The organism is Geodermatophilus sp. URMC 62 (assembly GCF_052931475.1).
This window is the reverse complement of record NZ_JBRFHY010000001.1, coordinates 2,909,222-3,831,967: the sequence shown is the minus strand read 5'-3', so window position 1 is coordinate 3,831,967 and position 922,746 is coordinate 2,909,222. Positions and strand designations below refer to the sequence as shown.

General features: G+C 74.1%; 861 protein-coding genes, 9 tRNA genes, 26 pseudogenes and 2 riboswitches (2 of these 898 only partly in view). Of the genes and pseudogenes, 399 read left to right on the top strand and 497 right to left on the bottom strand.

The annotated features are described in order from the left end of the window. The 4 genes in view from ACU616_RS18635 to glyA are tightly spaced (at most 43 nt apart) and all read right to left on the bottom strand, a layout consistent with a single transcriptional unit that may run on beyond the window. On the bottom strand, positions 1-1,448 hold the 5' portion of the coding sequence (locus ACU616_RS18635; RefSeq protein WP_446759906.1) for a glycine cleavage T C-terminal barrel domain-containing protein. The gene continues 1,414 nt to the left of window position 1, outside the view; only the first 1,448 of its 2,862 coding nucleotides appear in the window; it begins with the start codon at positions 1,446-1,448; the stop codon falls past the left edge of the window. After that, complete coding sequence (locus ACU616_RS18630) at positions 1,445-1,723, bottom strand: sarcosine oxidase subunit delta (protein ID WP_446759905.1); 279 nt, start codon at positions 1,721-1,723, stop codon at positions 1,445-1,447. The genes ACU616_RS18635 and ACU616_RS18630 overlap by 4 nt, the downstream gene beginning before the upstream one ends. 43 nt (positions 1,724-1,766) lie before the next feature. After that, the gene (locus ACU616_RS18625) at positions 1,767-2,999 is read right to left on the bottom strand and encodes a sarcosine oxidase subunit beta family protein (RefSeq protein ID WP_446759904.1); all 1,233 of its coding nucleotides are present in this window, start codon (positions 2,997-2,999) and stop codon (positions 1,767-1,769) included. Beyond that, complete coding sequence (glyA, locus tag ACU616_RS18620; protein ID WP_446759903.1) at positions 2,996-4,336, bottom strand: serine hydroxymethyltransferase; 1,341 nt, start codon at positions 4,334-4,336, stop codon at positions 2,996-2,998. Before glyA ends, ACU616_RS18625 begins: the two co-directional genes overlap by 4 nt. Positions 4,337-4,380: 44 nt before the next feature. Between glyA and ACU616_RS18615 the strand changes: the two genes are divergently transcribed. After that, a complete protein-coding gene (locus ACU616_RS18615) occupies positions 4,381-4,929 on the top strand; it encodes an excalibur calcium-binding domain-containing protein (RefSeq protein WP_446759902.1) in 549 nt (182 codons plus the stop codon). Between the two features lie 288 nt (positions 4,930-5,217). Continuing rightward, a complete protein-coding gene (locus ACU616_RS18610; protein WP_073420333.1) occupies positions 5,218-5,421 on the top strand; it encodes a cold-shock protein in 204 nt (67 codons plus the stop codon). Positions 5,422-5,554: 133 nt separating this feature from the next. Here ACU616_RS18610 and ACU616_RS18605 read toward each other — a convergent pair whose 3' ends face one another. Beyond that, on the bottom strand, positions 5,555-6,010 hold the full coding sequence (locus ACU616_RS18605) for a hypothetical protein (RefSeq protein WP_446759901.1): 456 nt from the start codon (positions 6,008-6,010) through the stop codon (positions 5,555-5,557). A gap of 99 nt (positions 6,011-6,109) precedes the next feature. Here ACU616_RS18605 and msrB point away from each other — a divergent pair, with 99 nt between their 5' ends. Beyond that, positions 6,110-6,529 (top strand): peptide-methionine (R)-S-oxide reductase MsrB, encoded by a 420-nt coding sequence (gene msrB, locus ACU616_RS18600; RefSeq protein WP_446759900.1) that lies wholly within the window; start codon positions 6,110-6,112, stop codon positions 6,527-6,529. 190 nt (positions 6,530-6,719) lie between these two features. Here the strand turns inward: msrB and hemQ are convergent, their stop codons facing one another. From hemQ to hemE, 3 genes are all read right to left on the bottom strand, one after another. Continuing rightward, entirely contained in the window at positions 6,720-7,448 is a 729-nt protein-coding gene (gene hemQ, locus ACU616_RS18595; RefSeq protein ID WP_446759899.1) for a hydrogen peroxide-dependent heme synthase, read from the bottom strand. 88 nt (positions 7,449-7,536) lie between these two features. Beyond that, positions 7,537-8,928, bottom strand: coding sequence for a protoporphyrinogen oxidase (gene hemG, locus ACU616_RS18590; protein ID WP_446759898.1), 1,392 nt, complete (start codon positions 8,926-8,928; stop codon positions 7,537-7,539). Beyond that, positions 8,928-9,983 carry a uroporphyrinogen decarboxylase gene (hemE, locus tag ACU616_RS18585; RefSeq protein ID WP_446759897.1) on the bottom strand — a complete coding sequence of 352 codons (1,056 nt, stop codon included), beginning with the start codon at positions 9,981-9,983 and terminating at the stop codon, positions 8,928-8,930. Before hemE ends, hemG begins: the two co-directional genes overlap by 1 nt. Before the next feature lie 103 nt (positions 9,984-10,086). Between hemE and ACU616_RS18580 the strand changes: the two genes are divergently transcribed. Continuing rightward, complete coding sequence (locus tag ACU616_RS18580) at positions 10,087-10,716, top strand: DUF3000 domain-containing protein (RefSeq protein WP_446759896.1); 630 nt, start codon at positions 10,087-10,089, stop codon at positions 10,714-10,716. Between the two features lie 114 nt (positions 10,717-10,830). Next, positions 10,831-12,084, top strand: coding sequence for an HRDC domain-containing protein (locus ACU616_RS18575; RefSeq protein WP_446761501.1), 1,254 nt, complete (start codon positions 10,831-10,833; stop codon positions 12,082-12,084). 118 nt (positions 12,085-12,202) lie between these two features. Here the strand turns inward: ACU616_RS18575 and ACU616_RS18570 are convergent, their stop codons facing one another. From ACU616_RS18570 to ACU616_RS18560, 3 genes are all read right to left on the bottom strand, one after another. Further along, on the bottom strand, positions 12,203-13,489 hold the full coding sequence (locus ACU616_RS18570) for a sugar ABC transporter permease (RefSeq protein ID WP_446759895.1): 1,287 nt from the start codon (positions 13,487-13,489) through the stop codon (positions 12,203-12,205). A 2-nt stretch (positions 13,490-13,491) separates the two neighbouring features. After that, a complete protein-coding gene (locus ACU616_RS18565) occupies positions 13,492-14,298 on the bottom strand; it encodes an ATP-binding cassette domain-containing protein (RefSeq protein ID WP_446759894.1) in 807 nt (268 codons plus the stop codon). A 101-nt stretch (positions 14,299-14,399) separates the two neighbouring features. After that, positions 14,400-15,509, bottom strand: a complete 1,110-nt coding sequence (locus ACU616_RS18560) for a sugar ABC transporter substrate-binding protein (protein ID WP_446759893.1) — start codon at positions 15,507-15,509, stop codon at positions 14,400-14,402. Positions 15,510-15,772: 263 nt separating this feature from the next. Here ACU616_RS18560 and ACU616_RS18555 point away from each other — a divergent pair, with 263 nt between their 5' ends. Then, positions 15,773-16,978 (top strand): thiolase family protein, encoded by a 1,206-nt coding sequence (locus ACU616_RS18555; protein WP_446759892.1) that lies wholly within the window; start codon positions 15,773-15,775, stop codon positions 16,976-16,978. After that, on the top strand, positions 16,975-19,059 hold the full coding sequence (locus tag ACU616_RS18550; RefSeq protein ID WP_446759891.1) for a 3-hydroxyacyl-CoA dehydrogenase NAD-binding domain-containing protein: 2,085 nt from the start codon (positions 16,975-16,977) through the stop codon (positions 19,057-19,059). Before ACU616_RS18555 ends, ACU616_RS18550 begins: the two co-directional genes overlap by 4 nt. 271 nt (positions 19,060-19,330) lie before the next feature. On the opposite strand, the gene dxs is transcribed toward ACU616_RS18550, so the two are convergent. After that, complete coding sequence (dxs, locus tag ACU616_RS18545; RefSeq protein WP_446759890.1) at positions 19,331-21,241, bottom strand: 1-deoxy-D-xylulose-5-phosphate synthase; 1,911 nt, start codon at positions 21,239-21,241, stop codon at positions 19,331-19,333. Positions 21,242-21,465: 224 nt separating this feature from the next. Here dxs and ACU616_RS18540 point away from each other — a divergent pair, with 224 nt between their 5' ends. Next, entirely contained in the window at positions 21,466-22,647 is a 1,182-nt protein-coding gene (locus ACU616_RS18540; protein WP_446759889.1) for an ROK family protein, read from the top strand. Between the two features lie 13 nt (positions 22,648-22,660). On the opposite strand, the gene ACU616_RS18535 is transcribed toward ACU616_RS18540, so the two are convergent. The 5 genes from ACU616_RS18535 to ACU616_RS18515 form a co-directional block, all read right to left on the bottom strand. Then, complete coding sequence (locus ACU616_RS18535; protein ID WP_446759888.1) at positions 22,661-23,029, bottom strand: hypothetical protein; 369 nt, start codon at positions 23,027-23,029, stop codon at positions 22,661-22,663. 69 nt (positions 23,030-23,098) lie between these two features. Next, complete coding sequence (locus ACU616_RS18530; protein WP_446759887.1) at positions 23,099-23,326, bottom strand: DUF4177 domain-containing protein; 228 nt, start codon at positions 23,324-23,326, stop codon at positions 23,099-23,101. A 36-nt stretch (positions 23,327-23,362) separates the two neighbouring features. Then, entirely contained in the window at positions 23,363-23,854 is a 492-nt protein-coding gene (locus tag ACU616_RS18525; RefSeq protein WP_446759886.1) for a histidine phosphatase family protein, read from the bottom strand. 52 nt (positions 23,855-23,906) lie between these two features. Then, positions 23,907-25,133, bottom strand: coding sequence for a class I SAM-dependent RNA methyltransferase (locus ACU616_RS18520; protein ID WP_446759885.1), 1,227 nt, complete (start codon positions 25,131-25,133; stop codon positions 23,907-23,909). Between the two features lie 118 nt (positions 25,134-25,251). After that, positions 25,252-27,294 (bottom strand): APC family permease, encoded by a 2,043-nt coding sequence (locus tag ACU616_RS18515; protein WP_446759884.1) that lies wholly within the window; start codon positions 27,292-27,294, stop codon positions 25,252-25,254. A gap of 167 nt (positions 27,295-27,461) precedes the next feature. Between ACU616_RS18515 and ACU616_RS18510 the strand changes: the two genes are divergently transcribed. Both ACU616_RS18510 and ACU616_RS18505 read left to right on the top strand, forming a co-directional pair. Then, the gene (locus ACU616_RS18510) at positions 27,462-28,127 is read left to right on the top strand and encodes a potassium channel family protein (RefSeq protein WP_446759883.1); all 666 of its coding nucleotides are present in this window, start codon (positions 27,462-27,464) and stop codon (positions 28,125-28,127) included. Then, on the top strand, positions 28,127-28,792 hold the full coding sequence (locus ACU616_RS18505; RefSeq protein ID WP_446759882.1) for a potassium channel family protein: 666 nt from the start codon (positions 28,127-28,129) through the stop codon (positions 28,790-28,792). Before ACU616_RS18510 ends, ACU616_RS18505 begins: the two co-directional genes overlap by 1 nt. Before the next feature lie 28 nt (positions 28,793-28,820). On the opposite strand, the gene ACU616_RS18500 is transcribed toward ACU616_RS18505, so the two are convergent. The 7 genes from ACU616_RS18500 to ACU616_RS18470 all read right to left on the bottom strand — a co-directional run bounded on the left by ACU616_RS18500 (position 28,821) and on the right by ACU616_RS18470 (position 33,510). Continuing rightward, on the bottom strand, positions 28,821-29,639 hold the full coding sequence (locus ACU616_RS18500; protein ID WP_446759881.1) for a DUF3159 domain-containing protein: 819 nt from the start codon (positions 29,637-29,639) through the stop codon (positions 28,821-28,823). Then, complete coding sequence (locus ACU616_RS18495) at positions 29,636-30,013, bottom strand: OB-fold nucleic acid binding domain-containing protein (RefSeq protein ID WP_446759880.1); 378 nt, start codon at positions 30,011-30,013, stop codon at positions 29,636-29,638. Before ACU616_RS18495 ends, ACU616_RS18500 begins: the two co-directional genes overlap by 4 nt. Then, on the bottom strand, positions 30,010-30,819 hold the full coding sequence (locus tag ACU616_RS18490; protein WP_446759879.1) for an alpha/beta hydrolase family protein: 810 nt from the start codon (positions 30,817-30,819) through the stop codon (positions 30,010-30,012). Before ACU616_RS18490 ends, ACU616_RS18495 begins: the two co-directional genes overlap by 4 nt. A gap of 19 nt (positions 30,820-30,838) precedes the next feature. Next, positions 30,839-31,573 (bottom strand): DUF3710 domain-containing protein, encoded by a 735-nt coding sequence (locus tag ACU616_RS18485; RefSeq protein ID WP_446759878.1) that lies wholly within the window; start codon positions 31,571-31,573, stop codon positions 30,839-30,841. A gap of 1 nt (position 31,574) precedes the next feature. After that, positions 31,575-32,078 carry a dUTP diphosphatase gene (dut, locus tag ACU616_RS18480; protein WP_446759877.1) on the bottom strand — a complete coding sequence of 168 codons (504 nt, stop codon included), beginning with the start codon at positions 32,076-32,078 and terminating at the stop codon, positions 31,575-31,577. A gap of 116 nt (positions 32,079-32,194) precedes the next feature. After that, positions 32,195-33,118 (bottom strand): hypothetical protein, encoded by a 924-nt coding sequence (locus tag ACU616_RS18475; protein WP_446759876.1) that lies wholly within the window; start codon positions 33,116-33,118, stop codon positions 32,195-32,197. 89 nt (positions 33,119-33,207) lie between these two features. Further along, positions 33,208-33,510 carry a DUF4193 domain-containing protein gene (locus ACU616_RS18470; RefSeq protein ID WP_204693870.1) on the bottom strand — a complete coding sequence of 101 codons (303 nt, stop codon included), beginning with the start codon at positions 33,508-33,510 and terminating at the stop codon, positions 33,208-33,210. 299 nt (positions 33,511-33,809) lie between these two features. Here ACU616_RS18470 and ACU616_RS18465 point away from each other — a divergent pair, with 299 nt between their 5' ends. Together ACU616_RS18465 and ACU616_RS18460 are read left to right on the top strand one after the other, a co-directional pair. After that, positions 33,810-34,856 (top strand): phosphotransferase family protein, encoded by a 1,047-nt coding sequence (locus ACU616_RS18465; protein ID WP_446759875.1) that lies wholly within the window; start codon positions 33,810-33,812, stop codon positions 34,854-34,856. Positions 34,857-34,926: 70 nt separating this feature from the next. Continuing rightward, a complete protein-coding gene (locus ACU616_RS18460; RefSeq protein WP_446759874.1) occupies positions 34,927-35,463 on the top strand; it encodes a LytR C-terminal domain-containing protein in 537 nt (178 codons plus the stop codon). Positions 35,464-35,520: 57 nt separating this feature from the next. On the opposite strand, the gene ACU616_RS18455 is transcribed toward ACU616_RS18460, so the two are convergent. After that, positions 35,521-36,327: an inositol monophosphatase family protein gene (locus ACU616_RS18455; RefSeq protein WP_446759873.1), complete on the bottom strand. Its 807-nt coding sequence runs from the start codon at positions 36,325-36,327 to the stop codon at positions 35,521-35,523. 51 nt (positions 36,328-36,378) lie between these two features. Here ACU616_RS18455 and ppgK point away from each other — a divergent pair, with 51 nt between their 5' ends. From ppgK to ACU616_RS18425, 6 genes are all read left to right on the top strand, one after another. Continuing rightward, the gene (ppgK, locus tag ACU616_RS18450) at positions 36,379-37,131 is read left to right on the top strand and encodes a polyphosphate--glucose phosphotransferase (RefSeq protein WP_446759872.1); all 753 of its coding nucleotides are present in this window, start codon (positions 36,379-36,381) and stop codon (positions 37,129-37,131) included. 478 nt (positions 37,132-37,609) lie between these two features. Beyond that, entirely contained in the window at positions 37,610-38,845 is a 1,236-nt protein-coding gene (locus ACU616_RS18445; protein WP_446759871.1) for an RNA polymerase sigma factor, read from the top strand. Positions 38,846-39,228: 383 nt separating this feature from the next. Further along, on the top strand, positions 39,229-40,065 hold the full coding sequence (locus tag ACU616_RS18440) for an AAA family ATPase (RefSeq protein WP_446759870.1): 837 nt from the start codon (positions 39,229-39,231) through the stop codon (positions 40,063-40,065). Positions 40,066-40,482: 417 nt separating this feature from the next. Further along, entirely contained in the window at positions 40,483-40,707 is a 225-nt protein-coding gene (locus tag ACU616_RS18435; protein ID WP_446759869.1) for a DUF7455 domain-containing protein, read from the top strand. 143 nt (positions 40,708-40,850) lie between these two features. Continuing rightward, positions 40,851-43,091 carry a VanW family protein gene (locus tag ACU616_RS18430; RefSeq protein ID WP_446759868.1) on the top strand — a complete coding sequence of 747 codons (2,241 nt, stop codon included), beginning with the start codon at positions 40,851-40,853 and terminating at the stop codon, positions 43,089-43,091. 83 nt (positions 43,092-43,174) lie between these two features. Continuing rightward, positions 43,175-44,290 carry a YihY/virulence factor BrkB family protein gene (locus ACU616_RS18425; protein WP_446759867.1) on the top strand — a complete coding sequence of 372 codons (1,116 nt, stop codon included), beginning with the start codon at positions 43,175-43,177 and terminating at the stop codon, positions 44,288-44,290. A gap of 91 nt (positions 44,291-44,381) precedes the next feature. Here ACU616_RS18425 and ACU616_RS18420 read toward each other — a convergent pair whose 3' ends face one another. Beyond that, complete coding sequence (locus tag ACU616_RS18420; RefSeq protein ID WP_446759866.1) at positions 44,382-44,609, bottom strand: DUF3039 domain-containing protein; 228 nt, start codon at positions 44,607-44,609, stop codon at positions 44,382-44,384. A gap of 93 nt (positions 44,610-44,702) precedes the next feature. Between ACU616_RS18420 and ACU616_RS18415 the strand changes: the two genes are divergently transcribed. Further along, positions 44,703-45,656 (top strand): pseudouridine-5'-phosphate glycosidase, encoded by a 954-nt coding sequence (locus ACU616_RS18415; protein ID WP_446759865.1) that lies wholly within the window; start codon positions 44,703-44,705, stop codon positions 45,654-45,656. Between the two features lie 23 nt (positions 45,657-45,679). Beyond that, positions 45,680-46,531, top strand: a complete 852-nt coding sequence (locus ACU616_RS18410; RefSeq protein ID WP_446759864.1) for a carbohydrate kinase family protein — start codon at positions 45,680-45,682, stop codon at positions 46,529-46,531. Positions 46,532-46,537: 6 nt separating this feature from the next. Here ACU616_RS18410 and ACU616_RS18405 read toward each other — a convergent pair whose 3' ends face one another. Beyond that, complete coding sequence (locus tag ACU616_RS18405) at positions 46,538-46,903, bottom strand: DUF3099 domain-containing protein (protein WP_446759863.1); 366 nt, start codon at positions 46,901-46,903, stop codon at positions 46,538-46,540. A 173-nt stretch (positions 46,904-47,076) separates the two neighbouring features. Next, positions 47,077-47,676 carry an HhH-GPD-type base excision DNA repair protein gene (locus ACU616_RS18400; protein WP_446759862.1) on the bottom strand — a complete coding sequence of 200 codons (600 nt, stop codon included), beginning with the start codon at positions 47,674-47,676 and terminating at the stop codon, positions 47,077-47,079. A gap of 116 nt (positions 47,677-47,792) precedes the next feature. Here ACU616_RS18400 and ACU616_RS18395 point away from each other — a divergent pair, with 116 nt between their 5' ends. From ACU616_RS18395 to ACU616_RS18370, 6 genes are all read left to right on the top strand, one after another. Continuing rightward, positions 47,793-48,734: an NAD(P)H-binding protein gene (locus ACU616_RS18395; protein ID WP_446759861.1), complete on the top strand. Its 942-nt coding sequence runs from the start codon at positions 47,793-47,795 to the stop codon at positions 48,732-48,734. Beyond that, positions 48,731-49,543: a CPBP family intramembrane glutamic endopeptidase gene (locus ACU616_RS18390; protein ID WP_446759860.1), complete on the top strand. Its 813-nt coding sequence runs from the start codon at positions 48,731-48,733 to the stop codon at positions 49,541-49,543. Before ACU616_RS18395 ends, ACU616_RS18390 begins: the two co-directional genes overlap by 4 nt. 171 nt (positions 49,544-49,714) lie before the next feature. Beyond that, positions 49,715-50,146: a D-aminoacyl-tRNA deacylase gene (dtd, locus tag ACU616_RS18385; protein ID WP_446759859.1), complete on the top strand. Its 432-nt coding sequence runs from the start codon at positions 49,715-49,717 to the stop codon at positions 50,144-50,146. 236 nt (positions 50,147-50,382) lie between these two features. Further along, complete coding sequence (gene sigB, locus ACU616_RS18380; protein ID WP_446759858.1) at positions 50,383-51,366, top strand: RNA polymerase sigma factor SigB; 984 nt, start codon at positions 50,383-50,385, stop codon at positions 51,364-51,366. 108 nt (positions 51,367-51,474) lie between these two features. Then, positions 51,475-52,026: a TIGR03086 family metal-binding protein gene (locus tag ACU616_RS18375; protein ID WP_446759857.1), complete on the top strand. Its 552-nt coding sequence runs from the start codon at positions 51,475-51,477 to the stop codon at positions 52,024-52,026. A 66-nt stretch (positions 52,027-52,092) separates the two neighbouring features. After that, positions 52,093-52,737, top strand: a complete 645-nt coding sequence (locus ACU616_RS18370) for a dihydrofolate reductase family protein (RefSeq protein WP_446759856.1) — start codon at positions 52,093-52,095, stop codon at positions 52,735-52,737. Between the two features lie 15 nt (positions 52,738-52,752). Here the strand turns inward: ACU616_RS18370 and ACU616_RS18365 are convergent, their stop codons facing one another. Continuing rightward, positions 52,753-55,440 carry a bifunctional acetate--CoA ligase family protein/GNAT family N-acetyltransferase gene (locus ACU616_RS18365; RefSeq protein WP_446759855.1) on the bottom strand — a complete coding sequence of 896 codons (2,688 nt, stop codon included), beginning with the start codon at positions 55,438-55,440 and terminating at the stop codon, positions 52,753-52,755. An 88-nt stretch (positions 55,441-55,528) separates the two neighbouring features. Beyond that, a complete protein-coding gene (locus ACU616_RS18360) occupies positions 55,529-56,710 on the bottom strand; it encodes an acetoin utilization protein AcuC (protein WP_446759854.1) in 1,182 nt (393 codons plus the stop codon). Between the two features lie 218 nt (positions 56,711-56,928). On the opposite strand from ACU616_RS18360, the gene ACU616_RS18355 reads away from it, so the two are divergent. The 7 genes and pseudogenes from ACU616_RS18355 to ACU616_RS18325 all read left to right on the top strand — a co-directional run bounded on the left by ACU616_RS18355 (position 56,929) and on the right by ACU616_RS18325 (position 63,050). After that, a complete protein-coding gene (locus ACU616_RS18355) occupies positions 56,929-57,636 on the top strand; it encodes an iron dependent repressor, metal binding and dimerization domain protein (RefSeq protein ID WP_446759853.1) in 708 nt (235 codons plus the stop codon). 213 nt (positions 57,637-57,849) lie between these two features. After that, positions 57,850-59,961: a S9 family peptidase gene (locus ACU616_RS18350; RefSeq protein WP_446759852.1), complete on the top strand. Its 2,112-nt coding sequence runs from the start codon at positions 57,850-57,852 to the stop codon at positions 59,959-59,961. An 11-nt stretch (positions 59,962-59,972) separates the two neighbouring features. Then, positions 59,973-60,443, top strand: a pseudogene (locus ACU616_RS18345) (recombinase family protein); the annotation flags it as partial. A 27-nt stretch (positions 60,444-60,470) separates the two neighbouring features. Beyond that, a complete protein-coding gene (locus ACU616_RS18340) occupies positions 60,471-61,448 on the top strand; it encodes a recombinase family protein (protein ID WP_446761500.1) in 978 nt (325 codons plus the stop codon). A gap of 536 nt (positions 61,449-61,984) precedes the next feature. Then, complete coding sequence (locus tag ACU616_RS18335) at positions 61,985-62,113, top strand: hypothetical protein (protein ID WP_446759851.1); 129 nt, start codon at positions 61,985-61,987, stop codon at positions 62,111-62,113. 5 nt (positions 62,114-62,118) lie between these two features. Continuing rightward, positions 62,119-62,526: a winged helix-turn-helix domain-containing protein gene (locus ACU616_RS18330; protein ID WP_446759850.1), complete on the top strand. Its 408-nt coding sequence runs from the start codon at positions 62,119-62,121 to the stop codon at positions 62,524-62,526. Continuing rightward, complete coding sequence (locus ACU616_RS18325; RefSeq protein WP_446759849.1) at positions 62,493-63,050, top strand: transposase; 558 nt, start codon at positions 62,493-62,495, stop codon at positions 63,048-63,050. Before ACU616_RS18330 ends, ACU616_RS18325 begins: the two co-directional genes overlap by 34 nt. A gap of 199 nt (positions 63,051-63,249) precedes the next feature. On the opposite strand, the pseudogene ACU616_RS18320 reads toward ACU616_RS18325, so the two are convergent. The 8 genes and pseudogenes from ACU616_RS18320 to ACU616_RS18285 all read right to left on the bottom strand — a co-directional run bounded on the left by ACU616_RS18320 (position 63,250) and on the right by ACU616_RS18285 (position 71,010). Continuing rightward, positions 63,250-64,423: pseudogene (locus tag ACU616_RS18320) on the bottom strand (IS701 family transposase). A 486-nt stretch (positions 64,424-64,909) separates the two neighbouring features. After that, positions 64,910-65,539 carry a nitroreductase family protein gene (locus tag ACU616_RS18315; protein ID WP_446761499.1) on the bottom strand — a complete coding sequence of 210 codons (630 nt, stop codon included), beginning with the start codon at positions 65,537-65,539 and terminating at the stop codon, positions 64,910-64,912. 32 nt (positions 65,540-65,571) lie between these two features. Continuing rightward, positions 65,572-65,907 carry a DUF6092 family protein gene (locus tag ACU616_RS18310; protein WP_446759848.1) on the bottom strand — a complete coding sequence of 112 codons (336 nt, stop codon included), beginning with the start codon at positions 65,905-65,907 and terminating at the stop codon, positions 65,572-65,574. 45 nt (positions 65,908-65,952) lie between these two features. Further along, positions 65,953-67,164 carry a serine hydrolase domain-containing protein gene (locus ACU616_RS18305; protein WP_446759847.1) on the bottom strand — a complete coding sequence of 404 codons (1,212 nt, stop codon included), beginning with the start codon at positions 67,162-67,164 and terminating at the stop codon, positions 65,953-65,955. Between the two features lie 312 nt (positions 67,165-67,476). Beyond that, positions 67,477-68,286, bottom strand: coding sequence for an IS5 family transposase (locus ACU616_RS18300; RefSeq protein ID WP_446758835.1), 810 nt, complete (start codon positions 68,284-68,286; stop codon positions 67,477-67,479). Positions 68,287-68,448: 162 nt separating this feature from the next. Next, positions 68,449-69,252, bottom strand: a complete 804-nt coding sequence (locus ACU616_RS18295; RefSeq protein WP_446756502.1) for a transposase family protein — start codon at positions 69,250-69,252, stop codon at positions 68,449-68,451. A 389-nt stretch (positions 69,253-69,641) separates the two neighbouring features. Next, a pseudogene (locus ACU616_RS18290) lies at positions 69,642-69,830 on the bottom strand (transposase); the annotation flags it as partial. A 67-nt stretch (positions 69,831-69,897) separates the two neighbouring features. Beyond that, on the bottom strand, positions 69,898-71,010 hold the full coding sequence (locus tag ACU616_RS18285) for an IS630 family transposase (protein ID WP_446759846.1): 1,113 nt from the start codon (positions 71,008-71,010) through the stop codon (positions 69,898-69,900). A gap of 171 nt (positions 71,011-71,181) precedes the next feature. Between ACU616_RS18285 and ACU616_RS18280 the strand changes: the two genes are divergently transcribed. Then, positions 71,182-72,105 (top strand): IS5 family transposase, encoded by a 924-nt coding sequence (locus tag ACU616_RS18280; protein ID WP_446759551.1) that lies wholly within the window; start codon positions 71,182-71,184, stop codon positions 72,103-72,105. 69 nt (positions 72,106-72,174) lie between these two features. Here ACU616_RS18280 and ACU616_RS18275 read toward each other — a convergent pair whose 3' ends face one another. Further along, on the bottom strand, positions 72,175-73,008 hold the full coding sequence (locus ACU616_RS18275; protein WP_446759845.1) for a hypothetical protein: 834 nt from the start codon (positions 73,006-73,008) through the stop codon (positions 72,175-72,177). 479 nt (positions 73,009-73,487) lie between these two features. On the opposite strand from ACU616_RS18275, the gene ACU616_RS18270 reads away from it, so the two are divergent. The 4 genes and pseudogenes from ACU616_RS18270 (at position 73,488) to ACU616_RS18255 (ending at position 75,596) form a co-directional block, all read left to right on the top strand. Further along, complete coding sequence (locus ACU616_RS18270) at positions 73,488-73,832, top strand: transposase (protein ID WP_446759844.1); 345 nt, start codon at positions 73,488-73,490, stop codon at positions 73,830-73,832. After that, positions 73,810-74,139 (top strand): transposase, encoded by a 330-nt coding sequence (locus ACU616_RS18265; RefSeq protein WP_446759843.1) that lies wholly within the window; start codon positions 73,810-73,812, stop codon positions 74,137-74,139. The genes ACU616_RS18270 and ACU616_RS18265 overlap by 23 nt, the downstream gene beginning before the upstream one ends. A gap of 30 nt (positions 74,140-74,169) precedes the next feature. Continuing rightward, positions 74,170-74,373: pseudogene (locus ACU616_RS18260) on the top strand (integrase core domain-containing protein); the annotation flags it as partial. Positions 74,374-74,717: 344 nt separating this feature from the next. Next, positions 74,718-75,596, top strand: coding sequence for a chitosanase (locus ACU616_RS18255; RefSeq protein ID WP_446759842.1), 879 nt, complete (start codon positions 74,718-74,720; stop codon positions 75,594-75,596). A gap of 85 nt (positions 75,597-75,681) precedes the next feature. Here ACU616_RS18255 and ACU616_RS18250 read toward each other — a convergent pair whose 3' ends face one another. Beyond that, a complete protein-coding gene (locus ACU616_RS18250; protein WP_446759841.1) occupies positions 75,682-77,907 on the bottom strand; it encodes an acyltransferase family protein in 2,226 nt (741 codons plus the stop codon). Next, the gene (locus ACU616_RS18245) at positions 77,904-80,273 is read right to left on the bottom strand and encodes a glycosyltransferase (RefSeq protein ID WP_446759840.1); all 2,370 of its coding nucleotides are present in this window, start codon (positions 80,271-80,273) and stop codon (positions 77,904-77,906) included. Before ACU616_RS18245 ends, ACU616_RS18250 begins: the two co-directional genes overlap by 4 nt. Positions 80,274-80,900: 627 nt before the next feature. Between ACU616_RS18245 and ACU616_RS18240 the strand changes: the two genes are divergently transcribed. Together ACU616_RS18240 and ACU616_RS18235 are read left to right on the top strand one after the other, a co-directional pair. After that, positions 80,901-81,308, top strand: coding sequence for an IS630 transposase-related protein (locus tag ACU616_RS18240; protein WP_446759839.1), 408 nt, complete (start codon positions 80,901-80,903; stop codon positions 81,306-81,308). Further along, entirely contained in the window at positions 81,305-81,898 is a 594-nt protein-coding gene (locus tag ACU616_RS18235; RefSeq protein WP_446761498.1) for an IS630 family transposase, read from the top strand. Before ACU616_RS18240 ends, ACU616_RS18235 begins: the two co-directional genes overlap by 4 nt. Before the next feature lie 217 nt (positions 81,899-82,115). On the opposite strand, the gene ACU616_RS18230 is transcribed toward ACU616_RS18235, so the two are convergent. Together ACU616_RS18230 and ACU616_RS18225 are read right to left on the bottom strand one after the other, a co-directional pair. Further along, a complete protein-coding gene (locus ACU616_RS18230) occupies positions 82,116-82,976 on the bottom strand; it encodes a polysaccharide deacetylase family protein (RefSeq protein WP_446759838.1) in 861 nt (286 codons plus the stop codon). A 122-nt stretch (positions 82,977-83,098) separates the two neighbouring features. Next, positions 83,099-84,688, bottom strand: a complete 1,590-nt coding sequence (locus tag ACU616_RS18225; protein ID WP_446759837.1) for a hypothetical protein — start codon at positions 84,686-84,688, stop codon at positions 83,099-83,101. 872 nt (positions 84,689-85,560) lie between these two features. Further along, a riboswitch (cyclic di-AMP (ydaO/yuaA leader) is annotated at positions 85,561-85,721 on the top strand. 268 nt (positions 85,722-85,989) lie between these two features. Here ACU616_RS18225 and ACU616_RS18220 point away from each other — a divergent pair. Beyond that, positions 85,990-86,631 (top strand): M23 family metallopeptidase, encoded by a 642-nt coding sequence (locus ACU616_RS18220; RefSeq protein ID WP_446759836.1) that lies wholly within the window; start codon positions 85,990-85,992, stop codon positions 86,629-86,631. A gap of 150 nt (positions 86,632-86,781) precedes the next feature. Here ACU616_RS18220 and ACU616_RS18215 read toward each other — a convergent pair whose 3' ends face one another. Together ACU616_RS18215 and ACU616_RS18210 are read right to left on the bottom strand one after the other, a co-directional pair. Next, the gene (locus tag ACU616_RS18215; RefSeq protein WP_446759835.1) at positions 86,782-87,945 is read right to left on the bottom strand and encodes a CapA family protein; all 1,164 of its coding nucleotides are present in this window, start codon (positions 87,943-87,945) and stop codon (positions 86,782-86,784) included. 71 nt (positions 87,946-88,016) lie between these two features. Continuing rightward, on the bottom strand, positions 88,017-90,041 hold the full coding sequence (locus tag ACU616_RS18210; RefSeq protein WP_446759834.1) for a transglycosylase domain-containing protein: 2,025 nt from the start codon (positions 90,039-90,041) through the stop codon (positions 88,017-88,019). Between the two features lie 1,250 nt (positions 90,042-91,291). Here ACU616_RS18210 and ACU616_RS18205 point away from each other — a divergent pair. Next, a complete protein-coding gene (locus tag ACU616_RS18205; RefSeq protein ID WP_446759833.1) occupies positions 91,292-91,618 on the top strand; it encodes a histone-like nucleoid-structuring protein Lsr2 in 327 nt (108 codons plus the stop codon). Between the two features lie 1,481 nt (positions 91,619-93,099). Here ACU616_RS18205 and ACU616_RS18200 read toward each other — a convergent pair. Further along, positions 93,100-93,282: a hypothetical protein gene (locus ACU616_RS18200; RefSeq protein ID WP_446759832.1), complete on the bottom strand. Its 183-nt coding sequence runs from the start codon at positions 93,280-93,282 to the stop codon at positions 93,100-93,102. A gap of 919 nt (positions 93,283-94,201) precedes the next feature. Between ACU616_RS18200 and ACU616_RS18195 the strand changes: the two genes are divergently transcribed. The 4 genes from ACU616_RS18195 to ACU616_RS18180 all read left to right on the top strand — a co-directional run bounded on the left by ACU616_RS18195 (position 94,202) and on the right by ACU616_RS18180 (position 96,382). Continuing rightward, positions 94,202-94,606: a hypothetical protein gene (locus tag ACU616_RS18195; protein ID WP_446759831.1), complete on the top strand. Its 405-nt coding sequence runs from the start codon at positions 94,202-94,204 to the stop codon at positions 94,604-94,606. 88 nt (positions 94,607-94,694) lie between these two features. After that, positions 94,695-94,868 carry a hypothetical protein gene (locus tag ACU616_RS18190; RefSeq protein ID WP_446759830.1) on the top strand — a complete coding sequence of 58 codons (174 nt, stop codon included), beginning with the start codon at positions 94,695-94,697 and terminating at the stop codon, positions 94,866-94,868. Between the two features lie 515 nt (positions 94,869-95,383). Continuing rightward, complete coding sequence (locus tag ACU616_RS18185) at positions 95,384-95,791, top strand: helix-turn-helix domain-containing protein (RefSeq protein ID WP_446759829.1); 408 nt, start codon at positions 95,384-95,386, stop codon at positions 95,789-95,791. A 108-nt stretch (positions 95,792-95,899) separates the two neighbouring features. Beyond that, the gene (locus ACU616_RS18180) at positions 95,900-96,382 is read left to right on the top strand and encodes an IS630 family transposase (RefSeq protein WP_446759828.1); all 483 of its coding nucleotides are present in this window, start codon (positions 95,900-95,902) and stop codon (positions 96,380-96,382) included. 603 nt (positions 96,383-96,985) lie between these two features. Here ACU616_RS18180 and ACU616_RS18175 read toward each other — a convergent pair. The 5 genes and pseudogenes from ACU616_RS18175 to ACU616_RS18155 form a co-directional block, all read right to left on the bottom strand. Further along, positions 96,986-97,909 (bottom strand): IS5 family transposase, encoded by a 924-nt coding sequence (locus ACU616_RS18175; RefSeq protein WP_446759551.1) that lies wholly within the window; start codon positions 97,907-97,909, stop codon positions 96,986-96,988. Between the two features lie 134 nt (positions 97,910-98,043). Continuing rightward, positions 98,044-99,144, bottom strand: a complete 1,101-nt coding sequence (locus ACU616_RS18170; RefSeq protein WP_446759827.1) for a methyltransferase — start codon at positions 99,142-99,144, stop codon at positions 98,044-98,046. Positions 99,145-99,367: 223 nt separating this feature from the next. Continuing rightward, positions 99,368-100,693 (bottom strand): FAD-binding protein, encoded by a 1,326-nt coding sequence (locus tag ACU616_RS18165; protein ID WP_446759826.1) that lies wholly within the window; start codon positions 100,691-100,693, stop codon positions 99,368-99,370. 491 nt (positions 100,694-101,184) lie between these two features. After that, positions 101,185-101,625, bottom strand: coding sequence for a hypothetical protein (locus tag ACU616_RS18160; RefSeq protein ID WP_446759825.1), 441 nt, complete (start codon positions 101,623-101,625; stop codon positions 101,185-101,187). 584 nt (positions 101,626-102,209) lie between these two features. Continuing rightward, a pseudogene (locus ACU616_RS18155) lies at positions 102,210-102,800 on the bottom strand (transposase); the annotation flags it as partial. Positions 102,801-102,957: 157 nt separating this feature from the next. On the opposite strand from ACU616_RS18155, the gene ACU616_RS18150 reads away from it, so the two are divergent. Beyond that, a complete protein-coding gene (locus ACU616_RS18150) occupies positions 102,958-104,070 on the top strand; it encodes an IS630 family transposase (RefSeq protein ID WP_446759824.1) in 1,113 nt (370 codons plus the stop codon). 138 nt (positions 104,071-104,208) lie between these two features. Beyond that, complete coding sequence (locus ACU616_RS18145) at positions 104,209-104,871, top strand: hypothetical protein (protein WP_446759823.1); 663 nt, start codon at positions 104,209-104,211, stop codon at positions 104,869-104,871. A gap of 455 nt (positions 104,872-105,326) precedes the next feature. On the opposite strand, the gene ACU616_RS18140 is transcribed toward ACU616_RS18145, so the two are convergent. After that, entirely contained in the window at positions 105,327-106,427 is a 1,101-nt protein-coding gene (locus tag ACU616_RS18140; RefSeq protein WP_446761497.1) for an IS630 family transposase, read from the bottom strand. Between the two features lie 66 nt (positions 106,428-106,493). On the opposite strand from ACU616_RS18140, the gene ACU616_RS18135 reads away from it, so the two are divergent. Next, entirely contained in the window at positions 106,494-106,655 is a 162-nt protein-coding gene (locus ACU616_RS18135) for an excisionase family DNA-binding protein (RefSeq protein WP_446759822.1), read from the top strand. A gap of 224 nt (positions 106,656-106,879) precedes the next feature. Here the strand turns inward: ACU616_RS18135 and ACU616_RS18130 are convergent, their stop codons facing one another. Together ACU616_RS18130 and ACU616_RS18125 are read right to left on the bottom strand one after the other, a co-directional pair. Further along, a complete protein-coding gene (locus ACU616_RS18130; protein WP_446759821.1) occupies positions 106,880-107,977 on the bottom strand; it encodes a DUF4192 domain-containing protein in 1,098 nt (365 codons plus the stop codon). Positions 107,978-108,697: 720 nt separating this feature from the next. Beyond that, positions 108,698-108,991 (bottom strand): Dabb family protein, encoded by a 294-nt coding sequence (locus tag ACU616_RS18125; RefSeq protein WP_446759820.1) that lies wholly within the window; start codon positions 108,989-108,991, stop codon positions 108,698-108,700. Between the two features lie 61 nt (positions 108,992-109,052). On the opposite strand from ACU616_RS18125, the gene ACU616_RS18120 reads away from it, so the two are divergent. The 5 genes from ACU616_RS18120 to ACU616_RS18100 are packed head-to-tail and all read left to right on the top strand — an operon-like array spanning position 109,053 to position 113,913. Next, positions 109,053-110,306, top strand: coding sequence for a glycosyltransferase family 4 protein (locus ACU616_RS18120; RefSeq protein WP_446759819.1), 1,254 nt, complete (start codon positions 109,053-109,055; stop codon positions 110,304-110,306). Further along, positions 110,300-111,064 (top strand): class I SAM-dependent methyltransferase, encoded by a 765-nt coding sequence (locus tag ACU616_RS18115; RefSeq protein WP_446759818.1) that lies wholly within the window; start codon positions 110,300-110,302, stop codon positions 111,062-111,064. The genes ACU616_RS18120 and ACU616_RS18115 overlap by 7 nt, the downstream gene beginning before the upstream one ends. Before the next feature lie 37 nt (positions 111,065-111,101). Then, positions 111,102-112,139, top strand: coding sequence for a prenyltransferase (locus ACU616_RS18110; RefSeq protein ID WP_446759817.1), 1,038 nt, complete (start codon positions 111,102-111,104; stop codon positions 112,137-112,139). Next, positions 112,136-113,014, top strand: coding sequence for a glycosyltransferase family 2 protein (locus ACU616_RS18105; protein WP_446759816.1), 879 nt, complete (start codon positions 112,136-112,138; stop codon positions 113,012-113,014). Before ACU616_RS18110 ends, ACU616_RS18105 begins: the two co-directional genes overlap by 4 nt. After that, a complete protein-coding gene (locus ACU616_RS18100; RefSeq protein ID WP_446759815.1) occupies positions 113,011-113,913 on the top strand; it encodes a glycosyltransferase family 2 protein in 903 nt (300 codons plus the stop codon). The genes ACU616_RS18105 and ACU616_RS18100 overlap by 4 nt, the downstream gene beginning before the upstream one ends. Before the next feature lie 69 nt (positions 113,914-113,982). Here the strand turns inward: ACU616_RS18100 and ACU616_RS18095 are convergent, their stop codons facing one another. The 4 genes from ACU616_RS18095 to ACU616_RS18080 form a co-directional block, all read right to left on the bottom strand. Continuing rightward, entirely contained in the window at positions 113,983-114,312 is a 330-nt protein-coding gene (locus ACU616_RS18095) for a TraR/DksA family transcriptional regulator (RefSeq protein WP_446759814.1), read from the bottom strand. Then, positions 114,302-114,967 carry a class I SAM-dependent methyltransferase gene (locus ACU616_RS18090; protein ID WP_446759813.1) on the bottom strand — a complete coding sequence of 222 codons (666 nt, stop codon included), beginning with the start codon at positions 114,965-114,967 and terminating at the stop codon, positions 114,302-114,304. Before ACU616_RS18090 ends, ACU616_RS18095 begins: the two co-directional genes overlap by 11 nt. A gap of 119 nt (positions 114,968-115,086) precedes the next feature. Beyond that, on the bottom strand, positions 115,087-116,376 hold the full coding sequence (locus ACU616_RS18085) for a YibE/F family protein (protein ID WP_446759812.1): 1,290 nt from the start codon (positions 116,374-116,376) through the stop codon (positions 115,087-115,089). A gap of 48 nt (positions 116,377-116,424) precedes the next feature. Further along, positions 116,425-116,997: an STAS domain-containing protein gene (locus ACU616_RS18080; protein ID WP_446759811.1), complete on the bottom strand. Its 573-nt coding sequence runs from the start codon at positions 116,995-116,997 to the stop codon at positions 116,425-116,427. A 130-nt stretch (positions 116,998-117,127) separates the two neighbouring features. On the opposite strand from ACU616_RS18080, the gene ACU616_RS18075 reads away from it, so the two are divergent. The 8 genes from ACU616_RS18075 (at position 117,128) to ACU616_RS18040 (ending at position 124,457) form a co-directional block, all read left to right on the top strand. After that, on the top strand, positions 117,128-117,616 hold the full coding sequence (locus tag ACU616_RS18075) for an Hsp20/alpha crystallin family protein (RefSeq protein ID WP_446759810.1): 489 nt from the start codon (positions 117,128-117,130) through the stop codon (positions 117,614-117,616). A gap of 140 nt (positions 117,617-117,756) precedes the next feature. After that, a complete protein-coding gene (locus tag ACU616_RS18070; protein WP_446759809.1) occupies positions 117,757-118,191 on the top strand; it encodes a helix-turn-helix domain-containing protein in 435 nt (144 codons plus the stop codon). Between the two features lie 25 nt (positions 118,192-118,216). Continuing rightward, entirely contained in the window at positions 118,217-118,528 is a 312-nt protein-coding gene (locus ACU616_RS18065; protein ID WP_446759808.1) for a metal-sensitive transcriptional regulator, read from the top strand. Positions 118,529-118,557: 29 nt separating this feature from the next. Continuing rightward, positions 118,558-118,767 (top strand): heavy-metal-associated domain-containing protein, encoded by a 210-nt coding sequence (locus ACU616_RS18060; protein ID WP_446759807.1) that lies wholly within the window; start codon positions 118,558-118,560, stop codon positions 118,765-118,767. 25 nt (positions 118,768-118,792) lie between these two features. Beyond that, positions 118,793-119,671 (top strand): hypothetical protein, encoded by an 879-nt coding sequence (locus tag ACU616_RS18055; protein WP_446759806.1) that lies wholly within the window; start codon positions 118,793-118,795, stop codon positions 119,669-119,671. A 29-nt stretch (positions 119,672-119,700) separates the two neighbouring features. Further along, complete coding sequence (locus tag ACU616_RS18050) at positions 119,701-121,932, top strand: heavy metal translocating P-type ATPase (RefSeq protein ID WP_446761496.1); 2,232 nt, start codon at positions 119,701-119,703, stop codon at positions 121,930-121,932. Positions 121,933-122,183: 251 nt separating this feature from the next. Beyond that, complete coding sequence (gene thrS, locus ACU616_RS18045) at positions 122,184-123,470, top strand: threonine--tRNA ligase (RefSeq protein ID WP_446759805.1); 1,287 nt, start codon at positions 122,184-122,186, stop codon at positions 123,468-123,470. Between the two features lie 87 nt (positions 123,471-123,557). Continuing rightward, positions 123,558-124,457 (top strand): oxidoreductase, encoded by a 900-nt coding sequence (locus ACU616_RS18040; RefSeq protein WP_446759804.1) that lies wholly within the window; start codon positions 123,558-123,560, stop codon positions 124,455-124,457. A gap of 6 nt (positions 124,458-124,463) precedes the next feature. Here ACU616_RS18040 and ACU616_RS18035 read toward each other — a convergent pair whose 3' ends face one another. Continuing rightward, positions 124,464-125,396, bottom strand: coding sequence for a M56 family metallopeptidase (locus ACU616_RS18035; protein WP_446759803.1), 933 nt, complete (start codon positions 125,394-125,396; stop codon positions 124,464-124,466). 1 nt (position 125,397) lies between these two features. Then, on the bottom strand, positions 125,398-125,757 hold the full coding sequence (locus ACU616_RS18030; RefSeq protein WP_446759802.1) for a BlaI/MecI/CopY family transcriptional regulator: 360 nt from the start codon (positions 125,755-125,757) through the stop codon (positions 125,398-125,400). Positions 125,758-125,929: 172 nt separating this feature from the next. Here ACU616_RS18030 and ACU616_RS18025 point away from each other — a divergent pair, with 172 nt between their 5' ends. Genes ACU616_RS18025 through cydC form a run of 3 tightly spaced genes read left to right on the top strand, consistent with a single transcriptional unit; the run spans position 125,930 to position 131,900 of the window. Next, positions 125,930-127,489 (top strand): cytochrome ubiquinol oxidase subunit I, encoded by a 1,560-nt coding sequence (locus tag ACU616_RS18025; RefSeq protein WP_446759801.1) that lies wholly within the window; start codon positions 125,930-125,932, stop codon positions 127,487-127,489. 14 nt (positions 127,490-127,503) lie between these two features. Continuing rightward, positions 127,504-128,523: a cytochrome d ubiquinol oxidase subunit II gene (cydB, locus tag ACU616_RS18020; protein ID WP_446759800.1), complete on the top strand. Its 1,020-nt coding sequence runs from the start codon at positions 127,504-127,506 to the stop codon at positions 128,521-128,523. Further along, positions 128,520-131,900 carry a thiol reductant ABC exporter subunit CydC gene (cydC, locus tag ACU616_RS18015; protein WP_446759799.1) on the top strand — a complete coding sequence of 1,127 codons (3,381 nt, stop codon included), beginning with the start codon at positions 128,520-128,522 and terminating at the stop codon, positions 131,898-131,900. The genes cydB and cydC overlap by 4 nt, the downstream gene beginning before the upstream one ends. A gap of 2 nt (positions 131,901-131,902) precedes the next feature. On the opposite strand, the gene ACU616_RS18010 is transcribed toward cydC, so the two are convergent. The 3 genes from ACU616_RS18010 to ACU616_RS18000 all read right to left on the bottom strand — a co-directional run bounded on the left by ACU616_RS18010 (position 131,903) and on the right by ACU616_RS18000 (position 133,239). Then, complete coding sequence (locus tag ACU616_RS18010; protein ID WP_446759798.1) at positions 131,903-132,220, bottom strand: hypothetical protein; 318 nt, start codon at positions 132,218-132,220, stop codon at positions 131,903-131,905. Positions 132,221-132,377: 157 nt separating this feature from the next. Beyond that, positions 132,378-132,875, bottom strand: a complete 498-nt coding sequence (gene rraA / locus ACU616_RS18005) for a ribonuclease E activity regulator RraA (protein ID WP_446759797.1) — start codon at positions 132,873-132,875, stop codon at positions 132,378-132,380. A 46-nt stretch (positions 132,876-132,921) separates the two neighbouring features. Beyond that, positions 132,922-133,239, bottom strand: coding sequence for a putative quinol monooxygenase (locus tag ACU616_RS18000; RefSeq protein ID WP_446759796.1), 318 nt, complete (start codon positions 133,237-133,239; stop codon positions 132,922-132,924). Between the two features lie 110 nt (positions 133,240-133,349). Between ACU616_RS18000 and ACU616_RS17995 the strand changes: the two genes are divergently transcribed. The 3 genes from ACU616_RS17995 to ACU616_RS17985 all read left to right on the top strand — a co-directional run bounded on the left by ACU616_RS17995 (position 133,350) and on the right by ACU616_RS17985 (position 135,985). Beyond that, a complete protein-coding gene (locus ACU616_RS17995) occupies positions 133,350-134,081 on the top strand; it encodes a GntR family transcriptional regulator (protein ID WP_446759795.1) in 732 nt (243 codons plus the stop codon). Further along, positions 134,078-135,253 carry an MFS transporter gene (locus ACU616_RS17990; RefSeq protein WP_446759794.1) on the top strand — a complete coding sequence of 392 codons (1,176 nt, stop codon included), beginning with the start codon at positions 134,078-134,080 and terminating at the stop codon, positions 135,251-135,253. Before ACU616_RS17995 ends, ACU616_RS17990 begins: the two co-directional genes overlap by 4 nt. Positions 135,254-135,337: 84 nt before the next feature. Further along, positions 135,338-135,985 (top strand): dihydrofolate reductase family protein, encoded by a 648-nt coding sequence (locus tag ACU616_RS17985; RefSeq protein ID WP_446759793.1) that lies wholly within the window; start codon positions 135,338-135,340, stop codon positions 135,983-135,985. Between the two features lie 58 nt (positions 135,986-136,043). Here the strand turns inward: ACU616_RS17985 and ACU616_RS17980 are convergent, their stop codons facing one another. From ACU616_RS17980 to ACU616_RS17970, 3 genes are read right to left on the bottom strand one after another with little or no spacing between them, the layout of a single operon-like run. Next, positions 136,044-137,144 carry an isocitrate/isopropylmalate dehydrogenase family protein gene (locus ACU616_RS17980; RefSeq protein ID WP_446759792.1) on the bottom strand — a complete coding sequence of 367 codons (1,101 nt, stop codon included), beginning with the start codon at positions 137,142-137,144 and terminating at the stop codon, positions 136,044-136,046. Beyond that, complete coding sequence (locus tag ACU616_RS17975) at positions 137,141-137,581, bottom strand: cupin domain-containing protein (protein WP_446759791.1); 441 nt, start codon at positions 137,579-137,581, stop codon at positions 137,141-137,143. Before ACU616_RS17975 ends, ACU616_RS17980 begins: the two co-directional genes overlap by 4 nt. After that, positions 137,578-137,889, bottom strand: a complete 312-nt coding sequence (locus tag ACU616_RS17970; RefSeq protein WP_446759790.1) for a putative quinol monooxygenase — start codon at positions 137,887-137,889, stop codon at positions 137,578-137,580. The genes ACU616_RS17975 and ACU616_RS17970 overlap by 4 nt, the downstream gene beginning before the upstream one ends. 46 nt (positions 137,890-137,935) lie before the next feature. On the opposite strand from ACU616_RS17970, the gene ACU616_RS17965 reads away from it, so the two are divergent. Both ACU616_RS17965 and ACU616_RS17960 read left to right on the top strand, forming a co-directional pair. Beyond that, positions 137,936-139,015, top strand: a complete 1,080-nt coding sequence (locus ACU616_RS17965) for an Ldh family oxidoreductase (RefSeq protein ID WP_446759789.1) — start codon at positions 137,936-137,938, stop codon at positions 139,013-139,015. Continuing rightward, positions 139,012-139,749: a GntR family transcriptional regulator gene (locus ACU616_RS17960; RefSeq protein WP_446759788.1), complete on the top strand. Its 738-nt coding sequence runs from the start codon at positions 139,012-139,014 to the stop codon at positions 139,747-139,749. Before ACU616_RS17965 ends, ACU616_RS17960 begins: the two co-directional genes overlap by 4 nt. Before the next feature lie 41 nt (positions 139,750-139,790). Here ACU616_RS17960 and ACU616_RS17955 read toward each other — a convergent pair whose 3' ends face one another. From ACU616_RS17955 to ACU616_RS17935, 5 genes are all read right to left on the bottom strand, one after another. Then, a complete protein-coding gene (locus ACU616_RS17955; protein WP_446759787.1) occupies positions 139,791-140,186 on the bottom strand; it encodes a universal stress protein in 396 nt (131 codons plus the stop codon). A gap of 100 nt (positions 140,187-140,286) precedes the next feature. Next, positions 140,287-141,006, bottom strand: coding sequence for a response regulator (locus ACU616_RS17950; protein ID WP_446759786.1), 720 nt, complete (start codon positions 141,004-141,006; stop codon positions 140,287-140,289). Further along, positions 141,003-142,586: an ATP-binding protein gene (locus ACU616_RS17945; RefSeq protein ID WP_446759785.1), complete on the bottom strand. Its 1,584-nt coding sequence runs from the start codon at positions 142,584-142,586 to the stop codon at positions 141,003-141,005. The genes ACU616_RS17950 and ACU616_RS17945 overlap by 4 nt, the downstream gene beginning before the upstream one ends. Positions 142,587-142,628: 42 nt before the next feature. Next, positions 142,629-143,222 (bottom strand): IS630 family transposase, encoded by a 594-nt coding sequence (locus ACU616_RS17940; RefSeq protein ID WP_446761457.1) that lies wholly within the window; start codon positions 143,220-143,222, stop codon positions 142,629-142,631. Continuing rightward, a complete protein-coding gene (locus ACU616_RS17935; RefSeq protein WP_446761466.1) occupies positions 143,219-143,611 on the bottom strand; it encodes a hypothetical protein in 393 nt (130 codons plus the stop codon). The genes ACU616_RS17940 and ACU616_RS17935 overlap by 4 nt, the downstream gene beginning before the upstream one ends. Before the next feature lie 200 nt (positions 143,612-143,811). On the opposite strand from ACU616_RS17935, the gene ACU616_RS17930 reads away from it, so the two are divergent. From ACU616_RS17930 to ACU616_RS17915, 4 genes are all read left to right on the top strand, one after another. After that, a complete protein-coding gene (locus ACU616_RS17930) occupies positions 143,812-144,837 on the top strand; it encodes a Bug family tripartite tricarboxylate transporter substrate binding protein (protein WP_446759784.1) in 1,026 nt (341 codons plus the stop codon). After that, complete coding sequence (locus ACU616_RS17925; RefSeq protein ID WP_446759783.1) at positions 144,834-145,352, top strand: tripartite tricarboxylate transporter TctB family protein; 519 nt, start codon at positions 144,834-144,836, stop codon at positions 145,350-145,352. The genes ACU616_RS17930 and ACU616_RS17925 overlap by 4 nt, the downstream gene beginning before the upstream one ends. Continuing rightward, positions 145,353-146,966 carry a tripartite tricarboxylate transporter permease gene (locus ACU616_RS17920; RefSeq protein ID WP_446759782.1) on the top strand — a complete coding sequence of 538 codons (1,614 nt, stop codon included), beginning with the start codon at positions 145,353-145,355 and terminating at the stop codon, positions 146,964-146,966. A gap of 293 nt (positions 146,967-147,259) precedes the next feature. After that, a complete protein-coding gene (locus tag ACU616_RS17915; RefSeq protein WP_446759781.1) occupies positions 147,260-147,658 on the top strand; it encodes a nuclear transport factor 2 family protein in 399 nt (132 codons plus the stop codon). A gap of 3 nt (positions 147,659-147,661) precedes the next feature. Here ACU616_RS17915 and eutC read toward each other — a convergent pair whose 3' ends face one another. The 5 genes from eutC to ACU616_RS17890 form a co-directional block, all read right to left on the bottom strand. Further along, a complete protein-coding gene (eutC, locus tag ACU616_RS17910) occupies positions 147,662-148,405 on the bottom strand; it encodes an ethanolamine ammonia-lyase subunit EutC (RefSeq protein WP_446759780.1) in 744 nt (247 codons plus the stop codon). 73 nt (positions 148,406-148,478) lie between these two features. Then, positions 148,479-149,894: an ethanolamine ammonia-lyase subunit EutB gene (locus ACU616_RS17905; protein WP_446759779.1), complete on the bottom strand. Its 1,416-nt coding sequence runs from the start codon at positions 149,892-149,894 to the stop codon at positions 148,479-148,481. Continuing rightward, on the bottom strand, positions 149,891-151,360 hold the full coding sequence (gene eat, locus ACU616_RS17900) for an ethanolamine permease (RefSeq protein WP_446759778.1): 1,470 nt from the start codon (positions 151,358-151,360) through the stop codon (positions 149,891-149,893). The genes ACU616_RS17905 and eat overlap by 4 nt, the downstream gene beginning before the upstream one ends. Before the next feature lie 146 nt (positions 151,361-151,506). Beyond that, entirely contained in the window at positions 151,507-152,388 is an 882-nt protein-coding gene (locus ACU616_RS17895) for an SDR family NAD(P)-dependent oxidoreductase (RefSeq protein WP_446759777.1), read from the bottom strand. A 74-nt stretch (positions 152,389-152,462) separates the two neighbouring features. Then, a complete protein-coding gene (locus ACU616_RS17890; RefSeq protein WP_446759776.1) occupies positions 152,463-152,876 on the bottom strand; it encodes a hypothetical protein in 414 nt (137 codons plus the stop codon). A gap of 138 nt (positions 152,877-153,014) precedes the next feature. Here ACU616_RS17890 and ACU616_RS17885 point away from each other — a divergent pair, with 138 nt between their 5' ends. Then, positions 153,015-153,635 carry a hypothetical protein gene (locus ACU616_RS17885; protein ID WP_446759775.1) on the top strand — a complete coding sequence of 207 codons (621 nt, stop codon included), beginning with the start codon at positions 153,015-153,017 and terminating at the stop codon, positions 153,633-153,635. 9 nt (positions 153,636-153,644) lie between these two features. On the opposite strand, the pseudogene ACU616_RS17880 reads toward ACU616_RS17885, so the two are convergent. The 3 genes and pseudogenes from ACU616_RS17880 to ACU616_RS17870 form a co-directional block, all read right to left on the bottom strand. Further along, positions 153,645-154,220 (bottom strand): annotated as a pseudogene (locus ACU616_RS17880) (IS630 family transposase); the annotation flags it as partial. Between the two features lie 14 nt (positions 154,221-154,234). Further along, complete coding sequence (locus ACU616_RS17875) at positions 154,235-154,399, bottom strand: hypothetical protein (RefSeq protein WP_446761541.1); 165 nt, start codon at positions 154,397-154,399, stop codon at positions 154,235-154,237. A 121-nt stretch (positions 154,400-154,520) separates the two neighbouring features. Then, positions 154,521-154,652 (bottom strand): annotated as a pseudogene (locus tag ACU616_RS17870) (IS630 transposase-related protein); the annotation flags it as partial. 98 nt (positions 154,653-154,750) lie between these two features. On the opposite strand from ACU616_RS17870, the gene ACU616_RS17865 reads away from it, so the two are divergent. The 3 genes from ACU616_RS17865 to ACU616_RS17855 all read left to right on the top strand — a co-directional run bounded on the left by ACU616_RS17865 (position 154,751) and on the right by ACU616_RS17855 (position 156,231). Next, positions 154,751-155,020: a DUF2277 domain-containing protein gene (locus tag ACU616_RS17865; protein ID WP_446759774.1), complete on the top strand. Its 270-nt coding sequence runs from the start codon at positions 154,751-154,753 to the stop codon at positions 155,018-155,020. Positions 155,021-155,126: 106 nt separating this feature from the next. Next, entirely contained in the window at positions 155,127-155,672 is a 546-nt protein-coding gene (locus ACU616_RS17860) for a hypothetical protein (protein ID WP_446759773.1), read from the top strand. A gap of 46 nt (positions 155,673-155,718) precedes the next feature. After that, positions 155,719-156,231, top strand: a complete 513-nt coding sequence (locus tag ACU616_RS17855) for a PGPGW domain-containing protein (protein WP_446759772.1) — start codon at positions 155,719-155,721, stop codon at positions 156,229-156,231. A 54-nt stretch (positions 156,232-156,285) separates the two neighbouring features. Here the strand turns inward: ACU616_RS17855 and map are convergent, their stop codons facing one another. Beyond that, on the bottom strand, positions 156,286-157,068 hold the full coding sequence (gene map / locus ACU616_RS17850) for a type I methionyl aminopeptidase (RefSeq protein WP_446759771.1): 783 nt from the start codon (positions 157,066-157,068) through the stop codon (positions 156,286-156,288). A 162-nt stretch (positions 157,069-157,230) separates the two neighbouring features. Between map and ACU616_RS17845 the strand changes: the two genes are divergently transcribed. The 4 genes from ACU616_RS17845 to ACU616_RS17830 all read left to right on the top strand — a co-directional run bounded on the left by ACU616_RS17845 (position 157,231) and on the right by ACU616_RS17830 (position 161,863). Continuing rightward, positions 157,231-157,815 (top strand): DUF6328 family protein, encoded by a 585-nt coding sequence (locus ACU616_RS17845; protein WP_446759770.1) that lies wholly within the window; start codon positions 157,231-157,233, stop codon positions 157,813-157,815. A gap of 639 nt (positions 157,816-158,454) precedes the next feature. After that, positions 158,455-159,888 (top strand): hypothetical protein, encoded by a 1,434-nt coding sequence (locus tag ACU616_RS17840; protein ID WP_446759769.1) that lies wholly within the window; start codon positions 158,455-158,457, stop codon positions 159,886-159,888. A 98-nt stretch (positions 159,889-159,986) separates the two neighbouring features. Further along, positions 159,987-161,018 carry an ATP-binding cassette domain-containing protein gene (locus tag ACU616_RS17835; RefSeq protein ID WP_446759768.1) on the top strand — a complete coding sequence of 344 codons (1,032 nt, stop codon included), beginning with the start codon at positions 159,987-159,989 and terminating at the stop codon, positions 161,016-161,018. Further along, positions 161,015-161,863 (top strand): ABC transporter permease, encoded by an 849-nt coding sequence (locus tag ACU616_RS17830; RefSeq protein WP_446759767.1) that lies wholly within the window; start codon positions 161,015-161,017, stop codon positions 161,861-161,863. Before ACU616_RS17835 ends, ACU616_RS17830 begins: the two co-directional genes overlap by 4 nt. Before the next feature lies 1 nt (position 161,864). On the opposite strand, the gene ACU616_RS17825 is transcribed toward ACU616_RS17830, so the two are convergent. The 6 genes from ACU616_RS17825 to ACU616_RS17800 form a co-directional block, all read right to left on the bottom strand. Then, positions 161,865-162,542 carry a glycosyltransferase gene (locus ACU616_RS17825; RefSeq protein ID WP_446759766.1) on the bottom strand — a complete coding sequence of 226 codons (678 nt, stop codon included), beginning with the start codon at positions 162,540-162,542 and terminating at the stop codon, positions 161,865-161,867. Further along, positions 162,539-163,396, bottom strand: a complete 858-nt coding sequence (locus ACU616_RS17820) for an NAD-dependent epimerase/dehydratase family protein (RefSeq protein ID WP_446759765.1) — start codon at positions 163,394-163,396, stop codon at positions 162,539-162,541. Before ACU616_RS17820 ends, ACU616_RS17825 begins: the two co-directional genes overlap by 4 nt. Further along, on the bottom strand, positions 163,393-164,184 hold the full coding sequence (locus tag ACU616_RS17815) for an aldolase/citrate lyase family protein (RefSeq protein WP_446759764.1): 792 nt from the start codon (positions 164,182-164,184) through the stop codon (positions 163,393-163,395). The genes ACU616_RS17820 and ACU616_RS17815 overlap by 4 nt, the downstream gene beginning before the upstream one ends. Before the next feature lie 199 nt (positions 164,185-164,383). Next, a complete protein-coding gene (locus ACU616_RS17810) occupies positions 164,384-165,442 on the bottom strand; it encodes an ABC transporter ATP-binding protein (protein ID WP_446759763.1) in 1,059 nt (352 codons plus the stop codon). After that, entirely contained in the window at positions 165,439-166,947 is a 1,509-nt protein-coding gene (locus tag ACU616_RS17805) for an ABC transporter permease (protein ID WP_446759762.1), read from the bottom strand. Before ACU616_RS17805 ends, ACU616_RS17810 begins: the two co-directional genes overlap by 4 nt. A 68-nt stretch (positions 166,948-167,015) precedes the next feature. Further along, the gene (locus tag ACU616_RS17800) at positions 167,016-168,038 is read right to left on the bottom strand and encodes an iron ABC transporter substrate-binding protein (protein WP_446759761.1); all 1,023 of its coding nucleotides are present in this window, start codon (positions 168,036-168,038) and stop codon (positions 167,016-167,018) included. Between the two features lie 109 nt (positions 168,039-168,147). Here ACU616_RS17800 and ACU616_RS17795 point away from each other — a divergent pair, with 109 nt between their 5' ends. Then, positions 168,148-168,588: a GNAT family N-acetyltransferase gene (locus ACU616_RS17795; protein WP_446759760.1), complete on the top strand. Its 441-nt coding sequence runs from the start codon at positions 168,148-168,150 to the stop codon at positions 168,586-168,588. A gap of 84 nt (positions 168,589-168,672) precedes the next feature. Next, complete coding sequence (locus ACU616_RS17790) at positions 168,673-169,056, top strand: PaaI family thioesterase (RefSeq protein ID WP_446759759.1); 384 nt, start codon at positions 168,673-168,675, stop codon at positions 169,054-169,056. Between the two features lie 76 nt (positions 169,057-169,132). Here ACU616_RS17790 and ACU616_RS17785 read toward each other — a convergent pair whose 3' ends face one another. The 11 genes from ACU616_RS17785 to ACU616_RS17735 form a co-directional block, all read right to left on the bottom strand. Continuing rightward, a complete protein-coding gene (locus tag ACU616_RS17785) occupies positions 169,133-169,717 on the bottom strand; it encodes an LppU/SCO3897 family protein (RefSeq protein WP_446759758.1) in 585 nt (194 codons plus the stop codon). A gap of 120 nt (positions 169,718-169,837) precedes the next feature. Further along, positions 169,838-170,074 (bottom strand): hypothetical protein, encoded by a 237-nt coding sequence (locus ACU616_RS17780; RefSeq protein ID WP_446759757.1) that lies wholly within the window; start codon positions 170,072-170,074, stop codon positions 169,838-169,840. Positions 170,075-170,198: 124 nt separating this feature from the next. Next, entirely contained in the window at positions 170,199-170,624 is a 426-nt protein-coding gene (locus ACU616_RS17775) for a hypothetical protein (protein ID WP_446759756.1), read from the bottom strand. A gap of 116 nt (positions 170,625-170,740) precedes the next feature. Continuing rightward, positions 170,741-171,712 (bottom strand): ferritin-like domain-containing protein, encoded by a 972-nt coding sequence (locus tag ACU616_RS17770; protein ID WP_446759755.1) that lies wholly within the window; start codon positions 171,710-171,712, stop codon positions 170,741-170,743. 168 nt (positions 171,713-171,880) lie between these two features. Continuing rightward, the gene (locus ACU616_RS17765) at positions 171,881-172,021 is read right to left on the bottom strand and encodes a hypothetical protein (RefSeq protein ID WP_446759754.1); all 141 of its coding nucleotides are present in this window, start codon (positions 172,019-172,021) and stop codon (positions 171,881-171,883) included. 146 nt (positions 172,022-172,167) lie between these two features. Beyond that, positions 172,168-172,305 carry a hypothetical protein gene (locus tag ACU616_RS17760; protein ID WP_446759753.1) on the bottom strand — a complete coding sequence of 46 codons (138 nt, stop codon included), beginning with the start codon at positions 172,303-172,305 and terminating at the stop codon, positions 172,168-172,170. Positions 172,306-172,434: 129 nt separating this feature from the next. Further along, the gene (locus tag ACU616_RS17755) at positions 172,435-172,899 is read right to left on the bottom strand and encodes an NUDIX domain-containing protein (protein WP_446759752.1); all 465 of its coding nucleotides are present in this window, start codon (positions 172,897-172,899) and stop codon (positions 172,435-172,437) included. A gap of 277 nt (positions 172,900-173,176) precedes the next feature. After that, positions 173,177-173,815, bottom strand: a complete 639-nt coding sequence (locus tag ACU616_RS17750) for an isochorismatase family protein (RefSeq protein WP_446759751.1) — start codon at positions 173,813-173,815, stop codon at positions 173,177-173,179. A gap of 91 nt (positions 173,816-173,906) precedes the next feature. After that, positions 173,907-175,784, bottom strand: coding sequence for a hydantoinase B/oxoprolinase family protein (locus tag ACU616_RS17745; protein WP_446759750.1), 1,878 nt, complete (start codon positions 175,782-175,784; stop codon positions 173,907-173,909). Positions 175,785-175,787: 3 nt separating this feature from the next. Beyond that, positions 175,788-177,851: a hydantoinase/oxoprolinase family protein gene (locus tag ACU616_RS17740; RefSeq protein WP_446759749.1), complete on the bottom strand. Its 2,064-nt coding sequence runs from the start codon at positions 177,849-177,851 to the stop codon at positions 175,788-175,790. Beyond that, a complete protein-coding gene (locus tag ACU616_RS17735) occupies positions 177,848-178,540 on the bottom strand; it encodes a GntR family transcriptional regulator (protein WP_446759748.1) in 693 nt (230 codons plus the stop codon). The genes ACU616_RS17740 and ACU616_RS17735 overlap by 4 nt, the downstream gene beginning before the upstream one ends. A gap of 178 nt (positions 178,541-178,718) precedes the next feature. Between ACU616_RS17735 and ACU616_RS17730 the strand changes: the two genes are divergently transcribed. Continuing rightward, complete coding sequence (locus ACU616_RS17730) at positions 178,719-179,603, top strand: isocitrate lyase/PEP mutase family protein (RefSeq protein ID WP_446759747.1); 885 nt, start codon at positions 178,719-178,721, stop codon at positions 179,601-179,603. A 126-nt stretch (positions 179,604-179,729) separates the two neighbouring features. Here the strand turns inward: ACU616_RS17730 and ACU616_RS17725 are convergent, their stop codons facing one another. Next, a complete protein-coding gene (locus tag ACU616_RS17725) occupies positions 179,730-180,290 on the bottom strand; it encodes an excalibur calcium-binding domain-containing protein (protein WP_446759746.1) in 561 nt (186 codons plus the stop codon). A gap of 277 nt (positions 180,291-180,567) precedes the next feature. On the opposite strand from ACU616_RS17725, the gene ACU616_RS17720 reads away from it, so the two are divergent. Continuing rightward, a complete protein-coding gene (locus ACU616_RS17720; protein ID WP_446759745.1) occupies positions 180,568-186,783 on the top strand; it encodes a DUF3320 domain-containing protein in 6,216 nt (2,071 codons plus the stop codon). A gap of 248 nt (positions 186,784-187,031) precedes the next feature. Further along, the gene (ilvA, locus tag ACU616_RS17715) at positions 187,032-188,333 is read left to right on the top strand and encodes a threonine ammonia-lyase IlvA (protein WP_446759744.1); all 1,302 of its coding nucleotides are present in this window, start codon (positions 187,032-187,034) and stop codon (positions 188,331-188,333) included. Positions 188,334-188,336: 3 nt separating this feature from the next. Here ilvA and ACU616_RS17710 read toward each other — a convergent pair whose 3' ends face one another. Both ACU616_RS17710 and ACU616_RS17705 read right to left on the bottom strand, forming a co-directional pair. Further along, positions 188,337-190,607, bottom strand: a complete 2,271-nt coding sequence (locus ACU616_RS17710) for a SpoIIE family protein phosphatase (protein WP_446759743.1) — start codon at positions 190,605-190,607, stop codon at positions 188,337-188,339. A 10-nt stretch (positions 190,608-190,617) separates the two neighbouring features. Further along, complete coding sequence (locus ACU616_RS17705) at positions 190,618-190,968, bottom strand: STAS domain-containing protein (RefSeq protein WP_446759742.1); 351 nt, start codon at positions 190,966-190,968, stop codon at positions 190,618-190,620. Between the two features lie 97 nt (positions 190,969-191,065). Between ACU616_RS17705 and ACU616_RS17700 the strand changes: the two genes are divergently transcribed. Continuing rightward, on the top strand, positions 191,066-191,458 hold the full coding sequence (locus tag ACU616_RS17700; RefSeq protein WP_446759741.1) for an ATP-binding protein: 393 nt from the start codon (positions 191,066-191,068) through the stop codon (positions 191,456-191,458). 21 nt (positions 191,459-191,479) lie between these two features. Here the strand turns inward: ACU616_RS17700 and ACU616_RS17695 are convergent, their stop codons facing one another. Further along, the gene (locus ACU616_RS17695; protein ID WP_446759740.1) at positions 191,480-191,836 is read right to left on the bottom strand and encodes a cupin domain-containing protein; all 357 of its coding nucleotides are present in this window, start codon (positions 191,834-191,836) and stop codon (positions 191,480-191,482) included. Between the two features lie 70 nt (positions 191,837-191,906). Continuing rightward, a complete protein-coding gene (locus tag ACU616_RS17690) occupies positions 191,907-192,875 on the bottom strand; it encodes a TIGR03557 family F420-dependent LLM class oxidoreductase (RefSeq protein ID WP_446759739.1) in 969 nt (322 codons plus the stop codon). Between the two features lie 178 nt (positions 192,876-193,053). On the opposite strand from ACU616_RS17690, the gene ACU616_RS17685 reads away from it, so the two are divergent. Together ACU616_RS17685 and ACU616_RS17680 are read left to right on the top strand one after the other, a co-directional pair. After that, entirely contained in the window at positions 193,054-194,211 is a 1,158-nt protein-coding gene (locus tag ACU616_RS17685; RefSeq protein WP_446759738.1) for an RtcB family protein, read from the top strand. 43 nt (positions 194,212-194,254) lie between these two features. Then, positions 194,255-195,184 carry an MBL fold metallo-hydrolase gene (locus ACU616_RS17680; RefSeq protein ID WP_446759737.1) on the top strand — a complete coding sequence of 310 codons (930 nt, stop codon included), beginning with the start codon at positions 194,255-194,257 and terminating at the stop codon, positions 195,182-195,184. Positions 195,185-195,225: 41 nt separating this feature from the next. Here ACU616_RS17680 and ACU616_RS17675 read toward each other — a convergent pair whose 3' ends face one another. Together ACU616_RS17675 and ACU616_RS17670 are read right to left on the bottom strand one after the other, a co-directional pair. Continuing rightward, positions 195,226-196,401: a serine hydrolase domain-containing protein gene (locus tag ACU616_RS17675; protein WP_446759736.1), complete on the bottom strand. Its 1,176-nt coding sequence runs from the start codon at positions 196,399-196,401 to the stop codon at positions 195,226-195,228. Positions 196,402-196,606: 205 nt separating this feature from the next. Beyond that, a complete protein-coding gene (locus ACU616_RS17670) occupies positions 196,607-196,741 on the bottom strand; it encodes a hypothetical protein (protein ID WP_446759735.1) in 135 nt (44 codons plus the stop codon). Positions 196,742-197,135: 394 nt separating this feature from the next. Continuing rightward, a riboswitch (cyclic di-AMP (ydaO/yuaA leader) is annotated at positions 197,136-197,269 on the top strand. 12 nt (positions 197,270-197,281) lie between these two features. Between ACU616_RS17670 and ACU616_RS17665 the strand changes: the two genes are divergently transcribed. Continuing rightward, positions 197,282-197,794, top strand: coding sequence for a C40 family peptidase (locus tag ACU616_RS17665; RefSeq protein WP_446759734.1), 513 nt, complete (start codon positions 197,282-197,284; stop codon positions 197,792-197,794). Positions 197,795-197,992: 198 nt separating this feature from the next. After that, complete coding sequence (locus ACU616_RS17660) at positions 197,993-199,183, top strand: DUF222 domain-containing protein (RefSeq protein WP_446759733.1); 1,191 nt, start codon at positions 197,993-197,995, stop codon at positions 199,181-199,183. Between the two features lie 56 nt (positions 199,184-199,239). Here ACU616_RS17660 and ACU616_RS17655 read toward each other — a convergent pair whose 3' ends face one another. Continuing rightward, complete coding sequence (locus ACU616_RS17655) at positions 199,240-199,749, bottom strand: hypothetical protein (RefSeq protein WP_446759732.1); 510 nt, start codon at positions 199,747-199,749, stop codon at positions 199,240-199,242. A gap of 271 nt (positions 199,750-200,020) precedes the next feature. Here ACU616_RS17655 and ACU616_RS17650 point away from each other — a divergent pair, with 271 nt between their 5' ends. Continuing rightward, positions 200,021-200,923: a carbohydrate kinase family protein gene (locus tag ACU616_RS17650; protein WP_446759731.1), complete on the top strand. Its 903-nt coding sequence runs from the start codon at positions 200,021-200,023 to the stop codon at positions 200,921-200,923. 21 nt (positions 200,924-200,944) lie between these two features. On the opposite strand, the gene ACU616_RS17645 is transcribed toward ACU616_RS17650, so the two are convergent. Then, the gene (locus tag ACU616_RS17645; RefSeq protein WP_446759730.1) at positions 200,945-204,226 is read right to left on the bottom strand and encodes a TM0106 family RecB-like putative nuclease; all 3,282 of its coding nucleotides are present in this window, start codon (positions 204,224-204,226) and stop codon (positions 200,945-200,947) included. A gap of 84 nt (positions 204,227-204,310) precedes the next feature. Here ACU616_RS17645 and ACU616_RS17640 point away from each other — a divergent pair, with 84 nt between their 5' ends. Continuing rightward, positions 204,311-205,741, top strand: coding sequence for an ADP-ribosylglycohydrolase family protein (locus ACU616_RS17640; RefSeq protein ID WP_446759729.1), 1,431 nt, complete (start codon positions 204,311-204,313; stop codon positions 205,739-205,741). 276 nt (positions 205,742-206,017) lie between these two features. Here ACU616_RS17640 and ACU616_RS17635 read toward each other — a convergent pair whose 3' ends face one another. Both ACU616_RS17635 and ACU616_RS17630 read right to left on the bottom strand, forming a co-directional pair. Continuing rightward, on the bottom strand, positions 206,018-206,260 hold the full coding sequence (locus ACU616_RS17635) for a type II toxin-antitoxin system Phd/YefM family antitoxin (RefSeq protein WP_446759728.1): 243 nt from the start codon (positions 206,258-206,260) through the stop codon (positions 206,018-206,020). A gap of 84 nt (positions 206,261-206,344) precedes the next feature. Beyond that, positions 206,345-206,770 (bottom strand): ester cyclase, encoded by a 426-nt coding sequence (locus tag ACU616_RS17630; protein WP_446759727.1) that lies wholly within the window; start codon positions 206,768-206,770, stop codon positions 206,345-206,347. 168 nt (positions 206,771-206,938) lie between these two features. Here ACU616_RS17630 and ACU616_RS17625 point away from each other — a divergent pair, with 168 nt between their 5' ends. Beyond that, on the top strand, positions 206,939-207,541 hold the full coding sequence (locus ACU616_RS17625) for a tetratricopeptide repeat protein (protein ID WP_446759726.1): 603 nt from the start codon (positions 206,939-206,941) through the stop codon (positions 207,539-207,541). Between the two features lie 43 nt (positions 207,542-207,584). Here the strand turns inward: ACU616_RS17625 and ACU616_RS17620 are convergent, their stop codons facing one another. Genes ACU616_RS17620 through ACU616_RS17605 form a run of 4 tightly spaced genes read right to left on the bottom strand, consistent with a single transcriptional unit; the run spans position 207,585 to position 210,229 of the window. Further along, positions 207,585-207,956, bottom strand: coding sequence for a type II toxin-antitoxin system death-on-curing family toxin (locus ACU616_RS17620; RefSeq protein WP_446759725.1), 372 nt, complete (start codon positions 207,954-207,956; stop codon positions 207,585-207,587). Next, the gene (locus tag ACU616_RS17615) at positions 207,953-208,159 is read right to left on the bottom strand and encodes a type II toxin-antitoxin system VapB family antitoxin (protein ID WP_446759724.1); all 207 of its coding nucleotides are present in this window, start codon (positions 208,157-208,159) and stop codon (positions 207,953-207,955) included. Before ACU616_RS17615 ends, ACU616_RS17620 begins: the two co-directional genes overlap by 4 nt. Positions 208,160-208,199: 40 nt before the next feature. Next, the gene (locus ACU616_RS17610) at positions 208,200-208,835 is read right to left on the bottom strand and encodes a hypothetical protein (protein WP_446759723.1); all 636 of its coding nucleotides are present in this window, start codon (positions 208,833-208,835) and stop codon (positions 208,200-208,202) included. Continuing rightward, positions 208,835-210,229 (bottom strand): DUF4407 domain-containing protein, encoded by a 1,395-nt coding sequence (locus tag ACU616_RS17605; RefSeq protein WP_446759722.1) that lies wholly within the window; start codon positions 210,227-210,229, stop codon positions 208,835-208,837. Before ACU616_RS17605 ends, ACU616_RS17610 begins: the two co-directional genes overlap by 1 nt. 185 nt (positions 210,230-210,414) lie before the next feature. On the opposite strand from ACU616_RS17605, the gene ACU616_RS17600 reads away from it, so the two are divergent. The 5 genes from ACU616_RS17600 (at position 210,415) to ACU616_RS17580 (ending at position 214,963) form a co-directional block, all read left to right on the top strand. Next, the gene (locus tag ACU616_RS17600) at positions 210,415-210,831 is read left to right on the top strand and encodes a cupin domain-containing protein (protein ID WP_446759721.1); all 417 of its coding nucleotides are present in this window, start codon (positions 210,415-210,417) and stop codon (positions 210,829-210,831) included. An 11-nt stretch (positions 210,832-210,842) separates the two neighbouring features. Beyond that, positions 210,843-210,977: a hypothetical protein gene (locus ACU616_RS17595; protein WP_446759720.1), complete on the top strand. Its 135-nt coding sequence runs from the start codon at positions 210,843-210,845 to the stop codon at positions 210,975-210,977. Between the two features lie 49 nt (positions 210,978-211,026). Further along, positions 211,027-211,485: an SRPBCC family protein gene (locus ACU616_RS17590; protein WP_446759719.1), complete on the top strand. Its 459-nt coding sequence runs from the start codon at positions 211,027-211,029 to the stop codon at positions 211,483-211,485. A gap of 96 nt (positions 211,486-211,581) precedes the next feature. Continuing rightward, positions 211,582-214,551, top strand: a complete 2,970-nt coding sequence (locus ACU616_RS17585) for a BTAD domain-containing putative transcriptional regulator (RefSeq protein ID WP_446759718.1) — start codon at positions 211,582-211,584, stop codon at positions 214,549-214,551. Between the two features lie 52 nt (positions 214,552-214,603). Beyond that, the gene (locus ACU616_RS17580; protein ID WP_446759717.1) at positions 214,604-214,963 is read left to right on the top strand and encodes a GrpB family protein; all 360 of its coding nucleotides are present in this window, start codon (positions 214,604-214,606) and stop codon (positions 214,961-214,963) included. 93 nt (positions 214,964-215,056) lie between these two features. On the opposite strand, the gene ACU616_RS17575 is transcribed toward ACU616_RS17580, so the two are convergent. Both ACU616_RS17575 and ACU616_RS17570 read right to left on the bottom strand, forming a co-directional pair. Then, the gene (locus ACU616_RS17575) at positions 215,057-215,599 is read right to left on the bottom strand and encodes a hypothetical protein (protein WP_446759716.1); all 543 of its coding nucleotides are present in this window, start codon (positions 215,597-215,599) and stop codon (positions 215,057-215,059) included. Positions 215,600-215,936: 337 nt separating this feature from the next. Next, positions 215,937-216,620 (bottom strand): hemerythrin domain-containing protein, encoded by a 684-nt coding sequence (locus ACU616_RS17570; RefSeq protein ID WP_446759715.1) that lies wholly within the window; start codon positions 216,618-216,620, stop codon positions 215,937-215,939. Positions 216,621-216,775: 155 nt separating this feature from the next. Between ACU616_RS17570 and ACU616_RS17565 the strand changes: the two genes are divergently transcribed. Further along, entirely contained in the window at positions 216,776-217,399 is a 624-nt protein-coding gene (locus ACU616_RS17565) for a hypothetical protein (RefSeq protein WP_446759714.1), read from the top strand. A 105-nt stretch (positions 217,400-217,504) separates the two neighbouring features. Here ACU616_RS17565 and ACU616_RS17560 read toward each other — a convergent pair whose 3' ends face one another. Continuing rightward, positions 217,505-217,741 carry a FitA-like ribbon-helix-helix domain-containing protein gene (locus tag ACU616_RS17560; protein WP_446759713.1) on the bottom strand — a complete coding sequence of 79 codons (237 nt, stop codon included), beginning with the start codon at positions 217,739-217,741 and terminating at the stop codon, positions 217,505-217,507. 163 nt (positions 217,742-217,904) lie between these two features. On the opposite strand from ACU616_RS17560, the gene ACU616_RS17555 reads away from it, so the two are divergent. Beyond that, positions 217,905-218,141, top strand: coding sequence for a ribbon-helix-helix domain-containing protein (locus ACU616_RS17555; protein ID WP_446759712.1), 237 nt, complete (start codon positions 217,905-217,907; stop codon positions 218,139-218,141). 210 nt (positions 218,142-218,351) lie between these two features. Here the strand turns inward: ACU616_RS17555 and ACU616_RS17550 are convergent, their stop codons facing one another. After that, positions 218,352-218,969, bottom strand: coding sequence for a hypothetical protein (locus tag ACU616_RS17550; RefSeq protein WP_446759711.1), 618 nt, complete (start codon positions 218,967-218,969; stop codon positions 218,352-218,354). Between the two features lie 287 nt (positions 218,970-219,256). Here ACU616_RS17550 and ACU616_RS17545 point away from each other — a divergent pair, with 287 nt between their 5' ends. Then, the gene (locus ACU616_RS17545) at positions 219,257-219,775 is read left to right on the top strand and encodes an HAD domain-containing protein (RefSeq protein WP_446759710.1); all 519 of its coding nucleotides are present in this window, start codon (positions 219,257-219,259) and stop codon (positions 219,773-219,775) included. 122 nt (positions 219,776-219,897) lie between these two features. Here ACU616_RS17545 and ACU616_RS17540 read toward each other — a convergent pair whose 3' ends face one another. The 4 genes from ACU616_RS17540 to ACU616_RS17525 form a co-directional block, all read right to left on the bottom strand. Then, positions 219,898-220,260, bottom strand: coding sequence for a cupin domain-containing protein (locus tag ACU616_RS17540; protein WP_446759709.1), 363 nt, complete (start codon positions 220,258-220,260; stop codon positions 219,898-219,900). 258 nt (positions 220,261-220,518) lie between these two features. Beyond that, positions 220,519-221,490 (bottom strand): hypothetical protein, encoded by a 972-nt coding sequence (locus tag ACU616_RS17535; protein WP_446759708.1) that lies wholly within the window; start codon positions 221,488-221,490, stop codon positions 220,519-220,521. Positions 221,491-221,585: 95 nt separating this feature from the next. Continuing rightward, the gene (locus ACU616_RS17530; RefSeq protein WP_446759707.1) at positions 221,586-221,969 is read right to left on the bottom strand and encodes a nitroreductase/quinone reductase family protein; all 384 of its coding nucleotides are present in this window, start codon (positions 221,967-221,969) and stop codon (positions 221,586-221,588) included. Continuing rightward, complete coding sequence (locus ACU616_RS17525; RefSeq protein ID WP_446759706.1) at positions 221,966-223,069, bottom strand: endonuclease/exonuclease/phosphatase family protein; 1,104 nt, start codon at positions 223,067-223,069, stop codon at positions 221,966-221,968. Before ACU616_RS17525 ends, ACU616_RS17530 begins: the two co-directional genes overlap by 4 nt. A 241-nt stretch (positions 223,070-223,310) precedes the next feature. Here ACU616_RS17525 and ACU616_RS17520 point away from each other — a divergent pair, with 241 nt between their 5' ends. Further along, positions 223,311-223,568, top strand: coding sequence for a zinc-binding dehydrogenase (locus ACU616_RS17520; RefSeq protein WP_446759705.1), 258 nt, complete (start codon positions 223,311-223,313; stop codon positions 223,566-223,568). Positions 223,569-223,859: 291 nt separating this feature from the next. Here the strand turns inward: ACU616_RS17520 and ACU616_RS17515 are convergent, their stop codons facing one another. The 14 genes from ACU616_RS17515 to ACU616_RS17450 all read right to left on the bottom strand — a co-directional run bounded on the left by ACU616_RS17515 (position 223,860) and on the right by ACU616_RS17450 (position 236,288). Further along, the gene (locus tag ACU616_RS17515; RefSeq protein ID WP_446759704.1) at positions 223,860-225,179 is read right to left on the bottom strand and encodes a plasmid pRiA4b ORF-3 family protein; all 1,320 of its coding nucleotides are present in this window, start codon (positions 225,177-225,179) and stop codon (positions 223,860-223,862) included. A 143-nt stretch (positions 225,180-225,322) separates the two neighbouring features. Further along, a complete protein-coding gene (locus ACU616_RS17510; RefSeq protein ID WP_446759703.1) occupies positions 225,323-225,685 on the bottom strand; it encodes a DUF5615 family PIN-like protein in 363 nt (120 codons plus the stop codon). Continuing rightward, positions 225,682-226,098 carry a ribbon-helix-helix protein, CopG family gene (locus ACU616_RS17505; protein ID WP_446759702.1) on the bottom strand — a complete coding sequence of 139 codons (417 nt, stop codon included), beginning with the start codon at positions 226,096-226,098 and terminating at the stop codon, positions 225,682-225,684. The genes ACU616_RS17510 and ACU616_RS17505 overlap by 4 nt, the downstream gene beginning before the upstream one ends. A 357-nt stretch (positions 226,099-226,455) precedes the next feature. Further along, the gene (locus ACU616_RS17500; protein ID WP_446759701.1) at positions 226,456-226,719 is read right to left on the bottom strand and encodes a type II toxin-antitoxin system RelE family toxin; all 264 of its coding nucleotides are present in this window, start codon (positions 226,717-226,719) and stop codon (positions 226,456-226,458) included. Further along, positions 226,716-226,991: a type II toxin-antitoxin system Phd/YefM family antitoxin gene (locus ACU616_RS17495; RefSeq protein WP_446759700.1), complete on the bottom strand. Its 276-nt coding sequence runs from the start codon at positions 226,989-226,991 to the stop codon at positions 226,716-226,718. Before ACU616_RS17495 ends, ACU616_RS17500 begins: the two co-directional genes overlap by 4 nt. 234 nt (positions 226,992-227,225) lie before the next feature. Continuing rightward, positions 227,226-228,731 (bottom strand): endonuclease/exonuclease/phosphatase family protein, encoded by a 1,506-nt coding sequence (locus tag ACU616_RS17490; protein WP_446759699.1) that lies wholly within the window; start codon positions 228,729-228,731, stop codon positions 227,226-227,228. A gap of 81 nt (positions 228,732-228,812) precedes the next feature. After that, positions 228,813-229,160 (bottom strand): hypothetical protein, encoded by a 348-nt coding sequence (locus ACU616_RS17485; protein WP_446759698.1) that lies wholly within the window; start codon positions 229,158-229,160, stop codon positions 228,813-228,815. Then, positions 229,157-230,176 carry a DUF4407 domain-containing protein gene (locus tag ACU616_RS17480; RefSeq protein WP_446759697.1) on the bottom strand — a complete coding sequence of 340 codons (1,020 nt, stop codon included), beginning with the start codon at positions 230,174-230,176 and terminating at the stop codon, positions 229,157-229,159. Before ACU616_RS17480 ends, ACU616_RS17485 begins: the two co-directional genes overlap by 4 nt. Beyond that, on the bottom strand, positions 230,173-231,060 hold the full coding sequence (locus ACU616_RS17475) for a hypothetical protein (RefSeq protein ID WP_446759696.1): 888 nt from the start codon (positions 231,058-231,060) through the stop codon (positions 230,173-230,175). The genes ACU616_RS17480 and ACU616_RS17475 overlap by 4 nt, the downstream gene beginning before the upstream one ends. Positions 231,061-231,526: 466 nt before the next feature. Continuing rightward, positions 231,527-232,009, bottom strand: a complete 483-nt coding sequence (locus tag ACU616_RS17470) for an HNH endonuclease (RefSeq protein ID WP_446759695.1) — start codon at positions 232,007-232,009, stop codon at positions 231,527-231,529. 103 nt (positions 232,010-232,112) lie between these two features. Next, positions 232,113-233,102: a hypothetical protein gene (locus ACU616_RS17465; protein ID WP_446759694.1), complete on the bottom strand. Its 990-nt coding sequence runs from the start codon at positions 233,100-233,102 to the stop codon at positions 232,113-232,115. Further along, positions 233,080-233,415, bottom strand: coding sequence for a hypothetical protein (locus tag ACU616_RS17460; protein ID WP_446759693.1), 336 nt, complete (start codon positions 233,413-233,415; stop codon positions 233,080-233,082). The genes ACU616_RS17465 and ACU616_RS17460 overlap by 23 nt, the downstream gene beginning before the upstream one ends. A gap of 222 nt (positions 233,416-233,637) precedes the next feature. Then, positions 233,638-235,776: a hypothetical protein gene (locus ACU616_RS17455; RefSeq protein WP_446759692.1), complete on the bottom strand. Its 2,139-nt coding sequence runs from the start codon at positions 235,774-235,776 to the stop codon at positions 233,638-233,640. 164 nt (positions 235,777-235,940) lie between these two features. Continuing rightward, the gene (locus ACU616_RS17450; protein WP_446759691.1) at positions 235,941-236,288 is read right to left on the bottom strand and encodes a nucleotide pyrophosphohydrolase; all 348 of its coding nucleotides are present in this window, start codon (positions 236,286-236,288) and stop codon (positions 235,941-235,943) included. A 185-nt stretch (positions 236,289-236,473) separates the two neighbouring features. Here ACU616_RS17450 and ACU616_RS17445 point away from each other — a divergent pair, with 185 nt between their 5' ends. Beyond that, on the top strand, positions 236,474-236,977 hold the full coding sequence (locus tag ACU616_RS17445) for a hypothetical protein (RefSeq protein WP_446759690.1): 504 nt from the start codon (positions 236,474-236,476) through the stop codon (positions 236,975-236,977). Positions 236,978-237,104: 127 nt separating this feature from the next. Continuing rightward, positions 237,105-238,502 carry a DUF2075 domain-containing protein gene (locus ACU616_RS17440; RefSeq protein ID WP_446759689.1) on the top strand — a complete coding sequence of 466 codons (1,398 nt, stop codon included), beginning with the start codon at positions 237,105-237,107 and terminating at the stop codon, positions 238,500-238,502. A 64-nt stretch (positions 238,503-238,566) separates the two neighbouring features. Here the strand turns inward: ACU616_RS17440 and ACU616_RS17435 are convergent, their stop codons facing one another. The 7 genes from ACU616_RS17435 to ACU616_RS17405 all read right to left on the bottom strand — a co-directional run bounded on the left by ACU616_RS17435 (position 238,567) and on the right by ACU616_RS17405 (position 251,537). Beyond that, positions 238,567-243,747 carry an AAA domain-containing protein gene (locus tag ACU616_RS17435; RefSeq protein WP_446761495.1) on the bottom strand — a complete coding sequence of 1,727 codons (5,181 nt, stop codon included), beginning with the start codon at positions 243,745-243,747 and terminating at the stop codon, positions 238,567-238,569. Further along, complete coding sequence (locus ACU616_RS17430; protein WP_446758835.1) at positions 243,675-244,484, bottom strand: IS5 family transposase; 810 nt, start codon at positions 244,482-244,484, stop codon at positions 243,675-243,677. Before ACU616_RS17430 ends, ACU616_RS17435 begins: the two co-directional genes overlap by 73 nt. Positions 244,485-244,632: 148 nt before the next feature. Next, positions 244,633-245,055, bottom strand: a complete 423-nt coding sequence (locus ACU616_RS17425; RefSeq protein WP_446759688.1) for a DUF4011 domain-containing protein — start codon at positions 245,053-245,055, stop codon at positions 244,633-244,635. Beyond that, complete coding sequence (locus ACU616_RS17420; protein ID WP_446759687.1) at positions 245,048-247,231, bottom strand: HelD family protein; 2,184 nt, start codon at positions 247,229-247,231, stop codon at positions 245,048-245,050. Before ACU616_RS17420 ends, ACU616_RS17425 begins: the two co-directional genes overlap by 8 nt. A gap of 318 nt (positions 247,232-247,549) precedes the next feature. Next, on the bottom strand, positions 247,550-247,984 hold the full coding sequence (locus ACU616_RS17415) for a hypothetical protein (RefSeq protein ID WP_446759686.1): 435 nt from the start codon (positions 247,982-247,984) through the stop codon (positions 247,550-247,552). Continuing rightward, positions 247,981-248,865, bottom strand: coding sequence for a hypothetical protein (locus tag ACU616_RS17410; RefSeq protein ID WP_446759685.1), 885 nt, complete (start codon positions 248,863-248,865; stop codon positions 247,981-247,983). Before ACU616_RS17410 ends, ACU616_RS17415 begins: the two co-directional genes overlap by 4 nt. A 509-nt stretch (positions 248,866-249,374) precedes the next feature. Further along, positions 249,375-251,537 (bottom strand): DUF262 domain-containing protein, encoded by a 2,163-nt coding sequence (locus ACU616_RS17405; RefSeq protein ID WP_446759684.1) that lies wholly within the window; start codon positions 251,535-251,537, stop codon positions 249,375-249,377. A gap of 282 nt (positions 251,538-251,819) precedes the next feature. Between ACU616_RS17405 and ACU616_RS17400 the strand changes: the two genes are divergently transcribed. Next, a complete protein-coding gene (locus ACU616_RS17400) occupies positions 251,820-254,540 on the top strand; it encodes an ATP-dependent helicase (RefSeq protein ID WP_446759683.1) in 2,721 nt (906 codons plus the stop codon). A gap of 47 nt (positions 254,541-254,587) precedes the next feature. On the opposite strand, the gene ACU616_RS17395 is transcribed toward ACU616_RS17400, so the two are convergent. The 15 genes and pseudogenes from ACU616_RS17395 to ACU616_RS17325 form a co-directional block, all read right to left on the bottom strand. Beyond that, entirely contained in the window at positions 254,588-254,839 is a 252-nt protein-coding gene (locus ACU616_RS17395) for a hypothetical protein (protein WP_446759682.1), read from the bottom strand. Next, positions 254,836-255,456, bottom strand: a complete 621-nt coding sequence (locus ACU616_RS17390; RefSeq protein WP_446759681.1) for a hypothetical protein — start codon at positions 255,454-255,456, stop codon at positions 254,836-254,838. Before ACU616_RS17390 ends, ACU616_RS17395 begins: the two co-directional genes overlap by 4 nt. A 49-nt stretch (positions 255,457-255,505) precedes the next feature. Then, entirely contained in the window at positions 255,506-256,069 is a 564-nt protein-coding gene (locus ACU616_RS17385; protein WP_446759680.1) for a hypothetical protein, read from the bottom strand. A gap of 6 nt (positions 256,070-256,075) precedes the next feature. Then, positions 256,076-256,300, bottom strand: a pseudogene (locus ACU616_RS17380) (DNA methyltransferase); the annotation flags it as partial. A gap of 15 nt (positions 256,301-256,315) precedes the next feature. Continuing rightward, the gene (locus tag ACU616_RS17375) at positions 256,316-257,545 is read right to left on the bottom strand and encodes a DNA methyltransferase (protein WP_446759679.1); all 1,230 of its coding nucleotides are present in this window, start codon (positions 257,543-257,545) and stop codon (positions 256,316-256,318) included. Next, positions 257,535-258,167 carry a hypothetical protein gene (locus tag ACU616_RS17370; protein ID WP_446759678.1) on the bottom strand — a complete coding sequence of 211 codons (633 nt, stop codon included), beginning with the start codon at positions 258,165-258,167 and terminating at the stop codon, positions 257,535-257,537. The genes ACU616_RS17375 and ACU616_RS17370 overlap by 11 nt, the downstream gene beginning before the upstream one ends. Continuing rightward, positions 258,110-258,790, bottom strand: coding sequence for a hypothetical protein (locus tag ACU616_RS17365; protein WP_446759677.1), 681 nt, complete (start codon positions 258,788-258,790; stop codon positions 258,110-258,112). The genes ACU616_RS17370 and ACU616_RS17365 overlap by 58 nt, the downstream gene beginning before the upstream one ends. A 67-nt stretch (positions 258,791-258,857) precedes the next feature. Then, on the bottom strand, positions 258,858-260,798 hold the full coding sequence (locus ACU616_RS17360) for a DEAD/DEAH box helicase family protein (RefSeq protein ID WP_446759676.1): 1,941 nt from the start codon (positions 260,796-260,798) through the stop codon (positions 258,858-258,860). A 100-nt stretch (positions 260,799-260,898) separates the two neighbouring features. Further along, the gene (locus tag ACU616_RS17355) at positions 260,899-262,260 is read right to left on the bottom strand and encodes an AAA family ATPase (protein ID WP_446759675.1); all 1,362 of its coding nucleotides are present in this window, start codon (positions 262,258-262,260) and stop codon (positions 260,899-260,901) included. A 9-nt stretch (positions 262,261-262,269) separates the two neighbouring features. Then, a complete protein-coding gene (locus ACU616_RS17350; protein WP_446759674.1) occupies positions 262,270-263,757 on the bottom strand; it encodes a hypothetical protein in 1,488 nt (495 codons plus the stop codon). After that, positions 263,754-264,905: a hypothetical protein gene (locus ACU616_RS17345; protein WP_446759673.1), complete on the bottom strand. Its 1,152-nt coding sequence runs from the start codon at positions 264,903-264,905 to the stop codon at positions 263,754-263,756. Before ACU616_RS17345 ends, ACU616_RS17350 begins: the two co-directional genes overlap by 4 nt. An 85-nt stretch (positions 264,906-264,990) precedes the next feature. After that, positions 264,991-265,821, bottom strand: coding sequence for a hypothetical protein (locus ACU616_RS17340; protein WP_446759672.1), 831 nt, complete (start codon positions 265,819-265,821; stop codon positions 264,991-264,993). Positions 265,822-266,024: 203 nt separating this feature from the next. Beyond that, positions 266,025-266,345 carry a hypothetical protein gene (locus ACU616_RS17335; RefSeq protein WP_446759671.1) on the bottom strand — a complete coding sequence of 107 codons (321 nt, stop codon included), beginning with the start codon at positions 266,343-266,345 and terminating at the stop codon, positions 266,025-266,027. A 111-nt stretch (positions 266,346-266,456) separates the two neighbouring features. Continuing rightward, on the bottom strand, positions 266,457-266,636 hold the full coding sequence (locus ACU616_RS17330) for a diguanylate cyclase domain-containing protein (RefSeq protein WP_446759670.1): 180 nt from the start codon (positions 266,634-266,636) through the stop codon (positions 266,457-266,459). Continuing rightward, entirely contained in the window at positions 266,563-267,336 is a 774-nt protein-coding gene (locus ACU616_RS17325) for a diguanylate cyclase domain-containing protein (protein WP_446759669.1), read from the bottom strand. The genes ACU616_RS17330 and ACU616_RS17325 overlap by 74 nt, the downstream gene beginning before the upstream one ends. Before the next feature lie 137 nt (positions 267,337-267,473). Between ACU616_RS17325 and ACU616_RS17320 the strand changes: the two are divergent. Next, positions 267,474-268,345 (top strand): annotated as a pseudogene (locus ACU616_RS17320) (IS5 family transposase). Here the strand turns inward: ACU616_RS17320 and ACU616_RS17315 are convergent. Beyond that, positions 268,317-268,571 (bottom strand): hypothetical protein, encoded by a 255-nt coding sequence (locus ACU616_RS17315; RefSeq protein ID WP_446759668.1) that lies wholly within the window; start codon positions 268,569-268,571, stop codon positions 268,317-268,319. The pseudogene ACU616_RS17320 and the gene ACU616_RS17315 sit on opposite strands and share 29 nt — an antisense overlap. 220 nt (positions 268,572-268,791) lie before the next feature. Here ACU616_RS17315 and ACU616_RS17310 point away from each other — a divergent pair. After that, a pseudogene (locus ACU616_RS17310) lies at positions 268,792-269,889 on the top strand (AMP-binding protein); the annotation flags it as partial. Beyond that, on the top strand, positions 269,887-270,336 hold the full coding sequence (locus ACU616_RS17305) for an AMP-binding enzyme (RefSeq protein WP_446761494.1): 450 nt from the start codon (positions 269,887-269,889) through the stop codon (positions 270,334-270,336). The pseudogene ACU616_RS17310 and the gene ACU616_RS17305, both read left to right, overlap by 3 nt. Positions 270,337-270,356: 20 nt before the next feature. On the opposite strand, the gene ACU616_RS17300 is transcribed toward ACU616_RS17305, so the two are convergent. From ACU616_RS17300 to ACU616_RS17290, 3 genes are all read right to left on the bottom strand, one after another. Beyond that, on the bottom strand, positions 270,357-271,232 hold the full coding sequence (locus ACU616_RS17300; protein WP_446757353.1) for a transposase: 876 nt from the start codon (positions 271,230-271,232) through the stop codon (positions 270,357-270,359). Positions 271,233-271,434: 202 nt separating this feature from the next. Next, on the bottom strand, positions 271,435-272,688 hold the full coding sequence (gene fmdA / locus ACU616_RS17295; RefSeq protein WP_446759667.1) for a formamidase: 1,254 nt from the start codon (positions 272,686-272,688) through the stop codon (positions 271,435-271,437). Between the two features lie 19 nt (positions 272,689-272,707). Then, a complete protein-coding gene (locus ACU616_RS17290; protein ID WP_446759666.1) occupies positions 272,708-272,986 on the bottom strand; it encodes a zinc ribbon domain-containing protein in 279 nt (92 codons plus the stop codon). A 208-nt stretch (positions 272,987-273,194) separates the two neighbouring features. Here ACU616_RS17290 and ACU616_RS17285 point away from each other — a divergent pair, with 208 nt between their 5' ends. Then, entirely contained in the window at positions 273,195-273,635 is a 441-nt protein-coding gene (locus ACU616_RS17285) for a VOC family protein (protein ID WP_446759665.1), read from the top strand. Positions 273,636-273,648: 13 nt separating this feature from the next. On the opposite strand, the gene ACU616_RS17280 is transcribed toward ACU616_RS17285, so the two are convergent. Both ACU616_RS17280 and ACU616_RS17275 read right to left on the bottom strand, forming a co-directional pair. Then, positions 273,649-275,820, bottom strand: coding sequence for a putative bifunctional diguanylate cyclase/phosphodiesterase (locus ACU616_RS17280; RefSeq protein WP_446759664.1), 2,172 nt, complete (start codon positions 275,818-275,820; stop codon positions 273,649-273,651). Continuing rightward, on the bottom strand, positions 275,817-276,623 hold the full coding sequence (locus tag ACU616_RS17275) for an SAM-dependent methyltransferase (protein ID WP_446759663.1): 807 nt from the start codon (positions 276,621-276,623) through the stop codon (positions 275,817-275,819). Before ACU616_RS17275 ends, ACU616_RS17280 begins: the two co-directional genes overlap by 4 nt. Before the next feature lie 185 nt (positions 276,624-276,808). On the opposite strand from ACU616_RS17275, the gene ACU616_RS17270 reads away from it, so the two are divergent. After that, a complete protein-coding gene (locus tag ACU616_RS17270) occupies positions 276,809-277,642 on the top strand; it encodes a hypothetical protein (protein WP_446759662.1) in 834 nt (277 codons plus the stop codon). A 14-nt stretch (positions 277,643-277,656) separates the two neighbouring features. Beyond that, positions 277,657-277,947, top strand: coding sequence for a hypothetical protein (locus ACU616_RS17265; RefSeq protein ID WP_446759661.1), 291 nt, complete (start codon positions 277,657-277,659; stop codon positions 277,945-277,947). 6 nt (positions 277,948-277,953) lie between these two features. Here ACU616_RS17265 and ACU616_RS17260 read toward each other — a convergent pair whose 3' ends face one another. Then, positions 277,954-278,400, bottom strand: coding sequence for a hypothetical protein (locus ACU616_RS17260; protein WP_446759660.1), 447 nt, complete (start codon positions 278,398-278,400; stop codon positions 277,954-277,956). Between the two features lie 153 nt (positions 278,401-278,553). Here ACU616_RS17260 and ACU616_RS17255 point away from each other — a divergent pair, with 153 nt between their 5' ends. Both ACU616_RS17255 and ACU616_RS17250 read left to right on the top strand, forming a co-directional pair. Further along, on the top strand, positions 278,554-279,552 hold the full coding sequence (locus ACU616_RS17255; RefSeq protein WP_446759659.1) for a hypothetical protein: 999 nt from the start codon (positions 278,554-278,556) through the stop codon (positions 279,550-279,552). A 94-nt stretch (positions 279,553-279,646) separates the two neighbouring features. After that, entirely contained in the window at positions 279,647-280,270 is a 624-nt protein-coding gene (locus tag ACU616_RS17250) for a hypothetical protein (protein ID WP_446759658.1), read from the top strand. Between the two features lie 49 nt (positions 280,271-280,319). On the opposite strand, the gene ACU616_RS17245 is transcribed toward ACU616_RS17250, so the two are convergent. Beyond that, on the bottom strand, positions 280,320-281,069 hold the full coding sequence (locus ACU616_RS17245; RefSeq protein WP_446759657.1) for an enoyl-CoA hydratase-related protein: 750 nt from the start codon (positions 281,067-281,069) through the stop codon (positions 280,320-280,322). Positions 281,070-281,191: 122 nt separating this feature from the next. On the opposite strand from ACU616_RS17245, the gene ACU616_RS17240 reads away from it, so the two are divergent. The 3 genes from ACU616_RS17240 (at position 281,192) to ACU616_RS17230 (ending at position 282,979) form a co-directional block, all read left to right on the top strand. After that, a complete protein-coding gene (locus ACU616_RS17240; RefSeq protein ID WP_446759656.1) occupies positions 281,192-282,274 on the top strand; it encodes a hypothetical protein in 1,083 nt (360 codons plus the stop codon). A gap of 103 nt (positions 282,275-282,377) precedes the next feature. Further along, entirely contained in the window at positions 282,378-282,599 is a 222-nt protein-coding gene (locus tag ACU616_RS17235) for a hypothetical protein (protein ID WP_446759655.1), read from the top strand. Next, entirely contained in the window at positions 282,596-282,979 is a 384-nt protein-coding gene (locus ACU616_RS17230; RefSeq protein WP_446759654.1) for a type II toxin-antitoxin system VapC family toxin, read from the top strand. Before ACU616_RS17235 ends, ACU616_RS17230 begins: the two co-directional genes overlap by 4 nt. A gap of 53 nt (positions 282,980-283,032) precedes the next feature. On the opposite strand, the gene ACU616_RS17225 is transcribed toward ACU616_RS17230, so the two are convergent. Next, on the bottom strand, positions 283,033-283,605 hold the full coding sequence (locus tag ACU616_RS17225) for a TIGR03086 family metal-binding protein (RefSeq protein ID WP_446759653.1): 573 nt from the start codon (positions 283,603-283,605) through the stop codon (positions 283,033-283,035). A 65-nt stretch (positions 283,606-283,670) separates the two neighbouring features. Here ACU616_RS17225 and ACU616_RS17220 point away from each other — a divergent pair, with 65 nt between their 5' ends. The 5 genes from ACU616_RS17220 to ACU616_RS17200 all read left to right on the top strand — a co-directional run bounded on the left by ACU616_RS17220 (position 283,671) and on the right by ACU616_RS17200 (position 287,076). Continuing rightward, complete coding sequence (locus ACU616_RS17220) at positions 283,671-284,450, top strand: DUF6308 family protein (protein WP_446759652.1); 780 nt, start codon at positions 283,671-283,673, stop codon at positions 284,448-284,450. Between the two features lie 185 nt (positions 284,451-284,635). Further along, complete coding sequence (locus ACU616_RS17215) at positions 284,636-285,217, top strand: hypothetical protein (RefSeq protein WP_446759651.1); 582 nt, start codon at positions 284,636-284,638, stop codon at positions 285,215-285,217. A 32-nt stretch (positions 285,218-285,249) separates the two neighbouring features. Next, the gene (locus tag ACU616_RS17210) at positions 285,250-286,119 is read left to right on the top strand and encodes a hypothetical protein (RefSeq protein WP_446759650.1); all 870 of its coding nucleotides are present in this window, start codon (positions 285,250-285,252) and stop codon (positions 286,117-286,119) included. Between the two features lie 274 nt (positions 286,120-286,393). Beyond that, positions 286,394-286,651 carry a type II toxin-antitoxin system Phd/YefM family antitoxin gene (locus ACU616_RS17205; protein ID WP_446759649.1) on the top strand — a complete coding sequence of 86 codons (258 nt, stop codon included), beginning with the start codon at positions 286,394-286,396 and terminating at the stop codon, positions 286,649-286,651. After that, positions 286,648-287,076, top strand: coding sequence for a type II toxin-antitoxin system VapC family toxin (locus ACU616_RS17200; protein ID WP_446759648.1), 429 nt, complete (start codon positions 286,648-286,650; stop codon positions 287,074-287,076). Before ACU616_RS17205 ends, ACU616_RS17200 begins: the two co-directional genes overlap by 4 nt. 123 nt (positions 287,077-287,199) lie before the next feature. On the opposite strand, the gene ACU616_RS17195 is transcribed toward ACU616_RS17200, so the two are convergent. The 6 genes from ACU616_RS17195 to ACU616_RS17170 all read right to left on the bottom strand — a co-directional run bounded on the left by ACU616_RS17195 (position 287,200) and on the right by ACU616_RS17170 (position 294,201). Beyond that, positions 287,200-288,684, bottom strand: coding sequence for a mannitol dehydrogenase family protein (locus ACU616_RS17195; RefSeq protein WP_446759647.1), 1,485 nt, complete (start codon positions 288,682-288,684; stop codon positions 287,200-287,202). Positions 288,685-288,702: 18 nt separating this feature from the next. After that, the gene (locus ACU616_RS17190) at positions 288,703-289,815 is read right to left on the bottom strand and encodes an ABC transporter ATP-binding protein (protein WP_446759646.1); all 1,113 of its coding nucleotides are present in this window, start codon (positions 289,813-289,815) and stop codon (positions 288,703-288,705) included. Between the two features lie 31 nt (positions 289,816-289,846). Beyond that, positions 289,847-290,908 carry an NAD(P)-dependent alcohol dehydrogenase gene (locus ACU616_RS17185; protein WP_446759645.1) on the bottom strand — a complete coding sequence of 354 codons (1,062 nt, stop codon included), beginning with the start codon at positions 290,906-290,908 and terminating at the stop codon, positions 289,847-289,849. Then, positions 290,905-291,798 (bottom strand): carbohydrate ABC transporter permease, encoded by an 894-nt coding sequence (locus tag ACU616_RS17180; protein WP_446759644.1) that lies wholly within the window; start codon positions 291,796-291,798, stop codon positions 290,905-290,907. The genes ACU616_RS17185 and ACU616_RS17180 overlap by 4 nt, the downstream gene beginning before the upstream one ends. After that, entirely contained in the window at positions 291,795-292,766 is a 972-nt protein-coding gene (locus tag ACU616_RS17175; protein WP_446759643.1) for a carbohydrate ABC transporter permease, read from the bottom strand. The genes ACU616_RS17180 and ACU616_RS17175 overlap by 4 nt, the downstream gene beginning before the upstream one ends. A 70-nt stretch (positions 292,767-292,836) precedes the next feature. After that, positions 292,837-294,201 (bottom strand): ABC transporter substrate-binding protein, encoded by a 1,365-nt coding sequence (locus tag ACU616_RS17170; RefSeq protein WP_446759642.1) that lies wholly within the window; start codon positions 294,199-294,201, stop codon positions 292,837-292,839. 160 nt (positions 294,202-294,361) lie between these two features. Here ACU616_RS17170 and ACU616_RS17165 point away from each other — a divergent pair, with 160 nt between their 5' ends. After that, a complete protein-coding gene (locus tag ACU616_RS17165; protein WP_446759641.1) occupies positions 294,362-295,330 on the top strand; it encodes a sugar-binding transcriptional regulator in 969 nt (322 codons plus the stop codon). A gap of 22 nt (positions 295,331-295,352) precedes the next feature. Further along, entirely contained in the window at positions 295,353-296,252 is a 900-nt protein-coding gene (locus ACU616_RS17160; protein ID WP_446759640.1) for a phosphotransferase, read from the top strand. A 13-nt stretch (positions 296,253-296,265) separates the two neighbouring features. Here the strand turns inward: ACU616_RS17160 and ACU616_RS17155 are convergent, their stop codons facing one another. Together ACU616_RS17155 and ACU616_RS17150 are read right to left on the bottom strand one after the other, a co-directional pair. Beyond that, on the bottom strand, positions 296,266-297,069 hold the full coding sequence (locus ACU616_RS17155; protein WP_446759639.1) for a hydroxypyruvate isomerase family protein: 804 nt from the start codon (positions 297,067-297,069) through the stop codon (positions 296,266-296,268). 5 nt (positions 297,070-297,074) lie between these two features. Then, entirely contained in the window at positions 297,075-297,833 is a 759-nt protein-coding gene (locus ACU616_RS17150) for an SDR family oxidoreductase (RefSeq protein WP_446759638.1), read from the bottom strand. Positions 297,834-297,994: 161 nt separating this feature from the next. Between ACU616_RS17150 and ACU616_RS17145 the strand changes: the two genes are divergently transcribed. The 5 genes from ACU616_RS17145 (at position 297,995) to fahA (ending at position 304,522) form a co-directional block, all read left to right on the top strand. Beyond that, positions 297,995-299,395 (top strand): esterase/lipase family protein, encoded by a 1,401-nt coding sequence (locus ACU616_RS17145; RefSeq protein ID WP_446759637.1) that lies wholly within the window; start codon positions 297,995-297,997, stop codon positions 299,393-299,395. A 139-nt stretch (positions 299,396-299,534) separates the two neighbouring features. Next, a complete protein-coding gene (locus tag ACU616_RS17140) occupies positions 299,535-300,497 on the top strand; it encodes an MBL fold metallo-hydrolase (protein WP_446759636.1) in 963 nt (320 codons plus the stop codon). Next, a complete protein-coding gene (locus ACU616_RS17135; RefSeq protein ID WP_446759635.1) occupies positions 300,494-302,110 on the top strand; it encodes an FAD-dependent monooxygenase in 1,617 nt (538 codons plus the stop codon). The genes ACU616_RS17140 and ACU616_RS17135 overlap by 4 nt, the downstream gene beginning before the upstream one ends. 16 nt (positions 302,111-302,126) lie before the next feature. After that, entirely contained in the window at positions 302,127-303,332 is a 1,206-nt protein-coding gene (locus ACU616_RS17130; RefSeq protein ID WP_446759634.1) for a cupin domain-containing protein, read from the top strand. Next, positions 303,329-304,522, top strand: coding sequence for a fumarylacetoacetase (gene fahA, locus ACU616_RS17125; protein WP_446759633.1), 1,194 nt, complete (start codon positions 303,329-303,331; stop codon positions 304,520-304,522). The genes ACU616_RS17130 and fahA overlap by 4 nt, the downstream gene beginning before the upstream one ends. 6 nt (positions 304,523-304,528) lie before the next feature. Here fahA and hppD read toward each other — a convergent pair whose 3' ends face one another. Then, on the bottom strand, positions 304,529-305,734 hold the full coding sequence (gene hppD, locus ACU616_RS17120; RefSeq protein ID WP_446759632.1) for a 4-hydroxyphenylpyruvate dioxygenase: 1,206 nt from the start codon (positions 305,732-305,734) through the stop codon (positions 304,529-304,531). A 164-nt stretch (positions 305,735-305,898) separates the two neighbouring features. Between hppD and ACU616_RS17115 the strand changes: the two genes are divergently transcribed. Then, positions 305,899-306,420, top strand: coding sequence for an Lrp/AsnC family transcriptional regulator (locus ACU616_RS17115; RefSeq protein ID WP_446759631.1), 522 nt, complete (start codon positions 305,899-305,901; stop codon positions 306,418-306,420). A 118-nt stretch (positions 306,421-306,538) separates the two neighbouring features. After that, entirely contained in the window at positions 306,539-308,065 is a 1,527-nt protein-coding gene (locus ACU616_RS17110; RefSeq protein ID WP_446759630.1) for an amino acid permease, read from the top strand. A 39-nt stretch (positions 308,066-308,104) separates the two neighbouring features. Here the strand turns inward: ACU616_RS17110 and ACU616_RS17105 are convergent, their stop codons facing one another. The 6 genes from ACU616_RS17105 to ACU616_RS17080 all read right to left on the bottom strand — a co-directional run bounded on the left by ACU616_RS17105 (position 308,105) and on the right by ACU616_RS17080 (position 319,767). Further along, positions 308,105-310,870 carry a tetratricopeptide repeat protein gene (locus tag ACU616_RS17105; RefSeq protein WP_446759629.1) on the bottom strand — a complete coding sequence of 922 codons (2,766 nt, stop codon included), beginning with the start codon at positions 310,868-310,870 and terminating at the stop codon, positions 308,105-308,107. A gap of 303 nt (positions 310,871-311,173) precedes the next feature. Next, the gene (locus tag ACU616_RS17100) at positions 311,174-312,370 is read right to left on the bottom strand and encodes a hypothetical protein (RefSeq protein ID WP_446759628.1); all 1,197 of its coding nucleotides are present in this window, start codon (positions 312,368-312,370) and stop codon (positions 311,174-311,176) included. Between the two features lie 166 nt (positions 312,371-312,536). After that, entirely contained in the window at positions 312,537-313,940 is a 1,404-nt protein-coding gene (locus ACU616_RS17095) for a threonine/serine ThrE exporter family protein (RefSeq protein WP_446759627.1), read from the bottom strand. Between the two features lie 128 nt (positions 313,941-314,068). Beyond that, positions 314,069-316,807: a Na+/H+ antiporter NhaA gene (gene nhaA / locus ACU616_RS17090; protein WP_446759626.1), complete on the bottom strand. Its 2,739-nt coding sequence runs from the start codon at positions 316,805-316,807 to the stop codon at positions 314,069-314,071. Next, on the bottom strand, positions 316,804-318,381 hold the full coding sequence (locus ACU616_RS17085; RefSeq protein WP_446759625.1) for an MFS transporter: 1,578 nt from the start codon (positions 318,379-318,381) through the stop codon (positions 316,804-316,806). Before ACU616_RS17085 ends, nhaA begins: the two co-directional genes overlap by 4 nt. Before the next feature lie 222 nt (positions 318,382-318,603). Beyond that, positions 318,604-319,767 (bottom strand): glycosyltransferase, encoded by a 1,164-nt coding sequence (locus tag ACU616_RS17080; protein WP_446759624.1) that lies wholly within the window; start codon positions 319,765-319,767, stop codon positions 318,604-318,606. A 500-nt stretch (positions 319,768-320,267) separates the two neighbouring features. On the opposite strand from ACU616_RS17080, the gene ACU616_RS17075 reads away from it, so the two are divergent. Together ACU616_RS17075 and ACU616_RS17070 are read left to right on the top strand one after the other, a co-directional pair. Next, the gene (locus ACU616_RS17075; RefSeq protein ID WP_446759623.1) at positions 320,268-322,010 is read left to right on the top strand and encodes a hypothetical protein; all 1,743 of its coding nucleotides are present in this window, start codon (positions 320,268-320,270) and stop codon (positions 322,008-322,010) included. Continuing rightward, positions 322,007-322,696 carry a LysM peptidoglycan-binding domain-containing protein gene (locus ACU616_RS17070; RefSeq protein ID WP_446759622.1) on the top strand — a complete coding sequence of 230 codons (690 nt, stop codon included), beginning with the start codon at positions 322,007-322,009 and terminating at the stop codon, positions 322,694-322,696. The genes ACU616_RS17075 and ACU616_RS17070 overlap by 4 nt, the downstream gene beginning before the upstream one ends. A 53-nt stretch (positions 322,697-322,749) precedes the next feature. Here ACU616_RS17070 and ACU616_RS17065 read toward each other — a convergent pair whose 3' ends face one another. Then, positions 322,750-324,237, bottom strand: coding sequence for a hypothetical protein (locus ACU616_RS17065; protein ID WP_446759621.1), 1,488 nt, complete (start codon positions 324,235-324,237; stop codon positions 322,750-322,752). 286 nt (positions 324,238-324,523) lie between these two features. Between ACU616_RS17065 and ACU616_RS17060 the strand changes: the two genes are divergently transcribed. The 4 genes from ACU616_RS17060 to ACU616_RS17045 all read left to right on the top strand — a co-directional run bounded on the left by ACU616_RS17060 (position 324,524) and on the right by ACU616_RS17045 (position 329,130). Beyond that, a complete protein-coding gene (locus tag ACU616_RS17060; protein ID WP_446759620.1) occupies positions 324,524-326,230 on the top strand; it encodes a sigma-70 family RNA polymerase sigma factor in 1,707 nt (568 codons plus the stop codon). Between the two features lie 145 nt (positions 326,231-326,375). Further along, positions 326,376-326,717, top strand: a complete 342-nt coding sequence (locus ACU616_RS17055) for a WhiB family transcriptional regulator (protein ID WP_446759619.1) — start codon at positions 326,376-326,378, stop codon at positions 326,715-326,717. Beyond that, positions 326,714-328,030 carry a hypothetical protein gene (locus tag ACU616_RS17050; protein WP_446759618.1) on the top strand — a complete coding sequence of 439 codons (1,317 nt, stop codon included), beginning with the start codon at positions 326,714-326,716 and terminating at the stop codon, positions 328,028-328,030. The genes ACU616_RS17055 and ACU616_RS17050 overlap by 4 nt, the downstream gene beginning before the upstream one ends. Then, a complete protein-coding gene (locus tag ACU616_RS17045; protein WP_446759617.1) occupies positions 328,027-329,130 on the top strand; it encodes an aminoglycoside phosphotransferase family protein in 1,104 nt (367 codons plus the stop codon). Before ACU616_RS17050 ends, ACU616_RS17045 begins: the two co-directional genes overlap by 4 nt. 13 nt (positions 329,131-329,143) lie before the next feature. On the opposite strand, the gene ACU616_RS17040 is transcribed toward ACU616_RS17045, so the two are convergent. Beyond that, positions 329,144-330,403, bottom strand: coding sequence for a hypothetical protein (locus ACU616_RS17040; RefSeq protein ID WP_446759616.1), 1,260 nt, complete (start codon positions 330,401-330,403; stop codon positions 329,144-329,146). Between the two features lie 44 nt (positions 330,404-330,447). Between ACU616_RS17040 and ACU616_RS17035 the strand changes: the two genes are divergently transcribed. Beyond that, a complete protein-coding gene (locus ACU616_RS17035) occupies positions 330,448-331,626 on the top strand; it encodes a hypothetical protein (RefSeq protein WP_446759615.1) in 1,179 nt (392 codons plus the stop codon). A gap of 274 nt (positions 331,627-331,900) precedes the next feature. On the opposite strand, the gene ACU616_RS17030 is transcribed toward ACU616_RS17035, so the two are convergent. Further along, the gene (locus tag ACU616_RS17030) at positions 331,901-332,812 is read right to left on the bottom strand and encodes a glycosyltransferase family 2 protein (protein WP_446759614.1); all 912 of its coding nucleotides are present in this window, start codon (positions 332,810-332,812) and stop codon (positions 331,901-331,903) included. Between the two features lie 293 nt (positions 332,813-333,105). Between ACU616_RS17030 and ACU616_RS17025 the strand changes: the two genes are divergently transcribed. Beyond that, the gene (locus ACU616_RS17025) at positions 333,106-334,683 is read left to right on the top strand and encodes a hypothetical protein (RefSeq protein WP_446759613.1); all 1,578 of its coding nucleotides are present in this window, start codon (positions 333,106-333,108) and stop codon (positions 334,681-334,683) included. Beyond that, positions 334,680-335,162, top strand: a complete 483-nt coding sequence (locus tag ACU616_RS17020) for an adenylyltransferase/cytidyltransferase family protein (RefSeq protein WP_446759612.1) — start codon at positions 334,680-334,682, stop codon at positions 335,160-335,162. The genes ACU616_RS17025 and ACU616_RS17020 overlap by 4 nt, the downstream gene beginning before the upstream one ends. A gap of 21 nt (positions 335,163-335,183) precedes the next feature. Here the strand turns inward: ACU616_RS17020 and ACU616_RS17015 are convergent, their stop codons facing one another. The 9 genes from ACU616_RS17015 to ACU616_RS16975 all read right to left on the bottom strand — a co-directional run bounded on the left by ACU616_RS17015 (position 335,184) and on the right by ACU616_RS16975 (position 345,675). Then, positions 335,184-336,359, bottom strand: a complete 1,176-nt coding sequence (locus tag ACU616_RS17015) for a CDP-glycerol glycerophosphotransferase family protein (protein ID WP_446759611.1) — start codon at positions 336,357-336,359, stop codon at positions 335,184-335,186. A 96-nt stretch (positions 336,360-336,455) separates the two neighbouring features. Next, complete coding sequence (locus ACU616_RS17010; RefSeq protein WP_446759610.1) at positions 336,456-337,553, bottom strand: glycosyltransferase family 4 protein; 1,098 nt, start codon at positions 337,551-337,553, stop codon at positions 336,456-336,458. Continuing rightward, positions 337,546-338,787 (bottom strand): glycosyltransferase family 4 protein, encoded by a 1,242-nt coding sequence (locus tag ACU616_RS17005; protein ID WP_446759609.1) that lies wholly within the window; start codon positions 338,785-338,787, stop codon positions 337,546-337,548. The genes ACU616_RS17010 and ACU616_RS17005 overlap by 8 nt, the downstream gene beginning before the upstream one ends. A gap of 41 nt (positions 338,788-338,828) precedes the next feature. Continuing rightward, positions 338,829-339,671, bottom strand: a complete 843-nt coding sequence (locus ACU616_RS17000) for a hypothetical protein (protein ID WP_446759608.1) — start codon at positions 339,669-339,671, stop codon at positions 338,829-338,831. After that, the gene (locus tag ACU616_RS16995) at positions 339,668-341,626 is read right to left on the bottom strand and encodes a hypothetical protein (RefSeq protein ID WP_446759607.1); all 1,959 of its coding nucleotides are present in this window, start codon (positions 341,624-341,626) and stop codon (positions 339,668-339,670) included. Before ACU616_RS16995 ends, ACU616_RS17000 begins: the two co-directional genes overlap by 4 nt. Next, entirely contained in the window at positions 341,623-342,765 is a 1,143-nt protein-coding gene (locus tag ACU616_RS16990) for a glycosyltransferase (protein WP_446759606.1), read from the bottom strand. The genes ACU616_RS16995 and ACU616_RS16990 overlap by 4 nt, the downstream gene beginning before the upstream one ends. A 17-nt stretch (positions 342,766-342,782) precedes the next feature. Next, positions 342,783-344,024 (bottom strand): GNAT family N-acetyltransferase, encoded by a 1,242-nt coding sequence (locus ACU616_RS16985; RefSeq protein WP_446759605.1) that lies wholly within the window; start codon positions 344,022-344,024, stop codon positions 342,783-342,785. Then, positions 344,024-344,656, bottom strand: a complete 633-nt coding sequence (locus ACU616_RS16980; RefSeq protein ID WP_446759604.1) for a hypothetical protein — start codon at positions 344,654-344,656, stop codon at positions 344,024-344,026. The genes ACU616_RS16985 and ACU616_RS16980 overlap by 1 nt, the downstream gene beginning before the upstream one ends. Beyond that, complete coding sequence (locus ACU616_RS16975; protein WP_446759603.1) at positions 344,653-345,675, bottom strand: GNAT family N-acetyltransferase; 1,023 nt, start codon at positions 345,673-345,675, stop codon at positions 344,653-344,655. The genes ACU616_RS16980 and ACU616_RS16975 overlap by 4 nt, the downstream gene beginning before the upstream one ends. A 175-nt stretch (positions 345,676-345,850) precedes the next feature. Between ACU616_RS16975 and ACU616_RS16970 the strand changes: the two genes are divergently transcribed. Further along, the gene (locus ACU616_RS16970) at positions 345,851-346,459 is read left to right on the top strand and encodes a metal-dependent hydrolase (RefSeq protein ID WP_446759602.1); all 609 of its coding nucleotides are present in this window, start codon (positions 345,851-345,853) and stop codon (positions 346,457-346,459) included. Here ACU616_RS16970 and ACU616_RS16965 read toward each other — a convergent pair. Beyond that, a complete protein-coding gene (locus tag ACU616_RS16965; RefSeq protein WP_446759601.1) occupies positions 346,422-347,318 on the bottom strand; it encodes a universal stress protein in 897 nt (298 codons plus the stop codon). The two genes, ACU616_RS16970 and ACU616_RS16965, sit on opposite strands and share 38 nt — an antisense overlap. Before the next feature lie 426 nt (positions 347,319-347,744). Between ACU616_RS16965 and ACU616_RS16960 the strand changes: the two are divergent. Continuing rightward, positions 347,745-347,885, top strand: a pseudogene (locus ACU616_RS16960) (amidohydrolase); the annotation flags it as partial. A gap of 407 nt (positions 347,886-348,292) precedes the next feature. Here ACU616_RS16960 and ACU616_RS16955 read toward each other — a convergent pair. Together ACU616_RS16955 and ACU616_RS16950 are read right to left on the bottom strand one after the other, a co-directional pair. Continuing rightward, on the bottom strand, positions 348,293-349,687 hold the full coding sequence (locus tag ACU616_RS16955; protein WP_446759600.1) for an aspartate aminotransferase family protein: 1,395 nt from the start codon (positions 349,685-349,687) through the stop codon (positions 348,293-348,295). A gap of 95 nt (positions 349,688-349,782) precedes the next feature. Then, positions 349,783-350,631 carry a hypothetical protein gene (locus tag ACU616_RS16950; protein WP_446759599.1) on the bottom strand — a complete coding sequence of 283 codons (849 nt, stop codon included), beginning with the start codon at positions 350,629-350,631 and terminating at the stop codon, positions 349,783-349,785. A 207-nt stretch (positions 350,632-350,838) separates the two neighbouring features. Between ACU616_RS16950 and ACU616_RS16945 the strand changes: the two genes are divergently transcribed. Further along, on the top strand, positions 350,839-351,141 hold the full coding sequence (locus ACU616_RS16945; RefSeq protein WP_446759598.1) for a hypothetical protein: 303 nt from the start codon (positions 350,839-350,841) through the stop codon (positions 351,139-351,141). 35 nt (positions 351,142-351,176) lie between these two features. Here ACU616_RS16945 and ACU616_RS16940 read toward each other — a convergent pair whose 3' ends face one another. Together ACU616_RS16940 and ACU616_RS16935 are read right to left on the bottom strand one after the other, a co-directional pair. Continuing rightward, complete coding sequence (locus ACU616_RS16940) at positions 351,177-351,464, bottom strand: hypothetical protein (RefSeq protein ID WP_446759597.1); 288 nt, start codon at positions 351,462-351,464, stop codon at positions 351,177-351,179. Continuing rightward, a complete protein-coding gene (locus ACU616_RS16935) occupies positions 351,464-351,889 on the bottom strand; it encodes a hypothetical protein (RefSeq protein WP_446759596.1) in 426 nt (141 codons plus the stop codon). Before ACU616_RS16935 ends, ACU616_RS16940 begins: the two co-directional genes overlap by 1 nt. A gap of 384 nt (positions 351,890-352,273) precedes the next feature. On the opposite strand from ACU616_RS16935, the gene ACU616_RS16930 reads away from it, so the two are divergent. From ACU616_RS16930 to ACU616_RS16920, 3 genes are all read left to right on the top strand, one after another. After that, positions 352,274-352,402, top strand: coding sequence for a hypothetical protein (locus tag ACU616_RS16930; RefSeq protein ID WP_446759595.1), 129 nt, complete (start codon positions 352,274-352,276; stop codon positions 352,400-352,402). Between the two features lie 85 nt (positions 352,403-352,487). Further along, a complete protein-coding gene (locus ACU616_RS16925) occupies positions 352,488-354,485 on the top strand; it encodes a hypothetical protein (protein WP_446759594.1) in 1,998 nt (665 codons plus the stop codon). A 323-nt stretch (positions 354,486-354,808) separates the two neighbouring features. After that, positions 354,809-355,030: a hypothetical protein gene (locus ACU616_RS16920; RefSeq protein ID WP_446759593.1), complete on the top strand. Its 222-nt coding sequence runs from the start codon at positions 354,809-354,811 to the stop codon at positions 355,028-355,030. A gap of 15 nt (positions 355,031-355,045) precedes the next feature. Here the strand turns inward: ACU616_RS16920 and ACU616_RS16915 are convergent, their stop codons facing one another. Together ACU616_RS16915 and ACU616_RS16910 are read right to left on the bottom strand one after the other, a co-directional pair. Further along, positions 355,046-356,002, bottom strand: coding sequence for a DMT family transporter (locus tag ACU616_RS16915; RefSeq protein WP_446759592.1), 957 nt, complete (start codon positions 356,000-356,002; stop codon positions 355,046-355,048). Further along, positions 355,999-356,607 carry a TetR/AcrR family transcriptional regulator gene (locus tag ACU616_RS16910; RefSeq protein WP_446759591.1) on the bottom strand — a complete coding sequence of 203 codons (609 nt, stop codon included), beginning with the start codon at positions 356,605-356,607 and terminating at the stop codon, positions 355,999-356,001. The genes ACU616_RS16915 and ACU616_RS16910 overlap by 4 nt, the downstream gene beginning before the upstream one ends. Before the next feature lie 149 nt (positions 356,608-356,756). On the opposite strand from ACU616_RS16910, the gene ACU616_RS16905 reads away from it, so the two are divergent. The 11 genes from ACU616_RS16905 to ACU616_RS16855 all read left to right on the top strand — a co-directional run bounded on the left by ACU616_RS16905 (position 356,757) and on the right by ACU616_RS16855 (position 368,251). Then, positions 356,757-357,254 carry a nucleoside deaminase gene (locus tag ACU616_RS16905; RefSeq protein ID WP_446759590.1) on the top strand — a complete coding sequence of 166 codons (498 nt, stop codon included), beginning with the start codon at positions 356,757-356,759 and terminating at the stop codon, positions 357,252-357,254. Positions 357,255-357,656: 402 nt separating this feature from the next. Further along, positions 357,657-358,154, top strand: a complete 498-nt coding sequence (locus ACU616_RS16900; RefSeq protein ID WP_446759589.1) for a hypothetical protein — start codon at positions 357,657-357,659, stop codon at positions 358,152-358,154. Then, positions 358,130-358,519, top strand: a complete 390-nt coding sequence (locus ACU616_RS16895; protein WP_446759588.1) for a hypothetical protein — start codon at positions 358,130-358,132, stop codon at positions 358,517-358,519. The genes ACU616_RS16900 and ACU616_RS16895 overlap by 25 nt, the downstream gene beginning before the upstream one ends. A 153-nt stretch (positions 358,520-358,672) precedes the next feature. After that, a complete protein-coding gene (locus ACU616_RS16890) occupies positions 358,673-360,193 on the top strand; it encodes a M6 family metalloprotease domain-containing protein (protein ID WP_446759587.1) in 1,521 nt (506 codons plus the stop codon). 285 nt (positions 360,194-360,478) lie between these two features. Further along, the gene (locus tag ACU616_RS16885) at positions 360,479-363,646 is read left to right on the top strand and encodes an ATP-binding protein (RefSeq protein WP_446759586.1); all 3,168 of its coding nucleotides are present in this window, start codon (positions 360,479-360,481) and stop codon (positions 363,644-363,646) included. 49 nt (positions 363,647-363,695) lie between these two features. Continuing rightward, on the top strand, positions 363,696-364,172 hold the full coding sequence (locus ACU616_RS16880) for a hypothetical protein (protein ID WP_446759585.1): 477 nt from the start codon (positions 363,696-363,698) through the stop codon (positions 364,170-364,172). 58 nt (positions 364,173-364,230) lie between these two features. After that, a complete protein-coding gene (locus ACU616_RS16875; protein ID WP_446759584.1) occupies positions 364,231-366,027 on the top strand; it encodes a Dyp-type peroxidase in 1,797 nt (598 codons plus the stop codon). Between the two features lie 98 nt (positions 366,028-366,125). Continuing rightward, positions 366,126-366,827, top strand: coding sequence for a Crp/Fnr family transcriptional regulator (locus tag ACU616_RS16870; protein WP_446759583.1), 702 nt, complete (start codon positions 366,126-366,128; stop codon positions 366,825-366,827). Between the two features lie 298 nt (positions 366,828-367,125). Then, positions 367,126-367,719: an RNA polymerase sigma factor gene (locus ACU616_RS16865; protein ID WP_446759582.1), complete on the top strand. Its 594-nt coding sequence runs from the start codon at positions 367,126-367,128 to the stop codon at positions 367,717-367,719. Between the two features lie 78 nt (positions 367,720-367,797). Further along, on the top strand, positions 367,798-367,986 hold the full coding sequence (locus ACU616_RS16860; protein ID WP_446759581.1) for a hypothetical protein: 189 nt from the start codon (positions 367,798-367,800) through the stop codon (positions 367,984-367,986). 52 nt (positions 367,987-368,038) lie between these two features. Beyond that, a complete protein-coding gene (locus tag ACU616_RS16855; RefSeq protein ID WP_446759580.1) occupies positions 368,039-368,251 on the top strand; it encodes a hypothetical protein in 213 nt (70 codons plus the stop codon). Positions 368,252-368,403: 152 nt separating this feature from the next. On the opposite strand, the pseudogene ACU616_RS16850 reads toward ACU616_RS16855, so the two are convergent. Then, a pseudogene (locus tag ACU616_RS16850) lies at positions 368,404-368,517 on the bottom strand (helix-turn-helix domain-containing protein); the annotation flags it as partial. A gap of 272 nt (positions 368,518-368,789) precedes the next feature. On the opposite strand from ACU616_RS16850, the gene ACU616_RS16845 reads away from it, so the two are divergent. Beyond that, positions 368,790-369,122: a CBS domain-containing protein gene (locus ACU616_RS16845; protein ID WP_446759579.1), complete on the top strand. Its 333-nt coding sequence runs from the start codon at positions 368,790-368,792 to the stop codon at positions 369,120-369,122. A 162-nt stretch (positions 369,123-369,284) separates the two neighbouring features. On the opposite strand, the gene ACU616_RS16840 is transcribed toward ACU616_RS16845, so the two are convergent. The 9 genes from ACU616_RS16840 to allB all read right to left on the bottom strand — a co-directional run bounded on the left by ACU616_RS16840 (position 369,285) and on the right by allB (position 379,005). Further along, positions 369,285-370,463 (bottom strand): AI-2E family transporter, encoded by a 1,179-nt coding sequence (locus tag ACU616_RS16840; RefSeq protein ID WP_446759578.1) that lies wholly within the window; start codon positions 370,461-370,463, stop codon positions 369,285-369,287. Between the two features lie 538 nt (positions 370,464-371,001). Continuing rightward, positions 371,002-372,258: a DUF6986 family protein gene (locus ACU616_RS16835; RefSeq protein WP_446759577.1), complete on the bottom strand. Its 1,257-nt coding sequence runs from the start codon at positions 372,256-372,258 to the stop codon at positions 371,002-371,004. Next, positions 372,255-373,139: a hypothetical protein gene (locus tag ACU616_RS16830; protein WP_446759576.1), complete on the bottom strand. Its 885-nt coding sequence runs from the start codon at positions 373,137-373,139 to the stop codon at positions 372,255-372,257. Before ACU616_RS16830 ends, ACU616_RS16835 begins: the two co-directional genes overlap by 4 nt. A 16-nt stretch (positions 373,140-373,155) precedes the next feature. Further along, the gene (locus ACU616_RS16825; RefSeq protein ID WP_446759575.1) at positions 373,156-374,643 is read right to left on the bottom strand and encodes a nucleobase:cation symporter-2 family protein; all 1,488 of its coding nucleotides are present in this window, start codon (positions 374,641-374,643) and stop codon (positions 373,156-373,158) included. A gap of 35 nt (positions 374,644-374,678) precedes the next feature. Continuing rightward, entirely contained in the window at positions 374,679-375,557 is an 879-nt protein-coding gene (gene pucL / locus ACU616_RS16820; protein ID WP_446759574.1) for a factor-independent urate hydroxylase, read from the bottom strand. A gap of 16 nt (positions 375,558-375,573) precedes the next feature. Further along, a complete protein-coding gene (gene uraH, locus ACU616_RS16815) occupies positions 375,574-375,906 on the bottom strand; it encodes a hydroxyisourate hydrolase (protein ID WP_446759573.1) in 333 nt (110 codons plus the stop codon). After that, positions 375,903-376,427: a 2-oxo-4-hydroxy-4-carboxy-5-ureidoimidazoline decarboxylase gene (gene uraD, locus ACU616_RS16810; protein WP_446759572.1), complete on the bottom strand. Its 525-nt coding sequence runs from the start codon at positions 376,425-376,427 to the stop codon at positions 375,903-375,905. Before uraD ends, uraH begins: the two co-directional genes overlap by 4 nt. Further along, a complete protein-coding gene (gene alc, locus ACU616_RS16805; RefSeq protein WP_446759571.1) occupies positions 376,424-377,656 on the bottom strand; it encodes an allantoicase in 1,233 nt (410 codons plus the stop codon). The genes uraD and alc overlap by 4 nt, the downstream gene beginning before the upstream one ends. Next, positions 377,653-379,005: an allantoinase AllB gene (gene allB / locus ACU616_RS16800; RefSeq protein ID WP_446759570.1), complete on the bottom strand. Its 1,353-nt coding sequence runs from the start codon at positions 379,003-379,005 to the stop codon at positions 377,653-377,655. Before allB ends, alc begins: the two co-directional genes overlap by 4 nt. Before the next feature lie 423 nt (positions 379,006-379,428). Between allB and ACU616_RS16795 the strand changes: the two genes are divergently transcribed. The 6 genes from ACU616_RS16795 to ACU616_RS16770 all read left to right on the top strand — a co-directional run bounded on the left by ACU616_RS16795 (position 379,429) and on the right by ACU616_RS16770 (position 385,428). After that, positions 379,429-380,244 carry a hydroxypyruvate isomerase family protein gene (locus ACU616_RS16795; RefSeq protein WP_446759569.1) on the top strand — a complete coding sequence of 272 codons (816 nt, stop codon included), beginning with the start codon at positions 379,429-379,431 and terminating at the stop codon, positions 380,242-380,244. Positions 380,245-380,275: 31 nt separating this feature from the next. Then, positions 380,276-381,154, top strand: a complete 879-nt coding sequence (locus tag ACU616_RS16790; protein WP_446759568.1) for a 2-hydroxy-3-oxopropionate reductase — start codon at positions 380,276-380,278, stop codon at positions 381,152-381,154. Between the two features lie 56 nt (positions 381,155-381,210). Next, positions 381,211-383,010 (top strand): glyoxylate carboligase, encoded by a 1,800-nt coding sequence (gene gcl, locus ACU616_RS16785; RefSeq protein WP_446759567.1) that lies wholly within the window; start codon positions 381,211-381,213, stop codon positions 383,008-383,010. A 114-nt stretch (positions 383,011-383,124) separates the two neighbouring features. Next, entirely contained in the window at positions 383,125-384,330 is a 1,206-nt protein-coding gene (locus ACU616_RS16780; RefSeq protein ID WP_446759566.1) for a glycerate kinase, read from the top strand. 4 nt (positions 384,331-384,334) lie between these two features. Then, entirely contained in the window at positions 384,335-384,694 is a 360-nt protein-coding gene (locus ACU616_RS16775) for an allophanate hydrolase-related protein (RefSeq protein ID WP_446759565.1), read from the top strand. Positions 384,695-384,750: 56 nt separating this feature from the next. Beyond that, a complete protein-coding gene (locus tag ACU616_RS16770) occupies positions 384,751-385,428 on the top strand; it encodes a GntR family transcriptional regulator (protein ID WP_446759564.1) in 678 nt (225 codons plus the stop codon). A 627-nt stretch (positions 385,429-386,055) separates the two neighbouring features. On the opposite strand, the gene ppsA is transcribed toward ACU616_RS16770, so the two are convergent. The 3 genes from ppsA to ACU616_RS16755 all read right to left on the bottom strand — a co-directional run bounded on the left by ppsA (position 386,056) and on the right by ACU616_RS16755 (position 390,808). Further along, entirely contained in the window at positions 386,056-388,488 is a 2,433-nt protein-coding gene (gene ppsA, locus ACU616_RS16765) for a phosphoenolpyruvate synthase (RefSeq protein WP_446759563.1), read from the bottom strand. A gap of 2 nt (positions 388,489-388,490) precedes the next feature. Further along, positions 388,491-389,348: a pyruvate, water dikinase regulatory protein gene (locus tag ACU616_RS16760; RefSeq protein WP_446759562.1), complete on the bottom strand. Its 858-nt coding sequence runs from the start codon at positions 389,346-389,348 to the stop codon at positions 388,491-388,493. A gap of 374 nt (positions 389,349-389,722) precedes the next feature. Further along, complete coding sequence (locus ACU616_RS16755; protein ID WP_446759561.1) at positions 389,723-390,808, bottom strand: phage integrase central domain-containing protein; 1,086 nt, start codon at positions 390,806-390,808, stop codon at positions 389,723-389,725. Positions 390,809-391,222: 414 nt separating this feature from the next. Between ACU616_RS16755 and ACU616_RS16750 the strand changes: the two genes are divergently transcribed. From ACU616_RS16750 to ACU616_RS16710, 9 genes and pseudogenes are all read left to right on the top strand, one after another. Next, positions 391,223-392,374: a site-specific integrase gene (locus tag ACU616_RS16750; protein ID WP_446759560.1), complete on the top strand. Its 1,152-nt coding sequence runs from the start codon at positions 391,223-391,225 to the stop codon at positions 392,372-392,374. A gap of 153 nt (positions 392,375-392,527) precedes the next feature. Further along, positions 392,528-395,116, top strand: a complete 2,589-nt coding sequence (gene fxsT / locus ACU616_RS16745) for an FxSxx-COOH system tetratricopeptide repeat protein (protein ID WP_446759559.1) — start codon at positions 392,528-392,530, stop codon at positions 395,114-395,116. Positions 395,117-395,237: 121 nt separating this feature from the next. Beyond that, a complete protein-coding gene (locus tag ACU616_RS16740) occupies positions 395,238-395,555 on the top strand; it encodes a transposase (RefSeq protein ID WP_446759558.1) in 318 nt (105 codons plus the stop codon). Further along, positions 395,552-396,154 carry an IS3 family transposase gene (locus tag ACU616_RS16735; RefSeq protein WP_446759557.1) on the top strand — a complete coding sequence of 201 codons (603 nt, stop codon included), beginning with the start codon at positions 395,552-395,554 and terminating at the stop codon, positions 396,152-396,154. The genes ACU616_RS16740 and ACU616_RS16735 overlap by 4 nt, the downstream gene beginning before the upstream one ends. Beyond that, positions 396,115-396,477, top strand: a complete 363-nt coding sequence (locus tag ACU616_RS16730; protein ID WP_446759556.1) for an integrase core domain-containing protein — start codon at positions 396,115-396,117, stop codon at positions 396,475-396,477. The genes ACU616_RS16735 and ACU616_RS16730 overlap by 40 nt, the downstream gene beginning before the upstream one ends. A 13-nt stretch (positions 396,478-396,490) precedes the next feature. Further along, on the top strand, positions 396,491-396,793 hold the full coding sequence (locus ACU616_RS16725; RefSeq protein ID WP_446759555.1) for a transposase: 303 nt from the start codon (positions 396,491-396,493) through the stop codon (positions 396,791-396,793). Next, positions 396,790-397,503, top strand: coding sequence for an IS3 family transposase (locus ACU616_RS16720; protein WP_446759554.1), 714 nt, complete (start codon positions 396,790-396,792; stop codon positions 397,501-397,503). Before ACU616_RS16725 ends, ACU616_RS16720 begins: the two co-directional genes overlap by 4 nt. Before the next feature lie 196 nt (positions 397,504-397,699). Beyond that, positions 397,700-398,776, top strand: a complete 1,077-nt coding sequence (locus ACU616_RS16715; RefSeq protein ID WP_446759553.1) for an IS110 family transposase — start codon at positions 397,700-397,702, stop codon at positions 398,774-398,776. A 16-nt stretch (positions 398,777-398,792) separates the two neighbouring features. Further along, positions 398,793-399,002: pseudogene (locus ACU616_RS16710) on the top strand (IS3 family transposase); the annotation flags it as partial. 63 nt (positions 399,003-399,065) lie between these two features. Here the strand turns inward: ACU616_RS16710 and ACU616_RS16705 are convergent. Beyond that, entirely contained in the window at positions 399,066-399,776 is a 711-nt protein-coding gene (locus ACU616_RS16705; protein WP_446759552.1) for a transposase, read from the bottom strand. A 164-nt stretch (positions 399,777-399,940) separates the two neighbouring features. Between ACU616_RS16705 and ACU616_RS16700 the strand changes: the two genes are divergently transcribed. After that, positions 399,941-400,864, top strand: a complete 924-nt coding sequence (locus tag ACU616_RS16700) for an IS5 family transposase (RefSeq protein ID WP_446759551.1) — start codon at positions 399,941-399,943, stop codon at positions 400,862-400,864. A 125-nt stretch (positions 400,865-400,989) separates the two neighbouring features. On the opposite strand, the gene ACU616_RS16695 is transcribed toward ACU616_RS16700, so the two are convergent. The 9 genes from ACU616_RS16695 to ACU616_RS16655 form a co-directional block, all read right to left on the bottom strand. Beyond that, positions 400,990-402,552: an IS1182 family transposase gene (locus ACU616_RS16695; RefSeq protein WP_446761439.1), complete on the bottom strand. Its 1,563-nt coding sequence runs from the start codon at positions 402,550-402,552 to the stop codon at positions 400,990-400,992. Between the two features lie 56 nt (positions 402,553-402,608). Continuing rightward, on the bottom strand, positions 402,609-403,484 hold the full coding sequence (locus tag ACU616_RS16690; protein WP_446759550.1) for a DUF4062 domain-containing protein: 876 nt from the start codon (positions 403,482-403,484) through the stop codon (positions 402,609-402,611). A gap of 167 nt (positions 403,485-403,651) precedes the next feature. After that, positions 403,652-404,479, bottom strand: coding sequence for a hypothetical protein (locus ACU616_RS16685; protein ID WP_446759549.1), 828 nt, complete (start codon positions 404,477-404,479; stop codon positions 403,652-403,654). After that, positions 404,476-405,231: a TSUP family transporter gene (locus ACU616_RS16680; RefSeq protein WP_446759548.1), complete on the bottom strand. Its 756-nt coding sequence runs from the start codon at positions 405,229-405,231 to the stop codon at positions 404,476-404,478. The genes ACU616_RS16685 and ACU616_RS16680 overlap by 4 nt, the downstream gene beginning before the upstream one ends. A 60-nt stretch (positions 405,232-405,291) precedes the next feature. Continuing rightward, complete coding sequence (locus ACU616_RS16675) at positions 405,292-407,097, bottom strand: CHAT domain-containing protein (RefSeq protein ID WP_446759547.1); 1,806 nt, start codon at positions 407,095-407,097, stop codon at positions 405,292-405,294. Then, positions 407,097-407,813 carry a hypothetical protein gene (locus ACU616_RS16670; protein ID WP_446759546.1) on the bottom strand — a complete coding sequence of 239 codons (717 nt, stop codon included), beginning with the start codon at positions 407,811-407,813 and terminating at the stop codon, positions 407,097-407,099. Before ACU616_RS16670 ends, ACU616_RS16675 begins: the two co-directional genes overlap by 1 nt. Positions 407,814-408,460: 647 nt before the next feature. Beyond that, a complete protein-coding gene (locus ACU616_RS16665; RefSeq protein ID WP_446759545.1) occupies positions 408,461-409,504 on the bottom strand; it encodes a hypothetical protein in 1,044 nt (347 codons plus the stop codon). 526 nt (positions 409,505-410,030) lie between these two features. After that, complete coding sequence (locus ACU616_RS16660) at positions 410,031-410,954, bottom strand: IS5 family transposase (RefSeq protein ID WP_446759544.1); 924 nt, start codon at positions 410,952-410,954, stop codon at positions 410,031-410,033. 261 nt (positions 410,955-411,215) lie between these two features. Then, positions 411,216-411,470, bottom strand: a complete 255-nt coding sequence (locus tag ACU616_RS16655) for a transposase family protein (RefSeq protein WP_446761493.1) — start codon at positions 411,468-411,470, stop codon at positions 411,216-411,218. Positions 411,471-411,769: 299 nt separating this feature from the next. Here ACU616_RS16655 and ACU616_RS16650 point away from each other — a divergent pair. From ACU616_RS16650 to ACU616_RS16640, 3 genes and pseudogenes are all read left to right on the top strand, one after another. Next, positions 411,770-413,229 (top strand): annotated as a pseudogene (locus ACU616_RS16650) (IS1380 family transposase). A gap of 159 nt (positions 413,230-413,388) precedes the next feature. Continuing rightward, complete coding sequence (locus tag ACU616_RS16645) at positions 413,389-414,342, top strand: lipase/acyltransferase domain-containing protein (protein ID WP_446761492.1); 954 nt, start codon at positions 413,389-413,391, stop codon at positions 414,340-414,342. Between the two features lie 345 nt (positions 414,343-414,687). Next, positions 414,688-415,014, top strand: a complete 327-nt coding sequence (locus ACU616_RS16640; RefSeq protein WP_446759543.1) for a hypothetical protein — start codon at positions 414,688-414,690, stop codon at positions 415,012-415,014. A 490-nt stretch (positions 415,015-415,504) separates the two neighbouring features. Here ACU616_RS16640 and ACU616_RS16635 read toward each other — a convergent pair whose 3' ends face one another. Together ACU616_RS16635 and ACU616_RS16630 are read right to left on the bottom strand one after the other, a co-directional pair. After that, positions 415,505-416,959: a TRAFs-binding domain-containing protein gene (locus tag ACU616_RS16635; protein WP_446759542.1), complete on the bottom strand. Its 1,455-nt coding sequence runs from the start codon at positions 416,957-416,959 to the stop codon at positions 415,505-415,507. Between the two features lie 141 nt (positions 416,960-417,100). After that, the gene (locus tag ACU616_RS16630; RefSeq protein WP_446759541.1) at positions 417,101-421,594 is read right to left on the bottom strand and encodes an AAA family ATPase; all 4,494 of its coding nucleotides are present in this window, start codon (positions 421,592-421,594) and stop codon (positions 417,101-417,103) included. A 174-nt stretch (positions 421,595-421,768) separates the two neighbouring features. Between ACU616_RS16630 and ACU616_RS16625 the strand changes: the two genes are divergently transcribed. Then, complete coding sequence (locus tag ACU616_RS16625; protein WP_446759540.1) at positions 421,769-423,448, top strand: patatin-like phospholipase family protein; 1,680 nt, start codon at positions 421,769-421,771, stop codon at positions 423,446-423,448. 631 nt (positions 423,449-424,079) lie between these two features. Continuing rightward, entirely contained in the window at positions 424,080-424,883 is an 804-nt protein-coding gene (locus tag ACU616_RS16620) for a transposase family protein (RefSeq protein ID WP_446756502.1), read from the top strand. Positions 424,884-425,104: 221 nt separating this feature from the next. Here ACU616_RS16620 and ACU616_RS16615 read toward each other — a convergent pair whose 3' ends face one another. Further along, positions 425,105-426,049, bottom strand: a complete 945-nt coding sequence (locus ACU616_RS16615; RefSeq protein WP_446759539.1) for a toll/interleukin-1 receptor domain-containing protein — start codon at positions 426,047-426,049, stop codon at positions 425,105-425,107. 968 nt (positions 426,050-427,017) lie between these two features. Between ACU616_RS16615 and ACU616_RS16610 the strand changes: the two genes are divergently transcribed. The 6 genes from ACU616_RS16610 (at position 427,018) to ACU616_RS16585 (ending at position 433,291) form a co-directional block, all read left to right on the top strand. Beyond that, positions 427,018-427,911 (top strand): IS982 family transposase, encoded by an 894-nt coding sequence (locus ACU616_RS16610; protein WP_446759538.1) that lies wholly within the window; start codon positions 427,018-427,020, stop codon positions 427,909-427,911. A 560-nt stretch (positions 427,912-428,471) separates the two neighbouring features. Then, positions 428,472-429,962 carry a hypothetical protein gene (locus ACU616_RS16605; protein ID WP_446759537.1) on the top strand — a complete coding sequence of 497 codons (1,491 nt, stop codon included), beginning with the start codon at positions 428,472-428,474 and terminating at the stop codon, positions 429,960-429,962. Positions 429,963-430,215: 253 nt separating this feature from the next. Beyond that, complete coding sequence (locus ACU616_RS16600; protein ID WP_446758840.1) at positions 430,216-430,695, top strand: helix-turn-helix domain-containing protein; 480 nt, start codon at positions 430,216-430,218, stop codon at positions 430,693-430,695. Between the two features lie 28 nt (positions 430,696-430,723). Next, the gene (locus tag ACU616_RS16595) at positions 430,724-431,281 is read left to right on the top strand and encodes a transposase (protein ID WP_446759536.1); all 558 of its coding nucleotides are present in this window, start codon (positions 430,724-430,726) and stop codon (positions 431,279-431,281) included. Positions 431,282-431,740: 459 nt separating this feature from the next. After that, a complete protein-coding gene (locus ACU616_RS16590) occupies positions 431,741-432,901 on the top strand; it encodes a site-specific integrase (protein ID WP_446759535.1) in 1,161 nt (386 codons plus the stop codon). A 129-nt stretch (positions 432,902-433,030) separates the two neighbouring features. Beyond that, the gene (locus ACU616_RS16585) at positions 433,031-433,291 is read left to right on the top strand and encodes an excisionase family DNA-binding protein (RefSeq protein ID WP_446759534.1); all 261 of its coding nucleotides are present in this window, start codon (positions 433,031-433,033) and stop codon (positions 433,289-433,291) included. An 80-nt stretch (positions 433,292-433,371) separates the two neighbouring features. Here the strand turns inward: ACU616_RS16585 and ACU616_RS16580 are convergent, their stop codons facing one another. The 3 genes from ACU616_RS16580 to fxsT (ACU616_RS16570) form a co-directional block, all read right to left on the bottom strand. Beyond that, positions 433,372-433,914 carry an IS630 family transposase gene (locus ACU616_RS16580; protein ID WP_446761491.1) on the bottom strand — a complete coding sequence of 181 codons (543 nt, stop codon included), beginning with the start codon at positions 433,912-433,914 and terminating at the stop codon, positions 433,372-433,374. Between the two features lie 47 nt (positions 433,915-433,961). Further along, positions 433,962-434,369 carry an IS630 transposase-related protein gene (locus ACU616_RS16575; RefSeq protein WP_446759286.1) on the bottom strand — a complete coding sequence of 136 codons (408 nt, stop codon included), beginning with the start codon at positions 434,367-434,369 and terminating at the stop codon, positions 433,962-433,964. A 528-nt stretch (positions 434,370-434,897) separates the two neighbouring features. Next, on the bottom strand, positions 434,898-437,519 hold the full coding sequence (gene fxsT, locus ACU616_RS16570) for an FxSxx-COOH system tetratricopeptide repeat protein (RefSeq protein ID WP_446759533.1): 2,622 nt from the start codon (positions 437,517-437,519) through the stop codon (positions 434,898-434,900). A gap of 145 nt (positions 437,520-437,664) precedes the next feature. Between fxsT (ACU616_RS16570) and ACU616_RS16565 the strand changes: the two genes are divergently transcribed. After that, complete coding sequence (locus tag ACU616_RS16565; protein ID WP_446759532.1) at positions 437,665-437,973, top strand: hypothetical protein; 309 nt, start codon at positions 437,665-437,667, stop codon at positions 437,971-437,973. Between the two features lie 92 nt (positions 437,974-438,065). Here the strand turns inward: ACU616_RS16565 and ACU616_RS16560 are convergent, their stop codons facing one another. Next, positions 438,066-438,875 (bottom strand): IS5 family transposase, encoded by an 810-nt coding sequence (locus ACU616_RS16560; protein WP_446758835.1) that lies wholly within the window; start codon positions 438,873-438,875, stop codon positions 438,066-438,068. Positions 438,876-439,359: 484 nt separating this feature from the next. Between ACU616_RS16560 and ACU616_RS16555 the strand changes: the two genes are divergently transcribed. The 5 genes from ACU616_RS16555 (at position 439,360) to ACU616_RS16535 (ending at position 443,249) form a co-directional block, all read left to right on the top strand. Then, a complete protein-coding gene (locus ACU616_RS16555) occupies positions 439,360-439,686 on the top strand; it encodes a hypothetical protein (RefSeq protein ID WP_446759531.1) in 327 nt (108 codons plus the stop codon). Next, entirely contained in the window at positions 439,683-440,918 is a 1,236-nt protein-coding gene (locus ACU616_RS16550; RefSeq protein ID WP_446759530.1) for a M14 family metallopeptidase, read from the top strand. The genes ACU616_RS16555 and ACU616_RS16550 overlap by 4 nt, the downstream gene beginning before the upstream one ends. A gap of 365 nt (positions 440,919-441,283) precedes the next feature. Then, entirely contained in the window at positions 441,284-442,183 is a 900-nt protein-coding gene (locus ACU616_RS16545; RefSeq protein WP_446759529.1) for an alpha/beta fold hydrolase, read from the top strand. A gap of 151 nt (positions 442,184-442,334) precedes the next feature. After that, complete coding sequence (locus ACU616_RS16540) at positions 442,335-442,703, top strand: tyrosine-type recombinase/integrase (RefSeq protein ID WP_446761490.1); 369 nt, start codon at positions 442,335-442,337, stop codon at positions 442,701-442,703. A gap of 306 nt (positions 442,704-443,009) precedes the next feature. Next, on the top strand, positions 443,010-443,249 hold the full coding sequence (locus ACU616_RS16535) for an excisionase family DNA-binding protein (RefSeq protein WP_446759528.1): 240 nt from the start codon (positions 443,010-443,012) through the stop codon (positions 443,247-443,249). 287 nt (positions 443,250-443,536) lie between these two features. Here ACU616_RS16535 and ACU616_RS16530 read toward each other — a convergent pair whose 3' ends face one another. After that, on the bottom strand, positions 443,537-445,366 hold the full coding sequence (locus ACU616_RS16530) for a SpoIIE family protein phosphatase (protein ID WP_446759527.1): 1,830 nt from the start codon (positions 445,364-445,366) through the stop codon (positions 443,537-443,539). A 100-nt stretch (positions 445,367-445,466) separates the two neighbouring features. Next, a complete protein-coding gene (locus ACU616_RS16525; RefSeq protein ID WP_446759526.1) occupies positions 445,467-446,120 on the bottom strand; it encodes a M48 family metalloprotease in 654 nt (217 codons plus the stop codon). Between the two features lie 406 nt (positions 446,121-446,526). Here ACU616_RS16525 and ACU616_RS16520 point away from each other — a divergent pair. The 5 genes and pseudogenes from ACU616_RS16520 to ACU616_RS16500 all read left to right on the top strand — a co-directional run. Beyond that, positions 446,527-447,282, top strand: a pseudogene (locus ACU616_RS16520) (IS256 family transposase); the annotation flags it as partial. A 217-nt stretch (positions 447,283-447,499) separates the two neighbouring features. Beyond that, positions 447,500-448,765 carry an IS110 family transposase gene (locus ACU616_RS16515; protein WP_446759525.1) on the top strand — a complete coding sequence of 422 codons (1,266 nt, stop codon included), beginning with the start codon at positions 447,500-447,502 and terminating at the stop codon, positions 448,763-448,765. A 107-nt stretch (positions 448,766-448,872) separates the two neighbouring features. Then, positions 448,873-449,337 (top strand): annotated as a pseudogene (locus ACU616_RS16510) (transposase); the annotation flags it as partial. A 443-nt stretch (positions 449,338-449,780) separates the two neighbouring features. Next, positions 449,781-450,218 (top strand): ATP-binding protein, encoded by a 438-nt coding sequence (locus ACU616_RS16505; protein ID WP_446759524.1) that lies wholly within the window; start codon positions 449,781-449,783, stop codon positions 450,216-450,218. Positions 450,219-450,591: 373 nt separating this feature from the next. Further along, complete coding sequence (locus ACU616_RS16500) at positions 450,592-450,993, top strand: ester cyclase (RefSeq protein ID WP_446759523.1); 402 nt, start codon at positions 450,592-450,594, stop codon at positions 450,991-450,993. Positions 450,994-451,029: 36 nt separating this feature from the next. Here the strand turns inward: ACU616_RS16500 and ACU616_RS16495 are convergent, their stop codons facing one another. From ACU616_RS16495 to ACU616_RS16470, 6 genes are all read right to left on the bottom strand, one after another. Beyond that, the gene (locus tag ACU616_RS16495) at positions 451,030-451,365 is read right to left on the bottom strand and encodes a YnfA family protein (protein WP_446759522.1); all 336 of its coding nucleotides are present in this window, start codon (positions 451,363-451,365) and stop codon (positions 451,030-451,032) included. Positions 451,366-451,452: 87 nt separating this feature from the next. Further along, positions 451,453-452,289 carry a sulfite exporter TauE/SafE family protein gene (locus ACU616_RS16490; RefSeq protein WP_446759521.1) on the bottom strand — a complete coding sequence of 279 codons (837 nt, stop codon included), beginning with the start codon at positions 452,287-452,289 and terminating at the stop codon, positions 451,453-451,455. A 74-nt stretch (positions 452,290-452,363) separates the two neighbouring features. Next, on the bottom strand, positions 452,364-453,293 hold the full coding sequence (gene merB, locus ACU616_RS16485) for an organomercurial lyase (RefSeq protein WP_446759520.1): 930 nt from the start codon (positions 453,291-453,293) through the stop codon (positions 452,364-452,366). A 252-nt stretch (positions 453,294-453,545) separates the two neighbouring features. Further along, on the bottom strand, positions 453,546-454,460 hold the full coding sequence (locus ACU616_RS16480; protein WP_446759519.1) for an IS982 family transposase: 915 nt from the start codon (positions 454,458-454,460) through the stop codon (positions 453,546-453,548). Positions 454,461-454,848: 388 nt separating this feature from the next. Further along, a complete protein-coding gene (locus ACU616_RS16475; RefSeq protein ID WP_446759518.1) occupies positions 454,849-455,730 on the bottom strand; it encodes an SAM-dependent methyltransferase in 882 nt (293 codons plus the stop codon). Positions 455,731-455,793: 63 nt separating this feature from the next. Continuing rightward, positions 455,794-456,540, bottom strand: a complete 747-nt coding sequence (locus tag ACU616_RS16470; RefSeq protein ID WP_446759517.1) for a CPBP family intramembrane glutamic endopeptidase — start codon at positions 456,538-456,540, stop codon at positions 455,794-455,796. Positions 456,541-456,930: 390 nt separating this feature from the next. Between ACU616_RS16470 and ACU616_RS16465 the strand changes: the two genes are divergently transcribed. Continuing rightward, positions 456,931-457,851 (top strand): SAM-dependent methyltransferase, encoded by a 921-nt coding sequence (locus ACU616_RS16465; protein ID WP_446759516.1) that lies wholly within the window; start codon positions 456,931-456,933, stop codon positions 457,849-457,851. A 570-nt stretch (positions 457,852-458,421) separates the two neighbouring features. Beyond that, positions 458,422-458,547: a hypothetical protein gene (locus ACU616_RS16460; RefSeq protein ID WP_446759515.1), complete on the top strand. Its 126-nt coding sequence runs from the start codon at positions 458,422-458,424 to the stop codon at positions 458,545-458,547. A gap of 53 nt (positions 458,548-458,600) precedes the next feature. Here ACU616_RS16460 and ACU616_RS16455 read toward each other — a convergent pair whose 3' ends face one another. From ACU616_RS16455 to ACU616_RS16445, 3 genes are all read right to left on the bottom strand, one after another. Next, positions 458,601-458,879 (bottom strand): hypothetical protein, encoded by a 279-nt coding sequence (locus tag ACU616_RS16455; RefSeq protein ID WP_446759514.1) that lies wholly within the window; start codon positions 458,877-458,879, stop codon positions 458,601-458,603. A gap of 598 nt (positions 458,880-459,477) precedes the next feature. Beyond that, the gene (locus ACU616_RS16450; protein ID WP_446759513.1) at positions 459,478-459,768 is read right to left on the bottom strand and encodes an SDR family NAD(P)-dependent oxidoreductase; all 291 of its coding nucleotides are present in this window, start codon (positions 459,766-459,768) and stop codon (positions 459,478-459,480) included. A 382-nt stretch (positions 459,769-460,150) separates the two neighbouring features. Further along, positions 460,151-460,306, bottom strand: coding sequence for a hypothetical protein (locus ACU616_RS16445; RefSeq protein ID WP_446759512.1), 156 nt, complete (start codon positions 460,304-460,306; stop codon positions 460,151-460,153). A gap of 786 nt (positions 460,307-461,092) precedes the next feature. Here ACU616_RS16445 and ACU616_RS16440 point away from each other — a divergent pair. The 17 genes from ACU616_RS16440 to ACU616_RS16360 all read left to right on the top strand — a co-directional run bounded on the left by ACU616_RS16440 (position 461,093) and on the right by ACU616_RS16360 (position 489,492). After that, positions 461,093-463,390: a phage tail sheath family protein gene (locus ACU616_RS16440; RefSeq protein WP_446759511.1), complete on the top strand. Its 2,298-nt coding sequence runs from the start codon at positions 461,093-461,095 to the stop codon at positions 463,388-463,390. 13 nt (positions 463,391-463,403) lie between these two features. Continuing rightward, entirely contained in the window at positions 463,404-463,949 is a 546-nt protein-coding gene (locus ACU616_RS16435) for a phage tail protein (RefSeq protein WP_446759510.1), read from the top strand. Positions 463,950-463,998: 49 nt separating this feature from the next. Next, positions 463,999-464,850: a T4 family baseplate hub assembly chaperone gene (locus ACU616_RS16430; RefSeq protein ID WP_446759509.1), complete on the top strand. Its 852-nt coding sequence runs from the start codon at positions 463,999-464,001 to the stop codon at positions 464,848-464,850. Positions 464,851-465,855: 1,005 nt separating this feature from the next. Next, the gene (locus ACU616_RS16425; protein ID WP_446759508.1) at positions 465,856-467,781 is read left to right on the top strand and encodes a Pvc16 family protein; all 1,926 of its coding nucleotides are present in this window, start codon (positions 465,856-465,858) and stop codon (positions 467,779-467,781) included. Continuing rightward, positions 467,778-469,883 carry an ATP-binding protein gene (locus ACU616_RS16420; RefSeq protein ID WP_446759507.1) on the top strand — a complete coding sequence of 702 codons (2,106 nt, stop codon included), beginning with the start codon at positions 467,778-467,780 and terminating at the stop codon, positions 469,881-469,883. The genes ACU616_RS16425 and ACU616_RS16420 overlap by 4 nt, the downstream gene beginning before the upstream one ends. Beyond that, entirely contained in the window at positions 469,880-470,143 is a 264-nt protein-coding gene (locus tag ACU616_RS16415) for a hypothetical protein (protein ID WP_446759506.1), read from the top strand. Before ACU616_RS16420 ends, ACU616_RS16415 begins: the two co-directional genes overlap by 4 nt. Further along, positions 470,136-473,717 carry an eCIS core domain-containing protein gene (locus ACU616_RS16410; protein WP_446759505.1) on the top strand — a complete coding sequence of 1,194 codons (3,582 nt, stop codon included), beginning with the start codon at positions 470,136-470,138 and terminating at the stop codon, positions 473,715-473,717. The genes ACU616_RS16415 and ACU616_RS16410 overlap by 8 nt, the downstream gene beginning before the upstream one ends. 436 nt (positions 473,718-474,153) lie before the next feature. Then, the gene (locus tag ACU616_RS16405; protein WP_446759504.1) at positions 474,154-474,840 is read left to right on the top strand and encodes a hypothetical protein; all 687 of its coding nucleotides are present in this window, start codon (positions 474,154-474,156) and stop codon (positions 474,838-474,840) included. A gap of 15 nt (positions 474,841-474,855) precedes the next feature. After that, entirely contained in the window at positions 474,856-475,134 is a 279-nt protein-coding gene (locus tag ACU616_RS16400) for a hypothetical protein (RefSeq protein WP_446759503.1), read from the top strand. Between the two features lies 1 nt (position 475,135). Continuing rightward, entirely contained in the window at positions 475,136-476,269 is a 1,134-nt protein-coding gene (locus ACU616_RS16395; protein ID WP_446759502.1) for a phage late control D family protein, read from the top strand. A gap of 30 nt (positions 476,270-476,299) precedes the next feature. After that, entirely contained in the window at positions 476,300-477,016 is a 717-nt protein-coding gene (locus ACU616_RS16390; protein WP_446759501.1) for a phage baseplate assembly protein V, read from the top strand. Positions 477,017-477,095: 79 nt separating this feature from the next. Next, on the top strand, positions 477,096-477,479 hold the full coding sequence (locus ACU616_RS16385; RefSeq protein WP_446759500.1) for a GPW/gp25 family protein: 384 nt from the start codon (positions 477,096-477,098) through the stop codon (positions 477,477-477,479). After that, positions 477,479-480,151, top strand: a complete 2,673-nt coding sequence (locus tag ACU616_RS16380; protein ID WP_446759499.1) for a putative baseplate assembly protein — start codon at positions 477,479-477,481, stop codon at positions 480,149-480,151. Before ACU616_RS16385 ends, ACU616_RS16380 begins: the two co-directional genes overlap by 1 nt. Next, entirely contained in the window at positions 480,148-483,456 is a 3,309-nt protein-coding gene (locus tag ACU616_RS16375; RefSeq protein ID WP_446759498.1) for a putative baseplate assembly protein, read from the top strand. Before ACU616_RS16380 ends, ACU616_RS16375 begins: the two co-directional genes overlap by 4 nt. Next, on the top strand, positions 483,453-485,696 hold the full coding sequence (locus ACU616_RS16370; protein ID WP_446759497.1) for a hypothetical protein: 2,244 nt from the start codon (positions 483,453-483,455) through the stop codon (positions 485,694-485,696). The genes ACU616_RS16375 and ACU616_RS16370 overlap by 4 nt, the downstream gene beginning before the upstream one ends. Positions 485,697-485,726: 30 nt before the next feature. After that, the gene (locus ACU616_RS16365; RefSeq protein WP_446759496.1) at positions 485,727-488,930 is read left to right on the top strand and encodes a DUF6519 domain-containing protein; all 3,204 of its coding nucleotides are present in this window, start codon (positions 485,727-485,729) and stop codon (positions 488,928-488,930) included. Positions 488,931-488,946: 16 nt separating this feature from the next. Then, a complete protein-coding gene (locus tag ACU616_RS16360) occupies positions 488,947-489,492 on the top strand; it encodes a hypothetical protein (protein ID WP_446761540.1) in 546 nt (181 codons plus the stop codon). A gap of 393 nt (positions 489,493-489,885) precedes the next feature. On the opposite strand, the pseudogene ACU616_RS16355 reads toward ACU616_RS16360, so the two are convergent. Next, positions 489,886-490,131 (bottom strand): annotated as a pseudogene (locus ACU616_RS16355) (nitroreductase/quinone reductase family protein); the annotation flags it as partial. A gap of 69 nt (positions 490,132-490,200) precedes the next feature. On the opposite strand from ACU616_RS16355, the gene ACU616_RS16350 reads away from it, so the two are divergent. Together ACU616_RS16350 and ACU616_RS16345 are read left to right on the top strand one after the other, a co-directional pair. Beyond that, a complete protein-coding gene (locus tag ACU616_RS16350; RefSeq protein ID WP_446759495.1) occupies positions 490,201-490,668 on the top strand; it encodes a tyrosine-type recombinase/integrase in 468 nt (155 codons plus the stop codon). A gap of 44 nt (positions 490,669-490,712) precedes the next feature. After that, a complete protein-coding gene (locus ACU616_RS16345) occupies positions 490,713-492,155 on the top strand; it encodes a class I adenylate-forming enzyme family protein (protein WP_446759494.1) in 1,443 nt (480 codons plus the stop codon). Positions 492,156-492,753: 598 nt separating this feature from the next. On the opposite strand, the pseudogene ACU616_RS16340 reads toward ACU616_RS16345, so the two are convergent. The 5 genes and pseudogenes from ACU616_RS16340 to ACU616_RS16320 all read right to left on the bottom strand — a co-directional run. Continuing rightward, positions 492,754-492,993, bottom strand: a pseudogene (locus ACU616_RS16340) (transposase); the annotation flags it as partial. 8 nt (positions 492,994-493,001) lie between these two features. Beyond that, on the bottom strand, positions 493,002-493,805 hold the full coding sequence (locus ACU616_RS16335) for a transposase family protein (RefSeq protein ID WP_446756502.1): 804 nt from the start codon (positions 493,803-493,805) through the stop codon (positions 493,002-493,004). Positions 493,806-493,941: 136 nt separating this feature from the next. Beyond that, positions 493,942-494,925, bottom strand: a pseudogene (locus ACU616_RS16330) (IS256 family transposase); the annotation flags it as partial. Between the two features lie 180 nt (positions 494,926-495,105). Continuing rightward, on the bottom strand, positions 495,106-495,342 hold the full coding sequence (locus ACU616_RS16325; RefSeq protein ID WP_446759493.1) for a hypothetical protein: 237 nt from the start codon (positions 495,340-495,342) through the stop codon (positions 495,106-495,108). Further along, positions 495,339-495,530 carry an SRPBCC family protein gene (locus ACU616_RS16320; protein WP_446759492.1) on the bottom strand — a complete coding sequence of 64 codons (192 nt, stop codon included), beginning with the start codon at positions 495,528-495,530 and terminating at the stop codon, positions 495,339-495,341. The genes ACU616_RS16325 and ACU616_RS16320 overlap by 4 nt, the downstream gene beginning before the upstream one ends. Before the next feature lie 297 nt (positions 495,531-495,827). Here ACU616_RS16320 and ACU616_RS16315 point away from each other — a divergent pair, with 297 nt between their 5' ends. Beyond that, positions 495,828-496,871 carry an IS110 family transposase gene (locus ACU616_RS16315; protein WP_446759491.1) on the top strand — a complete coding sequence of 348 codons (1,044 nt, stop codon included), beginning with the start codon at positions 495,828-495,830 and terminating at the stop codon, positions 496,869-496,871. A gap of 627 nt (positions 496,872-497,498) precedes the next feature. Continuing rightward, positions 497,499-498,404 carry a site-specific integrase gene (locus ACU616_RS16310; protein ID WP_446759490.1) on the top strand — a complete coding sequence of 302 codons (906 nt, stop codon included), beginning with the start codon at positions 497,499-497,501 and terminating at the stop codon, positions 498,402-498,404. A gap of 130 nt (positions 498,405-498,534) precedes the next feature. On the opposite strand, the gene ACU616_RS16305 is transcribed toward ACU616_RS16310, so the two are convergent. Beyond that, a tRNA-Asn gene (locus ACU616_RS16305) sits at positions 498,535-498,607 on the bottom strand. A gap of 137 nt (positions 498,608-498,744) precedes the next feature. Between ACU616_RS16305 and ACU616_RS16300 the strand changes: the two genes are divergently transcribed. Further along, complete coding sequence (locus ACU616_RS16300) at positions 498,745-499,062, top strand: hypothetical protein (RefSeq protein ID WP_446759489.1); 318 nt, start codon at positions 498,745-498,747, stop codon at positions 499,060-499,062. Positions 499,063-499,090: 28 nt separating this feature from the next. Here the strand turns inward: ACU616_RS16300 and ACU616_RS16295 are convergent, their stop codons facing one another. The 3 genes from ACU616_RS16295 to ACU616_RS16285 all read right to left on the bottom strand — a co-directional run bounded on the left by ACU616_RS16295 (position 499,091) and on the right by ACU616_RS16285 (position 502,894). Then, on the bottom strand, positions 499,091-499,684 hold the full coding sequence (locus ACU616_RS16295) for a hypothetical protein (protein WP_446759488.1): 594 nt from the start codon (positions 499,682-499,684) through the stop codon (positions 499,091-499,093). Next, complete coding sequence (dnaG, locus tag ACU616_RS16290; protein WP_446759487.1) at positions 499,681-502,188, bottom strand: DNA primase; 2,508 nt, start codon at positions 502,186-502,188, stop codon at positions 499,681-499,683. The genes ACU616_RS16295 and dnaG overlap by 4 nt, the downstream gene beginning before the upstream one ends. A gap of 115 nt (positions 502,189-502,303) precedes the next feature. Next, complete coding sequence (locus ACU616_RS16285) at positions 502,304-502,894, bottom strand: TetR/AcrR family transcriptional regulator (protein WP_446759486.1); 591 nt, start codon at positions 502,892-502,894, stop codon at positions 502,304-502,306. Between the two features lie 121 nt (positions 502,895-503,015). Here ACU616_RS16285 and ACU616_RS16280 point away from each other — a divergent pair, with 121 nt between their 5' ends. Both ACU616_RS16280 and ACU616_RS16275 read left to right on the top strand, forming a co-directional pair. Continuing rightward, a complete protein-coding gene (locus tag ACU616_RS16280) occupies positions 503,016-503,894 on the top strand; it encodes a carbon-nitrogen hydrolase family protein (protein WP_446759485.1) in 879 nt (292 codons plus the stop codon). A 68-nt stretch (positions 503,895-503,962) separates the two neighbouring features. Next, entirely contained in the window at positions 503,963-505,303 is a 1,341-nt protein-coding gene (locus tag ACU616_RS16275; RefSeq protein WP_446759484.1) for an APC family permease, read from the top strand. A 56-nt stretch (positions 505,304-505,359) separates the two neighbouring features. Here the strand turns inward: ACU616_RS16275 and ACU616_RS16270 are convergent, their stop codons facing one another. The 7 genes from ACU616_RS16270 to ACU616_RS16240 form a co-directional block, all read right to left on the bottom strand. Further along, positions 505,360-505,848, bottom strand: a complete 489-nt coding sequence (locus ACU616_RS16270; protein WP_446759483.1) for a hypothetical protein — start codon at positions 505,846-505,848, stop codon at positions 505,360-505,362. 12 nt (positions 505,849-505,860) lie between these two features. After that, on the bottom strand, positions 505,861-506,484 hold the full coding sequence (locus tag ACU616_RS16265) for a YdcF family protein (protein WP_446759482.1): 624 nt from the start codon (positions 506,482-506,484) through the stop codon (positions 505,861-505,863). A gap of 159 nt (positions 506,485-506,643) precedes the next feature. Continuing rightward, complete coding sequence (ppdK, locus tag ACU616_RS16260) at positions 506,644-509,352, bottom strand: pyruvate, phosphate dikinase (protein ID WP_446759481.1); 2,709 nt, start codon at positions 509,350-509,352, stop codon at positions 506,644-506,646. A gap of 209 nt (positions 509,353-509,561) precedes the next feature. Continuing rightward, positions 509,562-510,020, bottom strand: coding sequence for an Rv0361 family membrane protein (locus tag ACU616_RS16255; RefSeq protein WP_446759480.1), 459 nt, complete (start codon positions 510,018-510,020; stop codon positions 509,562-509,564). Further along, entirely contained in the window at positions 510,017-511,180 is a 1,164-nt protein-coding gene (gene dusB, locus ACU616_RS16250; RefSeq protein WP_446759479.1) for a tRNA dihydrouridine synthase DusB, read from the bottom strand. The genes ACU616_RS16255 and dusB overlap by 4 nt, the downstream gene beginning before the upstream one ends. 40 nt (positions 511,181-511,220) lie before the next feature. Next, entirely contained in the window at positions 511,221-511,643 is a 423-nt protein-coding gene (gene vapC, locus ACU616_RS16245) for a type II toxin-antitoxin system VapC family toxin (RefSeq protein WP_446759478.1), read from the bottom strand. Then, positions 511,622-511,858: a type II toxin-antitoxin system VapB family antitoxin gene (locus tag ACU616_RS16240; protein ID WP_446759477.1), complete on the bottom strand. Its 237-nt coding sequence runs from the start codon at positions 511,856-511,858 to the stop codon at positions 511,622-511,624. Before ACU616_RS16240 ends, vapC begins: the two co-directional genes overlap by 22 nt. A gap of 106 nt (positions 511,859-511,964) precedes the next feature. On the opposite strand from ACU616_RS16240, the gene ACU616_RS16235 reads away from it, so the two are divergent. Beyond that, complete coding sequence (locus tag ACU616_RS16235) at positions 511,965-513,140, top strand: glycosyltransferase family 9 protein (protein ID WP_446759476.1); 1,176 nt, start codon at positions 511,965-511,967, stop codon at positions 513,138-513,140. On the opposite strand, the gene ACU616_RS16230 is transcribed toward ACU616_RS16235, so the two are convergent. From ACU616_RS16230 to ACU616_RS16220, 3 genes are all read right to left on the bottom strand, one after another. Then, the gene (locus ACU616_RS16230; protein ID WP_446759475.1) at positions 513,110-514,525 is read right to left on the bottom strand and encodes a glycine--tRNA ligase; all 1,416 of its coding nucleotides are present in this window, start codon (positions 514,523-514,525) and stop codon (positions 513,110-513,112) included. The genes ACU616_RS16235 and ACU616_RS16230 overlap by 31 nt on opposite strands. A gap of 84 nt (positions 514,526-514,609) precedes the next feature. Next, positions 514,610-515,584: a hypothetical protein gene (locus tag ACU616_RS16225; protein WP_446759474.1), complete on the bottom strand. Its 975-nt coding sequence runs from the start codon at positions 515,582-515,584 to the stop codon at positions 514,610-514,612. Between the two features lie 91 nt (positions 515,585-515,675). Then, positions 515,676-515,954: an antibiotic biosynthesis monooxygenase family protein gene (locus tag ACU616_RS16220; RefSeq protein WP_446759473.1), complete on the bottom strand. Its 279-nt coding sequence runs from the start codon at positions 515,952-515,954 to the stop codon at positions 515,676-515,678. Between the two features lie 213 nt (positions 515,955-516,167). Here ACU616_RS16220 and ACU616_RS16215 point away from each other — a divergent pair, with 213 nt between their 5' ends. Then, positions 516,168-518,174 (top strand): protein kinase domain-containing protein, encoded by a 2,007-nt coding sequence (locus ACU616_RS16215; RefSeq protein WP_446759472.1) that lies wholly within the window; start codon positions 516,168-516,170, stop codon positions 518,172-518,174. 79 nt (positions 518,175-518,253) lie between these two features. Here the strand turns inward: ACU616_RS16215 and ACU616_RS16210 are convergent, their stop codons facing one another. The 11 genes from ACU616_RS16210 to ACU616_RS16160 all read right to left on the bottom strand — a co-directional run bounded on the left by ACU616_RS16210 (position 518,254) and on the right by ACU616_RS16160 (position 528,141). After that, complete coding sequence (locus ACU616_RS16210) at positions 518,254-519,099, bottom strand: protein kinase domain-containing protein (RefSeq protein WP_446759471.1); 846 nt, start codon at positions 519,097-519,099, stop codon at positions 518,254-518,256. 160 nt (positions 519,100-519,259) lie between these two features. Continuing rightward, positions 519,260-520,744 (bottom strand): FHA domain-containing protein, encoded by a 1,485-nt coding sequence (locus ACU616_RS16205; protein ID WP_446759470.1) that lies wholly within the window; start codon positions 520,742-520,744, stop codon positions 519,260-519,262. Positions 520,745-520,888: 144 nt separating this feature from the next. Then, the gene (locus ACU616_RS16200) at positions 520,889-521,641 is read right to left on the bottom strand and encodes an isoprenyl transferase (RefSeq protein WP_446759469.1); all 753 of its coding nucleotides are present in this window, start codon (positions 521,639-521,641) and stop codon (positions 520,889-520,891) included. Position 521,642: 1 nt separating this feature from the next. Further along, on the bottom strand, positions 521,643-522,434 hold the full coding sequence (gene recO / locus ACU616_RS16195; RefSeq protein WP_446759468.1) for a DNA repair protein RecO: 792 nt from the start codon (positions 522,432-522,434) through the stop codon (positions 521,643-521,645). Next, positions 522,431-523,345: a GTPase Era gene (gene era, locus ACU616_RS16190; RefSeq protein WP_446759467.1), complete on the bottom strand. Its 915-nt coding sequence runs from the start codon at positions 523,343-523,345 to the stop codon at positions 522,431-522,433. Before era ends, recO begins: the two co-directional genes overlap by 4 nt. Positions 523,346-523,484: 139 nt before the next feature. Further along, positions 523,485-523,817, bottom strand: coding sequence for a cytidine deaminase (locus ACU616_RS16185; RefSeq protein WP_446759466.1), 333 nt, complete (start codon positions 523,815-523,817; stop codon positions 523,485-523,487). Positions 523,818-523,849: 32 nt separating this feature from the next. Continuing rightward, complete coding sequence (locus ACU616_RS16180) at positions 523,850-525,187, bottom strand: hemolysin family protein (protein ID WP_446759465.1); 1,338 nt, start codon at positions 525,185-525,187, stop codon at positions 523,850-523,852. A 10-nt stretch (positions 525,188-525,197) separates the two neighbouring features. Continuing rightward, positions 525,198-525,701 carry an rRNA maturation RNase YbeY gene (gene ybeY, locus ACU616_RS16175; RefSeq protein ID WP_446759464.1) on the bottom strand — a complete coding sequence of 168 codons (504 nt, stop codon included), beginning with the start codon at positions 525,699-525,701 and terminating at the stop codon, positions 525,198-525,200. A gap of 5 nt (positions 525,702-525,706) precedes the next feature. Continuing rightward, positions 525,707-526,804 (bottom strand): PhoH family protein, encoded by a 1,098-nt coding sequence (locus ACU616_RS16170; protein ID WP_446759463.1) that lies wholly within the window; start codon positions 526,802-526,804, stop codon positions 525,707-525,709. A gap of 119 nt (positions 526,805-526,923) precedes the next feature. Beyond that, the gene (locus ACU616_RS16165; RefSeq protein ID WP_446759462.1) at positions 526,924-527,751 is read right to left on the bottom strand and encodes an enoyl-CoA hydratase/isomerase family protein; all 828 of its coding nucleotides are present in this window, start codon (positions 527,749-527,751) and stop codon (positions 526,924-526,926) included. A gap of 30 nt (positions 527,752-527,781) precedes the next feature. Then, positions 527,782-528,141 (bottom strand): histidine triad nucleotide-binding protein, encoded by a 360-nt coding sequence (locus ACU616_RS16160; protein WP_446759461.1) that lies wholly within the window; start codon positions 528,139-528,141, stop codon positions 527,782-527,784. A 302-nt stretch (positions 528,142-528,443) separates the two neighbouring features. On the opposite strand from ACU616_RS16160, the gene ACU616_RS16155 reads away from it, so the two are divergent. From ACU616_RS16155 to ACU616_RS16145, 3 genes are all read left to right on the top strand, one after another. Next, positions 528,444-529,370, top strand: a complete 927-nt coding sequence (locus ACU616_RS16155; RefSeq protein WP_446759460.1) for a putative selenate ABC transporter substrate-binding protein — start codon at positions 528,444-528,446, stop codon at positions 529,368-529,370. 62 nt (positions 529,371-529,432) lie between these two features. Further along, on the top strand, positions 529,433-530,110 hold the full coding sequence (locus ACU616_RS16150; RefSeq protein WP_446759459.1) for a phosphonate ABC transporter ATP-binding protein: 678 nt from the start codon (positions 529,433-529,435) through the stop codon (positions 530,108-530,110). Next, entirely contained in the window at positions 530,107-531,720 is a 1,614-nt protein-coding gene (locus ACU616_RS16145) for a PhnE/PtxC family ABC transporter permease (protein WP_446759458.1), read from the top strand. The genes ACU616_RS16150 and ACU616_RS16145 overlap by 4 nt, the downstream gene beginning before the upstream one ends. A 138-nt stretch (positions 531,721-531,858) precedes the next feature. Here ACU616_RS16145 and ACU616_RS16140 read toward each other — a convergent pair whose 3' ends face one another. The 3 genes from ACU616_RS16140 to hrcA are packed head-to-tail and all read right to left on the bottom strand — an operon-like array spanning position 531,859 to position 534,801. After that, the gene (locus tag ACU616_RS16140) at positions 531,859-532,626 is read right to left on the bottom strand and encodes a 16S rRNA (uracil(1498)-N(3))-methyltransferase (protein ID WP_446759457.1); all 768 of its coding nucleotides are present in this window, start codon (positions 532,624-532,626) and stop codon (positions 531,859-531,861) included. Then, positions 532,623-533,765: a molecular chaperone DnaJ gene (gene dnaJ, locus ACU616_RS16135; RefSeq protein ID WP_446759456.1), complete on the bottom strand. Its 1,143-nt coding sequence runs from the start codon at positions 533,763-533,765 to the stop codon at positions 532,623-532,625. Before dnaJ ends, ACU616_RS16140 begins: the two co-directional genes overlap by 4 nt. 13 nt (positions 533,766-533,778) lie before the next feature. Then, positions 533,779-534,801 carry a heat-inducible transcriptional repressor HrcA gene (gene hrcA, locus ACU616_RS16130; protein ID WP_446759455.1) on the bottom strand — a complete coding sequence of 341 codons (1,023 nt, stop codon included), beginning with the start codon at positions 534,799-534,801 and terminating at the stop codon, positions 533,779-533,781. Positions 534,802-535,017: 216 nt separating this feature from the next. Between hrcA and ACU616_RS16125 the strand changes: the two genes are divergently transcribed. Together ACU616_RS16125 and ACU616_RS16120 are read left to right on the top strand one after the other, a co-directional pair. Beyond that, positions 535,018-535,380, top strand: coding sequence for a type II toxin-antitoxin system VapB family antitoxin (locus tag ACU616_RS16125; protein WP_446759454.1), 363 nt, complete (start codon positions 535,018-535,020; stop codon positions 535,378-535,380). Continuing rightward, the gene (locus ACU616_RS16120; RefSeq protein WP_446759453.1) at positions 535,377-535,859 is read left to right on the top strand and encodes a GNAT family N-acetyltransferase; all 483 of its coding nucleotides are present in this window, start codon (positions 535,377-535,379) and stop codon (positions 535,857-535,859) included. Before ACU616_RS16125 ends, ACU616_RS16120 begins: the two co-directional genes overlap by 4 nt. On the opposite strand, the gene ACU616_RS16115 is transcribed toward ACU616_RS16120, so the two are convergent. From ACU616_RS16115 to hemW, 5 genes are all read right to left on the bottom strand, one after another. After that, positions 535,854-536,459 (bottom strand): response regulator transcription factor, encoded by a 606-nt coding sequence (locus ACU616_RS16115; protein WP_446759452.1) that lies wholly within the window; start codon positions 536,457-536,459, stop codon positions 535,854-535,856. The two genes, ACU616_RS16120 and ACU616_RS16115, sit on opposite strands and share 6 nt — an antisense overlap. After that, positions 536,456-537,568, bottom strand: a complete 1,113-nt coding sequence (locus tag ACU616_RS16110) for a sensor histidine kinase (protein WP_446759451.1) — start codon at positions 537,566-537,568, stop codon at positions 536,456-536,458. The genes ACU616_RS16115 and ACU616_RS16110 overlap by 4 nt, the downstream gene beginning before the upstream one ends. Before the next feature lie 20 nt (positions 537,569-537,588). Continuing rightward, on the bottom strand, positions 537,589-538,329 hold the full coding sequence (locus ACU616_RS16105) for an ABC transporter permease (protein ID WP_446759450.1): 741 nt from the start codon (positions 538,327-538,329) through the stop codon (positions 537,589-537,591). Beyond that, positions 538,326-539,216: an ABC transporter ATP-binding protein gene (locus ACU616_RS16100; protein ID WP_446759449.1), complete on the bottom strand. Its 891-nt coding sequence runs from the start codon at positions 539,214-539,216 to the stop codon at positions 538,326-538,328. The genes ACU616_RS16105 and ACU616_RS16100 overlap by 4 nt, the downstream gene beginning before the upstream one ends. 139 nt (positions 539,217-539,355) lie before the next feature. Further along, the gene (hemW, locus tag ACU616_RS16095) at positions 539,356-540,576 is read right to left on the bottom strand and encodes a radical SAM family heme chaperone HemW (protein ID WP_446759448.1); all 1,221 of its coding nucleotides are present in this window, start codon (positions 540,574-540,576) and stop codon (positions 539,356-539,358) included. 38 nt (positions 540,577-540,614) lie between these two features. Between hemW and ACU616_RS16090 the strand changes: the two genes are divergently transcribed. Beyond that, positions 540,615-541,385: an enoyl-CoA hydratase-related protein gene (locus ACU616_RS16090; protein WP_446759447.1), complete on the top strand. Its 771-nt coding sequence runs from the start codon at positions 540,615-540,617 to the stop codon at positions 541,383-541,385. A gap of 43 nt (positions 541,386-541,428) precedes the next feature. After that, positions 541,429-541,587, top strand: a complete 159-nt coding sequence (locus ACU616_RS16085; RefSeq protein WP_446759446.1) for a hypothetical protein — start codon at positions 541,429-541,431, stop codon at positions 541,585-541,587. Positions 541,588-541,751: 164 nt separating this feature from the next. On the opposite strand, the gene selB is transcribed toward ACU616_RS16085, so the two are convergent. From selB to ACU616_RS16070, 3 genes are all read right to left on the bottom strand, one after another. Next, positions 541,752-543,497, bottom strand: a complete 1,746-nt coding sequence (selB, locus tag ACU616_RS16080) for a selenocysteine-specific translation elongation factor (RefSeq protein WP_446759445.1) — start codon at positions 543,495-543,497, stop codon at positions 541,752-541,754. Then, positions 543,488-544,798, bottom strand: a complete 1,311-nt coding sequence (gene selA / locus ACU616_RS16075; protein WP_446759444.1) for an L-seryl-tRNA(Sec) selenium transferase — start codon at positions 544,796-544,798, stop codon at positions 543,488-543,490. The genes selB and selA overlap by 10 nt, the downstream gene beginning before the upstream one ends. Positions 544,799-544,852: 54 nt before the next feature. After that, positions 544,853-544,948, bottom strand: a tRNA-OTHER gene (locus tag ACU616_RS16070). Between the two features lie 23 nt (positions 544,949-544,971). Between ACU616_RS16070 and selD the strand changes: the two genes are divergently transcribed. The 5 genes from selD (at position 544,972) to ACU616_RS16045 (ending at position 548,222) form a co-directional block, all read left to right on the top strand. Beyond that, complete coding sequence (selD, locus tag ACU616_RS16065) at positions 544,972-545,979, top strand: selenide, water dikinase SelD (RefSeq protein ID WP_446759443.1); 1,008 nt, start codon at positions 544,972-544,974, stop codon at positions 545,977-545,979. Between the two features lie 49 nt (positions 545,980-546,028). Further along, complete coding sequence (locus ACU616_RS16060) at positions 546,029-546,997, top strand: zinc-binding dehydrogenase (protein ID WP_446759442.1); 969 nt, start codon at positions 546,029-546,031, stop codon at positions 546,995-546,997. Beyond that, positions 546,994-547,278 (top strand): YbaK/EbsC family protein, encoded by a 285-nt coding sequence (locus ACU616_RS16055; RefSeq protein ID WP_446759441.1) that lies wholly within the window; start codon positions 546,994-546,996, stop codon positions 547,276-547,278. Before ACU616_RS16060 ends, ACU616_RS16055 begins: the two co-directional genes overlap by 4 nt. Positions 547,279-547,443: 165 nt before the next feature. Beyond that, entirely contained in the window at positions 547,444-547,677 is a 234-nt protein-coding gene (locus ACU616_RS16050) for a helix-turn-helix domain-containing protein (RefSeq protein ID WP_446759440.1), read from the top strand. Between the two features lie 2 nt (positions 547,678-547,679). Next, positions 547,680-548,222, top strand: coding sequence for a Clp protease N-terminal domain-containing protein (locus ACU616_RS16045; protein WP_446759439.1), 543 nt, complete (start codon positions 547,680-547,682; stop codon positions 548,220-548,222). Here ACU616_RS16045 and ACU616_RS16040 read toward each other — a convergent pair. The 4 genes from ACU616_RS16040 to lepA form a co-directional block, all read right to left on the bottom strand. Beyond that, positions 548,200-549,966, bottom strand: a complete 1,767-nt coding sequence (locus ACU616_RS16040) for an MFS transporter (protein ID WP_446759438.1) — start codon at positions 549,964-549,966, stop codon at positions 548,200-548,202. The genes ACU616_RS16045 and ACU616_RS16040 overlap by 23 nt on opposite strands. Continuing rightward, positions 549,935-550,636 (bottom strand): LppX_LprAFG lipoprotein, encoded by a 702-nt coding sequence (locus tag ACU616_RS16035; protein ID WP_446759437.1) that lies wholly within the window; start codon positions 550,634-550,636, stop codon positions 549,935-549,937. Before ACU616_RS16035 ends, ACU616_RS16040 begins: the two co-directional genes overlap by 32 nt. 62 nt (positions 550,637-550,698) lie before the next feature. Next, the gene (locus ACU616_RS16030; protein WP_446759436.1) at positions 550,699-551,364 is read right to left on the bottom strand and encodes an MOSC domain-containing protein; all 666 of its coding nucleotides are present in this window, start codon (positions 551,362-551,364) and stop codon (positions 550,699-550,701) included. Then, positions 551,361-553,190, bottom strand: a complete 1,830-nt coding sequence (lepA, locus tag ACU616_RS16025; protein WP_446759435.1) for a translation elongation factor 4 — start codon at positions 553,188-553,190, stop codon at positions 551,361-551,363. The genes ACU616_RS16030 and lepA overlap by 4 nt, the downstream gene beginning before the upstream one ends. Before the next feature lie 175 nt (positions 553,191-553,365). Between lepA and rpsT the strand changes: the two genes are divergently transcribed. Continuing rightward, positions 553,366-553,626: a 30S ribosomal protein S20 gene (rpsT, locus tag ACU616_RS16020; protein WP_204693604.1), complete on the top strand. Its 261-nt coding sequence runs from the start codon at positions 553,366-553,368 to the stop codon at positions 553,624-553,626. Between the two features lie 114 nt (positions 553,627-553,740). Here the strand turns inward: rpsT and holA are convergent, their stop codons facing one another. The 10 genes and pseudogenes from holA to ACU616_RS15970 form a co-directional block, all read right to left on the bottom strand. Next, positions 553,741-554,745 carry a DNA polymerase III subunit delta gene (gene holA, locus ACU616_RS16015; protein WP_446759434.1) on the bottom strand — a complete coding sequence of 335 codons (1,005 nt, stop codon included), beginning with the start codon at positions 554,743-554,745 and terminating at the stop codon, positions 553,741-553,743. 403 nt (positions 554,746-555,148) lie between these two features. Then, positions 555,149-556,513 (bottom strand): annotated as a pseudogene (locus ACU616_RS16010) (ComEC/Rec2 family competence protein); the annotation flags it as partial. Positions 556,514-557,202: 689 nt separating this feature from the next. Continuing rightward, complete coding sequence (locus tag ACU616_RS16005; RefSeq protein WP_446759433.1) at positions 557,203-558,174, bottom strand: ComEA family DNA-binding protein; 972 nt, start codon at positions 558,172-558,174, stop codon at positions 557,203-557,205. Between the two features lie 137 nt (positions 558,175-558,311). After that, positions 558,312-559,199, bottom strand: coding sequence for a DegV family protein (locus tag ACU616_RS16000; protein ID WP_446759432.1), 888 nt, complete (start codon positions 559,197-559,199; stop codon positions 558,312-558,314). A 68-nt stretch (positions 559,200-559,267) separates the two neighbouring features. After that, positions 559,268-560,011: a histidine phosphatase family protein gene (locus ACU616_RS15995; RefSeq protein ID WP_446759431.1), complete on the bottom strand. Its 744-nt coding sequence runs from the start codon at positions 560,009-560,011 to the stop codon at positions 559,268-559,270. Next, entirely contained in the window at positions 560,008-560,622 is a 615-nt protein-coding gene (gene rsfS / locus ACU616_RS15990; protein ID WP_446759430.1) for a ribosome silencing factor, read from the bottom strand. Before rsfS ends, ACU616_RS15995 begins: the two co-directional genes overlap by 4 nt. After that, complete coding sequence (gene nadD / locus ACU616_RS15985) at positions 560,619-561,335, bottom strand: nicotinate-nucleotide adenylyltransferase (RefSeq protein ID WP_446759429.1); 717 nt, start codon at positions 561,333-561,335, stop codon at positions 560,619-560,621. The genes rsfS and nadD overlap by 4 nt, the downstream gene beginning before the upstream one ends. A gap of 416 nt (positions 561,336-561,751) precedes the next feature. After that, the gene (locus ACU616_RS15980) at positions 561,752-563,185 is read right to left on the bottom strand and encodes a vWA domain-containing protein (RefSeq protein WP_446759428.1); all 1,434 of its coding nucleotides are present in this window, start codon (positions 563,183-563,185) and stop codon (positions 561,752-561,754) included. After that, complete coding sequence (locus tag ACU616_RS15975) at positions 563,185-564,063, bottom strand: AAA family ATPase (protein WP_446759427.1); 879 nt, start codon at positions 564,061-564,063, stop codon at positions 563,185-563,187. Before ACU616_RS15975 ends, ACU616_RS15980 begins: the two co-directional genes overlap by 1 nt. A 24-nt stretch (positions 564,064-564,087) precedes the next feature. Continuing rightward, positions 564,088-565,341, bottom strand: a complete 1,254-nt coding sequence (locus tag ACU616_RS15970) for a glutamate-5-semialdehyde dehydrogenase (protein ID WP_446759426.1) — start codon at positions 565,339-565,341, stop codon at positions 564,088-564,090. 65 nt (positions 565,342-565,406) lie between these two features. On the opposite strand from ACU616_RS15970, the gene ACU616_RS15965 reads away from it, so the two are divergent. From ACU616_RS15965 to ACU616_RS15950, 4 genes are read left to right on the top strand one after another with little or no spacing between them, the layout of a single operon-like run. Then, entirely contained in the window at positions 565,407-566,360 is a 954-nt protein-coding gene (locus ACU616_RS15965; protein ID WP_446759425.1) for a metal ABC transporter substrate-binding protein, read from the top strand. Next, positions 566,357-567,181 (top strand): metal ABC transporter ATP-binding protein, encoded by an 825-nt coding sequence (locus tag ACU616_RS15960; protein WP_446759424.1) that lies wholly within the window; start codon positions 566,357-566,359, stop codon positions 567,179-567,181. The genes ACU616_RS15965 and ACU616_RS15960 overlap by 4 nt, the downstream gene beginning before the upstream one ends. A gap of 1 nt (position 567,182) precedes the next feature. After that, on the top strand, positions 567,183-568,193 hold the full coding sequence (locus tag ACU616_RS15955) for a metal ABC transporter permease (protein ID WP_446759423.1): 1,011 nt from the start codon (positions 567,183-567,185) through the stop codon (positions 568,191-568,193). Then, positions 568,190-568,603 carry a Fur family transcriptional regulator gene (locus ACU616_RS15950; protein ID WP_446759422.1) on the top strand — a complete coding sequence of 138 codons (414 nt, stop codon included), beginning with the start codon at positions 568,190-568,192 and terminating at the stop codon, positions 568,601-568,603. The genes ACU616_RS15955 and ACU616_RS15950 overlap by 4 nt, the downstream gene beginning before the upstream one ends. On the opposite strand, the gene ACU616_RS15945 is transcribed toward ACU616_RS15950, so the two are convergent. Continuing rightward, positions 568,594-569,040 (bottom strand): MarR family winged helix-turn-helix transcriptional regulator, encoded by a 447-nt coding sequence (locus ACU616_RS15945; RefSeq protein WP_446759421.1) that lies wholly within the window; start codon positions 569,038-569,040, stop codon positions 568,594-568,596. The two genes, ACU616_RS15950 and ACU616_RS15945, sit on opposite strands and share 10 nt — an antisense overlap. A gap of 74 nt (positions 569,041-569,114) precedes the next feature. On the opposite strand from ACU616_RS15945, the gene ACU616_RS15940 reads away from it, so the two are divergent. Together ACU616_RS15940 and ACU616_RS15935 are read left to right on the top strand one after the other, a co-directional pair. Next, on the top strand, positions 569,115-569,771 hold the full coding sequence (locus ACU616_RS15940) for a maleylpyruvate isomerase family mycothiol-dependent enzyme (RefSeq protein WP_446759420.1): 657 nt from the start codon (positions 569,115-569,117) through the stop codon (positions 569,769-569,771). Then, positions 569,768-570,070 (top strand): hypothetical protein, encoded by a 303-nt coding sequence (locus ACU616_RS15935; RefSeq protein ID WP_446759419.1) that lies wholly within the window; start codon positions 569,768-569,770, stop codon positions 570,068-570,070. The genes ACU616_RS15940 and ACU616_RS15935 overlap by 4 nt, the downstream gene beginning before the upstream one ends. A 74-nt stretch (positions 570,071-570,144) precedes the next feature. Here the strand turns inward: ACU616_RS15935 and ACU616_RS15930 are convergent, their stop codons facing one another. The 9 genes from ACU616_RS15930 to ACU616_RS15890 all read right to left on the bottom strand — a co-directional run bounded on the left by ACU616_RS15930 (position 570,145) and on the right by ACU616_RS15890 (position 581,560). Next, positions 570,145-570,924 carry an isocitrate lyase/PEP mutase family protein gene (locus tag ACU616_RS15930; RefSeq protein WP_446759418.1) on the bottom strand — a complete coding sequence of 260 codons (780 nt, stop codon included), beginning with the start codon at positions 570,922-570,924 and terminating at the stop codon, positions 570,145-570,147. A 68-nt stretch (positions 570,925-570,992) separates the two neighbouring features. Further along, a complete protein-coding gene (gene def, locus ACU616_RS15925) occupies positions 570,993-571,478 on the bottom strand; it encodes a peptide deformylase (protein WP_446759417.1) in 486 nt (161 codons plus the stop codon). Between the two features lie 13 nt (positions 571,479-571,491). Continuing rightward, on the bottom strand, positions 571,492-572,613 hold the full coding sequence (gene proB / locus ACU616_RS15920; protein ID WP_446759416.1) for a glutamate 5-kinase: 1,122 nt from the start codon (positions 572,611-572,613) through the stop codon (positions 571,492-571,494). Then, complete coding sequence (gene obgE / locus ACU616_RS15915; RefSeq protein WP_446759415.1) at positions 572,610-574,127, bottom strand: GTPase ObgE; 1,518 nt, start codon at positions 574,125-574,127, stop codon at positions 572,610-572,612. The genes proB and obgE overlap by 4 nt, the downstream gene beginning before the upstream one ends. A 149-nt stretch (positions 574,128-574,276) precedes the next feature. Then, positions 574,277-574,534 carry a 50S ribosomal protein L27 gene (rpmA, locus tag ACU616_RS15910; protein WP_446759414.1) on the bottom strand — a complete coding sequence of 86 codons (258 nt, stop codon included), beginning with the start codon at positions 574,532-574,534 and terminating at the stop codon, positions 574,277-574,279. 7 nt (positions 574,535-574,541) lie between these two features. Beyond that, positions 574,542-574,853, bottom strand: a complete 312-nt coding sequence (gene rplU, locus ACU616_RS15905; protein ID WP_446759413.1) for a 50S ribosomal protein L21 — start codon at positions 574,851-574,853, stop codon at positions 574,542-574,544. A 247-nt stretch (positions 574,854-575,100) separates the two neighbouring features. Then, positions 575,101-578,553 (bottom strand): Rne/Rng family ribonuclease, encoded by a 3,453-nt coding sequence (locus ACU616_RS15900; protein ID WP_446759412.1) that lies wholly within the window; start codon positions 578,551-578,553, stop codon positions 575,101-575,103. 311 nt (positions 578,554-578,864) lie between these two features. Then, on the bottom strand, positions 578,865-579,632 hold the full coding sequence (locus ACU616_RS15895; RefSeq protein WP_446759411.1) for a TIGR03936 family radical SAM-associated protein: 768 nt from the start codon (positions 579,630-579,632) through the stop codon (positions 578,865-578,867). Beyond that, a complete protein-coding gene (locus ACU616_RS15890; protein ID WP_446759410.1) occupies positions 579,632-581,560 on the bottom strand; it encodes a TIGR03960 family B12-binding radical SAM protein in 1,929 nt (642 codons plus the stop codon). The genes ACU616_RS15895 and ACU616_RS15890 overlap by 1 nt, the downstream gene beginning before the upstream one ends. Positions 581,561-581,941: 381 nt before the next feature. On the opposite strand from ACU616_RS15890, the gene ACU616_RS15885 reads away from it, so the two are divergent. Next, a complete protein-coding gene (locus tag ACU616_RS15885; protein WP_446759409.1) occupies positions 581,942-584,197 on the top strand; it encodes a putative bifunctional diguanylate cyclase/phosphodiesterase in 2,256 nt (751 codons plus the stop codon). Between the two features lie 22 nt (positions 584,198-584,219). On the opposite strand, the gene ACU616_RS15880 is transcribed toward ACU616_RS15885, so the two are convergent. From ACU616_RS15880 to folC, 7 genes are all read right to left on the bottom strand, one after another. Beyond that, on the bottom strand, positions 584,220-585,068 hold the full coding sequence (locus ACU616_RS15880; protein WP_446759408.1) for an ABC transporter permease: 849 nt from the start codon (positions 585,066-585,068) through the stop codon (positions 584,220-584,222). Then, positions 585,065-585,838 (bottom strand): ABC transporter permease, encoded by a 774-nt coding sequence (locus ACU616_RS15875; RefSeq protein WP_446759407.1) that lies wholly within the window; start codon positions 585,836-585,838, stop codon positions 585,065-585,067. The genes ACU616_RS15880 and ACU616_RS15875 overlap by 4 nt, the downstream gene beginning before the upstream one ends. Before the next feature lies 1 nt (position 585,839). Continuing rightward, a complete protein-coding gene (locus tag ACU616_RS15870; RefSeq protein ID WP_446759406.1) occupies positions 585,840-586,790 on the bottom strand; it encodes an ABC transporter ATP-binding protein in 951 nt (316 codons plus the stop codon). 60 nt (positions 586,791-586,850) lie between these two features. After that, the gene (ndk, locus tag ACU616_RS15865) at positions 586,851-587,261 is read right to left on the bottom strand and encodes a nucleoside-diphosphate kinase (protein WP_446759405.1); all 411 of its coding nucleotides are present in this window, start codon (positions 587,259-587,261) and stop codon (positions 586,851-586,853) included. A 109-nt stretch (positions 587,262-587,370) separates the two neighbouring features. Beyond that, the gene (locus ACU616_RS15860; RefSeq protein WP_446759404.1) at positions 587,371-588,249 is read right to left on the bottom strand and encodes a proline dehydrogenase family protein; all 879 of its coding nucleotides are present in this window, start codon (positions 588,247-588,249) and stop codon (positions 587,371-587,373) included. A gap of 4 nt (positions 588,250-588,253) precedes the next feature. Beyond that, on the bottom strand, positions 588,254-588,634 hold the full coding sequence (locus ACU616_RS15855; RefSeq protein WP_446759403.1) for a DUF4233 domain-containing protein: 381 nt from the start codon (positions 588,632-588,634) through the stop codon (positions 588,254-588,256). Then, the gene (gene folC, locus ACU616_RS15850; protein ID WP_446759402.1) at positions 588,631-589,974 is read right to left on the bottom strand and encodes a bifunctional tetrahydrofolate synthase/dihydrofolate synthase; all 1,344 of its coding nucleotides are present in this window, start codon (positions 589,972-589,974) and stop codon (positions 588,631-588,633) included. Before folC ends, ACU616_RS15855 begins: the two co-directional genes overlap by 4 nt. Positions 589,975-590,016: 42 nt before the next feature. On the opposite strand from folC, the gene valS reads away from it, so the two are divergent. Next, a complete protein-coding gene (gene valS / locus ACU616_RS15845) occupies positions 590,017-592,602 on the top strand; it encodes a valine--tRNA ligase (RefSeq protein WP_446759401.1) in 2,586 nt (861 codons plus the stop codon). Positions 592,603-592,707: 105 nt separating this feature from the next. Here valS and ACU616_RS15840 read toward each other — a convergent pair whose 3' ends face one another. From ACU616_RS15840 to ACU616_RS15810, 7 genes are all read right to left on the bottom strand, one after another. Next, the gene (locus tag ACU616_RS15840; RefSeq protein ID WP_446759400.1) at positions 592,708-593,637 is read right to left on the bottom strand and encodes an oxygenase MpaB family protein; all 930 of its coding nucleotides are present in this window, start codon (positions 593,635-593,637) and stop codon (positions 592,708-592,710) included. A 172-nt stretch (positions 593,638-593,809) separates the two neighbouring features. After that, complete coding sequence (gene clpX, locus ACU616_RS15835) at positions 593,810-595,084, bottom strand: ATP-dependent Clp protease ATP-binding subunit ClpX (RefSeq protein ID WP_446759399.1); 1,275 nt, start codon at positions 595,082-595,084, stop codon at positions 593,810-593,812. 305 nt (positions 595,085-595,389) lie between these two features. Then, positions 595,390-596,016 (bottom strand): ATP-dependent Clp protease proteolytic subunit, encoded by a 627-nt coding sequence (locus ACU616_RS15830; protein WP_446759398.1) that lies wholly within the window; start codon positions 596,014-596,016, stop codon positions 595,390-595,392. Positions 596,017-596,034: 18 nt separating this feature from the next. After that, positions 596,035-596,670 carry an ATP-dependent Clp protease proteolytic subunit gene (locus tag ACU616_RS15825; RefSeq protein WP_446759397.1) on the bottom strand — a complete coding sequence of 212 codons (636 nt, stop codon included), beginning with the start codon at positions 596,668-596,670 and terminating at the stop codon, positions 596,035-596,037. A gap of 271 nt (positions 596,671-596,941) precedes the next feature. Further along, the gene (tig, locus tag ACU616_RS15820; protein WP_446759396.1) at positions 596,942-598,438 is read right to left on the bottom strand and encodes a trigger factor; all 1,497 of its coding nucleotides are present in this window, start codon (positions 598,436-598,438) and stop codon (positions 596,942-596,944) included. Positions 598,439-598,526: 88 nt separating this feature from the next. Beyond that, positions 598,527-598,600: transfer RNA gene (locus ACU616_RS15815), tRNA-Pro, on the bottom strand. A 14-nt stretch (positions 598,601-598,614) separates the two neighbouring features. After that, on the bottom strand, positions 598,615-600,078 hold the full coding sequence (locus ACU616_RS15810; RefSeq protein ID WP_446759395.1) for an amidase: 1,464 nt from the start codon (positions 600,076-600,078) through the stop codon (positions 598,615-598,617). 45 nt (positions 600,079-600,123) lie between these two features. Between ACU616_RS15810 and ACU616_RS15805 the strand changes: the two genes are divergently transcribed. After that, positions 600,124-600,197, top strand: a tRNA-Gly gene (locus ACU616_RS15805). A gap of 376 nt (positions 600,198-600,573) precedes the next feature. On the opposite strand, the gene ACU616_RS15800 is transcribed toward ACU616_RS15805, so the two are convergent. Then, the gene (locus ACU616_RS15800) at positions 600,574-600,915 is read right to left on the bottom strand and encodes a darcynin family protein (protein WP_446759394.1); all 342 of its coding nucleotides are present in this window, start codon (positions 600,913-600,915) and stop codon (positions 600,574-600,576) included. Between the two features lie 39 nt (positions 600,916-600,954). On the opposite strand from ACU616_RS15800, the gene ACU616_RS15795 reads away from it, so the two are divergent. Beyond that, positions 600,955-601,539 (top strand): TetR/AcrR family transcriptional regulator, encoded by a 585-nt coding sequence (locus ACU616_RS15795; protein ID WP_446759393.1) that lies wholly within the window; start codon positions 600,955-600,957, stop codon positions 601,537-601,539. 140 nt (positions 601,540-601,679) lie between these two features. Here the strand turns inward: ACU616_RS15795 and ACU616_RS15790 are convergent, their stop codons facing one another. The 4 genes from ACU616_RS15790 to ACU616_RS15775 form a co-directional block, all read right to left on the bottom strand. Further along, positions 601,680-602,297 carry a hypothetical protein gene (locus tag ACU616_RS15790; RefSeq protein WP_446759392.1) on the bottom strand — a complete coding sequence of 206 codons (618 nt, stop codon included), beginning with the start codon at positions 602,295-602,297 and terminating at the stop codon, positions 601,680-601,682. A 484-nt stretch (positions 602,298-602,781) separates the two neighbouring features. Next, entirely contained in the window at positions 602,782-603,414 is a 633-nt protein-coding gene (locus ACU616_RS15785) for a hypothetical protein (protein WP_446759391.1), read from the bottom strand. A 197-nt stretch (positions 603,415-603,611) separates the two neighbouring features. After that, positions 603,612-604,427 carry a hypothetical protein gene (locus tag ACU616_RS15780; RefSeq protein ID WP_446759390.1) on the bottom strand — a complete coding sequence of 272 codons (816 nt, stop codon included), beginning with the start codon at positions 604,425-604,427 and terminating at the stop codon, positions 603,612-603,614. Then, positions 604,424-605,359 carry an ATP-binding cassette domain-containing protein gene (locus tag ACU616_RS15775; protein ID WP_446759389.1) on the bottom strand — a complete coding sequence of 312 codons (936 nt, stop codon included), beginning with the start codon at positions 605,357-605,359 and terminating at the stop codon, positions 604,424-604,426. Before ACU616_RS15775 ends, ACU616_RS15780 begins: the two co-directional genes overlap by 4 nt. A 175-nt stretch (positions 605,360-605,534) precedes the next feature. On the opposite strand from ACU616_RS15775, the gene ACU616_RS15770 reads away from it, so the two are divergent. Further along, the gene (locus tag ACU616_RS15770; protein WP_446759388.1) at positions 605,535-606,215 is read left to right on the top strand and encodes a response regulator; all 681 of its coding nucleotides are present in this window, start codon (positions 605,535-605,537) and stop codon (positions 606,213-606,215) included. Positions 606,216-606,334: 119 nt separating this feature from the next. On the opposite strand, the gene ACU616_RS15765 is transcribed toward ACU616_RS15770, so the two are convergent. Further along, entirely contained in the window at positions 606,335-606,760 is a 426-nt protein-coding gene (locus ACU616_RS15765) for a response regulator (protein WP_446759387.1), read from the bottom strand. Positions 606,761-607,180: 420 nt separating this feature from the next. Continuing rightward, on the bottom strand, positions 607,181-608,176 hold the full coding sequence (locus tag ACU616_RS15760; protein WP_446759386.1) for a CPBP family intramembrane glutamic endopeptidase: 996 nt from the start codon (positions 608,174-608,176) through the stop codon (positions 607,181-607,183). A 367-nt stretch (positions 608,177-608,543) separates the two neighbouring features. Between ACU616_RS15760 and ACU616_RS15755 the strand changes: the two genes are divergently transcribed. The 4 genes and pseudogenes from ACU616_RS15755 (at position 608,544) to ACU616_RS15740 (ending at position 614,842) form a co-directional block, all read left to right on the top strand. Then, positions 608,544-609,758, top strand: coding sequence for a sensor histidine kinase (locus ACU616_RS15755; protein WP_446759385.1), 1,215 nt, complete (start codon positions 608,544-608,546; stop codon positions 609,756-609,758). Further along, positions 609,755-611,878, top strand: coding sequence for a hypothetical protein (locus ACU616_RS15750; RefSeq protein WP_446759384.1), 2,124 nt, complete (start codon positions 609,755-609,757; stop codon positions 611,876-611,878). Before ACU616_RS15755 ends, ACU616_RS15750 begins: the two co-directional genes overlap by 4 nt. Positions 611,879-612,210: 332 nt before the next feature. Further along, positions 612,211-612,351, top strand: a pseudogene (locus ACU616_RS15745) (IS3 family transposase); the annotation flags it as partial. A gap of 478 nt (positions 612,352-612,829) precedes the next feature. Further along, positions 612,830-614,842 (top strand): transglycosylase domain-containing protein, encoded by a 2,013-nt coding sequence (locus ACU616_RS15740; RefSeq protein WP_446759383.1) that lies wholly within the window; start codon positions 612,830-612,832, stop codon positions 614,840-614,842. Positions 614,843-614,893: 51 nt separating this feature from the next. On the opposite strand, the gene ACU616_RS15735 is transcribed toward ACU616_RS15740, so the two are convergent. The 3 genes from ACU616_RS15735 to ACU616_RS15725 form a co-directional block, all read right to left on the bottom strand. Next, entirely contained in the window at positions 614,894-615,502 is a 609-nt protein-coding gene (locus ACU616_RS15735) for an EXLDI protein (RefSeq protein ID WP_446759382.1), read from the bottom strand. A 130-nt stretch (positions 615,503-615,632) separates the two neighbouring features. After that, entirely contained in the window at positions 615,633-617,027 is a 1,395-nt protein-coding gene (locus tag ACU616_RS15730) for an FAD-binding oxidoreductase (RefSeq protein ID WP_446759381.1), read from the bottom strand. 106 nt (positions 617,028-617,133) lie between these two features. Then, the gene (locus tag ACU616_RS15725; protein ID WP_446759380.1) at positions 617,134-618,381 is read right to left on the bottom strand and encodes an MFS transporter; all 1,248 of its coding nucleotides are present in this window, start codon (positions 618,379-618,381) and stop codon (positions 617,134-617,136) included. A gap of 376 nt (positions 618,382-618,757) precedes the next feature. Between ACU616_RS15725 and ACU616_RS15720 the strand changes: the two genes are divergently transcribed. The 3 genes from ACU616_RS15720 (at position 618,758) to ACU616_RS15710 (ending at position 622,734) form a co-directional block, all read left to right on the top strand. Beyond that, complete coding sequence (locus ACU616_RS15720) at positions 618,758-620,494, top strand: pyruvate dehydrogenase (RefSeq protein WP_446759379.1); 1,737 nt, start codon at positions 618,758-618,760, stop codon at positions 620,492-620,494. A gap of 100 nt (positions 620,495-620,594) precedes the next feature. Next, on the top strand, positions 620,595-620,891 hold the full coding sequence (locus tag ACU616_RS15715) for a hypothetical protein (RefSeq protein ID WP_446759378.1): 297 nt from the start codon (positions 620,595-620,597) through the stop codon (positions 620,889-620,891). Between the two features lie 184 nt (positions 620,892-621,075). Further along, positions 621,076-622,734 carry a glycoside hydrolase family 13 protein gene (locus ACU616_RS15710; protein ID WP_446759377.1) on the top strand — a complete coding sequence of 553 codons (1,659 nt, stop codon included), beginning with the start codon at positions 621,076-621,078 and terminating at the stop codon, positions 622,732-622,734. A gap of 69 nt (positions 622,735-622,803) precedes the next feature. Here the strand turns inward: ACU616_RS15710 and ACU616_RS15705 are convergent, their stop codons facing one another. The 4 genes and pseudogenes from ACU616_RS15705 to ACU616_RS15690 form a co-directional block, all read right to left on the bottom strand. Then, the gene (locus tag ACU616_RS15705; RefSeq protein ID WP_446759376.1) at positions 622,804-623,340 is read right to left on the bottom strand and encodes a DUF4396 domain-containing protein; all 537 of its coding nucleotides are present in this window, start codon (positions 623,338-623,340) and stop codon (positions 622,804-622,806) included. A 69-nt stretch (positions 623,341-623,409) separates the two neighbouring features. Next, positions 623,410-623,939 (bottom strand): annotated as a pseudogene (locus ACU616_RS15700) (methyl-accepting chemotaxis protein). Between the two features lie 889 nt (positions 623,940-624,828). Next, positions 624,829-625,836, bottom strand: coding sequence for a sigma-70 family RNA polymerase sigma factor (locus ACU616_RS15695; protein ID WP_446759375.1), 1,008 nt, complete (start codon positions 625,834-625,836; stop codon positions 624,829-624,831). 80 nt (positions 625,837-625,916) lie between these two features. After that, positions 625,917-627,560 carry a hypothetical protein gene (locus ACU616_RS15690; RefSeq protein ID WP_446759374.1) on the bottom strand — a complete coding sequence of 548 codons (1,644 nt, stop codon included), beginning with the start codon at positions 627,558-627,560 and terminating at the stop codon, positions 625,917-625,919. A 156-nt stretch (positions 627,561-627,716) separates the two neighbouring features. Between ACU616_RS15690 and ACU616_RS15685 the strand changes: the two genes are divergently transcribed. Next, positions 627,717-628,955 carry a GNAT family N-acetyltransferase gene (locus tag ACU616_RS15685; protein ID WP_446759373.1) on the top strand — a complete coding sequence of 413 codons (1,239 nt, stop codon included), beginning with the start codon at positions 627,717-627,719 and terminating at the stop codon, positions 628,953-628,955. A gap of 7 nt (positions 628,956-628,962) precedes the next feature. Here the strand turns inward: ACU616_RS15685 and ACU616_RS15680 are convergent, their stop codons facing one another. Next, complete coding sequence (locus ACU616_RS15680; protein ID WP_446759372.1) at positions 628,963-629,454, bottom strand: ribose-5-phosphate isomerase; 492 nt, start codon at positions 629,452-629,454, stop codon at positions 628,963-628,965. A gap of 26 nt (positions 629,455-629,480) precedes the next feature. Here ACU616_RS15680 and ACU616_RS15675 point away from each other — a divergent pair, with 26 nt between their 5' ends. Beyond that, entirely contained in the window at positions 629,481-630,149 is a 669-nt protein-coding gene (locus ACU616_RS15675) for a DUF429 domain-containing protein (protein ID WP_446759371.1), read from the top strand. 104 nt (positions 630,150-630,253) lie between these two features. On the opposite strand, the gene ACU616_RS15670 is transcribed toward ACU616_RS15675, so the two are convergent. Continuing rightward, the gene (locus ACU616_RS15670; protein WP_446759370.1) at positions 630,254-631,009 is read right to left on the bottom strand and encodes an SDR family oxidoreductase; all 756 of its coding nucleotides are present in this window, start codon (positions 631,007-631,009) and stop codon (positions 630,254-630,256) included. Positions 631,010-631,092: 83 nt separating this feature from the next. Further along, positions 631,093-631,755 (bottom strand): mycothiol-dependent nitroreductase Rv2466c family protein, encoded by a 663-nt coding sequence (locus tag ACU616_RS15665; RefSeq protein WP_446759369.1) that lies wholly within the window; start codon positions 631,753-631,755, stop codon positions 631,093-631,095. 133 nt (positions 631,756-631,888) lie between these two features. On the opposite strand from ACU616_RS15665, the gene pepN reads away from it, so the two are divergent. Then, complete coding sequence (gene pepN, locus ACU616_RS15660) at positions 631,889-634,441, top strand: aminopeptidase N (protein WP_446759368.1); 2,553 nt, start codon at positions 631,889-631,891, stop codon at positions 634,439-634,441. Between the two features lie 79 nt (positions 634,442-634,520). Here pepN and ACU616_RS15655 read toward each other — a convergent pair whose 3' ends face one another. Continuing rightward, entirely contained in the window at positions 634,521-634,973 is a 453-nt protein-coding gene (locus tag ACU616_RS15655) for a DUF5130 family protein (protein ID WP_446759367.1), read from the bottom strand. Between the two features lie 60 nt (positions 634,974-635,033). Then, on the bottom strand, positions 635,034-635,426 hold the full coding sequence (ctaJ, locus tag ACU616_RS15650) for an aa3-type cytochrome oxidase subunit CtaJ (protein WP_446759366.1): 393 nt from the start codon (positions 635,424-635,426) through the stop codon (positions 635,034-635,036). A 175-nt stretch (positions 635,427-635,601) separates the two neighbouring features. Between ctaJ and kynU the strand changes: the two genes are divergently transcribed. Further along, positions 635,602-636,867 (top strand): kynureninase, encoded by a 1,266-nt coding sequence (kynU, locus tag ACU616_RS15645; protein WP_446759365.1) that lies wholly within the window; start codon positions 635,602-635,604, stop codon positions 636,865-636,867. Positions 636,868-636,929: 62 nt separating this feature from the next. On the opposite strand, the gene ACU616_RS15640 is transcribed toward kynU, so the two are convergent. The 5 genes from ACU616_RS15640 to ACU616_RS15620 all read right to left on the bottom strand — a co-directional run bounded on the left by ACU616_RS15640 (position 636,930) and on the right by ACU616_RS15620 (position 641,919). Next, positions 636,930-638,099 (bottom strand): hypothetical protein, encoded by a 1,170-nt coding sequence (locus ACU616_RS15640; protein WP_446759364.1) that lies wholly within the window; start codon positions 638,097-638,099, stop codon positions 636,930-636,932. Positions 638,100-638,183: 84 nt separating this feature from the next. Continuing rightward, positions 638,184-638,843: a class F sortase gene (locus ACU616_RS15635; RefSeq protein WP_446759363.1), complete on the bottom strand. Its 660-nt coding sequence runs from the start codon at positions 638,841-638,843 to the stop codon at positions 638,184-638,186. Continuing rightward, a complete protein-coding gene (locus ACU616_RS15630) occupies positions 638,843-640,000 on the bottom strand; it encodes a hypothetical protein (RefSeq protein ID WP_446759362.1) in 1,158 nt (385 codons plus the stop codon). Before ACU616_RS15630 ends, ACU616_RS15635 begins: the two co-directional genes overlap by 1 nt. A 376-nt stretch (positions 640,001-640,376) precedes the next feature. Next, positions 640,377-641,237 carry an SCO6745 family protein gene (locus ACU616_RS15625; protein WP_446759361.1) on the bottom strand — a complete coding sequence of 287 codons (861 nt, stop codon included), beginning with the start codon at positions 641,235-641,237 and terminating at the stop codon, positions 640,377-640,379. A gap of 76 nt (positions 641,238-641,313) precedes the next feature. Further along, entirely contained in the window at positions 641,314-641,919 is a 606-nt protein-coding gene (locus ACU616_RS15620) for an HNH endonuclease (protein WP_446759360.1), read from the bottom strand. Positions 641,920-642,061: 142 nt separating this feature from the next. Here ACU616_RS15620 and ACU616_RS15615 point away from each other — a divergent pair, with 142 nt between their 5' ends. The 5 genes from ACU616_RS15615 (at position 642,062) to ACU616_RS15595 (ending at position 648,648) form a co-directional block, all read left to right on the top strand. Further along, positions 642,062-644,149 (top strand): prolyl oligopeptidase family serine peptidase, encoded by a 2,088-nt coding sequence (locus tag ACU616_RS15615; RefSeq protein ID WP_446759359.1) that lies wholly within the window; start codon positions 642,062-642,064, stop codon positions 644,147-644,149. 32 nt (positions 644,150-644,181) lie between these two features. Beyond that, positions 644,182-645,204: a mechanosensitive ion channel family protein gene (locus ACU616_RS15610; protein WP_446759358.1), complete on the top strand. Its 1,023-nt coding sequence runs from the start codon at positions 644,182-644,184 to the stop codon at positions 645,202-645,204. After that, positions 645,201-646,493: an MFS transporter gene (locus ACU616_RS15605; RefSeq protein WP_446759357.1), complete on the top strand. Its 1,293-nt coding sequence runs from the start codon at positions 645,201-645,203 to the stop codon at positions 646,491-646,493. Before ACU616_RS15610 ends, ACU616_RS15605 begins: the two co-directional genes overlap by 4 nt. Then, positions 646,490-646,888, top strand: coding sequence for a globin (locus tag ACU616_RS15600; protein ID WP_446759356.1), 399 nt, complete (start codon positions 646,490-646,492; stop codon positions 646,886-646,888). The genes ACU616_RS15605 and ACU616_RS15600 overlap by 4 nt, the downstream gene beginning before the upstream one ends. Before the next feature lie 188 nt (positions 646,889-647,076). Continuing rightward, positions 647,077-648,648, top strand: coding sequence for an ATP-binding cassette domain-containing protein (locus ACU616_RS15595; RefSeq protein WP_446759355.1), 1,572 nt, complete (start codon positions 647,077-647,079; stop codon positions 648,646-648,648). Positions 648,649-648,751: 103 nt separating this feature from the next. On the opposite strand, the gene ACU616_RS15590 is transcribed toward ACU616_RS15595, so the two are convergent. Next, positions 648,752-649,120, bottom strand: a complete 369-nt coding sequence (locus ACU616_RS15590; protein ID WP_446759354.1) for a hypothetical protein — start codon at positions 649,118-649,120, stop codon at positions 648,752-648,754. A 500-nt stretch (positions 649,121-649,620) separates the two neighbouring features. Here ACU616_RS15590 and ACU616_RS15585 point away from each other — a divergent pair, with 500 nt between their 5' ends. Genes ACU616_RS15585 through ACU616_RS15570 form a run of 4 tightly spaced genes read left to right on the top strand, consistent with a single transcriptional unit; the run spans position 649,621 to position 652,119 of the window. Then, positions 649,621-650,184, top strand: a complete 564-nt coding sequence (locus tag ACU616_RS15585; protein ID WP_446759353.1) for a biotin transporter BioY — start codon at positions 649,621-649,623, stop codon at positions 650,182-650,184. Further along, on the top strand, positions 650,181-650,921 hold the full coding sequence (locus ACU616_RS15580; protein ID WP_446759352.1) for an energy-coupling factor ABC transporter ATP-binding protein: 741 nt from the start codon (positions 650,181-650,183) through the stop codon (positions 650,919-650,921). The genes ACU616_RS15585 and ACU616_RS15580 overlap by 4 nt, the downstream gene beginning before the upstream one ends. Continuing rightward, on the top strand, positions 650,918-651,571 hold the full coding sequence (locus tag ACU616_RS15575) for an energy-coupling factor transporter transmembrane component T family protein (RefSeq protein ID WP_446759351.1): 654 nt from the start codon (positions 650,918-650,920) through the stop codon (positions 651,569-651,571). Before ACU616_RS15580 ends, ACU616_RS15575 begins: the two co-directional genes overlap by 4 nt. Then, the gene (locus tag ACU616_RS15570) at positions 651,568-652,119 is read left to right on the top strand and encodes an MOSC domain-containing protein (RefSeq protein ID WP_446759350.1); all 552 of its coding nucleotides are present in this window, start codon (positions 651,568-651,570) and stop codon (positions 652,117-652,119) included. The genes ACU616_RS15575 and ACU616_RS15570 overlap by 4 nt, the downstream gene beginning before the upstream one ends. Before the next feature lie 8 nt (positions 652,120-652,127). On the opposite strand, the gene ACU616_RS15565 is transcribed toward ACU616_RS15570, so the two are convergent. Next, a complete protein-coding gene (locus ACU616_RS15565) occupies positions 652,128-653,243 on the bottom strand; it encodes a class I SAM-dependent methyltransferase (RefSeq protein WP_446759349.1) in 1,116 nt (371 codons plus the stop codon). A 180-nt stretch (positions 653,244-653,423) separates the two neighbouring features. On the opposite strand from ACU616_RS15565, the gene ACU616_RS15560 reads away from it, so the two are divergent. Beyond that, entirely contained in the window at positions 653,424-653,864 is a 441-nt protein-coding gene (locus tag ACU616_RS15560) for a YccF domain-containing protein (protein WP_446759348.1), read from the top strand. Positions 653,865-653,894: 30 nt separating this feature from the next. Here ACU616_RS15560 and ACU616_RS15555 read toward each other — a convergent pair whose 3' ends face one another. Genes ACU616_RS15555 through ACU616_RS15545 form a run of 3 tightly spaced genes read right to left on the bottom strand, consistent with a single transcriptional unit; the run spans position 653,895 to position 656,484 of the window. Then, positions 653,895-655,052: a thiolase family protein gene (locus ACU616_RS15555; RefSeq protein ID WP_446759347.1), complete on the bottom strand. Its 1,158-nt coding sequence runs from the start codon at positions 655,050-655,052 to the stop codon at positions 653,895-653,897. Next, the gene (locus ACU616_RS15550) at positions 655,049-656,065 is read right to left on the bottom strand and encodes an AMP-binding protein (protein WP_446761489.1); all 1,017 of its coding nucleotides are present in this window, start codon (positions 656,063-656,065) and stop codon (positions 655,049-655,051) included. The genes ACU616_RS15555 and ACU616_RS15550 overlap by 4 nt, the downstream gene beginning before the upstream one ends. A gap of 2 nt (positions 656,066-656,067) precedes the next feature. Then, positions 656,068-656,484 carry an acyl-CoA thioesterase gene (locus ACU616_RS15545; RefSeq protein WP_446759346.1) on the bottom strand — a complete coding sequence of 139 codons (417 nt, stop codon included), beginning with the start codon at positions 656,482-656,484 and terminating at the stop codon, positions 656,068-656,070. A gap of 75 nt (positions 656,485-656,559) precedes the next feature. Between ACU616_RS15545 and ACU616_RS15540 the strand changes: the two genes are divergently transcribed. Continuing rightward, positions 656,560-656,988 carry a protein-tyrosine phosphatase family protein gene (locus ACU616_RS15540; protein WP_446759345.1) on the top strand — a complete coding sequence of 143 codons (429 nt, stop codon included), beginning with the start codon at positions 656,560-656,562 and terminating at the stop codon, positions 656,986-656,988. A gap of 113 nt (positions 656,989-657,101) precedes the next feature. Here the strand turns inward: ACU616_RS15540 and ettA are convergent, their stop codons facing one another. Together ettA and ACU616_RS15530 are read right to left on the bottom strand one after the other, a co-directional pair. Beyond that, complete coding sequence (gene ettA, locus ACU616_RS15535; RefSeq protein ID WP_446759344.1) at positions 657,102-658,772, bottom strand: energy-dependent translational throttle protein EttA; 1,671 nt, start codon at positions 658,770-658,772, stop codon at positions 657,102-657,104. Between the two features lie 101 nt (positions 658,773-658,873). Continuing rightward, positions 658,874-659,398 (bottom strand): single-stranded DNA-binding protein, encoded by a 525-nt coding sequence (locus ACU616_RS15530; protein WP_446759343.1) that lies wholly within the window; start codon positions 659,396-659,398, stop codon positions 658,874-658,876. A gap of 187 nt (positions 659,399-659,585) precedes the next feature. Between ACU616_RS15530 and ACU616_RS15525 the strand changes: the two genes are divergently transcribed. Next, positions 659,586-659,658: transfer RNA gene (locus ACU616_RS15525), tRNA-Arg, on the top strand. 65 nt (positions 659,659-659,723) lie between these two features. Here the strand turns inward: ACU616_RS15525 and ACU616_RS15520 are convergent. Continuing rightward, positions 659,724-660,293: a hypothetical protein gene (locus ACU616_RS15520; RefSeq protein ID WP_446759342.1), complete on the bottom strand. Its 570-nt coding sequence runs from the start codon at positions 660,291-660,293 to the stop codon at positions 659,724-659,726. A 136-nt stretch (positions 660,294-660,429) separates the two neighbouring features. On the opposite strand from ACU616_RS15520, the gene ACU616_RS15515 reads away from it, so the two are divergent. Further along, positions 660,430-660,882, top strand: a complete 453-nt coding sequence (locus ACU616_RS15515; protein WP_446759341.1) for a MarR family winged helix-turn-helix transcriptional regulator — start codon at positions 660,430-660,432, stop codon at positions 660,880-660,882. 127 nt (positions 660,883-661,009) lie between these two features. Continuing rightward, entirely contained in the window at positions 661,010-661,717 is a 708-nt protein-coding gene (locus ACU616_RS15510) for a DUF4333 domain-containing protein (protein ID WP_446759340.1), read from the top strand. Positions 661,718-661,813: 96 nt separating this feature from the next. Here the strand turns inward: ACU616_RS15510 and ACU616_RS15505 are convergent, their stop codons facing one another. Continuing rightward, positions 661,814-662,860 carry an LLM class flavin-dependent oxidoreductase gene (locus tag ACU616_RS15505; RefSeq protein ID WP_446759339.1) on the bottom strand — a complete coding sequence of 349 codons (1,047 nt, stop codon included), beginning with the start codon at positions 662,858-662,860 and terminating at the stop codon, positions 661,814-661,816. Between the two features lie 131 nt (positions 662,861-662,991). On the opposite strand from ACU616_RS15505, the gene ACU616_RS15500 reads away from it, so the two are divergent. Beyond that, positions 662,992-664,956, top strand: coding sequence for a putative bifunctional diguanylate cyclase/phosphodiesterase (locus tag ACU616_RS15500; protein ID WP_446759338.1), 1,965 nt, complete (start codon positions 662,992-662,994; stop codon positions 664,954-664,956). 56 nt (positions 664,957-665,012) lie between these two features. On the opposite strand, the gene ACU616_RS15495 is transcribed toward ACU616_RS15500, so the two are convergent. The 3 genes from ACU616_RS15495 to ACU616_RS15485 are packed head-to-tail and all read right to left on the bottom strand — an operon-like array spanning position 665,013 to position 668,261. Continuing rightward, a complete protein-coding gene (locus tag ACU616_RS15495; protein WP_446759337.1) occupies positions 665,013-665,822 on the bottom strand; it encodes an SGNH/GDSL hydrolase family protein in 810 nt (269 codons plus the stop codon). Between the two features lie 54 nt (positions 665,823-665,876). Further along, positions 665,877-666,806, bottom strand: coding sequence for an NAD(+)/NADH kinase (locus tag ACU616_RS15490; protein WP_446759336.1), 930 nt, complete (start codon positions 666,804-666,806; stop codon positions 665,877-665,879). Positions 666,807-666,809: 3 nt separating this feature from the next. Further along, positions 666,810-668,261 (bottom strand): dihydrolipoyl dehydrogenase family protein, encoded by a 1,452-nt coding sequence (locus ACU616_RS15485; RefSeq protein WP_446759335.1) that lies wholly within the window; start codon positions 668,259-668,261, stop codon positions 666,810-666,812. A 34-nt stretch (positions 668,262-668,295) separates the two neighbouring features. On the opposite strand from ACU616_RS15485, the gene ACU616_RS15480 reads away from it, so the two are divergent. The 3 genes from ACU616_RS15480 to ACU616_RS15470 all read left to right on the top strand — a co-directional run bounded on the left by ACU616_RS15480 (position 668,296) and on the right by ACU616_RS15470 (position 672,558). Then, entirely contained in the window at positions 668,296-668,802 is a 507-nt protein-coding gene (locus ACU616_RS15480; RefSeq protein WP_446759334.1) for a flavin reductase family protein, read from the top strand. Between the two features lie 87 nt (positions 668,803-668,889). Continuing rightward, on the top strand, positions 668,890-671,493 hold the full coding sequence (locus ACU616_RS15475) for a bifunctional FO biosynthesis protein CofGH (protein ID WP_446759333.1): 2,604 nt from the start codon (positions 668,890-668,892) through the stop codon (positions 671,491-671,493). Positions 671,494-671,682: 189 nt separating this feature from the next. Next, the gene (locus ACU616_RS15470; protein WP_446757353.1) at positions 671,683-672,558 is read left to right on the top strand and encodes a transposase; all 876 of its coding nucleotides are present in this window, start codon (positions 671,683-671,685) and stop codon (positions 672,556-672,558) included. Between the two features lie 20 nt (positions 672,559-672,578). On the opposite strand, the gene ACU616_RS15465 is transcribed toward ACU616_RS15470, so the two are convergent. Next, positions 672,579-674,438, bottom strand: coding sequence for a putative bifunctional diguanylate cyclase/phosphodiesterase (locus ACU616_RS15465; protein ID WP_446759332.1), 1,860 nt, complete (start codon positions 674,436-674,438; stop codon positions 672,579-672,581). A gap of 53 nt (positions 674,439-674,491) precedes the next feature. Then, positions 674,492-675,400, bottom strand: a complete 909-nt coding sequence (locus ACU616_RS15460) for an ATP-grasp fold amidoligase family protein (protein ID WP_446759331.1) — start codon at positions 675,398-675,400, stop codon at positions 674,492-674,494. A 23-nt stretch (positions 675,401-675,423) separates the two neighbouring features. On the opposite strand from ACU616_RS15460, the gene ACU616_RS15455 reads away from it, so the two are divergent. Continuing rightward, the gene (locus ACU616_RS15455; RefSeq protein ID WP_446759330.1) at positions 675,424-675,579 is read left to right on the top strand and encodes a hypothetical protein; all 156 of its coding nucleotides are present in this window, start codon (positions 675,424-675,426) and stop codon (positions 675,577-675,579) included. A 57-nt stretch (positions 675,580-675,636) separates the two neighbouring features. Then, on the top strand, positions 675,637-676,659 hold the full coding sequence (locus ACU616_RS15450; RefSeq protein ID WP_446759329.1) for an NADPH:quinone reductase: 1,023 nt from the start codon (positions 675,637-675,639) through the stop codon (positions 676,657-676,659). 30 nt (positions 676,660-676,689) lie between these two features. On the opposite strand, the gene ACU616_RS15445 is transcribed toward ACU616_RS15450, so the two are convergent. After that, a complete protein-coding gene (locus ACU616_RS15445) occupies positions 676,690-677,520 on the bottom strand; it encodes a cyclase family protein (RefSeq protein ID WP_446759328.1) in 831 nt (276 codons plus the stop codon). Between the two features lie 234 nt (positions 677,521-677,754). Continuing rightward, entirely contained in the window at positions 677,755-678,909 is a 1,155-nt protein-coding gene (locus ACU616_RS15440) for an acyl-CoA dehydrogenase family protein (protein WP_446759327.1), read from the bottom strand. Between the two features lie 161 nt (positions 678,910-679,070). Here ACU616_RS15440 and ACU616_RS15435 point away from each other — a divergent pair, with 161 nt between their 5' ends. Continuing rightward, positions 679,071-679,682 (top strand): SACE_7040 family transcriptional regulator, encoded by a 612-nt coding sequence (locus ACU616_RS15435; protein ID WP_446759326.1) that lies wholly within the window; start codon positions 679,071-679,073, stop codon positions 679,680-679,682. Positions 679,683-679,719: 37 nt separating this feature from the next. On the opposite strand, the gene ACU616_RS15430 is transcribed toward ACU616_RS15435, so the two are convergent. Both ACU616_RS15430 and ACU616_RS15425 read right to left on the bottom strand, forming a co-directional pair. Beyond that, positions 679,720-681,627: a hypothetical protein gene (locus tag ACU616_RS15430; RefSeq protein ID WP_446759325.1), complete on the bottom strand. Its 1,908-nt coding sequence runs from the start codon at positions 681,625-681,627 to the stop codon at positions 679,720-679,722. Positions 681,628-681,754: 127 nt separating this feature from the next. Then, positions 681,755-682,981 carry a hypothetical protein gene (locus ACU616_RS15425; protein WP_446759324.1) on the bottom strand — a complete coding sequence of 409 codons (1,227 nt, stop codon included), beginning with the start codon at positions 682,979-682,981 and terminating at the stop codon, positions 681,755-681,757. 164 nt (positions 682,982-683,145) lie between these two features. Between ACU616_RS15425 and orn the strand changes: the two genes are divergently transcribed. The 8 genes from orn (at position 683,146) to ACU616_RS15385 (ending at position 689,756) form a co-directional block, all read left to right on the top strand. Further along, on the top strand, positions 683,146-683,847 hold the full coding sequence (gene orn, locus ACU616_RS15420) for an oligoribonuclease (protein ID WP_446759323.1): 702 nt from the start codon (positions 683,146-683,148) through the stop codon (positions 683,845-683,847). A 58-nt stretch (positions 683,848-683,905) separates the two neighbouring features. Further along, a tRNA-His gene (locus tag ACU616_RS15415) sits at positions 683,906-683,981 on the top strand. Positions 683,982-684,496: 515 nt separating this feature from the next. Next, on the top strand, positions 684,497-686,002 hold the full coding sequence (locus ACU616_RS15410) for a mannitol dehydrogenase family protein (protein ID WP_446759322.1): 1,506 nt from the start codon (positions 684,497-684,499) through the stop codon (positions 686,000-686,002). Then, a complete protein-coding gene (locus ACU616_RS15405) occupies positions 685,999-686,739 on the top strand; it encodes an HAD family hydrolase (RefSeq protein WP_446759321.1) in 741 nt (246 codons plus the stop codon). The genes ACU616_RS15410 and ACU616_RS15405 overlap by 4 nt, the downstream gene beginning before the upstream one ends. Before the next feature lie 44 nt (positions 686,740-686,783). Further along, the gene (locus ACU616_RS15400) at positions 686,784-686,972 is read left to right on the top strand and encodes a hypothetical protein (RefSeq protein WP_446759320.1); all 189 of its coding nucleotides are present in this window, start codon (positions 686,784-686,786) and stop codon (positions 686,970-686,972) included. A 163-nt stretch (positions 686,973-687,135) separates the two neighbouring features. Beyond that, the gene (locus tag ACU616_RS15395) at positions 687,136-688,761 is read left to right on the top strand and encodes a peptide chain release factor 3 (protein ID WP_446759319.1); all 1,626 of its coding nucleotides are present in this window, start codon (positions 687,136-687,138) and stop codon (positions 688,759-688,761) included. Between the two features lie 185 nt (positions 688,762-688,946). After that, positions 688,947-689,471, top strand: coding sequence for a CoA transferase (locus tag ACU616_RS15390; protein WP_446759318.1), 525 nt, complete (start codon positions 688,947-688,949; stop codon positions 689,469-689,471). Positions 689,472-689,567: 96 nt separating this feature from the next. Beyond that, the gene (locus ACU616_RS15385; RefSeq protein ID WP_446759317.1) at positions 689,568-689,756 is read left to right on the top strand and encodes a hypothetical protein; all 189 of its coding nucleotides are present in this window, start codon (positions 689,568-689,570) and stop codon (positions 689,754-689,756) included. A 39-nt stretch (positions 689,757-689,795) separates the two neighbouring features. Here ACU616_RS15385 and ACU616_RS15380 read toward each other — a convergent pair whose 3' ends face one another. From ACU616_RS15380 to ACU616_RS15365, 4 genes are all read right to left on the bottom strand, one after another. Next, positions 689,796-690,536, bottom strand: a complete 741-nt coding sequence (locus tag ACU616_RS15380; protein ID WP_446759316.1) for a GAF and ANTAR domain-containing protein — start codon at positions 690,534-690,536, stop codon at positions 689,796-689,798. 100 nt (positions 690,537-690,636) lie between these two features. Next, complete coding sequence (locus ACU616_RS15375) at positions 690,637-690,837, bottom strand: DUF1918 domain-containing protein (RefSeq protein ID WP_446759315.1); 201 nt, start codon at positions 690,835-690,837, stop codon at positions 690,637-690,639. A gap of 103 nt (positions 690,838-690,940) precedes the next feature. Further along, entirely contained in the window at positions 690,941-691,693 is a 753-nt protein-coding gene (locus tag ACU616_RS15370) for a hypothetical protein (protein ID WP_446759314.1), read from the bottom strand. Beyond that, positions 691,690-692,580, bottom strand: a complete 891-nt coding sequence (locus ACU616_RS15365; RefSeq protein WP_446759313.1) for an ABC transporter ATP-binding protein — start codon at positions 692,578-692,580, stop codon at positions 691,690-691,692. The genes ACU616_RS15370 and ACU616_RS15365 overlap by 4 nt, the downstream gene beginning before the upstream one ends. 131 nt (positions 692,581-692,711) lie before the next feature. Between ACU616_RS15365 and ACU616_RS15360 the strand changes: the two genes are divergently transcribed. From ACU616_RS15360 to ACU616_RS15350, 3 genes are all read left to right on the top strand, one after another. Continuing rightward, positions 692,712-693,872 carry a sensor histidine kinase gene (locus ACU616_RS15360; protein WP_446759312.1) on the top strand — a complete coding sequence of 387 codons (1,161 nt, stop codon included), beginning with the start codon at positions 692,712-692,714 and terminating at the stop codon, positions 693,870-693,872. Continuing rightward, positions 693,869-694,519: a response regulator gene (locus ACU616_RS15355; RefSeq protein WP_446759311.1), complete on the top strand. Its 651-nt coding sequence runs from the start codon at positions 693,869-693,871 to the stop codon at positions 694,517-694,519. Before ACU616_RS15360 ends, ACU616_RS15355 begins: the two co-directional genes overlap by 4 nt. A gap of 245 nt (positions 694,520-694,764) precedes the next feature. Beyond that, a complete protein-coding gene (locus ACU616_RS15350; RefSeq protein ID WP_446759310.1) occupies positions 694,765-695,010 on the top strand; it encodes a hypothetical protein in 246 nt (81 codons plus the stop codon). 10 nt (positions 695,011-695,020) lie between these two features. Here the strand turns inward: ACU616_RS15350 and ACU616_RS15345 are convergent, their stop codons facing one another. The 4 genes from ACU616_RS15345 to ACU616_RS15330 all read right to left on the bottom strand — a co-directional run bounded on the left by ACU616_RS15345 (position 695,021) and on the right by ACU616_RS15330 (position 698,175). Further along, positions 695,021-695,308 (bottom strand): ubiquitin-like small modifier protein 1, encoded by a 288-nt coding sequence (locus ACU616_RS15345; RefSeq protein ID WP_446759309.1) that lies wholly within the window; start codon positions 695,306-695,308, stop codon positions 695,021-695,023. Beyond that, on the bottom strand, positions 695,305-696,387 hold the full coding sequence (locus tag ACU616_RS15340; protein WP_446759308.1) for an exo-alpha-sialidase: 1,083 nt from the start codon (positions 696,385-696,387) through the stop codon (positions 695,305-695,307). Before ACU616_RS15340 ends, ACU616_RS15345 begins: the two co-directional genes overlap by 4 nt. A 103-nt stretch (positions 696,388-696,490) precedes the next feature. Beyond that, complete coding sequence (locus tag ACU616_RS15335; RefSeq protein WP_446759307.1) at positions 696,491-696,943, bottom strand: hypothetical protein; 453 nt, start codon at positions 696,941-696,943, stop codon at positions 696,491-696,493. A gap of 50 nt (positions 696,944-696,993) precedes the next feature. Further along, positions 696,994-698,175 (bottom strand): Ig-like domain-containing protein, encoded by a 1,182-nt coding sequence (locus ACU616_RS15330; RefSeq protein ID WP_446759306.1) that lies wholly within the window; start codon positions 698,173-698,175, stop codon positions 696,994-696,996. 181 nt (positions 698,176-698,356) lie between these two features. On the opposite strand from ACU616_RS15330, the gene ACU616_RS15325 reads away from it, so the two are divergent. After that, positions 698,357-698,429 (top strand) — tRNA-Lys (locus tag ACU616_RS15325). Between the two features lie 383 nt (positions 698,430-698,812). Here the strand turns inward: ACU616_RS15325 and ACU616_RS15320 are convergent. The 4 genes from ACU616_RS15320 to ACU616_RS15305 are packed head-to-tail and all read right to left on the bottom strand — an operon-like array spanning position 698,813 to position 703,437. Next, entirely contained in the window at positions 698,813-699,586 is a 774-nt protein-coding gene (locus tag ACU616_RS15320) for an IclR family transcriptional regulator (protein ID WP_446759305.1), read from the bottom strand. Continuing rightward, on the bottom strand, positions 699,583-700,593 hold the full coding sequence (locus ACU616_RS15315; protein WP_446759304.1) for a PDR/VanB family oxidoreductase: 1,011 nt from the start codon (positions 700,591-700,593) through the stop codon (positions 699,583-699,585). Before ACU616_RS15315 ends, ACU616_RS15320 begins: the two co-directional genes overlap by 4 nt. Positions 700,594-700,607: 14 nt before the next feature. Then, the gene (locus ACU616_RS15310; protein ID WP_446759303.1) at positions 700,608-701,888 is read right to left on the bottom strand and encodes an aromatic ring-hydroxylating dioxygenase subunit alpha; all 1,281 of its coding nucleotides are present in this window, start codon (positions 701,886-701,888) and stop codon (positions 700,608-700,610) included. Positions 701,889-701,934: 46 nt separating this feature from the next. Further along, the gene (locus ACU616_RS15305) at positions 701,935-703,437 is read right to left on the bottom strand and encodes an MFS transporter (protein WP_446759302.1); all 1,503 of its coding nucleotides are present in this window, start codon (positions 703,435-703,437) and stop codon (positions 701,935-701,937) included. Positions 703,438-704,121: 684 nt separating this feature from the next. Here ACU616_RS15305 and mobF point away from each other — a divergent pair. Beyond that, positions 704,122-707,711 (top strand): annotated as a pseudogene (mobF, locus tag ACU616_RS15300) (MobF family relaxase). An 84-nt stretch (positions 707,712-707,795) separates the two neighbouring features. Here the strand turns inward: mobF and ACU616_RS15295 are convergent. The 5 genes and pseudogenes from ACU616_RS15295 to ACU616_RS15275 form a co-directional block, all read right to left on the bottom strand. Next, on the bottom strand, positions 707,796-708,206 hold the full coding sequence (locus ACU616_RS15295) for a type II toxin-antitoxin system VapC family toxin (protein ID WP_446759301.1): 411 nt from the start codon (positions 708,204-708,206) through the stop codon (positions 707,796-707,798). Further along, on the bottom strand, positions 708,203-708,436 hold the full coding sequence (locus ACU616_RS15290) for a hypothetical protein (RefSeq protein WP_446759300.1): 234 nt from the start codon (positions 708,434-708,436) through the stop codon (positions 708,203-708,205). Before ACU616_RS15290 ends, ACU616_RS15295 begins: the two co-directional genes overlap by 4 nt. Positions 708,437-708,580: 144 nt before the next feature. Continuing rightward, positions 708,581-709,803, bottom strand: a pseudogene (locus ACU616_RS15285) (IS256 family transposase). A 477-nt stretch (positions 709,804-710,280) separates the two neighbouring features. After that, positions 710,281-711,183 carry an ornithine cyclodeaminase family protein gene (locus tag ACU616_RS15280; RefSeq protein WP_446759299.1) on the bottom strand — a complete coding sequence of 301 codons (903 nt, stop codon included), beginning with the start codon at positions 711,181-711,183 and terminating at the stop codon, positions 710,281-710,283. Beyond that, positions 711,180-712,196, bottom strand: coding sequence for a proline racemase family protein (locus ACU616_RS15275; protein WP_446759298.1), 1,017 nt, complete (start codon positions 712,194-712,196; stop codon positions 711,180-711,182). Before ACU616_RS15275 ends, ACU616_RS15280 begins: the two co-directional genes overlap by 4 nt. Positions 712,197-712,514: 318 nt before the next feature. Between ACU616_RS15275 and ACU616_RS15270 the strand changes: the two genes are divergently transcribed. Further along, the gene (locus ACU616_RS15270; protein ID WP_446759297.1) at positions 712,515-714,863 is read left to right on the top strand and encodes a lysylphosphatidylglycerol synthase domain-containing protein; all 2,349 of its coding nucleotides are present in this window, start codon (positions 712,515-712,517) and stop codon (positions 714,861-714,863) included. A gap of 9 nt (positions 714,864-714,872) precedes the next feature. On the opposite strand, the gene ACU616_RS15265 is transcribed toward ACU616_RS15270, so the two are convergent. Beyond that, a complete protein-coding gene (locus tag ACU616_RS15265) occupies positions 714,873-715,454 on the bottom strand; it encodes a hypothetical protein (protein WP_446759296.1) in 582 nt (193 codons plus the stop codon). Between the two features lie 9 nt (positions 715,455-715,463). Next, a complete protein-coding gene (locus tag ACU616_RS15260) occupies positions 715,464-716,612 on the bottom strand; it encodes a zinc-dependent alcohol dehydrogenase (protein WP_446759295.1) in 1,149 nt (382 codons plus the stop codon). Between the two features lie 205 nt (positions 716,613-716,817). On the opposite strand from ACU616_RS15260, the gene ACU616_RS15255 reads away from it, so the two are divergent. The 6 genes from ACU616_RS15255 (at position 716,818) to ACU616_RS15230 (ending at position 720,983) form a co-directional block, all read left to right on the top strand. Further along, positions 716,818-717,003, top strand: coding sequence for a hypothetical protein (locus tag ACU616_RS15255; RefSeq protein ID WP_446759294.1), 186 nt, complete (start codon positions 716,818-716,820; stop codon positions 717,001-717,003). Between the two features lie 40 nt (positions 717,004-717,043). After that, positions 717,044-717,421, top strand: a complete 378-nt coding sequence (locus ACU616_RS15250; RefSeq protein WP_446759293.1) for a hypothetical protein — start codon at positions 717,044-717,046, stop codon at positions 717,419-717,421. A 40-nt stretch (positions 717,422-717,461) separates the two neighbouring features. Beyond that, the gene (locus ACU616_RS15245) at positions 717,462-718,544 is read left to right on the top strand and encodes an NAD(P)-binding domain-containing protein (RefSeq protein ID WP_446759292.1); all 1,083 of its coding nucleotides are present in this window, start codon (positions 717,462-717,464) and stop codon (positions 718,542-718,544) included. A gap of 135 nt (positions 718,545-718,679) precedes the next feature. Continuing rightward, positions 718,680-719,600 (top strand): ABC transporter ATP-binding protein, encoded by a 921-nt coding sequence (locus ACU616_RS15240; protein WP_446759291.1) that lies wholly within the window; start codon positions 718,680-718,682, stop codon positions 719,598-719,600. Next, positions 719,597-720,415: an ABC transporter permease gene (locus tag ACU616_RS15235; protein ID WP_446759290.1), complete on the top strand. Its 819-nt coding sequence runs from the start codon at positions 719,597-719,599 to the stop codon at positions 720,413-720,415. The genes ACU616_RS15240 and ACU616_RS15235 overlap by 4 nt, the downstream gene beginning before the upstream one ends. A gap of 220 nt (positions 720,416-720,635) precedes the next feature. Beyond that, positions 720,636-720,983 (top strand): hypothetical protein, encoded by a 348-nt coding sequence (locus ACU616_RS15230; RefSeq protein WP_446759289.1) that lies wholly within the window; start codon positions 720,636-720,638, stop codon positions 720,981-720,983. 72 nt (positions 720,984-721,055) lie between these two features. On the opposite strand, the gene ACU616_RS15225 is transcribed toward ACU616_RS15230, so the two are convergent. Continuing rightward, positions 721,056-722,093: an ornithine cyclodeaminase gene (locus tag ACU616_RS15225; RefSeq protein WP_446759288.1), complete on the bottom strand. Its 1,038-nt coding sequence runs from the start codon at positions 722,091-722,093 to the stop codon at positions 721,056-721,058. Positions 722,094-722,217: 124 nt separating this feature from the next. On the opposite strand from ACU616_RS15225, the gene ACU616_RS15220 reads away from it, so the two are divergent. From ACU616_RS15220 to ACU616_RS15210, 3 genes are all read left to right on the top strand, one after another. Next, positions 722,218-722,649, top strand: coding sequence for an Lrp/AsnC family transcriptional regulator (locus tag ACU616_RS15220; protein WP_446759287.1), 432 nt, complete (start codon positions 722,218-722,220; stop codon positions 722,647-722,649). Positions 722,650-722,719: 70 nt separating this feature from the next. Further along, positions 722,720-723,127, top strand: a complete 408-nt coding sequence (locus ACU616_RS15215; protein WP_446759286.1) for an IS630 transposase-related protein — start codon at positions 722,720-722,722, stop codon at positions 723,125-723,127. Further along, positions 723,103-723,717, top strand: a complete 615-nt coding sequence (locus ACU616_RS15210; protein WP_446761488.1) for an IS630 family transposase — start codon at positions 723,103-723,105, stop codon at positions 723,715-723,717. The genes ACU616_RS15215 and ACU616_RS15210 overlap by 25 nt, the downstream gene beginning before the upstream one ends. A gap of 9 nt (positions 723,718-723,726) precedes the next feature. Here ACU616_RS15210 and ACU616_RS15205 read toward each other — a convergent pair whose 3' ends face one another. The 4 genes from ACU616_RS15205 to ACU616_RS15190 all read right to left on the bottom strand — a co-directional run bounded on the left by ACU616_RS15205 (position 723,727) and on the right by ACU616_RS15190 (position 727,576). Beyond that, positions 723,727-724,893 carry an MFS transporter gene (locus tag ACU616_RS15205; protein ID WP_446759285.1) on the bottom strand — a complete coding sequence of 389 codons (1,167 nt, stop codon included), beginning with the start codon at positions 724,891-724,893 and terminating at the stop codon, positions 723,727-723,729. Positions 724,894-724,964: 71 nt separating this feature from the next. Further along, complete coding sequence (locus tag ACU616_RS15200; protein WP_446759284.1) at positions 724,965-725,618, bottom strand: response regulator; 654 nt, start codon at positions 725,616-725,618, stop codon at positions 724,965-724,967. Beyond that, positions 725,615-727,234, bottom strand: coding sequence for a GAF domain-containing sensor histidine kinase (locus ACU616_RS15195; protein ID WP_446759283.1), 1,620 nt, complete (start codon positions 727,232-727,234; stop codon positions 725,615-725,617). Before ACU616_RS15195 ends, ACU616_RS15200 begins: the two co-directional genes overlap by 4 nt. Positions 727,235-727,246: 12 nt before the next feature. Further along, a complete protein-coding gene (locus ACU616_RS15190; RefSeq protein ID WP_446759282.1) occupies positions 727,247-727,576 on the bottom strand; it encodes a hypothetical protein in 330 nt (109 codons plus the stop codon). Positions 727,577-727,746: 170 nt separating this feature from the next. Here ACU616_RS15190 and ACU616_RS15185 point away from each other — a divergent pair, with 170 nt between their 5' ends. The 3 genes from ACU616_RS15185 to ACU616_RS15175 all read left to right on the top strand — a co-directional run bounded on the left by ACU616_RS15185 (position 727,747) and on the right by ACU616_RS15175 (position 729,363). After that, complete coding sequence (locus tag ACU616_RS15185) at positions 727,747-728,223, top strand: hypothetical protein (protein ID WP_446759281.1); 477 nt, start codon at positions 727,747-727,749, stop codon at positions 728,221-728,223. Positions 728,224-728,256: 33 nt separating this feature from the next. Continuing rightward, positions 728,257-728,736, top strand: coding sequence for an allene oxide cyclase barrel-like domain-containing protein (locus ACU616_RS15180; RefSeq protein ID WP_446759280.1), 480 nt, complete (start codon positions 728,257-728,259; stop codon positions 728,734-728,736). Positions 728,737-728,811: 75 nt separating this feature from the next. Further along, positions 728,812-729,363, top strand: coding sequence for a DUF488 domain-containing protein (locus ACU616_RS15175; protein WP_446759279.1), 552 nt, complete (start codon positions 728,812-728,814; stop codon positions 729,361-729,363). Between the two features lie 45 nt (positions 729,364-729,408). Here ACU616_RS15175 and pruA read toward each other — a convergent pair whose 3' ends face one another. Together pruA and ACU616_RS15165 are read right to left on the bottom strand one after the other, a co-directional pair. Then, complete coding sequence (gene pruA / locus ACU616_RS15170; RefSeq protein ID WP_446759278.1) at positions 729,409-731,034, bottom strand: L-glutamate gamma-semialdehyde dehydrogenase; 1,626 nt, start codon at positions 731,032-731,034, stop codon at positions 729,409-729,411. Positions 731,035-731,060: 26 nt separating this feature from the next. Continuing rightward, positions 731,061-731,993 carry a proline dehydrogenase family protein gene (locus tag ACU616_RS15165; RefSeq protein ID WP_446759277.1) on the bottom strand — a complete coding sequence of 311 codons (933 nt, stop codon included), beginning with the start codon at positions 731,991-731,993 and terminating at the stop codon, positions 731,061-731,063. Positions 731,994-732,123: 130 nt separating this feature from the next. On the opposite strand from ACU616_RS15165, the gene ACU616_RS15160 reads away from it, so the two are divergent. The 3 genes from ACU616_RS15160 (at position 732,124) to ACU616_RS15150 (ending at position 736,354) form a co-directional block, all read left to right on the top strand. Then, the gene (locus tag ACU616_RS15160) at positions 732,124-733,281 is read left to right on the top strand and encodes a helix-turn-helix domain-containing protein (protein ID WP_446759276.1); all 1,158 of its coding nucleotides are present in this window, start codon (positions 732,124-732,126) and stop codon (positions 733,279-733,281) included. 95 nt (positions 733,282-733,376) lie between these two features. Continuing rightward, complete coding sequence (locus ACU616_RS15155) at positions 733,377-733,997, top strand: biliverdin-producing heme oxygenase (RefSeq protein ID WP_446759275.1); 621 nt, start codon at positions 733,377-733,379, stop codon at positions 733,995-733,997. Beyond that, complete coding sequence (locus tag ACU616_RS15150; RefSeq protein WP_446759274.1) at positions 733,994-736,354, top strand: SpoIIE family protein phosphatase; 2,361 nt, start codon at positions 733,994-733,996, stop codon at positions 736,352-736,354. Before ACU616_RS15155 ends, ACU616_RS15150 begins: the two co-directional genes overlap by 4 nt. A gap of 66 nt (positions 736,355-736,420) precedes the next feature. On the opposite strand, the gene ACU616_RS15145 is transcribed toward ACU616_RS15150, so the two are convergent. The 4 genes from ACU616_RS15145 to idi form a co-directional block, all read right to left on the bottom strand. Then, a complete protein-coding gene (locus ACU616_RS15145) occupies positions 736,421-736,681 on the bottom strand; it encodes a hypothetical protein (protein WP_446759273.1) in 261 nt (86 codons plus the stop codon). Positions 736,682-736,692: 11 nt separating this feature from the next. After that, complete coding sequence (locus ACU616_RS15140) at positions 736,693-737,466, bottom strand: SDR family NAD(P)-dependent oxidoreductase (RefSeq protein WP_446759272.1); 774 nt, start codon at positions 737,464-737,466, stop codon at positions 736,693-736,695. A 121-nt stretch (positions 737,467-737,587) separates the two neighbouring features. Next, positions 737,588-738,382 carry a polysaccharide deacetylase family protein gene (locus tag ACU616_RS15135; protein WP_446759271.1) on the bottom strand — a complete coding sequence of 265 codons (795 nt, stop codon included), beginning with the start codon at positions 738,380-738,382 and terminating at the stop codon, positions 737,588-737,590. 109 nt (positions 738,383-738,491) lie between these two features. After that, the gene (gene idi / locus ACU616_RS15130; protein WP_446759270.1) at positions 738,492-739,037 is read right to left on the bottom strand and encodes an isopentenyl-diphosphate Delta-isomerase; all 546 of its coding nucleotides are present in this window, start codon (positions 739,035-739,037) and stop codon (positions 738,492-738,494) included. 59 nt (positions 739,038-739,096) lie between these two features. Here idi and ACU616_RS15125 point away from each other — a divergent pair, with 59 nt between their 5' ends. From ACU616_RS15125 to ACU616_RS15110, 4 genes are all read left to right on the top strand, one after another. After that, positions 739,097-739,930, top strand: a complete 834-nt coding sequence (locus ACU616_RS15125; RefSeq protein ID WP_446759269.1) for an alpha/beta fold hydrolase — start codon at positions 739,097-739,099, stop codon at positions 739,928-739,930. Between the two features lie 84 nt (positions 739,931-740,014). Then, complete coding sequence (locus tag ACU616_RS15120) at positions 740,015-740,470, top strand: Hsp20/alpha crystallin family protein (RefSeq protein ID WP_446759268.1); 456 nt, start codon at positions 740,015-740,017, stop codon at positions 740,468-740,470. A 195-nt stretch (positions 740,471-740,665) separates the two neighbouring features. Then, positions 740,666-740,809, top strand: coding sequence for a hypothetical protein (locus ACU616_RS15115; RefSeq protein ID WP_446759267.1), 144 nt, complete (start codon positions 740,666-740,668; stop codon positions 740,807-740,809). Then, positions 740,806-742,140: a cytochrome P450 gene (locus tag ACU616_RS15110; protein ID WP_446759266.1), complete on the top strand. Its 1,335-nt coding sequence runs from the start codon at positions 740,806-740,808 to the stop codon at positions 742,138-742,140. The genes ACU616_RS15115 and ACU616_RS15110 overlap by 4 nt, the downstream gene beginning before the upstream one ends. A gap of 7 nt (positions 742,141-742,147) precedes the next feature. Here the strand turns inward: ACU616_RS15110 and ACU616_RS15105 are convergent, their stop codons facing one another. Both ACU616_RS15105 and paaK read right to left on the bottom strand, forming a co-directional pair. Next, the gene (locus ACU616_RS15105; protein WP_446759265.1) at positions 742,148-742,747 is read right to left on the bottom strand and encodes a TetR/AcrR family transcriptional regulator; all 600 of its coding nucleotides are present in this window, start codon (positions 742,745-742,747) and stop codon (positions 742,148-742,150) included. Then, positions 742,744-744,084: a phenylacetate--CoA ligase PaaK gene (gene paaK, locus ACU616_RS15100; protein ID WP_446759264.1), complete on the bottom strand. Its 1,341-nt coding sequence runs from the start codon at positions 744,082-744,084 to the stop codon at positions 742,744-742,746. Before paaK ends, ACU616_RS15105 begins: the two co-directional genes overlap by 4 nt. 112 nt (positions 744,085-744,196) lie before the next feature. Between paaK and paaA the strand changes: the two genes are divergently transcribed. The 6 genes from paaA (at position 744,197) to ACU616_RS15070 (ending at position 748,497) form a co-directional block, all read left to right on the top strand. Next, on the top strand, positions 744,197-745,153 hold the full coding sequence (paaA, locus tag ACU616_RS15095) for a 1,2-phenylacetyl-CoA epoxidase subunit PaaA (RefSeq protein ID WP_446759263.1): 957 nt from the start codon (positions 744,197-744,199) through the stop codon (positions 745,151-745,153). Then, positions 745,143-745,511, top strand: coding sequence for a 1,2-phenylacetyl-CoA epoxidase subunit PaaB (gene paaB, locus ACU616_RS15090; RefSeq protein WP_446759262.1), 369 nt, complete (start codon positions 745,143-745,145; stop codon positions 745,509-745,511). The genes paaA and paaB overlap by 11 nt, the downstream gene beginning before the upstream one ends. A 96-nt stretch (positions 745,512-745,607) precedes the next feature. Continuing rightward, positions 745,608-746,519: a 1,2-phenylacetyl-CoA epoxidase subunit PaaC gene (gene paaC / locus ACU616_RS15085; RefSeq protein WP_446759261.1), complete on the top strand. Its 912-nt coding sequence runs from the start codon at positions 745,608-745,610 to the stop codon at positions 746,517-746,519. After that, the gene (gene paaD / locus ACU616_RS15080; RefSeq protein ID WP_446759260.1) at positions 746,516-747,028 is read left to right on the top strand and encodes a 1,2-phenylacetyl-CoA epoxidase subunit PaaD; all 513 of its coding nucleotides are present in this window, start codon (positions 746,516-746,518) and stop codon (positions 747,026-747,028) included. The genes paaC and paaD overlap by 4 nt, the downstream gene beginning before the upstream one ends. 3 nt (positions 747,029-747,031) lie before the next feature. Next, positions 747,032-748,108 (top strand): 1,2-phenylacetyl-CoA epoxidase subunit PaaE, encoded by a 1,077-nt coding sequence (gene paaE / locus ACU616_RS15075; protein WP_446759259.1) that lies wholly within the window; start codon positions 747,032-747,034, stop codon positions 748,106-748,108. Next, positions 748,105-748,497 (top strand): thioesterase family protein, encoded by a 393-nt coding sequence (locus tag ACU616_RS15070; protein ID WP_446759258.1) that lies wholly within the window; start codon positions 748,105-748,107, stop codon positions 748,495-748,497. Before paaE ends, ACU616_RS15070 begins: the two co-directional genes overlap by 4 nt. Before the next feature lie 2 nt (positions 748,498-748,499). Here ACU616_RS15070 and ACU616_RS15065 read toward each other — a convergent pair whose 3' ends face one another. Continuing rightward, positions 748,500-748,760 carry a hypothetical protein gene (locus tag ACU616_RS15065; RefSeq protein WP_446759257.1) on the bottom strand — a complete coding sequence of 87 codons (261 nt, stop codon included), beginning with the start codon at positions 748,758-748,760 and terminating at the stop codon, positions 748,500-748,502. Positions 748,761-748,831: 71 nt separating this feature from the next. On the opposite strand from ACU616_RS15065, the gene ACU616_RS15060 reads away from it, so the two are divergent. The 8 genes from ACU616_RS15060 to ACU616_RS15025 all read left to right on the top strand — a co-directional run bounded on the left by ACU616_RS15060 (position 748,832) and on the right by ACU616_RS15025 (position 755,843). Beyond that, positions 748,832-750,169, top strand: coding sequence for an MFS transporter (locus tag ACU616_RS15060; RefSeq protein WP_446759256.1), 1,338 nt, complete (start codon positions 748,832-748,834; stop codon positions 750,167-750,169). A 183-nt stretch (positions 750,170-750,352) separates the two neighbouring features. Continuing rightward, positions 750,353-750,937 (top strand): helix-turn-helix domain-containing protein, encoded by a 585-nt coding sequence (locus tag ACU616_RS15055; RefSeq protein ID WP_446759255.1) that lies wholly within the window; start codon positions 750,353-750,355, stop codon positions 750,935-750,937. Continuing rightward, on the top strand, positions 750,934-752,214 hold the full coding sequence (locus ACU616_RS15050; RefSeq protein WP_446759254.1) for an MFS transporter: 1,281 nt from the start codon (positions 750,934-750,936) through the stop codon (positions 752,212-752,214). Before ACU616_RS15055 ends, ACU616_RS15050 begins: the two co-directional genes overlap by 4 nt. Positions 752,215-752,259: 45 nt before the next feature. Further along, positions 752,260-753,378 carry an NAD-dependent epimerase/dehydratase family protein gene (locus tag ACU616_RS15045; protein ID WP_446759253.1) on the top strand — a complete coding sequence of 373 codons (1,119 nt, stop codon included), beginning with the start codon at positions 752,260-752,262 and terminating at the stop codon, positions 753,376-753,378. Between the two features lie 11 nt (positions 753,379-753,389). Then, the gene (locus ACU616_RS15040; RefSeq protein WP_446759252.1) at positions 753,390-754,166 is read left to right on the top strand and encodes a class I SAM-dependent methyltransferase; all 777 of its coding nucleotides are present in this window, start codon (positions 753,390-753,392) and stop codon (positions 754,164-754,166) included. Further along, positions 754,163-754,411, top strand: a complete 249-nt coding sequence (locus ACU616_RS15035) for a hypothetical protein (protein ID WP_446759251.1) — start codon at positions 754,163-754,165, stop codon at positions 754,409-754,411. Before ACU616_RS15040 ends, ACU616_RS15035 begins: the two co-directional genes overlap by 4 nt. A gap of 13 nt (positions 754,412-754,424) precedes the next feature. Next, on the top strand, positions 754,425-754,568 hold the full coding sequence (locus ACU616_RS15030) for a hypothetical protein (RefSeq protein WP_446759250.1): 144 nt from the start codon (positions 754,425-754,427) through the stop codon (positions 754,566-754,568). 102 nt (positions 754,569-754,670) lie between these two features. Beyond that, complete coding sequence (locus ACU616_RS15025; RefSeq protein ID WP_446759249.1) at positions 754,671-755,843, top strand: DUF222 domain-containing protein; 1,173 nt, start codon at positions 754,671-754,673, stop codon at positions 755,841-755,843. Positions 755,844-755,918: 75 nt separating this feature from the next. On the opposite strand, the gene ACU616_RS15020 is transcribed toward ACU616_RS15025, so the two are convergent. Further along, a complete protein-coding gene (locus ACU616_RS15020; RefSeq protein ID WP_446759248.1) occupies positions 755,919-756,602 on the bottom strand; it encodes a PaaI family thioesterase in 684 nt (227 codons plus the stop codon). Continuing rightward, positions 756,595-757,749, bottom strand: a complete 1,155-nt coding sequence (locus ACU616_RS15015) for an acyl-CoA dehydrogenase family protein (protein ID WP_446759247.1) — start codon at positions 757,747-757,749, stop codon at positions 756,595-756,597. Before ACU616_RS15015 ends, ACU616_RS15020 begins: the two co-directional genes overlap by 8 nt. A gap of 179 nt (positions 757,750-757,928) precedes the next feature. Here ACU616_RS15015 and ACU616_RS15010 point away from each other — a divergent pair, with 179 nt between their 5' ends. Beyond that, positions 757,929-758,438 (top strand): STAS domain-containing protein, encoded by a 510-nt coding sequence (locus ACU616_RS15010; protein WP_446759246.1) that lies wholly within the window; start codon positions 757,929-757,931, stop codon positions 758,436-758,438. Positions 758,439-758,463: 25 nt separating this feature from the next. Here the strand turns inward: ACU616_RS15010 and ACU616_RS15005 are convergent, their stop codons facing one another. Next, positions 758,464-759,318, bottom strand: coding sequence for an aldo/keto reductase (locus ACU616_RS15005; protein WP_446759245.1), 855 nt, complete (start codon positions 759,316-759,318; stop codon positions 758,464-758,466). A gap of 125 nt (positions 759,319-759,443) precedes the next feature. On the opposite strand from ACU616_RS15005, the gene ACU616_RS15000 reads away from it, so the two are divergent. Next, entirely contained in the window at positions 759,444-760,025 is a 582-nt protein-coding gene (locus ACU616_RS15000) for a histidine phosphatase family protein (RefSeq protein WP_446759244.1), read from the top strand. On the opposite strand, the gene ACU616_RS14995 is transcribed toward ACU616_RS15000, so the two are convergent. Then, entirely contained in the window at positions 760,003-761,160 is a 1,158-nt protein-coding gene (locus tag ACU616_RS14995; RefSeq protein ID WP_446759243.1) for an EAL domain-containing protein, read from the bottom strand. The genes ACU616_RS15000 and ACU616_RS14995 overlap by 23 nt on opposite strands. 88 nt (positions 761,161-761,248) lie before the next feature. On the opposite strand from ACU616_RS14995, the gene ACU616_RS14990 reads away from it, so the two are divergent. Continuing rightward, complete coding sequence (locus ACU616_RS14990; RefSeq protein ID WP_446759242.1) at positions 761,249-761,866, top strand: TetR/AcrR family transcriptional regulator; 618 nt, start codon at positions 761,249-761,251, stop codon at positions 761,864-761,866. A 25-nt stretch (positions 761,867-761,891) separates the two neighbouring features. On the opposite strand, the gene ACU616_RS14985 is transcribed toward ACU616_RS14990, so the two are convergent. Together ACU616_RS14985 and ACU616_RS14980 are read right to left on the bottom strand one after the other, a co-directional pair. Further along, on the bottom strand, positions 761,892-762,386 hold the full coding sequence (locus tag ACU616_RS14985) for a DUF427 domain-containing protein (protein ID WP_446759241.1): 495 nt from the start codon (positions 762,384-762,386) through the stop codon (positions 761,892-761,894). Between the two features lie 8 nt (positions 762,387-762,394). Then, positions 762,395-762,670 carry a DUF3618 domain-containing protein gene (locus tag ACU616_RS14980; RefSeq protein WP_446759240.1) on the bottom strand — a complete coding sequence of 92 codons (276 nt, stop codon included), beginning with the start codon at positions 762,668-762,670 and terminating at the stop codon, positions 762,395-762,397. Positions 762,671-762,759: 89 nt separating this feature from the next. Between ACU616_RS14980 and ACU616_RS14975 the strand changes: the two genes are divergently transcribed. Continuing rightward, positions 762,760-762,840: transfer RNA gene (locus tag ACU616_RS14975), tRNA-Leu, on the top strand. Positions 762,841-762,858: 18 nt separating this feature from the next. Here the strand turns inward: ACU616_RS14975 and ACU616_RS14970 are convergent. Next, on the bottom strand, positions 762,859-763,779 hold the full coding sequence (locus ACU616_RS14970) for a DUF6910 family protein (protein ID WP_446759239.1): 921 nt from the start codon (positions 763,777-763,779) through the stop codon (positions 762,859-762,861). Positions 763,780-764,010: 231 nt separating this feature from the next. Between ACU616_RS14970 and ACU616_RS14965 the strand changes: the two genes are divergently transcribed. Further along, positions 764,011-764,925 (top strand): hypothetical protein, encoded by a 915-nt coding sequence (locus ACU616_RS14965; protein ID WP_446759238.1) that lies wholly within the window; start codon positions 764,011-764,013, stop codon positions 764,923-764,925. A 9-nt stretch (positions 764,926-764,934) separates the two neighbouring features. Here the strand turns inward: ACU616_RS14965 and rdgB are convergent, their stop codons facing one another. Both rdgB and rph read right to left on the bottom strand, forming a co-directional pair. Next, positions 764,935-765,543 (bottom strand): RdgB/HAM1 family non-canonical purine NTP pyrophosphatase, encoded by a 609-nt coding sequence (rdgB, locus tag ACU616_RS14960; RefSeq protein WP_446759237.1) that lies wholly within the window; start codon positions 765,541-765,543, stop codon positions 764,935-764,937. Further along, positions 765,540-766,262, bottom strand: a complete 723-nt coding sequence (gene rph / locus ACU616_RS14955; protein ID WP_446759236.1) for a ribonuclease PH — start codon at positions 766,260-766,262, stop codon at positions 765,540-765,542. Before rph ends, rdgB begins: the two co-directional genes overlap by 4 nt. 159 nt (positions 766,263-766,421) lie before the next feature. Between rph and ACU616_RS14950 the strand changes: the two genes are divergently transcribed. Both ACU616_RS14950 and bcp read left to right on the top strand, forming a co-directional pair. Next, a complete protein-coding gene (locus tag ACU616_RS14950) occupies positions 766,422-766,826 on the top strand; it encodes a YjbQ family protein (protein ID WP_446759235.1) in 405 nt (134 codons plus the stop codon). Positions 766,827-766,881: 55 nt separating this feature from the next. Beyond that, on the top strand, positions 766,882-767,370 hold the full coding sequence (bcp, locus tag ACU616_RS14945; RefSeq protein ID WP_446759234.1) for a thioredoxin-dependent thiol peroxidase: 489 nt from the start codon (positions 766,882-766,884) through the stop codon (positions 767,368-767,370). A 55-nt stretch (positions 767,371-767,425) separates the two neighbouring features. On the opposite strand, the gene ACU616_RS14940 is transcribed toward bcp, so the two are convergent. Next, complete coding sequence (locus ACU616_RS14940) at positions 767,426-768,016, bottom strand: QsdR family transcriptional regulator (protein ID WP_446759233.1); 591 nt, start codon at positions 768,014-768,016, stop codon at positions 767,426-767,428. A 152-nt stretch (positions 768,017-768,168) separates the two neighbouring features. Here ACU616_RS14940 and gndA point away from each other — a divergent pair, with 152 nt between their 5' ends. Then, positions 768,169-769,605: an NADP-dependent phosphogluconate dehydrogenase gene (gene gndA, locus ACU616_RS14935; protein WP_446759232.1), complete on the top strand. Its 1,437-nt coding sequence runs from the start codon at positions 768,169-768,171 to the stop codon at positions 769,603-769,605. 12 nt (positions 769,606-769,617) lie between these two features. On the opposite strand, the gene ACU616_RS14930 is transcribed toward gndA, so the two are convergent. The 3 genes from ACU616_RS14930 to ligD all read right to left on the bottom strand — a co-directional run bounded on the left by ACU616_RS14930 (position 769,618) and on the right by ligD (position 772,496). Beyond that, a complete protein-coding gene (locus ACU616_RS14930) occupies positions 769,618-770,829 on the bottom strand; it encodes a low temperature requirement protein A (protein ID WP_446759231.1) in 1,212 nt (403 codons plus the stop codon). Positions 770,830-770,961: 132 nt separating this feature from the next. Beyond that, on the bottom strand, positions 770,962-771,441 hold the full coding sequence (locus tag ACU616_RS14925) for a DUF4262 domain-containing protein (RefSeq protein WP_446759230.1): 480 nt from the start codon (positions 771,439-771,441) through the stop codon (positions 770,962-770,964). Between the two features lie 101 nt (positions 771,442-771,542). Continuing rightward, positions 771,543-772,496 carry a non-homologous end-joining DNA ligase LigD gene (gene ligD, locus ACU616_RS14920; RefSeq protein ID WP_446759229.1) on the bottom strand — a complete coding sequence of 318 codons (954 nt, stop codon included), beginning with the start codon at positions 772,494-772,496 and terminating at the stop codon, positions 771,543-771,545. A gap of 67 nt (positions 772,497-772,563) precedes the next feature. On the opposite strand from ligD, the gene ACU616_RS14915 reads away from it, so the two are divergent. Next, positions 772,564-773,136: a GNAT family N-acetyltransferase gene (locus ACU616_RS14915; protein WP_446761487.1), complete on the top strand. Its 573-nt coding sequence runs from the start codon at positions 772,564-772,566 to the stop codon at positions 773,134-773,136. Positions 773,137-773,291: 155 nt separating this feature from the next. Here ACU616_RS14915 and ACU616_RS14910 read toward each other — a convergent pair whose 3' ends face one another. From ACU616_RS14910 to ACU616_RS14885, 6 genes are all read right to left on the bottom strand, one after another. After that, positions 773,292-774,029 carry an MBL fold metallo-hydrolase gene (locus tag ACU616_RS14910; protein WP_446759228.1) on the bottom strand — a complete coding sequence of 246 codons (738 nt, stop codon included), beginning with the start codon at positions 774,027-774,029 and terminating at the stop codon, positions 773,292-773,294. A 67-nt stretch (positions 774,030-774,096) separates the two neighbouring features. Further along, positions 774,097-774,450, bottom strand: coding sequence for an HAD-IA family hydrolase (locus ACU616_RS14905; RefSeq protein ID WP_446759227.1), 354 nt, complete (start codon positions 774,448-774,450; stop codon positions 774,097-774,099). Then, positions 774,399-774,809, bottom strand: a complete 411-nt coding sequence (locus ACU616_RS14900; protein ID WP_446759226.1) for a hypothetical protein — start codon at positions 774,807-774,809, stop codon at positions 774,399-774,401. Before ACU616_RS14900 ends, ACU616_RS14905 begins: the two co-directional genes overlap by 52 nt. Next, positions 774,809-775,759 (bottom strand): PLP-dependent cysteine synthase family protein, encoded by a 951-nt coding sequence (locus ACU616_RS14895; protein ID WP_446759225.1) that lies wholly within the window; start codon positions 775,757-775,759, stop codon positions 774,809-774,811. The genes ACU616_RS14900 and ACU616_RS14895 overlap by 1 nt, the downstream gene beginning before the upstream one ends. Before the next feature lie 46 nt (positions 775,760-775,805). Further along, entirely contained in the window at positions 775,806-776,084 is a 279-nt protein-coding gene (locus tag ACU616_RS14890; protein WP_446759224.1) for a MoaD/ThiS family protein, read from the bottom strand. A 167-nt stretch (positions 776,085-776,251) separates the two neighbouring features. Next, positions 776,252-776,725: a Mov34/MPN/PAD-1 family protein gene (locus tag ACU616_RS14885; protein WP_446759223.1), complete on the bottom strand. Its 474-nt coding sequence runs from the start codon at positions 776,723-776,725 to the stop codon at positions 776,252-776,254. Positions 776,726-776,820: 95 nt separating this feature from the next. Here ACU616_RS14885 and ACU616_RS14880 point away from each other — a divergent pair, with 95 nt between their 5' ends. Further along, entirely contained in the window at positions 776,821-777,177 is a 357-nt protein-coding gene (locus ACU616_RS14880) for a hypothetical protein (RefSeq protein WP_446759222.1), read from the top strand. Here ACU616_RS14880 and ACU616_RS14875 read toward each other — a convergent pair. Beyond that, positions 777,116-777,613 (bottom strand): DUF2017 family protein, encoded by a 498-nt coding sequence (locus ACU616_RS14875; protein ID WP_446759221.1) that lies wholly within the window; start codon positions 777,611-777,613, stop codon positions 777,116-777,118. The genes ACU616_RS14880 and ACU616_RS14875 overlap by 62 nt on opposite strands. Next, on the bottom strand, positions 777,610-777,906 hold the full coding sequence (gene clpS / locus ACU616_RS14870; RefSeq protein WP_446759220.1) for an ATP-dependent Clp protease adapter ClpS: 297 nt from the start codon (positions 777,904-777,906) through the stop codon (positions 777,610-777,612). The genes ACU616_RS14875 and clpS overlap by 4 nt, the downstream gene beginning before the upstream one ends. Positions 777,907-777,942: 36 nt before the next feature. Here clpS and ACU616_RS14865 point away from each other — a divergent pair, with 36 nt between their 5' ends. The 3 genes from ACU616_RS14865 to ACU616_RS14855 all read left to right on the top strand — a co-directional run bounded on the left by ACU616_RS14865 (position 777,943) and on the right by ACU616_RS14855 (position 780,858). After that, positions 777,943-779,226 carry a nicotinate phosphoribosyltransferase gene (locus tag ACU616_RS14865; protein WP_446759219.1) on the top strand — a complete coding sequence of 428 codons (1,284 nt, stop codon included), beginning with the start codon at positions 777,943-777,945 and terminating at the stop codon, positions 779,224-779,226. Between the two features lie 19 nt (positions 779,227-779,245). Beyond that, on the top strand, positions 779,246-779,821 hold the full coding sequence (locus ACU616_RS14860) for an isochorismatase family protein (protein ID WP_446759218.1): 576 nt from the start codon (positions 779,246-779,248) through the stop codon (positions 779,819-779,821). Positions 779,822-779,934: 113 nt separating this feature from the next. Further along, positions 779,935-780,858, top strand: coding sequence for an IS5 family transposase (locus ACU616_RS14855; RefSeq protein WP_446759217.1), 924 nt, complete (start codon positions 779,935-779,937; stop codon positions 780,856-780,858). A 170-nt stretch (positions 780,859-781,028) separates the two neighbouring features. On the opposite strand, the gene serB is transcribed toward ACU616_RS14855, so the two are convergent. Next, positions 781,029-782,297: a phosphoserine phosphatase SerB gene (gene serB, locus ACU616_RS14850; RefSeq protein ID WP_446759216.1), complete on the bottom strand. Its 1,269-nt coding sequence runs from the start codon at positions 782,295-782,297 to the stop codon at positions 781,029-781,031. Positions 782,298-782,476: 179 nt separating this feature from the next. Next, complete coding sequence (gene ctaD / locus ACU616_RS14845; protein ID WP_446759215.1) at positions 782,477-784,234, bottom strand: aa3-type cytochrome oxidase subunit I; 1,758 nt, start codon at positions 784,232-784,234, stop codon at positions 782,477-782,479. A 216-nt stretch (positions 784,235-784,450) separates the two neighbouring features. Between ctaD and ACU616_RS14840 the strand changes: the two genes are divergently transcribed. Next, complete coding sequence (locus ACU616_RS14840; protein ID WP_446759214.1) at positions 784,451-784,732, top strand: GlsB/YeaQ/YmgE family stress response membrane protein; 282 nt, start codon at positions 784,451-784,453, stop codon at positions 784,730-784,732. 110 nt (positions 784,733-784,842) lie between these two features. On the opposite strand, the gene ACU616_RS14835 is transcribed toward ACU616_RS14840, so the two are convergent. From ACU616_RS14835 to ACU616_RS14810, 6 genes are all read right to left on the bottom strand, one after another. Beyond that, positions 784,843-785,667 (bottom strand): putative RNA methyltransferase, encoded by an 825-nt coding sequence (locus tag ACU616_RS14835; protein WP_446761486.1) that lies wholly within the window; start codon positions 785,665-785,667, stop codon positions 784,843-784,845. Between the two features lie 29 nt (positions 785,668-785,696). Next, positions 785,697-786,737: an MFS transporter gene (locus tag ACU616_RS14830; RefSeq protein WP_446759213.1), complete on the bottom strand. Its 1,041-nt coding sequence runs from the start codon at positions 786,735-786,737 to the stop codon at positions 785,697-785,699. Positions 786,738-786,944: 207 nt separating this feature from the next. Beyond that, the gene (locus ACU616_RS14825; protein ID WP_446759212.1) at positions 786,945-787,460 is read right to left on the bottom strand and encodes a metallophosphoesterase family protein; all 516 of its coding nucleotides are present in this window, start codon (positions 787,458-787,460) and stop codon (positions 786,945-786,947) included. A 77-nt stretch (positions 787,461-787,537) separates the two neighbouring features. Beyond that, on the bottom strand, positions 787,538-788,524 hold the full coding sequence (locus ACU616_RS14820; protein WP_446759211.1) for a cytochrome c oxidase assembly protein: 987 nt from the start codon (positions 788,522-788,524) through the stop codon (positions 787,538-787,540). A 154-nt stretch (positions 788,525-788,678) separates the two neighbouring features. Next, positions 788,679-789,596, bottom strand: coding sequence for a cation diffusion facilitator family transporter (locus ACU616_RS14815; protein ID WP_446759210.1), 918 nt, complete (start codon positions 789,594-789,596; stop codon positions 788,679-788,681). Positions 789,597-789,734: 138 nt separating this feature from the next. Next, positions 789,735-790,511: a M23 family metallopeptidase gene (locus tag ACU616_RS14810; protein ID WP_446759209.1), complete on the bottom strand. Its 777-nt coding sequence runs from the start codon at positions 790,509-790,511 to the stop codon at positions 789,735-789,737. Positions 790,512-791,017: 506 nt separating this feature from the next. Here ACU616_RS14810 and ACU616_RS14805 point away from each other — a divergent pair. The 3 genes from ACU616_RS14805 (at position 791,018) to ACU616_RS14795 (ending at position 794,518) form a co-directional block, all read left to right on the top strand. Continuing rightward, positions 791,018-792,199, top strand: coding sequence for an alcohol dehydrogenase catalytic domain-containing protein (locus ACU616_RS14805; RefSeq protein ID WP_446759208.1), 1,182 nt, complete (start codon positions 791,018-791,020; stop codon positions 792,197-792,199). A gap of 168 nt (positions 792,200-792,367) precedes the next feature. Then, complete coding sequence (locus ACU616_RS14800) at positions 792,368-793,585, top strand: MFS transporter (RefSeq protein ID WP_446759207.1); 1,218 nt, start codon at positions 792,368-792,370, stop codon at positions 793,583-793,585. Between the two features lie 39 nt (positions 793,586-793,624). Next, complete coding sequence (locus ACU616_RS14795; protein ID WP_446759206.1) at positions 793,625-794,518, top strand: aldo/keto reductase family oxidoreductase; 894 nt, start codon at positions 793,625-793,627, stop codon at positions 794,516-794,518. A 72-nt stretch (positions 794,519-794,590) separates the two neighbouring features. On the opposite strand, the gene ACU616_RS14790 is transcribed toward ACU616_RS14795, so the two are convergent. The 5 genes from ACU616_RS14790 to ACU616_RS14770 form a co-directional block, all read right to left on the bottom strand. Beyond that, entirely contained in the window at positions 794,591-794,980 is a 390-nt protein-coding gene (locus ACU616_RS14790) for a hypothetical protein (protein WP_446759205.1), read from the bottom strand. Between the two features lie 38 nt (positions 794,981-795,018). Then, on the bottom strand, positions 795,019-796,647 hold the full coding sequence (locus ACU616_RS14785) for an ABC-F family ATP-binding cassette domain-containing protein (protein ID WP_446759204.1): 1,629 nt from the start codon (positions 796,645-796,647) through the stop codon (positions 795,019-795,021). 61 nt (positions 796,648-796,708) lie between these two features. Next, positions 796,709-796,915 carry a hypothetical protein gene (locus tag ACU616_RS14780; RefSeq protein ID WP_446759203.1) on the bottom strand — a complete coding sequence of 69 codons (207 nt, stop codon included), beginning with the start codon at positions 796,913-796,915 and terminating at the stop codon, positions 796,709-796,711. Positions 796,916-797,051: 136 nt separating this feature from the next. Then, positions 797,052-797,177 carry a hypothetical protein gene (locus tag ACU616_RS14775; protein ID WP_446759202.1) on the bottom strand — a complete coding sequence of 42 codons (126 nt, stop codon included), beginning with the start codon at positions 797,175-797,177 and terminating at the stop codon, positions 797,052-797,054. Positions 797,178-797,187: 10 nt separating this feature from the next. Beyond that, positions 797,188-797,787, bottom strand: a complete 600-nt coding sequence (locus tag ACU616_RS14770; protein ID WP_446759201.1) for a class I SAM-dependent methyltransferase — start codon at positions 797,785-797,787, stop codon at positions 797,188-797,190. Positions 797,788-797,825: 38 nt separating this feature from the next. Here ACU616_RS14770 and ACU616_RS14765 point away from each other — a divergent pair, with 38 nt between their 5' ends. After that, complete coding sequence (locus tag ACU616_RS14765) at positions 797,826-798,899, top strand: winged helix DNA-binding domain-containing protein (RefSeq protein ID WP_446759200.1); 1,074 nt, start codon at positions 797,826-797,828, stop codon at positions 798,897-798,899. 579 nt (positions 798,900-799,478) lie between these two features. On the opposite strand, the gene ACU616_RS14760 is transcribed toward ACU616_RS14765, so the two are convergent. The 3 genes from ACU616_RS14760 to ACU616_RS14750 are packed head-to-tail and all read right to left on the bottom strand — an operon-like array spanning position 799,479 to position 801,578. After that, a complete protein-coding gene (locus ACU616_RS14760; RefSeq protein ID WP_446759199.1) occupies positions 799,479-799,925 on the bottom strand; it encodes a nitroreductase family deazaflavin-dependent oxidoreductase in 447 nt (148 codons plus the stop codon). Between the two features lie 38 nt (positions 799,926-799,963). Further along, complete coding sequence (locus ACU616_RS14755) at positions 799,964-801,190, bottom strand: glutathionylspermidine synthase family protein (RefSeq protein ID WP_446759198.1); 1,227 nt, start codon at positions 801,188-801,190, stop codon at positions 799,964-799,966. 4 nt (positions 801,191-801,194) lie between these two features. Continuing rightward, a complete protein-coding gene (locus tag ACU616_RS14750; protein ID WP_446759197.1) occupies positions 801,195-801,578 on the bottom strand; it encodes a hypothetical protein in 384 nt (127 codons plus the stop codon). 128 nt (positions 801,579-801,706) lie between these two features. Between ACU616_RS14750 and ACU616_RS14745 the strand changes: the two genes are divergently transcribed. From ACU616_RS14745 to ACU616_RS14735, 3 genes are all read left to right on the top strand, one after another. Beyond that, positions 801,707-802,552, top strand: a complete 846-nt coding sequence (locus ACU616_RS14745; protein WP_446759196.1) for a formate/nitrite transporter family protein — start codon at positions 801,707-801,709, stop codon at positions 802,550-802,552. A 125-nt stretch (positions 802,553-802,677) separates the two neighbouring features. Next, complete coding sequence (gene ypfJ, locus ACU616_RS14740; protein ID WP_446759195.1) at positions 802,678-803,604, top strand: KPN_02809 family neutral zinc metallopeptidase; 927 nt, start codon at positions 802,678-802,680, stop codon at positions 803,602-803,604. 4 nt (positions 803,605-803,608) lie between these two features. After that, positions 803,609-804,430: an enoyl-CoA hydratase/isomerase family protein gene (locus ACU616_RS14735; RefSeq protein ID WP_446759194.1), complete on the top strand. Its 822-nt coding sequence runs from the start codon at positions 803,609-803,611 to the stop codon at positions 804,428-804,430. A gap of 18 nt (positions 804,431-804,448) precedes the next feature. On the opposite strand, the gene ACU616_RS14730 is transcribed toward ACU616_RS14735, so the two are convergent. After that, entirely contained in the window at positions 804,449-805,291 is an 843-nt protein-coding gene (locus ACU616_RS14730) for a siderophore-interacting protein (RefSeq protein ID WP_446759193.1), read from the bottom strand. A gap of 301 nt (positions 805,292-805,592) precedes the next feature. Here ACU616_RS14730 and ACU616_RS14725 point away from each other — a divergent pair, with 301 nt between their 5' ends. Genes ACU616_RS14725 through ACU616_RS14715 form a run of 3 tightly spaced genes read left to right on the top strand, consistent with a single transcriptional unit; the run spans position 805,593 to position 807,888 of the window. Next, positions 805,593-806,489 carry a hypothetical protein gene (locus ACU616_RS14725; RefSeq protein WP_446759192.1) on the top strand — a complete coding sequence of 299 codons (897 nt, stop codon included), beginning with the start codon at positions 805,593-805,595 and terminating at the stop codon, positions 806,487-806,489. A gap of 3 nt (positions 806,490-806,492) precedes the next feature. Then, positions 806,493-807,107: a phage holin family protein gene (locus ACU616_RS14720; RefSeq protein WP_446759191.1), complete on the top strand. Its 615-nt coding sequence runs from the start codon at positions 806,493-806,495 to the stop codon at positions 807,105-807,107. Positions 807,108-807,150: 43 nt separating this feature from the next. Next, positions 807,151-807,888 carry a DUF3618 domain-containing protein gene (locus tag ACU616_RS14715; protein WP_446759190.1) on the top strand — a complete coding sequence of 246 codons (738 nt, stop codon included), beginning with the start codon at positions 807,151-807,153 and terminating at the stop codon, positions 807,886-807,888. Positions 807,889-807,990: 102 nt separating this feature from the next. Here the strand turns inward: ACU616_RS14715 and ACU616_RS14710 are convergent, their stop codons facing one another. From ACU616_RS14710 to ACU616_RS14700, 3 genes are all read right to left on the bottom strand, one after another. Continuing rightward, a complete protein-coding gene (locus tag ACU616_RS14710; RefSeq protein WP_446759189.1) occupies positions 807,991-809,166 on the bottom strand; it encodes an acyl-CoA dehydrogenase family protein in 1,176 nt (391 codons plus the stop codon). A 70-nt stretch (positions 809,167-809,236) separates the two neighbouring features. Then, the gene (locus ACU616_RS14705; RefSeq protein WP_446759188.1) at positions 809,237-810,010 is read right to left on the bottom strand and encodes an SDR family NAD(P)-dependent oxidoreductase; all 774 of its coding nucleotides are present in this window, start codon (positions 810,008-810,010) and stop codon (positions 809,237-809,239) included. 98 nt (positions 810,011-810,108) lie between these two features. Continuing rightward, positions 810,109-811,647, bottom strand: a complete 1,539-nt coding sequence (locus ACU616_RS14700) for a phospholipase D-like domain-containing protein (protein WP_446759187.1) — start codon at positions 811,645-811,647, stop codon at positions 810,109-810,111. Positions 811,648-811,830: 183 nt separating this feature from the next. On the opposite strand from ACU616_RS14700, the gene ACU616_RS14695 reads away from it, so the two are divergent. Both ACU616_RS14695 and ACU616_RS14690 read left to right on the top strand, forming a co-directional pair. Continuing rightward, entirely contained in the window at positions 811,831-812,361 is a 531-nt protein-coding gene (locus tag ACU616_RS14695; protein WP_446759186.1) for a DUF6653 family protein, read from the top strand. Positions 812,362-812,467: 106 nt separating this feature from the next. Next, positions 812,468-813,730, top strand: a complete 1,263-nt coding sequence (locus ACU616_RS14690; RefSeq protein ID WP_446759185.1) for an FAD-dependent oxidoreductase — start codon at positions 812,468-812,470, stop codon at positions 813,728-813,730. A 15-nt stretch (positions 813,731-813,745) separates the two neighbouring features. Here the strand turns inward: ACU616_RS14690 and ACU616_RS14685 are convergent, their stop codons facing one another. Further along, positions 813,746-814,516, bottom strand: coding sequence for an alpha/beta fold hydrolase (locus ACU616_RS14685; protein WP_446759184.1), 771 nt, complete (start codon positions 814,514-814,516; stop codon positions 813,746-813,748). A 142-nt stretch (positions 814,517-814,658) separates the two neighbouring features. Here ACU616_RS14685 and ACU616_RS14680 point away from each other — a divergent pair, with 142 nt between their 5' ends. The 3 genes from ACU616_RS14680 (at position 814,659) to ACU616_RS14670 (ending at position 817,119) form a co-directional block, all read left to right on the top strand. Next, entirely contained in the window at positions 814,659-815,642 is a 984-nt protein-coding gene (locus ACU616_RS14680) for an ATP-binding cassette domain-containing protein (RefSeq protein ID WP_446759183.1), read from the top strand. Further along, on the top strand, positions 815,639-816,481 hold the full coding sequence (locus ACU616_RS14675) for an ABC transporter permease (protein ID WP_446759182.1): 843 nt from the start codon (positions 815,639-815,641) through the stop codon (positions 816,479-816,481). Before ACU616_RS14680 ends, ACU616_RS14675 begins: the two co-directional genes overlap by 4 nt. A gap of 206 nt (positions 816,482-816,687) precedes the next feature. Beyond that, on the top strand, positions 816,688-817,119 hold the full coding sequence (locus ACU616_RS14670; protein WP_446759181.1) for an ATP-binding protein: 432 nt from the start codon (positions 816,688-816,690) through the stop codon (positions 817,117-817,119). A gap of 22 nt (positions 817,120-817,141) precedes the next feature. On the opposite strand, the gene ACU616_RS14665 is transcribed toward ACU616_RS14670, so the two are convergent. Further along, the gene (locus tag ACU616_RS14665) at positions 817,142-818,416 is read right to left on the bottom strand and encodes a PP2C family protein-serine/threonine phosphatase (protein ID WP_446759180.1); all 1,275 of its coding nucleotides are present in this window, start codon (positions 818,414-818,416) and stop codon (positions 817,142-817,144) included. 116 nt (positions 818,417-818,532) lie between these two features. On the opposite strand from ACU616_RS14665, the gene ACU616_RS14660 reads away from it, so the two are divergent. Beyond that, positions 818,533-819,153 carry a dihydrofolate reductase family protein gene (locus ACU616_RS14660; protein WP_446759179.1) on the top strand — a complete coding sequence of 207 codons (621 nt, stop codon included), beginning with the start codon at positions 818,533-818,535 and terminating at the stop codon, positions 819,151-819,153. A 30-nt stretch (positions 819,154-819,183) separates the two neighbouring features. Here the strand turns inward: ACU616_RS14660 and ACU616_RS14655 are convergent, their stop codons facing one another. Next, positions 819,184-819,675 carry a MarR family winged helix-turn-helix transcriptional regulator gene (locus ACU616_RS14655; RefSeq protein ID WP_446759178.1) on the bottom strand — a complete coding sequence of 164 codons (492 nt, stop codon included), beginning with the start codon at positions 819,673-819,675 and terminating at the stop codon, positions 819,184-819,186. Positions 819,676-820,773: 1,098 nt separating this feature from the next. On the opposite strand from ACU616_RS14655, the gene ACU616_RS14650 reads away from it, so the two are divergent. The 6 genes and pseudogenes from ACU616_RS14650 to ACU616_RS14625 all read left to right on the top strand — a co-directional run bounded on the left by ACU616_RS14650 (position 820,774) and on the right by ACU616_RS14625 (position 824,916). Continuing rightward, the gene (locus ACU616_RS14650) at positions 820,774-821,148 is read left to right on the top strand and encodes a hypothetical protein (RefSeq protein ID WP_446759177.1); all 375 of its coding nucleotides are present in this window, start codon (positions 820,774-820,776) and stop codon (positions 821,146-821,148) included. Positions 821,149-821,368: 220 nt separating this feature from the next. Next, on the top strand, positions 821,369-823,213 hold the full coding sequence (locus ACU616_RS14645; RefSeq protein ID WP_446759176.1) for a glycoside hydrolase family 15 protein: 1,845 nt from the start codon (positions 821,369-821,371) through the stop codon (positions 823,211-823,213). Further along, positions 823,201-823,764 (top strand): annotated as a pseudogene (locus ACU616_RS14640) (SDR family oxidoreductase); the annotation flags it as partial. The gene ACU616_RS14645 and the pseudogene ACU616_RS14640, both read left to right, overlap by 13 nt. A 95-nt stretch (positions 823,765-823,859) precedes the next feature. Then, a complete protein-coding gene (locus ACU616_RS14635; protein WP_446761539.1) occupies positions 823,860-824,213 on the top strand; it encodes a hypothetical protein in 354 nt (117 codons plus the stop codon). Further along, positions 824,210-824,596 carry a hypothetical protein gene (locus ACU616_RS14630; protein WP_446761538.1) on the top strand — a complete coding sequence of 129 codons (387 nt, stop codon included), beginning with the start codon at positions 824,210-824,212 and terminating at the stop codon, positions 824,594-824,596. Before ACU616_RS14635 ends, ACU616_RS14630 begins: the two co-directional genes overlap by 4 nt. A 53-nt stretch (positions 824,597-824,649) precedes the next feature. Continuing rightward, complete coding sequence (locus ACU616_RS14625) at positions 824,650-824,916, top strand: hypothetical protein (RefSeq protein WP_446761537.1); 267 nt, start codon at positions 824,650-824,652, stop codon at positions 824,914-824,916. Positions 824,917-825,000: 84 nt separating this feature from the next. On the opposite strand, the gene ACU616_RS14620 is transcribed toward ACU616_RS14625, so the two are convergent. The 9 genes from ACU616_RS14620 to ACU616_RS14580 all read right to left on the bottom strand — a co-directional run bounded on the left by ACU616_RS14620 (position 825,001) and on the right by ACU616_RS14580 (position 832,832). Next, entirely contained in the window at positions 825,001-825,147 is a 147-nt protein-coding gene (locus ACU616_RS14620; RefSeq protein ID WP_446759175.1) for a hypothetical protein, read from the bottom strand. A 381-nt stretch (positions 825,148-825,528) separates the two neighbouring features. Further along, positions 825,529-825,738, bottom strand: a complete 210-nt coding sequence (locus ACU616_RS14615) for a dodecin (RefSeq protein WP_446759174.1) — start codon at positions 825,736-825,738, stop codon at positions 825,529-825,531. Positions 825,739-825,984: 246 nt separating this feature from the next. Further along, positions 825,985-826,551 carry a DoxX family protein gene (locus tag ACU616_RS14610; RefSeq protein WP_446759173.1) on the bottom strand — a complete coding sequence of 189 codons (567 nt, stop codon included), beginning with the start codon at positions 826,549-826,551 and terminating at the stop codon, positions 825,985-825,987. Positions 826,552-826,595: 44 nt separating this feature from the next. Next, positions 826,596-827,672 carry a maleylacetate reductase gene (locus ACU616_RS14605; RefSeq protein WP_446759172.1) on the bottom strand — a complete coding sequence of 359 codons (1,077 nt, stop codon included), beginning with the start codon at positions 827,670-827,672 and terminating at the stop codon, positions 826,596-826,598. Beyond that, complete coding sequence (locus ACU616_RS14600; protein ID WP_446759171.1) at positions 827,669-828,607, bottom strand: intradiol ring-cleavage dioxygenase; 939 nt, start codon at positions 828,605-828,607, stop codon at positions 827,669-827,671. Before ACU616_RS14600 ends, ACU616_RS14605 begins: the two co-directional genes overlap by 4 nt. Then, entirely contained in the window at positions 828,604-830,376 is a 1,773-nt protein-coding gene (locus ACU616_RS14595) for an FAD-dependent oxidoreductase (protein ID WP_446759170.1), read from the bottom strand. Before ACU616_RS14595 ends, ACU616_RS14600 begins: the two co-directional genes overlap by 4 nt. Positions 830,377-830,511: 135 nt before the next feature. Next, a complete protein-coding gene (locus ACU616_RS14590) occupies positions 830,512-831,399 on the bottom strand; it encodes a helix-turn-helix domain-containing protein (protein WP_446759169.1) in 888 nt (295 codons plus the stop codon). Between the two features lie 53 nt (positions 831,400-831,452). Next, positions 831,453-832,034: an ABC transporter substrate-binding protein gene (locus ACU616_RS14585; protein ID WP_446759168.1), complete on the bottom strand. Its 582-nt coding sequence runs from the start codon at positions 832,032-832,034 to the stop codon at positions 831,453-831,455. Between the two features lie 180 nt (positions 832,035-832,214). Continuing rightward, the gene (locus ACU616_RS14580) at positions 832,215-832,832 is read right to left on the bottom strand and encodes a carboxymuconolactone decarboxylase family protein (protein WP_446759167.1); all 618 of its coding nucleotides are present in this window, start codon (positions 832,830-832,832) and stop codon (positions 832,215-832,217) included. Between the two features lie 219 nt (positions 832,833-833,051). Here ACU616_RS14580 and ACU616_RS14575 point away from each other — a divergent pair, with 219 nt between their 5' ends. Then, positions 833,052-833,333: a hypothetical protein gene (locus tag ACU616_RS14575; protein WP_446759166.1), complete on the top strand. Its 282-nt coding sequence runs from the start codon at positions 833,052-833,054 to the stop codon at positions 833,331-833,333. 50 nt (positions 833,334-833,383) lie between these two features. Here the strand turns inward: ACU616_RS14575 and ACU616_RS14570 are convergent, their stop codons facing one another. The 5 genes from ACU616_RS14570 to ACU616_RS14550 form a co-directional block, all read right to left on the bottom strand. Then, positions 833,384-834,232 carry an SDR family NAD(P)-dependent oxidoreductase gene (locus tag ACU616_RS14570; protein WP_446759165.1) on the bottom strand — a complete coding sequence of 283 codons (849 nt, stop codon included), beginning with the start codon at positions 834,230-834,232 and terminating at the stop codon, positions 833,384-833,386. A 2-nt stretch (positions 834,233-834,234) separates the two neighbouring features. Then, positions 834,235-835,068 carry an HpcH/HpaI aldolase/citrate lyase family protein gene (locus ACU616_RS14565; RefSeq protein ID WP_446759164.1) on the bottom strand — a complete coding sequence of 278 codons (834 nt, stop codon included), beginning with the start codon at positions 835,066-835,068 and terminating at the stop codon, positions 834,235-834,237. Positions 835,069-835,087: 19 nt separating this feature from the next. After that, positions 835,088-836,248 carry an acyl-CoA dehydrogenase family protein gene (locus ACU616_RS14560; RefSeq protein ID WP_446759163.1) on the bottom strand — a complete coding sequence of 387 codons (1,161 nt, stop codon included), beginning with the start codon at positions 836,246-836,248 and terminating at the stop codon, positions 835,088-835,090. Positions 836,249-836,252: 4 nt separating this feature from the next. Continuing rightward, a complete protein-coding gene (locus ACU616_RS14555) occupies positions 836,253-837,563 on the bottom strand; it encodes a CaiB/BaiF CoA transferase family protein (RefSeq protein ID WP_446759162.1) in 1,311 nt (436 codons plus the stop codon). A 188-nt stretch (positions 837,564-837,751) separates the two neighbouring features. Further along, positions 837,752-838,288 (bottom strand): MaoC family dehydratase, encoded by a 537-nt coding sequence (locus tag ACU616_RS14550; RefSeq protein WP_446759161.1) that lies wholly within the window; start codon positions 838,286-838,288, stop codon positions 837,752-837,754. Between the two features lie 338 nt (positions 838,289-838,626). Between ACU616_RS14550 and ACU616_RS14545 the strand changes: the two genes are divergently transcribed. Further along, positions 838,627-839,439 carry an IclR family transcriptional regulator domain-containing protein gene (locus ACU616_RS14545; RefSeq protein ID WP_446759160.1) on the top strand — a complete coding sequence of 271 codons (813 nt, stop codon included), beginning with the start codon at positions 838,627-838,629 and terminating at the stop codon, positions 839,437-839,439. Between the two features lie 54 nt (positions 839,440-839,493). Here ACU616_RS14545 and ACU616_RS14540 read toward each other — a convergent pair whose 3' ends face one another. From ACU616_RS14540 to ACU616_RS14525, 4 genes are all read right to left on the bottom strand, one after another. Beyond that, complete coding sequence (locus ACU616_RS14540) at positions 839,494-841,599, bottom strand: hydantoinase/oxoprolinase family protein (RefSeq protein ID WP_446759159.1); 2,106 nt, start codon at positions 841,597-841,599, stop codon at positions 839,494-839,496. Further along, positions 841,596-844,004, bottom strand: a complete 2,409-nt coding sequence (locus ACU616_RS14535) for a hydantoinase B/oxoprolinase family protein (RefSeq protein WP_446759158.1) — start codon at positions 844,002-844,004, stop codon at positions 841,596-841,598. Before ACU616_RS14535 ends, ACU616_RS14540 begins: the two co-directional genes overlap by 4 nt. 29 nt (positions 844,005-844,033) lie before the next feature. Continuing rightward, a complete protein-coding gene (locus tag ACU616_RS14530) occupies positions 844,034-844,801 on the bottom strand; it encodes an SDR family NAD(P)-dependent oxidoreductase (RefSeq protein WP_446759157.1) in 768 nt (255 codons plus the stop codon). A gap of 375 nt (positions 844,802-845,176) precedes the next feature. Next, positions 845,177-845,668 (bottom strand): hypothetical protein, encoded by a 492-nt coding sequence (locus tag ACU616_RS14525; protein ID WP_446759156.1) that lies wholly within the window; start codon positions 845,666-845,668, stop codon positions 845,177-845,179. Between the two features lie 636 nt (positions 845,669-846,304). On the opposite strand from ACU616_RS14525, the gene ACU616_RS14520 reads away from it, so the two are divergent. Beyond that, positions 846,305-847,687 carry an MmgE/PrpD family protein gene (locus ACU616_RS14520; protein ID WP_446759155.1) on the top strand — a complete coding sequence of 461 codons (1,383 nt, stop codon included), beginning with the start codon at positions 846,305-846,307 and terminating at the stop codon, positions 847,685-847,687. After that, positions 847,684-848,895: an FAD-dependent oxidoreductase gene (locus ACU616_RS14515; RefSeq protein WP_446759154.1), complete on the top strand. Its 1,212-nt coding sequence runs from the start codon at positions 847,684-847,686 to the stop codon at positions 848,893-848,895. Before ACU616_RS14520 ends, ACU616_RS14515 begins: the two co-directional genes overlap by 4 nt. Positions 848,896-849,221: 326 nt before the next feature. Here the strand turns inward: ACU616_RS14515 and ACU616_RS14510 are convergent, their stop codons facing one another. From ACU616_RS14510 to ACU616_RS14500, 3 genes are read right to left on the bottom strand one after another with little or no spacing between them, the layout of a single operon-like run. Continuing rightward, positions 849,222-849,647, bottom strand: coding sequence for a nuclear transport factor 2 family protein (locus tag ACU616_RS14510; RefSeq protein ID WP_446759153.1), 426 nt, complete (start codon positions 849,645-849,647; stop codon positions 849,222-849,224). Beyond that, a complete protein-coding gene (locus ACU616_RS14505; RefSeq protein WP_446759152.1) occupies positions 849,647-850,660 on the bottom strand; it encodes an alpha/beta fold hydrolase in 1,014 nt (337 codons plus the stop codon). Before ACU616_RS14505 ends, ACU616_RS14510 begins: the two co-directional genes overlap by 1 nt. A 40-nt stretch (positions 850,661-850,700) precedes the next feature. Then, a complete protein-coding gene (locus tag ACU616_RS14500; protein WP_446759151.1) occupies positions 850,701-851,912 on the bottom strand; it encodes an FAD-dependent oxidoreductase in 1,212 nt (403 codons plus the stop codon). A 265-nt stretch (positions 851,913-852,177) separates the two neighbouring features. Here ACU616_RS14500 and ACU616_RS14495 point away from each other — a divergent pair, with 265 nt between their 5' ends. Both ACU616_RS14495 and ACU616_RS14490 read left to right on the top strand, forming a co-directional pair. Further along, positions 852,178-852,933, top strand: coding sequence for an SDR family NAD(P)-dependent oxidoreductase (locus ACU616_RS14495; protein ID WP_446761485.1), 756 nt, complete (start codon positions 852,178-852,180; stop codon positions 852,931-852,933). A 27-nt stretch (positions 852,934-852,960) separates the two neighbouring features. Next, on the top strand, positions 852,961-854,181 hold the full coding sequence (locus ACU616_RS14490; protein WP_446759150.1) for an MFS transporter: 1,221 nt from the start codon (positions 852,961-852,963) through the stop codon (positions 854,179-854,181). Between the two features lie 4 nt (positions 854,182-854,185). Here ACU616_RS14490 and ACU616_RS14485 read toward each other — a convergent pair whose 3' ends face one another. Beyond that, complete coding sequence (locus tag ACU616_RS14485) at positions 854,186-854,896, bottom strand: hypothetical protein (protein ID WP_446759149.1); 711 nt, start codon at positions 854,894-854,896, stop codon at positions 854,186-854,188. After that, positions 854,893-855,399, bottom strand: a complete 507-nt coding sequence (locus tag ACU616_RS14480) for an iron-containing alcohol dehydrogenase (RefSeq protein WP_446761484.1) — start codon at positions 855,397-855,399, stop codon at positions 854,893-854,895. The genes ACU616_RS14485 and ACU616_RS14480 overlap by 4 nt, the downstream gene beginning before the upstream one ends. Positions 855,400-855,435: 36 nt before the next feature. Here ACU616_RS14480 and ACU616_RS14475 point away from each other — a divergent pair, with 36 nt between their 5' ends. The 3 genes from ACU616_RS14475 to ACU616_RS14465 all read left to right on the top strand — a co-directional run bounded on the left by ACU616_RS14475 (position 855,436) and on the right by ACU616_RS14465 (position 858,982). Next, complete coding sequence (locus ACU616_RS14475) at positions 855,436-856,398, top strand: helix-turn-helix domain-containing protein (RefSeq protein ID WP_446759148.1); 963 nt, start codon at positions 855,436-855,438, stop codon at positions 856,396-856,398. A 210-nt stretch (positions 856,399-856,608) separates the two neighbouring features. Next, a complete protein-coding gene (locus tag ACU616_RS14470; RefSeq protein ID WP_446759147.1) occupies positions 856,609-857,871 on the top strand; it encodes a hypothetical protein in 1,263 nt (420 codons plus the stop codon). 31 nt (positions 857,872-857,902) lie between these two features. Further along, complete coding sequence (locus tag ACU616_RS14465; RefSeq protein WP_446759146.1) at positions 857,903-858,982, top strand: alpha/beta hydrolase; 1,080 nt, start codon at positions 857,903-857,905, stop codon at positions 858,980-858,982. 28 nt (positions 858,983-859,010) lie between these two features. Here the strand turns inward: ACU616_RS14465 and ACU616_RS14460 are convergent, their stop codons facing one another. Then, positions 859,011-859,208, bottom strand: a complete 198-nt coding sequence (locus ACU616_RS14460; RefSeq protein WP_446759145.1) for an oxidoreductase C-terminal domain-containing protein — start codon at positions 859,206-859,208, stop codon at positions 859,011-859,013. 180 nt (positions 859,209-859,388) lie between these two features. On the opposite strand from ACU616_RS14460, the pseudogene ACU616_RS14455 reads away from it, so the two are divergent. Beyond that, a pseudogene (locus ACU616_RS14455) lies at positions 859,389-859,610 on the top strand (IS982 family transposase); the annotation flags it as partial. 282 nt (positions 859,611-859,892) lie between these two features. Here the strand turns inward: ACU616_RS14455 and ACU616_RS14450 are convergent. The 4 genes from ACU616_RS14450 to ACU616_RS14435 all read right to left on the bottom strand — a co-directional run bounded on the left by ACU616_RS14450 (position 859,893) and on the right by ACU616_RS14435 (position 865,464). Then, complete coding sequence (locus tag ACU616_RS14450) at positions 859,893-861,044, bottom strand: sugar ABC transporter substrate-binding protein (protein ID WP_446759144.1); 1,152 nt, start codon at positions 861,042-861,044, stop codon at positions 859,893-859,895. Between the two features lie 178 nt (positions 861,045-861,222). Further along, positions 861,223-862,347 carry an ABC transporter permease gene (locus tag ACU616_RS14445; protein WP_446759141.1) on the bottom strand — a complete coding sequence of 375 codons (1,125 nt, stop codon included), beginning with the start codon at positions 862,345-862,347 and terminating at the stop codon, positions 861,223-861,225. Positions 862,348-862,361: 14 nt separating this feature from the next. Beyond that, positions 862,362-863,810: a sugar ABC transporter ATP-binding protein gene (locus tag ACU616_RS14440; RefSeq protein ID WP_446759140.1), complete on the bottom strand. Its 1,449-nt coding sequence runs from the start codon at positions 863,808-863,810 to the stop codon at positions 862,362-862,364. Positions 863,811-864,348: 538 nt separating this feature from the next. Further along, positions 864,349-865,464, bottom strand: a complete 1,116-nt coding sequence (locus ACU616_RS14435) for a sugar ABC transporter substrate-binding protein (RefSeq protein ID WP_446759143.1) — start codon at positions 865,462-865,464, stop codon at positions 864,349-864,351. Positions 865,465-865,754: 290 nt separating this feature from the next. On the opposite strand from ACU616_RS14435, the gene ACU616_RS14430 reads away from it, so the two are divergent. Beyond that, positions 865,755-867,020, top strand: coding sequence for a flavin reductase (locus ACU616_RS14430; protein WP_446759142.1), 1,266 nt, complete (start codon positions 865,755-865,757; stop codon positions 867,018-867,020). A 66-nt stretch (positions 867,021-867,086) separates the two neighbouring features. Here the strand turns inward: ACU616_RS14430 and ACU616_RS14425 are convergent, their stop codons facing one another. The 5 genes from ACU616_RS14425 to ACU616_RS14405 form a co-directional block, all read right to left on the bottom strand. Continuing rightward, positions 867,087-868,211, bottom strand: a complete 1,125-nt coding sequence (locus ACU616_RS14425) for an ABC transporter permease (protein ID WP_446759141.1) — start codon at positions 868,209-868,211, stop codon at positions 867,087-867,089. A 14-nt stretch (positions 868,212-868,225) separates the two neighbouring features. Continuing rightward, positions 868,226-869,674 carry a sugar ABC transporter ATP-binding protein gene (locus ACU616_RS14420; protein ID WP_446759140.1) on the bottom strand — a complete coding sequence of 483 codons (1,449 nt, stop codon included), beginning with the start codon at positions 869,672-869,674 and terminating at the stop codon, positions 868,226-868,228. A gap of 74 nt (positions 869,675-869,748) precedes the next feature. Continuing rightward, positions 869,749-870,900 (bottom strand): sugar ABC transporter substrate-binding protein, encoded by a 1,152-nt coding sequence (locus ACU616_RS14415; protein ID WP_446759139.1) that lies wholly within the window; start codon positions 870,898-870,900, stop codon positions 869,749-869,751. Between the two features lie 312 nt (positions 870,901-871,212). Continuing rightward, complete coding sequence (locus ACU616_RS14410) at positions 871,213-872,367, bottom strand: sugar ABC transporter substrate-binding protein (RefSeq protein ID WP_446759138.1); 1,155 nt, start codon at positions 872,365-872,367, stop codon at positions 871,213-871,215. A 246-nt stretch (positions 872,368-872,613) separates the two neighbouring features. After that, complete coding sequence (locus tag ACU616_RS14405) at positions 872,614-873,633, bottom strand: sugar ABC transporter substrate-binding protein (protein ID WP_446759137.1); 1,020 nt, start codon at positions 873,631-873,633, stop codon at positions 872,614-872,616. Between the two features lie 330 nt (positions 873,634-873,963). On the opposite strand from ACU616_RS14405, the gene ACU616_RS14400 reads away from it, so the two are divergent. After that, entirely contained in the window at positions 873,964-874,824 is an 861-nt protein-coding gene (locus ACU616_RS14400; protein WP_446759136.1) for a hypothetical protein, read from the top strand. 18 nt (positions 874,825-874,842) lie between these two features. Here the strand turns inward: ACU616_RS14400 and ACU616_RS14395 are convergent, their stop codons facing one another. Beyond that, positions 874,843-875,169: a hypothetical protein gene (locus tag ACU616_RS14395; protein ID WP_446759135.1), complete on the bottom strand. Its 327-nt coding sequence runs from the start codon at positions 875,167-875,169 to the stop codon at positions 874,843-874,845. 110 nt (positions 875,170-875,279) lie between these two features. Between ACU616_RS14395 and ACU616_RS14390 the strand changes: the two genes are divergently transcribed. Both ACU616_RS14390 and ACU616_RS14385 read left to right on the top strand, forming a co-directional pair. Beyond that, entirely contained in the window at positions 875,280-876,677 is a 1,398-nt protein-coding gene (locus ACU616_RS14390; RefSeq protein ID WP_446759134.1) for an FAD-dependent oxidoreductase, read from the top strand. 88 nt (positions 876,678-876,765) lie between these two features. Beyond that, positions 876,766-877,812, top strand: a complete 1,047-nt coding sequence (locus tag ACU616_RS14385) for a hypothetical protein (protein ID WP_446759133.1) — start codon at positions 876,766-876,768, stop codon at positions 877,810-877,812. Positions 877,813-877,888: 76 nt separating this feature from the next. Here ACU616_RS14385 and ACU616_RS14380 read toward each other — a convergent pair whose 3' ends face one another. The 5 genes from ACU616_RS14380 to ACU616_RS14360 form a co-directional block, all read right to left on the bottom strand. Further along, complete coding sequence (locus ACU616_RS14380; protein WP_446759132.1) at positions 877,889-879,115, bottom strand: cytochrome P450; 1,227 nt, start codon at positions 879,113-879,115, stop codon at positions 877,889-877,891. 155 nt (positions 879,116-879,270) lie between these two features. After that, on the bottom strand, positions 879,271-879,675 hold the full coding sequence (locus tag ACU616_RS14375; protein ID WP_446759129.1) for a nuclear transport factor 2 family protein: 405 nt from the start codon (positions 879,673-879,675) through the stop codon (positions 879,271-879,273). Between the two features lie 95 nt (positions 879,676-879,770). Continuing rightward, entirely contained in the window at positions 879,771-880,034 is a 264-nt protein-coding gene (locus tag ACU616_RS14370; RefSeq protein WP_446759131.1) for a 4Fe-4S dicluster domain-containing protein, read from the bottom strand. A 17-nt stretch (positions 880,035-880,051) separates the two neighbouring features. Next, positions 880,052-881,347, bottom strand: a complete 1,296-nt coding sequence (locus tag ACU616_RS14365) for an acyl-CoA dehydrogenase family protein (protein WP_446759130.1) — start codon at positions 881,345-881,347, stop codon at positions 880,052-880,054. Between the two features lie 159 nt (positions 881,348-881,506). Then, positions 881,507-881,911 (bottom strand): nuclear transport factor 2 family protein, encoded by a 405-nt coding sequence (locus ACU616_RS14360; protein ID WP_446759129.1) that lies wholly within the window; start codon positions 881,909-881,911, stop codon positions 881,507-881,509. Positions 881,912-882,094: 183 nt separating this feature from the next. Between ACU616_RS14360 and ACU616_RS14355 the strand changes: the two genes are divergently transcribed. Both ACU616_RS14355 and ACU616_RS14350 read left to right on the top strand, forming a co-directional pair. Next, on the top strand, positions 882,095-883,321 hold the full coding sequence (locus tag ACU616_RS14355; RefSeq protein WP_446759128.1) for a cytochrome P450: 1,227 nt from the start codon (positions 882,095-882,097) through the stop codon (positions 883,319-883,321). A gap of 116 nt (positions 883,322-883,437) precedes the next feature. After that, positions 883,438-886,425: a BTAD domain-containing putative transcriptional regulator gene (locus ACU616_RS14350; RefSeq protein ID WP_446759127.1), complete on the top strand. Its 2,988-nt coding sequence runs from the start codon at positions 883,438-883,440 to the stop codon at positions 886,423-886,425. A gap of 27 nt (positions 886,426-886,452) precedes the next feature. On the opposite strand, the gene ACU616_RS14345 is transcribed toward ACU616_RS14350, so the two are convergent. Next, on the bottom strand, positions 886,453-887,250 hold the full coding sequence (locus ACU616_RS14345; RefSeq protein WP_446759126.1) for a Crp/Fnr family transcriptional regulator: 798 nt from the start codon (positions 887,248-887,250) through the stop codon (positions 886,453-886,455). A gap of 97 nt (positions 887,251-887,347) precedes the next feature. Further along, the gene (locus tag ACU616_RS14340) at positions 887,348-888,085 is read right to left on the bottom strand and encodes an alpha/beta fold hydrolase (protein WP_446759125.1); all 738 of its coding nucleotides are present in this window, start codon (positions 888,083-888,085) and stop codon (positions 887,348-887,350) included. 98 nt (positions 888,086-888,183) lie between these two features. Here ACU616_RS14340 and ACU616_RS14335 point away from each other — a divergent pair, with 98 nt between their 5' ends. From ACU616_RS14335 to ACU616_RS14310, 6 genes are all read left to right on the top strand, one after another. Next, positions 888,184-889,446, top strand: coding sequence for a cytochrome P450 (locus ACU616_RS14335; protein WP_446759124.1), 1,263 nt, complete (start codon positions 888,184-888,186; stop codon positions 889,444-889,446). 11 nt (positions 889,447-889,457) lie between these two features. Continuing rightward, a complete protein-coding gene (locus ACU616_RS14330; protein ID WP_446759123.1) occupies positions 889,458-890,282 on the top strand; it encodes a hypothetical protein in 825 nt (274 codons plus the stop codon). A gap of 9 nt (positions 890,283-890,291) precedes the next feature. Beyond that, a complete protein-coding gene (locus ACU616_RS14325) occupies positions 890,292-891,809 on the top strand; it encodes a class I adenylate-forming enzyme family protein (RefSeq protein WP_446759122.1) in 1,518 nt (505 codons plus the stop codon). A 58-nt stretch (positions 891,810-891,867) separates the two neighbouring features. Then, positions 891,868-892,563, top strand: a complete 696-nt coding sequence (locus ACU616_RS14320) for a dioxygenase family protein (RefSeq protein WP_446759121.1) — start codon at positions 891,868-891,870, stop codon at positions 892,561-892,563. 5 nt (positions 892,564-892,568) lie between these two features. Then, positions 892,569-893,078 (top strand): protocatechuate 3,4-dioxygenase subunit alpha, encoded by a 510-nt coding sequence (locus ACU616_RS14315; RefSeq protein ID WP_446759120.1) that lies wholly within the window; start codon positions 892,569-892,571, stop codon positions 893,076-893,078. Positions 893,079-893,187: 109 nt separating this feature from the next. After that, positions 893,188-893,967 carry an SDR family NAD(P)-dependent oxidoreductase gene (locus tag ACU616_RS14310; protein WP_446759119.1) on the top strand — a complete coding sequence of 260 codons (780 nt, stop codon included), beginning with the start codon at positions 893,188-893,190 and terminating at the stop codon, positions 893,965-893,967. A 220-nt stretch (positions 893,968-894,187) separates the two neighbouring features. Here ACU616_RS14310 and ACU616_RS14305 read toward each other — a convergent pair whose 3' ends face one another. Together ACU616_RS14305 and ACU616_RS14300 are read right to left on the bottom strand one after the other, a co-directional pair. Next, positions 894,188-894,955 (bottom strand): SDR family NAD(P)-dependent oxidoreductase, encoded by a 768-nt coding sequence (locus tag ACU616_RS14305; RefSeq protein ID WP_446759118.1) that lies wholly within the window; start codon positions 894,953-894,955, stop codon positions 894,188-894,190. Positions 894,956-895,014: 59 nt separating this feature from the next. Then, positions 895,015-896,181, bottom strand: coding sequence for a CapA family protein (locus ACU616_RS14300; RefSeq protein ID WP_446759117.1), 1,167 nt, complete (start codon positions 896,179-896,181; stop codon positions 895,015-895,017). A gap of 83 nt (positions 896,182-896,264) precedes the next feature. Here ACU616_RS14300 and ACU616_RS14295 point away from each other — a divergent pair, with 83 nt between their 5' ends. After that, on the top strand, positions 896,265-896,828 hold the full coding sequence (locus ACU616_RS14295; protein WP_446759116.1) for a carboxymuconolactone decarboxylase family protein: 564 nt from the start codon (positions 896,265-896,267) through the stop codon (positions 896,826-896,828). Here the strand turns inward: ACU616_RS14295 and ACU616_RS14290 are convergent. The 5 genes from ACU616_RS14290 to ACU616_RS14270 form a co-directional block, all read right to left on the bottom strand. After that, the gene (locus ACU616_RS14290) at positions 896,818-897,669 is read right to left on the bottom strand and encodes an LLM class flavin-dependent oxidoreductase (RefSeq protein ID WP_446759115.1); all 852 of its coding nucleotides are present in this window, start codon (positions 897,667-897,669) and stop codon (positions 896,818-896,820) included. The two genes, ACU616_RS14295 and ACU616_RS14290, sit on opposite strands and share 11 nt — an antisense overlap. A 6-nt stretch (positions 897,670-897,675) precedes the next feature. After that, on the bottom strand, positions 897,676-898,083 hold the full coding sequence (locus ACU616_RS14285; RefSeq protein WP_446759114.1) for a nuclear transport factor 2 family protein: 408 nt from the start codon (positions 898,081-898,083) through the stop codon (positions 897,676-897,678). A 93-nt stretch (positions 898,084-898,176) separates the two neighbouring features. Continuing rightward, a complete protein-coding gene (locus ACU616_RS14280) occupies positions 898,177-899,427 on the bottom strand; it encodes a bifunctional 3,4-dihydroxy-2-butanone-4-phosphate synthase/GTP cyclohydrolase II (RefSeq protein WP_446759113.1) in 1,251 nt (416 codons plus the stop codon). Beyond that, the gene (locus ACU616_RS14275) at positions 899,424-899,960 is read right to left on the bottom strand and encodes a flavin reductase family protein (RefSeq protein ID WP_446759112.1); all 537 of its coding nucleotides are present in this window, start codon (positions 899,958-899,960) and stop codon (positions 899,424-899,426) included. The genes ACU616_RS14280 and ACU616_RS14275 overlap by 4 nt, the downstream gene beginning before the upstream one ends. Before the next feature lie 618 nt (positions 899,961-900,578). After that, positions 900,579-900,842 (bottom strand): DUF6069 family protein, encoded by a 264-nt coding sequence (locus tag ACU616_RS14270; RefSeq protein ID WP_446761483.1) that lies wholly within the window; start codon positions 900,840-900,842, stop codon positions 900,579-900,581. 428 nt (positions 900,843-901,270) lie between these two features. Between ACU616_RS14270 and ACU616_RS14265 the strand changes: the two genes are divergently transcribed. The 3 genes from ACU616_RS14265 to ACU616_RS14255 all read left to right on the top strand — a co-directional run bounded on the left by ACU616_RS14265 (position 901,271) and on the right by ACU616_RS14255 (position 904,350). Next, on the top strand, positions 901,271-901,846 hold the full coding sequence (locus tag ACU616_RS14265) for a VTT domain-containing protein (RefSeq protein ID WP_446759111.1): 576 nt from the start codon (positions 901,271-901,273) through the stop codon (positions 901,844-901,846). Positions 901,847-902,056: 210 nt separating this feature from the next. Then, on the top strand, positions 902,057-903,532 hold the full coding sequence (locus ACU616_RS14260; RefSeq protein WP_446759110.1) for a phospholipase D-like domain-containing protein: 1,476 nt from the start codon (positions 902,057-902,059) through the stop codon (positions 903,530-903,532). Continuing rightward, complete coding sequence (locus tag ACU616_RS14255; RefSeq protein ID WP_446759109.1) at positions 903,529-904,350, top strand: HAD family hydrolase; 822 nt, start codon at positions 903,529-903,531, stop codon at positions 904,348-904,350. The genes ACU616_RS14260 and ACU616_RS14255 overlap by 4 nt, the downstream gene beginning before the upstream one ends. Before the next feature lie 219 nt (positions 904,351-904,569). On the opposite strand, the gene ACU616_RS14250 is transcribed toward ACU616_RS14255, so the two are convergent. From ACU616_RS14250 to ACU616_RS14240, 3 genes are all read right to left on the bottom strand, one after another. Continuing rightward, positions 904,570-904,746, bottom strand: a complete 177-nt coding sequence (locus tag ACU616_RS14250) for a hypothetical protein (RefSeq protein ID WP_446759108.1) — start codon at positions 904,744-904,746, stop codon at positions 904,570-904,572. Positions 904,747-904,830: 84 nt separating this feature from the next. After that, positions 904,831-904,903, bottom strand: a tRNA-Ala gene (locus tag ACU616_RS14245). 107 nt (positions 904,904-905,010) lie between these two features. Beyond that, complete coding sequence (locus ACU616_RS14240) at positions 905,011-906,066, bottom strand: M23 family metallopeptidase (RefSeq protein WP_446759107.1); 1,056 nt, start codon at positions 906,064-906,066, stop codon at positions 905,011-905,013. A gap of 491 nt (positions 906,067-906,557) precedes the next feature. On the opposite strand from ACU616_RS14240, the gene ACU616_RS14235 reads away from it, so the two are divergent. From ACU616_RS14235 to ACU616_RS14220, 4 genes are read left to right on the top strand one after another with little or no spacing between them, the layout of a single operon-like run. Next, positions 906,558-908,153: a mannitol dehydrogenase family protein gene (locus tag ACU616_RS14235; protein ID WP_446759106.1), complete on the top strand. Its 1,596-nt coding sequence runs from the start codon at positions 906,558-906,560 to the stop codon at positions 908,151-908,153. After that, a complete protein-coding gene (locus ACU616_RS14230; RefSeq protein ID WP_446759105.1) occupies positions 908,150-908,926 on the top strand; it encodes an HAD family hydrolase in 777 nt (258 codons plus the stop codon). The genes ACU616_RS14235 and ACU616_RS14230 overlap by 4 nt, the downstream gene beginning before the upstream one ends. After that, the gene (locus ACU616_RS14225; RefSeq protein ID WP_446759104.1) at positions 908,923-910,053 is read left to right on the top strand and encodes a CDP-glycerol glycerophosphotransferase family protein; all 1,131 of its coding nucleotides are present in this window, start codon (positions 908,923-908,925) and stop codon (positions 910,051-910,053) included. The genes ACU616_RS14230 and ACU616_RS14225 overlap by 4 nt, the downstream gene beginning before the upstream one ends. Then, on the top strand, positions 910,040-910,855 hold the full coding sequence (locus tag ACU616_RS14220; RefSeq protein WP_446759103.1) for a phosphocholine cytidylyltransferase family protein: 816 nt from the start codon (positions 910,040-910,042) through the stop codon (positions 910,853-910,855). Before ACU616_RS14225 ends, ACU616_RS14220 begins: the two co-directional genes overlap by 14 nt. A gap of 86 nt (positions 910,856-910,941) precedes the next feature. Here the strand turns inward: ACU616_RS14220 and ACU616_RS14215 are convergent, their stop codons facing one another. From ACU616_RS14215 to ACU616_RS14195, 5 genes are all read right to left on the bottom strand, one after another. Continuing rightward, positions 910,942-912,027, bottom strand: coding sequence for a hypothetical protein (locus ACU616_RS14215; RefSeq protein WP_446759102.1), 1,086 nt, complete (start codon positions 912,025-912,027; stop codon positions 910,942-910,944). A 2-nt stretch (positions 912,028-912,029) separates the two neighbouring features. Next, positions 912,030-912,710, bottom strand: a complete 681-nt coding sequence (locus ACU616_RS14210; RefSeq protein ID WP_446759101.1) for an SCO family protein — start codon at positions 912,708-912,710, stop codon at positions 912,030-912,032. After that, positions 912,707-913,441, bottom strand: a complete 735-nt coding sequence (locus ACU616_RS14205; protein ID WP_446759100.1) for a YcnI family copper-binding membrane protein — start codon at positions 913,439-913,441, stop codon at positions 912,707-912,709. The genes ACU616_RS14210 and ACU616_RS14205 overlap by 4 nt, the downstream gene beginning before the upstream one ends. 68 nt (positions 913,442-913,509) lie before the next feature. After that, on the bottom strand, positions 913,510-915,309 hold the full coding sequence (locus tag ACU616_RS14200) for a copper resistance CopC/CopD family protein (protein WP_446759099.1): 1,800 nt from the start codon (positions 915,307-915,309) through the stop codon (positions 913,510-913,512). Next, positions 915,306-915,953 (bottom strand): zf-HC2 domain-containing protein, encoded by a 648-nt coding sequence (locus tag ACU616_RS14195; RefSeq protein ID WP_446759098.1) that lies wholly within the window; start codon positions 915,951-915,953, stop codon positions 915,306-915,308. The genes ACU616_RS14200 and ACU616_RS14195 overlap by 4 nt, the downstream gene beginning before the upstream one ends. 68 nt (positions 915,954-916,021) lie before the next feature. Between ACU616_RS14195 and ACU616_RS14190 the strand changes: the two genes are divergently transcribed. The 5 genes from ACU616_RS14190 (at position 916,022) to ACU616_RS14170 (ending at position 921,039) form a co-directional block, all read left to right on the top strand. Then, on the top strand, positions 916,022-916,573 hold the full coding sequence (locus tag ACU616_RS14190; RefSeq protein WP_446759097.1) for a sigma-70 family RNA polymerase sigma factor: 552 nt from the start codon (positions 916,022-916,024) through the stop codon (positions 916,571-916,573). Positions 916,574-916,715: 142 nt separating this feature from the next. Further along, positions 916,716-917,333 (top strand): DUF47 domain-containing protein, encoded by a 618-nt coding sequence (locus ACU616_RS14185; protein ID WP_446759096.1) that lies wholly within the window; start codon positions 916,716-916,718, stop codon positions 917,331-917,333. Between the two features lie 6 nt (positions 917,334-917,339). Next, positions 917,340-918,341 (top strand): anion permease, encoded by a 1,002-nt coding sequence (locus ACU616_RS14180; RefSeq protein ID WP_446759095.1) that lies wholly within the window; start codon positions 917,340-917,342, stop codon positions 918,339-918,341. Between the two features lie 7 nt (positions 918,342-918,348). Beyond that, entirely contained in the window at positions 918,349-919,758 is a 1,410-nt protein-coding gene (locus ACU616_RS14175) for an MFS transporter (RefSeq protein ID WP_446759094.1), read from the top strand. 264 nt (positions 919,759-920,022) lie between these two features. Next, positions 920,023-921,039 carry a sulfite exporter TauE/SafE family protein gene (locus ACU616_RS14170; RefSeq protein ID WP_446759093.1) on the top strand — a complete coding sequence of 339 codons (1,017 nt, stop codon included), beginning with the start codon at positions 920,023-920,025 and terminating at the stop codon, positions 921,037-921,039. 203 nt (positions 921,040-921,242) lie between these two features. Here the strand turns inward: ACU616_RS14170 and ACU616_RS14165 are convergent, their stop codons facing one another. Further along, positions 921,243-921,740: a DUF5994 family protein gene (locus ACU616_RS14165; protein WP_446759092.1), complete on the bottom strand. Its 498-nt coding sequence runs from the start codon at positions 921,738-921,740 to the stop codon at positions 921,243-921,245. A gap of 229 nt (positions 921,741-921,969) precedes the next feature. Then, positions 921,970-922,746, bottom strand: partial view of a translational GTPase TypA gene (gene typA, locus ACU616_RS14160; protein WP_446759091.1) — the final stretch only. The gene runs 1,113 nt beyond the window's last position; the window shows 777 of its 1,890 coding nt (coding positions 1,114-1,890); its start codon lies beyond the right edge, outside the window; its stop codon occupies positions 921,970-921,972.

Below are 922,746 nucleotides of genomic sequence, written 5' to 3'. Positions count from 1 at the left end.
GCGAGGTCGGCGATGGTGGCGTCGCGCTGGAGGTCGACGAACGAGGTGCTGCCGTCGGCGCCGTCCGGCACCCGCCACAGCGTCATCGGCGCCGCCCCGGCCGGCGCGGCGCCGGCGGCGGGCAGGGCCGGCTCGGCCGGCGCGGCGAGGCCCAGCGCGCCCAGCGCCGTGGTCGCCGCGCGCCGTCCGTCGGCCAGGCAGCCGGGCAGGTCGAGCACCCCGGCGGCCGAACCGGTGACCGCCACGCCGTCGAGCTCCTCAGCGGGCAGGAAGGCGCCGAGGGCCTCGTCGAAGCGCAGCCGCCCGCGGGCCTGGCTGAACAGGTGGACGGCGGGGTTCCAGCCGCCGCTGACCAGCAGCAGGTCGCAGGCGATCGCGCTGCTGGCGCCGACCGCGCCGTCGGCGAACGGGGCGACGAGGGCGTGGGTGACCCGCTCGACGCCCTGCGTGCCGGTCACGACCGCGCCGGACAGGACGCGCAGGCCGGCGCGCTCGCACTCCGCGCGGCGCGGCGAGCCCTCCGGGCGGGCGTCGACCACCGCCTGCACGTGCACACCGGCGCGGTGCAGGTCGAGGGCGGCGTCGTAGGCGCTGTCGTTCGTGGTGAAGACGACGGCCTCGCGGCCGGCCCGCACGCCGTAGCGGTGCAGGAGGGTGCGCGCGCCGCCGGCCAGCAGGATCCCGGGCCGGTCGTTGTCGGCGAAGACCACGGGGCGCTCGTGCGCGCCGGCGGCGACGACGACCCGGCGGGCGCGCAGGCGCCAGACCCGCTGGCGGGAGACGTGCCGCGGCGCCGCGGCGCCGAGGTGGTCGGTGCGCCGCTCCAGCGCCAGGACGAACCCGTCGTCGTAGAGCCCGAACGCCGTCGTCCGCTGCAGGTGCAGGACGTCGGGGTGCGCCGCCAGCTCCGCGACGGCGCCGGCGACCCAGTCCAGCGCCGGGCCGCCGTCGAGGACGTCGTCGCTGCCGAGCAGCGCGCCGCCGGCCTCGGACTGCTCGTCGACCAGCGCGACGCGGGCCCCGGCCCGGGCGGCGGTCAGCGCGGCGGTCAGGCCGGCCGGCCCGGCCCCCACGACCAGCACGTCGACGTGGTGGTGGACGGCGTCGTAGCGGGCGGAGTCCGGCACCTCGGCGAGCCGGCCCTGGCCGGGCAGCCCGTGGGCGACCAGCCCGTCGTACAGCTCGACGGTGCTGGCCAGCTGCATCGGCTCGGGGAAGGGCTCCTCGATCTGCACCAGCCCGCTGGGGTCCTCGGCCCAGGCCGCGGCCACGCCGCGCGGGCGGCCCAGCTTCACGCTGGTGGCGATCGCGTGCCGGCCGGAGGCGAGCAGCGCCGAGGCCAGGGTGTCGCCGGGGTGGCCGGTGAGGACCTCCCCGCCGAAGGTGAACTGCAGGGTGGTGCCGCGGTCGACGCGGCCGCCCTCGGGGGTGCGGAACGGGGCGCTCACGAGATCACCGGCCTGGGCTCGTCGAGGCGGTAGACGCGCTCGAAGCGGTGGGTGGCCGTGTCGCGCACGGCGTTGAACCAGCGGCGGCAACCGGCCGCGTGCGACCAGCGCTCGGCGAAGCGGCCCTTGGGGTTGTCGCGGAAGAAGACGTAGTGGGCCCACTGGACGTCGTCGAGCGCGGCGGGGTCCTCGGGGTAGGCGACGTGCGCCTGCCCGCCGTAGTGGAACTCGACCTCCTCACGGGGGCCGCACCACGGGCACTCGATGAGCTGCATCGCAAGGACTCCTGGGTTCGGTGCGCGGTGTCGGTGGGCGGTGTCAGTGGGCGACGGCGGCGGCGCCGTGCTCGTCGACGAGCGCACCGCTGACGAAGCGGTCGAGGGCGAACGGGGCCACGTAGGGGTGCGGCTCGCCGGTCGCGATGGTGTGCGCCATGCACCAGCCGATGCCGGGCGTGGCCTTGAAGCCACCGGTCCCCCAGCCGCAGTTGAGGACGACGTTGTTGTACGGCGTGCGGCCGATCACCGGGGAGGCGTCGGGGCTGACGTCGACGATGCCGCCCCAGGAGCGCAGCAGGTGCGCACGGGCGAAGACCGGGAACAGCTCCACGGCCGCGGCCATCTGCCGCTCGATGACGTGGAAGGCGCCCCGCTGGCCGTAGCCGTTGTAGGAGTCGACGCCCGCGCCCATGACCAGCTCGCCCTTGTGCGCCTGGGAGACGTACACGTGCACGGCGTTGGACATGACGATCGTCGGGTGCACCGGCTCGAGCAGCTCGGAGACCAGCGCCTGCAGCGGGTGGCTCTGCAGCGGCACCCGGAAGCCCAGCATGTCGGTGAGCACCGAGGTGTGCCCCGCGGCGCACAGCGCGACCGTGCCGGCGGCGATGGTGCCGCGGGTGGTGTGCACCCCGGTGACCCGGTCGCCGTCGGTGGTGAACCCGGTGACCTCGCAGTCCTGGATGAGGTCGATGCCGGCCTCGTCGGCGCGGCGGGCGAAGCCCCACGCGACGTAGTCGTGCTTGGCGATGCCCGCACGCGGCTGGTAGGTCGCGCCGAGCACCGGGTAGCGGATGTCGGCCGAGGTGTTGACGATCGGGCAGATCTTGGCGACCTCGTCGGGCTCGACCCACTCCGCGTCGATGCCGTTGAGCTTGTTGGCCTCCACCCGGCGCACGCTGTCGCGGACGTCCTGCAGCGTGTGCGCGAGGTTGAGCACGCCGCGCTGGCTGAACAGGATCGGGTAGCCGAGGTCCTCCTCCAGCCCCTCCCACAGCTTCAGGGCGTGCTCGTAGATGGCCGCGCTCTCGTCCCACAGGTAGTTGGACCGGATCAGCGTGGTGTTGCGGGCCATGTTCCCGCCGGCCAGCCAGCCCTTCTCCAGCACCGCGACGTTCGTGATGCCGTGGTTCTTGGCCAGGTAGTGCGCGGTGGCCAGGCCGTGCCCGCCGCCCCCGACGATGACGACGTCGTAGGAGCGCTTCGGCTCCGGGTTGCGCCAGAGGAAGGCGGGGTGCTCGGGCAGGTCGGCGCCCGGGGTGCGGGGGGTCACCGGGACACCCCGGCCGTCTCGGCGTAGAGCGGGTGGCGCTCGGCCAGCCGCGTGACCCGCTCGCGCAGCCGGGCCAGCCGCCCCTCCCCCACCGTGGGCCGCAGGGCGCCGGCGATGACGTCGGCGACCTCGGCGAAGTCCTCGGCGTCGAAGCCGCGGGCGGCCAGCGCCGGGGTGCCGATGCGGACACCGGAACTGACCATGGGCGGCCGCGGGTCGAACGGGACGGCGTTGCGGTTGACCGTGATGCCGATCGAGTGCAGCCGGTCCTCGGCCTGCCGGCCGTCGAGCGGCGACTCGCGCAGGTCGACCAGCACCAGGTGGACGTCGGTGCCGCCGCTGACCACGCTGACGCCGGCCTCCCGGCAGTCGGCGGCGAGCAGCCGCTCGGCCAGGGCGCGGGCGCCGGCGAGGGTGCGCTCCTGCCGCTCGCGGAAGGCCGGCTCGGCGGCCAGCTTGAAGGCCACCGCCTTGGCGGCGATGACGTGCTCGAGCGGGCCCCCCTGCTGGCCGGGGAACACCGAGGAGTTGAACCGCTTGGCCAGGTCGGCGGTGGCCAGGATCACCCCGCCGCGCGGTCCGCCGAGGGTCTTGTGGGTGGTGGAGGTGACCATGTGCGCGTGCGGCACCGGGGAGGGGTGCAGGCCCGCGGCGACCAGACCGGCGAAGTGCGCCATGTCCACCATCAGGTGGGCCCCGACCTCGTCGGCGATGCGCCGGAACCCCGCGAAGTCGAGGTGGCGCGGGTAGGCCGACCAGCCGGCGACGATGAGCTTGGGCCGCCGCTCACGGGCCAGCCGCTCGACCTCTGCCATGTCGACCCGGTGGCTGTGCCGGTCGACGTGGTAGGCGGCGACGTCGTAGAGCTTGCCGGAGAAGTTCAGCCGCATCCCGTGGGTCAGGTGACCGCCGTGGGCGAGGTCCAGGCCGAGGATCGTGTCGCCGGGCTCGAGCAGCGCGGCCATCACCGCGGCGTTGGCCTGGGCGCCGGAGTGCGGCTGCACGTTGGCGTACTCGGCGCCGAACAGCGCCGTCAGCCGGTCGATGGCGAGCTGCTCGACGACGTCGACGTGCTCGCAGCCGCCGTAGTAGCGCCGGCCCGGGTAGCCCTCGGCGTACTTGTTGGTCAGCACCGAGCCCTGCGCCTGCATGACGGCGACGGGCGCGCAGTTCTCGCTGGCGATCATCTCCAGCGTCGTCTGCTGGCGGCGCAGCTCGGCGTCGATCGCGGCAGCCACCTCGGGATCGGCCTCGCCGAGCGGCCGGGTGAGCACCGGGTCGGCGACAGGCGGGGCCGCGGTGACCTCGACGAGGTCCCGATCGGCTAGCACGGACATGCGGATCCCCTCTGGCTGACCAGGTCCTTGCGACTGGTATATCAGTGGTCGACACAGTAGGTCGCGGTCCGGCGTCGGTCAAGGGACCCGTTCTCGCAGCACGGCGCCTCCCGTCGTCGGCGACGCCTCGTTCCCTCCTCCGGTCACACCGTCGCCCCCTAGGTCGCCGTCAAGCTCACCTACGGCCTGTCGATGACCGCCGCCGCGCGCGCCGCGACCGCCACGGTGCTCACCACCTGCCCGGACGAGCCGCTCCCCGGCGGTGTGGTGGCCGACCTGCCCGACGAGCCGGTGGCCCGGTCGGCGGCCACGTCCAGCGCGCGCCACGGGCGACCACCACACCCACGGCGTCACGGCCCGTCCCGGTCCCCGCCCCCGCGCCGGCTCCTGCCCCGGCACCTCGCCCGGCTCCGGCTCCGGCTCCGGCATCAGTACCTGCCCCCGCACCGGCACCCGCACCCGCACCCGCACCGGCGGCCACCTACGCGAACTGCACCGAGGCCCGTGCTGCGGGCGTGACTCCGCTGTACGCCGGCCAGCCCGGCTGCAGCTCACGGCTGGACCGTGACGGAGACGGCGTCGCGTGCGAGTGAGCACCGCGGCGGGGGTGCGGGCACCGAGGTGGCGCCGCCGGATCGTGGTCCACCTGTCACCCGCCGGAGTGGGTGCTGCTCGGCGCCGGGGAGGAGCGCTCCGCAGGAGGGCGGGCGACCGGGCCGCACCTCCCGCCGTCGCACCTGCGAGCACACCGCCACGCCGCCGTCACGACGTCATGGCGCCCCCACCTGCCACGGAGCCGTCCGGGCCGCTAGGGTCGTCGCGTCGGGAAGGCCCTGCGCTCTGGCAGGACCCCGATGCACCATCGCAGCTAGGAGCGAGCAATGCCCGAAGGAACTGTCAAGTGGTTCAACGCGGAGAAGGGGTTCGGCTTCGCCACCCCTGACGGTGGCGGACCTGACGTGTTCGTCCACTACTCGGCCATCCAGACCAGCGGGTACCGCTCGCTCGACGAAGGCCAGCGGATCTCGTTCGACGTCGAGCAGGGCCAGAAGGGCCCGCAGGCGGCGAACGTCACCCCGCTCTGATCCGCTAGATCAGCACAGCGCCCTCGTCCGGTCCGCCGGGCGGGGGCGCTGTCGTGTCCGGGGCCGGCCGAGGGGGCGAGCACGGGCGTGCACGCCCCCTTCCCGGCCGGGGAAGGGGCGCCGGCGCACCCGCTCAGCGCGCCCGAGGGACGTAGCCGCCGACGAGCGCCTGCATGAGCAGCGCTCCCGCGTCGGGTCCCACCGCCTGCGCGGCGTCGGCGAAGGCCCGCCAGCGCTGCCGCTCGACGTCGGTCGGCGCCTTCTCCGCCCGGGTGGCCGCCTGCTCGAGGAGCCGCTCCCACTCCCCCTGCGGCGTCGGCCAGAGCCCGGCCAGCCGACGGGCCTCGGCGGAGATCCCGGTGATGCGGACGATGTCGCCGGCGTGGTTGGTCAGCGGCTCGACGTAGCCGGCGGCCGCGAGCGCCTTGGCCGCGGCGACGACGTCGGCCTTCGGCAGCCCGCTGCCGGGCACCACGGAGCCCAGCAGGTACGGCGCCCCGCCGTGCCGCGGCTCGTCGACCAGCCGGGCGATCGCGCGCAGCACGGGCAGGTCTCGGGTGAACCAGGTGTCGGGCAGGGGCGAGGTCACGCCGTCCAGTCTCCCCGGGGTGCACGGGGACGCCGCACCACCCGGGGTCACGCGCGGCGGGACGGGAATCCGCCTGCGACACGGCTCGTTCGTCCGGTCATGACCACGTCCGCACAGCAGCCGAAGGTGACCAGGACCGACGAGGAGTGGCGGGCCCGGCTCGCGCCGGAGGAGTACGCCGTCCTGCGGCAGGCCGGCACCGAGCGCCCGTGGACCGGTGAGTACGTCGACACCAAGACCGTCGGCGTCTACACCTGCCGGGCCTGCGGCGCCGAGCTGTTCCGCTCGGAGACGAAGTTCGACTCGCACTGCGGCTGGCCGTCGTTCTACGAGCCGTCGGCCGCCGACCACGTGGTGCTCCGCGAGGACCGCAGCCACGGCATGATCCGCACCGAGGTCCTCTGCGCCACCTGCCACAGCCACCTCGGCCACCTCTTCGACGACGCGCCGCAGACGCCGACCGGCGACCGCTACTGCATCAACAGCGTCTCCATCCGCCTGGAGCCCGCCGAGGGCTGAGCTCCTCCGGTGCGGCCGCGGGCGGTCCCCGGCGCGGGTGACCGCCCTAGCTGCACCGCCCCGGTTGCACCGGGACGCCGCAGCGGCCCGCCCACGACGTCCTCCCTCACCGCAGCGCGTCCTCCCTCACCGTGGGCGGTCAGGGAGGACGCGCGACGATCAGGTCACCTGATCATCGCGCCGCCCCACCTCAGGGCAGGTCGCGCACCAGCTCGGCGACCGGCTTGCGGGTGCCGGTGTAGAAGGGCACCTCCTCGCGCACGTGCCGGCGGGCGCGGCTGGCCCGCAGGTCGCGCATCAGGTCGACGATGCGGTGCAGCTCGTCGGCCTCGAAGGCGAGCATCCACTCGTAGTCGCCCAGCCCGAACGAGGCGACGGTGTTGGCCCGGACGTCCGGGTAGGGCCGCGCCTGCATGCCGTGCTCCTTGAGCATGTCCCGCCGCTCCTCGTCGGGCAGCAGGTACCACTCGTAGGAGCGCACGAACGGGTAGACGCACAGGTAGCGGCGCGGCTCCTCGTCGGCCAGGAACGCCGGGATGTGGCTGCGGTTGAACTCGGCGGGCCGGTGCAGGGCCATCTGCGACCACACCGGCTCCAGGTGCCGGCCCAGGGCCGTGCGGCGCAGCCGGGTGTAGGCCTCCTGCAGCGCGTCGGGCGACTCGGCGTGCCACCAGACCATGAGGTCGGCGTCGGCCCGCAGGCCCGAGACGTCGTAGGTCCCGCGGACGACGACGCCCTTGCCGGCCAGCTCCTCGAACAGCCCGGCGACCTCGTCGGCGGCCGCGGTGCGCTGGTCGTCCCCCAGCGGTGAGGCCAGCTTGAACACCGACCACATCGTGTAGCGGACGAGGGCGTTGAGCTCGTTCGCCCGCTTGCCGATGCTCTTCGTCCCGGTCGGCGTCTCGGTCTGCTCGCTCATGGGTCCATCATCCCGCGCCCGGGTGCGCACCGTCGGCCAGGGAACCGTGCGGTCGTGCACACCGGGGTCGGGGCCGCGGGCGGCGGGGTCAGGCCAGCGCGTCGACCGCCCGGCGGGCGCTGCGGATGCAGGCGGGCACGCCGACGCCGTCGTAGGCGGCTCCGGCCACGGCCAGGCCGGGCACCGCGGCGACGGCGTCCCGGACGGCCACCACCCGCTGCGGGTGGCCGACGAGGTACTGCGGCAGCCCGCCGCCCCAGCGCACGAGGTGGGCCTCCACCGGCTCGCGGCGCTCGAGGTCGAGCAGGTCGGCGACGTCGGCCACCACCGCGGCGGTGAGGTCGTCGTCCTCGCGCTGCAGCTGCACCTCGTCGCCGTAGCGGCCCACCGAGGCGCGCACCCGCAGCAGGCCGCCGCCGGACAGGTGTGGCCACTTCGACGAGGAGACGGTGACGCCCTTGACCAGCCGCCCGGTCACCGGCGGCACGAGCAGGCCGGAGCCGGCGGCCACCGGCTGCGCGGGGAAGGCCATCGCCACGACCGCCATCGACGCGTACGGGATCCCGCGCAGCGGCTCGACGGCGCCCGGCGCCACCCCGGCGAGCAGCCGCGCCGACTTCCCGGCGGGTGCGGCGACGACGACGGCGTCGGCCTCGAGCACCTCCGGCGCGGCGAGCGGGCCGACGGCGACCTCCAGCCGCCCGTGCGCCCGGCGGATCGCGTGCGCCGGCGTCCGCAGCCGGACCTGCGCGCCGGACGCCTCCACCAGCGCCTCCGGCAGCGCGCCGAGCCCGCCGTCGACGGTGACGAACACCGGCCCGTCGGCGTCCCCGCGGCTGCGGGCACCGGCGTCCCGGGCGGCGACGGCGGCGGCCAGCACCGAGTCGGCGCGGGCCAGCTGGGCGGCCAGCGCCGGCATGGTCGCGGCCAGCGAGAGGTCGTCGGGACGGCCGGCGTAGACCCCGCCGAGCAGCGGCTCGACGAGTCGGTCGACCACCTCGTCGCCGAGCCGCTCGCGCAGCAGCGCACCGACCGACACGTCGCCGTCCAGCCGCAGCGGCGGCAGGCCGGCCTCGGCCCGCACCCGCTCGACGCCGTCGGGGGTGAGCACCCCGGCCAGCCCGTCGGCCGACGTCGGGACGCCCTGCACGGTGCCCGGCGGGAGCGGGTGGCGCCCGTCGGGCAGCACGATCGAGGCCTGCGTCGTCGCCGGCGCGACCAGCCGGTCGCCGAGCCCGAGCGCCTCGACCAGCTCGACCGCCTCGGGCACCCGGGCGAGCACGGCCTCCGGCCCGGTGTCGTACCACTGCCCGGCCAGCTCGAGCCGGTCGATCTTGCCGCCCACCCGGCCGCCGGCCTCCAGGACGACGACCTCGTCCCCGGGACGGCGACGGCGCCACTCGAACGCGGCGGTCAGCCCGGCGATGCCGGCGCCGACCACGACGAGCCGGGCCGCTGGGGCGGTGCGGGCGGGGGACATCACCGCACCGACAGCTCGTGCACCAGGTCGACGACGTGGGTCAGGGCACCGGGGTCGGTCTCGGGCAGCACCCCGTGGCCGAGGTTGAACACGTGCCCGCGGGCCGCCCGGCCCTCCTCGACGACCCGGCGGACCTCGCGGTCGACGGTCGCCCGGTCGGCCAGCAGGACGGCGGGGTCGAGGTTGCCCTGCAGCGAGCGGCCCGGGCCCACCCGGCGGGCGGCCTCGTCCAGCGGCACCCGCCAGTCGACGCCGACCACGTCGGCGCCGGCGTCACCGATCAGCGCGAGCAGCTCGCCGGTGCCCACGCCGAAGTGGATGCGCGGCACCTCGCGGTCGCCCAGCCCGTCGAACACCGCGCGCGAGTGCGGCAGCACCCGGGTGCCGTAGTCGGCGGCCGACAACACGCCGGCCCAGGAGTCGAACAGCTGCACCGCCGAGGCGCCGTTGTCGACCTGCACCCGCAGGAAGGTGGCGGCCGAGACCGCCAGCCGGTCCAGCAGCCGGACCCACGCCTCCGGCTCGGCGTACATGAAGGCCTTGGTGCGGGCGTGCTCCTTCGACGGGCCGCCCTCGATGAGGTAGGTGGCCAGGGTGAACGGCGCCCCGGCGAAGCCGATCAGCGGTGTGGGACCGAGCTCGGCGACCAGCCGGCGGACCGCCGTCGCGAGGAAGTCCAGCCGGTCGGGCTCCAGGCCGGGCAGCGCGTCGACGTCGGCGACCGTGCGCACGGGGTCGGCCACGACCGGCCCGACGCCGGGCTTGATCTCGATGTCCACCCCCGCCACGACCAGCGGCAGCACGATGTCGGAGAACAGGATCGCCGCGTCGACGCCGTGCCGCCGGACCGGCTGGAGGGTGATCTCGGTGACCAGGTCGGGGTCCTGGCAGGCCTGCAGCATCGCCGTCCCGGCGCGCAGGGCCCGGTACTCCGGCAGCGACCGGCCGGCCTGGCGCATGAACCACACCGGCGTCCGGCCGACCGGCAGGCCGCGCGCGGCACGGACCAGGTCCGAGTCGGCGGCGGACGGAGCGGGGGTGGCAGCGGCGGTCACGACGGTCCATCCTCCCAGACCAGGCAGGACCCGGCCGCCGAGCGGGCACGACGGCTGCGGCGCGTCGGCGACAGACAGGCCCCGGGGCCCCTACCCTGCGAGCGTGGAGCCACGCAGCCTGGGCGGTCCTCAGGACGCCACCGGCGCCCGGGCGGTCGACGACCGTCCGGAGGAGTTCGTGGCCGCCCTCGACTCGCTGGCCTCGCTGCGCGTGCGACCCGAGATCGTCGTCGAGCAGATCCCCGCCCCGCAGCGGCTCGCGCCCTTCGCCCACGCCCTCGGCGCCCGCATCACCGAGCTCGACGGCGAGGAGGAGGTCGAGGTCGCCAGCGGCCGCTTCATCGTCCTGTTCGACCCCGCCGGCCACGAGGCGTGGGCGGGCACCACCCGCTGCGTCGGCTACCTCTCGGCCGCGACCGACGAGCACATGGTCGACGACGCGATGTTCTCCGAGGTCGCCTGGAGCTGGCTGACCGAGGCCCTCGCCTCGTGCGGCGCGACCTGCCACGCCCTCGGCGGCACCGTCACCCGCACCGCCTCCACTCGCTTCGGCGACCTGGCCGGCCCCGAGCACTCGGTCGACGTCGAGATCCGCGCCTCCTGGACGGCGGAGGACACCGCGCTCGGCCGGCACCTCGACGCCTGGCTCGAGGTCCTCGGCAACGCCGCGGGGCTCCCACCGCCGGGGGTGGCCATGCTGGGCCCCTCCGGCCCGGTGGACGACGGCAACTAGGATCGGGGCAGCGGGGGCACTCCCCCGGCTCCGCGCCGGACGGCTGGTTCCGCCGGGAGGCCGAGGACCGGCCGCGGACGCACGGACGACACGGGGCGAGAAGGTGGACGGCAACTGAGCACCGAGCCCCAGCCCGACCTCCCGCCGGGGGACACCGTCCCGGACGACGTCGCGACCCCGGTCCCCCTGCTCGCCCCCCGCGACGGGCTCCCCCCGGTCATCGACACCCCCGCCGCGCTGGCGGAGTACGCCGAGGCCCTGCGCGCCGGCAGCGGCCCGGTCGCCGTCGACGCCGAGCGCGCCTCGGGCTACCGCTACGGCCAGCGCGCCTACCTGGTGCAGCTGCGCCGCGCCGGCGCCGGCACCGGGCTGGTCGACCCGATCCCGCTGCCGGACCTCTCCGTCGTGCAGGCCGCGATCGCCGACGAGGAGTGGGTGCTGCACGCGGCCAACCAGGACCTCCCCTGCCTCGCCGAGATCGGCCTGGTGCCGACGCGGGTCTTCGACACCGAGCTGGCCGCGCGGCTGGCCGGGCTGCCGCGGGTGGGCCTCGGCGCCGTCGTCGAGTCGCTGCTGGGGTTCTCCCTGCAGAAGGGCCACTCGGCCGCCGACTGGAGCACCCGGCCCCTGCCGGAGGAGTGGCTGGTCTACGCCGCGCTCGACGTCGAGGTGCTCGTCGACCTCCGCGACGCACTGGCCGGGCTCCTGGCCGAGCAGGGCAAGACCGAGTGGGCGCAGCAGGAGTTCGCCGCCGTCCTGGCCGCCGGGCCGCCCGCGCCGCGGGTCGACCCCTGGCGACGGACCTCCGGGGTGCACGGACTGCGCACCCGGCGCCAGCTGGGCATCCTGCGCTCGCTCTGGCAGGCCCGCGACGACCTGGCCCGCAGGCGCGACGTCGCCCCGGGCCGGGTGCTGCCCGACTCGGCGATGGTCTCCGCCGTCCAGGCCGACCCGCCGACCGAGGCCGCGCTGCTGGAGCTGCCGGTGTTCCGCGGCCGGGCCAACCGCAAGCTGGTGGGCACCTGGTTCGGCGCGCTGGCCCGCGGCCGGGCGCTGGCGGAGGCGGAGCTCCCCCTGCACAGCCGCCCGGGTGAGGGGCCACCGCCGGTGAGCCGCTGGGCCGACCGCGACCCGGCCGCCGCCACCCGGCTGCAGGCCGCGCGCGCGGGGCTGGCCGAGCTGTCGGAGAAGCACTCGGTGCCGGTGGAGAACGTGCTCTCCCCCGACCTGGTGCGCCGGCTCACGTGGAGCCCGCCGGAGCCGCGTGACCCCGGGACGGTCGCGGCGGTGCTGCGCGCCGGCGGCGCCCGCGAGTGGCAGGTCGAGCTGACCTGCGACCTGCTCACCGACGCGGTCAACCGCGCCTGAACCCGCGCGGGGCGGCCCCGGCCGCAGCCGGGACCGCCCCTGGCGAGGTGCTGGAACGGCCCTCCTGCAGGGCCCCGCCCTGAGCCTGCGAAGGGTGGGGGGCAGGAGGGCCGTTCCCTCAGTGACCGGTGGCCGCGGCCCGCCGCCGGGCCAGCGCGTCGACGCTGGCGGCCAGCAGCAGCACGCCGCCGGTGATGATGAAGTTGAGGTACGCCTCGGTGCCCAGCAGGCCGAGACCGTTGGCGATGATGGCCACGACCAGGCCACCCAGGACGGCGTCGCGCACCCGCCCGCGGCCACCGAAGAGGCTGGTGCCACCGATGACCGCGGCGCCCACGGCGTAGAGCAGCGTGTTGCCGCCGCCGGACCCCGGTGCCACCGAGCCGAGCCGGGCGGCCGCGACGATGCCGCTGATCGCCGCCAGGGTCGAGCCGATGACGAACACCGCGACCCTGATCCTGGTGACGTTGATGCCGGCCCGCCGGGCCGCCTCGGCGTTGCCGCCGACCGCGTAGACGTGCCGGCCGAAGCTCGTGCGGCCGAGCACGAAGGTCAGCAGCAGCAGGAGGACCACCACGAGCGGGATGGCGTAGGGGATCCCCGCGAGCACCACACCGGCGGCCGGGGCCCGGTCGACGCTCAGCACCGCCGTGATCAGGACGACGACGGCGGCGATGACGCCGATCCGCACGAGCACCACGGCGAGCGGGGCGTGCGCGAGCCGCCTGGCCCGCTGCACGCGGAACCGGTTGAGCTGCAGCGCGGCGTAGGCGGCGATGACCAGCAGGGCCAGGACCCAGCCGAGGGCGACCGGCACGTTCCGGTCGCTGATCGCCGAGATCACCGGGTCGCGCACCGGCACCGTGCCGCCCTCGCCGATGAGCCGCAGCGTGAAGCCCTGCCAGCCCAGGAAGAGCGCGAGCGTGACGACGAACGACGGGATGCCCACCATCCCGACGAGGCTGCCGGTGAACAGGCCGATGACCACGCCGGTGACGATGGCGGCGGCCACCGAGACGTACCAGGGGGCGCCGGCGTCGGCGAGCAGCTTGGCCATCACCGCGGCGCAGACGCCGCTGACCACACCCGCGGACAGGTCGATCTCGCCCAGCAGCAGGATGAAGACCAGCCCCATCGCCAGGATGACGATCGGCGCCGCCTGGTCGGCCAGGTTGGCCATGTTGCGCGGGGTCAGGAACGTCTCGGGCCGCAGCGCGAAGAACAGCAGGCCGAGGGCGACGATGCCCAGGATGGCCGGCAGCGCCCCCAGGTCACCGCCCCGCACGCGGTCGACGTAGGCCCGGGCCGCCGCGCCGAGGGAGTCCGCGCTGCGGTCGGCCTCGAAGCCCGACGGCGCGCCGCCGGGTTCCTGCGCGCTGGTGGGGGCGGACAACGTGCTGGACATGCTCAGACCTCCACCGCTGCGGCTTCGGCGGGTGCGATGCCCAGGTTGCCCGAGCGGCCCGCCGTGATGAGCTCGATGACCTGGGGACGGTCGACCTGGGAGATGGGGACGTCGGCCGCCATCCGCCCCAGGTACAGGGCCGCGATCCGGTCGGAGACCTCGAAGACGTCGACCATGTTGTGGCTGATAAAGACCACCGCGTGCCCGGTGTCGGCCAGCCGCCGGACCAGGTCGAGGACCTGGCGGGTCTGCGCGACGCCGAGGGCCGCGGTCGGCTCGTCGAGGACGACCAGCTTGGACTCCCAGAGCACGGCCTTGGCGATGGCGACCGTCTGCCGCTGGCCACCGGAGAGGCTGGAGACCAGCTGGCGCACGGACTTGAGGGTCCGGACGGAGAGCTTGCTCAGCGTGTCGCGGGCCGCCTCCTCCATCGACGTCTCGTCGAGGAGGATGCCGTTCTTGCGCTCGCGGCCGAGGAACATGTTCTGGACGACGTCGAGGTTGTCGGCCAGGGCGAGGTCCTGGTAGACGATCTCGATGCCGAGCGCCGCGGCCTCGCGGGGGCTGCTGACGGTGACCGGCCGGCCCTCGAAGAGGAACTCGCCGGAGTCGATGGCGTGGATGCCGGCGATCGACTTGATGAGCGTGCTCTTGCCCGCCCCGTTGTCACCGACCAGCGCGGTGACCTGCCCGGGGTAGACCTTCATGTGCACGTCGTGCAGGACCTGGATGGCGCCGAAGCTCTTGTTGACGCCGCGGAGCTCCAGGGTGGGGGTGACGTCCTGGGGACGGTCGGTGGGTGCGGACACGCCGGGCCTCTCGGTCGCACTGGGCGGGGCTGGGTGGGGCTGGGGAACGCGGCAGGAGCCGCCGGGGCGCCCATCATCGACGCCCCGGCGGCTGCTGACCACTAGGAGATGCCGAGCTCCTGGCACGCGCCGGCGAAGTCGCCGGTGCAGAGCTCGTCGGCGGTCACGAACTCGTCGTCGACGACGTCCTTGACGTTGTCGCGGAAGATCGAGACCGGCGTGAGCAGGACCGACGGGACCTCGCGGCCACCCTCGGTGTCCTCGACGGTGCCGGTGGTCTCGCCCTCGTCGCCGTTGATCAGCGCGGTGGCGAGCTCGGCGAGCGCGTTGGCCTCGTCGCGGACCGACTTGTAGACCGTCATGCACTGGTCACCGGCGAGGATGTTCTGCAGACCCTCGACGCTGGCGTCCTGACCGGTGACGTTGGCCTTGCCTGCGGCGTTGTTGCGCCCGAGGATCTGGATCACCGAGTTCGCCAGGCCGTCGTTGGCGGCCACGACGCCGTCGATCTGCCCGCCGTTCTGGGTGTACATCTGCTCGAAGATCGTCGCCGCCTGCTGGTTGTCCCACTCGGGCACGGCCTGCTCGGCCACCTGCGTGTACTGCGTCAGCGGGTCGAGCACCTCGTGGGCACCCGACGAGAACAGCGTGGCGTTGTTGTCGTCGGGCGAGCCGTTGAGGAAGGCGATGTTGCCCTGGGTGACCCCGTTGGACTCCAGGCACTGCTGCAGGCCCTGGCCCTGCAGCCGGCCGACCTCGGTGTTGTCGAAGGAGACGTAGTACTCGGCGGAGCCGCCCAGGGTCAGCCGGTCGTAGTCGATCGTCTGGACGCCCTCCTGGGCCGCCTGCTCCTGGATCTGCGCACCCGAGGCCGAGTCGAGGTTGACGATGGCGAGGACCGTGGCGCCCTCGGTGATCATCTGCTCGGCGATCGTCGCCTGCCGCTGGGCGTCGCCCTCGGCGTTCTGGATGTCGTACTCGACACCGGCGTCCTCGAAGGCCGCCTCGAGGTAGGGGCGGTCGAAGTTCTCCCAGCGCACCGAGGACTCGGTGTCGGGGAGGATCACGCCGACCTTGCCGGCGGCCTCGCCACCGCCGCCCCCGCCGCCGCCACTGCCGCTGTCGCCGCCGCCGCTGTCGCTGCCGCACGCAGCGAGGCTGAAGACGAGGGAGGCCGCGAGGGCCGTGAGGATGGTGCGCCGTCGCGCCATGGGTCGTCCACCGTTCTGTCGGGAATGCGCAGAAGTGCGGCGGCCAATATGCGCGCCGGGTCACAGCCGGCGCAAGACGCCGTCCAGGACGTTGCTGGACCGTGACCTCGCCCGGGCGTCATCCCTCGTCGCCGTCCGGCCGCCTCCGGTCCTGACCCGACCTGCCCCGTGAGGGGCGGGTCGACCTTGGACCAGCGGTTACCGGCGGGTAACTTCGGGGCACCGAGCCGTACCGGCCGGTACCGAACTGCTGCGGAGGTCCCATGTCCCGCTCCCTGCGCGAGGTCGTCTTCGTCGACGGGGTGCGCACCCCCTTCGGCAAGGCCGGCCCGAAGGGCGTCTACGCCGAGACCCGCGCCGACGACCTCGTCGTCCGCGTCATCCGCGAGCTGCTGCGCCGCAACCCGTCGCTGCCGCCCGAGCGGGTCGACGAGGTCGCGATCGCGGCCACCACCCAGGTCGGTGACCAGGGCCTGACGATCGGCCGCACCGCCGCGCTGCTGGCCGGGCTGCCGCAGTCGGTGCCCGGCTACGCGATCGACCGCATGTGCGCCGGCGCGATGACCGCCGTCACCACCACCGCCTCGGGCATCGCCTTCGGCGCCTACGACGTCGCGATCGCCGGCGGCGTCGAGCACATGGGCCGCCACCCGATGGGCGAGGGCGCCGATCCGAACCCGCGGTTCTTCAGCGAGAAGATCGTCGACGGCTCCGCGCTGGTCATGGGCTCCACCGCCGAGAACCTGCACGACCGCTTCCCGCACCTGACCCGGGAGCGCGCCGACGCGTTCGCGCTGGCCAGCCAGCAGAGGTACGCCAAGGCCGTCGCCAACGGGCAGATCGGCCCGGAGCTGGTGACCGTCGCCACCCGCAGCGCCGAGCAGGGCTGGGGCCTGGCCACCGTCGACGAGCCGCCGCGGCCGAACACCACCCTCGAGGGCCTGGCGACGCTCAAGACCCCGTTCCGCCCGCACGGCAACGTGACCGCGGGCAATGCCGCCGGCCTCAACGACGGCGCCACCGGCTGCATCCTCGCCGCCGAGGAGGTCGCGCAGGAGCTGGGCCTGACCGCCGGGATGCGGCTGGTCGGCTACGGGTTCGTCGGCGTCGAGCCCGAGGTGATGGGCGTGGGCCCGGTGCCCTCGACCGAGCGCGCGCTGGCCCGCACCGGCCTGACCATCGACGACATCGGCCTGTTCGAGCTCAACGAGGCCTTCGCCGTCCAGGTGCTCGCGTTCCTCGACCACTTCGGCATCGCCGACGACGACCCGCGGGTCAACCCGTGGGGCGGCGCGATCGCCGTCGGCCACCCGCTGGCCTCCTCCGGTGTGCGGCTGATGACCCAGCTGTCCCGCCAGTTCGCCGAGCGGCCCGACGTCCGCTACGGCCTGACCGCCATGTGCGTGGGCCTGGGCATGGGCGCCACCGTGATCTGGGAGAACCCGACCTGGGAGGGTGTCGCGAGGTGACCGCCGTCTTCGAGAACGAGGTCGTGACCACCGCGCGGGTCCGGTACCTGCGCGTGCCCGGCCTGGCCGGCGAGATCGCCCTGGTCACCCTCGACAACGGGCACGACCACACCCGGCCGTCGACCTTCGGCCCGGGCGGGCTGGCGTCGTTGGACGCCGCGCTCGACGAGATCGCCGCCCACACCCCCGCCCCGACGGCGATCGCCGTCACCGGCAAGCCGTTCGTCTTCGCCGTCGGCGCCGACCTCTCCGGCGTCCCGGCGATCACCTCGGCGGCCGACGCCCGGGAGATCGCCGAGACCGGCCACCGGGTGTTCCGCCGGCTCAAGGACTCGACGATCCCGACCTTCGCCTTCGTCAACGGCGCGGCGCTCGGCGGCGGCCTGGAGCTGGCGCTGCACTGCCACCACCGCACGATCGCCACGACCGCCGTCGTCGCCTTCCCCGAGGTCTTCCTCGGGCTGGTGCCCGGCTGGGGCGGCACCCAGCTGCTGCCGGACCTGATCGGCATCGACCCGGCGGTCACGGTGGTCGTCGAGAACGCGCTGGCGCAGAACACGGTGACGCCCGGCCCGAAGGCCGCACGACTCGGCATCGCCGACGCGGTGTTCGAGCCGGCCGACTTCCTCGAGCGCTCACTCGAGTGGGCGGTCGGCGTGCTCGGCGGTTCCGTCGCCGTGTCGCGTCCCGAGGTGGACCGCTGGGCCTGGGACGCCGCGATCGAGCGGGCCCGCGGCATCGTGGCGGCCCGCACGCGCAACGCCTCCCCCGGTGCCCTGCGCGCCGTCGAGCTGCTCGACCTCGCCCGCCACGGGGTCGACGGCGAGGCGTTCACCTCCGGCACCGCCGCCGAGGACCAGGCCCTGGCCGACCTGCTGACGAGCGACGAGCTGCGGGCCTCGCTCTACGCGTTCGACCTGGTGAACAAGCGGGCGAAGCGGCCGGCCGGCGCCCCGGACAGGTCGCTGGCCCGGGAGGTCACCAAGGTCGGCGTCGTGGGCGCCGGGCTCATGGCCTCCCAGCTGGCGCTGCTGGCCGTGCGGCGGCTCGAGGTGCCGGTCGTGCTCACCGACGTCGACCAGGCGCGCGTGGACAAGGGCGTGGCCTACGTGCACGGCGAGCTGGCGAAGCTCGCCCAGCGCGGCCGGCTGTCGGCCGACCGGCTCAACCGGCTGACCGGCCTGGTCAGCGGGGCGCTGGACAAGGCGGCCTTCGCCGACGCCGACCTCGTGATCGAGGCGGTGTTCGAGGAGATGTCGGTCAAGCAGCAGGTGTTCGCCGAGGTCGAGGCCGTGGTCTCGCCGGAGTGCGTGCTCGCCACCAACACCTCCGCGCTGTCGGTCACCGAGATGGCCTCGAAGCTCGAGGACCCCGAGCGCGTCGTGGGGCTGCACTTCTTCAACCCCGTCGCCGTCCTGCCGCTGCTGGAGGTGGTCCGGGCCGAGCACACCGACGACGCCACCCTGGCCACCGCGCTCGCCGTCGGCAAGGCGCTGGGGAAGTCGTGCGTGCTGGTCGCCGACGCCCCGGCGTTCGTGGTCAACCGACTGCTCACCCGCTTCCTCGGCGAGATCACCTCGGCCGTGGAGCAGGGGACGCCGGTCGCCGTCGCCGACCGGGCGCTGGACCCGCTCGGCCTGCCGATGACGCCGTTCGAGCTGCTCACGCTCGTCGGCCCGCCGGTGGCGCTGCACGTGGCCGAGCGGATGCACGAGGCCTTCCCCGACCGGTTCGCCGTCGGGGAGGGGCTGCGGCGGATGGTCGAGCTGGGCAAGACGTCGGTGTACTCCGAGCCCGGCGTCGTCGACCCCGACCTCGCCGGCATCGACGCGGGCGACTCCCCGCTGACCGAGGAGCAGGTGCGCGAGCGGGCCGTGACCGCGGTGGCGCAGGAGATCCGGCTGATGCTCGACGAGGGCGTCGTCCAGGCGGTGCAGGACGTCGACCTGTGCATGCTGCTGGGCGCCGGCTGGCCGTTCTGGCTGGGCGGGATCTCGGCGTACCTCGACCGCGCCGGGGTGTCGGAGCGGGTGACCGGCTCGCGGTTCCTGCCCCGCGGGGTGGCCGGCCTGCCCGCCTGAGGGTGCGGACGACGGCCCGGGTCCCCGCGCGGGGCCCGGGCCGTCGGTCGTCCTCCCGCACCGCAGCGTGTCCTCCCCGACTGCCCACGGTGAGGGAGGACGCGCGACGATCAGGTCACCTGATCATCACCCGATCCCAGCGGAACTCGCGGGTGAGGCGGTCCATCGTGCGGTCGAGCGAGGCCTGGACCGGGCCCCGTCCGGAGGCTCGCCCCGAGCTCGCGAGGGACGAGGGGGACGGGGTCCTCCTACTGGATCTCCGCGTCCACCCTCACGGCCGGGGGTCGTCGACGGGCAGCGGCTGCTCCTCGCGCTCGGCGAGCACCGCCGTCCACTCGGCGATGCGCCGGGCGACGTCCTGCTCGGTCAGCCCGGCGTCGGCCAGCACCTGACCCCGGCTGCCGTGCTCCAGGAACGCCTGCGGCAGGCCCAGGGAGCGCACCGGGACGTCGATCCCGCGGTCCTGCATCGCCTGGGTCAGCGTCGTGCCCAGGCCACCGGCGCGGCCGCCGTCCTCGACCGTGACGACCAGCCGGGAACCGGACGCCAGCGCCACGAGCTCACCGGGCACCGGCAGCACCCAGCGCGGGTCGACGACGGTCACCCCGATGCCGTGGTCGGCGGCCCGCTCGGCGGCGGCCAGGCACGTCGGCACCATCGACCCGACGGCCACGAGGAGCACGTCGGCCTCCTGCCCGCGGCGCAGCACGTCGACGGGCCCGCGCCGCTCCAGCGCCGGGATGTCGACCGGCGGCGGCCCCTTGGGGAAGCGCACGACGGTCGGGCCGTCGGTCACCGCGACCGCCTCGCGCAGCGCCTCGCGCAGCGTGGGCTCGTCGCGCGGGGCGGCCAGCCGCAGGCCCGGGACCACCGGGAGGAGCGACATGTCCCACATGCCGTTGTGCGAGGCGCCGTCGGTGCCGGTGACGCCGGCCCGGTCGAGGACGACGGTGACCGGCTGGCGGTGCAGCGCGACGTCCATGAGCAGCTGGTCGAAGGCCCGGTTGAGGAACGTGGAGTAGACGGCGACGACCGGGTGCAGCCCACCCATCGCCATGCCCGCCGCGCTGGTGAGGGCGTGCTGCTCGGCGATGCCGACGTCGAAGGTGCGCTCGGGGAAGCGCTCGGCGAAGGCGGCCAGGCCGGTCGGGTGCAGCATCGCCGCAGTGACCGCGACGACGTCGGCCCGCTCGGCGCCGATGCGCACCAGCTCGTCGGAGAAGGCCGCCGTCCAGTCGCGGGCGGCCGTGGCGCTGGCGCCGCTGTCGGGGTCGAAGACCCCGGTCGCGTGCCAGGCGTCGATCTGGTCGGTCTCGGCCGGCGGGTAGCCGAAGCCCTTCGTGGTGACGGCGTGCACGATCACCGGGCCGCCGAAGGAGCGGGCGCGGCGCAGCGCCGACTCCACGGTCTCGACGTCGTGCCCGTCGACCGGGCCGATGTACTTCAGGCCGAGGTCCTCGAACATGCCCTGCGGCGTCAGGACGTCCTTGAGGCCCTTCTTGATGGCGTGCAGCGCGTCGTAGAGCGCCGAGCCGACGACGGGGGCGCGGTGCAGGGCGGAGCGCACCTGCAGCAGCGCCTGCTCGTAGCCGGGACGCAGCCGCAGCGTGCCGAGCGCGTCGGCGACGCCGCCGATGGTCGGCGAGTAGGAGCGGCCGTTGTCGTTGACGACGATGACCACCGGCCGGTCCTGGGCGGCGGCGATGTTGTTCAGCGCCTCCCAGGCCATGCCCCCGGTGAGGGCGCCGTCGCCGACCACGGCCACGACCGGTCGCGAGTCACCGCGGACGGCGAAGGCCTTCGCCAGCCCGTCGGCGTAGGACAGCGCCGTGGAGGCGTGGCTGTTCTCGACCCAGTCGTGCTCGCTCTCGGCCCGGCTGGGGTAGCCCGAGAGCCCACCGCGCTGCCGCAGCCGGTCGAAGCCCTCCACCCGGCCGGTGAGCATCTTGTGCACGTAGGCCTGGTGGCCGGTGTCGAAGACGATCGGCTCGCGGGGGGAGCTGAAGACCCGGTGCAGCGCGATGGTCAGCTCGACGGTGCCGAGGTTGGGGCCGAGGTGGCCGCCGGTGCGGGCGACACTGGTGACGAGGGTGTCGCGGATCTCGGCGGCGAGCGCGGGCAGCTGCTCGGGGGGCAGGGCCCGGAGGTCGGCGGGGTCGCGGAGCGAGCGCAGGAGCGACACGGCGCAGCGGTGTCCTCTCTGTCGGCAGCGGTGGCACGGCTCGCGAGGGCCGCCGACCCACTGTAGTCGCGCCCGCCGGGCCCCTCCCGGTGAGCGGAGCAGCCGACCGGCCCGCCCGGGAGGGCGGCACCCGTTCCGATCACGCCCGGTCCCTCCGCCACCCGGTCGGACGGTGCCTTCCGTCAGTGGTTGACAGAAGCGGTCGGGCCGCTGACCATCCCGCCATGGACCCCCGGACGTGGCTGCCCGACGTCACGGGCCACCCGCGCCGGCTGGTCGAGGCCCTGCGTCTGGACGGCCCGGCCACCCGGGCCCAGCTGGTCGAGCAGACCGGGCTGTCCCGCGCGACGGTGTCCGGGTACGTCGCCGACCTGGTCGACCGCGGCCTGGTCACGCCGGCCGACCCGGCCGACGCCCGCCCCACCGGAGGACGTCCCGCCGGCCTGGTGCGGCTGACCCGCCGGGCAGGCGTCGTCGTCGGGGTCGACATCGGCCGCACGCACGTGCGGGTCGCCGTCGCCGACCTCTCGCACGAGGTGGTCGACGAGCACGTGACCGAGCTGCCGGTCGCCGACCTGGGCGCCGACGCCGTCCTGGACACCGTCGCCGCCCGGGTCCGCGAGGAGCTGCAGCGGGTCGGGGCCTGCACCCGGGACGTCGTGGGGGCGGTGGTCGGCCTGCCGACGCCGGTCGTCAGCAGCGCGGGCACCCCGCAGGGCACCGTGGCGCAGGCGAACATCCTGCCGAGCTGGTCGGGCAGCACGCCGGCGGTGGAGCTGCGCGAGCGGCTCGGCATCCCGGTTGTCGTGGACAACGACGCCAACCTCGGCGCCCTCGCCGAGGTCCGCTGGGGCGCCGGCCGCGGCTCCCGCTTCACCGTCTACCTCAAGATGGCCACCGGTGTCGGCGGCGCCCTGGTCCTCGACGGCAACCTGCTGCGCGGCGTCTCCGGCACCGCCGGGGAGATCGGCCACGTGAGCCTCGACCCCGGCGGCGACCTCTGCCGGTGCGGCAACCGGGGCTGCCTGGAGCTGACCGCGGGCGGCAGCGCGCTGCTGCAGGCCCTGCGGACCGCCGCACCGCAGTACGGCGACCTGCGGTCGCTGGTGGCCGGCGCGGTGGACGGCGACCAGGCCTGCCGCCGGCTCGTCGCCGACGCCGGCACCTCCGTCGGCGTCGTCCTGGGCGGGCTGGTCAACACCCTCAACCCCGACCGCATCGTCGTCGGCGGAGAGCTGGGCACCGCCGGGGACCTGCTGGTCGACCCGCTGCGCCGGGCGCTCGCCCGCTCGGCCATCCCCGCCGCGGCCGAGCACCTCACCGTGGTGCCCGGCTCCCTCGGCGCGCGCGCCGAGGTGCTCGGCGCGCTGGCGGTCGCGCTCCGGGAGGCCGACCGGCTCGGCTGAGGGGCAGCCGGGACTACAGGCGCGGGACCCACACCTCCCCGCGGAGGGCACCGGCGACGACCACGACCCCGCGCGCCGCCGCGGCCAGACGGGCACCCTCGCGCTCGTAGGCGGCGACGGCGGCCTCGATCGCGTCGGGCGGCAGGTGGTCGGCCATGTCGACCCGCACCGTCCGCCACCCCTCGCGGGCGGCCTGCAACCCGGCGCCCACGTGGTCGCCGGCGAACCGGGCGAGCAGGACCGGGTAGCGGCGCAGCACCGCGTGCGCGCGGTAGTCGGGCGGGACGAGGTCGAATAGCCAGGCCACCGCGGTGGCCTCCCAGTCGGGGGCACCCGGTGGCCGCACCTGCTCCGGCCAGCCCGGAGGCACGCTCGCACCCACGCCCGGCAGTCTGCCGCAGGTCGAACACGCGTTCGACCCGGCACACCCGATCGGGCGACGGGCGGGAACTCAGTCGTGGCGGCGCTTGAGCCAGAACTGCTCGAAGCCCCAGGTGCCGGCACCGCTGGAGTGGTAGCTGACCAGCTCCCAGCCCTCGCTGCCGAGCCGGTTGAGCACCGAGCTGGTGTCGCCCTGCTGCCGTTCCAGCGTGCCGCCGGGGAGCTTGACGCTCACCCCCGCGCGCTGGGACTCGGCGTCGTTGGCGGTGATGACCGAGGCGTACTCCCAGGTGGTCACGGGGCCCACCGTAGCCGGGACGGCCGCCGCCCTCGCTCAGTCGGGGGGACCGAGGCGCACCCACGGGGAGGCGACCCGCCGGCTGACCGGGTCGTAGGCGAAGACGCTGCCCTCGCCCGGCTGGCCCAGGCGCCGGTCGGCCGGGACGCCGAGCAGCGCGCACAGCAGCAGGGTGCCCACGCCGCCGTGGCAGACCAGCGCGACGTCGCCGTCCGCGCCGGCCACCGCACGCCCGGCCGCGGCGACCACCCGGGCCTGCGCGCGCTCCTCGCTGCGCCCGCTCTCCTCCGGGTGCTCGCGGAGCCCCGCGTCGACGGCCACGCGCAGCCCGACGGACGCGGCCAGCGGCGCCGCCGTCTCCACCGCCGTGCGCTCGGGACTGGCCACCACCCGGGCCAGCCGCGGGACCCACGGCTGGGCCAGCAGGTGGCGCAGCCGGTCGCGGCCGGCGTCGGACAGGGCCCACTGCGGAGCCGGCACCTCGGGCTCGACGCGGACCTCGGGGTGGGTGACGACGTGGACCAGCACCCCGCACTCCTACCGTGCCGGGCTCCGGCGTGGGGACCCGTGCGGAACGGGTTCAGCCGGACGGGGTCAGCAGCGCCACGCACTCGACGTGCGCGGTCATCGGGAAGGCGGCGAAGCCGCGCAGCGCCGTCAGCCGGTACCCGGCCGCGCGGAGGGCCGCGACGTCACGCCCCAGGGACGCGGGGTCGCAGGCCACGTAGACGAGGGCGCGGGCCCCGGTGCCGGCCAGCACCCGGCTCACCGCCGGGCCGGCGCCGGCGCGCGGCGGGTCGAGCACGACGACGTCCGGCGCGCTCCCGAGCTCCTCGAGCAGCCCGGCCAGCCCCTCGGCGTCCACCTCGCCCTGCCACACCTCGGCCTGCGGCAGGCCGGCGAGGTTGGCCTCGGCGGCGGCGCACGCCGCGGCGTCGGCCTCCACGCACACCACCCGGCCGGACTCCCCCACCGCCGGTGCCAGTGCGCCGCCGAAGAGCCCGGCGCCGGCGTACAGGTCGAGCACCCTCTCCCCGGGGCGCGCGCCGGCGGCGTCGGTCACGGCCGCTCCCAGCACGTCGGCGGCGGCCTCGTGCACCTGCCAGAAGCCGGTGCCCTCGACCTCCCAGTCGCGCCCGGCGGCCCGCCGGGCGGCCCGGCCGGTGGGGGCGGCCGCGGCGTCCTCCCCGGGCTGCCGCACCCGGGTCGACGTCGGCACGCCGCGGCGGTCCAGCCGCGTGGTGGTGACCGCGCCGGTGGAGTCCACGGCGACGTCGACCGCGCCGGCGCCCGGCCAGCGGCGGGAGAGCACGGCGCGGGCGGCGGCCTCCACCGTGATCGGGCAGTCGTCGAGGACGACGACGTCGTGCGAGCGGTGCCGCCGCAGCCCGGGCGCCCCGGTCCCGTCGACCGCGAACCGGGTCCGCGAGCGCCAGCGCAGCGGCCCGCCGGGCAGCTCCTCGACGACGAGGTCGCGGACGACGGGGTCCTGGGCGTCCAGCCCGCCGAGCCGGGTCAGCTGCTCACGGACGACGTCCGCGGCGAGCCGGCGCTGCCCCTGCGGGGAGACGTGCTGCCAGTCGCAGCCCCCGCAGCGCCCCGGGCCGCTGTACGGGCAGGGCCGCTCGACCCGGTCGGGCGCGGCCTCGAGCACCTCGATCGCGTCGGCCCGGCACCAGCCGGGCTGGCGGTCCTCGGTGACCCGCGCGACCACCCGCTCCCCCGGCAGCGCGTGCCGCACGAAGACCACCCGGCCCTCGGCACGGGCCACGCAGTGCCCGCCGTGCGCCACCGGACCCACGGTCACCTCGAACTCCCGACCGACCCAGCCCAGCCCCCGGTCCGGCCTCCCCGCAGGCTCTCCGGCCCCGTCCCGAGGCTCGCCCCGAGCTCGCGAGGGGTGAGGAGGACGGGGCCCTTCGACGTCAGCCATAGGGCGTGACCTCGACCTGGTCGTCGGTCAGCCCGCGGCGCAGGTCACCGGGCATGGGGCCCGCGCGCCGGTCGTCGTCACCGCGGCCGACCGAGCTCTCCAGCTGCCACGGCACCGTGGTGATCATGACGCCGGGCTGGAACTGCAGCCGGGCGCGCAGCCGCAGCGCGCTCTGGTTGTGCAGGACGTTCTCCCACCAGTGCCCGACGACGTACTGCGGCACGAAGACGATGACGAGCTCGCGCGGGCTCGTGCGGCGGATGGTCTTGACGAAGTCGACCACCGGCCGGGTGATCTCCCGGTACGGGGACTCGAGCACGGTCAGCGGCACCGGGATGTCGTAGCGCTCCCAGTCGGCCTGCAGGGCCCGGGTCTCCTCGTCGTCGACGTTGACCGTCAGGGCCGTGAGCGCATCGGGCCGGGTCGCCCGCGCGAAGGCCAGCGCCCGCAGCGTCGGCTTGTGCACCTTCGACGCCAGCACGATCGCGTGCACCTTGCTCGGCAGCATCCGGGCGTCGCTGTCGGGCCGCAGCTGCTCGGACACGTGCGAGTAGTGCTTGTTGATCGCCCGCATGAGCACGAAGAGGATCGGCATCACCAGCAGGACGAGGTACGCGCCGCGGGTGAACTTGGTGATGACGATGACCACCAGGACCGCGGAGGTCATCGTGCCGCCGATGGCGTTGATGACCTGGGAGCGGCGCATCCGCCGCTTGTCGACCGGGTCGTTGGACAGCCGGATCTCGCGGTTCCAGTGCCGGACCATGCCCCACTGGCCGATCGAGAAGCTGGTGAAGACCCCGACGATGTACATCTGGATCAGCCGGTTGGGATCGGCGTCGAAGGCCAGGATGAGCAGCACCGCGAAGCCGGCCAGCAGCAGGATGCCGTTGCTGTAGACGAGCTTGTCACCGCGGGTGTGCAGCTGCCGCGGGAGGAAGCGGTCCTGCGCGAGCACCGAGCCCAGCAGCGGGAACCCGTTGAAGGCGGTGTTGGCGGCCAGGATGAGGACCAGCGCGGTGGCCGCCTGGATGTAGAAGAACCCGATCGAGGTGTCCCCGCCGAAGGTGGCGGCGGCCAGCTGCGCGATGACCGTGCGCTGCGGCTCGGTCTCGCAGTTGCCCGGGAACCCGACCAGGTCGCAGGTGTTCTCCGTGTACCGGACGTCGGCGAGCAGGGCCAGCGCGGTGACCCCGGCGAACATCGTGGCGGCGATCCCGCCCATGAGCACCAGCGTCGTCGCGGCGTTGCGCGACTTCGGCGGCCGGAACGCCGGCACGCCGTTGGCGATGGCCTCCACGCCGGTCAGCGCGGTGCAGCCGGAGGCGAAGGCGCGCAGCGCGAAGAAGACGAGGGCCAGACCACCCAGGTCGCCGTAGCCGTCCTCCGGCAGGATCGTCCAGGCCGCGCTCTCGGCGCGGACCGGGGCGTCGGTGAGGAAGTCCCGGACGAGCCCGGTGCCGATCATGACGATGATCCCGGCGACGAACAGGTACGTCGGGACGGCGAAGGTCTTGCCGGACTCCCGCAGCCCGCGCAGGTTGGCCGCCGCCAGCAGGGCGATCAGGCCGACGGCGATGAGCACGCGGTGCTGGTTGAGCGTCGGGAACGCCGAGATGATGTTGTCGGTGCCCGAGGAGACCGACACCGCCACGGTGAGCACGTAGTCGACGAGCAGCGCGCTCGCGACGGTGAGCCCGGCGAACTGGCCGTGGTTCTTCATCGCGACCTCGTAGTCGCCGCCGCCCGAGGGGTAGGCGTGCACCACCTGGCGGTAGGACAGCACCACGGTCGCCAGCAGCAGGACGACGACGACGGCCAGCCACGGCGCCAGGAAGAGGAACGCCGTCCCCGCGAGGGTGAGGACGATGAGGATCTCCTGGGTGGCGTAGGCCACCGAGGAGAGCGGGTCGCTGGCGAAGATCGGCAGCGCGAGGGACTTCGGGAGCAGGGACTCCCCGGACCGGTCGCTGCGGACCGGCCGGCCCAGCACGAGCCGCTTGGGGAGTTGTCCGAGGTCGGACAGGCTTGGCACGGCGGCGATGGTACGGACGCCGGAGCCCCGGTGCGGCGCCGCGCCGACACGTCCTCCCGGCGGGTGTGTGGTCTCCCGCACGCCGCCCGGACCGGCGGCCGGCGGGTGTAGCTTCGCGCCCGGTACGCGGGCGGGAGGCGCCCGCACCGACGACCCGGGGAGCGCACGTGCACGTGGTCGTGATGGGCTGCGGCCGTGTCGGCTCGGCCATCGCCCGACGGCTGGAGCAGATCGGCCACAGCGTGGCGGTGATCGACCAGGACCCGGAGGCCTTCCGCCGGCTGGGCCCGGAGTTCAGCGGCCGCCAGGTGACCGGCCTGGGCTTCGACCGCCAGACGCTGCTCGACGCCGGCGTCGACGCCGCCGGGGCGTTCGCCGCGGTGAGCAGCGGCGACAACTCCAACATCATCGCTGCCCGGGTGGCCCGGGAGACCTTCGGCGTCCAGCACGTCGTCGCCCGCATCTACGACTCCAAGCGCGCCGAGGTCTACGAGCGCATGGGCATCCCCAGCGTCGCGACCGTCCCCTGGACGGTGAACCGCCTGCTGCGCGAGCTGCTGTCGGTGAAGGTCAGCGAGATCTGGCGCGAGCCCACCGGCACGGTGCTGCTCATGCGCGTGACCGTCACCGACGGCTGGGTGGGCCGGCGGCTGGCCGAGCTGGAGGCCGCCTCCGGCGCCCGCGCCGCCTGGCTGGTCCGCTTCGGCGACGCGCTGCTCCCCACGTCCAACACGGTGCTGCAGGACGGCGACCAGCTCGTCGTCGCCGCCACCGACGAGATCTCCGACCGCGTGCGCCGGGCGGTCGAGCACCCCGAGGGGGGCAGGGTCTGATGCGGGTGGCCATCGTGGGCGCCGGCGCCGTCGGCCGCTCCATCGCCGGGGAGCTGCTCTCCAACGGGCACACCGTGATGCTCATCGAGAAGGACGGCCGCAAGGTGCGCACCCGCGCGGTGCCCGGCGCCGAGTGGGTGCAGGCCGACGCCTGCGAGGTCTCCTCCCTCGAGGAGGCCCAGCTGGCCACCTGCGACGTCGTGGTGGCGGCCACCGGCGACGACAAGGCCAACCTGGTCGTCTCGCTGCTGGCCAAGACCGAGTTCGCGGTCAACCGCGTCGTGGCCCGGGTCAAGGACCCGCGCAACGAGTGGCTCTACACCGAGGCGTGGGGCGTCGACGTCGCCGTCTCCACCCCGCGGGTGCTCGCCGCGCTGGTCGAGGAGGCGGTGACCGTCGGCGACGTCGTCCGGCTGATGAGCTTCCGCAAGGGCGCGGCCAACCTGGTGGAGATCACCCTCGCCGAGAACACCCCCTGGGCCGGCCGCCCCCTGCGCGACGTCCCCCTGCCGCGCGAGACGGTGCTCACCGCGCTGCTGCGCGGCGACCGGGTCATCACGCCCAGCCCCGACGAGCCGCTCGAGGTCGGCGACGAGCTGCTGTTCGTCGCTCACGCCGACGTCGAGGAGCAGCTGCAGCAGGTCCTCTCCCCCACCGCGCGCTAGGAGGACCTCCTGCCGCCCCCGGGGAGGCTCAGGCGGCGCCGGCGTCGGTCGCCACCCGGTGGCGGTGCAGGCGGGCGACCACCCACAGCGTGACGGCCAGCGCGACGCCGGTGACCGGCAGCCCGAGGACTAGTGAGGCGACGCCGAGCAGCCCCTCCTCGTCGGCCAGGTACAGCGGTGTCTGCACCGCGACCCGCAGCAGGAACGTCAGCGCCCACAGCACCGTCAGCCAGCCGTAGGCGCGCACCACCCGCGGGTCGTCGCGCCAGTGCCGCTCGGGCTGGGGGTCGGCCGGCCGGGGCCCCGGCGGCGCGGGCGGGGGCTGGTGGTGCAGCCGGGCGCGCGCGGTGCCGACCCGCCGGCGCAGGCCCGGCAGCGTGTGCGAGGCCATGGAGCCCAGGTGGCTCGGCGCGAGGAACTCCGCGGCCACGCCCACCAGCGGCCAGCGGACCGGCACCGACCCCAGCAGGACGACGCCGATGACGGCGTTGCGGATGATCCCCGGCACGAAGTAGTTGCGGGCCTGGCCGGAGGCCGCGGCGATGGCCACCGCGACCGCCACGCCGAACAGGCCGCTGAAGGCCTGCTGCACGCTCTCCCGGCGGGCCAGCCGGAACAGCAGCACGAGGACAGCGGCGCCCAGGGCGCACCAGACGCCGGTGCGCAGGCCGCCGACCGCGTTGGCGACGATGAAGGCCACGGTCGGCAGCGAGGCGTCGACCATCCCGCGCCAGCCGCCGAGCTGCTCGAGCACCAGGTGCCGGTCGAAGGTCAGGCCGCGGCCGTCGGGCTCCCCCGGTGGCTGTCCTGCGGCCCGCCGGCCGTCGTCGTCGGCCGGCGACGTCACCCCGCGCTCAGCTCGTACCAGGGGTTGTAGACGACCTTGCGGCCGTCGAACTGGGCGAAGCGTCCCCGCGCGGTCAGCGTGCGGCCCGGCTCGATGCCGGGGATGCGGCGGCGGCCCAGCCACACGAGGGTGACCGACCCTGAGCCGTCGAACAGCTCGGCCTCGAGGGTGGGGACGGTCTCGCGGGGGGTGTAGACGACCGACCTGAGCCTGCCGGTGACCGTGACCACCTCGCCCTTGCGGCAGTGGCTCACCGGCTCGCAGCCGGCGCGGTCGGCCTCGGCGCGCAGCTCCTGCGCGTCGATCGTGGAGTCGTCGGCGGTCAGCCGCTGCAGCGTGCGCGCGAGCCAGCCGCCGGGACGCGTCTGTGTCACGACCCCAGCGTAGTGCGGTCCCGGCGCCGGTCGCGGCGCCGCTCCAGCCAGTCGCGGACCGCCGTCCAGGCCTCCCCCGCCGGGTCGATGGGCACGCGGTGGCCGCCCGGGACGGTGTGCACCGCCACCCGGTCGCCGGCGGCGGTCGCGGCCGCGGCGTAGCGCCCGCTCTGCTCGGGCGGGACGACGTCGTCGTCCGTCCCGTGCACGCACAGGACGTCGGCGCCGGTGGGCAGCAGCCGCACCGGGTCGGCGAGGGCGTAGCGGTCGGGCACGCCGGCGGGCTCGCCGCCGAGGAACTCCTGCACCGCCCGCCGGCCGAGCCGCTGCTCCGCGGCGCGCCGCAGGTCCAGCACGCCGGCCTGCAGCACCGCGGCGGTCACCCGCACCCGGGGTGCGGCGCCCGGGGCGCCGGCGGGCAGCCGGTCCCGGGCGGCGGCCCAGGCGGCGAGGTGACCGCCGGCGGAGTGGCCGACGACCGTGACGTCGGCGAGGTCGAGGCGGCCAGCGGCGTCCCCCGCCGACCCGGCGCCGGGCAACGCGTCGAGGGCCGCGGCGACGTCCTCCACCGTGGCCGGCCACCCGCCCCCGGCACCGACCCGGCGGTACTCGACGGCGACGGCGGCGAAGCCCGCCGCGGCGAGGTCGGCGGCCAGCGGCCGGGCGAGCTCGACGCCGTGGGCGGCCCGCCAGAAGCCACCGTGCAGCACGACGACGACCGGTGCCGGCGCGGACCCCGCGGGCAGGGTGAGCTCGAGGAACTGGTCGGGGTGCGGGCCGTAGGCGGTGACCAGCGGGGCGCTCACGCGGTCGGGTCCGGTGCCGTCACGCGGTCGGCCCGGCCGCGTGCCGGCCGCCCTGCTGCCCGCCGGCCGCGTGCCGGCCGCCGCCCTGCTGCTGGCGGGCCAGCTGCGCGGCGGCCTGGGGCGGCAGGGCGAGCGGCAGCTGCTCGCGCACCGGCATCGGCTCGCTGCCCCGGACGACGACGACCTGACGGAAGACGTCCTCCAGGACGGCGGCGGCCTCGGGGCTCTCGGCGGCCGGGCCGCTGATCATGCCGCGGAGGAACCAGCGCGGGCCGTCGACGCCGAGGAAGCGCGCGGCGCGCCGCACCGGCTGGGGCGCCGGGCCGCCCGGCGGGGCCGGCGGGGTGACGACGACGGAGCCGGCGAGCTCGGTGCCGAAGGGGCCCTCGACCTCCCGCAGCCGGCCGCCCTGACCGGAGGCGCCGCGGGCCAGCTCGGCGCGGACGTCGTCCCAGATGCCGGCGGCGCGGGGGGCGGCGAAAGCGGACAGCTGCAGCAGCGAGTCCCCGTACCGCAGCGTCGCGCCGATGACCTTCTGCTGCTGGTTCACGTCGACCCGCAGCTCCGTGCCGGGGACGGCGGGCAGCCGCAGGGCCCCGAGGTCCACGCGGGTGGTGCCGTCGTCGGGCGCGTCGGCCTCGTCGTAGGGACCGGTGGTCTCGTCGACCTCCCGCTCCCGGTGCTGCGGCTCCGGCGGGACGCCGCGCTCGCGCAGGCTGCGGTCGATCCGGTTGCGCCGTCGTCCCAAGGGCATCTCAGGCCTCCTGTCCGGCCGCGCCGCCTGCGGGCCCGGCGCCCGTGGAGCCGTGACCGGCCTCCCCGCGGACGCTGGCGGGCAGCTCGTCGACGGGGACGAAGCGGGCCCGCACCACCGGCTGGACGACGAGCTGGGCCACGCGGTCGCCGCGGCGCAGGGTCAGCGGTGTGGTCGGGTCGAGGTTGACCAGGTTGACCTTGATCTCCCCGCGGTAGCCGGCGTCGATGGTGCCGGGGGCGTTGACCAGGCTCAGCCCGTGCCGGGCGGCCAGGCCCGAGCGGGGGTGCACGAACCCGGCGTAGCCCTCCGGGATGGCCACCGCCACGCCCGTGCCGACCAGGGCCCGCTGCAGTGGCGCGAGCTCCACGTCCTCGGTGACGGTGAGGTCGGCGCCGGCGTCGCCGGGGAGGGCGTAGCGCGGGAGCGGAGCCCCCTCGGTGACCAGCCGCACGGGGACGTCGAGCCCGCCCGGCTCGGGCGCGGGGGGCAGGGGGTCGACCACGACGGCGACCCTATAAGGGCCCCCGTGCCCCCCACCGCTCGCACGCTCGCGGCGGGGCCCTGCACGGGGGCCGTTCCAGCACGTCACCAGGCCCGGGACGGGGCCGGGTCCCCGCCTCAGCGGGAGGAGCGGCGCAGGTCGGCCCGCACCCGCCGGGCGAGGTTCTCGGTGGCCTTGAGGTTGCCCCGCCCGCCGAGCGCGGCACCGACCAGCAGCGGTGCCGCCGAGCCCACGTTGCGCGCCAGCCGGCGGGTGAGCCGGCGGCGCAGGGCCCGCAGCCCGGCGGTGCTCACGAGCGCGCCGAGCCCCTGCTCCGTGCTGCCGTCGACGGCGCGCTGCTGGGTCCAGCTGGCCAGGTAGGCGGTGGCGCGCTCGGCGGCGTCGCCGCGGGCCGGCCGGCCGGCGAGCTCGTGCAGCTCGCCGAGCATCACCACCTCGACGGCGGCGACCAGCAGCGTCTCGGCGCCGAGCTCGAGCGGGAGGGCCACCAGCGACGGCGGGGCGAGCCACTGCGCGGCCGACAGGCCCCCCGTGGCCGCTCCGACGGCCGCCGTCAACCGGGACGCCCGGGTCACCAGCGCGTCGGCGATCTCCTCGTCGGACCGGCCGGGGTGGGCGGCCCGCAGCCGTGCTGCGTCGCGGATGGGCAGCCGCGGTGCCGCGGCCGCGAGCAGGTCGCCGAGGACCGTGCCCGGCGTCCGGCCGGACCCCTCGCCGTCCGCCCGGGGAGCGGCCGGCTGCTCGCCGCGCCGGCCCACCGCCGCGGCGACGGCCCCGATGACGTCAGCGAGGGTCCCGGCCGCCGAGCGGCGGGTCCCGTCGGCCGCCGCGGGCCCGGTGTCCTCGGCGCCGCCGAGCAGGCCGGCCACGGCGTCGGCGACGGCACGGGCCGCCCGGCCCAGGCCGCTGTCCTCGGTCGTCCAGGCCGAGGCGCCCGCGGTCGCGCCGGCCGGCCCCCCGCCGGCGGACGTGACCCGCTGGACGGGCCGCGGCGGCGGCACGTCCCGCGGCGCGGCCGTCCGCTCCCCGTGCTCGCTCATCGCCCGACCTCCCGGTGACGTGCTGGAACGGCCCCCGTGCAGGGTCCCGCCGCGAGGGTGCGAGCGGTGGGGGGCACGGGGGTCCTTGTTCAGGCCGCGCAGTCGCGGCAGTACATCTGGTCGCCACGGGTGGCGGCCAGCCGGCTGCGGTGCTGCACGAGGAAGCAGCGCGAGCAGGTGAACTCGTCCTCCTGCTTGGGCAGCACGCGGACGGTGAGCTCCTCGTTGGACAGGTCCGCGCCGGGCAGCTCGAGGCTCTCGTTGAAGTCGGTCTCGTCGACGTCGACCGAGGCGGACTGCGCCTCGGCCCGCCGGGCCTTGAGCTCCTCGAGCGAGTCCTCGCCGAGCTCGTCGGCCTCGTTGCGGCGCGGGGCGTCGTAGTCGGTGGCCATGGGGTGTGCCCCTCCTCCGGGGTTGTCGCAGGCGGACGTCGTCCGCCTCGTCCGGCGGCGTCGGGGGACGCCGCCGACCTGGCCGGCCGCCGGGGCGGCCGCTGGTCCTGGGACCGGCGCCCGCCGCCGTCCGGCTCGCGGTCAGCCGGCCCGGTGCGGGACCGGCAGCCCCCCAACGCCGTGCGACCCCGGTTTGTGCCCGCCCGCGCGCGGGGGACACATCGACCCGCGGAAGGGGTCTGGGACGGGGCCGGACGGGCCGGTCGGGAGGCGGAGTGCCGGAGGTTACCCTGCGGCCCGTGTCCAGTCCCGTGGGTGCTGACCCCGCCGTCGTCGGTCCGTATCTCGCCTCCGTCCTCGGGGACGGGCGCTGGCGGGAGGTGGGCGTCGAGCTCATTGCCGCGGGCATGTCGAACCTCACGTACGTGGTCACGCCGGCCGGGGGCAGCGCCGACGACGCGGTGATCCTGCGCCGGCCGCCGACGGGCGCGGTCCTGGCCACGGCGCACGACATGGCGCGCGAGCACAAGGTCATCAGCGCTCTCGGGCCGACCGCCGTCCCGGTGCCCCGGACCCTGCACCTGTGCACCGACACCTCCGTGCTCGGGGCGCCCTTCTACGTCATGGAGCGGGTGGTCGGCCTGCACGTGGTCGACCGGATCCCGGCCGGCTACGCCGACGAGCCGGCCCAGCGCCGGGCGATCGGCGAGGGTCTGGTCGACGTCCTGGCCGACCTGCACGCCGTCGACCCCGACGCGGTGGGGCTGGGCGACTTCGGCCGGCCGGAGGGCTTCATGGCCCGGCAGGTGAGCCGCTGGACGAAGCAGTGGGACGCCACCCGCGACCGCGACCGCCCCGGCCTCGACGCCCTGGCGGCGCGGCTGGCCGAGACCGTGCCGGCGACCCAGCGCACCGGGATCGTCCACGGCGACTACCGGCTGGACAACTGCCTGCTCGACCCGGACCGCCCCGGCGGCATCCGCGCGGTCCTGGACTGGGAGATGTCGACCCTCGGCGACCCGCTGGCCGACCTGGGGATGCTGTACGTCTACTGGCCGCAGGCCGGTGAGGGCAGCGTCGCCGGGCAGAGCACGGTGACCGCGCTCGAGGGCTTCCCGACCCGCGCCGAGGTCGCCGCGCGCTACGCCGAGCGCAGTGGCCTCGACCTCGCCCACCTCAACTGGTACGTGGGTTTCGCCTTCTTCAAGTTCGCCGCGATCGTCGCCGGGATCGTCGCCCGGTCGGCCGCCGGCGCCATGGCCGGGAAGGACACCGCCGGTTACGCCGACCGCATCGACCCGTGCGTCGAGCGCGGACGCGCCGCGCTCGACGACGGTCTGCTCTGAGGTGCGCGGCCGACCGTAGGATCCGCGCGACCCGCCCAGGCGTGCCGGGTCCCCGCCGAGGAGGACGACCGTGAGCGCGAGCACCGACAGCCCCCCGGCGCGTCCCCGGCGGGACCGGCGCCCGGTGCCGCCGCTGGTCTTCCTGCTCGTGCTCGCCCTCGTCGCGCTGGGGGTGTGGTGGAAGGTGCTGGCCGACGCCGGTGCCCGCGAGGACGCCACCGAGGCCGCCTGCGCGACCGCCGCCGGGGCGCCGCCGTCCCTGGACCCCTCGACGCTGTCGGTGCGCGTCTACAACGCCACCGACACCGCCGGGCTGGCGCAGACGGTGGCCTCGGAGCTGCAGGCCCGCGGCTTCGTGGTGGACGAGGTCGCCAACGACCCCACCGACCGTGAGGTCACCGGGCCCGGCGAGATCCGCCACGGCCCCCGCGGCGCCGACGCGGCGGCCTACCTGGCGCTGTTCCTCCCCGGCGCCGGCGACCAGCTCGACACCCGCGCCACCGCGCAGGTCGACCTGGTGATCGGGCCGGAGTTCGACCGGCTGGCCTCCTCCGAGGAGGTCGCGGCGACCCTCACCCCCATCGCCAGCGCCGAGGCCGCCTGTTGACGGACCCCGCTGCCCCCCACCGCTCGCAGGCTCGCGGCGGGCCGCTACGGCGAGGGCTCAGTGGAGGCGGGCGAGGAGGGCGAGGAACGGCTCGGCCACCGTCTCGGGGACGGCGACGGCCATCGGCTCGGCGAACGGCCGGCCGGGCAGTCCGGTGACCACCAGGCCCGCCTCGGCGGCGACCAGGGCGCCGGCGGCGTGGTCCCAGGGCTTGAGGTCGAGCTCGTAGTAGGCGTCCACCCGCCCGGCCGCGGCCGCGCACAGGTCGAGCGAGGCGCAGCCGTGGCGGCGGATGTCGCGCACCTCGGGCAGCAGCTCGGCGACCACGGCGCCCTGGGCGCGGCGCTGCTCCACCCGGTAGCCGAAGCCGGTGGCCACCAGGGTCTGCCCGAGGGAGTCCGGCCGGTTGCCCGTCAGGCGCACCGGCCCCGGCTCGGCCGGCGTGGAGAGGTGCGCACCGCCGCCGGCCGTGGCGGTGAACAGCTCCCCGGTGGGCACGTCGAGCACCGCACCGGCGACGGTGGTGCCGTCGACCTGGGCGGCGATCGAGACGGCGTAGCCGCGCAGCCCGTAGAGGAAGTTGACCGTGCCGTCGATCGGGTCGACGACCCAGCGCACCCCGCTGCCGCCCGTGCGGTCGGCGCCCTCCTCGCCGAGCAGGCCGTCGTCGGGACGCGCCTGCAGCAGCCGGGCGGTGATGAGCCGTTCGCTGGCGGTGTCGACCGCGGTGACGACGTCGGTGGGGCTGGACTTGACGTCGACCCGGGCGGCCGCCGACCCGCGCTCCCGGGTGACCAGCTCCGCCGCCTCCCGGGCGGTGGCGACGGCGAGGTCGAGCAGCTCGGCGGGCGAGGGCGCACTCACGCGGGCGATCCTGCCCCAGCGCCCGACCGCCGTGCGGCGTGGGTCACTAGGGTGACCGCCGTGCAGGGCTTCGGCGTGGACATCGGTGGCAGCGGCATCAAGGGGTGCCTGGTCGACCTCGCGCAGGGCGAGCTGGTGGGCGAGCGGCTGCGGGTGGAGACGCCGCAGCCGTCGACCCCGGAGGCCGTCTACGCGGTGGTCGCCGGGATCGTCGACTCCTTCGGCTGGACCGGCCGGATCGGCGTCACCTACCCCGGTGTCATGAAGAAGGGGGTCGCGCACACCGCGGCCAACATGGACAAGGCCTGGATCGGCACCGACGTCGACGCCGGGATGACCGCGCTGGTCCCCGGCACCGTGGAGACGATCAACGACGCCGACGCCGCCGGGCTGGCCGAGATGCGCTACGGCGCCGGCCGCGACACGCGGGGCGTCGTCCTCATGCTGACCTTCGGCACCGGCATCGGCAGCGCGCTGTTCGTCGACGGGCACCTGGTGCCCAACACCGAGTTCGGCCACATCCAGGTCGACGGCCACGACGGTGAGAAGAAGGCCTCGGCCGCCGCCAAGGACCGCGAGGAACTCAGCTACCCGCACTGGGCCAAGCGCGTCGACCGCTACCTCGACGTCCTCGAGAACGGGCTGTGGCCGGACCTGATCATCGTCGGCGGCGGCGTGAGCAAGAAGGCGCACAAGTGGGTGCCGCTGCTGACGACGCGCACCCCGGTGGTCCCGGCACAGCTGCAGAACGACGCGGGCATCGTCGGGGCCGCCCTGACCGCCGCCGAGCGCATCGACCACTAGAAGGACCCCTCTGCCCCCCAGGCCTCGCACGCTCGGCCCGGGCCCCTGCAGAGGGGCCGGCGCGGCTGGTCCTGTCACCCGGAGCGTGGTGACCCCTCGGAGTGACCGGTTGACCTGGGGTGGTGTAGGGCCCCCTCCGGGCGAGCAGGACCGTCGGGGACGGTGGTCACACCGCGCTCCGTCGCTACAATGGAGGAGCCCCAGCCCGTCGCCAGCCAGCCGGGAGTAATCCCCCGCCCGCGCCGCGGTCAAACACCGCGCCGCTCCGGCGGCCCTCCTCGCTCCACGGTCACGGCCGGGACCGCTACCCGGGAGCTCCACCCGCTCCCGGGGAACGCACCGAGCACGGGAAGGAACCTGAGTGCCCGCCGACAAGTCAGCACCGGACACCGCCGGAGCGAGCACCCCCCGCTCCAGGACGGTCGCCGCCGGTCCCCGGGCCTCCCGGACCAGCGCCCCCGTCGGGGTCGCCTCCGATGTGTCCGCCGCGAAGCCGGTGCGCAAGAAGGCCCCGGCCAAGGGCGCCCGCACCAAGCCGAGCATCGCCCCCTCCCCCGGCACCGGCGAGGGCACCGTGCTGACCGCCGTCGCCTCCGAGGACTCCGCCGTCGCCGTGGTCGACGCCGGTGCCGAGGGCCTGACGCTCGACGAGACCGTCGTCGCCGGTCCCGACGGCGCCGAGGCCCCCGAGGCCGCCGCCGCCGAGGAGGGCACCGAGGGCGGCGACTTCGAGTGGGACGACGAGGAGGAGTCCGAGGCGCTGCGACAGGCCCGCAAGGACGCCGAGCTCACCGCCTCGGCCGACTCCGTCCGCGCCTACCTCAAGCAGATCGGCAAGGTCGCGCTGCTCAACGCCGAGGAGGAGGTCGACCTCGCCAAGCGCATCGAGGCCGGGCTCTACGGCGCCGAGCGGCTGCGCCAGGCCGAGGAGGAGGGCATCAAGCTCTCCCCGCAGATGCGCCGCGACCTCAACTGGATCGTCCGCGACGGCGAGCGCGCCAAGAACCACCTGCTGGAGGCCAACCTGCGCCTGGTGGTCTCCCTCGCCAAGCGCTACACCGGCCGCGGCATGGCGTTCCTGGATCTCATCCAGGAGGGCAACCTCGGCCTGATCCGCGCGGTGGAGAAGTTCGACTACACCAAGGGCTACAAGTTCTCCACCTACGCCACCTGGTGGATCCGGCAGGCGATCACCCGCGCCATGGCCGACCAGGCCCGCACCATCCGCATCCCGGTGCACATGGTCGAGGTCATCAACAAGCTCGGCCGCATCCAGCGCGAGCTGCTCCAGGACCTCGGGCGCGAGCCCACCCCGGAGGAGCTCGCCAAGGAGATGGACATCACCCCGGACAAGGTGCTGGAGATCCAGCAGTACGCCCGGGAGCCCATCAGCCTCGACCAGACCATCGGCGACGAGGGCGACAGCCAGCTCGGTGACTTCATCGAGGACTCCGAGGCGGTCGTGGCCGTCGACGCGGTCAGCTTCACCCTCATGCAGGACCAGCTGACCAGCGTGCTGCAGACCCTGTCGGAGCGGGAGGCCGGCGTCGTCCGGCTGCGGTTCGGTCTCACCGACGGCCAGCCGCGCACGCTCGACGAGATCGGCCAGGTCTACGGGGTCACCCGGGAGCGGATCCGGCAGATCGAGTCCAAGACGATGTCGAAGCTGCGCCACCCCAGCCGGTCGCAGGTCCTGCGCGACTACCTCGACTGAGGGACCTCCTCGCCCCCGGCGCGGAGGCCGCCCCAGCGCGTCACGACCGCCCCCGACCCACCTGCGCGGGTCGGGGGCGGTCGCGCGTTCCCCCGGGGTGGCGGGTCAGACCCACGGGCGGGCAGCCCCCACCGTCCGCAGCGGGGTGGGACACGTGACGCCGACCCGTTCGAGGGCCTGCGGCACCGGTCGGTCGGGTCCCGCCCGGGTCCCCGCCGCAGCTGGTGGCTGCTGCTGGCCGTCGTCCTGCCGGTCGTCACCGTGCTCGTCTCGCAGCAGGCGCTGGCCCCTGCGCCGCTGACACCGGTCTCCTCCTCGTTCTCCACCAGTCCCCCGCGGGGTGCTCCTGTCGGGTCCCCCGGGATCGGCAAGACCCTGCTGGCGTGCGCGACCTGTTCGACCAGGCCGAGCAGGTGGCGCCGGCGATCGTCGTCATCGACGAGCTCGACGCCATCGGCCGTGCCCGCGGCGGCGGGCAGTCCCTCGGTGGCCACGACGAGCGCGAGCAGACGCTCAACCAGGTCCTCACCGAGATGGACGGGTTCACCGGCAGCGAGGGTGTCGTCGTGCCGGCCGCCACGAACCGCCCGGAGGTCCCCGACCCCGCGCTCCTGCGGCGGGCCGGTTCGACCGCCGGGTCACCGTCAGCCCACCCGGCCTCGCCGGCCGGCGGGCGATTCTCGAGGTGCACGCCCGCGACCTCCCCTCGCCCCGGACGTCGACCCCGAGACGGTCGCGGCCAGCACCCCGGCATGGTCGGTGCCGACCTGGCCGACCTGCTCGACGAGGCCGCCCTGCTCGCCGCGCGACGCGAGCGGGAGCAGGTGCGGCCGCCCGACCTGCAGGACGCTCTGGACGCCACCGTCGGCCCGGTGACGGTGCTGCCCGCGCCCCGGCAGGAGACGCCGTTCGATGAGGAGACCGCCTCGCCGGGCACCCGGCCGCTCGTCGACGAGGAGGTCCGGCGCCTGGTCGAGCGGTGCTCCGCCGAGGCCGTCGAGGTCCTGCGCGGACACCGGGTGCAGCTCGACGCGCTCGCCGCCCGGCTGCTCGAGGCCGAGACCGAGGACGAGGACGAGGACGAGGACGAGGACGAGGCGTACGCGGCCGCCGGCGTCCCCCGCGGACCGGCCGTCGGCACCCGGGCCGGCGAGGAGGTCCAGCACGAGGATCCACCGCAGATCGCGGTGCCTCCGGTGCCGGCCGCGGGCCGGGCCTGACCAGCTCGCCGCCGTCCGGCCGATCGCCGGTCGGGTCCCGACCGGGTCGGTGCGGGGCGCCGTCGTGGCGATCGAGTGTCGCTCCGGTCGCGGGGAGGTCACGATCTCACCCTCCGGAGCGGCCCGGGCGGTGTACGACGGCAGTGGCCGGGTAGACGGCGTAGCGTGGAGGACGTCGAGAACAGCAGCGGACCCACGGCCGGAAGCCACCCGGCGAACGGAACGACCAGCACCACCGAGACAGACCGGCACCACCAGTGACGTCCCTGCTGATCCCGCCAGTCCCAGCGGTCACCGGCTCACCAACCCCGGGCGAGTCCGCCGCAGTGACCGGAGCAACGGGAACACAGGGGTCCATCCTGGCGCTGTGCAGGAGGCCGATCCGCAGCCGCGGGTCCGTGCGGTAGAGAGCGAGTGATGACCCAGATGACCCAGACGCTGACGACGACCCCCGCCGCCGACGACCTGGTCGTGCCCTTCCACTGCGACCGGTGCGGCGCACTGGCCAAGGTGCGTGTCGTGCTCGCCAGCGGCAGCGACCTCGTCTTCTGCGGGCACCACGCCCGTGAGTACGAGGGCAAGCTCCGCGACATCGCCGTCGACATCATCGAGACCGACGGCGAGGAGCGCCTCGCTCACTGAGAGAGGCGCTATCGTCGCGGTCAGCGATGAAGCCCTCACCCGACGCCGCCGCCGGCACTCCCGTCCCACCTGAGGTGGACGGGGGGCCGGCGGCTCCGTCGTTCCCGGGGTCTCCCGGTCGACGGCGACCGGAGGACCCCCCGATGCCGCAGTCCCCAGCACCCCACGACACCGCCGAGGCCCCCTCCCCCGAGGCCACCCGCGGCGCCGTCCCCACCGCCGACACGCCGGCGCCCGCCGAGGACGGCGGGCTCTCCGACGACACGCGCCCGGTCCCCCGCGACCGCGGCCCGCTCGGCCCCGACGCGCCGCCTCCGCGCGCGGCACCGCGGACCGCCGCACCCGCGCCGACCCCCTCGGCGGACGCCGTCCCCGCGCCCGCCGACCCGGTCCACGACACCGTCGTCCTCGGCGACCCCGTCCCGGCCGCGCCGCCGGCCGCAGCGGTCCCCGCGGGCGCCGATCCCGCGACCGACACCGGCCCCGTCGACGGCCCCGTCGACGGCTCCGACGACGGCTCGGAGTACGGCTCCGGCGACGGCCCGGCCGGTCCGCCCGCCGCCGGGAGTGCGTCCCGCCGACCCTGGTGGCGCCGTCCCGCCGTGCTGGCCCCGGTGGGGCTGGTCGCCCTGCTCGGTGCCGCCTACGGCGTCGACCTGCTCGTCGCCGGGGATGGCGTGCCCCGCAACACCGTGGTGGCCGGCGTCGACATCGGCGGGCTGTCCCCCGCGGCCGCCGCGCAGCGCCTCGAGGAGCAGCTGGCGCCGCGGGTGACCGCCGACCACGTCGTCGTCGCCGACGACGTCGAGGCGACGCTCTCCCCGGCGACCGCCGGCATCACCCTCGACGTCGAGCGCACGGTCGACGCCGCCGACGACCAGCCGCTCGCCCCCTGGACGCGCCTCGCCTCGCTGTTCGGCGAGCGCGCCGTGGCCCCGGTCATCACCGGCGAGGACACCGCGCTGACCGCCCAGGTCGACACGATCGCCACGCAGGTCGACCGGGTCCCGGTCGACGCCACGGTCGCCCTCGCGGGCACCACGCCCAGCCTGGTGGAGCCGGTGGACGGGCGGACCCTGGACCGCGAGGGCGCCGCCGAGGCGATCACCGACGCGCTGGCCGCGGGCGGGGACCCGGAGACGCCGATCGAGCTGCCGGTCGACGTCGTCCCGGTCCGCGTCGCCACCGAGGAGGCGCAGCGGGTCCTCGACGAGACGGTCACCCCGGCGCTGGCCGCCCCGGTCACGGTGACCAGCCAGGACGGCGCCACCTCGGTGGAGATCCCGGCCGAGGCGATCGCCGCCTCGCTCACCTTCACCCCCGAGGACAGCGGCGAGCTGACCGTCGCCGTCGACCCGGCCGCGCTGCAGACGGCGATGGGCGAGGGCTTCACCGCCTTCGGCACCCCCGCCGAGGACGCGCGCTTCGAGATCAGCGGCGGCGCCGTCACGGTCGTCCCGTCGGTCGACGGCACCGGCGTCGACCCCCAGGCCCTGTCCACCCAGCTGCTCGACGTGCTCCCCGACCCCGCGCCGCGCACGGTGGTCGCGCAGCTCGGTGCGGTCCCGGCGGAGCTGACCACCGAGGAGGCCCAGGCGCTGGGCATCCGCGAGGAGGTCAGCTCGTTCACGACCAGCACCGGCAACAGCGCCAGCGGGACCAACATCCGCGTCGTGGCCGAGGAGGTCGACGGCGCCCTGGTGCTGCCGGGCGAGACCTTCAGCCTCAACACCCACACCGGCCCGCGGGGCACGGCCCAGGGCTACGTGCCGGCCAACGTCATCAGCGGCGGAGAGCTCTCGACCGCCGTCGGCGGCGGGATCAGCCAGTTCGCCACGACGATGTTCAACGCGGTCTTCTTCGCCGGCCTCGAGGACGTCTACCACAAGCCGCACAGCTTCTACATCAGCCGCTACCCGGCCGGCCGGGAGGCGACGGTCTACGAGGGCCAGATCGACCTGCAGTGGCGCAACGACACCGACACCGGCATCTACGTGGACACCTCGTGGACGCCGGCGGCCTCCGGCGGGTCCATCACGGTCACCTTCTACGGGACCCGGTACTACGAGGTCGAGGCGATCGAGGGGGCGCGGCGCAACGTCCGCCAGCCCGCGGTCCAGGAGAAGGCCGACGACGGCAACTGCATCCCGCAGGGCGGCGCGCAGGGCTTCGACGTCACCGTGACCCGGGTGTTCCGCGACCTGCAGTCCGGTGCGGAGGTCCGGCGGGAGGCGTTCGACACCTCCTACGCCGCCGAGGCGGTCATCCGCTGCGTCGCGCCGCAGCCCGACCCGGCCGCACCGGCTCCCGCGCCGGAGAGCACGGCCCCGCCGGCGGCGCCGTCCGCCCCGGGACGCCGGCCGCACCCCCGCCGCACCCGCTGAGGCCCGCCCGCGGGGGTGACGCGCCCGCGCCGGATCGCCGCCGGCCCGGCGGGCACCCGGTCCGGGCGTGCACACTGGCGCAGGTGAGCAGCGTGCGGGCCGGCGGACCGCCCCGCACCGGCGGGACGGCCGACGACGGCCGGGTCGACGACGGCCGGGTCGACGACGGCCGGGTCGACGACGCCGACGCGTCCGTGACGGCGCTGCCCGCCTCGGGTGCCTCGCGCGCCGACCTCCCGCAGGCGGGCCGGCTCGACCACTGGCCGGCCGTCGTCCGGGTGCCGCTGCAGGTGCTGGGCCGCACCGTGGCCAAGGCGTGGCAGGACCGCATCCTCGGACTGTCGGGCGAGGCGGCGTTCTGGCAGATCCTCTCGGTGCCGCCGCTGCTCATCGCCCTGCTGGGGTCGCTGGGCTTCCTGGGTGACTGGATCGGCGCCGGCTCGGTGCGGACGGTCGAGGACACCCTGGTGAACGCCTCGAGCCAGGTGCTCACCGCCGACGTCGTCGACTCGCTGGTGCGGCCCACCCTCAGCGACATCCTGACCTCCGGACGCCTCGACGTCGTCAGCCTGGGCTTCCTGCTGACCCTGTGGGCCGGGTCGTCGGCGACGGCGACGTTCATGAACACGATCGTCATCGCCTACGACCAGCGCGACGTCCGCGGCCCGATCCGCACCCGCCTGATGGCGCTGGGGCTGTTCGTCGTGGGCCTGGTGCTCGCGGTGCTCATGCTGCCGCTGCTCGTGCTCGGGCCCGGCCTGCTCGTCGCGGTGCTGCCGCAGGACTGGCAGGGCACCGCCACGGTGCTGATCAACGCGGTGTACGTGCCGCTGGTCGTCGTGGGCCTGGTGCTGGCGCTCACGAGCTTCTACCACGTGATCCTGCCCCGGCGGCTGCCCTGGCACCGGCACCTGCCCGGCACGCTGCTCGCCGTCGCCTTCTTCGTGGTCGCCGCCACGGTGCTGCGGCTCTACGTCTCCGACATCCTGGTCGCCGCGCTGCCCTACGGGGCGCTCGCCACCCCGATCGCGGCGCTGCTGTTCCTGTTCTTCTTCGGGATGTCGGTGCTGCTCGGCGCCGAGCTCAACGCCACCGTCCAAGAGCGCTGGCCGGCGCCGCTGCGCCGGCACACCCGCCGCGCGCAGCGCCGCCGCGCCGCCGAACTCGACGCCGAGGCCAAGCGCCTGGGCCTCCGGTGAGGGCGCCCTTCGTCGGCCCGGGGTCCCCGGGACCGGCCCCCGTGCAGGGCCCCGCCCTGAGCCTGCGAAGGGTGGGGGCACGGGGGTCCTGCTACTTCTTCAGGGACTCGTAGACCTCCTTGCAGGCCGGGCAGACCGGGCTGCCGGGCTTGGGGCTCTTGGTCACCGGGAAGACCTCGCCGCACAGTGCCTCGACCAGCGTCCCCATGACGGCGCTCTCGGCGATCTTGTTCTTCCTGACGTAGTGGAAGACCTCGTCGGAGTTGCCGGTGTCGCCCTCGCGGACGTCGGGCTTCTCGAGCAGGTCGGTGTCGCTCACGGGCTCTCCCAGGGTCGGACGGCGGCTCCCGGCGAGCCGCCCGGCACCGGGGGAGGAACCGGGCGCGGCCCGCCCACCGACCATGATGGCAGGGTGTCCGCCGATCCCTCCCCCGCCACCGGCCGCCGTGCCGCGACGCCGCCGCTGACCCTCTCCCCCGAGGTCGCCGGCGCGCTGGCCGCGGGGCGACCCGTCGTCGCGCTCGAGAGCACGCTGCTCGCCCACGGCCTCCCCCGCCCGGACAACCGCGCGGCCGCCGACGACGTCGAGGCCGCCGTCCGGTCCGGTGGCGCCGTGCCGGCCACCATCGCGGTGCTCGACGGCGTGCCGCACGTGGGGCTGACGCCCGCGCAGGTCGACCGGGTCTGCGCCGACCCCGACCTGGCCAAGCTCGGCGTCCGCGACCTGCCGGTGGCCGCGGCGCTGGGCCTGTCCGGCGCCACCACCGTCTCGAGCACCGCGCGGCTGGCCGCCGCGGCCGGGATCGGCGTCTTCGCCACCGGCGGGCTGGGCGGCGTCCACCGGCAGTCGGCCGACACCTTCGACGAGTCGGCCGACCTGACCGCCCTGTCGCGCACCTCGCTGGCCGTCGTCTGCGCCGGCGTGAAGTCCATCCTCGACGTCCCGGCCACGCTCGAGCGGCTGGAGAGCCTGTCGGTCACCGTCGTCGGCTACCGCACCCGGACCTTCCCCGGCTTCTACGTGGCCGACTCCGGCTCCCCGGTCGACTGGTCGGTCGACTCCCCCGAGCAGGCCGCCGCGGTGCTGGCCGCCCGCCGGGAGCTCGCGCCCGGCGCGGTCGTCGTCGCCAACCCGCTGCCCGCCGGCGAGCAGCTCGACCCGCAGCTGCACGACCGGGTGATCACCGACGCGCTGGCCGCGGCCGAGGAGGCCGGGGTGCGCGGCAAGGCGGTCACCCCGTTCGTGCTCGACCACCTGCACCGGGCCAGTGAGGGCGCGACACTGGCGGTCAACGTGCGGCTGGTGCTGCGCAACGCCGAGCTGGCCGGTCGCATCGCCGCCGCGCTGGCCGGGCAGGGGCGCTGAACGCCGCGCGGCCGGTGGTCGTCGTGGGCGACCTGGCCACCGACGTCGTCGTCGTGCCCTCCGGGGAGCCGGCGCCCGGCTCGGACCGGCCGGCGACCATCCGCACCCGCGGCGGCGGGGCAGGCGCCAACGTGGCCGCCCACCTGGCCGCCCTCGGGGTGCCGGTCGTGCTGGCCGGCTGCGTCGGGGACGACGCGGCCGGCACCGCGCTGGTGGCCGAGCTGGACGCCGCCGGGGTGCGGACGGCGGTGCGCACCGTCCCCGGAGCCGCCAGCGGCACGATCGTGAGCCTGGTCGAGCCCGGCGGGCAGCGGAGCATGCTGGCCGACCGCGGCGCCAACCTCGACCTCCGCGCGGGCGACGTCCCCGCGCCCGGACCGGGCGAGCACCTGCACGTGTCGGGCTACACGCTGCTGCACGAGCGGCCCCGGACCGCCGGGCTGGCGGCACTGGCCGCGGCCCGCGCCGCCGGGTGCACCGTGTCGGTCGACCCGGCCTCGACCGGGCCGCTGCGCGCGCACGGCGTCGACCGGTGGCTGGCCGACACCGCCGGCGTCGACCTGGTGCTGCCCAACGCCGACGAGGCCCGGCTGCTGTCGGGGTGCGCCGACGTGGGAGCGGCCGCGCGGGCGCTGGCCGGCCGGCACCGGGCGGTGGCGGTCACGCTCGGCGCGGACGGCGCCCTGTGGGCGGCCGGGACGACGGTGGTGCACCGGCCGGCGCGCCCGGCCGACGTCGTCGACACCACCGGCGCCGGGGACGCGTTCACCGCGGGGCTGCTGTCGGTGTGGCTGGCCGGGGGTCCTCTGGGGGACGCGCTGGAGGCGGGATTGGCCCGGGCGGCCACCGTGGTGGGCCGGCCCGGGGCCCGGTGAGCGCGGTCAGCCGTCGATGACGGTGCCGCCGTCGATGACCCGCCGGCGGGCGGCCGGGTCCTCCAGGATGCGGTCGGGCCGCGGCGCGACGTAGCGGTGGGCGTCGAGCTTCTTCTTGGGGGGCCGGTCGTTGGCCATCACGACGGCGATCCAGGGCAGCACCGTGCCGAGGACGGCGAAGATGATCATCAGCCACACGGTCTGGTAGAACACCGCGGCCAGCACCAGGCTGATGCCACGGACGGCCATGGTCAGCACGTACCGCTTCTTCCGGGCCGCGTGCTGCTCGGCCAGGCTCGGTTCGGCCTGGGTGATGAGCACCGGCTCGGCCTTGCGGGGTCGCGCGGACTGCTGGCTCGAGGCCACGAGCACCCTTCCCTCCGCGGGCCGGGGCAGAGACGGCACGGTGTCGCCTGCGGTCGGCCGGTTGCGCGCCATCCGGTGACGCGCAACCCGGCATCTCCCGGTCCGACTTCCATCGTGCCACTCGTACGGGGTCGCCGCAGGGGCCTCCGCGGACGATCCGGTACCGGGGGAGGGAGAGGTCAGCGTCCCGCCCCGGCGGCCCTCGCCACCCGCTTGGCCTCCTGCTTCGCGGCCCGCACCTCGGCCAGCGACTCCGGCCCGGTGATGTCGGCGACCGACCGGCGCGACCCCTCCTCGCCGTAGGAGCCGGCCGCCTCCCGCCAGCCCGGCGGGGTCACGCCGTACTGCTTGCCGAGCAGGGCGACGAGGATCTTCGCCTTCTGCGCCCCGAAGCCGGGCAGCTCGCCGATGCGGCGCAGCAGCGTGGCGCCGTCGGGGACGCCGTCCCACAACCGGTCGGCGCGGCCGTCGTAGCGCTCGACCAGCAGCCGGCACAGCGCCTGCGTGCGGGCGGCCATCGACCCCGGGTAGCGGTGCACCGCCGGCGGCCCCTGGAACCAGGCGAGCAGCGCGTCGGGGTCGGCGTCGGCGAGGGCGGCCGCGGACAGGGCGTCGGTCGCCGGGTCCAGGCCCATGCGCCCGGCCAGCAGGCACGGCCCGGCGAAGGCCCGCTCCATCGGGAACTGCTGGTCGAACAGCATGCCGAGCACCAGCGCGAGGGGGTCGCGGCCCAGCAGGTCGTCGGCGGCGTCGTCCTGGGTGATGCGCAGCGTCGGCACGTCGGCAGTGTGCCGCAGCGCCACCCGGGGCGGACCCCGTCCCGGGGTGGGGCGCTGCCCGTGGGTGCGCCGGCGGCGAGGTGGCGCCTCGTGCACGATCGGGTCACGCTCGGCCGGTGAGGATCCTGGTGACGGGGGCGTCGGGCTTCGTCGGCAGCCGGCTGGCCACCGCGCTGGTCGCGGAGGGCCACGACGTGCGGGCGATGACCCGGCACCCGGGGAGCTACCGCGGGGCGGGCACCCCGGTCGCCGGCGACGTCGGCGACGAGGGCTCGCTGCACGCGGCCCTGGACGGCTGCGAGGCGGCGTACTACCTGGTGCACTCGCTCGCCGACCGCGACTTCGAGAGGAAGGACGCCGCGGCGGCCCGGGCCTTCGCACGGGCGGCGGCCGGGACGGGGACCGGGCGGATCGTCTACCTGGGCGGCCTGGGCCACGACAGCGACACCCTCTCCCCGCACCTGCGCAGCCGCCGTCAGGTCGAGCGGCTGCTGGGCGAGACCGGTGTGCCGGTGACCGTGCTGCGCGCCGGCATCGTCGTCGGCCACGGCGGGGTCTCCTGGGAGCTGACCCGCCAGCTGGTGGCCCACCTGCCGGCGATGGTCACCCCGCGCTGGGTGCGCACCCGCACCCAGCCGATCGCGGTCACCGACGTCGTCCGGTACCTCGTGGGCGTGCAGCGGGCCCCGGAGGCCGCGGGCCGGGTCTACGAGGTCGGCGGCCCCGAGGTCCTGTCCTACCTCGACATGCTCACCCGCGTCGCCCTCATCCAGAACCGGCACCTCTTCGTCGTCCCGGTGCCCCTCCTCACCCCGCGGCTGTCCTCCCGCTGGCTGGCGCTGGTGACCGACGTCGACGTCGCGACCGGCCGCTCGCTCATCGACTCGATGGCCAACGAGGTGGTCGTCACCGACGACTCGATCCGGTCGGTGGTGCCCTTCGAGCCGATGGACTACGACCGGATGGTGCTCGAGGCGCTCGTCGAGCGGGCCCGCGAGCACCGGCGACGGGGCCGCGGACGGCGGGCCGGGTGGCTCAGCCGCGGAGCCCGCCGGTGACCGCGGCGCGGCAGGGGCTGCACGGCACCGCGGGCCGCCGGCTGCAGCGGGCGCTGGTCGAGCGGGTGCCCCGCGACCACCGCGAGTCCGACGCCGCCTTCCGCCGCCGTCGCCGGATCACCGCCGGCACCGCGGTGACCGGCGCGACCCTGCTGGGCGTCTCGCTGTCCCAGCCCCCGGGCTCGCCGCGGTTCTACGGCCTGACGCTGGCCGTCGCCGGCACCTGGGTGGCCGGCGGGCTGGCCTCCGGGCCGCTGCACCTGGGGTGGACCTTCGCCAGGGACAGCGCGCTGCGCCGTCCGGTGACCACCCCGGTCCTCACGGGCGCGGGCGCCTTCGGCGCGTTCTACGGCGCCGCGCTGGTCGCCCGGCGGATCCCGGTCTTCGACCGGGCGATCACGTCGGTGCTCCGCTACGCCCACCAGGGGTCGGTCCCGCTGGTGCTGACGACGACGCTGGCCAACGGCGTGGCCGAGGAGGTCTTCTTCCGCGGCGCGCTGTACGCCGCGATCGGCGTCGACCGGCCGGTGCTGAAGTCGACCGCCGTCTACGGCCTGGCCACGACCGCCACGCGCAACCCGGCGCTGGTGCTGGCCAGCATCGCGATGGGCCTGCTCTTCGGGCTGCAGCGGCAGGCCACCGGCGGCATCCAGGCACCGGTCCTGACCCACCTGGTCTGGTCGGTGCTCATGCTGCGCCACCTGCCCCCGCTGTTCACCGACCGGCCCGGACCCAGCGGTCCCCGGGTCCCGCGGCCGGGCCCGGGTACCGGAGCCGGGCTCACTCCTGGCGCCGCCCCGCCCGGCTGAGCCGCACGACCGGCCGCACGCTCCGGAGCGGTGCGGCTCGCGCCGGCCGGTGGCGTCCGGGCCGTCGTCCCGGCCCACGGGACCGGCCCACGGGACCGGCCCGGTGGCCCCCGGTCCGGAACCGTCCGCCCGTGCCGGGTGGAGGCGTGGGGGACGGCGCAGGATGACCCCGTGCGGGCGGTGGTGAGCAGGGTGGCCTCGGCCTCGGTCACCGTCGAGGGTGCCGTCGTCGGGGAGGTCGGCCGCGGGCTGCTGGCGCTGGTGGGCGCCGGCCGGGACGACGACGCCGCCCGCGCGCGGGCGCTGGCCCGGAAGGTGCACGAGCTCCGGGTGTTCCCCACCGAGGACGGCGCCCGCTCGGCCGGCGACCTCGGGCTGCCGGTGCTGGTGGTGAGCCAGTTCACGCTCTACGCCGACACGCGCAAGGGCCGCCGTCCCTCCTGGTCCGACGCCGCGCCCGGGGAGGTCGCCGAACCCCTGGTCGAGGAGGTCGTCGCCGAGCTGCGCCGCCGGGGCAGCAGCGTGGCCACCGGGGTGTTCGGGGCCCGCATGCAGGTGGCCTCGGTCAACGACGGACCGATGACCTTGCTCCTGGAGGTATGACCGCGACGGAACGGGTACCGAAGGTGACCGAACACACCGTCTGTGCATTGCCTGGCAATCGGTGGTACGCGGAACAGCACCCACGTCCGGACCGTTGGACAGGGCGTAACAGAACGGACCACAACGGACCACAGCGCGGGGCCCCGCCGGACACCGGGGCCCCATCCCCGACGCGGATGGACCCCGTCGCCGACCGGCGGGTGCATCCGAACCACAGGCAAGGACGAAGACAGATCGTGACGCTCCTCCAGTCTTCCCCCAGTGACGCCCTCGAGGTCCGCTCGCCGCGCCGCGAGCCGGACACCAGTGGTCTGGTGTCGACCGACCTGGTGCGCGTGTACCTCAACACCATCGGCAAGACCGCGCTGCTGACCGCCGAGCAGGAGGTCGAGCTGGCCAAGCGGATCGAGGCCGGCCTCTACGCCGAGCGGCTGCTCGCCGAGCGGCAGCTCACCCCGGCCGTGGCGCGCGACTACAAGGCCCTGGCCGCCGACGGCAAGGCCGCCAAGCGGCACCTGCTCGAGGCCAACCTGCGCCTGGTCGTCTCGGTGGCCAAGCGCTACACCGGGCACGGCATGACGTTCCTGGACCTGATCCAGGAGGGCAACGTCGGCCTCATCCGCGCCGTCGAGAAGTTCGACTACACCAAGGGCTTCAAGTTCTCGACCTACGCGACGTGGTGGATCCGCCAGGCGATCACCCGCGCGATGGCCGACTCCGGCCGCACCATCCGGCTGCCCGTGCACCTGGCCGAGCAGGTCAACAAGGTCGTGCGGACGCGCCGGCGGGTGCACCAGGAGCTCGAGCGCGAGCCCACCGCCGAGGAGCTCGGCCTCGAGCTGGACATGACGCCGGAGCGGGTGACCGAGCTGCTCGAGTACTCCCGCGACCTGGTCTCCCTCGACCAGACCGTCGGTGCCGACGAGGAGTCCCGCCTCGGTGACTTCATCGAGGACGCCGACGCCGCGGTGGCCGAGGACGCCGTCGCCTTCCAGATGATGAAGGGCGACGTCCGCAACGTCCTCTCCACGCTGGAGGACCGCGAGCGCGACGTGGTCGTGCTGCGCTTCGGCCTCGACGGCGGCCAGCCCCGGACGCTGGAGCAGATCGGCAAGCAGTTCGGTCTCTCCCGCGAGCGGGTCCGCCAGATCGAGCGCGAGACGATGGCCAAGCTGCGCGACCCGCAGCGCGCCGACGCCCTGCGCGACTACCTGGCCTAGCAGCTCCCCCCGAGAGCCGGCTCCCCTGTGGGGAGCCGGCTCTCGGCGTTGACAGGGCTCCTCCACCGGATCATGCTCGTTATCAACCGATCGGTTGAGGAGGATGCGGTGGCGACGACGGCGCAGCGGTGGCGACACCTCGCCGACGGGTTCGGACGGCGCGTCGACGGCGTCCCGGACGGCCGCTGGGACGACCCGGCGCCGTGCGAGGGCTGGGCGGCGCGCGACGTCGTCCGGCACCCGGCGGAGTGGATGCCGTCGCTCTACTTCCCGGCCGTGGGCCTCCCGGTGCCCACGGCCCCCTCGGCCGACACCGACCCGGCCGGTGCGTGGCACGCCGTCGACGAGGCGATCCGCGCGCTGCTCGCCGACCCCGACGTCGCCGGCCGCCCCACCAGCACCCGCGCCGGGGACATGACGCTCGAGGCCCTCGTGGCGATGACCGGCCTGATGGACCTGCTGGTGCACACCTGCGACCTCGCCCGCGCCACCGGCCAGGACGAGACGCTGGACCGCGAGGAGGCGTCGGCCTTCCTCGCCGGCATCGAGCCGTGGGACGCCGCCCTGCGCAGCAGCGGGTACTACGGCCCCCGCGTCCCCGTCCCCGACGACGCCGACGAGCAGACCCGGCTGCTGGCCTTCACCGGCCGGAGGCCCTGACCCGGTCGCGCCGATGAGTTCGGCTGCCGGCGGCGGTCAGCCCGTCGTCGACACCGAGGAGGAACCGTGGGCCAGCTGTTGCGGGTGCAGAACTTCACCGTCTCGAGCGACGGGTACGGCGCGGGCGAGGGCCAGAGCCTGGAGCGGCCGTTCGGGCACGCCGATCCCGGCACGCTCATGGCCTGGGCCCTCGCCACGGCCAGCTTCCCGAACCGCACCCGTCCGGGCGGCAGCCGCGGCCTGGACGACTACTTCACCCGTGACTTCGCGCACGGCATCGGCGCCGAGATCATGGGCCGGAACAAGTTCTCACCCCACCGTGGCCCCTGGCAGGACCACGAGTGGCAGGGCTGGTGGGGCGACGAGCCGCCGTTCCACACGCCGGTCTTCGTGATGACCCACCACGTGCGCCCCTCGTTCACGCTCTCGGACACGACGTTCCACTTCGTCGACGCCGACCCCGCGACGGTGCTGGAGCAGGCCCGCGCGGCGGCCGGCGGTGCCGACGTCCGGCTCGGGGGCGGCGCCTCCGTGATCCGGGAGTTCCTCGACGCCGACCTCGTCGACACGCTGCACGTCGCCGTCGCACCGCTCGAGCTGGGCGCCGGCACGCAGCTGTGGACGTCGCCCGACGAGCTGCTCGACCGCTTCCACTGCGAGGTCGTCCCGAGCCCGAGCGGCGTCACCCACCACCTGTTCTGGCGGCGCTGAGCCGGGCCGCGGGGCTCAGTAGAGGTCGCGCATCCGCCGGGGGCCGGGCTCGACGCGGGCGGTGGGCGGGCCGATGCGCACGGTGCCCCCGGCCACGACCAGGGAGCGGCCGCCGTGCCACGGTGTGGCCGGGCCGACGATCACCGGTGACAGCGTCAGGCCCAGCACCTCGGGCAGGTCGTCGGCCAGGCGGGCCACCCGCAGCAGCAGGTCCTCCAGCGCGGCGACGTCGACCGGCTCGGACCCCCGCCAGCCGTCGAGCAGCGGCCAGGCGCGCGGCGCGCGCACCAGCTCGGCGGCGTCGAGGTCGGTGAGCGGCAGGGTGCGGTAGGCGCGGTCGCCCAGCAGCTCGGTGGCCACCCCGCCGACGCCGAAGCTGACCAGCGCGCCGAAGGACGGGTCGTCGACGACCTCGACGACGGTGGGCACGCCCGGTGCCGCCATCTCCTGCACGATCACCGGGTCGCCGGCCGGGATGGCGGCGAAGGCGGCGCGGACGGCGGCGGCGTCGCCGAGGTCGAGCCGCACGCCGCCGAGGTCGGTGCGGTGCCGCAGCCACGGCGCCGTCGACTTGAGCACCACCGGGTAGCCGATCGCGTCGGCGGCGGCGACGGCCTCCTCGGCGGTGGTGGCCAGGCGGGTGCCCAGCAGGGGGACGCCGTAGGCGCCGAGCAGCGCCAGCACCTCGCCGTCGGTGAGCTGCCGCCCGGCCGGCGTCTCGGCCAGGGCGCCGCGGACCACCGACCGCGCGCGCTCCCCGTCGACGTCGGGCAGCTCCGGCACGGTGCCCACCGGCCGGCGCCGCCAGCGGGCGTACTCGGCCACCCGGGCCAGCGCGATGACCGCCCGTTCCGGGGTGGTGTAGGACGGCACGGAGCCGCGGTCGGGCATGCCGGCCGCGTCGGGCACCGTCAGCTCCGGCAGGAAGCCGTCGGCGGAGAGGAAGGTCGCCACGACCGGCTTCTCCGAGCCCACCGACACGTCGCGCAGCGCCCGGCCGTACTCCTCGGGGGTGCGCACCAGCGGCGGCAGGAAGACCGCGACGACGGCGTCGACCGCGTCGTCGGCCACGGCCGCCTGGAGCGCGGCGCGGAAGGCCTCGGGGCTGCCGGTGCTGCCGATGTCGACCGGCGCCTCGTGGGCGAGGGTCAGCCCCTCGTCGAGGACGGCGTCGGCGACGAGCACGCCGAGAGCCGTGGAGTTGCCGACGACGGCGACCCGGTCGCCGGTCGGCAGCGGCTGGTGGGCCAGCAGCATGCCGACCTCGAACAGCTGCGCCACGGTGTCGACGCGGATGACGCCGGCCGAGGTGAACAGCGCGGCCACCGACTGCTCCGGCACGGCCACCGACGTGCCGGCCAGGCCGGGGGTCAGCCCGCCGTGCCGGCCGCTCTTGACCGCCACCACCGGCTTGGTGCGGGCCACCGTGCGGGCCAGCCGGGCGAACTTGCGCGGGTTGCCGAAGCTCTCCAGGTGCAGCAGCACCACCTCGGTGCCCGGGTCGGTGGCCCAGAACTGCAGCAGGTCGTTGCCGCTGACGTCGGCGCGGTTGCCCGCCGAGACGAAGCTCGACAGGCCGATGTTGCGGGTGTGCGCCCGTTCGAGCAGCGCCACGCCCAGGGCGCCGGACTGCGCGAAGAACCCGACCCGGCCGCGCCCGGGCACCATCGGCGCGAGGCTGGCGTCGAGCCGGATGGCCGGGTCGGTGTTGACGATGCCGAGGCAGTTGGGCCCCACCACCCGCATCCCCGAGGCCCGGGCGGAGGCCACCAGCCGCCGCTCGGCCTCGCGGCCGGCCGGGCCGGTCTCGCCGAACCCGCCGGAGATGACGACCAGCCCCCGCACCCGCTTGCGCCGGCAGGACTCCACGACCCCGGCGACCTCGTCGGCGGGCACGGCGAGCACCGCGAGGTCGACGTCGTCGGGGATGGCCTCGATGGAGGCGTAGGCGGGCACCCCGCGGACGTGCCGGACGCCGGGGTTGACCGGGTAGACCGGCCCGTCGAAGCCGTAGCCGAGCAGGTTGCGGAGGACGACGCTGCCGATCTTCGACTCGTCGTTGCTCGCGCCGACCACCGCGACCGAGGAGGGGGTGAGCAGCCGGGCGATCGAGCGGGACTCGCTGCGCTGCTCGCGCTCGTAGGCCACGGCGAGGGAGGTCTCGGTGGGCGCGATGGGGAAGGTCAGGTGGACCACGCCCTCCTCGTAGGAGCGGCTGGCCTGGTACCCGGCGTCGAGGAACACCCGGACCATCCGGGCGTTCTGGGTCAGGACCTCGGCGACGAACCGGGTGAGGCCGCGCTCGCGGGCGGCCGCGGCCAGGTGCTCGAGCAGCACCGAGCCCAGGCCGCGGCCCTGGTGGGCGTCCTCGACGAGGAAGGCGATCTCGGCGTCGGTGGTGTCGGGGTAGCGGTCGTAGCGGCCCACGCCGATCAGCTGGTCGCCCAGCAGCAGCACGAAGGCCACCCGGTCGGCGTGGTCGACATGGGTGAAGCGGTGCAGGTCCTTCTCCGAGAGCCGCTTCATCGGCCCGAAGAACCGGTAGTAGCGGGTCTGGTCGGAGCTGCGCTCCATGAGCCCGACCAGGCCGTCGGCGTCCTCCGGGCAGATCGGGCGCAGGTGCACCGTGCCGCCGTCGGCGGCGATGATGTCGGCCTCCCAGTGGGCCGGTGGCCGCGGCGGCAGGTCCTGCTCCTCGACCACCGGCGGCGGGACCGCCAGGGGCGCGGGCGGCCCCCCTGCAGGGTCCCGCCGCGAGCCTGCGAGTGGTGGGGGGCCGTGGGGTCCTCGTTCAGTCACGGGGGTCGTCCGGGTCGAGGCCGAAGTAGGGGAACGACGCGCGGCGGGTGCGCATGACGGCGCGGTCGACCCGCGTCTCGGTGAACGGGTCCCACGCCGAGAAGCCGGTGTAGCCGCCCTCGGTCATGTGCGTCGGCGGCCGGGCGCGCAGCCCGCGTGCGACGACGTCGTCGCGCCACGACTGCGGGATCGCCGTCACCGGGTCCAGCCGCTCGCCGGACGCCTCGGCCAGCAGGTGCGTCCAGGCGCGCGGCACGCAGCGCACCAGCCCGTAGCCGCCGCCGCCGAGGGCGATCCAGCGGCCGTCGCAGATCTCGTGCGCGAGGTCGTGCACGGCCCGGTAGCTGGCCCGCTGCCCGTCGATGGTGAGCCCGAGATCGGCGAGGGGGTCCTCGTGGTGGGCGTCGCAGCCGCACTGGGTGACCAGGATCTGCGGGGAGAAGGCGCGCAGGACGCTCGGGACGACGGCGTGGAAGGCGCGCAGCCAGCCGGAGTCGTCGGTGCCGTTGGGCAGCGCGAGGTTCACCGCGCTGCCGAGCGCCGTGTCGGGGTCGCCGGTCTCCTCGGGGAAGCCGGTGCCCGGGAACAGGGTCAGCGGCGTCTGGTGGATGCTGACGGTCAGCACGCGGGGGTCGTCGTAGAAAGCGGTCTGCACGCCGTCGCCGTGGTGCACGTCGAGGTCGACGTAGGCGATCCGCTCGTACCCCTGCGCCAGCAGCCAGCAGATGGCGATGGCGGCGTCGTTGAAGACGCAGAAGCCCGACGCGCGGTCGCGCATGGCGTGGTGCAGGCCGCCGGAGATGTTGACCGCGTGCTGCGCCCGGCCGCTGTGCACGAGCTCGGCGGCCTGCACGCTGCCGCCGGCGATGAGCGCCGCCGCGTCGTACATGCCCTCGAAGACGGGGTTGTCCGCCGTGTGCAGGCCGTGGCCGACGTCGGGGTCGGTGGGCGCCCGCCGCACCGCCTCGAGGTAGTCGGGGTCGTGGCAGAGGGTCAGCAGGTCCGGTCCGGCGGGTGTCGGCTTCACCACCTCCACCCGGTTCGGCGCCAGCACGCCGAGGCTCTCGGCCAGTCGCATGGTCAGGTCCAGCCGCACGGGGTGCAGCGGGTGGTCGCCGCCCATCGTGTAGCCGAGGAGCGCGTCGTCCCAGACGACGGTCACCGCGTCGCTCACGAGCTCCTCCTGTCGCCGTCGCCGTCCCGGTCGTCCCCGCCGGCCGGAGCCGCGGGACTGGGAGCGGGAGGCCCGCCGAGCACGGCCGGGCCCCTCCGCCGGGACGCTACCGCCGGTGCCCCGCCGCTGCGCCGTCCACGGGCGTCCGCGGGCGTCGGCGCGCGACCGGGCGGGCGACCGGCGGGCCGTAGGATCGGGCCCGACACGGAGGAGTGCCAGTGAACGACCTCATCGACACCACCGAGATGTACCTCCGCACGATCTTCGAGCTGGAGGAGGAGGGGATCGTGCCCCTGCGGGCACGGATCGCCGAGCGGCTGCACCAGAGCGGCCCGACGGTCAGCCAGACCGTGGCCCGCATGGAGCGCGACGGCCTGCTGACCGTCGAGGGCGACCGCCACCTGCAGCTGTCGGAGCAGGGGCGCCAGCTGGCCACCGCGGTCATGCGCAAGCACCGGCTGGCCGAGTGCCTGCTCGTCGACGTCATCGGCCTGGACTACGCCGACGTGCACGAGGAGGCCTGCCGCTGGGAGCACGTGATGAGCGAGGCGGTCGAGCGCAAGCTGCTGACCCTGCTCGGCCACCCCAGCGTCTCCCCGTTCGGCAACCCGATCCCCGGCCTGAGCGCGCTCGGGGGCGAGACCTCCGCGGTGCTCGACTCGCTGACGCTGCTGTCCACCTCGGCGACCGCCGAGGGCCGCCGGGTCACCATCCGGCGGATCAGCGAGCAGCTCCAGGAGGACGCCGGCCTGCTGCGATCCCTGGCCGACCGCGGGCTGCGGCCCGGCGCGACGGTGGTGGCCACCTCCAGCAACGGCACGATCAGCCTCGACGGCCAGCCGCTGCCGGCGGGCGTGGCCGAGCACGTGTTCGTCACCGTCGTCGACGCAGACCTCACGCCCGCGGAGGCCGCGGCCCAGGCGTAGCGGCCCAGGGGTAGCGGCCCGGGAGTCGCGGCCCGGGCGGAACAGCCCGGGCGGAACAGCCCGGGGGTGGCGGCCCGGGGGTGGCGGACCGGCCGTGGTCCGGTCCCGGCGGCGCCCGGCATCCCGCTCGCGCGGGACGCCGGGCGCCGCTTCGTATCGTGGTCGCCACTCGTGGTCGCCACCCCGAGTGCCGTTCCCCCGCGAGGAGCCCCGGTGAGCCAGCCCGACGCCGACAGCACCGCCGACAGCACCGCCGAGAGCACCGCCGACGGCACCACCGGCGCCGCTGCCGGGCACCCCTTCGCGCGGCTGGCCGACTTCGCTGCCGTCCCGCGGGTGGCCGGGCTGGCGCTCTCGCCCGACGGCCGGCGCCTGGCGGTCTCGGTGCAGACCCTCGACCCCGAGGGGAAGAAGTGGATCTCGGCGCTGTGGGAGGTCGACCCCGAGGGGCAGCGCCCGGCCCGGCGGCTGACCCGCAGCGCCCGGGGCGAGTCGGCCCCGGCCTTCGCGCCCGACGGCACGCTGCTGTTCCTCTCCGCCCGGCCCGACCCGGCGGCGACCGACGGCGCGGAGCCCAGGCCCGCGCTGTGGGCGCTGCCGCCCGGCGGCGGGGAGGCCCGCTCGGTGGTCAGCCGGACCGGCGGGGTCGGCGGCTTCGCGGTGGCCGCCGACAGCGGCGAGGTGGTCGTGGTGGCCTCGACCATGCCCGGCGCGGCCGACGCCGCCGAGGACGAGCAGCGCCGCAAGGCCCGCACCGACGCCGGGGTGTCGGCGATCCTGCACGAGGCCTATCCGGTGCGGTACTGGGACGCCGACCTCGGCCCGGCCGTCCCGCACCTGTTCTGGGCCGGAGTGCTGCCCGCGGAGGGTCCGGCGGGCGAGCCGGCGCAGCCCGTGCAGCTGCGCGACCTGACGCCGGACGCCGGTCCGCCCACCGGCGCCGGCGAGTCGGTGACCCTCTCCCCCGACGGCCGGCTGGCCCTGCGCGTCGAGCCGGTGGCCGACGGGCCGGCCGGGCGGCGGGACCGGCTGGTGCTGGTCGAGACGGCGACCGGTGCGGGCCGGGTGCTGGTCGACGACCCGCTGGCCGACGTGCACTCCGGCCGCTTCTCCCCCGACGGCGCCACGGTGGTCTGCGTCCGCGAGAGGACGACGACCTACGCCGAGCCCCCGGACTACACGCTGCTGCTGGTGGACGTCGCCACCGGCGAGGCCCGCGACCTCACCGCCGGCTTCGACCGCTGGCCCAGCGCGCCGCAGTTCAGCGCCGAGGGTGACGCCGTCTACTTCCTGGCCGACGACGACGGCCGACACGCGCTGTTCCGCGTGGCGCTGGCCGATGGGCAGCCGGTGCGGCTGACCTCCGACGGCGCCTACGGCGACCTGCAGGTGGCCCGCGACGGCAGCGCCCTGTTCGCCCTGCGCTCGGCCTACGACGAGCCGCCGGCCCCGGTGCGCCTGGACCCGCGGGCGACCGGCCAGCACCCCGACCCGCTGCCGAACCCGGGCACGATCGCGCGGCTGCCCGGCACGCTCACCGAGGTGCAGGCCACCGCCGCCGACGGCACGCGGGTGCAGTCGTGGCTGGTGCTGCCCGAGGGCGCCGGCGCGGAGGACCCGGCGCCGCTGGTGCTGTGGATCCACGGCGGGCCGCTGATGAGCTGGAACGCGTGGTCGTGGCGCTGGTGCCCGTGGGTGCTCGCCGCCCGCGGCTACGCCGTGCTGCTGCCCAACCCGGCGCTGTCGCAGGGGTTCGGGCAGGAGTTCGTCCGGCGCGGCTGGGGCGAGTGGGGCGGTGCTCCCTACACCGACCTCATGGCCGCCGTGGACGCCGCCCTGGAGCGGCCCGACCTCGACGCCGACCGCACCGCCGCGATGGGCGGGTCCTTCGGCGGCTACATGGCCAACTGGGTGGCCACCCAGACCGACCGCTTCCGCGCCATCGTGACCCACGCCAGCCTCTGGGACCTCGACTCCTTCGTCGGCACCACGGACGCGGCCTACTACTGGGAGAAGGAGTGGGGCGACCCGCTCGCGGAGCCCGAGCGCTACGAGCAGAACTCGCCGCACCGCTTCGCCGACGCGATCCGCACGCCGGTGCTGGTCATCCACGGCGACCGCGACTACCGGGTGCCCGTCGGCGAGGGCCTGCGGCTCTGGTACGACCTGCAGAAGCGTGGCGTGCCCTCCCGGTTCCTCTACTTCCCCGACGAGAACCACTGGGTGCTCACGCCCGGCAACGCCGCTGTATTCTATGAGACAGTTATCGCCTTCCTGGCGGAGCATGTCCTCGGGCAGGAGTGGCGACGCCCAGACCTGCTGTGAGTGGGAGACACATGGCCGACAAGCCCCAGCGAGCCGCGATCTACGCGCGGATCTCCGACGACCGCGAAGGTCGGGCCGCGGGTGTCGAACGCCAGGTCCCCGACGGCAGGGCGCAGGCCGATCGGCTCGGCTGGACCCTGCACCCGACCCACCCTGTCTACGTCGACAACGACATCTCAGCGTCTACGCGGAGCAGGAAGCGGCGACCGGCCTACGACGCCCTGATGACTGCGGTCCGGGCGGGCGAGGTCGACGGCATCGTCTACTAATCCACGAGCCGACTGACCCGCCGGCCCCGAGAGTTCGAGGACGTCATCCAGCTCGTCGAGGACACCGGCGTGCGCCTGGCCTCCTGCACTGCCGGACAGGTGGATCTCACCACCGCCGACGGTCGGATGATGGCTCGGTGGATGGCCGCCGGGGACGCTGCGGAGTCCGAGCGCATCGGTGAGCGTGTATCCCGCGCCTTCGTCCAGCGCCGGGAAGCCGGCAAGCCGCACGCCACCGGGATGCGCCCCTTCGGCTTCGAACCTCGAGGGGTAGTAGTGAGGCCGGACGAGGCTGACGCCATCCGTCTCGGCTGTCGGATCATGCTTGACGGAGGCTCCCTGGGTGACGTCATGCGCACCTGGAACGAACGCGGCATCGTCACCACCACAGGCAAACAGTGGAACCGGGTGCTGGCCCGCAAAGCACTTATACGTCCCCGCATCGCCGGCCTCGTGGAGCATGACCCGCGCTGGGACAAGGGCGGTGCCAAGGGTGAACCCGTCCTCACCCCCGGAGACTTCGAGGAGATCGTGGACCGGGCTACCTGGGATGCAGTGCGCGCCGCCATCTCCGATCGCAGTCGCCTGGTCGAGGCCCGATACGCCGGCCGCCAGCATCTCCTATCCGGCTTCGTCTGGTGCGCGATGTGTGGGAACCGCATGAAGGTTTCTGCGCGCCGGGACGAACGCGGAGAGGTGCGCCCCGACAGTTTCGTCGCCTGCCAGAAGGAGGCCGGTGGCTGCGGGAGCGTGAAGCGCAACCTCCGACTCCTGGAGGAGTTCGTCTCCGCGGTGGTGGAGCGCCGACTCCAGGACGTCCGTCCGGTCGATCCCGAGGTGGATGACACTGAGGATGGCCGGGAGTTCGCCAGGCTCACCACTCAGCGGGAGAAGCTAGAGGCGCGAGTCGAGGCACTGCGCGTCGAGTACGGCGACCCCGACAGCGACCTGGACCCCAGGGACTACGTCGCCTCTCTCCGCGGGCTCCGAGACCGCATCGCTGAGATCGATGCAGCGATGCGCGAGTTCGAGCAGCCCGCGACGATGAGTGACATCGGCCCCGAGGCCATCGAGGCTTGGCGGACGGGAACGCTGGAAGAGCGTCGGGAAATCCTAGAGGCGCTGGTCGCGCAGATCATCGTGGGACCGATCGGCAAGGTCGGGCCGGTGCGCGCGAGGGCATTGGTTCCTGCCACCACTGAGATCCTGCTGAACTAGGAAGATTCTGCGGAAGCCTGAGACACTGGCGAAATGCCGTTGGAGTGGATCGCACCCGTCGCCACGGCCGTGGTGGGCACTGTCGGGGCTACTACAACCTGGCTTATCGCTCGGCGATCAGTCGGCGCACAATTCGAGCTTGCTCAGCAGCAGGCGGAGCTGAGACTTCGCCATGAACGGGGAATGTCCGACTAGGAGCAACGTCGGCGTGCGTACTAGGATTGCGTAGCCGCCCTACTGGCCTGCCGCGATCGCTCGCCGAACGGGGAGATTCTCTTCACGCCGGAGGCGCGCTCGGCACTCGCTACCGTTGATCTTGTCGGAAGTCCGGAAGCCGCTGCAGTGGCCCGAGATGCTGGGGCATAAGCACCTCTCCCCGACGCACATGGATCAACTGCGTTCCCAAGCTCGGGATGATCTGCGAGACACGCCGCCGATGCTGTAGTCATGGGGTTGGCGTGGAGGACTAACGATCATTAATGGCGGGAGTTCCGTAGCCTGCTGACAACCCGCGCGGCGCGCGCTATGCCAGACCCATGAGGTATCCCCAGGGTGGCGGGCTCACCGCCGAGGACTGCGCCCGGCGGGAGCAGGTGCGGCTGGCCGCAGCGGAGTGGATCGAGGAGGGCGCCACCGACCGGGAGGTGGCGGACCGGTTCGGGTGAGCCGGATGTCGGCCAACCGGTGGCGGCGGGCACTGGCTGCCGGCGGCCGTCCGGCGCTGGCCTCGAGGGGCCCGGGCGGGGCCCGCTGCCGGCTCACCCGGGCCCAGCTGGAGGAGCTGCAGGCGCTGCTCGACGCCGGCCCGACCGCCTGGGGCTGGACGGATCAGTGCTGGACGCTGGCGCGCATCGCCGAGGTCGTGCACACCAGGTTCGGTGTGCACTACACCCTGCCCGGGCTGGACCTGCTGCTGCACCGCCTCGGCTGGAGCGTGCAGGTCCCCGCCCGGCGCGCCGCCGAGCGGGATGAGGAGCAGATCGCCGCCTGGCGGGAGGAGACCTGGCCGCAGATAAAAGGACCGCGGCGGACCTGGGCGCCTGGGTGGTCTTCGAAGACGAGTCCGGTCAGGGGCTGAGGCCGCCCACGGGCCGCACCTGGGGCCGCCGCGGTCGGACTCCGGTGGTGCGGGTGACCGCGGCGATCAGCCCCCGGGTGTCGGTGGCCGCCCTGGTCGCGGTCAAGCCCGGGCAGCGGCCCCGGCTGATCTACCGCACCCACCGCGGCCGGCGCGGCGGCGGGCGCACGGGGTTCACCGAGGCCGACTACGCCCGCCTGCTCGACGCCGCTCATCAGCAGCTCGGCGGCCCGATCGTGCTGGTCTGGGACAACCTGAGCACCCACACGAGCAAGACGATGGCCAAGCTGATCGCCGCGCGGCCGTGGCTGACCGTCTACCGGCTGCCGCCGTACGCCCACGAGCTGAACCCGGTCGAGTTGGTCTGGTCGCACCTGAAGCGGTCGCTGGCCAACCTCACTAAGCACACCATCGCCGAGCTGACCGTCCTGGTGAAGACGCGGCTGAGACGGATGCAGTACCGTCCCGGGCTCCTCCGCGGCTTCCTCGCCAGCACCGGCCTTGAGTACGGACCGTTCCTGTAACAACCACTCTTAACGATCGTTAATGATCATTAGTACTGCAACGGCAGTTATGGAGGTGCTTGTCCGCGGGCCCGGTAGTGAGCGGCGCGGGCCTGGGCCTGGCGTCGTCGGCGCCACCCCGACCAGTCCGCGGCATGGTCCAGATCGGGTTGCGGTCTACGGATGAGCGTGTTGAGCAGGCGTCGCAGTTCGGGCACGGTCAGCGCGATGAGCTGCTCGGTTCCGGCTGCGGACCCCCTTTTTCCGCGGTGGCGCGAGTGGCGGACAGATAGGCGTGCGCGAGCATCGCCAAGGTGATGTGCCGATACCAGGCGGTGGAGTCACGCACCTGGTAGGAGGCCAGTCCGGCCTCATTCTTCGCCGCCTGAAAGCACTCCTCGATGCGCCATCGGCCACCGGCCACGGCGATGAGCTGCTCAAGACTGGTGTCGGTGGGTCCGGCGCAGACGTAGAAGGCTAACTCCGGCTCCTCGCCCGGATCGGCGGGAATGGTTCGGCGGGCCAGCACCCAGCGCGCCCAGCTGGGATCGAACCCGGCCAGCAGCTCCACCCGGGGCCAGTCATCAAGCCGCAGGCCGTGCGCGCCGGCGCCGGCCGAGCACCGCTGCCAGGCCGACTCGGGCAGCTCGGCGATCAAGGCGCGAACCCGCCGCTGCCGCCAGTCCACGGTGGCCACCGTGTCGTTGCTGCGGGTGGCCAGGACATAGGGCAATCCGTGTTGCTCGCACCAGACCCGCAGCCGCTTGTCCTGCCCGTAGACCTCATCGGCGGTCAGCCAAGCGACCGGCACCCCGGCGTCCAGGGCGCGCTGCAGCATGCGGCGGGCCAGCTCGGGCTTGGTGGCGAAGCCGACGTCGTCACCGATACCGGCGGCGCGGGCCCGGTCGCGGTCGTCGGTCCAGGCCTTCGGCAGGTAGAGCTCCCGGTCGATCAGCGCCCGTCCGGCGGGAGTGGCATAGCCCAGGAAGACCCCGATCTGGCAGTTGTCGATCTTGTCGGTGGTGCCGGTGTTACTGCCGGGCCACCCCGGCCGAGCGGGTGCCCTTCTTGATGAACCCGGTCTCATCGACGATCAGCACCCCACCGGGCCCGAGCCGCTCGACCACATAGCCGCGCAGCTGGTCGCGCACGGCCTCGGCGTTCCAGTCCGCGGTGCGCAGCAGCCGCTGCATGCCATCCGGGGAGACCTCGCCGGCGGCGTCGGCGAGCGTCCAGCCGTTCTTGCGCTCCAGCTGCCCGAGCAGGCCGCGCAGATAGGCCAGCACCCGGGCCCGCGGCTCGGCCCGGGCGAATCCACCGGCGATCCGCCGATGGACCTCCTCCAGGCCCGCCGCCCAGTCCTGCACCTCGGCCACCAGGCCATCGCAGCGCATCGGCCCACGCTGCTACCAGCCCTCAGCCGGTCCCGACAGCGACACGCACAACTGCCGTTGCAGTACTAAGAACGCCCTTACGGTGTCTGCATCCGGACGGCCGTCACCTCTCCCACTCGTGAACCGCGCCGGATGCCGCCAAGTCGCAACCACCCGCGTGGGTGAGAGCCGGGGACCCAACTGCACCAGTGGGTGAGTCCTGCCTCCCGAGCTGGCCTCGGGGCGGGTAGGGCATTCATCGCCGACTGAACCGTCACGGGTTCCCTGCCGGCCTCATACGGGCCGCGGCTCCGGTTGCGAGGCGGTGACCGCAGCGCAGTGGGCTGCTTGGAACTCGGCCGGTGGGACGTGGCCAAGCGTGGAGTGCAGTCGGGTGGTGTTTCACCATTCACCAGGTCGCGGTGGCGAACTCCACGTCGGAGATCGTCGTCAGCGGTCCGTCATGGAAGGGGCCACGGCGGATGCGCTCCGCCTTGAACAGCCCGATCACCGAGCGGATCCGGGCACTCCTGCACGGCTCGTTCCACTGGTCTGCGTCAGCGGCGTCCCGGGTCCTCGGTCCTGTACGGAGGGCTCGGGTGAGTCCGCAGTCGGGCACTCGGATGGAACCCAGGTGGTGAGGTCTCGCCAGGTCAGGCCGGCCCGACCGCGCATCGGTCGCCTCGTGCCCGGCGCCGGGTGACCGAGGCAGACGATCAGCTCCGGCCTCCAGCCCTCGGGCAACTGCAGGACGATGGCGACCGCGGCGCGGCTGAAGGAGGTCACCGGCCCGGCTCCAACGCCGATGGCATGTGCGGCTAGTAGCAGGGTCGCCATCGCCGTCCCGACGTCGACGACCGGGCCCGGCGCCCCCGGCGGGAAGCCGTAGCCGGCGGCGAGCGCACGGTCGGTGCAGATCGTGATCGCCGCCGTGGGACGCTGCAGCATGCCGGGCGACACCGCGCGCAGCACCCGCAGCGTGGCGAGGTCGTCGGTGGCCACGAACCGCTGCAGGTGCCGGTTGCCGGCGGTCGGCGCCCAGCGGGCGGCGTCGAGGAGAGTCTCCAGCGCCTCGCGTCCGACCGGCTCAGCGGTCATGGCGCGCACCACCCGCCGGCTGCGGATCGCCTCCAGCACAGCCGCGCCCCGCTGGCTGTCCGGGCCGCTGGTCACGACGAGCCCGCCCGGTCCGGCGCCCACCGGGCAGTCAGGTGAGCGGCGAGCGCCCCGCACAGCTCGTCCAGGCACGCGACGTACTCCTCCCGCTCGTCGCGGGGGACGGCAAGCTCCGGCATGCGCTGCAGCGGTCCGGCAACGAATGCGGCCGTGGCGTCTGAGGACCGTGGCGCGATCCGCTCTGCGAGCCGGCGAGCCGCGGTCAGCAGCCGCAGCGGCCCGTACTCGGCCGCCTCGTCGACCTGGGTGCGGGCGGCGGTGATCAGATAGGCCAACAGTTCCAGGGCCTCGTCCTCGTCCAATACCGAGGCAGAGGCGGTGGTTGGCATGACGGTTTCTCCTTCCTGCGGATTCTGCCAGCGCAATGGGGCGGATCAGCCGTTCGGCGTCGGAGGCGCGTCGTTCGGTGCCATCAAAGCTCCGATCGACTGGTAGATCGGAAGAGCGGAGCTTGCGTTGTTCCCCTGTGCGTCGTACGCGGCGGGCAGGAAGGTGACGACCACCGCGATGGCGATCTCCTGGGAGGGTAGGTAGGCCATCGTCGCGCTGTAGCCGGCCAGACTAGGGGTCTGCACGAGCCAGGAACCGTTGCGCACGACGCCGAGACCGAAGTTGAGTGCGTCGGTCAGCACCCGGCAGGCAGGGACACAGCTGGGATCTGCGCTTCCGAAGCCCACCAGGTTGGGCCCGGTCATCGCCTCATAGCTGGATTCCGACAACAGTGAGCCGGTGCCGACCTGTACTGCGGTCGTGGCCATGTCGTCGATGGTCGTCGTCTGGTTCGCTCCGATCGGGGTGCCCCATTGCTTGTTCCAGAACGTCGACTCCTCGGAGAAGGCGGTCTCCGCCGGGATGCCGAGTGCCTCGCGACGCTCGGAGCTGAAGGCGTGCAGGGCCGGGCCGGGCACGTCCGAGGTCTGGCTCTCCGCGGTGCCGGTCAGCCCCATCGGGCCGAGCACCTTCTCGCTCAGCAGCGTGGCCAGGGGCTCACCGCCGATCCGGGCGAGGATCTCTCCGAGGATCATGAAGTTGGTGTGCGCGTAGGCCCAGTTCGTGCCGGGCGTGAACAGCACCGGGCGAGAGAACGCGATGGCCAGCCGCTCCTGAAACGTCCAGATGTGGAACGGATCGGCGTAATAGGCGGCGATGAACGCCGGGTCGGTCTCGTAGTCGGGATAGCCCGAGGTGTGGTTCGCCAGCATCCTCAGCGTGACCTTGTCGGCCTCGGGCAGGTCGGGCATCCAGCGGTCGATGGTGTGGTCGAGCCCGACCTCGTGCGCGTCGACGAACTGCATGAGCAGGGTGCCCAGGTAGGCGAAGGCGACGTTGCCGTTGGGAAAGTGCATGTCGGTGGTCGCCGGCACGCCCTCCATCGACGTGCCGAACGCCTGACGGAGCACGACCTGGTCGCCCTGGGTGACCTTGAGGATGACCGAGCGGAGGTGCTCAGTCGCCATCGCATTCTCGACGATGTCCGTGATCGCGGACGCCGCCTGCTCCGGAGGAGTGGCGGCGGAGGTCGCGGTCGCCCCGGACGCCACCGCGGGCACCCCGAGCGTGAGCACGGCCAGGACGACCCCCGCCACGAGGGCTCGTCGAGCGGGTCGGAGCCCACCCCGATTCGCATGCGTGATCATGAGCGCCTCATCCCGGGCTCTATACCACGTCGCGTGGTAGCCGACCTCGCAGCGGAGTGGCACGGGCAGAGTTCCACCGGGCGCCGCGCTGTTGAAGGGTCCCGACAGTCACGGTGACCGACCATGCGCCGAGGCGTCACTGCCTGTCCACGAACCATCCGCGGAGAAGAACCGGATCCGGTCGAGGCGGCCCGACGCCGGAGCAACGACTCGCCGCACCTGCCAAGCGTCGTCTACCACAAGACCTTCACTGAGGTGTTCTCAACGGTTTGGTCGCTCGGCGTTGGTCAGGATGAGTGCGGCGGCGACGACCGCACCGATCCGCTGCGGGCACAGCCGAATCCGGCGCAGTGCTTTCCACCGGTTCTTGAGCAGTGCGATGCCGCGCTCACCCTCGGCGCGCAGCCGGGTCAGCAGTCGGTTGCGGGTCGCGGTGCTGGGTGCCAGGTGGGCACCCTTGGCCGGCGTATGGATGCCGACGCCCGCGCCGTCATAGCCCTTGTCGGCCAGGGCGGGCAGGCCCAGCAGCGCGGCCGCGGCGTGCAGCGCACCGAGGAACCCGGTGGCCCGGGCGGCGGCGAGGTCGTGCATCGAGCCCGGCTCGACGGGGGAGACGGCCACCGGGAAACCGTCCGGGTCGCAGACGACCTGCACGTTGCCGCCGTGAGCGCGGTGCTTGCCGGAGTACCACAGGTCGTGACCGGACTCGGGGTTGGTGGTCCGGCAGCGGTCGGTGCGGATGAGCGTGCCGTCGAGGACGACGTGGCTCCAGCCGGCGGCACTTCCGGCCTCGAGCACTCGGTGCAGGTCGGGGGCTTGGTCGGCGAGCACGTCGATGCCCTCGTGCAGGTAGCGGTAGCCGGTGGCGACCGAGACGCCGGTGTCGCGGGCCAGGGTGGGCATGTCGGCGTCCTGGCGGAACCAGCGCAGCACCAAGATGGCCTGGTCGCGGGCGGAGGCGGCGCGGGCGCCTATGCCGGTGCCGCGGCGGCGGCGTTCGGCGATCAGCAGGTCGGTGAGCAGGACGGCGGTGGCCTCGGGCACGTCGAGCGTGGCAGAGTAAGTGATCACGTGGGGTCCGTGCGGATGAGGGTCGTTCTTGGTCGACGCCATCCTCTGCCGGACCCCACGCCCCTGTGCAGCGACGTCGTCGTCCAGCCACTGACCTGCTCATTCAGCGTTCAGCAAAGCTCTTCCGCGCAAATCGGTTGAGAAGACCTCACTGAGGTTTTCTCACCTGGTTCCGCGGTCGAGTGAGGTGAGCACCAATGCGGCAGCTGCGATTGCGCCGATGCGGTGCGGGCTGACGGTGACCCGGTCGAGGGCGCGCCAGCGGCCGAGCAGGGCGTGACCGCGTTCGGTGGGCGCGCGCAGCGCGATGATCAGGGAGTTGTAGCAGCGGTTGTCGGTGTGCAGCGGCCCGTCAGGCTGGTGCTTGACCGGCACGTGCACGCCGATGCCGGCGCCGGTGTAGCCCTTGTCGGCCAGCACGGGCAGCCCCCGGGCGGCGTGCGGATACAGCGCCGGCAGCACCAGCTCGCGGGCCGCGGTCAGATCGTGGGTCGAGCCGGGGCGGACGTCAGAGACCCACAGCGGAAAGCCGCTGGGGTCGCACAGGACCTGCACGCTGCCGCCGAAGGCATGGTGCTTGCCGGAGTACCACAGGTGATGGCCGCGCTCGGCGCGGACGGCAACCCGGTCGGTGGGGACCAGGGTGCCGTCCAGACACACGAAGGACAGCCCGGCGGCGTGGGCGCGGTTCAGGACGTCGTCGAGCTCAGGAGCGCGCGTGGCGATCACATCCAGCGCCTCGTGCAGATAGCGGTAGGCGGTGGCGATGCTCAGCCCGGCCTGGCGAGCGAGCGTGCGTAGGTCCAGTCGGTGGCGCAGCCAACGCAGCGCGAGGACGACCTGGACGTGCACCGTGCCCGCCCGCTGCGCCGGGCGGGATCCGGGCCGCCGACGGTGCTGGGCGATCCAGCCGGTCACCGCCTTCAACACCGCGGTGGACACATCCAGGCTGGCACGATGAGACACAGCGGGCTCCCGGGGAAGTGGAGATCGGCCTTTGGCGAGACGATCTTCATCCCGGGAGCCCGCGCCCTCCTCCACAACCTCGACTGCGACCAGCGACGACGCCAATCAGGCCGTCAAGCCTGGTGAGAAAACCTCACTGAGCCATTCCCAGTAACGGCTCGGTCGGCTTGGTGATCATGTGGTCCGGTCGTGTTCGTGGTGAAGTAGGACGAGGGCTGTGAACCGTCCCCGGTCTCGTAGCGGGTCTGAATCCACGGGAGAGTGGAGTCGTGCCCGCACCGAGGAAGTACCCCGACGAGCTGCGCGAGCGAGCGATCCGCTTCGCCTGCGACCTCATCGACGGTCCGGAGAAGCTGAGCGTCAACGCCGCCTGCCGCCGGGTCGGTGAGCAGCTTGGCCCAGCCGATCCCCGTGGAGAGCACGAAGGCGATGCCCTCGAGCACCTCACGGTCCGAGGTGCGGGGTCGGCCGGTCCGGCCGTGGATGGCCGGCTTGCGGGGTGGGATCAGCGGCTCGACCAGCGCCCACAGCTCGTCACTGATCAGCCGCGGCGGCGGGGAAGACGCCGACGACGACATGCCCCGCACCCTGGGACAACCGGCTATGACTGGCCAGGGACCGAAGGCTTACTTCCGCAACGTCTTCCTAGTGCTCCGTAACGAACGCGCTTGATGTTTTGCGGCGTCGCGGGTCGGTGGCCTTGGCGATGACGGTGTCGGGGTCCTTGGTCCAGGTGAACGGACGGCAGCGGTCGTTCCAGGCCGTGATGAAGCGCTCGATGGCGGCGATGAGGTCGGCGACGGTGGGGAAGTTGCCGCGGCGCAGGGCCTGCCGGGTGATGATCGAGAAGAACGCCTCCACCAAGTTCAGCCACGACCCGGAGGTCGGGGTGAAGTGCAGCTGCACCCGGGGATGCCGGTCCAGCCAGGCGCGCACCGCCGGGTGCTTGTGGGTGGCCAGATTGTCGACCACCACGTGCAGCTCGCGGCGGGGATAGGCGGCGGCGACCTGCTTGAGAAATGCCAGGAACTCCTGGTGCCGGTGCCGGTCGGTGCAGGCCTCGGTGACCTTGCCGGTGGCCACCTCGAGTGCGGCGAACAGCGTGGTGGTGCCGTGCCGGACGTAATCGAAGGTCTGCCGTTCGGGATGCCCGGGCCGCACCGGCAGCACCGGCGCGGTGCGTTCCAGCGCCTGGGTCTGGGGCTTCTCGTCCACGCAGAGCACTACCGCCTTCTCCGGCGGATGCAGGTACAAGCCGACGACGTCGCGGATCTTGACCTCAAGTTCGGGATCGGTGGAGAACTTGAACGTCTCGGACCGCCAGGGCTGAATGCCGAAGCGGTGCCAGATCCGGGCGATGGTGGTGTGCGCGATCGGGGTGCCCTCGCCGGCCAGTGCGGTGGCCAGTAGCCGGGAGGACCAGTGGGTCGCCCCGAACTGATCCGGGGGGTCGGTCAGCGTCAGCTCCAGCACCCGATCACGCAGTGCCTCAGGTAGCTGGGCCGGCTTGCCCGGCCGCGGCAGGTCGGCCAGGCCGGCCAGCCCGGACTCGGCATAGCGCCGCCGCCAGGTCACCACCGTCGGCTCGACGCAGCCGACCCACGTGGCGATCTGCTTGCCCGGCACCTCGTCGGCGGCCAGCAGCACGATCCGGGCCCGCTCGACCACCCGTGCCGGTGCGCCCTTGTCCCGAACCCGCCGCGTGAGCTCCCGCCGATCGCCCTCCGGTACCTGCACCAGCCGCACGTGCGCGGCCATGCGAAATGGTCACCCTGGCCGTGAGATCACATCAAGGAGCACCGCGACGGAGCACTAGGCCCTGTTTGAGAAGTCGCTCGGGGGCCGGGGGCGGCGTGTCGGTGCCGGAGAAAAGGCGAGGTCTCCGGTAGAGGGATCAACGACCAAGAAGACCCTCACCACGGAGACCTCGTGGACGGCACCCTACCCGCCGGTGCCCGCCATGACCTGACCGACGAGCAGTGGGCGATCCTCGCCGCGCTGCTGGAGTCGCTGCTCCCGGTCGGCAGGAAGCCCGGCAGACCCCGGAAATGGACCCTGCGCCAGCTCGTCGACGGCATCCGCTTCCGCACCCGGACCGGCTGTCCCTGGCGGGACGTGCCCGAGCGCTACGGCACCTGGCAGAGCATCTACGGCCTGTTCCGCGCCTGGCAGCTGGCCGGCCGATGGCCCGCGATCCTCACCGGACTACGGGCGCTGGGCGAGGAGGCCGGAGGAATCGAGTGGGTGGTGTCGGTGGACTCCACGGTCAACCGGGCGCATCAGCACGCCGCCGGCGCCCGCCGCCATCCCGAAGCCCAACGCACTCCGCCGGCCGGGGAGCCGCCCGATCACACGCTGGGCCGCTCCCGCGGTGGCTTGTCGACGAAGGTGCACCTGGCCGTCGAGGCCGGCCGCAAGACGCTGGCCACCGCGCTCACCCCCGGGCAGGCGGCCGACAGCCCGCAGTTCACCACCGTGCTCGAGCGGATCCGGGTGCCACACCGCACCGGTCCGGGTCGCCCGCGCACCCGACCGGATCGGGTGCTGGCCGACAAGGCCTACTCCAGCCGGGCCAACCGCGCCTATCTGCGCCGCCGCGGCATCCCGGCGACCATCCCGGTCAAGGCCGACCAGCAGGCCAACCGGCGCAAGAAGGGCTCCGTCGGCGGTCGACCGCCGACGTTCGACCCGGCCCGCTACCGGCAGCGGCATGCCGTCGAATGCGGCATCAACCTGCACAAACAGCACCGCGGCTTCGCCACCCGCTACGACAAGCTCGCCGTCCGCTACGAGGCCACCGTCCAGATCAGCGACATCGACATCTGGCTGCGCGACCTTTCAAACAGGGCCTAGCAGGTGCAGCAGCACGCGCGGCTGACCGACCGCCCGCGGCAGCGGGTAGTCGGGGCCTGCGCACGGCCGCTAATCGCTGGGGCGCTCGTCCCCGTCCTGGTCGTCGTCCCCGTCCTGGTCGTCTGCACCGCGGTTGTAGCCGGTTGGGTCGGTGATCTCGGCCGGCTCGGTGGCCAGGGGTGCGCTGGTCAGCTGCGGCCTCGGGTCGGGCACCGCGGGGTCGTCTTCGGCGGTTGGGTAGTCGACGCCGGCCCGCTCGAACGGATCCGGATCGGCCGCCGTCGTCGGTGGGGACGGGTTCGGCGCAGGCTGCTCGGGGTCGGGCACCGCAACGGTGGTCGGCATCGGGCTCGGTGTCGGGACGGATGTCGGCGCGGGAGGCGCCGTGATCGGGGCAGGAACCGGCTGCGGCACCGGCGCAGCAGTCAGCGACGGCGGGGCGAGAACCACCGAGCCGGGACTTGCTGGGCCAGGCTCGGGCGACGGCGACGGGGCGGCCGGCGCAGGACCCGGATCCTGCACGCCGGTCGGAGACGATGACTCGGACACCGGCGCACCGACCGATGACGTACCGACCGGCGGCTGCTCCGCCGAGGGCGCCGCGGGTCGCTGCGCTGCCGTGGGCGACTCAGGATCGGTGGCCCTCGTCGCCTGCTCACCACCCGTCGGCTCACCGGTTCCGATCGGCACGTTCTCTGATTCCGGCGCTCCCGCAGCCGGAGTGCTCACGCTCTCCCGGCCGGCGCTCGGCTGCGGGGCATCTGTCCGGTCGCCCGGCGGATGCTCCGCCTCGTTCAGGGGTCTTGTCGCCGACGCATCGTCAACGCCACCACGGTTCGCGAACAGCGCCGTCGCCGCGGCCAGCCCCACCAACATCACCACCACGACCAGCGTGCGCAGCACTCGGTCTCGACGCGTCCCGACCAGCGGCGGGCGAAACGTCGGGCACGGGCAACGCCCGCAGCGGTCAGCGCCGCGCAGGTGTTCATGAGCCCTCAGCGAGTGACCGCACCGGCACGCCCGCGGAGTCATACCGCCGCCCTGGCCTGCTCGAGCAGCTCCTGCTCCTGCTCGGCTATCTCCAGCCGGGAGCAAGCAGTCTGCACCGTCGAACCACGGGCCCTGTGCCGGTTCGTCCTCATGCGGCTGGTCCTCTCCGGGGCTCCTGTTACGCAGGCTCACCGCGCACAGGCAAGCAGGGGGTGCGCCGCGACCTCACTCGCCAGTGAAGCAACTCCAGGCTTCATCCGCTCCCCAGTCTGTCGTCCAGCCACCGCCCCCGCTGAACCGCCCCGGCGCGTCCGGAGACTCTGGTGTGCCCCCCTGTTTCCCGAAGCCGGGTTACTGGATTCTGAGGCCTCCCGAGTTCCGGGGAGGGCCGCATGGGGCGGCGTGGATATCCGACGGAGTTCCGCCGCAAGGTGCTGGATCTGGTCGAGTCCGGTCGTCCGGTCGTCGACGTGGCCAAGGCGCTGGGCATCAGCGACCAGACGATCTATACCTGGCGTCGCCAGGACCGTATCGACCGGGGCCTCGAGCCGGGGCTGACATCCGGGGAGCGGTCCGAGCTGGCGGCCGCCAAGCAGCGGATTACGGCCTTGGAGGCCAAGTTGGCCGTGCACCGGAGGGCCCCGGGGGACGTGACCCCTGATCTTGGACACGCTGAACCCAGGCTTGGCCTGGAGGAAGAGAGAAGCTCAGACGGTGGCGAGGAAGACGTACTCTGAGGAGTTCCGCCGCGATGCGGTGAAGCTGTATCGGATGACTCTGGGGGCGACGGTCGTGGGGATCGCCGCGGACCTGGGGATCATGGGCGGGACGCTGTCGGCGTGGCTGAAGGCAGCCGGGGTGCAGGTGCACCGCGTGCTGGTGGACGGTCTGGAACACCAGCGCCGGGCGGTGAGACAGCCGAGCAGGAGCTTGCGCGGCTGCGGTCGCGGATCGCGGAACTGGAGGCTGACGCGGAAGCTGAACAGCGAGCGGGACATCCTCCGGGCGGCGGCCAGGTATTTCGCCGGGGAGACGCGCTGGTGACCCGCTTCCAGTTCGTCGCCGACCACCGGAAACGCTCTGGCCGAGTCGTTCAACGCCACGCTCAAGCGCGAGACGCTGGCCGGCGCCGCCGGCTGGGACAGCCCGGCCGAGGCCCGATGGACGGTGTTCGGCGTCGCTCGCTACAACACCCGCCGCCGGCACTCCGCCTGCGGCCAGATCAGCCCCAACGACTACGAGGCCGGCCGGGCTCCGGCTACGCTGCCAACCGCGGCATGGGACACCCCACGCGTGTCCAAGATCAGGGGTCAAGGCCCACCGGATCGCCCCGCTGTAGTGAGCCGGCCACGCCTGCGTGCAACGTCACTGTCTGCGGGATGCGGCGGGGCCGGATGGTCGGCTGAGCCACGCGCGGCGGCCGAACCGATGGAAGGTCCCACCGTCTTGGCGGCCGGAGTCAAAGGTGCAACCGGTTGAAGGACGTGCAACATTTGCCTCATCCGAAAAGGAAGTGACGTGTGCAATAGCGCTAGTCACTCGGGCAGGTTGCGCTTGCATTGCAAGTGCAGCTTGTGCTTGCGCACAGCTCGCTCGTTGGATCGAGTCACCTGGAGGGAGTCATGAAGCGCGCTACGCGACTGTCGCGCCGGTGGTCGATTGTCCTGGCTACCGTCGCTTTGGTCGTGCTGAGCGCTGGTGTCCTCGCGGTGGCGAATCGTCCTTCCCCCGAGAGTCTTAACGCGGCAGAATTGCCTGATCCGAGTGATCCGCGCCTGTCGCTGACGGTGGACGCGGAACGCAAGCAGCGCGCCGCCCAGATCACCTCGACCTTCGAGAACTCGACGCTTGAGCTGCAGTACGACTATGTCGAAAACATCGGGGACGGACGTGGCCTCACAGCCGGCAGAGCTGGCTTCACTTCCGCAACTGGTGATCTCCTCCTCCTGATCCGGCGATACACCGAGCTCAGGCCCGGCAATGCTCTGGCGCCATACCTCCCGGCTCTAGAGGCCGTCAACGGCACGGACTCGATGATGGGCCTTGGTGGCTTCGCCGATGCTTGGGCCGAGGTCGCCGCGAACCCCGACTTTCGAAGTCTGCAGGATCAGGTGGTGGACGAGCTGTACTTCTTCCCAGCCATGACGATGGCCGCAGACCTGGGACTCAAGACACCGCTGGGTCAGATGATCATGTGGGACACGATGATCCAGCACGGAGCCGGTGGCAACAATGGCACTCGGGCAATCATCGAGGAGACCCAGGAAAACGCGGGACCGATCGGTCAGGACGAATCTGCCTGGCTTGACGCCTTTCTCGACGCTCGACTGCGCCACCTCCTCAACATGTACCGGGGCACGACCGAGGACGCCGACGTGTCCTCTGAATCCCGTATCGAAGCGCTGCGGTCGCTGTTGTGGGCACCGAACCTGGCTCTTGAGCCGCCGCTGACCTGGGAGGTGTACGGCGACAGGTTCGAATTGACTGCCCGTGACGATTAGCAGGCTTGCGACGGTGTTGAGCGGTATGACCGATAATCGCGGACGTTCAAATCCCCTGGGCAGTCGAGAGTGTGGGTCAAGGGGTTCATTCGGCGGGTTCCTCAGTCACTGATGGGTTCGTCGTCGTCGCCTCCGGTGCCGAGGTGGTCGTGGACGACGGCGCAGGCGCGGGTGCAGGAGCGGGCGTGGATGACGGCGTTGCCTGTGGCGTGGACGACGGCGCAGGCGCGGGTGCAGGAGCGGGCGTGGATGACGGCGTTGCCTGTGGCGTGGACGACGGCGCAGGCGCGGGTGCAGGAGCGGGCGTGGATGACGGCGTTGCCTGTGGCGTGGACGACGGCGCAGGCGCGGGTGCAGGAGCGGGCGTGGATGACGGCGTTGCCTGTGGCGTGGACGACGGCGCAGGCGCAGACGAGGGCGTTGCCTGTGGCGTTGCCTGTGGCGTTGCCTGTGGCGTTGCCTGTGGCGTTGCCTGTGGCGTTGCCTGTGGCGTTGCCTGTGGCGTTGCCTGTGGCGTTGCCTGTGGCGTTGCCTGTGGCGTTGCCTGTGGCGTTGCCTGTGGCGTTGCCTGTGGCGTTGCCTGTGGCGTGGGCGTGGGCGCGGGCGCAAGGGCGGGCGTGGATGACGGCGCGGGCGCAGCCGCAGACGTCGCCTGTGGCGTGGACGACGGCGCAGGCGCGTCGTCGAGTCCTGCTTGGGTGGGCTCGTCGCTGACGTCTTCGGGTGTGGCAGAAGCGTCGGGGACAGCAGCGTCTGCTTCCACTGCAAACGAGTCTTGCTCCACTGCAGATGAGTCATCGTCACCCGGCCGGCTGGTCTGATCGGTGTCTGAGACGGCGGTGGGCGCCGGCTCCGAGACGGTCTCCTCGGTATCGCTTCGGAGCACCGTGCCCACCCGGGGAGCGGGCGGTTGTTCACCGAGCGCTGTGATGGGGGTCTGTCCTCGCTCGGTGGTCTGCGGTGCGACCCCGCTGCGGTCGCTGGTGGTCCAGAGCAGTGTGAGGACCGCGGCGAGGCCGGCCATGAGCAGGGCGCCGGTCAGGCCCCACCGGGGCAGCGTGGGGTGCCTCTGCGGGGATCCGCCGTTGCGCCGGGCAAGCGTGCCCGAGGTCATGGCTCCGTTCTCAGGCAGCGTGCGGGGCCAGGGGTTGAGGCGTGGAGTCCGGCGTGCGGCGACGTCTTCGACCCAGCCGACCGCCACGACCGCCAGGGCGATCACCACGAGAGTGAGGAGGAAGTGGCTCAGGCCTGCCGTGAGGGCGCTGGAAGTGACGAAGCTCGGCATCCATTCGCTGCTGACCAGTACGCCGGCGGCGAAGATGGCGACGTTGCCCCACAGGTAGATGGTCATCGCCCGCGAGTTGATGACGGCGATCAGCTTGTCCAGGAACGGACGGCGCTGCAGCCACTGGAAGGAGGGATAGAAGCGCAGCAGCAGGAGGACGAAGCCCAGGCAGTACAGCGCCTGACCAAGGGTGTCGTCGTCCAGCGCCCAACTCGCTCGGGTAGCGGTCCACCAGGTGCCGATGGCGATCAGCGCCAGGGAGGTGGGGATGACCCATCGCAGTGATAGGTGACGCAGTGTTCCGTCGTGGTGCGCGAATCCCAGCATCCAGCACGCACCGAACGTCGCCATGGTCGCGACGATCGCGCTGGACGGCGAACCCTGCAGACTGAGATCCGCCAGGCCCAGCCCGCTGAGCACCGCCACGATCAGCGGCACCGACATCGTCCGCTTCGGCCAGCGCCGGAACATGAACAGCGCCGCCGGCGAGAGCAGCAGGAACCAGAAGTAGGCCCGGATGTACCACAGCGGGGTGGTGAACCGATAACCCCAGTCACTTGCTCCGGGATCGCCCAGCGGCACCACCCAGTGCAGCAGCGCCCACGCGTCGAGCGGGACGCCCCCCTCATCGGCTACCGCGACCCAGCCATGGACGATCATGATTGGGACCAGGACGATGCCGAGCATCCACAGTGGCGGGAGCAGGCGCCGCGCCCGCTTTCCCAGGACCTTCCACGGATCATGGTTCGCCCGGTCCAGGGACGCCGCGACGAGTCCTCCGGCGAGGGCGAACATGATCCCCATGGACGGGAAGAGGAACGGCAGCCAGGCGAACCCGAAGGTGTGGTAGACGATGACCCGGAGCAGGGCGCCGGCCCGCAGCGTGTCGATGTAGCGGTCACGACGTGCGCCGGCACCGGGGTTCTTCCGCGACCGAGACGATGATCGCTCGTCAGCGACAGTACCCATGGGTGCGTGGTCTGGACGATCCAGCGGAGGGACCGTCGAGTGCGTGCTGGTGGTCACCTGTTCTGTGCTTCCTGGAGGGCGCGGACGGCGCTCGACTGCCGCTCGATCGGGATGTGGTCGGCGTGGTGCGTGCCGTGCACGTCGGCGACCGCGTCCATCACGCCGGTGCGCTGGAGCTTGTTCCACCCGAGCTTGACGCCACGAATGGCCAGGTAGGCGGACGTGTACAGCAGATAGGCGCGTAGTGGCTCGTGCACCACCCGGTAGACGGGGACCATCAATAGGTTCGCCCACCGCTCCCGCATCAGAACGACCGCGACCGCCGCGACGAGCAGGTGCAACGCCAAGAACAGCGAGAAGTAGAGACCCACGGTGCCCCAGCCGGAGTTCTGCACCGCCAAGACGCCCATCACCGCGATGAACGGCAGGAACACGATCGGGATCAGAACCGAGACCACCATGTAGGGCAGCACGGCCATCCCGAGCCATCCGTACTGCCGGCGCAGCAGCATGTCGCGGTGCTTGAAGATCGCCTGCAGCGTGCCGAAAGTCCACCGGATGCGCTGCGCCAGCAGGGCGTCGACGTGGTCGGGAGCCTCGGTGTAGGCCAGCGCCCGGTCGTCCTGGCTGACCCGCCAGCGCGCGTGGTGCAACGACAGGGTCAGGTCACAGTCCTCGGCCAACGTGGCGTGGGAGTAGCCGCCAACCTCCACCACCGCCGCCTTGCGCCAGGCCGCGCAGGCGCCGGGAACGATGGACACCGCCCCCAGCTGGGCATAGGCCGAGCGCTCGATGCCGATCTGCGTCAAGTACTCGAGAGCTTGCCAGCGGGTGAGCAGGTTGCGCTTGCGGTTGCCGACCCGAACGACCCCGGCGACCGCACCCAGGCGGCCATCGGGGTCCGCCGCGAACTGACGGACCAGATGGGTCACGGTGTCCGGGGTGAAGATCGTGTCGGCGTCCAGGGTGACCAGGATGTCTCCCCGCGCCTCGGCGGTGCCGTTGTTCAGAGCGGCCCACTTACCACGGTTGGGCTGGCTGATCAGACGAATGCGCGGATCGCGCAGCATCATCGCTTCCACCTCGGCCGCCGTGCCGTCCGTGGACCCGTCGTTGATCACCAGCAGCTCGATGAACGGGTAGTGCGAGTCGAGCAGCGTCTCCAGCGTTCGCCGGATCACCTTCTCCTCGTTGTAAGCCGCGATGACGATGCTGACCGGCAGCACGGTGACGTTGGCGTCAAAGCGGGCCTGAGCGCGACGACGCGTGATCGCCATCGCCGCGTTGAAGACGCTGATTGCACCCACGAGGGCCAACGCGAAGACGAACAGGAAATGCATCACCCGGTTTGGCCAGACGTAGATCAACTGCGCGAGGGTCACCGTGGCTCGATCCCAGATCGACGGCGTGATCGTCTGCGTCGAGTCCTGCAGGACGGGCTGAATCTGCGGCATCGTCTGGAAGGTGTAGCCGGCCGTTCGAGCCGCGGGGATCAGCCGGGTCTCCACGTACTCGATGGTTGCCGCACGGTTCTCGGCGCCGCCGTCATGCATCAGAACGGTGATGTTGCGGCCGTCGAACTCCGGCAGCGGGATGTCGGCGGCCGCAGTTCGCGCCTCGCTCGAGCCATAGCTCCAGTCCAGCGTCTCGAAGTCATAGCCGGACAGGTGGTAGCCCAGCTGCTGGGCACGCAGGATGCCCAGGGTGTTCTTGCTGACCTCTTCGCTAGTGGTGCCTCCGTACGGCAGCCGAAACGACGTCGTCGCCTGCCCGGTCAGCGACCGGATGATCCGATCAGTCTGAACGAGCTCTTCCCGCGCTCGAAAGGCACTGACGTCATTGAGATCGGCGTGCGTCAGCGTGTGATTGCCGACCGCATGACCTTCGCGAACCATTCGCTGAAGGATCTCGGCATGCTGCACGGCCATGCTGCCCGTGATGAAGAAAGTGGCCGGCACCTTCTGGGCCGACAAGACGTTCAGCAGCTGCGGGGTGCTGATCGGATGCGGACCATCATCGAAGGTCAGCGAGATTGTCTTGGTGGCACCGGCCGCGTAGCCATACCGCTGGATCACGTACTCGGCGGCGCCAGCGGCGTCGGCCTGCTCGACTGTGAGCGGCACCACCTCGCCGCTGAAGGGGTCCCTGCCGACGACTTCCTCCCCGCGGTCAATCTGCAACACTCGCAGCATCGGCCCCTCGCCGATCACATCCAGCGGCCGCTCACCCGGCCCGGGCGCGATGTCGTCAACCACCACCGCTGCCGCCGCGGGCGGTGCCGCCGGGGCCTCGTGGAGCCGGAACCCGCCGTAGATCGCTACCGCGACGAACAGGAGGATGATCGGCAAGCCCAGCGCCAGCAACGTCCGCCACCGGCGCCCCGACGGATCGAGGAACACCGAAGCCCCGGCCGTCGTGCTCACCGCATCCGTAGCCGCACGCCTGACAGCCGAACGGCCACGCAAAGCCAACGACCTACCCCCCATGATCTTGGTGACTCCTCGTGCCGGGCATCCACCATGTTCACATGTTCGCCACGGTATTTGAACCGGCCCGAGATGAAATCTCCCTTACAGAAGTTCACTTATTGTTAGAGGTCAAGCGCGCTGAGTGATTGACTCGGACTGCCAGCAATGACTCCGCGATTCGGCCCTCAAGATTGAGGCGTCGATCCGCTATCCACGAGATTGGGCCGGCGTAGGTGTCCGGTTAGCCCTTGCGGCGGGGGATGACGCCCTGTTCGCGCACCTTTCCGCTGACAGATTGTTACTGCGCCTTAGCCGACTTCGTGACAGATGTCACCGCTCTCGGGCGAGTTGACCTGGCCACACTTGCAGGACCGAAATGGGGTGACGGAAGCGGGCATTGAGCGCCTCGTCTGACAGCTCATGTCAGGACAACTGGGAGCTGGCGATAGCAGATCAGGGCGCGGGCCAGCTGGCGCAGACCGAGGTGGAGGTCGACGCGGTGTTCATAGCACGTCCGTGGTCGTCTGACAGCGGTGTGCTGGTTGTTTGACGGTGCGCGGGTAACGGAGTAGTCCACCCGGCATGCGGGCGTACTCGACGGATCTGCGTGAGCGCGTGGTGGCCGCCGTCGATGGCGGCATGACGTCGGAACAGGCTGCGACGGTGTTCAGGATGTCGGTGCGGACCGTGGAGCGGTATCTGCAACGCCGACGGGCCACCGGCAGCCTGGCGCCGACCCAGCAGCGGCACGGACCGGCGCCGGCGAAGAAGACCCGGCTGCAGGCCTGGCTGCCGGCCCGGCTGCAACAGGCTGCGGACGCCACCTTGGCCGAGCACGCCGCCGCGTTCACCCAGAGCACCGGGGTGACGGTGTCGCTGGCGACGATGTCCCGCACGATCGGCGCGCTGCCCGCCGACGACCCCGGCCAGGCAGTGACTGCGCGGGGGCGGGCGCGGCGGCCGGGCCGGCCGGTGAAGTCAAAAGCCTGAGCGCCACCGAGCGCGAGGAGACCGCGCGCGCCCGGTGGCGCACCGACATGGCCGCCACCGACCCGGCCAAGCTGGTGTTCGTCGATGAGTGCGGCACCCACACTTCGATGACCCGCCGCCGGGCCCGCGCGCCCCGCGGCACCCGGGCGGTCGGGGCGGTGCCCCGCAATCGGGGGCCGGTGACCACCCTGCTGGCCGGGTTGTCGCTAACCGGAATGACGCCGGCGATGACGGTGGAGGGCGGCACCGACACCGCGGTGTTCGCCACCTTCCTCGAGCGGGTGCTGGCCCCGGCCCTGCGCCCGGGACAGGTGGTGGTGGTCGACAACGTCGGCGCGCACAAGCCCGACCGGATGCGCGCGCTGGTCGAGGCCGCCGGCTGCCGGCTGGTGTTCCTACCCACCTACTCGCCGGACTTCTCGCCGGTCGAGGAGGCGACCAGCAAACTTAAGACACTCATCCGGGCCGCTGGCGCCCGCAGCCGACAAGCCCTGGACGCCGCGATTGCTGCCGCGCTGAGGGCGGTCACGACCGCTGATGCCGCCGGTTGGTTCGCCCATGCCGGCTACCCGGCCCGACAAGCTGCCTGAACACCGCTGTGACAGCGTGCGGCCTGGCCAAGCCGCAGGCGGAGAGGGGCTCGCGGGGCCGCCGGTGAGGCCAGCCGCGTCTCCGGCGGATCGGCGGTACGGCCTCGACCAGCCCAATCAGCTGGGCGGCTCATGGGGGTTGCCACCGGTCAGCGTCACTGCCGGTGGGATCCTGCGGGCGTTGAGGATCAGGCGGTGCGTGGCCCCGGGCGGCTGGTCAGAAGTCTGAGTCCATGTGACTCAACAGGGTCGGCGCGTCCCAGGTGGGGGGCGGCATGATGCGGCGGATGGTCAGCAGTGGCTGTGCGGTGTCCTGGGGGTCGGAAAGCTGGAAGGCCGCCCGGTACCCGGCGGCGGTGACGTGGGCAAGGGCTTCCTGCGACCAGACCCCGAAGGGATAGGCCAGCAGGTCCACCGGGTGGCCCAGGATCTCGGCCAGTTGGGTCCGCGGCTGGTCCAGCTGGATCGCCCACTGGTCGCCGGTGAGCCGGTCGACCCGCTGGTGGTCCCAGGTGTGTGCGCCGATGGTCATGCCGGCCCGGTCCAGGTCATGGAGCTGGTCGCTGCTGAGCCAGTCCGGCTTGTCCAGGACGACGGTCATCGGGAAGAAGGTGGCCGGGAAACCGAAGTCGGTGAGCGCGGGCAGGGCCACCGAGTGGTGGGTCGCCGACCCGTCGTCGAAGGTCAACAGCACCGGGCGCTCGGGCAGGGGGGTTCCGTACTGCAGGTGGTCGACGAGCGCGGCGGCGGTGACCGGGGTGTACCCGCCGTCGCGCAACGCCTGCAACTGGGCGGTGAACACCGGTGGCGGCGTGATCATCGTGCGGGCGTAGGCGCTGTCGTCGGCGCGGAACTCCCTCAGCTGGTGGAAGCACAGCACCGGCACCGTGGAGCGGGCGATGACCTCACCCGGCGTCCCGGGGGTCGGCGGAGCGCTGGTGGACGGCGGGGCGCCGGACGTCGCAACCAAGGCCGACGGGGCGCTGGAGGTCGCCGCGGTCGTGGTAGCAGGGGCGGAGTGGGTGCAGCCGGTCAGCACCACTGCACCGGCCATGGTGAGGAACTGCCGTCGGCGCATGGCCTCAGCGTCGTGGTGAACCGTTCCGGCTCGCAAGCAGCCGCACTGCCGGGGTGGGACGATCCGGGTGGTTCGACGGTGAGGTGATCTGCCTGGATGTCGGATCGACGATGCGTGCGCGCCTACTGGTAGGTGACCAGTTGCGGATTGGGCTGGACCCCGGCGATGGTCTGCTCAGGGGTCAGTGTCGGGGAGTCCTCGTCATAGAAGTTCTTCCATCCCCAGGACAGCGGTGCGGGGGCGTCCTGGTGCAGTACCTGCCAGGTGTCCTGCTTCATCGGTTGGGTGCCCTGCCCGTCGGCGTGGACCATGATCGCCAACTCCTCGCGGGAGGTGTCCAGCCGCTCGCGGTCGACGATCATGCGTACCTGGAACTGGTGCAGCACAAGCAGCTTCTGGGGCAGCGCCCGGTCGCGGGTGAGGTCGGCCAGCCAGGTGACCACCTGGTTGACCTCCTCGATGCCGACCTGCCCGATCTGGGTGAGGTGCACCTGGTCCGGCCGCAGTCGCCACTCCGGATCCAGGGCGAGACCGACGTGCGGCAGCTCCAGCAGCGGCTCATACAGCCGGGCCTGGGTGAGGAAGTCGGTGCGGCCCGGTTGGAGGTCCAGCACGACGTAGACCCCGGCCTGCCCTGCCGCCTCCACCCACGGCCGCAGCGTCTCGACGTCGGACTCGGCCGAGTAGTCGCCGTCGGAGCCGGCGGCCGACGAGGCGACCGTGGCGATGATCTCGAAGGCCGGCACGACGGTGGCATCCACCAGCTCCTGGTAGGGCGCCGCGGTATCCCGGGCCCGCTGGATGCTCTCCGGCAGCCCCTGCTCCCCGAGCACGCCGAGGGCACCGGTGCCCGGGGTGCCGTAGAGCGCGACCATCATGTGCTGGGGAAAGAGCAACTGGCCGCCGCCGGGCAGCTGAGCTCCCCCGACCGCCGTCCGCAGCTTCCAGTTCAGCCCCTGCACACCGGCGAAGTCGGCGCCCAGCGCGACGACTGTGTCGGGGCGGTCCTGTGACAGCGCGGTCACCACGTCGGCCGAGCCGCGCGGGTCGGTCTGTCCGCCGGTCAGCCGGACGTCCGCGCCGGCGGCCCGGGCGGTGGCGATACCGGCCAGCGACTCCGGGCTGCCCGAGGCCAGCACCATCGTGCCGGTCAGTGGATCGCCGCGGTCCACCTGCGGCACGGTCGCATCCCCGTCCTCCGCGCCGTTCTGCGCGCCGTTCTGCGCGGTGGACGACGAGCCCGACCCGCCGACGTCGACGGGCCGCAGCGCGGCCGGGTGCTGGGGGTCCAGCGCCGCGACCGCCGCCGGGCCGCCGTCGGCGGGCACCGGGTCGGCGTCGGCCAGGTCCAGCCCGGTGGCCGCCTCGACCGCCGCGCTGTCGGCGGCAACGGCAACGACCTCCCGGCCGCCCTCCGGAAACGACGTCGCCGCGGCTCCGGTCTCGCCCACGACGAGGACCACGGTGGTGCCCAGACGGTCCAGTTCGGCGCCGACCACCTCACCGGCGCCGCCGCCGGCCGGCTGCACCAGTAGCGGCACGCCCAGGCCCACGGCCGCCGCGGAGCCGAGCAGCGCCGCGGCGTCGTCGCCGTCGCGGGCCACGACCGCGACCGTCGACCGGTCGAACAGCGCCCGGCTGACCGAGACCGCCGAGGCCACCGGATCGGCGTCGGCCACCAGCGTCAAGGCGGAGTCCGGCGCCGAGGTCACCGACTCAGCCCGCTGCTCGGCGGAATCGGCGACACCGCCGGTACAGCCTGTGGCCAACAGCAACAGCCCAACGGGGATCGGGACGACCAGCTTGCGCATACGACTCCCACGTCCAAGGCACCAACCCGCCGACGAGGACGGACCGCTCGAGGAAGAGCACCCCGGCGGCCTTAGCCGCTCCAGGCATCTCCATTCCGCTGCATGCGCTCCTCCGCCCGGCAGACGACCAAGCCCGACGACGACGTCCACAACAGCTAGGGAAACCCTATCGGCGCACGCGCCAGGGCTGGTGCCGCCGCGCCGAACTCCCAACCGGTCGATGAACACCAGCCGGTGCCGGGCACTGGCCCCGATCACCCGCCGGCGTGGCCGATCGGCCAGGCGCGCGTCCTGGCGCGCCTGCCAGCGCGGCCCAGCTCGGGGCCACCAGCTCCGCGAGGACCTGCGGGACAGTCCGGTCACTCGACGATTAGCGACCGCGGCGGCACGAGCCAGCGTCCTGCACACACCACGACCCTGCCCCGTTCGTCACGGGCAACGCGTCCGGCTAACCATGCACGAGATCGGCAGTCGCTGGGGCGCTCGTCCCCGTCCTGGTCGTTGCCTCCACCGCGGCCGTGGGCAGTGGGCAGCTGCCGACTTGCGCCGATCAGGTCGGTGACCTCGCCTAATGCATGAAAAGGCTCCGATGCCTGAAGAGCCACAGTGCCGGGGAGCGGGCGGCTCCCGGAAACCCGCCGGGGCTCACCCGCCACCCGAGGCGAAGCCACAGATTCCTGCTGAACTGGCCCCCGGATGATTGTCACGAATCCGTAACGCCCTTACGGTGTCTGCGTCCGGCCGGCCGTCACCTCCTCCACCCGGGGGAACCGCGCCGGATGCCGCCGAGTCGCACCCGCACACGCGGGTGCGAGCCGGGGACCCACCGCACCTCTGGGGTGAGTCCCGCTCCCCGAGCCCCACTCGGGGGCGGGTAGGGCGCATCCCCGCCCGAACCCGTCAGCTGACCCGGTAGGCGGCCCAGGGAGAACGGAGAGCCGCCGCCGGGTGCGCCCCTCGGGCCCGCCCCGCGCCACTTCACACCTCGGACGTGCCGCGCCTTCCACCCGCGTGCTCGGGTCGGCGCAGTCGCCGCGCGTCCGCATCCGGATTCGACTGGCCGTTGGCGCGCCCCTACGGCGGGCCCCGTGCCCGAATCGGCTCCGGCTGCCCGTACCAGGCCTCGCGCCACAGCCCACGGATGACCGCTGAGCAGACGGCGGCGCCCAGCGAACCCATCATCGTCAGGAGTTCCCTTCGTCATGCTCTGGATTCCTCAGCACTCCACCGGCTCCGACCAGCACGACGGAACCGCGACGGTCCCGGGCCTCCGTCCGCAGGGATCAGCATTCCGCCGCACGGCGGCGGTCGGCGCCTTCGCCGTCGCGTTCGCCCTCGCGGGACAGTCGGTCGCCCAGGCCGATGAGCCTTGGGGCCGCGGCGGCTGGTCGGGCACCGAGGCCCCGGCACCCGCTCCGGCACCGGCTCCGGCCCCGGCACCGGCACCGGCCAGCGTTCCCGCCGGGCACTACGCCCATCCCTGCCCGGCGTGTGGCCTGACCCAGGGCTTCAGCTCCGGTGCCCACAACGGCATCGACCTCGCCGCCCCGATCGGCACCCCGGTGTACTCCGCCGCGGCGGGTACGGTCACCGCTGCCGGTCCCCGCGACCCCAAGGGCTTCGGCCAGGTGGTCTACGTCAACAACGATGACGGCTCGGTCGCCTGGTACGGGCACATCGACACCTGGCTGGTCAACGTCGGTGAGCACGTCGCCGCCGGCCAGCAGATCGCCACGGTCGGCAACCGCGGTGACTCCAGTGGCCCGCACCTGCACTTTGAGATCCACGACCCCGGCGCCATCGACCCGGCCGCCTGGCTGCGTGCGCGCGGCGTAAGCATGTGAGCCGCCGCTGAACTAAGGATGGAAGGGTGGGCACGGGTCATCTCGCCGGCGGCGGAGCCGACCTGCGACACGGCCCGTGCCTGCCACCTGCTCATCGCCTGATGTTCCGCGCGCGGGGACCGCCGCGCGGGTGTCTGACCGGCCCCCTGCTCACCGGTTGGTGATAATCAGGCCGGCGTCGGCGCCGCCGCGGCGGGTGAGGACCTCACTGCCCCGCTCGTAGGAGGGGTCGCCCGGTCCGGTGGGTACCACGGTCAGGCCGTCGCCCTGAGGTTGGATGTGGGTAGGGATCGCCTCAGCGGTCCCGACGGCGTAGTGGCCGTCCGGGCCACGGGTGAAGGTGAAGCGGGCGATCACCGAGTCATAGGTGACCAGGAGGTCTTGTTCGGCGATGTGGTTGCCCAGCCCGTAGGCCACCCACTTGCCGTTGACCTGCTCAAAGGGCTGCACTACGTGGGCGTGGTGGCCTAGCACCAGATCGACATCGGGTGAGGCCAGCAGCGCCTGGGCGATCGCGACCTGGGCTGTGGTGGGGTCGGTGGTGTATTCGGTGCAGCAATGCACGCTGGCGATGACCACGTCGGCGCCAGCGGCGCGGGCGCGAGCGGCATCGGCGAGGATCCCGTCGACCCGTGGCACTGCCGGGTCGAAGTCGTTGACCGCCCACGGCTGCCCGGCGGGCTCCGGGATGCCATTGAGCCCGTAGGTCCAGGCGATGTGGGCGACCTTCACCCCGCCGATGTCGATGAGATGCGGCGTCTGGCTGTCCTGTTCGGTGCGGAACGTGCCGGTGTGGCCGATGCCGGTGGCGTCGAGGACGTCGAGGGTGCGCACCAGCCCAGGAAAGCCGGCGTCCATCGAATGGTTCGACGCCGTGGAGCAGGTGTCATAGCCAGCACCGGCCAGGGCGTCGGTGATCTGCGGTTGCACATCGAAGGTGGGATAGCCCTCGAACGGGCCCTCCGGTGGGGCCAGCGGGGTCTCCAGGTGGCAGATCGCCAGGTCCGCGGCACCGATCACCGGGGCCACGTCGGTGAACACACCGCTGAAGTCATAGCCAATGCCCTGCGCCCGCCCGGCTGCAGCCGCTCCGTTCACGAGCGCGCCGCCCTGGTGGATGAGCACGTCGCCGGTGGCCACCACCGTGACCGACGCCGGCTGGGTCGGGGTGGGGGTGGTCGAGCCGGGCAAGGTGGCACTCGTGCTCGCCGACTCGCTGCTGGTCGGTTCGGCGGTGGTGCAGCCGGTGACCATCACTGCGCACACCGCAGCCACCGGCACCAGCCGAGTCAGTGACGTACGCCTGATCACCACGGAGCTCAGCCTAGGGTTGGCCGCCCCCGGTTCAGTGGAGGCGAGCGTCACCACATCCGCGCGCGGTTGGGTCAGTCGATGCCGTCTGGGTCGCGGTTCCCGGTCTCGTTGCCGTTGTCAGGCGGGTTGCCGTTGTCGTCATCAGGCTCATCGCCGTCGGTGTCTTGGCCGGGGGTGGCTGCTGCGGGGGGTGGGCCGGCCGGGACGGTGCTGCCGGCGAGGACCGGGTCGGCGGGAGGGAAGGGGACCATGGGGGCGCCGGTCAGGACGGGGGCCATGGCGTTGTGCCAGATGGTGGCGCCCATGCCGCCCCCCTGCCCGCCGATGTCCTGGTTGGCCTTGGGGTTGAGCACCATCACGCTGGCGGAGTACCGCGGCGTGTAGCCGGCGAAGGCGATCGAGAAGTTGTTCTGCGTCGTCCCGGTCTTCCCCGCGATCTGGTGGCCGGGGACGAAGGCGGCCGGGGCGGTCTGTCCGGGGTGGCCCGGTTCGACGTCCTTGCGCATCATCTGGGCGAGGGTGTGGGCCACCGCCGGCGAGACGGCCCCGACGGTGCAGGTGTCCCCGGTGTCGATCGGCGTCCCATCGGGCCCGGTCAGCGGCTCACCGTTCCGGTCGAGGACGGCGGTGACCGGCGTCGGGTCGCACTGGGTGCCGCCGGCGGCCAGCGTCGAGTAGGCGCTGGCCAGGTCCAGCGGGCTGGTCGCCTCGGCGCCGAGGGTGAACGACCCGCGGTTCCCGCCGATGATCTGGTCGGCCGACGAGGCGGTGAAGTGCATGCCCATCCGCTCGGCGACGCGCACCGGTCCCTCCACGCTGCCCAACTCGTCCTGCAGCGCCATGAAGTAGGGGTTGGAGGACCTGTAGAGCGCCTCCTCCATGGTCAACCTCCGCTTCTCCGAGCTCGCGAAGGCGTACACGACGTAGGGCCGGCCGTTGTTCGTGTAGACCCGGGAGACGTACGGGTTGGTCGTGGTCAGGGTGTGGTCGGCGGGGATGCCCCGTTCCAGTGCGGCGGCGGCGGTGAAGACCTTGTAGGTCGACCCGGCGCCCTGGCTGTAGGCGGTGTTGAGGACGACGGACTCGCACTGCGGGTCCGAGCAGCCGTACTCCCGGTTGACGCTCATCGCCAGCACGTGCCCGGTGCCCGGTTCCACGGCGGTGTACATGCCGGCCAGCGGGTCGCCCATCGGCAGCACGCTGAGCACCGCTGCGTCGCCGGCGGCCTGCACGTCCGGGCGCAGCGTGGTCCGGATGGTCAGGCCGCCGGCGTCGAGCGTCTCCTCGGGGATGCCGAGGGTCTGGGTCAGGTACTGCTGCAGGTAGGCGCAGAAGAAGCCGCCGATCACGGCGTCGATGCAGCCGTTGGGCGACGCGGCGCCCGGCCGGGCGGAGACCGGCGAGGCCGAGACCTCCGTCAACTCCTGCTCGGTGATGTGGCCGAGGTCGTACATCCGCTGCAGCACCTGGTTGCGCCGGGTCTGCGCGTTGTCCGGGTGGGTGATCGGGTCGTCGTTGACCGGGCTCTGCACCAGCCCGGCGAGCATCGCCGCCTGCGCCAGGTCGAGGTCGGCGGCGTCGACGCTGAAGTACCGCTGCGCGGCGGCCTGGATGCCGTAGGCGCCCTGGCCGAAGTACACGAGGTTGAGGTAGCGGGTGAGGATCTCGTCCTTGGAGTAGGTCTCCTCCAGGGCCAGTGCCAGCCGCGCCTCGCGCAACTTGCGCGCCAGACCGGCCTGCCCGTCCTGCTCGGTGGCCGCCTGCCGCTCCTCGGCGGTGTCGGCTGTCTCCAGCAGGGTCTGCTTGACCAGCTGCTGGGTCAGCGAGGAGCCGCCCTCCTGCACCGAGCCGGCGGCGGCGTTGGTCACCGCGGCGCGCAGCGTGCCCTCCACGTCGAGGCCGTTGTGCTGGTAGAAGCGCGAGTCCTCGATGTCGACCAGCGCCTGCTTCACGATGTCGGCGATCCGGTCGCTGGGCACGGGGGTGCGGTCGTCGGTGTAGAAGCTGGTGATCAGCGACCCGTCGGCGGCCAGCACCCGGGTGTTCCCGGGCACGTCCTGCGTCAGCGCGACCGGCAGCTCGCCGGGCGAACTCACGGAGCTCTGCACCAGGACACCGGCACCGCCCGCCCACGGGAGCGCGAGCGCAGCTACCAGCGCTCCGGCCACGACCACCGCTGACGCCAGCCTCACCAGAACGGCGGACCGCGACCGCCGATAGGACCACATTGACGGCAACATACGCGAGCCGAGGACCCAGCAGATTGCCGGCAGGTTGCGGTACCGCGAAGACTCGCGTCGGCGGAGCGACTCTACAGATCATCTTCCGGACACGGTCGCTGCACCAAGCGGCGTGCATACATCAAGGTGTCGGCATCGGTGCCTCAGAGCCACTGCAGGGACATACCTGCGTGAGACGCGCGTCAACATCAGGCTACCGGGGGCCGCCTTTGACCAGCCTTGTGCCCTGCGGCTTTTCGTCGGAGGCTAGCGGTTGATACTGTAACCGCACCTTCGTGTTCTGGCGCTGGTGACTTTGCGCCTTCCCTGTGTGCTACGACGTTCCTAGCAGCATGCCGTCCCGCGGATTGTGCGATCAAGACGAATCTTCAGCGACGTGCCGTTGCACCACTAAGTGTTCATCAGCTCAGATGTCGAGGCTCCATCATGTGGGCACCGGAGACCGGCCACCAGGACAAGAGCCTTCCGCGCCGCTTCTCTTCATCGCCCAACCACGTCCTCCCGGCATTGACGACCGGGGATGCCTCATTGAGGTTTTCTCACCAGGAACTCACACCCAGTTGAAGGCGCGGTTGGCGTCGCTGGTCAGGGCTTTAGCGATTCGTCAGCGACTTCGGGCGCGGGCCCTCGGCGCAGGCTCCCGGCAGGCGGCACTCAATACTCCGCTGACACAGGGGCCTGACCTGCAGCGATGCCCCTCCCAGACGTCCACGGACGGCGAATCCTGGTGAGAAAACCTCACTGAGGCTTTCTCACCAGGAACTGGCGCCCAGTTGGAGGGTGTGGTTGTCGCCGCTGGTCAGGACTGTGGGGAGTCGTTGGCGGAGTCGATCACGGCTCCTTGGCGTATGCTCCTGCCAGGCGGTACTCGGTACTCCGCTGGCACTTGCGCCTGACCTGCGGCGATGGCTCTCTGACCTGTCCCCGATCGGCGAATACTGGTGAGAAAACCTCATTCGGGTTCAAGATCGGCTGAAATTCGTGCAGGACGGCGAGCAGGGGTGGTCTTACGGCGCAGACATCCCCAGGTGGTTCCACCTCATCCAAAGATGACGGCCTCATGACCGCGCTTGACACATCAACACCGTGCGCGGACCCTCGGAGTCATGGGTACGAAGACCATCGTTTTGTTTCATGACGACCTGACGGATGCACCTGCGGACACGACTGTGAGTTTCGGCCTCGATGGCCGGGACTATGAGATCGACCTGACGGACACCAACGCCGAGGAACTGCGGCAAGCGCTCGGGAAGTACGTTGAGGCTGGTCGCAAGGTGGGCGGCGTGCGCAGGCGTCGCCGTGCTTCCAGTCCTGTTGCAGACGTGGACCCTAAAGCCGTACGCGCATGGGCGGCTGCAAAGGGATACGAGATCAGCAACCGCGGACGTGTCCCTGCCGCGGTGATCGAGGCATACCGAGCAGCTGGCAACTAACCTCGTACCGAGTGGGCACCTAGGTACGGTGCTGAGCGCCGTCCGCGCCGCTTATCACCGTCACGGTCTTCCTGCACTGGAAGCACCCGAACTCGGCTCCACCAGCTTGGATCTCAGCGTGGTGCTTCGTGCAGACACGCATGCTGTCCGCACCACATGCACAGCTAGCGATCGCGGTGTAGCGGCCGAGGTTATGACAGGTGTGAATCTGGCAGCGTGGTCGGGTGTCGGCCTGTTGAACTCGTGCCTTCATCCAATCCGGAACAGAGACGATCTCGGTAACCACACTGCGGATGCCCCCGCAGTGTGAACACTTTTTCATGTGCTGGGACCGAAGGCCAGCTCCGCGGCGGCCGCCGCGGTGTTCGGCACAACGTGGATGTTGTTCATCGCCGCAGCTGCAGGACACCTGGACGTTCCAGATGGCCGGCTTCTCGCACCGGCTGCACCTGAGGGTGTCGGTGGCCATGGGGCAGTATGCGGGGGGAGTCGTCCGGCGGTCCAGCAGTGTTGCCCGGTGCAACCCACAGGTTTGCCATTACCGCTGTTCGTGACTGCTCGCGGTGGCGGACCGACTGTCGAGTAGCGGAGGACTGCCCCGACACTGCGGCCTCGAAGGCCTGGCCCTAGCTACGCTGGCCCTAACTTCGGGCGTCCGCCAGAACGGTGTTTGGGGCGTCGTTGCGGTGCACCTCGATGAGCTGCTCGAAAACCTCGATGACATCAGGGCCAGTCCGTCCTCGGCACGGAAATGCGTGGTGCCCTCCGGACACGGGTCTCGTGTCCGGAGTCGGAGTAGCGGACGGCGTTGGACTGAAGCCACTCGTGGATGTGAGCTCTACACGGCTCGGGATTCCCGTTGCGCGCACTCCCGTCGCGGCCGCTGGCGTCGTTGGTCAATCTCACCCGTTCATCACGGAGTGAAAATGCACCAACTGTGACGTCCTCGTCGCACCAACTGTGACGTCCTCGTCGCGGGACCGTTTACGTGCGCCAGCCGTTCACGGATGTTCAACCCCAGTGCCATGACCTCGACGGCCTTACCTGAAGGAACGGGTGACGGAGGCGGGCACCGCGCGCCGCGTCGGCGCGCTCGGACGACTGGGCAGAGTTGTCAGCGGTGATTACTCGAGTGTCTTCAAGGGCAGGAGAATGCGCACGGTGTCGTCGTGGTCGGTCGTGAGTGCGGGGATTGCGGGAGTAGCGTCGATGGCCTCGGTGTCTCCTCCGTGGCCAACAGGTGCATCAGCTCAAGCGCCAGCTCGTCAGGGTCACGGTCGTGTGCTGCGGCCGTGGCGCGGATGGCGTCAGCCTGAATCGCCGTCAGCTCGTTCAGCACGGGTACGGAAGCCTCTTCCGATGGAGGAGTGTGCGTCGGCATAGTCCAAGCGCTCATTGGTGGCGCTGGGCGGTCACTCCGGAACCAACGCCGCCGGTGCCAGTGTCGTCGGGAATCAACGCCGCCGAGTGGTCCTCGCTGGCTATCCGCGGAGGAGGGCATCGCGCGCCTGCTGCCACTCGTCGATGATGCCCGCGAGGCGGGCGGTGGCTTGCTGGTAGATCTGCTCGGGGGACGCGGGTGGGGAGGTGTTGCTGTTGCCATTGTTGTCGGTGGCCGCTGAGGGTGGGAGCGCTTGGTCCTGGGTGCCCGGATCGCTGCTCATGCTCTGCATGCTGGCTCCCGCGTTCGTGCGAGGGCAATGCGATCGCGGAGCGGCCGACTGTCCAATCTCACCGGCCCGGCTGGACGCGCGGGCCGTCGTGCCATGCCCCACGGTCGCGCACATCGGCCCGGCCGCGTTTGGCGTGGCGCGTGACGTTAGTCGTGCTCGACCAGGAAGTGGATGAGCTCATCGAGACCGATCTGCACCCGCCACATCTCGACGGCGTTGCCGCGCTCATCGACCGCGCGGCGAACCCCGCGGGCGCTGTCGCACTCCTGCCAGTCCGACCGTTGCCACGTGCAGCGGTCCTCCTCGACCTACCGCTCGGCCAGCTCCTGGGCTCGGGTGGCCGACGATGCCACCCCTTTGACCTGCGGCGGGGCTCCTGAGCCGACGGACGCGGGGACCGCCAAGATGCTCTCCGTCACGGCCGCGCATGCTCGGGCCGACGAGCGCGGCGCTGTCACTTCTACGGCGTCGTCCGCCCAGCCGCTCCTGCTTTGGACCGTGACCGCAAGCGTGCTGGCTGGGCCGGGGTGGGCCGGGGTGGGCCGGGGTGGGCTGGGCCGGGGTGGGCTGGGCCGGGGTGGGCTGGGCCGGGGTGGGCTGGGCTGGGCCGGGGTGGGCTGGCAAGCCAGCCCACCCCGGTTGACATGTGGGCGAGCAGATCACCGCTGGCTCCGCCGACCTGGTCGGGAGAAGGCGGTAGCCAGGAGTACGAGCCCGAGGAACGAGCCAGCGAGGGCGCCTGGGCTGGCTACTGGTGCGGCCCGATGAGGACCGGGTCATACTGGTGACTGCTGTCACACGCTGCGTGGTCGACGACCGTCCCGCCTCAACCTTCACGGCCTCGCGGCCTCCCAGTCCCGAGAAACCTGACCAGCCACCCCGACGGCTGCTGCGGTCGTTCCCGCCGCCCATGCCGACCGACCAAGCGCCTGCTGCCGATGCCGCGCCGGCATCGGCTGGTGACTTGTCCACTCCTAAAGCTGAGGAGTTCGTCGTGGATGATCCGTCCGCGGTCGTCGTCGAGGCGGAGTTGTCCGGCGCGCCACCGGGGTGCACGGCGCGTCTCATCTTCGATTTGGGCCACGCCAGCGTCGAGGCCGCCGCGCTCGCCCGCGACCTGGCCCGGGGCATGCTGGGCCAGATCGAGGCGAAGCTGGTTGATCCCGCCGCCGACCTGTCCGCCGAGCTGCGCGGTGCGCTGGTCGCACTCGCCGGTGCACTCAGCGAGCACACCGACGATCGCACCACCGCCACCCTGCTCAACACGCCGCTGACGCGCGCCTGGCACGCCCATCCCGCCCGGTGGGAGCCGTGAGAACGTGCCCATGAGCTGCCACGGGGATGCATGGACCGTCGGCGCCGACCACCTAGCGCCGCGGCGCTGGTCCGGCGAGGTCGTTGCGATGCCCTCCGGTCGGCTGCATGCGGTCAGCGACGCCGGCTTGATCCTCGGCCGGGCGCTCTGCCTGGCCCCGGTGACCCTGCTCGACCCGCGCGACTGGCGCTGGCCCGAAGACGGCGATCGGGACTGGCCGCTGTGCTGGATCTGCCTCACCCTGACCCATCCGCCGTCCTGATTCGGATGGCCGGCTGCCCGAGGGACGCAGACGTTGCACAGCGCCCGGGGACGGCGACGCCTGCCAGGCCCCGATCCATCTCATAGCGCAGGAGCGAGGATGCTGGTGGCGGTGGACCGGCACGACGCCCAGGACCCCTCCCGCCGATCGGCCGGCGGCGAGCTGATCGGCTTCTACTGTCCCGTGTGCGGCTACCTCGTTCCTGTCCAGGACCGCCAACTGGCGTCCGCGCCGACGTGTGCCGGCTCAAAGGCCAGGACCGGCAGACAGCATAAGCCGACCCAAATGACGACCCTTCCTTTCGACTGAGCTCTTCGCTCATCTTGTAGCGCTCAGGCAGCTTGGACGGTCGCGTATGCCAAAGCGCCGGATGGAGACAAGCGGGAGCGATGGAGTCGAGGTTGGCGGTTTGCGTGATAAATGGCAGGCCTGACCCCCACCGGGTTCAGCGGGCTGACGCTGAAGGATCAATCTGACAGCGGTGTGCGGCTTGTTTGTCGGAGTAGGCCTGATGCATGCGGGCGTACTCGATGGATCTGCGTGAGCGAGTGGTGGCCGCGGTCGATGCGGGGATGAGACCCGGGGAGGCGGCGGCCCGATTCGATGTGTCGGTGCGGACGGTGGAGCGGTACGTGGCCCGGCGGCGAGTCACCGGCAGCGTGGCGCCGACCGTGCAGCGGCACGGGTCGGTGCCGGAGAAGAGGGACCGTGTGCAGGCCTGGCTGCCGGCCCGCCTGCAGCAGGCCGCAGATGCCACCCTGGCTGAGCACGCCGCCGCCTTCACCGCCGAGGTCGGCGGTGCGGTGTCCCTGGCGACGATGTCGCGGGCGATTGCCACCCTGCCGGCCGATGACCCGGCGCAGGCGCTGACCGCGCGCGGCCGTCGGCGGCGGCCGGGCCGGCCATTGAAGGGAAAAGTCTGAGCGCCACCGAGCGCGATGAGACCGCGCGCGCCCGGTGGCGCACCGAGCTGGCCGCCACCGACCCGGCCCAGCTGGTGTTCGTCGACGAGTGCGGCACGCACACCCCGGGTGACCCGCCGCAGGGCCCGGGCGCCCCGCGGGCAGCGGGCGGTCGGGACGGTGCCGCGCAACCGCGGGCCGGTGACCACGCTGATCGCCGGGCTGAGCCTGACCGGCATGGCCCCGGCGATGACCGTGGAAGGCGGCACCGACACCGCGGTGTTCGCCACCTACCTGCAGCACTTCCTGCTGCCCGCGCTGCACCCGGGGCAGGTCGTGGTGGTGGACAACGTCGGCGCGCACAAGCCCGACCGGATCCGCGCGCTGGTCGAGGCCGCCGGCTGCCGGCTGGTGTTCCTACCCGCCTACTCACCGGACCTGTCCCCGGTCGAGGAAGCGTTCAGCAAACTCAAGACCCTCATCCGGGCGGCCGCCGCCCGCACCCGGGCGGCGCTGGACGCCGCCATCGCCGTCGCGCTGGCCGCGGTCACCGCCGCCGACGCCGCCGGCTGGTTCGCCCACGCCGGCTACCCCCTCCGACAAGCCGCATGAGAACCGCTGTGAAACAGCAGCTGGCCAGTCGCTCCAATCGTAGTTGCGCCTCGAGATCACGCCCCACGCGCGCGAGAACCCGAAGGCTCGCGTAACTTGCGCGAGCCCAGTAGGGGTACTTCGGAGGTGCCCCAATGGACGCTCGGCGGTCCGTTATGTGAAGCGCGACAAGTCGCTACGAAATTGATGAGTATTATCAGAATCGCGGGTACAGGCGAGCCAGTTTGCCGTCGCCGTCGCCGTCGCCGCATCGTTTTCCCGGGGCACCCCTCGACTGTTGCACGCGGCCCTGAGGTGACCTCGGCGGCCGAACACCTCCGGGCTTTGGTAGGAATAAAGGAGGGAGGGTCCGGATGGGCGGACAGAACAAGTATCCGGAGGAGTTCCGGCAGCGTGTGGCCAGCAGTCCGTCGATCAACAGCGGCCAGTGCCGGGTACCGGCGCCAACCGCCTGCCAGCGCGGCCGCACCTCGGCGACCAGGTCAGCCAGGACCTGCCGGGACAGCCCGGTCACCCGGCGGTCGGCAACAGCGCGGCACGGGCCAAAATCCTCGACACCCCACGACCCTGCCCTGTCGTTCACCCCAGCACCGCCGAGCCGTCCTAGGCCCTGTTTGAAAGGTCGCGCAGCCAGATGTCGATGTCGCTGATCTGGACGGTGGCCTCGTAGCGGACGGCGAGCTTGTCGTAGCGGGTGGCGAAGCCGCGGTGCTGTTTGTGCAGGTTGATGCCGCATTCGACGGCATGCCGCTGCCGGTAGCGGGCCGGGTCGAACGTCGGCGGTCGACCGCCGACGGAGCCCTTCTTGCGCCGGTTGGCCTGCTGGTCGGCCTTGACCGGGATGGTCGCCGGGATGCCGCGGCGGCGCAGATAGGCGCGGTTGGCCCGGCTGGAGTAGGCCTTGTCGGCCAGCACCCGATCCGGTCGGGTGCGCGGGCGACCCGGACCGGTGCGGTGTGGCACCCGGATCCGCTCGAGCACGGTGGTGAACTGCGGGCTGTCGGCCGCCTGCCCGGGGGTGAGCGCGGTGGCCAGCGTCTTGCGGCCGGCCTCGACGGCCAGGTGCACCTTCGTCGACAAGCCACCGCGGGAGCGGCCCAGCGTGTGATCGGGCGGCTCCCCGGCCGGCGGAGTGCGTTGGGCTTCGGGATGGCGGCGGGCGCCGGCGGCGTGCTGATGCGCCCGGTTGACCGTGGAGTCCACCGACACCACCCACTCGATTCCTCCGGCCTCCTCGCCCAGCGCCCGTAGTCCGGTGAGGATCGCGGGCCATCGGCCGGCCAGCTGCCAGGCGCGGAACAGGCCGTAGATGCTCTGCCAGGTGCCGTAGCGCTCGGGCACGTCCCGCCAGGGACAGCCGGTCCGGGTGCGGAAGCGGATGCCGTCGACGAGCTGGCGCAGGGTCCATTTCCGGGGTCTGCCGGGCTTCCTGCCGACCGGGAGCAGCGACTCCAGCAGCGCGGCGAGGATCGCCCACTGCTCGTCGGTCAGGTCATGGCGGGCACCGGCGGGTAGGGTGCCGTCCACGAGGTCTCCGTGGTGAGGGTCTTCTTGGTCGTTGATCCCTCTACCGGAGACCTCGCCTTTTCTCCGGCACCGACACGCCGCCCCCGGCCCCCGAGCGACTTCCCAAACAGGGCCTAATAGCCATGCACTCGGCGTTAGGCGGTCTGCGCTTCCAGGATGCAGAGGGGTCCGGCCGGTACGACGTGGGTCAGCTGGAACCCAGCGCTGGAGAGGAGTGTCCGGAACTCGTCCTCGGTGCGCTCCTGACCTGCGTGGTTCTTGAGCATCACGAGATCCACCAGGGTCGTGCCCGGGAAGTCCACAGCCCGGGACAGGACGCGCTCCACGAGGAGCAGTCGTCCGTGGGTGGGAATCGCCTCGCGCAGGCGACGCAGGATCTGCCCGGCCGCCTCGTCGTCCCAGTTGTGCAGCACGAACTTGACGAGGTAGGCATCAGCACCGGGAGGAACGAAGTCGAAGAAGGAACCGGCGACCACCTCGACGCGCTCGGCCACCCTCGGCGCGCGCAGGTCCTCGTGCAGCGCGGCCACCGTGGAGGACTGGTCCAACAGCACGCCGCGCAGCCGCGGGTTCGCTTGCAGGACAGCGGCGAGCAGGTGTCCGCGGCCACCGCCCACGTCTACCAGCGTGGAGAAGGCGGAGAAGTCATAGGCCGCCACGATGGCCGGCGTGAGGCGGCTGGACCCGCCGGTCATGGCCGCGTTGAACACGGCCGCGGCCGCGGGGTCGACGTCCTCGAAGTACTGCCACAGCGACATCCCGTAGACGGCGTCGACCGTGGGCCGACCCGTGCGGATGCTGTGCGGAAAGGCCGCCCAGGAACGCCACTCCCACTCGGAGCCGAACATGCGGGCGACGTCGCGCAGCGACCTGGGATGGGTCGACGTGAGCACAGCCGGCCGCGGAGTCTGCGCGAAACGCTGCCCCTTGAGCTCCGCGAACACGCCGTGGGCGGCGAGCGCTCGCAGCAGCCGGTAGAGGGATGGCGCGTGGCTGCCCGTGGCCTCGGCGAGTTCATCAGTTGACCGGGGACCCTCCGCCACCAGATCGGCGATGCCGAGCTCCGCAGCCGTCTCCACTGCACGTGCAAGGCCTTGCCCGCGCAGCATCCCCACCACCGCGAGGAGCCCATCATCGTCCTGCACGACCCGGCGGTCACTGTCCGCGGATTCCGAGAGGTCAATCAGGCTCGCCTTGCCGCTCGGTGTGGACGGACCAAATTCCGGCTGGGTCATGATTTGGCATCCTTACCGCTGTGTGCAGATCGTAGGCCTGAGCCGGGGTGGCCCGAGCGGGATCTCCGAGCGATGGCTGATTGTGGACATGCAAGGCGCTGATGTGATCGGTCTTTCCCGCCGCACGGCAGGGAGCCTCAGCCGCGCTGCGGTGTAATTACCAGCCGAGGGGCCTTGGCCCGATTATGTAATTTGGCTCGATTGAGCGTGCTGCTCGACGCCATCAAGAGATCTCGGCTCCGGGCGTCAGGATGTTCGCCGGGTCATAGTGCTCCTTCGCCGTGCGCAGGGCCTGGTAGCTCGACCCGTAGTGGGTCCGCCAGTCCTCGGTGGTCAGTGGCGTGCTGCCGATGGGATAGAGCGTTCCGCCCAGCGCTCGGGCCCGCTCGTACATCGCTCGCGCCTTGTCTAGCTGGGTCGGCACGTAGTCCGGATCCTCCGGCGAACCGGAGGTGCAGATGTCGAAGAGGGCGACCCGTTCCTCCTCGGGCAGGCGAAGAGCGTGGGACCGCGCGGCGTTGCGGATCGGGAAGACGAGCACGAAGCCGGCCGGCCCGAGCTCTTCCGCGGTCAGCTCGGCCAGCGCGTCTGCGACGAAGGTCTCAATGCAGGAGCCGGGGAGGAAGACGTCTCTCCACACCCGCGGCAGATGGGTCAGCCCGAGGGCCTCGAGTTGTTCGTCGACGACGGTGGCAAAGGCGAGCGTGTCCAGGTCCATGACGGTGCGGGCGGCAGGGGCGCTGCGCAGCCCGGCCAGCAGTGCCGAGTCGCTGGACGTCGATGAGAAGAACTCGACCGCGTGCAGGAGGTACGACCAGCTCCCCTCCGGGCCGGGCAGGATCTGCCCGTAGAGCCCATCGACCCGGTCCCGCGTGGTGAGCGTCCACAGATCGGCGAAGAAGGCGTCCGCGTCGTCGTACCCGAGCAGGTGGTAGCGGGCCCGGGGGGCGACCGGCGTCAGCGCCAGCGTGGCCTCCACGATCACCCCGTACTGCCCGACGCCGCCCAGGACGGCGGAGAACAGCTCCGGGTGCTCGCTGGGTGAGCAGGTCCTCAGCTCACCCTCGCCGGTGACGACCTGCAGCGCGACGACGTGGTCCACCTGAGGACCGTGCCGGAAACTGGCCGCGCCGATGCCACCCATCGACAGCGTCCCGCCGACCGACAGCCCGGCGTAGCCGGTCACGACCGGCGGCCACCAGCCGAGCGGAACCGTTCTGCTCAGCACCTGCCTCCACGTCGCGCCGCCCTGCACCCGCACTGAGCCGTCCTGGACGGGGCCGATGCCCTGCAGCGTCGACATGTCGATGACCAGCCCCCCGGCCACCTGCGCCTGCCCGGCCGTGCTGTGCCCCTGTCCGCGGGCGGCGACCGGAAGACCATGGTCGCAGCAGAACCGCAGGGCCTGCACCACATCGCGCACCGCGGCCGGCCGGAGCACCGCCGAGGGCATGCGGTGCACCACGCGGCCGTAGTCGCGGGCGCAACCGGTGAGCGTTGCCTCGTCGGTGACGAGGACTCCCTCAAGCTCAGAAAGTGAGATCGTCATGAGCGTACGGCGTCCTTTCGACGCATCGCACGGGGCCGCGCCGACACGCCTCAGGCCAGATGATCAGGCTGCTTCAGCTGCCGAGATGGCCCCAAGGCTAGGAGGTGAAGAGCGGAGCGTCCATGGCTGGTACGGATGGGTTTCCCCGCGAGCCACGGACCTGCGGGCGGCGCCACAGACGCCTAGTACTGCAACGGCACTTGCTCCTGGTCCTCGCGAAGCCGTAGCTCTGACCCAAGAAACCCGCCGCGGAACTCGCTCGTCGCACGCGGTTCTCGCAGGTCACGCTGTAGGCGCTTAGCAAGTGCCGTTGCAGTACTAAGTGGCTGTCCCTGAACAGCCACTCCGGCCCAGTTTTCAAGACGATCCTGAGCTGGCTGATTGCCAATGGCAGCAGTGATGTACGCCAATCCTGTGTCGGCGAACAAGGCTGTGAGACTCCGCCTATTACATGGACGGAGTCCCACTCGGCCGCGGCTCCGAGGTGCTACTCAGTTGGGTTCGCACGTCCAGGTGAAGGACCCCTGCTTTGCCTGCGTCCAGGAGTGGTTGCCGAGGGTGACGTACAGCCCCTGGTAGTAAGCGCGGCCGTTGCTGTCGGTGCCGTTCTGGCTATTCAGGTCCACGTAGGAGCCGTAGATGTAGATGTCTGAGTCACCGTTGGCGTGAACGGCAGGACTATAGATCCACACGAAGCCTGTTTGGTTGAAGTTCCAGTCGCCAGCGACGTGGTAGCCGTCCCCGCACAGACCGTGAGACTTCGGATAGTCCAAGAGGTTGACGGGGACGGTCATGGTCGAGCTGGTCAACTGATACGACGTTGGTGCCTGCGCCGTAGTGGCGTCGGGCTGAGCTCCGGCGGTGGCCAGACCGAGGCCAGTCGCGGCGGAAGCTCCCACAACGATCGCGGCGGTGCGGACGGTGCGGCGCATCGGTGTCCTCCTCAAGGCAGGACCGCTTGAGTTGGCGACCTCCATGACCTCTTCCGGTCTCTGAGCGGTGCTCCGGCAGGGCTCCGTCATGGTCCCGCGCGGGAGCCAGACAGGGAAGCCTCGAAGGTGCCCTCAGCTGCATGGCATCCAGCTCATGCTCACAAGTCGACCGGTGGATCCGTGGACAGCAGCCGTGAAGGTCGTCCGGGCCACATACGCCCGCCGCCTCTGGTAGACGCGGCACGTTGCACCTACCGACAGGGCCAGCGCGGTGGCGGCGCCGATGGTCGGCCGGAAGGAACCACGGGCGCCGCCGCTGGGGCGCCCTCAGGGTTCACCGCCGGGGCCTTGTCGCCGAGGAGCGCGGCAAGGGTGCGCTCCTCGCGGGCGGGCATGGGCGGCCAGCGGCGCGACGACGTCCCGGACGCGCGGGTCCTGGATCAGCGCGACGATCAGCGCCGCGCACCCCCAGGGGAGGAGATCAAGGGAGAGTCAGAGTGGGGCTCCGGCATCGGGCCGTCTCCCTGAGATAGGGGCTCGCGGGATCGCTGTTCGGCTCCGCATCACCCGGCTGAATGAGGCACGCCGGGATGACTGCAGACCAGGGCGGGGTCGGCACCGAGCAGGTCCAGCAGCACCTGGCGCTCATCGGCCTTGGCGCCGGAGAGGGCGAAGGCGACCGGCAGCCCCTGAAGGGTGGCGATCAGATGCAGCCGCAGCCCCCAGAAGTAGCGGCTGTGACTGGCGCAGTAGCCGTACTCGGCCCAGCCGGCCAGGTCCGAGCGGCGCACCGCTTCCCGGGAGCGGGCGCATTCGATCGGCGTGGAGTCGATCACCCACACGTCATCGGCCCACAGGCTGGTGTCGGTCGCCAGGGCCCGGATCAGCCAGATCATGGTGCCCGAGAGCCGGCGCGGGCGCTTGTTGTAGCCGGGCTGGCGGGGCAGGTAGGGAAACAGCGGATGCAGTTGCTCACCGGCGAACCGCAGCCAGCGCGCCTCGCTGGTGAACCCCAGCAGCGCCTGCAGCACCGCCAGGGTCACCAGCTCGGCATCGCCGAGCCGGGGAGCGATGCCCGCCGCCGGTCGCCAGGGCAGCCACTCCGGCGCGGCCTTCAGCAGATCGTCGGTGCGGGCATACAGTGCCGTCGCGAGGGTGTCCAGGTCGGCGTCCACGAGGACCTCCGAGGTTCGACGTTGGGTCAGCAACGCCAAGCCTGAGCACCCTCGCCCGTGATCACAGCGGCCCCAGCCCGGACCCCTTGGAATCAGTCATCTAGTGCTCCGTCGCAGTGATCGTTGCTGTTTTTGAATGTCAGCGTGACGATGACTCATGCCCAATCGGGTGCGCACCGTGGAGGTGCCGGAGGCTGATCGCCGGGAGCTCACGCGGCGGGTTCGGGACAAGGGCGCGCCGGCGCGGGAGGTCGAGCGGGCCCGGATCGTGCTGTTGGCCGCCGACGAGGTGCCGGGCAAGCAGATCGCCACGTGGGTCGGCTGCGTCGAGCCGACGGTGGTGACCTGGCGGCGCCGCTACGCCGAGCGGGGCCTGGCCGGCCTGGCCGACGAGCCGCGGCCGGGCAAGCCCTCCCCGCTGCCGGAGGCGCTGCGGGACCGGGTGCTGGAGCTGACCCTCACCGCACCGCCGATCCAGTACGTCGCCACCCACTGGTCCTCGCGGCTGCTGGCCGCGGCGCTGGCCGGCGAGGGCACCCCGATCGCGCACACCACCATCGCCCGGATCTGGCACCGCTTCGGCGTGCAGCCCTGGCGGTCCGAGACGTTCAAGTTCTCCACCGACCCTCAGCTGGAGGGCAAGATCCGTGACGTCGTCGGGCTCCACCTGCATCCGCCGGAGAAGGCGGTGGTGCTCTGCGTGGATGAGAAGCCGCAGCTGCAGGCTCTGGAGCGGACCGCGCCGGTGCTGCCGGTTCGGCCCGGGCACCCGGAGGCGGTCAGCTTCGACTACGTCCGGCACGGCACCACGACGCTGTTCGCCGCACTGGAGGTGGCCACCGGGCGGGTCACCGAGGCCTGCACCGAGCGGCACCGGCACCAGGAGTTCCTGGCATTTCTCAAGCAGGTCGCCGCCGCCTATCCGCGCCGCCAGTTGCACGTGGTGGTCGACAACTACGCCACCCACAAGCACCCCGCCGTTCGGGCCTGGCTCGCCCGGCACCCGCGGGTGCAGCTGCACTTCACCCCGACCTCGGGCTCCTGGCTGAACCTGGTCGAGGCGTTCTTCTCGATCATCAGCCGCCAGGCCCTGCGCCGCGGCAACTTCCCGACCGTGGCCGACCTCATCGCTGCCATCGAGCGATTCATCGACGCCTGGAACGACCGCTGCGCACCCTTCACCTGGACCAAGGACCCCGACACCGTCGTCGCCAAGGCCACCGACCCGCGCCACCGCAAGACACAAGCGACGTCAGTTACGGAGCACTAGGTGATGCCTGGAGATCCGACCGGCATCGCGAGACGTAAGTATCTATCCCATGCTGCTGATTCTATGGTAGACACGCAGTCCCCGGGGATCGCCAGCCCGCCCGTCTGGACAGCAGATTGCGCGCCGCGGCGTGAGTTCGTGGTGATCCGGATCCACCTGCGAAGCGGAGGTTTCACGGATATGATGAATGTCCGCAGGGTGATCCTCTCGGCAGCAGTTGCCCTTCTTGCGGCGGTCACCTTCGCCGGGACAACGCAGACAGCGAATGCGGCACCCACGGAGAAGCTCGCCGATGTCTTGGCGGAGCTGTGGACGACGGTGCTTCAGACGCCGAGCGATGAGAATCCCTTCAGCAATCCGGACGCGGACGCCTGCTGGGATCTCGGCGCCAACATCGTCGCCCCGTTAGGCCCGACGGGAGTCGAAGCGTGCACGGTGAAGCCCGGCACCCGGCTCTTCGTGGCAGGCTCGACCTTGGAGTGCAGTACCCCCTGGGAGGCTCCGCCCGAAACTGACCTGCAGCAATGCGCCCGGACAAACGACGCTCCCGAAGCACCAACGGTGACCCTCGACGGCCAGCCGGTGTCACTGACGGAGGTCACGACGGACGTCACGCCGGTCATGCTGCCTGAGGACAACGTGTTCGGTTCGCCGGACAGGGAGGGGCAATTTGCCGCCCACGGGTGGGTCGCACTGCTGAAGCCGCTGACGCCTGGCACGCACACGATCGAGATCGCCACTGACGACCCGAACAACCCCATCATAACGGTGATCGAAGTAGTTCCGCCAGGTCGAGCCTGACCTGACATCCGAGGCTTCGGCCCGAGAAGGTGGTCCGCCTGCTCGGGCCATCCTTCGATCGCTGATCTCTGCGGTTCCAAGGCGCCCATTCCGTCGGCGCTTCGGCTGACCCCGGCGGGGTTGACTCAAATACGCGGTAGTTCTTGCCGCGGCTATATCCGTTCTTCATGCGCTCGCTGCGCGGGCAAGCCGAAACGCGCCAAGAGCATTTCTCGCTGATCAACGGATGTACTTCAAGCCTCTAGTGAGGTTTTCTCACCAGGATTCGCCGTCCGCGGACGGCTGGGAGAGGCATCGCTGCAGGTCAGGCCCTCGTGCCAGCGAAGTGTCGAGTGCCGCCTGCCGGGAGCCTGCGTCGAGGGCCCGCGCCCGAAGTCGCTGACGACTCGCTGAAGCCCTGACCAGCGACGCCCACTACGCCCTTCAACTGGGTGGGGATTTCTAGTGAGAAAACCTCAATGCTCTGTAACTGACGTGGTTGATGCCTTGCGGCGTCGCGGGTCGGTGGCCTTGGCGATGACGGTGTCGGGGTCCTTGGTCCAGGTGAACGGACGGCAGCGGTCGTTCCAGGCCGTGATGAAGCGCTCGATGGCGGCGATGAGGTCGGCGACGGTGGGGAAGTTGCCGCGGCGCAGGGCCTGCCGGGTGATGATCGAGAAGAACGCCTCCACCAAGTTCAGCCACGACCCGGAGGTCGGGGTGAAGTGCAGCTGCACCCGGGGATGCCGGTCCAGCCAGGCGCGCACCGCCGGGTGCTTGTGGGTGGCCAGATTGTCGACCACGACGTGCAGCTCGCGGCGGGGATAGGCGGCGGCGACCTGCTTGAGAAATGCCAGGAACTCCTGGTGCCGGTGCCGGTCGGTGCAGGCCTCGGTGACCTTGCCGGTGGCCACCTCGAGTGCGGCGAACAGCGTGGTGGTGCCGTGCCGGACGTAATCGAAGGTCTGCCGTTCGGGATGCCCGGGCCGCACCGGCAGCACCGGCGCGGTGCGTTCCAGCGCCTGGGTCTGGGGCTTCTCGTCCACGCAGAGCACTACCGCCTTCTCCGGCGGATGCAGGTACAAGCCGACGACGTCGCGGATCTTGACCTCAAGTTCGGGATCGGTGGAGAACTTGAACGTCTCGGACCGCCAGGGCTGAATGCCGAAGCGGTGCCAGATCCGGGCGATGGTGGTGTGCGCGATCGGGGTGCCCTCGCCGGCCAGTGCGGTGGCCAGTAGCCGGGAGGACCAGTGGGTCGCCCCGAACTGATCCGGGGGGTCGGTCAGCGTCAGCTCCAGCACCCGATCACGCAGTGCCTCAGGTAGCTGGGCCGGCTTGCCCGGCCGCGGCAGGTCGGCCAGGCCGGCCAGCCCGGACTCGGCATAGCGCCGCCGCCAGGTCACCACCGTCGGCTCGACGCAGCCGACCCACGTGGCGATCTGCTTGCCCGGCACCTCGTCGGCGGCCAGCAGCACGATCCGGGCCCGCTCGACCACCCGTGCCGGTGCGCCCTTGTCCCGAACCCGCCGCGTGAGCTCCCGCCGATCGCCCTCCGGTACCTGCACCACCCGCAGGCGCGGCCATGCGAAATAGTCCACCCGGACCGGGATGGCACCAAGAACCGCTGCGACGGAGCACCAGTGACCAAGGAGGCCGCCGAGAGGATCGGAGTGCACGTCGCCACCATCGACCGGGCGATCCGGAACAAGCGGCTCACGCCAATCAGGGCGGACAACGGCTACCACATCAGGCTGCTGCCTCACGAGGTGGACGAGCTGGTGGTGTGGCGCCCGCAGGCCTGACCCGGGCCTCCCCTACCAACGGACACCTCCTTCCATCTGCACAAACGATTGGTGCGATCGAAGCAGTGGGGAACGCCACCGTCTGGTACGAGACGGTGCTCGCGTTCCTCGCCGAGCACGTCCTCGGGCAGGAGTGGCAACGGCCCGAGCTGGTGTGAGGACCCTCTTGCCCCCTGCGTCGCGGGCTCGACGCGGGACCCCGGAGGGGAGCCCCGAGCGGCGGCTCACCCGGTGGCCAGCGTGTCGGTGATCAGCGCGCGGAGCTCGGCCGGGGGCAGGCAGGCCGCCAGGCCCTCCGCGAGCAGCCGGGGCAGCGAGGCGCCCGGGTCGGCGGCCAGGGCCCGGTCGAGGGCGATGTTGGCCATGGCGCCGTCGCCGCGCAGCCACGCGCTGACGGCCAGCAGCGTGGCCGGCGGGCCGTCGTGCGGCACCGGCGCGCGGCGGGTGCACTCGGTCCAGAGCACCTCGGCGGCCGCGGCGTCCTCCCCCAGCGCGAGCCCCAGCGCCCGGTCGCGGACCTCGCTCAGGGTCAGCGCCCAGAGCACCCGGGCCACCCGGGCGTCGGGGAGCCGGGTGCGCGCGGTGGCCGGGCCAGGACGGCAGGCCGCGACGGCCTCGGCGACCGCGGCGTCGCACTCCTCCGCCACGGCCGGACGGCCCGCGGTGCGCAGCCGGGCGGCGTGCTCGCGTCCGGCGCGCAGGCACGTCTCGGCCATCGCCGCGACCCCGGTGACCTCCGTCGGCGGGGCGATGCGGGCGGCGAGCGCCGCCCGGTCCGCGGCGAGGACCGCGCCGCCGGCGACGGCCGCCGCGGCCAGCGGGCTGGCGCCGCCGGGCAGCGGGGTGCCGCTCCCGGGCTCGCAGCACGGGTAGGGGCAGTCGTAGTCCCACCAGTGGCCGGCGCGCACGAGCAGCGCCTCCCGGACCGGCACGTCGAGCGCGTCGAGCGCGAGCACCACCTCGTGCACCAGGTCGCGGTGGGGCAGCTCGGCGATCCCGTCGCCCACCCCGGCGAACACCGGGAGCGCCGGCCCCGCGGCGTTCCCGGGCACGTCGTCGGGTGCCTCCGACACCACCGCGAGGAGCACCGCGGCGGGGTCGTCGGTGGCGACCCTGGCGGCCAGCGCGCGGGCCAGCGCCGGGGCGTCGGGGGGGTGCGGCAGGTCGGCGCGCGCGGTCAGGCCGACCCGGCTGCCGCCCGGCCCGCGCAGGCTGACCAGCACGAGGGACTCGGCGGGGTGGAAGCCGAGCAGGTGGGGCAGCGCCGCGGCGACCTCACCGCTGTCGCCGAGCCGGATGGAGGAGGGCTGGGGTTCGTCCACGCCACCGACCCTGGGCTCCGGCGCCTCCTGCCGCCGCGCGTCGGGCCGGCCTGTGGACCGGCCGGCCGCTGTGGACGGCGCGGGCCCGGACTGTCGGTCGCGAGCTCGCCGTCCTGCGCGACACCGACCAGCGCCGGGACGGTCAGCGGCCGGCCGTCGGGGCCGGTGACCGTGGTGGTGGTGGTGGTGGCGCCCGCCGATCCGCCGCCGAGGTCGGGCACGTCGAGTTCCGCGTGGTCGACGGTGGCCGTGCCGATCTGCGGAGAGGTCACCTGCACCGAGGTGCACCCGTCCCGGGGCGGCTCGAAGCCGGCCACGGCGGCGGCGGCCGGACCACCGGCGACCAGCGCCTGCAGGGTCGTCGTCCCGAGGACGGCGACCTGGGCGGCGACGTCCTCGTACTCGTCGAACGAGGGCTGGTCCCCGTCACCACGTCGGCGCACCCCGGCGGGGACACCTCCGGGCCCTCGGTCGAGCCGCCGACCAGTGCGGCCCCCTGCGCGAGCTGCGACTCGGTCACCGGGGTGACCTGCGCCCCGGCGCCGACGGCCGCGGCCGGCAGCGGACCCGGGGCGAGACCGGTGCCGTCCGCGGACGCCGGTCCCGCGCTCGGCGGCGAGGGGGCCCGCGACAGCGGCGAGGACGGGACGACGGCAATCGGTCACCGGGCGGACGCCGGTCACGGGACCGGAGGAACCGCAGGTCGGTCGCCCGGACGGGTCACACCTCGTACTGCACGGCGCTGCGGGTGGCCAGGTACGGGCGCACGTGCTCGGCGATGACCGCCAGGTGCGTGGGGTCGCTCGCGTAGCCCCGGAAGGTCTCGGCGTCGGGGAAGTCGGCGACGAGGATGGTGTGGGCGTTGCCCTCGACGAGGCCGGCGTCGGGCGCGACGGTGAAGGCCAGTGAGCCCGGCACCTGCTCGGGCAGCCGGCGCAGCGCCGCCAGGGTCTCGGCCCGGCGGGCCTCGTCGGCGCTGTCGGACCAGGTGAAGTGGACGACGTGTCGGATCACGCGGTCACCCTGTCAGGCGGGCCCGGGATGCGGACCGGATGGGGTCGGTAGGGTCCGGCCCATGGGACGACGGCTGCGCATCGCCCTGCTGTCGTACCGGAGCAAGCCGCACAGCGGTGGCCAGGGCGTCTACGTCCGGGCGCTCTCCCGCGAGCTGGCCGCGCTCGGCCACGCCGTCGAGGTGTTCAGCGGTCAGCCCTACCCCGAGCTCGACGACGGCGTCCCGCTGACCCGGCTGCCAAGCCTCGACCTCTACCGCGAGCCCGATCCGTTCCGCACGCCGCGGCCCTCGGAGTTCCGCGACGCCGTCGACGTCCTGGAGTGGGCGGCCATGTGCACCGCCGGCTTCCCCGAGCCGCTCACCTTCACCCTGCGCGCGGCCCGCGAGCTCCTGCCCCGCGCGTCGGAGTTCGACGTCGTCCACGACAACCAGAGCCTCGGCTACGGGCTGCTGCGGCTGGTCCGCGCCGGCGTCCCCACCGTCGCCACCGTGCACCACCCGGTCGCGATCGACCGGCGGCTGGAGCTGGCCGCCGCCCCCACGCTGCGCCGCCGCCTCACGCTCGCCCGCTGGTACGGCTTCACCGCCATGCAGGCCCGGGTCGCGCCGCGCCTGGACGCCGTCACCACCGTGTCGGAGAGCTCCCGGCGCGACATCGAGACCCACCTGCACGTGCCCGCGGCCGGCGTCGAGGTCGTCCCGGTCGGCATCGACCCCGCGGTCTTCGCCCCGCCGCCTGCCGGGCAGCGGCGCGACGGCGACTCGGTCGTGGTCACCACCAGCGCCGACGTCCCGCTCAAGGGCCTGGTGCACCTGCTCGAGGCGCTGGCCAAGCTGCGCACCGAGCGGCCGGTGCGGCTGACCGTCGTCGGCACGGCGCGCCCGGGCGGGCCGGCGGAGTCCGCGCTGGACCGGCTGGGGCTGCGCGACGCCGTCCGGTTCACCGGCCCGCTGCCCGAGGCCGACCTGGTCGCGCTCCTGCAGCGGGCCACGGTGGCCGCCATCCCCTCGCTGTACGAGGGCTTCTCGCTGCCGGCGGTGGAGGCGATGGCCTGCGGGACGCCGCTGGTCACCACCGACGCCGGCGCGCTGCCGGAGGTCGTGGGCACCCAGGCCGGGCTGCGGGTGCGCGCCGGCGACGTCGACGAGCTGACCGCGGCGCTGCGGCTGGTGCTGGAGAACCCGTCCCTGCAGGAGCAGCTGGGCCGCGCCGGGCGCCGCCGCGTCCTGGCCTCCTACACCTGGCGCTCGACCGCCGAGCGGACGGCCGACTGGTACGCGCAGGTCCTCCAACGGAAGGGACGCCCGTGCTGACGGTCGACTACGACCTGCTCGACGTGCGGCCCGGGATGACCGTGCTCGACCTCGGCTGCGGCGAGGGGCGGCACGCCTTCGAGGCCCACCGTCGCGGCGCGCACGTGGTCGCCGTCGACTGGGGCGTGTCCGAGGTGACGACGACGCGGCAGTGGCTCGGCGCGATCGCGGAGGCCGGGGAGGCCCCGGCGGGCGCCCGCTACGAGGTGGTGCGCGGTGACCTGCGGCACCTGCCCGTGCCCGACGCCAGCGTCGACCGGGTGATCGCCTCCGAGGTGCTCGAGCACATCCCCGACGACGCCCGCGCCATGGCCGAGATCGCCCGGGTGCTCAAGCCGGGCGGGCGCGTGGCGGTGACCGTGCCGCGCTTCGGCCCGGAGCGGGTCTGCTGGGCGCTGTCGGACGCCTACCACGCCAACGAGGGCGGCCACGTCCGCATCTACCGCGGCGACGTGCTGCGCGCGCGGCTGTCGGTGGCCGGGCTGGTGCCCGGCGCCCAGCACCACGCGCACGCCCTGCACGCGCCCTTCTGGTGGCTCCGGTGCGCCCTCGGGGTCGACCGCGACGCCGCCGTCGTCCGGGCCTACCACCGGCTGCTGGTCTGGGACCTGACCCGCCGGCCGTGGCTGACGCGGACCGCCGAGCGGCTGCTCGACCCGCTGATCGGCAAGAGCCTGGTCGTCTACGCGACCAGGCCCGCCCTCCCGCCGGCCCAGGGCGTCCTCCCGGAGCGGGAGAAGACCGCTGCCGCGCGCTGAGCTGCCGGAGCTGCCCGGCGTCCTGGACGGCGCCGCGGTGCGCCGCACCGTGGCCGCGATCGCCGCGGAGCAGGGCCGCGACGGGGCGCTGCCGTGGTTCCGCGGCGGGCAGCTGGACCCGTGGGACTCGGTCGAGGCGGCGATGGCCCTCGACGTCGGCGGCGAGCACGAGCGCGCGGGCGCCGCCTACCGCTGGCTGGCCGCCCGCCAGCGGCCCGACGGCTCCTGGGCCGCGGAGTACCGCGACGGCGCCGAGACGCAGCCGGCGGTCGAGAGCAACCACGCCGGCTACCTCGCCGTCGGCACCTGGCACTCCTGGCTGGCCAGCGGCGACGAGCGGCTGGTCACCGAGCTGTGGCCGGCCGTGCGCCGCGGCCTGGACCTGGTCGTGCGCATGCAGCTGGCCGGTGGGGCGGTCAGCTGGGCGATGCGGCCCGACGGCACCCCGGACGACACCGCGCTGCTGACCGGCAACGCCAGCCTGTTCCAGGCGCTGCGCTGCGGGATCGCCCTGGCCGGGCTGACCGGGGAGGCGCAGCCGGACTGGGAGCTGGCCGTCACCGACCTCGGGACGGCGCTGCGGGGCGACCCCGGGGCCTTCGCCGACCGGTCCCGGTACTCGATGGACTGGTACTACCCGGTGCTGGCCGGCGCGGTGACGGGTGCGGCCGCGCGGGTCCGGCTGACCGCCGACTGGGACCGGTTCGTCGTCCCGGGCCTGGGCGCCCGCTGCGTCGCCGACCGCCCGTGGGTGACCGGCGCGGAGACCTGCGAGCTGGCGCTGGCGCTCGTCGTCGCCGGGCAGCACGACGCCGCCCGCGAGCAGGTGGCGGCGATGCAGCACCTGCGCCACGACGACGGCTCCTACTGGACCGGCCTGGTCTACGCCGACGACGCCCGCTGGCCGGTGGAGCGCCCGACGTGGACGGCGGCCGCGGTGGTGCTGGCCGTCGACGCGCTCGCGCAGGCGACACCGGCCGCGGCGCTGTTCGCCGACCCCTCCGCGCTGCCGGCGCCGGGCCCGGTGGACACCCCGGGTTCGGCGGCGCCCCTTCCGGGAAGGGTCCAGCCGTGACCAGCACGTCCACCGGACCGGCCGCCACCCGGTCGCCCGTCCCGGACGGCGTGACCGTCGTCGTCATGAGCCGCGACCGGCGCGAGGACCTGCTGGCGACGCTCCCCCGGCACGAGGCCCCGGTGGTGCTGGTGGACAACGGCTCCACCGACGGCACCGTCGCCGCCGTCCGCGCGGCGCTGCCCGCGGTCACCGTGCTGGCGCTGGAGGCCAACGCCGGCGCCCGGGCCCGCACCATCGGCGCCGGGCACGCGGGCACCGAGTTCGTGGCCTTCGCCGACGACGACTCGTGGTGGGCGCCCGGCGACCTCGCCCGCGCCGCGGAGGTCATGCGCGCGCACCCGCGGCTGGCGGTGCTGCAGGCCCGCGTCCTGGTCGGGCCCGAGGAACGGCTCGACCCGCTGTGCGCGGAGCTGGCCACCAGCCCGCTCGGCACCCCGCCGGACCTGCCGGGGCCCGCCCTGCTCGGCTTCATCGGCTGCGGGGCGATGGTGCGCACCGACGCGTTCCTCGCCGCCGGCGGCTTCGACCCGGTGGTGCGCTTCCCCGGCGAGGAGGAGCGGCTCTCCCTCGACCTGGCCGCCGCGGGCTGGGGCCTGGCCTACGTCGACGCGGTGACCGTGCACCACCACCCCTCGACCCGCCGGCACGACCCGGCCGCGCGGCGCACCGCCATCTGGCGGTCGAAGGTGCTCACCGCCGTGATGCGCCTCCCGCTGGGCGACGTCGTCCGCACCGTCGTCGCCGGGCTGCGGGCCGGCGCGCCCGAGCGCCGCGGCCTGGGGCAGGCGCTGCCCGACCTGCCGGCCGCGCTGCGCCGCCGCCGCCGGCTGCCGGCGCACGTGCTGGCCGACCGACGGCTGCTCGCCGGATGACGGACCCCGACGCGCGGGTCGCCGTCGTCGTCATCACTCACCAGCGCCGGGACGAGGCGCTGCTCGCGCTGTCCCGGCTGGTCGAGCTGCCCGAGCGTCCGCACGTCGTGGTGGTGGACAACGGCTCCACCGACGGGACGGCGGCGGCGGTCGCCGAGCGGTTCCCGGACGTGGAGCTCGTCGCCAGCCCGGAGAACCTGGGCGCGGTCGGCCGCAACGTCGGCGTCGCCCGGCTCACCACGCCCTACGTCGCCTTCTGCGACGACGACACGTGGTGGGACCCGGGATCCCTGCGGCACGCCGCCGACGTCCTCGACGCGCACCCGCGGCTGGCCGTGGTCACCGCGCGCATCGTCGTCGAGCCCGGCGCGCGCGAGGACCCGATCGTGCCGGAGCTGCGCGACTCCCCCGTGCCCGGCGCCGACTGGCTGCCCGGCCCGGCGCTGGGGTCCTTCCTCGCCGGCGCCAGCGTCGTCCGGCGGGCGGCGTTCCTCGAGGTGGGCGGGTTCTGCGAGCGGCTGTGGCTGGGCGGCGAGGAGGAGCTCATGGCCGGCGACCTCGCCGCCGCCGGGTGGGAGCTGTGCTACCTGCCGTCGCTCACGGTGCACCACCAGGCGTCGACGGCCCGCGACTCCCACCGGCGCCGCCGCGACGGCATCCGCAACACCCTCTGGACGACGTGGCTGCGCCGTCCCCTGCGCCCGGCGCTGCGCCGCACGCTGCACCTGCTGCAGACGCTGCCGCGCGACCGGGTGACCGCGCAGGGGATCTGGGCGGCCGTCCGCGGGATCCCGTGGGTCGCGCGCGAGCGGCGGGTGCTCCCCGCCCACGCGGAGGCCCGCTTCGCCGCCCTCGACGCCGTCCAGCGCCGCTCGACGGCCCGCCGCTACGTCAGTTGAGGGACCTCACCCGGCCCCGCCCAGAGGCTCGCCCCGAGCTGCGAGGGGTGAGGAGGGCGGGGTCCACTCTCAGGTCGCGCAGGTGATGCAGGTGCCGGCGGTGGGCCGGGCGGCGAGCCGCTCGGGGGCGATCGGCCGGCCGCAGGACCCGCAGCGCCCGTAGGTGCCGGCCTCGACGGCGGTGACCGCGGCGTCGACGTCGGCCAGCCGGCGGCGCGCCCGCTCCAGCAGCGCCGCCACCTGCTGGCGCTCGAAGGCGATCGTCGCGCCCTCCGGGTCGTGCTCGTCGTCGCCGTTCGACGCCTGTGACGCGGCGACGATGGCGTCGAACTCCCGCGTCAGCGCCTCGACCTGGGCCTGGGCGGCCGCCCGCTCGGCCCCCAGCGCGTCAGCGCTCACGGCGGAGCAGCCGCAGGGAGCCGGTGCCGGGCAGCTCGGTGAAGTCCCCCGACGCCAGCACCCGGGTGTAGACGCCGAAGGGGGCCTGGCCGCCGTCGGCGGGGTCGGGGAAGACGTCGTGGATGGCCAGCGTGCCGCCGACGGCCAGCTTGGCCACCCAGGCGTCCTGGTCGCGGCGCGCGGACTCCTCGGTGTGGCTGCCGTCGAGGAACAGCAGCGCCAGCGGCGTCGACCACAGCGGCGCGAGCACCTCCGACCGCGCCACCACCGCGACGACGACGTCCTCGGCACCGGCGTCGGCGACGGTGCGGCGGAACCGCGGCAGCGTGTCGATGCGGCCGACGGCGGGATCGACCAGCGAGGGGTCGTGGTACTCCCAGCCGGGCTGGTGCTCCTCGGAGCCGCGGTGGTGGTCGACGGTGACCACCTGCCGGCCGGTCTCCCGCGCCGCGGCGGCCAGGTACAGCGCCGACTTCCCCATCCAGGACCCGATCTCCAGCAGCGGGCCGGGCACCGCCACGGTGCGCGCGGCCTCGTAGAGCGCGCGGCCCTCCGCGGCCGGCATGAAGCCGGGCGCGGCCTCGGCTGCCGTGAGCAGCTCCGCCACACCGGCCGGGCCGGTCCCGCGCAGCCCGACTGGCCCGGGTTCCTCCACCGCAGCGGCCTCCGTCCCTCGTCCGGGGTCGCGGCCGCCGCCCGCCGGCGCCGCGGGCACCCGAGCCTCGCGCCGGCCAGCCTACGGAGGTGCGGGGAGACCGCCGCGACGACGGCCGGTCAGCGGGCGAACCTGGCCCGCAGCGCCGAGATGCGCCGCTCCGGAGCCGCGCCGGCCGCCGTCCCGGCCGCGGTGGCGAAGAACGCACCGGCCGCCGTCGTCACCGGGACCGCCAGCACGAGGGCGATCGCGCCGGCCAGCGTCCGGACCACCTCCTCGGCCACCACCGTGCTGGTCAGGGTGACCCCGGCCGGCCGGGAGTAGAGCTCGAAGAGCAGCAGCAGCGGCAGCGCGGCCCCGGCATAGGCGAACACGATCGTGTAGACCGTCGAGGCGATGTGGTCGCGGCCCACCGCCATGCCGCGGCGGTAGAGCTCCCCCCAGCCCATCGCCGGGTCCACCTCGTGCAGCTGCCACATCGCCGAGGCCTGGGTGATCGTGACGTCGTTGAGCACGCCCAGCCCGGCGACGACGCAGCCGGCGATGACCAGGCCGGAGAAGTCCAGCGTGGGGTCGTAGGTCGCCAGCTGGGTGGTCTCCTCGCCGGTCAGCCCGGTCAGCCGGGCCACCCCGACCGAGACCGAGCCGAGCACGGTGACCAGCGCCAGCCCGAACAGGGTGCCGATGAGCGCGGTCGTCGTCCGGGCCGAGAAGCCGTGCGCCAGGTACAGGACGACGAACATGATCGCCGCCGAGCCGACCAGGCTGACCAGCGTCGGCGAGGCACCGGTCAGCAGCGCGGGCATGACGAACTGCAGGAGGACGACGAAGGAGAAGGCCAGCCCGACCAGCGCGGCCAGCCCCCGCAGCCGGGCGACGGCCACGGTGACCAGGGCGAAGGCGACGGCGAGCACCACCATCGGCGTCGTCCGCGCGAAGTCGAAGAACTGGTAGCTCACCCCGCCGTCGGCGCCGGCGTCGCGGGTGAGCACGAGGGTGTCGCCCTCGGCCACCCCGTTGGCGACGACGTCGGCCTGCAGGTCGACCTGCTGGTAGTCACCGGCACCCTCCCCCTCGAGCACCTCGACGACGGCGGTGGCGCAGGTGGCCTGCCCGGCGCCGGTGTCCCCGCAGGGCAGGGTCTGCAGCGAGACGACCCGGGCGTCGGGGTAGGTCTGGCCCGGGGGCAGGTAGGTCTCGGCGACCTGCTGCGCCTGCGTGCGCTCGTCGCCGGGCCAGAGCACGACCAGCCCGACCACCGTGGCCAGCCCGGCCGGGACGAGGAGCAGGAGCATCAGCCAGACGGCGCGACGGCGGCGGGTCAGGACCTCCGGGTCCGCCGGTGGGGCGTCGGTCCCGGAGCCGTGCGAGTGGGTGTGCGAGTGGGTGTGCGAGGGGGTGGCGGGCACCCGGTCAGGCTAGGAGCAGCACCCCGCCCGCTCCCGACGACACCACGGTCAGGCGCTGCGCCCGTCGGGACCGTCGGGCCGGCGCGACGGCGCCCCGGACGGCGGCGCACCACCGGCGTCGGCCGGGCCGGCGGCGGGGTCGACCACCTCGAAGCGCCGCCACAGGCCGGTCAGCTGCAGCGGCCGGGCGACGGTGGCCGGCGGCTCGACGAGCGCGACGGTGACCGCCCGCGGCTGGGTCATCCGCTGCAGCTGGATGAGCACGGCCATCCCGGCCGAGTTCATGAACGACACCCCGCTCAGCTGCAGCTCCAGCCGGCGCAGCGTGGGCACCGACAGCAGCTGGTCGGTGACGACCCGGACCAGCGGCCGGCGGGCGGCCTCGGTCAGCTCTCCGGTGACGGTGACGCAGCTGACGTCACCGTCGAGCGTCGCGGTCACCTGCGGGCCGTCCCCGGGGTGGCCGGCCCGGTCCTGGTCCTGGTCCCGGTCGTGGTCCCGGTCGTGGTCGTGGTCCTGCTCGTGGTCCCGGTCGTGCGCGGGGGCCTGGTCCTGAGCCGGTCCGCCGGGAGGTGCCTCCTCGTCCATGCCGGGGGACTTCCCGCCCGCGCGGCCGTCCATACCTGTGTGGGAACAAAGTTCCTGGGTGGATGTTTACACCGGTGCGCGACCGAGGTAATCTCCAGTTGCCACTAGAGGTCTTACCTCGGGCAGCGAACACCCACCGGATCCACCAGGAGGTGCACCAGTCATGATGCTGACCGCCTACGACCCGTTCGCCGCCACGTCCGCCGCGTTCCGCGCGCTGGACCAGCTCGCCGGCCGTCCCGGCACCGCCCGCGCCCTGTCGGGCATGCCGATGGACGCCTACCGGGTCGGCGACAAGTTCGTCGCCCACTTCGACCTGCCGGGTGTCGACCCGGGCTCGATCGACCTGTCGGTGGAGGGCACGACCCTCACCGTCAGCGCCGAGCGCTCGGTGCCGCAGCTGGAGAACGCCGAGTGGGCCGTCGCCGAGCGCCCGTACGGCGCCTACACCCGACAGCTGGTGCTGGGCCGCAGCCTCGACACCGACCGGCTCGAGGCCAGCTACCACGACGGCGTGCTCACCGTGAGCATCCCGGTGGCGGAGAAGGCCCGCGCCCGCAAGATCACCGTGACCCGCGCCGACGTACCGACCGCGGTGGAGGGCCGGACCATCGAGCACGAGTCCGGTGAGCAGCGGGCCGTCGAGAAGTGACGGCAGCACGCTGATCGCACGATCGGCGACCCCACGCGGGGCCGGGCCAGCCGTGGCCCGGCCCCGCGGTGTCTCCCGCACCCGGACCCGGCCGGGCACCCGACACCGGCACCGGGAGACCGGCCGACCGAGGAGGACCCGTGGCTCCCGATCCGAACAGCCGCACCGGGGACGCCGTCGACCCCGCGGGCGACCCGGCCTCCGACGTCGTCCGCCGGCTCGACGACCCGGACTTCCCGGCGCTCACCATGAGCCAGGCGGCCACGCTGCTCGGCGTCCAGGCCGCCTTCCTGCGCAGCCTCGACGGCTCGGGCGTGCTGCAGCCGCACCGCTCCCCCGGCGGCCACCGCCGCTACTCCCGCCACCAGCTGCAGCTCGCCGCGCGCCTGCGCGGCCTGCTCGACGAAGGGCACACGCTCGCCTCGGCCGAGGTGATCCTCGGGCTGCAGGACGAGCTCGCCGACGCCCGCGCCACGAGTGACCGGCTGCGCGACACGGTCGACCGGCTGCGGGCCGGCGGCGACGACGCCCCGTCCCGGAGCGACGAGGGCGACGGCTGGCGCGTGGCGCCATAAACCCTAGGGGGGTATGGTTCCTCCTGTGACCGACCAGGAGACCGCCCCCGGCCACGTCCACGGGTACATCAGCCGCAAGGACGACTACCTCAAGCGGCTGCGGCGCATCGAGGGCCAGGCCCGCGGGCTGCAGCGCATGGTCGAGGACGAGAAGTACTGCATCGACATCCTCACCCAGGTCTCGGCGATGACCTCCGCCCTGCAGTCGGTCGCCCTCGGCCTGCTCGAGGAGCACCTGAGCCACTGCGTCGCGCAGGCCGCGGCCGTTGGTGGCCCCGAGGCCGACGAGAAGGTCCGCGAGGCCTCCGCCGCCATCGCCCGGCTCGTCCGTTCCTGACCCACCCGCTCCCCTCTGGAGGGACCTCCGTGAGCACCGCCAGCTACACCGTCGTCGGCATGACCTGCGGCCACTGCGTCTCCGCGGTGACCGAGGAGGTCAGCGGCCTGCCCGGCGTCACCGACGTCGCGGTGGACCTGGCCAGCGGCGGCCTGACCGTCACCAGCGAGGCCCCGGTCGACGACGACGCCGTGCGCGCCGCCGTCGAGGAGGCCGGCTACGAGGTGGCCGCCCGCTGAGGCGGGCGGTCGCGAGGGAGTCGCCGTGCGCACCGCGACCCGGGTCGCCGCCACCGTCGCGGCCGCGGCCGCCGTCCTCGGTGCCGGCTGGGGCGTGGGCGCGCTGGCCGGCCCCGTGGGCGAGCCGCCGTCCGCCCACGTGGAGGAGGTGACGGGGCACGCCGAGGACGCCGGGCACGCCGCCGCGACGGCTCCCGACACCGATCTCCCCGGCGGCCTCGCCGTCTCCCACGACGGCCACACGCTCGACCTGAGCAGCACGGCCCTGCCCGCGGGCGACGCCGTTCCGCTGTCGTTCCGGCTGCTCGGCCCCGACGGCGAGCCGGTGACCGCCTACGAGACGGTGCACGAGCAGGACCTGCACCTGGTCGCCGTCCGCCGCGACCTCACCGGCTACCAGCACGTGCACCCCGTCCTGGCGCCCGACGGCACCTGGACGACGACGCTGGCGCTCACCCCCGGCTCCTGGCGGGTGGTCGCCGACGCCGCCCCGTCCGCGCTCGGCCGTGGCGTCGTGCTCGGCGCCGACCTGGCCGTCGGCGGGGCGTCCGAGCCGGTGCCGCTCCCGCCGCCGGCACCGACCGCGGAGGTGGACGGCTACACCGTGACGCTCGAGGGCGGGCTGGTGGCCGGCCGGGAGTCGGAGGTCGTGCTCACCGTGACCCGCGACGGCGTCCCGGTGACCGACCTGCAGCCGTACCTCGGCGCCCGCGGCCACCTGGTGGCGCTGCGCGCCGGCGACCTGGGCTACCTGCACGTCCACCCCACCGGCGGCTCCGGCGGGGAGATCCGCTTCGCCGTCGAGGTGCCCGCGGCCGGCGACCACCGGCTGTTCCTCGACTTCCGCCACGGCGACGTCGTGCACACCGCCGCCTTCACCCTGACCGCCCGGAGGACCTCGTGAGCACGCAGCTCGAGCTGTCGATCGGCGGCATGACCTGCGCCTCCTGCGCGGCCCGCATCGAGAAGAAGCTCAACCGGCTCGACGGCGTCACCGCCACGGTCAACTACGCGACCGAGAAGGCCCGCGTCAGCTTCGGCGACGGCGTCGCGCTCGAGGACCTCGTCGCCACGGTGCAGAAGGCCGGCTACACCGCGTCGCTGCCCGTTCGGCCCCGTCCAGAGGCCCGCCCCGAGCCTGAGAGGGGTGAGGGGGACGGGGTCCTCCGACTCCTCGTCTCGGCGGTGCTCAGCGTGCCGGTCGTCGTCCTCGGCATGGTCCCTGCGCTGCAGTTCACGTACTGGCAGTGGCTCTCGCTCACCCTCGCCGCGCCGGTCGTGGTGTGGGGCGGCTGGCCGTTCCACCGGGCCGCGTGGACCAACCTCCGGCACGGCGCGGCGACCATGGACACCCTGGTGTCGCTGGGCACCGGGGCGGCGTTCCTGTGGTCGCTGTACGCGCTGTTCCTCGGCACCGCCGGCGAGCCGGGGATGACGCACGCGTTCAGCCTCGCCGTCACCCGCACCGACGGGTCCGGCGACGTCTACCTGGAGGCCGCCGCCGGCGTGACCACCTTCCTGCTCGCCGGGCGCTACGCCGAGGCGCGCGCCAAGCGGCGGGCCGGGTCGGCGCTGCGGGCCCTGCTGGAGCTGGGCGCCCGCGAGGTGTCGGTGCTGCGCGGCGGCGCCGAGACCCGGGTGCCGGTGGAGCAGCTGGCGGTGGGCGACCTGTTCGTCGCCCACCCCGGCGAGCGGGTGGCCACCGACGGCGAGGTGGTCGAGGGCTCCTCGGCGGTGGACGCCTCGATGCTCACCGGCGAGTCGGTGCCGGTGGAGGTGGGCCCGGGCGACGTCGTCGTCGGGGCCACGGTCAACGCCGGCGGGCGGCTGGTGGTGCGCGCGACCCGGGTCGGCGCGGACACCCAGCTCGCGCAGATGGCCCGGCTGGTCGAGGAGGCGCAGAACGGTAAGGCGCAGGTGCAGCGGCTGGCCGACCGCGTCTCCGGCGTCTTCGTGCCGGTCGTGCTCGCGCTCGCCCTGGCCACCCTCGGCTTCTGGCTGGGCACCGGCGCCGGGCCGGCCGGGGCGTTCCCGGCGGCGGTGGCCGTGCTGATCATCGCCTGCCCCTGCGCGCTCGGGCTGGCCACGCCGACCGCGCTCATGGTCGGCACCGGGCGGGGCGCGCAGCTGGGCATCCTGGTCCGCGGGCCCGAGGTGCTGGAGGCGACGCGGCGGGTGGACACCGTGGTGCTGGACAAGACCGGCACCGTCACCACCGGCGCGATGAGCCTGGTCGACGTCGCCGCCGCCCCCGGCGAGGACCCGGCCGAGGTGCTGCGGCGCGCCGGCGCGCTGGAGGACGCCTCGGAGCACCCGATCGCCGCCGCGGTCGCCCGGGCGGCCCGCGAGCGCGGACCGCTGCCCGCCGTCACGGGGTTCCGCGCGGAGGCCGGGCTCGGCGTGCGCGGCACCGTGGCCGGGACCGAGGTCGTCGTCGGGCGGCCCGCCCTGCACGGGGAGCTGCCCGCGGAGCTGGCCGCCGCCGTCGCCGACGCCGCCGCGGAGGGGCGGACGGCGGTGGCCGTCGGCTGGGACGGCGCGGCGCGCGGTGTGCTGGTCGTGGCCGACACGGTCAAGCCGACGTCGGCCGAGGCGGTGCGCCGGTTCCGCGACCTGGGCCTGCGGCCGGTGCTGCTGACCGGCGACTCGGCGGCCGCCGCCCGCGCGGTCGCCGCCGAGGTCGGCATCGACGAGGTGGTGGCCGAGGTGCTGCCGGCCGGCAAGGTCGACGTCGTCCGCCGGCTGCAGGCGGAGGGGCGCACCGTGGCGATGGTCGGCGACGGCGTCAACGACGCGGCCGCCCTCGCCCAGGCCGACCTGGGGCTGGCCATGGGCACCGGCACCGACGTCGCCATCCAGGCCAGCGACCTGACGCTCGTGCGCGGCGACCTGCGCGTCGCCGCCGACGCCGTCCGGCTGGCCCGGCGCACGCTGGCGGTGATCAAGGGCAACCTGTTCTGGGCGTTCGCCTACAACGTCGCGGCGATCCCGGTGGCGATGGCCGGACTGCTCAACCCGATGATCGCCGGCGCGGCGATGGCGCTGAGCTCGGTCCTCGTCGTCACCAACAGCCTGCGGCTGCGCCGGTTCGCACCCCTGCCGGACGGCGCCGCGGCCGAGGCCGCCCTGCCCGCGGGCCGCGCCCGGGAGCCCGCCGGCCGCTGACGACCGGGCCGGAGCCGCCCCGGTCGGGGGTGGCGGCCGGACGGAAACCCCGTTGCCCCGGCGACGTCCCCGCGCACACTGGGGGGCATGGCAGCGCGCAGGGTCCGCACCACCGCGCCGGGACCTCTCGGCGCCGTGAGCCCGCGAGCGCGCTGACCAGCGCCGCACCGCTCGACCACCCATCCGGCCCCGGGAGTTCCCGGGGCCGGACGACGTCCCGGGAGCTCCCCGCCCATCCCAGGGAGCACCCGATGAACGCCCACCCCTCCCCCGCGGACGCACGCGACCACCGCCCGGTCGAGTCGCTGCCGCCCGACGACCACCGCCGGCTCGGACGGGAACTCGACCTGTTCGCCTCCGACCCGCTGCTGCCCGCCGGCATGCCGATCTGGCTGCCGGCCGGGGCGGTCGTCCGCGGGGAGCTCGAGCGCTACGTCCGCGAGGCTGAGCGCGCCGCCGGCTACGCCCACGTCTACTCACCACCGCTGGGCAGGAAGGCCATGTACGAGGTCTCCGGGCACTGGGAGCACTACGCGGAGGCGATGTTCCCGCCGATGGAGGACGGCGGCAGCGGCCCGATCGTGCTGCGCCCGATGAACTGCCCGCACCACGTCGTCGCCTACCGGTCGCGGCCGAGGTCCTGGCGCGAGCTGCCGCTGCGGATCGCCGAGCTCGGCGCGATGTTCCGCGACGAGCCGTCCGGGTCGCTGTCGGGGCTCTCGCGGGTGCGGGCGATGGTCCTCAACGACGCCCACCACTTCTGCGACCCGGCCGACGTCGCCGGCGAGGTCGCGCTCGTCGTGGGCATGGTCGAGGACGCCTACGCCGCCCTGGGCCTGTCCGGGCACTCCTACCGGCTCTCGCTGCGCGGGGACGGGGCCAAGTACGCGGCCGGCGACGCCCAGTGGGACCGGGCCGAGGCGGTGCTCGCGGGGGTGCTCGGCGACCTGCGCGTGCCCTACGAGCCGGTCCGCGGCGAGGGGGCGTTCTACGGCCCGAAGATCGACGTGCAGGTGCCCGGGCGCGGCGGCCGCGTGGAGTCGTTCTCCTCGGTGCAGCTGGACTTCCTGCTCCCGCAGCGGTTCGCCCTGTCCTACGCCGGCCCGGACGGTCCCCGCCGTCCGGTGCTGCTGCACCGGACGGTGCTCTCCAGCATGGAGCGCTGCCTGGCGTTCCTGCTCGAGCAGCACGCCGGCGACCTGCCCGTGTGGCTGGCGCCGGTGCAGGCCGTGGTGCTGCCGGTCGACCCGTCCTCGGCCGCGCAGGCGCGGGCCGTGGCCGAGGTGGCGGACGTGGCCCGGGCCGCCGGCCTGCGCGTCGACGTCGACGACGCGGCCGAGCCGCTCGGTGCGCGGGTCCGCCGGGCCCGGCTCTCCCGGGCCCCCTACCGGCTGGTGGTGGGTGAGCGGGAGTCCGCCGCCGGGCAGGTGGCCGTGGACCTGCGCGACGGCCGCCGGCTCGGCCCGGTGCCCGCGCAGCGGTTCGTCGGGCTGGCCGCCGGGGTCGCCGCGGGCCGCCTGCAGCGGCTGTGGCCGTGACTCCCGGTCCGGGGCCGGCAGGGACACCGGCCGGCCCCGGACGTCCCCCGGCGGCACACTCGCGGCCCGGCCGGCGTTGGTCCGGGCATGACGAGTCGCTGGACCACCGCCGACATCCCCGACCAGACCGGCCGCACCGTCGTGGTCACCGGCGCCACGAGCGGGCTGGGCCTGGCCACCGCCCGCGCGCTGGCGCAGGCCGGCGCCCGCGTCGTGCTCGCCGTCCGCGACCCCGCCCGCGGGGAGGCGGCGGCTGCCGGGCTGCCCGGCGAGGTCGAGGCGCGCCATCTGGACCTGGCCGACCTCGCCTCGGTGCGCACCTTCGCCGACGCCTGGTCCGGCCCGCTCGACGTCCTGGTCAACAACGCCGGGATCATGATGGTGCCGGAGGGCCGCACCGCCGACGGCTTCGAGCTGCAGCTGGGCACCAACCACCTCGGGCACTTCGCGCTGACCAACCTCCTGCTGCCGCACGTCACCGACCGGGTGGTCACCGTCTCCTCGACGGCGCACCGGATGGGCACGATCGACCTCACCGACCTCAACTGGGAGACCCGGCGCTACTCGGCCGAGCGCGCCTACGGCCAGTCCAAGCTGGCCAACCTGCTGTTCACGCTGGAGCTGCAGCGCCGGCTCACCGCCGCCGGCTCGCCGGTGCGCGCGATGGCCGCCCACCCCGGCTGGTCGGCGACGAACCTGCAGGGCCGGACCGAGAACCGGCTCAAGGACGCGGTCATGGCGCTGGGCAACCGGGTGGTCGCCCAGTCCGCCGAGCAGGGGGCGCTGCCCACGCTGTTCGTGGCCACGGCCGACCTGCCCGGCGGGAGCTACGCCGGCCCGGACGGTCCGATGGAGGCCCGCGGGTACCCGACGCTGGTGGGCCGCACCGCCACCGCCAGCGACCTGGACCTGGCCGCCCGGCTCTGGGCGGCGTCGGCCGAGCTCACCGGCGTCGACCTCCCGGCCTCCCTGCCCACCCGGGCCTGAGCACGCTCAGAGGGCCGGCGCCAGCAGCAGGACGGTCGGGACGAGCAGGAGCAGGCCGGCGGCCAGCAGGGCGGCGGCACGGGCGGCGGCCGGCAGCGGGGACGGCGGGGCGAGCAGCCGGACGACGCGCTCGCGCACCGCGGCACCGGCGACGGCGAGCGCCCCGCTGGGCACCTGCCCTCCCCCGGCCGCGCCGGCCGCCGCGACGATCGCCCGCGCCAGCGTGCGCCGCGGCTCGTCCCCGCCCAGGGTGGCCAGCGCGCGGTCGTCGGCGCGCATCTCCACCAGCGCCCGGACGGCGGCGTGCGCGCGGGCGGCCGCGGGCAGCACCGGCAGCGCCGCCTCCCAGGCCACGAACGGCAGCAGGTAGAGGTGGTGGTGCTCGGCCAGGTGCGCCCGCTCGTGCGCGACGACGGCGGCCAGCTGGTCGTCGTCGAGCTCGGCGACCATGCCCGAGGAGAGCACCAGCAGCGGGCGGGCTCCGGGGATGCAGAACGCCACCGGCGCCGGGTGCTCGAGCAGCCGGGCGTCGGGGGCCGCGGCCGAGGGCCGCACCACCAGCTCCAGCAGTGCCCGGTGCCGGCCGCGGGTGCGGGCGGTGCGCACCCACGACAGCGCCAGGACGCCGAGCAGCTCCGCGGCCAGCACCCCGGCCAGCGTCAGCGCGACCCAGTGGTCGCCCCGGACGGTGCCCTCGGAGGGGTCGCCGGTCAGCACCGCCCAGCCGGCCTCGGGCAGCGAGTGCCCCCACGGCGCCAGGCCGTGCACGAGCAGGGCGCCGATGATCGACAGCCCGCCGGCCAGGCCGATCGCCTGCCAGCACACCAGCGCCACGAGGGGGTCGCGCCGCGGCCACCGCGCGCGACCCAGCAGCGCCGGCACCGGCCAGGCCAGCAGCGCGGCGAGGACCCCGAGCGCGGCGGCGGTCGCGGGCAGCACGTCAGCGGGCGTCCGGCGCCGTCCCGTCCAGCAGCTGCCGCAGCAGCCGGGCCTCCTCCGGGTCGACCCCGCCGACGAAGCGGGCCAGCACCGCCTGCCGGTCGCCGGACCGGCCGAGCACCTCGTGCATCAGCTCGGCGGCGTGCTGCTCGCGGCTGGCGGTGGGGCGGAAGCGGCGCGGGCGGGCGTCGTCGTGCTCGACGAAGCCCTTGCCCTCCAGCCGGGACAGCACCGTGTGCACGGTGGTCAGTGCCAGGCCGCGGTCGGCGAGCGCGTCGCGCAGTTCGGCGGCGGCCACGGGCCCGTCGGTCGCCCACAGGTGGTTCATGACCGCCCGCTCCAGGTCGCCCAGCGACGCCATGGCTCCTCCTGCCGATCGGTTTCTACTCAGCGTAGAACGGGCGGGCGCACCAGCGCACGGACCGTGTCGTGCACCTCACCCCAACGTCTTCTACGAGATGTAGAGAAGCCGTTCTACGGAGCGTAGAAAGGAGGCGTCGGGGGCCGCTCCCGACAGGTGAGGAGCAGGTGCCGTGGACGTCCTGGACACGCTGGACATCGCCCGCTGGCAGTTCGGCATCACGACCGTCTACCACTTCCTGATGGTCCCGCTGACCATCGGCCTGGGGATCCTGGTCGCGGTCATGCAGACCCTGTGGCTGCGGACCCGCAAGCCCGAGTGGCTGCGGATGACCCGCTTCTGGGGCAGGGTCTACCTGGTCAACTTCGTCCTCGGCGTGGCCACCGGCCTGGTCCAGGAGTTCCAGTTCGGCCTGGCCTGGAGCGAGTACTCGCGCTTCGTCGGCGACGTCTTCGGCTCGCTGCTGGCCCTCGAGGCGCTGCTGGCCTTCTTCCTCGAGTCGACCTTCCTCGGCCTGTGGATCTTCGGCTGGGGTCGGATCCCGGCGAAGCTGCACCTCGCCGCGCTCTGGGCCGCCGTCGTCGGCTCGATCATCAGCGCCCACTTCATCATCGCGGCCAACTCGTGGATGCAGCACCCGGTCGGCGTCGTCGCCGGGGAGGACGGCCGCCCGCGGCAGGTCGACTTCCTCGCCGTCCTGACCAACAACACCGCCCTGGCCGCCTTCAGCCACGCCGTCGTCGCCGCGCTCATGGTCGCCGGCGCCCTGCTGGTCGGCATCGGCCTGTGGCACCTGCGCCGGCGCACGCTCGCCGGGCGGCCCGCCACCGACGTCGACCACGCCGTGTGGCGCCGCTCGGTCCGCCTCGGCGGGTTCGTCTCGCTGGCGGCGTTCCTCCTCGTCTCCCTCACCGGTGACTGGCAGGGCAAGCTCATGTACGAGCAGCAGCCGCTGAAGATGAGCTCGGCCGAGGCGCTGTGCGAGACCGAGGCGCCGGCCCCGTTCTCGCTGTTCGCCTGGGCCAAGCTCGGCAGCAACGAGTGCGACGACGTGCACAGCTACACCGTCCCGGGCCTGCTCTCCTTCCTCGCGCACAGCGACTTCTCCACCGCCGTCCCGGGCGTCGACGAGCTGCAGGAGCAGTACAGCGAGGTCTACGGCGCCACCTACCCCGACGACCCGTCCTTCGGCGACCGCGCCGGCCGGCCGGTCGACTACACGCCGGTGCTCGCGGCGACCTACTGGAGCTTCCGGTTCATGATCGGCATGGGCGCGGTGTCGGCCGGGGTGGCGGCCTACGCGCTGTGGTCGACCCGCCGCGGCCGGGTGCCGACGTCGCGGATCGGCGTGTACGGCTCGCTGCTGGCCGTGGGTGCGCCGTTCGTGGCCAACGCGGCCGGGTGGGTGTTCACCGAGATGGGCCGCCAGCCCTTCGTCGTCCACCCCAACCCGGACGTGCCGGTCGGCGAGCAGGTGTGGTTCTTCACCGCCCAGGCCGTCTCCCCCGGCATCAGCGCCGCCGAGGTGTGGACCTCGCTGGTCGGCCTCGGCCTGCTCTACGGCGCGCTCGCGGTGGTCGAGCTCCTCCTCGTCACCCGGCTGGTCCGCCGCGGCGTCACCACGGGCGACACCACCCCGACGCCGCCCGCGGTGGGCAGCTCCCGCCGGGACGACGACGACCGTGCCGACGACGACCGTGCCGACGACGACGTCCTCTCCTTCGCGTACTGACCGGAGTGCCTGACATGGACCTGCAGATCCTGTGGTTCGCCGCCGTCGCGGTGCTGTGGACCGGCTTCCTGCTGCTGGAGGGCTTCGACTTCGGTGTCGCGGCGCTGCTGCCGGTGCTCGGCCGCCGAGGGGCGGACGGCACCGCCGACCGGCACCTGATGCTCCGCACCATCGGCCCGGTCTGGGACGGCAACGAGGTCTGGCTGATCACCGCCACCGGCGCGGTCTTCGCCGCCTTCCCCGGCTGGTACGCCACCTGGCTGCCGGCGCTGTACCTGCCCTTCGTCGTCGTGCTGCTCGGCCTGATCGTGCGGGCGGTGGCCTTCGAGTGGCGGCACCAGTCGCACGACCCGCGGTGGGACGCCGCCTGGACCCGCGTCATCACCGGCGGCTCGCTGGTCGCGGCGGCCGGCATCGGCGCGGCGCTGGGCGCCACCACGCTCGGCCTGCCGATCGACGGCTCCGGCACCCGGGTCGGCGGCGCCCTCGCCGGGCTGGGCTGGTCGTCGCTGCTGGGCGCGGTCGCCGTCGTCGCCTACTCGCTGGTGCACGGCGCGCTGTTCCTGGCGCTGAAGACCGACGGGCCGCTGCGGCTGCGGGCGCGGGCGTTCGCGCTGCGCTGGTCGCCGGTCGGCGCGCTGCCGCTGCTGGCCTGGGCGGGGCTGGTCCAGCTGCGTTCGGGCACCGTGCTCACCGCGGTGCTGTGGCTCATCGCCGCGCTGGCCGTCGTCGTCACCTGGACCCGGGTGCGGCTCGACCGCGAGGGGCAGGCCTTCGCCGGCTGGGCCACCGTGCTGCTCGCCTCGGCGGCGACGCTGTTCGGCGCGGCCTACCCGGTGGTGGTGCCCTCCACCGTCGACGCGGCCTTCGACGTCACCATCGCCGACGCCTCGGTCAGCGACTACACGCTCACCGTGATGACGTGGGTGGCCGGCATCGGCCTGCCGGTGGTGCTCGCCTACCAGGCCTGGACCTACTGGGTCTTCCGCCGGCGGCTGACCGCCGAGCCGCAGCACCGGACGGTGGCCGCGTGACCTCCCGGGGTCCGCTCGCCCCGCTGGCCGGGGTGCCGGGGCTGCCCGGCGCGCTGGCCCGGGCAGCGCTGGCCGCCCTCGGCTCGACCGCGGGACTGGTGCTGCTCGCCGCCGGGCTGGCGCACGCGGTCGCCCGCGCCGCCGGCGCCGACGGCGCGCCGCTGCCGCCGCTCGCCGTGGCCGCCGGCGGCGCCGCGCTGCGGGCGCTGGCCGGCACCCTCGGCGACCTGGCCGCCGACCGCGACGCCCGCCGCGCCGAGGACGGGCTGCGCCGCGCCCTGCTCGGCCGGCTGGCCGCCTCCCCGGCCGCGGTCGCCGCCGCCGGTGGACCGGCCCCCGCGGCGGTGCTGGCCACCACCCGGCTGGCCGACCTCGCGCCGGGCCTGGCCGCCTACCTGCCGGCGCTGGCGCAGACGCTCGTCGTCCCGCCGGTGCTGCTGGTCGTCCTCGCCGCCACCGACCTGCTCTCGGCCGGCCTCGTCGCGCTCACGCTGCCGCTGGTGCCGCTGTTCCTGGCGTTGGTCGGGCTGGCCACCCGCGACGGCACCGCCGGCGCCGCCCGGGCGCTGGACCGGCTGGCCGCGCACGTCGCCGAGCTCGTCCGCGGGCTGCCGGTGCTGACCGGCCTCGGCCGGGCCGCCGACCAGGTGGCCGCGCTCGCCGAGCTGGGCGAGGTCTCGCGCCGGCGCACCCTGGCCACCCTGCGGCTGGCGTTCGTCTCGGCGCTGGTGCTCGAGCTGGTGGCCACGCTGTCGGTCGCGCTGGTCGCGGTCACCGTCGGCCTGCGGCTGGTGCACGGCGACCTCGACCTCGCCGTCGGGCTGACCGCCCTGCTGCTCGCGCCGGAGGCGTTCGCCCCGCTGCGCGCCCTGGGCGCGGCGCACCACGCCGACGAGGCCGCCACGCTGGCCGCCGCCGAGGCGCGGGCCGTGCTGGCCGCGCCGGTCACCCCGCCCGCCCCGGCCGGCGACGGCGACGACCCGCGTGGCGCCGACGTCGCCGTCACCGGGCTGAGCGTGCGGCACCCTGGCCGGGCGCTGCCCGCGCTGCCGCCGGTGGACCTGGCGCTGCGGCCCGGCGAGTTCGTCGTGCTGCGCGGCGCCAGCGGCTCGGGCAAGTCGACCTTGCTGGCCGCGCTCACCGGCGCCCTGGACCCGGCCGCGGCGGTCACCGGGACCTTGACCGGCGTGCCCGCCGGCGGGGTGGCGCTGGTGCCGCAGCACCCCCGGACGACGGCGCCCACCGTGGCCGACGAGCTGCGCCGGCACGCCGCACCGGCACCCGTCGTCGACGCCGTGGCGGCCGGGGCCTACGTGGCCGAGGCGCTGGCCCGGGTCGGCGGGAGCGGGCTCGCCGGCCGCGACTGCACCACCCTCTCCCCCGGCGAGCTGCAGCGGGTCGCGGTCGCGCGGGCGCTGGTGCGGGTCCGCCGGGGCGCCTCGCTGCTGCTGCTCGACGAGCCCACCGCGCACCTCGACGCCGCCTCGGCCGCCCGCGTGGCCGCCGTCCTCGCCGACCTGCGCGGCTCGGTCACGGTCCTGCTGGTCACCCACGACCCGGCCCCGGCCGCGCTGGCCGACCGCACCGTCGACCTCCCCGGCCCCGCCGTCCCCACCTCCTCCCCCGCGAGATCTGCACAGTGGTCGCCATCAGCGGCTGATGACCGCCACTGTGCAGATCTCGCGGTCACCGGCGGGGCGACGGCGGGCGCGACGACACCTGCGGTGGCCCCCGCGTCGACGGCGGGGCTCGGGTGGCCGCGGCGGGCGCTGGCGCGCGCGGTCGCGGCGGGGACGGCGTCGGCCGGCGCGGGGGTCGCGCTCACCGCCGTGAGCGGCTGGCTGATCGTGCGCGCCGCGGAGATGCCGCCGATCCTCACGCTGATGGTCGCCATCGTCGGCGTCCGGGCGTTCGGCCTGGGCCGCGCCGGGCTGCGCTGGGTCGAGCGGCTGGCCGCGCACGACGCCGCCCTGCGCACCGCCGCCGACCTGCGGCTGCGCGTCTGGCGGGCGCTGGCCGCGCAGGGCGTCGCGGCCGACCGGACGCCGGGCAGCGCGCTGGCCCGCGTGGTCGGCGACGTCGGCCTGGTGCAGGACCTCTCCGTGCGCGTCGTCCCACCGGCGCTGGTGGCGGCCGCCGTGCCCGCGCTCACCGTCGCCGCGCTCGCCCTGCTCTCCCCGGCCGCGGCGGCGGCCGTCGCCGCGGTGCTGGCGGTCACCGCCGCACTGGTGCTGCTGGTGCACCGCCGGGTCGACGCCGGGGCCGCCCGCGCCGAGGGCGCGCTGCGGGTGGGCGCGTTGCGGGACGTCACCACCGCGCTCGAGGGAGCGGCCGACCTGCGGGCGCACGGCCTGGCCGCGGCCACCGCCGCCGACCTCGCGGCGGCGGCCGGCCGCCGCGCCTCCGTCGCGACCACCGGCGCCCGCGCCGGCGCGCTGGGCACCGGGCTGGTCGTGCTCGGCACCGGGCTGGCCGCCGTCCTCGCCACGGCGATCGGGACGGCGAGCGGCCTCGGCGGCCCGGGGGTCGCGGTGCTCGGGCTGGCGCCGCTGGCCCTGGCCGAGCCGCTGACCGGGCTGGTGTCCGCACTGCAGCGGCGCGGGGCCCTCGCCGACGCCCGCGCCCGCCTCCACGCCGTCCTCACCGCCCCGGTGCCGGCCGACCCGGCCGACCCGCTACCCCTCCCGGGGCCGGTTCGGGAGGTCGCCGTCGCCGACCTCACCGCCGGCTGGCCGGGTGGACCCGACGTGCTGCGCGGCCTGACCGCGCGGGCGAGGGCGGACGGCGGCTGGCTCGTGGTCCGCGGACCGTCGGGCGTGGGCAAGTCGACGTTCCTCGCCGTGCTGCTGGCCGCCCTGCGCCCCCGCGGCGGGCGCTACGTGCTCGGCGGAGTCGACACCGCCCGGCTGAGCGGCGACGCCGTCCGCGCCCGCACCGCCTGGCTGCCGCAGGACGCGCACGTGTTCGCCTCCACCGTGCGCGCCAACCTGGCGCTGGCCGCGCCGCGCGGGACGCTGGCCGGTCCGGACGGCGAGGCACGGATGACCGCCGCGCTCACCGCCGCGGGCCTGGGCCCGCTGCTGGCCGGCCTGCCCGACGGGCTCGACACCCCGGTCGGTGCCGGGGGCACGGCGCTGTCGGGCGGTGAGCGGCGGCGGCTGGCCGCGGCCCGGGCGCTGCTGGCCGACCGGGACGTCGTCCTGCTCGACGAGCCGACCGCGCACCTCGACCCGCCCACCGCCGCGGCGCTCGTGCGGGACCTGCGCGCGGCGCTGGCCGGCCGGGTGGTCGTCTGCGTGACCCACGACGACGGGCTCGAGCAGCCCGGCGACACCGTCGTCCGGCTGGGAGCCGGGGAGCCCGCGCTGGCCGCCTGAGCTCACGCGGCCGCGGCCCGCGGGCGCACTGGACCGCCGGGGGCCACCCGCAGCACCTCGTAGCCAGGGCAGGCGGGCAGCCGCGGGTCGACGACCAGGGGCACCCCCGCCGGGTCCCCCAGCAGGCCCTGCTCGACCACGTCAGGCCCGAGCTGCGCACGCAGCCGGTCGTGCAGCTCCGGCCGCAGGCGGATCTCCCGGGGCGGCGCCGTGCCGGGGGCCCAGGCGACGGCGAGCAGGTCACCGGCGAGATCGGGCCGGGCCCGGTGCCCGCGCGGGACGGTGCGGTCGGTCGGGACGAGAGCGGCGGCGGTGGCCATGGCGAGCCTCCTGGGCGGATCCCCGTGCTCTGAGAACGCCGGGGACTACGAGGTCGTGCCTACACCGGAGGACCGACGGTCCCGGCCTGATACCGGGGGGCGCGAACCCGCCACCGGCGCCGGCCGGGGACCCGCGCCGGCGGCCGGTGCGGCCGGCCTAGCCGTCGTCCCCCGGGGCGGCCGGCAGCACGACCACGCCGTCCCGGTCGGCGCACAGCCACTCGCCCTCGCGGAAGGCCACGCCGGCGAACAGGACCGGCAGCCCGGCCTGACCGGAGTGCAGCCCCCGCACGCTGCGCCGCGGGTGGGTGGCCAGCGCGCGGACGCCGATGGGCTGGGCGTCGATCTCGTCGGCGTCGCGCACCGCGCCGTTGACCACCACGCCGGCCCAGCCGTTCTCCGCGGCAGCCACGGCGAGGTTGCCGCCCAGGAGCGCGCAGCGCAGCGAGCCCCCGCCGTCGACGACGAGCACCCGCCCCTCCCCCGGTCGCTGCACCGCCTCGCGGACCAGGGCGTTGTCCTCGAAGACCTTGAGCGTGGCGATCGTGCCGCTGAACCCCGGGCGGCCGCCGAAGGACCGGAACACCGGGTCGCAGACCTGCGCCTCCGGGTGGGCGTCGCACACGTCGGTGGTGGCGAGGTGGGTGGGGGTCATCGGCTCTCCTCGGGGGTCGGCAGCGGACCGGGGAGCGGGCCGGGGCTCACGCCCACCCCTCCACGCAGTGCCCGACCAGCACCCGGCCGACCGTGTCGACCTCGCTGCCGGGGACGACGGTGCGCTCGGCCACCCGCCGCCAGGCGGCCGCGTGCGGGGTCCGGTGGTAGGCGTCGAGCGCCGCGTCGTCGGCGTAGAGCTCGGAGAGGACGAAGGAGTCGGGCCGGCCGGCCACCTGGCAGACCTCGAAGCGCAGGCACCCGGGCTCGTCCCGCACCGACGCCTCCGCGGTGGCCGAGGCGCCGGTCAGGAACTCCTCACGGCACCCGGTCAGGACCTGCACCTGCACGACCAGGCTGAACACGGCCTCCCCTCTCCGTCGCCGCCGAGGTTATAAGCTGTCGCCGGACGTGGCCAGCGGTTGAGGGAAACCGCAGGCCAGTCGGGTGCCGTCGTTGCAGGAAGGATGCCGCCGTGGCCGGTGAGGAGGGTCTGGCGACCAAGAGCCAGCGCGCCTACGAGCGGGTCCGGGAGATGGTGCTGTCCGGGGAGCTGGCGCCCGGCTCGGTCCTCAACCAGGCCGCCCTCGCCCACCGGCTGGGGGTGAGCACCACGCCGCTGCGTGAGGCGCTGCGGCTGCTCAAGCAGCAGGGCCTGGTCGAGCTCGACGCCCACCGCGACGCCCGGGTGACACCGCTGGACGCCGCGGAGGCCCGCGACCTGCTGGAGCTGCGCCAGAGCCTGGACCCGCTGGCCGCCGGCCTGGCCGCCCAGCGCCGCACCGTCGAGGACCTCGAGCGGATGCGCGCGGCGCTGGCCTCGCTCTCCGCCCTGCGCGCGGACGCCTCGGCCGCCCAGCTGGCCGGTCACCGCACCTTCCACGCCGCCGTCTACCGGGCGTCGCACAACGCCGTCCTGGTCGAGGCGCTCGACGGGCTGTGGGACAAGACCGACCGCTACCGCCGGCACGCGCTCGCCGCCGGGCGCAGCGAGGAGGAGGTCGAGCAGCGCGCCGAGGAGCACCGCGCGCTGCTGGCGGCGGTCTCCGACCGGGACGCCGAGGCGGCCGCGGCGATCATGCGCGCCCACGTCGAGACCAGTCTGGGCGCCCGCTCGGCCGACCGGCTCGCGCACGAGCAGGGCCGAGGGCACCGGCCGCCCGAACCGCACCGGGACCGGCAGGTCGCCGGAGGGGGTCGACGGTGAGCGGCGGGGGCCGCCGGGCCCTGGCGGTGCTGCTCGCCCACTCGGTGCTCACCCAGGTGGTCACCTTCGTGCTCCGGCCGGCCTCGGCCTACCGGGCGCTCGAGCTCGACGTGCCGGCGGCCTGGCTGGGTGCGCTGACCGCGTCCTTCGCCGTCGTCCCGCTGCTGCTGGCCGTGCCCTCGGGCCAGGCCACCGACCGCTTCGGCGAGCGCCGGGTGCTGCTGGCCGGGGCGGTCCTCGTGCTGGCGTCCGCGCTGCTGTTCGCCACCGGGCGCGGCGGCGCCGCCGGGCTGGTGGCGGCCAGCGTGGTGCTGGGCACCGGGCACCTGCTGTCCGTGGTCGGCCAGCAGGCGGCGGTGGCCAACGCCGCGGGGCCGGGCCGGTTCGACACCGCGTTCGGCCACTACACCTTCGCCGCGTCCCTGGGCCAGGCGCTCGGCCCGGCGCTGATCACCGCGGTCGGCGGGGCGGGCACGATCCCCGACACGCGGCCGGTCTTCGTCGTCGCGGTGGCCCTCGGCGGCGCGCTGCTGGTCTGCACCGTCCTGCTCCGGCTGCCGCACCGCGAGCGGGCTGCGGGAGCCGCGGAGAGCGGCGGCATGGGCACGCTGCTGCGGCTGCCCGGGCTGGTCCGGGCGCTGACGATCAGCTGCATCGTGCTCGCGGCGGTCGACATCACGCTGGTCTACCTGCCGGCGCTGGGCGCCGACCGCGGCCTGGCCGCCGGGCTGGTGGGCCTGCTGCTGACCCTGCGCGCGGTCGCGTCGATGACCTCGCGCTTCTTCCTCGGCCGGCTGGTGCGGCTGCTCGGCCGCAGGAGGCTGATGCTCACCAGCGTCCTGCTGTCGGCGGCCGCGATGGCGGCCGTCGCCGTCCCGGCGCCGCCCGCGGTGCTCGCGGTCCTGGTCGTCCTGCTGGGACTGGGGCTGGGCGTGGGGCAGCCACTGACCATGTCGTGGCTCGCCGAGGTGGCTCCCGCGGGGCTGCGCGGCCGGGCGATGTCGCTGCGGCTGACCGGCAACCGGCTGGGGCAGGTGCTCATCCCGACCACCGTGGGCCTGCTGGCCGCCGGCGTCGGCTCGGCCGGGGTGCTGTGGGCGACCGCCGGGGCGCTCGCCGTCGCCGGCGCCGCGGCCCGCCGGCTGGCGGTCGACGGCGGCTCCGGGGTCTGACACCGGCGCGTGCGCAGCGATGAGTTCGCCGGCGCCTCCGGGTCCACACCCCGACCGCGACGACCGACGCACCGGGAGCAGGACATGGGCCTCATCCACATCGAGCTGTTCGCGACCCTCGACCTCGTCGGGCAGGCGCCCGGCGGGCCCGAGGAGGACCCGGCGGGCGGGTTCCCGTTCGGCGGCTGGCAGGCGCCCCTCCTGGACGAGGTCTCCGGGGCGCAGGTCGGTGCCGCCTACGAGGACACCGACGCCCTCCTGCTCGGCCGGCGGACCTACGACGTCTTCGCCGCCTTCTGGCCGCACCAGGAGGGCGGCCAGGACGACGACATCGCGACGCTGTTCAACCGCGTGCCGAAGTACGTGGCCTCCCGTGGCCGGCCCGACCTCTCCTGGGCCGGGTCCACGCAGCTCGGCCCGGACCTGGCCGGCGCGGTGCGCGAGATCCGGGACCGGCACGAGCACGTGAAGGTCGTCGGGAGCCTGGACCTGGTGCAGACCCTCCTGCGCGAGCAGCTCTTCGACCGCCTCGACCTCTGGGTGCACCCGATCGTGCTCGGCGTCGGCAAGAAGGTGTTCGACGGTGGCGCGGTGCCCACCAACCTCACGCTCCTCGAGCCGCCGGTGGCCAGCGGGAAGGGCACCGTGTACCTGCGCTACGGGCTCGCCGAGGGCACGCCCGGCACGGGCGACATGGCCGCACCCGACCGCGGCGCCGGCCGCGACGGCTGACCCCTCCCCGGACCCGGGCCGCGGCCGCGCACCCGCGGTCCGGGTGGCGACCGGAGGATCAGCGCCCGGCGACCCGCTCCACCACGGCGGCGGTGAGGTCCTCGGTCGAGGCGGTGCCCCCGAGGTCGCGGGTGGCCACCCCGTCGCGGACGGCGGCGCGCACGCCCTCCTCGACGCGCACCGCGGCCTCGACCGCCCGGTCGTCGCCGTGCCGCCGGCCCAGCCAGTCCAGCAGCATGCCCGCCGAGAGGATCATCGCGACCGGGTTCGCCAGCCCCCTCCCGGCGATGTCGGGCGCGGACCCGTGCGCGGCCTGGGCCATGCAGCGGTCGTCGGAGGCGTTGACCGACGGGGCGGTCCCGAGGGAACCGGCCAGCTCACCGGCCAGGTCGGAGAGGATGTCGCCGAACATGTTCTCCGCCACGACCACGTCGAAGGCAGACGCCCGGCGCAGCAGGTGCACCGTCATCACGTCGATGTGGACGTCGTCGACCGCGACGTCGGGGTAGCGCTGCGCCACCTCCAGGCACACCCGCGTGAACAGCCCGGAGCTCAGCTGCAGCACGTTCGCCTTGTGGACGATCGTCACCCTCCGGCGGCGGCGGCGGGCGAGCTCGAAGGCCGCGCGGGCGATCCGCTCGACCGCTCGCCGGGTGAAGACCCCCATCGCGATGGCGACGTCGGGTGAGGGCATGAACTCGCCGGTGCCGGCGTGGGTGTTGCGGTCGGCGTAGAAGCCCTCGGTGTTCTCCCGGACGATCACCAGGTCGGTGTCCGGCGCGATCGCCGTCCCGCCGCCGAGACCCCGGGCCGGGCGGACGTTGGCGTACAGGTCGAAGTGCTTGCGGATGGCCCCGCTCGGGTTGAGCTGCGACCGGAAGGGCTCCGGGTAGGCGGCGCTGTCGTGCGGCCCCAGCAGCCAGCCGTCCAGTTCGGCCAGCGCCTCCAGGGTGCTGCCGGGGATGGCGCTGCCGTGCGTGTCGATGGCCGAGGCGCCCAGCGGCAGCTCCTGCCACTCGACCGGCGCGGCGCCGACGACGGCCAGTGCGGCGTCGACGACGCGGACCGCGGCGGGGACGATCTCCGGCCCGATGCCGTCGCCCAGCATCAGGCCGAGGCGGTAGGAGGCCGGCGGGGTGGGTGCCGCTGGGGTGCTCATGCCGGCGTCGCTCCCCGGTCGGCGTCGGACAGGTGCTCGACCGTCTCGCCGGTGGCGGTGATCGTGCGGGTGACGTCGCGGCCGCCGTAGACCCAGTAGATGGTCATCGACCCCTCGCCGCGGTTGCGGAAGCAGTGGGGGACCCCGGCCGGCACCCAGGTGGCCTGGCCGGCGACGAGGTCGAACTCCTCGTCGCCGACGACCGCGGTGGCCTCGCCCGCGAACACCAGCACCGTCTCCTCGACGTCGTGCGAGTGCAGGGGGATGCCGGTGCCCGGCGAGAAGACGGTCATGCCGGTGGTGACCCGGTTGTCCGCGCAGTTCCACCTCCCCACGAAGGGGACGGTGACGACGCCGTTGCCGCGGTCGAAGCGCTCGATGTCCTCCGGGCGCAGCACCATCGACGGCGCGGCCGGCTGCCCCCGCCCGGCGCTCACGACGCCTCTCCGGCGGCGTGGCTGACCAGCAGTGTCCCCGGCGTGTTGTGCTGGGCGGCGACCACCCGCTCGGCGACGACCCGCCACTCCTGGAAGTGCGGCGCGGCCTTGTGCGCGGCGAACGCCTCGGCGTCGGCGTAGAGCTCGTAGAGGACGAAGCGGTTCTCGTCCCCCTCGACCGAGCACACGTCGAACCGCAGGCAGCCGGGTTCGTCGCGCACCGCCGCCTCCGCGTTGGCCGTCATGCCGGCGAGGAACTCCTCCCGCCGGCCGGGCCGCACCTCCATCTGCACCACCAGGCTGAACACCGTCGTCCTCTCTGCACCCTCCGTTGTATGCGCTATTGTATACAGCATGGAGAACAGCAGCGGGCACGGTTCCCCGGTGCGGCTGGCGGTCGAGCCGCTGCGGGAGTTCGGCACCCGCGTCCTCGCCGGCCTCGGGGTGCCGGTGGAGGACGCCGCCCTGGTGGCCGACAGCCTCGTGCAGGCCGACCTGTGGGGGCACTCGTCGCACGGTCTCCTGCGGCTGCCCTGGTACGCCGCCCGGCTGCGCTCGGGGGCCGTGCGCGCGGGGACGGAGCCGGTGGTGCTGTCCGACACCGGTCCGCTGGTGCTGCTCGACGGCCGGGACGGGATCGGGCAGGTGCTCGCCGAGCACGCGCGCCGGCTGGCCGTCGAGCGGGCCCGGACGCACGGGGTCGGCGTCGTGGGCGTGCGCGACTCCAACCACTTCGGCACGGCCATGTACTTCACCCGCCGGGCGGCGCAGGAGGGGTTCGTCGCGGTCCTCACCACCAACGCCAGCCCGGCCATGGCCCCGTGGGGCGGCCGGGAGAAGCGGCTGGGCACCAATCCGTGGTCGATCGCGGCCCCCGGGCCCGACGGCCGGGTCGTCGCCGTCGACATCGCGAACACCGCGGTGGCGCGGGGCAAGATCCACCTGGCGCACAGCCGCGGCGAGCCGATCCCGGAGGCCTGGGCGCTCACCGCGGACGGCGCCCCGACGACGGACCCGGCGGAGGGGGTGCTCGGCGTGGTCCTGCCGATGGCCGGCCACAAGGGCTACGCCATCTCGTTCCTGGTGGACGTGCTCTCCGGCGCGCTGACCGGCAGCGCCGTCGGCACCGGCGTCCACGGCCCCTACGAGCCCGACGAGCGGAGCCGGTGCGGGCACCTGGTGCTCGTGCTCGACCCCGAGGCCTTCGGCGACCGCGCCGGCTACGAGGCGCGGGTGCGACAGCTGGCCGAGGAGGTCAGGTCGGTGCCGCTCGCGGAGGGTTTCGAGCAGGTCTTCCTCCCCGGCGAGGTCGAGGACCGCGCCGAGGCGGCGAACCTGGCGGCCGGCGGCGTCGTCCTGGCCGGGCAGGCGCTGGCCGAGCTCCGGGCGCTCGGCACGTCGGCCGGGGTCCCCTTCCCCGGGGAGGCCCGGTGACCGCCGCCGGCGCGGAGGGCGCCACGGCCCCTCCCGAGGCCGGACGGGGCGAGGTCAGCAAGGTCGACCTCGTCCACCGCCGGCTCAAGGAGGAGATCGAGCTCGGGGAGCTGGCGCCGGGCGCGCCGCTGTCGGAGCTGTCGCTGGTCGAGCGCACCGGCGCCTCGCGCACGCCGGTCCGCGAGGCGCTGCGCCGGCTGGCCGCCGAGGGCCTCGTCGACCTCGTCCCGCGGCAGGGCGCCCGGGTGTCGCGGGTCTCGCTGCAGAGCGTCCGCGACCTGTTCGACTTCCGCTCGCTGCTCGAGCCGGCCGCGATGCGCCAGGCGACGGAGGCCGCGACGGCCGATCCGCAGGTGCGCCGGGCGTTCGCCGCGATGCGCTCGGAGTTCACCCGCGTCGCCCGCCGCGCTCCCTCGCAGGCCCGGTCCCGGGCGTTCTACGAGCTGGCCGACCGCTTCGACTGGGCGGTCATCGGCGCCACGCGCAACGAGCACCTGCGGCGCACCATCGCCGAGCTGCGGCCGCACACCGCCCGGCTGCGCAACCTGTCCCACGTCGACCCCCGGCGCGTGGAGGTCTCCGCCGCCGAGCACCTGCGCATGTGCGACGCGCTGCTCGCCGGCGACGCCGACGGCGCGGCTGCCGCCATCGCCGAACACCTGGCGCAGAGCCTGCGGACGATCTTCCGCAACCTCGCCGCCGGTCCCGGCGACCGCGTCGACCTCCTCGGCTGAGGCCCCTGCAGGGTCCCGCCGCGCGCCTGAGAGGAAGGGCCTCAGTGCGGCGCCTTCACTGCCAGCACCGGGCACTCGGCGTCGAGCAGGATGCGCTGGGCGGAGCTGCCGGTGATCAGCTTCCCGGTGGGCGTCCGGCGGCGCAGCCCGATGACCAGCACGCTGGCCGAGAGCCGCTCGGCGGTGTCCACGAGCTCCTCGGCCGCCTCCCGGCCGCGCACCTGCTGCTCGACCTCGTAGCGCACGCCCGTGGCGTCGAGCCGCTCGCGGACCGCGCGCAGGGCCTCCTCGCCGGCGAAGCGGCGGTCGACGAGCGAGTCGCCGCGCGAGGTGTTCACCACGTGCAGCGGCTCGTCGCGGCGCCGGGCCTCGGCGACGGCGGCGGTGAGGGCGGCCTCGCCCTCCGGGGTGGGCACGTAGCCGACGAGGACGGTCATGCCCGCAGCCTGCGACAGCCGGTGGCCCGGGTCACGCTTGCGGTCCTAGCGGCCACAGCGTTCCTTTCGTCCACGACCGGCAGGTACGGCCCGGCGGGGTTCACGGCGCCGGGGAGGGGCCCGCCGGGGTGGCTCCCCGCGCCGACCGGGCGGTGAAGCGCCGCTCCGGCCGCCCCGCCGTCCCGTAGCGCTGCCGGACGTCGGCCTCCTGCTGGGCCACCAGCTGCTCGAGGTAGCGGCGGGCGCTGACCCGCGCCAGGCCGGTCCGCTCGCTCGCCTCGCTGGCCGACAACCCGTCGCGGCCGGCCTCGGCCAGCGCCCCGCGGACCAGCTCGAGCGTCTCCGGGCTGATGCCCTTGGGGGTCGTCACCGGCCGGGCAGCGGCGGCCACGCGCCGGCCGAACAGCCGGTCGACGTCGTCCTGGGCCAGCTGCGGCTCCCGGGCGAGGTCGGCGCGCAGGGCGGCGTAGTCGGCCAGCCAGCGCTCCAGCGTGCGCCGGTCGAAGGGCTTGACCAGGTAGTGCAGGACGCCGCCGTGCAGCGCGCTGCGGATGCTCTCGACGTCGCGGGCCGCGCTGATGACCACGACGTCGACCGGTGAGCCGCCGGCCCGCAGCCGCTGCAGGGCCTCCAGGCCGGTCATGTCGGGCAGGTAGACGTCGAGCAGGACGAGGTCGGGCCGCAGCCGCTCCACGTCGGCCAGCGCCGCCGCGCCGGTGGACGCGGTGCCCACCACCTCGTAGCCGTCGGCCGCCGCGACGAAGCCGGCGTGCACCCGGGCGACCATGAAGTCGTCGTCGACGATGAGGACCCGGATCACGCGCCCACCAGCTCGGGGTCGGCGGGCAGCCGGGCGGTGAAGACCGAGCCGCCGTCTGAGGAGGCCACCACCTCGCCCCCGCGACGGGTGCAGACCAGGTGCACCAGCGACAGCCCGATGCCGCGCTCGCCGGCGCCGGCGGGGTCCTTGGTGGTCACGCCCTTGCGGAAGACCTCGCGCTCCTGCCCCGGCGGCACCCCGGCGCCCGAGTCGCGGACGACGACGTCGACCTCGCCGTCGACCAGCCCCAGCGACACCTCGACCCACCGCTCGGAGGAGGCCGCGGCGGCGTCGAGCGCGTTGTCGACCAGGTTGCCCACCACCGTGGCCACGTCGGTGGAGAGCTCGTCGCCGAGCGGCGGCAGGGCCGAGTCGGGCGCGAAGCGCAGGTCCACCCCGAGCTCGGCGGCCTGGCTGGCCTTGGCGATGAGCAGCGCGGCGATGGCGGGGTCCTGCACCGCGGCGGTCACCTCGGCGCCCAGCCGGGAGCGGCCGGCGCTCACCCGGTGCACGAACCGGACGGCCTCCTCGCTCTGGCCCAGCTCGATCAGCCCGGCGATGGTGTGCAGCCGGTTGCTGAACTCGTGCGCCTGGGCGCGCAGGGTGTCGGTGACGTGCCGGGTCAGCTGGAGCTCGCGGCGCAGCTCCAGCAGCTCGGTGCGGTCGCGCAGCGTCGTGACCGACCCGAGCGTGCGGCCCCGGCTGCTGATCGGCAGCCGGTTCACGACGACGACCCGGCCCGCGGTGGCCACTGCCCGGTCGCGCTCCTCGTTCCCGCGCAGCAGCGCGTCGCGCAGCTCCTCGCCCACCCCCAGCGCGGCGAGGTCGCGGCCCACCGCGTCGCCGGGGATGCCGAGCAGCCGGATGGCCTCGTCGTTGACCAGCGTGACCCGGCCGGACAGGTCCAGGCCGACGATCCCCTCGCGGATGCCGTGCAGCATCGCCCGCTGGTGCTCCACCAGCCCGGTGATCTCGGCGGGCTCCAGGCCGAGGGTCTGGCGCTTGACCCGCCGGGCCACCAGCAGCGAGCCGACGATGCCCAGCACGCTGGCCACGCCGAGGTAGGTGAGCAGGTTCGGCGCGGCCGCGGCCAGGCCGTCGAGGACGCCGGGGTAGGAGCGCTCGACGGCGACGAACCCGAGCTGCTCCCGGCCGGTGAGGACCGGGACCATCGCCACGGCGTAGCGCCCGTCGCCGCGGTCGCGCTCCCCCACCCACGCCCGGCCCTCGAGCACGGTGCTGTCCCCCAGCGGGAACGCCGTCCCCAGCTCGGCGGGGCGGGCGGTGGCCAGGACCGTGCCGTCGGCGTCGGCCACCACGACCGACGCCGACCCGGAGACGGTGCGGGCGCTCTCGGCGGCGATGCGGACGTAGCGGAGCAGGTCCTCGTCCAGCGCCGAGCGCAGCGACACGGCGTTGGCCAGCGTCTCGGCCACCGACAGCGCCCGGCGCCCCTCGACCTCCTCGGCCCGCTGGGTGGTCTGGGCGACCGAGACGGCGGCGACGCCCACCAGCACCAGCAGGATGATCACGACCTGCAGCGCCAGCAGCTGGCCGGCCAGCGACAGTCGCCGGAGCACGAGCGCCTCCCAGGGCCCGGGGATGGGCCCTCACAGCGGTCTTCAGGTGGCTTGGTGGGTGGAGTAGCCGGCATGGGCGAACCAGCCAGCGGCGTCGGTGGCGGTGACCGCGGCCAGCGCCACGGCGATGGCCGCGTCCAGGGCCGCGCGGGTGCGCGCGCCGGCGGCTTTCACCAGGGCCTTGATCTTGCTGAAAGCCTCCTCCACCGGAGAGAAGTCCGGCGAGTAGGCCGGCAGGAACACCAGCCGGCATCCCGCGGCCTCGACCAGCGCGCGCATCCGCTCAGGCTTGTGCGCGCCGACGTTGTCGACCACCACCACCTGCCCGGGCCGCAGCGCCGGCAGCAGCACCTGCTGCAGATAGGCGGCGAACACCGCCGCGGTCGTGCCGCCCTCCACCGTCATCGCCGGGCTCATGCCCGACAGCGCCAGCCCGGTGATCAACGTGGTCACCGGCCCGCGGTTGCGCGGCACCGCCCCGACCGCCCGGGTGCCCCGCGGAGCGCGGGCCCGGCGGCGGGTCATCGAAATGTGCGTGCCGCACTCATCGACGAACACCAGCCGGGCCGCGTCGGTGGTAGCCACCTCGCGATGCCACCGGGCGCGCGCGGTCTCGTCGCGCTCGGTGGCGCTCAGGCTTTTGACTTCAGCGGCCGGCCCGGCCGCCGCCGCCGTCCGCGCGGCGTCAGCGCCTGATCGGGATCGTCGGCCGGCAGGGCGGCGATCGCCCGCGACATCGTCGCCGCCGACACCACCACGCCCCGCTGGCTGGCGAAGGCGCTGACATGCTCGGCCAGGGTGGCATCGGCCGCCGCGCCCAGCCTATCCGGCAGCCAGGCCTGCAGCTGCTGCCTCTTCTCCGGCACCGGCCCGTGCCGCTGCGCGGTCGGGGCCAGACTGCCGATGTTCCGCCGCCGGGCCAGGTATCGGCCCACGGTGTTCACCGACACCCGGAAGGTCACTGCCGCCTGCTCCTGGGTCATCCCGCCATCGACTGCGGCAACGACCCGCTCACGCAGATCCATCGAGTACGCCCGCATGCCTCAGGCCTACTCCACCAAGCAACCAGCACACCGCTGTCAGTGCACCACGCCACCGCACCCGTGTGACCGTGAACACAACGACCGCAAGGCGCATTGCGTCCGCAACGGTGACACCCCCCGCAGCGGTTGCCAGCCTTCCTCCCGACGCGGCAGACCAGCCGCCCCACACCTGGAGGAGATCCATGCGCACTGCCCACACGCGCACTGCCCACCTGCGGCGACTCGCCGTCGGCACCGTGGCCGCCGGCCTCGTGCTCACCGGCTGCGGCACGACGGCGGAGGGCGGCTCGGCCTCCGGCGGCGGCGACAGCGGCGACGAGGCGATCACCGGCCTGCGGGTCATGGTCCCCAACTCGCCCGGCAGCGGCTACGACACCACCGCCCGCGCGTGGGCGCAGATCCTCGACGACGAGGGGCTGGCCTCGGGCACCGAGGTGTTCAACGTGGAGGGCGCCGGAGGCACCGTCGGCCTGCAGCGCCTGGTCAACGAGGAGGGCAACGCCGACATGCTCATGCAGATGGGCCTCGGCGTCGTCGGCGCCCAGTTCAGCAACCAGTCCGAGGCGACCCTCGACCAGACCACCCCGATCGCCCGCCTCATCGAGGAGGCCGAGGCGATCGTCGTCCCGGCCGACTCGCCCTACCAGGACCTGGACTCGCTGGTCGAGGCGTGGAAGGCCGACCCGGGCAACACCCCGGTCGGCGGCGCGTCCAACCCCGGCGGGCCCGACCACCTGACGCCGATGCTGCTGGCGCAGGAGGTCGAGGTCGACCCGGCCGCGGTCAACTACGTGCCCTACGACGGCGGTGGCGAGCTGCTGGCCGGCATCCTCGGCGGGGACGTCGCGTTCGCCGCGACCGGCGTGGGCGAGGTGGCCGAGTCCGCCGCGGGCGGCGACGTCCGCATCCTCGCGGTCACCAGCGACGAGCCCGTCGAGGGCGTCGACGCGCCGACCCTCTCCGAGGCCGGCGTCGACCTGACCTTCACCAACTGGCGGGGCATCGTGGCCGCCCCCGGCATCTCCGACGAGGACACCCAGCGCTTCGTCGACGCCATCACCGAGATGCACGGCAGCGACGCCTGGCAGCAGGCCCTCGAGGACAACGGCTGGACCGACGCCTTCATCACCGGCGACGACTTCTCCTCCTTCCTCGACGAGGAGAGCCAGCGGGTCGAGTCCGTCCTGGGTCAGCTGGGGCTGGCGTGACCTCCGCCCAGCGGAGCCCGGAGCAGGCACGGGAGCAGGGCCGCTCCGAGTACGGGGTGGCCCTGTTCCTGGGGGCGCTCGGCGTCCTGGTCGTCGTCCAGGCGCTGCTGCTGCCCGAGAGCCGGATCTCCCGGGGGCCGGTCGGCCCGGGGGTCGTGCCGCTGGTCGTCGGCGGGCTGCTGGTCGTCGTCGCCGCGTTCCTCGCCGTCGACGTCGCCCGCGGCGGCCGCGGCGAGCCCGAGGGCGGCGAGGACGTCGAGCTCGGCGGGGGCAGCGACTGGCGGACGATCATCCTGCTCGCCGCGGCCTTCGCCGCCAACGCCCTGCTCATCGAGTCGCTCGGCTGGGTCTTCTCCGGCGCCATCCTCTTCTGGGGCTCGGCGTTCGCCCTCGGCAGCCGGCACTACGTGCGCGACGCGCTCATCGCCTTCGCGCTGTCGATCGGCTCCTTCTACCTGTTCGCCCTGGGGCTGGGCACCGTGCTGCCCCCCGGGGTCCTGAGGGGGATCCTCTAGATGGACGCGTTCAGCTCCCTGGTCGACGGCTTCGGCACCGCGCTGACGCCGACGAACCTGGCCTTCGCGCTGCTCGGCGTGCTGCTGGGCACCGCCATCGGCGTCCTGCCCGGCATCGGCCCGGCCATGGCGGTGGCCCTCCTGCTGCCGCTGACCCGCGGCCTCGACGTCACCAGCGCCCTGATCATGTTCGCCGGCATCTACTACGGCGGCATGTACGGCGGGTCGACCACGTCGATCCTGCTCAACACCCCGGGCGAGAGCGCCTCGGTGGTCACCGCCGTCGAGGGCAACAAGATGGCGCGGGCCGGGCGCGCCGCGCAGGCGCTGGCCACCGCGGCGATCGGGTCGTTCGTCGCCGGCACCATCGCCACGCTGCTGCTGGCGCTGCTGGCCCCCACGGTCGCCGACCTCGCGATCGAGGTCTCCCCCGCCGACATGTTCGCCGTGATGGTGCTGGCCTTCATCGCCGTCACCTCGGTGCTGGGCAGCTCGCGGGTCCGCGGCCTGGCCTCCCTGGGCCTGGGCCTCGCGATCGGCCTGATCGGCATCGACTTCACCTCCGGGCAGCAGCGGCTCACCTTCGGCATCCCGGAGCTCGCCGACGGCATCAGCGTCGTCGTCGTCGCGATCGGCCTGTTCGCCGTCGGCGAGGCGCTGTGGACCGCGGCCCACCTGCGGCGGCGGCCGGTCGAGGTCATCCCCGTGGGCAACCCGCGGATGAGCCGGTCGGACTGGTCCCGGTCGTGGAAGCCGTGGCTGCGGGGGACGGCGATCGGGTTCCCCTTCGGCGCGATCCCGGCCGGCGGCGCGGAGATCCCGACGTTCCTCTCCTACGTCGCCGAGAAGCGGCTGTCCAAGCACCCCGAGGAGTTCGGCCGGGGCGCGATCGAGGGCGTCGCCGGGCCGGAGGCGACCAACAACGCCTCGGCCGCCGGCGGCCTGGTGCCGCTGCTCACCCTCGGCATCCCCACGACGGCCACCGCGGCGGTGATGCTCGCGGCGATCCAGAGCTACGGCATCGAGCCCGGGCCGCAGCTGTTCGACAACGAGCCCCAGCTGGTGTGGGGCCTGATCGCCAGCCTGTTCATCGGCAACGCGGCGCTGCTGGTGCTCAACCTGCCGTTGGCCCCGATCTGGGCCCGGCTGCTGCGGATCCCGCGCTCCTACCTCTACGCGGGCATCCTGTTCTTCGCCAGCCTCGGCGCCTACGCATCGGACGCCTCCACGTTCGACCTGTTCCTGCTGCTGGCCATCGGGGCGCTGGGCTTCGTGATGCGGCGCTACGGCCTGCCGCTGCTGCCGGCGATCATCGGCGTCATCCTCGGCCCCTACGCCGAGCAGGAGCTGCGCCAGGCGCTGCAGATCAGCAACGGCGACCTCGGCGGGCTGGTCGACCCGATGTCCGTCGTCGTCTTCGCGATCGTCGCGCTGGTCCTGCTGTTCCCGCTGGTCCGGCGGCTGCTGCCGCGCAGGGCACACCTGCCGGTGCTCGACGAGGCGGTGCACGAGATCGAGGAGGCGCACGCCCACCACGGCGCGACGACGGCGGTCGCCGTCGAGCGGCACGCGCCGAAGGCCCCCGACCGGCCGCACGGCGGCGAGGGAACCTGACACCACGGGCCCACGGAGGGGAGGGACGCGCGAGCTCCCTCCCCTCCGTGCTGTCCGGGGTCGGGCCGCCTGCACTGCCGGCGCGCGCGCCGTCGGGCACCGGCGGCTCACCCCCGGCGACCGCCACACCGGACCGCGCACCGGCTCCTCCCCCGGCGGCTGCGGCGGGCCGACACTGCTCGCGCCGTCCACGGGGGAGCCGTCCCCGGCGGGGAGCGCGGTCCCGCCGCGCCCCCGCCGACGGGCCGACGGTCGGCGCCCTCTCCACCTGACCGGTCGACGAGGAGGCAGAGATGACCGGCAGCACCCACCCCCACGTCCAGCTGCTCCGTGACGCCTACGACGCCTTCGCCAAGGGGGACTTCGCCGCGCTGGACGCGGCGTTCGCCGAGGACGTCCGCTGGCACGAGCCCGGGCACAACCAGCTCTCGGGCACCCACGAGGGCCGGCCGGCCGTCTACGACCTGTTCCGGCGGGTCTTCGAGATCACCGGGGGCAGCTTCCGGGCCGATCCGCAGGCGGTCTTCGCCGACGACACCCACGGCATGGTGCTGGTGCACCTCTCCGGAGCGCGCGACGGCCGGACCCACGAGGTGCTCAGCGCCCAGATCGTGCGCTTCGCCGGCGGCCGGGTCGCCGAGGCGTGGAACGCCCACACAGATCCCGACACGATGGACCGGCTGCTCGCCTGACGCTCACCCGGCGGGCAGCACCGGTCCCTCGTCCTTGAGCGCGACGCCGGAGGCGCCCAGCTCGCGGGCCGCGCCGAGCAGCGCGGCGACGGTGTCGGCGGCCTGCGCGTAGGACAGGCCGTGCGGCGGGCGGACGTTGGAGACGCAGTTGCGCTCGGAGTCCACCCGCCCCGGCCGCGGGTCCCAGGTGAGGTAGACGCCGAGCGAGTCGGCCGACGACAGCCCCGGCCGCTCACCGATGAGCACCACCACCGCGCGGGCGCCGAGCGCCGCGCCGACCGCGTCGCCCAGCGCCACCCGCGCCTGGTGCGCCACCACCACGGGCGCGACCGACCAGCCGGGCAGCCGCTCCAGCAGCGCCGTCACCAGTCCGGCGGCGTGCTCGTGCACCGCGCGCGGCGACAGCCCGTCGGCGACCACCACCGCCAGGTCGGCGTCGGCCCGCGGCAGCGACGTGCCCTCCGCCAGCCGCCGGCCGAGGTCGGGGCGCTGCAGGTAGGTCGCCCGGTCCGGCGCCGCCGAGTGCACCTCGAGGAACTCCCCGAGCGCGGGCCGCAGCCGGTCGGCCTCCAGCGGCTGGTGCACCGCGTCGCGCGCGGCGGCGTGCGCGGCGCGGAACTCCAACTCCCGGGCGGTGGGCAGCGCGTCGCCGGCGCGGCCCAGCGCCACCCGCGCCCGGGTGGCCGACCGCAGCACCGACCACGGGTCGTCGCCGGGCGGCAGCGGCCGGTCCAGCGCCTCGGTCACGAGTCCTCCCCGCTGGCGCTCGTCAGCCTCGTGCCCGGCGGTGCTGTGTCCCTGCACGACCTCACGAGCTCGGTCATGCCGACGCCGCCGCGAGCAGGGCCCGCGCCGCGGGCGCGTCGGCGGTCAGCTCCCGCACCCGGCCGGCGTCGTCGAGCAGGTCCATGCGCGCCAGCCACGCCTCGAACTCCGGCGCCGGCCGCAGCCCGAGCACCGAGCGGGTGGTGAGCACGTCGGAGAAGGCCAGCGACTGGTAGTGCAGCATCACGTCGTCCATCCCGGGCACGGCGATGAGGAAGGTGACCCCCGCCGCGCCGAGCAGCAGCATGAGGGCGTCCATGTCGTCCTCGTCGACCTCGGCGTGGTTGGTGTAGCAGACGTCCACGCCCATCGGCAGGCCGAGCAGCTTGCCGCAGAAGTGGTCCTCCAGCCCGGAGCGCAGCACCTGCTTGCCGTCGTAGAGGTACTCCGGGCCGATGAACCCGACGACGGTGTTCACCAGCAGCGGCGCGAAGTGCCGGGCGACGCCGTAGGCCCGCGCCTCCAGCGTCTGCTGGTCGACCGGCCGCCCGCCGATCCCGTGGTGCGCGTCGGCCGACAGCGCCGAGCCCTGCCCGGTCTCGAAGTAGGTGACGTTGTCCCCGACCGTGCCGCGGCCCAGCGCCAGCGCCCCCGCGCGGGCCTCGGCCAGCAGGTCGAGGGTGACGCCGAAGCCGCGGTTGGCCTCCTGGGTGCCGGCGACCGACTGGAACACCAGGTCGACCGGCGCGCCCTGCTCGAGCGCCCGCAGCGTGGTGGTCACGTGCGCGAGCACGCACGACTGGGTGGGGATCCCGTAGCGGCCGATGACCTCGTCGACCAGCTGCAGCAGCGCCACCGTGCGGGCCGGGGAGTCGGTGGCCGGGTTGATGCCGATGACGGCGTCCCCGGAGCCCTGCAGCAGCCCGTCGACGATGGACGCCGTCACCCCCAGCGGGTCGTCGGTCGGGTGGTTGGGCTGCAGCCGCGAGGCCAGCCGGCCGGGCAGGCCCAGGGTGCTGCGCAGCCCGGTCACCACCCGGGTGCGCCGGCCGACGGCGACCAGGTCGGCGTTGCGCATGAGCTTCGACGTCGCCGCGACCATCTCCGGGGTCAGCCCCGGCGCCAGCGCGCTGATCGACGCCTCGTCCCCCGCCGCGGCCCAGGCCAGCAGCCGGTCGCGGAACTCCCCCACCGTCAGCGACGCGACCGGCGCGAACGCCGCGGCGTCGTGGGTGTCGAGGACCAGCCGGGTCACGTCGTCCTCGTCGTAGCCGACCACCTGCTCGTCGAGGAAGGTGGCCAGCGGCAGGTCGGCGAGCACCGTCTGGGCGGCGACCCGCTCGGCGGCCGACTCCGCCGCGCACCCGGCCAGCACGTCACCGGAGCGGGCCGGGGTCGCCTTGGCCATCAGCTCCACCAGCGTCGGGAACTCGTGGGTGTGCCCGCCCACGGTGGCCCGCCGCGCGGTCATCGGACGTCGTCCTCGGCGTCGGCCAGCAGCTCGAACTCCTCCTCGGGCGCCGAGGCCACGAGGTGGTGGCGGCTGTAGAGGGCGAAGTAGGCGAGGAACGCGGCGTAGGCGACGAGGGTCCACAGCGCCGCGGTGACGTCGACGAGGAAGGTGGCCAGGACGGCCGCGGCGGCGAGCACCAGCGCCACCCCGGTGGTCGCCGTCCCGCCCGGCGTCCGGTACGGGCGGGGCAGGTCCGGCTCGCGTCGGCGCAGCGCGATGTGGCTGACCATCATCAGCACGTAGGACACCGTCGCGCCGAACACGGCCATGTTCAGCAGCATCGCGCCCTGGCCGGTCAGCGAGAGCACGAAGCCGATGGCCCCGGGCACCAGCAGGGCCAGCATCGGCGCCTTGCGCGCGTTGGTCACCGACAGCGCCCGCGGCAGGTAGCCGGCGCGGGAGAGCGCGAAGGTCTGCCGGGAGTAGGCGTAGATGATCGAGAAGAAGCTGGCCACCAGCCCGAACAGGCCGGCGTAGTTGACCACCCGGGTCAGGGCGTCGGGCGCGCCGCCGGCGGCCAGCGCGTCGACCGGCGGGTTGCCCGAGTCGGCGATGGTCGACGCGCCACCGGCACCCGGGGTGAACACCAGCATGAGGACGGCGAGGACGACCAGCACGCCCATCGCCGCGACGATCCCCCGCGGCATCGACCGGGCCGGGTCGCGGGCCTCCTCGGCGGCCAGCGGCACGCTCTCCACCGCCAGGAAGAACCAGATGGCGAACGGGAACGCCGCCCAGATGCCGAGCACGCCGTAGGGCAGGAACGACGACGCGCCGGCCGCGCCGGTGGGCGCGATGTCGAGCAGGTTGCCGGCGTCGAACCGCGGGACGGCGCCGACGAGGAAGACCACGAGCCCGGCGAGCGCGACGACGGTGACGGCGAACATCGCCTTGAGCGCCTCGCCGACGCCCATCAGGTGGATGCCGATGAACAGCGCGTAGACCACGAGGTAGACCCACCAGCCGTCGGTGATGCCGAACAGCCCGAGGGACTCGACGTAGGCGCCGATGAACGTGGCGATCGCGGCCGGCGCGATCGCGTACTCGATGAGCACGGCGACCCCGGTGGCGTACCCGCCCCACGGGCCCAGGGCGCGGCGGGCGAAGGTGTAGCCACCGCCGGCGGTCGGCAGCGCCGAGCCGAGCTCGGCCAGCCCGAACACCATCGCGGTGTACATGACCGCCATGAGGACGACGGCGATCAGCAGCCCTCCGAACCCGCCCTGGGCCAGGCCGAAGTTCCACCCGGCGTAGTCACCGGAGATGACCGCCGAGACGCCGAGGCCGGCCAGCAGCAGCCAGCCCGCCGTCCCGGTGCGCAGCCGGCGCCGCTCGAGGTAGCCGGCGTCGACCCGCTCGGCATCCACCCCGGCGTGCGCGCCGGGCCGCGTCGAGCGGGGACGGGCGGTGGGATCGACGGTCACGGGCGCCTCCGCTGGTGGGCCCGCCGGAGGCGGGAGGGCCAGCCTCGACCCGCGCCGCACACCGGGTCAACGGCCGGCACCGGCCGCAACGCGCCGTTCACCGCCCCGTCTCCGGGGATGCCGTGGTCCCCGGGGATGCCGTGGTCTCAGGGGATGCCGCGCCAGCGCCCCGTCGTCGCGTTGCCCTCCGGCCGCGACTCGAACACGTTGCCCGGCGTCGGCTCGGTCCGGTCGTCGTCGGCGAGGGCGAACACCCGCAGCAGCGGCCCGACGAGGGCGTCGTAGACCGCGGGGAACAGCCGGAAGCCGAGGATGACGACCGGGTTGGCGAAGCCGGACTGGATCAGCCGCCGCGGCCGGTCCAGCCGGGCGACCACCGAGCGGGCCACGCGCTCGGGCGAGTAGATCGGGATGGGCGGGCGGCCCTTGAGCCCGATGTAGCTGCCCGCCTGCGAGTAGATCGGTGTGTTGACCCCGCCCGGGGCGACGGCCGAGACGGAGATGCCGGGGACGTCGCGGATCTCCTGCTGCAGCGTCCGGATGAGGCCGAGCTGGCCCCACTTGGCGGCGTTGTAGCTGCCCATGAACGGCGTGGTCACCGACGCCAGCAGTGAGCTGACCACGACGAGGTGGCCGGCCTCCTGGCGGCGGAACACCGGCAGCACGGTGCGCACGAGGTTGGCCGTGCCGTGCAGGGCGGTGTCGACCACCCGCTCGAAGACCTGCTTGGGCACGTCCTCGATCCGCCCGTAGGCGATGACCTGCGCGGAGTGCACGACGACGTCGAGGGAGCCGAACCGGCGGACGGCGCCGTCGACGGCGGTGCGCAGCGCGTCCTCGTCGAGGACGTCGGCCGGGCAGACGACGACGTCGGCGGCACCCTTGGCGCGCGCCTCGGCCGCGGCCTCCTCCAGCGCTGGCCGGCCGCGGGCCAGCAGCACCAGGTGGGCGCCCCGCTGGGCGAACAGGGCGGCGGTGGCGCGGCCGATGCCGCTGGAGGCCCCGGTGATCAGCACGGTCTGCGGCATGCGGCGTTCGTCTCCTCGACTCGGGTGCCGAGGACGCGGAGCGGCCGCCGCCCCGGCTCGGCGGACTCCCCCGGCTACCCCGACTCGTTGCCCGCCATGCGATCGAGCACGTCGAGCAGCCGGCCCGGGCCGATCACCCCGGTCCCCTCCGGCAGGCGCGCGCGCAGGCCGCGGTCGGCGGTGACCACGAGCACCCGCCGGCCGGCTCCGGTGAGCGCGGCGGCGGTGGCGGCCAGGGCGTCGTCCCCGCTGCCGGGCGCGCGCACCAGCCGGACGCCGTCCGGGGCCGGGACGTCGCGCGCGGCTCCCTCGACCACGGCGACCACCTCCTCGACGGCCCCCTCCCCGACGGCCCCCTCGGGCAGCTCCCGGCCGGGCAGCGCGGCCAGCCGCCGCAGCAGCCGCGCGGTGGCGCCGGCGCGGTCGCGCCACCACCCGTCGGGGCGCGAGCCGACGACGTTGGCGGCGTCGACGAGCAGGACCGTCATCCCACCTCCCGCGTGTCACCCGGTCGGGCGCGGCTGTTCACGATCGTCGCAACCGGGTACCCGACCTGCGAGAACGCACCGGGACGACCGGTGCCAGGCCCGGCGGGGAGCCGCTCCCGCCGCCGACGAGGAGGTCCGATGGCGACCGACGACCGCATCCACCCCGACCGCACCGCGACGGTCACGCCCGAGGGCGCGCACGTCACCCGGGGCGCGGCCCGCGACGCCGTCGCGGCGCAGCGGGCACGGTTCGGCGGCATTAAGTGGGGCGCCGCGTTCTTCGGCTGGCTGTCGGCCAACGGGCTGGCGGTCATCCTCATCGCGCTGCTGGCCGCCACCGGCGTGGGGCTCAGCCTGGCCGAGGTCGACGGCGTCGAGGACGTCCCGGCCGACCCGGCGAGCACCCTCGGCATCGCCGGCGGCATCGCGCTGCTGGTCATCCTGTTCCTCGCCTACCTGGCCGGCGGGTACGTCGCCGGCCGGATGTCCCGCTTCGACGGCGTCCGGCAGGGCCTGGCCGTGTGGCTGATCGGCCTGCTGGTCCTGGTGGTGCTCGCCATCGTGAGCGCCGTGCTCGGCACGCGGTACGACGTGCTGCAGCAGCTGAACCTGCCGCGCATCCCGATCGACGAGGGCACGGCGACGACGGCCGGCATCGTCACGCTGGCAGCGGTCCTGGTCGTGACGCTGCTGGGCGCCGTCCTCGGCGGCACGCTGGGCACCCGCTTCCACCGCAAGGTCGACCGCGCCGGCTTCTGACAGCGGTTCTCATGTGGCTTGTCGGAGGGGGTAGCCGGCGTGGGCGAACCAGCCGGCGGCGTCGGTGGCGGTGACCGCGGCCAGCGCGACGGCGATGGCGGCGTCCAGCGCCGCCCGGGTGCGGGCGGCGGCCGCCCGGATGAGGGTCTTGAGTTCGCTGAACGCTTCCTCGACCGGGGACAGGTCCGGTGAGTAGGCGGGTAGGAACACCAGCCGGCAGCCGGCGGCCTCGACCAGCGCGCGGATCCGGTCGGGCTTGTGCGCGCCGACGTTGTCCACCACCACGACCTGCCCTGGGTGCAGCGCGGGCAGCAGGAAGTGCTGCAGGTAGGTGGCGAACACCGCGGTGTCGGTGCCGCCTTCCACGGTCATCGCCGGGGCCATGCCGGTCAGGCTCAGCCCGGCGACCAGGGTGGTCACCGGACCGCGGTTGCGCGGCACCGCGCCCCGGGCCCGCTGGCCGCGGGGTGCGCGGGCCCTGCGGCGGGTCATCGAAGTGTGGGTGCCGCACTCATCGACGAACACCAGCTTGGCCGGGTCGGTGGCGGCCAGCTCGGTGCGCCACTGGGCGCGCGCGGTCTCGTCGCGCTCGGTGGCGCTCAGGCTTTTGACTTCAACGGCCGGCCCGGCCGCCGCGCCCGCCCCCGCGCAGTCACTGCCTGGCCGGGGTCGTCGGCGGGCAGCGCGCCGATCGTGCGGGACATCGTCGCCAGCGACACCGTCACCCCGGTGCTCTGGGTGAACGCGGCGGCGTGCTCGGCCAAGGTGGCGTCCGCAGCCTGTTGCAGCCTGTTGCAGCCGGGCCGGCAGCCAGGCCTGCAGCCGGGTCCTTTTCGCCGGCGCCGGTCCGTGCCGCTGCTGGGTCGGCGCCAGGCTGCCGGTGGCCCGTCGGCGTTGCAGATACCGCTCCACGGTCCGCACCGACATCCTGAACACCGTCGCAGCCTGTTCCGACGTCATGCCGCCATCGACGGCGGCCACCACGCGCTCACGCAGATCCGTCGAGTACGCCCGCATGCCGGGTGGACTACTCCGTTACCCGCGCACCGTCAAACAACCAGCACACCGCTGTGAGGAGGGGCCCACTGTCAGTTCCCGGTCCTACGCTGCGCGGCATGTGCCGCAACATCCGCCCGCTGTCGAACTTCGAGCCGCCGGCGACCGACGAGGAGGTCACGGCCGCGGCGCTGCAGTACGTGCGCAAGATCAGCGGCTCGACCGCGCCGTCGCGGGTCAACAGCGAGGCCTTCGACCGCGCCGTCGCCGAGGTGGCGGCGGCCTCGGCCCGGCTGCTCGACGCGCTGGTCACGACGGCGCCGCCCAAGGACCGCGAGGTGGAGGCGGCCAAGGCCCGCGCGCGGGCCGCTGTCCGCTACGGGAGCTGAGCCCCCGTCCGGTGGTGCACGATCCGACCACCGACGGCGGGCATGGCCGGGGGTTGAGCGGGTAGGTGCCGGGCTCACCTGACCCGATCACTCTGGGAGAACACCCATGGCCCGCAACACCGTGTCCCGCGCGCTGCACGACCTCGGCCTGTCGGCCTGGTTCGGGGGGACCCTCGCCAACGCCGTCGCCCTCAACGCCGCCGCGGGCGAGGCCGGCAAGGACACCGGCAAGGTGGCCAACGTCGGCTGGAACCGCTGGACCCCGGTCAACGCCGTCGCGATCGGCGCGCACCTGGTCGGCAGCGTCGGCCAGCTGATCGGCAACCGCGGCCGCGTCGCGCAGCAGGAGGGCGTGGCCGGCATGTCCGCCCTCAAGACCCTCGTCACCGCCGCCGCCCTGGGCGCCACCGCCTACAGCCGCTCGCTGGGCATCATCGTCAACGGCCCGGGCAGCGGCGCGGGCAACCCGTCGTCGCGGTCGGGCACCAAGCCGACCAAGCGCACCAAGGCCGAGATCGCCGCCGCGCAGGAGCAGCTGGACACGCTGCAGTGGGTCATCCCGGCCCTCACCGGCACGCTCGTGGCGATCAGCTCCTACGCCGGCGAGCAGCAGCGCGCCAGCGAGGTCGTCAAGGGCGTCGCCCGCCGCTGACGGCCGGCCCGGCCGCGCACCCGCACCACCAGTCCGAGGGGGACCCGTGACCCGGAGCCCGGCGACGCGCAGCGTCTCCGTCACCGGCAACACCGTGGCCGACGAGCGGTCGCACGACCGCCACGACGGCGGGAGGGGCGCCACCCGGTGCCCCGACTGCACCGACGGCCTCGGCGGGCCACGGCCGGTGGCGCCCGGGTCCTGGCGGGACCGGGTCCGGCAAAACCCGCCGCTGGCGCTGGCCTACCGGATCGCCGTGTTCGTCGTCGGGCTGCTGTTCGTGCTGCTCGGGGTGGCGCTGACCGTGCTGCCCGGACCGCTCACCATCCCGCCGATCCTGGTCGGCCTGTGGGTGTGGTCGACCGAGTTCGAGTGGGCCCGGCGGTTCTTCGCCACCTTCAAGCGCAAGGCCGTCGACACCTGGCGGCACGCGAAGCAGCACCCGGTGAGCTCCGCGGCCGTCACGATCGGAGGCCTCGCGGCCGCCGCCCTCGTGTTCTGGGCAGTCGGCCACTGGCACCTCGTCGACCAGAGCAAACGCCTGGTCGGCCTCGGCTGACCGCTGCCCTCCCACCGGCCGCCGCCCGCACCGCGGGCGGCGGCCGGTCCACGTTCAGGCTCCGGTGAGGACGACGGGGCCCTCGTCGGTGACCGCGACCGTGTGCTCCACGTGCGCGGCGCGGCGGCCGTCGGCGGTGACCACCGCCCACCCGTCCTTCTTGTGCCGGTAGCGCTCGCCGCCGGCCAGCAGCATCGGCTCGATCGCCAGCGTGCTGCCGGCGTGCAGCCGCACCCGGTCCAGGCCCGCGGCCGGGCGGTTGGGGACGAACGGCGGCTCGTGCATGGACCGGCCGATGCCGTGCCCGCCGTGGTCGGGCAGGTGGGCGTAGCCGTGGGCGCGGGCGACGGCGTCGATCGCCCGGGCGACGTCGAGCAGGGTCGCTCCGGGCACCGCCGCGGCGATCCCGGCGGCCAGCGCCTCTTCGGTGGCGGCGACCAGCCGGGCGTCCTCGGCCGCCCCGCTGGCGCCCACCTGCACGGTCACCGCCGCGTCGCCGTGCCAGCCGTCGACGATGGCGCCGCAGTCGACGCTGAGCAGGTCGCCGTCCTTGAGCCGCTGCCCGCTGGGCCGGCCGTGCACGACCACCTCGTTGGGTGACAGGCACAGCGCGCCGTTGTAGGCCGTCGGCGCCCAGGCCGGCTTGTAGCCGAGGAACGACGACGTCGCGCCGGCCTCGCGGATGGTCGTCTGCGCCAGGTCGTCGAGGTCGCGCAACCGGACGCCGGGCACCGCGGCGGCGCGGACCGCGGCCAGCGTCCGGGCCACCACGCGGCCGGCGGCGCGCATGGCGTCCAGTTCGTCGGCGGTGCGGCGCGGCAGCACGGTCAGGTCCACGCCCTCGACGGTACGGCGGGCCGCACGTCCGCACGCGTGCCCACGGGCGGAGGACAGCGGCCACCGCCAGGTGGCACAGGGGTTGCGGCGGGGCGCACTGCGGGTGGACGGTCGGGCCCGCGAGGCCCCGGGAGCGACGGCGGACACGAGGGGAGCCGAGACATGGCCACCACGGGATCGGGACAACGGGCACGCCGCGGCGCGCGGCCGGGCCCGGGACCGGCGACGCGGACCGGCGCGGCCGGGGACGGGACCCGCGCCGGCGGGGACGGCTCCGACGGCCGCGACGAGAGCCGTGCCGAGCGGATCGACCGGGAGCTCATGGAGCTGCTCAACGAGCTGCGGATCGCGCTGCCGGGCGTGCAGTTCCTCTTCGCCTTCCTGCTCGTCGTGCCGTTCCAGCAGGCCACGTCCCGCGCGACGGACTTCCAGCGCGACGTCTACTTCGTGACGCTGATCGCGGCCGTGGTGGCCACCGGCCTGCTCATCGCGCCGGCCGCGCAGCACCGGGCGCTGTTCCGCCAGCACGACAAGGAGGACCTGCTGCGGCGGAGCAACCGCAACGCCTTCCTCGGGCTGGTCGTGCTCGCCCTCGCCATCGTCTCGGCGGTGGTGCTGGTCGTCGACTTCCTGTTCGCCCTGCCGCAGGCCCTGGTCACCGGTGGGCTGGTCGCGGTGCTGCTGGGCTGGTTGTGGGTCGGCAGCCCCGCGGTGCAGCGCGCCCGCGACCGCCGCGGCGGCGCCTGAGCGGCTCGCCCGGGTCGCTCGGCCTCCCTGCACGATGATCGCCGCGCGACGATCATGGCGCTGTGACGCCGGCACGCCGGCGGTCCGCGGCGTGGCACGACCGCGGCGCCATGATCGCGGCGGAGGCCGGACGCGGGAGGCAGCGCGGGGTCAGCGGCCGAGGGCGGCGCAGATGGCGTCGGCGACCTCGTCGGGGTCTTCGTGCTCCCAGAAGCGCAGCACCCGCCAGCCCAGCCCGGTGAGCACGGCGTCGGCGCGCCGGTCGCGGGCGACGTTGGCCGCCAGCTTCGCCGCCCACCACGCGCGGTTGGCCTTCGGCAGGTGCCCGCACGTGACGCAGCCGTGCCAGAAGCACCCGGTAAGGACCCCGTCCTCCTCACCCCTCGCAGGCTCGGGGCGAGCCTCTGGACGGGGCCACGACGCACGTCGACCCTGTAGCGAACCCCACGGGCGTGCAGCCGCCGCCGCACCGCCAGCTCGTGGGCGGTGTCGCGCCGGCCCTGCCGCCGGAACCGTGCGCGCACCACCTCCGACGACGGCGCTGGCGCCGGTCCCGGGCCGGCACACGGATCCACAGCCCGCAGTCTGTGTGACTGCACCGACGATAGGCGCAGGTGAGGGTCGCCTACCCTCCGTTCCGTGACGACGACGGCGACCCGGGCGACCGCGGCACCCGAGGCCCCGCCGGTCCCCCGCTGGACGCCGGTCGAGCTGCTGCCCCCACTGGTGCTCGTCGTCCTCGGCGCGGTCCTGCTCGCCCCGGGTCACGGCCTGTGGTTCGACGAGCTGTTCACCGCCGAGGTGGGCCGCCACCCGCTGGCTGAGATCCTGCGCGCGATCGTCACCGGCGAGGGGGTGACGAGCTACCTGGCCGACGTCCCGCCGTCCTACAACGCGCCGTACTACCTGGTCGTGCACGCGTGGGTGTCGCTGCCGGGCCTCGGCGGTGACACCTCGCTGCGGGTGCTCTCCGTGCTGGCCACCGCCGGCGGGCTGGCGCTGACCACCCGGGCGCTCACCCGGCTGGCGGGCCCGGCGACCGGCGTGTTGGCCGGCCTGGTGCTCGCGACGGCACCGCTGGTGCTCGAGCAGGCGGTGGAGGCGCGCAGCTACGGCCTCGTCGTCCTGGCCACCGGCGGGGCGCTGCTCGGGCTGGTCCGGTGGCTGCAGGAGCCGCCGCGCGGCCTGGCGCTGTTCGGTCTCGCCGGCGCCGGGATGGGGCTGGCGCACTGGTACGCGGTCACGGTGCTGGCCGCGTTCGTCGTCGCGGCGCTGCTGCTGCGCGGCCGGGCCGCCGTCCGCGTCGCGGTCGCCGGCGTCCTGGCCGTGCTGCCGGTGGTCGCGCTGATCGGCGTCAACCTGCTCAACGGCACCGGCTCGCGCAACGCCGAGCACCTGCGCGACACCGGCGGCACGCTCGCCGACCTCGCGGTCGAGGCCTGGGCCGGCGGCCGCACCCCGCTGCTGTACCTGACCGTCGGGCTGGCGGTGGTCGGGGCGCTGCGCGGTGCCGGCGTGCGGGTGGTCGGGGTCTGCTGGCTGCTGGTCCCGCTGCTGCTCCTGCTCGCCGGCGAGCTGGTCCGGCCGCTGTACCACCCCCGCTACCTGCTGGCCGGGCTGCTCGGGCTGGGCGTGCTGGCCGCGGCCGGCGCCACGGCCCTCCCCCGCGGCGCCCGCGCGCCGGTCGCCGCGGCGCTGGTCGCCTTCTCGCTGCTGGCCGGCTCGCCGCTGGCCGTGCGGGAGCCGCGGGAGCGCTCCGACGACCTCGTGGCCCTGCTGGCCCGGGTGCAGCAGCCCGGGGAGCCGGTCGTCGCCGCCGACCAGCGCGCGGCCCTGGGCCTGGACCACTACGTCCGCACGCTCGCCCCGCGGCTGCGGCCCGACGTCGTCCTGCCGCCCGACGACGCCCCGCCCGGCGCCGGCCGCGTCTGGGTGGTGCGGCGGCTGGTCGACGGCGCGCCGGTGCCCACCGACGACGACGCGATCCTCGCCGACGCCGGCCTCTCCCTCACCGACACCCGGGAGTTCCCCGGGACGAAGACCGACCTGGTGCTGCAGCTCTGGACCCGCTGAGCCGCGACCCGCGCCGATGACTTCACTGGCGCCGGGCGGTCGGGACTGTCGGACCCGCGTGGCACGGTGCCACCGGACCGACCCCGGAGGTGAGGCACGTGACGGCCGACATCGGCGACGTGATCGCGGCGGGCACGGACCAGCGGGGGCCGGGCGACCGCTCCCCCCTGGCGATCGAGACCGAGGGTCTGGTCAAGCTCTTCGGCAGCACCCGCGCCGTCGACGGGGTCGACCTGCGCATCCCGGTCGGGGGCGTGCACGGCTTCCTCGGCCCCAACGGCGCGGGCAAGACCACGACCATCCGGGTGCTGGCCACGCTGCTGCGCCCCGACGGCGGGACGGCGCGGGTCTTCGGCCACGACGTCGTCACCGAGGCCGACGCCGTCCGCGCCCGGGTGAGCCTGACCGGGCAGTTCGCCTCGCTCGACGAGGACCTCAGCGGCGCGGAGAACCTCCTGCTGCTGGCCCGGCTGCTCGGCTACTCCCGGGCCGCCGCCCGGCAGCGCACCGACCAGCTGCTGTCCGCGTTCGGCCTCACCGGGGCGGCCGGCAAGCAGGTCAAGCAGTACTCCGGGGGCATGCGGCGGCGGATCGACATCGCCGCGAGCATCGTCGTCCGGCCCGACCTGGTCTTCCTCGACGAGCCGACGACCGGGCTGGACCCGCGCAGCCGCAACCAGGTCTGGGACGTCGTCCGGGCACTGGTCCGCGGGGGGACGACGGTCCTGCTGACCACCCAGTACCTCGACGAGGCCGACCAGCTCGCCGACCGCATCTCCGTCATCGACACCGGCCGGGTCATCGCCGAGGGCACGCCCGGGCAGCTCAAGGCGTCGGTGGGGTCGGGCAGCCTGCACGTGCGGGTCCTCGATCCCGCCCGGCGCGGCGAGGCCCGCCGCCTGCTGGAGCAGGTGCTGGGGGTGCCGGTGGCCGAGGGCAGCGACCCCGCGGCGCTCACCGCCCGCACTCCTGACGGGGCCCCCACGGCCCGCGCACTGACCGCGCTCGAGGACGCCGGCCTGCCCCTGGCGCAGTTCGCGCTCGGCCAGCCCAGCCTCGACGAGGTGTTCCTCGCCCTGACCGGCCGACCCGCCGAGCCCACTCCCCCCGAACCGGAGGACCCGCGATGACCGCCGTCGAGCACGCCCCGCCCACCCTCGCGGCTCCCGACACCGCGGCCGTGCTCGCGGCCCTCGGGTCCGGGGAGCGTCCCCGCCCGCAGGGTCCGGTGGCGGCCTCGGCGACGTTCGGGTGGCGCACGCTGCTGCGGATCAAGCACGTCCCCGAGCAGCTCTTCGACGTCACCGTCTTCCCGGTGATGCTCACGCTGATCTTCTCGTACCTCTTCGGCGGCGCACTGGCCGGCTCGGTCGAGGCCTACGTGCAGTTCTTCCTCCCCGGGATCCTCGTGCAGAGCATCCTGATGATCACCATGTACACCGGCGTCGCCTTGAACACCGACATCGAGAAGGGCACCTTCGACCGCATCCGGTCGCTGCCGGTGTGGCGGCCGAGCGCGCTGGTCGGGGCGCTGCTCGGCGACGTCGTCCGGTTCGTGCTGGCCTCGACGGTGGTGCTGTGCCTCGGTCTGGCGCTGGGCTTCCGCCCCGGCGGCGGGCTGCCCGGGGTGCTGGCCGCGGTCGCCCTGCTGCTGATCTTCGCCTTCGCCCTCGGCTGGATCTGGACCTACCTGGCGTTGCGGCTGCGCACGCCGCAGGCGGTGATGGGCTGGAGCATGATGGTCCTGATGCCGCTGACGTTCGGCAGCAACATCTTCGTCGACCCCGCCACGATGCCCGGCTGGCTGCAGGCCGTCGTCGAGGTCAACCCGGTCAGTTCGCTGGTCACCTCGGTGCGCGGGCTGGTGCACGGCGAGGCGGTCGGCGGCGACGTCGTGCTCGTGCTGGTCTGGGCGGTCGCGCTCGTCGCCGTCCTCGGGCCGCTGACCATGCGGCGCTACGGCAACCGCGCCTGAGTCAGCGCGTGCGGGCCGCCCACGCCAGCGACCGCAGCGACTGCCGCACCCGGGCACGTGCCGTCCACGCCGAGGAGCCCACCGGCCGGCGGTCCCGGGTCACCGGCACGCTCACCAGCGACGTCCCCGCCCGGCCGGCGGCGAGCACCACGCTCGGGGCGCTCCCGCCGAGCACCCGGTCGACGACGGCCGACCGCACGGCCGGGCCCAGCGCGAGGAAGGCCCCGGCGTCGGGCGGCAGGCCGGTGAGCCGGGCGGCCAGCCGGCGGTGCACCTCCCCGGTCAGCCGCCGTCCCGGCGACTCGTAGCGGCCCCGCCGCCCGGCGAACACCGCGCCGGCGTCGCCCCCGGCCAGCCGGTCGAGCAGCAGCGGTACCGCCTCGGGCGGGTCCTGCAGGTCGGCGTCGAGGCACACCCAGGCATCGGCGTCCTCCGCCGCCAGCCCCGTGGCCAGCGCCCGGTGCTGGCCGACGTTGACCGCCAGCCCGGTGACGGCGATCCGCGGATCGGCCGCCAGCTCGGTCGCCACCCGGAGGCTGTCGTCGGGCGAGGCGTCCACGACCAGCCGCAGCCGCCAGTCGCGGCCGGCGAGCGCGCCGGACAGCCGCGCGGCCAGCGGCCGCAGCGTCGCGGCGTTGCCGTACACGGGCACGACGACGGAGACCCGGGGCGCGCTCACCCGGCCGCCCACGTCCGCGCCAGCCCCTCGGCGAGGTCGACGCCGGGCACCCAGCCCAGCGCGTCGCGGGCGGCGCGCGGGTCGCACACCCAGTCGGCGGCGTCCCAGGCCCGGCCCGGGTGCGCGCCGGCCGCGGTGGTGATCGACCGTCCGGTCACTCGCTCGGCGGTGGCGACCAGCTCCGGCACGTCCGTCTGCACGCCGGTGCCGATGTTGAGCACCGCACCCGGCGGGAGCTCCTCGGCGAGCGCGGCCCGGACGCAGGCGTCGACGACGTCGCCCACCCACACCCAGTCGCGCCGGCTGACCGTGGCCGGGAGGGGCACCGCCGTCCCGGTGCGCGCGGCGGCGAGCACGACGGGGACCAGCCGGGTCGGGTGGTCGCCGGGGCCGTAGACCTGGAAGGCGCGGAGCACCGCGGCCCGCACGCCGCGCTCCGCGGCGGCCGCCTGCAGCAGCAGCGAGCCGGCCGCCTTCGTCGCGCCGAAGAAGCCGCGGGGGCGCAGCGGCGCGTCCTCGGCCAGTGGCGCCGGCCCGGCCGCGTACTCGGTCGAGGAGCCCAGCCGGACGACGGCGCGGCAGCGCTCGGGCAGCGCGTCGACCAGCCAGGGGCTGGTGTTGACCGCCACGGTGGCCGCCCGCTCGGCAACCGTCGCCTTGACCCGGCTCGCCGCGAGGGAGAAGACGACGTCGGGGGCGGCGGCGCGCACCGCTGCGGCGGCCGCGACCGGGTCGGCGAGGTCGACGTCGGCGCGGGTCAGTCCGGTCACCGACCAGCCCTCGCCGCGCAGCCGCGCCACCAGGTGCCGCCCGACGAAGCCGCCGGCGCCGGTGACCAGCGCGCGACCGCTCACGCCGGGACGGGGACGGGAGCCGCGGCGCGCTCGACCGCGGCCACGAAGTCGGCCCGCCGGTCGGCGACGGTCAGCGGGTCGGCCTCGGCCAGGCCGGCCAGCGCCGCGAGCAGGCGGGGCACCTCGACGAACGGGTCGCGGCCGGCCATGTCGGCGGTGAAGGAGCGGCGCAGGAAGGTGAAGCCGGTGCGCAGCCGCACCAGCTCGGCGGCCAGCAGCATCCCCGGCACCGGGAACCCGCCGCCGGGCAGCGTGAGCCCGCCGACGCCGAAGGGCTGGGGCACCGCGGCGCGGACGGCGTCGACCGTGCCGTCGACCAGCGGCCGGAACAGCTCGGTCGACCGGCGGTCGATGCGCAGGTCGTTGAGGCCCACGTAGATGCGCGACAGCGGCCGGCGCGCGAGCTCGGCGACCCGGTCGACGGCGTCCTGGGTCTCGACGAGGATCCCCAGCCCGCAGCGGCCGGCGACCAGGTCCAGCGTCCGGTCGACCTCCGCGGCCGTGCGCACCATCGGCAGCAGGATCTCGTCGGCGCCGGCGGCGAGGGCGTCCTCGACCTCCCCGGCGGTCCACGGGCCGGCGCCGTTGACGCGGCACAGCAGCCGGCCGTCGGTGGCCGCCCGCATGCGGACGAGGTCCTCGAGGGTGTCGGTGTTGATCTGGGTGCCCTCCCCCGCCTGGCGGCGCGCCTTCCCGCGGCGTTCCCAGTCCACGACGATGCCGGCCGCACCGGCGGCGACGACGTCGCGGCCGAAGCCGGGGTCCACGGTGAAGAGCAGCAGGTCCACGGGAGTGAGCTTAGGCACACCTAACTCACAGCCGACACCCAGTCCCTCACCGGATGCCTCGACCGCCGCTCCCGGTGCCGGCCGGCGGATGATCATCTGAGGTCAGGAACGGCGTCCTCCCTCATCGCAGCGCGTCCTCCCTCACCGTCTGCGGTGCGGGAGGACACGCCATGATCAGGTCCCCTGATCGTGGCCCACCTCAGGCCGGGGCCGCGGTCACCTCGGACGACGACGATGCCGGGTAGGGCACCGCCGTCCCCACGACGCCGATCGACACCTCGGTGCCGGTCACCGGCAGGTCGCCGCCCTCGGTGCGGGCGCTGACCCGCCACCCCGAGGGCAGCTCGAGCTCCACCCGGGCGTCGTGGCCGTAGAAGTCGACGGCGCACACCCGCGCCCGCGGGCCCGGACCGGTCGACAGCCGCAGCTGCTCGGGGCGCAGCAGCACGCGCACCGGCCCGTCGGGGCACGCGCGCCCGAGCACCAGCTCGCCGAGCTCGGAGGCGACCCGCCCGCCGACGGCGTCCCCGTCGAGGACCACCGCCTCCCCCACGAACGCGGCCACGTCGAGGTCGCGCGGGTCGCGGTAGAGGGTGCGCGGATCGGCCAGCTGGGCCAGCGTGCCGCCGCGCAGCACCGCCACCTGGTCGGCGGTCGACAGCGCCTCGGCCTGGTCGTGGGTGACCAGGACGGCGGTGGCGCCGGTGGCCCGCAGCGCCTCCACGACCGCGCGCCGGGTGTCCTCGCGCAGCGACGCGTCCAGCGAGGAGAACGGCTCGTCGAGCAGCACCAGCGAGGGCTCGGGCGCCAGCGCGCGGGCCAGCGCCACCCGCTGCTGCTGGCCGCCGGAGAGCTGGTGCGGCGGGCGGTCGGCCAGCGCGGCGTCCAGGCCGACCAGCGCCAGCAGCGCCGCCACCCGCCCGCGGTCGCGGCGCAGCCGGCGCGGCAGGCCGAAGGCGACGTTGCCGGCCACGGACAGGTGCGGGAACAGGCCGCCCTCCTGGGGCACGAACCCGATGCCGCGCCGGCGGGCGGGCACGGTGCGGCCCGCCCCGACCACTCCCCGGCCGCCGAGCTCGACCGTGCCGGCGTCGGGGTCGTCGAAGCCGGCGACGATCCGCAGCAGCGTCGTCTTCCCGCAGCCGGAGGGCCCGAGCAGCGCGGTGGTCGTGCCCGCGGGCACGTGCAGGTCGACGCCGGTGAGCACCGGGGTGCGGCCGTAGGACTTCGTCACGCCGGTGACGGTGAGCGCGCTCATGTGGGGAGACCTCGTCGGGCAGCGGGGAGGGCGTCGCGGGAGAGCAGCACCGTGGCCGGCGCCGAGAGCAGGACCATGACGACGGCGTAGGGCGCGGCGGCGCCGTACTCCAGGGCGCTGCTGGCCGACCAGAACGCCGTCGCCAGCGTGGTCGTGCCGGTGGGCGCGAGCAGCAGCGTGGCGGTCAGCTCGGTGACCACCGCGAGGAACACCAGCGCCGCGCCGGCGCCTATGCCCGGGGCCAGCAGCGGCAGGGTCACCCGCCACAGCCGGGCCGGCGCCGAGGCGCCGAGGGAGGCGGCGACGTCGTCGTGCAGCGGCGGCGACTGCTCCACCGCGGCGCGCACGGTCACCAGCGCGCGCGGCAGGAAGAGGATCGCGTAGGCGGCCAGCAGCACCGGCACGGTCTGGTAGAGGTCGGGGACCACGCGGATGGCGACGCTCACCAGCGCCAGCGCGATGACAATGGCCGGCACCGCGCTGCCCAGGTAGGTGGAGCGCTCGAGCAGCGTGGTCAGCGGCCCGCGCCGGCGCACGGCGAGCCACCCGGTGGGCAGCGCCAGTGCGGTGGTGACGACGGCGGCCGCGCCGGCCAGCGCCAGCGTCGTCCCCGTGGTGCCCGCCAGCGCGGCGAGGTCGACCCGCGAGGAGGTGCCGGTGACCAGCCACGACACCAGGCTGCCCAGCGGCACGGCCACCGCGAGCGCCACCAGCGCCGCCAGCGCCAGCAGCGCCGGACCGGTGAGCGCGCCGAGCCGCACCGGCACCACCGTGCGCGCCGCGCCGGCGCCGGTGCGCGCGTAGCCGCGGGCGCCGCGCAGCCGGATCTCGGCGAGCAGCAGCACCAGGCACAGCAGCACGAGGACGCCGGCCAGCATCGTGGCGCCGGGACCGTTGAAGGTGGCGCGGTACTGGTCGTAGACGGCGGTGGTGAAGGTCGGGTAGCGCAGCATCGCCAGCGCGCCGAACTCGGCCAGCACGTGCAGCGCGACCAGCAGCGCGCCGCCGAGCACGGCCACCCGCAGCTGCGGCAGCTGCACCCGCCGGAACACCGCCCACGAGGAGAGCCCCAGCCCGCGGGCGGTGTCCTCCAGCGCCGGGTCCAGGCCGCGGAAGGCGGCGACGGCGGGCAGGTAGACGAACGGGAAGTAGGACAGCGACACCACCAGCAGGGCTCCGCCGTAGGTGTCGAAGCCGGGCAGCAGCGAGATCCAGGCGACGCTGTTGACGAACGCCGGCACCGCCAGCGGGGCGACCAGCAGCACGTGCCAGACCCGCCGCCCCGGGACGGCGGAGCGCTCGACCAGCCAGGCCGCCCCCACCCCGAGGACGACGCAGACGACGACGGTGCCCGCCACCAGCCGGGCGGTGTTGCCCAGCAGGTCGGCCACCCGCGGCCGGAACACCAGCTCGGCGATCCCGCTCCACCCCACGCCGACGGCGGACACGACGATGTGGCCCAGCGGCACCAGCGCCAGCGCCGCGACCGCGGCGGCCAGCAGCACGGGGACCGGCGAGCGGCGCCGCGCCGCGGACGCGCGCCGCTGCCGGGACGCCGGGAGGACGGGAGCGCTCAGAGCAGACCCACCTCCTGCATCAGCCCGGTGACGCGGTCCTGGTCGAGCGAGCCGGGGTCGACGGCGGGGGCGCCGAGGGTGTCCAGCGGGGGCAGCGCCTCGGCGGAGGCGACGCCGGTGCCGACCGCGTACTCCAGCGCCGAGCTCTCGGCCAGCCGCTGCTGGGCGTCGGGGCCGGTCAGCCAGGCGACCAGCTGCTGGGCGGCGTCCTGCTGGTCGGAGGAGGCGAGCACCCCGGCGCCGGAGACGCTGAGGAAGGCGCCCGGGTCGCCGTTGCCGAAGAAGTGCAGCGCCGCGTCGTCGCCCTTGAGGCCGTTCTCGGCCTGGTCGCGGTACCAGTAGTAGTGGTACATGATCCCGGCGTCGATCTCGCCCTCGTCGGCGGCGACCATCACCGCGGTGTTGCTCTGGTAGACGTTCGCGTTGCGCTCCAGTCCCTGCAGCCAGGCGCGGGTGGCGTCCTCGCCGCGGAGGGCCAGGACGGCGGCGACGATCGCCTGGAAGTCCGCGCCGCCGGCCGCGATGCCGATGCGGCCCTGCCAGGCGGGGTCGGCCAGGTCCAGGATCGAGGCCGGCAGCTCCGCCTCGGGCAGCTGCGCGGGGTTGTAGACCAGCACCGTCGAGCGCGCGGCGAAGCCGGTCCAGGTGCCCGAGGCGGGCCGGAACTGCGGGCCGACCTGGTCGAGGGTCGCCTGGTCCAGCGGCGCGAGCAGGCCCTCGCGGTCGAGCACGTCGATCGAGGGGCTGTTCTCGGTGAGGAAGACGTCGGCCGGGGAGGCGTCGCCCTCCTGCACGACCTGGTTGGCCAGCTCGGCGTCGCTGCCGTCGCGGAACTCCAGCTCGATGCCGGTCTCGTCGGTGAAGCCCTCGACCATCGTGCGCACCAGGCTCTCGTGCTGGGCGCTGTAGACGGTGAGCGTCTCGGCGTCGGAGGCCCCGGCGTCGCCGCAGGCGGTCAGCGCACCGGCGAGGGCGAGCGCGGTGAGGGCGGCGGCGGTCGCGCGGCCGGGCCTGGTCACGGGGGTCCTCCAGCGGTCGTCGGGAATGTGCACGCGGGCACGGCCCAGGGTAGGCACACCTAAACAGACGGCGCGGCCGGCGTCGCGCTCCGTCGGGTACGAATCCCCCGTGACCGCCCCCGCGCTGCGCCGCGCCCGCTTCGCCAAACTGACCCCGTTCGAGGTCTACGCGCTGTGCCGGCTGCGGGTCGACGTCTTCGTCGTGGAGCAGCAGTGCCCCTACCCGGAGCTCGACGGACGCGACACCGAGCCGGCGACGGTGCACCTGTGGGTCGAGGAGGACGGGCGGGTGCTGGCCACCCTGCGGCTCCTCGACGACGGCGACACCCGCGCCATCGGCCGGGTCGCCACCGCCGCGAGCGCCCGCGGCCGCGGCCTGGCCGCCGGGCTGGTCGAGGCGGCCATCGGGCTGTGCGACGGCGTCCCGGTCACGCTGGGCGCGCAGGCGCACCTGGAGCACTGGTACGGACGGTTCGGGTTCCGGCGCAGCGGCCCGGGCTACGTCGAGGACGGCATCCCGCACGTGCCGATGCGCCGCGAGCCGGCCTGACCCGCGCCCGCGGTCGCGGACCCAGGGCCGACCCGGCGTCCCCGGCCGGGTGTCCCGGACGTGCCGCCGGGTACCGGCCGCGCCATGGCAGACGACACGCCCGTGGGCGGTTTCGCGGAACGGCTCGGAGCGGCGCTGCGGGAGTCCGACGACGGCTCCGCCACGCTGACCTTCGAGGCCGCCGACGAGCACCTCAACTCCGCGGGGACGCTGCACGGCGGCGTCGTCGCGACGCTGGTCGACACGGTGATGGGCCAGGCCGTGCGCACCACCACCGGCGAGGGCGAGGTGCCGGCGACCAGCCAGCTCACCGTCACCTACCTGCGGCCGGGCCGGCCCGGCCGGCTGGAGGTGCGTGGCCGGGTGCGCACCCGCGGCGAGCACCTCACGATCTGCGAGGCCGACGTCGAGCAGGACGGCCGGGCCGTCGCGCACGCCGTCGCCACGTTCGCGCTGCTCGACCGCTGACCCCCGACGCGCGCGAGCGCCCCGCCGGTCGGACCGGCGGGGCGCTCGTGAGGGAGCGGAGGGGTCGGCGGAGGGGTCAGACGCCCTCGGCGCAGTAGACGGTGCCCTCGGTCCCCACCGCGTCCTGCTGCCACAGGGCGGCGGTGGCGTCGGGGAAGTCGGTGCACGGGTCGACGGCGAGGTCGTCGAACTCGTCCTCGCTCATCGCGTCGTCGACGACCCCGACGATGCGGACGTCGGCGTCCGCGTTCCCGCAGTCGACCGTCTCGAAGGAGACCCCCACCCGCTGCACGCAGTCGCCGACCCCCGGGGCGCCGACGCCGCCGAGGTCGACGGCCGCGACCCCGCCCGCGATCACGACCGCACCGATCAGCACACCGTGGCGCGCCCTCCGGCTCCTGCGGGCCGGGGCGGCCGGCGGCACGTCCGCGCCGTGCTGCGCGGCGGGGTGACCGCCGGGCTGCCCGTCGGGAGCGGGCGGCATGCCGGGGTTGAGCCGGCCCCAGGTGCCGGCCGGCGCGCCGGGCTGGGGGCCACCGAAGAGCTGGGCGCCGGGCCGCTGGGGGCCCCACGCGGCAGACCACCCCGGCGGCGTCTGCGGCCCGGGCTGCGGGCCTCCGGTCGGCGACGGCGGGGTGCCGGGCTGCCCCGGGTGGGTCATGTCGTGCTCCTGGTCTCCGGCCGGCGCCGGGCGGGCGCCGGTCAACGGCCGGGAGCATGGCAGCCGCGGTGGGCCGTCCCGCGCGACGCGCGCGGGCCGTTGCCGACCCGTTGTCGCCGGTCAGACCCCGGTGGGCGAGGGAGCCGGGTCGTCGACCACCAGCGCGATGCCCTGCGGGTCGTCGTAGACCTCGTCGTCGTCACTGGTGCCGCACTGGGCGACCAGGGTGATGAACAGGAACACCAGGACGATCAGGCCGAGGAAGGTGCCGAGGAACAGCGCCCGGCCGCGCTTGGGCTTCGGCGTCATGCCGCGGCGCGGGTCGCTCGGGTCGGGTGTGCGGTCGGCCTCGGACACGGCTGGCTCCTGCTCGTCGATGGGTGCGTCGTCGGCACCCGTCGGCGGTGCCGGCTCCGGTGCGCTCCCTGCACAGGTGCCCAGCCGGACCGGTCTCACGCCTGCCCGGGCCGCTGCGGGCCCCTCAGGTGCGGGGGCGCGCCCCGGCCAGCTCGCGGGCGGAGGCGGCCTCGTCCGGTCCGAGCGCGGCCGAGCGCTCCTGGCGCTCGATCGCCGCGTGGAAGGCCGTCCAGGCCTCGGCCGGGGCAACGCCGAGCGCGGCGGCGATCTGCTCCCAGGTCGCTCCGCCGCGCAGCGCGGCGCGGAAGCCGACCAGCTGGCTGTCGTGGGCCTTGCGGGCGATGACCTCACCGAGCGCCAGCAGCTCCAGCGACTCGGGCACGTCGAGGGAGGTGCCGGCGTCGAGCAGGGTGCTCCAGTCGTCGGCCGCGGGCTCGCTAACGGTGTTCAGGGTCGTGGCCCCGCTGTCGCGCCGGCTGAGGAAGTCCAGTCGGGTGGCGGCCGTCTGCAGCGAGAACTCCTGCTCCAGGACCTCGGGCGTGATGCTCATGCACCCCACTGTGCCGCAGGGACCCGGGGCGGCGGGCCCGTTGCGACGGACGTCTCCCCGGACGGCGGAGGGCCCGCACCCGAGACGGGTGCGGGCCCTCCGGAGAGTGGCGGACGTCAGCTGTCGACGCCCACGGCCTCCTTGGCGACCTCGGCGAGGGCGACCTGGGCGGCGCTGATGACGCTCGACCGGTTCTTGTGGGTCTCCTCGTACCGGATGATCACGCGGATGTCGTGCGGCTTGCGCAGCGCCTTGACCGCCTTGGCGGCGTCCGAGGTCGACAGCGAGTCGAAGCCCTTGACCGGCAGCTCGTCGGCGGAGACGTCGCCGAGCTCCTCGCGGGCGGCCTTGGCCGTGTTGGCGGCCTCGCGGTTGCCCTCGCGGCGGGCGATCCGCTCCGCCCGGCGCAGCGCGGCGCTGCGGCCGACCGTGAGGGTCTCGCGGACGGCGTCGGTGAAGCTGCTGGCCCGCTCGGCCGCCTGGCCGAGCCGGTCCTCCGCCGCCTCACGACGCTGCTGGGCGGTGTCGAGCGCCTCGTTCACGCGGTTGGCGACGAAGCGGTAGGGGAGGTTGGCGGCGCGGACCGCGGTGCCGGCGACCTGCTGGAACGGGGTCGGCTGCAGGGCGGCGGGGCCACCGAGCGCCTCCTCGGCCAGCACGACGGTCAGCCACTCGATCGTCGCCTTGTGGGCGGTGACGAGTCGCTCGGCCAGGGCGCGGACGCGGGGCAGCTCGTTCTTCTCGGCGAGCACCTTGACGTAGGTGGCGCGGTCGTGCAGCTGGTGCTCGAGCTGCAGGTCCTGCAGCAGGGCCTCCTCGAGCGGCTCGGCCTGCTCGAAGGTGGCCTTGAGCACCGCCGACAGCCGGCCGATGGCCGGGGTGACGACGTCCGGCACGCCACCGAGGGCGCGCAGCTGCTCGGTGATGGCGCGGGTGCGCTCCGCGGCGTGGTCGGCGTTCTGGTTGAGCTCGCGGCGGACGGCGTCCGTGCGGGCCTGCGACACGCGGGTGCGGGCGACCTGCTCCTCGGTCTGGCTGAGGAGGACGAGCGCGCGGAGCTGGTTGACGATCTTGGTGTTGTCGGTCATGACGGGGGGGACTCCAACGATCGGGGATGACCTGACGTCATCGGTCATGCCCCGCTCCCCTGCGCCGCTAACTCCAGCAAGCGCATTGCTAGCGGTGAGCTCGGTCACGTGGTGCCGCCGGGTCGGTCCGGCCGCGCCGTGCCGCGGGGACGGCGCGGCCGGAGCGGGTCAGCGGGCCGGCGTCGTCGGCACCGGCGGGCGGCGGCGGGTCTGCAGCCGCAGCACCGGCTGGGTCAGCTGCGCCAGGGCGGCACAGCGGGCGCAGACCGGGCCGGGGGTGGTCTCGGCGGCGCAGGTGGCACACGGCACGGGGATCTCCTCGCTCGGGAGTCCGACGGGACTCGGGAGGGAGAACCTGCCACCCGCAGCCGACAGGAGCACGTCCCGTGTGACGGGAGGGACGAGTCGTCAGCGATCCGTCACCTGCGCGACTCCTCCCCGTGCCGGCGGCCGGGTCAGGAGGACGGCGGGACGTCCGCGGCGGGGGTCCAGCGCGGGCGGCGGCGCACCACCGCGGTCACCACCGGGCGGGCTGTGCGGGTGCAGGCGCAGGGCCGGTCGGGCTCGCCGGGACGGCTGGGGTCGGGGTTCACGGGGACCTCCGGTGGGTCGGGAGGCGCCGAGGGTGGCAGCACACGGCGCCGTCCGGCAGGTCCGGCACACCCGCGCGGCGCAGACGTCACGCGATCGACCGACGCCGTTCCCCCGGAGGTGGCCCGTCGTCAGCCGGCGGTCAGGTCGAGCAGCCGCTGCAGGTAGGGCAGCTGGCCCGTGACCAGCTTGGCGCGCGCCTCCTCGACGACGAACCAGGCGGCGCGGTCGACCTCGGGGAACTCCTGCACGCGGCCCGACCGCGGCGGCCACTCGAGCGGGAAGGTGTTGCTGCGGATCGCCGTGGCGTCGAGGTCACCCTCGGCGGCCCACACCGTGAGCACCTTGCCGCCGGCCCGCAGGTCACCGAGCGGGACGAGCCCGGCCGCCGGCACGGGGCTGCCGAGCTCCTCGGCGAACTCGCGGCGGGCGGCGGCGAGCGGGTCCTCGCCGTCGGCGTACTCCCCCTTGGGGATCGACCAGGCGCCGTCGTCCTTCCTCGCCCAGAACGGGCCGCCCATGTGCCCGAGCAGGACCGCGACGGAGCCGTCGGGCTCCCGCCGGTACAGCAGGACCCCCGCGCTCCGCCTCGGCACCGGCCCAGCCTGGCACGCCGCCGGCCCGGGACCCCACGCACCACGGCGGGCGCGGTCACCGGGTCACCGGGTCACCGGCAGCGGGGCGCCCGGTTCGCGTGCGGCCCGTCGTCGCCGCGGCGCACGGGACGACCGCCGGGGACGGCACCGCGGGCGGCCCGGACCCGCCGTCGGGACACGGCTCGCCGACCCTCCCGTCGCACTGTGCCGCGGGGTGCTCGAGGTGGAGCGCGGCGCCGCCCGGCGGAGGGGGAGGCCGGCCGGGCGGCGCCGCTGTCTAGGGGTGTGCCGTCCCGAGGTGCCCGAGGGCCTCGGGCAGGTCGACCACGTCGGCGTACTTGGCGTCGAGGTCGGCGAGGTTGCTCTCGTGCAGGGCCGCGCTCCGGTCGGCGCACGCCTGGCGCACCACCTGCGGCCGGAAGCCGGAGTTGAGCGCGTCCATCGCGGTGGCCCGCACGCAGCCCGACGTCGACACCCCGGCCACGACCACCGTGTCCACGCCCAGGCCCAGCAGCATCGGCCCCAGCGCCGTCCCGAAGAAGGCCGAGGCGTACTGCTTGACCACCACCGGTTCGCCCGGGTCGGGCTCGAGCGTGAGCTCGCCCCACTCGCCCGGCGCGTCCTCGGCGAAGGCGGCCAGCGCGGGGACCTTGCGGACGAACAGCCCGCCGTCGGCCAGGCCCCGCGTGTAGCGGACCGCCGTCCAGACCACGGGGTGCCCGCCGTCCCGGGCAGCGGCCACCAGGGCGGACGCCGCGTCCACCGCCGGCCCCGGGGCGGGCAGCGCGAGGGGGCCGCCGGGGTCGGTGTAGGCCCGGCACAGGTCGACGACCAGCACCGCGGGGCGGTCCCCCCACCCGACGCGGCCGGAGAACGCCGAGCCGTGCGGCCCGGGTGCGGGCTCCGGGACGCTCACCGGCCCGCCCCTCGCCGCGAGATCTGCACACTCGCGCCCATCGGGCCCGTGATGGCGACCACTGTGCAGATCTCGCGCGGACCGACGGGTGTCACGCCGACGTCCACACCGGGCGCTTCGGGGCCGGCAGCCCGGTCTCCTCCTCGCAGCGGGCGAGCAGCTCCTCGACCGGTGGCCCCATGTCGAAGACCGGCAGCTCGGCCGGGCGGCCGGCACGCATCCGGTCGCGCAGGGTCGCGGTGGCCTCGCGGTCGACGCCGCCGTCCCCGGTGACCACGACCCCGTACCGCTCGGCGCCCCGGGCCGTCACCAGCCCGCGGCGCACCTCCCGCGCCACGAGCTCCGGGTCGCGCTGCAGCGGGTCGCCCCACCCTCCGCCGCCCCAGGTGACGAAGTGCAGGACGTCGCCGGGGTGCACCGGCACGCCGTGGCACTTGCTCGGCAGCACCTCCCGGGTGCCGTCGGCCCGGTCGATCCACTTGCGGCCGCGGGCGCCGGGGTGCCCGCCGTTCACGCCCCACGGGTAGGTGAGCCAGCGGTCGTCGTGGATGGCGATCTCGCCGGGTTCCTCGAACACGTAGGCGACGTCGACGCCGTTGCCGCCGCGGTGCAGGCCCGGGCCGCCGGTGTCGGCGACGGTCTCCCACTGCTCGATGCGCAGCGGGTAGTAGGACTCGAGGTACTCGCACGGGATGTTGACGAAGCTCGGCCACAGCGAGTGGCCGTCGGGGCCGTCGCCGAGCGGCCGGCCGGGGATGCCGCCGAAGCCGATCGAGTACAGCTGGAACCACTCCCCCTCCCGCTCCCCGGAGGAGTGGTGACCGGAGTACATGAAGTGCGGCGAGGAGGAGAACCCGGCGGCGTTGAGCAGCGCCGGGTTGGTCTGCCCGAGCAGCCCGCCGAAGAGGTCGAACACCCGCCCGATGCCGTGGTTGCGGCCGTTGAGCGCCGCCGGGTGCCTCGGCTTCCAGTACGAGCCGTCCGGGATCGTGACGTCGACCAGCGGGTAGAAGCCGTCGTTCCACAGGATCTGCGGGTCGGCGACGGTGATCATGTAGATCCCGAAGAACATCCGGGTGAGGTTCTCGTTGATGTAGTAGTTGATCGGCCCGGCCGCCTGGGGTGAGGAGCCGGTGAAGTCCAGGTGCACCTTCTCGCCGGTGCGGGTCAGCGAGAGCTTCAGCTCGTAGGGGCCGTTGCCGACGCCGTCGTCGCAGATGTAGTCGGTGAAGGAGAGCGTGCGGCCCTCCTCGAACACCGTCTGCAGCAGCACCTTCATGGCGTCGTGGTTGCGCTGCAGCAGCGCGTCGAGGGCCGAGAGATAGGTCGCCGTCCCGAACCTCTCGCACATCTCGACCACCCGCCGGGCGGCGGTGCGGCAGGCGGCGACCAGGCCGTTGAGGTCGGCGCGGTTCCAGTCGGGCATGCGGACCTGGTTGAGGATGATCCGCAGCGCGTCGTCGTTGAGCACGCCCTTCCGGTAGAGCTTGAAAGGGGGTATCACGACGCCCTCCTCGTAGATGGTCCGCGCGTCGGTGGGCATCGACGACGGCGTCTTGCCGCCCACGTCGGACATGTGCCCGAACATCGACGCCCAGCCCACGACCCGGCCCTCGTGGAAGACCGGCAGGACGAGCAGCCAGTCGTTGGCGTGGCTGATCGCCGCCCCGCACGCGTAGGGGTCGCTGGTCAGCAGGACGTCGCCCTCCTCGACGGTGTCGTGGAAGCCGGCGAGGAAGTCGGGGATGGACAGGCCGAACTGGCCGACGACCATCTTCCCGCTGGGGTCGCCGATGAGCGGGAACTCGTCGTGCTGCTCGCGGATGCCCGGCGACAGCGCCGTGCGGAACAGCACCTCGTCCATCTCGTACCGGGCGTTGCGCAGCCCGTTCTCGACGAGGTCGAGGGTCACCGGGTCGACGTGGACCCGCGGAGGCGTCCCCGTCGCGGTCTCGATGATCCGTGCCACGGGTCAGCCCTCCGCCGGCGTGATGAGCAGGGAACCCGAGGGGTGGACGGTCGCGACGTGCCCGGGCAGCACCAGCGTCGTGGAGTCCATCTCGGTGACGATCGCGGCGCCGCGGACGACGTCGCCGGCGCGCAGCCGTTCCCGGTCGTAGACCGACGCCGTCACCTGCTCGCCGCCCACGTGGACCGGCGCCTCGGTGACCAGGGCGCCCGCCGGGTCGCCGTCGCCCGGCTCCAGGTGCACCGGGGCGACGTCGGGCCGCGGGCCGGTGACGGTGGCGCGGGCGTTGACCAGCTCGTGGTCGACGTCGAGGAGGAGGAAGGAGAACAGCCGGTCGTGCTCGGCGTCGAACGCGCCGCCGAGACGGGCCAGGGGGTCGGCCTCCTCCAGCCACGACGGGTCGACCGCGACCGGGATCTCGAAGCCCTGCCCGTGGTAGCGGACGTCGACCTGGAAGCCGACCGTCTGCTCCTCCCGCGGCAGCCCCTGGGCGGCCAGCCGCCCGCCGGCCTCGTCGGCCAGCTCCTGCAGGATCTGCGCCAGCTCCCCCCCGGTCAGCTGGCCGAAGCGGCGCAGCACCGTCCGGGCGGACTCGTCGCGCCGGCTGGTGGTCGCGTCACCGAGCGCGCACAGCAGCCCGGGGCCGGGCGGGACGATCACCGGCCACGCCCCGGTCAGCTTCCCGAGGGCGTTGGCGTGCAGCGGGCCGGCGCCGCCGAAGGCGACCAGGGCGAAGTCGCGGGGGTCGAAGCCCTGCTGCACCGAGACCAGCCGCAGCCCGCCGAGCATGTTCTCGTTGACGATGTCGACGATCCCGGCCGCCGCGGCCTCCGGGGAGTCCAGCCCCATCGCCTCGGCGACCTTGCTCACCGAGGCCCGCGCCGCCTCGACGTCGAGGGTGATCTCGCCGCCGGCCAGCGCCGAGGGCAGGTAGCCGAGGACGACGTCGGCGTCGGTGACCGTGGGCTCCGTGCCCCCTCTCCCGTAGGCGGCCGGCCCGGGGTCGGCGCCGGCGGACTGCGGGCCGACCCGCAGCGCGCGGGTCAGCTCGGGTACGTGGGCGATCGAGCCGCCGCCGGCGCCCACGGTGCGGACGTCGACGCTGGAGGCCCGCACCGAGAGGTCGCCGACCTTGGTCTCGCGGCCGATGCGCGGGTCGAGGTCGCGGACCAGCGCGACGTCGGTGGAGGTGCCACCCATGTCGAAGGTGATCAGGTCGCGGTGGCCACACTGCTCGGCCACCCACACCGCGCCGGTGACCCCGCCGGCCGGGCCGGACAGCAGCATGCTGACCGGGGCGGCGACGGCGGCGGCGGCCGACTGCAGGCCGCCGTCGCTGCGCAGGATCGACAGCTCGCCGGACACCCCGCCCTCGCCCAGGCCGTCGGAGAGGTGCTGCACGTACCGCGCCACCTGCGGCTGGACGTAGCCGTTCGCGACGGTGGTGAGCGTCCGCTCGTACTCTCGCAGCTCGGGCAGGACGTCGGAGGACAGCGACACCGGGACGCCGGGCAGCACCTCGGCGGCGAGCTCGGCGATCCGCCGCTCGTGCGCGGGGTCGGCGAAGGAGTTCACCAGGCTGACCGCGAGCGCCTGGATGCCCCGCCCGGCCAGCTGCCCCAGTCGCGCGCGGACGTCGTCCTCGTCGAGGGGCCGGACCACCGAGCCGTCGCTGGCGATCCGCCCCTCGACCTCGACGGTGTCCTCGAGGTCGGCCAGCGGCTCGGGCTTGGGCCAGATGATCCAGCCGGCCAGCCCGCCGGGGACGAAGGAGCGGGCGATCTGCAGCACCTGCCGGAAGCCGCGGGTGGTGACCAGCCCGACGCGGGCGCCCCTGCCCTCGAGGATCGCGTTGGTGGCCACCGTGGTGCCGTGCAGCACCTGCGCGACCTCGCTCATCGCGATGCCGGCGTCGGCGCAGACCCGGCCGATCCCGGTGAGCACGCCGACGGCCTGGTCGGCCGGGGTCGAGGCGGTCTTGGCCCGCCAGGTGGTGCCGCTGTCCTCGTCGACGAGCAGGACGTCGGTGAAGGTGCCCCCGACGTCGACTCCGAGCCGGTAGCTCATGCGGTCTCCTCTCCGCGGTCCCCTGCCCCGGCCGTCCGCAGTCGGGCCGCCCGGACCATGACGGCGCGGGCGTTGGCGATGTGCGAGGTCATGACGGCGCGGGCCCACTCGGGGTCACCGGCGCGCAGCGCGGCGACGATCTCGCCGTGGTGGGCCAGGCTGCGGCGCAGCGAGGCCTCGTCGTAGGTGAGGAAGTTGCGCCGCACGATCGGCGGGTGGATCGCGGCGGCGAGCGCGCTGGCCAGCGTCGGGTGCCCGGCGAGGGCCACCAGCCGGTCGTGGAAGGCGCGGTTGAGGGGCACCAGCGCGTCGAGGTCCTGGTGCTCCCCCGGGCTGCCCACCTCCTGCATGCGCCGGGCGAGGCGGTCGAGCTCCTCGACGTCGGCCGGCGTGGCGTTCGGGACGGCGTACGCGGTCAGCCGCGGCTCGAGGACCGACCGCAGGTCGAAGACGCCCTCCAGCTCGGCGACGGTCCAGGTGGCCACCCGGGCGCCGCGGTTGGGGGTGATCTGGACCAGGCCCTCGGCGGCCAGCCGCGACAGCGCCTCGCGCACCGGGGTGCGGCTCACGCCCAGCCGGTCGGCGAGCTCCACCTCGCCGAGCCGCGCCCCGGGGGCCAGGTCGCCGCTCATGATCATCTCGCGCAGGGCGGACAGCGCCCGTTCCGCAGACGTCAGGGGACGTGTCACCGGTCACACCTCCGGAGGAGTTGCATGCAAGGTAGGGCCGCACCCCCTCCCGCACAAGACAGGGGCGGGGACTCCGGAGTTCCGTTCCGACCGTTGCCGTGCACGTCGGGGCCGGTGCACACTGCCCCTGACCCGCGACCGCCCCGCACCGGGGCCTGTATGCAACCGAGGGGGCACCGTGGGGGATCTGCTGGGGGGCGCCCGGGCGCCGCGGGCGCGGCTGCGCGAGCTGCTGGCCGGCCCGGCACCGCTGGTCGCGCCCGGCGCCTACGACGCGCTCTCGGCCCGGCTGGTGGAGCAGGCCGGCTTCGACGCCGTCTACATGACCGGCTTCGGGACGACGGCGTCGCTGATCGGCCGACCCGACGTCGGGCTGCTGTCGGGCGCGGAGATGGTCGACAACGCCCGCCGGATCGCCGCCGCCGTCGACGTCCCGGTCATCGCCGACGCCGACACCGGCTACGGCAACGCGCTCAACGTCGTCCGCACGGTGCAGCTCTACGAGCAGGCCGGGGTGGCCGGCATCCAGCTCGAGGACCAGGTGATGCCCAAGAAGTGCGGGCACATGAGCGGCAAGGCGCTGATCGGCACCGACGAGATGGCCGGCAAGGTCCGGGCGGCCGTGGCCGCCCGGCGCGACCCCGACCTGGTGCTGATCGCGCGCACCGACGCGGTCGCCGTCAGCGGGGTGGACGACGCGCTGGCGCGGGCCCGGGCCTACGCCGACGCCGGCGCCGACCTGCTCTTCGTCGAGGCGCCGACCACCGAGGCGGACATCGAGCGGGTGGCCCGCGAGCTGGCCGGGGTGGCGCCGCTGGTCTTCAACTGGGCCGAGGGCGGCCGCACTCCCCCGCTGTCGCTGCAGCGGATGACCGAGCTGGGCTTCGCGCTGGTCATCTACCCGATCGGCACGCTGCTGGCGGCGACCGCCGGCATCCGGGCGCTGCTCGACGGGCTGCGCACCGAGGGCGTGCCGCCGCTGGACGGGCTGCCGACCTTCGGCCAGTTCACCGACCTCGTCGGTCTGCCCGAGGTGACCGACCTGGAGCAGCGCTTCCGCTGACCGCCGGACGCTCCCGCCGCTCCCCTCCTCCCCGCCGGTGGCACACCCGGCACCGCCGCGACGGGTCGGTTCACCGGCCGCTGCGTCACGGCGGGCGCTCCCCCGGTCGGGGTGGTGTCCTGCTCGCTACTCGCAGCCGATGCCGTCGTCGTCCCGGTCGAAGGCGTCGCGGAAGCCGGGGTCGCCGGGGTGGATGGGCGCGGCCCCGTGCGCGCGCACGTCGTCACAGTTGGCGTAGTAGACGCCGGATGCCGCAGGAGCGGGGGCGGGTGCCGGGGCAGGAACGGGTGCCGGTGCCGGTGCCGGCGCGGGAGCCGGTGCCGGCGCGGGAGCCGGTGCCGGCGCGGGAGCCGGCCGTGGCGCGGGAGTGCTCGACCGAGGCGGAGTCGACGGCACGACGACGGCCGGCGCGGAGCTGACCGGCGCCGGGGTGGTCGGGACCGCGGCGCTGCTCCGCGGCACGACCAGGGCGGCCGAGGAGGGCGCGGCCGTCGAACGGGGTGCGGACGTCGACGACGGAGCGGTGGCGCTGCTGGCTGCCGGTTCGGTGGCCGTGGGGGCGTTCGTCGCGCCGCCGATCCCGATGCCGATGAGCAGGCTGGCCACGGCGACGACAGGCGTCCGCCGCCAGAACGGCTGCTTCGGCGGCGTGCTGTCGGGCTGCGGCATGAGCGCGGTGCGGGCCATCGGATGTCTCCCCGTGGTGCCGGCGTGGACCGTCGCACCGTTGGAGCGCAGGCACGCCGCTCCGCGTCCTCGCGCTGTCGAAACGCCGTGGTCCTCCCTCCTGCCACACCCGTTCCAGGTCGGCGACCTCGTGGAGGCAGCGAGCGTGGGAGGTCCGTGACCCGCGGGAGCGCCTCGGTGGTGCCCGAGTGGTCAGTCCGGCAGCACCCGTCACACCCGCCCCAGACTCGTCCGGGGATGACCGGACCGGTCCGTCCGGGCCGGTAGACAGGACGCCATGGGCACTCCGGACGGCCGGCCGCATCCGCACGACGGAGCCGCCCGGGCGAGCGTGGCGATCACGGCCACCACCACGCCGGTGCTGTCGGCGGCCCTCGCCGCCAGCGCGGTGCCCGTGGTGTCGCGGCTGGCCCTCACCGCCCACGGCGGCCCGCTGCCCGGCGCCACCGTCCGGCTGGGCGTCCGCGACACCGAGGGCCCCCTCGGCGGCCCCGTCGAGCTGACCGTCGACCTCGACGCCGGCCGCACGACGGTCCTCAGCGACCTCGGCCTGCTGGTCGACCCGGCGGCGGTGCGGCGCATCGGCGAGCAGCGGCCCGGCTCGGTCGAGATCGACGTGACCGCCGGCGGCGTCGACGTCGGCGGCACCGCCGTCCCCGTGCAGGTGCTCGCGGCCGGCCAGTGGTCGGCCGCTCCCCTGCCGCTGGCGCTGGAGCTGCTCGCCGCGCACGTCCTCCCCCACGACCCGGCGGTGACCGCGCTGCTGACCGAGGCGGCCGCGCTGCTCGACGAGCGCACCGACGACGCCTCGGTGCAGGGGTCCTCCGCCGGTCCGGAGCGGATCGACCGGATCGTCGCCGCGGTCGCCGCCGCCGTGCGCGCCCGCGGGATCCGGCACCTCGGGCTCCCGGCCGGCTGGACCGCGCGGGCCCAGGAGGTGCGCACGCCCGGCGACGTCCTGCAGGGCCGGGCCGGCACGAGCCTGGACACCACCGTGGTCGTGGCCGCCGCGCTGGAGGCGGCCGGTGTCCGCCCGCTGCTGTTCCTGGCCGACGGTTCGGCGTTCCTCGGCTACTGGCGCGAGGAGCGCAGCACGCCGAGCGCCGCCACCACCGAGGTCGCGCCGCTGGTGGACCTGGTCGACCGCGGCCTGGTGCGCCTGGTGGAGACGACGCTGCTGACCGGCCACGCCGACGCCGGGCCCGGTGCCGAGCCTACCGCGGAGCCCACGGCCGAGCTGTTGCACCGGGCCGCGTACGACGCCTGGCTCGCCGGCCCGCCGGAGCGGGTGCTGGGCGTCACCGACGTCGCCCGGGCCCGCCGCGACGGCATCCTGCCGCTGCCGGCCCGCACCCGCGGCGCCACCGGTGCGGTGCAGGTGGTCGAGTACCGCCGGGCCGACTCCGACCCGGCCGCGCGCTCCACCGGCCGGCACGCCGCCCCGGGCCCCGACAGCCGCCCCGGCGTGCCGCCGCGCGTGCAGGAGTGGCGGACCGCCCTGCTCGGCACCGGCGCGCGCGACCGGCTCCTCGACTGCCCCGAGGGCGCCGGCCTGCCGCTGACCGTCCCCGGCGCCTACCTGGCCACGCTGGCCGACCTGCTCACCGGCGGAACCCCGGTGTCCCTGCTGCCGGCCGACCGGCTGGCCGCCGAGCACTCCGAGCAGGGCCTGCGCTCGGCGCGCGAGCTGCCAGTCGGGCGCCTCGGGGACCTGCTGCACGAGCAGCGGGCGGTGCACGCCGACGTCACCGAGGGCGGCTACCTGCCGCGCCTGCGCGCGCTGGCGCACCGCGCGCGGACCGTGCTCGAGGAGACTGGCACCAACGACCTGTACGTCGCCCTCGGCAGCCTGGCCTGGGAGCTCGACGGCCGGCCGGTGCGCTCTCCGCTGGTGCTGCTGCCGGTGGTGCTCTCCCCCGCCGGCGGCGCCGGCTACCGGCTCGCCGTCGACGGGACCGGCAGCGCCGGCCCCAACCGGTGCCTGCTGGAGGAGCTGCGCCGGGTGCACGGCCTGGAGGTGCCCGACCTGACCGGTCAGGACGGACCGGAGGGAGTCGACGTGGACGGCGCGCTGACCGCCGTCCGTCAGGCGCTGGCCGACGCCGGGCTGCCCTTCCGCGTCGAGGCGACCGCCGACCTCGCCGTCCTGCCCTCCGCCCGGTACCGGCTGGAGCGCGACCTCGACGAGCACTGGGCGGAGTTCGCCGCCAACCCGCTGGTGTCGCACCTCCTGCACGCCCCGGGCGAGGCCTTCGTCGACCCGGTGCCCCCCAGTGCCGGGACGCCGGACCTCGACGAGCTGGCCGCCGCCTGCCCGCTGCCGGCCGACGCGGGGCAGCTGCGCGCCGTCGCCGAGGGCCTCGCCGGGCGCACCGTCGTGCTCGAGGGCGCGCCGGGCACCGGCAAGTCGCAGACCGTCGCCAACCTGCTCGCCCGTGCGGCCGCCGACGGCCGGCGGGTGCTCTTCGTCTCCGGGAAGCGGGCCGCTCTGGACGCCGTCGCCCGGCGGCTGGAGGCGGTGGGCATGGGCCCGTTCACCCTCGACCTGCACGACCGGGGAGCGCGCGCCGCGGACCTGCGCGCCCGCGTCCGCGCGGCGCTGGACTGCGCGGTCGCCGTCGACGATCAGGGCCTGGCCGCCGACCGCGACGACCTGCGCGCGGCCCGCCGCACGCTCGCCCGCTACGCCGACCGGCTGCACGCGCCCAACGCCGCCGGCCTGTCGTTCCACTCCGCGCGGACGGCGCAGCTGGCGGTCGGCGACGACGTCCGGCCGCTGCCGCTGCCGCCGGCGTTCGCGGCCACGGCCCCGGCCGCGACGCTGACCGCGGTGCGCCGGGCACTGGCGCTGCTGCCCGACGTCGCCGACCTGGCCCGTCCCTCGGCGCGGCACCCGTGGGCCTTCGTCGACACCGCGCGGGTCGACCTCGCGGCCGCGCACCGGGCCGCCGCCGAGGTCGACGACGCCATCCGCGCCCTGCCGGCCGAGGAGCACCTGGGCCGGGCGCTGCGCGAGGTGCGCTCCCCCGAGGACCTCGGGGTGCTCGCCCACCTGCTGGCCGGTCCCGACGTCGGCCTCGACGTGCTCGACGAGGTGCCCACGGAGCGCTGGCGGACGGCGACGGAGACGGTGCTCGGCGACGTGGCCGCCTTCGCCGCCACCGTCCACCCCGGCCTGGAGCTGGCCACCCCGGAGGCGCTCGAGCTGCCGCTGGCCGACCTCTACGTGGCCGCCCAGACCGCGCAGGCCGCCCGCTGGTGGACCCGCCGGCAGGGTCTGCGCGCGGTGCGCGACCGGCTGGCGCCGGTGCTGCGGCCCGGTGCGACGGTGCGGCTGCGCGACGTCGCGGAGCTGACCGCCGCGCTGTGGCGGGTGCAGACGGCGGCCGGCGCCCTCCTCGCCCGGGCCTCGGTGATCCCGGGGCTGTCGGTGCCGGCCGGGTGGAACCCGCTGGCCGAGCCCACGCTGCTCGACCCCCAGGTCGCCTGGCTGCAGCGGGCCGGCGCCGTCGTCGACAGCGCGCGGACCTTCGCCGTCGCGCTGCGCCGCTACGTCGTCTCCGGGCCCGGTCCCGACGTGGCCGCCGCCGCGGCGGTCACCCGGCTGCGCACGGCCCTCGTGGCCCTGCTGCGCGTGTGCGGCAGCAGCTCCGCGGAGCTGGCCGCCTGGTGCGGGGACGACGGCGTGGTGCTGCGCTGGGCGATGACCCGCCCCGAGCGCGGCCTGGACCACCCCGGCCTGATCTCGCTGCGCCGGTGGGCGGAGCTCCTCGACACCCTCGAGCCGCTGCGCGCCGCCGGGCTGACCGAGGCCCGCCAGGCGCTGGTCAGCGGCCGGCTGCCGGCCGAGGACGCGGGCCGCGCGTTCGAGGCGGGCCTCGCCACCGCCGCGGCCGCCGAGCGGCGCACCGCCACCGGCCTGGACGGCTTCGACGCGGCGGCGCACGACCGGGCGGTCGCCCGCTTCACGGCCGCCTCGCGCGCGGTCCGCCGGCACCTCACCACGGCGCTGCCCGCGGCGGTGGCGGCCGCCCGGCGCCGGGACGGCCGGCCCGACGCGGTGGACGACCGGCTCGGCGCGCTGCAGCGGGAGCTGGGCCGCTCGCCCGGCTCGGGCGTGCGTGCCCTGCTGGCCGAGCACGGCGACGCGGTGACCGCGGTGCTGCCGTGCGTGCTGGCCGGTCCGGACGCGGTGGCGCGGTTCCTCCCCGCGCGGGCCGGCCTGTTCGACCTGGTCGTGTTCGACGAGGCCTCGCAGCTCCGGGTCGCCGAGGCCGTGGGCGCGCTGGGCCGCGCCCGCGCCGCGGTCGTCGTCGGCGACAGCCGGCAGCTGCCGCCGTCGTCCGCGGAGCCGGCCGGGGCCTGCGACGACGACCTGGCCGACCTGCTCGGCACCGCGGTGGAGGACGAGGAGTCGATCCTCTCGGCCTGCGTGCGGGCGCAGGTGCCGCGGCACCGGCTGTGGTGGCACTACCGCAGCCAGGACGAGTCGCTGATCGCCTTCAGCAACGCCCACTACTACGACGAGCGGCTCGCGTCGTTCCCCGCGCCGGCGCACGGGCGGCCCTCGGCCGACGTCGACGGCCGCGGCCTGAGCCTGGTGCGGGTCGACGGCACGTTCCACCGCACCGGGGCCGGGCGGCTGCTGCGGACCAACCCGATGGAGGCCAAGGCCGTCGTCGCGGAGGTCCGCCGCCGGTTCGCCGCCTCCCCGGACACGGCTCCGTCGATCGGCGTCGTGACCGTCACCGCCCAGCAGCGGGCCTACGTCGAGTCGCTGCTGCGCGACGCCGGCGACGAGCGGCTGGTCGAGGCGCTGGACCGCACCGACGGTGAGCACCTGTTCGTCAAGACGCTGGAGCACGTGCAGGGCGACGAGCGCGACGTCGTGCTGTTCTCCACCGCGTTCAGCCCCGACGACCGCGGGGTGCTGCCCCTGGACCTCGGCCCGCTCAGCCGGCTCGGCGGCGAGCGCCGGCTGAACGTGGCCATCACCCGCGCGCGGCGGCAGGTCGTCGTCTTCTCCTCGTTCGACCCCGCGGCGCTGCGGGCCGAGCAGACCTCGTCGGTGGGCGTCAAGCACCTGCGCGCCTGGCTCGACCTGGCCGCGCTCGGCACCGACGCGCTGCCCCGCGGAGGCCGCCGGGCCGGTGTGCCCGACCGGCACCGCGAGGACGTCGCGGCGGCGCTGCGCTCGCGCGGGCTCGTCGTGCGCACCGACGTCGGGCTCTCCGGCTTCCGGGTCGACCTGTCGGTGGCCCGGCCCTCGGCTCCGGACACCCCGCTGATGGCCGTGCTGCTCGACGGCCCCGCGTGGGCGCGGCGGGCCACCGTCGGCGACCGCGACGGCCTGCCGGTCGAGGTGCTCGGCGGGCTGCTCGGCTGGCCGGCGGTGGAGCGGGTGTGGCTGCCGGCGTGGCTGCGCGACCGCGAGGCGGTGCTCGACCGGCTGGTCGCCGCCCTCCCCGCCGCCCCGGCGGTGGCGGTCCCGGTGGCGGTTCCGGTGGCGACGGTGCCGGCGCCGGTGCCGGTGCCGGTGCCGGTGCCGGTGCTGGCGAGCGTGCCGGCGGTCGAGGACGCCGACGACCTCCCCGCTGTCGCGCCCGTCGCGCCGCGGGTGCTGCGCTCGGTGGGGCCGGCCGCGCTCGCCGCGCTGCCCGCCGGCTCCCCCGCCGAGCCGGCTCCCGGGCCGGTGACGCTGACCGTGGTGCCGGCACCGGTGGAGACGGAGCCCGTGCACACCGAGCCCGTGCACACCGAGCCCGTGCAAGCGGAGCCCGTGCACACCGAGCCCGTGCGGACGGAGCCGGTGGCGACGGAGCCGGCCGCCCAGCCCGCCGGGGACGAGCCGGCCACGGCACTTCCCATGGTGGTCGCCGAGGTCGCTGCGCCGCCGCGGCCGGCGGCGGAGCGCCGCTCCGCCGCGCCCGGGCTCGACGGCGAGCTGCCGTTCCGCCCGTGGTCACCTCGGCCCGCCGGCGACCGCAAGGCCCTCGACCAGCTCGCCGACGTGCGCACCGCCCGTCTCGTGCGGCGGGTCCTGCTCGCCGGGGTGAAGGCCGAAGGCCCGGTGCACCGCGACCGGCTCGCCCGCCTCGCGGCCGGCGCCTTCGGCCTGTCGCGGGTCGGCGAGGCCCGCCGCGACGCCCTGCTCGCGCTGCTGCCGGAGGCCACCGTCGACGGGGAGTTCGTGTGGCCCGAGTCGCTGGACCGCGCCTCGTGGACCGGCTTCCGCCGCCAGGCCGCCAGCAGCACCCGCCCGCTGGAGCACGTCGCGCCGGAGGAGGTCGGCAACGCGATGGTGGCGGTGTGCCGGGCCGCGACCGACGCCGGCGCCGTCCCGACCCGCGACGAGCTGTTCCTGCGCACTACCGAGGTGTTCGGCTACCGCCGCCGCACCCCGTCCCTCGCCCCGCTGCTCACCGCGGCCCTCGACCGGCTGACCGCCGCCGGCCGGCTCACCGTGCACGACGACGGCCGCGTCACCGCCTGACCCAGGGAGGTCTCCTCCCGGCGACCTCGTGCTCTGCCCACACCCGTGGGCAGAGCACGACGTCCGGGCCGGACACCCCTGCCCCGCCCCTTCGAGCTCTGCCCACACCCGTGGGCAGAGCACGAGGTCCGGGCCGGACACCCCTGCCCCGCCCCTTCGAGCTCTGCCCACACATGTGGGCAGAGCTCGACGACCGGCCGGGCGCACCCTGCCGGGGCCGGGACGGCACCGGCGGGAGGATGGACGCCGTGACCAGCACCGCCGCCAGCCCCTCCGCGCTGCGCGACCTCGAGAGCTTCCCCGCCGACGTGCGCGACGCCGTCGGCCGGCTGGCGGGCATCGCCGAGCGGACACCCCTGCAGCGCAACGAGCGCCTGAGCACCCTCACCGGCGCCGACGTGTGGCTCAAGCGCGAGGACCTGCAGGTCGGCCGGTCGTACAAGGTGCGCGGCGCCTACAACACGATCAGCCGGCTCGACGCCGGAGCGCGCGAGGCCGGCGTCGTCTGCGCCAGCGCCGGCAACCACGGCCAGGGCGTCGCCTACGCCTGCCGGGCACTCGGCGTCCGCGGCGCGGTGTTCGTGCCCGGGACGACGCCGCGGCAGAAGCGCGCCCGCATCCAGGCGCTCGGCGGCGAGATGGTCGAGCTGGTGGTCACGGGCGACACCTACGACGACGCCGCCGCGGCCGCCGCCGCGCGGGCCCGCACCACCGGCGCCACGCTGGTCCCCGCCTTCGACGCGTGGCCGGTGGTGGTCGGGCAGGCGACCGTCGCCGTCGAGGTCCTCGAGCAGCTGGGCCGCGCGCCCGACGTCGTCGTCCTCCCGCTGGGCGGTGGCGGGCTGCTCGCCGGGTGCGGCACCTGGCTGCGGCAGGCCAGCCCGGGCACCCGGCTGGTCGGCGTGGAGCCGGCCGGGGCGGCGAGCATGGCCGCGGCGCTGGCGGCGGGCCGGCCGGTCGAGCTGCCGGCCATCGACACGTTCGTCGACGGGGCCGCGGTTCGCCGGGCCGGCGCGGTCACCTATCCGCTGGTGCGCGACTCCGGCGCCGAGCTGGTCGCCGTCCCCGAGGGCCAGGTCTGCACCGAGATGCTCGAGCTCTACCAGGTCGACGGCGTCATCGCCGAGCCCGCCGGGGCGCTGGCCGCCGCGGCACTGACCGGCGGCGCGGTGCGCGTGGCGCCGGGCCAGACCGTCGTCTGCCTGCTCTCCGGCGGCAACAACGACGTCAGCCGCTACGCCGAGGTCATCGAGCGGTCCCTGGTCCACCAGGGCCTCAAGCACTACTTCCTCGTGGAGTTCCCGCAGGAGCCCGGGGCGCTGCGCCGCTTCCTCGACGACGTCCTCGGCCCCGACGACGACATCGTGCTGTTCGAGTACGTCAAGCGGGACAACCGCGAGACCGGCGCCGCGCTCACCGGCATCGAGCTCGGCAGCGCCGGGAGCCTCCCGGGCCTGCTGGAGCGCACGCAGGCCAGCCCGCTGCGCATCCAGCACCTGGACCCCGACTCACCGGCCTACCGCTACCTGGTCCGCGGCGGCGGCGGCTGAGCGTCACAGCCGCGCGAGGCCGACCACGGTGACGTCGTCGGTGCCGGGCGGGTCGAGCGCGGCGACCACGCCGTCCACGACCTCCTGCGGCGCACCGGGGACGGCGGCCACCGCGGCGCGCAGCGCCTCCAGCCCCTCGGCGAGATCGCGGTCGCGGCGCTCGACCAGGCCGTCGCTGTAGAGCAGCAGCCGGTCGCCGGCGTCCAGGCGCAGCCCGGCCTGCGGGTAGTCCGCGGCGTCGAGCAGGCCCAGCGCCGGGCCGCGGCCGTCGGTGACCAGCCGGCTGCCGCCGGCGCCGGCGTGCACGGCCGGCAGGTGCCCGGCGCTGGCCAGGGCCACCTCGCCGGTGCCCGGGTCGAGCTGGACGATCACAGCGGTCGCCATCTCGCCCGGCAGCAGCGCGCCGACGAGCCGGTTGAGCTCGGTGAGCGCCGCGGCCGGACCCTCGTCGCGCAGCAGCGCGGCGCGCAGCGCGTGCCGCAGCTGGGCGGTCACCGACGCCGCGGACAGCCCGTGCCCGGCGACGTCGCCGAGCACCACCGCCAGCCGGCCCGACGGCAGCGGCACCAGGTCGTACCAGTCACCGCCGACGACGTCCTCCTGGCTGGGCCGGTACCGGGCGCCGAGCGCGACGCCGGGCACCTTCGGCAGCTCCTCGAGCAGCAGGGTGCGCTGCAGCGCCGCGGCGAGCCGGTCGTCCTCGCCGGCGCGCGCCAGCACCGCCTCGCCGAGGTGGCCGGCCAGCGCGCGGGCGGCGGCCCGTTCGTGCGCGCGCCACGGGCGGGCGGTGCCGCGGACGGTCTCGGTCCAGCGGGCGAAGGAGCGGCGGGGGCTCAGCCGCGGGCCGCCGTCGTCCCGGGTGAGCTTCGAGGCGTACGGGTCGCCGCCCCAGGTGACCTCGCGCGGCGTCTCCGGCCGGAACCAGGCGAGGAAGTCCCCGCGTCCGCCGCCGACCTCGACGGCGAGCACGCCGCTGGCGGCGTCGGCCAGATCCGCGAAGCCGGGCAGGTCGCGGGTCAGCCGGTCGGTGGCCCCGCCGGCGCGCAGCACGGCGGGGACGACGGTGGCGACCCGCTCGGGCGGGGGCGTGGACCCGAGCAGGTGCAGCCGGCCACCGAGGCGGACCGCGGCGCCGGCGGCGGGCAGCAGGTCGAGCACGGTCACCGCGCCGCCGACCAGCGCGGTGGCCGGCGTCCGCGGGGTGCGGCCGACCGCGGCGGCCAGCTCGGCCTCGCGCTGGGCCACCGCAACCGCCTCGTCGCGCGCGCCGGCCTCGACGGTGGTGTGCAGCAGCAGCGAGGCGGTGCGGCCGAGGAACTCCGCGGCGGTGCGGTCGGCGGGCGAGGGCCGGTGCGGGCCGCTGTAGGAGTGGCAGGCGACCAGGCCCCACAGCCGGCCGCGGTCGATGAGCGACACCGACATCGAGGCGGTGACGCCCATGTTGGCCAGGTACTCCAGGTGCACCGGCGAGACGCTGCGCAGCGCCGCGCCCGACAGGTCCAGCGGCGCACCCGTCCCGGGCACCAGCCGCGGCTGCAGCGGCACCGGGGTGTAGGTGGCGTCGGGGATCAGGCGCAGCCAGTTGGTGGCGTAGAGCGCGCGGGCCTGGGCCGGGATGTCGCTGGCCGGGTAGTGCAGGCCGAGGAAGGGCTCGAGGTCCTCCCGGCGGTCCTCGGCGACCACCTCGCCGTTCCACTCCGCGTCGAAGCGGTAGACCATCACCCGGTCGAAGCCGGTGAGCGCCCGCACCTCGCGGGCCAGGACCCCGGTCAGCCCCTCGAGCGTCGTCGGCGCCGAGAGCCGCTGCAGGACGGTGGGCAGCCGGCGGTGCCAGGCCGCGCCGGCCTGCCCGGCGCCGGCGACCGGCTCCCACTCGGTGACCAGCAGGTCGCCGCTGCGCGAGAGCACCAGGTCGACGTCCCGGCCGCCGGGTGCCATGCGCAGCGGCTCGGCCTCGGCGACGTCCCCGGCCAGCGCCTCGCGCAGCCGGTCGAGCTCGACGGGCGTCAGCAGGTCGGCCAGCGTCGCACCGGTCACCTCGGCACCGAGGACGTCGGCGGCGTTGGCCGACGCGACGACGACGGCGAGGCCGGGCTCGGTGACCGCCAGCAGCGCGCCGTGCGGTTGGATCGCGCCGGGGACGGCGATCGGCTCGTCGGCGCAGCGGGCGAGGGCCCGCGGGTCGAGGAACGGGGCGTCGGCGCGGGACGGCGCCGCCGGTGCCGGTGCGGCCGTGTCCGCGGTGGTGGGCGGCAGCGGCTCGGGCGTCGTCACCGGCGCGACCCTACGACCCGACCTCCCCGTCGGCGACGCCCGCCTGCTCCACCACCGGCACGATCCGGTCGAGCTCGAGCAGGTCGATGACCAGGCGCACCGGGGTGTTCTCCCGCGGGCAGACCACCTGCAGCGCCGTGCCGGTCTCGCCGGCCCGGCGCGCGGTGCGGGCCAGCTGCCGGGCGCCGGAGGAGTCCATGAACGTCGTCTCGGTCAGGTCGACCACCAGGCGACCCGGCGAGGCGGACAGCTCGGCCTCGACGCACTCGGCCAGCCGCGCCACCGTCGCGACGTCGAGCTCACCGCGTACCCTCACCGCCGGCCGTCCGTGCACCGCTGTGCGGTCGACGGCGAACTGCACGATCGGCTCCCTCGGTGCGGTGACGGACCCAGGGAGCGTAACCGGACGGTGCGGAGAGGGGCCCGGGTTGGAGATCGGCTTTACCGTACGTCTTCCGGTGGACGTCGACAGCGTGCCCTTCGTCCGCGGTCTGTGCCGGCAGGCGCTGGAACACCTGCGGATCGAGCGGGCCGTCGTCGCGGAGACCACGCTGGCGCTCACCGAGGCGTGCGCGAACGTGGTCGAGCACGCCGGCGCGCACGCCGGGTACGAGGTGTCGGTCGACATCCGCGACGACGTCTGCCGCATCACCGTCGTCGACGACGGCAGCGGCTTCGACCCCGGGGACGTCGCCGACCGGGATCCGGTCGAGGGCGGCGCGGGCCTGACGCTCATGCAGGCGCTGGTCGACCGGCTGGACTTCCGCCAGGACGCCGACGGCCGCCACCGCGTGGTGCTGGAGAAGCGGCTGTCCACCCGCCCGCCGCTGCGGCTGCTCGACCGCCGCTGACGCCCCGGCCCCGCCGCGGGCTCAGGACGGCGGGGCGTCCCGGTCGGCCTCCTGCGCGGGCGGTGAGGTGGCCTCGACCGCGGTGAACGGCTCGAGGATCTCGTAGGTGTGGCTCACCCCGGCCGGCACGACCCAGGAGTCGCCCGGCCCCAGCTCGATCGTCTGGTCCTCCGCGCGCAGCCGGGCCCGCCCGGAGACGGCGTAGCCCACCGTCTCGTACTCCCGGGCCACCTCGGGCTCACCCTCGCTGGGCTGCTGCGCGGCCCACAGGCGCATCGCGACCCGGGAGCCCGCCGCCAGCTTCCGCTGCCCCATCCGTCCGGCCGCCACGGCCGCGGCCTCGACCTTGCCGACCCGGCTCCCACTCGTCCCGCTCACGGACGGCGGGCTACCCGGGGGACGCGTCGGACAAGCGCACCGCCCCCGGGTGGCCCGCCGGACCGGGCGGTCAGGACGACGGCGTGAGCGCGCGCACCCGGTCGATCAGCCCGCCGGCGCAGGCGTCGATGAAGCCGTCGGGGTCGGGGCCGGCGTTCTGCAGCACGAGGTGGTCGAAGCCGGCGTCGACGTAGGGCTGCACCTGCTGCAGGTGCTTCTCGAGGTCCGGGCCGCAGGAGAACTGCTGCTTGATGTCGTCGAGGGTGACCGTCGCGCTGGCGGCGTCGAAGTTCACCGGGTTGGGCAGCTCGCTCATGACCTTCCACCCGGTGACCGCCCAGCGGCTGGTCTCCAGCGCGGTCTGCGCGGCGGTGTCCTCGTCGGCCGCCCACGCCATCGGCACCTCGGCGTAGCGCGGGCCGCTGCCGCCGGCGTCGCGGTAGGCCTGGACCAGGTCGGCGCGCGGCTCGGTGGCGAACAGCCCGTCGCCGTGCTCGGCGGCCAGCACGGAGGCGTTGTGCCCGCCGCTGGCGACGGCGATGACCGGGAGCCGGTCCGGGAGGTCGAAGACGCGGGCGTCCTCGAGCTGCAGGTACTGCCCGTCGTAGGACTGGTAGCCGCCCTGCCAGAGCAGCTTGATGATCTCCAGCGCCTCGGTGAGCATCCTGTGCCGCGTCCGCACGGCCGGCCAGCCCTCCCCGACGACGTGCTCGTTGAGCCGCTCGCCGGCGCCGATGCCGAGGGTGAACCGGTCGTCCGACAGGATCTGCACGGTGGCCGCGGCCTGGGCGATGACCGCCGGGTGGTACCGGATCATCGGGCAGGTCACGCCCGTGGCCAGGCCGATGCGCTCGGTGCTGGTCGCCATCGAGCCGAGCATCGACCAGGTGAAGCCGCTGTGCCCCTGGACGTCGAGCCACGGGTGGAAGTGGTCGCTCAGCTCGACGAAGTCGAAGCCGGCCTGCTCGGCGCGGACCGTCTGCCGGACGATCTCCTTCGGCGGGAAGGCCTCGGTGGCGAGCTTCAGTCCGACCTGCATCGTCGTCGTCCTCACTGTGGGTGCGCTCGGTCGCCGTCCGGCCTGCCCGGCGTCCGCGGAACGGAAACGGCACGCCGGGGTGCCGACGTCCCGGCCGGGTACCCGGGTGCGCGGGGCCCGTCGACCGCCCCCGGCCCTGCCCATCCGCCGGCCCCACCCGCGACACGAGAAGCGAGCCATGGAGAGAATCAACGACCGGCTGCTCACCTGGGCGTCGATCCTCGAGCCGACCACCCGGGCCCAGGCCGAGCGCACCGCCTCGATGCCGTTCATCCACCCGTACGTGGCCCTCATGCCCGACGCCCACCTCGGCCTGGGTGCGACCGTCGGCTCGGTGATCCCGACCGACCGCGCGATCATCCCGGCCGCGGTCGGCGTTGACATCGGCTGCGGGATGATGGCCGTGCGCACCCAGTTCACCGGCGACGCCGTCCGCGGCCGCAACCTGGCGACGCTGCACGAGCAGATCTCGCGGGCGATCCCGCTGTCTGCGGGGCGCAACAACAAGAAGCTGCGGGAGACGGCGGCGCCACGGGTCCAGGAGCTGCGGGACCTGCCCGGGGCGGCCCAGGCCGACGGCGTCGTGCGCGACTGGCCGCTGCAGCTTGGGTCGCTCGGGTCAGGCAACCACTTCATCGAGGTCTCCCTCGACGAGGCCGACCGGGTGTGGCTGTTCCTGCACTCCGGCTCGCGCGGCGTCGGCAACAAGCTGGCGTCCAAGCACATCCGGGTGGCCCAGGAGCGCTGCCGCGGGACGGACCTGCCCGACCGCGACCTCGCCTGGCTGGCGGAGGGGACGGCGGAGTTCTACGCCTACGTCGAGGCGCTGCACTGGGCGCAGCGGTTCGCAGCAGCCAACCGCGAGGAGATGATGGACCGCGTCGCCGACCAGGTGTCGCGCTTCACGGGCGAGGAGGTCCGGCGGGTGCAGGTGGTGCAGTGCCACCACAACTACACCGAGCGGGAGACCCACCACGGCGCCGAGGTGTGGCTGTCGCGCAAGGGGGCGATCTCCGCGCGGGAGGGCCAGTGGGGGCTGATCCCCGGGTCGATGGGGACGGCGTCCTACGTCGTCGTCGGCAAGGGCAACGCCGAGGCGCTGATGTCGGCCCCGCACGGCGCCGGCCGCAACCACTCGCGCGGCGCCGCCCGGCGGATGTTCACCCGCGCCGACCTCGACCGGCGCATGAAGGGCATCGCGTGGGGCCGCTCCGACGCCTTCCTCGACGAGCACCCCGACGCGTACAAGCCGATCGACCGGGTCATGGCCGACGCCGCCGACCTGGTGGAGGTCCGGCACACGCTGCGCCAGGTCGTGAACGTCAAGGGCGACTGACGGACCGCTCGCCGCCGCGCGCCCGGTGCAGGACAGTGGCCCGGTGACGACGTCGATCGAGGCAGCGGCGCTCCAGCAGGTGGCACCGGGCGTCTTCGCCTACGTGCAGCCCGACGGCAGCTGGATGATCAACAACACCGGTGTGGTCGTCGGCGACGACGGTGCGGGCCTCATGGTCGACACCACCTCGACCGAGGCCCGCAACCGGGCGCTGTTCGCGGCGGTGGGCGGGGTCGCGCCGGGCCGGCTGCGCGCGCTGGTGAACACCCACCACCACGGCGACCACACCTTCGGCAACTGGCTGGCGCCGGCCGACACCCCGGTCGTCGGGCACGCACTCGCGCGGGAGGACCAGCTCGCTGCCGGGTTGATCGCCGCCCAGGTGCTCACCGGTCCCGACTACGGGCACCTGGAGGTGCGGCCGCCCGACGTCACCTTCACCGGCGCGATGACGCTGCACCTGGGCGAGCGCGCGGTCGAGCTGCACGCCGTCGGGCCGGCGCACACCCGCGGCGACGTCGTCGTCCGGCTGCCGGCCGAGGGGGTCGTGTTCGCCGGCGACATCGCCTTCGCCGGCGGTCAGCCGTTCCTGGCCGAGGGCAGCGTCGCCGGGTACCCCCGGGCGCTGGCCGCGATCCGGGCGCTGGAGCCGGAGGTGCTGGTGCCCGGCCACGGCCCGGTGTGCCGCGGCGCGGAGGTGACCCGGCTGCTCGACGACCTCGCGGGCTACGCGGCCTTCGTCGACGCGGCGGCGCGGGAGGGGCACGCCGCCGGCTGGTCGCCGCTGGAGACCGCGCGCCGGCACGCGGACAACCCCTACGCGGCCTGGCAGGAGTCCGAGCGGCTGGTGGGCAACCTGCACCGGGCCCACGCCGAGCTCGACGGCCGGCCGCTGGGCGAGCGGCTGCCGCTGACGGCCATCTGGCCGGACATGGTCGCCTTCCACGGCGGCCCCATCGGCTGCCGGGCCTGAGCCGGGGCGCGGGGGACGGCGGCGCCGTCCCCCGCCCTGGCTCAGAGCGCGGCGTAGAGGGCCTCCTCGAACTCGCCGTAGACCCGCCACGCGCCGTCCTGCTCGATGAAGGGCAGGGAGTTGGTGTAGATCGAGGCGCAGACGCCGGTGGTGCGGTCGATGAAGAAGTGGGTGTTGAACAGGCCGGCCCAGGCGCCGGTGCCGGCCCGGCGGCGGCCCGGCTGGTCCTCGGTGTTGAGCAGCAGCCCGTGGCCCCACGTCCAGCCCGGCCCGACCCGCAGGCTGTCGGTGATCGGCGGGTCGGCGGTGGGGATCTCGGCGGGGAACCCCAGGTCGCCGATCTGGTTGGTGAACGCCCGGTCGACCGTCTCCTCGGACAGGATGCGCTCGCCGTCGAGCTCGCCGCCGCGCAGCAGCGCCCGCGTGAACCGGGTGTAGTCGCGCGGCGTCGAGTACAGGCCGTGCCCGCCGGCCCACCAGTCGGGTTCCTGGTTGAGGATCTCGGGGACGGCGGTCCAGCGGCCGTCCTCGCCGCGGGTGTGGATGGCGACGCAGGTGGCCTTCCGGCCCTCGTCGAGCCGGAACATGGTGTCGGCCATCCCGAGCGGCTCGGTGATCCCCGTCCGCACGACCTCGTCGAGCGTGGTGCCGGCGACGGTCTCGACGACCCTGCCGAGCCAGTCGGTGTTGATGCCGTAGACGAACCGGGTGCCGGGGTGGGCCACCATCGGTGCCTTGAACGCCTCGGCCGAGCCCGGGACGACGTTGGGGACGCCGGTCACCGTCTCGTAGCGGAGCAGGTCGGCGCTCCAGAACCAGTAGCCCAGGCCCGTGGTGTGGGTGACCAGCTGGGAGACGGTCGCCTGGCTGGCCGGCGGGACCAGCCGCGGGGTGTCGCCGTCGAAGCCCTCGAGCACCTGGACGGCGGCGAACTCGGGTTGGTACTCCTCGACCGGCGCGGCGAGGTCGAGGTCGCCGCGCTCGACCAGCTGCAGGGCGGCGGCGGTGGTGACCATCTTCGTCATCGACATGATCCGGAACTGGGTGCCGGTGCCCACGGGGTCGTCGGACTCCCCGGCCACCCGCACCCCCGCGCCGCCCTCGTAGAGGACGCCGTCCCGGTCGGCGGCGATGGCGGCGACGTGCGGCACCGCTCCGCTCTGCACCGCGTCGGCCAGCACCGCGTCGATCCGGCTGCCGTCGATGTCTCTGCTCATGGCCCCTCCTCGGCTGGTCCGCCGCGACTCTGCGGCGGCCCCGGCGTCAGGCTGGCGCGTGACCAGGGGCAGCGCAACGGCGCGTCCGGACGCCGGCGGGACCCGGTCTCCGGACGCGGATCCCCGGACGCGGCTGTCCTGACGCGGCGCGACCCCCGTCCCGGGTACCGGGACAGGGGTCGCGAGGAGTGCTGCGCGGTGGGCGTCAGTAGCGACCGGCCGCGCCGCCTCCGCCCCTCTTGTTCTTGGCCTGGTAGTCGCGGATGAACTGCTTGATCTTGGCCTGGTTCTGCGGCTTCTGGAGCTCCTGCACCACCTTGGCGGCGACGCCTGAAGCCACCAGCTTCCTCAACATCCCCACGGGGTCCTCCTCCTGTCGACTGTTGTCCCGATGCCCGGTGAACGGGCGCGGCAACCGTGCGGATCCCGGCGTCCCGACCACTTCCCTCGTGGCCGGTCATTGACTCAGCGTTCGGACGCACCGTTATGTCCTTTTTACCGTCGGCCCGCGTGTCCGCCCACGCGGGGGGTCCGCCACAGGGCAGTGCCCCGGGAGATCTTCGCAGCTCAGTACGGCGTTTCGGATTTCTGGCACTTGTCAAGTCCCGCAAGGTGGTCCGGGCGTGGCGTTCCCCCAGGGCGGTTGAGGGCTCCACATCCCCTACCTACCGTCGTCGCGGTTCGGCCAGGGCCCTTCGTCACCTCCCGCGTGACACCCGCCGGACACGCCGAACCGGATGCCGGCACCCAGCCGGTACCCGGACCGGGGACCCACCTGAGCACTGGGGTGAAGCGCGACTCGTCGCGCCGGGCGACTCCCCCGTCCGAACCCGTCAGCTAACCCGGCAGGCGATCGTGGAGAACAGGAGAACCGTCGTCGATGACGACTGCACGCACGTCCATCGCTCGTCGCTCGTTCCGCGGCATCGCCGTCGCGGCCATCGCCGGAGCCGGCATCGCCCTCTCCCCCCTGCCGGCCTCGGCTGCTGCGGGTGACAGCGCTGGCACGGCCGTGGCCGCCGCGCCGGCTGCGGCTTCCTCCAGCGCGGCCCAGGTCGCCGTCGACACCGCGCTGGCCCAGGTCGGTGACCCGTACGTGTACGGCGCGACCGGCCCGAACTCCTTCGACTGCTCGGGGCTGACCAGCTTCTCCTACAAGGCGGCCGGGATCTCGATCCCGCGCACCTCGAAGGCCCAGTCGACGTTCGGCACCCCGGTGGCGAAGGCCAACCTGCAGCCTGGTGACCTGGTGTTCTTCTACACCCCGGTCTCGCACGTCGGCATGTACATCGGCAACGGCCAGATGGTCCACGCCTCGACCGCCGGCAAGCCGGTGGCGGTGGTGAACCTCGACTCGATGCCGAGCTACGTGGGCGCCCGCCGGGTCGCCTGACGCACGGCCCTGACGGTGCCCCGGCCGGACTCCCCGGCCGGGGCACCGTCGCGTCAGGACTCAGCCGTCGAGCCGTCGCCGGTCGCCCGCATCGGCGACCGGGTCCGGCCGAGCCATGCACACTCAGCCGACCGCGATTACGGCTCTGAGCTGGGCTTTCGGGTTGATCCGCCCACTTCCCTCGACTAGACTCCGTACATGTGTTCGAGCGGCGCGATCGGTGACACCGCCGCGCTGACGGACGCGGAGATCCTGGACGAGGTCGCGGCTGCGGTCGCCGAGCGCAACCGGATCGACGCCCGGCTGACCCGGCTGGTACGGGCGGCGGAGAACCGGCAGGCACCCGAACGCGACGGGCTGCGGTCGCGGTCCTGCCTGCGCGGCCACTGCCGGCTCTCGGCCGCCGCGGCCGCCCGGCTGGTGGGCAACGGGCGGGTGCTGGAGCACCTGCCGGCGCTGGCCGAGGCGCACGACGCCGGGCTTGTGTCGGCCGAGCAGGTGGGCGTCGCCGCGGTCGTGCTCACGCCCGAGCGGCTGGCCGCGGCCGCCGAGCGTGGTGTGGACCTGGTGGAGATCGACGCGGTGCTCACCGGGCTGGCCGTCGAGCACGAGCACACCGACGTCGTCCGCGCGGTGCGCCACTACCTGACGTGGCTCGATCCCGACGGACCCGAGCCCGACCCCACCGACGGGCGGCGGCTGACGCTGTCGAAGCACGCCGACGGGTCGCTGTCGATCCGCGGGGAGCTCGACGCCGTGGGTGGGGAGAGGTTCCAGGCGGCGGTCGAGTCCTTCGTGCAGGCCGACCGGCCCGCCGGCGACCAGCGCAGCCGCGCCCAGCGGCTCGGCGACGCACTCGTCCAGCTGGCCGACAACGCGCTCGCCGCCGGTGGCCTGCCGACCCTGCGCACGGTCAAGCCGCACGTGGCCGTCGTCATCGACCACGAGGACCTCGCCGCCGGCAGCGGCGGTCCTGCTGCCGGGCGGATGGGGTTCGGCGCGGTCATCTCCGCCGCCCGCGCCCGCTGGCTGGCCTGCGACGCCACCGTCTCCCGGGTCGTCATGGGCCCCGACGGGGCACCACTGGACCTCGGCCGCGAGCACCGCCTGGCCGATCGTCACCTGCGCAGAGCGGTCGAGTTGCGCGATGGCGGGTGTGTGTTCGCCGGATGCGACGCCCCCACGTGGTGGGCGGAGGTGCACCACCTCGTGCACTGGCTCGACGGCGGCGAGACCAACCTGGACAACTCCGCGCTGCTGTGCGAGCGGCACCACACCAAGGTCCACCACGGCTTCCGCGTCGAGCGACGACCCGACGGCCGATGGCGCACCTGGCGACCCGACGGCACCGAGATCAGTACCCCGGCACCGCTGCTGCACGCCGCCTGACGGCCCGCCGCCGGCGGCCTGCCCGGCACACCCACCGGTGGGCCGGGCAGGTGGTGTCAGGCAGGGCAGACCGACTCGGCGACCATGGCCACGAAGTCGTGGGCCTGCTCGTCCTCCACGGAGGGGAAGAGCCGCTCGACGCCCTCGGACATCCTGAACTGGTCGTACTCCGGCTGTCCCAGCCGGACGCAGATCCCCTGCGCGACGACCCAGCCGGTGTGGGCGTCGAGCGGGATCCCCATCTGCTGCAGCGACGCGGCGAACTCCTCGGGGACGTCCGGCGCGCTCGCCGGCTCCTCGGCGCTCAGAGCCGGTGCCGTGGGGGGCGGGCTGCTCTCGCTGCTCGCCACCGGGGTCGTGCTCGCCGCTGGGCTGGCAACGGCCCGATCGGCGGCGTCCGCCTCGTCCGACCCGTCCCCCGAGGCGAGGACCAGCACGGCCGCGATGGCGGCCACCAGGACGACGATGCCGGCGATCAGGAGCGCGGACCGGCGGCGTCTCGGCACCGGCCGGTGCGCGTGCCGGTGGCGGTCGGAGGGAGGGGGGATGGTGCGGCTGTCGGCCATGTGGGGTTTCTTCCGGACGACTCGGCAGTGACCACGGGCGGCTCCGCTGACGTACGGGCCGCCCGTATGAGGCGGGGAGCTTACGGGGCGAACCCCGCCCGTGGGGCGTCGATCGCCGGGTCCCTGACCTCCGTCCGCACCCACCGCACCGGCATGCCCGCCTCTCCGTGGTCGCACGGCAACGCGGAGGTGGCCTTCGGCGCCCACGGCTCCCCGGGTCGGTGGCGTCGTGCACGTGCTCGCGGTGTCGACCCCACGGCACGCTGACCCCGTGGACGGTCCGAGGTGGCCGCGCCCCGCAGGCCGGGGCCCGGTGGTGGCGGTGGGCAAGCTGGTGGCCGACCAGCTGCTCGAGCTGTCGGCGCCCCTGGTGGTCGGCGGCCAGCAGCGGGTGGTGCGGACGGCGGCGGCCGGCGGGGCCCCGGCCAACGTGACGGCCGGCGTCGTCCGCCGCGGCGCGCCGGCACGGCTGGCCGGCTGGGCCGGCGCGGACCCGCTCGCCGACGGGCTGCTGGCCGGGCTGTCCGCGCGCGGGGTCGAGGTGGCGGTGGCGCGCCGTGGCCGGGTGCCGCTGTCGACGGTGCTGGTGCACCCCGGCGGCGAGCGCACCCTGCTGACCGATCGCGGCGAGGGCGGCCTGGAGCCGGCCGACGTGCGTCCGGAGTGGTTCGCCGGCGCCGCCGTCGTCCATGTGGACGGCTACGACCTGCTGCGCTTCCCCGCCGCGGTGCGGGCCGCGGCGTCGGCGGCGCACGACCTCGGCGTGCCGGTCGGTGCGGACGTCGCCGCCGCGACGCGGATCGAGCGCCACGGCGCCGCGGCGTACGTCGACCTGCTCACCGGGCTGCGGCCGGACCTGCTCTCCTGCAACGCCGCCGAGGCCGCGGTCCTCGGCCTGGACGGCGACGAGCTGCCGGCGTGGGCGCCCGGGCTGGTACTGGTGCACGCCGGCGCGCGCCCCACCCGGGTCGCCACGGCGGCGGGCTCGTGGCAGGTGCCCGTCGACCCGCTGCCGGAGGGCCGGCTGCGCGACACGACCGGGTGCGGGGACGCGTTCGTCGCCGGGGTGCTGGCCGGCTGGCGCGCCGGGGTGCCCGTGCTCGACGCCGTCCGCTCCGGTCACGCGGCGGCGGCCCTGGTCGCCGGGGTGGTCGGCGGCCAGCCGCCGCCGTGACCCCCACGTGCACTCGGCGGGTCAGCCGGCGTCGGCCGCCATCTCCGCCAGCCGGCACAGCGCGTTGACCTGCCGGAGCTGCTCCGGCGTCCGGACCACGGCGTCGAGCAGCAGCGGGCTCATCACCACCACCGCCAGCGCCTTGGCGCGGGAGACGGCGACGTTGAGCCGGTTGAGGTCGTAGAGGAACGACACCCCGCGCGGGGCGTCGTCGGCCGACGTCGAGGTCGTCGAGTACACGACCACCGGCGCCTCCTGCCCCTGGAACCGGTCGACCGTGCCCACCCGCGCGCCGTCGGGCAGCAGCGAGCGGATCAGCCCGACCTGGCTGTTGTACGGCGCCACCACCAGGACGTCGTCCGGCCCGACCGGCCGTTCCACGCCCTCGGCGTCCACCCACCCGACGCCCTGCAGCGACCGCCACAGCGCCGCCACCTCCGCGGCCTCGGCCTCCGAGGACGCCGAGCACGGCGAGGCGTGCTCCACGTACCGCACCGCCAGCCCGCTGCCGGACACCAGCCCGCCCGGCCGCACGGTGATCCGGTCGCGGCCGGCCGCCGACTCCAGCCGGCCCTCGTAGGCCAGGTCCGAGACGAACGCCGTCAGCGCCGGGTGCATCCGGTAGGTGGTGTCGAGGAAGACGCCGCGGTCCTCCGGCACCGTCGGGTGCCCCTCCAGGAGGTGCTCCAGCGCCGAGAGCCCCGAGTCGCCGGGGTGCACGGCCTGCGTCGGCTGGGCCAGCTGCTGCGGGTCGCCGAGGAGCACCAGCGAGCGCGCCGACCGCGCCACCGCGACGGCGTTGGCCAGCGAGAACTGCCCCGCCTCGTCGACGACGAGCACGTCGACCGCGGCGGCCAGGTCGGGGTTGGTCCAGAGCCACGCCGTCCCGCCGACCAGGGACACGTCGCCGTCCAGCAGCCGCGCGGCGACGTCCTTGCCGTCGCGGGACCACTCGACGCCCGGCGCCCCGCAGGCCTGCTTCTCCTCGCACTTCTGCAGCGCCGGCCGCCCGACCGCCGAGAGCACGTTGCCGATCACCGCGTGGGACGTCGCCGTCACGCCGACCTTCCTGCCGGCGTCCAGCAGCGCCCGGATCAGCCGCGACGCCGCCCGCGTCTTGCCGCTGCCGGGCGGCCCCTGCACCGCGAGCACCTCGCCGTCGAGCGCCAGGCCGAGCCGGACGACGGCGTCCCCGGCCTCCTCCCCCGGCAGCCGGCGACAGTCCGCGGGCACCCGCCGCGCCAGCAGCGCCTCCCCGAGGCAGGGCCTCCCGGCGAGGACGTCGTCCGCGGTGGCCGCGATGGCCTCGCGCATGCCCGTGTCGTCCAGCGGCCCGCCCGGCCCCAGCCCGCGCACCGACGCCGGCGGCTTGGTGCTCTTCACGACCACCCGCCCGCCGACGGCGTCCAGCGCGAACACCGAGCCGACGGCGATCCGGGTGTCGACGTCGAACGCCCGCTCCCCGACCGACAGCTTGGTGTCCTGCGCGGGGAAGGTGAACTCGTAGAGCTTCGACCGCTTCTCGGCGCCGACCTCGACGCCGCCGGCCAGCCCGCCGAGCGCCGTGCGGTCCTCGACGAGCTGCTCGGTCTCCAGGTCGCCGCGGCTGAAGAACTCCCACCAGCCGGGCCGGGCCTCGCGGCGGTGCCACTGCACGAGGTCGCCGAGCAGCGGGTACCCGGCGTCGGAGAGCCGCCCGACCAGCGCCCGCTCCGCGGCCTCGGCCTCCGACCGCGGCGCCGGGCCGGTGGCCTCGGGCACCATCGGCCGCGGCTGCGGCCCGTACTGCGCCTCCAGGGCGTCGCGCTGCTCCTCGAGCCAGTCGTGCAGCTCGCGGGTGGAGTCGACGTCGTCCTTGTTGTAGAGCTCGATCGACTCGAGCCGCTCCGGGTCACGGTCGGCCAGCCACTGCTCGTAGGCGATGACGCTGCCCATCGCGTCGGCGACGTCACCGGTGTGCTGCCGGCCGTAGAACGCCTCGACCTTCTTGATCGAGTACGAGCCCTTGCTGATCCGCATCGACTGCCGGACGACCGGATAGAGGTCGACGAACCGCTCGGCGCGCAGCAGCTGGTCGAGCTCGGCCTCGCGGACGCCGTAGCGGCCGGTGAGCCGCTTGAGCGCGCTGACCTCGTAGGCGGCGTAGTGGTAGACGTGCATGCCGGGGTCGACCGACCAGGCGTCGATGATGAGGTCGACCAGGTCGCACACCATCTGCCTCTCGGCGGCGGGGTCGTGCGCCCACAGCGCGGTGAACCGGCCCGAGCGGTCGCCGATGCCGGCGAGGTACTCCAGCCCGGCGCCGTCGGCGGAGTGCGGGTCCCCCTCGAAGTCGAGGTAGAGGTCGCCGTCGCTGGGCTCGGGCAGGCGGAGCAGGCCGGTGGGTCCGGACGGCGGCAGCAGCGTGCGGCTGGGGACGCCGGTGCGGCGCTCGTCGAGCTGCTGCTGCGCCTGCTCCTGCAGCCGGGCGCGGGTGGCCGCGCCGACGCGGGCGGCCTTGAGCGTCTCGGGGTCGGCCGACGCGAGCTGCTCGAGGGTGGTGATGCCGGCGGCGCGCAGGGCGTCGCGGGTGTCGCGGCGCATCCCGGCGACGAGGCTCAGGTCGTCGGCGGCGGCGAGCTCGGCGTCGCAGCGCGGCTTCCAGGTGCACTGGCTGCAGTAGGGCCCCGGGACCGGCTCGGTGGCCGGCGGGTCGGCGACGAAGGCGGCGAGCGTCGCGCGGGCGCGGCGGGCGTAGGCGGCGACGTCGACCAGCCGCCACGGGTGGGCCACGCCGTCGCCGGTGACCACGCAGACGCGGTCGGGCTGCCGGCCCTGCAGGACGGCGAGCCGCTCGGCGTAGGTGGCCATCTGCAGCAGCGCGGGCACCTTGACCCGGCGGGCGAGCTTGGCGTCGGCGACCTCGTAGGACCACCTCCCCAGCGCCGACGGGGTGGGCACCTTCAGGAGGAAGTCGGCCGCGCCGGCCCACAGGCCGTCGGTGAACTGCGCCTGGTGGACGACGTCGACGCCCTGCCGCAACGCCTGCAGGGTGAGTGCCTCGGCCTCGCGGCGGCCCGCGGCGTCGAGCCGGACGGGGATGCGGACGACGCTGCGGCCCTCGGCCTCCAGCGTCTCCAGGTAGCGCAGCTCGTGCTCGGTGCCGAGGTCGGCGATGAGCGCGGCGTGGTCGGTCGGGCCCTCGGCCAGCGGCTCGAGCCGGCCGTCGGCGACGGCGAGGTCGAGCGTGGTGAGGTGGGCGCAGGCCTGGTGGCGGGTCAGGTCGGTGGGGCTGAGGACCAGAGAGCCGTCGGAGCGGTACATCGGGACGGGACGGTCTCACGCGGCCGCTCCGGCCGGGGGAACCCGCGCCGGAGGCGCTGATCCGGTGGGGCGGAGGATGCGGACGTGACCGCTGGACTACACCGCTCCCACCGGGTGGCCGGCGCGCTGGTCGGGTCGGCCGTGGGCGACGCGCTGGGCGCGCCGTTCGAGTTCGGCCCGCCCGGGGCGTTCTCCGCCCGCTTCCCCGCGCCCGCCCGGGGCGCGGCCACGGAGATGTGCGGCGGCGGGCCGGCGGGGCGGGAGCCGGGCGAGTTCACCGACGACACGCAGCTGGCCCTGCTCGTGGCGCAGTCTCTGCTGGAGCGGGACGGCCTGGACGAGGCCGACCTGTTCGCCCGCTTCGTCGCGTGGGCGCAGGCCGGGCCGCCGGACATCGGCGCGCAGACGCGCGCCGTCCTGACCTCCGGGCTGCCGTGGGACCGCGCCGCCGCCGAACACTTCGCCACGTCGGGGCACGCGGCGGGCAACGGGTCGCTGATGCGGACGACGCCGGCGGCGATCCGGTTCAGCCGGTTCGGCACCGAGGCGACGGTGGACGCTGCCCGGCGGATCTCGATGCTGACCCACGGCGACCCGGCGGCCGGTGAGGGCTGCGCGGTGTTCCACGAGCTGCTGCGGGTGGCACTGGACGGCGGCGACCCGCTGGCCGCCGTCCCGTCCGCCCTCTCCCTCGTGGGCGATCCGCATCGCGAGCGGTGGGCGGCGGTGCTGGCTCCCGACTGGGAGCCGTCGATGGCCACCGAGTCGAACGGCGCGGTGTGGCCGACGCTCGGGCAGGCGCTGTGGGCGCTGCGGAGGGGTGCGGACTTCGCCGAGGTGCTGCGGCTCGTGGTCGACCTGGGCGGGGACACCGACACGGTGGCGTGCGTCGCCGGCGGGCTGGCCGGGGCGGTGTACGGGATGGGCGGCATCCCGATGCGGTGGTCGTCGGCGGTGCACGGCCGGGTGCCGGGGCACGGCGAGCGGGTGTGGCGGCTGGCCGACCTGCAGCAGCTGGCCGCGGCGCTGGACGGCAAGCCGGCGCAGTCCTACGACCCCGGCGTCATCCCGCGGATCGGTCCGGTGGAGGTGCTGCCGGGGATCTGGGCGGGCAACCTCGACGGCGCGCGGTTCTCGGACGGGGACTTCGCCGTCATCTCGCTGTGCCGGCTGGGCGAGCCGTTCCCGCATCCCAACCACCGGATGGCCTACATCGCCGACAACGACCACAACGTCGACCTCGACGTGATGCTCGCCGACGTCCTCGACGCCCTCGCCGCGCTGCACGCCGAGGGCCACTGGGTGCTCGTGCACTGCCACGGCGGCGCGTCGCGGACCGGGCTGCTGCTGCGCGCCTGGCTGGTGCGCGAGCAGGGGATGACGCCGGCCGAGGCGACGGCGCACGTCGCCGAGCGCTGGCCCTATCTCGGGCTGTGGAACGCCAGCTTCACCGCCGCGCTGGAGCGGCTGGCGGCTCAGCGTTCCTCCGTGCCGGATGGCGGCGGTGGACGGTAGACGTCGGACCGGTGCGCGATCCGCACCACGAGGATCCGGCGATCGCCCTCGTCGACCTGGATGGGGACGCGGCAGTCCCCTCGGCGGGCGCTGCAGTCCGGACAGCTCACCGGCCAGGGGCTTGCTCAGCCGCAGCGGGTTCTCGGGCAGGACGACGGTGAGGAACTCGACGCCGGCCGTCGCCACCTCGGCGGAAGACAGCCGAGCTGGCGCCGCGCCGCCGAGGAGATCCGGACGTCGAACGGTCCGGTCACTCGCCGAGGCCGAACTCGGCTCTCAACTCGTCACCGGACGTCGTCTCGTCCCGTTCCGCCTCGGCCCGGGCCGCCTCGACGTCCGCGCGGACGCCGGCTGCGAGAGCCAGAGGAGGGTCTCGTGCAGCGCGTCGAGGTCCTCCTTGGCCATGAGGACGGCGGCCTCACGGCCGTGCCGGGTGAGGGTCCCGGTCTCGTGCGTCTGCTCCACCATCTCGACCAGCTGCGACAACCCGGCCGCTGCCTCGCCGAGCGGGATCCTCACCACCTCGGCGGGTCTCCCCCCGAGCCACGTGCGGTCTCCCGCTCACCCGTGTCGCCCTGGCCGGTACGAGGCCGGAGCCGCTCCTCAGGCCGGGGCCGGGATGGCACCCAGCTGGACCATCAGGCCCAGCAGGTCGGAGGTCGTCCAGCGCTCGACCACCTGGTCGCCGCGGAACCGCATGATCGTGATGCCCTCGAGCACATAGGGCCGGCCGGTGGCGGGCACACCCATGAACTCGCCGCGGTGCTCGCCGGTCACGACGAACCGGCAGCTGAACAGGTCGCCGTCCGCGAGCCGCTCGTGGAGGTCGAACCGCGGGTTCGGGCGGCCCGGCGCCCCCAGGGCCGACCAGAACTGCTCGTAGAACGCGGCCACGGACACCTTGTCCATCGGGTCCGGCCCTGGCCCGTGGTACCGGACGTCCTCGGCGTACACCTCGAGGTAGCCGGGCAGGTCCCCGGCGTTCCACCGCTGCCGCGCCCGTTCGACCAGGTCGGCGGGAGTGGCCACGACTCCTCCTGAAGGTCCCGACTCCGCAGCCTCACCGAGGACCCTGGCAGCCGTAACCGACCGTCCCCAGAGCCCTTCGTCCCACCGGGCCTCGGTCGACGTGCCGTGACAGTGACATCGCCTCGCCGGACCGGTGCCTCTCGTACGGCACCGGCATACGGTCGGCAGGTGCGCAGACCACTCACGTCGGATGACCTCGACGCGACGTTCTTCCCCGGCCAGACGCCGGATCAGAGCCGTGCGATGGCGCGTCAGCTCGAGGTCTGGGCAGAGGAGCCTCGTCCGGCCGGGGCGGAGGTCAACGCCGCCGAGCTGCTGGTCAGCGCCGGCGAGCAGCTCCTCCGGGTCGGCGACGCCCACGCCGCCGTGCAGGTGCTCCGCCGGGCGGTGGCGACCGGTGAGCCGGTGGAACCCGACGCCCGCTGCTACCTGCACCACGCCCTCCTGGAGGCCGGCGACGTCGACGCCGCCCGCGACCTCGCCGAGCGGGTGCGCCAGGAGCGCCCCGCCGACGTCGACGTCTACCTCCTCATCGGCGAGGACTACGAACTCCACGGGGACCTGCGTGCGGCCCACCGCTGGCTGACGCTGGGCGCCCGCCGGGCGTTGGACGACGCCCAGGAAGCCGACGACCGCACGGAGGACGCCAAGGTGCGGGAGGCGGCCCACCTGCTGAGGTCACGGCGGCGGGTGCGCCAGCAGCTGGACATGCCGCCCGACGACTGGGACCTGCTGGTGCCTCCGGTCGACCTCGACGCCCTGCCGGACTGACCGTCAGGGATGTCCATCGCCCCGACGCGTCCAGCCGGGCGGCTCACTGCGCCGTGACACTCAACCGCTCGGCGATGTCCTCGACGGGAACGGAGCCTGCGGAGACGTCCATGACGAGCGCGAAGGCGGCGTCGTCGTCGAGGTCGGGTGCGTGCCCGTTCAGGTCGAGGAACACCACCGCGGCCAGCCAGGCGAGCCGCTTGTTCCCGTCGACCAGCGGGTGGTTCTTGGCCAGCGAGTGCAGGAGCGCCGCCGCCTTGAGCGGCAACGTCGGGTAGGCGTCCTCGCCGAACGCCTGCGCGCGCGGCCTGCCGGCAGCGGAGTCGAGCAGCCCGACGTCGGCAACCGGTCCGGCGCCGAGCACGCGCACGAGCAGGAGGAGGTCCTCCAGGTCGAGGTACTCGACCTCCGTCACACGGTGCCGAGGCGGTGGAGGACGTCACTCCACCGGGCCGCCAGCCGCTCCGCGCTCTCGCTCACCCGCGCGGCGTGGCCGCTGCGCGCGTAGCGCTCGAGCACGGCGCGCCGGATGACCTCCTGCCGGGAGGTGCCCTCGGCCTCGGCGAGCGCGGTGAGCGCCCTGTCGAGCTCCTCGTCGGTGCGGACGGTCATGGCCATGAGGCGATGGTATCGCGGTGATACCAGGAGCGTCCTCTCCTCAGCCGACCTCGCGTGACCTCTCGAAGGCCCACAGCGCGTGCTCCAGCCGGGTCGGGCTCTGCCTCATCTCGCCGGCCGTCGCAAGCACGACGTCCTTGGTCTCGGTGGCGGTGACCTGCCGGCCGACCGCGTTGGCGACCGCGGCGATCACCCACCGGTCGGCCTTGACGCCGGGGCGGCCGAGCAGCATCCCGAAGTACTCCCAGGTCACCCAGCCCAGCCCGCGCACCGAGGTGTAGGCGCGCTTCTGGCGCTCGTCCCCTGGGTCGACGTGATCTGCGGACCGGACGCCGACGGCGGTGAGCGCCTCGGCCGCGCGGACGATCGCCTCGGCCTTCAGCACGCCACCGGTCCGCTGGGTGCCGACCGCCCGCGCGAGGTCGGCCGGGTCGAGGTGGGCCAGCGCACGGAGGTCGTCGAGCGCCGTCTCGCCGCGCAGTGCCCGGTAGGCCGCCACGGCGCGGTGCACGCCGGTCGGTGCGACGCCCGGCCTGCCGTAGCGGGCACGGATGGACATGACGGCGTCGACCAGGGCGACCTCGGCCTCGCCCGGCCGGCCGCCCGGCCACTCGACGAGCTCGTCGCCCAGGTGCTCGGCGACGTAGGCGCGCAGGGCGCGGACGTCGTCCTGCATCAGACGGCGGTCGGGATGCGGTCGGACGGGCGGCGGGAAGTGCGGAGCGTCCGCGCGGCCGAGCGGGCCAGGCGGATCGGGCCGGTGTCCCACAGCTGCCGGCCGGGCTCCTCGACGGACGGCGCGGGCTGCGGCGCCGGGCGCGCGGCCTCCTCGGCCTCCATCTGCGCCGCGGCCAGGGCGGCGAGGTGGCGGGCACGGATGGCGGCCTTCTGCCGGTCGAGGCGCTCCTGCTCGGCCATCACCAGCAGCTCCTCCTTGGCCTCGGCCACGGTGCGCCGCGACTGCTGCTGCAGCTGCTCGATCTCGACGTCGCCGGAGTCGCGCAGCGCGGCGAGCTCGTCGTAGGCGGTGGGGGGGCCGAAGTTGAGCAGCACCTTCATGAGGACCGGCAGGATCTCCACGCACATGAACAGCAGCGAGAGCATGAACTTGGCCGCGGCCAGGGTGGCGTTGCGGTCGCTGAGCCGGTCGAGCGCCTCCAGCCGCAGGAGGATGCCGCCGGAGCCCTCGTTGGTCGCGTTGAACGCCGTCTGCAGCCGGTCGAGCTCGGCGGTCAACCGGGCCAGCTCGGCGGAGTCGGTGGCCAGCGCGGCGGCGGCGAGGTCGGCGCTGCGCGACTCGGCGTCGGCGGAGGTCGCCTCCGCGGCGTCGAGCTCCGCCTGGGCCGACGCGACGACGGCGCCCTGCACGTCGGCGGCGGCGCGGGCCTGGACGTAGGCGTCGCCGGTGCCGGGGTCGCCGGTGCCGCAGGTGCCGTCGAGCTCGCATTGGGCGCGGGCCTCGAGGTCGCGCTGGGTGGCCAGCGCCGAGTCGTAGGCGCCCTGCTTGGCGGTGAGGTCGGCCTGCACGGCGGTGAGCGCGGCGTCGGTGGCCCCACCGCTGGCGACCACGTCCTGCTCGGCGGTCACCTTCGCCTGCAGCTCGTCGAGGCCGGTGAAGCGGGCGTCGGACTCCAGCGACTGCCGGTAGGCGTCGGCGGCCTCGGCCTGCATGACGGTGATCTCGGCGTCGATCTCCTTGTGGAACACCTGCAGCGTCAGCGGGGTGGCGACGACGACGCCGAGCACCAGCGCCAGCCCGACCCGCGGGACGGCGAGCGCGAGGTTCCGCTTGAGCGAGGCGTCGTGCGCCATGCCGACCAGCAGCATCCGGTCGAGGTTGACCACGACGGCGCCCCAGCCCAGGCCGAGCACGAGCGCGAAGGGCCACCAGACGCCGAGGGCCATGTGCAGCGCGAAGGACGCCGAGGCGACGGCGAGGCCGCCGGTGCTGAGCAGGACGCCACCGAGCGCGGCGAACTTCGGCCGCGCGCCGGGCGCCGCCTCGAGCAGGTCGGGCCGCGCGCCACCGAGGACCGCGAGGCGTTCCTGCAGCCGTCGTCGTCCAGCCATGCGAGAGCCACTCCCCCGCGACGGGGGTCGGACCGCCGCTCCCCTGGCTCATCGGCAGTCCCGACGGTGGTCGGGACCCTCCGGCCGTCGCGCTCGTCACACCCGTCCCACCGCGGGTCCGAGCCGCCCCGACCGGCGCCGCCGGCCGCTTGACGCAGAGCACGGGCGCGCGGTCGGCTGGGGTCATGACCGAGGAGCACGCCGACGGCTGGCACCAGCCCCTGCGGCACGTCCGGGCCGACGACCTCACCGGGGACACCGGCCAGACCAGCGGGATGACGCGGCGGGAGGCGATCTCGGCCAAGACCGTCGGCTCCCAGCGGGTGTGGATGGGACAGACCCACGTAGCCCCGCGGACGTCGTCCGGCGACCACCACCACGGCGACTCCGAGACCGCCATCCACGTGCTGCGCGGCCACCCGGTGTTCGTCTTCGCACAGGACGGCGAGGAGGTGCGGCTGGCCACGGGGCCGGGTGACTACGTGTTCGTGCCGCCGCACACCCCGCACCGCGAGGAGAACCCGACCGACGAGGAGGCCGTGGTCGTCATCGCCCGCAGCAGCCAGGAGGCGATCGTGGTCAACCTGCCCGGGCTGACCTGACCGACCGCGCCGTGGGGGCTCGACAGGCGGTTCGCGACCACATCGAGCCGAACGGCAAACACGAGCTGCTCGACCGGGTCCTCGACCGGGCACTCCTCGCGTCGATCGCCGGACTCCTGCGCGACGGCACGGCCCCGTGGAGCTGACGGAGCGCACGACGTCGCCGACAGCGAGGGCGACTGCTTCCATGTCGCCATGACCAGCCGCGAGGAGGTCCCGCGCGTCGTGAGCGCCAGCCGTGAGATCGCAGCCGGCGCCGGACGCGTCTTCGAGCTCATCGCCGATCCGACCCGACAACCCGACTGGGACGGCAACGACAACCTGGCCGCGGCCGCCGACGGCCAGCGGGTCCGGGCCGTCGGCGCGGTGTTCCGCACGACGCTCACCATGGGGAGCGTCCGGGAGAACCACGTCGTCGAGTTCGACGAGGGCCGGCTCATCGCCTGGCAGCCCGCGGAACCGGGTCACGAGCCGCCGGGACACCTCTGGCGGTGGGAGCTCGAGCCGCTCGACCCGGCGCGGACCCGTGTCACCCACACCTACGACTGGTCCCGGCTGACCGACGAGGGACGACTCCCTCGCGCCCGGGCGACGACGGCCGACCGGCTGCAGGCCTCGCTCGACCGGCTCGCCGCCCTCGCCGAGCAGGAGTGACCGGCCCACCCGTCGTTCGCCCCTGCCACGAGCCGCTCCCCCGACACGGCGGCATCCACCTCCGCGGAGGGCCGGCCCGGCTACCTTTCCCGCGCCATGGCTGAACGCGCGTCCGACGTCCCGTCCCCGCAGGTCCCGTCCGTCGAGGTGTCCGTCCTCGGGCCCGTGCAGGCCACGGTCGCGGAGCAGCCGGCGCCGCTGGGCGGTCCGCGGCAGCGGTCGGTCCTCGCCCGCCTGGTGCTCGCCGGTGGGCACGTCGTCTCCACCGACCGGCTGGTCGAGGACCTGTGGGACGGCGAGCCCCCGCCCAAGGCCCTCGCGGCCCTGCAGGTGCACGTCTCCCGGTTGCGCCGAGCCCTGGAGCCGGCCGGTGGACGGCGGTCGGGGGCGACCGTCGTGGTCAGCGTGCCGCCGGGCTACCGCCTCCAGCTACCGCGGGAGGCCGTCGACGCCTGGCGGTTCGAGGACCTCGTCGCCCGGGCCTCCGGCACCGACGACGTCGCCACCCGGCGGGAGCTGCTGGAGCGGGCGCTCGGCTGCTGGTCCGGTGAGGCGTTCGCCGGGTCGGCCGACGCCTCCTGGGCCGCGCCCGAGGTCGCGCGGCTGGAGGAGCTGCGGCTGGTCGCCGTGGAGCTGCGCGCCGACGCCGACCTGGCGCTCGGGCGGGCGGCGTCCGTCGTCCCCGAGCTGGAGCGCCACCTGCACGACCACCCCCAGCGGGAGGAGGCGGTGCGCCTGCTCGCCCTGGCGCTCTACCGCAGCGGCCGGCAGGGCGACGCGCTGTCCGTGCTGCGCCGGGCCCGGGAGCGGCTGGCCGAGGAGCTCGGCGTCGACCCGGGCTCCGGCCTGCGTGACCTGGAGACGGCGATCCTCGGGCAGGTGCCGGCGCTGGACCTGCCCGGGCCGCGCAGCGCGCCGCTGCCCGCGGTGCTGCCGCCTGCGCCGCCGCCGTCGCTGGGCCGCGCCGCCGAGCTGCGCCGGCTGGTCGACCTGGCCGCCGAGGGAGCCCGCGTCGTCTGGATCGCCGGCGAGGCGGGCGCGGGCAAGACCACGCTCGTCGAGGCCGCCGCGGCGCGGCTGCGCGCGGACGGCTGGCGGGTGGTGGAGGGGCGCTGCCCCGAGGTGGACGGCGCTCCCCCGGCCTGGCCGTGGACCGAGATCACCCGCGTACTGGGCGCCGCCCCGCTCGAGGAGGGCACCGCCTTCTGGCTGGCGCGGGCGGTCGCCGACCGGCTGCGCGAGGCCGCCCGGGAGCAGCCGCTGCTGGTCGTCCTCGACGACGTCCATCGCGCCGACGAGCTCACCCTGCAGCTGCTCCGCCAGGTCGTGGACTCCCTGGCCGGCTCCCCGCTGCTGGTGCTCGCGACCTACCGGGACGCCGAGGCCGGCGAGGCGCTGGCCGCCACCCGCGCGGCGCTCGCCTCGGCCGGGGCGCGGCACCTGGGGCTGCGGGGGCTGGACGACGACGGCATCGCCGTCCTGGCCCGGCAGTCCGGGCTGGCGGACGCCGGGCCCGCGGAGCTCGCGCTGCTGCGCGAGCGCACCGACGGCAATCCGCTGTTCGTCCGCGAGCTCACCCGCCTGCTGGTGGCCGAGGGCCGGGGCGCGGCGCGCACCGGCGTGCCGGCCGGGCTGCGGGACGTGCTGCGCCGCCGCGTCGAGCGGCTGCCCGGGACGGCGGTGACGGCGCTGCGCCAGGCCGCGGTGCTGGGCCGGGAGGCCGACGTCGACGTGCTCGCGGCCGTGGCCGGGCGGGACGCCGACGAGCTGCTGGACGCGCTGGAGACCGCGGTGCTCGCGGGCCTGCTCGACGAGCCGGCGCCCGGGCGGGTGCGCTTCACCCACGCCCTGGTGCGCGACGTGCTCTACGAGGACACCCCGCTGCTGCGCCGCGGCCGGGTGCACGCCGCGGCGCTGGCGGTGCTGCTGGAGGCCGGTGCCGACGCCGCGACGCTGGCCCACCACGCGGTCGCCTCGGCCGGTCCGCGCACCGCCGCTGACGCCGTCCCCTTCGTCGTCGCCGCGGCGCGGGAGGCCGGCCGGCTGGGCGCCGCGGCGGAGGAGGCGCGGCAGTGGGCCTCGGCGCTGCGGCTGCTGGAGCTGGCCGGCCGGACCGGCGGTGCGGAGGAGCTGGCGGTGCTGCTGCCGTCGATCCCCGCGCACGCCCGCGCCGGCGACGCGGTCACCGCCCGCACCCAGCAGCGGGACGCCGTCCGCACCGCCCGGCGGCTGGGCCGGCGCGACCTGCTGGTCGACGCGCTCACCGCCTGGGACGCGCCGCTGGTGTGGACGGTCCGCGACGACGGCGCGCAGGACCCCGAGCTGCTCGACCCGCTGCTGGAGCTGCTGGAGACCCCGGCCGGTGCGGACCTGCCCGACGAGGTGCGCTGCCGGCTGCTGGTGGCGCTGGTGCGCGAGACCGAGGGCGTCGACGACGACCGCACCGACGCGGCGAGCGCGCAGGCGCTGGAACTGGCCCGGCGGGTGCACGCCGTCGACGGCGCGCCGCTCGTGCTGGCCGGCCGGTACGACGAGGGACGGGCCCGCTACGAGCAGGTCGCCGCGCACCTGGTCGAGACCGGCGCGACCAACGGCGGGTTGATGGCGCTGGTCGGCCGGTTCGCCGCCGGCTTCGCGCGCGGTGACCTCGCGCCCATGGCCGACGAGCTGGCGTGGCTGCACGGCGCGATGCCCGGCGCGCTCACCGACGCCGTCGTCCTCGGCCTGCTCGACGCCGGGCGCGTCGACGAGGCCCGCGCGGCCTGGCAGGCGCGCCGTCCGGTCAGCCGGGACTACTACTGGCTGGCCACCACGACGCTGCGCGCGCACGCCGCCGCCCGGCTCGGCGACCTCGCGGTGGCGCGGCAGGCGCGCGAGGAGCTGCTGCCGTGGGCCGGGCGGATCGCCGGGCTGGACTCCGGCACGCTGGTGGTCGGGCCGGTCGACGAGGCGCTCGCCGCGGTCGCCGACGTCCTCGGGGAGCCCGACGCCGCGGCCGCCGCCCGGCGCGACGCCGACCGGATGCGTGCGGAGCTGGCCGCGCAGCTGGCCGGCGTCGACCTCTGACGGGCGAGTCGTCCCGGCCCGGGGACGACTCCGGTCGGAGGAGCATGGCGCCATGGCACCGCCGGCCGACGAGCCGGGGTACGTACCGCAGCTGGAGGCGGCCGGCTATGCACTGCGGATCCGGGAGCCCGACTGGTTCGAGCACCGCCTCCTCAAGGGACCCGACACCGACGTCAACGTGCACGTCTTCGGCGCGGGCGCGGCCGAGGTGCAGCGGATGGTGCGCTTCCGGGACCGGCTGCGTGCCGACGACGCGGCGCGCGACCGCTGCGCGCGCACCAAGCGCGAGCTGGCCCGGCGGGCCTGGCGGCACGTGCAGGACCACGCCGACGCCAAGACCGCCGTGGTCGAGGAGGTCCTCGGCGCCGCGGAGGGCCCACCGGCCCCGAGCGGTGGCCGTCCAGGTGGGTGAGCGGCCGGCCGCGCGTGCCGGCCGGCGCCCGATCCACCGGCCGCCTGCTGGCCGGCGGGTGCCAGCAGGGCCCGGACCGGCGCGGCTGCGGTGCTACGCCGGGAACCGGACGCTGTCGATGATCGGCTGTGCGGCGCTCGACAGGCGGGTGAGCCGCTCGTGGTCCGGGGAGTCCAGCGCGACGACCACGGTGTGCGGCCCGTCGCCCAGGGCCACCGTGCCGAGGGAGAACATCGCCTCCTCGTCGCCGCCGATGCCGTAGGAGTTGGTCCCCCACGTGCGGGGGTTGGTGAAGAGGTCGACGCACCGGGGGTTCGCCGGGCAGTCCGGGTCCCCGTAGTCGGCCGTGGCGGAGGCCGTGGCGGTCAGCGTCGTCACCGGGGTGTCCCCGACGGTCCCCGGCTCCGGTGGGGTGACGATCTCGACGTCGGGGTTGCCGGTGAGCCAGGTGACCAAGGCGTCGGGGCTGGTCCCGACATCGGTCAGGGCGGTCCCGTGGCCCGGGCCGGTGCTCGTGACCGGGACCATGTCGATCCAGAAGAACACCTGGTCGTCGTCGCTGTCCGGCGGGAGCAGGTTGAGTTCTCCCCGGTTGTTCTCCCTGCTCGACCACCCCGCGGGCAACGTCAGCTGCATCCCCGGGATGACCTCGCCGCCGCTGAGCCGGTAGGTGCCGGCCGCGAATTCGCAGTGCCTGTCCTCCGAGCACCCACCGGGCAGCTCGGACGGTGAGGACGACGAGGCCTCCGCGCCGGCAGAGCCGCCGACCGAACCGCCCTGGCACCCACCGAGCAAGCCGGCGACCAGCACTGCGACCAGAGGCCGGCTCCGCCCGGCGCACGCGGACCTCGGGCGGGGCGATCTGGGCAGGGCGGACATCTCCCACCTCCGCATCGACGCAGCCGGCGCGCGACGCAGTGTAGGGGGCTGGTCGGACGACGGGTGTCCTCCCAGCGCCCCGTCCGGTGCAGCCTCAGCCGGAGAAGACCACCCTCTCCCGGCGCCGGAACGGCGGGACCAGGACGGCGAGCAGCACCCTGAGCGCCAGGCCGCCCTCCCGCTCGATGGCCGCGCGCTCCTCCGGCGTGGTGACGGCGAGGACCCGCGGCGCCTCGAACGACAGCCGCGCCCGCCTGCGGATGCGCACCTCCACCGCGGCCCAGTCGGCGACGGAGACGTGGCGCTCGATCACCGGGAAGACCGAGGCCTCCTCGTCACCGATGTGCTCGGTGAGGGTGTCGCGCAGCTCGGCCAGCTCCACGGCGAGGGCGGTGGCGGTGTCCTCACCGGGACGGGCGCGGAAGGCGTCGGCGGCGGCGCGCAGGCGGTCCAGCGCCGGGTCGAGGGCGGCGTGGTCGTCGGAGAGCTCGGTGAGGTCGACGTGCGGCCCGGCCGAGGCGGCGAGCACCGGCCACAGGACGTCGTCCTCGACGCTGTGGTGGTGGTGCACCGAGTCGGCGAAGTCGCGGACGTAGCGCGCGACGGCGTCGGCCCGCCGCTGCCCGGTCGCCGGCGCGGCGGCGAGCCGCTCGGCGAGGTCGGTCAACCGGGTGGCGTCCCGCAGCATCGCGCGGTGCGCCAGGCGCATGCCCAGGACGTCGGGCACGGGGTCGCCCTCGGCGCGGGGGCGGACGCGGATCGGGTCGGTGCTGGTCATGGTGGTCCTCCGGGCGGTGGGTCGGTCGCCGCGGACGCTCCCCCGGGCCACTTACCGGCCGCTTACGACGCCGCTGCAAGGAGGCGGGAAGCGCGACCGACCACGGTCCTCAGCGACCGGGTTCCCCGGACTCCGACTCACCACGAGGACACGCCTTGACCGCCACCGCCCTTCCTCCGTCCACCGCGACCCCGGCTGCCGCCGTCCGCGACCACCGGCCGTCCCCGTCCCTGCGGGGGCTGGCCGTCACCGCCGGGGGCGTGCTGTTCGCCGCCGGCAACGCCCTGCACCCGATGGAGCACAGCGAGGCGGCCCACCAGGCGGCGACCTGGGTGGCCGCGCACGTCACCTTCGGCGCCGGTGCGGTGCTCGTCGCCGCCGGGGCCGGCGCGCTCGCCGCGCGCCTCGCCCCCTCGCGGGTCGCCACGATCGGCCTGGCCGTGCTGTGGGTGGGGCTGGTGCTCATCCCGGTCGGGAGCTACACGGAGGCCTACGTCGCGCCGGCCATGCACTCCGGCTTCGCCGCGGTCGAGCAGGCGACCCTGTGGTTCTCCGCGCTGGCCGGCACCGCCACGCTGCTCGGCCCGCTGCTCGTCGCCGTCGGGGCGCTGCGCTCCCGGCTGCTGCCCGCGCCGGTGGCGGTGTCGCTGCTCGCGCTGCCGGTGGGCGGGGTGCTGGCGGGGGCGCTGCCGGTCGAGGGCTGGGGGATCATCCCCGGCACCGTCGTCTTCGGCCTGGGCATCGCCGCCGCCGGCTGGCTGAGCCGGACGGCCGCCTGACCTGCCGGAACCCGAGCGCCCCGCCCCGTGACCCCGGGCGCGGGGCGCTCGCCGTCGACCGCCGACCGGTCGGGGCGACCCCTGTGGGGAGGTCGACGGCGATCGTCACCGGTGATCGGTGTCGCGGAGCTCGAGGATCTCCTCGGCCGTCACCCTGCTCCCGGTCACCCTCGTCCGGTGCTCGACCCGGTCCCACAGGTCGACGGGGTCCGGACGTCGGGCCAGCTCGATCAGCCGCCTGCGCACGTACTCCTGCAGCGACAGACCCGCCCGGGTGGCCCGGGCGGCGAGTTCGTCATACGTGTCATCCGGCACGTCGGGGATGGTGATCGACACGGGCACGCGTGGATGGTGCAGCGAGACCCGCACGCTGCTGCCTGCAACGGCATCGGGATCCGCGCACGGCGGTCCCCTGCGGAGCGACGGACGTGGATGCCAACTCCGGGACGATGACGGCAACGCGACGTGATCCCGCGCTGCACCCCACGCCACTACCGTCGGCCAGGTGAGTACGCGGATCGCCGTCCGCCTTCCCGAGGAACTGGTCGCGTTCATCGACCAGCTGGTGTCCGACGGCCGCGCGTCGTCCCGGGCCGCCGTGGTCGGCCAGGCGCTCCGACGGGAACGGCGTCGCCAGATCGCAGCCCGGGACGCGGCCATCCTGGCTGCGGATCCCGGCCCCGACGACCTGGACGCGCTTGCCGAGCACGCCGCCCGGACGCCACTCGACGATCTCGACTGATGCGCCCGATCCACCTGGCTCAGCTCGACGAGACCCGTCCCGTGCTCGTGCTGACTCGTGAGGTGGTGCGCCCACACCTGTCCCGGGTCACAGTCACCCCGATCACCAGCAGGATCCGCGGGCTCTCGACCGAGGTACCGGTCGGTGTTGCTGAGCGATCTCAGCCGCACCAGTGACGCGTGCGTGCAGTCCGCCGGTGCCCGGTTGGTGTCACTGCCCCGGGCACGGACCCAGGTCGAGGGTCGCCTGGCCCGCCACCACCGGTGCGATCAGTTCCCGCAGGCGTGCGCTCTCGTCGGCCGGGAACCCGTCGGCCTGCCAGGCCGGCAACGCGTCGACGATCTGACTCGCGTAGCCCTGCACCACGGCGGGCGGCGTCCCCTGCCGGACCTCGAGGCACGACGGGAGTCCGGCAGGCGCCGGTGCTAGGCCGGTCATCGCGCGGAACAGGGCCAGCCGGGTGGCGGTGGCGTACCGGGGATCGAGCGCCTCACCGCTGATCACGACCGACAGCACCTGCAGCGCCGACACCTGGCGCACGCCCTCGTCCTCGGATGCGAGACCCTGCAGCCCGTCCCGCAGCAGTGGGCCGGCCGGTCCGGCCGCGTCCGGTCGCGCCGTCAGGTCCTCGACCAGGCCCGCGATGGTCTCCGGCGGGGCGGCGGCCGACTCCTCGGCGGGAGGCTGGACCGGCGGCGACGTCGAGGGCGCACTGCTGGTCGTCGCGGCAGCGGTCGGGGCCGCGCTCGTCGGAGGTTCGCCGTCCGCCGTCGCCAGGGCCACCACGCTGCTCACTCCCAGGGCCGCGGCGGTGGTGGCTATGGCCACCTCCCACCGGCGACGTCGGCGCCGTGGGGAGGTGACCGCGCGATCGGGTTGCCGCACCTCCGCGAGGATAGGGGGACCGGGGTGCTTCCAGGCGTGCTCGGGAGCGGTCCGGTTCCGGACCCCAGCTCGGCCGTTCACCGCGTGTGCGGATGCGCCGGGACGGCCTCTCGTGCGTGACCGGGCGACCCAGCGACGACCGACACGGCGTGCGGCCGGCGGGTTCACCGTTGCGGGTGCCGGGGGTACGGAACGCTCGATCGCACGTCCGTTCAGGCGGAGGACCGACGATGAGCTCGACCAGAGACCGTCCGATCCTGCTGCTCGACGTCGACGGCGTGCTCAACGCGCCCCGCCGGGATCTCCCCGAGGGCTGGGCGCGGGGCACGTTCAACGGCTTCCTGCTGTCCTGGGACCCGACCGTCACCGCCCGGCTGCGGGAGCTGCACGAGTCGGGCCGGGTGGAGATCCAGTGGCTGACCACCTGGGCAGGCGACGCCGACCGGCTGCTGGCCGGACCGATGGGCCTGCCGCGCGGACTGCGGACGCACGCCCGCGCCGGTGCCGCACCGACCGGGTTCCTCGGGGCGCTCGACGGCGCGTCGGGGTGGTGGAAGCTCGCCATGGCGCGCGAGGTGGCCGAGGCGGAGCCCGACCGGCGGATCGTGTGGATCGACGACGACCTGGCCGAGCAGGCCGACGACACCGGCGACTGGCTGGCCGCTCACCCGCACGTGCTGGTGGTCGCCCCGGACCGGGCCGTCGGGCTGACCCACGCCCAACTCGACGCGATCGAGGCGTGGCTGTAGCCGCACCCGTGACATGGCGTCCCGGGAGCGCCCGGTGAACCGGAGCGGCCCACCCCCCCGAGGTCGTGGCGGTGGAGCCGCTCCGGTGCGGATCGGAGCGCACCGACGGCCGCAGCCGTCGGTCAGCCTTTGGCGTACGTGTCGGCCGTCTTGCTCTCGAACTCCAACACCACGACCGGTTCATCGCCCAGGACCCAGGCGTCGTGGCCCGGTTCGAGGCGGTAGGCGTCACCCGCACCGACGTCGGCTTCAGCGCCGTCGGTCGCCGCGATGTGCATCCTGCCGGAGACGACGTATCCGAGGTGCGCCGCCTCACAGGTGTCCGTGCCGGCCACCGGCTTGATGCAGTCCGACCACCGCCAACCGGGCTGGAGGGTGAAGCGACCCACGGTGGCGCCGCCCAGGTGGACGACGCCCACGCTCGTCTTGTCCGGGGTCCGCGACTCGTCAGGGTGGTCCATGCTCTTCGTCTCGATGCTGGCCATCGCTGGTCGCCTCCTGCTGACTTCGAGGAGTTGGGACGACCGGGCCGCGTCCCCGCAGCGCAACCGAACGGGATGTTCCTGCTGCGTCGGGCGCGGGTGTCCGGTGCGGTCGACTGTGCGCGCCTCACCCGCGACGGTCAACGGCCTCAGCCGCGTCAGCGGATCATCGCGCTATGAGTGGTGACGAGCCGCGATCCGGGCCCGAGCGCCCTCCACCGCCGGGGCAGCCTCGGGAACGGCCGTCGGGCGCGTGGCCGGTCAGGTGCTCGTCGAGGACCAGCCGGAGGCTCGTGCCCGTAGCCAGCGGGTGGCTCCGTCGGCGGCAAGCCGCTGTTCGGTGCGCAGCAGCGGGGCGTAGGAGGGAGCGGGCAGCAGGGAGCCGGCCCGCCAGTAGCCGGCGAGGGCGACGAGGAAGGCGTCGACCGCGGCCGGTGGCGCTGCCCGGCCTGCGGCGCGGGAGGAGAAGACGGCGTCGAGGTCGTGGCGGCTGGTCATGCCGGCCACGCCGGGCAGGAAGCACACCAGGTCCAGCCAGGGTGCCCCGACGGCCGGCCACGCCCAGTCGACGAACACCACCTCGGTCGGCGTGAGCAGGATGTTGTCGCGGCGCAGGTCCAGGTGCAGCAGCGTCTGCCCGTCGACGCCGTCGGCCCAGCGCGGCTCCCGGGCGATCAGGGCCGGGAGGTGGCCGGCGGCCCAGGGATCGGCGTCCGGCAGCGCGGGGTCCTCGGCGAGTCGTTCCCAGGCGCCGCCGAGGACCGTGGCGAAGGCGTCCTGGACTCCAGCGGCGTCCGGCACCGGACTGGGCTTCAGGGCCTGCGCGCTGCGGTCGACCGCGTCCAGGACACGGACCAGGTCGTCGCCGTCCCAGGACGGCGACGGGAAGCGGCCGGCCACGTCGTCGAAGACCAGGCAGATCCAGTCCCCGTCGTCGAGGTGCGTCCACATCCGCGGAGCGGGGACCGAGGGCGGCAGGTGGACGTTGACCGCGGCCTCGTGCCGGTAGGCCGCCGCCACCCAGTCCCCGTACGCGGCGGAGGCGGCCTTCACGAAACACCGCCGGCCGTCGGCCAGCAGCAGCCGGGCGGCGACGCCAGGGGTGAAGCCACCCGGTGGCGACGAGGCGGACACGACGGGCGCTCCGACGGCGTCGGCGATGGCCCGGCGCACCTCCACCGGTACGTCCGGCCAGCCCAGCGCGCGCGGGCGCGGGGAGTCCGCAGGCGGCATGCGGGGACCCTCCTCCGGTCCGAGGACGGGGACATCTCGTACCACGCGGGAGCCCGGCGTCGTCCCGGTGCCCGATCGGTTCCCGCCGGCCGCGGTCACGACCGCAGGTCGATCACCACCAGCGGTCCGGGTCCGCTCCGCGCGGACCGCCGCCACCGCGCCACGTAGACCTGCCGGGCCGGTTCCCACTGCGGATCGTCGGGCTCCACCACCCGCGCCGTGCCCTCGCGCAGCCGGCCGGCGAGGCGCACGGTCACCGGCTGCGGCGTCCGGAAGTTGCGCCACCACGTGGCGTGCTGCCATCGCTGAGGCCGCACCACGAGGGAGTCCCCGGCGTCGGCGTACTGCACCGGGAGCATGTACTCCCGCCCGCTGCGCCGCCCGGTGTAGCGCAGCTCGACCGCGGAGCCGCTCAGCAGCCGGTGGGCGCGCGAGCGCAGCACGGCCAGGACGATGCCGTTGCCCTGCGGCAACCTCACGCGCTTCCTCGTGCGGGACAGCCATCCCGTGGTGCCTGTCTGCTCGGCCATTCCGTCCTCCTCTCCCCGGCGGAGACGCTGCAGGGGTCAGACGTCGAACTGGGCGACGACGGGGCGGTGGTCCGAGCCCGCCGCGTCCTGCCGCAGGCTCGGGTCGTCGTCGATCGAGGGGTGGGGCCGGCTCCGTCGGTCCGCACGTCGCCGTCGCCCACGGAGTGCACCAGGGCGTGGCTGACCAGGATGTGGTCGATCAGCTCGCCGCGGCCGCGGTGGCGGCGGCTGAACCGCTGGTCCGCGGGGATGAGGGCGGCCAGGTTCCACAGCCGCTGGCCGTCGCCCCGGTCGGGCTGGGCGAAGCCGTCGGTGCCGATCTCCGAGCCGGGCGGGCCCTGCAGGATCTGTGTGGTCGCCGCCTCGGGGACGTCGTTGAGGTCGCCGAGGACCACCAGGGGACGGTCCTGGCCCCGGCCGTCGAGCAGCTCGGTGGCGGCCGCGCGCACGGTGGCGGCCTCGGCGGCGCGCCGGCTCAGTGCGTAGACCGCGGCGCGGGCCCGCTCGCCCTCGTCCCGGGTGTCGAACCGGGGCCGCCCGTCGGGGCCGGGCGGGAAGGTCAGCAGCTTGGACTTCAGGTGACAGGTGATCAGGTCGATCGGCGACCCGCCGACGGTGACCCGGGCACGCAGCGCCGCCCGCCCCAACACCGCCAGGCGGGTGCCGGCGTCGTCGACCTGGATCGGGTCCAGCTTCTCCGGGAAGGCGGTGATCTCCGTGACCTCGGTCAGTGGCAGCCGCGACAGGTAGCCGACCCGGATGGGGCGCTGGCCCTCCTCCACCCCGGCGGTGGCGCAGTGCCACTCGCCATCGACCCGTGCGGCCAGGTCGGCGAGGGCAGCGGGGTTGCCGACCTCCTGCACCGCCAGCACGTCGGGCTCGATCTGCGTGATCACCGTGGCCAGGGCCGCCAGCTTGGCCTCGTACACCGCCGGGTCCGCGGGACCGCCCTCGTCCCCGGGCCGGAACAGGTTCTCCAGGTTCCACGTGCCGATCCGCACCACGTCGCGCCTCCCCAGGTCACCGGTCCACCCGTGGCCGCGGCGCACGCCACGCCTCCCGGCGCGACCGGCGTGCACTGCTGTACCCACTGCGGAACGGAGGACGCCGGAGGCCGCGCAGATACACCGGCGTCCGGTACAGGCCGCGGGGGCTCCTCCGGAAGTCGGTGGCGCTGGACGGCGTGATGCAGATCGTCGGTAGCGGCGGCGGGCCGCTCCCGACCGGCTTCTTCTCCACGCCCATCGGGGCGTCGGTGCGTGCGCCGTACTGGGGTACGCGGCGGAGCTGATGGAGGTGCTGGACCTCGCCCGGGCCGGCGCGGTGCACGTCGAGGTCGAGAAGTACTCGCTGGACGAGGCACCCGAGGCCTACCGCCGGCTGCACGAGGGAGCGGTCCGCGGTCGCGCCGTCGTCGTGCCCGGGGACCGACCCGCTCGGTGGCCGCCTCCCACGTCCTGGTGTCCTGCTGCTCAGCGTCCTGGGCCTGCTCGGCGTCGTCACCGCCCAGCGGGCGCCGACCGGCAGTGCGCGGTGTCCGACGGATAGGTCCTCGGCTCGGTGCGGCGCAGCCCAGCACGCTGCCGGGGAGCACGAACGGCTCGTCGGCGGCCGCGACCGTGCCGGCCGGGGCGGCTCAGGTGGAGCGGCTGATGCGTCGAGCGGGCCTGGCCGACGACGGCGGCCAGTTCCCTGGGCGCTTCGAAGGCACTGCGCTCGCCCGGGTCTGGTATGGACGAGCGGTACGACCACAGAAGGGCGGGGCCGTTCGGAGGGCGGGGCCGGGAGTCGGTCAGGTGAGTCCGATCGTCGACAGCGAAGGCGCCCTTCCCTCGCCGATCAGCGCCGGGTGCGCTGCCGGGTGTGCCGGTCGTACAGCTCGAGGAGGTCGTCCGTCGCGGCCACGTCGAAGGCGTCGGGATCGAACTCCCCGCCCAGCCACTCCAGCAGCTCCGGACGCTCGGGGTCCGCCGGATCGGCCAGCACCGCGAGCAGCCGCTCGTACCCGGGCGGGCCACCGCAGTCCTCCGGCGGGCAAGCGCGACCACCGTCGAGACACCGCGGCGTCCCCGGACCGACGGACGCGAGCCGCTCACCGATCCGGACGTCGTGCTCCCAGCCGTCGCCGAAGTCGTAGTCGTAGCGAAAGACACGCGTGACGGCCGCGGCGTCGCCGACGGTGGTGGTCTCCTCGTCGCCGAGCGGGTCCGCGAGGTCCTCGACGTCGCCATAACGGACACCGGCGACCTCGAACAGGTGCAGGTGCGCGTCCTGCCAGCCCATCGCGGTCTGCAGCACGGCGTGCAGCTGCCGCAGGCTCAGCGAGGCCGGGACGAGCAGCCGGCGCCAGACCGGCGGCTCGGTGTCTCGCAGGACGACGGTCAGCTCGACGGCCTCGTCCCGCCGTCCGGACGCCGGAGGTCCGGCGGAGGCGAGCGCGGGCTCCGGAGCACGGTTCCGCAGCAGCGCGGCACGGGCCAGCTGCACCGCCCCCGGACCGGGTCGCCGCTCGGCCCGTGGCCGGCCCTCCAGCAGGCCCAGCCGGTCGAGGACCGTGGCGGTGTCCCGGGTGAGCGCGACCACGTCCATCTCGTCCGGCGGCCGGCCGGTGCTCCGGTCGGCCCAACCGAGCACGCCGAGGGCCTCGGCGACCAGCGCCTGCGGCCGCGGTCGCCGCGCGGCGACCGCGATCAGGTACAGCAGGCCGGCGACGCGCTCGGCCTCGCCGCGCGTGAGTGGCAGGCGATCGGCCAGGTGCCACCAGAGTCCGATCGGGTCGTCGGTGAGCCGCCGTCCGGCAACGGTGGGCAGCAGGACGCCGCGGGAGGTGCGCAGCAGGCCGAAGCGGCGGGCGGAGTCCCGCAGCAGCAGGACGGGAAGGGTCTGGTCCTCCCGGTTCTGCTTGCCGATCCAGTCGGCGTCCCAGCCGAGGCTGCGCATCGTCTCGGTGACCATCGCGGTCGGCAGGTAGCCGGCCTGGGTGAGCCGGACGCCGTCGCCGACCCGCGCCAGCAGCCACCGGTAGGGCTCGACTGCCGCCGGGTCGGGTTCCGGCGCCGGACCGGCGTCCAGGGCGGCGTCGTCGATGAGCCGGAGCATCGGCGCCGACCGGGACCGGCGCAGCCGGTCGATCAGCTCGGCGACGTCGCGGGTCTCCATCAGGGCATCGTCGCAAGTACCGGCGAGTAGGAGGGACGGCCGCCGAAGCCGTTGCCACCCTCGGGTTCCCGCGACTCAGGGCCGTGGCGCACGACCGAGGTGGGGACTCGAAGTCCCAGCTGGCCGCTGCGGGCCGGTCGGCGTCATCGCTGGGCGCACAACCACTCGACGAGGACGACGCCGCGACGCACCTCCTCTTCCGCGGTCCGCGCGTCGAGCCAGGCACGAAGGGCCGGCAGCAGCCGCGGCAGCCCGCTCGGGGTGCGCGGCCAGTGACGGCCGTTGACGAGCAGCAGGCCGGCGTGAGCGTCGACGTCCAACGGCGCGAAGTCCACGACGTTCTCCGTGACGACGACCCTCCCGTCGTCGCGGGCCCAGCGCGCCACCTCAGCGTCCTCTCGACCGATGAGGTCCGACAGCTCGACGACGGCGAGGACGTCGTGCCCCTCGATCCGCAACTGCTCAGCGAGCCTCCGCGGGTACATCTCGTCGAGCAGCAACCTCACCGGCGCGGACCGGCCAGGACCTCCTGCCGGCGGCGCCAGGCCGCTTCCGCCTCGTCCACGGCGCGCTCGTGCGCGGCGATGCGCGCGTCGATCTCGTCCCGGTGGTCGGCGTAGTAGGCGACGGCGGTCCCCACCTGGCCCTCGGTCAGCGACGTCATCTCGGCAACAGTGGCCACGACGTCGGCCGGACGCTCCTCCTGGACGACCCGGAGGGTGCGGACCACCTCGTCGACGTCCGGCCCACCCACCAGACCGGCCCGTCGGCCGCCGGCCCCGTCGCGGAACGTGATCCCCGGATGAGCGTCGCGGCGGAGCGCCTCATCCAGCAGCCGCTCGATGGTCGACGACACCGAGACCCCCCGCCGCTCGGCGAGGTCGGTGAGGCGGCGCAGGACGTCGTCAGACAGTCGCACGGACCTCGGATCACAGTGGGCCTCGCCGGTGCGCGCAGGCTGGGCACGGAACACTGCAGGGCGTCATCGCGACCCGGGTACGGAGCGCTCGACCGCCTACCGCCACAGGAAGGGGGCTGATGATGGGCTCGACGCGGGACCGTCCGATCCTGCAGCTGGACGTCGACGGCGTGCTCGACGCGTCTCGCCGGGATCTCCCCGAGGGCTGGGCGCGGGCACGTACAACGGCTTCCTGCTGTTCCGGAACCCGACCGTGACCGCTCGCCTGCGGCAGCTGCACGAGTCGGGCCAGGTGGAGATCCAGTGGCTGACCACCTGGGCAGGCGACGCCGACCGGCTGCTGGCTGCCGGACCGAGTCACCGCCGCTCGTAGACGTCCCTCCGGTGACCGACCTTGACGACCAGGATCAGCAGTTCCCGGTCGCGGATGTCGTACACGATGCGGAAGTCGCCGGTCCGCACCCGCCACTCCCCGGCTCCGCCGACCAGCTGCCGCGCTCCCGGGGGACGTGGGTCGTCCGCCAGCAGGTCGATGGCCGCCTGGACGCGCCGGCGACCCTGCGGGTCGAGCTTGCGCAGCTGACGGACGGCGGCCGGCGCGAGCCGGACCTGGTAGGTCACGTCAGGCCCAGGTCGGCCTTCACCTCCTGCCAGGGCACGGGCTCGGCTGCCGTGTCCCGTAGCTCGGCGCGGGCGGCCTCGGCATCGAGGATGTCGGACATGTCCTCGGCGAGCACCTGCAGACGGTCGAGGTCATCCGCGGCGATGACCGCCGCCACCCGCCGGCCGCGACGGCTCAGGTAGACCGGCTGATGCGTCGAGCGGGCCTGGTCGACGACGGCAGCAAGGTCCTTCCGCGCATCAGACACACTGCGCTCGCTCTGCCCTGACATGTACACAAGGTACATCTGTGCAGGCCCAGCTACAGGCTCGCCGGTGAGGCGGCCCGCGGCTGGAAGGTGCACGATTCGGACCGGATGGGCGCTCGGGGGCGACCGCCCGAACGACGGACGCCGACCGTCCGCCGGCCGAGCCGATCGAATGGCGGCTCTCGCCGCCGCGACCATCGCCTCCCACGGCCTCGACGCAGGCGACCGATCCGCCGGACGACGAGGCCATGACCTCGTCTACGACGCAGGCACGTCGTCCGGCACCCCCGGCCGGAAGGTCCGGTCGGCATAGGCGCCCGCCGCTCGGGTGGCGACCACGTCGAACCCTCCCCCGATCACGCCGCCGACCACGGGGACACCCTTCGCGAGGGTCAGCGCCGCCCGCTTCGTCCCGAACTTCGCGACGAGCATGAACCCGGCACGCTTGTTGATCTCCCGGAGGAACGTGATCGGGATCCGCTGGATCAGCGTCGTGCTCAGCTTCGTGCCGACCGTCACGCCGGCCCGCTTGACGACCTCGGTCCCCGCGTTGCCGAGCAGGCACAGGAGAACGGCCGACCGCATTCGCTCGCTGCCCAGGTCGTGCCCGTGGACGGCGGCGATCGCCGCCGCCAGGTGGGTCTGGACGAGGTAGGAGGCGCCCACGTTCGCCGGCAGGGTGACGGGCAACGTGACGAGGCCACCGATGTTGGTCACGAACCCCTGGGCGCCGGCCATCGCGCAGTGATTGCGGACGAGCGCCTTCACGGCCTGGTCCGCCGTACGACCCTCGAGCGCCTCACGGGCGGACTCGGCCGCGGGCTTGAACGGCCCGAAACCGTTGATGCCGGTACGCAGCAGCCGCTCGACGAGCTCCTGTCCCGCCTTGGCCATGTTCGACTGCTCGTCGAGCTCGACGACGTCCACCGGGGGTCGCTGCTCGCCCTTCCGGAGGAAACCGGGGACGCCGGTCCACGACGCCGAACGGGACAACTCGTCCCGTGTGGCGACCGCGGTCGGGCCCGACCCGGTGTCCAGGCCGGTCAGCTCGATGTCGGCCGTGTAGGCGGCGTGGTCGCTGAGATCCCTGCCATCGGACCAGGAGAGGCGGTGCGTCTCGGCGGGGCCGGCCGTGAAGTGCCGGCTGACGGCGAGGTGGTCGATCGAGCGCATGTGTCCCTTGCGGTGTTCGGCGTCCACGGTGAGCGCGACCAGCCCGAGCGACTCGAACGCCGACTGCAGCGTGAGCATCCCCTCCACCGTGCCCCCGGAGACCGGGCGCTGGAGCTCCTGGTTGAAGTCCCCGCCCCAGATGAGCGGTTCGCTCTCACGGCGCTCATTCCGGATGCGCTCGACGTGGTGCTGCAGCACGGAGTTGAACTGCGCGAACTGGCCGTCCGGGAGGTCCGACCAGTACCTCGCCGCACCCCTCCACGGCAGAACCGAGCAGGCGACCAGGACGCTCCTGCCGTCGACTTCCACGCGACCGAGTACGAGACCCTCGTTGCCCGGGTGCTCGCCCTGGGACGGGATCGCGGTCAGCGGCAGCGACGTCTCGATGCCGGCCCAGCGCTTGGGTGCGTCGGGGTCGAAGCTCCGCGGACGCGACACCACGAAGGACCCGCCACGCGGGTCCCAGTCCCGGTTCACCTCCGTGAGCAGCCACAGGTCGGCCTTCAGCTCGTCGAGCCGGGCAGCGACCTCGTGCCCCTTCTCCGACGTCGAACTAGGGCAGCGATCGAGGTTCCAGGTGCCGATGCGCACGGTGCTCCTCCAGGAGTCGGTCGGTGTCCCGACACCTTCGCCCGCCGGGTCCGGCATCCGGCGGACCGGCACGCGGTCGCCTCAGCCGCGCTTGACGAGGTCCGTCCCGTGCCCGTTGACCCGGCGCGTGTCTTCCAGTTGCTCGTCGCGCCAGCGCTCGACGCCGTGCCGGGTCACGTCGAGCTGCGCGTCGAGCACCATCCCCGTCGCTCGTGATTCCGCCTCCAACGTGCGCGCCGCCCGGGCCTCGGCCGCGGCCAACGCCGACTTGGCCAGCACCTCGGCCTCCTCGTACTCGGTCTGCATCCGCAGCCGGACCCGCTCCTCGACCTTCTCCTCATCCAGCGCGAGCAGCCTCTCGTACAGGGACGGCGGGGCCAGCGCGAGCATCGTCTTGAAGAGGATCGGCAGGCACTCGAGCGCGGTCATAAGAGGAACAGCAGCCAGTGCGCCGTCGCCAGCGTCGGGTTGTCCTCCCCCAGCCGTCCGAGTGCCGTCAGCCGGGCGAGGATGCCGTCGCTGTTGCCGACCGCCTCGTCGTGCGCGGTGATCTCGGCGTCGCGCTGCTCCTGCGTGTCGGCGACCAGCGTCCGCAGCCGGTCCAGCTCCGTCCGCTGGTCGGCGGTCTTCTGGACCTCCTCCGCCTCCAGCTGCTCGCGCACCTCCACCTTGAGGTCCTCGAGCTGCCGCGTGAGCTCGTTGACCTCTCGTTCGAGGCGGTCGCGCACCTGCTTCTTGGATTCGGTCTCGGGCCCGTCTCCCCGCACACCACTGCCACCCGTGCCGTCTCGTTCCGCCTGGTATGCCTGCTCGGCTTCCTCGAACCGGGCGCGGGTGTCCGCCAGCTGCTTCTGCAGGGCCACCACGGCGGGGTCCGCGTCCACGTCCGCCGGCGTGACGCCGTCGGCGATGTCGGCCTGCAGCGCGGCGATCTGCTCCCGCAGCTCCGGCAGCTGGGCGTAGCGGCTGTCCTCGGCGAGCTGCCGGGTGAAGGCGTCCTCCTCCTCGGCCGCCATGACCTTCACCTCGGTGCCGATCTCGGCGCTGAAGACGGCGAGCGTCAGCGGCGTCGAGACGACGGCGCCGATGAGGACGGCGAGCAGCACGCGTGGCGTCGCCATCGCCAGGGTGCCGGCCTTGCTCTTGAGCCGCGGCGAAGAGACGACGAGCCAGCGGTCGAGGTTGAGGATGACCAGGCCCCACACCACGCCGCCGACGATGGCGACCGGCCACCACAGGTGCAGCGCCAGGTGGAGGGCGTAGCTCGCCGACACCACCGCCAGCCCCGCGGTGGAGACCAGGACGGCGCCCATCGCGACCTGCTTGCCGCGTTCCTTCGGCGCCTCGCGCAGCACTTCGCGGTTGGCGCCGGCGACCGTGAGCAGCTGCTCGGCGATCGCGGCGCGGCTGAACCGACGGCGGACCGCCCACGTCCTGCTGCTCACTTCGGGTCCTTCCGGCCGGCGCTGCGGCGCAGGCTGTCGACGAGGGAGGCGGGCACGCCGACGAAGCGGGGCGGCGCCTGGATCTGCGGGCGGAGGGTCTCCTGGGTGGCCCAGAAGGCGTCGAGTCGCTGGGTGACCGGCGACGGGGCGCCGACCGTGGCCGCGACGTCGGCGTGCAGGGACACCGGTGGCGGCGCGCTCAGGCTCGGGAGGTCGAGCTGCGGCACGGCGACGGCGGCGACCGTCGGCGTGGCCGCGGGCGTCGTCGTGAACCTGTTGCGGCCGACGACGTCGATGCGCCGGCTGGAGTCGACGCGGACCATCGCCTCGCCGCACGGCGGGTGGCCGCCGCGGCCGTCGACGAGGACGTCGAGCGCGTGCTCGAAGCACCAGGTGACCAGGACGCTCGAACCAGGCCGGACGATCGTGTGGCTCACCGAGAGGGCTCGCAGGACGGGCACCTGAGGGCCGGACGCGCCGCCGTCCGCGGGGACGCCGTGCCGGCAGGCGACGAACCGCGGCTCGCTCGTCGGACCGTGGGCTCGCCGCTGCTCGTCGTCCTCGCGCCAGTCGCGGATCCAGCGGTCGGTCCACGGCAGGGAGGAGTCCGGACGCCGCGCTCCCCCTCCACCGACGGGGCCGCGCACCGGACCGCTGCTGCCGGTCCACCGCCACGCCTTGGCGCGCAGCCAGGCGAGGAGCAGAAGGAGGAAGAAGGACCAGAGGAAGGCCTCGGCGAGGTCCTTGAGGAAGCCGGCGACGCGGTCGGCCTCGAGGTGGCCGCTCCACTCGGTGTTGCCGTTCAGCGCGACGAAGCCGGCGAGCAGCATGACCACCGCCCAGCCGACGACGAGCGGATCGCGGTACAGCGGTTCCCGGAACACGTCTCCCCCAGCCGCGGGTGGTCCCCGCTCGTCCGACTTAACGGACTCCGTCGTTCCGGAGCCCTGGAGGTTCGTACCGGGAGCGGCCGACGGAAGGCAGGGGCTCCTCACCCCTTCGGGTCAGGAACGCGGCCAGGGGCTCAAGGTCTTGGGAGCAACGTCACGGCTTCAGGTGGGTATGAACCGTCCGCCGCGCCCGAAGGACCAAGCATGGGTTCGACCGGGGACCGTCCGATCCTGCTGCTCGACGTCGACGGCGTGCTCAACGCAGCCGAGTACGAGCTGTCCGACGGGTGGCAGCGAGGCACGTTCAACGGCTTCGTGCGGTCGTGGGACCCGACGATCACCCCGCGGCTGCGTGGATTGGACGAGTGGGGCCGGCCTGTACGTGCTGGTGGTTGCGCCGGACCTCTACGTCGGCCTCATCCGTAACCAACTCGACGACACCGAGACCTGGCTCTGAACCTCAGTGCCGGACGACGACCGTGGAGCTGCCGGGCGGGAAGTAGGCCTCGCGGTGCTGCGCGAGCCGCCGCAGCTCCCAGCTCCACGGGACCCGCGCGGCTTTCCGCGTGTTGTGCCGCGGGCACAGTGCCTGGCCGTTGTCCACGCTGGTGGCGCCGCCCCGGCTGTGCGGGTGCACGTGGTCGGCCTGGAGGTCATCGGTCGCCGTGCATCGCCGGCCGAACACCGAGTGGTGCTCGCAGCGGTGCCCGGCGCGCTGCAGGACGAAGCGCTTGTCCGCCCGGAGGAAGCACCGCTGTGGGTCGCGACGGCGCCGTCCGTGGAGAAGGCCTGGGATCCTCCGGACGACGGCGTGCGCGAGGAGCAGAACGAGCAGCGCGCGGAGCCACGGCTCGGCCACGATCTGGTGCAGGACGCCGTCCAGCACGCCACCGAAGAGTTCGGCCGGCGCCGCTCCAGACGCTCGGGTGCTCGACAACGTCACCAGACCGAGGTCGGGAGCGCGAGCGGCCTTCTTGAGCGACGCGCCACTGGTTCACCGGGTCGGCGGACGCCTATGTGCACTTGGCCTCGGCCATCCGCAAAGGTCAGGACGCGGCACCGCAAGCTCGTGCTCGCTCCGCAAGAACTGCAGTGAGCGACCGCTGGCGTTGCAGCTCTTCTCGGGCCTTCTGCTGCACGAGGTAGCGACGCCGTCCCAGACGGACGCCGAGGCTGGTGACCAATCGGAGCCCGACCAGCCCAGTCGTGGTCTCGATGACCAAGCCCGCGGCGTGGGCAGCGACGAGGGTGATGCCCTCCTCCGCGAGGATGTCTTTCAGTTGGTCGAACGAGGCGCCGTCACCGTGGGCCCTCACAGCGCGCAGCACAACGAGGCTCAGGCCGGTGACGGGGATCCACTCATGGACGAGGCTCCCCGCGTCCAACGACTCCCCCGCCTCTGTGAGCATCGCCGTCAAGTCGTCATTCCTGACGCCTCCATCGATGACGTCCATGCCCTTGGCTTGTGCAGCTGCAGCGACCTCACTGGTTGCGATCACGTGCTCGACGTCCGGATAGCGCTCGACGTGCTCCATCAAGTAGTCGAGGGACCCCGTGGCCTTCATCTGCACAACGCCGACGACCTCGTCGTCTCGGAGGAGCTCAGCGTCCCAGCCAGGCTGGTTGAGGCTCTTGGCGAGTTCGAGACCGTCAGCGCCCTCTGGCAGGTCGAGTAGACCCTCCTCCGCTCGGTCCTCCACCATCTGTTCGAACACGGTGCCCTTGACGCTGTTCCGGAAGCCTGCGGCCGCAGCCCCGTCGATGGGCGTCACGAGGAAGCGAAGCGCACGAGGGTCCCATCGGTCGGCCCACCCCAGTCGCTGCAACGCGTCGGTGATCTCAACCGGCCACGCATCCTCTGCAGCGGCGATGTAACCGTCGACCGCCAGTCCCGCCGTTGCCCAAGCCTCCGGGGGCATGTGGCGAAGCTGCTGTACCCGGTGGCTTACGTCTTCCCACGGAACGGCAGTCGCACCGAGCTCGTGGAGTCGCTCACGCAGGACGTGCAGTCGATCAGCTGGCGCGTTCATCGTCACCCTCGAGGACTGCGAGCCGCGAACGGAGGTCCTCGATGAGCGCTTGCTGCAGCGTGAGCACCTCGAGCACCTGGTCGACGAGGGCGCGTTGCTCGTCCCAGAGCCGCTTCTGTGTCGCGATCTCAAGCGTTTGCTCGCCCATATGACCAGCTGCCTTCAGGCCAGTCGACGTGGCCTTGCGGCCCTGCTCCACGACCGGGGCGAGCTTCTTGCCGAGATCCGTGTCCGCCGCCCGCTCGCTAGCCGCTGCCGCGACGCTCCGTAGGCGCTCGAGAAATCCCGAGCCATCGCTCAGCTGTGTTCCAGTGGCCACACGCTTCTCCTCTCCGAGTGTCTCGCTTTCTCGAGGCATCGGCGGAACGCCCACTATCTGAAGCCGCTGCGCACGGCCCGTCACTCGATCGAGCCGCTCATGGCCGGGGGGATTGCCGACACGCCGTTGGCGGAGGAGCTCAACTCGAACGCTGGTTGCGGGTCGCGGGAGCTCAACCCGCCGGGGTTGTTAGCGGTTGGGCCTCGCGGATCCGCTCACGACTCACTGTCGGTCGTCCCCGGTCCCGCTGCCGTCCTTGCACCTTGTCGAGGAGCGCTGTGACGACCTCATGGCGGTCCGTCGAATGGTGCATCCGGTCGTGACACGTGCCGCAGAGCGCTGCGATGCAGTCGACCAGGTCGATGTCCGGGTCGAGGTGGTGTGCTTGGAAATGCGGCCGACCGTCGTCCCCAAGCCAGCCGGGCTTGTGGTCACACAGCTCGCACGTGCCACCGAAGTCGATGGCTCACTGAACGACGTACTCCGTCTTGAGCGGGTCGGACAGTCGCTTGTTGAGGTGCGTCTTGGTGCCTCGCCGCCGCTCTCCGGTCGCCGAGGTGCCGCGCTGGATGGCGTCCCAGAGTTCCTTTCTCGCGGAGGCGCCGGCGGTGCAATCGATGGCGGTGTGGGGATGCGAGGCGGCCTGTGTGAGACCTGAGCCGATGGCAGCTCGAACCGAAAGCGGAGGTCACGACGCCACTTGCCGTCAACGCCCTGGCTCGATCCCCACGAGTGCTCCGCCACGAGATAGGCGCCCATGTACATCCACGCCGATCCCTGTGACCGCGTCTTGACGAAGAGTCGGACCGGCTGTCCTGAACCCTCGCGCTCGAGGAGCCAGAGGTTGCCGCCCTCCTCTCGCTGGTCACCGACGCTGCCCTCGCCGGAGTAGGTGAACTCGCGCGGCTCGGCGAGCCAGCGGTTCGCGTAGAGCCCCTTGTGCGGGTTCCAGAAGATGCAGAGGTCCCTGCCCACCATGCTGATGCCGGTCTGACGGTTTCCGCTTGGCAGCCCTGCCGACTTGGCCGCGTCATGGATGCTGCCGCGGTCGTAGATCCGACCGACCTCATACCCCTGCGCACCGATGGCCGCTGGGCCTTCGACCAGGTGGTCGTCCTGCTCCTCCGCAGGAGGCCGACCCTGGTCAAGGTGTACGGCCGCCACCGGAGGCGATCCGCTGATCCTCACGTCCTCACAGGTCGCGAGCACCGCACCGATGAACGAGCTGCGATGTCCGAGGGTAGGGACGTCGATGGTCACCGCACCGTCTCGACGCAGGAGGTCCAGCGCCCGCTGCACGTCCCAGACCGGCACTGGCTGGCCTCGTAGTGACCGCTCCGTCGCGACGGTAACGACCGGCGGTTCCACACGGAGGACCTGGTTCACGTGACCGGTGACGGTCGTCAAACGACGACCGACAAGCCCCCGCAAGACCGCGACAGCCTCGTCGTCCTCAACCCGCTCATCGGCAGCCGGCGCGGTGAAGAGGGACGTGAGGGCGCTGTGCAGCGAAGGGTGCCCCGTGAGTGGCGTACTGAGCTTGTCGATGGCTGCCTGGCGGAAGGCTGCGTCCTCGCGCACGAGGCGGTGGAGCTCACGGACCAGCCCCGCCACGGGATCCTCACAGCGGACGAAGTCCCTTCCACCGCGGCTGACCGGTCCGTCCGGCTCAGGGGACAGCTGCCACCAGGGCGACTTCCGCAGCGCGAACCAGGGGAGCTCGGGATCCGGGGCGGACTCCCCGACCGCGAACGGCGCCAGCAGGGCGCGCAGCTCGTCCCGGACGACGGAGAAGGGCCGAAGCCGCTCTTCCCCCTGCACCGCCTGAGCGATGGCCCAGAGCAGGACGAGTTGCTGATAGGGCGCCGGCCGACCGAGCTGACGATCGACCTTTAGCTCGTCGAGTGCCTGCAACAGCGGATGGACGAGAGCCGAGGTCGGCGTATCGGCTGGCGCACCGCTCCGATGAGCGCGGTAGTCCTGGGAGAGGAGAACCGTCAGGTTTCCCGCCCGCTGAGCGTCGACCCGCGGAAAGCGCGGCAGCTGGATCGTGCCCGCACCGATGGCTTGTTCGATCTCCGGCCCCGACATGGCGACCGGTCGCGCGGGCTCGTCGAGGACCTCGATCGGCATGAGGGCGACGTAGCGCTCGGGATCTGGCCACGGGACGTCCTCGACGCCGCGTGGCCGGTATGCGTCAGCAGTGACCCGACATCGAGCGAGCCAGCCCTGCTGAGAGCCATAGATGAAGAGCTCGTCGCCGGTTCGGACGCCGAGCGCCGTCCGCGTGTTTGACCCGAACAGCGACCTGCGCTTGCAGATCTGCCAGTTGTCCCGCTGCTCGAAGGAGATCGAGCCCACCCAATGCGTCACTCATCCGCGCCGTCCGGTGTTCGCAACGGGTGAGGGCATGTCCTGACGGAAGCCCGTTGGGCCGTGCTCGCTACGCCGACGCCGCATGCGTCAGCCGCTCCACTATGCGAACCGGTCGAGTACTGAACGTAGTGACACTCCGAGCCGGATGCTCAGACTTTGGCCGGCGCCACTCCTGCATGGTCGTCCGGCGGGAAGCGATCTTTATTGGCCTGAAGCTTGTCCGCCGCTGCGTGGGCGAGGTCGACGCCGACGACATCCGCCAAGCGCAGCAGGTACAGCAGGACGTCGGACATCTCCTCCGCCAGCCGGTCGTGCAGCGGTTGCTCCCGGACCACCGTGGCCTGGTCCTCGTGCCGGACCCACTGCAAGAGCTCGGCCAGCTCGCCCACCTCGCCGACCAACGCGAGCGTCAGCGACTTGGGGTCGTGGAACTGAGCCCAGGCACGAGCCTCGGTGAAGTGGCGCATGCGACGAGTGAGGTCCGCGATGTCCGACACGGGTCGAGTATCGGTACAAGCTCGGCCGGCACCGCCATCTACTGTCGGGAGGCGCGGCCCGACAGGCTTCCGAACCCCGGACACGCCTCCACCCGCACGAGTCGATTCGTGCTGCCCGGAGACTGTCCTTGCCCCTGTTGCGCACCTCCGCCCGAGGCCTCGCCGACCTGGCCCGTGAGGGTCGGGTGGGAGCCGTCCTCGCCAAGCAGATGTCCTTCCAGATGAAGCGCCGGGCCTCGGCCGCAGAAATCCGGTCCTGGGACGCCAGCCTGCGCGTTCTCGGCGACGACCTCCTGCAGGCCGGCCTCCATCAGGTCGAGGTCCTGCTCGAGTACCAGCTGCCACTGAGCAGCAAGCGCATCGACGTCGTCCTGGCCGGCCGGCATGCGCGCCGGGATGGTCCGTCCTACGTCATCGTCGAGCTCAAGCAGTGGACTGAGGCCCAAGAATTCGAGGATGACGCCGAACTCGTCGTCCAGCCGTCGTACGGACCGCGGCCGATCCTGCACCCGGTCGCGCAGGTGCGGTCGTACGGTGAGGTTTTCTCACCAGGAATCCGCACCAGCTTGAAGGGGACGGTCGGCGCCGCTGGTCAGGGCTGCGGCGAGTCGTTGGCGACGTCGATCACGGCTGCTCGGCGCGGGTCCCGCCACGTGGCACTTGGCACCTCCGCTGGCACATGCGCCTGACCTGCAGTGATGCCTTCCCTGGCCGTCCGCGGACGGCGAATCCTGGTGAGAAAACCTCGGTGAGTACCTGCTCGACTTCATCACCGTCCTGCACGGAACGACCGACGTCCTGGCCGGCGCTGCCTATTTGCACAACGCGACGTTCACCACGGTCGGCGGGCTTCTCAATTACCCACAGGACGAGCTGGGACGGCTGTTCACTGGGCAGAACCGGGGCGAGTGGCTCGAGTTCCTGCGCAGCCGGCTCGCTCCGACCGACGGCAGCGTCTACGCCGACCGGCTGCTGCACTCCGCCGTCGCCCCGAGCAAGCAACTGATGGCGGTTGCCGCGGAGGAAGTCCGCCGGCGGGAACAGTTCGTGCTGCTCGACGAGCAGCGGGTGGCCTTCGACATGGTGATGCACGAGGTCGAGAAGGTCCGCGCCGGCGACCACAAGAGCGTCGTCATCGTCTCCGGTGGACCGGGGAGCGGGAAGAGCGTCATCGCGCTAACGCTGCTCGGAGAGCTCAACCGGCGCGGCCGGTCGGCGATCCACGCGACGGGGTCCCGCTCCTTCACCCAGACGCTGCGCAAGGTGGCGGGTAGCGGCTCGCGGCAGGTCCAGTCGCTGTTCAAGTACTTCAACAGCTTCATGGACGCCGACAAGAACGGCTTTGACGTCCTCATCGCCGACGAGGCACACCGGCTCCGCGAGACCTCGGCGAACCGGTGGACGAAGGCTGAGCACCGCACCGGCAAGGCGCAGGTCGACGAACTCATCGACGCGGCCCGCGTGCCGGTGTTCCTCCTCGACCAGAACCAGGTCGTGCGGCCTGGCGAGCTGGGCACGGTCGAGGACATCGAAAAGGCGGCGCGTGAGCGCGGACTGGAGGTCCACCACGTCGACCTGAGCGCCCAGTACCGCTGCGGCGGCTCCGAGGCGTACATCGACTGGGTCGAGCGGCTGCTCGGACTCAAGCCGGGCGGCCCGGTGCCGTGGGACGGCGACCCCAACTTCGAGGTGCGGGTCGTCGAGTCGCCGTCAGCGATGGAGGCCACACTGGCCGCCAAGCTGGATGAGCACTACGGCGCACGCATGGCGGCCGGCTACTGCTGGCCGTGGAGCGACCCACGCAAGGACGGGACCCTGGTGCCGGATGTGCGGATTGGCGACTGGGCGCGGCCGTGGAACCTCAAGGGCGACCGGTCGGTCGGTGAGGCTCCCCCCTCCGCGCTGTGGGCCAGCGAGCCCGCGGGCTTCGGCCAGGTCGGCTGCGTCTACACGGCCCAGGGCTTTGAATACGACTGGAACGGCGTGCTCATCGGCCCGGACCTCGTGTGGCGCACCGACCGGTGGGTCACAGTCCGGTCTGCCAACCGCGACCCCGACTTCCGAAACGCAAAGCGGGTCAGCGACCAGGACTTTGACGCCCTGGTCCGCAACGTCTACAAGGTCCTGCTCAGCCGAGGCATGCGGGGCACCCTGCTGTACTCGACCGATGCCGAGACCCACGCGCTTCTGCAGTCACTGGTTGACGCCGCCTAACAATCGCAGCTCGTCTTGACCATTTGGGCCGGCGGCAAGTGCCGCCGGCCCAAATAGGTGTCAGTCAGGCGAGTCGCAGCAAGCCGTCGTCCGTCCGCGCCAGACGGCCTTGGCTGAGCAACCGCGAGATCGATCCGTAGACGGCGGCTTGGATGTCCAGCCCCTGACGACGCCAGCCGAAGAGTCGGGCAACGGTCTGAGCCACGATCTCGTCCTCGATGAAACGGGCATCGCCAATGATGCCGAGCACCGCGAGGTCGATCTCCTCGGGAGGCACTTGGCTGACCGAACGGAGGGTGTCCGCGTCCACCGGGACACGGACCTTGGCGAACTGGGACTCCTCGACGCGGTAGAACCCCGCCTCGTCCCGACTGACGGCCAGGCCGCCGACCGTGGCGCGGGCCAGAGAAGCGCGGATGTTGTCCTTGATGACGTGGCCGACCCGGCCCACGCCCCAGTCCTCACGGAACGCGGCGAGCAGTCGCTCCTCGTGCACCGGCGCCTCCGCACGCAGCAGGCGTTCGAAGTACCGCCGCAGGTAGGGACGAGCTTCGGTCGACTGTGGCGCGTAGGGGCACCGATCCGGAGTGGCGACGCCTCGCTCGTACGGAACCGCCCACTCCGGTGGCGCGTCGAGGTCGACGTCCTCGACCACGATGTTGGCCTTCCGAGGCGCGACAACCGCCGGTGACTCAATCTTCACGCCCTTGACGGCCGCTTCGATCGCGAGCCTTAGCCGCTCGATCTGCCCACGGCGGTCGCGGACCCAGCTCAGCCCCCAGATCCGGTGCACCGTCCAGCCAAGCCCTTCGAGGACCTGCTGGCGTAGGCGGTCACGATCCCGGGCTGCCTTCGCCGAGTGGTACGCCGCGCCATCACACTCGACAGCCAGGACGTACTCCCCTGGCCGATCCGGATGACGGATGCCTATGTCGATGCGATAACCGGCCACACCGACCTGCGGGACCGGCGTGTAGCCGAGCTCTCGGATGACCTGGATGACGTCTTCTTCGAACGGACTCTCCGCATCCCGGTTCTCCGTGCCGACCTCCAGTGCCAGCGCTGGCGTGCCACGCTCAGCAAAGTCCAGGTATCCCTGCAGGTGAAGAACGCCCTTGGACGTCGTTCCCGAGATCTGGCTCGCGCGGAACGAGGAAACCACCTCAACCCGACGCCGGGCACGGGTGATGGCGACATTGAGCCGGCGCCACCCGCCCTCCCGGTTGAGCGGGCCGAAGTTCATCGTGAACTTGCCTGTCTCGTCCGGGCCGTAGCCGATGCTGAACAGGATGACGTCCCGCTCGTCCCCTTGGACGTTCTCCAGGCTCTTGACGAAGAAGCCGTCCAGTCGGTCGTGCTCGTTCAGCAGTCCGTTCAAGAGGGGCTCGTTCACCGCCCGCTGTTCGATGGCGGCCTGGATGGCGTCCTCCTGCGCGGCGCTGAAGGTCACGACGCCGATCGACAAGTCTGGGTGCACGGTCCGGTGGTGCAGCAGTCGGTCGACGACCTTCTCCGCCTCGATGATGTTGTCGCGTCCGCCTCCGCGTCGGTAGACACCGTTCACGAAGAAAGCCTCGACACCCAGATCCGGCGCCTCGAACGTCGCCCCTGGGAACGTGTGCAGCTCGCCCTCGTAGAACTTGTAATTGGAGTACGTGATCAGCGCCTCGTGCCTGCTGCGGTAGTGCCACAGCAAGGGCAAGGACGGCAGAGCGCCGGCTGCCTTGCAGACGTCCAGCACGGACTCGAAGTTGTCTGGCGCTTCCTCTTCCTCGTCGGCAACCAGGTCGTCGTCCATGGAGGAGGCGAAGAAGTTCGTCGGCGGCAGCTGCTTCTGGTCACCGGCGACGATGAGTTGGGTGCCGCGGTAGATGCAATTGACCGCATCAGAGGGCAGCACCTGCGAAGCCTCGTCGAAGATGACGACGTCGAAGCGCATGCCCCCAGGGAGGAGCTGGGAGACCGACAGCGGGCTCATCATGAAGCAGGGCTTGAGCTCCTGGACAACGGCCGCAGCCTCGCCCAGTACCCACCGCACCGGCTTGTGCCGCGACTTCTTCTGCGCCTCCCGGCGGATGATCTGCGCCGCTTTGCTGTTCGCGTTCCGTGGTCGACGCGCCGAGCAGGCGTTGACGACAGCACCGTGGGCGTCGGCGACCAGCCGGCGGTCGAGGTCCTGGAAGGTGGCGACCAAGGCGTCCCGGTCACTGGCGCGGTATCGCCTGAGCGCCGGATCGCTCTTCACCGTGGCGTCGGTCCAGGCCAGCAGTGCCGCTCGCTCGATCGCTCGCGGGACGTCCTCCGCCGGTGTCAGCCGTGCCTCGAGCTGCTCGAGCATGTCGCTGAAGCCCTGATCCGCGAGCCAGGCACGGACGCGGACGTACTCACCCCACTCCTCGATGTCCCGGGCCGCGGTCTCCGCGAGCTCATCGGTCAGGTCGAGGGCAATTCCGAGGTCATCGGCGAACTCATCTCCCAGCTCCTCGGCCCGGGCCGGGAGGAAGTAGGACAGCAACACGGATCGGGCCGACGACCACTCGTCAAGGCGTTGCGACAGATCCGCCGCCGTGAGCGTTGGTGCCAGCACGCGCTCGGCGACCACCGGCGGCACCGCACCGCCCAGCAGGCCACGGGCTGCATCGGTCCAGTCGAGAGCCTGCGAGACGATCTTCCAGTCGGTCTCCACGGCCTCGTACGCAGGCCCGAGAAGGGCGACGTCCTCTTCGAATGCCTCGAAGATCCGGGCGTTGCACTCGGCGACGCGACCGGCCTTGCGGAGGAGTGCCTTCGCCTCGTGGACCGTGACATCCCGTCCTACGACCTCGGCCACGTGCTCCACCGCGGCCAGCCCCGGACGCAGCCGCTCGGCCAGCGCCAGGCACCACTCGGCCGCCTCGAGGAAAGTCCGTCCCTGCAGCTGAATCGCGAACTCACCGAGGTGGACGGCCGACTGCTCGAGCCAACGGCGCAGGTCGCCGTCGAGCCGATGTCCGATCGTGTTGAGGGCCGGGTCCTGCTGGCCACCGAGCGCCAGCTGCTGAGCCAGCGCCTGGGCGTTGAGATCCTCCCCCGCGAGACGAACAGCCTGATGCGCCGTCTCGATGGCCTGGGCCACCCGACCGAAGTCGGTCTGCGTACGGCGGTAGTAGCTGCCGAGCCGGGGAGCGTGGTCCTGCTCCCCCGCGCTCAAGGCCGACTCGGCCCGCTGCCAGGCGACGGCCTCGCCGAGACGTGCCAGCACGGTGTCGTCGACCTTGCCGGCCGTGGTGACGGCCCTCAGCCCCTTGCGGTCGGCCCGGGCCTGACTCGACCACTTGCGCCATCCCTTGTGCGTCTCGCGGAACCGGACATCCAGCGCCGCCAGGTCGAGTTGGAGGGCATCCCGGGTGAAGGTCTCCGCGAGCGCCTGCTCGCGCTCCTGCACGGCGACGACCAGTTGCGCCAGGACGTTGGCCGACTCATCGAGAGCCGCCTGGATCGATGGATGCAGCCAGAACGCTTCGGGAGGAGTGGTTCCTTCCCCCAGAAGCGCCAAGCCCACCAATCGCTGCGCCTCCGTGACACGGGGCACCGACCAGCTCATGCCCAACATCGCGGCGAGGCGCTTGCTCGCCTCCTGCATGTCGGCCAGGCGCGTCGGTGAGCCGTCGAGCCAGTCCACCAATACACGGAGCTGCGTTGCGGTCGTTTGTCGAGCCGGAGCCCACCCCTGCTTGTCGGCCTTGCACAGGTCGGTGACGACATCGGCCAGATCAGCGTCCAGCGACTGCCAATTTTGGCCGGCGTCCCGGGACAGCCGTGAGGCCAGTGTCTTGTAGTCGGTGGTCAGCTGCTCGAGCTCCCCCGCCCGATTGCGCAGACCGCGAAACGCGTTGTCGTCGATGGTCAGCCACCCGACCAGCGCGGCGTCGGGCCGCCCCTCGACGCGGGCCAGCAGGTCTCGGCGACGGACGACGTCGCCGAGCGATGCCCCGAACGACTTCCCGAGGTCGTCGTCCACCGCGGTCGCCCGATCCCGCAGCGCGGCCGCGGCATCACGAGCCGCCACCGCAGCGCGTCCCATCCGCTCGATGGCCGCTCCCTCGACGTCGGGATCGGCCAGGTCCCGCCACAGGAAGTCGGCTCCCTCCGACACCGGACGCCAGGCTCGAGCCAGCCGCTCACCGTGGGAACGGATGTCGCTGAAGCAGGCAGCATCGAGCGCGGCCCAGCTGTCGCCGACCGGCCCGACGTAGTCGCTAACATCGTCCAGCGCGGCCACCCGACCGAGGACGTCGAAGAGGCTCCGGCCCAAGCCGGGTCGCCGTTCGTTAACCGCTCCGGCGTAGGCGGACAGGTCGGTGCGGCTCGTCGACAGGGTCTTCTCGTCGGTGGGGCCGAACTGCCGACTCGCCGTGACGCTCTGAGTGAGCGCTTTGTCGAGCTCCATGACGACCTGCTTGCGGGTCGCCGCGTGACTGTGCAGCTCGAGGAGGAAGGGGCTCAGTTCCGCTGCGCTCAACCGATTGCGGACGACGTCCAGCGCGGCTGCCTTCTCGCTGACGAAGAGCACTGTCCGGCCGGCGGCGATGAGCTCCACGATGATGTTGGCAATCGTTTGGCTCTTGCCGGTGCCGGGCGGACCGTCCATGACAAAGCTGCGACCGTCCCGCGCGGCGAGGACGCACTTCCGCTGGCTCCCGTCGGCGTCGAGGATGCTGAACAGCTGCTCCGGCGGGTGGACCTGGTCGAGGTCCTCGTCGCTGACCGGGTCGAAGGCGAAGCCGCCGGCGGTCGGCGAATCCGGACCGAGGGCCACGAGTTGGACCATCGGGTGAGCCAGCACCTGCTCCTCGTGCTCGAGCAGGTCCCGGTAAATCGCCTCCTTGTGGAAGCTGAAGGTCGTCAGGACGACCCGACGCTGGATCTCCCATCCCGCGCGCCCGCGGATGGTCCTCTCGACCTGCGCCAGGTGGGCCTCGACGTCGAACGCCTCCGGGTCGAGCTCAGGGAGCTCCAGGTCGAAGTCCTGCTGCAGCTTGAGCTCGAGAGCGGGGTTGGCGACGGCCTCGTCCTCGGTCCGCACCAGGACGTAGGGCTCGTGCGCCGCCTCTCGCTTGAGTCTTACAGGGACGAGCAGCAACGGGCTCTGGGCCGGCTTGTCGTCCTTCGGGTCAACCCAGTGAGGTGTTCTCAACGGTTTGGTCGCTCGGCGTTGGTCAGGATGAGTGCGGCGGCGACGACCGCACCGATCCGCTGCGGGCACAGCCGAATCCGGCGCAGTGCTTTCCACCGGTTCTTGAGCAGTGCGATGCCGCGCTCACCCTCGGCGCGCAGCCGGGTCAGCAGTCGGTTGCGGGTCGCGGTGCTGGGTGCCAGGTGGGCACCCTTGGCCGGCGTATGGATGCCGACGCCCGCGCCGTCATAGCCCTTGTCGGCCAGGGCGGGCAGGCCCAGCAGCGCGGCCGCGGCGTGCAGCGCACCGAGGAACCCGGTGGCCCGGGCGGCGGCGAGGTCGTGCATCGAGCCCGGCTCGACGGGGGAGACGGCCACCGGGAAACCGTCCGGGTCGCAGACGACCTGCACGTTGCCGCCGTGAGCGCGGTGCTTGCCGGAGTACCACAGGTCGTGACCGGACTCGGGGTTGGTGGTCCGGCAGCGGTCGGTGCGGATGAGCGTGCCGTCGAGGACGACGTGGCTCCAGCCGGCGGCACTTCCGGCCTCGAGCACTCGGTGCAGGTCGGGGGCTTGGTCGGCGAGCACGTCGATGCCCTCGTGCAGGTAGCGGTAGCCGGTGGCGACCGAGACGCCGGTGTCGCGGGCCAGGGTGGGCATGTCGGCGTCCTGGCGGAACCAGCGCAGCACCAAGATGGCCTGGTCGCGGGCGGAGGCGGCGCGGGCGCCTATGCCGGTGCCGCGGCGGCGGCGTTCGGCGATCAGCAGGTCGGTGAGCAGGACGGCGGTGGCCTCGGGCACGTCGAGCGTGGCAGAGTAAGTGATCACGTGGGGTCCGTGCGGATGAGGGTCGTTCTTGGTCGACGCCATCCTCTGCCGGACCCCACGCCCCTGTGCAGCGACGTCGTCGTCCAGCCACTGACCTGCTCATTCAGCGTTCAGCAAAGCTCTTCCGCGCAAATCGGTTGAGAAGACCTCAGTGCAGCATGCCCAGACCGAGGTATAGGGTCCAGAACCCCTTGTCCGCGTAGGTGTTCTGGCTGTGCTGGTCGAGCCGCCGCAGCGACGCCGGAAGGTCCTTCGCCGACTTGTTGGCGACGACGATCGGCTCGGACGACGACCGGCGCGACGCAGGCTCCCCAACGCCCTCCTGCTCGGGTCGCGGCTCGACGGGGGAACGTCCTGCGTCGACCAGCGCGAGAACTTGGTCGACCGCGGGCGAGGCGATCTCCAGCGAGGCGGAGCGCGTGTGCTTGAAGTACAGGAGCCGCTGCCGGCGGTCGAGCGCTACGAGGTCCCGTCGCCACAGGTCAAGCTGGCGCTTGAGCTTCGCCGCCTGCTGCTCGGACAATTCGGGCTCGGTGGGCTTGTCTGCGGCGGCGTAGTGCTTGTCAGTCACGCTGAGGGTTTCCGTCCTTCGACGACAGACGTCGGACCAGGGAGCCGACTAACTCCAGGTCCTCTGGGGAGAGCTCGGCCAGCAGTCGGGTGATGCGGTCCAGTTCGGGATTGAGGGCCTCGTCCCAACCGACGAGGTCGAACTCGTCCTCGGGCTCGCTGATTGGCAGGAGGTGGCGGAGCCCCTCGGGAAGCTGGTCGACCTCCACGAGACGCAGCTGTTGGGTGCACCGGGTCATCGCCACGTACAGGACTCGTCGTCCATCGACCGATGCGCCCACCACCTGGGTGGGTCGCAGGAGGACGACCGAGTCGAACTCGAGACCCTTGGCCGCGGCAGCCGGGACGACGGTGAGGTCGGACGCGAAGTCTCCGTCGCGCCCGTCCCCCACGCTGAGGCCGGCCGATCCGCATCGCCGGACGCACTCGTCGTAGCGGTCGTCCGGGACGATGAGCGCGGTGGTCAGCCCCGCCCGGACGTCCTCGGCCGCGAGCTCGATCGCCCGCTCCACGTCGGGGACGACATCGTCGAGGTGCACCGTCGGCTCGCCGGCTCCCTGGCGCACCGAGCGCGGAGCGGTCAGCCCCGGGGAGATCAGCGGCAGGAGCCGGGCGGCGAGGTCGAGGACCGGCCCGGGCACCCGGTAGCCGATACTCAGCGTCTCGACCCGCACCTCGGTGGAGGCGAGGTGATCCGTCAGCTCGTCCCAACTGTCCCGGACCCACGGACCGGTGGCCTGCGCCAGGTCGCCGAGCACGGTGAACGAGCCGGAGGGGCACCGCCGAGCGAGGGCGCGCGCCTGCATCGGCGAGAGGTCCTGCGCCTCGTCGACGACGATGTGGCCGTAGGTCCGCAGCTCGCCGTTGAGCCGATGGGCCAGCTCGTCGAGGCAGAACAGGTCGCTGACGGTCCAGGGCTCGTCGGAGATGCTTTCGCGCGGCTCCCGAAAGAGGCGAGCACGCTCATCGGGCGTGAGTACCCCTTCCGTGGCCTCGATGAGCCACGACTGGGTGCCGTACAGGCTCCGCAGCAGATCCTCGGGTGTGAAGGACGGCCACATACGATCGAGTGCGTTGGTGAAGGTGGACAGCCGTCGAATGGCCGACTCCGTGGCGATGACTGCTCGCCCGGCGGCGTTCTGGGCAGAGCGGTATGCCTCATAGGCGGCAGCCGACAAAGACTGGCGGAGGACCTCTCGGGCACGGTTGTGCGGCAGGCTGCGGCGCTCGACGTCGGCGATCAGCTCCTGGATGCGACTCCCGCGCAGCGTGGTCCGGGCTCCGCCGAGTGAGAACTCGAGGTCTCCCCCGCTCCACCCGGTACGGCCCTGAAGTGCTCGGCGAAGGACGGTGACCATCGCGGCGCTGCCCTTGATCCTCGCTACGTCGTCGTCCTCCGCGGCCACGACGCCGGCCTCACCGGTGTAGAGACTGGCGAGGTCGACCTGCAGGATGTCCGACGCGTCGAGCGAGGGCAGGACGCCGCTGATGTAACTCAGGAACGCCTGGTTTGGAGCGACGACGAGCATCCCCTCGCGGCGGAGCTTCTCGTCGTTGAACGCCAGGTAGGCGGCCCGATGCAGCCCGACGACGGTCTTGCCGGTGCCCGGCCCGCCCTGGACGACCAGGACGACATCGCGCTCGGCTCGGATGATGCGGAACTGCTCGGCCTGGATGGTCGCGACGACCTCACGCATGGCCCCGTCACGGGACCGGTCGAGCTCGTTGAGGAGTGCGTCGCTCACGGGTGACGGCGCCGTGGCGTCCGGATCGGTGACGTCCGCTGCCGCGCGGCTGGTGATTTCGTCGACCATCGACTTGAGGACGCGGTCCTCCTCGACGAACACTCGCTTCAGCTTGAGGCCCTTGGGGTCCTGCGGCGTCGCCTCGTAGTAGGGGACGACGGCGGGCGCGTGCCAGCTCGCCACGACGAGGTTCTTGTGTTCGTCGTGAACGCGACGGACGCCGATGTAGAGCGTCTCGCCGTCGCGGTCCATGCGTCCGACGACGAGCTGGCCGGAGCCCCGGGCGTTCTTCAGGATCTCGAGTGCCCGCTTGAGGGCTGACGCGGTCGAACGGTTCAGCTCGTCGTACGTGTTGTACGTGTGCTCCGCCGTTGCCAGCCCACGGTCAAGCAGCTGGTAGGCCCGCGAGATGTAGGCCTGCTCGATCGGCATGTCGCGGTGTTCACTCGGGTCCCCGACAACCCGCGGGAGAACCTGGGTCATCGAGCAACCGCCGGCCCGCAGACAACGGCCCCGATCGAACGCGCACCCGAAGCGCGGGCACGTCCGCGGACGACGGCAGTGGACATGTGGAGCTCCAGTTGTGCAACACCCGACCACGCCTGTCGCGGTGGGCTACGAAAGCTTGCCAGTGAGTGAGGACAAGTCCTCGCCTACGACGGCTAAACGTCACCGGATCGGGTCGTAAGTGGCCCAGCAGTACCAGGAGCCCCGCGCGCTGCACCGAGCCCACGACGCCGTCGTGGGCAGCTACAGCTCCCAGACGTGATCTGGGTCGTCGAGCGCCTTGCGGACCAGGGTCAGATCACCCATGTCGGCCAGCGGCGAGGACTTGGCCAGGTCGACGATGCCCTGCAGCGCCGCCGTGGCCGCCGTCCCGTCGCCTCGCGTCATCGCGTCGTCGAGGTGCTCGAACAGCCCCTCGATGGTCCGCGAACGCTCCGCGAAGACATGCTCCAAGTACTGCTTGAGCAGCGAGCCGGCTTCCTTGATACGGGTGACCTCGACCGTCGCGTACGCGTAGATGTTGGCGCGCTTGGTGCGCTCCTCCTCGCGCACCCGCAGGAGCTCGAGCGTTCCGTCGACGACGTTGTTGAGGGCACTCAGCGCGTCCACACCCGGCAGCGCGGACTTCGGTGCAGGCGGCAGCACAGTGCCCTCCACCGGCTTCTTGGCTGCCGTCACTGGATCTCCTTGTACTTCAGGATCAACTGGACCATGTCGGAGTTCATCTGCCCGTCGTCCCCGATCAGGGCCACCCGGCAGACGTCTCGCACCGCGAACGTCAGAGAAAGGGCGCGCTGGAACTCGGCAGCGTGCTCTTTCGGGTCGAAGTTGAGCTGCTCGAGGGTGGAGAGGGCCTCTTGCGCTCGCGACACCAGCCCGGCGAGCACCCCGCTCACCTCGGAGATCCTTGAGTCCAGAGCGTCGAGAAACGACCGGAAGGTCGCTTGCTCCTCCACCGCGACGGCGACCTTCGCCTCGTACTCCTTGGCCTGGGTCACTGCCTTCTCACCCTGCACATTCAAGGTGAGGCCACCGATGAGCATCGTCGGACCGATGGTGACCACGCCGAGTGCGGCCGTACCGAGGGCAACGCCTCCTCCGCCTGCAGCCAGCGATCCACCGCCCAGCCAGGCCATGGTGGCGCTCTGCGCCGCGGCGCCGGAGAGTGAGCTGATGGCCGTCCCGGTGCTCGCAGCGCCCAACGCGGTTACGGCACCGGGGATGCCGGCGTAGGCACCCGCTCCGGTCAGGGCGGCCATGCCGGCGCCCTTGACCCAGTTGACATCTGCGGTCAACGCTCCGGTGAAAGCCTCGATGTCTCGCTGCTCCGCGTCGATGCCGTCGAGCAGCTGCGCAGCGCTCTGCTTGACCTGCTGGCGGTGACGCTCGATGAACGCGCCCATCCGATTGATCACCAACTGCCGGGCCTGCTCCTGCTGACGGCCGTACTCGTGGATGCGCTCGTTGCTCTCGCCGACGCGGTCCTCCGTGAGGGACGTCGACTTGTCATAGCGCTTGCGAGAGGCGTCCGCGATCGATTGGGCGTCCTTCATCTTCAATGAGGTTTTCTCACCAGGATTCGCCGTCCGCGGACGGCCAGGGAAGGCATCACTGCAGGTCAGGCGCATGTGCCAGCGGAGGTGCCAAGTGCCACGTGGCGGGACCCGCGCCGAGCAGCCGTGATCGACGTCGCCAACGACTCGCCGCAGCCCTGACCAGCGGCGCCGACCGTCCCCTTCAAGCTGGTGCGGATTCCTGGTGAGAAAACCTCAATCCGCCCATGACGCCGGTGACAATTCCACCGACTCCTGTGCTTGCGCCGAGGCCGATGAGGGCGAGAGGAATGAGGGGCAGGACCACCGCTAGAACCTCCAGGGTGAACTAGGTCGCCGGAGCGACCGTGATTGAGCATCGGTGAATCTCCGGCCCACCGACGCGGTTTGTGACCAGCTCGAGGCCAGCCCGTCGGATTCGTCGACCCGATCGGAGAGCCGCTGCTGAAGCGGGTCCCCGGTGGCCCCCGGCTCCCGGGGCTCGCTCACGGACGGCTCCTCCGCTGCCTGAGCGCTCACGCTTCCTCCGTCTCCGCGTCGGCGCGGACGAAGGTCAGCCGCTGCTCCACCAGGTCCACGCCCGATGCCCGCCATCCGGCGTCGCGGATCGCACGGCCGAGGGCGGTCCCCTCGTAGCCGTACCAGTGGGTCAGGTGCACGCGAGCGGACCTCGGCAACGGCACGTCGAGGATCTGCTCCACTTGCTCGAAGGCGAGCTCGATGCGGTCACCCTCCTGAGCCCGGAGCCACCGCCACAGCCGCTGGTACTTGCCGGTGTGCGAGGGAGCGGCGACGTCGTCCTCATCGTCCGGCTCAGCACCGCCGACCTGCGGGTCGAACGCCGACGCAGAGACCGGGATCGGCTCCGGCGTCGAGGGACGCGGCCAGAGCGCCAGGAGCCGCTCGGTGAGCGCCGCCGTGCGGGCGCGGATGTCGTCGTCCGACCACGCCGTCGGGTGCTCCTTGATGACCTTGGCGTTCAGCTTGAGAGAGCTGTGCTCCAGCAGGTAGTCCCGCTTGCCTGCCCCGTCGTCCTTGGTCCAGGGGCGGTTCGACAGGGCCGGGTTGAGCCGGCCGCTGACGAGGGTGAGGTTGCCCAGTACGTGCACGAGGCGGTCGCGGTCGAGCGAAGCGCTCACGTCGTCCGAGGCGATCGGCCAGTTCTGCCGCCACGCCTGCGGCAGGATGTGCTCGACGGTCAGGCGGCGCGGGGCCGGTTGCCCCTCCCCGTAGTCGGTACGGAGGTCGTCTTCCAGCGCCTCGAGGACCATCCGCAGCCGGGCCCGGAGCAGCGCCGTGTAGACGGGCCCGCTCTCCAGCGAGCGACGGACGAGGTCGTCGTCCGGCCACAGGCGGGCGTCGGAGCGCTGCTCGGCCAGGAATTGCTCGGTGCGGTCGCCGGCGCTGGCCGGGCCGGGCCGTTCCAGGGCCTTGAGCAGTTCGAGGATCGTCTGGTTGATGTTCTTGCCGGTGAGCCGGGCCAGCGTGCGGCGGACCAGCCAGGACTCGATGGCGTTCAACGCCTTGTCCCGCTGCTCGACCGGGAGCTGGTCGCCCGGCCAGCGGAGCAGCCACAGCAGGACTGGCATGACCGCGCGGGTGTCCAGGGCCTGGATGACGCGGTAGTAGAAGCGGCCTGGCACCGAGCTGGCGGGCAGTGCGTCCAGGGTGGAGAAGACCGCGGCGTCGCTGGCCAGCTCGGCCATCAGCCCGGGCAACGCGACCGGCGCGGTGGCGACGTGATCCCGGAAGTCGATGAAGATGCGGTCGCTGGGGACCTCCCGGAGCAGCTTCATCGTCAGCCAGTAGTTGAGGAATACGTCGATCCGCGGCCGGTACAGGCGCCCCTGGGCGGTGAGTTCGCGCCAGTAGTCGGTGTCCAGGGGCGCCCAGTGCTGGCTGTAGATGGCGCCGACGTCCAGCTGCTCCGCCTGCGCCCGCTGAAAGAGGAGGTTCTTGACGAGGTCCGCAGCCAGGAGAGGCGCCCCTCGGTGGTTCAGCGTCTCGAAGATGACCTGGGCGTTGTCGCCCGGCTCCAGGTCAATGACGACGAGCTTGAGGTGGGCGTGCAGCGCCTGTGCCAGTGCCGAGAGCCGGGCAGCAGCCTTGTCGGGGTCGCCGGTCGGCTCGCACCACTCGGTAATTCGGTCGACGAAGAACGCACGTGCCTGGGAGATCCGGGAGTCGACCAGCTCGGCCGGCATCGCCGTGCTGTTGTCCATGGCGGCGCGGAAGGCGGCCTGGTCCCGGTCCGTCGGCCAGACCTTGAAGACCTCGTCGGGGTGCTGGGTCACCTGCGGCTGGTTCAGGACGAGCATCTTGAGCCGCTCGGCGTCCAGCATGTTCCCGTACCTCTCGGTGACGTCCTGAGCGGCGTCGAGGAGGAGCTGCAGCGTCGTCAAGCGCTGCTGGCCGTCGACCACGTGCCGCACGGTCAGGAAGCCAGCCGGGACGAGCTGCTGGTCCAGGACGATCGCCCCGAGGAAGTGCGGCGGCACGGGTGCCGCGCCGTACCCAGGCGGCGCCTCGAGGACACGCTCGGCCAACGTGCGGACGTCGTCCCAGAGCGGAGCCCACTGATCGTCCCGTGTCCACACGTAGGGCCGCTGGAACAGCGGGATCACGTATCGGCACTGATTGCCGAAGATCGCCGCTGGGGTGTGGGTGTGCGACTGCACCAGAGCTCCGCTCGTCGAAGGCGTGAGAATCGAGACGGACGTGCGCCCACCGCCGTCAGATGATGATCAGACAGGCCGGGCGAGGCGTGGGAGCCCCGACCTCGAGGACGCACCCCCGCTTGACGACTGTGGACCCTGCCATGCGAGACCGCGTCGGCCAGCTGTTCCCGGCCGGGGACGCCTCGCCAGGCACACCAGTCCCGTGCACCTCGAGGTGTCCGAGTCGATGCACCAGAAGGCAGCGCCGGAGCCGACACTGATGCGTCCGGAAAAGGGGGGTTCATGTCTGCGCCGGTACTCGAAGGTGACTCGCTGGCCGCTGTTCAGCATCGCGGCAGCCACATCCAGATCATTGCGAGCGCCGGCTCCGGCAAGACCGAGGTGGTCTCACAGCGAGTAGCTGCGCTGCTGGCCGAAGGAGAGCCGGCCAGCAGCATCGTCGCGTTCACCTTCACCGAGCGAGCAGCGGCCTCGCTGAAGGAGCGCATCAGCGCGCGCGTCGCCGAACGTCTCGGCGTGCACGCACTCGACCAGCTCGGCGGGCTCTACGTCGGCACCATCCACGCCTACTGCTTCCGACTGCTGCAGACGTACGTCCCCCGCTACGAGACCTACGACGTCCTCGACGAGAACCAGCTCACCGCCTTCCTCGTCCGCGAGGCGACCCGGCTGCAGATCAAGGACATCGACGGCGCGCTCTTCATGTCGATCCGGACCTTCCTCGGAAACCTCGACGTCGTCGAGAACGAGCTGCTGGTCCCGGCCCAGCTCGAGGACCCGTTCCGCAGCGTGCTCGAGCGGTACTACGCCTCACTCGAGAAGTACCGGCTGCTGACCTACGGCCAGCAGATCGCCCGGGCGGTCGCCGAACTGGACCGGCCGGAGGTCCGTGACAGCGTCCTCAAGGACCTGCGCCACCTCATCGTCGACGAGTACCAGGACGTCAACCCGGCTCAGGAGGCGCTCATCCAGCGGCTGACCGGGCCTGGCGTCAGCCTCGTCGTGGTGGGTGACGACGACCAGGCCATCTACGGATGGCGTGGCTCGGACGTCAAGAACATCACCTCGTTCGCCGAGCGGTACCCCGACGTGGCCACGTTCTCCATCACCACGAATCGCCGGAGTCGGCCGGCGATTGTCAAGACCGCCGACCAGTTCGCTCACTCCATCCCCGGCCGCCTGCCGAAGGTCATGACCGCCACCCGCCCGCCGATGGGCGCGGAGGTCGTGAAGTGGGTCGAGGAGTACGAGGAGGACGAGGCAGCCGAGATCGCCGAGGTTATCGTCCGGCTCAACCGGCAAGGGCTCGCCTACCGCGACATCGCCATCCTCGTCCGCAGCCGAGCGAGCTATCCCATGCTGCTCCAGGCGCTCGAGGACGCCCGAGTGCCGGTCCAGCCGGGAGGTCGGAGCGGTCTCTTCGACCGACCGGAGGCAGAGGTCCTCGGCAAGACGTACTGCTGGCTCGTCGACCACGACTACCGCAAGGCGGGCTTCGGGAACCAGTCCGAGCCCGTCACCGAAGACGACCTGATCCGTGGATACACGAGGACCTTCGGCCTCACGGCATCAACGGCGGGCGCAATCCGCCGACTGCTCGGCCAGTGGAAGGAGGCCGTGGAGCAGCAGACGAGGCGTGTCGACCTCGTCCGTGACTTCTACGAGCTGGTCGACGTCCTGCGCTGCAAGGACTGGGACCTCGCTGACACCCAGGCGATCGCGCGACTCGGCACGCTGGCTCGGTTCACGACCCTCCTGGCCGACTACGAGTCGGTCCGGCGCCGGGCGAGGCCGGACGACGCGGCACCGGGCGAGCAGGTGGGCGGCCAGGACCGCGGGCTCTGGTACTACAAGAACCTGGCCATCCACATCGCGAACTTCGCGTCCGGCGCCTACGAGGACTTCGACGGCGAGCCGGACGTCGACACCGACGCGGTCGACCTGACCACGGTGCACAGCGCCAAGGGCCTCGAGTGGCCGGTGGTCTTCGTCCCGTCGCTGACCAAGCGACGCTTCCCGTCGGCCTACACCGGCAAGCCACGGCCGTGGCTGATCGACCGTAGTCTCTTCGACGCCGACCGCTACGAGGGGTCGGACGACGACGAGCGTCGCCTGTTCTACGTCGCCATGACGCGCGCTCGGGATTGGGTCTCCCTGTCACGCCACGAGCGGGTAACGAAGAACCGCACGGCCTCCTCCCCGTACTGGGACGAGCTGCCGGACAGGTTCCTCGTCGACTGCCCTCTGACCGTCCCGCCGCTCACGTCGTCGACCGCCGATGGGCCACCGCTGCTCCAGGTGACGTTCAGCGAACTGGCGGCCTACGACGAGTGCGGTCTGGCATACCGCCTACGGACGGTGCTCGGCTTCCAGCCGACCCTCGCTCCCGAGCTGGGCTACGGCAAGGCGGTGCACCACGTCATGCGGACGATCGCGGAGCACACGAAGGCGACGGGGACGGCCCCGGACCCCGCGGTGGTGGACAAGATCCTCGACGAGGAGCTGTTCCTCCCGGCCGCCAACAAGGCCGCGCACAAGGAGATGAAGGACGCCGCCCGCCGGCTGGTCAACCGGTACATCACCGATCACGCGTCGGACCTGCAGCGCGTCTGGATGACCGAGCGCCCCTTCGAACTCCACCTGGGGGACGCGGTGGTGTCGGGCCGCGCGGACGTCATCCTCGACCAGGAGGACGGCGTGACCACGGGCCTGGCGATCGTCGACTACAAGACGTCGGTCGGTGAGGCCGGTAGCCACGACCTTCAGCTGCAGGTGTACGCGGACGCGGGACGACGGGAGGGCCTGGACGTCCGAGGCGCTTACGTGCACGACCTCAAGAAGGGCACGCGGGACGCCGTCGAGGTCCACACCGCCGCCATTGCGACGGCTGAGAGCACAGTCGGGACGGTGCTCGACGGGATGCGCCGGCGCGAGTTCGTCCCGAAGCCCGGGGCGGCCTGCCGGCGCTGCGACGTGAAGTCGCTCTGCCGCGTGGCGAAGTAGGCCGCCGGCGGGGCGAGCAGCCTCTTTGCCCGCCCCGCCGGAGCCGTTCAGCTGACTCCGGAGCCGACCTCGAACACCTTCATGACCTCGTCGCCGTAGTCGTTGATGACCTTGACCGCGATCTTGCCGGTGTCCGGCTTGTCGAACGGCCGGGACGTGGTCCGGTAGAGGGACTCCCAAGCATCCGGCTCGATCTCCCCCTTTAGGGCTGCCTTGAGCCGCTTGTACGGGTCGTTCTCGCCGGTGAAGTAGCAGTGCCGGACGAAGAACGACTCCTCGTTGTAGTTGGTGTCGATCATCCACAGCGCGATCTGGCTGGTGTCGTTGCTGCGGATCTCGCCCTGGTCGGGTCGAAGACGTCAACCCCCTTGAGGTCGACGACCACCTGACCCTCGTCGGTGGAGCGCAGCTCGATGTCAGGCTCGCCGAAGACGGTGAAGAGGTTGCCGCTGCCGGTCTTGGCGAGGCCCTCCCCCATCAGCAGATCGACGTTCATGCGGACGAGCAGCACTCGGACGCGGCCGAGGTCCCGCTCTCCCTCGACCGACGCGAACCCCTCGTCGGAGGTCTGGACAGTCACCCCATCGGACTCTGTGACCTCCGTGGCGCGCGCATCGAACGCGAACCCGAGCACGCAGAGCAAGTCAATGTCGCCAGCCCGGTTGGCCTCCTTGGCGGCGGACTTGATGAAGGTCGGCGCCACCGTCCCGTACTGAGGGCCGATGGCCACACCGATCCGGCTCGGCGCCGCATCCGGATCCCCAGCATCGCTTGCCCGCTCACCGACCGCCTGGATGTAGACCCCGGCGTACGGCTCGAGACCGGCGAAGTGGATGCGCTCGTTCCTTCGGCCGTTCTGAATGCCTGCCTTGGCCAGGTTGTCGAGTATTGAGGTTTTCTCACTAGAAATCCCCACCCAGTTGAAGGGCGTAGTGGGCGTCGCTGGTCAGGGCTTCAGCGAGTCGTCAGCGACTTCGGGCGCGGGCCCTCGACGCAGGCTCCCGGCAGGCGGCACTCGACACTTCGCTGGCACGAGGGCCTGACCTGCAGCGATGCCTCTCCCAGCCGTCCGCGGACGGCGAATCCTGGTGAGAAAACCTCATTGACTGCTCGAACGTCGGCGCCGAGGCGTCCTCAGCGGCAGCCTGCTCGCTGATGGTCTCCCGATGCTCGACGTCCTCCGGCCCGCCCGCGAACGCCAGCGAGCGGTGCGGCGACAGACTCTCGACCGTGAAGGGGCCCGAGACGCGCACCTTCGACTTGTCCTCGTAGGGCTTGTCGTACAGCACCTCAAAGTCAGCGTGACGCTTGATCGCTGCCTCAATTTCCGCACGGGACATGCCGTCATGGATATCGGGGTTGTTCGCGATCGACTTAAGGGTGATGTGCTGCACGCGCTCATAGACAAGTCCATGGCGAATGTCGTTCGTGACCTCGGCCGGCGGCAGCCTCCTGCCACCCAGCTGCTCCTCTTTTGACCGCCCGTCTGCGGAGTCAGCGATGAGGTAGTAGGGAAATCGTGCGGCCATGAGACGTTAACGGGCTAGTGCGAGGGCGACACGCGACGTATCAATCGTGATCCACCGACGACCCCACTGTTCAGCAACGTAGGAGGTTGTACCCGAGCCACAGGTCGGATCCAACACGAGGTCGCCTGGATCCGTGCACATCAGCATGCAGCGCTCGATCACCTTGGGCGAGGTCTGTACGACATAAGTTTTAGCGTCCGAGTAGCCGCTAATCACCGTATCGTCCCAAACATTTGTGTACGGAGCTCACGGAAAGTCGTGGGCCAAACGCACATAGCGCAGGCGATTACCAACCGGAATCATCCTTCCGGCTATCGCCAATCGATCACGGCCCGCCCTGTTAGTCTTCCAGTGTGTATTCGGAGCGAGGGAGAATGGTCTTCCTTGAAACTCGAAGGGACCACTATCTTCCGTGACGCCGCTCGATGACATGTCCCCTGGCATGAAGAACTGAGCGCCAGGGGGGAGTGCCACTCGCCCGGACTTCTCGTCCGCAGTAGCGCTTCGAAAGCCACCATCAGCCAAAAGAACCCGCGTGTACTGCTCCCGCAGTGTCTTCTCTGCGCGTGGCCTTAGAAGGTTGCGGTACTTGGCGACGCCGCGGTCTTTAGCATACCAGAGCAAGGTGTCGCTGACCACGTCGATAAAGTCCGCCGCGCGACCACTTGTTGTGAGATAGTTGATCGAGGCGATGAAGTTTTCTCGCCCAAACACCTCGTCCAAGAGACTGCGGACCAGATGAACGTTCTCGTCGCCAATCTGAACAAAGACGCTCCCGGACTCGGTGAGCAGTTCCCGTGAAACTACGACACGGTCGCGCAGGTAGGAAAGGTACGAGTTGATCCCCAGTTCCCAGGTGTCTCGAAAGGCTCGAATCTGTTCGGCCTCACGAGAGGCGTGCTCGATTTTGCCATCCTTGACGTTTCGATCTCGGGCAGACGACTGGAAGTTTGACCCGAACCTGATCCCGTAGGGGGGATCGATGTAGATCATTTGCACCTGACCGCGTAGCGCCTCGCGGTCGGCGAGTGAGGCCATGACCTGTAGCGAGTCGCCCAAGATCATGCGATTCGACCAGTTGGCCTGGTGCTTGTAGAAGTCGACCATGTCGAGCTCGTCAAGGCCGTCGAAGCTCTCGAAGAGCGACAGTTCGGGTTCCTGCTCCCCCAACGCGGCCGTCTTTCGGAGGTTCTCGACCAGCACACGCGGGTCGATCTTCTCCTGGATGTAGATGGGCGGGGCGTCGACCATCAGGTCCTTGTCCGCGGCCGGGTCGCCGTCCGGGTACTTGCCCTTCCAGATGAGCTGCGGGTCAAGGCTCGGATCCCGAGCGAGCGCGACCTGCCGGATCTCCTCGAGCGCCGGCGTCGGAAAATCCTCAGCTGCATCCGCGGTCGGCAGGTTGACCCGGGTGTCGTGGTGCTCGATCGCCTCGACCGGCGTCGGCATCTTGGGACCGTTCGGCTTACGCGCCACGTGAGACCTCGTCATAGTCGAGCAGATCGGGATTGCCGACGATGGGGGCGTCGGCGTAGAGCAAGTCGATGGCCTCCGAGAGTCGGTCTCGGACGCCGAGCATGGTGGTTATCTCGACATAGCCCCAGCGGCCGAAGCCGCCGTGGTTATTCACCGCGACGCACCACTGGTCGCGAGCGGTATCCGCCTTGGCCTTGGTGGGGCCGGGGCTCTTCTGGCCGCCGGAGACTTCGATGATGAGCGTGCGCTTGACGTCGTCTTCACGCGCCTTGAGGCGGACGAGGAAGTCGGGGACGTACGAGTGCGACCGTCCCTTGTGCACGTACGGGATCACGAAGCCGAGGTGGTCGTTCTTCACGTAGGAATGGACGTCCCGGTGCAGTTCACACTCGGCAGCAAGCAGCTGCTCCCAGGTGTTGCCGTCCTTGCCGTCGAGGGTGACGTGACTGACCTCAGACTTGATCGTCGCCTCGACTGCCTTGCGGGTCGGGAAGGCGACGTCCGCGGTGGAACCGACGGGGTCGAACCGCCGCATCATCGGCCGCAGACGCTTCCGACGGTTGTCTACCTGCACCGAGATGGCGTGGCAGATCGCTTCCGCGGCGACCGCCTGGCCTTCCATCGAGGTGAGAAGGTGGCCGATGGCGTAGCCGGGGGCGATGTCGACGCACTCGTCGAGCCACTGCCGAGCGATGCGGACCAGCTGCGGAAGAGCCAGGGACGTGGATCGTCGCCGAGGACGGTGAATTGGGTGCGCAGCAGCCGCGCGGCGAGTTGATAGGCCACCTCCTGACGGCGGCGGTCCCTTGCCTTCTCGTCGGTGAGCAGCTCCTCGCCCCCGACGACGTCGCCGACTGTCGTGCGCGTGGGCACGGTGCTGGGTCCGATCGGGAAGCGGTCGGTGGTCGCCGGGTCGAACACGAGCTGCTCGTCCGGAATCTCGACCCGGTAGCCGTCCAGCTTCGGGAACTCGATCCGCAGGTGCTCGCGACCGGGCAGTGACTCCACCAGGATTGCCGGCGGCCGTGGCAGGGGGTCGGGGCCGGGCTTGTCGCTCGGGATGAAGGCGAACGGGATGCCGTAGACGTTCGCGTACTCGGGTTCGAACCTGCCGTCCTCGCCGAGGGCATACGAGCGGCGGCGCAGTCCACGCCCGACGACCTGCTCGCACAACAGCTGGCTGCCGAAGGCCCGGATCCCGAGGATGTGGGTCACAGTGTTGGCGTCCCAGCCCTCGGTGAGCATGGCGACACTGAGGTTTTCTCACCAGGATTCGCCGTCCGCGGACGGCCAGGGAAGGCATCACTGCAGGTCAGGCGCATGTGCCAGCGGAGGTGCCAAGTGCCACGTGGCGGGACCCGCGCCGAGCAGCCGTGATCGACGTCGCCAACGACTCGCCGCAGCCCTGACCAGCGGCGCCGACCGTCCCCTTCAAGCTGGTGCGGATTCCTGGTGAGAAAACCTCACCGACCACGCAGCGGACGCCCTCGCCGAGCTTGCCCTTCTTGCCGACGGTGTTCATGACCTCGCGGAGGAGGTCCTCGTCGGTGAGCGAGTCCGCGTCCGCGCCCGGGTTGCGCCGGCGGAAATCGGCCTTGAACGCCTCGATCTCGGCAGCGGCTGCCTGCTTGAAGTCCGCCTTCATCGCCTCGCCGGACTCGAGCTGCGCGGAGTCGACGAGGATCGTCCGCGGACGGCTCAACTGCCGCCCGTCCTCCACGTTGCTGAACCTGGGCAACACCCCGGCGGTCAGGACGCCGTCCTTCTCAGCTCCGGCGATGAAGTCGTAGACGAGCTTCGAGACCACGGTGTTGGGGCAGACGATGATGAACACCGGCGGCGGCTCGCCGTGCCGGGCAAGCTCCTTCTCCCAGTGCTCGAAGGACTTCTCGTAGTTGCCGTACAGGCTCTTGAGCGCGCCCTCGAGCTCGGCGGGCGGCATCCAGCCGTGCAGCGCCTCGGTGGAGGACAGCTTCTTCTTCGGGAGCTTCCCAGGCTGGCCGATGTAGTCCCACAGCCGCAGATAGGTGACCAGGTCGCCGGTCGCATCGTCGTCCACCGGAATGCGCGGAATCTTGACGATGCCGCACTCGATGGCGTCCATGAGGGAGAAGTCGCTGACCACCCACGGGAAGATGTACCCCTCGGAATAGCCCGATCCGCCGAGGTAGAAGGGCGTCGCCGAGAGGTCGTAGATCGTCTTGATGCCGACCTTGCGCTGGACCGCCTGCAGGCCGCGGAACCACACGCGCGCCGTCTCGAGGTCCTCCTTCGTCTGCGAAGCGGGAGCACCTTTGGCGACGGAGATGGGCTTGTCCTGGTAGCAGTGGTGCGCCTCGTCGTTGAACACGACGATCTGCTCATTGCGCCCGGCGAAGTCGCGGAGCACCCGAGCGACCATGGCGTCCGGTGTCTCGGTGAAGGGGTCCTCTGTCTTGCCGGCGAGCAGTATCTTCTTGGTGTTCGCGGCGACGCCCTTGATCTCCTTGGCGTCGCGCAGCAGGAACGAGTGGTAATTCGTTATGACGAGCTGCGCTTGCTGGACCGCGGCGCGCAAGTCGGAGGGAACGAGGTCGCGCTCCTCGTAGTAGTTGCCGGGGTGGCCGGGCAGGAGCACCTGGAGCCGGTCGCGGATGGTGATGCCGGGCGCGACGATGAGAAAGCGCTTGGCAAACCGTGCGTCGCGCGGGCTCATCACCTTGTTGGCGGTCTGCCACGCGATGAGCATGGCCATGACGACGGTCTTGCCGGTACCGGTGGCCATCTTGAGCGCCACGCGGGGCAGCCCGGAGTTGTGGTCGGCGTTGGCCCCATCGATCTGCCGGCGCCAGTCGGCGTAGCCGTGCCGGCCGGCGACCTCCGCGAGGAAGATCGCTGTCTCGGCGGCTTCCCGCTGCGCGAAGAGCACGCGGTTCTCACGGGCCGGGTCGGCCCAGTGCTGCAGCAGCTTCCGGCTGGTCGGAGTAGCCCGCTCGTAGTCACGGTGCCGCCAGCGCTCGACCTCGCGACGGAGATCGTTGACGAAGCTGTTGCGCTCGCGCCGCTCGCCGGTGAGGTCGAAGTCGATCGCGTCCTGGACGAAGCCGGCCTCGGTCTGCTGGCCCTTGCGCGCAGCCGGGATCGGGATGAAGGACTCGCTGGGACGGCGGCCCTCCTTGACGACGTTCGTCCGGCCCTGAGGCCCCATCTCGTAGTGCCGGGCCGGCGGGTCGTACGGCCCGTTGAGGATCGGGCTCTCCAGCGCTTGGGTCATGCGCGACCACGCTCTCTTCTCATTCCGCTCCCCCGTCGTTCCGTTGAGACCCTAAGTGGCTGACTCGTCGACTGACTGTCACGACCCCGTTCGGGCCCCATCACGCCTGGATGCGGTGACGCATGAGGTGCGTGAGGACCGCGTGGTTGGCCTCCCAGCCGTCAGGACAGTCGGCCGGCAAGTTGAGGAAGACGTTCGACTCGGTGGGGTGAGCGTCGAGCAGGTCCGCCATCCCCTCACGGCCGACGACGATGCAGCCGTGCCGGTGACGGCTGAGCAGCACACAGAGCCGGCCGGCCTCCAGGTGGAACGCTGTCGCATCCCGTCGTCCGGCCAGCGGATGCCACACCACGGTCACGTCGAACTCCCGACCCTGTAGCCGGTTGGCGGTGTCGACGATGACGTGCTCGAGCTGCGCCGGACCGCCGTGAGCCAGTCGCTGACGGAACTCGCGCTTCAGCGCGGCGACCTGATCCGTGTGTGCTGCCCCCACGGCGACCCGGGCTCCCTCGAGTGGGACGCCGGTCTGGTTCCGCTCGCATCGGGTCTCCGCATTGCGCCTGAACAAGGCGGCGGTCGCGTCCGCCACGGCCGCAACCATGCCGGTGTCGGTCCGCGTCGTGAAGGCAGCGGGCAGCTCGAGGTACGCCCATCCGGTCCGCGCCATTGTGGTCACCGCAGCATCCGCCGGCGAGCCCAGGTCGAGGCGATCAAGATGCAGCTCGCGCTCGTCGTCGTCCGTGGCGCTGGTGAAGTCGAGCTCGTAGAACGCCTGGCGGACGAGGTCCACTGCCGACGCCGGCAGGCGCCAGGACACCGGGAGCTCGATCACCGGCGCGTCCGGATATGACATCTCGAGGGTGCCGGCTGCTGTCTCCAACGGGCCCAGGAGGACGCCCTCGAACCGGCGGGTGTCGGCGATGGTGAAGGGGTCGAGCTGCCCAGGGTCCCCGACGGCGAGGGAGCGGTCGAAGAGATTCGCCACGCGGAACAGGTTGTCGCCGCGCATCTGGTACGCCTCGTCGATCAGGGCCAACTCGTAGTGCGGCGGTCCTGCAGTCGCTCGAGGGTTGTTGCAGTACACCCACTTGTCGGCCGGGGCGACGATGGCCTCGCACCCCTGCAGACCGGCGAGCTGACGGTCGACCACCAGGCCCGCGACCCCGGAGGCCCGTCCACGAGCCTCGCTCTCCCCGCCCTGGGAGACGAACCGCCCGGTGCGGATGCCGTCGGCGGCCAGCGCGGTAGCCAGGTCGTCAGCCTGGGCGTTGGTCTGGACGACGATGGGGACCACGGGCAGCCCGTCGTCGAGGAGGCTCCGGGTGACCCGTCGCATCGTGGTGGTCTTGCCGGCGCCGGGCGGGGCCTTGGCGATGACGACGCGGTTGTCGGCGCGCCTCAGTGCGTTGGTGATCGCCTGTGTCGCGGCCGCCGACGCCGCGATCGCGCTGGACTTGGGCATGAATACCTCTCAGCTCGCGGACGTCGTCGGGGTGCTCACGTTGTCGGTGCTGACGTCGTTGACGACGTCCATGTCGTCGGCGAGGCGGCGGTGCGTCCAGGTCTCCCGGAGGTCGTGCACCGGCTTGACCGGGCCTCTCGCCAGGTCGAGCGACGTCAAGCGAACGACGCGGCCGACCTCAGTGGGGAGGTCCGGCGTGACACCGCCGACCCGCTGGACGCCCGACGTCATCTCGAGCGTCATCGTGGCGTCGTCCCGGCCGAGGACCGTCATGGAGACAGCGCCGTCCCGCTCCGTCCAGCACAGGGCGTCGTCCGCCTCGAAGCGGTGGTTCTCGTGCGCCAGGCGCAGACGGATGAGGGGACGGAGGACACGTCTCGTCTTGCCGGGCGGGATGATCCGACGGTCCGCGTCGGCGTACTCGACGACGCCGCGGACACCGGTGCCGTCGACTTCCTGGGCGGCAAAGCGGAGCGGGTCGTCGGCGCACTCCTGAGCCACCACGAGAGCGGTGTCGGCCTCACGCTCCGCGAGCAGCCGGATCGCCTCACGGTCGGACAAGGTGTTGCGCAGACGGACGTCGTCCCCCGACACCCGCCGTGACCACCACTCCCACTCCCTCGCATCGCGGGAGCGCCGCGTCACGGCGTGCGGCGCGGTCGGCAATCCGCGCAGCAGGTCGAGCGCCGTCCACGTGTCCTCCCACGCGGGCTGCAACGCTGCCCGCACGACCTCGCGCACCTCGCGGCCGACCGTGTCGACGACGGACGGGTCCGTGCTTCGGTCCCGCGCTGCGTTGAAGTCGGCGATCGCCGGATCAAGGTGCTTCTTGTCCCACTGCGGGCTCGAGGTGGGGCCTGCAGTGGGGCCGTCCTCGGCGTCGAGCGCACCGGCTGCAGCGCCGTCGGGACCGGGTGTGATCCACGCCAGGACGGCGGCGAGGAGCTCGTCCTCCAGGGCGGACTGCCCCGTCGTCCAGTGCTCGCACAGCAGGTCGGTCATGGGGAGGACGAGGGCTTGGCCGGGGTGCTCCGCCTGACCTCCGAACCACGCGAGGTGACGACCTGCCTGCACGGTGGCCGGCGGGATGAGGCCGGCGGGTCCGGGGTGACGCACGCTGCGGCCCAGGACCTCGAGGAACTGCGCGGTGGCGGTGTTCGGCACCACGAGCTGAGGACAGGGCCGACGGGAGGCGTCCCGGTCGTCGCCCTCGACCGGCACGTAGCCCTGGAGGTAGTCGAGGACCACCTCCGCGAACGGGTTGATCAGTCCGAAGCGCAGGTCACGGTTGCGGGGCTCGGGTGCACAGAAGAACGCCGGCCGGTCGCGGTGGGTGCCGACGAGGACGCCCAGCGGGCTGGCGGGGTCACCGGCCAGCTTGTACGTGACGATGACGAGCGGCTCGTCGCCCAGGTGGCGGTGGCACATGCTCGCGCGCGGTAGTGCTCGGTCCTCCGCGGCGGCACGGACCTTCAGGTAGGAGTCGAAGAGGGTCACGCGATGCCTCCCGCGTCGACATAGGCGTTGTGCGCGGCGTGCAGAGCGGCCGCCACGTCTGCGGCGAAGGGCACCGTGTCCCCGGTGATGCCGAGCGGATCACGGCCGGTCCGAGCCGCGAAGACGACGTCCGCGACGGTGTCGAACACCCCGAGGTCCGAGCGGACGTTCTGGCCGAGGCGGTCGAGACGGTCACCCGAGACGCACCGCTGCCGGCAGGCGCGCGCCATGGAGCACGAGCTCAGGCAGCCCGGGGTGTAGTGGTGGTCGACCTTGGCGACCTGCTCGGCGAGCTCGTCGGGGTCGTCGACGTCGAAGGTCAGGTCCTCGGGGAGCTCGTCCAGGATCGCGGACAGCTGGGTACGCCGTGCCAGGCGGCGGGACAGCGCCTTGAGCTCGTTGCGGACGTCGAGGGTGTGGCTGGTCGGCGTGAGGCCGTAACCCTTCGCCGTGATGAGGAGCGTCGTCGTCGACACGACGTCCAGGTCGAAGCCGAGACTAGCCAGCGCCTGCTGCAGGCTCAGCACGTAGACCGCGCTCTGCCGGGCGGCCTGCGAGACGTGGGAACGTTCGTTCGGGACGCCGGCGATCACCGCGAACGACTTGATCTCGACGACGTACAACCGTCCGCCGACGACGAAGGCGAGCGCGTCCTGCTCGAGGTAGCACGTGCGGCCGCTCCGCTGCAGCGTCGTCACGGGGTGCCGCAGCAGGTTGTAGGCGCCGGCGGGGTCGGTGAGCATGTTGGCCAGCGCGTCGATCGTCCGCTGGGCACGCCACTTGAGCGCCGCTCGTCCGCGGAGCCCTTCCGGCACATCCGACAGGTCCTTGTACCGGGCCTCCGGGATGTCGAGGTCCAGCTGCTTCCGCGCCTCAGCGAGGAGGTGCCCCTCGTCGACCACGATCCGCTCGAAGAGGTTGCCTCGGCGCAGAGCCGCCGGGGACTGCTCCTCGGGCATCGGGTGCTTCATCCGGGCGGCCAGAGCGGCTTTGTCGATCGCCGCGGCGTCCAGGACCGCACGGAGATGGCAGCCCGGGTGGTCGAGATCGGCGGCGACGTCCCGGGCATGGCCGGCCCTGGGCGGCTGGGAACCGCGGATGCGGTCCAGGACCGCTTCGATGTGGTCGTGCTGTGAGATCACCGTCATCGCTGCTCTCCCCCTTCGAGCACCATCAGTTCTCGTATCGGCATGCGACTGCCGCGAGTAGCGGCGAACAGGTCGGGGGTTCGGCTCACTGGGCCCCGCCCACCGTGGCCTCGTCCTCTGCCAACGCCTTCAGCGATGCACCGAACAGCTGCTGCGGCTCGGGCAGACCGGCCGCCCTCTCTGCCGCGCCGGCTCGGTCTGCGGCATCCCGGTCCGCGAGGACCTCGAGCTCTCTGACGGCCGCCTCACGGATCCGGTCGGCGGCGAGCTCGCCGCGCCGGAGGCCGGGGATGGTGGCGCCGAAGCGCCACAGGAGCCGTTCGATCGCAACCGTGTTCGCCGACGGCTCATCCTCGGTGTCGCGAGCTCGAGTCAACGCATCGGCGAGATGGATCGTCAGCCGCAGGTGGGCCGTGCGAGGGGTCAACGGCCCGATGAGGCGGTCGGCGAGCTGCCAGCTCGAGAGGGTGAGCAGGCCACGGACCGGAGCGAAGGTGTCGTGCTGCAGCGCCGGGCAGATGTAGTAGCTCCGCGCTCCGGGAGCCTTGTTGTACGCACGGCGCTCGTCGTGGCGCAGTGACGTCACGGCCTTATACGGGAGCTCCTCGCCGTAGAGGGCGCCAGCGAGGCCGATGATGAGCTGCGGAGACAGCGGCACGGCGACCGCATCAAGCAGGGTGTGGGTCTGCTCTCGACTGGTGGGCACAGGCAGGGCTGACCGGGAGGTTCCCTGCTCCTTATGCACCTGCGCGACAGCCCGCTCGACGGCCCGGTCGCGATCTCGCTCAGCGAGGCGCAGCTCGCGGGCGATCTCCTCCCACGCGGCGAGGTCACCGGCATCCAACGCCGTAGCCAGCCGAGACTGCAGCTCGGCGACGCGCGCCATCGCCTCGCGGTGGTCCATCGCTGGGGACATGCCGGAGACTGTGCAGCATCTTCCAGACTTTGTCCAGAGTCTTCCCGCATCCGAGGGAGGAGGATGCTGCCCGTCGATGTGCGTGTGGGTCACTCCCGGACCCGAGCCGACGGCAACCGGCCGACTGGTCGCGGAGGCAGACAGACGAAGCTGCCGTCCTGTGGACGTTGTCCCACGCCCGCTGCGATCAGCAGCGGGCTGTCTCAGAGGCGGTCGATCCAGGTGTCCTCGTCGCGGTCGTCCCACGCGGAACCGCCGCTCGTCTGCGGCGCCGTCGCCGAGGCGAGCGACGACAGGACACGCAGCGCCTCCGCACGCGTCAGCGACCGCAACGACTCGACGGGCCGCTCGACGACGGCCTCGATCGCCTCCTGCCGCTCGGCCATCGTCGTCAGGCCACGGCTGGTGAGTGCCGTCCGGATGTCGTTGACCAGCCAGTCGGCGATGGTCGCCTCGGTGGCGACCGGCTGGGTCGGTTCGTGCGGGGATGCGTCGTCGCCGAAGAGTGAGAGCTCACCTGACACGCAGTGATGTTAAGCGGTGACGTCAGCGACCCAGCTCAACGACAGGCCCCTCCTGGGCAGGGTATAGGCGGACCAGAGACCGGGAAGGCTGGAGACGACCGAGTCACGGACTCAGCGCGCCGAGCAGTGCGGCTGGTCCTCGGCCTCGACCATGTGCAGGACGCCTCGGCCGCGCGCCTTGGCGCCGTACATCGCCCGGTCCGCCAGCGAGAGCACCTCATCGAGCGTCGTCCCGGCGAAGGCCATCGCCAGCCCGATGGATGCCGACACCCGCACGGTCCGCCGTCCCACCTCGACCTCGTCCACCAGCACGGCAGCCAGACCGTGCCCGATCGCCTCCGCAGCAGCGGCGGACACCTCCCGGCAGGACCGCCACGAACTCGTCCCCGCCCAGCCGGCCGACCACCGCCCCCGGCAGTTCCCTGTCGACGTACCGGCGCATCCGCTCGGCCAGGCGGACCAGCAACTGGTCCCCCACCGCGTGCCCGCCGCGGTCGTTGACCTCCTTGAACCGGTCGACGTCCACGAACAGCACCGCTCCCCCGGCCGCCAGCGCCGGCCGGCCGCGGTCGAGCAGGTGGCTGCGGTTGGCCAGCCCGGTCAGCGGGTCCTGCCGGGCCGAGCGCAGCAGCGCCTGCCGCCAGCCGTCGGCCTTGGTCGCCACCGCGGTCAGCCGATCGACCGCCTCCCGCAGCCGCCGCGCCTGCGCGGCGTCCGCCTCGGAATCCAGCGCGGCCGTGGAGGAGGCCAGCTCGTCGAGCACCGTCTCCAGCGGCCGCCCCGCCGCCACCGCCTCCAGCGCCTGCCCCTGTGCCGCCAGCAGCCCGGCGTCCCACCGGTGCGCGGCCACCTGCCGCCGCAGCGACAGCACGCTGCGCACCAGCCGGACCTGCTCCAGCAGCGCCTCCTCCGCCTGCGAGAAGGCCCGCAGCTCGTCGTCGAAGGCGCCGAGCGAGACGAGCATGAAGCCGTCCTCGTCGATCAGCGGCACCCGAGGTGGGAGCGGATCGCGCCGGCCGCCACCGCCGGATTGTCCCGGAACACCGGGTGGTCCAGCGCGTCGGACACCTGCAGCGGCTCTAGGGACTGTCCTGGCGATCTTGCATCGGTGTGATTCAGGCTTGGTTGATGGTCGGCCGACATGAACTCACCGACGCCGCCTGGGCTCGGATCGAGCCGCTGCTGCCTGCCACCGGCGGTCGGGGCGGGCGGTGGCGCGATCACCGGCAGGTGATCAACGCGATCCTGTGGCAGGCCAACACCGGCGTGCCATGGCGTGACCTGCCCGATCGGTACGGGCCGTGGAAGACCGCGCACGAGCGGCTGCGCCGGTGGACCGCCGACGGCACCTGGGATCGCATCTTCGAGCACGTGGTGGTCAAGGATGACGCGGTCGGCGCGGTGGAGTGGACGATCAGCGTGGACTCCTCCTCGGTCCGGGCCCACCAGCACGCCGCCGGCGCCCGGAAAAAGGGGGCTGCAGTGCACCGGTCGAAGCCCTCGCGGTCGACGGGGAGGCCCTTGGCCGCTCCCGGGGCGGACTGACCAGCAAGATCCATCTGGCCGTCGACGGGCGCGGCCTGCCGATGGCCGTGCTGCTCACGCCCGGGCAGGCCGGGGACAACCCGCAGCTGCTGCCGCTGCTCGACGGCATCCGGGTACCGCGAGTGGGCCCAGGGCGGCCGCGCAAGCGTCCCGATCACCTGATCGCTGACAAGGCCTACTCCCATCCCTCCACCCGCCGGGCGCTGCGCCGCCGCGGGATCACCCACTCGATTCCGGAGAAGCGCGACCAGCGGGCGCACCGGCGCACCCGGGGGTCGGCCGGTGGGCGACCGCCAAAGTTCGACCGTGACCGGTACAAGCAGCGCAACGTCGTCGAACGGTGCTTCAACCGGCTCAAGCAGTTCCGCGCCCTGGCCACCCGCTACGCCAAGCGCGCCGCCTACTACCGAGCCACCCTGCTGCTGGTCAGCGCGATGCTCTGGCTCCGCGCATGATCCGCGGGACAGTCCCTAGTAGCGCCACCACGTACGCGCAGAACGACAGCTCGTCGGGCACGTGCGAGTACGGCGCCCCGGCCCCGTGCTCGGCCGGGTAGCACTGCTCGTCCGGGCCGACCAGGTTGATCATCGCGATCGGCGCCTCCACCGTCCGCGCCATGCACGCCACCACGGCGTCGAGGTCCGAGACCCCGGCGTGCCCGGGCAACCGGTAGCCGGCCACGGCGGCCAGCCGCGCGGGCTCGGCGACGGCGGTACGCGGGCTGGGTAGGAGGGGCGTCCCGACGGCGGCACTTCCGCGCGCGGACGCCAGCTGCCGAGCATCACCGGGGACGACATCCCGGCACGGCGGAGTCCCCCGAGAGCCCAGGGCCGTCCGCCTCTGGCACCGCCGCCCCCGCCGGCGCCACCATGCGGAGCCTCTTCCGAACGAGGAGGCACCCGTGTACCTCACCCAGGGGCTGCACCGGCACGTCCAGCAGCGCCCGCACGACATCGCCACCGTCTGCGCCGGCCGCGCCCGCACCCACGCCGAGGCGGTCAACCGCACCTCCCGCCTCGCGGCCGCGCTCCAGCAGCTCGGCGTCACCGACGGCGAACGCGCGGCCATCCTGTCGCTCAACTCCGACCGCTACTCCGAGTTCCTCGGCGCGACGCTGTAGGCCGGCGGCGTCGTCGTCCCGGTCAACATCCGCTGGAGCGTCCCGGAGATCGCCGACTCCCTCGCCGAGGTCGACGCCCGCGTCCTCGTCGTCGACGACGCCTTTGCGGGCTGCGCCGACGGCATCCGCGCGGCGCACCCGCGCCTGCAGCACGTCGTCCACGCCGGCGACGGCCCCACCCCCGACGGCATGCTCGCCTTCGAGGAGCTCGTCGGGACGCACGAGCCGGTCGAGGACGCCCGCCGCGGCGGCGCCGACCTGGCCGGCGTCTTCTACACCGGCGGCACCACCGGCCGGTCCAAGGGCGTCATGCTCAGCCACGACAACCTGCTGACCTCGGCCATGGGAGGGTTGATCGCGAACCCCGCTCCTCGCCACGCCATCGGCCTGCAGGCCGCCCCGATGTTCCACCTCGCGGCCTTCGGCACGTGGGTGGCCGGCGGCGTCCTCGGTGCCACGCGGGTCATGATCCCGGTGTTCGACCCCGTGGCCGCCATGACCGCCGTCCAGGAACACCGGGTGACCGACACCCTCCTGGTGCCCACCATGATCCAGCTCGTCGTCGACCATCCCCGGGTCGACGAGTTCGACCTGTCCAGCCTCCAGCGCGTCCTGAACGGCGCCTCACCCATGTCGGGCGCGCTGCTCGACCGCGCGGTCAAGGCACTGCCCAACGCCCGGTTCGCGCAGGGATACGGCATGACCGAACTGAGCCCCGGGGCGACCGTGCTGCTGCCCGAGGAACACGAGGACCCGTCACACCGGCGCTCCATCGGCCGCGCCCTCCCCCACACGGAGGTGCGCGTCGTCGGCCCGGACGACGCCGAGCTCCCCCGCCGCGAGATCGGGGAGATCGTCGTCCGCGGCGGCAACGTGATGCTCGGCTACTGGAACCGGCCGGAGGAGACCGCCGAGGCGCTGCGCGGCGGCTGGATGCACACCGGCGACGCCGGCTGGATGGACGACGAGGGTTTCGTGTACCTCACCGACCGCATCAAGGACATGATCATCTCCGGCGGGGAGAACGTGTACTCGGTCGAGGTGGAGAACGTCCTCGCCCAGCACCCGGCGGTGGCCACGTGCGCGGTCATCGGCGTCCCCGACGACACCTGGGGCGAGCGAGTGCACGCCGTCGTCGTCCCGGCGGCCGGCGCCACCGTCACCCTCGAGGAGCTGCACGACTTCTGCGCCGACCGGCTCGCGGGCTACAAGATCCCGCGGTCGATGGACGTCGTCGACGCACTGCCGCTCTCCCCCGTGGGGAAGGTGCTCAAGCGAACCCTGCGGGAGCCCTACTGGGCCGGTCAGGAGCGCGGCGTCCACTGAGGCGCGTTATGTGGGTTGGGTTACGCCAGCCTGAGGTCGGTGGAATGAACGCGTAGCAGGGTGTGCGCGGCGATGGTGGCGGCGGTGCGGGTCAGCAGGCCCCAGAAGGTGTGGGCGCCGTGGCGGGCCAGCTCCATCCGGTCGGTGAGCTCGCCGAAGGTGACCTCGATGTGGTTGCGCCAGCGGGCGATCACCTGGCGCAGGGCGCTGGGCATGTTCGGGCGCTGGGCCTTGGTGGGCGGGGTGAGCACGGCGGTGCCGCGGGCGGCGCAGGCGGCGGTGAAGGCCCGACCGGTGAAGCCCTTGTCGACCAGCAGGTCACGCGGTGCTGGCCCGGCGGCGAGCAGATCGGTCGCGACGTCGCGTTCGTTGACCGCGGCGGGCACGATGCTCCAGGCGCGCACCAGCCGCGATCCCAGATCGGTGCGGACGGCCAGCCGGAAGCCGTAGAACCACTCTCCGTGCGCGCCGTCGCGGCCGAAGCCGGCGACCAGCTCGTGCGGGCCGACCCAGCCATCGGGGCCGCGGACCCGGGAAGGGTGCTTGACCGGCAGCGCGCTGGTGTCGATCTGGGCGCAGTCATCGAGCGGGCACCGGGCCACCAGCGCGGCGCGCAGCTGCTCGAAGGCCGCCCACAGCCAGCGGATGCGCCGGTTGGCCTCCGACTGGTGGGGCAGCCGGGGAAACAGGTGCGCGAAGTCGCGGGCGACCTCGGCGAGGAACCCGGCTTCGCTGCGCCGGCCCAGCAGATGGCGCACCAGCGCGATGGTGAGCAGTTCGGCGTCGCTGCAGGCCGGCGCCGGACCCGGCCGCACCGGAATGGTCACTTCTGCGGCGGCGATGGCGTCGTCGACGAGCACGTAGACGTGGACGAGGAGGTTCTCGGTGGGCAGCATGAGAGGCGCCTCTGCGGACGAGGGGTCTTCGACAACCGCCACGTTCCGCAGAGGCGCCCTCATGTCAAGCCATCAGTTGCCGCGGGCAACCCACATAACGCGCCTGAGGCGCGATGCGGCCGCGGGTGCGGCTGGCGTCCTCCGCTCGCTGAGCGCCGCGGTGCCCGTCGACGGCCAGGTCCGACGGCGTCGTCCGAACCACTCAGGCGGACGACCGCGGCGCCCCCATCCCCGGGTCGATGCGCACCGGCCCCGACGCCGACGGCTCGACGTCGAAGTCGAAGATCCCGGTCGGGATGTACACGGTCGCGCACGAGTTCGGGATGTCGACGACGCCCGACAGCCGGCCCTCGATCGGCGCCGACCCCAGCAGCAGATAGGCCTGCTCGGGGCTGTAGCCGAACTTCGTCAGGTAGTCGATCGCGTGCAGGCAGGCCCGCTGGTAGGCGAGGTCGGAGTCCAGGTAGCGCTGCTCGTCGTCCAGCGTCACCGACGTGCCCGAGAAGGCCAGCCACCGGTCGTAGCGGGGCTCGACGTTGCCGGGCAGGAAGATCGCATTCTCCGACACCCCGTAGGTCTGCATGCCGCCCTTGATCAGGTCGACGTGCAGGTCGATGAAGCCGCCCATCTCGATGGCGCCGCAGAAGGTGATCTCGCCGTCGCCCTGCGAGAAGTGCAGGTCGCCCACCGACAGGTTCGCCCCCGGCACGAACACCGGGTAGAACACCCGGCTGCCCCGGGTGAAGTTCTTGATGTCCTGGTTGCCGCCGTTCTCCCGCGGCGGCGCGGTCCGGGCGGCCTCCGCGGCGACCCGGTCGAAGTCCGCGCCGGAGAGCGACCCCAGGATCGCGTCGTCCGGCAGCGGCGGCAGGGCCAGCGGCGGGTTGCGGTCGGGGTCGGTGGCGATCAGCGCGCCCTCCCGCCGGTTCCAGCGCGCCAGCAGGTCCGCCGACGGCGCGGTGCCCATCAGCCCGGGGTGGGTGATCCCGGTGTAGGACACCCCCGGCACGTGCCGCGACGTCGCCGTCTGCCCGCGGAAGTCCCAGATCGCCTTGTACGCGTCGGGGAACTGGTCGGTGAGGAACCCGCCGCCGTTGGTCTTCGCGAAGATGCCGGTGTAGCCCCAGCCCTGGCCGGCCAGCGGGCCGGAGTCCTCCTGCGGGATCGGGCCCAGGTCGAGGATGTCGACCAGCAGCAGGTCGCCGGGCTCGGCGCCCTCCACCGCGATCGGCCCGGACAGCGCGTGCACCCGCGACAGCGGCGCGTCCCGGACGTCGTCGGCCGAGTCGTCGTTGTGGATCGCGCCGTCGAACCACTCGCGGCAGTGCACCCGGAAGACGTCGCCCGGGCGCACGGTGACCGCCGGCGGGATGTCGGGGTGCCAGCGGTTGTGGCCGACCAGCTCCTGGTCGGGAAACGACCTGCTGGAGTCGAGCGGGAAGACGACCTCGGGCACGGCGGACCTCCGGACTGGGTCAGGGACGGGGCAGGCGGGCCAGCGCCGGGTTGTGCGTCTGTGGCGTGGCCCCCCGGGACGGCGGCGCGGAGACCACCGCGGGCTGGTCGGCGGTGCGCTCGGTGCGGTCGATCAGCGCCCGGTTGCGGGCCGACCCGAGCGACAGGCGTGGCGCGGTGAACACCCGGGGCGCCGGGGCCGCGCAGTCGGGGCAGGGCTCGGAGCCGGCCGCGGTGCCGATCGGCCGGGCGACCTCCAGCAGGCCGTGCTCGGCGCACCGGTACTGGTAGACGGCCATGCGGTCCCCTTCCGCTCCGATCCACCCGGAGCCTCGGGGTCGCGGGACGGCGGGCCAACCCCGGCGGCCCGCGACCGGTCCCCCGACCTGCGCGTGCTCACGCGGTGGCACGGGGAGCTAACACGACGGCGTCAGGGCCGTCGGCCTCTGTCGCCGCGGACGTCGCCGGCACCACGCTCCGGGCCCCACCGGCTCTCAGGAGGACGACGTGACCGCTCCAGCGGACGGCCGACCGGCCATCGCGGGCTTCCACCACTTCTCGATCACCGCCACCGACCTCGACGCGAGCGTCGCCTGGTACCAGCGGGTGCTGGGCCTCGAGCCGCTGCCGATGACGTTCCCCCACTACGGCTCGGAGGAGACCGGGCACGCGATCGTGCTCCTCGAGCCGGCCCAGGGGTGGGCGATCGGGATCCACCGCCACGTGTCCAATCCGGGCACGCCGGCCAGCGAGACGGCGACCGGCCTGGACCACTTCGCGCTGGCGGTCTCCTCCCGCGAGGACCTCGACGCCTGGGCCTCCTGGCTCGACGAGCAGGGCGTGCAGCACGCCGGCGTCACCGACACGACCGACCCCATGCCCTACTCGGTGCTCGCGTTCCGCGACCCGGACAACATCCAGCTGGAGCTGGTGCACCTGCCGGGCTGACCCGCAGGACCGCTCACCTGGGGTCGAGGAGCCGGCCGAGGTCGGCCGGGCCGGCGGGGCGGCCGAGGTGGGTGCCCTGCCCGGCGTCGCAGCCGAGCTCCCGCAGGACGGCGACCTGCGCCGGCGTCTCCACCCCCTCGGCGGTCACCGTGAGCCCGAGCAGGTGGGCCAGCGAGACGATCGACCCGACGAGCTGCACGTCGACGGGGTCGACGGCGTCCTCGGAGCGCAGCCCGCGGAGGAAGGAGCCGTCGAGCTTGAGCTCGTCGAGCGGCAGCCGCCGCAGGTAGGCGAGGTTGGAGTACCCGGTGCCGAAGTCGTCGATGGCCAGGCGCACGCCCATCCCCGCGAGCGCGTCGAGGGTGTGCCCGGTGAGCGGGTCGGTGCCGATGACCGTGCTCTCGGTGATCTCGAGCTGGAGCTGCTGCGGGTGCAGCCCGCTGTCGGCGAGCGCGGCACGGACGTCGTCGACCAGGTGCTCGTCGCGCAGCTGCCGGCTGGCGAGGTTGACGCTGACGAACGGGCCGCTTCGGCCGGCCCCGAACCAGGCGTACGCCTGCCGACAGGCCGCGCGCAGCACGTGCCGGCCGAGCGGGACGATCATCCCCGACTCCTCCGCCAGGCCGACGAAGCTCTCCGGGCCGAGCAGGCCCATGCGCGGGTGCTCCCACCGGACCAGCGCCTCCACGCCGTGCAGCCGGCCGTCGTCCAGGCGCCGCAGGGGCTGGTAGTGGACCAGCAGGGCCTCCCCCGCCAGCGCCGCGGGCAGCGCGGAGGAGAGCCGGTAGCGGGTGATCTCCCGGGCGTCGCGTTCCGGCTCGAACAGCGCCCACTGGCTCCGGCCGTCGGCCTTGGCCCAGTACAGCGTCATGTCGGCGGCACGCAGCAGCTCCGCCGGGTCGACGTCGGCGATCGACCGCTCCACCACCCCGACGCTGGCGGTGATCTCCACCCGGCGGCCGCCCAGCTGCACCGGCTGGGCCACCGCGGCGAGGAGCTCCTCGGCGAGCGCGACCAGCTGCGCGCTGCCCGACGTCCGAGGGACCAGGACGACGAACTCGTCCCCGCCGAGCCGGGCGACCGACAGCCCGCGGTCGCGCACCACGGACACCAGGCGCTGGGCGACGGCCACGAGCAGTTGGTCACCGACCTCGTGGCCCAGCGTGTCGTTGACCCCCTTGAACCCGTCGAGGTCGAGGTAGCACAGGCCCGCCCGCGCGCCCGGCGACGCCCCGGCGAAGACGGCGTCGAGGTGGGCGAGGAACGTCCTGCGGTTGGGCAGCCCGGTCAGCGCGTCGTGCTGGGCCTCGAACTCGAGCTGGCGCCGCAGGTGGCGCAGCGCCGTGACGTCGTGGATGAGCGCCAGCTGGTAGCGGGGCCGGCCGTCCCCGTCGCGGAGCAGCGACACGGTGAGGTCGGTCCACACCGACTCGCCGTCGGACTTGAGGAACTGCTTCTCCAGCCGGAAGTGGTCCCGCTCCCCGCGGATCAGCTCCCCGTAGAGCCGCCACACCTGCTCGACGTCGGCGGGGTGCATGAACTCGTGCACCGACCGGCGGCGGAACTCCTCGACCGGATACTCCAGCAGCCGCACCAGGGCCGGGTTGACCTCCAGGATCCGGCCCTCCAGGTCACCGATCCCGATCCCGATCGTGGCGCCCTCGAAGACCGCGCGGAACCGCTCCTGGCTGACGTGCAGGGCCTCCCGGGCCTGCTCCCGGGCCGCCGCGGCGGCGGCCAGGATCTCCTCCTGCTCGCACAGCGCCCGCTCCTGCAGCGCCGCGCTGAACCCCTCGGCGACCGCCGCCACGAGCGCGTCCCACCGCCGGTCGCGCGGTGCCGGGTCGTCCCGTCGCCGTGCCACGCCGGTCGCGGGCCGGCCCTCGAGGAGCACGCACAGCGTCTGCGCGAGGGACGCCGGGTTGGTGAAGTGGGCGTCGACCAGGGCGGCCCCGACGTCCCTGCCCACGGACCCCGGGTCGGCCATCGGCTCGTCGAACGCGGCGAGCAGCCGGTGCAGCAGGCCCCGCAGCAGCTCGTGCAGCTCGTCGGGCTGCAGGGGCACGTAGCTGCTCCCGGCGACGGCGTCGGCCCACCGCGCGGCGAGGGCACCGACGGGGTCCGGGGATCCGGGGGCGCCCGCCGGCTGCCCGTCGTCCCGGGAGGCCGCCACCGCCGCGCTCACCTGCGGCGGCCTACCCCGGCGAAGCCGGTGGTCCGCTCGGGCCGGCGGGCAGCCGCGTCGGGGTCGTCCGGCCGCCACAGCGGCAGCCACACCAGGCCGGGGTCGAGGAGGTCGAAGCCGTCGAAGAACCGCGTGATCTCCCCGCGGCTGCGCATGGTCATCGGCGTGGGAGTGCGGCTGTAGAGCTCGCGGTGCGAGGCGACCGCCTCGGGACGCCCGTCGGCGCTGGCGTGGGACAGGACGAGGTGGCTGCCCGGGGCCAGCTGGTCACGGATCCGGGCCACCGCCCCGAAGGGGTCGTCCTCGTCGCCCACAAAGTGCAGGACGGCCACCACGAGCACCGCGACCGGCTGGTCCAGGTCGAGCGTGGCCCGGACCACCGGGTCCTCCAGGATGGTCTCCGGCGCGCGCAGGTCGCCGTGGACGACCGCGGTCTGCTCGTCGCCGGCGAGGATCGCGCGGCTGTGGGCCACCGCCACCGGGTCGCTGTCGACGTACACGACGCGGGCCCCCGGGTGCACCTGCTGCGCGGCCTCGTGCACGTTGCCCACGGTGGGGATGCCCGAGCCGATGTCCAGAAACTGGGTGGTGCCGCGCTCGGCCAGGAAGCGGACCGCCCGGCGCAGGAACGCACGGTTGGCCTGCATGATCACCGGCAGGTCGGGCCACAGGCCGATGGCCTCCCGCGCCATGCGCCGGTCGACCTCGAGGTTGTGCGATCCCCCGAGGTAGTAGTCGTACACCCGGGCCGCGCTCGGGCGACTCAGGTCGACCTCGGCCGGGACCCAGCTCGGACGGTGCATGCTCTGCGTACTCCTCAACCAGTGCTCTGCTCGCCCGCAGCTGCCCGACGGACGACGGTCTCGGTCCACCCGCATCTGTACCGGAGATCCCGCCGCAGGGGTACCCGCTGCGCCGGAGTCCGTCACGCACGAGCACCGAGTCGTCACTCGCTGACCGCCACCGGCTCGCCGATGATGTATCGGAGATGACCAGGGCCGGTTGCGTCGACATCGCGGTCACCACGAACGGCGAGTTGACGTACGACGACATCGGCGGACACCTGCGCCCCGCGGGCACCGGACCGGTCGAGATCGACCTGACCGGGCTCAGGTTCATCGACCCGGCCGGTCTGGTGAGCCTCGCCGTCGTCGCCGAGCGGGCGACGCTCCTGCGCCGTCCCGTCCGCTTCCGCCGGCCCGAGGGCGGCGACGTCGCCAACTACCTCACCCGGATGCGGCTCGGCGAGCAGCTCGCCGCCCTCGACGTCGGGCACGACCTGCCACGGGTGCAGGAGCGCCGGCTCGGCCACCGCCTGGTCGAGCTGCGCCGGTTCGACGGGGAGGCCGGGCTGGACACCGTCGCCGCCGCCCTGGTGCAGACCTACGTCGACGACCACCCGGAGCTCGTCCAGCCGCTGTACGCGGCGCTCGACGAGATGGCCCGCAACGTCCTGGAGCACAGCACCCGGTCGCACGGGTACGTGGCGCTGCAGCGGTACGACGCCAGGGGGGACATCTCCTTCGCCGTCGGTGACAGCGGCATCGGCCTGCGGGAGCGGCTGGTCCGGGCGGTACCCGTACCCGACGACCGGACGGCGATCGTCCGCGCCGCGCAGGTGCACGTGACCTCCATCGGCCGCCCCGGGCGCGGGCGCGGCATCAGCCGGGTCATCGGCATCACCGGCGAGCACCACGGCAGCGTGACGCTGGTCAGCGGAGCGGCCAGCGGCACCTTCCGGCGGGGTTCCCCGGAACCCGAACTGTCGGATCTGCCCGCGTCCTACCCCGGTACGCTCGCGCACGTGCGCCTGAGCCTGTGAGGAGGTCGACGACCGTGCCTGCAGTCCTCCCACCGATCGAGGTCCCCCAGCTGAGCGGCGGCCGCGAGCGCGCCCGTGCCCTCGTCGACGGCCTCGCCGACCGCATGAGCGGCGCCACCATCGTGGCCGACTTCCGCCGCATGGTCGCCGGCACGCCGTCCTTCGCCGACGAGCTCGTCACCCGCGTGCTGGTCGACGGCGGCGCCGCGGCGCTCCGCGCCGAGCACGTCAGCCGCGAGTTCGGCGCGTGGCTGCTCGAGGCGGCCCGGGACCACGGCGTCGCGGAGCGCCTGCAGGTCGTCTGACCGCCCTCAGTCCGGAGCGCGGACGGCCTCACCGGTGACCTGCATGGCCGTCTCCCACGCCTCGGCCTCCGCCGCGGCGGTGCCGGAGTCGTCGCCCTGGAACCAGGGCAGCGCGGCCGCCTCCCACGCCAGGGCCGCCTCCCGCGCCGCGGGCGACGACACGCGGTGCACGAGCATCTGGTACCGCGTCCGGGCCGCCGAGAGCTGGGCGTCGGTGCTGCGCGAGGGCAGGATCTGGCTCCTGTCGCGGCACAGCGCCGACCGGTAGTCGGCCATCGCGGTCTGCAGCTCGATCAGGGTGTCGCGCTGGAACTCGCGCGTCGCCCGCTCCCGCTGGTCCTGCCGCGCCCGGGCCGCGGCGCGGGCCTTGAGCGACTCGGCGGTGGCCTGCGCGGCGACGGTGAGCAGCCCGCCGGCCACCACGCCGATGAAGGCCCAGACCGCGGTGCTCACTGCGCTCCCCCTTGCTCACCCACCGTGAAGGCTAGGACGGGAGTACGACGGATCGGGGCGGTGCACGCGCCGGCCGAGGACGACCGTCCGCGACTCCGCCGTCGTCCGGGCGGCCGTTCCCGCGGGACCCTCGACCCGACCCCGGGAGGCGACGTGTCCCGCACCGCCGCGACAGCAGCGACCGTCCTGCTCGCGGCCGCCTGCACCGGCGGGGACAACGCCGGCGGGTTCGGCACGGTGCTCTCCACCCTGGACGTCGACGCCGCCGTCGGCACGGACGTCGTCGTCCTGGACGTCGCGCCGCGCCCCGCCGGCCCGCCCGTGGCGCTGGTCGCGGCACCCCGCGCCGGGCAGGGCTGGCTGGTCGACCTGAGGAGCGGCGCTCCGACCGCCGTCCCCGGCGTCGACCCGGGCAGCGAGCTGGTGGTCGCCGACGACGGCACCCCGCTCGTCGTCGGCACCGCGCTGACGCGGGTCGGCGGCGCCGTCCTCCCGCTCCCCCTCGGCGGACCGCCGGACGCTGTCGCCCTCGACGGCGACACCCTCCACCTCGCCCGCGGCACGCACCTGGCCGCGGTGGACGCCGGCATCGGCGCCGTCCGCGCCGCCGCCACCGCGCCGGCTCCGGTGACCCACCTGGCGAGGACACCGGACGGCGGCCTGGCCGCGCTGGCGGACTCCGACGGCGTCGTCCTCCTCCGCCTCACCGCCGACCTGCACCCGGCCGGCGACCCGGTCGAGCTCGTCCCCGAGCCCGAGAGCACGCCCACCGCCCTGCAGGTGACCGCCGACGGCACCGTCGTCGCCGCCGCCTACGTCAACGAGGCGCAGGACGCCGGGCGCGTGGTGCGCGTCGTCGACGGGGAGGTGTCGACCGTGGCCGACCTGGAGGGCACCGACGACACCGCCCTCGACCTCGCCGTCGACCCGGCCGGCCGGGTCGCGTACCTGGTGCTGTCCGCCTCGTACCACCCGGCCGAGCTGACGGCGGTCGACCTGGTCACCGGGGAGGTCAGCGGGGCCGTCGGGCTGTGCGGCGGCGCCGGCGCCTTCGGCGCGCTCGCGCTCGACGCCGACGGCGAGACGCTCACGGCCATCGGCTCGTGCACCGACGCCGACGGCCCGCAGACCACCGCCTTCGCGCTCGGGTGACCGGCCCGGCCATTGCCTCGGCCACCGGCGGCCGAGAAGCTGAGCCGCGACCAGACGCCGCCGGGGCGTCCCCGCCAGACCAGGAGAGCGGCGCATGCACGCACGGTCCACGAGCACCCGCGGCACCACGGCCCACCTCGATGCCGCCATCGCCTACGTGCGCGACGAGGTGCTGCCGAAGGTCCGGGACACCGACGGCTGCGTCGGCCTGTCCATGCTGACCGACCGCGACAGCGGCCGCTGCATCGTCGCGACGGCCTGGACGGACCAGGAGGCCATGCGCGCCGACGCCGCCGAGGCCCGCACCCTCCAGCACCGCCTCGTGCACACCGTGGGTGGGGAGCACGCCGACGTCCAGGAGTGGGACATCGCAGTCCTCCACCGCGACCGCCCGGCCGGGGACGGCGCCGGCGCCCAGGTCACCTGGGCCCGCATCGCTCCGACTCACCTCGACGACCTGCTCGACGCCTACCGCAGCAACCTCCTGCCGCGCCTGCAGGAGCTACCCGGCTTCTGCAGCGTGAGCATGCTGGTCGACCGGCGCCTCGGCCGCACGGTCAGCGTCACCAGCTTCGAGAACCGCGACGCCGCGGGCCTGGTGCGCCGGCACGCCCGGTCACTGCGCGAGCAGTTCGCGCAGGCCCTGGGCGCCCGGATCGTGGACGTCGCCGAGATGGACCTCGTCCTGGCCCACCTGCACGTCCCCGAGGCCGTCTGAGCCGGCCGGTGCTGCCGGCCCGGTCCGGGGCGTCCGCGGGCGGCCGGGGTCAGCCCTGCGTCGCCTGCCGGCGCATCGACCACATCTGCGCAGGGCGCTCGAACTGGGTGGCGACCTCCCAGCTCACCGCGCCGTTGACGACCTCCCGGCGGAAGTTGCCCACGGCCACCCGGGCGAGCTCCGGGTCGGCGGCCACGCGGTGGGCCAGCTCCAGCGCGCGGTCCTCGACGGCGGCGTCGTCCACCGACTCCCACGCCAGGCCCAGCTCCACGGCCTTGGTGCCGTTGACCTCCTCGCCGAACAGCGCCATCGCCGCGGCGGCCTCGCGGCCGATCAGCCGCGACAGGATGACGAAGTGCCCGCCGCCGGGGTGCATGCCGCGCTTGAGGAAGCCGGCGATCAGCCGGGCGTCGGTCGCCACGATCCGCAGGTCGGCGGCCAGGAGCATGTTCATCCCGGCGCCCACGGCCGACCCGCGGACGGCGGCGATCGTGGGCACCTTCACCTGGCCCAGCCGGTAGAAGGAGTCGTAGATGCGGCTCATGCCCTCGTAGGCATCGGGGGCGGCGGGGTCCTTGCCGGCGTTGGTCAGCGTCGCGATGTCCCCGCCGGCGCAGAACGACTTCCCCACCGCCCGCACGACGAGCGCGCCGACCTCCGGCTGGGCGTCCACCTCGTCGAACACGCCGATCAGCTCGTTCGCCATGGCGGGCGTCAGGGCGTTGCGGCGGTCGGGCGCGTTGAGCGTCACCACCGCCACGCCACCGTCGACCTCGAGCAGGACCTCGGCGTCAGCCACGAGCGCACCTCCGGATCAGCGGCCGGCCCCGGCGCCGGCCCGTCGGGGCATGAGACCACGCCACCCGGTTGCCGCCCTGTTCAGGTCCACTCCACACTCGGGCACCGACTCCCGGAGCCCGCATGCCCCCCGCCCGCCGCGCCGCGGCTACCCTCGCCGCCGTCGCGCTGGCGCTCACCGGCTGCACCGGCGACGAGGGCACGCCCACCCCACCGCCGCGGACGTTCACCGAGAACTTCGGCAGCGCCGACCTCGACGGCGTCGCGCCCGCCGGCGTCGACGTCCTCGACCTCGCGGCCGTCCCCGACGGGGGCACGCTCGCCCTGCTCGCCGACACCGCCGACCCGCGCACCGGCTACCTGGTGCCGATCAGCCAGGAGGGGCTCGGCGACGTCCGCCGGGTCGACGACGTCGGCACGCAGCTGTTCGTCACCGCCGACGGGACGGCTCTGGTCACCGGCCCGGGCCGGATCACCCGGGTCCCGCCCGGCGGGGCGGCGCCCACGGTCACCGCGGTCGACATCGCCGGGGACACCGCCGCCCTCTCCCCCGACGGCCGCCGCCTCTACGTGGCCACCGATGACGGCCGGCTCGCCGCCGTCGACGCCGCGACCGGCCGGGTAGAGGCCACGACCGACCTCGCCGAGGGTCTGACGGTGCAGGCCCTCGCCGTCCGCCCCGACGGCGGACCGACGGCGCTGCTCAGCGACGCCCGCGCCCCCGACCTGGCCGACGTCGCCGCGCTGGCCACGTGGGACGAGCAGCTCGAGCCGGTCGACGGCCCCGTGGAACTCGCGCCCGACGAGCCGGCCAGCATCCCGTCGGCCCTGCAGGTCACCGACGACGGCACCGCCGTCGCCACCCTCACCGCGGGCTCGGGCGACGACCCGTTCCGCGTGGTCACGGTGGACGCCGGGGAGGTCACCGCGTCGCACGTCGTCCCCGGCACCGACCGCACCCCCGCCGACTTCGCCGTCTCCCCCGACGGGCGGGTCGCCTACCTGCCCGTGGTCGGCTTCGAGGTCGAGTCCGGCGTGATCAGCCTCGACCTGTCCGACGGCGAGCAGGTCGCCGCCGCGAGGCTGTGCCCCGGGCAGGGCGCCTTCGGCCGGGTGGCACTGGCCGCCGACGGCGCGACGCTCACCGTCGTCGGCTCGTGCGCCACCGCCGAGGCGCCGTCGTCGCTCGCGTTCGTCGTCGGCTGACCTCGCCAGGCGGGTGCGACCCTGACGGCCTCGACGCCCTCCTCGAGGGGCGACATCGAGAGCCACCTCGCATCCTGCTTGCACAATGCTAGCATCGTGCGACATGAGGACGCTCTACCTGCGCAACGTCCCGGACGACGTCGTCGAGCGCCTGGAGCGCCTCGCCGCACAGGAGGCGACGTCGGTCAGCGCGCTCGCCGTCCGCGAACTGGCCGAGGCCTCGCGGCGGGCGGACAACCCGGCCCTCCTGGCAGCACTGCCGGACCTGGGCGTCCCCGCGGACGAGTTCGTCGCAGGGCTGGACGCGGAGCGCGCCGGGCGGTGATCGTCGCCGATGCCTCGGCGGTCGTCTCCGGCCTGCTCAACGCCGGTCCCACCCGGACCCTGTTGGCACGGGAACGGGTACAGGTACCGCACCTGGTCGACACCGAGGTCACCAGCGCCCTGCGTCGCGCCGCCGCGGCCGGCACGATCACCGCAGCCGACGGGTGGTCGGCCCTCGACACCTGGCGCCGGCTCGCGGTCACCCGCCACCCCGCCACCGGCCTGCTGGACCGCGTGTGGCAGCTCCGCGGCAACGTGACGGCGTACGACGCCACGTACGTCGCGCTCGCCGAGGCCCTGGGATGCGCCCTGGTGACCGCCGACGGACGCCTTGCCCGTGCCTCCGGCCTGCGGTGCCCCATCACGGTGGTGCCGCGGTAGGGCTGCCCCGGACACAGTTCCGGACGACGGTCACGTCGTCCGGGCGCCGTCGGTCAGGCGGGCGGCGTCCACCCGGGGTCGCGGCCGGTGGCGCCGACGAGCCGGTCCAGCGCCGGCGCGTCGTCGGGCACCGGCACGGGCGGGCCGAACAGGCCCGGCGGCCGGTCGTCGCCGAACGACGCCACGAACCGCATGGCGCCCTCGGCCGACGCGTCGTCGACGGCGTAGGGCTGCCCGGTGGCGACGGCGAGGTCCCACCCGTGCACCACCACCTCGTCGAGCGCCACGAGCGCGGCGACCTCGCCGGGCATCTCCACTCCCCCGGCCGCCGTCACGCCCTCGTACGCGGCCGGGTCGCGCCAGGCGGCCGCCAGCGCGTCGAGCTGCGCGGGGATGCGGGTGCGCCAGTCGGCGGGCAGCGAGTCGGCCGAGGCCCGCGGCGCGCCGTCCAGCGGCGCCTTCTCCGCGGCGAGCCGGAAGGCCAGCGTCAGCCCGGCGAGGTGGTCGAGGATGCCGGCCACCGGGGTCTCACGGCACGGCGTCGGCGCGCCGAGCTGCTCGTAGCGCACCCCGGCCACCACCGCGCTCACCGCGGCCGCGGCAGGTCCCAGGTCGATCGTCGTCATGGAGCAGGGACCGCCGGGAGTACCGGGACTCATCGGACACCCCGGAGGCGGTAGACATACCCTCCGTGACAGGGGGACGACGGGACGACGCTGCCCTCGTCCTCCCCAGCGCCGGGCCCGACCCGATCCCGCTGCCCACCGCGCTGGCCGCCGTCCTCGGGTACGCGCGCGGACGCCGTCCGCTGTTCTTCCGCTCCCCCAGCGTCCCGCAGGGCCGGTGGTTCCAGGTGCTCGCCTACGCGTTCGACCGCTTCGACGGCCAGCGCCGCGAGACCGCCGACCACCCCACCGACCGCGACGTCCTGCTCGCCGAGGGCCTGCACGGCCGGCTGGACCCGGCCGGGTGGCGGGAGGTCCGCAGCGCGCTGGACGACGTCCGGCCCCTGGCCCGGGAGCTCGTGGACCGGGCGGCCGGGCGCGCGCTGTGGGAGCTCCCGGACGAGGAGTTCTCCGTGCTCGCCGAGCCCGGCACCGTGGGCGCGCTGCTGCGCCGGCTCGCCGACCGCCCGGGCGCCCGCCACGTCGTCGCCGCCCTGCACCACCGGGAGCCGTCCCTCGTGCCGCTGCTCGACGGCGTCACCCGCCGCCAGCTCTACGGACACGTCGTCGAGGGCGACAGCGGACCCGAGGCCGTCGTGCACCGGGAACTGCGCGCCAACGCCGTGGCGTTCGGCCGCCTGGAGACGGCGGCGGCGACACTCCTCGGCCGGCCGCTGACCCGGCTGCGGCTGCACGACGTCCTGCTCTGGCTGGCCGGCAGCCTGCGGATGACCCACGCCGTCGCCCTCGGCCGCACCGTGGCCGCGGCAAGCGAGGAGGGACTGGAGACCGCCTTCGGCTCGTGATCCGCGGACGGCGGCGCGAAGGCGCACTCGTCGCGGCCGACACGGGCGGACACGCCGGACCACGCGGCAACAACTGCCCTCTCGACGGGCGCACGGCTCCCGCTGTCCGGGCGGGACCAGCGTCGTTCGGGTGGCTTTCCCCAGGGTGGCCACGCGGACGACCTTCCCCTGGCTATCGTCCGGCCGTGCGTGATCACGGGGGACGGATCCGGCTCACGGCAGCGGCCGTCGCACTGGGGACGACGCTGCTCACCGGCTGCGGCGGCGGCGACGAGACGCCGAGCCAGACCCTGCCGTCGGCCACCGCGGCGCCGACCACCGAGGCGCTTCCGGTCGTCGGCCCGGCCGACTTCCCCGTGCCGCCCGAGGCGCGCACCCAGGACGCCGCCGGCGCCGAGGCCTTCCTCCGCTACTGGATCGACCTCATCGACCACCAGCGCGCCATCCCCGCCGGCCAGCCGCTGCGTGACCTCGGGCCGGACTGTGGCGAGTGTCAGCGCATCGCCCGCAACTACGACGAAGCGGCAGCCTCCGGCAACAGGTACGTCGGCGGTGAGCTGACCCTGAACGACGTGCCCCCGCCAGTCATGGCTGCTGATACGGTCTATATCAGCTACGGAATTCGGCAGGAATCTGTGCAAGCGGTCGACAGCGCGGGCGCCCTCATCGACAGCCAACCGTCGGCTCCCAATGTATTTGGTGGCATTAACCTCACCTGGTCAACTGCCCACCAGACGTGGGTCGTGACTAGTTTTGGATTCGGATGATCGGCGCGTTCGCTCGAGGACCGATTGCAGCTTTGCTGATCGGCGCGCTGGTCCTAATCAACGCCGCCACCGCCGCCGCCGCGGGATGTGTCTTCGACAAATGTCCCGAGACGGAGCTCAGCGGCGGCGCAGTGACGACCGAGTACTCCGGTGGCGCTGTGGCCGAGGTGATCGGCGCCGGCGCCGCCGAGGTTGTCGATTACGTCTGGCGGCTGCTCGACCCCTGCGTGCTGTCCGACGAGCGCCTGGGCTCCTGCTCGGGGATCGACTATCAGGCTTGCCCAGCGGATCCCGGACGCGCAGTCCGGTACCTGACCGTCCAGCAGCGTCCGGTCGTCCGCCCCGACGGCACCGCTGTCATCCCTGTTCCAGGCGGCGCTCAGCCCGGTGACCTGCTCGGTGACTGGGTTGACGTCCGGACGGGGTGCATCGACATCACGGCGCTCAACCCGCCGCCGTCGCCGGCCGAGGTGTTCAGCTACTTCGAGCGGCTCCCGCTCCCCCAGCTGACCGCCGAGCACGCGCCGCCCGGAGACGGCCTGTCCGGGCTGCCGGTCGTCTTCTGGACCGACTCCCCCACCACGCAGACGTTCACGATCGACATCCGCGGCTTCACCGTCATCATCGCGGCCGAGGCGCAGCAGTACACGTGGCACACCGGCGACCCCGCGGCGCCCACGCTGACCAGCACCGAGCCCGGCGGCCCCTACCCCGACCAGGCCGCCGAGCACCTGTACCGCTCGGGCACCTACACCGCGAGCCTCACCGTCACCTGGGGCGCGACGTTCACCGTGGACGGCAGCGCCCCGGCCGACGTCCCGGGCACCACCACGACCGAGGGCCCGCCGGTCACCTTCGGCGTCGTCGAGGCATCAGCCGTCCTCACCAACCCCTACGACTGACCCTCCTCGCGAGTCCGGTGCGGCATCGCCCCGGATCTGTGGTGAACGGTCCTGACGGCCACCCTCGGGCTCGAACGCGACGGCAGCATGGAGGTCCCGCGGGCGCCCACCCCTCCGTGCTCGCCACGCACGTCGACCGGGCCGACGGTTCGTCCGCAGTCCCCACCGTCGACCGCATGAAGCTGTGACGGACGACTTCCAGACGGCCGAGGTCCCGGATGACCGATGTGGCTACTCTGCAGGTGGAGGAAGTAGCCACCGCGGGAGGCCGACCATGAGCTGGATCGGGATCCGCGAACTGTGGGACGGCCTGAGCCGTCACCTGTCCTCCGTGCGCGGAGGAGAGACGATCACCGTGACCGACCACGGTCGGCCGGTCGCCCGGATCGTGCCGGTCGACCGGCCCACGACGCTGGAGCGCCTCATCGCCGACGGCGTGGTCCAGCCGCCCCGGACGGCGAAGCGACCGGCTCCCGAGCCGCTTGACGTGAGCGGCACGGTGTCCGACCTGGTCGCCGAACAGCGTCGGTGATCGCCTACCTCGACACGTCGGCGCTCGTCCCGCTCCTGGTCGCCGAACCCACCAGCGCACGCTGCCGGGACGTCTGGGACGAGTCGGACACGGTCCTGACCGTGGAGCTCACCCTCGTGGAGGCGGCTGCGGCCCTCGCCCGCGCCCGGCGGATGAACCGCGTGTCCAGCGTGCAGCACCGCGAGAGCCTGGGACGGCTGCACGAGTTGTGGGACCAGCTCTTCGCGCTCCCCGTCGACACGACGCTCATCCACACCGCGGCAGACCTGGCCGCCGTCCACCGCCTGCGGGGTTACGACGCGGTGCACTGTGCGGCCGCCCTCCAGCACGCCGACTCCGACGTGGTGGCCACCGCGAGAGACCGGGAGCTGCTGGACGCCTGGCACGAGGCCGGTCTGGCGGTCGTCGATGTCGCGGCCTCCTGATCGCCTGAGCAGCTGACCGAGCGGTTGATCACCGGGTGCGTGCACGACGACTCGCGCGTCGACGGAGTGTCACCGTGCACGCGGACGATGATCAACAGGAGCCCGCGGGCAGCCGAGCCCGGCTCAGTGGGCGGCGGTGCCCACCAGGTCCTCCAGCGTCGCCCGCGCCCCCCGCTCGTGGAGGGACGCCAGCGTCGCCAGGTACGGGGCGGTGAACCGCTCGTCGTCGACCAGGTCGCCGAAGAGCTCGCGGTCGGCGAGGAACGCCAGCGGGTCCTCCCGCTGCCGCCGCGCGCTGGCCGCGAGGCGGTCCTTGCGGCGGTCGTTGATGTCCAGCGGCCGGCCCTCGTCGTCCACGCCCTCCGAGTAGCGCGCCCAGCCGGCGACCACCGCCGCCGAGCGGCGGACCTCACCGCCGGCGGCCAGGTTGTCCCGCACGACCGGCAGCAGCCACTTGGGCAGCCGCTCGGAGCCGTCGAACGCCAGCCGCGCCAGGGTGTCGCGGACGGCCGGGTTGGCGAAGCGCTCGAGCAGCTCGTGGCGGTAGGCGTCGAGGTCGATGCCGGGCACCGGCAGCAGGGTCGGCGTCGCCTCCTCGACCATGTAGTCGAGCAGCAGCCGCTGGAACAGCGGGTCCTGCGCCGCCTCGTGCACCAGCCGGTACCCCATCAGCGAGCCGAGGTAGGCCAGCGCCTGGTGGCCGGAGTTGAGCAGCCGCAGCTTCATCCGCTCGTAGGGCTCGACGTCCTCGACGATCTGCACCCCGGCGTCCTCCAGCGGCGGCCGGCCGAGGGCGAACCGGTCCTCCAGCACCCACTGGACGAACGGCTCGCACACCACCGGCCAGCGGTCCTCGATCCCGAACCGCCGGGCGACCTCGGCGCGGTCGTCGTCGGTGGTCGCGGGGGTGATCCGGTCGACCATCGAGTTCGGGAAGGGCACCTCGGCGGCGACCCACTCACCGAGCGCGGGGTCCCGCAGCCGGGCGAAGGCGGCGAAGCTGCGCCGGGCGACGTCGCCGTTGTGCTGGATGTTGTCGCAGGACACGACGGTGAACGGCCCCACCCCGCGCTCGCGCCGGCGCACCAGCGCCTCGGTGACCAGGCCGAACGTCGTCCGCAGGGCCGCCCCGGGCTGCAGGTCGCTGATGACGTCGGGGTCGTCGGCGTCGAACTCCCCGGTGACGGCGGAGAAGTTGTAGCCGCCCTCGGTGACCGTCAGCGACACGATCCGCGTCTCGGGGGCCGCCAGCTTCTCCACGACGGCCTCGGGGTCGTCGGGCGCGAGCAGGTACTCCACGATCGAGCCCACCACCCGCGGCTCGAACGTGCCGTCGGCGTGCTTGACCACCAGCGTGTAGAGGCAGTCCTGCGCGGCCATCGCCTCGGCCATCGCGCGGTCGGACGGCAGCACGCCGACCCCGCAGATGCCCCACTCCTGCGCCGCCCCCTGCTCCAGCAGCCGGTCGACGTAGAGGGCCTGGTGCGAGCGGTGGAACGCGCCCACCCCGAGGTGCACGATCCCGGCCCGCACCCGCGACCGGTCGTACGTCGGCACCGGCACCGAGCCGGCGAGGGCGGGCAGGGCGGCGGCGTCGAGCTTCGTCACGGCGGTCTCCGGGAGGACTCAGGCGGGCAGACGCCGGCCGGTGGACGGCGAGAAGAGGTGCTCCCGGCCCTGCTGGATCCGCAGGTGCACCCGCTCGCCCTTGGCCGGCGGCCGGTTGGGGTCGACCCGCGCGATGATGCTGTCGCTCAGCGGGCCCGAGCCCGCGGGCAGGTCGGACAGCCGCCCGTGCAGGAAGGCGTCGGAGCCCAGCTCCTCGACCACGTCCACGTCGACCGGGAAGGCGCCGGGCTCGCCCGGCGCGACCAGGTCGACCGACTCCGGGCGGAAGCCGGCGACCACCGAGCTCGCCCCCTCCGCCGACAGCGCGGTCAGCGCCGCGGTCGGCACCGGGATGCGGGCCTGCCCGAGCACCGCGTGCCCCTCGGCGAGCCGGAACTCCGCGAGGTTCATGCCCGGCGAGCCGATGAACCCGGCGACGAAGACGTTGGTCGGCTGCTGGTAGAGCCGCAGCGGGGTGTCGCACTGCTCCAGGACGCCGGCCCGCAGCACGGCCACCCGGTCGCCCATGGTCATGGCCTCGACCTGGTCGTGGGTGACGTAGACGGTCGTCGTCCCGAGGCGGCGCTGCAGGGCGGCGATCTGGGTGCGGGTCTGCACCCGCAGCTTGGCGTCGAGGTTGGACAGCGGCTCGTCCATGAGGAACACCTGCGGGTCGCGCACGATGGCCCGGCCCATGGCCACCCGCTGGCGCTGGCCGCCGGAGAGGGCCTTGGGCTTGCGGTCGAGGAACTCCTCCAGGTCGAGGATCTTCGCCGCCTCCCGCACCCGGGTGGCGATCTCCTCCCTGCTGCGCCCGGCGATCTTCAGCGCGAAGCCCATGTTGTCCGCGACGGTCATGTGCGGGTAGAGCGCGTAGCTCTGGAAGACCATCGCGATGTCGCGGTCCTTGGACTTCAGGTGCGTGACGTCGCGGTCGCCGATGCGGATGGCGCCGCGGTCGATGTCCTCCAGCCCGGCGAGCATCCGCAGGCTGGTCGACTTCCCGCAGCCCGACGGGCCGACCAGGACGAGGAACTCGCCGTCGGCGATCTGCAGGTCCAGGGAGTCGACGGCGGGGCGGTCGGCGCCGGGGTAGATGCGGCTGGCGGCGTCGTAGGTGACGGAGGCCATGGGTCTCTCCTCGCTGTGGTCGGGAGGGGGGTCAGGACCGGGGGTGGACGACGACCTTCACCGAGTCGGGGTCGCGGCGGCCGGCGGTGAGGGCGTCCTCGGCCCGGTCGAGGCCGTAGGTGCCGGTGACGAGGCGGTCGAGGTCGACGCGGCCGGCCGCGACGAGCGCGATCGCCGTCGGCCAGGTGCCGGCGTAGCGGAAGGTGCCGGTGACCTCCAGCTCGCGCTCCTGCACGACCGACAGCGGCAGCGGCACCTCGTCGCCGCCCATGCCGACGAGCACGGCGCGGCCGGCCCGGTCGAGCGCGCGGATCCCCTGGCCGATCGCCGCCGGGTGTCCCGAGCACTCCAGCAGCACGCCGGGCGGACGGTCGAGGTCGGCGACGTCCGCGGTGCGCGCGTCGACCACCTCGGTGGCGCCGAGGTCGCGGGCCAGCGCCAGCCGGGCGGGGTTGACGTCGGAGACGACCACCTCGGTGGCCCCGAACGCCAGCGCGGCCTGCACGCTCACCAGCCCGATCGGGCCGGCGCCGACGACGAGCACGCGGGAGCCGGCGCTCACCCCGCCCCGCCGGCACGCCCAGATGCCGACCGAGAGCGGCTCGAGCAGCGCGGCGGCGTCGTCGCTCATGCCGTCGGGCACCGGGTGGGCGAAGGCGGCGTGCACGACGACGTACTCGGCGAACGCGCCGTCGATCGGCGGGGTCGCGAAGAACCGCATGCCCGGGCAGAGGTTGTACCGGCCGGCCAGGCACTGCGGGCAGGTCAGGTCGGGCACCCCGGGCTCGACCGACACCCGCTGGCCGACGCGCGCGGCGGGCACGCCCGGGCCGACGGCGGCCACCTCGCCGGCGGCCTCGTGCCCGAGCACGAGCGGTTCCTCGACGACGAAGCGGCCGATGCGCCCGTGCTCGTAGTAGTGGGTGTCCGACCCGCAGACCCCGACCGAGGACACCCGGACGACGACCTCGCCCGGCCCCGGCTCGGGCACGGGGCGCTCCTCGACGGCGACGTCGCCGGCCCCGCGCAGCACCGCGACCCGCATCGACGGGGCGACCGGGGGAACCGGGGCGTCGGCCGTCGCGGCGGTCACTTCACCGCGCCCAGCGACAGGCCCTGCACCAGCTTGTCCTGGGCGGCGAAGCCGGCGATGAGCACCGGCAGCGACACCACGAAGGCCGCGGCGCACACCTGGGCGAGGAAGAGGCCCTGGCTGGTGACGAACCCGGTCAGGTACACCGGCGCGGTCTGGGCGACGGTGCCGGTGAGGGTCCGGGCCAGCAGCAGCTCGTTCCAGCTGAAGATGAAGCAGATCAGCGAGGTCGCGGCGATGCCCGGCAGCACGATGGGCGCCACCACCGAGCGCAGGGTCAGCAGCAGCCCCGCGCCGTCCATCGACGCCGCCTCGAGGATCTCCACCGGCACCTCGGCGAGGAAGGAGCGCATCATCCACACCGCGATCGGCAGGTTCATCGCCGTGTAGAGGACGATGAGCAGCCAGATGTTGTCCAGCAGCCCGCTCCACTGCGCGAACAGGTAGATGGGCAGCAGCCCGGCCACGATCGGCAGCATCCGGGTGGACAGGAAGAAGAACATGACGTCGGTCCACTTGCGCACCGGCCTGATCGACAGCGCGTAGGCCGCCGGGATGGCGAGCAGCAGCACGATGACCGTCGAGACGACGCTGGCGGTCAGCGAGTTGGCCAGCGAGGGCCACGGGTTGGCCCCGGTCCCGATCCCGAAGAACTCCTTGTAGCCGCTGAGGGTCAGCGGGGCGAACAGCGACGGCGGGTTGGTGGCCGCGGCCTCCTCGCTGTGGAACGACGTCAGGATCATCCAGAGGACCGGGATGACGAACAGGATCCCGATGAGCCAGGCGAGCAGCCCCAGCAGGGCTCCGCTGCGCGGCTTGCGCGGCGCGCGGGGCTCGCCCTCGGGCGTGCGGGTGGCGGCGACCGGTCCCACGTCGGTGACGGAGCTCATCGCGCGTTCTCCTCCTGGAACAGGGTCGACACCGTCCGCAGCGCCAGGGTGGCGATGACGATCGTGCCGATGACGACGACGACGCCGGCGGCGGACGCCCGGCCGTAGTCGTGCGCCTGGTAGAAGGTCTGGTAGATGACGTACGGGAGGTTGGCCGTGCCCAGGCCGCCCGAGGTGATCGTGAAGACGGCGTCGAAGTTCTGCACGATGTAGATCGACCCCAGCAGCGCGCCCAGCTCCAGGTAGCGGCGCAGGTGCGGGAACGTCATGTACCGGAAGATCTGCCAGGTGCTGGCGCCGTCGATGCGCGCGGCCTCGATGACGTCCAGCGGCCGGCTCTGCAGCCCGGCCAGCAGGATCAGCATCATGAACGGCGTCCACTGCCAGATGAGCGCGATCTCCACCGAGACCAGTGGTGCCGTGGTGATCCAGTCCGGCTGCGGCGCGTCGTCCGAGCCGAACAGCCGCCAGATGGCGTTCAGCGTGCCGTTGAGCAGCCCGTACTCGGGGTTGAAGAGGGCGTGCTTCCACAGCAGCGCCGCGGCCACGGGGACGACGAGGAACGGCGTGATCATCAGGGTGCGCACCACGCCCCGGCCGCGGAACTGACGGTCCAGCAGCAGGGCGATGACCATGCCCAGGACCAGGCTGACCAGGACGACGACCACCGTGAGGATCACCGTGGTGAGGATCGCCTGGCGCATGTTCACGTCGGTCAGCACGCTGGCGTAGTTGCTGAAGCCGGTGAACCCGCGCTCGTCGGGGTAGTAGGCGTTCCAGTCCATGAACGACACGATCAGCGTGACGACGAACGGCAGCTGCGTCACGACGATCGTGAAGAGCAGCGCCGGCAGCAGCGGTGCCCGCCGGGCCCAGTCCGAGGTGCGCCGCAGGGCCCCGCCGGACGGCGGCGGTGGCGGCGGCCGTGTGCCGACGTCGTCGCGCCCGCGCTCGATGGTCGTGCTCATGGCCGCTCCTCCGCTTCCGGGGCCGGTCCGGGGCGCTCGGGCGTGTAGGTCCGGGTGGTCTCGTCCGCGCTCATCCCGACTCCCTCTCCTGGTAGCGCTCGGCGACGTCCTCGGCGAGCTGCTGGCCTCGTTCCAGCGCCTCGTCGACGGTCATCTGGCCGGCGATCGCGGAGCTGACGTCCTGGGAGACCTGCGTGCCGAGGTCGGGGAACTCCGGGATGTCGATGAACTGGATCCCGGGCGCCGGGCGGGGCTGCACCCCCGGGTCGTTCGGGTCGGCGGCCTGAATGGCGGCCAGCGTGGGCTGGGCGAACGCCGAGGCCTCGGCGAGGTAGTCCGGGTTGTCGTACGTCGACGCCCGCTTGCCGGCGGGGACGCGCGACCAGCCGAGCTCGTCACCGACCAGCTGCTCGTACTCCGCGCTGGAGGCCCAGGAGATGAACTGCCACGCGGCGTCCTTCTTGGCGCTGGCCTGCTGGATGGCCCACGACCAGGCGTAGAGCCAGCCGGAGCTGTCGGTCTCGACCACCGGGGCCGGCGCGTAGCCCATGAGGCCGCGCACCGGGGAGTCCTCGGCCTCCAGCGACCCGGCCGCCGAGGTGGCGTCGTACCACATCGCGGCGTTGCCCTGGATGACGTTGTTGAGGCACTCGGTGAAGCCGGCCTGGGGGGCGCCGACCTCGCCGTGCTCGCGGACGAGGTCCACGTAGAACTGCGTGGCCGCGCGGAACTCCGGGCTGTCGACCTGGGCCTGCCAGTCCTGCGTGAACCAGGTGCCGCCGAAGGTGTTCACCACGGTGGTCAGGGGGGCGAACAGCTGACCCCACCCGGGCTGGCCGCGCAGGCAGATGCCGGCCATGCCGGGCTCCGCGCCGTCGACGGCCGCCGCGATGTCGGCGACCTCCTGCCACGTGGGGTTCGCCGGCATCTGGATGCCGGCGGCCTCCAGGACGTCCCGGCGGTACATCAGGAACGACGACTCGCCGTAGAACGGCTCGCCGTAGAGCCGGCCGTCATCGGACAGCGACGCCGTCAGCGGGCCGAGGACGTCGTCCTGGTCGAACTCGGCATCGGCGTCGACGTACTCGTCGAGCGGGGCGATCCACTCGCTGCGGGCGTAGATGGGGATCTCGAAGTTGCTCAGCGTGGCGACGTCGTACTGCCCCGCCTGGCTGGAGAACTCCTGGCTGATCTTGTCCCGGACGTCGTTCTCCGGCAGCACCGTGTAGTTGACCCTGATGCCGGTCTCCGCGGTGAAGTGCTCGGCGGTGAGCTTCTGCAGGTCGACCATCTGCGGGTTGTTGACCATGAGCACGTTGATGGTGTCCGGTCCGCCACCACCAGGGCCGCCGCCCCAGCCGGCGCACCCGGTCAGTCCGCCCACCAGCACCGCCGCCGTCATGGCGGCCAGGGCGGCTCGTCCGTGTCTGCGCAAGGTCCGGTCCTCTCGCGTCGGCCCGGGACATGAGCAATGCGCTCAGATGAGCGATTGATCACTCATTTGGGTGTGGCGTGAGTCTCACGCGAGGTGGACGATCCGTCAAGCCGCTGTGCGACAGTGAGCGCGGGGGTGCTCGCACGAGCAGGAGAGAGTGATGGCCGTCGACCGCACCGGACCCGCGGGGATCGTGCTCAGCGCCTCGGTCGCCCGCCGCTACTACCTCGACGGGCGGTCCAAGGTCGAGATCGCCGACGAGTTCGGGCTGAGCCGGTTCAAGGTCGCCCGCCTCCTCGACGCCGCACGGGCGAGCGGGCTGGTCCGCATCGAGATCCGGCACCAGGGCGAGATCGACGTCGACCTGTCGGTGCGGCTGCGCGACCGCTACGCCCTGCAGCACGCCGTCGTCGTCGACACCCCCGACGACGACGCCGCCTCCCTGCGCGGCCACCTCGGCCGGGCCGCGGCCGGGCTGCTCGCCGAGGTCGTCACCGCCGACGACGTGCTCGGCCTCGCGTGGGCGCGCGCGGTCAGCGCGATGGCGCAGGCGCTCCCCCCGCTGCCCGGGACGCCGGTCGTGCAGCTCACCGGCGTGCTGTCGCTGCCCGGCGGACCCGACACCTCCGTGGAGGTCGTGCGGGGGGTCGCCCGGGCCTCCGGCGGCGCGGCGCACGTCTTCTACGCGCCGTTCACCGTCCCCGACGCCGCGACCGCCACCGCGCTGCGGCAGCAGCCGGAGGTCGCCAGCGCACTCGCCCAGGTCCCCCTGGTGACCAGGGCGGTCGCCGGGGTGGGCCTGTGGGCGCCGGGCCAGTCGACCCTCTACGACGCCGTGTCCGACGACGACCGCGAGGCGCTGCGCGGGCTCGGGGTCTGCGCGGACGTGTCGGGCGTCTTCCTGTCCACCGAGGGCGAGCCGGTCCGGGCGGAGCTGTCCGAGCGCATGATCGGCATCGGCGCCGACGAGCTGCGGGCGATCCCCGAGGTCATCGTCATCCCGTACGGCACGGCCAAAGCGCGCGCCGTCCGCGCCGCCCTCCGCAGCGGCCTGGTCGGTGGCATCGTGACCCACACCGCGCTCGCGCAGCGGGTCCTCGAGGACGACGAGGGCCCCGGCGCCGGCTGACCGCACCGGTGGAGGGGAGTCCGTGCCCGAGGACGGCGTGCCCGAGGACGGCGTGCCCGAGGACGGCGTGCCCGAGGACGGCGCGCCCGAGGACGGCGCGCCCGAGGTCCTGGTCGGCGGGACGGCCAACCGCGGGCAGGTCGTGCGGATCGGCGACACGGTCCGGCGGCCGTGGCGGGCGACCAGCGCCGCCACCCGGGCCCTGCTCGGCCACCTGGCCGAGGTGGGCTTCCCGGGGGCGCCGCGGTTCCTCGGCGTCGACGACGACGGACGCGAGGTCCTCTCCTACGTCCCCGGCACCGCCGTCACACCCCCCTATCCGCCCTGGGCGCTCACCGACGAGGCGCTGGTCAGCGTGGCGCACCTGCTCCGGGAGTACCACGCGGCCGCGGAGGGCTTCGACCCCGCACCGCACCGCTGGCCGGCGTCCCCTCCCCCGCCGTTCGCCGGTGACCTGATCAGCCACAACGACGTCAACCTGGACAACGTGGTGTTCCGCGACGGCCGGGCGGTCGCCCTCATCGACTTCGACCTGGCCAGTCCCGGCTGCCGGGTCTGGGACGTCGCCGGCGCCGCGCGGCTGTGGGCGCCGCTGCGGCCCGACCGCTTCACCTCCGACGCCCGGCGCGGCCGCGCGCTGGCCCGCCTGCGGCTGTTCGTCGACAGCTACGGGCTGCCCGCCGCCGAGCGGCACCGCCTGCTGTCCGCGGTCCGACGCAACCACGACTGGTCCTACGACATCGTCGGCACCGCGGCCGCGAACGGGCACGCGGCCTTCTCCGACTACTGGTCCGGCGGGGCGCGCCAGCGCGCGGCCGAGACCCGCCGGTGGTACCGCGACAGCGCCGCAGCGCTGGCCGGGGCGCTGCACGGCCTCCCGGACGGGCCGGGTGCCGCGGTGCGGTGCACGGAGTGCCGGTGACCCGGGGACCCGGTCAGGCCGCCGCTCGCTGCTCGCGGGGCAGCCAGGCGAACGGGTCGCCGTCCCCCGGCACGTGCTCCAGCGCCACCCAGCCGGCGTAGCCGACCTCCTCCAGCCGGCGCAGGTGCCGCGCCAGGTCGAGCTCCCCGGTGCCCGGCGCGCCCCGGCCGGGCGCGTCGGCGACCTGCACGTGCGCGGCCCGCGGCCCGGCGACCCCGACCACCCGGTCGAGGTCCTCGCCGTTGACCGCGACGTGGTAGAGGTCGAGCAGCAGGCCGAGCGCGGTGACCCCGGCCTGCGCCGCCACCCGGTCGACGACGGCGAGGGCGTCCTCCGCCGTCCGCAGCGGGTAGCGGGGGGCCGCGCTGAGCGGCTCGAGCAGCACGGTGCCGCCGATCCGCGCCGCCGCCCGTCCCGCCAGCGCCAGGTGCTCGTCGGCCAGCGCGTCCTGCGCGGCCGGGTCGGCGCCGGCCACCCGGTTGCCGTACAGCGCGTTGAACAGCCGCGTGCCCAGCCGCTCCCCGACGCCGACGGTCGCCGCGACGGCGTCGCGCCACTCGGCTTCCCGCCCGGGCACCGACACCAGCCCGCGCTCGCCGTCGGCCATCGCACCGGCCGGGAAGTTGAGCGCGACCAGCCGCACCCCGGCGTCCTCGACCGACCGGACGAACGCCTCGACCTCCCGGTCACCGGGGACGACGGCGTCGAAGGGCCACCACGACTCGACCGCGGTGAACCCGGCCGCGCGGGCCGCGGCCGCCCGGCGCTCCAGCGGCAGGTCGCCGAAGAGGATCGAGGTGTTGACGGCGACGCGCACCGCGCTCAGCCCCGCCCGAGGTAGGGCATGCCGGTGGCCAGCATCGTGGTGAACGGGACGCTGACGTCGAGCGGCAGCCGGGCCATCTGCACCACCGCGTCGGCCACGTGCGCGGGGTCGAAGGTGGGCTCGGGGCGGACCGACCCGTCGGCCTGGCGGGCACCGGTCGCGATCCCGCCGGTCATCTCGGTGGCGGCGTTGCCGATGTCGATCTGCCCGCAGGCGATGCGGTGCGCGCGGCCGTCCAGCGCGACGGCCTTCGTCAACCCGGTCACCGCGTGCTTGGTGGCGGTGTAGGCGACGCTGGCCGGCCGCGGCACGTGCGCCGAGATCGACCCGTTGTTGACGATCCGCCCGCCCGGCGGGTCCTGCGCCTTCATCAGCCGGACCGCGGCGCGGGCGCACAGGAAGACGCCGGTGACGTTGACGTCCACGGTCGCCCGCCAGTCGGCGACCGCGACCTCGTCGACCTCGCCGGAGGGGCCGAAGGTGCCGGCGTTGTTGACCAGCAGGTCCAGCCGGCCCCAGGTGTCGCGGACGGCGTCGAACGCCGCGTCCACCTGCTCCTCGTCGGCGACGTCGGCGGGCAGCACGAGCGCGGCAGCCGCGCCGTCGGCGGTCTCCCCGAGCGACTCCCGCCGGCGTCCCAGCAGCGCCACCGACCAGCCGTCGGCCAGCAGCGCCCGGGCGATGGCGCGGCCGAGGCCGGAGCCGGCGCCGGTCACCACCGCGGTCCGGAGGGCGGCAGGGGCGACGTCGTCCACGGGGCCATCGTGGTCCGCGGCGGGCGCCGGGACCACCGCGGGCGCGGGCGGTGACGCGGCGGTGACGCGGGCCGTCGAGGATCGGCGGGGGCAGCAGCGTGCGGAGCACACCGGCCGACGGCCGGCGCCCGTGGACCCGGGAGCGGACCGGAGGCGCACCCATGACCGGAGCACTCCCCGTCGTGCTCGTCTGCGACGCCGCCTCGGCCGGGTCCGCGGGGCTCCTCCGGCGCCTCCGCGACGAGCTGGGCCACCAGCCGTGCGCCCCGGACGGGCCGGGGACCACCGCGGCACCCCGGTCCGAGGGCACCGCGCCGCCGGCGTCAATGTGGGTCCACCGGCTGTGCGACCGGCCGCACCGGCCCCTCGAGACCGCCGCCGAGGACCTGCTCCGCCTCGTCGAGGAGGTCCGGGCCAGGACCGGGGCTCCCCGGGTGCACCTGGTGGCCGACTGCCTGGGCGGGCTGGTGTGCCGGTCGATGCTCCAGCGGGTCGTCCCGGACCGGCGCGGACCGGGATCCGGTGTCCGCGCCCGTGACCTGGTCGACCGCCTCGTCACCGTCGGCACACCGCACGGCGGCGCCGGTCCCGGCAGCGGCCCCGGCCTGCGCGCCGCGGTCCGCGACGTGTTCGGCTCCGCGGGCGCCGACGTCCTCTCCCGCCGGGAGATGTACGAGTACCTGACGCCCTCGGCGCGACGGCAGCCGCGGGTGCCCGACGAGTGGGACCCGCGGGCCCCCGCGGACGAGGAGGAGTTCCCCGGCGACCGGGTCCTCTGCCTCGTCGGGACCGACGCCGGCTCCTGCGCGGGCTCCCCCGCCGTCACCGGCCGGTCCGCGACCGCCACGGGTGGACCGGGCGACGGCCTCGTCCCGGTGGCCGACGCCGTGGTCGACGGCGCCGACTGCGCCTTCGTCCACCGCGGCCACCACGAGCTGGCGGACTCCGAGGAGGGCTGGCAGAACCTGCTGCGCTTCCTGCTCGGCGACGTCCGGCTGACCGCCGACCTGGTGTCCGCGCGCTTCCCCTCCGCCGGTGGGCTCACCTGGCAGGCCGAGACCCGGGTGTCCGTGCGCGGCCTCCCCGTCCTGCTGCACGAGCGGACCGCCGCGCACTCCTGCCCCGTCCCGGTCGAGCGGCCCGCGGGGGGCGCGCCCGACGACCGGCCGGTCCACCTCGCCACCACGCACCTGTGGAGCCGTGCGGCAGGGCGCCGCACGCGCATGCGGTGCGTCGTGCACGTGCGGCTCCTCGCGCTGTGCGAGGGGGACGGGACCTGGGAGGACCACCTGCCGGGCATCGCCGACGTCGACGACCACCTGGTCGTCGATGTCGAGGAGCTCCCCGGCGACCAGCTCGTCGCCTGGGCGACCTGGGGCTCGGACATCGCCGTCCCGCTGCACGCCCACCAGTCGACGGGCGAACCGCTGCCCGACCTGGGCAAGGGGTCGGGGACCTTCCGCGCCGAGGTGCGCCTCCCCCGCAGCGCCGCCTTCCTCGGGCACCGTGCCGGGGTCGCGCTGTCGGTCCGGTCGACGGCACGCCCCGACGACCCGCGCTGAGCAGACCCCGCCGGCGCCCTGGACGTCGGAGTCCCTCGTGCCGGGCACCCTTGTGCCGTGGGCCACGGCAGCGCACCGTTGAGCCGGTCACGGGACAGCGCGTCCGGCTGTCGGACGGCGACGATCGGGAGCCCTCCGCATGGCGACCAGGCCCTTCGCCTCCTCCGCCGACCTCGGCGTCAAGGAGCAGACCCTCGAGGTGCTCGCCGACGGCGTGTACGCGCTGACCGCGGAGGGCGACCCGAACGTCGGCGCCATCGAGGGCGAGGACTTCCTCGTCTGCGTCGAGGCGCTGGCCACCCCGGTCGCCGCCCGCCGCTGGCTGGCCAGGCTGCGCGAGCACACCGACAAGCCGGTCCGCTACCTGGTGCTGTCCCACTACCACGCCGTCCGCGTGCTGGGCGCCAGCGCCTTCGACGCCGAGGTAATCGTCAGCTCCGAGCAGACCAGGCACCTGATCGCCGAGCGCGGCCAGCAGGACTGGGAGAGCGAGTACGGCCGGATGCCGCGGCTGTTCGAGGAGCCCGAGTCCATCCCCGGCCTGACCTGGCCCACCATGACGTTCCGCGACCGGCTGACCATCGAGCTCGGCGGCGACCGCGGCGAGCTCGTGCTGGAGTTCCTCGGCCGCGGGCACACCGAGGGCGACGTCGTCGCCTGGCTGCCCCAGCAGGAGATCCTCTTCGCCGGCGACCTGGTGGAGTCCCAGGCCGCCCTCTACACCGGCGACGCGTTCCACGTCGACTGGGCCGCCGGCACCCTCGACCGGGTCGAGGCCCTCGGGGCGCGGCAGCTGGTCGGCGGCCGCGGGCGGATCGCGCGCGGCCGCGGCGAGGTCGATGCCGCCGTCGCGCAGACCCGCGACTTCCTGCTCACCATGCAGCGCACCGTCGGCGACGTGCACCGCGCCGGCGGCACCCTCAAGCAGGCCTTCGACGCCACCCACGCCGCCCTGGCCCCGCAGTACGGCGCCTGGCCGATCTTCGAGCACTGCCTGCCCTTCGACGTGTCCCGGCTGTGGGACGAGCTCTCCGGCGTCGAGCGCCCCGTGATCTGGACCGCCGAGCGCGACCGCCAGGTCTGGCACGAGCTGCAGGGATGAGCACCGCGACGACCGCACCCGTGCTGGTCGTGGGTGCCGGCCCGGTCGGTCAGACCACCGCGCTGCTCCTGGCCCGCTGGGGCCTGCCCGTCGTCGTGCTCGAGGCCCGCGCGGAGCGGGACGCGGTCGGCAGCCGGTCCATCTGCCAGCAGCGCGACGTCCTCGACGTCTGGGACGCCGTCGGGGTGGGCGCGGAGGTCGCCCGACGGGGGGTCACCTGGACCACCGCCCGCACGTTCCACCGCGACGTGGAGCTGTTCAGCTCCCGCTTCGCCGACCGCGGGAGGTCACCGTTCCCGCCGTTCGTCAACATCTCGCAGTGTGACACCGAGCGGCTGCTCGACCGGCGCATCGCCGCCGAGCCGCTGATCGAGGTCCGCTGGGGACACCGGGTGACCGGTGTGGGAACCGGCCTCGCCCGCGACGACGACGGCGTGACGGTCAGCTGCACGACCGCGGACGGCGAGGTCGTGGTCCGCGGCTCCTCCGCCATCGCCTGCGCCGGGGCGCGCTGCGACACCCTGCGGTCGGCCCTCGGGCTCTCCTTCGAGGGCGAGACCTTCGACGACCGGTTCCTCATCTGCGACGTCCGCACCGAGCTGCCCGGCTGGGCGACCGAGCGCCGGTTCCACTTCGACCCGGCGTGGAACCCGGGCCGCCAGGTGCTCGTCCACCCGTGCCCGGACTCGACCTTCCGCATCGACTGGCAGGTGCCCCCCGGGTTCGACCTCGCCGCCGAGGAGGCCTCCGGCGGCCTGGACCGGCGGATCCGCCAGGTGATCGGCGACCGGCCCCACGAGGTCGTGTGGAGATCGGTCTACCGCTTCTCCTCCCGGGTGGTCGACCGCATGCGGGTCGGGAAGGTGCTGGTCGCCGGCGACGCCGCGCACCTGGTCAGCCCGTTCGGCGCCCGCGGCCTGAACTCCGGGGTGCTGGACGCCGAGAACGCCGCGTGGAAGACCGCCTTCGTCCGGCGCGGCTGGGCGCCCGAGGAGCTGCTGGAGAGCTACCACGCCGAGCGGCACGCCGCGGCGCTGGAGAACGTCGAGGTCACCACGGCGACCATGCGCTTCCTCGTCCCGCGCACCGAGGCGGAGGCCCGCCACCGCCTCGACGTCCTCGAGCGGGCGGCCGGCGACCCCGCGGCCCGGGCGCAGGTCGACTCCGGCCGGCTGGCCGAGCCGTTCTGGTACGTCGACTCCCCGCTCACCACCCCGGACCCGACGCGCCCGTTCCCCGGCCGCCCGGCGCGGGGCGACGTGCCGGTGCCGGCTCCCGGCGTGCTGGTGCCCGACTGCCCGGTCACCGTGCCCGGCCGGTCGGACGTCGTCCGGCTGCGGCAGCTCGCACGCGAGGGCGTGACCGTCCTGCTCGGCGACGACGCGCCCGAGCCCGAGCCCCCCGCCGCCGGCGGACCACCGAGGGCGGTGCACCGCGTGCGCGACCTCGACCCGAGCGGCCTGCTCCACGAGGCCCTGGGTGCCCGCCCCCACGAGCTGTGGGTGCTGCGCCCCGACGCCCACGTCGCCGCCGTCCTGACCCGCTCCGCCGACGTCGACCCCGCGGTGGCCCGGCTGCTCGGCCTCGCCCTCCCCATCCCCGTCCCGGCATGACCGAGGAGGCACCCCCGTGGCGTTCTACCGGCAGGTGGGCGAGGTCCCGCCCAAGCGGCACACCCAGTTCCGCCGTCCCGACGGCGGCCTGTACTCCGAGGAGCTGGTCGGCGAGGAGGGCTTCAGCTCGGACTCCGCGCTGCTCTACCACCGCGGCGTGCCGTCGGCGCTCGTCGACGCCCGCCCGTGGGAGCTGCCCGACCAGACCCTGACGCCGAACGCGCCGCTGGTGCCCCGGCACCTGAAGCTGCACGACCTGTTCCCCGGCGAGGAGCACAAGGCGGTCGACCCGGTGACCGGCCGGCGGCTGGTGCTCGGCAACGCCGACGTCCGCATCTCCTACGCCGTCAGCAGCCTGACCAGCCCCTACTACCGCAACGCGGTCGGCGACGAGTGCGTCTACGTCGAGCGCGGCAGCGCCACGGTGGAGACCGTCTTCGGCGCGCTGGAGGTGGGCCGGGGTGACTACGTCGTCATCCCGCGGACCACCACCCACCGGTGGGTCCCCACCGGCGGCGAGCCGCTGCGCACCTACGCCATCGAGGCCACCTCCCACATCGCCCCGCCCACGCGCTACCTGTCGAGATACGGGCAGTTCCTCGAGCACGCCCCCTACTGCGAGCGCGACCTGCGCGGCCCGGCCGAGCCGCTGCTGGCCGAGGGCACCGACGTCGAGGTCCACGTCAAGCACCGCGGGGCCGGTCCCGGCGGGCTGGCCGGCACCGTCCACGTGGTCCCCGAGCACCCGTTCGACGTCGTCGGCTGGGACGGGCACCTCTACCCCTACGTGTTCAACGTCGCCGACTTCGAGCCGATCACCGGCCGGGTGCACCAGCCGCCGCCGGTGCACCAGGTGTTCGAGGGCGGCAACTTCGTGATCTGCAACTTCGTGCCGCGGAAGGTCGACTACCACCCGCTGGCGGTGCCGGTGCCCTACTACCACTCCAACGTCGACAGCGACGAGATCATGTTCTACGTCGACGGCGACTACGAGGCCCGCAAGGGCTCGGGCATCGGCAAGGGCTCGGTCTCGGTGCACCCCGGCGGCCACAGCCACGGCCCGCAGCCGGGCGCGGTGGAGCGGTCCCTGGGTGCGGAGTACTTCGACGAGCTCGCCGTCATGGTCGACACCTTCCGCCCGCTCGACCTCGGCGAGGCCGGGATCGCCGCTGACGACGGGCGCTACGCCTGGACCTGGTCGGGCCGGGGCCCCTCGGCGTGACCTGGCTCGACCTGCCCGAGGACGCCGGCTTCGGCCCGGACAACCTGCCCTACGGCGTCTTCTCCACCCCGGGCACGCCGCCGCGCACGGGTGTCGCGATCGGCGGGCACGTCCTCGACCTGGCTGCGGCCACCGGCGACGGCGTCCACGCCACCGGCTCGCTCAACGCCTTCCTGGCGCGCGGGCCGCGGGCGTGGGCGGACCTCCGTGAGCAGCTGACCGCCTGGCTCACCGACGAGCAGCACCGCGGCCGTGTGGACCCGCACCTGGTGCCGCGGGCGGAGGTGAGGCTGCACCTGCCGGTCGAGGTCGCCGACTACGTCGACTTCTACAGCTCGCGGCACCACGCGGAGAACCTCGGGAGGCTGTTCCGCCCGGACTCCGAGCCGCTTCCTCCCAACTGGGAGCACCTGCCCATCGGCTACCACGGCCGCGCCGGCACGGTGGCCGTGTCGGGGACGCCGGTGGTGCGACCGAACGGCCAGCGCAGGGCGCCGACGGACGACGCGCCGACCTTCGGCCCCTCCCAGCGGCTGGACGTCGAGGCCGAGGTCGGGTTCGTCGTCGGGGTGGGGTCGCAGCTGGGCACCCCGGTGCCGCTGGGCGGCTTCGCCGAGCACGTCTTCGGCGTCTGCCTGGTCGACGACTGGTCGGCCCGGGACATCCAGTCCTGGGAGTACGTGCCGCTCGGTCCCTTCCTCGGCAAGTCGTTCCTCACCTCGGTCTCGCCGTGGGTGGTGCCACTGGCCGCGCTGGAGGCCGCCCGGGTGCGCCCGCCCGCCCGGCGCGTGCCGCTGCTGCCCTACCTCGACGACACCGACGCCGAGCCCTGGGGGCTCGACGTCCGCATCGAGGTCCGGCTCAACGGCGAGCTCGTCTCCTGCCCGCCGTTCGACCTGGTGTACTGGACCCCCGCCCAGCAGCTCGCCCACACGACCGTCAACGGCGCGAGGCTGCGCACCGGCGACCTGTTCGCCTCGGGCACCGTCTCCGGCCCGGCGGCCGACCAGCGTGGCTCGCTCATCGAGCTCACCTGGAACGGCCAGGAGCCCCTGACCCTCGCCGACGGCACCGTGCGCACCTTCCTCGAGGACGGCGACGTCGTCACCATCAGCGCCACCGCACCCGGCACCGGCGGTGGGCGCATCTCCCTCGGCGAGGTCACCGGCCGCGTCGAGCCGGCGCCCTGAGCCGGGTCAGGAGTTGCCGCGGCGGGCCTGCTCGCGCTCGATCGCCTCGAACAGCGCCTTGAAGTTGCCCTTGCCGAAGCCCAGCGAGCCGTGCCGCTCGATGAGCTCGAAGAAGACGGTCGGCCGGTCGCCGACGGGCCTGGTGAAGATCTGCAGCAGGTAGCCGTCCTCGTCGCGGTCGACCAGGATGCCGCGGCTCTGCAGCTGCTCGATCGGCACCCGCACCGTGCCGATGCGTGCACGCAGCGCGGGGTCCTCGTAGTAGGAGTCCGGCGTGCCGAGGAACTCCACCCCCTCGGCACGCATGGCGTCGACGGTGCCCACGATGTCGCCGGTGGCCAGCGCGACGTGCTGCACGCCCGGGCCGCCGTAGAAGTCGAGGAACTCGTCGATCTGCGAGCGCTTCTTCCCCACGGCCGGCTCGTTGAGCGGGAACTTGACCCGGTGGTTGCCGTTGGCGACGACCTTGCTCATCAGCGCCGAGTACTCGGTGGCGATGTCCTCGCCGACGAACTCGGCCATGTTGGTGAAGCCCATGACGCGGTTGTAGAAGTCCACCCAGGTGTCCATGGCGCCGAGCTGCACGTTCCCGACGACGTGGTCGACGGCCTGGAACAGCCGCCGCGGCCGGCCCGGCCGGGGCCGGTAGGACGACGTCCGCGCGACGTGGCCGGGCAGGTACGGGCCGGTGTAGCGGGAGCGGTCGACCAGCGTGTGCCGGGTGTCGCCGTAGGCGGCGATCGCGGCGAGGCGGACGGTGCCGTGCTCGTCGGTGAGGTCGTGCGGCTCGGCGAGCACGGTGGCGCCCACGGTCCGCGCGTGCGCGACGCAGCGGTCGACGTCGGGTACCGACAGCGCGATGTCGACGACGCCGTCGCCGTGCCGGCGGTGGTGGTCGGCCAGCGGGCTGGCCGGGTCGCAGGCGCCGGTGACGACGAACCGGGCGGCCCCGGACCGCAGCACGAAGGAGACGGAGTCGCGGTTGCCGGTCTCCGGCCCGGAGTAGGCGACCAGCTCCATGCCGAGCGCCGACTGCAGGAAGTGCGTGGTCTGGGTGGCGTTGCCGGCCACCCACACCAGCGCGTCCCAGCCGGTGACCGGGAACGGGTCGGTCGAGGCGTCGTACTCGACCAGTCCGACCAGCTGCCGCAGCTGGCCGGCGTCCAGCTGCGCGAGGCGCTCCTCGTCGTCGAGAACCTGCTCGAGGCCCACGGCCGTCTCCCTCCTCGGAACGGTGCGGCGCCCACCGCACACCCGCTCCGGGCACCTGGGCAAGCGGTACCGCGATCCCTGGGCGAGCTGCGCAGTCCACCCGTGCGGCAGCACCCCGGGGTGGACAGAATGCACACCCGGAGACCGACGGAGGGAGGACGGCGATGGCCGACCGGACCGGGCTCGACGCGCTCGACGTGGCGCTGCTCGCCGCGCTCGAGGACCACCCGCGCGCCGGGGACCTGGAGCTGTCGCGGGTCACCGGCGTCGCCCGCGGCACCGTGTCGGCGCGGCTGCGGCGCCTGGAGGACGGCGGCGTCGTCACCGGGTACGGGCCGCGGGTCGACGTCGCGGCGGCCGGCTTCGGCGTCCAGGCGTTCGTGACGCTGGAGATCGCCCAGGGGGCCATCGACGACGTGCGGCACGACCTCGCCGCCATCCCCGCCGTCCTGGAGGCCCACGCCACCACCGGCCGGGGGGACGTGCTGTGCCGGGTGGCCGCCGGCTCCCACGAGGCGCTGCAGCAGGTCCTCGTCGACCTCAACCGCTCCCCGGCGGTGGTGCGCTCGACGAGCGTCGTCGCGCTGTCGGAGCTCGTGCCGTGGCGGACGCGCCCACTGCTGGCGGCCGGGGCCGCGCCCGGGGCCGGCCGGTCGGGCGTGCCGCGGCCGCCCGCCCGGTCCTGACCGCTCTCCGGTTGGCGGTCCGGCGGCTGCGGCAGAAAGATGCTGCCCGCAGCCGAGAAGAGCGCTGCCCCCACCGAACCCTCTACCGGACACCCGGTCCCAGACGAGAGGAACGGACATGGCGCACGGTCCAGCCGCCGAGGGCGGCGACCTCCAGAAGGGCCTCAAGCAGCGGCACCTGACGATGATCGCGATCGGGGGCGTCATCGGCGCGGGCCTGTTCGTCGGCTCGGGCGCCATCATCGGGGAGGTCGGCCCGGCGGCCTTCCTCACCTACGCCATCACCGGCGTCCTGATCGTCATGGTCATGCGGATGCTCGGCGAGATGGCGGTCGCCAACCCCTCGACGGGGTCCTTCGCCGACTACGCCCGCCAGTCGCTCGGCGGCTGGGCCGGCTTCAGCGTGGGCTGGCTGTACTGGTACTTCTGGGTCATCGTCGTCGGCTTCGAGGCCGTGGCCGGCGCGGGCATCCTGCAGCGCTGGCTGCCCGACGTCCCGCTGTGGCTCATGGCGCTGGTCCTGATGGTGCTCATGACGGCGACCAACCTGTTCTCGGTGGCCTCCTACGGGGAGTTCGAGTACTGGTTCGCCGGCGTGAAGGTCGCCACGATCATGGTCTTCATCGGCCTGGGCGCGCTCTACGTCCTGGGGCTGTGGCCGAACCGCGACCTGGACTTCTCCAACCTCACCGAGCACGGCGGGTTCTTCCCCAACGGGGTCGGCGCGCTGTTCGGCGGCATCGTCATCGTCATCTTCTCGATGGTGGGCGCCGAGATCGCCACCATCGCCGCCGCGGAGTCCGACGAGCCCGAGCGCGGCATCGTCAAGGCGACGAACTCCGTCGTCTTCCGCATCTCGATCTTCTTCGTGGGCTCGATCTTCCTGCTGGCGACGATCCTGCCCTGGGACTCCACGGAGCTCGGCGGTTCCCCCTACGTGGCCGCGATGGAGCAGATGGGCATCCCGGCGGCGGCCGACATCATGAACGCGGTGGTGCTGACCGCGGTCCTGTCCTGCCTGAACTCCGGCCTCTACACGGCCTCGCGCATGCTGTTCGTGCTGGCTGCCCGGCACGAGGCCCCCGGACGGATGCTGTCGATCAGCAAGCGCGGCGTCCCGGCGTGGGCGATCCTCTCGTCCTCGGTCATCGGGTTCCTCTGCGTGATCGCCGCCTACGTCTCGCCGGACACGGTCTTCCTGTTCCTGCTCAACTCCTCCGGCGCGATCATCCTGTTCGTCTACCTGCTGATCACCCTCTCGCAGCTGCGGATGCGGCCGACGATCCCGCCGGAGCGGCTGCGGGTGAAGATGTGGCTCTACCCCGTCCTGACCCTGCTGACGGCGGCCGCCATCATCGCGATCCTCGTGCAGATGTTCGTCCGCGAGGACACGCGGTCGCAGCTGCTGCTCAGCCTGCTCGCCTGGGCGCTGGTCCTCGTCGCCTACGCCGTCCGGCGCAAGGTGATCGGCGACGCCCACCTCACGCAGGACGGCGTGGCCGCCGAGCAGCGCGCCGACCGGTGGATGCACGAGCACGGCGCGGTCGTGGACACCGAGGTCGACGCCGCCGTGGGCGAGGGGCGGCTCGACCCCCGCGTCATCCGGCGCATGGCCGAGGAGGGCTACCCCACCGAGGGCCCCTGACCGGCCACCGTCTCCTGTGATCAGGCGCCCCGCCCGCCGTCACGAGCTGGGGACCAGCGTCGGCCGTGACGGCGCGGCGATACCTGTCCGCGCGTCGTCGAGCCGCTTCTCCCTGGTGGTCGTGTCCGGGTGGGACGCGCCGAGCCCGGCCAGGGTCTCCGCGTGAGCTCGCTTGCAGATCACGACGGCGTCCGCGTGCCGGCCCAGGGCGGTGTAGGTGTCGGCCAGGCGGTCCAGCCGTGCCCAGACGTCCCGGTGCCTGCCGAGGACCGCCGTGCTCACCTCCACCACCTCGACCCGGTACGACAGGGCCTCCTCGTGCCGGCCGAGGGCGCTGTAGGTGTCCGCCAGCGAATCCAGCCGCGCCCAGGTGAGCCGGTGTCGGCGGCCGAGGACCGCCGTACTCTCCTCCACCGCCTTCTCTCGGTGCGTGAGGGCGTCCTCGTGCCGGCCGAGGCTGGTGCAGGTGTCCGCGAGCCGGTCCAGCCGCGCCCAGGTGTCCTCGTGCCTGCCGAGGACCGTCGTGCTCTCCTTCACCGCGTCGAGCCGGTGCGGGAGGGCCTCCTCGTGCCGCCGCAGGTCCGCCAACAGGTCACCGACCGCGTCGAGGAGCCGGAGGGTCCGGAGGGGCCGCGAACTCGTCTGGCTGCTGAGCTCCAGCGCCTTGAGGAGCAGACCGACCCGCAGAGGCTGCGAGCTCGGCTCCTCGCTGAGCTCCAGCGCCTCGACGAGCCGACCGATCCTCTCCTCGTCGTGGTCGCTGACGGCTGCTGCGCACGAAGCGCGCTCGAGAGACCTGATCAGGTCGTCCCGGCGGGCCGCCGTGTCCGGGTGCTCAGCGCCCCTTGCAGCCGAGGTCATGTCCAGTGCCCTGCGCCGAGGGGGTAGGGCCTCGAGGTGTTCGTTCAGGGCCTCCTGCACGTCGGCGAGCTTCGACAACCACAGAGCCGTGTCGAGCCACCGAGCCGTGTCGGAAGTGTCGGCTGGCACCCGTCCCGCGAGTTCCAGGACCGCGTGACGCTTGCTCAGCGCTTCCTGAGGACGGTTCAGCGCAATAAATGTGTCGGCGAGATGGGTTAGTACCCAGGCTTCCTGGTCCGGGCGTGGATCTCCCGCAGCAGCCTGGCCAAGTACATCCGTCAGCCGGACGCGGGCGTCCTCGTGCCGGTCGAGGGCACTCAGCACGTGCGCGGAAGAACAGGGGGCACCGCAGGCCGGGCACGTCTCGGGTGCCAAGGCGGGCGGCTCCCCGGAGGGCTCCGCCTCGTCGATCGTGCGGGTCATCGCTGTACCGATCTGCCGACCGAGAGCCGCGTAGGCGGTGAACATCTCGTCGCTGAAGAACTGGTCACCCGTCGAGTCGTGCGGGAAGACCTCGTGCCGCGCGGCGTAGGACAGCACGTCATACGTCATCTGCCGAGTGAGGAGCGCCTTGCCGATGACCAGGACCCCGTGCCGCAGCTCGTCGGGCAGGTCGCTCTCCGCCGGGTAGCAGACGTGGGCCACCACGACGTTGCTGTTGGACAGGCGGGCGTTGAGCGCCGCCAGCGGCTCCCCCGGCTCGAGCGGTTCGGCGCTGCCGGGCACCAGCTTCCACACCTGGTCTTCGTCGAGGGTGATGCGGACGCCGAGCTCGGCCTCGGCCAAGGTGATCGCCGACTCGAGGGTGCCGGCGGTCGGTGGCAGGTCGCCGCTGGCGTCGATGCAGTGGATGACCGTGCACCGGCGCCGCAGCGCCTCGACCAGCCCGAGGTTCTCGTAGTGCCCCCCGTCGGTTACCTGCAGGAGCCGGTCCTGGAACCGATGGCTGCCGAGCACCTCGCGCAGCAGGTAGGTCAGCCGCCGGATCCTGGGCAGCCCGGGCCGGGTCCACAGCTCCGGTCGCGTCCTGGCCTCGTCCCACTCCGCTAGGAACGCCGGGTTGGGCAGCCACGTGCCCAGTCGCAGTCCCGAGACGGCCAGCACCGTGCTGTACCAGCGGCTGGCACGGCCCATGGCCGAGGCGAACGCCGCCCCCGAGACGGCCATCGCGGCCTGGACGGTCAGGTCGCGCTGGAACGCCGGGGAGACGGCTGCGCACACCTGGTCGGTCCGCGCGTACCCGACGTCGGGACCACCGATCCAGCGACTGCCGAAGGTGAACGACGTCGCGCCCAGGGGCGCGCGCTGCTCACCGGTGAGGTTAGCCGCCGCAGCGAAGACGACCTCCGGGAACCCGTCGACCCGCGCGCCATACGCGGGCAGGGAGGTCCGCTCGTCGTACGGGTAGGGCTCCGCGACGACCCGCTCGTCCGCCCACCGGGTGGTGCGCCGGGTCGCGAACGTCCCCGCGAGCCTGCGCCGGTAAAAAGGGTGCAGGCTGAGGAACGTCTGGTCGAGGACGCCGCTGAGGACCGTCAGGACGATCGCGACGATGGCGACGCCCCGCCAGAACCAGGGGCCTGGTTCGCCGCTGGCGAGCGCGGCCGTTCCGGCGGCGAGGTACAGCCAGGCCGCCACGAGCAGCACCAGGGTGAGGACGATGAGGACCAGCTGGAGGAGACCACCGGGCACCGCGCCGATGACCGAGGCGCTCCGCCCGTCCTTCCTCCCGAGGATCCCCCGTGCCCGGTCGAGCACCTTCTTCCGGCGGAGGAACGTCAGCAGCGTGGCCATGTACGTGATCAGCACGCCGAGCACCGGTGCGCTGAGGACCGGTGCCGACGACGTCCCACCCTCGTCGGGCTGCAGCACCGTGCCCGCCCAGGAGACGAGCCACGGCAGTCCGACCCCGACCACGGCGACCAGGAGACCGAGCAGCGTCACGGCGGTCCCGACCTTGAGGACCGTGGTTGGCCGGAGCAGGGTCCGGACTCTCTGCCAGAGGCGACGGAGCAGGCCGACTCTCCGGAGCAGGCTCGGCAGCAGGGTGCTGACCCTTTGCCAGAGGCGACGAAGCAGGCCGACTTTCCGGAGCGTGCTGCGGATCCTCCCCCCAAGCCGGCGGAGTGGGCCGACATGCCGGGGTGACGCAGTGGGACGACGCATGAATAGGTAGGCCGCGAGCGCGTAGGCCACGAGAGCCACGCAGGCGAGTCCTAGGAGTGCCCACCACGTGCCCGAGGGGACCTATGGGGCACGGAGGACGTCCGGTGCCTGCTCTTCTGACGCCGGCGGGACGGGAGCGAGGGGGACCAGCCGGTAGTAGAGACCCACCACGGCGCCCAGTACCACCGCGGGCAGGAACAGCACGGCGAGGGAGAGCACCAGGGAGCGCGCCGCCACGCCGAGGGCCACCAGCACCTCCGTGGGAGAGCCGACGAGGTAGCGCACGTGGCGCCGCAGCCGGTCCTCCTCCGCCGATCCTGGCGCGTAGACGTCCGCGGGGTTCTGGTGCACGTCGCCGGGCACGGGGTGCTCCGGGTCCACGGCTTCCGTGAGCGCGAGCTGCCAGGCGCCCGCCGTGTACCCGCCGCCGGACACGGAGACCAGATAGCGGGCGCGGCGCAGGGCCGGTCGCAGGCTCTGCAACGCCCCGAGCGCTACCGACGCCGACCGGATCCCGCCGCCGGACAGGCAGAACCCGCTCACCGGACCCCGGCGCTGCAGGGCGCGCCGGGTGGCCTCCGGCGACTCGCCTGTCAGGTCCGGCACCACGAACCCCCGCCGCCACCGCGCGGCCTGCGCGGCCGCATCGGTGTCGTAGTGCACCGGGACACCGTTCCAGCGGACCGGCGGGTCCCCGTCCAGCGGATCGGGCGGGACGACCGTCACGGGAGGACGCCTCTGAGGGGACTTCTTGCCGCGCGCGCTCAGACGGGCGAGGGTGACCACCAGGGCGGCGCACACCGCGACGACTACCACCGGCAGGCACGACCAGCGGACTACGGACGCGGCGGTGACGACGGCCATCCACACCGGGCTCTCCGTGCGCGCCGCGATGAACTGACAGAGGTCGGCCAGCACCGCGGCCCCGATCGTGACCAGCCCGAGGGGGAGCACCGCGTCGGCCACCGCTCGGCCTTTCGTGCTGCGGAACAGTGCGCGTGCGAGGGATGCGGCGAGGACGACCGCGACCGTGAACGCGACCAGGAGGCCGAGGTCCCAGCGGACCTGGGGGACCGCGTGCTGCACCGCCGGCCAGTCGGGGGCGGCACCGGACAGCTTGTTAGGGAGCTGTCCCATGCGCGGCGCGAGGAACACGTGGTCGACCACGGTCACGGCAAGGGCAAGGACGGCGATCGAGAGCCAGGTCGCTGCTTTCTCGCGCGACATCTCGGCGTCCGGACCCTTGGCGGGCGGTCGCCGGCGCACCCTCGGCGTCATGTCTCCCCCTCGCTGCAGCGGCCGGCCCGGAACCTAGGGACGGCGCGTCACCGCAGCGTCACCGGCGCCGCATCCGAGGTCGGCGCCGCGAGGAGAGGCGGCGGGCTGCGCAGTCCGGATCCACCGGTGCCGTCGAGCTCGCCGGCGCACCGGGTCCTCGCGGGCCTCAGTCGCCAGTGGTCGCCCGGCGGCGGACGCGGCGGTCGAACCGGTCGCGCCCGCCGCCGAGCGGCCGGCCGAGGTGCTCCCCCAGCCCGATCCCGGCGGCGAGCCCGAGCCCGACCGCCGCGGCACCGACGAGCGCGCCGAGCCCGCCGAGGACGTCGGCGTCCACGACGACCGCGTACAGGCCCCGGTAGATCGCCAGCCCGGGCAGCAGCGGCACGATGCCGCAGACCCCGACCAGCAGGGGCGGGATCTGCAACCGCTCGGTCAGGGACTCCCCGCAGAACCCGACGACGACGGCCGCGGCCGCGGCCGCCACCGCCGGACCCGCACCGAGCGCGCCGGCCGCCGAGGACGTCGCCCAGGCCAGCGCGCCGGCCACGGTGGCGATGCCGACGGCGCGCGGGCGGGCGTGCGACGCGAGCGCCCAGCAGCCGGCGATCCCGGCGGCCGCGGCCAGGGCGACGACGGAGGGCACCGGGGACGGCGAGGGGTCGGCGACGGCCAGCGGGAGCCCCGCGCGCCGGGCCAGGTCCAGCACGCCGCCGATGCCGACGACGATGCCGGCCGTCAGTGTGAGCACCTCGAAGGAGCGTGCTCCGGCGGTGACCGGGAAGCCGGTGATCGCGTCCTGGGCCGCGCCGACGAGGGACAGGCCGGCGAGGAGCACCACGATCCCCGCGGCGACGACCAGCGAGCTCGGGACGTCGACGTGCCAGACGGCGAGCAGGACGGCCACGCCGGTCACCACCGCGGCGCCGGCGGCCTGCTGGAAGAACATCGGCAGCCCGCGCCGGTCGAGGGCGCGCATCATCTGCTCGATCGAGGCCGTGGTGAGCGCGGCGACCAGGGCCACCAGCCAGCCGCCGCCGAACAGGAAGGCGATGGACCCGGCCACGCCCGACCAGCCCAGCGCGTGGATGCCGCGGCGGTAGGGGTGCGGGGCCGAGACGACGCGGTCGAGGCGGCGGTGGGCCTCCTCGATGTCCAGGCGGTCCGCCGCGACCGCCCGCGCCAGGTCGGTGATCCCCTGCAGGCGGGTGTAGTCCATGCCCCCGGTGCGCACGGTGCGCATCGCGGTGAGCGGCAGCGCGCCCTCCCGGTCGTGGCTGACGACCAGGGTGCTGAACGTGACGTCGACCTGGCAGCTGGCCAGCCCGTAGGCGGCCGCCACGCGCAGGACCGTGGCGGTCACGTCGGCCGCCGGGGCCCCGACGGCGAGCATCGACTCCCCGATGCGCAGGGCCAGCCCGAGCGCCGCGTGCGCGGTGGCGTCGTCCAGACCGCCGCGCTGGGCGCGCAGGCCGATGGGGGCGGTGGGGGGCTGGAAGCCCGAGATCACCCGCCGGGCCCGGTCCGGCAGACGGGTGTACCGGGACTGGGGGGACCGGTTGACGGGCAGCACACCACCAGGCTAGGGGCGCGCGGCGGGCCTCCCCGGCGTCCGGCGGGGAGCGTCGCTGTGGCATCGGTGACAGGCACGGTCGCGGCGCGTGCCGGCCGGCGGCGCGCCGCCGGAGGTGTCTGTCCGGATCATGCGTCCTCCTGGGGAACGGGGGCGGGGTGCCCGTCGGGCACCCCGACGAGGGCGGCGAGCTCGGCGTCGGTGGGGTCGCGCAGGACGCGCTCGGCCCGCCACACGACCACCGGGAGGTCGTCCTCGGTGACGCCGAGGTCGGCCAGCAGCCCGGTGTCGTCGTCCTCGGCGTCGACGTCGACGACGGCGACGGTCAGGCCGTGGGCCTCGGCGAAGCGCCGCAGCCGGGCGGTGCCGGGGGACGTCGCCCGGCCGATCACCCGCAGGTCGGCCGCCAGCTCCAGCAGTCTCGAGCGGCGGATGAGGAACGCGCGCAGGACGGTCTCCTTGAGCGCGGGGTCGGCGGCGAAGGCGGTCCGCACCTGCGCGTCGGGGACGGTGAGGACCTCGGCGGTCCGCACCACCACGGCGGTCAGGAACACCGGGCGGTCGCTGAAGAGGTCCAGCTCGCCGAGGAAGCGGCGCTCCCCGTGCACGGAGACCACCCGCTGGTCGGCAGCGCCGGCGTGCTCGACCACGGCCACCGCGCCGGAGAGGACGACCTGGAAGTCGTAGCCGGGGTCGCCCTCCCGGAACAGCGTCTCGCCGGGCTGCCACGTCCGGCGGGTCCCGGACCGGGCGAGCAGGGCCAGCTGGGCGTCGGTCAGGCGGGGGTAGGCGCCGTGGCGGTCCGGCGTCTCGGGCAGGTCGGGCGGCAGCGGGGCCGGGACGCCGCCCGGGACCGCTCGCCGCTCACCGGCGCGGGGACCGAGCGCGGGCAGCACCGGCCCACCGGCCGTGTTCCCGGGCGTGCTCCCGGACGGGCCCGCGACCGGCTGCGCGTCCTCCCCGGCCGCGGCGAGCAGCGCCGCGGCCAGCGTGTCCGCGTCGAAGGGGCCGGTGTGGCGGCGGCCGTCGACGAAGAAGGTGGGTGTGCCCTCGACGCCGCTGGCCTCCGCGGACTCGACGTCCTCCTGCACCCGGCGGGCGTAGCGGCCGGCGCCGAGGTCGCGGGCGAAGCGCGGCACGTCCAGGCCGATCGCCGCGGCGTGCTCGAGCAGGTCCGGTGCGGCGAGCCGGTCCTGCTCGGCGAACAGCCGGTCGTGCATCTCCCAGAAGCGGCCCTGGGCGGCGGCGACCTCGGCCGCCTCGGCGGCCAGCCGGGCGTGCGGGTGGACGTCGACCAGGGGCACGTGCCGGAAGACGTAGCGCAGCCGGTCGCCGAACCGCTCGCGCAGCTCCTCGACCGCGCCGGTCGCCCGGCCGCAGAAGGGGCACTCGAAGTCGCCGTACTCGACGAGCGTGAGCGGCGCGTCGACCGGCCCGCGGACGTGGTCGCGGTCGGGGTCGACGGGCGGGTCGAGCAGCACGGGGCGGGCGGTCCCGGCGGGCCGGCGGCGGTCGGCGAGGCGGAACAGCGCCCAGCCGAGCAGCCCGGCCAGCACCGAGGCCGCGAGGACGCCCACCCGCGCCTGGTCGGCGGTCCGCTGGTCGGCCGAGCCGAAGGCCAGGTCGACGATGAACAGCGAGATGGTGAAGCCGATGCCCGACAGCGCGGCGCCCCCGGCCAACTGGCCGCCGGTGAGCCCCGGCGCGAGCCGGCCCAGCCGCAGCCGCACGGCCACGGTGGTGCCGAGCAGGATGCCCACGGGCTTGCCCAGGACCAGCCCGGCGACCACGCCGAGCGTCACCGGCGAGGACGCCGCTGCCCGCAGCGTCTCCCCGGTCAGCGGGACGCCGGCGTTGGCCAGCGCGAAGACCGGCACGATGACGAAGCTCGTCCACGGCTGCCACAGCTCCTGCAGGCGCTCGCCGGCCGACACCGACCGGTCGATCGACAGCCGCGCCGCCCGCGCGAACCGCGGGTTGGGCGACTGCTGGTAGGCCCGCACGAGCCGGCCGGCGTCGGCGACCTCCTCGCGCCGGGCCGTGTAGGCGGGGGTGGACAGCGCGATGACCACCCCGGCCAGGGTCGGGTGGACGCCGGACTCGTGCATCGCGACCCACACGCCGAGGCCGAGCACGAGGTAGGCCGGGCCGCGCCACACGCGGAGGTGGCGCAGCGCTGCCATCAGGGCCAGCCCGAGCACGGCCAGGGCGAGCGGCAGCAGCCGCAGGGAGTCGGTGTAGAAGACGGCGATCACGCTGAGCGCCCCGACGTCGTCGGCGATGGCGAGGGTGAGCAGGAACAGCCGCAGCTGGGCCGGGCAGGCCGGCCCGACCAGCGCCAGCACGCCGAGCAGGAACGCGGTGTCGGTGGAGATGACCACGCCCCAGGCCGACGCCGCCTCGTCGCCCAGGTTGAAGGCGACGTAGACCAGCGCCGGCACCACCAGGCCGGTGAGGGCGGCCAGCGCCGGCACCGCGGCCCGGCGCCGGTCGGTGAGGTCGCCGATGACGAGCTCGCGCTTGATCTCCAGCCCGACGACGAAGAAGAAGAACACCATCAGCCCGTCGTTGACCCAGTGCTGCAGGTCCAGGGCGAGCTCGGTGCCTCCCCAGCGGAGGGCGAGCTCGGTGTGCCAGAAGGCCGCGTAGCTCTCCCCCACCGGTGAGTTGGCCCAGGCCAGTGCGGCGACGGTGGCCAGCAGCAGCAGCCCGGCGCTGCCGGCTTCGGTGCGCAGCGAGCGCCGCAGCGGCGCGACCCGCGCGGGCAGGCCGCTGCCGCCCGGGGCCGACTGCCCGTCGGTGCCGGGCCCGCCCGTGCCGGGACCGCCGCCGGGCGGGCGCACGGCCGGGACGCTGCCGGCGCTCACGCCGCGCCGTCCCGGGCCACCCGGTGCGGCCCGCCGGCCGGCTGCGGCGGGTGCAGCTGGGGTCCGGCGACGCCGCAGTGCAGGCACTCCTCCACCCGCAGCCGGCCGCCCTCCGGCGCCGGCCCGGCCTGCGTCGCCCCCAGCGGACGGCGGATGGTCGCCGCGGCCACCAGCGCGCCGGCGGCCAGCAGCCCGGTGCAGATCAGCAGCGCCGTCCGGAAACCGGCTCCGAACGCGGCCGGGTCGGTGTAGTCGTTGCCGCCGATCCCGGCCGCCACGGGGACGACGGCCAGGGCCAGCAGGCCGGCGGCACGCGCGACGGCGTTGTTGACGCCCGACGCGACGCCGGCGAAGCGGTCGTCGGCGGAGTCGAGCACGGTCGCGGTGAGCGGGGCGACCAGCAGCACCAGCCCGGCGCCGAACACCACGGCGCCGGGCAGGACGTCGGTGACGTAGGACGCCCCGGGACCGATCCGCCGCAGGAGCAGCAGGCCGGCGGCGGCCAGCAGCGGACCGGCCGTCATGGGCACCCGCGGCCCGATCCGCTGCGCCAGGGCGCCGGCGCGGGCGGAGAACAGCAGCATGAGCACGGTCACCGGGAGCAGCGCGGTGCCGGCGAGCAGCGGGCTGAACCCGGCCACGACCTGCAGCTGCAGGACCAGCAGCACGAAGACCACCCCGAGGGCGGCGTAGACCAGCAGCGTCACCACGTTGGCCGCGGTGAACTGCCGGCTGCCGAACAGCGCGGGCGGCACCAGCGGGTGCGCGGAACGCCGCTGGACGGCGGCGAACGCCGCCAGGGCGACCAGCCCGACGCCGCCCCAGAGCAGTGCCTCCCCGCCGCGGCCGGCGCCCCCGGCGGCGGTGAGGGCGTAGGTCAGCCCGCCGAGACCGGCCACGACCAGCACCGTCCCGGTCCAGTCCAGACCGGGCGCGGCGTCCGGGTCGCGCGTCTCGGGCACGTGCCGCGCCGCCACCGCCACGACGACGGCGGCCAGCGGCAGGTTGACCAGGAAGACCGCCCGCCAGCTCCACTCGACCAGCCAGCCACCGACGAAGGGGCCGACCGCGCCGGCGACCCCGCCGAGCCCGGACCACGCGCCGACCGCGGCGGCACGGTCGGCGCCGGTGAACGACGCGGAGATGATCGCCAGGCTGCCCGGGGTCAGCAGCGCTCCCCCGACCCCCTGCAGCGCCCGCGCCACGACCAGCGTCCCCACGTCCGGCGCCAGCCCGCACAGCAGGGACGCCGCGGCGAACCACGTGACCCCCAGGACGAAGACCCGCCGCCGGCCCACCCGGTCGCTCAACGAGCCCCCGAGCAGGATCAGCGAGGCGAGGGTCAGCGTGTAGGCGTTGACCGTCCACTGCAGGCCGGTGAAGTCGGCGCCCAGGTCGGCGCCGATCCGCTCCAGCGCCACGTTGACCACCGTCGCGTCGAGCATCGCGAGGCCCGAGCCCAGGACCGTGGTGAGCAGGACCCAGCGCGCCTGCGGAGTGCCCATCCGCAGGCCGCCGGGCGCCGTCCCGCCGGGCACCCCGGCGTCCCGCGGCGGCCCGGTCTCAGCCGGCACGACCGGCCGGCCCGCGACGGTCCCCGCACACCCAGCTCCGCACCCGACCTCCTCAGCGGCCCCCTGCGCGCGGCCGGGAGGCCCATCCGACGGCCGCCCCTCGCGACGCCCGGACGAGGCGGGTCGTCGAGGAGACTGCCACGGCGGGCGGCGCTGTCCAATGACGAACCCGATGACCGGGCCGCACGACCGCGGGTCGACGGCCGCCGTCCCCGAGGCGGGTCAGCAGGTGGCGGCCTGCCGCAGACCGGAGCCGCGTCCGGTCACCTGCCGTTGCGGGTTCCCGCCCCGGGCGAGCAGCTCCCGGACGACGAGCTGCACGCTCCGGCGGAACCGCCTGGGGGCGAAGCCCTCGGCGTGCCGGCGCAGCCGCGCGGGGTCGTAGGCGCCGGGGTCGAACCTGCGGAGCTCGTGGGCGAGCGAACCGACCGCCGTGCCGTCGTACAGCGGCCGCCACAGCCGCCCGCTGATCCCGTCGACGACGGTCTCCAGGGCGCCGCCCGCGGCGAGCGCCAGCACCGGGGTCCCGCAGGCCTGGGCCTCCACCGCCGCCCTGCCGACGTCCTCCTCGCCGGGCACGACCACCGCCGCGCACCTGCGGTAGAGCTCGCGCAGCTCCTCGCGCCCGACCTCGCCCACGACGTCGACGCGCCGGCCGGCCATCCGCTCCAGCACCGGACGGGCGGGGCCGTCACCGGCCACGACGAGCCGCACCCCCGCCACCCGTGCGGCGGCGACCGCGACGTCCGGGCTCTCGGAGGGACACAGCCCCCCGGCGTACAGGAAGAAGTCCTCCCGGGCCCGGGGGGCCGGCCGGAACCAGTCCACGTCGACCGGGGGCGGCACGACCTCCGCCGTCCTGTCCCACCAGCGGGAGATCCGCTCGGCCACCGCCCGCGAGGGCGCGAGGAGCACGTCGGGACGCTGCGCGGCCGCGCGGTCGGGCCCCTGCTGCCGCAGCGCCCGGTGGTCGAGGGCGAGCCGGCCCACCCGGCCGGCGGGCAGGGCCCGCCGGAACCGGGGGTCCCAGATCCAGCGCGCCGGGCTGTGCACGTAGGACACCACCGGGGCGTCGTCCTGGGGGAGGACCCGGTGGGCGACGGCACGGTGCACGGTCAGCACGAGGTCGAGGTCGCTGAGGTCGACCGGGGACACGGCCGGCGGCACCGCGCCGAGGACCCCCGGGAGCCGGCCGTCGCCGTGGTCGCGCGAGCGCAGGACCACCGCGCCCAGCCGGGCCGGTCCCGGCCTGGCCGGCGCCCGTTCCCCGGCGACGCCGGTCGTCAGGAGCTGCGCGCCCGGCCACGCGGCGCACAGCTGCTCGACGACCCCGTCCGGACCTCCGGGGCCGTGCCAGGCCTCGTGGACGACGGCGACGCGCGTCATGCGGCCGCCTCCGCCGGGTCGTTCCCGGCGACGGTCGACCGGCCGAGAGCCGGTGCACTGATCCGCTCGGACACGGAGCTCCTCTGGTCGTGGTGCGCCCACGGACCCCGGGTCGGTGGACTCGGGATGAAGACGGGCCAGACACCGGGTTACGACGCGACTACGGCCGGCGGGTCGCACCCGTCTGCGTGACCGTGGTCACCGGGACCGGTCACGACCACGCCGGGTCGGCGGTGCCCGTGCCGCCGGGACGGGGGCCGTGGCGGAAAAGACGGTGGGAACCGCGTGGTAACCCGCTGCTCACGTCGTGTTCCCTACGACAGAACGCGAGGTCGGCCGGAGGAGCGGCCGATTGACACAGGTCGGCCTGGTGTCCAGGCTCCCCTGCGGTCGCGCGCCCGCTCCCCGAGGGGTGCCGGCGCCGGGCCGGGGGAACGTGAGCGGTCCGAGGGGGAGAGAGTTTGGGTCTGCGCGCGCCTCGGCGACGAGGTCTCGGTGTCGTGTCGGTCGTCCTGTTCGCCGCGCTCTGCGCCGCCCTGGCCCTGCTGGTCTGCGCGTTCGTCCCGCCGCAGTACTCCTCCACCGCGCGCCTCGTGGCGTCGGCCGGTACGCAGGACGAGCCGGCCGACGACCGCGCCGCGGCCGACCAGGTGTACGCCCGCACGTTCGCGCGGGTGCTCGGCAGCCCGGCGGTCGCCGATCGCGTCGCGGCCCGCCTCGACGCCTCGGTCACCCCGGCAGCGGCGCTGGACCGGACCTCGTTCAGGGCCGTCGAGGGCACCGCGGTGGTCGAGGTCACGGCCGAGGCGCCCACCGCCCGGGGGGCCGCGGACCTGGCCACCGCCTGGGCGCAGGTCGCCGCCGAGGAGGGCGCCGATCTCGTCGGGGTGCGTGACGCCGCGCTGGACCTCGCCTCGGCCGCCGCGATACCCCGAGCCCCGGAGCGCCCCCGCCCCCTGCTCTACAGCGGCCTCGCCGCCGCCGGCGGGGCCCTGCTCGCCGCCCTCGTCCTGCTGCCGGCCCGCCGGCGCGGGGCGGCCGCCGACGACCTCGACGACCTCGCGGCCGGGCCCGGCGGCGGCCCGCCGCCGCGCGAGAGCCGGCTGCGGGTCCTCGTGCACAGCCGCCTGCCCTGGCTGGCCGCCGGCGCGGCGGTGCTCGGCGCGGCGACGGCCGCCGTCCTCGCGCGCTCCCCGGTCCTCCCCGCTGCGCTCCCGGCCCGCGTCGCGCTCGGCCTCGCGGCCGGGGCCGTCGTCGGCGCCGGACTCGCGCTGGCCGCGCTGGTCGTGCACGACCGCAGCCGCGGCCTGATCCTGCTCACCGCGGACGCCGTCCAGGCCACCGGTGCCGACGTCGTCGTCCACACCGCCGAGCCGCGCGGGACCCGCGCCGCCGCCGGGGCGGACATGCGCTTCCGCGACCTGGAGCCCTACCGGGAGCTGCACCGGGCGCTGGCCGCACGACCGGACCTGCACGTCGTCCTCGTGGTCGGCGACTCGCCCCGGGCCGGGGCCGGCGTGCGCAGCATCGACGTCGCCGTGGCCGGGGCGAACGCCGGGGTGCGCACCGTGCTGGTCGGCTCCCGGCTCTCCGGCCACACCCGCTCCGCCGGCGAGGTGCTCCGCGACACCCTCGACGACGAGGGCGCCGTGGCGGCCGCACTGCTGCCCACCGACCGTCCGCGCCTGCGGGTGCTGCCCTTCGACTGGCCGGCTGCCTCCGACCGGCGGGGCCGCGCGGCCCTGGAGTCGCGGCGGCTCCCGCTGCTCGTCGACCGGCTGCGCGGTGCCGCCGACCTCGTGGTCCTGGCCGGCCCGCCGCTCACCGAGCCCGAGGTCCCGCTGCGGCTCGCGGCGGTCTCGGACGCGGCGGTGCTGGTCGTGGTGGCCGGGAGCTCCACCGTCGTGGGCTGCCGCCGGGCCGCCGACCGCCTCGCCCGGACCGGCAGCCGGGTCGTGGCCGTCGTCGTGGTCCACCGGGGTCGCGCGCCGAGGACGGCGGGCGCCTGGGCGCGACCGCGCCGGGAGGCGCCGGGCGCGACCGGTGCGGACGCCCCCGGGCCGACCGACGACGAGTCCCACGCGGCCAGCGACCTGGCCGGCGCCCTCCGCGGCGCCGGCGCCGGGAGCGGTCGCGCCCGGGACGCACCGGAGGCCGGCCCGGCGGCGCGGCCGGCCACCGTCAGCTGCGGCGCTCCCGGACGAGGAGAGCGGCCGCGAGGACCTGCCGAGGGGGAGAGATGACCGAACAGGACGGACGCGGGTCCGGACGACGCGAGGTCGAGGTGGACGCGCTGTTCGCCGCACAGCAGAGCGAGCGGCGCCGGCAGCGGCTCCGGGTCGCGGCGGTGACCACCGCGGCGCTGGCCGCCGGCGGGCTGGTCGGCGGCCTCGCCGCGGGGGTGATCGACGGGGACGACGGCGGCCGGCCGAGCGCCGACGGCGTCGGCACGTCGGCCGGGGTCTCCCCCGAGGCAGCGGCCTCGGCGAGCTCGGGTGCCGAGGGCTCGGAGGACGCGGGGTCGGAGGACGCGGGGTCGAGCGACGCCGCGGACACCTCCCTGCCCGGGTCGGAGGCCACCGGCCAGCCAGGGGACGACGAGGTGTCCTCGCTCTCGCCGGCACCGGGGTCCGGTGGAGGACTCAACGGTGAGAGCGGGGACTCCAGCCAGGGCGGTCCGTCGACGGCGCAGCCGGGCGGCACGGCCGAGCAGTCCCCGACGGCTCCCGCGGCGCAGCCGGCCCGCCACGTCGTGCAGGTGGGCGAGAGCCTGTGGACCATCACCGCGCAGCTGCTCGGGGACCAGGTGTCGGCGCAGCAGGTCCTCGACCGCTGGCCGGAGGTCTACGCGGCCAACCGCGACCTGATCGGCCCGGACCCCGACCTCCTGCGCCCCGGCCAGGAACTCGTCCTGCCGCAGCTGTCCTGACCGCCGCCCGTGTCCTGAGCGCCGCCCGTGTCCTGACCGCGGGCCGCCCCGGGTCAGCCGGCCGGGCAGGGCTCGAGGCCCAGGGTCGCCGTCCCGGCCGCGACCGGGGTGACGAGCTGCCGCACGGTCTCGGCGTCCCCGGCCGGCAGGCCGTCGGCCTGCCACGCCGGCAACCGGTCGAGCACCTGCTCGGCGTACCCCTGCACCAGCGGGACCGGCGTGCCCGCGGTGACCCGCAGGCACGTCCGCGGACCACCCGGCACGGGGAGCGCGCGCGGCGCCCCGGTCAGCGCCTCGACCAGGGCCTGCCGGCTCGCGGTGGCGTACCGCGGGTCGAGCCCGGACCCGTCGACCAGCAGGCCCAGCACCTGCAGCCCGGCCTGCTGCCGCACGGCCCCGTCGGCCGACAGCAGCCCCGCCAGTGCGTCGCGCAGCGCCGGTCCGGCCGGGCCGGCGACGTCCGGGCGCGCGGTGAGGTCCTCGACGAGCCCGGGCACCGTCCGGGGGACGGGGACGGGGGCGGGCGCGGGGGACGACGTGGCCGGAACGCCGGTCGTGGTCGTCCCACCGGCGGGTGCGGCCGTGCTCGACGGCGCGGTGCCCCCGCCGGCCGCCAGGAACGCGGCGGTGGCGCCCACGGCGGCGGCGCCGAGGGCCAGCGCCGCGGTCCGCGCGCGTCGCCCGCCGAGCCCCGTCGGCTCGGGTCGGTGGCGGGCGCGCATCCCCCGCCGTCCGGGCGCCGACCGGCGGTACGGGCTCCCCGCGCCGCCGCGCTCCGGCGGACGGCGTCCGTCCACCGGCTCCGAGCCGGCCGGGCGCCCGGCCTGCGCGACCGCCCGCGCGCCGGCCTCGGCGTCGGCTCCGTCCCCGCTCCCGTGCGAGGGGGTGACCCCGCCGGCCCGCTGCAGCGCACGGGCGAGGCCGGCGGCCAGGACCGCGGCGTCGAGCCCGCCCCTCGGCGTCCGGTCCAGGAGCGCGAGGAACGTGGTGGCCGCGGCGCGCACGTCGTCCTCCGGGGTGGCACCGGCGGTGGCACCGGCGGTGGCATCGGCGGCGGCGCCGGGCCCCGGGCGGTCCGTTCCCGCGGGGACGGGCAGGAGGGTCACGTCGAGCTCGGTCGTCGGGCCGGTCCGGTGCGACAGCAGCAGGCTGCTGCCGCCCACCGCCCCGTGGACGACGCCGGACCGGTGGAGCGCCGCCAACGCGTCCAGGGCGTCCCCCGCCAGCCGCTGCACCGTCTGCACCGTCATCGCGCGCTCGCCCGGCGCCGACAGGAGGTCACCGCTCAGCGGCTCGCAGACGACGCGGAGCACCCCGGCACGGACCTCGACGTCGCGGACCTCGGCCAGGTGCGGGTGGCGCACCCGGGCGGAGCGGCGCAGCCGGTCCACCGCGGCCGCCGTCGCGGCGGCGCCGTCGGGGGCCGGCAGTTGCAGGATGCTCACGGTGGCACCGGTCACCGTGTCCCGTCCGGGGTGCAGGACAGGGGACGAGGAGTGGCCAGGCACCTCCAGCTCGTAGCGGTAGGCTGTCGACTCCATCTGGACTCCCCCGAACCCCGGGTGACGCGTGACCGGCGGGCACACCCACCGTCCGGGGCGTCCGGACGGGGCGCAAGCGCAGCACAGGGGTCCTGCACCCCTGCGCGGGCACGGACCGTTCGTCACGGGGACCTCAGTGCCGTGCCCGTCCCGGCGTCGGGGCCACCCGACGCCCGGGGGCACGACCCGACCAGGCTCGAGGGGGATCCGCAGTACCCGGGGGAGACGGAGCCTGCCGTCCCCCACGCCACGGACGGCCGGACGTCGAAGACACCGAGGTCACCACATGGACGTGAACGACGACGCGCAACTGCTCTCCCGCTCCCGCGAGGGGGACGCAGGCGCCTACGCACAGCTCTACGAACGGCACGTCGGGACGGCTCTGCACGTCGCCCGGCAGTTGACCGACGAGGCCGAGGACGTCGTGTCGGACGCCTTCACGCGCACCTACACGGTGCTGCGCGAGGGCCGCGGCCCCGACGTCGCCTTCCGGCCCTACCTGCTGCGCGCGGTCCGCAACGCCGCGATGGACCGCCACCGCCGCGTCCGTCGCGTCACGCCCCGGGAGAGCCTCGAGGAGGCCGAGACCCCGCTGGGCCAGGAGCAGCCGCGGACCGACCCCGTGATCGACCAGCTGGAGCAGCAGCTGGTGGCCCGCGCCTTCCAGTCGCTGCCCGAGCGCTGGCAGATGGTGTTGTGGCACACGGAGGTGCAGGGGGAGACACCCGCGCAGGTGGCGCCGCTGCTCGGCATCAGCCCGCGGGCGGTGGCCCAGCTGGCGGTCCGGGCCCGGGAGGGCCTGCGCACGGCCTGGCTGCGGGAGCACGTGGTCTCCGCGCCCCCCGGGCACGAGGAGATGGTCTCGATGCTCGGCGCGCACATCCGCCGGTCGCTGGGCCTGCGTGACCGCCGGGCCCTGGAGGCCCACCTCGCGGAGTGCGCCGACTGCCGCCGGCTCCGCGACGAGCTCAAGGACGTCAACTCCCGGCTGGGCGTCATCCTGGTGCCCGCGCTGCTGGGCCTGAGCACGGCCAAGCTGGCCTGGGACGCCCAGCCGGCGGCCGCAGCGGTGATCCCGGCAGCGGAGGCCGCCGCGGCCGCGACGCCGGGACCCGGAAGCGGGGGCCCCGCGGGCGGGGCCGCGACCAAGGCGTCCGGCACCGCGGGCACGGCAGCCGGCGGGTCCGGCACCGCGGGCGTGGCGGCCGGCGGGTCAGCCACGGCCGGGGCCGCGGCGGGAGCCGCGGCGGCCGGCGTCAGCGGTCCGCCGGCCGCGGGCTCCCTGCTCGGCGCCGGCGGGCTGCTCGGGGCGACGATGACGGCACTGTCGCAGCCGGTCACCGCGGGCCTGGTGGCGGCGGCCGTGGCGACGACGGGCTTCGGCGCCTACGTCGCGGTCAGCAGCCGCCCGGCCCAGCCGGCGGCCCCGAGCGACTCGCGTCCGGCGCAGATCACCCCCGGCTCGCCGTCGGGATCGGGCACGGCGCCCGCGCTCCCCGGCGGCTCGTCCGGGTCGAGCGGCTCCCCCGGGATCTCGCCCCCGGTCAGCGGCTCGCCCGACACGGGCGAGGCACCTCCGGGAGGCGCCTCGGACCCCGGCGGGTCCTCCTCCGGCACACCGGCCGACGGCTCCGGGGCGTCCGGGTCGGGGTCCTCCGGCTCCTCCGGGTCCGGGTCCTCCGGGTCAGGGTCCTCCGGGTCCGGGTCGTCCGGGTCCTCCGGCGTCTCGACCAGCAGCAGGTCGTCGTCGGGGTCCGACGACTCCGGATCCCCGTCGAGCGGGTCCCCGTCGAGCGGGTCCCCGTCGAGCGGGTCCCCGTCGAGCGGGTCGTCGTCGAGCGGGTCGTCGTCGAGCGCGTCCCCGTCGAGTGCGTCGTCGTCCGGCGCGTCGTCATCGAGCGCGTCGTCGTCCGGCGCGTCGTCGACCCGGTCGACGACGCCGTCGGGGACCTCGTCCACGGCGACCTCGACCGCGAGCACGTCCTCGCCCTGACGCCCGGCGGCGTCCCCGGTCGTGAGGCACGTCACGTGACCGGGAGGTGACGACGAAGTGACGTGGTAGGGGGCCGCCCGGCTCGTCACCCTTCCGTGACGCACCACGACGCACCCCACCCCCGGGCCCGGACCCGGTGACCCTGGTGTCCGCGACCGGCCCCGACCTCTCGGCGCCGCTCGGCGCCTGCGGGTCCGAACGCACCTGCTCGCCGGTGGACTGGCGGCAGTCGGCCGCCTGCCGGGGCAGCGACCCGGAGCTGTGGTTCTCCCCCCTGCCGGCCCACCGGGAGCAGGCTGCGGGGATCTGCGCGTCCTGCCCCGTCCGGTCGTGCTGCCTGTCGGAGGCGCTGCGGTTCGAGGCGACGTCCGGCGGGGGCAGCTTCGGCCTCTGGGGTGGCCGCACGGAGCAGGACCGCCGCCGGACGGTGGAGGGCTTCCGCGCCTCGGCACGGCGGGGCCGCAGCCGCTGGGGCGCGGCCCGGTGAGCCCCGCCGACCCCGTCCGGGAGCAGGACCCCGCCCTCCTCGCCGCGTCGGTGGCCTCCGCGGTCGACGCCGCGCTGAGCGGCCCGGCGCTGGTCACCGGCTCCCTCCCGCCCACGGGCCGGGACCTGGACCTGCTGGTCGCGCCCGCCCAGTGCCGGGAGGTCGACGCCTGGTGCGCCGTCTCCGGGTACGCCCGCTCGCGGGGACGGTGGGCCGCCTTCGGCGCCGCGGTCCCCTACGTCGTCGACGTGCACCGGGCCGACCGGCGGCGCTGGGGCGGGTGGGACCCCGCTGTCCTGTTCGACGGCGCCGAGCCGCTGGGCGGCTTCGACCACCTGGCGCGGCCGGCGCCGGCCACCGTCCTGGTCCTGGCCGCCCGCAGCGTCGTCACCCGCCGGGGCCGGCTGACGGAGGGCACCCGGGCCCGTGTGGACGGCGCCCTGCAGCGGGACGCCGACGCCTGGGCGGCCGCCGACCGGGTGGCCCGCCGGCTCGGGCTGCGGGGAGCGCTGCGGGCCCTGCGGGCGGCCCACGGGTCCCTCGCGGACCCCGCGCCGGCCCGCGCGCGCCGGCTGCTGCGCTACCTGCTGTCCCCGGACCCGGTGCGGGTCAAGGCCGCCCTGGTGCGCGAGGCCCTCCCGCGGCGCCTGCACCCCACGGTGGTCTCCCTGTCCGGTCTGGACGGGTCGGGCAAGAGCACCCAGGCGCGGCACCTGCGGGAGGCCCTCGACCGGCTGGGCACCTCCAGCACGCAGCAGTGGGCGGGGTTCGCCACGAGCGCGAAGCTGTACCGGCTGTGCTCCCGGTGGGACCGGTGCGCCTGGACGTCGGCGGGCCGCCGGCAGCTGCGCACCGGGCCGCCGGACCCGTTCGTGCCGCCCGGCTGCCGCACCGGCACCGTGGCGCCCCACCTGTGGGTGGTCCTCGCGGCGGTCTTCAACGCCGCGCAGCTGTGGTGGCTGGTGCTGCGGCCCCGCCCCCGGCCGGAGGTGGTGCTCTTCGACCGGTTCAGCCCCGACACCGCGGTGAAGATCGACTACTTCTTCGGCCAGGAGCGCCGGATGGACGTGCGGCTCGCGCGGGCGCTGTTCCGCCTCCTGGCCCCGCGGCCGGCCGTCGGATTCCTGCTGGCCGTCTCCGGCGAGGTCTCCCACGCGCGGCGGCAGGAGCACTGGGGGCCGGCCGAGCTGCAGCGCATGGCCGACCTCTACGAGCGCCACGTGCCGCGCTTCGGCCTCCGGCGCCTCGACGGCCTCCGGGCCGCCGGGGACCTGCACCAGGAGATCCTGCAGACCGTGTGGCGCGCGCTGTGAGGACCGCCCGCAGCCTGGCGCCGCACCTGCTGACCCCGCGGCCGGTCGAGCACTGGCCGCCGCTGACGCCGTCGGCCGACGTGGCGGCCGCGCTCGGGGAACGGCTCGGCCTGCCGGCGGGTGCGTGCCGGCCCGTGCGACCGGCCCGCGCGCAGGCCCGCTCGACGGTGCACTTCCTGGGCACCGCCGACCGGCCCGACCGGTGCCGGTGGGTGGTCAAGCAGCCGCGCACGGGCTGGACCCAGGACGACGTCGCCAGTCCACTGGCCGCTGAGCAGGAGTACGCCGCGCTGGTGCGGCTGGCCGCCCACTTCGACGCCCGCGGCGCAGCGGTCGGCGTCCCCGCACCCGTCGCCCTGCTGCCCGGGCTCGGCGGTCTCGCCACCGCCTACGTCCCCGGCCCGGCGCTGTCGGACCTGCTGCACGCCGGCCGGGTGCTCTCGCCTGCCATGCCCCTGGACGGCGTCGGCCGGGCGGCCGACTTCCTCCGCGTCCTGCACGAGGTCGACCCTGCGCCCTCCGCGCCCCTCGACCTGGCCTCCGAGGCCGAGCGGGTGCGGTGCCTGCTGAGCGACCGGCTGGTCGCGGCCGGGCTGCCGGTGCCACCCGGCGTGCTCCGCGCCCTCGCCGCCGTGCCGGACGTCCGCGTGCCGGTGCGCCGGGTGCGGCTGCACGGCGACTGGACACCGGCCAACGTCCTCCTCCCCGCCCCCGGGTCGGTCGTCGGCATCGACGTCGACCTGCGCGAGGTCGGGCCCCCCGAGGAGGACCTGGCCCGCTTCGTCGCGTTCACCGCGGGGTCCGCGCCGTTCCTGCTCGACGCGACCCTGCCCGAGCACCTGCGCCGGCACCGCCCGCTGGTGGCCTGCTTCCTCGGGCGCTACGAGGCCGGGGGCTCCCGGGTGTCGGCACCGGTGTTCGAGCTGCGGCTGCTGCACCAGCTGGCCGGCCGGTGGCTGCGGCTGCGCGAGCTGGCCCGGCTGCACGGGCGACCGGCGCTGCTGCCGCTCCGCCTGCACGCGGTCGACGCCCAGCTGCGGTCCCTGCTGGCGGCCGGCGCCCACCGCCTGACCCGGGCCACCCGTGACCCGGGCGGCTGACCCCCGGCGCCGCTCACCCCCGCTCCCGCGAGCGGAGCAGGACCGGGACGGCGAGGGCACCGGCGGTCTGCGCCAGCAGCCAGGCCACCCCGCCGCCGGCGATGCCCAGCGCCGCCAGCAGCGGGAACGCCGAGGCCAGCGCCAGCACGGACATGCCCGTGTTGAGGGCCGCCGCCGTGCCCAGCCGCCGCCGGATGCGCAGCGCCGCCACGGCGACGTTGGTGACCGCGTCCGGCAGCGCGGAGGCGGCCAGCACCCACAGCAGCACCCGCCCCCGCTCGGCGTAGCCGGGGCCGAGGGCGCCCAGCAGGAGGTCCGGGGCGAGGGCGACCACGAGCAGCGGCAGGACCAGCAGGACGCCGATCAGCACGACCGCCTGCCGCACCTGGGCACCCAGCGGCTCCCCCGGCGGCGTCGTCCGGGCCAGGTAGGCGTTCGCCACCGCCGGGCTGATCGTGAAGAACAGGCTGCCCAGCAGCCAGGTCGGGTAGAAGTAGCCCGCCTCGACCGGCCCCAGCCGGGTCAGCACGACGACCGGCAGCAGGTACACCGCGCCGGCGCCGCCGAGAGCGGTGAGGTGGTGCCCGAGGAAGTACCGGCGCCTGCCCCACACGTCGGGCAGCGCCCGCGGCACGTGCCGCAGGGCCTCCCGGGGGCGCAGCAGGGCCAGGGCGAGCAGGTCGGCCACCACCGTCGCCAGGGCGTAGGACCACATCAGGTCGTGCAGCGAGGTCGCGCCGGGCAGCAGGAAGACCAGCAGCCGCGCCAGGCCGGCCACGGCGCCGCGCACGAGCATGATGCGCGTCCGGCCGACGGCCAGCGACACCGCGTCCAGCGCCAGTCCGGTGCTGGTGGCCACCACCGAGACGACGAGGGCGGCGGCCAGCCACGGCTCGGCCGCCGGCGCCAGGGAGCCCACCAGCCGGGGGACGGCGGTGACCAGCAGCAGCCCCCCGACCAGCGACAGCACGGCGGTGGCGACGCCGGCCCGCACCGCCTCCGCCCGCCGCGCCCGGGCGTCGGAGGCCTCGGCGAGCAGCCGGATGGTGCCCACCACGACCCCCGTGGCGGTCACCAGGTGGGTCGCGCTCACCGCGCTGAGCAGGCTGCCGCCGAGGCCGGTCGCCGCGGGACCGGCGTCCCGCGCCGACAGCGCCCAGAACAGGTAGCCGACCGCGGACGTGACGGCCTGCGTGGCCAGGATCAGGAAGCTGTTCCGGTAGAGGCCCACCGACCACAGCCGCGCCACCGAGGACCGGAGCCGGGTGATCACGCCCGGCCCTCCCCCCGTGCCCGACGACGAACGGACCGGAGCCGATGACCGACCACCCCGCCACCGACCACCCCGCCACCGACACCGACACCGCCCACACCGACGTCACCGACGTCACCGACGTCACCGACCACGACGTGCACGGCCTCGTCCGGGTCCGGCTGCACGGCGCCCCGCGGCGGGTGCGGGAGGCGCTGGTCGCCGAGCTCGGCGCACCGGCCGGCCCGCCGGAGGGGACGCCGGACGTCACCGTCCGGTTCACCGACGAGCTGCCCGTCGCCGGGTCGCTGCGCCTGCTGGGCCTGCAGCGGACCGGCTTCGACGACGAGCACTTCTACCTGCTCGACCCCGACGGACGCCGGACGCGGATCGACGTCGACCGGCTGGGCCGGCGCGACGAGATCGTGTGCGAGCGGGGCGTCGACCGGGTCCCGCTGCTGATCCCGGTCCTCGGCCTGCACCTGCTGCGCCGCGACCACGTGCTGCTGCACGCGGCGTCGTTCGTGCACGGCACCCGGGGCGTCCTGGTCACCGGGTGGCAGAAGGGCGGCAAGACCGAGACCCTGCTGCCCTTCGCCGCGGCCGGCGCCGACTACGTGTCCGACGAGTGGACGATCGTCGGCGGGGACCCGGCGGGCCTCTACGGCTGCTCGGGCATCGCGCGCGTCTGGGACTGGCACCTGCGCCAGCTGCCGGCGTACTGGGCGCGGATCCGGCCCCGGCAGCGGGCCCGGCTGCGGGCCTGGCGGGGGTACCGGCGGCTCTACCGCGCCGTCCCGGGGCTGGACCGCTCGCGTGCCCGGCCGGTGCGCGCGCTGCGCCGGCTGGCCACGGACGGCGCGTGGCGCCCGCAGGGTGTCGGGCCGATCGACCCGGCGGTGCTGTTCGGCAGCCGTGTGTGGCAGGGCCGCGCCCCGCTCGACCGGGTCCTGCTGCCCGTCGTCGGCCGGGACGGCGGCACCACCGTGACGCCGCTGGACCCGGCCGAGGTGGCGCGGCGCATGGTGAGCTCGCAGGCCTTCGAGCGGGCGGCGCTGACCACCGCCTACCAGGAGTTCCGCTACGCCTTCCCCGACCGCGTCAACCCACTCCTGGAGACGGCGCGGGAGCGGGAGCTGCGGGTGCTCACCCGCGCCTTCGCCGGCGTTCCCGCCTACGAGCTGCGGCACCCCTACCCGATGCGGCTGCGCGACCTGTACGAGGCCGCCGCGCCGTACTGCTGAGGCGGCACCGGCCGGCTCCTCCGAGGGAACCCGGCAGTGCCGTGGTAACCGGCCCTCCCGCACGTCTCCTGGGTGTGCTGAGCGAGATCTCAGACCCCCTCCGGGCGTCTCGATGGTGACTCCTCCGTCCCTCGACGTCTCTCGGTCCGCGTGCGCCGGTGTCCCCTCCCCCAGGACCCCGGCGGCGCAGGTCCCGGCGGCCCTGCCCCCGCCGCCGGGACCGCTGGAGGCGGCCCCGGGTGCACACGGGCGTGCACCCGGGGCCGTCGCCCGGTCAGGCGGAGGCGCGGGCCCCGGGAGCGATCCGGGGGTCGGCCGCGGCCAGCCGCACGAGCAGGCGGGCGGCGATGCGCGCCTCCTCCGTGGCGATCAGCCGCTCGACGTCCTGGCCCCGCTGGAAGCGGGCGACGTCGCGGCTGATCCGGACCCAGGCCGGCCCGCGGCGCGCGGCGGCCCGCTCCCGCCGCAGGATGGCGATCGACTCGACGCCGTGCCGCCAGCCGATCTTCTTGCCCTCCTCGCGGGTGCGGCTGTTGTAGCTGATCGGCACCTCGTAGGGCCGGACGCCGCTGAGCAGCATGCGGGCGGTGATCTGGGTGTCCAGGCCGAAGCCCTGCTCGTCGAGGTCCAGGCTGCGCAGCAGCGGCAGGGGCAGCAGCTTCAGGCAGGTGTGCAGATCGCTGATCGCCGCGTCGTAGAGCACGTTGGCGGCCAGCGTCGTCGCCCGGTTGCCCAGGGCGAACCAGAAGGACTGGTAGACGGTGTCGCGGCCGAAGAGCCGGGTGCCGTAGACCGTGGAGGCCCGGCCCTCGATCACCGGCTGCAGCATCCGGCGGATGTCCTCGGGGTCGTACTCGAGGTCGGCGTCGAAGACCAGCCCGTGCGTGCCGGTGGCGACGTCGAGACCGGTGAGCACCGCGGCTCCCTTGCCGCGGTTGTGCTCGTGCCGGCGGAGGACGACCTCGCCGTGCTCGGGCTGGAACTGGGTGAGCACGTCCCAGGTGCCGTCGGTGCTGCCGTCGTCGACGACGATCACCTCCAGCGGGCACGGGAGCTCGGTGTGCAGGAGCCGGTTGAGGGCCAGGCGCAGCGTGCGCTGCTCGTTGAGCACGGGCATGACGACGGAGAGACGGATCGCCTCCCCGGGGGTCGGGGCGGGCGGCGGGGTGGAGGTCGGCTGGGTCATGGCGAGACTCCGGGGGGTGCGGTACTGCGGTGGGCGCCGTGGTCACCCCTCCCTCGCCGGCCCCGGCGATCGGGGTGCCCGGCGGGGCGGTGCACGGCCTGGTGGACCGTCCCCGCGCACGGGGACCTGCAGGACCGTAGGAGCGCCCCTCCCCTTTGGGAAGCGGCCGCCCGCGACCGGATCGTGGGCCACCCGGTGGCCCGCGGCACGACCTCTCCGGCCGCCGCCGGGGCGCTGCGGTGAGCGCCGGAGCCGCCGTCCTCCCGGTCGCGCCAGGGCCCGTGCGGGTCCCCGTGCGACCGCGCCCGGCGCCGGCGCTGGCCCTGGTGGCCGCGGTGACCGTGCTGCTCGCGCTGCTCCCGGGAGCCCTCGGCGAGCGGGCGGACACCTCGCGGGTCGAGCGGCACGCCGCCGAGCAGCGGCACGCGCCGAGCCTGCCCCTGGGCCCGGCCGGGCTGTCGCTGGAGGCCGGCGTGCGGCAGGAGAACGCCACCCGCCTGGCCGCGTCGCTGCGGCTGGTGAACTACTACCCCTCCGGCTCCCCGTGGGAGCGCATGTGGACCGAGTGGTCGGCGTCGACCCTCGACCGCGACCTGCGCCGGGTCGCCGGCACCGGCGCGACGACGGTGCGGCTGATCGTCTTCCCGTCCGCGTTCGGCTTCCCGGTGGTGCGGCCGCAGATGCGCGAGCGGCTGGAGGACGCCCTGCGGATCGCCGCGCGGCACGGCCTGCGGGTGCAGCTGACCCTGTTCGACTCCTGGAGCGACTGGGCCGACCTGGCCGGCAGCCGCACCTGGACGACGTCGCTGCTGTCCGGGTCGGCCGAGGACGAGCGGATCGCGCTGGTGGAGGTCCGCAACGAGATCGACCCGTCCGACCCGCAGGTCACGGCCTGGGCGCGCGACCAGGTCTCGCTGCTGCACGACCTGCTGCCGGCGACCCCGGTCACCGTCTCCACCAGCGGCCGGCTCGGCGTCGACGGGCTCACCACCCTGCGGCGGGCGCTGGCCGACGCGCCGCCGGACCTGTTCAGCCTGCACTACTACGGCGACCCCGGGCTGGCCCACGGCGCGTTCCGCCGGGCCGCAGTGGCCGTCGCCCCGACGCCGCTGGTGGTCGGTGAGGCCGGCCTGTCCAGCCGCCCGGAGGGGCCGGGTTCCCCCGGGCGCGCGCAGGACGAGGCCGACCAGGCCGCCTGGTACCGGGTCGTGCAGAACGCAGCCCGCGCGGCCGGCCTGGCGCCCGTGGCGCCGTGGACCCTCTACGACTTCCGGCGCGGCGGGGTGCCCGAGCAGCTGCCCGACGCCGAGGTCGGCTTCGGGCTGCTGCGCACCGACGGCACCCCGAAGCCGGCGCTGGACGTAGTGTCCGCGGCCTTCGCCGGCACGCTGGACGCCCAGCCGTTCAACGGCCGCTTCACCCTGCTGGTGGGCGACGGCGACGCCGCGGCCGGCTGGACGCCGTGGAAGCCGACCGGCTCGGCGCGGATCGCGCGCGGGCAGGGCGTCTCCGGGGACAACGCGCTGGTCTTCTCCGGTACCCGGGCGCAGGCCGACGGCGTCACGTCGTGGTTCACCGTGCCCGCGCAGCCGGTCGAGCCCGGACAGCGGTGGACCGTGAGCGTGCAGGCGCGGGGCACCGACGCGACGGGCGACAACGACGTGACCCTGAGCTGGTTCGACGGCGACGGGCACTGGCTGGCCAACACCAGCAGCCCCCCGCTGGCGACGGGGCGGCCGAGCTGGCAGTGGCTGATCGGAACCGGGTCCCCGCCGGCCGGCGCCGAGGCCGTCCAGCTGCACCTGCGCAGCAGCGCGAACACCGGCTCGGTGACCTTCTCGCGGGTGTCGTGGAAGGTGACGGGCGGATGACCCCCGGAGGACAGGAGGAACGGCACATGACGGTGACGGCGACGCAGCGGGCGATCGAGCGGGTGACCGCGCCGCTGGCGCACCCCCGGGTGGTGACGTTCGGGACGTTCGACGTCTTCCACGTCGGGCACCTGTCGATCCTGGAACGGGCCCGGGCCCACGGCGCGAGCCTGGTGGTCGGGGTCTCGACCGACCGGCTCAACCAGGCCAAGAAGGGCCGCGCCCCCGTCTACCCGGAGCACGAGCGGCGCCGGATCGTCGACGGCCTGCGGTGCGTGGACGGGAGCTTCCTCGAGGAGTCGCTGGAGGACAAGCGCCGCTACCTGGAGGTGGCCCAGGCCGACGTGCTGGTCATGGGCGACGACTGGCGCGGCCGGTTCGACCACCTGGGCGACGTCTGCGAGGTGCGCTACCTGCCCCGGACGCCGTCGGTCTCGACGACGGCGACGATCGAGCGGATCCGCTCGATCCCCCGCTGACCGCGGCGGGCCGGGCGCCCCTCAGCACCCGGGCGGCAGGCGGCGGTGGACCCCGGCCAGGGCGAGGACCCGCGCGGACACGCCCTCCCACGCCTCGCCCATGAGCAGCTGCCGCACCTCCCGCCGCCGCACCCGGTGCGGGTCCTCGCCGGCGGCGACGGCGTCGAGGGCGGCCAGCAGGTCGGCCTCCTCGACCAGCACCGGCCCGGGCGTCCAGGACCCGTAGGGCTCGAGCAGCAGCGGCCGGTCGGCGGTGTACTCCCCGACGTCGGGGAACCAGATGACGACCGGGCGGTCGAGCAGCAGGTGGTCCAGCCAGACCGAGGAGACGTCGGTGACCAGGCCGTCGGCCTCGGCGAGGACCTCGTACACGCCGACCCCCGCCGCCTCGAGGACGGCGTCGGTGAGCTCGAGGACCCCCGGGACCGGCACGGGGGCGGCCCGGGCCTCGTAGGGGTGCCGCCGCAGCACCAGCAGGCACCGGCGCCGCTCGAGGAGCGCGGCCAGCCGGGCGGCGCCGTCCGCGGACAGCAGGCGGGCGCTCTGCACGCCGCTGCCGCCGCGCTCGGGCTCCCGGCCCCGGAACGTGGGCATCCACACCAGCACCCGGTCGTGGGCGCGGCGGTCGATGCCCAGCCGGTCCCACACGTCCTCGTGCCGGTGGCACAGGTGCTCGATGCGCGGTGAGTTGAGGGCCACCACGCTCTCCGGCGGGACGCCGAGGGCCTCGGCCATGATCGGGCGGTAGAAGTCCGAGGAGGCCAGCGTCCAGTCGGCCGGGACCGTGTCCGCGGACCCGTCGAGGCGGCCGATCGCCTTGATCGGCATCCCGTGCCAGACGTCGACCAGCGTCTGCCGGGGCGAGAGCCGGGCGGTGTCGTGGACCGGGTGGGTGAAGACCACCGACGCGGACCGCAGGTACTGCCAGGCCGCCGGCAGCGACCCGCGGCGGTGGACCCGGACCCGCGCGCCGAGCGCCTCGCGCACCCGGGCGGCCACGGCGTTGGTGGGGTCGGTGAGCAGGACGACGACCGGCCCCTGCGTGTCCCGGCAGGCCGCGAGCAGCGGCGGGAGGGAGGCGTCGGTGTCGGGGTAGAGGTTGAGCAGGAGCTGCTGCCGCTTGGGCACGGCGGCGTTGGCCAGGTCGAGGGCGGCTCGGGTCAGGTGCCGGGTGGCACGGCGCAGCCAGGGGTGCACGGTCTCGCTCCCTGCCAGGGTCCCCCGGCGTCGTCGCTCGTCCCGGCGCGGTCCGCCGGGCGTCGGTCCCTCCCGGCCGTGGGGCCGGCCGGTGGCTCAGCCGGACACGGCGAGGAGCTGCTCGTAGCAGGCCTCGGTCGCGTCGGTGACGTCGTCCCAGTCGGGCAGCCGGACCGGTGCCGGCGGGCGCCGGGCGGCGGCCACCGCCGCGGCGACCCGGTCCGGCGGCGCGTCGACCGGGACCAGCCCGGCGTCGGGGACCCCGGCCAGCGCGACGACGTCCCGGTGCGGGCCGATGTCGCTGGCGACGACGGCGGCACCGGCGGCCAGCCCCTCGGCGACGGTGAGCCCGAAGCACTCCCGCCGGCTCAGCGACACCACGACGTCGGCGGCCCGGTACCAGCGGTAGAGCTCGGCCGGGGACAGCCGGCCGCAGAACCGCACCCGGTCGGCCACGCCCAGCTCCCCGGCACGCCGGCGCAGCACCGGCTCGAGCGGGCCGGCGCCCGCGACGGCCAGCCGGTGCCCGGCCAGCAGCGGCAGGGCCTCGAGCACCCGGTGCGGCTGCTTGTACTCCTCGAGGCGCCCGGCGACGACGACCAGCCGGCCGCCGCCGGCCGGCACCGGGGAGGCGGCGCGGATCGCCGCGGCGTCGACCCCGTTGGGGACGACGACGCAGCGCTCCCCGGCGCCGAGGTGCCGGGCGAAGGACGCCGCCTCCGACGGGGTGGTGCACACGATCCGGCCCACCTTCGGCAGCACCCGCCGCGCGGCGGCGGCGTGGCCGCGGTGCAGCAGCTCCTCGGCCCACCCCTCGCCGGGGCCGAGGTGGTGCGGGGTGAGCACCACCGGGGGGCGGGCCGCCGCGAGGGCGGGCAGCGTGGTCAGGGCGTGCAGGTTGTGCAGGTGCACGACCTGCGCGCGGTCGGCCCCGCGGCGCACCCACGCCCACAGCGCCGGGGAGAGCCCCTGCCCCCGCAGCCGCCCGGCCGAGGGGAAGCGGCGCACGACCACCCCGTGCGCGTCCACCTCCCGCGCGGGCAGGGCGGCGTCGGCCTCGCGCTGGGTGGCCACGGTGACCGCGTGCCCGCGGTCGGCCAGCCGCACCGCGAGCGCCGCGACGTGGTTCTCGATGCCGCCCAGGTGCGGCAGGTAGCGCGGGACCACCAGGCCGATCCGCAGCCGTTCACCCACGTCCGTCTCCCGTCCGGGCGGCCAGCGCCCGCTCGTAGCTGCGCCGGATCGCCGGCAGCACGCGGCCCAGCTCGTACTCCCGCGCGCGGGCCGGCGCGGCGGCGGCCAGCCGGGCCCGCAGCACGTCGTCGCCGAGCAGCCGGTCGAGGGCGGCGGCGAGCGCGCGCGGGTCGGCCGGCGGGACGAGCAGCCCCTCGACGCCGTCACGGACGATCTCCCCCAGGCCGCCGGTGGCCGACACGACGGCCGGGGTGCCGGCGGCCAGGCACTCGACGGCGACCTGCCCGAACGGCTCGGGCCACACCGAGGGCACGACGCCGACGGCCGCGGCGGCCCAGGCCGCCATGACCTGCTCGTGCGGCACGTCGGTGTGCACGACGACCCCCGGCCGGTCGAGGTCGGGGGTGTCGGCCCGTGGCGTGCCGAGGACGACCAGCGGCGCGGGCCGGCGCATGAGCTCCCGCGCCTCGAGCAGCACGTCGATCCCCTTGTGCGGGCCGAGGGCGCCGACGAAGAGCAGGAACGGCTCGTCCGGGACGCGGAGGGCCAGCGGGGTGCGCGCCCGGTCGGCGACGCCGTCGTCGACGAAGGTGGGGACGACGTCGACGCGGCCGGCGCCGCCGCCCAGGCCCGGCGCGTTGGCGCGCGCCACCGGCCCGCTGATGGCGATCCACCGGTCGACCCGGCGGTGCAGCGGCCGCACGGCCCGCAGCCCGGCGCTGAGCAGGGCGGCCTTCGGCAGGCCGTACACCTCCCGGGAGCAGGCGACGCAGCGTCCCAGCCGCGGCCCGGTGGGGCACCCGGTCCGGGTCTGCGTGTAGGTCTTGCGGGCGCAGGCCGCGCCGTACTCGTGCAGCGTGGCCACCAGGGCGGTGGTCGGCGGCCGGCGCAGCACCACGGCCGACTCCAGCATCCAGCCGTGCGCGTGCACGACGTCGGGGCGCAGCTCGTCGACGACCCGCTGCAGCCGCCGGGCCAGCGCGGGGTCGGGCACGGTGGGGTGGAAGGCGTGGCCGGGGTCCCCGGCGAAGCGGCGCAGGTGCCGGGTCAGCCCGCGCAGCCGCAGCACCCGGTAGCCGTCGACCACCTCCTCGGCCGGCGCTCCCGGCGTCTCGAGGGTGGCGACGACGACCTCGTCGCCGTCGGCGGCCTGCCGCCGGCTGAGCGAGGCGACGTAGCGCTCCAGCCCGCCCAGCGCCGGCGGGAAGGCGTCGCTGACCTGCAGGACGCGCACGGCTCAGCCCCCCGCCGGGACGGGGAGACGGGAGCGCGGGCTCACGGCTCCCTCACCTGCAGGCGCAGCGTCAGGCTGAGCTCCTCACCGGTCCGGTCGTCGACGGCGTTGACGGTCGCGTCGTGCAGCCCGGGGTCGCCGGGCGCGCCGGCCTGCAGCGTCACGACGTCGCCGGCGGGGAGGCGCACGGTCCGCGCGTCCTGGGGGCGGCCGTCGACGGAGACGGTCACCAGGCCCGTCCACGGCTGCCCGTCGCTGCGCGCGAGCCGCACCGGCAGGGGGACCTGCTCGCCCGGCCGGACGTCGACCGGGCCGGTGAGGTGGGCCAGCTCCCCCACGTAGGCCAGCTCGGTGTACGGGCCGCTGTCGGGCCGCTCCTGCCAGGAGGCGGCCCAGGCCACCGCGCCGGCGAACACGGCCAGGGCCAGCGCCGTCGGCAGCAGTCGCCGGGCGGCCGGCCGCCACGACGCCCGCGGCGGGACCGCGACCCGCGCGGCGGGGTGCGTGGGCGCGGCGAGCAGCACCCACCCGGTCGGCGGCAGGGTCAGGAGGAGCAGCCCGGCTCCCACGGTGACGGGGGACACCGGCAGGCCCGGCGCCCCGACGGCGACGCCCACCGGCGGCAGCAGACCCAGGCTCAGCACCAGGGCGAGCGCCAGCGCCGTCGCCGTGCGGGCCGGCTGCCCGGTGCGCCAGCGCGCCAGCGCCAGCCAGGCGTACCCGGGCGCCAGCAGCACACCGGGCAGCGCCAGGGGTGTCCGGACGACGGCCGGGAGGCCCAGCGCGGTGGCGCCGACGGCGAGCAGCAGGCACAGCGTGAGGACCAGCGAGAGGACGCCGGGCGCGGAGCCGGCCCGGGGCGGGGTCTGCAGGTCGGCGGTCACGGCCCGGCCACCTCGCAGCCGGGCCGGTCGCACTGCGGGGTGCTGACGGAGGCGAAGTCCAGCCGGTACACCGAGTAGTTGGTCGTCGCGAGCACCTTGGTGGCCCACGGCGCGGTCTCGAACCGGTCGAGCGCCTCCTGCGGCACCTGCGACTGCCGGGCGGCGGGGTCGTAGGGCTCGTCGCCCGGGACGGTCGGCTCACCCTCCCGGGAGAAGTAGGTGCCCTCGGCCGGGACGTACCGGGACAGCCGCTCGTCGACGACCACGTAGGCGAAGTCGCTGGTGTCCAGCTCGTGCACCAGGTAGGGGTCGGGGGTGCCGGCCTCGAAGAACAGGTCCCACACGCGGAAGCCGGGGCCGGCCTGGGCGCTGACCGCGCCGCCGAAGCCCACCAGCGCCTGGTTGGTGTAGCGGTCGGACACCGTGCGGGCACCGGGGTAGCGGCGGCCGAACTCCTCGGACAGGTCGAGGAGCTCCGGGGTGATCGAGCGGGGGGCCGAGCCCAGCTCGTAGGGGCCGGGGAACCGGTAGGCGTCGTTGGGCCCCGCGCCGGTGTTGCCGACCAGGACGGCGGCCAGGAGGACCGCGACCGCCGCCGTCGCCCACCGCCGGCGGGCGCTGCGCCACAGCAGCAGCGCCAGCGCCGCGGCGACGACGACGGCGACCCCGACGTAGGTGAAGGCCCAGCTGCGCCGGGTGCCCTCGTAGCCCTCGGGGGTGAACAGCAGCGGCAGCGAGGCGAAGTACAGGCCGCCCACCGCGGTCAGGCCGAGCGCCGTCCGGCGGTGCGCCCAGCCGGCGAGCAGCCGGGTGCGCCACAGGACGGCGAGGAACACGGCCACCAGCAGCAGGGGCGCGGCCATGCCGAGGAGTCGTTCGTAGAGCGGCTGGACGCTGCCGGCGAAGAGGGTGCGCCGGCTCTCCTGGCCGGTGGCGTGCTGCGACAGGCTGCCGAACGCCTTCTCCGCGTAGGGCGCGAGGTAGGACCAGGTGGTGTCGGCGACGGTGAGCACCCAGAGCGTGAAGCCGGCCGTCGCGGTGACCAGGACCAGCGCCCAGGGCCGCCACCGGCCGCGCGCGGCCGGGTCCAGCCGCCGGAACAGGGTGTGCGTGGCCAGCACGACCGCGGTCACGACGACGAGCACCAGCGTGGTCAGGTGGTGGGTGGGGACGCAGGCGAGGGTGAGGACGACGGCGCCGGCGAGCCGCAGCGCCCGCGCCGACCCCGTCGTCGCGGCGGCGCCGACGGTGAGGGTGAGCACCCAGAGGAAGAAGCAGACCGCCAGCGACTCGTAGGAGAACTGGGTGTCGAAGTACACGTAGCTCGGGTTGAGCCCGTAGACGACCGCCGCCAGGCCCGCGGCGCGCGGGTCGGGCAGGAGCAGCCGGCCGAGGGCGAGGACCGCGACGACCGCGGCCACGTGCGCGGTCAGCAGGACGACGGTGGCCGCGCCCCACACCGACAGGCCGGTCAGCCCCTTGACCGTCGCGGTGACGACGTGCAGCCCGGGGAAGTCGCCGATGATCTGGATGAGCGGGTTCTGCCGGTAGAGCTCCCGGGAGCGCAGCAGGTCCTCGACGGCCCGGAAGTGCGGCGGCTCGTCGTGGTAGGCCGGGCCGTACGGGTTGCGCAGGAACTTGGGCACGTAGGTGACCAGGCCGAAGGACACGACCGCGGCGGTCCGCGCCCGGGCCGAGGCCCCCGCGGAGAGCAGGACGGCCGCGAACGGCGCGACCATCACCAGAGTGCCCATCCAGAAGACGCCGTAGTAGAGGCGCGGCGAGCCGCCGTCCGCCGCGACCCGGTAGCTGGCGGCGACGACGAGCACCTCGGCCGCGGCGACCAGCCAGCCCAGCGCGAGCGGGACGACCGGCCGGGCCGGCGCGCCGGCGGGCGACCGGGCCGGCGCCGGGGCGGGCGCCTGCCGCGACGGGCGGGAGACCAGCAGCGTCATGCGAGCAGCTCCCGGTAGGCCTCGACCGTGCGCCGCCAGTCCCCCGCCGGCTCGAACCTGCGCCGCTCCTGCCCGGCCACCCGCTCCAGCGCGGCCGACAGCGCCGCCACGTCCCCGGCCGGCACGACCCGCACGCTCTCCTGCCCGGCGGTGACCGCCCGCAGCGCCGGCACGTCGTAGACCACGACCTCCAGGCCCTGGGCGAGGGCGATGTGCAGGGGGCCGCTGGAGGACGCGCGGCGGTAGGGCAGCACGAGGACGTCGGCCCCGGCGAAGACGGCGGCGGCCTCGGCGTCGCTGACGTAGCGGTTGACCACGCGCGCCCGGTCGCGGTGCGGGCAGTCGCGCAGCCGCCGCAGCGGCTCCTCCCAGCCCTCCCAGGTCTCCCCGACGATCGTGAGCACCAGCCGCTCGGCCACGGCGCGCGGCAGCGCACCGAACGCCTCGACCAGGTCCTCCAGCCCCTTGTAGGGGCGGATGAGGCCGAAGAAGAGGACGTCGCGGCAGCTGCCGTCGGCGAGCTGGGCCGACAGCGGGTCCCCGGCCAGCTCCGGGGGCTCCGACGGGACGACGGCCGCCAGGTGGTCGTAGGGCCCGTGCGGCGCCACGGCCGTGCGGGTGCCCGACAGGTCGAGGCCGGCGTCCTCGAGCGCCTCCCGGTCGCGCCCGTGGTGCAGCAGCACGCCGGAGGCCAGGCCGAGCAGGAGGCGCAGCACCAGCCGCCCGTAGCGGCTGAGCAGCCCGGCCGTGCCGGCCTCCCCCGGGTCCTGCACCTCGTGCACCTCCAGGAGCACCGGCACCCCGCGCAGCCGGGCCAGGAGGGCCAGCAGCAGGTAGGTGTGCCCGACCGCGGCGGTCCACCACTGCAGGACGAGCACCTCCGGGCGCTGCCGGCGGAGGAAGCCGAGGGCCTGCACGAGACTGCGGCCCCAGAACCAGTCGATCCCGTCGAAGTGCGGCACGCCCGCGTAGTCGAGGCTGGTCAGCCGGTCGCCGACCCGCGCCGCGCCCGGGTAGAGCCGGCGCGGCAGCAGCCGCCGGATGAGCAGCGCGGAGACCGGGAAGTCCTCGCGCAGGGCCCGGACCAGCGTGCACGTGTAGACCGACACCCCGCCGAGGAAGCGGAACCCCGGTCCCACCACACACACCCGCTGACTCATGCACCCCCCTGCGGGACGGGCCGGACGGCGGCCCGGCGCTCGTGGGAACGGATCGACTGCAGGCCGCGGGCCAGCCAGTACGCGCGGAACCACAGGCGGGAGCGGCGGCGGGGGCCGACGAGGACGAAGACGTGGCTGAGCCGGACGTCCTCGCTCCACCGCAGCTTGGCCGTGTCCACCCCGGTCGGGAAGCAGACGGCCCGGCGCCCGGCGCGGACGGCCTCCTGCACGGCCTCCCACTGCAGGAGGGTCACCGCGCCCAGCGCCCAGTGCGCCGGGGTCACCCCCGAGACGGCCAGCCACGTGCGGTCGACGGCGTCGAGGGTGAGCAGGGCCGCCACCGCGGTGCCGTCGTGCACGAGGCGGTGGATGCGCGGCCGGGTCCGCGCGCCGCTGCCGGCCAGCGCCTGCAGCAGGGCGGTCTGGGAGGTGCCGGCGAAGACGTCGTCGTGGGCGACCACGCCGCCCATGCGCGCCCGGGCGGCGTGCAGCCGGCGCAGGTCGTCGAGCGCCTGCTCCCAGCGCGGGTCGCCGGGGTCGACGCGGTCGAGAGTGCACTCGCCCGGCAGCCGGTCGATGCGGTTGCGGCTGCGCCGCAGGCTCTCGCGCAGGTTCCGCTTCAGCGCGGGCGGCTCCCCCGAGGAGGGCAGGGGGAGGACGACGGTCGGCACCACGTCCTTGTGCACCACGATCGCCCCGTGCAGGCCGGCGTCGGTGGCCCAGCGCGACTCGAACCACCCCTGGTCCTGGCGCAGCGGGAGCTCGACCCAGTCCCAGTCGCGGGACCGGGCCAGCCAGCCGACGACGGCGGCGAGCGCCGGCCGCGCGCACGCCGGGTCGACGAGCACCTCGGGCAGCTCGTGCAGCAGGGGCTCGTGGAGGGCGCCGAAGGCCTGCAGCGTGCGCACGGTCAGGCCCGGCGCCCGCACCGCCACCTCGAACAGGGGGACGACGGCGACCAGGTCGCCGGTGGCGGTGCGGCGCACCGCGACGATCCGCTCCCGCCCGGCGGGGACGAACAGGTCGCACCAGGCCAGCTGGGCGTCCGGGTCGCTGAACGGCGACCAGGCCCCGGCCCGTCGGTGCAGGTCCCGCCACCCGGGCAGGAGGGCGTCGACGTCGCGGCGAGTGTGCACCTCGACCGCGTAGGCCGACGGCGGTCGCGCCGGCGCGGGCGGCCTGGTGGTGAGCAGCGGTGCACGCCGGGCCGCACACCCGGCCTGCGACTGGTCGAGCATCAGGCGTCCTCCGCCGTCCGGGACCCGGGGCCCGGCCGCGCGACGGAGGACAGCGCCCAGTCCCGCCCCCTCGCCGTCGGGACGAGGGCGGGGCGCTCCTCGACCACACCGGCGTGGACGGGGTCGTGGTAGGCGAGCAGCAGCGGTCGCGGGTCGGTGCAGGAGGAGTCCTCGAGTCGGTCGAGCACCCGGCGCAGCGTCCGGGGGCCGGAGGAGTTGTCGACGAACACCAGCAGGGGGCCGTCGGGGACGACGACGGCGCGGACGCCCGCCTCGGCGGCGAGCAGGAGCGCCCGCCCGCGACCCGTGCCGAGGTCCAGGAACGTCGAGTCCGCCGGCACGACCGGTGCCGTCGCCAGGATCCGGCGGGACTTCCGGACCGGCACCGCCCGGTGGGGATGGCCGTCCCCGCAGGCCGACGCGCGCAGCACCGGCCCGTTCTCGACCGGGCCGCGGGTGCTCACCCCCATCCGCACGTCGACCGCCGTCTCGAGGAGGTGGGCGCCCGCCCGCCGGACGCCGCCCACGGACAGGGACACCGCCGTGCCGAGCGCGGCTGCCCGACCGGACCGCGCGGCGGCCTCGGACACCCGCGACCGGAAGCGGTGACCCCTGGCCCGCACGGTGGTCACGAGGAGCACGGGTCCCCCGTCGGCCGTCCGCCGGCGGTCCTCCGGGCGGCGGCCACCCGGACGGTGCTCACCCGGGCGGCGAGGCGCTGCAGGACCGGCCAACCGGGGGCACTGCGCTGCAGCACCGGGTGGGTGCGCCGGACGCCACCGAACTGGCTCTTGAAGCGGCCGATGCCCTCGTCCGGGACCCCGACCAGGTCCAGGGTGCGCAGACCGCGCTCGCCGGCCCACCGGATGCCGTCCCAGTACAGCAGGGTGTTGGCGTGCGTCGGCCGGTGCGCCCGCAGCACCCCGCCCTGCCACACCACACCGGTCGTCCCCCAGCCGAGGGTGACCAGGCTGCCGACCTCGTCGTCCCCCAGCCGCGCGACCGTCCACCGCACCGCCAGCCCCGTGGACTCGAGGTCGGCCACCGTGAGCGGGAAGTCGCCGGTGTAGCCGGAGGTGAGGCCGCGCGCCGCGAAGGCCTCGTCCACCACCCGGCGCAGGACCCGCTCCCGACCCCGGGCCGGGGTGAGGACGACGCCGGCCCGCTCGGCCCGGCGGACCTTGGTGCGGGCCCGCCCGTCCAGGGCGGCCCACAGCCGGTCGACGCCGGCCGAGGTGTCGACGACGTAGGTGGCGTCCTCCCGCACGCGGAACCCCGCACCCCGCGCGGTATCGACCGCCACCCCGGCCGACGGCGGGAAGCCGAACTGGGCGAGCACCGCCCGGCTGCTCCGCGCCCGGGCCCGCAGGGCGCGCAGCAGCCCCGGGAGGTGCGCCGGTGCGACGAGCGGCCCGACGTAGGGGAAGGGCAGCCAGTTGACCGTGGTGACGGGGCCGCGCCGGCGGGTCAGCCACGGGACCACCCCGACGTCGGCGCGCCCGGCACGGACGACCAGCGGCGTGGCGGAGGTGCGCGTCATGCGGGCGGCGAGCTCCAGCCAGGCGAAGGCGTGGAAGGGGGTCCCGGACTGGCCGGACGCGTGCGCGGCCGCCTCCCAGCGTCGCGGGTCGCGCGTCTCCTCGAGGTGCACGGACCGCTCCCCGGCCGGGTCGGCGGGGAGCACGGCGGTGCCGCCCCCGGGCCACGCTGATCGATCCACAGGAGAGGTGACGCACGAGGTCGCCGGTTACCACGGCGGTTCCGGAAGTCGGTGCGGACCGATCCGTCCGCGCGGTGCGGTCCGCGGCCTCGGGGAGGATGCGGCGGTGCGGATCTCCCCTCCTGCCGTGCCCGGCCGGGTGCTGGCCCCGCTGGCGGCCCTCTCGGTGATCGCGGTGCTGGACCTCGTCGCGTCGTCGCGGTGGTGGTCGCTGGCCGTCGTGGGCGTCCTCGACGAGCCGGCGCACCTGCTCACCGCCTGGCTGGTCCTGTGGGCGGTGCCCGAGCTGCGGGCCCGGTCGCCGCTGCCGTGGGTCCTCGCCGGCGCGGTCGCCATCGACGTCGACCACGTGCCGCTGTACCTGTGGGGAGCGCTGGCCAGCACGCCCGAGGGGCGCCCGGTCACCCACTCGCTGGTCCCGGTCCTCGCGCTGGCCGCGGTCGCGGTGGCGAGCCGGCGGCTGCGCACCCCGGCGACCGGGCTGTGCGTCGGCGTGCTGCTGCACTTCGTCCGCGACGTGGCGACGGGACCGGGCCTGCCGCTGGCGTGGCCCGTGCGGGTGGACTCCGTGCTGCTCCCCTACGGGGTCTACCTGGGGGTCGTCGCCGCGTGCGCCGTGCTCGCCGCCGTCCGGACGCCGGCCGCGGACGCCCCGGCCGCTCCCGGCCGCTCGGCGGTCACCGCACCACGGCGACCGGACACGGAGCGGCGGTGACGCAGTGCAGACCGACCGAGCCCAGCAGCAGGCCGGCCCACCCGGACCGGCCGCGTGAGCCCACCACCAGCAGGTCGGCTCCCCCGGCGACGTCGACCAGGACGTCGAGCTCGACGCCCTGGACCGCCTCCGCCCGCACCCGCAGGTCGCCGGGCCGGTCGAGTCCGGCGGCCCGCAGGCTCTGCTGCAGCGTCGCCCCGGCCTCCTCCTGCAGGGTGGTGTCCGGCACGGCCCACAGCGGTCCGCCGTAGCCGGACACGGTGTCGATCCAGCCGTGGACCACGTGCAGCTGCGCGCCGCGCAGCCGGGCCTCGGCCGCGGCGAACCGCGCCGCGGTCACCGAGTCCGCCGAGCCGTCCACCCCCACCACGACCCGCCCGCCCGCGTCGGCCCCGGCCGCCGGGGAGTCGCCGCGGACGACGACGACCGGGCCGTCGGCGTACTGGGCGCACTGCTGGCCGACCGACCCCACCAGCCGGCCGTGCAGGCCGCCCAGCCCGCGGGAGCCGACGACCAGCAGCCCGTCGGCGCCGGCCACCTCGATGAGCGTCCTCGCGGGGTGGCCGTACCGGACCTCGGGGACGACCGGGACCGCCGTGGTCCCCGTGGCCCGGGCCGCCGCGTCGGCGTCGGCACGCATCCCGGCCACGGCGTCGGCCTCGAACCGGGCCACGGATCCGGAGCGGTCCGCGCCGTCCGCGTCGTCCGGCGGCCGATGCCCCACCCACACGGTGACCGCCCGCACCGCCGTCCCGCGCAGCCGGGCCTCGCACAGTGCCCACGTCAGGGCCCGGCGGGCCTCGTCGGACCCGTCGACCCCGACCACCACCTCGCGGACGGCGTGCCCCTGCTGCGTCATCGCGCCTCCTCCTCCCGGGGCGGGCCCCGGTGACCGTCCGGGGTGTCGTCCCCGGTCCCGGCCCCGCGGCTACCCACCGCTGCCCACCGGCACCCGGCACGGGGCACCCGGCACGAGGGCGCGGACCGCGGCCTGCGCGCACGCTGGGACGGGAGCTGCCCGACCGTCGTCCGCGGACAGGAGAGGCCATGAGCGCCGTGTCGTCCGTCCTCGCCGGCCTGGCGCGGACGCGGCCGTGGCGGGAGGAGCTCCACCCGGGACCTCCACCGGCACCCGGAGCTCTCCCACCAGGGAACCCGGACCGCGAGGCCGGCGGCCGCCCGGCTGCGGGACGCCGGGTTCGAGGTGCACGAGGGCGTGGGCGGCACCGGGGTGGTGGGCGCCCTGCGCACCGGCGACGGCGCGACGGTGCTGCTGCGGGCCGACATGGACGCCCTCCCGGTGCGCGAGGCGACCGGGCTGCCCTGCGCCAGCCGGATCACGGCTCCCGACGCCGACGGCGACGAGGTGCCGGTGATGCACGCCTGCGCCCACGACGCGCACGTGGCCCGCCTGGCCGGGGCCGCGCAGCTGCTCGCCGAGGGCAGGCAGCACTGGACGGGGACGCTGGTCGCGCTCTTCGAGCCCGGGACCACGAGCAACGTCATCCCCGTGACAGGACCCCGCTGCCCCCCACGCCTCGCACCCTCGGCGCGGGGCCCTGCAGCGGGGCCGGACCGCCGTCGAGCGGATCGTCCGGGCCGAGTGCCAGGCGTCGGGCTGCCCGCGGGAGCCGGAGTTCGCGCTGTTCGACCGGTTCCCGCTGACCGACGACGACCCCGCCGTCACCGAGCGGGTGGCCGCCGCGTTCGCCGACTTCGGCGAGCGGGCCGCCCCGGGCGGCCGGTCGTCGGCCAGCGAGGACTCCCGCGACATCCCGGCCGCGCTGGGCGCGCCCTCCACCTACCGGTTCGGGGAGCCGGGCGGTCACCGCGTCACACGAGCTGCTGGGCCTCGGTCAGCGTGTGCCGCAGGACCTGCTCGATCACGTCGAACTCCGCCTGGCCGCAGATGAGCGGCGGGGCGATCTGGACGACGACGTCGCCGCGGTCGTCGGGGCGGCAGTACAGGCCGTTGTCGAACAGCGCCCCGGGCAGGAAGCCGCGCACGAGGCGGTCCCGCTCGGCGGCGTCGAAGGTCTGCCGGGTGGCCTTGTCCTTGACCAGCTCGACGGCCCAGAAGTACCCGTCGCCGCGGACGTCGCCGACGATCGGCAGGTCCAGCAGCTTGCGCAGGGTGGCGCCGAGCGCCGCCTCGTTGTCCAGCACCCGCTGGTTGAGCCCCTCGCGCTCCATGAGGTCGAGGTTGGCCAGGGACACCGCGGCGGACACGGGGTGGCCGCCGAAGGTGTAGCCGTGCGGGAACGCGACACCGGGGCGCAGGAACGGCTCGACCACCCGCTCCGAGGCGATCATCGCGCCGATCGGGCCGTAGCCGGAGCTCATCCCCTTGGCGCAGGTGATCAGGTCGGGCGTGTAGCCGAACTTCTCGCAGGCGAACGTCGTCCCGTGCCGGCCGAAGGCGCAGATGACCTCGTCGGAGACCAGGAGCACGTCGTGCTCGTCGCAGATCTCGCGGACCCGGTCGAAGTAGCCGGGGGGCGGGGTCAGGCAGCCGCCGGAGTTCTGCACCGGCTCGAGGAACACCGCGGCGACGGTGTCGGCGCCCTCGAACAGGATCGCCTCCTCGATCCGGTCGGCGGCCCAGCGGCCGAAGGCCTTCGGGTCCTCGGCGAACTCCGGGTGGCGGTAGAGGTTGGTGTTGGGCACCCGGAAGCCGCCGGGGGCCAGCGGCTCGAAGTCCTTCTTCATGGCCGGCAGCCCGGTGATGGCCAGCGCGCCGTGCGGGGTGCCGTGGTAGGCCACCGCGCGGCTGATCACCTTGTGCTTGCCCGGCTTGCCGATGAGCTTGAAGTACTGCTTGGCGGCCTTCCACGCCGACTCCACCGCCTCTCCCCCACCGCTGGTGAAGAAGACGCGGTTGAGGTCGCCGGGCGCCAGGTGCGCGAGCCGCTCGGCCAGCTCGGCCTGCACCGGCGTGGTGTAGCCCCACACCGGGAAGTAGGCCAGCTCGGCGGCCTGCCTCGCGGCCGCCTCGGCCAGTTCCCGGCGCCCGTGCCCGACCTGGACGACGAACAGCCCGGACAGGCCGTCGAGGATCTTCCGGCCCCGGTTGTCCCAGATGTGGGCGCCCTCGCCGCGGGTGACCACCGGGACCGGGATCTCCGGGTGGCGGCCCTGGCGGGCGAAGTGCATCCACAGGTGGTCGGCGGCGCGGGCCGCCGTCGCGTCCGGCACGCCGGCCGGGGGCTGCTCGATCGAGGTGGTCATCCCAGGCTCCTCGGGGCTTCGGGTCGGACGGCCGATGATGCCCCGAGTCTGCGGGCGGCCGGTCCCCGCCGTCACCTGGCGACCGGCGCCGGCGGTCAGGGCGCCTCGTCGTGGCGCGGTGCGGGGACGTCGGCCGGGATGCGGCGGCCCTCGGCGAGCAGGCAGGCGTGCTGGAGCCCGGCGACCGCCGCGACCTGCAGCAGCGGCAGCCGCACGAACACCAGACCGATGACGCCCAGGAAGCCGGCGAGGAGCCACAGCGAGGTCCCCAGGCAGAGCAGGCGCCGGCCGGACCAGCCGACGTCCGCCCCCGACCGCGCGAGGGGCAGCGCCGCCAGCCCGAAGGCCGTCCCCAGCACGACGGACAGCAGCGCGGCGCTGCCGGAGCCGCCCAGCCAGGGGGCGGGGAGGACGCCGAGCGCGGCCGCGGCGACCGCGGCCGACCACCACAGGCGTCCGGCCGACCGGCCGGTCCCCGCGGCCGGCGGCTCGTAGCAGTCCAGCTCGGTCGGCGGGTGCGCGGCCAGCATGCGGGACCGGTCCCGGTGCACCGCCACCGTGGGGTGGTTGCGGCGGACGCGCTCGACGAGCTCCGCCGGGACGGCGGCCGACAGCCACAGGGCCTCGATCCGGCAGTGCTCGGCCCGCAGGCCCCGGGTCCCCGCGACGACGCGTCCCCAGCAGGAGACCACCGCGAGGACGTGGCGGCTGCGCGGGTGCTCGCGGGCCCACTGCTCCCGGCCGAAGGCGTAGAAGCCGCACGTGCAGTCCGGGTCGGGGCTCGGGTGCGGCGGGCGGTCCTGCAGGCAGCGCGCGGTGTTGGCGCCGTCGTGCCAGGGGTGGTTCGAGAAGAGCGGGTACAGCACGCCGTCCGGGTCGATGCGGAAGGTGCGCAGCGCCCTGATCTGACCCACCTGCGGCTCGAAGCCACCCTGGGGGTCCACCGCGGCTACTCCGCGGGAGACGCCGGCTGCGGCTGGGGACGGTCCGGCACGGCCGGCTCGGGTGCCGGCTCGGGCACGGGCAGGACCTCGATGCGGCGCACTTCCTTGCCGATGTTGCCCACGTCCCGAGGGTAGGGAACCGTTCCCGGGATCGGGAGGTGTCCCGTCGCCGCGACGGGGCGGGGACCGGACGGAGGGGATGGCGCCGTGACCGACCAGCAGCCGGTCGAGCCCAGCGACGTGTACCGGGCGGACGGGAGCAGGGTGCCGGACCGCAGGACGGTGCCGGCGGCGGTGCGGTCCCTGCTCCCGGCGCTGGTCCGCCGCACGGCCGCGGGGTCGCTGGCCACCGCCTCGGCGGTGGCGGTCGCGGCGGTGGTCACCGCGCGGGCCGCCGAGGTCGCGCGCCTGGTGGTGGAGCAGGCCGCGCGGGAGGCGCTGGGGGCCCGTCCTCCCGGACCGTGGATCGAGGTCTCGGTCACCCGGGTCGAGGTCCGCCGGCGGCTGTGAACCCGGCTCGCCGCACGCCGGGCTCCCCGAGCCGGTCAGGGGGCGCGGTCGGGACCGCCGGCCTGCTCCCGGGAGACACCGGTCGGCTCGCCGGAGCCGGGGGTCACCTGGGCCGTCACGCCGGCGACCGCCGCCCACAGGCAGGTCAGCCCCTGCAGCAGGGCCAGGAGCCACCGGCCCTCGGCGGCCGAGAGGGCGGCGTTGACCAGGAAGATCGCCCCGGCGCTCCACCAGAACAGCGGCCGGTCGACGGCCCGGCCGAGGGCGCCCCGGGCGGGCGGACCCGCCCACCCGGGACCCCCGGCGGCTCCGCGGAGGCCCATCACGCCTCGCTGCAGACGCCGGCGTACGTCCAGTCCTCGACGCGCCCGCCGCAGGTCGCGCCGTAGTCCTCGTAGGCCGAGCCGGGCACCGTGACCTCGAACAGGACGTCGCAGCTGAACAGGTAGCCCGCGTAGCACTCCTCGGCGAGCAGGTCGAGCAGCGTGTCGCAGGACGCGCCGTCCCCTGCGAGGCAGTCGTCGACCAGGGCGGTGACCTCGTCGTCCCCAGAAGTGGCGGACGCCTCGGTCTCCAACTCCCCGACGACCACCTGCCCCTGCTCCTCCTGCGGCGTCGGCGAGGCCGCCACCGTGGTGGGGGCCGGCGGCGTGTCCGACCCGTTCTGGTTGAGGTACAGGCCGATGCCACCGGTCACCGCCGTCACCAGGCCGGCGATCGCGGTGAGCACCCCCGGGAGGCTGGTCATGAAGCCGAGGAAGCCGCCGCGCTGGGCCGTCGCCCCGGACGGGGACGGCTCCTGGGGCGGTGGTCCCTGGTACGGCGCTCCCGGGTAGGACGGTCCTGGGTAGGGCGGTCCCTGGGGCGGGTGCGGGGCGGACGGGGGTCCGTACGTCATGGCGTTCCTCCTGCCGGTCGACCACGGTGCCCGGGAGCGGCGCGCGGGGACCCGACCGGGAGCCGCTGCCAGGCCTGCCGGGGAAGAGGGCGGCCGGCGTCCCCTGATACCGGTCGCCCGGCGGCGCATCAGCCTGGCGCCACTCGTCCGGCTGATGCGCCGCTGGGGGCGTCGCCGCGGCATGTGCAGCCGTCCGGCCCGCGGGCGGCAACCACGCCGGAGAGGCAGGTCGCGGTGCCCGCGCTCGAGGCCCGCACCGGCCTGCGGTTCCCCGCCGCCGTCCGGGACTCCGACCGCCGGAACGGGCTCGCAGACGCCGGCCGGCGCGCGCCGCTGACCGACGCCGGCGACGTCCGGTGGTGAGCCCCGTCCCGCGGTCGACGCCGGTATCACCCCGTGCCGGTCGCGTCTCTCTCCTCCGTCAGACCGACCGACAGTGGAGGACACGATGGGACGCAGCATGCAGCCGGTCCGGCTCTCGACCACCGAGAGGGAGGAGGTCGAGCTGGCCCGGACGGTGGACGCCGCGGTCACGGAGGTGCTGCGGACCGGCACCCCGACGGTGGAGGACGAGCCTGCGCTCACCGAGCGGCTCCTGACCCGCCTCGACGGCGCCGTCACCTCCGAGGCGGCACCGCCGGCGACCCGGGCGCAGCCGCCCTCCCCCGTGCCGATGGTGCAGCTCGACGGGCTCGAGGTCACCCAGGGCATCCAGGACCCGACGCACACCGTCCCGCTCGTGGCCGACCGGCCGACGGTGGTCCGCGCCTACCTGCGCTACGCGCGCGCCGCGGTGACGGTGCGCGGCGAGCTGCTCGTCGCCCGCTCGGCGAACGGCCCGTGGCAGTCGGTGCCCTCCCTCGGCGCGGCCGAGCTGGACCCCTCGCGCAGCGGCTCCTCGCTTGCCGAGCTGCGGTCCCGCCGGCTGGACCTGGCCTACAGCCTGAACTTCCTGCTGCCGGCGCAGTGCACGGGCCCCGGACCGCTGTGGCTGCGGATGGGACGGGTCCTGCGGACCACCGGTTCCCCGTTGCCGTCGCTGGCCGGCCTGACCACGCGCTCCGTCACCTTCGGCGCGCCGGTGCCCCTGCGGATGCGCCTGGTGCGGGTCCGCTACTCGACGGGCACGCCCCCGGTGACGCACGAGCCGTCCACCACCGACACGACCCTGATCGCCTCCTGGCTGCGCCGCGCCTACCCGATCTCCCGCCTGCACCTGAGCTCGTCGACGGTGACCGCCACCGCGGCGGCCCCGTTCGGCGCGGCCCAGGTCAACGCCCAGCTCCTGGCGTTGCGCGCGATCGACGTCAGCACGGGGACCGACGCACGCACCCACTACTACGGGATGGTCGCCGACAGCGGCTTCTTCATGCGCGGCCTGGCGTCCGGCATCCCGCAGACCCCGCAGCCGGGCACCGTCGCCTCCGGCCCCACCGGGCCGTCGACCTTCGGGTGGGACGGCGACGGCTCCTACGGGGACTGGTACGGCGGGCACGAGCTCGCCCACACCCTCGGCCGCTTCCACGCCGAGTTCTGCGGCGCGGCCGGGGGCGCACCGTACCCGTTCCCGAACGGGCAGCTGTCCGACGCCGACGACCGCTTCGTCGGCATCGACGTCGGGGACCCCGCCCTGGGCCTGCCCCTGCGGGTGCTGCCGGGCACCACCTCGCACGACGTCATGACCTACTGCGACAACCAGTGGTTGAGCTCCTTCACCTACGGCGGCGTGCACGCCCGGTTGGTGGCGGAGGACGCCCTGCCGGCGGGCAGCGCGGCGCCGGAGACCCTGGGTGCGGCGAGCGGAGAGGAGCGGGCGGGCATGCGGATCGTGGCGGCGCTGGACCTCACCCGGGCCGAGGGCACGATCGTCTCGGTGCTGCCCGACGACCCGGCAGGCGGCGACGAGGCCGAGGACACCGGGGCTGCGACCCCGGAGGCCGCCGACGGCGCCGCGCGGGTGTCGGTGCGCATCCGCGACGCGGCCGGCGAGGTCCTCGACGAGCGGCCGGTGACCTTCCGGCCCAGCGTCTGCGAGGACCCCGACGACGACCTGACCGGCGTCGTCGACTCCGTCGTCCCCTCGGTGGAGGGGGCGGCGCAGGTGGAGCTGCTCGTCGACGGGCAGCCGGTGGCCGCCGAGGCCGTCGGCGGGCAGACCGGGGACGTCGGCGAGCTCCTGACGTCGCGGGCGGCTGGTGCCGGCGAGCCCGGGGGGCCGCTGGAGGTGCGCTGGGACACGGGGGACGCCCCGCGCGACCAGCGCTACATCGTGCAGCTGAGCGAGGACGGCGGCGGGAGCTGGCGGACGGTCGCCGTCGGCCTGACCGAGCCCGCCACGACGGTGCCGGCCGACGAGGTCTCCGGCGACGAGGTCACCGTCCGGCTGCTCGCCACCACCGGCACCCGGACGACCGTGCTGCGCACCGAGACCGTCCCGGTCCGCTGAACGGGCCGGCCGGACCCCGCCGGGCACCTGGCGGGGTCCGGCGGGACACGGGCCGCCGGCCGCCGGCCGCCGTCGTCACCGGGTGTCGACCCGGGACGCCGGGCGGTGACGGCGCTGTCCGCTCGGCGGGGCGCGGGAGACCTCGGCCCGCGCCGGTTCCCCGCGCTGCACCGACCCCGCTGCACCGACCCCGCTGCACCGACCCCGCTGCACCGACCCCCTCAGCGGCCGCCCCTCGACGGCACCGCGAGATCGGTGGCGCGACCCCGCGCGCCTGGTCAGGCGGCGCTGTGGCGGGAGGCCGTCCACCTGGTCACGAGGGCGTGGCCTCGGTGGAGGACGTCGACACCGCCGTCCCGTCGGGTCCGGGGCTGCGGTGGGCCGCGATGGGCCCCACCCTGCCGTTCCACCTGGGCGCCGGCGAGGGTGGCCCGGGCGAGTTCTGGGCGCGCCGCGCCGACACCTCCACCCGCTGGTGGGACGACCCGGGGCCCCTGGTCACCGCCCTCGTGGCGGCCACCCGGGAGGTCTGCCGGGCGGGCTGAGGCACGCGGGGGCGGTCACGGGACGGGGTCGACGGCGCGCGGCGGGGCCGGGGAGCTCGCCACGTCCGGGCGCGGCCGGCGCGCCGGCGCGGTGAGCACGACCAGGCCGGCGAGCAGGACCCCCGTGCCGAGCCAGCCCAGCGCCGGCAGTCGCTCGCCCAGGACGAGGACGGCGACGACCGCGGCGACGGCGGGCTCGAGGAGGGAGAGCGAGGTGGCGGTGCTGGCGGAGACGGCGGCCAGGCCCCGGCCGAACAGCACGTAGCCGAGGAACATCGGCACGACCGCCAGGTAGGCCACGGCCGCGAGGTTCGACCAGGAGGCCACGATGGGGGCACCGGTGAGCAGCAGGACCGGCAGCAGCAGGACGCCGCCGGCGCCGAACACCGCGCCCATGACGGGGCGGGAGGGCAGTCCGCCGCGCATGACCCGCGCCGCGCCCCAGGAGTACACCGCGTAGGTCAGGCCGGCCAGCAGGCCGAGCCCGATGCCGAGCACCGGCCGCGTACCGGCGCCACCGCTCACCGTGCCCTCCTCACCCGCCCGGGCGAGGGCCAGCGCGAGCACCCCGAGGACGCCGGCGGCGGCGCCGAGCGCCCAGCGGCGGGACAGCGGCTGGTGGTCGACGACGCGCTCGACGAGGGCGGCCGCCACCGGCGCCGAGCCGATGGACACGACCGTGCCGACGGCGACCCCGGCCAGGCGCATCGAGGTGTAGAAGGCCAGCGGGTACACCGCCACCGCGGCGGCGGACACCGCCAGCGTCGGCCACTGCGCGGCCAGGGCGGCGCGGTGCACGCGCACGACGCGGGACGCGGCCGCCGCCTGCAGCAGGCCGCCCACACCCATCGCCGCCGCACCCACCGCCAGGGACCCGACGCCAGGGGCCAGGGCCGCCGCGGTGCCGGTCGTGCCCCACAGCACGGCCGCGGCCAGAACGCACGCGCTGCCGTAGGTGGCGCCGTGCCTCACCGCGCACCCTCGCCGGCGGCGGCCCGGACCAGCGCGAGGGTCAGGTCACGGACGCGGTGCAGCCGGCGGGAGTCGCCCTCCAACCCGGCCCGGGCCATCGCCCCCTCGAGCAGGAACGACAGCTCCTCGGCCAGGTCGGCGACGCGGCCGGCCGGCACGCCGTCGACCTCGGCGAGGTGGGCGGCCAGCAGTGCCTCGACCTCCTCCTTGTGCCGGCGCACCAGCTGCCGTCCGGGAGCACCGGCGGGCAACTCGGCCGCCGCGTTGAGCAGCCCGCACCCGCGGAACCCGTGCCGGTGGGCCCGCTCGGCGTGGTCGACGTAGGCGTCGACCACCGCCGTCACCCGGCCCAGGGCGTCGGTCGCCTCGGTCAGCCGGTGCCGGTAGAGGTCCAGCCACTCCCCGTGCCGCGCCTCGAGGTAGGCCAGCACCAGCTCGTCCTTGCCGGCGAAGTTGTTGTACAGGCTCATCTTCGCCACCCCCGCCGTGGCGGTGATGGTGTCGATGCCGGTCGCGCCGACCCCCTGGTCGTAGAAGCACTCGGCCGCCGCGGCCAGCAGCCGGGCCCGCGCCGACCCGCGTCCCGACCTCGTCTGCTCGGACACGGCACACTCCTCATCCGTCCACTGGGTAGACCAGTCTACCCAGTACGGTGGGCGGGTGGCCTCGGCAGGTCCTGGCCGCCGCGGCGCGCCGCTCGGCGGCAGGGCATGCTGCCCCACACCCCACCCCCGGCCGCGCCCCGAGGAGATCCGTGACCGCCGACGAGCTCCCTGCCGTGCCCCCCGACCTCGCGCCCGAGGAGCGCGACCGCTTCTTCCTCGGTCTCGCGGTGGAGCAGGCGCGGCTGGGCTGGGAGGAGGGCGGCGTCCCGATCGGCGCGGCCCTCGTCCACGACAGCCGCTTGCTGGCGGTGGGCAGGAACCGGCGGGTGCAGATGGACAGCGCCATCCGGCACGGCGAGACCGACTGCGTGGAGCGCGCGGGCCGGCTGCCGGCGTCGGTGTACCGCGGCAGCGTCCTCTACACCACGCTCTCGCCCTGTTACATGTGCGCGGGGACGGCGCTGCTCTACGAGATCCCGCGGATCGTCGTCGGTGAGAACCGCAGCTTCTCCCAGTCCGAGGAGCTGCTGCGGTCGCACGGCGTCCGGGTCGACGTCCTCGACGACCCCGACTGCGTCGCGCTCATGCAGCGGATGCTCGCCGAGCGCCCGGAGCTGTGGCGGGAGGACATCGGCGAGGAGGCCTGAGGCGGCCCTGTGGGACGGCACCGTCACGTTGCCGACGGCCACCAGGAAGGGGACGAGGGCCGAGGGTGGAGTGGGTGCTGAACGCCGCGACGAACGAGGCCTGCAGCACCCGCAGCAGCGCCAGGCCGCCGGGCGTGGCGGTCCCGGATCGTCGCGCACCCGTGCCCGGCCCTGGCCGCCCACGGGTCCGTGGGGTGCTGTCGCGCGGCCACTGCGGCGTCGTCCGTGCACTGCCGGTGCTGCAGCGCCGGCGACCCGGGAGGAACGCCGAAAGTGCTCCCCCGGGCGCCGTCGGAGGCGCGGTGACACTGCCGTGACGAGGTCATGACGACCCGGGTCGACGATCGCGGTCCGGGGCTCCGGACGAGCACGTCCCGGCCACGTCGGACCGAGGAGGGTCCCATGACCGGCGGACCCGGGTCAGGGAGCGGGGACACGCGGGAGCGGACGGCCGAGGAGCACGCGTCCCTCCTCCAGGACGCGGCCCACCTGAGCATCGTGGGCGCCGTCCTGCTCACCGGCTTCGCCCTGGTGAAGAGCTACGCGGTGGGTCACTTCTCCCTCACGACCGGGGCGGCGCTGCTGACCACGGCCCCGCTGACGGTCCTGCTGGGCAGCCTCATGTCCTACGCCTACTGGGTCCTCCCGCTGGCCGCGCTCGCTCTCGCGTACGGCGCCCACCGGTCACGACGGAGGTCCGGTGCCTGGACCTGGGAGGGTGCCGCGATGCTGGGCCTCGCGGCGTTCGCGGCGCTGCTGTCGCCGGTGTGTCCGCTGCTCACCTGCACGCTGGCGTTCCTGGCCTTCCTCGCCGTGGCCCGCGCACCCCGCGTCACGGGGCGGACCGGTCCGGACGCGCAGGAGCACCGCCCGCGGTGGCGGAGCCGCTGGGCCCGCTGAGCCGCTCCCCCCTCCTCGGCACACCGGTCTTCTTCGTCGTCGCCGTGTTGTGGGTCCTGCTCGGCACGCTGACCCGGCCGTGGACGCCGGTCGAGCTGGTCGGGTACCAGGAGGGCTCGGAGCAGCACCTCGTCGTCGGCAACGTCCTCAGTGCCGACGGGGAGTGGACGACCGTCATGCGGTCGGGCGACCGCGGCCTGACCCGGATCCGCTCGGAGGACGTCGGGAGCCGCCGGCTCTGCCATCTCGTGGGCGCCCAGGAGCTCGGGCAGGCCCCGCTGCTGTGGGAGCTCCAGGACCGGCCCTACCAGTCCCCAACCGCAGCTGCCGCGAGCTCGCGGACCGGCAGGCCGGCGTCCAGGTGACGGCGGGCTCGTTCACCGGCTGAGACGGCGCGGACCGGCCGCCGGTCCGCGCCGTCGCGCGTATCAGGAGGCGGTGCCGGAGCTCTGTCAGGCGAGCGCCCCGCAGCGGCCGGCCCCGGCCGCCGCGCACCCCGACGACGACGGAGCCAGAGCATGCCCCTCCCCTACGACGGCGAGCAGATCACCCTGCACGACCCCGACGGCACCGAGCTGCCGGTGCGCGCCTGGGGCAACCAGTTCGCCGCGGTCTTCGAGACCCTCGACGGGTACACCGTCATGCAGGACCCCGACAGCGGGTACTGGCACTACGCGACGCTGTCACCCGACGAGCAGGAGCTCCTCCCCACGGACGACAGGGTCGGCGCCGTGGACCCCGCCCGGCTCGACCTGCCCCGGCACACCCGCCCCCGGCGGGAGGCGAGGGGTGCCCTGCCCCGGGCGGCCCTCGCCGCGGCTGCCGAGCGGCCGCGGTGGGAGGCCCGCCGCCAGCAGCGGCGGGCACGCAGCGCCCGGGCCGCGCAGGAGGGCCCGGTGCCGGCGCCTCCCCAGGAGGAGACGACCGGCGACTACGTCGGCCTGTGCCTGCTCGTGGCGTTCCCCGACGTCCCGGCCACGATCACCCGGCAGCAGGTCGACGACTTCTGCAACCTGGCGGGGTACGCGGAGTTCGGCAACAACGGGTCCGTCCGCGACTACTTCGCCGACGTGTCGGGCGGGAAGCTGACCTACACCAACGTCGTCACGGCCTACTACACCGCGAAGCACGAGCGGGCCTACTACACCGACGAGACGGTCGAGCAGCCGCTGCGGACGTGGGAGCTGATCACCGAGGCACTCGACGACCTGGTGGCGGGCGGGTTCGACTTCTCGCCGCTCACGACCGACGACGCCGGGTTCGTGCGGGCGCTCAACGTCTTCTACACGGGCACCCGCGTCAACAACTGGGCCAAGGGGCTGTGGCCGCACTCCTGGCACCTGGAGCACGGCTACCCCGTGACGCCGACGGCGCAGCTCTACGACTACCAGATCACCGACCTCGGCGACCGGCTGACGCTGCGGACGTTCTGCCACGAGAACGGCCACATGATCTGCGACTACCCCGACCTGTACGACTACGACGTCGACCCGGCCCTGCAGGGCTACGGCGTCGGGCACTACTGCCTGATGTGCTTCGGAGGGTCGAACGTCAACCCCGTCCAGGTCAGCGCCTACCTCAAGCAGGCCTCGGGCTGGGCGTCCTCGGTCACCCCCCTGACCCCGGGCACGACGTCCACCCTCGAGGCCGGGACGAACGACTTCCTCGTGCACCGCAGGAACGCGACCGAGTACTTCGTCCTGGAGAACCGGCAGCAGGTGGGCCGGGACCGCTCGCTCCCGGACGCCGGCCTGGTCATCTGGCACGTCGACGAGCTCGGCGACAACAGCTTCGAGCAGATGACGCCCGCGCAGCACTACGAGTGCTCGCTGGAGCAGGCCGACGGCCGCTTCGACCTGGAGCACCGGAGCAACGCCGGTGACGCCTCCGACCTGTACGGCGCCCCGTACGCCACGGCGTTCGGGAACGCGACCACGCCGGACAGCCGCTGGTGGGACGGCGACGCGTCGGGACTGGAGATCGAGTCGATCTCCGCTCCGGGCCCGAAGATGACCGTCACCACGGCGGACCCGACCTGACCCCGGCGTCCCGCACCGGCGCCCGGAGCCCGTGGTCCCCGCGACGGGCTCGCGTCCCGCCGGGAGGTGGTGACGAGGTGGTGACGCGGTGGTGACGCGGCGGTGACGTCCGCCTCCCTAGCGTCTGCGCTCCCGAGGGGGGAGTCGGCAGGTGAGAGGGAGAGCGCGTGCGCTGCACGGGACGTCGCACGCGGGGCCGTGCCCTCCCCCGGAGCCGCGATGAGCACCGGTTCCCGCGTCTTCGGACCCCCTGGAGCGAGGGCCGACAGCGGTACGGTCCTGCCGATGACGGCTCCGCCGGCCCCGGTCGGACACGGGACGCGGCCGCCGGGCGTCCGCAAGACGGTCACGATCCTCTTCTCCGACCTCGTGGACTCGTCGCGGCTGAGCCTCACCCTCGACCCGGAAGCGCTGTGGAACCTGCTCGAGCGCTACTTCGGCGAGATGAGCGCCGTCGTCGAGAAGCACGGCGGGACTGTGGAGAAGTACATCGGCGACGCGATCATGGCGGTGTTCGGCGTGCCGACCCTCCACGAGGACGACGCCCTGCGGGCGGTGCGGGCGGCGGTCGAGATGCGCGACTCCCTCGCCGTCCTCAACCGCGAGCTCGAGGCCGCCTGGGGCGTCCGGCTGGCCAGCCGGATCGGCGTCAACACCGGCGAGGTGATCGCCGGCGACCACCGGCGGGGACACCTGTTCGTCACCGGGGAGGCCGTCACCGTCGCCAAGCGCCTCGAGGAGGCGGCGGAGGCCGACGAGATCCTGATCGGCAGGTCGACGCAGAGGCTCGTGCGCGACGCGGTCGACGTCCGGCCGGGCGGGCCCCGCCCGCTCAAGCACGGGCAGGTGGTCGACGCCGTGACGGTGGTGCAGGCCCGCGCCCACGCCCCCGGCCTCGCGCGCCACTTCGAGTCGCCCTTCATCGGGCGCCAGGGACCGCGTGCGGTGCTGGACAGCGCGTTCGGCGAGACGGTCGAGCAGCGGAGGTGTCACCTGCTGACCGTGCTCGGCGACGCGGGCGTGGGGAAGTCGCGGCTCGTGCGGGAGTTCGCGGCGGACCTCCCCGGGGACGTCGTGGTCCTGCACGGTCGCTGCCTGCCTTACGGCGAGGGGATCACCTACTGGCCCCTGGCCCAGATCGTCCGCGACATCGCGCGGGCCAGGGGCGTGGACCCCGGTGAGCAGTCCGCGGCCACGATCGCCGCGCGGCTGGCCACCGGAGAGCTCGCCGGGGAGGAGAAGGCCGAGCTGATCGCCCAGCGCGTGGCCGGGGCGCTCGGGCTCGGCGGCGCGGCCGGGGGGACGAGCGAGGAGACCTTCTGGGCGGTCCGGAGGCTCTTCGAGGCACTCGCCCGATCGGGACCGCTCGTCGTCGTTGTGGACGACCTGCACTGGGCCGAGCCGACCTTCCTCGACCTGGTCGAGCACGTCGCGGAGTTCTCCCGCGGCCTGCCGATCCTGCTCGTCTGCATCGCCCGGGGGGAGCTGCTCGAGACCCGCCCGGGGTGGGGACGGGGCGCGGTCGACGCGACGTCGATCGCGCTCGAGCCGCTCGAGGAGGCGGAGTGCCTCGAGCTGGTGTCCCACCTGCTCGGCCGCGCCCCGCTGCCGCCCGCCGCGGCGTCGCTGATCGCGGGCTCGGCGGAGGGCAACGCGCTCTTCGCCGAGGAGCTCGTGGCCATGCTCGTCGACGAGGGACGGCTCACGCGCGAGGACGGCCGCTGGGTCGTCCCGTCGGACCTCTCCGACCTGCCCGTGCCGTCGACGATCCACGCCCTGCTCGCCGCCCGGCTCGAGAGCCTCCCGGCCGACCTGCGGGCGATCCTGACGGCCGCGGCGGTCGAGGGTGTGGTGTTCCACCGGGGCCCGGTCGGCGAGCTCGCCTCCCCCGCACCCGGCACGGCACTCGAGGACGGCCTGCGGACGCTGGTCCAGCGGGGCCTGATCCGCCGGAACCCGGCCGACTTCGGCGGCGAGGAGGCCTACCGCTTCCGCCACGGCCTGATCCGCGACGCCGCCTACCGCTCCCTGCCCAAGAACGCGCGGGCCGAGATGCACGAGCGCTACGCGAGCTGGCTGGAGGCCATGGCCGACGACCGCTCGCGCCTGCGGGAGTTCGAGGAGATCGTCGGCTACCACCTCGAGCAGGCCTTCCGGAACCGCGTGGCCCTCGGCCCGCGCGACGCGCGCGCGGCCTCGCTCGCGGCACGGGCGTCCGAGCGGCTCGAGGCGGCAGGGCGGCGGGCGCTCGCCCGCAGCGACCTGCCGGCGGGGATCGGCCTCCTCGAGCGGGTGACGGAACTGCTCCGGACCGAGGACCCCACACGGCCCCTGGTGCTCACCGAGCTCGGCGCCGCGATGATCGAGTGCGGCCGGCTGGTCCAGGCCGAACGCGTGCTCGACGAGGCGCAGCGGCTGGCCGCGGCCGGCGGCGACCCGTGCGCGGCGTCGCACGTGCTGGTCCAGCAGCAGTTCCTCCGGCTCCTCCACGTCGAGGACGACGGGATCGAGGAGGCCGCCCGGGCGATGGCCCGCGTGATCCCGGTCTTCGAGCGGTGCGCGGACGACCTCGGCCTGTGCCGCGCGCGGCGGCTCGAGGCCTGGCTCTACTGGAACGAGGCCCGTGCCGAGGCAGCGGCGGAGGCGTGGGAGCGGGCGGCCGCGCACGCGGACGCGGCAGGGGACCGGCACGTCCGCGACGAGATCCTGACCTGGGTGGCGTCCTCGCTGTTCTTCGGTCCGACCCCCGCCGGCGAGGGGGTGCGCCGCTGTGAGGCGATGCGCGCGGAGGTGCGGGAGAGTCCCGAATCTGAGGCGGCCATCCTCCGTCACCTCGCCGGCCTGCACGCGATGCTCGGCCGCTTCGACCTCGCCCGTCGGCTGCTGGCCACCAGCAACGCCGCCTACGCCGACCTCGGCCTGACCCTGAACGCGGCGACCTCGCAGAACGAGGCCGTCGTCGAGCTGCTCGCGGGCGACCCCGCGGCGGCCGAGGAGAGCCTGCGCGCGGGGTGTCGCGCGCTGGAGGAGATGGGGGAACGGATGTTCCTCTCGACGACCGCCGCCTTCCTCGCCCGCGCGCTCCTGGAGCAGGGGCGCGACCGGGAGGCCGAGGAGTACGCCGACCTCAGCGCCCGGCTGGCCGGGCCCACCGACCTGCTGTCGCAGGTGCTCTGGCGCGGCGTCCGCGCGCGCGTGCTCAGCAGGCGTGCCGAGCTCGGGGAGGCCGAGGAGTTGGCGCGCGAGGCGGTGGCCCTCGCCGGGGCGACCGACTTCCTCGACCACCGGGCCGACGCGCTGATCGACCTGTCGCACGTGCTGGAGGCCACCCGCAAGGGCGAGGAGGCCGTCACCGCCGCGTCCGGGGCGCTGCGCCTGTACGAGGTCAAGGGGAACGTCGTCTCCGCCGCCGCGACCCGACGCCGGCTCGCCGAACTCGACGGGACGACGTGACAGCGAGGCCGTGCGCGGGTCCGCCGCGCCCGGGGAACACCGATGAGCCGTGGGGCTCGGGATGGGCGGTGACGTGGTGACCGATACCGCGGGCAACTTCGAGCGGGTGCTGCAGGTCGACGCGCAGGGAGGTGTCTGGCTCCAGGGTCCCCTCGAACTCGCCGCTGACCAGACGCTGTCGACGCTCTACGTCTGGCTCTCGCAGACGCGCGAGGACGGGACGGGAGGTGTCGCCACGGCCGTCCTCGACGGTGGCGGTTTCAACAGTGCAGCCGCCAGGCAAGCCGGTGGTACGCCGTGGCGGACACAGGCGAACGCCGTACACGGAGAACTCCGGGCCGGTCCCGCAACCGGCATGGCGCTGGCGGTCCTGACCCGAGACGACGGCTCGACGATCTCGTACTGGTGGTCCGACAACGGCATCCACCTGAAGCAACCGGCGCCCGTAGCCGTCCAGCCCCATGACAAGAACGCCCTGGCGGCCGAGCTGCTCCAAGCCGCCGCCAACATCCTCAAGCATTCGTGATGCTCGCGATAGCGGCTGACGTCCTCGATCACCGGACCGACGCCCGAGCGGTGACGCGATGACGATCGCCGGCGGTGACCTCGACCCGGTGCTGGAGATCGACGCCCAGGGGGACGTCTGGCTCCAGGGTCGGCTCGAGCTCGCCGGTGGCCGGAGGCTGTCCGAGCTGCACGTCTGGCTCTGGCAGACGCGCGGGGACGGGACGGGCGGTGCCGCCACGGCCGTCCTGCTCGGCGCCCGCTTCGACAGCGCAGGCGCCAGGAACAGCGGCGGCGCACGGTGGAGGACGAGGGCGGACGCCGTGCACGGGGAGCTCCGGGCCGGCCCGGCGACCGCGACGGCGCTGGCGGTCCTGACCCGGCAGGACGGCTCGGTCGAGTCGCACTGGTGGTCCGACAGCGCCGTCCGCCTGACCTGCGGCGCGCCGGCCCGCTCCCCGGACGGCACCCTCGATCTCAGCCGCACGCTGTCGTGGAAGACCGCCGCCGGGGACGCGGCCGCCATGCTCGACGAGCTCCAGTCCAACATCGTCCACCCGCACGTGCGCGAGCACCTGTCCGTGCTCCTCCTGCGGTTCGGCAACCCGGTCGAGGGCAGGACCTTCCTGCGGGCGATCGCTCCGCTGGTGAAGTCGGCCAGGCAGCACCTCCGGGAGGTCGAGGAGTTCAGGGCGACCGGGACGCCGGGCACCCCGTACGTCGGCATCGGGCTGACCCACGCCGCCTACCGGGCGCTCGGTGTCGGCCCCGAGCGGATCCCCGGCGACGCGTCGTTCACCCGCGGCATGAAGGACCCGGCCAGCCGGGACGCCCTGCACGACCCGCCCGTCTCGACCTGGGAGCCGCCGTACCGGGAGGAGATCCACGCCGTCGTCCTCATCGGTGATGCGACCCAGGGAGGGATGTCGGCAGCCCGCAGCCAGGTCCTCAACCTGGTCAGGGGCTCGACCGCCATCCTGGGCAGAGAGACCGGGCTCGGGCGGCGCAACGCCTCCGGCGCCGCCGTCGAGCACTTCGGGTACGTCGACGGGATCAGCCAGCCGCTGTTCCTGGACGAGGACGTCGCGGCAGCGAGGAGGAGCGCCCCGGGCGGACTGGTGTGGGACCCCGCGTGCCCCCTCGACCGCGTCCTGGTGCCGGACCCTGCGGCGCCGGACCCCGCTGTGCACTACGGCAGCTACCTCGTGTTCCGCAAACTCGAGCAGGACGTGCGGCGGTTCCAGCAGGCCGGAACCGACCTCGCCCAAGCGCTCGGACTGGCCCGCCGCGACCGCGAGCGCGCCGGTGCGATGCTCGTCGGCCGCTTCCGGGACGGCACGCCACTCACGCTCCGGCCGACTCCCGGGCCCACCGGGCGCGGTGACAACGACTTCGACTACGCCGCGGACGCCGCCGGGCGGCGGTGCCCGTTCCAGGCCCACATCCGCAAGGTCAACCCCCGGGGCTCGGCCGTGGGCGCACGGCAGGAGCGGGTACGCCTCATGGCCCGGCGGGGGCAGACCTACGGCCGGCGCACCGACGACCTCGCCGCCGACCTGCCCCCCAGCAGGCGCCCGACCGGCGGCGTCGGCCTGCTGTTCATGGCCTTCAACGCCGAGCCCCGTCAGCAGTTCGACTTCGTGCAGTCGCAGTGGGCCAACGACGCCCGTTTCCCGGGCCCCGCCAGGGGTGCTGCTGGGGGTGCCGGACCCGGCCGTGACCCGGTGGTCGGTCAGGGACCCCGCGCGGACGGGACCTGGCCGCCGATCTGGGACGCCGCGGCCACCCGGACGGCTCCCGCGATACCCCAGGCGGTCACGCTCAAGGGCGGCGAGTACTTCTTCATGCCCTCGCTGGCCTTCCTGCGCAGCCTCTGACCACACCCGCCGCCCGGGGCGGAACCGGGGTCTCCCGGGCCCGATCAGCAGTACCGTGCTCGGGTGCACGGTCCGTCCCGGGGATCGGAGACCGCGTCGTGAGGCCGCGGTTCACCGCGCAGGAGGCGGCGGACGTGCTGGGAGCGACGCCGGTCTTCGGCGCGCTCGACGGTCCCTCGCTCACGGACCTGGCCGCGGCGAGCAGGCAGCGGACGTACGGCCGGGGACAGTACCTCTGGTACCAGGGCGACCCGGGGGACCACCTGGTCGTCGTCGGTGAGGGCCTGGCCAAGGTCGTGCTGACGTCGGAGCGGGGCGAGGAGGCCGTGCTCGTCACCCTGGGCCCGCACGACACCGCCGGCGAGCTCGCCCTCCTCGACGGCCTGCCGCGCTCGGCGTCGGTCGTCGCCGTGGAGCCGACGACCGTGCTGATGCTGCCGAGGGCGGCCGTGCAGGAGGCCATGGCCGCCCACCCGGAGGTCCTCGACGCCGTCCTGCGCCGGCTCGGGCAGCTGGTCCGCCGGCTGACCGAGCAGACCGGCGACCTGGTCTTCCTCGACCTGACCGGTCGCGTCGCGGAGGTCCTGCTCCAGCTCGCCCAGCGCCACGCGCAGGACGACGCGCACACGGTGCTCGACGTCGGGCTGTCGCAGTCCGACATCGCCGCGATGGTGGGAGCCACCCGTCCGGCGGTCAACCGGGTCCTGCAGCTGTTCGCGGCCCGGGGCCTGATCTCGGTGCACGGCCGCGTGATCGTGCTCCGGGACCCCGCCGCGCTGCGCCGCCGCGCCGGCCGGTGAGGCACCGCGGCCCGTCGTGACCGGGCCGGTGACCGGGCCGCTGACCGGCCCGGGGGCGTCGGGCCGCACCTGTCATCCGGATGACAGCCGGCGTGTCCGCGGGCTGGCAGCCCGGCGCGGGCGCCGCTCCTAGCGTCCTCCCTGCAGCCGGACCGGGTGCAGCGCGACCACCACGACGACCGTCACGGGATCGGCCGTGCACGCCGGCGCACTGCACCCAGGCTGTTCCACCCACCCTGAGGATCCGCGGACCGGTCCCCGCACCGGGCGGATCCGTCGAGAACGGGACCGCGGCGCGATGACCACACAGCTCCTCCCCACCCCGGCGCAGGCCCCCCGCACGTGCGACAACGCCACGCTGCTCGCCCGGATGGCCGACGGCGACCAGTCGGCCTGGCGGCAACTGGTCGCCGAGTACGACCGGCTCGTCCGGTCGGTGGCCGCGTCGTTCCGCCTCCAGACGGCGGACGTCCACGACGTGGTGCAGACGACCTGGCTGCGCCTGCTGCAGCACGTGCACACCATCCGCGACCCGGAGCGGCTGGCCGGCTGGCTCGCGGTCACGGCGACGCACGAGTCCCTGGCGGTCCTGCGCCGGTCCTCCCGGGTGCTCCCGCTGCCCACGGTCGACGAGACGCCGGACGCCACGGCCGACCCCGCCAGGGAGGTCGCCGACCGCGACGAGGCGCGGGACCTGTGGGCCGCCGTGGCCGAGCTCCCGCCGCGGCAGCAGCGCCTGCTCGTCGCGCTCTTCCGGGAGGAGCTCGACTCCTACGACGAGGTCGCGGCGACGTGCGCCATGCCCATCGGCAGCATCGGTCCCACGCGGGGACGCGCGCTGGCCCGCCTGCGGGTCAGGCTCGCCGACCGCGGCCTGGGCCCGGCCGCCTGATCCCGGACCACCGGGGTCGTCGTCCTCGCCGCACCCACCCCACCACCACGACACCGCACCCGCGAAGGAGGGGTCGTCGTGTCCGATCCCGCACCCTGCACCCGGCACGCCCGCAGCGTCTGGCTGGCCTCCTGCCCGGCGTGCACCGCCTGGCACCTGGCCGCCCAGTGCGCCCGCCGCGGCGGCCACGGCCCTCGGCCGGCTCCGACCGCGCCCGTGCAGAACGTCCCCCGAGCGGTCGGCCCGGCAGCCTCCCTGGCCGCCTAAGCGCCGCCCCCTGCCAGTCCTCGACCCACGACGACCCTCCCGGAGGTCAGCCATGACGACGATCCACGCCGGCCTCGCCGACGAGCTGCAGCACGACTTCTCCCGCGCCCGCGCGCAGCTCGCCACGGCGCGCCTGCACCAGGCGCAGAAGGACACGCCGGCCACCCGCGCCGCGGTCGCGGGATGGCTCTCCTTCATCGACGCGGTGCTGGACGTGTACCTGGGCACCAGCACTCCCGGAGAACCCCTGCACACCTCGTCGTGACGCGGGTCGCCCGCCGGGCCGCCGGGACCGGGTGCGGTCAGGGTTCGGGAGGCAGCGGCGTGGCGGGCCGGTCGAGCAGCCGGGGCGCTCAGCACGGCCGCGTGCAGTGCGAACCGCTGGTCGGGCCGGGAGACGCGGTGACCGGTGAGCCGGGCGACGCGGGTCAGACGGTCGGTGGCCGTGCGGACCGGGACGTGCAGCCGGCGGGCGGCCTCGGTCGCGACCTCGCCGGCGTCGACGTACGCCCGCAGGGTCTCCAGCGGCACCTCCGCGCCGCCGCGGGCCCGGTCCAAGGGGTGAGGACGTCGCGGACCAGGTCGACGATCGCCGCCTGGTCGCGGCCGAGCACCCGGTGGAGCCACCCACCGCCCAGCGGACGACAGGACCACTCACGCACGGTGCCTGACGGTCGACCAGGTGGTGTCCCGTCACCCGATGACCGTCGACGCACACACGTCGCCGTTCAGCGCCTGGGGCGCCGGCACGGCCGACCCGGCGAGCACCTGGTCGTGATCGACGACGCCGTGCGCCCATCGGCGTGCTCGACGAGCGGGACACCGCCCTGGAGTGGCCGCCCGGGCCGCTGAGCGCGCACCACGTCCCCGTCCACCGGCTGCTGCGCCTGCGGGCGCGTCCGCGGGTCCGCGACTCCGAGCCCCTCGCGACCGCGGCCCGGACCCTGCTGGACGCCCGCACCGACGCCCTGCCGGTCGTGGACGAGGACGGGCGGTCGACGGGGCTCGTCACCGCGCGGCACTGCGTCGAGCTCGTCGCAGCCGTGCACGGGTGTCCGGCCACACCGCCGCCTGCTCCGCCGCCTGCTCCGCCGCCCGCCCTGCCGCCGGCTCCGCCGGACACCGACGAGCGGTGACCACCGGTCGTCCCTGATCCCGGCGCTCCCGGCGCCGGCGCCGGCCCCGGGCCTCCCGGCGTCACCAGCGGTGCCGCGACCTGACTGCTGGGCACCGTCGCCGGCGCCGTGGTCACCACCGCCGGCGTGGTCTTCGACCCGAGCTCGGGTCGCCGCCCGCGTTCAGCGGCGGTGTGGGTCCGTGGCCACCTGCTGCGGGTCCACGGCGACGTTGCCGTGGAAGGCGTGCGCAGGCGCCGGGTCCGCGGGCCGGCGGTCCTCCCCCACGGTCGGCACCTCCTTGGGCCGGCCGCGGCGGTGGTCCCACACGTCGCGGGCGATGACCTGGATGATGCTGGCCGCCGGGATGGCCAGGAGCGCGCCGAGGACGCCGGCGAGCTCCACCGCCACCAGGATGGCGACGATGACCGTCAGCGGGTTCAGCTTGACCGTGCGAGCGAACACCAGCGGCTGCAGCAGGTGGTTCTCCAGCTGCTGGTAGACGAGGAAGAAGACCAGCACGGTGATGCCGGCGGGCACGGAGTGCACGAAGCCGGCGACGACCGCCACGACCCCGCCGACGGTCGCGCCCACCAGGGGGACGAGGTCGGCCAGCCCGACGAACAGGGCGATCAGGCCGGCGAACGGCACTCCCGCGATGACCAGGACGACGTAGGTGAGCACCCCGCAGACGATGCTGATGAGCAGGTTCCCGGAGATGTAGCCGGTCACCGACCGGGCACAGTCGGTGCCGACCCGGCGGATCCGCTCACCGGTCCGCGACTCGAACAGGGCGATGAAACCGTCGACGACCTTGGGGCCCTCGAGCACCCACAGGTAGGCCAGGACGACGATGGTGACCGCGCCGGTCAGCCCGCTCGCCACACCGCTGAGCACGCCGGCGGCCGGCGTGGTCAGCCCGCTGGCGAAGGAGCTGATCCGGTCCTGGTTATCCTGCACCCAGTCCAGCACGTTGAAGCGCTCGAGCAGGTCGCCGACGGGACCACGGCCGGCCCGCGCGTCGGCGATCTGCTGCGGCAGCTGCCCGGCGAGCTTGGTGGCCTCCTGGGCGAGCGGGACGGCGAAGGCCGTCACCAGGGCCGCGAGGAGGACGAAGGCGACGAGGAAGACCAGCAGGGTGGCCAGGGCACGCCGCCTGCCGCCGAGCAGGCGCCGCTGCACGAACCCGACGACCGGCCCCAGCGCGACGGCGAAGAACGCGCCGACGACGATCCAGGTGAGCACCTGCCGCGTCTCGACGACGATGTAGAGCGCGAGCGCGGTTGCCAACAGCAGCCCGATCGTGGCCAGGATGGTGCGCGTCGGGACGGGATGCCCTGCGGGGCTGCGAGGTTCGGTCACGGTCGTGGTCGTGCCCGACTTCGGCCGGGCGCAATCGAGACGGGGACGTCAGACACGGGCGGGCCGAGGTCACGAGCCGGCCGGCCGTCGGGCCCTCGACGCACCGCCCCGGCGGGCATCGGTGGGCAGCGGGCGTCGGTGGGCAGCGGGCATCGTCGGGGTGGTGACCGCCGCGCCCGTGCCGCAGCCGGGTCGTGCGCGTCGCCGGGGACGGCCGGCGGACCACCGATCCCACGTTCCGAGCGGCTCGTGGCCTCTTCGCCCCCCTGCACGGGGCCTGGCTGCGCCGGGGCGGTCCGCAGCACCTGCTGCAGGTCCTCGGCGGACTGACGCTGCCGGCGGTCCGAGTGCGCGTCCGTCCAGGTGCGCGTCCGTCCAGCACGGGCCGGCTCGGCCGGCGGTGCCGGAGGCCGTGGCGAGGTCGACCTCACTGGTTGCTCCCTGACCGGAGCCGTCGACGAGCCGCGTCGGCCGCGGCTGGTCCGCTCGGGGACGGCACGCGCGGACGGCGCCTCGACCGGTGGGACCCGTCCCGCGGTCAGACCTCGACGCGCCGCGCGAGCCCTTCGAGTCGGGCGCGGTCGACGCCGGTCAGCTCGCCGGCCTCCTCCGCCGTCACGGCGCCACAGTCGACTCCGCGCAGGACCGCGCCCGCGAGCGCCTGGGCCGTCGCGGGTTCGTCCACGACCCCGCCCTCCACGCGACCGAGGTAGGCCCTGATCCGCGCCGCCGTCGCCGGGAGGCTCGCCCGGAAGAAGGAGTAGGTGGCCAGGTAGCGGGTCGGCAGGTGGCCCGGGTGCATGTCCCAGCCCTGGTAGTAGCCGCGTTCCAGCGACCGTGCGACGAGCCGGGTGTGCAGGCGCCAGGCCGCGTGCACCGCGTCCTGGTCCCCCGCCGGCACCACGTTGGTCGACCCGTCGGAGAGTCGCACCCCGGTACCGGCGGCGGCGACCTGCATCACCGCCTTCGCGTGGTCGGCGGCCGGGTGCTCCAGGCTCTGCTGGGTGGCGGTGATGCCGAGGGCGGCGCTGTAGTCGTAGGTGCCGTAGTGCAGCCCCGTGCAGCGCCCGTCCGCCGCGGAGATCGTGCGGGCGACGGTCGCGGTCCCGTCCGCGGCGAGGACGGCCTGCGGGGTCTCCACCTGGATCTCGAACCGCAGCCTGCCGTCGGGCAGACCGTGGGCCTGCTCCAGTCGAGCGCAGACCTCCACCATGGCCTCGACCTGCGCCACCGAGGTCACCTTCGGCAGGGTCACGACGAAGCCCTCCGGGAGGCCGCCGGACGCGTGGAGCCCGCCGACGACGAGGTCGAGCGTGCGCAGTCCCCGCCGGCGGGTCGGCGCCTCGAAGCTCTTGAACCGGATGCCCAGGAAGGGTGGCCCGCCCTCGGCCCGGGCGGCCGCGGCGAGGGCGGCGACCGCCTCGCCGGCCGCCCGGTCCTCCTCGTCGTCGGAGCGCCGGCCGTAGCCGTCCTCGAAGTCGACGCGCAGGTCCTCGATCGGCTCACGGGCGAGCTTGGCGCGCACCCGGTCGTGGACGTCGCCCACCAGCTCGACGGGCATGCCGGTGACGTCGGCCAGGACCTCCGTCGAGGGAGCGTGCCGGTCGAGCAGCTCCACCGCCTGCGCCCCCCACCGGTGGTGGGCGTCGGCCGTAAAGCGGTCGGCCGGGATGTAGACGGTGTGTACCGGCTGCCGCGTCCCGGGATCGCCGGGATAGCGCAGCCGGAGCCGCCGATCGGCCTCGGCGAGCCGCTCGTCCAGGACGTCGGCGAGGTCGTCGCTCAGCTCGGTCATCCGCGTGGTCCTCTCCCTGTCGGCGGGTGCACCAGTCGACGACCTCGTGGGCCGGCACCGTCGAGCCAGGCCGTGTCCGTGCCGGCCCCGACCGGGGACCCGGGTGCGCTCGGGGTCACCCCAGCGCGAGCGTCCGGCGCACCTCGGCCACGCGGCCGGTCGCCTGGACGCCGTACACCGCCGTCCTCACCCGGCCCTCCTCGTCCAGGACGGAGGTGCACCGGATGACCCCGGTTCGCGTTCCGCCGTCCACCTGCCTCTCTCCCCAGGCGCCGCAGGCCTCGCAGACGGCGTGGTCGGTGTCGGCGAGGAGCGGGGAGGTCACGGCGTGCTGCTCGCGGAAACGGGCGAGCTCCGTCGAGCAGGCGGAGGTCGTCCGTGCCGACGTCGAGCACGACGGGGACGACCCGCCGCGGGTGGATGCCCTCGGCCGCGGTGTGGACGGTCAGCTCGCCGAGGGCGATCTGCACGCCGCCGACGCCCTGGTCCCCGATGCCGAGGATCCCCTCGGAGTCGGTGGCGACGACGAGGTCGCAGTCGTCGGGCCCGAGGCCGTAGGCGCGCAGCGCGCCCTCGATGGCGTCCGGTTCGTCGATGGACAGGAAGACCCCGCGGGGGCGGTCGTGGTCGCGGCTGAAGCGCTCGATGACGTCGCCGATGGTGGGGGTGCGGACGACCGGCAGCATCTCCTCCGGGTGCTCGCTGAGCAGCCGGTGGAACAGGACCTCGTCACCCTCCAGGCCCAGCGCCTCCCCATCGGCCCGGGTGACGGCCGTGCCGTGGTCGAGCATCGGGGTGCGCAGGACGTCGCTGCCCCGGGCGCGGACGCGCGCGGTCAGGCTGTCCGGCGCGCCGACCAGTACGTGGGGCCGTTCGCACACGCGGTCCTCCTGGGTGTCAGTGGGAGCTGCCGGGGACCCGGCGCGTCGGCCTGGTGGGGGTCGGGGAGGCGGTGTCGGTGTGCTCGACGACGATCCCCTCGCTGTCCCCCTCGTAGGTGCTGCCGATCGCCGGCGCCTCGGCGAAGATCGGCCCCTCCCCGGGCTGACCGCGCCGCACGTTGAACAGCAGGTTGAGCAGGATGGCGGTGATCGCGGCGGCGCTGATGCCCGAGTCGAAGACGACCTGGAACCAGCTCGGGAAGGGCTCGTAGAAGTCGGGGACGGCGATCGGGATGACGCCCATCGCCAGGGCGGCCGCGACGATGACCAGGTTGGCGTTGCCGTCGTACTCCACCTTGCTCAGCGTGCGGATGCCGCTGGCGGCGACCGTGCCGAACAGCACCAGCCCCGCGCCCCCGAGGACGGGCAGCGGCACGACTGCCACGACGGCCCCGAGGACCGGGAAGAGGCCGAGCAGGAAGAGGATGACGCCGCTGACCGCGACGACGAAGCGGCTCTTGATCCCGGTGACGGCGACCAGGCCGACGTTCTGCGCGAACGCGCTGACCGAGAAGCCGTTGAAGACGCCGGCGACGGTGGTGGAGAGCATGTCGGCCTGCAGCCCGCCGGTGACGTCGCGGCGGCTGAGCGGCTTGTCGACGACCTCACCGATGGCCAGGATGTCGGCCGTCGTCTCCGTCATGATCACCAGCATCACGACGAGCATCGAGACGATCGCCCCGACGGCGAAGGTCGGCAGGCCGAAGTGGAACGGCTCGGTCAGCTGGAAGATGGCGGCGTCCCCGAGGCGGCCGAAGTCCGTGGCGCCGAACGGGATGGCCACCAGCGTCCCCAGCACGAGCCCGAAGAGGATGGCCACGCGGTTGAAGAAGCCGCCCAGGAAGCGGTAGATCAGCACGATGATCAGCAGGGTCGCCCCGGCCAGGCCGATGTTGCGCATCGAGCCGTACCCGGGGGTGTTCGCCGTCCCGAGCGCCCACCGCATCGCCACCGGCAGCAGCGACACCCCGATGACCGTGATGACGGTGCCGGTCACGACCGGGGGGAAGAACCGCAGCAGCCTGGTGAAGAACGGCGCGATCAGCAGCGCGACGGCGCCGGCGACGATGAGCGCCCCGAAGATGGCACGCAGCCCCGCCTCGCCGCCGAGTGGTGCGCCGATGGCCAGCATGGTGGAGACGGCCGCGAACGACGTCCCCTGCACGATCGGGAGACGGGCGCCGATCCGCCAGACGCCGAGCGTCTGCAGGAGCGTGGCCAGGCCGGACACGAACAGGCCGGCGCTGATCAGGTAGGTGGTCTGCTGGGTGGAGAGCGCGAGCGCGGTGCCGATGATGATCGGCACCGCGACCACCCCCGCGTACATGCTCAGCACGTGCTGCAGGCCGTAGGCCACCATCGGTCCCGGCGGCAGCACCTCGTCCACCGGGTGCCCGCCCGTCCCGGCCGCAGCCGCGCTCCGCTTCCTGTTCCTCAGGGCCATCGGTCCTCCTCCTCGGGTCGGCCGGTCGGGCCCGGTCACCAGCCCTGGCCGGGGTCGAAGGCCAGGCCGGGGGCGGGGGCGTCGTCACGGCGGACGGTGAGCTCCTGGAGCCCGTAGGGCCGGTCGTCGGCGTGGAAGACCTCGCCGGCGTTCTCGATCCCGAAGCGGGCCAGGTCGTAGACGAAGTGGTGCTTGTTCGGGGCGGTGACACGGATCTCGGCGATCTCCGGCTGCTCCTCCAGCACGGCCGCGCCGCAGTCGAAGAGGGTCTGCTGGTGCGCCAGGCTGTGGTGGTTGCCGTAGGTCTCCAGCACCGTCTGCACGACCCGGTCGTGGGACTTGCCCCAGTCGACGTCCTCGCTGGTGTGCCACCACTGCGCGCGCAGCGAGGTCGCCATCAGGCGGTCGTGCGTGGGCGCCAGCGTCGTGAACCGGTCCTCGAGGAAGTCCGCGAACTCCGAGTCGGTGGTCTTGAGGATCCACAGGTCCTCGACCCCGGAGACCACCCAGGTGGTCGAGCCGTCGTAGGTCACCGTCGCCGTGCGGACGAAGCGGCCGTCGCGGGTGAAGGCGTGCGGGTGGCCCAGCCGGGTCCACGGGTACATCTCGATGCGGACCCGCGCGTGGGTGATCGGCCCGGTCTCGTCGACGAAGTGGCGGGCCAGCCGGACGCCGAACGACTCCGGCTGCGCGACGACGTCGTCCTCCTTCGCGAAGGCGTAGACGGTGTTCTTCTGCGTGTCCGTCGGCAGCACCGGCGCGTTGTCGCCGGTCAGGTGCGGCGCCTCCTGGCCGCCCCAGAGCGCGACGCTGACGTTGTAGTCGACGATCTCGTGGGGGTCGCTGTCGCGGAAGACCCGGACGACCCGGTTCTCCGCCTTGCCGTACTGGTTGTGGCCGAGCACGACTGCCATGGGGATCACTCCTGTTCTAAGAACCTCGGTAGGTGGAGTAGGCGTACGGGCTGAGCAACAGGGGGACGTGGTGGTGCCGGTCCTCGGTGGCGGTGAAGGCCACCGTCACCTCGGGGTAGAAGCCGGTCCGGCCGGTCGCCGCGAACCAGTCGCCCGTGGCGAAGGTCAGGCGGTGCACACCGGCGCCGAGCCCGTCGGGGGCCAGGTCGCGCAGCCGGCCGTCGGCGTCGGTGACTCCGGCGCCGAGCAGCTGCCAGTCCTCCCCCGACCGGCGTTCCAGGGTCACGCGCAGGCCTGCGGCGGGCTCCCCGGAGACGGCGTCGAGGACGTGCGTGGACAGGGAGCTCACGACCGCAGCGACCTCTCCAGCCGCAGGCGGGTGATCTGCCGCAGCTGCTCGGCGACCTCGCGCCGCTCGGCCTCGGGGTCGTTGCCCAGCCGGCGGCGCAGCTCGGCCAGCATCTCCGCGGGTGAGCGGCCGGCCGCGCGGATCAGGAAGACCTGGTCGAAGCGCTCCTCGTAGGCGAGGTTGCCCTCGCGCAGCGCGGCGCGGACCTCGGCGTCGGCGTCGGCCATCCCGGACTGCTCCTGCCGGGACCAGGCGGCCTCGGGGGACGAGCCGGCCACCCGCTGTCCGATGCGGGGGTGCGCGGCCAGCGCCTCGGCCAGGTCGTCGGGTCCGAGGGCCTCGATCGCGCGGTCGCTCGCGGTGAGGAGCTCGTCGACGTCGGCGAAGGGCCGGCCGGCCACCATGCGGGTGACCCAGGCGCGGGCCGCGCAGCAGGCGGCCAGCTGCTCCTCGGCCCGGTCGGCGGGCAGCGCGTCCAGCGTCTCGAGGCCGGCCCGCAGCCCGTCCACCGACCCGCTCACCGGGCACCGCCCGCCAGCAGGGAGCGGACGGCGCCGGGCAGCGCGCTCGGGTCCTGCACCGGCCGGCCGGCGAGGACGTCGTCGGCCGCCGCGCCGTCCAGGCCGCACTCCCGGTCCAGCACCTGCCGGGCCTGGCCGGCCGGCAGGCTGTTGAACCAGCGCAGTCCCAGCTCGGCCCGCCCCTGGTCGCTGAGGGCGCCGTGCAGCCGCACCCGGGCCATCCCGCCGTCGGGGAAGACGTCGAGCCGGACGGTGTCGACCTCGCCGAGGTCGGGCAGGCGGAACAGGTGGCGGGTGTCGGGCTGCAGCCGGGTCCGGGGCAGCAGCTCGGTCCACTCCTCGGAGCCGGCCGCCGCACCCCCACGGCGGCGGGTGCCGCGCAGGGACGCCCAGCCGGGGGCGTTGCCGAGGAACCAGCTGGTGTCCAGCTCGGCCAGGCGCACCACGCCCGGCCCGGCGAGGGAGAACTCCACCCAGTCGTTGCCGTCGTCACGGCGGCGGGCGGTCTCCCACCCCTCCCCCATCAGCCGCGCCAGTCCGGGCGAGATGAGGTTCGTCGGCGAGGAGAAGAACATGTTGCTGCAGCCGCTGACCACGCCCCCGTTGGCGAGGGCGGCCAGGTCGACGGCTCCGTCGGTCAGGAACCGGGGGTCGGGGACCACCTCGCCGTGCACCCGCAGCCGGGCCACCCCGCCGTCGGGGTACATGCACAGGCGGACGTGGGTGAAGCGCTGCGACTGGTCGACCGCGAAGACGTTCCGCGTGTCGCCGGCGGCCGGTGAGCGGGGCACCAGGGGGACCCACTCCGCGTCCAGCAGCTCCGCCGGGGAGGGGTGGCCCTCGACCGCGGCGCCCTCGACCGACACGGCGGGCGGGTAGTTGCCCCTGAAGAAGGCGGTGTCGACGACGACCCCCCGCACGATCCCCGGCACACCCAGCCGGACGACGGCGAAGTCGTGGCCGGGCTCGCGGCGCCGGCGGGTCTCCCAGCCGTCGTAGACCTGGCCCTTGTGCCCGAAGGTGTACGTCGAGTAGGAGGGCGCCTCCGGCTTGATCAGGTTCTCCCGCTCGGCGAACAGCTCGTCGTTGGCGTGGACGACGCTGCCGCCCAGGCTGCGCGAGGCCAGGTCGGGCAGGCGGGTGACGTCCTCCTGCGCCGGCACCGCGTCGGCTCCGGGGTCCGCCGTCGCGACGCCGGACTGTTGCTGTACGGGGCTGCTCGCTGTCATGCCTCTCCTCGGGTCAGCAGGTCCCCCCGCGGGCGGTCGTCGGCCGGCCCTGCGCCGCCGACCTCGAGGCCGCGCAGCCAGGTGCTGCGGACGACCCCGTCGAGGTGCCGGCCCGCGTACGGGGTGATCGGGTTGCGGTGGAAGAGCGTGGCGGGGTCGACGACGAACCCGTCGTCCGGCGCGAACACGCAGAAGTCGGCGTCGTGGCCGGGCTCGATGCGGCCCTTGCGCTGCAGCCCGACGAGCTGCGCCGGCCGCTCGGCCATCCAGCGCACGACGTCGGGGAGGGAGAAGCCGCGCCGCCGGGCCTCGGTCCACACGTCGGAGAGGCCGAGCTGCAGGGAGGAGATGCCGCCCCACGCCTGCGCGAAGTCGCCCAGGTCGAGCCGCTTGAGCTCCGGGGTGCACGGCGAGTGGTCGGAGACGATGCAGTCGATCGTGCTGTCGGCGAGTCCCTGCCACAGCTGCTCGCGGTTGGCCGCCTCGCGGATGGGCGGGCAGCACTTGAACTGCGTCGCCCCCGCGGGGATCTCCTCGGCCGCGAACGTCAGGTAGTGCGGGCAGGTCTCGGTGGTGATCCGCACGCCGTCGCGGCGCGCCGCGGCGATCAGCGGCAGGGCGTCGCTGCTGGACAGGTGCAGGACGTGCGCCCGCGCTCCCGTGGCCCGGGCGGCGTCGATGACCCGGCCGATGGCCCGGTCCTCCGCCACCCGCGGCCGGGAGGACAGGAAGTCGCGGTAGTCGTCGCTGTGCACGCTGGGGGCCTGCTCGATCGCGTCGCCGTCCTCGGCGTGCACGATGAGCAGCCCGTCGACGGTCCGCAGCACCCGCAGGTAGTCCTCGAGGTCGTCGGGGCGCAGCGGGGGGAACTCCTCGACGCCCGAGTGCACCAGGAAGCACTTGACGCCGAAGACGCCCGCGGCGTGCAGCCCGGTCAGCTCTCCCAGGTTCCCGGGGACGGCGCCGCCCCAGAAGCCGACGTCGACCGAGATCTGGCCGAGAGCGCTCTTGCGCTTCACCTCCAGCGCGGCCACGTCCACCGTCGGCGGGATGCTGTTGAGCGGCATGTCCAGGATCGTGGTGACACCTCCGGCGGCAGCCGCCCGCGTCGCCGACGCGAACCCCTCCCACTCGGTGCGACCGGGCTCGTTGACGTGTACGTGGGCGTCGACGAGACCGGGGAGCAGCACGACGTCGTCGCCGAGCTCGACGACCCGCTCCCCCTGCAGATCCGACTGCAGCGGCTCGACCGCGGCGATGCGCCCGTCGAGGACCCCGACGCACCCGGCCTGCTCGCGTCCCGACGCCACGAGGCGCCGAGCACGCAGGACCGTGTCGTAGCGGGTCACGAGACCTCCTGGTGGTGCGGACAGAGGGCGATGAGGCCGTCCGAACCGGCGGACGACCTGCCGGGGAGGCAGGTGTGCGCACACATCCCGACCGGGTGCCCTGCCCGGCCTCGGAGCGGACGGCTGATGTCGGAGGACGCTAGGAGGAGCGCTGCGACCCGGTCAATAGCCTACGGGCGATATACGAAATACTCCCGTCCCGGGAAAGCGGACATCGAGGCCCCGGGCGCGTATTCCATATATCTGCGCCCACAGGGAGTTCGTGCCGGCGGATCGCTTGACCGCGCCGCTCACCAGTGCATACGGTCCGGAGCACCTTGATCCGGACGTCGTTCCATCGACGACCACCCGGCTCGCACAACTCTCCGGCGCGGCAGGTTCGACCATTTCCAGCACGCCGGATCCACTCTCCCGGAAGACGTGATGGTCATTCGCAGCCTTCAGTACGAGGTCAACTGCTCCATTCTGTTCACCGAGCTGCCGCTGCTGGAACGCCCGGCCGCGGCGAAGGACGCCGGATTCGACGGGGTCGAGTTCTGGTGGCCCTTCCCGGTCGCCGTGCCCTCCGACGCCGACGTCGACACCTTCGTCCGGGCCGTCCGGGACGCCGGGGTGCAGCTGGTCGGACTGAACTTCTCGGCCGGGGACATGCCGGCGGGTGACCGGGGGCTGGTCTCCTGGCCTGCCCGCTCGCAGGAGTTCCGGGACAACGTCGACGTCACCGTCGGGATCGGCGAGCAGCTCGGCTGCCGCGCCTTCAACGCCCTCTACGGCAACCGGGTCGACGACGCCCGGCCCGGGGAGCAGGACGCGCTCGCGGTGGAGAACCTGGCCCTCGCCGGCCGGGCCGCGAGCCGCATCGGGGGAACGGTGCTGGTCGAACCGGTCAGCGGCGCCCCCCGGTACCCGCTGCGCACCGCCGCGGACGCCGTCGGGGTGGTCGACCGCGTCGCCGAGCAGACCGGGGTGACCAGCCTGGGCTTCCTCTGCGACCTGTACCACCTGGCGGTCAACGGCGAGGACCTCGACCGGGTGGTCGCCACGTACGGCTCGCGGGTCGCGCACGTGCAGATCGCCGACGCGCCCGGCCGGCACGAGCCCGGCACCGGCGAGCTCGACCTCGACCGGCACCTCGGCCGGCTCGTGGACGCCGGTTACGACGGCTGGGTCGGGCTGGAGTACGTGCCCAGCGGCGCCTCGGCCGACAGCTTCGGCTGGCTGCACCGCGCCACCGCCTGAACCCCCACCGCCCCGACACGGAGGAACTCGCATGACGACGGTCGCCTTCATCGGCCTCGGCATCATGGGCGGCCCGATGGCCGCCAACCTGGTCACGGCCGGCTTCGACGTCATCGGCCACAACCGCAGCCCCGAGCCCGTCCAGCGGCTCGTCGAGCGGGGCGGGCGCGCAGCCGGCAGCCTCGCGGAGGCGGTGCGGGACGCCGACGTCGTCGTCACCATGGTCCCCGACTCGCCGGACGTCGAGGCGGTCACCACCGGCGAGGACGGCTTCTACGGCCTGGTCGAGCCGGGGACCCTGCACGTCGACATGAGCTCGATCCGCCCGGACGTCGCGAAGCGGGTCGCCGAGGCGGGCCGCGAGCGCGGGGTCCGCGTCCTCGACGCCCCGGTGAGCGGCGGCGAGCAGGGCGCGATCGACGGGACCCTCTCGATCATGGTCGGCGGCAGCCCGGAGGACTTCGCCGACAGCCGGCCCGTCCTCGAGGCGGTCGGCAGGACGATCGTGCACGTCGGGCCGGCCGGCTCCGGCCAGACGGTCAAGGCGGCCAACCAGCTCATCGTCGCCGGCACCATCGAGCTCGTCGCGGAGGCCATCGTCTTCCTCGAGGCCCACGGCGTCGACACCGAGGCCGCGGTGCGGGTCCTCGCCGGGGGTCTGGCCGGCAACGCGATCCTCGACCGCAAGGCGGCGGCGATGCTCCGCCGCGACTTCACGCCCGGGTTCCGCATCGAGCTGCACCACAAGGACCTGGGCATCGTGACCTCCGCCGCCCGCGAGGCCGGGGTCGTCATCCCGCTCGGAGCGGTCGTCGCCCAGCTCGTCGCCAGCCTCGAGGCCCAGGGCGACGGCGCCCTCGACCACTCGGCGCTGCTCAAGCTCGTCGAGCAGCTCTCCGGCCGTTCCTGACCAGCCCCACCCCCACCGATCACGGACCCGCACCCGGGTCCGGAGACAGGAGACGCATGCCTCGCACGAGGGCCATCGCGGCCGCCGTCCAGATCCTCCAGCGGGAGGGCGTCACGCACGCCTTCGGTGTGCCCGGAGCCGCGATCAACCCGCTCTACGCCGCGCTCCGCGAGAACGGCACCATCTCCCACGTGCTCGCCCGGCACGTCGAGGGGGCCTCGCACATGGCCGAGGGCTACACCCGGGCCGAGGCCGGCAACATCGGCGTCTGCATCGGCACGTCCGGGCCGGCCGGCACCGACATGATCACCGGGCTGTACTCGGCCTCGGGCGACTCCATCCCGATCCTGTGCATCACCGGCCAGGCGCCGACCGCGCGACTGCACAAGGAGGACTTCCAGGCCGTCGACATCGCCGCGATCGCCGCGCCGGTGACCAAGATGGCGACGACCGTGCTGGAGCCGGCGCAGGTGCCGCGCGCCTTCCAGCAGGCCTTCCACCTCATGCGCTCCGGCCGGCCCGGCCCGGTGCTGATCGACCTGCCCTTCGACGTGCAGATGGCCGAGATCGAGTTCGACGTCGACGCCTACGAGCCGCTGCCGGTCTACAAGCCGCAGGCCACCCGCGGCCAGATCGAGAAGGCGCTGGACCTGCTCGCCACCGCCGAGCGGCCGCTGGTCGTCGCCGGCGGGGGCGTCATCAACGCCGACGCCGCCGACCTGCTGGTGGAGTTCGCCGAGCTGGTCGACGTCCCGGTCGTGCCGACGCTGATGGGCTGGGGCGCGATCCCCGACGACCACCGCCTGCAGGCCGGCATGGCCGGGCTGCAGACGTCGCAGCGCTACGGCAACGAGAACCTGCTGGCCTCGGACCTGGTGCTCGGCATCGGCAACCGGTGGGCCAACCGGCACACCGGCGGGCTGGACACCTACACCCGCGGGCGCACGTTCGTGCACGTCGACATCGAGCCGACGCAGATCGGGCGGGTGTTCACGCCCGACCTCGGGATCGTCTCCGACGCCGCAGCGGCGCTGCGGCTCTTCGTCGAGGTCGCCCGGGAGCGGCGCACGGCTGGGCAGCTGCCCGACCGCAGCGGCTGGGTCGAGGAGTGCGCCCGGCGCAAGCGGACCCTGCTGCGCCGCACCCACTTCGACGACGTCCCGATCAAGCCGCAGCGGGTGTACGAGGAGATGAACAAGGCGTTCGGGAGGGACACCCGCTACGTCAGCACCATCGGCCTCTCCCAGATCGCCGGCGGCCAGTTCCTGCACGTCTACCGGCCCCGGCACTGGATCAACGCCGGCCAGGCCGGCCCCCTGGGCTGGACCGTGCCCGCGGCCCTCGGCGTCTGCGTCGCCGACCCGGACGCCACGGTGGTGGCGCTGTCCGGCGACTACGACCTCCAGTTCCTCATCGAGGAGCTGGCGGTCGGGGCGCAGTTCCACCTGCCCTACATCCAGGTGCTGGTGAACAACTCCTACCTGGGGCTGATCCGGCAGGCGCAGCGCGCCTTCGACATGGACTTCGCCGTACAGCTGGCCTTCGACAACGTCAACTCCCCCGAGCTCGGCAGCTACGGCGTGGACCACGTCAAGGTCGCCGAGGGGCTGGGCTGCAAGGCGCTGCGGGTGCAGGAGCCCGACCAGATCGGCCCCGCCCTGGAGGAGGCCAAGAAGCTGCTGATCGAGCACCGCGTGCCCGTGGTCGTGGAGGTCATCCTCGAGCGCGTCACCAACATCTCGATGGGCACCGAGCTCGACAACGTCGTGGAGTTCGAGGAGCTGGCCAGCGAGGGCGAGCACGCGCCCACCGCCGTCTCCGCGCTCGACCTCGCCTCCGCCCAGCTCCTCGACTGAAGAAGGACCACCCTCCTCCCCCACGCCTCGCACGCTCGGCGCGGGCCCCTGGAGGGTGGCCGTTCCGGCACCTCACCGGGCCGTTCCAGTCCGTCACCAGCTCGAGGAGGGTGCATGCGCGTCGTGGTGGCGCCGGACAAGTTCAAGGGCTCCCTGTCCGCGCCGGAGGTCGCCGCCCACCTGGCGCTCGGGCTGACCCGGGCCGCCCCGGGGACCGAGGTCGTCCAGGTGCCGGTGGCCGACGGGGGCGACGGGACGCTCGACGCCGCGGTCTCCGCCGGCTACCGGCGGGTGCCGGTGTCCGCGCAGGGGCCGACCGGGGAACCGGTGGCGACCGCCTACGCCGAGCGGAACGGGACCGCCGTCGTCGAGATGGCCGACGTGTCGGGGCTGCGCCGGCTGCCCGGTGGTCGGCCGGCGGCCCGCACCGCGTCGAGCTCCGGCACCGGCGAGGTCATCCGCGCCGCGCTCGACGCGGGGTGCCGCCGGATCGTGCTCGGCATCGGGGGCAGTGCCTCCACCGACGGCGGAGCCGGACTCGTGCAGGCGCTGGGCGCACGCCTGCGGGACGTCGAGGGCCGCGACGTCGGGACGGGTGGTGCAGCCCTGTCCGGCATCGCGTCGCTGGAGCTCTCGGGTCTCCACCCGGCGCTGCGGGAGGCGGAGGTGGTCGTCGCCTCCGACGTCGACAACCCGCTGCTGGGCCCGCGCGGCGCGGCCGCCGTCTACGGTCCGCAGAAGGGTGCCTCACCCGAGGACGTCGCCGAGCTGGACGCCGCGCTGGCCCGCTGGGCGCGGGCGGTGCACGCCGCGACGGGCGTCGACGCGGCCGACCGGCCGGGTGCCGGCGCGGCCGGCGGCGTGGGGTTCGCGGCGCTGGCGGTCCTCGGCGCGACGCTGCGGCCGGGGATCGACCTCGTCCTCGACCTCGTCGGCTTCCGCGCCGCGGTCCCCGCTGCGGACCTCGTCGTCACCGGCGAGGGCTCGCTGGACGAGCAGACCCTGCACGGCAAGGCACCTGCCGGCGTCGCTGCGGCTGCCCGCGCGGCAGATGTGCCGGTCGTCGCCGTCGCCGGCCGCTCGTTGCTGACCCCCGCCGACCTGGCGCCCACCGGGATCCGCGCCGTGTACGCGCTGACCGACATCGAACCCGACCCCACCCGCTGCATGCACGAGGCCGGCCCCCTCCTGCAGCGGCTGGCCGAGCGGGTCGTCGCCGACTGGGGAACCGACGACGACAACGACGACGAGGAGCGATCGCGTGACGGCACCAGCTCGGTCCGGGAGGGGCCTTCCCGTCCCCCTCTTCCTCGACGGTGAGGGCATGCGCGGTGGCCGGGTACACCCCGGCATCGCGGAGTACCCGTTCCTCGGTGAGGTGAGGACCGCTCCGCGGTACTGCTTCCACGCCTGCGCGGAGGGCTTCCCGGCCCTGTGGCCGGTCGCCGAGGGCGGGGTCTCCGTCCCCGGCGAGCTGTACGCGCTGCCTCTGGCGGCCATCCGCGACGAGTTCGTGCCCGTGGAGGCCCCCGAGCTGGAACTCGCCGTGATCGAGCTCGCCGACGGGTCGGCCGGCCTGGCCGTCGTGCAGCGTCCCGAGGTGCACGCCTGGGGAGAGGGGCTCGTCGACATCTCCGACGGCGGTGGCTGGCGCGCCCACCAGGCGGGTCCCGGGCAACGATGACGGGCCGGGGAGGCACACTTCCTGCCACGTACGCCGGCAGAGCGAGGTGTCAGGGAGTGACCACCATCCGACCGCAGACCATGCAGGAGGCGGTCCTCCGGGAGGTGCGGCGCCAGATCAACGACGGGGAGTTGCCCCCGGGCAGCGTGATCCGGGTCGATGCGGTCGCCGGGGCCCTGGGAGTCAGCCGGATCCCGGTCCGCGAGGCCCTCATGATCCTCGAGGGAGAAGGGCTGGTGACGCACCGTCCCCACGTGGGTTTCGCCGTCCCCAGCCTCACCGCCGAGGAACTCGAGGAGATCTACTACCTGCGCGCGCTGCTCGAGGACGAGGCCCTGCGGCGGGCGCTGGCGAACGCCACGGACGCCGACCGTGCGGCGGCCCACGAGGCCTGCGCGGCGGCCGAGGACGCGCTCGCCCGGGGACAGGTCAACGCGTTCAGCGACAACGGCCGGCGCTTCCACGCCGTCGTCCTCGCCTCCTGCCGCATGCCGCGCCTCCTCCGTCTGCTCGACGGCCTGTGGAACGCCACCGAGACCTACCGGGCCGCGAACAGACTCGACGAGACGGGGCAGGAGACCCTGCAGGCGGAGCACCGCCTCATGCTGGAGGCCTACCTCGCCGGGGACGAACGGCAGCTGCTCGAGGCAGCGGAGCAGCACCGGGGACACCTCCTCGCCGGCGCCCTGCTGGGCACGTGTCCCACGGGTGAGCCGCCCGCCGACCGCCTCTGACGGCAGGCCGGTCCCCGCGTGACGCCGGATCAGCCGGTGACGGGGACCCGGGTCGGTCCGGCGTCCTGAGAGAGCTGGACCGACCCGGCGGGTCCGTCCCCTTCCCCACGTCGACGACCGGCGGGCCGGCGCTGCCCAGCAGGAGCGGACGTGGACACCGGTGCGCTGCCCGTCTCGAGCGGAGTGAGGACGAACGCCCAGGACCAGTCGAGCCGGGCCCGGCCCCACCGGCTGTGCGGCAGGTGGGTGGCGGGTGCAGCGCGGGCCGGGCGCACGCAGCCGGTGCGAGTCGCATCTCGCGATTGCTGCGGGTGACGGCGTCGCAGGCATGCGGCGGTCCCGCGCAACCGCTTCGCGCGCCCGACGCCAGGTGGTCACGCCCATGGCCGGGTCGACCCTGGCATGCGGGCGTGGGAATGCATCGCCGTCCGGGTCGAGCCCAGCCGAGGCGCTGGGCGTCCGCCGGTCAGCGCACAGCGAGGGCGGAGTCCGCGGCGGTCGCCGGCCGGACCAGCCGGACGGCGACCGCCGCAGCGACGGCGACGGCACCCGAGACCAGCAGCGCGGAGCCCAGCCTGCCGATCGCACCGGTCAGTCCCAGGACGACGAGCCTGTCGGCGGACCGTGTCAGGCCGTGCGGGTGGTGCGGGCCAGGTGCAGCCAGGTGTCGACGACGGTGTCGGGGTTCAGCGACATCGACTCGATGCCCTGCTCGACGAGCCACTCGGCGAGGTCGGGGTGGTCGCTGGGGCCCTGGCCGCAGATGCCGACGTACTTACCGCGTTCCAGGCAGGCCCGGATCGCCATCTCCAGCAGGGCGAGCACCGCCGGGTCACGCTCGTCGAAGCCGCCCGCGACCAGGGCCGAGTCGCGGTCCAGCCCCAGTGTCAGCTGCGTCATGTCGTTGGAGCCGATGGAGAACCCGTCGACGTGCTGGAGGAAGTCCCCGGCCAGCAGCGCGTTGGAGGGCAGCTCGCACATCATCACCACGGACAGGTCGTTCTCCCCGCGGCGCAGACCGTGCTCGCCCAGCAGGCGGACCACGCCCTCGATCTCCGTCACGGTCCGCACGAACGGGATCATGATCTTGACGTTGGTCAGGCCCATGTCGTCGCGGACGTGGCGCAGCGCTTCGCACTCCATCGCGAAGCAGTCGGCGAAGTCGGCCGACAGGTACCGGGAGGCCCCGCGGTAGCCGATCATCGGGTTCTCCTCGTGCGGCTCGTAGAGCTCTCCGCCGAGGAGGTTGGCGTACTCGTTGGACTTGAAGTCGCTCATCCGCACGATCACCGGCTCAGGCGCGAACGCAGCGGCGATCATCGAGACGCCCTCGGCGACCCGCTGCACGAAGAAGTCCCGCGCCGAGGGGTAGGCGACGATCCGCTCCTCGATCCGGGCCTTGAGCTCGGCGTCGAGCTCGTCCAGGTCCAGCAGCGCCCGCGGGTGGATGCCGATCTGCCGGTTGATGACGAACTCCAGCCGGGCCAGACCGACGCCGGCGTGGGGCAGCCGGGAGAAGGCGAAGGCCTGTTCCGGGGTCCCCACATTCATCATGATCTTGGTGGGGATGTCCGGCATGGCGTCCAGCCGGGTCTCCTCGACCTCGAAGCCCACCTCGCCGGCGTAGACGAGTCCGGTGTCGCCCTCGGCGCAGGAGACGGTGACCGGGTCGCCGTCGGACAGCGCCCGGGTGGCCGTCCCGGTGCCGACGACGGCGGGGATGCCGAGCTCGCGGGCGATGATCGCGGCGTGGCAGGTCCGCCCGCCGCGGTTGGTCACGATCGCGGAGGCCCGCTTCATGATCGGCTCCCAGTCGGGATCGGTCATGTCCGCGACGAGCACGTCGCCGGCCGTGAACTGGTCCATCTCCTCGATGTCGGTGAGCACGCGGACGGCGCCCGCGCCGATCTTCTGCCCGATGGCGCGCCCCTCGACCAGGACGTCCCCGGTGCCGGTGAGCCGGTAGCGCTCGGTGGTGTTGCCGGAGCGGGACTGCACGGTCTCCGGGCGGGCCTGCAGGATGAAGATCTGCCCGGTCAGCCCGTCCTTGCCCCACTCGATGTCCATCGGCCGGCCGTAGTGCTCCTCGATCCTCACCGCCTGGCGGGCCAGCTCGGTGACCTCGTCGTCGGTGAGGGACAGCCGCCGGCGGTCAGCGGGGTCGACGTCGACGAATGCCGTCGTCCGGCCGACCTCGGCGGAGTCGGTGTAGACCATCTTGGTGGCCTTCTCCCCCACGCCCCGCTTGAGGATCGCCGGGCGCCCGGCGTGCAGGGCCGGCTTGTAGACGTAGAACTCGTCGGGGTTGACCGCCCCCTGCACGACGCCCTCGCCCAGGCCGTAGGCCGAGGTGACGAACACGGCGTCCCGGAACCCGGACTCGGTGTCCATGGTGAACAGCACCCCCGACGCGCCGACGTCCGAGCGCACCATCCGCTGCACACCCGCCGACAGCGACACCGCCTCGTGCTCGAACCCGTGGTGCACCCGGTAGGCGATCGCCCGGTCGTTGTAGAGGGAGGCGTAGACCTCGCGGATCGCCTGCAGCACCGCCTCGATGCCCCGCACGTTGAGGAACGTCTCCTGCTGCCCGGCGAAGGAGGCGTCGGGCAGGTCCTCGGCGGTGGCGCTGGAGCGCACCGCGAAGGACGCCTCCCCGTCGTCCCCGGCCAGCCGCTCGTACGCCGCCCGGATGTCGGCCTCCAGGCCCGGCGGGAACGGCTGCTCCACGACCGCCCGGCGGATCTCCCGCCCGGCCGTCGACAGCGCACGCACGTCGTCGGTGTCCAGCGCGCGCAGCTGCTCGGCGATCCGCTGCGCCAGGCCGGTGTCGCCAAGGAAGCGCTGGTAGGCCGCCGCCGTCGTGGCGAAGCCGTCCGGCACGCTCACCCCCGCGTCGGCCAGGTTCGAGATCATCTCGCCCAGTGAGGCGTTCTTGCCGCCGACCACCTCCAGGTCACCGAGCCCCAGCTCGGCGAACCACCGGACGTTGTCGCCGGCGTCTCCCGGGCTCCCGACCGTGTCGCCGGACGGGGCCTCGGGTGCGGTGTCGGTGCTCATGGTCAGGTGGTCCTTCCTCGCGGGCGTTCGCGGCCGGGCTGCGGGCGCTCACCGTTGCCACGCCGTTGCCGGGCCAGGGTCTGGATCACCACGGTGGCGATCTCCTCGACGGAGGCCGTCGAGGTGTCCACCGTGGGCAGGTGGTGCCTGTCGTACATGGCCGTCGCCCGCCGCAGCTCGAAGCGGCACTGCTCCTCCGAGGCGTACCGGGAGTCCGGGCGGCGCTCCTGCCGGACCCGGCTGAGCCGGGTCACGGTGGTGGTCAATCCGAAGCAGCGGTCGGCCAGGTCCTTGACCGGGCGGGGCAGGTCGGTGGTCTCCAGGTCCTCGTCGACCAGGGGGTAGTTGGCGACGAACAGGCCGTGCTGCAGGGCCAGGTACATCGCCGTCGGGGTCTTGCCGCACCGTGACGGCGCCAACAGGACCACGTCGGCCCGGTCCAGCCCGCGGGAGCCCAGACCGTCGTCGTGCTCGATGGCGAACTCGATCGCCGCCATCCGGGCGTTGTAGCGCCGGACGTCGCCCACACCGTGCAGCCGCCGGGCCTCACGCAGCCCGCGGGCCCCCAGCTGCTCCTCCACCCGGCTCATGTGGATGCCGAAGAAGTCGATGATCGGCGCCTTGGTCTTCAACAGCTCTTCCCGCACCTCGTCCACCGCTGCGGTGGTGAACACCAGCGGGGCCACCGGGCCGGCCATCACCGCATCGAGCTGCGCCACCACCTCGCGGGCCTGCTCGACCGTGGAGATGAAGGGGATCAGCGTGCGCTCGAACCGCACGTCGGGGAACTGGATGAGCAGGGCGTTGCCCATCGTCTCGGCGCTGATCCCGGTGCTGTCGGACAGGAAGAAGACCGGCACGACCGCCTCGTCACCGCGGTCCGGAGCAGACCCTGGGAGCGGATCGGTCAACGCGCACCACGGTAGGGACCACCGGCGCCCAGGCAGTCGTGGTCACCGGGCGGATCAAGAGTCATGTCAGCACCTTCGGTTCCGTGCGCGGAGGAGTCGCCGGCTCGGTCGTGAGTATGACCTAGGTCACGGCAACGCCAGGACGGCGACGACGGGCGGCTCCTGCGGCGCGGTCGGCTGCGCCAGGGCGAGCCGAACGTGGCGACCGGCACGCAGACCAGGGCACCGGTGGCGAAGGTGCCAATGCTGATGGCAATGGCGCAGGTGACCGCGGCCCCGGCGCCCAGACCGACGAGCGCAGGGATCCTCACTCAGCTCGCCTTTCAACTCAGGCGGCGATCTTGTGGACGGCGCGATGGCGGGGTGCTGGTCCTCGTCGGCTGCCCTTGAGTCTGCCGGGTGAGCGGCCGCAGGGTTTGGTGGGCTGGCCGGGGTGCCCAGGACCGCAGCAGCCGGAGGAAAGCGCGGCGGATGCGGGTCGGGGTCAGCCGGGCGGTCGGTAGCCGGCGTTCCCAGGGCAGCCGCGTGTCGGCGGGGATCGGGCGGGCCAACCGCAGCTGGGTAGGCGGCGAGCACCAGCCAGGTCCAGCGGCCAGCCTGCTCGAGGGTGAAGCGCCCCAGGTTTCGTGCCGCTCCCACTCCCCGTCCGACCGCCGACCACCTCTCCCCCGCCGGTCCTCCAGCATCCGGACGGCGAGGTCAGGGAGCGCCACCACCCGCCATCCCGCCGTCGTCTTCGGCCGCGGCTGAACCGCCAGCCCGGCGCCGGGAACGCGGACCACGGTGGCGTTCACCTCCCAGGTCCGGGCATCCAGGTCGAGGATCGGTCTGCCGTCGCCATTGGTCCAGTACCGCAGGGCCAACGCCTCGCCGATCCGGCAGCCGGTGGCCAGCATCCAGTCGACGAGGTCAGGCAGGTCGAGTTCAGCCGCGCGGTCACTGCTCCGGAACGACTCGACGAGCCGGAGAGTCCCTTCAACGGTCAGGGCGCGCGGCGTCCGCTTGCCGGTGTTGATCTTGGCACTGGAGTCGCGGACCGGGTTGACCGCGGCGGCGCCGTCCTGGATCGCCGGCGCGAACATCCCGGAGAGGCACGCCCGCGCCGTCTTGGCCGCACCCGGTCCACTGCTCCTGGCGATGGCGGACAGCGCCCGGCTGACCACACCGGGCGTCGCCTCGCGGATGCAGAGCTGACCGAAGGCCGGCTTGACCTGCCTGTTGACCACCGATCGGTAAGTGCGCTGTGTGCCGGTCGACCAGCCGTGGTCGGCCTCCATCCAGGCATCGGCCAAGGTGACCATCCGCGTCGCGGAGGTGATCGCACCTACGCCGCCCGGGGCCTGGCGGCTGGTCAGCTCGGCCTTCAGCGCCCGCTCGGCCGCTGCCCGCGACGGGCCGACCTTGGACACCAGCCGAGCCGCCCGTCGACGTCGCGGAACTTGACCCGGGCCCTGACCCGGCCGTTGGGCAGCGTGGCGAACAGGACCTTGCCGCTGGTGTCCAGCGGCAGCGGGGGACGGCCCACAGGACAAATCCGGCACCGAGTAAAGAGTGCCTGAAGAGTGCCTGACCCCTCTGACAGGAGCAATGGAAGGGCCCCTGGCCGGCGTCTCCGCTGGCCAGGGCCCTGATTTGCTCCCCCGATTGGACTCGAACCAATAACCCTGCGATTGGACGGTCCCACCTGACCGCCACTGCCCCTTCCAGGCCAGTGCAGGCCGTTGACCAGCAAGTTCGCTAGTTCGACCTCACCGTTGCAGACCCATCCACACCCCTGCTCACCCTTGATTCATGGGGGAAAAATGGGGCTAAGGTGGGGCGCCATGGGACGCCCACCGCTGGCCCTGGGCACCGCCGGCGCCATCCGCTACTACAAGACACCCACCGGCTACCGCGCTCGAGTCCTGGTCCGCGACCACGACGGCCACGTCCGCGCCCTGGAACGCCGCGCGGCGACCAAGACCGCCGCCGAACGCGCCCTCAAACTCGCCCTGCGCGACCGGGCACCCGCCCTGGCCCGCGGCGAGCTCACCGCCGACAGCCGCGTGTCGGTGCTGGCCGAGACCTGGTACGCCGGGCTCGCGAACCTCTCCCCCATCACCCTGCAGGCCTACCGCGACCGCCTCGACCGCCAACTCCTCCCCCGCCTCGCACAACTCCGGATCCGGGAGCTCAGTGTGGGCACCCCGGATCGGCACCTGCGCGACATCGCCCAGCGACACGGCCTCGCCACCGCCCGGATGTGCCGCTCGGTGCTCTCGGGCATGTGCACGCTCGCCGCCCGCCACGACGCCCTGACCCAGAACCCGGTGCGCGCGCTGGGCCCGGTGACCGGCCGAGCCAAGGCGCCGCGCGCACTCACCGTGCCGCAACTGCGCCAACTGCGCGCCGCGCTCACCTACGACGACCGGGCCATCGCCCGCGACCTGCCCGACCTCGTGGCCTTCCTGATGGCCACCGGGCTGCGCGTCGGCGAGGCCTGCGGTCTGGCCTGGGGCGCCGTCGACCTCAACGCCGGCACCATCGAGGTCCGCACCGCTGCCATCCGCGTGCGCGGGCGCGGCCTCGTGGTCAAGACCACCAAGACCGACGCCGGACAGCGCACCCTTGTCCTGCCCCGCTGGTGCGTCGCGATGCTGCACGACCGCACGGATCGCCTAGACACGACAGCATCAGAAGACGGTGCCGACCATGGCAACCGGCCGGTATTCCCCGCGCCCCTGGGTGGCTGGCGCGACCCCTCCAACACCCAAGCCGACCTGCGAGACGCCTTCGCCGCCGCCGGCTACGACTGGATCACCACCCACGTCTTCCGCAAGACCGTCGCCACCCTCATGGACCACGCCGGCCTGTCCTCCCGGGCAGCCGCCGACCAACTCGGCCACGCCAACACGTCCATGACCACCGACGTCTACTTCGGCCGCAAGGTCTCTGCCACAGGTGCTGCCGCTGTCCTCGAGGCGCTCGACGCGTAGGTCGCGGGTATCCCTGAAGGCGGCGTTAGGGACACCCGGTTGTCCAGGAATCTGCGGCGGGGACACCGAACCGCTTCTGCGTACACCGACTTGTGCAGAGGACCGGCAGCGCTGAATCTCGCGTACGCCGGGTGATGGGTGTAGCACTGGTGCGTGAGCGGTCGCGGGACCGAGTTCTTCATCAGCCACGCCGGCCGGGACACCGCCTGGGCGGAGTGGCTCGGCTGGCAGCTTGAGCAGGCCGGGTACAGCGTCGAGCTGGACGTGTGGGACTGGGCGCCGGGTGAGGACTTCGTGGTCCGCATGGCCGCGGCGCTGGAGCGGGCGGATCGGCTGCTGGCAGTGTGCACCGAGGCTTACTTCTCCTCGGCGTTCGGAGGCGCTGAGCTGCGCGCGGCGTTCGCCGCGTCCGCGGCGGCGGAGGGGCGGATCGTGCCGGTGCTGGTCGAACCGGTCACCCTGCCGCCGTTGTACGCGCCGCTGATCCACCTAGACCTGACCGGCCTGGACGAGGACGAGGCCGTAGCGCGACTCCGGGCCAGGCTGATCGGTGGGCGGCCGACGACCGCCCCACCGTTCCCCCGCGCGGGCCCGGGATCAGGGGACCGGCCGGGGTTCGCCGGGACGCTGCCGGAGGTGTGGAAGGTCCCACCCCGGAATCCGCGGTTCACCGGCCGAGATGGGATGCTCACTGAGCTGCGGCGGCGACTGCGGGTCGGCGAGGGCACACTGGTGGTGCAGGCGCTGTACGGGCTGGGCGGAGTGGGCAAGACCCAGCTGGCCATCGAGTACGCCCACCGCTTCGGTACCGACTATCGGCTGGTGTGGTGGATCGACGCCGAACAGCCTGTGCTCATCCCCGGTCAACTCGCCTCCCTGGCCACCCGGCTCGGCCTGCCACCTGGGCCCACAATCGCCGAGACTGTCGACCGGCTGCTCGCCGAGCTGCACGGCCGGGACCGCTGGCTGCTGGTTTTCGACAACGCCGAGCGGCCGGCCGACATCGCCGACTACCGGCCCGGCGAGACCGGGCATGTGCTGATCACCTCCCGCAGCCCGGGCTGGGGGGCACTCGGCGGCCGGCTGGAGGTCGACGTGCTCACCCGCGCAGAGACCGTCGCCATGCTCCGGGCGCGGATTCCGGCCCTGGACGAGGAACTGGCCGACAAGCTCGCCGCCGAACTTGGCGATTTGCCGCTGGCCGCCGCCCAGGCCGCCGGCTACCTGGAACAAACCGACCTGCCACCCGTCGACTATCTGCGCCGCTTCCACGAACATCGGGCGACCCTGCTGGCCCGCGGCGAGGTGTTGGGCTACTCCGGGCGGATTGACACCGCCTGGGCGCTGTCGCTGGAGCGTCTGCGCTGCGAGGAGCCGGCCGCCGTCCAGCTGCTGGAGTCGGCCGCGTTCCTCGCCCCCGAACCCATCCCCCTCTGTCTGCTCACTGACCACCCCGAGCTCCTCGACCAGCCACTGCGCACCGTCGCCGCCGATCCCGATGCTCTCGCCGACAGCGTAGGAGCACTCGTCGGCTACTCCCTGGCCCGCCGCACTCCAGACGGCTTTCAGGTTCACCGTCTCGTCCAGGCGGTAGTCCGCCACCGGCTTCCCGACGCCCGGCTGCAGGCCACCGCCGAGCGGGTACTGGCGCTGCTGTCCGAAGCATCCCCTGGCGACCCGGAGGAGTCAGTCAGCTGGGCCGGCTACGCCCAGCTAGCTCCGCACGTGCTGGCCACCGCACCGCTGGGAGATCACTGGCCCGCTGGCCGGCGACTGGTCCTGGACACCATCCGCTACCTGCAGGCTCACGGCGACAGCTCCGGCAGCCGAGCCGTCTGCGCACCGCTGCTGGACCGCTGGCAAGCGATCCTCGGCCCCGACCATCCCGACACCCTGGCCGCCGCCAACAGGCTCACCCTCGCCCTAGTCCAGCTGGGCGAGGCCGAGCCGGGTCGCACCCTGGGCGAAGACACGCTGCACCGCTGCCGCCGAGTGCTCGGCCCGGACCACGACACCACCCTACGGACGGCGACCGCTGTCACCATCGCCCTGATCTCGGTCGGCGAGGCCGAGCCGGGTCGCACCCTGGGCGAAGACACGCTGCACCGCTGCCGCCGAGTGCTCGGCCCGGACCACGTCACCACCTTGTTAGCGGCGACCGCTGTGACCCTCGCTCTGGTCCTGGTGGGCGAGGCTGAGCGGGCTCGCGCCCTGGGCCAGGACACCCTGCAGCGCTGCCGCCGGGTGTCCGGCGCGGACCACGCCACCACCTTATTGGCGGCCGCCGGTCTCACTAGTGCTCTGGCCTCGCTGAGCGAGGCACAGGCCGCCCGCGCGCTGGGCCAAGACACGCTGCAGCGCTGCCGGCGGGTGTTCGGCCCGGACCACGCCACCACCTTATTGGCGGCCGCCGGTTTAACCCTTGCCTTGGCCTCGCTCGGCGAGGCGGAGCCGGCCCGCGCGCTGGGCCAGGACACGCTGCAGCGCTGCCGCCGGGTGTTCGGCCCGGACCACGTGATCACCCTGATGGCGGCGAGCGCGCTTGCCGGTGCGCTCACCGGCTTGGGCGTGGCGGGGCCGGCTCGAGCATTGGGTGAGGACACGCTGCAGCGCTGTCGCCGGATGCTCGGACCTGAGCACCCCCTCACTCTCTACCTGAGTCAGGTCGCAACCATCGGCGATACAAAGCTCGGTGGTGACGCGGCTGCCGACCGGCCGAATTGCCAGGATCGGCCACCGTGATCGAGTCCCTACACAGCTCGTGGGCCTCGTTGTCCGAACGGAGGGTCCCCGTGTCGCGCGTCAGACTTCCTGGCAGGGCCCGTTGCTTACGGGTCTGACCTGGCAAGGAGTCTGATCGTTCATGGCGAGACCGCCGGTGTTCCCGGCCGAGGAGAAGGTCCGGATCGTGTTGTCGATCCTGGCCGGTGAGGTCACCGTCGCCGAGGTCGCGCGGCGGGCGAAGGTGTCCGAGCAGTCGGTCGGCAACTGGAAGCGCCAGTTCCTGGAGGCCGGCAAGACTGGCCTGGTCGCCGGCAAGTCCGGGCCCTCGACCCGGGAGGCGCAGCTGGAGGCCGAGGTCAGCGAACTGACCCAGGCTCTCGGTGAGGCCGCGGTCGAGCTGCGGGTGTGGAAGAAGTCCGCCGAGGGTCGCCTGGGCCCTTCGCGGACCTCGAGGTGATCCGCGTCGAGGCGGGCATGCCGACCACCAGGTTCTGCGCGCTGATCGGCGTGCCCGAACGGACCTGGCGCCGCCGTCAGGCCCGCGCCCGGGTCGCCCAGCCGACGCGGGGCCCGTGGCCTCGGCCGGCCCGCGAACGGGTCCGCGACGCCGCCCGCCGGCATGCGCTGGCTCATCCCGCGTGGGGGCGTCGGAAGGTGTGGGCGATGTGCCGCCACGACGGGCATCGGGTCTCCCAGGCCACCGTGCTGCGCCTGCTGCGCGATGAAGGGCTGCTACTGGAGGCCAGCTACCAGCGCGAACGCCGTCAGCTCGCGGCCCGCCGCAAGGCCGCGTTCGCCACCGAGCCGAGCGGACCGAATCAGGTCTGGCAGCTGGACTTCTCCGAGTTCGAGACCATCGCTGGCGGCACCTGGCGGCTGGCCGGCTGGCCGGCTGCCGGGACTACTGGAGCAAGTATGAGCTGGGTTGGCACATCGCTCCGACGGCCAACCAGCACGACGCGATCGCCGCGGTTGAGCTGGGGCTCACCGAGGCTGCCCGCCTGGCTGGGTGGCCGTTGGTCGACCTGGCCGAGCACGACGAGCAGGGCAACGTGATTCCGCTGGTGACGATCGTGACCGACAACGGCGGGCCGTTCCGGTCGTTTCGGTTCGAGGCGTTCATCGCCACCCACCCCGAGCTCCGGCACGTGCGCACCCGCGTGAGGACCCCAGGTCAGAACGGCTCACGCGAACGCGGGTTCGGCTCGCTGAAGTACGAGAAGCTGTTCCTCGAAGAGATCCCCGACGCCCTGGACCTGGTCGCCCACGCCGAGGACTACCGAGTCGAGTACAACACCGTCCGCCCGCACGAGGCCCTGGCCTGGAACCTGGAGTTGACCCGCTTCGGTGGACACCCTGAGCTTGGGCATCTCGCCTGAGGAAGGGGTCCTGATGGCCCGACCGAGCAAGTACTCCCCCGAGTTCCGGGAACAGGCCGTGGAGCTGGTCCGCGCGACCGGGAAGACGGTCGCGGAGGTCGCGCGTGACCTGTCGATCAACGACACGACGCTGGGCAACTGGGTCAAGGCCGACCGCGCCGAGCGCGGCGAGCCCGACTCCAGCGGCCTGTTGCCGCTGACGGCCGAGGAGCGGGCCGAGCTGACCCGGCTGCGTCGGGAGAACGCCAAGCTCAAGACCGAGCGGGAGATCTTGAAAAAGCGGCGGCCTTCAACGCGTGAGGAGTCGACGAGGTGACGCGGTTTGCCTTCATCGACCGGGAGAAGGCCCACCACGACGTCGCCGCGCTGTGCCGGCTGCTGAAAGTCAGCCGCTCGGGGTTCTACGCCTGGCGGTCCCGCCCGCCCTCGGCGCGGGCGGTCGCCGATGAGGTGCTCACCGAGCAGATCCGCACCGCCTACGACGAGAACCGGCAGGTCTACGGCTCGCCGCGGATCCACGCCGAGCTCGCTGAGGCCGGTGTGCGGGTCGGGCGCAAGCGTGTGGCCCGGCTGATGCGCGCCGCCGACATCGTCGGCTGCCACCGACGGAAGCGACCGTTCGGGATCACCCGGGCCGACCCGAGGGCCGAGGCGGCCCCGGACCGGGTGGACCGCAAGTTCATCGCCAGCGCCCCAAACCAACTGTGGGTGGCCGACGTGACCTACGTGCCGACGGTGCAGGGCTGGCTCTACTTGGCCTGCGTCACCGACGTGTTCAGCCGGATGGTGATCGGCTGGTCGATGGCCTCCCACCGCAAGACCGACCTGGTCGTCGACGCGGTGACCATGGCGGTGCACCGCCGCGGCGGTGCGGTGCCCGGCGTCATCCATCACAGCGACCGCGGCGGGGAGTACAGCTCCCACGCGCTTGAGCGGGAGCTGCGCCGGCACGGCGCGCTGGCCAGCATGGGCAGCGTCGCCGACTGCTTCGATTGTGAGACTCCGGTTTGCCGTCCGGCGGCCTGACTCCTGCTTACGACTGACCCCGAGGTCTGGGTGTCCTTGCTGTTGATCTGTCGTCCGCCGGGCGGTGCACCAGATGGTGCTGGCCGGGCGGGCAGTGACCTCATAGGAGCCTGATCGCACTCAGTCTCGTCACAGTCCCGTCCACCCGACCGGCCAGCACTGCCACCGTCCGCCTGGTCTGTTGGAGGTAGCAGTGATGAGCATGAGCCCGGTCCCCGAAGTCGTCCAGCAGCGACACCGCGCGGTCATCGGCGTCGACACGCACAAGTACGTACACGTCGCCGTCGCCCTCGACGAGTTCGGCGGAATCATCGACGCACAGCGCTTCGCCGCCGACCGGGCCGGCTACACCCAGCTGATCGACTGGGCCCTCGGCCTGGGCCGCAAGCTCACCTTCGGCATCGAAGGCACCGGGTCCTACGGTGCCGGGCTCACCGCCGCGGTCCGCCGCCGGGACATCGGCGTGATCGAGGTGCTGCGCACCGATCGTCGCGACCGGCGGCTGCGCGGCAAGAACGACACCATCGACGCGGAGAACGCCGCCCGCGCCGTGCTGGGCGGACATGCCACCGCGGTGCCCAAGGTCAACGACGGGGTCGTGGAGATGCTCCGCCAGATTAAGGTCGCCAAGGACATCGCGGTCAAGGCCCGCACCGCGGCGATGATCAGCCTCAAGGCCGTGCTGGTGAACGCCCCACCGGAGCTGCGCGAGCCCCTGCAGCCGCTGTCGAAGATGGCGCTCATCGACCGCTGCGCCGGCTTGCGCCCGGGGCCGGTCACCACCGTGCCGGCGGCGACCAAGCACGCCCTGCGGTCGATCGCGCGCCGCTGGCAGCAGCTCAACGAGGAGATCAAGACTCACCAGGCGCTGCTCACCGACCTCACCGGCCAGCTCGTGCCGCAGCTGGTCACCGCCTTCGGCGTCGGCCCGGACACCGCCGCCGAACTGCTCATCGTCGCCGGGGACAACATCGACCGGGTCCGCTCCGAGCCGGCCTGGGCCCGACTCTGCGGCGTCGCCCCAGTTCCGGCCTCCTCCGGACTCACCACACGCCACCGACTCAACCGCGGAGGTCACCGCCAGGCCAACGCCGCTCTCTACCGCGCGGTGATCGTGCGCATGCAGCACCACGAACCCACCAAGGCCTACGTCACCCGACGCACCCTCGAAGGCAAGACCAAGGCCGAGATCATCCGCTGCCTCAAGCGGCACCTCGCCCGAGAGGCATGGGCGCTCCTCCGCCCCCTGCGGATCGCTCCAGCGACAGCTTGACGGATATAGGAGCGTCAACGCCCTGGCCGAGAGCGTGTTCGCCACTCTGGAGTGCGAGCTGTTCGACCGGCAGCCCGGCGGCCGATTCGCCACCCGACGCGAGGCCAAGCTCGCCGTCTTCGACTACCTCGAGACCTTCTACAACCCCCGCCGGCGGCACTCGGCCCTCGGCCAGATCGCGCCGGCGACCTTCGAAGCACGGCACACTCTCACCACCGCGGCCTGAATCTCAGACCGCATCAACGAGGTGTCCACGCAAGCGGGTCAACTCCAACCGCCCGCTCGACGTTCACCTGGGACTGGCCGACCCGGTGATCCCCAACTTTCCCGAGACCGAAGATCTGCCAGCTGCTTGACGCGGGACACGCGGTCGACCGGACCCCGAGCGAGCCACTCGCAGCGCCGTGAGCAGCGGGGCGAACATGGTGGTGTCGTTGACGTTGCCGGCGGTCAGCAGCACCACCAGCACCCGTCCCCGGCCGTCGGTGAGCGCGTGCACCTTGGTGGTCAACCCACCGCGGGAACGGCCGATCGCGTGATCGGCCGGCTCGGCGACCCGGTGTTCAGCGAGTGAATCAGCCGCGTCCGGGGCGCCGGCCGCCCTCCTGATCGTCATCGGCCTCGCCGCGCACGGTGGAGGCGTTGCCCCCGATCCGCCGGGCGCTGGCCCCGTGCTGATGCACCCGCACCAACGTGGAATCCGCCGCGACCAGCCAGTCCAACTCCCGGCAGCATCGGCATCAGCTTGGGCCCGGGCCAGCAGCTTCGCCCACATGCCGCCATCGCTCCAGCGGGTCAACCGCTCGTAGGCGGTCTGCCACGGACCGAAGGACTCGGGCAGCTCGCGCCACGGCGAGCCGGTCCGGTACTTCCAGGCGATCGCCTCGATCACCTGCCGGTGATCACGCCACCGCCCACCCCGTCGACCGGCCGAGGACGGCAGCAACGGCTCCATCCACGCCCACGCCTCATCGGACACCACGCATCGATGCTGTCGCATCGCCCGGAGCCTGCCGACTAACGCCGCCAAGATCCGTCAGACACGCCCTAGGCCCTGTTTGGGAAGTCGCTCGGGGGCCGGGGGCGGCGTGTCGGTGCCGGAGAAAAGGCGAGGTCTCCGGTAGAGGGATCAACGACCAAGAAGACCCTCACCACGGAGACCTCGTGGACGGCACCCTACCCGCCGGTGCCCGCCATGACCTGACCGACGAGCAGTGGGCGATCCTCGCCGCGCTGCTGGAGTCGCTGCTCCCGGTCGGCAGGAAGCCCGGCAGACCCCGGAAATGGACCCTGCGCCAGCTCGTCGACGGCATCCGCTTCCGCACCCGGACCGGCTGTCCCTGGCGGGACGTGCCCGAGCGCTACGGCACCTGGCAGAGCATCTACGGCCTGTTCCGCGCCTGGCAGCTGGCCGGCCGATGGCCCGCGATCCTCACCGGACTACGGGCGCTGGGCGAGGAGGCCGGAGGAATCGAGTGGGTGGTGTCGGTGGACTCCACGGTCAACCGGGCGCATCAGCACGCCGCCGGCGCCCGCCGCCATCCCGAAGCCCAACGCACTCCGCCGGCCGGGGAGCCGCCCGATCACACGCTGGGCCGCTCCCGCGGTGGCTTGTCGACGAAGGTGCACCTGGCCGTCGAGGCCGGCCGCAAGACGCTGGCCACCGCGCTCACCCCCGGGCAGGCGGCCGACAGCCCGCAGTTCACCACCGTGCTCGAGCGGATCCGGGTGCCACACCGCACCGGTCCGGGTCGCCCGCGCACCCGACCGGATCGGGTGCTGGCCGACAAGGCCTACTCCAGCCGGGCCAACCGCGCCTATCTGCGCCGCCGCGGCATCCCGGCGACCATCCCGGTCAAGGCCGACCAGCAGGCCAACCGGCGCAAGAAGGGCTCCGTCGGCGGTCGACCGCCGACGTTCGACCCGGCCCGCTACCGGCAGCGGCATGCCGTCGAATGCGGCATCAACCTGCACAAACAGCACCGCGGCTTCGCCACCCGCTACGACAAGCTCGCCGTCCGCTACGAGGCCACCGTCCAGATCAGCGACATCGACATCTGGCTGCGCGACCTTTCAAACAGGGCCTAGGAGCCTGCTGAATAAGGGGCAGGGCGCCTCGCGGCAGTCATAGCTGCTCAGTGAGGTCAGCACCCGGAGGTGCGACGAAGAGGTCGCCCTGCCCGCGCCCACGGTGGCCCGGTGGGGTGTGCTGGTCAAGGGGCCAGCGCCCAACCTCGATCGGTGCCGGTGAGTCCGAGGGTCAGCAGGCGGCGGAGGTTGATCGCGGCGACTCGCAGGTGCAGCCAGGTGTCGTTCTTGGTCACTCCCCGGTAGGGCACTCGGCGGGCGCCCCGGGTGACCCCGGCGATGCTGCGTTCGACCATCGGCCGGTGCCGGCGGTAGGCGGCCTGGAAGTCCGCGGTCGAAGCGCGGGCGCGGTGCTCCCGCTGCAGCGCGTCATGCTCGCCGATCAGCACGGTGCGCCCGTGCGGGCTGGTGGTGCAGCGGGCCCGCAGGGCGCAGCCGGTGCAGTGATGGCCGAATCGGGCGACCTGTGTGATTCGGGTCAAGGCGACGGTGTGCCCGGCGGGGCAGGTCAGCGTCCCGGTGGCCTCATCGACGACGAAGTCGGCGGTGCTGAATCCCGCCGGGATCAGCGCCCGGGTCGGCCAGGGCTTGATCAGCGCGGTGTGGCCGGCGGTGGCCAGGGCGGCGAGCATCACCCCGGTGCCGTAGGCGGAGTCGGCCAGCACCTGCACCGGTCCGCCGATGCTGGCATCGGCGGTCAGCAGCGTGAGGCCGACGGCGGCATCGCCGGTGTCGGGGCCACTGGCCTTCGTCAGCGTGCAGCCGGTGATCAGCCCGGTGTCCGGTTCGGCGATCAGGTGGGCCTTGAACCCGTCGGTGCGCCGGTGCACGGTCTTGTGCGCGTGCCGGGCGTCGGGATCGACGGTGGAGATGACCCGGTCTGCGGTGACCTTCCGGGCGATCTGCCAGCGACCATCGGTGCCATCGCCGCCCTCGACCGGTTCGACGTCCTGGCCGGCGATCAAGGCCAGCAGCGCGACCGCCTCGGCCGCCCGCGGCCCCAACTCCTGCTCGGGCAGATGGCCCAGCAGCCGGTGCGCGTCACCGACGAGTGCGTCCACGAGCTCGCCGCGGGCCTGAGCATCGTTCCAGGTGATCGCGGGCTTGCCCGGGTCGTCGTAGTCGTGCCCGGTGCACTGCGCGGCAACGACCTCGGCGGCACCGGGCACCTCCCGGCGCACCCGGCGGATCGCCGCGATCAGCTGCGTCACGGTGTCCTGGGTGGCCACCGCGTCCTCCAGGATCGTCGAGTCCAGCGCCCGGCGAGTCTTGCCCGTCAGGACGCCGGTGGCCGCGACCACCTCGCGGACGGCGTCGAAGATCCGATCCGGCCGCGCCGAACGCGCCAGCCGGCGCCGCCAGTAGGTCAGCACCGTGGGATGGAACCCGGCCGCGGCGAGCGGCCAACCGGCCGCTGCCTTCCACCGCAGGTCGAACGTCAGCGCCTCGACCGCCTCCCGATCCGAGAGGCCCTGCAGCGCCTGCAACACCAGCACCGCCGCGACCACATCGGCCGGCACGCTCGGGCGGCCCAGCGGCGAGGGAAACAGGTCGGCGAACATCGCATCCGGGAAGAGCTCCCGACGGTGCTCGGCCAAGAACGCGTACACGCTGCCCGAGGGCAACAGATCACCCAGCGGCGACTCGGCGTCCATCACCCCATGCTGGGCCGGGGAAGTGCCCTGCACGACCCCCATCGTCACGCCGAATCCGGCGCCCGACGAGCCCCTTTTTCAGCAGGCTCCTAGCCGGCCTCGAGGTACGCCTCCAAGCGGTGCTCCTTCGCGTTGCTGCCGATGCCCGTCTCCCAGTGAAACTCGATGTGGAGGGGCCGCACGCGTCCCCGAGCCACAGCGGGCACACGGAGCGTCTGGCCACGGCGAAGCCGGCTCAGGGGGTATTGCACCGACTCACCATCGAGCGCTGCCTTCGTGGGAGGTATGTGCCATTCGCCTTTGTCTTGCGGGAGAACCCACCGCAGCTCACGCGCTTCTCCGCTGGCGGACAGGATTTCGAGTCGATGCTCGCTGCCCTTGAACGCCACCAGTCTTGCCGTGACGTCGCTGACTTCGAGGGACGAAGGCTTGGCCTGCTCGACTACGGCACGGTTACCCATGCCAACACGGATCCAGCCGGGCCGAGGCTCGGACCTCATGGCCTCGTTCATTGCGTTGCTGACCTGCCGAGCGAGGTCGTTGGCGTCTCGCCAGAACTCAACCGTGTGGCGCTCGCTGTCGCTCACCTTTTTGCGGAACGCCGTCAACCTCTCAGCTTGCTCGCCGGTGTCGACGTGCTTGCTGGGCAGTCCGTCGGGGTCCTCGTGGAGGAAGGCGACCACGGGGATCTTCAAGCTGATCGCGTAGTCATACTCGCGCTCGGTGAAGCTGATGCCCTCACTGTCCACGCTGCCGTAGCGGCCAGCGAGGATCAGGATCATGTAATCGGTCGTGTCGAGCGCCGACTCGATCACAGCCCACGGCGGTCGGCCGCTCGCGGTGAAGAGTTCCATCCCAGACGGGATGCAGCGCGACCGCAGTAGCTGCTCGCTCACGTGCTGGCGTTCCTCGATGAGGTCCTTGTAAGTCGAGCTTACGAACACCTGGTAGTGCTTGTCGGTCACCTCCTAGACCTACCACGCGCTTGAAGGTGTCGTCGATCAGTGCTGGCAGTGGCGCGGCGCTGTCACACCCTCCTGCAAGACTCACTGCCAATAAGGGGTCGTTATCGCAAGGAGGCACGGCAGTGGGAGGGTGCCGGAACGTTCCACCCGCTCGGTTCTGACCAACTTCACGCTTGTGCGGCGCCTGCCTGCGACGAGATTCGCTCGCGCAACGCTGCGGTATAGGTGCCAAGCTCTTTGTAGGCCTTCTCCAAGGCCGATCCGAAGGCCTCCCGGCCTGCTCGTCGGGTGGTGAAGCTGGCACAGCTCCTCCCGATCGCCTCAAAGACAGCGGCGGACGGATCGAGCAGCTCCGCTGGGCCTGTCATCGCGGCGGCGGAGAACGTCAGCTCCAAGGACTCGATAGCCGCCGGGAAGTCGCGCGCGGCTCGATACGACGCCGGCCAGGTCCACAAGATCCCTGACCACGACGGCGGGAGGCCCGTCGCCGACAGGTAGCTGAGCCGGTGCAGCACCGAGACGGCTGCCTGCTGGAAGGCCACATGGGTCTCGATCAGGCCTTGATCGTTTGTCGGCTCAGCGGGGGCGTCGATGCGACGGTTCCGCTTGATGTTGTAGAGGAGCGCCCAGATCCCCACGGACATGTTGGTGACCGCCGGACCGAAGGTGAAGGGATCAACCACGGCGGCATCGTCACACCTCACCTCGAACGACCGAGCGGACAACGCCGAAAACACGATGCGCACCCGTAGGTAAAGGACGTTATCTACGGGTCGCAGCGGGTCCGACCGGTGGCTCCAGACCTTGATCGCCGAGAGGACCAGCAGCAGTCCCAGCAGTGGGATGAACACGGCGTCGGCGACGACGCCGAGCAGGAAGCCACCGAGCACTGTCCCCGCGATCGAGCCTGCGGTCATGGCGACGACCAAGCCGGTGTTCTGCTGCAGGACCGAGAAGCTCTGCGATCGGCAGTAGCGGGCGAAAGCAACCATCATCGTCGGCAGTGAGATCGCCGGCGACAGGCTGCCCGCGATCTTATGTCGATGCCGAACAACAGAACGATCGTCGGGATCAGCAGTTCGCCGCCGGCGACGCCCATGAGCGCCGCGACGACGCCGATCGCAAAGCCTGCAGCCACCCCGACCGGGATGCGCACAGCTGACGCGAGGTCCAACGGGTCGAACGAGCCGAGATGGGTGGCAAGCAGTGCTGCTGCGATGAGTACCAGCAGCGCAGCAAGGACGCGGTAGAGCGTGCGCGAGGCCATCTTGGTCGCCCAGCTGGCTCCCATCCAGGCACCGATCAGACTGCCGGCGAGCAGGTTGGCCGCCACCGTCCAGTGCGGAGCGACGTCGCTGTAGGGCACCCCGAGGAGGCGAGCCGGCAGCGCCGTCGCGACCACGATCAGGCTCATCGCCTTGTTCAAGATGACTGCCTGGAGCGCGACGAAGCCGAACAGACCGATCAGCAACGGAAGGCGGAACTCGGCCCCGCCGAGGCCTATTATCCCGCCGAGGACCCCGACACCAGCCCCAGAGGTGAAGGCAGCAACCGACCCGCGGCGCGGCGACTGTGAAACCTCGTGCTGCTTGTGGCAAGCGCACTCGTCAGTGCCCTGGCGGCGCAGACGTGAATGGCCCGGGGCGTCGCGACCGGCGCAGCGATCACCGCGGCGATCGCGCTGGGCCTCGCGGCCATTCTCCAGGCGAACGCCCCAAACGCGGACCAGACCGCTCGCTGGACGCATGCGCGAGCCGCCTCCGAGGCGCTAGCTAAGGCACGAGCGAGCAGTGCATCCCGTTGGCGGTCAGGACGAGGTGTACCGGTTCCAACGGCTCAGGATCTCCTCGACGTCAGCGCCGAGATCAGCGGTGCCGGGGAAGAAGCCGTTGTCGTTTCTCCACCAAGTCACATAGCGGGCCAGCTGCCGAGCCGTCGCCGTGACCGGATAGGGATCGTCGGCAGCGAGTTGCGTCAGCTCGTCGAGGGCCGCGGATGCTGCGTCCAGGTCCCGCGGCTGGCCGGCGTAGGGACCGAGGAGGTGCAGCTCTGCCTGCGAGCCGAGGTTCCAGGCCTTCCGGTCCGCTCTTGCGGCGTGCATCGCGGCGTGCCAGCGCCACGGTTCCTGGAGGAGACCGTGGGTGACGGCCTCCAGCGACAACTCCTGCACTCCCGTCCAGTACGAGGACGGGTCCCGGTCGTAGGCGCGGGCATAGCACTCGGCGGCCGACATGAGCGCGCCGCGGGAGGCCTCGAGCGCGCCACGACGGAAGTGCAGCTCGGCAAGCCGCTTGTTCGCGCTGCCGAGCAGCCCACGGCTCTCCTCGAGCATGTCGCGGCGGGACACGCGCTCCGCCTCCGCCTCCCATCGGGAGAGACTCTCGATCCGGGCGCTGAGCTGGTCGATGACATAGTCGTACTTCTCCCTCGTCGCGTCGTGCCGCACGAGGTGCTCCGCCCACAGGCCGGCGGTTTCCATCGATGCCAGGTCGGCCTTGAGCCGCACGTCGAGCAGGCGATCCTGGTAGCCCTCCGGCAGCTGAGCGTAGGCCACCAAACTCATCCAGTCGCGACCCGCGCCTCGGCCGTACAGCGCCTCCCGAGTAAGGACGAGGGCGTCCCGGACATCGGTGCCGTTCAGAAGCTCGGCGTAGAACGTTCCCACGGTCAGCGCCGAGCCGGCATGGGACATCGGGTACTGGGCCGCCACGACGATCGGTACGCCGGCCTGGTGGATGCTGTGCGCGATGCTTGCCCCATCGACTGTGGTGCTGCCGACGTTCGCCGAGTCGCAGGCGGTCAGCGTCACGACCGTCGGCAGTACTCCACCGGCGGCCAGCGCGTCGGCCAGCTGAGAGCCCGAAACCCCCACGGCACTCCGGCCATCGTCCGAAAACAGTTGCAGACCGAACTGCTCGCGCTTGCCTGACCGAATCCGACATCCGTGCGCGAGGACGTGCACATGGGTGAACGGCGTCTCCGTGACGCGGCACGCCTCAGCGACCCTGCGGAGCGATGCGCCCTCGAGCGTGGTCAATATCTTCTCCGCGTGCGGGATCGCCTCAGGTACGCCTTCCAGGGGCTCGACCCAGGGACGCAGCGCGGTCATCAACGCCGTGAGGTGCTCCTCCAGCGGAATCGGTTGTTCCGGTGAACTCCCGATCAGCAGGACCCGCGGGGTTGCTGGCCACACCGGGGTCCGCTCGCGGAACCGCCCGCGGATGCGTCTGGTGAGCACGACCGGCGGCGTGCGTCCGACGAGGAGTTGCTTGCCATCGGATGCCAACGCAGCCTCGAACGGCAACGCCGCGATCTCGCGGTGGGACGTGACGAGATCGATCTGAAGCGGAGCTGCCGGCGGCTCCTGGCTCAGGATCTCGGTCACGGTCTCCACCACGATTTTGGTGGCGCGCTCGTCCTCACTGCCGGTGCCGAGGATCGCGGCTCGCAGGTTCTCCAGGCAGTCGAGGACGTTCTCATCGGTCAGCGGCATGCGGTAGGCGCGGAGCTTGTCCCCGCCACGGGCGATGAGGTAGTCCTCACCGGTGCGCAGGGACCCGATGTCCGCGCCGGGCCGGATGATGTCGACCAACTGGGACGTCCAGTCGGTCATCACACGTCATCATCCGGCGCCGGGTCCTTGTCCAGCAACTGCCCCTCCGGCTGGTCCTCGGCGGGGAGGAACTTGGCGTCACTGCTCCATACCTTGAGCTTGAAGAGCTTGAGGCCGACGACCCCGGTCTGGCCGACCACCCTGATACCGACGTCTTCCTCGGAGACGACCTGCACATCCGCGCCGATTGCCCCCACGCCGACCTGCAAGAGCGCATCAGCTTGACCACCCAGCACCAGGCTGGCGCTCGACGCCGTCGATGTGGCGATGATGCAGTCGTGGCCCGTGATCGTCGTCCAGACCACGCGGTACTTCTTCCGCCAGCCGGGCGCATTGGCCAGCTTGGCCGCGACCTCGTGCAGGTTCGGGATCTCCTCGACAGTGCTTCTCGATGCCTTGAGGTAATACGCCTCGCGGTCGCGGAACTCGATCCTGAGCCGGGCAGCTATGGGCGCAGCGGGCAACATGTCCACCTCTACGCCGCCGGCAACGGAGACGACCCGCGTGCCGTCGGATCGGTAGTCGAGCTCGACCGGTTTGCCCTCGCGCCCGGTGACCTGCACCCCGAACTCCCGGATGTTCCCAAGCCGCTGGAAGAACCCTTGGCTGATCAGCCCGAAATCACCGAGTTCGAACTGGTTAGCCATCGGTAGCCAGGCAGCGTAGGCACCGATCTCACTGTGCAGCCGCTTGTTGTACTGCTTGGCGATCCCCATGACACCCTCCCGGGGCGACGGGTGACTGACGTAGGCGACCCGTCAGGTATCAACCTGCTCCGCCAACGAGGGTCCTCGAAGGACGCCACCAGCGGACCGGTCCACCGTATCGGTTCGTGGCCGTCGCAGGTGACTTGTTGGCGCTGACATCGGCGGCAAAGCCGTCGCGCTGCTCGCAGGGCAGTCCGGACGCCACCAGAAAGGGGAAGCCGCTCGAGGAGCGCCGGACGTCTCGCGGCCGCGTCCCGTCGCGCCAACCAGACCACCGGGGTCCTGCCATAGTCGGACTGGCCGGGCAAGTGCGGGAACACCCCACTGGGGGTTGGTTCGGGCGTAGCGGATCCAGTGCCGCTCGCTGGCTACTCCGAGCAATTACTGAGCCACCGCTAGACACCCAGCTCGGCGTCGGTCAACACCGGCTGCCGGCCTCGCCGACGTGCCCGCGAGGAACCCAGCAAGGGCAGCACCCGGTCTTCCAGGTCTACGTGGAGCGCGGCAGGAGGATGTCGAGTTCGTTGCTTACACCTCGGTCTTGGCACCCTCCGCCCGCTGTGGCCAGACGCCTGCATGTCCCCGACCAAACGGACTCACTCATCTAGGCGTCTCGATGCTGCAACCCCGGTGACGCAAGATCGACGAACGCGGCACTAGCCAGCGCTCAGCATAAGCCACTTCAACCTGGACTCGAGCTCCGCGCGGAGCATCGGTTCGTTGACTCCGTTGCCGGTGCGCGGGACGTACAGGATTCGGTCGCTGGCGACGTTAAAGGGACATTGCGGTGACGCCTTCTCGCGGACGAGCAGGCACGTCGCTTGTTTCTGCGTGACGTCTCTCTCGCGGAACATGCCAACCTCGATCAAGACATTGTCGTTGTCCTCAAATCCACCCTGGCCGTTGGGTTCCGAGAGGTAGCAGACCCCTACATGCGACGCATTGATCGCGTCGTCGATTTGCTGGCCGATCTGGCCGCTCGCGTCGATCTCCTGCCAGGTCACGATTCTAGGGTGGCTCTCGAGACCCTGCAGCACATCAAGGAGGATCCCCACGACTCTGTCGTCAGCCCGGTCGGAGAAGGAGATGAAAACCTGAGGCGTGATGGATCGTGGAGAACTGGCCGAGCTCCTAATCTTGCGGAGTTGGTCCATCGCATCACGAGTGCCTTGCGCCTGCAACTTGTGAATCTCGAAGAGGTCGTACAGCACACCTAGCGCATCAGCGAGAGCGAACATCTCGTCGGGATCGAAGTCGTCGAATTCATAGTACCTCGCGGACTCGACATTCAGCACTCCAAGAATTCGGTTGTTGGGGCGACAGATCGGGATAAGCACCGAGGTGAACATCGAGGCGTTGTCGACGGGGGGGCGGTAAGCGGGGAGATCGGTCACCCCGGACCACAGGTCGTGACAACTGCTCGTGGTTCGCAGTGGACCCTTGTCGGCGTCCACAATCCAAAGCTTCTTTTTCTCACCGAAGCACAACGCCGACTGAGTGGAGTACGCGCCGTCGGCGTTCCTGATCGTAGTGGACAACTCCTGATTCTCGCTGCTGCTCCACAGGGTGCGGAGACCCGCCGCCCCGTCGACCGTGTGCTGGATTGACAGCTCCATGTACTTGGCGTGGAACTGCTCTTGCAGGTACTCGTAGACTAGTCCCCGGCTGGTGTCGAAGGTGTTCTTGTCCACGATGTCCACGGACCGGGCGAAATGCTGAAGGTGTGATCCGAAGGTCCCCACTCGCGCCCGCATCGGTGTCATGGTCTCTACCTCTCTGAGTCGGGAGCGATGACGATGGCCTGTATCCCGCCGGGCGAGACTTTCTGCTCCGCAGGCCTCGAAGCGGATGCCCGGGTCCTCACCGTGCGATGTGGTCCGTCAGCCCTCCATGCGTGCGGTTGCCCTGTCGTCACGTGCAGGGCAGGGCCCGACGGCACGGTGAGTGCGGTTGCGCAATCCGTCCCGGTTCTCCTGCGGAGCCGTTCAACGACGGGCGTGCTCCTGGCTAGGCCGCCAGAGTAGCCCGCCATCGCGAGGACATTTAGCCGACCCTCCCATCGTCGCGTTCGAGCTCCTCGCACATATGCACGGGGATCATCCGGTCCAGCGCATCACCGGCGCGTCACGACGACGTCAACGGATGCTCACCGCATCGGCGAGGGCACCAGTCGGTCATCGCGAACGGTCGGCCGACGGTGGTGACGTCCCGGGTCGTGGTGTCGGTCTAGGCCCTGTTTGAAAGGTCGCGCAGCCAGATGTCGATGTCGCTGATCTGGACGGTGGCCTCGTAGCGGACGGCGAGCTTGTCGTAGCGGTTGGCGAAGCCGCGGTGCTGTTTGTGCAGGTTGATGCCGCATTCGACGGCATGCCGCTGCCGGTAGCGGGCCGGGTCGAACGTCGGCGGTCGACCGCCGACGGAGCCCTTCTTGCGCCGGTTGGCCTGCTGGTCGGCCTTGACCGGGATGGTCGCCAGGATGCCGCGGCGGCGCAGATAGGCGCGGTTGGCCCGGCTGGAGTAGGCCTTGTCGGCCAGCACCCGATCCGGTCGGGTGCGCGGGCGACCCGGACCGGTGCGGTGTGGCACCCGGATCCGCTCGAGCACGGTGGTGAACTGCGGGCTGTCGGCCGCCTGCCCGGGGGTGAGCGCGGTGGCCAGCGTCTTGCGGCCGGCCTCGACGGCCAGGTGCACCTTCGTCGACAAGCCACCGCGGGAGCGGCCCAGCGTGTGATCGGGCGGCTCCCCGGCCGGCGGAGTGCGCTGGGCTTCGGGATGGCGGCGGGCGCCGGCGGCGTGCTGATGCGCCCGGTTGACCGTGGAGTCCACCGACACCACCCACTCGATTCCTCCGGCCTCCTCGCCCAGCGCCCGTAGTCCGGTGAGGATCGCGGGCCATCGGCCGGCCAGCTGCCAGGCGCGGAACAGGCCGTAGATGCTCTGCCAGGTGCCGTAGCGCTCGGGCACGTCCCGCCAGGGACAGCCGGTCCGGGTGCGGAAGCGGATGCCGTCGACGAGCTGGCGCAGGGTCCATTTCCGGGGTCTGCCGGGCTTCCTGCCGACCGGGAGCAGCGACTCCAGCAGCACGGCGAGGATCGCCCACTGCTCGTCGGTCAGGTCATGGCGGGCACCGGCGGGTAGGGTGCCGTCCACGAGGTCTCCGTGGTGAGGGTCTTCTTGGTCGTTGATCCCTCTACCGGAGACCTCGCCTTTTCTCCGGCACCGACACGCCGCCCCCGGCCCCCGAGCGACTTCCCAAACAGGGCCTAGGTCACCGTTCGCGTCGGTGATCACCAGCGCCTTGACGGTGTTGGCACGGGCCTTGCCGGAACGAACCGCTGCCGCCCCGCCCGGTGGACCGCCGGGCGGCGCACTCAGATCGGTGGCATCGAGCAGGCCCACCTGCTTGCTGGCCTAGATGGGCCACCACGTCGGCCAGGGTGCGCAGCCGGAGCCCGCCTCGACGGTGCAGCCGCGCTCGGCCAGCAGCGGGCGCACCTCCCCGATGGCACGGGTGATCGTCGAGCGGGAGACCCCAAACAAGCAGGCCAGCACGTGATGGATGACGCAGGTGCACCAGGGTGGCCAGCAGCCGGTTGATGAACACCAACCGGCGCCGGGCGCCAGCTCCGACCGTCCGCCGCCGCGGCCGATCGGCCAGCCGTGCATCCTGGCGGGCCTGCCAGCGCGGCTCCAGTTCGACAACCAGCTCAGCGAGACCTGCGGGGACAGCCGGCTCACTCGGCGATCGTCGACAGCGGCGGCACGGGCCAGCGTCCTTGACACCACAACTCTGCTCCGTTCCGTCCCGAGCATCCCGTCCCGCTAACCATGCACGAGGTCGTTAGCCCGGGGCTTTCATCGCGCCCGATCTGAGGGCTAATGCGGGAGCACGAAAGGTGCCTCTGGCCTGCAGGGATGTTGCTTGCTGAAGGCAATATCCGCGCGGGCCAGGAGGCACCTTTCTGGTGAAGAAGCGTAGCGGGCTCTACCCGCACTTGGTGGTCGACGGGTCCGACCGCCAGGTCGTCTCCGGGGCCGGCGGGGTGCTGCTGAACCGGACCGCGACGGCGGTCGGGCTGGATACCGCGTTGAGCGCGGCGCTGGCCCGGTGGCGGCCGCCGTTCGCCCGGCACGATCCGGGCAAGATCGTGCTGGACCTGGCCTCTTGCTGGCCATCGGCGGGGATTGTCTGGCCGACATCGCCGGGCTGCGGGCGCATCCGCAGGTGTTCGGGCCGGTGGCCTCGGACCCGACGGTGTCCCGGTGCATCGACACCCTGGCCGCGGACGCCTTGGCCGCGCTCGCGGCGCTCGCCGCCGCCCGGGCCGCGGCTCGCAAGCAGGCATGGGCGCTGGTCGGTGAGCATGCCCCCGACCACGGCGCGGACGCCGCGGCGCCGCTGGTCATCGACGTGGACGCCACCCTGGTCACGGCGCACTCGGAGAAGGAGTGCGCAGCACCGACGTTCGAGCGCGGGTTCGGCTTCCATCCGTTGTGGGCGTTCGTCGATCACGGCGCCGAGGGCACCGGCGAACCGCTGACGTTCCTACTGCGGGCCGGGAACGCCGGGTCGAACACCGTGGCCGACCACAAGCAGGTCATCGCCGCCGCGCTGGCGCAGCTGCCTGGCGGGCATCGACCCGGCAAGAGGGTGCTCGTCCGCATCGACGGTGCCGGCGGCACCCACGAGTGGCTAGCCTGGCTGACCCGGCGGCGCCTGTCCTACTCGGTCGGCTTCTCCCTGCCCGGCGACCTGGCCTCGATCCAGCAGACGCTGGCGAGCATCCCCGACGACGCCTGGACACCGGCCTACGACGCCGACCGCCAGCCCCGTCCCGGCGCGTTTGTCGCCGAGGTGACCGGGCTGTTCGACCTCACGAGTTGGCCGGCGGGGATGCGGCTGATCGTGCGTAAGTAACGCCCGCACCCCGGTGCCCAGCTGCGGATCACCGACCTCGACGGCATGCGGATCACCGCCTTCGTGACCAACACTCGCCGCGGCCAGTTGGCCGACCTCGAGCTGCGGCACCGCCGCTGCGCCCGCGCCGAGGACCGCATCTGCTGCGCGAAAGACACCGGCCTGACCAACCTGCCGCTGCACGACTTCGCGCCGAACGAGATCTGGTGCGCCCTCGTCGCGCTCGCCGCCGACCTGACCGCCTGGATGCAGACCCTCGCCCTGACCGGGCACCCCGGCCATGAGGAAGCCCGCCGCTGGGAACTCAAGCGGCTGCGCCTGCGGCTGCTTTCGATCCCCGCCCGCCACGCGCGCACCGGCCGCCGGCGGCTGCACCTGGCCGCCACCGCACCGTTCACCGCACTTGCGCTACAGGCCCTCGACGCCGCTCGCCCGGCTCAGCGGCCCGGCCGCGGCCCCGGCGCCCGGCTGACCCCCGGCCCACCGTCCCGACGACCGCAGATCTAACCGGACCGTGGAACCGGCGCCCACCCGAGCGACCTCGGCCGACCCGTCACACCCAGATGCGATCCTCACGCCCACGCGGGTCCAGAACCCCGACGACCAGCCAGATGATCAAGCTCGTGAAAAGATCCGGGTTAACTCCGAGGGGATTCGGACTCGCGACTGGTCGTTCTTGCACATGCCGAGGGCGGTCTGGTCGCCGCAGAGTTTCTAGAACGTCTAAACGGATGGGAGGACACGCGGCTCTTCGTGCCAATCGGGACGCCGTTCGGGGGCTCGGTGCACGCTCTCGACCGGCTCGTTAACGGCGCGCGCCTAAGCATTGCCGGCACGCTGAACTTCGATCTCACGACACCGTACCGATCCATGACGTCGCTGTATCAGATTCTGCCGGCCTATGCCTGCATTGACGAGGGCGAGAACCAGCAATTGCGCAAGGTCGACGAGGTGATCCTGCCCGGTATCGATCCTCGTCGTGTGCTCGACGGCGCGCGGTTCCTTAACGAGTTCAATACATATTCCGACGCAACCGTGGCCGAGACCCCGATGCTTGTCCGACCCGTGGTTGGGATCGGCCAACGTACCGCACAAGGTGTTCGACTCCACTCCGGCAACCTTGAGAGGCTGTATCAACTGGACGGTTCCGATCATGGTGGTGACGGCGTGGTAAGCCGCTTCGCCGCCGTGTCACCCAGAATGGATCCGTACACTGATCGGCCCTACTATGTCAACACCTCGCACGGCGACCTCCCAAGAGACGGGCGGGTACTGGAGTACACGCAAGCATTGCTAGAAAGCGACGACCTCAGAACTTTGGGCCGCTATCGCAGGGCGGTGGAGCCGACCGTGCACATCGAAGTGCGGGACGTGTACACAACCTCAGAGACCATTCACGCTAACGTGGAGGTCGAGGCGAGAGGGCGTTATGTGCTGAAGCTGTTGAGTGAGAGACGGGTCGTTCATAAGCTGGCCGTCGACCTGGCTGCTCACGGCAGCACCCAGGTCGCTCTGCCTCTACTGGCAGAGGGGATCTATCGCCTCAATGTGGAGCCGAACGAGGCCGCCTCGACGGTCTTCGCAGTCGTGGATCATGGGCATCTCGTGAACGAGTACTGAGGGAGCCTCGAGCCAGGGAGGCCAACATGAGTCGGACGTATTCCCTCGAGAGCGGTCATAGGGTCGAAGGCGGTCATATGGTCGAGTGATGTTCCGCAGTGGATATGAAACGAGGCAGCGGCGCAGGTTGAGCTGCTGGTCATCGGGTGGGGGCGGTCCGGGAGCCGTGAATGTGAAGGTACACGTCCAGGTCGCTACTTGGGCATGGTTCCCCGCTGCTCGGGACAGCGCCCACTTGTCCCCGCATCTGAATCTGTGCGCTTCGACATGTTGGCTCCGTTAGCGCTGCTTCACACCCTGTAAAGGTACGCACCGAACCCTGCCGCCGCGTGAGATTATGGCGACATGGCCGAGTTAGACTTCTACACAACCCTCGCTCAGGTTCTCCCAGTGCTGTTGCTGACCATCGTTTGGGACCGCGATTACCTCGATGAACCACGGACCCGAAACGATGCTGACGTCGTCTTCTGGACTAGGAACATTGTCCGATGGTATTCCGTCGCACTCTCTACTATTCTGATTCTCGGCATCGCAATCTGCCTCCTCGTGCTCGCCAGGGTCCTCCCTGATGCCGACTGGGTACGTGGCGGTTTGACCGGCGTGACCGCCTTGGCCCTGCTCACACTGTCGGTCCGGATCGGCGCACGGGTCGTTCAAGCAACGACGACGTGACCAACCAACAACAGTTCTTCGCCATCGCGCCTTCGCCGTTGATGAGACGGCGGCGTCCGGAGATGCCTCGGGTGGGTTAGCGCCGAGCAAATCAGCGGCGCCGTCACCTGACCCGGACGATGGACGGTGACGTCCCGGCTAGTAATATAGCTCGCGGTCGTGCGGAGGTTCTGCGGGTTGGACCATGATGTGATCAGGGCCGGCTGCGCCACGTCCTTAAATGACGTCCCGCTGAGTGGTGGATGTAGTCCTCACCGTGTCGGTCAGCAGTGGGATGACCATGACGCGATCAGGGCCACGCCGGTCGCTCCTCTGCGGACGGGCACCGCCCGTCGATATCACCGACGAAGCCTCATGGCCACGTCACGAGGCGCGCTCATGCTTCGTGGGCACCCGCTCCTGTCACATTCGTGACTGGCCGCGCCGGCGACCCGTCCGAAGCGGAGCACGGTCTCGGTGCCGGGCGGATCCGGCGGCACCGAGACCGTTGCTACGGGAGAGCTGCGTCGACCGCCCCGCCATCTGCGCTTGCGGCCCCCGCTGCGGGCGCGGGATCGAGGGTCTCGATGATCCGCTCCAGCCAGTCGCTGTGCTGTCCGCGGCCTACCCGGGCGTCGCGGATCATCCGCAGGTTGCCGGCCGTGGACGTGGGCTGCCAACTTTCGGTTTCCACCACCAGGAGGGCGTCCAGCGCGTCGAAGGCCGCCTCGCGGTCGTCAGCCAGGACGGCCAACTCAAGCACCGTGGCGCGGTCCCAGTAGTCCGGCGTCCCCCGCAACCGCTGTTCAACGGCGTACCGGACGACGGGCAGGAGGCGGTTCTTGGTCGCCAGGGCGCTCTGTCCTCCCTGGATGTCGAGCAGTGTCAGGGCGTTGATCCCGGGGTAGACGTCGCGCCAGTCCGCCTCGAAGCCGCGCACGTAGGCGTCCACGGCCTGCAGGAGGAACCTGCGGGCCGTGGTCTCGTCGCGGGCCTTGCTGGCTTCCTCCCACTGGCTCTTGTAGACCCGACCGAGCAGGCCCGATGTCTCGGAGTCGGGGCCCTGCTCGTCCTCCAGCCGTCGGAGGATCACGAGGGACTCGTCGCGATCGGCCGGCGAGCCGGTCCTCTCCGCGCGCCGGTTGTAGGCGAAGGCTGCCTGCTGCCGGATGCGAACCTGGCCGCGCACGTCGTCGGGCATGGCCTCGTACACCCCGATCATCCCCGACCAGTCCTCGAGGGACCGGTGGGTGAGGAAGAGTTCTGAGAGCACGCCAGGGTCGGTCGTTCCCTCCGCCGACACTCTCGCCCGCACCTCGGCGAGTTCCGCAGCGAGCGCGGGCCACCGCTCCTTGCTCCGGGCACCCACCCGGATCCCCTGGAGCCTCTCCTTGACGCCCTCGTAGGCCTCGACCTGGCTCTGGAACGACTCGGTGGTGGCCGCTGACAACGGCGCGGGTTGCCATCCGGTGACCAGCTGGAACAGCGGGCTGTCCTGGACCTTCGGGTACTTGGCCTGCTCCCGGAGCTCGGTGAGGTGGCGGGCCACTGCGTCGCGCAGCTCCGTCGCGGAGTCGTCCGGGAACTCGTTCTTCTCGGCCAACCGGTAGGGCTGGGTGCGGAGCAGCCGCACGTCGAAGGGCAGGGGGCTCGATGTGGCGTACACGGTCAGCGTCGTGCGGGGCCGGGCGGCGTGCCGGACGCCGAGCTCGTACAGCACGTTCGGGTTGCTCGTGGTCAGGTCGGCGACCGCGTACTCGCAGACGAGCAGTCGCTCGAACATGGCCTTGTGGATGATCCCGCCGTGCTTCTCCTCGTCGGCGCGGATCGGAGTCATGCCGACATCTGTGATCCCGGGCTTGATCGCCGTCTCGTAGACGCGGTCAAAGTCGATGTCCGGGCCTCCGGTGGGATCCGGTTTCGAGCCGAACGGCATCAGGACGAAGCACAACGGTTGGACGGACACGACTCCTCCTGCTTACTCGAGACCTCGACTCCAGCCCACCGCGACCTCGCACGATCGACGTCACGACGCCCTGGCCATGATGGGTCCCCAGTCGGGACACGAGAGGTGAACGACGCCTCCTCACGAGCAGCGGTCGGCTCATCACCGCGGGAGACCCTCGGGTGCTCTCCGCTCCTCCCCCGTCGGACCTGCCGGCCCGAACCGGTCTAGCCGGGCCAGCGTGACGGCGCCCCCGTCGTCACCGCACAGGAGGAGCGGCTCCCGAGGGTGCAGCGCAACGGCCACCGGGCGGCCGTCCAGGGGCAGCACGGCGAGCTCGCTACCCCGGTCGAGGTCCACGAGGCGGAGGACGTCGTCGTCCCCACCGGTGAGCAGCAGTCGTCCGTCGGCGGACAGCGCGCAGGCGCGGACCGGCCCGTCGTGGTGAGCGACCGGGCGTCCGTCCCCGAGGTCCTCTCCGCTCCAGAGCCGGACCTCCCCGTCCACGCCGGTGGCCCCCACTCGCTGACCGTCGGCGGACACGGCGCAGCGCAGCCACCGCCGATCGGCGGCGAGATGCCGACGGAGCGCGCCGCCGGCGAGGTCCCACACGCGCACCCCGCCGTCCGCACCGGTGGTGACCGCCGTCCCCTCCCGGGACCAGGCGCAGTCGTCGACGGCCGCCAGACCTTCGGCCAGCACCTGCTGGCAGCGGCCGGTGTCGACGTCCCAGGAGCGGAGACTGCCGTCCCGACCGGCGGTGACGAGCCGGTGCGGGTCGGCGAGCGGAACCAGGCCGGTCACGACGCCGGTGTGACCGGTCAGCACCGTGCGCTCCTCCAGGTCCGGGATCGATCGGACGTGGACGGCGCCGTCGTCCGTGGCGACGGCCAGCCAGCTGCCATCAGAGCCGAAGACGCAGCCGGTGCCGGACCCGCCGACGTCGATCGATCCCACGTGCTGCGCGCCGCGGTCGGCGTAGAGGTGCACCGCTGCGTCGGCGCCGGTGGTGGCGAAGTATTCCCCTCGGGGAGCGATCGCGCAGCCCTCCACCGGCAGGAAGTGGTCGTCGAGGGTCCGCAGCATGCGGCCCTCCGGTAGCCAGACCCGAGCGGTGCCGTCGGTGCTCGTGGTCACGGCCCAGGCGCCGTCGGGGCTGAAGGCACTGTCGGTGACCAGGCTGCGGTGCCCGTCATAGGCAGGCTCGTCGAGAACGTCCAGGTCCCACAGCCGCACCGCGCCGTCCACGCCCGCGGTCACCGCGCCGCGCCCCTCGGGCTCGAGCAGGCAGGCCGTGGTGTCACCGGCATGCCCCCGCAGTACGGCCAGCCGCCGTCCGGTTGCGACGTCCCACACGCTCAGCACGCCCTCGACGTGCACGGCAACGGCCAGCCGGTCGCCGACCGCGCAGGCGTTGATGCTGCTGAGCTCGTCGGGAGCCGGCTCGGCCCGCAGTCGGCCGTTCCCGGTGTCCCGTATCCGCAGCGCACCGTCGAAGCCCCCGCTGGCGACGACGTCCCAGCGGGGGGACGCCGCCAGTGCGAAGACCCCGCCCGGGTCGTCCCGGTGCTCGGCCTGCAAGGTCCCCGCGGCGTCGTGCCACCGGACGTAGCCGTCCTCGCCGGCGGTGACCACCAGCCGGGCGTCGTCGGTGAGCAGGCAGGCGCGGACCGGTCCGTCGTGCGGCGAGGCCACCGACGTCCGGACGCCGGTGTCGAGACGAACCAGGTCCACCGCGCCGTCGGCCCTTCCGGCCACGCCCAGCGCACCGTCCCGGCTGACGGCACAGGTCCGGACCGGGGTGCCCGCCCCGGGCAGCACCCTGCCGGAACCTTCGCCGTCGACCGGCCACGTGCACAGCTGACCCGACCTGTGTCCGGTGAGCACCAGCGTCCCGTCGCCGCTGAGCGCGCAGGCCGTGGTCTCCCCCGTCTCGATCGGGCGCATGGAGAGCGCGGTGCCGCTCATGGCGTCCCACGTGCGCAGGGTGTCGTCCGCCCCGGCCGAGATCACCCGGTTGCCGTCCGGCGTCAGGACGAAGGTCAGCACCGCGGTGTCGTGGCCGACTAGCTCGGCCAGCACGATGCCCGAGGGGCGGTCCCACACGGTCAGGTGGCGGTCGCGTCCGCCGCCGACCAGCACCCGCCCGTCGTCACTGAGCGCGCATCCGCCGAGCCGGTCGTGGCCGCCGAGGGTGCGGGTCAGTGCGGCGGACGTCCCCGGGGCGGAGAGCCGCCGCAACCAGGTCGGTGTCGCCGGAGGCGGCGCGCCGACGAACTCGTCGGCCAGGTGGGGAGCACTCACCTGCAGCCGGTTGACCAGCTGCTGCCGGAGGAGCTCGGGCCGCCGCGATAGGTGGTGGGCCTCGGTCCGGAGGGCGCTCCACAGCGCTCGGACAGTCCGCGCCCGGTCGTCCGGCTCGGTTTGCGAGGTGGCTGCCAGAGCCTGGGCCGCGAGCGACAGGTCGCTCAGTAGATCGGCGACGCCGGGATTGCGTCGGTCGGCTGCTCCCGGGTCCGGGACCTCGCCCGCACGGATCCTTGCCTCGAGGAAGCGCACGTCGGTGACGACGTGGACGAGGTCGTCGAGCCGTCCGGCCCCCGCGAGCTGGAACGGCAGCTCGACGAGGGGACGCGGGTCGGTGGGGTCGAACCCGCCCGCGCGATTTCGGCCGAAGTACGCCGCCAGCGCCTCGTGCCTCTGCCGCCGCCGGTGCTCGTCCTCCTGAGCCGCCGCCTCGGCCACGAGCCGGTGGTAGAAGCCGAGCACGGGACCGCCCAGAGCATCGCGGTCGGCCAGGTAGGGCCTCAGGTCACCGGCCAGCCGGTACCAGACCACCGGCGGCAGCGCCTCGGTGGCCGGCGAGTGCGGGGACAGCGCGCGCTGCTCGTCGCGGACGGCGGTGTCGGCGGAGAGCACGTCGATCACCTCGTCCTCGGCCAGCCCCTCCCGGGCCGCGCTCAGGTACTCCGTCGCGTGCGCCACGAGGGTCGCGCCGTGCTCCGCGCCGAGGACGTCCAGCCGCTCCCGGACCAGCGCCACGGGATCGGCCGGGAGGCTGCCCGGTGCGGGCTCGTACGAGGCCCACCGACGGGCCTGCTCGAAGGACAGCCGCAGGTGCAGGGGCAGACCGGTGGGCCGGAACGCGCCGAGGACCACCTCGGCCTGGGCCGCGGTGAGCCGGCGTCGCGCCCGGCTCAGCCAGTGCTCCAGCAGCTCCTCCGCGACCTGTGGTCGCATCGGCTCGAGAGCCAGGTGCGACACGGCACCGAAGCGGCGCCGCTGCTCGGCCAGCCACTGCTCGGAGGTGGTGGACAGCAGGACCCCGACGTGCGGTGGCAGGACGGCGGGCAGCCAGCCGAGCGGCCGGGCCTGCCCGCGCAGCTGGTCGAGGGCGTCGATGACCAGGACCAGCCGCCGGCCCTCGGCGGCGCGCAGCCGCTGCAGCAGCGCCGCGGCCAGGCCCTGCAGGTCGTCGGGCAGCTCACTGACCGGCTGCCGGTGTCGCACGTCGATCTCGCGGCACAGCCCGGCGACCAGCCCCCGCTCGTCGGTGGAGCCGCTGGTGGCACCGATGAGGCGCAGGACGACCAGCGGGCCCTCCTCCTCGGGTCCCGCCACACGGGCCGCGGCCTCCGCGAGTAGCGCCGACTTGCCCGACCCGGAGGGGCCGGTCACGACGGCCGGCCGCCCACCGCCGGCGAGCACCGACCGCACGACGTCGCGCAGCTCGTCCGCCCGGCCGGTGAAGTCCCGGCGCCGTTCGTCCGCTGCGGCACGGTGCTGCTCGGCCTCACGGATCACCGGGTCTCGGCCGGCCTCGAGGGCCACGCGCCGCTCGATCACCTCCGCGAGGTCGGCGTACACCAGCGCGCCGAGCCACGGCCGGGGGCTGCCCGCGGGTCGCCCGTCCTGCCACGTGGTCCGGGCCGTCCGGAGCCGCACATGGGGAGCGCGGCCGAGCCGGGCCTTCAGGTCGGCGAGGGCCCGGGCGGCGACCGGGTCGGGAACGCCGCCCTCCCCGTCGACGAATCCCCGGTCCACGGCCCCGGGCCCGGGGTCGCCGCCCTCCCGCACATAGCAGTGGACGGTGCTCTCCGGGAGTGCCGCGAAGACACCGCGCGCGATCTCCCGCTCGGTGGCCGATCCGAGCAGGTCGCGCCGCACCTCCGCGGGCAGGTCACCGGCGGCCTGCTCGAGGGCAGCGCGCAGCAGCGGCTCGTCGGTGGCCCACGTAGCCTCGGCGCGGGGCCCGTCTCCGCGGGTCCGTGGGAGCAGGCGGTACGCCGGAGGATCGGCGTTCTCGTCGAGCCGGTACCAGCGCGCGAACCGGCGCTCCTCGTCGGCGGCGATCGCCCGCCGCGGTTGCGCCGCCCCGGTGGCGGGGAGAATCGCCGGCAGGGGGCGCCATCCGTAGCGGTCCCCCAGCAGTACCACAAAGTTCAGCCACGGGGATGCCTGCTGGCAGCGCTCGATTTCCTGCAGGCAGACCTCCATCGTGCGCTGGTCCAGGGCGACGCCCTCCGAGACGCCCCAGCGCAGGTCGACGACCTGCAGCCGGACACCCCGGTCGCGGCACAGGTCCCGCAGCCGCGGCAGGGCGTCCTCCTGCAGCGCGGTCCGCTCCTCCACCAGGTCCTGGAAGGTCGAACTCACGAAGAGCCTCGCCGTCAGCGCCACGCGGTCCCCCTCCCTACTGGAGGAGATGCCAGCACGGGGCCGTCACCGCACCGTCACCGCCCAGGCAGTCCGTGCGGACGAGCAGCGCCGCCGCGGCATGGCGGGTTCGGCGTCCTTCCGCTGCACGGCGCGGTGGCCCAAGCTGGCGCCATGACCGCGCCCCGCGTCGTGCTCGGCACCGGGCACATGGTGGACCTGCCGGATCGTGCCGAGCCCCGCTTCCCGGCGGATCAGGTTCCGCGGGTCACCGCCGAGGTCCGGGCCGCGCTGGCGGACTGGCAGGTCGGTCCGGACAGCACGATCGTGTGCGGCGGAGCGCGAGGCGCCGATCTGATCGTCGCCGAGGAGGCGCACGCCCGCCGTGCGCGGGTCGTACTGTGCCTGGCGCTGCCCCCGGACGAGTTCATCGACCGCTCGGTCGACATCCCGGGAACCGACTGGACCGCCCGGTTCGAGCGCATCGCGCAAGTCGCCGACATACGAGTGCTCGACGACACGGGGAACGGACGCGACGACGTCTTCGCCCGTGCCAACACCTGGATGGTCGACGTGGCCCGATCACTCGACGCGAGCCCGCACGCGGTCATCGTGTGGAACGGCCGGGAGGGGGACGGCCCCGGCGGGACGAAGGACATGGTCCGGCAACTCGGCGTACAGGGGCCGGACCCGCGCGTCCGGGTCGTCGACCCCACCCCGCGCGCGTACCAGGGGCGCCAGGACCTCCCCCGCCCCAAGCGGATGCTGGCACTCGACGGCGGCGGGATGCGCGGCATGCTCTCCCTGCAGGTGCTGGCCTCGATCGAGGCCCGCCTCCGGGACCGGCTCGGGACACCGCGCCTGGTCCTCGCCGACTACTTCGACTACATCGCCGGCACCAGTACCGGCGCGATCATCGCCGCCGGGTTGGCACTCGGGCACTCCGTGCAGCAGGTGGAGGAGCGGTACAGCACCCTGGGCGGCATCGTGTTCCGGAAGCGCTTCCTGCCGCTGCGGGCCCGGTCCCTCTACGTCGACCGGCCGCTGCGCCGCGAGCTCGGCTCCTTCTTCGGAGCCGATCGCACGCTGGGCGACGCGGACCTGCGCACCCTCCTGCTCGTGGTCATGCACAACACGGTGACCGACTCCCCGTGGCTGCTGAGCAACTGCACCCGGGCCAAGTACAACCGCGCCGACCGCAACCTGCTCCCCAGCCCCGACCGCAACCTCGACATCCCGCTGGCCCCGCTGATCCGGGCCAGCACGGCCGCGCCGATCTACTTCGCGCCCGAGGAACTGCGCGTCGGCAACAACCAGTTCCTCTTCCAGGACGGCGGGGTGACGCCGTTCAACAACCCCGCGCTCGTGCAGTTCCTGATGGCGACCCTGCCCGAGTACGGGCTGGGCTGGGAGACCGGCGAGGACCGGCTGCTCCTCGTCTCGGTCGGCACCGGATCGTCCGCGGCGACGCACCCCGGGCTGCGGCGCAACCGAGTGAACCTGCCGTTCAACGCGCGCAACCTGCCGTCGGTGTTCATGAACGGGGCGGCCGTCAGCCAGGACCTGCTCTGCCGGTCCTTCGGGTGCTGCCGCTTCGGCGCAAACATCGACCGGGAGGTCGGCGACCTCGTCGGCGCTCCCGGCATCGGGGGCGCCAACCTGTTCAGCTACGTGCGCTACGACGCCGACCTCTCCGACGAAGCGCTCGAGGCGTTCGGCGTCGCCGACCCCAAGGTGCGCCAGCGGGTCCGCAAGCTCGACGCCGTCGACCAGCTCCCGCTGCTGCGGGACCTGGGCAAGGACATCGCGCGCCACGTCGACATCGACCGGCACTTCGACGGGTTCCTGACCTGAGGGCGGTCGCCTGTGCAGCCGACGGGAGGGAAGATGCGGAGGCAGGGACTTCAACCCGCTGGCTGTCCCTGAGTTCTTCACACCGGTGGGCGTCGCTCCCCAATCACCGCCGTGTCCTCGACGATCGGCGCCGAACTCCGCTCCGCCACCCACCCGGTCCTCGAGGTGATCAGCGCGCACCGGCTCGACTCGCGCGACGCTGAACGCGCGAGGGCGAGGATTAGGCCCCACAATCCAGTGACTCGGCTCCAAGATGACATAGGGGCACACCACTTCGGACAACGCAGGCCGACCAGGTGGCATGGGGAGCGCTGCTCACCGGAGCGTCCTGCCCATGCGCATCATCGAGCGCTGGCGCCTCTCGGATGCATGAGGCTGGGACGCCATACTCGTGCGCCGAAAATCCTGGCCGCGGCGCCCAAGCCTCCGAGGATCGATGTCCGGAGTCTGAACTAGGGGCGGGGCGTGGTCGAAAGCGCGGCCATCAGCCGTCACTGAGGTTTTCTCACCAGGCTTGACGGCCTGATTGGCGTCGTCGCTGGTCGCAGTCGAGGTTGTGGAGGAGGGCGCGGGCTCCCGGGATGAAGATCGTCTCGCCAAAGGCCGATCTCCACTTCCCCGGGAGCCCGCTGTGTCTCATCGTGCCAGCCTGGATGTGTCCACCGCGGTGTTGAAGGCGGTGACCGGCTGGATCGCCCAGCACCGTCGGCGGCCCGGATCCCGCCCGGCGCAGCGGGCGGGCACGGTGCACGTCCAGGTCGTCCTCGCGCTGCGTTGGCTGCGCCACCGACTGGACCTACGCACGCTCGCTCGCCAGGCCGGGCTGAGCATCGCCACCGCCTACCGCTATCTGCACGAGGCGCTGGATGTGATCGCCACGCGCGCTCCTGAGCTCGACGACGTCCTGAACCGCGCCCACGCCGCCGGGCTGTCCTTCGTGTGTCTGGACGGCACCCTGGTCCCCACCGACCGGGTTGCCGTCCGCGCCGAGCGCGGCCATCACCTGTGGTACTCCGGCAAGCACCATGCCTTCGGCGGCAGCGTGCAGGTCCTGTGCGACCCCAGCGGCTTTCCGCTGTGGGTCTCTGACGTCCGCCCCGGCTCGACCCACGATCTGACCGCGGCCCGCGAGCTGGTGCTGCCGGCGCTGTATCCGCACGCCGCCCGGGGGCTGCCCGTGCTGGCCGACAAGGGCTACACCGGCGCCGGCATCGGCGTGCACGTGCCGGTCAAGCACCAGCCTGACGGGCCGCTGCACACCGACAACCGCTGCTACAACTCCCTGATCATCGCGCTGCGCGCGCCCACCGAACGCGGTCACGCCCTGCTCGGCCGCTGGCGCGCCCTCGACCGGGTCACCGTCAGCCCGCACCGCATCGGCGCAATCGCAGCTGCCGCATTGGTGCTCACCTCACTCGACCGCGGAACCAGGTGAGAAAACCTCACTGAGGTTTTCTCACTAGAAATCCCCACCCAGTTGAAGGGCGTAGTGGGCGTCGCTGGTCAGGGCTTCAGCGAGTCGTCAGCGACTTCGGGCGCGGGCCCTCGACGCAGGCTCCCGGCAGGCGGCACTCGACACTTCGCTGGCACGAGGGCCTGACCTGCAGCGATGCCTCTCCCAGCCGTCCGCGGACGGCGAATCCTGGTGAGAAAACCTCACTGTTTGTCGGGCCGGAGCTGGAACTCTGCGACCTTCTGCGAGCGACTGAACCAGGCCCCATTCATCGAACCGGTACGGACGATCGCCAGGTATTCGCCGTCGAGGTTTATCGACCTGCTCCCCACCGTGACGACCGCGGATTCCCGGAATATAAGGGCGGTTCGAACGTCGCCCGATGCGCCGGCGTCCAACCGCAGTCGGTGGATGACGTCCGCGACTTCGGCGGCCGTGGTCGTGCGGCGGCCTTCCAGGTGGGTGACCGTTCCGGAATCCAGATAGCTCATCGTCCCCGTGAACTGGGCGTCGCTCCACGATTCGATCCGCAGCTCGATGCGGTAGTCGTTGTTGTACGTGCCTCGCCACACGCGCGGGAGCAGTTGCTCCGTGGCGTCCTGTCCGCCAGTCGATCCGTCGGGCATGCGGACCTCCGGGGAACGGTCAGGAGGTCTCATGACGATCTCGGCGCGATGCTCCTCGGCGATTTCGCGCTCCTGACCGGCCATGTCGCTTGGGAATCTGTTGACGCGCGCCGCCAGTTCGTAAGCGAACGCGGCCAGGTCGAGGTCGATCTGAGCGTCCGAGCCGACGGCCAGGGGTCGACCGTCCGTCGGCCGAACCAACAGTTGGCGCAATTCCTCGACGAGGCGCCAGGCACAGGCACGCACGATGAGCGGCAGTATGACTAGGCCACCTGTCCTGCTGTGCCGCAGAATTCGTGGCCACTCCATCTCCCAGATGTACGTCGAAGCCATGAATGCCGGACTGACCAGGAGGACGGCAACTTTCGAGTCGGTGAGAGCGTCCTCGATCTCCTCCTGCCAGCCTTCGCCGACCTCGATACGCGTGTCCGACCACACATGCACGAGACCCCAGCGTTCCAGGATGGCGAGGTGCTCTTGCAGCCGTTCCAGCCACTCCCGATCTCGGTGGCTGTAGCTCACGAAGACCATCTCTCGAGGCATCGCCCCTCCTCAGGATGACGCCGGTGTGCCGGCGGGAAGCGTCGGATCGGCGTCGGGGACAGGAAAGGGGGCCGCTGTCGCGTCGGGAGCGGTGTTGCTAGCAGGCCCACCCAACCGTCGTTCCGCGCGGCGAGCATCCGTGCGACGTCCGCGACGCACTGCGCTTGCTCCCAGGCCGGTGGCGACCGAGCCGGTGCCGGCAAGGAGGCGATACAGCTGGTCCGCCCTCCCCGCGCATGATGCCGCGATGCCCGCACGCTGACTGGCGGCAAGTTGGGTCCTGATGGCCGCGGCGATCGTGGTCGCCACAGCCCTCCATGCGGTCAGCTGGGCACAGACGGGACCCCGCCGACGGCAGCCAGAATGGCGCCGACCGCGGTGGCGAACAACTCGCCGGCTCGCAGCCTGCGGGCCGTACCTGCGTGCACGGCGCTCCCACAGACGCGTATCCGCCTGGCGCTCGGCTCGGGTGGTCAGGGAGAAATCATCCCGGTAGGACTCCCGAGTCCATGCCAGGTCCGGCCTCCTTGCCGCGGCGTTCGCGCGGTGGAACATGCCGCGCTCGGCCACCGCGTCGAGCAGCGCACGCACCTCCCGGCGCCCCCGCCCCTTCACCACTAACCACTTGGGGACCCGCTCGGCCTCGTCGAATGCATTGAAGCTGGCGTCCTTGGGGCTGCGCGTAGGGGACGCGGACCGAACCTCGGCGGTGACCCGCGAGACCCGGTCTGCGGGGAACCGGGGCTCGGGGCGGTCCGGCAGGTCCACCATGTGGCCTGTGCCGAACACGACGCGAGGCGCGGTCATGGCACCAGCCTGAGCCACTGCGCAGTGCTGCGGAAGAACGCCGAACCCCGCCGCCATGGCGTCCTAGACGAGTAAGTCCTATCGGCCGGGAGGGTCGAAAGCCGCTGTAGACGCGGACGGAGGGTGTTCAGGCTCGGGTTGTGACGACCGACCTCAACACCCTCCTGACCGCACTCTACGTCCGCATCGACGACCATCTCACCGGTCACGTCCGCGCCGGACGCCCACCGCGGCTGACCGACGCCGAGCTGCTCACCCTGGCCGTGGCCCAGGCCCTGCTCGGGATTCACTCCGAAGCCCGCTGGCTGCGACTGGTGCCCGCGGCGCTACCCGGCGCCTTTCCCTACCTGCCCGGCCAGTCCGGGTACAACAAGCGCCTGCGGGCGGCGGCACCACTGCTCAAGCGCCTCATCCGGATGCTCGCGGCCGACACCGACCTGTGGACCGATCCGGTCTGGCGGGTCGACTCCACCCCGCTGGAGTGCGCCCGCTCCCGGCCGACCGTCCGGCGCTCGGACCTGGCCGGCATCGCCGGCTACAGCTACTGCCCGAGTCACTCCCGCTGGTTCTGGGGCCTGCGGCTGCACCTGATCTGCACCCCGGCCGGGCTGCCGATCACCTGGGCGCTGGCCGACCCCAAGCTCGATGAGCGTCAGGTGCTGATGTGCGTCCTCGATGAGGACGCACACCTGCTCGCCGAGCGGCCCGGGCTGCTGATCCTGGCCGACAAGGGCTATGTCTCCGCCGAACTGGACGACTATCTGCAGACCCGGGGCGCGGAGCTGCTGCGCCCCTCCTACCGCAACCGCACACCCCGCCCGGGCCAGGCGCTGCTGGCACCCATCCGGCAGCTCATCGAGTCGGTCCACGACACCCTCAAAGGCCAACTGGACCTGGAACTGCACGGCGGCCGCAGCCTCATCGGCGTCACCGCCCGCGTCGCCCAACGGCTGCTGGCGCTCACCGCCGCGATCTGGCACAACCGCGCCACCGGGCAGCCGATCACCCGGTCCCTGATCGCCTACGACCACTGACCAGCTTCGGACTTACTCGTCTAGCTCCTGCCGCACGGCCGGTGCCGTGACGTTGCGGTGACGCGACGATCACGGCTTCGTGTTCGGATATCCGCCGACGGTGAGGGGGATCGTGTGGCACTGCTGGCGAGACTCTTCATGAGGTCGACCCGACAAGTCGAGCCTGGAATCAGTGGCACCATTCTTAGTGGGCGTGGCCTCAGGAGGCGCTCACAGTGAGGTTTTCTCACCAGGATTCGCCGTCCGCGGACGGCCAGGGAAGGCATCACTGCAGGTCAGGCGCATGTGCCAGCGGAGGTGCCAAGTGCCACGTGGCGGGACCCGCGCCGAGCAGCCGTGATCGACGTCGCCAACGACTCGCCGCAGCCCTGACCAGCGGCGCCGACCGTCCCCTTCAAGCTGGTGCGGATTCCTGGTGAGAAAACCTCAGTGATAGCACTCGTTCCGCAGAGACTCCGGCGCGAGTTGAGAAGGATTCCGGCAGGCGAAGCTCTGTGCGAGCACAACGACAAGTCCTACAGGGCCGCTGCGGTGTTGGACGCCATGGGAGGATGTGATCTGTGGAACCTGTTGAGTGTTTCATCGTGATGCCTTTCGGGGTGAAGCAGTTTCCGGACGGATCCGGCCGGCGTTATGACTTCGACAAGGTGTATCGCGTTGTCATCCAGCGCGCCGTCCGCGAAGCCGGGATGACGCCGATCCGGGCGGACGAGCGCATGGCATCGGCGCTCATCCACAGCGACATGTTCCGAGACCTGCGAGATCGCGCGGTCGTGCTTGCAGATCTCTCCCTTGACAACCCAAACGTCTTCTACGAGCTGGGCATTCGCCACGTGATGAGCGCGAGTGGAACCGTCCTGATCTGCCGCAAGGGTTCGATCCTGCCTTTCGACGTCAAGCTCTCTCGGACCATCTTCTACGAGTTCGACGGCTCGAGCCTCGACTGGGAGGAAGTCGAACGAATCGTGAAGCACTTGAAGGTCGCATTACAGGAAGCTCAGAAGGGCTTGCCCGACAGTCCCGTCCACGCACTTCTCCAATCGGTTCAGCGCCTCAATTCCGAGAGCGGCGCCGAGACCGAGCGAGCAAGTCGCGAAAATGCAGCCGACGCAGCACCGCTCGACCGCTATCAGGCGCTGGTGGCCGAGCATTGGTTGTCAGCGGGTGAAGGCTTGATGGGCCTGTTCGAGGAGCACCGCGGTTCGGTCTTCGGGTCACGTGCTCTCGGGAAGCTCTGCCTCGAGACTGATCCGCTGAGCGATGCCGCCAGGAGGCTTGCCAATCACCTCAACGACGCCCAGCAGTACCAGCTCGCCAACGACATTTACTCCCGCCTGCATGAGGCTAAGCAACTGACCCCCGGAAGTCTGCTGGCGTATGCTTCCTCGCACACTGAGGCGCATCCCGATCTAGACGGTGCTGATCGCGGCATCGCACTTGCTCGCGAGGCCTTGAGCGATGTCGAACGGCAGTATCCCGGTGCGCCCGAAAGCCCGGATGCGGTCATCGCCTTCGCGGAGTGCTACCGTCGCCTTGCTGGTCTTCGACAATGGCGATGGCAGATCACGCGCGAAGAGGGAGATCTCCAGGACGCGGTCGTCACCCTGGCCGATGCCATCCGCTACAATGAAAAGGCTCGACGACTTGGAAGGATGAAGCACCCTGGCTTCCTCGCCCAATTGAGGATCAAGGAAGTCGTCTTGTTGAGGATTCAGGACGCCAACATCGAGCGACCGGACTTCGAGGGGCATCGGGACGCCATCCTCGCATTGAAGCGCGAGGAGGCCGATGACAAGATCGGCCTCTCCTATCTCGGTTGGTTTCAGGCGATAACCTTAGCTGACATGGGAGCGAGTGATGCATCCGAGCGCAAGGCCCTGTCCACCATCGCTGACGACGCTGCACTGAGGACGAACCCTCGGTATTGGACGATCGGTCGCCGGCAGTATACTTTGCTGCGACGGTTCCTAGAGCAATATGCGCCACACTTGAGGCATTCAACCTTGATCGGGCGCATATCTCAGATCCTGCAAGCAGGTGAAGTGTCTTGACGTATCGAAATGGCCCGGTCTGTCACCGCTTGATCCCAATGGACCTCCGACGCCCACGTCGCCGAGACCATCTCCACCGAGCCATTCTCAGCAGGTCCTCGAGTCGGATGTCCACGGCGGCAGGTCATCGGGCGAGTGAGCGCTGTGCTAGCCCTGAGCGAGGGCCCAATTCACTCGTTGTCGCTAATGATCATTAATGGCGGGAGTTCCGTAGTCTGCTGACAGCCGGCGCGGCGCGCGCTATGCCGTACCCATGAGGTACGCCCAGGGTGGCGGGCTCACTGCCGAGGAGTGCGCCCGGCGGGAGAAGGTGCGGCTGGAGGCCGCAGAGTGGATCGAGGAGGGCGCCACCGACGCCGAGGTGGCGGCCCGGTTCCGGGTGACCCGGATGTCGGCCAACCGCTGGCGCCGCGCGCTGGCCGCCGGCGGCCGCCCGGCCCTGGCCTCGAAAGGCCCAGGCGGGGCCCGCTGCCGGCTCACCCCGGCGCAACTGGAGGAGCTGCAGGTGCTGCTGGAGGCCGGGCCGGCCGCCTGGGGCTGGGCCGATCAGTGCTGGACGCTGGCGCGCATCGCCGCGGTCGTGCACACCCGGTTCGGCGTGGAGTACACCCTGCCCGGTCTCGACCTGCTGCTGCACCGCCTCGGCTGGAGCGTGCAGGGCCCGCGCGGCGCGCGGCGGAGCGGGATGAGGAGCAGATCGCCGCCTGGCGGGAGGAGAGCTGGCCGCAAATAAAGGGACGGCGGCGGACCTGGGCGCCTGGTTGGTCTTCGAAGACGAATCGGGCCAGGGGCTCAGGCCGCCCAAGGGCCGCACCTGGGGCCGGCGGGGGCGCACCCCGGTGGTGCGGGTGACCGCGGCGATCAGCCCCCGAGTGTCGGTGGCCGCGCTGCTGGCCACCCGGCCCGGGCACCGGCCACGGCTGATCTACCGCACCCACCGCGGCCGGCGCGGCAGCGGGCGCAAGGGGTTCACCGAGGCCGACTACGCCCGCCTGCTCGACGCCGCCCATCAGCAGCTGGGCGGGCCGATCGTGCTGGTCTGGGACAACCTGAGCACCCACGCCAGCAAGGCCATGGCCGAACTGATCGCCGCCCGGCCGTGGCTGACGGTCTACCGGCTGCCGCCCTACGCCCACGAGCTCAACCCCGTCGAGCTGGTGTGGTCGCATCTAAAGCGCTCGCTGGCCAACCTGACCAAGCACACCATCGCCGAGCTGACGGCGCTGGTGAAGACGCGGCTGAGACGGATGCAGTACCGCTCCGGGCTGCTGGCCGGCTTCCTCGCCAGTACGGGGCTCCAGTTCGGACCGTTCTTGTAACACCCGCCCCTATAGGTCGTTAGTGGGGCTCGCAGGCTCCTCGCGGAACACATCAAACGCCTGACCTGCGGTTTTGCTCCCCCGATTGGACTCGAACCAATGAGGTTTTCTCACCAGGAATCCGCACTCGGTTGAAGGGTGCGGTCGGCGTCGCTGGTCAGCACTGCAGCGGGTCGTCAGGAACTTCGAGCGCGGCGCCGCGGGGCAGGCTCCCGCCACGTGGCAGTCGACTCTCTGCTGACACATGGGCCTGACCTGCAGGGATGCTTCTCCTCGCCGTGCGTGGACGGCCAATCCTGGTGAGAAAACCTCAATAACCCTGCGATTTCGGTGACGCCTCTCGCCGTGGCTGTCCGCAATGCACCGAACTCGCCTCTGACGTGCAGCTATGTGGCGCTCGGACGCTCTGGCCCGTACCGTCGCAGACCGCCGGTATCCGTCATATTTCAGGGGTAAATCATGGGCAGGCCGGGGCTGGCGCTCGGAACGGCAGGCAAGATCCGCCTGCACCCCACGCCGTCCGGGCACCGCGCCGTCGCCTGGTATCGGGACTACGACGGTCAGTGCCGCCAGGTCGAACGCAGCGCCAAAACCAAGGCTGCCGCCGAGGCGGCGCTCCGGCTCGCCCTGCGCGACCGCGCCCGGTTCGACGCCGCCGGAGACATCACCCCCGACACGCGGGTGAGCGTGCTGGCCGAAGCATGGTTCACCGGCCTGAAAAACCTCAGCCCTACGACCATGCAGGCCTACCGCAATCGCCTCGATCGGCAGATCCTGCCGGGCCTGGGCAGCCTCCGGGTGCGCGAGCTCAGCGTCGGCACGATCGAGCGGCACCTGCGCCGCATCGCCGACGAGCACGGCCCGGCCATGGCCAAGATGACCAAGAGCGTCCTGAGTGGGGTCTGCGGCCTGGCCGCCCGCCACGACGCGCTCGACCGCAATCCCGTCCGTGACACCGGCAGCCTCCAGACCCCGGCGAAGAAGGCGCCGAAGGCGCTGACCGCGGACGAGGCCCGCACGCTTCTCACCGAGCTCGCCGCCGACGAGCATGCCAGGAGGAACGACGTGCCCGACCTCGTGGCCTTCCTGCTCGCCACCGGCTGTCGCATCGGCGAAGCCACCGCCGTCACCTGGAACGCCCTCGACCTCGATGCCGGCACCGTGGACATCACCGCGACGGTCGTCCGGGTGACCGGTCAGGGCCTGGTCCGCAAGAGCACCAAGACGGCCTCGGGCGCCCGCACCCTGCTACTCCCGTCCTGGTGCGTGGCGATGCTACGGAGCAGAGCTGGCCGGATCGGCGCCTCGCAGGAGGTCGCAAGGCGGGCAATGCCGGTGTTTCCCGCTCCGCGCGGGGGGTGGCGCGACCCGTCCAACACCCAGGTCGACCTCCGAGCCGCCTTCTCCACCGCCGGCTTCGGCCACATCACCAGCCACATGATCCGCAAGACGACCGCGACGATGCTCGACCACGCCGGCCTGTCCGCCCGCGCCATCGCCGACCAACTCGGTCACGCCAACTCGAGCCTGACCCAGGACGTCTATCTCGGCCGTCAGGTCGCGTCCACAAGAGCCGCGGCGGCACTCGAAGCGCTCCGACCTCCAGCCCACCAGCAGTAGTTCTCCAGCAAGCAGGAATCGGGCTGCTCCCGAGTCGAAGCGCTCGACCGGCGATCCTGGCTGGTCAGCACCTGCGGTGATCGGCCTGAGCGGGAGAAGCACTGGAGGACCCGGAGCCATCCTCGGCGCATGGACTCCCACGCCTCAGCTGCGGTGGCCCCCGGCCGTCGTTCCGTCGATGCCTGTGCTGACGAGCTGTTGACTCCGAGCCAAGCCGGCGACTACCTGCGAACCGGCGAGCGGTTCATCCGCCGCCTCATCGCCGAGCGCCGCATCCCCTACGTCAAGCTCGGCAGACACGTGCAATTACAGCGGTCAGACTTGGACGCCTTCATCGCATCCGGCCGGATTACCCGAGCGCCGGACGTCGGCATCCAGCGCAGACCGTGATCCCGTGTCCCCGGCTGGGCCTGAACTGACTGGTATCGACCGCTGCGAACAGCCGTGCATGCGGCGCCTCACAGCGGTTTTCAGGTGGTTTGTCGGATGGGGTAGCCGGCGTGGGCGAACCAGCCGGCGGCATCGGCGGCCGTGATCGCCTCCAGCGCGGTGGCGATCGCGGCGTCCAGCGCCGCCCGGGTGCGGGCGGCGGCCGCCCGGATGAGGATTTTGAGTTTGCTGAACGCTTCCTCAACCGGGGACAGGTCCGGTGAGTAGGCGGGTAGGAACACCAGCCGGCAGCCGGCGGCCTCGACCAGCGCGCGGATCCGGTCGGGCTTGTGCGCCCCGACGTTGTCCACCACCACGACCTGGCCCGGGTGCAGCGCGGGCAGCAGGAAGTGCTGCAGGTAGGTGGCGAACACCGCGGTGTCGGTGCCGCCCTCCACCGTCATCGCCGCAGTCATCCCGGCCCATGACAGCCCAGCGATCAGCGTGGTCACCGACCCGCGGTTGCGAGGCACTGCGCCGCGGACGCGGCTGCCGCGGGGCGCGCGGGCGCGACGGCGGGTCATCGAGGTGTGCGTGCCGCACTCATCGACGAACACCAACTGGGTCGGGTCGATCGTGGCCAGGTCGGTGCGCCACCGGGTGCGCGCGGTCTCGTCGCGCTCGGTGGCGCTCAGACTTTTGACTTCAGCGGCCAGCCCGGCCGCCGCCGACGCCCCGAGGGGGTCACTGCCTGCGCCGGATCGTCAGCGGGCAGGTCGGCGATGGCCCGCGACATCGTCGCCAGCGACACGGTCATCCCGGTGGCGGCGTTGAATGCCGCGGCGTGCTCGGCCAGCGTGGCATCGGCCACGACCTGCAGGCGATCGGGTAGCCACGCCTGCAGCCGCGCCTTCTTCTCCGGCACCGGTCCATGCCGCTGCTGATCCGGCGCCAGGCTGCCAGTGGCCCGCCGGCGGGCCAGATACCGCTCCACGCTGCGCACCGACAGCCCGAACACCACCGCGGCCTGTTCCTGCGTCATCCCGCCGTCAACCGCGGCTACCACCCGCTCACGCAGATCCATCGAGTACGCCCGCATGCCGATCCGGGCTACTCCCTTGCCGACGCACCGTCAACCAATCAGCACACCGCTGTCAGCCGCCACGCTGCACGAGGGAAGCCTCGACTGCCTCGCGGCACCTGGCCAGGGTGCAGCCACCGACTGACGACAGGGGGCACCACTTGGCGAGGGTCCCCATCGGCGTTGCAGGGCGCAGCGGGTCAGCGTGGCGCGAAGGCGCGCTCGAACAGGACGAGAAGCCGTTCCTCGGGTAGGTCGCAGCCCCGGACGCAGTCGAACTCCACGGGCTGGTCGCCGGTCAGCCCACGGCGGCCGTGGCGCTGCAGGCGTCCTTCCGTGGCAATTGTTCCGCCAATTTCCTCAGCCGTCACCGGAACCGGCACAGACCAAAGACAAAGGCGGCCGGAAAAGGGCCGTTGGTACGAGCACGTAAGTCGGTCACCGCGTAAGCAGATCCTGCGGGCCCGCAGGGTCTGCTCTTTGTAAACGGCTCCAGGTTCCTGCGACGGGTCCTCGGGTGTCGGTCCTCGGCAATGGAGGGACAGCTCACAGCGGCCGACTCGGGTGGTCGACAGCATCGTCACTGGGCACGGGGTCGCCAACGCCGGTGACCTGCGTCAGGTGGAGCGTGATCGGGTGATCCGGGCCGAGCACCCGGCGCGAGCGCTGCAGGGTGTCCTGGCCCAGGAGGCGGGCCGGCTCGGCCTCGCCCAGTTGGGCTAGGGCGCTGGTCAGGGCTGCAGCCGCCTCCAGAGTGGTTGGGTTGTCCGGTCCGAACACCCGCAGGCAACGCTGCAGGGTGTCCTGGCCCAGGGCGCGAGCCGGCTCCATCTCGCCTATCAGGAGCAGGGCAACGGTTTGGGCGCCGGCCGCCGACAGGGTGGTCGAGTGGTCGGGGCCGAGCACCCGGCGGCAGCGTTGCAGCGTCTCCTCGCCCAGGGCCCGAGCTGGCTCGGCCGCACCCAGCTGGACCAGGGCGCCGATTAGGGCGGTTGCCGTCCATAGGGTGGTTGTGTGGTCGGGGCCGAGCACCCGGCGGCAGCGTTGCAGCGTCTCCTCGCCCAGGGCGCGGGCCCGCTCTACCTCGCCGTCCAAGATCAGCGCAGAGGTGAGCGTGCTCGCGGCGGTCAGGGTGTCGGGATGGTGGGGGCCGAGGATCTCCCGCCAGCGGTCGAGCAGCTGCTCGGCGACGGCCCGGCTGCCGGAGCTGTCGCTGTGTGCTTGCAGGTAGCGGATGGTGTCCAGCACCAAATGACGGCCGGCGGGTAAGTGGTCACTTAACGGAGCGGTGGCCAGCACATGTGCGGCGAGCTGGGCGTAGCCAGCCCAACTGGTTGGGTCCTCCGGATCGCCAGGGGATGCGGCGGCCAGCAGCGCCACCACCCGCTGACCGGTGGCTTGCTGCTGGTCGAGCGTGAGCTGCTGGCGAACTACTGCCTGTACCAGTCGATGTACCTGGAAGCCCTCTGCGTGGCGACGGGCCAGGGAGTACCCGACTAGCGCGCCGAGGGCGTCGGCGAGGGCGTCGGGATCGGCCGCGGTAGCGCGCAGCGGCTCGCCGAACAGGGCGGCGTGGCCGCTGATCAGGGACAGCGGAACTGGTTCAGGAGCCAGAAACGCGGACAGCTGTAGCAGCTGCACCGCTGCCGGATCATCGGCGCCGAGCCGTTCCAGCGACAGCGCCCAGGTGGTGTCGACCCGACCGGCATAGCCCAGCACATCACCGCGGGCCAGCAGGGTCTCCCGGTGCTCGCGGAAGCGGCGCAGATAGTCCGCGGGCGGCAAGGAGGTCTGCTCCAGATAGCCGGCGGCCTGGGCGGCGGCCAGCGGCAGGTCGCCGAGCTCGGCGGCGAGGGCGTCGGCCAGCTCCTCACCCAGCGCCGGGATCCGGGCCTGCAATAGCGCGACCGTCTCCGCCCTGGTGAGTACGTCGACCTCCAGTCGCCCGCCGAGTGCGCCCCAGCCGGGGTAGCGGGAGGTGATCAGCACGTGCCCGGCTCCGCCGGGACGGTAGTCGGCGACGTCGGTGGGTCGCTCGGCGTTGTCGAAGATCAATAGCCAGCGGTCCCGGTCGCGCAGCTCGGCCAGCAGTCGATCGACGGTGTCAGCGACGGTGGGTCCGATCGGCAGCTCCAGCCGGGCAGCGAGGCGGGCGAGCTGGTCGGGGATCAGGACTGGCTGCTCGGCGTCGAGCCACCACACGAGCTGATAGTCGGCGGCGAACCGGTGGGCGTACTCGATCGCCAGCTGAGTCTTGCCCACTCCGCCCAGCCCGTGCAGCGCTTGCACCACCAGCGTCCCCTCGCCCGAGCTCAGCCGCCGGTGCAGTTGCTCGAGCAGGCCGGCCCGGCCGGTGAACCACGGATTGCGGGCCGGCGCATTCCACAGCTGCGGCAGCCGGCCTGCCGGCGGCGGATCGAGCGCCGGGTCCTGGGCCAGGATCGCGGTCTCCAGTTGGCGCAGCTGGCTGCCCGGGTCGAGACCGAGTTCCTCGGCGAGGACGGTGCGCAGCTGCTGGCCGGCGGCGAGGGCGTCGGCCTGCCGGCCGCACCGGTACAGCGCCAACATCCACTGGGCCCACAGCCGCTCCCGCAGCCGATGGGCCCGGCACAGCTCCTCTAGCTCGCCGACCAGCTCGCCGTGCCGGCCGCAGGCCAGGTCGGCATCCACGCGCGCCTCCACGACGGCCAGCCGCGCCTCGGCCAGCCGGGCCGCCTCCCCGCCCAGCCGCGTCTCGGACGATTCGGCCAGCCGGTCACCACGCCACTGCGCCAGCGCGGCGCGCAGGGTCGCTGCCGCTGCACGGACCGATCCGGCTGACAGCTGCCGGTTACCACGGGCGGCCAGCGCCTCAAAGCGGTCGACGTCGACGTCGACGTTGTCGCTGACGAGCACGTAACCCGGAGTCCGGGTCGCGATCATGTCGTCGCAACCGGCGGCGGCGAGGCCCTTGCGCAGGCGTGAGATCAGCACCCGCAGCGACGCGCCCGCCGACTCCGGAGGATCCTCACCCCACAGCACGTCGATCAGCCGCTCGGTGGAGACCACCCGCTGGCCATTGAGGGCAAGCAGCACCAGGATCAGCCGTTCCTTTGCTGCCCCGATCCACACCTCCCGGCCGCCGCACTCCACCTGCAGCGGGCCCAGTAGGCGAATCACCAGCCCCACTGGCTCAGGCTAGCCCCGTCAGCCCACAACTTTGGCGGCGTCGCGCAAGGCTCCCGCTACTCGCGCGCTACATCCGAGCCCCACCGTCAAAACGTCACAACCGAACCTGCTCTCGAGGCAGACGACCCACAAGGACGTGTGGACCATGGCACTGGACTTCCGAGAGGTGACCCTCCGCTTCGACCCGACCAGCGGGCGCACGCAGCGAGAGAGCGCTACGGCCGTCTTCGGCAGCCGCGTGCGCCGGGCGAGCGCTGCGCTAAAGGGGATCAACATCGGCTACACGAACGGAGACCACGAACTGCTGCGCCAGGAGGTCGACATCGACGTGACGACCATCGTCAACAATGCGGTGACGGTGGCCGTGGACTTCCTGCTCCGCGACTCCAGCGGCAACATCGACGACCCCTACAGCGGATCGGTCGAGGTAATGGTCCTCGCGGATGTCGCCTAGCTCCTGCCCCTGAGCGAACGCGGTAGGCGCCGCCGAGACCAAGACCCTGGCCGACGTCTCGGCGGCGCCAAACCGGCCACATTGAGGTGTTCTCAACGGTTTGGTCGCTCGGCGTTGGTCAGGATGAGTGCGGCGGCGACGACCGCACCGATCCGCTGCGGGCACAGCCGAATCCGGCGCAGTGCTTTCCACCGGTTCTTGAGCAGTGCGATGCCGCGCTCACCCTCGGCGCGCAGCCGGGTCAGCAGTCGGTTGCGGGTCGCGGTGCTGGGTGCCAGGTGGGCACCCTTGGCCGGCGTATGGATGCCGACGCCCGCGCCGTCATAGCCCTTGTCGGCCAGGGCGGGCAGGCCCAGCAGCGCGGCCGCGGCGTGCAGCGCACCGAGGAACCCGGTGGCCCGGGCGGCGGCGAGGTCGTGCATCGAGCCCGGCTCGACGGGGGAGACGGCCACCGGGAAACCGTCCGGGTCGCAGACGACCTGCACGTTGCCGCCGTGAGCGCGGTGCTTGCCGGAGTACCACAGGTCGTGACCGGACTCGGGGTTGGTGGTCCGGCAGCGGTCGGTGCGGATGAGCGTGCCGTCGAGGACGACGTGGCTCCAGCCGGCGGCACTTCCGGCCTCGAGCACTCGGTGCAGGTCGGGGGCTTGGTCGGCGAGCACGTCGATGCCCTCGTGCAGGTAGCGGTAGCCGGTGGCGACCGAGACGCCGGTGTCGCGGGCCAGGGTGGGCATGTCGGCGTCCTGGCGGAACCAGCGCAGCACCAAGATGGCCTGGTCGCGGGCGGAGGCGGCGCGGGCGCCTATGCCGGTGCCGCGGCGGCGGCGTTCGGCGATCAGCAGGTCGGTGAGCAGGACGGCGGTGGCCTCGGGCACGTCGAGCGTGGCAGAGTAAGTGATCACGTGGGGTCCGTGCGGATGAGGGTCGTTCTTGGTCGACGCCATCCTCTGCCGGACCCCACGCCCCTGTGCAGCGACGTCGTCGTCCAGCCACTGACCTGCTCATTCAGCGTTCAGCAAAGCTCTTCCGCGCAAATCGGTTGAGAAGACCTCATTCACCCTTTGCCGGCGCGCTCAGCGGCATCGTGTGAAGTGGCCCCCGTGGGCCGGACACTGGTGTGACCCCTGGTTCCCGGAGCCGGGTTATTGGATTCCGAGGCCTTCGAGTCCCGGGGAGGGCCGCATGGGGCGGCGTCGGGTGATGGAGCACTCACATCCGGATCCGGCGGCCGTGACGCATGGGTGACGGAGCGGTGACGAAGGCCTGCTGTACTGGAGCCGCCCACGCCGCCACCACCCGGGCGAGCGCCCGACCGGACACCCCCGAACCAGGACCGGCGGGACGACCCGCCGCCCCGATCCGCTGCACCCTCGCGCGGAGGCTGCCATGCCCGTCTTCCACATCACCGCCCACGGGGCCGGCCGCGAGGCCATGGCCGACCTCGTGCGGGTCCACGGCGTGCGGGTCCTCCCGCAAACCCTGCAGGAGGACGGCGCGGGAGCCCAGGTCGACGCCCTGGCCGACGAGGCCACCATCGAGCGCCTGACCGGCGCGGGCTACCGGGTCGACCGGCACGAGGACGTCGACCAGGCCGCCCGGGAAGACCTCGAGCAGGTCGGGCAGGGCAACCGGTTCGCCGCGGAGCTCGCCGCGGTCATGCATGTGGGGCGCGGGCAGACGGGGAGCGCGCAGACGAGGGAGGACCGGTCGTGAGCTACCTCAACGTCGCCGAGGTCGAGACCGCCCTCGCGCTGGCCGCCCGGCCGGAGAACGCCGCGTTCACCGAGCTGACCACGCTGCCCTACCGGACGTGGGAGGGGCGGACCTGCTCGGCCCTGCGGATCGGGGCGGGCCGGGCCGCGCGCGCCGGGGTCTACCTGCTCGGCGGGGTGCACGCCCGCGAGTGGGGCAGCCCCGACATCCTGGTCAACCTCGCGCGGCTGCTCACCGACGCCTACCGCACCGGCACCGGCATCACCCAGGGCGGGGCCACCACCACCGCCGAGCAAGTCCGGCGCATCGTGACCACCCTGGACGTGGTCGTCCTCCCCCAGGCCAACCCCGACGGCCGGCACCACTCGATGACCCGCGACCCGATGTGGCGCAAGAACCGCCGCCCGGCCGGCCCCGGGCACCCACGCTGCCCCAGCGGCGGCGGGCGAGGGCCGGGTGTCGACCTCAACCGCAACTACGACTTCCTCTGGGACCACACCACCGCGTTCAGCCCGCAGGCGCCCGTGGCGACCTCCGCCGACCCCTGCGACGAGGTCTACCGCGGGCCGCAGGCCGCCTCGGAACCGGAGACCGCCAACGTCACCTGGCTGCTCGACCAGCACCCGTCAGTGACCCACTTCGTCGACGTGCACTCCTTCGGCGAGATGATCCTCTACAACTGGGGCGACGACGACGACCAGACGACCGACCCGTCGATGACCTTCGCCAACCCGGCCTGGAACGGTAAGCGCGGCATCCCCGACGCCACCGCCGGCGGCGACCCGCACCACTACCGGGAGTACCTGCCGGCCGGCGACCTGGACGAGGCCGTCGCGCTGGCCACCGTCATGCGCGACGCCATCCAGGCCGCGCACGGCCGGCAGTACAGCGTCAGCAGCGCCGTCGGGCTCTACCCGACCTCGGGCACCTCCGACGACTGGGCCTTCTCTCGCCACTTCGCCGACGCCGGCGACCGCAGAGTGCTGGGCTTCACGATCGAGTGGGGACCGCAACGCCGGTCGATCCCGAAGAGCTTCCACCCCGACTACCCGGACATGGTCCCCATCATCGGGGAGGTCACCGCCGCGCTCTTGGCCCTCTGTTCCACCGTCGCCGGCCGCAGCGCCGACTCCCCGCCGAGCGACCGCACCGCGGCCCTGCCCGGACAGCGGTCACATGCCGACACGACGGCGGACACCGCTAGGACGCAGACCGCGAGCCAGCGCGGATAGCACGAAGCCGCACGGACATCGGATACAGCACCGGCGGCTCCGTGAGCATGCGGTGCAAAGACGGGCGCCTCGTCACGGCGGCTCCTCGGTAGGTGACCGCGGCCGTGGCTCGTGGCGACGAGGTCCGGGTCGACCACACCATTTCCAGGAACCCACCGCGGCCGGGTGCGGACCGCGATCACCGGCCCTGGATGAAGTCCCGATACCGACGCTCGATGTCGGGGGACCGACGGCGATCCCCGGCCGACCACTCCACGATCCCTGCGGTACGGCGGGGTGCCGCTCGTGTCGAGGGGGCCTCGGGCCGCGCCGGCGCGAAGCGTCAACCTGCTCAGCCTCGCAGAGCTGATCACGGAAGGACCGACATGGACACCCACACCGGCCCCGGACGGACCGAGGCGCGCCCGAGGGTCCGGACAGCGCGGGCCAACGGCATCGAGATCGCGTACGAGACCTTCGGCGACCCGTCGGCCCGACCCCTGCTGCTCGTCATGGGCGCAGGCCAACAGATGCTGCTCTGGCACGAGGACCTGTGCCAGGCGTTCGTCGACCGCGGCTTCTTCGTCGTGCGCTTCGACAACCGGGACGCCGGACTGTCCACCCACCTGCACGACGCGGTGCCCGACGTGCGTGCAGCCGCGGCCGGCGATCTGTCCTCGGCGGCCTACACCCTCGAGGAAATGGCCGACGACGTCGCCGGGTTGCTCGACGCACTGCGACTGCCCAGCGCCCACGTCGTGGGCGCCTCGCTGGGTGGGATGGTGGCGCAGACGCTCGCCGTCCGGCATCCCGGCCGCGTCCGCAGCTTGACCTCGATCATGGCCGCCCCGGTTGTGTCGGTGGACTGGGCTTCGGTGCAGTCCGCGGGGGTCGCCACCAGCCGGGACGAGTACGTCGCCCAGGCGCTGCAGGCAGCGCGGCTCTTCCGGTCCCCCGGCTACCCGCTCGACGAGCAGTGGCTGGCCGATGTCGCCGGTCACTCCTACGACCGGGCCTACGATCCGGCCGGCCGCCTGCGGCAGCTGATGGCCGTCGTCGCTTCCGGTGACCGCACCGAGCAACTGCGTTCGATCCGCGTGCCGACGCTGGTGGTGCACGGCGAGGACGACCCCGTCGTTCCCGTCGGCGGCGGCCGCGCCACGGCCGCCGCCGTCCCGGCCGCCGAGCTCCTCGTGCTGCTGGGCATGGGGCACGGGCTGCCGCGCGAGCTGTGGCCGACGATCGTCGACGCCGTCGTCCGCACGGCCGACCGCGCCGGTCACTGACCGCAGTCGACACCCACCCCCGCCGGCGCTGCCTGAACGCCGGCGTCGAGAGGCTTCGGCGCCCCCTTCAGAAGGTTAGGGCCTCCTCTGCAAGAGCACGAAGACGGCCTCGGGCGCCCGCACACTGCTCCTGCCGCCCTGGTGCGTGGAGATGCTGCGCTGCAGAGCTTCCCGCGGCGGCGCGCCGGAAGACGCCGCAACCCAGGAAGCGCCGGTGTTCCCCACTCCGCTCGGCGGGTGGCGCGACCCCTCGAACACCCAGGCGGATCTACGAGCGGCCTTTGCCCATGCCGGCTTCGGCCACATCACCAGCCACGTGATCCGCAAGACGACCGCGACGGTGCTCGACCACGCCGGCCTGTCCGCCCGGACCTTCGCCGACCAGCTCGGTCACGCCAACCCGAGCCTCACACAGGACGTCTACCTCGGTCGCCAGGTCACTTCTACCGGCGCCGCGGTGGCGCTCGAAGCACTCCGACCCAAGGTGTCAGCACATGGGCAGGACGACGGTCGAAGCTGACAGGCACATCCGCTCATCCCGCGCGCCACGGGATCGACCACCCCATGAACGAACAGGAAGACGACCGACGCAGGGCGCCGGGAACAGCACTGCCTTCCCACGATGCGGGGCGACCCCGACCTCGGGTCCTCGGCACAACATGCATGCGCGGATGAGACGACAGGCTGACTGCAGTAGTCCTCCGGTGCAGCTCCGGTTCCGTCGTCCCGTAGTGAGTGGGCCGGGACAGCGCGACTCTTGACCGGACACCGGGCTATTCACGGCGGACAGGAGGAAAACAGGGGACGGCCTGGTCACCGTCCCTCCATGGATCCCCAAGCCGTGGCCGACGGAATTATTGGCATCCCCCACGCCGCCACCGACGAGCTGCTGACCCCCAGCCAGGCCGGCGACTACTTGTGCACCGGCGAGCGATTTGTCCGCCGCCTCATCGCCGAGCGCCGCATCGACTACATCAAGCTCGGCAAGCACGTCCGCGTGCAGCGGTCGGTTCTGGACGCCTTCATCAAATCCGGCCGAGTCCCCCATGTGCCGACCGTCCGCTGACTCCCTGAGGGCAGTCTGTGACGCTACTTCCCTGTTGGACTCGAACCAATGACCCTGCGATTTGATCTTGAGCCGTTGGGCCGCGTTGGCGGACATTGAATGCGCAGGTCAGAGCCGGAGTGAAGCGTTGGTTGCAACGGTTGGCGACGGCTGAGGACGGGTGTGTTGGGTGCGTGAAGAGTGCCTGGTCTTGCATCTCGGGGAGAGGTAGCCCCTTCCGCCTGTCGGGTGAGCAACGGCGAGTCATTGGGGCGGTCCCGCCGACTTCTTACGAGCCTCACTGTGCGTCACTCCAAGTGCCGGCCACCACCTGCCGGTCGCACGCGCAGCGCCAGGAGGGCGACGTCGTCCTCCGGAGAGGGCGCGAGCCGGTCGAGCAGCGTGTCGCACAGGTCGTCCACCGACGCGCCGGCCTGACCGGCCGTGACGCGCAGCCGCTCCAGACCCTCGTCCAGGAGGTCATCCCGGCTCTCGACCAGCCCGTCGGTGTAGAGCAGCAGCGTCGCTCCTGCCGGGAGGAGGAGCTCGTGGTCCGACCGCGGCGCTTCGGGGTTCAGGCCGAGCAGCAGGTTGGGCCGGTGCTCCAGCAGCGTCGTGGTGCCGTCGGGCAGCACCAGCAGCGGCGGCGGGTGTCCGGCGTTGGACCAGCGAAACACGCAGGTGCCGGCCGCCGCCTGCTCGTCATCCTGGTGGACCTGTGCCAGCACGGCCGTGGCCAGCGAGCCGAACCGCAGGCTGGTCAGGGCCGTGTCCAGCTGGGTCAGCACCGCCGCCGGGGGCTCCCCGATGGACTGCGCCACGCCGCGCAGCACGTTGCGGATCTGCGCCATCGCCGCCGCGGCGTTGCGGTCGTGCCCGCTCACGTCACCGATGACCAGGGTGAGGGTGCCGTCGGCGCGGAGGAAGGCGTCGTACCAGTCACCGCCGATCTGCGCTCCGGCGCTGGCCGGGCGGTAACGGACGGCGAGCTCAGCGGGCTCGAACGCCGGTGGCTCGCTCAGCAGGCTCCGCTGCAGGGTCTCCGACAGCCGGCGGCTGGCCTCTGCTGCCTGGCGTTCGGCGGTCAGGACCTCCAGTCGCTCCAGTGCCTGCGCGCACTGGGCGGCGAAGGCCTGCACCAGGTTGACCTCATCAGGAGAGAACGTGCGCTCCTCGCTCCAGCCGGCCACTAACGACCCGAGCAGCCGGTCACCGATCCGCAGCGGGACGGCGATCCAGGCATGGCGCGCGGTCTCCTCGTACACCTCGGCCATGGCCGGTGACCACGCCAGACCGGCAACCCGGTCACTCAGGACCAGCGGCTGACCGGTGCGCGCCACCCAGGCGGCCGGCAACCGGCTGTCCCGGGGCAGGGTGGCGAAATGTCGCCGCGCACGCTCACCGAGCCCGTCGGTCACGGTCACCCTCACCGTCCCGCGGTCAGCGTCACGGAGAGCGATGGCTCCGCCGTCCGCGCCGAGTGCGGTCAGCCCTGCGCCGGCCACCGTCTCGGCCAGGTCGGCGATCGTCTTCGTGGCGGCGAGCTGGAGTGCCACCTGAGCCATCCCGGCCAGCCGACGCGTCGCCGTCTCCTGGGCCGACAGCGCGGCCCGCAGCTCCTGCGAGCGGGCGAACAGATCGGCCTCCAGCACGTCCAGCCGCGCCCACGCACCCTCGCGCGCATGCTCGGTGAGCCGCTTCCGCTCAGCGACGTAGTCCGAGACGTCCTCGACCCGTTGCAGGATCAGTTGTGTCCTGCCGTCCGCGCCCCGCACGGGCGCGCTGATCAACGACCACGCGCGGTGGACCAGCTCCCCGGTCTCGTGGTCACGCACGTCGTAGAGGAACAGCGGCATCTGGTCGGGCACGCCGGTGTCTCGCGCCCGCTCGAAAGACGCCTGCAGCGGGTTGGCCCCTGTCTCGTCCAGCGACTCCGGGGACGGCGGGAAGGCGTCGAAGACGTACCGGCCGACCAGCTCCTCGCGGGTCCGCCCGAGCAGCTGCAGGTAGGCCCGGTTGGCCTCGACGATCATCAGGTCCGGCGACATGACAAGGTAGGCGGTGGGCTGGGAGGCGAAGATCGCCGCGAAATCCACGCCCTCGCCGAAGCCGGACATCTCGCCGACGCGCCCGGACAACACATCCCCCTCGCAGGTCCGCAAGACCGGACCCGGGACCACCGGCTCCGCCCCCAATCTTCCAACAGCTCAGGCTGAGGCCCCGACGCGGGCGCGAAGGTCAATCACGCCCAGGCCGCAAGGACCCGCGTGAGGCGGCAGTTGCCGCGAGGAGTGCGCGGATGCGCTGCTCGGGAGATGGGTGGGAGGCCAGGGGCCGCCGCGACCACCCTGCGGCCACGCGCAGGCCGTCGTGCATGGCGTGTAGTGCGGCGGCCAGCTCCAGTCCGAGGCCGTGGTCGGCGGCGAACCGGTCGGCGGCGAACTCCGACCGCCGGCTGATCGCGGCGTCGGCCAGGGGACAGAGCACCTCCGCCAACCCGACGAAGGCCAGCACTCCCCCGACCATCCACTGACCCTGGAGCAAGGCACGCGTCACGGCCATGGCCAGTGCGGCGACCACGACGATGAGCATTCCGCGCCGGGGCGGGCGGTCGGCCAGGATGCTCGCGAGACCGGTCAGCAGGCTCGCCGCCAGGCGCCACGGCGCGTCGAGGAACGACACGAGCAGCATCGGCCGAGTCGCTCCCGTGGCGTGATGGCCCAGTTCATGCACCAACAGGGCCACCAGTTGGTCCTCCGGCAGCCGACTGACTCGGTGGTCCTCCAGGACCCGGCTGGTGACCGCGACGCTGCGTCCCCCGGCGGCGTGCGCGTTGGGCAGCCGAGCATTCTGGACGTACAGCTCGACGTTGCCGGCGGCGGTGCCGGTCATTCATAGGGCCGTCGCCCACGCGGGCTTCAGCGCCGCGGCCTGCACCGGGCCGGGTCGATGGAACCGGCACGTGGCACGGACGCCGCCAACGGCGGTCTCGGGCTGTACCTGGTAGCGCGCGTCTGCGGAGAGCACGGCTGGACGAACGAGGCATCCCGCAAGGTCGTCCGGGCCGGACCGCCGTCACGAGTGGCCTGCTGGCTGCACGCCATGACCACCGTGGCAGCCGCACTGCTCGCGTAGGGCATCGACGCTGGTGAGAACGCTCGTCCGCCCACAACTGGTGATGTCCCCGCTGGTGGTGTAAGTCCAGGTCACCGCTCGCATGAAGGACCACGCGAGGGGGCCATCGTGTGATGGTCAGCGAGACCACGCCAATGGTTCTCGCGGAAGGACACAGCACACGATGGCCCTGGACCAGTCTGCCCTGCTCGAGGTGCTCGACGCACTGAAGGCCGCCGAAGTCGACGACCGGATCCGCGCCGCGGCCACCACGATCTATCAGGCGTTGATCGAGGCCGAACTCACCGCGGTGATCGGGGCGGCGCCGCATGAGCGCACGGATGCCCGGACCGCCCAGCGCAACGGCTCCCGGTCACGCATCTTGGCCACCACGGCCGGTGATCTGGAGCTGCGGATCCCCAAGCTGCGCGCCGGGTCGTTCTTCCCCTCGCTGCTGGAGCGGCGCCGGCGGATCGATCAGGCACTGTTCGCGGTGGTCATGGAGGCCTACCTGCATGGTGTGAGCACGCGGAAGGTCGACGACCTGGTCAAGGCCCTCGGTGCCGATTCGGGGATCTCCAAGTCCGAGGTCAGTCGAATCTGCGCCGACCTCGACGCCGAGGTGGCCGCGTTCCGCGACCGGAGCCTGGCCGAGCAGGCGTTCCCCTACGTGTTCCTGGACGCCACCTACTGCAAGGCCCGGGTCAACCGGCGGGTGGTCTCCCAGGCCGTGGTCATCGCCACCGGGGTCGCTGCCGACGGGCACCGTGAGGTGCTCGGCTTCGCCGTCGGCGATTCGGAGGACGGGGCGTTCTGGACGGCGTTCCTGCGCTCGCTGAAGGCCCGCGGGCTGGCCGGCACCCAGTTGGTCATCTCCGACGCGCACACCGGGCTGAAGGCCGCGATCGGCGCGGTGCTGCTCGGCGCCAGTTGGCAGCGGTCATCTGCTGACATCGGCTCTTGGCGGGAGGTTCCCGTCGGTCACCTCCGCCGCCGGGAGAGGACCTTGGCAGCGTGACCTTCGAGGTCCAGCGGCAGACCTGTCCCTCCCGGCGGCGGCGGGCTCGGTACTGGCCAGTGGGAGTCGTGCCTTGAGCACCGAGATGAGCGTCCAGCCGAGCCGGCCATGAGGTGACCGGACTCGAAGGGCCAGATGCATGCAGAGCAGCTACACGATCGACCTCGGCGTCGAGGAGGTCTTCATCGGCATCGACTGGGGCGCCAGCCACCACCAACTCTGCGCGGTCAACGCCACCGGGCAGCGGATCCGGCAGGTCCGCCTGGGCCACGACGTCGCAGGCCTCAACCAGCTCGACGCCGAGCTCGCCGGGCTGGGAACCGGCCTGCCGATCTGCGTGGAACGCGCCGAAGGCCTGCTCATCGAGCGGCTGCAGGCCGGCGGGCACCGCGTCTTCCCGATCAACCCGCGGATCGCCGCCCGCGCTCGCGAGCGCTATCGGGTGGCCAGCAGCAAGGACGACGTCTTCGACGCCTTCACTCTGGCTGACACGCTGCGCCACGAGCACGCGCACTGGCGCCCGTTGCCGGTCGCCTCGCCGGCGCTGGCCGAGTTGCGCGCGCTCTCCCGCGACCGGGACCGATTGCTGGAGTCCCAGCAACGTGTTGAGGCGCAATTGCACGCCATCCTGGACGCCTATCACCCGGCGCCGGCGCAGTTGTTCTCCTCGATCGACCGGGACATCACGCTGGCCTTCATCGCCGATTATCCGACGCCGCAGGCCGCTGCCCGCATCGGCGAGCAGCGGATGGCCGCCTTCTGCCGGCGGCAGTCCTACCGCGGCCGAGTCGATCCGGCCGTCCTGGTGCAACGGTTGAAGGACCACCTGCTCACCGGCGCCGAAGGCACGGTGGCCGGCAAGGCGCACTCGGCGCAGGTGTTCGCCGAGCTCCTCGGTGTGCTCAATCGCCAGCTCGCCGACTACGACCAGCGTCTCGAGCTGGCTCTCGCCAAGCACCCGGATGCGAAGATCTTCCTGAGCTTTCCCGGGGTGGGCCTGCTCACCGCGGCCACCCTGCTCGCCGAGATCGGCGAGGACCGCGAGCACTACCCGACGGTCGGGGTGCTGCTGGCCGAGGCCGGGCTGGCACCGGTCACCCGCTCCAGCGGCCGCTCGCACCGGGTCGGCTTCCGCTACGCGGCCAACACCCGGCTGCGCGAGGCCTGCACGTGGTGGGCCTACAACTCGCTGAAGACCTCGCCGTGGGCGCGCGCCGCCTACGACGCCGCCCGAGCCCGCAAGCAACCGCATCACCGCGCGCTGCGCGGACTGGGCGCCCGCTGGATGCGCGTGCTCTGGCGAGCCTGGACCGACGGCGTTCCCTACGACCAGGCGCGGCACCTCAAGACCGGGCCGGCCAGCGAGATCCTCACCGCCACCCCGACCGAAGCCACCACCGCCTGACACCCCCATCTCCCACCCGCGCTCCCGACGTGACGCGCGGGCCGTTGGCATGCCTGCGTTCACACCCACCAACGGGCTCCTGAGCTGCGAAGTTGACAGTGGGAGTCTGCCGGGTGCACTTCATGCGCAACGTCCTGGCGCGGGTGCCCAAGGGCAACGCCGAGATGGTGGCTGCGGCGATCCGCACGATTTTCGCCCAGCCCGACGCCGAACACGTGCGCTCCCAGCTCGACGTCATCGCCGGCATGCTGGGCCGCCAGTTCCCGCAGGTCGAAGCCATGCTCCGCGAGGCCGCCGAGGACCTGCTCGCCTTCACGGCGTTCCCGGTCGCGCACTGGAAGAAGGTCTGGTCGACCAATCCGCTGGAGCGGCTGAATAAGGAGATCAAGCGCCGCACCGACGTCGTCGGGGTCTTCCCCAATCCCGAGGCCCTGCTCCGCCTCGCCGGTGCGGTGCTGGTCGAGGCGCACGATGAATGGCAGGTCTCCGACCGCCGCTACCTCTCCGAAGGCTCCATGGCCCAGCTGAACCCGGCCAGGGAGGTGGCGCAGCCGGCCCTGATCGCGTCATAGTCACCACACCGCTGACCGACACGGTGAGGACTACATCCACCACTCAGCGGGACGTCACCCCACAACTTGTGCCGATGGTGTGTGAGGTCGGTCGCGAGCCATCCGCTGCGGGCGGCGAAGCCGTGCGGCCGTGACACCAGCGGCCACGCAGCGTGTCCCGCTGGTGCAGAACGCATCGTCCAGGCCCGCTGGACGGGAGCCACCTCGGCGGGCTGGCCGACGACGTCCGTCATCACCGGCAGACACCACCGAGCACCCCGCGGTCACGCCCCACCGAGCCCGCGACGGATCGGAAGTGATCGCCGTCACTACAGGCTACGCTCGAGATCCGGAACAACAGCGGCCGAAGATGGCAGCCCCACGACGTCCCCGACCTGGCACCCCTCGGCGCGGACGGAGCCTGCTCGCCACCGGCTGCGCACTACCCGAGCAGAGGGTGGCCGATGGAGCAGACACGGTGGCCCCGACGGCCGCTCCCCGCCGCGTCCCTGAGACCGCCTCTGACCTGGGAACGGGAGCTGCACACGCCCATCGACCTCACGGTGAGCCGTAACGTTCTGGGGAGGATGGTCCGTACCAGGTGGCTGCGCCACCACGCCCCGGTCGACGTCGACGAACTGCTCCTCGTCTACGAGGAACTGACCTCCAACGGCCTGCGACACGGACGGTCACCGGTGCGCGTGTGCGTCACCGCGACCGGCCGGAGCTGGCTCGTCGACGTCATTGATTCCGCGGTCGAGCAGCCGCCCGTGCCCGCCATCGACCGAGATCCGGCCGACGGAGGCCTGGGGTTGACGCTCGTGGTCCAGCTCTGCCGGACGTACGGCTGGACCGTGGAGGAAGACCGCAAGCACGTCTGGGCCTGCCTGCATGCGGCCTGAGCGACACGCCCGAAGTGCGCTCCGAGCCCCGGACGCGGCCCCGCCCCGGCCGGGATCCGGCTCGACGGTTCAGGTGGCAGGGCGGCGGGCAGCCGGTGTCTGCGCCCATCGATGACCGACCGCGCGACCGTTGAGCTGTCCTGCCGGTCTTACCGCACCGAGGCCGGGCTCACGGGTGCCCCGACGGTGGAGCAGTTGGTAGGGGTCCTGCGGTGAGGCTGCTCGGGCGCCGCCGGATGATCCCGACTCAGGAGTCGGCGAGGTGCGGGTGCTGCGGCCGGGATCTACCGCGCACCGCGGTGCACGAGCTAGGCGGCACGCCGGGGGTCTACGTTTGCCGGCGCTGCGCGCTGTGGATGGCCGCGCGGATCGGATGGCGGTAGCTGTGGGCGTCGAGGACAACAAGCGGCTGGTGGCCCGCGCGGTCACCGAAGTCATCAATCGCGGGAACCTCGCCGCGGTCGAGGAGCTGTACGCGCCGGACATCGCCGCCGCGGCGCGCGAGTGGGTGGCCCCCTTCCGGACGGCGTTCCCGGACGTGCGGATGGAGACCGTGGCCCTGGTCGGCGAGGGCGACACCGTGGTCGGCCACTTCCGCTGCTCGGGCACCCACACCGGGCGGTGGATGGGCCGGCGCGGCACCGGTCGGGCGTTCCGCGACGTGCGGGAGGTGTACTGGTTCACCGTTCGCGGCGGCCGCATCGTCGACTGGTGGGGGCTGGAGGACAACGACGACCGGCGGCGCCAGCTACGCGCCGGCGGCACACCGGCCTGACTGGCACCGGGCGACGCGACTGCGCTGGTTCATGGGTTAGGCCGAGCGCGGGGAGTACATGATGACCGCGACGCCCACCAGGCAGATGAAGGCGCCGACCACGTCATAGCGGTCGGGCCGAAAGCCGTCGGCGACCATTCCCCACGCGAGGCTGCCGGCGACGAACACGCCGCCGTAGGCGGCGAGGATGCGGCCGAAGTTGGCCTCGGGCTGCAGCGTGGCGACGAACCCGTAAACACCGAGGGCGAGCACTCCCAGCCCGATCCACAGCCAGCCCCGATGCTCGCGGACGCCCTGCCAGACCAACCAGGCGCCGCCGATCTCAGCGACCGCAGCCAGGAGGAAGAGCACGATCGAGCGCAGCACGGTCACGTCGGCAGCCTGGCACTGGCCGAACGCATGAGCGTCGCGCGAGCCAGACCCGAGGGAGCCGTACGTCGATCTCCGGGCTCGCGAGGCCTACCGGTGGCTCCACACCTTGATCGCCGACAAGACGAGCAGCAGTCCCAGCAGCGGGATGAGCACCGCCTCGGCGACGACGCCGAGCAAGAGGCCACCGAGCACGGTTCCCGCGATCGAGCCGGCGGTCATGGCGATCACGAAGCCCGAGTTGTCCCGCAGGACTGCGAAGCTCTGCGAGCGGCTGTAGCGCGCGAAGGCGACGATCATCGTCGGCAGGGAGACGGCCAGCGACAGACTGCCCGCGATCTTGATGTCGATGCTGAACAGCAGCACGATCGTCGGGATCAGCAGCTCGCCTCCGGCAACACCCATGAGGGCTGCGACGACGCCGATGGCGAAGCCGGTCACCACCCCGACCGGGATGCGTACCGCCGGCGCGAGGTCCAACGGGTCGAACGAGCCGAGATGGGTGACGAGCAGCGCTGCGGCGATGAGTACCAGGAGAGCGGCGAGGACGCGATAGAGCGTGCGCGACGCCATCTTGGTCGCCCAGCTGGCCCCCACCCACGCGCCGATGACGCTTCCGGCGAGCAGGTTGGCCGCCACCGTCCAGTGCGCCGCGACGTCGCTGTAGGGAACCCCGAGCAGTCGGGCCGGCAACGCCGTCGTGACCACCACCAGGCTCATCGCCTTGTTCAGGATGACGGCCTGCAGCGCGACGAAGCCGAACAGGCCGATCAACAGCGGAAGTCGGAACTCGGCCCCGCCCAGGCCGACCATCCCGCCGAGGATGCCAACGCCGGCACCGGTGAGAAAGGCAGCCGCTGGCGAATGTCGCGGCCCCGCGCCCGGCCCAGCATCGGGCGAAGCACTGATCGCCGGCACCGAGCTCACCACGTGACCGTAGGCGAACCCACACAGATAGGCCCCCCGTCTGGATCACCAGCTTGATTTGGCGGGAGCCCGGGTCAGGCCGTCTCGCTCGGCGAGAAGAGACCGCCGAACACCAGAGCGCCTGCCGCCGCGGCCCCGGGCATGGTCAGCACGTCGCCGTCGAGGTGGTGCTGGCGTCGGTAGGCGCGGGCGTTGTCCGCGTCGGTGAAGAAGTTGATCACCGGGCAGCAGGACTCGGTGGGTCGACCGGACCCGCTTGAGCCGATGAAGACCACGGCCTTTTCGGGCTGCCACCGCCACGTCCCTTCCCGGCTGGTGGCGACGACGGGCTCGCCGCTGTGCGGGTCAGTGGAGTGGATCTCGGCATCGCGGCCCAGCATGGCGGGGATGCCGAGGGCGTGGACCGCACAGTTGGCGGCCACGGTGGGGCCGCCGCTGATCTGCACCCGGTGGGCGGATGTGTTGTAGGCGGCGAAGGGCACGCCTCCGGTGACCGCCGTGGCCTCAGCACCGGTGAAGAGCAACTCAGCGTCGGCAAGGGCACGCAGCACCGGCGTCAGTTCGAGGCCCAGCTCGGTGGCCCAGCTGGTCAGCTGCGCGCTGGTCGGCGGGGTCCCGGTGGTGGCGATGACCTCAAGGATGTCGTGATGCAGCTGCTGCACCGGGCCGGGCAGGGCGGCTCGACGGCGGAGGAGGTTGTCGGCTGGAAGTCCCGCGGCGTCGAGTCGATCGGCGATGCTCGGGATCTCGGTCATCGTGGTCCCTCTCTGCAGCGCGGGGTCAGCTAAGGCTGGTGTCCATGAGGCGGCGCAGCTGGCCCCGTCGAGCGAGCGGGCGTCGATGCGGCCCAGAACCCTTCCGTCGCTGTCGATGACGACCGGCGGCGAATCCCGTGAGGCCGACGCCGAGGGCCAGGCCGTGCCGACGCAGCACAGGGCCAGCAAGGCGGCGCCCGCGACGGCGAGGGCGGCGCCGCGACCCGCGGGTGGGGCAGTCTCAGGCACAGCAGGACGTCGGCATCTAGATGACTGATTCCAAGGGGTCAGTGAGGTTTTCTCACCAGGATTCGCCGTCCGCGGACGGCCAGGGAAGGCATCACTGCAGGTCAGGCGCATGTGCCAGCGGAGGTGCCAAGTGCCACGTGGCGGGACCCGCGCCGAGCAGCCGTGATCGACGTCGCCAACGACTCGCCGCAGCCCTGACCAGCGGCGCCGACCGTCCCCTTCAAGCTGGTGCGGATTCCTGGTGAGAAAACCTCAGTGGTCGTAGGCGAGTAGCGATCTGCGGACGGATTGGCCGGTGTGGTCGTTGTGCCAGATGACCGCGGTCAGGGCCAGCAGGCGCTGCAGCACCCGGATCAGGACGCCGGCTGGGGTGTGGCCGCCGTGCAGTTCGAGGTCGAGCTGGCCTTTGAGGGTGTCGAAGACCGACTCGATGGTCTGGCGCAGCGGTTTGAACACCGATGCGCCGGGCCGGTCGGGTTCTCCGCGGCGGGGGCGGCGCAGCAGCCTCAGCCCGGCGTCGGCCAGCTCGGCTTCGAAGCGGCGGCCGTAGTCGTGCTTGTCGGTGATGAGGATCTGTCCGGGATGGCTCGAGATGAGGGCGGGGTCGGCGCCGAGCAGGTCGAGCAGCACCTGGCGTTCGTCGGCTGTGGCGCCGGAGAGGGCGAAGGCGACCGGCAGTCCGTGCAGGGTGGCGATCAGGTGCAGCCGCAGCCCCCAGAAGTAGCGGGTGTGGCTGGCGCAGTAGCCGTACTCGGCCCAGCCGGCCAGCTCCGAGCGGCGGACCGCTTCCCGGGAGCGGGCGCATTCGATCGGCGTGGAGTCGATGACCCACACGTCATCGGCCCACAGGCTGGTGTCGGTCGCCAGGGCCCGGATCAGCCAGATCACGGTGCCGGCGAGGCGGCGCAGCCGCTTGTTGTAGCCGGGCTGGTGCGGCAGGTAGGGAAACAGCGGGCGCAGCTGCTGGCCGGCGAACCGCAGCCAGCGGGCCTCGCTGGTGAACCCCAGCAGCGCCTGCAACACCGCCAGGGTCACCAGCTCGGCATCGCTGAGCCGGGGAGCGATGCCCACCGCCGGGCGCCACGGGAGCCGCTGCGGCGCGGCCTTCAGCAGGTCATCGGTGCGGGCATACAGTGCCGTGGTGAGGGTGTCCAGGTCGGCGTCCACGAGGGCCTCCCGGCTCGACGTTGGGTTAGCAACGCCAAGCCTGAACACCCTCGCCCGTGATCACACCGGTTTCAGCCCGAACCCCTTGGAATCAGTCATCTAGTTGCGGAACAGGCCCGCTGCGATGCGCAGGCTCTCGGCCATCGTCAGATAGGGCGCCCAGGTGTCGGCCAGCTGGTCGACGGTCATGGCTGCCTTGATGGCGTAGGTGGGCCGCCTGGCGGACCCGCTGTTCGCAGAGCGGGCTCCCGAGCCCGCCCGCCGGCAGGCTCGCGCACACCTGACGGCCAACCAGCGGGAGCAGGCCAGGCTGAAGCAGCTGCTCGAACCGCGGGCACCGCGCGACTGACGCGCGCGGGCAGCCCGAACCGGCCGGCCCGCAGCCGGTTCACCGTTGTCGGCGGCCCACGGTGATGCCGGGAGAGCCCAGGGGTGTCGGGGCGGTGCTGACCGCAGTGAGGCCCACCTCGGCCAGCAGCTGCTGCGCCCGGGTGGCGTCGAGCGCGGTGCCGCCGTAGGCGACGGTCTTGAACCGGTTCAGCGCGTTCTCGACGGGATCGTGCCCGTACTTGCCGTGCCCGAGCATCAGCCAGCCACCGGGGCGGAGTGCGCGCGTGGCGGCGGGGAGCGCGGCCAGCAGGGTCGGCTCCGGAAGGAACGGTGCGGGCAGCCAGATCAGGTCGTAGGTGTCGGGCTCGTCCAGCGCTGCCACGTCCTGGCGGCGGAGCACCACCCGGTCGCCGGCCGGGCTGGCCGCACGGACCCGCTCGGCCAGGGCCAGTACCCGTGGCAGGACGTCGATGCCGACAACGGTGAGCTGGGGCAGCGTCTCGGCCAGGGCGACGGCCAGCCCTCCGACACCGGTGCCCACGTCCAGCATGCGCGCCCCGCGCCGGCTGACCGCCTCGGACAGCCCCGGCATCGCGGCGCCGGCCAGCCGCAGGAACCCGGGGGCACCGCGGCCGCTGGCCAGACCCTGGGCGAGCAGCGCCTCGTCGGGCTGCTCTGCCCAGGCAGCGGCCTCCCCGCGGACCACCGCGGCCGCCTGCAGCAACGGAGCGGACGCCTGCGCGGCCGTGCCGGCCGGCGGCCGGCCGGCCAGCGCGGCGCCGAGGTCGAGACCCATGTCGTCCACCACTCGGCGGGCGGCGTCCACCAGGGCGGGCGGGCCGTCGCCGCGCAGCGCGAGGACCAGCGCCGCCGTCGACCAGGCCGCCTGATCCCCAGCGTGCATGAGCGCACTCAGGCGCTCCTCCGATGACTCGGTCACCGGAAGACCCTGGCCGGAGACGGGGCTGTCGGACAAGCCTGCACGGTGCGCCGAAACGGGGGGTCAGCGGCCCAACGGCGGCCAGGCCACCACGACCGGTCGAGGTGTGCGCCGCCGGACGAGCACCAGGCCGTAGGTGAAGATCAGCACACCGATGACGACGTATACGGCCAGCGGCACGTCGGCGGCGAGGTCGTTGCAGAAGTTGCCCAGGGCGTGCACTGCTGCGAGCGGCCACACCGAACCCACGTGCAGCCGCACCGCGGCGAAGGTGAACCCGGTGAGAGTGGCGTCGACCACCTGCTCGGCGGTATCGAGCACCGATTGCCCGAACAGCACGTTGGCGCCGTGCTGCAGTCCGAAGATCAGCGCGACGGCGGTGCACTGGACCAGGGGCGCGTGCCGGGCCCAGACGGCCTGGACGAGACCGCGGAACATGACCTCCTCGTTGAGCCCCAGCACCAGCTGCAGCAGGGCCGTGGCCAGCACCGCGCCGACCGCCATCGGCATCACGCCGACGAGCAGGACCGACGCGTAGAGCACCGCGACGGGCAGGACGAGCATCCAGCGGCGGCCCCGCCCGAGACCGGCACGGACCCGCCACCCCGCCGCGGCGATCACCGCCAACGGCACCAGCAGCGCGCCGGCGTTGACCCCCGCCGCCCGCAGGTCCCCCTCGACCCCACTCCGCCCGGCCACGAGCAGCTCGGCCAGCAGGTGCACGACGGCCAGCCAGCCGATGGTCAGCGCCACCGACCACAGCAACGGGTGCTGCTCCAGAGTGAGCCCCACGCGACCATGGGTCGCCACCGGTCCACGGTAGCGGCGCGGGCCCCCGGGGGCGGATCCGCGCGCCCCGGGCCTTCGTAGGCCACCAGGTGCTGGCCGGCGGCGCCGCGGTGCCCGTCAGGGTTCCGGTCGCATCTGCGTAGATCCCTGTTCCAGCGGGGACGCCGCTGGTGGGGTGCTCCCGCACTTCCAGCGGCCTGGATCGTGCGCCCGTTCCCGCGACGCACGTGCCGTTGCTGGACGTCCCCTCGAGAGGCGGACCACGAGGCCCGGCCGTGCCCGCGGAGCACCCGGCGCCCGCGGGGACGGCCGGGCGCGGAAGCCGGTCGTCTGCGGCCGCAGGGGTGTGGCCCCCACCGCCGTCGCTGCCGTGGTACGACCAGTGGCGCCCGCACGAGGAGGTGGGTCGCGATGGCCGCGAACGACGGTGCCACCCTCACGGAGGCGGCCGCTCGTGTCGACGAGCTGACCGCGGCGGCGTTCGCTCTCGCCGCCGTCGCAGCCGCGCTGCGTGAGGACGAGACTCCGCTCACCGACCAGCACGGTGCCGTCCTGGCCGAGCTCGGCTTGGCCGCGCCCCGGGACAGCGGGGGCTGGACCCTCGCTCCGGCGCTGGCCGAGCTGAGCCCGCCGATCCGGCGCAACGTCGCCCAGCGGCTGGCGGTGGTCCTGACCCGGGCCGCGGCCGCCGCCGAGGGTCGGCTCACCTGGGCCGAGCAGGACCTCGACGTCAAGACGCGGCTCGGGCAGGCGTCCGGCATCGCCGGCGGCTTGTTCGTCACCGCCCTCGCGCCCCGCCTGGGTGACCTCGCCGAGCGGCTGGCCGCGTCCGGCGCCGCGGTCCTCGACGTCGGCACCGGCGTCGGCGCGATCGCCGCCGCGGTCGCCGAGGCGGCCCCCGGCGTGCGCGTGGTCGGGATCGACGTGCTCGACGACGTGCTTGACGTCGCCCGCGCCACGGTGACCGACCGGGGCCTCACCGACCGGGTCACCTTCCGCCACCAGGACGTGGCCACCCTGTCCGACTTCGCCGCCTACGACCTGGTCTACCTGCCTGCGTTCTTCCTCCCCGAGGACACCCTGACCACCGCCCTGCCGCGGATCCGGCAGGCCCTGCGACCGGGAGGCTGGCTGGTGGTCGCCGGCCACGAACCACCCCGCGAGCCGCTGGGCCGGGCCGTGGACACCTGGCGGCAAGCGGCGGCGGGCTGCTGCACCTGGGACGCGGCCGAGACAGGTCGGCGGCTGGCCTCGGCCGGGTTCGCGCAGGTACAGGCCCTCCAGGGCAACCCGTTGTTCCCTGGCGCGGTCGTGGGCACCGTCGAGCGGTGAACGGGTGTTGGTTGGTGGGCCGCGGTGCCCTGCATCGGAGCTGCGGTGCCCTGCATCGGACAGGAGTGGCGCGGGACCGACGGGCCCCATCCACACCTTCCGGGCGGACCATCGGTGATCGCCAGCCGCTGTCATCCGTGATCGACGCACTCGGCGGCTGACGACTCGGCCGCCGGGGCCGGGTTCGGCGTCCCGGGCCGGCGGTCCCGAGGCGGACGCCGGGGTCACCATCGGATCCAGGCCGACCCGGTCGCGAGGACCCGGAGCAGCGGCCGTCAGGAGTCGCGGGCACCAGATGCTGCGCGCTGCGGTGACAGCTGTCGCGGCCGTCACGGCCGGCCTGCTGACCAGATCGATGGCGCAGGCCGTCAGAATTCCCGAGGACGCAACCGTCGGCCTTCCCCTGGGTCCTCGGGCGGGTGACCCCGGTGGAGCGATTCGGCATGATCTGCCGGTCCGAGGGGCGCGACCCCGCGGGTGGAGGACGACTGGAGGTCCCTGCTGGCCGACCTACCGCTCGAGCACCGTCTGAAGGCGCTCGTGGTGTACGAGCTGGCGAGGGATCGAGCGATGGGACAGCCGCCGGAGACGGCGGCAGCGACCCTGCGGGCCGCGGCCACCGCTGAGGGGCTCGATCCCGAGCTGGACTGGATCCCGGCGGCCGCGGCCCAGATCAGCACCGGGACGGGTCCGTGACCATGCGGTGCGGCTGACCGCTGCTCCGGCCGAGCGCGATCCGGGATCGGCGCTCAGGCTGCTGCGAGGCATGCCCACACGTGCTTGCGGCCCTCGTCGACCATCCAGCCGTGCGTGCGGCACAACCGCGCCACGAGGTGCAGGCCCAGGCCCCCGTGGGCCGGATCGCGGTCGACGGCTGGCACCGGAGGGCGTTCGACCGCGGCATCGGTGACGTCGACGAGCCAACCGCCGGTGGCGACCACGACGCAGGCGGTCACCGGCGACCGCCCGTGCCGCAGGCCGTCGGAGCTCAGCTCCTCATAGACCAGGAGCAGCTCGTCGACATCCACCGGCGCACGGTCGGCGCGCGGGCCGACGCCTTGCATGATCTCCAGGCGGCCATCCTGACCCGGCAACTCCCGCCTCAGCCTTCGACGACCTGACAGGACCTCAGAGCGGATGGCGGTGGGCTCCCAGACTGCTGGCAGGACACTGTCCGGTCCCGCATGGTCTTGAGCGGCTACACACCTTCCAGTCAATCGCTGACGTGACCCACTCCGACGCTGTGTCGCCAACGCAGCAGTCCACGGTAGAGGCACTGCAGGCAGCAGTGTCCGGACGAAGTGGCACACACCTCTGGCCCGAGGTCGCCGGCTCAGCGGGTCGATCCCGCGCCTCGATCCGTGACCCCACGACCCCCAGCCGTGGGCCGCGGGTTTGCGACCATCCCCCAAGGTCCATCGGCGCAGGTCAACCCGTATGCGGAACGACGGCGAACGGTGACGGACCAGCCCGAACGGGGTGCAATGGTGGTCAAAATGGTGGTCAAGATTCGCCGTCGCGACCAGCACGGATGCGGCCCTCCCCTGCCGATAGGCCGTGGCTGAGCGTGACGACGTCTTCGAGGGTTATGCCATTTGGGCGGCCTCACGCCGAGCGCTTCAGGCGTCATGAGTAGCAGCCGCTGGGTCGTCGATCAGGGGCTGATCGGGCAGAGGCTGGATCGCTGACCAGATCGAGGTGGCCGAAGCGTTCCTCGACCTGCTTGGTGGCGTCGCGGACGGCGGCCGGGTCGGTGACGTCCACGGTGACCGCATGCGCGTCGCAGCCGCAGGCGCGTAGCGCCGCAGCAACCTCCTCGCCGCTTTCGGCGTCCCTGGCGCCGATCGGAACCGTCATGTCCAGTGCTCCGAGTTGCTCAGCGCCGCCGCGGCCAATCCCCTTGTCCGCTCCGGTCACCAGGCGACGGTTTGGTGCGTGTTCTGCTCGTTCACGGCGGCTTCTACGGTAGGAGGGGAATTCGTCTTCGACCATTGGGACAAGACGGCCCGACCACCTGTGACATGCGAGCGGCAGGTAGGCGGGAGAACGAACGGTCGCGGCGTCACCTGCATCGCCCGGGGCATGGGTGCCGAGTCCGACGGGCGGGTGGCCGGCAGGGGTCGGGCTGAGCACACGGTCCCGCGACAGGCCTGACAGCAGTCACGAGGTTTGCTGTGGGGACCTCAGCGCATCACGCCAGCGAGCCACTGCACGCACTCCGTGTGCAGCTGGTGACGTCCGAGGCCAGGGAGGACTCATTGCAGCGCGGGTGCTGCGCCTGGCCACCTTCGGCGTCGGGTCACCACTCGGTGATGGGCGGCGTGTCCGGTTCCTGCTGCCGCCAGACCTCGGTGAGGCAAGCGAGGCGGGTGGGGGCGGCAATGCCGCGCACGGTCGCGATCTTGCCGTCGGTGATGTCGAACCCCACGGCGCAGACCACTTGGTCGTCGAGCACGAGGAGAATGGCGGGGCGCCGTTGAGGAGCGCGTAGTGGACGGCAGGCGTGCCACCGGCAAGTCGTCGCTTGGCGGCCGTGGGCCTGAAGCCGGCTCGTGCGACGGCGGCGACGCGCTGCCGAGTGTCGTACTGCAGCAGCGTCTCGGTCAGACTAGCGCCGTCGGCGCTTCCGGTCGGCGGCCTGCCAGTGCAGGAACGCATCCTGCACGGCATCTTCGGCGTCGGCAGCGGAGTCAACAGCCGGTACGCCTGCGAGGCCAGCCGGTTCCGGCCGGCCTCGATCCGACTGGTGTCGAAGCTCCTGCAGGTCAGGAGCCTGGGGTGTCTTGCTGTAGTGATCTTTAAGGTCTTCGTGATCTCCACGCGTCGAGTCATCCCTCGAGCAACGTCGCAAAGCGGTCCGCAAACGACCTTCCTTGACCGCGACCACGACCGGGATCGGTGCGTCGCCCCGCGGCCGCATCACCTACGGCGACTGCCAGAGGAGCATGCCAGCCGGACTTCCGGTCGTCTTCCGAGTACATCCAGCACCGGCTCGACAGGGGCGCGCCGGCAGCGCCGGCTGGCAAGGGTGCTCGGGACAAGCAGGGGCGCCGAGTGGTCGGTCGGCCGGACGCCGTGACGCGTCGGTGACGCTCCCGTGACGGCTCGCTGGTTGCATCTCCTCCCTGGCGCCGGAACACGGCGAACGCCGGCGAGCGGGCGGTCCACGCTACGCCGAGGGCCCCGATGCCGGGACGAGTCCGCGGTCGCTCGACCGGGGGCACTGCTCCGAGGAGGACAGATGCCGGTCGCGCCGACATACCCGGGTGTGTATATCGAGGAGATCCCGAGTGGTGTGCACACCATCACGGGTGTTGCTACCGCGATCACAGCATTCGTCGGCTACACCCGGCGCGGAGCCGTGAACGTGGCGACCCACCTCTTCAGCTTCGCCGACTTCGAGCGGGCCCTCGGCGGAGTCACGGTCGACAGCCCCTTGAGCCACTGCGTCAAGCACTTCTTCCAGAACGGGGGGACTGAGGCCTACGTCGTCCGGGTGGCGAAGGGAGCCGACGCGGCCTCGGTGACCCTGAAGAACGACCCGGGTACCGGGTCGGCCGTACTGGGCATCACCGCGGCGTCCGAGGGAGCCTGGGGGAACAACCTGCGGATCGACGTCGACTACGACACCGCAGACCCGGAAGCCCTCTTCAACCTCCGAGTCGATGAACTGATCGACCGGAACGGCGAGCTGGTCGTCGGCCGGAGCGAGGTGCTCCGCAACCTGAGCATGGACAGCGCGCACCCCGCCTACGTCCTCGACGTGATCGGCTCCGTGTCGACCCTCGTCGAGGCGACACGTCCGACGATCACCTTCTCCGCCGGCACGAGCACCAGTGGCGTTCTGGCCCTCACCGATCTCACCCCACCGCTGGCCCCGGGCTACCGGTTGGCCTACACGCTCAACGGCCGTGGTCCGTTCGAGGTACGGATCGCCGCACCCACGCCGCCCGGGACAGACCTGACCAGTGCGCTCGCCGCCATCGCGAGCGATGTCCAGGCGGCGATCACCGCAATCAGCCCGCCGGGGATCACCGGTCGCACGATCGGTGGCAACCGGCTGCAGTTCACCGCCGTGACCGATGCCGAGCACCCGGCCGAGCACTCATCGATCCGCTTCCTCGATGCGAGCGCGGCGAGCGCCACGGCCACGCTGAAACTCGGCACGGCGCACGGCGGGAGCGAGGTGGACGCCGCGGCAGCCGCCCGGCCGGCCCGGACGGGCACGGTGGGCGTCGGGACGCTGCCCACCACGCCGGACGGTGACCTCACCGTCGAGGTCTTCCGCGGCCAGACCTCCGTCAAGTCGGGCATCACCGTGCGGGTGTGGGGCACCGGCACGTCCACGTCGACGCCCACCTCCCTCTCGGCACTGGCGTCGCAGCTCGCCGCCGCCCTCGTCGGGGCGGCCGGCACCGAACCGCTGTTGGCGGGGACCACGGTGCAGCTCAGCGGGAGCACCCTGCGGATCGTTCCCGACCGGGCGGATCCCAACGTCTCGTTCGCCTTCACGGGCGCGACCGCCTCGACGCTCGGCTTGAGCGCCCCCGGCACCCGGAACGTCGCTGCCTACGCGCCCGGCGTGGGCGTCGACGCGCTCGCCCAGACCGCTGGCCTCGTCGGGAAGGACGGCACGCCACCGGGATCCGGCGAGTTGACCGGGAGCGAGTCGGGCAAGTCCGGGATATATGCGCTCGAGGACGTCGACCTGTTCAACATGCTGGTGATGCCGGACGCGACGGCGACGGCCGGAATGCCCGGCGTCCTCACCGAGGCGATCGCCTACTGCCAGCGCCGACGCGCGTTCATGCTCATCGACCTGCCCGAGACCGTCACGACCTTCGAAGCCGCGCAGGTGTGGATGGACACGCAGGCCTCTCCGATGCGCAGCCGCAACGCGGCGCTCTCGTTCCCCCGCCTGCGCATGCCCGACCCACTCAAGCCGAACGTGGTGAGCACCTATCCCGCTGCGGGGGCCCTCGCCGGGCTGTACGCGCGGACCGACGCCGAGCGGGGCGTGTGGAAGGCGCCGGCAGGCACGGCCGCGAAGATCGTCGGCGCAACGGGCCTCCAGTACAAGCTCACCGACGGGGAGAACGGGAAGCTCAACCAGCTGGCTCTCAACTGCCTTCGCACCTTCCCGGTCCACGGCACTGTGAGCTGGGGAGCCCGTACCGGCCGCGGGGCCGACACGCTGGCCGACGAGTACAAGTACGTCCCGGTCCGGAGGCTCGCGCTGTTCCTCGAGGAGAGCCTCTACCGAGGGACGCAATGGGTCGTCTTCGAACCGAACGACGAGCCGTTGTGGGCGCAGATCCGGCTCAACCTCGGGGCGTTCATGCACACCCTCTTCGCGCAGGGCGCCTTCCAGGGGCGGACACCTCAAGAGGCGTACTTCGTCAAGTGTGACAAGGAGACGACGACTCGGAACGACATCGACCTCGGGCGGGTCAACATCGTGGTCGGTTTTGCCCCGCTCAAGCCAGCGGAGTTCGTGATCATCCAGTTCCAGCAGATCGCGGGCGCGATCCAGTCCTGAGGGGCGTTGAGCGATGGCCAAGTTCACTGTCAACCCCGCGCGGTTCGATCCGTACAAGAACTTCAAGTTCCGGGTCAGTTTCGGCACCGGATACATCGCCGGCGTGAGCAAGGTCAGTGCCCTCAAGCGCACGACCGAGATGGTCGAACACCGCGAGGGAGGCGATCCGTCCAGCAGCCACAAGTCACCCGGACGGACCAAGTACGAGGCGATCACGATGGAGCGGGGTGTCACGCACGACCCGGAGTTCGAGCTCTGGGCCAACAAGGTCTGGCACTTCGGCAACGCCCAGGCCGTGGCCGAGCAACGCACGCAGGAGGTGTCGCTCAAGGACTTCCGGCGGAACCTGACGATCGACGTGTTCAACGAGGCGGGCCAGAAGGTCATCTCCTATCAGGTCTTCCGCGCGTGGGTCAGCGAGTTCACCGCCCAGGCCGACCTGGACGCGAATGCCAACGCCATCCTGATCCAGTCGATCAAGATCGAGCACGAGGGCTGGCAGCGCGACCCGAGCGTCACCGAGCCCACCGAGCCGCTCTTCGACGGCGCGGTCGTGTGACGTGGCCGCGGTCGCCCCGGACGCGGCGCCACGAACGGTCCTCGCCACCGTGCCTGGTGGGATCTGGGGCGACGGACCCGAACCGGTCCGCTCCGTTCATCTGAGGGCGGTCGGCAGCGAGGACCACGCCTTCCTGCTCGACACCGCAGGTGTCTGCGCCGCCGGCCAGCGGGGGACGGCGCTGCTGGCCCGCTGCATCCAAGAGGACGACGCCGGCACGCTGGCCCGTTCCCTGACGGTGGGCGATCGCGAGGCGCTCCTGCTGCAGTTGCGCCGGATCACGCTCGGGGACGCCTTCGAGTGTGTGCTCCGGTGCCCGGGGTCGGCGTGCGGCGAGCCGATGGAGCTGCAGCTGGCGATCTCCCGCCTCCTCGTCCCCCCCTACCCGGAGGTTCGGCGCGAGTACCGGCTGCTCCGCGAGGTCGACGGGGTGTGCGAGGTCGTCCGGTTCAGGTTGCCGACGGCGTGCGATCTGGATGCGGTCGGCTTCCTCGCCGCCGTCGACGCCGACCTGGCCGCCGCGCAGATCCTGCGGGCCTGCGTCACCGAGGCTCGGCGTGACGGGCGGACGGTCCCGGTCGAGGTGCTCGGCCCAGGAGCGGCGGCGAAGATCGCAGCAGACATGGCGGAGCGCGATCCCCAGGCAGAGCTGCAGTTCGACGGTGTCTGCCCCGTCTGCGGCCACGCATTCGAGTTCCTGTTCGACACGGGGTCCTTCCTGCTCGAGGAGCTCGACGCCCGCACGACACAGCTCCTGTACGACGTCCACGTCCTCGCGCTGAACTACCACTGGACCGAGCAGGACATCCTCGCCATGTCCCCCGGCCGCCGTGAGCGGTACCTCGGCTTGCTGGCCGGCGGCAACCCCGACCTCCGCGCCCAGGTCAGGACCGCGACGTGACCGACTACCTCGTCAACCTCGCACGCCGCAGCGCGGGTCGTCCCCTGGCCCATCCGCGGACGAGGGGACACGCGATCCCCCCGGCCGCCGCCGAGAGGCCCGGACAGGCAGGTGCCGACCCCCTCCTGGCACCCGCCGCCGACGCCGCCGGCGAGGCCGTGGTGCCGCACGACCCGGGAAGCGCCACGCGCCCCCCGGTGCCGGTCGGGCCCGCCGCGCTACCGGAGGTGCGCACGCCGGCAGGTGGGGCGGGCGCGGCCGCAGTCCCGCGACCTCCGGGCCCGGCCTTGGTCCCGCCGGCTCCGGGCCCGGCCGCGGTCGCACGTCGACCGGCCGCGCCCGCTGCCGGGGCACTTCCCGCACCGGCGGCGGCCGCGCCGGCCGCACCCGGGACCCCCGCGAGGGGGGCGCCACGACCGCGACCCGACGACCCCCCAGTCGGCGCGGACCGGCCGGGCACGCCCGGGCCGGCGGTCCGTGAGCCGGCGCCCCGCAGGTCCTCACCGGATGCAGCGCGGCCTGCACGGGCGACCGTGGTGGGCCCGGTGCCCCGGCCGCTCAATCCCGTGCACGCTCGCCGGTCACACGACCACGACCACGGGCCCGGCGCCCGGAATGACGCCGACGCCCCAGCTGAGGTACCGGCCGCGCCCGATGTGCCGGCCGCGGCCGGGCCCGAGCCCCACCGGACGGCCCCGTGGACCGCCGAGCGCACGGACGTGCCCGCGGACGGGAGACCAGGGCCGGCGGAGCCGGCGACCGGAGCGGTGCCGGCGGTTCCCCGGCCTTCCCTACCGACGCCACCGGTCATTTACGCCGACCCGGCGCCCGAACGGCGGATCTCCGTCCGGATCGGCACGATCGAGATCCATGCAGCTGCGGCCCCAGCGGCCGACCCCTTTCCCGCCGCACCCCCACCCGCGCCATCGGTCCCACCCCGCGGTGGGGGCTTCGAGGAGTTCACCGCACTCCGCACCTACGCACCATCACCCTGGTGAGGGCACCGTGAGCGACTTCCGGGCCATCGGCGGGGTGAGCGCCACGCTCCAACAGCTGCTGGTCGACCGCATGGACCGGCCCGACGGGCTCTCGTCGGTCCCGGTGACCATCGCTCCGCCACCGTTCTCGGCCAAGGACACCGACCAGCACAAGGAGGATCCCCGGATCAACCTGTTCCTGTACCGGGTGAGCGAGAACGGCTGGCTGCAGAACCAGGAGATCCCCGGACGCGGCGGCTCCGGTGGCTACGGTCACCCGCCCCTCAGTCTGGACCTTCACTACCTCGTGACCGCCTACGGCAACACGGAGACCCCGACGTCGAACGGGTCATCGCTGTTCGACGACACGACGGCGCACTTCCTGCTCGGCAGCGCGATGCGCGTGCTCCACGACGTCCCCGTGGTGACCGACGACCTCGTGTCGGTCAGGCCCCCGAGCGGCTGTCCGGTACTGCACGAGAGTCTCCGCGACGGCTACGAGCGGGTGCGCCTGAGCCTGGAGCCGCTGACGCTGGAGGACGTCACCAAGGTCTGGACGGCCCTCGCCCTGCGGTACCGGCTCTCCGCCGCCTACGTGGTGAACGTGGTCCAGATCGAGAGCCGCCGGCAGCGCACGTTCCCGCGTCCGGTGGGCCGGCCGGCCAGCGCGACGGCCGCACCGCAGCCCACGGATGCGCCGGCACCGGGACCGTGGCTCCACGTACTGAGGATCCAGGCTCCCACCATCGGCGAGGTCCGGGTCCGGCGCCGGTCCGAGACGGTCGAGCAGCCGTTTCCCTACGCCGGCGTCGGGGACACGCTGGTGCTCGGGGGGAACTCGTTGTCCGGCCCGGTCACGTCCGTGGCGTTCGGCGATCTCACCGTGTCCGCGACATCCGCACGCCCGGACCGGGTCGAGGTGGTACTCCCCGACGCGGAGCAGCTGCAACCGGGCGTCCACACCGTGAGGGTCACCGTCCGGGATCCTCAGGTGCCGCAGAGCTCGTTCTCCTCCGGCCATGCCGCGTTCGTCCTGGTGCCTACCGTCGATCCCGCAGGACTCGCCGTCACCGCCGGTCCACCGCGCACGCTGCACATCGCGGGCACGCGACTGATCAGTCCCGCCCCGGGCGGGGAGACCGTCATCGGCCGCAGTGCCGTGCAACGCGCGGACTACTTGCAGGAGAGCAGCACGGCGATCGTCGTGCCGATCCCGACGACGCTGCCGGCCCGCGGCGTCCCCGTGGTCATCGGTGGACCCATCCCCGAATCGGTCCCGATCGGGACGGCGTCCCACACCCTCACGGTCGACATCGGGGGCACCGTCCGGACGGCCACGGCCACGCTGCTGCCGGCCGAGCTGCCCCGACGGTCCGTCCCCGCGGTCCTGGCCGGCCTCATCCGGGACGCCGAGCCCACCGACCCGCGGTTCACCGGCGTCCGGGTCGATCTGTGGGAGGACCGGCTGGTGGTCGTGCCCGGCGATCTCACGTCGCCGATCACCCTCTCGTCACCTGGCGGAGCCTCCTTCGCCGACGACCTCGGCCTCACCGCGTCCCCACCGGCGGGCGCGGGCGACGCGGCGGCCTCCGGTGCCCACAGCACACCGCCGGTCCTGTCGTCACCGGCCCCGCGCCTCCAGGTGACGATCGGCCCGCATCCTCCCGTGGTAGTCCCCGTCGCCACCGGCATGTCGCTGGAGGCCCTCGCAGCCGACCTCCGGTCGACGATCAAGCGTGCCTCGTCCCTGCCCGCCTACGCCGACACGCAGGTCGGCGTCAGCGGGGCTCAGCTCCTCCTCGTCCCCGGTGTCGCGGGTCCCGTGTCCTTCGACGCCGTGCCGGGGGACGACACGTCGGTGGCCGAGCTGCTGCTGCACGCGCGGTTCGCCGTCCGCGTGCGGGTCAACGGTGCGGAGAGCACCGACCGCGCCGACGTGGAGCTACCGGGATGACGACGCAGGCGGCCTGGCGGACGCGGAACGCGGCGTGGCTGACGACGAGCCTGCGGCGTCTGCGGCTCCGGCTGCTCCGACACGCCGTCACCCAGCGCGACGCCGCCCAGAGCAGCCCGGTTGCCGACTGGCTCGTCGCCGGGGACCCTCCCGATCCACCGTCCGCCGGTGGCGGCACGGCCGCCGGCCGGTCCACGGCCGCAGCCCTCGACGAGCGGATCGGGGCGCTCGGGCAACAGCTCTCGGAGATCGAGGCAGCGATGGAGCAGGAGTCCTCGGGTGCCGCCCTCCCGGTGCTCGGTGAGCTCGCCGGACTGTCGCGGTTCGAGGAGGAGCTGCTGCTCCTGGCCGCCGCTCCCGCCCTCGACGCCGCCTTCGCGGCCGCCTTCGCCGAGCTGCACGACGACGTCCGGCGGGAGTCCGCCACGCTCCAGCTGGCGCTCAGGCTGTTCGCCGCTCCCGAGGACAGGATCGTCGCACCTGACTGTCTCGTGCCAGCCCGGCCGCTCCGCCGACTCCGCCTGGTCGACGTGCGCGACGCCCACGAGCCGCTCCTGCTCCGGGAGCTCTCCGTCGATGACCGGATGAGCGACTACCTCCGGGGGCTGAACCGGCCGGACAGCCGGCTGGAGGCCTTCCTCAACGTCGTCCCCGATGCATCTCCCAGCGCGACGACCAACCGCGCCGCTGCCGCGATCGTCGCGCTAGTGGAGCGAGAGGCCGGGACCTGGCCGACGGTCAACGTGATCGGTGCCGCAGATGCGGGAGGCATGGATGCCGTCCACCTGGCGTCCGCCCGGCTGGGGCTGCGCCCACGGCGGCTGGAGGTCGAGCGGTTCGCGGCGACCGACCCGACCGTGCGGGGGGAGGTCGTCTCCCTCCTTGGTCGGGAGGCCCTGCTGGCGAATGTCGCCCTGGTCGTGGACGGGGCCCACCACCAGCAGTCCTCCGAGGTGGCGGGGGTGATCGACGAGCTCGTCCGCACCCTCGCGGCGCCGCTGTTCCTCCTGAGCGCCGACCGCTGGCGGTCGGCCGGACCGGGGATGGACGTGGTGCGCGTCGCCAGGCCCGACCGCGGCGAGCAGCGCTCCCTGTGGCGCAGCGCGCTGGCCGGGCACCCCCACTCGGTCAACGGCGAGGTGGACGCGATCGTGCAGCAGTTCGACCTCGGTGCCGCCGCCATCGCAGAGGTCGTCGACCGGGCAGCGCGGGAGGCGGACCCGGAGATCACCGGGCCGGACCTGTGGAACGCCTGCCGGGACCAGTCGGCGAGCGAACTGGACGACCTGGCGCGGCGGATCGTGCCGTCGTTCTGCTGGGACGACATCGTCGTCGGTGACGACGTGCGGGCACAGCTGGAGGAGCTCGCCGGGCAGGTCCCGCACCGTGCCCAGGTCTACGACGGGTGGGGTTTTGGCGCCCAGCTCGCCCGGGGTCGCGGGATCACCGCGCTCTTCGCCGGGCCCAGCGGCACGGGCAAGACGATGGCCGCGGAGATCCTCGCCGGCGATCTCCGGCTCGACTTGCACCGGGTGGACCTGGCCGGGGTCGTCAGCAAGTACGTCGGCGAGACGGAGAAGAACCTCCGCCGGGTGTTCGACGCCGCGGAGCGCAGTGGCTCGATCCTGCTCTTCGACGAGGCCGATGCACTCTTCGGCACGCGGACGGATGTCCGCGACAGCCACGACCGGTACGCGAACCTGGAGATCAACTACCTGCTCCAGCGGATGGAGGACTACTCCGGGCTGGCCATCCTCGCGACCAACAGGCGTTCGGCCCTCGACGGGGCCTTCCTCCGCCGGCTGCGGTTCGTCGTCGAGTTCCCGTTCCCGGCAGCGACCGACCGGCGGCGGATCTGGGAGCGGGTCTTCCCGGCCGAAGCGGCGCTGGACGGGATCGACCCCAGCCAGCTGTCCCGGCTGGAGATCGCGGGAGGCAACATCCGGTCCATCGCGCTCAACGCCGCCTTCCTGGCCGCGACCGACGACGTCGCCATCGGGATGGATCACGTCATGCGGGCAGCGGCACGGGAATACGCGAAGCTCGCCAAGCCGATCAGCGCCGCCGAGTTCGGCCCCTGGCTCACGGTGGCCCGGTCATGACGGGCCGGCACTGGCAGGTCGACGTCGACCGGGTCGTCGTGAGCGGGGGGCCGGCGTCCGGACTGGAGGCGGAGGAGCTGCGGGCGCTGGTCGAGCAGGCCGTCGCCGCCGGCCTGGCCGAGGCTCCGCTGCCCCCGGGCCGTACCGCGCGCAGCGGCGTCCGCGTGCGGTCGGGACCCCTGAGCGGTTCACCGGCCGTCGCCGGAGCGGTGGCGGCCGGGATCGCCGCAGCGCTCGACGGGCAGGTGTCCGATGGGTGACCGGCTGACCCTCATCACACGCCCGTCCGGGACCCCGGCGGCCCGCTCGCGCGCGTGTACGGCGCCGCCGCGCGACCGGCGTGAGCACCGCGCACCGGCGCTCGACCGGACACCGGCCGGCCGTGTGCAGCCGCGGCTGCTCGTCGGGCCCGCCGACGACCCGTTCGAGCGGGAGGCCGAGCGGACTGCCGACGCCGTGACCTTCGGGAGCCGGGCCCCGGCGTCGTCGGTGTTCGCCGCCCAGCCGGTGGCCGGGGGGCTGCTGCGTGCGGCTCAGCGAGCGATCGGCAAGGGCGAGCCTCCGACGAAGGAGGACGACGAGCGGGACGAGAAGGCACGGAGGACGCCGTCGGGCACCACCGGCCCGCATGTCGCGCCGGCCGGCATCGAGGCGGGCATCGCGAGCCTGAGCCACGGCGGCACCCAGCTGGCCCCGGGTGTGCGCTCGCTCTTCGAGCCGCGGTTCGGCTTCGACTTCTCCGAAGTCCGGGTCCACGTCGGCCCCGAGGCGGCGGGGGCCGCGCGCGGGCTCGGAGCGCGGGCCTTCACCGTCGGCGACCACGTCTTCTTCGGCGCCGGGGAGTACCAGCCGCAGACCCCCGCCGGCCAGCACCTCATCGCCCACGAGCTGACCCACACGATCCAGCAGAAGTCCGGCGCCGCCCGGGCGGCCCGCCTGCTCACGGCACCGCGCCGGGTGCAGCGGCTCTTCGAGGACACCAAGGCCGCCATCAGCGGCCAGATCCACGACTTCCTCGTGGAGGACTTCCCGCCCTGGCACCTCATCACGCTGATCATCGGCTACGACCCGATCCGGGACGTGCCGGTCACAGGGACCACCCGGGACTGGATCCGCGCCGCGCTGGAGCTGGTGCCCGACGGCCCGGCCCTGTTCGACAAGCTCGACAAGGAAGGGCAGCTCGACGCGGTCGCGAAGTGGTGGGACCTGGAGGTCGCCACGCTCGACCTGACCCACAAGGGCCTGACCGCCCTGGTCGACCGCGCGTGGGACGCAGTCGGCGTGAGCGACGTCCTCGACCCGCTCGCGGCGTGGAACGAGAAGCTCAAGCCGATCTTCGCGCCGGTGGTCGCCCGGGTCTGGACCTTCGTCGGAGCGGTGGGCGTCAAGGTCCTCCACGTCCTCAAGGACCTCGTTCTCAGGGAAGTCGGGGCGTGGGCGAAGAAGCAGAAGGGCTATCCGCTCCTCACGATGGTCCTGGGCCGGGACCCGGTCACCGGGGAAGAGGTCAGGCCGACGCTCAAAGGCATCATCTTCGCCGTCCTCGACCTCGTCGACGGCGGCGACAAGATCAAGGAGAACCTGGAGAAGTCGAAGGCCGTTGAGAAGGCGGCCACCTGGTTCACGGGCGAGGTCAAGAAGCTCCAGCTGACGTGGGAGGGCATCCGGCTGCTCTTCACGCAGGCCTGGGACGCGTTTAGGGTCGCCGACCTGCTCGCACCTGCACTGCTGCTGGAGAAGATGTGGGCCGTCTTCGGCCCGACCGTCCTCCGGCTGCTCACGTTCCTGGTCGCCGTCGGCAGGAAGGTCCTCGAGTTCGTCTTCGAGGGCGCCATGCTCATCGCCGGCCCGATCGGTCTGCAGATCGTCGGCATCGTCCGCAAGATCGGCGCCACCTTCGCCAGGATCGTCGAGGATCCCGTGGCCTTCGTCGGCCATCTCGTCGCCGCCGTCAAGAAGGGTGTCCAGCAGTTCGCCAGGAACATCGGGGAACACCTCAAGACCGGTCTGGTCAACTGGCTGGTCGGCACGCTGGAGGGCGCTGGGCTGGTCCTGCCCAGGGTCTGGGACCTCAGGGGCATCCTCGACCTGGTCCTCCAGGTCCTCGATGTCACCTACGCCAAGCTCCGGGTCAAGCTCGTGAAGGTGCTCGGGGAGAAGACCGTCTCGATGCTGGAGGCCGCGTTCGCGTACCTCAAGACGCTGGTCACCGAAGGACCCGCGGCCGCGTGGAAGGAGATCGTCGCGGCGATCGACTCGCTCTGGGACATGGTGATCGGCGGCATCAGGGACTGGGCCGTCACCAGGATCGTCACAGCCGCGGTCACGAAGCTGATCACGATGTTCAACCCCGCCGGGGCGGTCATCCAGGCCATCATCGCGACCTACGACACGGTGGCCTTCTTCATCGAGCGCGCGAAGCAGATCGCCGCCTTCGTCGCGGCGGTCGTGGACTCGATCGCGAACATCGCGCAGGGCAAGACCGCGCAGGCTGCCAACTGGGTGGAACAGGCCATGGCCCGGACGATCCCGGTGATCCTGGGCTTCCTGGCGCGGTTCATCGGCCTCGGCGACGTGAGCGGGGCGGTCAAGAAGGTCATCACCGGGATCCAGGACAAGATGGACAAGGGCATCGACGCCGCCATCGCCTGGATCGTGGCCCAAGCCAAATCGCTCGTCGGTTCGGTGAAGGGCGCGGCCGGAACGCTCCTCGAGTGGTGGCGGGCCAGGGCGAGGTTCAGGACGACAGACGGCGAACAACACGACTTGGTGTTCCAGGGCGAGGAGAAGAACGCCGATCTCGTCGTACGCACGTCGCCACGAACAATGGCCGTCTTCTTCGCGGAGTGGGCAGCCGGCGCCAAGGCCACCAAGGACCCCGCCAAGAAGGAGGCCCAAAAGCAGGCCCTGGCGGACGCTAGGACGCAGTACGGAATTGTCAAGGGCTTGCAGGATCAGCTCGCCGTCAAGCCCACGAAGGGCGTCATCGACCCGACTCGCCAGACGAAGGCCGACTCCCTCTCGACAGAGCTGCAACGACTGGGCGAGCTCCTGGCCAAACACGACCTCGGACCCACCACGCCTTTCCCGCCGGCACTCTTCCCGCCGTTCGTGGCCGGGGTGTTGGCGCCCAGCTTCAAGTCGAAGTTCCTGACGAAACAGGTTCTCGACACGGGCACTCCCACGAAGGACAGCGTGTCGCAGCGCCCGAAGTCCTGGGACGTGGTCGTCGCCGCAGGGCTGAGCAAGGGTTCCAAGTGGGTTCGCATGCACCTCCTGACCGCGGCCCTCGGCGGCCAGGCCGTCGATTCCAACCTCGTTCCCGCCTTGGGTGTGGAGACGAACCAGGTGTTCGACAGGAAGATCGAGAACGAGGCGTACAAGGCGTTGGCCGGCACAGGACCTGAGCCAGAGGTGATGCTGTGGTACGACGTGAAGGTCAGGTTCCACGCCCCGAGCGCCACGCACGGCATCGGGTTCCCCTCGTACATCTCCATGGAATGGGGTGGCTACGAGGAGAAGAGCGGCGCATGGGCGGAGAAACCGCCGTCCGCGAAGCGAACGTACACGCAGTCCCCAGGTCTGCCTGACCTGAGCGGCTCCCTCGCCCCAGCGAAGATCAACTTCGCTGGCCGCGGAGAGCTCAGTCGCGTCTTCGGCATCACCGTGCTCCCTGCGCGCCGCATCACGGAGATCCGCAGCAAAGACGGACCCTTCGCGGATGCAGACGACTTCCTCAAGCGCGTCGCGGAGGACTACAACGATGCGCTCGCGAAGAACATCACATCAACGGCGAGGGATCCCGCCCTCGTCAGTTACTCACTGGTGCCGTGAGGCCGGGATGACGAGTTCCGGCTCACCGTCCGATGACTGCACCGCTCGCCTCGAAGACGTGGTCCTCGAGCCGGGTGACGCCTCCAGCGTGCGGATCGCCGGCTCCCGTCCCGTGGACCTGCCGCGGCAGGAGCCGCCGGATCGAGCCGCGCCGGAGCTACCGGGACCCGGTGTCAGGGAGAGCCCAAAGCCACTGTGTGCCTCGCTGCACGGCCCGCGGGCAGTGGACGACCAACCCGACCGGCGCAGGGGCGCCTCCGCGGCCGTCCGAGTGGTCGATGGCCGGCTGCAACCAGACGTCTCGCTCCGCGAATCCAGGCGCGGGGCACATGGTCCGGACCTTGATCACCGCCCTCCTCAGAATTCAGCCCTTCTCGAGGACCGACTCACGCCGAGCACGGCGAGCCGACCGACGTCCAGAGAATCGGAGTGACGGATGCCTGCCGAATCGCCGCTGCGCCCCAACGTCCAGAAGGGCGCGCTCGCCGTCTACCCGACGCACACACCCGGATCACAGCCGAGCTCGGTCATCGTCTTCCAGTTCAACCCGGAGGCGATGAAGCGCACTCTGGCCCACCGGGCCGCCCCGGCCCCGGCCGCCGGCGCGTCTGGAGCGGCCAAGGAGGACGTCCTGCGGGTCGCCGGGCCGCCGCTGGAGACGATCAACCTGACCGTCGACCTGCACGCCGCCGACCAGCTGGCCGAGCCGGAGCAGAACGCGGCCGTGGCCGAACACGGCCTGCACCCGGCGCTGGCCACGCTCGAACTGCTCATGTACCCGCCCACGCTGAACGCCCTGGCCATCGAACAGCAGGCGGCCGCGGGGCAGGTCCAGGTCAACCCGGCCGACCTGCCCCTGATCCTCCTCGTCTGGGGCGCGTCGCGAGTGGTCCCGGTGAAGCTGACCAGCTTCGCGGTGTCGGAGGAGGCGTTCGACACCCGGCTCAACCCCATCGCCGCCAAGGTCGAACTCGGCATGCAGGTGCTGACCTACATGGAGTTCAGCGACTCGAGCATCGGCCGCGACGCCTTCATCACCTACCAGAAGACGAAGGAGGGCCTGGCGCTGCAGAGGCGTCCCGGCTCGCAACTCACCGGCATCCGCAACCTCATCCCGCACTGACCTCGGGAGTGGACAGTGTTCTTCAAGGGCAGTCGCTACGAGAAGGTCCCCACCCAGACGTTCACCGACGCCTCCGGTCGGGAGATCGCGTATAAGGCAACCCGCTTCATCCCGGCCACGCCCGCGCTCGTGGGGCACCAGGTGCTCGCCGGTGAGCGCCTCGACCACGTCGCCTGGTCGCACTACCGCGACCCGGAACGGTTCTGGCGGATCTGCGACGCGAACGGGGCGATGTGGCCGGAGGATCTGCTCGAGGAGGGCGCCGTCATCCGGATCCCGCCCGTGGCGGACTGACGTGGCCGCCACCAGCTACTCCCTGACGATCGACCGGGTCCCGGCTCCGGCCGAGGTCCTGGACGCGATCAAGCAGATCGAGGTCGAGGACCACGTCTCCATGGCGGACATGATGCGGATACGCCTCGCCGTCGCGGTCAGGGAGGACGGCGGCGGCTGGACGGTCCTCGACGACGCGCTGTTCACCCGACTCGCCAACCTGCGACTCACCGTGACCGTCGGCACGGGCGCCGCGCTGCCCCTGCTCGACGCCTATGTGGTGGACGTGGACACGACCTTCTCCAGCCGGCCCGGCGGCTCGGAGATGGTGGTCACCGCGATGGACCCGACGGTCCTCATGCACCTGGACGAGAAGGTCAGGCCCTGGCCGAACATGACGGATTCCGATGTCGCGGAGGCCATCTTCTCCGATGCCACGTACCAGCTCACCCCCGTCGTCGAGTCGACCGGGTGGTCCCGTCAGGAGAACGACCACACCCTGATCCAGCGCGGCTCGGACATCCAGTTCCTCCAGCAGCTCGCCGACCGCAACGGGTACGAGTGCTACGTCGAGCTGAACCCGAGCGGTCAGGTCGAGGGCCACTTCCACCCGCCCCGCCCGGACGCAACACCGCAGGGGACCCTGACCGTGAACATGGGCGCCGCCACCAACGTCGACCGGTTCCGGGCCCGGTACGACATGCTCGGCCCAGCGGTGGCCCTAGCTGCGACGATCGATCCCGACGACGCCACGGCGCAGTCCGGCGACGCCGCCGAGCCGACCCAGGCCGGCAGCATGGGCGACGCGCCGGCAACCCCCGCCGCCCGCCCGCGCACGGTCCTGCTGAGCCAGCTGGGCATGGCGCAGGCCGGTGAGGTGCAGCGGTACGCGCAGTCCGTCGTCGACCGCTCGAGCTGGGCGATCGTGGCCGAGGGTGAGCTCAAGACGGTCGCCTTCGCGCGCGTGCTGCGCGCCAAGCAGCCGGTGATGGTCCGCGGCGTGGGCCAGGAGTTCAGTGGCCGCTACTACGTCGAGCGGGTCCTCCACACCATCGACGGCGAGGGGAGCTGGACCCAGCGGTTCAGGCTGCGCCGCAACGCCACCGGCCTGACCCGCCGGGAGAGCTTCAGGAGCGACGATGCCGTCGTGTCGTGACAGGAGGCCCGCTGTGACCGGAGGCCCCTCGTGACGTCCCCCGGCGCCGCCCCAGGCGTCTCCGCTCCCCCGCCTCGGGAGGTCCGGCGCTACTACGGCAAGTACCGGGGCACGGTGACCGACAACCAGGACCCACGCGGCCAGGGGCGGGTCAGGGCGCGGGTCCCCGAGGTGCTGGCCGACGTCGACAGTGGCTGGGCCCTGCCGTGCGTCCCGTACGCCGGCGACGCGACGGGGACCTACGCGGTCCCCGCCGTCGGCGCGGGGGTGTGGCTCGAATTCGAGGCCGGGGACGTGTCACGCCCGATCTGGGTCGGCTGCTGGTGGGGTAGCGACAAGGTGCCGACCGACGAGGGCGGGTCGCGGGCGACACCCGACGTCAAGGTCACCCGCAGCGAGCAGGGCCTCCTCGTGGCTCTGCACGACGACAGCCGGACGATCGCGATCTCGGACTCCGACGGTGCCAACCTGCTCAGGATTGAGGTCCAGGGTGGAACCGTCACGGTGAAGGGCTCCACCAAGGTGGTCGTCGAGGCCCCGCAGGTCGAGCTGGTCTCGGGCGGCAGCCATCCCGGCGTGTTCGGCGACAAGCTCACGACGTACCTGAACCAGCTCGTCCAGGGCCTCAACACGCACATGCACCCCGGGCAGACGGCGGGGCCGTTCCCGGTCACTCCTGCTCCCCCGGTGGCCCCCGCCGTGCCACCGACGCCCGACCTGCTGTCGATGAAGGTGAAGCTGGGATGAGGGCGGACGGGGAGCTGCGGGCCGGCGTGCTGGACGCCGGCGGGACGCCGGTCGAGCACCGGGTCCAGGGTCACGAGGGGTGAGCGCAGCGATGGACCAGACCTTCTTCGACTTCCCCTACCACGTCGACGGGCGGGGTCGTACGGCCGAGACCGACCCGGCCGACCACGTGCGGGACCTGATCCACCAGGTGCTGTTCACGGCGCCGGGGGAACGGGTCAACCGCCCGGACTTCGGGTGCGGGATCGGCCAGCTCACGTTCATGCCGAACTCCGCCGCCCTCGCGGCAGCCACCCAGTTCCTCGTCCAGGGCTCGCTCAGTCGCTGGCTGGACGCGGTGATCGTCGTCCACCGGGTCGACGTCGTGGCATCGGACGAGAGGCTGACCGTCACCGTCGTCTTCTCCGACCGCCGCACCGGCGAGGAGCGCGAGGCACGTTTCCTCTCGCCCTGGCGGCCGTGATGAGCGCCTCCGCCGCCAGCGACGTCCTGCGGCTGCTCGGCCCCAGCTGCCGGGACGACGCCCGGCGCCAACTGCTGCTCGCCCGGGCCGCGCTGAACGGCATCGACCACGTCGAGTTCCGAGTCGTCGCCGGCGAGCCCGTGGTCTTCGTCCACTTCCTCCTGGACCTGCCGGCGGGCGCCTACGGGCTCCCGGTCGACCCCTCCCCCATCAAGGTCCAGGGGGGCACCAGGATCGTGCCCGTCCGGGTGGTGCGTGCGCGGATCGGGATCGACGCCAGGGTCCTCGAGGTGACCGTCGACCAGCAGGGTGACTTCTCCCCCTACCTCCTCACCATCGGCTGGAGCGGTGGACCTCCCGCGAGCTGGGCGTGGGCGTTCGACGGGCTCGACCGGCTCTTCTCCGTCGCGCCGGTCAACTTCCGGCCCGGCTGCCCGGTCGACTTCGACTGCGCGCCGCCGGACTCCTGCCCGCCCGACACGCTGCCGGAGCCCGCGCTGGACTACCTGGCTCGCGACTACGCCAGCTTCCGCCAGCTCCTCGTCGACCTCGTCGCCCAGAACACACCCGCGTGGACCGAGCGGGCCCCGGCCGACGTCGGGATGGCCCTGCTGGAATTGTTCGCCTACGAGGGCGACCACCTCGCCTATCTCCAAGACGCCGTTGCCAACGAGCCCTACCTCGACACTGCCCGCCAGCGGGAGTCGGTGAAGAGGCATGCGGGACTCGTCGACTACCGCATGCACGACGGCCGCAACGCCTGGACCTACGTCCACCTCGCCGTCGACGGGCACGGCGAGATCCCCGCCGGGGTCCAGCTCGTGACCCGGATCGCCGAGCCGTTGCGGTTCGATCGCGTCCCGGGGGCCACACCGCCGCCCCAGCCGGTCGCACCACCGGGGACGCAGCTGCACCCGCTCAGCGGCGTGGATGCTGCGGGTGAGCGGTTCGACGACCACGCGACGGACCCGGCGCTGGGCCACGTGCGGGTGTTCGAGACCGCCATGGCGGAGCGCGTGCACAGCGCGTGCAACGAGCTGCGGCTGCACACGTGGGGCAACGAGCGGTGCTGCCTGCCGCGGGGCTCGACGAGCGCACACGTCTACGCGGTCGATCCGGCCACGACCGCGGCCATCCGCCCGCCCCTGCGCGTCGGTGACCACCTGCTGCTGGAGGAGGTGCGCGGGCCGGACAGCGGTTCCCCGGCCGACGCCGACCCGGACCACCGGCAGGTGGTCCTGGTCGAGCGGCTCGTGCCGGATCCGACGGACCCTGCCGACCCCCAGGCGGACCTGATGCACGACCAGCTCTTCCGGGCTGCACTCGACCCGGGGTCCATGGAGCCGCGGCCCGCGGACGGGCCGTTACCGGTCGCGCAGACGCTGCCCCTCCTCGAGGTCACCTGGCGCGCAGCCGACGCGCTCACCTTCCCGCTGTCCCTCTCGGCCCAGCTCGCCGACGGGACCACGGTCAGCAGGGTGTCGCTGGCCAGGGGCAACATCGCGCTCGCGGACCATGGCCGGACGGTCACGGAGGATCACCGGTTCGACCCTCCCCACGGCGGTGAGCGCGCCCGGCTGCGGTTGCACCAGAGTCCCCTCACCATGCGCTGCCGCGCACCCGAAATGTCCTGCGACGTGCGGCAGGCGGCCCCCGCGATCGACCTCGTCGTGCAGCGATCGGCGGGTACCTCGGAGCGCTGGCGACCGGTCGTGGACCTCCTGTCCAGCGGTGAGCTCGATGCCGACTTCGTGGCCGACGTCGACGGCAGCGGCCGGGCGGTGCTCCGTTTCGGCGACGGCGAGTACGGTCGGCGGCTCCTGGACGCTGCGCGCATCACCGCCACGTATCGCATCGGCGTCGGCCGGGCCGGCAACATCGGGGCGGAGGCACTCGCGCACATCGTCGTGCCCTCCCCGCTGCCGGCCGGCTGGCCGCCGACCCTGGTGATCACCAGGGTCCGCAATCCCCTGCCCGCGCGGGACGGCGTCGACCCGGAGTCGCTCGAGGAGGTCCGCCAGGGCGCACCGGCCGCCTTCCGCTCGACGCAGTTCCGGGCCGTCACCGAGGAGGACTACAGCGCAGCGGCGTCGACGGTCCCCGGCGTGGCAGGCGCGGTGGCGAGCTTCCGCTGGACGGGGAGCTGGCACACGGTGCTCGTGGCCGTCGACCCGGCGGATCCGGGTCAGTTGTGGACGGACGCGCGCGGTGCCACCCGTCTCGCGCCGGCGCTGCGGGACGGCGTGCTCGACGTGCTCGACCGGTACCGCCTCGCCGGCTACGACCTCGAGGTCCGGGCAGCAACCTACGTGCCCCTCGACCTCGCCCTCCACATCTGCGTCGAGCCCGGGTTCTTCCGCGGCGACGTCGCCCGGGCCGTGGAGGTGGTCCTCACCGGCGTGCGACCAGGCGATGGCACCGGCCTGTTCGACCCAGGGAAGCTGACCTTCGGCCAGCCGGTCCACCTCAGCCGGGTGTACGCGGCGGCGACCGGGGTCGAGGGCGTCGAGTCAGCGCTGGTCACCGCCTTCCACCGGCACGGCCGGTCGCCGGCCGGCGAGCTGGAGCGGGGCGTGCTGCCCGTGGGCGCCTGGGAGATCGCGCGCCTCGACAACGACCCGAACCGCAGGGAGAGCGGGACCCTGACGATCACCGCGGCGGGTGGGTCATGAGCTGCACCTGTGGCTGCGGCGGGAGCTCGGGCGCCTGGCGCAGCGGGCAGCACGGCAACCGTCCGTGGCTGTCGTCCATCGACTACCGGCTCGGCACGTACGCGACCTTCCGGGAGGCCCTGCTCGACGAGCTCGCGCGAACCCCGCAACTGGCGCGTCTCCGGTCGCGCATCAGCGACGACTACTCGGTTGCCATGACCGAGATGTGGTCGGCGGTCGCGGACGTCGTCACCTTCTACACGGAGCGGATCGCGAACGAGGCCTTCCTCCGGACGGCGACCAGCCGGGACTCGATGCTGCGACTGGTCCGCGTGCTCGGCTACGAACCAGCCCGTGGCGTCGCCGCTACCAGCCGCCTCGCGGTCACCGCCGAGCCCGGCACGACGGTGACCGTCCCTCCAGGCACCCGCGTGCAGAGCGTGCCCGCGGAGGCCGAGCAGCCGCAGAAGTACGAGACCCTGCAACTGCTGGTCGCCGATGCCCGCCTGAACCGGCTTCGGGTCTTCCCCGCGCCCGTGCCGGTGGCGCCGACCGGTCGGAGCGCCACCCGGGGCGTCGCGGCCCCGGACGACGCCGCGGTCCGGACGGTCGCGGGCCTGTCCCCGGGGAACCAGGTCCTGCTCTACGCACCGGCGGCGATCGAGACCCTCACCGTCGCGCGGGTCGACGTGACCGACGACCTGGTGACGGTCGAGTGGTCCACACCCGTCAGCGGGGACGGGTACGACGAGGCAGCCGGTGCCGAGCAGCCGACCGTGCGCGCCCACCGCCTGGGGCGAACCTTCCACCTCTTCGGCTACGACGCCCCGCCTTCCTTCGTCGTCGCCCGGCAGAAGACCCCCGGCGACCCGGCGACGACGTTCCTCACGCAGGCCGTCACGGACTACTCCCTGCATGGCGACGGCACGACCGGCGACGCGATCTCCTTCGACCTCCGGGTCGACGACCTGCAGCCGGGCGCCACCCTCCTCGTCGTCTCGACCGCGGTCGGCGCGGTCCGCGCCGTCCCGTTCAGCGTCTCCGGCGTCGCCGAGCGACGGGTCACCCGCAATGCGTCGGTCGCCGGCGGGACGCCGGTAACGGCACAGACGGGACGGGTGACGCAGGTCGCGCTGACTCCGCTGGACACCGCCATCGAGGAGGGCAAGGGCCTGGAGCAGCTGCCGACGGGCGGGGACATCCGCGACATCACCGTCTACGAGCTGATCGGTGAGCCCCTGCGGCTGTGGCCGTACGCGTACCCGGACACCCTCACCTCCGGGACGGTCCTGCTGCCCGGCCGCCGGGCCGGCTGGACCTCGCTCGAGGTCGGACGCACCGTCGACGGGGGGCGGTACCGGCCGGGCACCGTGCTGGACGTCGCGGAGCTGTCCCCTGGGCGCGAGGTGCTGCTCCGGGACGCGGAGGGCGGGCAGCCGGTCCCGGCGACGGTCGAGGGCGGCACGCTCATCGGCTCGGACGTCGCCGTCGGCCCGGCCGGCGCCGACACCACCACCGTGGCGGCACTCGGACTCGACGCGGCGAGCGCACTCCCGGTGACCGTCCTCCTGTCCGGGCAGCTGGGAACCACCGTCGGCACCGAGCGGCTGGGCCCGCGGCTCCAGCTGTCGGTCCGGATCGGTGGGGTGGCGGTCGAGACCGTCACGCTGGCCGCCGCCACCGTCGGTGGCCGGACACCGGCCGAGCTCGCCGCAGCGCTCCAGGCGGCGATCCGCGGGTCGCTGTCGGGGTCACCGACGTTCGCACACGCGAGGGCTTGGGCCGTGGCGGACTCGATCGCGGTCGTCGCCGGCATCCCGGGCGACCCCGTGGAGTGCGGGCCGTCCCCGGCCGACGGGCAGACCGTCGTCGGCCTGGGTCTGGACCCGGGTCGGGCCCGGTTCACCGACGGCGTGCTGTCGCGACCGGTCACCTCGCTGCCGGGCACGCGGGTCACCGGGGACGTCGAGGTCCGAGTCGGCGTCGACCCGCCGGCGGTGCACCACCTCGACGTCGCCGTCGTGGACCTCCCCGGCCTCGCCGGTGCCCTCGCCGCAGCACTGGAGCTCGTCGTGACGGTGATCGACGACCGCCTCCTCCTGCTGCCACCGGTCCCCCGGCACGAGGGCCGCTCGTGGTTGCGGTTGTCGCTCGCGCCCGGTGCACCGGTGATGCTGAGCCGTGGGTCGGCCGAACTCCTGGGCAACATCGTGCCGGCGAGCCACGGCGAGACGGTCCGATCGGAGATCCTGGGCGACGGCGACGCCTCCCGGGCGTTCCAGCGATTCACGCTGAGGAAGAAGCCGGTCACGTTCGTCCCGGCCGCCGTCCCGGGGGGCGTCGCGACGTCGCTCCTGCTGACCGTCAACGGGGTCACCTGGCGCGAGGTGGGGTCGCTGTACGCGGCCGGGCCCGTGGACCAGGTCTTCACGACGCGGCTGGCCGACGACGGCACGATGACGGTCCAGTTCGGGGACGGTACGACGGGGGCGCGGTTGCCCACCGGTCGCCAGAACGTCGTGGCGACCTACCGCCAGGGGATCGGCGAGGCCGGACGGGTGCGGGCCGGGACCCTGACGACGCTCCTCGACCGGCCGACCGGGCTGAAGAGCACCATCAACCCCCTGCCCTCCGACGGTGGTGCAGACCCGGAGCCCCTGGACCGTGCCCGCGAGGCTGCCCCCGGCACCGTTCGCACCTTCGGCCGGGCGATCTCCCTCCGCGACTTCGAGGACTCAGCCCTGACCGGCGGAGAGATCGCCAAGGCCCGGTCCGCCTGGGTCTGGGCGGGCCGTTGCCGGGTCGTCCACGTCACGGTCGCGGGCCACGGCGGGGCCACCTTCTCACCGGACGGCCTGGCCCGGCTCGCGGCGACACTCGACGCGGAGCGCGATCCCAACCACCCGCTCCTGATGGGCAACTACACGCCCGTCGCCGTCGTCGTCGCCGGCTCGGTACGGGTCGACCCCCGGTACGTCGGCGAGGCCGTCCGCGACGCCGCCCGGACGGCCCTCCTCGAGGCGCTGTCCTTCGAGCGCCGCGAGTTCGCCGCACCGCTGCACCTGAGCGACGTCTACTCGATCCTCCAGGACATCGAGGGTGTCCAGGCCGTCGACATCGACCGGCTCGACCTCAAGAGCAGTGACCCGGCGTTCCGGTCGGCCCACGGGGTCGACGACAGCCGGCCCCAGCCGCACGCCCGGCTGCTCATGCTGCCCGCGCGCTGGGGCGGCGGCTCGGGCGTGGTCCTCCCCGCCGAGCTGCCCCGGATCGAGGTCCCAGCGCTCGACGTGACGCTGCGTGCGATCGGAGGCGCCCTGCCGTGAGCACTGTCCCGGGGAACCCGGACCGGCTGTACGAGCTCCTACCGGCGGTGTACCGGATCGCCGACGCCGACAACGACGAGCAGCTGCGGGCGCTGCTCGCGCTGGTCAACCGCCAGGCCGACGACGTCCGAGCGGATCTCCAGCGGCTGTGGGACGACTTCTTCATCGAGACCTGTCAACGCTGGGTCGTGCCCTACATCGGGGACCTCGTCGGCAACGTCCCGCTGCACGACCTGGACAACGCCACCGCCGCCTCGACCGCGCAGTCGCTCTTCCCCGATCTGGCCGGACCCGACCTCGCGTACCCCAGCCCCATCCGGCTCCGGGCGGACGTCGCCAGGACCATCTACTACCGGCGTCGGAAAGGGACCCCGGCGGCGCTCGAGGAGCTGGCCGGGGACGTCACCGGCTGGGGCGCACGAGCGGTCGAGTTCTTCGCGCTGCTGGACTGGACCCAGCACCTCGGGCACCTCCGGCCGCAGTGCCACGGTCATCCGGACCTGCGCTCCGTCGAGGCCTGCGACCGGATCCACGGGCCGTGGGACACCGCCACGCACACCGCCGACGTCCGCGCCCTCACCGGGGTCGAGGGCTGGTACGGCATCGACCACATCGGGTTCTTCCTGTGGCGGCTGAAGGCCCAACCCCGGACGGCGACGGTCCCCCGGAGGATCGCCGGGACCACGTGGCGCTACACGTTCAGCCCGCTCGGCCAAGACGTACCGCTGTTCTCCGCCGGCGACGGCGAGCCCACCGGGGCCGGTCGTGCCACCGAGCTGAGCATCGACGCCCCGATCCGGCCGGCCGCGTTCTCCAACGACCTCTCTGAGTTGTCGTCACCACGGCCGGCTCCGCCGCCGCCCGCACCGCCGCCAGCTCTCCGGTCGTCCTCCTTCTACGGCCCGGAGGGATGCGCCCGGCTGATCGTCTCCGTGAACGGTGAGCCGGTCCCCGCGACCGACATGTATTGCACGAACCTCGAGCACTGGGAGGGCCTGCCCCGGCCCACCGGGCCCCGGATCGGCATCGACGTGGCCCGCGGCCGGCTGGTCCTGCCCGAGGACCGCGACGGAGGGGAGCTCAGGGTCACCTGGTGCGAAGGTTTCAGCGCCGACCTCGGCGGCGGCGAGTACGCCCGTGGCAAGTGGCTCGCCCGCACTCCGGCGCCGGTCCTGGTGTCGGGTGGCGGGAACGCGCTCGAGACGGCCATCGCCGCGCGGGCGCCGGCTCCAGCGACGGTCATCGAGGTCACCGACGCGCTGTCCTACGACCTCGTCGCCGCCATCACGCTCGCCGCGGGCGAGGCGCTCACGATCCAAGCCGCGGACGGGGTTCGCCCCCACGTGCGTCCACCGAGCGGGTCCGTCACCGTCGGGACGGCGGGCCCCGGGGCGTCGCTGAGCCTGAACGGGCTGCTGGTGGAGGGCGGCCTGCGGATCGACGGGGACCTAGACGTGCTCCGGGTCCTGCACAGCACCCTGGTGCCGGGCCGGTCGGTGGCGCAGGAGCTCACCCCCCGGCCGACCGGGCCGAGCCTCGTGGTCGCCCCCGGTGCGGCCGGAGCCCGGCTCAACACGCGCCTGGAGGTGCAGCTCGCGTTCAGCATCGTCGGTGCCCTGCAGATCCCGGCGCACGTCACGCGGCTGTGGCTGCTGGACTGCATCGTCGACGGCATCCTGGCCGATGGTGCACCGAAGGGCGTGGCGGTCTCCGATGCCGGGAACGCCAGCGGCCCGCCCGCGCACGTCGAGCGGTCGACGCTCTTCGGCACCTCGCGTTTCGCCGAATTGCAGTTCGCCAGCGAGTCCGTCTTCACCGGCAGGGTCGACGTGGACCGGCTCCAGTCGGGATGCGTCCGCTTCTGCTACCTGCCTCCCGGTTCGGCCACGCCGCAGACGTACCGGTGCCAACCCGCGCTGGAGATCCGGCGGCAGATCGACCAGCGCAAGAAGGACGCCGCCGCCTCCGGTACCGCGTTGCCCGCCTCGTGGGAGGGCGCGCTGGAGGCCCGGATCGGTCAGTGGCTGCGACCCGGTTTCGAGTCCCAGAAGTACGGGCGGCCGGACTACGCGCAGCTGCGTGGACTCTGCCCGGCCCAGATCAGGTCCGGCGCGGAGGACGGTTCCGAGATGGGCGTCTTCTGCCTGCTCAAGCAGCCGCAGCGGGAGGCGAACCTGCTCCTGCGCCTCGAGGAGTACCTGCCGATCGGCCTGGAGGCCGGCTTGGTCTACGTGACTTGACAGCTCGCACCGCGACGAGGAGGAGCCACCATGGCCGGCGACCGCACCCGGTACACCTTCCAGCCCGCCAGGGGTTTCAGCGGCGTCCACCACCAGCAGGGACGGGTCAGCCTGGACTCCGACCACAACGAGTTCGAGGAGATCCTCGACCGGCGCGACCGGGCCGAGACCTACGACACCGTCGGGGCGGGGGTGGTGCCCGCGACGACGCCGACCGGATTCGAGATCGGAGTCGCCAGCAGCGGCGAACTCACCATCGGCATCGGACGCGCGTACGTCGACGGCGTGCTCGCGGAGTGCTTCGGCGACCTCGGCACGGCCGCGACCAACGGCTACGACCCGCACCTCGGCAACGTGGTCGGGTCCGGTCCGGTCAGGTACGCCGAGCAGCCGTTCGCCTACGCGTCCGGGTTCCCGTCGATCTCCCCCACCGCGGGGCACGTCAACCTCCTCTACCTCGACGTCTGGCAGCGGGACGTCACGGTGCGCGAGGACCCACGCCTGCTCGACCCCGCCCTCGGCGGCCCGGACACCACCACGCGGGTGCAGACCGCGTGGCAGGTCAAGGCGCTCGCGAACGTGACCGCCTCCGGTTGCACAGCACCCCTCGCAGCATGGGACGAACTGGTGGCACCCCCCACGGCCCGGCTGACGGGCACGACCACTCCCGCGCCTCCGGCCGTAGGGCCGTGCACCGTCCCGCCCCAGGCCGGCTACACCGGTCTCGAGAACCGGCTCTACCGGATCCAGATCCAGACGTCGGGCGCGCTGGGCGACACTCCGAAGCCCCAGTTCACGTGGTCCCGGGACAACGCTTCGCTCACGGCGAGCGTGCTGTCCATCACCGCCGTGTCCGCGACCGAATCCGTCATCGAGGTCGACTCGACCGGCCGGGACTCCTGGATGCGCTTCGAGACCGGCCAGCACATCGAGCTGCTCGACGACGCCGTCGAGTTCGCGATGCGCGAGACCGGCCGCGGCGGTGAGCTGGTGAAGATCCTCGACGTCGAGCACGCCACCCGCAGGATCCGCGTCGACGGGGACCTGTCCGTCTTCTCCGTGGTCCAGGACCGGAACCCCCGCATCCGGCGCTGGGACACCGAGCACCCGGACGACGAGGCGCTGCTCGACGTGAGAAACGGTGTCCCGACGCCGCTCGAGTTCGGCATCAGCGTCCAGTTCGGCAACGCCGACACCGACACGGTGCGCGCCGGGGACTACTGGGTGTTCGCCGCACGGACCGCCGAGGGGACGATCGACGCGTTGGTCGACGAGCCTCCGCGGGGGATCCTGCACCACTACACCAGGCTCGCCCTCGTCACCTCCGGCCCCACTCCGTCGGTGGAGGACTGCCGCACGTCATGGCCTCAGCCGTGCGGCGGTGACAGCTGTGGGTGCGACGCCTGTGTCACGGTCGAGTCGCACGACTCCGGCAGCCTGACGATCCAGGACGCCGTCGACCAGGTGACCGCCGCCGGAGGTGGCACGGTCTGCCTGGGCCCCGGTTCCTACCGGCTCGGGACGGGCGTCGTCATCGAGGAGGCGTTGTCCCTCCGCTTCCGTGGAGCGGGGAACCGTACGGTCCTCCGGCTCACAGGGGACGGACCGGCGCTCAGCGTCCAAGGCTCGGTCGACGTGGTGGTCCGCGACCTCGCCATCGTGGCCGAACGGGAAGCGGAGTTCGGTCAGCACGCGGTGGTCCTCTCCGACGTGGCCGCGGTGACCCTGGAGCGACTGACCGTCGTCGAGGACCCGACTGCACTGCTGCAGTTCATCGATGGCGGATCGCCGGACCGATCACACGGTGCGGCCGTCGCGCTGCGCGGCCTGGTGATCCGGACGACGGTCACCGGCTGCCTGCTGGCCGGAGGGGCCGGCCTGGCCGCACTTCCGTCGACGGGGAAGGCCGTCGACGACCACCTGGTGACCGCCGACCTCGTCTGCGACGACGACGTCCTCGTCGGCACCCGGATCGGGATCCTGCTGGGCGATCGTCCCGACACATCGACCCTGGTGCACCTCGACCGGACGATGGTGACCGCGAACTCCCTGTACGGCTGCGCCGAGGCCGGCCTCGTCCTGGCCGGCGAGGTCGTGGCCGGCCGCGCGATCATCCGGGACAACACGCTGGCGACCATGGGCGACGGGATCGTCCTCGCCACCGACCGCACGACGGTCGAGGGCAACACCGGCACCCGTCTCCCCGGCGAGCGGGCGAAAGGCGGCGATCGCGGCATCGTCCTGACACGCGGAGGAACCGGTCAGCTCCGCGACGTCCGGATCGCAGGCAACGCCGTGTCCGGCTACTCGGGCTACGGAGTCGCCATCGACGCCGACGTGGAGCACCTCACGGTGGTCGGCAACACCGTCGCCCAGTGCGGCGGCGGCGTCGTGATGTCCTTCGAGAGCTCGGCACGCGACGTGCGCGTCATGGACAACGCCATCGAGGACGTCGCGCGCACGGGCGGGACCGAGGCGTACTCCGTCGGCGTCGCGCTGGTTCGAGCCACCGACGGGCAGATCGTCGGCAACCGCGTGACGGGCGTCGGCCTCGAGGACCGGGAGAACACGTGGCGCCTCGGGATCGTGACGGTCGCCTGCGAGTCGGTCCGGGTGAACGGCAACGTCGTCGGCGACGTCGGCCCCCCCGAGAGCCCGGCGTTCACCGCCGGGATCGCATCCACTCCGTGGTTCGCGCGCCTCGACGTGCTGGACAACGCGGTGCGCCAGCGCGAGGAGGAACAGGCAGCTGAGGTCTTCTGGGCCGCACTGCTGGTTGCGAACCTGGAGGAGGCGCCGTGGGGCGAGCACGTCGTCCGGGGCAGCCGGTCGATCTTCTGGTTGTCGAGGTCCTCCATCCGGTCGGTCCGAACGCGAGAACAGACCGCCTCCCTGGGCGTCCGCGGCAACGTGCTGGAGTCGGCAGGCGTCAACCCGACTGCGGCCGTCTCCGAGGTGGACATCCTCTCGTTCGACGAGAACCGTTGCTGGCAACGAACCTCGCCGAAACCCTCCGTCGTCGATCTCCACGCCGGGTCCATCGCGCTGACCTCGAACCACGTCCGGGGACCGCGGGACGACGAGGCCGTCGCGATAGCGGCCGAGCTGTTCGACATCAGCATCAACCAGGAACCGGCCATCACCGCGATCGGCAACATCACCAACGGATCGATCACCGTGAACGGTGGCTCCCTGTCCCCGCCGTGGGACGCACTGAACATCCGCCTCAGCTAGTGCGAAGGAGACGACCATGCGCGTCGCACGGTTCCACGGCGAGAAGACGCTCGACGACCTGGTGGCGCGGCTGTACTCCTTCGGGGAGACCGGCACGACACCGGCCGAGGCAGGACGGCGTCTGCTGTCCGCCAACCCCCACCTCCGCGTGACGAAGTCAGGGGTGATGCGTGAACGCCTGGAGCACGGCACGGTGATCGCCGTGCCAGACGTGGACGGCGCTCCCTCCACCGAGGCAACGGAACGGATGGACGACGCCATGGCCGAAGCACTGCACCGACAGATCGCGGGCATCGTCACGCGGGTGGGACTCCAGCTCGATGCCGGTCGGCAACCGGTAAGGGACGAGCTCAAGACGACGCTGCAGCTCATCGAGTCGGACGAGGTCCACCAGGCAGCGAAGCAAGACCCGGAGGTGGCAGCGAGACTGGACCGGACCCGGGACGAGGCACTGGCCGCCCTCACACGTCTGGACGCAGCGGCGGACAGGGAGCGGAGGGCGCTCGAGATGTCCCAGCAGGCGGCCGAGCGCCTCCTGAAGCTCCTCGCCCGCCGGGGATGACGGAACCCCTTCCCTGGTCGAACGTCGGCCCGTCCATCCGCCTTCCGCCAGGATTTCCGGATCGGGTCTCACTCCTGGACGGCCGAGGCCCCTCGGAGACGGGTGAGGGGCCTCGTGGTCACTGACCGCGGGGCCTCCGTTCCTTGATGACCCGTCGGTAGGTCCATGCATCGCATTCGTGGAAGGAGCCCGCTGCCCCCTTCGGCTCCCCGAATGCCGACAAGCCACCGGTCCGGCGGCCACGTCCCGGACCGTCCCCACGAGGAACGCGTCACCTGGCGGGGCCACCGGCTCCAGCACCACGAACGGATCGCCCGCCGTGACCGTCACCCGCGGGAAGGTGGCCCGATAGGCGGCGACCGCGTCCTCGTGGTCCGGGTTTCCGGGGTACAGCAGCCGGGCGCGACAGGCCAGGTCCCTCCCGTCCCGCCGGACGGTGACGTCGCGGGGGCCGCCCGCCAGGTTCCGCCACCACCTCTTGCCGGCTGCGCCGCCGACGAGGACGACCAGGCCGTGACCGGCCAGCGCGGTCATCACCGGCAGCTCGTGTCGCCGGCCGGTGCGCCGCCCGGTGTAGGCCAGGACGACGAGGTGTGGGCCGACCAGGCGGTACCCCGGACCGCGCGAGAGGGCGCGCACGACCGGGTTCACGAACCGGTTGCGGACCGCCACGGCCGGCGTGCTCACCCGATCAGCCGCTCGAGCGCGGTGGCGGACCGGGTCCGCCCGTCGCACGTCGAGGGCTGGATCGTCGAGCTCCGCCGCAAGGGCCTGGCCGAGTCGACGGTCCGCTCGGCGTACACGATCCTGCGGGCCGTATTGGACACCGCCGTCCGTGACGGTGCGCTGGCGGCCAATCCCGCAGCCGCCATCCGGCGACCTCGGGTCACGGCGAAGGAGGCGCCGCACCTGACGCCTGCTCAGGTCGCTGAGCTGCTCCGCGCGGCCGACGGCAGCCGCTACGCGCCGCTCTTCGCCCTCCTCGTGCACACCGGCCTACGCCGCGGCGAGGCGCTCGCGCTGCAGTGGTCGGACGTCGACCTGGTCAAGGGCATCCTCCGGGTCCGCGGCACCCTGGCGAGGATCGACGGTGAGCTCACGGTCACCGAGCCCAAGACCGCTAGGTCGAAGCGCTTCGTCCCGATCTCCGAGCCGGCCGAACGGCTGCTCCGCTAGGTCCACGCCGCCCAGGCGGAGGAACAACGGCTGGCCGGCTCGGCATGGCGGCGGACGGGCTTCGTCTTCACCACCGAGTTCGGCGAGCCGTGCGATCCCCGCAACGCCTGTTGAAGAACTCGTGGAGCTTCGTCGCCACCTTCTTCGGCTGCGCCAAGGCCGGTCTCGTCGCCTTGCCGGTCAACCTCATGCTCAGCCCCGAGGAGGTCGCCTGGCTCTTGACTGACTCCGGTACGCGCACGGTCGTCGCTGACCCGGCCTCCCTGTCACTCCTGGAGGCGGTGCTGCCGCTGGTTCCCGCCCTCACCACGGTGGTGCTCACCGGCGACGACGCCCCTGCCGAACTGGCCGGCCGCTCGGTGCTGCGCTGGGACGATGTCGCCGCTGACCCGACACCGCTGGAAGTCGTCGTGCAAGACCGGGACACGCTGCACTGCATGTACACGTCGGGGACGACGGCACGGCCGAAGGGAGTCCTGACCAGCCACCTGGCCGTGTACGTCGCCGCGTTGAGCAACGCCATCCAGATGGGGCACCCCCGCGGTGACGAATCCTCCGTCCTGCTCAACGTGCTGCCGCTGTTCCACATCACGGCACTCGACACGCTGGTGGTGCCGGTGCTGCTCACCGGAGGAACGGTGGTCCTGCAGCAGGGCTTCGAGCCGGACGGCTTCCTGGACCTCGTCGAACGCCATTCCGTCACCCATCTGGTGCTGCTGCCCATGATGTACGGCGCACTGCTGGCCAGCCGCGGGATCGTCGGCCGCGATCTGACCTCGGTGCGGTTGTGCGTCTACGCCATGGCACCGCTGCCACAGGAGCGGATCGCACAACTGGCCACGACCTTCCCCAATGCCAGGGTGCTGCTCGGCTCGGGACAGACCGAGTGCGTCCCGGGGACCGTCTTCCAGTGGCCGTCCCACCAGGAAACCAAGGCCGCCTCCTGGGGGCCACCCACGACGACGGTCGACGCCCGCATCATGGACCCGACCGGCCGGCTGGTGCCGCCGGGCCAGACCGGCGAGATCGTCTACCGCGGCCCGCACGTGATGAGCGGCTACTGGAACAACCCGGCCGCCAACTCCGTCGCGTTCGCGCACGGCTGGCTGCACAGCGGCGACGTCGGGCACCTCGATGCCGAAGGGGTCGTCTGGTTCACCGACCGGGTCAAGGACATCATCAAGACCGGCGGGGAGAACGTCTCCTCCGTCGAGGTCGAGCGGGTCCTGGTCAGCTCCCCGGAGATCACCGAGTGCGCGGTCGTCGGCCTACCGGACGACCGCTGGGGCGAAGCTGTGACCGCCGTCGTCGTGCCTGCTGACCCGGGCGTTGATCCGCAGGCCCTGACCGAGCGACTGCTGTCGCACTGCCGCGAACACCTCGCCGGATTCCAGGTGCCCAAGCGGATCCACGTCGTGACGGTGATGCCGAAGACAGCGACCGGCAAGATCCAGAAGGCCGACCTCCGCGAACAACTCCAGACCTGATCGGCGGCCTTGTCAGAAGTGGCGCGGCCTGCCGAAGTGCAACTGCTGCGTCAGATGGCGCCTTCGCCATTCCCATCGGGAGCGCCACCGGTATCCGATCCTGATCAGGGGCGGCGGCCGCCTCGCCGTGGGAGCGGACTCCGCGGCCCAGGCCGATTGCGTGATCTTGTCCGAGCGGCTCGCTACGTTCCGACCATGTCCACGAAGCCGCGCACACCGCGCCCCACTCCCCCAGCAGAAGACGCCCGTGGGACGGCTCCCACATCTGAGGGCGGAAGTCCCCCTTCGAACACCGATAACGGATCCACGGTCGTTCCGTCAGCCGCCTGAGCGGGCTCCATCGACGACGGGGGCCGTGCGCGGACGACAGACGAAGCCAGTTGCAGCTCGGACTGCGACCACGCTGGTCAGCTGCTGCGCACCCCCTCAACCGGCGAAACTCGATCTGCGGTTTCCGATTCCGTCGACGTCCGCTCACCGACCGCGACGCACTCGACGCCGACGTCGGGCCACTGGCAGAGGCGCGTGTGGAGGAGACGGGTGACGTCCCGCTGAGTGGTGGATGTAGTCCTCACCGTGTCGGTCAGCGGTGTGGTGACTATGACGCGATCAGGGCCGGCTGCGCCACCTCCCTGGCCGGGTTCAGCTGGGCCATGGAGCCTTCGGAGAGGTAGCGGCGGTCGGAGACCTGCCATTCATCGTGCGCCTCGACCAGCACCGCACCGGCGAGGCGGAGCAGGGCCTCGGGATTGGGGAAGACCCCGACGACGTCGGTGCGGCGCTTGATCTCCTTATTCAGCCGCTCCAGCGGATTGGTCGACCAGACCTTCTTCCAGTGAGGTTTTCTCACCTGGTTCCGCGGTCGAGTGAGGTGAGCACCAATGCGGCAGCTGCGATTGCGCCGATGCGGTGCGGGCTGACGGTGACCCGGTCGAGGGCGCGCCAGCGGCCGAGCAGGGCGTGACCGCGTTCGGTGGGCGCGCGCAGCGCGATGATCAGGGAGTTGTAGCAGCGGTTGTCGGTGTGCAGCGGCCCGTCAGGCTGGTGCTTGACCGGCACGTGCACGCCGATGCCGGCGCCGGTGTAGCCCTTGTCGGCCAGCACGGGCAGCCCCCGGGCGGCGTGCGGATACAGCGCCGGCAGCACCAGCTCGCGGGCCGCGGTCAGATCGTGGGTCGAGCCGGGGCGGACGTCAGAGACCCACAGCGGAAAGCCGCTGGGGTCGCACAGGACCTGCACGCTGCCGCCGAAGGCATGGTGCTTGCCGGAGTACCACAGGTGATGGCCGCGCTCGGCGCGGACGGCAACCCGGTCGGTGGGGACCAGGGTGCCGTCCAGACACACGAAGGACAGCCCGGCGGCGTGGGCGCGGTTCAGGACGTCGTCGAGCTCAGGAGCGCGCGTGGCGATCACATCCAGCGCCTCGTGCAGATAGCGGTAGGCGGTGGCGATGCTCAGCCCGGCCTGGCGAGCGAGCGTGCGTAGGTCCAGTCGGTGGCGCAGCCAACGCAGCGCGAGGACGACCTGGACGTGCACCGTGCCCGCCCGCTGCGCCGGGCGGGATCCGGGCCGCCGACGGTGCTGGGCGATCCAGCCGGTCACCGCCTTCAACACCGCGGTGGACACATCCAGGCTGGCACGATGAGACACAGCGGGCTCCCGGGGAAGTGGAGATCGGCCTTTGGCGAGACGATCTTCATCCCGGGAGCCCGCGCCCTCCTCCACAACCTCGACTGCGACCAGCGACGACGCCAATCAGGCCGTCAAGCCTGGTGAGAAAACCTCAGTGCGCGACCGGGAACGCCGTGAAGGCGAGCAGGTCCTCGGCGGCCTCGCGGAGCATGGCTTCGACCTGCGGGAACTGGCGGCCCAGCATGCCGGCGATGACGTCGAGCTGGGAGCGCACGTGTTCGGCGTCGGGCTGGGCGAAAATCGTGCGGATCGCCGCAGCCACCATCTCGGCGTTGCCCTTGGGCACCCGCGCCAGGACGTTGCGCATGAAGTGCACCCGGCACCGCTGCCAACTGGCGCCGAGCAGCACCGCGCCGATCGCGGCCTTCAGCCCGGTGTGCGCGTCGGAGATGACCAACTGGGTGCCGGCCAGCCCGCGGGCCTTCAGCGAGCGCAGGAACGCCGTCCAGAACGCCCCGTCCTCCGAATCGCCGACGGCGAAGCCGAGCACCTCACGGTGCCCGTCGGCAGCGACCCCGGTGGCGATGACCACGGCCTGGGAGACCACCCGCCGGTTGACCCGGGCCTTGCAGTAGGTGGCGTCCAGGAACACGTAGGGGAACGCCTGCTCGGCCAGGCTCCGGTCGCGGAACGCGGCCACCTCGGCGTCGAGGTCGGCGCAGATTCGACTGACCTCGGACTTGGAGATCCCCGAATCGGCACCGAGGGCCTTGACCAGGTCGTCGACCTTCCGCGTGCTCACACCATGCAGGTAGGCCTCCATGACCACCGCGAACAGTGCCTGATCGATCCGCCGGCGCCGCTCCAGCAGCGAGGGGAAGAACGACCCGGCGCGCAGCTTGGGGATCCGCAGCTCCAGATCACCGGCCGTGGTGGCCAAGATGCGTGACCGGGAGCCGTTGCGCTGGGCGGTCCGGGCATCCGTGCGCTCATGCGGCGCCGCCCCGATCACCGCGGTGAGTTCGGCCTCGATCAACGCCTGATAGATCGTGGTGGCCGCGGCGCGGATCCGGTCGTCGACTTCGGCGGCCTTCAGTGCGTCGAGCACCTCGAGCAGGGCAGACTGGTCCAGGGCCATCGTGTGCTGTGTCCTTCCGCGAGAACCATTGGCGTGGTCTCGCTGACCATCACACGATGGCCCCCTCGCGTGGTCCTTCATGCGAGCGGTGACCTGGACTTACACCACCAGCGGGGACATCACCAGGAGACGCCGGCCTGACGGGCGGTTGGCCGTGGGCGACTTGCGCACGGCCGAACGTCACACGCGCCCCTCGCTCCTGGCCTTGATCCCCCCGGCCTCGGCGGTCAGGTAGCGCTCGGTCAGGCGGCGGTAGAACCGTCCCACCACCACACCCACCGGCCCGGCCTGCTCCACCGCCAGCGTCACACGCGTGCCGCCGGTGCCGAGTTCCTCGAGCAGGTGTCGAGCGGTGGTGCGGACTCCCGGGCCGGTGGCCACCCAGGTGAACGAGCGGCTTGGCTCGAGCCTGGTCACCACGTACTCGGCCGGGGAATCCGGGGCTGCGCCACCCGGACCCGGGACCCCACGGCCAGCGGCCCGTCGTCGAGGCGGCGCACCGAAGTCACCGTCGGCGTCCACTCCGGCCACCGCTCGACCTCGCGCAGCACCTCCCAGACCCGCCCGACCGGGGCCTCGACGTCGATCGTCGTGCTCTGCTCCACCGGGCCATCCTGCTCCCGGCCGCTACCGGAGAAGGACCAAGATCATGTGCCACACACCTCTTGCACCTCAGGTTGGATGGGTCTTGCCCCGGCATCGACGGGGTCCGCGCCGCCGTCGGGAAGGCTCGATCTTTTGCTGCCCGGCTCCCGGGTCGAGGCTCTGTTGAGTGGGTGCCTCCCGGCGGCGGTTCCAGTCCGGGCAGCTGACGCTCGATAGAGGCGTGGGGACGCCAGCGTGGTCCCTTGAGGTGCTCGCGCTCTGCCCGGCGGCGGTCGACATCGGGAGCGGAGGCTCGGGTGTTCGCAGGAATCGACAGCCACAAGGACACGCTCGCGGTGGCGGTGATCGACGCCGCCGGGCGGACGGTCACCGTCCGGCAGGTGGCCAACGAACCGGCCGGCTTCACCGTCCTGGCCGCCCTGGTCGCCGAGCACGCGGTCGTGCGGGTCGGTATCGAGGGCTCGGCCAACTTCGGCTGGGCCGCCGCCATGCACCTGGTCGCCGCCGGCGCGACGGTGGTGGAGGTGCCTCCGCTGATGACCTCCCGGGAACGCCAATCCCGGCCCGGGCAGGGCAAGACCGATCCGGTCGACGCGGTCGCCATCGCCCGGATCACCGCCCGGGAGACATTCCTGCCGCCGGTGCGGCCGATGGACGGGCTGCCCGCCGAGCTGCGGGTGCTGATGGACTACCGCGAGCAGCTCATTGACGAGCGGACCGCGCTGGCCAACCGGATCCACGCCGATCTGGGCTGGCTGCGCCCGGGCTACCAGCGCAAGCTGCCCCGGCTCACCCAGCCGGCGCACCTGCAGGCAGGACTGGCGCTCCTGGAGAACGACCAGAGCATCCGAGCCTCGGTGACCCGCCACCGGCTGCACCGGATGGTCGAGATCAACGCCGAGCTGGCCGACCTGCGCACCCAGATCACCGCGCTCGTGCAGCAGTCGGGCACCACGCTCACGGGCATCTACGGCATCGGGATCCTCGTCGCCGCGCGGATCCTGGCCGAGGTCGTCGACGTTCACCGCTATCCGACCCGGCACACCTTCGCCGCCGCGAATGGCTCCGCGCCGATCCCGGCCTCCTCCGGACGCACCGTGCGCCATCGCCTCAACCGCGGCGGCAACCGCCAGCTCAACCGCGCGCTCTACACGATCGCGATCACCAAGATCCGCGCCGACACCGAGGGCCGCGCCTACTACGAACGCAAACGCGCCGAGGGCAAGACCAGCCGGGAGGCGCTGCGCTGCCTCAAGCGCCGGCTCTCCGACGTCGTCTACCGCACCCTGCGGGCCGACCAGGCTGCCGAACAGCCCGTGCCGATCCCCGCCGCGGCCTGACGGGCGGTGGACGTGAGGCCGGCATATGGGACACGGCTCTAGGGCCTCAGCCGGCTGCGTGGCAGGACTTCCAGTCCCTCTCCCGCTCTTCGCCTGAGCCTGACTCCCACGCCCACCGCAGCCCTCAACGTAGAACTCCGGCGGCCCTAGACATAGAGGCCCATGATCGGAACGGAAACGGACGCAAGACGGGCATCCTTCCGCCGTCCACAACGGCGACTGGAGAAGAACTGCAGAAGTGTCCGGACCCTGCGAGGCATGGACCCGCAAGCCGCCCTGCGCAAGCTCCCGGCTCCGTCCCCAGATCTCGAGGTCGGCCCCCGAACCGGCCCGCTCCCCACGCAGCCTTCCCGTGACCGGGCGCCCGGTGCGCCCCGGTGGCAGGAAGGGGACATCGTGGGAAGGCCGCCGCTGGCCGTGGGGACCTTCGGGCAGATCCGCCTCGAGGCGCTCGGAAGGCACCGCGTGCAGGCCAGCGCCAGCTTCCGCGACGCTGATGGCCGTCGGCGTCAGGTCGTCCGCACCGGGCCCACCCGCGCGCAGGCCGAGCGCCGGTTACGCGAAGCCCTCCGTGACCGCGCCACCGCCGGCTCCCCTCCCCTACCGGCAGACAGCCGACTCAGCGCCATGGCCACTCTCTGGCTGGCCGACGTCGATGCCAGCGACCTCGCCTCCGGCACCAAGCGCCTGTACCGCTTCGTGGCCCACTCCTACGTCCTGCCCGGCCTCGGCGAGCTCCTGCTGCGCGAGCTCACCGTCGCCGCCGTCGATCGGCTGCTCACCACGGTCACCGCTGACCACGGCCCGGCCGCGGCCAAGTCCACCCGAAGCGTGCTGTCGGGCATTCTCGGGCTCGCCGTCCGCCACGGACTGCTGGCCACCAACCCGGTCCGCGACGCACCAGCACGGCGCACCGGCCGCAGCGCGGGACGCCCACGCGCGCTGAGCGTCGAGGACGTCGACCTCCTGCGCGCCCGGCTGGCGGCCGACGCCACCGCGGTGCGCCGGGACCTGCCCGACCTCGTCGACTTCCTCCTCGGCACCGGCCTGCGCATCGGCGAGGCTTGCGCCCTCCGCCCTACCGATGTCGACCTCGCGGCCGGCACGCTGACCGTGACCGTCATCCGCGAGCCCGGTCGAGGGCTGCTCATCCAGGACGCGCCCAAGACCGGAGCCGGGCGGCGCACCATCCCGCTGCCGTCGCGGACCGTCGAGCTGCTCCGCCGGCGCATTGCCGCCATCCCGTCTCGCGAGGGCGACCCGGTGGTCTTCCCCAGCCCGAACGGTCACCTGCGAGACCCCAGCAACACCAGCGGCGACCTCCGCCAGGCCCTGGACCGAGCCGGCCTGCCTTGGGTCACCTCGCACACGTTCCGCAAGACCGTGGCCACCCGGCTCGACGACGCCGAGCTGTCCGCCCGGCAGATCGCCGACCACCTCGGCCACAGCCGGCCCAGCCTCACCCAGGACGTCTACCTCGGCCGCGGCACCGCCAGTCCCCGCACGGCGGCGACCATCCGCCGTGCCCTGTAGCGATCAGCAGCGAGGGGTTCCCATGGCTGGCGACGACGCCGGGCGACCCCAAAGTTGGGGGTTTACATCGAGTAACGCGATTGATGGTCGGCGCATCGCGCCACCGACGAGGCGCTTACCAGGAACTTTGCTCCCCCGATTGGACTCGAACCAATAACCCTGCGATTAACAGTCGCATGCTCTGCCAATTGAGCTACGGGGGACGGGCGGGCCGGACCCGCGCGCCCGTCGAGAGTACCCCAGGCGCTCCCCGTGTCCCGCGCAGGCTCCCGTCGCGGGGTGCCGCGCGTCGCCGTAGCGTGATCACCCGGCCGTTCCCGTCCCGATCCCGGAGGTCCCCGTGGCCAAGTTGTCCTTTCTCGTCGGCTTCGGCGCCGGCTACGTGCTCGGCGCCCGGGCCGGTCGTGAGCGCTACGAGCAGATCCGTGGCCTGTGGTCCGACGCCAAGGACAACCCGCAGCTGCAGGGCCTGGCCGGCATGGCCCAGGCGCGCGCCGACGACGTCGTCAGCTCGGTGAAGTCCAAGATGGGCCGCGACGCCGAGCCCACGGGCAGCGCCGGCGCGCGCAGCACGGGCACCACCACGACGCCGCCGGCCACGGCCACCAGCTCCCCCGACGTCACCGCGCTCCCGGTCGACCCGCCGCCCATCGCCTGAGCGGCCGGCACGGGCCGGCCGGGCGACGTCAGTCCGGCCGGTCCGCCGCGACGGCCTCGGCGAGCCGGCGGCGGGCGGCCTCCCGCGCCTCCGGGTCCCCGCGGTCGGTGTCGTCGTCGAAGACGACCGTCCACTCGCGCGCGGCCTGACCGGGCACCCGCCGCGCCACCAGCACCACTCCGCCGCCAGTGGGCAGCGGGGTGCGGCGGCTGGCCACCACCGTCTCGTCGACCCGCCGTCGCACCACGGCGGGCAGGTCGCCGGCGTCGGTGAGCGCGTACCGCTCGGCGGGCGCGCGCGCCTGGACGCCCGGCTCCACCTCGGTCAGCGCGGTCACGGTGAAGCTGCCGCCGCCGTCGTTGGTCGCCGCCCAGCGGGCCGACCCGATCTCGTGCCACCGCAGCACGCCCACGTCGGCCGCCTCGTCGAGCGCCAGGCCCGCCGGCACCACCCGCAGCCCGCGGCTGGTGGCCACCAGCCAGCCCTGCCCGCGCACCAGCTCCCCCCAGGCCAGCACCCGCTCGTCGGGGTCGGCTCCGGAGCGGTGGCCGGCCAGGACGACGGCGCGCACCGGCTCGGGCGGTCGGGTGAACCGGCGGCGCAGCTGGTCCAGGGGGTTCACGCCAGCCCGCCGATCGCCCGTTGCCGCAGCGAGATGGCCTCCTGCTCCAGCGCCATCAGCCGTGAGAACGCACGCATGTACTCGTCCCCCTGCTCGACCGGGTTCATCCGCTGCAACCGGGCCTTGAGCGCGGTCACCTGCCGGACCGTGGCCATCTCCTGCAGCCGGGCCAGCACCGCCGACACGTAGCCGGCGTCGGCCTCCCCCACCGACCTCAGCGGCTCCACGGCGAGCGCGGTCAGCATGGCGCGGGCGGTCTCGCGGTCGCAGTGCGCGGCCACGAGGTCGAGCCACTCGGGGCCGGTGACCCTCGCGGCCGCCGCTCCCCCGGTCCTGGCCACCGCCGCGGCGACGGCGGCGTAGTCGGGATCGGTGTAGGACTCCGGCGGCACCGCGTCGAACGACGGACCGGCGATCTCGGGCACCTGCAGCGCCGCCTTGACCGCCTCGCGCTCGACGGCGATCGCGGCGTCGTCCGGCGTCCGCTTGGGCACCCGCGGCCCGGAGCGTGACGGCGCCCTCCCCTCACCGGTGACCCGCCGCACCCGCTCGAGCACCTCGGCCTCGTCGGTGTCGCCGATCAGGCCGGCCAGCCGCCGGGCGTAGGCCGGGCGCAGCGCGTGGTCCTTGACCTGGGCCAGCAGCGGCGCCGTCCGGTCGAGCGCGGCGACCCGGCCCTCGACGGTGTCGAGGTCGTAGTCGGCCAGCGTGGTGCGCAGGACGAACTCGATGAGCGGCGTCCGCCGGGCCACCAGGTCGCGGACTGCGGCGTCGCCGTGCGCCTGGCGCAGCTCGCAGGGGTCGCGGCCGTCGGGCTCGACGGCCACGAACGTCTGCGCGACGAAGCGCTGGTCCTCCTTGAACGTCCTCATCGCGGCCGCCTGGCCCGCGGCGTCGCCGTCGAAGGTGTAGACCACCTCGCCGCGGAACTCGTCCTGGTCCATGAGCAGCCGGCGCAGCACGCCGATGTGCTCCGCGCCGAAGGCGGTCCCGCAGGACGCGACCGCCGTCGTCACCCCGGCCAGGTGGCAGGCCATAACGTCGGTGTAACCCTCGACGACGACGGCCTGGTGCCGCTTGGCGATGTCGCGCTTGGCCCGCTCGATCCCGTAGAGGACGGTGCTCTTCTTGTACAGCGGCGTCTCGGGGGTGTTGAGGTACTTCGGGCCCGGGTCGTCGTCCATGAGCTTGCGGGCGCCGAAGCCGATGACGTCGCCGGTGATGTCGCGGATGGGCCACACCAGCCGGCGGTGGAAGCGGTCGATGAGCGTGCCGCGCGAGGACTCCTTGGCCAGCCCCGCCGTCACCAGCTCCTGCTGGCCGTAGCCCCTGCCGCGCAGGTGGCGGGTGAGGGCGTCCCAGCCGGCGGGGGCGAACCCGCAGCCGAAGTCGACGGCGACCTGCCGGTCGAAGCCGCGGTCGGCGAGGAACTGCCGGGCCGGGGCGGCCTCGGGGCTGCGCAGCTGCTCGGCGTAGAACTCGGCGGCCGCGGTGTTGGCCGCGACCAGCCGCGCGCGCTGCCCGGCCTGCGCGCGGTCAGGCGCCCCGGTGGGCCGGCCGCCGTCGTCCTCGTACTTCAGGTCGATGTTCGCCCGAGCGGCCAGCCGCTCGACGGCCTCGGTGAAGCTCAGGTGGTCGATCTGCTGGACGAAGCTGATGACGTCGCCGCCGGCGCCGCAGCCGAAGCAGTTGCCGGTGAGGATGCCGTCCTCGAGCGTGAACGCGTGGGTGCCGGGGACCTCGGCGCAGTAGACCTCCTCCACCCGGTCGCTCCACTCGACCGACCGGACCACCCAGCTCCTCCCGCGGTGCCTGGCCTCGGAGTGCTCCCAGGCCGTCCGGAGCAGCGCCGGCTCGAGCGCCGACGCGGTGGGCGAACGCAGGTCGGCGCGGGGCTCGGGCACCCAGCGCGCCACCTCGGCCTCTTTGCGCCCGAGCAGCGTGGCCACCGCCCGCCGCGTCGACCCCGGGCCACCGGCCGGCGTGAGCGCGGCGACGGGCGGGACCGGCCGGGCCCCCGTGACCGACGACGCCAGCCGGTCGCCCGGCAGCAGGTCGCGGGTGACGGTCTCGCGCCGGCCCTGGCGCCCGGGTCCCGACAGGACGAACCACCGGTGCTCGTCGGTGGCGAAGAGCTCCTTCTCGCGCCCGTTCCGGGTGACGACGATCCGCATCAGCCGCTGGACGCCGTAGGAGCGGAACGGCGCCGCCACCCACCGGCCGTCACCGCCGAGGACCCGGACGGTCCGGCCGGCGAGCCCGGCGATCGGGACGACGCCGTCCTGAGTGAGGACGCCGGTCTCCCCCGCGAGACAGTGGAAGAGGTTGCGCGCGGGCGTGACGTGGAACGACGGCGACTTTTCGTCGTGGAACGGGCACAGGCCCTTGAGGCTGCCGCCCCCGGCGCGCTTGAGCTGCAGGTGCTCGCCGACCACCTCGTCGATCCGGCTGCGCTCGCGCACCAGCGCGATGTCCGCCGCTCGGATGCGTCCCCGGCCGGCCATGGGCCTCCTCCGTCGTGCTGCCTGCGCAGGACGCCGGTGCGCGCCCCGCACCGATCATCCACCGTCGGGACGAGCGCAGCGGCGACCGTCCCCAGCCCGGGTCCCGACCGGCCGCCTAGAGCCCGGCGACCACCCGGGCGTGCTCCAGCAGCCGCCGCTCGACGCTCTCCGGCGTCTCGGCGCCGGTGAGCACGAGGATGCCGAAGCCGTCCTCGAGGGCGACGAAGCCGCGGGCGAGGTCCGCGGCGTCGCCGATCGGGCGGAGCTCACCGGCCCGGGCGCCGTCGGCCAGCACGCCCTCGTACAGCGCCGCCTGGCGGTCGAAGAACTCGCCGTAGAGCGCGGCGCCGCGGGGGTGGCGGACGACGACGGGCATCAGCTCGTACAGGACCTGGCTGGCGGCGGCCGGCTCGCCCGGGTACGGGACGCCCGAGGCGATGCAGGCGCGCAGCCGGTCGCGGACGCCGCCGGCGCGGGCCACGCGCTCCTCCCGGCCGTCGCAGTAGAGCCGGGTGCCCTGCCCGAAGACCTCGGTCAGCAGCTCCTCGACGTCGGCGTAGTAGTAGAGGACCGATCCGGGGGTCAGCCCCGCCTGCTCGGCGACGTCCTTGAGCCGCAGGCCGGCCACGCCGCGGTCGAGCAGCGCCCGGGAGGCGGCCTCGACCAGCTCGGCGCGGCGGAGCGCCTGGTTCTTCACGCGGGCCACGGCGTGATCCTGCCAGCGTCACAGGCGGGGGCTTGACAGCCGTCACACCATTCCTTGACTCTTCTTCAAGGAATCCGGGACCGCGAGGACGCGACCGGACGACGACCTAACGAGGAGCAGCATGTCCCGACCCCTCCCGCTCGCGCTCGTCCAGGCCGCCGGCCGCGACCCCGGCGACCTGAAGGGCTTCGCCGGGCACGTCGAGCAGGTGGCGCGCACGTACCCGCAGGCGCGGCTGCTGGTCTACCCCGAGCTGCACCTGGCCGGCGACGACCTCGACCCCCGCCGGACCGAGCAGCAGGTCACCGACTCCGCCGAGCCGCTCGACGGCCCCCGGCACGAGTTCCTCGCGCAGCTCGCGGGCGACCTGGGGATCTGGCTGGTCCCCGGCAGCGTCAGCGAGCTCGGCGAGGACGGCCGCGTGTACAACACCGCGCTCGTGTACTCCCCCGAGGGCCGGCGGGCCGCGGCGTACCGCAAGATCTTCCCCTGGCGGCCGTACGAGACCTGCGCCTCCGGCCGCGACTTCGTCGTCTTCGAGATGCCCGGTCACGGCCGGGTCGGGCTGTCGGTCTGCTACGACGCCTGGTTCCCCGAGCACACCCGCCAGCTGGCCTGGCTCGGGGCCGAGCTGGTGCTCAACCTGGTGAAGACCCCGACCGCCGACCGCGCCCAGGAGACGGTGATCGCGCGGGCGAACGCGATCGTCAACCAGGTCTTCGTGGCCAGCCTCAACGCCGGGACGCCGTCCGGCCTGGGCCGCAGCCTGGTGGTCGACCCCGAGGGCCGGGTCCGGGTGGAGGCGGTCAGCGAGCTGCCGTCGGTCCTCACCGACGTGATCGACCTCGACGCCGTGACCACCGTGCGCCGCTTCGGCACCGCCGGCCTCAACCGCGTGTGGGACCAGTACCAGCACGGCCACGACGAGGGTCCCGTGCCGCTGCCGATGTACGGCGGCCGGATCGACCCCGCGACCTGGCGCGGCAGCACCGCCGTCTGACCCCTCCACCCCACGGCCGCACCGCACGGCGCGGCCGGCTCTGACCACCCATCCCCCGGGAGCCCGTGATGCCCCCTGCCCAGCCCTCCCTCGTCCCCCAGTTGCGCCTGCCCTCGGTGGTGCTCTTCGGCGTGGCCTACATGGCCCCGATGGTCGTGCTGACGACCTTCGGCATCGTCGCGGCCGCCAGCGCCGGGACGACGCCGACCGCGTACGTCCTGGCGACGGTCGCGATGCTGTTCACTGCCCTGAGCTACGGGAAGATGGCCCGCGTCTTCCCGGTGTCGGGCTCGGCCTACACCTACGTGCGCAAGCTGATCGACTCCCGACTCGGCTTCCTGGTCGGCTGGGCGATCCTGCTCGACTACTTCTTCCTGCCGATGGTCATCTGGCTCATCGGCGCGTCCTTCCTGCAGGCCCAGTTCCCCTCCGTGCCGTTCTGGATCTGGGTCGTCGGGCACATCCTGGTGACCACCGGGATCAACGTGCTCGGCGTGCGGCTGGCCGACATCGCGACCTACCTGCTGATGGCCTTCACCATGGTCGTCCTGGTGGTGTTCGTCCTGCTCTCCCTCCACCACGGGGGCGGCGGCTCGGCCACGGCCCCGCTGTGGAACTCCGCGACGACGATCGGCGGCATCGCCTCCGGCGCGGCGATCGCCGCGTACTCCTTCCTCGGCTTCGACGCCGTCACCACGCTCACCGAGGAGACGCACCACCCGACCCGGACGATCCCCCGCGCCATCGTGCTGACCGCCCTGGCCGGTGGCCTGATCTTCTTCGTGGTCGGCTACGTGACCCAGCTGGTGCACCCTGGCGGCGCGTTCGCCGACGAGTCCTCGGCCGCCTTCGACATCGCCACCCTGATCGGCGGCGACCTGTTCGCCTCGCTGCTGGTCGCCGGCGTGGTGATCGGCGGCATCGCCTCCGGTCTGGCCGCGCAGTCCAGCGTCAGCCGGCTGCTGTACGCCATGGGGCGCGACGGGGTGCTGCCGCGGCGGGTGTTCGGCTACCTGCACCCGCGGTTCCGCACGCCGGTGGTGAACCTGGCGCTCAGCGGCGCGGTCGGCCTGCTGGCCCTGGAGTTCTCGTTGTCGACGTCGACGTCGTTCATCAACTTCGGCGCCTTCACCGCGTTCACGATGGTGAACGTCTGCGTGGTGTCCCACTTCCTGCGGCGGCGGCGGGCCGGGGAGTCGCTGGACCCGCTCACCTTCGTCGTCCTCCCGCTGCTCGGTGCCGTGGTGGACGTGTGGCTGCTGACCGAGCTGGACGGCCACGCGCTGTGGCTCGGCGTCTCGTGGCTGGCACTGGGCGTCGTCTGGCTGCTGGTGCTCACCCGTGGCCTGCGCGTGGCCCCGCCGGAGCTGCGCCTGGAGGAGACGCCCGCCCCCGAGGTGCTCGCCTGACGCGCTGAGGTCCGCCGGACGAGGGCCGCGGCGGGGGCAGCGGGGGCCGCGGAGGCTCAGCCCCCGCCGCCTCCGCCGCCCCCGCTGGCAGCGGCGGCCGCGGTCTGCCGGCGGTCGAGGACGAGCTGCACCCACAGCAGGAAGACCTGGGCGTCCAGCGGCAGCGTGTCGTCGGCGGTGAGCGTGGGCCGCCGCGACCAGGGCCCGGTGCTGCCGGCCTCGGCGACGGTGCGCCCGCCGGCGGTGAAGCGCCGCGTGCCCCTCCACCACGACGCCGTGGCCGCGTCGACGACCACGCCGTCGAGCTCGGCCCGCCAGGTGCCCCGCCACCCCGAGGTGGAGACGGTGCGGAACCGGGTGGCGTCCTCCGGGTCGGTGGACAGCCGGCCCACCAGCTCGCGCCGGCGCCGGCCGAACACCCACTCGCGGTCGCCGACGACAGCGGTCGCAGCCTCCCGCCACCTGCTCGCCCGCAGCGCGGCCACCACCACGCCGTCCCGCAGGACCGGCGCCTCCCCCCTGCTGCCCCTGCCCAGCTCGAGCACGCGCGCCCCCCTTCAGCCGATGCCCGGCGCTCCCGCCACGCTCTCGCCGGTCGCCCGGTAGAGGAGGTAGGCCGCCGTCTCCCGCAGGATGTAGCGGAACTGCGTGGTGCGGGTCTGCACGGCCGGGCCCTGCCGGGTGGGCGAGCTCTCGGCCTCCATGCCGGCGTCCTCGGCCATCCGCTCGGCCCGCATGGCGTGCCAGGGGTCGGTGACCAGGACGGCCGTCGTCCACCCGCGCTCGGCGTAGGCCGTCCCCACCGCCCGCATGCTCTCCAGCGTGTCGACCCCCTCGGGCACCGCGAGCAGCGAGTCGGCCGGGATGCCCGCCGACTCGAGGTAGTCGCGGCCGGCCTCGGCCTCGGTGAACGCGTCGCCGGCGGCCTTGCCCCCGACCGTGACGACCACCGGGGCGACGCCGTCCTCCCACAGCGTCAGCGCGTGCTCCAACCGGGCGGCGAAGATCGACGAGGGGACGCCGTTGTACTGCGCCGACCCGAGCACCACGATCGCGTCGGACGACGGCCGGGAGTCCCCCCGCGCGGTCCACCAGATGCCGGCCGCCGTGGAGGCGACCAGCAGCAGCGCGGACAGCACGACGGCACCCACCATCCGCGACAGCAGCGCCCCCACCCGCATCCCCCATGGGTATCACGGGCTCCTGCCTCCCGGTGGCCACCGGGGCCGGTGTGGCGGGTGCGCTCCACCCCACCGCTCGGCGCCCCACCGTGGTGATCATCGGCAGGAGGCTGCCGGACACGCCGGCGATCGCCGCCACCCGCCGATGATCACGGGTACTCAGCCGGCGCGGTCGGCTCCCAGCGCGGCCCGGCCGGCCTCCAGCCGGGCCACCGGCACCCGGAACGGCGAGCAGGACACGTAGTCCAGCCCGACCTCGTGGAAGAAGTGCACCGAGTCGGGGTCGCCGCCGTGCTCGCCGCAGACCCCGAGCTTGAGGTCCGCCCGCGCCGACCGGCCCTCCTCGACGGCGACCTCCACGAGCCGGCCGACGCCGGGCCGGTCCAGCGACTCGAACGGCGAGACACCGAAGATCCCCTTGTCGAGGTAGGCGTGGAAGAACGCGGCCTCGACGTCGTCGCGGGAGAAGCCCCAAGTCATCTGGGTGAGGTCGTTGGTTCCGAAGGAGAAGAACTCGGCCGACGCGGCGAGCTCGGCGGCGGTCAGGGCGGCGCGCGGGACCTCGATCATCGTGCCGATGAGGACGTCGAGCTCGACGCCGCGCTCCTCGAACACCCGGCTGAGCACCTGCTCGGACTCCTCGCGGATCGCCTCGAGCTCCTGCACCGCCCCGACCAGCGGGATCATGATCTCCGGCCGCGGGTCGCCGCCGGCCTGCTTGCGCTCGCAGGCCGCCTCGGCGATCGCCCGCACCTGCATGGCGAACAGGCCCTTGACCACCAGGCCGAGCCGCACACCGCGCAGCCCGAGCATCGGGTTCTGCTCGTGCAGCCGGCGGACGGCGGCCAGCAGCCGCAGGTTGGCCTCGTCCGGGTGCCCCTGTGCCTCGGCCACGGCCACCCGCACCGACAGGTCGGTGAGGTCGGGCAGGAACTCGTGCAGCGGCGGGTCCAGCAGCCGCACGGTCACCGGCAGCCCGTCCATCGCCTCGAAGATCTCCAGGAAGTCCTGCTTCTGCAGCGGCGCGAGCGCGTCGAGGGCGGCCTGCTTGCCCTCGTCGTCCTCGGCGAGGATCAGCTTCTCGACCAGCTGCCGGCGGTCGCCGAGGAACATGTGCTCGGTGCGGCACAGGCCGATGCCGCGGGCGCCGAAGCGCCGGGCGCGGGCGGAGTCCTCGGGGGTGTCGGCGTTGGTGCGCACGTCCAGCCGCCGCGTCGCGTCGGCGTGGGACAGGACGCGGTGCACGCTGCGCACGAGGTCGTCGGCGTCGGCGGAGTCGGGGTCGATCTCGCCCTCGAAGTAGCGGACGACGGCCGAGGGCTCGACCGGCACCTCACCGAGCCACACCCGGCCGGTGGACCCGTCGATGGAGATGACGTCGCCCTCCTCGACGGTGACCCCGCCGGGCGCGGTGAAGCGGCGGTTCTTCGTGTCGACCTGCAGCTCCTCGGCCCCGCAGACGCAGGTCTTGCCCATGCCGCGGGCGACGACGGCGGCGTGCGAGGTCTTGCCGCCGCGACTGGTGAGCACGCCCTCGGCCGCGATCATCCCGGACAGGTCGTCGGGGTTGGTCTCCCGCCGGACCAGGACCACCTTCTCGCCCCGGTCGGCCCACGTCACGGCCTCCTCCGAGGAGAACACCGCCCTGCCGACGGCGGCGCCGGGCGAGGCGTTCATGCCCTGGGTGAGCTGGGTGGCCTGCCCGCCGGAGACGAACCGCGGGAACATGAGCTGGGCGAGCTGGTCGCCGGTGACCCGCCGCACCGCCTCGTCGGTGTCGATGAGGCCCTCGTCGACCAGCTGGGCGGCGATCCGGAACGCCGCGCCCGCCGTCCGCTTGCCGACGCGGGTCTGCAGCATCCACAGCTTCCCGCGCTCGACGGTGAACTCGATGTCGCACAGGTCGCGGTAGTGCGACTCGAGGGTGCTCATGATCTGCGTGAGCTCGGCGTAGGCGTCGGCGTCGATGCGCTCGAGCTCGGTCAGCGGCACGGTGTTGCGGATGCCGGCGACGACGTCCTCGCCCTGCGCGTTCTGCAGGTAGTCGCCGTACACGCCCTGCTCGCCGCTGCCCGGGTCGCGGGTGAACGCCACCCCGGTGCCCGAGTCGGCGCCCAGGTTGCCGAAGACCATCGAGCACACGTTGACCGCCGTCCCGGCGTCGCTCGGGATGCGCTCGCGGCGGCGGTAGAGGATCGCGCGGGGGGCGTTCCACGAGTCGAAGACGGCGTTGATCGCCAGGTCCATCTGCTCGCGCGGGTCCTGCGGGAAGTCGCGGCCGGTGTGCTCTCGCACGATCGCCTTGAACCGGTCGACGACGTCGCGCAGGTGCTCGGCGTCGAGGTCGAGGTCGAGGTCGGTGCCCTGCTCGCGCTTGGCCTCGTCGAGGGCGTGCTCGAAGTGCTCGCCGTCGATGTCGAGCACCGTCCTGCCGAACATCTGGATCAGCCGGCGGTAGGAGTCCCACGCGAACCGGTCGCTGCCCGACTGCGCGGCGAGGCCCTGCACCGACTCGTCGTTGAGGCCGACGTTGAGCACGGTCTCCATCATCCCGGGCATGGACGCCGCGGCTCCGGAGCGCACCGACACCAGCAGCGGGTCCGCCGGGTCGCCGAGCGTCTTGCCCATCGCCTTCTCCAGCGCGGTGAGGTGCTCGGTCACCTGGTCGGCCAGGTCGGGCGGGGTGCTGCCGTGCGCGAGGTAGTAGCGGCAGGCGTCAGTGGTGATGGTGAACCCGGGTGGCACCGGCAGGCCCAGGTTGGTCATCTCGGCGAGGTTCGCGCCCTTGCCGCCGAGGAGGTCCTTCTGCTCCTTGGAGCCCTCGCTGAAGTCGTAGACCCAGGTCGTCGTGCCCGTCCCGCTGCCCACCGCGCACCTCCGCGCTCGTCCGCCGGCTGACCGTCGCCCGCCGGTGGCGGTGGCGCGGGGTCCCCGGTGCGCCGCTCCGGCGGGCTCGGCTCCGCGGGCCGTCTCGGGTAGACGTCTCATACGTCCGCAGGGAGCCAGGCAGCGATGGTGGCCCACCGGCTGCGCGGACGCCAGCCCCGCGGCGACCGGAGGAACCGGTCGTGCGGTGCTCAGCCGGCGGGCGTGCTGCCGCAGATCCTCGGGCCGTCCTCGAGGACCACGGTCACGGTCGTCTCGGTGCCGGCGGCACCGTCGTCCCACCGGACGAGGACCTGCTGGACGTCGGTGCCGTCGACCTCGCCGGCGGTCACGTCCTCGACCTCCCCCGTCCCCGGCTGGGCGTAGGCGGCGGCGACCTCCTCGGCGTCGCCGCGGTCACGCTCGGACTCGCACAGCAGCTGGCCGGCGGTCTCGGTGTCCCCCGCCCGGAGGGCGGCGAGGAAGACGCCGACCACCTCGCGGGCCTGGTCCTCCCCGCTCCCCCGGACCAGCGGCAGCGCGACCACGGCGGCCACGGCGACGGCGACCGTGCCGCCGAGGATGGCGAGGATGAGGCCGTTGCGGGTGCGGGGCGTGCCGGTGTGCAGCGGCTCGGGGTCCTCGTCGTAGAGATAGGGGCCCGTGCTCACCCGCCGCTCGTCTCCAGCTCCGCGCCGGCCGGCGGCCGCGGGTCGTCGCGGTCGTCCAGCCAGCCCTCGGGCAGCGCCACCGGCCGCGGGCTGCTGGTCCGGCCGCGCGGGCCGCCGAGCACCGCCGTCGGCCAGGGCTGGTCGGGGACGCGCGCGAGCAGGCCGGCCAGCTCGTCGAGGGAGCTGACCATCGCCAGCGCGCGGCGGACGTCCGAGCCGACCGAGAAGCCCTTGAGGTACCAGGCCACGTGCTTGCGGAAGTCGGTGCAGCCGTGCAGCTCGCCCTGTCCCTCCGACAGCAGCTCGGCGTGCCGCTGCATGACCGCGGCCACCTCGCGCAGCGTCGGCAGCGCGCGGCGCGACTCCCCGGCGAAGGCGGCGGCGAGGTCGCCGAACAGCCAGGGCCGGCCCAGGCAGCCGCGGCCGACGACGACGCCGGCGCACCCGGTCTCGGCGATCAGCCGCAGCGCGTCGTCGGCCTCCCAGACGTCGCCGTTGCCGAGCACCGGGATGTCGACGGCCTCGACCAGCCGCGCGATGGGCGCCCAGTCGGCGGTGCCGCTGTAGAGCTGGTCGGCGGTGCGGCCGTGCAGCGTGATCGCCGCGGCGCCCTCGTCCTGGGCGATCCGGCCGGCGTCGAGGTAGGTGACGTGGTCGGCGTCGATGCCGATGCGGGTCTTGACCGTGACCGGCACGTCGCGGGCGGCCGCCACCGCGGCGCGGACGATGTCGCGGAACAGCACCCGCCGCCACGGCAGCGCCGACCCCCCGCCCTTGCGGGTCACCTTGGGCACCGGGCAGCCGAAGTTCAGGTCGACGTGCGCCGGGCGGGTGCCGGCGACCTCCTCGTCGACGAGCATCTCCACCGCCCGCCCGACCGTGACCGGATCGACCCCGTAGAGCTGGACGGAGAAGCCGGCCGCCGCCTCCTCGGGCGTGGCCCGGATCATCCGCAGCGTCTTCTCGCTGCGCTCGACCAGTGCCCGCGTGGTGATCATCTCGCAGACGTAGAGGCCCGCGCCGAACTTCCGGCACAGCGTCCGGAAGGCCGGGTTGGTGATGCCGGCCATCGGCGCGAGCACCACCGCGGGATCCACCGTTAGCGACCCGAGCCGCAGCGGCGGCAGTGCCGTCGTCGTCGGCTCGAGGGTGGCGGTCACGCCTCCAGGGTAGGCGGACGTCCGGCGCGTCCCGCGCAGGTCAGCGGGGAGCCGGGAGGGTCCGCAGGCCGGTGTGCCGGGCGAGGACGGCGAAGTCGCGGTCGCGGTGCAGCACGCCGACCCCGTGCCGCAGCGCCACGGCGGCCACCACGCAGTCGTTCAGCGAGCGGGGTGTCTCCCCCGCCCGCCGGCAGGCCCGGTACAGGGCCGCGGCGGTCTCGGCGTCCACCGGGGACTCCTGGCGCAGCAGCTCGGCCCCGGCGAGGAAGCGCGCCAGCCGGCCGGCACGGTCCTCGTCGCTGGTGCCGGCGAGGACCTCCAGCAGGACGACGTCCGTCGTCGCCGCCGCGCCGTCGGTGATGAGCCCGTGCAGGAGGTCGGTCTCCTCCCCCTCGACGCCGCGCAGGTAGGCGATCCACACCGAGGAGTCGACGAGGACCGTCACGCGGGGGGCGCCGGCCACTGCTCGGCGAGCTCCTCGGCCTCACCGCGGCGGGTCGCGTCGAGGTCGCCGTCCCACCCGCTGCCGCGCATGGCGTGCATCTCGCGGGGTGTCATCGGCGCGGCGCTCACCTGACGCAGGGCGAAGTCGACGGCGTCCTTCTTGGTGCGCAGCCCGTACCGGCGCATGACACGACCGACCAGGTCGTCGTCGATGTCGATGTTGGTCCGGCCCACGACGCCACGATACACCTCGTGGTGTACGGATGTGCACGTGCTGTCGGGCATGAGCGGGTACCCGTCTGGGCAGGGCAGTCCTCCGCCACCGAGCCGAGGAGGACGCGTGTCGAGGTCGCCTGCGCTGCTGGGCACCGCGGGGGGTCTCGTGCCCGACGTCGCCCGCATCGCCGTCCTGCGGGCCAACTGGCTCGGTGACTGGGTGCTGACGCTGCCGGCCATGACCGCGCTGCGGGCCGCCTACCCGGACGCCGAGGTCACCGTCCTGGGCGCGCCGTGGCACCCGGAGCTGCTCGAGGGCCGTCCCGGGCCGTGGGACCGGGTGGTCGTCGTCCCGCCGTGGCCAGGCGTGCGCGATGCCCCGGGCGCGGCGCGGGACAGCCCCGAGGTCCGGCGCTTCCTCGCCGCCTCGCGGGAGGAGGGCTACGACCTGGCCCTGCAGCTGCACGGCGGTGGGGGCAACTCCAACCCGTTCGTGGCGGCTCTCGGCGCCCGCGTGACCGTCGGCGCCCGCGACACCGGCGCCCCTGCACTGGACCGCTGGCTCCCCTACTCCTCCGACCAGCACGAGGTGCTGCGCTGCCTGGAGCTCGTCGGACTGGTCGGCGCGGCCCCGGTGTCCCTGCAGCCCCGGCTGGTCCTCACCCCGGCCGACGCCGCCGCGGCCGACGCCGTCCTGCCGGCCGGCCCGGAGCCCCTGGTCGCGCTGCACCCCGGCGCCCAGGACCCGCGGCGCCGGTGGCCGGCTCGGTCCTTCGCCGCGGTCGCCGACGCGCTGGGCGCCGAGGGCGTGCAGGTGGTGCTCGTCGGCTCGGGCCCCGACGACCGCGCGGCGGCCGACGCGATCCGGGCGGCGTCGTCGGCTCCGCTGCTCGACCTGGTCGGCCGGCTGTCCCTCGGGGCGCTGGCCGGTGTCCTGGCCCGGTGCCGGCTGGCGGTCGCCAACGACTCGGGACCGCGGCACCTCGCCGAGGCGGTGGGGACGGCGACGGTGGGCGTCTTCCTGGAGCACAACCTGCTCAACGCCGGTCCGCTGACCCGCCGGCGGCACCGCGTCGCGGTCTCCGCGCGCACCGACTGCCCCGTCTGCGGCACCGACCAGAGCCGGTCCCGCTGCGGGCACGACCGGTCGCTCGTGGCCGGCGTCCCGGTCGGGACGGTGCTGGCCGCCGCCCTCGACCTGCTCGCGGACGGCGGCCCGGCGGTGCACTCCGCCGCCAGCCTGGACGGGGTGCCGTCGGTCGCGGGGCCTCAGCAGCCGGGCAGGCGGGCGGCGAGGTAGGACTCGACCTGGTCCAGGGCGACGCGCTCCTGGCCCATCGAGTCCCGCTCCCGCACGGTCACCGCCTGGTCCTCGAGGGTGTCGAAGTCGACGGTGAGGCAGAACGGCGTGCCCACCTCGTCCTGGCGGCGGTAGCGGCGGCCGATGGCGCCGGCGTCGTCGAAGTCGACGTTCCAGTTGCGCCGCAGCTGCGCGGCCAGGTCGCGCGCCTTGGGCGAGAGGTCGGCGTTGCGCGACAGCGGCAGGACGGCGGCCTTGACCGGCGCCAGCCGCGGGTCCAGCCGCAGCACGGTGCGGGTGTCGATGCCGCCCTTGGCGTTGGGCGCCTGGTCCTCGGTGTAGGCCTCGACGAGGAAGGCCATGAGCGAGCGGGTCAGGCCGGCTGCCGGCTCGATGACGTACGGCGTCCAGCGGGTGTTGCTGGCCTGGTCGAAGTAGGACAGGTCCACGCCGGAGTGCTGGGTGTGGGTGGACAGGTCGAAGTCGGTGCGGTTGGCGATGCCCTCGAGCTCACCCCACTCCGAGCCGGTGAAGCCGAAGCGGTACTCGATGTCGACGGTGCGCTTCGAGTAGTGGCTCAGCTTCTCCGTCGGGTGCTCGTAGTGCCGCAGGTTCTCCGGCGCGATCCCGAGGTCGGTGTACCAGCGGGTCCGCTCGTCGATCCAGTACTGGTGCCACTCCTCGTCGCTGCCCGGCTCGACGAAGAACTCCATCTCCATCTGCTCGAACTCGCGGGTGCGGAAGATGAAGTTGCCCGGCGTGATCTCGTTGCGGAACGACTTGCCGATCTGGCCGATGCCGAACGGCGGCTTGCGGCGGGCGGCGCCCATCACGTTGGCGAAGTTGACGAAGATGCCCTGCGCGGTCTCCGGGCGCAGGTAGTGCAGCCCCGACTCGTCCTCGACCGGGCCGAGGTAGGTCTTGAGCATCATGTTGAAGTCGCGCGGCTCGGTCCACCGGCCGGTGACGCCGCAGTTCGGGCAGGAGACGTCGGCCAGGCCGTTCTCGGGCGCGCGCCCCTTGCGGGCCTCGAACTCCTCCTCGAGGTGGTCGGCCCGGAACCGCTTGTGGCAGTTCTGGCACTCGGTGAGCGGGTCGGTGAAGACGCCGACGTGACCGGAGGCGACCCAGGTCTGGCGCGGCAGGATCACCGAGGAGTCCAGGCCGACGACGTCGTCGCGGCGCTGGACGACGGTGCGCCACCACTGCCGCTTGATGTTCTCCTTGAGCTCGACGCCCAGGGGCCCGTAATCCCAGGCCGAGCGGGTGCCGCCGTAGATCTCACCGGAGGGGAACACGAACCCCCGGCGCTTGCAGAGGTTGACCACCTTCTCGAGGCGGGCGGGGTCGTGCGGCGCTGTCGAGGGGGTGGTGCTGGCGCTCACGGGCTGGGGGCTCCATCCGGCTGGCGGTCGGCGAGTTGACCTGCCCACGGTAGTCGGCCCGCCGGCGGGCCCCGCCCGGTCCGGTCAGCGGGACGTGTAGCCGCAGACGGCGGGCCGGCCGCCCTCGTCGACCACCGTGACGACGAAGGCGCGCGGCGTGCCGTCCTCGAGCGTCACCTCGAAGCTCACCTCGTCGACGTCGCCGGCCGCGGCCGCGTCGGTGGCCGAGCCCTCGGTGATGCGCCCGCCGAGGAAGGTCTCGAAGTCCGCCTGCAGCGCCGCGGGATCGGGGAGCTGAGCCTGCCCGGCGGCGCACAGGTCGGCGTAGGCGGCGTCCGCGTCCTGGTCGACGAGCGACTGCACCCAGCCGGCGGCGAACTCGGGGCTGCCGGGGACGTTGAGCGTCGTCGACCCCCCACCGCCGCCGGTCGGCGTGGCCGCGCCGCCCCCGAAGCCGCCCTCGCCCGACGGCGACCCGGACGAGGACTGCGGCGCGGACGACGAGGAGCCCGCCGAGGTCGACGACGTGCCCGCGGACGTCGTCGCGGTGGCCGACGGCGACGTGGCCACGTCGGTGCCGGCGTCGCGGCGGGCGAGGAGCACGGCGGCCAGCACAGCGGCACCCACCAGCAGGACGACGAGGGCGGCCAGAGCCGCGACCAGGCCCCGCCGCCTCTTCCGCGGCGGCGGCGGAGCGCCGTACCCCGGGCCACCACCGGGCTGCCCGTACCCGGGTGGGCCGTACCCGGGCGGCCCGTACGCGGGACCGGGCGGGCCGTACCCGGGACCGGGCGGGCCGTAGCCGGGCGGGCCGTAGCCGGGATCAGGGCCGGGACCGGGGCCGGGACCGCCCGGGAACGAGCCGGTGCCCGGAGTCCCGGGCTGTCCCCCGACCCCGTCGACCCGCAGGGTCGGGATGCGGTCCGGTGGCCCGGGCAGCCGGTCGGTCGGTTGGTCGGGCAGCGGCGCCGGCGAGCCGGGACGGCCGGGCACCGGGGGCAGGTGCAGCTCGCGGGTGCGGTCGGCCGACGTCCCGTCGTCCTGCGGCGGCTGGCTCATCGGGCCCGTCCTCCCGGCTGGGGGTGTCCTGTCCGACGCAGGCTACGCACCGGACCCGGCCGCACCCAGCCGCACGATCACGGCGCCGACCTCACCCCGGCGGGAGGTAGGCGCCGGGTTCGTCGAGCGCGTGCACCCACACCGGCGCCCCGGCGATCTTCACCTCCGCGGCCGACAGCGCCCGGCGGTAGGCGCCGACGCCGTCCCAGCGGGTCACCACGGCCCACAGGGACGGGTCGTCCGCGGCCTGCCCCACCTCGCCGCCGCGCCAGCCGGGCCGGGCGGCGAGGGCGGCCAGCAGGCGGTCGACGGCGGCCCGCAGCTCCACGACGTCCCCCGGGGGGACCCGCAGCCGGGTCACCGCGAACACCGCGCCTCCCCGGGACGCACCGGGCCGTGGGCTGGTGGTCTGCGCACGGCGTCCACTCTGCTGGCCGCCGTCGTCCCTGCCCAGCCGGGGTGTCCCGCGCCGTGGCCGGGGCGCTGGTCGGGGTCGGTCGCCGTCCCTAGACTCCGCCGACGACCCGCACCCGGCGCCGGATCCGGCGCGCGTCCGGGCCCGCGGCACACGGAGGAACGACCGGTGGACCTGCAACAGTTCGGCCCCTATCGCATCGAGGCGCTGCTCGGCCGCGGCGGGATGGGCGAGGTCTACCGGGCCTACGACACCGAGCACGAGCGCACGGTCGCGCTCAAGGTCCTCTCCGAGCACCTCGCGGCCGACGCCGGCTACCGCGAGCGCTTCCGGCGCGAGGCGCACCTGGCCGCCCGGCTCAACGAGCCGCACATCGTCCCGATCCACCGCTACGGCGAGATCGACGGCCGGCTGTTCCTCGACATGCGCCTGGTGCCCGGCCGCGACCTGGCCGCGGTGCTGGCCGCGGAGGGACCGATGCACCCCGCGCGCGCGGTGTCGATCGTCAGCCAGACGGCGCGGGCCCTGGACGCCGCGCACGCCGACGGGCTGGTGCACCGCGACGTCAAGCCGTCCAACGTGCTGCTGACCGGGTCGGGCGACGACGAGTTCGTCTACCTGGTCGACTTCGGCATCGCCCGGTCGACGACGGACTCGCAGGGCCCCTCGCTCACCCAGACCGGCGCGGCGCTGGGGTCCTTCGACTACTTGGCGCCCGAGCGCTTCCTCGAGAGGCCCATCGACCGGCGGGTGGACGTCTACGCGCTGGCCTGCGTCCTCTTCGAGTGCCTCACCGCCCGCCGGCCGTTCACCGGGGACGGGCTGGCCGCGCTGATGTACGCCCACCTCAACACCAGCCCGCCGCCGCCGTCGACGCTGCGCCCGGGACTGCCGCGCGCGCTCGACGACGTCGTCCGCAGGGGCCTGGCCAAGGAGCCCGACGAGCGCTGGTCCACCTGCGGGGAGCTGGCCGCGGCCGCGCGGGCGGCACTGGCCGCCGGTGGCGTGGCGCCCCGCGCGGAGGCCGCGCCGCCGACGTCGGTCACCCCCCTGCCGCTGCGTCCGCAGACGGTCGACTTCTCCTCCCCGGGCGCCCCGGCCGCGTGGGGGCCACCGTCGAACCCGGCTGCGCCCGCCGGGTACGGGCCGCCGTCCGACCCCGGCGTGCCGGTCGGGTACGGGCCGCCGTCCGACCCCGGCGTGCCCGTCGGGTACGGGCCGCCGTCCGACCCCGGCGTGCCGGTCGGGTACGGGCCGCCGTCCGACCCCGGCGTGCCCGTCGGGTACGGGCCGCCGTCCGACCCCGGCGTGCCCGTCGGGTACGGACCGCCCCCGGGCCCCGGCTCCCCCGGGTACGGCCCGGGTGTCGGTCTGCCGCCGCCGGTCGGGGCGACGCCCTCGGGCCGGCGGAGGTCCACCCGCCTGCCGCTGGTCCTGGCCGGCATCGCGGCGCTGCTGGTGCTCGCCGGCGTGGCGGTGGTCGCGCTGGTCGGCCGGTCCGACGCCCCGACCGCCACCTCCGCCACGTCGACGGGGACGACGGACGCGGGCGCCACCGAGACGGGTGCCACCGCGACCGACACGGGTGCCACCGCGACCGACACGGGTGCCACCGCCACGGCCACCGCCACCGCCACAGCCACCGGCACCGCCGGCGGCACGACGGACGCGGGCTCGTCGGCCGGTACGACGACCGGTGGCGGCCAGGACGCGGCCGACCCCGAGCAGCGGCTGCTCGACGTCCTGCCGGCGGACTTCGACCCCGCCACGTGCGAGACGACCGACCCCGGTGGCGACGGCGACCTCGCCGCCGTCGCCTGCGGCGCGGCACTGACCCAGCCCGGCCCCTCGGCCGCCGCCTTCTACCTCTACGAGGACCGCGCCGCCGTCGACCGGGTGTTCCTCGTCGACGTGGCGGGACTGCACCTGGACGAGCTCGGCGACACCGACTGCCCCGACGCGCACGGCCACCGGCAGTACACCGGCGCCGACCAGCGGGCGGCCGGGCGGGTGGCCTGCTGGGTGGACGGCGACGGCAACGCCAACCTGGCCTGGACGCAGAACGACGTCGCCGCGGAGGCGCTGGTGATCGTCCCCGGCGGCGGGGAATCCGGCCTGGCCGACCTGTGGGCGTGGTGGAACGACGCGAGCCTGAGCGACTTCCGTCCCCGCTGAGGCCCGTCGTCAGGGGCCCGTCGTCCGGGGCCCGTCGTCCTGGCCCGTCGTCTTGGCCCGTCGTCGTCGCGGCGGCCGCTCAGGCCCGGGCCGCGCCCAGGGCCGCGGCGGCCAGCCGGTCCAGCCGCGCGGCCACCTGCCCGGCGGTGGCCGGCCGCTGCCCCGCCGGGGCCAGGCACTCCGACACCAGCGCCGCCTCGTCCTCGGTGAGCCCGGGGCTGATCGCCGGCTCGGCGCTCAGGACCCGGCGGATGGCCAGCAGCGGCTCGCCGTCGGGCAGCTCGCCGTAGAGGCCGGTGCCGGTGAGCGCCCGGTTGAGGGTGGCGCCGAGCGCGAAGACCTCGGTGGCCCGCGACGGCCGCTCACCGCGCAGCAGCGCCGGGTCGAGGAACTCCACGGAGGCGGCGCTGGCCATGCCGGTCAGCGTCACGCCGGGGGTCAGGTAGCGGGCCAGGCCGAGGTCGGAGAGCTTGCCGCCGTCCTCGGTGAGCAGGACGTTGGCCGGCTTGACGTCACCGTGGGTCAGACCGGCCTCGTGCAGGGCGTGTGTGGCGTGGGCGGCGTGGGCGACCGCGCGCAGCACCTCCCCGCGGCTCAGCGGCCGGGCGGGAGCGGCGAGCGAGCCGAGCGGGCAGTACTCCATCGCGTACAGGAAGCTGTCCTGCAGCACGGCGTCGAAGACCCGTACCAGGTGCGGCGAGGCGACCTGGGCGAAGGCGCGCAGCTCCCGGACGGCCCGCTCGTAGGCCTGCACGCTGTGGCTGCCGGTGAAGACCTTGACCGCGACGTACTCGTCGGGCAGGCCGAGGCGGGCCGGGGGGCGGGCGAGGTAGAAGCGGCCGTTGTTGCCCTCACCCAGCACCCGGACCACCTGGTAGTCCGCGATGTGGGCGGGCGCCGCGCCCGCCAGGCCGACGGCGTCCATCCACGTCCTCCTGAACGGTTCCTCCCCGGCCCCGGCCGGGACGCCGCGGCGCGGCAGCGGGCCAGTGTGCCGGGACGGGAGCCGCCCCGGAACCCGGTCGTGCCCGCCGTCGCGCCGTGCGGGCACGGTCCCTGACGGGACGCCGGATCCGGCGGTGCGCTCAGGAGCCGCCGGACGGCGACGCGAGGACGAACTGCCGCCCGCCCATGCGGACGGCCGTGCCCGGGGTCAGCCGGACCGGCTGGCCGGGCACCAGCGAGGACCAGCCCGGCGCGCCGCGCGGGGCCACGAGCGTGCCGTTGGCCGAGCCGGTGTCGACCAGCAGCACGTCCCAGCCCTCGAGGCGGATCTCGGCGTGGTGCCGGCTGACGCCGCCGGTCCGGTCGACCACGAGCAGCGGCCGCAGCCGGCCGGACGCGACCCGCGGGTCGGTCTCCGGTTCCCGGCCGAGCAGGTAGTCGGTGTCCAGGCTGACCGTGGCGCCGTCGTCGAAGACCAGCAGCCCCAGCGGCGGGCGGGGTCCGGTGAGGACCGCGGGCCGGTGCGGCGTGCGGGCGCCGCACAGGGCGCAGGAGCCGGCGCGCGGGTCGGTGAGGTGGCCGTTGCCGCAGAGGACGCCCTCGACCCGGACGCGGTCGTCCGCCGGCTCCGCGACCGGAGCAGCCACCGAGGACACGTCGGCGCCCGGGGTGGGCAGCGGCGCGCGGGCCGGTTCGGCCTCGGCGTCCGCGCCGAACAGCAGGGCCGACCGTGCGGGCGGCGGCAGCTCGGCGGGGGCAGCCGGAGCCGGCTCGGCCGGGACGGGCCGCCGGTGTCCGGCGTGGTCCCCGTGCCCGTGGGGCGCCGGCCCGGCCGGCGCCGGGTCCGGAACCGGAGGCGGCGGTGCGGCCGGACGCGGGCGCCGCGGCGTCGGCGGGGGCAGCGACGGCGTCGACGCGTGCGGGACGGGCAGCCGCAGCTGCGCCGTCCCCGTCGGCGCCGCTCCGGGCGCCGACGGGGACGGGGCCGGGGAGAGCACGGCGGCCGCCCCGGGGACGGCGCCGGCCTCCAGGTCGGCCAGCGGGTGCGGGGCGATGTCGGCGGGCGAGCCGGCCGACAGGTGGAGCGCCGCCGGCGGCCAGGCGACGAGGCGGTCGAGGACGCGCGTCCCGTCGCCGAGCTCCTCCCCCTCCGCCGCCGTCAGGCGCAGCCCCAGGTCGGGGACCTCGGCGCTGCCGCGGCCGGCGAGCACCAGCGCCAGGCCGTCCTCGGTCGCGGCGACCACCGCGAACGACGGCGGGCCGGTCACCGAGCCGAGCCAGCTGCGCAGCTCCCCGGGCAGCTGCCGTCCGGGCGCGCGGCTGCCGGCGGCCGACACCCGCCGGCACAGTGCCACCAGCTCGCCCACGTGGGCGTCGCCGGCCGGGGCGGCGACCGGCGCGGTGGCCACGGGCGCCGGTCCCCACCCGGCGAGCGCCGGCTCGGCCGGCGGGGTGGCCGGGCCGGCCGGCCGGGTGGTGACACCGACGACGAGGAGCACCCCGGGCAGCCGGACGACGAGGTCCCGCCCGGGAGCGACCCGGACGGCGACCTGGTCGAACGGCGGCACCGTCGCCGGTGCGCCGGCCGCGGCGGTCAGCGCGACCGGCGGCGTGTGGACCGACACCCGAGGAGCCTCCCGCCCGTGGCCCCGACCGTGGACGAACGGCACCCGCAGCGGGCCGTCGGTGTGTCGGGGGAGGCGCCACTGTCGGGTCGGCCCCGCGGCCCTGTCAACGGATCCCGGCGCGAACCCGCGGAGGAGGAGCCCTCAGGCGCTGCCGAAGCGGCGCTGCCGGGAGGCGTACTCCTCGCACGCGGCCCACAGGTGCCGGCGGTCGAAGTTGGGCCAGAGCGTGTCGAGGAAGACGAACTCGGCGTAGGCCGACTGCCAGAGCAGGAAGTTGCTCGTCCGGTTCTCCCCGGAGCTGCGCACGAACAGGTCGACGTCGGCCATGTCGGGCTCGTCGAGGAACCGGGCGACGGTGCGCTCGTCGACCTTCGCCGGGTCCAGCCGCCCGGCGGCGGCCTCGCGGGCGATCGCGGCGGCGGCGTCGGCGATCTCGGCGCGGCCGCCGTAGTTCACGCACATGGTGAGCGTCAGGACGTCGTTGTCCTTGGTGAGCTCCTCGGCGACCTCGAGCTCCCTGATGACGCTGCGCCACAGCCGCGGACGGCGGCCGGCCCAGCGCACCCGGACGCCGAGCTCGTGCATCTCGTCGCGGCGGCGGCGGATGACGTCGCGGTTGAAGCCCATGAGGAAGCGGACCTCCTCGGGGCTGCGCCGCCAGTTCTCGGTGGAGAAGGCGTAGGCGCTGATCGCCTGCACGCCGAGCTCGATGGCGCCCTCGACGCAGTCGAACAGCGAGGACTCCCCCGCCTCGTGCCCCGCCGTCCGCGGCAGGCCGCGCTCCTTGGCCCACCGGCCGTTGCCGTCCATGACGATCGCGACGTGGCCGGGCACCTTGCCGGCCGGGATCGCCGGCGGGCGGACGCCCGAGGGGTGCGGGTTCGGCGCCTTCACCTCACGCCTCACGCAGCAGGCCCGCTTCCCGCCGGGGGGCGACGTCGGGGCGCTCGACCAGCGGCAGCGACCGCAGCCCGCGCTCGAGGTGCCACTGCAGCAGCGCGGCGACCAGCCCGCTGCCCTCGCGGCGCTGCGGGTTCTCGCTGGCCTCGGCGGTCTCCCAGTCGCCGGACAGCAGCGCCTCCAGGTGCCCGATGGTGACCGGGTTGGGCATCGCCGACCCGGTCGGGCGGCACTCGCGGCAGACGGTGCCGCCGGCCGGGACGGAGAAGTGCCGGTGCGGGCCCTCGACGCCGCAGCGGGCGCAGTCGCCGAGCGCGGGCTCCCAGCCGGCCACGGACATGGCGCGCAGCAGGAACGCGTCGAGCACCAGCCCGGCCGGGTGGGTGCGCTCCGACAGCGCCCGCAGCGCGCCGACGACGAGGAGGAACAGCCGCAGGTTCGGCTCCTTCTCCTCCTCCGCCATCAGCCGGTCGGCGGTCTCGAGCACCGCGGTGCCGGCGGTGTAGGCGGGGTAGTCGGCGGCGATGACCGAGCCGTAGGAGCGCAGCGACTCGGCCTGGCTGACGATGTCGAGGTTGCGGCCGGTGTAGAGCTGCAGGTCGACGTGGCTGAACGGCTCGAGCCGGGCGCCGAACTTGCTCTTGGTGCGGCGCACGCCCTTGGCCACCGCCCGCACCTTGCCGTGCCGGCGGGTGAGGACCGTGACGATCCGGTCGGCCTCCCCCAGCTTCTGGGTGCGCAGGACGATCCCCTCGTCGCGGTACAGCGACTTCGGTGTGGTGCTCAATACCCCAGCCTGTTCAGCTTCTTCGGGTCGTCCTGCCACTCGCCGAGGACGGTGACGTGCAGGTCGAGGTGCACCCGGGAGCCGAGCAGCTCCTCCAGGCCGGCCCGCGCCTCGGTGCCGATCGCCTTGATGACCGACCCGCCCTTGCCGAGCAGCATCGGCTTCTGGCTCGGGCGCTCGCAGTGCAGCAGCGCGTGCACCTCGACCAGCTCCGCACCCGCCCGCTTGGGGTCGGGCCGGCGGTTGAGCTCCTCGACGGTGACGGCGAGGGAGTGCGGCACCTCCTGGAACACCTTCTCCAGCGCCGCCTCGCGGATGAGCTCGGCGATCTGCCGGTCGGTTTCCTCGTCGGTGGTCTGCTCCTCGGGGTACAGCGGCGGGCCCTCGGGCAGCAGGCCGACCAGCAGGTCCTCCAGCAGCTCGACCTGGTCGCCGCCGACCGCGCTGACGGGCACGACCTCGGCGGCCTCGACCAGCGCGCTGGCGGCCACCAGCTGCTCGGCGACCTGCTTCCTCGACGCGGCGTCGGTCTTGGTCACGACGACGATCAGCGGCGCCTTCACGTCCTTCAGCTGCCGGGCGATGAACCGGTCGCCGGTGCCCACCGGCTGGTCGGCGGGGATGCAGAACACCACCACGTCGACCTCGGAGAGGGTGTCGCGGACGACGTCGTTGAGCCGGCGACCGAGCAGGCTCTTCGGCTTGTGCAGGCCGGGGGTGTCGACGAGGACGAGCTGCCCGCCGGGCCGGTGGACGACGCCGCGGATGGCGTGCCGCGTCGTCTGCGGCCGGTTGCTGACGATGCCGACCTTCTCGCCGACGAGGGCGTTGGTCAGGGTGGTCTTGCCGGCGTTGGGGCGGCCCACCAGACAGGCGAAGCCGCTGCGGTACGGCTGCTCCGGCGTGCTCACCGCCCCAGTCTCCCACCGCCGGCTGACACCCCGGTGGAGGCAGCGACGATCAGGGGACCTGATCGTGCGGTGTCCTCCCGCACGTCCCACCGTGAGGGAGGACGCTCCACGATCAGGTCCCCTGATCGTCGCGGTGCCCTCAGGTCGTGGCGCGGAGGGCGCCGTCGGGGCCGGCGAGGTGCACGGGCGCGGACGGCGTGAGGTCGTGGACGGCGGCCAGCCCGGCGTCCTCCACCGCGTCGGCGTCGGACACGACCGCGGCGGCCTCCAGCCCCTCCACCCCGCTGGAGACGGCGGCGGCGACCGCGGCCTGCAGCGCCGACAGCGTCAGCGAGGGCAGGGACACCGAGGCGGCGACGTAGGTGCGCCCGTCGGTGTCGCGGACCGCGGCGCCCTCCGGGGCACCGGTGCGGCCGCGCGCGGAGCGGGCGAGGGTGACGAGCTTGGCGTCCTCGGGCTGCAGGTCGGGCACAGGACGGCAGCCTGCCACGTCGTGGTGGGCGGTCAGCTCTCGGCGCCGGCGTGCACGTCGGCGCGGGTGGCCCCCGACTGGTGCTCGGGGTCGTCGGAGACCTCGGGCACCCGGCACACCAGGATCGTGTCGATGCGGTTGCGCCGTCCGCCGGTGCTCTCGGCCACCAGCCGCAGCCCCGCGACCTCGGCCTGCGAGCCCTCGATCGGCACCAGGCCCAGCTCGCGCGCCAGCAGGCCGCCGACGGTCTCGACGTCGTCGTCGCGCGGCAGCTCGACGTCGAAGAGCTCGGCGAGGTCCTCGACCGGCAGCCGCGCGGTGATCCGCACCGAGCCGTCGTCGAGGCGCTCGACCGGGGGGCGCTGCACGGCGTCGTGCTCGTCGGCGATCTCGCCGACGATCTCCTCGAGGATGTCCTCGATGGTGACCAGCCCGGCGAAGCCGCCGTACTCGTCGACGACGATCGCGATGTGGGTGCGGCGGGCCTGCATGTCGCGCAGCAGCTCGTCGACCGGCTTGGACTCCGGCACGAACGCCGGCGGGCGCATGAGCTCCTCGACCCGCGGGCCGCGGCCCTCGCCGAGGTTCTGCGACCGGCGCACGAGGTCCTTGAGGTAGACCACCCCGACGACGTCGTCGACGTTCTCGCCGATCACCGGGATGCGGCTGAACCCGCTGCGCAGGGCCAGGGCCAGGGCCTGCCGGAGGGTCTTGGTGCGCTCGATCCACACGACGTCGGTGCGCGGCACCATGACCTCGCGGGCGATCGTGTCGCCGAGCTCGAACACCGAGTGGATCATGTTGCGCTCGCCGGACTCGACGACGCCGCGCTCCTCGGCCAGGTCGACGAGCTCCCGCAGCTCGACCTCGGTGGCGAAGGGCCCGTCGCGGAAGCCGCGGCCGGGCGTGATCGCGTTGCCGACCAGGATGAGCAGCGTGGCCACCGGACCGAGCACCCGGCCGAGCACCCGCACCAGCCCCGCGGTGCGCAGGGCGATCGGATAGGCGTGCTGGCGGCCCAGCGTCCGCGGGCCGACGCCGACCAGGACGTAGCTGACGACGGTCATCACGCCCGCGGCGGTGAGCACCGTCTGCCAGCCCAGCCCCCACAGCCCGGCCAGGACGACGGCCACCAGCACCGCCGCGACCATCTCGCAGACGATCCGCAGCAGCAGGAGCAGCGACACGTGCCGCGCCCGCTCGGCGAGGACCTCCTCGAGCGTGGCGGCCCGCCGGACGCCCTCCCGGCGGAGCTCCTCGACCCGCGCCTTCGACACCCGCTGCAGGGCGGCGTCCATGGCGCCGAACAGGCCGGCGAGCGGCACCAGGCAGATCGCGACCACCAGCAGCGTGACCGCACCGGCGCTCATCGCGGCCTCCTCACCGCGGGTCGGTGCCCCCTCCGGCCGGCTCGCCGGTGACCGGCTGTCGCGGGGCCGAGCGCCAGCCCTCGAGCAGGCGGGTCTGCAGGCCGAACATCTCCCGCTCCTCCTCCGGCTCCATGTGGTCGTAGCCGAGCAGGTGCAGCACGCCGTGGGTGGCCAGCAGCAGCAACTCGTCGTCCATGGAGTGGCCGGCCGCGCGGGCCTGCCGGACGGCGACCGACGGGCACAGCACGACGTCGCCGAGCAGCGCCGGGCCGGGCTCGGGGTCGTCGGGCCGGGCGGTGTCGAGCTCGTCCATGGGGAAGGCCAGGACGTCGGTCGGGCCCTTCTCCCCCATCCACCGCTCGTGCAGCACGCTCATGTGGTCGGCGTCGACGCACAGCACCGACAGCTCGGCCATCGGGTTGACGCCCAGCTCCCCGAGCACGTACCGGCAGATGCCGGTCAGCTCCGTCTCGTCGACGGCGATCTCGGACTCGTTGGCGACCTCGACGGGCACGCCGCTCAGCTCCCCGGCCGGCGCGGCCGGGCGGTCCGGGGCGGCGCGGCCGGGCGCGCGGCGCCCTGCTGCTGGCCGGCGTCCCAGCGCTCGTAGGCGTCGACGATGTCGCCGACCAGCCGGTGCCGGACGACGTCGGAGCTGGTCAGGTTGGAGAAGTGCACGTCCTCGATGCCGTCGAGGATCTCCCGCACGATCTTCAGGCCGCTCTGCGCGCCGCCGGGCAGGTCGACCTGGGTGACGTCACCGGTGACGACGATTTTCGACCCGAAGCCGAGGCGGGTGAGGAACATCTTCATCTGCTCGGCGGTGGTGTTCTGCGCCTCGTCGAGGATCACGAACGCGTCGTTGAGCGTCCGGCCGCGCATGTACGCCAGCGGGGCCACCTCGATCGTGCCGGACGCCATCAGCCGCGGGATGGACTCCGGGTCGACCATGTCGTGCAGCGCGTCGTAGAGCGGCCGCAGGTAGGGGTCGATCTTCTCGCTCAGCGTGCCCGGCAGGTAGCCGAGCCGCTCGCCGGCCTCGACCGCGGGGCGGGTGAGGATGATCCGGTTGACCTGCTTGGTCTGCAGCGCCTGCACGGCCTTGGCCATGGCCAGGTAGGTCTTGCCGGTGCCAGCCGGACCGATGCCGAACACGATCGTGTGCGCGTCGATCGCGTCGACGTAGCGCTTCTGGTTCAGCGTCTTGGGCCGGATGGTGCGGCCCCGGCGGCTGATGATGTCGAGGCTGAGCACGTCGGCCGGCCGCTCGGAGCCGCCGCTGCGCAGCATGCCGATGACCCGGCGCACCGAGTCCGGCCGCAGCGCCTGGCCGGTGCCCAGCAGCGCGATGAGCTCGTCGAAGACGCGGACGGCGAAGGCGTTGTCGGCCGGCTGGCCGGTCACGGCGATCTCGTTGCCGCGGACGTGGACGTCGGCGGCGAGCTCGCCCTCGACCAGCCGGAGCAGCTCGTCGCCGGAGCCGAGCAGGGCGACCATCGACACGGAGTCGGGGACGGTGATCGTGGTCCGGACCGCAGCGGGGGCGGCGCCCGCGAGTGCGTCGTCGGCAGCCGCGGCCTGCGCAGAGGCCTCGCGGGAGGAGGGAGCGGCCGGCACGGGGACGTTCGGGGAGGTATCGGGCAAGTGCCCTCGACCCTGCCTTCCTGGCACGGGGGTTCTGACCCGTCCAGGTTACCCGTGCGGCGAGGGCCGGAACCGGGTCCGGCCGGGAGGAGTCAGGCGCCGGTGTAGGTGGCCCTGCCCGGCCCGTCCTCGAGGAAGGAGGCCACCGCGCCGCGCAGGTCGGCAGTGGCGAACAGCGGCCCGGAGACCTGCGGGGTGATCTCGTCGGCGGCCCGCACACCGGACCGGACGGCGGTGGTGACCAGCCGCTTGGTGGCCGCGTGCGCCAGCGTCGGCCCGGCGGCGACCCGGCGGGCGTAGTCGCGGGCGGCCTCGGCGAAGCCCTCGTCGGGCAGGACGCGGTTGACCACGTCCCACCGCTCCAGGACGGCGGCCGGGTACCGCTCCCCGGTGAAGACCAGCTCCTTGGCCCGCGCCGGGCCGGCCCGCTCGGCCAGCCGCTGCGGCCCGCCCATCGACGGCGTGAGCCCGACGACGATCTCCACCAGCCCGAAGCTGGCCCGCTCGGCGGCCAGCAGCACGTCGCAGGCCAGGGAGACCTCGAAGGCCGCGGTCAGCGTGAGGCCGTGCGCGGCGAAGACGGTGGGCACCGGCAGGTCCTCGATCGTCTGGGCGATGCGCAGCAGCCGGGCCCACAGCGCCGCGCCGCGCTGCGCCGGCTCGGGACCCTCGGCGATGTCCCGAAAGGCGTGCACGTCGACCCCGGCGGAGACCACCTTGCCGCGGGCCTCGAGCAGCACGGCGCGGGCGCGGTCGGGCCGGCCGGGCTCGGTGAGCGCGACCAGGTCGGCGGCCACCTGCTCGAACCCGGCGAACACCGACTCGTCGAACAGGTTCAGCGGCGGGGCGTCGAGCACAACGACGGCGACGTCGCCGTCCCGCTCGATCCGGACGGGAGCGGCGCTGCCGGCGTCGGTCATGACCGCAGCCTGTCACGGCCGCCGGCCGTCTCAGCCGGGCGGCCAGCGCATCGGACGGCCGCCGAGGACGTGCAGGTGCAGGTGGTGCACCGTCTGACCGGCCTGCGGGCCGGTGTTGGTCACGATCCGGTAGCCCGGCTCGGACCCGTCCTCGGTGGCCAGCCCCTCCTGGACGGCGACGGCGTGGGCGGCGGCCACCACGTCGACCAGCAGCTGCGGGTCGGCGCCGACGAGCAGCCCCGCCGTCGCGTGGTGGTCCTTGGGGATCACCAGCACGTGCGTGGGGGCCTGCGGGTTGATGTCGCGGAAGGCCAGGGTGCGGTCGGTCTCGTGCACGACGTCGGCGGGGATCTCGCCGGCCACCATGCGGCAGAACAGGCAGTCGCTCACGCAGCCGACCCTAGAAGGACCCCCTCGCCCCCCACACCTCGCTCCGCTCGGCGCGGGCCCCTGCGAGGGGGCCGTTCCAACACGTCACCTGCTCGGCGCGGGCCCATGCGAGGAGGCCGTTCCAGCACGTCAGCTGCTCGGCGCGGCCCCTGCGAGGAGGCCGTTCCAACACGTCACCTGCTCGGCGCGGGCCCCTGCGAGGGGGCCGTTCCAGCGCCGCCGGGCTCCCCGGGCGAGGATGGGCCGCACACAACCCACCGGCTCCGGAGGTGTCCCGTGCCCGTCCCCCGCTGCAGGACGTAGTGGGTGTCCGTCGCGCTCCCCGGTCGGGGGGCCCCGGGATCCCGTCGTCCTCGCGCCGCGCGTTCCTCGCCGGCACCGCCCTCGCCCTCGCCACCGCGGCCTGCGGCCGCTCCTCCCCCGTCGCCTCCTCCACCCCGGCGGGGACGCTGACCATCGGCGCCATCCCCGACCAGGACCCCGAGGTCCTCCAGCGCCTGTACGGCACCGTCGCCCGGTCGATGTCGGCCGCGCTCGACCTCGAGGTCGCCTACAGCCCGGTCACCGACTACGCCGCCGCCGTCTCCCTCTTCCGCACCGGCGACCTCGACCTCGTCTGGTTCGGCGGGCTCACCGGCGTCCAGGCGCGGCTGCAGACGCCGGGCGCCCGGCCGATCGCGCAGCGCGACATCGACACCGACTTCCACTCGGTGTTCGTCGTCAACGCCGCGACCGGGCTCGCCCTGTCGGACGACCTGCGCCCGCTGGCGCCGCTGCGGTTCACCTACGGCGCCGAGACCTCGACGTCGGGCCGGCTCATGCCCGCGTGGTTCCTCCAGCAGGCCGGCGTCGACCCGCAGGGCTTCCCCGGCGGCCCCGGCTTCTCCGGCTCGCACGACGCCACGCTGCAACTGGTCGCCTCCGGCAGCTACCAGGCCGGCGTGCTCAACGAGCAGGTGTGGACCTCGCGGTCGCAGGAGGGCGCCGTCGACCCTGCCGTCGTCGCCCACTCCCGGACGCCGGGGTACCACGACTACCACTGGCTGCTCGGCCCGCAGGCCGCCGACCTCGCCGACCCGGTGCGCGCCTACCTCACCGGGCTGCGCGCCGACGACCCGGACGACGCCGAGGTGCTCGACCTGTTCGGTGCGGGCTCCTTCGTCCCGGCCCGCGTGTCGGACTACGACCGCATCGAGGAGATCGGACGCAGCCTGGGGCTGGTCACCTGAGCGCCGTCCTGCGGCTGACCGGCGTCACCGTCCGCCTCGGGACGGCGACCGCGCTCGACGCCGTGGACCTGACCGTCGGCGCGGGCGAGCGGGTGGCCGTCGTCGGGGCGTCCGGCGCCGGGAAGTCGACGCTGCTGGGCGTGGTCAACGGGGCGGTGCCGCCGTCGGCCGGGTCGGTGGAGGTGCTCGGGCAGGACCCGCCCGGGCTCCGCGGTCGGGACCTGCGCCGGCTGCGGGCGCGGGTGGGCACGGTCCACCAGCACCTGGAGCTGGCCGGGCCGCTGCGGGTGGTGCACAACGTCAACGCCGGGCGGCTCGGCACCTGGCCGGCGGCGCGGGCGGCGTGGTCGCTCGTGCGGCCGCAGGGCCTGCCCGAGGTGGTGGCCGCGCTGGAGCAGGTCGGCCTGGCCGACCGGGTCTTCGACCGCACCGGCGCGCTCTCCGGCGGGCAGCGCCAGCGGGTGGCCGTGGCCCGGCTCCTGCTGCAGCGGCCCGACCTGGTGCTGGCCGACGAGCCGGCGTCGGCCCTCGACCCGGTGCTCTCCGACCGGGTGCTCGAGCTGCTGGCCGGCCCCGCGGCCCGGGGTGGCGCGCTGGTGGCCGCCCTGCACGACCCGGCGCTGGCGCTGCGGCACTGCGACCGGGTGGTGGGCCTGGCCGCCGGCCGGGTGGTGCTCGACGCCCCGACCGCGGCGCTCTCGGCCGCCGACCTCGCCGCCTTCTACGGAGCCGCGGCGTGACCGCGGTGCTCGACCGGGCCCGGGCGCCGGCCGTACCCCGGCTGCGGCGCGACCGGCGGCGCTGGGCGTGGGGACTGGCCGCGCTCGCTGCCGTCGGCTGGTCGCTGGCCGGCGCGGTCGGCGGGGAGGTGGCGAACCCGGCGGGCGCTCCCCAGTTCGGCCGGTTCGCCGCGGCCGCCCTCTCCCCCGCGGTCGACGGCGCGTTCCTCGGCGTGCTCGCCGGCGCCGCGCTGGTCACCGTCGCCTACGCCGTCCTCGGCGCGGCGCTGGCCGTGCTGCTGGGGGCGCTGGGGGCGGTCCTCGTCGCGCGCACCACCTGGGGACGGCGGCGGCTGGGCTGGACGGCGGTCCGGGGCGTGCTCGCGGTCCCTCGCGGGCTGCACGAGGCGGTGTGGGGGCTGCTGCTGGTCAACGTGCTGGGGCTGGACCCGTGGGTCGGCGTCCTGGCGATCGGCCTGCCCTACGGCGCGGTGACCGCCACGGTGTTCGCCGACCTGCTCGACGAGGTGCCGCGCGGCCCGTACGAGGCGCTGCTCGCCGCGGGGTCGGGGCGGGCGGCCGCGGCGCTGTACGGGCTGCTGCCCCCGGCGGCCGGCGGGCTGCTGTCCTACGCCTGCTACCGGCTGGAGTGCGCCGTCCGCTCGGCCGTGGTGCTGGGGATGGTCGGCGCCGGCGGGCTGGGCTACCAGCTGGCGCTGTCGTTCGCGTCGCTGCGCTGGCCGCAGGTGTGGAGCGCCGTCTACGCGCTGGCGCTGCTGTGCCTGGCCGCCGACGTCGCCGGCCGGGCGGTGCGCCGCCGGGTGGCCGCGCCGCGGCGGCCGCCGGGCGTGTTCGCCCGCGACCGGCTGCTCACCGCGGCCGTGCTCGGCACGCTCGCCGCCGTCGCGTGGTCCTGGTGGTACCTGGCGCTGTCGCCGGCGTCCCTGGTCGCGGCCCGCACGCGCGAGCAGGTGGCCTACGTGCTGGACGCCGCCTGGCCGCCGGCCGGCGACGGCGCCCTGCTCGCGGAGGTGGCCCGGCAGACGGTGACGACGGTGCAGACGTCGGTGCTAGCGATCGCCGTCGCCACGGCCGGGGCGGTGCTGGTGGCCGGCGTCGCCGCGCGTCCGCTGCGGGCCGGTCCCCTGCGCCGGCTCTGCGGGGTGCTGGCGCGGGCGGGGCTGCTCCTGCTGCGGGCGGTGCCGCCGCCGGTGTGGGCGCTGGTCCTGCTGTTCGTGCTGCGGCCCGGCGTGCTGCCCGGCGCGCTGGCACTCGGCGTCTACACGCTCGGGGTGCTGGGGCGCCTGGCCGCCGAGGCGGTGGAGGAGGCCGACCCCCGGCCGCGGGCGGCGCTGACCGCGCTCGGCGCGCGACCGGCCGGCGGCTGGCTGTACGGGGTGGCGCCGCAGGCGGCCGGGCCGGTGCTGGCGTTCGCGCTGTACCGGTGGGAGGTGGCCGTGCGCGACACGCTGCTGGTCGGCCTGCTCGGCGCCGGCGGGCTCGGGGCGCTGCTGGCCGCGCGGCTGGCGGCCTTCGACTGGCCGGCGGTGAGCACGGTGCTGGCGGCGACGGTCGTGCTCACCCTCGCCGTCGACCTGACCGGCGCCCGCGCCCGCCGCGCCCTGCGCTGACGGAGCCCCGCCCGCGCCACGATCAGGGACCCTGATCCGAGCGGGTCCTCCCGCACCGCAGCGCGTCCTCCCTCACCGTCCACCGTGAGGGAGGACGCGCCACGATCAGGTTCCCTGATCATCGCCGCCCCGCGGCGGCTACCTCCAGCGGGTCCGCGCCGACAGCGCGGCCAGGGCGGCGGCGCCGGCGGTCGAGGTCCGCAGCACCTCCGGGCCCAGCCGCACCACCTCCGCGCCGGCGGCCCGCAGCGCCACCACCTCGCCGTCGGTGAGCCCGCCCTCGGGGCCCACGACGACGGCGACCGTGCCGCTCGAGGGCACCTCCACCCCGGTCAGCGGACGGCGGGCCTGCTCGTGCAGGACGAGCGCCAGGTCGACGTCGCCCAGCTCGCCGCACACCTGGCGGGTGGTCATCGGCTCGCTGACCTCGGGCACCCGCGGCCGCCGCGACTGCTTGCTCGCCGCCCGGGCCGCGGCCCGCCACCTCGCCAGGCCCTTCTCCACGCGGTCCTCGCGCCAGCGGGTGACACAGCGCGACGCCGTCCACGGGATGACCCGGTCGACGCCGAGCTCGGTCGCCAGCTCGACCGCCAGCGGCCCCCGGTCGCCCTTGGGCAGCGCCTGCACCAGCCACAGCTCCGGCTCGGCCGGCGGCACCTCGTACCGGGCGGCCACCTGCACCCGCAGGCCGCCGGGGCCGGCGTCGAGGACCGTGCCCTCGGCCACCGTGCCGCGGCCGTCACCGACCCGGACCGGCTCGCCGGCGGTCAGCCGCAGCACGCCGACGGCGTGCCGGCCCTCCGCGCCGCCGACGACGACCTCGGGGGCGTCGGGCAGCTCCTCGAGGAGGAACAGCGGCGCGCCGTCGAGGGCGACGCGCTGGTCGCCGGGAGCCGGGACGCTCACTTGAACGGGTTCCGCACCCGGGCGAACAGGCCACCCGGGGTCTCACCGGCCGTCGACGAGGGGCGGTCCTCGCCGCGCAGCACGGCCAGCTCGCGCAGCAGCTTCTCCTGCTCGGCGTCCAGGCGGGTCGGCGTCTGCACGTCGACGTGCACCAGGAGGTTGCCCCGGCCGGTGGCGCGCAGCCGCGGCGCGCCCTTGCCGCGCAGCGTGAGCACCGTGCCCGGCTGGGTGCCCGGCCGGACGTCGATGTCGGTGTCCTCGCCGTCGAGCAGCGTCAGCGGCAGCGTGGTGCCGAGCGCGGCGGCGGTCATCGGCAGGGTGACCCGGCAGTGCAGGTCCTCGCCGTCGCGGGTGAACACCTCGTGCGGCCGCTCGCGGATCTCGACGTAGAGGTCGCCGGCCGGCCCGCCGCCGGGGCCGACCTCGCCGCGGCCGGTGAGCCGGATCCGCATGCCGTCCTCGACGCCGGCGGGCACCTTGACCGGGATGGTCCGGCGGGCGCGCACGCGGCCCTCGCTGCCGCACTCGGGGCACGGGTCGGGGATGACCTGGCCGGTGCCGGCGCAGGTCGGGCACGGCCGGGTGGAGACGACCTGGCCAAGGAAGGACCGCTGCACGCTCTGCACCTCGCCGCGGCCCGAGCAGGTGGCGCAGGTTGTCGGGTGGGTGCCCGGCGCGGTGCCCGCACCGCTGCAGGTGCCGCACAGGACGGCGGTGTCGACGGTGATCTCCTCGGTGGTGCCGAACACCGTCTGCTCGAGGTCGAGCTCGATGCGGATGAGGGCGTCGTCGCCCTCCCGCACCCGGCTGCGGGGGCCGCGGCCGCCCATCCCGGCGCCGCCGAAGAAGGCGTCCATGATGTCGCCGAGCCCGCCGAAGCCGGCCTGCCCGAACGGCGAGCCGCCGCCGGCGCCGGGGCCGGTGTCGAACGGGTCGCCGCCGAGGTCGACGACGCGGCGCTTGTCCGGGTCGGTCAGCGCCTGGTAGGCGCGGCTGACCTCCTGGAAGCGCTCCTTGGCCTCGGGGTCGGGGTTGACGTCGGGGTGCAGGTCGCGCGCCAGCCGCCGGTAGGCCTTCTTGATGTCAGCGTCGGACGCGCCCCGGGCCAGCCCGAGGACGCCGTAGTAGTCGGTTGCCATGTAGTCGCAGTCCTCAGCTCTCGGCCAGCAGCTGGCCGACGTAGCGGGCCACGGCGCGGACCGCGGCCATGTTCCCCGGGTAGTCCATGCGGGTCGGGCCGACGATGCCCAGTCCCCCCAGTGCCCGGTCCTCGGTGCCGTACCCCACGGAGACGACCGACGCACCGGCCAGTGCCTCGTGGGCGTTCTCCTCGCCGATGCGCACGAGGACCGTGCCGCCGGCGTCCACCTCGCTGATGAGCCGGAGGACGACGACCTGCTCCTCGAGGGCCTCCAGCAGCGGGCGCAGGCTGCCCGGGAAGTCGACGGCGGTGCGTGCCAGGTTCGCCGTCCCGCCGATGACCAGCCGGTCCTCGCCGGGCTCGACCAGCGTCTCGATCAGCGCGGCGCTCATCGCGGCCACCAGCGCGCGCAGGTGCGGCGGCGCGGTGTCGACCAGGTCGGGCACCTTGCTGCCGGCGTCGGCCAGCCGTGCGCCGCCGAACGCGGAGTTCAGCAGCGCCCGCAGGTCGGCGACGTCGTCCCGGGCGACCTCGACCGGGCAGTCGACCACCCGCTGCTCCACCCGGCCGGTGTCGGTGATGAGCACCAGCAGCAGCCGGGAGCCGGTCAGCTGCACCACCTCGAGGTGGCGGACGGCGCTGCGCGAGAGCGTCGGGTACTGGACGACGGCGACCTGGTGGGTCAGCTGGGCCAGCAGGCGCACCGTGCGGCCCAGGACGTCGTGCAGGTCGACGGCGCCGTCGAGGAACCGCTCGACCGCCTTGCGCTCGGCGGCCGACAGCGGCTTGACCGCCGAGAGCCGGTCGACGAACAGCCGGTAGCCCTTGTCGGTGGGCACCCGCCCGGCGCTGGTGTGCGGCTGGGTGATGTAGCCCTGCTCCTCGAGGACGGCCATGTCGTTGCGGATGGTGGCCGGGGAGACGCCGAGGTCGTGCCGCTCGGCGAGGGCCTTGCTGCCCACCGGGTCGTTGGTGGAGACGTAGTCCTGCACGATCGCCCGCAGGACCTGCAGACGGCGCTCGTCGTGCGCCACGGTGACACCTCCCCGTACCGGTCGACGTGCCCGTGCGGACGCCCCTGACGGGCGCGGCCGGCGCGCGCCGGGCTCCCCGGCGGGCTGGCACTCGCACGGACGGAGTGCCAGTCCAGCATACGACCGGCGAGCCCTCCCGTCGCGGAGCGCGGACCGTCCTCACCCGCGGGGGGCGACGGCGGCCGGGGCCTCGGCGGATAGGGTGACCGGCGGACGGTGCTCGAACGGGGCGGTCGAACGGAGGTCGGGTCCCTGGTCTTCAAAGCGGTGCGCGACGGCCGCCCGTACCCCGAGCACGGCCTGTCCACGAAGGACTGGGCGATGATCCCGCCCCGGCAGATCCGGCTCGACACGCTGGTCACCACCAAGCGGGAGCTGGCGCTGGACACCCTGCTGGCCCAGGACTCGACCTTCTACGGCGACCTCTTCCCGCACGCCGTCCAGTGGCACGGGGAGCTCTACCTCGAGGACGGTCTGCACCGAGCGCTCCGGGCGGCCCTGCAGCAGCGCACGGTGATCCACGTCCGGGTGCTCGACCTCGACGCGCTGATGCCCGCCGACCCCGGCCGGGCGCTGTGACGGCCCCGCTGGCCCGGCTGACCGGGGCCGCCGAGGGTGTCCTCCTGCGGCGGGCCACCGCCGCCGACCTGCCGGCCGTCGTGGCGCTGCTGGCCGACGACCCGATCGCCGCCGGCCGGGAGACGACCGACCTGGCGCCGTACGAGGCGGCCTTCGCCGCCGTGGACGCCGACCCGGCGCACCTGCTGGTGGTCGCCGAGGACGGCGGCACCGTCGTCGGCACGCTGCAGCTGACCGTCATCCCGGGCCTGGCCCGCGGCGGCACGCTGCGGGCGCAGGTGGAGGGCGTCCGGGTGGCCGCCGCCCTCCGCAGGCGTGGACTGGGTGCGGCGGTGCTCGCGTGGGTCGCCGACGAGGCCCGCCGGCGCGGCGCGACGCTGGTGCAGCTCACCACCGACAAGCGCCGCACCGACGCCCACCGCTTCTACGAGCGGCTGGGCTACGTCGCCTCCCACGAGGGCTTCGAGCTCGAGCTATAGCCAACCCTTGTCGGCGGCGACGCGGGCGGCCTCCACTCGGGTGCGGGCACCGGTCTTTCCGATCGCCGAGGACAGGTAGTTGCGCACCGTCCCCTCGGACAGGAACAGCGTCCGGGCGATGTCGGCGACGGTCGCGCCGTCGGCGGCCTCGCGCAGCACGTCGGCCTCGCGCGCCGACAGCGGCGTCGCCCCGATCGCCAGCGCCGCGGCGGCCAGTTCCCGGTCGATCACCCGCTCTCCCGCGACGACGGCGCGGATGGCCCTGGCCAGCTCCGCGACGGGCGCGTCCTTGACCAGGAACCCGGCCGCCCCGACCTCCATCGCCCGGCGGAGGAACCCCGGCCGGCCGAAGGTGGTGAGCACGACGGCGCGCACCCCCGGCAGCTCGGCGGCCAGCTGCTGGGCGGCCTCGAGCCCGTCGGCACCGGGCATCTCGATGTCGAGCAGCGCGACGTCGGGCAGGTGCTCGCGGGCGGCGGCGAGCACCTCGTCGCCGCGGCCGACCTCGGCGACGACGGTGATGTCCTCCTCCAGCTCCAGGAGGGCCCGCAGCGCGCCGCGGACCATCGACTGGTCCTCGGCCACGAGCACCCGGATCACCGCGGCGCCCCGGCCGCGACCGGCGTCAGCGGCAGGACGGCGCGCAGCTCGTACCCGCCGTCCCGGCCGGCGCCGCCGGTGAGCGCCCCGCCGATCGCGCCCACCCGCTCGGCGAGGCCGGCGAGCCCCGAGCCGGGCTCGGTGCCGTCGGTCGGGCCGCGGCCGTCGTCGGTGACGGTCAGCACCGCCTCGGCGCCGTCCTCGGTGAGGGTGACCGTCACCGAACGGGCGCCGCTGTGCCGCAGCACGTTGGTCGTCGCCTCGCGGACCACCCACCCCAGCGCCGCGTCGACCGGGCCGGGCAGCGCCGCCACCCGGGCGGGCAGCCGGACGGCGATGCCGGCGCCCGACAGCGCCGAGCGCGCCTCGGCCAGGGCCTGGGCACAGCTGACCTGGCGGTAGCCGCTGACCGCGTCGCGCACCTCGGCCAGCGCGCGGCGGGCGGCGGACTCGACGTCGGCCATCTCCGCCCGTGCCCGGGCGGGGTCGGCCTCGGCGAGCCGGCCGGCCAGCTCGCTCTTGAGGGCGATGAGCGACAGGCTGTGGCCCAGCAGGTCGTGCAGGTCGCGGGCGAAGCGCAGCCGCTCCTCGGCGACGGCGTTGCGGGCCAGCTCCTCGCGGGCCTCGGCCAGCTCGGCGTTCACCGAGACCAGGTGCCGGGTGCCGCGCAGCGCGAACGCGGTGAGCAGGCACATCACCGGGAGGATGAACAGGTCGCCGAACATGCCGTCGGCCGCGACGACCCCGCCGCACACCACGGCGGCCGCGAGCACCACCGGCCACACCCAGCGCTGCGGCAGCGCCGCCGCCGCGGCCGCCGACACGTAGATCAGCAGCCCGGCCCAGGACGGGCCCATCCACGCGGCCAGCCCGACTCCCAGGGCGGCGACGACGGCCAGCCGGCCCAGCACCGGACCGGTCCAGCAGCCGCCGAACGCCCGCCGGAACACGTCGAGGTAGACGGCGGTGAAGACCACCAGCCCGGCGCCGGCGACCACCCGGACGGCGAGCGGGCGGTCGGTGGTGAGCAGGTCGACGAGCGGGAAGAACTGGAACAGCAGCCAGGGCAGCGCCCAGCCGATGCGGTACCAGCGGGGGCGGGGGTCCACGGCGCCCGACCGTAGCCCGGTCAGCCCGCGACGGCGGTCAGGGGACGACGGCGCGCGACGAGGACGGCCAGCCCGCCGAACGCGGCGGCGAACCCGGCCAGCGCGGCGACGGCCGCTCCCGGCGGCAGCTGCCCGCCCGCCGCGGCGTAGCCGGCCTGGGCGTACCAGTACGACGGCAGGCCGTGCGCCACCGCCCGCAGGCCGGAGGGGAACAGCTCGACCGGCACCCACAGCCCGCCGAGGGCGGCCAGCACGGTGGCGACGATCCCGGTCGCACCGCCGGCGGCCTTGGTCTCCAGCGCCCACCCCAGCAGCAGCCCGAGGGCGACGAACACCGCCGACCCGAGCCACAGCACGCCGACCAGCCCGGCCCACTCGACGGGGCGCAGGTGCACGCCGTTGACGAAGCGCCCGGTCAGCGCGACGACGACCAGCGGCGGCAGGGTCAGCAGCATGCCCACCGCGACGTCGACGGCGACCACCGCCGTCTGCGGCACCGGGGTGACGCGCAGCTGGCGCAGCCAGCCCGAGGCCCGGTCGAAGGAGAGCCGGATGGTGGCGCCCAGCGCCGCACCGATGGCGCCGTAGGCCATCATCGCGACCATCGTCCCGGCCGCCTGCTCGGGGCTGACCCCGTCAGGGGTCCCGGCGAAGACCTTGGTGAAGAAGACGGTGAACAGCGCCGGCAGCAGCACGGTGAAGAAGAGGAACTGCCGGTTGCGCGCCACGCGGCGCAGCTGGAAGACGAACAGCGGGGTCATCGGGTCGCTCCGGGAGTGGTGAGAGACAGGACGGCGTCCTCGAGGCTGGCGCCGCGGACCTCCAGGTCGGTCAGCGGGACGCCGCCGGCGAGCAGGGCGCGCAGCGTGGCCTCGACGTCGGTGGTGGCCAGCGCGACCGTGCCGCCCAGCCGGTCGGCGCCGACGACGCCGGGGACGCGGTCGAAGGCCGCGCCGTCGGGGGCGGTGAAGCGGACGGTGCGCCCGGCGACGGCCGAGCGGATGCCCGCGGACGGGCCGTCGGCGACCACCCGGCCGCCGGCCAGCACCACGACCCGGTCGGCGACGGCGTCGGCCTCCTCGAGGTGGTGGGTGGCGAAGACGACGGTGGTGCCCCGGGCGGCCAGCTCGCGCATCGTGGCCCAGAAGGCGCGGCGGCCCTCGACGTCCATGGCCGAGGTGGGCTCGTCGAGCAGCAGCAGCGGCGGCTGACCGGCCAGGGCCAGCGCCAGCAGGACCCGCTGCCGCTGGCCACCGGAGAGCGCCTCGACGTCGCGGCCCAGCAGGCCGGCGATGCCGGCGGTGGCCACCAGGTCGTCGAGCGGCCACGGGTCGGCGTAGCTGCGCCGCACGAGGTGCAGCACCTCGCCGACGCGGGCCTCACCGGGCAGGCCGCCGTGCTGGAGCATCGCGCCGACCCCGCCGGCGCGGACGGCGTCGGCCGGTGCGCGGCCGAGCACGCGGACGGTGCCCGCGGCCGGGCGCAGCAGCCCCAGCACGGCACTCACGGTGGTGGACTTGCCCGCCCCGTTGGGGCCGAGCAGCGCGACGGTCTCGCCCCTGCCGATGTGCAGGTCGAGGGCGTCGACGGCGAGCACGTCGCCGTGGCGGACGGTCAGGCCGTCGATGTCGAGGGCGTTGGCAGGCACAGCCCGAGCCTGACGCCGCCGGGGGTGCGCGCAGTAGTGCGGGACGTCGCGACCCCGACCTGACATCCGTCAGTCCCGGCCTCCCTGCAGGGGCCCGCCGCGAGCCTGCGAGCGGTGGGCCCTGCAGGGAGGTCCTTCCTCAGTCGGTGAGGTCGCGGACGACGGCGTCGGCCAGCAGCCGGCCGCGGTCGGTGAGGACCGCCCGCCCGGCGGTGTGCGCGGCGGGGTCGAGCAGGCCGCGGACCACGGCGTCGGCGGCGCGCAGCCGGCCGGCGTCCGACAGTGCGGCCAGCGGCAGGCCGTCGCGCAGCCGCAGGCCGAGCATCACCGTCTCCAGCGCGCGGTCGGCGGGCTCGAGCACCTCGGCGTCGGCGACCGGGAGCTCCCCCGCGGCCAGCCGCTGCGCGTACGCCGCGGGGTGCTTGACGTTCCACCACCGCACCCCGCCGACGTGGCTGTGCGCGCCGGGCCCCACGCCCCACCAGTTCGCGTTGGCCCAGTACAGCTCGTTGTGCCGGCAGCGGGCGGCGTCCCCGCGCGACCAGTTGCTCACCTCGTACCAGTCGAACCCGGCGGCGCGCAGCGCGGTGTCGGCCTGCACGTAGCGGTCGGCGAGGACGTCGTCGTCGGGCATCGGCAGCTCGCCGCGGCCGATCCGGCGGGCCAGCCGGGTGCCGTCCTCGACGATGAGCGCGTAGGCGCTGACGTGGTCGACGGGCGCGGCGAGGACGGCGTCGATCGAGGCGGCCCAGTCGGCGTCGGTCTCCCCCGGCGTGCCGTAGATGAGGTCGAGGTTGACGTGTTCGAACCCGGCGGCGCGGGCCTCGCGCGCGGCCTCGGCGGCGCGGCCGGGGGTGTGCCGCCGGTCGAGGACGGCCAGCACGTGCTCGGCGGCCGACTGCATGCCCAGGCTGAGCCGGGTGAAGCCGGCCGCGCGCAGGGCGGCCAGCGACGCCGGCGTCACCGACTCGGGGTTGGCCTCGGTGGTCACCTCGACGTCGTCGGCGACGGGGAACAGCTCGCGGACGGCGGCCAGCACGGCGGCGAGGTCCTCGGCGGGCAGCAGCGTCGGGGTGCCGCCGCCGACGAAGACGGTGGAGACGGTCGGCAGGTCGGAGCCGAGGGTCTCCGCCGCGCGGCGCAGCTCGGCGACCGCCGTCCCGGCGTACTCGGCGCGGTTGGCGCCGGGGCCCAGCTCGTCGGAGGTGTAGGTGTTGAAGTCGCAGTAGCCGCAGCGGGTGGCGCAGAACGGCACGTGCACGTAGAGCCCGAAGGGCGTGCGGGTCAGCCCCTCGCGAGCGCTGTCGGGGAGCTGCAGGGTCGCCGGCGGGGCGTCGAGCAGCGGCAGGACGGTGTTCATCCGACCCCAGTGTGCCGCGCCGGGCAGGATGTCCGGTCGTGGCTGACGACGACGTGCTGCAGGTCTCGGTCGGACGCGGGGTCGCGACCCTCACGCTCGACTCCCCCGCCAACCGCAACGCGCTCTCCCGCGCGGTGCGGGCCCGGCTGCGGGAGTCCCTCGACGCCGCGCTGGCCGACGACGCGGTGCGGGTGGTCGTGCTCGACCACACCGGCCGGGTGTTCTGCTCGGGGATGGACCTGTCCGAGGCCGCCGGTGCCGGCGCGGGCGACCAGGGGGTGCGCGAGCTGCCCGCGCTGCTCGAGCGCGTCTGGACCGCGCCGAAGCCGGTGGTCGCCGTCGTCCGCGGCCCGGCCCGCGCGGGTGGGGTCGGACTGCTGGCCGCCTGCGACGTCGTGGTGGCCGGCGCATCGGCGACCTTCGCGTTCTCGGAGGTGCGGCTGGGCATCGTGCCGGCGGTGATCTCCGCCGTCGTGCTCCCCCGGGTGCTGCCGCACGTGGCGCACCGGCTCATGCTCACCGGCGAGGTGTTCGACGCGGCCACCGCCGCCGCCGGCGGGCTGGTGGACCTGAGCGTGCCCGACGACGAGGTGGACGCCGCCGTGGCCGGTCAGGTGCGGGCGCTGGCGGCCGGCTCGCCGTGGGCGCTGGCGCAGACCAAGCGGCTGCTGCGGGCGGGCGGTCTGCGCGGCTCGTTCGACGACCTGCTGGACCTCTCCGCGCAGGCCTTCGCCGGCGAGGAGGGCCAGGAGGGGATCGCCGCGTTCCGGGAGAAGCGTCCCGCCCGCTGGGTGCCGGCGGCGGAGTGACCACCGTCGTGCCGGCCGGCTCCCGCGCGGGGACGCTGTCGCCATGACCGAGACGGACGACCCCCGCGCCCGCTTCCGCGCCCTGCCCGAGCCCGTCGATCCCGACGACGCCGTCGAGACGGTCGACGCGGGTGCCGTGCGGCCGATCTCCACCGCGGGCGACGAGCGCGACCGGCTGCTGCGCGAGGCCGGCGGCGCCTGACCCCACGGGTCGGGCACTCATCCGGGCACAGTCGTGCTCTGCCCACCGGTGTGGGCAGAGCACGAAGCACGGCAGACCCCATCCCTCTCCGGGCGCAGTCGTGCTCTGCCCACCGGTGTGGGCAGAGCACGAGGTCGCCGGACCCCCAGGAGGCGGTCTCCGGGTCAGCGCAACCGGCGGGAGTTGTCCGGCAGCCGCTCGGTCACGCCGCGGGCGTCCAGCCACTCCATCAGCGGCACGGCCACCCGCCGCGTCGTCCCCCACGCCGACCGGGCCTGGCTGAGCGTGAACGGCTGCGGCACCGCGGCCAGCCGCCCCCGCGCCACCTCCTCGACGCCCGGCGCCAGGTAGACGCCCTCGGCGATCCGCACGAGCTGCCCGTCGCGCACGGCGGCGGCCAGCTCCCGCGGGCCGAGGCGGGCGGCGCGCAGCTCGTCGGCGTCCGGTGCGGCGAAGGGGTCGGCGGCCAGCCGCGCGCGGATCGCGTCGACCGCCCGCTGCACCGCCGGCGGCAGGCCCGCGGCGGCCACCACCACCCGGCCCTCGCGCAGCGCCAGCGGCGGCCGCACCGCGAGCGCCACGAGGTCGTCGGCGGGCAGGTCCAGCTCGCGCCGCACCACGGCGACCGGCGGCCCGGGTTCCAGCGGGTGGACCTGTCGGTGGGCGGCCACCAGCCCGGGCACCCGCCGCGCGAGCTCGCCGACCAGCCCCGGCGCGAGCAGCCACGGCCCGGCGCGGACGGCGTCGTCGGGCACCGGCCAGCCCATGGCCGTGAAGTCCGCGGCACGCACCACGCGGCGGCGCGCGAGGTCGGCCGCGGCGCCGGCCGGCCCGCCGTCCTGGGCGTCCAGCTCGGCCGCTCGCTGCCGGGCCGCGCCGCGGCGGCGCAGCTCGGGCGGGGCGACGTCGCGGACGTCGGCGCCGAGCACCCGCCGGGCGCCGGGGTCGCGCAGCAGCACGCGGTCGCCCACCCGCAGCGGCAGCGGGGTGGCCAGGCGCAGCCGCACCGCCGCCCCCTCCAGCGGCCGCACCCGCACCGGCACCGCCGCCGACCCCAGGTGCAGCACCGCCTCGGCCGGCAGCCGGTCCTCCGGCGCGGTCGCGAGCACGACGTCGGCCTCGGCGGTGGACCGGAAGGCGCCGGGGGTGAGCAGCGCGTCGCCGCGGGAGAGGTCCTCCACCGCGACGCCGCGCAGGTTGAGCGCCACACGGGCGGTCGCGCTCGCCCGCTCCACCGGCCGGCCCAGCGACTGGACGCCGCGCACGCCCACCTCCCGGCCGCCGAGCTCCAGCCGGTCGCCGGCGGCGACCGAGCCGGCGGCCAGCGTGCCGGTGACGACCGTGCCGGCCCCGCGGATGGGGAACGCCCGGTCGATCCACAGCCGCACCGGCGCGCCGGGGTCGGGTGCGGGCAGCCCGGCCAGCATCGTCTCCAGCGCGGCGGCCAGCTCCGGGACGCCGCGGCCGGTCGGCGCGCTGACCGCCACGCCCGGGACCGCGCCCATCGAGGTCGCGGCCAGCCGCTCGGTCGCGTCGGCGAGGACGGGCGCGGGGTCGGCGAGGTCGGCCTTGGTGACGGCGAGCAGCGCGTGCCGCACGCCCAGCGCGTCGAGGACGGCGACGTGCTCGGCGGTCTGCGCCGACCAACCGTCGTCGGCGGCGACCACCACCAGCGCGGCCGGCACCGACCCGACCCCGGCCAGCATGTTGCCGACGAACCGCTCGTGGCCGGGGACGTCGACGACGGCGACCACCCGGCCCGAGGGCAGCGTCGTCCAGGCGAACCCGAGGTCGATGGTCAGGCCGCGGCGGCGCTCCTCCTCCCAGCGGTCGGGCTCCATGCCGGTGAGCGCCCGCACGAGGGTGGACTTCCCGTGGTCGACGTGCCCGGCGGTGGCGATCACGTCCATGCGCGGGCCACCTCCAGCACCGCGGCGGCCAGGTCGTCGTCGGACGACGGCGGCACGCTGCGCAGGTCGAGCAGCGTGCGGCCGTCGGCGACGTACCCGACGACCGGCCGCGTCCCGAGCCGCAGCGGCCCGGCGAACGGCTCGGGCAGCGAGACCGCCGCGCTGGGCAGCGGGTGCTCCGGCGCCCCTCCCCCGCCGACCCGCGCGGCCGAGTCCACCGCCCGCGCGTCGACCCCGGCGCCGACGAGCCGGGCGGCCAGCTCCCCGGCCCGGCGGCGCAACGCGGCGACGTCGGCGGCGAGCATCTCCTGCACCGGCGGCAGCGGGCCGCGCAGCGTGGCCTCCAGCGCCGCGAGGGTGGTCTTGTCCACCCGCAGCGCCCGGTACAGCGGGTGCCGGCGCAGCCGCTGCACCAGGTCCGCCCGGCCGAGCACCAGCCCGGCCTGCGGACCGCCGAGCAGCTTGTCGCCGCTGCAGAGGACGAGGTCGGCGCCGTCGGCCAGCGTCGTCTGCAGGTCCGGCTCCTCGGGCAGCACCGGGTGCGGGCGCAGCAGCCCCGAGCCGACGTCGGCGACCAGCGGGACGCCGCTGCCGGCCAGTGCGGCGGCGAGCGGCGCGACCGGCACCGACCGGGTGAACCCGCGGACGACGAAGTTCGACGGGTGCACCTTGAGCACCGCGCCGGTGCCCGGGCCCAGTGCACGGGTGTAGTCCTCGAGCGCCACCCGGTTGGTCGTCCCCACCTCGCGCAACCGGGCGCCGGTGGACTCCAGCAGCTCGGGGATGCGGAAGCCGTCGCCGATCTCCACCAGCTCGCCGCGCGCGATGACCAGCTCCCCGCCGAGCGCGGTGGCCACCAGCGCGAGCGCGGCCGCGCAGTTGTTCACCACGATCGCCGCCTCGGCCGCCGGCACCGCGGCCAGCAACGCGGCGACGGCCGCCTCGCCGCGCGGCCCGCGCCGCCCGCTCCGCAGGTCGAGCTCGACGTCGGTGGTCCCGCCGGCCGCCACCACGGCCTGCACCGCGGCCGGGGACAGCGGCGCGCGCCCGAGGTTGGTGTGCACGAGCACCCCGGTCGCGTTGAGCACCGGGCGCAGGCTGCCCGCGCCCGACGGCAGGCCGGCGAGCACGGCGGCGACGGACTCGTCCGGCAGCAGGGAGCCCTCGCGCACCCGCTGCTGGACGGTGCGGACGGCGTCCTTGACCAGCTCGCGCCCCAGCCGGGTGGCGGCGGCGGCCAGCGCGGGGTCGGCCAGCAGCGTGTCGGTGCGCGGCACCTGCCGGCGGGGATCGGTGCTCATCGCCGCCGAGGGTAGGTGGAGCGCGGGACCGGCCGGTCCCGCGCTCGACCGTGCTGGCGGAGGCGGACGGGAATCGAACCCGCCTGACCGAGGTGCTCGGCCACGTCGGCTTTAGAGGCCGCGGGGGCCACCAGGCGCCCTGACGCCTCCGCCGGGCAGCCTACGGTGGCTGCGTGACCACCGCTCCCGCACGGATCCGGCTCACCCAGTACGCGCACGGCGGCGGCTGCGCCTGCAAGATCCCGCCGGGAGAGCTGGAGGCCGTCGTCGCCGGGCTGACCCGCACCGGACCGGCCGCCCCCGCCGCCGAGCTGGTCGTCGGCCTCGACGACGGCGACGACGCGGCCGTCGTCCGGATCGCCGGCGGGCAGGGGCTGGTGCTGACCACCGACTTCTTCACCCCGGTCGTCGACGACGCGCACACCTTCGGCCGGATCGCCGCGGCGAACGCGCTGTCCGACGTCTACGCCATGGGCGGCACCCCGGTGGTCGCGGTCAACCTGCTCGGCTGGCCGCGCGACGTGCTGCCGGCCGAGCTCGCCGCCGAGGTGCTGCGCGGTGGGCTGGAGGTCGCGCAGGAGGCCGGCTGCCACGTCGGCGGCGGGCACTCCATCGACGACCCCGAGCCCAAGTACGGCATGGCGGTGACCGGCGTGGTCGACGTCGACCGGATCATCCGCAACGACGCCGCCGTCGCCGGGACGCCGCTGTCGCTGACCAAGCCGCTGGGCGTGGGCGTGCTCAACAGCCGGATGAAGGCGACCGGCGAGGTCAGCGAGGAGGCGGTGGCCTCGATGACGGCGCTCAACCGCGACGCCGGGCGGGCCGCGGTGGCCGCCGGCATCCGCGCGGGCACCGACGTCACCGGCTTCGGCCTGCTCGGGCACCTCTACAAGATGGCCCGGGCCAGCGGCGTGACCGCGGTGGTCGACGCCGCCGCCGTCCCCTACCTGGCCGGGGCGCGCGCGGCGCTGGCCGGCGGGTTCGTCTCCGGCGGCACCCGGCGCAACCTCGACTGGGTGCGGCCGCACGCCGATCTCTCCGCCGTCCCCGAGGACGAGGCGCTGCTGCTGGCCGACGCGCAGACCTCCGGTGGGCTGCTGCTGGCCGGCGAGGTCCCGGGCGCGCCGGTGGTCGGCGAGTTCGTGCCGCGGCGGGAGCACGTGGTCGTCGTCCGGTGACCGCGCGCGGTGTCGCCCGCCGGTCCGCCGTGTCCTAACGTCCGGGCACATGCGCGCCGTCTTCGTCTCCACGCCCTCGCCCGACGACCCGCTCTCCGTCCTGGAGGTCGGCGACCGCCCCGAACCGGAGGCGCCCGACGGCTGGACGACGGTGCAGGTGAAGGCCGTCTCGCTCAACCACCACGACCTGTTCAGCCTGCGCGGGATCGGCCTGCCCCAGGAGCGGATGCCGATGATCCTGGGCACCGACGCGGCCGGCCTCGACGAGGACGGCAACGAGGTGGTCGTCCACGGCGTCGTCGCCACCCCGGAGTGGACCGGTGACGAGACGCTGGACCCCAAGCGGACGCTGTTCTCCGAGCTGCACCAGGGCACGATGGCCGAGCGGGTCGCCGTCCCCCGGCGCAACGTGCTGCCCAAGCCGGCCGAGCTGTCCCTCGCCGAGGCCGCGTGCCTGCCCACCGCCTGGCTCACCGCCTACCGGATGCTGTTCGTGAAGTCGGGGCTGCGGCCGGGGCACACCGTGCTGGTGCAGGGCGCCAGTGGCGGCGTCGCGACCGCGCTGGTCGTGCTCGGCAAGGCGGCCGGCTTCCGGGTGTGGGTGACCGGCCGCAGCGAGGAGAAGCGGCAGGCGGCGCTCGAGCTGGGCGCCGAGCAGGCGTTCGAGTCCGGCGCGCGGCTGCCCGAGCGGGTGGACGGCGTCATGGAGACCGTCGGTGAGGCGACCTGGAGCCACAGCGTCAAGTCGCTCAAGCCCGGCGGCGTCATCGTCACCTCCGGCGCGACCACCGGCTTCAACCCCGGCGCCGAGCTCAACCGCGTCTTCTTCACCCAGCTGTCGATCATCGGCTCCACGATGGGGACCCGCGACGAGCTCGAGGCGCTCATGCGGATGTGCGTGGCCACCGGCGTCCGCCCGGTGATCGACGTCGAGCTGCCGCTGGAGCAGGCCCGCGAGGGCTTCGCGCGCATGCACGAGGGCCGCACCGCCGGGAAGATCGTCTTCACGCTGCCGTGAGCCCGGTCGACCGGGTGGTCGCCGCGCTCCGCGAGGCCGGGGTGGACGCCGAGCAGCGGGTGCGGCGGGCCACCCCGGAGTTCGTCCTCGCCGCCACCGGCCAGGAGGTCGGCGGGGTGGCGCCGACCGGCCACCCCGCCCCGCTGCGCGCGGTGGTGGACGTCGACCTCGCGGCGCACCCGCTCCTGTGGGCAGGCGGCGGTGACCACCACACGATGGTCTCGCTCACCTACGCCGACCTGCTGCGGCTGACCGGAGGCGACGAGGCGGCCGTGGCCTGAGCGCCACGCCCGCCTGCGCGGCGCGGGGCCGCGTCCGCGGCCGGGTGCGCGGTTGCGGTCGCCCCTGACGGCGTGCCGGCGCGTGTCGGCGGCCGCAGGTGCGCACTCGGCCACAGACGTCAACGTGGGTTGACAATCCTCCGCGCGTCAACCACAGTTGACGGCATGGCCGACACAGCACAGGTGGCCTCCGCCGCCAGCAGCCGCGATCCCGCGGTCGGACTGCGCGCGGTCCGCGCACTGCGGACGCTGGTCGAGCGACTGGAGGCCCTGCAGGTGGAGAACGCCCGCGACCAGGGCTGGACGTGGGAGCAGATCGCCCAGCTCCTCGGTGTCACGAGGCAGGCGGTGCACAAGAAGCACGCAGGCGGCCGCGGGCCGCTCCGGCGGAGGGACTGACCGTGTTTGAACGCTTCACACCCGACGCCCGGCAGGTCGTCGTCCTCGCCCAGGAGGAGGCCCGCGCCCTCCGGCACGGCCACGTCGGCACCGAGCACCTGCTGCTCGCCCTGCTCCGGCTGGACACCCCGACCGCCACCGTCCTGCGCCGGCACGGGCTCGAGCACGACGCGGTCGCCGAGGCGGTCACCGCCCACCTCGGCGGCGGGGACCTCGACGCCGAGGCGCTGCGCACCCTGGGCATCGACCTCGACGCCGTCCGGGACGCCGCCGAGGCCACCTTCGGGCCCGGCGCCCTGGACGCTCCGGGGCGCGGGCGGCAGCGCGACGACTCCGGGCACGTCCCGTTCACGTCCCGCGCGAGGAAGGTCCTGGAGCTCTCGCTGCGCGAGACCCTGGCGATGCGGTCCAAGCGCATCACCGACGGCCACCTCGTGCTCGGCTTGCTCCGCGAGGGCCAGGGGCTGGCCGCGAAGGTGCTGCACGACCGCGGGGTCGACCTGCCCGCCCTGCGCGCGGAGCTCAGGCTCCTGCTGGACTCCTGACCGGACTCCCGACCGCCCCACCGCGCAGCAGGACCAGCGCCGCGGTCGCCGCCAGCCCGGCGGCGACCGCGGCGCCGGCGAAGACGGTGTGCAGCTGGGTGAGCACGGCCGCGTCGGTGGCCGCCTCGTAGGCGGGGCAGTCGGCCGGGGACGCCGGGCAGAGGGTCAGCGGCGACCCGATCGCCGCGACCTCGGCGGTGAAGCGCCGCAGCGCGACGGCGGTCAGCAGCGAGAGCCCCACCAGCATCCCGACGGTCCGGGCGACGACGGCCAGCGCGCCGGCGCTGCCGTGCACCGCGGGCCGGGTGACCGCCAGCAGCACGGCGTTGACCGGCGCGATCGCCAGGCCGAAGCCCAGGCCGGCCGCGAGCAGGACGGCGGTGGAGGTCCAGGAGTCCAGCGAGGTCTCGCCCCAGCCGGTCATCGCCCACAGGGCGAGGCCGGCCAGCGCCATCCCGCCGGCGGCGACCAGCCGGGGCGGCACTCCGCGGCACAGCCACCCGCCGGCCACCGCGCCGACCGGGACGGCCACCAGCAGCCGCAGCAGCACCAGCGCCGCGCCGAGCTGGTCGCCGGGCGTCGTCGTGGCGCGGGCGAACAGCGGGACGTCGACCAGTGCGGCCACCAGCGCCACGCCGACGAGCAGGTTGACCACCAGCGCGCCCCACGCGCCGGCCGGACGCAGCTCGCGCAGCGGCAGCACCGGGTCGGGCGTGCGCCGCTCGTGCAGCCAGAAACCGGCGGCGGCCACGGCGGCCAGCGGCAGCAGCACCGGCCCGTGCGCCACGACCTGGGTGGCCGGGTCGGCCGCGGCGAAGGCCCACACCAGCGCGCCGAGCGCGGTGACGGCGAGCAGCGAGCCGAGGACGTCGACCTCGCGGGCCAGCCGCGGCAGCCCGCGCAGCGGCAGCACCGCGCCGTCGGGGTGGCCGGTGCTGCGCGCGACCAGGCCCAGGCCCGCGACGACGGCGACCAGCATCAGCGGCGTCGACGCGGCGACGCCGTCGGCCAGCGGCACCCAGGCCAGCCCGAGCGTGACGTCCTCGGCCAGCGCCGCGGGCTCGGCCAGCTGCAGTCCTGCGGCGGCGCCGGTGACCAGCAGCAGGACCAGGCCCACCGGGTCGGGGCGCCGGTCGCGGCCGGTGGCGACGACGCCCGCCGCCAGGGTCAGCCCGAGCAGCAGGTTGAGCCAGAAGACCGCGCGCCAGTCGCTGACCGCCAGCACCGCGGCGCCGGCCAGCGGGCCGAGCACCGCGCCGGCCTCCTGCACCGCGCCGACGACGCCCAGCGGCAGCGCCCGGCGCTCCGGCGGCCAACGGTCGGCGACCAGCGCGAGCGTGGCCGGCACCAGGCCCCCGGCGCCCACGCCCTGCAGCCCGCGGCCGGCGACGGCGGGGCCCAGGCCGGCCGCCGTCGCCGTCAGCAGCGACCCGACGGCGAACAGCAGCAGGCAGCCGACCAGCACCGGCACGCGGCCGCGGAGGTCGGCCAGCCGGCCCAGCAGCGGCAGCGTGGCGGTGTAGCCGAGCAGGAACCCGCCGACGATCGGCGTCGCCCGCTGCAGCTCGTCGATGCCGACACCCACCCCGGCGAGGATGTCGGGCAGCGCCAGGACGACGACGTAGGTGTCGGCCGCGGTGACCAGGACGGCCAGCGTGGCGAGGACGACCAGCGGCAGCCCGGGGACGGCGTGCCGCGGCGGCGCGGCCGGTTCAGCCGGCAGGCGGCGCGGTGATCTCGACATCGGCGCCGAACTCGCTGAGCTCGATCGTGAACGTGGCGTCCTGCCCGGCCGTGTAGAAGGGACCGGTCAGCTCGGCGCGGCGCAGCTCGCCGCTGTCGGTGGCCACGGAGAAGCGGGCCTGCACCGGCTGGGCCGGGTCCTCGCTGGTGAGCACCTGCTCGACCAGGTCCCCGGGCAGCTCGGCGCTCACCTCGCGCACCACCTCGCCGTCCACCCGGCGCTCCTCCCCCAGCTCGGCGGAGTCGGCCTCGGCCAGCAGCCGGGAGATGCCCGTGTCGGGGTCGAGCAGCGCGCCAGGGTCGCCGAAGCCGAACTGCGCGGGGTCGACGACGCTGTAGCCGGTGGTGAAGGGCAGCTGCGCGTAGACGGTGCCGTCGACCGAGACGACGGCGAGGTCGACCGGCGAGCCGGCGGCCAGCACCTGCAGCGTCCCCTGGAACGACGCGGGCCGGGCGACGTCGCCCTCGCCGCCGACCAGCTCGGTGCCGGTGGTGGGTGCGCCCTCGCTGGTGAGGACGAAGTGCAGGCTGCTGGCCTCGTCGAGCGTCGTCTCGGCCCGCGCCAGCAGCTGGTCGGCGGTCTCCGCCGGCTCGCCCCCGCCGCAGCCGGCCAGCAGCGGCACGGCGACCAGCACCCCGGTGACGAACCCGGCGGCACGGCGCAGCAGCATCGACCGACCTCCCCGTCGCACCGGTGCACCCGGCGCGACGGGACGGTAGCGCGCGCGGCGGCTCAGGCCGGGGCGCCGGTCCGCGCCGCCACCCGGGCGATGCGCTCGGCGATCTTCGGCTGGTCCTTGACCGGCAGGTGGTGGAGCGCCGGGGCGATCTCGGTGATCCGGTACCGCTGGGTCGTGGTGGCCCGGAACAGCCGGCCGGTGGTGACGCCGTGGTCGGGGCGGTGCACCACCTCGACGCGGTCACCGGCGCCGACGTCGCCGGTCTCGAGCACCCGCAGGTAGGCACCGGTGGCGCCGTGCGCGGTGAAGCGCCGGACCAGCTGCGGCACGCCCCAGAAGCGCTCGAAGTTCGCGCACGGGATGCGGCAGGCGGTGACCTCGAGCAGGGCCGTCCCCACGCGCCACCGCTCGCCGAGGACGGCGCCGGTGAGGTCGAGTCCCGTCGTCCGCAGGTTCTCCCCGAACCGGCCGGGCGGCAGCTCGCGGTCCAGCTCCGCGGCCCACCAGTCGGCGTCCTCCTGGGCGTAGGCGTACACCGCCTGGCCCTCGCCGCCGTGGTACTTGCGGTTGACCTGGACGTCGCCGTCGAGGCCCAGCTCCCCGACGGCGACCCGGCCGGCGACCGGGCGCTTGTCGATGCCGCTGCGGTTCGGACGGCGGTCGGGCAGCGGCAGCAGGTCCGAGCCGGAGACGCAGACGGCCAGCAGCCGGCCGGTCACTTCTTCGAGGCGGTGGACTCGGCGGTGGAGAGCGCGGCCACGAAGGCCTCCTGGGGGACCTCGACGCGGCCGACCATCTTCATCCGCTTCTTGCCCTCCTTCTGCTTCTCCAGCAGCTTGCGCTTGCGCGTGATGTCACCGCCGTAGCACTTGGCCAGCACGTCCTTGCGGATGGCGCGCACGGTCTCGCGGGCGATCACCCGCGAGCCGACGGCGGCCTGGATGGGCACCTCGAACTGCTGCCGCGGGATGAGCTCGCGCAGCTTGCCGGCCATCATCACGCCGTAGCTGTAGGCCTTGTCCTTGTGCACGATCGCGCTGAACGCGTCGACGGCCTCGCCCTGCAGCAGGATGTCGACCTTGACCAGCTGCGACTCCTGCTCACCGGCCTCGGCGTAGTCCAGCGACGCGTAGCCGCGGGTGCGCGACTTCAGCGCGTCGAAGAAGTCGAAGATGATCTCGCCGAGCGGCAGCGTGTAGCGCAGCTCGACGCGGGACTCGCTCAGGTAGTCCATGCCGCCGAGCTGGCCGCGGCGGCTCTGGCACAGCTCCATGATCGCGCCGGTGTAGTCGGTCGGGGCGATGATCGTGGCGTTGACGACCGGCTCGTAGACGGCGCCGATCTTGCCCGCGGGCCAGTCGCTGGGGTTGGTCACCGTGATCTCGGAGCCGTCCTCCATGACCACCCGGTAGACGACGTTGGGCGCGGTGGAGATGAGGCTGATGCCCGCCTCGCGCTCCAGGCGCTCGCGGACGATCTCCAGGTGCAGCAGGCCGAGGAAGCCGACGCGGAACCCGAAGCCCAGCGCGGCCGACGTCTCCGGCTCGTAGGTCAGCGCGGCGTCGTTGAGCAGCAGCTTGTCCAGCGCCTCGCGCAGCAGCGGGTACTCGCTGCCGTCGATCGGATAGAGGCCGGAGTAGACCATCGGCTTGGGGTCGCTGTACCCGCCGATCGGCTCGGCGGCCGGCTTGTGCTGCAGCGTGACGGTGTCGCCGACGCGGGACTGGCGGACGTCCTTCACACCGGTGATGAAGTAGCCGACCTCGCCGACGCCGAGGCCGTCGACCGGCTTGGGCTCCGGGGAGATCACGCCGATCTCGAGCAGCTCGTGGGTGGCGCCGGTCGACATCATCCTGATGCGCTCGCGGCTGGAGATGCGCCCGTCGACGACGCGCACGTAGGTGATGACGCCGCGGTAGATGTCGTAGACGCTGTCGAAGATCATGGCGCGGGCCGGGGCCTCGGCGTCGCCCTCCGGGGCGGGGATCTGGGCCACGATCGCGTCGAGCAGTTCGGGCACGCCCTCGCCGGTCTTGCCGCTGACGCGCAGGACGTCGGTGGGGTCGCAGCCGATGATGTGCGCGATCTCCGCGGCGTACTTCTCGGGCTGGGCGGCCGGCAGGTCGATCTTGTTGAGGACCGGGATGATCGTGAGGTCGTTCTCCAGGGCCAGGTAGAGGTTGGCCAGGGTCTGCGCCTCGATGCCCTGCGCGGCGTCGACGAGCAGGACCGCGCCCTCGCAGGCGGCCAGCGACCGGGACACCTCGTAGGTGAAGTCGACGTGGCCGGGGGTGTCGATCATGTCGAGGACGTACTCGGCGTCCCCCACCGTCCACGGCAGCCGCACGTTCTGCGCCTTGATGGTGATGCCGCGCTCGCGCTCGATGTCCATCCGGTCGAGGTACTGCGCGCGCATCTGCCGCGCCTCGATGATCCCGGTGACCTCGAGCATCCGGTCGGCCAGCGTCGACTTGCCGTGGTCGATGTGGGCGATGATGCAGAAGTTCCGGATCCGGGCGGGATCGGTGGCAGCGGGAGTCGTCACAGTGCCGCCATCGTCCCACGAGGTGCCGTCTGCGCGGAGCACCGTGCCCGGAGGGCTCCTGCCGACCGGGGTGGGACGCGGCGCGGCGCGCTGGTAACCTGGCAGGCCGGTCCGCTGACGCACGCCGTCCGGACGCACTGACAGACTCCCTCCTGCGAGACACCGAGGCTCACGCGTGGCGAACATCAAGTCCCAGATCAAGCGGAACAAGACGAACGAGAAGGCGCGCCAGCGCAACGTCGCCGTCAAGTCCGCCCTGAAGACGGCCGTCCGCCGCTTCCGCGAGGCCGCCGCCTCCGGGGACACCGCGGCCGCGACGACGGCGCTGGCCCACGCCACCAAGGCGCTGGACAAGGCCGCCAGCAAGGGCATCATCCACAAGAACCAGGCCGCCAACCGCAAGTCGGGCATGGCCAAGCAGCTGACCAGCCTCTGAGCTGCGTCCCGGCGCTCCCGGCGAGCCCCGTCCCCCCGTGGGGACGGGGCTCGCCGCGTCTGTCGTCCCTGTCCGGGTCCCCGCCGGCCGGCGGGGACCGGCGCCGGGCCGGTGTCAGCGGCCGGCGCGGGTGCGGGCGGCGCGGCCGGTGACCGCGCGGATGGCGACGATGCGCCGGACCGCCCGCTCGAGGGCGTAGTCGGCGCTGGCCGCCGCGCCCTTGACGTCGGCGTTGAGCTCGGCGGCGACCCCGATCGCCTGCTGCAGGCCCTCGATGCTCCAGCCGCGGGCCTGCGACTGGGCCTTCTTCACCTTCCACGGCGGCAGCTTCAGCGCGCGGGCGAGCTCCCCGGTGTTGCTCGTGTTCAGCGAGGTGACCCGGGCGGCGGTGCGGATGCCGTCGGCGATGGCGTCGGCGATGAGCACGTGCGCGACGCCGCGGTCCAGGGCCCAGCGCAGCATCTCCAGTGACCCGGTGCGGTCGCCGACCAGCACGCGCTCGGCGACGGTGAAGCCGGTGACCTCCGCCTGCCCGCGGTGGAAGCGGGCGACGGCCTCGTCGTCGATGACGCCGCCGAAGTCGGCGACCAGCTGGGTGGCCGCCGAGGACAGCGCCCGCAGGTCGGCCCCGACGGCGTCGACGAGTGCGGTGACCGCCTCGGGCGTGATCCGCCCGCCGGCCGCGCGCACCTCGTTGCGGACGAAGGCCGCCCGGTCCCCCGGCGAGGAGATCCTGGCGCACTCGTCGACGGCGGCGCCCGCGGCGGTGAGGGTCTTGAGCAGGGCGTCGTTGCGCTTGCCGCCGTGGTGGACGACGACCAGCGTCAGCTCGGGGTCGGGGTCCTGCACGTAGCCGGTCAGCGCGTCGACCAGTGCCCCGGCGGCCTCGTGCACGCCGGTGACGACGACGAGGCGGTGCTCGCCGAACAGCGAGGGCGCCAGCACGTCGGCCAGCTGCCCGACCGGCAGGCCGAGGGCGGCGAGCTCGTGCACCTCGGCGTCGGGGTGCCGCTGGAGGACCGCGGCCCGCACGGCGGCCACGGCGCGGGAGCGCAGCAGCTCCTCCTCGCCGACGACGGCCCGCAGCCGGGAGGTCGGTGCCGGGGGTGCCGCTGCCACGGGGCGATGGTGTCACGCCGGGGTGACGACACCGCCGCGCTGCCGGGCGGCGCGCGACGCGGGCTGCGCGGGCGCCGTCGACGTTCCCGGCGGCGGGCTGCCCGCTCCCCTCCGGTGCCGGTCCGGCCGCGGAGCCGGAGGCAGCGCCGCGGACCGCGACGCCCCAGTCCCCGGCCGACCCGACGACGGCCAGGTCGCCCTCGCGGTCGGTGCGGTGCACCTGCACGCCGTCCCGGGCCAGCTCCGCCAGCAGCCGCGGCGCAGGGTGCCCGTAGGTGTTGTCGGCGCCGACGGAGACCAGCGCGACGCGGGCCCCGGAGGCGGCGAGGAAGGCCGGGTCGGCGTCGGCGCTGCCGTGGTGCGGGACCTTGAGCACGTCGGCGCGCAGGTCGACGCCGCGGGCGAGGATGCGCGCCTCGGCGGTGGCGCCCAGGTCACCGGTGAGGAGCACGCGCACGCCGCGCTGGGTGACCCGCACGACCAGCGACAGGTCGTTGGCCGCCGCGGCCGCGGTGGCGATCTCCGGCGGTGGGGCGAGGACCTCCAGCTGCGCGGTCCCGACGACCTGCCGGTCCCCGGGTCGCAGCACCTCCCGCCGTGCCCCGGCGCGGGCGGCTGCGCGGTCCAGGCCGGGCGCCCGCTCGTCGGCCGGCGACAGCGTGCCGGTGGCGACCACCCCCACCCGCCTGCCGTCGAGCGCGCCGGCCAGCCCGCCGGCGTGGTCGGCGTCGAGGTGCGAGAGCAACACCAGCGGCAGCCGGTCGACGCCCAGCCGGTCGAGGCAGCGGTCGACCGGGCCGACCTCGGGGCCGGCGTCGACCAGGACCGCCGCCCCCGGACCGGTCGGCACCACCAGGGCGTCACCCTGCCCGACGTCGCACGCCACCAGCACCGCCTGCGCCGGCGGCCACCCGTCGGCGACCTGGCGCAGCGGCCAGCCGAGCACCAGCAGCCCGAGCAGGGCGGCCAGCCCGAGGACGCGCAGCCGCCGGTGCCGCCACAGCAACCACCCCGCGACCAGGAGCAGGAGGGTGAGCAGCAGCGCGCCCCGGGTGCCGGCGGGCCACCCGGTGGCACCGTCGGGGAGGGCGGCGGCCGACCGGGCCACGACGACCAGCCACCGCACCGGCCAGCCGGCCAGCCACACGAGGGCGTCCGCGGCCGGGGGCAGGAGCGGGCCGGTGAGCGTCCCGAGCAGTCCGAGCACCGTCGCGGGGGCCACGGCCGGTGCGGCGAGCAGGTTGGCCGGCAGGGACACCGGGCTGACCAGACCGGACAGGCCGGCGACCAGCGGCGCGGTGGCCAGGCCGGCGGCGGCGGCCACGGCGACCGCGTCGGCGAGCACGCGGGGCCAGCGCCGTGCCCGCAGGCGCGCGGACCAGCCGGGTGCGAGCAGCACGATGGCCGCCGTCGCGACGACCGAGAGGGCGAAGCCGGCGTCCCGGGCGAGACCGGGGTCGAGCAGCAGCAGCACGACCACGGCGGCACACAGCGCCGGGACCGCCGCCCTCGCCCGGCCCGAGGCGAGGGCCAGCAGCGTCACCGCGCCCATCACGGCCGCCCGCAGGACGCTGGGTTCCGGCCGGGCGAGCACCACGAAGCCGGCCAGGCCCAGCGCCGCCACGACCGCCTGCACCCGGCGGTCGACCGCCCGCCGCCGCAGCGGCGCGAGCACGCCGGTCAGGATGATCGCCACGTTGGCGCCGGAGACGGCCGTGAGGTGCGTCAGGCCGGCACGGCGGAAGTCCTCCTGCAGGACCGGGTCCATCCCCCGGGTGTCCCCCACCACCAGGCCGGGCAGGAGCCCGCCGGCCGGGCCGCCGACGACGCGCTCGCTCGAGGCGGCGAGCCCGTCGCGCAGCCCGCCCGCGGCGCGCTGCACCCACGGCGGCCGGCCGAGCGGCTCGGGAGGACCGCGCGCCGAGAGCCGCGCGACGACCCCCTCGCTCGCCGGCGCCGCCGCGACGGCGGCCCTCGTCCGGACCGGCTGCCCGGGCACCACGTCGGCCCAGTCCTCGGCGGCCGCGAACAGCACCACGTCGGCAGTGAGGTCGACGGCGCGCGCCCCGTCGTCCAGGCCGGTGACGGTGGCGTCGAGGACCACCCGGGGTGGTCCGGCTCCCCGGACGCGCCGCGGGTCGCCGGTGACCTCCAGGACGACCTCGACGGTGCGGCCGGCCGCGACCTCGGTCAGCGGGGAGGAGGCGCGGGCGGCCCCGCGCACCGCCGTCACGGTCGCGGTGGTGGCCAGCGCGGCGAGCACCGCCAGCAGCACGAGCGCTCCGGCGCGGGAGCGGTGCCGCACGGCGGCCGCCGCGACGAGCACGGCCGCGCCCGCACCCCCGGCGAGGACCGGTGGGGGCAGCACCCCGCCGGCGAGGGTGACCGCCCAGACGGTGGCGGCGACCGGGACGAGGCGGAGGTCCAGCCAGGTCCAGCGGCCCTCGGGCGGTCCGCTCACACGCGCACCAGGGCGGCGAGCTCGGCGTAGATGGCCGGACCGATGCCCGGGACGTCGTCGAGCTGCTCGACGCTGGTGAACCGGCCGTGCTCACTGCGGTGGTCGACGATGCGCTGGGCGAGCACGGGGCCGATGCCGGGCAGGGCGTCGAGGTCGGCGACGGTGGCCGTGTTGAGGTCCACGGGCCCGGCCGCGGCGCCTCCGCCGCCCGCCGCGGACGCCGGTGCGGCCGCGGCTCCCGGCACCCCGACGGCGACCTGCTGGCCGTCGGTCACGAGCGCGGCGAGGTTGACCGACGCGGGATCGGCCTCGGGCAGCAGTCCACCGGCGGCGGCCACGGCGTCGGCCACGCGTGCACCCTCGGGGAGGGTGACCAGGCCGGGGGCGACCACCAGCCCGACGACCGAGACGACGACGGTCGCCCGGGCCCCCGCCGCCTCGCCGACCGCCGGGGACGGCGTGGCCGCCGCGGCTGCCGCGTCGCCGGTCGGGACGTCGCCGGCCGCGGCCGTTCCCCCGGCCGGGGCTCCGGTCTGCGCGGCCGGCGGCGCCGGCTGGACGGTGGGCCGGTCCAGCCAGGTCCACCCGGCGACGGCCAGCGCGGCCAGGAGACCGGCGACCCACAGCGACCAGCTCCCCCGGCGACCCGGGTCGACCCGCACCGTCCGCTCCGGCGCCCGGTGGCGGCCCAGACCGTGCGGCAGCCGGTCCCGCGGGTCGTCGTCGAGGTCGTCGTCGAGGCCTTCGTGCGGGTCGTCGTCGCGCGGGTCGTCAGCGGGCGGGTCGTCGGCGGGGACCGAGGTGCCGGGCGCCCCGCGGCGGAGCAGGACCACGCCGGTGGCGGGTGCGGCCTCGAGCTCGTCGTCGGCGGGCAGCCACCCGGAGGACCGCCGCCCCTCGTCGAGCAGCACCCGCAGGCGGGCGCGGATGACGTCGGCATCGTCGTCACGGCGGGAGGTCAGGCGCACCCGGCGGACGCTAGGGAGCCCCGCCTCGCCGTGGCCCGCCGCGTGGGGAGCTGTGGACGGCCGGGTCCCCTGTGGACGCCGGGACCCGCCCCGTCGGCAGGGGCGGCAGGCTGCCTCCCGCGTCCTGTGTTCCCCGGTCAGTCCTCCTGCGGCTGCGCGTCCTCGCCCGGCTCGGCGGCAGGGGCCGGCGCGACGACGACGCCCACGGCGCCGGGCCCCACGTGCGCGCCGATGACGGCACCGAGCTCGCTCACGTGCAGCTCGCGGATGCCGGGGACGGCCTGCTGGAGGTCGGTGCCCAGCTTCTCCGCGCGCTGGGCCGCCGCCAGGTGGTGCACCGCGACCGAGGCGCCCGGCCCGCCGGCGACCTCCACCGCCAGCTGCACGAGCCGGGACAGCGCCCGACCCGACGTGCGGACCCGCTCCAGGGGGACGACCCGGCCGTCGGCCACGTGCAGCACGGGCTTGACGGCGAGCGCGGTGCCCAGCAGGGAGGCGGCCGAGCCGATCCGCCCGCCCCGGCGGAGGTGCTCGAGGGTGTCGACGACGAAGAAGGTGCGGGTCCGCGCCGCGGTGGCCTCGGCGACCGCGGCGGCCTCGGCGGCGCCGGCGCCCTCCGCGGCGGCGCGCGCGGCGGCCAGCACGGCGAAGCCGGTGCCCATGGCCGTCGATCGGGAGTCGACGACGGTGACCACGTGCTCGCCCACCTGGGCGGCCGCCAGGCGGGCCGCGTCCCAGGTGCCCGACAGCTCGGCGGAGAGGTGCACCGAGACCACCCGGTCGGCGCCGGCCGCCAGCAGGCGGCGGTAGGCGGCGACGAAGTCACCGGGGGTCGGGCGCGAGGTCGACACCTTCTGGCCGCGGGTGGACAGTGCCCGGGCGACGTCCGCCGGGGTGATGTCCTCGCCCTCCCGGCCGGAGTGCCCGGCGAGGACGACGTAGCAGGGCACCACCTCGATGCCGTAGCGCGCCACCACGTCGGGAGGGAGGTAGGCCGTGGAGTCGGTGACCACGGCGACGGACACCCGAGGAGGCTCGCCCGCGCCACCGGGACCGACGGCCTCCGCACCCGGCGGCCGCTGTGGACCGCCTCTCACGCGACCGCGTCGGCGTCCTGCGTCGCCGCGGGTGCGCCCTCCTCCACGGTGGCCCCGGCCTCGGCGCGGCCGGGGCGTCCCTCCAGGGCGGGGCCGGGGAGGGGCACCGCGGTGACGGCGCAGTTGTGCCGCATGAGCCGCCAGCGGGCGCCCTGCCGGGCGAGCTCGCTCCAGCCGCAGTTGCCCAGCGGCCCGAACACCCGGCGGTGCTCCGGTCCGAGCTCCAGCAGCGCCTCCATGAGCCGTCCACCGGTCCCGCCGTGGGTGACCACCACGGCGACGTCGGCCGGCGGGAGGTCCGAGAGGGCGGCGAGGGCGCGCTCGGCGACGGCCGGGGCGTCCTCCCCGCCGCGGCCCTCGACCGGGCGGCCGGCGAGCCAGTCGGCGTACTGCTCGGGGTGGCGGGCGGCGACCTCCTCGCGGGTGAGCCCCTCCCAGGAGCCCAGGCCGTGCTCGCGCAGCCGTTCATCGAGGAGGAGGGGCACCCCGAGCAGCGCCGTGAGCGCCGTCGCGGTGTCGGCGGCGCGCACCAGGTCGCTGGAGACGACGACCGTGGTCTCCGGGGTGAGCCCGCCGGCCACCAGGTGCGGTGCGGTGCGGGCGGCCTGGGCGCGGCCTTCGGGGTCCAGTGGCGGGTCCAGCTGGCCCTGGAAGCGGCCGGTGGCGTTCCACTCGGTCCGCCCGTGCCGCCAGACGACGAGGTGGCGCACCGGCAGGTCGGGCACGGCCGCGGCCGTCACCGGCCGGTCGCCTCCGGGTCCCCGGAGCCGTCCTGGAACGCGTCGTCCTGCAGCGGGCCGTCCTGCAGCGGGTCGTCCTGGAGCAGGTCGTCGTCGGCGAGCTCGTCCTCGGTGCGCGGCTCGCCGGCGGCACCGCCGGACGCCTCGTCGGGGTCCGGGCGCAGCGGCACGGGGTCGGAGCTGCCGGGGTCGACGTCGTCGGCCGACAGCGTGCCGCGGCCGTCACCGGCAGCCGCGGCGGCCGGAGGAGCGGCGCGGTCGACGAAGGGGATGGTCGGGCAGTCCTTCCAGAGCCGCTCGAGGGCGTAGTAGGCGCGCTCCTCGGCGTGCTGCACGTGGACGACGACGTCGACGAAGTCCAGCAGCACCCAACGGGCCTCGGCGACGCCCTCGCGCCGCACCGGCTTGACCCCGTGCCGGCGCAGCCGCTCCTCGACCTCGTCGACGATCGCCTGCACCTGGCGCTCGTTGGGAGCGGCGGCGAGCACGAACGCGTCGGTGATCGCCAGCCGCTCGCTGACGTCGACGATCGAGACGTCGGTGGCGAGCTTGTCGGCAGCGGCCTGGGCCGCGAGCAGCGCGGTCTCCCGCGCCTCGGCCGAGGCGGTCATCGGGGCACCTCCTGCAGGTGGGTGGGCGGTGGATCGGCGGGGTCGGCGTCGGTCGCCGACGTCCCGGGCGGGCGGTCGTAGGCGGGCCGGTCCCCACGGGGGCCGCCGGTGCGCCGGGTGCCGGGCCGGGCGCGGTAGAGGCCCCGCTTCTCGATGTACTGCACCACCCCGTCGGGGACGAGGTACCAGACCGGCATCCCGCGGGCCACGCGGTCGCGGCAGTCGCTGGAGCTGATGGCCAGCGCCGGGACCTCGACCAGGCTCACCGACCCCTCGGGCAGGTGTCCGTCGGCCAGCGTGTACCCGGGCCGGGTGACGCCCACGAAGTGCGCCAGGCGGAGGAACCGGTCGCTGTCGCGCCAGCTGAGGATCTGGGCGAGGGCATCGGCGCCGGTGATGAAGAACAGCTCGGCGTCGGGGCGCTGGGAGTGCAGGTCGGTGAGGGTGTCGATGGTGTAGGTCGGGCCGTCGCGGTCGACGTCGACGCGGCTGACGGAGAACCGGGGGTTGGAAGCGGTGGCGATGACGGTCATGAGGTAGCGGTCCTCAGGGGGACTGACCGCGCGCTCGGTCTTCTGCCACGGCTGGCCGGTGGGCACGAAGACGACCTCGTCGAGCTCGAAGAGCCCGGCGACCTCGCTGGCCGCGACCAGGTGCCCGTGGTGGATGGGGTCGAAGGTCCCACCCATCACACCGATCCGGCTGCCAGCCACCGACCGAGCCTAGCCGGGCGGCCACGGCCCGGCCCGCGAGGACCCGTCGGGCCGGCGACCATCGACGTCGGGGCCCGGCCGGCGACCGCCGACGCCTGGGCGGCCGGTGTGCCGGTGACCGGCCGGTCTGGTGGCCGGGTGCAGGTCGTCGCCCCACCCGGCCACCGGGATCCCGGCCGGTCGCGACCGGCGCCCCCGTGCCGTCGGTCGCGCACGCGCCCGCAGCCCGGCCCGGAGGAGGCCGGGCCGGGCCCGGGCGCGACCGGGTCCGTGCTGGTCAACGAGGTGGGGCGGCACCGGATACGCCCGGCGGCCGGGAAGTGGGCCGCGGGCGTGTCGCAAGGCGTCGGCGCACCGGACAGCGCCAGGCGCGCCAGGTGCCGAGGGTGACCCGAGGGAGCTCCGGTCCGGGCGGCTCAGAGCGTGGTGACGAACTCGGCCAGCTGCGTGGCGTTGCGGCACTCGACCATGTCGACGACCTCGCCGTAGCGGTCGGCCGCGGAGTCGCCGCTGCCCCACAGCCGCCGCGGCTCGGGGTTGAGCCAGTGCGCCGAGCGGGCGCGGCGCACCAGGTCACCGAGCACCGGCAGCCCCGGCTGGCGGTAGTTGGTCCGCCCGTCGCCGAGGACCAGCAGCGACGTCTTGGGCCCGACCGCCGTCGGCCAGCGGTCGGCGAACACCTCGAACGCGTTGCCGTAGTCGCTGTGCCCGTCGAAGGCCACGACGTCGGCCTCGCGGCCGATCCGCGCCACGGCGTCGGAGACGTCGGCGCCGGGCCGGAAGAAGCGGGTCACCTCGTCGGTCGAGTCGACGAACGCGAACGCCCGGACGCCGGAGAAGTGCTCGCGCAGCGCCTGGGTCAGCATCAGCGTGAAGTGGCTGAACCCGGCCACCGACCCGCTGACGTCGCAGAGCACCACCAGCTCCGGCTTGTGCACCTTGCGCGGCCGGTGGTGGGTCACCACCGGCACCCCGCCGGTGCCGAGGGAGGCCCGGACGGTGCGGCGGAAGTCCAGCCGCCCGACCCGCCCCATCCGCCGCCGCGCCGAGAGCCGGGCGGCCAGCCGGCGGGCCAGCGGCGCCACCGTCCGCCGCAGCTCGGCGAGGTCGGCCTGCTGCGCCCGCAGGAAGTCGACCTGCTCGGCCAGCGGCCGCACGGCGCTCCTGGCCACCCGCTCGCGACCGCGCTCGGCCGCCGCCCGGCGGCGCACCTCGGCGTCGACCGCGGCCCGGAAGGCGGCCAGCCGCTCGCGCACCGTCTGCCGGGCCACCTGCTCGGCCAGCCCGCCGCGGCCGGAGTCCCCGAGCAGGCCGGCCAGCAGCTGCGCGACCAGCGTGTCCGGCGACAGCGCGCGCATCACCCGGTAGCCGAAGTAGGACTGCCCGGAGGGCGAGGCCGGGGCGCGGCCCAGCTGCTCGACCGCCTGCCGGGCGAGGCGTCGCACCGCCTCGTCGTCGCCGTCGAGCAGCAGCCGGGCCAGCTCCGCGCGCATCCGCTCGGCGAGGTCCCGCTCGTCGCCGTCCCCCGAGCCGTCGGGCAGGTCCAGCGTCAGGCCGTCGTCCCCGGGCTCCCCGTCGGCGTCCGACGGCGCGGCCGCCGGGCGGTCCGACAGCGGCCACCACAGGTCGAACAGCACGTCGTAGGCCGGGCGCTGCGAGGCCCGCTGCAGCAGCACCGCGGCCAGCCCGTGCCGCAGCTGCTCGCGGTCGAGCAGGTCGACGACGGTGAGGATCTCCGCGGCGTCGACGGCCTGGCTGATCCCCACCGGGATGCCGGCCCCGCGCACCGCCCGCACGAACCCGTCGAGGTGGCCGGCCAGCCCGCCGTGGGCGATCGACGGCGCGGTCATCAGTTGAGCCGCAGCTCGGCCGCGGCGCGGTCCTGGTCGCTGGCGTGCTTGAGCACCACGCCCAGCGTCGAGCGCACCGCGGTCTCGTCGAGGGTGTCCAGGCCCAGCTCGAGCAGGGTCTGCGCCCAGTCGAGGGTCTCCGAGATCGACGGCGACTTCTTCAGCTCCATCGCCCGCAGCGCCCGGATGGTGCGCACCAGCTGCTCGGCCAGCCCCGGCGCGAGGTCGGGCACCCGGGAGAGCACGATCTCCCGCTCCCGCTCGGCGGAGGGGTAGTCCAGCGACAGGTACAGGCAGCGCCGCTTGAGCGCCTCGGACAGCTCACGGGTGGCGTTGGACGTCAGCACCACCGTGGGACGGCGGGTCGCGGTGATCGTGCCGAGCTCGGGGATGGTCACCTGGAAGTCGCTGAGCACCTCCAGCAGCAGCCCCTCGACCTCGACGTCGGCCTTGTCGGTCTCGTCGATGAGCAGCACGGTCGGATCGGTGCGCCGAATCGCGGTCAGCAGCGGGCGGGAGAGCAGGAACTCCTCGCCGAAGACGTCGTCGTGCACGGTGGACCAGTCGGCGCCGTCGGCGGCCTGGATGCGCAGCAGCTGCTTCTTGTAGTTCCACTCGTAGAGCGCCCGCGCCTCGTCGAGGCCCTCGTAGCACTGCAGCCGGATCAGCTCCGACCCGGTCGCGGCCGCCAGCGCCTTGGCCAGCTCGGTCTTGCCCGTACCGGCCGGCCCCTCGACCAACAGCGGCTTGCCCAGACGGTCGGCGAGGAAGACCGTCGTCGCGATCTGGGCGTCGGGCAGGTACCCGGCGGTGGCCAGCCGCTTGCCGACGTCGGCGACCGAGGAGAACTGGGGCATCTGCGACGGCGGGCGGGGCATGCGGCTCCTCAAGGGGACCGGGGGTCAGCGCGTGTGGCCGTTCCCCGTGACGACGTAGGTGGTGCTGGTCAGCTCCGGCAGGCCCAGCGGCCCGCGGGCGTGCAGCTTCTGGGTGGAGATGCCGATCTCGGCGCCGAAGCCGAACTCGCCGCCGTCGGTGAACCGGGTCGAGGCGTTGACCAGGACGGCGGCGGCGTCGACGCCGGCGGTGAACGCGGCGATCGCGGTCGCGGAGTCGGCCACGATCGCCTCGCTGTGCCCGCTCCCCCACCGCGCGATGTGGTCCAGCGCGGCCGGCAGGTCGTCGACGACGCGCACGGCCATATCCATCGACAGGTACTCGGTGGCCCAGTCCTCGTCGGTCGCCGGGACGACGGCGTCGTGCGCGGCGCGGGCGGTGTCGTCGCCGTGCAGCGTCACCCCGGCGTCGGCGAGGGCGGTGAGCAGCCGAGACAGGAACGGCACGTCGCGGTGCACGAGCAGCGTCTCGGCGGAGTTGCAGACGCTGACCCGGTGGGTCTTGGAGTTGAGCACGACCGCCTCGGCCATCGCGGCGTCGGCGGAGGCGTCGACGTAGACGTGGCAGTTGCCGACACCGGTCTCGATCACCGGCACCTGCGCCTCGCGGACCACCCGCTGGATCAGCGAGGCGCCGCCGCGCGGGATCACCAGGTCGACGTGCCCGCGGGCCGACAGCAGCTCGCCCACCGAGGCGCGCTCGGCCGGCAGCAGCTCGACCGACCCCTCCGGCAGCCCGGCCTTGGCCCCGGCCTCGGCCAGGACGGCGACCAGCGCGGCGTTGGTGCGGTAGGCCGACGCCGAGCCGCGCAGCAGCGCCGCGTTGCCGCTCTTGAGGCACAGGCCCGCGGCGTCGACGGTCACGTTGGGCCGGGCCTCGTAGACGATGCCGACCACGCCGAAGGGCACCCGGACCTGGCGCAGCTCCAGCCCGTTGGGCAGCCGGGAGCCGCGGACGACGTCGCCGACCGGGTCCGGCAGCGCGACCAGCTCGCGCAGCGCGGCGGCCACCCCGGCCACCCGCCCGGCGTCCAGGCGCAGCCGGTCGACCACCGACGCCGGTGTCCCGTCGGCCTCGGCGGCCCGCACGTCGAGCGCGTTGGCGGCCAGCACCTCGTCGGTGCGCTCGACCAGCGCGTCGGCCATCGCGGTGAGCGCGGCGTCCTTGACGTCGGTCGGCAGCGTGCGCAGCACGCGGGAGGCGGTGCGGGCACGCGCGGCGGCGGCCCCGATCAGCGGGAGCTCGACGACGTCGGACACGCACCGCAGGGTACGCGCCGACCTCCCGCGCCGAGCAGGTCGCGGACTGTGTGAGAATGGTTCTCATGAGCACCAGCGCCCGGCGGACCGCCGCGCTCACCACCGCGTCCGCGCTCCTGCTCGCCGGCTGCGGGTCCTCGGGCGGTGGTGCGCAGGCTGCCGACGGTGTGGACGTCGTCGCCGCCTTCTACCCGCTGCAGTGGGCCGCCGAGCGCGTCGGCGGCGACCGCGTCGACGTCACCTCCCTGACCCCGCCCGGCGCCGAGCCGCACGACCTGGAGCTGACCCCGCAGGACGTCGCCGCGCTGAGCGGGACCGACCTGCTCGTCTACCTCGAGGGGTTCCAGCCCGCGCTCGACGACGCCGCCGCCGAGGCCGGGGACGCCGCCTGGGACGCCGGGCAGGCCGCCGACCTGACGCCGGCCGCGGACGAGCACGCCGACGACCACGCCGACGACCACGCCGACGACCACGGGGACGGCGACGGGGACGGCGAGGCCGTCGACCCGCACTTCTGGTTGGACCCGACCCGGCTGGCCGACGTCGGCGACGCCCTGGCCGACCGGCTGGGCGACGTCGACCCCGACGGCGCGGCCACCTACGAGCGGAACGCCGCCGCGCTGCGCGGCGACCTCGAGGCGCTCGACGCCGAGATGGAGCAGGGCCTGGCCGACTGCGCCGTCCGCACGGTGGTCACCGGCCACGACGCCTTCGGGTACCTCGCCGACCGCTACGGTCTGGAGGTGGTCGGCGTCACCGGCCTGAGCCCGTCCGCGGAGCCCAGCGCCGCCCAGCTCGCCGAGATCTCCGCGCTGGTCCGCGAGCGGGGCGTGACCACCGTCTACACCGAGACCCTCGCCGACCCCGCCGTCGCCGAGACCGTGGCCCGGGAGGCCGGGGTGCAGACCGCCGTCCTCGACCCGATCGAGGGCCTGACCGACCAGTCGGCCGGGGCGGACTACCTCGAGGTCATGCGCGCCGACCTGGCGACGCTGCGGGCGGGCCAGGCCTGCGCGTGACCGGCCGCGGGACCGACGACACGGCGCTGCGGCTGCAGCACGCGACGATCGGCTACGGCGACGTCGCGATCGTGCGGGACACCGACCTGACCGTCCGGCGCGGCGAGGCGGTCGCCGTGCTCGGCGCCAACGGGTCGGGCAAGACCACCCTCTCCCGCGGGCTGCTCGGCCTGGCCACCGTCCTCGACGGCACCGTCGAGGTGCTCGGCGCCCCGGTGGGCCGGCTGCGCGAGCGCGGCCGGGTCGGATACGTGCCGCAGCGGCACACGATCAGCGGCGCCATGCCGGCCACCGTGCGCGAGGTGGTCGGCGTCGGCCGGCTGGCCCGGCTGGGGCTGTTCCGCCGGCTCGGCGCGCGCGACCGGGCCGCCGTCGCCGACGCGGCCGCCGCCGTGGGCCTCGCCGACCGGCTGGAGGACCCGGTCGCGTCGCTGTCGGGGGGCCAGCAGCGCCGGGTGCTCGTCGCCCGCGCCCTCGCCGCCGAGCCCGAGCTGCTGGTCATGGACGAACCGACCGCCGGCGTCGACGCGGCCAGCCAGGAGGCGCTGGCCACGGTGCTGGCCGGGGTGTCGGCGGCCGGGACGACACTCGTCGTCGTGACCCACGAGACCGGTCCGCTCGCCGGCGTCCTCCCCCGCGCGGTGGTCGTCGACTCCGGCCGCCTCGCCTATGACGGCCCGCTCGCCGGCGCCGAGGCCCTCGCCGGCACCGGCGGGCACCACCACCCCGGCGAGGACGAGGGACCGGCGGTCCCCGGGTACCGCCTCGACCAGCCGCGCCCGGCGCCCGACGCCGTCCGCGTGCGCGACGGGAGCCGCTGACGTGGAACTGCTGCAGTACGGCTTCATGCAGCGGGCGTTGCTGGCCTCGCTGATGGTCGGCCTGGCCGCCCCCGCGGTCGGGGTCTTCCTCGTGCAGCGCCGGCTGTCGCTGCTCGGTGACGGGCTCGGCCACGTCGCGCTGACCGGCGTCGCGATCGGGATCCTCACCTCCACCGCCCCGGTGGGCACGGCGCTGGTGGCCGCCGTGCTCGGCGCGGTGCTCATCGAGCTGGTCCGCGCCCGCGGGCGCACCAGCGGCGACGTCGCCCTCGCCGTCCTGTTCTACGGCGGCATCGCCGGCGGCGTGGTGCTGCTGTCGCTCGCGCCCCGCGGGCAGGCGACCAACCTCGACGCCTACCTCTTCGGCGCGATCACCACGACGACGGCGGCCGACGTGGCGGTCTTCGCCGTCATCACGGGGGTCGTGGTGGCGGTCGTGTGGCTGCTCGGCTCGCGGCTCTACGCCGTCAGCGACGACGAGGAGTACGCCCGCGCCGTCGGCCTGCCGGTGCTGCCGCTCAACGTGGTGCTCGCCGCGCTGGTCGCCGCGACCGTCGTCCTGTCGATGCGGGTCGTGGGCCTGCTGCTGATCAGCGCGCTGATGATCCTGCCCAGCGCGGTCGCGCAGCTGGTGGGCCGCAGCTTCCGCCGGACCCTCTACCTGGCCTGCGCGATCGGCGTGGTGGTCAGCGTCTCGGGCACGGCGGCCTCCTACTACACCGGCACGCCCTCGGGCGGCACGATCGTGCTGCTGGCGATCGCGCTGTTCCTCCTCGTCACCACGGTCGTGGCCGCGCGCGAGGCGACCGCGCGGCGGCGGCACGGCCGCCGGGTGCAGGTGCACGCCGCCCACCCGCACGAGCACGGCGAGGGCTGCGGGCACCGGACCGTGCCGCACGGCGACCACGTCGACTACGACCACGACGGCCACCTGCACGCGCCGCACCGGACCGGCAGCGGCGTGCACTACGACGAGCACACCGGACACCCCGTGACGACGGAGCGCCCGTGAGCACCCCGGCCGAGGTCCCCGCCCGCCGGCAGACCCGCCAGCGGACGGCGGTGCTGGCGCTGCTCGACGAGCTCGACGGCTTCCGCACCGCCCAGGAGCTGCACGCGCTGCTGCGCGAGCGCGGCGACGCCGTCGGCCTGGCCACCGTCTACCGGGCGCTGCAGGCCCTGGTCGACGACGGCCTGGTCGACGTCCTGCGCAGCGAGGTCGGCGAGGCCGCCTACCGGCGCTGCTCGCCGGTGCACCACCACCACCTGGTCTGCCGCTCCTGCGGCCGCACGGTGGAGGTGGCCGACCCACCGGTGGAGCGCTGGGCCGCCCGGGTGGCCGCCGAGCACGGCTTCGCCGACGTCCAGCACCAGCTCGAGGTCTTCGGCACCTGCGCGGCCTGCGCCGCCCTTCAGCGGTAGGGGTCGGTGATCTCGCGCAGCCGGGTGAGCGCCGCCCGCAGCTGCGCGGTCGCCTCCTCCCCCAGGTGTGCGGTCCACTCCGCCTCCACCTCGGTCTCGACCCGGCGGGCGATCGCCACCACCTCCAGCCCGCGCGGGGCCATCTGCACCAGCCGGGCCCGGGCGTCGGTGGGGTCGGGCACGCGGCGCACGTAGCCGGCGCGCTCGAGCTGGTCGACGAGGTGGCCGGCGGTCTGCTTGGTGACCAGCGCCTGCGCGGCCAGGTCGGTCAGCCGGGTGCCCTGCGGGCCGATCCGGGCGGCGATGCGGCCCTGGGCGAGGGTGATGTCGTCGAACCTCGCCTCGGCCAGCGCCGCCAGGAGCCGGGCCTCCATGGCGCGGTGCGGGTAGAAGCACAGCAGCCCGAGGTTCTGCCGCTCGCCGTCCGGCTCGGCCACACGACCCCCTTGACGATGGTCAGCTCTTCTGACTAGATGGTCAGATCATCGTACCAACTCAGGGGGAGGTCGCCGTGGACCTCGACGACGTCTGGCGCAGCACCGACTCGGAGCGGGCGGGCCTGGCCGATCTCGTCGACGACCTCTCCCCCGCCGAGTGGGAGACGCCGTCGCTGTGCGCCGGCTGGCGGGTGCGCGACGTGGCCGCCCACCTGACCCAGGCGCACATGGGCGTGTGGGACGCGACGGTGGCCGCCGTCCGGGCACGGGGCAGCTTCGACCGGATGATCCGGGACTCCGCGCTGCGCATCGGCCCGCTGCCGCGGCAGGAGGTCAGCCGCCGGCTCCGGGCGATGGTCGGCTCGCGGCGGCGGGCGCCGTTCCTCAGCCCGGTCGAGCCGCTCCTCGACGTCCTGGTCCACGGGCAGGACATCGCCGTCCCGCTGGGGCGGGAGCGGCCGGTGCCGCCGGTCCCCGCGGCGGTGGCGGCGCGGCGGGCCTGGGAGATGGGCTTCCCGTTCCGGGCGCGCACGCGGCTGGCCGGCCTGCAGCTGCGGGCCACCGACGGCGACCTGGTGCTGGGCGAGGGCGCACCGGTCGAGGGCACCACCGGCGACCTGCTGCTGCTGGTCACCGGCCGCACCGCCACGGTGCACCGGCTCTCCGGTGCGGGCGTGCGACGGCTGCCGGCGGCGGAGGGCCGCCGGGAGGGATCGAGGAGGACGACATGACCCTGGGCGTGGTGTTCGACGTGGCCGCACCGGTGGAGACCTACGACGCCGTGCACGCGGCGCTGCTCCGGCGGACCGGGACGGACGTCGACGGCCTGTTGCTGCACCTGGCCCGGCAGACCGCCGAGGGGGTCCAGGTGACCGAGGTGTGGGAGTCGCGCGAGCAGTTCGAGCGCGGGACCCGGGAGGTCGTCGGGCCGGTGGTCGCGGAGGTCCTGGGCGGGCAGGCGCCGGCGTCGGTGGTCACCGAGTTCGAGGTCCGCGGCCTGGTGCTCCCGCGGGCCGGCGTCGCCGTGTAGGGACGTGCTGGAACGGCCCCCTCGCAGGGTCCCGCTCCGAGCCCGCGAGGAGCGGGGGGCGAGGGGGGCCTTCGTCAGTTCAAGGCGCGGGTGCCGGCCGGCAGGGTGCCGCCGCCGACCATCTCGACGACGGCGTCCTGCAGCGCGGTGAGCGCGACCCGCTGGGTGAACGGGCCGGTGGACACCCGGGCGACGCCGAGCTCCTGCATCTCCCGTGCGGGCAGCGAGGCGCCGGGGACGCTGATCAGCGTCAGCCTGCCGCGGCCGAGGCCCTCGACCAGCGCCTCGACCTCCTCGCGGGCCACCACGCCGGGCACGAACACGACCGGCGCCCCGGCCTCCAGGTAGGCCTGCCCGCGGCGGACCGCCTCGGCGAGCACCTCGCCGCGGTCGGCGTCACCGGCGCGGACGAAGGCGTCGGTGCGCGCGTTGAGCACGAAGTCGACGCCGGCGTCGCGGCCGGCGCGCAGCACGGCCTCCACCGCGGCGACGGCCTCGTCCAGCGGCTTCATCTGGTCCTCGAGGTTGCCGCCGACGACGCCCTGCTCGATGGCCCGCCGGGCGGTCTCGCCGGCGTCGCCGTAGCCGGCCTCCATGTCCATGCTCACCGGCAGGTCCACGGCGGCGGCGATCCGGCCGACCATGTCCAGGTGCAGGTCGAGCGGGATGTTCTCGCCGTCCTCGTAGCCGAAGGTCGAGGCGATGCCGTGGCTGGCGGTGGCCAGGGCGCGGACGCCGTCGGTGGCGGCGACCACCTGGGCGGAGACGACGTCCCAGACGTTGGTCAGGACGAGGATCTCCGGGGCGGTGTGCAGGCCGAGGAGGGTGCGGGCGCGGGTGGCGAGGTCGGTCACGGCAGCGACCGTAAGGCCTCGTCCGGAGGCTCGCCCGAGCTCGCGAGGGATGAGCAGGACGAGGTCCTTCAGCAGCGGTCGCGCAGCGCGCGCAGGGCGGTCTTGCGGGCCTCGCCGGTGAGCCGGTCGAGGAAGACCTTGCCGTCGAGGTGGTCGACCTCGTGCTGCAGGCAGCGCGCCATGAGCCCGCTGCCCTCGACCCGGATCGGCTCCCCGTGGACGTCGAACCCCTCGACGACGGCGTGCATCGCCCGCACGGTGGGCGCCCACAGCCCGGGCACCGACAGGCAGCCCTCGTCGCCGTCCTGGGTCTCCTCGGACAGCGCGGTGAGCGTCGGGTTGACCACGTGCCCGATGACGCCGTCGACGTTGTAGGAGAACACCCGCGCGCCGACGCCGATCTGCGGCGCGGCCAGGCCGGCCCGGCCGGGGTGGTCGACGGTCTCCACCAGGTCGCGCACGAGGGCGGCCAGCTCCCGGTCGAAGGCGCGCACCGCGTCGGCGGGGGTGCGCAGGACCGGGTCTCCGAGTTCGCGGATGGGGCGGATCGTCACGCCGTGCAGTCTCTCAGCCCAGGGACGGGCGCCTCACCAGCACCATCTCGTCGCGGTGCACGATCTCCCGCTGGTACTCCGGGTCCAGCTCGCCGGTCCGGCGGCCGAGCAGGGGCGGCAGCTCCCGGGCGTCGTAGGCGACCAGACCGCGGGCCACCACGACCCCGTCGGGCCCGACCAGCTCCACCGGGTCGTCGGCGAGGAACTCCCCCGCCACCCCGGTGATCCCGGCGGCCAGCAGGGAGGCCCCGCGCTCGCGCAGCGCCCGGACGGCGCCGTCGTCGAGCACCAGCCGGCCGCGGGGGCGGGTGGCGAAGCGCAGCCAGAACTGCCGGGTGCGCGGCCGGGGGCCCATGACGGCGAAGCAGGTGCCCACCGTCTCGCCGGCCAGCGCGGCGGCCGCCTGCGCGGTGGAGGTGACGACGACGGGGACGCCGGCGTGCGCCGCGATCAGCGCGGCCTCGACCTTGGTGGCCATGCCGCCGGTGCCCACGCCGTTGCGCCGGGCGGTGCCCAGGCTGATCTCGCCGAGGTCGGCGGGGTCGCGCACAGTGTCCAGCATCCGGGCGGGCCCCCGGCGCGGGTCGCCGTCGTAGACGCCGTCGACGTCGGAGAGCAGCAGCAGCGCGTCGGCCCGGGCGACGTGGGCGACCAGCGCGGCGAGCCGGTCGTTGTCGCCGAAGCGGATCTCCTCGGTGGCGACCGTGTCGTTCTCGTTGACGATCGGCAGCGCGCCGAGGGTGAGCAGCCGCTGCAGCGTCTGGCGGGCGTTGCGGTAGTGGCTGCGGCGGGTGAGGTCGTCGGCGGTCAGGAGCACCTGGCCCACGGTGATGCCGTGCCGGTCGAAGGCGTCGGCGTAGGTCTGCACCAGCCGCAGCTGGCCGACGCTGGCCGCGGCCTGCGCGGTCGCGAGATCCCGCGGCCGGCCCTCGACGCCGAGCGGGGCCAGGCCCGCGGCGATCGCACCGGAGGACACCAGCACCACCTCGCGGCCCTGGGCGCGCACCGCGGCCAGCACGTCGACCAGCGCGGTCAGCCGGGCGGCGTCGAGACCGCCGGGCAGCGTGGTCAGCGACGAGGAGCCGACCTTGACCACCACCCGGCCGGCGCCGGCGACCTCGGCGCGGGCGCTCACGCGTCGTCCCCCGCAGGCAGCTCCTCGTCGGTCAGGTCGTCGTCGGTCCAGGTCTCGGTGAGCTCGTAGGGCACCCGGCGGGCCTTCTTGGCCGCCAGCCGCTCGGCGGCGCGCACCCGGTGCGGGGCGTCGATGCGGCTGTCGGTGCCGCGGCCGCCGAGGCCGGCGGTCTCCTCGGCGACCGGGGTGCCGGCGGGCAGGGTGGGCTGGAAGTCGAACGCGACGTCGCCGATGACGACGGTGTCGCCCTCCTGCGCGTCCTGCCGGAGCAGCTCCTCCTCGACGCCGAGGCGGTTGAGCCGGTCGGCGAGGTAGCCGACGGCCTCGTCGTTGGTGAAGTCGGTCTGCCGCACCCAGCGCTCGGGCTTGACCCCGCGGACGACGAAGGTCCCCTCGTCCTCGGGGTCCCGGGCGACCGTGAACCCGGAGTCGTCGACCGCGCGGGGCGTGAGGGTGACGCGGGCGGCCTCCGGCGACGGCAGCGACGCGCGGTACTCGGCGACGGCGGCCGCCAGCGCGTACCCGAGCGCGGCCAGGCCCTCCCCCGTCGCGGCGCTGACCGGGAACACCTGCAGCCCGCGGTCCTCCAGCGCCGGCCGCACGAGGTCGACCAGCTCCCGGCCGTCCGGGACGTCGATCTTGTTGAGGACGGCGAAGCGCAGCCGGCCGACCAGGTCCAGCTCCTCGCCGCCGGCCGCGCTCTCGGAGTACCGGGCCAGCTCGTGCGTGAGGGCGTCGATGTCGGTCTCGGGGTCGCGGCCGGGCTCGAGCGTGGCCATGTCGACGACGTGCACCAGCACCGCGCAGCGCTCGACGTGGCGGAGGAACTGCAGCCCCAGCCCCTTGCCGGCCGAGGCGCCGGGGATCAACCCGGGGACGTCGGCCATGGTGAAGACGACGTCGCCGGCCTGGACCACGCCGAGGTTGGGCACCAGCGTGGTGAACGGGTAGTCGGCGATCTTGGGCCGGGCCGCCGACATGGCCGCGATGAGCGAGGACTTGCCGGCCGAGGGGAAGCCGACCAGGCCGACGTCGGCGACGCTCTTGAGCTCCAGCACCGCGTCGAAGGCCTCGCCGGGCTCGCCGAGCAGCGCGAAGCCGGGCGCCTTGCGGCGGGGGTTGGCCAGCGCGGCGTTGCCCAGGCCGCCCTTGCCGCCGGAGGCCAGCACCACGCGGGTGCCCGCGCCGACGAGGTCGGCGATGACCCGGCCGTCGGGGGTGCTCACCACCGTGCCCGCGGGCACGCGCAGGACGCGCTCCTCGCCGCGGGCGCCGTGCCGGTTGCTGCCGGCGCCCGGGCGGCCGTTGCCGGCCTTCTGGTGCGGGTGGTGGTGGAAGTCCAGGAGGGTGTGGACGCTGGGGTCCACCTCGAGGACGACGTCGCCGCCGTCCCCGCCGTTGCCGCCGTCGGGGCCGCCGAGGGGCTTGTACTTCTCGCGGTGCACGGACGACACGCCGTGACCGCCGTTGCCCGCGGCGACGTGCACGACGACGCGGTCGACGAACGCGGCCATCTCTGCTCTACCTGCTCACTGCCTGCTCAACGCCGACGAGCGCACGGGCCGGCCGGCCCGTGCGCTCGTGACTGGCGACGTACTGGAACGGCCCCCTCGCAGGGTCCCGACGCGAGCTCGCGAGTGGCGGGGGGCGAGGTGGTCCTTCGTCAGACCTCGACGGCGGTGATGGAAACGGTCTTGCGGCCACGGCGGGTGCCGAAGGTGACCGCACCGGGCGCCAGGGCGAACAGCGTGTCGTCGTTGCCGCGGCCGACACCCAGACCCGGGTGGAAGTGGGTGCCGCGCTGGCGGACGATGATCTCGCCGGCCTTGACGACCTGGCCGCCGAAGCGCTTCACGCCGAGGCGCTGGGCGTTCGAGTCGCGGCCGTTGCGGGAGGACGAGGCGCCCTTCTTGTGTGCCATGTCGTCGTCAGCCCTTCGTGATGTCGCGGACGACCACGTCGGTCAGCGGCTGACGGTGCCCCTGCCGCTTGTGGTAGCCCGTCTTGTTCTTGAACTTGTGGATGCGGATCTTCGGGCCCTTGGCGTGGCCGACGATCTCGCCGGTCACGGTCACGCCCGCGAGCGCCTGCGCGTCGCTGGTCACGGTCTCGCCGTCGACCAGGAGCAGGGCCGGGAGGGTGACGGTGTCGCCCGCCTCACCGGCGAGACGGTTGACCGTGAACCGGTCGCCCACGGCCACCTTGTGCTGGCGGCCACCGGCCTTGACGACTGCGTACACCACTGACTCCTCGATCGCTGCTGTCTGCCCCGCGCTGCGTCCGGCACGCACCCCGGCGCGGGCACCGGGTGCTGGACGGGCCGCACCGCCTCCCCGGCCCCGGGCAGGGCCCGAACCGGGGCGGTGCAACCCGACCAGCGTACCCGAGCGGCCGGGACCGGGTCGAACGCGGCCCCGGCTGCTCGGCGGCCCCCCTGCAGGGTCCCGATGCGAGCTCGCGAGTGGCGGGGGGCAGGGGGGTCCTTCCTCACGACGCGGGCGGACCCGCCGGGCGGCTGGCGGCGCGACGGCGGCGCGGGCGCCCGCCGACGGTCCCCGCCGCACCGTCACCGGAGACGGCGCCGGGTGCCTGCGGGTCGGCCGAGGGAGCCGGGTCGTCGGGGCCGGCACCCGCGGGGACGTCCTCGTCCGCGTCGTCCTGGTCCGTGTGGGACGCCGGCTGGACGGGCGGCTCGGCGGCCGGCTCGGTCGCGGGGACCACGGTGGCCACGGGCTCGGGCACGACCGGGTCGGCCACGGGCTCGGGCACGACCGGGTCGGCCACGAGCTGGGCCGCCGTGGGCTCCTCGATCACCGGCTCGGGTCCGGCCGCCACCGGCTCCGGCCCCGCGGTGGCCGGCACGGGGCCACCCGGCTCCGCGGCCTGCGGCTCCGCGGCCTGCGGCTCCGCGGCCTGCGGCTCCGCGGCCTGCGGCTCGGTCACCTCGGCACCGGGCACCTCGGCACCCAGCTGGGCGGTCACCTCGACGAACACGTCGTCGACGTCCGCGACGGCAGCGTCCGCGACGTCCACGTCCTCGACGTCCACGTCCTCGACGTCCACGTCCTCGACGTCCGTGTCCTCGACGGCGCCCGACGCGGTGGCGAGCACGGCGGCGTCCTCGGCGGCGCGCTCCTCACCGGACTGGCCGCGGTTGCGGCGCCCGCGGCGGCGGCCGCCCGAGCGCTGGCCCTCGCCCTCGGCCGCGTCGGTCCCGCTGCCGTCGGCTGCGGCGTCCCCACCGGAGGGCGCGGCCACCTCGGCCACGGACTCCCGGCGCTCGGCCTCCTTGCGGTTCTGGTCGCGCCGGCCGCCGTTGCCGCCCGATCCGCCCGCGTTACCGGAGCCGCCGGTGCCGTTGCCGCCGCGGCGGCGCTCGTCGACCGGCTCGGTGTGCACGACCACGCCTCGGCCGCGGCAGTGCTCGCACGGCTCGGAGAACACCTCGAGCAGGCCCTGGCCGACGCGCTTGCGGGTCATCTGCACCAGGCCCAGGGAGGTGACCTCGGCGACCTGGTGCTTGGTGCGGTCGCGGCCCAGGCACTCGGTGAGCCGCCGCAGCACCAGGTCGCGGTTGCTCTCCAGCACCATGTCGATGAAGTCGATGACGATGATGCCGCCGATGTCGCGCAGCCGGAGCTGACGGACGATCTCCTCGGCCGCCTCCATGTTGTTGCGTGTGACGGTCTGCTCGAGGTTGCCGCCGGAGCCGGTGAACTTGCCGGTGTTGACGTCGACCACGGTCATCGCCTCGGTGCGGTCGATGACCAGGGAGCCGCCCGAGGGCAGCCACACCTTGCGGTCGAGCGCCTTGGCCAGCTGCTCGTCGACGCGCAGGTCGCGGAAGACGTCGCCCTCGCCGGTGTGCCGGGTCAGCCGCCCGGACAGCTCCGGCGACACGTGCGCGACGTAGGCCTCGACGGTGTCCCAGGCGTCGTCACCCTGCACGACGAGCTCGCCGAAGTCCTCGTTGAAGACGTCACGGATCACGCGGATGGCCAGGTCGGGCTCGCCGTAGAGGAGCGTCGGCGCGTTGTTCGACGAGGACGCCTTGGTCGAGATGACCTCCCACTGCGCCTGCAGCCGGGCCACGTCGCGGGTGAGCTCCTCCTCCGAGGCGCCCTCCGCGGCGGTCCGGATGATCACGCCGGCGTCCTCGGGGACGATCTTCTTCAGGATGTCCTTGAGCCGCTGCCGCTCGGTGTCGGGCAGCTTGCGGCTGATGCCGGTCATCGAGCCGCCGGGCACGTAGACCAGGAAGCGGCCGGGCAGGTTCACCTGCTGGGTCAGCCGGGCGCCCTTGTGGCCGATCGGGTCCTTGGTGACCTGCACGAGCACCTTGTCGCCGGACTTGAGCGCCTGCTCGATCGAGCGCTGCTTGCCCGAGAGGCCCGCGGCGTCCCAGTTGACCTCGCCGGCGTAGAGGACGGCGTTGCGGCCCTTGCCGATGTCGACGAACGCCGCCTCCATGCTGGGCAGCACGTTCTGCACGCGGCCGAGGTAGACGTTGCCGGCGAACGACGTCGCCTGGGCCTGGGTGACGTAGTGCTCGACGAGGACGCCGTCCTCCAGGACGGCGATCTGGGTGCGCTCGCCGCGCTGCCGGATGACCATGCGGCGCTCGACGGCCTCCCGGCGGGCGAGGAACTCCGCCTCGGTGAGGATCGGCGCCCGGCGGCGGCCGGTGTCGCGGCCCTCGCGGCGGCGCTGGCGCTTGGCCTCCAGCCGGGTGGACCCGGTGACGCCGCGGACGTCGTCGTCGCTGGTGGTGCGGCCGGTCCGGCCGGCCCGCTCGGGACGGTCGTCGTCGTCGGTCGCGGCCTCGGCACCGGACTCCCCGCCGCGGCGGCGACGGCGTCGGCGCCGGCGGGTGCTCGAGCCGCCCTCGGCCTCCTCGCCCTCGGCCGTCTCGTCGGCGTCGGTGTCCTCGTCCTCGGCGTCCTCGTCCGGGGCGTCCTCGTCGGCCTGCGCGTCGGCCCGCTCGTCGTCGTCCTCGGTCTCGGCGTCCTCGGCGGCGTCCTCGCCGTTGCGCCCGCGGCCACGGCCCCGGCGGCCCCGGCGACGGCGGCGGCTGCCCGCGGCGCCGTCCTCGCGGTCGGTGTCGTCACGGTCGGTGTCGTCACGGTCGACGTCGTCACGGTCGGTGTCGTCACGGTCGACGTCGTCGCCGGCGTCCTCGGCGTCGGCGTCGGCGACCGCCGCGGTGTCCCGCTCGTCGGCGGCCGGGGTCGCGGCGTCGTCGTCCGCACCGCGGCGGCGCGACCGGCTCCGGCGCGAGCGCGGCGCGGGGGTCTCCTCGGCCTCCTCGACCGGGGCAGCGGCGTCGTCCACGTCCGGGGACTCCGGCAGCGGCCGGCGGCTGCGGCGGCGGGGCGCCGGCGGCACCTCGGGCTCGGCGGGAGCCACGAAGCTGACGAACGCCGGGATCGCGGGGGCGACCGGCGGCGGGGGCGGCACGGACAAGCCGGGATCGGCCGCGCCGGCCGGCCGGGTGGCGCGCCGCCGGGGGCGGGCGATGACGGCGGTGGGCTCCGGGGAGCTGAACTGGGCGCCGAAGGGCGAGATGACCGGCTCGTCCTCGGGCTCGGCCTCGACCGCCGCGGCCTCGACCGCCGCGGCGACGGGCGCCTCGACGACGGGCGCCTCGACGACCGGCGCCTCGACGACCGGCGCCTCGACGACCGGCGCCTCGTCCACGGCGGCGGCCTCGGCGGCCTCGGCCGGCGGGGTGTCGGCCACGAGGGTGCCGGGGTCCGCGGTGCCGGGGTCCGCGGTGCCGGGGCCCTCGGTGCCGGGGCCCTCGGTGCCGGGCTCCTCTGTGTCGGGGCCGGCGGTGTCCTCCGCCGGAGCGGGGACCGGGGTGCCGCTGGCGGTGCCCGTCCCGGTCGTGTCGTCGGTCGCGGTCTCGTCCGCGGTGGTGTCGCTGTCCTGGTCGGCCACGAGGGCTCGCCTCCTGTGTGGTGCTCCCGGGCGCCGGTCCGGGAGGACGGGCGGCCGCGCAGGAGCACGGGTTGGGCGGGCCGGGCGACCGCACGGGGTGCGGCGGTGAGCCCGGCCTGCGAAGTCTTCGGGTCGGTCCCGGGCGGCGGTCGCCGCGGCCGGGGCCGGACTGCAGGTGGTGCGGTGGTGCAGTGGTCCTCAGGTGGTGCAGTGGTCTACAGGTGGTGCAGTGGTCTCGGGTCGTGCCGGTCGGGCGCGTCACGTCTGGCAGCCGTGCCGCTCGACGGCGCAGGGGCGCCCGGGCTCGCCGGTCAGACCGCGGCGTGCGCCCTCTGGCAGCGGGCGCTCGCCGCTCGGTCGGGACCGAGCGGATCGGCCACGGTCCCGCTGCCGTCGAGCCGGCCCTGCGCCTCACGCACGGCCCGTGGGGGCGACGGCGGGCGCAGGTCGGCGACGGCAGCGAGAGCGGCCACCACGTCGTCGGGTCGAACGGCGGGCGTCACCTGCCGGACGACCACGTGCAGTATGGCACAACCTGCCTCCCCGCCCGCGGACGCGGAGGCCACCGGGCCGCGGGCATCGACGTCGCGCAGGCCGTTCTTGGTGCGCTTGGCGACGAGGACCTCCTCGCGGGCGAGGAGGTCCTCGAGCGCCGCGGCGAGCTCGGCCGGCTCGACACCGGGCAGCTCGATCCGCCACTGCGCGGCGTCGATCCGGTCGGCCAGCGAGCCGCCGCCCTCGGCGGCCTCCACGCACTCGAGGACGTCGACGCCGGCGGGCAGCGAGGCGTCCAGGGCGGCCCGCACCTGCTCGGGGTCCCGCCGCTGCGCCAGGCCGATCTCGACGTACTCGGCCTCGCTGGCCGCCCCGGTCGGAGCTGCGCCGACGTAGCTGATCTTCGGGTGCGGGCTGAACCCGGCGGAGAACGCCATCGGCACCTGCGCGCGGCGCAGCGCCCGCTCCAGCGTCCGTGCGAGGTCGCGGTGCGAGGCGAAGCGCAGCGGGCCGCGCTTGGCGTAGCGCAGCCGCAGCCTCTGCACGGTGGGCGGCGGGGGCGGCCCCTCGGGTTGGCGGGCCACTAGCGACCGACGACGGTGAGCGGCAGCAGGCTGCGCCCGGTGGGGCCGATCTGGATCTCGGTGCCGTTGGTCGGGCAGACGCCGCAGTCGTAGCAGGGGGTCCACCGGCAGTCGGCGACCTCCTCCTCGGAGAGCGCGTCCTGCCAGTCGTCCCAGAGCCACTCCTTGTCCAGCCCGGAGTCCAGGTGGTCCCAGGGCAGGACCTCGTCCTGGGTGCGCTCGCGGGTGGTGAACCAGTCGAGGTCCACCCCGAACGGGGCGAGCTCCTCGGCGGCCGCCTGCGTCCAGCGCTCGTAGGAGAAGTGCTCGCTCCAGCCGTCGAACCGGCCGCCCTCGCGCCAGACCCGCTCGATCACCCGGCCGACCCGGCGGTCGCCGCGGGACAGCAGCCCCTCGATCACGCCGGGCTTGCCGTCGTGGTACCGCAGCCCGATCGAGCGGCCGATCCGCCGGTCGGCGTTGACGGCCTGCCGCAGCACCCTCAACCGGTGGTCGATGGTCTCGGCGCTCGCCTGCCCGGCCCACTGGAACGGCGTGTGCGGCTTGGGCACGAACCCGCCGATCGAGACGGTGCAGCGGATGTCCTTGCGGCCGCTGGCCTCCCGGCCGGCGCGGATGACCTCGACGGCGAGGTCGGCGATCTCCAGCACGTCCTCGTCGGTCTCGGTCGGGAGCCCGCACATGAAGTAGAGCTTCACCTGCTGCCAGCCGTTGGCGTAGGCCGTCGTGACCGTGCGGACCAGGTCCTCCTTGGACACGGTCTTGTTGATCACACGGCGGATCCGCTCACTGCCGCCCTCCGGGGCGAAGGTCAGCCCCGACCGGCGCCCGTTGCGGGACAGCTCGTTGGCGAGGGTGACGTTGAAGGCGTCCACCCGGGTGCTCGGCAGCGACAGCCCGGTGTTGGTGCCCTCGTAGCGGTCGGCGAGCTCCTTGGCGACCTGGCCGATCTCGGAGTGGTCGGCCGAGGACAGCGACAGCAGTCCGACCTCCTCGTAGCCGGTGGCGCGCAGCCCCTGGTCGACCATCGAGCCGATGCCGGTGATCGTCCGCTCCCGCACCGGCCGGGTGATCATGCCGGCCTGGCAGAAGCGGCACCCGCGGGTGCAGCCGCGGAAGATCTCCACGCTCATCCGCTCGTGCACGCTCTCGGCGAGCGGCACCAGCGGCGTCTTCGGGTAGGGCCACTCGTCGAGGTCCATGACGGTGCGCTTGCCGACCCGCGCGGGGACGTCGTCCCGGGTGCGGGTCACGGCCGCGATGCCGCCGTCCGGGCCGTAGGAGACGGCGTAGAAGCGCGGCACGTACACGCCGTCCACCCGCGCCAGGCGGGCCAGCAGCTCGAGCCGGCCACCGGGGCGGCCCTGCCCCTTCCACGCCGCGACGACGTCGGTGATGTCGCCGACGACCTGCTCGCCGTCGCCGAGGACGGCGCAGTCGACGAAGTCGGCCACCGGCTCGGGGTTGAACGCCGCGTGCCCGCCGGCCACCACGACCGGGTGCGATTCGTCGCGGTCGGCCGCGTGCAGCGGGACGCCGGCGAGGTCGAGCGCCTCGAGCAGGTTGGTGTAGCCGAGCTCGGTGGCGAAGCTGACGCCGAGCAGGTCGAAGTCGCCGACGGCGCGGTGGGCGTCGACGGTGAACTGGCCGACGCCGTGCTCGCGCATGAGGGCGGCGAGGTCGGGCCAGACGGCGTAGGTGCGCTCGGCGAGGGTGTCGGGGCGCTCGTTGAGCACCTCGTACAGGATCATCAGGCCCTGGTTGGGCAGCCCCACCTCGTAGGCGTCGGGGTACATGAGCGCCCAGTGCACGGCGACGTCGTCCCACGCCTTGACCTGCGCGTTCAGCTCGCCGCCGACGTACTGGATCGGCTTCTGCACCTGGGCCAGCAGCGGCTCGAGACGGGGATAGAGGCTCTGTCCACACATGACCGGTCCAGGGTAGACGCCACGCCGGGTTCCGGACCCTCGCGCCAACCAGCACCTGTGCGTGCGCGCCCGTACACTGACGGTCACCAGCAGGACCGTCTCAGGGGGAGCATGCCCGAGCGCGCCTCGACCAGGACCGTGCCGGAGGGCGTCATCCCTCCGGGCGACGCCGCGCTCCGGGGGGACGCGGGCGCCGCCGGCTCCCGACCCCGAGGCCCACTCCCGCTTTCCCTGTCCCGCGGCCGGGCGGCACTGTCCCGCGGCCGGGCGGCACTGTCCCGCGGCCGGGCGGCGCTGCCTCGCGGCCGGGCGGCGCTGCCCCGCGGCCGGGCGGCGCTGCCCCGGGGCCGGGAGGCACTGCCCCTGCCCCGGGGCCGGGCGATGCCCCCCGAGCAGTGGGCGGCCCACCACGGCGTCGTCCTGCGCGCACTGACCGTGCTGGTGGTGGCCGTCCCCGTCTACGCGCTGCTGCGCGGCTCCGGACCGCTGACGGCGGCCCTGTGCACCGCCCCTCTGCTGGGGCTGACCCTGCTCGCGGGGACGACGCTCCTGCGCCGCAGCACCCGGGCCGCGGCCGCCGCGCTCGGGCTCATGACCGCCGCGGCGCTCGGCGTGCAGCTGTCCGGCGGGGCGACCGAGGCGCACTTCCTCTTCTTCGCCCTGCTCCCGCTGGCCGCCCTGTACGCCGCGCGGGCGCCGTTCCTGCTCGCCGTCGGCTTCGTGGGCGTTCACCACTTCGTGCTCGGCACCCTGGTCCCGCACGCGGTGTTCGCCCACGACGTGGCGCCGCTGCCCATGGCCTCCCTGCACGCGGCGTTCGTGCTGCTGGAGAGCTGGGCCTGCCTCGTGGCCTGGCGCCGGTTCGACGACCGGCGGGAGCGGATCGAGCAGCTGGTCGCCGAGCGCACCTGTGAGCTGCGCGCACAGCGCGACGAGCTGGCCCGGCTGGCCGCCGTCGTCCAGTCCACCGACGACGCCGTCGCCACCGTCACCCCCGACGGGCGGATCACCAGCTGGAACCCCGGCGCCACACGGCTCTACGGCTGGCCGGCCGACGACGTCATCGGCCGGCACGTGTCCGTGCTGCGGGCCGGCGACGAGTCCGCCGCCGACCTGACCGCCCTGGCCGGCAGCGGCAGCTCGGTGGAGCGGCGGCAGCGGCGGCGCGACGGCACGGAGTTCGACGCCCTGGTCACCTTCTCCGCCATCTGCGCCGAGGACGGCACCGTCACCGAGGTGGCCGGGATCGCCCGCGACATCACCGGGCGCAAGCGCGCCGAGGCCGAAGCCCGCGCGACGGCCCGCCAGCTCGAGGAGCAGGCCCGCGAGCTGGCCCGGATGGCCCTGCACGACCCGCTCACCGGGCTGGCCAACCGGGCGCTCATGCAGGACCGGCTCGAGCACGCCCTCGCCGACCGCCGGGTCCGCCGGCACGCCGTCCTGCTGCTCGACCTCGACGACTTCAAGGCCGTCAACGACATGTGCGGGCACGAGGCCGGCGACGCCGTGCTCACCGCGGTCGCGCGGCGGCTGGAGTCCTGCGTGCGCCCGGCCGACACCGTGGCCCGGCTGGGCGGCGACGAGTTCGTCCTGCTCATGCAGGACGTCGAGGGCCGCCGCGACGTGGTCACCGTCGCCGAGCGGCTGCTGCGCACGCTGCAGGAGCCGATCTCCTTCGGCGACGCGCACTTCACCGTCAGCGGCAGCGTGGGGGTCGCGTTCACCGACCCCGCCGACCCCCGCGCCATGGACGCCCTCCTGCGCGACGCCGACCTGGCGATGTACGTGGCCAAGTCCGGCGGCAAGAACCGGGTGCGGGTGTACGAGCGGGGCATGCGCGAGGAGGCCGCCGCGCAGGACGAGCTGGTGCGCGACCTGCGGGCCGCCGTCGGCAACGGGGAGCTGCGGGTCCTCTACCAGCCGCAGGTCGACCTGCACTCGGGGACGGTGACCGGCGTCGAGGCGCTGGCGCGGTGGCAGTCGGCCAGCCGCGGGCTGGTCGAGCCGGCCGGCTTCATCCCGGTCGCGGAGGCCACCGGCGTCATCGACGCCATCGACGACTGGGTGATCGCCCAGGCCTGCGGGCAGCTGCGCGCCTGGGACGACGCCGGCCTGCCCGCGCTGCGCATGGCGGTCAACGTCTCGGCCCGCCGGCTGACCACCGGCGACCTCGCCGTCACCCTCGCCGCCGCCACCCGGGACGCCGGCGTCGACCCCGCCCGGCTGGAGATCGAGGTGCCCGAGGCCGTGGCCGCCGGGCCCGACGCCGCCACCGGCATCCGCGACGTCCGGGCGCTCGGCGTGCACGTCGCCATCGACGACTTCGGCACCGGGTCCTCGTCGCTGTCCCGGCTGCAGGACCTGCCGCTGGACCGGCTGAAGATCGACGCGTCGGCGGTGGCGCTGCTGGCCGCCGGCGCGGCGGCCGGCTCCCTGGCCGACGTGGTCATCGCCCTCGGCGCCAGCCTCGGGCTGCAGGTCGTCGCCGAGGGCGTCGAGGAGCCCGGGCAGCTGGCCGCGCTGCGCACACTCGGCTGCGACGCCGCGCAGGGCCACCTGTTCGGCTCCCCGGTGCCGGCCGCCACCGTCGAGGAGCTGCTGCGCGGCGGCCGGCCCCTGCCCGCCGCGGTCGCCTGATGAAGGAGCTCCCAGAGGTCCGTCACCGGAGCAGCAGGCGCTCCAGCCGCCGGGCACCCAGCGCGAGGCCGGCCAGGCCCATGACCAGCAGGTAGGCCACCGACACCAGCAGGGGCCGGCCGACGGCGCCGGTCACCAGGCCCCGGACCAGCTCGATGCCGTGGTAGAGCGGCGTCCACTCCACCACCACCTGCAGCGGCCGCGGGTAGGTCGACAGCGGGTAGAAGGTCGTGGAGAACAGGAACAGCGGCAGGACGGCGAGCTGCACGAACTCGAAGTCCTGCCAGCCGCGCAGGAAGGTGGTCGCAGCCAGGCCCACCGCGGCGAAGGCGAACCCGATGAGGACGGCGGCCGGCAGCGCGAGCACCGCCCACCACGAGCCGACCAGCCCCAGCACGAGCATGACCAGCAGGAACGCCGCGGAGTAGACCGCCCCGCGCAGCAGCGCCCACACCGTCTCCCCCACCGCCGCGTCGGCGGCCGAGACCGGGGTGGCCAGCACGGCGTCGTAGAGCTTGGCGTAGCGCAGCTTGAAGTACAGGTTGAAGACGGCGTCGTAGACCGCGCCGTTCATCGCCGCCGAGGCCATCAGCGCCGGCGCCACGAACTGGCGGTAGCTCAGCGCGGTGCCGCCGTCGGTGACGACGTCGCCCACCAGGCCGCCGATGCCGACGCCGATGGACAGCAGGTAGAAGAACGGCTCGAAGAAGCCAGAGGCGAACACCACCCAGCTGCGGCGGGCCACCAGCAGGTTGCGGTGCACCAGCGTGCCGGCCCGCCGCGGCGAGAGCGGGTACAGCGGCACGACGCCCAGCAGCAGGGACGGCGACCGCGCCGCCCTCGACCGCGCCCCTGACGGGAGGACGCTCACCGGACCAGCCGCCGGGCCAGCGCGCGCTTGGCCAGCAGCGTGCCGGCGACGGTCCACAGCGCCAGGTAGCCGACGTGCAGCAGCGCCGCGCCGGCCCCGGCCGTGCCCAGCGCCAGGTCGCGGGCCAGGGCGACGCCGTGCCACAGCGGCGTCGCGTGGGCGACCCCCTCGAGCAGGGCCGGGAGCTGCGTCACCGGGAAGAACGTGCCGCTGAACAGGAACATGGGCACGAGCAGGAACCGCTGGAGGGCGGCGAAGGCGGCGTCCTCCTCCAGCCGGGCGGCCATGGCGGTGACCGGCGCGGCGAAGGCCAGCCCGGTCAGCAGGGCGACCGGCACGGTCAGCACGACCAGCGGGCTCCGCGCGGCGCCCAAGGCCAGCAGCACGGCGAGGAACGCCGCGGCCGACGTCGTCACCCGGAAGGCGACGTAGAGCAGGTGGCCGGCCACCAGGTCCGCGGGGCGGGCGGGTGTGGCCAGCACCGCGTCGTAGGTGCGGTCCCACTTGATGGCCCCGAGCACCGGGTAGCTCGACTCGCCGGTGGCCGTCTGCATCGCCGCGGCCACCAGCAGGCCCGGCGCGAGGAAGGCGAGGTAGCCGACGCCGCCGGGCAGCCCCGGTCCCCGGTCGACCAGCGTGCCCAGCGTCAGGCCCATGGCGGCGAGGAAGAGCACCGGCTCGAGCACGCTGCCGACCGCGGCGCTGCGCCAGTGGTGCCGGTGGGCGGTCAGCCGCTGCAGGAACAGCGACCAGGCGGCGGGACCGGGCACGTCAGTCGACCAGGGTCCGGCCGGTGAGGCGCAGGAAGACGTCCTCCAGCGAGCTGCGCCGCACCAGCGAGGACACCGGCCGGACGCCCTCGGCGAGCGCCGCGGACAGCGCGGCGTCGCCGTCGGCGGTGTAGAGCAGCAGCCGGTCGGGGAGCACCTCGACCCGCTCGGCGGCCCCGCGGGCCACCAGGGGCGCCAGCGCCCCGGCGTGCGCGTCGGGCCCGGGCACGCCGTCGGCGAGCGGGAAGCGCAGCTCGCACACCTCGCGGGTGGACCAGGTGGTGATCAGCTCGGCCGGCGAGCCCTCGGCGGCGACCCGGCCGCGGTCCATGACGACGAGCCGGTCGCACAGCTGCTCGGCCTCGTCCATGTAGTGCGTGGTGAGCACGAGGGTGACGCCGCGCTGCTTGAGCCGGTACAGCCGCTCCCACAGCACGTGCCGGGCCTGCGGGTCCAGGCCGGTGGTGGGCTCGTCGAGCAGGACGACGTCGGGGTCGTTGACCAGCGCCCGGGCGATGGTGACCCGCCGCTTCATCCCGCCCGACAGCGGCTCGACCCGGTCGCCGGCCCGGTCGGAGAGCTGGACGAAGTCGAGCAGCTCGGCGGCCCGCTGCCGCACCGTGGCCCGGGGCAGGCCGAAGTAGCGGCCGTAGACGTGCAGGTTCTCCGCGACGGTGAGCTCGAGGTCGAGGTTGTCGGTCTGCGGCACCACCCCGAGGCGGGCGCGGATGGCCGGCCCGTCGACGGCGGGGTCCATGCCCAGGACCCGCAGCTCGCCGGACGTCGGCGGGGAGACCGCGCCGATCATCCGCATCGTGGTGCTCTTGCCGGCGCCGTTGGGCCCGAGGAAGCCGAAGGCCTCCCCGGGCGCGATGTCGACGTCGATTCCGTCGACGGCGGGAGCGGAGCCGAACCGCTTGACCAGGCCCCGCGCCCGGACGACCTCCCCCACTCGCGCGACGCTACCGGCGGCCCCGGGGGCGAGGTCCAGCCGGTTTCAGGAGGGACCCGGTCAGGAGAGGCCGGGGAAGAACAGGCCGATCTCGCGGGCGGCGGACTCGGCGGAGTCCGAGCCGTGGACGATGTTGGACTGCACCTCGAGGGCGAAGTCGCCGCGGATGGTGCCGGGGGCGGCCGTGACCGGGTCGGTGGCGCCGGCCAGCGCGCGGAAGGCCTCCACGGCGCGCGGCCCCTCGACGACGAGTGCCAGCAGCGGGCCGCCGGTGATGAACTCGACCAGCGAGCCGAAGAACGGCTTCTCGCGGTGCTCGCCGTAGTGCTCCTCGGCGACCTCCCGGGTCAGGGTGCGCAGCTCGGCGGCGACCAGGCGCAGGCCCTTGGCCTCCAGCCGCGAGACGACCTCGCCGACCAGGCCGCGGGCGACGCCGTCGGGCTTGACGAGGACCAGGGTGCGATCAGTCACGGGGCGGCAGCCTACGGGACGCCTTCCGTCAACTTGGGTTGACACCCGTGACGGCGTCGACCCGGACCGACGCACGGCCTCTCCCGCGGGCCGCTCGGGCGCCTGGGGTTCAGGCCCCGCGAGACTCGGCCAGCCGGCGCATCCAGTAGCGGAACCAGTCGGGGCCGTAGGGGACGTAGACACGCGTCGGGACGCCGCGGCCGGCCAGTTCGTCGAGGACCTCGGGCCGGACGCCGAGGAGCTGCTCGACGGTCACCACCCCTCCCGCGAGCAGCAGGAGCGCCTCGCGCAGCCGCCCGTCGTGAGTGGCCAGCGACCAGCACGCCCCTCGCGCGGCGAGCCGGGCGCCCAGCCGGAGGTAGGCGACGTCGGTGGGCTCCCCGTAGCGGTGGACGCCCGCCCGCTCGACATAGGCGCCCTTGACCAGGCGGACGTGCACGCCGGCGTCGGCGAGGGCGTCGGCGTCACCGGGAGAGCGCAGCAGGTTCGCCTGGACGGTGGCGCCCAGCCGTTCGGCCAGGCCGCGGCCGGCGACGTCGAGGACGCAAGCGAGCACCGTGTCGGTGCGACGCGCGTCCTCCGCACCGACCTGCACACGCCGTCCCGGCGGCAGGGCGGCGGCCACCGCGGCCAGGCGACCGGCGGTACCGGCCGGGTCCACGTCGAGCGCCAGGTGGCTCAGGTCGACCGAGAGCCAGGCGTCAGCCGGCGGCGGGGGCAGCGCCGCGGCGAGCGACCGGTACTCCGCGACGACCGCCTCGGCGGTCCCCACGTCGGTGACCTGCTCGCCGAAGACGTCGACGCTCACTCCTCGACCGGCGGCGAGCAGCCTGCCCGTGGCGGTCAGGGCCTCGGTGCGACCGCGGCCGGCCACGTAGCGGGAGGCCGCCGACCAGGTGAGCCGCTCACCGCCCGGCAGCGCGCGGACGGTGCTCTCCCAGCGGGTGCTGGTCGCCAGCCGGAACAGCACGGCACGGTCGAGGCCCACCGCCTCAGCCGTCCCCGGGCGGGGCGGCCGGCTCGGCGAACGGCGAGCCGAGCAGGTCCTTGCGCACCTGCAGCAGGTAGAGCCAGATGAGGACGAAGACGCCGCCGACGAACCACATCGCGGAGTCGATGAGGCCGGTGAGCAGCAGCGGCACCTGCAGCGCGGTGGCGATCTCCAGCCCCCGCGGCCGGCGCTGGATGCCGCTGGCGAGCAGCAGGACGGCGGCGAGCACGAGCAGGATCGTCAGCCGGACGCCGCCCAGCCCGGCCGCGGTCTGCGCGATCGCGCGGGGCACGAACAGCACGGCGATGCCCTCGAGCACCAGCACCGCCGCCGCCGCCCCGCGCAGCGCCCGCGCCGCGCGGACCGGGTCCGGCGCGGTCACGCCGTCCGCCCGCCGAGGAGGGTGCGGGCCTCCCCCGCCGTGATCACGCTGCCGGTGACCAGCACCCCCGAGCCGCCGAGCGCGTCGTCCGGACCGGCCTCGGCCAGCTCGATCGCCTCCGTGAGGGCCTCGGGCAGCCGCGGGGAGACGCTGACCCGGTCGGCGCCGAAGACGTCGACGGCCAGCGCGCCGAGCTCGTCGGCCGGCACCGCCCGCTGCGAGCTGTTCTGGGTGACGACCAGCTCGGCGCAGACCTCCTCGAGCGCGGCGAGCATCCCGGTCACGTCCTTGCCATGTACCGCGGCCACCACGCCGACCAGCCGGGTGAAGTCGAAGGACTCCCGGATCGCGTCGACGGTGGCGGCCATGCCGGCCGGGTTGTGCGCGGCGTCGACCAGCACGGTGGGGCTGGTGCGCACCCGCTCGAGCCGGCCGGGCGAGCGCACCGCGGCGAAGGCGGCCCGCACCGTCTCGACGTCGATCGTGCCGGTGCTCGCCCCGGCGCCGAGGAACGCCTCGACGGCGGCCAGCGCGGTCGCGGCGTTCTGCGCCTGGTGCGCGCCGAACAGCGGCAGGAAGACGTCGTCGTACTCGCCGCCCAGGCCCTGCAGCCGCAGCTGCTGCCCCCCGACGGCGACCGTGCGGTCGAGCACGCCGAACTCGGTGCCCTCGCGGGCGACGACGGCCTCGACCTCGACCGCCCGGCGGACCAGCGCGTCCAGCGCCGTCGGCTCCTGGCGGGCGATGACGGCGATCGCGTCGGCCTTGATGATCCCGGCCTTCTCCCCCGCGATCGTGGCGACGTCGGGGCCGAGGTACTCGGCGTGGTCCAGGGCCACCGGGGTGACGACGGCGACCCGCGCGTCGACGACGTTGGTGGCGTCCCAGGTGCCGCCCATGCCGACCTCGATGACGGCGACGTCGACCGGCGCCTCGGCGAAGGTGGCGTAGGCCATGCCGACCATGACCTCGAAGAAGCTCATCGGGTGCTCGCCGGCGGCGTCGACCATCTGCACGTAGGGCGCGATGTCGTCGTACGTCTCGACGAACCGCTCGGCGCCGACCGGCTCGCCGTCGAGCACGATCCGCTCGCGCACCGACTGCAGGTGCGGGCTGGTGAAGCGGCCCACGCGCAGGCCGAAGCCGCGCAGCAGCTCGTCGACCATCCGCGCCGTCGTCGTCTTGCCGTTGGTGCCGGCCACCTGCACGACGGGGTAGGCGCGGTGCGGGCTGCCGAGCAGGTCGACCAGGGCGGCGATGCGGCCCAGCGAGGGCTCCAGCCTCGTCTCCGGCCAGCGCGCCAGCAGCTCCGCCTCGACGCGGGTCAGGTCGCTGCTCATCCTCCCCAGGATGCCAGCCGCCGGGTTCCTAGGATGGAGGCCATGGCCGCCGACACCAGCACCCCGGTCACCACGCCCCCGGGAGCCGGGGCCGGGGTACCCGACAAGCCCACCCTGGACGGTCTCGAGGACACCTGGGTCCCCCGCTGGGCCGAGCAGGACACCTACGCCTTCGACCGGGAGGCGGCGCTGGCCGCGCCGCGCGAGCAGGTGTACTCGATCGACACCCCGCCGCCGACCGTCAGCGGGTCACTGCACGTGGGGCACGTGTTCAGCTACACCCACACCGACATCGTCGCCCGCTACCAGCGCATGCGCGGCAAGCACGTCTACTACCCGCTGGGCTGGGACGACAACGGCCTGCCCACCGAGCGGCGGGTGCAGAACTACTACGGCGTCCGCTGCGACCCCTCGCTGCCCTACGACCCGTCCTTCGAGCCCCCCGCGAAGCCCGGCAAGGAGCAGGTGCCGGTGTCCCGGCGCACCTTCGTCGAGCTGTGCATGCGGCTGACCGAGGAGGACGAGCGCGACTACGAGCAGCTGTGGCGCCGGGTCGGGCTGTCGGTCGACTGGTCGGACGTCTACCGGACGATCTCGGAGACCTCCCGCGCCACCGCGCAGCGGATGTTCCTGCACAACCTGGCCCGCGGGGAGGCCTACGCGCAGGAGGCGCCGACCCTCTGGGACGTCACCTTCCGCACCGCCGTGGCGCAGGCCGAGCTCGAGGACCGCGAGCGCCCCGGCGCCTACCACCGCATCTCGTTCCACTCCTCCGACGGCCCGGTGTTCATCGAGACCACCCGGCCCGAGCTGCTGCCGGCGTGCGTCGCGCTGGTCGCCCACCCCGACGACGAGCGGTACCAGCCGCTGTTCGGCCAGACCGTGCGGACGCCGGTGTTCGGCGTCGAGGTCCCGGTGGTGGCGCACCGCCTGGCCGAGCCGGACAAGGGCTCGGGCATCGCGATGATCTGCACCTTCGGCGACCTCAACGACGTCACCTGGTGGCGGGAGCTGCAGCTGCCCACCCGCGCGATCGTGGGCTGGGACGGCCGGCTGGTCCCCGACGCGCCGTCCGGCGTGCCGGCGGAGCCCTACGCCGAGCTGGCCGGGAAGACGTCGTTCAGCGCGCAGCAGCGGATGGTGGAGATGCTGCGCGAGTCCGGCGACCTGCACGGCGAGCCGACGACCATCACCCACCCGGTGAAGTTCTACGAGAAGGGCGAGCGGCCGCTCGAGATCGTCACCACGCGGCAGTGGTACATCCGCAACGGCGGGCGCTCCCCCGAGCTGCGCGACGCGCTGATCGCCCGCGGCCGGGAGATCCAGTGGGTGCCCGAGCACATGCGCTACCGCTACGAGAACTGGGTGGAGGGCCTCAACGGCGACTGGCTGATCAGCCGCCAGCGGTTCTTCGGCGTCCCGTTCCCGGTCTGGTACCGGCTCGACCCCTCCGGCGAGCCGGACCACTCCGCGCCCATCCTCGCCGACGAGGCCACGCTGCCGGTCGACCCGTCGTCCGACGTGCCGCCGGGCTTCGAGGAGTCCCAGCGCGGCGTCCCGGGCGGGTTCGTCGCCGACCCCGACGTCATGGACACCTGGGCGACGTCGTCGCTGTCGCCGCAGGTGGCCTCGCGCTGGGACACCGACCCGGAGCTGTTCGCGCACGTCTTCCCGATGGACCAGCGGCCGCAGGCGCACGACATCATCCGGACCTGGCTGTTCTCCACCGTCGTCCGCTCGCACTTCGAGTTCGACGCGGTGCCCTGGACGCACGCCACCATCTCCGGGTTCGTCGTCGACCCCGACCGCAAGAAGATGTCGAAGTCCAAGGGCAACGTCGTGACGCCGATCGACGTGCTCGAGCGCTACGGCACCGACGCGGTGCGCTGGCGGGCGGCCGGTGCCCGGCCGGGGGCGGACTCGCCGTTCGACGAGGCGCAGATGAAGGTCGGCCGGCGGCTGGCCATGAAGATCCTCAACGTCGGCAAGTTCGTGCTGGGCCTCGGGGTCACCGCGGACCTCGCCGCCGAGCAGGTCACCGAGCCGCTGGACCTGGGGCTGCTCGCGTCGCTGGCGTCGGTGGTGGACGAGGCGACCGCGGCGATGGAGGCCTACAACTACACCCGCGCGCTCGAGGTCACCGAGGCGTTCTTCTGGTCGTTCTGCGACGACTACGTGGAGCTGGTGAAGTCCCGCGCGTACGGCACCGGGCCGGGGGCGGCTTCCGCCCAGGCGGCGCTGGCGCTGGCGCTGTCGGTGCAGCTGCGGCTGTTCGCGCCGGTGCTGCCCTTCGTCACCGAGGAGGTCTGGTCGTGGTGGCAGGCGGGCTCGGTGCACCGGGCGTCGTGGCCGGCCGCGTCCGAGCTGCCCACGGGTGGGGATCCCGCGGTGGTGCCGGCGGTGGCCAGCGCGCTGGCCGGCGTCCGCAAGGCCAAGTCCGACGCGAAGGTGTCGATGCGCGCCGACGTCTCCTCGGCCACGGTGACCGCGCCGGCCGGGCAGGTGGCGCTGGTGGAGGCCGCGCGCGGTGACCTGACCGACGCCGGGCGGATCGCGTCGCTGGAGGTCGTCGCCGGCGAGGGTCCGCTGACCGTCGACGTCGCCCTGGCCCCGCCCGCCGAGAGCTGATCCGTGCGCCACGATCAGGGGACCTGATCGTGACGCGTCCTCCCTCACGTTCCACGGTGAGGGAGGACGCTCGATGATCAGGTCCCCTGATCGTCGCGTGGCGGCTCAGGCGGCCGGCTCGGCGGCCCAGTCGGGCGGCGGGCCGAGGCCCAGGCGCCAGCGGGCAGACTCCTCCGACGGGCTGCGGCCGCCCAGCGCGAGGCGGAGCGCCCGCAGCTGCAGCCGGGTCACCGTGAGCTGGGCGGCGCCACCGCGGTCGCGGCCGGGCACGCCGGCACACCCGGCCACCGTGGGCGAGACCAGGTGCGCTGCGGCGCCGGACAGGCCCCGGTAGAACACCCGCTCGGGCGGGCTCAGCCCCGGCGGGGCGGCGAGGAAGGCGCGCAGCTCGCCGGGGACCGGCGCCAGCTCCGGCCGGTACGCAGCGAGCGCCTCGGCGAGCTCGGCGGCGCTGGCCGGGAGGTCGGTGGCGCCCAGTTCCCGTGCGCTGCGCGCCCACTCGCCGACGTAGACGTCGGGCCAGCCCCGCCCGAAGCGCGCGGTGAGGTCCTGCCCGACGGCCCGCTGGGCGGCGAGGAAGGCGTCGGTGAAGGCCAGGTGCACCCAGCGCAGCAGCACCGGGTCGGACGCGGAGTACGGCCGGCCGTCGACGCGCCCGCGGACGCGGGTGTGCATCCCGCGCACCCGGGCGGCCTCGCGCCCGGCGAGCTCGGCGGAGCCGAAGGTGCTCACCACCAGCCAGCGGGCGGTGCCGGCCAGCCGCTTCCACGGGTCCTCGCGGTAGGCGGAGTGGCGCTGCACGCCGGCGAGCGCGAGGGGGTGCGCCGCCTGACCGAGCAGCGCGGCGACCCCGCCGACGAGCGTGGACAGGTCGCCGTGCACCCGCCACACCACGCCGTCGGGCTCGAACCAGCCGGGGCCCTCGCCCACGCGCGCGATGTCGCGGACCCACTCCGGTGCGCCGGTGGGGTCGCCCGAGACGCGGGCGCGGAACGCTGCGCGCGCGGCGTCGGGCAGGGCGGTGAGGGCGCGCACCTCCGCCAGCGTGCCAGCTCACTGTCGGGGTCGCCGCCCGACCGGAGGGTGTATGCCGGCGCCCTGTTCGGAGCGCCGGAACGGGGATCGGGCGCACACGCTCCGGACCACCGACGCGAGCGAGCCCGCCCCCGGGGTCGGGGACGGGCTCGCTCGGCGGGACGTCAGTGCGTCAGGCGCTCTTCTCGCGGCGCTCGCGGGTGGGCTTGCGGGGCACGATCGTCGGGTTCACGTGCTCCAGCACGACCTCCTTGGTGATCATCACGGAGGCGACGTCGTCGCGGCTGGGCACCTCGTACATGACCGACTGCAGCACCTCCTCCATGATCGCGCGGAGCCCGCGGGCGCCGGTGCCACGGAGGATGGCCTGGTCGGCGATCGCCTCGAGGGCGTCGTCACTGAACTCCAGGTCCACGCCGTCGAGCTCGAACAGCCGCCGGTACTGGCGCACCAGGGCGTTCTTCGGCTCGGTGAGGATGCTGATCAGCGCCTCGCGGTCGAGGGCCTGCACGCTGGTGATCACCGGGAGCCGGCCGATGAACTCGGGGATCATCCCGAACTTCAGCAGGTCCTCGGGCATGACCTCGGCGAACGCGCTGGAGGCCTCGATCTCCTTCTTGCCGCGGATCTCCGCGCCGAAGCCGATCCCCTGCTTGCCGACCCGCTGCTCGATGACCTTCTCCAGGCCGGCGAAGGCACCGCCCACGATGAACAGCACGTTCGTCGTGTCGATCTGGATGAACTCCTGGTGCGGGTGCTTGCGGCCACCCTGCGGCGGCACCGACGCCGTCGTCCCCTCGAGGATCTTCAGCAGCGCCTGCTGCACGCCCTCACCGGAGACGTCGCGGGTGATCGACGGGTTCTCGCTCTTGCGGGCGATCTTGTCGACCTCGTCGATGTAGATGATCCCGGTCTCGGCGCGCTTGACGTCGTAGTCGGCGGCCTGGATCAGCTTGAGCAGGATGTTCTCGACGTCCTCGCCGACGTAGCCGGCCTCGGTCAGCGCCGTGGCGTCGGCGATGGCGAAGGGGACGTTGAGCATCCGTGCCAGCGTCTGCGCCAGGTGGGTCTTGCCGCACCCGGTGGGGCCCATCAGCAGGATGTTGGACTTGGCGAGCTCGACCGACTCGTCACGGCCGGCGCGCTCACCGCCGGCCTGCACCCGCTTGTAGTGGTTGTAGACGGCGACGGCGAGGGTCCGCTTGGCCTTCTCCTGGCCGATGACGTACTGCTCGAGGAAGTCGTGGATCTCGCGGGGCTTGGGCAGCTCGTCGAACTTCAGGTCCGACGACTCCGAGAGCTCCTCCTCGATGATCTCGTTGCAGAGGTCGATGCACTCGTCGCAGATGTAGACCCCGGGGCCCGCGATGAGTTTCTTGACCTGCTTCTGGCTCTTGCCGCAGAACGAGCACTTGAGCAGGTCACCGCTCTCACCGATTCGTGCCACCTGCTGACCTCCACCTCGGGGAAGCAGGTCCTGCGGAGACCGGACCTGCGGATGTGTGTCACTGACCTGCTCGTACTCGGCCCCGCTGGCGGCGGGTGCCGCGAGGGTGACCTCCCGGCGTCGCCGTCCGGGGATCGGACGGTTCCCGACGCTACCTGCCGCCGACGGCGCCGTGGGGCTGCGACGCCCCGGTGCGCCGAGGGCCGCCGGACCGCACGCCACTCCCGGCACTGCACCCCGAACGGTACGGGTCGAGCGCGCGACACGCGCGGACCCGAGCCGCACCGCCCGGGGAACGGCGATGGTCATGCCGGGAGCGCGTTGAGCTTCCGGCTCTGGATGACCTCGTCGACGATGCCGTACTCCTTGGCCTCGGTCGCGGTCAGGATCTTGTCGCGGTCGATGTCGGAGCGGACCTGCTCGGCCGACCGGCCGGTGTGCCGCGCGAGGATCTCCTCCATCTGCGTGCGCACCCGCTCGATCTCGGCGGCGTGGATCTCCAGGTCGGAGACCTGACCGCCGGCCTCACCCGAGGGCTGGTGGATGAGCACCCGCGAGTACGGCAGCGCCAGCCGCTTGCCCGGGGTCCCGGCCGCGAGCAGGACGGCGGCGGCGGAGGCCGCCTGGCCCATGCAGACGGTCTGGATGTCGGGCCGGACGAACATCATCGTGTCGTAGATGGCCATCAGCGACGTGAACGAGCCACCGGGCGAGTTGATGTAGATCGTGATGTCGCGGTCGGGGTCGGCCGACTCCAGCGTGATCAGCTGGGCCATCACGTCGTTGGCCGAGGCGTCGTCGATCTGCACCCCGAGGAAGATGATCCGCTCCTCGAAGAGCTTGTTGTACGGGTTGGACTCCTTCATGCCGTAGCTGGTCCGCTCCACAAAGGAGGGGAGGATGTAACGGCTGGAGGGCATCTCGAAGCTCATGTCAGTTCCTCCGAACCGTCAGTTGTCGGTGACCGGGTTGGTGCTGTCGGTCATGGCGGCACGGCTGACGACGTGGTCGACGAAGCCGTACTCGAGGGCCTCCTGCGCGGTGAACCAGCGGTCGCGGTCGGAGTCCTTCGCGATCTGCTCGATCGGCTGCCCGGTGTGGTAGGCCTGGAGCTCGTTGAGCTCCTTCTTCGTGCGGCGGAACAGGTCGGCCTGGATGGCGATGTCCGCGGCGGTGCCGCCGACGCCGGCCGAGGGCTGGTGCATCATGATCCGCGCGTGCGGCAGGGCGTAGCGCTTGCCCTTGGTGCCGGCGGTGAGCAGGAACTGGCCCATCGACGCGGCCAGGCCCATGCCGTAGGTCGCGACGTCGCAGTCGATGAACTGCATCGTGTCGTAGATGGCCATGCCGGCGCTGACCGAGCCACCGGGCGAGTTGATGTACAGGTGGATGTCCTGCTTGGGGTCCTCGGCCGACAGCAGCAGCATCTGCGCGGCCAGCTGGTTGGCGATGACGTCGTCGACCTGGGTGCCCAGGAAGATGATCCGCTCGCGCAGGAGACGCTCGTAGACCGAGTCGTTGAGGTTCATCCCCCCGGCGCCGCCCCGCATGAGCGGGGAGGTCGCCAGGTTCGGGTCGGTGCTCACGGGTGTGGTGACCTCCGTAGGACTGGGAGAGCAGTCGGTCTCGATGGGCGGGCTCGTGGGAGCGGGGCCGGACGGCCCGTGCGGGCCGTACCCCCGGCGCCCACCCCGAGTCACGTCGACCCTAACGCGCACCCCCGGGCCGGGAGTCCCGGCGCGGGGGCCTGTTCGCCGTCGGCGCAGCGCGCCCGGGCGAGCGGTGCCCGGGACGACGGACGCCGCCCTCCCCCGCTGCTGCAGGGGAGGACGGCGTCTGCACGTGGGTGCGGCGGGTTCAGCCCTTGGCGACGTCCCCGCTGTCCTCGGTGGCACCCTCGGTGGCCTCGACGGCGACCGCGGTCTGCACCTCGGCGTCGGGCGCGTCGTCGGCGTCCGTCCCGGTGATCTCGTCGGTGACGTCGTCGGTCTCGGCGTCCTCGGTGCCGGCGTCGGCCGCGGGGGCCGGGACCGTCTGCGGGCGGAGCGCGTCGAGGTCGACGACGTTGCCCGAGGCGTCGGTGATCGTCGTCTGCTCGAGCAGCTGGGCCAGGGCCTTGGTGCGGCGGACGTCGGCGACGAACTCGGCGATGTTGCCGCCCTGCTGCAGCTGCTGGGCGTACTGCTCGGGGCTCATCCGGCTGCGCGAGGCCTGGGCCATGATCTGCGCGGACAGGTCGTCGTTGTCGACGGTGATCTCGCGGGCGTCGGCGATCGCGTCGAGGACGAACTGGGTGCGGATGGCCTCCTCGATCTGCGTCCGCTGCTCGGCCTCGTAGGCCTCGCGGCTCTCGACGCCGGACATCTGCACGAAGGCGTCCCAGTCCATGCCGGCCTGCTGCAGCTCGGATTCCATCGCCCGGTTGCGCCACTCGATCTCGCGGTCGACCAGCCCGTCGGGGATCGGGACCTCGACGGCCCCGAGCAGGTGCTCGACCAGCTTGTCGCGGGCCTGGGTGCCCTGCTGCATGGTCTTGACCCGCTGCAGCCGGGTGCGGACGTCGTCGCGCAGCTCGGCCAGGGTGTCGAACTCGCTGGCGGTGGAGGCGAACTCGTCGTCGAGCTCGGGCAGCTCCTTGGCCTTCACCGAGCGGACGGTGACGGTGACCTGCGCCGTCCGGCCGGCGTGCGGGCCCTGCTGCAGCTCGGTGTCGAAGGTGGCGGTCCCGTCGGCGGACAGCCCGCGGACGGCGTCGTCGAGGCCCTCCATGAGCGAGCCGGAGCCGACCTCGTAGGACATGCCGCTGGTCGTGCCGTCCTCGAGCACCTCGTCGTCGACGCGGGCCTCGAGGTCGAGGGAGACGAAGTCGCCGTCCTGGGCGGGGCGCTCGACGCCGGTCAGCATCGAGAACCGCTCGCGCATGACCGAGACCTGCTGGTCGATCTCCTCGTCGGTGACCTCGACGTCGTCGACGGTCACGGCCAGCTCGTCGAGCGGGGGCAGCTCGAGCTTGGGGGCGACGTCGACCTCGGCGGTGAAGGCGAGGGTGTCGTTGTCGTCGAGGCGGGTGACCTCGATGTCGGGCTGGCCGAGGACGTGGACGGAGTTCTCGCGGACGACCTCGGAGTAGACCTCGGGGATCGCGTGCTGCACGACCTGCTCGAGGACGACGGGGCGGCCGATGCGCTGGTCGAGGACCCGGTTGGGCACCTTGCCCGGGCGGAAGCCGGGGACGCGCACCTGCTTGCCCAGCTCCTTGTAGACCTCGCCGAAGGCGTGGTCCAGGTCCCCCCAGGGCACCTCGATCGCCATCCGGACCCGCGTGGGGCCCAGTTCCTCGATGGTGCTCTTCACGCGCAGTGCTCCTCGATAGGACGGATTTCCGGAGGCGCCAGGGACCGGCGCCGGTCGACCCCCGAGTCTAGAGACGTCGCGGGCGGGGTCGGGGTGGCGGGATTCGAACCCACGGCCCCCCGCTCCCAAAGCGGGTGCGCTACCAAGCTGCGCCACACCCCGTGGCGGCAGCGAGTCTAGGCGCGCCCACCGGCAACGACCGCCGGACGCCGGTCTGCCCACGGCGCGGCCTCCTCCAGCGCCGCGGCCACGCGGACCAGCAGGTCCTCGCGGCCGGTGGCGGCGACGAGCTGGACGCCTACCGGCAGCCCGGCGCCGGTGGTGTGCAGCGGGAGGCTGACGGCGGGCTGACCGGTGACGTTGAGCTGGGCGGTCCAGGGGATGAAGGAGCCGATGCGGCGGCCCTCCTCGCGCGGGCCCGCGGCGGTGAACCAGCCCAGCTCCGGCGGCGGGGCCCCGACGGTCGGGGTGACCAGCAGGTCGAAGCCCTGCCCGCCGTCCTCGGCCGGCGTCCAGAAGGCGGCCATGCGGCGCGACCAGGAGGCCAGCCAGGCGCGGGCGGCGAGGTAGTCGGGGGCGGTCATGCGGTTGCCCACCGTCCGGTAGCGCGCGTTGCGGGGCTCGATCTCGTCGTCGGCGATCTCGCGGCCGATCAGCTGCTCGCGGTCGGCGATCGTGCGGGCGGTGTCGGCGGCGATGGTGGCGTTGAAGTAGCGCTGGAAGGCGTCCTCGAAGAAGGCGTCGGGCCCGGCCTCCTCGACGGCGCAGCCGAGGTCCTCGAGCAGTCGGCCGGTCGTCGTGACGGCGGTGCGGCACTCGGGGTCGTCGAGCCAGCGCTCGTCGGGCGGGGAGACGAGCAGGCCGACGCGCAGCCGGCCGACCGGGGCGCCGACCTCCTCACGCAGCGGGCGCGGCAGCGGCGGGGCGGCGTAGGGGTCGCCGGGCACGGGCCGGCCGATGACGTCGAGGACGGCGGCGGCGTCGCGGACGGTGCGGGTGACGACGCCGTCGACGGTGGCGCCGGCCCAGCCCTCGCCGACGTCGGGGCCTTGACTGACGCGGGCGCGGGTGGGCTTGAGGCCGACCAGGCCGCACTCGCCGGCGGGGATGCGGATGGAGCCGCCGCCGTCGCTGGCGTGCGCGACCGGCACCATCCCCGAGGCGACCGCCGCGGCCGAGCCGCCGCTGGAGCCGCCAGTGGAGCGGGTGGGGTCCCACGGGTTGCGGGCCGGGGCGTTGGCCGCGGGCTCGGTGGTGACCGTGGTGCCGAGCTCGGGGACGTTGGTGCGGCCGAGGACGACGAAGCCGGCTCGCCTGAAGGCGGTGGCGAGGTGGCTGTCGCGGGGCCAGCGTATGCGGGCCTGCTGCAGCGGGGCGAGGCCGTAGGCGGTCTCCTCCCCCGCCATGTGCGCGCCCATGTCCTTGAGCAGCAGCGGGACGCCGCGGAACGGGCCGTCGGGCAGGTCGCTCCTGACATCTTCCCTCGCGGCGTCGAACCGGTCGCGCAGAACGGCGTCCAGCTGCGGGTTCGTCTGCTCGATGCGCTCGATGGCGGCGTCGACGAGCTCGGTGGGGCTGGCCTCTCCCCCGCGGACGAGATCGGCGGAGGCGGTGGCGTCCAGCCACGTGGCGTCGGTCACGTCAGGAAGCTATCGACCCGGCCCGCTAGGCTGGGCCAGCACCTCGCGGGTGTAGCTCAATGGCAGAGCCCCAGCCTTCCAAGCTGGCCATGCCGGTTCGATCCCGGTCACCCGCTCCACGCGCTGTTGCAGCTCGCACGTCAGTCACCCGACTCAGCAGGCCATGGTTGGCCGAGTGCCGACACGGCGGCCTGGCCGGGCTCTCACCGGTCACCATGCAGCCCTACCACCACCGGTGCGACCGCCAGAACCTCCGCCGGCTGCCAAGACGGAGCTCTGCGTGGGCGTCCTCGACTGGCACCAGGGCAACATGACCGTCCGGCTCGGGTCGCCACCGCCCGCACGTGCCGCTCGGACCTCCCCGGCATGGACGCCCCGGCCGCCCGCCACGACGCCCTTCGCGGCCGGGCGTGGCACGGTGCCTGCACTGTGCGGCGTCGGCGCCTCCGGCGATCCGTCGGCCTCGCCGTGACACCGCCCTGCACGGAGGTGCGGTCAGTCCGCTGGGTGCTCGTAGTCGCGGAAGCCGTCCTCCGCCCCGACGAGCACTCGGTCGAGCCGGAACAGGGGATCGGCGAACAGACAGGTGTCTCGGAGCGCCTCCACCAGCCGGTTCCACTCCCGGAGGTCGTCGGTCTCGGCGATCAGGACATCGGACGATTCCGCACTGAACGCTTCGACGTCGACCCACCGGACGCGGACGGCGGGGTGGGCGGCGAGCACGGGTTCGACGTCGCGTCCGACGACCTCCTGTCGTTGCTCGCGGGACAGGGTCAACCACGCCGGCAGGGCGGTGAGGTGGAGGAAGGCCACATAGTGCAGTCCGTTGCCCGTCATGCGGCAGACCGTAGACGTAGCGATCGCTACACTCAAGGGGTGCCACGCCCTCGTGATGTCCGGCGCCGCGAGGACCTCCTCTCCCGCGCCCTGCCCTATCTGGCCGAGCACGGCGTGGCCGACCTCTCGTTGCGCCCGCTCGCTGCGGCCCTCGGCACCAGCGACCGGATGCTGCTGCACCACTTCGGCGACAAGGAGTCCCTGGTGGGACGTCTGCTCGAGTGGTCTCGACCGGACGTCGCAGCGCTGGCACTCGACGAAGGTGACGTCGCGTCGCTCGCCGGCAGGCTGTGGGCAGACCTGACCGGCGGAGGGCCGCAGCGACCGCGGGTGCGAATCCTGCTTGAGGTCATGGCCCTGGCGCTCACCCGAGCCGGCAGCTACCGGCAGTACGCGGTGGCGGCGGTGCGCGACTGGGTCGCGCCGATCGCGGAGGCACTGGTCCGGGACCTGGGCGAGGACCCCGCATCGGCCGAAGCCCGCGCCACCCTGCTCGTCAGCGGGCTGCGTGGGCTGGCGCTGGATCGGTTCGTCACCGGGGACGGCGCACGAACGGACGGAGCCGCAGCCCTGCTCATCGCAGCCGCGACGAAACGAGGCGGCGTGCCCGGCCCAGGGCCCTGAGCACGCCGGACTGCGCCGGTGCGGTGACTGCCGAGTGGACCGGCAGGGCCCGCAGCGCCGGAGCAGGTGCCGGAGCGCGCCGGGCAGGTCGTCACCCCTGGGCCCGGCGCGCATCGTCTCCCCTGTCAGCGTCTCCCCTGTCAGCGGCTTTGCAGCGCGTCCAGGGCCACGGCCATCGCGGCGGCCAGGCGGAAGTCCAGCCGCGGGTCCGGCACCGTCACCGTGTACCGGTCCTGCACTGTCTTCTGCCGCTCGCTCACCATCACGGTGGCGCCCGTGACGGTGTCCACGAAGTCGAAGTGGAAGACGAAGGGCACCCAGACATCGCCGACGACGGGCAGGAAGTCCCAGACCCGGCGGAGGACGGCGACGGCGGGACGGCGCTCCTGGCCGACCGCCTCCACTCCGGGTGCCGACAGGTGCCACGTCGAGCGCACGAGGCTGGCGGCGAAGTCCTTGCTGAAGCTGCCCAGCACGGCGCCGTTCTCGTCGTGGACGTCGTGCTGGGCTGAGACATCGAGCACCTGTCGTGCCTTGAAGGAGAACAACCGGCGGTTCCTCGCCTGGTCGGCGTAGAACGTGACCTCCTCCTTGAGCTGCATCCGCTTCTGCTCGGCGAAGGCCAGCAGGTCTCCCTCACTCCCGTCGGGGTTGGCGGCCACGATCTCGTAGCGGTTGACCATGACGGTGATCCGTTGCTTCACGAAGAAGGCCGGCACGACCGTCGCCGCCGGAGGCTGGTGGGTGGGGAGGTTCATGACGACTCCCTGACGTGTCCGCGAGGTGTGGGCGTCACCCATCCTCGGCCGCCTGCGGTGCCGGTCCCAGGCAGGTCGCCGCCCTCCTGGCACGGGTGGCACGGGCGCTGGCCTCGTGGCAGCCGCCCTGCCCGGGGGTGCTGGCACTCCGGCGCCCAGCGGCCTGACGCCCGCGACGGCCAGCACCGCGGGCGGTGAGCGGGAGGTCGACACCGCGGTGAGGACGCGTCCAGGACGGCCGACGAGCGTCCGCCGGTGCGCCACAACGCCAAGCAGGAACAGCCGGTCGTGGAAGACGTCCGAGGTGTCGAGCGCCGGAGCACCGTCGGGGTCTGGCCCGTCGTCGCTGGCGATGAGCGCCTGCGGGCTGGACGGCGGAGGCTGTGGGACGGGCGGCTGCTGGGTCGTCGGACCTGTCACGGCCGGACTCCTTCGAGGGCGCGTGCATGTGCGGACAGGCGGACGCCGATCGGTGCACCCGGCGCTAGACGGATGGGCGCCGTCGGCCGCGGAGGAGGGCCACGACCAGGAACGCGACTCCGGCCGCGGCGAGGATCCCGCTGCCGATCAGCACCGCCAGCGAGATGGAGAAGGCGTTCGGCAGTTCCAGCTGCACCTGGGCCGTGCTGGTCAGCTCGGGGGCGCCGTCGGCGTTCATCACGACGAGTCGGTAGGCGCCGTCCTGGACGGGCCAGTCGAGGTCGGCGATCGAGCGCGAGGTGGCCGAGGCGACCCAGAAGTCCTGTTCGCCCGGCGGCGACGCCGCCGCCGCGCCCGGCTCCGGCATGACGCTGAAGCGGAAGGGGTCCACCGAGAGGTCGGTGACCCGGTCCACGGCCACTCCGGACAGGTACTCGGCGACCGCGTCGGCCGGTCCCACCCCGATGAAGACCCCGGCCGGACCCGTGCTGGTCGCCGACACCCGGAGGGTGGGCGATCCGGTGATGCCGGCGATGCCCTCGATGTCCTCGATGTCCTCCATCGCGGCCACGTCGGTGAGCAGCGCAGCCGTGGAGGTGGACACCCTGTGGGTGCCGGAGTCGAGCGTGCCGCTCACTCCGAAGGCGACGATCACGGCGGTTGCGGCCGCGGCCGCGATGCCACCCAGAGCGGTCATGACCGTCCCGACGATGGCGAGCCCCGCACGTCGCCGGGTGGCCGGCTGCGCAGGCGGGCCCGGTGGTGGGCTGTGGGTGGTGATCATGACGGGCTCCAGGTGGGTGGTCGAGAGGTCGGTGGCCGAGCCGACCGCCGAGCAGGCGACCGGTGAGGACGACGAGGCCGGAGGCACCTGCGCGGCGCCATGGGGCGCGTTCAGGCGTCGCGGCGGACCAACGCAGCGGCGGCAGCACTGAGCGCGATCACGGCATAGAGGCTGAAGACGCCGAGGCCGGCCCAGGGCGACAAGACCCCGTCCAGGGAGCCGATCTGCATGATCGCGGAGCCGGCGTTGGTGGGGAGGTACGGCTCGGTCTGCGGTAGCAGCATGCCGAGGAGGGGCACCACGAACAGCAGGCCGAACAGAGCCGCCATGGCACCGATCGCGCTGCGCAGCAGCCAACCGAAGGCGACCCCCAGGACCGACGTGACGGCGAGGTACAGCGCGGAGCCAACGAGCGCTCGGAGCACTCCCGGGTCGCCCAGCGAGATGCTCACGTCCGAGGACGTGACGGCCTGTGCGGCGGAGAAGGAGACGAGTGCGGCCGCCAGCATCGCGACGAAGACGACGACCGCCGTCACGACGGTCTTGGCCCACAGCACGGACAGTCGCTGCGGCACGGCGGTGAGCGTGGCCCGGATGAGACCGGTGCTGTACTCACTGGTGACGACGAGGACCCCGAGGGCGGCGACCAGCACCTGGGTGAAGCTCACGCCGGTCAGCGCGGCGCCGAGCGGGTCCGTCCCGCCACCGCCGCCATCCGGCGGCGGGACGTCGGCGAGGGTGGCCGTCAGGGCGGCGGACAGGGCCGCCGCGACGATGCTCAGCACACTGACGACCAGGAGCCAGCGGACGGAGCGCGTGCTGCGCAGCTTGATGCCCTCCGCGGCCACGACTCGGCGTCGAGTGACCCGGAGGCCGGAGACGCGGCCGGCAGCGACTCCGGTCGCAGGGCGGTCGGTGGTGGTCATGCGGCGGCCCTCCAGGGGTCGGTGCGGTCGTGGGTGACGGCCCGGTACTGGGTCTCGTGCGCGGTCAGCGCCAGGTAGGCGTCCTCGAGCGAGGCGTGGACCGGGGTGAGCTCGGTCAGCAGGATCCCGGCCGCGAGTGCAGTCTCCGCGATCTCCGTGCTGGTGAGCCCTGCGATCGACAGGACGTCGGCTCCCGCCTGCGTGATCCCTGCGTCGCTCCCCGAGAGGAGGCGGGAGAGGTCCTCGGCCCGTGGACTGCGGACTCGGACCCGTCCCGATGCGGATGCGGTCATGTCCTCCATCGAGACGTCGGCCAGCAACCGCCCACGGCCCAGGATGACCAGGTGGTCGGCGGTCAGCGCCATTTCGCTCATCAGGTGGGAGGAGACGAAGACCGTGCGTCCCTCGGCGGCCAGGCCGCGCAGGAACCGGCGGATCCAGCGGATGCCGTCGGGATCCAGCCCGTTCACCGGCTCGTCCAGCAGGACGACGGCGGGGTCGCCGAGAAGAGCGGCGGCGATGCCCAGGCGCTGCGCCATGCCGAGGGAGAACCCACCGACGCGCTGGTCGGCGACCTCCCCGAGGCCCACCATGCCGAGGACCTCGTCCACGCGGCCCCGGCCGATGCCGTTGGTCACGGCCAGAGCTCGCAGGTGCGTGACCGCGCTGCGCCCCGGGTGCGTGGCCTTCGCGTCCAGCAGGGCCCCGACCTCGCGCATCGGGGCCGGGTGGTCGGCGTAGCGCCGTCCGGCGACGAGGACCTCCCCGCCGGTGGGACGGTCCAGCCCGACGATGGTGCGCATCGTCGTGGACTTCCCTGCCCCGTTGGGGCCGAGGAACCCCGTCACCATCCCGGGGTGCACGGTCACGGTCAGGTCGTCGACCGCGCGGGTGGGGCCGTAGACCTTGGTCAGGTTGCGGATCTCGATCATCGTTGCCCCTTCGTCGTCGTGGCAGCGGACGTGCAACGTGACGAGGACGCTAGGAAGACCGGAGGAGCGGCAGCAGCCTGCGAGCACCACGATCGGGCGGAAGCGAGCCTCCGGGCCGCGGGTGCTGGCGCCCCGAGGGGGTGATACGAGCCGCCCCCGCCGATACGGTTCCGCAATGGCCCTGCGGGTGGTGCTCGCCGATGACAACTTCCTGGTCCGCCAGGGCACGGCGGCGCTCCTCGCCGAGGCCGCGGACGTCGAGGTCGTCGCGCTGGCCGAGGACGGTCCGTCACTCCTGCGAACCGTTCGGGCGACCGAACCCGACGCGGTGCTCACCGACATCCGCATGCCCCCCACCTGGACCGACGAGGGCCTGCAGGCGGCCAAGCAGATCCGCCACGACCATCCCGGCACCGGCGTGGTCGTGCTGTCCCAGTACGCCGAGCCCGACGACGTCATGGACCTGTTGTCCGGCGGCGTGGCGGGGCTGGGCTACCTGCTCAAGGAGCGGCTCGCCCGCCTCGACGAGCTCGTGGCCGCGCTGCAGGCGGTGTGCCGTGGCGGTTCCGCGCTGGATCCGCACGTGGTGGAGGCACTCGTGACCCGCCGCCAGGACGAGGACCGCTCGCCCCTTGCCGCGCTCTCCGAGCGTGAGTTCGCCGTGCTGCGGGAGATGGCCACCGGCAAGAGCAACGCCGCGATTGCCCGCGCACTGTACGTGAGCGAACGGGCAGTTGAGAAGCACACCAACGCGCTGTTCGCCAAACTCAGCGTGAGCGAGGAGCCCGACGTCAACCGTCGGGTGCTCGCCGTCCTCCGGTTCCTCGAGGCCACCCCTCCGAGCCGAACTGCGTAGGTGTCCCTGGAGCCCACTGCGTGCTGGTTCTCGTGAGCCAGTCGGTCCGGGGCCGGCGGCCCGACGATCCGGCGTCCGGCTCCCAGCTGGTCACCGACCGGGCGACAGGCCGTCGGCGGTCAACGGGACGAGGTGCTCGATCCGGACGGATCCGTCGAGTTTCCGGCGGTGCTGCCGCTCGACGTCAGCGCCCAGGCCGCGGCCAACCGATCCGGCCCGAACACCGACTTCTTGATGTAGGCAACGGCGCCGCACGAGCGAGCGGCGTCGCCGAACTCCTCCTCGTCGTGCGTGGACACCAGCACCACGACCGGAGGACGGGGCAGCACTGAGAGGCGGCGCGCGGCCTCGAGCCCGTCGATGCCGGGCAGCCCGACGTCCATGATCACCAGGTCCGGGAGGACGGCCCGTGCAGCCGTCAGGCAACTCTCGCCCGACTCGGCGGTGCCCGCGACGACGAAGGGGTCGGTCAGTTCGACGACGGTAGCCGCGGCCCGTCGGAAGGGCTCCTGGTCATCGACGATGAGCACCCGCACCTGGGCCACCAGCCATCACCTCTCCGCCCAGTGTCGCGGACACCGGCCGACCACACCCTCCTGCTCCCCACACCTGTCCGGGGTGCCAGCACCCCGGAGCAGCTGAGGATCGGCTGGTCGTGGTGGTCGAGGAACGACGTGCCCGCCGGCTCCAGCCACGCTTCCTGCCGCAGCCGCTCCGTGCGGGACGCGGGCGGAGCGGTCGGCGACCCCTGGGGCGACCAACCGCCGGTCACGAGCCCTGACCGTGCCCCCAGGTGCGCGGTCGGAGCGTCAGGGCGTCGAGCGCGCTCGAAGACGTCAACGACCTCCAGGCGCTCGTGGCCTGCCGCCCTGAGGTCATCACTGACGTGCCATCCAGTGACCACGCCGGCCTGCACGCCGCCAGGTGGCGCACAGTCGTTCACCACCTCGGCGGCGAACAGGGCACTAGACCTCGATCTGTCCCACCCGGTCGGTCACCTCCGCCCTGCGGGGCGATGGAACGGGTTCGACCTGGGCACGGTCAGACGGGCGCGGGACCTGCGCGTCCAGGCCGGCCCGCCCTCGGGTGGCGACGAGCACGGCGATGCCGATGACGACGAAGCTCAGCAGGTGGATGAAGCCCGCCAGGGCGGCGTCGGGGTAGAGCGCGGGGATCACGCCCGTGCCGAAGCCGAAACCCGCGCCGAGGGCCATGCCGTTACCGACGGCGTGCAGCAGGCCGACCACGAAGAGGCTGCCGGTCCGGTTGAAGGCCCACCCCATGACGATGCGGAACGTGACGGCCAGCAGGATCAGGATCCCGATCGTCAAGGCTCCCCTCGCCCCGGCGAGGACCACCAGGGAGACGTGGTAGAGCCCGAACAGCGGAGCGGTGAGCAGCGCGGCGCGCACCGCGCTGCTGTAGCGGTCCTGCAGACGGCGCTGGACGAAGCCCATCCAGCCCAGCTCCTCCCACCAGTTGTTGGGCAGGAAGGTCAGGACCGTCTGCAGCACGAAGCCGGTGAGCAGCACCGACGCGACGGACGCACCGGGGGCCGGGGGGCCGAACAGGGTCAGAGCCAGCACGGTGGCCACGACGGGCACCCCGAGAAAGGCCAGTGCGTACCAGCGCGCCGGCACGCCGACGGCGAAGGCGCTGCGCCAGTACGCCCGCAGACCCTCCGAGCCGTCCACGATCCGGGTGATGACCGCCGCCGGCAGGAACAGGCCGATGACCGAGCTGGCGCAGACGAAGGTCTGCCAGATCAGCGGTCGGGTCAGCACCTCGACGTCGTTGAGCGCCCCGATGACCGGGACGAAGGCGAGCGCCTGCCCCACGGTGAAGGCCCAGATCAGCCATGCGGTGAGCGGGCGGCGGCGGACGAACCGCACGATTGCGTTGCGAGAGGATGGCGGCGCGGCCCGCGTGGCCGCCACGTCGGTGTGCTGGAAGTCGTTCACTGGAACTCCTCGGCGGCGCCTCGGCCGGTCCCCGAACCGGGACCGGTGGCGAGGACGCTAGGAACGCCCCGAACGCCGCGGCAGTCGGTCAGCACCACACGTCGGGGCGGAGTCCCGCACCTCCCGGGAGGCTGGCTGCCCCGAAGCCGGTGGGCCAGTCCCCGTCGACGACCGCCGCCTCGTCGCCGTCCTCTTGCCCTCGACGCCCGGCCACACGTCTGCCGGAGCGCACGCGCCCGGGGTGCTGGCACCACCCCGGCGGGCGGCCAGGCCCCTGGGCAGGTCGCCGGCCCCCGGCCAGACTTACCGGGTGACCCCGGGCAGCCGACGGACTCCGCGCCCGGCCGTTGCCACGCCGGTGGTGCTGATGTGCCTCGCAGCGTTCGTCACGCTGGTCTACGCGGCGGTCGTGCTCGGCATCGGCGCGCTGCTGCACGAGACGCCCCCCAGCGTGCCGCTGGCGGTCCTGGCCACCGCGATCGTCGCGGTCACCCTGGAGCCGGTCCGACAGGCCCTGCACCGCCGCCTGGTCGGCTCCGCCTACGACCAGCTCGCCGACTTCAGCACCGAGATGACCCGCCCGCTGTCGTACGACGAGGTGTGCCCCCTGATGGCGCGGCTGCTGGCCGAGGCAACCGGCGCCGCCAGCGTCGAGGTCTGGCTCTTCGGTCCCGCGGGCGCTGAGGAGCTGGCCGCGCGCTGGCCGGTGGATGCCGAACCGGCCGACCGCTCCGCGCGGGGCATCCACGTGCACGACATCCTGCACGGCGGCCAGCGGCTGGGCCGCATCGTGCGGCGCGAGGGCGACGGCGGCGGGCTCAGCCCGGTCGAGCAGCGGCTGCTGGCCGATCTGCTCAGCTCGGCGGGCCTGGCGCTCCAGCATGCGCAACTCACGGCCCGTCTGCACCAGCAGATCGCAGAGAGCAGTGCGCGGGCCGAGGAGCTGCGCGTGTCGCGGCAGCGCATCGTCGCCACCGCCGACGCGGCTCGCTCTCGGCTGGAGCGCGACATCCATGATGGCGCTCAGCAGCACCTGGTGGCTCTGGCCGTGGGGCTGCGCATGGTCCGGATGGTCGCCGAGCGGGACCCGCAGCGGCTGCCCGTCCTGCTCGCCGATCAGGTGGCTGCCGCCCGGACCGCAGTCGCCACGCTCAGTGACCTGTCGCTGGGGGTGTATCCGCGCTCGCTGGCCGAGGAAGGCGTGGGGCGGGCGCTGCGCGCGGCGACCACCGCCAGCCCCGTACCGGTCCGACTGATCGACCGCACCGGCCGCCGCCTGCCGGGCGATGTGGAGGCGGCCGTGTACTTCTGTTGTCTCGAGGCCGTGCAGAACGCCGTCAAGCACGCCGACGCACGGCACATCGAGGTCCTGCTCGAGGACGACGACGACACGGTGCGCTTCGTGGTGTGCGACGACGGCGGCGGGCTGCCCGCCGGCACGCCGCCGTCCGGGTCGGGCTTGGCGAACATGCACGACAGGGTCGACGCGGCCGGCGGCGTGCTGACCGTCACCGGGCGGCCGGGAGCGGGCACCAGTGTCTCGGGCCGGATCCCCGTCCCGGCGGACGGTGCTGCGTCGTGATTCGCCCCGCCCTGGCCTGGGGCCTCGTCGCGATGACGGTGGCCTGCGTGGTCGCCCAGGTCGTGCTGCTGGTGGTGGCCGGGGTCCCGCTGATCTCACGCGAGGCGCTGACGAGGACCTTCCCCATCGTCCCGGTGGCAGTGGTCGTGGGCGCGGTGGTGGGGGCGCTCATCGTGGCGCGCCATCCGCGGCACCGCATCGGCTGGCTGTTCTGCATCGGCCAGGCGGGCGCGGCCATCGGACTGGCCGCACAGACCCTGGGCTCGACCGTCAGGGAGCACGGAGTGGGCTCGTCGGCGCGGGTCGGTGAGTGGGCTTGGTGGGTGGGGGGCCTGCTCGGCGCCCGCTTCGCGCTGACGCTCGTCGGCATCCTCCTGTTGCTGGCGCCGGACGGGCACCTGCCGTCCCCTCGCTGGCGGCCGGTCCTGGCACTGCAGGTGACGTCATTCGGGTCGGGCGTCGTGGGTCTGCTCCTCACGCCGCCGAGCCGGATGCCCGGGGACGCCCCGGGACCGCCAGATGCACTGAGCACGCAGCTCACGAGGCTCTCCGAGATCGGCCTCACCCTGGGCCTGCTCGGCGGGGCGGTCGCCCTGGTCGTCCGTCTGCGCCGAGCCCGAGGTGACGAGCGCCAGCAGCTGCGCTGGATCGCCGGTGCAGGGCTCACCCTCACCGCGGCGGTCACCGTCACGCTCGTCATCGGGCTCGTCCGAGGCAGCGCCGCTCCGCCCTACGTGCAGACCGTCTTCCTGCTCGGCTACCTCACCGTTCCGGTGGCGACCGGTGTGGCAGTGCTGCGCCACCGGCTCTACGACATCGACGTGATCGTCGGCAGCGCGGTGCGGCTGGCTGTGCTCGCCGCATTCGTGACCGCGGGCTACGTGGTGGTGGTCGTCGCGATCGGGACCGTCCTGGGTGGGGCGGGTTCGACCGTGTGGGCTTCCGTGCTCGCCTACGCGGTCGTCGCGCTGGCGTTCCAGCCCTTGCGCCGCCAGGTCGACCGGCTGGCGGACCGCATGGTCTACGGAACCCGGGCGGCACCCTATGACAGCCTCGCCGAGTTCAGCCGCCGCCTGGCGGCCAACAGCTCCGATCCCTCGGTGCTCACTCTCACGGCACGCGCCAGCGCTGAGGTCGCCGGGGCGGAACGGGCCGTCGTGCGAGTTGCGGTTGCCGGTGCCCCCGACCTCACCGCGAGCTGGCCGGACGGGCGCGGGCCGGCTCCGGCGACCTGCATCCCGGTCCGCCACGGCGACGAGTTCCTCGGTGAGATCGGCCTGACCCTGGCGCCGGGCCGGTCCCTGACCCGCGCGCAACGCCGACTGCTGGGCGAGTTCGCCGCCCAGGACGGCCTGGCCTTCCGCAACCTCGCCCTGACCGCCGCTCTGGAGGCACGAGCGGCGGAGGTCCTCCAGCAGACCGAGGAGCTGGCCGCGTCCCGCCGACGGCTGGTCAGCGCGGCCGACACCGAACGGGCGCTCGTGGCCGCCGCGATCCGGCGGGAGGTCATCGATCGGCTGACGCCGGTCCAGGACACACTCGGCCGCCTCGAGGTGCTCGACTGCGAAGCCGACGTCGTCGTGAGGAGCATGGACGAGTTGGAGAACGTGACCGGGACGGCCATCGACGCACTGCGTCTGATCACCGGGGGTGTCTTCCCCCCGCTGCTCGCCCGGCGAGGGCTGGCCGCGGCGCTCCAGTCGTTCGCCCGGAGGTCCACCCAGGAACCCGAGGTCGTCATCGGGGACGGGATCCGGGGGCGGCGGTTCCTCCCTGCAGTCGAAGCGGCCGCCTACTCGTGCTGTGTCGAGGCGGTGCGGGGCATGGCCCTCCGATCAGAGCTCAGGGTCGACGCCGCCGGGAACTGGTTGGTCATCTCCGCGCGGGGCCTGCGCGCCGGGACAGGTGGACGCGAACAGACGCTCGTGGACCGGGTCGAGGCGTTGGGAGGTCACGTGATCTCGGAGCCGTCCCCGGACGGCCGCTCGTCGCTGCGTGTGCTCCTCCCACTCGCCGACGACCAGGCACAGGACGGCCTCTCGCAGCCGGAGCCCCACGTGGAGCTGTACGGCAACGGAGGGCCGTCGCCCGCTCTGCCGGTGGCGGCAGCCCGCGGTTGATCCGGCGGCGCGTCGGTCCTCACACTGGCTCGGGCCGACGCGCCTCTGGAACTCCACGGCGCAGCGCGGTCACGGCGCGGCACTGCGGCCTCGCCCGCGGCCCCCGGCGCGCCGCAGCTGCATCCGCGAACGGCGGCACTCGATCGGCCTGGCCTCGCTGGAGGCGATCAGCAGCGTGCCCGCCGGAGTCCGTCGTGACGTCATCGCCGTGGCCCGCGAGGGCGAGGCGTCGGTTGCCCAGGTCGCCCGGGACTCCGGGCTCTCGGGGTCCTGCCAGCAGCACAGGCTGAAGATGCCGCCCGCGAGGTCGCCCGGCGCCGCCGACCTCGGGCGATCGCAGCAGGACCCGAGAGGAGCTGCGGCGAGCGATCACCACCTGGATCGAACGGACCCACCACCGCCGTCGCCGTCACCGCTGCGGCCGACTTCCACCGGGCGCACACGAGGCACGGACCCACGCCGCAGCAGCGGCCCGACCCCCACCGGAACGAGTCCACCGGATCCGGGCAGTCCCGGTCGGCGCGGCCACGGGAGATCTCGGAGGCGGAGGTCCCTGGATCGGCGGATGGGGCTCCAGCACCTCGGGCAGACAGAACGTGGTCCCGGTCCAGCGTGTGCTGTGTCCATCCGCGAGGACCGTCGACGTGGCTCACTGACCACCACACCATCGGCCCTCGCAGCTGGACGCCGCGGCGGTCGGCGCTCCGGGCTCCCACGGCGTCACCCTCCGCCACCAGGCGCTTCGCGAAGCGTGCTGGCGGTCCAGCCCTTCGGGTCACCGCGACACGTGAGCAACACGGCTCACGTAAGTTGCCGCTGATGTGGTCCTTTCGACGTTCGCGGTCCGCCGTCCTGGTGAGGCTGGCGTCAGCGGTGGTCGTGGCCGGAGCGCTGGTAGCTGCGCTCGCGCTCCCGTGGGCGGGCGGTGCCGGTGTCCTGGTGCAGAGCTCCGTGAGTTCGCCCGGCGAGCTGCCGGTCGCGCTGACGCAGGACGTGCCCGGGAACACCCGGGTGCTGGCCGCCGACGGGTCGCTGATCACCAGCTTCTACACCGACGACCGCACCCCCGTGCCCAGCGACCGGATCGCCGACATCGTGAAGCAGGCGCTGGTCGACATCGAGGACTCGCGCTTCTACCAGCACAACGGCCTCGACGTGGAGGGCACGCTGCGCGCCGCGGTGACCAACGCCGCCGCCGGCTCGGTGCAGGAGGGCGGCTCCTCGCTGACCCAGCAGCTGGTCAAGCAGACCCTGCTGGAGACAGCCGACACCGCCGAGGAGCGGCAGGCGGCCACCGAGCAGGACGGGCAGGCCGGTCTGGCGCGCAAGTTGCGCGAGGCGCGGCTGGCACTGGCCCTGGAGGAGACCTACTCCAAGGACGAGATCCTCACCCGCTACCTCAACCTCGTGTACTTCGGCCAGGGCGCCTACGGCATCCAGGCCGCCGCGCAGCGGTACTTCAGCGTCGACGCCGCCGACCTCGACCTGGCGCAGGCGGCGATGCTCGCCGGGCTGGTGCAGAGCCCGGTCAACGACGACCCGATCACCCACCCGGACAACGCGCAGACCCGGCGCAACCAGGTGCTGCAGCGGATGTACGACCTCGGCCACATCACCGAGCAGGAGTTGACGGAGGTCTCGGCCTCGCCGGTCTCCGCCCGGCCGGGCGCCGCGTCGCCCAACGGCTGCATCGACGCCGTGATCGGCGGCTTCTTCTGCGCCTACCTGCAGCAGTACCTGACCCAGACCCTCGGCATCCCCGAGGAGACGCTCGACGCCGGCGGCCTGACCATCCGGACCACGCTGCGCCCGGACGTGCAGGCCGCCGGCGACGCAGCGGTGCTCAGCGTGCTGCCGATGGGCGACCCGCTGGCCGGCATGTACACCGCCGTGGAACCGGGCACCGGGCACGTGCTGGCGATGAGCGTCAACCGGGAGTACGGCTGCTCGGACCCGCAGTGCGAGTCCGTCGTCCTCAACACCGCCTACAGCCAGGGCGCCGGGTCGACCTACAAGGTCTTCACCGCCGCCGCCGCACTGGAACGGGGCATCCCCGCCGACCACACCCTGACCACGACCAACCCGTACGTCTCCCGGGTCTACACGAACAACGGCCGGCCCTACGTCGTGTACGCCTTCGCGAGCTCGGAGAAGCGGAGGTTGACCATGGAGGAGGCGCTCTACAGGTCCTCCAACCCCTACTTCATGGCGCTGCAGGACGAGTTGGGCAGCGTGGAGGGACCGGTGCGCGTCGCCGAGCGGATGGGCATGCACTTCACCGCCTCGTCGGCCGACCAGATCATCGGCGGGAACCGCGGGTCGTTCACCCTCGGCGCCGAGGCGACCAGCCCGCTGGACCTGGCCAGCGCCTACTCGACGCTGGCCGCCGGCGGCACCCAGTGCGACCCGACGCCGGTCACCGCCGTCCTCGACCGGAACGGTGAGCCGCTGACCGGGCCCGATGGGACGCCGATCGACACCGGGGACACCTGCACCGTCGGGGCCGTCTCGCCGGCGGTGGCCCACACCCTCGCCCAGATGATGCGCAAGGACGTCGAACCGGGCCACCCCGGACAGACCGCCCCGGCCGCCTTCGTCCCCGGCCACCAGATCGCGGGGAAGACCGGGACGACGCAGAACAACTTCTCGATCGCCTTCGCCGGCTACACGCCGCGGTACTCCGCCAGCGTGATGGTGCTCAACCCCAAGGCCAACCAGGACATCGGCGGGCAGGGGGGCGGCATGGGCGCCACCATCTGGCACAACGCCATGGCCCCCGTCCTGACCGGCGCCCCCATGGTCCCCTTCCCTCCCGCCGACCCGGTCCTCGCCGGCAGCACCGTCCCGGCCGGCCCGCCGCCCGGAGCGGCCACCCCGGCCCCCGACGCCGGCGGTGAGGCGACCGGGGACGACGGCGACCCGGCAGGCACCGGCACCGCACCCGATGACGGCGGTGCGGACTGACGGTGGACCGGGTGGGGATCCAGGAGCCGCCGTCACCCCGCTCCGTCGGGATCAGATGTCGAGGTCCTCGACGTCGGGGCGGCTGCCCTCCCGGGTGAGGGTGTCGTAGAAGTCGGCCGGCATCTTGTCGCGCAGATCCTCGAGGCTGTCGGCGACGTCGAGGGTCTCCTCGGTCGGGCCCCACCACCAGCCGCGGGAGAGGTCGCGCCGGAGGTTCTCCTTCAGGCCCTGCTTGAAGTCGCGCCAGTTCTCCGCCGGGTTCCCGCCGCGCTCGCGCTCCCAGCGGTCCCAGTCCCAGTGCCAGCCGCCGCGCCAGGTCTCCGGGTCCGACCACGCCGCCCAGTCGGGCATCCGGCTGGTGTGCAGGGCGAACTTCCCCTTCGGCGTCCGGTAGACGCGGAAGCGCTCGATGCGCCGCTCGGCCGTGGGGTGCCGCCACTCGCCGAGCAGGACGCCCGAGAACCGCTGCTCGCGGCGGTCGCGGCCGCTGCCGGTCCGCACGATCACCTGCTCGTACCCGCCCTGGCGGGCCTCCTCGGCGTCGACGAAGCGGCGGAGGGCGCGGGAGACGGCCGCGGACAGGTTCCCGCCGGCCAGGGTTTGGGCCCGCTCGTAGAGCGCGAGGTCGTCGTCGGACACGTAGATCGTCTTGTTGGGCATCCTCGCCTCCCGGACCACCGTATACGTATGCGGGTATTGGACTACCGTCGATGACGCAGGTCAAGCCCGGTCGGACGGGGGGCGGTACTCGAGGTCGCCGGCGTCTCCGCGCCGGGGAGGACCGCGCGAGCTACGACGCCGCCGGCGTGATGTTCGGGTTCAGCCGGAACAGGTTCGCCGGGTCGTAGCGGCCCTTGAGCAGGCGCAGCCGGTCGAGGTTCGTGCCGAAGGAGGCCCGCACCTTCTCCGGTACGTCGTCCGTGGCCAGGTGGTTGACGTAGGCGCTGCCCGCCATGTGCGGCTCGGCCGCCGCCCAGTGCGAGCGGAGCCAGTCGGTGTGCCGCCCGGACTCCCCCGCGTCGGTCCACTGGGCGATGACGTCGACGTCCCACTGCGCACGCCGGGCAGCGAACGCGGTGCCCTCCGGGGGGACGCGGGTCGCCGCACCGTGCACGTGGAAGAACAGGATCGCGCTCAGCGGTGAGGTGAAACCGGCGGCGGCCGCGGTGACGGCGTCGATGAGGCCGTCGTCCAGCTGCTCGGTGAACGCGGAGCGCCAGTAGCGGTGCAGCCCGTTGACGGCGTTGGGCTGGTCGAGCATCGACTGGCGCGCCGCGTAGGGCATCGGCACCACGAGGTCGGCCAGCGGCGGGCCGAACTCCCGGGCCGGCCGCAGCACCCGCTCCCCCTCGTCCAGCGGGCCGTTGTAGCCGAGCAGCAGCGCGATGACGGGGACCCCGGCCTGCGGATCGGTCAGCAGCGCGCAGTAGGCCTCGGCCTCGTCGGGCAGCGTGGCGCAGAAGTCGCCGTAGAAGCGGAGCACGTCACCGGCCCGGTCGAGCGGGTGCACGACCATGCCTCCGAGCACCTCGGCGACCGGGTGCAGCCGGTAGCGCAGCGACGGGACGACGCCGAAGTTGCCCCCACCGCCGCGCAGCGCCCAGAACAGGTCGGGCTCGCGGTCGGCGTCGACCGTGTGCAGCTCGCCGTCTGCCGTGACCACCTCGGCCGACAGCAGGTTGTCGACCGCCAGGCCGTGCTTGCCCATGAGCCAGCCCAGACCGCCGCCGAGCGTCAGCCCGGCGACCCCGGTGTTCGAGACCGTGCCCCCGGTGGTGGCCAGGCCCGCGCGCTGCGTCTGCTCGTCCAGCTCGCGCCACAGGACGCCACCGCCGACCTCCGCGGTGCGCGCGTCGGCGTCCACCGTGATCGCCTTGAGCGGCGACAGGTCGATCACCAGACCGCCGTCGTTGGTGCCGTAGCCCGGGGCGCTGTGCCCGCCGCCGCGCACGGAGAGCAGCAGCCCCTCGTCCCGGGCGAAGGCGACCGCGCGCTGCACGTCGGCGGCGTCCAGGCAGCGGGCGATCGCCGCCGGACGGCGGTCGACGTCGCCGTTCCAGACGCGCCGCGCCGTCTCGTAACCGTCGTTGTGCGGGCGGAACAGGGTCCCGCGCAGATCCGTCGCGAGTGCCGTCAGGACCTCGTCGCGCACGGGTCCCGGCCTGCCGACCTCGGTGATCGCCATGGTGTCTCCTCCGCGGCACGGGGCTCCCTGCCCTCGGCACGAGCACCCTGGCAGCGGTGCCCGTGGCGCGGACAGGGCCGGAGGACCCGCCGGGACGGCGCCGGTGTCACGACCCTCGCGCGTCCGGCCGGCGAGGTCCCCGGCGGGGTCCGCTGCACCACGCCACCACTCCCGCTGCGGCGACCACTGCGGCCAGGACCGTGAAGGCGGCGGTGTGGCTGCCGATCGCCGCGGCCAGCGCCGTCCCGGCCCACGGGGCGAGTGCCGTGGCCACGGTGATCGGCGCGGCGAAGTACCCGGACAGCGTCGCGTAGCGGGCGGTGCCCCAGCGGTCGGCGACCGCGGTCGCCTGGAGCAGCGTGCAGGCGCCCCGCACCGCGCCCAGCGCCACGGCGGCGCCGACCAGGGCGACGGCCGGGCCCCGGAGTGCCCCGAGGAGCCCGATGGCGAGCGCCGATGCACCGATGAGCAGGGTGGCCCGCCCGGTCGGGGTGGTGCGGGCGCTGAGCGGGCCGTAGACGAGGCGCCCGAGCAGCTGGCCGGCGCCGAGCAGTCGCAGCGTCGTGGCCGCGAGCGACGCCGAGAAGCCGCGCCCGGTGAGCAGCGGGATCACCGTCAGGCTCGTCGCGTAGAGCCCGAGGGCCGTCACGGTGAGGGCGGCCGAGAGCGCCAGGAACTCGCGGCTGCGCACCTGGGACGGGACGCGGCCCTCGGGAGGGCGCCGGGCGTCGGCGGAGTGCGCCTCGACCTCCCAGGCCGGCGTCAGGGCGAGGGCGTGGACCGGGATGGTGACGACCGCCAGCACCGCGGCGAGGACCAGGTAGGTCCCCCGCCAGTCGAGGTGGCGGAGCAGCGCGTCGGTCAGCGGCGCGAAGAGCGTGCTGGCCAGCCCCGCGACGAGCGTGAGCGCGGTGAGCGCCTCCACCCGGCGGTCCCCGTACCAGCGGGTGAGCGCGGCGAAGGCCGCCTGGTAGAAGACGGCCGCCATGGCCGCACCCGCGACGAGCCAGGCGGCCAGGAAGGCCGCGTAGTCCGGCGCCAGCGCGATGCCCACCGTCGCCGGGACGGCCAGCAGCGACCCGCTGGTCATCACCCGGCGCGGGCCGTGCCGGTCGAGCCACCGCCCGACCGGGATGCCGGCGAGGGCGGAGACCACCAGGCCGGCGGAGAAGGCCGCGGTGGTCGCCGTCGCCGACCACCCGGTGTCGGCGGTGATCGAGGCCAGGGCCACCGGGAAGGCGTAGTAGAGGACGCCCCAGCTGGTGACCTGGGTGACGGACAGTCCCACCAGGGCCCGCCGCGCCGGGTGCCGGGACGACCCGGCGCCCGCCGCCGGGGTCACGGGACGTGTCATGGACGGCGACTCACCCGCCGCGGCGGGGACGCCGGACCCCGTCTGCGGCGGAACCGCCGACGGGTCCCGTGCCGGCGCCGGTCGCTCCCGGAAGCTCCGTCGTCCGCACCCTCGCCATCATGACGGCCCCGTCCCACCCCGGCCCCGCCGCCGGCCGGCGTTGCAGCCGGGCGTCCGGGTTGGACAGCCCCCGGCACCCCACACAGACTGGGGCCTCCGGCCGCCGCACGGAGACCACGCGGACAGCGGCGCCGGGTCGCGGCTCAGCACCGGCCGGCACCCGCTCGCACGGACACGCGCAGGTGGACGGGTCCAGGTCGACCACCCGGGTCCGGCACACGCCCGCGGCGGGATCGTCGACCGACGAGGAGACCCCATGGCCAACCCGACCGTCGCCCAGCAGATGGTGCGGATGCTGCGCGACGCCGGCGCCGAGCGCATCTACGGCGTGGTCGGCGACAGCCTCAACCCGGTCGTCGACGCCGTCCGGCACACCGACGGCATCGAGTGGGTGCACGTGTCCAACGAGGAGGGCGGCGCGTTCGCGGCCGCCGCCGAGGCGCAGGTCACCGGCCGGCTCGCCGTCTGCGCCGGCTCCTGCGGGCCCGGCAACACCCACCTGATCCAGGGCCTGTACGACGCGCACCGCAGCGGCGCCCCCGTCGTGGCGATCGCCTCGCACATCCAGTCGCAGGAGATCGGGATGGGCTTCTTCCAGGAGACCCACCCCGAGCGCACGTTCCAGGACTGCTCGTACTGGTGCGAGGTGGTGACGCCCAAGCAGATGCCCCACACCCTGCGGGTGGCGATCCAGACCGCCGTCGGCAGGAGGGGTGTGTCGGTCGTCGTCCTGCCCGGCGACCTGGCCGCCCAGGAGTCCGGCGGCCCGACCGTGCCCAGCGCCATGGTCCCGGCGCCCTCCCCCGTGCGGCCCGCCGACGACCAGGTCCGGGCGCTGGCCGGCGCGGTCGACGCAGCCCGCACCGTGACGCTGTTCTGCGGCGCCGGCTGCGCGGGTGCGCACGAGGAGGTCATGGCGCTGGCCGGGAAGGTCCTCGCACCCGTCGGGCACGCGCTCGGCGGCAAGGAGGTCATCCAGTACGACAACCCCTACGACGTCGGCATGAACGGGCTCCTCGGCTACGGCGCCGCGCACAAGGCCACGCACGAGGCCGACCTGCTCCTGCTGCTGGGCACCGACTTCCCGTACACGAACTTCCTGCCGCAGCGGCGGACCGCGCAGGTCGACGCCGACGCCGGGCACCTGGGACGGCGCAGCCCACTGGAGGTCGCCGTCCACGGGGACGTCGGCGAGACGATCCGGGCGCTGCTGCCGCTGATCGGGCAGAAGACCGACCGGCGGTTCCTCGACTCGATGCTGCGCCAGCACGCCGAGGCGCTGGAGAAGGTGGTCGACGCCTACACGCACCGGGTGGAGCGGATGCGCCCCATCCACCCGGAGTTCGTGGCCGCCCAGCTCGACGAGCTGGCCGCCGACGACGCCGTCTTCACCGTCGACACCGGCATGTGCAACGTGTGGGCCGCGCGCTACCTCACCCCCAACGGCCGGCGCCGGGTGATCGGCTCCTTCCGGCACGGGTCGATGGCCAACGCGCTGCCCCACGCCGTCGGGGCGCAGTTCGCCGCGCCCGGCCGGCAGGTGGTCAGCATGAGCGGCGACGGCGGGCTGGCCATGCTGCTCGGTGAGCTGATCACCGTCCGGCTGCACCGGCTGCCGGTGAAGATCGTGCTGTTCAACAACGCCTCGCTCGGCATGGTCAAGCTGGAGATGATGGTCGACGGCATCCCCGACTTCGAGACCGACCACGAGCCGACGGACTTCGCCGCGATCGCCGAGGGCGTGGGGATCCGGTCGATGCGGGTGGAGGACCCGCGCGACGTCCGCAGCACGCTGGAGGAGGGGCTGGCCGAGCCCGGGCCGGTGCTCATGGAGTTCGTCACCGACCCCAACGCCCTGTCCATCCCGCCGGCGATCACCGGCGAGCAGATCCGCGGCTTCGCCACCTCGGCGACCAAGATGGTGCTCGGCGGCGGTGTCGGGAAGATGATCGACCTGGCGCGGGCGAACCTGCGGAACGTCCCGCGCCCCTGACGGCCCCCGCCGCAGCGCCCGCGCGGACCTCGGTGACGGCGCCGGTCAGCAGGCCGTCCGGGGCGGCTGGGCCGGCGGGCGCGCTGGGTACGGGGAACCCATGGCAGTGCGCAACGCGGCGGTCGCGGCCGCCGGTCAGTGGGTCGACCCCGACGACGGCATCCGCTACCCCGCAGGTGAGGTCCACGCCTGGGAGCGCGGGCACAACGAGACGCTGTGCGGGCTCTCGCTGCACCGCTCCGGGCTGTCCCGCTTCCCGCACGTGAGCTGGGCCGACGTGCAGCCGGAGTCGGGCCGGCACGCGGAGGAGGTGGCGGCGGTGTGCCGCCGCTGCCGGGCGGCCACGGGCGCCCGGCGCGACGACCGCGGCTGGACCCGGACCAACCCGCGCCCGTGAGGCGGCACGGGATGTCGCGGGCGGCCTCCGCGTCGGCTCCCTACAGTGGAGGCGGCCCTCCTGCACCCAGCACCGCCGCTGGACGGAGACGGTCGGTCCGGGACGACCAGCACAGGCACCCCGGCCCCGGCGCGCGACGCCGCACCCGCCCCCGCTCGACACCCTCCCCAGGAGCCCCGTGCCCGTGAACACCCCTGCCCCCAACCGGACCGCGGCCGCGGACTGGTGGCGTCAGGCCGTCGTCTACCAGGTCTACCCGCGCAGCTTCGCCGACGCGAACGGCGACGGCCTCGGCGACCTGCCCGGCGTGACCTCGCGGCTGCCCTACCTGCAGCAGCTCGGCGTGGACGCCGTCTGGCTGAGCCCCTTCTACCCCTCCGCGCTGGCCGACGGCGGCTACGACGTCGACGACCACCGCGACGTCGATCCGCGACTGGGCACCCTCGCCGACGCCGACGCGATGATCGCGAGGGCGCACGAGCTCGGGATGAAGGTCGTCGTCGACATCGTCCCGAACCACAGCTCCGACCGGCACGCCTGGTTCCGCGAGGCGCTGGCCTCCCCGCCGGGTTCCCCCGCCCGCGACCGCTACGTCTTCCGCGACGGCAAGGGCCCTGACGGCAGCCGGCCGCCCTCGGACTGGATGAGCCACTTCGGCGGCCCGGCCTGGACCCGGGTGCCCGACGGCCAGTGGTACCTGCACCTGTTCGCCCGCGAGCAGCCCGACTTCAACTGGGACAACCAGGAGGTCCGCGAGGACTTCCTGGCCACGCTGCGGTTCTGGTCCGACCGCGGGGTCGACGGCTTCCGGGTCGACGTCGCGCACGCGCTGACCAAGGACCTCTCCGAGCCGCTGCGCGACTACGGCGGCGTGCACCCCGACGCGATGACCGAGCTGCCGCTCGACGGCAGCCACCCGCTGTTCGACCGCGAGGAGGTGCACGAGGTCTTCCGCGAGTGGCGGAAGGTGCTCGACACCTACGACCCGCCGCGGTCGGCGGTGGCCGAGGCGTGGGTGACCACCAGCCGCCGGGTGCTCTACGCGCGGCCCGACGAGCTGGGCCAGGCGTTCAACTTCGAGCTGCTGGTGCATCCGTGGTCGGCCGAGCAGTTCCGGGTGGAGATCGACGCGGCGCTCTCGGCGGCCGCGGTCGCCGGCGCGTCGGCGACCTGGGTGCTGTCCAACCACGACGTCGTCCGGCACGCCTCGCGCTACGCGCTCCCGCCGGGAACCGACCTCGACGGGTGGCTGCTCTCCGGCGGCACGCACCCGGCGCCGGACGCCGGGGAGGGCCTGCGCCGCGCCCGCGCGGCCACGCTGCTCATGCTGGCGCTGCCCGGCTCGGCCTACCTGTACCAGGGCGAGGAGCTCGGCCTGCCCGAGGTCGCCGACCTGCCCGCCGAGGCGCTGCAGGACCCGATCTGGGAGCGCACCGGGCACGCGCAGAAGGGCCGCGACGGCTGCCGGGTGCCGCTGCCGTGGACCCGCGAGGGCAGCTCCTACGGCTTCGGCGACGGCGGCGCGTGGCTGCCCCAGCCGGCCGGCTTCGGCGAGCTGTCGGCGCAGGCCCAGGACGGCGTCGAGGGCTCGACCCTGGAGCTGTACCGGGCGGCGCTGGCGCTGCGGCGGGAGCTGCAGGCCGAGGAGTCGCTGCAGTGGGTGGACGCCGGCCCGGTCGCCCGCACGCACGTGCTGCACCTGCGCCGGCCCGGCGGCTGGCAGAGCGTCACCAACTTCTCCGCCGCCCCCGTCGCGCTGCCCGAGGGCGAGGTCCTGCTCGCCAGCGGCCCGCTGACCGACGGGCAGCTGCCCCCGGACACCACTGTCTGGCTGCGGGGGTAGTCCTGCACACGGGCCGGGGCCGGGGAGCAGTCGCTCCCCGGCCCCGGCTTGCCCCGGTGGTCCGCCGCGTCAGTGGTACGCGTGGACGACGGCGTGGCCCCGGCCGCGCCCCATCATCCAGCGGTTGACCGGCAGCGTGACCACGAAGGCCACCGCCAGCGCGCCGGCCAGCGAGAGCCAGAACAGCGCCGAGGCCAGCCCGGCCTCCATCGCGCCCGGCACGGAGACCACGACGGCGTTGTCCACGACCTCCATCACCGCGATCGAGACGGTGTCGGCCGCCAGGGCCACCTGCAGCGCCCGCCGCAGCGGCAGGCCCGCGTGCAGGACGCCGCGCATGGTCAGCGCGTAGCCGAAGACGAAGGCCAGCGCGACCGACAGCACCACCGTGGCGACGGTGGACAGGCCCAGCGACGTCCCGATCACCATCCCGAGCACCTCACCGATGGCACAGCCGGTGAGGCAGTGCAGCGTGGCCTGCGCGGCCGTCGCCCAGCTGACCGGCCCACCGGCGTGCCCGGCGTGCTCGGTGGCGTGGTCGATGGCGTGGTCGTGTGTCGTGTGCCCGGTCGGGACGGGACCGCCGTGCGTGTGGTGCGGGTTCATGTCGTCCTCCTCCGTCGACGCCCGAAAGATACCCCCAGGGGGTATTAGCGTCAACGCCGGAGGCCGCCCTCACATGCCCGTGACGATCCGCTGCAGGTCCGTGGCCATGCTGGTCGCCTCCCGCGAGGCGCCCACCATGGCCTCCTGCGCCTGCGCGGTGGAAGCGGTCTGCTCCTCGACGGCGGTCGCGATGGTCGTCTGGGCCGCGACCACGCCGACCATGACCTCCTGCACCCGGCCCAGGGCGGCACCGGCGGCGTCGATGTCGCCGCGGACGGCCTCCACGACCCGCCGGATCCGCTCGGTGGCCTGCGCCGTCTCCGCGGCGAGGTCCTTGACCTCCCCGGCGACCACGGCGAAGCCCTGCCCGCCTCGCCGGCGCGGGCGGACTCGATGGTCGCGTTGAGCGCCAGCAGGTTGGTCTGGTCGGCGATGCCGGAGATGCTCCCGGCGATGTGGTCGATCTCGGCCATGGTGGCGGCCAGGCGCTCCACGGTCCGCGCGCTGTCCCGGGAGCCGTCGCTCGCCTCGTTCGCCGTCGTCGTGGCCTGGCTCGCGGCGGCGGCGATCTCGCCGATGGCCTCGCGCAAGCCGGTCATGACGGCGGTGGCCACGCCGACGTTGTCGTCCACCCGGCGGCCGGCCGCGACCAGCCCGGTGAGCTGCTGCCCGAGCGCGGCGGCGCGCTCCTCCCGCCGGGAGAGCGCGGCAGCGGCCTCCTCCGCCGCGCGGACCCGCTCGGCGGCGAGTTCCTCCTGGGCCCGCACCTGCGCGGCCTGCTGCTCCTCCGCGCGCTGCCGCTCGGCCTGCCGGGCGCGCTCGGCCACCTCGGTGAACGTCCAGCCGTAGGCCAAGAACACCGCCTCGGCGAGGATGAACACGGCGTGCAGCAGGGCGAACAGGACCGGGCTCTGCTGCGCGTGGTGGTCGGAGAAGACCGAGTCCGGCGAGAGCAGGCTCATGGCCGCGTGGTGCACGGCGACGAAGCCGACGGACAGCAGGAACGGCGTCCACATCTGGTAGAGCGCGACCAGCGCGAGGACCGCGTAGAACCAGATGTGCAGATCCTGCAGGCCGCCGCCGACGTGCAGCAGGACGTCGGCGGCCACCATGAGCCCCAGGCCGACGGCGCTGGCGCGCCCCACCTGGGCGGGGAGCGCGCGGCCGAGCAGCAGCAGGACGACGATGACGGCGAGCTGGCCCCACAGCAGCCACCCCGACACCCCCCGCGCCAGGCCGATGCCCGCGAGGACGGGCAGGTGCAGCGCGAGCACGGTGGAGATGACCCCGTGCCGGGTGGCGAAGGTCTGCTCGTCCAGGCGCACACCCCGCGGCACGGTCGCCCACCACCGGGTGGCAGCGGAGGAGGTCGTGGACTCAGCGGGGATCGGGGTCACCTCCGCCTGTTCGGCCGCGGACCCCCCGGTGTTGAGCGCAGTGACCGGACTCTCGGGTTCCGCTCCTGTCCAGGCGCTCCCGGCCGGGTCGTCAGGGGGCGGCGGGCGCGACCTCCGGCCCGAGGGCGGTGGGCAGACCCAGCCGCGCGAACAGGCCGGTGTCGAGGTCCAGGAAGCTGGTGATGTGCCGCACCCGGCCGCCCTCGACCTCCAGGACGTGCAGGGCCCACGGCGTGTGGCCGCCGTCGCCCGTCGGCCGCCACTGGGCGACCGCCGGGCAGCCGTTGGCCTCGGTGAGCAGCAGCCGGGAGTCCCGGCAGCCGCTGCCCGGGCCGAGCATCCAGGTGCCGATGTCGGCGGCGCTGCCCAGCCACATCTCGTAGGGCGGCATGTGCTGGGTGGCGTCCTCGTGCAGCAGGGCGACGAAGGCGTCGATGTCGTAGCGCTCGAAGGCGTCGAGGTAGCGGGCGAGCAGGTCGCGGGTGTCGGCGTCGAGCGGACGGGGCTCGGGGGTGCCGCCCATCGCCGCGAGCGTCGCCCGGGCGCGCTGCAGGGCGCTGTTCACCGAGGCGACGGTGGTCTCCAGCAGGCCGGCGACCTCGTCGGCGCGCCAGCGCAGCACGTCGCGCAGCAGCAGCACCGCCCGCTGCCGCGGGGGCAGGTGCTGCAGCGCCGCCACGAAGGCCAGCCGCACCGACTCCCGGGCCACCGCGCGCTCGGCGGGGTCGCCGTCCTCAGGCAGGACCTGCCGGTCGAGCACCGGCTCCACCCACGCCTCGGCCGGCCGGGTGGCCGCCAGCGACGCCTCCACCGGCGACCACGCCTGACCGGAGAGGTCCATGGGCAGCGCCCGGCGCTGCCGGCCGGAGAGCTGGTCGAGGCAGACGTTGGTGGCGATCCGGTACAGCCAGGAGCGCAGCGAGGAGCGGCCCTCGAAGTCGGCCAGGCCCTTCCACGCCCGGACCATCGTCTCCTGCACCGCGTCGTCGGCGTCGAACGACGACCCGAGCATCCGGTAGCAGTACCCGGTCAGCTCGCGCCGGTGCTCGAGCAGCCGCGGGTCGAGCTCGTCGGACACCCCGGTCAGCACGCTGGTCACCTGCGACCACCCCTCTTCCTCGGCGAGGCGGCCAGTCCACCACGAGGCACCGACACGACGGGAGGCTGCGCGCGCACGTCCTACTGGTAGGTGACCAGCTGCGGACGCGGGACGACCTGGGCGATCGTCTCCTCCGGCGTCAGCATCGGGGAGTCCTCGTCGTAGAAGTTCTTCCAGCCCCACGCCAGCCCCTCGGGGCCGATCTCGTGCAGGACCCGCCAGGTCTCCTGCTTGCTGCCCTGGGGGCCCTGCCCGTCGGCGTGGACCATGACCGAGAGCTCGTCCCGGCTGAGGTCGACCCGCTCGCGGCCGGGGATCATGTCCACCCGGAACTGGTGCAGCACCAGCAGCTTCTGCGGCAGGGCGTTCTCCCGGGTGAGGTCGGCCAGCCAGGTGACCACCCGGTTGACCTCCTCGACGTCGACCGACCCGATCTGGGTGAGGTGCACCTCGTCGGGCGCCAGGCGCCACTCCGGGTCCAGGGCCAGGCCGACGTGCGGCAGCTCCAGCAGCTCGCGGTAGCGCTCGGCCTGGGTCACGAAGTCGGTGCGCCCGGGCTGCAGGTCCAAGACGACGTAGACGCCGGCCTCCCCCGCCGCCTCCACCCACGGCCGCAGGTCCTCCACCGGCGCCTCGAAGGAGTAGTCGTTCCCCTCCGTCGGGAACTCCGAGGCCACCGTGGCGATGATCTCGAAGGCCGGGGTGACGGTGGCGTCCGGCACCAGCGCCTCGTAGGGCGCGGCGGTGTCGCGGGCGCGCTGCACGCTGGCCGCGACGTCCTGCTCGCCGAGCACGCCCAGCGCACCGGAACCCGGGTGCCCGTAGAGCGCGACCAGGAAGTGCTCCGGGAACAGCAGCTGCCCGCCGCCGGGCAGCTGGGCGCCGGTGGCCGCCGTCTCGACCTTCCAGTCCAGGCCCTCCTCGTCGGCGAAGCCGGCGCCCAGCGCCACGACCGTGCCGGCCCCGGCCACGGCGTCGACCGTCCCGGCCGAGCCGCGCGGGTCGACGTCCTCGCCGGTGAGCTGCACGCGCGCGCCGGCCGCCCGGGCGGTGGCGATGCCCGGCAGCGAGTCCGGGGTGCCCGACGCGAGGACGACGGTGTCCTCCAGCGGCTCGGCCCGGGTGACCTCCGGGACCTCCCCGGACGCCTCGCCCTCCGCGGCGTCGGCGTCCTCGGGGACCAGGGCCGCGGGCGCGTCGGGGTCGAGGCCGGCGACGGCGGCCGCGTCGCCGTCGGCCGGCACCGGGTCGCCCTCGGCGAGGTCCAGGCCGGTGGCGGCGGCCACGGCCTCGGCGCTGGCCGGGACGGTCACGACGTCGAGGTCGGCGCCGCCCGGCACGGCGTCCCCGCCGACGGCGAGCACCGTGGCGGCGCCCAGCCGGTCGAGCTCGGCGGCGACCGGGTCGTCCCCGCCGCCGGTGCCCTCGGGGTCGAGCAGCAGCGGGACGCCCAGGCCCACCGCCGCCGACGAGCCCAGCAGCGTGGCCGCGCGGTCCCCCTCGGGGGCGACGACGACGACGCCGGCCGCGTCGAACAGCGCCCGGCTGGCGCTCACCGCGGAGGCGGCCGGCTCGGTGTCGGCGACCACGGTGAGCCGCTGGTCGGGGGCCGAGGTGGCGACCGGGGCCTGCTCGGTGTCGCTCGCGGCTCCGCTGGCCGAGGAGGTGCAGCCGGCGGCCAGCAGGACCGCGCTCACGACGATGGGCACGGTCCTCGCACGCACGCGGGAGACCTCCGTCCGCCGGGCACACGGTCGCGCGGGGGCACGACGCCGTCGGCGCGCTCGACTGCGGGCACCCTACCGGCGCCGGGAGGGCCGGTCCGGTCGGCGGCCGGAACGCGGTCGCGGGCGCTCGGTGCCGACCGGTAGACAGCAGGGGTGACCGATCCCGACGCGCTGCGCCCCGCGACGGCCGACGAGTGGCCGGCCTTCGCGCGGGCGATGCTCGACGTCTTCGGCGAGGAGCCGATCGGCTCCTTCGTCGACGAGCCGCCGGCGCTCGCCGAGCTCGACCGCACGCTGGGCCTGTGGGACGGCGACCGGGTGGTGGCGACGTCGGGGGTCTACAGCCGCACGCTCACCGTGCCGGGGGCCGTCGTCCCCTGCGCGGGCGTGTCCTGGGTGACCGTCTCCCCCACCCACCGCCGCCGCGGCGTCCTCACGGCCGTCATGCGGCGCCAGCTCACCGAGCTGCACGAGCGGCAGCGGGAGCCGCTGGCCGGGCTGTGGGCGTCGGAGGGCGGCATCTACGGCCGCTTCGGCTACGCGCCGGCCACCGCCCGCGGCAACCTCACCGGCTCCACGCGGCGGATGGCGTTCCGCCCCGGCGTCGACCTCGGCACCGGGACGGTGACCCCGGTCGACGCCGGGGCCTACCGGGCCGGCGCCCCGGAGGTGCACGAGGCCCTGCGCCGGTGGGAGCCCGGCGCGTTCGAGCGCGACGAGCGCTGGTGGCAGCGGAGCCTCCGCGACCCGCCGGACCGGCGCGACGGCGCCACCGCCCGCCGGTTCCTGCTGCACACCGAGTCCGACGGCACGGTCACCGGGTACGCCGCCTTCCGGATCCGCACACGGGAGACCACCGACGGCGAACCGGACGGCACCGTGCTCGTCGACGAGGTGCGCGGCCGCGGCACCCCGGCGTACGCGGCGCTGTGGCGGTACCTGCTCGACCTCGACCTGGTCGGCACCGTCGAGTACCCGATGGCCTCCGCCGACGACCCGCTGCGCCACCTGCTCGCCGACCCCCGCGCGCTGCACGCCCGCCCGGTCGACGGGCTCTGGCTGCGGCTGGTCGACGTCGACCGGGCGCTCTCGGCGCGCCGCTACCCCGCGCCGATCGACCTGGTGGTCGAGGTGCGCGACGGCTTCTGTCCCTGGAACGAGGGCCGCTGGCGGGTGGCCGGCCACCCGGCCGGCGGCTACTGCGGCCGCACCGACCTCGACCCCGACCTCGTCGTCGACGCCGGCGCGCTGGCCGCCGCCTACCTGGGCGGGGTCTCGCTGGGCACGCTGCACGCGGCCGGTCGGGTCACCGAGGTCAGCCCGGGGGCGGTCACCCTCGCCGCGACGGCGTTCTCCTGGCCGGTCACCCCGTGGTGCCCGGACGCGTTCTGAGCCCCGCTCAGACCACGTCGCCGCGGGTCGGCAGGCCGCCGGCGGGGCGGTGCCGGTTCTGCTCGTAGTCGTGGATCAGGCCGATCCGGCGGACGTGCCGCTCCTCGCCGCTCCACGGCGAGGCGAGGAAGTGCAGCACCAGCCCGGTGGCCTCCTCGACGGAGTGCTGCCGGGCGCCGATCGCGCAGACGTTCGCGTCGTTGTGCGCGCGGGCCAGCTCGGCGGTCTCCCGGTTCCACACCAGCGCGGCGCGGACGCCGGGCACCTTGTTGGCCGCGATCTGCTCGCCGTTGCCCGAGCCGCCGATGACGACGCCGAGGCTGCCCGGCTCGACCACGACCCGCTCCCCCACCTCGAAGCAGAACGGCGGGTAGTCGTCCTCGGGGTCGTACTCGTGCGCCCCGCAGTCGACCGGCTCGTGCCCGGCCTCGGTGAGCGCCTGCTTGAGGTGCTCCTTGAACTCCAGGCCGGCGTGGTCGGTCCCGACGAAGACGCGCATGCGCCCGAGTCTGTCAGTCTCGGGGCGTGCCGGTGCTCGGGGTGGACGGGTGGCGCGGGGCGTGGGTCGGGGCGCTGCTCGAGGGCCGCTCGGTGACGCTGCTGGCGCTGCCCGACGTCGCCGCCGTCCTCGCGGTGCCGGAGGTGGAGGTGGTCACCGTCGACATGCCGATCGGCCTATCCGACGACGGCGCCCGGGCCTGCGACCGGCGCGCCAAGGCGCTCCTGGGCAGGGCGGGCAGCTCGGTGTTCCCCGCCCCGGTGCGCGCCGTGCTCGGCGCCCGCGACTACGCCGAGGCGCGCCGGATCTCGGTGCGGGCCACCGGCGGCACGTCGCTGTCGGCGCAGGCCTTCCAGCTGGTCGGCTCGATCCGGGCGCTGGACGACGCGCTCGGCGACCCGCCGCTCGACCACGTCGTCGAGGTGCACCCCGAGCTGGCGTTCCGGGCGCTGGACCCCGCCGTCGCCGACCCGAAGGCCACCGCCCGCGGGACGGCCCAGCGGCTGGCCGCGCTGCGGCCGGTCATGGACGTCGACGCCGCGCTGCTGGCCGCGCCGCCGCGGGTGCCGGCCGTCGACGCCCTCGACGCCTGCGCGGCGGCGTGGTCGGCCCGGCGGATCGCCGACGGCGGAGCCGAGTGCGTGGGCGACGGGTCGCGCGACGCCCGCGGCCGGCCCGTGCGGATCTGCTTCTGAGCCTCCGTGCAGGGTCCCGCCGCGAGCCTGGGAACGTGCTGGAACGGCCCCCGTGCAGGTGCCCGCCGCGAGCTCGCGAGCGGTGGGGGCACGGGGGTCCTTCCTCAGGTGAGGCGGCGGAGCACCGGCAGCGGCAGCACGCGCAGCAGCGCGGAAACCGGCCGCCAGGGCCACTCGGGCACGTAGGCCCGCACCGGCTCGCGCTCGATGGCCGCGGTGAGCGCGTCGACGCCGGTGTCGAGGTCGACGGTGAACGGGCCGCGGCGGCCGGCGTTGATGTCGCTCGCGATGTAGCCGGGCAGCACCGTGGTCACCCGGATGCCGGTGCCGAGCAGGTCGGCGCGGATGCCCTCGGCCAGCGCGTTGAGCGCGGCCTTGCTCGCGCCGTAGGCGGTGCGGGCGCCGGACATGCCGCGGACGGACGCCACGGAGCTGACGATCACGAGGTGGCCCGCGCCCTGCGCGCGGAACAGCTCGACGGCGGCCTCGCACTGGGCGTGGGTGCCCAGCACGTTGGTGGCCAGGACGGCCCGATTGGCCGCGGCGGCCCCGGTGCCGACGGGTGAGCCGTTGCCGATGCCGGCGTTGGCCACGAACCGGTCGATGCCGCCGAGCTCGGCGGCCAGCTCCGGCACGCCGCGGGCCACGGCGTCGGCGTCATCGACGTCCACGGCGGCGGTGACCACGCGGAGGCCGGGACGGGCGGCGAGCAGCTCGTCGCGCAGCTCCTCGAGCAGGTGCCCGCGCCGGGCCACGAGCGCCAGGTCGCGGCCCCTCGCGGCGAAGCGGTGCGCCATGCCCCGCCCGAGGCCGGAGCTCGCGCCGGTGATGAGGATGCGCTGGCGGACGGGACGCGGCACGCGACCAGCATGCCGCGCCCGTCCGGCCCCGCTGCACAGTCCCGCCGCGAGCCTGCGGGTGGCGGGGGCAGCGGGGTCCTTGCTCAGCGGCGGGTGAGCTCCAGGGCGTCGGCGGGCACCGAGTCCATGTCCGGGCCGGAGGTGCGGGTCCGCTTGAGCTCCCAGAAGTCGGGGAGGTTGGCCAGCAGGACGGCGCCGTCGAAGGCCTTGCCGGCGTCCTCACCGGTGGGCACCTTGCTGATGACCGGACCGAAGAACGCCACGCCGTCGATGTGCATGACCGGGGTGCCGACGTCGTCGCCGACGGGGTCCATGCCGGCGTGGTGGCTCTTCTCCAGCGCCTCGTCGTACTCGGTGGAGGTGGCGGCCTCGGCCAGCTCGGCGGGCAGGCCCACCTTCTCCAGCGCGGGGGCGATCAGCTCGTCAAGCTCCTTGCCCTCGTGGTGCCGCAGCGTGCCCATGGCGGTGTAGAGGTCGCCGAGCACCTCGTCGCCGTGCTGCTGGGCCGCGGCGATCGCGACGCGCACCGGGCCGATCGCCGTCCTCATCATCTGCTGGTACTCCTCGGGCAGGTCGCGGCCCCGGTTGAGCACCGCCAGGGACATGACGTGCCAGCGCAGGTCGATGTCGCGCACCTTGGCCGCCTCGAGCACCCAGCGGCTGGTCAGCCAGGCCCACGGGCACAGCGGGTCGAACCAGAAGTCCACGCGGGCCTTCGTCGGGGCGCTCTGCACTGCCTCGGTCATCGCTCACCTTCGCTCTCGTCGTCGCCCGGCCGCCTCCTGCGCGCCGGGCCGCTGCCCGCTGGCAAGTGCCACGGCCGGGCGGTTGTTCCCGCGCTCACCAGGCGTGTCGGCGATCCGTGGGAAGCTGCCGGGCGTGGCCGTACCCAACCTGACCCGCGACGACGCCGCTGCCCGCGCACGGCTCCTGGCCGTCGACAGCTACGACCTCTTCCTCGACCTCACCGACGGCGCCGGCCGCCCCGGCACGGGCACCTTCGCCTCGACGACGACGGTGCGCTTCTCCTGCCGCGAGCCGGGCGCGAGCTCGTTCATCGACCTGGTCGCCGAGCAGGTGCACTCGGCCACGCTCAACGGGGTGCCGCTCGACGTCGCCACCTACACCGAGGAGGGCGGCCTGCCGCTGCCCGACCTCGCCGCCGACAACACCCTCGAGGTCGTCGCCGACTGCCGGTACTCCAACTCCGGCGAGGGCCTGCACCGCTTCGAGGACCCCGAGGACGGGCAGGTCTACCTCTACACGCAGTTCGAGCCGGCCGACGCCAAGCGGGTGTTCGCCTGCTTCGACCAGCCCGACCTCAAGGGCACCCACACGGTGCACGTGGTGGCGCCGTTCGACTGGCAGGTCGTGTCCAACACCGGCGGGCGGAGCATCGAGGCCGGCCCGGGCGGCTCGCAGCTGGTGCACTTCGAGCCCACCAAGCGCCTGTCGACCTACCTGGTCGCGCTGGTCGCCGGGCCCTACGCGCGGGTGACCGACGTCCACGAGGACATCCCGCTGGCCCTGTACTGCCGGGCGTCGCTGGTCGAGCACCTCGACCCCGAGGAGCTGTTCCGGGTGACCAAGCAGGGCTTCGACTTCTACCACCGGGTCTTCGACTACCCGTACCCGTTCGACAAGTACGACCAGCTCTTCGTGCCCGAGTTCAACGCCGGGGCGATGGAGAACGCCGGCGCGGTCACCATCCTCGAGGACTACGTCTTCCGCTCACGGACCAGCCGGGCCCGGTACGAGCGGCGCGCGGAGACGGTGCTGCACGAGCTGGCGCACATGTGGTTCGGCGACCTGGTGACCATGCGCTGGTGGGACGACCTGTGGCTCAACGAGTCCTTCGCCACCTACATCTCCACGCTGTGCCAGGCCGAGGCCACCGAGTACACGACCGCCTGGACGACGTTCGCCAACACCGAGAAGGCGTGGGCCTACGCGCAGGACCAGCTGCCCTCGACGCACCCGATCGCGGCCGACATGGTCGACGTCGCCGCCGTCGAGGTGAACTTCGACGGGATCACCTACGCCAAGGGCGCCTCGGTGCTCAAGCAGCTGGTCGCCTACGTCGGCCGTGAGGAGTTCCTCGCCGGCATCCGGCAGTACTTCCGCGACCACGAGTACGGCAACACCACGCTGGCCGACCTGCTCGACCCGCTGTCGGAGGCCACCGGCCGCGACCTCACCGAGTGGTCGGCGCAGTGGCTGCAGACCAGCCAGGTCAACACGCTGCGGCCGGTGTACGAGCTGACCGAGGACGGCCGGTACGCCTCCTTCGCGATCGAGCAGACCGCCGTCCCCGAGCACCCGGTGCTGCGCCGGCACCGCCTCGCCGTCGGCCTCTACGACCGCGGGCCCGACGGGCTGACCCGCACCACGCGGGTGGAGCTCGACGTCGACGGCGCCCGCACGGAGGTCGCCGAGCTGGTCGGCCACCCGGCGGCCGACCTGGTCCTGGTCAACGACGACGACCTCACCTACGCCAAACTGCGTCTCGACGAGCGCTCGCTGGCGACGCTGCGCACCTCGATCGGCACGATCCCCGACTCGCTGCCCCGGGCGCTGTGCTGGGCGGCGGCCTGGGACATGACCCGCGACGCCGAGCTGCCCGCCCGCGAGTGGGTGCAGCTGGTGCTGGCCGGCATCGACGCCGAGACCGAGACCAGCGTGGTGCAGTCCCTGCTGGCCCGGGTGCAGACGGCACTGACCTCCTACGCCGACCCGGCCTGGGCCGACGGGACCGGCTGGACGGCGCTGGCGGACAAGGCGCTGCGGGCGCTGGAGTCGGCCGAGCCGGGCAGCGACGCGCAGCTGCAGTGGTCGCGCACGCTGGCCGCGGCCGCCCGCACCGAGGAGCACGCCGCGGTGCTGCGCGGGCTGCTCGACGGATCGCGGGTGGTCGAGGGCCTGGCGGTCGACGCCGACGCGCGGTGGGCCTTCCTCAACGGCCTGGTGGCGATCGGCGCGGCCGGCGACGCGGAGATCGACGCCGAGGCCGAGCGCGACGCCACCGCCACCGGCGTGCGCCGCGCCGCGACCGCGCGGGCGCTGCGGCCGACGGCGGAGGCCAAGGAGGAGGCGTGGCAGCAGGCCTTCCACGACAGGGAGATCCCGAACGCCGTCCACGAGGCGCTGGTGGCCGGCTTCTGGCACCCCGCGCAGCGGGAGCTCACCGCCGGCTACGTCGACCGTTACTTCGCCGAGATCGGCCCGATGTGGGAGCGGCGGCCGGGCGAGATCGCCAAGAACGCCGTCCAGTACCTGTTCCCGCCGGTGGTCGAGCAGCGCACGCTCGCGGCGGCCGACACGTGGCTGGCCGAGGAGGAGCACCCCGCTCCGCTGCGCCGGCTGGTCAGCGAGGGCCGCGACGGCATCGCCCGGGCGCTGCGCAACCGGCAGCGGGACGCCGCCGCGACCTGACGCCCGGACGCGACGGACCCCGGCCGGACGACGGTCCGGCCGGGGTCCTGGGCGGTCGACGGGTCGGTGCGCCCGACCCTCAGTGGGTGTGCAGGCCCCGGGGGTGGCCGGCCTGGTCGGACAGCTGCCGCAGACCGTTGACGATGCCGCCCACGAGGTCGCCCGCGGCGAAGGAGTTGGTCATCGACAGGACCGCCAGAGCGCAGGCGCGGTCGGGCAGCCGGCGGGCCGCCGAGGGACCGGTGACCACCTCGACGACGCGCTGCCCGGGCGAGACGGCCAGCAGCACGGAGTCGGCCGGGTCGCCGCCGCGGGCGTGCAGCTCCTCGGCGCGGATGCGGGTCTGCGCCCCGAGGTCGCCGATGTAGAGCGTGAACCGCAGGCCGGTCTCGCGCGAGGACATGGTGAGCGCCTCGTCGAGCCGGGCCAGCTCCCGGTAGCTGAAGACCGAGTCGTAGCCCTCGTCGGCCCGGTTCGGCAGGGTGTCCTTCGTCCCCGTGTCGTGGGGTTCGGCGTGCAGGACGCGCGTCATCGCCGGCCTCCGGGGGCGCTCGGGGTGTGCAGGGTGGTCGGGAGGGTCATCGCGGTGCGGTCACCAGGTCCCGCGGGCGCCGCCGAGCGGTCCCACGGAGGCCGGGGCGGACGCGCCGGCCGAGATCGCGGTGGCGCCCTGCGACCCGCCGGTCAGCATGCGCGCGCCGACCCGGGCGCCCGCCCCGTCCGGGGACGACGAGGAGCCGAGGGCCGCGGGCTCGCCGTACAGCGAGGACCCGACGGCCTGGGTGTCGCCCTCGCCCGCGGTGTGCTGGGGGGCGCCCTCGGGCTGCGGCTCGTACCAGACCGGCTCGTGGTCCCAGGACTGCCCGGGCTTGTACCGGACGCCGTTGCGCCGCCGCCCGCCGGGCAGGTAGGTCAGTGCCCACAGCAGGACGAAGACTGCCAGCGGGGCGCCCACGAAGACGAGCAGGGTCTCGACGACGGTCACGTCCCACAACCTACCGTCCGGGGCCCTCCGTCATGCGTGCGCGTCCCGACCCGGCGGGCGGTGTCGCACCCCCGGCCGGACCTCCTCCGGCCGGGCCGATAGCGCGAGCGGCGTGGCATCGACGAACCTGCGTCAGCGGCTGGGTGGCCGGATCCGGGAGCGGTAGACAGGTGGCGTGGACCTCTCCCGCGCCGCCGCCGAGGCCCTGGACGCCGCCGACCCGCTGGCCGGGTACCGCACCCGCTTCGCCGGCACCGACGAGGACGGCCCCGACCGGCTGCTGTACCTCGACGGCAACTCGCTGGGCCGGATGCCGCGGGAGACGCCGGCGGCGCTGGCCCGGGTGGCCGAGCAGGAGTGGGGCCGCGGGCTGGTCGGGTCGTGGGCGGGGTGGATCGACGTCGGGACCCGCGTCGGCGACCTGATCGGCACCGGCGTCCTGGGCGCGCGGCCCGGCGAGGTCCTGCTGGCCGACTCCACCTCGGTCGACCTCTACAAGCTGCTGGTCGCCGCCGCGGACGCGCGGCCGGGCCGCGACGTGCTGGTGTGCTGCGCCGACGACTTCCCCACCGACCGCTACGTCGTCGCCGGCGTCGCCGCCGCCCGCGGCATGACCGTGCGCGAGGTGCCGGCCGACGTCGACGAGGGGCTCGACCCAGCGGTGCTCGCCGGCGCGCTGGACGACCGCGTCGCCGTCGTCGTGCTGTCGGCGGTGGCCTACCGCTCGGGGGCGCTGGCCGACGTCGCGGCGGTGACGGCGGCGGCCCGCGCGGCCGGCGCGCTGGTGCTGTGGGACCTCTCGCACGCCGCCGGCGCGGTGTCGCTGGACCTGACCGCGAACGGGGTCGACCTCGCCGTCGGCTGCACCTACAAGTACCTCAATGGTGGGCCCGGGGCGCCGGCGTTCCTGTACGTGCGGCGGGAGCTGCAGGAGTCGCTGCGCCAGCCGATCTGGGGCTGGTTCGGCCAGCGCGACCAGTTCGCCATGGGGCCGGCCTACGACCCGGTGCCGGGGATCGGGCGGTTCGCCGTCGGGACGCCGCCGGTGCTCGCCGCGGCCGCGGTGGAGGTGGGCGTGCGGCTGGTCGCGGAGGCCGGCGTCGACCGGCTGGCCGCCAAGGGACGGGCGCTGTCGGGTCTGCTGGTCGCGCTCGCCGACGCCCGGCTGGTGCCGCACGGAATCGCCCTGGCCAGCCCGCGCGACCCCGCCCGGCGCGGTGCGCACGTCACCCTGGCGCACCCCGCGGCGTGGCAGCTGACCCAGGCGCTGGTCGACCGGGGCGTCGTCCCCGACTTCCGCACGCCCGACCGCGTCCGCCTCGGCCCGGCGCCGCTCTACACCCGCTTCGTCGACGTCTGGGACGCCGTCGACCGGTTCCGCGCCCTGCTCGAGGACGGCGGCTGGACCGGCTACCCCGAGGAGCGCGCCCGCGTGACCTGACGGAGGACCCTCCTGCCCCCACCACTCGCGAGCTCGCGGCGGGACCCTGCAGCGGGGCCGGATCAGGCCTCGCCGAGCCCGCTCCCGGCTGCCGGACGCCGGCGGGCGCGGGCAACGGCCACGCCGCCGGCGCCCGAGAGGAGCAGCAGCCCGACTCCGGCCCCGACGGCGACCGATCCGCCGCCACCCGTCCCTGCCACCGCGACGACGCCGGTGCTGGAGCGCAGGCCGGTGTTGACGGTCACGGCCGGGGTGGTCGGGGCCGCGGCAGCGGACGTCGCAGCCGGGACCGGTACGGCCGCCTCGACCGCCACGCCGGCGTCCACCTCGGTCCAGATGGCGTCGGTGCCGTCACCGACGACCACGTCGAGCTGGTAGCGGTCCACCGGCGTGCCGGCCGGGACGGTCAGCGTCGCGGTGCGGCCGTCCGCGGACAGGGCCGCAGTCAGCGGGATCGCCGGCTGGTCCTCACGGACGAGGGCGTAGTCGCTGGTCTGCAGGCCGGGCAGCCCCAGCCGGCTCAGCGTCGCAGACGGCGGCAGCGTCACCGCGAAGGCGCCGCCGGCGGCGACGGTCAGCGGCGGCTCCGCCGGGTCGTAGATGTCGCCGCCGGGGACGTGCCCGGTGACGAGCAGCTCCGAGCGCAGCGTCACCGCCGCCGGGCCGCCGGCCGACATCTGCAGGTGGTAGTAGCTCGCGTTGCCCTCCTGCACGGGGAGCCCGTCGCGTACGCCGAGCCCCCGCAGCCACAGCCTGCCGATCGGGCCGTTGACGCCGTCGTCGGCCGGCAGGTCGATGCGGATCCGGTCACCGCCCAGCGAGGTCACGGTGAGCTGGTGCGCCGGGTCGTCGCCCTCGTTGTCGTACCAGAGGGTCGTGTGCGCCTGGTCGCCGTCGCTCGACAGCGCCAATGACGCGACCGGCGTCCCGTCGTCCTCCAGCCCCGGGGGCAGGACGACGGTCACGGATCCGCCCCACGCCACCATCACCGGCTGCGGCGCGGAGACGGGCGGCGCGTCGGCGTCCACGGCGAGGGGGCCGAAGGTGTCGACGGACCAAGGGGCGTAGTACAGCTCGGTCGCCGAGTCCAGCGACAGGGTCGGGATCTCCGGCGCCGCGGACGCCGCAGGTGCCGCGGCACCGAGCAGGACCGCCGCGGCGAGCGTCAGGACGCCGCCCCGCGCGGCACGAGTGACCAGGGACGCGCAGGAGGGCGAGGAGCGGAACCGCATGGCGTGGCCTCTCTGGGTCGGATGGTGGGCCTCGCCGGGCGCGGTGCACTCCCGTGGACGTGCACGACCGGGCGGCGCCGGTGATCAGGACCGGGCGAAGACGACGAGGTTCTCGGTGGCCGCGTGCGTGGTGTCGCGCTGGAAGCAGGTGACCAGCACCAGCCGCCCCGGCACGGCCTCCCACACGTCGGCGGCGTCGGGCAGCTCCCCCTTGGCCACGCGCTCGGTCCGCTCGACGGTGTAGTCGACGGTGCCCTCGGGGGTGCTCACCTCGACGACGTCGCCGGGGACGAGGCTGCTCCCGGAGGCGCCGTCGTCCACGAGGGTGTCGAAGCCGTAGTCGCCGGTGCCGGTCGAGTGGGCGGCGAGGTAGAGGGTGTTGTCGGCCTCCCCGGCCGAGCCGACCGGGGAGCCGTAGGGCTCGATCCAGTAGGCCGCGGTCAGGGTCGGCGGGTTGATGACGCCGGCCCGCGGGGTGAGCGGCAGCACCGGCAGGTCCAGACCCACCGCCGGGACGCGCACGTGCACGTCCGACGACGGCGTCGGCGGCCTCGTCCCCTCGGGTGGCAGCGTCGGCTGCGCCGGCTCGGCCACCGGGGCGCCGGATGCGGCCACCGGGACCGAGGACCCGGTGGCCGCGGCCGGCTGCCAGCCGTCGGTCAGGCCGACGGCGAGCAGCGCGCTCCCGCCGATCCCGAGGGCGACGACCGCCGCGGTCGCGGCGGTGCGCCGCCCCGGTCGCATCAGGCCTCGCCCGTCCCGGTCCCGGCCGCCGGACGGCGGCGGGTGCGGGCGACGGCGAAGCCACCGGCACCCGCGAGGAGCAGCAGGCCGGCTCCCGCGGCGACGGTGCCGGTACCGGTGGAGCCGGTCTCGGCCGAGGCGACGACGCCGGTGTTGGAGCGCAGGCCGGTGTTGGCGACGACGGCCTGGGTGCTCGGCGCCGCGGTGGTCGACGCGGCCGGCGTCGCGGCCGGGGCCGACACGGCGAGCTCCGCGACCACGATCGACAGCCCCGACGCGAACGGCTGGCCGAGGACGAGGCCGTAGGAGCCGGCGGCCAGCCCGGCCGGCACGGCCACCGTGGCCGTGGAGCCGCTCACCCGGACGTCGAGCAGCACCGGGTCGGCGTCGGGGTCGTCGATGCTCTGCACCGCGACGTCGACACCGGTCAGGTCGGTGAGGCCGAGCTCACGCAGCGCCGAGTCCGCGGTCAGGTCGAGGACGAGGTTCGCACCGGCGGTCACCGCGACCGGGCACGGCGTGGTCGAGCTCAGCGGGCAGGGCACCGACGCGAGGGCGACCAGCTCGGGCGCGACGGTCACCGCGGCCGGATCGAGGGGATCGGCGGGAGCGGAGAGGGCCAGCTCGTAGGACACCGGGTCGACGAAGGTGAAGACCGCGGGGTCGTACGTCGTGGTGAGGGGCTCGAGGACCAGCACGGCGTCGTCGCCGACCATCGGGTCGTCGGCCGGCAGGGTGACCGTGATGCTGCTGGTGCCCTGACCGGCCACGGTCAGGAACTGGGGGTTGGCCGGCGTGAACGCGGAGGAGTAGGTCGCCTCGGGGTTGCCGTCGCCGTTGTCGTCGAAGACCAGGTCGGCCTCGACGTCGGAGCTGTCGAGCCCGGCGGGCAGCTCCACGGTGAGCGAGCCGGTGAACTCGACCGGCACCGGCGTGGAGAGGCCCGCGGTCGGGTCGGCCGAGGGGTCCATCGGGACCGCGCCGCTGTTCTCGACCGGGTTGGAGAACAGCACGACCTCGGTCGGCGCGAGGGGGATGACGACGTCGGCCGCGGCGCCGGCGGGGGACGCGATCGCCACCAGCAGCACGGCGGTGCCGATGCCGGCGAGGCCGAAGCGCTGCACCTGCGGCCGGCGGGACGGGGTGGAGCTGGACATGGGGACACCTTCCGGCGACCGCAGCGCCCCATCGGCGCTGACTGCCGCGGGAACGTAACGGCACCGACCGGTGCACGTGAGGAGCCGACACGCACGACGGGACGCGTGTGACCTGGCGTGATCCCCATGTGATCCGGGGCACCATCCGTTGGTCAGGAGTTGTCGGCCACGCGGGCCTGCGACGCCCCGGACCCACAGATCACGACGACGGTGCCGCCGCCCCGTCGCGGACGCCTCGTCGACTCCTGCCGATCAGCTCGGCGGCGCCCCCGGTCCCGTGCCCGACCCACACCGGGTCGGGTCACGTCGGGTCGGGTCACGTCGGGTCGGGTCACGTCGGGTCGGGTCACGTCGGGTCGGGTCACGTCGGGTCGGGTCACGTCGGGTCGGGGACGCCGATCGGGTTGCGGTCGGGGAAGAGCCCGGCGGTGACGACGGCCCGGCGCAGCGGGGCCAGCAGCTCGGCCAGCCGGTCGCAGCCGGTGTCCCCCAGCGCCCGCCACGGCCCGAGGGCCAGCCGGTCGGTGTCGGCCTCGATGGCCGTCACCATCGCCAGGCCCTCCGCGCTGAGCTCCTCACCGTCCAGCCAGCCGCGGCCGGACAGCTCCTCGGCCGCGGCTGCCCACGCCTCGTCGTCCCATCCGCGGGCGCGCTGCAGCCACTCCCGGTCGGTGCGCCCCGCGGCCGCCGCCAGCACGTGCGCGGCCGCGCCGGACACCTCGCGCCCGAGCAGCGCCGCGGTGTGCCCGTCCCCGCGGTGCTCCCGCAGCGTCGTGAGCGCTTGCCACAGCGCCAGGTGCGGCTCGGTGGGCGGGTCGAGCCCGGCGTTGGCCGCCGCCAGCGGCCGCCCGGGCTGGTCCACCGCCCGTGCCGCGACCCCGGCCAGCTCGGCGGCCTCCGCCGCCTCGGCCAAGGCCGCCCACTCCCCCAGCACCCGACGGACGGCGGCGTCCACCCCGGCCAGGCGGGCCTCCAGCGCGGCGGCCGGCGTCACCGACGACCACACCTCCGGCACCCGGCGGGCGACGAAGCCGGGCGCGAAGTTGTAGAAGGTCGCCGTCACGACCTCCGGTCCCACCGGCCCGAGGGGGGCCGCGCGCAGGGCGAAGTAGACCGACCAGAAGCCGCTGAGCCCCACCGCCTCCCCCGCGGTCCGCGTCTCGTCGGCGAAGTAGGTGAGCGCGTGGAACGGCTCACCCAGCGCCCACAGCCGCCGCGCCGTGGCGGGAGATGTCATGCGCCATCCTCTCGACGGCCCCGCTGCAGGGGCCCGCCGCGAGCCTGCGAGTGGCGGGGGGCAGCGGGGTCCTTTCTCACGCCGAGACGCTCTCGGGTACGCCGAGCCACTCCTGCCAGCGCGGGTCGACGGTGCGCGCGCCGAGCAGCCGCCAGGCCGCGCCGCTGGGTGTCCGGGGCGGGTGCGGCAGCTTCCAGCCCAGCTCGGCCAGCGACCGGTCGGCCTTGGTGTGGTTGCACCGGCGGCAGGCGGCGACCACGTTGTCCCAGGTGTGCGTCCCGCCGCGGCTGCGGGGCACGACGTGGTCGATGCTCGTGGCCGAGCTCCCGCAGTAGACGCACGTCTGCCCGTCGCGGGTGAACACCGCGCGGCGCGACAGGGGCACCTGGGCGGGGAAGGGCACCCGCACATACCGCGTCAGCCGGACGACCACGGGGACGGCGAGGCTGACCCGCTCGGCGTGCACGACCTCCGCGGCGGTGTCGACGGGCTCGGCCTTCTCGGCGAGGACCAGCACGATGGCGCGGCGGCTGGAGACCACGCACAGCGGCTCGTAGGTGGCGTTGAGCAACAGCGTGGCCGCCGTGGTGCCGGACGAGGGCACCGGCAGCCGGACGTGCGGGACGGGGTCGCGGCGCGGACCTGGGTGGCCCGCGACCGACCCGGGCGCGGAACGCGGCACGGATCACCTCCGGTCGCCCCGGACCGCCGTACCGGGGCGGCCCGTGAGCTCCTCCATCCTGCCCTGGACGGGCGCTCCGGCGCGCGCGGGAGGCCGGGCGCACGTCGGCGGGGGCGCCGCGGCCGCCGTTACGGTGGACCGGGTGCGCTACCCCGACGCCGAGAAGCTCGACCTGGTCGAGGACCTGCACGGCCACCGCGTGGCCGACCCCTACCGCTGGCTCGAGGACCCCGACGACCCGCGCACGCAGGCGTGGACCGCCGCCGAGGACGCCCTCGCCGCCGACGTCCTCGGCGCCCTCCCCCTGCGTGCCGACCTCGCCGCCCGCCTCGAGCAGCTGGTCCACGCCGGCGCGGTCGGGGTGCCGGTGCACCGCGGCGGGCGGGCCTTCTCCACCCGCCGCGACCCCGGCCAGGAGCACGCCGTCCTGCGGGTCCGCGAGCCCGACGGCACCGTGCGGGTGCTGGTCGACCCCATGGCCGTGGACCCCTCGGGGACGACGACGCTCGACGCCTGGTCGCCGTCCTGGGAGGGCGACCGGCTGGCCTACCAGCTCTCCACCGGCGGCGACGAGGAGTCGCGGCTGCACGTCCTCGACGTCGCCACCGGTGAGCAGCTCGACGGGCCGGTCGACCGCTGCCGCTACTCCCCCGTCGCCTGGCTGCCCGGCGGCGAGGAGCTATTCTACGTCCGCCGGCTCGCGCCGGACCAGGTGCCCGCCGGCGAGGAGCAGTTCCACCGGCGGGTGTGGCGCCACCGGGTGGGCGCCGACCCCGAGGGCGACGTCCTCGTGCACGGGGAGGGGCTCGACCCGACCAACTACTACGGCGTCCGCACCAGCGCCGACGGCCGCTGGCTGGTCGTCTCCGCCTCCGCCGGCACCGCCCCGCGCGACGACGTCTGGCTCGCCGACCTCGGCGGGGACGGCGCCCTGCGCGAGCTGCAGGTCGGCGTCGACGCGCAGACCGCGGCCTGGGTGGCCCGCGACGGCCGGCTGTGGCTGATGAGCGACCGCGGCACCCCGCGCTGGCGGCTGGCCGTCGCCGACCCGGCCGACCCCGCGACCTGGGCGCCGGAGGCGTGGCGCGACGTCGTCCCCGAGCAGGCCGACGGCGTCCTCTCCGACGTGGCCCTCGTCGACGACCCCGAGGGGTGGCTGCAGGTTCTGGCCGTCCACTCCGTCGACGCCACCGACCGGCTCTCGGTGTGGGCCGGGGACGGCTCGGGACGGCTGGCCGACGTCACCGGCCCCGGCGTGGGCAGCGTCTCGGGCGTCAGCGCGCCCCCGGAGGGCGGCACCAGCGCGTGGGTCGGCTGGACCGACCACGCCACCCCGCCCTCGGTGCTGCGCTGGGACGCCGCGACGCCGGAGACCCTGACGCCGGAGGAGCGCGCGCCCGTGGCCGGCGGGACGCCGGCGGTCGCCGTCGTCGAGACGCACGCGACGTCGGCCGACGGGACGCCGGTGCACCTGTTCGTGCTGTCGGCCACCGGCACGCCGGACACCCCGCGCCCGGCGGTCCTCTACGGCTACGGCGGCTTCAACGTCGCGCTCACCCCGTCGTACTCGGCGCAGGCGCTGGCCTGGGTCGCCGCGGGTGGGGTGTGGGCGGTGGCCAACCTGCGCGGCGGCTCCGAGCACGGCGAGCAGTGGCACCGCGCGGGGATGCGCGAGCGCAAGCAGAACGTGTTCGACGACTTCGCCGCGGCCGCCGAGCACCTGGTGGCGCAGGGCTGGACGACGTCCGCGCAGCTGGCCGTGATGGGCGGCTCCAACGGCGGCCTGCTGGTGGGCGCCACCCTGACGCAGCGGCCCGACCTCGCCGCGGGCGTCGTCTGCAGCGCCCCGCTGCTGGACATGGTCCGCTACGAGCGCTTCGGCCTGGGCCGCACCTGGAACGACGAGTACGGCACCGCCGAGGACCCGGTCGAGCTCGGCTGGCTGCTGGGCTACTCGCCCTACCACGCGGTCCGGGAGGGCACCGCCTACCCGGCGACGCTGTTCACGACGTTCGAGTCCGACACCCGGGTCGACCCGCTGCACGCCCGCAAGCTCGCCGCCGCGCTGCAGGCCGCCACGGCCGCCGAGGCGCCGGTCGTGCTGCGCCGGGAGACGTCGGTGGGCCACGGCGCCCGGGCGGTGAGCCGCACCGTGGGCCTGGCCGCCGACCAGCTGGCCTTCCTCGCCGCCGCGACCGGCCTGTCGGGCTGGGGCGCGGCGGGTCCCTGACCGGTCGCGCCGACCTGACACGATGGGGAGTGATGAACGGTTCACCCTCCGTGCTCGCCGCCGCCGACGGCGTCCTGGCCGACTCCGTCCCCGCGTGCGTCGAGGACCCGACCACGCTGTGCGCCAAGGTCTACGGGCTGTCCGGTCTGGACTGGCTGGCCACCAACGCCGAGGCGCTGATCGAGAAGCCGGCGAAGATCCTGCTGGTCGTCGTCCTCGCCGCCGTCGTGCGGCTGCTGGTGCACCGGGCGGTCCGGCGGCTGACCGACCGCACCGCCACCGGGGCGGTGCCGACGATCCTGCGGCCGCTGCGCAACCGCACCACCGGCCCGGGCGACCCGCTGGAGCAGGCCGCCGCCCGCCGCACCCAGCGGGCCGAGGCGATCGGCTCGGTGCTGCGCAGCTTCGCCTCCTTCGTGATCCTGGGCATCGCCGTGGTGCTGGTGCTCGGGGAGCTCGGGATCGACCTGGCCCCCATCGTGGCCAGCGCCGGCGTCGTCGGGGTGGCCCTGGGCTTCGGCGCGCAGAACCTGGTCAAGGACTTCATCGCCGGGATCGGGATCATCCTCGAGGACCAGTACGGCGTCGGCGACGTCGTCGACCTCGGCGAGGCCAGTGGCACCGTGGAGGCGGTGGGCCTGCGGATCACCCGGCTGCGGGACGTCAACGGCGTCGTCTGGTACGCCCGCAACGGCGAGATCCTGCGGGTGGGCAACAAGAGCCAGGGCTACGCGCAGGTGGTCATCGACATGCCGGTCGCGCACGACACCGACCTCGAGCGCTGCCGCAGGCTGATGCAGGAGGTCGCCGACGAGATGTACGCCGAGGACGAGTGGGCCGTGGTGCTGCTCGCCGAGCCCGAGTCCCTCGGCGTCGAGCAGATCACCGCGGAGGGCGTGTTCATGCGGGTCCAGGTGCGCTCGACCAACGCCGACCAGTGGCGGGTCGGCCGGGAGCTGCGCATGCGGCTCAAGGAGCGCTTCGTCGCCGAGGGCATCAGGACCCCGCCGCCGCTGATCGGTGCGGCGCCGACGAACGCGGCGGGTGCGCGGTGAGCGAGGAGGGCACCCGGCCGGCCACCTTCGGTGAGGTGTTCGCCGTCCGGGAGTTCCGCCCGCTGTTCGGCACCTACACGCTCTCCACGATCGGCGACGAGCTGGCCCGGGTGGCGCTGACCGTGCTGGTCTACCAGCGCACCGACTCCCCGCTGCTGTCGGCGCTGACCTTCGCGCTGAGCTTCCTGCCGTGGGCGGTCGGCGGGCCGGTGCTCGCGACGGTCGCCGACCGGTTCCCGCGGCACCGGGTGCTCATCGCCAGCGACGTCGCCCGCGCGGTGCTGGTCGCCGCCATGGCGGTCCCCGGGATGCCGCTGGTGCTGCTGCTGGTCCTCCTGCTGCTGGTCTCGCTGCTGGCCCCGCCCTTCGAGTCGGCCCGCTCGGCGCTCATGGCCGACGTCCTCGAGGGCGAGCGGTACGCGGTCGCGACCTCGCTGACCAACGTGAGCCTGCAGGTGGCGCAGGTGATCGGCTTCCTCGTCGCCGGCGCGCTGGTCACCCTGTTCAGCCCCGCGCTGGTGCTGCTGGTCGACGCGGCGACCTTCGCCGTCTCCGCGGTCTGGCTCACCGTCGCGCTCGAGCGCCGGCCGGCGCCGGTGGCCGAGGCGGGGGACGACGCGGCGGGCCCGTCGTCGGTGTGGCGGGACGCCGCCGAGGGGCTGCGGCTGATCGGCCGCACGCCGCGCCTGCTGTCGATCATCGCGCTGCTGTGGACCGGGACGATGTTCGCCAACGCCGCCGAGGGCATCGCGGTCCCGCTGACCGCGTCGCTCGGCGAGGGTCCCGCCCAGCTGGGCCTGCTGCTGGCGGCCAACCCCCTGGGCGTGACCATCGGCGGGCTGGCGGTCGCCCGGCTGCTGGGGACGGCGCGCAGCGAGCGGCTGATGCCGGTGCTGATGGCGCTGTCGCTGGCGCCGGTGCTGCTCGCCGGGCTGGTCGCCGTGGCCGCCGGGCCCGGGCGGGAGGCGTACGTGCTGGTCGTCGCCCTGCTGTTCGTGGCCGGACTCGGGGCGTCGTGGACGATCCCGCTCAACGTCTCCTTCGTGCAGGCGGTGCCGGCGGCCTACCGCGGCCGGGCCTTCGGGGTGGCCGTCAGCGGCCTGTACGGGGTCCAGGGTCTCGGCGCGCTGGGCGCCGGGCTGGCGGCCGAGGAGGTGCCACCGGGCGCCGTCGTCGCGGTGGCCGGCGCGCTCGGTCTGCTCGCCGTCGTCCCGCCGCTGCTCGGCTTCGCCCGCACCCGGCCCGCCGTGGCGGGGGACGGCCCGGCTGCGGGACCATCGGTGTCATGAGCGAGGCGAGCCGGTCCCTGCCCTCGGCGCGGACCTTCTACGAGGAGGTCGGTGGCGAGCCGACCTTCCGGCGGCTGGTCGCCCGCTTCTACACCGGCGTGCGGTCCGACCCGGTCCTCGCGCCGCTGTACCCGCAGGACGACTGGGAGGGCGCCGAGACGCGGCTGCGGATGTTCCTGCAGCAGTACTGGGGCGGCCCCACCACCTACCAGGAGCAGCGCGGGCACCCGCGGCTGCGCATGCGGCACGCGCCGTTCGCGATCGGCCCGGCCGAGCGCGACGCGTGGCTGCGGCACATGCGCGACGCCGTCGACTCCCTCGACCTGACCGCCGAGCAGGACGCCACGCTGTGGGGGTACATGGAGATGGCCGCCCGCAGCATGCAGAACCGGTGAGGACCCCCCTGCCCCCCCACCGCTCGCACGCTCGCGGCGGGCCCCTGCACGGGGGCCACCTTCGCCGGGGAGCCGTCGTTCACCCATCCGGGTAGCATCCGGGAGGTGACACAGCGTGGCGGGGCGACGCGGACGCACGGTCGGCCCACCCCGTGGTCGGCGGCTCGTCGGGGGAGGTCCACCGGTCCATGACGCTGCTGCAGGTCGAGGGTCTGAGCAAGTCGTTCGGGGCCCGGCGCGTCCTGCGCGACGTCTCCTTCGCCCTCGCCGAGGGCGAGATCGTCGGCCTCGTCGGCACCAACGGTGCGGGCAAGTCGACGCTCGGGGACGTCGTCGCGGGGATCACCGCGGCCGACGGCGGGCGGATGACGCTGCTGGGCCACCCCTACGCGCCGCTCTCGGCGCACGACGCCCGCCACCAGGGCGTCGGGGTCGTCGAGCAGCTGGTCCGCATCGACCCCGCCCTCACCGTCGCCCAGGCCGTCTTCCGCGGCACGCCGCAGGCCGGCCGCCCGCAGGAGGAGCTGCGCCGCCAGGCCCAGGTGCTGCTCGCCGAGGTGGTCCTCGACGTCGACCCGGACACCCTCGTCGGCGAGCTGCCACACTTCGTGCACGGCCTGGTCGAGACCGCCCGCGTGCTCGCCGAGGACACCCGGCTGGTGGTGCTCGACGAGGTGTCGGCGGCGCTGCTGCCCTCGGAGGTCACCGGCCTGCACGCCGTGGCCGCGCGGCTGAGCCGGCAGGGCCGCGGCGTGCTCTACATCAGCCACCGGCTGCCCGAGATGCTCGAGGTGGTCGACCGGGTGCTGGTGCTGCGCGACGGGCGGATCGCCCTGGACAGCCCGGCCGCGCAGCTCGACCCGGTCCGGCTGGCCGCCGAGACGGTGGGCGAGCCGGTGTCGGTCCCGGTGCGCCGGGAGACGGTGAGCGCGCTGCCGGCCCCCCGGGACGACGCGGCGGCCCCGCGGGAGGACGCACCGGCCCCGCCGGAGGACGCGCCGGTGCCGGCCCGGCCGGCGCCGTCGGAGGAGGTGGCCCTGCGGGTGTGCAACCTGCGGGTGCCCGGCCGCGTCGAGGGCGTCGACCTCGTGCTGCGCCGCGGGGAGGTGGTCGGCCTGACCGGGCACCGCTCGTCGGGCGTCCGCGAGATCGCCGGCGCCCTGTCCGGGGAGTTCCCGGCGATCACCGACGAGATCGAGCTGCACGGCGAGCCGCGCTCGCTGGACCCCGCGGCCGACACCGGACCGCTGCGACTGCCGGTCTACCGCCCCGACGAGGACGCCTACGGCGTCGACCCGGGCGAGACGATCGCCCGCACCCTCACCCGCGAGGCGTGGGGGGCGCTCACCGACGTGCGCAAGGAGATCGCCACCCTGCGCGGCGTCATCCGCACGGTGCACGAGCTCGACGTCAAGACGCTGAGCATCCGCACCGTCGTCGGCGCGCTGTCCGGCGGCGACCGGCACAAGCTCGCGCTGGCGCGGTGGATGGCCTCGGCCCACGACGTCGTCGTCCTGCACGAGCCCACCCGCGGGCTCGACGTGCGGGCCCGCCGCCAGGTGCGCCGGCTGCTGGACGAGGCGACCGCGGACGGGACGGCGGTCGTGGTGGTGTCCGTGGACCCCGACGAGCTGGCCGAGTGCTGTGACCGGGTCGGCATCGTGGTCGAGGGCCGCGTCGCGCGCTGGATCGACACCCGGGAGCTGGCCGTCGACTCCGTGCGGGAGCGGATCGTCGAGGCCGCCACCACCGCGGCCTGAGGGAGGACCCTCCTGCCCCCCACCTGGTGACGTCCTGGGGCGGCCCCCGTGCAGGGGCCCGCGCCGAGCGTCATCGGGGGGTGGGGGGCAAGGGGGTCCTCGTTCAGACGCTCACGGTGGCCGCGACGGCGCGCAGCTTGTGCCGGGCGAGCGCGAGGTTGGCGGTCACCCGGTTGAGCACGAGGTAGATGAACAGGCCCGCGTTGCCCTGGCCCTTGAGCACGTTGATCAGGTGGTACTGGCTCTGCAGCGTGATGAGGATGTCCTCGACCTCGTCCTTGAGCTCGAGGTCGGAGATGGTGCGCAGCTTGGCCCGCACCACGTTGGAGTTGCCGGCGGCCGCCACGTTGAGGTCGAACCCGGGCGTGCCGCCGGACGCGAGGGCCATGCCGCTGTCGATGTCGACGATCGCGGCGCCACTGGCGCCCTCGATCGCGAGCAGGTCGGCGATGACGTTGTCGAGTGATGCCACGGAGTGGGCTCCTGTCGTCTCGAGGGGAAGACGCAGCGGGCTGCTGCGGACCGGGTCGGGGTGCGAACCGGCTCGACCGGACGGACCGGACGTCTGGACGTGCACGGGACGGTCGCGGGGCGCCGGTGACCCGGCGTCGGGAGGGAGCGGACCGGGCGCCGGCGCGGGACGGGCCTCGCCGCCCGGTACCCGCGGCAGCTGCGGCGGGAGCTCCGGCGGGAGCTCCTGCGGTGCGGTGCGCCCCCAGGACCAGAGCGACGCCCACCACCCGGTTGCCACGCCGTCTCCCACCTCCCCCGAGCGGCTCCGCGCCCCCAGACAACACGGCCCGGATGGGCCCGGCAAACCGGCGGACGTCCCTGCAGGTAAGCGTCCCGACACGGTCGGCGACCGCCTCCGCGGGGTCCGTGGGCGGCCGCCCCTGGGGTGGGGAGCCGCGCTCGGGTACCTTCCGCCAGGACCGCGTGGCCCCGTGGCCCGCCGCCTACGGAGGAGACGCCGTGAAGACCCGCGACCTCGCCTACGTCGCCCTGTTCGCCGCGATCGTCGCGGTGCTGGGGACGCTGCCGGCCATCAACGTCGGCCCGGTCCCGATCACCGCGCAGACCCTCGGCGTCATGCTGGCCGGCGCCGTCCTGGGCGCCCGCCGCGGCTCCCTCGCCGTGCTGCTGTTCCTCGTCCTGGTGGCCGTCGGTCTCCCGCTGCTGGCCGGCGGCCGGGGCGGGCTGAGCGTCTTCGTGGGCCCCACGGCGGGCTACCTGCTCAGCTGGCCGGTCGCCGCGTTCGTCATCGGGTGGCTGACCGAGCGCACGTGGGACCGCTACAACGTCCTGCGCGGCGCGCTGATCAACGTCGTCGGCGGCCTCGTCGTCATCTACCTGGTCGGCGCCCCGGTGTTCACGCTGATCTCGGGTGGCTCCTGGTACGACGCGTTCCGCTTCGGTGTCGTGCCCTTCGTCCCGGGTGACCTGTTCAAGGCCTTCGTGGCCGCGGCGATCGCCGACGTCGTGCGGCGCAGCTACCCGGTCATTGAGCGTCCCCGGCGGGCCGCCGGCACCCGGTGAGGTTCCGCCGTCCCGGCGCGGCCCCCGCCGCCACCGCCGTCGCCGACCCCGGCCGCGGCATCGAGCTGCGCGGGGTCGGGCACCGGTACGGCGACCGGGTGGTGCTCGCCGGCCTCGACCTGACCCTCACCGAGGCCCGCGTCGGCGTGGTGGGCGCCAACGGGTCGGGCAAGAGCACGTTCGCCCGGCTGCTCAACGGCCTGGTCGTGCCGTCCGCCGGGCAGGTCCTCGTCGACGGGCTGGACACGCGGACCCAGGTGCGGGCCGTGCGGCGCCGGGTCGGCTTCGTCTTCCAGGACCCCGACGCGCAGATCGTGCACCCCACCGTGGCCGAGGACGTCGCCTACGGGCTGCAGAACCAGGGCGTGCCGCCCGAGGAGCAGGCCGTCCGCGTCGCCGAGGCCCTCGAGCGCTACGGGCTGGCCGGGCACGCCGACCACCCCGCGCACCTGCTGTCGGGCGGGCAGAAGCAGCTGCTGGCCATCGCCGGCGTGCTGGTGATGCGCCCGGCCCGGATCGTCTTCGACGAGCCGACGACGCTGCTGGACCTGGTCAACGCCCGCCGGGTCGCCGAGCTCATCGCCTCGCTGGAGCAGCAGGTGGTCGTGGTGACCCACCAGCTCGACCTGCTCGACGGCTTCGACCGGGTGCTCGTGGTCGACGGCGGCCGTGTCGTGGAGGACGCTCCCCCGGGTCCGGCCGTGGCCGCCTACCGCGCGCTGGTGGCCGGCCGGTGACCCTCGCCCTCTACGTCCCGCGGGCCAGCGTCGTCCACCGGCTGCCGGCCGGGGTGAAGCTGCTGTCCCTGGCGGTGCTCGCCGTCGTGGTGTTCGTCCTCCCCACGCCGGCGGCGGCCGGCGCGGCGCTGCTGGGGACGCTGGCCGTGGGGCTGGTCGCCGCCCGGCTGCCGGTGGCCGTCCTCGCCCGGCAGGCGCGGGCGGTGCTGTGGTGGGTGGTCGCCCTGCTCGTCGTCCACGCGCTGACCACGGACCTGGCCACGGGCGTCTCCACGGTGCTGCGGCTGCTGACCCTGGTGCTGGCCGCGGCCGTGGTGACGGCGACGACGCGGGTGAGCGCGATGGTGGCGGTGGTCGAGCGGGCCTGCGCTCCGCTGCGCCTGCTCGGCGTCCGGCCGGAGCGGGTGGGCCTGGTGATCACCATGGCGCTGCGGTTCATCCCGGTGCTCGTCGAGCGGGCCGACCGGATCCGGGCCGCGCAGGCCGCGCGCGGCGGCTCGCCCCGCGGGGTGCGCGTGCTGCGGACGACCGTCGCGCCGCTGCTCGTGCAGGTCCTGCAGCTGGCCCACGACGTCAGCGAGGCGCTCGACGCCCGCGGCGCCGACGACGTCCCTCCCCCGCGCCGCCGGCACCCCCTGGAGACGCAGTGACACCGGGCTCGACGACCACCGGCTCCCTGCTCGAGATCTGGCTGACCCCGGCGGCCGCCGCCCCGATGCAACGGGTGCCCACGGGGCGGCTGCTGCCCGGGCGCGGCCTGGAGGGCGACCGCTACGCCCTCGGCGGCGGGACGTGGGCGCAGTACCCCGACCTGGAGAAGCAGCTGACGCTCATCGACGCCGCCGACGTCGCGGCCGTCGCCGCCGAGGTGGGCGTGCCGCTCACGCCCGGCGACACCCGCCGCAACCTGGTGACCACCGGGATCGACCTGCCGTCGCTCGTGGGCCGCTGGTTCGCCGTCGGCGACGCGCTGCTGTTCGGCGCCAAGCGCTGCCCGCCGTGCACCCACCTCGAGCGGCTGACCGGCGCGCGGCTGGTGAAGGCGATGGTGCACCGCGGCGGGGTCAACGCGGCGGTGTTCGCCGGCGCCGGGATCGCCCCGGGCGCCGTCGTCCGGCCCGTGTCCGAGGAGGAGGCCGCGCGCCGCGGGGCACCGACCGGCGCCGACCGGCCGGTGCCGCGGATCGTCGGGAGCTGACCGGCCGCTCAGCCGGGGACCAGCCGGTAGAAGCGGAAGACCTCGTCGTCGACGTCGAGGACCTCGACGTCGGCGAACCCCGCCTCGCGGGCGTACCGGCGCAGCGTCGAGGGCCGCATGACCGTGCCGGTGGCCACCGAGGGGTGCCCGGACAGCCCGTCGGCCAGGCAGCAGGCGAGGCTGTAGCCGTACATCAGCCGCTCGACGTCGTCCCCCGGGGCGGTGAAGCGCTCGGCGACCCGCTCGTCCACGACCAGCACCGTCCCCTCCGGGCGGGCCAGGCGGAGCATGGCCGCCAGCACCGACACCGGGTCGGGCAGGTCGTGGACGCACTCGAAGGCGGTGACGACGTCGTAGCCGCCGGCGGCGCTCACCGTCGCCGCGTCGGCCACGGTGAAGCGGACGCGGTCGGCGACCCCGGCCTCGTCGGCGTTGCGCCGCGCGGCCTGCACCGAGGGCTCGTCGACGTCGAAGCCGTCGACGGTGGCCTGCGGGTAGGCCAGCGCGATGCCGATGGACGACCAGCCGAACCCGCAGCCGACGTCGGCGACCCGGCCGCCCCGGCGCAGCGCGGCGTCCACCTCGGGGATCGAGGGCAGGTAGGAGCGCCCCAGCGGACCGAGGAACAGCGGCCGGTTGGCGGCGGCCTGCGCCTCCCGCACGTCCGCCCCGTGCTGCGCCCAGGAGACGCCGCCGCCGGTGCGGTGTGCCTCGGCGAGCGCGTCGACCGACCGGCCGGCCGCGACGACGAAGCGGACCAGCGGCACGAGGTGCGCCGTGCTCAGGACGTCGGTGAGCGGCTCGGCGTGACCGGGCGGCAGCGCGAAGCGGCGGGCCGTGGGGTCGTCGGGGCGGTCCGGGTCGTCGGCGGCGGTGAGGATGCCGGTCACGGCCTGCTGCTCGAGCCACTCGCGGACGTAGCGCTCGGCCGTGCCGGTGCGGTCGGCCAGCTCGACGGAGGTGAGGGCGCCGGCGTCGGCCAGGGCGCGGTAGTAGCCGAGCCGGTCGCCCAGGTAGACGGCCTGGGCGTCCAGGGCGGCGAGCACGGTGTCGAACAGGCGCCCGGCGAGCGCCTCGGTGGCGGCGGTGTCCCCGCCGGGCGGCCGCGTGCCGGTGGTGGTCATCGCAGACGGGCTCCTCTCGGGTGGCCCCGGCCGGTCGGCCGACCGCGCCGGCGCGACCGATCCTGGCCCGCCCGGCTCTCCGGTGGGCGTCGTCACGCCGTCCTCCTCGCCGGCGCCGTCCGCACCGGGAGGCGGCCGGAGGTCGTGGAACCCGGCGGCGTCGCGGTCCGTGGTCTGGGTGTGGACGCTCTGCGCACGCTGCTGAACCTGGTCTGGCTGGTCCTGCACGGCTGGCTGCTGGCGCTGGCCTACGCCCTGGCCGGGCTGGTCGCCTGCCTGCTGGTGGTGACGATCCCGTTCGGCGTCGCCGCGTTCCGGCTGGCCGGCTTCGTGGTGTGGCCCTTCGGGCGGACGACGGTGCGCGCGCCCGGCGCCGGGATCGCCTCGGCGCTGGGCAACCTGCTCTGGTTCCTGGTGGCCGGCTGGTGGCTGGCGCTGCTGCACCTGCTGGCCGGCATCGCCTTCTGCGTGACGATCATCGGCATCCCGTTCGGGATCGCGTCGTTCAAGCTCGCCGCGGTGGGGCTGTTCCCGCTGGGCAAGCGGGTGGTCGAGACCGCGCCGCCGCGCGACTGGCTGCCCGCCGGGAGCGGCGTCGTCCACGGCGCGCCGGCCCGCTGAGCCGGCGACCCCCGGGGACGTCCCGGCCGCTCAGGTGCAGGCCTGGACGACCAGCGCGACGCCCTGGCCGCCGCCGACGGCGATGGCCGCCAGCCCGAGCCGGCCACCGGGACGGCGGACCAGCTGCGTGAACAGCCGGACGGCGAGGACGGCACCCGAGGCGCCCCACGGGTGGCCGAGCGCGAGCGCTCCCCCCTCGGGGCAGACCCGCTCCGGGTCCAGGTCCAGCTCGGCGCAGCAGGCGAGCACCTGCCCGGCGAAGGCCTCGTTGAGCTCGACGACGTCGATCTCGCCCAGGGTCACCCCGGCCCGGTCGAGCGCCAGCCGGGTGGCCGGCACGAGGCCGCGCCCGGGCCGGTTCGGGTCCACCCCCGCCGTCGCGGCGGCGAGCACCCGCAGCCCCGGGACGCCGAGCCGGCGGTGGGTGACCGCGTCCACCACGGTGACCAGCGCGGCACCGTCGTTGACGCCGCAGGAGTTGCCGGCCGTGACGGTGCCGCCGGGCCGGAAGGCGGGGCGCAGCCGGGACAGCCGCTCGACCGTCAGCCCGTCGCGGGGGCGGTCGTCGCGGGTCACGCCGTCGACCGGCAGAAGCTCCTCGTCGAACCCGCCGGCGCGCCGGGTGGCGACCGCCCGCGCGTGCGAGCGCGCCGCGTACCGGTCCTGCGCCTCGCGGGGGATGCCGCAGTCGGCGGCCAGCAGGTCGGCGGCCGGGCCCATGTCCGGGTCACCCAGCGCGGCGGGTGCGAACGGCGCCCGCTGGTAGCGGGTCGGCCGGCCGCCGTCCTCCGGCGGCCAGGACCGCCACGGTGCCGTGGAGGCCGACTCCACCCCGCCGGCGAGGACCGCTCCGGGCTCGCTGCGCACCATCGCCGCCGCCAGCGCGATCGCCGCCAGGCCGCTGCCGCACTGCCGGTCGACGGTGAGGCCCGGGACCCCGACGGGCAGGCCCGCCTGCAGCGCCGCCACGCGGGCGACGTCCCCGCCGGGGCCGGTGCAGTTGCCGAGGACGACGTCGCGGACGGTGTGCGGAGCGATCCCGCACCCGGCCAGCCGACCGGCCAGCTCGCCGACCAGCGGCGCGGCGAGGTCGGCGGCGGTGAGGTGGGCCAGCGACCGGCCGGCGGTGCCGATCGGCGTCCGCAGCGCCTCGACGAGCACCGGCGCGTCGTCCGCGGCCGGCGTCACCGGCCGGCCGCCGACGGCAGCGCACCGGCCGCCGCCAGCGCGGCGAGCGCGGCCCGGTCGACCTTGCCGCCGGGGGTGAGCGGGAGCGTGGGCGCGTGCAGCCACCGGTGCGGCCGCAGCGCCGGCGGCAGCCCGGCGCGGGCGGCGGCGCGGGCGGCCGGCAGGGTGGCCGGGTCGGGCAGCACGGCGGTGACCACCGCGCCCAGCCGGGGGTGCGGCACGCCGAGCACGACGACCTCCTCGCCCGTGGCCCGGCGCAGGACCGCCTCGACGTCGGCGACGAGCACCGTGGCGCCGCCGGTGGTGACCGCCTCGGTCCCGCGGCCGAGGACGGTGAGCGCGTCGCCGTCGAGCGTCCCGTGGTCGCCCACGGAGGCGAACCCGTCGGCGTCCTGCTCGAACGGGCCCGACGCCCCGGCGTAGCCCAGCGACAGGTAGGGCGAGCGGATCCAGAGGCGGCCGGCGCGGACCTGCGCCTCGACGCCGGGGAACAGCCGCAGGTCCTCCGCGGAGGTGCCCCAGGCGACGAAGGACAGCTCCGCGGCGCCGTAGTAGTGGTGCACGCGGGCTCCGGCTGCGGCGGCCCGGTCGGCAACCCGGCGGGGCAGCCGGTCCCCCGCGACGACGACGGTGCGCCCGCGGAGGTCGATGCCCTCGTCCACGGCCGCGACGAGGACCGCGGGTGTCAGGTGGACGTGCGTGGCGTCGGCGACCGAGCCGACCACCTCGGCGCCGACCGCGCGGGCGTGCACGACGGCGAAGAGGTTCATCGTCGCCGCGAGCGGGCCGGGCACCCACACCCGGGCGCCCGGGCCCACGCCGACGAGCCGGGACACGTGCGGGAAGGAATCGGTCCACGAGGCAGTGGTGCGGACGACGGCGCGGGCGCGGCCGGTGGTCCCCGACGTCCGCAGCGCCACGAGACGGCCGCGGTCGGAGGCGTCGAGGAAGGCCGCGACCGGGTCCGGCGCGGCCGAGACGTCGACGACCGGAGGGCACGGCCCCGGTGGCATGGTCACGAGGCCGTGGGCTCGTCGACCCAGCGGCCGAGGAACTCCCGCTCGTCGGGCGTCAGCCGGCGGGGGCGGTCGATGGTGAAGTCGAAGGGCACCAGCAGCGTGCTGCCGGTGACGGCCAGCCGCTCGTGGTCGAACACCTCGTAGTGGCAGGTGAAGGCCGCGGCCCGGATGCCCGACACCCAGATCTGCACGTCGAGCGGACGGGCGGAGTAGACGACCGGGAGCCTGTACCGGATGTCGTGGGCCGCGACGACCGTGCCGCGGCGCAGGCCGGTCTTCTCCTCCAGCGACGCCTGCTCGAAGAACAGCGCCACGCGCGCCATCTCGAAGTACTGCAGGTGGACGACGTTGTTGACGTGGCCGTAGGCGTCCATGTCCGACCAGCGCATCGGGACCTGCACCGTGAACCGCACGGCACCACCCTGCCGCACCGCCGCCGGGGACGCCGACGGACCCGGCGGGAGGCCCGCGGTCCTACGGTGCCACTCGTGGACCCTTGGGACGACGGCGCGCCGGGTGTGCTGGTGCTGCCCTCGGGACGCCGGGTGCGGGGCCGCGGTCTGCGCGAGCCGCTGCCCCCGGGACCGCTGCCGGGGTTCGGCGTGTACCTGCTGGGCCGGCCGCCGGGGGACCTCGGCTGGGAGGGCCGCTGGGTGCGCTGGCCGGACTTCCGGCTGCCCGCCTCCCCGGAGGACCTCCGGCAGGCGTTGACCGAGGCGCTGGACCGGTCGGCGACCGAGCGGGTCGAGCTCGCGTGCGGCGGCGGGACCGGCCGCACGGGGACCGCACTGGCGTGCCTGGCCGTGCTGGACGGGGTGCCGGCCGCCGACGCGGTGGCGTTCGTCCGCCGCGCCTACCGCCCCCGCGCGGTCGAGACGCGCCGGCAGGCCCGCTTCGTCGCCGCCTTCGGCCGCTGAGACGCCGGTGGCCGGCCGGAGCGGCTGCTCCGGCCGGCCTGGCAACGTCCTGGAACGGCCCCCTTGCAGGGTCCCGCCGCGAGCTTGCGAGTGGCGGGGGCGAGGGGGTCCTTCTAGTCGCGGGTCAGCTTGCGGTAGGTCGCGCGGTGCGGGCGGGCGGCCTCGGGGCCGAGCCGGTCGACCTTGTTCTTCTCGTAGTCGGCGAAGTTGCCCTCGAACCAGAACCACCGGGACTCGCCCTCGTAGGCGAGGATGTGGGTGGCCACGCGGTCGAGGAACCACCGGTCGTGGCTGACCACCACGGCGCAGCCGGGGAACTCCAGCAGCGCGGACTCCAGGCTGGTCAGCGTCTCGACGTCGAGGTCGTTGGTCGGCTCGTCGAGCAGCAGCAGGTTGCCGCCCTGCTTGAGGGTCAGCGCCAGGTTCAGCCGGTTGCGCTCACCACCGGAGAGCACCCCGGCCGGCTTCTGCTGGTCGGGGCCCTTGAACCCGAACGCCGCGACGTAGGCCCGCGACGGCATCTCGACGTTGCCGACCTTGATGTGGTCGAGCCCGTCGGAGACGACCTCCCACAGCGTCTTCTTGGGGTCGATGCCGCTGCGGGTCTGCTCGACGTAGGAGATCTTGACCGTCTCGCCGACCTTGATCTCGCCGTCGTCGGGCTTCTCCTCGCCGACGAGCATCTTGAACAGCGTGGTCTTGCCGGCGCCGTTGGGGCCGACGACCCCGACGATGCCGTTGCGCGGCAGCGTGAAGGTCAGGTCGTCGATCAGCAGCCGGTCGCCGAAGCCCTTGGTCAGGTCGGCGGTCTCGACGACGACGTTGCCCAGGCGCGGGCCCGGCGGGATCTGGATCTCCTCGAAGTCCAGCTTGCGGAACTTGTCAGCCTCGGCGGCCATCTCCTCGTAGCGGGCCAGGCGCGCCTTGCTCTTGGCCTGGCGGGCCTTGGCGCCCGAGCGGACCCACTCCAGCTCCTCGGCCAGCCGCTTCTGCCGCTTGGCGTCCTTGGCGCCCTCGACCTTGAGACGGGTGGCCTTGGTCTCCAGGTAGGTGGAGTAGTTGCCCTCGTAGGGGTAGGCCCGGCCGCGGTCGAGCTCGAGGATCCACTGGGCGACGTTGTCGAGGAAGTACCGGTCGTGGGTGACGGCGACGACGGTGCCGGCGTACTTCTCCAGGTGCTGCTCGAGCCAGGCCACGCTCTCGGCGTCGAGGTGGTTGGTGGGCTCGTCGAGCAGCAGCAGGTCGGGTGCCTCGAGCAGCAGCCGGCACAGCGCCACGCGGCGGCGCTCACCGCCGGAGAGGACGGTGACGTCGGCGTCGCCGGGCGGGCAGCGCAGGGCGTCCATCGCCTGCTCGATGCGGGCGTCGAGCTCCCAGCCGTCGTGCTGCTCGATGACCTCCATGAGCTCGCCCTGCTCGGCCAGCAGCGCGTCGAAGTCGGCGTCGGGCTCGCCCATCGCCGCGCTGACCTCCTCGAAGCGGGTCAGCGCGTCGCGCAGCGGCTTGACCGCTTCCTCGACGTTGCCCCGCACGTCGAGCTCCTCGTTGAGCGGCGGCTCCTGCAGCAGGATGCCGACGGTGGCGTCGGGCGCCAGCACCACGTCACCGTTGGAGGGCTGCTGCAGCCCGGCCATGATCTGCAGGACTGTGGACTTGCCGGCGCCGTTCGGCCCGACGACGCCGATCTTGGCGCCGGGGAGGAAGGACAGGGTGACGTCGTCGAGGATCACCTTGTCGCCGTGCGCCTTGCGGGCACGGACCATGGAGTAGATGTACTGAGCCACTGGGCGTTCGAGCCTTCCGTCGATTCGCGAGTGGCGGGCGGGCCGGCGGTGCCGGCCCGCCCGCGTGCGTCCTCCCTGCCGATCCTCCCAGCCCGGGCGACTCAGACGTGCGCGGGCTCCGCGGTGAGGTCGTGGGTGTCCGCTCCGTACAACGTCTCCGGGTCCACCTCGTAGTCCCGCCCGGGGACCAGGTCCTCGACCTCGCCGGGCAGCGCACCCCCGTCGGTCGGGGCGCCGTCCCCGGCGGCCCCCGGCTCGGCCGGTCGCACCGCTCGGGTGCGCCGGAACACCCCGGTGCCGCGGGCCAGGTTGTGGCCGACGGCGAGGGCGCGGATGCGCGGGGTGCTGCGCCTGCCGTTCTCGCCCTCCCAGCTGTGCGTGCTGAGCATGCCCTGGACGATGACCGGGTCGCCCTTGCTGACGCTGCCCGAGACGTTGCCCGACAGGTCGTTCCAGCACTCGACGTCGACCCAGAACGTGCTGGCGTCGACGAACTGCTGGGTCTGGGCGTCGAAGCGCCGCGCGGTGGAGGCCAGGCGGAAGTTGGTGACCGTGCCGCTTCGCAGGCTGACGCGACGCGGTGAGTCGGCGACGTTGCCGACGACGGTGACGTGGGTGTCGTTCACGGTGCTCCTCGGGGATCTCTCGCGGGCCGGCACCGTGCCGGCCCGGGTCGACCCTCGCCCCGCCGGGACCGTGCCGGCGGCGGTGCGGTCCGGCTGTGGAGGAGCCAGCCCCTGTGGACGGCGCGGCACCGGGATGTCGGTGGCGGGGCGCGAGCGGGTACCCGGAGGTGCCATCATCGGCGACCGAGCGCCCGTAGCTCAGCGGACAGAGCAGCGGTCTTCTAAACCGCCGGTCGCAGGTTCGATCCCTGCCGGGCGCGCACCGTGGTGTCCCGGGACACCGGCACGGCACGACGGGGGCCGTGGCCGCTCCCCGTCGTGCCACTCAGGGCCGGGAGTCCTCGGCGGCGGCAGCCGCCATCCTCGGCGCGGCGGCCTTGTCGGCAGCTGCAGCCGGCGCGACGGGACGACGCGCGGCCCGGCGGTAGCGGTGACCGAGCACCAGCGTCCGCGACAGGACCTCGCACAGCGCCATGGTGATCAGTGACGTCGACCAGGTGGCCACGGAGTGCAGGTCGAGCCGCTCACTGAGCCGGCCGATGGCCTCGGCGCCACCGTGCAGCGCGACGATGCCGAACACCAGCCGCGAGCTCATGCCGATGATCCACAGGGCGGCCGCGGCCGGGCGCGCCTCCACCATCACCTTGTCGCCCTCGCGGAAGACCCGGGTGAGCAGAGCGCACCCGAGGCCCAGGGCGAGACCGACCGCGGCGAGCACGCTCGCGAACAGGACGTCCGACGTCTCGCCGGGGATGGTGCCGAGGTAGTCGAACGCCGCCCAGAGGACGAGGCCCACGGGCCACAGCAGGCTGATCACGGTCAGCTCGCGTCCACGGACCTGCCGCAGCACCAGGAGGACCAGGCCGAGGGAGATGCCGCCGTCGGTCCAGTTCATCTCTCCTCCGGAGGGGTGGGGTGCATCGCGTCGTCTCGCACGGGATACATCACCAGAGATGTATCTGCGGAGATGTTAATGTCAGCGGGCGGATGGACACCAGGTGGGTTCCGACGGCGGTGTGAGGGGAGGAGTCGTGGACGTCGTGCGGCTGAACGCCCTGTCCCGGAGGCTCCGGGAGGTCGCCCTCGCCGCCAGCCGGTCGAGCGGGGACCTCGACATCTCCGTCGCCCAGCTGGCCGTGATCGAGGCGGTGGCGCGCGCGCCGGGCAGCACGGTCGCGACGATCACCCGCACCACCGGGCTGGCGCAGAGCTGGGTGTCGAGGATCGTCCGTGAGATGGCCGACGCCGGCGTCTTCGTCCTGGCCAAGGACCCGGACGACCGCCGCCGGACCCGGATGTCCCTCTCCGCGGACGCGGCGCGCCTGACGTTCCACGACCGTGGTGAGCGCTCGGTCGACTCCGGCCTCGCGGAGACGGCGTCGCACCTCGACGAGGCGGGCGTGCGGCGGGTCCTCGACCTGCTGACCGAGCTGGAGTCGCTGCTGCGACCGGACACCGGCCCGGACGACGGCGGCGACGGCTGACACCCCGACCCCCTTGGGACCGCTGTCCGGTGCGGTGCAAGTCGGCTGCCAGGGCGCTGCAAGTCGCCCGCGCCACGGTGCTCCCGAGCACCCGGGGACGGACCCGGGACCGACCGAGGAGCCCGCCATGACGCAGGTCCACGACCCCCGCCAGCAGCCGCACCCCGTCCCGAACGCCTTCGGCCCGCACCAGGCCCACCACCAGGCCCCGCACGCCCTCGGCCCCGGCCCGTACGCGCCGCCGGCTCCCGGCTACGGCGCTCCGGGCGGCCTCGGCCACGGCCGGCCGCCGGTGCCGCCGCGGAGGAGCGCCCTCCCCGTGATCCTCGGCGTCATCGGGGCGATCGTCGTCCTCGCCGGCCTCGGCGTCGGCGCGCTGTTCCTCTTCGGCAGCCAGCAGCTGGACACCGCCGAGGCGGAGCGGCAGATCGTCTCGATCACCGAGGAGCAGACCGGCGTCACGGTCACCGACGTCAGCTGCCCCGACGACGTCGAGCTCGCCGCCGGCACGGTGACCACGTGCACGGCCGCGGTCGAGGGCCAGCAGGTCACCTACACCGTCGAGCAGACCGACGACGAGGGCACCGTCCGCATCGACAGCGACCAGGTCTTCGTGCAGGTCGCCGACGTCGAGGCGACCCTCACCGACCAGTTCGCCACCGAGGCCGGCCTGTCGGTGGTCGCCACCTGCGACGCCGGCGACCGCACCGTCCTCGTCGCCGCCGACGGCTTGGAGCTCACCTGCGAGGCCACCCTGGTCGACGACCCCAGCGACACCGGCACCGTGACCGCCCTGATCGACGCCGAGGGCACCGTCACCTTCGACGCCGCCTGACGCAGGGCCCGGTCGGCGCCCCCTGACCCGGGCGCCGACCGGACGCGAGCGGCCCAGGACCCGTCCGGTCCTGGGCCGCTCGCGCGCGACGGTGGGTCAGCGGGAGCCGGCGGGCACCCAGCCGATCGCCGGCGCCACGTGCCGGGCCACGTTCTCCAGCAGGCGCGCGTTGTACTCGACGCCCAGCATGTTCGGCACCGTGAGCAGCAGCGTGTCGGCCTCGCGGACGGCGGCGTCCTTGGCGAGCTCCTCGGCCAGCTGGTCGGGCTCGCCGACGTAGCTCTTGCCGAAGCGGGCGCGCACCCCCTCCAGCAGCCCGACCTGGTCCTCCCCCGACCGCTCAGCGCCGAAGTAGGCCCGGTCGAGGTCGGAGACCACGGGCAGGACGCTGCGGCTCACCGACACCCGCGGCTCGCGCTCCCACCCGGCGTCGGCCCACGAGGCGCGGAAGCGGGCGATCTGCTCGGCCTGCAGCTCGTCGAAGGGCACGCCGGTGTCCTCCACCAGCAGGGTGGAGCTCATCAGGTTCATCCCCTGGCGGGCGGCCCACTCCCCCGTCGCCCGGGTGCCCGCGCCCCACCAGATCCGGTCGGCCAGGCCCGGCGACTGCGGCTGCACCGCCAGGCGCCCGCGCGCCCCGCCGGTCATCCCGGGATCGGCGTCGACGACGGTCGCGCCGCGGACCGCGGCCAGGAACAGCGCCGTCTTCTCGCGGGCCAGGTCGGCGTCCGTGGCGCCCTCCGGCGGCACGTAGCCGAAGGCCTCCGAGCCGCGCAGCGCCGTCTCCGGTGAGCCGCGGCTGACGCCGAGCTGCAGGCGGCCGTCGGCGAGCAGGTCGGTGGCCGCGGCCTCCTCGGCCATGTACAGCGGGTTCTCGTAGCGCATGTCGACCACGCCGGTGCCGATCTCGATGCGCGTGGTCCGCGCGGCCATGGCGGCCAGCAGTGGGAACGGCGAGGCCAGCTGGCGGGCGAAGTGGTGCACGCGGACGAACGCGCCGTCGAGGCCCAGCTCCTCGGCGGCGACGGCGAGCTCCACGCTCTGCACCAGCGCGTCGCGCGCGGTGCGCACCTGCGAGCCGGGCAGCGGCTGCCAGTGACCGAAGGACAGGAACCCGATCCGCTTCTCCGTGCCGGACGTCATGGACCCACCAGCGCGCCCGCCGGGGCGGGTGTTCCCGCTGGGGCGTCCAGTCACGCCGTGTGATCAGTCGACCACGACATTCCGAGGACGGGTTCCGTCACTCTGGGCGGCCGGTCGGCCACCCTGTCCGGGTGACTCTCAGCGCCCCCCACGTGCCGCGGCCCCGGGACGACCGGCCCGGCGGTCCCGCGACGGGGACGAGGCTGCGGGCCATCGACACGCTGCTGGCCGACCGCGGCCAGCTGTTCCGCGCCCTGTTCCTCTCCTCGCCGGTCCCCCAGGCCCTCGTCGACCTCGACGGTCACCTGCTGGTGGTCAACGACGCGCTGTGCGCGCTGGCCGACCGCGGGATCGACGACATGGTCGGCCGGCACGTCGACCTGCTCGCCCACCCCGACGAGGCCCCGCTCGCCGAGCGCCCCGACGCCGGCGGCGAGGCCCGCCTCGACCCGTGGCTGCGCCGGGACGGCGAGCGGCGCCTGCGCCGCGCCGACGGCAGCGAGCTGTGGGTGCAGCAGTCGCACGACGTCGTCCACCGCAGCACCGGCGAGCCGCAGTTCGTCGTCCTGTCGCTGGTCGACGTCACCGACCGGCGCCGGGCCGAGGAGGACCTGGTCCGCCGCGCGTTCACCGACCCGCTGACCGGGTTGCCCAACCGCCGGGCCCTCACCGACCGGCTCCACCACGCGCTGGCCCTCTCCCGCCGCCGCGGGCTGCAGGTGGGCCTGGTGCACCTGGACCTCGACCGGTTCCACGCGGTCAACGACACCCTCGGCACCGAGGCCGGGGACCTGCTGCTCAGCCAGGTCGCCGACCGGCTGCGCTGGAGCACCCGGGTCGAGGACACCGCCGTCCGGCTCGGTGCCGACGAGTTCCTCATCCTCGCCGAGGACGTCGAGGACCTCGACGGCCTGCGCGCCCTGGCCGACCGGCTGCTCTCGGTGCTCGACGACCCGTTCCAGGTGGGCGGCCGGGAGATCGTGCTGTCGGCGAGCGTGGGCCTGACGCTGGGCTCCGACGTCGCCCCCGACGACCTGCTGCGCCAGGCGCACGGCGCGCTGACCCGGGCCAAGGGCGACGGCAGCCGCGCGCGCATCGAGGTGCACGACGGGGTGCTCACCGACGACGAGGTCGACCTGCTGCAGCTGGAGGCCGACCTGCGGCGCGCGCTGGACGGCGACGAGCTGCGGCTGTTCTACCAGCCGATCGTCGACCTCTCCGACGAGACGCTGCTGGGCTACGAGGCGCTCATCCGCTGGCAGCACCCGACCCGCGGCCTGCTGCCGCCGGGTGCCTTCCTCGAGGCCGCCGAGAACAACCGGCTGACCTCCCGGCTCGGCGCGTGGGTGCTGCGCCGCGCCTGCCTAGACGCCGCCGGCTGGCCGGCCGGGCTGCGGGTGCACGTCAACGTCTCCGCCCGCCACCTGGCCGAGACCGGGTTCAGCGAGCTGGTCGGCGCCGCGCTCGACGAGTCGGGGCTGGCGCCCGGGCGGCTGGAGCTGGAGATCACCGAGTCGACGGCGCTGTTCGCGGAGGAGGCGACGCTGGAGGCGGTGTCGGAGGTGACCGCGCGCGGCGTGACGCTGGCCCTCGACGACTTCGGCACCGGCTACTCGGCGATCACCGCGCTGCACCGGCTGCCGATCCACACCGTCAAGATCGACCGCTCCTTCGTGGCCGACGTCGTCACCCGGCCCTCCACCGCGGCGCTCGTGCAGGGGCTGCTCCAGCTGGGCCTGGGGATGGGCCTGCAGGTCATCGCCGAGGGCATCGAGGACCTCGACCAGGCCGAGTGGCTGCGCACGCACGGCTGCGCGATGGCGCAGGGCTACGCGTTCGGCCGCCCCGCGCCGCTGCCCAGCCGCACCGACACGACCGCCGCCGAGGCGCTGGTCGGGCAGGCCGCCGAGGAGGCCGCCGCGGTCCTCGAGGCGGTCACTGGCGAGCTGGAGGCCGTGGTGGACGCCGTGCCGGCCGGCGCCGACGGCATCGACCTGTTCCCGCTCGAGGACACCGTGCCGCCGCCCTCGCCGCGCCCGTTCCTCAAGGTGGTCGACGAGCCGCCCGCCGCCGAGAGGGACGACGACCAGGCGTGAGCCGCGTCGTGCTCTGCCCACAGGTGTGGGCAGAGCACGACGACCCGCGGGAGGACCTACACCCGCGGCAGCGCCAGCGGCACCGGGCGCTTGGGCTCCCGGCCGTCGCCGGAGGAGCGGCCGCGCACCCGGCGGGCGATCCACGGGGCGACGAAGCCGCGCACCCACGCGGCCTCCTCGGCCAGCGCCGCCCGCAGCGCCCGCGGCGGGGCCGGCGGCAGCGGGGTGCGCCAGTCGTCCCCGGTGACCGGGACGCCGAGCGCCGCGGCCGCGGCCAGCGCCGTCCGCCGGTGGCCCTCGGCGGTGAGGTGGATGCGGTCGCCGTCCCACAGCCGCCAGTCCAGCAGCCAGTCCGCGCCCCACTGGTCGAGGACGACGGCGCCGTGCCGCGCGGCGATCGACCACAGCGAGGCGTTGAACACCGCCACCCGGCCGCGGGTGCGCCGGATGATCGGCGTCAGCCGCGGGTCGACGCCGGTGGCCAGCAGCACGTCGGCGCCGTCGGCCCGGAAGCCGGCCACCGCCTCCTCCAGCGCGGCGGCCAGCCGGTCGGGGTCGGCGCCGGGGCGCAGCAGGTCGTTGCCGCCGGCCACGAGGCTGACCAGGTCCGGCCGGGCGGCGCGGGCCACCGGCACCTGCTCGGCGACCACCTGCGGCAGCAGCCGCCCGCGGATGGCCAGGTTGGCGTACTCCAGGTCGGCGCCCGGCGACACCGCCGCCGCGTGGACGGCGAGGTGCCCGGCGAGCCGGTCGGCCCAGCCGCGGTACTCGCCGGGGCGGTCGGGATCGGGGTCGGCCAGCCCCTCGGTGAAGGAGTCGCCGAGGGCGACGTAGCGGCGCCAGGAGGTGCGGGACGGTGCGGGCACGGACCCCACTCCAGCACGCCGCGGGCGCCGGGGACGCGCCGGGTGGGGGCCGGGTCAGGGCGCGCCGGGACCCGCCTCGCCGGGCTCGTCGCGCAGCTGGGCCCGCAGGTCGGGCGGGAGGTGCTCGAGCAGCTCGTCGGGCAGGTAGGGCAGGTCTAGCAGGGAGAGCTTGACCCGGGTGCGCGCCGCGGACCGGGAGCCCTCGATGCGCACCAGCTGCCCGGCGTCGGGCCGGTAGGAGACGGCCAGGTCGTCGCCCGGCTGCAGCCGGCCGGTCAGGACGCCGTCGAGCTCTACGGCCGGGCGGCCGGCGCTGATGGTGAGCAGCAGCGTGTCCTGCCCGCCGAGCACGACGGTGCGGGAGATCCCCTGCATCGGCGCCGCGGGCGTGACCAGGATCCCCTCCAGGCCGGGGCTCACCACCGGGCCGCCGGCGGCGTAGGTGTAGGCCGTCGAGCCCATGGCGGTGGCCAGGATGACCGCGTCGCAGCGGTAGTGCCCGTAGCGCTGCCCGCCCACGGACAGGTCCGCGGCCACCATGCCCTCGCCCGGTACGCGGGCCAGGACGGCGTCGTTGAAGGCCAGCCACTCCCGGTCGGCCTGCCGCGCGACGAGGCACCCGCGCGACTCGGTGGTCGCCCGGCCCTCGACCAGGGACCTCAGCGCCTCCCCCAGCTCCCGGCCCTCCACCTCGGCGAGGAAGCCCAGGTGGCCGAGGTTGACCCCGAGCACCGGCACCGGCCGGGCGCTCACCAGGCGCATGGCGCCGAGGATGGTGCCGTCGCCGCCCAGCGCGATCAGGGCGTCGCAGGTGGCGGCCAGCTCCTCGGGAGCCACGGCCGTGACCGCCACGAGGTCGAGCCGGGCGACGTCGGCCCGCCCGGCCACCAGCTCCACCCCCATGCCGCCGGTCCACACGGCGACCTGCCGGACGGCCGGGGAGCAGTCGCGGGTCGGGTGCAGCACCAGGCCGACGCGGACCACCGCTCAGCCGCGCCAGGTCTCGAGCAGCCGCAGCCAGATCTCGCTGATCGTCGGGTAGGCCGGGACGGCGTGCCAGAGCCGGGAGATCGGCACCTCCCCGACGATCGCGACCGTGGCCGACTGCAGCAGCTCGGCCACCGCCGGGCCGACGAACGTGACGCCGAGCAGCACCTCGCGCTCGGGATCGACGACCGCGATCGCCGTCCCCTCGTAGCCGTCGGCGAACAGCGCGGCGCCGGCCACCGAGCCGATGGGGTACTCCACGACGCGGTGCGGCAGCCCGGCCTCCCGGGCCTGCGCGCCGGTCAGGCCGACGCTGGCCACCTGCGGGTCGGTGAAGACGACGGCGGGCGTGGCGGCGCGGTCGGCGGTGGCCACGTGCGGCGACCAGTCCTCGGTCGAGACCTGCTCGCCGCGGGCGCGGGCCACGATCGCCGCGCCGGCCTGGCGGGCCTGGTACTTGCCCATGTGGGTGAGCAGCCGGCGGCCGTTGACGTCGCCGACGCCGTAGAGCCAGGGCAGGCCGCGCACCTGCAGCGTGTCGTCGACGTCGAGGTAGCGGCCCGGTTCGAGGCCGACGGTGTCGACGCCGATGCCGGTGGTGCGCGCCCGCCGGCCGACCGCGACCAGCACCTCGTCGCCGCGGACCTCCTCCCCGTCGACGGTGAGCACGACCTCGTCGGACTCGCGCCGGGCGGCCGCCACGTGCGCGCCGAGGCGGACGTCGACGCCGCGGTCGCGCAGCGAGGCGAGCACCGCCTCCCCGGCCTGCGGCTCGGCGCCGGGCAGCAGCCGCTCCCCGCGCTGCAGCAGGGTCACCTGCGAGCCGAGCGCGTTCCAGGCGAAGGACATCTCGCAGCCGACGTAGCCGCCGCCGACCACCAGCAGCCGGCGGGGCGCCTCCTTGGCGCTGGTGGCCTCGCGCGGCGTCCACGGCTGCACGTCGGGCAGGCCCTCGACCGGCGGCACCGCGGGGGCCGACCCGGTGCAGACCGCGACGGCGTGCCGGGCGGTCAGCCGCGTCGTCCCGCCGTCGGGCCCGGTGACGACGACGGTGCGCTCGCCGTCGAGCCGGGCGGTGCCGCGGAGCAGGTCGATGCCGGCGCCCTCGACCCACTGCACCTGCGAGGCGTCGTCCCAGTCGTGGGTGAAGGAGTCGCGGCGCTCGAGGGTGGCGGCGACGTCCTGCTCCCCCGTCACGGCGGCCGCCGCTCCCTGCACCGCCCTGGCCTGCTCGATGGCCTCGGTGCCGCGCAGCAGCGCCTTGCTCGGCATGCACGCGTAGTAGGAGCACTCACCACCGACCAGGTGCTCCTCCACCAGCACCGCGGACAGGCCGCCGCGGACGACGACGTCGGCGACGTTCTCCCCGGTCGGGCCGGCCCCGAGCACGACGACGTCGTAGGTCTTCTCCGTGCTGTTCTTCTCCGTGCTGGTCTCCTCTGCGCTGTTCACCGCCCCATCCTCACCGTGTGGTCGACTGGCCGCCATGCCCCCGGACCGGCCCCCCGTCGACGCCGCCGCCTACGCCGCCGCGCTGCGCCAGTACGCCGCCGGGGTCGCGCTGATGACCGTCCGCGACGACACCGACGACGTCGGCACCACGGTCACCTCGGTGATGAGCGTCTCGGCCGACCCGCCGCTGGTGGCCGTCGGGCTGACCGCCGAGGGCTACCCGGCCGAGGTGCTGGAGGCGGTGGGCAGCTGCGCGCTGACCGTGCTCGCCGCCGGGCAGGCGATCCTGGCCAGCCGGTTCTCCTCCGCCGGGCGGCCCGGGGCGCGGCACCTGCTGGAGTCGGTGCCGTGGTCGCGGGCCGCGGGCAGCGACGCGATCGTGCTCGACGGCGGCGTCGTCGCGCTCGACTGCCGGCTCGACCGGCTGGTGCCCGCCGGCGACCACGTGCTCGCGCTGCTGGCCGTCGTCGGGGTCCCGGTGCTGCGGGAGGACGCCGCGCCTCTGCTGCGCCTGCGCGGCCGCTACGTCGACGCCCCGTAGCCGCGGATGGTCGGCCCCCTCGCGGGGCCCGCCGCGAGCGGAGCGAGTGGTGGGGGGCGGGGGGGCCTTCAACTAGGTTCGGGGGCGATGAGCCAGCCGCAGACCCCCGTGCCGTCCGCGCTCCGGCGCGCCCTCGCCCGCGCCGAGCGGGGAGTGACCCTCGACGCCGGCGAGGCCGAGACCCTGCTCTCGGCCCGCGGGCTGGCCGACGGCGAGCCGCTGGACCGGCTGCTGACCGCCGCCTCCCGGGTCCGCGACGCCGGGCTGACCTCGGCCGGGCGGCCGGGGGTGGTCACCTACAGCCGCAAGGTGTTCATCCCGCTCACCCACCTGTGCCGCGACCGCTGCCACTACTGCACCTTCGTGACCACGCCCGGGCAGCTCCGCCAGGAGGGGAAGGCACCGTTCCTCTCCCCCGACGAGGTGCTGCAGGTCGCCCGCGACGGCGCCGCGCTGGGCTGCAAGGAGGCGCTGTTCACCCTCGGCGACCGCCCCGAGGAGCGCTGGCCGGTCGCCCGCGAGTGGCTGGAGGCCCACGGCTTCGACTCCACGCCGGCCTATCTGCGCGCGATGGCGATCCGGGTGCTGGAGGAGACCGGGCTGCTGCCCCACCTCAACCCCGGCGTCATGACCTGGGAGGAGGTGCAGCGGCTCAAGCCGGTGTCGGCCTCGATGGGGATGATGCTCGAGACGACGGCGACCCGGCTGTGGTCGCTGCCCGGCGGCCCGCACTTCGGCAGCCCCGACAAGGAGCCCGCCGTCCGGCTGCGGGTGCTCGAGGACGCCGGCCGCTCCGCCGTCCCGTTCACCACCGGCGTGCTGCTGGGCATCGGCGAGACGCCGGCCGAGCGGGTCGAGGCGGTCCTGGCGATCCGGGCCGCGCACTCCCGGCACGGGCACGTGCAGGAGGTCATCGTCCAGAACTTCCGCGCCAAGCCGCGCACGGCGATGGCCGCGCACGACGACCTCGCGCTGCAGGAGTACGTGGCCGCCGTCGCCGTCACCCGGCTGCTGCTGGGGCCGAGGATGCGGGTGCAGGCCCCGCCGAACCTGTCGGACTCCACCGAGCTGGGCCTGCTGCTGCGCGCCGGCGTCGACGACTGGGGCGGGGTCAGTCCACTGACGCCCGACCACGTCAACCCCGAGCGGCCCTGGCCGAACACCGACACCCTCGCCGCGCTCAGCGCCGCGGGCGGGTTCACGCTGCGCGAGCGGCTGGCCGCCCAGCCCCGGTACGTGCTCGAGCCCGAGCCGTGGCTGGACCCGCGGGTGCGCCCGCACGTGGCCGCGCTGGCCGGGCCCGACGGGCTGGCCGTCGAGGGCCGCACCCCCGTCGGGCGGCCGTGGCAGGAGCCCGACGAGGCCTGGGTGTCCTCGGGCCGGGTCGACCTGCACGTCGAGGTCGACACCGTCGGGCGCACCGGCGACCGGCGCAGCGACTTCGACGCCGTCTACGGCGACTGGGCCGAGCTGCGCGACCGGACGACGGCCGCCCGCGACGGGCACTCCACCGCGCTGGCCGTGGGCGACCCGGAGGTGCACGCGGCGCTGCGGGCCGCCGAGCGTGACCCGGCGGGGCTGTCCGACGGGCAGTACCTGGCGCTGCTGGGCGCCGACGGCCCCGACCTCGAGGCGCTGTGCGCGCTGGCCGACGCCGTCCGCGCGGACGTCAGCGGCGACGACGTCACCTACGTCGTCAACCGGAACATCAACTTCACCAACGTCTGCTACACCGGCTGCCGGTTCTGCGCGTTCGCGCAGCGGCGCACCGACGCCGACGCCTACACGCTGTCGCTGGCCGAGGTCGGCGACCGGGTCGACCAGGCGTGGGCCGCGGGAGCCACCGAGATCTGCATGCAGGGCGGCATCCACCCCGACCTGCCCGGCTCGGCCTACCTGGACCTGATCGGTGAGGTGAAGCGCCGGCAGCCCGGCATCCACCTGCACGCCTTCTCCCCCATGGAGATCGTCAACGCCGCGGCCCGCACCGGGCTGTCGTTCGCCGAGTTCCTCACCGCGGCGAAGGAGGCCGGGCTCGACAGCGTCCCGGGCACGGCGGCGGAGATCCTCGACGACGACGTCCGCTGGGTGCTGACCAAGGGCAAGCTGCCCGCCGCGACCTGGGTGGAGATCATCTCGACTGCGCACCGGGTGGGCATCCCGACGACGTCGACGATGATGTACGGCCACGTCGACACCCCCGCCCACTGGGTGGCGCACCTGCGCACGCTGGCCCGGCTGCAGGACGACACCGGCGGGTTCACCGAGTTCGTGCTGCTGCCCTTCGTGCACCACAACGCGCCGATCTACCTCGCCGGCGTCGCCCGGCCGGGGCCGACGGTGCGGGAGAACCGGGCGCTGCACGCCGTCGCGCGGCTGCTGCTGCACGGGCGGATCCGGAACGTGCAGACCTCGTGGGTCAAGCTCGGCGAGGCCGGCACGCGGGCGGTGCTGCAGGGCGGGGCCAACGACCTCGGCGGCACGCTCATGGAGGAGACGATCAGCCGGATGGCCGGCAGCGAGAACGGCTCGCTGAAGACCATCGCCGAGCTGGAGGCGGTCGCGGCGTCCATCGGCCGGCCGGCGCGGCAGCGGACCACGGAGTACGGGACGCCGTCGGCCGAGCGGCTGGCCACCGCCCGCTCCGACGAGGGCCGCCGCCGGCTCACCCTCTCGATCGCCCCGGCTTGACGGACGAGATCTGCACACTGGTGCCCATCGACTGCCGAGGGGCGACCAGTGTGCAGATCTCGCGGGACCGGGACCGGGCCCCTCAGGCGCGTTATGTGGGTTGCCCGCGGCAACTGATGGCTTGACATGAGGGCGCCTCTGCGGAACGTGGCGGTTGTCGAAGACCCCTCGTCCGCAGAGGCGCCTCTCATGCTGCCCACCGAGAACCTCCTCGTCCACGTCTACGTGCTCGTCGACGACGCCATCGCCGCCGCAGAAGTGACCATTCCGGTGCGGCCGGGTCCGGCGCCGGCCTGCAGCGACGCCGAACTGCTCACCATCGCGCTGGTGCGCCATCTGCTGGGCCGGCGCAGCGAAGCCGGGTTCCTCGCCGAGGTCGCCCGCGACTTCGCGCACCTGTTTCCCCGGCTGCCCCACCAGTCGGAGGCCAACCGGCGCATCCGCTGGCTGTGGGCGGCCTTCGAGCAGCTGCGCGCCGCGCTGGTGGCCCGGTGCCCGCTCGATGACTGCGCCCAGATCGACACCAGCGCGCTGCCGGTCAAGCACCCTTCCCGGGTCCGCGGCCCCGATGGCTGGGTCGGCCCGCACGAGCTGGTCGCCGGCTTCGGCCGCGACGGCGCGCACGGAGAGTGGTTCTACGGCTTCCGGCTGGCCGTCCGCACCGATCTGGGATCGCGGCTGGTGCGCGCCTGGAGCATCGTGCCCGCCGCGGTCAACGAACGCGACGTCGCGACCGATCTGCTCGCCGCCGGGCCAGCACCGCGTGACCTGCTGGTCGACAAGGGCTTCACCGGTCGGGCCTTCACCGCCGCCTGCGCCGCCCGCGGCACCGCCGTGCTCACCCCGCCCACCAAGGCCCAGCGCCCGAACATGCCCAGCGCCCTGCGCCAGGTGATCGCCCGCTGGCGCAACCACATCGAGGTCACCTTCGGCGAGCTCACCGACCGGATGGAGCTGGCCCGCCACGGCGCCCACACCTTCTGGGGCCTGCTGACCCGCACCGCCGCCACCATCGCCGCGCACACCCTGCTACGCGTTCATTCCACCGACCTCAGGCTGGCGTAACCCAACCCACATAACGCGCCTCAGGCGACGGGGGCCGGCTGCCGGGGCGCGGGGCCGGCGGTGGCCGGCTGCGAGTGGTCGTGCGCGGGCGCGGGCTGCGGGCGGCCGAACAGGTAGCCCTGGGCGTGCGAGCAGGCGAGGTCGTCGAGCAGGGCGTGCTGCTCCTGCGTCTCGACCCCCTCGGCGACGACCTCCAGCTGCAGGCTGCGGGCCAGCTCGATGATCGAGGCGACCAGGGTGGTCGAGCGGCCCTCGCTGCCGAGGTCCTGCACGAAGCTGCGGTCGATCTTGACGATGTCGGCGGGCAGCCGGCGCAGGTAGGACAGGCTGGAGTAGCCGGTGCCGAAGTCGTCGATGGCGATCCGCACGCCCAGGCCCCGCAGCGCGCGCAGCTGGTCGACGACCTGGTCGACGTCGCTGAGCAGCACGCCCTCGGTGACCTCCAGCGTGAGCTGGCCGGCGGGCAGGCCGTGCCGGGTCAGCACCTCGTCGACCAGCCCGACGACGTCGTCGTCGACCAGCTGCCGCGGCGAGAGGTTGACCGCCATGCCCACGGGCCGGCCGGACTCCGCCGTCCAGACGGCGGCCTGGCGCACCGCCTGGTCGAGCACCCACCGGCCGATCTCGACGATGTGCCCGCTCTCCTCGGCCATCGGGATGAACTCGACCGGCGGCACCATGCCCCGCTCGGGGTGCGCCCAGCGCAGCAGCGCCTCGTAGCCGGTGGTGCGCCCGTCGGCCAGCGCGATGGTCGGCTGGTAGTGCACGGCGAGCTGGCCTGCGCCGGTGGCGACGGCGAGGTCGGCGAGCAGGGTGGCCTTGTCCTCGGCGGCCTGGGCCATGCCCGGCGCGTAGCGGACCAGGCGGTTCTTGCCCTGCGCCTTGGCCTGGTACATGGCCAGGTCGGCGTTGCGCAGCAGGGTGCCGGCGCGGCGGTCGCCGGCGGTGGCGGTGTCGGCCACGCCGATGCTGACGTGCACGGTCAGCGGGCGGCCACCGACGACGACCGGCTCGGCGAGGGCGGCGAGCACCCGCCCGCCGATCGCCGTCGCCACCTCGGCGCCACCGTCGACCACGATGGCGAACTCGTCACCGCCCAGCCGCGCGACCTCGTCGCCGGACCGCGTGCAGGCCTGCAGCCGCTCGGAGACCGCCGTCAGCAACTGGTCACCGGCGGCGTGACCGCGGGTGTCGTTGACGTCCTTGAAGTCGTCGAGGTCCAGGAACAGGACGCTGACGGGGCCGCCGCGGCGGGCCAGCAGCCGCTCGGCGTTCTCGTGCACCAGCGTGCGGTTGGCCAGCCCGGTGAGCGGGTCGTGCAGGCCCTGCTGCTCGTTGAGCCGCCAGGACGCCAGGTGGGCCAGGCTCGAGCCGAGCACGAAGCCGCCGTGCACGAGCGCCCACAGCCACGGGGAGTGGTAGGCGGCGGCGTGCCCGAACACCGAGTGCGGGAACAGCGTGCCCAGCAGTCCGTGGTGCAGCACGACCACGCCCAGCGCCAGGCCGAAGGGCGCCCAGCTCTGGTACAGCGAGACCAGGCCGACGACGACGAAGAAGGAGAAGTGGGCCTCGGTCAGCCCGTCGAGCAGGTGCACGATCAGCACCGAGGCGGCCAGCAGGCTGGTCGTCGTCCCGGCGGCCCGCAGCGTGCGGCCGGCGCCGGGCAGCAGGGAGAAGACCAGCGGGTAGGCCGTGGCGGCCGTCATGAGCACGGCGGCCAGGACCGAGCGGCCCAGGCCCAGCGCCAGGACGCCGATGCCGGCCGCCTGCGCCACGGACACCCGCACCAGCAGCAGGTGGCGCCTCCGCCAGGTCGCCTCGGGCAGCATCCGCCCCTCGGGCAGGTGGCTGCGCAGCCGGATGAGCACGCGGAGGTCCATGCCTCCCCCATCGGCCTCCCCGCCGGGCCGCTCCAGGCGGGGGGCGCCGGGCCTCACCCCCGGGGGTGAACCGGTCGACGGCGCGGCAGGGCGCCCGCCAGGACCGGCAGCGACCGGGCGGTGTGCCCGGCCGGCAGCGTCCACCAGCTCCCGAGCAGCGCGTCGAGCTCGGGCTCGAGCCGGCCCAGCCCCGCGCCCGGGTACGGCGTGAGCTCGCCGGCCCACAGCTGCCCGGCGTGGCGGTAGAGGTCCACGCGCAGCATGTCGAAGCCGGCGGCCACGGCCGCGGCGGCGGCGAGCAGGTCGGGCAGCCAGCCGGGGCGCGGCACGTCGGGACCGGCCGGATACCCCCAGCTCCACGGCAGCGGCTCCCAGTCGGCGGTGTACAGGCGCGCCCGGTGCTCCCCCCGCCGGCCGGTGTGGACGCCGACCAGCCGCGGCACGCCGTCGAACACGAGCACCTTGAGGTCGGCAGGGACCTCGCCGGGGCCGCCCACGTGCTCCTCGGCGAGCAGCAGCGGCCGCGCGTGCCGGTAGGCCCACTCCTCGCTCTTGCGCCAGTAGCGCTCCCCGACCCAGCCGGCGGTCCGCCCCGCCAGGTCGGCGACGTCGGGGCGCCCCTCCCCCACCAGCACCCGCCGGCAGGAGTGGTTGGGCTTGAGCACCCACCGCGCGGGCAGGTCGGCGCGGGCGAGGTCGGCGACGTCGGTGCCCGTCCAGTACGTCTCCGGGACGCGCACCAGCCCGGGCGCCCGGGCGGCGACGTGGTCCTTGGCCGCCAGCTTGTCGCAGGTCGGTGCCAGCAGGGCCCGGCGGTCGCGGGTGATCCGCCAGTTGAGCTTCTCGGTGAAGGTGCGCGGGTCCCGCAGCGGCGGCAGCCGACCGTGGTGGCGCCGGTAGAGCAGCGCGCGGCGCAGCGGGGGGACGACGCGGGCCAGGCGGGCGGGGTCCTCGACCGTCACGGGCGCGGTCCTACCCGGGCCGGGTGGAGGCGCACGCCCGGGCTGCGCCGGTGACGGTCCGGCCGCCCCGGGTGGCGCCGGCGCGACGCCGGGGATCGCCCCTGCCGCTGCACGTCGACCGCTGGCGGCGGGTGCAGTCCGAGCGCGCCGCCGCGCCCGAGGTCGTGCCCACCGCCTGACGCACCCGGCCCCGGCGTCGCCCGGCGGCCTCCCCGGCGGGAGGGCAAGGTGGCCGTGTGCGTGCCATCAGCTACCGCCGCACCGGCGGCCCCGAGGTCCTGGAACTGCTCGACCTGCCCGTGCCCGACCCTGGTCCCGGCGAGGTGCGGGTGCGGCTGGCCTTCTCCGGCGTCAACCCCACCGACTGGAAGTCGCGCTCGGGCGCCACCGCCGGCGCCCTCGGCACCGACGCCCAGGTGCCCAACCAGGACGGCGCCGGCACCGTCGAGGCGGTCGGGCAGGGCGTGGCCCCGGCGGTCGTCGGCCAGCGCGTCTGGGTCTGGGAGGCGGCCTGGCAGCGGCGCTGGGGCACGGCCGCCGAGTACACCGTCGTCCCGGCCCGGCAGGCGGTGCTGCTCGGCGAGGGGCCCTCGTTCGAGCTCGGCGCGGCTCTCGGCATCCCGTTCCTCACCGCCCACCGCTGCCTCACCCTCGGGGAGGCGCTGCCCGACCGGCTCGGCCCCGGCGCGCTCGCCGGCCGCACGGTGCTCGTGCAGGGCGGCGCGGGCGCGGTCGGCAACGCCGCGATCCAGCTCGCCCGCTGGGCCGACGCCACCGTCGTCGCCACGGTGAGCAGTCCGCACAAGGCCCAGCTGGCCGCCGCGGCCGGCGCCTCGCACGTCGTCGACTACCGCCAGCAGGACGTCGTCACCGAGGTGCGCAAGGTGGCGCCCAAGGGGGTCGACGTCGTCGTCGAGGTGGCGCCGGCGGCCAACGCCGCCGTCGACGCGCAGCTGCTCGGGCCGCACGCCGCCGTCGCCGTCTACGCCAACAACGGCGGCGACGAGGTGACGCTGCCGGTGCGCCCGTCGATGACGCCCAACGCCCAGTGGCACTTCGTGCTGGTCTACACCGAGCCGGAGCGCGCGAAGGTGATCGGCGTCGAGGACGTCAACGCCGCCGTGCTCGACGGCGCCGTGCGGGTGGGCGAGGAGGCGGGGCTGCCCCTGCACGTCTTCCCGCTCGCCGAGACCGCCCAGGCCCACCGCGCCGTCGAGGAGGGCGCGGTCGGCAAGGTGCTCGTCGACGTGACGGCCTGACGGGCGCGCTGCCGCGCCCCGCCCGTGGGGTCACCAGGAGGCGAGGACGCGCGCGGGACCGCCCGAGCCCTCCTCGAACGGGATGAGGCCGACCACGATCGTCGCGCCCGTGGGCGGGACGGCGTCGAGGTGGGCGAGGTTCTCCAGCCCGTAGCGGTCGGCACCGGTGAGCAGCAGGTGGGTGTCGAACGTCGTGGACACACCCGGGTCGATGCTCAGCGTGTCGACGCCGAGGCTGCGGATGCGCCGGTGCTCCAGCAGCCACTCGCAGGTGTCCGCACCGAAGCCGGGGAAGTGCAGCGTCCCCGCCGGGTCCGCGCCGCGGTAGGCCTGCGGATCGGCGAACCGAGTGCCCCAGCCGGAGTTCATGAGGACGGCGGCGTCGTCCGGGATGCGGCCGTGGCGCTGCTCGTGCGCGCGGACGTCGTCGATCGTCACGACGGTGTCGGGCTCGTCCGCCGCGCGGCCGCTGATGTCGACGACGACGGCGGGCGTGACGAGCTCCTCGATCCGCAGCTCGGGCGCGAGGCGACCGCCCGCCGTGAAGTGCCCCGGCGCGTCGACGTGGGTGCCGGTGTGCTCGAAGAGGCGCCACTCCTGCAGGTAGTAGCCGTCCTGCTCGATCGTCGCGGCGGTGCTGCGGGTCGGCGCCTCGCTCGGGTCGAACATCGGCAGACCGGTGGTCAACGGGTGCGTGAGGTCGCACAGCCCCCGTCCGCCCCGGCCCGGGGCCCGCGGTGTCCGGTCCTCGGCCCGGGCGTTACCGGCCAGCGCGGCGGTCACGGCCGCGGCCGCCCCGCCCACCAGCGCTGCCCGCCGGGAGAAGCCGGCCCCGGTCCCGGCGCGTTCCCGCTGCGCCACCCTGCCTGTGTGCTCCGTGCACATGCGCGCTCTCCGTCGTCCCCGTGTCATCGGGCCCCTGGGCTCGGGGGTCCGCGCACCACAGCGCCGGGACCGAGCCCTGGGACCGAGCGCCGGGACCGGACGCCGGGACCGGGCGCCGGGACCGGGCGCGCGACCGCGCACTGCCGCGCGGTCAGGACGCCCGACGCGGCGAGATCGCCGGTCCCGGCACCCTGCAGGGGGTCCCTGGGTTCAGCCGACGCCGAGGTCGCGGGCGATGAGCATCCGCTGCACCTCGCTGGTGCCCTCGCCAATCTCGAGGATCTTGGCGTCGCGGTAGAAGCGGCCGACCGGCGTCTCGTTCATGAAGCCGTAGCCGCCGTGCACCTGGGTGGCGTAGCGGGCGTTGTCCATGGCGGCCTCGGAGCTGTAGAGCTTGGCGATCGAGGCCTCGCGGCGGAACGGCTCGCCGCGCAGCATCTTCTCCGCGGCGCGGTAGTAGGCCAGCCGCGCGGTGGAGGCCCGGACCTCCATGTCGGCGATCATGAACTGCACGGCCTGGTTGCGGCCGATCGGCTGGCCGAACGCCTCGCGCTGGGCGGCGTAGCGCACCGACTCGTCCACGCAGCCCTGCGCCAGGCCGACCGCGAGCGCGGAGATCGCGACCCGCCCCTCGTCGAGGATGGAGAGGAACTGCGCGAACCCGCGGCCGCGCTGCCCGACCAGGTTCTCCTCGGGCACGCGGACGTCGGCGAAGGACAGCTCGCGGGTGTCCGAGGCGTTCCAGCCCACCTTGGAGTAGCGGGGGCCCACGGTGAACCCCGGCGTCCCCGACGGGATCGCGATCGCCGAGATCTCCTTGCCGCCGTCGGGGCGGGTGCCGGTGACCGCGGTGACGGTGACCAGCTCGGTCAGGTCGGTGCCGGAGTTGGTGATGAAGGCCTTCGACCCGTTGACGACCCAGTGACCGTCCTCGAGCCGCGCGGTGGTGCGGGTGGCTCCGGCGTCCGACCCGCCGCCGGGCTCGGTCAGGCCGAAGGCGGCCAGCGCCTCCCCCGCGCACAGCCGGGGCAGCCACTCCTTCTTCTGCTCCTCGGAGCCGAACCGGTGGATCGGCATGGCGCCGAGCGAGACGCCGGCCTCGAGCGTGATGGCCACCGAGCTGTCGACCCGCGCGAGCTCCTCCAGGGCCACGCACAGGTCGAAGTAGGTGCCGCCGGAGCCGCCGTACTCCTCGGGGAAGGGCAGGCCGAACAGCCCCAGCTCGCCCATCTGCCGCACGATCGCGGTGGGGAACTCCTCGCGCTCGTAGAACTCCCCGATCTGCGGCGCCACGACCTCGAGCGCGAACTCGCGGACGGTCCGCCGCAGGGCCTCGGTCTCCTCGTCGAGCCGGTAGTCCAGCACGTGTGCCCCCTGGGTCCTGCGGGTGCCGGCGGGATCGCCCCGGTGCCCGCGCGTACGGCCGGCCCGGACGGCCCACCGCTCGGCCGCCAGGTTAACGACGGTTCACATGAGGGTCCAGTGGCGGCCGGGAGCGCTCCGGGGCGGCGGCTAGCATCCGCGACGTGACCGCCGCCGCGCCCGACACCGGGACCGACACCGCGCTGTCGGCCGACGCCGCCCGGCCCTCGCGGCGGGAGCAGATCCTCCGGGCGGCCGCGCAGCTGTTCGCCGAGCGCGGGTCCCGGGCGGTCGGCGTGGACGACGTCGGAGCCGCCGTCGGCGTGACCGGGCCGGCCATCTACCGCCACTTCGCCAGCAAGGACGCGATGCTCGCCGAGATGCTGCTGCGCATCAGCGAGCGGCTGCTGGCCGGCGCCAGCGAGCGGGTGGCCGCGGCCGGCCCGGACCCCGCGGCGCAGCTGCGGGCGCTGGTGGCCTTCCAGGTGGACTTCGCCCTCGACAACCCGGCGCTGATCACGGTGCAGGACCGCGACCTGGGGTCGCTGCCGCCTGCCGACGCCGCGACCGTGCGCCGGCTGCAGCGCCGCTACGTCGAGGTGTGGGTCGACGTCCTGACCCGGCTGCGCCCCGAGGAGGGCACGCACGCCAGCCGGGCCCGCGCGCACGCCGTCTTCGGGCTGGTCAACTCCACGCCGCACAGCGCCGGGCGGCTGCCGCGGCCGGCGATGGCCGCCCTGCTCGCCGCGATGGCCGAGGCCGCCGCCACCGCCTGACCCACCGGCCCCGCCCCTGCGGGGAGGCGGACGGAGGTCAGTCGCCGGCGGGGGCGGCCAGCGGCAGCGCGAGACCGGTGCCGGCGACCAGGTCGAGGTCGGCCGCGCCACCACCACCGGGCGCGGCCCAGGCCGTCTCGACGATCGTGACGACCGAGCCCTCGACGTTGCTCGCGTACTCGGCGTGGGAGAGCTCGGTGGGACCGCCGGCGTAGCGGACGCCCTCGCGCAGCAGGTCGCTGACGTTGCCGCTGCCGTTGCGGTCGGCCAGGGCCCGCAGCGCCCGGGCGCCGGGGGCGTCCCCCATGTCCACGGCCGCCACCGAGACGACGACGGCCCGGCCGCCGACGTCGGTGGAGTACAGCGCCCGCGTCAGGCCCGCGCAGTCGCTCTGCTCGAAGAAGTCGGCCACCGCGCCGTAGGCGTTGCCGGTGCAGGTGTCCTCGGTCCGGACCTGCTGGAGGACGAACGTCGCACCGTCGAGCACCGTGCGGTCGCCCGGCTGCGGCCCGGCCGGCACCTGCGCGGCCGGGGCGCTGGGTGACGCCGGCTGCTGCGAGGTGGCCGAGGCGGTGTCGTCGTCCCCGGTCAGGCCGACGACCACGCCGACCACGACGACGAGCACGGCGAGGGCCGCGGCGACCGCCAGCGCGAGCCGGCGCCGCGCGGCCGGCGACCGGCGGCGCGGTCCCACGAGGGGCACCGGCGGGCCCGTCTCCTCGCTGGCCGGCACCGGGGACGGCTCGGGCGCCGTGGCCACCCGGACGGCGGAGGCCGGCTCGGACACCTGCTCGGACACCTGCTCGGCGGCCGGCCAGGACACCGGCTCGGCGCCGGCGAAGAGCCCACCGATGCCGCCGGTCTCGTCGGCGGCCACCTCGAGCGGACCCTCGGGCGGGAGGACCTCCTGCCGTGGCACCGGCGCGGCGAAGCGGGCGGTGACCGTCCGGCCCTGCGGCGCGGCAGGGGCGGCGGGCGGCACCGGCCGGGCCGACGGCGTGCCGGCCGGGACCGCGCCGACGGAGGCACCGGCCGCGGCACGGGCGGCCGCCTCCTCGTCGGCGCGGATGGCGGCCACGGCCACCGCGGCGGCCGCCACCGGGTCGACCAGCGGGCCGGGCGGCGCGGCGGCGGGCACCGGCGGGACGTCGCCGTGGGAGGGGACGTCACCGTGGGAGGGGACGTCGGCGTACGAGGGGACGTCGGCGTACGAGGGGACGGGCGCGGCGACCAGGGCACCCAGCGCCGGGCTGGCGGCCATCGCCGCCGGCGCCAGCAGTTCACGCTTGCGCAGGACGTAGGGCGAGTACGGGAACCCCTCGCCGTTGAGCTCCTCGACCGTGGGCCCCCGTCCGGGCAGCCCCAGCGCGATCAGCGCGGCGCGGACGTCGGCGGTGGTCCACAGCCGCGGGTTGTCCACGCCGGCGTAGCGGGCCGACCGGGCGATGCCCAGCAGCAGCGAGCGGGGCTCGAGCAGCGCCACCTGGTCGCCCTCGCCGAGGTCGCCGTCGGCCGGCACCAGACCGGTCAGGTCCCCGACGAGGACGGTCAGCCGGGCGATCCGGCCGGGCTCGAGACCGGCGCGGCGCAGCCGGACGGCGGCGTCCATGCCTGCCCGCATGAGCCCGTCCAGCGGCGTCGACCCACCGCCGGCCAGCTGCAGCACCTCGCCGGGTCCGGCGCCGGGGCCGATGGTCCAGGAACCGTCGGGGGTCGCGGTGACCACGCCGGTCTGGCGCACCACCTCGACGACGCGCACGACCGCCAGCCCCTCGGGCACGAAGAGGACGGCGTCGGAGAGGCGCCGCTCCATCGGCCCGTCGACGACGGGGATGGACGCGACGACCGCGCCGCGGACGGTCCCGCCGCGGTCCCATCGGGTCAGCTCGGCGAAGAGGGCGCTCTCCCCTGCCGTCTGCACCGGCGTCGGGGTCAGGGCCAGCACGTCGTCCTCCGGGGGTCGGGTGCGGTGGGCAGGCGCCGGGGGCGCGCGGGAGCGGTCGTCGGGCCCGCGGGGCCGGCCAGGGCGGCTGCGCCCGACGTTACGTCATGTGACGGGGCGTTCCCGCTCCTCAACGCGGCGACGCGCCGTCCGCCGGCGCACCGGCGGGGACGCCGTCGGCCGTGCGGCCCGGCTCGACGGGGCGACGCCAGGCGGCGAAGGCGGAGGTGTGCGCGATCACGTCGACCGCCGTCCACAGCAGCGTGGAGCCGACGACGACCAGCCCGATCGACCACCAGGTCCAGTCCCACGGCGGCAGCAGGCCGGCGAAGTCCTGCACCCAGCCGGCGGCGTAGACCGCGGCGGCGGTGATCGGGGCGGCGGCCCAGCCGGGCACCCGGTAGGTGACGGCCAGGTCGACGCAGACCGCACCGACGAGCAGCACGAACGGCAGCACCGACGGCGGGAAGCCGATGGCGACCAGGGCCGCCCACACGACGGCGCGGTAGGCGAGGTAGGCACCGGCGAGGACGGTCGCGGTCCACCGCAGGCCGACCACCCGGCGGGCGACGACCAGGGCGAGCAGGCCGGCGCAGACCAGCCACGCGGGGTGGACCCAGGAGGGCACCGGCAGCATGAACGCCGTCGGCGACTGCCCCTGCGCGGCGGCGAAGTCGAGCAGCTGCGGCTCGGCCGTCGTCCGGCCGGCCGCGTAGGCCCGCAGCGACAGGACGCCGTACTCCTGGTGCTGGTTGGGGAACAGGACGTTCTCCACGAAGAACAGCCACAGGCCCAGCGCGACCAGGTCGCGGGTGCGGCCCGGCGCGGCGTACAGCCACCAGCCGCGGATGGCCCCGGCCAGCATCACCGCCGTCCCGAGGTAGAGCAGCGCGTGGCTGGGGCTCCAGCTGGTGATGTCCAGCCCGTTGATGCGGTGGTTGACGATGTCGATCGGGATGGCGACGAGGAACGTGCCGATCCCCCACTGCATGAGCCGCAGCGCCCGGCGGTCGACGCCGTGGCCGGTGTACCCGTGGAACAGGACCAGGCCGATGACGACCGCCGTACCCGCCGAGTTGAGCAGGTGCGGGGGCGCCAGGTCGTCGCGCAGCCACCGGAAGTGCCAGGACACGTCCCACGAGGAGCCCAGCATCTTGAGCAGGAAGGCGCCGAGCCAGGCGGCGTAGATCCAGCGCAGCTCGGTCGGGCTGGTCGGCCGCCCCGGGCGGCCCGGCGTCGTGTACGTCAGCCACAGCCAGCGGAGCAGGGCGAGCGGGTGCCGCAGCCCGGCGGCCAGCGAGCCCGGCGCCGAGGGCACCGCTCCGGGGCGCGCGACAGCGGCGGCGGGATGGGGCACGGGGTCTCCCTGGGGTGCGGGGCGAGTGGCCGAGCCTAGCGGCGGGAGCGGCCGATTCCGACCCCTCACGCCGCGCCGGTGTGGCAGATGTGTCACGGGGCGGACACGCGTGGTGGCCGGGACGGGCGGGACGCCGCGCCTGGCGCCCCGTAGGGTCGGGCGTCGTGGCGGAGAACGGCGGGCACCTGGTCTGGATCGACTGCGAGATGACCGGGCTGGACCTCACCCGGGACAAGCTGATCGAGATCGCGGTGGTCGTGACCGACTCGGAGCTGCGGATCCTGGACCCGGGCCTGGACCTGGTGATCTCCGCCGACGACGCCGACCTCGAGGGCATGGCCGACGTCGTCACCGAGATGCACGCGAAGTCGGGGCTCACCGAGTCGGTGCGGGCCGCCACGCTCACCGTGGCCGAGGCCGAGCAGCAGGTGCTGGCCTACGTGAAGCGCTGGGTGCCCGAGCGGCGCACCGCCCCCCTGTGCGGCAACTCCATCGGCACCGACCGCGGGTTCCTCGCCCGCGACATGCCCGAGCTCGACGACCACCTGCACTACCGGATGGTCGACGTCAGCTCGGTCAAGGAGCTGGCCCGCCGCTGGTTCCCGCGGGTCTACTTCGCGCAGCCGCCCAAGGGCCTGGCGCACCGGGCGCTGGCCGACATCATCGAGTCGATCCGCGAGCTGGCCTACTACCGCCGGACGCTCTTCGTCGACGCGCCCGGCCCCTCGACGTCGCAGGCCCAGCGCGCGGCCGGCGAGGTGTCGACCTCCTTCGCCGACGTCCTCGCCGCCGCCGACGCGAGCGCTCCGGACCAGGGCGACGCCGACGCAGCGGAGGGCACACCCCCGGCCGCGTCGGGGAGCTGACCGGCTCCGGTATCCTCGTCCGTGCTCCCCGGTGCCGTGCGCCCCGGGAGTGCACGCGGTGGGTGTAGCTCAGCTGGTAGAGCACCAGGTTGTGATCCTGGGTGTCGCGGGTTCGAGCCCCGTCACTCACCCCACGCAGGGAGGCCCTGACCGGTTCGCCGGCCAGGGCCTCCCTGCGTTCCGGCACACGGGACGACGCCCGGCGTCCTGGTGCCGCGCGGGAGGTCTCCGGTACCGGCGGGCCGGCGGTCGGCACGCGCGTGTCCGCCGTCGGGGCGGGTACGCCTGGCGCACGGTCGCGTCGGGCGCCGGCTCCCGACGCTGCCCAGGCCCGGCGGTCGAGGCAGTGGCCGCCGGGCCGCCCCGGTGGCCTGCACGTCCGGCTCCTGGAGCAGCGCGCGGGCGATGGCGGCGAGCCGCTCGTCGAAGCTGTCCTGCCCGGTCACGGCAGTCCTCCTCGTGCCGGATCCTCCGTCGCTCGGGCGCGGGCCGCACGCGGCCGGGAGCACGAGAGGTGCCGCTGACGACGGCGGCCGGGACGTGCGTCTCATCCACGCGGCCGCGGGTTGGCAGACCCGGCGCCTGGGCATGGAACGCAGCGGCACGGGTGAACAGCCACCCCGGCCACCCCTCCCCTGGAAAGCCCTCGATGACGTCTGCCCCGACCCGGGCGACGGCTCCCGCCGTCCCCCTGTCCGACCGGACCCTCGGCGACCTCCCGCCCGAGGTCTCCGTCCCCACCTACGACCGCGCCGCGCTGCGCCCCGGCATCGTGCACGTCGGCGTCGGCGGCTTCCACCGCGCCCACCAGGCCGTCTACCTCGACGAGCTCGCCCGCCGCGGCGAGCCCGGCTGGGGTGTGGTCGGCGTCGGCCTGCACAGCCGCGCGATCGGCGAGGTCCTCGCCGGCCAGGACCGCCTCTGGACCGTGATCGAGCGTGCCGCCGACGGCGACCGCGCCACCGTCGTCGGTGCGCTGACCGCCTACCTGTACGCACCCGACGACCCGGAGGCGGTGCTCCGGGCACTGGCCGACGAGGCCACCCGCGTGGTCACGCTGACGATCACCGGCACCGGCTACCGCATCGACGCGCACAGCGGCGAGTTCGACGCCGACGACCCGCACGTCGCGCGCGACCTGGAGGACCCCGGCACCCCCGAGACGGTCTTCGGCTACCTCGTCGAGGCCCTGCACCGGCGGCGGCAGGCGGATCTGCCGCCGTTCACGGTGCTCTCCTGCGACAACATGCAGTCCAACGGCTCGGCGGCCCGCACCGCGGTGGTGTCCTTCGCCCGGCTGCGCGACGACGACCTCGCCGACTGGATCGAGGAGCACGTCGCCTTCCCCAGCAGCATGGTCGACCGGATCACGCCGAACACCTCCCCCGAGGACCGGGACGCCATCGCCGCCGCGACCGGCGTCGACGACCGGTGGCCGATGGTCACCGAGCCGTTCCGCCAGTGGGTGGTCGAGGACACCTTCTGCAACGGGCGGCCGCCGCTGGAGCAGGTCGGCGTCCAGTTCGTCGACGACGTGTCGCCGTACGAGACCGTGAAGACCCGGCTGCTCAACGCCGGGCACAGCGCCATCGCCTACCTGGGCTACCTCGCCGGCTACCGGACCACCGCCGACGTCGTGGCCGACCCGGTGTTCCGCGCGTACCTGACCCGGCTGATGGCCGAGGAGATCGCGCCGTCCCTGCCCGAGGTCCCCGGCGTCGACCTCGACGAGTACCAGGCCACGCTGCTCGACCGGCTGGCCAACCCCCGGATGGCCGACCAGCTGGCGCGCCTGGGCCGCCGGGGCTCGAGCAAGATCCCCAACTACCTGCTGCCGTCCGTGCGGGCGGCCATGGAGGAGGGCCGCCCGCACCGGCTGCTGTGTCTGGCGGTCGCGGGCTGGCTGCGCTTCCTCCGGGGCCACGACTACGCCGGGGACGAGGTGCCGGTGCAGGGGCCGCGGATGGACCTGGTGCCGATCGCGCAGGAGGCGGGCGGCGACGCCGCGCCGTTGCTGGCGGAGCAGGCGGTGTTCGACCACGTCGGGCAGGACCCGCGCTTCGCCGACTGCGTGCAGGAGGCCCTGTCCGCGCTCGACCGGCAGGGGCCCCGCGAGGTCATCGAGGAGTTCCTCGCCGCGGGTGGGCAGGCGTGACGGGCGGGCGGTCCCGGCCCCTGGAGCCGGCCGCGGTCACCACCCTGCTCTGCGACGCCGACGGCACGCTGTTCCCCTCCGAGGAGCCGGCGTACGCCGCGTCGGCCGACGTCACCAACCGCTTCCTCGCCGATCTGGGGGCCGGGCGCACCTACGCACCCGACGAGCTGCAGCGGATGACCAACGGCAAGAACTTCCGTGCCGCCGCCGGGGACCTGGCCACCGCGCACGGCCGGGAGCTCACCCGCGCCGACCTCGAGGACTGGGTCGCGGAGGAGAAGGACGTCGTCACCGCCCACCTGCGCACCGTCCTGGGCCCCGACCCCGCGGTGCGCGGGCCGCTGCAGCGCCTGTCCGGCCGCTTCGCGCTCGCGGCGGTCACCTCGAGCGCCTCCTCCCGCCTGGCCGCCTGCCTGGAGGTGACCGGGCTGGGGCCGCTGTTCGACGCCGGCCGCAGGTTCAGCGCCGAGGACTCGCTGACCGAGCCGACCAGCAAACCCGACCCGGCCGTCTACGTGTACGCCGGGGCCACGCTCGGGGTAGGCCCGGCCGAGGCGGTCGCCGTCGAGGACTCGATCAACGGTGCCCGGTCGGCGGTGGCCGCCGGCTACCCGACCATCGGCATCCTGCAGTTCGTGCCCGAGGCCGACCGGCGGAACCGCGCCGAGGCGCTCCGCGAGGTCGGCGTCGCCGCGGTCGTCGGGTCGTGGGCCGACGCGGAGGACCTGCTGTGCTGACCCCGCCGTCCCGGCCGGCCCGGCGGGGCCGTGACCGTTCCCCCGTGCCGCTGGTCCTCCACTGGGGCGGCCCTCGTCACGGTGAGGTCGACGACGTGCCGGCCGAGCAGCTGGCGTCCTCGGTGCTGGTCTACGACGGGCCCCGGTGGTTCGGCGTCTACCAGCGCTTCCAACCCGTGCGGGTGCAGGCCACACCCCGTGGGCCGGCCGAGGTGTGGGTCGTCCGCGAGTAGCCGGTCGGAGCCACGCGCCGGCTCCCCGGGGGCAGCCCGCCGGGGAGGACGGGAGTGTGCGGCGCCCGCGGGCTGTTGCACCACCTGACCGACCGGTGCACGCCACCGGTCCCGCCGGAGCGCCGGCGGGAGGGACGACCGCAGCACACCAGGAGACCGACCGATGACCGCGCCTGCCCCGACCCGCCCGGACGACGCAGGATCCTCGTCGGCCGACGTGGTCGCCGAGGCCGCACGGCGGCGGACGTTCGCCGTCATCAGCCACCCCGATGCCGGCAAGTCGACGCTGACCGAGGCACTGGCCCTGCACGCCCGCGTCATCGGCCAGGCCGGCGCGGTGCACGGCAAGGCCGGGCGGCGCGGCACGGTGTCGGACTGGATGGACATGGAGAAGGCCCGCGGGATCTCGATCACGTCGGCCGCGCTGCAGTTCTCCCACCGCGGCGCCGTGGTGAACCTCCTCGACACCCCCGGGCACGCCGACTTCTCCGAGGACACCTACCGCGTGCTCACCGCCGTCGACGCCGCGGTCATGCTGGTCGACGCCGCGAAGGGCCTCGAGGCGCAGACCATGAAGCTCTTCGCCGTCTGCCGGCACCGCGGCATCCCCGTGGTCACCGTGGTCAACAAGTGGGACCGCCCCGGCAAGGACGCCCTGGAGCTGATGGACGAGGTCGCCGAGCGGACCGGTCTCACGCCGACGCCGCTGACCTGGCCGGTGGGGATCGCCGGCGACTTCCGCGGCGTCCTCGACCGGCGCGACGGCAGCTACCGGCGGTACACCCGGACCGCCGGGGGTGCCACGGTCGCCCCCGAGGAGGTCCTCCCCGCCGCCGAGGCCGCGGCCCGCGAGCCCGACGCCTGGGCCCGGGCGTGCGAGGAGGCCGACCTGCTGGCCGCGACCGCGGGCGAGCACGACCAGGACCTGTTCCTCTCCGGCGTGACGACCCCGGTGCTCTTCGCCTCCGCGGTCTCCAACTTCGGCGTGGGCGCGCTGCTGGACGTCCTCGTCGACCTGGCCCCCGCACCCGCCGCCCGCCCCGACGGTGACGGGGTGCCCCGCCCGGTCGACGCGCCGTTCAGCGCGTTCGTCTTCAAGGTGCAGTCGGGCATGGACGCCGCCCACCGGGACCGGCTGGCCTACATCCGGATCTGCTCCGGGGTGTTCGAGCGCGGCATGGTGGTCACCCACGCGTCGACCGGCCGCCCGTTCGCGACGAAGTACGCCCAGCACGTCTTCGGCCGCGAGCGCGAGAGCATCGACGTCGCCTACCCCGGCGACGTCGTCGGGCTGGTCAACGCCTCGGCGCTGCACGTCGGCGACACGCTGTACGCCGGTCGCCCGGTCACCTTCCCGCCGCTGACCACCTTCGCGCCCGAGCACTTCGCCGTCGTCCGGAGCGTCGAGACGGCCAAGCACAAGCAGTTCCGCCGCGGGATCGAGCAGCTGGAGTCCGAGGGCGTCGTCCAGGTGCTGCGCTCGGACCGGCGCGGGGAGCAGGCCCCGGTGTTCGCCGTCGTGGGCCCCATGCAGTTCGAGGTGGCCACCCACCGCATGGAGCACGAGTTCTCCGCTCCGGTGCGGCTCGAGCCGCTCCCCTACACCCTCGCGATGCGCACCGACGAGTCCTCGGTGCCGCGCATCACCGCGACCACCGGCACCGAGGTGGTGCAGCGCAGCGACGGCGAGCTGCTCGCGCTGTTCACGAACAAGTGGGTCATGGGGGTGGTGCGCAACGGCAAGCCGGACGTGACGCTCGAGCCGCTGGTCGCCGCCCAGCTCGGCTGACGACGGGCCCGGGTGTGACCTGAGTCGCCCGTCGCGGCCGGGCGTGTTCCGATGCCCGTGGGGATCGGGACGAGCGCGCTGGAGGCGCACGTGGACCGGAGTCAGGGCACCGTCGCGGTCATGGACGATGTCCAGCGACCAGTCGGCCACGCTCGTCGACGGCGTCACGCCCACGCCGCAGGGCCGTGGCCCGGCCGCACGCCCTGCACGGCGGCTTCCGGTGCGCCGACGGCCGCTGGATCCTGCCGTTCATGCCCGAGCCCCGGTGGTGGGCGCCGTTCTGCGAGGCCGTGGGGCACCCCGAGTGGATCGAGGACGAGCGCTTCGCCGACCGGGGCGCCCGCGCCGCCCACATGCCGGAGCTCACCCGGCTGATGGACGAGGCCCTCGCCTCCCGCCCGCTGGCGGAGTGGAGTGCGCTGTTCGACGAGCGCGGCTCCATCGGGGGACCGGCGTCCACCGTCGCGGAGTTCGCCGCCGACGAGCAGGCCGCCGCCGACGGGCTGTTCCCCGAGGTCGGCGACGCGACCGGACGGCGGTTCCGCACCGTGCGCGCGCCGCTGCGTCTGCAGGGCGGCGGCGTCGGCCCGCGCGGGCCCGCACCGGCGGTGGGTGAGCACACCGCGGCCGTCCTCACCGAGCTCAGCGTCACCGGGGACGACCTGGCCGCCCTCGTCGGTGACGGCGTCGTCGGGCGGCCGGGCGCCTGAACCCGCGCGCCGCCCCGGCCCGGGGGACGCCGCAGCGGCGGTGTCCCCCCGCGTCCCGGTGCCGTCGCGCCGCGCCGGGTCCACTACCGTCCCGGCATGCCGCTGGTCTTCCACTGGGGCGGTCCACGGCACGGCGAGGTCGACGACGTGCCGCCGGAACTGCTCGTGTCGTCGGTCCTCGTCTACGACGGTCCGCGCTGGTTCGGCGTCTACCAGCGGTTCGAGCCCGTGCAGGTGCAGGACACCGCTCAGGGGCCGGCCGAGGTGTGGGTCGTGCGGGAGTAGTCACCGCCCGCTGCGGCGGCGCCCGGGCCTGCCGGTGCGTCAGTCGCGGCGGCGGTCGCGGCCGGGGACGGCTCCGGTCTCGGTGAGCTCCCGGGCGATGTCGAAGAGCTTCCGGTTCATCTCCTGCGACACCCGGGTGAGCACCCCGAAGGCCTGGTCGGCGGTGAGCTTGTGCCGCTCCATCAGGATGCCCTTCGCCTGCCCGATGACGTCGCGCCTGCCCATCCCCGCGCGCAGGTTCTCCTCGTGCTCGGCGCCGGCCACCGCCACCGCGGCGTGGGCGGCGAACAGGTGCCCGACGTCCTGGCTCTCGTCGTCGAAGGCCCCCGGCCTGCCCGCGTACAGGTTCAGGGCCCCGAGCCGGTTCCCCTCCACGAACAGGCGGAAGCACATCATGGCGGCGGCGCCGAGCTCCACTGCCTGCCGGGCGAACTCCGGCCACCGGTCGTCGGCAGCGACGTCGTCGACCCGGACGACCTCCTGTTCCCACACCGCGTTCAGGCACGGCCCCTGCCCGAGCCGCCCCTGCAGGGCGTCGACCTGCAGAGGCAGGTCGCCGGTCGACGCCCGCGGCTCGATCCGCGAGCGGCCGACCACGTAGCTGATGCCGCACTCCTCCACGTGGGGCACGACCCCGACCGCCGCCGCGGTGATGGCCTGCAGCGTGCTCTCGACGTCGCCGTGCTCCTCCTGCAGCCGCCGCGCCGCCCGGCCCATCACCTCGGCCAGGCCCTCGGCGGAGCCGGTGTCCCGCCCGGGATCGCTCGCGGAGGCCGCCATGTGGGGAACCTACCCGCACCCGGGGCCCGCGACCCCGGCGCGCGGGAGCCCGGCCAGCGCACGCGCACCCCCGGGGCCGGGAGCTGGAGTCAGCGGTCGCTCAGCTCCGCGACGGGTCCGTCTGCACGACGACGGCGGTCCCGGCGGGGTAGAAGAGCCCGGTGTGGCCGTCGGGCTCCCACTGCACCCGGTAGGGCGGCCCCCCGTCGGGCTCGTGGCACTCGAGGACCACGCCGGTGCGCTCCGGCTCCCCCTGGTGTGTGGAACGGACGACGATCCTGTCCCCGACGTGAGCTTCCACGGCGGCCTCCCGGCGCACTCCCCGGTCCCTGTCGTGGGCCCCAGCCTGCTCGCGGAGCCGGGAGCGGGCAAGGAGTTCGTCCGTGCCGGGCGCGGACCGGCGCTCAGGCGTCCCGGTGCTGCAGGGCCCAGCGGGCCACACCGACGGCGGCCACCGCCCAGAGGGCACAGATCACCAGCCCGGTCACCGGTCCGAAGACGTCGACCGGGCGGCCGTACGTCCGGATGGCGACGGCACCGGCGCGGTCGGGCAGGAACTGGACGACGTCCTGCAGCACCGGCACGAGCTCGAGGACCGGTGAGACGAGGAAGAAGAAGGGCACCAGCAGGCTCAGCGCCCCGGACTGGTCGCGCACCAGGACCCCGACGGCCATGCAGAACACCGCCAGGACCGTCGGCTGGACGACGGCGGCGACGAGCGAGCGGACCGCACCGGGCGAGTCCAGCGGGATCCCCGCCGGTCCCAGCAGCGCCTGCGTGGTGAGGAAGGTGGCCAGCGCGGTCCCCGCCGCGGTGAGGAGCACCGACCCGGCGCCGACTGCGAACTGGGCGGCGAGGAAGACGCCGCGGCGCGGGACGGCCGTGAGCGAGGTGTGGACGGTGCGGTGCCCGTACTCCCCGGCGGTCAGCAGCACGGCGAGCACGATCACCGCCACGTGCCCGAAGTTCAGGCCGTAGAAGGCGAGCACCCCGGGGTCGTAGTCGGCCTGGGCCGCCTGCGGCTCGCCGATCGCGGCCACCGCACCGACGCTCACGCCGAAGACGGTGACGGCGTAGGCCAGCAGGCAGACCCACGTCGAGCGGACGGTGGCCGCCTTGATCCACTCGGCGCGCAGCGCCGGGACGACGGCGGTCACGCGGCACCCCCGGCGGTCAGGGCGAGGAAGGCGTCCTCCAGGGAACGCTCGACCGCCGTCAGCTCGAGCAGCGGCACGCCGGAGCCGGCGGCGACCGCGCTGACCCGCTCCGGGGGCAGCCCGGCCACGGACAGGGACCCGCCGTCGCCGGCGATGACGGTCGCGCCGTCGGCGACCAGCAGGTCGCGGAGCCGTCCGGCCTGCGGACTGCGGACCCGCAGGAGGTGCCCGGCGGGGTCGGCGAGCAGGTCGCGCAGCGGCGTGTCGGCGAGCAGCCGGCCGCGGTCGATGACGAGCAGGTGGTCGGCGGTCAGCTCGACCTCGCCCATCAGGTGGCTCGAGACGAGGACGGTGCGCCCCTGCGCGGCCAGGTCGCGCAGGTGGCCGCGCAGCCAGCGGATGCCCTCGGCGTCCAGGCCGTTGGTCGGCTCGTCGAGCAGCAGCACCGGCGGGTCGCCGAGCAGGGCCCCGGCGATGCCCAGCCGCTGGCGCATGCCCAGGGAGAAGCCCCGGACCCGGCGGTCGGCGGCCGCCCCCAGGGCGACCAGGTCGAGCACCTCGTCGACCCGGCGGGCGGGGATGCGGTTGCTCGCGGCCAGCCAGCGCAGGTGGTCGCGGGCGGTCCGGCCGGGGTGGGCCGCGCCGCTGTCGAGCAGTGCGCCCACCGTGCGCAGGGGCACGGGCAGGTCGGCGTAGGGACGCCTGCCGACGCGTGCGGTACCGCTGGTCGGCCGGTCCAGGCCGAGCACCATCCGCAGCGTGGTCGACTTCCCCGCACCGTTGCGGCCGAGGAAGGCGGTGACCACGCCCGCCGGCACGTCGAAGGTCAGGTCGTCCACGGCCACGGCGGTGCCGTACCGCTTGCCCAGTCCGCGCACCTCGATCACGGGTTCCTCCCGGCGTCTCTCATGGCACCACGCTCGCCCCCGGCGCCGCCTGCCCGCCTCCCCCGCCCGGTCCGACCGTCTCCCTCCCGAGCGGGAGGTGCCCCCCTCACCGGGCACGGGAGGATGAGGCGGTGCGCAGGCTGCTCCGCCCCGTGACCAGCAGGACGACGTGGGCGCGGGTCCTCCACCTGGCCCTGGGCCTGTGGTTCGCCGTCGCCTGCGCGCTGGTGTGGCCGGGTCTGCCCGACGCGTCCCCCCGTGCGCTGGCCGGTCTGTTCCTCGCTCCCCTGCCGTTGCTCGTGGTCCTGGCCTGCGTGCCGGTCGTGCGCCGCAGCGAGGGCGTGCAGGCCCGGGCGCTGCTGCTGCCGGGCGACGACGAGGTCACCGTCGAGCCGTCCCGCACGTGGTCCGAGCGCGGCCGGCTGCTGCTGTGGCTCTGCGTCCGCGTGGAGCTGGGCGTGCTCGCCGGTCAGGCGACCGGCGCGGCCACGGTCACGGTGGCGTCCCTCCTGCGCCCCGGCACGGACCTGCCGGGCTGGGCGGCCGTGCCGGCCGCCGCCGTGGTGGTGCTGGCAGCCGGCTACGTCCTCGCCGGGCTCGGCGGGCTCGCGGCGGCGACCGCCCGGCGGCTGCTGCACCCGTCGCCGGCCGAACGGCTGCGGGCCGAGCAGGTCCGGACCGAACGGCTGCTGGAGCGCACCCGCCTGGCCGCGGAGCTGCACGACTCGATCGGCCACGCCCTCACCGTCACGCTGCTGCAGGCCGGCGCCGCCCGCGAGACGGCCGGGCGCGACCCGGCCGTCCTCGACGCCGCCCTGACCGCCGTCGAGGACAGCGCCCGGCAGGCCGCCGCCGACCTGGACCGGGTCCTCGCGCTGCTGCGGGACGGCGCACCGCCCCGCGACCCGCCCACGCTGGCCGACGTCGACCGGCTCGTGCGCGCCGCCCGGGCCGCCGGCGCCCCCGTCGACCTGCGGGTCGAGGGACCGGTGGCCGACCTGCCGCCGCTGGTCTCCCGGGAGGCCTACCGCATGGCGCAGGAGGCCCTCACCAACGCGCTGCGGCACGCCGGACCGGTGCCCATCGCGCTGCACGTCGGCGTGCGCGCCGACGCACTCGAGCTCGACGTCCGCAACCCCGTGCCCGTGCCGGCTCCCGCTCCCCCCGGTGGCGGCAGCGGGGTGGCGGGCCTGCGCGAGCGCGCCGCCGTCCTCGGCGGGACCGCCTCGGCCGGGCCGGTGGACGGCGGGTGGCAGGTGGCCGTCCGGCTGCCCCTGGCGAGGGCGGCGTGACGATCCGGGTGCTGCTCGTCGACGACGAGGAGCTCGTCCGCGGCGGGCTGCGCGCGATCCTCGACGCCCGGGAGGACATCGAGGTCGTCGGCGAGGCGGCCGACGGCGCCGTCGTCGTCCCGCTGGTCGCCTCGGTGCGCCCGGACGTCGTCGTCATGGACATCCGCATGCCGCTGGTCGACGGAATCCAGGCCACCCGCGACCTGCGGCGCCGGCTGGAGCAGCCCCCGCGGGTCCTCGTGGTGACGACCTTCGGCGACGACGAGAACGTCTACGCCGCCCTTCACGCCGGCGCCGACGGCTTCCTGCCCAAGCGGGCCCGCCCGGCCGAGATCGTCGACGCCGTCCGCGTCGTGGCCCGCGGCGACAGCCTGCTCTTCCCCGCCGCCATCCGGGCCCTCGCCGTCCGGCACGCACCGGTCCAGGCCCGCGGGCGCCGGGCGCTCACCGGCTTGACCGCGCGCGAGCGGGAGATCCTCGTGCTGATGGCGCGCGGGCTGTCCAACGGCGAGATCGCCGGCGAGCTGTACCTGGGCCTGCAGACGGTGAAGACCCACGTGAGCAGCCTGCTGCACAAGCTCGGCGCCCGTGACCGCACGCAGGCGGTCATCACCGCCTACGAGTCGGGGCTGGTGCCGCTCGAGTGAACGATCCTGGCGACCGTGCGGCCGGCCGTGCCGCACGGGGCCGGTGACGGGCACCCCGGCGCCCACGGCAGGGTCGTCGCCGAGGGGCGACGCCAGGGCGCGGCCGCCGCCGCGCGGATGACCGCGGGTCCGCTCCCCGCCTCCCGGGTCCCCCGGCGTGCCGGGTGGGACGGCTGGGACGGGTGCGCCGGACACGCGCGGCCCGGGTGCCCGGCGGCCCCCGCGCGGGCTCGGACCCTGGCGGCATGACGACTGCCTTCTCCTACGGGACCGCGCACGCGGTCGTGATGGTCGGCTCGGTCGGCAGCCCCGACGGCCTCCAGCCCCGCCAGATCGGCCCGGCGCACGCCACGATCGGCCGGGTCAACGGCCGCAGCCGCAAGTCGCTGTGCGGCGCCTACGTCGCCGTCGACGAGCAGACGCAGTGGCCACCGCAGGACTACGAGGAGCACCAGCTCTGCCCCGAGTGCGCCACCCTCGCGCTGCTCTGACCCGCCCCGCTCACCCGCCGGCGACCGAGGGCAGCACCTGCACCTGCGCGCCCCCGGGCACGGCGGTCGCCAGGCCCCCGGCGAAGCGGACGTCCTCGCCGTCGACGTAGACGTTGACGAACCGGCGCAGCGCGCCGGCCTCGTCGCGGATCCGCCGCTCGAGCACCGGGTGCTCGGCGGCGAGCGCGTCGAGCAGCCCGGCCAGCGTCGCCGCGGCCGGCTGCACCTGCAGCCGCCGGGCGCCCCCGGCCAGGTCGGCCAGGACGCCGGGCAGCAGCACCTCCACCGGTGCGCTCACGGCAGCCGCGCCGCGCGCAGACAGAGGACGTCGGGCAGGTGGTCGGCCACCAGCGTGAACCGCTCGCCCTCGTCGCGGCTGGCGTAGACGCACCCGTCCCTCGTGCCGACGTGGACGCCAGTCGGCTCGGCCTCGTCCACGCAGACGGCGTCGCGCAGGACGGCGGTCCAGCAGCCGTCGGGCAGGCCGGCGCCGAGCTCGGCCCACGTCGCGCCGGCGTCGCGGGTGCGGTGCACGCGCAGCCGCCCGCCCGGCGGCACCCGCTCGGCGTCGGCGACCAGCGGCACCACCCACGCCGTGCCCGGGGTCCGCGGCGAGGCGACGACGGGGAAGCCGAAGTCGGCCGGCAGCCCGCCGGCGATCGACGTCCACGAGACGCCGGCGTCGTCGCTGCGGAAGACGCCGAAGTGGTTCTGGGCGTACAGCCGGTCGGGGTCGCCTGCGTCGACGGCCACCTTGTGCACGCACTGGCCGTACTCGGGAGCGGGCTCGGGCAGGAAGACGGCGCTGATGCCCGAGTTGCGCGGCTCCCACTCCTCCCCGCCGTCGTCGCTGACGTAGACACCGCCGGTGCTCATCGCGACCGTGACCCGGTCCACCGACGGGTGCGGCAGCACGGTGTGGACTGCGCCGCCGCCCGCGCCGGGCGCCCAGCTGGGCCGGTGCGGGTGGTCCCACAGCCCGCGGACGAGGGTGAACGAGCGGCCGCCGTCGTGGCTGCGCCACAGCGAGTGCGGCTCGCACCCGGCCCACACGACGCCGGGCCGGCCGGCGGTGTCGGGCCGCAGCTGCCACACGCGCGCCAGCGCGGCACCGGTGCCGGCAGGGAACCGGATGGCGCCCTCGTCGGTCTCCGACCAGGTGCGGCCGAGGTCGTCGGACCACGTCACGGTCGGGCCCCAGTGGCCGTACTGGACGCCGGCCAGCACGCGCGGCACCGGGCCGCGGACGTCGACGCCGACCGCGGCCACCTCCTGGGACAGCAGGTGCGGCCCGTCGAGGGTCCAGGTGCGGCGGTCGTCGTCGCTGCGGGCCAGCCACAGCCCCTTGCGCGTGCCGATGGCGAGCAGGTCGGCCACGGTGCCCTCCGGTCGTCTCCGGGGCCCGGTGCGGCCCCCTGCGGGGCAGACCGCGCGGGACGGCGGAACTGAGCGGAGGGCGTCGTCGGCCGGGGAACCCCCGTCAGCGGCGGGTGGAACCCCCGGGGCCGTCGCCGGTCACCGGCGCGCGGCCGTCGCCGTCGCCCAGGCCGGGAGCGAGCTTCTCGGCCTCGGCGCGCAGGCGCTCGGCGGCCGAGGCGTGCTCCTGCGCGGCGGCGGCCCGCTGCCGGGCCTCCTGCTCGGCCAGCCGGGTGCGCTCCTCGACCTCGGCGCGCTCCCGGCGGGCGCGGGCGGCCTGCTCCTCGGCCAGCGCCTGCTCCTTCTCCGCCTGCGCCCCGCGCAGCCGGGCCTCCTCGAGGTGCTCGCGCGCCTGCACGCGCTGCTGCTCGCGGCGGCGGGCGCCGGCGACGCGGCTGCGCTTGGCCAGCGCCAGACCCACCAGGGCCAGCACCACCAGCACGACGACGACGAGCAGGACGATCAACCAGGTCTCCACGACGATCCCCTCCCCAAAGTGGTGGGCAGATGCCCGCACGGGCCGATCATGAAACCCGCGAAACGCGTGGTCAGGCGGTCAGCGACCAGTCACTTCAGCGCGCTGCCGGCCCGCCACTCGTCCCACGGGACCGCCCAGTCGTAGACGTCGCCGTCGGACGCCGACAGCGCCGGGCCGATGGAGTTCTGCACCTCGACGACGTCGCCGGGCCGGGAGAAGTCGTAGAACCAGGCGGCCCGCTCGGTCGAGAGGTTGATGCAGCCGTGCGAGACGTTCGCGTTGCCCTGCGACGACACCGACCACGGCGCCGCGTGCACGAACTCGCCGTTGTTGGAGATGCGGACGGCGTACTCCACGTCGGTGCGGTAGCCGCCCGGGGCGTCGACGGCCAGCCCGAAGGTGCTCGAGTCCATGGTGATGTCGCGGAAGGACTCGAGGACGACGTGCGGGCCGTTGTGGCTCGGGTTCGCCTCGCTGCCGGCGCTCATCGGGTACGTCTGCACGACCCGGTCGCCGTCGTACACGGTCAGCGTGTGCGTGGCCGCGTCGGCGACGGAGACGTGCCGGTCGCCGATGGAGAAGGACACCGTGCGGTCCTTCTCACCCCAGACGCCGTCGCCGAGCTCGACGCCGTAGAGGTCGGCCTGCAGCGTCACCTCGGTGTCCGCCGGCCAGTACTCCGAGGGCCGGAAGTGCACCTCGCTGTCGCTCAGCCAGCTCCACACGCCGTCGGTGGGGGTCGAGCTGGTGACCCGCAGGTGGCTCTCGACGGCGGCCCGGTCGGTGACCGGCTGGTCGAAGTAGACGCGGATCGGCATGCCGACGCCGACGGTGGTGCCGTCGAGCGGGCCGACCGAGGGGGTGCTGAGCGTCTCGGGCGTGACGGTGGTGAAGGTGCTCGTCGCCTCGACGGGGTCGTCCTCGGCGTCCTCGGCCGTGGCGGTGAGCGTGTAGGTGGTGCCGTAGGCCAGCGGGCTCTCCGGCGCCCAGACCTCCGTGCCCTCGGTGTCGCCGTCGGCCACCTCACCGGGCACCTGGGCGCCGGCCGCGTCGACGACGGTGACCTCGGCCAGCTCGCCGTCGGTGACGGAGATCTCCACCGGGATGGCCGGGGAGACGTCCACCGAGCCGTCGGCCGGGGCCACCTGCACCTGCGCCGGGGCGCTCTGCGCGGTGGACGGGGCCGCCGCCGACGACCTCTCGTCCCCGCCGTTGCACCCCGCCAGCAGGGCCAGCGCCCCCGCCGTGACCAGTGCCGCTGTCCGTCGCACCCGTGCCGTCTCCTCGTCGCCGTGGGCCGCACCGGGAGACGGCGCGACCGTGCCCGGTCCAGTGTCCTCGCGGTGTGCGGGAGTGGCGGTCCGGTGGGCGCGCCTCGTCGCGGGGCCCACGACCGGACCCGGCCGGGCGCTGGTATCGTTCTCCCTCGTGGCCCGGCCAGCCGGGCGACACGCGCCATTAGCTCAATTGGCAGAGCAGCTGACTCTTAATCAGCGGGTTCGGGGTTCGAGTCCCTGATGGCGCACCCACTTCACCTCAATACCCCCTCTGAGCTGCGATTATAGACTCGGAGGGCACGCCACCTGGTAACGGCCGTCCCGCCAGGCCATGGAAAACCCATCGAAAACTCTGTCGTCTCAGCAGCACCTCGAGACACTGCGGACGCACGACCGCTGAGGGCCCTTGCTCCTGCAACTGCTTCGTGAGCGGGACGGTGGCCACCCTCAGCCGCTCCCCTCTCGCATCAGGATGCCGGCTGCCTTGGTCGCCGGAAGGACTGCTCGACGTAGCGCTGGACGGGCACTCGGCGTTGCTCCTCCGACCCAAGCGCCCCGCTCCTGCCCTACCGCGGGTGGCTAGCCGGTGGAGTAGGGAACGAGCGGTCGCCCCGCTTGCTGAGGGCGCCGGTCAAGGAGTCGAGGTCAACGTGCGCCCGATGCCCCGGGCGGCGGCCCGGACTCCGGGGATGTACGGGCGGACGGCAGACGGCGAACTGCCACGGACCACGATGGACAGCGCGGCAACGACGCTGCCGCGGACCTCGACCGGCGCGGCGACCGACACCGCGTCGCCGGTCACCTGCCGGTCGCTGATCGCCACCCCGCTGCGGCGGACCTCAGCGAGGATGCGCCGCAGCTGCCCCGGGTCGGTGATCGTGTGCCGCGTGTACCCCGCCAAGGGGTGGGCGAGCACCTCCTCCTGCACCTCGGCCGGGGCGTGCGCCAGCAGCGCCAGGCCGACCCCGGTCGGCGGCAGGGCGAAGCGGCCGCCGACCCGGGTGAGCACGTCGACGGCCGACCGTCTCGCGATCCGCTCGACGAAGACGACCTCGGTGCCCTCGCGCACGGCGAGCTGCACGTTCTCGTGGGTGACCTCGTAAAGGTCCTCCATAAACGGCAGCGCCACCTCGCGCAGCCCCAGACCGCGGGGCGCCAGCGCGCCCAGCTCCCACACCCGCAGGCCCACCCGGTAGCGGCCGTCCTCGTCCCGCTCGACGCCGCCCCACGCGCACAGCTCCCCGACCAGACGGTGGGCGGTGGACAGCGGCACGCCGACGGCGCGGGCGATCTCCGACAGGGTGAGCGCCGGCCGCTCCCGGGTGAAGGCGTCGAGGACGGCGAGCAGCTTGCCGCCCGCCGTCCGCCGAGCCGCCGCCGGACCGGTGCGCAGGCCGCTGGTCACGGGACGTCGATGGAGACGACCCCCGGCCCACCGTTCCCGCCGGCCAGCCCCCCGGTGCGGGCGCTGACCACGCGGGAGACGCAGCTCTGCAGCCGGTCGCCCACCCGGTGCTGCTCGTCGCTGAGGAAGACGTCGCGGTGGTCGATGACCCCGTCGACGTCGAGCACCCGGACCTCGCACAGGCCGCACTCGCCGCGCCGGCAGTCGTACATCATGTCCGCACCGCAGGCCTCCAGCGCCTCGAGCATCGACACGTCGTGCGGCACGAGGGTCTCCAGGCCCAGCTGCGGGATGCGCACGGTGAACGACTCGGGGGCGAACCGGCCGCTGCTGCCGAAGGTCTCGAACCGCAGGTCGGCCGGGCGCCGTCCGGCCCGGGCCCAGGCGGCCTTGATGGCGTCGAGCATGGGGGTGGGCCCGCAGACGTACAGCTCCCCGCCGCCGGGGACGCCGGCGACGAGCTCGGCGACGTCGAGGGAGCCGCCCTCGTCGTCGATCCGCAGGTCGAGGCGGTCGCCGTGCTCGGCGGTCAGCTCGTCGAGGAACGCCATGAGGCTCCGCGAGCGGGCGCCGTAGACGAAGCGGTAGTCCGCGCCGCGGGCCTTGAGCGCCTTGCCCATGGCCACCAGGGCGGTGACGCCGATCCCCCCGGCGACCAGGACGTACGCGGGCTTGCCGTAGTTGAGCGGGAAGTTCTGCAGCGGCTGGGTGATCGACACCTCCTGCCCCCGGCGCAGGGCGTGCATGAACGCCGAGCCGCCGCGGCTCTGCCGGGCCAGCTGCACCCCGAGCACCAGCTCGGTGCCGTAGCCGCCCGTGCCCACGACGGAGTACGAGCGGACGTCGGCGCGACCGTTGACGTAGACCCCGATGTCGATGTGGCTGCCGGGCGGCGCGGGCACGTCGAGCCGCTCGGGCTCCAGCACGACCCGCCGGACGTGCTGGGCGACCTCGCAGACGTCGATCACCCGCGCCCGCCCCCACCGCTTGGCGCTCGTGGCCGCCATGTCGCCGGCCCCGGCTACAGGCCGCGGCCCATGAGGCCGGCCGTCGGCTGCTCCCGGTGACGGGCCACGCCGCCGGCCACCTCGGCCGCCTGACCGGCGCCGCCGTCGGCCGGCCCCTCGGCGTTGGCCGCGGCGCTGACCTCGGCCATCGCGGCGGCGGCGTGCCCGGCCGCGTCGCTCACCGCGCCGGTGTCCGAGCCGAGCTCGGCGTCGATCATGCGCTGCACGATCCGGCGGGTCCACATGCTGCCCGCGTCGATGTTGAGGTTGTAGAAGTCGTAGTCGGGGTTGGCCTCGATCCCCCGCTGCTGGGCCTCGAGCATCAGCTCGTCCTCGAAGAACACGTTGGACACGCCCTCGCGCAGCCGGGTGGTGATCACCTGCTTGTCCAGGCACCAGTCGCGGGTGAACGCCCACAAGTAGGCGCAGCTGTTGTCGGTCTCCGGCGTCATCGTGTTGATCACCGTGCCGGTGACCCCCTGGCTGCGGTCGCCCTCGGGTGCGCCCGTCCCGGCCTTGGCCACGCCGACGTCGATGGCGACCGTCGACGGGGCGGTGTAGCGGATGATCTGCCAGCGGTCGACCGGCCCGTCGTAGTCGGGGAAGCGGTCCTGCAGGTTGCGCTTCCAGAACGGCGGTGGCTCGATGCCGAGCATCCACTTGGTCACCGTCACCGTCCGCTCGGTGTGGGTCACGGTGAACTCCGACTCCGACAGCGCGTCGTGGCCGATGCTCGACCCGTGCACGAACTGCTCGTGCGTGAGGTCCATGAGGTTGTCGACGATGAGCTGGTAGCTGCAGTTGACGTGGATCGTCTTGCCGTCGCCGGCCCAGTCGGGGTGCTCGTTCCAGTACAGGTCCGGCACCAGGGCCGGGTCGGCCAGCGCCGGGTCGCCCGGCCAGATCCACACGTAGCGGTGCCGCTCCACGACCGGGAAGGAGTGCACCGAGGCGCTGGGGTTGATCGTCTCCTGCGCCGGCATGAAGGTGGCCCGGCCGTCGGGGTCGTAGCAGATGCCGTGGTAGCCGCACATCAGCTCGTCGTCGCCGCGCAGCTTGCCCATCGACAGCGGCGCCAGCCGGTGCCAGCAGGCGTCGGCCAGCGCGACCGGGCGGCCGCCGGTGGTCCGGTAGAGGACGACCGGCCGGTTGGCGACCGTCTTGGCCAGCAGGTTGCGGCCCACCTCGTGGTCCCACGCCGCCGCGTACCAGGCGTTGAGCGGGAACGAGCGGAACGAGGCGTGCCCGGTGGGGCGGCCGATGGAGGCAGGGGAGGTCGAACCGGGTGCGGTCATGTCGGGGTGCCTTCGGAGGTCTCTGGTGGACGGGTCGGGGGGACGGTCAGGCGGGGACGGGGTCCTCGTGGTGGGCCGGTGCCTCTCGGACCATCGCGTAGAGGAAGAAGGAGACGATCATGATCCCGGCGGCGACGTAGACCCCGGGAGCCCAGCTGCCGGTCGCGTCCCGGAGGATCCCGCTGACCACCGGGCTGAGCACGGCGCCGATCTCGGAGACGAGGTTGAGCATCCCGAAGGCCGAGCCCCGCTCACTCGCGGGCACCATGTCACCGGTCATGCCCTGCACGATCGGCTGGAGCGCGTTGAAGAACACGCCGGAGCTGAACAGCAGCAGGCCCAGGAGCGCCAGCGAGGGCAGCTCGTCGCCCTCCCCGCCGGAGATGCTCCAGCCGAACAGCAGCGCGAGCACCGAGTAGACGGCGGTGCAGGCCAGGGCGAGCGGCTTGCGCCCGCGGCCGCGGCGGACTGCGCGGTCGGCGAGCCAGCCGCCGACGGGGAATCCGAGGATCCCGGCACCGGCGTTGAACGCCGCGGTCAGCGCCGCGGCCAGGAGGCTGCTCTGCGCCGCCTCGCGCACGATCTGCACCGACCAGAAGCTGAAGAACCACAGGTTCCACAGGATGGCGATGTAGGCGAGGTAAATCAGCCACATGTTCCGGTTGAGCAGCGCGCCGCCGCGACCGGAGCGCTGGACGCCGCGCACGACGATCGCGATGTAGACCACTGCGATGACCGTGGCGATGGTGGCGGTCAGCCACTCCGGCCAGCCCAACGACTCGGCGATGAGGAACAGCGCGACGATGACGACGAAGGTCGGCGCCGAGAAGGCGAGCAGCCGCAGGAACGGCGGACCCAGCCGCAGCGCGCCGCCGAGCTTGGACCGGAAGAAGCCGAACGCCACCGAGACGACGACGAAGGTGCAGGCCGCGAAGACGAAGAACGGCATCCGCCAGGCGCCGTCGCCCATGCCCAGTGAGGCGCCCCAGTCGATGAGGATCGGCGTGAGGATGATGCCCACGGTGAGACCGATGGACAGGCCGGTGATCACGATGCCCAGGCCGAGCGTGCGCTTCGCCTCCGGGGTGTGCGTCATGATCAGGGTCCGGTCGTTGGAGTAGAAGACGCCCTCGCCGAGCCCGGTGAGCACGCGGGCGGCGACGAAGGTGACCAACCCGGTCATGAGGCCCGAGACGACGGTCAGGACCGCGGCCGCCAGCAGCGAGACGATGATCATCTCCCGGTGCCCGAAGCGGTCGCCGAGCCGCCCACCCGGGTACTGGGTGAGCATGTAGCCCAGGAAGAACATCGAGCCGACCAGGCCGCCCACCGTCGCCGGGTTGGACGCGTCGCCGATGAAGCCCGCCTCGTTCTGGATCATCCAGGCGATGACCGGGCCGGTGACCGTCCGGTCCGCATAGCTGACCACCCAGCCGAGCAACAGCACCGCCCACAGGGCCCGGTAGGGGGCGACCGGCCGGTGGTCGCGACCGGCGTCGAGCAACTGCTCTTCTCGGGCGGTGTCGCTCTCGGAACTCCCTGACGCCATGCCTCGCTCCTCCGTGAGGGGGCATCGCCGACGATCGGCGACATCCGAGGGAAGGGTGATGGAGGTCACCGCCCAGGGTGAATGCCCCTTCCACGTGACGGAAGACAGATCCGGCTGGATCTCCCGATGACCCCACCTCTGCGGATCACGGGATCCACGGACCACTGCCCGACATCGGCGACCGCCTGGACGGCGTCACATGGTGGTCAGGGCGGGTGGCTGCGACGTGCGAGGACAGATGCCCGCGCCCTGGCCGGCAGCGTCGAGTGCTCGACACGGGCCAAGTCGTGCAGCGGCGATGCACGGACCTCTGAGGGGCGCCTACACGAGTTGCTCAGCACCGGGGCCGGGTGCACCGGTGCCTCGATCGACCACCTGGTCGCGGGGACCGGCGCCGGCCCGCCGGTCGAGGCGACGAGGCCGTGAACCATCACACCTCCTGCATGAAGGGAAGAGGCAGTGGAGTCGCCACTCGAACCGTCCCGCAGTCCGGTCTGCCAGAACCCGCAATAGCCAACACTTGATGACCGTTCCACCACCCCTCGAGGCAACGCCACCTCCTTCCCGATAACGGCACGAATGCTACCTTGACGGGTAGTTCGGGCCCCGCTTCGCGGGGCCCTTCGCCGTTTCTAGGGATGGCGCGTTGGCCATTGTTGGATGGCGTTGACAGTGCATGGAGGAATGAAGGTGTAGACCGGGTCACCGGCCGCAGCCCGGTCCTATCTACAGGCCGGCAAGGGGCGCGCTGATGACTACTACCTCACCGAGGGCAGCGGGATCGCCCGCCGCTACACCGCCACCGCCGGACGGGTGCAGGCGCTCACACCGCTGAGCGCGGACGGCTACGAGGCATGGGTCGCTGGCGTGGACCCCGACTCGGCCGAGCCGCGGGGATGGCTGCGCACCGACGACCGAGCCGTGCGGTTCGTCGAGGTGGTGGTCAACGGGCCGAAGTCGTGGTCGCTTGCTGCAGCGCTGCACCCGGACATCGCCGCGGCCTACGACGCGGCGCAGGACCGCGCCGCCGTGCAGATCATCGGCTGGCTGTGCCAGCACGCGACCACCCGGGTCGGCCCCCGCGGCGGGCAGGTGCAGTTGCCGGTCGACCGACTGGAGGCGGTGATGGTGCGGCACCACACCTCCCGGGCCGGCGATCCGCACCGGCATCTGCACCTGCAGCTCAACGCCCGCGTGTATGCGACCGGGAAGTGGCGGGGGCTGCACACGGTCGGGGTCCGCGACTTTCTGGGCGCGATCAACGGTATCGGGCATGCCGCTGTCGTCAGCGACCCGCAGTTCCGGACCGCGCTCGCCGCGCACGGGTACACGTTGAGCGCCGATGGAGAGATTCAGCAGTTGTCGACCTACGTCGGGCCGTTCAGCGCTCGGGCCGCACAGATAGCCCGAAACGCAGACCGCTACGAACGGGAATGGATCGCCGCGCATCCCGGCAAATCACCGGGGCCAGCGCTGCGCCGGAGCTGGGACGCGCGCGCCTGGGCCGAGGACCGCCCGGACAAGGTCACTCCACGAGCCGGCAGCGACCTGGTCGAGCGCTGGCTGGCCGAGCTCGCCGCCCTCGGCTACCGCGACGGCGATCGGCCGGTCGTCCTCACACCGGCCCCCCTCGGGGCACTGGACCGCGAGGACGCGGCAGCCCGGGTACTCGTGCGGCTCGCCGCCGGCCGGTCTGCGTGGAACGCCGCAGACATCCGCGGCCAGGTCGAACAGCTCATCGCGGCCGAGGGCATCGTCGTCGAGCCCGCGGTGCGCGTCGAGCTCGCCGAGGACCTCACCGCCCGGGCCACCGCCCGTTGTGTGCCGCTGCTGGATCGCGGCGGCGTGCCCGAGCACATCCGGGCCTGGACCTCCCGTGCAGTGCTCGACGTGGAAGCGGATGTGACCACTCGGCTGGCCACCCGCAGCCGCGACCCGCTCGAGGCCCCCAGGTCCACTCACGAGCCGACCGGTGTCCTCCCCGGGTTCGACGTCGGCCAGGCGGAAGCGGTCACCACCCTCGCCGGAAACCGGCCGCTGGTCGTGGTCGAGGGCGCGGCCGGCGCCGGCAAGACCACCCTGGCCGCCATCCGCGATCTGCTCCAGGCGCAAGGGCGCGGACTGCTGGTGGTCACCCCCACGCTCAAGGCGGCGCAGGTCGCCGCCGCCGAAGTCGGGGCCGCCGCCGGGTCGGCGGCATGGCTGGCTCACCAGCACGGCTGGCGCTGGACCGACGACGGCGCCTGGTCCCGGCTCGCTGCCGGCGATGTCGACCCGGTCACCGGCGCAGTCCACACCGGACCTCATGAGCTGGCGCAGCTTCGGCCCGGAGACCTGCTCGTGGTGGACGAGGCCGGGATACTCGACCAGGACACCGCCCGCGCCCTGCTGACCCTCGCCGACGAGAGCGGAGCGCGGGTGGCGCTGCTCGGCGACCGCCGCCAACTGGCCGCGGTCGGCCGCGGCGGTGTCCTCGATCTGGCCGTCGCCCAGGTCGACCCGGCCGCCCACCTGGTCCTGCACGGGGTGCACCGGTTCACCCGGACCACCTCCACCGGTACGACCGCACCCGACGTCGGCTACGCCGACCTGAGTCTGGCCATGCGCATCGGCGAGGACCCAGGAGCGGTGTTCGACGCCCTCGTCGCCCGCGGCCAGGTCCGGCTGCACCCGGACCTGGCGACGCTGCAGGAGACGCTCGCCGCGGCCGCTGCCAGCCACATGCGCCGGGACGAGTCGGTGGCGGTGGTGGCGGACACCGGCGAGCAGGTCGCCGCACTCAACGCCGCCGTCCGCGACCGGCTGGTCAACGATCGCCGGGTCGACGACGCCAGAGTTGCCGTGACCTGCGCGGGAGAGCGGATCGGGGACCGGATCGTCACCCGTCGCAACGACCCCGACCTGGCCGTGGCCAACCGCGACACCTGGACCGTCACTGCCGTTGGCCGCCACGGCGGGTTGCTCGTCACCCCTCGGGACGTCGCGACGACCGGTGCCGAGCCGGACGACGTCACCCCTGCCGGCGCGAGCCCGCGGGTGCTGCCCGCGGGCTACGTGGCTACGCACGTCCAGCTGGCCTACGCCAGCACCGCGTACGGCGCGCAGGGTGACACGGTCGCCGCCGCGCACCTGGTGGTCGGGGAGCACACCGGCGCTGCGTCGGCCTATGTCGGCATGACCCGCGGCCGCCAGGCCAACACCGCTCACCTCGTCGCCACCGACCCGGCGGAGGCGCGCGAGCAGTGGATCGCCGTGTTCGCCCGCGACCGCGCCGACCTCGGCCCCACCCACGCCGCCGTACACGCCGCTGCCGACGCGGCCCGGTACGCCCCACCCCGGCCGCTCGTGGAGGTGCTGGCCGATCTGCGCTCCCGTGGACGGCCGAGCAGCGCTGCCACGACCGGCTCGCCCTGTGGGAAGCGCAGCGAGACACGCTGCGCCGAGTCGTGGCGCTCGAGACTGGCCACGCCGGGGAACTCGCCCAGCGGGAGACCGACAGCCGGCGGACGGCCCATACCGCCGAGAGAGCCATCCGCCGGGCGGAGGCCAGCGGTGCGGCGATCGCCACGCAGGCCGGCCGCGTCCGCGACGCCCTCCTCACCCGCTTCGACGGCGAGCGCGAGACCGCCCGTGCCGCGGCCAGGATCATGCTCGACGGCCCGGGCCGACTCGGCCTGCGGCGGGCCGCGGTCACCCGCGCCGGCGAGCAGCTGACCGCCTGGGCCGACCGGTGGCGCCCACACCTACCCGATCTGCCCACCGACCCGGGCCGGATCGCGCGGGAGGCAGGCTGGTTCGACGACCGGCTCGCGCTGTGGAGAGCGTTCGACGCCGCCGGCCACAGGACGGCGGCGGCGGACCACCCCGAGCACGCCCAGCTCCACGCCGCCGCCGACACCGCCAGACATGCCCACGACGCCGCGCGACGTGACCTCGCCGAGGCCCACCGCCGGCGCGACGAACGGCTCGACCCCCTCGGCCCCATCGCCCGAGCGCCCGATCCCGACGCGCGACTTGCCGCTCTCCAGCGCGACATCGCCACCACCCAGCAGCTACTGACCGACGTTCGAGCGCGCATCCGCCGTCTCACCGCCGAGCCGGCACTGCTCGCTGTGCCGTCCGACCGGCTGATCGAGGAGCGTGAACGATGGATCGCCGACCGGGCAGCGCAGGCACCGGCGTCCTCGTCGCGACCGGCCGGCAGCATCCGGCCACCGGAGCCGGTCGTGAACCGGACGCCCCGGCCCGCCGCTGGTGTCGGCCTCGGCCGGTGATCCCGGGCGTCCTCGGCTCCACCGTGCCGCGGACATGAGGCCGCGGAGCGGAAGGACGGGAGAAGGACCGGAGGTCTCCGTCGGCTACGGGAGCAGCGTCAGCGCGGGTACGTGCCGCGGGCGGACGACGGAGAAGTGGCGGGGGTCGAGCGTCGCGACCTCGCGCAGGTCCAGTCGCTCGGTGAGCGCGATGACCGACGCGTCCACCGTGCCCAACGGCAGGTCGGCGTAGCGCCCGACCAACTCAGCGATGCGGTCGAGATCGGGTGCGAGGTCGTCCACCAGCGCAAAGCGGCCGGCCCGGACGTCGGCGAGGAAGGCCAGCTCCGCCCTCGTGCCGCGTCGGCGCTCGAGCAGCAGGCACACCTCCGTGAACACCGTGGCGGGCAGCAGGAGGGGACCGGGACTGGTCTCGAGGAACTCCCGGCAGCGCCCGTGGTGGTCGTCGCGGTCGTTGAGCAGCGCGACGACCGGGCCCGTGTCGACGACGATCACGCGCTGGATGCGTCGCGACTGCCGTCGTCGTCAGGTGCTCCGTCGCTGCGCAGGATGTCCTCGGACCGCTCGGCCAGGTCGTGCTCGGCGGAAAGCGTGCCGGCGCTGGCGAACTGGCGCCGCCTGGGCGCGGCGTCGTCCAGGCTGGCGCGAAGCAGCTGTTCGACCGCCGGGAGACGAGCTGCAGGCAGGGCGTCCACCAGGCGGTGGAGGTCCTCGCGGCTGGTCATGGCTGCAGTGTGGCAGAGCCGGCGACCGCATCACGAGGGCAGACCCGACACCCGGAGTGCTGCCCAGGCGACTGGCCTGCCGCCGGTGACGTCCCGCCCGGTGGTGGAACTTGGTCCGGTTCGCGGGGTCTTCTGCAGGTTGGACTATGACGCGATCAGAGCCGGCTGCGCCACCTCCTCGTCGGGTCGGTCGAGCAGGGCCATGGAGCCTTCGGAGAGGTAGCGGCGGTCAGAGACCTGCCATTCGTCGTGCGCCTCGACCAGCACCGCACCGGCCAGCCGCAGCAGAGCGGCGGGGTTGGGAAAGACACCGACGACGTCGGTGCGGCGCTTGATCTCCTTGTTCAGCCGTTCCAGCGGATTGGTCGACCAGATCTTCTTCCAGTGCGCGACGGGGAAGGCGGTGAACGCCAGCAGATCGTCGGCGGCGTCGCGCAGCATGCCCTTCACCTGCGGAAACTGGCGGCCGAGCATGCCGGCGATGACGTCGAGCTGGGAGCGCACGTGTTCGGCGTCGGGCTGGGCGAAAATCGTGCGGATCGCCGCAGCCACCATCTCGGCGTTGCCCTTGGGCACCCGCGCCAGGACGTTGCGCATGAAGTGCACCCGGCACCGCTGCCAACTGGCGCCGAGCAAGACCGCGCCGATCGCGGCCTTCAGCCCGGTGTGGGCGTCGGAGATGACCAGCTGGGTGCCGGCCAGCCCGCGGGCCTTCAGCGAGCGCAGGAACACCGTCCAGAACGCCCCGTCCTCCGAATCGCCGACGGCGAAGCCGAGCACCTCACGGTGCCCGTCGGCGGCCACGCCGGTGGCGATGACGACGGCCTGGGAGACCACGCGGCGGTTGACCCGGGCCTTGCAGTAGGTGGCGTCGAGGAACAGGTAGGGAAAGGCCTGGTCAGCCAGGGAGCGGTCGCGGAACGAGCTGACTTCGGCGTCGAGGTCGGCGCAGATCCGGCTGACCTCGGACTTGGAGATGCCGGTGTCGGCGCCGAGTGCCCGCACCAGATCGTCGACCTTGCGGGTGGACACGCCGTGCAGATAGGCCTCCATGACCACGGCGAACAGTGCCTGGTCGATCCGCCGGCGGCGTTCCAGCAGCGAGGGGAAAACGAGCCGGCGCGCAGCTTGGGGATGCGCAGCTCCAGATCCCCGGCGGTGGTCGTGAGCGTGCGGGGTCGGGAGCCGTTGCGTTGGGCGGTGCGGTTCTCGGTGCGCTCGTGCGGGGCCGCGCCGATCACCGCGGTGAGCTCGGCTTCGATCAGCGCCTGGTAGAGCGTCTCGGTGGCGGTGCGGATGCGGTCGTCGACGTCGGCGGCCTTGAGTGCCTCGAGGAGGTCGAGCAGGGCAGACTGGTCCAGGGCCATCGCGTGGCCTTTCTCTTCCGAGTGTTCCTTGGCGGGTTCACGCAGAAGATCCACGCGGTGGCCTCTCGCACGCCAGCACTTCGCCGACGAGCTCAAGGCCTCCGACCAGCTACACCACTCTCGGGGACGTCACCCGGTAGCCCACCCCGAGACGCTGCGGACGCGCCACCCGTGCACCTGCGCTCCTGCAACCGCTGCGGGAGCTGGACCGTGGCCACCTTCCGCCGCTTCCCCGCCCGCATTGAGATGGGCCTCCGGCCCCCCTGCCCCGACCTGCTGCAGCCGGCGGTGCAGCGGTTGTGGAGGGCAGCCGGGAGGTCTCGGCCAGCACAGGACGATCGAGATCTCGACGTCGGGTGAGCGTGACGCCCGCCCGACGAGGGCGCCGCCCACCAAGCGTTCGGGGACGTCCATCGGCTCTGCTGATCTCGCCGATGCCACCGCGCCGGACGCGGAGGCGCAACGGGGCGCTGCGACTCAGTACCCGGTGCCGTCCGCGGACAGCACGGCCTCGGCGACGACGAGATCCTGCCAGGACATGCCGACGCTCTTGAAGACCAGCGGGCGGCCGCCGCCCGGCAGAGCCGCGCCGGACACGACGTCGCGCATGGGCAGGAGGTCCTCTGCGGCCAGCGTGCCGTCGGCGATCGCGAGCACGACGTCCCCGGCCTCGCGCAGCGCGGTGGCGACGTCCTCCACCACCACGGTGGCCCGGCCCAGGAGCGCGGCGTCCAGTTCCCGGGCGTCGGGTTCGTGGGAGCCGACCGCGATCACCACGGCGTCGTCACGGAGCAGGGCCGAGTCGAACAGCGGCGTGCGGGCCGAGGTGGCGCAGACGACGACGTCCGCGGTTCGCAACGCCTCGTCGGCGGGCGCGGTGCCGAGCCGTACGGCGTCGAGCGGGGTCCGGGCCGGTTCGCGGACCAGATGGGTGGCTGCCGCCAGCGGGCGGACGGCAGCCAGCGCGGCGACGTGCCCGACCGCCTGCGGGCCGGCCCCGACCACCGCCACCCGCAGGGGCCGGTCGGGCAGGACCGGGAGGACGGTGGCGACCGACACGGCCGGGGTCCGCAGCGTGGTCAGCGCAGTGCCGTCGAGCACCGCGCGCAGCGCGAGGGTGTCCCGGTCGAAGAGCAGGTAGGTGGCCTGGACGCGGCGCAGCCCGCGGGTCGGGTTGTCCGGCGCGACGGTGACGACCTTGACCCCGGCCGCGGCCGGCGTCTCCGAGGGCATGAGCAGGAACTGCCCGTGCGACAGCCCAACCGCCATCCGGGGTGGGTCGCCGGCGGGGTCGAGCCCGGCGCGCAGCGCGTCGGAGATCGCCCGGACCGCGCCGGCCGGCCCGAGCGCGGTGACGGCGTCCGCGTCGAGGAACCTCACCGCAGCACGAACCCCGGCACCAGCGGATCGTGCGGGTCGACGGTGAAGACGTGTTCGCCGGTGCGGTAGGCCATGCCGGTCACCTGCGGGAGCACCGCGCGGCGGCCGTCGACGTCGACGGTGCCGAGCACGGTGCCGGTGAAGGTGCTCCCGACGATCGAGTCGTGCCGCAGCACGGTGCCGGCCGGCAGCCGTCCGGCGTCAGCGAGGACGGCGAGGCGGGCGCAGGTGCCCGAGCCGCACGGGGAGCGGTCGACCGCACCGTCGGCGAACACGGCGACGGTTCGCTGGTGCACCTGGCCGCCGGTGTCGCCGAGGTCGTCGAACCAGATGGTTCCGTAGATCCCGGTCAGCCGCGGGTCGTCGGGGTGCACGGCGTGCTCCGAGTCGTCGAGCGCCCACCTGATCTCCCGGCCGAGGGCGATGAGGTCACCCAGGTCCGATGCGGTGACCGACAGCCCGAGCGCCCGGGCGGGCAGGGTCGCGTAGATCGCGCCCCCGTAGGCGACGGTGACGGCGACCTCCCCGCGGGAGGTGGTCACCGGCACCTCCCGGGCCACCACCCAGCTCGGGACGTTGACGAAGTCGACCGCCACCGCCCGCCCGCCCTCGCGGTGCACCCGGGCGGTCACCCGGCCCGAGGGGACGTCGATGACCACGTCCACGCTGCCGGTGTCCGGGGCCTCGAACAGCCCGGTGTCCACCGCCCACACGCCGAGCGCGATGGTGCCGTGCCCGCAGGCCGTGGAGAAGCCGTCCTTGTGCCAGAACAGCACGCCGACATGGGCGCCGGGGTCGTCCGGCGGCACGAGGAAGCCGCCGTACATGTCGGCGTGCCCGCGCGGCTCCGAGCACAGCACCGCCCGCAGCGCCTGCACGTCCGGGTCCTCGACCGCCCGTAGCCGGCGCTCGGCCACCGTCGCACCCGGGATGGGCACCGGTGGGTCGGCGACGATCCGGAACGGCTCTCCGCCGGTGTGGTAGTCGACGGTCGCGATCGGCGAGGGCGGCATCCACCCACCGTACTGAGTAGACCGATCTACCCAGTCTCGGGCAGGAGTGCCCGCGGCCGGGCGTGCGGCCGCGACCACGAGGGCCCTCGACCGGCACCGACACCGGCCACGGCGGCGGTCCCCGTGGCGGCGCGTCCGGCGACGCCGACGCCCCCGCCGACTCCGGGACGGCGTCCGGCGGCGCCTGACCGCACGCCGCGGGGGTCGGTGCCGCCCGGGCCGTCCCGCCCGGGTGGCACCTGCCCCGGCCGGGCCGCGCCGGCCTGCGGCGTGGCCCGGCCGGGCGGGGCCCCCGGCACGCTGCCGATACTGCTGCCCGTGGACGGCGGCGGAGGGGACGGTCCGGGGTCCTGGTGGCCCCGGGCGCGGGTCCGCCGTCCCTCCGATGCCGCCCGGCTGGCAGCGGTCGCCGGCCTCGCGGCCGGGCTCGGGGTGCTGTCCGCGCTGCTGCCCGGCATCGCCGGCGCGGCGGTGCCCGAGGGCGTGCGCGGGCTGCCGCGAGCCCTGCTGTCGGTCGCGAACGCCCTCGCCTCCTTCGCCGTCCTCGGTGTGCTGCTCGCCGTCGTGGTCGACGCGCTGCGGCGGCGACGCTGGGCGCTGCTCCCCGCGGCGGCGGCCTGCACCGTCGGCACCGCCCTCGCGGTGGCCGCCCAGGAGGCCGGCCAGGCGGGCTGGGTGGCGGCCCTCGGCCCGCGGCAGGATTCGGCCGTCGTCCCGCTCGGCGCCGCCGTCGCCCTCGTCGTCGGCGCGGACCTGCCCCGGGGCCGGCGGCTGCTGGGCGCGGCCGCCGCGGCGCTGACCGCGGCGGCCGGCTGCGCCCTGGCCCTGGGGAGCCTGACCGTGCCGGGCGCGGTCGCCGCCGTCCTGCTCGGGACCGCCGCCGGTCTCGGGGTGCGCGTGGCCGCCGGCGTGGTGCCCGCGCGCCCACCGGTGGACCTCGTGGTGGAGGTGCTCGCGCAGGCGGGGATCGTCGTCGCGGGCGGGCTGCGGCCCCTCGACGAGGCCGCCGGGCGGGCCCGGTACGCCGCCACCGACCCCTGCGGCGACCTGCTGCTCACCGTCGTCGACCCGGACCGGCGGGGCGTGACCCTCGCCCGCCGCGCCTGGCGGGTGCTGTGGTTCCGCACCTCGGCGGTCGGCCGCCCGGCGCTCTCCCTGCGCGGGGTCCTCGAGCGCCGGGCGCTCGTCGCCGGCCTGGCCCGGTCGGCCGGCGTCGCGGTGCCGCCTGTGCTCGCGCTGCTGCCCGCGGGCCCGGCCCTGGTGCTCGTCGAGCGGCCCCTTCCCGGCACCGGCCTGCCGGCGGCAGCCGACGGCGACCTGCCCGGGACACTCCCCGCCGCCCTCACCGCCGCCTTCGGCACGCTGCGCCGGCTGCACCGTGCCGGGCTCGCCCACGGCGCGCTCACCGCCGAGGCCGTCGTCCTCCTGCCGGACGGCGGGGCCGGCCTCACCGACCTCCGGGACGCCCAGCCCGCCGCCGGCGAGCTGCAGCGCGATCTGGACGTGGTGGCGCTGCTGGTCGCGGGCGCGGCCCGTGCCGGCGCCGACCGGGCGGTCGCGGCCCTGCGCGCCGGCTACGCCTCCGGGCCGGGCGAGGAGGGCCGGTGGGCGGCCCTGCTCCAGCCGCTGGCACTGCCGCGGCCGGTCCGCCGCGCGGTCTCCGGGACGCCCGTCCTCGGCGACCTGCGCACCGCGCTCGCCGGTCCCGACGGCGGGCGGGTGGCGACCGCTCCCCGCCTCGAACGGGTCAGCGGGCGCACCGTCCTGAGCGTGGCGGGCGCGACGGTCGGCGTGCACGTCCTCGTCACGCAGCTGTCCGACGTCGGGATCGGGACGGCGCTGGCGCGGGCCGACTGGCGCTGGCTCGCCGTCGCGCTGCTCGGCTCGGCGCTCACCTACGTCGGAGCGGCGCTGTCGCTGGCGGCGTTCGTGCCCGGCCGCCTGCCACTGGGCCGCACCACGCTGGTGCAGCTGTCCTCGGCGTTCGTGACGCTGGTGACCCCGCCGACCGTCGGGCACGTCGGCGTGAACCTCCGCTACCTGCAGCGATCCGGGGTGCCGGTCGCGACCGCGGCGGCGACGGTGGGGGTCAGCCAGGTCGTCACCGTCGCGGTCACGCTGGTCCTGCTGCTGGTGTGCGGGTGGCTCAGCGGGGTCTCGCCGTCCCGTCCCTCGCTGCTGCCCAGCGGCGACGTGCTCACCGTCCTCCTCGCGGCGGCCGCGCTGCTCGGGCTGGCCGTCGCCGTCCCGGCGCCCCGGCGGGCGCTGCGCCGGCGGCTCGAGCCGCTGGTCCGGCGCACGCTGCCGCAACTGCTCGCCGCGGTCACCGAGCCCCGCCGGCTGGCCACGGCCGTCCTCGGCGTCCTGCTGCTCAACGGCGGCTACGTGCTCGCCCTGGACGCGTCGCTGCGCGCGTTCTCCGTCTCACCGGCCCTGTCGTCGGTCGTGGTGGTGTACCTCGTCGGCTCCACCGTGGGGTCGGCGGCGCCCACACCCGGCGGCCTCGGCGCGGTCGAGGCGGCGCTGGTCGGCGGCCTGACCGCGACCGGCGTCCCGGTGGCGTCGGCCCTGACGGCGGTGCTCGCCTTCCGGGTGGCGACGTTCTGGCTGCCGGCCCCGCTGGGGTGGGCGGCCTTCGTCGGGCTGCAGCGCCGCTCCCGGATCTGACGGCCGCCGTCAGCGGCGCAGCGCCCGGACCACCCGCCGCACGCCCAGCACCGCGGCCCCCGCGCCGGCCACCCACGGCCCGGCGACGACGACCGGGTCGAGCAGCTGGTGCCGGGCGTCGGAGCGGCCGCGCCGCGACCGCAGGCCCCCGTGGGTGAACTCGGCGCGCACGCCGGTGGCGGGCACGTCGGGACGCGCGGACGCGAACGACCGCAGGTGGTGCTCCCACGCGTCGACGCGGTCGCCGACGACCAGCAGCAGCCAGTGCGCCAGCCGGCCCTCGCTGAAGCGGGCGTAGGCGAACCGGCGGACGACGCCGGACAGGCCCCGCAGCGGTTGCGCGGTGCCGAACACCGGCGTGACGAAGGCGTGCTCGATCGAGTGCTCCCTGCCCTCGCTGCCCGGCTGGCGCTCGGGGAAGTCCCAGCGGGCGCCGGTGTCGGCCGGGTACTGCAGCTTCGGGTACGAGGGCCGGTCGGCGGGGTCGAGGTCGGCCCCCCAGCCCGGGATGCGCGACCGCAGCTCCTCGCGGCTCGGTGGTGGCGTGCGCTTGTCCCGGACGTAGGCGCTGGGGATGTCGGGGTCGGTCACGGGGGCTCCTCAGGCCGCGTCGGGCAGGATCACCGGCTTGATGCAGCCGTCGAGCTTGCTGCTGAACACGTGGTAGGCCTCGGCGATGTGCTCCAGCGGGAAGCGGTGGGTGACCACCTCGCGCGGGGTCAGGTGGCCGTTGCGCACGTGCTCGAACATCCGCGGCCACTGCCGCTTCACCGGCGTCTGGTTCATCCGCAGGGTGAGGCCCTTGTTGAGCGCGTCGCCGAACTTCACCGCGTTGGGGATGGGCCCGTAGGCGCCGACGACCGAGACGGTGCCGCCCTTGCGCACCCCGTCGATGGCCCAGTTCAGCGCGACCGGTGAGCCGCCCTGCAGCTTGAGCTTGGTGCCGGTCACGTGCTGCAGGAAGTTGCCGTCGGCCTCCGCGCCCGCCGCCTCGATGACGACGTCGGCGCCCAGGTAGTCGGTCTGCTTCTTCATCTCGACGACGACGTCGTCGTGCTCGTCGTAGTCGATCGTCTCGGCGTGTGCCATGGTCCGGGCCTTCTCCAGCCGCTCCTGCAAGTGGTCGACCACGATCACCCGGCCGGCGCCCATGAGCCACGCGGACTGGGCGGCGACCAGCCCGACCGGCCCGGCGCCGAGGACGACGACCGTGTCCCCCTCGGCGATCTCACCGAGCTGGGCGCCGAAGTAGCCGGTGGCGGCGGCGTCGGTCAGGCAGACGGCGTCCTCGTCGTGCATCCAGTCGGGGATCGGCACCGGGCCGACGTCGGCGAAGGGCACCCGGACGTACTGCGACTGGCCCCCGTCGTAACCGCCGGTGGTGTGCGAGTAGCCGTAGATGCCGCCGACGGCGGTGGCGTTCGGGTTGACGTTGTGGCAGTTGGAGTACAGGCCGCGGGCGCAGTACCAGCAGCTGCCGCAGAAGATGTTGAACGGCACCATCACCCGGTCGCCGACCTGCAGGTTCTGCACCGAGGAGCCGACCTGCTCCACGACGCCGATGAACTCGTGGCCGAACGTGTGCCCGATCCGGGTGTCCGGCATGAGGCCGTGGTAGAGGTGCAGGTCGGAGCCGCAAATCGCGGCCAGCGTCACCCGCACGATCGCGTCGTTGGGGTGCTCGATCGCCGGCACGTCCTTGTCCTCGACCCGGATCTTGTACGGGCCGCGGTACACCATCGCGCGCATGGGGTCGTCCCCTCCTCGAGGCGGCTCCGGAGGGGAGGTCGGGAGCGCCCACCGGGTCCGCCGACTGTGCTCACCGGCGCCCTCGACCTTGCAGGGCCACGGGCCGGCGGGCCACTCGAGCGCCGGGACGGGTCGCTCCCGGGGATCGAGAGCCCGGAGCCCTACCGTCGGCGGACGTCGCACCGACCCCGGGGGAGCCGCCGAGATGGACCCGCGTCCACTGTCCGAGCAGGAACGCGCCGAGGCCTTCCGCCAGGCCCAGCTGAGCCACCTCGACCGGCAGACCGAACTGCTCGCCTCCATCCACCGCTGGGTCACCCTCGGCTTCGGCTTCGTCCTGCTCGCCCTCCTGCTGGTCATCTACCTGGTGTTCGTCGTCGCGATCGGCTGACCTGCGAAAACGGGTTGCCCGGGTCCGTAGCGTCGGGCGCATGACCCCTCCCCCCGTGCTCGAGCCGGTGCACCGTCCGGAGGACGGTGAACTCGTCGGCCACCTGGCCGCCGTGGCCGCCGCGGGTGCCGCGGGTGCCGGGAGTGCCGTCGCCGACGCCGACCGGTGGGTGGCGCACGCCGTCTTCGGGGCGCCGCTGCGCACCTTCGCCGGCCGCGACGAGGCCGAGGCATTCCTCCGCTCCCGGGGGCTGGCGCTGCTGGCCGAGCGGTGGGAGTACCGGCCGGCCGACGGGGGCGAGGCCCGTCCGACGTGGCTGGTCGAGGCCCGGCCCGGCTCGGTCGTCGTCCGCTTCGGGTACGACGTCGCGGCGACCGAGCTGACCGGCGCCGACCTCGGGCGACTCACCCTGGCCTGAGGAGCGGAAGCCCGGCGGGCCCGGTGGCGTTCCCGGGGTCGTGAGCACCCCGCGGGACGTCGACGTCGTGGTCGTCGGTGCCGGCCAGGCCGGCCTGAGCAGCGCCTACCACCTGGCGCGCCAGGGCTTCGCTCCCGGCAGCGGCTTCGTCGTCCTCGACGGGGACGCCGCGCCGGGCGGCGCCTGGCAGCACCGCTGGGCGTCGCTGACCCTGGCCACGACCCACCGGGTGCACGAGCTGCCCGGGCTGCCGTTCGAGCCCGCCTCGGAGGACCTGCCCGCCGCCGAGGCGGTGCCGGCCTACTTCGCGGAGTACGAGCGGCACTTCGGCCTGCCGGTCGAGCGGCCGGTGCGGGTGACCGCCGTGGAGCGCGCCGGCGACGGCCGCTTCCTCGTGCGGACGTCGGCGGGCGTGTGGCGGGCCCGCAGCCTCGTCAACGCGACCGGCACCTGGACCCGGCCGTTCGTGCCGCACTACCCCGGCCAGGAGACCTTCCGCGGCCGGCAGCTGCACACCGTCGGCTACCGGGGCGCGGCGGAGTTCGCCGGGCGGTCGGTGGTCGTCGTCGGCGGCGGCGCCTCGGCGGTGCAGCTGCTCGGCGAGCTCGCCGCGGTCGCCCGCACCACCTGGGTGACCCGCCGCCCGCCGCTCTGGCGGGAGGGGCCCTTCGGCGAGGAGCAGGGCCGCGCGGCGGTGGCGCGGGTGGAGGCCGCCGTCCGCGCCGGCCGCATGCCCGGCAGCGTCGTCGGCGCCACCGGGCTGGTCGTCACGCCGTGGGTGCGCCGGGCACTGGACGACGGCGTCCTCACCCGGCTGCCGGTGTTCGACCGCATCACCGCCGACGGCGTGGCCTGGGACGACGGCCGGACGGTGGACGCCGACGGCATCCTGTGGGCCACCGGCTTCCGCGCCGCCGTCGGCCACCTCGCGCCGCTGCGGTTGCGCACCCGGGACGGCGCGATCCGGCTCGACGGCACCTCCGCCGTCGACGAGCCCCGGCTCCAGCTGGTCGGCTACGGGCCGAGCGCCAGCACGATCGGCGCGAACCGGGCCGGCCGCACCGCCGCGCGCACACTGCGCCGGCTGCTCGACGCCGACGCCGCGCTCCCCCGCAGCGCCTGACCCAGGGTCCTCCCGGAGAGGGCGGCGGGGTCGCATCAGGGGCGGATGGGGGTCCGGCCCTGATGTGCCGGCACCCCGCCGGCCGGGAGCCTTCCGGGCCATGACCTCCTCCCCTCCCCCGCGGCGGTGATCGGCGTGATCGTCGCCTCCGGACTCACCAAGCGCTTCGGCGACCGCCTCGCCGTCGACGACGTCTCCTTCACCGTCCGACCCGGCCGGGTCACCGGCTTCCTCGGCCCCAACGGCGCCGGCAAGTCGACGACGATGCGGATGGTCATCGGCCTGGACCGCCCGACCGCCGGCACGGTCACCGTCGACGGCGCCCGCTACGCCGACTCCCCCGCACCGCTGCGCGCCGTCGGGGCGCTGCTCGAGGCCCGCGCCCTGCACCCGGGCCGCTCCGCCCGGGCGCACCTGCGCTGGATGGCCGCGAGCAACGGCATCCCGGCCGCCCGGGTCGACGAGGTGCTCGGTCTGGTCGGCCTCGAGGCGGTCGCCGGCCAGCGGGTCGGGCGCTTCTCCCTCGGCATGGGCCAGCGGCTGGGCATCGCCGCCGCGCTGCTCGGCGACCCGCCCGTCGTCGTCCTCGACGAGCCGGTCAACGGCCTGGACCCCGAGGGCATCCGCTGGGTGCGCACCCTGGCCCGCGACCTCGCCGCCGAGGGCCGCACCGTGCTGGTCTCCAGCCACCTCATGGCCGAGATGGCGCTGACCGCCGACCACCTGGTCGTCGTCGGCCGCGGCCGCGTGCTCGCCGACTGCCCGACGTCGGAGTTCATCGCCGCCCACGCGGCGTCCTCCGTCCGCGTGCGCACGCCCCGACCCGGGGAGCTGGCCGACCTGCTGCGCCGCGCCGGCGCGGAGGTCACCCGGGACGGCGACGCACTGCGTGTGCTGGGCGTCGACACCGCCACCACCGGCGAGCTCGCCGCCGGCGCCGGCCTGGTGCTGCACGAACTCGGCCTCGTCTCCTCCTCCCTGGAGGACGCCTTCATGACCCTGACCGCCGGCAGCGTCGAGTACGCCGCCGCCGCTCCCGCCGAGGTGACCCGGTGACCGCTCCCGCCCCGACCCTGCCCCGTACCGCCACCGCCGGACCGGTCCGAGCGGGCCTCGGCCGCACCGTGCACGCGGAGTGGATCAAGCTGTGGTCGGTGCGCTCCACCGGCTGGTCGCTGGTGGCCATGGTCGCCCTCGGCGTCGGGCTCACCACGCTGGTGTGCGCGCTGGCCGCACCGGATCTCGCCGACGGGCAGACGGGCGAGCCGGTCGGCGCGTTCATCACGTGGGGCCTGCTGTTCGCCCAGGTGACCGCGGTCGTGCTCGGCGCGCTCGTCGTCACCGGCGAGTACGGCACCGGGATGATCCGCGCGACGCTGGCCGCCACCCCGCGGCGCGGCACCGTGCTGGCCGCCAAGGCGCTCGTCCTCGCCGGCACGCTGTTCGTGGCCGGCGTCGTGACGGCGACGCTCGGCTGGCTGGGCGGCAACGCGTTCCTGTCCGCGGAGGGCATCGGCATCTCCCTCGGCGACGACGGGTTGCTGCGCTCGCTCCTGGGCAGCGGCCTGTACATGGCCGGTCTGGGGCTGTTCGCGATGGCCGCCGGGCTGCTGCTGCGCTCGACCGCGGCGGTGGTGTCGGTGGTGCTGGCGCTGGTGTTCCTGGTCGGCAACCTGGTGGTGCTGCTGCCCGGCGCGTGGGGTGAGTGGCTGACCAAGCTCATGCCGGGCAACGCCGGGTCGCGGATCGCGATGCCGGAGGCGTTCAACCCGGTGCTGCTCGAGCCGTGGACCGGGTTCGCCGTCTTCGCCGCCGAGGTCGCGGTCCTGCTCGCCGTCGCGGCCCTCGTCTTCACCCGCCGCGACGCCTGACCGGGGCCGCCGCCCGCACCGCTCAGCCGGTGAGAGGCCCCGCAGGCACCCCTCCTCCGCCGGACCTCGTGCTCTGCCCACAGTGGTGGGCAGAGCACGAGGTCGCGTAGGGGCACCCCCCACCGTCCCTTCGAGCACTGCCCACAGTGGTGGGCAGAGCACGAGGTCGCGGGAGGACACCCCCGGCAGGTCCCGGCGGCCGGACGGGCACAGTGGTGGGGTGACCTCCCCCGATCCCGCCGCCGTCGGCCGCGAGCGCGCCGGTGAGCTGGTGCGCCGGCTCGAGGCCGGCGACCCCGCCGGCGCCGACACCGTGCTCTCCGACGTCGACCAGGTGCGCGACCTCGTCTACGTCGGCGCCGCCCTCACCGCGCTGGCCCGCGCCGAGGCCCGCGGGCTGCCACCGGCGCAGCGGGCGCAGGCCAACACCCGCCAGCTCGCCCTCGGCGCCGCCCGCGACGCCGCCCGCACCGACCCGGCCGGGCTGCGCCTGTGGCTGCGCCGCGCCGGCGAGGAGCTGCTGCTGCTGCGCTCGCTGCGCGCCGCCGCCGACGCCATCACCGGCTGAGCGCCGGGCCGGCACACGCCCCGCACCCCGACCGGCCGGGACCGGGTGATCGCACCGGCCCCGGCCGGGAGCTCAGGAGCCGATCGGCGTCAGCGCGCCGACCATCCCGAAGAGGTCCTTGGGGTCCTCGGGCTCGGCGACCAGGTCGACGTCGTCCACCCACGGCGTGCCGCGCACCTCGTCACGCACGTACCGCAGCGCCGAGAGGTCCTCGACGGCGAAGCCGACCGAGTCGAACACGGTCACCTGGCCGGCCGACGTCCGGCTCGGGGCGCGCCCGGTGAGGACCTGCCAGAGCTCGGTCACCGGGAAGTCGGCCGGCATCGCCTGGATCTCCCCCTCGATCCGCGTCTGCGGCGGGAACTCGACGAAGACCTCGACGTCGTCGCGGAGCAGGATCGTGGGGTCGAGCTCGGTCTTGCCGGGGCAGTCGCCGCCGATCGCGTTGACGTGCACCCCGGGTTCGACCCACTCGGCGGGCAGCACCACCGCGCGGGCCTTGTCCGCGGTGCAGGTGGTGACGACGTCGGCGCCGCGCACCGCCTCGCGGCCCGAGGACGCGATCGTGACGTCGAAGCCGAGCGGCTCGAGGTTGCGGGCCAGCTTCGCCATGGCGGCGGGGTCGGTGTCCCAGACCGCCAGCTCGGTGATCCCCAGGGCGCCGCGCATGCCGAGCGCCTGGAACTCCGACTGGCTGCCGGCGCCGATGAGCGCCAGGCGGCGGGAGTCGGGCCGGGCGAGGTGGCGGGCGGCCATGGCCGAGGTCGCCGCCGTCCGCAGGGCGGTGAGCAGGGTCATCTCGGCGAGGAAGACGGGATAGCCGTTGGCGACGTCGGCCAGGGCGCCGAACGCGCTCACCGTCTGGAAGCCGCGCGCCGGGTTGCTCGGGTGCCCGTTGACGTACTTGAAGGCGTAGGTCTCGCCGTCGCTGGTGGGCATCAGCTCGATGACGCCCCACGGCGTGTGGCTGCCCACGCGGGCGATCTTGTCGAAGGACTCCCACCGGCGGAAGTCGTCCTCCACGTAGCGGGACATCCCCGCGATGATCCGTTCCGGCCCGGTCTCGGCCACCCAGCGGACCATGTTGCGCACGTCGACGAAGAGCGTCATGACGGCGGCCTCCTCTCAGCGAGGACAACGCTAGGGATGATCGATCTGCACGGGCAATGAGCAGAGCGGACGCATCCTGCGCAGGCACTGCCCACATCGCCGCGCCCGTCTGTACGGTCTGCCCATGGCGGAGCTCAGCGACCTCGACCAGCGCCTGCTGGCGGCCCTGCGCGAGGACGGCCGGGCACCGGTGGCGGAGCTGGCGCGCCGGCTGGGCGTGACGCGCGCGACCGTCACCAGCCACCTCGACCGCCTCGTGGCCGAGGACGTCATCGTGGGGTTCACCGTCCGGATGCGGGACGAGAGTGCGGCCGGCGGGGTGCGCGCGGTCTCGCTCATCGAGGTCGAGGGCCGCTCCACCGACGACGTCATCAGGCGGCTGCGCGGCTTCCCCGAGATCGAGTCGATGCACTCGACCAACGGCGCCTGGGACCTCGTCGCCGAGACCCGCACCGCCGACCTCGCCGGGTTCGACCGCCTGCTCAACCGGATCCGGGCCGTCCCCGGTGTCATCAACAGCCAGACCAGCCTGCTGCTGACCTCCGTCCTGCGCTGACGCTCAGACCGCTCACAGCGGTGTGCTGATTGGTTGACGGTGCGTCGGCAAGGGAGTAGCCCGGATCGGCATGCGGGCGTACTCGATGGATCTGCGTGAGCGGGTGGTAGCCGCGGTTGACGGCGGGATGACGCAGGAACAGGCCGCGGTGGTGTTCGGGCTGTCGGTGCGCAGCGTGGAGCGGTATCTGGCCCGCCGGCGGGCCACTGGCAGCCTGGCGCCGGATCAGCAGCGGCATGGACCGGTGCCGGAGAAGAAGGCGCGGCTGCAGGCGTGGCTACCCGATCGCCTGCAGGTCGTGGCCGATGCCACGCTGGCCGAGCACGCCGCGGCATTCAACGCCGCCACCGGGATGACCGTGTCGCTGGCGACGATGTCGCGGGCCATCGCCGACCTGCCCGCTGACGATCCGGCGCAGGCAGTGACCCCCTCGGGGCGTCGGCGGCGGCCGGGCTGGCCGCTGAAGTCAAAAGTCTGAGCGCCACCGAGCGCGACGAGACCGCGCGCACCCGGTGGCGCACCGACCTGGCCACGATCGACCCGACCCAGTTGGTGTTCGTCGATGAGTGCGGCACGCACACCTCGATGACCCGCCGTCGCGCCCGCGCGCCCCGCGGCAGCCGCGTCCGCGGCGCAGTGCCTCGCAACCGCGGGTCGGTGACCACGCTGATCGCTGGGCTGTCATGGGCCGGGATGACTGCGGCGATGACGGTGGAGGGCGGCACCGACACCGCGGTGTTCGCCACCTACCTGCAGCACTTCCTGCTGCCCGCGCTGCACCCGGGCCAGGTCGTGGTGGTGGACAACGTCGGGGCGCACAAGCCCGACCGGATCCGCGCGCTGGTCGAGGCCGCCGGCTGCCGGCTGGTGTTCCTACCCGCCTACTCACCGGACCTGTCCCCGGTTGAGGAAGCGTTCAGCAAACTCAAAATCCTCATCCGGGCGGCCGCCGCCCGCACCCGGGCGGCGCTGGACGCCGCGATCGCCACCGCGCTGGAGGCGATCACGGCCGCCGATGCCGCCGGCTGGTTCGCCCACGCCGGCTACCCCATCCGACAAACCACCTGAAAACCGCTGTCAGACCGCTCGGGCCACCGGCCGGGTCGCCGCCCGTGCCACCGGCAGCGCGGCCACCAGCACCGCGGTGACGAGCAGGTAGGTCCAGGACAGACCGGCGCCGGCCGCCACCACGCCGAGCACCAGGGCGCCGAGGGCGGTGCCGGCGTCGAAGGAGGCGTTCCACAGGGCGCTGGCCGCCGTGGTCCCGCCCTCGCCGGCGCGGGCGAACGCGGTGACCAGCGTCAGGTTCTGCACGGCGCCGTAGCCGGCGCCGAAGAGCGCCGCGCCGAGCAGGACGACGGCGTCCCCGGTGGGGAGCCCCACGGCGACGACGGCCATCCCGGCCGCCCCGAGCAGCAGCGTGGACGGCAGCAGCCGGCCGGTGCCGACCCGGTCGACGAGCAGCCCGGCCCGCCAGCGGGTCAGCGCGCCGGCGACCCCGAAGACGAGCAGCGCCACCGTGGCCAGGACGCCGTCGGGGCGCTCGATGGGCAGGAACGTCACCAGCCCTCCCCCGGCCAGGGTGACGACGAACAGCACGGCCGACGGCGCGAGGGCGGCACGCGCCGCCGCGCGCGACGACGTCCCCGGGCCTCCCTGCCAGGGCACCGCCCGGGCCAGCACGGCGACCAGCGGCAGCGCGAGCACCGGCGCGGCGGCCAGCCAGGAGAGCACCGCGGTGTGCCCGTCGAGCACCAGGGCCACGCCGGCGGGGACGGCGACCAGGTTGGGCACGGCGATCGCCAGCCCGTAGAGGCCGATCGACTCGCCGCGGCGCTCGGGCGGGGCGACCTGCGCGGACAGCGTCGCGCCGAGGACGGTGAGGACGGCGAACCCCGCTCCGCGCACCGCCGAGACCGCCGACAGCCAGAGCACCCCGTCGTCGACGACGTACAGCGGCGCGGGCGCCCCGAGGGCGAGCATGCCCGCGGCCAGGACGGGGCCGAGGCCGAAGCGCGCGGTGAGGGCGGGGACGGCGGACTGGACCGCCACGGTGACCAGCAGGAACACCGCGGTGACGACGCCGGCGGTGTCCGGGGAGGCACCGCCGGCGACCGCGTACGCCGGCAGCGAGGCCAGCGTCAGGCAGTAGCTGGCGAAGCCGAGCGACGTCGCGCCGACCAGGGCGCGCATCGCCGGCAGCCGCCACAGCGACGTGCGCGGCCGCGCCGTCCCGCCGGTCATCCCGCTCCCCTCACCCGGTGCCCGGTCGACCAGCATGACCGGGCGTGCCCCGGCCGGTGGGAGCGGGTGGGTCACCGACCGCGGCCGGAGGTCCCCAGGCCGGCCTCGCGGGCACGCGCCACGGCGGCGGCCCGGTCGGGCACCTGCAGCTTGGTGAGCACGGCGGACACGTGGTTGCGCACCGTCTTGTCCGACAGCGCCAGCCGGCGGGCGATCTGGCCGGTCGGCAGCCCGGCGGCGAGCAGCTCGAGCACCTCGCGCTCCCGGCCGGTCAGCCCGGGGAGCACCGGGGCGGCGGAGGCCCGCCCGGTCAGGGCGTCCGCGACGCGGCGGGCGACCGCGCCGCCGTAGACGGCGTCCCCGGCGGCGACCGCGAGCACCGCTCGGACGATCTCCTCCCGGTCGGCGCCCTTGAGCAGGTAGCCGCGCGCACCGGCACGCAGCGCACCGAACAGCGACGCGTCGTCCTCGTGCATGGTGAGCACGAGGACGCCGAGCCCCGGTCGGCGACGGCTCAGCTCGTCGATGGCCGCCGTGCCCGACAGCTGCGGCATCGACAGGTCGGTGAGGACGACGTCGGGCGTGCACCGGGCGACCACGGCCAGCAGCTCCGCCCCGTCCGCGGCCTCCCCCACCACCTCGACCTCCGGAGAGGCGTCCAGCACCGCGCGCAGCCCGAACCGGTACATCGGGTGGTCGTCGGCCAGCACGACGCGCACGCTCACCGGTCGGCTCGCAGCGGCAGCCCGGCGACGACGCGGGTGCCCTCCGGCCCGCTGGTCACGGTGAGGTCGCCGCCGACCGCCCGTGCGCGGGTGCGCATCGACCCCAGGCCCACGCCGTCAGCACCTGGCTCGTCGTCCGCGCCCCGCTCGAACCCGCTGCCGTCGTCGACCACCGCCACCTCCAGGCGGCCACCCCGCGCACGCAGCCCCACCTCCGCCGAGCGGGCCCCGGAGTGCCGGGCGACGTTGGTCAGGGCCTCCTGCGCGATCCGGTAGGCCGCCGTCTCGACCTCGGGCGGCAACGGGGGCAGCTCCTCGGCGGACACCCGCACCGGCACCGACGGCGCCAGGGCGTCCGCGTGCCGGCCCACCGCGGCCACCAGCCCGACGTCGTCCAGGGACGCCGGCCGCAGCCCGTCGAGGATCCGGCGCACCTCGCCGACCGCGGCGTCGACCTCGTCCTTCAGCCGCGTCAGGAGTCCGCCGGTCAGCGGGTCGGCCCGCTCGTCCAGGTGCGCCTGCACCGCCTGGACGCCGAGACCGATCCCGGCGAGCGAGGGCCCGAGGCCGTCGTGCAGGTCGCGGCGGATGCGGTCGCGCTCGGTGTGAGTCGCGGTCAGGACCCGGTCGCGCTCCCGCTCGAGGGACCCGGTCAGCTGCAGCGCCCGGACGACGACGGCCACCTGGGGCGCCAGGGCCGCGAGCAGCCGGAGGTCCCCGGCGGTGAACGGCTCGCCGGGGTGTCGTCCGGCCACGCAGAGGGTGCCGACGTCCCGGCCACCGACCCGGAGGGGGACGGCGACCGCCGCGGTGGGGTCCGCCGGCTCCCGGGGCGGGAGGACCCGGGCGGCCGGTGCGCGCAGCGCCGTGGTCACCGTGTCGAGGACGGCCGGCAGCAGGTCGGCCTCGTCGGCGTCGGCCACCCGGTCACCGAGCTCGGTCACCGCGGTCACCGGGTCGCGCCGTGACCCGTAGACGAAGCGGTCGGCCGCCGATTGCAGCCAGGTGCGTGCGGGGCTCAGCGCGACCGCGATCAGCGCCGCGGCCACCGCGCCGGTCACCGGCGAGAGGGCGCGCCCGAGCGCCGCGGCGGCCAGCGCCGCTCCGGCCAGGTAGAGGACGACGACGGCGGCGGTGAGGGCCGCGTAGACCAGCGCCCGGCTGACCACGATGCCCAGGAGCCGGTAGCGCACGACGCCGACGGCGACGGCGCCCGGGACCATCAGTCCCAGCGGCAGGATGAGCCACTCGACCGAGTCGGGGAGGACGAAGACGGCCAGCATGAGCGGCAGGACGACGCAGACCAGCCAGGCCAGTTGCTGCCGCTCCGGCGGGCGGGCGCGCACCAGCCGCACCACCGTGGCGACCCAGATGGTGACCGCGCCGCCGACCACGACCCCGCCGCAGAGGACGGCCACGGGCACCCACCAGGACGACGGCAGGTCCACCGAGGCGGGCCCCGAGCGGACGACGTCGTCGTACGACGACGTGGTCAGGCTGCTGACGACCGTGAGGGCGGCGAGCCCGGCCGAGACCGCAGCCACCGGCCACCGCCACCAGCGGGCGGGCAGCCGCCCGGAGGGGTAGACCGCGACGAGCACGGTCGCGGGCAGCACGAGGGACGACATTCAGACCGTCGACGTGGCCTGCGCGACGACCCGGGCGAGGGGCCACTCCGGGTCGGCGACGTCCACGCCGTAGCCGCCGTACGCGCCGCCGCCGACGCTGAGCGCCTGCAGCAGCCCGGTGAGCACGAACAGCCAGCCGATCGCGTTCCGCGGCCGGAGGCGGACCAGCAGCGCGCCGGTGGCCGCGTAGAGGACGGCGTAGACGCCGCTGAGGGTCGAGGCCGGGGGCTCGGCGACACGGGCGTCCACCCATGCCGACAGTCCGACCGCCGCGGCGCAGAACAGGGTCGCGGCGACGGCGGCGCCGGTGCGGATCGAGCGGGAGCCCACCGGGTCAGTGTGGTGCCGGCGGCGTCCCTGACGGGGGCTGCGGTGTCCCGGTCGACCCGGGAGGTCGTCCCGGGTCGGCGGGCCGTGCCGCCCATCCGGCGGGTCGCCGGGGACGGCGACCGTGCTCCCGTCCGGCTCACCAGGGCCGGCCCGACCCGGGAGGACCCGCCATGACGACCAGTCCCACCACCATCCGCCGGCCGGTGCCGGCGCCGGACGCCTGGACCATCGCCGGTGCCGCCGTCGCGCTCGGCTGCACGCTGGTCGGCACCTACGTCGAGACCCCGCTCCGGCCCGGCTCGAGCGGGTGGGGCATCGACTCCACCCACCACGGCGGCTGGGCCGCCCTCGCTGTCGTCGTGGCCCTCGTCGCGGTCGTGCTCGTCCTCGTCGGCCTGGCCACCGCCCGTGCCCGCGCGGTCCCACCCGAGCGCACGGCCCGGCGCGCCCTGGTCCTCGCCGAGCTCGGCGTCCTGTCCGTCGCCGTCTTCTGGACCGGTGCGCCCGCCGTCCTCGCCGGCGGGGCGACCGGGCTCGCGTTGGACGCCCGCCGCCGCCTCGGCCGCCTCCCCGCCCCGGCGGTGGTGGCGCTGGCCACCGCCGTCCTCACCGTCGCCGCCGCCGTCTGGCTGGCGTTCACCGGCTGACCACCACCCCGCCCATCCCGAGAGGAGCTCCCCGTGTCCCCCATCCGCTGCACCGCACTGGCCACCGCCGTCCTGCTCACCGGCGCCGGCGCCGCCCTGGCGGTGGTCACGACCGCGACCGCCGACCAGCCGCTGCGCCTGACCCTCGTGGCCGTCCCCGACCGCAACACCGACCTCGACCTCGGCGAGCCCGGGCCCAGCGCCGGCGACGCCCAGGTCTTCCTCGACGACGTGCAGCAGGACGGCCGGACCGTCGGCACCAACGCCGGCAGCTGCACGATCACGACCATCACGGAGACCCGGCTGGCGGGGCACTGCACCGCCACGCTGACCCTGCCCGAAGGGCAGCTCATGTTCCAGGGCGCCGGCGACGAGGACCCCGCCGTCGGGCCGACCGGCTTCACCTGGGCCGTCACGGGCGGCACCGGCCGCTGGACAGGCGCCGGTGGTGAGGCGACCGGCACCTTCCGCACCGGCTCCGACACCGTCGACCTGGAGGTCCGCCTGCACTGAGCACCCCGTACCCCCGCAGGACCCCGGGACCGCCCGCCCCGCGCGGGCGGTCCCGGCGGCGGGTAGGGACGGTGCGTGCTGCTGACCGTCGGCCACGGACCTGACGACCGCACCCGCCTCGGCGCCCGGCTGGCCGCGGCGGGTGTCGAGCGCGTCGTCGACGTCCGGCGCTTCCCGGGCAGCCGGAACAACCCCGACGTCCGGCGGGAGGCGCTCGAGGAGTGGCTGTCCGCGGCGGGGACCGGCTACCGCTGGGAGGCCCGCCTCGGCGGTCGGCGCCGGCTGCCCCCGGACGAGCCGGTGGCCGACGGCTGGTGGACCGTGGCCCAGTTCGCCGCCTACGCCGCGCACACCCGCACGGCGGAGTTCACCGCGGCGCTCGACGAGGTGCTGGCCGAGGCGGCGACGGCGGCCGTCGCGGTGATGTGCAGCGAGAGCGTGTGGTGGCGCTGCCACCGGCGGCTGGTCGCCGACGTCGCCGTCCTCGGCCGGGGCGTGCCCGTGCAACACGTCATGCCCGACGGCCGGCTCGCCCCGCACCGCCCGTCGGAGGGCGCCGTCCTCGGCGACGACGGCCTCGTCTCCTGGCCCGCGAGATCTGCACACTCGCGGCCTTCCGGACCCTGAAGGCCGCCAGTGTGCAGATCTCGCGGGGACGCAGCAGGGGTGTCTTCACCCCATGTGCGGGTAGCGGTGGTCGGTCGCCGGGACGAAGGTCTCCTTCAGCGAGCGGGTCGACGTCCAGCGCTGCAGGTTCTGCGCCGCGCCGGCCTTGTCGTTGGTGCCCGAGGCCCGCCCGCCGCCGAAGGGCTGCTGGCCGACGACGGCGCCGGTGGGCTTGTCGTTGACGTAGAAGTTGCCCGCGGCGAAGCGCAGCACCCGCTGCGCGTGCGCGATCGCCGCGCGGTCCTGGGCGATGACCGCCCCGGTCAGCGCGTACGGCGCCGCCGACTCCATCTGGGTCAGCACGGTGTCGTAGTCGGCGTCGTCGTAGACGTGCACCGCGAGGATCGGGCCGAAGTACTCGGTGGTGAACACCTCGTGCCCCGGGTCGGTGCCCTCGATGACCGTCGGGCGCACGAAGAAGCCCTCGGAGTCGTCCTTCTGCCCGCCCGCCAGGATCGACAGCGCCGGGTCGTCGTCCACCCGGTCGATGACGCCGGAGAGCTTCGAGAACGACTTCCGGTCGATGACCGCGCCCATGAAGTTCGAGAAGTCGGTGACGTCGCCCATCGTCAGCGACTCGGTGACGCCGACCAGGTCGTCGCGCAGCCGCGCCCACACCGACCGCGGCACGTAGGCCCGCGACGCCGCCGAGCACTTCTGCCCCTGGTACTCGAAGGCGCCGCGCACCAGCGCGGTCCGCAGCACGTCGACGTCGGCCGAGGGGTGGGCCACGACGAAGTCCTTGCCGCCGGTCTCGCCGACGATCCGCGGGTAGCCGCGGTAGTTGGCGATGTTCTCGCCCACCGTCCGCCACAGGTGCTGGAACACCGGCGTGGACCCGGTGAAGTGGATGCCGGCGAGGTCGCGGTCGGCCAGGACGACGTCGGAGACCGGGATCCCGTCGCCGGTGACCATCGTGATGACCCCCGGCGGCAGCCCGGCCTCCTCCAGCAGCCGCATGATGAAGTGCGCGGCGAACTGCTGGGTGGGCGCCGGCTTCCACACGACGGTGTTGCCCATGAGCGCCGGCGCGGTGGGCAGGTTGCCCGCGATGGCGGTGAAGTTGAACGGCGTGACGGCGTAGACGAACCCCTCCAGCGGCCGGTGGTCGCTGCGGTTCCACACCCCCGGGCCCGACACCGGCTGCGCGGAGACGATCTCGCGGGCGAAGTGCACGTTCCAGCGCCAGAAGTCGACCAGCTCGCAGGCGCTGTCGATCTCGGCCTGGTACGCGGTCTTGGACTGCCCGAGCACGGTGGCGGCGTTGAGCGTCTGCCGCCACGGCCCGGCGAGCAGGTCGGCGGCCTTGAGGAACACCGCGGCGCGGTCGTCGAAGGACAGCTCCTGCCAGCCCGGCGCCGCCTCCTTGGCCCAGCGGACGGCGTCCTCGGCGTCGGCGTGCGTGGCGTGCGCGGCGGTGCCGAGGACGGCGGCGTGCCGGTGCGGCTGGACGACGTCGAAGCGCTCGCCGCCGCCCATCCGCTGCTTGTCGCCGAGGGTCATGGTCAGCTCGAGCGGCTCGGCGGCCAGCTCGGTCAGCCGCTGCTGGAGCGCCGCGCGCTCCGGCGAGCCGGGGGCGTAGTCGAGCACCGGCTCGTTGCGCGGCGGGGGGACGTTGGTGACGGCGTCCACGGGGGCCTCCTCAGGTGAGACGTGGTCTAGGACGTGGTGACGAGGGAGCGCAGGAAGAAGCGCAGGTTCGCGGGGCGCTCGGCCAGCCGGCGGACGAAGTAGCCGTACCAGTCGACGCCGTAGGGGACGTAGGCGCGCACGGTGACGCCCTCGGCGGCCAGCCGGTGCTGCTCGGCGGGGCGGATGCCGTAGAGCATCTGCACCTCCCACGAGTCCGCCGCGCGGCCGTACTCGGCCGCCAGCCGCTGGGCCAGCGAGACCAGCCGCGGGTCGTGGCTGCCCACCATGGGGTACCCCGGCCCGCGCATGAGCACGCCGAGGCAGCGGGCGTAGGCGGCGTCGACGTCGTGCCGGTCCTGGTGGGCGACCGACGACGGCTCGTCGTAGGCACCCTTGACCAGGCGCACCCGCGACCCGGCCACCGCCAGCGCCCGGGCGTCGTCCTCGGTGCGGTACAGCGCGGCCTGCAGCACCGCGCCGGTCCCGGGGTGGGTGCGGCGCAGCTCGGCGAGGGTGCCGAGGGTGGCGTCGACGGTCGAGGAGTCCTCCATGTCGAGGGTGACCGTCGTCCCGATCGCCGCGGCGGCCTCGACCACCGGCCGGACCAACTCCAGCGCCAGGTCCTCACCACCGGGCAGCGCCTGCCCGAAGGCCGACAGCTTGACCGACACCTCCGCGGCCCGCCCGAGCCCGAGCGGGGCCAGCCCGTCGAGCGCGGCCAGGTAGGCGTCGCGGGAGCGGCACGCCTCGGCGCGGTCGGTGACGTCCTCACCGAGGTGGTCGAGGGTGACCGCGAGGCCCTCCCCGGTGAGCCGGCGGACGACGTCGAGCGCCTCGGGCAGCGTCTCGCCGGCCACGAACCGGTCGACGACGTGCCGGGTGACCGGCGTCCCGACCAGCGCGCGGCGCAGGGCCGGCCGCCGGGACGCGCCGAGGAGCAGGGCCTTCTGCGAGAGCACGGGCACCTCCGTCTGTCGTCGTGCCCCTGTGCGGAGGAGCACGGTCGACCAGAACGCTAGGCACGTCACACCCCACCCACCAGGGACAGACGTACGGAGTCCACCCGCCCGGTCTCATACAGTCGTACGAGTGCGGAACGACCTGCAGGACGTCGTCGACGAGGTGTCCCGCCTGCTCGGGGCGCCGGCGACGCTCGAGGACGTCGACTTCACGCTGCTGGCCTTCTGCGCCCACCCCACCGACGACGCCGATGACGCCACCGCCGCCATGGACGCCGTCCGGGCCCGGTCCATCCTCGGCCGCGGCTCCACCCCCGCCACCCGCCGCTGGTTCGAGGACCTCGGAATCGCCCGCGCCGAACGGCCGCTGCGCACCCCCGCCGACCCCGCGGCCGGCGTCCTCACCCGCCTGCTGCTGCCGGTCCGCGCCGACGGCCGCACCCGCGGGTACCTGTGGCTGCTCGACGGCGGGCGCACCGACCCCGACGACGACACCGACCCGGCCCTGGCCGCGGCGGTCGCCCTGGCGGCGCGGGCGGGGCGAGTGCTGGCCGAGCGCGACGAGGACGGCGACCTCGGCACCGCGCTGGCCGCCGTCCTGACCGGGCCCGGGCCCGCCCGCGAGCGGGCCGCCCGCGCGCTGGCCGACCGGCTCGGGGACGGCGTCCCGCTCGCGCTGGTGGCCCTGCGCCCACCCCGCGGCGCGCTGCCCCCGGGCTGGCGGCCCCCGCCGTCGTCCGCGGTGCTCCCCGGGGACGGCGACGGCGACCAGGACGGCGGCGGCGACGGCGACGAGGTCGCCGTCCTGGTGCGGCTGGCCCGGACGGCCGACCTGCGCCCCGCCGGCGCCGCCGCGGCCGCCGCCCTCACCCGGCTGCCCGCCGGCACCGGTGCAGGGGTGTCCGGGGCGACGTCCGGCGCGGGCGGGCTGCCCGGCTGCTGGGCGCAGGCGCGCGCCGCGGCGGCCGTCGCCGGCCTGGTGCCGCGGCTGGCACCGGTGGCCCAGTGGGCCGAGCTCGGCGGCTGGCGGACCGCCGCGGCGCTGGCCGCCCCGGACCCCGCGGTGGCCCCGCTGCTGGCCGAGCCCCTGCTCGCCGCCACCGCCGAGGCCTACCTCGACGCGGCCGGCAGCGTGGCCCGCACCGCGGCCGCCCTCGGCATCCACCGCCAGACGCTGTACTACCGCCTGGGCCGGGTCACCGCGCTCACCGGTCTCGACCTCGCCGACGGCGACACGCGGCTGCTCGTGCACGCCTCGCTGCGCCGGGCGCGCCTGCCCCGGCCGTGAGCCAGGCCACACGGAACCGGGCAGTCCGCTCGGGCGCGACGCCGTCCGGAGGGTGACCTACCCTCGGAGGTGCTGATGGCTGCGGGAGGAGAGCGTTGCCTCGAGACGCGGGCGGCGCCGGCGACGTCCTCCGGGACCTGCGCACGGCCACCGCCGAGGAGCACGACCGGGTCGAGTCCACGCTCGACCTGATGGACCCGCACCTGGACCGCGACCGGCTGGCCGGCGTCCTGGCGCGGCTGCACGGCTTCTGGCTGGCGGCCGAGGCGGGCCTGGACGCCTGGGCCCGCCGCTCCCCCGCGGACGCCGCCGCCCTCGACTGGGACCGGCGCCGCCGCGCGGCGCTCTACGCCGCCGACCTGCGCGCGCTGGGCGCCCACCCGCAGCCGGCCGAGCGGCCCGCCCTGCCGGAGGTCCGCGACACCGACGCGGCGCTCGGCCGGCTCTACGTGATGGAGGGCTCGACCCTCGGCGGCACGTTCATCGACCGCCACCTGGCCACGCTGCCCGGGCTGGCCGGCGGCCCGCGGTTGCGCTGCTTCAGCCCCTACGGCGCCGACACCGGTGCGATGTGGCACGCCTTCCGGCGGGTCACCCGCGAGCACGTGGCCGGCTCCGGGGACGCCGACCGGGTCGTCGCCGCGGCGCGCACCACCTTCGCCGCCCTCGCCGACTGGTGCCGGCCGGCCACCCGGTCGCGGGCGGTCCCGGCGTGACCGACGTCCGGGCGGACGTCCCGGCCGACGCGGGGCCCGACGTCGCCTGGCTGGCGCCGGGCACGCCGGTCGACCTCGACAACTGCGCGCGCGAGCCGATCCACGTCCCGGGCAGCATCCAGCCCCGCGGCGTGCTGCTGGGCGTGAGCGAGCCGGACCTGCTCGTCGTCCAGGCGTCGGAGAACCTCGCCGGGCTGACCGGGGTGGCGTGGTCCGCCGCGCTCGGCCGGCCGCTGGCCGACGTGCTCGGGGTGCCCCAGGCCGGGGCCGTCGTCCGCTCGGCCAGCGCGTTCGGCGACCTGCGCGAGCGCAACCCGGTGGAGATCACCGTCGACGTCGACGGCGCCCCCGTGCCGGTGGACGCGATCCTGCACCGCACCGTGCTCGATGGCGGCCAGGACGGCACGGTCCCGCCGCTGACCAACCTGGTGGTGGAGCTGGAGCCGGCGCGCGGGCCGCGGCCGTTCTCCTTCCCCAACACCTACCAGGCGGTGCGCAGCGCCGTCGCCGAGCTCAACCGCGCCTCGACGCTGCAGGAGCTCTACGACACGACCGCGCAGGCCGTGCGGTCCCTGACCGGCTTCGACCGCGTGATGGTCTACCGCTACGACGCCGACTACAACGGCGAGGTCGTGGCCGAGGCGAAGGCCGGGCACCTCAACCCCTTCCTCGGCCTGCACTACCCCGCCTCCGACATCCCGGCCCAGGCCCGGGCGCTGTACGAGAAGAACTGGATCCGGCTCATCTCCGACGTCGACTACGTCCCGAGCCCGATCCACCCCACCGCGCACCCGGCCACCGGCCGTCCGCTCGACCTCACCTACTCCACGCTGCGCAGCGTCTCGCCGGTCCACGTCGAGTACCTGCACAACATGGGCGTGCGCGCCTCGATGTCGATCTCGCTGCTGCAGGACGAGAAGCTGTGGGGCCTCATCGCCTGCCACCACTACGCCGGCCCGCACGCGCCGCCCTACGCCACCCGGGCGGCGGCGGAGTTCCTCGGCTCGGCGCTGTCACTGCGCCTCGTCGACCGCACCGCCGAGGACGAGGTGCACCGGGCGCTGCAGGTGCGCTCCACACTGGCGTGGCTGACCACCGCCACGCTCGACGAGGACCGCTCGCTCCCCGACGCGCTGCTGGGCAGCCCCAGCCTGCTCGACGTGCTCCCGGCCGAGGGCGTGACCCTCGCGCTGCAGGGCGAGACCGGGAGCACGGGCGAGCAGCTGCCCCCGGAGGTCGTGGACCGGCTGGTGACCTGGGCGGCGGCGCGGGGCGGGGAGGTCGTGGCCACCGACTCCCTCCAGCGCGACGCACCGGAGCTGGACCTGCCGCCCGACCTCGTCTGCGGCGTCCTCGCCCTGCCGCTGCCGGAGGGGCAGTTCGTGCTGTGGCACCGCCGCGAGGCCGTGCACCACGTCGACTGGGGCGGCGACCCGCACAACAAGGCCATCGCCGAGCGCGAGGGCGACGGCGTCCGGCTCAGCCCGCGCAAGAGCTTCGACCGCTGGCGGGAGACCGTCCGCGACCGCTCGCAGCCGTGGACGCCGCAGGAGCGCTCCGAGATCCTGGAGCTGCGCAACCACCTGCTCGAGGCGCTCTACGCCCGCTCCCGCAGCATCGTCCGCGCCGCGGAGACCCTCCAGCGCAGCCTGCTGTCCGAGCCGCCGGAGCCCGACGACCTCGAGGTCGGCGTGCGCTACGTGCCCGCCGCGCGCGAGGCCCAGGTGGGCGGTGACTGGTACGACGTCTTCCTGCAGCCCGACGGCTCCACGATGCTGGTCATCGGCGACGTCGTCGGCCACGACACCGAGGCCGCCGCGACCATGGCGCAGCTGCGCGGACTGCTGCGCGGCATCGCCTACGACAGCGCCGAGGGCCCCGCGCGGGTGCTCGCCCGCCTCGACGCGGCGATCGACGGGCTGCGGCTGGGCGCCATGGCCACCGTGCTCGTGGGCCGGCTGGAGCAGACCGACGAGGAGCGGGCCGCCGGCGTGACCCGGCTGCGGTGGTCCAGCGCCGGGCACCTGCCGCCGCTGGTCGTCGGCCCCGACGGCGCCGCGCAGGCGCTCACCGCCGCCCGGCCGGCCCTGCTGCTCGGGGTGAGCCCGCAGGCGGTGCGCACCGACCAGGTGGCGGTGCTGCGGCGGGGCTCGACCGTGCTGCTCTACACCGACGGGCTGGTCGAGCGCCGCGACACCGGCTTCGACGCCGGCGTCGACCGGCTCGGCCGGGCGCTGGCCGAGCTGCACGACCTGCCGGTCGACGAGGTGTGCGACGAGGTGCTCGAGCGGCTGGTGCCCGACGGCGCGGAGGACGACGTCGCGCTGGTCGCCGTCCGCCTCCTCCCCCAGCACTGAGCGCCACGGTCCCCCTGCAGGGCCCCACCGCGAGCCTGCGAGTGGTGGGGCCCTGCAGGGGGTCCTTCACCCGTCGGGGTCGCTGAACTCCGCCTCGAGGCCGTCGTCCTGGGGGCCGCCGCCGGCGGGCAGGGGCGCCTCGTCCTCGGCCGCCCGGAGCTCGGCGTCACCGGCCTCGGGCGGGGTGTCGTCGACCCCCCGCTCCAGCTCGGCGAGCAGGCGCTCCTCGTCAGGGCGCAGGTCGCCGCTGCCGAGGTGCTCCCCCGGCTCGCCGGCGTCGGAGCCGGAGGCCATGCCGCTGTCGGGGACGTCGCTGGGCTCGGTCATGTCGCCTCCGGTCATCGGGGGAAGTTCGGTTCCAGGCGCGGCACGATCTGCATCTCCGGCACGAACGCCGCCGGGTGCAGCAGGAGCAGCGTGCGGACGGTGTCGGCCACGGCTGACGGCGGCATCATCAGGTGGGACGGGATGCCCCACTGCTCCATCATCGGGGTGTCCATCGCCGCCGGGATGACGCTCTGCACACGGCACGGGAACGGCCGCTCGCTGCCGTCCTCCAGCCGCACGGCCTTCTCCCGCAGCTCGCGCTGGATGCAGCGGGTGGCGTTGAGGAAGCCGGCCTTGGAGCCGTTGTAGGCGATCGCGCCGCTGCCCGAGGTGATCGCCGACAGCGACACGACGTGCACGACGTCGGCCGTGCGCCCCCCGGGCAGGTGCTGCACCCGCTTCACGAACTCGCTGGTCAGGAAGACCGGGCCCTCGCAGTTGACCGCCATGACGCGGCGGTAGTCGTCGAGGGCGATGTCGGTGACGTAGCCGGGCCGGTCGATCCCGGCCACGTTGACCAGGACGTCGAAGGCGTCGCCGTGCCGCTCGAACAGCTGCGCGACGACCGCGCGGCGGCTCGCGTCGTCGGTCACGTCGAGCGCGACGACGTCGGCGCTGCCGCCGGAGTCGGTGACCAGGTCGCGGGTCCGCGCGCTGCCGTCGGCGTCGATGTCGGCCACGACGACGTGCGCGCCGGCCTCGGCCAGCGACACGCACGTCGCCCGCCCCAGCCCGCTGGCCCCGCCCGTGACCAGCGCCACGCGGCCCTTCAGCTCCCCTGCCACCTGCTACCTCCGTCCACCGGCCCGGTGGGGGCCGTGATCACGTCCGTCCCGCCCAGCCTCGCCGACACCGCCCCTGCGCGCAGGTCGGGCACCGCCGTCCGCGCGGCAACGGCGCCGGCCGTCAGGCCGGGGCGGACCAGACGTCGGCGAGGGTGACCGTCTGCAGCTGCCGGGTCTCGACCAGCCCCAGGAGCTGGTCGAGGGCGGCGGTGAGCGAGGGCTGGTTGGCGTGGCCGACGACGATGGCCTGCGCGGTGAACCACTGCTCCCCGGCGGCCACCAGCTCGGCCGGGGAGACCACCCGCCCGTCGTCGAAGGTCCCGTTCCACAGCACGGTCGTCGGGTGGCCGAGGTCGGCGGCGATCGCGTCGGTGCGCGCGTCGTGCGACCCGAACGGCGGACGCCAGAACGGGGTGGCGGTCACGCCGAGCGTGCGGCGCAGGAAGTCCTGGTTGCGGCGCAGCTCCTCGGCGACCTCGGCGTCGGGGAGCGTGGTGACGTCGGGGTGCGACCAGGTGTGGTTGCCGAACGCGACCTGGCCGGACTCGATCAGCGGCCACAGGTCCCGGGCGTTGTCGCCCCACGTCCGGTAGGAGCCGTTGGGGAAGAAGGTCAGCCGGGTGCCGGTCTCCTTCGCCAGGGTGACCAGCGCGGCGACGGCCTCGCCGTTGCTGCCGTCGTCGATGGTCAGCGCCAGGTTGGTGCCCGGTCCCGGCAGCGCGTCGACGACGCCGGCCGGCGCCGGGACGGCGACCACGCCGGCCGGTCCGGCCGGCTGCGTGTCGGCGGCCGGGACGGGGGCCCGCGGGGGCGCGGCGACGACGGGCTCCGGGGCGGCCAGCGCGGCGGCACCCCGCCCCACCGCCGCGCTGGTCAGACCGGCGGCGAGCAGCAGCAGGAAACCGCGTCGTTCCACGCGCCGGACGCTAGGTCGGCGTCTCCGCGCGTCCCGGTCAGCGACACCACGCGGCGCGCGCGCCCGCCACCGTCCGTGTCCCCCCGGCTACGCCTCCCGCGCGCTCGGGTCAGGGTGTCGGGACGAGGCCGGCCTGCTCGATGAGCCGGGCCTGCTCGCGGCACCAGGGCGACCACTCGTCGCGCCCGGACGCCTCCTGGCGCCGGCGGAAGGCGGCCCACTCCAGCAGCTCCCACTCCCCGACCTCACTGGGGTCGGGGGCGGGCGTGCCGGTGAAGCGGCCGACGTAGACCGGGCAGATCTCGTTCTCCACGACGCCGCGGAACTCCGCGCGGTAGCGGTACCCGGGCAGGGCCGGGCGCAGGCCGGTCACCTGCAGGCCCAGCTCGAAGGACGCGCGGCGGGCGATCGCGGCGCCGTCGTCCTCGTCGGGGCCGGGGTGCCCGCAGACGGTGTTGGTCCACATGCCGGGGAAGGTCTGCTTGTCCTCGGCGCGGCGGGTGACCAGCAGCCGGCCGGCGTCGTCGAAGAGATAGGCCGAGAACGCGCGGTGCAGGGGCGTCTCCCCGTGGTGCACCAGCGGCTTGGGCATCGTGCCGATCGGGGTCCCGTCGTCGTCGACCAGCACGATCAGCTCCGCCGCGGTCACCGTCACCGGCCCATCCTCCCCGACGGCGGGGGTTCCGGCACCCAAGGCCCGGGCAGGGGGAGGGCATGGAGCGGTTCGAGCACGACGGCCTGGTCTTCGACGTCCGCGACGGCGGTCCCCCCGACGGGGAGCCGGTCGTGCTGCTGCACGGCTTCCCGCAGGACTCCTCGGCCTTCGACCGGATGGCCCCGCTGCTGCACGCCGCCGGGCTGCGCACGCTCGCGCCCGACCAGCGCGGCTACAGCCCCGGGGCCCGGCCGCGCGGGCGGTCGGCGTACCGGCTGCGGGAGGTGGTGGGCGACGTCCTGGCGCTCCTGGACGCCGCCGGGCTGGGCAGCGCGCACGTCGTCGGCCACGACTGGGGCGGCCTGGTCGGCTGGGCGCTCGGCGCCTGGCACCCGGAGCGCGTGCGCACGCTGACCTCGCTGTCGGTGCCGCACCCGGCCGCCCTCGGGCGGGCGGTGCTGACCAGCGACCAGGGGTTGCGCTCGACCTACGTCGCCGCCTTCCAAGTGCCGGTGCTGCCCGAGCGGCTGCTGCTGGCCCGCGACGGCGACCTGCTGCGGCGGCTGCTGGAGAGCAGCGGGGTGCCCGGGGACGCGGCCGCCCGCTACGTCACGCGCATGAGCCAGCCGGGGGCGCTGTCCGGCGCGCTGGCCTGGTACCGCGCGATCCCCCTCGCCGTCCGCGACACCGTGGGCCGGGTGACCGTGCCGACCCTGCACGTGTGGAGCACCGGCGACGTCGCCCTCGGCCGCGCCGCCACCGAGCGGACCCGCGACCACGTCGCCGCGCCCTACCGGCTCGAGGTGCTGCAGGGCGTGCCGCACTGGATCCCGGAGGTGGCCGCCGAGCGCACCGCCGAGCTCGTCGTCGCCCACGTCCGCGGCGCCGCCTGATCGATGCCCGCAGCGGGAATCTCCAGCGGCCACTGCAAGTTCAACGGAGTGGACGGACCCACCCCGAGTCGAGAGGAGGACACGATGACCCTTCCCGTCCGTTCCCCGTCCCGCTCCCTCGTGTCCCGGGACACCGCCTCCTGGGACCCCTTCCGCGAGCTCGACGACCTCTACGAGCGGGTCAACCGGTTGTGGACCGAGGGCCTCGGCGGAGTCGACCACTGGGCACCCCTCGCCGACGTCGAGGAGACCGAGGACGCCTACTCGGTCGAGATCGAGCTGCCCGGCGTCTCCCGGGACGACGTCGACGTCCAGCTCGGCGACCGGCAGCTGACCGTCACCGGTGAGGTCAGGCAGAAGGAGCGCACCGGCATCCTGCGGCGCACCACCCGCCGCGTGGGCCGGTTCTCCTACACCGTGACCCTGCCCGGCGACGTCGACGCCGACGGCGTCACCGCCTCGCTGGCCGACGGCGTGCTGACCGTGCGCGTGCCCAAGGCCGAGCAGGCCAGGCCCCGCCGGATCGCCATCACCGGCTGACCCGCGGGCACGCCGGCGAGGGGTCCACGCGGCGCGGACCCGCGGGGCGCCCCCGCGACCGGGCCCCGGCTCCCCGCACCGGGAGCCGGGGCCCGGTGCACCGCTGCGTCGGGGACGAACGCGCGGCGGACGGCTCGGCCGGCGTGGCCGGCAGCCCCTTGTCCCGTGATCGGGACCGACACGAGACTCCCGGCCATGAGCACCGACCTCCTCGGTACCGGCCCCGGGCCGCGTCGCGGCCCGTCCCTCGGGGTCCTGGCCGACACCGGCCGCCACGCGGTGTCCGAGACGCCGGTCGCCCTGCCCACCGGTGCCGAGCGCCTCCCCGACGAGCCGTGACCGCCGGCCGGCTCCCGCCCGAGGACACCCTGGCCCTCGTCGACCCGGCGGCCTACGAGCAGGGGCCGCCGTTCGGGCTGCTGCGCCGGCTGCGCGCCGAGGCGCCGCTGACCTGGGTCGAGGAGCTGGCGCTGCACGGCCAGCCCGCGGGCCCGGGGTTCTGGCTGGTGCTCCGGCACGCCGACGTGGAGCGGGTGCTGCGCGACCCGGCGACGTTCTCCTCCTGGCTGGGCGCGACCCAGGTCCGCGACGCCGCCGACCTGGCGTGGGTGCGCCGGATGATGCTCAACACCGACCCGCCCGACCACTCCCGGCTGCGGCGCCTGCTCTCCCGCTCGTTCACCCCGCGCGCGGTGGCCACGCTGACCGCGTCGATCGAGGCGACGGCGGCCGACCTGGTCGACCGGGCGGTCGGCGGCGCGGCCGAGGGCCGGTGCGACTTCGCCAAGGACCTCGCCGCCGACCTGCCGCTGCTGACCCTCGCCGACGTCCTGGGGGTGCCGGCCGAGGACCGCTGGCTGCTGTTCGACTGGTCCAACCGGGTGATCGGCTGGCAGGACCCCGACTACGCCACCTCGGCCTCCTTCGACGGCACGGGCGGGACGGCGATGGCCCGGGAGGCGCTGGCGCTGCGGCCGGCGCCGGGACCCGACGGGCGGATGCCCGACCCCCGCACCCGCGCGGGCATGCCCGACCTCTATGCCTACGCCCGCCTGCTGGCCGAGGAGAAGCGCCGCTCCCCCGGCTCCGACGTCATGTCGGTCCTGCTGGCCCAGGTCGACGAGGACGGCGGGCAGGTGAGCCACGAGGAGTTCGAGAACCTCTTCTGGCTGTTCGCCGTCGCGGGGAACGAGACGCTGCGCAACGGCCTGCCCGGCGGGCTGATCGCGCTGCTCGAGCACCCCGACCAGCTGGCCGCGCTGCGCGCCGACCCCGCGCTGCTGCCCGGCGCGGTGGAGGAGCTGCTGCGCTGGTGGACGCCGGTCATGGTCTTCCGGCGCACCGCGACGACCGACGTCGACCTCGCCGGCGTCCGCGTCCGCGCCGGGGACAAGGTGGTCGTCTCCTTCACCTCGGCCGACCGGGACGAGGCGGTGTTCGACGAGCCCGACCGGTTCGACGTCCGCCGCTCCCCCAACCCGCACCTGGCCTTCGGCCACGGGCCGCACTTCTGCCTCGGCGCGCAGCTGGCCCGCGTGCAGGTGCGGGCGCTGTTCGCCGAGCTGCTGCGCCGGACCCGCTCCGTCGAGGCCGACGGGCCCCCAGCGCTCCTGCGGTCGAACTTCCAGCGCGGGGTCAAGCGGCTGCCGATCCGCTGGACCGCCGCCTGAGCCCGGCTCAGGAGCGGGCCCGCAGCCCCTCGAACGTGGTGGCCACCAGCGCGTCGGCCAGCGCGTCGGCCGACAGGCTGCCGCCGGGGCGGTACCACTCGGTCAGCGAGTTGACGGTGCCGAACAGCAGCCGGCTGGTGACGGCGGGGGCGACGTCGGGACGGACGTCGCCCTCCTCCTCCGCGGCGCGCACGAGGTCGGTGACGACGCGGTCGAACTCGCGGCGCCGCCCGAGCGCGGCCTCCTCCACCGGGGAGTTGCCGCGCACCCGCAGCAGCAGCGTGACGAACGGCAGCTCGGCGGCGAGCACCCGGACCGAGCCGCGGACGACGTGCTCGAGGCGGTCGATCGCGCGGCCGCGCACCGCCTGCGGCTCCTCGGTGACGGCGAACAGCGCGTCCAGCGCCCGGTCGAGGGCCAGCCGCAGCAGCTCCACCTTGCTCGGCACGTGGTGGTAGATGGCCGACTTGGTGATCCCCAGCCGCGCGGCGAGCTCCTCCATGCTGGTGGCGTCGTAGCCGCGCTCGTTGAACAGCGCGACCGCGACGTCGAGCAGCGAGTCCAGGGAGTGCCCGGGCCGGCCCCGGCGGACCCGCACCTCCGTCACGGGCGGTCCCGGTGGTCGACCAGGCGCTGCAGCTTGCCCATCGACCGCGGCAGCGTCTCCGGGTCGACGACGAGCACCTCGACGCTGGTCCCCACGGTGTCCTTGACGCCCGTGGCGACCTCGGCGGCGGCGGCCGGGCGCCGGTCGGGCGGGCAGTCGGGACGGGCCTCGATCCGGACGACGAGGTGGTCGAGCCGCCCGTGCGTGGTCAGCTCCAGCGCGAAGTGCGGCGCCAGGCCCGGCGTGCGCAGCACGACCTCCTCGATCTGGGTCGGGAAGAGGTTGACGCCGCGCAGGATGATCATGTCGTCGGTGCGGCCGGTGACCTTCTCCATCCGCCGCATCCCCGGCCGCGCCGTCCCGGGCAGCAGGCGGGTGAGGTCGCGGGTGCGGTAGCGCACGACCGGCATGGCCTCCTTGGTCAGCGAGGTGAACACCAGCTCGCCGACCTCGCCCTCGGGCAGCACCTCGCCGGTGATCGGGTCGATGACCTCCGGGTAGAAGTGGTCCTCCCAGACGTGCAGGCCGTCCTTGGTCTCCACGCACTCCTGCGCGACACCGGGGCCCATCACCTCCGACAGCCCGTAGATGTCGACGGCCTGGATGTCGAGGCGCTCCTCCATCTCGCGGCGCATCTGCTCGGTCCACGGTTCGGCGCCGAAGATGCCGATCTCCAGCGAGCTCGCGCGCGGGTCGAGCCCCTGCTTCTCGAACTCGTCGATGACGGTGAGCATGTAGCTCGGCGTCACCATGACGACCCGCGGCCGGAAGTCGGTGATCAGCTGCACCTGCCGCGGCGTCATGCCGCCGGAGACCGGGACGACGGTGCAGCCCAGCTTCTCCGCGCCGTAGTGCGCCCCCAGGCCGCCGGTGAACAGGCCGTAGCCGTAGGCGTTGTGCAGCACGTCGCCCGGCCGCCCGCCCGCCGCCCGGATGGAGCGGGCCATGACGGTGGCCCAGGTGTCGATGTCGCGCTCGGTGTAGCCGACGACGGTGGGGCGGCCGGTGGTGCCCGACGACGCGTGCACCCGGCGCACCTGCTCCATCGGGACGGCGAACATGCCGAAGGGGTAGTTCTCCCGCAGGTCGGCCTTGCTGGTGGTGGGGAACCGCGCCAGGTCGGCGAGCTCGCGGCAGTCGTCGGGGTGCACACCGGCGTCGTCGAAGGCCCGCCGGTAGTGGGGCACGTTCTCGTAGGCGTGCCGCAGCGACTCCCGCAGCCGCTCGAGCTGCAGCGCACGGAGCTCGTCGACCCCCATCCGCTCGGCCGCGTCGAGGGTGCCGGGGTCGGGCGCCGTCCCCAGCCGCCGGGTGCTCTCACCGGTCGCCGTCGTCATCGGTGCCTCCTCGTGGCCGGGCTGCTCGTGGGGCCGTGTCCTTGTGCCGCGCGGCCTCGTCGGGCACACTATTACCGACCGCACGGTCAGTAAATAGCTGAGGGGAGACCCGATGTCCGCGCCGACGCTGGACCGGCCCGCCGACGAGGCCGCGCTGCAGGCGGGGTTCGACGCCACCATCGCCGCCGACCGGCGCATCGAGCCGCGCGACTGGATGCCCGAGGGCTACCGGAAGACGCTCATCCGGCAGATCGCCCAGCACGCCCACTCCGAGATCATCGGGATGCAGCCCGAGGGCGACTGGCTGCTGGCGGCGCCGAGCCTGCGCCGCAAGGCCGTGCTGCTGGCCAAGGTGCAGGACGAGGCGGGGCACGGCCTGTACCTGTACTCCGCGGCCGAGACCCTCGGCGCCGACCGAGCCGACCTCACCGACAAGCTCATCGAGGGCCGGCAGAAGTACAGCTCGATCTTCAACTACCCCACGCTGACCTACGCCGACGTCGGCGTCATCGGCTGGTTCGTCGACGGCGCGGCGATCTGCAACCAGGTGCCGCTGTGCCGCTCCTCCTACGGGCCCTACGCCCGGGCGATGATCCGCATCTGCAAGGAGGAGTCGTTCCACCAGCGGCAGGGCTACGAGCTGCTCATGACGATGGTGCGCGGCACGGAGGAGCAGCGGGCGATGGTGCAGGACGCCGTCGACCGCTGGTGGGCGCCCTCGCTGATGATGTTCGGTCCGCCCGACGACGACAGCCCCAACTCCGCGCAGTCGATGGCCTGGGGCATCAAGCGGCACAGCAACGACGAGCTGCGCCAGCGCTACGTGGACATGACCGTGCCGCAGGCGCAGGTGCTCGGCGTGACGCTGCCCGACCCGGACCTGACCTGGGACGAGGAGACCGGGCACTGGCGGTTCGGCGCCATCGACTGGGCCGAGTTCAAGCGGGTCATCAGCGGCGACGGCCCGGCCAACGCCGAGCGCATTGCCCGGCGGCGGGCAGCGCGCGACGACAACGCCTGGGTGACCGAGGCGGCCACGGCGTACGCGGAGAAGCACCGTGACCGGTGACCTGACCAGCGAGGGCGGGCACGGCGCCGTCCCCACCGGCCCCGAGGTGCCGGTGGAGCCCCGGCGCCCGGCCGTCCGGCGGGACTGGCCGCTGTACGAGGTGTTCGTCCGCGGCAAGCGCGGGCTCAACCACGTGCACGTCGGGTCGCTGCACGCCCCCGACGACGAGATGGCCGTGCACGCCGCCCGCGACCTCTACACGCGGCGCAACGAGGGCGTGAGCATCTGGGTGGTGAGGGCCGCCGACATCACCGCGTCGAGCCCCGACGAGAAGGACCCGATGTTCGCCCCCAGCGGCGACAAGGTCTACCGCCACCCCACGTTCTACGAGATCCCGGAGAACGTCCCCCACATGTAGAGGTCGAAGGACCCCCTCCCCACCACTCGCAAGCTCGTGGCGGGCCCCTGGGAGGGGGCCGCCGCTGGTCGCTCACCCCGGAAGGGAACTGTTGGCATGGTGCACGAGGAGACCGTGTACGACGCGCTGGCGAACGCGCACGACGACGCGGGTCACTGGGCGTTCGGCACCGGCTTCGACGACCCGCTGGCCGGCGTCGACACCACCGTGCCCGACGGCGTCGACCCCGCCGACCTGGGCGCCTACTGCCTGATGCTGGGTGACGACGCCCTCGTGCTCGCGCAGCGGCTGACCCAGTGGATGACCAACGCGCCCGAGCTGGAGGAGGAGGTCGCGATCGGCAACACCGGCCTGGACCTGCTCGGCCAGGCCCGGCTGCTGCTGGCCCGCGCCGGCTCGGTCGGCGTCCTGGGCCGGTCCCGCGACCTGGCGACCGCGTCCATCCCCGACGAGGACGCCCTGGCCTACTTCCGCGACGCCGACGAGTTCCGCAACACCGGCCTGGTCGAGGCGCCCAACGGCGACTTCGCCCGGACGATGGTCCGGCTGCTCGTGGCCTCGACCGTGCGGCTGGCGGTGTTCACCCGGCTGCGGGGGTCGCGGGACCCGGTGCTCGCCGCGGTCGCGGCCAAGGGCGTCAACGAGCTGGCCTACCACCGCGACCACGCCGCCCGCTGGGTGCTGCGCCTCGGCGACGGCACCGAGGAGTCGCACCGCCGCGCCCAGGACGGCGTCGACGCGGTGTGGCCGCTGCTGGCCGACCTGTTCACGGCCACCGACGTCGAGGCGCGGCTGGCCGCGGCCGGCGTCGCCGTGGACCCCGCCGACGTCCGCGGCGAGGTCCACGACGTGCTCACCACCGTGCTCGAGCGGGCCACCCTGCGGGTGCCCGCCTGGCCGGCCGACGTCCCGCCGCGGGGCCGGACCGGGCAGCACGGTCCGGAGCTGACCGCGCTGCTGGAGACCCTGCAGGGCCTCGCTCGCCAGCACCCGGCGGCCACCTGGTGAGCGCCGTGGGGACCGCGGTCGACCCCCGGGCGGTGGCCGGGACGGTCACCGACCCCGAGCTGCCGATGCTCACCCTCGCCGACCTCGGCGTCCTGCGCGACGTCCGCACCGGGGACGACGGCACCGTGGTCGTCGAGATCACGCCCACCTACACCGGCTGCCCGGCGATGGGCGTCATGCGCGCCGACCTGCTGCACGCCCTGCACGCGGCCGGCTTCGACCGCGTCGAGGTGCGCACCGTCCTCTCCCCCGCCTGGTCGACCGACTGGATCAGCGCCGAGGGCCGCCGCCGGCTCGCCGCCGCCGGCATCGCCCCGCCCGGAGCCGCCCCGGTGCGCCCCGCGGGGCCGGTCCCGCTGCAGCTGGGCCCGACCCGCCGGACGGCGTCCTGCCCGCTGTGCGGGTCCGCCGACACCGAGGAGCTCAGCGAGTTCGGCGCCACCGCCTGCAAGGCGCTGCGCCGCTGCCGCAGCTGCCGCGAGCCGTTCGAGCACGTCAAGGAGATCTGACCGATGAGTGCGCCCGCCCGCCGCCGTCCGCGGTTCCACCCGCTCCGGGTCGCGAGCGTCGAGCGGCTGACCGACGACGCGGTCGCGGTCACCTTCGACGTCCCCCCGGAGCTGGCCGAGGACTACGCGTTCCGGCCGGGCCAGGCGCTCACCCTGCGGCGGGTCGACGGCGACCGCGACGAGCGCCGCTCCTACTCGATCTGCGCGCCGGTCGGCGCACCGCCGCGGGTCGGCGTCCGCGAGGTCCCCGGTGGCTTCTTCTCGAGCTGGCTGGTGCACGAGGTGCGGCCCGGCGACGAGGTCGAGGTGCTGCCGCCGTCGGGCTCCTTCACCGCCGACCTGTCCGTGCCCGCCGACCACGTCTTCGTCGTCGCCGGCTCCGGCATCACCCCGGCGCTGTCGCTGGCCGCGAGCGTCCTGCGCGACGGCGAGTCGACCGTCACCGTCTTCTACGGCAACCGGCGCACCAACACGGTGATGTTCGCCGACGAGCTCGCCGACCTGAAGGACCGCTACGGCCCCCGCCTGCAGCTGGTGCACGTGCTCTCCCGCGAGCCGCGCGACGCCGAGCTGACCAGCGGCCGGCTCGACGGCGACCGGCTCCGCACACTGGTCGGCGCCTTCGTCGACGTCGAGCACGTCGACCACTGGTGGCTGTGCGGCCCGCACAGGATGGTCAGCGACGCCCGCGACCTGCTCACCGAGCTCGGCGTCCCGGCGCAGCGGGTGCACCAGGAGCTCTTCTACGTCGACGACGTCCCGCCGCAGCCGGTCCGCGGCGACGACCAGACCGTCGCCGGCCCCAGCAGCCAGGTCACCGTGGTCCTCGACGGCCGCGCCACCACGCTGGCCCTCCCGCGCGACGAGCCCGTGCTGGACTCCGCCCAGCGGGTGCGCTCCGACCTGCCCTTCGCCTGCAAGGGCGGGGTCTGCGGCACCTGCCGGGCCCGGGTCACCGACGGCGAGGTCGAGATGCGGCGCAACTACGCGCTCGAGCAGGAGGAGGTCGAGGCCGGCTACGTCCTCACCTGCCAGACCCTGCCGCTGTCGGACGCCGTCACCGTCGACTTCGACGCGTGACCCCGATCCCGCCCGGGGAGACCGCCGTCCTCGACGTCGTCGTCACCGAGGCGATGACCGTCCGGTTCCACGAGCTGGGCCCCGTGCACCCGGTGTACGCGACCTACGCCATGGCCCGGCACTTCGAGGAGGCCGGCCGCAAGCTGCTGCTGGCGCACCTCGAGCCCGGCGAGGAGGCCATCGGGACGGCGGTGTCGGTCGAGCACCTCGCGCCGGCCTGGGTGGGCGACCGCGTCCGGGTCACCGCCCGCTGCGCCGGGGCGGAGGGGGGCCGGGTGACCTGCGCGCTGGAGGCCCTCGACGCGGCCGGCCGGCTGCTCGGCCGCGGCACGACCGGGCAGGCCGTGCTGCCGGCCGACGTCGTGGCCGCCCGGCTGCGCCGGGGCTGACCTCACCGCTCCCGGGCGGTGACCTCGTCGGAGGCGGTCAGGCCCGCGGCGGCGAGCGCGCCGTCGGCACCGCAGAACCAGCGCCGCGCGCGGGCGGTGAAGCCGGCCCGCGCCAGCCAGGACACGAGCACCTCGCGGCCGCGGGTGCGCCCGCGCGGCCCGACCACCTCCAGGTCCGGCGCGGACAGGGCCGTCGCCGCGTCGGCGTCCGCGTCGTCCACCGCGGCCAGCCACGCCTCCACCACCGCCGGCTGTCCCCTCACGCGGCGACCGCAGCCCCGCACGACCGGTCGTCCCGCGTGTCCGGACGCTCCCCGGGGTACCGCCCGCGCCCGTGAGCACCGATGCCGCGCCCCCCACGCTGACCCGGGCCCAGCGGCTCGACCGGCTGCCGTTCACCCGCGAGCACGGCCGGCTCGTGGTCGCCTCCGGCCTCGGCTGGGCGCTGGACGCCATGGACGTCGGCCTCATCTCCTTCGTGATGGCCGCGCTCGCTGTCCAGTGGTCGCTCACCCCCACCGAGCTGTCCTGGATCGGCTCCATCGGCTTCGTCGGCATGGCGCTGGGCGCCACGCTCGGCGGTCTGCTCGCCGACCGGGTCGGCCGCCGCTCGGTCTTCGCGCTCACCCTGCTGGTCTTCGGCGTGGCCACCGGCGCGGCTGCGCTGGCGTGGTCGGTGGCGGCGCTGCTGGTGTTCCGCTTCCTCATCGGGCTGGGCCTGGGCGCGGAGCTGCCGGTCGCCTCCACGCTGGTCAGCGAGTACGCGCCGGCCCGGCTGCGCGGCCGGGTGGTGGTGGCGCTCGAGGCGTTCTGGGCGGTGGGCTGGCTGCTCGCCGCGCTGATCGGCTACCTCGTCGTCCCCCGCAGTGACGCAGGCTGGCGGTGGGCGCTGGCGCTGGGCGCCGTCCCGGCGCTCTACGCCGTGGTGGTGCGCCGCGGCCTGCCCGAGTCGGTGCGCTTCCTGGAGCTGCGCGGCCGCCACGACGAGGCGGAGACGGCGGTGCGGCGCTTCGAGACCGCCGCCGGAGTCGTCCCGGAGCCGGCCGCGACGCACGCCGGCCTCCCCGCCCCCATGCCACGCGCGTCCGGCCTGTGGGCACCGGGCACCCGCGGGCGGACGGCGGCGCTGTGGACGGTCTGGTTCGGCATCAACTTCGCCTACTACGGCGCCTTCATCTGGCTGCCCACGCTGCTGGTGGCCTCGGGCTTCTCGCTGGTCCGCTCGTTCGGCTTCACGCTGCTCATCACGCTGGCCCAGCTGCCCGGGTACGCGGCGGCGGCCGTGCTGGTCGAGCGGTGGGGACGGCGGCCGACGCTCGTGGTCTTCCTGCTCGGCTCGGCGCTCGGTGCCGCACTGTTCGCCCAGGCGGCCGGCGACACCGCCGTCCTGGTCACTGGGATGGTCCTCTCGTTCTTCAACCTCGGCGCGTGGGGCGCGGTCTACGCCGTGACGCCGGAGGTCTACCCGACCGCGCTGCGGGGCACCGGCGCGGGCGCCGCCGCGGGGTTCGGCCGGATCGCCTCGATCGCCGCGCCGCTGTGCGTGCCGCCGCTGCTGGACGCCGGCGGCACCGGGCTGGTGTTCGGCGTCTTCGCCGCCGCCTTCGTCCTGGCCGCCGCCGGCTCCTGGGCCCTGCCCGAGCGCCGCGGGGAGGCACTCGACGCTCCCTGATCCCCTCCGCTCCCCATCCCCGGTGATCGCCGGGTCGCGGCGACCGGCTGCCACCACCTCCCGTGGTCATCGGCGACCGGTGGGTCCCGTCGGCGCGTCCCCCGAGCACGTGGCGGTGATCACGGCTCGGGGGGATGCAGAGATTTCTTTGCAAAGGGTCCTTTGCACTATTACCCTCCCGCTGTGTCCACCGGGGAGTTCCCCGCCGAGGCGGTCGACGTCAGCGACCCACGGGTCCTGCGCGCGGTCGCCCACCCGCTGCGCGCGTCGCTCCTGGGCCTGCTGCGCGCCGAGGGCCCCTCGACCGCCTCCCGGCTCGGCCAGCGGCTCGGCGAGAGCAGCGGCAGCACCAGCTACCACCTGCGGCAGCTGGCCGCCTCCGGCCTGGTCGAGGAGGTCCCCGGCGAGGGCACCGGCCGGGAGCGGTGGTGGCGGGCGCGACACCGCAGCACCCGCTGGTCCACCGAGGAGGTGGTGGCCCGGCCGGGCGGCCGCGAGGTGGTCGAGGAGCTGACCCACCAGAGCCTGGCTGTCCAGCGCCGGCTGCTGGCCGCGCACGCCGAGCAGCGCGAGCAGCTCGACGAGGCCTGGCGCGACGCCACCTCGCTCAACGACTGGGCACTGCACCTCTCCCCCGCCGCCGCCGGGGAGCTGGTCGACGAGCTCAACGCCGTCGTGGCGCGGTGGCGCACCGAGCGGGAGGAGCCCGGGCAGCCGCTCGTGCACGTGCTGCTCGACCTGTTCCGGCTGGCCGAGTACCCGCCGTGATCGGAGTCCGCTCGGCCACCCGCCGCTTCGTCGGGCTGACCGCGCTGCACTGGCTTCCGGTGGGCCTGAGCGCGCCGGTCACCGTGCTGCTGGCCTCCTCGCGCGGCCTGTCCCCCGCCGACGTCGGCGTGGTGTTCGCCGTCTACTCGACGGTGGTCCTGGTCCTGGAGCTGCCGACCGGCGGGCTGGCCGACGCGGTCGGCACCCGGCCGGTGCTCGTCGCCTCCGGGGTGCTCTCCACGGCCGGCCTGCTGGCGGTCGCCGCCGCCGACGACCTGACCGGCTTCGCGCTCGCCGAGGCGCTCCGGGCCGTCGGCCGGGCACTGAGCTCCGGCCCCTTGGAGGCCTGGTACGTCGACGCCGTCCGCGCCGCCGACCCGGACGCCGACGTGACCCCCGGCCTGTCCCGGGCCGGCGCGGCCGACGGCGCCGGCCTGTGCCTGGGCGCCGTGCTGGGTGGCCTGCTGCCCCTGCTGGCCGACGGCTCCGGCGACGCGGTCCTGGTCCTGCCGATCCTGCTGGCCGCGGCGCTGTCGCTGGTGTCGGTCGCCGCGGTCGCGCTGCTCGTCGTGCGGCTCGGTACCGCCCGCGCGTCGGGGGCCGCCGCACTGCGCGCCGGGCTGCGGACGGCGCCCGCCGTCGTCCGCGACACGGGCCGGCTGGTGGCCCGCGACCGGCTGCTGCGGCGCGTGCTGGCGATCTCGGCCCTGGTCGGGACGGTGCTCAGCACGCTGGAGCTGCTCGGCCCACTGCACGCCGCCGACCTCACCGGCAGCCTGACCGAGGGCTCGGCGGTCTTCGGCGTGGTGATGGCGGTGTCGTTCGCGGCAGCCGGTGCGGGCGCCCTGCTGGCGCCAGCCGCGCGCCGAGCGGCCCGCGGGTCCGCGGCGGCCGGGAGCGCGGCGCTCGCCGTCCTCGGCGCCGCAGCGGTCGCGGCCGTCCCGCTCGGTGGGCCGGTGGTCCTGGGGTGCCTGTTCGCCGTCTCCTACACCGCCAACGCGGCCTCCTGGCCGCTGTGGAAGGCGGTGCTGCACGGGCGGGTGGGCGCCGGGCAGCGGGCGACCGCGCTGTCGGCGTCCTCGTTGGCGCTGCAGGTCGGTGCGCTCGGCGGCACCCTGGGGCTCGCGCGGCTGGCCGGGGCGGCGGGCACCGGCGCGGGCTTCCTGGCCGTGTCCGGCGCGCTCCTGCTGGTGGCGGTGGTCTCCCTCGGTCTGCGTCCCGGGGATCGGGCAGCGGCGCACGCCGACCCGGCACCGGGCGTCGTCCCGGCCCCGTGACGGGGCTCCCTGGTTGCCATCCGACGCTGCGGGTAGCGCCTCGCCATGGCTGATCTCCCCCGCGACCACCTCAAGGGCCTGAAGGTCGCCGTCACCGGCGCCAGCGGCAACGTCGGGACGGCCCTGCTGCGGCGGCTGACCGCGCCGGGCAGCGGCGTGGCCGAGGTCCGCGGACTGGCCCGCCGGCAGCCGCCCGACACGGCCCCCTACGACGCGGTGACCTGGTACCACGCCGACCTCGGCGAGACCGCCAGCGAGCAGGCGCTCACGAACCTGCTCGAGGGCGTCGACGCCGTCGTCCACCTGGCCTGGGCGCTGCAGCCGGGGCGCAAGCCCGACCAGCTGCACAGGGCCAACGTCGACGGCACCCGCCGGGTGGTGCGGGCGGCGGTCGCCGCGGGCGTGCAGCACGTGGTGCACATGTCCTCCCTGGGCGCCTACGCCGCAGGCGGCGGCGCCCGGCCGGTCACCGAGGACTGGCCCACCACCGGCATCCCGTCGTCGCAGTACAGCCGGCAGAAGTCCGAGGCCGAGCGGGTGGTCCGCGAGGTGGTGGGGCGCAAGCAGGACGTCACGCTGACCGTCGTCCGGCCGACGCTGGTGCTCCAGCCGGAGGCCGCCAGCGAGATCGGCCGCTACTTCCTCGGGCCGCTGCTGTTCGGCGCCGCCCGGCTCGTGCCGGGCCAGGTGGCCTCCCTGCTGCCCCTGCCGCTGCCCTCGGTGCACGTGGGCTTCGTCCACGCCGACGACGTCGCCGACGCGATCACCCGGATGCTCGACCGCCGCGCCCCCGGCCCGTTCAACCTCTCCGCCGACCCGGCCCTCGACGCCGACGGCATCGCCCGGGCCCTGGGCACCGTGCGGATCCCGGTGCCGGCGGTGGCGCTGCGGACGGGGCTGTCGGCGGCCTTCCACGCCCACCTCGTGCCCACCGAGCCGGGCTGGCTCGACCTCGGCCTGCAGTCGCCGGTGCTCGAGACCGCCCGCGCCCGCACCCAGCTCGACTGGCACCCGGCGCACCGCGGGGACGACGTCCTGCGCCAGTTCGTGGCCGCCCTGGGCCGGGGCGACGGCGGCCCCGGCCCCCTGCTGTCGGCGACCGGCGGCCGGGAGCACGACCCGGGCGGCGACCCCTCCAACGTGCCCAACCGCCGCCCGGACTGACGCGGGCCGGCGTGCCGATCGACTTCCACGACCCGGCCAACCGCGGGACCTACGGCGGGCGGTCGGCCGACCGGTCCTGGCGCGAGGCCGTGCGCACGCTCCTCGACCCGGCCGGGCTCGAGGTCGCCGACGTGGGCTGCGGCGCCGGGGTGTACAGCCGCGCGCGGCTGGACCTGGGGGCCGCCGGCGTCGCGGCGGTGGACTCCAGCGCGGTGATGCTGTCCGCCGCCGAGGAGGGCACCCGCGGCACCGGCCGGGTCCGTCCGGTGCTGGGTGACGCGGCGGCGACGACGCTGCCCGGCGCGTGCGTCGACGTGGTGTTCCAGCGGGCGCTCGTCCACCACGTGACCGACCTGGGCGCCGTGGTCGCCGAGGCGCGCCGGCTGCTGCGCCCTGAGGGCCGGTACCTCGTCCAGGACCGGACGGCCGACGACGTCCGGCAGCCGGCCGGCCCGGACCACCCGCGCGGGCACCTGTTCGAGGTCTTCCCGCACCTGCTGGACGTCGAGCTGGCCCGCAGCCCGGACGACGGCGTGCTGACCGGCCTCCTGCGGGACGCGGGGTTCGGGGTGACGACGCAGCAGCTGTGGGAGGTGCGCACCGTGCACCCCGACCGGGCGGCCTACCTCGCGGAGATCGCCCAGCGGAGGGGCCGGTCGATCCTGCACGAGCTGGACGACGTCCAGCTCGCCCGGCTCGTCGGCGCCCTGGCCGACCGGCTCCCCACCGACGGACCGGTGGTGGAGTCCGACCGCTGGACGCTGTGGCTGGGCACCCTGCCGTCGTGACCGCGGCGCACCCTCTCGCCGAGCTGCTGGTCGAGGCGTGGCGCGGCAGGTTCCCGCCCGCCGACGGCGGGTCGCGCCGGGTGCCGCCGTGGCGGTCCGGGCTGGAGGCGGTGGTGGCGTTCACCGGGCACGCCGTCCTCGCGCTGGAGCCCGACCGTGACGACGCCCGGCTGTCCGCTCTCGGCGTCGACGGGGTCGGCGGAGCTCAGCGTCGAGCTGGAGCCGGCACGGAGGGGCCAGGGTGAGGGCACGGCCCTGGTGTCGGCGGCGCTCGACGCGGTGCCGGAGGGCGAGCCCGTCGTGGCGGCCGTGGCCCCGGGCAACACCGCCAGCCTGCGGACCCTGCTACGCGCCGGTGCGGTCCCGGTGGCGTCGGTCCAGCTGTTCCGCCGGTCGAGCTGAGGGGCGTCGCGCGCGCGTCAAGCGGTCGGGCGGATCTGTGGACAGGGCGCTGAGCTGCGGAAACAGGTCGCGGGACGAACCTGGCAGCGGTAGAATTCGTACATGTGTTCGGAAGGCTGGACCAGTGGTGACGTCCTCGACGACATCGCCGCGCTGGTCGCCGAGCGCAACCGGATCGACGCCCTGCTGGCCCGCCGGGTGCGTGCCGCGGAGCTGGCGCAGGCACCCGAGCGTGACGGGCTGAAGAGCATGGCCTCGTGGCTGCGGGGGCACTGCCGGCTCTCGGCCGCCGCAGCCGCCCGACTCGTGGGCACCGGCCGGGTGCTGGAGCACCTGCCGGCGCTGGCCGAGGCCCACGACGCCGGACTGGTGACCGCCGAGCAGGTGACGATCGCCGCGACCGCACTGACCCCGCAGCGCCTGCAGGCCGCCGCCGAGCAGGGGGTCGACCTGGCCGTCATCGACGCCGTGCTCACCGGGCTGGCCGTCGAGCACCCGCACGCCGACGTCGTGCGCGCGGTGCGGCACTACCTGGCCGACCTCGATCCCGACGGCCCCGAACCCGATCCCACCGAGGGGCGGCGGCTGACGCTGTCGAAGCACGCCGACGGGTCGCTGTCCATCCGCGGGGAGCTCGATGCCGTGGGTGGGGAGAGGTTCCAGGCGGCGGTCGAGTCCTTCGTGCAGGCCGGCCGGCCCGCCGGGGACGAGCGCAGCCGCGCCCAGCGGCTCGGCGACGCCCTGGTGCAGTTGGCCGACCACGCCCTCGCCGCCGGTGGCCTGCCGACCCTGCGCACGGTCAAGCCGCACGTGGCGGTCGTGATCGACCTCCACGACCTGGCCGACCCGGCCACCGGCCCGGAGGCCGGGCGGATGGGGTTCGGCGCGGTCATCTCCGCCGCCCGGGCCCGCTGGCTGGCCTGCGACGCCACCGTCTCCCGGGTCGTGATGGGTCCCGACGGGGCACCGATCGACCTCGGCCGCGAGCAGCGCCTGGCCGACCGCCACCTGCGGCGGGCGGTGGAACTGCGCGACGGCGGGTGCGTGTTCACCGGCTGCGACGCCCCCACCTGGTGGGCCGAGGTGCACCACCTGGTGCACTGGCTCGACGGCGGCGAGACCAACCTGGACAACTCCGCCCTGCTGTGCGAGCGGCACCACAGCAAGGTCCACTCCGGCTTCCGCGTCGAACGACAACCCGACGGACGCTGGCGCACCTGGCGACCCGACGGCACCGAGATCCTCGCGCCGAGGCCACCGGTCCCGGCGGCCTGACGTCCCGACCACCCCGAGCACGCCCGTGTGCCCACTCGCTGATCCAGCGGACGGGCCCGCGGGCGTGCGCGCTGCTCAGCCGTCCGAGGACGACGTCCAGGCGCCGACCCGGCGGTCCGTGTGCGCGAACACGCTGGCCGCCCGCTCCGGGCGCAGGGCGACGAACAGGCCCTCGGCCTCGGCGAGCACGGTGTCCGGGTCGTCCTCGGCCACCAGCCGGGCCGTGGCGGTGGTGCGCCGGCCGGAGCTCTCCCCCATCTCGGCCGACAGCAGCAGCGGGACACCGAGGCGCACCGGACGGCGGTACCGGACGGTCAGCGTGGCGGTGAGCCCGCCACGGCCGGCGGCACGGACGGCGCGGGCCAGGACGTGGTCGAGCAGGGTGGCCACCACCCCGCCGTGCACGAGCCCCGGCGGGCCCTCGTGCGCCTTGCCCACGGCGACCCGGCCGGTCGCCGTCCCGTCCGGGCTGTCGGTGGTCACCAACGGCGGCGCCACCGGACTGCCCGGGCCGTACACCGGGCTGTACCAGCGCTCACCGGTGTCCGGGTCGTCGACCCGGGCGACCTCGTGCAGTTCGCGGCCGTGCGCCCGCAGCCGGGCGGTGAGCTCCCGCGCGGCCGCGGCGACGTCGGCGAGCTCGTCCTCGGCCACCTCGGTGCGGACGGCGGCGTCGACCAGCGCGCGCAGCGCCTCGCCCAGCTCCCCGACCGCGACCCGGCGTCCGGCCCGCTCCCCCGGGGGGAGGGGGTCAGCCACGCGGCATGCCGGCGGCGCGCAGCAGACCGCTGCCGATGATCACGCGCTGCACCTCGCTGGTGCCCTCGTAGAGCCGGTAGAGCCGGGCGTCGCGGTAGAAGCGCTCGACCGGCGTCGTCCGCAGGTAGCCCAGCCCGCCGTGTACCTGCACCGCCCGGTCGACCGCGCGGCCGACCATCTCGCTGCAGAACAGCTTGGCCGACGACGGGCCGATCGAGGTGTCCTCGCCGGAGTCGTAGCGGGCGGCCACCTCGCGCACCATCGCCTTCCCCGCCAGCAGCTCGGCGTGCACGTCGGCGATGAGGGCCTGCACCAGCTGGAAGCGGCCGATCGGCGCGCCACCCTGCTTCGCGGAGGCGGCGTAGGCCACCGACTCGTCGAGCACCCGCTGCGCCATGCCGACGCACAGCGCCGCGATGTGCAGCCGGCCGCGGGAGAGGACGGTGAGCGCCTTGGCGTACCCGCGGCCCTCCTCCCCGACCAGGGCGTCCGCGGGCACGTGGACGTCGTCGAAGAACACCTCCGAGGTCCAGGCGCCCGACTGGCCCATCTTCTTGTCCTTGGCGCCCAGCGAGACGCCGGGGGCGTGCGCGTCGACGACGAAGCTGGAGATGCCGCGCCCGCCCTGCTGCTCGGGGTCGGTGCGGGCGAAGACGACGAACAGGTCGGCCAGCGGCGCGTTGGTGATGTAGCGCTTGGCGCCGTCGATCACCCAGCCGTCGCCGTCGCGGCGGGCGCTGGTGCGCAACCCGGCGGGGTCGGAGCCGGCCTCGGCCTCGGTGAGGGCGAAGGAGCCGATCAGCTCACCGGCCGCCAGCCGCGGCAGGTACGTCTTCTTCTGCTCCTCGCTGCCGAACCGGGCGATCACCTGGCCGGCGATGCCGTTGTTGGTGCCGAACAGCGAGCGGAACGCCGGCGTCGTGTAGCCGAACTCGAAGGCCAGCTCGACGTCCTCGCGCATGTCGACGCCGAGGCCGCCGTACTCCTCGGGCAGGGCGTAGCCGAACAGCCCCATCTCGGCGGCCGCGCCGCGCAGCTCCTCGGGGATGCGGTCGTCGAGGTCGATCTCCTCCTCGCGCGGGACCACCACCTCCCGCACCAGCCGGCGCACCGCGTCCCGGATCAGCGTGAAGTCCTCGGCGTCCACGCCCCCATGGTGACGCCTGTCGCACCGGGGTACCGACACGGGTCCACCCGGGGCCGGGCACCGCGCTCCGGGAGCGTTCCGCTACTGGATGACCACTCCCCGTTGTGATGACGGGGCTTCGGGGTTAGCGTCGAACACGGCGCCCGAACCCGCGACGCCGCGAACTCCACGGAGTCCCCGTGCACCTCCACGTCGCCGTCGTCCCCGCCCCCGACCAGGTCGTCGTCCGCCTCACCGGCGACGCCGGCCGTCCCACGCTGCCCCGCCTGGTCCCCGCCCTGACGCGGGCCGCCGGCCACGGGACCACCAGCGTGGTCGTCGACGTGGCCGGGGCGCGCTTCCGCGACCGGAGCGCGCTGCAGGCCCTGGCCGGGTTCAGCGACGCCATGGCCGCGTCCGGGCGCTGCTGCCGGGTGGTCGGCGCCCCCGCGGTGACCCGGCGGCTGGTCATCGAGACCGGGCTGGCCGAGCACCTGGAGCTGGACGGGCCGCTGACCGGGCAGGACCCGGTGCGGCCGAGACCGCGGCCCCGCCCGGCCGCCGAGGCACCGGCGGTGGCGACGGCGTGGCTCACCCCACCGTGGGAGGAGGTGCCGGCCGCGCGTCCGCGGCCGGCGCCCGACGACCTGCCCGCGGCGCACGACACGGCCCGCCCGGACGCGACCGTCCCCCGGGACCGCCGGCGTTGAGGAGTCCCGCCCCCCGGGTACTTCCTCAGGCGAGGGCGTCGAGGCGCGCGACGTCCTCGTCGGAGAGGGTCAGCGTCGCCGCGCCCATGTTCTCCGTCAGGTGGTCGACCGACTTGGTGCCGGGGATGGGCAGGACCACCGGCGACTTCTGCAGCAGCCACGCCAGCGCGACCTGTGCCGGGGTGGCGTCGAGCTCACGGGCGATGTCGGCCACCGGGCTGTCCGGCGCGGCCAAGTCCCCCGTGGCGATCGGGAACCACGGGATGAAGGCGATGCTGTTCTCCGTGGCGTAGTCGAGGACGTCCTGCGACTGCCGGTTGGTCAGGTTGTAGAGGTTCTGCACGCTGACGACGTCGACGATCTGGCGAGCCTGCTCGAGCTCGGCCACCGACACCTCCGAGACGCCGATGTGGCGGACCTTGCCCTCGTCCTGCAGCTCCCGGAAGGCGCCGAGCTGGTCGGCCAGCGGGACGTCGGGGTCGATGCGGTGCAGCTGGATGAGGTCGATGCGCTCCACGCGCAGGTGCCGCAGCGACAGCTCGACCTGCTGCTTGAGGTAGGCGGGGCGGCCCACCGGCGTCCAGATGCCCGGGCCCTGGCGGGTCAGGCCGGCCTTGGTCGCGATGACCAGGCCCTCCGGGTAGGGGTGCAGCGCCTCGGCGATGAGCTGCTCGCTGACGAGGGGGCCGTAGGAGTCGGCGGTGTCGATGAGGTCGACGCCCTGCTCGACGGCGGCCCGCAGGACGGCGAGGGCGCCGTCGCGGTCGGCCGGCTCGCCCCAGACGCCGGGGCCGGGCAGCTGCATGGCGCCGTAGCCGAGCCGGTGGACGGGCAGGTCCCCGCCGATGGTGAAGGTGTCGGTCAGTGCGGCCGTGGTCATGGACCCTCCCGGGTGCGCGCCCGGAGCCGGGCGCCCCGGGGTCTCTCCGGGGCAGCACAACGCCAGGGGGGATGCTTCCCGGCGTCCCCCGATGTGACCGGCGACACGGACGACAGGAGGCGGCGGTGGGCGAGATCGTCGTGCTGCGGCACGGACAGACCGAGTGGAGCCGCAGCGGCCAGCACACCAGCGTGACCGACGTGCCCCTGCTGCCCGAGGGCGAGGAGCGGGCCCGGCAGCTCGCCCCCACCCTGGCGCGGCGCTCGTTCGCCGAGGTGTGGGTCAGCCCGCGCCAGCGGGCCCGGCGCACCGCGGAGCTCGCCGGGCTGACGGCCACCGCGGTCGACGAGGACCTCGTCGAGTTCGACTACGGCGGCTACGAGGGGCGCACCACCGCCGAGATCAGCGAGGAGCTCGGCCGGCCGTGGTCGGTGTGGCGCGACCCCGTCGTGCCCGGGGAGTCCCCCGGGGAGTCGGTGGACGACGTCGGCCGGCGGGTGGACCGGGTGCTGGAGCGGGCCCGGGCGCGGCTGGACGACGGCGACGTCGCGCTGGTGGCCCACGGGCACGTGCTGCGGGTGCTCACCGCGCGCTGGCTGGGGCTCGACCCCGAGGCGGGGGCTTTGTTCGCGCTGCCGGCCGGCGCCTACGGCGTGCTGGGGCACGAGCACGCCCGGCCGGTGCTCACGGGGTGGGGACTGGACTGAGCTCCTCGTCCTCGCGCCGGTGGGCCGGCGGCGCGGCCGGGCGGCCGAACAGCCAGCCCTGGGCCAGGTCGGCGCCGAGCGCGGCGACCTCCGCGGCGGCCTGCTCGGTCTCCACCCCCTCCGCCACCACCACCGCACCGAGGCGGTGGGCGTGCCCGGCCACCGTGCGCACCACCGCCCGGGCGCCGTCGTCGGGCAGTGCCGACACCAGCGCCCGCCCGAGCTTGACGACGTCGGGCCGGACGACGTCGAGCAGCGAGCGGCTCGACCACCCGGCGGCCACCTCGTCGAGGGCCACCCGCCAGCCGTGGGCCCGGTAGGACTCGAGCACGGCCAGCAGGTGCCCGCGGTCGGTGACGGCGGCCCGCTCCCCCACCTCGAGCACGAGCTGGCGCGGCCGCAGCCCGGCCAGCTCCAGCGCCTCGGCGGTGCTGGCGAGGTCGGCGTCGGGCCGCAGCACGGAGGTGGGGTGGGTGTTGACGAACAGGTCGGCCTCGCCGATCCACCCGGCGGCTCCGGCGATGGCGCACTCGCGGCCCACCCGGTCCAGCCGCGGCAGCCACCCGGCGGAGTCGGCGACGAAGAACAGGTCGCCGCCGTCGATCGTGCGGCCGTCGGAGTCCCCCCGCAGCAGGGCCTCGTGCCCGACGACGGCCCGGCCGGTGAGCTCGACGATCGGCTGGTAGACCGACCACAGCTCCGCCTCGGCCAGGACCCCGACCTCGGCGGTGATCCCCCGCCGGGCCAGCTCGGCGGCCAGCGTCGGGGCGGTGAGCAGTCCGGTGGCCAGCGCTGTGTACTCGTCGGCGGGGTCGGTGGCCACCCGCACCGCCTCGGCCTCCGCGCCGGTCAGCTCGCGGGAGAGCCGGTCGAACAACCGCTCCACGCCGAGACCATCGCGCTCGTCGAGCAGGTCCAGCAGGCCGGGGGCGGCGAACACCGACAACCCGACCGCGCGGGCCACGGCGGCCACGGCCGGCAGCACGTGCTCCTGCTCCGTCGCCAGCAGGACCCGGGTCGCGACGTCGGGCAGGACCCACTCCTCGCGCCGCCGCGCTGCGCCGATCGTGCTCACCACGCGCAGCAGGATGGCCGACCCGACCGGCCGGGCCGGGCAGGCGCGCGGCAGGCCCACGGAGCGGTCGCCGGGACCGGGACGGACCGGTACTCCTCGCGCGACGCGGACCGCCGTCCACGGCCCTCCCAGGCCCTAGGGTGCGCGCATGTCCTCCGCAGTCATCGCCGACCCGCCGCCCCACGCCGGCCGCGGGGGCCGGCCGCGGGATCCCAGCCGTGACGACGTCATCCGGGCGGCCATCCTGCGGCTGCTCGGCGACGTCGGTTACAGCGCGCTGACGATGGACGCCGTCGCCGCGGAGGCCGGTGTCGGCAAGGCGACGATCTACCGCCGCTGGCGCACCAAGCAGGAACTCGTCGTCGACACCGTCTCCGAGGTCAACCGGGCCTGGACGATCGCCGCCGACACCGGGTCGCTGGAGGGTGACCTGCGCTCGCTGGTGCACCGGATGGTCGAGATGATGGCCAGCCCGGTCGGCGCGGCCACCCGCTCGCTGCTGGCGGCCATGCAGTACGAGCCGGCGCTGATCGAGGCGTTCCGGGAGGGGCCGCTGGCGGTCTGGCGGCGGGCCTACGACGAGACCTGGCTGCGGGCGCAGGCCCGCGGCGAGGTGGGGCCGGGGCTGCCGGGGTCGATCCCGGCCGAGGCGAGCACCGCGCTGTTCGTGCAGCGCTGGCTGGTCACCCGCGAGCCGGTGGACGCCGCCTACGCCGACGCGGTGCTCGAGACGGTGGTCCTGCCCCTGGTGCGCCGGACCGGCTGAGGATCAGCGCCGGACCGGCTGGGGATCACCAGCCCAGGGTGCCCGGCTCGCCCTTGAACGGGCCGACGACCTCGTCGGTGATCCAGCCGCCGTAGAAGCCGCCGGCCTGCGCCCGCACCTGCTCGCCGTCGACCAGTGCGCGGTCGACCCGGCCTGGGTAGAACGCCACCGCGCCGCGCAGGTGCTCGTAGCCGGCGGTGGGCTGCTCGTAGGACCAGCCGACGGCGGGGTGCCGGCGGCCGTCGACGACGTCCCAGTAGGTCGCCGCCCCCTTCCACTCGCACCACGACGAGCCGGCCGCCCGCTCCAGCACCCCGGGGACGACGTCCTCGCGCGGCACGTAGTAGACCGGCGGGTGGCTGGTCTCGCAGACCCGCACCGCGCGCGAGGTCTGCGCCACCACGCGGCCGCCGAGCTCGACGACGACGCGGCGGGCGGTCACCTCGGCCGACGGCGGGCGCGGGTAGTCCCAGACCGACTCCTGACCGGGACCGACCGGGTCGCGACGCGGCGTGCGCACCTCGGCGGTCAGCGCCTGCGGGTCTGCGCCCGGGGCCGGGTGGTCCGGCGCCTCGGTGCCCGGCGGCTGCGGACCTTCTGGACCACGCTCAGCGTCACGATCAGCCCGAGGGCGCCCATCGTGGCCAGGCCCGCCTGCGACTGCAGGAAGCGCTGGACCGCGGCCTGGCCCTGGGCCTTGAGCCGCGTGGGGCTGCCCCGATCGGCCAGGTGGTCCAGGGTCGCCGCCAGCGACTCGCGGGCGGCGTCGATCTCCAGCTGGATCTCTCGTGGGTCGCGAGGCACGGCGACAGCCTGCCAGACGTGGCGCCCACCGGCCCGTCCCGGGAAACCGGGGCACCCGGACGGGCGCAGCGACCTAGACTCCCGGCCACGCGGGAGTGGTGTAACGGCAGCCACGCCAGACTTAGGATCTGGTGCCCTCGGGCGTGCGGGTTCGACTCCCGCCTCCCGCACACAGGTGTCCGGCGGTCTCAGTCCAGGACGGCGCGCAGCTCGAGCTCGGCCGACGGGACCTCAGGGTCGTCGTCGTCCACGACGGCCAGCAGGTGCACTTCTGCGCCGCGGACCTCCCGCAGTGCCAGGCCCTCCACCTTGCGCACGCGGTCGCCGACCTCGGGGATCCGGGCGACGGCCAGCACGTCGTCGCCGTCGACCAGCGCCAGGGCGGTGGCCACCACCGGGCCGTCGTCGACGGCGTCGGGCGTGTCCTCCGCGGCGGCGCTGAGCAGCTCGCGCCCGTCGGGCAGCGCCACCGCGTCGGTGACCGCCAGGCCCACGCCGTCGACCTCGCCCAGGTCGTGCCGCCGTGGCTCCCCGAGCGGCACCGCCACGGGATCAGCCCGGCCGAGGACGGCGCCCACCAGCCCCTCCAGGGGCACGTCGACGCGGGCCGAGGCGACGCCGGCGGCCAGGTTGCCGCGCTGGTACCAGCGCACGGTGCCGCCGTGGCGACTGCCGCCCTCCAGGTTCAGCCGGTCCAGCGGCAGGCCGAGGACGGCGGCCACCCGCTCGTACAGCGGACGCAGGTCCGCCGCCCGTGCGACCGGCCGTCCCTCCTCGAGCCGCACCAGCACGCCGCGCATGCGCCGGGGCGTGGAGCCCGAACCGAGCAGCAGGACGGCCGGCTCGCCGTCCACCTCGACCGGGCAGGCCACCTCGAGGTCGGGCTTGAGGTGTTTGGTCCCCGCCGCCTCGGCGAAGGTGTCGTGCCCCTCCACCGGCGGCAGGACGCGTACCGGGGTCGCCGAGCCGGCGCGCCGCCAGGCGGCGGACGTGGCGTCGTCCTGCACGATGAGCCACCCGTCCCCGAACGGTGCGATGCCGGAGGCGGCGCGCACCGGCGTCCCGTCGTCGAACCTCAGTGCCCGGACACCGTCCACGACCACCCGCACCGTCGTGCACTGCCCACTCGGTGCGCGGCGCACGCGTGACGGGCATGCCGCGACGTCAGCGAAATCACGTTGCCGTCTTTTCCCAGGTCACCGCGGGGTAGCGGTCCCGAGGGGGCTGCACGAGGTCGCCGGCGGCCGTAGGGTCGGTCCATCGGCCTGGCCGCACGACGCCGTGCCTGCGCCGGGCGCCGTCCCGCCCGCCGGTCCTCAGGACCCGACCCGTCGGAGCCCATGACCTCCCCCCGCACCGAGACCAGCGCTCGTCCCGACGAGACCACCGCGAAGCCGAAGACCCAGCTCAGCGTCACCCAGGTGCTGTCCGGCGCCCTCGCCGCGGTGTCCGCGGCGGTCCTCGCCTCCTTCTTCGGCGTGGCCGGCACCGTCATCGGCGCGGCCCTGGTGAGCGTGGTGAGCACGACCGGGGCCGCCGTCTACAGCGCCTCGCTCAGCCGCACCAGCGAGCGGCTGCGCAAGGTGCGCACCCAGCTCGGCGGGGGCCGCGGCGGCGCGGCGGGTGCCGAGCCGGCCGGCGACGACACCGCCACCCGCGTCCTGCCCGCGCACCTGGACCCGCGCCGCCCCGCCCCGGCTCCGCGCTCCCTGCTGGCGCGCGTCGGGTGGCCGCGGGTGGCCGCCTACACCGCGGCCGTCTTCGTCCTCGCGATGGGGATCGTCACCGGCATCGAGCTGATCGGGAAGGAGCCGGTGTCCGCACTGGTCGGGTCGCAGACGTCCTCGTCGTCGACGACGCTCAGCGAGCTGGTCACCGCGTCGTCCTCGAGCGACACCACGCCGTCCTCCCCCAGCACCACCGCACCGGCCGACGAGACGACCGAGGCCCCCACCTCCACGGCTCCGGGGAGCGACGCGGACCAGTCCGACGCCGAGGAGTCCGGGACGCCGGCGACCTCCACCTCCGGGTCGGCACCGACCACGGCCGACCGGAGCGACAGCTCCGACTCCGGAACCGACAGCGGCACCGACTCCGGCAGCGAGACGGGCTCCGGCAGCGAGTCCGACCCGGGCAGCGGCTCGGGTTCGGACTCCGGCAGCGACACCGGCGGGGGCACGTCCGGGCAGACCGGGTCGTCGACCCAGGGCCCGCAGGCCGGCGCCGGGACCGCGCAGGCCGAGCCGACGTCCTGACCCGCGGGGTCAGCGGGCGCCGAGCTCCTGGGCCACCACCGGGACCAGCGCGGCGAAGGCCTGGCCGCGGTGGCTGTGCGCGTCCTTCTCCGCCGGGGGCAGCTCCGCGGCGGTGAGCTCGAGGCCGTCGGGCAGGAACACCGGGTCGTAGCCGAAGCCGTTGCTCCCCCGGGGCTCGCGGACCACCTGGCCGCGCCACTGCCGCTCGATGACGTGCTCGCCGCCGTCCGGCGTGACCAGCGCGGCCGCGCAGACGAAGGCGGCGCCGCGGCGCTCGTCGGGCACGTCGGCGAGCTGGCCGAGCAGCAGCGCGGTGTTGGCCGGGTCGTCGCCGTGCCGGCCCGACCACCGCGCCGACAGCACGCCGGGCATGCCGTTGAGCGCGTCGACGGTGATACCCGAGTCGTCGGCCACCGCGGACAGGCCCGTGCACCGGACCGCCTCGCGCGCCTTGAGCAGCGCGTTCTCGGCGAACGTCGCCCCGGTCTCGGGCGCCTCGGGGTACTCGGCGACGTCGCGCAGGCCCACCACCTCGACCCCGGGGACGGCGCTGGCCAGCAGCCGCTGCAGCTCGGCGAGCTTGCCGGCGTTGCGGGTGGCCAGGAGCAGGCGGGTCATCGCTGCAGCGCCTCGGTCTGCACGCGGGTGAGCTCCGCGCAGCCGGCGACGGCGAGGTCGAGCAGGCGGTCGAGGGTGGCCCGGTCGAACACCGCGCCCTCCGCGGTGCCCTGCACCTCGACGAAGCCGCCCTCGCCGGTGCAGACGACGTTCATGTCGGTGCCTGCCCGCACGTCCTCCTCGTAGGCGAGGTCGAGCCGCGGCTCACCGTCGACGACGCCGACGCTCACCGCCGCGACCGACTGCACGACCGCGTTCTTCCTCGCCGGCTTCTTCCGGGCACCGAGCCAGGCGACGGCGTCGGCCAGCGCGACGTAGGCGCCGGTGATGGCCGCCGTCCGGGTGCCGCCGTCGGCCTGCAGGACGTCGCAGTCGATGGCGATGCTGTTCTCCCCCAGCGCCGCGAGGTCGACCGCGGCGCGCAGCGAGCGGCCGACGAGCCGGCTGATCTCGTGGGTGCGCCCGCCGATGCGGCCCTTGACCGACTCGCGGTCACTGCGGGTGTGCGTGGCGCGGGGCAGCATCGCGTACTCGGCGGTGACCCAGCCCAGGCCCGATCCCTTGCGCCAGCGCGGCACGCCCTCGGTGACGCTGGCCGCGCAGAGCACCCGGGTGCGGCCGAACTCGACCAGCACCGAGCCCTCGGCGTGGTCGAGCCAGTTGCGGGTGATGGTCACCGGGCGGAGCTGGTCGGCCGCGCGGCCGTCGGGGCGGGTCACGGACGCCGAGCCTATCGACGCCGAGCCCGCCGGCACCCAGCCCGTCAACACCCAGCCCGTCAACACCCAGCCCGCCGGCACCGGCTCGCCGGCACCCAGCCCGCCGGCACCGGCCCTCCCGCCGTGCGGGCGTCGTCCGGTACGGCCACGATCTCGGCCATGCGATCGGAGCTGCGGACGGTGCGAACCGGCGGGACGCCTGCGGTGGTCGACCTGACCGCGGAGTGCGCGGAGTTCGTGCGCGGCGAGGGCGACGGGCTGCTGCAGGTGTTCGTCCCGCACGCGACGGCCGGCGTCGCGATCATCGAGACCGGCGCAGGCAGCGACGAGGACCTGCTCGCCCAGCTCGACGAGCTGTTGCCCCGCGACGACCGCTGGCGGCACCGGCACGGCAGCCCCGGTCACGGCCGCGACCACGTGCTGCCCGCGTTCGTGCCGCCGTCCACCAGCGTGCCGGTGGTCGGCGGGCGGCTGCAGCTGGGCACCTGGCAGTCGATCTGCCTCGTCGACCCGAACGGCGACAACCCGCAGCGGCAGGTGCGGCTGTCCTTCCTCGCCGGGTAGTGCGCCGCTCGGCCCCGCTGCCGTCCCCTCCCCGGGGCACGGCAGGATGCCGGGCATGACCGAGACCGCGCCCACCCCCGTCCGGCTCGCTCCCGGTGACCCGGCTCCGGACTTCACCCTGCCCGACGCCGACGGCACCCCGGTCTCGCTCGCCGACCACCGCGGCCGCCGGGTGATCGTCTACTGCTACCCCGCCGCGCTGACCCCGGGCTGCACGACGCAGGCGGTCGACTTCACCGCCGCGGCCGGCGAACTGGCCGAGGCGGGCCTGGACATCATCGGCATCTCCCCCGACCCGCCGGAGAAGCTGCAGCGCTTCCGCGAGCAGGAGGGCCTGGGCATCACCCTCGTCTCCGACCCCGACAAGCGGGTCCTGGCCGCCTACGGCGCGTACGGCACCAAGAAGCTGTACGGCAAGGAGGTGCAGGGCGTCATCCGGTCGACCTTCGTGATCGACGCCGAGGGCCGCATCGAGCGCGCCGCCTACAACGTCAAGGCCACCGGGCACGTCGCCAAGCTGCGCCGCGACCTCGGCCTGGGCTGAGCCGGCCGGCGCTCGACAGGGGCTCGGGCCGGCGGGAGGCCCGGGTCCGCGGGGCTCAGGCGGCCCGCAGCCCGAGGACGCCGGTGACCAGCGCGTCGCAGACCGTCGCCGCGGCCCCGAGGTCGGGCTCGCGCGAGACCATCACGTCGGAGTAGAGGAACGACTCCCCCAGCCGCACGACCGCGTAGGACAGCAGCGGCAGCGGCACCTCCGACGTCAGGCCGCGCGCCTCGACGTCGCGCTCGAACAGGGCGGTGTAGGCCTCGACCATCCGCGGCTGCACCCGGCCGCGCGGGTCGGTGAGGATGCGCAGCGCGGTGGCCGGCTCGTCGTCGATGAAGCGGCGCAGCGCCGGCGCCGTCCCGAGCACCGCGCGGAAGTCCTCGATGACCACCAGGCTCCGCAGCCGGTCGGGGTCGCCGTCGGCCCGCGACCGTACGTCGTGGTTCTCGGCCGCCTGGTGGAGCGTGCGCTCGGCGAGCCACCACAGCGCCTCGCCGAGGATGGCGTCGCGGTTGCCGACGCGGCGGAACAGCGTCACGCGGGAGATGCCGAGCTCCGCGGCCAGGACGGTGGTGTCCAGGCGCTCCTCGCGCAGCAGCGTGAGCGCAGCCCGACGGACGACCTCTTCCGGGGGCGCGATCACACCGCTGAGCCTAGGACCGCGGTGACCTGCGGGTACACCGTCCGGGTGGGGACGTCGCCCGCCCGCGCGAGGAGCCCCGCGCCCGGCGAGCCGGAGGCCCGCGAACCCGTGGCGTCGCGGGCCCCGCGTCGGGTGCGGCACGATGCTGGAGCATGAGCGAAGAGATCGGCGTCACCGGCCTGGCCACGATGGGTGCCAACCTCGCCCGCAACCTGGCGCGTCACGGCTGCCGGGTCGTCGTCCACAACCGCACGCGGGCGCGCACCGACGCGCTGCTCGCGGCGCACGGCGACGAGGGCGAGTTCGTCGCGACCGGCTCGATCCAGGAGTTCGTCACCACCCTGCGGCGGCCGCGCCGGATCATCGTCATGGTCCAGGCCGGGGCCTCGACCGACGCCGTCGTCAAGGACCTGATGGACCTGCTCGAGGAGGGCGACGTCCTCGTCGACGGCGGCAACGCGCGCTACACCGACACCATCCGGCGGACCGCGGAGCTGTCCGAGAAGGGTGTGCACTTCGTCGGCTCGGGCATCAGCGGCGGCGAGGAGGGGGCGCTGCTCGGCCCGAGCATCATGCCCGGCGGCTCCGCCGAGGCCTACCGGCTGGTCGGCCCGCTGCTGGAGAGCATCGCGGCCGTCGTGGACGGCACGCCGTGCTGCACGCACGTCGGCGGGGACGGCGCCGGTCACTTCGTGAAGATGGTGCACAACGGCATCGAGTACGCCGACATGCAGCTCATTGCCGAGGCCTACGACCTGCTGCGCGCCCGGGTGGGCCTGTCCCCCGCCGAGATCGGGGAGGTGTTCGCCGGCTGGAACGAGGGCGACCTCGACTCCTACCTGATCGAGATCACCGCCGAGGTGCTGCGGCACGTCGACGCCGACACCGGCCGGCCCTTCGTCGACGTCGTGCTCGACGAGGCCGAGCAGAAGGGCACCGGTCGCTGGACCGTGCAGTCCGCGCTGGACCTCGGGGTGCCGGTCAGCGGCATCGCCGAGGCGGTGTTCGCCCGCGCGCTGTCCGGGCACGCCGAGCAGCGGGGCCCCGCCCGGGAGGTGCTGCCCGGCCCGTCGTCGGTGCCGGAGCCGGTGGCCGACCGGGACGGCTTCGTCGAGGCGGTGCGGCAGGCGCTGTACGCGTCGAAGGTGGTGGCCTACGCGCAGGGCTTCGACCAGATCGCCGCGGGCGCGCAGACCCACGGCTGGGACGTCGACCGCGCCGCGCTGGCCACCATCTGGCGGGGCGGCTGCATCATCCGCGCCCGCTTCCTCGACCGGATCCGGCAGGCCTACACCGACGAGCCGGACCTGGCCACGCTGCTGGTGCACCCCTACTTCCGCGACGCCGTCGCCGAGTGCCAGGAGGGCTGGCGCACGGTGGTGGTCGAGGCGGCCCGCGCCGGCATCCCGGCGCCCGGCTTCGCCAGCGCGCTCGCCTACTACGACGGCCTGCGCGCCGAGCGGCTGCCGGCCGCCCTCATCCAGGGCCTGCGCGACCTGTTCGGGGCGCACACCTACCGGCGGGTCGACCGCGAGGGCACGTTCCACACCCTCTGGTCGGAGGACCGGCGGGAGGTGTCCGCCGGCTGAGCGCCGGCCGGCTCACCCGTGCTCGTGCGCCACCTCCTGCCGCACGCGGGCCCGGGCGTCGGCGTAGCGCACGACCTCGTAGCCCAGCATCGTCACCAGGACGGCGGCCAGGACGGCGAGCGAGACCAGCGCCGGTGCGTGCCGCAGGGCGAGCGGGGCCGCGAGGAGCAGCACGGCGACGACCGCGCGCGGCCGGTTCACCGAGCCGACGTTGCGCAGCCGGAACCCCAGGTGCGCGAGCAGGTAGACCGCGACCCCGGCGCACAGGGCCCACAGCCCGGTGCCCGTGAGGGGGTCGGTGAGCGCGTGGTGCCCGGTGTCGCCGACGTACTCGGCCACCTTCTTCAGCCCCAGGGCGGTGAAGATGATCCCGGCGATCATTGGGAAGTGCAGGTAGGTGTAGGAGTCGCGGGCCAGCCGGATCCGGTCGCTGCCCTGCTTGCCGGCCAGCACCCGCTCGGCCACCGGCGCGACGACGTCGAAGTAGGACCACCACAGGCACACGCTGACCGTCAGCCCGAGCAGCCCGACGACCACGATCGGCAGGGTGAGCGGCAGGTCGGTCACCCCGACGCCGACGGCGATCAGCGACTCACCGATCGCGATGATGACGATCAGTCCGTACCGCTCGGCGAAGTGCCGCGGCGCGGGCAGTCGCCAGTCGGCACCCGAGACGTAGATGCCGGTGTAGTCGACCGCGAGAGCCAGCAACCACAGCAGCGTCTGCGCCGTCCCTCCGAGGAGGGCACCGGCCACGAGCAGCGCCCCGGCGACGACCACCGGTCCCGCCGTCCGGCGCAGCTGGCGGCGCAGGCCGGCGTCCTCCCCGGCCGCGACGAGGTAGACGGCCAGGTGCCCCAGCCGCACGACCGTGATGCACGCGGCGAGGAGCAGCGGCGCGCTGAGCCCACCGCCCTCGTCGGCCCACGCCTCCGGGATGGACAGGGCGACGAGGAACAGCGCCCCCATCGCGACGATCACCGCCGTGCGCACCACGCCCTCGTCGGCCCGGGCCTGGTTGCCCAGCCAGGCGTAGCTGCTCCACGCCCACCACAGCAGCGCGAGGACCACCAGGCCGCGCAGGGCGCTGCGCCAGCCGATGTCCTCGGCCATGAGGGCCGTCACCTGCGTGATCGCGAAGACGAAGACCAGGTCGAAGAACAGCTCCAGGGTGGTGACCGCGTGGTCCTCCCCGGTCAGCAGCACCCGGGCCCGGGCGCGCACCGCCCCGGACGGTCGATCGGCTCGCTCGCGCACCTGCACCTCCCACCGGCCGGGCGGTCCCGGCTCCCCGTGACGTCCGGACATGATGGCGGCTGCCGCGGCCGGCGACGACCCCCTCCGCGGCCGGCCGGCTCAGGCCGTCCAGGTGCCCGGCCGGGGCTGCCCGTGCGGGCCGCCGTCCCAGCCGGCGTCCCAGGGGAAGCAGCCGGCCGGTGAGGCCCAGGCCAGCTGCTGGGCGGGCACCGAGTACTCGGCCGGCCGCTGATACCAGCGGTTGGCGCCGAGCAGCACCGCGCCCGGGTTGGGGCACTCCTCCACGACCAGCTGCTCCCCGGCCGCGTCGAGCAGTTCCCCGGGCACGAGCGACCGGCCGGCCACCACCTCCGCCGCCACCGCGTCGAGCAGCGCATGTGTGGCGTGCGCGTGCCGGCCGACGACGACCAGCTCGGGGTGGCCGAGGCCGAACAGGCCGATCGTGTAGCCGAAGGCGGGTTCGCCCGGACCCTCACCGGGGCCGACGTACTGGACGGCGAAGCGGGCGCGGCGGATGACCGCGGCGAGGTGGGCGTCCTCCTGGTCGAGCCAGGCGGTGGTCTGCGGGTCGGTGCTCATGGCCGCGAGCCTGCGGTTCGGCACCGACAGGACGCGCCTGCGCACAGCCGGTGGTGGACGGACGGCCCCGCTGTGGACGACGGCAGCCGGATCGTCGGCGCTCAGCCCTCGGCGACCCGCTTCGCCCGCGCCCGCCGCTTGCCCTCGTGCATGGCGGCCACCCGCGCGACCGGGATGGTGTGGCCCTCGGCGACCAGGTCGGCGGGCAGCACCTGCGGGTCGGGCAGCAGCGCCGTCCACGGGTCGCCGTCCCCCAGCCGCTCCGGCGCCGTCCGCACGGTGACGTCCCCGGGCCGCACGGACGGCAGGTCCTCCCACGCGACCGGCGCCGACACCGGCAGGCCCGGGCGGATGCGGGGGCTGTAGGCGACCACGATCGTCGAGGAGCCCGAGCGGGTCGAGTCGAGGAAGACCCGGCCGTGCCGGTCCTCGCGGATGTAGGCGGTGGTGGCCAGGTCGGGGTCGAGCGCGGCGGCTCGGGCGGCCAGGGCGCGGGTCGCGGCGGCGGCGTCCTCGGGCCCGACCCTGCGCACCGGGACGACGACGTGCACGCCCTTGGACCCGCTGGTCTTCACCGCGCCGGCGAGCCCGGCACCGGCGAGGGCCCGCCGCACGAGCTCCGCGGCCCGGACGACGACGTCGAAGTCGGCGCCCTCCGGCGGGTCGAGGTCGAGCACGATGCCGGTCGGCTCGGTCTCCGCGCCGGCGACGAAGAAGGGGACGTGGAACTCGACCGCCCGCTGGTTGGCCAGCCACAGCAGGGTGCGCCGGTCGTCGCAGAGCACCTGGTGCACCTCGCGGTGCGCGCCGAACGACCAGACGGGGACGGTCGGCACCCAGTCCGGCGCGCCCTTGGGCACGTTGCGCTGCATGAACGGCTCCTGGCCGGGGCGCACCCGCTTCACCGACAGCGGCCGGCCGGCGAGCTGCGGCACCAGGCGGGAGGCGAAGGCGTCGAGGTGGTCGACCAGGTCGCCCTTGGTCACCCCGAGCCCGTCGCCCAGCGGGGCGTCGAGGCTGCTCAGCCGGACGCCGTCCCGTTCGTCGTCGGCCACCGGCCCACCGTGCCCGGCTCGTCCGGCCACGGCAAGCGGTCCGACCCGGGATACGGTCCGCCGGGTGATGCGGCCCCGGCTCCCCGCGTGGCCCGCGGTCCCGCCGGAGCAGGACGGCGTCCGGCTGCGCGCCTTCCGCGACGACGACGTCGACACGGTGCTCGACCTGGCCGGCGACCCCCGTGTGGCGGCGGTCAGCACGCTGCCCGAGGGGGCGGACGAGCCTGCCGCCCGCGCGTGGATCGCGCGCCAGCACCGGCGGTGGGCCGAGGGCGCGGGTTTCTCGTTCGCGGTCGCCGAGGGAGCCACCGACCGCGCCGTCGGGCAGGTCGGCCTGTGGCTCGACCGCTGGGCCGAGGGTGTGGGGACGGTCGGGTACCTCGTCGCGCCGTGCGCCCGCCGGCGGGGCGTGGCCACCCGCGCGCTGCGCGCCGTCACGGCGTTCGCCGCCACCCTCCCGGGCCTCGACCGACTGGAGCTCTTCGTCGAGCCGGGCAACACGGCCTCGCTGCGGACGGCGCAGCGGGCGGGGTACCGCCGGGTCGACGTCGTCCCGCACCCCCGGCGAGCCGGCGACGAGCCGGTCCCCATGGTCCGCCTGGCGCGCCGTCTCCCCGGGACGGCGGCCCCGCGGGGCTGACCCGGGGCCGTCCGGACGACGTCCTCCCGCACCGCGGCGCGTCCTCCCTCACGGTGCACGGTGAGGGAGGACGCGCCACGATCAGGTTCCCTGATCGTGGCGCCCCTGATCGCGGCGCGCCTGATCGTGGCGCGCCTGATCGTGGCGCGTCGCGTTCAGACCTCGTAGGTCGCGCCGGGGCGCACCAGCTCGGCGGCGGGGAACACCGCCCGGGCGGCGGCCAGCTGCGCCAGTGGGTCCACCCAGGCGGGCACGTGCGTGACCAGCAGGCGTCGCACCCGGGCGGCGGCAGCGACCTGGCCGGCCTGCCGCCCGGTGAGGTGCAGGTCGGCCGGCAGGCCCTCGCGCTCGGGGTGGGCGGCCTCGGCGAGCAGCACGTCGGCTCCGGACGCCAGGTCGACGACGGCCTGGCTCGGTCCGGTGTCGCCGGTGTAGACCAGCGACCTGCCGTGCGCGGTTAGCCGGATGGCGTGGCACTCGATGGGGTGCGCGGTGCGGGCGGTCTGCACGGTGAAGGGCCCGAGCCGGGCCGAGACCGGGGTGACCGCGAAGTCGAAGACGTCGGTCAGCGGAGCACCGCCGGCGTCGTAGGCGGCGGCCAGTCGCCGGTCGGCGCCCGCGGGCGCGATCAGCGGCACCCGGCGCCGCGAGGAGCGCCCCGAGTAGCGGTGCCAGACGACCAGCGGGGCGACGTCGAGGCAGTGGTCGGCGTGCAGGTGGGAGAGGTAGACCGCGTCGATGGCGTCGGGGTCGACCAGCGCCTGCAGGGTGCCAAAGGCCCCGCTGCCGAGGTCGAGCAGCAGCCGGAAGCCGTCCTCCTCCACCAGGTAGCAGGACGCCGCGGAGGTCGGGCCGGGGCCGCTGCCGGAGCACCCGACGACGGTCAGCCGCACGCCGCGCACCCCTGCCGGCCGTGTCCGCGCTCGCTCCCCATGGCGGGCGCCAGGCTAACCACCGGGCTCAGGTGAGCTGCAGCACGGCCCCGGCCGCCACCCGCAGGACCCCGTCGGCCCAGCGCAGCCCGGTGAGGTCGCGCACGACGACGTCCGCGCCGGCCGGGAGGGCCCGCTCGCCGATCCCGACGACCCGGGCGCCGGCCGCGCGCCCGGCGGCCACACCGGCCGGACTGTCCTCGAGCACGACGGTCTCCTCGGGGCACAGGCGCAGTACCCGCGCGCCGAGGCGGTAGCACTCCGGGTCGGGCGTGCCGCCGGCCACGTCGGGCCCGGCGACCACCGCCTCGGGCAGCAGACCGGCGGCGGTCAGCCGCGCGGTCGCCAGGTCCGGCGTGCCGGAGGTGACGACGGCCCACACCCGCGGGGGCAGGGTGGCCAGCAGCTCGCAGCGCCGGCGACGGTGGGCACCGTCTCGGCGTCCTCGAGCTCGTAGCGGTCGATGAGCGCGGTCGCCCGTGCCTGCCGCGTCCCGGGCACGAGGTCGGCGACGGTGTCGGCCGACCGGCGTCCGTGCACCACCGCCGGCACGCCGGCGGGGTCGAGCCCCTGCTCGGTGGCCCACCGCGACCAGGAGGCCGTGACCGCGACGTCGGAGTCGACGAGGACGCCGTCGTGGTCGAACAGCAGCCCGCGGGCGGGCAGCGCGAGGTTCCCGGAACGGTCCTCCTGCAGGGCCCCGCCGCGAGCCGGCGAGTGGGCGGGTCCTTCGCCCGTCATCACGCCCAGAGCTGGCCCTCGAGCGCCGCGGTGGCCTCGTCGAGGGTGCCGGCGTAGGCGCCGGTGGAGAGGTACTTCCAGCCGCCGTCGCAGACGATGAACACGATGTCGGCCCTGCGGCCCGCCGCGACCTCCTTGTCGGCGATGCCGAGCGCCGCGTGCAGGATCGCCCCGGTCGAGATGCCGGCGAAGATGCCCTCGCGCTCGACCAGCTGCCGGGTGCGGTGGATGGCGTCCTCGGGGCCGACGGAGAACCGCGAGTCGAGCAGCTCGGCGTCGTAGAGCTCGGGGATGAACCCCTCGTCGATGTTGCGCAGGCCGTAGACCAGCTCGCCGTAGCGCGGCTCGGCGGCGATCACCTGGACGCCGGGCTTGTGCTCGCGGAAGTAGCGCGAGCAGCCCATGAGCGTGCCGGTGGTGCCCAGCCCGGCGACGAAGTGGGTGATCGAGGGCAGGTCGGCGAGGATCTCCGGGCCGGTGCCGGTGTAGTGCGCGTCGGCGTTGGCCGGGTTGCCGTACTGGTAGAGCATCACCCAGTCGTCGTGCTCGGCGGCCAGCTCCTTGGCCATCGCGACGGCCTGGTTGGAGCCGCCGGCGGCCGGCGAGCTGATGATCTGCGCGCCGTACATCTCCAGCAGCTGGCGGCGCTCCACCGAGGTGTTCTCCGGCATGACGCAGATCAGGCGGTAGCCGCGCTGCCGGGCCACCATCGCCAGCGAGATGCCGGTGTTGCCGCTGGTCGGCTCCAGGATGGTGGCGCCGGGCTGCAGCGTCCCCTCCTTCTCCGCCGCCTCGATCATCGAGATGGCGGCCCGGTCCTTGATCGAGCCGGTGGGGTTGTGGTCCTCCAGCTTGGCCCACAGCCGCACGTCGGAGGTCGGCGACAGGGACGGCAGCCCCACGAGCGGGGTGCCACCGAGGGAGTCGACGAGGGAGGCGAAGCGGGCCATCGGGTGCTCTTCCGGGAGACGGGGCGGGAGGACGACGAGGGAGGCGTCAGCAGCCGCCGGCGACCGCCGGGAGGATCGTCACCGAGTCGCCGTCCTTGACCTGGGTGTCGAGCGCCCCGGTGAAGCGCACGTCCTCGTCGTTGACGTAGACGTTGACGAAGCGGTGCAGCTTGCCCTCCTCGGTCACCAGCCGGCCCTTGAGGCCCGGGTGCTGGGCGTCGAGGTCGTCGACGAGCGCGGCCAGGGTGTCCCCGCTGCCCTCGACGGTCTTGTTGCCGCCGGTGTGGGTGCGCAGGATGGTCGGGATCCGGACCTCGATGGCCATGGTGTGCGGTTCTCCTCGGGAGGGTGGGGACGTGCGGGAGTGCTCGGGAAGCGCGTGTCGGTGCGGGCAACGCCCGCTCTGGGCCGGGCATTCCGCAGTGGCCCCGGCGGCCCTCCTGCAGGGCCCACCGCGAGCCTGCGAGCGGTGAGGGGCAGGAGGGTCCTAGCTCAGTCGTAGACGACGGTCGTCGGCGAGTGGCCGAACAGGTAGGACTCGACGACCTCGACGTCCTCCTCGGTCACCTGGCCGTCGACGATGCGGAAGCTGCGGAACTCGACCTCGTCACCGGCCAGCCCGGTCTGCCCGCCGTGGTGCCGGGTGGAGACGAGGACGTAGTGCGCGTTCGGCTCCGACGCGTAGCTGACGTCGGTCCGCGACGGGTACGCCTCGGTCGCGGTGTGCGAGTGGTAGACGACGACCGGTTCCTCGTCGCGGTCGTCCATCTCCCGGTACAGCTTCAGCAGGTCGGCCGAGTCGAACTCGTAGAACGTCGGCGACCGCGCGGCGTTGAGCATCGGGATGAACCGCTCGGGACGGTCGCTGCCCTCGGGACCGGCGACGACGCCACAGGCCTCGTCCGGGTGGTCCTCCCGGGCGTGGGCCACGATGGCGTCGTAGGTCGCGCGGTCGATGCGCAGCACGGCACCAGTCTAGGCGCCGCCCCGCAGCGGCCGGGACGACGGTCGGCACCCGGCCTGATCAGCGGCAGGTCACCGACCGGATACGGTGCGGGACCGTGGTGCTCGAGCTGCTCATGGTCCTCGGCGTGGCCCTGTTCGCCCTGCCGTCGCTGTGGCTCGGTCTGCGGGGCCTGACCCGGCGCGCCGGCCACTACAGCAGCGACGTCACCGCCGACCGCGTCTCGCTGGTCCTGCTCGTCGCAGTCCGCGGGCTCACCCTGCTGCTGGTGCTGGTCCTGTCCGCGGTGGTGCTCGTCTCCGCCGTCGGGGCGCTGGTGCGCGACCTGGAGATGCCCAGCCTGGTGTCGGTGTTCTTCGTCCTCGACCTGCTGCTCGCGGTGCTGGTGGTGCTCACCTTCGGCCGGGGCGACCGGCGGCGACCGCGTCGACGAGCGACCCCTGCAGCGCGGTGAGCCAGTAGTAGACGGCCAGCTGCTGGCCCTCCTCGCCGGCCGGGTCGTCGGGCGGCTCGGTCTCCTCGGTGACGCCGATCCGCTCCCCCAGCGCCAGCCGCAGGTCGTTGGTGGTGCGCAGCCAGGCGCCGGCCTGCTCGCGGTCCAGGCGCACCTCCCCGCCCCCGGCCGCCAGCGTCGCCCGGACGGCGGCGAGGTCGTCGGTCTTGCCGCTGCGCAGCGCCGACTCAGTCATCTCGCGGTAGTCGGCGGCCAGCCGCGGGTCGCTGCGGTGCCCGGCGGGCAGCAGCCGGTCCATGACCGGGTCGCCCTCGACGTCGGCGGGGTCGGCGGCCAGCAACTGCTCGAGCTGGTCGAGCAGGAGGCCGAGGACACCGGCCTCGGCGGGGTCCAGGCGGGCGACGACGTCCTCACCCCTGCGCCGGAACGGCTTCATGAGTCCCGCTGGTAGGTGGCCCACAGGCCGTAGGCGTGCAGCCGGCTGGTGTCGTGCTCCATCCGCTCGCGCGGGCCGGAGCTCACGATCGCCTTGCCCTCGTGGTGCACCTGCAGCATCAGCTCGGTGGCCGTCGGCTCGTCGTAGCCGAACAGCTCCCGCAGCACGTGGGTCACGTAGGTCATGAGGTTCACCGGGTCGTTCCACACGACCGTGACCCACGGCCGGTCGAGGTCGGCGGTCTCGTCGACCGTGGTCTCGGGTGTCCGCGTCGGCGCGAGGGGTCCGGCCACGTCACCACTCTAGGACGGCCCACCTAGGCTCCGGCCATGCCGACGGGTCCCGCCCTCCTCACCGACCGGTACGAGTTGACGATGGTCGCCGCCGCCCTCGCCGACGGCACCGCCGACCGCGACTGCGTGTTCGAGGTCTTCGCGCGGCGGCTGCCGCACGGCCGCCGCTACGGCGTCGTCGCCGGCACCGGCCGCCTGCTCGAGCAGCTCCCCGCCTTCTGCTTCGACGACGACGAGCTCGAGACCCTGCGCGCGCAGGGGCTCACCGACGGCCGGCTGCTCGACTGGCTGGCCGGCTTCCGCTTCTCCGGCGACGTCGAGGGCTACGCCGAGGGCGAGCTGTTCTTCCCCGGCTCCCCGGTCCTGACCGTGCGCGCGCCCTTCGCCGAGGGCGTGCTGCTCGAGACGCTGGTGCTGTCGGTGCTCAACCACGACAGCGCGATCGCCTCGGCCGCCGCCCGGATGGTGGGCGCGGCCTGCGAGCGGCCCTGCATCGAGATGGGCTCGCGCCGCACGCACGAGCAGGCCGCCGTCGCCGCGGCGCGCGCCGCCAGCCTGGTCGGTTTCGTGGCCACGTCCAACCTGGAGGCCGGCCGGCGCTACGGCGTGCCGACGACGGGCACCAGCGCGCACGCGTTCACGCTGCTGCACGACGACGAGACCGCCGCGTTCCGCGCCCAGGTCGAGGCCCTGGGCGCGGACACCACGCTGCTGGTGGACACCTACGACGTCGTCCAGGGCATCCGCAACGCCGTCGCGGTGGCCGGGCCCGAGCTGGGGGCGATCCGGCTGGACTCCGGCGACCTGCCCACGCTGGCCACCGCTGCCCGCCGGCAGCTCGACGAGCTGGGTGCCACGGGGACGCGCGTCATCGTCACCAGCGACCTCGACGAGTTCGCGATCTCCGGGCTCATGGCCGCGCCGGTCGACGGCTACGGCGTGGGCACCTCGCTGGTGACCGGGTCGGGCGCCCCGACCGCCGGGATGGTCTACAAGCTCGTCGAGCGCGACGGGGTGCCGGTGGCCAAGCGGTCGGAGGGCAAGAACTCCGTCGGTGGCCGCAAGACCGCCGTCCGCCGGCACGACGCCGACGGGACCGCGACCGCCGAGGTGGTCGCCAGCGGCCCGGTCGAGCCCCGCGACGGCGACCGCCCGCTGCTGGTCGAGCTGGTGCGCGGCGGGCGGGTGGTCGACCCCGCCTCCCCGGCCGACGCGCTGGCCGCGGCCACGGCGCACCACCGGCGGGTGCGGGAGGCGCTGCCGCCGGAGGCGTGGGCGCTCTCGCGCGGGGAACCGGCCCTGGAGACGGTGACGGCGTGAGCCCGGAGGGAGGGCGGCGATGACCCGCGCGCTGGTGGTGGTCGACGTGCAGAACGACTTCTGCGAGGGAGGCAGCCTCGCGGTGGCCGGCGGGGCGGCGGTGGCCGCGGCGATCAGCGCGCACGCCCGCGAGGCGGCCGGCGAGTACGCGCACGTCGTCGCCACCCGGGACCACCACGTCGACCCCGGCGGCCACTTCGCCGAGCAGCCGGACTTCCTCGAGACCTGGCCGGCGCACTGCGTCGTCGGCACCGGCGGGGTGGAGCTGCACCCCGCGCTGGAGCGGGAGCCGCTGGAGGCCGTCTTCGACAAGGGCGAGTACGCGGCGGCCTACTCCGGCTTCGAGGGCCGCGCGGACGGGGTGCTCTTGGCCGAGTGGCTGCGGGAGCGCGGCGTGGACGCCGTCGACGTCGTCGGGATCGCCACCGACCACTGCGTGCGGGCCACCGCGCTCGACGCCGTCGGCGAGGGCTTCGCGACCCGGGTGCTGCTGCACCTGACCGCCGGCGTCGCCCAGGCCTCGACCGAGGCGGCCCTGGAGCAGCTGCGCACCGCCGGCGTCGAGCTCGAGGGCAGCGTCCCGACGAGCCGTTAGGCCCTGTTTGGGAAGTCGCTCGGGGGCCGGGGGCGGCGTGTCGGTGCCGGAGAAAAGGCGAGGTCTCCGGTAGAGGGATCAACGACCAAGAAGACCCTCACCACGGAGACCTCGTGGACGGCACCCTACCCGCCGGTGCCCGCCATGACCTGACCGACGAGCAGTGGGCGATCCTCGCCGTGCTGCTGGAGTCGCTGCTCCCGGTCGGCAGGAAGCCCGGCAGACCCCGGAAATGGACCCTGCGCCAGCTCGTCGACGGCATCCGCTTCCGCACCCGGACCGGCTGTCCCTGGCGGGACGTGCCCGAGCGCTACGGCACCTGGCAGAGCATCTACGGCCTGTTCCGCGCCTGGCAGCTGGCCGGCCGATGGCCCGCGATCCTCACCGGACTACGGGCGCTGGGCGAGGAGGCCGGAGGAATCGAGTGGGTGGTGTCGGTGGACTCCACGGTCAACCGGGCGCATCAGCACGCCGCCGGCGCCCGCCGCCATCCCGAAGCCCAGCGCACTCCGCCGGCCGGGGAGCCGCCCGATCACACGCTGGGCCGCTCCCGCGGTGGCTTGTCGACGAAGGTGCACCTGGCCGTCGAGGCCGGCCGCAAGACGCTGGCCACCGCGCTCACCCCCGGGCAGGCGGCCGACAGCCCGCAGTTCACCACCGTGCTCGAGCGGATCCGGGTGCCACACCGCACCGGTCCGGGTCGCCCGCGCACCCGACCGGATCGGGTGCTGGCCGACAAGGCCTACTCCAGCCGGGCCAACCGCGCCTATCTGCGCCGCCGCGGCATCCTGGCGACCATCCCGGTCAAGGCCGACCAGCAGGCCAACCGGCGCAAGAAGGGCTCCGTCGGCGGTCGACCGCCGACGTTCGACCCGGCCCGCTACCGGCAGCGGCATGCCGTCGAATGCGGCATCAACCTGCACAAACAGCACCGCGGCTTCGCCACCCGCTACGACAAGCTCGCCGTCCGCTACGAGGCCACCGTCCAGATCAGCGACATCGACATCTGGCTGCGCGACCTTTCAAACAGGGCCTAGCGCTGCACAGGCCCCTCGGCCGCCTGCGACGGGACGTCGTAGCGGGGCTCAGCGCGTCGATCGGCCCCGGTGCAGGGCCCTCCGCCTGAGCGTGCGAGGCGTGGCGGGCACCGAGGTCCTTCCGGGCACCTGCCGCGGTGGAGGCCGGTAGGCCGACAGATGACGCAGCATCACATCGCGTCGAGGACCTCGTCGCGGGTGAAGCCGAGGACCTGCAGGACGGCGTCGAGGTAGGGCTGGTTGAGCGCGGCGTGGGCCTGCTCGCGCACCACCGGCTTGGCGTTGAAGGCGATGCCCAGGCCGGCGGCGTTGAGCATGTCGAGGTCGTTGGCGCCGTCGCCGACGGCCACCGTCTGGTCGAGCGGGATGCCGTGCTCGGCGGCGAAGCGGGCCAGTGCCCGCGCCTTGCCGGCCCGGTCGACGATCTCGCCCACGAGCCCGCCGGTGAGCCGGCCGTCGGCCACCTCGAGGGTGTTGGCCGCCGCGAAGTCCAGGCCGAGCGAGGCCGCGAGCGGGTCGGTGATCTGGCTGAAGCCGCCGCTCACGATGCCGCAGCGGAAGCCGAGCCGCTGCAGCGTCCGGATGAGCGTGCGGGCCCCCGGGGTGAGCTCCAGGTGCTCCCGGACCTCGTCGAGCACCTCCACCGGCAGCCCGGTCAGGGTCCCGACGCGGGCGCGCAGCGACTCGGCGAAGTCGAGCTCGCCGTTCATCGCGGCGGCGGTGATGCGGGCGACCTCGGCGGCGCGGCCGGCCCGGGCGGCGAGCTCGTCGATGACCTCGCCGCGGACGAGGGTCGAGTCGACGTCGAGGACGATCAGCCGCTTGCTGCGCCGGGTGAGCCCCGCCTGCTCGACGGCGATGTCGGCACCGCTCGCGGCGGCGACGGCGGCCAGTGCGGTGCGCAGCGCGGTGGCCGCGGCGCCGGAGACGGTCAGCTCCAGGCTGGTGACGGGGTAGTCCGACAGCCGGCGGATGGCGTCGATGTTGCCGCCGACCCCCGCGATGGCCGTGGCGGCTCCCGCGACCGCCCCGGGCGGCACCGGGCGACCGAGCAGGATGACGTGGTGGGGCCGGCCGGGGCGGGCGCCGTCCGGGCCGCGGTCGGAGGCCGACTCGACCTCCACCCGGACCCCTGTGGCCTCGGCGACCCCGGCACCGAGCCGGGCCAGCCCGGAGAGGAAGACGGCCTCGTCGACCGGCCCGTCGACGGGCAGGGCAGCCAGGACGACGCCGAGCACCAGGTGGCCGTGCACGACGACCTGCTCGACGTCGACCACCTCGACCGGCGGGAGGCCGTCGGCGCCCTCGGCCAGCGCCCCGAAGAGGCGGGCCGTCACGCCGGGCCGGTCGACACCCGTGACGGTCAGGAGCGCGCGCGGGCCGCCGGCGACGGTGTCCGCAGGGAGGCGGGGAGCGGGGTCGAGCGGCACGGCCGCCATCGTGCCGCACCCCCCGGGCCGCTCCCCCGCCCGGTCGGCCGGCCGCGCAGACGCCGACGCCCCGCCGGCCGGAGCCGACGGGGCGTCGGTGGTGACGTGCTGGAACGGCCTCCCTGGTGGCCTCCCTGCAGGGGCCCCGCCGCGAGGAACGAGCGGTGGGGGGGCAGGGAGGTCCTTCGTCAGAAGGGGTCGGGGTCGTTCGGGCCCTGCCGGGGCCCGGTGCCGCTGACCAGCTCGCTGGCGCCGGCGTAGGGCTCGTGCCGCTTGCCGACGTGCGCTTCGCGGTGCAACCGCTCGATGAGGTGCGGGTAGTGCGCCTCGAAGGCCGGACGCTCCGACCGGATCCGCGGGATCTCGGTGAAGTTGTGCCGCGGCGGCGGGGACGAGGTGGCCCACTCCAGCGAGTTGCCGTGCCCCCAGGGGTCGTCGCGCAGCGCGAGCCGGCCGTACTTCCACGACTTCGCCACGTTGTAGAGGAACGGGATGGTCGAGGCGCCGAGGATGAACGACCCGATCGTCGAGATCACGTGCAGCGTCGTGAAGCCGTCCTCGGGCAGGTAGTCGACGTAGCGGCGCGGCATGCCCTGGGTACCCAGCCAGTGCTGCACCAGGAACGTGGCGTGGAAGCCGATGAACGTCAGCCAGAAGTGCAGCTTGCCCAGCCGCTCGTCCATCATCCGGCCGGCCATCTTCGGGAACCAGAAGTAGATGCCGGCGTAGGCGGCGAACACCACGGTGCCGAAGACGACGTAGTGGAAGTGGGCGACGACGAAGTAGCTGTCGTTGACGTGCCAGTCCAGCGGCGGGCTGCCCAGCAGCACGCCCGTCAGCCCGCCGAGGAGGAAGGTCACCAGGAAGCCGATCGAGAACAGCATCGGCGTCTCGAAGGTGAGCTGCCCGCGCCACATGCTGCCGATCCAGTTGAAGAACTTGATCCCGGTCGGCACGGCGATGAGGTAGGTCAGGAACGAGAAGAACGGCAGCAGGATCGCGCCGGTGGCGAACATGTGGTGCGCCCACACCGTCACCGAGAGGCCACCGATGAGCAGGGTCGCGGCGACCATGCCCTTGTAGCCGAACAGCGGCTTGCGGCTGAACACCGGGATGATCTCGGTGATGATGCCGAAGAACGGCAGCGCGATGATGTAGACCTCGGGGTGGCCGAAGAACCAGAAGAGGTGCTGCCACAGCATCGGGCCGCCGTTCTCGTCGGAGTAGACGAGGGCCCCGAGGTTGCGGTCGGCCAGCATGGCCATGATCGCCGCGGTGAGGATCGGGAACGCGAAGAGCACCAGCAGGCTGGTGACCAGCGTGTTCCAGGTGAAGATCGGCATCCGGAACAGGGTCATGCCCGGCGCCCGGAGGCACGCGATGGTGGTGATGAAGTTGACCGCGCCGAGGATCGTGCCCAGACCACTGACCGCCAGGCCCGCGAACCACATGTTCGGGCCCACGCCGGGGGTGTGCACGACGTCGGAGAGCGGGGCGTAGGCGTACCAGCCGAAGTCGGCGGCCCCACCAGGGGTGAAGAAGCCCGACACGACGATCGCGCTGCCGAAGAAGAACAGCCAGAAGGAGAACGCGTTCAGCCGCGGGAACGCGACGTCGGGCGCGCCGATCTGCAGCGGCATGATCAGGTTGGAGAACGCGAAGAACAGCGGCGTCGCGAACATCAGCAGCATGACCGTGCCGTGCATCGTGACCAGCTGGTTGTACTGCTCCGGGGAGAGGAACTGCAGCCCCGGCTGCCCCAGTTCGCCTCGGATCAGCATGGCCATGAAGCCGCCGATCACGAAGTAGGCGAACGAGGTGGCCATGTACATCAGGCCGATGGTCTTGTGGTCCGTGGTCCGCAGCAGGTTCGACAGCTGCGACCCTCTCCGGACCTCGCGAGCCGGGCTCGGCCGGCTCACGATCGGTGCGGGCGCGATCGTCACGAGCCGCAGCTTAGACCGTGTCCGGCGGGCCCGTCCGGCCCGACCGGGCGGGCACGCCGGGCCTCCCGCCCCCGCCGGCGTGCCGGGACGGGCGCCACCCGACCGGGTGGGTGATCACTTCGCGTTTCCACGCTGGTCAGGAGGGGAACCAACCCGTCCGTCCCCGGAGATCCCGGGGCCACGGCCACCCCGGCCAGTCCCCTCAGGAGGTCCACCGTGGAGCTTCTCTGGAACATCATCGTGCTGATCATCGTCGGTGCGATCGCCGGCTTCATCGCACGTGCGCTGGTCCCCGGCAAGCAGTCGATGAGCGTCGGCATGACCATCGTCCTGGGCATCATCGGCTCCTTCGTCGGCAACCTGCTCGGCAGCCTGATCTTCGAGCCGCACCGGTTCGAGATCGGCACCTCCGGGATCATCGGGTCGATCATCGGAGCGATCATCGTGCTGCTGATCTACGTCTCGGCGACGAAGAACCGCGGGCGCATCGCCCGCTGAGCGGGCACCCCGCCTCGGGGGACGGTGGGGCACCCGAGTGCCGCTCCAGGAGGGGCCCGGCCGGTCGGCCGGGCCCCTCCTGCGCGTCCGGGACACGGGCCCCGGGGACGTCAGACCGTCCAGGTGGTAACGTCGACGGCGAGGGTCACCCGCACCTGCGCCGGCAGCCGGGCCACCGCCGCGGCCAGCTGCTCCGGCGCGAGGTGCCGGGCGTGCGGCCCCATCCCCACCACCGTGGTGACGGCGCGCCGGTCGAGCACCAGCTCCTCCCGGTGCTGCACCCCGCCGGCCGGTGCCAGGTGCGGCTCGAGCGCCGCCGACAACCGCGCGGCCTTGTCCGGGTCCACCCGCAGCAGGCCCAGTGGGCCGACCAGCTCGGCCAGGTGGTCCGGCGCCGGCGTGGCCACGACCAGCCGGCCGCCGGGACGCAGCACCCGCGCGGTCTCGGGCCCGTTGCGCGGCGCGAAGACGACCGTCACCCGGTCGACGGCGGCGTCGCGGACCGGCAGCCGGGCCCAGGTGTCCGCGACGACGGCGAGCACGCGCGGCGAGGCCCCGGCCGCCCGCCGCGCCGCGTAGCGCGACGCGTCGAGCACCAGGCCGACCGCGCCGGGCAGCCGGTCGAGCACGCCGGCCAGGTGGTGGCCCGTGCCGCCGCCGAGGTCCAGGACGCCGTCCACGGGCCCCTCGCCGGCGGCGACCGCGTCGGTGAGCACCCGGGTCAGCCCGGCGTAGGTGCCGGCGGAGAGCACCTCGGCCCGGTCGGCCACCATCGCGGCGGTGTCACCGGACGGCGGCGTGTGCCCCGGCGGCAGCAGCGTGACGTGGCCCTGGCGGGCGCGGTCGAAGGCGTGGCCGGCCGGGCAGCGCAGGCCGGCGTCCCCGGGCAGGGCCGCGAGCGGCTGCCCGCACACCGGGCAGGCCAGCAGGGCCACCGCCCGGGCCGGCCAGGGCCGCCGGGCCGTCACGGGGTGCCCGCGGCCGCGGCCACGGGTGGCTGCGCCGGCGGGGGCGGGGCCTCGACCGCACGCCCGGGCACGACGGGCACGGCGACGAGCGCGGCGGCTGCGCCCACGGCGAAGGCGGCCGGGTAGCCCGGGCCGGCGTCGACCAGCAGCGCGGCCAGCGGCACGGTGAGCGCCGCGGCCAGGTTCTGCGCCGTGTTGTGCGCGCCCAGTGCCCGCCCGGCCCAGGCGCTGCCGGCTCGCTCGGCCACCGAGGTGAAGGCCACCCCGTTGGGACTGACCGTGGCCACCGCGGCGAGCGCGGCCGCGGCGGCCGCCACGGCCGGGCCGAGGACCTCCGGCGTCAGCGCGGCGACGAGCGCCAGCACCCCGACGACGACGGCCACGGTGGCCGCCACCCGGCGCAGCGGGCCCAGCCGGCTGCCCACCCGGTCGGACCAGATCCCCGCGCCCAGGCGCGCCGCCACGCCGCCGACCTGGGTGACGGCGAGGAGCGTCCCGGCGGCCGCGACGCCCCAGCCCGCGTCGTGCACCAGCCAGTCGAAGGCCAGCCCGGCGACGGCGAACTGCGGCACCACCAGCAGCGTGCTGGCCGCGTGCACCCGCCAGAGCACCGGGCCGCGGTACGGCGAGGGCGGCCGCGGGACGCCGTCGGCCGCGGCCGGGCGGGCCGGGTCGCGGACGAACGCCGCCACCAGGACCGCGGTGACCGCGCAGCCGGCCGCCAGGACCGCGAACGCGCCACCGGGACCGTCGCCGGCCAGCCGCGGGAGGAGGAGGGCCGCCAGGCCGACCCCCAGCGGCTGCCCGGCCTGGCGGATGCCCATCGCCAGGCCACGCTGCGCCGGCGGGAACCAGCCGAGCACCAGCCGGCCGCTGGCCGCGTGCACCGAGCCGCTACCCCCGCCGGCCAGCAGCAGCCACAGGCCGGTGGGGAGGGCGGAGTCGGCGAGCGCGGCGCCACCGAGCCCGCCGGCGGTGATCGCCAGACCGCAGGAGAGCACGAGGCGCTCGCCGTGGCGGTCGGCCAGCGCCCCCACAGCAGCAGGGTGAGCACGAGGCCGGCCGTGGGCGCGCTCACCAGGAGTCCCACCTGCGGCAGGCTCAGCCCCTCCTCGCGCAGCGCGACGGTCAGGAAGGGCAGTCCGTTCTGCGCCGCGCACGCGGCGACCAGCCCGGTGAGCCCGACGCCGAGGTACCGCCAGCGGGCGGCGGGCAGGGCTCCCGGTGCGGTCACCGGGCGGCCGTCACGGCCGCGGCTCGCGCGGCACCGGGTGGAAGGTCACCTCGGACAGGACGCCGTCGGCGGCGACGGCGGTCACGAAGGTGCCGTGCGGCTGGCGACGGCGGTCGGTGGGCGAGCCGGGGTTGAGCAGTCGCAGGCCGGTGCCGGTCGTGGTGTCCCACGGGATGTGGCTGTGGCCGAAGAAGAGGACGTCGGTGTCGGGGAAGCGGGCGGCGCAGCGGCGCTCCCGTCCCTGGGCGTCGCCGGTCTCGTGGACGACGGCGATCCGCAGTCCCTCGACGTCGGCCCGCGCCACCTCCGGCAGCCGCTCGCGCAGCGGCCCGTGGTCGTTGTTGCCGTGGCAGGCGAGCAGCCGGCGCGAGCGCGCCTCGAGCGCGTCGAGCAGGGCGACGTCGACCCAGTCGCCGGCGTGCACCACCAGGTCGGCGGCGTCGACCGCGGCCCAGAGCCCGGGGGGCAGGTCCCGCGCGCGCCTGGGGAGGTGCGTGTCGGCCATGACGACCAACGAGACGGGCACGCGCCCATGGTCGCAGAGGCCGCCCCGGCCGACGGCGCCGCAGGAGCCGGCCCTCGGCCCGGCGGCTGGGCCCGAGGTCACCGCCCGGGGGTCACCGCCCGGGGGTCCCCTACGCGCGCGGCCATCGCCTTGAGGCGGGCGTTGTAGGCCTTGAGCTCGGCGTCGTCGTCGCGCTCGGCGGCCCGGCTGATCCGCTGCCCGCGGCGCTCCTCCGAGCCCATCCAGGAGAACAGCACGATGGCGAGGACGAGCAGCGTCGGCAGCTCGCCGAAGGACCAGGCGATGCTGCCGGCGGTGTTCTGGTCGGTCAGGGGGTCGACGCCCCAGCCGGCGGGCGGCTCGGCGAAGGTCCGGACCACCAGCGAGCTGGCCATCATGATCGCGACGCCGAAGAAGGCGTGCAGCGGCATCGGGATCAGCAGCTCGAGGATGCGGCCGGCGTGGCCCACCTGCCGGGGCCACGGGTCCTGGGCCAGGATCGGCCCGAAGAACAGCAGCCCGGTCACGGTGAAGTGGGCGAGCATGAACTGGTGCCCGACCGGGTCGCCCATGAGGGCGTCGAAGACGGGCGTGAAGTAGACGCCGTAGAGGCTGACCAGGAACAGCGGCAGCGTGAACAGCGGGTGGGCGACGAACCGCGCCACCCGGCTGTGCAGCGCGTCGAGCAGCAGCGCGCGCGGCACGCCGGCCACGCCCCTCCCCCGTGGGAGCGCCCGCAGCGCCAGCGTCATCGGCCGGCCGAGCAGGACCAGCAGCGGCACCACCATCGACAGCACCATGTGCTGGGCCATGTGCACGCTGAACAGCACCATGCTGTAGCCGTTGAGCCAGGTCCCGGTGACGGCGAACAGCGCCAGGCAGCCGCTGACGGAGGACGCCGTCCGCCACCACGGCCAGGCCACGCCCGAGCGGCGCAGCCGCACCACGCCGACCAGGTAGGCGGCCAGTCCGAGGAGGGCGAGAACCGGCAACACCGACCAGGCGTCCAGGTGGGGCAGGAACACCCGCCCCCACGTGGGCGGCTCGCCGGGCACCCACATGCCCGAGTGGTGCCCGTGCTCCACCTGCGCCTCCCATCCGATCGCCGTGCGCTCCCCACTGTCCCACTCGGCGCGGCAGGGGGTGGCCCCCTCGCAGGGCCTGGTGACGTACTGGAACGGCCCCCTGGCAGGGGCCCGCGCCGAGCGTGCGAGGCGTGGGGGGCGAGGGGGTCCTTCCTCAGTCGTGGACGGGCGACTCGTGGCCGGCGTGCGCCTCGGCCTCGATCTGGAAGGTGCAGTGCGCGACGTCGAAGTGGTCGCCCAGGCAGCTGCCGAGCGCGTCGAGCACGCGCCCGCCGTGACCGGCCTCCAGCGCCTCGTCGGTGACGACGACGTGCGCCGACAGCACCGGCAGCCCCGAGGTGATCGTCCAGGCGTGCAGGTCGTGGACCCCGACGACGCCCTCGACGCTGAGCACGTGCGCCCGGACCTCGTCGAGGTCGACGTCGCGAGGGGCGGCCTCGAGCAGGACGTCGAGCGCCTCGCGCAGCAACGTCCACGCGCGCGGGAGCACCAGGCAGCCGACGAGCAGCGCGGCGAGCGTGTCCGCCGGGGTCCAGCCGGTGACGGCGACGACGCCGGCGGCGACCAGGACGGCGACCGAGCCGAGCGCGTCGCCGAGCACCTCCAGGTGGGCACCGCGGACGGCGAGCGAGCTGCGCCGGCCCCGGTGCAGCAGCGCCAGGGCGGCGAGGTTCGCGGCCAGGCCCGCGGCGGCGACGGCGAGCACCACCCCGGAGTCGATCTCGGGCGGGTCGCCGACCCGGCGGACCGCCTCGACGACCACCACGACCGCGACGGCGGTCAGCAGCAGGCCGTTGGCGACGGCGGCGAGGATCTCCACGCGCTGCCAGCCGAACGTGCGCCGTCCGCGGGCCGGGCGCTGCGCGAGCGTGACCGCGCCGAGGGCCAGCCCGACGCCGAGCGCGTCGGTGGCCATGTGCCCGGCGTCGGCGAGCAGGGCCAGCGACCCGGACACCAACGACCCGACGACCTCGGCGAGCAGCACCGCGACGGTGAGCCCGAGGACGACCGCCAGCCGGCTGCGGGAGCCCCCCGCCGCGGTGCCGTGGTCGTGCGCGTGACCGGCGCCCATGTACCCCCCTCCCTCGGGTGCAGTGTCCCCCGCCGGCGCGCCCGCCAGCCCGGACCGGCCGGGAGGCGGCGCGGGTGACGTGCGGGGACGGCCCCTCGCAGAGGCCGCCGCGAGCGGTGGGGACGAGGGGGTCCTTCCTCAGACGGCGACGCCGCGGTCGCGCAGCCACGGGAGGGGGTCGATGCGCTCGCCGTCGATCCCGCCCACGTGCACCTCGAGGTGCAGGTGCGGGCCGGTGGACTGCCCTCCGTTGCCCAGCAGCGCGATGGTGTCGCCGGCGCGGACCACCTGGCCCGGCTGTACGAGGATCTGCTCCATGTGCCCGTAGACGGTCACGTCGCCGTTCTCGTGCTGGAGGTGGACGGCCAGGCCGAACCCGATGGCCGGGCCGGCCTCCAGGACGACGCCGTCGGCGGCCGCGTACTCCGGCGTGCCGATCGGTGCGGCCAGGTCGATGCCGACGTGCAGCGTCCCCCACCGCTCGCCGTAGGTGCTGCTGAGCCGGGCACCCGCGACCGGCAGGACCGCCCGGGGACGCGCCGCCTCCGCCGCCGCCGCGGCGGCGGCCTCCGCGGCGACCCGGTCGGCCTCGGCCTGGACCTGCGCCGCGGCGGCCTCCTCGGCCTCGCGGGCGGTGCGGCTGGCGGTGACCTCGCCCAACAGCACCTCGGCGTCGGACTCGATGACCGCGGCCCCCGCGGCCGGCGACAGGTCCGTGCCGTCGATGCCGAGCTCCTCGGCCACGCTGACCGAGGCGCTCCGCCCCGTGGAGCCCTCGGCCTGGGCGACGCCGTCGCCGGCGGTGGCGGTGCCCAGCCCCACGGCGCCGACGAGGACGGCCGCGAGGTGGAGCGCCGGGCGCCGACGCGGCGCGGGCGGTCGGCGGCGTCCCGCCGTCCGGCGGGCCGGCCGCACGGCGGGGTCCTCGGCGGGCTCGCGAACCGGCGCGGGGGCGGCGCCGACGAGGTCGGCGGGAGCCTCGACGCCGGTCCCGGGAGCGGCCGCGACGGAACGCGGGCGCGGGGTCGGTCGCGGGCGGGGACCTCCGGACGTGGACGTCTCCCCCAGACGCCGCTCCGAGGTCGTGCGCCAGGCCGCCGCTCCGTCACGGAGGCGGTCGGGGTGGAACTCGGTCATGCACCTGGCTCCCTTCGGGGACAGGGACTTGTGCGGCGCCCGGGGGAGCAGGCGGGAGCCATGTGAACACCTCGTGATGTCTTCGTGACCTGCGCAGGTGGGTAGGGGCGGCCGAATGTGTGGCACGCGCCACTGACCTGGACGGATGTCATTCGACACGTCGTCGAACCGACCTCACGTTGCGTGACGGACACGCCGATTGAGCGGTGAACCAGGCGCGATCAGGCTCACGTGGGGCAGGAGCCGCGGCGGAACCCCTGGACGAGCACCCGAGGAGCAAACCCATGCGCGCAGTGACCTGGCACGGCCGAGCCGACGTACAGGTGGACACCGTCCCCGACCCGACCATCCAGGAGGACACCGACGTCGTCATCGAGGTCACCTCGAGCGGCATCTGCGGCTCCGACCTCCACCTGATCGAGGTGATGGCGCCGTTCATGTCCAAGGGCGACGTCATGGGGCACGAGCCGATGGGCGTCGTCCGCGAGGTCGGCTCCGCGGTGACCGCCGTCCGGCCGGGCGACCGCGTCGTCGTGCCGTTCAACATCTCCTGCGGCACCTGCTGGATGTGCTCGCAGGGCCTGCAGTCGCAGTGCGAGACCACGCAGAACCGCGAGCAGGGCTTCGGCGCCTCGCTGTTCGGCTACACCAAGCTCTACGGGCAGGTGCCGGGCGGCCAGGCGGAGTACCTGCGGGTGCCCTTCGGCAACACGCTGCCCATCGCGGTCCCGAGCGACCTGCCCGACGACCGGTTCGTCTACCTCTCCGACGTGCTCCCCACCTCCTGGCAGGCGGTGCAGTACGCCGCCACCCCGCCCGGCGGCACGCTGCTGGTGCTGGGGCTCGGCCCGATCGGTGACATGTGCACCCGGATCGCCCACCACCTGGGCATCGACGAGGTGTACGCCTCCGAGGTCGTACCCGAGCGGATCGCCCGGGCCACCGCGCGCGGCACCGAGGTCATCCGCTCGACCCAGCAGGACGAGGTGGTCGCCGCGATCCGGGACGCCACCGACGGGCGCGGCCCCGACGCGGTCATCGACGCCGTCGGCATGGAGGCGCACGGCTCGCCGCTGGCCTCCATCGCGCAGAAGGCCACGGCCGTCATCCCCGACGCGATCATGGCGCCGGTGATGAAGGTCGCCGGCGTCGACCGGCTGGCCGCGCTCAACACAGCCATCGAGGCCGTCCGGCGCGGCGGGACGATCTCCCTGTCCGGCGTCTACGGCGGGGCCACCGACCCCATGCCGCTGTCGAAGATGTTCGACAAGCAGATCCAGCTGCGCATGGGCCAGGCCAACGTGTGGCGCTGGGTGCCCGACATCCTGCCGCTGCTGCTCGAGGGCGACCCGCTCGGCGTCGACGACTTCGCGACGCACCGCGTGCCGCTGGAGCAGGCCCCGCAGGCCTACGCCGACTTCCGCGAGAAGAAGGACGGCGCGGTGAAGGTGCTGCTCCAGCCCTGACCGGCCCCACGGCTCCGGTGGCCCCGGCATCCCCCCGGGCGCCGGGGCCGCGCTGTGAGCAGACCCACCCCGCTCCCGGGGCATGACCGGCCGGATCCGGGCGATGCACCAGGGGACCGGACGACGACGTCCGCACCACCCGACCCCCGTCGTCCCTGGAGTCCTCCCGTGCCCCGTGCCCTGCTCGCGCTCGCCATCGGCGCCTTCGCCATCGGCACGACCGAGTTCGTGGTGATGGGCATGCTGCCCGAGATCGCCGACGGCCTCGGCGTGTCGGTGTCCGCCGTCGGCATGCTCATCTCCGCCTACGCCGTCGGCGTCGTCGTCGGCGCCCCCACGCTCACCGCCGTCGGCGTGCGGTTCGCGCCCCGCCAGACGCTCGTCGCGCTGATGGCGGTCTTCGTCGTCGGCAACGCGCTGTCCGCGCTCGCCCCGACCTACGAGACGCTCGTGGCCGCCCGCGTCCTCACCGCGCTCGTCCACGGGGCGTTCTTCGGCGTCGCCGCGGTCGCCGCCCGTCGGTCGGTGCCGCCGGCGCAGGCCACCCGCGCCATCTCGCTGGTGTTCGTCGGCCTCACGCTGGCCAACGTCGTCGGCGTGCCGCTCGGCACGCTGCTCGCCCAGCAGACCAGCTGGCGGCTGGTGCTCGGGGCCGTCGCCGTCCTCGGGGTCGTCACCGTCGCCGGCCTGCTGACCTGGCTGCCGCGCGACGCCGGGGAGCCCAGCGACCTGCGCACCGAGCTGGCCGCCTTCCGCCGCGGCCAGGTGTGGCTGGTGCTCGCGCTGACCGTCGTGGGCTTCGCCGCCAACTTCGCCGTCTACAGCTACGTCAGCCCGGTCCTCACCGACCTCGCCGGGCTGTCCGCCGGGTGGCTCACCCCGGTCCTCGCCCTGTACGGCGTCGGGACGACGGTGGGCACCCTGCTGGGCGGGCGCCTGGGTGACCGGTTCGGCTTCGCCTCCGTGGTGGTGGGCCTGCTCGCCGTCGCCGGCGTGCTCGTGGCGCTCGCGTTCCTCGCGGAGGTCCCGCTCGCCGCCGTGACCCTGCTCGTGCTCTTCGGCCTCATCGCCTTCGCCATGGGTCCGGTCGTGCTCAACGGCGTCATCGTGGCCGCGCGCATCCCGGGCGGCAGCCTCGTCTCGGCGGCCAACCAGGCGGCCTTCAACGTGGCCAACGCGCTCGGCGCGGCACTGGGCGCGCTCGTCATCTCCCAGGGGCTCGGGTACACCGCGCCGATGTGGGTGGCCGCCGCCCTCGCCCTGGCCGGGGCGGGTCTGGCCGTCCTGGCGCAGCGGGCCGACCGCCGCGAGCGGGCCACGGTGGACGCCGACGTCCGGCGGTGGCAGCAGGCCCTCGTCCGGGACCCGGCCGGCTCGGCGGCCTGAGGCTGCGCGTAGGCGCGCGTCGGCGGGTAGGAGCCGGTCATGACGACGACGACCGCCGAGAGGTCAGGACAGTTCGCGCTCGGGGACCGCACGGTCCACCGGATCGGCTACGGGGCGATGCGGCTGTCCGGCCCGCACATCATGGGCCCGCCGGCCGACCGCGAGGCCGCCGTCGCGGTGCTGCGCCGGGCGGTGGAGCTCGGCGTGGACCACATCGACACCAGCGACTACTACGGCCCGCACGTGACCAACGAGGTCATCCGCGAGGCCCTGCACCCCTATCCGGAGCAGCTGACCATCGTCACCAAGGTCGGCGCGCGCCGGACGCCGGACGGCGAGTGGCCCGAGGCGCTCTCCGCCGACGAGCTGCGCTCGGCGGTGCAGGACAACCTCCGCAACCTCGGCGTCGACGTGCTCGACGTGGTGAACCTGCGGATGCCCGGCTTCGACGCGCCCGTGGAGCGCTCGCTGGCCGAGCCGTTCGAGACCCTCGCCGAGCTGCAGCAGCAGGGCCTCATCCGGCACCTCGGCGTCTCCAACGTGACGACCCAGCAGTTCGCCGAGGCCCGGTCCATCGCGCCGGTGGTGTGCGTGCAGAACCACTACAACCTCGTGCACCGCGACGACGACCCGATGGTCGACGCCCTCGCCCGCGAGGGCATCGCCTACGTGCCGTTCTTCCCCCTCGGCGGGTTCACGCCCCTGCAGTCGGCGGCGCTGGAGACCGTGGCCCGGCGGCTGGAGACCACGCCGATGCAGGTGGCGCTGGCCTGGCTCCTGGCCCGCTCCCCCAACCTGCTGCTCATCCCGGGCACCTCCTCGGTGGCCCACCTGGAGGAGAACCTGCAGGCCGCGGCGCGGGTGCTGGGGCCGGCGGAGCTGGCGGAACTGGACCGCATCGGCGGCAGCGGCGAGCCCGACGTCGATCTGTAGCCGTCTGGAACGGCCCTCCTGCAGGGGCCCGCCGCGAGTGGAGCGAGGGGTGGGGGCAGGAGGGTCCATCGATCAATCGGCGTCGTTGGCGAGGAGGGCGCGGGCCTCGGCGGCCTCGTCCTCGGTGAACCCGCCGGACCCCTCGGGGTGGTGGACCTGGGCGTCGATCCACCGCCGGTGCGCCTCCCACGCCGACTGCCGGGTGGCGCCGAGCGCGCGGCCGATCTGCGCCCACGACGCCCCCGTCGTCCGGGCGGTGCGCACGGTGAGCTGCCGGCCCTGGGCGGCACGCCGGGCGATCACCTCCCCGAGCGCCAGCAGCTCCAGCGCCTCGTCCCGGGTCAGCGGGCGCGGGCCGGCCGGCTCGTCGGGGTCGGCCAGCGAGTCCCGCGTGCGCAGCTCGTCGTAGCGGCGCACGGCGCTGGCGAGGGTGTGCTGCCGTTCGAGGTCGTCGACGTCCACGACCCAGCGTCCGTCAGGCTGCCCTGACGCGCAAGGGCTCACCGGGCCCGGGCGGCCCGGGCCTCGTCGAAGACCGGCTCGGCCGACTCGTACACCCGCCCGTCCGCGCCGAGGACGAGGAACCGGTCGAAGGACCGGGCGAACCAGCGGTCGTGCGTCACCGCGAGCACGGTGCCGTCGAACGCGGCCAGCGCCTCCTCGAGCGCCTCGGCGGAGAGCACGTCGAGGTTGTCGGTCGGCTCGTCGAGCAGCAGCAGGGTGGCGCCCGACAGCTCGAGCACGAGCACCTGGAAGCGGGCCTGCTGGCCGCCCGACATCGTCCGGAACGGCTGGTCGGCCGCGCCGGTGAGCCCGTAACGGCGCAGCACCGCCATGGCCCGGCCGCGGTCGACGCCCGGCCGGCCGGGCTCGCCGTGCCACAGCAGGTCGGCCGGCGTCCGGTCCAGCCACTCGGGGTGGGCGTGGGTCTGGGCGAACAGGCCGGGGACGACGCGCGCGCCCAGCCGCCAGGAGCCGGTGTGCGCGACGTCCTGGCCGGCGAGCAGCCGCAGGAGGTGCGACTTGCCCGCCCCGTTGGCGCCGAGGACGGCCACCCGATCGCCGTACCAGACCTCGAGGTCGAAGGGCTGCACCAACCCGGTGAGCCCCAGCTGCTCGGCCACGACCGCCCGGACGCCGGTGCGGCCGCCGCGCAGCCGCATCGTCACCCGCTGCTCCGGCGGGCGGTCCGGCGGCGGGCCGGCCGCCTCGAACTTCGCCAGCCGGGTCTGTGCCGCCCGGTACCGGCTCGCCATGTCCGGGGAGTTGGCCGCCTGCTGCTGGAGCGTGCGCACCAGGTCGACCAGCCGCTGGTGCTCCTCGTCCCAGCGCCGGCGGACCTCGGCCATCCGGTCGTGCCGCGCGGCGCGCGCGGCCGGGTAGCCGGCGAAGCCGCCGCCGTGGACCCACGCCGTGCCGCCCTCGACGGTGACCACCCGGTCGGCGACGCGGGAGAGCAGCTCCCGGTCGTGGCTGACGAACAGCACCGTCTTGCGGGTCTCGAGCAGCCGCCGCTCCAGCCACCGCTTGCCCGGGACGTCGAGGTAGTTGTCCGGCTCGTCGAGCAGCAGCACCTGCTCGGGGCCGCGCAGCAGCGCCTCCAGCGCCAGCCGCTTCTGCTCACCGCCCGACAGCGTCGACAACTCCCGGTACTTGCACCGGTCGTAGGGGAGGGCGAGCGCGGCGACGGTCACCGTGTCCCAGGTGACCTCGGCGTCGTACCCGCCGACGTCGCCCCAGCGGGCCAGCGCGTCGGCGTAGGCCAGCTGCGCGGGCTCGTCGTCGGTCTCCATGAGGGTGAGCTCGGCGGCCTCGACGGCGTCCCACGCCGCCCGGACCGCCGGCCCGGAGAGGTCGACGAGGAAGCGCTGGACGGTCGTGTCGTCGCGCACCGAACCGATGAACTGCCGCATGACGCCCAGGCCGCCGCTGCGGGAGACGGTCCCGGACTCGGGCACGAGGTCGCCGGCGACGATCCGCAACAGCGTCGTCTTGCCCGCGCCGTTCTCGCCGACCAGCGCCGCCCTGGCGCCCTCGCCGACGCGGAAGGAGACGTCGTCCAGCAGCACCCGGCCACCCGGCAGCGTGTGCCGGACCCCGCTCACGTCGACGTAGCCCACGCCGGTCATCGTCCCGCGCGCGGCAACCGGTTTCGACCGCGCTGCGGGGGCCGGCCGCGAGCCCGGGCTCCTACCGCACCGACTCCAGCCGGGTGCGCGCCAGCCGCTCGACGAGCTCGGGCAGCGCCGTCGCCGGGACACCGCTGAGGTCCTGCCGGCACGACCGGACGACGCTGCCCACCACCTGCGGCCGCACCCGAGGGCGGAACTCGTCCACCAGACGGGCCACCGCCAGGTCGACGGAGGGGTCGAGGGCGAGGTCGTCGGTCATCGTCATGCGGGCGCGGATCCTCTCGTCCGATCCGGTTTCGTTACGGCGTCCAGCCTGGCGGATCCGGCCGTCGGGCACCAGGGACCAAAGCCCCGCGACCGGTCCGCCGGGCGAGCCGGGCGGCCTCCGCCCGGGCGTCGCCTCAGCCGAGGGCGAGGGAGAGCACCGTCGCGGCCGCGGCCAGCACCATCGTCAGGACGACGACGGCGGCGACCAGGCGCCGTCGGCGCTGCGCCTGCCGGCCACCGGCCCCGCCCATCCCCATCACGGGCGCGACGCTACCGCCCGCGGGAGGCCGGCCCGGCCGGCCGCCGTCCCCACAGCAGGGTGTCCAGCGCGGTGCCCGACGGGGTCTCGCGCCGCACCTGCTCGAGGCGGTCGACGTCGAGCAGCGCGGCCACCCGGGCGAGCCGCTCGGTGCTGTGCAGGATCGCCGGGTCCTGCGGTCCACCGACGCCGCCGGTCAGGTTGGCGACGTCGTGGCCGAGCACCAGCAGCCGCCCGCCCGGGCGCAGCCACCCGACGGCGCGCCGCAGCACCGCCGCCATCTCCTCCTCCGGCAGGTGCAGGTAGGCCACCAGCACCAGGTCCTGCGAGGCCGCCGGGGCGTCCCAGGTGGTGACGTCGGCGGTGACCCAGGTGACCCGGTCGGCGCCCGGCCGCTCCTGCCCGCGGGCCAGCCCGGTGGCGGAGAAGTCGACGGCGGTGGCCCGCCAGCCACGGCCGGCCAGCCAGAGCGCGTGCCGGCCCTCCCCCGCCGCCAGGTCGACCGCGTCGCCGGGCGGCAGCGGTTCGAGCAGCGCGGCGACCAGCGGGTGGGGTCCGGCCGTCCACTGCTGCTGTTCGGCGTAGCGGGCGTCCCAGTCCTCGGCTCGCACGGCGGGAGTCTGTCAGCGCCGGCTGGCACAGTGCCGCCATGACCGCGCCGCGCACGTCCCCCCGGGAGGTCGCGCTGCTGCGGCTGGTCGCCCAGCGGGTCGCCGGCCCGCCGTTCCCCGACGCGGCCGCGGCGGTGCGGGCGCTGGGCGCGGTGCAGGGGCAGGACCTGCCCGGCGCGCTCACCTCGGTCGCGCTGCGCACCGCCGGCCGGTCGCGGGCCGGGGTGGAGGCCGCGCTCGACGCCGGGGACGTCGTCCGGTCGTGGCCGATGCGCAGCACGCTGCACCTGACCGCCGCGGAGGACCTGCCCTGGATGCTCGCCCTGCTCGGCCCGCGGGTGCTGGCCGGCGCGGCGAAGCGGCGGGCGGTCGTGGGCCTGACCGAGGCCGACCTCGAGCGGGCCCGCGAGGCCGCCACCGGCGCGCTCACCGGCGGCCGCCGGCTGGGCCGGAAGGCGCTGCTCGCCGCGCTGGCCGAGGCCGGGTGCGACGTGACCGGCCAGCGCGGTTACCACACGCTCTGGTACCTGGCGCAGACCGGGACGCTGGTCCTCGGCCCGCCCGAGGGCGGCGACCAGGCGTTCGTCCTGCTCGACGAGTGGATCCGCGCGCCCCGGCGGCTGGAGGGCGAGGAGGCCCTGGCCGAGCTCACGCTGCGCTTCTTCACCGGGCACGGGCCGGCCACCGTCGCCGACCTGGTCCGCTGGGCGGGGACGACGGTGCGCGACGCCCGCACCGGCCTCGCGCCGGTGCGCGACCGGCTGACCGCGATCGACGTCGAGGGCACCGAGATGCTGATGGCCGCCGACACCGCCGACCGGCTCGCCGACCACCGGGCCGAGGCGGAGGCGCTGCACCTGCTGCCGGGCTTCGACGAGTTCGTCCTCGGCTACGCCGACCGCACCTGCGCGGTGCCGCCGGAGTTCGCCGACCGCATCGTGCCCGGCGGCAACGGCGTCTTCCGCGCGACCGTCGTCGCCGGGGGGCAGGTGGTGGGCACCTGGCGGTGGACCGGGAAGGGCGCCCGCCGCGCGGTCGCCGCCGAGCCGTTCACCGCCTTCCCCGACGGGGTGGCCGACCGTCTCCCGGAGCTGGCCGCCGCGCTCCCCTGACGGTGGCCCGGGAGCCGGTCGGGGCCGCTCCTGGGGTCGATCCCGCGCTCCCGGGGTGCTGCGGGACCCCAGGAGCGCGGAGGAGATCCCGGGAGCCGCGACCCGGAGCCCGGTCGGCCGCGCGGAGCGGCGGCCGCAAGGGCGCCCTGATCACCACCCTGACCCTCATGGGCGTGGCGACGGCGCTCATGGACGTGCTCCCGAGCCGCGCCAGCATCGGCGTCGCGGCGCCGGTCCTGCTCACCCTGCCCGGATCGTCCAGGGCATCGGGGTGGGTGGCGAGTGGGGCGGCTCCGTCCTCATGTCGATGGAGTGGGGGCAGCGCCGGCGACACGGTGTACGGCCCACAGGCGGCGCTGATCCCGGAGACGTTCGGCACCGGCGTCCGGTACAGCGGCGCCGGCCTGGGCTACCGGCTCGCGTCGGTGGTCGCCGGCTGCGCGGTGGTCTCGATGACCGCGCTGCTGCTCGTGCCGCGCCCGCACGCCAGCGTCGAGGACGTCGTCGACCACCGGGCGCGGTCGCTGACCCGCGGGCGGCGGACCCGGGCGGCGCGCCGGGACCGCCACCCGCGGGGTCTCAGCGGACGCGCTCGACCACGAAGACCGGGATCACCCGGTCGGTCCTCTGCTGGTACTCCGCGTACGGCGGGTAGGCGGCCACCGCCCGCTCCCACCACTGCGCCTTCTCCTCGCCGGTGACCTCCCGCGCGACGCCGTCCCACGGCTCGGGGCCGTCCTGCACGGTCACCTGGTCGGGGTACCTGCGCAGGTTGGCCACCCACGCCGGGTCCTTCGGCGCGCCGCCCTGGGAGCCGACCATCGCGTAGGCGCCGTCGTGCTCCACCCGCATGAGCGGCTGCTTGCGGACCTTGCCGGTCCGCGCCCCGCGCGTCGAGAAGACGACGACGGGCAGGCCGGTGTCGCGCAGCGTGTTGGCCTCCCGGCCGCCGGTCGCCTCGTAGCGCTCCACCTGCTCGCGGACCCACTGCTGCGAACTGGGCTCGTACTCCCCTTCGAGTGGCATGCGCCCGACCGTAGGACGCCGCGGCGCCGGGCGCCGCCCTACCGGGCGGAGTCGATCGTGTGCGGCACGAAGAAGCTCAGGTTGTCGGTGACCAGCCCCTCGCTCTCCCGGATGCCGAGCCCGGCCGGCTCGCCGTCGACCACCCAGGCGCCGAGCACCGGGTGGTGCGGCCCGTCGACGCCGGCGAAGTCCGGCAGCGGCGCGAACTCCTGGACGACGAACCCCTCGGTGCCGTACCGGCCGGGCACCGCGGTCACGACCCGGCCGTCGCGGACGATCTCCACGTTGGCGCCCTCCCGGCCCCACAGCGGCTTGCGCACGTAGTCCCGCCACGACGAGGGCATCTCGTCGGCGAAGTAGGCCGGCAGCAGCAGCTCGGAGAGCACGGGGTCGCCGCCGAAGAGCCGCCAGAGCACCGGCAGCAGCGCCTTGGTGCTCCACAGCATCTTGTAGACCGGCTCGATCCAGGTGGTGCCGCCGGGGCGGGCGGCGTCGGCGAGGACGGCGGCGCCGAACTCGTCCTCGATCAGCCACTCCCAGGGGTAGAGCTTGAAGACGACGTCGAGGTGGCGGCCCTGCGGGTCGTAGAAGCGGCCGTCGCCGGAGTCGAGCGCGATGTCCTCGACGACGAGCTCGACCGCCTCGTAGCCGGCCTGCACGACGGTGTCCATGAGGTAGGCGACGGTCATCCGGTCCTCACCGGAGGTCTCCTCGCTGGTCCAGGCGAGGTGCACCCGGGGGCGGATCCCGGTCCGCCGCTCCCACCGGGTCAGGTTGCGCTGCCAGGCGGCGACGAGCTTCTCGTGCAGCGCGTTCCACTGGTCGCGGCCCTGCCCGGTGAACAGGTGCCAGTTCCACTGGGTGACCGCCGACTCGACCAGCCCGGTGGGGGTGTCGGCGTTGAACTCGAGCAACTTGGGCGGCCCCGAGCCGTCGTAGCGCAGGTCGAAGCGGCCGTACACGCTCGGCGGCTCGCTCTCCCAGGTGGCCCGGATGCCTGAGCGGGCGATGAGCGGGATGCCCATCCGGTCGAACAGGTCGTGCTCGACGACGTGGTCGCCGGCGGCCACGCACATCTCGAACAGCTGGGCCACCCAGCCCTCGAGCCGCGCGACCTCGGCGGAGCCGAAGTCGTAGTAGGGGCCCTCGCGCCAGTAGCTGCGGACCTCGCCGCCGGGCAGGTGGGTCCGGTTGTAGACCAGCCCCTGCGCCTCGATCTCGGCCTCCCACCCGGGCCGGACGACGCCGGCCTCGACGCGCCGCACGGGCTCAGGAGCCGGAGCCCGAGCCGCCGGAGCCCGAGCCGATGCCGCCGGTCACCCGGGTGCCACCGGTCACCTTGCCGCTGCCGGGCAGGCCGTAGCGCTGCCGGGCGGCGGTGTCGGTGGGGCTGATGCGGGTGCCTCCCCGGGGCAGCACGGTGCCGACCGGGAGGCCGGGGCGGAAGGCGCCGAGGTAGAGGAAGAACAGGCCACCCCCACCGCCGCGGTCGTCGTCGCAGTAGTCGTCGTCGACGATCTCGCCGTCCTCGTTGGTGCAGTAGGCGACCTGCTCGTCGTCCTCGTCCGTGCCGCAGCCGGCGAGGAAGCCGGTGGCGGCGGTCGCGAGGACCGTCGTGGTCAGGGCGCCGCGCACCCGGTTCGAGAACGCCATGGGCCCCTCCCGGCTCGGTGGACCCCTGACCCTAGGGCCAGGCCCGCGCGCCGACGGTCCCCGGGGAGCGCGGACGGTCCCGTGCCGCTAGCGTCCGGACACCGACGCCACTGCCCCCGGGAGGCGCGATGACCGCCAAGGAACCCGCCGAGGTCGCCAAGGTCGCCGCCGCGACCGGCGCCAAGAAGGTGCACCGCACGTGGGACCGGGTGCTGGTCAGCGCCTTCCTCGCCGGTGCCTACATCTCCTTCGGGGCGCTGGTGGCGGTCACGGTCTCCTCCGGGCTGGACACCGACACCTGGGGCACGCTGCCGACGCTGTTCATGGGCGCCGCCTTCACCCTCGGCCTCGTCCTCGTGCTCATCGCCGGCTCCGACCTGGCCACCGGCAACATGATGCTGGTCCCGCTGGGCGCCATGAACGGCAAGATCAACGTCGGGGACGTCGTCCGGAACCTCACCCTCGTCCTGCTCGGCAACCTGCTCGGGGCGCTGTTCGTCGCGTACTTCCTGGCGGTCTCCACCGGCGTCATCGGCGACCCGGACAGCTCGGGCAGCGCCGGGCTCACCTTCGCGCGGCTGACCGAGATCGCCCAGGGCAAGGTCTCGCACACCCCGTGGGAGGTCTTCCTGCGCGGCGTCGGCTGCAACTGGCTGGTCTGCCTGGCGGTGTGGATGTCGCTGGCGTCGTCGAGCATCGCGGGCAAGATCCTGGCGATCTTCTTCCCGATCATGGCCTTCGTCGCCATGGGCTTCGACCATGTGGTGGCCAACATGTTCTACCTGCCGGCCGCCCAGTTCGCCGGGGTCGACGGCGTCGGCTGGGGCGACACGCTGCTCAACTGGCTGGTCGCGGGCGCGGGCAACCTCGTCGGCGCGGTCGTCTTCGTCGGGACCTCGTACTGGTACCTGTTCCTGCGCGACCAGCCCGACGCGGCCCCGCGCACCGGCGCCGAGCCGGCCGAGCGTGCCTGACCCGCCGCCCCGTCCGACGATCACGGCGCCGTGACCGCGGGGGCCTGGGCTCCCCGCCCGGGTCGCGGCCCCCGCGGGCCGGTGGCACGGTCGAGCGGCACGCGAGACGGGGAGGACACGGGCGGATGCGGTACAGGGAGGGCGGCGACCTCGACACGTCGTCGATCCAGGACCGGCGCGGCGGAGGCGGCGGAGGCGGCCTCGGCGGCGGCCGGGGGCTGGCCGTCGGGGGCGGCGGGCTCGGGGTCGTCGGGCTGCTCGTCCTCGTGCTGGTGAACGTCCTCGGCGGCGGGGGCGGCGGAGGCGGTGCCGGGCTCGGCGCGCTGGCCGGCCTCGGCGAGGGCGAGACGGCCGACAACGCCGCGCTCGAGCAGTCCTGCGACGAGGCCGAGGACGCCAACACCTCCGTCGAGTGCGCCGTCGTCGCCGACGTCGACTCCATCCAGGACTACTGGTCGCAGACGCTCGGGTCCCAGTACGTCCCCACCGACACCGTCTTCTTCTCCGGCCAGACACCGACCGGCTGCGGGGGCGCGACCAGCGGCTCGGGCCCCTTCTACTGCCCGGCCGACCAGCTGGTGTACATCGACCTGTCCTTCTTCGAGACCCTGCGCTCGCAGTTCGGCGCCGAGGGCGGGGCCTTCCCCAACGCCTACGTGCTCGCCCACGAGTACGGCCACCACGTGCAGGACCTGCTGGGCACCAACCAGCAGGTGACCCCCGGCGCGACCGGGGCCACCAGCGGCAGCGTGCGCCTGGAGCTGCAGGCCGACTGCTACGCCGGCACCTGGGCCAACCATGCCGAGACCGTCCCCGACGAGTCCGGCGAGCCCCTGATCACCGAGATCACCCAGGACGACGTCGACCGGGCGCTGGACACCGCCGGGCGCATCGGCGACGACTACATCCAGCAGAACCTCGGTGGGGGCACGGTCGACCAGGACACGTTCACGCACGGCTCCTCGGAGCAGCGCCAGCGCTGGTTCCTCACCGGCTACCGGACCGGCGACCCGGCGCAGTGCGACACCTTCGCCACCGACGACCTCGGCTGATCCCGTGACCACGGAGGACAGGGCCGGGGACCAGGTCACCGAGGGCCTGCGCGTCACGCACGACGACGCGGTCGCCGTCCTGACCATCGACCGGCCGGAGAAGCGCAACGCGCTCACCGCCGGCATGTGGGCGGCGCTGCCCGGGGTCCTGGCCGCGCTGGCCGGGGACCCGGCGGTGCGCGTGCTCGTCGTCACCGGCGCCGGGCCGAGCTTCTGCGCCGGCGCGGACATCGGCGACCTGCTCGGCGGGCCCGACCCCGAGGACCCGATGGCGGCGCTGCGCCGGGACAACCTCGCCGCGCAGGCCGCGCTGCGGGACTTCCCCCGGCCGACGATCGCCATGGTCCGCGGGCACTGCATCGGCGGCGGTGTCGAGCTGGCCACCTGCTGCGACCTGCGCTTCACCGACCCGACCGGCGTCTTCGGCGTCACCCCCGCCAAGGTCGGGATCGTCTACACGCCGGCCTCGACGCAGGCGCTCGTGCAGCTCGTCGGCCCGGCGACGGCCCGCTACCTGCTCTACTCCGGCGAGCTGATCGACGCCGGGACCGCGCTGCGCACCGGCCTGGTCGACCGGCTGCTCCCGACCGGCGACCTGGCCGGCGAGGTGCGCCGGTTCGCCGAGGTGCTGGTCTCCCGCTCGGCGCTGACGCAGCGCGCCGCCAAGGAGGTCGTGGCCGCGGTGGCCGCCGGCGGGGACGGCGAGGCCCGCGCCGAGGAGGTGGCGGCGCGCTGGTACCGCGAGACGGTCACCGCCGGCGAGCTCGCCGAGGGCGTGGCGGCCTTCACCGAGCGCCGCCCGCCCGCCTTCCCCTGGCGGCCCTGAGGCGGCGGCCCTCCCGGCTCAGGCCACGCCCAGACCCTGCTCCTCGGCCTCCACGGCGGCGTTCCACTCGCGCTTCTCGGCGCGCCACGCCTCGTCGGTGCGGCCCAGCCGCCAGTAGCCCGACACCGACATCCGCTCCCGCGGCACGCCGAGCCCGGTGCGCAGGAAGCGGCGCAGCTCGCGCACCGCGCCGGCCTCGCCGTGGACGAAGGCGTGCACGTCCCCGCCGGGCAGGTCGGCCCCGCAGACGGCGGCGACCAGGGCCACCCCGGCCACGGCGCCGCGGTGCACCCAGGTGAGGCGCACGCCCGGGGCGAGGGTGAGGTCCTGCTCCTCGGCGGGCCCGGCGACCTCGACGAACACCTCCGCGCGGGCGCCGGCGGGCAGCGTCTCGAGCGCCGCGGCGATGGCCGGCAGCGCCGTCTCGTCGCCGACGAGCAGGTGCCAGTCGGCGTCCGCGTCCGGCGACCAGGCGCCGCCGGGGCCGAACAACTGCAGCGCCTCGCCCGGCCGGGCCGCCGCCGCCCACGGGCCGGCGACGCCCTCGTCGCCGTGCAGCACCACGTCGACGGTCAGCTCGCCGGGGCCGGCGTCCCAGGAGCGGACGGTGTAGGTGCGCGTCACCGGCCACTGCGCGCGTGGCAGCCGGGCCTGGACGTCGTCGACGTCGAAGGGCGCGGTGTAGGGCGCGCCGGCCGGCGGGAACAGCAGCTTGACGTAGGAGTCGGCGTGCTCCGGCGCGAAGCCGGTCAGGCCCTCCCCGCCGAGGACGATCCGGACCAGGTGCGGCGTCACCCGGCTGGTGCGCAGGACGGTCGCGGTGCGGGGGGTCCGCTTCCGGGGTGGACGGTCGTCGGCCACGGCTCTCCTCGATTCAGGGAAGGCTCACCTTACTCCTCGGGCGAGGAGTGCCGGTCGCGGTTTCGGACCCGTGCGTCCGGGTAGCTCCTGGCCTGCGGGAACGGCGACGTCGCCGGGCGCGGACCGCCGGCCGGGCCGGCGCCCCGACCGCCACTCCCCCGCGGCTCCCGGCCCGCGCGACCCGATGTCGCCGGCCCTGCTCCACCCACATCCGTCCAGGTGACGGCCGTCGCCGGGATGTGTGTGAGTGATCCAGTTCTGGGTAGCGCCAGCTCCGACCGAGATCCACTCAGGAGGAACGATGACCCACTCCATCGACGCCCCCCTCCCGCCGCCGCCCTCCTCGGGCGCGACCGGCTACGGGGACACGAGTACGACCTCGACCAGCTCCGATTCCCCCTCGACCACCGACGTGGCCAAGGACGAGGCCCGCAACGTCGGCCAGACGGCCAAGCAGGCCGGCAGCCAGGTCGCCTCGACCGCCGCCGACCAGGCGAAGAACGTCGTCGCCGAGACCCGGCACCAGGCGCAGAGCCTGGTCGAGCAGGGCCGCAGCCAGGTCCGCCAGCAGGCCGTCTCGCAGCAGCACAAGGCCGGGCAGACCCTCTCCAGCCTGGCCGAGCAGCTGCGCGGCATGGTCGAGGGCAACGCCCCGGCGCCCGGCCCCGCCCGCGACCTGCTCCAGCAGGGCGCCAGCAGGGTGGAGGAGTTCGCGACCTTCCTGCAGAACCGCGAGCCGGCCGACCTGCTCGACGAGGTGCGCTCCTTCGCCCGCCGCAAGCCCGGCACCTTCCTCCTGGGGGCCGCGCTCGCCGGCGTGCTCGCCGGCCGGCTGACCAGCGGCGTCAAGGCCGCGCACACCAGCGACTCGAGCTCCTCGCAGGGCACCTCGCAGTTCGCCGCGACGCAGGGCACCTACGGCCAGGGCACCTACACCGAGGGCACCTACACCGAGGGCACCTACACCGAGGGCGCCTACACGCAGGGCGGCTACACCGCCCAGACGCCGGCCTACACCGGCTACGAGGGGACGACGGGCTACGAGACGACGTCGACCGGCTACGAGCAGTCCCCCTCCACCCCGGGCACTCCGCTGCCGCCCCCGCCCTACGGGACGACGCCGCCGGCCGGCAGCGTCGTGCCCCCGGCCGCGCCCGCGGGCTGGGACGACCCGAGCCGTCCGGGCCAGGGGGTCTGACCGATGAGCACCCCCTACTCCGGAGCCACCCCCGTGGGTGGCCAGGGCTACCCGCCGGAGCCGCCCCCGTCCGACTACGCCGCCCCGCCCGCCTACGGGCAGGAGCAGGGATCGGGCAGCCAGGCCTACGGCCAGCAGGACCTCGGCCAGGAGGGGTACGCCCAGCAGGGCTACACCGACCCGGCCTACGGCGCCCATGCCGGTGAGCGCGGCACGCCGATGACCGACGCCGGCCGGCCCGACGTCGAGGGCGCCTCGGTCGGCCAGCTCATCAGCGAGGTCACCACCGACCTCTCGGTGCTGATGCGCCAGGAGCTCGCGCTGGCCAAGGCCGAGATCACGACCGAGGCCAAGAAGGCCGGCCAGGGCGCGGGCATGTTCGGCGCCGCGGGCTTCGCCGGCTACATGGTGCTGCTGTTCCTGTCCTTCGCCCTCTGGTGGGCGCTGGAGAACGTCATGGACGCCGGCCTGGCCGCCCTGATCGTGGCGGTCGTCTGGGGCGTCATCGGCGCCGTCGCCTTCGTGCTGGGGCGCAAGAAGTTCCGGCAGGTCAACCCGAAGCCCGAACGGACCGTGGACACCCTCTCCCAGGTGCCCGGCGCCCTCAAGCCCCACTGACCCCCGGGCCCCACGGGCCCCTCCCCTCCCTGGAGCAGCAGACATGACCAGTAGTGACCCGGACGTCATCCGGCGACAGATCGAGGACACGCGGCGCGAGCTGAGCTACGACGTCGACGCCCTCAACGAGAAGGTCAACCCCGCCCGCGTCGTCGACCGGCGGGTGGCCTCGGCCAAGGGCCGCTTCAGCAATGTCAGGGACCGCGTCATGGGTTCGGCCCACGACACGCGCTCCTCGGCCCGCGGCACCACGCAGAGCGCGATGAGCTCGGTGCAGGGCACCGCGCAGAACGCGGCCGGCTCGGTGCAGGACGCGGCGAGCAACGCGGCCGGCACCGTGCAGGACGCCGCCCAGACCGCGGCGCACGCCGTCCAGCAGGCCCCCGACGCGGTGGTCCGCCAGACGCAGGGCAACCCGCTCGCGGCCGGGCTGATCGCCTTCGGCGTCGGCTGGCTGGTCTCCAGCCTGCTGCCCGCCTCCGAGAAGGAGCGGCAGCTGGCCCAGCAGGCCGAGACCGCCGTCCGCGAGCACAAGGACGAGCTGCTCCAGCCGGCCAAGCAGGTCGCGCAGGAGGTCGGCGAGCAGTTGCGGCCGGCCGCCGAGCAGGCCGTCCAGGAGGTCAAGTCGACCGCCCAGGACGCGGCCTCCACCGTCAAGGAGGAGGGCCAGTCGGCCGCGCAGGACGTGCAGGGCCAGGCCCAGCAGTCCCGCGACACCGTGCAGAGCCGGACCGGCGGCAGCTCCAGCAGCAGCACGACCGGCACGAGCAGCACCTACTGAGCACGGCCCTCCCACCCGGGAGGACACCGCCACCGCGCCCCGCCGGGAGTTCCCGGCGGGGCGCGGTGGCGTCCGGGGACGTCGTCCGCCGGCCGGTGGGCCTCAGACGAAGGCGCTGACACCGGTGAGCGCCCGTCCCACGATCAGGCTGTTGATCTCGCGGGTGCCCTCGTAGGAGTACAGCGCCTCGGCGTCGGCGAAGTACCGCACGACGTCGTTCTCCAGCAGGATCCCGTTGCCGCCGAACAGCTCCCGGGCCAGGGCGACCGTCTCGCGGGCGCGGCCGGTGACGAAGGCCTTGGCCAGGGCCGCCTGCTCGTCGCGGAAGACGCCCTCCTCCTGCAGCTGCGACACCCGCACCGCCATGCCGAGGCTGGCGGTCACGTTGCCGGCCATGCGGGCCAGCAGGTCCTGGATGAGCTGGAAGCCGGCGATCTGCCGGCCGAACTGCCGCCGCTCCTTGGCGTAGGCGATCGCCGCCTCGAAGGCGCCCATCTGGCAGCCCACCGCGTTCCAGGCGACGCCGCCGCGGGTCAGCTTGAGCACCCGGTTGACGTCGCGGAAGGAGTTGCCCTCGGCGAGCTTGTTCTCCGCCGGCACCCGGCAGCCCTCGAAGACGATGTCGGCGTTCTGCACCGTGCGCAGCGCGTACTTGCCCTCCATCTTCGTCGCGGTGAAGCCGGGGGTGCCCTTCTCGACGACGAGGGTCTTCACCTGGTCGTCGGCGACGTCGCGGGCGAACACGACGACGACGTCGGCGAAGGTGCCGTTGCCGATCCAGCGCTTGGCCCCGTCGATGACCCACTCCTCGCCGTCGCGCCGGCAGGTCGTCTCCAGGCCCTGGGCGACGTCGGACCCGCCGTGCGGCTCGGTGAGCGCGAAGGCGCCGATCTTTCGCAGCGAGACCATGTCGGGCACCCAGCGCGCCCGCTGCTCGTCGGAGCCCAGCAGCACGATCGACCCCATCGACAGGCCGTTGTGCACGCCGAGGAAGGTCGCCATCGACGGGTCGACCCGGGAGGCCTCCAGCGAGATGAAGCCGGTGAACAGGCGCGAGGCGCGGGGCCGGTGCTCCAGGTCGTAGCTGCGCCCGACCATGCCCTCCTCGGCGAAGCGCGGGACGAGGTCCATCGGGAAGGTCGCCGACTCCCAGGACGCGTTGACCCGGGGCCGGACGTCCTCGTGCAGGAAGCGCCGGATGCCCAGCAGTTCCTTGCGCTCGTCCTCGTCGAGCAGGGACTCGTAGTCGTAGAGGTCGCCGAGCAGTGCGTCGGTCATCGCACGTCCTCCCGTCGGTGGGTGCGGCTGCCCTACCCCGCGGCCGGGCAGCCGACGCCGACGCCTCCGCTCACACGTGCGGCTGGCCGGTGGAGGCGCTGGTGCCGCCGTCGACCGGCAGCACCGTCCCGGTGACGTAGCGGGCGCCCTCGCTGGCCAGGAACAGCACCGGCGGGGCGACGTCCTCGGGCTCCCCGGGACGGCCCAGCGCGATGCGGTTGCGGAACGGCGCCAGGGACGCCTCGTCCCGGCCGACGCCCTCGGTGAGCTCGGTGAGCGTGAACGCCGGCGCGACGGCGTTGAGCCGCACGCCCTGCGCGCCCCAGTCGAGCGCGAGGGAGCGCACGAAGTTGGTGATCGCCGCCTTGGTGGCGTTGTAGGCCGCCTGCCCCCAGTCGCCGCGCAGGCCGGACACCGAGGAGACGGCGACGACGTTCCCACCCGAGGCCGCCAGGTGCGGCAGCGCGGCCTTGGCCAGGTGGAAGAAGGCGTCGACGTTGGTGGCGCGCAGCCGCTCCCAGGCGTCGTCGGCCAGCTCGGTCAGCGGGCCGGTCGCGTAGTCCGCGGCGTTGCTGACCACGACGTCGAGCCGGCCGAACCGGTCCACGACGTCCGCGACGACCTGCCGCACCTGCGCGGGGTCGGAGACGTCGGCCGGCAGCGCCAGGCCGCGCTCCGCGGGGACGCCGGTGAGCGCGGACTCCAGCCGGTCGCGGCGGCGCCCGGTGACGGCCACCGTCGCACCGGCGTCGAGGAAGGCCCGGGTGACGGCCAGGCCGATGCCCGAGCCGCCCCCGGTGACGAGGACGACGGAGCCGGTGAAGTCGAAGGTCGCAGACGCCATGCCCCGCTCCTCCCCGGCCCGCGGGCCACGCCAAACACCTGCCCCGCCCGGCGGGAGGTCACGCCGGGCGCCCGCGGGGTCGGCGGACCGGGACCCGGTCAGCCGCGGTGGCGCCGCCGGCGGCCGGCGAAGGCCTGCTTGACCCGGCGCCAGCGGTTCGGGGTGTGCTCGGCGTCGAGCAGCTCGGTGTCGGCGAGCAGCCGCTCCACCGGGTCGAGCCCGGAGGGCACGAGGGGCACCAGCGAGCGACCGGTCGGGCGCAGCAGGGAGTCGACCGCGCGCACCAGCGACCCGCCGCAGCGCTCGACGGCGTCGGCCACCTCCTGCGGGTCCACGCCGAGGTGCTCGCCGAGCAGCCGGTGTCGCATGGCGAGCACCGCCGCCTGCAGCTCCGGCGCGCGCGGGTCGCCGGTGCGGGCCTCGATCGACACGTCGCACTCGGTGTCCAGGCCCATCGACCGGTTGTTGAGGTTGGACGAGCCGATGCGCAGCAGCCGGTCGTCGACGCAGGTCACCTTGGCGTGCACGTACACCGGCCGGCGCTCCTCGGTGACCGGCACGAACAGCCGGAACCGGTCGTGGCGATCCGCGCGACGGACGAGGTCGAGCAGCTTCACGCGCGCGGTGTCCATGGCCTTGCTCTCCAGCCAGCTGGCCGCCGTCTCCGGGTTGAGGACGACGAACTCCGGGCCGTCCTCCTCCCCCAGCCGCTCGGCGACGGCCTCCGCGACGCGGCGGTTGGCGAAGTACTGCGTCTCGATGTAGACGGTGTCGCGGGCGGCGGCGATCGCGGCCAGCCAGAGCAGCTCGATCTCGTGCACCAGCTCGGCGCCGCCGTGCTCGGGGCGGGTGCGCGAGACGGCGACGTCGACGTCGGTGAGGAACGGCTCGACCCCGTCGGGCCAGCACGCCTCGACGTCGGTCACCGGCTCCAGGTGCTCGCCGGTGCCGCTCTCCCAGCGCTCGCGGGCGAGGTCGCCGATCGCCCGGGCCGCCGGGCCCGACACCAGGCTGGTGACGTCGTGCCACGGCCCGCGCAGCCGGGTCGAGTGCGGCCGGTGGCGCAGCGGGTGGCGGTCGCGGTGCTCGGGGGTGTCCCAGCGGTCGGCGGTGACGTCGATGCCGCCGGCGAAGGCCAGGCAGTCGTCGATGACGACGATCTTCTGGTGGTGCGCGCCGCCGAGGGGGTGGTGGGTGTCGACGGTGAACCGCAGCCGGTCGGGCGTGCGGCGGTCGAGCAGCACGATCGGGGCCATGCGCCGGCCGAGGGCGACGACCATCCCGAGGTCCCACTGCAGGACGCCGATCTCCAGCCGCGGGTCGGCCGCCACCGCCCGCTGCAGGACGCGGCCCAGCCGGTCCTCGCGCGCGGGGCCCGGGGCGCGCGGGTCCAGCCGGATGCGCGGGTCGAAGTCCCAGCCGATGAACAGCACCCGCCGCTCGGCGCGCAGGACGGCGCGCTTGAGGACGGCGAAGTAGTCGGCGGCGTCGACGAAGACGGCGTACCGGTCGGCGCGCTCGATCCGCCAGCAGGTCTCGCCGGGGACGAGCAGGCCGTCGTCGGTGGGGGCCGGGACGGGCGCCGGGACGGTCGGGACACGGGAGGTCGTCCCGGCGGCGTCGGCGCTCTCGATCACCCCGAGAGTGTGCCGACCTGCGCAAGCACCTGCGGACGGACGCCGGTCCGAGCGACCCCAAGGGGTGGCGGCCCCTCCCCCTCGTCCCCGCGGAGACCCCGCGCGAGGGTGTTGTGCCGCTCTCCGGGGTCCGCGACCCTGGCAACACGTCGCGGGGGCCCGGAGACGCGAGGGGGCACCGACATGGCTCTGGACACCCGGATCGCCGAGGTCTTCGGGCTCCAGGGGGACGCCTGGGCGCGCCACGCCAACCCGTGGAGCGTCTACACGCGCATCCCGATCCCGCCGCTGCTGGTCGCCGCGATCTGGAGCCGCAGCCGTCTGGGGTGGCGGTCGCTCGTCCCGGTGGGCGCGGTCTGTGCGTGGACCGTCGTCAACCCCCGGGCGTTTCCGCCACCGCGCTCGCTGGACTCCTGGGCGTCCCGGAGCGTGCTGGGCGAGACCTGCTGGGCCAGGCGGGAGGAGGTCCCCGTCCCGCCGCGGCACCGGGTCGCGCCCACCGTGCTCGGCGCCCTCAGCGCCCTGGGCGTGCCGCTCGTCGTGCGGGGGCTCGTGGTCCGGGACGGGTGGATGGTGGTGTCCGGGCTCGTCGTCCAGATGACCAGCAAGCTCTGGTTCCTCGACCGGATGGCCCTCCTGTACGACGACGTCACGACCGCCGGGTCCGCGGCACCTCCCTCGCCGACGACCACCTCGGCCACGACGCGGCGCTGACCGACGGGGTGCCGCACCGCGGGCCGGCGCGCGCCGACCCGTGGTGCCGCACCCCGTCGGCGCGGGACACTGCGCCGGCACGGGGGCCACCTGTCGGGAGGCCGCGATGGACGAGCGCACGGACGAGCGGACGGACGAGCGCCCGACGTGCCTGGTGGTCGGCGGCGGGCCGGCCGGGATGGTGCTGGGCCTGCTGCTGGCGCGGGCCGGCGTCGAGGTGACCGTGCTGGAGAAGCACGGCGACTTCCTCCGCGACTTCCGCGGCGACACCGTGCACCCCTCGACGCTGCAGCTGCTCGACGAGCTCGGCCTCGGCGAGGACTTCGCCCGGCTGCCGCAGACCAGGCTCGAGGAGGTGGTCTTCCCGACCGCTGACGGCGGCACGGTGACGATCGGGGACTTCCGCCGGCTGCGGGTCCCCCACCCCTACGTCGCGATGACCCCGCAGTGGGACCTGCTCGACCTGCTGGCCGACGCCGGCCGGCGGGAGCCGACGTACACGCTGCGGATGCAGACCGAGATGACCGGCCTGCTCCGCGAGGGCGACCGGGTCCGCGGGGTGCGCTACCGCACCGCGGACGGCGCCACCGGCGAGCTGCGGGCCGACCTCACCGTCGCCTGCGACGGCCGGCACTCCCTCGCCCGCCGGGAGGCGGGGCTGCGGCCCGTGGAGTTCCCCGTGCCCATCGACGCCTGGTGGTTCCGCGTCCCCCGGCTGCCGGACGACCGGCCGGCCGCGCTGGCCCCGCGGGCGGTGCCGGGCCGGTTCGCCGTGCTCATCCCCCGGGAGACGTTCATCCAGGTGGCCTACATCGGCCGCAAGGGCGCCGACCCGGAGCTGCGGGCGCGCGGCATCGAGGCGTTCCGGCAGGACGTCGTCGAGCTGGTCCCGGAGTTCCGCGACCGGGTCGACGCGCTGCGCTCGATGGACGACGTCAAGCACCTCGACGTGCGGGTCGACCGGCTCGAGCGGTGGCACGTCGACGGGCTGCTGTGCATCGGCGACGCCGCGCATGCGATGTCGCCGGTCGGCGGCGTCGGCATCAACCTCGCCGTCCAGGACGCGGTGGCCGCGGCGACCCTGCTGGCCGCGCCGCTGCGCAACGGCACGGTGAGCGCGGCGGACCTGGCCGCGGTCCGCGCCCGCCGCTTCCTGCCCACCGTGCTCGTGCAGGGCCTGCAGCGGCTGCTGCACCGCGCCCTGGTGGGACCGCTCGTCGAGGGACGGCGCCCCGGCCCGCCCGCGCCGGTGCTCGCCCTGGTGCGCCGGCTCCCCCAGCTGTCCGTCGTCCCCGCCTACCTGATCGGCGTGGGGCTGCGGCCCGAGCACGCGCCCGCGTTCGCCCGCCGCACCCCCGCACGCTCCTGACCCCCGGGGGCGCCGTCACCGGTCGGCGAGGAACGCCGCCAGGACCGGCAGCAGCAGGTCCGCGCGCCGGGTGACCTGCAGGTGCGTCGTCCCCGGGAGGACGGCGAGCTGCGCCCCCGGGATGAGCCGCAGCATGAGGGCGGCGTGCTCGACGGTGGTGAAGTCGTGGTCGCCCTGCACCAGGAGCACCGGGGCGGTGATGCCGGCCAGCTGCTCGTCCGACCAGCCCACCAGGTCGGCGTCGGAGGCCGACTGGGCCGCGAGGAACTCCGCGAAGTGCTCCGGGTGGGGTGAGAGCCGCCGGTAGGTCTCCGCCATCTCGGCGAGGTCCTGCTCGGTGGGCATGCGGGAGGAGGTCGCCATCCGCTCGGGGTCGAGGAAGTCCTCGTGCAGGCCGTCGGGGCGCACGCTGGCCGAGCAGGGCACCACGGACAGGACCCGGTCGGGGAAGGAGACGGCGAGCTCGAGCGCCACGGCGCCGCCCGTGCTGTGCCCGAGGACGTGCGCCCGGTCGATGCCGAGGTGGTCGAGCAGCGCCACGACGTCGGAGGCCGAGTTCGCCGGTGTGATCGGCCGGTCGACGTCGGCGGTGCGCCCGTGCCCCTGCAGCTCGACGGCGACGACGCGGTGGCGCCGGGCGAGGGTGGGGAGCAGCCCCGCGAAGCTCAGGTCGATGCTCATCATGCCGCCGTGCAGCAGCACCAGGGGTGCGCCGCCGTCGCCGTGCACCTCGAAGTACAGGTGCAGGCCGTTGACGTCGGCGTAGCCGGTGGTGGTGGCGGTCATGGCGGCTCCTCGGTCCGGGTGGGCGTCCCCTCTGGGGACCGCGCGGCGGCCGGCGACTCATCGGGGCCGGTGTCGTCTCCTGCGGCCGGCGACGCGGAAATCCCGTTGTCCTCAAGTGCGCTTGAGATTGCATCCTGGTGGCATGAGCGTCACCCCGGCGGTCGAGGCCGTCGACCTGGTCAAGCACTTCGGGGACAACCGCGCCGTGGACGGCGTCAGCTTCGTCGTCCCCACCGGCTCCGTCCTCGGCCTGCTCGGGCCCAACGGCGCGGGCAAGACCACCCTCGTGCGGATGCTCACCACGCTGAGCGTCCCGACGAGCGGCACCGGCCGCGTGGCCGGCTTCGACATCCGGGAGCAGCCCAACGAGGTGCGCCGCAGCATGGGCCTGACCGGGCAGGCGGCGACGGTCGACGAGATCCTCACCGGCCGCGAGAACCTCCGGCTGATCGGCGCCCTGTACGGGCTCTCCCGCAGCCACGTCCGTCAGGCGACCGAGGACCTGCTCGCCCGCTTCGACCTCGCCGACGCCGGCGACCGGCCGGCGAAGTCCTACTCCGGGGGCATGCGGCGCCGCCTCGACCTCGCGGTGAGCCTGCTGGCGGCTCCGCCGATCCTGTTCCTCGACGAGCCCACCACCGGCCTGGACCCGCAGAGCCGCTCGGGGCTGTGGGAGGTGCTCCGGGAGCTGGTCGAGGAGGGCACCACGCTGGTGCTGACGACGCAGTACCTGGAGGAGGCCGACCAGCTCGCCGACGAGATCGTGGTGGTCGACAAGGGCCGGGTCATCGCCGCCGGCACCCCGACGCAGCTCAAGGACCAGGCCGGGCAGGCCAGCGTCGTGGTGACCCTGACCCACACCGCGGACCTCGACACCGCCGCCGACCTGATGCGCGCCCAGTCCCCCGAGGTGCACGTGGAGCGGGGCAGCCGGCGGCTGACGGCGCAGGCCGGCGGGCTGGGTGACATGACCCGGATCGCCGCCGTCTTCGAGCGCAGCGGCATCGAGCTCGACGACCTGGGCCTGGCCCGGCCCAGCCTGGACGACGTGTTCCTGCACCTCACCGGCCACCGCGCCGAGACCGGCGCGCCCGCCGACCCCACGACCGAGGGAGCCCTCCCGTGACCGCCGTCGAGACGCCCACGACCCGGGTCAGCCGGCCGCCGATCACGCCGCCGTCGCTGCTGCGGGCGTCGGCGACCATCCTGTGGCGCAACCTGCTGCACATCCGGCGGATGCCCGAGATGCTCATGGACGTCACCGTCCAGCCGGTGGTGTTCGTGCTGCTGTTCGCCTACGTGTTCGGCGGCGCGATCGCCGTGCGCGGCGCCGACTACAAGGAGTTCCTGCTCCCCGGGATCATGGTCCAGACCATGGTGTTCTCCTCGGCCATCGTCGCCATGGGGCTCACCAGCGACCTGCAGAAGGGCATCGTCGACCGGTTCCGGTCCCTGCCGGTCCCCCGGTCCTCGGTGCTGGTCGGGCGCAGCATCTCCAGCCTGGTCCACTCCAGCATCGGCATCGCGGTCATGGGGGTGACCGGGCTGCTCATCGGCTGGCGGATCCGCAACGGCGTGGTCGACGCCCTGCTGGCGCTCCTGCTGCTGCTCCTCTTCGGGTTCGCGATGATCTGGCTGGGCATCTGGGTCGGCTCGCTGATGCGGACCGTCGAGGCCGTGCAGGGGTTCATGTTCACCCTCATGTTCCCGCTGACGTTCGTGGCCAACACGTTCGCGCCGCCGGAGAGCATGCCGGCGTGGCTGCGCGCGATCGCCGAGTGGAACCCCGTCTCGGCGCTGACCCAGGCGTGCCGCGAGCTGTGGGGCAACGGCCTGCCCGCTCCGGCGGACGCCGCCTGGCCCCTGCAGCACCCGGTCGCGCTCTCCGTCGCCTGGTCGGTGCTGCTGACGGCGGTGTTCGCGCCGCTCGCCGTCTCGGCGTTCCGCCGCCGCTCGCGCGACTGACCCGCTCCACCCGGCCGGTGCGGGACGCCCTCCGACGAGGGGCGCCCCGCACCGGCCGAGGCTCGCCGGGCCGCCGCGAGGACACGGCCGGGCCCTCACCGGCGACCGCGTCCGGGTGCGAACCACCCGCGAACCGGGAACGCTCCGGTTCGCGGGGCCGGGGACGGGGCACTGTGCCGCGAGACACAGCCGGACGGAACGGGGACATGGACCGAGAGCTCTGGCCCCGACGGCCGCGTCCCGAGACCACGGGCCTCCACTACGAGGCGGAGATCTCCCGCCCCGCGGAGCTGCGGACCGTGCGCGCGCAGCTGCGTGCCTGGGCGGCGGACGGACACGAGAGGTCCGGCCCGGACGGAGCGGTCGCCGACGACCTCGTCGTCGCCGTCGACGAACTGGCCTCCAACGGCCTCCGGCACGGCCGGGCGCCGGTGCGGGTGCACGCCGTCCGGACGGCGCACGAGCTCCTGCTCGACGTCAGCGACGGCGACCCGCACCACGGGCCCGAGCCCGCCGTCGACCGCGACCCCGCGCTCGGCGGCATGGGCCTGCGCATGGTCGCGCACCTGACCACCGACCGCGGCTGGACCGTCTCCGGCGACCGCAAGCACGTCTGGGCCCGCTTCCCCACCGACTGACGGTGAGGCCCCGGGCCCGCCGTCAGGCGCGCTCGTGCGGCACGGACCGTGCGGGGGAGGCGATGCCGGCGTCCGCGCCGTGCGCGCCGTCCCTGCGGCGCGGCGGACCGCCGTACCAGTCCAGGCACACCAGGGTGGCGTCGTCGCGGAGGTCACCGCCGGTCGCCCGCAGCACCGCGGCGCCGAGCGCCTGCACGACCTCGCGGGGGTGCAGGTCCGTGGTGTCGCGCAGGGCCGTGGCGACGTCGAGGACGGCGGCGTTGCGCTCCTGCACGCCGTCGGTGAGGAACACGACCCGGTCCCCGGGCTGCAGCGGGAGGCGCTGGACCCGGAACGACCGGCCGGGCGCCACACCGAAGGGTGGCTCGACGTCCAGCGCGATCTCCTGCACCCGGCCCCCGCGCACCAGCAGCGGGAGGGGGTGACCGGCGTTCACGACCGCCGCGGTGCCGGCCGCCAGGTCCACGCGCACGAGTTGCCCGGTGACGAACTCGCCGGCGGCCGCGTTGTCGGCCAGTGCCTCGTTGGCGTACCGCGCCTGGGCGTCGAGGTCCATGCCCCGGCGGCGGGCGTTGCGCAGCGCCCCGACGAGCAGGGTGGCCAGCAGGGCGGCGTCGACCTCGTGACCGACGGCGTCGGTGATCGAGAGGTGCAGCACGTCCTCGTTGAGCGTGTAGTCGAACGTGTCGCCACCCACCGAGGCGGCCGGTTCCAGCCACCCGGCGAGGGTGAACTGCCCCGCCTCGCAGGTGTAGGAGGCCGGGAGCAGCCGACGCTGGATCTCGGCGGCGAGGGAGAAGGGCGTCGTGCGCTGTCCCCACTCGAACACGTCGGTGTACCGGCGGGCCGCGATGACGACGTAGGCCAGCGCGTGCGCGGCGGCGGCGACGTCGGCGACGACCGCCGGGGACGGCGTCCCCGGCAGGACCAGCTCCAGCACGCCGATGGCGTCCCCGCGGTCGGTGACCGGGGCGGTCAGCCGGGCCGCGTCGCCGTCGAGCGCCTGCACGTCGACCGCCTGGGTCCGCAGCACGCGCTCGTACACGGTGCCGGCCATCGGCACCGTCTCCGCCTGGGCGCCGGCCTGCCTCCGCGCACCCCCCACACCGGCGGCCCGTGACGTGAGGCGGACGACGGCCCGACCGCTGAAGTCGGCGATCAGGAAGGTCAGCTCCCGCGCACCGAGGCGGTCGGCGAGCGTCTCCGCCGCGGCCTCCACGGCCTCGATGGGTGCCGTTCCCTCGACCCCGTCCAGCAGCACGCCGACATCCCACCCGGGGGTCGGCTGGGTGCGCATGAGGCCGACTCTAGGCAGGAGCCCGCGGACCGCCGCACCGCCGCACGGGACGGCGACGGCGCGACGCCGGCCCGGCGGAGCGCTGAGTCCGGGGAGCGGGCCAGGTCTGTCCTCGCATGACACGGATCCACGCCGACATCTCCGTCTCCCTGGACGGCTTCGTCACCGGTCCCGACCCCGGGCCGGAGAACGGTCTGGGCACCGGCGGCGACGCCCTGCACTCCTGGGCGTTCTCCGACGACGCCGACGACCGCCGGGTCCTGCGCGAGGGGACCGGCCGGTCGGGGGCCGTGGTCCTCGGCCGCCGGCTCTTCGACGTGGTCGACGGGCCGGGAGGGTGGGACGACGAGGTCGGCTACGGCGCCACCGAGGTCGGCCGACCGGCGTTCGTCGTCGTGACCGGCTCGCCGCCGGAGCGGGTGCGGCTCGCCGACCTCGACTGGACGTTCGTCACGACCGGCCTGCCCGACGCCGTCGCCGCCGCGCGCAGGCGCGCCGAGGCGGCGTCGGCCGCCGGCGGCCGGGACCTCGACGTCGTCCTGATGGGCGGCGGCGCCACCATCGGCTCGGCGCTGGCGGCCGGCCTGGTCGAGGTGCTGACGCTGCACCTCGCGCCCGTCGTGCTGGGCAGCGGGACGCCGCTGTTCACCGGCGGAGCGCCGCGCGCGCTGGTGCAGCGGAGCGTGGTCCCGACGTCGACGGCGACCCACCTGACCTACGACGTCGTCCGACCGTGAGCCCGGCCGGGCCGGTCCGACGGTGACGGGTCAGGCGTTCGTCGGGGCCGGTCCCCGGGGTGTCCGGGATCCGCGGTCGGGCTCTCCTGCCGAGTCGGGGAGGAGGACCTCCAGCGCGGACACCACCGCCGCGGCGTCCTCGGCGGACAGCTCCTCGAGCCGGGCCCGGATGCGGGACAGGCGCAGGTCGTCGTAGCGGTCGAGCGTCGCCTCGCCCGCCTCGCTCAGCCACAGGCTGATCTCGCGGCCACTCGTCGCCGACGACGTCTTGTCGACCAGTCCGGCGGCCACCAGCCGGTCGACCAGCCGGCTGGTCACCGAGACCGACACGCCCATGCCGCGGGCGAGCTCCCCGAGGTTGGCGCCGGGTCGCTGGTGCAGCAGCGTCACCGCGCGGAGTTGGACGGCGGAGACCGTGCCGATCCGGTCGGCCGCCTCGACCGACACCCCCATCGCCAGCCGGAGGAGGGCGAGCAGCACCTCGTCCGGATGCGTCCGCGCCCCGGTGCCCACCTCGTCCACGCGTGCTCCCCTCGTCTCGGGCCCCGTCGATCCTCCCGCCTCCGGTCGTGGGACGGTCTGCGCCCCTCGGCGCCGGGACCCACGGTCGTCCCATGGCGAGCGCGGGGGACCCGCAGGCGGCACAGCGGGCGGTGGACCGGGCGCGGGCCGCCGTCGTGGTGGCCGCGGCCCCGGAGCGAGCACCACGGAGGTGCTGCGGCACACCCGCGGCCGCTCGGAGCTCGGCAGGGTCCCGGTGGCCGCGGCTCGAGGCGACCGCCGGGCAGGCCGCCCGGACGCGGGTGGTCAGGAAGTCCCCGATCCCGAGGGTGGACACCGAGGAGCCCGCGTGGTGGAGGACGTCGGCCGCGCCCGCCGGCGCCCCGGTCGCGGTCGGGTGCACGGTCCCGGCGCCGGAGAGGACCGCCCACCAGCCGAGCCGCAGGGCCGGCGCCCGCCGCCGCCATGGCACCGGCGCTCCTCTGGACGCGAGCGGCGACTCGCCGTCGTCGACGGCGCGGGCCGCCTCCTCGGCCTGGTCTGCCTCACGCGCCGGCGGACCGGCTGCTGCACCGACACCGGGGGGGCGGCACGAGCCCACGCCCGCCGGCCGGACGCCGACACCTCCGGCCTGCAGGGCCCTCCCGGCCTACGGACGCCGTCGCCGCGCACGATCCCACCTCCGGTGCGATCCTTGTCATAGGACAAGACTCGTGGTGGACGGAGGTGGGGGATGTCGACCTGGCTCGAGGCCGGCCTCTGGGGGCTCCTCGGCGGCGGGGCCCTGGTGCTCGGCGCGCTCGTCGCCTGGTTCGTCCCCGTGCCGCGCGCCGTCATCGCCTCGGTCATGGCCTTCGGGTCCGGGGTGCTCATCTCCGCCGTCGCCTTCGACCTCATGGCGGAGGCCGCGGACACCGGGGGGCTCCTGCCCACGGCGGTGGGGTTCCTCGGCGGGTCCCTGGTGTACCTGGCCGCCAACGCGCTGCTGGCACGGCACGGCGCCCGGCACCGCAAGCGCTCGGGCGGTGCCGGCGGTGAGCAGCAGCCGTCGGAGCAGGAGCAGTCCGGCAGCGGTGCGGCCATCGCGATCGGCGCCCTGCTCGACGCATCCCGGAGTCGGTGGTCCTGGGGATCGGCCTGCTCGGCGGCGGCTCGGTCAGCCTGTCGGTGCTCGCCGCCGTGTTCATCTCCAACGTCCCCGAGGGGCTGTCCAGCGCCGCGGGGATGAAGGCCAAGGGCCGCCCGGCGAGCTACGACTTCGGCGTCTGGGTCGGCATCGCCGTCGTCAGCGCCCTGGCCGCCCTGGCCGGCTACGCCCTGCTCGGCGGAGCGGCTCCGGAGGTCATCGCCGTCATCACCGCCGTCGCGGCAGGCGCCATCCTGACCATGATCGCCGACACGATGATCCCCGAGGCCTTCGAGCGGACCCGCACCTGGACCGGGGCCATCGCCACCGTGGGCTTCCTGGTCGCCTTCGCCATCGACGTCGCATGACGCGCGCACCGGCAGATCACCGTCGACCTCCGGGACGTCGCCGCCGCCGACCCGGGCCCGCTGGCCGAGCTGGAGGAGCTCCGACGGGACCTGTGGCACCGGCGGGGCCCGGCACGGCCCGACTCGTCGTCCTGCGGGCGCCGGAGTAGGACGTGGAGGTCGTGCTCCACACGGCAGGACCGACACCCCCGTCCGCGCACCGCCGTCCGGAGGAGGACCGATGGCCGGGCCCATCGAGGACTACGGGCTGATCGGCGACCTGCACACCGCCGCACTGGTCGGCCGGGACGGGTCGATCGACTGGCTGTGCCTGCCGCGCTTCGACTCCCCCGCCGTCTTCGCCGCCCTGCTGGGCGACGAGAGCAACGGTCGGTGGCTGCTCGCACCGGTCTCGGGCGGCGCGTGCACCCGCCGGCGGTACCGGGGCGAGTCCCTCGTCCTGGAGACCGAGTGGGAGACCCCCCAGGGCACCGTGCGGGTGCACGACCTCATGCCACCGCGGGGGCGGGCCGCCGACGTCGTGCGGATCGTCGAGGGCGTCTCCGGGCGGGTGCCGATGCGGACGCAGCTGCGCCTGCGCTTCGACTACGGGCACGTCGTGCCGTGGGTGCGCACCGTGGAGCACGGGCTGGCCGCGATCGCCGGGCCGGACGCGGTGTGGCTCGACACCCCGGTCGACGTGCACGACACCCGTCCCGAGCCGGGTCGCGAGCAGTCCGTCGACGCGGAGTTCACGGTGGCGGCCGGGCAGCGGGTGCCCTTCGTGCTCACCCACGCCGCCTCGCACCTGCCCCGTCCCGAGCCGGTCGACCCGCAGCACGCGCTCGACGGCACCCTCGCCTACTGGGCCGAGTGGATGGGCCACTGCGACTACGACGGCCGCTGGGACGACGCCGTCCGCCGTGCGCTGCTCACCCTCAAGGCCCTGACCTACACGCCGACCGGGGGGATCGTGGCGGCGGCCACCACCTCGCTGCCCGAACAGCTCGGCGGCCCGCGCAACTGGGACTACCGGTTCTGCTGGCTGCGCGACGCCACGGTCACGCTGCAGGCCCTGCTGGGCACCGGATACCTGCGGGAGGCCCGCGCGTGGCGGGACTGGCTGCTGCGCGCGGTCGCCGGTGACCCGGCCGACCTGCGGATCGTGTACGGGCTCGACGGCACGAGGCGCATCCCCGAGTGGGAGGTCCCCTGGCTGCCCGGCTACGAGGGCGCCGCGCCGGTCCGGGTGGGCAACGCCGCCGCCGACCAGTTCCAGCTCGACGTGTGGGGCGAGACCCTCGACGGGCTGCACCTCGCCCAGCTCGCGGGCATCCCCAGCAGCGACGACGCCTGGGCCTTGCAGCGGGCGCTGCTGGACTTCCTCGAGGGGTCCTGGTGCCGGCCCGACAACGGCCTGTGGGAGGTCCGCGGCCCCCGCCGGCACTTCGTGCACTCCAAGGTCATGGCGTGGGCCGGCGTGGACCGGGCGGTGCAGGCGGTGGAGCGGTTCGGCCTCGACGGCCCGGTCGACCGCTGGCGCCGGCTGCGCCAGGAGATCCACGACGACGTCTGCGCCCACGGCTACGACGCCGAGCGCGGCACCTTCACCCAGTTCTACGGCTCCCGCGGGCTCGACGCGGCCCTGCTCCTGATCCCCCGGGTCGGCTTCCTGGACTGGAGCGACCCCCGTGTGGTCGGCACCGTCGAGGCGGTCCAGCGCGACCTCGGCCACGACGGGTTCGTGCTGCGCTACCGCCCCGACGCCGACGGCGGCGTCGACGGCCTGCCCGGGGACGAGGGCGCCTTCCTCGCCTGCAGCTTCTGGCTCGCCGACGCCCTGGCCGGCATCCACCGCACCAGCGAGGCCGAACGGCTGTTCACCCGCCTGCTCGGACTGCGCAACGACCTCGGTCTGCTCAGCGAGGAGTACGACCCGACCAGCCGGCGCCAGGTCGGCAACACGCCGCAGGCCTTCAGCCTCGTGGGCCTGGTCAACACCGCGCGCCACCTCAGCGGCACGCGGCCCGCGCACCACCTCGGCGCCACCCGTCACCACGGAGAGGAGACCCCGTGTCGCAGCTGACCGCCCAGCACGTCGTCGTCACCGGAGCCAGCGGGGGCATCGGCCGCGCCGTCGCCGTCGCCTTCGGACGGCGGGGGGCGACCGTGGGCCTGGTCGCCCGTGGCGAGACCGGCCTGCAGGCCGCCGCCCGGGACGTCGGGCGGGCCGGCGGGCGGGCCGTCGTCCTGCCCACCGACGTCGCCGACCCCGAGCAGGTGGCCGCCGCCGTCGACCGGTTCGAGTCGGAGGCCGGCCCGATCGACGTCTGGGTGAACGTCGCGTTCTCCTCGGTGTTCGCGCCGTTCGACCAGATCAGCCCCGAGGAGTTCCGCCGCACCACGGAGGTGAGCTACCTCGGGTACGTGTACGCCACCCGGGCGGTGCTGCCGCGGATGAAGGCCCGCGACCGCGGCGCCATCGTGCAGGTCGGCTCGGCCCTGGCCTACCGCGGCATCCCGCTGCAGACGGCGTACTGCGGCGCCAAGCACGCCATCCCGGGCTTCCACGAGGCGCTGCGCTGCGAGCTGCTGCACGAGCGCAGCGGCGTGCACGTGACCATGGTGCAGATGCCGGCGGTCAACACCCCGCAGTTCTCCTGGGTGCTCACCCGGCTGCCCCGCTCCCCCAGCCGGTCCCGCCGATCTACCAGCCCGAGACCGTCGCCGCGATGGTGCTGCACGCGGCCGACCACCCGCGGCGCCGGGAGTACTGGGTCGGCTCCAGCACCGCGGCCACCCTGGCGGCCAACGCCCTGGTCCCCGGCCTGCTCGACCGCTACCTCGCCCGCACCGGCTTCGACTCCCAGCAGACCGACCGGCCGCACGACCCGGACGCCCGCGCCAACCTCTTCCGGCCGGCCGACGGCGAGGACGGCGCCGACTTCGGCGCCCACGGCGCGTTCGACGACCGCGCCCACACCCGCGACCCGCAGCTGTGGGCGTCCCGGCACCACGGCACCCTCGCCGCCGCGGGCGGCGCCGCCCTGGCCGGCCTCGCCGTCCTGCGCCGGAGTCGCCGGTGAACCGGCCCGGGGCGCGCGCGGTCTCCTCCCTGCTGCAGTTCGGCAGCGGAGCGGCTCTCCTCGCCCGCCCGCGCGCGGTGACCGCTGCCGTCGCCGGGGACCCCGTGCCCCCGACGTGGGTGATCCGGCTGCTCGGTGGCCGGCAGGTGCTGCAGCAGGCCGTGGTGCTGGCGCTGCCGTCCCCGTCGGTCGCGCGCGCCGCCGCCGTCGTCGACGGCCTGCACGCGGTGAGCATGCTCGCCGCCGCGGTGGTCGCACCGCGCTACCGCCGCGCGGAGCTCACCAGCGCCGCGGTGGCGGTGGTGACCTCCGCGGCCACGGCGCTCGGCGCCCCCGCCGGCCCCTCGTCCTCGCGGCCGGCGCCCACCCGGGGCCCGACCTGATCGAGTCCACGGACCCGTGGCTGGCCGGACGCGCTGTCGGGCGTGCGGCTGCGGTGCTCCGGCCCGGCACCGCACCCGACCACCGGGTCGCGACCGGACCAGGTGCGGCGCGGCGGGGCCGAGGTCCCGATGGGCTCGTCGTCCTCGAGCGCCTCGTCGTCCTCGAGCGCCTCGTCGTCCTCGAGCGCCTCGTCGTCCTCGAGCGCCTCGTCGTCCTCGAGCGCCTCGTCGTCCTCGAGCGCGTGGTACGCCGAGACCAGCATCGAGTGAGCGACCGCGACCGCGACCTGGGGCGCGGGCCCGGCCGCGGCGAGCGGTGAGCCCGGTGTGCTGCGCCCACCGCGAGCTGGTCCGTCAGCGGGAACGGGGTCGGGTCGGCGGGGTACCGGCCCGACCCCACCGGATCACCGTCGGCTCGCGCCCGGGACGAGCAGCACCTTCCCGGCATCGCCGGTGAGGAGCTCGACCGCGGCGTCGGCCTCGTCGAGCGGCAGGCGGTGGGTGATCAGCCAGTCGAGGTCGATGCGACCCGACTGCGGCAGGACCAGCATGCTGGTCTCGGCCCACTACGTGCTCTCCCCGGCGGCAGGATGACCGGCCGCGAGGAGGGCGTGCGTCTCGCCGAATCCACCACACCGCGATGGAGACCGGGCGGGCGGGCACGCAGGACTCCCTGCGCGCCCGGACCGCGCTGACGACCAGCTCGTCGGCCAGGCTGAGGACGCGGAGGAGGCCGGGCACACCCGCACTGCCGGCCTCTGTACCTCCGCGCCACCAACTACCTGTGTCAGGCCGAACGGATGCTGGCCAACCCAGTCCCCGACCGCATCCCCGCCTACCGCCGGGGGCTGGGACTGGCGCGGAAGGCCTTCGAGTCGCACCGCCCGCGCGTCTCACGCCACCCCGGACCGCCCCGCGGCCGGTGCGGCTGGTCAGTCGTCGACGCGGAAGCCGATCTTCATGGTCACCTGGTAGTGCGCCACCTCGCCGTCGACGACCTGCCCGCGGATCTGCTGGGTCTCGAACCACTCGATGTTGCGCACGGTCTGCGCGGCTTTCGCGATGCCGGTGCGGACGGCGTCGTCGACGCTCGTCGGGCTGCTGCCGACGATCTCACTGAGCCGGTAGACGTGGTTGCTCATGATGGCCTCCTGGGCCTCGGGCCCGGCCGGGCGGCCGGGCGGTGGACGGCGTGCGCTCCGCGGGACCCCAGGTCGGGCCGCGGGAACGGGAGTCAGCGACCGGGACACCCCAGTGGACGGGAGCCACCCACCCACCGTCGCGGCCGCTGTTGCACAGCCGACGGGCGGTCGGGCAGTGCCCTGGTGACACGTCCTGCCGGTCAGCGGCACGCCCTCTGGTTGCGGCGCGGTCGCGACCGGCTGGGACTAGGCCCCCGCGGTGGTGGGGTCCCCGGCGGTGTCTTCCGGCGATGCGGCCGTGCCGGCACCACCGGAGGTGACGCCCGGGCGACCGCGGCGCGCGACCGCCATGGTGAGGAAGGACGTGGCCACGCCGGTGGCCAGCGCGCCGAGCGCCACGGCCGGCCCCCTTCGCTCGATGCCCAGCACGCTGTCCAGGGAGAGCTCACCCGGTCCGGTCTCGGCCAGCGCCGTCACCGCACCGATGAGGACGGCGTTGTACTCCCACCCGCCATTGGCCGCCCAGGGACCGTTGGGCAGGTGCACCTTGCGGATGGCCGTCGTCATCACCCCGGTGAGCGCAGACGCGGCCAGTGGCGTGGCCAGCCCGGCGGCCAGCAACGCGCCGCCGGCGGTCTCGGTGACCCCGGCCAGCGTGGCGTGCACCTTCGCCGGCCGCATCTCCAGGGCCTCCATCATGCCCTCGGTGCCGGCCCGCCCCGGGCCACCGAACCAGCCGAACAGCTTCTGCGTGCCGTGGCCGATGAACAGCCCGCCGATGAGGAGCCGTGCTCCCAGACGTCCGATGCTCATGTCTTCTCCTCGGATCTCAGTGGGTTGACCGTGCCGCGGCTACGTCAGGAGCCGGGGCTGCCGGGCGACCGGCCGGACCAGGCCGCCTCGAGCAGTGCGGTGACGCCCTCCTGTGTCACCGGCCGCGGGTTGGCGTAGGGGTTGGCGACCGCGAGTTCGACGATGCGCGGGATGTCCGCCTCCTGCATGCCGAGCTCGGCCAGGGACCGCGGTGCGCCCAGCCGGCCGGCCAGCTCCCACAGCTCCCGGGCCGGGTCGTCCACCCCGCCGAGCGCGCGGGAGAGGGCGGCGACCGCGTCGGGGGCGGCGGGCTGGTTGTAGGCCAGCGCGTGCGGCAGGACGACGGTGTGCGTCTGGGCGTGCGGCAGGTCCAGCGTGCCGCCGAGGGTGTGGCACAGCTTGTGGTGCAGCGACATCGTCGTGGCGGCGAGCACCGCGCCGCACAGCCAGGCGCCGTACTGGGCCTCGCCGCGGGCGTCGAGGTCGGACCCGTCGGCGACCACGGCGGGCAGGGCGGCGGCCAGCGCGCGGGTGCCTTCCTCGGCCATGAGCGAGACGATCGGGGTGGCGTCGGGGGCGTAGAGCCCCTCCACGGCGTGGGCGATGGCGTTCATTCCGCTGGTGGCCGACATCTGGGCGGGCAGGGTCAGCGTCAGCTCCGGGTCGTAGACGACGCTGCGCGGCAGCACGCGGATGTCGCGGCCGGTGCGCTTCTGCCCGCCCTCGGTCAGCCCCCAGACCGGGGTCATCTCCGAGCCGGCGTAGGTCGTCGGCACGGCGATCACCGGCAGCCCGTGCTCGAGCGCGATGGCCTTGCCCAGGCCGACCGCCGAGCCGCCGCCGACGGCCACGCAGCCGTCGGCGCCCAGCTCCCCGGCGAGGTCCCGGGCCCGGGTGGCCACCTCGACCGGCACGTGCATCCGGGCCTCGGCCAGCACCCCCGCCGCGCGGTCTCCGAGGGCGTCGGCGACCTGCTTGCCGGTGTCCTCCTGCTCGGGCGAGCAGAGAACCAGGACCCGGGTCAGCCCGAGCGCGGCGACCTCGTCCGGCAGCTGCGCCAGCGAGCCGGCGCCGAACACCACGCGCATGGGCAGCGCCTGGTAGGTGAAGGGTGCGATCACGACGGGGCGCCTCGTACGACGGTCGGCTGCGCGTCGGCCGGCTGGGCGGCCGGGGGCGCCTGGTCGGCACGCAGGAGGCTGAGGTCGAAGGTGAGCGTCCGGAACGGGTTCTCCAGCCCCACCTCGGCCGCGCGGTCCGGATCGTCGACCTCGGGCACGTCGCGGATCAGGCTGTCCTTGACGCCGAAGACCGCGTCGGAGTCCAGGTACGGGGAGTCTGCGACGAACACGTGCGTGGTCACCGGCCGGTAGCCCTCGGCCGCGACGATGAAGTGCAGGTGCGCGGGCCGGTTGGGGTGCCGTCCGGTGGCAGCCAGCAGTTGCCCCACCGGGCCGTCGTCCGGGATGGGGTAGTACCGCGGCACCACGGAGCGGAACCAGTAGTTCCCCTCCTCGTCGGCGGTGAACAGACCGCGATGGTTGCCCGGCGGCTGGACGTCGGGCTGCTGGACGTCGTAGAACCCGTCCTCGTTGGTCTGCCACACGTCGATGACCGCACCGGCCAGCGGCTCGCCGTCCGGACCGGTCACCCGACCCGAGACCAGGCAGGGGATCCCCTTCCCGTCCATGTTGATGTCGTCGCCGAGCTCGCGCACCGGGGACTCCGTCATGTGGAACGGCCCCAGCACCGTCGACTCGGTCGAGGTGCCGCCGGTGCGGTGGTTGATCGTCTCCACCAGCATCGACACACCGAGCACGTCGGAGAGCAGGATGAACTCCTGCCGCACCTCGTTGCTCATGTGCCCGGTGCGGGTGAGGAAGTCGATCGCGAAGCCCCACTCCTCCTCGGTCAGCTCGACGTCCTTGACGAACGCGTGCAGGTGCTGCACCAGCGACGTCATGATCTGCTTCAGCCGCGGGTCGGGGGTGTCGGCGAAGCTGGCGGCGACGACCTCGCCCGATCGCTCCTCGGTGAACAGCTCACGCCCGGTCACGAGCGCACCTCCTCAGCTCGGTCGAGCACCGTCCGCAGGGCGGTCTCCAGCGCCGCCTCGGCTTCCGTCTCGGAAGCGGCGGATGCCTGCCGGAAGGCGACGTAGTTGTCGGGACGGACCAGGAGCACCCCACGGTCCTCGATGCCGCGGACCCGCGCCCAGTCGCCGTACAGGTCGTCGTACTCCTGTCCGGGACCGATGACGACGGCGGCGACGTCGATGCCCAGCCGCTCCCCCACCGCGGACGCCGCACGCGCCCAGCTCTCCCCGCCGAGGCCGGTGAAGACGGTGAACCGGCCACGGCCACCGAGATCGAGGGTCGAGATCTGCCGGCGGTGGTCGGTGGTCAGCCAGGCGTGCGGCAGCTTCGCACCGGGCCGCGACGTGGTGTGGGAGTACAGCTCCGGGTCGCGGACCGGCTGCTCCGGAGGGGTGCCGTCGGGTACCACGGCGGAGGACTCATACCGCTGGTCCATCTCCACGCCGTGGCAGTTGAACTCGTAGTCCTTGAACGCGATCGCCTCGCGCAGCGCCGCCCGCTGCTTCTCCGCCTCCGGCGTGGCGTCCTTGCGGGCGGCCATGTGCGCGACCATGAGCTCGGGGTCGGCGGTGTTCAGCAGACCGAGGGCGTCGAAGATCCGCGACGTGTCCGCGATGCTCTGGTTGGCCCGGTCGACGATCTGCCTGCCCACCGGCGCCCGCTCGGCCGAGTAGGTGTCCAGCAGCCCCGGACCGGCCTGGCCCTTGAGGACGGCGGCGAGCTTCCAGGCCAGGTTGTAGGAGTCCTGGATGGAGGTGTTGCTGCCCAGGCCGTTCGACGGCGGGTGCCGGTGGACGGCGTCACCGGCACAGAAGACGCGACCGGTGGAGTACCGCTCGGCGGACAGGTGGTTGACCGTCCACGCCGAGCTGGAGGTGATCGACACCTTGACCGAGTCGTCGCCGATCAGCTTGTGGACGATGGACAGCGCGTACTCCTCGGTGAGGTCAGGCGCCGGCCCGTTGATGTCGTAGCCCCAGACGATCAGCCACTTGTGCCACGGCCGCACCATGCGCACCAGGCCGGCACCGATACCGCCGACGTCGGCACCGGGCTGCAGCACCCAGTACAGGACCGACGGACGGTCGGCGACCAGGTGGGACAGGTCGGCCTCGAAGACGATGTTGATGCTGCCGCCGACGCCCATCTGCCCCCGCAGCGGCAGGCCGATGTCCTCGGCGACCTGACTGCGCCCACCGTCGGCGCCGATGACGTACCGGGCGCGGATGTCGTACTCGTCGCCGCGCAGCCGGTCGCGCACGTGCACCGTGACCCCGTCGTCGTCCTGCTGCATCGAGAGGTACTCGGTGTCGAAGCGCACCTTCGCGCCACGGGACTGCGCGTTGTGCAGCAGCACCGGCTCCATCAGGTCCTGCGGCATGTCACACATCCGCGCGGGGCTGGCCGCGGAGTAGTCGGCGAACCGGTCGGGCCGCGTCCCCCAGCTGTGCAGCCGGCCCAGCTCCTCACCGGCGATCGAGGTGCAGTAGACGAGGTTGCCCATCAGCTCCTGCGGCGTGGCCTCGGCCATCACCTCCTCCTCGACACCGAGATCGCGGAGAGCCTCCATGGTGCGCTGGTTGGTGATGTGCGCCCGCGGCGTGTCGGCCAGCCGGCCGTACTTCGTGATGACCGTCGTCGTCACGCCGTAGGTGGCCAGGGCGAGGGCGGCCGAGGCTCCGGCCGGCCCGCTGCCGATCACGAGGACGTCGGTGTCGAAGTCTGCCACGGGTGGCCTCCCTTGTAGCGCGGGTCACAGCTCTGACCGAGTCTGGAGCCTGCCACAGCGGGAGCGCCTGCACGTTCTGGCCCACTTCACTGCACGAAACGCGCACGGCCGGCAGGCGCCGGGGCTGCGACGCGCTCAGGATCCGCGGCGCACTGCCCCGGGGGTCGTGTCCAGGTGCGCGCGCATGACCCGGGTCAGGTGCTCCTGGTGGGAGAACCCGCAGCGGACGGCGATCTCGGCGATGGGGGTCGCGTCGGTGCGCAGCAGCCGGCACGCCTGGTCGACCCGGAGTCCCAGCAGGTACCGGTGCGGCGCCAGCCCGGTCCGCGCCTTGAACTGCCGGCTGAACTGGCTCACGCTGAGCCCCGCGGTCGCAGCGAGCTCGGCCAGCGGCACCGGCTCGCCCAGCCGCTCCTGCATCAGCGCCCGCACCGCTGCGAACTGCCGGTCCCCCAGTCCCCCGGCGGTCCGGTCGCGGGCAGCACCGGAGCCGGCGGTGCCGGCGCCGTGGCGCTGGACCAGCTGAGCGGCGACCATGCTGCCCAGCTGATCGACGTAGGTCCGGGCGGTCGGCTCCCAGCCGCGCAGCGTCTCGTCCATGGACAGGACGAGCTGCTCCAGGAGCCGGTCGCTGGTGCCGAGCTCCTCGGCGAGCTCGACCGGGCGGTCCTCCCCGGCTGCGTCCCGCAGGACCTCGTCGCTGAGGTAGAGGTGCACGGTGCTCAGCGCCCCACCCAGCTCGACGGTCAGGTCGCGGCCGGCGGGATGGATGAAGAGGCCACTGGCGGGCACCTCGCGCGAGCGGCTCGCCCTGCCCAGGCCACGGCGCACCGTCACCGGTCCGTCCAGGTGCAGGATCACCAGGTGCGTGCCGGCCGCCGCGAAGGACTCACGGTACGGACGCTCCCGCTGCACCGACAGGTACTGCCGGTCCCACCCGAGACCGGCGCTGGTCCGCTCGGGCGTCACCCACGGCTGCCGGAGGATGCCGTTGGTGTGCAGGAGCCCTAGTTCACTCGACACGGACCGTTCCTCTGGACGACCGGCATGGGTGCTCGCGTGGCGCGGCCCACACACTAACCGCCGACTGCCCGCCGTTCCCGCGCTCGGTCGAGGCCGACGTGTCCCGGTGTCCCCCCGATCGAGCGCCGGACGCCGCTGGAACGGCCGCGGACGCCGTCCGCCTCCGTGGTGGCCCGTCCCGGCCTCCCCACCCGGTAGCCCGTCGGCAAGACCGACACCCGTCCGCCGGTCAGCCCCCACAGCCCCTTCGGGGCGAGCAGCGTGATCGCGATCGCCACCGCGCCGACGATGACCAGGTACCAGTTGCCGAGGTCGGCCAGGTCGTCCTGCAGCAGGTGGTCGGCCCCGTCGTCGTTGATCAGCTCGCCGGCCACCTCACCGGCCCGCCGCGAGTCGGACTGCGTGTCCTTGACGACGATCTCCACGTCGTAGCCGGTGCCGCCGAGCTCCACGGGGTTCTCCGCGAAGTAGTCGGTCATCTGGTCGACGACGAACGCGTCGGCCTCGCCGAAGGGTGCCAGCGCACCGCTCTGCGGGGTCACGTAGCCGATGACCAGGGTATCACTGCCGCCGTCGCCGTCGCCGCCACCGTCCCCGTCGTCCGGGCTGCCGTCGCAGGCGCTGAGCACGAGCACGCCGGCTGTGGTGAGGGCGAGACCCCGGAGGGGCCCTCAGAGGGGAGCGCGACGGCGCACGACTCCTCCTTCGGTCACGAACGAGGCACACAGGGGACCCGAGTGTGAGCCAGGCCCACCACACGGACTCTTCCTGCACGTTCACGCTCTTCCTGCCGCACGAAACGCGCGCGGCTCGGCTCACCCGGCCGGATCGGCGGCCAGCGGCGGCCGGAACGTGGCCAGCGCGGTGGCCAGCATCCCGTAGTAGCCGACCAGCCAGACCAGCGTGGCCAGAGCTTCGGTGCCCAGTGCGGACACCGCCTCGCCGAACCCCTCGTCGTCGAGCGTCCCGTCGACGGACAGGCGTCGGACGGTGCGGACGACGACCTCGTCCGCCGCGTCCAGGTCCGGGGGCATCCCGCCGTCCAGGAGGACCTGGAGCTGACCGGCGCGCAGGCCCGTGGCGAGCGCCGCCGACTCGTGAGCGAGCCACTCGAACTCCGAGCGACGATGAGCAGCGACGGTGAGGATCGCCAGCTCACGGGACCGCTCCGTCAGCGACCGGTCGAAGCGCAGCGCCGCACCGACCGCTTGGACGGCGGAGCCGACCCGCGGCGCGAGCAGCATCACCGCGAAGGGCCCGAGCAGCCGCCCGTCGCCGTCGGTCAGCGGGACCACCGAGGACTGGCCGCGCCGGGGGCCGCCGGCGATCTCCTCGTAGAGCCGCGCTCGCTCGGCATCCAGCTCGTCGGGCCGGTTCAGGGCGATCCGGGGTGGACCGGCCGGCCCGGGCCGTCCGGTCAGTTCCTCGCTCATGCAGCGCCTCTCGCATCTGACAGGGATCGAGCCTCACCGTTGCCCGGTCGCGCCGCCACACGGGGCTCCCGGCGCCCCTTCCTGGACTGCGGCGTCGGCCGGTGTCCGGACAGGGGGACGGCCGTGGCAGATCTCCTCAGGACGGCGACGGGTCCGAGCGCGCGGCTGTGTTCCCTGCTCACAGCTCCCGAACCGCTCGTCTCGGCCGTCGACGTGCCGGTGATCGCCGACACGGGCTACGGCAACGCCGTGAACGTCGTGCGCACCGTGCAGCTGTACGAGCAGGCCGGCGTCACCGACCTGCACCTGGAGGACCAGGCCATGCCCACGAGGTGCGGGCACCGATCGACCGTGCGCGGCGCTACGCCGAGGCTGGTGCTCTACCCGATCGGCACCCTGCTCGCGGCCACCGCCGGCATCCGCTCGCTCCTCGCGACCTCGAGGACCGGGGGCGTGCCCCGCTGGCCGGGCTTCCGACCTTCGGCGAGTTCACCGACCTGATCGGCCTGCCGGAGGTCGAGCAGCTCCGAACAGGTTCCCCGGACAGGAGGTCAGGTGCCCGCGATCCGGACGCCTGGCTCCTCCCCCGTCTCCATCCAGGCCAGCCGTCGCCGGACGGCGGCGATCGCCGACTCCGGATGGGTGAGCACGAAGAACCGGCGCTCGCGGACGGCATCGACGACCATGCCGGCGACCACGGCGGGCTCCATGCCGGAGCTGGCCATGCTCTCGTCCAGCGTGCGGGTCAGGGCCTGGCGCGCCGGGTGGTCCTGGGTGGACGGCAGACCCGCGGGCCGGTTGCGCTCGGAGTACGTCATCCGCGTCTTCACCAGCCCGGGCGCCAGCAGCGAGACCCCCACCGGCTCCCCCGCGGCCTTCAGCTCGACGGCCAGGCTCTCGGACAGCGCCAGGAGCCCGAACTTCGACACGGTGTAGGGCGTCATCGTCGGCGTCCCCGTGGCGAAGGAGGCCAGCGAACCGGTGTTGACGATGTGCGCCTCCTCCTGGGCCCGGAGATGCGGGAGGAACACCTGGCAGCCGTGGATGACACCGAACAGGTTGACGTCGAGGACCCACCGCCAGGTCTCCGGCGTGATCTCCTCGAACGGGGCGCCGGCGTCCACGCCCGCGTTGTTGCACAGCAGGTGCACGGCGCCGAACGCGTCCAGCGTCGCCTCGGCGAGCGCCTCGACGGACGCGCGGTCGGACACGTCGGTGCGCACGCCGATCACGTCTGCCCCACGTGAGGACAGCTCCTCGACCGCCGCGTCCAGCGCCGTGGCCTCGACGTCCGCGAGCACCACCTTCATGCCCTCGTCCACGAAACGGTCGACGAGGGCGCGGCCGATGCCACTGGCCCCGCCGGTGACGACGGCGACCCGACCGGTCAGTTGACGCACGGCTACTCCCTGCTCGGTCCCGGCCTGCTCATGGCGAGCACCCGGCGGGCGGATCGGACGACGGCCTCGTCGACCATGCGCCCGCTGTCGTCGACGAGGACTCCGGCCCCACGGGCCAGCGCCTGGTCGTAGCGCTGCAGGAGGGCCTCGGCATCGGCCACCCGCTGCGCGTCCGGCGTGAAGACGTCGTTCACCACCAGGACCTGGCTCGGGTGGATGCACATCCGCCCGACGAACCCCTGCCGCGCCGCGCGCAGGGTCGAGTCCAGGAACCGGGCGGTGTCCGAGACGACGGTGCTCACCGGTGCCGGAGGAGGCGCCAGCCGGGCCGCGGCGCTGGCGAAGACCACCTGAGCCCTGGCCCAGGCCAGTTCCGCCTCGTCCTCCCCCGGGTCCAGACCGGCGTCGGCGGCGAGGTCGTACTCCCCCAGGTGCAGCACGGTGACACCAGGGAGGCGAGCGAGCGCCGCGGCCGACAGCACCGCTCCCGCCGTCTCCAGGAAGAGACCGAGCGGCCGGTCCAGTGATGCCGCCTCCGCGACGACGTCCGGCTCCTCGGCCTTGGCGAGCAGGACGCCCGCCAGCCGGTCGGTCAGGGGCCGCAGGGCGGCGAGGTCGGCGGCCAGTTCCTCGGCCGGGTTGAGCCGTACCCACACCGGACCGGCCGGCCCGGACGCCAGCCACTGCGCCAGCGTTTCCCGCGCCTCCTCCTTGCGCGGGAGCGGGACCGCGTCCTCCAGGTCCACCACGACCACGTCGGCCGGACCGCGGTCGGCCTTGGTCATGAGGTCTGCCCTGGTCCCGGGGACGAACAGGTGCGAGCGCGCCGTCAGCACCCGACGATCCGGCGGTGCGTCATCCGACGACGGTCGTGCCGTTGATCAGCGACTTGGCCACCACGGTGCGCAGCACGTCGTTGGTGCCCTCACCGATGCTCATGAGCGGGGCGTCGCGGTAGAGGCGCTCGATCTCGTACTCGGAGGAGTAGCCGTACCCGCCGTGCACCTTCATCGAGTCGATGGCCGCCTCGAGCGCGACGTCGGAGCAGAAGATCTTGGCCATGCCGGTGGGTCCGTCGGCCCGGCCGAGGGCCAGCCGGCTCGCCGCCCAGTACGCCATCAACCGGGCGGCCTGGACGTTGGTGGCCATCTGCGCCAGCTTCAGCTGGATCGCCTGGAAGTCGGCGATCGGCTGCCCGAAGGCGTGCCGCTCCTGGGAGTAGCGGAGCGCCTCGTCGTAGGCGCGCTGCGCGACGCCGACCGACCGGGCGGCGATGTTGACCCGGCCCCACTCCAGCGCGGACAACACCTGCTGCATGCCGCGCCCCTCGACGCCGCCGAGCAGCGCGTCGGCGGGGACCTGCGCCCCGTCGAGCAGCACCTCGCAGGACTCCGGCCCCTTGTAGCCGACCTTGGGGATGTCCTTGAGCACCGAGTAGCCGGGCGTGCCCTGCTCCACCAGCAGCACGCTCATGCCCTTGTGCGCCGGGGTGGTGGTGGGGTCGGTCTTGACCATCACCGGCAGCGGGTCGGCGAACCGCGCGTTGGTGATCCAGGTCTTGGTCCCGTGCACGACGTACCCGCCGTCGGTCTTGCGGGCGACGGTGCGGATCCCCTGGACGTCGGTCCCGGCGTCGGGCTCGGTCAGCCCCAGACCGGTGCGCCGCTTGCCGGTCGCGAGGTCGGGCAGGTACCTGCTCTTCTGCTCCTCGGTCCCGTGCATGGCGATCAGCCGGCAGGACAGCGAGTGGCTCCCCAGCACGCCGGCGATCCCCATCCAGCCACGCGCCAGCTCCTCGAACACGATCGCGAAGGCCACCGGGTCCAGGTCCAGGCCGCCGTACTCCTCCGGAACGGTGATCCCGAACAGACCCAGCTCCTTGAGCCCCTCGACGATCTCCGTGGGGTACCGGCCGGCCTGCTCCCATTCGCGGGCGACCGGAACGATCTCCTTGTCCACGAAGTCCCGCAGGACGCTCCGGAAGGACTGCTGGTCCTCGGTCAGGTTGAAGTCCATCTGTTCACTCCACGGGGACGTCGGTGGTCGGGGTGTGCGCGGGGACGGCAGCGCCGTCCTCCTCGGTGACCAGGTCGCCGAAGGCTCCGGCAGCAGTGAGGTCGCGGATCCGCCGTTCGTCGTAGCCGGCGACGTCCCGCAGGACGCGGTCGGCGTCCTCGTGACGGGCAGGTCCCCGGCGGTAGGTGAGCGCCGCCGGATCGCCGACCCGCACCGGCGAGGCCAGCGTACGGAGCGGACCGAACCGGGGGTGCTCGGTCTCCACGATCAGACCGCGGGCAGCGGTGTGCTCGTCGGCCAGGGCGTCGGCGACGTCGTTGATCGGCGCGACCGGCACCCCGGCCGCCCCGAGCGCCTCGAGCCACTCCTCCACCGTCCTGGTGCGGAACCGGTCCTCCAGCAGCGGCAGCAGCGCCTCACGGTGCCGCTGCCGTCCGCCGAAGTCGGCGAACCGCGGATCGGCGGCGACCTCGGGCAGCTCCAGCGCCTCGACCAGCAGACGCCAGAACTTCTCCTTGGGGCACGCCACGACCAGCCAGCCGTCGGCCGCCTGGAAGTTCCCGAACGGAACCAGCGACGGGTGCGAGGAGTGCCGGGTGCGGTCGGGCTCGTACCCGGCGTTGAGGTGCCAGGCAGCCGGGTAGTTCAGCATCGTGACCGCGGTGTCGAACAGGCTGACGTCGCAGTCCAGGCCGACGCCGTCGCGCCGCGCCGCGTGCACCCCCACCACCAGGGCCAGCGCGGCCACGTAGCCACCGGTCCAGTCCACCAGCGACAGCCCGGTCTTCGTCGGCGGGCCGCCGGGCTCCCCGGTCAGGCTCATCCACCCCGCCAGGCCCTGCAGCATGTAGTCATAACCGGGGCCCTTGGCCCGCGGCCCGGTCATCCCGAAGCCGCTCAGCGAGCAGCACACGATCGCCGGGTTGAGGTGCTTGAGGTCCTCGTACCGGATGCCCATCTTCGCCGGGACGTCACCGCGCAGGTTGGAGAACACCGCGTCGCTGCCGCGCACCAGGTCCTCGAACACCGCGCGGCCGGCAGCCGAGCGCAGGTCGAGCGACAGGCTGGACTTGTTGCGGTTGATCGCCTCGTAGAAGAGCGAGTCCTCGTCCTCGTTGTACGGGGGCACGTACCGGCCGACGTCCCCACCGGACGCCGGATCCTCGATCTTGATCACCTCGGCGCCCAGGTCGGCCAGGTGCAGCGTCCCCCACGGACCGGCGCCGTACTGCTCGATGGAGACGATGCGCACGTCCTCGAGCGGCCTCGGGCGCCCGGCCGACTCCTGCGCACCGCTTGCCTGCGTTCCGGGCACGGTGCTCCTCCCGATCGGTCCGTTCCGCCGAGCGGACGAGCGTCACGGACTCTCAGTTTCGCTCAGCGGACGATAAGTCGCTGGGCGAACAATGACAAGCGCGGTGCGGTCCGGCGCCTGGTTCGGTCATTACACCGTGACGCCGAGGTCACCACGAGCCGGAGGCCCCGGCGTCCCCCAGCCGCCGGTCAGGGGGTCAGGGGCTTCTTGCCACGCGGGAAGGTGCTGCGCGCCAGATCGGCGCCCCGCTTGTGGACGTAGAAGGTCCGGCGGAAGGAGAGGACTTCGTCCCCGTCCTGGTTGAGGGTGCGCGTCTTGATGGTGACGATGCCGGCCTGGGGGCGGCTGCCGGACTCCCGCTTCTCCAGGACCAGCGACTCGGAGAAGAGCGTGTCGCCGGCGAACACGGGATGGGTGAGGACCAGGCCGTCGAGGCCGAGGTTGGCGAACGCGTTCTGCGTCGTGTCGGTGACCGACTGGCCGATCGCGATCGCGATCGTGAGCGTCGAGACGACCAGTGGCCGGCCGAACTCCGACGCCTTGCCCACCTCCGCGTTGAAGTGCGACTGGTTCGTGTTCATCGTCAGCAACGTGAACCAGGTGTTGTCCGCCTCGGAGACCGTGCGCCCCAGCGGGTGCTGGTAGACGTCCCCCGGCTGGAAGTCCTCGAAGAAGCGCCCCTCCCACCCGGGTCGGACGGTCGGGGTCAGCTCGTCCTGCGCCATGTGCTGATCGATCCTCTCTGCCGTGCTCCACCGGGACGTGCTCGGGGCGCGTACCGCGAGTCGACCACCAGTCCACCAGGGAAGGAAGGGCCCCGCGACAGCTCGTGCGTCGTTCGGCGCGGGGGCCACCGGGGGAAGCTGACGCGACGGTCCACCCATCCCCGCGCGCGACGGCCGCGGCAGCCGGACCCGGATCCTGCCACGGGTTCGCTGGCGGTACGACTGTGCGCTGTTCGGCGACCGCTCGCCTGGCGCCCCACCCGGGGCCTGGTGCAGGCGGACCCCTCTGCAGGGTCGACGTGTGTTCGCTCAGCGAACAGGTTGGTAGACTTCCGAGTATGGAAGCCGGTGCCCGTGCGCGGGACAACTCCGACGGTGGCGAACGCCTCGAACAGCTGGAACGCGCCATGGCGGTGCTCGAGTCCTTCGACCGGGAGCACCCGGCGATGACTCTCAGTGAGGTCGCGGAACTCACCGCGATGACCCGCGCGGCAGCACGGCGGATCCTGCTGACCCTGCGCGCGCTCGGGCACCTCAAGTCCGACGGTCGCGAGTTCTCCCTGACGCCCAAGGTGCTCAGTCTGGGCTGGAACTACTTCGCCTCCCTCGGGGTGGAGGAGATCGCCCGGCCGGTGATCGCCGAGACGGTCAAGCGGATCAACGAGTCGTGCTCCATGGCGACGCTCGATCTGCCCGACATCGTGTACGTCGCCCGGATCCACCCGCAGCGGGTGATGACGATCGGGGGTGGAGTGGGCAGCCGCCTGCCGGCCGCCGCCACGGCCGCCGGCCGGGTGCTGCTGGCCGGGCTCGACGAGGCCGCTCTGGACGAGTTCCTCGCCGAGCGTCCGCTGGAGCGCTACACGTCGCGCACGATCACCGACCCCGACCGGTTCCGCGCCGAGCTCGACGAGGTCCGCAGGCAGGGCTACTGCCTGGTCGACCAGGAGCTGGAGATCGGCCTGCGCGCCGTCTCGGTTCCCGTCGTCGGGCGGGACAGCCGGACGAGCGCCGCCCTGAGCGTCTCCTCGAACTCTGCCCGGACGACCCTGGCTCACATCCGGCGCGAGTGCCTACCGCCGCTGCGCGAGGCTGCCGAGGCCATCTCCGCTGCGCTCGGACCGTCCGGCGCCCTCGGTTCCATGCCCTGACCCGGAGGACGCCGCCGTCGACGGGCGGCGTCCTCCGGGGCGCGGCCACTGCGACTACACCGTGATCACCAGGTTGCCGTACTCGTCGCAGGTCGCCGTCTGCCCCGGGCGGATGACGACGACCGTGTCGGGCAGCTCCAGCAGCATCGGGCCCTCGAGCCGGCCCTCGAGTCGCCCTCCGCTGACCCGCAGCACCGGCGTCTCCACGCGGGCTCCCTCCTCCGCCCAGTAGACCGGCCGGGAGGTCCGCTCGACGTCGGTGGCACCGGGCGCCCGGGCGATCCCCGGACGGTCCACGATCCCGCGCGCCCGGAGCACGAAGCCGGTCAGGCTCACGCCGCCGGCCTGATGGCCGGAACCCTCACCGTGCAGGTCGTCGTAGAGCCGGGCGAAGTCCGTCCCGATGCCCTCGACGGCCGCCTCGTCGAGCGGTTCCCCCGAGATGGGCACCTCGATGGTGTGCAGCTGGGTGGTGTACTTCATCCGCACCGACCGGTCGATCGCCACCTTGTCGCCCTCGAAGCCCTCGGCGGCGAGGATGCCGCGCGCCTGCTCCTCGAGATCGGCCAGGACCGTGTTCATCCGGTTCGGATCGACCGGCATCTGGTGCTGTTCCCAGCGCTGGACGACGTGGATGACGTCGGCCACCGTGGCGCCGTAGGCCGACCAGGCGGACGCCATGTGCAGCATCGGCACGATCACCTTGCGCACCCCCACCTCCCGCGCGACAGCGCCGACGTGCACCGGCCCGCCGCCGCCGTAGGCGAAGACCGTGTACTCCCGCGGGTCGAAGCCACGGAGGATGCTCATCCGCCGCAGCAGGTCGGCCATCTTGGCGTCGATGATCTGGTTGATGCCGGCAGCGGTCGCCTCGAGCGACAGGCCGAGCTGGTCCCCGAGAGCCGACACCGCCCGCTCCGCTGCCGCCCGGTCGAGCTTCCGCTTCCCGTGCAGGAAGTTGTCCGGGTCGATGACGCCGAGGACGACGTCGGCATCGGTCACGGTCGCCTCGGTCCCCCCGTTGCCGTAGCACGCCGGGCCCGGCATGGCGCCGGCGGAGCGCGGCCCCACCTGCAGACCCCCCGCCGCGTCGAGCCAGGCGATGCTCCCTCCCCCGGCCCCGACCGTGTCGACGTAGACCATGGGCAACGACACCTCGAAGCGCTCCAGCAGCGAGACGTCCCGGACGTCGGGCGTCAGCCCCCGGATGACGCTGACGTCGAAGGACGTGCCGCCCATGTCGGCGACCATGAGGTCCGGCTCGCCGAGGGCCGCGGCCACGTGGGCGCTGCCGAGCAGCCCGCTGACCGGACCGGAGTGAACCGTCCGGACCGGAGCCACCTGCGCCTCGGCCTCGGTGATCGCGCCACCGGCGCACTGGGCGTAGAGGATGCGTCCGCTGTACCCGCGCCGCCCGGCTTCCTGCTCGATCCGCTCGACGTAGTCCTTCATCAGCGGGCCGATGTAGGCGTTGATGATGCCGGTCATGGTCCGCTCGTACTCCCCGACGAAGGAGGAGACGGAGCTCGCCGCGGTGACGAAGATCTGCGGATGACGTTCGGTGATCAGCTGGACGGCCCGGTCCTCGTGGGCGCTGTTGCGGACCGACCACAGGAAGCTGACGGCGATGGCCTCCACGCCGGCCGCCACGAGCTCGTCGGCCGCGGCGAGGACCTGGGCCTCGTCCAGCGCCACGACGACCTCGCCGAGGTAGTCGATCCGCTCGTTCACCTCGCGGATCAGCGCGCGGGGCACCACGGGCTCCGGCTTGTCCCCGCGCGGGAGATCCCAGATGTGGGCGCCGTCGACCCCGGTCAGCCGGCCTTCGGCCTTCATGATCAGGGTGACGTCGCCGTGCCCGGAGGTGGTGATCAGGCCGACCTTGGCGCCACGGCGCTCGATCAGCGCATTCGTGCCCGTCGTCGTCCCGTGGACCAGGAGGCGGCAGCGGGCGAGGGCGTCGTCGAGCGACAGACCGAGCCCCGTCGCGGCGTCCTCGATGGAGTCGAAGAACCCACGGGCGCGGTTGTCCGGGGTCGTCGGCGACTTGCCGGGCTGCGCCGTCCCGTCGGGGAGCACGATCGCGCAGTCGGTGAAGGTGCCGCCGATGTCGACCCCGATCACGAGGTCCTGGTCGTCGGCGGACTGCGTCGCGGTCATGCCTGACCCTCCTGGCCGGTCGAGAGGTTGCTGAGATCGATGCGGACGTCGTCGCGCGGCGGATCATCGGCCCGGCAGAAGTCCTGCCCGAGCAGCCCGGCGCACTCGGGGCAGAAGTACTGGCGCAGCAGGAGGGTGTCGTCCCCGAACAGGGCCGGGTCCACGTACATCCGGTCGTCCACCTCGTGCGGCGGCCGCTGGGTGCTCGCCGCCCCCGAGAGGTAGGAGGCGTCGGCCGGCGCGAGCCAGGCCCCGCAGTCCGAGCAGCTCCAGCAGTAGGCACCCTCGAGGGAGCTGAGGTCGACGCCTCCGGCCGCGCCCGCCAGGACGGGAACCGGAGCGCCCTTCGGGACGTCCCGCACCGATGCGGTGGCGCCGGCCAGCCGCTCCGATCTGATCTCGGTCCTGAGGCGATCGGTCGCCGCCGCGTCGAGCGAGCCGTCCGCGTCCAGCACGACACCGTAGAACGCGCGCGCGGCCCCTGCGCTGGTGCGCCCACCGGCGACGTCCTCCGCCACCCGCTCGGGTTCGCGCAGCAACGGGTCGCCGTAGCCCCCGCCGCCGTTGTACTCGATGACGACGGCGTCACCGGGCGGAACGGGCATCAGCGTGGCCTGGGGGTGCAGCCGCTCGAAGCCGTCGATCTCGGCCTGGATCTGGTCGCGGTCACCAGGGAGCCGCCCTGCCGCCATGGCCTGACCGACCGCGCCGCCCGTCGTCCTGAGGAAGTTGCCGGCGAGGGCGAAATAGCCACCCGCCAGTCCGCTCGCGAGGTTCGCGCTCGGCTCCACGAAGACCAGCTGCGCGTTGCTCATGAACGACTGGGGGTGCGGGACCCACGCCGCGCCGACGCCGTTGCCCCCGCGCCAGCGGCCGGGCCCGCCGCTGTCCTGCACCTCGCGGCGGTACAGGACCAGACCCACCCCCTCCTGCTCGTTGGACTCCACGTTGCCGGCGGAGGTGCCGAGCATGAACCAGGACCCTGCCGAGTCCAGGCCGTCCTTGTGCGGGAAGGCGCCGATCGCACCGGCGAGGAGCGCCCCGTGCACCGACGCCGGTGGAGCCACCAGTGAGAAGTCGGGCTTGAGGCCGAAGGAGATGTCGGCCATCGCGACCGAGAGACCGCCCGAGCTCGTCGCTCTCTTCCGGAGCTCCGGTGGCGCGGAGAGCAGCATCGAGCTCACGCACAGCCCGGCCAGGTTCATCGTCACGAACACGCTGTGCAGCGCCGACGTGGCGGCCGGGGGGTTGGCGCAGCTGCGCGTCCCGAACGTCGGCTCCATGAGCATGTGGTCGGCGATCCCGGCGAAACACCCCTGCTGGTCCCAGGCCACGGCCGCAGCCAGCGCCGCGACCACCGCGGAGCGCAGCACCGAGTACGTCGAGTTCCCCGGTCCCGCCTGCGGCGAGGTGCCCTCGTTGCTGCAGATGACGTGCCGCCCCCGCTTGGTGAGGGTGAGGACCTCCTGGTGGCTCTCCCGGTCCACGCCGAGCGCTCCCGTGACGTACAGGCGGCGCGACCAGGTGCCGTCGGGGATCTGCTCGAGGCGGTCGCCGACGACACGGGAGGACTCGGCGATCATCTTCCGCATCACGCCCTTGACCGTGGCGGCACCGCGCTCCTCCACCAGACCGGCCACCCGCGCGACCATCGCCCGCACGCCGGCGATCCCGCTCTTGACGTTCAGGCGCAGCGTCTCCGGATCGCGACCGTGGTGCACCCACAGGTCCATGACGTCGGAGCGGAGCGTCCCGGAGTCCACGATCTTCACCGGCGGCGTGGCGGCGCCGTCCTCGTACATGTCCCGGGCGTGCACCGCCCATCCCCCCGGATCGACTCCCCCGAGGTCGCCCATGTGCAGGGCGTTGTAGACCCAGGCGAACAGCTTCCCGTCGACGAAGACGGGGCCGAACACGGCGGTGTCGGGCTGCTGGCCCGCCGCCACGTACGGGCTGTTCTGCAGGAAGACGTCCCCCTCGGCGATGCCGGGCGACCCGCTGCGGTTCTCCAGCGTCCACTTGACGACCAGGTCGGCGAGCGTCGAGAAGAACTGGATCGTCGGGCTGAGGACCACCGCCTCCCCGTCCTCGGTGAGCAGCGCGGTGGCGAAGTCCTTGGAGTAGATCACCGGAGCGGAGCCGGTCGTCCGCTGGATGATGTCGCCGTGCTCCAGGTTCTGGTGCCACATCCGGGACCGGAGGACCTGGTAGGTGATCGGGTCGACGTCCAGGTCGGCGTCGGTGTGCAGTTCGAGCCCGGGATCGATGGTGAGCTCGGGACGCGGGATGTAGGACCGCCGCAGCCCGTCCCAGGGCCCCTCACCCAGCGCGGCGAAGTCGACCTGCGGGTTGCGGATGACGCCGTCGTCGGTCGCGTAGCGGAAGGCGCTCAGGAGTTCCGTCATGTCGGGTCCTCGTTCCGTGTCAGGGTCGGTCAAGAGGTCGTGTCGTCGAGGAACTTCGCCGGGTCCACGAGTGCCTTGGTGCCGCCCTGCGCGTGCTGGCCGCCGTCGACGCTGATCTCCGCGCCGGTGATCCACGACGCGGCATCACTGAGCAGGAACGCGACGAGCGGCGCCACGTCGGTCACCTGACCCACCCGGCCCAGCGGGATCTGGGCCAGGTTGGCCACCCGGAAGGCCTCGGGGTTCTGGCGCACCAATGGTGTGTCGATGTAGCCGGGGAAGATCGTGTTGACCCGGATGTTGCGCGGGCCGAGCTCATTGCTCGCCACCCGTGCGAGGCCGCGCAGGCCCCACTTCGACGCGGTGTAGGCGGTGGTCCTGAGGCCGGTCAGCCCGGCCAGGGAGCTGATGTTGACGATCGAGCCGGCGCCGGGCATCAGCGGGACGACCGTCTGCATGCCGAGGAGCGGGCCGGTCAGGTTCACCCCGAGCGTCGTGTTCCAGGTGTCCAGGCTGACGTCGAGCAGGCCGTCTCGGGCGGGTATGGCGGCGTTGTTCACCAGTCCGTCGACCCGCCCGAACTCCCGGCGCACCTCGTCGGCGAGGCGGCCCCATCCGGCCGGCTCGGATACGTCGAACTCGAGCACCATCGCCGCTGCCGCACGCAGTTCGTCGGAGGCGGTCAGGTCGGTGCCGATGACCGTCGCGCCCTCGGCGCCGAGGTGCCGGACCTCCTCGAGTCCCTGCCCTCGGGCCGCCCCGGTCACCACGACGACCTTGCCTTCGAGTACTGCCACGGACCCTCCTCCGCCCACCGCGGAGTCCGGGGCAGGCACCCTGCCGCACACGAGGTCGGCCGACGACCGCGCACAACGGTGCGCTGACCGAACCGACGCTAATGTGAGCGCCGCCACGCCGTCAAGCGCCGCCCAGCCTGGTCACCAGCGGCGGACGGGACGGGGACCCGGCTGCCCGGGACAGGAAGCCGGCCGTGGTCGCTCCCCGGGTCCGTCAGCCCCACGTCGACGGCAGCGGTGGGTGCCCCGGGCACCGCCGTCCTCGGTCGCGAACCGTTCGACGGGGAGCTCCGGTCGGCCGGCACCCGGTCCGCACCGGCGCGATCGGCCGCGGTGGGCGTGGAGGTGCAGGTGTGCCGAGCCCCCGCGCGTCGCTCAGGTCGGCTCGGGGACGTCCCATGCCACGACGAGTCCGTCGAGCACGCTCTGGATCGCGGTGGAGAACATCCGCCTGACCTCGTGGCCGGGCACCAGGCGTGCGGTCGGCAGTCCGTCGAGCAGGGCCTCGATGGCGTGGCGCGTCTCGGCCCTGGCCAGCGCCGAGCCCGTGCACGAACAGGCGCCCCTCCCGAACCGCAGGTGCCTCGTGGCATCCGGACGGCGCGGGTCGACCACCTCGTCGATCAGGCCGTCGAGGAGCGACCGGTCGGCCTCGGCCTGGCGCCACAGTTCGCGGTCGCCGTCGAGCATGCGCGTGACCAGCTGCGCGATCAGGTCCACGGTGGTGTCGCCGCCGGCGAGGATCGACAGCAACACCGCTGCGAAGACCTCGTCGTCGGAGAGGCTGGGCTCGCCGTCGTCGCTGGTCGCGGTGATGAGGTCGGTGAGGAAGCCGTCCGGCAGCAGCTCCCGGAGCTCCTCTGGCATCTCGCGGTCCTTAGACGGGGCCCGGCCGAAGGCCTTCAGTCCGTGATGACCTTCACCGCGTGCGCGTGGGTGGTCACGATGCACGCCCCCGGTGAGGGACTGGAGAACACCGGGACCTCGCGTCGGGAGAAGGCCGTCACGGCCGCCGGATCCGCGACCTGCGCGGGTTCGAGGGGTCGCAGCCGTGCAGCACCGGGCAGCCGCCGGGCCCGTCTGCGAGATCTTGAGCGACTGCTCCGTCGCAGCAGGTGCGTCCGTTCCGGACGTCCGTCTCGCGCTCCTCGGGGTCGTCTCTCGTCGGGTCGGGCTTCGCCGAGTGTGGTGGCTCCGGACCACGCGGGCCTGTGCACCTCGACGGTGCGCGCAGGCGTCACTCCGCGCGTCGACGGCCAGGCACCGCGCTGCCCGGCTTCTGCCGACGTGCGGGGCAGCAGGCCGGCCGACAGGGACATGGATCGGAGTGCACGCCAGGTGCGCTGCGTCACAGCGGTCAAGGACTCGGCCGCGCACTGCCACTCCGGCGCAGCGGCGCCCTCGGCGAATCCGGCACCGGCCGATCGCGTGCGACCATTGCGACAGCGAGGGCGCCCACGGTACGCTCAGGGAACATTTGGGCGCCCACCGAACGGACTTCGCGTGACCACCTATTCGCAGCGACTCAGCGACTTCGTCGCGCAGCTGAAGATCGAGCAGATCCCTGCGGCCACCGTCGAGCACGCCGAGCTGCATGCACTCGATGCCCTCGGATGCGGCATTGCGGCGCACGCCTTCGGGGAGGCGGCATACGCCGTGAGCACCGTGCGGGAGATCGGCGGACGCGGCACGGCGACGGCGATCGGCGCCACGGACCTCGCTCCGGCCGACGCCGCATTCGTCACCGGCACGCTCTGCCACGCTCTCGACTTCGACGACACGCACCCCGTCTCGGTCGTCCACGTCAGCGCCGGCGTCGTTCCGGCCGCAGTCGCCGCCGCCCAGGCAGCCGGCGCGACCGGAGCGGACCTCCTGGCCGCGATCGTCGCCGGCAACGAGGTGTCGGTGCGCGTCGGCAATGCGGCCAGCGGTGTCTTCCACGCCCGCGGCTTCCACCCGACGGGTGTCTGCGGCGTCTTCGGGGCCACCGCGGCGGCATCCCGCGCCCGCGGGCTCGACGGCGTGCAGACGGCCGATGCGCTCGGCATCGCCGGGAGCATGGCGTCGGGGCTGCTGGAGTTCCTCTCGGACGGGTCCGAGACCAAGCGCCTCCACCCCGGCTGGGCTGCCCGCGCCGGCCTCACGGCCGCGGCGCTCGCGGCCAACGGAGCGACCGGGCCGGCGACCGTCTTCGAGGGCGCGCGGGGGTACTTCGCGACGTACGTGCACGGCGCGCCCAGTGACCTCGGTACCCAGGTGGAGGATCTCGGGAGCCATTGGGTCACCGACGAGATCGCCTACAAGCCCTACCCGGCGTGCCACTACACGCACGCCCCGGTCGACGCCCTGGCCGAGATCCTGGCGTCGACGCCGCTGCGCGCCGAGGACATCGCCTCGATCGTCGGCTACACCGATGCCACGGGAGTGTCGCTCGTCTGCGAGCCCGCCGCTGACAAGGTGCATCCCCGGACGGCGTACGACGCCAAGTTCAGCCTGCCGTACTGCCTTGCCACCCGGCTGGTCACCGGATCGCTCGACGTCGCGTCCTTCACTCCGGAGGCCATCGGCAACGCGGAGGTGGCCGGGCTGACCCCGCGGATCAGCTTCGAGCTTCGCCAGTACAACCCCACCCCGGACGCCTTCGGTGGAGGCGTGCGCGTCGAGACGGTCGACGGCCGGGTCCTCGAGCACGAGCTCCGCTACCAGCGGGGTGGCGCGGAGAACCCGATGACCACGGACGACGTCCTGGCGAAGTTCCGCACCAACGCCGGGTACGGCCTGTCGTCCGGGGACGTCGCGGCCCTCGAGCGGTCGACGCTCGACCTGCCCTCGTTGCAGGATGTGTCCTACCTCGACGCACTCGCGGCAGCGACCACGCGAAAGTGAGCTCTCCCGTGCAGCACAGCGACGTCCTCATCGTCGGCGCCGGACCGGTCGGCCTCCTGAACGCACTCGGTCTGGCGAGGACCGGGGTGAGCGTCACCGTCCTCGAAGCGGAGCCGGCCATCGGGGACGCGCCCCGGGCGATGGTCTACCACTGGTCGGTCCTGGAGGGCATCGAGCGGCTGGGCATCCTCGACGCGGCGAAACAGGTGGGCTTCACCAAGCAGGACTACGCGTACTACGTCTACGCGACCGGCGAGAAGATCGAGCTGAGCGTCGGCGTCCTGGAGGGGCTGGTCGCGCACCCCTACAACCTCCACATGGGTCAGCACAAGCTCGCCGAGATCGCCCACGTCGAGCTCGAGAAGCTCGACAACGTCTCGGTGCGGTTCGACAGCAGGGTCACCGGCATCGACCAGGACGACGACGGGGTCACGGTCACCGTCGACACCGGCGGAGGCTCCGAGCAGTTCCGCGCCTCGTACGTCGTCGGAGCCGACGGCGCGGCCAGCACGGTGCGCAAGACGCTGGGTCTCGGGTTCGAGGGGATCACCTGGCCCGAGGTCTTCGTCGCGACGAACGTCCGCTACGACTTCGAGGCGCACGGCTACGCACGCTCGACCCTGCAGATCGACCCGACCTACGGCGCGATCATCGCCAAGATCGACAACACCGGTCTCTGGCGGGTCACCTACGCGGAGCTCCCGGACATCCCCCAGGAGCAGATGGGCGAGCGCATCCCCCAGTGGTACGAGAAGCTGCTGCCGGGCGACGAGGGATACGAGCTCGACGCCTACCGTCCCTACCGCATGCACCAGCGCGCCGCTTCGTCGATGCGTGCCGGCCGGGTCGTGCTCGCCGGCGACGCCGCCCACGCCACGAACCCGACCGGCGGACTGGGCCTCACCTCGGGCCTCTTCGACTCCTTCGTGCTGTACGACGCCCTCGCCGCGGTGATCAAGGGGCTCGCCGACGACTCGGTGCTCGACCGCTATGCCGAGGAGCGCCGACGCACCTTCCTCGAGATCGCGTCGCCGCGCGCCAGTGCGAACAAGAAGCTCCTGTACCACACCAGCGACCCCGTCGAGCTGGAAGCGCAGCTGTCCAAGCTGCGGGCGCTCGCAGCCGACGAGGATGCCCAGCGGACGAACTTCATGTTCACCAAGCAGCTGGAGACGCCGCCGCTGGTCCAGCCCGTGGCGGTGGTCTGACGGACCCGCACGGGACGCCCTCAGCCTGCCGCGCGCTCCCGCCCGCCGGACGGACCCAGCTCGACCACGTCCCGCGGTGACACGGCGAACCGCTGCTCGAAGACGCGCGCGAAGTGAGCGTCCGGCACGTGAGCGACACGAGCGCGGGCGTTGTGCTCCTCCCACAGTTCGAGACGGCGGGACGCCGGCACTCCGACCGTGGTGAACGAGGCCCGCGCCGAACGGCGCTCCGAGAGGTGGTCGACCGGCTCGACGGAGCGACGGCCCCGGCCGGACCGGCGCCGTGGACCCGCGGGGTGCGCTCCCCCATGGAGGAGGGACGGGGGTCAGTCCGGCTGCGGGAGCTGGCTGAACAGCGTGGCCATGTGCCCGGTGTCCATGTACTCGCGGACCGTCCGGATCAGCCCGTCGCGGACCTGGTAGACGTTCGCGTACCGGTTGCGGTACTCGGCGCCGGTGACGAACTCCCCCGTGCCGTCCAGCTCCACCACGATCCACTCGCCGTCCGTGGTGACGTGCGTGATCTCCAGGCGCGGGCTCCCGGCGGCGAACAGCCCGTCCACCATGCCGGGGAGGGTGGCGAGCACCGTCGCCCGGTCCATGGGCACGCCCCCACCGGGCAGGTCGAAGGACATGGTCGTATAGCTGAGGTCCTCGCCCAGGACGGAGGCGAAGGTGTCCCAGTCCCGCCGGCTCAGGGCCTCGTTGAAGGTGGTGACGACCTCGAGCGGCGTCGCGTTCCCGTCCGACATCACTGCACTCGCTTCCCGAGCCAGTCCAGGATCACCTGGAGGGCCTCTCCGTTGTTGAGCTCGAACATCATGCCGTGACCGTTGCCGAGGACGCCGTGGTCCTCCAGCCGCACCGCGTCGGCCTGGCAACCGGCCTGACGGAGGAACGCGAGCAGGTGGTCGTCGAACGAGCGGAAGGGAGAGTTGGGGGACGTCACCACGGCGATCGGGACCTGGGCCAGGTGCGCGAGCCGACGCGCCGGCTCCGCCTGCAGCGTGCGAGGAGGGCCGCCGGGAACCTCCTCCGACACCAGACGCAACTCCGCGGCATCCGCAGCGGGCGGATCGTAGGTCAGCGGTGCGCAGGCCAGTCCCCACGACAGGACGTTCCCCGTCGGGTGCGACGCGAACGGTGGGCCCACCGTCTCGATCGCGACCAGCGCCTCGACCAGCTCCGGGCGCGCGTCCGCCGCCAGGTAGCCGGCCGGGCCGCCGGCCGAGTGGCAGAACACGATCGCCGGTCCGATCCGGTCCAGCAGTGCCGCCAGGCGCTGCTGCTCGACGGCGTGCATCACGGCCCAGTCGGCCAGCATCGGGCCGAAGGAGGCCGTGACCTGCTGCACGCCGGGATCGTCGAGCGTCCGGCCGACCGGCCACTGGGTGTGCGTCGTCGCGTAGGCCTCCGGCGCGAAGATCGAGAGGAACCGCTCCGCCGTCAGAGCGGTGATCGTCGGTCCGAACACCGCCGGGTCGTGCGGCGAGCGCCCGTGGCCGGGCCGGTCCACCACGTAGACGGTGAACCCCTCCCCCACCAGCTGCTGGGCCCAGCCAGGGCGACCGTCGGGCGTGCCCAGGTAGTCGGTGGCCTGTCCACCCCCACCGTGCACGAGCACGACCGGGTGGGGCCGGGTCGTCGTGTCCGGAGAGAGCCGCTCGACGTACATCGACCCGACACTCGCCGTCCCCGTCGGCGTCCCGCGCAGCTCCCCTGCGATCCAGAAGCCGTCCCGCACGATCCGCTCCGGGGCGCTCACCCCGCGAACGCCGGGTGCGCGACCTCGCTGGAGCGCGGCCTCATCGCTCGCTGGCGGAGAGGGAAGGAGCGTCGACCAGTGACGGGGTCCGGCACGGCTGGCTGACCCGGAGGGCCTCCAAGGCGATCGCCGGGTCGGCTGCCGCCGCGCGCAGCGTCCCCAACGTCTGGTCCAGCTGGGTGCGGTCGGTGGAGTTGAAGACCAGCGTCTTGAAGTCGCTCGCGCGAGGGGATGCGTAGTCCAGGAACACCTGCCGCCGCTGGGCGGCGTACTCATCGAGCACCGCGTCGTCGACGGTCCCGGCCAGCACCGCCGCCACGGCCGGGGCCAGCACGTAGGAGTCGAACAACCCGCTGGTCAGCCCCAGCCCGCCGATCGGGTTGGTGATGTGGGCGGCGTCCCCGGCGAGGAGCAGCCGCCCGTGACGGAAGCTGCGCGCCGCCCGTTGGTGCATGGTGTAGGGCGAGTACTGGGTCATCGCGTAGTCGGCGCCGGCGGGCAGCAGCCTGTCGAAGAACTCCACGATCCGCGCCGGAACGGTCTCCGCCGGCAGCGCGCTGTCCTCGTGGTAGGTGATCCGCCACAGGTCCTCGGTGTCGATCCGGGCGACGATGCCGCCCATCACCGGGTCGACCACCATGTTGGAGTCGGCGTACCCGAGGCCGGCGAAGTCGTAGCGCACGTTCACGGCGACGAACCGCTCCGGCCAGGTCATCCCCTCGAAGCCCAGGTCGGCCATGGTGCGCAACGGACTGGCCGCACCCTCCGTGCCGATCACGTACTGCGCGCGGTACGTCGTGAGGTGCCCGCCGACGTAGGCGCTCACCCGGATACCGGCCTCGTCCTGCTCGAAGCCGGTGACGAGGGCGCCGAACACGACCTGGCAGTCCTCGTACTCCCGCAAGTGCTCCAGCGCTATGTCGGCCAGCCGGTCCTGGCCGAGGTGGACGTTGTACGGGAACGGCTCATGCCCCTCGAAGTGGCCCAGATCGAAGCGGATCGCCTCCTGGTTGGCGTAGTCCCAGAAGGCCAACTCGGTCGCGCGGACCCCGGCCTTCTCGACGTCGTCGAGCAGGCCCAGCTCGGCCAGGCCCGGGAGGACGCCGTTGTGGTAGACCATCGCGCGCGGCGAGCGGACGATGCCCGGCTCCCGCTCCAGCACCGTGACGGCGACGCCGCGCCGGGCCAGTCCCAGCGCCGTGACCAGACCGATCGGCCCCGCTCCTGCGACGATCACCTGCGGCTGCGGCACGGCCGCACCTCCCGTTCCTTCCGAGCGGCCACGCGACAGCGCGCGACCGGGTATGGGCCCGCTCTCCCCCGCTGCCGGCACCGGATCGGTCCCTGGCGGGATTGGACAAGGTTATGGCGGAGAGTGGCGCAGCACACGTGGGACGCCGATGCGGAGGCGTGCTCGGTGGAGCGCGCGGCCGGCCGTCGCGGGGGGCCGGCGGCGTCCCGGCACCGGCTCGACCGCCTAGACGACGGCTCGTACGGTCACCGCACATCGAGGCGCTCTGCGGACTGTCCTGGGTTCGGTCAGCACCTGCCGCGCACTTCCAGGACTGGAGACCGACCATGAGCGGCATGAGAGATCTCGACGGGGAGGTCGCGGTCGTCACCGGGGGCGCGTCCGGCATCGGGCTGGGCATCGCCGCCAGGTCCGCGCCGCGGGCATGCAGGTGGTGATCGCCGACGTCGAGGAGGGAGCCCTCCGGCGCGTGTCGTCGGAGCCGGGGGCGCTCGGGGTGCGGACCGACGTGCGCGACGCCGCCAGCGTGCAGGCACTCGCCGACGCCACCATCGCGGAGCACGGCGCCGTTCACGTGGTGGTGAACAACGCCGGGGTCGGGGCCATGGCCCCGATCGCGGACCTGAAGCCGTCCGACTGGGAGTGGATGCTGCAGGTCGACCTGTGGGGCGTGATCCACGGCGTCCACTCGTTCCTGCCCCTGCTCAGGAAGAACGCCGACGGCGGGCACATCGTGAACACCGCGTCGATCGGGGGCCTGGTGCCCGGGCCGGGCCTGGGCGCCCACGACGTCACCGAGTACGGGATCGTCGCCCTCACCGAGACGCTGGCGGTGGAACTGGCAGCGGAGGGCTCCCCGGCGGGCACCTCCGTGCTCCTTCCCGGGACCGTCCGGACCGGGATCGGGAACAGCACCCGCAACCGTCCGGCGGACGTCGGCGACGGGGCCGGTGGGCAGCGGAACGGGGACCTCCGCCGGAAGGCGGAGGTCCCCGTTCGGTGCAGGTCTGCGATCCGGTGACGGCCCGACGACGAGACAGTGGACGGAATGTCATCACCTGTCCCCCGGCACCGGGCGGGCACCGGCGGGTATCGGCGGATCACGGCGTCGCTGTTCGCTGCCGGAATGGCGACCTTCGCACTGCTGAACGGAGCCCAGGCCCTGCTCCCGGCCCTCACCGGCGCCTTCTCCGTCTCCACCGGCGAGAGCACCTGGGCGCAGTCGCTGACCACCGCGGGCCTGGGCGTCGCCCTCCTCGTCGCCGGGCCGGTGTCGGAGGTGCTCGGGCGGACCCGACTGATCCACCTCTCCATGGCCGCCTCGGCGCTGGTCGGGCTCACCTGCGCGGTGGCACCCACCTGGGAGGTGTTGCTGGGCCTCCGCCTGCTCCTGGGCGTCACCCTGGCGGGACTGCCGGCGGTCGCGACGGCATACCTGCGTGAGGAGCTCGCCGTCGAAGCCCACGCCCGTGCCGCTGGGCTCTACGTCGGCGGCACCGCTCTGGGTGGGATGACCGGCCGCCTCCTGAGCGGAGCCGTCGCGGAGGTCACGGACTGGCGCTGGGCGATGGCCTCCGTCGGCGCGCTCGCCGTCGCCTGCGCGATCGCGGTGCGCGTCCTGCTACCGCCGTCGCGCAACTTCGTCCGCACACCGGCGCGCCCGGCCCAGCTGGCCACCATGTTCCGCCGTGCGTGCGCCGACCGCGGGCTCCTGACCCTCTACGCCATCGGCGGCTGCTCCGTCGGGGCCTTCATCGCGGTCTACAACGCCATCGGTTTCCGCCTCACCAGCTCGCCGTACGACCTGAGCCTGGCTGCCGCGAGCCTGGTGTTCCTCGTCTATCCGGCGGGGACCCTCGGGTCGATCGTGGCCGGGCGCCTGGCCGACCGCTTCCCGCGCCGGAGCGTCGTGCTGATCTGCTGCCTGGCCACCCTCGCCGGCGTCGCGCTGACGCTCGCCGGCCCGCTGGCCCTCGTGGTCGCCGGCCTGGCGCTCATGACCGCCGGCTTCTTCGCCGTCCACGGGGTGGTCAGTGGCTGGGTCCCCACGGTGGCTCACGCCCGAGGGATCGCGACGGGTCACGCCGTCTCGCTCTACCTCTTCGCCTACTACGCCGGGTCCTCGGGGCTCGGCACGCTCGGCGGACTCGCCTGGGAGCTCGGCGCCTGGCCGGGCGTCGTCCTGCTCGCCGCTGGTCTGGTCGGGCTCAGCGGGCTGCTCGCGCTGCGCCTGGAGAAGGTGCCGTCCTCCGACGTGCCCCGCGGCTGACCGGTCAGTAGCAGCGCTCGAGCAGACCGACGATCTCCTCGGTGGTGACGGGCCGGTCGGTGGCGTCGAAGATCTCCAGGCCGATGCGGGTGGCGTCGGCGATGGAGGTGAGCTCGTCCCGCTCGACACCGACGTCGCGCAGCTTCATCGGGAGGTCGAGGCCACTGATGAACCGGTGGACCGCCTGCGCCGACGCCAGCGCCGCCTCCCGCGGGGAGTCGGGAGCGAAGGGGATGTCCAGCGCGGCCGCGATCTTGGCGACCCGCTGGGGCGAGATCTCCGCCATGAGCTCCATCGACGGCGGGAGCGTGATGCAGGAGGAGATCCCGTGGGCGACGTTCCACCTCGGCCCGAGCTGGTGGCTCAGCGCGTGGGACAGGACCAGTCCGGTGTTGAACCCGCCGTAGAGCGACAGCCAGGCCGCGCCCAGGCACGCCGTCCGGTGCTCCAGAGACGCGTCGTCCACCTCGCCGGTGGACAGCCACAGCTCGCGCGGTGTCGTCACCGTCATCTCCGGATCGTGGATGACCACTGCGGGCTGCAACCACGGGAGGATGACCGCCGCCTTGGTCTTCGTCGCCACGTCCAGCACACCGGCCGCCGGGGTGAACGCCCCGGCCGACAGGGTCGTGGGGACGGCGATGTGCAGGAAGCCCTGGGACCGGTCGTCCCCGAAGGCCCGCTCCGGCTGCAGCTTCCCGCCCTCCTTGGTCATTCCCGCCCGTTGACCAGCGACGCCACCGCCACCTGAGTGGAATCGATGACGGAGCCGCCCCCCAGGCCGACCACTGCGTCGGCCTCGAGCTTCTCCAGCTCGGCAGCGATCGACCGGACGCCTTCGGCCGGCGCGTGCTGACCCGCGTTGACCGCGACGCCCACGAAGCGGCTGCCCAGGGCCGAACGCATCCTCTCCAGGAGGGGCTGCGCACGAGCGACCTGGTCGTGGTGACCAGCACCCGACCCGCGTCCCTCGCGTCCATCTCCGCGCCGAGGACGTCCACGGCCCCTCGGCCGCTCACCACGGCCTCCAGGCGGGTGAGGTTGAACCGGGTGACGGCTCGTCCGACCGGTGTCGCACTCATCGGGGCCTCTCCGGAGATCGGGCCTCTCCGGAGCAGTGGGTGACGGGTGCGGGGCGAGGAATCCGAGCCGGGCCGACGACCCCTCGGGACCGCACAGCACAAAGGTTCGCTGATCGAACACATCATCGCCTAGCATGGCGCTCGTCACAATGCCGGCTGGCTAGGGAGCGCGATGGTGTCGTCGGTCCGGACGGAGCAGCAGGTCGTCGAGTTCGACACGGCCCTGGTCGAACCGAGGCTCCGCATCCCCCTGTGGGAAGAGTTCAACCGTCGCTGGCTGGCCAACGTGCGCTGCCGCACGCTGGCTCCGGGCGGACTGCAGACCCGGGTCCGTCGCGCGGAGATCGCGGACGTCAGCGTCTTCGAGTTCCAGGGACGGGGCCACATCGTCGAGCGCAGCCGCGAGCACGTGCTCGCCGGCAGCAACGAGCTGTACCTGGTCGTCCTGCTCAGAGGAGAGGGCCACGTGCTCCACGCAGACGGAGCCGACCGCCTCGGCGCGGGCGATGCGCTGGTCTACGACGCCGGTGTTCCTTCGGTGCTCAGCCTCCTCGGGGACTTCCACCAGGTCGCCCTGCGGATGGCCAAGGACGCCTTCGCGGACTCCGGAGACGCTCCACCTCTCGTCCCGAGGATCGTTCGGAGGTCCGAGGGCGGGCCGCTGGCCGAGCAGGTCCAGGCCGTCACGCGCATCGCCCAGGCAGCCCTGCGCAACCCGAACGAGCCCCAGGACGGGGCGGCCCGGCTGATCCACGAACTCCTGGGTCAGGTGTCCGGGTACGGGGCCGGCGCGATGGAGACGTACTGGCGGACCGCCGACGACTACATCCGCCGGAACCTGCACGACCCCGGGTTGGACGTCGCGCAGGTGGCACGCGCCGTCGGCCTGAGCAGTCGCCACCTGGCGCGCGTCTTCGCCGAGCACGACTCCACTGTCGCCCAGTACATCCTGCTCGCCCGGCTGGAGCGTGCGCGGAGCCTGTTGCTGGACACGTCGCACGCCGCCCGTCCGATCTCCGACATCAGCCGGTGGTCGGGCTTCCGGTCGGCATCGCAGTTCTCCCGGTCGTTCCGCCGCGTCTACGGCACGAGCGCGCGGGACGCCCGCCGGGCCCCGCAGCAGAGTGCCGCGTAGCCACGGGCGGCGCAGGGGCGACGGCGCCGATTTGACCGTACGGGACACGCGGGGTGAGCTTTCCTTGCGCCAGGGAGACATCCTGACCCGGCCCACCCGGCGGATGCCGATGATGCGCTCGACGCGCGATCACCACCCCTGGGCTCGGGACCGTCGAGCGCAGCTGACCGTGCGACCGACGACGACCATGCCAGCGAATGGAGCCTGGGAATGAGCAGCACGACAACGGGGTCGCCCGCCTTCACGCCCCTCCCCCCGCCGGAGCCGGAGCTGACCCCCGCGGAGGTCGTCGCGCGAGCGGAGGCGATGATCCCCATGCTCCGTGCGCAGCAGCAGGAGGCGGACGATCGCGGCCACTTCTCCGACGAGGTCCTGCAGGCGTTCCGGGACGCGGGCTTCTACCGGATGCTGCAGCCGAAGCTCTTCGGCGGGTACGAGTTCGACACCGAGACGTTCTTCGAGGTGGTCTACCGCATCGCCGCCGGGCACCCCGGCACGGCCTGGTGCTTCTGCCTGTCCGCCACGCACGTGGCGGTCGTCGCGTCCTACTTCGACGAGCAGGCCCAGTACGAGCTGCTCGGCGACGGCGAGTACCGGTCCCCGCACCGCGCGGTCCCCGGCGGCAGGCTCACTCCCGTCGCGGGCGGCTACCGCGCCAGCGGCACCTGGGCCTTCTCCTCCGGGATCCCCGTCTCGACGCACTTCATGGCGGACGGGTTCGTGTACGAGGAGGGGAGCGAGCAGCCCACCCGCGTGGTCACCTTCGTCGCCCGCAAGGAGGACGTCGAGGTGCTGCCCGACTGGGGTCACGGCGCGACCCTCGGCATGCAGGCCAGCGGATCGAACTCGGTGAAGATCAACGACCTGTTCATCCCCGAGCACTGGACGACCGACCACGACATCCTGTTCGGGAGCAAGATCGACTACTCCGAGGGAACCCCGGGCACCAGGCTCCACGGGAACCCCCGTTACCTCGGCCTCTTCGACCCGACGTACCACATGTCCTTCGCCGCGAACATGGCCGGCGCGGCGCGGGCCGCCGTCGAGCGGCTGGCCGAGATCCTGCCCAGCACCAAGCAGATCCTCGGTGCCGAGAAGATGGCCCAGGACCCGGACGCACTCCGGGCTCTCGGCAAGGGCGCGGGCCTCGCCGACGCCTCGCACGCGGTGATGGTCGAGTGCGCACGACGGATCGACAGGCTGCACGCCCGCTGGGCGGAGGACGGCCAGCCGATCACGCCGTCCGAACTCATCTCGCTGCACGCCCTCGCCCGCCGCGGTGCCCTCCTCGGCTGCGAGGCCGTCCAGCTGTGCTTCCAGTCGGCGGGGGCCCGTGCCTCGCTGAGCAAGGACCCCATGCAGCGGTACCTCCGCGATTCGGAGATGTACCTGATCCACGCCTCGAGCCAGCCCTTCGTCGACGCGGCGCGCGGAGCCGCGGAGTTCGGCGCGTTCACCGGCATGCTCGGCTGACCCCCACACCCGAACGGCTCGAGGAGACGCAGTGAGCACCCCTTTCAGCCCCCGGGAGCTGCACGCCACCGCCGGCGAGCCGCTCGTCCTGGCCCGACACGGCCACGTCTGGACCGGGCTCGAGTCGGTCTCGACCGACTCCGGCGCCGCTGTCCGTGGGCAGACCTATGTCGAGTACTGGATCCCGGCGGAACTGCAGCACCGGCTCCCGATCGTGATGGTCCACGGCGGCGGCGGTCAGGGGCTCGACTACCTGAGTGATCTGTCGGGCGGTGAGGGCTGGGCGCAGTGGTTCGTCCGGCGCGGATATGCGGTCTACGTCGTCGACCGTCCCGGCCACGGCCGCTCGCCAGCGGATCCGGACCTCCTGGGTGCGCCTGCGCCGGGCCTGCCCACTGCCATGGTGGAACGGCTGTTCAGCGCTCCCGAGCAGTTCGAGGACCGGTACCCCGGCGCCGACCTGCACTCGCAGTGGGTCGGCAGCGGACGTCCGGGCGACCCCACGTTCGACTCGTTCGTGGCCGCCATGGGCCCGATGCCCGCCGATTCCGCCCAGCACTACACCGACTGCCAGCGCGGCGGCGCCGAACTCCTCGATCTGATCGGCGAGGCGATCCTGGTCACCCACTCCGCCGGCGGCCCGGTCGGCTGGCTGGTCGCGGACGCCCGGCCGGGGCGGGTCAAGGCGATCGTCGCGGTGGAGCCGATCGGTCCCTCGTTCCAGGCGGCGCCCCCCGGCGCGCTGACCTGGGGTCTGACGGCCGTCCCGCTGACGTTCGACCCGCCGGTCTCCGCTCCCGAGGACCTGGGGCTGACCCCGACGACCCTGCCGCCGGGCATCCCGGCGGTCCTGCAGTCGGAACCCGCCCGCACGCTGCCGAAGCTGGCCGACGTCCCGGTCGCCGTCGTCACCGCCGAGGCGTCCTGGGCGAACGGCACCGACCCCGGGACAGTGGCGTTCCTCCAGCAGGCCGGCGTCGCCGCCGAGCACCTGCGACTGGCCGAGCACGGTGTGCACGGCAACGGGCACATGATGATGATGGAGCGCAACAACGCCGAGTCCGCTGCCGTCATCGAGGCGTGGCTCTCGTCGAAGGGCCTGACCGACTAGGAGTCTCCCCGGCGTCCAGGTGTCGTGGTCACCGGGACGAGGCCTCCGCGTAGGCGAGCGCCTCGTCCCGGGTCGCCCGCTGGGTGATCAGACGCCGGTACTTCACGATCTGGGTCGGCCGGTCCACCGTCAGCGTTCCGACGAGGCGTTCGCCGCGGCGGTAGAGAGCGAGCAGACCCCGCTCGTGGTGGTTCTCGACGACCAGGATCTCGTCCGCGCCGGGCACCTCACGAACTGGATCCGGCTGTCGTACCAGTCCGACCAGAAGTACGGCACCGTCGTGTAGGCCTTGGCCGACGCGGGATCGAGCGCATTGCGCGCCGCCAGTGCGCCCTGTTCGGCGGCGCTGGTCCCGTGCTCCAGGCGCATGCTCTGGTCGAACAGGTCGTTGACCCAGTGGGCGACGTCCCGGCCCGGGCAGGCGCTGCTGGCGCCGATCCGCCAGCTCATCGAGTCCGTCCACGACACCCTCAAAGGCCAGCTCGACCTCGAACTGCACGGCGGGCGCAGTCTGCTCGGCGTGAGCACCCGGGTGGCCCAGCGGCCCCTGGCGCTCACCGCCGCCATCTGGCACAACCGCGCCACCGGGCAGCCGGTCACCCGATCCCTGATCGCCTACGACCACTGACCGAGTTCGGACTCACTCGTCCAGGCCGGCTCGAACGGCTCGAAGCCGTGCAGCACCGGGCACCCGCCCGGGCCGTCGGTCGTGACCGTCAGTGACGGCTCCGTCCTGTCTGCTGCGTACGTGTCGGTCATCGCTCTGCCTGCTCGGGAGACGGCACCGGGGTCGGCGTCTCCCGCGGTGGTCCGGTCTGCGGCGCCACCGCTCCGGATCGTCCGACGTCCGTCGCGGTGGCGCCACAGTTCCCGGGTCAGCTCCGATGCGAGTCGGCCCTCGAGGCCGAGCTCACTCCCCGGTCCAGAGCGCGGTGAACTGCTCCTGGTAGTCGGGGAAGGCGACGTAGCCGGCCTCCGGGTCCGACGGCACGTTCTCCTCGGTGATCACCTGGTAGTTCACCGGGCTCGTCACCTCGGTGGCGAAGCTGTAGTCGAGCTCCTGCCCCGCTAGCGCCCGTGCGAGCTGGTCCATCGTGATCCAGGTGGTCATGCCGAGGTCAGCGGCCAGGCCGCCCAGCTGGTCGCCGGCGGCGATCTGCTGGTAGTTGATCGGGGTAGAGGCGAGGCCCATGCCCGGCACGTCGAGCCCGGCGACGTCCATGGCCGCCGGGAGGCCGATCTGCAGCTCGTCGATGGACGCGACGAAGGCCTCGGTGTCCGGGTTGGCCTGCAGGTCGCTGACCACCGTGCGGGAGGCGGTGCTCCCGACCTCGGTGATCGGGATGTCCACGACCCGCAGCTCGCAGTCCGGGCACTGCTCGGCGAGCTGCTCCTCCACGCCCTCCTGCATGAGGGGCGTGAACGCCAGCTCCGGAACGCGGTAGAACACGAGGTTGGTCGCCTCGCCGTTGGTCTCGGCCAGCACGGCCGAGGCGAGGACCTTGCCGTTGGCCTTCGCGCCGGCCTTCCCCGAGATGATCTGCGAGTCGTCGAACCCGAACTCCTCGCCGTTGACGATGGACGAGGGGATGAAGACCGCCCCCTGTTCCTGCAGGGCCTCGAGCTGGGGGGTGAACAGGGCCGGGTCGAGCGCCAGGTCGAAGACGGCGTCGGGCTTGCTCTCGACCACCGAGTTCATCGCGGCGTTGATCTCCTGCGGGCTCTGGCCCATCTCGACCCGTCGCAGCTCCACGCCGAGCACCTCGGCCGCCCTGGCCGCCTCCTCGTAGACCTGGGCCCCCACGGGGGTGCCGTTGTCCATGTAGACGACGACCGTTCCGGGCTCCGGCAGCTTCTCCAGCGGCTCGGTGATCGGGAACTCCGTCGGGGGCGACGTCAGCGGCTCGATCGTCTCCTGTGCCGCCGCCAGATCGACACCGCCCCCACCGCCGCCTCCACCACTACCGGAGTCGCTGTCCGAGGAGTCGCTGCTGCACCCGGCGACGAGGAGAACGGCGGCAGACGCCGCGAGCGCGGCCTGCCAGGGGGTACGAGTCTTCATGCGTCATACCTCATGCCTTCATAGCCGGACCACTCCGGCTGAGTGTCGTGACCGTACATTGGTGCGGCAGACGAACAGTGACCGATGTCACTGCGTTATTGACATGCAACCGTGCCGCCCCGGGCGGACGCTCTGCGCGGCCGTCGAGGCACCGGAGCCGCGCCAGTACTGCGTTTCCTCAGGTCTGTGTGGGTTGGGGCTTGCGGCGGAAGGTGGTGGCGCGGCGGATGGCGCCGGTGACCTTGGAGGTGCGTTCCCAGCGGGCCAGGCCGACGGCGATGAGCAGGGCCAGGCCGTTGAACAGCAGGTTGATCCAGTTGGGTGCGCCGACCAGTTGCAGGCCCTTGATGCCGACGGCCAGGACGTAGACGGCGACCACGGTGCCCCAGATGTTGAACCGGCCGCCGCGGAACTGGGTGGAGCCGAGGAACACCGCGGTCAGGGCCGGCAGCAGCAGGCTGGGGCCCAGGGAGGGGTCACCGACGTTGATCCGGGCGGTGAGCAGGATGCCGGCCAGGGAGGCCAGCACGCCGCCGGCCATCAACGAGCCGATCTGCAGGCGGGCGTTGTTGATCCCGGCCAGCCGGGCGCCGTCGGGGTTGTAGCCCACGGCGTACATGCGCCGGCCCATCGGGGTGCGCTCGGTCAGGTACCAGGCCACGATCGCCACGATCAGCAGCAGGTAGACCGGCAGGGTGATGCCGAAGATCTGGGTGAGGGCCAGCTTGCTGAACTCGGTGCCCAGCCCCAGGACCTGCTGGGAGTTCGACAGCCAGGCGATGGCCGCCGACAGGATCGAGCTCATGCCCAGGGTGGCGATGAAGGAGTCGATCTTCACCTTGGTGATGATCAGGCCCGAGACCAGCCCCACCGCCGCACCGACCAGCAGGGTCACGACGACGGTGACCGGCACCGACAGCCCCGCTTGGGACAGCAGCACCGCGGCCAGGATCCCGCCCAGCCCGACCTCGGCGCCGACCGCGAGGTTGAACGCCCCGGTCAGCAGCGGGATCAGCGCCGCCAGCCCGGCCAGGGCGGTGATCGCCTCGGCGTCGAGCAGGCTGCGCCAGGTGCCGGCGGCCAGGAACGAGTCCGGCGTCCACAACGCGAACACGAGGAACAGCAGCACGAAGATGTAGACCGCGCTCATGTTGCGGAACGACAGCGCCCGCAGCAGCGGCGACCGGCCCGCGCCGGGGTCGGCCGAGGCCGCCACCGCCGAGGCCGGGGAGGCAGCCGGATCGACATCGCTCTGCGCCGGCGCGACCGCCGTGGAACCAGGAGCATTCGAAGGGGTGGACACGTTTCTCCCTGAGGTCATGACGGTGCAGAGACGGCGGCCGCGGCGTGGACCTCGGCCATCAACTTGTTCTCGGTGAGATCCGGGCCGGACAGCTCGGCGGCCAGCCGGCCCTCGCGCAGCACCAGCACCCGGTCGCACAGGCGCAGCAGCTCGTTGTCATCGGAGGAACACACCAGCACCGCCATGCCGTCGGCGGCGGCGGCCTCGACCGCCTCGTAGATGCCGACCTTCGCGCCGATGTCCACCCCCTGGGTGGGCTCTTCCAGCAGCAGGACCTTGGGCTGGTTGCGCAGCCACTTGGCCATCACGATCTTCTGCTGGTTCCCGCCGGAGAACAGCGAGAAGGTCTGCTCCGGGCGGGCCGGCACCACCTTGAACTCGGTGACCAGCCGGGCTGCCTCGGCGCGCTCGCGGCGCAGCTTCACCGCCCCCAGCCGGGACCGCAGCGAACCCATGTTGGGCAGCGTGATGTTCTCCCGGGCATTGAGCATCCGCACCGCCCCGAACCGCCCCCGGTCACCGGCGACGAACGCCAGGCCGGCGCGGATGCTGCCCGCCGGGGTCCGCTTGCGGTGCTCACGCCCGCCGATCTGGAACACCTCGGCGGTGGCGGGCACCGCGCCGAACAGCATGGCGGGCACCTCCTCCCGGCCCGACCCCAGCAGCCCGGCCACGCCGACCACCTCTCCCGGCCGCAGGTCCAGGTCGAAGTTCCGCACCGTCTGCCCCGTCAGGCCGCGCACCCGCAGCGCCGGCTCGCCACCGGTCCGCGCCGCGGTCCGCCGCTCACTGGCGGCATGCACCGACGCCCCGGTCAGCAGCTCCACCAGCCGGTCGTGGTCCAGCCGGTTCCGCGGCTCGTCGGCCACCAGCTTGCCGTTGCGCAGCACCACCACCCGATCGGCCAGCGCCAGCACCTCCTCCAGCCGGTGGGAGATGAAGATGACCCCCGCCCCATCAGCAGCCAGCCGGCGCACCGCGGAGAACAGCGTCTGCACCTCACTGGCGTGCAGCGCCTCGGTCGGCTCGTCGAGCACCAGCACGTTGCGCGCGTGCGTCCAGGAATCCAACGCCCGCGCGATCGCCACGATCGACCGCTGCGCCGCCGACAACGACGCCACCGGCACCGTCACGTCGAACGGCGCCCCGAACCGGCCCACCAGCTCCCGCGCCCGCGCCCGCTCCGCCCGCGACTTGTGCGGCGCCAGCGCCGCAGCACCGGCACCCTTGCCCAGGTTCAGGTTCTCCACCGCCGAGAACGGCGGGATCAACCCCAGATCCTGGTGGATGAAGTGCAACTCCGTGGCCTCACCACCCTCATCGGCCAGCGACACCGACCCACCATCGGACGAGTACACCCCGGCCAGGATCTTCACCAGGGTCGACTTCCCCGACCCGTTGTGCCCGATCACCGCCACGATCTCACCGGACCGCACACTCAGGGACACGTCGTCCAGGGCCACCAACCCCGGAAACACCTTCCGCAGACCACGCACCTCCAACAACGGCCTGCGATCGGCGATGCCGGTTGCTCCGGTCACCGGACCACCCACAGCCGCGGCGACGGCGCCCAGGGGTGCCGCCCGGCGCCAAGACCGGCAGCACTCGAGCTGTCACCGGACGAGTCGCGGCCACCGGCGATCGGCGGATCGGAGGCCTCGGCGATTGCCGCGAAGGCCGACCGCCAGGGATGGAGAGTCTTCACCAGGTCACCTCGGATGTAGAGACTGCACGGGCCGCGGTTTCGCGCACCGTACAGCGGTGCGTCCAGCGAACAGTGTGCTGCATCACGGGCCGCTTGTGAACCACTTCATGCCCGTCGTCCTCAGGGCGAGGACCGCGTGCCGCAGCGACCGCGGGTGCGGCACCGACCCGTACCGCACGACAGAGGGCGGCTGCCCTGGAAAGCACAGCCGCCCTCTGTCGCCGTTCTCGCCACCGCGACCGCCGCCGGCCGACGTCTTCGACGCCTGCCCGGCGTCGGTCACCGGGGCTGGTCACTCACTCGACCGTCCACAGCTCCGCGAACTTCTCCTTGTAGTCCGGGAAGGCGATGTACCCGGCGTTCGGGTCCGACGGGACGTTGTCCTTGGTGAAGACCTGGGCGATGGCCGCGGTCGGCTCGGCGAGGAAGCTGTAGTCCTGCTCCTGCCCCGCCAGTCCACGCGCCACGCGGTCCATGGAGAACCAGGCGAGCGTCTTGATGTCGGTGGCCAGGCTGGCCAACTGCTCCCCGGCGGCGATCTGCTGGAGGTTCACCGGAGTGGGCGAGAGGCCCACACCCGGCACGTCGAGCCCGGCGACCTCCATCGCGGCCGGCAGGCCGATCTGCAGCTCGTCGATCGAGGCGATGAAGGCCTGGGTGTCCGGGTTGGCCTGCAGGTCGCTCACCACCGTGCGCGAGGCGGTGCTCCCGACCTCGGTGATCGGGATGTCCACGACCCGCAGCTCGCAGTCCGGGCACTGCTCGGCCAGCCGCTCCTTCGCGCCCTGCAGCTCCAGCTCGGCGAACGGCAGCTCAGGAACGCGGTAGAAGACGAGCTCCGTAGCCTCCCCGTTGGTCTCGGCCAGGAGGGTCGAGGCCATGACCTTGCCGTTCTCCGTGGCCCCGGCCTTGCCGGACCCGATCTGCGAGTCGTCGAACCCGAACTCCTCGCCGTTGACGATCGAGTTGACGACGATGAACGCGCCCTGCTCCTGCAACGCCTCGAGCTGCGGAGTGAACAGCGCCGGGTCGAGCGCCACGTCGATGACGGCGTCCGGCTCGCTCTCCACCACCGTGTTCATCGCGGCGTTGATCTCCTGCGGACTCCGGCCGGTCTGCACGTGCTGCAACTCCACGCCCATCACCTCGGCCGCCTCCTGCAGCTGCTCGTAGAACTGCACGAGAGCGGGCGTGCCGATGTCCAGGAAGGCGACGGTCGTCCCGGCCGGCGGTCGCTCGGCGAGCGGCTCGGTGAGCGGGAACTCCTCCGCCGGCTTCGTCAGCGGTTCGATCGCCGCCTGCGCCGCTGCGAGGTCGACACCACTGCCACCGCCGGCACTGCCCGCGTCGTCCGAGGACTCGCTGCCGCAGGCGGCGGTCAGCAGCACGACAGCGGACGCCGCGATGGCCATCCGTCGAGGGGTACGAGTGATCAACTGGTCATCCTCACTGCGTCGATGCCAGGCCCACCACCCGGCCTGGCTATACCGTACAACCGTGCGCCCAGCGAACAGTGGCGCACATCACGGATGTTGTTGTGATTCAGGTCACGGCGCGGGCCGGACCATTCTGGCCAGGCTTTGGCAGGCGGGCCGTCGGCGCGTCGCTTCGCCGACGACCTGCGTGAGCACGTGATCCTCGGGCCGGTCGTCGTGGCCCCGGGCTACCGTCTGCCTGACCGTTTCGATCACCGGGAGGCCCCGTGGACACCAACTTCTACCGCGAAGTCATGGGTCACTACCCCACCGGCGTCGTCCTCGTCAGTGGCATGCGGAACGGCAAGCCCGTCGGCATGGTGGTCGGCACGTTCAGCTCCGTGTCCCTCGACCCACCCATGGTGTCGTTCATGCCGGCGAAGACCTCGACGTCCTATCCGAAGCTCCTCGAGGCGCCCGTGCTGTGCATCAACGTCCTCGCCTACGACCAGACCGACGTCTGCCGGGTGCTCGCGGGTTCGGACCCGGACAAGTTCGACAAAGTGGCGTGGTCGCTGTCCCCCGAAGGAGCACCCGTCCTCCACAACGCCGTGGCCACCATCCACTGCACCCGGGCCGAGCAGTTCGAGGCCGGCGACCACTGGATCACGCTGTGCCGGGTCACCACGATGGAGGTGACCCGCCCGGTCACCCCCCTGCTCTTCTTCCAGGGCGGCTACGGCGGCTTCTCCCCCCGCACCATGTCGGCCCGCGGCGACGCGGGACTGTTCGCGGCCCTGCGTCTGGCCGATGTGGCGCGGCCGCATCTGGACGAGTTGGCCACCCGCCTGCAGTGCCAGACCACGGCGCTGGTCGCCGTCGACGAGGACGCACTGACCATCGCGATCTCCGCCTACGGGGGGACGGCGGAGATGACCGAGCGCCTGGGAGAGCGGATCCCACTCATCCCGCCGATCGGCATGGCCTACGTCGCCGGCGCCGAGGAGCACGTGGTCGATCGTTGGCTGGCCAGGCTCCCGGACCGGGACGAGGTGCCGGCGTACCGGCAACGCCTGGACAGCGTGCTCGCTCGAGGTTTCGAGATCACCCTGGCCGGACCGGACGCCGACGAGATCGAACGACTCCGCGACTCACTGGCGGACTATGCCGCGGGCCGCCTCACCCCCGCCCGGCAGCGCGCCGTGAGCGCCGAACTGGGCCGGGCATCCTTCTTCCGCGAGGAGGTGCCCCTCGACGACGACGGCGCGACCCTCGACATCAGCTTCATCACCGCCCCGGTGCACAACCCGGAGGGCGACGTCTCGATGCTGGCGCAGCTCGGCCAGGTGCCGGGTTCGGCCTCGGCGGCCACCGTCAAGAGCTGGATCCGGCAACTGAAGGACACCGTCGCGAAGATCGAGCAGGAACTGGTCGACGGCACCGGCCGCAAGCGCCTCGAGGAGTACCGCAGCTGGTTCAGCCACTCCGGTACCGCCGATGTCAGCTCGCCCGCGGACACGAGGTCCGTGATCCGGAAGCCCGGCCCCGCCTGATCCGCCCAGGGCCTATGCGTGGACCCCGTGCCACTCCGGTTCGACGAGGCCGGTGCGCGCCGGTGGTCAGGTCTGTGTGGGTTGGGGCTTGCGGCGGAAGGTGGTGGCGCGGCGGATGGCGCCGGTGACCTTGGAGGTGCGTTCCCAGCGGGCCAGGCCGACGGCGATGAGCAGGGCCAGGCCGTTGAACAGCAGGTTGATCCAGTTGGGTGCGCCGACCAGTTGCAGGCCCTTGATGCCGACGGCCAGGACGTAGACGGCGACCACGGTGCCCCAGATGTTGAACCGGCCGCCGCGGAACTGGGTGGAGCCGAGGAACACCGCGGTCAGGGCCGGCAGCAGCAGGCTGGGGCCCAGGGAGGGGTCACCGACGTTGATCCGGGCGGTGAGCAGGATGCCGGCCAGGGAGGCCAGCACGCCGCCGGCCATCAACGAGCCGATCTGCAGGCGGGCGTTGTTGATCCCGGCCAGCCGGGCGCCGTCGGGGTTGTAGCCCACGGCGTACATGCGCCGGCCCATCGGGGTGCGCTCGGTCAGGTACCAGGCCACGATCGCCACGATCAGCAGCAGGTAGACCGGCAGGGTGATGCCGAAGATCTGGGTGAGGGCCAGCTTGCTGAACTCGGTGCCCAGCCCCAGGACCTGCTGGGAGTTCGACAGCCAGGCGATGGCCGCCGACAGGATCGAGCTCATGCCCAGGGTGGCGATGAAGGAGTCGATCTTCACCTTGGTGATGATCAGGCCCGAGACCAGCCCCACCGCCGCACCGACCAGCAGGGTCACGACGACGGTGACCGGCACCGACAGCCCCGCTTGGGACAGCAGCACCGCGGCCAGGATCCCGCCCAGCCCGACCTCGGCGCCGACCGCGAGGTTGAACGCCCCGGTCAGCAGCGGGATCAGCGCCGCCAGCCCGGCCAGGGCGGTGATCGCCTCGGCGTCGAGCAGGCTGCGCCAGGTGCCGGCGGCCAGGAACGAGTCCGGCGTCCACAACGCGAACACGAGGAACAGCAGCACGAAGATGTAGACCGCGCTCATGTTGCGGAACGACAGCGCCCGCAGCAGCGGCGACCGGCCCGCGCCGGGGTCGGCCGAGGCCGCCACCGCCGAGGCCGGGGAGGCAGCCGGATCGACATCGCTCTGCGCCGGCGCGACCGCCGTGGAACCAGGAGCATTCGAAGGGGTGGACACGTTTCTCCCTGAGGTCATGACGGTGCAGAGACGGCGGCCGCGGCGTGGACCTCGGCCATCAACTTGTTCTCGGTGAGATCCGGGCCGGACAGCTCGGCGGCCAGCCGGCCCTCGCGCAGCACCAGCACCCGGTCGCACAGGCGCAGCAGCTCGTTGTCATCGGAGGAACACACCAGCACCGCCATGCCGTCGGCGGCGGCGGCCTCGACCGCCTCGTAGATGCCGACCTTCGCGCCGATGTCCACCCCCTGGGTGGGCTCTTCCAGCAGCAGGACCTTGGGCTGGTTGCGCAGCCACTTGGCCATCACGATCTTCTGCTGGTTCCCGCCGGAGAACAGCGAGAAGGTCTGCTCCGGGCGGGCCGGCACCACCTTGAACTCGGTGACCAGCCGGGCTGCCTCGGCGCGCTCGCGGCGCAGCTTCACCGCCCCCAGCCGGGACCGCAGCGAACCCATGTTGGGCAGCGTGATGTTCTCCCGGGCATTGAGCATCCGCACCGCCCCGAACCGCCCCCGGTCACCGGCGACGAACGCCAGGCCGGCGCGGATGCTGCCCGCCGGGGTCCGCTTGCGGTGCTCACGCCCGCCGATCTGGAACACCTCGGCGGTGGCGGGCACCGCGCCGAACAGCATGGCGGGCACCTCCTCCCGGCCCGACCCCAGCAGCCCGGCCACGCCGACCACCTCTCCCGGCCGCAGGTCCAGGTCGAAGTTCCGCACCGTCTGCCCCGTCAGGCCGCGCACCCGCAGCGCCGGCTCGCCACCGGTCCGCGCCGCGGTCCGCCGCTCACTGGCGGCATGCACCGACGCCCCGGTCAGCAGCTCCACCAGCCGGTCGTGGTCCAGCCGGTTCCGCGGCTCGTCGGCCACCAGCTTGCCGTTGCGCAGCACCACCACCCGATCGGCCAGCGCCAGCACCTCCTCCAGCCGGTGGGAGATGAAGATGACCCCCGCCCCATCAGCAGCCAGCCGGCGCACCGCGGAGAACAGCGTCTGCACCTCACTGGCGTGCAGCGCCTCGGTCGGCTCGTCGAGCACCAGCACGTTGCGCGCGTGCGTCCAGGAATCCAACGCCCGCGCGATCGCCACGATCGACCGCTGCGCCGCCGACAACGACGCCACCGGCACCGTCACGTCGAACGGCGCCCCGAACCGGCCCACCAGCTCCCGCGCCCGCGCCCGCTCCGCCCGCGACTTGTGCGGCGCCAGCGCCGCAGCACCGGCACCCTTGCCCAGGTTCAGGTTCTCCACCGCCGAGAACGGCGGGATCAACCCCAGATCCTGGTGGATGAAGTGCAACTCCGTGGCCTCACCACCCTCATCGGCCAGCGACACCGACCCACCATCGGACGAGTACACCCCGGCCAGGATCTTCACCAGGGTCGACTTCCCCGACCCGTTGTGCCCGATCACCGCCACGATCTCACCGGACCGCACACTCAGGGACACGTCGTCCAGGGCCACCAACCCCGGAAACACCTTCCGCAGACCACGCACCTCCAACAACGGCGCACCCGCGCCCCGACCGCTCCCCTCGGTCACTGGCCCCCCCACAGCTGGGTGAACCGCTCCTTGTAGTCGGGGAAGGCCACGTAGCCGGCCTCGAAGTCCGAGGGCACGTTGTCCTTGGTGATCACCTGGGAGGTGACTGCGGTGGCCTCGCTCCAGAAGCTCTGGTCGTACTCCTGGTCCGCCAGTTCACGGGCCACCCGGTCCATCGTTGCCCAGGCGAGCATCGAGTAGTCGACCGTCAGCAGCCCCAGCTCCTGACCGTCGGCGACCTGCTGGAGGTTGAGCGGGGTGCCCCCGACACCCATGCCCGGCACATCGATGCCGGCGACGTCCATCGCAGCCGGCAACCCGATCTGCAGCTCGTCGATCGCCGCGAAGAAGGCCTCGGTGTCCGGGTGCGCCTGCAGGTCGCTCACGACCGTGCGGGCGGCGGTGCTCCCGACCTCGGTGATCGAGACGTCGACCACCCGGAGCTCGCAATCCGGGCACTGCTCCTCGACCTGCTCCTTCACGCCCTCCTGCACGATCGCCGAGAACGCCAGCTCCGGAACGTTGTAGAACGCGAGGTCGGTCGCCTCACCGTTCGTCTCGGCCAGCAGAGCCGAGCCGAGCATCTTGCCGTTCGCCTTGGCCCCGGCCGTGCCGTATGCGACCTGCTCGTCGTCCCCGCCGAACTCGTCGGCGTTGACGATCGACTCCATGATGAAGGGGATCCCCAGCTCCTCCAGCTCCTCGACCTGGTTGGCGAACAGCGCCGGGTCGATCGCCACGTCGATGACGGCGGCCGGCTTGCTCTCCACCACCGAGTTCAGCGCGGCGTTGATCTCCTGCGGGCTCTGGCCGGTCTGCACCCGCTGCAGCTCGATGCCGAGCACCTTCGCTGCCTCGCTCATGTCCGCGTACTCACGAGCGGCCACCGGCGTGCCGACGTCCAGGAACGCGACGACCGTCCCCGGCGCCGGCCGTTCCGAGAGCGGCTCGGTGAACGGGAAGTCCTCCTCCGCCGGGGGCCTCGTCAACGGCTCGATCGACTCCTGCGCGGCCGCCAGGTCGACAGCCGGTCCACCGCCGGTCCCGCCCGAGGTGTCGTCCGAGGGGTCACTACCACAGGCGGTGAGGAGCATGGAGGCCGCCACGGACGCCGCGATGGCCAGCTTCCAGGGGGTGCGAGTCGTCACAGGTCATCCTCGTGGGTCGCGCCGGATCTCACCGTCCGGTCGTTGCTTGAAGGTTTGAGGGCCCGTTCCGCGCGGGCAGTGACCACGGTCACCGCCCGCACGAGCGACACCGGACCGTGTCCTTCGCCCGGCCGCAAGGACGGGCGCACAGGCACGACCGGTGGCCGCACGCTCTCGGCCGACCCTGCGAGCCCGCATGCTCGTCGACCCAGGAACGGGCGGAGGTCCGGACCAGCAGCGATCAGGGCTGCCGATCCGGACCTCCTCCCGGTCGTCCTCCGCGACGTCAGCGCGCCACGACGGGCAGACCTCTCACTGACCGGTCCAGAGCGCGGTGAAGCGCTCCTGGTAGTCGTCGAAGGCGATGTAGCCGGCCTCGAAGTCCGACGGGACGTTGTCCTTGGTGATCACCTGGGCGGTCGCGGCGCTGGCCTCGGTCCAGAAGCTGTGGTCGTACTCCTGGCCGGCCAGCTCCCGCGCCACGCGGTCCATCGTGCCCCACGCGAGCATCGCGTAGTCGGCGACCAGAGCCCCCAACTCCTGCCCCTCGGCGATCTGCTGCAGGTTGATCGGCGTACCGCCCAGTCCCATGCCCTTCATGTCGAGCCCGGCGACGTCCATCGCCTGCGGCAGACCGATCTGCAGCTCGTCGACGCCGGCGATGAAGCCGTCGGTCTCCGGGTTGGCCTGCAGGTCGCTGACGATTGTGCGGGCGGCCGTGCTGCCGACCTCGGTGATCGAGATGTCGACCACCCGCAGCTCGCAGTCGGGGCACTGCTCGGCGATCTGGTCCTCCACGCCCTTCTGCTCCATGGCCGCGAAGGGGAGCTCGGGAACGTTGTAGTAGACGATGTTCGTCGCCTCGCCGTTGGTCTCGGCCAGCAGCGCCGAGGCCAGGATCTCGCCGTTCGCCGTGGACCCGGCCCGGCCGAACGCGGTCTGGTCGTCGTCGAGGCCGAAGTCGTCGGCGTTGACGATCGACTGGGCGATGAAGGGGATCCCCTGGTCCTGCAGCTCCTCGACCTGCGTGCTGAACAGCGCCGGGTCGATCGCGACGTCGATGACGGCGGCGGGCTTGCTCTCCACCACCGAGTTCATGGCGGCGTTGACCTCCTGCGGGCTCTGGCCGGCCTGCACCTTGCGCAGCTCGATGCCCAAGACCTCGGCCGCCGCGCTCATGTCCTCGAAGGTCCGGCCGGACACCGGGGTGCCGTTGTCCAGGTAGACGACGACCGTCCCTGGCTCCGGCAGCTCCTCGAGCGGCTCGGTGATCGGGAACTCCTCGGCCGGCTGGGTCAGCGGCTCGATCGTCGCCCGGGCGGCCTCCACGTCGACCCCCACTCCTCCGCTGCCGCCACCGCTGCTGCTGGAGGCGTCGTCGGACGAGTCGCTGCCACAGGCGGTCAGGAGAACGGAAGCCGCAGCGGTCGCTGCGATCGCCAGCTGCCACGAGTTTCGAGTCTTCACACGTCATCCCTCACAGGTCAGGGCCGAACCACCCGGTTCGGTCGTCGGGCCGAAGGCTCGCGAGCCGCCCGCCGCCCAACTGTGACTTGGGTCCGTCGTTCCCGAACCGTGACCCGGAGCACTCCGCCGGTGGTCCGGGGTCCGGCTACGCCAGAGGTCCGGATCGGCAGCGGCGCACCGCTGCCGATCCGGACCTCACGTGCCCGACCCCGGCGTGGTGCCGGGGTCACCGGCGGGGACTACGCCTCACTCACCCGTCCAGAGCTTCGCGAACTGCTCCTTGTAGTCCTCGAAGGCGACGTACCCGACCTCGGGATCAGACGGCAGGTTGTCCTTCGTGAAGATCTGCACGAGGGCCGGATTGGCCTGCGTGTAGAGGTCGCTGTAGTCGTGCTCCTGTCCCGCCAGCCCGCGCAGCGCCTGGTCCATGGCGAACCAGACCACCATGTGGATGTCGCTGGCCAGCGTGCCCAGCTGCTGTCCCTCGGCGGTCTGCTGGATGTTGATCGGGCTTCCCCCGTTACCGATGCCCGGGACGTCCATCCCCGCGACCTCCATCGCGGCCGGCAGGCCGATCTGCAGCTCGTCGATCGACGCGATGAACGCCTCGGTCTCGGGGTGCGCCTGCAGGTCGCTGACCACCGTGCGTGCGGCGGTGCTCCCGACCTCGGCGATCGAGATGTCCACCACCCGGAGGTTGCAGTCCGGGCACTGCTCGTCCAGCCGTTCTTCGACCCCCTCGAGGATGAGCGGGGTGAACGGGATCTCGGGGACCCGGTAGAACACGAGCTCGGTCGCCTCACCGTTGGTCTCCGCGAGGAGAGCCGAGGCCACGGCCTTGCCGTTCTCCCGGCCACCGGCCACGCCGGAGAAGATCTGCGAGTCGTCGAAGCCGAACTCCTCGCCGTTGACGATCGACGAGGCGATGAACACCGTCCCCTGTTCCCGCAACGCTTCGAGCTGGGGCGTGAACAGCGCGGGGTCGACCGCAATGTCGATGACGGCGTCGGGCTTGCTCTCCACCAGGCTGTTCATGGCGGCGTTGATCTCCTGCGGGCTCTGGCCGGTCTGCACCCGCTGCAGCTCCACGCCCGCCACCTCGGCCGCCTCGCTCAGGTAGTCGTAGGCCTGAGCGGTGACCGGGGTGCCGAGGTCGAGGAAGGCGACCGTCGTGCCTGGCTCCGGCAGCTCCTCGAGCGGCTCGGTGATCGGGAACTCCTCGGCCGGCTGGGTCAGCGACTCGATCGACTGCTGCGCGGCCGCCACATCGACACTGGAGGCCGCCGCCCCGCTGTCGGCGGCACCGCCCGAGTCGTCCGACGAGTCACTGCCACATGCGGTCAGGAGCACGGAGGCAGCAGCGGTCGCCGCGAAGGCCGATCGCCAGGGGGTGCGAGTCGTCACAGAGTCATCCCTCACGGGGTCGAAGCCGGGCCAAGGTGTCCGGCCGTTGGCGGTGGAGGGTCCAGACGTATGCGGCGGTCAACAGTGACCTGGGTCACGCGCCTCCGCACCGTCAGCCGGACGGGCCGCGCACGGCCCGGCCCGGTGACCTGGGTCGCTGCCGCCCGTCCCGTGGAGCAGCAGGATCCACCCATGACTCGCTTGTCCATGATTCAGGACGGCCTCGACCTCTCCCGTCCCGACGAGACGACACCCGAGGAGATCGCGGCGTTCCACGCCGAGTACGAGCGGACGAAGAAGGGCCGCCTCGATTCGTTCGAGTTCTGGATCGAGTTCCGGCCCGACGTGCTCAAGCGGCACAAGGCGAGGTCCCGGCACTTCTTCGGCGAGGAGGCCGCGCGGTTCCAGGTGCCGATCCAGATGCTGGCCATCCACCGGTACACGGTCGAGGGTTTCCAGGCGGGCATCGGCTACGAGATCCGCCTCGGACGGTCCAACGGTGCCCAGCGGAGCGACATCCTGGACACGCTGTCGGTGGCGGCCATCCACTCCGGTCACCAGGGGATGTACGCCGCCTATGCCGAGGCACAGAGCCTCCGCGACTACGTCGACCCCCCGGTCACCGACCGGTTCCCGCCGAACTGGCAGTTCGACCCCAACGGGTTCGACTCGGGGATGGACTACAGCTCGAGGGAGGCGTCGCAGGCCGACATCGACGCGCTCATGGACTGGTACACCACCACCCTGGGCGAGGTCCCCCGCTATGCGCGGCTGCTGGCGCGCACCCGCCCCGGCCTGCTGAAGGCCTACCGCAACCGGTACGAGCACGCCATCAAGGACTCGCTCCCCAAGCAGATGCTCCCGTACCTGCTGCTGAACCACAGCACGGTGCGGGGGGACGAGGACGCCATCCGGGAGAACGTGCTGCTCGGCCGCGCGCTCGGCATGACCACCGAGCAACTGCTCGATTCGGTCGGGCTCGCCGTGCTCTTCGCCGGCATCGAGGTCCTGGGGCCGGTGGAGCGCTGCGCGGGAGAGCTGCTGGGCCTCTAGGGAGGCGCGGCGGCCCGCTCAGTCGCGGCTGGGATGCCCCTGGCCCGGCCAGGGGGCGAGGAGCAGCAGGATCCGGGCGTCCTCGGTGGCGCGCACGGCGCGCGACTCCTTGGGGTCGAACTCGGTCACCAGACCGGGACCGCCGCTCACAGCCTGACCGTCCGCGTCGTGGATCTCGACCGCCCCGCTGGCGACGACGAGCCACGCCCGCTCGTGCACGCGATGCTCCCGCATCTCCTCGCCGGCCGGCAGGTGGATGGCGATCAGCCGGCCCTCGTCGGCGGAGTCCAGCACGAGGGGGCGGTGCGGCTTGACGTCCAGCTCGGTGAGACTCCATGTCTTCATGGGCCTGAATCTAGCCGGTCGGCGGCCCGGGGGATCCTCGTCGAGGATCTGTGCGCAGCACCGGACCCAGGTCACGTCGGGAGCGCCCCTCCTCGACCTACAGTCCGCGCATGGTCAGCTCATCAGGCCCCGAGGCGAGGCGGCCCGCTGCGGTCGTGGTCGGCGCAGGACCGTCCGGCTTCTACACGGCGGCCCAACTGCTCGACGCGGGTTTCACGGTGGACATGGTCGACTCGCTCCCCACCCCCTTCGGCCTGGTCCGCGCCGGCGTGGCCCCCGACCACCCGAACATCAAGGCCGTGACGCGGGTCTTCGACAAGGTCGCGGCGCGCGAGGGGTTCCGGTTCTTCGGAGGGCTCACCCTCGGGGACAACGTCACCCGCGAGGACCTCCTCGCACACTACGACGCGGTGGTCTACGCCACAGGCATGCCCGACTCGAGCCGTCTGAGCATCCCCGGCGAGGACCGGCCCGGTTCGGTGAGTGCCACCGGGTTCGTCGCCTGGTACAACGGTCATCCGGACGCCGCCGAGGACCGGTACGACCTCTCCGCCCGTCGCGCCGTCGTCATCGGCAACGGCAACGTGGCCATGGACGTCGCACGGATCCTCGCGCTCGACGTCGACGAGTTGCGTTCCACGGACATCGCCGACCACGCCATCGAGGTGCTCGAACGGTCGGCCATCGAGGAGATCGTCGTCCTCGGGCGCCGCGGACCGGCCCAGGCGGCCTTCACCACCCCGGAGATCCGCGAGATCGCGAAACTGCCGGGGGTCGACGTCCACGTCGATCCGCGGGACCTCGACCTCGACGAGCACAGCGCGGCGTCGTTGACGTCCGCGAGCGCGACGACCCAGCAGAACGTGGAGGTGCTGCGCGAGATCGCCGGTCGGGAGGTGCAGCCGGGGCGGAGGCGCCTGGCGATCTCGTTCCTGTGGTCGCCGCTGGAGGTCCTGGGCGACGGTGCCGACGGGCCGGTGGCCGGGCTGCGGGTCGGCCGCAACCGCATCGAGCTCGCCGCCGACGGCGTGCTGCGCGCCGTACCGACCGGCGAGGAGCAGGTCATCGACTGCGGCCTGGTGGTCCGCGCCATCGGTTACCGCGGCCGGCCCATCCCGGGGCTGCCCTTCGACGACCGCTCCAGTTGCATCCCCAACACCGACGGCCGCCTGGTGGAGGAGGGAGAGGTCCGGCGCGGCGAGTACGTCGTCGGCTGGATCAAGAGGGGTCCCTCCGGCGTCATCGGCACCAACAAGAAGTGCGCGTCGGACACGGTCACCGCCGTCCTCGCCGACCGGGACGGCGGGCACCTGAACCCGCGTGCCTCGTTCGAGCCCGCCACCAGCGCGGCCATGTTGCTCTCCCGCGCCCGTTCGACCGTCGACTGGCAGGGCTGGCAGGCGATCGATCGCGGGGAGGTCGCGGCGGGCAAGGAGTCGAGCCGTCCCCGGGTCAAGTTCGTGCGCCGCGAGGACCTGTTCGCGGCCGGCACCGAGTCGGGGGCCTGAGGGCGCCTCGCTCGGACTTCAGTCACAGCATCGCCCGGTCGCTCTTCCTAACGTCCCGGAAGCAGCCTCGTCCACCACGGAGGTACCCATGTCTGCAGAACCAGGGGTCAACGTCGAGCTCTACTCGCGTGCCGGATTCGGCGGACCCTTCACCACGATCATCCGGGCCCAGTACCTGCCGGACTTCATCAGGGCGGAGGGCACCTACCTCCCTCGCCGCTTCCAGACCTGGGAGCTCGGCGACGACACGTTCGTGGGGACTCGCGCCCTGCCTGTTCCGATCCTCACTGGCGAAGGCCTGGCCATCGAGGTGAACCGGCTGTCCGCCCCGCCGGCGCACGCCCTCAAGAACGCCGAGTCCGACGAGCTCCACTTCGTCGTCGACGGCGGCGGGGAACTCGACACGATGGTCGGCGTGCTGCAGGTCCGCGCCGGCGACTTCGTGCGGATCCCGCGCGGCATCGCCTACCGCTGGAACTCGCTGACCGGTCCGCTGCACGAGGTCATCATCACGACGGAGAGCGAGATCACGCTCGACCCGGAGAACGCGCCCGGGTCGTTCAACCCGGACCTGCACCTCGACGTCGCGAAGCCGCACGGTCGCCCTGGAGGCCCGGTCGATGGCGAGTACGAGGTCATCTACCGCCACCACGACGGGCTGACCTCCTACTTCTTCGACCACGACCCGCTCCCCTGCCTCGACGTGAAGGGAGCCCCGCCGGTCATCCGCCTCAACATCGAGGACGTCCACGGTCTCTCGGTCGATCGCGGCGGCCTCCAGCCGGCTCGACTCTTCGGCTCCGTCGGCGACCGTGACCTCGTCTTCGGCATCAACAGCCGCCGCAGCGACCGCCCGCCGGTGCACCACAACGTCGACTACGACGAGGTCATCTGCTACGCGGCGGGCCCGACGCCGTGGGGTGCGATCGACACCCCCGGCACCGTCACCTGGGTCCCCAAGGGCGTCTTCCACCAGGGGCCCGAGGAGGACGTGCAGCCCGGCTACAAGGCCTGGCTGCTGGAGACGCGCGTCAACCTGACCTCGACTCCGGTCGGCCGGAAGATCTCGCAGATCATGGAGACCAACCAGTTCGGCGTCCACCCGAGCGACGAGCGCGCCCCCGTCTCCGTCTGACGCCCCAGGACGAACGAGGTGCCCCGGACCTGCGGTCCGGGGCACCTCGTCGTCAGTGGCCCTCCCGGGCGAACGCTCAAGGCGTCTTGAACCGCAGCGGCAGGCTCGTGAAGCCGGTGAGGATGAGCCCGGTGGTCTGGACGCCCGGGCCCGCCAGCGAGATCTCCGAGGTCCGGGACAGGACCTCCTCGAGCGCCAGCCGCAGCTCCAACCGCGCCAGCGGAGCGCCCAGGCACTTGTGGATGCCGCTGCCGAACGCGAGGTGGTCGTTCGGCGTCCGGTCGATGATGCAGGCGCTCGGGTGCTCGAATGCCTCGGGGTCGCGGTTGGCGGCCCCGTAGTTGAGCGCCACGCGGTCGCCGGCGCGGATCGTGCGGCCGTGCAGTTCGACGTCCTGCGTGGCGTCGCGGGCGATCTCCGGCAGCGGCGTCTCGATGCGGAGGAACTCCTCCACCGCGGTGGGGATCTTCTCCGGGTAGCGACGCAGCTCCATCTGGATGTCGGGGTTCGTGGCCAGCCGGTACATCACCCCGCTGAGAGCGTCGGCAGTGGTCGCGTGCCCGGCCGCGATCAGCTGGACACCGATCTGGATCACGATGTCGTCGCTCAGCGGCTGACCGTTGACCTCTGCCGCCATCACACCGCTGAGCAGGTCCGTTCCGGGATCCAGCGGTCGAGCCCGCCGCTCCGCGACGACCCGGCCGATGTGGTTGCCGAAGACCTCGGCGATCACGGCGCCGACCTTGCCCGGGTCCCAGCCCATCCGCTCGAAGCCGGCGATCTGCTCGATCAGCTCGATGTAGGCGGCGTCCGGCAGGTTCAACAGCGCGGCCAGGGCCCGTGCGGGCAACGGCTGGCAGAACCCGGAGACGACGTCCCCCTCCCCCGCCGAGACCAGCGGCTCGAGCGCCTCGACGACGAAACCCCGGATGGTCGGCTCCAGGCGGTCCATGGCCTCTCTGGAGAAGTAGGGGTTCAGCAGTCTCCGGTAGGCGGCGTGCTCCGGTGGGTTGAGCGAGATGGGTATCTGGTCGCCGAAGTTCGGCATCATGATGAACGGCGCCCCGGAGGCGAACGTGCCCGGCTGGCGGGCCGCCTCCTTGACGTCGGCATGACGCGTCAGGGTCCAGAAGCCACCGTGGTCGTCGGCCCAGGCGACCGGGCACTGCTCCCGCAGGCGCTGGTACTCGGCGAGCCGCTGCGCGGATCGGCTGCCGCTCCCCCGCGCGCCTCCTCCGCGGTCCTCCTCGGGGAACCAGTCGGGCGATCGAGTCGAACTGCCTGGCGCATCGGATTCGGTCATGGGTCGACGCTATCGAGGACGCGACGCCGTCCAGTGACCCGAGTCACACGTCTTCGGGGAGCAGCCCCTCCGACGCCGGTCGGTTCCGGACGCGACACGGCCCGGTGCTCCACCCTGGTCGCGGAGCACCGGGCCGTGTCCCCCGGTGGGTCGGCTCAGAACGGGGTGTTGGAGTTGACCGGGTCGGTGTCGGGGATCGGCGACGCGGCCACCCAGTGCTCGACGAGGCGACCGTTCTCCAGCCGCCACATGTCGAAGGAGTTCAGACCGAGGTCCTTGGGGTCGGCGGAGTTCAGCACGATGTGCGACTGGCAGACCACCAGGTCGTCGTCAGCGATCAGACGCTTGATGTCGATCTTGGCGTTCGGGAAGTTGTCCAGGAAGCCCTCGTGGATGTCCTTCAGGAACGCCTCGCGCCCGTCGGCCACCCCGTGGACGTGCTGGATGTAGCGGTCCCCCATGAGCTCGGAGGCCTTCTCCGGGTCCCGGCCGTTCAGCAGCGTCTCGACGAAGTTCCGGACGACTTCCTTGTTGCTCTCCTGCACGCTCTTGTCAGCCATGATGGCGGTACTCGCTCTCTCGTTCACACAGGTGGTGTGGATGGTGGAGGTGTCGGATCGGCACCCGCCGAGGCTGCGACCGACACGTCCCGGGCCTAACGGGTCTTGTACCAGTCAGCGTTGATCTGGATGAACTGCCTGAGGTCGGGAGGGAGGTTCTCCTCCGCGAACGGCGCGTCGACGGGGCAGGCCCCCACGCAGGCGTCGCACTCGATGCACTCGTCCGGATCGATGTAGAGCTGGGTCGCCTCGGCGTAGCCGGGTTCGTCCTTGGTCGGGTGGATGCAGTCCACCGGGCAGACGGCGGCGCACGCGCCGTCCTTGGTCTCGATGCAGGCCGACGTGATCACATACGTCATCGATCGTTCCTCGTCCCTCAGGCTTCGGGCGGAGCCGGCGGCCCGAAGAGCTTCACCATGCCGTACATCTGCGCCATGCTGTCGCGCTGCCCGTTGCCCGGCGCGGTGTACCAGGTCGCGATGTCGCGGAAGTAGCGCTGCATCTTGGCGCTGTCGAGCGCCTGCGAGCTGCCGCCGGTCCGCCACAGGTGCTCGTTGACGGCGTTCCAGACCAGGCGGCCCGCGTAGCCGGTGCGCAGACCCAGCGAGACGTTCTGCTCCGGGTCCACGGAGCCCTTCGCACCCATCTCGGCCAGCCCGTCGCAGACGCTCTTCATGAGCGCCTCGGCGGCCTCGATCTCCATGGAGGCGAGCCCGAACACGCGCTGGTACTCGGGCACCTCGGCCTTCACCTTGGCGGCCATCGTCGCCGCGTCGCTGATCCCGGGGATGCGCTCCGGAGCCTTCTTCTTGATGACCTCCGCGTAGGTGTCCAGCGCCCCCAGGCCCATGCCAATGACGAGCGCCGGCGGGTAGGTGGTGGCGAACGCCAGCTGCGGCATCGCGTACGTCGGATCGTCGTGGTACACCGAGCCCGGGGTGCTGCCGCCGTAGGCGCCGAGCGCGGTGAACGGCTGACCGATGACCCAGTGGTCGGGGACGAAGGCGTCCGTGATGGTCACGGTGGCCGAGCCGCTCCCGCGCATCCCCAGCACCGCGCCCCAGTCGTCGCCGATGGTGTAGTCGGCGCGCTTCGCCACGAAGGAGATGGGGGCGCCCTCCGGGGCGTGCGGCGACCCCGCCGGGGCCGGCACGACGCCCATGTAGTAGTTCGAGAACGCCGAACCGGAGCCGTAGGGGTAGGCGCCGTTGATGATGTAGCCGCCGTCGACCCGGCGGGCCTCGCCCCGGGGGAAGGCGAAGGACGCCGCGTGGAGGTAGCCGTCGTCACCGAACAGCTCGTCCTGCGCCTCCGGGGAGAAGAAGGCAGCCGCGGTGAAGGCGTGGCTGTGGCCGAGCGTGAAGGACCACGCGGCCGAGGGGTTGTAGCGGGCGAGCTCGATCGCGAGCCGGAGGAAGGTCCAGGCGTTCTTCTGGTAACCGCCGTAGCGCTTCGGCGTGAGGACCTTGTAGAAGCCGTTGTCGAGGAACGCCTGGTGGATGTCCTCACCAGGGCGGGTGTTCCGCTCCGTCTCCTCCTGGCGCTCGACGAGGAAGGGACCCAGGGCTCGGGCGCGCTCGATCAGCTCGTCGTGCGTCGGGATGTCGCTGCCCGACTCGTTACCCGCCTGGGATGCGGAGGTGGTCCGGAGAGCCGGCTGTGTCGCAGTCATGCCCGGAGCTTCGGGCCGCGGAGGACGACCGTCAGTGACTTGGGTCTCTCGCGCACAACCGATCTCCTGCGTTCCCGGCGTGCGGCGGACGCGAAGAGGTCCGGTGCTCCGCCCGCAGGCGGGGCACCGGACCACGTCGGGCCGGCGGTTCCGGGAGGCTCAGAACGGGGTGTTGGAGTTGACCGGGTCGGTGTCGGGGATCGGCGACGCGGCCACCCAGTGCTCGACGAGGCGGCCGTTCTCCAGCCGCCACATGTCGAAGGAGTTCAGACCGAGGTCCTTGGGGTCGGCCGAGTTCAGCACGATGTGCGACTGGCAGACCACCAGGTCGTCGTCAGCGATCAGACGCTTGATGTCGATCTTGGCGTTGGGGAAGTTGTCCAGGAAGCCCTCGTGGATGTCCTTCAGGAACGCCTCGCGCCCGTCGGCCACCCCGTGGACGTGCTGGATGTAGCGGTCCCCCATGAGCTCGGAGGCCTTCTCCGGGTCCCGGCCGTTCAGCAGCGTCTCGACGAAGTTCCGGACGACTTCCTTGTTGCTCTCCTGCACGCTCTTGTCAGCCATGATGGCGGTACTCGCTTCCTGTCTCGCACAAGCAATGTCGGTCCCAGGCTGTCGCATCGACAGCCGGTGGTGCTGTGACCCAAGTCCCCGGACCGCCGCGCCGGGCGTCGGCCCGAGTGGAGCCGGCGCCGTCCGGTGACCTCGGTCACTGGACGCCGTACCCGAACGTGACAGCGTCCGGGCATGACGACCGAGAAGCGTGCATCCGACTGGGAGCCGGACCAGGACCGAGGCGGCAACAGTCGCGGGGCAGGCAGCCGATCGCCCCAGCGACTGGCCGAGTACGACCGGCTCCGGAAGGAGTGCCCGGTCGCCTGGACCAACGACTACGCCGGCCAGTGGACGCTGACGCGCTTCGCCGACGTGACCGAGGCGGCGCGGCAGCCGGGGACGTTCGAGTCCGGTGAGTTCTTCACCCTGGCCCTTCCCGGGGGCGGCAAGCAGATCCCCATCACGCTCAACCCGCCCGAGCACACGGTCTTCCGTCGCATGCTGAACCGCTACTTCACCAAGGACCGGATGGACCGGCTCGAACCGCTGATCCGCTCCTACACCCGTGAGCAGCTGGCGCCGCTCCTCGAGACCGGGCGTTCCGACGTCGTGGGGTCCGTGTGCCAGGTACTGCCGGCCCGGACGCTGGCCTCCCTGATGAACCTCCCGGACGAGGCTTCCCGCGACCTCATCGCCCAGATGGCCCAGTTCGAGGAGTCGGGGTGGGACCCGATGAAGGTGGCCCCCGTCATCTTCGGGACGCTCGCCACCTACATCGCGCAGGTCGTCGCGCAGCGCCGGCAGGAGCCGCTGGACCCTGACCTGGACCTGCTCAGCGGCGCGATGGCCATGGAGGTCGACGGAGCCCCCCTCTCGGACGAGACCGTCATCGGCATCGGCGTGCAGATGATCGCTGCCGGGCACGCGACCAGCGCCGACGCCCTCGGCGCCGCCATCTACCGGCTGGCCACCAACCCCGACATCCAGATGCGGCTCCGGCGACAGCCCGACCTCATCCCCACGGCCATCGAGGAGTTCCTGCGCCTGGAGGTTCCCCTGCCCGAACTCGGGCGCCGCGCCACGACCGACATCGAGCTGCACGGCCGGACGATCCGGGCCGGCGAGCTCGTCGCCCTGAACTACGCCGCGGCCAACCGTGACCCGGAGGTCTTCGAGCACCCCGACAGCTGCATCATCGACCGCAGCCCCAACAAGCACCTGACCTTCGGGTCCGGCATCCACAAGTGCCTCGGCGCCCCCTTGGCCCGGCTGGAGCTGCGGGTCGTCCTGGAGGAGCTCCTCGCCGCCACCAGGGAGATCAGCCTCGACGGTGCCCCGGAGGAGACGACGGGGGTCATCCTCGCGGGATTCACCTCGCTCCCGATCCGCGTGCAGGTCGCCGCGCCCGCGCCTTCCTGAGGCCGACGCCCGGCCGAGCAGCCTTCCTTGGCAGCCGCTCGGTACGCTCGACGATCACGTCGCCACCGCCAGGGGAGCCACCGTTGTCCGCCCCGTCCACTCATGCGTACATCCGCATGAAGTTGCTCGTCCCGACGATCCCGCCAGAGGTCGTCCCTCGCGCACGGGTCGAGCGGCGACTGGGCGAGCTGATCGCCCGTCACCAGGTGGTCCTCGTGGTGGGCACGGCGGGAGCCGGCAAGACGACCGCCGTCGCGGCGGCGGTCGGGCACCTCCGGCAGCCGGTCGCCTGGCTCTCCCTCGACGACACGGACGTGGCGCCCGGCCGGCTCGTGACGTACCTGGACGCCGCGATCGGGCACGCGCTGCCCGAGAAGGCAGGCGTCGCGGTCAGCGCGATGTCCGGCAACGTCCCCCACGCGGAGGCCGCCGGTCTGCTGTCCTCCTCGATCGAGGAGGAGCCACTGGTCGTCGTGCTCGACCAGCTGGAGCGTCTGCGGGACCACGCCGAGGCATGGGCGGTGCTCGACTCCTTCGTCCGCCATGCGGGGACCGGGCTGCGGCTGGTGCTGCTCAGCCGGCAGTTCCTCCCCGCGGGTCGCCTCGACCCGACCGGCCTGGCCGTCGGTTACCTCGGGGAGTCGGCGCTCGCGTTCACGGCGGAGGAGGCCGCCGGAGCACTGGCACGGCGCGGCGTCTCCGGCGTCGACCCACGGCATGCCGTCGAGGAGACCGGCGGCTGGGTCACCGGTGTCCTCTTCGAGGCGTGGCGGTCGGCCGAGCACCTCCCGGGTATCGGAGGCGAGGCGGACCCGTTGTACGGCTACCTGTCGGCCCACATCCTCGACCAGCTCGACCCCCGCGACCGGGACTTCCTGGTCGACACCGCGTTGCTCGACGAGGTGACGCCGGGCCGGGCGACCGCCCTGGGCATCAGCGACGCCGGCGCCCGGATGGCGTCACTGCGCACTCGCGCGCTACCGGTGACCTGGCCGGGAGCGCACGTCCTCCGTTGTCATCCACGGTTCCGCGAGTACCTCACGGAGCTGCTCGAGCGCCGGCCCGTCGACGCCGTCCGTCAGCTCCGCGTGCGCTACGGCCGGCTGCTCGCGTCCGAGGGCCGCGACGAGGACGCGACCGAGGTGCTCATCGCGGCCGGCGCACCCGAGATCGCGCTCGCTCCCGCATCCCGCGCGCTCGCTTCGGTCATCGAGCGTCTCGACTTCCGTCAGGCGCAACGCTGGCTCGAGGCCCTCGAGCCCACCGCCGCGGCACACGATCCGTTCGCGCTCAGCCTGGGCCACCTGATGCTGTCGGTGGCGGAGGAGGAGTTCACGCGCGGAGCCGCGTACGCCGACAGCCTGGCCACGCGCGGCCTGCGCGACGAGCTGGCCCGGACCTCCGCCCGGGCCGTCGTCCTGATGACCCTGTGCTACGCCGCCTCCTTCGAGGCGGACAAGTTGCACGCCGTCATCGCCGCCGCGCCCGCAGGGCCGGCGCGCAGCGTCGCCGAGTACGTCGCGTCGATGTACACGCACGACGCCTCCCCCAGCTCCTACGAGCTGCCGCCCCTGAGCCAGGGCGCCGACTACCCGTCGCTGCTCGTGGGGAAGTACTTCCACGGCCGCATCGCCGAGATCGAGCGGGCGGTCGGATCGGCGTGGAACGAGTGGGAGTTCGCGGGCTCGCGGCTGCTCGCTGCCCGGGCACTGGGTCACACCGAGCAGGCACTCGAGATGTACGAACGGCTCACCAGCTGGGGAGCACGGTCCCTGCTCGTGCTCGAGGCCGCACCGGACCTGCTCCTCGACGCCGGCAGGCGGGACGAGGCGCGCGCCGCGCTGGACGAGTACGACGAGGAGGTCCACCGCAGGGGCGCTCCCTTCGCCCGCATCGGGTGCCTGACCCTTCGGGCCAAGATGGCGCTCCGCCTGGACGGGGACCACGCCGGAGCGCTGGCCGCACTCGCCGCCTTCGACCGCATCAGGGCGTCGATCGGCGCCAGCCCGCTGGACCAGCGGGCCGACACGTGGCGGGGGCTCGCTCTCCTGCTCGCGGGCGAGGACGAGCGTGCCGCCGCGGTCCTGCGGTCCACCGTCACGACGATGCGGAACGCCGACCTCCTCCTCGAGCTCCCCGCTGCCGCCGTGTTCCTCGCCGAGGCCGAATGGCGGCTGGGTGACCCGGAGGCCGCCGATGCCGCGGCCGACGTCGCGCTCGAGGCGGCCCGGGCCCAGGGATCCACCTTCCTGCTGCTCGAGGCGCTGTCCCTGCTGCCGGCCGTCGTGTCGCGGCGCATCGACGCCGAGTCGTCGGCGACCTCGGCCTGGCACGACCTCGGCCGCGCGCTCCACGCTCGGGGCAGGAGCGACCGACGACTGGCCGCGCCCTCGTCGGTGCTGCTGCGGGAGTTCGGCTCGGTCGACCTCCTCGTCGACGGGGTGCCGGTGCCGACGGGCATCCGGAAGAGCCTCGAGCTCCTCGCCTTCCTCCTCGCCCGGGGCGGCCGTGCGCGCCGCAGGCAGGTGATGGAAGCGCTCTTCGAGAACACGGACCGATCCGCCCAGGCCTATCTGCGCCAGGCCCGCAGCCGGCTCAACCGGGCACTGCCGGAGGAGGCGGCGGTGGGCACCGACGGCGACGAGATCACCCTCTCGAGCGCGCTGGCGGTCACCAGCGAGTCGGTCGAGCTCGACCGGCGGCTCCGGACCGCCCGGCACCTCCCGGGGCCGGAGCGCCTGCGGGCCATCGTCTCGGCGCTGGAGATGGCGGACGCCGGCGACTACCTGCCCACGATCCGGGGCGCCTGGGCGGACGAGCGCAGGGAATGGATGGCGGCGCTGCTCACCGACGCCCACGCCGAGGCCGCCCAGCTCGCCCTCGCCGCCGAGCGCTACCCCGAGGCGCGGACCCATGCCGAGTCCGTCCTGCGCGCGGAGCCCTACCGGGAGGGCGCGTGGCAGACCCTCATGCAGGTCGCCGGCATGCTCGGTGATCGCGACGGCGTCATCGAGGTCTACCGCGCGTGCGAGCGGGCGCTGAGCGAGGTCGGCACGACCCCGTCGGCGAGCACGCGGCAGCTCCTGGAGAAGCTGCGTCGCTGAGGCGCGATCGGGCGCCGGACCGGCGGATCAGGCCAGCGACGCCTGGTAGAGGGCCCTCGGGTCGGTGAGCACCAGGAGCCGGCCGCGCCGCTGGACGAGCCCCTCGTCCTGGAAGCGGCAGAGCGCTCGGGACACCACCTCGCGCACGGAGCCGATGGCGTCGGCGATCTCCTGGTGGCTCGCCCGAAGGACCAGCTCCCGTCCGTGCCTCATCCCGAGCATCAGCAGGTGGCGAGCCACCCGCGTGCGGATCGGGCTGAACACGTTGGTCGCGATCAGCTCCTGGTCGCGCATGGCCTGCTGGGCGATCTCCTGGGTCAGCGCCCAGGACACGTCCGCCCGCCGGCGGGCGATCCCGGTGACCGCGTCGCGGTTGAGCAGCAGCACGGTGGTGTCGTGGAGTGCCTCCCCGTTCAGCGCGCGCCCGCCGTAGCGCTGCACTGCCGGTCCGGTGGTGGATCCCAGCGCCAGCCCGCGCACACCGATCAGCTCGCCAGGGCCGGCGTACCGGACGGTCATCGACCGGCCGTCGGGCGTGTGGATGGAGAAGCGCAGGAGACCCTCGACGACCACCCCGAGGACGGCGGTCTCGGCGTGATGAGCACCGCGGTAGAGCACCTCGCCCGCCTGGAACCTCGTCTCGACCGCCTGCGCCAGGATCGTCCTGGTGACCTCCGGCGAGAGGGACGCGAGGGTCGTCCTCCCCCAGGCCTCGCGCGCCGCGGGCGAGATCGCGGCGAACGGTGCGGGACCCGGCGGCACGAGCGCCTGCAGGGAACGCGCGGGCAGGGGACGTGCGGGCGGAGTCAGCATCGACAGGGCCATCGCGGTGCCATCCATTCGGTCCGTGACTGCGGTCACGGCGAATGGTCCGCATGTGATGTGAACGACAGCGAAATGCCGCCGCGCAGGCGGGCTGCGCTCAGCCGGGGCGGCCGGCCGACCACTCCAGGTGTTCGGCGATGACCCGGCCCAGGGCGGCGGGCTGCTCCAGCTGGATCATGTGCGGTGCCTCGTCGACGACGACCAGACGGCCGCGCGGCGCGCGCGACGCGATCTCCTCCGACCGGCTCCGCGGCGACGCCTGGTCCTGCCCGCCGGCCACCGCGGTGACCGGCATCCCCAGGTCTCCGAGCCGGGGAGCGGTGTCGTGCGTCGCGATCGCCCGCCACCCGGCGGCGAACGCCGCGGGGTCGAGGCCGAGCAGCAGCTCCCGGGCATACGCCACCCCGGGGTGCGCGGGAGCCATCGCCAGGGCCTGTGGCGTGAACCAGCGGGACAACGTGTCCTCGAGAACGGCGGCCATCCCGCCGGTCTCGGCGGCGACGGCCCGCTGCTCCATCACGGCCGGCGAGGCGCTCGCCCCCGTGCACGCGACGAGGACGGACACCACCCGGTCCGGATGCCGCAGGGCCGCGTTCAACGCGACCATCCCTCCCATGGAGACACCGATGAGGTGCAGCGGTCCAGGATGAGCGGCCACCACCTCGTCGGCGAGGCCGGCCATCGTGAGGGGGCTCGCCGCCCTGGGCCGGCCGAACCCGGGGAACTGGTGGAGCCGCGCGGCGTCGGGCAGGTCGACGGCGTCCCACGTCCGCGCGTCGTTGCCCACGGGCGGGAGGAGGACGACGCTCGGGTCGCTGCGCTGCGGGTCGGCCACCCACCGGACGTTAGGCCCGAGGGCCGTCGCCGGAAGTGATCCAGGTCCGTGGACCAAAGTCACCGACCGGCCGGGAACGGCCCTCTTAGCGTGTGAGCATGACCACGATCGCCGACGGCTTCGACCCGCAATCGCTCGAGTACAGGAACGACCCGGTGGCGTTCGTGCAGCCCTACGTCGCGGACAACCCCGTCTTCTTCCACGCACCTCTCAACGCCCACGTCGTCCTGCGCAACGAGGACGTGCGCGCGGTCCTGACCGACTTCGAGACGTTCTCATCCGGTGCCTTCAAGGCGCTGGAGCCGTCGGTGGAGGCACTTGCGACCATCCCCGAGGACCAGAAGCGGGTCGCCCAGCTGGTCATCGGCGGCGGCATCCTGCTCAACCTCGACCCGCCCGTGCACACCCGCGAGCGCAAGACCGCCCAGAAGGCCTTCACCCGCCCGCGGGTCAACCAGGCCGCCGAGAGCATCGAGGCCAAGGCCGAGGCCCTGATCGACGGCGTCGCCGACCGCGGCGAGATGGACCTCATGCAGGACTTCGCCTACCAGCTCTCCCTCTCCGTCGTCGGCGACATGCTCGGCCTGCCGCCCGAGCACCTGCCCCGCTTCCACGCCTGGATCGGCGAGGTGTTCGGCCTGATGTCGCCGATCGACGCCGAGCCCGGCACGTCGCCGCGTCCCGACGACGACGTCGTCGACGCCTACGCCCGGATGTACAGCGCCTACGAGTTCTTCTCCGAGTTCGTGGCCGACCGGCGAGCGAACCCCCAGGACGACCTGACCTCGGCGATGCTGACGGTCACCGACGACGACGGCCAGCCCCTGCTCAGCAACGACGCGGTGCTCGCCCACATGGTGTCCATGACGGCAGCCGGCACCGACACGACGGCGAACCTGATCGGCAACACCGTCCGCTACCTGACCGAGAACCCCGCCGTGCTCGAGCAGGTCCGCGCCGACGAGACCCTCTGGGACAAGGTCGTCGAGGAGTCGCTGCGCCGGTCCGGCATCGCCCTGCACCTGTTCCGGCGCACCTCGCGCGACACGGAGATCGGTGGCGTCCCGCTGGCGGCCGGCTCGATGGTTCTGCTGGCCCTCGCCGCCGCGAACTCCGACCCGTCGGTCTTCCCGGACCCGTTGGCCTACGACATCCACCGGCCGAACATCGGCGACCACCTGGCGTTCGGTACCGGCCGCCACTTCTGCATCGGGTCCCCGCTGGCCCGGCCGGAGGCGCGCATCGCCCTGCAGACGCTCTACCGGCGGCTGCCCGGTCTCACGGCCGACCTGGAGGAGAAGATCAACTACCTCCCGGCGCTGACCGTGCGGGCCATGCTCAACCAGCGCGTGACGTGGTGAGGGAGCGGCAGATGACCGGCATCCGTGGCGTCCACCACTTCGCCTACTCCACCTCGGAGGCGGAGCGGGAGATCCGCTTCCACGAGGACGTCCTGGGACTGCGGCTCGTCAGCCGCGAGCCCCGGACGCTGCGCGGCCTCCCGGGCGAGGAGCTCGTCTTCGGGCTCTCCGGTTCCCCGTCCGAGGGCTTCCTCGTCGCCTTCTGCCTCGGGGCCGACGGGCCGACCGGCCGCCAGGGCAGCAACGGTCCGACCTCTCCCAACCTCGCGGTGCCCGCCGGGTCGCTCGACTCCTGGCAGGCGCGCCTGCACGACGCGCACGTCGAGAGCCAGGTCGACGAGGTGTACGGCACGAAGCGGCTCGTCTTCACGGCGCCGTCCCGCATCCGGTACACCCTCGTCGAGACCGATCGGCCGGCCTCCGGCCAGGGGGACGCCGGCCCGTCCTCCGCCGTGCTGGGTCTGCACAGCGCGACCATCTCGCTGATGGACGTCCGGGAGACCCACTCGTTCCTGCTGGAGCTCTTCGGCGGCACGCACCTCGAGCAGGACCTCGCCTCCGGCTACTACCAGTTCTCGGACGGAGCCGGGGTCGAGCTCCTGCACGAGCCCTACCGGGCACCGGGCACCTGGACGTACGCCGTCGGGACGCCGCACCACATCGGCCTCGACGTCGCCGACGAGGCGTCGCGGGAGCAGATCTGCGAGCGGCTGCGCGATGCCGGCTACTCCGACGTCTCCCCCGTCGTCGGGGGAGCGGGCTCCAGCACCGTCTGGGTGCGCGCGCCTGGCGGCGCCCTCGTGGCCCTGGTGTGCCCTGCCGTCACCGAGCGCTGACAGCCGCGGATGCCGAACATCGCCAGCACCCTGACGGGGGCACGCCGGCTGCACGCCGGGCACACCGCACTGCGGTACGCCGACCGCTCCCTGACGTACGCGGACCTGGACGACGCCGTCCGCCGGTTCGCCTCGGCGCTCCTGTCGAGCGACCTGCGACCCGGTGACCGGGTGGCGGTGTTCGCCAAGAACTGCCCCGAGTACGTCATCACCATGTACGGCGTCTTCGCCGCCGGCATGGTGGTCGTGCCCGTCAACGCCAAGCTCGCCGGGCCCGAGCTCGCCGTCGTCCTGGAGGACAGCGGGGCCCGCCTGCTGGTCCACGACACGGCGAGCGCGGCGCTGGTGGCCGGCGCCGCGGACGCCGGGGTCCGCACGCTGGAGATCGGCGCTGCCTTCGACCGGTTCCTCGCCGGCGGGAGCGCGGACCAGCCGGTGGCCGACGTCCCCGACGACGCGGTGGCCTGGCTCTTCTACACCTCGGGGACGACGGGTCGTCCGAAGGGCGCGATGCTCACCCATCGCAACCTGACGGCCATGACCTGGCTCGAGCTGGCCGACGTCTGCGACTACCGGGCCGACGACGTCGCGCTGCACGTGACACCGCTCTCGCACGGCGGCGGCCTGTACCTCCTGGGCGCGATCGCCCGGGGCTCGACGAACTTGATCTACAGCGGGTCCTCGTTCGTCCCGGGCGAGGTGCTCCGGTTGATCGAACGCGAGCGCGTCACGGTCATCGCCTTCCTCGCACCCACGATGATCGTCATGCTGCTGGAGGCCGACGCGGAGACGGGCGCGGACACCTCGTCGCTCCGGCGGGCGGTGTATGGCGGCGCGCCCATGCACCTGGACTCCGCCCGGCGCATGGTCGACCGCTTCGGCGCCGTGTTCGTGCAGATCTACGGGCAGGGCGAGTCGCCGATGACGATCACCTACCTCGACCTGTCGGAAGGCCCCGTCGACGACGACCGGCTGATCTCGGCCGGTGTCCCGCACCCGGGTGTGCAGGTCGCGGTCCTCGATCCCGACGACCGCCCGCTGCCCCTGGGCGCCACCGGGGAGATCTGCGTGCGGGGGGACACCGTCATGAGCGGGTACCTGGGCAACCCCGCGGCGACCGAGACCACCCTGCGCAACGGCTGGCTGCACACCGGCGACGTGGGGCGCTTCGACGAGCACGGGCGGCTGACCCTCCTCGACCGCAGCAAGGACGTCATCATCTCCGGCGGGACGAACATCTACCCCCGTGAGGTCGAGGACGCCCTGCTGCTGCACGCGGGGGTGCGGGAGGTCGTCGTCTTCGGTGAGCCCGACGACGTGTGGGGCGAGAGCGTGACGGCCGCCGTCGTGCGCGAGGACGGCGCCGACGTCCCGGCCGACGAGCTGATCGACTGGTGCCGGACGCGGATCGCCGGCTTCAAGAAGCCGAAGCGGGTCGTCTTCCTCGACGAGCTGCCCACGAACGCCTACGGCAAGGTGCTGCGCCGTGAGGTGCGCGACCGGCTGACGAGGACGTCCTCCGCCTGACCGGGCGGAGGACGAAGGTCACAGCTCCAGCACCGGCACGGGGCTAGCGTCCGAGGTCATGAGCGAGCCGGACGTCAACCCGCCGTACTTCTACCCCGAATACGTCATCACGAGGAAGCGGAGCCCGCGCGAGCCGCTCGTACAGCTCCCTCGCGGGTGGTTCCACGACCTCACCGGGCCGACGTTCGGGCACATCTCCGTCAAGCCGACCGACAACGACCTGACCATCCAGCACGACGGTCCCCCACAGGGCCAGCGCCTCGTGCTGACCGGCCGGGTGCTCGACAGCGACGGGCGCGGGGTGCCCAACACCCTGGTGGAGATCTGGCAGGCCAACGCGTCGGGCCGGTACGTCGACAAGGCGGACCCGAACTTCATGCCGCTCGACCCGAACTTCACCGGCGCCGGACGCTGCATGACCGACAGCATGGGCAACTACTCGTTCACGACGATCCGGCCGGCGGCCTACGCCGGGCCCAAGGGGACGATGTTCCGCCCGGCGCACATCCACTTCTCACTCTTCGGGCGCACCCTCAGCCAGAGGCTCATCACGCAGTGCTACTTCGACGGGGACCCGCTGATCAAGCACGATCCGATCATCGAGGCCATCGCGGACCAGAAGGGCCGGGACCGTCTGGTCGCCACCTTCGACACCGAGTCCACTCCGCTGACCTCCGGCGGGGACACCTCCGCCCTCTCCTACAACTGGGACATCGTGCTGCGCGGCAGCAGCGCGACCCCCTTCCTCGGGTGATGACGATGACCAGCCAGCAGTCCCCATCGCAGACGATCGGCCCGATGTACGGCTTCGCCCTGTACGAGAAGGGCATGGAACGTGCCGTCGCGCCGGACGAGCCGGGCGCCGTCCACATCCGGGGCTCGGTCCTCGATGGCGACGGCGAGCCCCTCGCTCACCCGGACGCGCTGGTCGAGGTGTGGCTCGGCGATCAGTTCACCCGGGCCCGGACCGACGCCTTCGGCGAGTGGCAGGTGTGGATCCGAAAGCCCACGGAAGGGCTCCAGCTGCCCGACGGCACGACCCTTGCGCCGTACGTGCACGCGACCGTCTGGGCCCGTGGCCTCATGAAGCAGGCGGAGACCCGGATCTACTTCCCGGACGAGGTGGAGGCGAACGCCGCCGACCCCGTCCTCGCGCGCGTTCCCGAAAGCCGCCGGCACACGCTGATCGCCACGCCGGAGGACGACGGAGCCCTCCGCTTCGACGTCCGCCTGCAGGGCGAGGGCGAGACCGTCTTCTTCGACTTCTGACCCGACCGTGGCTTCTGCCCGCCGACCGCGTCGGACCGAGGTCACTGCCGCACCCCCAGCGCCTCACGAGGCTTCGCAGCGCAGTTCGTCACTCTTGCCAGGAGGCAGCATGACCACCAACTACCACGTCGCCACCGGGCGCTTCGAGGGCCGCAGCGCCCTGGTGACGGGGGGCGCCAACGGGCTGGGCTACGCCTGCGCCGCCCGGATGGCCGCGGAGGGCGCGACGGTCGGCCTCATCGACCTGAAGCAGGACGCCGTCGACAGCGCCGTGAAGCGACTGCAGGAGCAGGGCCACACCGCGTTCGGCTACGCCGCCGACGTCACCGACGAAGCAGCCATCAAGGCCGCGACCGCTGACTTCAACACCCAGGCCGGCTCCGTCGACGTCCTGGTCACCATGGCCGGGATCTTCCCGTGGGTCGACTTCGCGGAGATGACGCTCGAGCAGTGGCGCCAGGTCGTGGACGTCAACCTCGGTGGCACCTTCACCGCCGCCCACGCGGCCATGCCGTTCATGAAGCAGCAGCAGTACGGCCGGATCGTCACCATCTCCTCGGGGACGGTCATGCTCGGTCTCCCGGGGCAGTCCGCCTACATCGCCAGCAAGAACGGCATCATCGGGTTCACCCGCGTGCTCGCCCGCGAAGGCGGCCCGCACGGCGTCACCGCGAACTGCGTCCTCCCCGGACTGATCGCCACCGAGCACGTGCTCACCATGCGCGAGGACACCGACGAGTTCATCGGCCAGACCGTCGCGTTCCAGTGCGTCCCGCGCCGCGGCGAACCGGCCGACATCGCCGACGCGGTCGCCTACCTCGGCAGCGAGGGCTCCGCGTTCGTCACCGGCCAGCAGCTCTACGTCGGCGGCGGCGACCGGTTCGTCTGAGCCACTCCGCACAGGGGATTCAACGGAAGGGCCGGACAGCTGTCCGGCCCTTCCTCGTCCGTCGGGGCCACCCGGTCCGGGGTCCGGGACCGGCCCAGCGCCTCGTGGGAGAGCGGTCGGCCCGGCGGCGCCGTCGTCGGAGACGTACGACGCGCGCTCACCGTGCAGCACCTGGCTGACTGAAGGGGCGGCCGCCTCCCGTGAGCAGTTGCTCATCGCGTCAGACGACGGTGTACCCGCCGTCCACGACCAGGTTCTCCCCGGTGATGAAGGAGGCCTCGTCCGAGACCAGGAACAGGGCGGCGCGGGCGACGTCCTCGGGTTCGCCGGCCCGCTTGATGATCTGGTGGTCGAGGAAACCCTCGACGGCCCCGGCCACCTCCGTGATGTCCGCGGTCGCCGGCGTGAGGATCAGCCCGGGGCTGACGGAGTTCACGCGGATACCGACGGGGCCCCCTTCGCTGGCGAGCTCGCGCGTCATCCCGATCACGCCGTGCTTCGTCGCGGCGTGGGCGAAGCCTCCGGAGGCGGCCCGGATCGCGTTGATCCCCTGCATGGACGCGGTGTTCAGGATCGCCCCTCCGCCGCCGGCGACCATGTGCGGCCAGACCGCCTGGGTGACGTGGAAGACGAGGTCGAGCTCGTTCCGGAAGGCCTCGTGCCAGGTCTCCACCGGCATGTCGGCGATGGAGCCGAAGACCGCTCGTGCGGCGTTGTTGTACAGGACGTCGATCCGCCCGTGCTCGGCGACGGCGCCCCCGATCCAGGCGTCGACAGCGGCGCGGTCGGCGAGGTCGATCGGGTGCGTCGACGTCATCGTCCCGCCGGCCGCGCGCACGAGCTCGACCGTCTCCTCACCGCCGTCGGTCTTGACGTCGCACCCGACGACGACCGCGCCCTCCCGGGCGAAGAGCAGCGCGGCCGCACGCCCCTGTCCCCCACCGGTTCCGGTGATGACGGCGACTCTTCCTGTCAGACGTCCAGACATGGCGTCACCGTAGGTACGGGGTGTGGGCCGGGCTGTGACCCAGGTCCCGACAGCCCGACCTACTCCGCCGCGGGATCCGTGATGCGCACGTAGGCCCAGCCGTCGCGCGAGGTGCGTTCGAACGCCGCCGCGAACCCCTGGTCGGCCGACATGCGCTCGACGTACTCCACCGTCGTGGCGGCCCGCTCGTCGTCGGGACCCAACGCCGTCGTGCTGCCGTCCGCCAGCATCTGGACGGGGAAGAAGCCTGCCTCGGCCACCGGCCGCTCCCCCTTCTGCAGGGTGAGGGCCACGACCATCGACCGGCGCGCCTCCTCGGCGAAGGGCCACAGCTCGAACTCCTCCGCCGGCGGGCGCATGGAGGACAGCTCGCCGTAGCGCCGCATCGAGTTCGCCCGCATCTGCGGGGTCACCGACGGCCCGACGAAGTGGTGCACGAGCGCTCCCGTGCCGTAGAAGATCGGCCGACCGCTGTACCACTCCACCGGTCGGAGGGCGTGGTGGTGCGTGCAGAGCACGACGTCCGCACCGTGGTCGACGGCGTCGCGCGCGAGGCGGGGCTCGTAGTCCATCAGCTGCTCGAGGACGTGCGAGTAGCCCCAGTGCATCGAGACGACGACGACGTCGGCCTGCTCCCGGGCGGCGGCGATCGCGGCCCGGCAGCGCTCCAGGTCCTCGGGGACCACCGCGGTGGTGATCAGCGGGGGGATGCCGGGCTCCCAGAAGTTCTCGTCGGGGTCGAGGTAGGACGTCGTCACGCGCAGCGGAGCGAGCCCGGGTCGGTTGGCCCGCGCCTCGTAGCCCTTCGGCATCACGGTGCTGAAGCCGACGAGCGCGACCCGGACGCCGTTGTGCTCGGTCACGTAGGGCCGGACGGCCTCCTCCAGGTTCGCGCCGGCACCGAAGACGTCGATCCCGAGGCCCTCGAGCGTCGCCCGGGTGTCGTCCAGCCCGACGTAGCCACCGTCGAGCGCGTGGTTGTTGGACGAGCTCATCACGGTGAACCCGGCGGACCCGAGCGGCGCCGCCCGGTCGACCGTGGAGCCCATGTAGTGCTTGTGCGTCGGCGCCTTGGCCGGCCGGTCGGAGTACACGCCCTCGCAGTTGCCGAGGACGACGTCTCCTGGCTCGAGGACCGGCTTCACCGGCGCGAACGCCGCCTCGCCGTTCTCCATGTCGCTGAAGACGTCGCCGGCTGCTCTCAGGTCTACGGTTCCGTGGCTCACGGCCGCAGTGAATCCGCCAACCTGCGGGGACTCAGTGACTTCCGTCCTGCCGAGGCGCCGGTCACTGGGCGAGGCTGGTCGGCATGACTCGCGTTCCCCTGGTCCCCGATGACGATCCCGAGGCGATCCGCCACGGGGTCTTCGACTCCTTCGCCGCCGAGCAGCGGGAACCGATCGCGCTGTACCGGGCGCTCGCGAACGCGCCCGAGCTGCTGGTCGCCTACCGGGCCCTACCCCAGCACCTGCGGCACGCCGGGACGACCCCGCGGCGCCTGCGCGAGCTCGCCGTCCTCAGGGTGGCCCAGCTGGTCGACTCGGCCTACGAGTGGAGCCACCACCGCCCCATGGCCGTGACGGCGGGCGTGACGGAGGCCCAGATCGGTGCGCTGGCGACCTGGCGCGGCTCCGAGGAGTTCGACGCCGACGAGCGTGCGGTGCTGGCGGCGGTCGAGGGCGTCCACGACCTCCGGCTCTCGGACGAGGAGTTCGCGGCCGTCGAAGAGCGGCTGGGCCGCTCCGGCGCCATGGAGATCGTCGTGGCCGTCGCCCAGTACGAGGCCACCGCCAGGATCCTGCAGGCGCTGGGCGTCGAGGTGGAGCCGAAGTACGCGCCCCACCTCGACGACTGGGCGCCGCTCAGAGCATGAGCTCCGCGAGGCGGTCGAGCTCATCGAGGTCGCAGCTGGTCGGCAGGAGGGTGAGCTCGCCGGCTCCGGCGGCGCGGAAGGCCCCCGCGACGCCGGTGGCCTCCTGCTCGTCGAGCGGGGCGCCGGCCACCAGGTACTCGGCCGCGGGCCCGAGGAACGCGAAGTACTGGCGCAGGAACGCCTCGGCAGCGGTCCGCCGGCCCGGATCGAGATTGAAGTACCGCTGTGCGTAGAGCCGGGGTCGCCCCGTGCGGCCGTGCCGGGCCCATGCCGCGCCGACGGCCTCCGCACCCGTCGCGAAGTCGTCCGGCCTGCCGACCGCGAACGTCCACCCGGCGCCGTACCGGGCGACCCTCTCCCAGGCCTTCTCGCCGGACCCGCCGATCAGGATCGGTATCGCCGACGGCGGCCGGGGGCCGATGACCTCGTACTCGCCGTCGCCGGCCCAGATCGCGGTCATCTCCTCGAGCATGGTCTCGAGGCGGCGGTGCCGCCCCGGGTGCTCGGCGCCGGCCAGGCGGTAGTCCACCTCCCGGTCACCCACGCCGACGCCGAGCTCCAGCCGACCGCCGAGCAGCACCTGCAGGGAGGCGAGCTGCTTGGCCAGCGGGCCGGCGGGGCCACGGTTGGGCAGCAGGAGGACGCTGGTGCGCAGCCGGATGCGCTCGGTCACCGCGCCGGCGAGAGCGAGGACGCTGAGCGGTTCCAGCTGGTTCCAGGCGAACCGGTCCGTGGCCACGAGGCTGGCGAACCCCAGCTCTTCGGCGCGCCGCGCCCAGGCGAGGACGTCCTCCCGCCGGGCGCCCGGCACGTGCGACGGCAGGCCTACCGAGATGTCCACGTCGGCTCAGCTCGGCGCGTGGGCCTTGTGGTCAGCGATGACCGGCCCGAGGTTCCCGACGTTGCGCTGACGGACGATGCGCCCCTTGCCGTCCACCTCGCTGATGGTGACGGCGTTGTGCGGGTGGACGTTGCCGGAGTGCCGCATCGTGTAGGTCACCACCGCCTCGGCGATGACCGTCGTGGTGTCCCCGGTCGGCACCTCGTAGCTGGTGACCACCCGGTGCTCGATCTCCTTGGCGACCGGGACCACCATGCCCTTCACGTGCGCCGCGATGCTCCCGCGGCCCTCGATCGGGGCGTTGTCCCCGAAGCGCACGGAGGCGTTCTCGTCGAAGAGCTCGAAGGCACCGTCCAGGTCACCCGCGTCGATGCGCGCGTAGTAGGTGGTGACCGTCTCGAGAGGCGTGAGCATGGGTGTGCACTCCAGTTCTGTAGTCCGGGACCTGGGCGGACACTACGAACGAGAGCCGCACCGGGATGTGACGTGGGTCCGCTCCTGCGCCCCCTACCGGAGGCCCGTCTCCCCCAGGACGCCGTCGTCCAGGGCGTGCTGCATCCGCTCGCGCTTGGTCCTGAGGTAGCGGACGTTGTGCGGCGTGGGCACGGTGGGCAGGGCCACCCGGCCGACGAGCTCGAGGCCGTAGCCCTCGAGACCGCCGTACTTGGCCGGGTTGTTCGTGATGAGGCGGATCCGCCGGATGCCGAGGTCGCCCAGGATCTGGGCTCCCAGACCGTAGCTGCGGGAGTCGACGGGCAGGCCTTGCGCGGTGTTCGCGTCGACGGTGTCCATACCCTGGTCCTGCAGCGCGTAGGCGCGGATCTTGTGCCCGAGGCCGATGCCGCGCCCCTCGTGCCCGCGCAGGTAGACGACGGCGCCACAGCCCTCGGCGGCGATGGCCCTGAGGGCCTGCTCCAGCTGGGCACCGCAGTCGCAGCGCAGCGAGCCGAGGATGTCGCCGGTCAGGCACTCGCTGTGCACGCGCACCAGCACGCCTGCGTCGCCGGAGCCGGCAGTGGCGACGTCACCCAGGACCAGGGCGAGGTGCTCGGTCCCGTCGACGGTGCTGCGGTAGGCGACGGCTCGGAACTCGCCGAACTCCGAGGGCATGGTGGAGGTGGCCACCGGCTCGACGAGACGCTCGGTGGCCCGGCGGTAGCGGACGAGGTCGGCGATCGCCAGGACGGGCAGGCCGTGCTCCGCGGCGAAGGCCTCGAGGTCGGTGCCACGGCGCATCGAGCCGTCGTCGGCCACGACCTCGCTGATGACGCCGACGCCGGAGAGACCGGCCAGCGTGAGCAGGTCCACCGTCGCCTCGGTGTGCCCGGCACGGACGAGGACTCCGCCGTCGCGGGCCCGCAGGGGGAAGACGTGCCCGGGCCGGCGCAGCTCCTGCGGCGTCAGGGCCGGGTCGGCGAGCGCGCGGACGGTCGCTGCTCGCGCCTCGGCGGAGACACCGGTCCCGGTCCCGACGACGTCGACGCTGACCGTGAAGGCCGTGCCGTGCGCGTCGGTGTTCTCCGCGACCATGGGCGGCAGGCGCAGGTCGTCGGCCCGGGAGGCGGGCATCGGCGTGCAGACGATGCCGGTGCTGTGCCGGACGATGAAGGCCATCTGCTCCCGGGTGACGAACTCCGCCGCCATCACGAGGTCGCCCTCGTTCTCCCGGTCGTCGTCGTCGGTCACCAGCACCATGCGCCCGGCAGCGAGCGCGGCCAGCGCCGTCCCGACGGCCTCGGCCGGGGAGGTGCGGCTCATGCCGACAGCTCGTCGAGCGCGGCGTGCGTGCCGAAGACCCGACCGTGGTAGGTGAGCGGCGGCCCGGAGACGGTGTCCGCGGCGTGCACGAGCCCGAGGACGATGACGTGGTCGCCGCCCTCGACGAGGTCGGTGACGTCGCACGCGAGGAAGCTGGCGGCGCCGGGCAGGCGGGGCACGCCGTCCTCGACGTCCCACCGGACGCCGGCGAACTTGCCGACCCCGCCCTTCGTGGCGAACTTCAACGCCAGCGTCGACTGGCTGCTGCTCAGCACGTTCAGCCCGAACCGGCCGGATCCACGCACCGTCCGGAGCAGTTCCGACGAGCGGTCCAGGGACACGAGCACCATGGGCGGCTCCATCGACAGCGACGTGAAGGCGCTGATGGTGGTGCCGTGCGGCAGGCCGTCGGCCATCGCGGTGACGACGGACACCGGGGTGCAGACCGCGGCCATGACGTCGCGGAACGTGGCCTGTAGGGCCTGTAGGGCCTGTGGCTCGACGGCGTCCGGCCTGCTGATGGTCTGCGTCATGGGGACCTCTCGGTGAGCATGGTGAACATCGGAGACTCCCGCGAGGGCTTCGTGGCCGGGGCTGGGAGCCTGATCCCCGGACCGTCCGGCTGCGTTCTCGTCTAAGGGGTCGAGCACACCGCCCGGATCGCCCGCGCCGATGAGCGTGTCGCGAGTTCTGACCGTCTCGCGAGGCGTTGGCATGGGGGGACTCCAGTTCAGTGATCTCCAGGACCGAGACGGACACTACGAACGTGAGCCGCTGCGCGAAGTGACGAAAGTCCGCCATCGCCTGCCCGGCCGTGATGCCTGCGCCTCCCGGAAGCGATCGCGGGTCGGGGTGGCCATGGCAGACGTGCCGGTCAGCCCCGCGGCGGCAAGGGTGGCCTCGTCAGGCACCACCGCGACGGCGGCGACCTCGCCGCCGGGCGCACAGCGGCCACCGGGGTGCCGGCGAGGGCCATGCCGTGGAGCTCGACCAGCGCGTCGACCCCGCCGGGGTGGGAGCGCGGACCTGCTCGGCCACCGGGCCGGCGGTGCGGTCGACGACCACCCACGAGCATGATCGAGCGCTGGCTGCTCCGGGGTCGACTGCGGCGGCGGGCGGACCTGCCCGACCCACCCGGCCGCCGCGGGAGATCAGTCGGTGGCGGGCAGGAACCGCCGGTAGGTGGGGACGGCGACCGCTGCGGTGGCGACGTGCACGGCCACGAGGGAGAGCACGGCGGGCACGCTGGTGCCGGGCATCGAATCGGCGGCGAGCAGCAGGAGGTCCGGGACGAGGGAGACCACGACCACCGTGGGGGCCAGCCGGCGCGACGGGCGCGCCGGGCGGGCACTGCGCCGGGTGATGAGCCGCCACCCCAGAGCGCCGACGACGGTGCCGACGACCGTCCACAGCAGGACGACCGGCGCGGACGGAAGGCCCGACGTACTCGAGGCCCCGTGCCCCCTGGCCCGTGCGTGCCGCTGCAGCGGGCGGAGCCCGCCGCTCGTCCTCGGGGTCAGCCGTCAGGCGTCCGGGTCAGCTTCGGCACGTGCTGAGCTGCGTGTGCCGGGCGCCCAGATGGTCGACGCCCGTCATCCGGCGACCGAGCCAGCGGCCCCGACCAGCATCGACGTGAACTGCTCCTGCCGTGCTGCTGCTCGGGACGCCACCGCTCGCCGGCCGACCCGTGCATGTCCGGCAGCCCTCGTCGTGCTCGAGCGGGGCAGGAGCTCGAAGCCCTCCGAGCCGGTCCCTGTCCGTCCGGTCGTCCCGGAGCCGGATGAAGGCTTCGACCGTAGGGTGACCCGGTGCGTCGCCCGTGCTCGCCTGGTGAGACCGGCCGGTGGCCGCCACGAGCGCCGACGTCGTGACCTACGTCGTGGTGTTCGTCACCGTGGCGATCGGTGCGCTGCTACCCGTCGTCCCCACCGGAGCCGCTGTCGGGGCCGCTGCGGCGCTGGCGATGACCGACGGCTCCCTCGTCGGATTGCTGCTCGTGCTCGTCGCCGCGGCGGGCGGCGCGCTGCTGGGCGACGCCGCGCTGTTGGCCGTGCTCCGCTGGGGCAGCGGGCCGATCCGCCGGTGGTACGCCCGCCGGGTCCCCCCGGAGAAGCAGCAGACGGAGGAACAGCGCCTGCGCCAGCGGCCGGTGTTGGTGCTCGTTCTCTCGCGCCTGGTCCCCGGCGGCCGGATCCCGGTCATGCTCGCTGCGGTGGTGACCGGGCAGTCGTGGCCCTGGTTCCTCGCCGGTGACGGGATCGCCGTGGTCGCCTGGGCGGTCCTGTACGCCGGCCTCGGTGCCGTCGGGGGCGCCGTCTTCGACGAGGAGTGGCAGGCCGTCGCACTGGCGGTCATCCTCGTGCTGGTCATCGGAGTCGGACCGGACCTCGTCAAGCGGACGGTCCGCAGCCTGCGGTAGAGCTCCGGCTCGCGGCGGGCGCGGCAGCCCTCGTGCACGATCGGCGTCGCGCTGCCGGGGCCGGGACGCCGCACCAGGAACGCCCGGCCGAACGAAGGGGACCTCGTCATCGCCACAGGCGCCTCGCTGGAGGAACTGGCACGGCGTTACCTGCCGCCGTCCACGCCCGACAACCCGGTCTTCACCGGCGACTCGACCTGGGACGCGGTCGTGGACGGAGTGGAGTACTTCAGCCAACTGCACGCCGGCCTGTCGGCCGCGGGCCCTGGAGACTCCGTCTTCCTCTCCGGCCTGCAGATGGATGCGGACACGGATCTCACGGGACGAGCGGCGGGAGAACCGGGTCACCAGGCGATCGCGGATCTGCTGGCGGAGAAGGCGGCCGACGGGGTCGACGTGCGGGTGCTGCTGACCGGAGCGGTCTTCAGCGGCTCGCTGCCCTGGCCGCGCATCGGCCCCTTCCGGGACAACGTCTTCACCGCACGTGCGATGCGCGGGTGGCTCCCGGCCGAGCGGCCCGAGGTGCTCGCCCCGCCGCTGCGGGATCGCGTGCTGCTCGACTGGTCCGGAGCCGGCATCGGCTCCAACCACCAGAAGCTGGTGCTGCTGCACGTCGGCGGACAGCTCAGCGCGTTCGTCGGTGGCATCGACCTGGTCAGCAGCCGCTACGACGCGACGCCGCACGACCGGTTGCGGAGCGAGGGACAGCGGTGGGGGTGGCACGACGGTGCTGCTCGCATCACGGGTCCTGCGGCCGCGAGGGTGTGGGAGAACTACCGGCTGCGGTGGCAGGAGACCGCCACGCTGCCGCGGCGGTACATGTACCTGCCGCCGGCGTCACTCGTGGTGCTCAACCCGCCGCTGCACCCGATGCAGGTGCCACCGGCGCCCGCAACCCCGCCGCGCTCGGCGGAGGGCAACGCCGTCCAGGTCCTGCGCTCGTTCAGTCCGTGGAAGATCGACGAGTGGTTCGGCCTGAACAGGGTGCGCTGGACGACGCTGCCGCACGGAGGCGTCCAGGAGGTCTACCGGACCCTCGCCACGGCCATCGCGGGCGCCCGCCGCTACGTCTACCTGGAGGACCAGTACTTCCACGAGATGCCCGGGGGCCGACGGCGGCTGGAGCTCTACGAGCCGTTGCGGCAGGCCGCCGCTCGTGGGGTGAAGGTGATCCTGGTCGGTTCCGGGCGGAAGGACCCAGCCGACGGCGGGGTCGACCAGCTCAAGCGCACGGTGACCCGCGATCTGCGGCACAAGGTCATCCGGCGGCTCCCGCCTGCGCAGCGGAGCAACGTCGTCATGCACCGCGTGCAGCACCTCACCGTGCACACGAAGCTGGTGCTGGTCGACGACGCCTTCGCCTGCGTCGGGTCGGCCAATTTCTTCAGCCGCTCCATGGCCGGCACGGACAGCGAACTGAGCTGTGCCCTGGTGACCGACGGGACCGCCGTCCGCGACCTCCGTGTCCGCCTGTGGGCCGAGCACCTGCGCACCCCGGTCCCCGCGCACCTGCGCCCGGCGCTGGAGGACCTGGACCTCGCCCTCGGCATCTGGCGCTCGCAGTGGCTGCCGCCTGGTGCCGATCCGGAGACCTGGCAGCGAGCCGGGAGACCTGTGGGCTTCGCGCCCGCCGAGCAGGTTCTGGTGCCGGTGACCCCGTACCACCGCTCCGAGGAGACCTCGTGACCGTGCCCGTCGGACGCCCGCACGTGGATGACGGCGGGGCGGCGCCCAGAACCGCGGCGTTCCTGGTCCTGGACCGGACGCTGATCAGTGGGTCCTCGCTGTCCCTGTTGTTCCGTGACCTGAGGGACCGGGACGTGTACTCCATCGGAGAGGCCCTGACCCGCACCGCCCGTCACGTGGCGGAGGTCTTCTTCGGCGGACGGGAGCAGCAGAGCGCCCGGCTGCGCCGGGAGACGATGGCTGCCGTCACCGGCCTCAGGAGCGCCGACCTCGAGGACTGGAGCCGGCGCCTGGCGACGCAGGAGGTGCTCCCGCGGGTGTATCCCGACGTGGCCCGCATCATCGCCACGCATCGCGCCGCCGGCGACCTGGTCTACCTGGTGACCGCCAGCCCCATCGAGCTGGCGCGGCCGGTCGCCGCGGCACTGGAACTCGACGGCGCGATCGGCACACGGGCCGAGACGGACGGGAACGGCTATTTCACCGGTCGGCTCCCGGACGGCTTGATGCACGGCCCGGTGTCGCTGGCCGCCGTTCGGGTGCTCGCGGCCGAGCAGGGCATCGGGCTGGAACGCAGCCACGCGTACTCCGACTCCTACGACGATCGGGACCTGCTCGCCGCGGTCGGGCATCCCCACGCGGTCAATCCCGAGCCGCGGCTGCTCGAAGGGGCGGTACGACGAGGCTGGGCCGTGCACGAACTCAGGCCCGCCCGCCGGCAACTCCTCGTCGGTGTCCCGCCCGTCGTCCCGGTCGGCGGCCTGATCAGCTGTGGCATCGCCATCGGATTGTCGCTCGGCCGACGCCGCCGGCAGTGACCGAACTCGGCTGACAGCCGCGGAACCCGCGACACGGCCGCGCCTGGGAAGTCTCCTCCGACACGGCCGGAGGAGCAGGGTCCCCCGAGTCGGTGGAGGGCGGTGTCGTCGATGACGGCGGGATCCCGATCGGCTCAGGGGCGTCGGAGCTCCTCGCGGAGCCGGGCCTTCCGAGCAGCCCCGCCCGGTCAGTGCCTGGGACCCCGTGTGCCGGGCGGCTCAGCGCCCGAGGATTGCGCCGACCGACGATCGGTGGACGACCAGGCTCCGGGCCAGCTTCTCGTAGTCCATCTCCGCAGGGCCGAGGGCGATCTCGCCGTCACTGGCCAGCAGGCCAGGGCCATCCGGTCGGGTGATGCGGACGTCGACCGGGTCGTCCTCGATGTGAGCAGGCACCACATCTGCTCCAGTGGCCACCATGCTGGCACCACAGACGACTCAGGCCGTCCTCCCAGAGGGAGAACGGCCTGGTCAGAGGGGTGGAGCTGAGGGGACTCGAACCCCTGACCCCCACACTGCCAGTGTGGTGCGCTACCAGCTGCGCCACAGCCCCGTACCTCGGCCCGCCCGTCTCGCTCGGGCCAGGTGAAACTGTACAACGCCGGGCGGGCGCGACCGCGGCGGGGGTGGCCGCGCGTCGCGCGGTCGCGGGGCCGGTGCTCAGACCTCGACGCCGCGCTCCGCCAGCCACGGCACCGGGTCGATCCGCTGGCCGTTCATGCCCCCCTGGTGCACCTCGAAGTGCAGGTGCGGGCCGGTCGACTGACCCCGGTTGCCCAGCAGCGCGATGGTCTCCCCCGCCTCCACGTACTGCCCCGGCTCGACGAGGATCTCGTCCATGTGGCCGTAGACGGTCACGTCGCCGTTCTCGTGCAGGATGTAGACGGCCAGGCCGAACCCGCTGGCCGCACCGGCCCGCACCACGACGCCGTCGGCCGCCGCCATCTCCGGCGTCCGCATGGGCGCGGCCAGGTCGATGCCGTAGTGGAAGGTCCCCCACCGTCCGCCGAACCCGCTGGTGAACCGCGCGCCCTCGACGGGCAGGACGGTCTTGGGTCGGGCCGCCTCCGCGGCGGCCTCGGCGGCGGCGGCCTCGGCGGCGGCCTGCTCGGCGCGGGCCGCGGCCACCTCCTGCAGCCGCGCCTGGGCCTCGGCCTCGGTGATCGAGGCCATCGGCATGACCTCGACGGCCTCGTCCCCGGTCATCAGCTCGTCCTGGGCGATCTGCACCGCGGACGACCCGGCCGCGGCGTCGGAGGTCCCGTGCAGCCCGAACGCGCCGGCGCCCAGGGCGCCGACCACCAGGGCGGCGAGCAGCAGGTGCGGGCGGCGGTCGCGGGCGCGTGGCCGCCGGGCGGTGCGGGGGGCCCCGACGGGAGCCGGGTCGACGGCGACGCCACCCTCCGGGGCTGCCACGACGTCGAGCACGCCGACGTCGGCGACCCCGGCGGCCGGGACCTCGGCCGTCTGCTCCGCCACGGGCAGCACCGTGGTCGGCAGGACGGCCGGCACCCGGACGGCGACGTCGTCCAGGGTCGCTCGCGGCGGGGGGACGACGGCGACGAGGGACGCGGCGCCCTCGGGGCGGACCGGGGGGAAGCCGCGCAGCGCGGAGACCCGGCGGTCGGCCGGACGACGGACGTCGGCGCGGCGGTGGCCGCCGGTCCGGGGACCCGGGACCGCCCGGTGCGATCCGCTGGCAGGGCGGACGAGCACGTCCGCGGTCCTCCGGTGGTCGCCCATGCACCTGCCCGTCTCGTGGGGAGCGGGCTCAGGCGAGCCCCCGATTCGGTCGTACGCATCCAAACACCACGTGACCACTTCGTGACGATCGGTGCGGCGTGTCGCAGGCGGACACGCCACTGTGTCCTCGATCACGCCACGCCGGATCCGGGTTTGCGGCCCCCGGAGGTGGGGCATGCTGGCTCCCCCGGCGTCGAAAAGGTGCGCCGGCCCGACGAGCGCCACCGCCAGGTCTCCAGAACCGCGGGCCAGCCGCCGTCGGTCCGCCGCGGACGATCCGCCGGGGACGTCGCCGGTACACCGGCCGTCGCACCACCCGGGTGTGCACGACGGGACCGGATGGTCCCATGATCAACCCGGTGCGGCCCTCGGGCGCGCCCCACCCCCGTGGGTGCGGCGCACCCAGCGCCGCCCCACCCGAGCGCGGCCCCACCCCGGCCCGAGCAGGAAGGACCGATGCCTCGATGGCACAGCCCGAGCGCCCCTCGCGGGAGGACCCGCGGCCCGGCGCGACCGCTGCGGTGGCGACGGTGACACCCGTCGTCCGCATCCGGCCGCTGACCGACGCGACGCTCGAGCAGCACGGGGCCCGGCTCACCGTCCCCACCTACGACCGCTCGGCGCTGGTCCCGGCCGTCGTGCACCTGAGCGTCGGCGGCTTCTCGCGCGCCCACCAGCTCACCTACTTCGACGAGGTCGCCGAGCGGCGCGTCTCCGACCGGTGGGGCGTCGTCGGCGTCGGCCTGCGGCGCCGGGACATGCACGAGGCCCTCGCCCCGCAGGACAACCTCTACACCGTCGTCGAGCGCAGCCCCGACGGCGAGCGCGCCCGGGTGGTCGGCGTCCTCACCGACTACCTGTTCGCCCCCGACGCCCCCGGCGCCGTCCTCGACCGGCTCGCCGACCCGCGCACCCGGCTGGTGACGATGACCATCACCGGCGCGGGCTACCTGCTCGACCCCGCCTCCGGCGCCTTCACCGTCGACGACGACGTCCGGCACGACGTCGACCACCCCGACGCGCCGCGGACCGTGTTCGGCTTCCTCGTCGAGGCGCTCGACCGCCGGCGGCGGGCGGGCACCCGGCCGTTCACCGTCCTGTCCTGCGACAACCTGCACCGCAACGGCGATGCCACCCGCGCCGCCGTCGTCGGCTTCGCTGCCCTGCGCGACGAGGTGCTCGCCCGCTGGATCACCGACCGGGTGGCCTTCCCGAGCAGCATGGTCGACCGGATCACGCCGCAGACCACCCCGGAGGAGCGCGCGGCCCTCGCCCGCCGCTACGGCGTCGACGACCGCTGGCCGGTGGTCACCGAGCCGTTCTCCCAGTGGGTCATCGAGGACGCGTTCTGCAACGGCCGCCCGCCGCTGGACGAGGTCGGCGTCCGCTTCGTCCGTGACGTCACCGGGTACGAGCTGATGAAGACCCGGCTGCTCAACGCCAGCCACTCGGCGCTGGGCTACCTGGGCACGCTCGCCGGCCACGAGCGCATCGACGTGCTCATGGGCGACCCCGTCTTCGCCGCCTACGTCACCGCGCTCATGGACGACGAGGTGACCCCGCTCATCCCCTGCCCCGAGGGGATCGACCTCGCCGGGTACAAGGCCGTGCTGCTGCAGCGCTTCGCCAACCCGGCCATCGCCGACCGGCTCTCCCGGCTGTGCCGCCGCGGCTCGACCAAGCTGCCCCACCACCTGCTGCCCTCGCTGCGCGAGGCGCTGGCCCAGGGCAGGCCGCACGCGCTGCTCACCCTCGCCGTCGCCGGCTGGGTGCGCTGGCTGCAGCAGACCGACGACGCCGGCCGGCCGCTGCCGGTGGAGGACGACCGCGGCCCGCACCTGCAGGCCCTCGCGCGCGCCGGCGGCACCGACCCGCGGCCGCTGCTGGCCGACGAGCCGGTGTTCGGGGACCTCGGCCGCGTGCCCGGCTTCGCCGACGAGCTGGCCGCCGTCCTGCGCCGGCTCGAGCGCGACGGCGTCCGGGCGACCGTCGCCGCCCTCACGGCCGCCAGCACGCCGCCCGCGCCGGTCCTCAGCATCCCGCCCGCGGACGCCCGGTGACCGCCGTCCCCCGCACGGAGGGGCCGGTCCTCCCGCGCGACGTCGTCACTGGCCTCACCGCCCTGCTCTGCGACGCCGACGGCAACCTGTTCCCGTCCGAGGAGCCGGCCTTCGTCGCCTCGGCCGAGGTGACCAACCGCTTCCTGGCCGAGCTCGGCGACGCCCGCCGGTTCACCGCTGAGGAGCTGCGCCTGGCCACCACGGGCATGAACTTCCGGTCGACGGCGCGGCGGCTGGCCGCCGAGTCCGGCCGCCCCGAGGTCGACGTCGAGCCGTGGGTGGCCGAGGAGCGCCGCGCGGTCACCGCGTACCTGGGCGAGCACCTCCGGCCGCACCCGGAGACCACCGCGGCCCTCGTCGCGCTCGCGCCGCACCTGCGCCTGGCCGCGGTCAGCTCCAGCGCGCTGCGCCGGCTGGCCGCCTGCTTCACCGCCACGGGGCTCGACGAGCTGATCCCGCCGGAGGCCCGCTTCAGCGCCGAGGACTCCCTGCCCACGCCGACAAGCAAGCCCGACCCGGCCGTCTACCTGCACGCCTGCGAGCAGCTGGGCATCGCGCCGGGAGCCGGCCTCGCGGTGGAGGACTCCGTCCCCGGCGCCCTGTCGGCGGTGCGCGCCGGCTGCCTCACCGTCGGCAACCTGCTCTTCGTCCAGCCGGCCGAGCGCGCCGAGCGGGAGGCCGCCCTGCGGGAGGCCGGCGTCCTCACCGTCGTCGGGTCCTGGCAGGAGCTCGCCGACCTGCTGCTGCCCGTCCTGACCGGAGGTGGTCGATGAGGATCGTCTACACCAGCTTCCGCGGCCTGTTCTCCGACAGCCCGCGCGCGATCTACGAGGCACTCGTCGCCCGCGGCGACGACGTGCAGCACACCTGGCTGACCTCCGCCGTCGCCGAGGGCGCGTTCCCGGCCGACGTCGAGACGATCCACTTCGGCAGCCCGGAGAGCATCGCCGCGCTGGAGGCGGCCGACGTCGTCGTCTCCAACGACCACGTCCCGCTGGACTGGGAGAAGCGGCCGGACGCCTTCTACCTGCAGACCTGGCACGGCACCCCGCTCAAGCGGATCCACAACGACGTGCTGTGGGCGCCGGAGGGCCGGCTGGCCTACCTCGAGCACGACATCGCCCGCTGGGACGCGATGCTCTCGCCGAACGCGTACAGCACCGCCCGCTTCCGGCAGGCCTTCGGCTTCCCCCGCCCGATCCACGAGACCGGCTACCCCCGCAACGACCTGCTCAGCAGCCCCCGGCGCGACCAGGTCCGCGCGGAGGTGCGCGCACAGCTCGGCATCGACGAGGGGAGGACGGTCGTCCTCTACACGCCCACGTGGCGTGACGACCTGGTGTTCGAGGGCACCGGAGAGCGGGACTTCGAGCTGCCCGTCGACCTCGCCGCCTTCACCGAGCGGCTCGGCGGGGACCACGTGCTGCTGCTGCGGCTGCACAGCATGGTCTCCGACCGGCTGGAGTCCATCGAGGGCCTTCCGGTGCGCGACGTGTCCAACCACCCCGACATCCGCGACCTCTACCTCGCCGCCGACCTCCTGGTCACCGACTACTCGTCGACGATGTTCGACTTCGCGGTCACCGGCAAGCCGATCCTGCTGTTCACCTACGACCTGGCCGACTACCGCGACCGGCTGCGCGGCTTCTACGTCGACATCGACGAGATCGCGCCCGGGCCGCTGCTGTCGACCGGCGACGAGCTGCTCGACGCCGTCGCCGACCTCGACCGGGTCACCGCCGCGCACGCCGAGCGCTACGCGCGGTTCCGGGAGACCTTCACCGCCCTCGAGGACGGGCACGCCACCGAGCGCGTCCTCGACCTGTTCTTCCCGCGCGGCGGATCCGCCGCCGACGCGGCCGCGACGACCCGAGGAGGGGACCCCAGTGCGCATCGCTGACCTCGCGAAGACCGCCCACCTGCACGGCAGGACGCTCGCCGCCCGGCCCGGCGCCCGCCCACGGCCGGGCTCTCCCCAGGTGGTCATCCTGGCCGCCGGGATGGGCACCCGTCTGGGCCGACCGCTGCCCAAGCCGCTGACCCCGCTGGTCGACGGGCGCAGCATCCTGCACCGCCAGCTCGACACGCTCGAGCAGGTGCTTGGCCCGGCCGTCGACGTCACCGCCGTCGTCGGCTTCCAGTGCGAGCTGCTCATGCAGGCCGCACCCGACCTGCGCTTCGCCTACAACCCGCACTTCGCGCGGACCAACACCTCCAAGAGCCTGCTGCGCGGGCTGCGGACGACCCGCGAGGGCGGGGCGCTGTGGCTCAACGGCGACGTCGTGTTCGACGCCGCCGTCCTGGAGGCCGTGCTGCCGGCGCTGGAGGCCGACGAGAGCTTCGTCTGCGTCGACACCTCCACCGTCGCCGACGAGGAGGTCAAGTACACCCTCGACGCGGACGGCTTCATCGCCGGGCTGTCGAAGACGGTGACCGGCGGCCTCGGCGAGGCCGTGGGGATCAACTACGTGTCCTCGGCGGACAAGGCCACCCTCGTCGAGCACCTCGACGCCGTCGGCGACCAGGACTACTTCGAGCGCGGCATGGAGACGGCGATCGCCGAGGCCGGCCTGCGGTTCCGGCCGCTGGACATCTCGCAGTTCGCCGCCGTCGAGGTCGACTTCGAGGCCGACCTCGACCGGGCCAACGCGATGCTCTCCAGCGCGCGCCAGCACCTGCACCCGGTACCCGACGGCGCCTGAGGAAGGCCCCCTGCCTCCCGCCACTCGCAGGCTCGCGGCGGGACCCTGCAGGGGGGCCGTTCCAGCACGTCACCCGCGCCGGGGCCTCAGCCGGCCGGCTGGGGCTCCGGGGCGTGCCGGCCGGCGGCGGCCGGCTCCGGGTCGCGGAACCGGCGCGCCGCGGCCAGTCCCGCCACGACGAGCCCGGCCCCGCCGGCCACCAGGACGGCGACCGCCACCCGGGCGAGCACGGGCGGGCCGTTGCTGACCACGTGCGCGCTCCACAGCACGTCGACGTCGGGCAGGCCCTGCACGAGCAGCAGCCACCCGAGGACGACGGCGCACAGCCCGGTCACCACCCCGCGGCCACGGCGGCCGGCGACGACCCCCAGCACCGCGACCAGCGCGGCGGTGACCGCGGGCGGCAGCGCGGAGAGCACCGCCGCGGCGTGCGAGGACACCGTCACCGGCGGCTCGGGCGTGCCGGCCGCGTGCCACAGCGCCACGACCCCGCCGAGGGCCATCGCCCAGCCCAGCGGCCGTGCCGTGCGGGCCAGCAGGCCGGTGGCGGCGACGGCGGCGGCCAGCGCCGAGTGCAGCGTCCAGGTGAGCGCCGGGGACGGCGGCGGGCTCCAGGTGAGCACTCCGCGCACGGTCACCGGCGTCGAGCCGTGCGCCATCGGCACGGTCCACTCCGACACGGTGTGCGCCCGGGTCGGGTCGGCCGCCACGACCGGGGGCAGCTGCCCCTCGCTCATCCAGTGCGTGCGGTGGTCGTGCCACACGTACTGCGCCTCGGTGGAGACCTGCACCCACTCGGGCTCGGCGGCGGGGTCGGCCTCCGGCGGGACCGTCGCCCGGCCGTAGCGGTCGAGGTTGACCCAGGTGGCCGGACTGTGGGCGTTGCGCCAGACGCCGTCCGGGCCGATCCGCAGGTAGGGCTCGTCGGAGTAGCCCGGCACGGTCACCTCGGTGCCGGTGGTGTTGACCACCTCGAGCTCGTCGCCGAACTGCAGGACCCGCACGGCGACCCCGGGCACCGCCGGCTGCACCGAGGTCACCCGGCCGTCGAAGTCGCTGCCGGCGACCTCCCCGCCGACGTGCGCCGCGGCCGGCCCGGCCAGGGCCAGCCAGGCCAGCAGGCCGAGGACGACGACGGCCAGCCGCCCGGCCGCCCGGTGCCGTCGCGCCACCGCTAGGAGGCGGCGGCGACCGCGCGGAGGTCGCCGGCGATGTCCCGCGAGGTGTTGCCGGCGTCGAAGGCGACGTGCGCCTGGTCGTCGGCGCCGTAGAGCAGCAGCAGCGAGCTGTGCAGCCGGCCGTCCTCCTCGGCCAGCGGCACCCCGGCCGACAGCTGCGCCTGGTCGATCGCGTCCTGGGCGCCGGTCAGCCCCACGAACCGGGTGGGCAGGTCGGCGTCGAAGCGGGCCAGGTACTCCCCCAGCACCGCGGGGGTGTCGGCGGCCGGGTCGGTGGTGACGAACACGACCTGCACCTGCTCGGCCAGCGCCGGGTCGACGTCGCGCAGGGCGAGGGCGACGTCGGCCATCGTCGACGGGCAGACGTCCGGGCAGTTGGTGTAGCCGAAGAACAGCAGCGTCGGCCGCCCGGCCGTCGCCGACGCGAAGTCGTAGCTCGCGCCCGAGGTGTCGGTGAGGGTGAACGAGGGCCGCTGGTAGGGGTCGCGCAGGTCGATGCCGGCGTACACGTCGCCCGGCCCCTCCAGCGAGGCCGCCGCCCCGCCGGAGTGGTCGCCGCTCGTGTGGTCGTGGCCCTCCCCGGCCGACGCGGTGTCGTTCCCGGAGCCGCAGGCGGACAGGACCAGTCCGGCGGAGAGGAGCAGCGCGGCGAGCCGGCCGCGCGCGGGAGGGGTCACGAGGACACGGTACGTCGACCCGCCCGGTAGGCGAGGACGACGCCGGCGATGCCCACGGCCAGCGCCAGCAGGGCCAGGAACAGGGCCAGGCCGGCCGGCTCGTCGCTCACCGCGCCGCCGTGGGCGTGCTCGTCCGCGGCCGCCGTCGCGGTGGACGCCGCCGTCCCGCCGTCCGCCGCTGCCGTCAGCGACAGCGCGGGAGCGGGGTTCTCCGGCTCGGCCTGGCCCTCGACGGTCGGCTCGATCCAGGCCGACTCGGTGCCGTCGCTGTAGGTCTGCACCACCGGGTAGCTCAGGGAGTCGGCGTCGGGGAAGGGGCCGCCCGACAGCGAGAACTCCTGGAACTGGCCGGGGGCGATGCCGCCGCCGGCGTCGGCGCGGAACTCCACGACCGACACGTAGTCGCTGATCTGCTGGCCGTGCACCTCCTCCGGCTCGTCGAGCGTCGCCGAGGTCGTCGAGACCGTCCAGCCGGGCACCGGCTGCGTCTGCAGGGAGGCCATCGCGGCGTCGGCGGGGATCGAGATGCGCACGTCGACGGTGCTCGCGGTGTCGCTCTCGTTGGGCACCCGGAAGGTCAGCTTCCCGTAGCCGCCGGGGGTGGCGTCGTCCGAGGCGACCGTCACGTGCGCCGACGCGGCGGTCGCGAGCACGACGGACGCGACCAGGGCGGCGAGGACGGCGGTCAGCACGACGCCGGCGCGGGCCAGCGGTCGCAGGAACAGGGTCACGGTTCTCCTTCTCACTCACTCACTCACTCACTCACTCACTCACTCGCTCGCGCGCGGTGCGCGAGCTCTCAGCGCACCGGGAAGGCGGTGCTGGCGGTGGCCGCGGTGAACTCGTCGAGGCGGACGCTCACCGCGAGGGTCCAGGTGCCGGCGCCCGGGATGCTCATCCCGTCGGCCACCCAGTGACCCGGTCCGGCGGGTTCGAGGTCGACGTCGAGCGGGCCGATCTCCTGCTCGCGCTCGGTGAGCGTCACGCGCAGGTCGGCGGGCTGGTCGAGCTGCCCGGCGTCGTCGAACAGGTAGAGGTGCAGGGTGTTGGCGCCGGGGCCGGCCGGGTCGACCGACACCTGCACGCTGCCGGTCCCGCCGGCCGCCGACTGCAGGGGCAGCGTGACGTCGACCGGCTCGGCGACCGCGGAGCGGGCCGGCGGCGTACCGACCAGGACGGCGGAGAGCGCCAGCACGACCGCGGCGACGGCGGCCTCGACCAGCACCGAGCGGCGCAGCGGCGCGACGTCCTCGACCGCGCCGCGGGCCTGCGCGGCCGCCCGCTCGCGCGCCGCGGTGGCCACGGTCTCCTCCGCGCCGGCTCCGGCGACGGCGGCGGCGAACGCGTGCGCGGTGACCCGGCGGCGCCCGCCGGGCCGCGGCCGGGCGAGGCCGAGGTGCTGCTGCACCCACACCCGCGACACCCCGGCGGCGGCCAGGAGCAGTAGCACCAGGGCGAGCTTGGCCAGCAGCACCCAGCCGTAGGTCGTCGACACCAGCGCCGTCGGCGAGCCGACCTCGCGCACCGACTGGACGACGCCGGTGACCACCAGCGCGGCCACCGAGCCCGAGGCGACCCGCGACCACCGCGGCAGCGCGCCGGCCAGCTCGGCGGCCTCCGCGCCGGGCCGGAGCAGGCCGGCCAGCAGCACGGCCAGCCCGCCCAGCCACAGCGCCATCGCCGCGACGTGCACGGCCGCGACCGCGGTGGCGGCCACCGGGAGCGACCCGGCGACCGGGTGCCCCACGGCGGCGGTGGTGAGGACCACGCCGCCGGCGAGCACGGCCAGGCCGGCGGTCTCCTGCGGCTGAGGGCCGGCGGCGCGCCGCCACAGCGGCACGAGCAGGGCGGCCAGCAGCGACGCCAGCGCCGCCCGGCCGAGCGTGGTCAGGCCGAACGCCGAGGAGGCCGTGGTGGCCAGCAGCGCCGGGTCGAGCACCGAGCCCGGCCCGGAACCGGCCGCGTAGGGGCCCTGGAACAGGAAGGTGAGCACGGCGCCGACGGCCACGGCGAGCAGGCCGGCGGTGGTCAGCCGGCGCACCCGCGGCGAGGCCCAGCCGGCCGGCCAGCACAGCACCAGGAACGCCGGGACGCCGAGGCCGGCGGCCAGCCCGGCGAAGCCGAGGGTCCGCGCGGCCGGGAGCGCCGCCGCCACGAACGGGTCGACGTCGGGGTCGTCGGCCACCGCGGCGGCGTCGGCCAGCTCGCCGTCGCCGACGACGAAGGCGTAGGCCCCGCTCACCGGGTGCGAGTCGGCCGAGACGATCCGGTAGGTGACGACGTAGCTGGCGTCGGGCAGGCCGTCGCGCAGCGGGACGGTGACCGTGTCGCCGTCGACCGACGGCGCGCCGGTGTCGACGCGCTCGCCGTCCTCGCCGAGCACGCGGGCGTAGCCGGCGCCGAGGGAGACGCCCTCGGAGAAGCGCAGGGTCACCGCGCCGGGCGCCGCGTCGAGGCGGGCGCCCTCCCCCGGGTCGGTGGAGGCCAGCTCAGCGTGCGCGGCGGCCGGCCCGGCGGTGACGACGCCGAGCCCCAGCCAGCCGACGAGCAGCGCGAGCAGCAGCAGCGCCGGGCGCCGGCGCAGGACGGGCGCACTCACGCGGGCACCCGCTCCCCGACCGGCACCCCGGCCGGTCCGCGGCGCGGGCGCTGCCGCCAGGCGACGACGGCGACCAGCACCGCTCCGGCCAGGAGCAGCAGGTGCGCGGTGGCCCGGTCGGCGTGCACGTGCCCGGCCTGCAGGTCGCGCACGGTCGTGACGGTGAGCAGCACGGTGAAGGTCGCGAGCAGCGGCAGGGCGCCGGCGGCCAGCCGCGGCAGGGCCGCGACGGCGACGAACGCGGCGGCGACGGCGAGGTTCCAGGCCCCCGTCTCGTGCGCCATGTGCACCGGCGCGCTCATCGCCGCGCTCCCGCTGGCCAGGGCCGGCCAGGCCAGCCCGGCCTGGCCGACGCCCGCGGCGAGCAGCGCCAGCCGCAGCGCGGACAGCACCAGACGCGTGCGGGCGGCGGCGGCCGCCCCGGGCAGCGACTGCGGCAGGGCCGCGAGGACGGCGGCGGTGAGGTCGGGCACCGGAGGCGCCGGGGCCAGCCGGGCCCGACGGGTGACCTGCCCGGCCGCCCGCACCCAGCCGGTGCAGTCGGGGCAGGCGGCCAGGTGCCGGTCGAGATCGACGGCGGACATGCCCAGCGGCTCGCCGTCGAGTCGTGCCGAGGCGGCCTCGCGGAACGGTGCACACTGCATGCAGCAGTAGTCGTCGCGGAGGGCCGCCCGGTTCCCGACCGGTCCGACTCGTGCGGCGGAGGAGAGACGTGGACGAGCTGGAGCGCGCCGCCGCGGCCGCCGTCGAGGGCGACCCGCTGGCCGCCGCCACCTTCGTCCGGGCCACCCAGTCCGACGTCTGGCGGCTGTGCGCGGCGCTCGGCGACCGGGAGTCGGCCGATGACCTCACCCAGGAGACCTACGCGCGCGCGTTCGCCTCCCTGCACCGCTTCGAGGGCCGCTCCTCGCTGCGGACGTGGCTGCTGGCGATCGCCCGGCGGGTGTGCGCCGACGCCCTGCGGTCCCGACGCCGGCGGCGGCTGACCCTCGTCCGCGACGACGCCGAGCTGGAGGCACTCGGCCCCGCGGACGGCGCCGACCGAGTGAGCGAGAGCGCCGCCGTCACCGACCTGCTGGCCCGCCTGGACCCCGAGCGCCGCGAGGCCTTCGTCCTGACGCAGCTGCTCGGCCTGCCCTACGCCGAGGCGGCGGAGGTGGCCGGCTGCCCGGTCGGCACGATCCGCTCCCGGGTGGCCCGCGCGCGGGCCGACCTGGTCGAGGCCGTCACCCATCAGGAGGACGACGCCCGCCGGGCCCGGTGAACGGGCACCCGACGGCGTCTGAACAACAGGTGAACGGCGGGCACCGGCCGGGCGGGGCCGCACGGGCCCACATAGGCTCCCCGGCGGTCGTCGGCCGGTCCGCCTGACCCGACGCCGTCCCGACGTATGACCGGAGCCACGCGTGCCCTTCAGCCTCACGCCCAAGGACCAGAGCTTCTACCCGCTGTTCACCGCCTCGGCGGAGAACCTGGTGGCCGCCACCGACGTCCTGAGCGACTTCATCCACGACCACGCCCGCCGGGAGGAGCTCGCCGCGCGGCTGCGCGAGCTCGAGCACGCCGGCGACCAGTCGACGCACGCCATCTTCCGGCAGCTGAACTCCAGCTTCGTGACGCCGTTCGACCGCGAGGACATCTACAAGCTGGCCAGCGACCTCGACGACGTCATGGACTTCGTGGAGGCCGCCGCCGACCTGGTCGTCCTCACCGGCCTGGGCACGCTGCCGGCGGAGATGAGCCAGCAGACGGCGCTGCTGCAGCGGGCCGCGCAGACCACCGCCGAGGCCATGCCGCGGCTGCGCACGATGAAGGACCTCTCCGAGTACTGGATCGAGGTCAACCGCATCGAGAACGAGGCCGACAAGCTCTACCGTCGGCTGCTCTCCCGCCTCTACAGCGGCGAGTTTGACGCGCTGGAGATCCTCAAGCTCAAGGAGGTGGCCGACCAGCTCGAGGAGGCCGCCGACGCCTTCGAGCACGTGGCCAACGTCGTCGAGACGATCACGGTCAAGGAGTCCTGACCGGCGATGGACGCGGTCTTCCTCGCGCTCGTCGCCATCATCGTCGTCGCGCTGGCCTTCGACTACACCAACGGCTTCCACGACGCGGCGAACGCGATCGCCGTCGCCGTCTCCACCAAGGCGCTGACCCCGCGGATCGCGCTGGCCCTGGCGGCGGTGATGAACCTGGTGGGCGCGCTGCTGTCCACCGAGGTGGCCAAGACCGTCGGCGCCGGGATCATCGACCCCCCGGAGGGGTCGGGCGGGCTGGAGATCGTCTTCGCCGCGCTGATCGGGGCGATCGTGTGGAACCTGATCACCTGGTACTTCGGACTGCCCTCGTCGTCCTCGCACGCGCTCATCGGCGGGCTCGTCGGCGCGGCGTTGGCGGCGGTCCACTCGGTGCAGTGGATGGGGATCCTCGACAAGGTCGTCATCCCGATGGTGCTCTCGCCGCTGGTCGGCTTCGGCCTGGGCTACCTGTTCATGCTGCTGATCCTGTGGACGTTCCGGCGGGCCAACGTGACCCGCGCCAACCGCGGCTTCCGCTACGCCCAGATCGTCAGCTCCGCGACGATGGCGCTCGGCCACGGCCTGCAGGACGCCCAGAAGACGATGGGCATCATCACGCTGGCACTGTTCACCGCCGGGGAGATCGACAGCTTCGAGGTGCCGCTGTGGGTGGTGCTGGCGGCAGCCGGCGCGATCAGCGCGGGCACCTACGCGGGCGGGTTCCGGATCATGCGCACGCTGGGCCGGCGCATCATCCAGCTCACCCCGGCCGGCGGGTTCGCCGCGCAGACCGTGGCCTCGGGCGTCATGGTCACCACCGCGACGGTGTTCGCCGTCCCGGTCTCGACCACGCACATCACGACGACGTCGATCATGGGCGTCGGGTCCACCCGGCGGCTGTCGGCGGTGCGCTGGGGCGTGGCCGGCAACATCGTCGTCGCCTGGGTCGTGACCCTGCCGGCCGCCGGCGCGGTGGCCGCGCTGGCCTACTACCTCACCCACCTCGTCGTCTCCTGAGCCGCGGGTGACCGGCCCGGCGTCCGCGCCGGTCGAGCTGGGGACGGCGCGGGGGCGGTGGCTGCTGCTGGCCACGGTGCTCGCCTCGGGGATGGCCTTCCTCGACGCCACCGCCGTCACCGTGGCCCTGCCGGCCATCGGCGCGGACCTGAACGCCGGCCTGGCCGGCCTGCAGTGGACGGTCACCGGCTACACCCTGGCGCTGTCCTCGCTGGTCCTGCTCGGGGGCTCGCTGGGCGACCGGCTGGGTCGCCGGAGGGTGTTCCTGGTCGGTGTCGGCTGGTTCGCCGGCGCCTCGCTGCTGTGCGGCCTGGCCCCGGGCACCGCGCAGCTGGTCGCCGCGCGCGTGCTGCAGGGCGTCGGCGGGGCGCTGCTCGCGCCGGGCAGCCTCGCGCTGGTGCAGTCCTCGTTCCGGCCGGCCGACCGCGCCCGGGCCATCGGCCTGTGGTCGGCGCTCGGCGGCATCGCCGGTCTGGCCGGGCCGCTGCTCGGTGGCGTGCTCGTGGACGCCGGGAGCTGGCGACTGGTCTTCCTGCTCAACGTGCCGGTGGCCGTCGTCGTGCTCGCCGTCGCCGGGCGGCACGTGCCCGAGAGCCGCGGCGGCGGCCGGCACGGGCGCTTCGACGTCGCCGGCGCCGCGCTGGCCGCCGCGGCCCTCGGCTGCCTGACCTACGCGCTGATCACCGCCGGGGAGCGTGCCTCCACCCTCGCCGTCGGACCGCCCGTGGCGGCCGCCCTCGCGGCGGGGACGGCGTTCGTCGTGCGCGAGCGCCGGGTGGCCGAGCCCGTGCTGCCGCCGCGGCTGTTCGCGTCCCGGCAGTTCACCGGCGCGAACCTGGCCACCTTCGCCGTCTACGCCGCGGTGGGCGGGCTGTCGCTGTTCCTCGTCCTGCAGCTGCAGACGGTGCTGGGCTACGGGGCGACCGCGGCCGGCGCCGCCGTCCTGCCCTCCATCCTGCTGATCACGCTGCTGTCGTCGCGGGCCGGGGCGCTGGCCGCGCGGACCGGGCTCCGGCTGCCCATGACCGTCGGACCGCTGGTGGCGGCGGCCGGCACGCTGTGGCTGGCCGGGGTGGACGGCACCGCGCCCTACGCCGTCGAGGTGCTGCCCGGGTCGCTGCTGCAGGGGCTGGGCATGGCGCTGACCGTGGCGCCGCTGACCGCGACCGTGCTGGCCGCGGCCCCCGAGTCGATGACCGGGGTCGCCAGCGGGGTGAACAACGCCGTCGCGCGGGCCGCGCAGCTGCTCGTCGTCGCCGCGCTGCCGGTGGCGGTGGGGCTCTCGGGCGACGACTACACCGACCCCGCCGCGTTCACCGGCGGCTTCCGGGCGGCCCTGCTGGTCTGCGCCGGGCTCTTCACCCTGGGCGGGCTGGTGTCGTGGGCCACCATCCGCCGCGACGTCCTGACCGGGTGACCCGGCGGGGTGACCGGGACCTCCCGGCCCCGGGTCGGCAATTGTCGATCGATCTGGTAGACATAGGACCCGTGGCGGGAACGGCGGTGCTCCTGGTGGGGCGGATCCACGTCGACCTGCTGCGCGTCTGCACGGCCGCCTGTCCGCGGCGCTGACGTCCCGCGCCGTCCCGGCGCCGCTGCCCAGCACGCACGTCCCGCGACGAGTCGCGCCCTCCCGCGCGCCCGCGGCCCGCCACCTCCCTGAAGACCAGGAGCCCCACCCGTGAAGACCCTCGTCCTGCTCGCGGTCGCCGGCCTCGGCGCGCAGCTCGTGGACGGCAGCCTCGGCATGGCCTACGGCGTCACCTCGACGACGCTGCTGCTGGCCTTCGGCACCAACCCCGCCGCCGCCTCCGCCACCGTCCACTTCGCCGAGATCGGCACCACCCTGATGTCGGGCGCCGCGCACTGGCGGTTCGGCAACGTCGACTGGAAGGTCGTCGCCAAGGTCGGCATCCCGGGCGCGGTCGGTGCCTTCATCGGCGCCAACGTGCTCTCGAGCCTGTCCACCGAGGTCGCCGCCCCGGTGATGTCGTTGATCCTGCTCGCGCTCGGGACCTACCTGCTGGTCCGCTTCACGCTGCGCGGCATCGACCGGCGCAACCTCGGCAAGCCGGTGCGCAAGCGCTTCCTGGCCCCCCTCGGCCTGGTCGCCGGCTTCGTCGACGCCACCGGCGGTGGCGGCTGGGGCCCGGTCGGCACGCCGGCGCTGCTGGCCAGCGGCCGGATGGAGCCCCGCAAGGTCATCGGCTCGATCGACACCTCCGAGTTCCTCGTCGCCCTGGCGGCCAGCGTGGGCTTCCTCCTCGCCCTCGGCACGCAGGGCGTCAACTGGCTGTGGGCGCTCGGCCTGCTGGCCGGTGGCCTGGTCGCGGCCCCGCTCGCCGCCTGGCTGGTCCGGCACGTGCCGCCGCGGCTGCTGGGCTCCCTGGTCGGCGGGGTCATCGTGCTGACGAACACCCGCACGCTGCTCAAGAGCGACTGGATCGACGCCTCCGACCCGGTGCGCTACGCCGTCTACGCGGTGATCTACGCGATCTGGGCCGCCGCCGTCGTCCACTCCTACCGCCAGTACCGCAAGGACCGCGCGCAGGAGTCGGCCGACGCCCTGGCCGCCGAGGCCGCCCGGCTGGCCGAGGCGGACGCCGACGAGCACCCGGTCCCGCCGGCCGACGCCGCCGACGCCGCGGACCTGGAGCGCAGCCTGCCGGCCGGCCGTCCCGCCGACCCGCGCGACTGAGGCGGACCCCGCACGACACAGGAGGCCCCGTCCGGCAGCTGCCGGACGGGGCCTCCTGCCGTCCCGGGGCGAGGCGATGATCAGGTGACCTGATCATCGAGCGTCCTCCCTCACCGTGGAACGTGAGGGAGGACACCGCACGATCAGGTCACCTGATCATCGCGCGGAGTGCCGCGGAGTGGCGAGGGGTGCCGGGGAGCCCCTCAGACCGCCCGGGTCGCCGGCAGGTCGGGCACCTGGGGCAGCGGCTGGGACCGCGCGGCGGCCATGACCATCTGCGGCGAGCGGGGCAGCCCGCGCCGCGTGCACAGGCGCAACGCGCGGACACCGGTGATGACGTCGGTCTCCGGCGGGACGACGAGCAGGTCGGCGCGCCGGTTGCCCCCCGCCCAGCTCAGGCAGACCACGCCGGGGTCCATGCTGCTGAAGCCGCCGGTGCGCACGATCCGGTCGTCGACGACGACCTTGCGCGGCGCCGGGAGCCACGGGCCGAGCGGATAGGTGAAGCGCTCGATGCGCAGGCCGCGCCGGTCCAGCGCCGCCACGAGCTCGGGCAGCTCGACGGCCAGGTCCCGGCTGCGCGGGAACCACGCGCCGTCGAAGGGGTTCTCGCCCGACCCGACGTCGGCGCGCAGGCTCACTCGGACGTCGATGCCACCGCGGAAGCCCTCGGGGCTCCGCACCACCCGGGTCGTCGTCATCAGCGTCAGCCTCCCGCTCGTTGCACCGCGGGCCCGCGTCCGGGTCCGCGCCTCGACCGTAGGTCGGCGGCCCGGCGCGCCCCCGCGCGTACCGCCCGGGCCTGTCGCCGCTCCCCGGCCCGTCATCACCAGCCGTCACGGCCCGGTGACGGCGCCGCGGGGGTCGGTCCCGGGAACGCGCCGAGGCCCCCGACCGCAGCCGCGGTCGGGGGCCTCGGGAGGCTGCGGTTCAGGCCCTGGGCTTGCGGTTCTTGGCCTTGCCGCGCTCGTTCTGGTCGAGGATCACCTTGCGCACCCGGACGGCGGCCGGCGTCACCTCGACGCACTCGTCCTCGGCGCAGAACTCCAGCGCCTGCTCGAGGTTGAGGATCCGCGGCGGCACCAGGCGCTCGAGCTCCTCCGCGGTCGAGGACCGCATGTTGGTGAGCTTCTTCTCCTTGGTGATGTTGACGTCCATGTCGTCGGGCCGGGAGTTCTCGCCCACGATCATGCCCTCGTACACCTCGGTGCCCGGGGCGACCATCATCGAGCCGCGCTCCTGCAGCGAGAACATCGCGTATGACGTCGCCACGCCCTGCCGGTCGGCCACCAGCGAGCCGGTCGGGCGGGCGCGCATGTCGCCCAGCCACGGCTCGTAGCCCTCGAGGTTGTGGTTGAGGACGCCGGTGCCGCGGGTCTCGGTGAGGAACTCGGTGCGGAACCCGATGAGGCCGCGCGAGGGGACGACGTACTCCATCCGCGCCCAGCCGGTGTCGTGGTGCACCAGGTTCTCCATGCGGCCGCGGCGGGAGGCCAGCGCCTGGGTGAGCGTGCCGACGTACTCGCCGGGTGTGTCGATGGTGACCCGCTCGACCGGCTCGTGCAGCTTGCCGTCGATCTCCTTGGTGACCACCTGCGGGCGGCCGACGGTCAGCTCGAACTCCTCGCGGCGCAGCTGCTCGACGAGGATGGCCAGCGCCAGCTCGCCGCGGCCCTGCATCTCCCAGGTGTCGGGGCGCTCGGTGGG

Coding starts and splice junctions, on each gene's coding strand:
- ACU616_RS18630 (WP_446759905.1), bottom strand. CDS start 1,723: ATGCAGCTCATCGAGTGCCCGTGGTGCGGCCCCCGTGAGGAGGTCGAG.
- glyA (WP_446759903.1), bottom strand. CDS start 4,336: ATGTCCGTGCTAGCCGATCGGGACCTCGTCGAGGTCACCGCGGCCCCG.
- ACU616_RS18610 (WP_073420333.1), top strand. CDS start 5,218: ATGCCCGAAGGAACTGTCAAGTGGTTCAACGCGGAGAAGGGGTTCGGC.
- msrB (WP_446759900.1), top strand. CDS start 6,110: ATGACCACGTCCGCACAGCAGCCGAAGGTGACCAGGACCGACGAGGAG.
- hemQ (WP_446759899.1), bottom strand. CDS start 7,448: ATGAGCGAGCAGACCGAGACGCCGACCGGGACGAAGAGCATCGGCAAG.
- hemG (WP_446759898.1), bottom strand. CDS start 8,928: ATGTCCCCCGCCCGCACCGCCCCAGCGGCCCGGCTCGTCGTGGTCGGC.
- ACU616_RS18570 (WP_446759895.1), bottom strand. CDS start 13,489: ATGTCCAGCACGTTGTCCGCCCCCACCAGCGCGCAGGAACCCGGCGGC.
- ACU616_RS18560 (WP_446759893.1), bottom strand. CDS start 15,509: ATGGCGCGACGGCGCACCATCCTCACGGCCCTCGCGGCCTCCCTCGTC.
- ACU616_RS18555 (WP_446759892.1), top strand. CDS start 15,773: ATGTCCCGCTCCCTGCGCGAGGTCGTCTTCGTCGACGGGGTGCGCACC.
- ACU616_RS18540 (WP_446759889.1), top strand. CDS start 21,466: ATGGACCCCCGGACGTGGCTGCCCGACGTCACGGGCCACCCGCGCCGG.
- ACU616_RS18505 (WP_446759882.1), top strand. CDS start 28,127: ATGCGGGTGGCCATCGTGGGCGCCGGCGCCGTCGGCCGCTCCATCGCC.
- ACU616_RS18485 (WP_446759878.1), bottom strand. CDS start 31,573: ATGCCCTTGGGACGACGGCGCAACCGGATCGACCGCAGCCTGCGCGAG.
- ACU616_RS18475 (WP_446759876.1), bottom strand. CDS start 33,118: ATGAGCGAGCACGGGGAGCGGACGGCCGCGCCGCGGGACGTGCCGCCG.
- ACU616_RS18470 (WP_204693870.1), bottom strand. CDS start 33,510: ATGGCCACCGACTACGACGCCCCGCGCCGCAACGAGGCCGACGAGCTC.
- ACU616_RS18435 (WP_446759869.1), top strand. CDS start 40,483: ATGACCCAGATGACCCAGACGCTGACGACGACCCCCGCCGCCGACGAC.
- ACU616_RS18430 (WP_446759868.1), top strand. CDS start 40,851: ATGCCGCAGTCCCCAGCACCCCACGACACCGCCGAGGCCCCCTCCCCC.
- ACU616_RS18340 (WP_446761500.1), top strand. CDS start 60,471: ATGCGCCCCTTCGGCTTCGAACCTCGAGGGGTAGTAGTGAGGCCGGAC.
- ACU616_RS18335 (WP_446759851.1), top strand. CDS start 61,985: ATGAGGTATCCCCAGGGTGGCGGGCTCACCGCCGAGGACTGCGCCCGG.
- ACU616_RS18330 (WP_446759850.1), top strand. CDS start 62,119: ATGTCGGCCAACCGGTGGCGGCGGGCACTGGCTGCCGGCGGCCGTCCG.
- ACU616_RS18310 (WP_446759848.1), bottom strand. CDS start 65,907: ATGCCAACCACCGCCTCTGCCTCGGTATTGGACGAGGACGAGGCCCTG.
- ACU616_RS18285 (WP_446759846.1), bottom strand. CDS start 71,010: ATGGCCGCGCACGTGCGGCTGGTGCAGGTACCGGAGGGCGATCGGCGG.
- ACU616_RS18270 (WP_446759844.1), top strand. CDS start 73,488: ATGGGGCGGCGTGGATATCCGACGGAGTTCCGCCGCAAGGTGCTGGAT.
- ACU616_RS18255 (WP_446759842.1), top strand. CDS start 74,718: ATGAAGCGCGCTACGCGACTGTCGCGCCGGTGGTCGATTGTCCTGGCT.
- ACU616_RS18240 (WP_446759839.1), top strand. CDS start 80,901: ATGCGGGCGTACTCGACGGATCTGCGTGAGCGCGTGGTGGCCGCCGTC.
- ACU616_RS18230 (WP_446759838.1), bottom strand. CDS start 82,976: ATGCGCCGACGGCAGTTCCTCACCATGGCCGGTGCAGTGGTGCTGACC.
- ACU616_RS18220 (WP_446759836.1), top strand. CDS start 85,990: ATGCTCTGGATTCCTCAGCACTCCACCGGCTCCGACCAGCACGACGGA.
- ACU616_RS18205 (WP_446759833.1), top strand. CDS start 91,292: ATGGGTACGAAGACCATCGTTTTGTTTCATGACGACCTGACGGATGCA.
- ACU616_RS18200 (WP_446759832.1), bottom strand. CDS start 93,282: ATGAGCAGCGATCCGGGCACCCAGGACCAAGCGCTCCCACCCTCAGCG.
- ACU616_RS18195 (WP_446759831.1), top strand. CDS start 94,202: ATGCCGACCGACCAAGCGCCTGCTGCCGATGCCGCGCCGGCATCGGCT.
- ACU616_RS18190 (WP_446759830.1), top strand. CDS start 94,695: ATGCCCTCCGGTCGGCTGCATGCGGTCAGCGACGCCGGCTTGATCCTC.
- ACU616_RS18185 (WP_446759829.1), top strand. CDS start 95,384: ATGCGGGCGTACTCGATGGATCTGCGTGAGCGAGTGGTGGCCGCGGTC.
- ACU616_RS18170 (WP_446759827.1), bottom strand. CDS start 99,144: ATGACCCAGCCGGAATTTGGTCCGTCCACACCGAGCGGCAAGGCGAGC.
- ACU616_RS18165 (WP_446759826.1), bottom strand. CDS start 100,693: ATGACGATCTCACTTTCTGAGCTTGAGGGAGTCCTCGTCACCGACGAG.
- ACU616_RS18160 (WP_446759825.1), bottom strand. CDS start 101,625: ATGCGCCGCACCGTCCGCACCGCCGCGATCGTTGTGGGAGCTTCCGCC.
- ACU616_RS18150 (WP_446759824.1), top strand. CDS start 102,958: ATGCCCAATCGGGTGCGCACCGTGGAGGTGCCGGAGGCTGATCGCCGG.
- ACU616_RS18120 (WP_446759819.1), top strand. CDS start 109,053: ATGGGACGACGGCTGCGCATCGCCCTGCTGTCGTACCGGAGCAAGCCG.
- ACU616_RS18100 (WP_446759815.1), top strand. CDS start 113,011: ATGACGGACCCCGACGCGCGGGTCGCCGTCGTCGTCATCACTCACCAG.
- ACU616_RS18080 (WP_446759811.1), bottom strand. CDS start 116,997: ATGGACGGCCGCGCGGGCGGGAAGTCCCCCGGCATGGACGAGGAGGCA.
- ACU616_RS18075 (WP_446759810.1), top strand. CDS start 117,128: ATGATGCTGACCGCCTACGACCCGTTCGCCGCCACGTCCGCCGCGTTC.
- ACU616_RS18050 (WP_446761496.1), top strand. CDS start 119,701: ATGACCTGCGCCTCCTGCGCGGCCCGCATCGAGAAGAAGCTCAACCGG.
- thrS (WP_446759805.1), top strand. CDS start 122,184: ATGAACGCCCACCCCTCCCCCGCGGACGCACGCGACCACCGCCCGGTC.
- ACU616_RS18040 (WP_446759804.1), top strand. CDS start 123,558: ATGACGAGTCGCTGGACCACCGCCGACATCCCCGACCAGACCGGCCGC.
- ACU616_RS18030 (WP_446759802.1), bottom strand. CDS start 125,757: ATGGCGTCGCTGGGCGACCTGGAGCGGGCGGTCATGAACCACCTGTGG.
- cydB (WP_446759800.1), top strand. CDS start 127,504: ATGGACCTGCAGATCCTGTGGTTCGCCGCCGTCGCGGTGCTGTGGACC.
- ACU616_RS18010 (WP_446759798.1), bottom strand. CDS start 132,220: ATGGCCACCGCCGCCGCTCTCGTCCCGACCGACCGCACCGTCCCGCGC.
- rraA (WP_446759797.1), bottom strand. CDS start 132,875: ATGACCCCCACCCACCTCGCCACCACCGACGTGTGCGACGCCCACCCG.
- ACU616_RS17985 (WP_446759793.1), top strand. CDS start 135,338: ATGGGCCTCATCCACATCGAGCTGTTCGCGACCCTCGACCTCGTCGGG.
- ACU616_RS17980 (WP_446759792.1), bottom strand. CDS start 137,144: ATGAGCACCCCAGCGGCACCCACCCCGCCGGCCTCCTACCGCCTCGGC.
- ACU616_RS17965 (WP_446759789.1), top strand. CDS start 137,936: ATGGAGAACAGCAGCGGGCACGGTTCCCCGGTGCGGCTGGCGGTCGAG.
- ACU616_RS17955 (WP_446759787.1), bottom strand. CDS start 140,186: ATGACCGTCCTCGTCGGCTACGTGCCCACCCCGGAGGGCGAGGCCGCC.
- ACU616_RS17935 (WP_446761466.1), bottom strand. CDS start 143,611: ATGGATCTGCGTGAGCGGGTCGTTGCCGCAGTCGATGGCGGGATGACC.
- ACU616_RS17930 (WP_446759784.1), top strand. CDS start 143,812: ATGCGCACTGCCCACACGCGCACTGCCCACCTGCGGCGACTCGCCGTC.
- ACU616_RS17920 (WP_446759782.1), top strand. CDS start 145,353: ATGGACGCGTTCAGCTCCCTGGTCGACGGCTTCGGCACCGCGCTGACG.
- ACU616_RS17915 (WP_446759781.1), top strand. CDS start 147,260: ATGACCGGCAGCACCCACCCCCACGTCCAGCTGCTCCGTGACGCCTAC.
- ACU616_RS17905 (WP_446759779.1), bottom strand. CDS start 149,894: ATGACCGCGCGGCGGGCCACCGTGGGCGGGCACACCCACGAGTTCCCG.
- ACU616_RS17895 (WP_446759777.1), bottom strand. CDS start 152,388: ATGCCGCAGACCGTGCTGATCACCGGGGCCTCCAGCGGCATCGGCCGC.
- ACU616_RS17890 (WP_446759776.1), bottom strand. CDS start 152,876: ATGACGGTCCTGCTCGTCGACGCCGCCAACGTCGTCGGCTCGCGCCCC.
- ACU616_RS17885 (WP_446759775.1), top strand. CDS start 153,015: ATGGCGACCGACGACCGCATCCACCCCGACCGCACCGCGACGGTCACG.
- ACU616_RS17865 (WP_446759774.1), top strand. CDS start 154,751: ATGTGCCGCAACATCCGCCCGCTGTCGAACTTCGAGCCGCCGGCGACC.
- ACU616_RS17860 (WP_446759773.1), top strand. CDS start 155,127: ATGGCCCGCAACACCGTGTCCCGCGCGCTGCACGACCTCGGCCTGTCG.
- ACU616_RS17845 (WP_446759770.1), top strand. CDS start 157,231: ATGGCCACCACGGGATCGGGACAACGGGCACGCCGCGGCGCGCGGCCG.
- ACU616_RS17830 (WP_446759767.1), top strand. CDS start 161,015: ATGACCGCCGTCGAGCACGCCCCGCCCACCCTCGCGGCTCCCGACACC.
- ACU616_RS17810 (WP_446759763.1), bottom strand. CDS start 165,442: ATGAGCGCGCTCACCGTCACCGGCGTGACGAAGTCCTACGGCCGCACC.
- ACU616_RS17790 (WP_446759759.1), top strand. CDS start 168,673: ATGGCAGACGACACGCCCGTGGGCGGTTTCGCGGAACGGCTCGGAGCG.
- ACU616_RS17785 (WP_446759758.1), bottom strand. CDS start 169,717: ATGACCCACCCGGGGCAGCCCGGCACCCCGCCGTCGCCGACCGGAGGC.
- ACU616_RS17775 (WP_446759756.1), bottom strand. CDS start 170,624: ATGAGCATCACGCCCGAGGTCCTGGAGCAGGAGTTCTCGCTGCAGACG.
- ACU616_RS17770 (WP_446759755.1), bottom strand. CDS start 171,712: ATGACCGACAACACCAAGATCGTCAACCAGCTCCGCGCGCTCGTCCTC.
- ACU616_RS17740 (WP_446759749.1), bottom strand. CDS start 177,851: ATGAGCTACCGGCTCGGAGTCGACGTCGGGGGCACCTTCACCGACGTC.
- ACU616_RS17725 (WP_446759746.1), bottom strand. CDS start 180,290: ATGGCCCGCACCGCGCTCATGCCGCAGCCCGACAGCACGCCGCCGAAG.
- ACU616_RS17720 (WP_446759745.1), top strand. CDS start 180,568: ATGGGCACTCCGGACGGCCGGCCGCATCCGCACGACGGAGCCGCCCGG.
- ACU616_RS17690 (WP_446759739.1), bottom strand. CDS start 192,875: ATGCAGGTCGGACTGAAGCTCGCCACCGAGGCCTTCCCGCCGAAGGAG.
- ACU616_RS17685 (WP_446759738.1), top strand. CDS start 193,054: ATGGAGAGAATCAACGACCGGCTGCTCACCTGGGCGTCGATCCTCGAG.
- ACU616_RS17675 (WP_446759736.1), bottom strand. CDS start 196,401: ATGAGCAGAGACATCGACGGCAGCCGGATCGACGCGGTGCTGGCCGAC.
- ACU616_RS17665 (WP_446759734.1), top strand. CDS start 197,282: ATGACGACTGCACGCACGTCCATCGCTCGTCGCTCGTTCCGCGGCATC.
- ACU616_RS17660 (WP_446759733.1), top strand. CDS start 197,993: ATGTGTTCGAGCGGCGCGATCGGTGACACCGCCGCGCTGACGGACGCG.
- ACU616_RS17655 (WP_446759732.1), bottom strand. CDS start 199,749: ATGGCCGACAGCCGCACCATCCCCCCTCCCTCCGACCGCCACCGGCAC.
- ACU616_RS17645 (WP_446759730.1), bottom strand. CDS start 204,226: ATGTACCGCTCCGACGGCTCTCTGGTCCTCAGCCCCACCGACCTGACC.
- ACU616_RS17615 (WP_446759724.1), bottom strand. CDS start 208,159: ATGGCCATGACCGTCCGCACCGACGAGGAGCTCGACAGGGCGCTCACC.
- ACU616_RS17610 (WP_446759723.1), bottom strand. CDS start 208,835: ATGCAGGACGACGTCCGCGCCCTGCGCGCCTACGTCGCCGAGCACCTG.
- ACU616_RS17605 (WP_446759722.1), bottom strand. CDS start 210,229: ATGGCTGGACGACGACGGCTGCAGGAACGCCTCGCGGTCCTCGGTGGC.
- ACU616_RS17600 (WP_446759721.1), top strand. CDS start 210,415: ATGACCGAGGAGCACGCCGACGGCTGGCACCAGCCCCTGCGGCACGTC.
- ACU616_RS17590 (WP_446759719.1), top strand. CDS start 211,027: ATGACCAGCCGCGAGGAGGTCCCGCGCGTCGTGAGCGCCAGCCGTGAG.
- ACU616_RS17585 (WP_446759718.1), top strand. CDS start 211,582: ATGGCTGAACGCGCGTCCGACGTCCCGTCCCCGCAGGTCCCGTCCGTC.
- ACU616_RS17580 (WP_446759717.1), top strand. CDS start 214,604: ATGGCACCGCCGGCCGACGAGCCGGGGTACGTACCGCAGCTGGAGGCG.
- ACU616_RS17575 (WP_446759716.1), bottom strand. CDS start 215,599: ATGCAGCTGACGTTGCCCGCGGGGTGGTCGAGCAGGGAGAACAACCGG.
- ACU616_RS17570 (WP_446759715.1), bottom strand. CDS start 216,620: ATGACCAGCACCGACCCGATCCGCGTCCGCCCCCGCGCCGAGGGCGAC.
- ACU616_RS17545 (WP_446759710.1), top strand. CDS start 219,257: ATGAGCTCGACCAGAGACCGTCCGATCCTGCTGCTCGACGTCGACGGC.
- ACU616_RS17540 (WP_446759709.1), bottom strand. CDS start 220,260: ATGGCCAGCATCGAGACGAAGAGCATGGACCACCCTGACGAGTCGCGG.
- ACU616_RS17535 (WP_446759708.1), bottom strand. CDS start 221,490: ATGCCGCCTGCGGACTCCCCGCGCCCGCGCGCGCTGGGCTGGCCGGAC.
- ACU616_RS17520 (WP_446759705.1), top strand. CDS start 223,311: ATGGAGGTGCTGGACCTCGCCCGGGCCGGCGCGGTGCACGTCGAGGTC.
- ACU616_RS17515 (WP_446759704.1), bottom strand. CDS start 225,179: ATGGAGACCCGCGACGTCGCCGAGCTGATCGACCGGCTGCGCCGGTCC.
- ACU616_RS17495 (WP_446759700.1), bottom strand. CDS start 226,991: ATGTCAGGGCAGAGCGAGCGCAGTGTGTCTGATGCGCGGAAGGACCTT.
- ACU616_RS17485 (WP_446759698.1), bottom strand. CDS start 229,160: ATGACCGCGCTCGAGTGCCTGCCGATCCTCTTCAAGACGATGCTCGCG.
- ACU616_RS17420 (WP_446759687.1), bottom strand. CDS start 247,231: ATGCCGATCGAGCAGGCCTACATCTCGCGGGCCTACCAGCTGCTTGAC.
- ACU616_RS17400 (WP_446759683.1), top strand. CDS start 251,820: ATGTCTGCGCCGGTACTCGAAGGTGACTCGCTGGCCGCTGTTCAGCAT.
- ACU616_RS17395 (WP_446759682.1), bottom strand. CDS start 254,839: ATGATCGACACCAACTACAACGAGGAGTCGTTCTTCGTCCGGCACTGC.
- ACU616_RS17385 (WP_446759680.1), bottom strand. CDS start 256,069: ATGGCCGCACGATTTCCCTACTACCTCATCGCTGACTCCGCAGACGGG.
- ACU616_RS17370 (WP_446759678.1), bottom strand. CDS start 258,167: ATGGAAGGCCAGGCGGTCGCCGCGGAAGCGATCTGCCACGCCATCTCG.
- ACU616_RS17365 (WP_446759677.1), bottom strand. CDS start 258,790: ATGCTCACCGAGGGCTGGGACGCCAACACTGTGACCCACATCCTCGGG.
- ACU616_RS17360 (WP_446759676.1), bottom strand. CDS start 260,798: ATGACCCAAGCGCTGGAGAGCCCGATCCTCAACGGGCCGTACGACCCG.
- ACU616_RS17355 (WP_446759675.1), bottom strand. CDS start 262,260: ATGCCCAAGTCCAGCGCGATCGCGGCGTCGGCGGCCGCGACACAGGCG.
- ACU616_RS17345 (WP_446759673.1), bottom strand. CDS start 264,905: ATGACGGTGATCTCACAGCACGACCACATCGAAGCGGTCCTGGACCGC.
- ACU616_RS17340 (WP_446759672.1), bottom strand. CDS start 265,821: ATGTCCCCAGCGATGGACCACCGCGAGGCGATGGCGCGCGTCGCCGAG.
- ACU616_RS17305 (WP_446761494.1), top strand. CDS start 269,887: ATGCTCGGCTACTGGAACCGGCCGGAGGAGACCGCCGAGGCGCTGCGC.
- ACU616_RS17300 (WP_446757353.1), bottom strand. CDS start 271,232: ATGCTGCCCACCGAGAACCTCCTCGTCCACGTCTACGTGCTCGTCGAC.
- ACU616_RS17290 (WP_446759666.1), bottom strand. CDS start 272,986: ATGGCCGTCTACCAGTACCGGTGCGCCGAGCACGGCCTGCTGGAGGTC.
- ACU616_RS17275 (WP_446759663.1), bottom strand. CDS start 276,623: ATGCACCGTCCGAGCTGGGTCCCGGCCGAGGTCGACCTGAGTCGCCCG.
- ACU616_RS17270 (WP_446759662.1), top strand. CDS start 276,809: ATGACCAGGGCCGGTTGCGTCGACATCGCGGTCACCACGAACGGCGAG.
- ACU616_RS17250 (WP_446759658.1), top strand. CDS start 279,647: ATGCACGCACGGTCCACGAGCACCCGCGGCACCACGGCCCACCTCGAT.
- ACU616_RS17240 (WP_446759656.1), top strand. CDS start 281,192: ATGCCCCCCGCCCGCCGCGCCGCGGCTACCCTCGCCGCCGTCGCGCTG.
- ACU616_RS17235 (WP_446759655.1), top strand. CDS start 282,378: ATGAGGACGCTCTACCTGCGCAACGTCCCGGACGACGTCGTCGAGCGC.
- ACU616_RS17225 (WP_446759653.1), bottom strand. CDS start 283,605: ATGACGACGATCGACCTGGGACCTGCCGCGGCCGCGGTGAGCGCGGTG.
- ACU616_RS17205 (WP_446759649.1), top strand. CDS start 286,394: ATGAGCTGGATCGGGATCCGCGAACTGTGGGACGGCCTGAGCCGTCAC.
- ACU616_RS17190 (WP_446759646.1), bottom strand. CDS start 289,815: ATGGCCTCCGTCACCTACGACGCCGCCAGCCGCATCTACCCCGGCGCC.
- ACU616_RS17180 (WP_446759644.1), bottom strand. CDS start 291,798: ATGAGCTCCGTCACCGACGTGGGACCGGTCGCCGCCACCCGCACGCCC.
- ACU616_RS17175 (WP_446759643.1), bottom strand. CDS start 292,766: ATGAGCACGACCATCGAGCGCGGGCGCGACGACGTCGGCACACGGCCG.
- ACU616_RS17165 (WP_446759641.1), top strand. CDS start 294,362: ATGGCCGTCGACCGCACCGGACCCGCGGGGATCGTGCTCAGCGCCTCG.
- ACU616_RS17145 (WP_446759637.1), top strand. CDS start 297,995: ATGACCGGAGCACTCCCCGTCGTGCTCGTCTGCGACGCCGCCTCGGCC.
- ACU616_RS17140 (WP_446759636.1), top strand. CDS start 299,535: ATGGCGACCAGGCCCTTCGCCTCCTCCGCCGACCTCGGCGTCAAGGAG.
- ACU616_RS17135 (WP_446759635.1), top strand. CDS start 300,494: ATGAGCACCGCGACGACCGCACCCGTGCTGGTCGTGGGTGCCGGCCCG.
- ACU616_RS17115 (WP_446759631.1), top strand. CDS start 305,899: ATGGCCGACCGGACCGGGCTCGACGCGCTCGACGTGGCGCTGCTCGCC.
- ACU616_RS17110 (WP_446759630.1), top strand. CDS start 306,539: ATGGCGCACGGTCCAGCCGCCGAGGGCGGCGACCTCCAGAAGGGCCTC.
- ACU616_RS17100 (WP_446759628.1), bottom strand. CDS start 312,370: ATGACGCCGAGGGTGCGCCGGCGACCGCCCGCCAAGGGTCCGGACGCC.
- ACU616_RS17080 (WP_446759624.1), bottom strand. CDS start 319,767: ATGACGCGCGTCGCCGTCGTCCACGAGGCCTGGCACGGCCCCGGAGGT.
- ACU616_RS17070 (WP_446759622.1), top strand. CDS start 322,007: ATGACCGAACAGGACGGACGCGGGTCCGGACGACGCGAGGTCGAGGTG.
- ACU616_RS17065 (WP_446759621.1), bottom strand. CDS start 324,237: ATGGAGTCGACAGCCTACCGCTACGAGCTGGAGGTGCCTGGCCACTCC.
- ACU616_RS17060 (WP_446759620.1), top strand. CDS start 324,524: ATGGACGTGAACGACGACGCGCAACTGCTCTCCCGCTCCCGCGAGGGG.
- ACU616_RS17035 (WP_446759615.1), top strand. CDS start 330,448: ATGACCGACCACCCCGCCACCGACCACCCCGCCACCGACACCGACACC.
- ACU616_RS17030 (WP_446759614.1), bottom strand. CDS start 332,812: ATGACCCAGCCGACCTCCACCCCGCCGCCCGCCCCGACCCCCGGGGAG.
- ACU616_RS17020 (WP_446759612.1), top strand. CDS start 334,680: ATGACCCCCGGAGGACAGGAGGAACGGCACATGACGGTGACGGCGACG.
- ACU616_RS16995 (WP_446759607.1), bottom strand. CDS start 341,626: ATGACGCTGCTGGTCTCCCGCCCGTCGCGGCAGGCGCCCGCCCCGGCG.
- ACU616_RS16985 (WP_446759605.1), bottom strand. CDS start 344,024: ATGCTCGACCAGTCGCAGGCCGGGTGTGCGGCCCGGCGTGCACCGCTG.
- ACU616_RS16965 (WP_446759601.1), bottom strand. CDS start 347,318: ATGACGCAGCAGGGGCACGCCGTCCGCGAGGTGGTGGTCGGGGTCGAC.
- ACU616_RS16955 (WP_446759600.1), bottom strand. CDS start 349,687: ATGACCACCTCGATCGAGCAGCCCCCGGCCGGCGTGCCGGACGCGACG.
- ACU616_RS16940 (WP_446759597.1), bottom strand. CDS start 351,464: ATGGGCCTCCGCGGAGCCGCCGGGGGTCCCGGGTGGGCGGGTCCGCCC.
- ACU616_RS16935 (WP_446759596.1), bottom strand. CDS start 351,889: ATGACCAGCCTCCCGGGGGTGCTCACCGCGATCGCCGGCCTGGTGACG.
- ACU616_RS16925 (WP_446759594.1), top strand. CDS start 352,488: ATGGGACGCAGCATGCAGCCGGTCCGGCTCTCGACCACCGAGAGGGAG.
- ACU616_RS16900 (WP_446759589.1), top strand. CDS start 357,657: ATGACCGGCGGACCCGGGTCAGGGAGCGGGGACACGCGGGAGCGGACG.
- ACU616_RS16890 (WP_446759587.1), top strand. CDS start 358,673: ATGCCCCTCCCCTACGACGGCGAGCAGATCACCCTGCACGACCCCGAC.
- ACU616_RS16885 (WP_446759586.1), top strand. CDS start 360,479: ATGACGGCTCCGCCGGCCCCGGTCGGACACGGGACGCGGCCGCCGGGC.
- ACU616_RS16875 (WP_446759584.1), top strand. CDS start 364,231: ATGACGATCGCCGGCGGTGACCTCGACCCGGTGCTGGAGATCGACGCC.
- ACU616_RS16865 (WP_446759582.1), top strand. CDS start 367,126: ATGACCACACAGCTCCTCCCCACCCCGGCGCAGGCCCCCCGCACGTGC.
- ACU616_RS16855 (WP_446759580.1), top strand. CDS start 368,039: ATGACGACGATCCACGCCGGCCTCGCCGACGAGCTGCAGCACGACTTC.
- ACU616_RS16835 (WP_446759577.1), bottom strand. CDS start 372,258: ATGACCGAGCTGAGCGACGACCTCGCCGACGTCCTGGACGAGCGGCTC.
- ACU616_RS16825 (WP_446759575.1), bottom strand. CDS start 374,643: ATGGCCCTGAGGAACAGGAAGCGGAGCGCGGCTGCGGCCGGGACGGGC.
- pucL (WP_446759574.1), bottom strand. CDS start 375,557: ATGGCAGTCGTGCTCGGCCACAACCAGTACGGCAAGGCGGAGAACCGG.
- alc (WP_446759571.1), bottom strand. CDS start 377,656: ATGACAGCGAGCAGCCCCGTACAGCAACAGTCCGGCGTCGCGACGGCG.
- ACU616_RS16795 (WP_446759569.1), top strand. CDS start 379,429: ATGGTCATTCGCAGCCTTCAGTACGAGGTCAACTGCTCCATTCTGTTC.
- ACU616_RS16790 (WP_446759568.1), top strand. CDS start 380,276: ATGACGACGGTCGCCTTCATCGGCCTCGGCATCATGGGCGGCCCGATG.
- gcl (WP_446759567.1), top strand. CDS start 381,211: ATGCCTCGCACGAGGGCCATCGCGGCCGCCGTCCAGATCCTCCAGCGG.
- ACU616_RS16780 (WP_446759566.1), top strand. CDS start 383,125: ATGCGCGTCGTGGTGGCGCCGGACAAGTTCAAGGGCTCCCTGTCCGCG.
- ACU616_RS16775 (WP_446759565.1), top strand. CDS start 384,335: ATGCGCGGTGGCCGGGTACACCCCGGCATCGCGGAGTACCCGTTCCTC.
- ppsA (WP_446759563.1), bottom strand. CDS start 388,488: ATGAGCACCGACACCGCACCCGAGGCCCCGTCCGGCGACACGGTCGGG.
- ACU616_RS16750 (WP_446759560.1), top strand. CDS start 391,223: ATGGGACGCCCACCGCTGGCCCTGGGCACCGCCGGCGCCATCCGCTAC.
- ACU616_RS16740 (WP_446759558.1), top strand. CDS start 395,238: ATGGCGAGACCGCCGGTGTTCCCGGCCGAGGAGAAGGTCCGGATCGTG.
- ACU616_RS16725 (WP_446759555.1), top strand. CDS start 396,491: ATGGCCCGACCGAGCAAGTACTCCCCCGAGTTCCGGGAACAGGCCGTG.
- ACU616_RS16715 (WP_446759553.1), top strand. CDS start 397,700: ATGAGCATGAGCCCGGTCCCCGAAGTCGTCCAGCAGCGACACCGCGCG.
- ACU616_RS16705 (WP_446759552.1), bottom strand. CDS start 399,776: ATGCGACAGCATCGATGCGTGGTGTCCGATGAGGCGTGGGCGTGGATG.
- ACU616_RS16685 (WP_446759549.1), bottom strand. CDS start 404,479: ATGATGGTTGCTTTCGCCCGCTACTGCCGATCGCAGAGCTTCTCGGTC.
- ACU616_RS16680 (WP_446759548.1), bottom strand. CDS start 405,231: ATGCGTCCAGCGAGCGGTCTGGTCCGCGTTTGGGGCGTTCGCCTGGAG.
- ACU616_RS16675 (WP_446759547.1), bottom strand. CDS start 407,097: ATGACCGACTGGACGTCCCAGTTGGTCGACATCATCCGGCCCGGCGCG.
- ACU616_RS16670 (WP_446759546.1), bottom strand. CDS start 407,813: ATGGGGATCGCCAAGCAGTACAACAAGCGGCTGCACAGTGAGATCGGT.
- ACU616_RS16655 (WP_446761493.1), bottom strand. CDS start 411,470: ATGCACGGCTGGCCGATCGGCCGCGGCGGCGGACGGTCGGAGCTGGCG.
- ACU616_RS16640 (WP_446759543.1), top strand. CDS start 414,688: ATGGCCGAGTTAGACTTCTACACAACCCTCGCTCAGGTTCTCCCAGTG.
- ACU616_RS16625 (WP_446759540.1), top strand. CDS start 421,769: ATGACCGCGCCCCGCGTCGTGCTCGGCACCGGGCACATGGTGGACCTG.
- ACU616_RS16600 (WP_446758840.1), top strand. CDS start 430,216: ATGAGGTACGCCCAGGGTGGCGGGCTCACTGCCGAGGAGTGCGCCCGG.
- ACU616_RS16590 (WP_446759535.1), top strand. CDS start 431,741: ATGGGCAGGCCGGGGCTGGCGCTCGGAACGGCAGGCAAGATCCGCCTG.
- ACU616_RS16585 (WP_446759534.1), top strand. CDS start 433,031: ATGGACTCCCACGCCTCAGCTGCGGTGGCCCCCGGCCGTCGTTCCGTC.
- ACU616_RS16575 (WP_446759286.1), bottom strand. CDS start 434,369: ATGCGGGCGTACTCGATGGATCTGCGTGAGCGGGTGGTAGCCGCGGTT.
- ACU616_RS16565 (WP_446759532.1), top strand. CDS start 437,665: ATGGCACTGGACTTCCGAGAGGTGACCCTCCGCTTCGACCCGACCAGC.
- ACU616_RS16555 (WP_446759531.1), top strand. CDS start 439,360: ATGCCCGTCTTCCACATCACCGCCCACGGGGCCGGCCGCGAGGCCATG.
- ACU616_RS16545 (WP_446759529.1), top strand. CDS start 441,284: ATGGACACCCACACCGGCCCCGGACGGACCGAGGCGCGCCCGAGGGTC.
- ACU616_RS16540 (WP_446761490.1), top strand. CDS start 442,335: ATGCTGCGCTGCAGAGCTTCCCGCGGCGGCGCGCCGGAAGACGCCGCA.
- ACU616_RS16535 (WP_446759528.1), top strand. CDS start 443,010: ATGGATCCCCAAGCCGTGGCCGACGGAATTATTGGCATCCCCCACGCC.
- ACU616_RS16525 (WP_446759526.1), bottom strand. CDS start 446,120: ATGACCGGCACCGCCGCCGGCAACGTCGAGCTGTACGTCCAGAATGCT.
- ACU616_RS16515 (WP_446759525.1), top strand. CDS start 447,500: ATGCAGAGCAGCTACACGATCGACCTCGGCGTCGAGGAGGTCTTCATC.
- ACU616_RS16505 (WP_446759524.1), top strand. CDS start 449,781: ATGGAGCAGACACGGTGGCCCCGACGGCCGCTCCCCGCCGCGTCCCTG.
- ACU616_RS16500 (WP_446759523.1), top strand. CDS start 450,592: ATGGCGGTAGCTGTGGGCGTCGAGGACAACAAGCGGCTGGTGGCCCGC.
- ACU616_RS16465 (WP_446759516.1), top strand. CDS start 456,931: ATGGCCGCGAACGACGGTGCCACCCTCACGGAGGCGGCCGCTCGTGTC.
- ACU616_RS16460 (WP_446759515.1), top strand. CDS start 458,422: ATGGGACAGCCGCCGGAGACGGCGGCAGCGACCCTGCGGGCCGCGGCC.
- ACU616_RS16440 (WP_446759511.1), top strand. CDS start 461,093: ATGCCGGTCGCGCCGACATACCCGGGTGTGTATATCGAGGAGATCCCG.
- ACU616_RS16435 (WP_446759510.1), top strand. CDS start 463,404: ATGGCCAAGTTCACTGTCAACCCCGCGCGGTTCGATCCGTACAAGAAC.
- ACU616_RS16420 (WP_446759507.1), top strand. CDS start 467,778: ATGACGACGCAGGCGGCCTGGCGGACGCGGAACGCGGCGTGGCTGACG.
- ACU616_RS16415 (WP_446759506.1), top strand. CDS start 469,880: ATGACGGGCCGGCACTGGCAGGTCGACGTCGACCGGGTCGTCGTGAGC.
- ACU616_RS16410 (WP_446759505.1), top strand. CDS start 470,136: ATGGGTGACCGGCTGACCCTCATCACACGCCCGTCCGGGACCCCGGCG.
- ACU616_RS16405 (WP_446759504.1), top strand. CDS start 474,154: ATGCCTGCCGAATCGCCGCTGCGCCCCAACGTCCAGAAGGGCGCGCTC.
- ACU616_RS16380 (WP_446759499.1), top strand. CDS start 477,479: ATGAGCGCCTCCGCCGCCAGCGACGTCCTGCGGCTGCTCGGCCCCAGC.
- ACU616_RS16375 (WP_446759498.1), top strand. CDS start 480,148: ATGAGCTGCACCTGTGGCTGCGGCGGGAGCTCGGGCGCCTGGCGCAGC.
- ACU616_RS16365 (WP_446759496.1), top strand. CDS start 485,727: ATGGCCGGCGACCGCACCCGGTACACCTTCCAGCCCGCCAGGGGTTTC.
- ACU616_RS16360 (WP_446761540.1), top strand. CDS start 488,947: ATGCGCGTCGCACGGTTCCACGGCGAGAAGACGCTCGACGACCTGGTG.
- ACU616_RS16345 (WP_446759494.1), top strand. CDS start 490,713: ATGGCGGCGGACGGGCTTCGTCTTCACCACCGAGTTCGGCGAGCCGTG.
- ACU616_RS16310 (WP_446759490.1), top strand. CDS start 497,499: ATGGCCACTCTCTGGCTGGCCGACGTCGATGCCAGCGACCTCGCCTCC.
- dnaG (WP_446759487.1), bottom strand. CDS start 502,188: ATGGCCGGCCGGGGACGCATCCGAGCGGCGGACATCGCGCTGGTGCGC.
- ACU616_RS16280 (WP_446759485.1), top strand. CDS start 503,016: ATGTCCCGACCCCTCCCGCTCGCGCTCGTCCAGGCCGCCGGCCGCGAC.
- ACU616_RS16275 (WP_446759484.1), top strand. CDS start 503,963: ATGCCCCCTGCCCAGCCCTCCCTCGTCCCCCAGTTGCGCCTGCCCTCG.
- ACU616_RS16265 (WP_446759482.1), bottom strand. CDS start 506,484: ATGCGGGTGGGGGCGCTGCTGTCGCGGATGGTGGGTGCCGTCGTGCTG.
- ACU616_RS16225 (WP_446759474.1), bottom strand. CDS start 515,584: ATGAGCCAGCCGCCGCAGGACGACGGGACGTCGGCCGACCGCACCCGC.
- ACU616_RS16210 (WP_446759471.1), bottom strand. CDS start 519,099: ATGGACGCCGTCGGCCTGGCGGGCGCGGCGCCCGCCCACATCGCGGAC.
- ACU616_RS16180 (WP_446759465.1), bottom strand. CDS start 525,187: ATGAGCGCCGGTGCGGTCACGCTGCTGGTGGTCGCGATCTGCCTGGTG.
- ACU616_RS16165 (WP_446759462.1), bottom strand. CDS start 527,751: ATGACCGACGCCGGCAGCGCCGCTCCCGTCCGGATCGAGCGGGACGGC.
- dnaJ (WP_446759456.1), bottom strand. CDS start 533,765: ATGGCAACCGACTACTACGGCGTCCTCGGGCTGGCCCGGGGCGCGTCC.
- ACU616_RS16105 (WP_446759450.1), bottom strand. CDS start 538,329: ATGACCCCGCTGTTCGTCTTCCAGCTGCGCCGCGTGGCGCGCAACCGG.
- hemW (WP_446759448.1), bottom strand. CDS start 540,576: ATGAACACCGTCCTGCCGCTGCTCGACGCCCCGCCGGCGACCCTGCAG.
- ACU616_RS16085 (WP_446759446.1), top strand. CDS start 541,429: ATGACCGAGACGGACGACCCCCGCGCCCGCTTCCGCGCCCTGCCCGAG.
- selB (WP_446759445.1), bottom strand. CDS start 543,497: ATGGACGTGATCGCCACCGCCGGGCACGTCGACCACGGGAAGTCCACC.
- selA (WP_446759444.1), bottom strand. CDS start 544,798: ATGAGCACCGATCCCCGCCGGCAGGTGCCGCGCACCGACACGCTGCTG.
- ACU616_RS16060 (WP_446759442.1), top strand. CDS start 546,029: ATGCGCGCCGTCTTCGTCTCCACGCCCTCGCCCGACGACCCGCTCTCC.
- ACU616_RS16050 (WP_446759440.1), top strand. CDS start 547,444: ATGGCCGACACAGCACAGGTGGCCTCCGCCGCCAGCAGCCGCGATCCC.
- ACU616_RS16040 (WP_446759438.1), bottom strand. CDS start 549,966: ATGTCGAGATCACCGCGCCGCCTGCCGGCTGAACCGGCCGCGCCGCCG.
- ACU616_RS16035 (WP_446759437.1), bottom strand. CDS start 550,636: ATGCTGCTGCGCCGTGCCGCCGGGTTCGTCACCGGGGTGCTGGTCGCC.
- rsfS (WP_446759430.1), bottom strand. CDS start 560,622: ATGACCGCCTCGGCCGAGGCGCGGGAGACCGCGCTGCTCGCGGCCCAG.
- ACU616_RS15980 (WP_446759428.1), bottom strand. CDS start 563,185: ATGACCGCGCCGTCGATCGCCCACGGCGGGCTGGCCGGCCACCTCGAC.
- ACU616_RS15975 (WP_446759427.1), bottom strand. CDS start 564,063: ATGCCCCGCCCGCCGTCGCAGATGCCCCAGTTCTCCTCGGTCGCCGAC.
- ACU616_RS15965 (WP_446759425.1), top strand. CDS start 565,407: ATGAGCACCAGCGCCCGGCGGACCGCCGCGCTCACCACCGCGTCCGCG.
- ACU616_RS15935 (WP_446759419.1), top strand. CDS start 569,768: ATGACCCTGGGCGTGGTGTTCGACGTGGCCGCACCGGTGGAGACCTAC.
- obgE (WP_446759415.1), bottom strand. CDS start 574,127: ATGGCCGCGTTCGTCGACCGCGTCGTCGTGCACGTCGCCGCGGGCAAC.
- rpmA (WP_446759414.1), bottom strand. CDS start 574,534: ATGGCACACAAGAAGGGCGCCTCGTCCTCCCGCAACGGCCGCGACTCG.
- ACU616_RS15890 (WP_446759410.1), bottom strand. CDS start 581,560: ATGTGTGGACAGAGCCTCTATCCCCGTCTCGAGCCGCTGCTGGCCCAG.
- ACU616_RS15885 (WP_446759409.1), top strand. CDS start 581,942: ATGCCCCCCGAGCAGTGGGCGGCCCACCACGGCGTCGTCCTGCGCGCA.
- folC (WP_446759402.1), bottom strand. CDS start 589,974: ATGAGCAGCGACCTGACCCGCGTCGAGGCGGAGCTGCTGGCGCGCTGG.
- valS (WP_446759401.1), top strand. CDS start 590,017: ATGGCCGCCGACACCAGCACCCCGGTCACCACGCCCCCGGGAGCCGGG.
- ACU616_RS15830 (WP_446759398.1), bottom strand. CDS start 596,016: ATGAGCTTCGAGATGCCCTCCAGCCGTTACATCCTCCCCTCCTTTGTG.
- ACU616_RS15800 (WP_446759394.1), bottom strand. CDS start 600,915: ATGACGGGCAACGGACTGCACTATGTGGCCTTCCTCCACCTCACCGCC.
- ACU616_RS15790 (WP_446759392.1), bottom strand. CDS start 602,297: ATGAACCTCCCCACCCACCAGCCTCCGGCGGCGACGGTCGTGCCGGCC.
- ACU616_RS15785 (WP_446759391.1), bottom strand. CDS start 603,414: ATGACCGCTCTGGGTGGCATCGCGGCCGCGGCCGCAACCGCCGTGATC.
- ACU616_RS15780 (WP_446759390.1), bottom strand. CDS start 604,427: ATGACCACCACCGACCGCCCTGCGACCGGAGTCGCTGCCGGCCGCGTC.
- ACU616_RS15775 (WP_446759389.1), bottom strand. CDS start 605,359: ATGATCGAGATCCGCAACCTGACCAAGGTCTACGGCCCCACCCGCGCG.
- ACU616_RS15770 (WP_446759388.1), top strand. CDS start 605,535: ATGGCCCTGCGGGTGGTGCTCGCCGATGACAACTTCCTGGTCCGCCAG.
- ACU616_RS15755 (WP_446759385.1), top strand. CDS start 608,544: ATGTGCCTCGCAGCGTTCGTCACGCTGGTCTACGCGGCGGTCGTGCTC.
- ACU616_RS15735 (WP_446759382.1), bottom strand. CDS start 615,502: ATGCCCAACAAGACGATCTACGTGTCCGACGACGACCTCGCGCTCTAC.
- ACU616_RS15730 (WP_446759381.1), bottom strand. CDS start 617,027: ATGGCGATCACCGAGGTCGGCAGGCCGGGACCCGTGCGCGACGAGGTC.
- ACU616_RS15725 (WP_446759380.1), bottom strand. CDS start 618,381: ATGACACGTCCCGTGACCCCGGCGGCGGGCGCCGGGTCGTCCCGGCAC.
- ACU616_RS15720 (WP_446759379.1), top strand. CDS start 618,758: ATGGCCAACCCGACCGTCGCCCAGCAGATGGTGCGGATGCTGCGCGAC.
- ACU616_RS15715 (WP_446759378.1), top strand. CDS start 620,595: ATGGCAGTGCGCAACGCGGCGGTCGCGGCCGCCGGTCAGTGGGTCGAC.
- ACU616_RS15705 (WP_446759376.1), bottom strand. CDS start 623,340: ATGAACCCGCACCACACGCACGGCGGTCCCGTCCCGACCGGGCACACG.
- ACU616_RS15680 (WP_446759372.1), bottom strand. CDS start 629,454: ATGCGCGTCTTCGTCGGGACCGACCACGCCGGCCTGGAGTTCAAGGAG.
- ACU616_RS15665 (WP_446759369.1), bottom strand. CDS start 631,755: ATGACCGAGGCAGTGCAGAGCGCCCCGACGAAGGCCCGCGTGGACTTC.
- ACU616_RS15655 (WP_446759367.1), bottom strand. CDS start 634,973: ATGACGCGCGTCCTGCACGCCGAACCCCACGACACGGGGACGAAGGAC.
- ACU616_RS15640 (WP_446759364.1), bottom strand. CDS start 638,099: ATGCGGTTCCGCTCCTCGCCCTCCTGCGCGTCCCTGGTCACTCGTGCC.
- ACU616_RS15635 (WP_446759363.1), bottom strand. CDS start 638,843: ATGCGACCGGGGCGGCGCACCGCCGCGACCGCGGCGGTCGTCGCCCTC.
- ACU616_RS15630 (WP_446759362.1), bottom strand. CDS start 640,000: ATGTCCAGCTCCACCCCGTCCCGCCGGCCGCAGGTGCAGCGCTTCGGC.
- ACU616_RS15625 (WP_446759361.1), bottom strand. CDS start 641,237: ATGACATCTCCCGCCACGGCGCGGCGGCTGTGGGCGCTGGGTGAGCCG.
- ACU616_RS15610 (WP_446759358.1), top strand. CDS start 644,182: ATGAACGGTTCACCCTCCGTGCTCGCCGCCGCCGACGGCGTCCTGGCC.
- ACU616_RS15600 (WP_446759356.1), top strand. CDS start 646,490: ATGAGCGAGGCGAGCCGGTCCCTGCCCTCGGCGCGGACCTTCTACGAG.
- ACU616_RS15595 (WP_446759355.1), top strand. CDS start 647,077: ATGACGCTGCTGCAGGTCGAGGGTCTGAGCAAGTCGTTCGGGGCCCGG.
- ACU616_RS15565 (WP_446759349.1), bottom strand. CDS start 653,243: ATGACCACCACCGGCACGCGGCCGCCCGGCGGGGACACCGCCGCCACC.
- ACU616_RS15550 (WP_446761489.1), bottom strand. CDS start 656,065: ATGCCACCGGGGCCGTGCCCTCCGGTCGTCGACGTCTCGGCCGCGCCG.
- ACU616_RS15520 (WP_446759342.1), bottom strand. CDS start 660,293: ATGAACTGGACCGACGGCGGCATCTCCCTCGGCCTGGTCCTCCTGGTG.
- ACU616_RS15510 (WP_446759340.1), top strand. CDS start 661,010: ATGACGCAGGTCCACGACCCCCGCCAGCAGCCGCACCCCGTCCCGAAC.
- ACU616_RS15505 (WP_446759339.1), bottom strand. CDS start 662,860: ATGACGTCCGGCACGGAGAAGCGGATCGGGTTCCTGTCCTTCGGTCAC.
- ACU616_RS15480 (WP_446759334.1), top strand. CDS start 668,296: ATGCCCCCGGACCGGCCCCCCGTCGACGCCGCCGCCTACGCCGCCGCG.
- ACU616_RS15475 (WP_446759333.1), top strand. CDS start 668,890: ATGAGCCAGCCGCAGACCCCCGTGCCGTCCGCGCTCCGGCGCGCCCTC.
- ACU616_RS15470 (WP_446757353.1), top strand. CDS start 671,683: ATGCTGCCCACCGAGAACCTCCTCGTCCACGTCTACGTGCTCGTCGAC.
- ACU616_RS15465 (WP_446759332.1), bottom strand. CDS start 674,438: ATGGACCTCCGCGTGCTCATCCGGCTGCGCAGCCACCTGCCCGAGGGG.
- ACU616_RS15410 (WP_446759322.1), top strand. CDS start 684,497: ATGACGTCTGCCCCGACCCGGGCGACGGCTCCCGCCGTCCCCCTGTCC.
- ACU616_RS15395 (WP_446759319.1), top strand. CDS start 687,136: ATGACCGCGCCTGCCCCGACCCGCCCGGACGACGCAGGATCCTCGTCG.
- ACU616_RS15385 (WP_446759317.1), top strand. CDS start 689,568: ATGCCGCTGGTCTTCCACTGGGGCGGTCCACGGCACGGCGAGGTCGAC.
- ACU616_RS15380 (WP_446759316.1), bottom strand. CDS start 690,536: ATGGCGGCCTCCGCGAGCGATCCCGGGCGGGACACCGGCTCCGCCGAG.
- ACU616_RS15350 (WP_446759310.1), top strand. CDS start 694,765: ATGACGACTGCCTTCTCCTACGGGACCGCGCACGCGGTCGTGATGGTC.
- ACU616_RS15315 (WP_446759304.1), bottom strand. CDS start 700,593: ATGGCGGCCACGAGCGCCAAGCGGTGGGGGCGGGCGCGGGTGATCGAC.
- ACU616_RS15310 (WP_446759303.1), bottom strand. CDS start 701,888: ATGACCGCACCCGGTTCGACCTCCCCTGCCTCCATCGGCCGCCCCACC.
- ACU616_RS15305 (WP_446759302.1), bottom strand. CDS start 703,437: ATGGCGTCAGGGAGTTCCGAGAGCGACACCGCCCGAGAAGAGCAGTTG.
- ACU616_RS15290 (WP_446759300.1), bottom strand. CDS start 708,436: ATGACCAGCCGCGAGGACCTCCACCGCCTGGTGGACGCCCTGCCTGCA.
- ACU616_RS15275 (WP_446759298.1), bottom strand. CDS start 712,196: ATGCCGCCCTCGCCGATCGCGACCGTCGACTACCACACCGGCGGAGAG.
- ACU616_RS15260 (WP_446759295.1), bottom strand. CDS start 716,612: ATGCGCGCGATGGTGTACCGCGGCCCGTACAAGATCCGGGTCGAGGAC.
- ACU616_RS15255 (WP_446759294.1), top strand. CDS start 716,818: ATGGACCCGCGTCCACTGTCCGAGCAGGAACGCGCCGAGGCCTTCCGC.
- ACU616_RS15250 (WP_446759293.1), top strand. CDS start 717,044: ATGACCCCTCCCCCCGTGCTCGAGCCGGTGCACCGTCCGGAGGACGGT.
- ACU616_RS15225 (WP_446759288.1), bottom strand. CDS start 722,093: ATGACGCTCTTCGTCGACGTGCGCAACATGGTCCGCTGGGTGGCCGAG.
- ACU616_RS15220 (WP_446759287.1), top strand. CDS start 722,218: ATGGCGGAGCTCAGCGACCTCGACCAGCGCCTGCTGGCGGCCCTGCGC.
- ACU616_RS15215 (WP_446759286.1), top strand. CDS start 722,720: ATGCGGGCGTACTCGATGGATCTGCGTGAGCGGGTGGTAGCCGCGGTT.
- ACU616_RS15205 (WP_446759285.1), bottom strand. CDS start 724,893: ATGACCGGCGGGACGGCGCGGCCGCGCACGTCGCTGTGGCGGCTGCCG.
- ACU616_RS15185 (WP_446759281.1), top strand. CDS start 727,747: ATGACGACCAGTCCCACCACCATCCGCCGGCCGGTGCCGGCGCCGGAC.
- ACU616_RS15145 (WP_446759273.1), bottom strand. CDS start 736,681: ATGACCGAGCCCAGCGACGTCCCCGACAGCGGCATGGCCTCCGGCTCC.
- ACU616_RS15125 (WP_446759269.1), top strand. CDS start 739,097: ATGGAGCGGTTCGAGCACGACGGCCTGGTCTTCGACGTCCGCGACGGC.
- ACU616_RS15120 (WP_446759268.1), top strand. CDS start 740,015: ATGACCCTTCCCGTCCGTTCCCCGTCCCGCTCCCTCGTGTCCCGGGAC.
- ACU616_RS15115 (WP_446759267.1), top strand. CDS start 740,666: ATGAGCACCGACCTCCTCGGTACCGGCCCCGGGCCGCGTCGCGGCCCG.
- paaK (WP_446759264.1), bottom strand. CDS start 744,084: ATGACGACGGCGACCGGTGAGAGCACCCGGCGGCTGGGGACGGCGCCC.
- paaA (WP_446759263.1), top strand. CDS start 744,197: ATGTCCGCGCCGACGCTGGACCGGCCCGCCGACGAGGCCGCGCTGCAG.
- paaC (WP_446759261.1), top strand. CDS start 745,608: ATGGTGCACGAGGAGACCGTGTACGACGCGCTGGCGAACGCGCACGAC.
- paaE (WP_446759259.1), top strand. CDS start 747,032: ATGAGTGCGCCCGCCCGCCGCCGTCCGCGGTTCCACCCGCTCCGGGTC.
- ACU616_RS15045 (WP_446759253.1), top strand. CDS start 752,260: ATGGCTGATCTCCCCCGCGACCACCTCAAGGGCCTGAAGGTCGCCGTC.
- ACU616_RS15025 (WP_446759249.1), top strand. CDS start 754,671: ATGTGTTCGGAAGGCTGGACCAGTGGTGACGTCCTCGACGACATCGCC.
- ACU616_RS15005 (WP_446759245.1), bottom strand. CDS start 759,318: ATGACCACGGCCGCACTGACCGACACCTTCACCATCGGCGGGGACCTG.
- ACU616_RS14990 (WP_446759242.1), top strand. CDS start 761,249: ATGTCCTCCGCAGTCATCGCCGACCCGCCGCCCCACGCCGGCCGCGGG.
- ACU616_RS14965 (WP_446759238.1), top strand. CDS start 764,011: ATGACCTCCCCCCGCACCGAGACCAGCGCTCGTCCCGACGAGACCACC.
- rdgB (WP_446759237.1), bottom strand. CDS start 765,543: ATGACCCGCCTGCTCCTGGCCACCCGCAACGCCGGCAAGCTCGCCGAG.
- ACU616_RS14950 (WP_446759235.1), top strand. CDS start 766,422: ATGCGATCGGAGCTGCGGACGGTGCGAACCGGCGGGACGCCTGCGGTG.
- bcp (WP_446759234.1), top strand. CDS start 766,882: ATGACCGAGACCGCGCCCACCCCCGTCCGGCTCGCTCCCGGTGACCCG.
- gndA (WP_446759232.1), top strand. CDS start 768,169: ATGAGCGAAGAGATCGGCGTCACCGGCCTGGCCACGATGGGTGCCAAC.
- ACU616_RS14925 (WP_446759230.1), bottom strand. CDS start 771,441: ATGAGCACCGACCCGCAGACCACCGCCTGGCTCGACCAGGAGGACGCC.
- ACU616_RS14915 (WP_446761487.1), top strand. CDS start 772,564: ATGCGGCCCCGGCTCCCCGCGTGGCCCGCGGTCCCGCCGGAGCAGGAC.
- ACU616_RS14900 (WP_446759226.1), bottom strand. CDS start 774,809: ATGACGGGCGAAGGACCCGCCCACTCGCCGGCTCGCGGCGGGGCCCTG.
- ACU616_RS14895 (WP_446759225.1), bottom strand. CDS start 775,759: ATGGCCCGCTTCGCCTCCCTCGTCGACTCCCTCGGTGGCACCCCGCTC.
- ACU616_RS14890 (WP_446759224.1), bottom strand. CDS start 776,084: ATGGCCATCGAGGTCCGGATCCCGACCATCCTGCGCACCCACACCGGC.
- ACU616_RS14875 (WP_446759221.1), bottom strand. CDS start 777,613: ATGAAGCCGTTCCGGCGCAGGGGTGAGGACGTCGTCGCCCGCCTGGAC.
- ACU616_RS14865 (WP_446759219.1), top strand. CDS start 777,943: ATGCCGACGGGTCCCGCCCTCCTCACCGACCGGTACGAGTTGACGATG.
- ACU616_RS14860 (WP_446759218.1), top strand. CDS start 779,246: ATGACCCGCGCGCTGGTGGTGGTCGACGTGCAGAACGACTTCTGCGAG.
- serB (WP_446759216.1), bottom strand. CDS start 782,297: ATGGCGGCCGTGCCGCTCGACCCCGCTCCCCGCCTCCCTGCGGACACC.
- ACU616_RS14815 (WP_446759210.1), bottom strand. CDS start 789,596: ATGGGCGCCGGTCACGCGCACGACCACGGCACCGCGGCGGGGGGCTCC.
- ACU616_RS14805 (WP_446759208.1), top strand. CDS start 791,018: ATGCGCGCAGTGACCTGGCACGGCCGAGCCGACGTACAGGTGGACACC.
- ACU616_RS14795 (WP_446759206.1), top strand. CDS start 793,625: ATGACGACGACGACCGCCGAGAGGTCAGGACAGTTCGCGCTCGGGGAC.
- ACU616_RS14785 (WP_446759204.1), bottom strand. CDS start 796,647: ATGACCGGCGTGGGCTACGTCGACGTGAGCGGGGTCCGGCACACGCTG.
- ACU616_RS14780 (WP_446759203.1), bottom strand. CDS start 796,915: ATGACGATGACCGACGACCTCGCCCTCGACCCCTCCGTCGACCTGGCG.
- ACU616_RS14765 (WP_446759200.1), top strand. CDS start 797,826: ATGACCGCGCCGCGCACGTCCCCCCGGGAGGTCGCGCTGCTGCGGCTG.
- ACU616_RS14760 (WP_446759199.1), bottom strand. CDS start 799,925: ATGCCACTCGAAGGGGAGTACGAGCCCAGTTCGCAGCAGTGGGTCCGC.
- ACU616_RS14750 (WP_446759197.1), bottom strand. CDS start 801,578: ATGGCGTTCTCGAACCGGGTGCGCGGCGCCCTGACCACGACGGTCCTC.
- ACU616_RS14745 (WP_446759196.1), top strand. CDS start 801,707: ATGACCGCCAAGGAACCCGCCGAGGTCGCCAAGGTCGCCGCCGCGACC.
- ypfJ (WP_446759195.1), top strand. CDS start 802,678: ATGCGGTACAGGGAGGGCGGCGACCTCGACACGTCGTCGATCCAGGAC.
- ACU616_RS14725 (WP_446759192.1), top strand. CDS start 805,593: ATGACCCACTCCATCGACGCCCCCCTCCCGCCGCCGCCCTCCTCGGGC.
- ACU616_RS14720 (WP_446759191.1), top strand. CDS start 806,493: ATGAGCACCCCCTACTCCGGAGCCACCCCCGTGGGTGGCCAGGGCTAC.
- ACU616_RS14715 (WP_446759190.1), top strand. CDS start 807,151: ATGACCAGTAGTGACCCGGACGTCATCCGGCGACAGATCGAGGACACG.
- ACU616_RS14710 (WP_446759189.1), bottom strand. CDS start 809,166: ATGACCGACGCACTGCTCGGCGACCTCTACGACTACGAGTCCCTGCTC.
- ACU616_RS14705 (WP_446759188.1), bottom strand. CDS start 810,010: ATGGCGTCTGCGACCTTCGACTTCACCGGCTCCGTCGTCCTCGTCACC.
- ACU616_RS14695 (WP_446759186.1), top strand. CDS start 811,831: ATGGCTCTGGACACCCGGATCGCCGAGGTCTTCGGGCTCCAGGGGGAC.
- ACU616_RS14690 (WP_446759185.1), top strand. CDS start 812,468: ATGGACGAGCGCACGGACGAGCGGACGGACGAGCGCCCGACGTGCCTG.
- ACU616_RS14685 (WP_446759184.1), bottom strand. CDS start 814,516: ATGACCGCCACCACCACCGGCTACGCCGACGTCAACGGCCTGCACCTG.
- ACU616_RS14680 (WP_446759183.1), top strand. CDS start 814,659: ATGAGCGTCACCCCGGCGGTCGAGGCCGTCGACCTGGTCAAGCACTTC.
- ACU616_RS14670 (WP_446759181.1), top strand. CDS start 816,688: ATGGACCGAGAGCTCTGGCCCCGACGGCCGCGTCCCGAGACCACGGGC.
- ACU616_RS14665 (WP_446759180.1), bottom strand. CDS start 818,416: ATGCGCACCCAGCCGACCCCCGGGTGGGATGTCGGCGTGCTGCTGGAC.
- ACU616_RS14660 (WP_446759179.1), top strand. CDS start 818,533: ATGACACGGATCCACGCCGACATCTCCGTCTCCCTGGACGGCTTCGTC.
- ACU616_RS14645 (WP_446759176.1), top strand. CDS start 821,369: ATGGCCGGGCCCATCGAGGACTACGGGCTGATCGGCGACCTGCACACC.
- ACU616_RS14635 (WP_446761539.1), top strand. CDS start 823,860: ATGGTGCTGCACGCGGCCGACCACCCGCGGCGCCGGGAGTACTGGGTC.
- ACU616_RS14620 (WP_446759175.1), bottom strand. CDS start 825,147: ATGCTGGTCCTGCCGCAGTCGGGTCGCATCGACCTCGACTGGCTGATC.
- ACU616_RS14615 (WP_446759174.1), bottom strand. CDS start 825,738: ATGAGCAACCACGTCTACCGGCTCAGTGAGATCGTCGGCAGCAGCCCG.
- ACU616_RS14610 (WP_446759173.1), bottom strand. CDS start 826,551: ATGAGCATCGGACGTCTGGGAGCACGGCTCCTCATCGGCGGGCTGTTC.
- ACU616_RS14580 (WP_446759167.1), bottom strand. CDS start 832,832: ATGAGCGAGGAACTGACCGGACGGCCCGGGCCGGCCGGTCCACCCCGG.
- ACU616_RS14560 (WP_446759163.1), bottom strand. CDS start 836,248: ATGGACTTCAACCTGACCGAGGACCAGCAGTCCTTCCGGAGCGTCCTG.
- ACU616_RS14550 (WP_446759161.1), bottom strand. CDS start 838,288: ATGGCGCAGGACGAGCTGACCCCGACCGTCCGACCCGGGTGGGAGGGG.
- ACU616_RS14545 (WP_446759160.1), top strand. CDS start 838,627: ATGGAAGCCGGTGCCCGTGCGCGGGACAACTCCGACGGTGGCGAACGC.
- ACU616_RS14540 (WP_446759159.1), bottom strand. CDS start 841,599: ATGACCGCGACGCAGTCCGCCGACGACCAGGACCTCGTGATCGGGGTC.
- ACU616_RS14535 (WP_446759158.1), bottom strand. CDS start 844,004: ATGACGGAACTCCTGAGCGCCTTCCGCTACGCGACCGACGACGGCGTC.
- ACU616_RS14525 (WP_446759156.1), bottom strand. CDS start 845,668: ATGCCAGAGGAGCTCCGGGAGCTGCTGCCGGACGGCTTCCTCACCGAC.
- ACU616_RS14510 (WP_446759153.1), bottom strand. CDS start 849,647: ATGTCGGACGGGAACGCGACGCCGCTCGAGGTCGTCACCACCTTCAAC.
- ACU616_RS14490 (WP_446759150.1), top strand. CDS start 852,961: ATGTCATCACCTGTCCCCCGGCACCGGGCGGGCACCGGCGGGTATCGG.
- ACU616_RS14485 (WP_446759149.1), bottom strand. CDS start 854,896: ATGACCAAGGAGGGCGGGAAGCTGCAGCCGGAGCGGGCCTTCGGGGAC.
- ACU616_RS14480 (WP_446761484.1), bottom strand. CDS start 855,399: ATGCTAGGCGATGATGTGTTCGATCAGCGAACCTTTGTGCTGTGCGGT.
- ACU616_RS14475 (WP_446759148.1), top strand. CDS start 855,436: ATGGTGTCGTCGGTCCGGACGGAGCAGCAGGTCGTCGAGTTCGACACG.
- ACU616_RS14470 (WP_446759147.1), top strand. CDS start 856,609: ATGAGCAGCACGACAACGGGGTCGCCCGCCTTCACGCCCCTCCCCCCG.
- ACU616_RS14450 (WP_446759144.1), bottom strand. CDS start 861,044: ATGAAGACTCGTACCCCCTGGCAGGCCGCGCTCGCGGCGTCTGCCGCC.
- ACU616_RS14435 (WP_446759143.1), bottom strand. CDS start 865,464: ATGGCCATCGCGGCGTCCGCTGTCGTGCTGCTGACCGCCGCCTGCGGC.
- ACU616_RS14400 (WP_446759136.1), top strand. CDS start 873,964: ATGACTCGCTTGTCCATGATTCAGGACGGCCTCGACCTCTCCCGTCCC.
- ACU616_RS14395 (WP_446759135.1), bottom strand. CDS start 875,169: ATGAAGACATGGAGTCTCACCGAGCTGGACGTCAAGCCGCACCGCCCC.
- ACU616_RS14390 (WP_446759134.1), top strand. CDS start 875,280: ATGGTCAGCTCATCAGGCCCCGAGGCGAGGCGGCCCGCTGCGGTCGTG.
- ACU616_RS14385 (WP_446759133.1), top strand. CDS start 876,766: ATGTCTGCAGAACCAGGGGTCAACGTCGAGCTCTACTCGCGTGCCGGA.
- ACU616_RS14380 (WP_446759132.1), bottom strand. CDS start 879,115: ATGACCGAATCCGATGCGCCAGGCAGTTCGACTCGATCGCCCGACTGG.
- ACU616_RS14375 (WP_446759129.1), bottom strand. CDS start 879,675: ATGGCTGACAAGAGCGTGCAGGAGAGCAACAAGGAAGTCGTCCGGAAC.
- ACU616_RS14370 (WP_446759131.1), bottom strand. CDS start 880,034: ATGACGTATGTGATCACGTCGGCCTGCATCGAGACCAAGGACGGCGCG.
- ACU616_RS14365 (WP_446759130.1), bottom strand. CDS start 881,347: ATGACTGCGACACAGCCGGCTCTCCGGACCACCTCCGCATCCCAGGCG.
- ACU616_RS14360 (WP_446759129.1), bottom strand. CDS start 881,911: ATGGCTGACAAGAGCGTGCAGGAGAGCAACAAGGAAGTCGTCCGGAAC.
- ACU616_RS14355 (WP_446759128.1), top strand. CDS start 882,095: ATGACGACCGAGAAGCGTGCATCCGACTGGGAGCCGGACCAGGACCGA.
- ACU616_RS14350 (WP_446759127.1), top strand. CDS start 883,438: ATGAAGTTGCTCGTCCCGACGATCCCGCCAGAGGTCGTCCCTCGCGCA.
- ACU616_RS14345 (WP_446759126.1), bottom strand. CDS start 887,250: ATGGCCCTGTCGATGCTGACTCCGCCCGCACGTCCCCTGCCCGCGCGT.
- ACU616_RS14335 (WP_446759124.1), top strand. CDS start 888,184: ATGACCACGATCGCCGACGGCTTCGACCCGCAATCGCTCGAGTACAGG.
- ACU616_RS14330 (WP_446759123.1), top strand. CDS start 889,458: ATGACCGGCATCCGTGGCGTCCACCACTTCGCCTACTCCACCTCGGAG.
- ACU616_RS14325 (WP_446759122.1), top strand. CDS start 890,292: ATGCCGAACATCGCCAGCACCCTGACGGGGGCACGCCGGCTGCACGCC.
- ACU616_RS14320 (WP_446759121.1), top strand. CDS start 891,868: ATGAGCGAGCCGGACGTCAACCCGCCGTACTTCTACCCCGAATACGTC.
- ACU616_RS14315 (WP_446759120.1), top strand. CDS start 892,569: ATGACCAGCCAGCAGTCCCCATCGCAGACGATCGGCCCGATGTACGGC.
- ACU616_RS14310 (WP_446759119.1), top strand. CDS start 893,188: ATGACCACCAACTACCACGTCGCCACCGGGCGCTTCGAGGGCCGCAGC.
- ACU616_RS14305 (WP_446759118.1), bottom strand. CDS start 894,955: ATGTCTGGACGTCTGACAGGAAGAGTCGCCGTCATCACCGGAACCGGT.
- ACU616_RS14295 (WP_446759116.1), top strand. CDS start 896,265: ATGACTCGCGTTCCCCTGGTCCCCGATGACGATCCCGAGGCGATCCGC.
- ACU616_RS14285 (WP_446759114.1), bottom strand. CDS start 898,083: ATGCTCACGCCTCTCGAGACGGTCACCACCTACTACGCGCGCATCGAC.
- ACU616_RS14280 (WP_446759113.1), bottom strand. CDS start 899,427: ATGAGCCGCACCTCCCCGGCCGAGGCCGTCGGGACGGCGCTGGCCGCG.
- ACU616_RS14275 (WP_446759112.1), bottom strand. CDS start 899,960: ATGACGCAGACCATCAGCAGGCCGGACGCCGTCGAGCCACAGGCCCTA.
- ACU616_RS14235 (WP_446759106.1), top strand. CDS start 906,558: ATGGCACAGCCCGAGCGCCCCTCGCGGGAGGACCCGCGGCCCGGCGCG.
- ACU616_RS14225 (WP_446759104.1), top strand. CDS start 908,923: ATGAGGATCGTCTACACCAGCTTCCGCGGCCTGTTCTCCGACAGCCCG.
- ACU616_RS14195 (WP_446759098.1), bottom strand. CDS start 915,953: ATGCAGTGTGCACCGTTCCGCGAGGCCGCCTCGGCACGACTCGACGGC.
- ACU616_RS14180 (WP_446759095.1), top strand. CDS start 917,340: ATGGACGCGGTCTTCCTCGCGCTCGTCGCCATCATCGTCGTCGCGCTG.
- ACU616_RS14165 (WP_446759092.1), bottom strand. CDS start 921,740: ATGACGACGACCCGGGTGGTGCGGAGCCCCGAGGGCTTCCGCGGTGGC.